Annotated in this window: 888 protein-coding genes, 1 tRNA gene, 2 other RNA genes, 33 pseudogenes, 6 riboswitches and 1 other annotated feature (2 of these 931 cut by a window edge); of the genes and pseudogenes, 405 read left to right on the top strand and 519 right to left on the bottom strand. The window is 42.6% G+C overall.

The genetic code is table 11. From position 1 onward, the window contains the following. Together rnz and rpmG are read left to right on the top strand one after the other, a co-directional pair. Window positions 1–667, top strand: the 3' portion of a protein-coding gene (gene rnz / locus NSS75_RS12730; RefSeq protein WP_216394033.1) for a ribonuclease Z. It extends 257 nt beyond the left edge of the window; 667 of the gene's 924 nt are visible here — the last part of the coding sequence; the start codon falls outside the window, past its left edge; it ends in the stop codon at window positions 665–667. 79 nt (window positions 668–746) lie between these two features. Continuing rightward, window positions 747–896: a 50S ribosomal protein L33 gene (rpmG, locus tag NSS75_RS12725; RefSeq protein ID WP_003226511.1), complete on the top strand. Its 150-nt coding sequence runs from the start codon at window positions 747–749 to the stop codon at window positions 894–896. A 34-nt stretch (window positions 897–930) separates the two neighbouring features. Here rpmG and NSS75_RS12720 read toward each other — a convergent pair whose 3' ends face one another. Next, window positions 931–1701 (bottom strand): alpha/beta hydrolase, encoded by a 771-nt coding sequence (locus NSS75_RS12720; protein WP_024121963.1) that lies wholly within the window; start codon window positions 1699–1701, stop codon window positions 931–933. A gap of 117 nt (window positions 1702–1818) precedes the next feature. Then, the gene (gene namA / locus NSS75_RS12715) at window positions 1819–2835 is read right to left on the bottom strand and encodes an NADPH dehydrogenase NamA (protein WP_024121962.1); all 1017 of its coding nucleotides are present in this window, start codon (window positions 2833–2835) and stop codon (window positions 1819–1821) included. Between the two features lie 170 nt (window positions 2836–3005). Between namA and NSS75_RS12710 the strand changes: the two genes are divergently transcribed. Further along, entirely contained in the window at window positions 3006–4637 is a 1632-nt protein-coding gene (locus NSS75_RS12710; RefSeq protein ID WP_339233292.1) for a M20/M25/M40 family metallo-hydrolase, read from the top strand. 47 nt (window positions 4638–4684) lie between these two features. Here the strand turns inward: NSS75_RS12710 and proC (NSS75_RS12705) are convergent, their stop codons facing one another. After that, complete coding sequence (gene proC / locus NSS75_RS12705) at window positions 4685–5521, bottom strand: pyrroline-5-carboxylate reductase (RefSeq protein ID WP_339233290.1); 837 nt, start codon at window positions 5519–5521, stop codon at window positions 4685–4687. A 402-nt stretch (window positions 5522–5923) separates the two neighbouring features. Between proC (NSS75_RS12705) and NSS75_RS12700 the strand changes: the two genes are divergently transcribed. From NSS75_RS12700 to NSS75_RS12680, 5 genes are all read left to right on the top strand, one after another. Further along, a complete protein-coding gene (locus tag NSS75_RS12700) occupies window positions 5924–6883 on the top strand; it encodes an MBL fold metallo-hydrolase (protein ID WP_024121959.1) in 960 nt (319 codons plus the stop codon). A gap of 5 nt (window positions 6884–6888) precedes the next feature. Further along, window positions 6889–7668 (top strand): SDR family oxidoreductase, encoded by a 780-nt coding sequence (locus NSS75_RS12695; protein ID WP_059336663.1) that lies wholly within the window; start codon window positions 6889–6891, stop codon window positions 7666–7668. Between the two features lie 92 nt (window positions 7669–7760). Further along, window positions 7761–9107 carry a D-serine ammonia-lyase gene (gene dsdA / locus NSS75_RS12690; protein ID WP_339233287.1) on the top strand — a complete coding sequence of 449 codons (1347 nt, stop codon included), beginning with the start codon at window positions 7761–7763 and terminating at the stop codon, window positions 9105–9107. A gap of 88 nt (window positions 9108–9195) precedes the next feature. Then, window positions 9196–10155 (top strand): type I pantothenate kinase, encoded by a 960-nt coding sequence (gene coaA / locus NSS75_RS12685; RefSeq protein ID WP_024121956.1) that lies wholly within the window; start codon window positions 9196–9198, stop codon window positions 10153–10155. Between the two features lie 5 nt (window positions 10156–10160). Beyond that, complete coding sequence (locus tag NSS75_RS12680) at window positions 10161–10547, top strand: VOC family protein (protein ID WP_038954218.1); 387 nt, start codon at window positions 10161–10163, stop codon at window positions 10545–10547. On the opposite strand, the gene NSS75_RS12675 is transcribed toward NSS75_RS12680, so the two are convergent. Beyond that, a complete protein-coding gene (locus tag NSS75_RS12675; protein WP_024121954.1) occupies window positions 10544–10705 on the bottom strand; it encodes a hypothetical protein in 162 nt (53 codons plus the stop codon). The genes NSS75_RS12680 and NSS75_RS12675 overlap by 4 nt on opposite strands. Before the next feature lie 53 nt (window positions 10706–10758). Further along, on the bottom strand, window positions 10759–11988 hold the full coding sequence (locus NSS75_RS12670) for an MFS transporter (protein WP_044154746.1): 1230 nt from the start codon (window positions 11986–11988) through the stop codon (window positions 10759–10761). A 134-nt stretch (window positions 11989–12122) separates the two neighbouring features. On the opposite strand from NSS75_RS12670, the gene NSS75_RS12665 reads away from it, so the two are divergent. Beyond that, window positions 12123–12497, top strand: coding sequence for a hypothetical protein (locus tag NSS75_RS12665; protein ID WP_095713227.1), 375 nt, complete (start codon window positions 12123–12125; stop codon window positions 12495–12497). Window positions 12498–12509: 12 nt separating this feature from the next. Here NSS75_RS12665 and NSS75_RS12660 read toward each other — a convergent pair whose 3' ends face one another. Next, window positions 12510–12716, bottom strand: coding sequence for a YqzH family protein (locus NSS75_RS12660; protein ID WP_010334838.1), 207 nt, complete (start codon window positions 12714–12716; stop codon window positions 12510–12512). Window positions 12717–12883: 167 nt separating this feature from the next. On the opposite strand from NSS75_RS12660, the gene NSS75_RS12655 reads away from it, so the two are divergent. The 7 genes and pseudogenes from NSS75_RS12655 to NSS75_RS12625 all read left to right on the top strand — a co-directional run bounded on the left by NSS75_RS12655 (window position 12884) and on the right by NSS75_RS12625 (window position 17063). Beyond that, complete coding sequence (locus NSS75_RS12655) at window positions 12884–14122, top strand: DNA polymerase IV (RefSeq protein ID WP_339233284.1); 1239 nt, start codon at window positions 12884–12886, stop codon at window positions 14120–14122. Then, on the top strand, window positions 14119–14457 hold the full coding sequence (locus NSS75_RS12650; RefSeq protein ID WP_095713225.1) for a YolD-like family protein: 339 nt from the start codon (window positions 14119–14121) through the stop codon (window positions 14455–14457). Before NSS75_RS12655 ends, NSS75_RS12650 begins: the two co-directional genes overlap by 4 nt. A gap of 183 nt (window positions 14458–14640) precedes the next feature. Continuing rightward, a complete protein-coding gene (locus NSS75_RS12645; RefSeq protein ID WP_095713224.1) occupies window positions 14641–15111 on the top strand; it encodes a GNAT family N-acetyltransferase in 471 nt (156 codons plus the stop codon). Window positions 15112–15123: 12 nt separating this feature from the next. Beyond that, a pseudogene (locus NSS75_RS12640) lies at window positions 15124–15475 on the top strand (antibiotic biosynthesis monooxygenase). Then, complete coding sequence (locus NSS75_RS12635) at window positions 15459–16490, top strand: bifunctional GNAT family N-acetyltransferase/GrpB family protein (protein ID WP_024121946.1); 1032 nt, start codon at window positions 15459–15461, stop codon at window positions 16488–16490. Before NSS75_RS12640 ends, NSS75_RS12635 begins: the two are co-directional and overlap by 17 nt. Continuing rightward, entirely contained in the window at window positions 16487–16810 is a 324-nt protein-coding gene (locus tag NSS75_RS12630; protein WP_024121945.1) for an iron-sulfur cluster biosynthesis family protein, read from the top strand. The genes NSS75_RS12635 and NSS75_RS12630 overlap by 4 nt, the downstream gene beginning before the upstream one ends. 13 nt (window positions 16811–16823) lie before the next feature. Next, window positions 16824–17063, top strand: coding sequence for a DUF2552 family protein (locus NSS75_RS12625; protein ID WP_024121944.1), 240 nt, complete (start codon window positions 16824–16826; stop codon window positions 17061–17063). 36 nt (window positions 17064–17099) lie between these two features. On the opposite strand, the gene NSS75_RS12620 is transcribed toward NSS75_RS12625, so the two are convergent. Beyond that, entirely contained in the window at window positions 17100–18005 is a 906-nt protein-coding gene (locus NSS75_RS12620) for an alpha/beta hydrolase (protein WP_339233278.1), read from the bottom strand. Between the two features lie 170 nt (window positions 18006–18175). On the opposite strand from NSS75_RS12620, the gene NSS75_RS12615 reads away from it, so the two are divergent. After that, window positions 18176–18400: a YqkE family protein gene (locus NSS75_RS12615; RefSeq protein WP_339233276.1), complete on the top strand. Its 225-nt coding sequence runs from the start codon at window positions 18176–18178 to the stop codon at window positions 18398–18400. Between the two features lie 29 nt (window positions 18401–18429). Here NSS75_RS12615 and NSS75_RS12610 read toward each other — a convergent pair whose 3' ends face one another. Continuing rightward, window positions 18430–19350 carry an aldo/keto reductase gene (locus NSS75_RS12610; RefSeq protein ID WP_339233274.1) on the bottom strand — a complete coding sequence of 307 codons (921 nt, stop codon included), beginning with the start codon at window positions 19348–19350 and terminating at the stop codon, window positions 18430–18432. Between the two features lie 63 nt (window positions 19351–19413). Continuing rightward, window positions 19414–19536: a Z-ring formation inhibitor MciZ gene (gene mciZ / locus NSS75_RS12605; RefSeq protein ID WP_024121940.1), complete on the bottom strand. Its 123-nt coding sequence runs from the start codon at window positions 19534–19536 to the stop codon at window positions 19414–19416. Between the two features lie 73 nt (window positions 19537–19609). Between mciZ and nudF the strand changes: the two genes are divergently transcribed. Together nudF and NSS75_RS12595 are read left to right on the top strand one after the other, a co-directional pair. Beyond that, entirely contained in the window at window positions 19610–20161 is a 552-nt protein-coding gene (gene nudF / locus NSS75_RS12600; RefSeq protein WP_038954217.1) for an ADP-ribose pyrophosphatase, read from the top strand. A 2-nt stretch (window positions 20162–20163) separates the two neighbouring features. After that, a complete protein-coding gene (locus tag NSS75_RS12595) occupies window positions 20164–21327 on the top strand; it encodes a TIGR00375 family protein (RefSeq protein WP_339233270.1) in 1164 nt (387 codons plus the stop codon). Between the two features lie 7 nt (window positions 21328–21334). On the opposite strand, the gene NSS75_RS12590 is transcribed toward NSS75_RS12595, so the two are convergent. Next, window positions 21335–21685 (bottom strand): helix-turn-helix transcriptional regulator, encoded by a 351-nt coding sequence (locus tag NSS75_RS12590; protein WP_024121939.1) that lies wholly within the window; start codon window positions 21683–21685, stop codon window positions 21335–21337. 182 nt (window positions 21686–21867) lie between these two features. Here NSS75_RS12590 and ansA point away from each other — a divergent pair, with 182 nt between their 5' ends. The 23 genes from ansA to lysA all read left to right on the top strand — a co-directional run bounded on the left by ansA (window position 21868) and on the right by lysA (window position 41762). Continuing rightward, window positions 21868–22857 carry an asparaginase gene (gene ansA / locus NSS75_RS12585; protein WP_216394043.1) on the top strand — a complete coding sequence of 330 codons (990 nt, stop codon included), beginning with the start codon at window positions 21868–21870 and terminating at the stop codon, window positions 22855–22857. Window positions 22858–22902: 45 nt separating this feature from the next. Next, window positions 22903–24330, top strand: coding sequence for an aspartate ammonia-lyase (gene aspA, locus NSS75_RS12580; protein ID WP_010334814.1), 1428 nt, complete (start codon window positions 22903–22905; stop codon window positions 24328–24330). A 140-nt stretch (window positions 24331–24470) separates the two neighbouring features. Further along, complete coding sequence (mleN, locus tag NSS75_RS12575) at window positions 24471–25877, top strand: malate-H+/Na+-lactate antiporter MleN (protein WP_024121936.1); 1407 nt, start codon at window positions 24471–24473, stop codon at window positions 25875–25877. Between the two features lie 15 nt (window positions 25878–25892). Continuing rightward, window positions 25893–27215, top strand: coding sequence for an NAD-dependent malic enzyme (locus NSS75_RS12570; RefSeq protein WP_024121935.1), 1323 nt, complete (start codon window positions 25893–25895; stop codon window positions 27213–27215). A 114-nt stretch (window positions 27216–27329) separates the two neighbouring features. Next, window positions 27330–27551, top strand: coding sequence for a hypothetical protein (locus NSS75_RS12565; RefSeq protein ID WP_339233266.1), 222 nt, complete (start codon window positions 27330–27332; stop codon window positions 27549–27551). 97 nt (window positions 27552–27648) lie between these two features. Further along, window positions 27649–28293 carry a stage II sporulation protein M gene (gene spoIIM, locus NSS75_RS12560; protein WP_024121933.1) on the top strand — a complete coding sequence of 215 codons (645 nt, stop codon included), beginning with the start codon at window positions 27649–27651 and terminating at the stop codon, window positions 28291–28293. A 112-nt stretch (window positions 28294–28405) separates the two neighbouring features. Continuing rightward, entirely contained in the window at window positions 28406–28855 is a 450-nt protein-coding gene (fur, locus tag NSS75_RS12555) for a ferric iron uptake transcriptional regulator (RefSeq protein WP_024121932.1), read from the top strand. A 124-nt stretch (window positions 28856–28979) separates the two neighbouring features. After that, on the top strand, window positions 28980–29207 hold the full coding sequence (locus tag NSS75_RS12550; RefSeq protein WP_010334808.1) for a YqzK family protein: 228 nt from the start codon (window positions 28980–28982) through the stop codon (window positions 29205–29207). Window positions 29208–29214: 7 nt separating this feature from the next. Further along, complete coding sequence (gene xerD, locus NSS75_RS12545; RefSeq protein ID WP_095713215.1) at window positions 29215–30105, top strand: site-specific tyrosine recombinase XerD; 891 nt, start codon at window positions 29215–29217, stop codon at window positions 30103–30105. A 161-nt stretch (window positions 30106–30266) separates the two neighbouring features. Beyond that, window positions 30267–31451 carry a phosphopentomutase gene (gene deoB / locus NSS75_RS12540; protein ID WP_024121929.1) on the top strand — a complete coding sequence of 395 codons (1185 nt, stop codon included), beginning with the start codon at window positions 30267–30269 and terminating at the stop codon, window positions 31449–31451. Between the two features lie 12 nt (window positions 31452–31463). Next, window positions 31464–32279: a purine nucleoside phosphorylase I, inosine and guanosine-specific gene (locus NSS75_RS12535; protein ID WP_339233263.1), complete on the top strand. Its 816-nt coding sequence runs from the start codon at window positions 31464–31466 to the stop codon at window positions 32277–32279. A gap of 157 nt (window positions 32280–32436) precedes the next feature. Beyond that, window positions 32437–33606, top strand: coding sequence for a D-alanyl-D-alanine carboxypeptidase family protein (locus NSS75_RS12530; protein WP_105991705.1), 1170 nt, complete (start codon window positions 32437–32439; stop codon window positions 33604–33606). A 95-nt stretch (window positions 33607–33701) separates the two neighbouring features. Further along, window positions 33702–34055 carry an anti-sigma F factor antagonist gene (spoIIAA, locus tag NSS75_RS12525; RefSeq protein ID WP_010334804.1) on the top strand — a complete coding sequence of 118 codons (354 nt, stop codon included), beginning with the start codon at window positions 33702–33704 and terminating at the stop codon, window positions 34053–34055. Beyond that, entirely contained in the window at window positions 34052–34492 is a 441-nt protein-coding gene (gene spoIIAB, locus NSS75_RS12520) for an anti-sigma F factor (protein WP_010334803.1), read from the top strand. Before spoIIAA ends, spoIIAB begins: the two co-directional genes overlap by 4 nt. Before the next feature lie 11 nt (window positions 34493–34503). Continuing rightward, the gene (sigF, locus tag NSS75_RS12515; protein WP_024121925.1) at window positions 34504–35271 is read left to right on the top strand and encodes an RNA polymerase sporulation sigma factor SigF; all 768 of its coding nucleotides are present in this window, start codon (window positions 34504–34506) and stop codon (window positions 35269–35271) included. A gap of 127 nt (window positions 35272–35398) precedes the next feature. Beyond that, window positions 35399–36019 (top strand): stage V sporulation protein SpoVAA, encoded by a 621-nt coding sequence (spoVAA, locus tag NSS75_RS12510; RefSeq protein WP_044154790.1) that lies wholly within the window; start codon window positions 35399–35401, stop codon window positions 36017–36019. Beyond that, on the top strand, window positions 36009–36434 hold the full coding sequence (gene spoVAB / locus NSS75_RS12505; protein WP_024121923.1) for a stage V sporulation protein SpoVAB: 426 nt from the start codon (window positions 36009–36011) through the stop codon (window positions 36432–36434). The genes spoVAA and spoVAB overlap by 11 nt, the downstream gene beginning before the upstream one ends. Before the next feature lie 12 nt (window positions 36435–36446). Then, entirely contained in the window at window positions 36447–36899 is a 453-nt protein-coding gene (spoVAC, locus tag NSS75_RS12500) for a stage V sporulation protein AC (protein ID WP_024121922.1), read from the top strand. Window positions 36900–36911: 12 nt separating this feature from the next. After that, complete coding sequence (gene spoVAD, locus NSS75_RS12495; protein ID WP_024121921.1) at window positions 36912–37928, top strand: stage V sporulation protein AD; 1017 nt, start codon at window positions 36912–36914, stop codon at window positions 37926–37928. After that, on the top strand, window positions 37929–38279 hold the full coding sequence (gene spoVAE / locus NSS75_RS12490) for a stage V sporulation protein AE (protein WP_003230467.1): 351 nt from the start codon (window positions 37929–37931) through the stop codon (window positions 38277–38279). 7 nt (window positions 38280–38286) lie between these two features. Further along, the gene (gene spoVAEA / locus NSS75_RS12485; protein WP_095713213.1) at window positions 38287–38904 is read left to right on the top strand and encodes a stage V sporulation protein SpoVABEA; all 618 of its coding nucleotides are present in this window, start codon (window positions 38287–38289) and stop codon (window positions 38902–38904) included. Beyond that, on the top strand, window positions 38849–40336 hold the full coding sequence (gene spoVAF / locus NSS75_RS12480) for a spore germination protein SpoVAF (protein ID WP_106020048.1): 1488 nt from the start codon (window positions 38849–38851) through the stop codon (window positions 40334–40336). Before spoVAEA ends, spoVAF begins: the two co-directional genes overlap by 56 nt. A gap of 106 nt (window positions 40337–40442) precedes the next feature. After that, entirely contained in the window at window positions 40443–41762 is a 1320-nt protein-coding gene (lysA, locus tag NSS75_RS12475) for a diaminopimelate decarboxylase (protein WP_024121918.1), read from the top strand. A 28-nt stretch (window positions 41763–41790) separates the two neighbouring features. Here lysA and NSS75_RS12470 read toward each other — a convergent pair whose 3' ends face one another. Beyond that, window positions 41791–42663 (bottom strand): DUF1002 domain-containing protein, encoded by an 873-nt coding sequence (locus NSS75_RS12470; protein ID WP_059336647.1) that lies wholly within the window; start codon window positions 42661–42663, stop codon window positions 41791–41793. Between the two features lie 257 nt (window positions 42664–42920). On the opposite strand from NSS75_RS12470, the gene NSS75_RS12465 reads away from it, so the two are divergent. The 9 genes from NSS75_RS12465 to ribT all read left to right on the top strand — a co-directional run bounded on the left by NSS75_RS12465 (window position 42921) and on the right by ribT (window position 49707). Continuing rightward, a complete protein-coding gene (locus NSS75_RS12465; RefSeq protein WP_003223931.1) occupies window positions 42921–43352 on the top strand; it encodes a peptidylprolyl isomerase in 432 nt (143 codons plus the stop codon). A gap of 521 nt (window positions 43353–43873) precedes the next feature. After that, on the top strand, window positions 43874–44080 hold the full coding sequence (locus NSS75_RS12460) for a zinc ribbon domain-containing protein (protein ID WP_010334793.1): 207 nt from the start codon (window positions 43874–43876) through the stop codon (window positions 44078–44080). 154 nt (window positions 44081–44234) lie between these two features. Continuing rightward, window positions 44235–44789 carry a signal peptidase I gene (gene lepB / locus NSS75_RS12455; RefSeq protein ID WP_103671741.1) on the top strand — a complete coding sequence of 185 codons (555 nt, stop codon included), beginning with the start codon at window positions 44235–44237 and terminating at the stop codon, window positions 44787–44789. Window positions 44790–45025: 236 nt separating this feature from the next. Then, window positions 45026–45370: a hypothetical protein gene (locus NSS75_RS12450; RefSeq protein WP_024121915.1), complete on the top strand. Its 345-nt coding sequence runs from the start codon at window positions 45026–45028 to the stop codon at window positions 45368–45370. Between the two features lie 120 nt (window positions 45371–45490). Continuing rightward, window positions 45491–45638: riboswitch (FMN riboswitch) on the top strand. A 131-nt stretch (window positions 45639–45769) separates the two neighbouring features. Further along, window positions 45770–46855: a bifunctional diaminohydroxyphosphoribosylaminopyrimidine deaminase/5-amino-6-(5-phosphoribosylamino)uracil reductase RibD gene (gene ribD, locus NSS75_RS12445; RefSeq protein WP_024121914.1), complete on the top strand. Its 1086-nt coding sequence runs from the start codon at window positions 45770–45772 to the stop codon at window positions 46853–46855. A 10-nt stretch (window positions 46856–46865) separates the two neighbouring features. After that, window positions 46866–47513, top strand: coding sequence for a riboflavin synthase subunit alpha (ribE, locus tag NSS75_RS12440; RefSeq protein ID WP_024121913.1), 648 nt, complete (start codon window positions 46866–46868; stop codon window positions 47511–47513). Window positions 47514–47527: 14 nt separating this feature from the next. Further along, window positions 47528–48724, top strand: coding sequence for a bifunctional 3,4-dihydroxy-2-butanone-4-phosphate synthase/GTP cyclohydrolase II (locus NSS75_RS12435; protein WP_339233256.1), 1197 nt, complete (start codon window positions 47528–47530; stop codon window positions 48722–48724). A 32-nt stretch (window positions 48725–48756) separates the two neighbouring features. After that, a complete protein-coding gene (gene ribH, locus NSS75_RS12430; RefSeq protein WP_024121911.1) occupies window positions 48757–49221 on the top strand; it encodes a 6,7-dimethyl-8-ribityllumazine synthase in 465 nt (154 codons plus the stop codon). 111 nt (window positions 49222–49332) lie between these two features. Then, a complete protein-coding gene (ribT, locus tag NSS75_RS12425; RefSeq protein WP_003223910.1) occupies window positions 49333–49707 on the top strand; it encodes a GNAT family N-acetyltransferase RibT in 375 nt (124 codons plus the stop codon). Between the two features lie 13 nt (window positions 49708–49720). Here ribT and NSS75_RS12420 read toward each other — a convergent pair whose 3' ends face one another. Continuing rightward, window positions 49721–50245, bottom strand: a complete 525-nt coding sequence (locus NSS75_RS12420; protein ID WP_101860347.1) for a DUF309 domain-containing protein — start codon at window positions 50243–50245, stop codon at window positions 49721–49723. 87 nt (window positions 50246–50332) lie between these two features. After that, the gene (locus tag NSS75_RS12415; RefSeq protein WP_024121909.1) at window positions 50333–50422 is read right to left on the bottom strand and encodes a YjcZ family sporulation protein; all 90 of its coding nucleotides are present in this window, start codon (window positions 50420–50422) and stop codon (window positions 50333–50335) included. A 214-nt stretch (window positions 50423–50636) separates the two neighbouring features. Between NSS75_RS12415 and scpA the strand changes: the two genes are divergently transcribed. From scpA to aroD, 15 genes are all read left to right on the top strand, one after another. Beyond that, window positions 50637–51392, top strand: coding sequence for a segregation/condensation protein A (gene scpA, locus NSS75_RS12410; RefSeq protein ID WP_024121908.1), 756 nt, complete (start codon window positions 50637–50639; stop codon window positions 51390–51392). Then, on the top strand, window positions 51382–51975 hold the full coding sequence (gene scpB, locus NSS75_RS12405; protein WP_024121907.1) for an SMC-Scp complex subunit ScpB: 594 nt from the start codon (window positions 51382–51384) through the stop codon (window positions 51973–51975). The genes scpA and scpB overlap by 11 nt, the downstream gene beginning before the upstream one ends. A gap of 57 nt (window positions 51976–52032) precedes the next feature. Continuing rightward, the gene (locus tag NSS75_RS12400) at window positions 52033–52572 is read left to right on the top strand and encodes a YpuI family protein (RefSeq protein WP_059336642.1); all 540 of its coding nucleotides are present in this window, start codon (window positions 52033–52035) and stop codon (window positions 52570–52572) included. 120 nt (window positions 52573–52692) lie between these two features. Beyond that, entirely contained in the window at window positions 52693–53841 is a 1149-nt protein-coding gene (locus NSS75_RS12395; RefSeq protein ID WP_213417709.1) for a D-alanyl-D-alanine carboxypeptidase family protein, read from the top strand. After that, window positions 53829–54419, top strand: coding sequence for a spore maturation protein SpmA (gene spmA / locus NSS75_RS12390; protein WP_024121904.1), 591 nt, complete (start codon window positions 53829–53831; stop codon window positions 54417–54419). Before NSS75_RS12395 ends, spmA begins: the two co-directional genes overlap by 13 nt. 4 nt (window positions 54420–54423) lie before the next feature. Then, on the top strand, window positions 54424–54960 hold the full coding sequence (gene spmB / locus NSS75_RS12385) for a spore maturation protein SpmB (protein WP_010334782.1): 537 nt from the start codon (window positions 54424–54426) through the stop codon (window positions 54958–54960). A 91-nt stretch (window positions 54961–55051) separates the two neighbouring features. Then, window positions 55052–55786 (top strand): 23S rRNA pseudouridine(2605) synthase RluB, encoded by a 735-nt coding sequence (gene rluB / locus NSS75_RS12380; RefSeq protein ID WP_024121903.1) that lies wholly within the window; start codon window positions 55052–55054, stop codon window positions 55784–55786. A 93-nt stretch (window positions 55787–55879) separates the two neighbouring features. Further along, entirely contained in the window at window positions 55880–56419 is a 540-nt protein-coding gene (gene resA, locus NSS75_RS12375; protein ID WP_339233252.1) for a thiol-disulfide oxidoreductase ResA, read from the top strand. Continuing rightward, complete coding sequence (gene resB, locus NSS75_RS12370; protein WP_213417708.1) at window positions 56416–58044, top strand: cytochrome c biogenesis protein ResB; 1629 nt, start codon at window positions 56416–56418, stop codon at window positions 58042–58044. The genes resA and resB overlap by 4 nt, the downstream gene beginning before the upstream one ends. A 19-nt stretch (window positions 58045–58063) precedes the next feature. Next, on the top strand, window positions 58064–59239 hold the full coding sequence (gene ccsB, locus NSS75_RS12365; protein ID WP_101860350.1) for a c-type cytochrome biogenesis protein CcsB: 1176 nt from the start codon (window positions 58064–58066) through the stop codon (window positions 59237–59239). 82 nt (window positions 59240–59321) lie between these two features. After that, window positions 59322–60044, top strand: a complete 723-nt coding sequence (gene resD / locus NSS75_RS12360) for a DNA-binding response regulator ResD (RefSeq protein ID WP_010334777.1) — start codon at window positions 59322–59324, stop codon at window positions 60042–60044. After that, window positions 60041–61807, top strand: a complete 1767-nt coding sequence (resE, locus tag NSS75_RS12355; RefSeq protein WP_024121899.1) for a sensor histidine kinase ResE — start codon at window positions 60041–60043, stop codon at window positions 61805–61807. The genes resD and resE overlap by 4 nt, the downstream gene beginning before the upstream one ends. Window positions 61808–62010: 203 nt before the next feature. Next, entirely contained in the window at window positions 62011–62595 is a 585-nt protein-coding gene (gene sigX / locus NSS75_RS12350) for an RNA polymerase sigma factor SigX (RefSeq protein ID WP_024121898.1), read from the top strand. Beyond that, complete coding sequence (locus NSS75_RS12345; protein ID WP_339233249.1) at window positions 62531–63640, top strand: sigma-X negative effector; 1110 nt, start codon at window positions 62531–62533, stop codon at window positions 63638–63640. Before sigX ends, NSS75_RS12345 begins: the two co-directional genes overlap by 65 nt. A 112-nt stretch (window positions 63641–63752) precedes the next feature. After that, the gene (aroD, locus tag NSS75_RS12340; RefSeq protein WP_103671751.1) at window positions 63753–64514 is read left to right on the top strand and encodes a type I 3-dehydroquinate dehydratase; all 762 of its coding nucleotides are present in this window, start codon (window positions 63753–63755) and stop codon (window positions 64512–64514) included. Window positions 64515–64571: 57 nt separating this feature from the next. Here aroD and serA read toward each other — a convergent pair whose 3' ends face one another. Then, window positions 64572–66149 (bottom strand): phosphoglycerate dehydrogenase, encoded by a 1578-nt coding sequence (serA, locus tag NSS75_RS12335; protein ID WP_010334772.1) that lies wholly within the window; start codon window positions 66147–66149, stop codon window positions 64572–64574. 206 nt (window positions 66150–66355) lie between these two features. Continuing rightward, window positions 66356–66490, top strand: a riboswitch (FMN riboswitch). A 156-nt stretch (window positions 66491–66646) separates the two neighbouring features. Between serA and fmnP the strand changes: the two genes are divergently transcribed. Continuing rightward, window positions 66647–67219, top strand: coding sequence for a riboflavin transporter FmnP (fmnP, locus tag NSS75_RS12330; RefSeq protein WP_254517697.1), 573 nt, complete (start codon window positions 66647–66649; stop codon window positions 67217–67219). A 39-nt stretch (window positions 67220–67258) separates the two neighbouring features. Here the strand turns inward: fmnP and NSS75_RS12325 are convergent, their stop codons facing one another. Then, on the bottom strand, window positions 67259–67507 hold the full coding sequence (locus tag NSS75_RS12325; RefSeq protein WP_003225461.1) for a ferredoxin: 249 nt from the start codon (window positions 67505–67507) through the stop codon (window positions 67259–67261). 265 nt (window positions 67508–67772) lie between these two features. On the opposite strand from NSS75_RS12325, the gene NSS75_RS12320 reads away from it, so the two are divergent. The 17 genes from NSS75_RS12320 (at window position 67773) to fni (ending at window position 83652) form a co-directional block, all read left to right on the top strand. Then, window positions 67773–68831: a helix-turn-helix domain-containing protein gene (locus NSS75_RS12320; RefSeq protein ID WP_339237632.1), complete on the top strand. Its 1059-nt coding sequence runs from the start codon at window positions 67773–67775 to the stop codon at window positions 68829–68831. Then, window positions 68824–70314, top strand: a complete 1491-nt coding sequence (locus tag NSS75_RS12315; RefSeq protein ID WP_339233245.1) for an ATP-dependent DNA helicase RecQ — start codon at window positions 68824–68826, stop codon at window positions 70312–70314. The genes NSS75_RS12320 and NSS75_RS12315 overlap by 8 nt, the downstream gene beginning before the upstream one ends. 14 nt (window positions 70315–70328) lie before the next feature. Beyond that, window positions 70329–70910, top strand: a complete 582-nt coding sequence (locus NSS75_RS12310; RefSeq protein ID WP_283912421.1) for a CPBP family intramembrane glutamic endopeptidase — start codon at window positions 70329–70331, stop codon at window positions 70908–70910. Then, the gene (locus tag NSS75_RS12305; protein ID WP_339233242.1) at window positions 70894–71634 is read left to right on the top strand and encodes a LysM peptidoglycan-binding domain-containing protein; all 741 of its coding nucleotides are present in this window, start codon (window positions 70894–70896) and stop codon (window positions 71632–71634) included. Before NSS75_RS12310 ends, NSS75_RS12305 begins: the two co-directional genes overlap by 17 nt. A 64-nt stretch (window positions 71635–71698) precedes the next feature. Beyond that, window positions 71699–72142: a YpbF family protein gene (locus tag NSS75_RS12300; protein ID WP_024121889.1), complete on the top strand. Its 444-nt coding sequence runs from the start codon at window positions 71699–71701 to the stop codon at window positions 72140–72142. 85 nt (window positions 72143–72227) lie between these two features. Further along, window positions 72228–73007 (top strand): metallophosphoesterase, encoded by a 780-nt coding sequence (locus NSS75_RS12295; protein ID WP_151175112.1) that lies wholly within the window; start codon window positions 72228–72230, stop codon window positions 73005–73007. Window positions 73008–73158: 151 nt separating this feature from the next. Then, window positions 73159–73743 (top strand): genetic competence negative regulator, encoded by a 585-nt coding sequence (locus NSS75_RS12290; RefSeq protein ID WP_101864457.1) that lies wholly within the window; start codon window positions 73159–73161, stop codon window positions 73741–73743. 156 nt (window positions 73744–73899) lie between these two features. Then, complete coding sequence (gene gudB / locus NSS75_RS12285) at window positions 73900–75174, top strand: NAD-specific glutamate dehydrogenase (RefSeq protein ID WP_044154979.1); 1275 nt, start codon at window positions 73900–73902, stop codon at window positions 75172–75174. A gap of 108 nt (window positions 75175–75282) precedes the next feature. Continuing rightward, the gene (locus NSS75_RS12280; protein WP_024121886.1) at window positions 75283–76257 is read left to right on the top strand and encodes a YpdA family putative bacillithiol disulfide reductase; all 975 of its coding nucleotides are present in this window, start codon (window positions 75283–75285) and stop codon (window positions 76255–76257) included. Window positions 76258–76377: 120 nt separating this feature from the next. After that, entirely contained in the window at window positions 76378–77034 is a 657-nt protein-coding gene (gene prsW, locus NSS75_RS12275; RefSeq protein WP_024121885.1) for a glutamic-type intramembrane protease PrsW, read from the top strand. A 143-nt stretch (window positions 77035–77177) separates the two neighbouring features. Beyond that, window positions 77178–78092 (top strand): spore cortex-lytic enzyme, encoded by a 915-nt coding sequence (sleB, locus tag NSS75_RS12270; RefSeq protein ID WP_024121884.1) that lies wholly within the window; start codon window positions 77178–77180, stop codon window positions 78090–78092. A gap of 36 nt (window positions 78093–78128) precedes the next feature. Then, window positions 78129–79481 (top strand): germination protein YpeB, encoded by a 1353-nt coding sequence (gene ypeB, locus NSS75_RS12265; RefSeq protein WP_339233238.1) that lies wholly within the window; start codon window positions 78129–78131, stop codon window positions 79479–79481. 93 nt (window positions 79482–79574) lie between these two features. Continuing rightward, window positions 79575–80231 carry a flagellar brake domain-containing protein gene (locus tag NSS75_RS12260; RefSeq protein ID WP_339233236.1) on the top strand — a complete coding sequence of 219 codons (657 nt, stop codon included), beginning with the start codon at window positions 79575–79577 and terminating at the stop codon, window positions 80229–80231. Between the two features lie 44 nt (window positions 80232–80275). After that, window positions 80276–80452 (top strand): YpfB family protein, encoded by a 177-nt coding sequence (locus NSS75_RS12255; protein ID WP_095713192.1) that lies wholly within the window; start codon window positions 80276–80278, stop codon window positions 80450–80452. Window positions 80453–80530: 78 nt separating this feature from the next. After that, window positions 80531–81205, top strand: a complete 675-nt coding sequence (gene cmk, locus NSS75_RS12250; RefSeq protein ID WP_044155003.1) for a (d)CMP kinase — start codon at window positions 80531–80533, stop codon at window positions 81203–81205. A 236-nt stretch (window positions 81206–81441) separates the two neighbouring features. Next, a complete protein-coding gene (rpsA, locus tag NSS75_RS12245; RefSeq protein ID WP_024121879.1) occupies window positions 81442–82590 on the top strand; it encodes a 30S ribosomal protein S1 in 1149 nt (382 codons plus the stop codon). Between the two features lie 12 nt (window positions 82591–82602). Further along, the gene (gene fni, locus NSS75_RS12240) at window positions 82603–83652 is read left to right on the top strand and encodes a type 2 isopentenyl-diphosphate Delta-isomerase (protein WP_268496607.1); all 1050 of its coding nucleotides are present in this window, start codon (window positions 82603–82605) and stop codon (window positions 83650–83652) included. Between the two features lie 49 nt (window positions 83653–83701). Here the strand turns inward: fni and NSS75_RS12235 are convergent, their stop codons facing one another. Continuing rightward, the gene (locus NSS75_RS12235; RefSeq protein ID WP_010334754.1) at window positions 83702–83833 is read right to left on the bottom strand and encodes a YpzI family protein; all 132 of its coding nucleotides are present in this window, start codon (window positions 83831–83833) and stop codon (window positions 83702–83704) included. A 77-nt stretch (window positions 83834–83910) separates the two neighbouring features. Here NSS75_RS12235 and NSS75_RS12230 point away from each other — a divergent pair, with 77 nt between their 5' ends. From NSS75_RS12230 to ypjB, 36 genes are all read left to right on the top strand, one after another. Then, a complete protein-coding gene (locus tag NSS75_RS12230; RefSeq protein WP_216394054.1) occupies window positions 83911–84513 on the top strand; it encodes a hypothetical protein in 603 nt (200 codons plus the stop codon). After that, entirely contained in the window at window positions 84510–85403 is an 894-nt protein-coding gene (locus tag NSS75_RS12225; protein ID WP_044155014.1) for a YIEGIA family protein, read from the top strand. Before NSS75_RS12230 ends, NSS75_RS12225 begins: the two co-directional genes overlap by 4 nt. After that, window positions 85400–85594, top strand: coding sequence for a hypothetical protein (locus NSS75_RS12220; RefSeq protein WP_024121875.1), 195 nt, complete (start codon window positions 85400–85402; stop codon window positions 85592–85594). The genes NSS75_RS12225 and NSS75_RS12220 overlap by 4 nt, the downstream gene beginning before the upstream one ends. A gap of 153 nt (window positions 85595–85747) precedes the next feature. Further along, entirely contained in the window at window positions 85748–87058 is a 1311-nt protein-coding gene (gene engA / locus NSS75_RS12215; protein ID WP_010334750.1) for a ribosome-associated GTPase EngA, read from the top strand. Window positions 87059–87075: 17 nt separating this feature from the next. Then, on the top strand, window positions 87076–88113 hold the full coding sequence (locus NSS75_RS12210) for an NAD(P)H-dependent glycerol-3-phosphate dehydrogenase (protein WP_339233231.1): 1038 nt from the start codon (window positions 87076–87078) through the stop codon (window positions 88111–88113). A 336-nt stretch (window positions 88114–88449) separates the two neighbouring features. After that, window positions 88450–88653 carry a DUF2768 domain-containing protein gene (locus NSS75_RS12205; RefSeq protein ID WP_024121873.1) on the top strand — a complete coding sequence of 68 codons (204 nt, stop codon included), beginning with the start codon at window positions 88450–88452 and terminating at the stop codon, window positions 88651–88653. A gap of 21 nt (window positions 88654–88674) precedes the next feature. Next, window positions 88675–89409 carry a hypothetical protein gene (locus tag NSS75_RS12200; protein WP_095713188.1) on the top strand — a complete coding sequence of 245 codons (735 nt, stop codon included), beginning with the start codon at window positions 88675–88677 and terminating at the stop codon, window positions 89407–89409. A 182-nt stretch (window positions 89410–89591) separates the two neighbouring features. Then, window positions 89592–91070 carry a stage IV sporulation protein A gene (spoIVA, locus tag NSS75_RS12195; protein ID WP_010334746.1) on the top strand — a complete coding sequence of 493 codons (1479 nt, stop codon included), beginning with the start codon at window positions 89592–89594 and terminating at the stop codon, window positions 91068–91070. Window positions 91071–91442: 372 nt separating this feature from the next. Next, window positions 91443–91721, top strand: a complete 279-nt coding sequence (gene hbs, locus NSS75_RS12190) for a non-specific DNA-binding protein Hbs (RefSeq protein ID WP_003153447.1) — start codon at window positions 91443–91445, stop codon at window positions 91719–91721. A gap of 175 nt (window positions 91722–91896) precedes the next feature. After that, window positions 91897–92469 carry a GTP cyclohydrolase I FolE gene (folE, locus tag NSS75_RS12185; RefSeq protein WP_010334745.1) on the top strand — a complete coding sequence of 191 codons (573 nt, stop codon included), beginning with the start codon at window positions 91897–91899 and terminating at the stop codon, window positions 92467–92469. 21 nt (window positions 92470–92490) lie between these two features. Then, complete coding sequence (gene mtrB, locus NSS75_RS12180) at window positions 92491–92718, top strand: trp RNA-binding attenuation protein MtrB (protein WP_024121871.1); 228 nt, start codon at window positions 92491–92493, stop codon at window positions 92716–92718. Between the two features lie 165 nt (window positions 92719–92883). After that, entirely contained in the window at window positions 92884–93639 is a 756-nt protein-coding gene (gene hepS, locus NSS75_RS12175) for a heptaprenyl diphosphate synthase component 1 (RefSeq protein WP_024121870.1), read from the top strand. Window positions 93640–93644: 5 nt separating this feature from the next. Beyond that, on the top strand, window positions 93645–94346 hold the full coding sequence (gene menG, locus NSS75_RS12170) for a demethylmenaquinone methyltransferase (RefSeq protein WP_024121869.1): 702 nt from the start codon (window positions 93645–93647) through the stop codon (window positions 94344–94346). A 25-nt stretch (window positions 94347–94371) separates the two neighbouring features. Further along, complete coding sequence (gene hepT / locus NSS75_RS12165; protein WP_339237630.1) at window positions 94372–95334, top strand: heptaprenyl diphosphate synthase component II; 963 nt, start codon at window positions 94372–94374, stop codon at window positions 95332–95334. Window positions 95335–95449: 115 nt separating this feature from the next. After that, window positions 95450–95899 (top strand): nucleoside-diphosphate kinase, encoded by a 450-nt coding sequence (ndk, locus tag NSS75_RS12160; protein ID WP_081638330.1) that lies wholly within the window; start codon window positions 95450–95452, stop codon window positions 95897–95899. Window positions 95900–96131: 232 nt separating this feature from the next. Continuing rightward, window positions 96132–96902 carry a protein-glutamate O-methyltransferase CheR gene (gene cheR, locus NSS75_RS12155; RefSeq protein WP_095713301.1) on the top strand — a complete coding sequence of 257 codons (771 nt, stop codon included), beginning with the start codon at window positions 96132–96134 and terminating at the stop codon, window positions 96900–96902. Window positions 96903–96976: 74 nt separating this feature from the next. Continuing rightward, the gene (gene aroC / locus NSS75_RS12150; protein WP_024121865.1) at window positions 96977–98149 is read left to right on the top strand and encodes a chorismate synthase; all 1173 of its coding nucleotides are present in this window, start codon (window positions 96977–96979) and stop codon (window positions 98147–98149) included. Beyond that, window positions 98149–99237, top strand: a complete 1089-nt coding sequence (aroB, locus tag NSS75_RS12145; protein ID WP_101860363.1) for a 3-dehydroquinate synthase — start codon at window positions 98149–98151, stop codon at window positions 99235–99237. The genes aroC and aroB overlap by 1 nt, the downstream gene beginning before the upstream one ends. Further along, window positions 99234–99617: a chorismate mutase gene (gene aroH, locus NSS75_RS12140; RefSeq protein ID WP_024121863.1), complete on the top strand. Its 384-nt coding sequence runs from the start codon at window positions 99234–99236 to the stop codon at window positions 99615–99617. Before aroB ends, aroH begins: the two co-directional genes overlap by 4 nt. A 217-nt stretch (window positions 99618–99834) precedes the next feature. Further along, entirely contained in the window at window positions 99835–101382 is a 1548-nt protein-coding gene (trpE, locus tag NSS75_RS12135) for an anthranilate synthase component I (protein WP_101860364.1), read from the top strand. Continuing rightward, on the top strand, window positions 101354–102370 hold the full coding sequence (gene trpD / locus NSS75_RS12130) for an anthranilate phosphoribosyltransferase (protein WP_185848872.1): 1017 nt from the start codon (window positions 101354–101356) through the stop codon (window positions 102368–102370). The genes trpE and trpD overlap by 29 nt, the downstream gene beginning before the upstream one ends. Then, window positions 102363–103115 (top strand): indole-3-glycerol phosphate synthase TrpC, encoded by a 753-nt coding sequence (gene trpC / locus NSS75_RS12125; RefSeq protein WP_103671760.1) that lies wholly within the window; start codon window positions 102363–102365, stop codon window positions 103113–103115. The genes trpD and trpC overlap by 8 nt, the downstream gene beginning before the upstream one ends. Before the next feature lie 4 nt (window positions 103116–103119). Beyond that, on the top strand, window positions 103120–103773 hold the full coding sequence (locus NSS75_RS12120) for a phosphoribosylanthranilate isomerase (protein WP_339233225.1): 654 nt from the start codon (window positions 103120–103122) through the stop codon (window positions 103771–103773). After that, complete coding sequence (gene trpB, locus NSS75_RS12115; protein WP_339233223.1) at window positions 103754–104956, top strand: tryptophan synthase subunit beta; 1203 nt, start codon at window positions 103754–103756, stop codon at window positions 104954–104956. Before NSS75_RS12120 ends, trpB begins: the two co-directional genes overlap by 20 nt. After that, window positions 104949–105752 carry a tryptophan synthase subunit alpha gene (gene trpA / locus NSS75_RS12110; protein ID WP_339233222.1) on the top strand — a complete coding sequence of 268 codons (804 nt, stop codon included), beginning with the start codon at window positions 104949–104951 and terminating at the stop codon, window positions 105750–105752. The genes trpB and trpA overlap by 8 nt, the downstream gene beginning before the upstream one ends. Window positions 105753–105763: 11 nt before the next feature. Next, window positions 105764–106846 carry a histidinol-phosphate transaminase gene (gene hisC / locus NSS75_RS12105; protein WP_024121856.1) on the top strand — a complete coding sequence of 361 codons (1083 nt, stop codon included), beginning with the start codon at window positions 105764–105766 and terminating at the stop codon, window positions 106844–106846. Between the two features lie 48 nt (window positions 106847–106894). Continuing rightward, window positions 106895–108010, top strand: coding sequence for a prephenate dehydrogenase (locus NSS75_RS12100; protein WP_101864442.1), 1116 nt, complete (start codon window positions 106895–106897; stop codon window positions 108008–108010). A gap of 10 nt (window positions 108011–108020) precedes the next feature. Continuing rightward, a complete protein-coding gene (gene aroA, locus NSS75_RS12095; protein ID WP_024121855.1) occupies window positions 108021–109307 on the top strand; it encodes a 3-phosphoshikimate 1-carboxyvinyltransferase in 1287 nt (428 codons plus the stop codon). A 350-nt stretch (window positions 109308–109657) separates the two neighbouring features. Then, complete coding sequence (locus NSS75_RS12090; protein WP_103671821.1) at window positions 109658–110929, top strand: tetratricopeptide repeat protein; 1272 nt, start codon at window positions 109658–109660, stop codon at window positions 110927–110929. A gap of 69 nt (window positions 110930–110998) precedes the next feature. Beyond that, entirely contained in the window at window positions 110999–111538 is a 540-nt protein-coding gene (locus tag NSS75_RS12085) for a ReoY family proteolytic degradation factor (protein WP_003225551.1), read from the top strand. 58 nt (window positions 111539–111596) lie between these two features. Then, window positions 111597–112043 (top strand): YpiF family protein, encoded by a 447-nt coding sequence (locus NSS75_RS12080; protein WP_101860372.1) that lies wholly within the window; start codon window positions 111597–111599, stop codon window positions 112041–112043. A 142-nt stretch (window positions 112044–112185) separates the two neighbouring features. Continuing rightward, window positions 112186–112689, top strand: coding sequence for a ubiquinol-cytochrome c reductase iron-sulfur subunit (locus NSS75_RS12075; protein ID WP_010334725.1), 504 nt, complete (start codon window positions 112186–112188; stop codon window positions 112687–112689). Window position 112690: 1 nt separating this feature from the next. Further along, a complete protein-coding gene (qcrB, locus tag NSS75_RS12070; protein WP_003225560.1) occupies window positions 112691–113365 on the top strand; it encodes a menaquinol-cytochrome c reductase cytochrome b subunit in 675 nt (224 codons plus the stop codon). Window positions 113366–113397: 32 nt separating this feature from the next. Further along, the gene (locus tag NSS75_RS12065) at window positions 113398–114165 is read left to right on the top strand and encodes a menaquinol-cytochrome c reductase cytochrome b/c subunit (protein WP_010334724.1); all 768 of its coding nucleotides are present in this window, start codon (window positions 113398–113400) and stop codon (window positions 114163–114165) included. A gap of 110 nt (window positions 114166–114275) precedes the next feature. Beyond that, window positions 114276–114869, top strand: a complete 594-nt coding sequence (locus NSS75_RS12060; protein ID WP_339233219.1) for a DUF1405 domain-containing protein — start codon at window positions 114276–114278, stop codon at window positions 114867–114869. Window positions 114870–114937: 68 nt separating this feature from the next. Continuing rightward, window positions 114938–115732, top strand: a complete 795-nt coding sequence (gene ypjB / locus NSS75_RS12055; RefSeq protein WP_101860373.1) for a sporulation protein YpjB — start codon at window positions 114938–114940, stop codon at window positions 115730–115732. Between the two features lie 43 nt (window positions 115733–115775). Here ypjB and NSS75_RS12050 read toward each other — a convergent pair whose 3' ends face one another. Then, window positions 115776–116648: a YitT family protein gene (locus NSS75_RS12050; RefSeq protein ID WP_044155146.1), complete on the bottom strand. Its 873-nt coding sequence runs from the start codon at window positions 116646–116648 to the stop codon at window positions 115776–115778. A gap of 139 nt (window positions 116649–116787) precedes the next feature. On the opposite strand from NSS75_RS12050, the gene NSS75_RS12045 reads away from it, so the two are divergent. The 18 genes from NSS75_RS12045 (at window position 116788) to NSS75_RS11960 (ending at window position 133014) form a co-directional block, all read left to right on the top strand. After that, window positions 116788–117123: a nucleotide pyrophosphohydrolase gene (locus NSS75_RS12045; RefSeq protein WP_004398044.1), complete on the top strand. Its 336-nt coding sequence runs from the start codon at window positions 116788–116790 to the stop codon at window positions 117121–117123. Window positions 117124–117134: 11 nt separating this feature from the next. Continuing rightward, complete coding sequence (dapB, locus tag NSS75_RS12040; protein WP_101860374.1) at window positions 117135–117938, top strand: 4-hydroxy-tetrahydrodipicolinate reductase; 804 nt, start codon at window positions 117135–117137, stop codon at window positions 117936–117938. A gap of 15 nt (window positions 117939–117953) precedes the next feature. Next, window positions 117954–118367: a methylglyoxal synthase gene (mgsA, locus tag NSS75_RS12035; protein ID WP_326208374.1), complete on the top strand. Its 414-nt coding sequence runs from the start codon at window positions 117954–117956 to the stop codon at window positions 118365–118367. Then, a complete protein-coding gene (bshB1, locus tag NSS75_RS12030; RefSeq protein WP_339233216.1) occupies window positions 118360–119070 on the top strand; it encodes a bacillithiol biosynthesis deacetylase BshB1 in 711 nt (236 codons plus the stop codon). The genes mgsA and bshB1 overlap by 8 nt, the downstream gene beginning before the upstream one ends. Next, window positions 119067–120200 (top strand): N-acetyl-alpha-D-glucosaminyl L-malate synthase BshA, encoded by a 1134-nt coding sequence (gene bshA / locus NSS75_RS12025; protein WP_024121846.1) that lies wholly within the window; start codon window positions 119067–119069, stop codon window positions 120198–120200. The genes bshB1 and bshA overlap by 4 nt, the downstream gene beginning before the upstream one ends. 4 nt (window positions 120201–120204) lie before the next feature. Next, window positions 120205–121398 (top strand): CCA tRNA nucleotidyltransferase, encoded by a 1194-nt coding sequence (locus NSS75_RS12020; protein ID WP_213417700.1) that lies wholly within the window; start codon window positions 120205–120207, stop codon window positions 121396–121398. Further along, on the top strand, window positions 121383–122366 hold the full coding sequence (locus NSS75_RS12015) for a bifunctional biotin--[acetyl-CoA-carboxylase] synthetase/biotin operon repressor (RefSeq protein WP_024121844.1): 984 nt from the start codon (window positions 121383–121385) through the stop codon (window positions 122364–122366). Before NSS75_RS12020 ends, NSS75_RS12015 begins: the two co-directional genes overlap by 16 nt. Before the next feature lie 240 nt (window positions 122367–122606). Next, the gene (gene panB / locus NSS75_RS12010; protein WP_339233212.1) at window positions 122607–123440 is read left to right on the top strand and encodes a 3-methyl-2-oxobutanoate hydroxymethyltransferase; all 834 of its coding nucleotides are present in this window, start codon (window positions 122607–122609) and stop codon (window positions 123438–123440) included. A 1-nt stretch (window position 123441) separates the two neighbouring features. Then, the gene (gene panC / locus NSS75_RS12005) at window positions 123442–124302 is read left to right on the top strand and encodes a pantoate--beta-alanine ligase (RefSeq protein ID WP_339233210.1); all 861 of its coding nucleotides are present in this window, start codon (window positions 123442–123444) and stop codon (window positions 124300–124302) included. Between the two features lie 2 nt (window positions 124303–124304). Further along, a complete protein-coding gene (gene panD, locus NSS75_RS12000) occupies window positions 124305–124688 on the top strand; it encodes an aspartate 1-decarboxylase (protein ID WP_044156733.1) in 384 nt (127 codons plus the stop codon). A gap of 125 nt (window positions 124689–124813) precedes the next feature. Beyond that, entirely contained in the window at window positions 124814–127609 is a 2796-nt protein-coding gene (gene dinG, locus NSS75_RS11995) for an ATP-dependent DNA helicase DinG (protein ID WP_339233208.1), read from the top strand. Between the two features lie 142 nt (window positions 127610–127751). Then, a complete protein-coding gene (locus tag NSS75_RS11990) occupies window positions 127752–127922 on the top strand; it encodes a YpmA family protein (protein WP_003225588.1) in 171 nt (56 codons plus the stop codon). 8 nt (window positions 127923–127930) lie between these two features. Then, the gene (gene tseB / locus NSS75_RS11985) at window positions 127931–128416 is read left to right on the top strand and encodes a cell wall elongation/penicillin-binding protein regulator TseB (protein ID WP_024121839.1); all 486 of its coding nucleotides are present in this window, start codon (window positions 127931–127933) and stop codon (window positions 128414–128416) included. Between the two features lie 22 nt (window positions 128417–128438). Further along, window positions 128439–129620 (top strand): aspartate transaminase AspB, encoded by a 1182-nt coding sequence (gene aspB / locus NSS75_RS11980; RefSeq protein WP_024121838.1) that lies wholly within the window; start codon window positions 128439–128441, stop codon window positions 129618–129620. 140 nt (window positions 129621–129760) lie between these two features. Further along, complete coding sequence (gene asnS / locus NSS75_RS11975; RefSeq protein WP_095713169.1) at window positions 129761–131053, top strand: asparagine--tRNA ligase; 1293 nt, start codon at window positions 129761–129763, stop codon at window positions 131051–131053. 93 nt (window positions 131054–131146) lie between these two features. Further along, entirely contained in the window at window positions 131147–131845 is a 699-nt protein-coding gene (gene dnaD, locus NSS75_RS11970; RefSeq protein ID WP_095713168.1) for a DNA replication protein DnaD, read from the top strand. Between the two features lie 18 nt (window positions 131846–131863). Then, window positions 131864–132523, top strand: coding sequence for an endonuclease III (gene nth / locus NSS75_RS11965; RefSeq protein WP_198098402.1), 660 nt, complete (start codon window positions 131864–131866; stop codon window positions 132521–132523). Then, window positions 132520–133014, top strand: coding sequence for a YpoC family protein (locus NSS75_RS11960; RefSeq protein WP_101860380.1), 495 nt, complete (start codon window positions 132520–132522; stop codon window positions 133012–133014). Before nth ends, NSS75_RS11960 begins: the two co-directional genes overlap by 4 nt. Before the next feature lie 72 nt (window positions 133015–133086). On the opposite strand, the gene NSS75_RS11955 is transcribed toward NSS75_RS11960, so the two are convergent. Then, the gene (locus NSS75_RS11955) at window positions 133087–135834 is read right to left on the bottom strand and encodes a PBP1A family penicillin-binding protein (RefSeq protein WP_339233204.1); all 2748 of its coding nucleotides are present in this window, start codon (window positions 135832–135834) and stop codon (window positions 133087–133089) included. Between the two features lie 21 nt (window positions 135835–135855). Beyond that, window positions 135856–136476: a Holliday junction resolvase RecU gene (recU, locus tag NSS75_RS11950; protein ID WP_024121833.1), complete on the bottom strand. Its 621-nt coding sequence runs from the start codon at window positions 136474–136476 to the stop codon at window positions 135856–135858. A gap of 40 nt (window positions 136477–136516) precedes the next feature. Between recU and NSS75_RS11945 the strand changes: the two genes are divergently transcribed. Then, on the top strand, window positions 136517–137479 hold the full coding sequence (locus NSS75_RS11945; RefSeq protein ID WP_095713164.1) for a DUF2515 domain-containing protein: 963 nt from the start codon (window positions 136517–136519) through the stop codon (window positions 137477–137479). A 25-nt stretch (window positions 137480–137504) separates the two neighbouring features. Here NSS75_RS11945 and sspM read toward each other — a convergent pair whose 3' ends face one another. After that, entirely contained in the window at window positions 137505–137609 is a 105-nt protein-coding gene (gene sspM / locus NSS75_RS11940; protein WP_010334703.1) for an acid-soluble spore protein SspM, read from the bottom strand. A gap of 197 nt (window positions 137610–137806) precedes the next feature. Between sspM and NSS75_RS11935 the strand changes: the two genes are divergently transcribed. Both NSS75_RS11935 and NSS75_RS11930 read left to right on the top strand, forming a co-directional pair. Next, entirely contained in the window at window positions 137807–138052 is a 246-nt protein-coding gene (locus NSS75_RS11935) for a DUF5446 family protein (protein ID WP_095713163.1), read from the top strand. A 45-nt stretch (window positions 138053–138097) separates the two neighbouring features. Further along, the gene (locus tag NSS75_RS11930) at window positions 138098–138469 is read left to right on the top strand and encodes a YppE family protein (RefSeq protein ID WP_024121830.1); all 372 of its coding nucleotides are present in this window, start codon (window positions 138098–138100) and stop codon (window positions 138467–138469) included. A gap of 34 nt (window positions 138470–138503) precedes the next feature. Here the strand turns inward: NSS75_RS11930 and NSS75_RS11925 are convergent, their stop codons facing one another. Next, window positions 138504–138692, bottom strand: a complete 189-nt coding sequence (locus NSS75_RS11925; RefSeq protein ID WP_024121829.1) for a YppF family protein — start codon at window positions 138690–138692, stop codon at window positions 138504–138506. Window positions 138693–138879: 187 nt separating this feature from the next. On the opposite strand from NSS75_RS11925, the gene NSS75_RS11920 reads away from it, so the two are divergent. Then, on the top strand, window positions 138880–139254 hold the full coding sequence (locus NSS75_RS11920) for a YppG family protein (RefSeq protein ID WP_024121828.1): 375 nt from the start codon (window positions 138880–138882) through the stop codon (window positions 139252–139254). A gap of 21 nt (window positions 139255–139275) precedes the next feature. On the opposite strand, the gene NSS75_RS11915 is transcribed toward NSS75_RS11920, so the two are convergent. Further along, window positions 139276–139695 (bottom strand): hypothetical protein, encoded by a 420-nt coding sequence (locus tag NSS75_RS11915; RefSeq protein WP_101860382.1) that lies wholly within the window; start codon window positions 139693–139695, stop codon window positions 139276–139278. A 136-nt stretch (window positions 139696–139831) separates the two neighbouring features. On the opposite strand from NSS75_RS11915, the gene NSS75_RS11910 reads away from it, so the two are divergent. The 9 genes from NSS75_RS11910 (at window position 139832) to NSS75_RS11870 (ending at window position 147204) form a co-directional block, all read left to right on the top strand. Beyond that, window positions 139832–140338 (top strand): PTS glucose transporter subunit IIA, encoded by a 507-nt coding sequence (locus tag NSS75_RS11910; protein WP_044155315.1) that lies wholly within the window; start codon window positions 139832–139834, stop codon window positions 140336–140338. Between the two features lie 104 nt (window positions 140339–140442). Continuing rightward, complete coding sequence (gene mrfA, locus NSS75_RS11905) at window positions 140443–142692, top strand: ATP-dependent helicase MrfA (RefSeq protein ID WP_339233199.1); 2250 nt, start codon at window positions 140443–140445, stop codon at window positions 142690–142692. A 16-nt stretch (window positions 142693–142708) separates the two neighbouring features. After that, a complete protein-coding gene (locus NSS75_RS11900) occupies window positions 142709–143950 on the top strand; it encodes a ribonuclease H-like domain-containing protein (RefSeq protein WP_339233197.1) in 1242 nt (413 codons plus the stop codon). A gap of 100 nt (window positions 143951–144050) precedes the next feature. Further along, window positions 144051–144179 carry a hypothetical protein gene (locus NSS75_RS11895; RefSeq protein ID WP_003230707.1) on the top strand — a complete coding sequence of 43 codons (129 nt, stop codon included), beginning with the start codon at window positions 144051–144053 and terminating at the stop codon, window positions 144177–144179. An 84-nt stretch (window positions 144180–144263) separates the two neighbouring features. Beyond that, window positions 144264–144491 carry a spore coat protein CotD gene (gene cotD / locus NSS75_RS11890; RefSeq protein ID WP_081638329.1) on the top strand — a complete coding sequence of 76 codons (228 nt, stop codon included), beginning with the start codon at window positions 144264–144266 and terminating at the stop codon, window positions 144489–144491. Between the two features lie 89 nt (window positions 144492–144580). Next, entirely contained in the window at window positions 144581–145126 is a 546-nt protein-coding gene (locus NSS75_RS11885) for a DUF1273 domain-containing protein (protein WP_024121823.1), read from the top strand. Window positions 145127–145204: 78 nt separating this feature from the next. Further along, complete coding sequence (gpsB, locus tag NSS75_RS11880) at window positions 145205–145501, top strand: cell division regulator GpsB (protein ID WP_010334692.1); 297 nt, start codon at window positions 145205–145207, stop codon at window positions 145499–145501. 66 nt (window positions 145502–145567) lie between these two features. Then, window positions 145568–145949, top strand: an RNA gene (gene rnpB / locus NSS75_RS11875) — RNase P RNA component class B. 97 nt (window positions 145950–146046) lie between these two features. After that, window positions 146047–147204, top strand: a complete 1158-nt coding sequence (locus tag NSS75_RS11870; RefSeq protein WP_339233196.1) for a class I SAM-dependent RNA methyltransferase — start codon at window positions 146047–146049, stop codon at window positions 147202–147204. 52 nt (window positions 147205–147256) lie between these two features. Here the strand turns inward: NSS75_RS11870 and NSS75_RS11865 are convergent, their stop codons facing one another. After that, complete coding sequence (locus NSS75_RS11865; RefSeq protein WP_003153548.1) at window positions 147257–147409, bottom strand: YpzG family protein; 153 nt, start codon at window positions 147407–147409, stop codon at window positions 147257–147259. Window positions 147410–147570: 161 nt separating this feature from the next. Here NSS75_RS11865 and NSS75_RS11860 point away from each other — a divergent pair, with 161 nt between their 5' ends. Both NSS75_RS11860 and NSS75_RS11855 read left to right on the top strand, forming a co-directional pair. Beyond that, complete coding sequence (locus NSS75_RS11860; protein WP_024121821.1) at window positions 147571–147765, top strand: hypothetical protein; 195 nt, start codon at window positions 147571–147573, stop codon at window positions 147763–147765. Between the two features lie 101 nt (window positions 147766–147866). After that, a complete protein-coding gene (locus tag NSS75_RS11855; RefSeq protein WP_095713152.1) occupies window positions 147867–149792 on the top strand; it encodes an ATP-dependent DNA helicase in 1926 nt (641 codons plus the stop codon). Window positions 149793–149837: 45 nt separating this feature from the next. Here NSS75_RS11855 and kduD read toward each other — a convergent pair whose 3' ends face one another. Further along, a complete protein-coding gene (gene kduD, locus NSS75_RS11850; RefSeq protein ID WP_095713151.1) occupies window positions 149838–150602 on the bottom strand; it encodes a 2-dehydro-3-deoxy-D-gluconate 5-dehydrogenase KduD in 765 nt (254 codons plus the stop codon). Window position 150603: 1 nt separating this feature from the next. Beyond that, window positions 150604–151434 carry a 5-dehydro-4-deoxy-D-glucuronate isomerase gene (gene kduI, locus NSS75_RS11845; protein WP_216394071.1) on the bottom strand — a complete coding sequence of 277 codons (831 nt, stop codon included), beginning with the start codon at window positions 151432–151434 and terminating at the stop codon, window positions 150604–150606. A gap of 221 nt (window positions 151435–151655) precedes the next feature. Between kduI and NSS75_RS11840 the strand changes: the two genes are divergently transcribed. The 14 genes from NSS75_RS11840 (at window position 151656) to NSS75_RS11775 (ending at window position 166297) form a co-directional block, all read left to right on the top strand. Then, entirely contained in the window at window positions 151656–152675 is a 1020-nt protein-coding gene (locus tag NSS75_RS11840) for a LacI family DNA-binding transcriptional regulator (RefSeq protein ID WP_216394072.1), read from the top strand. A 34-nt stretch (window positions 152676–152709) separates the two neighbouring features. Beyond that, complete coding sequence (gene kdgK / locus NSS75_RS11835; protein WP_024121816.1) at window positions 152710–153684, top strand: 2-dehydro-3-deoxygluconokinase; 975 nt, start codon at window positions 152710–152712, stop codon at window positions 153682–153684. Between the two features lies 1 nt (window position 153685). After that, window positions 153686–154276, top strand: a complete 591-nt coding sequence (eda, locus tag NSS75_RS11830; RefSeq protein ID WP_339233191.1) for a bifunctional 4-hydroxy-2-oxoglutarate aldolase/2-dehydro-3-deoxy-phosphogluconate aldolase — start codon at window positions 153686–153688, stop codon at window positions 154274–154276. 49 nt (window positions 154277–154325) lie between these two features. Then, on the top strand, window positions 154326–155318 hold the full coding sequence (gene kdgT, locus NSS75_RS11825) for a 2-keto-3-deoxygluconate transporter (RefSeq protein ID WP_339233189.1): 993 nt from the start codon (window positions 154326–154328) through the stop codon (window positions 155316–155318). Between the two features lie 112 nt (window positions 155319–155430). Further along, a complete protein-coding gene (locus tag NSS75_RS11820; protein WP_339233187.1) occupies window positions 155431–156936 on the top strand; it encodes a carboxypeptidase M32 in 1506 nt (501 codons plus the stop codon). Window positions 156937–157080: 144 nt separating this feature from the next. Beyond that, a riboswitch (purine riboswitch) is annotated at window positions 157081–157180 on the top strand. 91 nt (window positions 157181–157271) lie between these two features. After that, complete coding sequence (gene xpt / locus NSS75_RS11815) at window positions 157272–157856, top strand: xanthine phosphoribosyltransferase (RefSeq protein WP_059336603.1); 585 nt, start codon at window positions 157272–157274, stop codon at window positions 157854–157856. Beyond that, complete coding sequence (pbuX, locus tag NSS75_RS11810; protein ID WP_103671784.1) at window positions 157853–159169, top strand: xanthine permease PbuX; 1317 nt, start codon at window positions 157853–157855, stop codon at window positions 159167–159169. The genes xpt and pbuX overlap by 4 nt, the downstream gene beginning before the upstream one ends. A gap of 72 nt (window positions 159170–159241) precedes the next feature. After that, on the top strand, window positions 159242–160339 hold the full coding sequence (locus NSS75_RS11805; RefSeq protein ID WP_339233184.1) for a type III polyketide synthase: 1098 nt from the start codon (window positions 159242–159244) through the stop codon (window positions 160337–160339). 3 nt (window positions 160340–160342) lie between these two features. Further along, window positions 160343–160849, top strand: coding sequence for an isoprenylcysteine carboxyl methyltransferase family protein (locus tag NSS75_RS11800; RefSeq protein ID WP_326231171.1), 507 nt, complete (start codon window positions 160343–160345; stop codon window positions 160847–160849). A gap of 70 nt (window positions 160850–160919) precedes the next feature. Further along, complete coding sequence (gene fbpC / locus NSS75_RS11795) at window positions 160920–161009, top strand: Fur-regulated basic protein FbpC (RefSeq protein ID WP_100069434.1); 90 nt, start codon at window positions 160920–160922, stop codon at window positions 161007–161009. A gap of 178 nt (window positions 161010–161187) precedes the next feature. Further along, window positions 161188–164769, top strand: coding sequence for a dynamin family protein (locus NSS75_RS11790; RefSeq protein ID WP_339233181.1), 3582 nt, complete (start codon window positions 161188–161190; stop codon window positions 164767–164769). Between the two features lie 64 nt (window positions 164770–164833). After that, a complete protein-coding gene (locus tag NSS75_RS11785; RefSeq protein ID WP_339233179.1) occupies window positions 164834–165091 on the top strand; it encodes a YpbS family protein in 258 nt (85 codons plus the stop codon). A gap of 74 nt (window positions 165092–165165) precedes the next feature. Then, window positions 165166–165312, top strand: a complete 147-nt coding sequence (locus NSS75_RS11780) for a hypothetical protein (RefSeq protein WP_003230761.1) — start codon at window positions 165166–165168, stop codon at window positions 165310–165312. Between the two features lie 97 nt (window positions 165313–165409). Beyond that, window positions 165410–166297 carry a 5'-3' exonuclease gene (locus tag NSS75_RS11775; protein WP_103671787.1) on the top strand — a complete coding sequence of 296 codons (888 nt, stop codon included), beginning with the start codon at window positions 165410–165412 and terminating at the stop codon, window positions 166295–166297. A gap of 8 nt (window positions 166298–166305) precedes the next feature. On the opposite strand, the gene sspL is transcribed toward NSS75_RS11775, so the two are convergent. From sspL to NSS75_RS11760, 3 genes are read right to left on the bottom strand one after another with little or no spacing between them, the layout of a single operon-like run. Beyond that, window positions 166306–166434, bottom strand: a complete 129-nt coding sequence (sspL, locus tag NSS75_RS11770; RefSeq protein ID WP_010334670.1) for a small, acid-soluble spore protein L — start codon at window positions 166432–166434, stop codon at window positions 166306–166308. A gap of 41 nt (window positions 166435–166475) precedes the next feature. Beyond that, on the bottom strand, window positions 166476–166874 hold the full coding sequence (locus NSS75_RS11765; protein ID WP_024121805.1) for a reverse transcriptase-like protein: 399 nt from the start codon (window positions 166872–166874) through the stop codon (window positions 166476–166478). Further along, window positions 166874–167563 carry a queuosine precursor transporter gene (locus tag NSS75_RS11760; protein ID WP_339233176.1) on the bottom strand — a complete coding sequence of 230 codons (690 nt, stop codon included), beginning with the start codon at window positions 167561–167563 and terminating at the stop codon, window positions 166874–166876. Before NSS75_RS11760 ends, NSS75_RS11765 begins: the two co-directional genes overlap by 1 nt. 82 nt (window positions 167564–167645) lie before the next feature. Here NSS75_RS11760 and NSS75_RS11755 point away from each other — a divergent pair, with 82 nt between their 5' ends. Both NSS75_RS11755 and NSS75_RS11750 read left to right on the top strand, forming a co-directional pair. Further along, window positions 167646–168326 carry a ribonuclease H family protein gene (locus NSS75_RS11755; protein WP_268496582.1) on the top strand — a complete coding sequence of 227 codons (681 nt, stop codon included), beginning with the start codon at window positions 167646–167648 and terminating at the stop codon, window positions 168324–168326. Next, window positions 168319–168501: a zinc-finger domain-containing protein gene (locus NSS75_RS11750; protein WP_024121802.1), complete on the top strand. Its 183-nt coding sequence runs from the start codon at window positions 168319–168321 to the stop codon at window positions 168499–168501. The genes NSS75_RS11755 and NSS75_RS11750 overlap by 8 nt, the downstream gene beginning before the upstream one ends. 26 nt (window positions 168502–168527) lie before the next feature. Here the strand turns inward: NSS75_RS11750 and NSS75_RS11745 are convergent, their stop codons facing one another. Next, the gene (locus NSS75_RS11745; RefSeq protein ID WP_024121801.1) at window positions 168528–168797 is read right to left on the bottom strand and encodes a DUF2564 family protein; all 270 of its coding nucleotides are present in this window, start codon (window positions 168795–168797) and stop codon (window positions 168528–168530) included. A gap of 120 nt (window positions 168798–168917) precedes the next feature. On the opposite strand from NSS75_RS11745, the gene NSS75_RS11740 reads away from it, so the two are divergent. Both NSS75_RS11740 and degR read left to right on the top strand, forming a co-directional pair. Next, window positions 168918–170068 (top strand): IS3 family transposase gene (locus NSS75_RS11740; RefSeq protein WP_339233173.1). Its coding sequence is split into 2 segments (ribosomal slippage): window positions 168918–169191 and window positions 169191–170068, totalling 1152 coding nucleotides; the frame shifts between segments, so codons are not numbered across the junction. 176 nt (window positions 170069–170244) lie between these two features. Continuing rightward, complete coding sequence (gene degR / locus NSS75_RS11735; RefSeq protein WP_010334663.1) at window positions 170245–170427, top strand: transcriptional regulator DegR; 183 nt, start codon at window positions 170245–170247, stop codon at window positions 170425–170427. A 43-nt stretch (window positions 170428–170470) separates the two neighbouring features. On the opposite strand, the gene cspD is transcribed toward degR, so the two are convergent. From cspD to metA, 4 genes and pseudogenes are all read right to left on the bottom strand, one after another. Further along, the gene (gene cspD, locus NSS75_RS11730; RefSeq protein ID WP_003153604.1) at window positions 170471–170671 is read right to left on the bottom strand and encodes a cold-shock protein CspD; all 201 of its coding nucleotides are present in this window, start codon (window positions 170669–170671) and stop codon (window positions 170471–170473) included. Between the two features lie 30 nt (window positions 170672–170701). Further along, a pseudogene (locus NSS75_RS11725) lies at window positions 170702–170814 on the bottom strand (hypothetical protein). Window positions 170815–170916: 102 nt separating this feature from the next. After that, window positions 170917–172065, bottom strand: coding sequence for a diglucosyl diacylglycerol synthase (locus NSS75_RS11720; RefSeq protein WP_044155455.1), 1149 nt, complete (start codon window positions 172063–172065; stop codon window positions 170917–170919). 230 nt (window positions 172066–172295) lie between these two features. Continuing rightward, entirely contained in the window at window positions 172296–173201 is a 906-nt protein-coding gene (metA, locus tag NSS75_RS11715; RefSeq protein WP_024121799.1) for a homoserine O-succinyltransferase, read from the bottom strand. Between the two features lie 353 nt (window positions 173202–173554). On the opposite strand from metA, the gene NSS75_RS11710 reads away from it, so the two are divergent. The 11 genes from NSS75_RS11710 (at window position 173555) to NSS75_RS11660 (ending at window position 182629) form a co-directional block, all read left to right on the top strand. Then, window positions 173555–174037: a glutathione peroxidase gene (locus NSS75_RS11710; RefSeq protein ID WP_024121798.1), complete on the top strand. Its 483-nt coding sequence runs from the start codon at window positions 173555–173557 to the stop codon at window positions 174035–174037. A 31-nt stretch (window positions 174038–174068) separates the two neighbouring features. Next, a complete protein-coding gene (locus NSS75_RS11705; RefSeq protein ID WP_101860574.1) occupies window positions 174069–174674 on the top strand; it encodes an HD domain-containing protein in 606 nt (201 codons plus the stop codon). Window positions 174675–174733: 59 nt separating this feature from the next. Next, window positions 174734–175864: a conserved virulence factor C family protein gene (locus NSS75_RS11700; protein WP_339233170.1), complete on the top strand. Its 1131-nt coding sequence runs from the start codon at window positions 174734–174736 to the stop codon at window positions 175862–175864. A 292-nt stretch (window positions 175865–176156) separates the two neighbouring features. Continuing rightward, a complete protein-coding gene (gene ilvD, locus NSS75_RS11695) occupies window positions 176157–177833 on the top strand; it encodes a dihydroxy-acid dehydratase (protein WP_024121795.1) in 1677 nt (558 codons plus the stop codon). A gap of 105 nt (window positions 177834–177938) precedes the next feature. Next, window positions 177939–178373 (top strand): bacilliredoxin BrxA, encoded by a 435-nt coding sequence (brxA, locus tag NSS75_RS11690; protein WP_024121794.1) that lies wholly within the window; start codon window positions 177939–177941, stop codon window positions 178371–178373. A gap of 39 nt (window positions 178374–178412) precedes the next feature. Continuing rightward, the gene (locus tag NSS75_RS11685) at window positions 178413–179198 is read left to right on the top strand and encodes a class I SAM-dependent methyltransferase (RefSeq protein ID WP_339233167.1); all 786 of its coding nucleotides are present in this window, start codon (window positions 178413–178415) and stop codon (window positions 179196–179198) included. A gap of 259 nt (window positions 179199–179457) precedes the next feature. Then, the gene (locus NSS75_RS11680; RefSeq protein WP_095713138.1) at window positions 179458–180072 is read left to right on the top strand and encodes a YpjP family protein; all 615 of its coding nucleotides are present in this window, start codon (window positions 179458–179460) and stop codon (window positions 180070–180072) included. 17 nt (window positions 180073–180089) lie between these two features. Beyond that, window positions 180090–180623: a phosphatidylglycerophosphatase A gene (locus tag NSS75_RS11675; protein ID WP_003230797.1), complete on the top strand. Its 534-nt coding sequence runs from the start codon at window positions 180090–180092 to the stop codon at window positions 180621–180623. Window positions 180624–180707: 84 nt separating this feature from the next. After that, a complete protein-coding gene (locus tag NSS75_RS11670; protein WP_101864404.1) occupies window positions 180708–181502 on the top strand; it encodes a thymidylate synthase in 795 nt (264 codons plus the stop codon). Then, the gene (gene dfrA / locus NSS75_RS11665; RefSeq protein WP_103671791.1) at window positions 181499–182008 is read left to right on the top strand and encodes a dihydrofolate reductase DfrA; all 510 of its coding nucleotides are present in this window, start codon (window positions 181499–181501) and stop codon (window positions 182006–182008) included. Before NSS75_RS11670 ends, dfrA begins: the two co-directional genes overlap by 4 nt. Then, entirely contained in the window at window positions 182009–182629 is a 621-nt protein-coding gene (locus NSS75_RS11660; RefSeq protein ID WP_326323920.1) for a 1-acyl-sn-glycerol-3-phosphate acyltransferase, read from the top strand. It begins immediately after the preceding gene. 32 nt (window positions 182630–182661) lie between these two features. Here NSS75_RS11660 and NSS75_RS11655 read toward each other — a convergent pair whose 3' ends face one another. Both NSS75_RS11655 and NSS75_RS11650 read right to left on the bottom strand, forming a co-directional pair. Continuing rightward, a complete protein-coding gene (locus NSS75_RS11655; RefSeq protein WP_024121788.1) occupies window positions 182662–183303 on the bottom strand; it encodes a hemolysin III family protein in 642 nt (213 codons plus the stop codon). Window positions 183304–183326: 23 nt separating this feature from the next. Next, a complete protein-coding gene (locus NSS75_RS11650) occupies window positions 183327–184331 on the bottom strand; it encodes a sigma 54-interacting transcriptional regulator (RefSeq protein WP_339233162.1) in 1005 nt (334 codons plus the stop codon). 250 nt (window positions 184332–184581) lie between these two features. On the opposite strand from NSS75_RS11650, the gene ilvA reads away from it, so the two are divergent. The 7 genes from ilvA (at window position 184582) to NSS75_RS11615 (ending at window position 189962) form a co-directional block, all read left to right on the top strand. Continuing rightward, window positions 184582–185850 (top strand): threonine ammonia-lyase IlvA, encoded by a 1269-nt coding sequence (ilvA, locus tag NSS75_RS11645; RefSeq protein WP_095713134.1) that lies wholly within the window; start codon window positions 184582–184584, stop codon window positions 185848–185850. A 90-nt stretch (window positions 185851–185940) separates the two neighbouring features. Beyond that, complete coding sequence (locus tag NSS75_RS11640; protein WP_024121785.1) at window positions 185941–186192, top strand: DUF2535 family protein; 252 nt, start codon at window positions 185941–185943, stop codon at window positions 186190–186192. Window positions 186193–186346: 154 nt separating this feature from the next. Beyond that, window positions 186347–186928, top strand: coding sequence for an SCO family protein (locus NSS75_RS11635; RefSeq protein ID WP_101860403.1), 582 nt, complete (start codon window positions 186347–186349; stop codon window positions 186926–186928). 77 nt (window positions 186929–187005) lie between these two features. After that, window positions 187006–187773, top strand: coding sequence for an SGNH/GDSL hydrolase family protein (locus NSS75_RS11630; protein WP_095713132.1), 768 nt, complete (start codon window positions 187006–187008; stop codon window positions 187771–187773). Between the two features lie 9 nt (window positions 187774–187782). After that, entirely contained in the window at window positions 187783–188346 is a 564-nt protein-coding gene (locus tag NSS75_RS11625) for a YpmS family protein (RefSeq protein WP_069487337.1), read from the top strand. Between the two features lie 11 nt (window positions 188347–188357). Further along, a complete protein-coding gene (gene ypmT / locus NSS75_RS11620) occupies window positions 188358–188552 on the top strand; it encodes a protein YpmT (protein WP_044155479.1) in 195 nt (64 codons plus the stop codon). Window positions 188553–188624: 72 nt separating this feature from the next. Continuing rightward, window positions 188625–189962 (top strand): MATE family efflux transporter, encoded by a 1338-nt coding sequence (locus tag NSS75_RS11615; protein WP_339233158.1) that lies wholly within the window; start codon window positions 188625–188627, stop codon window positions 189960–189962. Window positions 189963–190009: 47 nt separating this feature from the next. On the opposite strand, the gene NSS75_RS11610 is transcribed toward NSS75_RS11615, so the two are convergent. Further along, on the bottom strand, window positions 190010–190435 hold the full coding sequence (locus NSS75_RS11610) for a MarR family transcriptional regulator (protein WP_024121778.1): 426 nt from the start codon (window positions 190433–190435) through the stop codon (window positions 190010–190012). 133 nt (window positions 190436–190568) lie between these two features. On the opposite strand from NSS75_RS11610, the gene msrA reads away from it, so the two are divergent. Both msrA and msrB read left to right on the top strand, forming a co-directional pair. Then, the gene (gene msrA, locus NSS75_RS11605; RefSeq protein ID WP_024121777.1) at window positions 190569–191102 is read left to right on the top strand and encodes a peptide-methionine (S)-S-oxide reductase MsrA; all 534 of its coding nucleotides are present in this window, start codon (window positions 190569–190571) and stop codon (window positions 191100–191102) included. Then, window positions 191103–191537: a peptide-methionine (R)-S-oxide reductase MsrB gene (gene msrB, locus NSS75_RS11600; protein ID WP_024121776.1), complete on the top strand. Its 435-nt coding sequence runs from the start codon at window positions 191103–191105 to the stop codon at window positions 191535–191537. 44 nt (window positions 191538–191581) lie between these two features. Here msrB and NSS75_RS11595 read toward each other — a convergent pair whose 3' ends face one another. Beyond that, on the bottom strand, window positions 191582–192607 hold the full coding sequence (locus NSS75_RS11595; protein WP_095713131.1) for a nucleoside-diphosphate sugar epimerase/dehydratase: 1026 nt from the start codon (window positions 192605–192607) through the stop codon (window positions 191582–191584). 355 nt (window positions 192608–192962) lie between these two features. On the opposite strand from NSS75_RS11595, the gene NSS75_RS11590 reads away from it, so the two are divergent. Next, a complete protein-coding gene (locus tag NSS75_RS11590; protein ID WP_185848899.1) occupies window positions 192963–194111 on the top strand; it encodes a phytase in 1149 nt (382 codons plus the stop codon). Window positions 194112–194180: 69 nt separating this feature from the next. On the opposite strand, the gene NSS75_RS11585 is transcribed toward NSS75_RS11590, so the two are convergent. Beyond that, window positions 194181–195134 (bottom strand): DUF3880 domain-containing protein, encoded by a 954-nt coding sequence (locus NSS75_RS11585; RefSeq protein ID WP_101860536.1) that lies wholly within the window; start codon window positions 195132–195134, stop codon window positions 194181–194183. 6 nt (window positions 195135–195140) lie between these two features. Next, complete coding sequence (gene cgeA / locus NSS75_RS11580; RefSeq protein WP_024121772.1) at window positions 195141–195542, bottom strand: spore crust protein CgeA; 402 nt, start codon at window positions 195540–195542, stop codon at window positions 195141–195143. 248 nt (window positions 195543–195790) lie between these two features. On the opposite strand from cgeA, the pseudogene NSS75_RS11575 reads away from it, so the two are divergent. The 13 genes and pseudogenes from NSS75_RS11575 (at window position 195791) to NSS75_RS11515 (ending at window position 206181) form a co-directional block, all read left to right on the top strand. After that, window positions 195791–196026: pseudogene (locus NSS75_RS11575) on the top strand (protein CgeC). 77 nt (window positions 196027–196103) lie between these two features. Then, window positions 196104–197384, top strand: coding sequence for a glycosyltransferase family 2 protein (locus NSS75_RS11570; RefSeq protein WP_326323912.1), 1281 nt, complete (start codon window positions 196104–196106; stop codon window positions 197382–197384). Window positions 197385–197412: 28 nt separating this feature from the next. Beyond that, window positions 197413–198192: a GNAT family N-acetyltransferase gene (locus NSS75_RS11565; protein ID WP_185848901.1), complete on the top strand. Its 780-nt coding sequence runs from the start codon at window positions 197413–197415 to the stop codon at window positions 198190–198192. Window positions 198193–198271: 79 nt separating this feature from the next. Beyond that, on the top strand, window positions 198272–198391 hold the full coding sequence (locus NSS75_RS11560) for a YjcZ family sporulation protein (RefSeq protein WP_095713128.1): 120 nt from the start codon (window positions 198272–198274) through the stop codon (window positions 198389–198391). Window positions 198392–198520: 129 nt separating this feature from the next. Next, entirely contained in the window at window positions 198521–199843 is a 1323-nt protein-coding gene (locus NSS75_RS11555) for an aspartate aminotransferase family protein (RefSeq protein WP_095713127.1), read from the top strand. An 18-nt stretch (window positions 199844–199861) separates the two neighbouring features. Next, on the top strand, window positions 199862–200551 hold the full coding sequence (locus NSS75_RS11550; RefSeq protein ID WP_326323910.1) for a CoA transferase subunit A: 690 nt from the start codon (window positions 199862–199864) through the stop codon (window positions 200549–200551). After that, window positions 200536–201189, top strand: a complete 654-nt coding sequence (locus NSS75_RS11545; protein ID WP_024121766.1) for a 3-oxoacid CoA-transferase subunit B — start codon at window positions 200536–200538, stop codon at window positions 201187–201189. Before NSS75_RS11550 ends, NSS75_RS11545 begins: the two co-directional genes overlap by 16 nt. A gap of 8 nt (window positions 201190–201197) precedes the next feature. Next, window positions 201198–202508: a peptidase gene (locus NSS75_RS11540; protein WP_127696854.1), complete on the top strand. Its 1311-nt coding sequence runs from the start codon at window positions 201198–201200 to the stop codon at window positions 202506–202508. Then, window positions 202486–203313 carry a putative beta-lysine N-acetyltransferase gene (ablB, locus tag NSS75_RS11535; protein ID WP_185848903.1) on the top strand — a complete coding sequence of 276 codons (828 nt, stop codon included), beginning with the start codon at window positions 202486–202488 and terminating at the stop codon, window positions 203311–203313. Before NSS75_RS11540 ends, ablB begins: the two co-directional genes overlap by 23 nt. A gap of 32 nt (window positions 203314–203345) precedes the next feature. Next, window positions 203346–204761, top strand: coding sequence for a lysine 2,3-aminomutase (gene ablA, locus NSS75_RS11530; RefSeq protein ID WP_095713124.1), 1416 nt, complete (start codon window positions 203346–203348; stop codon window positions 204759–204761). After that, entirely contained in the window at window positions 204758–205036 is a 279-nt protein-coding gene (locus NSS75_RS11525) for a YokU family protein (protein WP_095713123.1), read from the top strand. Before ablA ends, NSS75_RS11525 begins: the two co-directional genes overlap by 4 nt. A gap of 86 nt (window positions 205037–205122) precedes the next feature. After that, window positions 205123–205347, top strand: a complete 225-nt coding sequence (locus NSS75_RS11520) for a YozE family protein (RefSeq protein ID WP_010334616.1) — start codon at window positions 205123–205125, stop codon at window positions 205345–205347. 153 nt (window positions 205348–205500) lie between these two features. Then, a complete protein-coding gene (locus tag NSS75_RS11515) occupies window positions 205501–206181 on the top strand; it encodes a hypothetical protein (RefSeq protein WP_010334614.1) in 681 nt (226 codons plus the stop codon). Here the strand turns inward: NSS75_RS11515 and NSS75_RS11510 are convergent. Continuing rightward, window positions 206178–206321 (bottom strand): hypothetical protein, encoded by a 144-nt coding sequence (locus NSS75_RS11510; protein ID WP_103671803.1) that lies wholly within the window; start codon window positions 206319–206321, stop codon window positions 206178–206180. The genes NSS75_RS11515 and NSS75_RS11510 overlap by 4 nt on opposite strands. A 120-nt stretch (window positions 206322–206441) precedes the next feature. Between NSS75_RS11510 and NSS75_RS11505 the strand changes: the two genes are divergently transcribed. The 3 genes from NSS75_RS11505 to yodL all read left to right on the top strand — a co-directional run bounded on the left by NSS75_RS11505 (window position 206442) and on the right by yodL (window position 207681). Continuing rightward, window positions 206442–206618, top strand: a complete 177-nt coding sequence (locus NSS75_RS11505; protein WP_010334612.1) for a YozD family protein — start codon at window positions 206442–206444, stop codon at window positions 206616–206618. A 77-nt stretch (window positions 206619–206695) separates the two neighbouring features. Continuing rightward, entirely contained in the window at window positions 206696–207307 is a 612-nt protein-coding gene (locus NSS75_RS11500) for a phosphatase PAP2 family protein (RefSeq protein ID WP_326323907.1), read from the top strand. A 59-nt stretch (window positions 207308–207366) separates the two neighbouring features. Further along, window positions 207367–207681: a shape determination protein YodL gene (yodL, locus tag NSS75_RS11495; RefSeq protein ID WP_038954208.1), complete on the top strand. Its 315-nt coding sequence runs from the start codon at window positions 207367–207369 to the stop codon at window positions 207679–207681. Between the two features lie 37 nt (window positions 207682–207718). Here the strand turns inward: yodL and NSS75_RS11490 are convergent, their stop codons facing one another. Next, window positions 207719–207844, bottom strand: a complete 126-nt coding sequence (locus NSS75_RS11490; protein WP_024121758.1) for a hypothetical protein — start codon at window positions 207842–207844, stop codon at window positions 207719–207721. Between the two features lie 203 nt (window positions 207845–208047). Here NSS75_RS11490 and deoD point away from each other — a divergent pair, with 203 nt between their 5' ends. Together deoD and NSS75_RS11480 are read left to right on the top strand one after the other, a co-directional pair. After that, window positions 208048–208749 carry a purine-nucleoside phosphorylase gene (gene deoD / locus NSS75_RS11485; RefSeq protein ID WP_024121757.1) on the top strand — a complete coding sequence of 234 codons (702 nt, stop codon included), beginning with the start codon at window positions 208048–208050 and terminating at the stop codon, window positions 208747–208749. Window positions 208750–208832: 83 nt separating this feature from the next. Then, the gene (locus NSS75_RS11480) at window positions 208833–209654 is read left to right on the top strand and encodes a D-alanyl-D-alanine carboxypeptidase family protein (protein WP_339233149.1); all 822 of its coding nucleotides are present in this window, start codon (window positions 208833–208835) and stop codon (window positions 209652–209654) included. Between the two features lie 40 nt (window positions 209655–209694). Here the strand turns inward: NSS75_RS11480 and NSS75_RS11475 are convergent, their stop codons facing one another. Both NSS75_RS11475 and NSS75_RS11470 read right to left on the bottom strand, forming a co-directional pair. Continuing rightward, a complete protein-coding gene (locus tag NSS75_RS11475) occupies window positions 209695–209955 on the bottom strand; it encodes a hypothetical protein (protein ID WP_024121755.1) in 261 nt (86 codons plus the stop codon). Window positions 209956–210041: 86 nt separating this feature from the next. Next, entirely contained in the window at window positions 210042–210743 is a 702-nt protein-coding gene (locus NSS75_RS11470) for a class I SAM-dependent methyltransferase (protein WP_024121754.1), read from the bottom strand. 151 nt (window positions 210744–210894) lie between these two features. On the opposite strand from NSS75_RS11470, the gene NSS75_RS11465 reads away from it, so the two are divergent. After that, window positions 210895–212295: a S41 family peptidase gene (locus NSS75_RS11465; RefSeq protein ID WP_339233147.1), complete on the top strand. Its 1401-nt coding sequence runs from the start codon at window positions 210895–210897 to the stop codon at window positions 212293–212295. Between the two features lie 35 nt (window positions 212296–212330). Here the strand turns inward: NSS75_RS11465 and NSS75_RS11460 are convergent, their stop codons facing one another. Then, window positions 212331–213821: a sodium:solute symporter gene (locus NSS75_RS11460; RefSeq protein ID WP_024121753.1), complete on the bottom strand. Its 1491-nt coding sequence runs from the start codon at window positions 213819–213821 to the stop codon at window positions 212331–212333. Next, entirely contained in the window at window positions 213821–214021 is a 201-nt protein-coding gene (locus NSS75_RS11455) for a DUF3311 domain-containing protein (RefSeq protein WP_044155515.1), read from the bottom strand. Before NSS75_RS11455 ends, NSS75_RS11460 begins: the two co-directional genes overlap by 1 nt. A 184-nt stretch (window positions 214022–214205) precedes the next feature. On the opposite strand from NSS75_RS11455, the gene NSS75_RS11450 reads away from it, so the two are divergent. Together NSS75_RS11450 and NSS75_RS11445 are read left to right on the top strand one after the other, a co-directional pair. Then, a complete protein-coding gene (locus NSS75_RS11450) occupies window positions 214206–215117 on the top strand; it encodes a ring-cleaving dioxygenase (protein WP_339233145.1) in 912 nt (303 codons plus the stop codon). Window positions 215118–215128: 11 nt separating this feature from the next. Next, window positions 215129–215731 (top strand): alpha/beta hydrolase, encoded by a 603-nt coding sequence (locus NSS75_RS11445; protein WP_024121750.1) that lies wholly within the window; start codon window positions 215129–215131, stop codon window positions 215729–215731. Window positions 215732–215776: 45 nt separating this feature from the next. On the opposite strand, the gene NSS75_RS11440 is transcribed toward NSS75_RS11445, so the two are convergent. After that, entirely contained in the window at window positions 215777–216385 is a 609-nt protein-coding gene (locus NSS75_RS11440) for a nitroreductase family protein (protein WP_024121749.1), read from the bottom strand. Between the two features lie 129 nt (window positions 216386–216514). Between NSS75_RS11440 and yodB the strand changes: the two genes are divergently transcribed. Continuing rightward, window positions 216515–216853 (top strand): transcriptional regulator YodB, encoded by a 339-nt coding sequence (gene yodB / locus NSS75_RS11435; RefSeq protein WP_024121748.1) that lies wholly within the window; start codon window positions 216515–216517, stop codon window positions 216851–216853. A 181-nt stretch (window positions 216854–217034) separates the two neighbouring features. Beyond that, window positions 217035–217301, top strand: a complete 267-nt coding sequence (locus NSS75_RS11430) for a hypothetical protein (RefSeq protein ID WP_024121747.1) — start codon at window positions 217035–217037, stop codon at window positions 217299–217301. 92 nt (window positions 217302–217393) lie between these two features. Here the strand turns inward: NSS75_RS11430 and NSS75_RS11425 are convergent, their stop codons facing one another. Further along, entirely contained in the window at window positions 217394–217783 is a 390-nt protein-coding gene (locus NSS75_RS11425) for a tautomerase family protein (protein WP_024121746.1), read from the bottom strand. A 363-nt stretch (window positions 217784–218146) separates the two neighbouring features. On the opposite strand from NSS75_RS11425, the pseudogene NSS75_RS11420 reads away from it, so the two are divergent. Both NSS75_RS11420 and NSS75_RS11415 read left to right on the top strand, forming a co-directional pair. Then, window positions 218147–218247, top strand: a pseudogene (locus NSS75_RS11420) (transporter); the annotation flags it as partial. Window positions 218248–218347: 100 nt separating this feature from the next. Next, complete coding sequence (locus NSS75_RS11415) at window positions 218348–218581, top strand: hypothetical protein (RefSeq protein ID WP_101860550.1); 234 nt, start codon at window positions 218348–218350, stop codon at window positions 218579–218581. 32 nt (window positions 218582–218613) lie between these two features. Here the strand turns inward: NSS75_RS11415 and NSS75_RS11410 are convergent, their stop codons facing one another. Further along, the gene (locus NSS75_RS11410) at window positions 218614–219069 is read right to left on the bottom strand and encodes an Hsp20/alpha crystallin family protein (protein WP_101860551.1); all 456 of its coding nucleotides are present in this window, start codon (window positions 219067–219069) and stop codon (window positions 218614–218616) included. A 98-nt stretch (window positions 219070–219167) separates the two neighbouring features. On the opposite strand from NSS75_RS11410, the gene rarD reads away from it, so the two are divergent. From rarD to bshB2, 4 genes are all read left to right on the top strand, one after another. Beyond that, window positions 219168–220064 (top strand): EamA family transporter RarD, encoded by an 897-nt coding sequence (rarD, locus tag NSS75_RS11405; protein ID WP_024121741.1) that lies wholly within the window; start codon window positions 219168–219170, stop codon window positions 220062–220064. Window positions 220065–220138: 74 nt separating this feature from the next. Continuing rightward, window positions 220139–220417, top strand: coding sequence for a hypothetical protein (locus NSS75_RS11400; RefSeq protein ID WP_095713112.1), 279 nt, complete (start codon window positions 220139–220141; stop codon window positions 220415–220417). Continuing rightward, the gene (locus tag NSS75_RS11395; RefSeq protein WP_185848907.1) at window positions 220414–220764 is read left to right on the top strand and encodes a YojF family protein; all 351 of its coding nucleotides are present in this window, start codon (window positions 220414–220416) and stop codon (window positions 220762–220764) included. Before NSS75_RS11400 ends, NSS75_RS11395 begins: the two co-directional genes overlap by 4 nt. Window positions 220765–220783: 19 nt before the next feature. After that, window positions 220784–221449 (top strand): bacillithiol biosynthesis deacetylase BshB2, encoded by a 666-nt coding sequence (gene bshB2, locus NSS75_RS11390; RefSeq protein WP_185848908.1) that lies wholly within the window; start codon window positions 220784–220786, stop codon window positions 221447–221449. A gap of 28 nt (window positions 221450–221477) precedes the next feature. Here bshB2 and NSS75_RS11385 read toward each other — a convergent pair whose 3' ends face one another. Together NSS75_RS11385 and NSS75_RS11380 are read right to left on the bottom strand one after the other, a co-directional pair. Beyond that, window positions 221478–222326 (bottom strand): STAS domain-containing protein, encoded by an 849-nt coding sequence (locus NSS75_RS11385; protein WP_095713111.1) that lies wholly within the window; start codon window positions 222324–222326, stop codon window positions 221478–221480. 15 nt (window positions 222327–222341) lie between these two features. After that, window positions 222342–223700 carry an MATE family efflux transporter gene (locus NSS75_RS11380; RefSeq protein WP_044155533.1) on the bottom strand — a complete coding sequence of 453 codons (1359 nt, stop codon included), beginning with the start codon at window positions 223698–223700 and terminating at the stop codon, window positions 222342–222344. Window positions 223701–223975: 275 nt separating this feature from the next. On the opposite strand from NSS75_RS11380, the gene cdaS reads away from it, so the two are divergent. The 8 genes from cdaS to odhB all read left to right on the top strand — a co-directional run bounded on the left by cdaS (window position 223976) and on the right by odhB (window position 235664). Beyond that, the gene (gene cdaS / locus NSS75_RS11375; RefSeq protein WP_268496572.1) at window positions 223976–224590 is read left to right on the top strand and encodes a sporulation-specific diadenylate cyclase CdaS; all 615 of its coding nucleotides are present in this window, start codon (window positions 223976–223978) and stop codon (window positions 224588–224590) included. Between the two features lie 243 nt (window positions 224591–224833). Then, the gene (locus NSS75_RS11370) at window positions 224834–226051 is read left to right on the top strand and encodes a macrolide family glycosyltransferase (protein WP_095713109.1); all 1218 of its coding nucleotides are present in this window, start codon (window positions 224834–224836) and stop codon (window positions 226049–226051) included. A gap of 397 nt (window positions 226052–226448) precedes the next feature. After that, window positions 226449–227693 carry a peptidoglycan endopeptidase gene (locus NSS75_RS11365; RefSeq protein WP_106022146.1) on the top strand — a complete coding sequence of 415 codons (1245 nt, stop codon included), beginning with the start codon at window positions 226449–226451 and terminating at the stop codon, window positions 227691–227693. 143 nt (window positions 227694–227836) lie between these two features. Next, window positions 227837–228427 (top strand): superoxide dismutase family protein, encoded by a 591-nt coding sequence (locus tag NSS75_RS11360; protein WP_024121733.1) that lies wholly within the window; start codon window positions 227837–227839, stop codon window positions 228425–228427. A gap of 87 nt (window positions 228428–228514) precedes the next feature. Further along, the gene (locus NSS75_RS11355; protein ID WP_106022147.1) at window positions 228515–229405 is read left to right on the top strand and encodes a MoxR family ATPase; all 891 of its coding nucleotides are present in this window, start codon (window positions 228515–228517) and stop codon (window positions 229403–229405) included. Between the two features lie 10 nt (window positions 229406–229415). Continuing rightward, window positions 229416–231332: a nitric oxide reductase activation protein NorD gene (locus tag NSS75_RS11350; protein WP_268496569.1), complete on the top strand. Its 1917-nt coding sequence runs from the start codon at window positions 229416–229418 to the stop codon at window positions 231330–231332. 228 nt (window positions 231333–231560) lie between these two features. After that, window positions 231561–234395 (top strand): 2-oxoglutarate dehydrogenase E1 component, encoded by a 2835-nt coding sequence (sucA, locus tag NSS75_RS11345; RefSeq protein WP_339233131.1) that lies wholly within the window; start codon window positions 231561–231563, stop codon window positions 234393–234395. 15 nt (window positions 234396–234410) lie between these two features. Continuing rightward, window positions 234411–235664, top strand: a complete 1254-nt coding sequence (odhB, locus tag NSS75_RS11340; RefSeq protein ID WP_059293272.1) for a 2-oxoglutarate dehydrogenase complex dihydrolipoyllysine-residue succinyltransferase — start codon at window positions 234411–234413, stop codon at window positions 235662–235664. A 57-nt stretch (window positions 235665–235721) separates the two neighbouring features. On the opposite strand, the gene NSS75_RS11335 is transcribed toward odhB, so the two are convergent. After that, entirely contained in the window at window positions 235722–236687 is a 966-nt protein-coding gene (locus NSS75_RS11335) for a bile acid:sodium symporter family protein (protein ID WP_339233129.1), read from the bottom strand. Between the two features lie 240 nt (window positions 236688–236927). Here NSS75_RS11335 and NSS75_RS11330 point away from each other — a divergent pair, with 240 nt between their 5' ends. After that, on the top strand, window positions 236928–238265 hold the full coding sequence (locus NSS75_RS11330; RefSeq protein WP_268496566.1) for a sodium-dependent transporter: 1338 nt from the start codon (window positions 236928–236930) through the stop codon (window positions 238263–238265). Between the two features lie 31 nt (window positions 238266–238296). On the opposite strand, the gene NSS75_RS11325 is transcribed toward NSS75_RS11330, so the two are convergent. The 3 genes from NSS75_RS11325 to dhaS all read right to left on the bottom strand — a co-directional run bounded on the left by NSS75_RS11325 (window position 238297) and on the right by dhaS (window position 242617). Next, window positions 238297–239142, bottom strand: coding sequence for a superoxide dismutase (locus tag NSS75_RS11325; RefSeq protein ID WP_105955027.1), 846 nt, complete (start codon window positions 239140–239142; stop codon window positions 238297–238299). Continuing rightward, complete coding sequence (locus NSS75_RS11320; RefSeq protein WP_339233125.1) at window positions 239132–241030, bottom strand: prenyltransferase/squalene oxidase repeat-containing protein; 1899 nt, start codon at window positions 241028–241030, stop codon at window positions 239132–239134. Before NSS75_RS11320 ends, NSS75_RS11325 begins: the two co-directional genes overlap by 11 nt. 99 nt (window positions 241031–241129) lie before the next feature. Then, complete coding sequence (gene dhaS, locus NSS75_RS11315; RefSeq protein ID WP_095713099.1) at window positions 241130–242617, bottom strand: aldehyde dehydrogenase DhaS; 1488 nt, start codon at window positions 242615–242617, stop codon at window positions 241130–241132. Between the two features lie 228 nt (window positions 242618–242845). On the opposite strand from dhaS, the gene NSS75_RS11310 reads away from it, so the two are divergent. The 8 genes from NSS75_RS11310 to NSS75_RS11275 all read left to right on the top strand — a co-directional run bounded on the left by NSS75_RS11310 (window position 242846) and on the right by NSS75_RS11275 (window position 249789). Further along, window positions 242846–243049 carry a DUF6501 family protein gene (locus NSS75_RS11310; protein WP_024121722.1) on the top strand — a complete coding sequence of 68 codons (204 nt, stop codon included), beginning with the start codon at window positions 242846–242848 and terminating at the stop codon, window positions 243047–243049. A gap of 384 nt (window positions 243050–243433) precedes the next feature. Continuing rightward, complete coding sequence (locus NSS75_RS11305; RefSeq protein ID WP_024121720.1) at window positions 243434–243778, top strand: PH domain-containing protein; 345 nt, start codon at window positions 243434–243436, stop codon at window positions 243776–243778. A 121-nt stretch (window positions 243779–243899) separates the two neighbouring features. Continuing rightward, window positions 243900–244391 carry a TraR/DksA family transcriptional regulator gene (locus NSS75_RS11300; RefSeq protein WP_095713098.1) on the top strand — a complete coding sequence of 164 codons (492 nt, stop codon included), beginning with the start codon at window positions 243900–243902 and terminating at the stop codon, window positions 244389–244391. 151 nt (window positions 244392–244542) lie between these two features. After that, the gene (gene azoJ / locus NSS75_RS11295) at window positions 244543–245169 is read left to right on the top strand and encodes an FMN-dependent NADH-azoreductase AzoJ (RefSeq protein WP_024121718.1); all 627 of its coding nucleotides are present in this window, start codon (window positions 244543–244545) and stop codon (window positions 245167–245169) included. Between the two features lie 230 nt (window positions 245170–245399). After that, window positions 245400–245586: non-coding RNA, 6S RNA (gene ssrS / locus NSS75_RS11290), on the top strand. A 143-nt stretch (window positions 245587–245729) separates the two neighbouring features. After that, window positions 245730–247517: a DNA helicase RecQ gene (gene recQ, locus NSS75_RS11285; RefSeq protein WP_024121716.1), complete on the top strand. Its 1788-nt coding sequence runs from the start codon at window positions 245730–245732 to the stop codon at window positions 247515–247517. A 236-nt stretch (window positions 247518–247753) separates the two neighbouring features. After that, entirely contained in the window at window positions 247754–248617 is an 864-nt protein-coding gene (locus NSS75_RS11280) for a LysM peptidoglycan-binding and 3D domain-containing protein (RefSeq protein WP_095713095.1), read from the top strand. A gap of 794 nt (window positions 248618–249411) precedes the next feature. Then, entirely contained in the window at window positions 249412–249789 is a 378-nt protein-coding gene (locus NSS75_RS11275) for a hypothetical protein (protein WP_339233120.1), read from the top strand. A 400-nt stretch (window positions 249790–250189) separates the two neighbouring features. On the opposite strand, the gene desR is transcribed toward NSS75_RS11275, so the two are convergent. The 5 genes from desR to NSS75_RS11250 form a co-directional block, all read right to left on the bottom strand. Further along, a complete protein-coding gene (gene desR / locus NSS75_RS11270) occupies window positions 250190–250789 on the bottom strand; it encodes a two-component system response regulator DesR (RefSeq protein ID WP_010334571.1) in 600 nt (199 codons plus the stop codon). An 18-nt stretch (window positions 250790–250807) separates the two neighbouring features. Beyond that, window positions 250808–251920, bottom strand: coding sequence for a two-component sensor histidine kinase DesK (gene desK / locus NSS75_RS11265; protein ID WP_024121713.1), 1113 nt, complete (start codon window positions 251918–251920; stop codon window positions 250808–250810). A gap of 119 nt (window positions 251921–252039) precedes the next feature. Beyond that, window positions 252040–253098 (bottom strand): fatty acid desaturase DesE, encoded by a 1059-nt coding sequence (desE, locus tag NSS75_RS11260; protein WP_106021272.1) that lies wholly within the window; start codon window positions 253096–253098, stop codon window positions 252040–252042. A gap of 157 nt (window positions 253099–253255) precedes the next feature. Continuing rightward, window positions 253256–254233, bottom strand: coding sequence for an LD-carboxypeptidase (locus tag NSS75_RS11255; RefSeq protein ID WP_101860564.1), 978 nt, complete (start codon window positions 254231–254233; stop codon window positions 253256–253258). 64 nt (window positions 254234–254297) lie between these two features. Beyond that, window positions 254298–254795, bottom strand: a complete 498-nt coding sequence (locus NSS75_RS11250) for a hypothetical protein (RefSeq protein WP_024121710.1) — start codon at window positions 254793–254795, stop codon at window positions 254298–254300. A gap of 170 nt (window positions 254796–254965) precedes the next feature. On the opposite strand from NSS75_RS11250, the gene NSS75_RS11245 reads away from it, so the two are divergent. Then, entirely contained in the window at window positions 254966–255748 is a 783-nt protein-coding gene (locus NSS75_RS11245; protein WP_024121709.1) for a VLRF1 family aeRF1-type release factor, read from the top strand. Window positions 255749–255885: 137 nt separating this feature from the next. Further along, complete coding sequence (locus NSS75_RS11240; RefSeq protein ID WP_003231280.1) at window positions 255886–256422, top strand: DUF420 domain-containing protein; 537 nt, start codon at window positions 255886–255888, stop codon at window positions 256420–256422. Between the two features lie 92 nt (window positions 256423–256514). Here NSS75_RS11240 and NSS75_RS11235 read toward each other — a convergent pair whose 3' ends face one another. Further along, window positions 256515–257189 carry a lysozyme family protein gene (locus NSS75_RS11235; protein WP_024121708.1) on the bottom strand — a complete coding sequence of 225 codons (675 nt, stop codon included), beginning with the start codon at window positions 257187–257189 and terminating at the stop codon, window positions 256515–256517. Window positions 257190–257380: 191 nt separating this feature from the next. On the opposite strand from NSS75_RS11235, the gene czrA reads away from it, so the two are divergent. After that, window positions 257381–257713, top strand: coding sequence for a Zn(II)-responsive metalloregulatory transcriptional repressor CzrA (gene czrA / locus NSS75_RS11230; RefSeq protein ID WP_024121707.1), 333 nt, complete (start codon window positions 257381–257383; stop codon window positions 257711–257713). A gap of 30 nt (window positions 257714–257743) precedes the next feature. Here czrA and csk22 read toward each other — a convergent pair whose 3' ends face one another. Then, the gene (csk22, locus tag NSS75_RS11225) at window positions 257744–258286 is read right to left on the bottom strand and encodes a mother cell-specific sporulation protein Csk22 (protein WP_103671815.1); all 543 of its coding nucleotides are present in this window, start codon (window positions 258284–258286) and stop codon (window positions 257744–257746) included. 206 nt (window positions 258287–258492) lie between these two features. On the opposite strand from csk22, the gene NSS75_RS11220 reads away from it, so the two are divergent. The 7 genes from NSS75_RS11220 (at window position 258493) to csaA (ending at window position 263277) form a co-directional block, all read left to right on the top strand. Then, window positions 258493–259431: a YafY family protein gene (locus tag NSS75_RS11220; RefSeq protein WP_339233115.1), complete on the top strand. Its 939-nt coding sequence runs from the start codon at window positions 258493–258495 to the stop codon at window positions 259429–259431. A 53-nt stretch (window positions 259432–259484) separates the two neighbouring features. After that, complete coding sequence (locus NSS75_RS11215; RefSeq protein WP_339233113.1) at window positions 259485–259970, top strand: GyrI-like domain-containing protein; 486 nt, start codon at window positions 259485–259487, stop codon at window positions 259968–259970. A 76-nt stretch (window positions 259971–260046) separates the two neighbouring features. Continuing rightward, complete coding sequence (locus NSS75_RS11210; RefSeq protein WP_339233111.1) at window positions 260047–260751, top strand: MBL fold metallo-hydrolase; 705 nt, start codon at window positions 260047–260049, stop codon at window positions 260749–260751. A gap of 2 nt (window positions 260752–260753) precedes the next feature. Next, window positions 260754–261329 carry a WHG domain-containing protein gene (locus NSS75_RS11205; protein WP_326211629.1) on the top strand — a complete coding sequence of 192 codons (576 nt, stop codon included), beginning with the start codon at window positions 260754–260756 and terminating at the stop codon, window positions 261327–261329. Between the two features lie 78 nt (window positions 261330–261407). Then, window positions 261408–262160 carry a GNAT family N-acetyltransferase gene (locus NSS75_RS11200; RefSeq protein WP_101860567.1) on the top strand — a complete coding sequence of 251 codons (753 nt, stop codon included), beginning with the start codon at window positions 261408–261410 and terminating at the stop codon, window positions 262158–262160. Beyond that, complete coding sequence (locus NSS75_RS11195) at window positions 262160–262882, top strand: helix-turn-helix domain-containing protein (protein ID WP_101860568.1); 723 nt, start codon at window positions 262160–262162, stop codon at window positions 262880–262882. The genes NSS75_RS11200 and NSS75_RS11195 overlap by 1 nt, the downstream gene beginning before the upstream one ends. A 62-nt stretch (window positions 262883–262944) precedes the next feature. After that, complete coding sequence (gene csaA / locus NSS75_RS11190; protein ID WP_095713082.1) at window positions 262945–263277, top strand: chaperone CsaA; 333 nt, start codon at window positions 262945–262947, stop codon at window positions 263275–263277. Between the two features lie 522 nt (window positions 263278–263799). Here csaA and NSS75_RS11185 read toward each other — a convergent pair. Together NSS75_RS11185 and NSS75_RS11180 are read right to left on the bottom strand one after the other, a co-directional pair. Then, window positions 263800–264021 carry a hypothetical protein gene (locus tag NSS75_RS11185; protein WP_180948924.1) on the bottom strand — a complete coding sequence of 74 codons (222 nt, stop codon included), beginning with the start codon at window positions 264019–264021 and terminating at the stop codon, window positions 263800–263802. After that, entirely contained in the window at window positions 264018–264374 is a 357-nt protein-coding gene (locus tag NSS75_RS11180; protein WP_024121697.1) for a winged helix-turn-helix transcriptional regulator, read from the bottom strand. Before NSS75_RS11180 ends, NSS75_RS11185 begins: the two co-directional genes overlap by 4 nt. Window positions 264375–264542: 168 nt before the next feature. Here NSS75_RS11180 and NSS75_RS11175 point away from each other — a divergent pair, with 168 nt between their 5' ends. The 4 genes from NSS75_RS11175 to NSS75_RS11160 all read left to right on the top strand — a co-directional run bounded on the left by NSS75_RS11175 (window position 264543) and on the right by NSS75_RS11160 (window position 267116). After that, window positions 264543–265289 carry a glucose 1-dehydrogenase gene (locus NSS75_RS11175; protein WP_151296604.1) on the top strand — a complete coding sequence of 249 codons (747 nt, stop codon included), beginning with the start codon at window positions 264543–264545 and terminating at the stop codon, window positions 265287–265289. A gap of 59 nt (window positions 265290–265348) precedes the next feature. After that, the gene (locus NSS75_RS11170; RefSeq protein WP_024121695.1) at window positions 265349–265768 is read left to right on the top strand and encodes a hypothetical protein; all 420 of its coding nucleotides are present in this window, start codon (window positions 265349–265351) and stop codon (window positions 265766–265768) included. A 225-nt stretch (window positions 265769–265993) separates the two neighbouring features. Continuing rightward, a complete protein-coding gene (locus NSS75_RS11165) occupies window positions 265994–266836 on the top strand; it encodes an Arm DNA-binding domain-containing protein (protein WP_251191694.1) in 843 nt (280 codons plus the stop codon). A gap of 19 nt (window positions 266837–266855) precedes the next feature. Beyond that, window positions 266856–267116 (top strand): tyrosine-type recombinase/integrase, encoded by a 261-nt coding sequence (locus NSS75_RS11160; protein WP_251191693.1) that lies wholly within the window; start codon window positions 266856–266858, stop codon window positions 267114–267116. Window positions 267117–267776: 660 nt separating this feature from the next. On the opposite strand, the pseudogene NSS75_RS11155 reads toward NSS75_RS11160, so the two are convergent. Beyond that, a pseudogene (locus NSS75_RS11155) lies at window positions 267777–267858 on the bottom strand (putative holin-like toxin); the annotation flags it as partial. 511 nt (window positions 267859–268369) lie between these two features. Here NSS75_RS11155 and ppsA point away from each other — a divergent pair. Next, window positions 268370–270973: a phosphoenolpyruvate synthase gene (gene ppsA, locus NSS75_RS11150; protein WP_339233103.1), complete on the top strand. Its 2604-nt coding sequence runs from the start codon at window positions 268370–268372 to the stop codon at window positions 270971–270973. Between the two features lie 293 nt (window positions 270974–271266). Then, a pseudogene (locus tag NSS75_RS11145) lies at window positions 271267–271613 on the top strand (UV damage repair protein UvrX); the annotation flags it as partial. 39 nt (window positions 271614–271652) lie between these two features. Here NSS75_RS11145 and NSS75_RS11140 read toward each other — a convergent pair. The 3 genes from NSS75_RS11140 to NSS75_RS11130 form a co-directional block, all read right to left on the bottom strand. Then, entirely contained in the window at window positions 271653–271796 is a 144-nt protein-coding gene (locus NSS75_RS11140; RefSeq protein WP_024121692.1) for a hypothetical protein, read from the bottom strand. Continuing rightward, complete coding sequence (locus NSS75_RS11135; RefSeq protein ID WP_024121691.1) at window positions 271786–272916, bottom strand: tetratricopeptide repeat protein; 1131 nt, start codon at window positions 272914–272916, stop codon at window positions 271786–271788. The genes NSS75_RS11140 and NSS75_RS11135 overlap by 11 nt, the downstream gene beginning before the upstream one ends. Before the next feature lie 502 nt (window positions 272917–273418). Continuing rightward, window positions 273419–273679: a hypothetical protein gene (locus tag NSS75_RS11130; protein WP_101861422.1), complete on the bottom strand. Its 261-nt coding sequence runs from the start codon at window positions 273677–273679 to the stop codon at window positions 273419–273421. Between the two features lie 346 nt (window positions 273680–274025). On the opposite strand from NSS75_RS11130, the gene NSS75_RS11125 reads away from it, so the two are divergent. The 6 genes and pseudogenes from NSS75_RS11125 (at window position 274026) to NSS75_RS11100 (ending at window position 277239) form a co-directional block, all read left to right on the top strand. Further along, on the top strand, window positions 274026–274319 hold the full coding sequence (locus tag NSS75_RS11125) for a hypothetical protein (RefSeq protein WP_255238302.1): 294 nt from the start codon (window positions 274026–274028) through the stop codon (window positions 274317–274319). Window positions 274320–274353: 34 nt separating this feature from the next. Further along, complete coding sequence (locus NSS75_RS11120) at window positions 274354–274593, top strand: AAA family ATPase (protein WP_101861423.1); 240 nt, start codon at window positions 274354–274356, stop codon at window positions 274591–274593. A 418-nt stretch (window positions 274594–275011) separates the two neighbouring features. Beyond that, window positions 275012–275226, top strand: a pseudogene (locus NSS75_RS11115) (hypothetical protein). Window positions 275227–275333: 107 nt separating this feature from the next. Beyond that, window positions 275334–275741, top strand: coding sequence for a UPF0715 family protein (locus NSS75_RS11110; RefSeq protein WP_024121686.1), 408 nt, complete (start codon window positions 275334–275336; stop codon window positions 275739–275741). An 82-nt stretch (window positions 275742–275823) separates the two neighbouring features. Further along, window positions 275824–276357, top strand: coding sequence for an N-acetyltransferase (locus tag NSS75_RS11105; RefSeq protein ID WP_101861424.1), 534 nt, complete (start codon window positions 275824–275826; stop codon window positions 276355–276357). A 369-nt stretch (window positions 276358–276726) separates the two neighbouring features. Beyond that, window positions 276727–277239, top strand: coding sequence for a GNAT family protein (locus NSS75_RS11100; RefSeq protein ID WP_024121684.1), 513 nt, complete (start codon window positions 276727–276729; stop codon window positions 277237–277239). 92 nt (window positions 277240–277331) lie between these two features. Here NSS75_RS11100 and NSS75_RS11095 read toward each other — a convergent pair whose 3' ends face one another. Next, on the bottom strand, window positions 277332–277571 hold the full coding sequence (locus NSS75_RS11095) for a hypothetical protein (protein WP_249746143.1): 240 nt from the start codon (window positions 277569–277571) through the stop codon (window positions 277332–277334). A gap of 201 nt (window positions 277572–277772) precedes the next feature. Further along, the gene (locus NSS75_RS11090; protein ID WP_024121683.1) at window positions 277773–278276 is read right to left on the bottom strand and encodes a DinB family protein; all 504 of its coding nucleotides are present in this window, start codon (window positions 278274–278276) and stop codon (window positions 277773–277775) included. A gap of 450 nt (window positions 278277–278726) precedes the next feature. On the opposite strand from NSS75_RS11090, the gene NSS75_RS11085 reads away from it, so the two are divergent. The 4 genes from NSS75_RS11085 (at window position 278727) to NSS75_RS11070 (ending at window position 280658) form a co-directional block, all read left to right on the top strand. Beyond that, on the top strand, window positions 278727–279347 hold the full coding sequence (locus NSS75_RS11085) for a lytic polysaccharide monooxygenase (RefSeq protein ID WP_024121682.1): 621 nt from the start codon (window positions 278727–278729) through the stop codon (window positions 279345–279347). A gap of 45 nt (window positions 279348–279392) precedes the next feature. Next, the gene (locus NSS75_RS11080; protein ID WP_142389228.1) at window positions 279393–279605 is read left to right on the top strand and encodes a hypothetical protein; all 213 of its coding nucleotides are present in this window, start codon (window positions 279393–279395) and stop codon (window positions 279603–279605) included. A 298-nt stretch (window positions 279606–279903) separates the two neighbouring features. Then, window positions 279904–280179: a hypothetical protein gene (locus tag NSS75_RS11075; RefSeq protein ID WP_101861426.1), complete on the top strand. Its 276-nt coding sequence runs from the start codon at window positions 279904–279906 to the stop codon at window positions 280177–280179. An 83-nt stretch (window positions 280180–280262) separates the two neighbouring features. Further along, the gene (locus tag NSS75_RS11070; RefSeq protein ID WP_024121680.1) at window positions 280263–280658 is read left to right on the top strand and encodes a UPF0715 family protein; all 396 of its coding nucleotides are present in this window, start codon (window positions 280263–280265) and stop codon (window positions 280656–280658) included. A 12-nt stretch (window positions 280659–280670) separates the two neighbouring features. Here the strand turns inward: NSS75_RS11070 and NSS75_RS11065 are convergent, their stop codons facing one another. Together NSS75_RS11065 and NSS75_RS11060 are read right to left on the bottom strand one after the other, a co-directional pair. Then, complete coding sequence (locus NSS75_RS11065) at window positions 280671–280901, bottom strand: membrane protein (RefSeq protein ID WP_024121679.1); 231 nt, start codon at window positions 280899–280901, stop codon at window positions 280671–280673. A 256-nt stretch (window positions 280902–281157) separates the two neighbouring features. Beyond that, window positions 281158–281252, bottom strand: a pseudogene (locus tag NSS75_RS11060) (hypothetical protein); the annotation flags it as partial. A 190-nt stretch (window positions 281253–281442) separates the two neighbouring features. Between NSS75_RS11060 and NSS75_RS11055 the strand changes: the two are divergent. The 3 genes from NSS75_RS11055 (at window position 281443) to xynB (ending at window position 285349) form a co-directional block, all read left to right on the top strand. Further along, the gene (locus NSS75_RS11055; RefSeq protein ID WP_249746142.1) at window positions 281443–281724 is read left to right on the top strand and encodes a permease; all 282 of its coding nucleotides are present in this window, start codon (window positions 281443–281445) and stop codon (window positions 281722–281724) included. Window positions 281725–282299: 575 nt separating this feature from the next. Beyond that, window positions 282300–283691, top strand: coding sequence for an MFS transporter (locus tag NSS75_RS11050; RefSeq protein ID WP_216394223.1), 1392 nt, complete (start codon window positions 282300–282302; stop codon window positions 283689–283691). A gap of 56 nt (window positions 283692–283747) precedes the next feature. Next, a complete protein-coding gene (gene xynB / locus NSS75_RS11045) occupies window positions 283748–285349 on the top strand; it encodes a xylan 1,4-beta-xylosidase (protein WP_216394224.1) in 1602 nt (533 codons plus the stop codon). Window positions 285350–285500: 151 nt separating this feature from the next. Here xynB and NSS75_RS11040 read toward each other — a convergent pair whose 3' ends face one another. After that, entirely contained in the window at window positions 285501–286655 is a 1155-nt protein-coding gene (locus NSS75_RS11040; RefSeq protein WP_216394225.1) for a xylose repressor, read from the bottom strand. 255 nt (window positions 286656–286910) lie between these two features. Between NSS75_RS11040 and xylA the strand changes: the two genes are divergently transcribed. The 3 genes and pseudogenes from xylA to NSS75_RS11025 form a co-directional block, all read left to right on the top strand. Further along, entirely contained in the window at window positions 286911–288248 is a 1338-nt protein-coding gene (xylA, locus tag NSS75_RS11035; protein WP_216394226.1) for a xylose isomerase, read from the top strand. A gap of 161 nt (window positions 288249–288409) precedes the next feature. Beyond that, window positions 288410–289909: a xylulokinase gene (gene xylB / locus NSS75_RS11030; protein ID WP_268545096.1), complete on the top strand. Its 1500-nt coding sequence runs from the start codon at window positions 288410–288412 to the stop codon at window positions 289907–289909. Between the two features lie 145 nt (window positions 289910–290054). Next, a pseudogene (locus tag NSS75_RS11025) lies at window positions 290055–290171 on the top strand (1,4-beta-xylanase); the annotation flags it as partial. A gap of 311 nt (window positions 290172–290482) precedes the next feature. On the opposite strand, the gene NSS75_RS11020 reads toward NSS75_RS11025, so the two are convergent. Together NSS75_RS11020 and NSS75_RS11015 are read right to left on the bottom strand one after the other, a co-directional pair. Further along, window positions 290483–291922 carry a flavin monoamine oxidase family protein gene (locus tag NSS75_RS11020; RefSeq protein WP_339233090.1) on the bottom strand — a complete coding sequence of 480 codons (1440 nt, stop codon included), beginning with the start codon at window positions 291920–291922 and terminating at the stop codon, window positions 290483–290485. A 66-nt stretch (window positions 291923–291988) separates the two neighbouring features. Next, window positions 291989–292600: a thermonuclease family protein gene (locus NSS75_RS11015; RefSeq protein WP_185847883.1), complete on the bottom strand. Its 612-nt coding sequence runs from the start codon at window positions 292598–292600 to the stop codon at window positions 291989–291991. Between the two features lie 604 nt (window positions 292601–293204). Here NSS75_RS11015 and NSS75_RS11010 point away from each other — a divergent pair. From NSS75_RS11010 to NSS75_RS11000, 3 genes are all read left to right on the top strand, one after another. Beyond that, a complete protein-coding gene (locus tag NSS75_RS11010; RefSeq protein WP_024121667.1) occupies window positions 293205–294620 on the top strand; it encodes a sugar porter family MFS transporter in 1416 nt (471 codons plus the stop codon). A gap of 233 nt (window positions 294621–294853) precedes the next feature. After that, window positions 294854–295330: a hypothetical protein gene (locus NSS75_RS11005; RefSeq protein WP_101861434.1), complete on the top strand. Its 477-nt coding sequence runs from the start codon at window positions 294854–294856 to the stop codon at window positions 295328–295330. 277 nt (window positions 295331–295607) lie between these two features. Continuing rightward, window positions 295608–296087 (top strand): DUF4944 domain-containing protein, encoded by a 480-nt coding sequence (locus tag NSS75_RS11000; protein WP_339237625.1) that lies wholly within the window; start codon window positions 295608–295610, stop codon window positions 296085–296087. A gap of 153 nt (window positions 296088–296240) precedes the next feature. Here the strand turns inward: NSS75_RS11000 and NSS75_RS10995 are convergent, their stop codons facing one another. Beyond that, entirely contained in the window at window positions 296241–296597 is a 357-nt protein-coding gene (locus tag NSS75_RS10995) for a YoqO family protein (protein WP_339233085.1), read from the bottom strand. Window positions 296598–296940: 343 nt separating this feature from the next. On the opposite strand from NSS75_RS10995, the gene NSS75_RS10990 reads away from it, so the two are divergent. Further along, window positions 296941–297297 carry a DUF3221 domain-containing protein gene (locus NSS75_RS10990; RefSeq protein WP_339233083.1) on the top strand — a complete coding sequence of 119 codons (357 nt, stop codon included), beginning with the start codon at window positions 296941–296943 and terminating at the stop codon, window positions 297295–297297. Between the two features lie 298 nt (window positions 297298–297595). Here NSS75_RS10990 and NSS75_RS10985 read toward each other — a convergent pair whose 3' ends face one another. Both NSS75_RS10985 and NSS75_RS10980 read right to left on the bottom strand, forming a co-directional pair. After that, a complete protein-coding gene (locus tag NSS75_RS10985) occupies window positions 297596–298141 on the bottom strand; it encodes a hypothetical protein (RefSeq protein ID WP_024121661.1) in 546 nt (181 codons plus the stop codon). A gap of 199 nt (window positions 298142–298340) precedes the next feature. Beyond that, on the bottom strand, window positions 298341–298847 hold the full coding sequence (locus NSS75_RS10980) for a VanZ family protein (RefSeq protein ID WP_240312862.1): 507 nt from the start codon (window positions 298845–298847) through the stop codon (window positions 298341–298343). A gap of 1409 nt (window positions 298848–300256) precedes the next feature. On the opposite strand from NSS75_RS10980, the gene NSS75_RS10975 reads away from it, so the two are divergent. After that, window positions 300257–301030, top strand: a complete 774-nt coding sequence (locus tag NSS75_RS10975) for an acetoin reductase (RefSeq protein ID WP_339233079.1) — start codon at window positions 300257–300259, stop codon at window positions 301028–301030. 298 nt (window positions 301031–301328) lie between these two features. On the opposite strand, the gene NSS75_RS10970 is transcribed toward NSS75_RS10975, so the two are convergent. Next, window positions 301329–302366, bottom strand: a complete 1038-nt coding sequence (locus NSS75_RS10970) for a pectate lyase (RefSeq protein WP_024121656.1) — start codon at window positions 302364–302366, stop codon at window positions 301329–301331. Window positions 302367–302535: 169 nt separating this feature from the next. On the opposite strand from NSS75_RS10970, the gene NSS75_RS10965 reads away from it, so the two are divergent. Both NSS75_RS10965 and NSS75_RS10960 read left to right on the top strand, forming a co-directional pair. After that, complete coding sequence (locus tag NSS75_RS10965; RefSeq protein WP_106021707.1) at window positions 302536–303213, top strand: YoaK family protein; 678 nt, start codon at window positions 302536–302538, stop codon at window positions 303211–303213. Between the two features lie 292 nt (window positions 303214–303505). After that, window positions 303506–304204 carry an expansin EXLX1 family cellulose-binding protein gene (locus tag NSS75_RS10960; protein ID WP_216394235.1) on the top strand — a complete coding sequence of 233 codons (699 nt, stop codon included), beginning with the start codon at window positions 303506–303508 and terminating at the stop codon, window positions 304202–304204. A 436-nt stretch (window positions 304205–304640) separates the two neighbouring features. Here NSS75_RS10960 and NSS75_RS10955 read toward each other — a convergent pair whose 3' ends face one another. Continuing rightward, window positions 304641–304937, bottom strand: a complete 297-nt coding sequence (locus NSS75_RS10955) for a hypothetical protein (RefSeq protein WP_185847887.1) — start codon at window positions 304935–304937, stop codon at window positions 304641–304643. Window positions 304938–305047: 110 nt separating this feature from the next. Continuing rightward, window positions 305048–307090, bottom strand: coding sequence for a molybdopterin oxidoreductase family protein (locus NSS75_RS10950; RefSeq protein ID WP_185847888.1), 2043 nt, complete (start codon window positions 307088–307090; stop codon window positions 305048–305050). A 148-nt stretch (window positions 307091–307238) separates the two neighbouring features. After that, a riboswitch (SAM riboswitch) is annotated at window positions 307239–307330 on the top strand. Window positions 307331–307427: 97 nt separating this feature from the next. Between NSS75_RS10950 and NSS75_RS10945 the strand changes: the two genes are divergently transcribed. From NSS75_RS10945 to NSS75_RS10915, 7 genes are all read left to right on the top strand, one after another. Beyond that, the gene (locus NSS75_RS10945; RefSeq protein WP_185847889.1) at window positions 307428–308450 is read left to right on the top strand and encodes a 2-hydroxyacid dehydrogenase; all 1023 of its coding nucleotides are present in this window, start codon (window positions 307428–307430) and stop codon (window positions 308448–308450) included. A gap of 16 nt (window positions 308451–308466) precedes the next feature. After that, complete coding sequence (locus NSS75_RS10940; protein WP_339233075.1) at window positions 308467–309945, top strand: FGGY family carbohydrate kinase; 1479 nt, start codon at window positions 308467–308469, stop codon at window positions 309943–309945. Between the two features lie 85 nt (window positions 309946–310030). Then, entirely contained in the window at window positions 310031–311275 is a 1245-nt protein-coding gene (locus tag NSS75_RS10935) for an MFS transporter (RefSeq protein ID WP_185847891.1), read from the top strand. A 474-nt stretch (window positions 311276–311749) separates the two neighbouring features. Further along, complete coding sequence (locus tag NSS75_RS10930) at window positions 311750–312301, top strand: MarR family transcriptional regulator (protein ID WP_024121646.1); 552 nt, start codon at window positions 311750–311752, stop codon at window positions 312299–312301. 13 nt (window positions 312302–312314) lie between these two features. Further along, window positions 312315–313253, top strand: a complete 939-nt coding sequence (locus NSS75_RS10925) for an ABC transporter ATP-binding protein (protein ID WP_185847892.1) — start codon at window positions 312315–312317, stop codon at window positions 313251–313253. A 10-nt stretch (window positions 313254–313263) separates the two neighbouring features. Continuing rightward, window positions 313264–314010, top strand: a complete 747-nt coding sequence (locus NSS75_RS10920) for an ABC transporter permease (RefSeq protein WP_185847893.1) — start codon at window positions 313264–313266, stop codon at window positions 314008–314010. Further along, complete coding sequence (locus tag NSS75_RS10915; RefSeq protein ID WP_185847894.1) at window positions 314004–314993, top strand: ABC transporter permease; 990 nt, start codon at window positions 314004–314006, stop codon at window positions 314991–314993. Before NSS75_RS10920 ends, NSS75_RS10915 begins: the two co-directional genes overlap by 7 nt. 292 nt (window positions 314994–315285) lie before the next feature. Here the strand turns inward: NSS75_RS10915 and NSS75_RS10910 are convergent. The 3 genes and pseudogenes from NSS75_RS10910 to NSS75_RS10900 form a co-directional block, all read right to left on the bottom strand. Continuing rightward, window positions 315286–315814, bottom strand: a pseudogene (locus NSS75_RS10910) (GNAT family protein). A gap of 43 nt (window positions 315815–315857) precedes the next feature. Next, a pseudogene (locus tag NSS75_RS10905) lies at window positions 315858–316636 on the bottom strand (hypothetical protein). Between the two features lie 68 nt (window positions 316637–316704). After that, window positions 316705–317010: a DUF948 domain-containing protein gene (locus NSS75_RS10900; protein WP_185847896.1), complete on the bottom strand. Its 306-nt coding sequence runs from the start codon at window positions 317008–317010 to the stop codon at window positions 316705–316707. Between the two features lie 149 nt (window positions 317011–317159). On the opposite strand from NSS75_RS10900, the gene NSS75_RS10895 reads away from it, so the two are divergent. Next, window positions 317160–317876 carry a 3-ketoacyl-ACP reductase gene (locus NSS75_RS10895; protein WP_185847897.1) on the top strand — a complete coding sequence of 239 codons (717 nt, stop codon included), beginning with the start codon at window positions 317160–317162 and terminating at the stop codon, window positions 317874–317876. 30 nt (window positions 317877–317906) lie between these two features. Here the strand turns inward: NSS75_RS10895 and NSS75_RS10890 are convergent, their stop codons facing one another. Then, window positions 317907–319121 carry a cytochrome P450 gene (locus NSS75_RS10890; RefSeq protein WP_339233067.1) on the bottom strand — a complete coding sequence of 405 codons (1215 nt, stop codon included), beginning with the start codon at window positions 319119–319121 and terminating at the stop codon, window positions 317907–317909. A 303-nt stretch (window positions 319122–319424) separates the two neighbouring features. On the opposite strand from NSS75_RS10890, the gene rtp reads away from it, so the two are divergent. The 3 genes from rtp to proB all read left to right on the top strand — a co-directional run bounded on the left by rtp (window position 319425) and on the right by proB (window position 321949). Continuing rightward, a complete protein-coding gene (gene rtp / locus NSS75_RS10885) occupies window positions 319425–319793 on the top strand; it encodes a replication termination protein (protein ID WP_010334473.1) in 369 nt (122 codons plus the stop codon). Between the two features lie 146 nt (window positions 319794–319939). Continuing rightward, window positions 319940–320818, top strand: coding sequence for a pyrroline-5-carboxylate reductase (gene proC, locus NSS75_RS10880; protein ID WP_101863279.1), 879 nt, complete (start codon window positions 319940–319942; stop codon window positions 320816–320818). A gap of 15 nt (window positions 320819–320833) precedes the next feature. After that, window positions 320834–321949 carry a glutamate 5-kinase gene (gene proB, locus NSS75_RS10875; RefSeq protein WP_326323879.1) on the top strand — a complete coding sequence of 372 codons (1116 nt, stop codon included), beginning with the start codon at window positions 320834–320836 and terminating at the stop codon, window positions 321947–321949. Window positions 321950–322009: 60 nt separating this feature from the next. Here proB and gltC read toward each other — a convergent pair whose 3' ends face one another. Beyond that, the gene (gene gltC, locus NSS75_RS10870) at window positions 322010–322912 is read right to left on the bottom strand and encodes a glutamate biosynthesis transcriptional regulator GltC (RefSeq protein ID WP_024121635.1); all 903 of its coding nucleotides are present in this window, start codon (window positions 322910–322912) and stop codon (window positions 322010–322012) included. 146 nt (window positions 322913–323058) lie between these two features. Here gltC and gltB point away from each other — a divergent pair, with 146 nt between their 5' ends. Together gltB and gltD are read left to right on the top strand one after the other, a co-directional pair. Beyond that, window positions 323059–327621: a glutamate synthase large subunit gene (gltB, locus tag NSS75_RS10865; RefSeq protein WP_213418681.1), complete on the top strand. Its 4563-nt coding sequence runs from the start codon at window positions 323059–323061 to the stop codon at window positions 327619–327621. Window positions 327622–327637: 16 nt separating this feature from the next. Beyond that, the gene (gene gltD / locus NSS75_RS10860) at window positions 327638–329119 is read left to right on the top strand and encodes a glutamate synthase small subunit (RefSeq protein WP_213418680.1); all 1482 of its coding nucleotides are present in this window, start codon (window positions 327638–327640) and stop codon (window positions 329117–329119) included. A 55-nt stretch (window positions 329120–329174) separates the two neighbouring features. On the opposite strand, the gene NSS75_RS10855 is transcribed toward gltD, so the two are convergent. Then, entirely contained in the window at window positions 329175–330164 is a 990-nt protein-coding gene (locus NSS75_RS10855; protein ID WP_198098454.1) for a zinc-binding dehydrogenase, read from the bottom strand. A 128-nt stretch (window positions 330165–330292) separates the two neighbouring features. Between NSS75_RS10855 and NSS75_RS10850 the strand changes: the two genes are divergently transcribed. Continuing rightward, a complete protein-coding gene (locus tag NSS75_RS10850) occupies window positions 330293–331162 on the top strand; it encodes a LysR family transcriptional regulator (protein WP_151175069.1) in 870 nt (289 codons plus the stop codon). A 280-nt stretch (window positions 331163–331442) separates the two neighbouring features. Here the strand turns inward: NSS75_RS10850 and ggt are convergent, their stop codons facing one another. Then, the gene (ggt, locus tag NSS75_RS10845) at window positions 331443–333206 is read right to left on the bottom strand and encodes a gamma-glutamyltransferase (protein WP_095713037.1); all 1764 of its coding nucleotides are present in this window, start codon (window positions 333204–333206) and stop codon (window positions 331443–331445) included. 182 nt (window positions 333207–333388) lie between these two features. Here ggt and NSS75_RS10840 point away from each other — a divergent pair, with 182 nt between their 5' ends. The 4 genes from NSS75_RS10840 to NSS75_RS10825 all read left to right on the top strand — a co-directional run bounded on the left by NSS75_RS10840 (window position 333389) and on the right by NSS75_RS10825 (window position 335928). After that, entirely contained in the window at window positions 333389–333619 is a 231-nt protein-coding gene (locus tag NSS75_RS10840) for an excisionase family DNA-binding protein (protein ID WP_024121629.1), read from the top strand. 315 nt (window positions 333620–333934) lie between these two features. After that, a complete protein-coding gene (locus tag NSS75_RS10835) occupies window positions 333935–334480 on the top strand; it encodes a site-specific integrase (RefSeq protein ID WP_024121628.1) in 546 nt (181 codons plus the stop codon). Between the two features lie 54 nt (window positions 334481–334534). Continuing rightward, window positions 334535–334607, top strand: a tRNA-Arg gene (locus tag NSS75_RS10830). A 170-nt stretch (window positions 334608–334777) separates the two neighbouring features. Continuing rightward, a protein-coding gene (locus NSS75_RS10825; RefSeq protein WP_339233059.1) for an IS3 family transposase occupies window positions 334778–335928 on the top strand; the annotation gives its coding sequence in 2 pieces (ribosomal slippage) (window positions 334778–335051 and window positions 335051–335928; 1152 coding nt in all). A 59-nt stretch (window positions 335929–335987) separates the two neighbouring features. Here NSS75_RS10825 and NSS75_RS10820 read toward each other — a convergent pair. Continuing rightward, complete coding sequence (locus NSS75_RS10820) at window positions 335988–336533, bottom strand: IseA DL-endopeptidase inhibitor family protein (protein ID WP_095713035.1); 546 nt, start codon at window positions 336531–336533, stop codon at window positions 335988–335990. 288 nt (window positions 336534–336821) lie between these two features. Here NSS75_RS10820 and NSS75_RS10815 point away from each other — a divergent pair, with 288 nt between their 5' ends. The 19 genes and pseudogenes from NSS75_RS10815 to NSS75_RS10725 all read left to right on the top strand — a co-directional run bounded on the left by NSS75_RS10815 (window position 336822) and on the right by NSS75_RS10725 (window position 390665). After that, complete coding sequence (locus NSS75_RS10815) at window positions 336822–338213, top strand: MATE family efflux transporter (RefSeq protein WP_059336512.1); 1392 nt, start codon at window positions 336822–336824, stop codon at window positions 338211–338213. 138 nt (window positions 338214–338351) lie between these two features. Continuing rightward, a complete protein-coding gene (galM, locus tag NSS75_RS10810; RefSeq protein WP_213418678.1) occupies window positions 338352–339326 on the top strand; it encodes an aldose 1-epimerase in 975 nt (324 codons plus the stop codon). Between the two features lie 26 nt (window positions 339327–339352). After that, window positions 339353–340828 carry a D-alanyl-D-alanine carboxypeptidase/D-alanyl-D-alanine-endopeptidase gene (gene dacB, locus NSS75_RS10805; RefSeq protein WP_339237518.1) on the top strand — a complete coding sequence of 492 codons (1476 nt, stop codon included), beginning with the start codon at window positions 339353–339355 and terminating at the stop codon, window positions 340826–340828. Between the two features lie 431 nt (window positions 340829–341259). Then, window positions 341260–348942 (top strand): fengycin non-ribosomal peptide synthetase FenC, encoded by a 7683-nt coding sequence (gene fenC, locus NSS75_RS10800; protein ID WP_339237517.1) that lies wholly within the window; start codon window positions 341260–341262, stop codon window positions 348940–348942. Window positions 348943–348967: 25 nt separating this feature from the next. Then, entirely contained in the window at window positions 348968–356683 is a 7716-nt protein-coding gene (fenD, locus tag NSS75_RS10795) for a fengycin non-ribosomal peptide synthetase FenD (RefSeq protein WP_339237515.1), read from the top strand. Window positions 356684–356699: 16 nt separating this feature from the next. Next, on the top strand, window positions 356700–364364 hold the full coding sequence (fenE, locus tag NSS75_RS10790; protein WP_339237511.1) for a fengycin non-ribosomal peptide synthetase FenE: 7665 nt from the start codon (window positions 356700–356702) through the stop codon (window positions 364362–364364). A 25-nt stretch (window positions 364365–364389) separates the two neighbouring features. Then, window positions 364390–375186, top strand: a complete 10797-nt coding sequence (fenA, locus tag NSS75_RS10785) for a fengycin non-ribosomal peptide synthetase FenA (protein ID WP_339237508.1) — start codon at window positions 364390–364392, stop codon at window positions 375184–375186. 28 nt (window positions 375187–375214) lie between these two features. Next, window positions 375215–379039, top strand: coding sequence for a fengycin non-ribosomal peptide synthetase FenB (gene fenB / locus NSS75_RS10780; RefSeq protein WP_339237505.1), 3825 nt, complete (start codon window positions 375215–375217; stop codon window positions 379037–379039). Window positions 379040–379162: 123 nt separating this feature from the next. Then, window positions 379163–379555 (top strand): DUF1360 domain-containing protein, encoded by a 393-nt coding sequence (locus tag NSS75_RS10775; RefSeq protein WP_010334451.1) that lies wholly within the window; start codon window positions 379163–379165, stop codon window positions 379553–379555. A 144-nt stretch (window positions 379556–379699) separates the two neighbouring features. After that, complete coding sequence (locus NSS75_RS10770; protein WP_213418671.1) at window positions 379700–381235, top strand: glycoside hydrolase family 10 protein; 1536 nt, start codon at window positions 379700–379702, stop codon at window positions 381233–381235. A gap of 70 nt (window positions 381236–381305) precedes the next feature. Beyond that, window positions 381306–381476 (top strand): annotated as a pseudogene (locus NSS75_RS10765) (alanine acetyltransferase); the annotation flags it as partial. 139 nt (window positions 381477–381615) lie between these two features. Then, window positions 381616–382758 carry an acyl-CoA dehydrogenase family protein gene (locus NSS75_RS10760; RefSeq protein ID WP_339237499.1) on the top strand — a complete coding sequence of 381 codons (1143 nt, stop codon included), beginning with the start codon at window positions 381616–381618 and terminating at the stop codon, window positions 382756–382758. Between the two features lie 41 nt (window positions 382759–382799). After that, the gene (locus NSS75_RS10755; RefSeq protein ID WP_339237496.1) at window positions 382800–384449 is read left to right on the top strand and encodes an AMP-binding protein; all 1650 of its coding nucleotides are present in this window, start codon (window positions 382800–382802) and stop codon (window positions 384447–384449) included. A 13-nt stretch (window positions 384450–384462) separates the two neighbouring features. Next, window positions 384463–385797 (top strand): acetyl-CoA carboxylase biotin carboxylase subunit, encoded by a 1335-nt coding sequence (locus tag NSS75_RS10750; protein ID WP_268497866.1) that lies wholly within the window; start codon window positions 384463–384465, stop codon window positions 385795–385797. A gap of 14 nt (window positions 385798–385811) precedes the next feature. Further along, complete coding sequence (locus tag NSS75_RS10745) at window positions 385812–386033, top strand: acetyl-CoA carboxylase biotin carboxyl carrier protein subunit (protein WP_024121611.1); 222 nt, start codon at window positions 385812–385814, stop codon at window positions 386031–386033. 15 nt (window positions 386034–386048) lie between these two features. Then, a complete protein-coding gene (ldeG, locus tag NSS75_RS10740; protein ID WP_268497863.1) occupies window positions 386049–386951 on the top strand; it encodes a hydroxymethylglutaryl-CoA lyase in 903 nt (300 codons plus the stop codon). A 16-nt stretch (window positions 386952–386967) separates the two neighbouring features. Further along, a complete protein-coding gene (locus tag NSS75_RS10735; RefSeq protein WP_095713935.1) occupies window positions 386968–387750 on the top strand; it encodes an enoyl-CoA hydratase in 783 nt (260 codons plus the stop codon). A gap of 19 nt (window positions 387751–387769) precedes the next feature. Beyond that, window positions 387770–389299 (top strand): acyl-CoA carboxylase subunit beta, encoded by a 1530-nt coding sequence (locus tag NSS75_RS10730; protein WP_339237491.1) that lies wholly within the window; start codon window positions 387770–387772, stop codon window positions 389297–389299. 166 nt (window positions 389300–389465) lie between these two features. After that, window positions 389466–390665: a DHH family phosphoesterase gene (locus NSS75_RS10725; protein ID WP_095713933.1), complete on the top strand. Its 1200-nt coding sequence runs from the start codon at window positions 389466–389468 to the stop codon at window positions 390663–390665. A gap of 47 nt (window positions 390666–390712) precedes the next feature. Here NSS75_RS10725 and NSS75_RS10720 read toward each other — a convergent pair whose 3' ends face one another. The 3 genes and pseudogenes from NSS75_RS10720 to NSS75_RS10710 form a co-directional block, all read right to left on the bottom strand. Next, window positions 390713–391309, bottom strand: a complete 597-nt coding sequence (locus tag NSS75_RS10720; RefSeq protein WP_106021636.1) for a DedA family protein — start codon at window positions 391307–391309, stop codon at window positions 390713–390715. A gap of 72 nt (window positions 391310–391381) precedes the next feature. Continuing rightward, window positions 391382–392159, bottom strand: a pseudogene (locus NSS75_RS10715) (UTP--glucose-1-phosphate uridylyltransferase). 6 nt (window positions 392160–392165) lie between these two features. Further along, window positions 392166–392624, bottom strand: a complete 459-nt coding sequence (locus NSS75_RS10710) for a GtrA family protein (RefSeq protein WP_339237487.1) — start codon at window positions 392622–392624, stop codon at window positions 392166–392168. A 216-nt stretch (window positions 392625–392840) separates the two neighbouring features. Here NSS75_RS10710 and NSS75_RS10705 point away from each other — a divergent pair. The 4 genes and pseudogenes from NSS75_RS10705 to NSS75_RS10690 form a co-directional block, all read left to right on the top strand. Further along, window positions 392841–392990 (top strand): annotated as a pseudogene (locus tag NSS75_RS10705) (6-carboxyhexanoate--CoA ligase); the annotation flags it as partial. Between the two features lie 525 nt (window positions 392991–393515). Then, a complete protein-coding gene (gene xynD / locus NSS75_RS10700; RefSeq protein WP_339237484.1) occupies window positions 393516–395054 on the top strand; it encodes an alpha-L-arabinofuranosidase in 1539 nt (512 codons plus the stop codon). Between the two features lie 173 nt (window positions 395055–395227). Further along, a complete protein-coding gene (locus NSS75_RS10695; protein ID WP_024121601.1) occupies window positions 395228–396499 on the top strand; it encodes a glycoside hydrolase family 30 beta sandwich domain-containing protein in 1272 nt (423 codons plus the stop codon). 390 nt (window positions 396500–396889) lie between these two features. Continuing rightward, window positions 396890–398035, top strand: a complete 1146-nt coding sequence (locus tag NSS75_RS10690; RefSeq protein ID WP_339237481.1) for a choline esterase — start codon at window positions 396890–396892, stop codon at window positions 398033–398035. A 398-nt stretch (window positions 398036–398433) separates the two neighbouring features. Here the strand turns inward: NSS75_RS10690 and NSS75_RS10685 are convergent, their stop codons facing one another. The 3 genes from NSS75_RS10685 to NSS75_RS10675 form a co-directional block, all read right to left on the bottom strand. Then, a complete protein-coding gene (locus NSS75_RS10685; RefSeq protein WP_103671509.1) occupies window positions 398434–398694 on the bottom strand; it encodes a YnfE family protein in 261 nt (86 codons plus the stop codon). 76 nt (window positions 398695–398770) lie between these two features. Continuing rightward, window positions 398771–400270 carry a cellulase family glycosylhydrolase gene (locus tag NSS75_RS10680; RefSeq protein WP_024121598.1) on the bottom strand — a complete coding sequence of 500 codons (1500 nt, stop codon included), beginning with the start codon at window positions 400268–400270 and terminating at the stop codon, window positions 398771–398773. A gap of 332 nt (window positions 400271–400602) precedes the next feature. Next, window positions 400603–402000 carry an alanine/glycine:cation symporter family protein gene (locus NSS75_RS10675; RefSeq protein ID WP_024121597.1) on the bottom strand — a complete coding sequence of 466 codons (1398 nt, stop codon included), beginning with the start codon at window positions 401998–402000 and terminating at the stop codon, window positions 400603–400605. A 457-nt stretch (window positions 402001–402457) separates the two neighbouring features. Here NSS75_RS10675 and NSS75_RS10670 point away from each other — a divergent pair, with 457 nt between their 5' ends. Together NSS75_RS10670 and NSS75_RS10665 are read left to right on the top strand one after the other, a co-directional pair. Then, the gene (locus NSS75_RS10670) at window positions 402458–402808 is read left to right on the top strand and encodes a hypothetical protein (protein ID WP_044155717.1); all 351 of its coding nucleotides are present in this window, start codon (window positions 402458–402460) and stop codon (window positions 402806–402808) included. A gap of 24 nt (window positions 402809–402832) precedes the next feature. Then, window positions 402833–402958 carry a hypothetical protein gene (locus NSS75_RS10665; protein WP_010334426.1) on the top strand — a complete coding sequence of 42 codons (126 nt, stop codon included), beginning with the start codon at window positions 402833–402835 and terminating at the stop codon, window positions 402956–402958. 50 nt (window positions 402959–403008) lie between these two features. Here the strand turns inward: NSS75_RS10665 and parC are convergent, their stop codons facing one another. The 3 genes from parC to NSS75_RS10650 all read right to left on the bottom strand — a co-directional run bounded on the left by parC (window position 403009) and on the right by NSS75_RS10650 (window position 408195). Next, window positions 403009–405426, bottom strand: coding sequence for a DNA topoisomerase IV subunit A (gene parC / locus NSS75_RS10660; RefSeq protein WP_268544089.1), 2418 nt, complete (start codon window positions 405424–405426; stop codon window positions 403009–403011). A 3-nt stretch (window positions 405427–405429) separates the two neighbouring features. Then, complete coding sequence (gene parE / locus NSS75_RS10655; RefSeq protein ID WP_095713928.1) at window positions 405430–407397, bottom strand: DNA topoisomerase IV subunit B; 1968 nt, start codon at window positions 407395–407397, stop codon at window positions 405430–405432. Between the two features lie 390 nt (window positions 407398–407787). Further along, a complete protein-coding gene (locus NSS75_RS10650; protein ID WP_010334424.1) occupies window positions 407788–408195 on the bottom strand; it encodes a CoA-binding protein in 408 nt (135 codons plus the stop codon). 168 nt (window positions 408196–408363) lie between these two features. Between NSS75_RS10650 and plsY the strand changes: the two genes are divergently transcribed. Next, the gene (gene plsY, locus NSS75_RS10645; RefSeq protein ID WP_024121591.1) at window positions 408364–408945 is read left to right on the top strand and encodes a glycerol-3-phosphate 1-O-acyltransferase PlsY; all 582 of its coding nucleotides are present in this window, start codon (window positions 408364–408366) and stop codon (window positions 408943–408945) included. A 102-nt stretch (window positions 408946–409047) separates the two neighbouring features. Beyond that, window positions 409048–409335, top strand: a complete 288-nt coding sequence (locus NSS75_RS10640; protein WP_024121590.1) for a HesB/YadR/YfhF family protein — start codon at window positions 409048–409050, stop codon at window positions 409333–409335. Between the two features lie 31 nt (window positions 409336–409366). On the opposite strand, the gene NSS75_RS10635 is transcribed toward NSS75_RS10640, so the two are convergent. The 7 genes from NSS75_RS10635 to acnA all read right to left on the bottom strand — a co-directional run bounded on the left by NSS75_RS10635 (window position 409367) and on the right by acnA (window position 414191). Continuing rightward, complete coding sequence (locus tag NSS75_RS10635; RefSeq protein ID WP_024121589.1) at window positions 409367–409666, bottom strand: hypothetical protein; 300 nt, start codon at window positions 409664–409666, stop codon at window positions 409367–409369. 14 nt (window positions 409667–409680) lie between these two features. Further along, window positions 409681–410097, bottom strand: coding sequence for a YbgC/FadM family acyl-CoA thioesterase (locus NSS75_RS10630; protein WP_024121588.1), 417 nt, complete (start codon window positions 410095–410097; stop codon window positions 409681–409683). 80 nt (window positions 410098–410177) lie between these two features. After that, entirely contained in the window at window positions 410178–410429 is a 252-nt protein-coding gene (gene tlp, locus NSS75_RS10625; RefSeq protein WP_024121587.1) for a small acid-soluble spore protein Tlp, read from the bottom strand. Between the two features lie 35 nt (window positions 410430–410464). Further along, window positions 410465–410611, bottom strand: a complete 147-nt coding sequence (gene sspN / locus NSS75_RS10620; RefSeq protein ID WP_024121586.1) for an acid-soluble spore protein SspN — start codon at window positions 410609–410611, stop codon at window positions 410465–410467. Between the two features lie 64 nt (window positions 410612–410675). After that, window positions 410676–410801 carry an FbpB family small basic protein gene (locus NSS75_RS10615; RefSeq protein ID WP_003244964.1) on the bottom strand — a complete coding sequence of 42 codons (126 nt, stop codon included), beginning with the start codon at window positions 410799–410801 and terminating at the stop codon, window positions 410676–410678. A gap of 80 nt (window positions 410802–410881) precedes the next feature. Further along, window positions 410882–411391, bottom strand: a complete 510-nt coding sequence (locus NSS75_RS10610; RefSeq protein WP_024121585.1) for a redoxin domain-containing protein — start codon at window positions 411389–411391, stop codon at window positions 410882–410884. Window positions 411392–411461: 70 nt separating this feature from the next. Then, window positions 411462–414191, bottom strand: a complete 2730-nt coding sequence (gene acnA, locus NSS75_RS10605; RefSeq protein WP_103671503.1) for an aconitate hydratase AcnA — start codon at window positions 414189–414191, stop codon at window positions 411462–411464. Window positions 414192–414418: 227 nt separating this feature from the next. On the opposite strand from acnA, the gene sspO reads away from it, so the two are divergent. The 4 genes from sspO (at window position 414419) to NSS75_RS10585 (ending at window position 415874) form a co-directional block, all read left to right on the top strand. Then, on the top strand, window positions 414419–414565 hold the full coding sequence (gene sspO, locus NSS75_RS10600; protein ID WP_003221239.1) for an acid-soluble spore protein SspO: 147 nt from the start codon (window positions 414419–414421) through the stop codon (window positions 414563–414565). 31 nt (window positions 414566–414596) lie between these two features. Continuing rightward, window positions 414597–414743 (top strand): small acid-soluble spore protein P, encoded by a 147-nt coding sequence (locus NSS75_RS10595; protein ID WP_003221237.1) that lies wholly within the window; start codon window positions 414597–414599, stop codon window positions 414741–414743. Window positions 414744–414821: 78 nt separating this feature from the next. Next, entirely contained in the window at window positions 414822–415214 is a 393-nt protein-coding gene (gene cotM / locus NSS75_RS10590; protein ID WP_081638313.1) for an outer spore coat protein CotM, read from the top strand. A 231-nt stretch (window positions 415215–415445) separates the two neighbouring features. Further along, on the top strand, window positions 415446–415874 hold the full coding sequence (locus NSS75_RS10585; RefSeq protein WP_024121582.1) for a DUF2621 domain-containing protein: 429 nt from the start codon (window positions 415446–415448) through the stop codon (window positions 415872–415874). A 30-nt stretch (window positions 415875–415904) separates the two neighbouring features. On the opposite strand, the gene NSS75_RS10580 is transcribed toward NSS75_RS10585, so the two are convergent. From NSS75_RS10580 to NSS75_RS10570, 3 genes are all read right to left on the bottom strand, one after another. Then, window positions 415905–416396, bottom strand: coding sequence for a CcdC family protein (locus NSS75_RS10580; RefSeq protein ID WP_081638316.1), 492 nt, complete (start codon window positions 416394–416396; stop codon window positions 415905–415907). A gap of 80 nt (window positions 416397–416476) precedes the next feature. Then, the gene (locus NSS75_RS10575) at window positions 416477–416839 is read right to left on the bottom strand and encodes a response regulator (protein ID WP_010334411.1); all 363 of its coding nucleotides are present in this window, start codon (window positions 416837–416839) and stop codon (window positions 416477–416479) included. A gap of 89 nt (window positions 416840–416928) precedes the next feature. Continuing rightward, complete coding sequence (locus tag NSS75_RS10570) at window positions 416929–417636, bottom strand: cytochrome c biogenesis protein CcdA (protein WP_024121580.1); 708 nt, start codon at window positions 417634–417636, stop codon at window positions 416929–416931. A gap of 220 nt (window positions 417637–417856) precedes the next feature. Here NSS75_RS10570 and ynzD point away from each other — a divergent pair, with 220 nt between their 5' ends. After that, complete coding sequence (gene ynzD, locus NSS75_RS10565) at window positions 417857–418030, top strand: aspartyl-phosphate phosphatase YnzD (protein WP_003238195.1); 174 nt, start codon at window positions 417857–417859, stop codon at window positions 418028–418030. 73 nt (window positions 418031–418103) lie between these two features. Here the strand turns inward: ynzD and NSS75_RS10560 are convergent, their stop codons facing one another. From NSS75_RS10560 to yneA, 6 genes are all read right to left on the bottom strand, one after another. Continuing rightward, window positions 418104–418322, bottom strand: coding sequence for a YneF family protein (locus NSS75_RS10560; protein ID WP_003221221.1), 219 nt, complete (start codon window positions 418320–418322; stop codon window positions 418104–418106). An 85-nt stretch (window positions 418323–418407) separates the two neighbouring features. Further along, window positions 418408–418854, bottom strand: a complete 447-nt coding sequence (sirA, locus tag NSS75_RS10555; RefSeq protein ID WP_095713923.1) for a sporulation inhibitor of replication protein SirA — start codon at window positions 418852–418854, stop codon at window positions 418408–418410. A 152-nt stretch (window positions 418855–419006) separates the two neighbouring features. After that, on the bottom strand, window positions 419007–421010 hold the full coding sequence (gene tkt, locus NSS75_RS10550; protein ID WP_339237470.1) for a transketolase: 2004 nt from the start codon (window positions 421008–421010) through the stop codon (window positions 419007–419009). 174 nt (window positions 421011–421184) lie between these two features. Then, window positions 421185–421418 carry a DUF896 domain-containing protein gene (locus NSS75_RS10545; protein ID WP_024121576.1) on the bottom strand — a complete coding sequence of 78 codons (234 nt, stop codon included), beginning with the start codon at window positions 421416–421418 and terminating at the stop codon, window positions 421185–421187. 63 nt (window positions 421419–421481) lie between these two features. After that, window positions 421482–422135 carry a recombinase family protein gene (locus NSS75_RS10540; RefSeq protein ID WP_024121575.1) on the bottom strand — a complete coding sequence of 218 codons (654 nt, stop codon included), beginning with the start codon at window positions 422133–422135 and terminating at the stop codon, window positions 421482–421484. A gap of 17 nt (window positions 422136–422152) precedes the next feature. Beyond that, window positions 422153–422464, bottom strand: a complete 312-nt coding sequence (gene yneA, locus NSS75_RS10535) for a cell division suppressor protein YneA (protein ID WP_059291742.1) — start codon at window positions 422462–422464, stop codon at window positions 422153–422155. Between the two features lie 156 nt (window positions 422465–422620). On the opposite strand from yneA, the gene lexA reads away from it, so the two are divergent. Then, the gene (gene lexA / locus NSS75_RS10530) at window positions 422621–423238 is read left to right on the top strand and encodes a transcriptional repressor LexA (RefSeq protein ID WP_010334405.1); all 618 of its coding nucleotides are present in this window, start codon (window positions 422621–422623) and stop codon (window positions 423236–423238) included. A gap of 391 nt (window positions 423239–423629) precedes the next feature. On the opposite strand, the gene NSS75_RS10525 is transcribed toward lexA, so the two are convergent. Both NSS75_RS10525 and fosM read right to left on the bottom strand, forming a co-directional pair. Beyond that, complete coding sequence (locus tag NSS75_RS10525) at window positions 423630–424058, bottom strand: hypothetical protein (protein WP_024121573.1); 429 nt, start codon at window positions 424056–424058, stop codon at window positions 423630–423632. An 81-nt stretch (window positions 424059–424139) separates the two neighbouring features. Continuing rightward, window positions 424140–424562 carry a FosM family fosfomycin resistance protein gene (fosM, locus tag NSS75_RS10520; RefSeq protein ID WP_095713921.1) on the bottom strand — a complete coding sequence of 141 codons (423 nt, stop codon included), beginning with the start codon at window positions 424560–424562 and terminating at the stop codon, window positions 424140–424142. 196 nt (window positions 424563–424758) lie between these two features. Between fosM and NSS75_RS10515 the strand changes: the two genes are divergently transcribed. From NSS75_RS10515 to NSS75_RS10505, 3 genes are read left to right on the top strand one after another with little or no spacing between them, the layout of a single operon-like run. After that, entirely contained in the window at window positions 424759–424962 is a 204-nt protein-coding gene (locus NSS75_RS10515) for a DUF892 family protein (RefSeq protein ID WP_024121571.1), read from the top strand. After that, window positions 424959–425258, top strand: coding sequence for a spore coat protein (locus NSS75_RS10510; RefSeq protein WP_059335692.1), 300 nt, complete (start codon window positions 424959–424961; stop codon window positions 425256–425258). The genes NSS75_RS10515 and NSS75_RS10510 overlap by 4 nt, the downstream gene beginning before the upstream one ends. Window positions 425259–425266: 8 nt before the next feature. Beyond that, entirely contained in the window at window positions 425267–425719 is a 453-nt protein-coding gene (locus NSS75_RS10505; protein ID WP_339237460.1) for a YndM family protein, read from the top strand. Between the two features lie 22 nt (window positions 425720–425741). Here the strand turns inward: NSS75_RS10505 and NSS75_RS10500 are convergent, their stop codons facing one another. The 6 genes from NSS75_RS10500 to NSS75_RS10475 form a co-directional block, all read right to left on the bottom strand. Beyond that, entirely contained in the window at window positions 425742–426500 is a 759-nt protein-coding gene (locus tag NSS75_RS10500) for a poly-gamma-glutamate hydrolase family protein (protein ID WP_339237457.1), read from the bottom strand. Between the two features lie 239 nt (window positions 426501–426739). Then, on the bottom strand, window positions 426740–427051 hold the full coding sequence (locus tag NSS75_RS10495) for a hypothetical protein (RefSeq protein ID WP_024121567.1): 312 nt from the start codon (window positions 427049–427051) through the stop codon (window positions 426740–426742). 110 nt (window positions 427052–427161) lie between these two features. Further along, window positions 427162–428793, bottom strand: a complete 1632-nt coding sequence (locus NSS75_RS10490; RefSeq protein WP_339237454.1) for a YndJ family protein — start codon at window positions 428791–428793, stop codon at window positions 427162–427164. After that, on the bottom strand, window positions 428787–429407 hold the full coding sequence (locus tag NSS75_RS10485) for a DUF4166 domain-containing protein (protein ID WP_127695128.1): 621 nt from the start codon (window positions 429405–429407) through the stop codon (window positions 428787–428789). The genes NSS75_RS10490 and NSS75_RS10485 overlap by 7 nt, the downstream gene beginning before the upstream one ends. Window positions 429408–429411: 4 nt before the next feature. Beyond that, window positions 429412–430212: a hypothetical protein gene (locus NSS75_RS10480; RefSeq protein ID WP_106021654.1), complete on the bottom strand. Its 801-nt coding sequence runs from the start codon at window positions 430210–430212 to the stop codon at window positions 429412–429414. Window positions 430213–430281: 69 nt separating this feature from the next. Then, on the bottom strand, window positions 430282–430470 hold the full coding sequence (locus tag NSS75_RS10475; protein WP_059335696.1) for a hypothetical protein: 189 nt from the start codon (window positions 430468–430470) through the stop codon (window positions 430282–430284). 487 nt (window positions 430471–430957) lie between these two features. Between NSS75_RS10475 and NSS75_RS10470 the strand changes: the two genes are divergently transcribed. Then, window positions 430958–431392 carry an SRPBCC domain-containing protein gene (locus NSS75_RS10470; RefSeq protein ID WP_127695130.1) on the top strand — a complete coding sequence of 145 codons (435 nt, stop codon included), beginning with the start codon at window positions 430958–430960 and terminating at the stop codon, window positions 431390–431392. 90 nt (window positions 431393–431482) lie between these two features. On the opposite strand, the gene NSS75_RS10465 is transcribed toward NSS75_RS10470, so the two are convergent. Further along, window positions 431483–431881: a hypothetical protein gene (locus NSS75_RS10465; protein WP_339237450.1), complete on the bottom strand. Its 399-nt coding sequence runs from the start codon at window positions 431879–431881 to the stop codon at window positions 431483–431485. 268 nt (window positions 431882–432149) lie between these two features. Here NSS75_RS10465 and NSS75_RS10460 point away from each other — a divergent pair, with 268 nt between their 5' ends. The 7 genes from NSS75_RS10460 (at window position 432150) to NSS75_RS10430 (ending at window position 436856) form a co-directional block, all read left to right on the top strand. After that, entirely contained in the window at window positions 432150–432338 is a 189-nt protein-coding gene (locus NSS75_RS10460; RefSeq protein WP_024121563.1) for a twin-arginine translocase TatA/TatE family subunit, read from the top strand. Window positions 432339–432532: 194 nt separating this feature from the next. Then, the gene (locus NSS75_RS10455) at window positions 432533–432736 is read left to right on the top strand and encodes a spore coat protein CotC (RefSeq protein ID WP_024121562.1); all 204 of its coding nucleotides are present in this window, start codon (window positions 432533–432535) and stop codon (window positions 432734–432736) included. 363 nt (window positions 432737–433099) lie between these two features. Beyond that, window positions 433100–433822, top strand: a complete 723-nt coding sequence (locus tag NSS75_RS10450) for a YrpD family protein (protein ID WP_127695132.1) — start codon at window positions 433100–433102, stop codon at window positions 433820–433822. Window positions 433823–434212: 390 nt separating this feature from the next. Then, window positions 434213–434887 (top strand): SOS response-associated peptidase, encoded by a 675-nt coding sequence (locus tag NSS75_RS10445; RefSeq protein ID WP_326323848.1) that lies wholly within the window; start codon window positions 434213–434215, stop codon window positions 434885–434887. A 323-nt stretch (window positions 434888–435210) separates the two neighbouring features. Next, complete coding sequence (locus NSS75_RS10440; RefSeq protein WP_101861279.1) at window positions 435211–435693, top strand: DUF2975 domain-containing protein; 483 nt, start codon at window positions 435211–435213, stop codon at window positions 435691–435693. Window positions 435694–435703: 10 nt separating this feature from the next. Further along, the gene (locus tag NSS75_RS10435) at window positions 435704–435925 is read left to right on the top strand and encodes a helix-turn-helix transcriptional regulator (RefSeq protein ID WP_101861278.1); all 222 of its coding nucleotides are present in this window, start codon (window positions 435704–435706) and stop codon (window positions 435923–435925) included. 133 nt (window positions 435926–436058) lie between these two features. Then, a complete protein-coding gene (locus tag NSS75_RS10430) occupies window positions 436059–436856 on the top strand; it encodes a DUF817 domain-containing protein (protein ID WP_101861277.1) in 798 nt (265 codons plus the stop codon). 291 nt (window positions 436857–437147) lie between these two features. On the opposite strand, the gene NSS75_RS10425 is transcribed toward NSS75_RS10430, so the two are convergent. Beyond that, the gene (locus NSS75_RS10425) at window positions 437148–438059 is read right to left on the bottom strand and encodes a VanW family protein (protein WP_268544036.1); all 912 of its coding nucleotides are present in this window, start codon (window positions 438057–438059) and stop codon (window positions 437148–437150) included. Between the two features lie 545 nt (window positions 438060–438604). Between NSS75_RS10425 and alr the strand changes: the two genes are divergently transcribed. Next, complete coding sequence (alr, locus tag NSS75_RS10420) at window positions 438605–439786, top strand: alanine racemase (protein ID WP_339237438.1); 1182 nt, start codon at window positions 438605–438607, stop codon at window positions 439784–439786. Between the two features lie 199 nt (window positions 439787–439985). On the opposite strand, the gene NSS75_RS10415 is transcribed toward alr, so the two are convergent. From NSS75_RS10415 to NSS75_RS10395, 5 genes and pseudogenes are all read right to left on the bottom strand, one after another. Next, window positions 439986–440369, bottom strand: a complete 384-nt coding sequence (locus NSS75_RS10415; protein ID WP_216394452.1) for a UPF0715 family protein — start codon at window positions 440367–440369, stop codon at window positions 439986–439988. A 435-nt stretch (window positions 440370–440804) separates the two neighbouring features. Beyond that, window positions 440805–441707, bottom strand: a complete 903-nt coding sequence (locus NSS75_RS10410; RefSeq protein WP_095713906.1) for a CPBP family intramembrane glutamic endopeptidase — start codon at window positions 441705–441707, stop codon at window positions 440805–440807. Between the two features lie 309 nt (window positions 441708–442016). Beyond that, window positions 442017–442380 (bottom strand): annotated as a pseudogene (locus NSS75_RS10405) (hypothetical protein); the annotation flags it as partial. A 317-nt stretch (window positions 442381–442697) separates the two neighbouring features. Beyond that, the gene (locus NSS75_RS10400) at window positions 442698–443339 is read right to left on the bottom strand and encodes a glycoside hydrolase family 11 protein (RefSeq protein WP_095713905.1); all 642 of its coding nucleotides are present in this window, start codon (window positions 443337–443339) and stop codon (window positions 442698–442700) included. Between the two features lie 212 nt (window positions 443340–443551). Then, a pseudogene (locus NSS75_RS10395) lies at window positions 443552–443641 on the bottom strand (hypothetical protein); the annotation flags it as partial. A gap of 379 nt (window positions 443642–444020) precedes the next feature. On the opposite strand from NSS75_RS10395, the gene NSS75_RS10390 reads away from it, so the two are divergent. Together NSS75_RS10390 and NSS75_RS10385 are read left to right on the top strand one after the other, a co-directional pair. Beyond that, window positions 444021–445157, top strand: coding sequence for an aspartate phosphatase (locus NSS75_RS10390; protein WP_339237431.1), 1137 nt, complete (start codon window positions 444021–444023; stop codon window positions 445155–445157). Next, window positions 445147–445326, top strand: a complete 180-nt coding sequence (locus NSS75_RS10385; RefSeq protein WP_024121541.1) for a hypothetical protein — start codon at window positions 445147–445149, stop codon at window positions 445324–445326. The genes NSS75_RS10390 and NSS75_RS10385 overlap by 11 nt, the downstream gene beginning before the upstream one ends. 40 nt (window positions 445327–445366) lie before the next feature. Here the strand turns inward: NSS75_RS10385 and NSS75_RS10380 are convergent. Next, a pseudogene (locus NSS75_RS10380) lies at window positions 445367–445569 on the bottom strand (UV damage repair protein UvrX); the annotation flags it as partial. Window positions 445570–445683: 114 nt separating this feature from the next. Between NSS75_RS10380 and NSS75_RS10375 the strand changes: the two are divergent. After that, window positions 445684–446415: a glycoside hydrolase family 16 protein gene (locus tag NSS75_RS10375; RefSeq protein WP_339237428.1), complete on the top strand. Its 732-nt coding sequence runs from the start codon at window positions 445684–445686 to the stop codon at window positions 446413–446415. A 154-nt stretch (window positions 446416–446569) separates the two neighbouring features. On the opposite strand, the pseudogene NSS75_RS10370 reads toward NSS75_RS10375, so the two are convergent. The 5 genes and pseudogenes from NSS75_RS10370 to NSS75_RS10350 form a co-directional block, all read right to left on the bottom strand. Then, a pseudogene (locus tag NSS75_RS10370) lies at window positions 446570–447223 on the bottom strand (UV damage repair protein UvrX); the annotation flags it as partial. 342 nt (window positions 447224–447565) lie between these two features. Beyond that, the gene (locus tag NSS75_RS10365; RefSeq protein ID WP_101861271.1) at window positions 447566–448855 is read right to left on the bottom strand and encodes a Na+/H+ antiporter NhaC family protein; all 1290 of its coding nucleotides are present in this window, start codon (window positions 448853–448855) and stop codon (window positions 447566–447568) included. 457 nt (window positions 448856–449312) lie between these two features. Beyond that, window positions 449313–449669 carry a hypothetical protein gene (locus NSS75_RS10360; protein ID WP_024121536.1) on the bottom strand — a complete coding sequence of 119 codons (357 nt, stop codon included), beginning with the start codon at window positions 449667–449669 and terminating at the stop codon, window positions 449313–449315. A 325-nt stretch (window positions 449670–449994) separates the two neighbouring features. Beyond that, a complete protein-coding gene (locus NSS75_RS10355; RefSeq protein WP_024121535.1) occupies window positions 449995–450537 on the bottom strand; it encodes a GNAT family N-acetyltransferase in 543 nt (180 codons plus the stop codon). Window positions 450538–451361: 824 nt separating this feature from the next. Further along, window positions 451362–451682, bottom strand: coding sequence for a hypothetical protein (locus tag NSS75_RS10350; protein WP_024121532.1), 321 nt, complete (start codon window positions 451680–451682; stop codon window positions 451362–451364). Between the two features lie 169 nt (window positions 451683–451851). Between NSS75_RS10350 and blyA the strand changes: the two genes are divergently transcribed. The 5 genes and pseudogenes from blyA to phrK all read left to right on the top strand — a co-directional run bounded on the left by blyA (window position 451852) and on the right by phrK (window position 455095). Beyond that, entirely contained in the window at window positions 451852–452955 is a 1104-nt protein-coding gene (gene blyA, locus NSS75_RS10345; RefSeq protein ID WP_339237424.1) for an N-acetylmuramoyl-L-alanine amidase BlyA, read from the top strand. A gap of 115 nt (window positions 452956–453070) precedes the next feature. Next, on the top strand, window positions 453071–453463 hold the full coding sequence (locus NSS75_RS10340) for a hypothetical protein (RefSeq protein ID WP_017696898.1): 393 nt from the start codon (window positions 453071–453073) through the stop codon (window positions 453461–453463). Then, a pseudogene (locus tag NSS75_RS10335) lies at window positions 453450–453709 on the top strand (phage holin). Before NSS75_RS10340 ends, NSS75_RS10335 begins: the two are co-directional and overlap by 14 nt. Before the next feature lie 153 nt (window positions 453710–453862). Then, window positions 453863–454976: pseudogene (rapK, locus tag NSS75_RS10330) on the top strand (response regulator aspartate phosphatase RapK). Continuing rightward, window positions 454973–455095, top strand: coding sequence for a phosphatase RapK inhibitor PhrK (phrK, locus tag NSS75_RS10325; RefSeq protein WP_004399440.1), 123 nt, complete (start codon window positions 454973–454975; stop codon window positions 455093–455095). The pseudogene rapK and the gene phrK overlap by 4 nt, the downstream one beginning before the upstream one ends. Window positions 455096–455149: 54 nt before the next feature. On the opposite strand, the gene NSS75_RS10320 is transcribed toward phrK, so the two are convergent. The 4 genes from NSS75_RS10320 to NSS75_RS10305 form a co-directional block, all read right to left on the bottom strand. Then, window positions 455150–456400, bottom strand: coding sequence for a UV damage repair protein UvrX (locus NSS75_RS10320; protein ID WP_101861266.1), 1251 nt, complete (start codon window positions 456398–456400; stop codon window positions 455150–455152). After that, entirely contained in the window at window positions 456393–456686 is a 294-nt protein-coding gene (locus NSS75_RS10315; RefSeq protein WP_081720806.1) for a YolD-like family protein, read from the bottom strand. The genes NSS75_RS10320 and NSS75_RS10315 overlap by 8 nt, the downstream gene beginning before the upstream one ends. Window positions 456687–456945: 259 nt before the next feature. After that, window positions 456946–457194, bottom strand: coding sequence for a DUF2651 family protein (locus NSS75_RS10310; RefSeq protein WP_024121527.1), 249 nt, complete (start codon window positions 457192–457194; stop codon window positions 456946–456948). Between the two features lie 19 nt (window positions 457195–457213). Then, window positions 457214–458344, bottom strand: a complete 1131-nt coding sequence (locus NSS75_RS10305; RefSeq protein WP_024121526.1) for a hypothetical protein — start codon at window positions 458342–458344, stop codon at window positions 457214–457216. 152 nt (window positions 458345–458496) lie between these two features. Between NSS75_RS10305 and NSS75_RS10300 the strand changes: the two are divergent. Then, a pseudogene (locus NSS75_RS10300) lies at window positions 458497–458750 on the top strand (thermonuclease family protein); the annotation flags it as partial. Between the two features lie 448 nt (window positions 458751–459198). Here the strand turns inward: NSS75_RS10300 and satA are convergent. Continuing rightward, window positions 459199–459720: a streptothricin N-acetyltransferase SatA gene (gene satA / locus NSS75_RS10295; protein ID WP_198098482.1), complete on the bottom strand. Its 522-nt coding sequence runs from the start codon at window positions 459718–459720 to the stop codon at window positions 459199–459201. A gap of 675 nt (window positions 459721–460395) precedes the next feature. Continuing rightward, on the bottom strand, window positions 460396–461370 hold the full coding sequence (locus NSS75_RS10290) for an amidase domain-containing protein (protein WP_254518246.1): 975 nt from the start codon (window positions 461368–461370) through the stop codon (window positions 460396–460398). 327 nt (window positions 461371–461697) lie between these two features. On the opposite strand from NSS75_RS10290, the gene NSS75_RS10285 reads away from it, so the two are divergent. The 3 genes and pseudogenes from NSS75_RS10285 to NSS75_RS10275 all read left to right on the top strand — a co-directional run. Then, window positions 461698–461958: a hypothetical protein gene (locus NSS75_RS10285; protein ID WP_232351020.1), complete on the top strand. Its 261-nt coding sequence runs from the start codon at window positions 461698–461700 to the stop codon at window positions 461956–461958. Between the two features lie 78 nt (window positions 461959–462036). Next, the gene (locus NSS75_RS10280) at window positions 462037–462378 is read left to right on the top strand and encodes an RNase A-like domain-containing protein (protein WP_339237615.1); all 342 of its coding nucleotides are present in this window, start codon (window positions 462037–462039) and stop codon (window positions 462376–462378) included. A 16-nt stretch (window positions 462379–462394) separates the two neighbouring features. Continuing rightward, a pseudogene (locus NSS75_RS10275) lies at window positions 462395–462640 on the top strand (contact-dependent growth inhibition system immunity protein); the annotation flags it as partial. On the opposite strand, the gene NSS75_RS10270 reads toward NSS75_RS10275, so the two are convergent. Next, window positions 462629–462844, bottom strand: coding sequence for a hypothetical protein (locus NSS75_RS10270; protein WP_339237726.1), 216 nt, complete (start codon window positions 462842–462844; stop codon window positions 462629–462631). The pseudogene NSS75_RS10275 and the gene NSS75_RS10270 overlap by 12 nt on opposite strands. Window positions 462845–463331: 487 nt before the next feature. Then, window positions 463332–463727 (bottom strand): hypothetical protein, encoded by a 396-nt coding sequence (locus NSS75_RS10265; RefSeq protein ID WP_232350974.1) that lies wholly within the window; start codon window positions 463725–463727, stop codon window positions 463332–463334. Between the two features lie 121 nt (window positions 463728–463848). On the opposite strand from NSS75_RS10265, the gene NSS75_RS10260 reads away from it, so the two are divergent. Beyond that, a complete protein-coding gene (locus NSS75_RS10260; RefSeq protein WP_024121520.1) occupies window positions 463849–464109 on the top strand; it encodes a hypothetical protein in 261 nt (86 codons plus the stop codon). Between the two features lie 39 nt (window positions 464110–464148). On the opposite strand, the gene NSS75_RS10255 is transcribed toward NSS75_RS10260, so the two are convergent. Further along, the gene (locus NSS75_RS10255; protein WP_081638308.1) at window positions 464149–464370 is read right to left on the bottom strand and encodes a hypothetical protein; all 222 of its coding nucleotides are present in this window, start codon (window positions 464368–464370) and stop codon (window positions 464149–464151) included. 198 nt (window positions 464371–464568) lie between these two features. Here NSS75_RS10255 and NSS75_RS10250 point away from each other — a divergent pair, with 198 nt between their 5' ends. After that, a complete protein-coding gene (locus NSS75_RS10250) occupies window positions 464569–464850 on the top strand; it encodes an LCI fold-containing protein (protein WP_024121518.1) in 282 nt (93 codons plus the stop codon). Between the two features lie 344 nt (window positions 464851–465194). On the opposite strand, the pseudogene NSS75_RS10245 reads toward NSS75_RS10250, so the two are convergent. Continuing rightward, window positions 465195–465529 (bottom strand): annotated as a pseudogene (locus tag NSS75_RS10245) (SLOG family protein); the annotation flags it as partial. Between the two features lie 208 nt (window positions 465530–465737). Beyond that, window positions 465738–466610: a LysR family transcriptional regulator gene (locus NSS75_RS10240; RefSeq protein ID WP_101861263.1), complete on the bottom strand. Its 873-nt coding sequence runs from the start codon at window positions 466608–466610 to the stop codon at window positions 465738–465740. 101 nt (window positions 466611–466711) lie between these two features. On the opposite strand from NSS75_RS10240, the gene NSS75_RS10235 reads away from it, so the two are divergent. Both NSS75_RS10235 and NSS75_RS10230 read left to right on the top strand, forming a co-directional pair. Next, window positions 466712–467590, top strand: coding sequence for a DMT family transporter (locus NSS75_RS10235; RefSeq protein WP_024121515.1), 879 nt, complete (start codon window positions 466712–466714; stop codon window positions 467588–467590). A 331-nt stretch (window positions 467591–467921) separates the two neighbouring features. Beyond that, window positions 467922–468151, top strand: a pseudogene (locus NSS75_RS10230) (hypothetical protein). Here the strand turns inward: NSS75_RS10230 and NSS75_RS10225 are convergent. The 4 genes and pseudogenes from NSS75_RS10225 to NSS75_RS10210 form a co-directional block, all read right to left on the bottom strand. Continuing rightward, window positions 468104–468285 (bottom strand): annotated as a pseudogene (locus NSS75_RS10225) (hypothetical protein). The pseudogenes NSS75_RS10230 and NSS75_RS10225 sit on opposite strands and share 48 nt — an antisense overlap. 52 nt (window positions 468286–468337) lie before the next feature. Further along, window positions 468338–468790 (bottom strand): hypothetical protein, encoded by a 453-nt coding sequence (locus NSS75_RS10220; protein ID WP_024121513.1) that lies wholly within the window; start codon window positions 468788–468790, stop codon window positions 468338–468340. Window positions 468791–468853: 63 nt separating this feature from the next. Then, window positions 468854–469168 (bottom strand): annotated as a pseudogene (locus NSS75_RS10215) (UV damage repair protein UvrX); the annotation flags it as partial. A 147-nt stretch (window positions 469169–469315) separates the two neighbouring features. Then, window positions 469316–469402: pseudogene (locus NSS75_RS10210) on the bottom strand (hypothetical protein); the annotation flags it as partial. A 144-nt stretch (window positions 469403–469546) separates the two neighbouring features. On the opposite strand from NSS75_RS10210, the pseudogene NSS75_RS10205 reads away from it, so the two are divergent. Then, window positions 469547–469786, top strand: a pseudogene (locus tag NSS75_RS10205) (tyrosine-type recombinase/integrase); the annotation flags it as partial. Window positions 469787–470707: 921 nt separating this feature from the next. Here the strand turns inward: NSS75_RS10205 and NSS75_RS10200 are convergent. Then, the gene (locus NSS75_RS10200) at window positions 470708–470860 is read right to left on the bottom strand and encodes a PhrK family phosphatase-inhibitory pheromone (RefSeq protein ID WP_167552222.1); all 153 of its coding nucleotides are present in this window, start codon (window positions 470858–470860) and stop codon (window positions 470708–470710) included. Beyond that, on the bottom strand, window positions 470857–471972 hold the full coding sequence (locus NSS75_RS10195; protein ID WP_106020817.1) for a Rap family tetratricopeptide repeat protein: 1116 nt from the start codon (window positions 471970–471972) through the stop codon (window positions 470857–470859). Before NSS75_RS10195 ends, NSS75_RS10200 begins: the two co-directional genes overlap by 4 nt. A 348-nt stretch (window positions 471973–472320) precedes the next feature. Here NSS75_RS10195 and NSS75_RS10190 point away from each other — a divergent pair, with 348 nt between their 5' ends. Both NSS75_RS10190 and NSS75_RS10185 read left to right on the top strand, forming a co-directional pair. Then, window positions 472321–474087: a T7SS effector LXG polymorphic toxin gene (locus tag NSS75_RS10190; RefSeq protein WP_160216240.1), complete on the top strand. Its 1767-nt coding sequence runs from the start codon at window positions 472321–472323 to the stop codon at window positions 474085–474087. 13 nt (window positions 474088–474100) lie between these two features. Further along, entirely contained in the window at window positions 474101–474565 is a 465-nt protein-coding gene (locus NSS75_RS10185; protein ID WP_339237402.1) for an SMI1/KNR4 family protein, read from the top strand. 53 nt (window positions 474566–474618) lie between these two features. Here the strand turns inward: NSS75_RS10185 and NSS75_RS10180 are convergent, their stop codons facing one another. From NSS75_RS10180 to NSS75_RS10025, 32 genes are all read right to left on the bottom strand, one after another. Continuing rightward, window positions 474619–475593: an N-acetylmuramoyl-L-alanine amidase gene (locus tag NSS75_RS10180; protein ID WP_339237399.1), complete on the bottom strand. Its 975-nt coding sequence runs from the start codon at window positions 475591–475593 to the stop codon at window positions 474619–474621. Window positions 475594–475650: 57 nt separating this feature from the next. Then, on the bottom strand, window positions 475651–475914 hold the full coding sequence (locus NSS75_RS10175; protein WP_147801362.1) for a phage holin: 264 nt from the start codon (window positions 475912–475914) through the stop codon (window positions 475651–475653). Between the two features lie 14 nt (window positions 475915–475928). Further along, a complete protein-coding gene (locus NSS75_RS10170) occupies window positions 475929–476141 on the bottom strand; it encodes a BhlA/UviB family holin-like peptide (protein WP_031600555.1) in 213 nt (70 codons plus the stop codon). Window positions 476142–476192: 51 nt separating this feature from the next. Then, window positions 476193–476366, bottom strand: coding sequence for an XkdX family protein (locus NSS75_RS10165; RefSeq protein ID WP_080282461.1), 174 nt, complete (start codon window positions 476364–476366; stop codon window positions 476193–476195). Beyond that, a complete protein-coding gene (locus NSS75_RS10160) occupies window positions 476366–476734 on the bottom strand; it encodes a hypothetical protein (RefSeq protein ID WP_339237385.1) in 369 nt (122 codons plus the stop codon). Before NSS75_RS10160 ends, NSS75_RS10165 begins: the two co-directional genes overlap by 1 nt. A 12-nt stretch (window positions 476735–476746) precedes the next feature. Beyond that, window positions 476747–478330, bottom strand: coding sequence for a phage baseplate upper protein (locus NSS75_RS10155; RefSeq protein WP_339237383.1), 1584 nt, complete (start codon window positions 478328–478330; stop codon window positions 476747–476749). Between the two features lie 12 nt (window positions 478331–478342). Beyond that, window positions 478343–478516 carry a hypothetical protein gene (locus NSS75_RS10150; protein ID WP_164906782.1) on the bottom strand — a complete coding sequence of 58 codons (174 nt, stop codon included), beginning with the start codon at window positions 478514–478516 and terminating at the stop codon, window positions 478343–478345. Continuing rightward, the gene (locus NSS75_RS10145) at window positions 478513–478821 is read right to left on the bottom strand and encodes a hypothetical protein (protein ID WP_339237377.1); all 309 of its coding nucleotides are present in this window, start codon (window positions 478819–478821) and stop codon (window positions 478513–478515) included. Before NSS75_RS10145 ends, NSS75_RS10150 begins: the two co-directional genes overlap by 4 nt. Window positions 478822–478836: 15 nt before the next feature. Next, window positions 478837–480735, bottom strand: coding sequence for a teichoic acid biosynthesis protein (locus NSS75_RS10140; RefSeq protein ID WP_339237374.1), 1899 nt, complete (start codon window positions 480733–480735; stop codon window positions 478837–478839). Between the two features lie 52 nt (window positions 480736–480787). After that, window positions 480788–482491 (bottom strand): phage tail spike protein, encoded by a 1704-nt coding sequence (locus tag NSS75_RS10135; protein ID WP_131227783.1) that lies wholly within the window; start codon window positions 482489–482491, stop codon window positions 480788–480790. Window positions 482492–482505: 14 nt separating this feature from the next. After that, window positions 482506–483345 carry a phage tail domain-containing protein gene (locus NSS75_RS10130; protein WP_339237371.1) on the bottom strand — a complete coding sequence of 280 codons (840 nt, stop codon included), beginning with the start codon at window positions 483343–483345 and terminating at the stop codon, window positions 482506–482508. Next, window positions 483339–487826 carry a phage tail tape measure protein gene (locus NSS75_RS10125; protein ID WP_339237368.1) on the bottom strand — a complete coding sequence of 1496 codons (4488 nt, stop codon included), beginning with the start codon at window positions 487824–487826 and terminating at the stop codon, window positions 483339–483341. The genes NSS75_RS10130 and NSS75_RS10125 overlap by 7 nt, the downstream gene beginning before the upstream one ends. A 199-nt stretch (window positions 487827–488025) precedes the next feature. Beyond that, complete coding sequence (locus tag NSS75_RS10120; protein WP_019712660.1) at window positions 488026–488403, bottom strand: hypothetical protein; 378 nt, start codon at window positions 488401–488403, stop codon at window positions 488026–488028. Window positions 488404–488469: 66 nt separating this feature from the next. Next, window positions 488470–489081, bottom strand: coding sequence for a major tail protein (locus NSS75_RS10115; RefSeq protein ID WP_059335732.1), 612 nt, complete (start codon window positions 489079–489081; stop codon window positions 488470–488472). A gap of 14 nt (window positions 489082–489095) precedes the next feature. Beyond that, window positions 489096–489488 carry a hypothetical protein gene (locus NSS75_RS10110; protein WP_339237365.1) on the bottom strand — a complete coding sequence of 131 codons (393 nt, stop codon included), beginning with the start codon at window positions 489486–489488 and terminating at the stop codon, window positions 489096–489098. Beyond that, window positions 489485–489883: an HK97-gp10 family putative phage morphogenesis protein gene (locus NSS75_RS10105; RefSeq protein WP_339237362.1), complete on the bottom strand. Its 399-nt coding sequence runs from the start codon at window positions 489881–489883 to the stop codon at window positions 489485–489487. Before NSS75_RS10105 ends, NSS75_RS10110 begins: the two co-directional genes overlap by 4 nt. Then, window positions 489883–490197: a phage head closure protein gene (locus NSS75_RS10100; protein WP_339237359.1), complete on the bottom strand. Its 315-nt coding sequence runs from the start codon at window positions 490195–490197 to the stop codon at window positions 489883–489885. Before NSS75_RS10100 ends, NSS75_RS10105 begins: the two co-directional genes overlap by 1 nt. Then, the gene (locus NSS75_RS10095) at window positions 490187–490489 is read right to left on the bottom strand and encodes a head-tail connector protein (RefSeq protein WP_268405947.1); all 303 of its coding nucleotides are present in this window, start codon (window positions 490487–490489) and stop codon (window positions 490187–490189) included. The genes NSS75_RS10100 and NSS75_RS10095 overlap by 11 nt, the downstream gene beginning before the upstream one ends. Window positions 490490–490506: 17 nt before the next feature. Next, on the bottom strand, window positions 490507–490968 hold the full coding sequence (locus NSS75_RS10090) for a collagen-like protein (RefSeq protein ID WP_019260073.1): 462 nt from the start codon (window positions 490966–490968) through the stop codon (window positions 490507–490509). Window positions 490969–490990: 22 nt separating this feature from the next. After that, window positions 490991–492286 carry a phage major capsid protein gene (locus NSS75_RS10085; protein WP_339237347.1) on the bottom strand — a complete coding sequence of 432 codons (1296 nt, stop codon included), beginning with the start codon at window positions 492284–492286 and terminating at the stop codon, window positions 490991–490993. 38 nt (window positions 492287–492324) lie between these two features. Beyond that, window positions 492325–492951 (bottom strand): HK97 family phage prohead protease, encoded by a 627-nt coding sequence (locus NSS75_RS10080; RefSeq protein WP_339237345.1) that lies wholly within the window; start codon window positions 492949–492951, stop codon window positions 492325–492327. After that, entirely contained in the window at window positions 492914–494194 is a 1281-nt protein-coding gene (locus tag NSS75_RS10075) for a phage portal protein (protein ID WP_339237342.1), read from the bottom strand. The genes NSS75_RS10080 and NSS75_RS10075 overlap by 38 nt, the downstream gene beginning before the upstream one ends. Before the next feature lie 4 nt (window positions 494195–494198). After that, window positions 494199–494369, bottom strand: coding sequence for a hypothetical protein (locus NSS75_RS10070; protein ID WP_162868971.1), 171 nt, complete (start codon window positions 494367–494369; stop codon window positions 494199–494201). Between the two features lie 13 nt (window positions 494370–494382). Further along, window positions 494383–496092 (bottom strand): terminase TerL endonuclease subunit, encoded by a 1710-nt coding sequence (locus tag NSS75_RS10065; RefSeq protein ID WP_339237339.1) that lies wholly within the window; start codon window positions 496090–496092, stop codon window positions 494383–494385. Continuing rightward, on the bottom strand, window positions 496089–496604 hold the full coding sequence (locus tag NSS75_RS10060; RefSeq protein ID WP_019846969.1) for a phage terminase small subunit P27 family: 516 nt from the start codon (window positions 496602–496604) through the stop codon (window positions 496089–496091). The genes NSS75_RS10065 and NSS75_RS10060 overlap by 4 nt, the downstream gene beginning before the upstream one ends. Window positions 496605–496831: 227 nt before the next feature. Then, entirely contained in the window at window positions 496832–497197 is a 366-nt protein-coding gene (locus tag NSS75_RS10055) for an HNH endonuclease (RefSeq protein ID WP_339237336.1), read from the bottom strand. A gap of 120 nt (window positions 497198–497317) precedes the next feature. Continuing rightward, window positions 497318–497839: a hypothetical protein gene (locus NSS75_RS10050; protein WP_317679790.1), complete on the bottom strand. Its 522-nt coding sequence runs from the start codon at window positions 497837–497839 to the stop codon at window positions 497318–497320. 21 nt (window positions 497840–497860) lie between these two features. After that, window positions 497861–498769, bottom strand: coding sequence for a DUF6731 family protein (locus tag NSS75_RS10045; RefSeq protein ID WP_317679792.1), 909 nt, complete (start codon window positions 498767–498769; stop codon window positions 497861–497863). Between the two features lie 215 nt (window positions 498770–498984). After that, on the bottom strand, window positions 498985–499545 hold the full coding sequence (locus NSS75_RS10040) for a hypothetical protein (protein WP_317679793.1): 561 nt from the start codon (window positions 499543–499545) through the stop codon (window positions 498985–498987). Window positions 499546–499684: 139 nt separating this feature from the next. Next, window positions 499685–500086 (bottom strand): hypothetical protein, encoded by a 402-nt coding sequence (locus NSS75_RS10035; protein WP_317679794.1) that lies wholly within the window; start codon window positions 500084–500086, stop codon window positions 499685–499687. Between the two features lie 472 nt (window positions 500087–500558). After that, complete coding sequence (locus NSS75_RS10030) at window positions 500559–500933, bottom strand: hypothetical protein (protein WP_019260087.1); 375 nt, start codon at window positions 500931–500933, stop codon at window positions 500559–500561. Between the two features lie 91 nt (window positions 500934–501024). After that, complete coding sequence (locus NSS75_RS10025; protein ID WP_124042826.1) at window positions 501025–501438, bottom strand: ArpU family phage packaging/lysis transcriptional regulator; 414 nt, start codon at window positions 501436–501438, stop codon at window positions 501025–501027. A 222-nt stretch (window positions 501439–501660) separates the two neighbouring features. On the opposite strand from NSS75_RS10025, the gene NSS75_RS10020 reads away from it, so the two are divergent. Continuing rightward, the gene (locus NSS75_RS10020; RefSeq protein ID WP_099043103.1) at window positions 501661–501933 is read left to right on the top strand and encodes a hypothetical protein; all 273 of its coding nucleotides are present in this window, start codon (window positions 501661–501663) and stop codon (window positions 501931–501933) included. Window positions 501934–502246: 313 nt separating this feature from the next. Here the strand turns inward: NSS75_RS10020 and NSS75_RS10015 are convergent, their stop codons facing one another. The 14 genes from NSS75_RS10015 to NSS75_RS09950 form a co-directional block, all read right to left on the bottom strand. After that, window positions 502247–502762 carry a putative metallopeptidase gene (locus NSS75_RS10015; RefSeq protein WP_339237320.1) on the bottom strand — a complete coding sequence of 172 codons (516 nt, stop codon included), beginning with the start codon at window positions 502760–502762 and terminating at the stop codon, window positions 502247–502249. A gap of 33 nt (window positions 502763–502795) precedes the next feature. After that, a complete protein-coding gene (locus NSS75_RS10010) occupies window positions 502796–503335 on the bottom strand; it encodes an ERCC4 domain-containing protein (protein ID WP_332276455.1) in 540 nt (179 codons plus the stop codon). Next, window positions 503332–503769, bottom strand: a complete 438-nt coding sequence (locus tag NSS75_RS10005; protein WP_339237317.1) for a hypothetical protein — start codon at window positions 503767–503769, stop codon at window positions 503332–503334. Before NSS75_RS10005 ends, NSS75_RS10010 begins: the two co-directional genes overlap by 4 nt. 200 nt (window positions 503770–503969) lie before the next feature. Next, window positions 503970–506387, bottom strand: coding sequence for a phage/plasmid primase, P4 family (locus tag NSS75_RS10000; protein ID WP_339237315.1), 2418 nt, complete (start codon window positions 506385–506387; stop codon window positions 503970–503972). Between the two features lie 60 nt (window positions 506388–506447). Further along, a complete protein-coding gene (locus tag NSS75_RS09995; protein ID WP_332276452.1) occupies window positions 506448–506885 on the bottom strand; it encodes a DUF669 domain-containing protein in 438 nt (145 codons plus the stop codon). Between the two features lie 24 nt (window positions 506886–506909). Beyond that, window positions 506910–507107 (bottom strand): hypothetical protein, encoded by a 198-nt coding sequence (locus tag NSS75_RS09990; RefSeq protein WP_019260095.1) that lies wholly within the window; start codon window positions 507105–507107, stop codon window positions 506910–506912. Further along, the gene (locus NSS75_RS09985; RefSeq protein ID WP_268306582.1) at window positions 507097–508035 is read right to left on the bottom strand and encodes an AAA family ATPase; all 939 of its coding nucleotides are present in this window, start codon (window positions 508033–508035) and stop codon (window positions 507097–507099) included. Before NSS75_RS09985 ends, NSS75_RS09990 begins: the two co-directional genes overlap by 11 nt. A 3-nt stretch (window positions 508036–508038) precedes the next feature. After that, window positions 508039–508593: a host-nuclease inhibitor Gam family protein gene (locus NSS75_RS09980; protein ID WP_060399200.1), complete on the bottom strand. Its 555-nt coding sequence runs from the start codon at window positions 508591–508593 to the stop codon at window positions 508039–508041. A gap of 66 nt (window positions 508594–508659) precedes the next feature. Beyond that, on the bottom strand, window positions 508660–508797 hold the full coding sequence (locus NSS75_RS09975; protein WP_339237308.1) for a hypothetical protein: 138 nt from the start codon (window positions 508795–508797) through the stop codon (window positions 508660–508662). Continuing rightward, entirely contained in the window at window positions 508787–509062 is a 276-nt protein-coding gene (locus tag NSS75_RS09970; RefSeq protein WP_268306584.1) for a YqaH family protein, read from the bottom strand. Before NSS75_RS09970 ends, NSS75_RS09975 begins: the two co-directional genes overlap by 11 nt. Beyond that, complete coding sequence (locus tag NSS75_RS09965; protein WP_033881116.1) at window positions 509059–509298, bottom strand: hypothetical protein; 240 nt, start codon at window positions 509296–509298, stop codon at window positions 509059–509061. Before NSS75_RS09965 ends, NSS75_RS09970 begins: the two co-directional genes overlap by 4 nt. A 12-nt stretch (window positions 509299–509310) precedes the next feature. After that, complete coding sequence (locus NSS75_RS09960; protein WP_160216210.1) at window positions 509311–509622, bottom strand: helix-turn-helix domain-containing protein; 312 nt, start codon at window positions 509620–509622, stop codon at window positions 509311–509313. A gap of 14 nt (window positions 509623–509636) precedes the next feature. Continuing rightward, window positions 509637–510398 (bottom strand): phage regulatory protein/antirepressor Ant, encoded by a 762-nt coding sequence (locus NSS75_RS09955; RefSeq protein WP_332276449.1) that lies wholly within the window; start codon window positions 510396–510398, stop codon window positions 509637–509639. 105 nt (window positions 510399–510503) lie between these two features. After that, complete coding sequence (locus tag NSS75_RS09950) at window positions 510504–510740, bottom strand: helix-turn-helix transcriptional regulator (RefSeq protein ID WP_059335915.1); 237 nt, start codon at window positions 510738–510740, stop codon at window positions 510504–510506. Window positions 510741–510835: 95 nt separating this feature from the next. Between NSS75_RS09950 and NSS75_RS09945 the strand changes: the two genes are divergently transcribed. From NSS75_RS09945 to NSS75_RS09935, 3 genes are read left to right on the top strand one after another with little or no spacing between them, the layout of a single operon-like run. Continuing rightward, entirely contained in the window at window positions 510836–511177 is a 342-nt protein-coding gene (locus tag NSS75_RS09945) for a helix-turn-helix transcriptional regulator (protein ID WP_072692611.1), read from the top strand. After that, window positions 511174–512232: an ImmA/IrrE family metallo-endopeptidase gene (locus tag NSS75_RS09940; protein WP_332276448.1), complete on the top strand. Its 1059-nt coding sequence runs from the start codon at window positions 511174–511176 to the stop codon at window positions 512230–512232. Before NSS75_RS09945 ends, NSS75_RS09940 begins: the two co-directional genes overlap by 4 nt. Window positions 512233–512251: 19 nt before the next feature. Further along, complete coding sequence (locus NSS75_RS09935; protein WP_332276447.1) at window positions 512252–513406, top strand: site-specific integrase; 1155 nt, start codon at window positions 512252–512254, stop codon at window positions 513404–513406. A 112-nt stretch (window positions 513407–513518) separates the two neighbouring features. Here the strand turns inward: NSS75_RS09935 and glnA are convergent, their stop codons facing one another. The 6 genes from glnA to NSS75_RS09905 form a co-directional block, all read right to left on the bottom strand. Then, complete coding sequence (gene glnA, locus NSS75_RS09930; RefSeq protein WP_024121509.1) at window positions 513519–514853, bottom strand: type I glutamate--ammonia ligase; 1335 nt, start codon at window positions 514851–514853, stop codon at window positions 513519–513521. Window positions 514854–514910: 57 nt separating this feature from the next. Beyond that, the gene (gene glnR / locus NSS75_RS09925) at window positions 514911–515318 is read right to left on the bottom strand and encodes a transcriptional repressor GlnR (protein WP_010334345.1); all 408 of its coding nucleotides are present in this window, start codon (window positions 515316–515318) and stop codon (window positions 514911–514913) included. Between the two features lie 109 nt (window positions 515319–515427). After that, a complete protein-coding gene (locus NSS75_RS09920; RefSeq protein ID WP_024121508.1) occupies window positions 515428–516693 on the bottom strand; it encodes an aminotransferase class I/II-fold pyridoxal phosphate-dependent enzyme in 1266 nt (421 codons plus the stop codon). A 17-nt stretch (window positions 516694–516710) separates the two neighbouring features. Then, window positions 516711–517973, bottom strand: a complete 1263-nt coding sequence (gene hflX, locus NSS75_RS09915) for a GTPase HflX (RefSeq protein WP_216394459.1) — start codon at window positions 517971–517973, stop codon at window positions 516711–516713. Between the two features lie 130 nt (window positions 517974–518103). Continuing rightward, complete coding sequence (gene spoVK / locus NSS75_RS09910) at window positions 518104–519072, bottom strand: stage V sporulation protein K (protein WP_049809927.1); 969 nt, start codon at window positions 519070–519072, stop codon at window positions 518104–518106. Between the two features lie 302 nt (window positions 519073–519374). After that, the gene (locus tag NSS75_RS09905; protein WP_142367113.1) at window positions 519375–519728 is read right to left on the bottom strand and encodes a hypothetical protein; all 354 of its coding nucleotides are present in this window, start codon (window positions 519726–519728) and stop codon (window positions 519375–519377) included. Window positions 519729–520262: 534 nt separating this feature from the next. Between NSS75_RS09905 and NSS75_RS09900 the strand changes: the two genes are divergently transcribed. Next, entirely contained in the window at window positions 520263–521030 is a 768-nt protein-coding gene (locus NSS75_RS09900; RefSeq protein ID WP_095713880.1) for an N-acetylmuramoyl-L-alanine amidase, read from the top strand. 66 nt (window positions 521031–521096) lie between these two features. Here NSS75_RS09900 and NSS75_RS09895 read toward each other — a convergent pair whose 3' ends face one another. From NSS75_RS09895 to NSS75_RS09850, 10 genes are all read right to left on the bottom strand, one after another. Continuing rightward, entirely contained in the window at window positions 521097–521717 is a 621-nt protein-coding gene (locus NSS75_RS09895; RefSeq protein WP_044155790.1) for a hypothetical protein, read from the bottom strand. 48 nt (window positions 521718–521765) lie between these two features. Continuing rightward, the gene (gene nrdF / locus NSS75_RS09890; RefSeq protein ID WP_044155791.1) at window positions 521766–522755 is read right to left on the bottom strand and encodes a class 1b ribonucleoside-diphosphate reductase subunit beta; all 990 of its coding nucleotides are present in this window, start codon (window positions 522753–522755) and stop codon (window positions 521766–521768) included. A 17-nt stretch (window positions 522756–522772) separates the two neighbouring features. Then, window positions 522773–524875: a class 1b ribonucleoside-diphosphate reductase subunit alpha gene (nrdE, locus tag NSS75_RS09885; protein ID WP_024121499.1), complete on the bottom strand. Its 2103-nt coding sequence runs from the start codon at window positions 524873–524875 to the stop codon at window positions 522773–522775. Next, window positions 524835–525227 carry a class Ib ribonucleoside-diphosphate reductase assembly flavoprotein NrdI gene (gene nrdI, locus NSS75_RS09880; protein WP_024121498.1) on the bottom strand — a complete coding sequence of 131 codons (393 nt, stop codon included), beginning with the start codon at window positions 525225–525227 and terminating at the stop codon, window positions 524835–524837. Before nrdI ends, nrdE begins: the two co-directional genes overlap by 41 nt. A gap of 232 nt (window positions 525228–525459) precedes the next feature. Then, window positions 525460–525690, bottom strand: coding sequence for a hypothetical protein (locus NSS75_RS09875; protein WP_024121497.1), 231 nt, complete (start codon window positions 525688–525690; stop codon window positions 525460–525462). An 81-nt stretch (window positions 525691–525771) separates the two neighbouring features. Then, window positions 525772–526044: a YmzC family protein gene (locus NSS75_RS09870; RefSeq protein WP_024121496.1), complete on the bottom strand. Its 273-nt coding sequence runs from the start codon at window positions 526042–526044 to the stop codon at window positions 525772–525774. A gap of 135 nt (window positions 526045–526179) precedes the next feature. Continuing rightward, window positions 526180–527730 (bottom strand): alpha-amylase, encoded by a 1551-nt coding sequence (gene amyS, locus NSS75_RS09865; protein ID WP_103671442.1) that lies wholly within the window; start codon window positions 527728–527730, stop codon window positions 526180–526182. Between the two features lie 167 nt (window positions 527731–527897). Continuing rightward, the gene (gene hfq, locus NSS75_RS09860) at window positions 527898–528119 is read right to left on the bottom strand and encodes an RNA chaperone Hfq (RefSeq protein WP_003221097.1); all 222 of its coding nucleotides are present in this window, start codon (window positions 528117–528119) and stop codon (window positions 527898–527900) included. A 39-nt stretch (window positions 528120–528158) separates the two neighbouring features. Next, window positions 528159–529103: a tRNA (adenosine(37)-N6)-dimethylallyltransferase MiaA gene (miaA, locus tag NSS75_RS09855; RefSeq protein ID WP_339237280.1), complete on the bottom strand. Its 945-nt coding sequence runs from the start codon at window positions 529101–529103 to the stop codon at window positions 528159–528161. Between the two features lie 100 nt (window positions 529104–529203). Continuing rightward, on the bottom strand, window positions 529204–529581 hold the full coding sequence (locus tag NSS75_RS09850; RefSeq protein ID WP_253295324.1) for a YmaF family protein: 378 nt from the start codon (window positions 529579–529581) through the stop codon (window positions 529204–529206). A 126-nt stretch (window positions 529582–529707) separates the two neighbouring features. Here NSS75_RS09850 and NSS75_RS09845 point away from each other — a divergent pair, with 126 nt between their 5' ends. The 3 genes from NSS75_RS09845 (at window position 529708) to NSS75_RS09835 (ending at window position 530800) form a co-directional block, all read left to right on the top strand. Next, window positions 529708–529959: a hypothetical protein gene (locus NSS75_RS09845; RefSeq protein ID WP_024121492.1), complete on the top strand. Its 252-nt coding sequence runs from the start codon at window positions 529708–529710 to the stop codon at window positions 529957–529959. Between the two features lie 156 nt (window positions 529960–530115). Further along, on the top strand, window positions 530116–530433 hold the full coding sequence (gene ebrA / locus NSS75_RS09840) for a multidrug efflux SMR transporter subunit EbrA (protein ID WP_024121491.1): 318 nt from the start codon (window positions 530116–530118) through the stop codon (window positions 530431–530433). 13 nt (window positions 530434–530446) lie between these two features. Next, window positions 530447–530800 (top strand): multidrug efflux SMR transporter, encoded by a 354-nt coding sequence (locus tag NSS75_RS09835; RefSeq protein ID WP_024121490.1) that lies wholly within the window; start codon window positions 530447–530449, stop codon window positions 530798–530800. Between the two features lie 12 nt (window positions 530801–530812). Here the strand turns inward: NSS75_RS09835 and NSS75_RS09830 are convergent, their stop codons facing one another. The 3 genes from NSS75_RS09830 to NSS75_RS09820 form a co-directional block, all read right to left on the bottom strand. Further along, window positions 530813–531268 carry an OsmC family protein gene (locus NSS75_RS09830; protein ID WP_024121489.1) on the bottom strand — a complete coding sequence of 152 codons (456 nt, stop codon included), beginning with the start codon at window positions 531266–531268 and terminating at the stop codon, window positions 530813–530815. A 71-nt stretch (window positions 531269–531339) separates the two neighbouring features. Further along, window positions 531340–532047: a poly-gamma-glutamate hydrolase family protein gene (locus NSS75_RS09825; protein ID WP_024121488.1), complete on the bottom strand. Its 708-nt coding sequence runs from the start codon at window positions 532045–532047 to the stop codon at window positions 531340–531342. 285 nt (window positions 532048–532332) lie between these two features. After that, entirely contained in the window at window positions 532333–532566 is a 234-nt protein-coding gene (locus NSS75_RS09820) for a hypothetical protein (RefSeq protein WP_024121487.1), read from the bottom strand. 221 nt (window positions 532567–532787) lie between these two features. Between NSS75_RS09820 and NSS75_RS09815 the strand changes: the two genes are divergently transcribed. From NSS75_RS09815 to NSS75_RS09805, 3 genes are all read left to right on the top strand, one after another. After that, a complete protein-coding gene (locus NSS75_RS09815) occupies window positions 532788–534116 on the top strand; it encodes a S8 family peptidase (protein WP_024121486.1) in 1329 nt (442 codons plus the stop codon). A 145-nt stretch (window positions 534117–534261) separates the two neighbouring features. After that, a complete protein-coding gene (locus NSS75_RS09810; RefSeq protein ID WP_024121485.1) occupies window positions 534262–534621 on the top strand; it encodes a hypothetical protein in 360 nt (119 codons plus the stop codon). Between the two features lie 268 nt (window positions 534622–534889). Further along, window positions 534890–536131, top strand: coding sequence for a cytochrome P450 (locus NSS75_RS09805; RefSeq protein WP_198097419.1), 1242 nt, complete (start codon window positions 534890–534892; stop codon window positions 536129–536131). A 51-nt stretch (window positions 536132–536182) separates the two neighbouring features. Here the strand turns inward: NSS75_RS09805 and NSS75_RS09800 are convergent, their stop codons facing one another. The 16 genes and pseudogenes from NSS75_RS09800 to NSS75_RS09725 all read right to left on the bottom strand — a co-directional run bounded on the left by NSS75_RS09800 (window position 536183) and on the right by NSS75_RS09725 (window position 613027). Next, the gene (locus NSS75_RS09800) at window positions 536183–543877 is read right to left on the bottom strand and encodes a beta-ketoacyl synthase N-terminal-like domain-containing protein (RefSeq protein ID WP_339237272.1); all 7695 of its coding nucleotides are present in this window, start codon (window positions 543875–543877) and stop codon (window positions 536183–536185) included. 15 nt (window positions 543878–543892) lie between these two features. Further along, window positions 543893–560374: an amino acid adenylation domain-containing protein gene (locus NSS75_RS09795; protein WP_339237609.1), complete on the bottom strand. Its 16482-nt coding sequence runs from the start codon at window positions 560372–560374 to the stop codon at window positions 543893–543895. Between the two features lie 82 nt (window positions 560375–560456). Next, window positions 560457–573257, bottom strand: a complete 12801-nt coding sequence (locus tag NSS75_RS09790; protein ID WP_339237269.1) for an SDR family NAD(P)-dependent oxidoreductase — start codon at window positions 573255–573257, stop codon at window positions 560457–560459. Between the two features lie 15 nt (window positions 573258–573272). After that, the gene (locus tag NSS75_RS09785; RefSeq protein ID WP_339237266.1) at window positions 573273–587012 is read right to left on the bottom strand and encodes a type I polyketide synthase; all 13740 of its coding nucleotides are present in this window, start codon (window positions 587010–587012) and stop codon (window positions 573273–573275) included. Then, complete coding sequence (locus NSS75_RS09780) at window positions 586996–602151, bottom strand: amino acid adenylation domain-containing protein (RefSeq protein WP_339237263.1); 15156 nt, start codon at window positions 602149–602151, stop codon at window positions 586996–586998. Before NSS75_RS09780 ends, NSS75_RS09785 begins: the two co-directional genes overlap by 17 nt. Window positions 602152–602213: 62 nt before the next feature. Continuing rightward, window positions 602214–602963: a polyketide synthase gene (locus NSS75_RS09775; protein ID WP_198097424.1), complete on the bottom strand. Its 750-nt coding sequence runs from the start codon at window positions 602961–602963 to the stop codon at window positions 602214–602216. A gap of 43 nt (window positions 602964–603006) precedes the next feature. Continuing rightward, on the bottom strand, window positions 603007–603789 hold the full coding sequence (locus tag NSS75_RS09770) for an enoyl-CoA hydratase/isomerase (protein WP_151175042.1): 783 nt from the start codon (window positions 603787–603789) through the stop codon (window positions 603007–603009). Continuing rightward, window positions 603777–605039, bottom strand: coding sequence for a hydroxymethylglutaryl-CoA synthase family protein (locus NSS75_RS09765; protein WP_339237256.1), 1263 nt, complete (start codon window positions 605037–605039; stop codon window positions 603777–603779). Before NSS75_RS09765 ends, NSS75_RS09770 begins: the two co-directional genes overlap by 13 nt. Beyond that, entirely contained in the window at window positions 605040–606287 is a 1248-nt protein-coding gene (locus NSS75_RS09760; protein WP_024121474.1) for a beta-ketoacyl synthase N-terminal-like domain-containing protein, read from the bottom strand. It lies immediately after the preceding gene. Continuing rightward, a complete protein-coding gene (locus tag NSS75_RS09755; RefSeq protein ID WP_024121473.1) occupies window positions 606265–606513 on the bottom strand; it encodes an acyl carrier protein in 249 nt (82 codons plus the stop codon). Before NSS75_RS09755 ends, NSS75_RS09760 begins: the two co-directional genes overlap by 23 nt. A 93-nt stretch (window positions 606514–606606) precedes the next feature. Then, window positions 606607–608910 carry an ACP S-malonyltransferase gene (gene fabD, locus NSS75_RS09750; protein WP_339237252.1) on the bottom strand — a complete coding sequence of 768 codons (2304 nt, stop codon included), beginning with the start codon at window positions 608908–608910 and terminating at the stop codon, window positions 606607–606609. Between the two features lie 5 nt (window positions 608911–608915). Further along, window positions 608916–609881, bottom strand: a complete 966-nt coding sequence (locus NSS75_RS09745; protein WP_339237250.1) for an acyltransferase domain-containing protein — start codon at window positions 609879–609881, stop codon at window positions 608916–608918. A 450-nt stretch (window positions 609882–610331) separates the two neighbouring features. After that, window positions 610332–611198: an ACP S-malonyltransferase gene (gene fabD / locus NSS75_RS09740; protein ID WP_339237247.1), complete on the bottom strand. Its 867-nt coding sequence runs from the start codon at window positions 611196–611198 to the stop codon at window positions 610332–610334. A 73-nt stretch (window positions 611199–611271) separates the two neighbouring features. Further along, window positions 611272–611394 (bottom strand): annotated as a pseudogene (locus tag NSS75_RS09735) (hypothetical protein); the annotation flags it as partial. 177 nt (window positions 611395–611571) lie between these two features. Further along, on the bottom strand, window positions 611572–612246 hold the full coding sequence (locus NSS75_RS09730) for an MBL fold metallo-hydrolase (RefSeq protein WP_216394469.1): 675 nt from the start codon (window positions 612244–612246) through the stop codon (window positions 611572–611574). 178 nt (window positions 612247–612424) lie between these two features. Next, complete coding sequence (locus NSS75_RS09725) at window positions 612425–613027, bottom strand: TetR/AcrR family transcriptional regulator (RefSeq protein ID WP_185847954.1); 603 nt, start codon at window positions 613025–613027, stop codon at window positions 612425–612427. A 119-nt stretch (window positions 613028–613146) separates the two neighbouring features. Here NSS75_RS09725 and NSS75_RS09720 point away from each other — a divergent pair, with 119 nt between their 5' ends. Continuing rightward, window positions 613147–613704, top strand: a complete 558-nt coding sequence (locus NSS75_RS09720; RefSeq protein WP_095713862.1) for a hypothetical protein — start codon at window positions 613147–613149, stop codon at window positions 613702–613704. 248 nt (window positions 613705–613952) lie between these two features. Beyond that, entirely contained in the window at window positions 613953–614399 is a 447-nt protein-coding gene (locus tag NSS75_RS09715) for a YrvL family regulatory protein (RefSeq protein ID WP_106020764.1), read from the top strand. Between the two features lie 415 nt (window positions 614400–614814). On the opposite strand, the gene NSS75_RS09710 is transcribed toward NSS75_RS09715, so the two are convergent. Both NSS75_RS09710 and NSS75_RS09705 read right to left on the bottom strand, forming a co-directional pair. Further along, window positions 614815–615303 carry a hypothetical protein gene (locus NSS75_RS09710; protein WP_216394470.1) on the bottom strand — a complete coding sequence of 163 codons (489 nt, stop codon included), beginning with the start codon at window positions 615301–615303 and terminating at the stop codon, window positions 614815–614817. A 164-nt stretch (window positions 615304–615467) separates the two neighbouring features. Then, window positions 615468–615656 (bottom strand): hypothetical protein, encoded by a 189-nt coding sequence (locus NSS75_RS09705; RefSeq protein WP_024121464.1) that lies wholly within the window; start codon window positions 615654–615656, stop codon window positions 615468–615470. A gap of 965 nt (window positions 615657–616621) precedes the next feature. Here NSS75_RS09705 and NSS75_RS09700 point away from each other — a divergent pair. The 3 genes and pseudogenes from NSS75_RS09700 to NSS75_RS09690 all read left to right on the top strand — a co-directional run bounded on the left by NSS75_RS09700 (window position 616622) and on the right by NSS75_RS09690 (window position 617750). Next, window positions 616622–616809: pseudogene (locus NSS75_RS09700) on the top strand (hypothetical protein). Window positions 616810–617017: 208 nt separating this feature from the next. After that, window positions 617018–617530 (top strand): hypothetical protein, encoded by a 513-nt coding sequence (locus tag NSS75_RS09695; protein ID WP_339237239.1) that lies wholly within the window; start codon window positions 617018–617020, stop codon window positions 617528–617530. A gap of 19 nt (window positions 617531–617549) precedes the next feature. After that, window positions 617550–617750: a hypothetical protein gene (locus NSS75_RS09690; RefSeq protein WP_339237236.1), complete on the top strand. Its 201-nt coding sequence runs from the start codon at window positions 617550–617552 to the stop codon at window positions 617748–617750. A gap of 44 nt (window positions 617751–617794) precedes the next feature. Here NSS75_RS09690 and NSS75_RS09685 read toward each other — a convergent pair. Then, a pseudogene (locus NSS75_RS09685) lies at window positions 617795–617890 on the bottom strand (peptidoglycan-binding protein); the annotation flags it as partial. 138 nt (window positions 617891–618028) lie between these two features. Here NSS75_RS09685 and NSS75_RS09680 point away from each other — a divergent pair. Next, entirely contained in the window at window positions 618029–619891 is a 1863-nt protein-coding gene (locus tag NSS75_RS09680; protein WP_339237233.1) for a T7SS effector LXG polymorphic toxin, read from the top strand. Between the two features lie 16 nt (window positions 619892–619907). Next, the gene (locus tag NSS75_RS09675) at window positions 619908–620198 is read left to right on the top strand and encodes a contact-dependent growth inhibition system immunity protein (RefSeq protein WP_029316956.1); all 291 of its coding nucleotides are present in this window, start codon (window positions 619908–619910) and stop codon (window positions 620196–620198) included. Window positions 620199–620241: 43 nt separating this feature from the next. On the opposite strand, the gene NSS75_RS09670 is transcribed toward NSS75_RS09675, so the two are convergent. The 46 genes from NSS75_RS09670 to NSS75_RS09445 all read right to left on the bottom strand — a co-directional run bounded on the left by NSS75_RS09670 (window position 620242) and on the right by NSS75_RS09445 (window position 655382). Then, a complete protein-coding gene (locus NSS75_RS09670) occupies window positions 620242–621210 on the bottom strand; it encodes an N-acetylmuramoyl-L-alanine amidase (protein WP_339237230.1) in 969 nt (322 codons plus the stop codon). Window positions 621211–621253: 43 nt separating this feature from the next. Then, on the bottom strand, window positions 621254–621676 hold the full coding sequence (locus NSS75_RS09665) for a holin family protein (protein WP_339237227.1): 423 nt from the start codon (window positions 621674–621676) through the stop codon (window positions 621254–621256). Between the two features lie 53 nt (window positions 621677–621729). Further along, complete coding sequence (locus NSS75_RS09660; RefSeq protein WP_339237224.1) at window positions 621730–621903, bottom strand: XkdX family protein; 174 nt, start codon at window positions 621901–621903, stop codon at window positions 621730–621732. After that, on the bottom strand, window positions 621903–622271 hold the full coding sequence (locus NSS75_RS09655) for a hypothetical protein (RefSeq protein ID WP_339237222.1): 369 nt from the start codon (window positions 622269–622271) through the stop codon (window positions 621903–621905). The genes NSS75_RS09660 and NSS75_RS09655 overlap by 1 nt, the downstream gene beginning before the upstream one ends. 13 nt (window positions 622272–622284) lie before the next feature. Then, window positions 622285–623868, bottom strand: coding sequence for a BppU family phage baseplate upper protein (locus tag NSS75_RS09650; RefSeq protein WP_339237219.1), 1584 nt, complete (start codon window positions 623866–623868; stop codon window positions 622285–622287). Between the two features lie 12 nt (window positions 623869–623880). Next, complete coding sequence (locus NSS75_RS09645; protein WP_019260060.1) at window positions 623881–624054, bottom strand: hypothetical protein; 174 nt, start codon at window positions 624052–624054, stop codon at window positions 623881–623883. Then, window positions 624051–624359 carry a hypothetical protein gene (locus tag NSS75_RS09640; RefSeq protein WP_339237216.1) on the bottom strand — a complete coding sequence of 103 codons (309 nt, stop codon included), beginning with the start codon at window positions 624357–624359 and terminating at the stop codon, window positions 624051–624053. Before NSS75_RS09640 ends, NSS75_RS09645 begins: the two co-directional genes overlap by 4 nt. A gap of 15 nt (window positions 624360–624374) precedes the next feature. Then, window positions 624375–626273, bottom strand: a complete 1899-nt coding sequence (locus tag NSS75_RS09635; protein ID WP_339237213.1) for a teichoic acid biosynthesis protein — start codon at window positions 626271–626273, stop codon at window positions 624375–624377. 52 nt (window positions 626274–626325) lie between these two features. Further along, entirely contained in the window at window positions 626326–628029 is a 1704-nt protein-coding gene (locus NSS75_RS09630; protein ID WP_339237210.1) for a phage tail spike protein, read from the bottom strand. Window positions 628030–628043: 14 nt separating this feature from the next. Next, window positions 628044–628883: a phage tail domain-containing protein gene (locus tag NSS75_RS09625; protein WP_339237207.1), complete on the bottom strand. Its 840-nt coding sequence runs from the start codon at window positions 628881–628883 to the stop codon at window positions 628044–628046. Then, window positions 628877–633364, bottom strand: a complete 4488-nt coding sequence (locus NSS75_RS09620) for a phage tail tape measure protein (protein WP_339237204.1) — start codon at window positions 633362–633364, stop codon at window positions 628877–628879. Before NSS75_RS09620 ends, NSS75_RS09625 begins: the two co-directional genes overlap by 7 nt. A gap of 199 nt (window positions 633365–633563) precedes the next feature. Continuing rightward, window positions 633564–633941 (bottom strand): hypothetical protein, encoded by a 378-nt coding sequence (locus NSS75_RS09615; RefSeq protein WP_339237201.1) that lies wholly within the window; start codon window positions 633939–633941, stop codon window positions 633564–633566. Between the two features lie 65 nt (window positions 633942–634006). Then, window positions 634007–634618: a major tail protein gene (locus NSS75_RS09610; protein WP_229147544.1), complete on the bottom strand. Its 612-nt coding sequence runs from the start codon at window positions 634616–634618 to the stop codon at window positions 634007–634009. A 14-nt stretch (window positions 634619–634632) separates the two neighbouring features. Next, entirely contained in the window at window positions 634633–635025 is a 393-nt protein-coding gene (locus NSS75_RS09605) for a hypothetical protein (RefSeq protein WP_339237196.1), read from the bottom strand. Continuing rightward, complete coding sequence (locus NSS75_RS09600) at window positions 635022–635420, bottom strand: HK97-gp10 family putative phage morphogenesis protein (protein WP_339237193.1); 399 nt, start codon at window positions 635418–635420, stop codon at window positions 635022–635024. The genes NSS75_RS09605 and NSS75_RS09600 overlap by 4 nt, the downstream gene beginning before the upstream one ends. Beyond that, a complete protein-coding gene (locus tag NSS75_RS09595; protein ID WP_339237190.1) occupies window positions 635420–635734 on the bottom strand; it encodes a phage head closure protein in 315 nt (104 codons plus the stop codon). Before NSS75_RS09595 ends, NSS75_RS09600 begins: the two co-directional genes overlap by 1 nt. After that, window positions 635724–636026, bottom strand: coding sequence for a head-tail connector protein (locus tag NSS75_RS09590; protein ID WP_326980335.1), 303 nt, complete (start codon window positions 636024–636026; stop codon window positions 635724–635726). Before NSS75_RS09590 ends, NSS75_RS09595 begins: the two co-directional genes overlap by 11 nt. Window positions 636027–636043: 17 nt before the next feature. Next, the gene (locus tag NSS75_RS09585; RefSeq protein WP_046160659.1) at window positions 636044–636505 is read right to left on the bottom strand and encodes a collagen-like protein; all 462 of its coding nucleotides are present in this window, start codon (window positions 636503–636505) and stop codon (window positions 636044–636046) included. A gap of 24 nt (window positions 636506–636529) precedes the next feature. Next, window positions 636530–637825 carry a phage major capsid protein gene (locus NSS75_RS09580; RefSeq protein ID WP_339237178.1) on the bottom strand — a complete coding sequence of 432 codons (1296 nt, stop codon included), beginning with the start codon at window positions 637823–637825 and terminating at the stop codon, window positions 636530–636532. Window positions 637826–637863: 38 nt separating this feature from the next. Then, window positions 637864–638490, bottom strand: a complete 627-nt coding sequence (locus NSS75_RS09575; RefSeq protein ID WP_101514172.1) for an HK97 family phage prohead protease — start codon at window positions 638488–638490, stop codon at window positions 637864–637866. Next, window positions 638453–639733 carry a phage portal protein gene (locus tag NSS75_RS09570; protein ID WP_339237166.1) on the bottom strand — a complete coding sequence of 427 codons (1281 nt, stop codon included), beginning with the start codon at window positions 639731–639733 and terminating at the stop codon, window positions 638453–638455. Before NSS75_RS09570 ends, NSS75_RS09575 begins: the two co-directional genes overlap by 38 nt. Before the next feature lie 4 nt (window positions 639734–639737). Continuing rightward, window positions 639738–639908, bottom strand: coding sequence for a hypothetical protein (locus NSS75_RS09565; RefSeq protein ID WP_162868971.1), 171 nt, complete (start codon window positions 639906–639908; stop codon window positions 639738–639740). A 13-nt stretch (window positions 639909–639921) separates the two neighbouring features. Continuing rightward, window positions 639922–641631, bottom strand: a complete 1710-nt coding sequence (locus tag NSS75_RS09560; RefSeq protein ID WP_339237163.1) for a terminase TerL endonuclease subunit — start codon at window positions 641629–641631, stop codon at window positions 639922–639924. Continuing rightward, complete coding sequence (locus tag NSS75_RS09555; RefSeq protein WP_339237161.1) at window positions 641628–642143, bottom strand: phage terminase small subunit P27 family; 516 nt, start codon at window positions 642141–642143, stop codon at window positions 641628–641630. Before NSS75_RS09555 ends, NSS75_RS09560 begins: the two co-directional genes overlap by 4 nt. Before the next feature lie 232 nt (window positions 642144–642375). Then, on the bottom strand, window positions 642376–642735 hold the full coding sequence (locus tag NSS75_RS09550; protein WP_339237158.1) for an HNH endonuclease: 360 nt from the start codon (window positions 642733–642735) through the stop codon (window positions 642376–642378). Between the two features lie 302 nt (window positions 642736–643037). Continuing rightward, complete coding sequence (locus NSS75_RS09545) at window positions 643038–643619, bottom strand: hypothetical protein (RefSeq protein WP_339237156.1); 582 nt, start codon at window positions 643617–643619, stop codon at window positions 643038–643040. A gap of 75 nt (window positions 643620–643694) precedes the next feature. Continuing rightward, window positions 643695–644033 (bottom strand): hypothetical protein, encoded by a 339-nt coding sequence (locus tag NSS75_RS09540; protein WP_038458292.1) that lies wholly within the window; start codon window positions 644031–644033, stop codon window positions 643695–643697. A gap of 144 nt (window positions 644034–644177) precedes the next feature. Then, window positions 644178–644771, bottom strand: a complete 594-nt coding sequence (locus NSS75_RS09535; RefSeq protein WP_339237152.1) for a hypothetical protein — start codon at window positions 644769–644771, stop codon at window positions 644178–644180. Between the two features lie 303 nt (window positions 644772–645074). After that, complete coding sequence (locus tag NSS75_RS09530; RefSeq protein WP_339237149.1) at window positions 645075–645353, bottom strand: YjcQ family protein; 279 nt, start codon at window positions 645351–645353, stop codon at window positions 645075–645077. 254 nt (window positions 645354–645607) lie between these two features. Then, window positions 645608–646171 carry a DUF4145 domain-containing protein gene (locus tag NSS75_RS09525; RefSeq protein ID WP_339237145.1) on the bottom strand — a complete coding sequence of 188 codons (564 nt, stop codon included), beginning with the start codon at window positions 646169–646171 and terminating at the stop codon, window positions 645608–645610. Window positions 646172–646381: 210 nt separating this feature from the next. Then, complete coding sequence (locus NSS75_RS09520; protein WP_339237142.1) at window positions 646382–646924, bottom strand: site-specific integrase; 543 nt, start codon at window positions 646922–646924, stop codon at window positions 646382–646384. After that, window positions 646924–647373: an ArpU family phage packaging/lysis transcriptional regulator gene (locus tag NSS75_RS09515; RefSeq protein WP_338444376.1), complete on the bottom strand. Its 450-nt coding sequence runs from the start codon at window positions 647371–647373 to the stop codon at window positions 646924–646926. Before NSS75_RS09515 ends, NSS75_RS09520 begins: the two co-directional genes overlap by 1 nt. A gap of 226 nt (window positions 647374–647599) precedes the next feature. Beyond that, on the bottom strand, window positions 647600–648175 hold the full coding sequence (locus NSS75_RS09510; RefSeq protein ID WP_338444375.1) for a DUF1643 domain-containing protein: 576 nt from the start codon (window positions 648173–648175) through the stop codon (window positions 647600–647602). Between the two features lie 256 nt (window positions 648176–648431). Next, window positions 648432–649445 (bottom strand): HNH endonuclease, encoded by a 1014-nt coding sequence (locus NSS75_RS09505; protein WP_339237138.1) that lies wholly within the window; start codon window positions 649443–649445, stop codon window positions 648432–648434. 56 nt (window positions 649446–649501) lie between these two features. Then, window positions 649502–650203: an HNH endonuclease gene (locus tag NSS75_RS09500; RefSeq protein WP_339237135.1), complete on the bottom strand. Its 702-nt coding sequence runs from the start codon at window positions 650201–650203 to the stop codon at window positions 649502–649504. Next, entirely contained in the window at window positions 650181–650972 is a 792-nt protein-coding gene (locus NSS75_RS09495) for a DNA cytosine methyltransferase (protein WP_338444372.1), read from the bottom strand. The genes NSS75_RS09500 and NSS75_RS09495 overlap by 23 nt, the downstream gene beginning before the upstream one ends. 12 nt (window positions 650973–650984) lie before the next feature. After that, entirely contained in the window at window positions 650985–651233 is a 249-nt protein-coding gene (locus NSS75_RS09490) for a hypothetical protein (protein WP_338444371.1), read from the bottom strand. Then, on the bottom strand, window positions 651230–651556 hold the full coding sequence (locus NSS75_RS09485; RefSeq protein WP_338444370.1) for a VWA domain-containing protein: 327 nt from the start codon (window positions 651554–651556) through the stop codon (window positions 651230–651232). Before NSS75_RS09485 ends, NSS75_RS09490 begins: the two co-directional genes overlap by 4 nt. Before the next feature lie 42 nt (window positions 651557–651598). Further along, window positions 651599–651796 (bottom strand): XtrA/YqaO family protein, encoded by a 198-nt coding sequence (locus NSS75_RS09480; protein ID WP_003220282.1) that lies wholly within the window; start codon window positions 651794–651796, stop codon window positions 651599–651601. Between the two features lie 77 nt (window positions 651797–651873). Then, window positions 651874–652029 carry a hypothetical protein gene (locus tag NSS75_RS09475; protein ID WP_251247820.1) on the bottom strand — a complete coding sequence of 52 codons (156 nt, stop codon included), beginning with the start codon at window positions 652027–652029 and terminating at the stop codon, window positions 651874–651876. Between the two features lie 12 nt (window positions 652030–652041). Beyond that, on the bottom strand, window positions 652042–652182 hold the full coding sequence (locus NSS75_RS09470) for a BH0509 family protein (protein WP_003237439.1): 141 nt from the start codon (window positions 652180–652182) through the stop codon (window positions 652042–652044). A gap of 107 nt (window positions 652183–652289) precedes the next feature. Further along, on the bottom strand, window positions 652290–652838 hold the full coding sequence (locus NSS75_RS09465; RefSeq protein ID WP_339237127.1) for a hypothetical protein: 549 nt from the start codon (window positions 652836–652838) through the stop codon (window positions 652290–652292). A gap of 152 nt (window positions 652839–652990) precedes the next feature. Continuing rightward, window positions 652991–653140, bottom strand: coding sequence for a hypothetical protein (locus NSS75_RS09460; RefSeq protein ID WP_338444367.1), 150 nt, complete (start codon window positions 653138–653140; stop codon window positions 652991–652993). 13 nt (window positions 653141–653153) lie between these two features. Beyond that, a complete protein-coding gene (locus NSS75_RS09455) occupies window positions 653154–653984 on the bottom strand; it encodes an ATP-binding protein (protein WP_338444503.1) in 831 nt (276 codons plus the stop codon). After that, window positions 653968–654840: a phage replisome organizer N-terminal domain-containing protein gene (locus tag NSS75_RS09450; RefSeq protein WP_339237123.1), complete on the bottom strand. Its 873-nt coding sequence runs from the start codon at window positions 654838–654840 to the stop codon at window positions 653968–653970. Before NSS75_RS09450 ends, NSS75_RS09455 begins: the two co-directional genes overlap by 17 nt. A 212-nt stretch (window positions 654841–655052) precedes the next feature. After that, window positions 655053–655382 carry a hypothetical protein gene (locus tag NSS75_RS09445; protein WP_232567044.1) on the bottom strand — a complete coding sequence of 110 codons (330 nt, stop codon included), beginning with the start codon at window positions 655380–655382 and terminating at the stop codon, window positions 655053–655055. Window positions 655383–655824: 442 nt separating this feature from the next. On the opposite strand from NSS75_RS09445, the gene NSS75_RS09440 reads away from it, so the two are divergent. Then, window positions 655825–656214, top strand: coding sequence for a helix-turn-helix transcriptional regulator (locus NSS75_RS09440; protein WP_045384214.1), 390 nt, complete (start codon window positions 655825–655827; stop codon window positions 656212–656214). Window positions 656215–656436: 222 nt separating this feature from the next. Here the strand turns inward: NSS75_RS09440 and NSS75_RS09435 are convergent, their stop codons facing one another. Both NSS75_RS09435 and NSS75_RS09430 read right to left on the bottom strand, forming a co-directional pair. Next, window positions 656437–656649 carry a hypothetical protein gene (locus NSS75_RS09435; protein WP_268316050.1) on the bottom strand — a complete coding sequence of 71 codons (213 nt, stop codon included), beginning with the start codon at window positions 656647–656649 and terminating at the stop codon, window positions 656437–656439. Next, window positions 656588–657769 (bottom strand): AimR family lysis-lysogeny pheromone receptor, encoded by a 1182-nt coding sequence (locus NSS75_RS09430; protein WP_339237120.1) that lies wholly within the window; start codon window positions 657767–657769, stop codon window positions 656588–656590. The genes NSS75_RS09435 and NSS75_RS09430 overlap by 62 nt, the downstream gene beginning before the upstream one ends. A 307-nt stretch (window positions 657770–658076) precedes the next feature. On the opposite strand from NSS75_RS09430, the gene NSS75_RS09425 reads away from it, so the two are divergent. Continuing rightward, the gene (locus tag NSS75_RS09425; RefSeq protein ID WP_338444364.1) at window positions 658077–659192 is read left to right on the top strand and encodes a site-specific integrase; all 1116 of its coding nucleotides are present in this window, start codon (window positions 658077–658079) and stop codon (window positions 659190–659192) included. Window positions 659193–659246: 54 nt separating this feature from the next. Here NSS75_RS09425 and mutL read toward each other — a convergent pair whose 3' ends face one another. From mutL to NSS75_RS08885, 108 genes are all read right to left on the bottom strand, one after another. After that, complete coding sequence (mutL, locus tag NSS75_RS09420) at window positions 659247–661130, bottom strand: DNA mismatch repair endonuclease MutL (RefSeq protein WP_339237117.1); 1884 nt, start codon at window positions 661128–661130, stop codon at window positions 659247–659249. Window positions 661131–661145: 15 nt separating this feature from the next. Next, on the bottom strand, window positions 661146–663722 hold the full coding sequence (gene mutS / locus NSS75_RS09415) for a DNA mismatch repair protein MutS (RefSeq protein WP_339237114.1): 2577 nt from the start codon (window positions 663720–663722) through the stop codon (window positions 661146–661148). A gap of 131 nt (window positions 663723–663853) precedes the next feature. After that, the gene (gene cotE, locus NSS75_RS09410) at window positions 663854–664399 is read right to left on the bottom strand and encodes an outer spore coat protein CotE (RefSeq protein ID WP_024121461.1); all 546 of its coding nucleotides are present in this window, start codon (window positions 664397–664399) and stop codon (window positions 663854–663856) included. A gap of 253 nt (window positions 664400–664652) precedes the next feature. Next, complete coding sequence (locus tag NSS75_RS09405) at window positions 664653–665084, bottom strand: RicAFT regulatory complex protein RicA family protein (protein ID WP_024121460.1); 432 nt, start codon at window positions 665082–665084, stop codon at window positions 664653–664655. A 1-nt stretch (window position 665085) separates the two neighbouring features. Beyond that, window positions 665086–666615: a tRNA (N6-isopentenyl adenosine(37)-C2)-methylthiotransferase MiaB gene (gene miaB, locus NSS75_RS09400; protein ID WP_024121459.1), complete on the bottom strand. Its 1530-nt coding sequence runs from the start codon at window positions 666613–666615 to the stop codon at window positions 665086–665088. Window positions 666616–666758: 143 nt separating this feature from the next. After that, window positions 666759–667937, bottom strand: a complete 1179-nt coding sequence (locus tag NSS75_RS09395) for a glycine C-acetyltransferase (RefSeq protein ID WP_095713857.1) — start codon at window positions 667935–667937, stop codon at window positions 666759–666761. 13 nt (window positions 667938–667950) lie between these two features. Further along, entirely contained in the window at window positions 667951–668994 is a 1044-nt protein-coding gene (gene tdh, locus NSS75_RS09390; protein ID WP_326230122.1) for an L-threonine 3-dehydrogenase, read from the bottom strand. 262 nt (window positions 668995–669256) lie between these two features. Further along, a complete protein-coding gene (spoVS, locus tag NSS75_RS09385) occupies window positions 669257–669517 on the bottom strand; it encodes a stage V sporulation protein SpoVS (protein ID WP_003154135.1) in 261 nt (86 codons plus the stop codon). A 199-nt stretch (window positions 669518–669716) separates the two neighbouring features. Continuing rightward, window positions 669717–670511, bottom strand: coding sequence for a 2',3'-cyclic-nucleotide 2'-phosphodiesterase (gene ymdB / locus NSS75_RS09380; protein WP_216394475.1), 795 nt, complete (start codon window positions 670509–670511; stop codon window positions 669717–669719). A gap of 61 nt (window positions 670512–670572) precedes the next feature. After that, window positions 670573–672135: a ribonuclease Y gene (gene rny / locus NSS75_RS09375; protein WP_010334309.1), complete on the bottom strand. Its 1563-nt coding sequence runs from the start codon at window positions 672133–672135 to the stop codon at window positions 670573–670575. Between the two features lie 286 nt (window positions 672136–672421). Further along, window positions 672422–673600: a serine hydrolase domain-containing protein gene (locus NSS75_RS09370; RefSeq protein WP_101861234.1), complete on the bottom strand. Its 1179-nt coding sequence runs from the start codon at window positions 673598–673600 to the stop codon at window positions 672422–672424. Between the two features lie 173 nt (window positions 673601–673773). After that, window positions 673774–674820: a recombinase RecA gene (gene recA / locus NSS75_RS09365; RefSeq protein ID WP_010334307.1), complete on the bottom strand. Its 1047-nt coding sequence runs from the start codon at window positions 674818–674820 to the stop codon at window positions 673774–673776. 172 nt (window positions 674821–674992) lie between these two features. After that, window positions 674993–676243, bottom strand: a complete 1251-nt coding sequence (locus NSS75_RS09360) for a competence/damage-inducible protein A (protein WP_216394476.1) — start codon at window positions 676241–676243, stop codon at window positions 674993–674995. An 18-nt stretch (window positions 676244–676261) separates the two neighbouring features. Continuing rightward, the gene (pgsA, locus tag NSS75_RS09355; RefSeq protein WP_339237105.1) at window positions 676262–676843 is read right to left on the bottom strand and encodes a CDP-diacylglycerol--glycerol-3-phosphate 3-phosphatidyltransferase; all 582 of its coding nucleotides are present in this window, start codon (window positions 676841–676843) and stop codon (window positions 676262–676264) included. Between the two features lie 49 nt (window positions 676844–676892). Further along, window positions 676893–677759: a RodZ family helix-turn-helix domain-containing protein gene (locus NSS75_RS09350; RefSeq protein WP_229043071.1), complete on the bottom strand. Its 867-nt coding sequence runs from the start codon at window positions 677757–677759 to the stop codon at window positions 676893–676895. Window positions 677760–677825: 66 nt separating this feature from the next. Next, window positions 677826–678617 carry a YmfK family protein gene (locus NSS75_RS09345; RefSeq protein WP_024121452.1) on the bottom strand — a complete coding sequence of 264 codons (792 nt, stop codon included), beginning with the start codon at window positions 678615–678617 and terminating at the stop codon, window positions 677826–677828. A gap of 129 nt (window positions 678618–678746) precedes the next feature. After that, entirely contained in the window at window positions 678747–679004 is a 258-nt protein-coding gene (locus tag NSS75_RS09340; RefSeq protein ID WP_024121451.1) for a DUF3243 domain-containing protein, read from the bottom strand. A gap of 79 nt (window positions 679005–679083) precedes the next feature. Next, on the bottom strand, window positions 679084–679812 hold the full coding sequence (locus NSS75_RS09335) for an SDR family oxidoreductase (protein ID WP_024121450.1): 729 nt from the start codon (window positions 679810–679812) through the stop codon (window positions 679084–679086). A gap of 51 nt (window positions 679813–679863) precedes the next feature. Then, window positions 679864–681150, bottom strand: coding sequence for a pitrilysin family protein (locus NSS75_RS09330; protein WP_105954257.1), 1287 nt, complete (start codon window positions 681148–681150; stop codon window positions 679864–679866). Further along, the gene (locus NSS75_RS09325) at window positions 681147–682424 is read right to left on the bottom strand and encodes a pitrilysin family protein (protein WP_339237101.1); all 1278 of its coding nucleotides are present in this window, start codon (window positions 682422–682424) and stop codon (window positions 681147–681149) included. The genes NSS75_RS09330 and NSS75_RS09325 overlap by 4 nt, the downstream gene beginning before the upstream one ends. A 237-nt stretch (window positions 682425–682661) precedes the next feature. Beyond that, window positions 682662–683870 carry an MFS transporter gene (locus NSS75_RS09320; protein WP_232351026.1) on the bottom strand — a complete coding sequence of 403 codons (1209 nt, stop codon included), beginning with the start codon at window positions 683868–683870 and terminating at the stop codon, window positions 682662–682664. A 134-nt stretch (window positions 683871–684004) separates the two neighbouring features. Further along, window positions 684005–684730: a GntR family transcriptional regulator gene (locus NSS75_RS09315; RefSeq protein WP_059292764.1), complete on the bottom strand. Its 726-nt coding sequence runs from the start codon at window positions 684728–684730 to the stop codon at window positions 684005–684007. 133 nt (window positions 684731–684863) lie between these two features. Next, entirely contained in the window at window positions 684864–687233 is a 2370-nt protein-coding gene (spoIIIE, locus tag NSS75_RS09310) for a DNA translocase SpoIIIE (RefSeq protein ID WP_142367112.1), read from the bottom strand. A gap of 129 nt (window positions 687234–687362) precedes the next feature. Beyond that, window positions 687363–687575: a YlzJ-like family protein gene (locus NSS75_RS09305; protein WP_024121444.1), complete on the bottom strand. Its 213-nt coding sequence runs from the start codon at window positions 687573–687575 to the stop codon at window positions 687363–687365. Then, on the bottom strand, window positions 687572–688309 hold the full coding sequence (tepA, locus tag NSS75_RS09300) for a translocation-enhancing protein TepA (protein WP_024121443.1): 738 nt from the start codon (window positions 688307–688309) through the stop codon (window positions 687572–687574). Before tepA ends, NSS75_RS09305 begins: the two co-directional genes overlap by 4 nt. 115 nt (window positions 688310–688424) lie before the next feature. Next, the gene (gene rnjB, locus NSS75_RS09295) at window positions 688425–690092 is read right to left on the bottom strand and encodes a ribonuclease J2 (RefSeq protein ID WP_044155851.1); all 1668 of its coding nucleotides are present in this window, start codon (window positions 690090–690092) and stop codon (window positions 688425–688427) included. A gap of 177 nt (window positions 690093–690269) precedes the next feature. After that, the gene (gene dapA / locus NSS75_RS09290) at window positions 690270–691142 is read right to left on the bottom strand and encodes a 4-hydroxy-tetrahydrodipicolinate synthase (RefSeq protein WP_024121442.1); all 873 of its coding nucleotides are present in this window, start codon (window positions 691140–691142) and stop codon (window positions 690270–690272) included. Between the two features lie 30 nt (window positions 691143–691172). Then, a complete protein-coding gene (gene dapG / locus NSS75_RS09285; protein ID WP_024121441.1) occupies window positions 691173–692387 on the bottom strand; it encodes an aspartate kinase in 1215 nt (404 codons plus the stop codon). 91 nt (window positions 692388–692478) lie between these two features. Further along, window positions 692479–693519, bottom strand: a complete 1041-nt coding sequence (gene asd / locus NSS75_RS09280; protein WP_095713850.1) for an aspartate-semialdehyde dehydrogenase — start codon at window positions 693517–693519, stop codon at window positions 692479–692481. Between the two features lie 125 nt (window positions 693520–693644). After that, the gene (gene dpaB / locus NSS75_RS09275) at window positions 693645–694247 is read right to left on the bottom strand and encodes a dipicolinate synthase subunit B (protein WP_101863323.1); all 603 of its coding nucleotides are present in this window, start codon (window positions 694245–694247) and stop codon (window positions 693645–693647) included. 2 nt (window positions 694248–694249) lie between these two features. Further along, window positions 694250–695143, bottom strand: a complete 894-nt coding sequence (gene dpaA / locus NSS75_RS09270) for a dipicolinic acid synthetase subunit A (RefSeq protein ID WP_198097436.1) — start codon at window positions 695141–695143, stop codon at window positions 694250–694252. Window positions 695144–695334: 191 nt separating this feature from the next. Then, window positions 695335–695592 carry a YlmC/YmxH family sporulation protein gene (locus NSS75_RS09265; protein ID WP_010334291.1) on the bottom strand — a complete coding sequence of 86 codons (258 nt, stop codon included), beginning with the start codon at window positions 695590–695592 and terminating at the stop codon, window positions 695335–695337. A 78-nt stretch (window positions 695593–695670) separates the two neighbouring features. Further along, window positions 695671–696900, bottom strand: coding sequence for a pitrilysin family protein (locus NSS75_RS09260; protein ID WP_024121436.1), 1230 nt, complete (start codon window positions 696898–696900; stop codon window positions 695671–695673). 38 nt (window positions 696901–696938) lie between these two features. Then, on the bottom strand, window positions 696939–697898 hold the full coding sequence (locus NSS75_RS09255) for a polysaccharide deacetylase family protein (RefSeq protein ID WP_024121435.1): 960 nt from the start codon (window positions 697896–697898) through the stop codon (window positions 696939–696941). Window positions 697899–698013: 115 nt separating this feature from the next. Then, on the bottom strand, window positions 698014–700131 hold the full coding sequence (pnp, locus tag NSS75_RS09250) for a polyribonucleotide nucleotidyltransferase (RefSeq protein ID WP_188323737.1): 2118 nt from the start codon (window positions 700129–700131) through the stop codon (window positions 698014–698016). Window positions 700132–700304: 173 nt separating this feature from the next. Then, complete coding sequence (gene rpsO, locus NSS75_RS09245; RefSeq protein WP_003154182.1) at window positions 700305–700574, bottom strand: 30S ribosomal protein S15; 270 nt, start codon at window positions 700572–700574, stop codon at window positions 700305–700307. Between the two features lie 156 nt (window positions 700575–700730). Continuing rightward, window positions 700731–701681, bottom strand: a complete 951-nt coding sequence (gene ribF / locus NSS75_RS09240) for a bifunctional riboflavin kinase/FAD synthetase (RefSeq protein WP_326365550.1) — start codon at window positions 701679–701681, stop codon at window positions 700731–700733. A gap of 18 nt (window positions 701682–701699) precedes the next feature. Beyond that, complete coding sequence (gene truB, locus NSS75_RS09235) at window positions 701700–702629, bottom strand: tRNA pseudouridine(55) synthase TruB (RefSeq protein ID WP_339237090.1); 930 nt, start codon at window positions 702627–702629, stop codon at window positions 701700–701702. Between the two features lie 84 nt (window positions 702630–702713). After that, window positions 702714–703067, bottom strand: coding sequence for a 30S ribosome-binding factor RbfA (gene rbfA / locus NSS75_RS09230; RefSeq protein WP_010334286.1), 354 nt, complete (start codon window positions 703065–703067; stop codon window positions 702714–702716). 16 nt (window positions 703068–703083) lie between these two features. Beyond that, a complete protein-coding gene (locus NSS75_RS09225; protein WP_003220950.1) occupies window positions 703084–703362 on the bottom strand; it encodes a DUF503 domain-containing protein in 279 nt (92 codons plus the stop codon). Beyond that, window positions 703359–705509 carry a translation initiation factor IF-2 gene (gene infB / locus NSS75_RS09220; RefSeq protein WP_024121430.1) on the bottom strand — a complete coding sequence of 717 codons (2151 nt, stop codon included), beginning with the start codon at window positions 705507–705509 and terminating at the stop codon, window positions 703359–703361. The genes NSS75_RS09225 and infB overlap by 4 nt, the downstream gene beginning before the upstream one ends. 19 nt (window positions 705510–705528) lie before the next feature. Continuing rightward, on the bottom strand, window positions 705529–705831 hold the full coding sequence (locus tag NSS75_RS09215) for a YlxQ family RNA-binding protein (protein ID WP_024121429.1): 303 nt from the start codon (window positions 705829–705831) through the stop codon (window positions 705529–705531). A 1-nt stretch (window position 705832) separates the two neighbouring features. After that, complete coding sequence (gene rulR / locus NSS75_RS09210; RefSeq protein ID WP_010334283.1) at window positions 705833–706108, bottom strand: glucose-induced regulator RulR; 276 nt, start codon at window positions 706106–706108, stop codon at window positions 705833–705835. Window positions 706109–706121: 13 nt separating this feature from the next. Then, entirely contained in the window at window positions 706122–707240 is a 1119-nt protein-coding gene (nusA, locus tag NSS75_RS09205) for a transcription termination factor NusA (RefSeq protein WP_095713844.1), read from the bottom strand. Between the two features lie 33 nt (window positions 707241–707273). After that, window positions 707274–707744: a ribosome maturation factor RimP gene (gene rimP / locus NSS75_RS09200; RefSeq protein WP_024121427.1), complete on the bottom strand. Its 471-nt coding sequence runs from the start codon at window positions 707742–707744 to the stop codon at window positions 707274–707276. Between the two features lie 332 nt (window positions 707745–708076). Continuing rightward, window positions 708077–712390 (bottom strand): PolC-type DNA polymerase III, encoded by a 4314-nt coding sequence (locus tag NSS75_RS09195; RefSeq protein WP_024121426.1) that lies wholly within the window; start codon window positions 712388–712390, stop codon window positions 708077–708079. A gap of 107 nt (window positions 712391–712497) precedes the next feature. Continuing rightward, window positions 712498–714192 carry a proline--tRNA ligase gene (gene proS, locus NSS75_RS09190; RefSeq protein ID WP_024121425.1) on the bottom strand — a complete coding sequence of 565 codons (1695 nt, stop codon included), beginning with the start codon at window positions 714190–714192 and terminating at the stop codon, window positions 712498–712500. A gap of 32 nt (window positions 714193–714224) precedes the next feature. After that, window positions 714225–715493, bottom strand: coding sequence for an RIP metalloprotease RseP (rseP, locus tag NSS75_RS09185; protein ID WP_081638303.1), 1269 nt, complete (start codon window positions 715491–715493; stop codon window positions 714225–714227). 6 nt (window positions 715494–715499) lie between these two features. Next, window positions 715500–716651: a 1-deoxy-D-xylulose-5-phosphate reductoisomerase gene (gene dxr, locus NSS75_RS09180; RefSeq protein ID WP_044155869.1), complete on the bottom strand. Its 1152-nt coding sequence runs from the start codon at window positions 716649–716651 to the stop codon at window positions 715500–715502. Between the two features lie 60 nt (window positions 716652–716711). After that, the gene (gene cdsA / locus NSS75_RS09175) at window positions 716712–717521 is read right to left on the bottom strand and encodes a phosphatidate cytidylyltransferase (RefSeq protein ID WP_101861224.1); all 810 of its coding nucleotides are present in this window, start codon (window positions 717519–717521) and stop codon (window positions 716712–716714) included. A 3-nt stretch (window positions 717522–717524) separates the two neighbouring features. Beyond that, window positions 717525–718307 (bottom strand): isoprenyl transferase, encoded by a 783-nt coding sequence (locus NSS75_RS09170; RefSeq protein ID WP_024121421.1) that lies wholly within the window; start codon window positions 718305–718307, stop codon window positions 717525–717527. Between the two features lie 130 nt (window positions 718308–718437). Further along, a complete protein-coding gene (frr, locus tag NSS75_RS09165) occupies window positions 718438–718995 on the bottom strand; it encodes a ribosome recycling factor (RefSeq protein WP_024121420.1) in 558 nt (185 codons plus the stop codon). Window position 718996: 1 nt separating this feature from the next. Then, window positions 718997–719719 carry a UMP kinase gene (pyrH, locus tag NSS75_RS09160; protein ID WP_010334275.1) on the bottom strand — a complete coding sequence of 241 codons (723 nt, stop codon included), beginning with the start codon at window positions 719717–719719 and terminating at the stop codon, window positions 718997–718999. A gap of 145 nt (window positions 719720–719864) precedes the next feature. Then, complete coding sequence (gene tsf / locus NSS75_RS09155; protein ID WP_024121419.1) at window positions 719865–720746, bottom strand: translation elongation factor Ts; 882 nt, start codon at window positions 720744–720746, stop codon at window positions 719865–719867. Window positions 720747–720845: 99 nt separating this feature from the next. Continuing rightward, window positions 720846–721586: a 30S ribosomal protein S2 gene (gene rpsB, locus NSS75_RS09150; RefSeq protein ID WP_024121418.1), complete on the bottom strand. Its 741-nt coding sequence runs from the start codon at window positions 721584–721586 to the stop codon at window positions 720846–720848. Window positions 721587–721729: 143 nt separating this feature from the next. Further along, window positions 721730–722248, bottom strand: coding sequence for a Swarming motility protein SwrB (locus tag NSS75_RS09145; protein ID WP_339237079.1), 519 nt, complete (start codon window positions 722246–722248; stop codon window positions 721730–721732). A 29-nt stretch (window positions 722249–722277) separates the two neighbouring features. After that, window positions 722278–723042: an RNA polymerase sigma-28 factor SigD gene (gene sigD / locus NSS75_RS09140; RefSeq protein WP_010334270.1), complete on the bottom strand. Its 765-nt coding sequence runs from the start codon at window positions 723040–723042 to the stop codon at window positions 722278–722280. A gap of 22 nt (window positions 723043–723064) precedes the next feature. Next, complete coding sequence (gene cheD, locus NSS75_RS09135; protein WP_024121416.1) at window positions 723065–723565, bottom strand: chemoreceptor glutamine deamidase CheD; 501 nt, start codon at window positions 723563–723565, stop codon at window positions 723065–723067. After that, on the bottom strand, window positions 723562–724191 hold the full coding sequence (gene cheC, locus NSS75_RS09130) for a CheY-P phosphatase CheC (protein WP_024121415.1): 630 nt from the start codon (window positions 724189–724191) through the stop codon (window positions 723562–723564). The genes cheD and cheC overlap by 4 nt, the downstream gene beginning before the upstream one ends. Before the next feature lie 18 nt (window positions 724192–724209). Further along, window positions 724210–724680 (bottom strand): chemotaxis protein CheW, encoded by a 471-nt coding sequence (gene cheW, locus NSS75_RS09125; RefSeq protein WP_024121414.1) that lies wholly within the window; start codon window positions 724678–724680, stop codon window positions 724210–724212. Window positions 724681–724701: 21 nt separating this feature from the next. Continuing rightward, window positions 724702–726714, bottom strand: a complete 2013-nt coding sequence (gene cheA / locus NSS75_RS09120) for a chemotaxis protein CheA (RefSeq protein WP_213418622.1) — start codon at window positions 726712–726714, stop codon at window positions 724702–724704. 5 nt (window positions 726715–726719) lie between these two features. Further along, complete coding sequence (gene cheB, locus NSS75_RS09115; protein WP_101861222.1) at window positions 726720–727787, bottom strand: protein-glutamate O-methylesterase CheB; 1068 nt, start codon at window positions 727785–727787, stop codon at window positions 726720–726722. A 1-nt stretch (window position 727788) separates the two neighbouring features. Further along, entirely contained in the window at window positions 727789–728685 is an 897-nt protein-coding gene (locus NSS75_RS09110; RefSeq protein WP_339237073.1) for a MinD/ParA family protein, read from the bottom strand. Further along, entirely contained in the window at window positions 728676–729773 is a 1098-nt protein-coding gene (gene flhF, locus NSS75_RS09105; RefSeq protein WP_339237070.1) for a flagellar biosynthesis protein FlhF, read from the bottom strand. The genes NSS75_RS09110 and flhF overlap by 10 nt, the downstream gene beginning before the upstream one ends. After that, window positions 729773–731806, bottom strand: coding sequence for a flagellar biosynthesis protein FlhA (flhA, locus tag NSS75_RS09100; RefSeq protein WP_024121409.1), 2034 nt, complete (start codon window positions 731804–731806; stop codon window positions 729773–729775). The genes flhF and flhA overlap by 1 nt, the downstream gene beginning before the upstream one ends. A gap of 32 nt (window positions 731807–731838) precedes the next feature. After that, entirely contained in the window at window positions 731839–732921 is a 1083-nt protein-coding gene (flhB, locus tag NSS75_RS09095) for a flagellar biosynthesis protein FlhB (protein ID WP_024121408.1), read from the bottom strand. Further along, window positions 732921–733700: a flagellar biosynthetic protein FliR gene (gene fliR, locus NSS75_RS09090; RefSeq protein WP_024121407.1), complete on the bottom strand. Its 780-nt coding sequence runs from the start codon at window positions 733698–733700 to the stop codon at window positions 732921–732923. The genes flhB and fliR overlap by 1 nt, the downstream gene beginning before the upstream one ends. Window positions 733701–733707: 7 nt before the next feature. Further along, entirely contained in the window at window positions 733708–733977 is a 270-nt protein-coding gene (fliQ, locus tag NSS75_RS09085; RefSeq protein WP_010334259.1) for a flagellar biosynthesis protein FliQ, read from the bottom strand. 14 nt (window positions 733978–733991) lie between these two features. Further along, window positions 733992–734657 (bottom strand): flagellar type III secretion system pore protein FliP, encoded by a 666-nt coding sequence (gene fliP / locus NSS75_RS09080; protein ID WP_024121406.1) that lies wholly within the window; start codon window positions 734655–734657, stop codon window positions 733992–733994. Beyond that, window positions 734650–735309 carry a flagella biosynthesis regulatory protein FliZ gene (gene fliZ, locus NSS75_RS09075; RefSeq protein WP_044155883.1) on the bottom strand — a complete coding sequence of 220 codons (660 nt, stop codon included), beginning with the start codon at window positions 735307–735309 and terminating at the stop codon, window positions 734650–734652. The genes fliP and fliZ overlap by 8 nt, the downstream gene beginning before the upstream one ends. Before the next feature lie 14 nt (window positions 735310–735323). Next, window positions 735324–735686 carry a chemotaxis protein CheY gene (gene cheY / locus NSS75_RS09070; protein ID WP_010334256.1) on the bottom strand — a complete coding sequence of 121 codons (363 nt, stop codon included), beginning with the start codon at window positions 735684–735686 and terminating at the stop codon, window positions 735324–735326. A 27-nt stretch (window positions 735687–735713) separates the two neighbouring features. Further along, window positions 735714–736850 carry a flagellar motor switch phosphatase FliY gene (gene fliY, locus NSS75_RS09065; RefSeq protein WP_339237062.1) on the bottom strand — a complete coding sequence of 379 codons (1137 nt, stop codon included), beginning with the start codon at window positions 736848–736850 and terminating at the stop codon, window positions 735714–735716. After that, the gene (gene fliM / locus NSS75_RS09060; protein ID WP_010334255.1) at window positions 736840–737838 is read right to left on the bottom strand and encodes a flagellar motor switch protein FliM; all 999 of its coding nucleotides are present in this window, start codon (window positions 737836–737838) and stop codon (window positions 736840–736842) included. The genes fliY and fliM overlap by 11 nt, the downstream gene beginning before the upstream one ends. Window positions 737839–737871: 33 nt before the next feature. Continuing rightward, window positions 737872–738294, bottom strand: coding sequence for a flagellar basal body-associated protein FliL (gene fliL, locus NSS75_RS09055; protein WP_024121403.1), 423 nt, complete (start codon window positions 738292–738294; stop codon window positions 737872–737874). Then, the gene (locus NSS75_RS09050; RefSeq protein ID WP_010334253.1) at window positions 738291–738506 is read right to left on the bottom strand and encodes a flagellar FlbD family protein; all 216 of its coding nucleotides are present in this window, start codon (window positions 738504–738506) and stop codon (window positions 738291–738293) included. The genes fliL and NSS75_RS09050 overlap by 4 nt, the downstream gene beginning before the upstream one ends. A 39-nt stretch (window positions 738507–738545) precedes the next feature. Continuing rightward, window positions 738546–739340 (bottom strand): flagellar basal body rod protein FlgG, encoded by a 795-nt coding sequence (gene flgG / locus NSS75_RS09045; protein ID WP_024121402.1) that lies wholly within the window; start codon window positions 739338–739340, stop codon window positions 738546–738548. A gap of 21 nt (window positions 739341–739361) precedes the next feature. After that, complete coding sequence (gene flgD / locus NSS75_RS09040) at window positions 739362–739787, bottom strand: flagellar hook assembly protein FlgD (protein ID WP_024121401.1); 426 nt, start codon at window positions 739785–739787, stop codon at window positions 739362–739364. Further along, window positions 739784–741250: a flagellar hook-length control protein FliK gene (locus tag NSS75_RS09035; protein ID WP_268543872.1), complete on the bottom strand. Its 1467-nt coding sequence runs from the start codon at window positions 741248–741250 to the stop codon at window positions 739784–739786. Before NSS75_RS09035 ends, flgD begins: the two co-directional genes overlap by 4 nt. Window positions 741251–741261: 11 nt before the next feature. After that, a complete protein-coding gene (locus tag NSS75_RS09030; RefSeq protein ID WP_339237056.1) occupies window positions 741262–741876 on the bottom strand; it encodes a MotE family protein in 615 nt (204 codons plus the stop codon). Between the two features lie 11 nt (window positions 741877–741887). Continuing rightward, a complete protein-coding gene (gene fliJ, locus NSS75_RS09025) occupies window positions 741888–742331 on the bottom strand; it encodes a flagellar export protein FliJ (protein ID WP_010334249.1) in 444 nt (147 codons plus the stop codon). A gap of 3 nt (window positions 742332–742334) precedes the next feature. Further along, window positions 742335–743651, bottom strand: a complete 1317-nt coding sequence (fliI, locus tag NSS75_RS09020; RefSeq protein ID WP_316961234.1) for a flagellar protein export ATPase FliI — start codon at window positions 743649–743651, stop codon at window positions 742335–742337. After that, a complete protein-coding gene (gene fliH / locus NSS75_RS09015; RefSeq protein WP_024121397.1) occupies window positions 743648–744400 on the bottom strand; it encodes a flagellar assembly protein FliH in 753 nt (250 codons plus the stop codon). Before fliH ends, fliI begins: the two co-directional genes overlap by 4 nt. Next, a complete protein-coding gene (gene fliG, locus NSS75_RS09010) occupies window positions 744393–745409 on the bottom strand; it encodes a flagellar motor switch protein FliG (RefSeq protein ID WP_003231981.1) in 1017 nt (338 codons plus the stop codon). Before fliG ends, fliH begins: the two co-directional genes overlap by 8 nt. Window positions 745410–745421: 12 nt before the next feature. After that, entirely contained in the window at window positions 745422–747032 is a 1611-nt protein-coding gene (fliF, locus tag NSS75_RS09005; protein WP_339237051.1) for a flagellar basal-body MS-ring/collar protein FliF, read from the bottom strand. 45 nt (window positions 747033–747077) lie between these two features. Then, the gene (fliE, locus tag NSS75_RS09000) at window positions 747078–747398 is read right to left on the bottom strand and encodes a flagellar hook-basal body complex protein FliE (protein WP_339237602.1); all 321 of its coding nucleotides are present in this window, start codon (window positions 747396–747398) and stop codon (window positions 747078–747080) included. Window positions 747399–747408: 10 nt separating this feature from the next. Further along, a complete protein-coding gene (gene flgC, locus NSS75_RS08995) occupies window positions 747409–747861 on the bottom strand; it encodes a flagellar basal body rod protein FlgC (protein WP_024121394.1) in 453 nt (150 codons plus the stop codon). Beyond that, window positions 747861–748250, bottom strand: a complete 390-nt coding sequence (gene flgB, locus NSS75_RS08990) for a flagellar basal body rod protein FlgB (RefSeq protein ID WP_010334244.1) — start codon at window positions 748248–748250, stop codon at window positions 747861–747863. The genes flgC and flgB overlap by 1 nt, the downstream gene beginning before the upstream one ends. A gap of 379 nt (window positions 748251–748629) precedes the next feature. Then, window positions 748630–749409 carry a GTP-sensing pleiotropic transcriptional regulator CodY gene (gene codY, locus NSS75_RS08985; protein WP_003220850.1) on the bottom strand — a complete coding sequence of 260 codons (780 nt, stop codon included), beginning with the start codon at window positions 749407–749409 and terminating at the stop codon, window positions 748630–748632. A gap of 38 nt (window positions 749410–749447) precedes the next feature. After that, window positions 749448–750860, bottom strand: coding sequence for an HslU--HslV peptidase ATPase subunit (gene hslU / locus NSS75_RS08980; protein ID WP_255004726.1), 1413 nt, complete (start codon window positions 750858–750860; stop codon window positions 749448–749450). 7 nt (window positions 750861–750867) lie between these two features. Next, window positions 750868–751413, bottom strand: coding sequence for an ATP-dependent protease subunit ClpQ (gene clpQ, locus NSS75_RS08975; protein WP_014663962.1), 546 nt, complete (start codon window positions 751411–751413; stop codon window positions 750868–750870). 12 nt (window positions 751414–751425) lie between these two features. Further along, complete coding sequence (gene xerC / locus NSS75_RS08970; protein ID WP_024121392.1) at window positions 751426–752340, bottom strand: tyrosine recombinase XerC; 915 nt, start codon at window positions 752338–752340, stop codon at window positions 751426–751428. A 67-nt stretch (window positions 752341–752407) separates the two neighbouring features. Then, the gene (trmFO, locus tag NSS75_RS08965) at window positions 752408–753715 is read right to left on the bottom strand and encodes an FADH(2)-oxidizing methylenetetrahydrofolate--tRNA-(uracil(54)-C(5))-methyltransferase TrmFO (protein WP_024121391.1); all 1308 of its coding nucleotides are present in this window, start codon (window positions 753713–753715) and stop codon (window positions 752408–752410) included. Window positions 753716–753790: 75 nt separating this feature from the next. Beyond that, window positions 753791–755866, bottom strand: coding sequence for a type I DNA topoisomerase (gene topA / locus NSS75_RS08960; protein WP_339237046.1), 2076 nt, complete (start codon window positions 755864–755866; stop codon window positions 753791–753793). Window positions 755867–756056: 190 nt separating this feature from the next. Next, window positions 756057–756956 carry a DNA-processing protein DprA gene (dprA, locus tag NSS75_RS08955; protein ID WP_326323818.1) on the bottom strand — a complete coding sequence of 300 codons (900 nt, stop codon included), beginning with the start codon at window positions 756954–756956 and terminating at the stop codon, window positions 756057–756059. 60 nt (window positions 756957–757016) lie between these two features. Further along, window positions 757017–757919 (bottom strand): succinate--CoA ligase subunit alpha, encoded by a 903-nt coding sequence (gene sucD / locus NSS75_RS08950; protein WP_024121388.1) that lies wholly within the window; start codon window positions 757917–757919, stop codon window positions 757017–757019. Window positions 757920–757947: 28 nt separating this feature from the next. Further along, entirely contained in the window at window positions 757948–759105 is a 1158-nt protein-coding gene (gene sucC / locus NSS75_RS08945) for an ADP-forming succinate--CoA ligase subunit beta (RefSeq protein WP_339237041.1), read from the bottom strand. A 173-nt stretch (window positions 759106–759278) separates the two neighbouring features. Next, entirely contained in the window at window positions 759279–759560 is a 282-nt protein-coding gene (locus NSS75_RS08940; protein ID WP_095713833.1) for a FlhB-like flagellar biosynthesis protein, read from the bottom strand. After that, window positions 759557–761287 (bottom strand): hypothetical protein, encoded by a 1731-nt coding sequence (locus NSS75_RS08935; protein WP_339237037.1) that lies wholly within the window; start codon window positions 761285–761287, stop codon window positions 759557–759559. The genes NSS75_RS08940 and NSS75_RS08935 overlap by 4 nt, the downstream gene beginning before the upstream one ends. A gap of 28 nt (window positions 761288–761315) precedes the next feature. Further along, window positions 761316–762083, bottom strand: a complete 768-nt coding sequence (locus NSS75_RS08930; protein ID WP_095713831.1) for a ribonuclease HII — start codon at window positions 762081–762083, stop codon at window positions 761316–761318. 70 nt (window positions 762084–762153) lie between these two features. Next, window positions 762154–763002, bottom strand: a complete 849-nt coding sequence (ylqF, locus tag NSS75_RS08925; protein ID WP_010334231.1) for a ribosome biogenesis GTPase YlqF — start codon at window positions 763000–763002, stop codon at window positions 762154–762156. A 144-nt stretch (window positions 763003–763146) separates the two neighbouring features. Continuing rightward, window positions 763147–763494 carry a 50S ribosomal protein L19 gene (gene rplS / locus NSS75_RS08920; RefSeq protein ID WP_010334229.1) on the bottom strand — a complete coding sequence of 116 codons (348 nt, stop codon included), beginning with the start codon at window positions 763492–763494 and terminating at the stop codon, window positions 763147–763149. Between the two features lie 139 nt (window positions 763495–763633). Beyond that, window positions 763634–764365 carry a tRNA (guanosine(37)-N1)-methyltransferase TrmD gene (gene trmD / locus NSS75_RS08915; RefSeq protein WP_024121384.1) on the bottom strand — a complete coding sequence of 244 codons (732 nt, stop codon included), beginning with the start codon at window positions 764363–764365 and terminating at the stop codon, window positions 763634–763636. Further along, entirely contained in the window at window positions 764362–764886 is a 525-nt protein-coding gene (gene rimM / locus NSS75_RS08910) for a ribosome maturation factor RimM (protein WP_044155911.1), read from the bottom strand. Before rimM ends, trmD begins: the two co-directional genes overlap by 4 nt. Window positions 764887–764890: 4 nt before the next feature. Continuing rightward, window positions 764891–765277 (bottom strand): YlqD family protein, encoded by a 387-nt coding sequence (locus NSS75_RS08905; protein ID WP_024121382.1) that lies wholly within the window; start codon window positions 765275–765277, stop codon window positions 764891–764893. A gap of 121 nt (window positions 765278–765398) precedes the next feature. Next, complete coding sequence (locus NSS75_RS08900; RefSeq protein WP_024121381.1) at window positions 765399–765644, bottom strand: KH domain-containing protein; 246 nt, start codon at window positions 765642–765644, stop codon at window positions 765399–765401. Next, entirely contained in the window at window positions 765644–765916 is a 273-nt protein-coding gene (gene rpsP, locus NSS75_RS08895; RefSeq protein WP_003220815.1) for a 30S ribosomal protein S16, read from the bottom strand. The genes NSS75_RS08900 and rpsP overlap by 1 nt, the downstream gene beginning before the upstream one ends. Before the next feature lie 105 nt (window positions 765917–766021). Further along, the gene (gene ffh / locus NSS75_RS08890) at window positions 766022–767362 is read right to left on the bottom strand and encodes a signal recognition particle protein (RefSeq protein ID WP_024121380.1); all 1341 of its coding nucleotides are present in this window, start codon (window positions 767360–767362) and stop codon (window positions 766022–766024) included. A gap of 13 nt (window positions 767363–767375) precedes the next feature. Next, entirely contained in the window at window positions 767376–767708 is a 333-nt protein-coding gene (locus tag NSS75_RS08885; protein WP_024121379.1) for a putative DNA-binding protein, read from the bottom strand. 178 nt (window positions 767709–767886) lie between these two features. Here NSS75_RS08885 and NSS75_RS08880 point away from each other — a divergent pair, with 178 nt between their 5' ends. Then, the gene (locus NSS75_RS08880) at window positions 767887–768372 is read left to right on the top strand and encodes an Ig-like domain-containing protein (protein WP_101861207.1); all 486 of its coding nucleotides are present in this window, start codon (window positions 767887–767889) and stop codon (window positions 768370–768372) included. Between the two features lie 39 nt (window positions 768373–768411). On the opposite strand, the gene ftsY is transcribed toward NSS75_RS08880, so the two are convergent. The 13 genes from ftsY to NSS75_RS08815 all read right to left on the bottom strand — a co-directional run bounded on the left by ftsY (window position 768412) and on the right by NSS75_RS08815 (window position 783469). Next, window positions 768412–769401: a signal recognition particle-docking protein FtsY gene (ftsY, locus tag NSS75_RS08875; RefSeq protein ID WP_044155917.1), complete on the bottom strand. Its 990-nt coding sequence runs from the start codon at window positions 769399–769401 to the stop codon at window positions 768412–768414. Between the two features lie 19 nt (window positions 769402–769420). Further along, complete coding sequence (gene smc / locus NSS75_RS08870) at window positions 769421–772981, bottom strand: chromosome segregation protein SMC (protein ID WP_339237032.1); 3561 nt, start codon at window positions 772979–772981, stop codon at window positions 769421–769423. A 100-nt stretch (window positions 772982–773081) separates the two neighbouring features. After that, the gene (rncS, locus tag NSS75_RS08865) at window positions 773082–773831 is read right to left on the bottom strand and encodes a ribonuclease III (protein ID WP_010334220.1); all 750 of its coding nucleotides are present in this window, start codon (window positions 773829–773831) and stop codon (window positions 773082–773084) included. A 139-nt stretch (window positions 773832–773970) separates the two neighbouring features. After that, entirely contained in the window at window positions 773971–774204 is a 234-nt protein-coding gene (gene acpP, locus NSS75_RS08860; RefSeq protein WP_003154310.1) for an acyl carrier protein, read from the bottom strand. A gap of 83 nt (window positions 774205–774287) precedes the next feature. After that, on the bottom strand, window positions 774288–775028 hold the full coding sequence (gene fabG, locus NSS75_RS08855) for a 3-oxoacyl-[acyl-carrier-protein] reductase (RefSeq protein ID WP_024121375.1): 741 nt from the start codon (window positions 775026–775028) through the stop codon (window positions 774288–774290). Next, window positions 775021–775974: an ACP S-malonyltransferase gene (gene fabD, locus NSS75_RS08850; RefSeq protein WP_024121374.1), complete on the bottom strand. Its 954-nt coding sequence runs from the start codon at window positions 775972–775974 to the stop codon at window positions 775021–775023. The genes fabG and fabD (NSS75_RS08850) overlap by 8 nt, the downstream gene beginning before the upstream one ends. An 18-nt stretch (window positions 775975–775992) precedes the next feature. Beyond that, window positions 775993–776991 carry a phosphate acyltransferase PlsX gene (plsX, locus tag NSS75_RS08845; protein ID WP_024121373.1) on the bottom strand — a complete coding sequence of 333 codons (999 nt, stop codon included), beginning with the start codon at window positions 776989–776991 and terminating at the stop codon, window positions 775993–775995. 13 nt (window positions 776992–777004) lie between these two features. Next, window positions 777005–777571, bottom strand: a complete 567-nt coding sequence (gene fapR, locus NSS75_RS08840) for a transcription factor FapR (protein ID WP_106020684.1) — start codon at window positions 777569–777571, stop codon at window positions 777005–777007. 107 nt (window positions 777572–777678) lie between these two features. Then, on the bottom strand, window positions 777679–779727 hold the full coding sequence (recG, locus tag NSS75_RS08835) for an ATP-dependent DNA helicase RecG (protein ID WP_339237026.1): 2049 nt from the start codon (window positions 779725–779727) through the stop codon (window positions 777679–777681). Then, a complete protein-coding gene (gene sdaAA, locus NSS75_RS08830) occupies window positions 779705–780607 on the bottom strand; it encodes an L-serine ammonia-lyase, iron-sulfur-dependent, subunit alpha (RefSeq protein WP_024121370.1) in 903 nt (300 codons plus the stop codon). The genes recG and sdaAA overlap by 23 nt, the downstream gene beginning before the upstream one ends. A 23-nt stretch (window positions 780608–780630) precedes the next feature. Continuing rightward, window positions 780631–781293, bottom strand: coding sequence for an L-serine ammonia-lyase, iron-sulfur-dependent subunit beta (sdaAB, locus tag NSS75_RS08825; protein WP_024121369.1), 663 nt, complete (start codon window positions 781291–781293; stop codon window positions 780631–780633). A gap of 139 nt (window positions 781294–781432) precedes the next feature. Next, window positions 781433–783091, bottom strand: coding sequence for a DAK2 domain-containing protein (locus NSS75_RS08820; protein WP_024121368.1), 1659 nt, complete (start codon window positions 783089–783091; stop codon window positions 781433–781435). A gap of 15 nt (window positions 783092–783106) precedes the next feature. Further along, window positions 783107–783469 carry an Asp23/Gls24 family envelope stress response protein gene (locus NSS75_RS08815; RefSeq protein ID WP_024121367.1) on the bottom strand — a complete coding sequence of 121 codons (363 nt, stop codon included), beginning with the start codon at window positions 783467–783469 and terminating at the stop codon, window positions 783107–783109. Window positions 783470–783747: 278 nt separating this feature from the next. Between NSS75_RS08815 and rpmB the strand changes: the two genes are divergently transcribed. Then, window positions 783748–783936, top strand: coding sequence for a 50S ribosomal protein L28 (gene rpmB / locus NSS75_RS08810; RefSeq protein WP_003221548.1), 189 nt, complete (start codon window positions 783748–783750; stop codon window positions 783934–783936). 71 nt (window positions 783937–784007) lie between these two features. Here rpmB and spoVM read toward each other — a convergent pair whose 3' ends face one another. The 17 genes from spoVM to NSS75_RS08725 all read right to left on the bottom strand — a co-directional run bounded on the left by spoVM (window position 784008) and on the right by NSS75_RS08725 (window position 801591). Further along, window positions 784008–784088 carry a stage V sporulation protein SpoVM gene (spoVM, locus tag NSS75_RS08805; protein ID WP_003221545.1) on the bottom strand — a complete coding sequence of 27 codons (81 nt, stop codon included), beginning with the start codon at window positions 784086–784088 and terminating at the stop codon, window positions 784008–784010. An 83-nt stretch (window positions 784089–784171) separates the two neighbouring features. Then, complete coding sequence (locus NSS75_RS08800; RefSeq protein WP_316961226.1) at window positions 784172–784816, bottom strand: thiamine diphosphokinase; 645 nt, start codon at window positions 784814–784816, stop codon at window positions 784172–784174. A 74-nt stretch (window positions 784817–784890) separates the two neighbouring features. Then, window positions 784891–785544: a ribulose-phosphate 3-epimerase gene (gene rpe / locus NSS75_RS08795; RefSeq protein ID WP_024121365.1), complete on the bottom strand. Its 654-nt coding sequence runs from the start codon at window positions 785542–785544 to the stop codon at window positions 784891–784893. Window positions 785545–785547: 3 nt separating this feature from the next. Beyond that, window positions 785548–786450, bottom strand: a complete 903-nt coding sequence (rsgA, locus tag NSS75_RS08790) for a ribosome small subunit-dependent GTPase A (RefSeq protein ID WP_024121364.1) — start codon at window positions 786448–786450, stop codon at window positions 785548–785550. A 14-nt stretch (window positions 786451–786464) separates the two neighbouring features. Further along, window positions 786465–788414 (bottom strand): Stk1 family PASTA domain-containing Ser/Thr kinase, encoded by a 1950-nt coding sequence (gene pknB, locus NSS75_RS08785; protein ID WP_339237022.1) that lies wholly within the window; start codon window positions 788412–788414, stop codon window positions 786465–786467. Further along, window positions 788408–789172, bottom strand: a complete 765-nt coding sequence (gene prpC, locus NSS75_RS08780; protein WP_024121362.1) for a protein-serine/threonine phosphatase PrpC — start codon at window positions 789170–789172, stop codon at window positions 788408–788410. Before prpC ends, pknB begins: the two co-directional genes overlap by 7 nt. Before the next feature lie 6 nt (window positions 789173–789178). After that, window positions 789179–790270, bottom strand: a complete 1092-nt coding sequence (gene rlmN, locus NSS75_RS08775) for a 23S rRNA (adenine(2503)-C(2))-methyltransferase RlmN (RefSeq protein ID WP_024121361.1) — start codon at window positions 790268–790270, stop codon at window positions 789179–789181. Window positions 790271–790273: 3 nt separating this feature from the next. Beyond that, window positions 790274–791617: a 16S rRNA (cytosine(967)-C(5))-methyltransferase RsmB gene (rsmB, locus tag NSS75_RS08770; protein ID WP_024121360.1), complete on the bottom strand. Its 1344-nt coding sequence runs from the start codon at window positions 791615–791617 to the stop codon at window positions 790274–790276. Further along, on the bottom strand, window positions 791604–792557 hold the full coding sequence (gene fmt / locus NSS75_RS08765) for a methionyl-tRNA formyltransferase (RefSeq protein ID WP_024121359.1): 954 nt from the start codon (window positions 792555–792557) through the stop codon (window positions 791604–791606). The genes rsmB and fmt overlap by 14 nt, the downstream gene beginning before the upstream one ends. A 4-nt stretch (window positions 792558–792561) precedes the next feature. Continuing rightward, window positions 792562–793044, bottom strand: coding sequence for a peptide deformylase (gene def / locus NSS75_RS08760; RefSeq protein ID WP_024121358.1), 483 nt, complete (start codon window positions 793042–793044; stop codon window positions 792562–792564). Between the two features lie 26 nt (window positions 793045–793070). Then, window positions 793071–795488, bottom strand: coding sequence for a primosomal protein N' (priA, locus tag NSS75_RS08755; protein WP_024121357.1), 2418 nt, complete (start codon window positions 795486–795488; stop codon window positions 793071–793073). Then, complete coding sequence (gene coaBC, locus NSS75_RS08750; protein ID WP_024121356.1) at window positions 795485–796705, bottom strand: bifunctional phosphopantothenoylcysteine decarboxylase/phosphopantothenate--cysteine ligase CoaBC; 1221 nt, start codon at window positions 796703–796705, stop codon at window positions 795485–795487. The genes priA and coaBC overlap by 4 nt, the downstream gene beginning before the upstream one ends. A 78-nt stretch (window positions 796706–796783) precedes the next feature. Then, window positions 796784–796987, bottom strand: coding sequence for a DNA-directed RNA polymerase subunit omega (gene rpoZ, locus NSS75_RS08745; RefSeq protein WP_003221520.1), 204 nt, complete (start codon window positions 796985–796987; stop codon window positions 796784–796786). 3 nt (window positions 796988–796990) lie between these two features. Next, window positions 796991–797605 carry a guanylate kinase gene (gene gmk, locus NSS75_RS08740; protein WP_024121355.1) on the bottom strand — a complete coding sequence of 205 codons (615 nt, stop codon included), beginning with the start codon at window positions 797603–797605 and terminating at the stop codon, window positions 796991–796993. 7 nt (window positions 797606–797612) lie between these two features. Beyond that, on the bottom strand, window positions 797613–797882 hold the full coding sequence (gene remA, locus NSS75_RS08735) for an extracellular matrix/biofilm regulator RemA (RefSeq protein WP_003154355.1): 270 nt from the start codon (window positions 797880–797882) through the stop codon (window positions 797613–797615). 76 nt (window positions 797883–797958) lie between these two features. Beyond that, window positions 797959–798834, bottom strand: coding sequence for a YicC/YloC family endoribonuclease (locus NSS75_RS08730; protein ID WP_024121354.1), 876 nt, complete (start codon window positions 798832–798834; stop codon window positions 797959–797961). 84 nt (window positions 798835–798918) lie between these two features. Then, complete coding sequence (locus NSS75_RS08725) at window positions 798919–801591, bottom strand: calcium-translocating P-type ATPase, SERCA-type (RefSeq protein WP_213418612.1); 2673 nt, start codon at window positions 801589–801591, stop codon at window positions 798919–798921. A gap of 121 nt (window positions 801592–801712) precedes the next feature. On the opposite strand from NSS75_RS08725, the gene rqcH reads away from it, so the two are divergent. Further along, window positions 801713–803425, top strand: coding sequence for a tRNA modification protein RqcH (rqcH, locus tag NSS75_RS08720; RefSeq protein WP_339237015.1), 1713 nt, complete (start codon window positions 801713–801715; stop codon window positions 803423–803425). A gap of 38 nt (window positions 803426–803463) precedes the next feature. Here the strand turns inward: rqcH and sirC are convergent, their stop codons facing one another. The 53 genes from sirC to NSS75_RS08455 form a co-directional block, all read right to left on the bottom strand. Then, entirely contained in the window at window positions 803464–803952 is a 489-nt protein-coding gene (gene sirC / locus NSS75_RS08715) for a precorrin-2 dehydrogenase (RefSeq protein WP_127696905.1), read from the bottom strand. Next, complete coding sequence (gene sirB, locus NSS75_RS08710; RefSeq protein ID WP_101863357.1) at window positions 803933–804718, bottom strand: sirohydrochlorin chelatase; 786 nt, start codon at window positions 804716–804718, stop codon at window positions 803933–803935. Before sirB ends, sirC begins: the two co-directional genes overlap by 20 nt. Then, window positions 804719–805492: a uroporphyrinogen-III C-methyltransferase gene (cobA, locus tag NSS75_RS08705; protein WP_103671396.1), complete on the bottom strand. Its 774-nt coding sequence runs from the start codon at window positions 805490–805492 to the stop codon at window positions 804719–804721. 100 nt (window positions 805493–805592) lie between these two features. Continuing rightward, window positions 805593–806186, bottom strand: a complete 594-nt coding sequence (gene cysC / locus NSS75_RS08700) for an adenylyl-sulfate kinase (protein WP_010334195.1) — start codon at window positions 806184–806186, stop codon at window positions 805593–805595. Between the two features lie 12 nt (window positions 806187–806198). After that, window positions 806199–807347: a sulfate adenylyltransferase gene (sat, locus tag NSS75_RS08695; RefSeq protein WP_198097461.1), complete on the bottom strand. Its 1149-nt coding sequence runs from the start codon at window positions 807345–807347 to the stop codon at window positions 806199–806201. A gap of 48 nt (window positions 807348–807395) precedes the next feature. Continuing rightward, complete coding sequence (gene cysP / locus NSS75_RS08690) at window positions 807396–808460, bottom strand: sulfate permease (protein ID WP_024121348.1); 1065 nt, start codon at window positions 808458–808460, stop codon at window positions 807396–807398. An 11-nt stretch (window positions 808461–808471) separates the two neighbouring features. Then, a complete protein-coding gene (locus tag NSS75_RS08685; RefSeq protein WP_024121347.1) occupies window positions 808472–809173 on the bottom strand; it encodes a phosphoadenylyl-sulfate reductase in 702 nt (233 codons plus the stop codon). A 158-nt stretch (window positions 809174–809331) separates the two neighbouring features. Then, window positions 809332–809437: riboswitch (SAM riboswitch) on the bottom strand. Between the two features lie 144 nt (window positions 809438–809581). Beyond that, on the bottom strand, window positions 809582–810214 hold the full coding sequence (pyrE, locus tag NSS75_RS08680; protein WP_301282528.1) for an orotate phosphoribosyltransferase: 633 nt from the start codon (window positions 810212–810214) through the stop codon (window positions 809582–809584). Further along, on the bottom strand, window positions 810211–810930 hold the full coding sequence (gene pyrF / locus NSS75_RS08675; protein ID WP_339237007.1) for an orotidine-5'-phosphate decarboxylase: 720 nt from the start codon (window positions 810928–810930) through the stop codon (window positions 810211–810213). Before pyrF ends, pyrE begins: the two co-directional genes overlap by 4 nt. Then, window positions 810899–811834 carry a dihydroorotate dehydrogenase gene (locus tag NSS75_RS08670; protein WP_024121344.1) on the bottom strand — a complete coding sequence of 312 codons (936 nt, stop codon included), beginning with the start codon at window positions 811832–811834 and terminating at the stop codon, window positions 810899–810901. The genes pyrF and NSS75_RS08670 overlap by 32 nt, the downstream gene beginning before the upstream one ends. After that, window positions 811834–812604 (bottom strand): dihydroorotate oxidase B electron transfer subunit, encoded by a 771-nt coding sequence (gene pyrK / locus NSS75_RS08665; protein WP_216394494.1) that lies wholly within the window; start codon window positions 812602–812604, stop codon window positions 811834–811836. The genes NSS75_RS08670 and pyrK overlap by 1 nt, the downstream gene beginning before the upstream one ends. Continuing rightward, window positions 812601–815816 carry a carbamoyl-phosphate synthase (glutamine-hydrolyzing) large subunit gene (carB, locus tag NSS75_RS08660; RefSeq protein WP_216394495.1) on the bottom strand — a complete coding sequence of 1072 codons (3216 nt, stop codon included), beginning with the start codon at window positions 815814–815816 and terminating at the stop codon, window positions 812601–812603. Before carB ends, pyrK begins: the two co-directional genes overlap by 4 nt. After that, entirely contained in the window at window positions 815801–816895 is a 1095-nt protein-coding gene (locus NSS75_RS08655; protein ID WP_339237004.1) for a carbamoyl phosphate synthase small subunit, read from the bottom strand. The genes carB and NSS75_RS08655 overlap by 16 nt, the downstream gene beginning before the upstream one ends. Continuing rightward, on the bottom strand, window positions 816892–818178 hold the full coding sequence (locus NSS75_RS08650) for a dihydroorotase (protein WP_101861193.1): 1287 nt from the start codon (window positions 818176–818178) through the stop codon (window positions 816892–816894). The genes NSS75_RS08655 and NSS75_RS08650 overlap by 4 nt, the downstream gene beginning before the upstream one ends. Further along, window positions 818162–819076, bottom strand: coding sequence for an aspartate carbamoyltransferase catalytic subunit (locus tag NSS75_RS08645; protein WP_339237001.1), 915 nt, complete (start codon window positions 819074–819076; stop codon window positions 818162–818164). The genes NSS75_RS08650 and NSS75_RS08645 overlap by 17 nt, the downstream gene beginning before the upstream one ends. Window positions 819077–819222: 146 nt before the next feature. Further along, complete coding sequence (pyrP, locus tag NSS75_RS08640; protein ID WP_024121339.1) at window positions 819223–820530, bottom strand: uracil permease PyrP; 1308 nt, start codon at window positions 820528–820530, stop codon at window positions 819223–819225. 175 nt (window positions 820531–820705) lie between these two features. Further along, the gene (pyrR, locus tag NSS75_RS08635) at window positions 820706–821251 is read right to left on the bottom strand and encodes a bifunctional pyrimidine operon transcriptional regulator/uracil phosphoribosyltransferase (RefSeq protein ID WP_024121338.1); all 546 of its coding nucleotides are present in this window, start codon (window positions 821249–821251) and stop codon (window positions 820706–820708) included. Window positions 821252–821434: 183 nt separating this feature from the next. Then, window positions 821435–822346 carry an RluA family pseudouridine synthase gene (locus NSS75_RS08630; protein WP_024121337.1) on the bottom strand — a complete coding sequence of 304 codons (912 nt, stop codon included), beginning with the start codon at window positions 822344–822346 and terminating at the stop codon, window positions 821435–821437. A 1-nt stretch (window position 822347) separates the two neighbouring features. After that, a complete protein-coding gene (gene lspA / locus NSS75_RS08625; RefSeq protein ID WP_010334181.1) occupies window positions 822348–822812 on the bottom strand; it encodes a signal peptidase II in 465 nt (154 codons plus the stop codon). A 110-nt stretch (window positions 822813–822922) separates the two neighbouring features. Next, a complete protein-coding gene (ylyA, locus tag NSS75_RS08620; protein ID WP_024121336.1) occupies window positions 822923–823297 on the bottom strand; it encodes a sporulation-related RNA polymerase-binding protein YlyA in 375 nt (124 codons plus the stop codon). Between the two features lie 144 nt (window positions 823298–823441). Beyond that, a complete protein-coding gene (gene ileS, locus NSS75_RS08615; RefSeq protein ID WP_103671520.1) occupies window positions 823442–826207 on the bottom strand; it encodes an isoleucine--tRNA ligase in 2766 nt (921 codons plus the stop codon). A gap of 51 nt (window positions 826208–826258) precedes the next feature. Then, window positions 826259–826486, bottom strand: a binding site (T-box leader). Window positions 826487–826548: 62 nt separating this feature from the next. Beyond that, window positions 826549–827043 (bottom strand): septum site-determining protein DivIVA, encoded by a 495-nt coding sequence (gene divIVA, locus NSS75_RS08610; protein WP_010334179.1) that lies wholly within the window; start codon window positions 827041–827043, stop codon window positions 826549–826551. A 94-nt stretch (window positions 827044–827137) separates the two neighbouring features. Then, window positions 827138–827911, bottom strand: coding sequence for an RNA-binding protein (locus NSS75_RS08605; protein ID WP_095713801.1), 774 nt, complete (start codon window positions 827909–827911; stop codon window positions 827138–827140). Window positions 827912–827972: 61 nt separating this feature from the next. After that, window positions 827973–828245, bottom strand: a complete 273-nt coding sequence (locus NSS75_RS08600) for a YggT family protein (protein WP_003221463.1) — start codon at window positions 828243–828245, stop codon at window positions 827973–827975. Between the two features lie 6 nt (window positions 828246–828251). Continuing rightward, entirely contained in the window at window positions 828252–828704 is a 453-nt protein-coding gene (gene sepF, locus NSS75_RS08595; protein WP_024121333.1) for a cell division protein SepF, read from the bottom strand. Next, on the bottom strand, window positions 828701–829393 hold the full coding sequence (locus NSS75_RS08590) for a YggS family pyridoxal phosphate-dependent enzyme (protein ID WP_024121332.1): 693 nt from the start codon (window positions 829391–829393) through the stop codon (window positions 828701–828703). Before NSS75_RS08590 ends, sepF begins: the two co-directional genes overlap by 4 nt. A gap of 6 nt (window positions 829394–829399) precedes the next feature. Continuing rightward, the gene (pgeF, locus tag NSS75_RS08585) at window positions 829400–830236 is read right to left on the bottom strand and encodes a peptidoglycan editing factor PgeF (RefSeq protein ID WP_095713799.1); all 837 of its coding nucleotides are present in this window, start codon (window positions 830234–830236) and stop codon (window positions 829400–829402) included. A 161-nt stretch (window positions 830237–830397) separates the two neighbouring features. After that, window positions 830398–830643, bottom strand: coding sequence for a YlmC/YmxH family sporulation protein (locus NSS75_RS08580; protein ID WP_010334173.1), 246 nt, complete (start codon window positions 830641–830643; stop codon window positions 830398–830400). A gap of 82 nt (window positions 830644–830725) precedes the next feature. Then, on the bottom strand, window positions 830726–832006 hold the full coding sequence (locus NSS75_RS08575; protein WP_339236993.1) for an acetylornithine deacetylase: 1281 nt from the start codon (window positions 832004–832006) through the stop codon (window positions 830726–830728). 91 nt (window positions 832007–832097) lie between these two features. Next, window positions 832098–832200: riboswitch (TPP riboswitch) on the bottom strand. A gap of 8 nt (window positions 832201–832208) precedes the next feature. Continuing rightward, window positions 832209–833003, bottom strand: coding sequence for an ABC transporter ATP-binding protein (locus NSS75_RS08570; protein WP_101861188.1), 795 nt, complete (start codon window positions 833001–833003; stop codon window positions 832209–832211). A gap of 156 nt (window positions 833004–833159) precedes the next feature. Then, window positions 833160–833942, bottom strand: coding sequence for an RNA polymerase sporulation sigma factor SigG (sigG, locus tag NSS75_RS08565; RefSeq protein ID WP_010334169.1), 783 nt, complete (start codon window positions 833940–833942; stop codon window positions 833160–833162). Between the two features lie 139 nt (window positions 833943–834081). Continuing rightward, window positions 834082–834801, bottom strand: coding sequence for an RNA polymerase sporulation sigma factor SigE (gene sigE / locus NSS75_RS08560; RefSeq protein WP_095713796.1), 720 nt, complete (start codon window positions 834799–834801; stop codon window positions 834082–834084). A 62-nt stretch (window positions 834802–834863) separates the two neighbouring features. Continuing rightward, the gene (spoIIGA, locus tag NSS75_RS08555; protein ID WP_339237594.1) at window positions 834864–835793 is read right to left on the bottom strand and encodes a sigma-E processing peptidase SpoIIGA; all 930 of its coding nucleotides are present in this window, start codon (window positions 835791–835793) and stop codon (window positions 834864–834866) included. Window positions 835794–835987: 194 nt separating this feature from the next. After that, window positions 835988–840295, bottom strand: a complete 4308-nt coding sequence (locus NSS75_RS08550; protein WP_339236985.1) for a S8 family serine peptidase — start codon at window positions 840293–840295, stop codon at window positions 835988–835990. Window positions 840296–840601: 306 nt separating this feature from the next. Beyond that, the gene (gene ftsZ / locus NSS75_RS08545; RefSeq protein WP_010334166.1) at window positions 840602–841750 is read right to left on the bottom strand and encodes a cell division protein FtsZ; all 1149 of its coding nucleotides are present in this window, start codon (window positions 841748–841750) and stop codon (window positions 840602–840604) included. A gap of 35 nt (window positions 841751–841785) precedes the next feature. Then, the gene (gene ftsA, locus NSS75_RS08540) at window positions 841786–843108 is read right to left on the bottom strand and encodes a cell division protein FtsA (protein WP_103671379.1); all 1323 of its coding nucleotides are present in this window, start codon (window positions 843106–843108) and stop codon (window positions 841786–841788) included. A 174-nt stretch (window positions 843109–843282) separates the two neighbouring features. Beyond that, on the bottom strand, window positions 843283–843648 hold the full coding sequence (locus NSS75_RS08535) for a small basic family protein (RefSeq protein ID WP_010334164.1): 366 nt from the start codon (window positions 843646–843648) through the stop codon (window positions 843283–843285). Window positions 843649–843665: 17 nt separating this feature from the next. Beyond that, window positions 843666–844373 carry a DUF881 domain-containing protein gene (locus tag NSS75_RS08530; RefSeq protein WP_095713794.1) on the bottom strand — a complete coding sequence of 236 codons (708 nt, stop codon included), beginning with the start codon at window positions 844371–844373 and terminating at the stop codon, window positions 843666–843668. Between the two features lie 21 nt (window positions 844374–844394). Beyond that, complete coding sequence (locus NSS75_RS08525; RefSeq protein ID WP_059292825.1) at window positions 844395–845090, bottom strand: DUF881 domain-containing protein; 696 nt, start codon at window positions 845088–845090, stop codon at window positions 844395–844397. After that, window positions 845087–845878: a cell division protein FtsQ/DivIB gene (locus tag NSS75_RS08520; protein ID WP_024121318.1), complete on the bottom strand. Its 792-nt coding sequence runs from the start codon at window positions 845876–845878 to the stop codon at window positions 845087–845089. Before NSS75_RS08520 ends, NSS75_RS08525 begins: the two co-directional genes overlap by 4 nt. Window positions 845879–846007: 129 nt before the next feature. Continuing rightward, window positions 846008–846919 carry a UDP-N-acetylmuramate dehydrogenase gene (murB, locus tag NSS75_RS08515; RefSeq protein ID WP_024121317.1) on the bottom strand — a complete coding sequence of 304 codons (912 nt, stop codon included), beginning with the start codon at window positions 846917–846919 and terminating at the stop codon, window positions 846008–846010. Window positions 846920–846950: 31 nt separating this feature from the next. After that, window positions 846951–848042: an undecaprenyldiphospho-muramoylpentapeptide beta-N-acetylglucosaminyltransferase gene (murG, locus tag NSS75_RS08510; RefSeq protein ID WP_024121316.1), complete on the bottom strand. Its 1092-nt coding sequence runs from the start codon at window positions 848040–848042 to the stop codon at window positions 846951–846953. 123 nt (window positions 848043–848165) lie between these two features. Beyond that, window positions 848166–849266, bottom strand: coding sequence for a stage V sporulation protein E (gene spoVE / locus NSS75_RS08505; protein ID WP_003221421.1), 1101 nt, complete (start codon window positions 849264–849266; stop codon window positions 848166–848168). Between the two features lie 59 nt (window positions 849267–849325). After that, window positions 849326–850681, bottom strand: coding sequence for a UDP-N-acetylmuramoyl-L-alanine--D-glutamate ligase (gene murD, locus NSS75_RS08500; RefSeq protein ID WP_024121315.1), 1356 nt, complete (start codon window positions 850679–850681; stop codon window positions 849326–849328). Then, the gene (gene mraY / locus NSS75_RS08495; protein WP_024121314.1) at window positions 850682–851656 is read right to left on the bottom strand and encodes a phospho-N-acetylmuramoyl-pentapeptide-transferase; all 975 of its coding nucleotides are present in this window, start codon (window positions 851654–851656) and stop codon (window positions 850682–850684) included. 111 nt (window positions 851657–851767) lie between these two features. Further along, a complete protein-coding gene (locus NSS75_RS08490; protein WP_024121312.1) occupies window positions 851768–853252 on the bottom strand; it encodes a UDP-N-acetylmuramoyl-L-alanyl-D-glutamate--2,6-diaminopimelate ligase in 1485 nt (494 codons plus the stop codon). A gap of 174 nt (window positions 853253–853426) precedes the next feature. Beyond that, window positions 853427–855367, bottom strand: coding sequence for a stage V sporulation protein D (locus tag NSS75_RS08485; RefSeq protein ID WP_024121311.1), 1941 nt, complete (start codon window positions 855365–855367; stop codon window positions 853427–853429). Window positions 855368–855492: 125 nt separating this feature from the next. Further along, window positions 855493–857646, bottom strand: a complete 2154-nt coding sequence (gene pbpB / locus NSS75_RS08480) for a penicillin-binding protein 2B (protein WP_339236975.1) — start codon at window positions 857644–857646, stop codon at window positions 855493–855495. After that, a complete protein-coding gene (gene ftsL / locus NSS75_RS08475; RefSeq protein WP_003232200.1) occupies window positions 857643–857996 on the bottom strand; it encodes a cell division protein FtsL in 354 nt (117 codons plus the stop codon). The genes pbpB and ftsL overlap by 4 nt, the downstream gene beginning before the upstream one ends. A 39-nt stretch (window positions 857997–858035) precedes the next feature. Next, complete coding sequence (rsmH, locus tag NSS75_RS08470) at window positions 858036–858971, bottom strand: 16S rRNA (cytosine(1402)-N(4))-methyltransferase RsmH (RefSeq protein WP_326365525.1); 936 nt, start codon at window positions 858969–858971, stop codon at window positions 858036–858038. 68 nt (window positions 858972–859039) lie between these two features. Then, a complete protein-coding gene (mraZ, locus tag NSS75_RS08465) occupies window positions 859040–859471 on the bottom strand; it encodes a division/cell wall cluster transcriptional repressor MraZ (RefSeq protein ID WP_003221402.1) in 432 nt (143 codons plus the stop codon). Window positions 859472–859596: 125 nt separating this feature from the next. Next, window positions 859597–861216, bottom strand: a complete 1620-nt coding sequence (gene bshC / locus NSS75_RS08460; protein WP_339236971.1) for a bacillithiol biosynthesis cysteine-adding enzyme BshC — start codon at window positions 861214–861216, stop codon at window positions 859597–859599. Window positions 861217–861286: 70 nt separating this feature from the next. After that, window positions 861287–862183 (bottom strand): 2-dehydropantoate 2-reductase, encoded by an 897-nt coding sequence (locus NSS75_RS08455; RefSeq protein WP_095713789.1) that lies wholly within the window; start codon window positions 862181–862183, stop codon window positions 861287–861289. 160 nt (window positions 862184–862343) lie between these two features. On the opposite strand from NSS75_RS08455, the gene NSS75_RS08450 reads away from it, so the two are divergent. Beyond that, complete coding sequence (locus NSS75_RS08450; protein WP_024121303.1) at window positions 862344–862826, top strand: N-acetyltransferase; 483 nt, start codon at window positions 862344–862346, stop codon at window positions 862824–862826. A 53-nt stretch (window positions 862827–862879) separates the two neighbouring features. Here NSS75_RS08450 and gerR read toward each other — a convergent pair whose 3' ends face one another. From gerR to NSS75_RS08435, 3 genes are all read right to left on the bottom strand, one after another. Continuing rightward, window positions 862880–863461 carry a sporulation-specific transcriptional regulator GerR gene (gene gerR, locus NSS75_RS08445; protein WP_024121302.1) on the bottom strand — a complete coding sequence of 194 codons (582 nt, stop codon included), beginning with the start codon at window positions 863459–863461 and terminating at the stop codon, window positions 862880–862882. Window positions 863462–863604: 143 nt separating this feature from the next. After that, window positions 863605–863784 (bottom strand): 50S ribosomal protein L32, encoded by a 180-nt coding sequence (gene rpmF / locus NSS75_RS08440; RefSeq protein WP_003154457.1) that lies wholly within the window; start codon window positions 863782–863784, stop codon window positions 863605–863607. 21 nt (window positions 863785–863805) lie between these two features. Next, window positions 863806–864324, bottom strand: a complete 519-nt coding sequence (locus NSS75_RS08435; protein ID WP_024121301.1) for a DUF177 domain-containing protein — start codon at window positions 864322–864324, stop codon at window positions 863806–863808. A gap of 27 nt (window positions 864325–864351) precedes the next feature. On the opposite strand from NSS75_RS08435, the pseudogene NSS75_RS08430 reads away from it, so the two are divergent. From NSS75_RS08430 to NSS75_RS08420, 3 genes and pseudogenes are all read left to right on the top strand, one after another. Beyond that, window positions 864352–864535: pseudogene (locus tag NSS75_RS08430) on the top strand (hypothetical protein). Further along, window positions 864532–865779, top strand: coding sequence for a nucleotidyltransferase (locus tag NSS75_RS08425; RefSeq protein WP_339236965.1), 1248 nt, complete (start codon window positions 864532–864534; stop codon window positions 865777–865779). The pseudogene NSS75_RS08430 and the gene NSS75_RS08425 overlap by 4 nt, the downstream one beginning before the upstream one ends. A gap of 115 nt (window positions 865780–865894) precedes the next feature. Continuing rightward, window positions 865895–867045, top strand: a protein-coding gene (locus NSS75_RS08420; RefSeq protein ID WP_339236962.1) for an IS3 family transposase whose coding sequence is annotated in 2 segments (ribosomal slippage) — window positions 865895–866168 and window positions 866168–867045 — 1152 coding nt in all. Because the reading frame shifts where the segments join, the coding sequence is not laid out codon by codon here. A gap of 44 nt (window positions 867046–867089) precedes the next feature. Here NSS75_RS08420 and ddcP read toward each other — a convergent pair. Both ddcP and NSS75_RS08410 read right to left on the bottom strand, forming a co-directional pair. Continuing rightward, window positions 867090–868115 (bottom strand): protease DdcP, encoded by a 1026-nt coding sequence (gene ddcP, locus NSS75_RS08415; RefSeq protein ID WP_339236960.1) that lies wholly within the window; start codon window positions 868113–868115, stop codon window positions 867090–867092. 4 nt (window positions 868116–868119) lie between these two features. Further along, window positions 868120–868899, bottom strand: coding sequence for a patatin family protein (locus tag NSS75_RS08410; protein ID WP_024121297.1), 780 nt, complete (start codon window positions 868897–868899; stop codon window positions 868120–868122). A gap of 180 nt (window positions 868900–869079) precedes the next feature. Between NSS75_RS08410 and ylbJ the strand changes: the two genes are divergently transcribed. Next, window positions 869080–870306 (top strand): sporulation integral membrane protein YlbJ, encoded by a 1227-nt coding sequence (ylbJ, locus tag NSS75_RS08405; RefSeq protein WP_024121296.1) that lies wholly within the window; start codon window positions 869080–869082, stop codon window positions 870304–870306. Between the two features lie 12 nt (window positions 870307–870318). Here the strand turns inward: ylbJ and coaD are convergent, their stop codons facing one another. The 8 genes from coaD to NSS75_RS08365 all read right to left on the bottom strand — a co-directional run bounded on the left by coaD (window position 870319) and on the right by NSS75_RS08365 (window position 875252). Beyond that, window positions 870319–870804 carry a pantetheine-phosphate adenylyltransferase gene (gene coaD, locus NSS75_RS08400; RefSeq protein WP_024121295.1) on the bottom strand — a complete coding sequence of 162 codons (486 nt, stop codon included), beginning with the start codon at window positions 870802–870804 and terminating at the stop codon, window positions 870319–870321. Between the two features lies 1 nt (window position 870805). Beyond that, window positions 870806–871363 (bottom strand): 16S rRNA (guanine(966)-N(2))-methyltransferase RsmD, encoded by a 558-nt coding sequence (gene rsmD / locus NSS75_RS08395; RefSeq protein WP_105954181.1) that lies wholly within the window; start codon window positions 871361–871363, stop codon window positions 870806–870808. A gap of 323 nt (window positions 871364–871686) precedes the next feature. Continuing rightward, the gene (locus tag NSS75_RS08390; RefSeq protein ID WP_024121293.1) at window positions 871687–871959 is read right to left on the bottom strand and encodes a YlbG family protein; all 273 of its coding nucleotides are present in this window, start codon (window positions 871957–871959) and stop codon (window positions 871687–871689) included. A gap of 54 nt (window positions 871960–872013) precedes the next feature. Next, window positions 872014–872463 (bottom strand): regulatory iron-sulfur-containing complex subunit RicF, encoded by a 450-nt coding sequence (gene ricF, locus NSS75_RS08385; protein WP_010334140.1) that lies wholly within the window; start codon window positions 872461–872463, stop codon window positions 872014–872016. A 127-nt stretch (window positions 872464–872590) separates the two neighbouring features. Beyond that, window positions 872591–872830: a YlbE-like family protein gene (locus NSS75_RS08380; protein WP_024121292.1), complete on the bottom strand. Its 240-nt coding sequence runs from the start codon at window positions 872828–872830 to the stop codon at window positions 872591–872593. Between the two features lie 15 nt (window positions 872831–872845). Beyond that, window positions 872846–873244 carry a YlbD family protein gene (locus NSS75_RS08375; protein WP_101860695.1) on the bottom strand — a complete coding sequence of 133 codons (399 nt, stop codon included), beginning with the start codon at window positions 873242–873244 and terminating at the stop codon, window positions 872846–872848. 438 nt (window positions 873245–873682) lie between these two features. Continuing rightward, window positions 873683–874720, bottom strand: coding sequence for a CAP domain-containing protein (locus NSS75_RS08370; RefSeq protein WP_024121290.1), 1038 nt, complete (start codon window positions 874718–874720; stop codon window positions 873683–873685). Window positions 874721–874805: 85 nt separating this feature from the next. Continuing rightward, entirely contained in the window at window positions 874806–875252 is a 447-nt protein-coding gene (locus tag NSS75_RS08365; RefSeq protein WP_010334136.1) for a CBS domain-containing protein, read from the bottom strand. A gap of 139 nt (window positions 875253–875391) precedes the next feature. Here NSS75_RS08365 and NSS75_RS08360 point away from each other — a divergent pair, with 139 nt between their 5' ends. Then, window positions 875392–875754 (top strand): YugN family protein, encoded by a 363-nt coding sequence (locus tag NSS75_RS08360; protein ID WP_081638298.1) that lies wholly within the window; start codon window positions 875392–875394, stop codon window positions 875752–875754. A 33-nt stretch (window positions 875755–875787) separates the two neighbouring features. Here NSS75_RS08360 and ctaG read toward each other — a convergent pair whose 3' ends face one another. The 6 genes from ctaG to cyoE form a co-directional block, all read right to left on the bottom strand. Next, window positions 875788–876681: a cytochrome c oxidase assembly factor CtaG gene (gene ctaG, locus NSS75_RS08355; protein ID WP_103671644.1), complete on the bottom strand. Its 894-nt coding sequence runs from the start codon at window positions 876679–876681 to the stop codon at window positions 875788–875790. A 26-nt stretch (window positions 876682–876707) separates the two neighbouring features. Then, on the bottom strand, window positions 876708–877040 hold the full coding sequence (ctaF, locus tag NSS75_RS08350) for a cytochrome c oxidase subunit IVB (RefSeq protein WP_024121287.1): 333 nt from the start codon (window positions 877038–877040) through the stop codon (window positions 876708–876710). 2 nt (window positions 877041–877042) lie between these two features. Then, the gene (ctaE, locus tag NSS75_RS08345; RefSeq protein WP_339236950.1) at window positions 877043–877666 is read right to left on the bottom strand and encodes a cytochrome c oxidase subunit III; all 624 of its coding nucleotides are present in this window, start codon (window positions 877664–877666) and stop codon (window positions 877043–877045) included. Then, window positions 877666–879534, bottom strand: coding sequence for a cytochrome c oxidase subunit I (gene ctaD, locus NSS75_RS08340; RefSeq protein ID WP_024121286.1), 1869 nt, complete (start codon window positions 879532–879534; stop codon window positions 877666–877668). Before ctaD ends, ctaE begins: the two co-directional genes overlap by 1 nt. 32 nt (window positions 879535–879566) lie before the next feature. Then, the gene (coxB, locus tag NSS75_RS08335) at window positions 879567–880637 is read right to left on the bottom strand and encodes a cytochrome c oxidase subunit II (RefSeq protein WP_326230661.1); all 1071 of its coding nucleotides are present in this window, start codon (window positions 880635–880637) and stop codon (window positions 879567–879569) included. Between the two features lie 238 nt (window positions 880638–880875). After that, window positions 880876–881793: a heme o synthase gene (cyoE, locus tag NSS75_RS08330; protein WP_010334129.1), complete on the bottom strand. Its 918-nt coding sequence runs from the start codon at window positions 881791–881793 to the stop codon at window positions 880876–880878. Window positions 881794–882144: 351 nt separating this feature from the next. Between cyoE and ctaA the strand changes: the two genes are divergently transcribed. After that, window positions 882145–883065, top strand: coding sequence for a heme A synthase CtaA (ctaA, locus tag NSS75_RS08325; RefSeq protein ID WP_339236943.1), 921 nt, complete (start codon window positions 882145–882147; stop codon window positions 883063–883065). Between the two features lie 410 nt (window positions 883066–883475). Here ctaA and pyc read toward each other — a convergent pair whose 3' ends face one another. The 4 genes from pyc to glsA form a co-directional block, all read right to left on the bottom strand. Further along, window positions 883476–886922, bottom strand: coding sequence for a pyruvate carboxylase (pyc, locus tag NSS75_RS08320; protein ID WP_339236940.1), 3447 nt, complete (start codon window positions 886920–886922; stop codon window positions 883476–883478). A 74-nt stretch (window positions 886923–886996) separates the two neighbouring features. Continuing rightward, the gene (locus NSS75_RS08315; RefSeq protein WP_095714824.1) at window positions 886997–888208 is read right to left on the bottom strand and encodes an FtsW/RodA/SpoVE family cell cycle protein; all 1212 of its coding nucleotides are present in this window, start codon (window positions 888206–888208) and stop codon (window positions 886997–886999) included. Window positions 888209–888410: 202 nt separating this feature from the next. Further along, window positions 888411–888692, bottom strand: coding sequence for a YlaN family protein (locus tag NSS75_RS08310; protein WP_003221339.1), 282 nt, complete (start codon window positions 888690–888692; stop codon window positions 888411–888413). A 97-nt stretch (window positions 888693–888789) separates the two neighbouring features. Then, window positions 888790–889719, bottom strand: coding sequence for a glutaminase A (gene glsA / locus NSS75_RS08305; RefSeq protein WP_339236936.1), 930 nt, complete (start codon window positions 889717–889719; stop codon window positions 888790–888792). 103 nt (window positions 889720–889822) lie between these two features. Between glsA and NSS75_RS08300 the strand changes: the two genes are divergently transcribed. After that, complete coding sequence (locus NSS75_RS08300; RefSeq protein ID WP_103671640.1) at window positions 889823–890308, top strand: hypothetical protein; 486 nt, start codon at window positions 889823–889825, stop codon at window positions 890306–890308. 4 nt (window positions 890309–890312) lie between these two features. On the opposite strand, the gene NSS75_RS08295 is transcribed toward NSS75_RS08300, so the two are convergent. Continuing rightward, window positions 890313–891641, bottom strand: coding sequence for a PhoH family protein (locus NSS75_RS08295; protein ID WP_268498753.1), 1329 nt, complete (start codon window positions 891639–891641; stop codon window positions 890313–890315). 154 nt (window positions 891642–891795) lie between these two features. On the opposite strand from NSS75_RS08295, the gene NSS75_RS08290 reads away from it, so the two are divergent. Further along, entirely contained in the window at window positions 891796–892425 is a 630-nt protein-coding gene (locus NSS75_RS08290; protein ID WP_103671639.1) for a YhcN/YlaJ family sporulation lipoprotein, read from the top strand. Window positions 892426–892511: 86 nt separating this feature from the next. Then, complete coding sequence (locus NSS75_RS08285; RefSeq protein ID WP_081638297.1) at window positions 892512–892721, top strand: YlaI family protein; 210 nt, start codon at window positions 892512–892514, stop codon at window positions 892719–892721. A 58-nt stretch (window positions 892722–892779) separates the two neighbouring features. Here NSS75_RS08285 and NSS75_RS08280 read toward each other — a convergent pair whose 3' ends face one another. Continuing rightward, window positions 892780–893097, bottom strand: coding sequence for a YlaH-like family protein (locus tag NSS75_RS08280; RefSeq protein ID WP_024121276.1), 318 nt, complete (start codon window positions 893095–893097; stop codon window positions 892780–892782). Window positions 893098–893152: 55 nt separating this feature from the next. Further along, window positions 893153–894991, bottom strand: a complete 1839-nt coding sequence (gene typA / locus NSS75_RS08275; protein ID WP_010334118.1) for a translational GTPase TypA — start codon at window positions 894989–894991, stop codon at window positions 893153–893155. 111 nt (window positions 894992–895102) lie between these two features. On the opposite strand from typA, the gene NSS75_RS08270 reads away from it, so the two are divergent. Together NSS75_RS08270 and NSS75_RS08265 are read left to right on the top strand one after the other, a co-directional pair. Next, the gene (locus NSS75_RS08270; RefSeq protein ID WP_010334117.1) at window positions 895103–895291 is read left to right on the top strand and encodes a YlaF family protein; all 189 of its coding nucleotides are present in this window, start codon (window positions 895103–895105) and stop codon (window positions 895289–895291) included. A gap of 272 nt (window positions 895292–895563) precedes the next feature. Further along, window positions 895564–896169: a hypothetical protein gene (locus NSS75_RS08265; protein WP_101860687.1), complete on the top strand. Its 606-nt coding sequence runs from the start codon at window positions 895564–895566 to the stop codon at window positions 896167–896169. A 44-nt stretch (window positions 896170–896213) separates the two neighbouring features. Here the strand turns inward: NSS75_RS08265 and NSS75_RS08260 are convergent, their stop codons facing one another. Together NSS75_RS08260 and NSS75_RS08255 are read right to left on the bottom strand one after the other, a co-directional pair. Beyond that, complete coding sequence (locus NSS75_RS08260) at window positions 896214–896507, bottom strand: zf-HC2 domain-containing protein (RefSeq protein WP_095714831.1); 294 nt, start codon at window positions 896505–896507, stop codon at window positions 896214–896216. Next, a pseudogene (locus NSS75_RS08255) lies at window positions 896504–896692 on the bottom strand (sigma factor-like helix-turn-helix DNA-binding protein); the annotation flags it as partial. The pseudogene NSS75_RS08255 and the gene NSS75_RS08260, both read right to left, overlap by 4 nt. A gap of 349 nt (window positions 896693–897041) precedes the next feature. Between NSS75_RS08255 and NSS75_RS08250 the strand changes: the two are divergent. The 3 genes from NSS75_RS08250 to NSS75_RS08240 all read left to right on the top strand — a co-directional run bounded on the left by NSS75_RS08250 (window position 897042) and on the right by NSS75_RS08240 (window position 900191). Beyond that, a complete protein-coding gene (locus NSS75_RS08250) occupies window positions 897042–898607 on the top strand; it encodes a M4 family metallopeptidase (RefSeq protein WP_095714832.1) in 1566 nt (521 codons plus the stop codon). 338 nt (window positions 898608–898945) lie between these two features. Continuing rightward, window positions 898946–899044: a hypothetical protein gene (locus NSS75_RS08245; RefSeq protein WP_232350979.1), complete on the top strand. Its 99-nt coding sequence runs from the start codon at window positions 898946–898948 to the stop codon at window positions 899042–899044. Between the two features lie 232 nt (window positions 899045–899276). Next, window positions 899277–900191 carry a class I SAM-dependent methyltransferase gene (locus NSS75_RS08240; protein ID WP_103671637.1) on the top strand — a complete coding sequence of 305 codons (915 nt, stop codon included), beginning with the start codon at window positions 899277–899279 and terminating at the stop codon, window positions 900189–900191. Between the two features lie 99 nt (window positions 900192–900290). Here the strand turns inward: NSS75_RS08240 and NSS75_RS08235 are convergent, their stop codons facing one another. From NSS75_RS08235 to NSS75_RS08225, 3 genes are all read right to left on the bottom strand, one after another. Next, window positions 900291–900746 (bottom strand): GNAT family N-acetyltransferase, encoded by a 456-nt coding sequence (locus NSS75_RS08235; RefSeq protein ID WP_024121269.1) that lies wholly within the window; start codon window positions 900744–900746, stop codon window positions 900291–900293. After that, window positions 900733–901530 (bottom strand): inositol-1-monophosphatase, encoded by a 798-nt coding sequence (suhB, locus tag NSS75_RS08230; protein WP_024121268.1) that lies wholly within the window; start codon window positions 901528–901530, stop codon window positions 900733–900735. Before suhB ends, NSS75_RS08235 begins: the two co-directional genes overlap by 14 nt. A 137-nt stretch (window positions 901531–901667) precedes the next feature. Continuing rightward, on the bottom strand, window positions 901668–901856 hold the full coding sequence (locus NSS75_RS08225) for a hypothetical protein (RefSeq protein ID WP_010334110.1): 189 nt from the start codon (window positions 901854–901856) through the stop codon (window positions 901668–901670). A 238-nt stretch (window positions 901857–902094) separates the two neighbouring features. Between NSS75_RS08225 and NSS75_RS08220 the strand changes: the two genes are divergently transcribed. Beyond that, window positions 902095–902733 carry a DUF1054 domain-containing protein gene (locus NSS75_RS08220; protein WP_101860684.1) on the top strand — a complete coding sequence of 213 codons (639 nt, stop codon included), beginning with the start codon at window positions 902095–902097 and terminating at the stop codon, window positions 902731–902733. Between the two features lie 59 nt (window positions 902734–902792). Here NSS75_RS08220 and NSS75_RS08215 read toward each other — a convergent pair. Further along, window positions 902793–903943 (bottom strand): IS3 family transposase gene (locus tag NSS75_RS08215; RefSeq protein ID WP_339233173.1). Its coding sequence is split into 2 segments (ribosomal slippage): window positions 902793–903670 and window positions 903670–903943, totalling 1152 coding nucleotides; the frame shifts between segments, so codons are not numbered across the junction. A gap of 118 nt (window positions 903944–904061) precedes the next feature. Beyond that, complete coding sequence (locus tag NSS75_RS08210) at window positions 904062–904328, bottom strand: UPF0223 family protein (protein WP_024121266.1); 267 nt, start codon at window positions 904326–904328, stop codon at window positions 904062–904064. 185 nt (window positions 904329–904513) lie between these two features. On the opposite strand from NSS75_RS08210, the gene speA reads away from it, so the two are divergent. Further along, window positions 904514–905986, top strand: a complete 1473-nt coding sequence (speA, locus tag NSS75_RS08205) for an arginine decarboxylase (RefSeq protein ID WP_024121265.1) — start codon at window positions 904514–904516, stop codon at window positions 905984–905986. A 36-nt stretch (window positions 905987–906022) separates the two neighbouring features. On the opposite strand, the gene NSS75_RS08200 is transcribed toward speA, so the two are convergent. Next, window positions 906023–906142, bottom strand: coding sequence for a GapA-binding peptide SR1P (locus tag NSS75_RS08200; RefSeq protein ID WP_010334106.1), 120 nt, complete (start codon window positions 906140–906142; stop codon window positions 906023–906025). A 431-nt stretch (window positions 906143–906573) separates the two neighbouring features. On the opposite strand from NSS75_RS08200, the gene slp reads away from it, so the two are divergent. Then, window positions 906574–906948, top strand: a complete 375-nt coding sequence (slp, locus tag NSS75_RS08195) for a peptidoglycan-associated lipoprotein Slp (protein WP_024121264.1) — start codon at window positions 906574–906576, stop codon at window positions 906946–906948. 45 nt (window positions 906949–906993) lie between these two features. Here the strand turns inward: slp and lpdA are convergent, their stop codons facing one another. The 5 genes from lpdA to NSS75_RS08170 all read right to left on the bottom strand — a co-directional run bounded on the left by lpdA (window position 906994) and on the right by NSS75_RS08170 (window position 913030). Beyond that, a complete protein-coding gene (lpdA, locus tag NSS75_RS08190; RefSeq protein ID WP_024121263.1) occupies window positions 906994–908406 on the bottom strand; it encodes a dihydrolipoyl dehydrogenase in 1413 nt (470 codons plus the stop codon). 4 nt (window positions 908407–908410) lie between these two features. After that, the gene (pdhC, locus tag NSS75_RS08185) at window positions 908411–909739 is read right to left on the bottom strand and encodes a pyruvate dehydrogenase complex dihydrolipoyllysine-residue acetyltransferase (protein WP_024121262.1); all 1329 of its coding nucleotides are present in this window, start codon (window positions 909737–909739) and stop codon (window positions 908411–908413) included. A gap of 114 nt (window positions 909740–909853) precedes the next feature. Next, entirely contained in the window at window positions 909854–910831 is a 978-nt protein-coding gene (gene pdhB / locus NSS75_RS08180; protein ID WP_339236920.1) for a pyruvate dehydrogenase complex E1 component subunit beta, read from the bottom strand. 3 nt (window positions 910832–910834) lie between these two features. Further along, a complete protein-coding gene (gene pdhA / locus NSS75_RS08175) occupies window positions 910835–911950 on the bottom strand; it encodes a pyruvate dehydrogenase (acetyl-transferring) E1 component subunit alpha (protein ID WP_024121261.1) in 1116 nt (371 codons plus the stop codon). A 408-nt stretch (window positions 911951–912358) separates the two neighbouring features. Next, window positions 912359–913030 carry a YkyA family protein gene (locus NSS75_RS08170; RefSeq protein WP_101860682.1) on the bottom strand — a complete coding sequence of 224 codons (672 nt, stop codon included), beginning with the start codon at window positions 913028–913030 and terminating at the stop codon, window positions 912359–912361. A 218-nt stretch (window positions 913031–913248) separates the two neighbouring features. On the opposite strand from NSS75_RS08170, the gene NSS75_RS08165 reads away from it, so the two are divergent. Continuing rightward, window positions 913249–913404, top strand: a complete 156-nt coding sequence (locus NSS75_RS08165; protein WP_024121259.1) for a YjcZ family sporulation protein — start codon at window positions 913249–913251, stop codon at window positions 913402–913404. Window positions 913405–913513: 109 nt separating this feature from the next. Then, on the top strand, window positions 913514–914068 hold the full coding sequence (gene def / locus NSS75_RS08160; RefSeq protein ID WP_044156028.1) for a peptide deformylase: 555 nt from the start codon (window positions 913514–913516) through the stop codon (window positions 914066–914068). A gap of 41 nt (window positions 914069–914109) precedes the next feature. On the opposite strand, the gene NSS75_RS08155 is transcribed toward def (NSS75_RS08160), so the two are convergent. Continuing rightward, on the bottom strand, window positions 914110–914883 hold the full coding sequence (locus tag NSS75_RS08155; protein ID WP_101865181.1) for a Cof-type HAD-IIB family hydrolase: 774 nt from the start codon (window positions 914881–914883) through the stop codon (window positions 914110–914112). Between the two features lie 381 nt (window positions 914884–915264). Here NSS75_RS08155 and rnpZA point away from each other — a divergent pair, with 381 nt between their 5' ends. Beyond that, window positions 915265–915474 (top strand): RNA polymerase subunit omega 1, encoded by a 210-nt coding sequence (gene rnpZA / locus NSS75_RS08150; protein WP_010334097.1) that lies wholly within the window; start codon window positions 915265–915267, stop codon window positions 915472–915474. A gap of 5 nt (window positions 915475–915479) precedes the next feature. After that, window positions 915480–917147: a ribonuclease J1 gene (gene rnjA, locus NSS75_RS08145; protein ID WP_010334096.1), complete on the top strand. Its 1668-nt coding sequence runs from the start codon at window positions 915480–915482 to the stop codon at window positions 917145–917147. Window positions 917148–917181: 34 nt separating this feature from the next. On the opposite strand, the gene ade is transcribed toward rnjA, so the two are convergent. The 5 genes from ade to abhA all read right to left on the bottom strand — a co-directional run bounded on the left by ade (window position 917182) and on the right by abhA (window position 922410). Continuing rightward, window positions 917182–918915, bottom strand: a complete 1734-nt coding sequence (ade, locus tag NSS75_RS08140) for an adenine deaminase (RefSeq protein ID WP_339236913.1) — start codon at window positions 918913–918915, stop codon at window positions 917182–917184. A gap of 156 nt (window positions 918916–919071) precedes the next feature. Further along, window positions 919072–919737, bottom strand: a complete 666-nt coding sequence (ktrC, locus tag NSS75_RS08135) for a Ktr system potassium transporter KtrC (protein ID WP_010334094.1) — start codon at window positions 919735–919737, stop codon at window positions 919072–919074. 71 nt (window positions 919738–919808) lie between these two features. Beyond that, window positions 919809–920639, bottom strand: a complete 831-nt coding sequence (locus NSS75_RS08130; protein WP_339236910.1) for a gamma-glutamylcyclotransferase — start codon at window positions 920637–920639, stop codon at window positions 919809–919811. Window positions 920640–920654: 15 nt separating this feature from the next. Continuing rightward, a complete protein-coding gene (kinC, locus tag NSS75_RS08125; RefSeq protein WP_095714715.1) occupies window positions 920655–921941 on the bottom strand; it encodes a two-component sensor histidine kinase KinC in 1287 nt (428 codons plus the stop codon). 190 nt (window positions 921942–922131) lie between these two features. Further along, window positions 922132–922410, bottom strand: a complete 279-nt coding sequence (abhA, locus tag NSS75_RS08120; RefSeq protein ID WP_024121253.1) for a transcriptional regulator AbhA — start codon at window positions 922408–922410, stop codon at window positions 922132–922134. Between the two features lie 281 nt (window positions 922411–922691). Here abhA and mreBH point away from each other — a divergent pair, with 281 nt between their 5' ends. Beyond that, a protein-coding gene (mreBH, locus tag NSS75_RS08115) for a cell shape-determining protein MreBH (RefSeq protein ID WP_024121252.1) crosses the window boundary here: on the top strand, window positions 922692–922746 show its 5' portion. 953 nt of this gene lie beyond the right edge of the window; 55 of the gene's 1008 nt are visible here — the first part of the coding sequence; the start codon lies at window positions 922692–922694; its stop codon lies beyond the right edge, outside the window.

Raw genomic sequence — 922746 nt, 5'->3', positions numbered from 1 at the left:
CGAGCTGACGGTTTACGGACCGAAAGGCATCAAGGCGTTTATTGAAACAAGTCTTGCCGTCACGAAAACTCACCTAACATATCCGCTTGTGATACAAGAGATTGAAGAGGGAGCGGTATTTGAGGACGATCAGTTTATCGTCACAGCTGTATCCGCGATTCATGGTGTAGAGGCCTTCGGGTACCGCGTACAGGAAAAAGATGTGCCTGGTTCTTTAAAGGCGGCGTTATTAAAGGAAATGAATATTCCGCCTGGACCTGTATATTCGAAAATGAAAAAAGGTGAAACTGTGACACTTGAAGACGGACGCATCATAAACGGGAAGGATTTTCTGGAGCCTCCTAAAAAGGGGAGAGCTGTCGTGTTTTCCGGGGATACGAGAGTGAGCGATAAGATAAAAGAGCTTGCACGGGACTGTGATGTGCTTGTGCATGAAGCCACCTTTGCTAAGGATGATGTGAAGCTTGCTTTTGATTATTTTCACAGTACAACAGAACAAGCAGCTGTAACTGCCAAAGAAGCTGGGGCGAAGCAGCTCATTTTAACTCATATCAGCGCGAGATATCAGGGAGAGGCTTCTTTAGAGCTCCAAAAAGAAGCGGCAGCCGTTTTTCCGAACAGCATCACAGCGTATGATTTCTTAGAGGTTCAAGTTCCGAGAGGCTGATAAAGAGATGGTGTTTGACAATCTGTTGTTAAGCTGTATAATAAAACGTAACCATTACGTTTTATGAGGAGATGTTAACATGAGAGTAAATGTTACTTTGGCTTGCACTGAAACAGGGGACAGAAACTACATCACAACCAAAAATAAACGCACAAATCCTGATCGTTTAGAGCTGAAAAAATACTCACCGCGGTTAAAGAAATATACCCTTCATCGCGAAACAAAATAATAAAAACCCCGGCTGCTTTAGCCGGGGTTTTTGTTTAATTGACTGCCTGGTATATCGGGGCGGCCTGCTTGCAGGCCGCGCACCAAACATCATAAATCGCCAGATGGACGATATGAGGTTCATCATGATGAATGTTATGTGAGCTGTTTTTAGCTTGTATCCAGCCGCTTTGATCGGATAGAGACAAAATGCTGCTATGCAGGTTTCTCCAGTCCTCTTCACCGGAGGCGAATTTCTCAGTGCGTTCACCTGATGACAGGACAATAAGCGGCATGTTCCCTAAATGGACTTGCTGCTGTTTGAACTGCCGCAGACTTTTCGAAAAGTCTGCATGTGTCTCCTCGAGCATCATCTGCTTTCTGTATGCTGTATGCATTTCTTCAGGAATAAATGTAAAGCCGCCATTGCCGTAATCTCCTAAAGCGGGATCAAGGAGCACCATGCCGATAATATCCTGTCGGTTTTTACAGGCCCATAAACTGCTGATAACCGATCCGTATGAATGTGAAACAGCCAGATAAGGCGGTCTTATACCTGCTGCCTTAAGCAAGCTTTCTAATTCTCTCACCTTTTGGTCGGCTGTTCGTTCTGCCTTGCTTTGTCCGCTTTTCCCAATGCCCGCTCTATCATATGTGAATATGCCAAATTCGTCATCAATGTCCGCTGTTAGTGGTTTCCACGTCTCTGAAGAAGTGCCATAGCCGGCTTCAAAGACAATGGTTACACCGCTAAATCCTTTTCGGTGTTTTGTATGAAATTCACAACCGTCAACCGTATAGGTCCTTTCGATCCATGCTGCATTCATTGGAGTCATCTCCTCTAATTGGTTCTACTAGGGAGACGGAGAACGTCAGCTGATCGTTTCTCCAAAAATAAAAAAAGAGATATCCGGCGGCGGAGCCGCGGATATCTCGGATCAAGATTACCAGCCTCTTTCGTATTGAACAGGGGCTTGAATGTCTGTATTCAGCTGTTTTGCAGCAGTTCTTGCAAAGTAAGGATCGCGTAATAGCTCTCTGCCGATAAAGATGAGGTCTGCACGGTTATTTTGAAGAATTTCTTCAGCCATTGAACCATTTGTAATCATCCCGACAGCTCCAGTCGCCATGTCAGCCTGTTCGCGGATTTTCTCGGCGAAGCTGACCTGATAGCCAGGGAATACGTTAATGTCTGCCTGAACAAGGGCACCTGAGCTGCAGTCAATTAAGTCAACGCCCTGCTCCTTCATCCATTTTGCAAAACCGATATGATCAGCGATATCTAAGCCTTTGTCTGTATAGTCAGAAGCCGATACACGGACAAATAAAGGACCGTCCCACACTTGTTTGACTTCATCAATGATTTCTCTTAAGAAACGGTAGCGGTTTTCTGGTGAGCCGCCGTATTCATCTGTGCGATGGTTAGAAAGCGGAGATAAAAATTCATGAATTAAGTAACCGTGTGCTGCATGAATCTCAATCACATCAAAACCTGCTTCTTTTGCACGGGCAGCCGCTTGTTTGAACTCCTGCACGGTTTCTTTCACTTTTTCAGTTGTCATTTCAACCGGCGTGCTTGATTGCTCGTCAAACGCGATCGCAGACGGAGCGAAAATATCTCCTTCAAGCTCTGCTTTACGTCCTGCGTGGGCAAGCTGAATTCCGATTTTTGAGCCTTGCGCTTTTACCTGCTCAGTCAGCTTTGCGAAACCTTCGATATGCTCGTCGCTCCATATCCCTAAATCTTGGTCTGTGATTCGTCCTTGAGGATTTACCGCTGATGCTTCCACAATAATCAATCCGACCTGGCCGACTGCGCGCGTTATGTAGTGAGCCATGTGGAACGGCTGTAATTTTCCGTCCTTTTCGTGAGAAGAGTACATGCACATTGGTGACATCACAATGCGGTTTTTTAACGTTACATCTTTAATCGTAATAGGTGTGAATAATTTTCTGGCCATTTCTTTCGCCTCCCGTAAGGTTTTTAGAGATTGATTATAACAAGTCATTTCTTTCACGTCATATAAACTGCTCAAACGATCCGAATTTGTCAAACATTTCTGTATAATAGACAGGGAATCATTTTATTTTTTAGGATCAAATCGTTTTTATACATAGGAGGGCGGAAATGATGAATTGGCAGACTAAGGATGATTTGCTTACCCTTTTAACTTCTCTTGTCCAGTATGAAAGTGTCACCGGTTCAAAAGGGGAGGCCGCACTTGCGGAATATCTTTATTATCTTTTAAAGGACAAGCCTTATTTTCAAAATAACCCTGATCATGTAACACTCCATCCGATGGAAGACGGCAGAACGTTTTTGACAGCGCTTGTCAAAAAGAAAGATGTCAAACAGACGGTGCTCTTGCTGAGCCATTTTGACGTCGTGGACATAGAGGACTACGGAGAATTCAAACATATGGCTTGTAAGCCGGCTGAGCTTTTGAACTCCTTTTTAGAGAAAAAAGAGTTGCTTCCTGAACGTGTGAGAACAGACGCGGAAAGCGGCGACTGGCTGTTCGGGAGAGGCACGATGGATATGAAAGCGGGGCTGGCTGTTCAGCTGTCGATGCTTGAGCGGGCAATGAATGGTCATTTTGATGGGAATGTGCTTTTGATTACGGTTCCTGACGAGGAAGTGAATTCAAGGGGAATGATCGAAGCCGTTCCTGCGCTGAAAGAAATGGAGAAAAAATATCATCTTACATACACTGCTTGTTTGAATAGCGAACCGATGTTTGAAAAGTTTCCGGGCGACCAGCAGCAATATGTGTATTCAGGAAGCATCGGCAAGGTTCTCGCAGGGTTTTTCTGCAAAGGGATAGAGACGCATGTCGGAGAGCCGTTTTCCGGTTTAAATGCAAATTTAATGGTTTCTGAGATCAACCGTCTGCTGGAACTGAACGTGAATTACTGCGAAATGGCTGACGGGGAAGTCACCCCGCCGCCGGTAAACTTAATGCAAAAGGACTTGAAGGAGTCATATTCCGTCCAAACACCGCATACGGCCGTTACGTTATTTAATGTACTGACAATGAAGCGCTCTGCGAGTGAGCTGCATAACATGCTGCGGAGAACCGCAGAGCAGGCGGCAGAGAAGATTTCAAACCATATTCAGCAAAAAACACGTGATTTCCAGAAGTTTGAGCCATTTCATCCAATTGAACGAACTGTCTCTGTTTTTACATTTGATGAGCTGCTTGCACGTGCGAAAAGGCGTGTCGGAAGCTCAGAAACAGAACGGGTGCTGAATTTCACTTATGCAAACAGGGGAGATCTTGGAGACAGGGATTTTTCGACTAGAATTGTATCTGAGCTCGCAGCGCTGTGTAAGGAAGATGCGCCGCTCATTGTTCTCTTTTACAGCCCTCCATTTTATCCGGCAGTGTCATCAAAGAACGATCAGGTAATCAAGAATACTGCTGGCAAGCTCATTCAATATGCAGCTGACAGGTACGGCATTGCTTTACGGGAGGTTCAGTATTTCCCAGGACTCTCGGATTTGAGCTATCTTCAGCTGGAAAAACAGGAGGTTGGTGCATACACAAGCAATATGCCGCTCTTTAACAGAGGATATTCACTTCCCAGCAGTAAAGACAAGGCGCTGTATGTCCCGGTATTAAATGTCGGCCCGGCTGGAAAAGACCCGCACAAATGGACAGAAAGACTGTATGTGCCTTATTCCTTTGAGGTGCTTCCCGACTTGCTGTCCTTTACAATCTCTGCATTATTAAAACAATCAGAAGCTGCCAGCCAGCCTTAAGATAAAAGAAGACAGAAAGCGCTTTGCCTTCTGTCTTGTGTTTTTTTCTATAAATGCTTCTCTAAGGCGGCTCCGGCAAATTGCTCTTTGATTTCAGCGCTTCGTTTGGCTGTTTCTTCAATACAATGAATGATCGCTTCTTCAAAGCGGGCTTCCGTTAAAGCGCGAAGGCCTGCCTCTGTTGTTCCCCCTGGGCTCGTAATCTCCCTGCGCAGCTGTGCGGGCTGTTTTCCGCTTTGACGAAGCATGTCTGTTGCGCCTGCCATTGTCTGCAGGATCAATTTTTGAGCCGTTTCCTCCTCTAAACCGACCGTTTGCGCCGCTTTTTCCATCGCTTCGATATAGCGATACAGGTAAGCGGGACCGCTGCCTGCTATCGCGGTAACGGCATCAAGGTGCTGCTCCTCAACCAATGTGGCGTCACCGATTGTTTCTAGCAATGCTGTAGCCGCCGTGATATCGTCTTGGCTTGCTTCAGCGCTTACGGAAAATCCGGTTGCTGATTTTCTGATGGCAGCTGAAGTATTCGGCATCACCCGTATGACAGCAAGCTTTCTGCCGAAATAATGCTGAATGGTTTCGATGGTAAGGCCTGCAAGCACAGAAATGACAAGCTGATCCTTCATGTAAGAACGAATGCTGTCAATGCTCTCTGCCGCATCCTTAGGCTTAAAAGCGAGAACGACGATATCTGTTTGTGTGAAAAACTCGCTCTTATCCCTGCATGGACGCACGCCGTACATTTCCTTTAATTCATTGAGTCTCTCTTCGTTTGACCTGTTTGTGATATAAATATTTTCAGGTTTTGTAATGCCGCTTTGCAAAAAGCCGTTGATCATTGCTTCAGCCATGGACCCGGCGCCGACAAATCCTATCTTTTTCATGGATATCCTCCTTCTATCAGAACAACAAAAAACCTTTTCATCACGTAAAGGACGAAAAGGTTCGCGGTACCACCCTCATTAGCACAACTTGTGCTCAGCTCAAATCCCGTAACGCGGGAAACGTTTAGGTTTTCCTAACCGCGACTTGAGGGCAGGTTCTACAAACAAGCGGGCCGCGATACCTTTCAGCCTGGGGATATCGCTCTCTCTGGCCATTGCCTGTATACTATTCCTCGTCATAGCGTTCCAATGGTTCTCATTTTAGTTGTTGTTCATTATGCAATGGGGGATAAGCTAATGTCAATAGCTTTTTCAAAAAGGGACATTCTCATACGGCAATAATGACACAGGACCGAGAAAAAGCTAAAATATGAGTAATGAATGAAGACAAGGAGCAAAAGAATGACAACTGCAGATATCATTCCGATTCGCGTCCCGACACCGTTTGCCGTCGGTGATGTCATCGTTTACTTAGTGAAAGGTGACGCGCTGACACTGATCGATGCCGGACCGAACACTAAAGAAGCAGCTGAAGTCCTAAAAGAGCAGCTTGCTAGTATACATATAGAAATGTCAGATATTGAGCAGATCGTGCTGACTCACCATCACGCGGATCATGCGGGGTTGCTTGATGTTTTTTCTGATGATATTAAAGTGATTGGACATCCGTTTAACGAACCATATATCAGCAGAGACAAGGCATTTATGGAGTGGCAAAAACATTTTTTTCAAAAGCTGCTGCCTGAGTTAGGCGTTCCATTTGATGATGTGAAAGCAGAAAGGCTCATCCGGTCGGCGTACGCATTTTCCTGTACAAGATCCTTGACCCAAACGGTTACGGAAGGGATGAAAATTGACGGGATGGGTGACTGGACTGTTCTGGAAATGCCCGGACATGCAGAGTCGCATATTGTTCTCTTTCATGAAAAGACCGGAAGAATGCTTGGCGGTGATTTGCTGCTGGCGAACAGCTCGTCTAACCCGATTCTTGAAGCGCCAAAAACGGGAGAAAAAAGATCGGAGCCTTTACTGGATTATCAGCGGTCGTTGCGGAGGCTGTCTGAACTTGCCCCGAACACAGTGTTTCCCGGTCATGGCGAGACGATTGGCAATGTACGAGCACTGATCAAGAAGCGGTTTGACAAGCAGAGCAGCCGAACCGAGGATGTGCGTCATATGCTGTCGGAAAAACCGCTTACCGCTTTTCAGGTCTGTCAGCAGCTCTTTCCTGCCGTTTATGAAAAAGAGTTGTTTTTAACGATGTCAGAAACGGTTGGGCATCTTGATATATTGGCAGCCGAAGCAGGCATCACGTCATATTGGGATGGAAATACCGCATACTTTAGAGCAATAGAGAGGTGAACAGGTTGAAAAATATAGCTGGCAAGCGTATTTGGATTACAGGTGCTTCAGGAGGGCTTGGTGAAAGAATCGCTTATTTATGTGCGGCTGAAGGAGCCCATGTTTTGCTGTCGGCAAGACGTGAGGATCGTTTGAAGGAAATCAAAAGAAAAATGACCGAGGAATGGAGCGGACAATGTGATATTTTCCCTCTGGATGTCTCCCGTCTTGAAGATATCACCCTCGTCCGTGATCAGATCGGTCCGGTTGATGTGCTGATCAATAATGCAGGTTTCGGTATTTTTGAAACGGTTTTAGACTCTACACTTGATGAGATGAAATCAATGTTTGATGTCAATGTTTTCGGTCTGATTGCCTGTACAAAAGCTGTTCTTCCGCATATGCTTGAGCAAAAAAGCGGCCATATCATCAATATTGCCTCTCAAGCAGGGAAAATTGCCACACCGAAATCCAGCCTTTATTCAGCGACAAAACACGCTGTGCTCGGCTATTCAAACGCTTTGCGTATGGAGCTGGCGGGCACAGGCGTCTATGTGACGACAGTCAATCCAGGGCCGATTCAGACTGACTTTTTTTCTATTGCTGATAAAGGCGGAGACTATGCCAAAAATGTCGAACGCTGGATGCTTGACCCAGATGATGTGGCAGCACAAATCGCGTCTGCCATTATGACGAACAAACGTGAAATCAACCTTCCTCGTTTGATGAATGCCGGCACAAAGCTATATCAGCTGTTTCCAGCCCTTGTGGAAAAGCTGGCTGGACGGGTGTTCATGAAAAAATAAGCATGGAACTGCCTGTGTGAGGCGCCTTTTGGTGTGTTTGCAGGCAGTTTTTTATAAAGATATACATTTGTTAAAGGAAGGAGAAATGGCTGATGTCGATAAATCAAGAAACTTTGCGTAATCTGATAAAAGATCCATTTATTCAGAAATTGATTGATGCACGACCGGTATTCTGGGCTAATCCCGGCAAGAAAGAGGGGATGGTATTACAAGCGGCTGAGTGGGAAAGCGAGATAGCCGAGGCGGACAAAAGACTTCGGCGGTTTGCTCCTTATATTGCCGAGGCGTTTCCGGAAACAAAAGCTGCCGAAGGGATGATTGAATCGCCGCTTTTTGAAATACGCCATATGAAAAAGAAGCTGGAGGAAGTGTATGGCGAAACGTTTCCGGGGAGATGGCTTTTAAAGTGCGATCATGAGCTTCCGATTTCGGGATCGATTAAAGCACGCGGCGGTATTTATGAAGTGCTGAAACATGCGGAGGAGCTTGCGCTTCAAGAAGGAATGCTTAAGGAAACAGATGATTACAGCATCTTGCACGAAGAGCGGTTCACTTCATTTTTTTCACGCTATTCCATTGCTGTCGGCTCAACAGGCAATCTTGGTTTAAGCATCGGTATCATTGGCGCCAAACTAGGTTTTCGAGTGACGGTGCATATGTCCTCCGACGCTAAACAGTGGAAGAAGGATTTACTTCGCAAAAAGGGCGTCACCGTAATCGAGTACGATTCAGATTACAGTGAAGCGGTTAAAGAAGGACGGCGGCAGGCGGAACAAGATCCATTCTGTTATTTTATTGATGATGAACATTCCCGCCAGCTGTTCCTAGGATATGCGGTAGCGGCCAGTCGTTTAAAAACACAGCTCAGCTTTATGGATATCGAGCCTGGTCCTGAAACACCGCTGTTTGTGTATTTGCCTTGCGGAGTCGGCGGAGGGCCGGGCGGTGTGGCATTTGGACTGAAGCTATTGTACGGAAACCATGTTCATGTATTTTTCGGGGAGCCAACCCATTCACCGTCTATGCTCTTAGGTCTATATTCCGGCCTGCATGACCAGATCTCTGTGCAGGATATCGGCTTGGATAATGTAACGGCTGCTGACGGGCTTGCAGTAGGGCGTCCGTCAGGATTTGTCGGCAATCTGATAGAACCTTTGCTGAGCGGCTGTTATACAATTGAAGACGAAACGCTGTATGCTTTGCTTCATTTGCTGGCTTTATCTGAAAATAAGCATTTAGAGCCGTCTGCGCTTGCCGGCATGTTCGGGCCTGTTCAGCTGTTTTTATCGGATATCGGGAAACACGACATGTCTGAAAATGATCTGCGTCACAGCATGAAAAATGCCGTACATGTTGTCTGGGGAACGGGAGGCAGTATGGTTCCGAAAGAAGAAATGGCTGCATATAACCGAATCGGTGCTGACTTGTTAAAAAGGTAAATTGAAAAAATAAGCAGACAGTAGGAATGTTTTCCGTTACAATCTTTGTAAGCGTTTGTTTAAAGCTACAGAGAGTCAGGTGTAAACAGTGAAAAATAAAGAGCTTAATTTACATACTTTATATACACAGCACAGCCGGCAGTCTTGGTCAGGATTTGGGGGCCATTTGTCGATTGCTGTTTCTGAAGAAGAGGCAAAAGCTGTTGAAGGGCTGAATGATCATCTATCCGTAGAGGAAGTGGAGACGATCTATATTCCGCTTGTTCGCCTGCTTCATTTGCATGTCAAGTCGGCTGCCGAACGAAATAAGCATGTGAATGTTTTTTTGAAGCACCCTCATTCAGCCAAAATTCCGTTTATCATCGGCATTGCCGGCAGTGTCGCAGTCGGGAAAAGCACGACAGCGCGGATTTTGCAGAAGCTGCTTTCGCGTTTGCCGGATCGCCCCAAGGTCAGCCTGATCACGACAGACGGTTTTTTATTTCCTACAGCTGAGCTGAAGAAGAAAAACTTGCTGTCAAGAAAAGGATTTCCTGAAAGCTATGATGTGAAAGCGCTCCTTGAATTTTTGAATGACGTAAAGTCAGGAAAAGAAAGAGTGAAGGCCCCTGTATATTCTCATTTAACCTATGACCGCGAGGAAGGTGTGTTCGAGGTTGTAGAACAGGCTGATATCGTGATCATCGAAGGGATTAATGTTCTTCAATCGCCGACCTTGGAGGATGACCGGGAAAATCCCCGCATCTTTGTTTCCGATTTCTTTGATTTTTCAATTTACGTAGATGCGGACGAAAGCCGGATTCTTACCTGGTATTTAGAGCGTTTCCGCCTTCTTCGGGAAACAGCCTTTCAAAATCCGGACTCGTATTTTCATAAATTTAAAGACCTGTCTGACCAGGAGGCTGACGAGATGGCAACCTCGATTTGGGAGAGTGTCAACCGCCCTAATTTATATGAAAATATTTTGCCGACTAAATTCAGGTCAGATTTAATATTGCGAAAGGGAGACCGGCATAAGGTAGAAGAAGTGTTAGTCAGAAGGGTGTGACCATTGTGCATCATATTGAACTGTATGTCTCCGATTTGGAAGCGTCTAAGCGGTTTTGGGGATGGTTTTTAGCAGAAATTGGCTATAAAGAGTGTCAAAAATGGAGTTCCGGCATCAGCTGGAAGAAAGATCACTTTTACCTTGTGATTGTTCAGGCAAAAGAAGAATGGCTAGAGCCGAAATATCACAGGTGCCGTGTCGGGCTGAATCATCTCGCGTTTCATGCTGAATCCAAGCTTCAAGTCGACCTGATGACTGAAAAATTGATGGCGAAAGGCTATCGTGTGCTGTACCGAGACCGGCATCCTTTTGCCGGAGGAGACGGGCATTATGCAGTCTATTGTGAGGACCCTGACCGGATTAAGGTAGAGCTCGTTGCCCCAAGCGGTTAATCGTTTTGGTCTTCGGACATGCTGTTAAGCTTTTTTTCGATTCGGTCCAGCTGTGCTTTACGGTTTTTCGCATATGTAGAGCCGATCACAGCCGCCGAGATAACAGCGGCAAACATAAAAAATACGATCAGCTGAAACATGATATCACCTATATTCATATTTCATCACCTCGTTTTTGCGGGAGAGAGCGATTCTCTCCCGTCTTCTTGTGTTAAAGCGGCTTCCCCAGTCCGGGTTGCTGCTCAGTGATTCCCGCTTTCATCCTCCGATAGGCAAACACTAAAAACGGCAGGCCAAGCAGGGTGATGCCGCTAAGGACAGAAAAAATGGAACTTGGATGCCCGGCACCAAATGCATCTATACATAAGCCGCCGGCCCAAGGGCCAATCACATTCCCAAACTGCGAAAAGCCGATCGCTCCGAAATACGTTCCTTTTAATCCGGGTTTTGCAATCTGGTCTACAAACAAATCCATCATACAGAATAAGAGCACTTCTCCAATTGTAAATGCAATCACAATGATAACAAGTGAAGAAACCCCGTGTGACATGGTAAGAATCATCATGCTGGCGCTGATCATGATATTGCCGAGCATCAGGGAGCAAAGCGGCGAAAACCGTTTACCAAGGTGGACGATGGGAAACTGTGTTGCCAAAACAACAATTGCGTTTAATGTCAGCATCAAGCCGTACAATTTTGTCCCATTTTCGATAAAAGGATTTTGCGCCATATATTGCGGGAATGTAGAGCTGAACTGTGAATAGCCGAAGCTGCATAGTGTAATGCCGATAAGAGCAACTGTAAAAAGACGATCCTTTTGCGTTACCATAAACGCTTCCCGAACGTTCAGATTTCTGGATTGTTCTAATGTCGCGGGTGGATGCTTTTTAAATTGGATGGCAAGGATGACACCGTACATCCCATAAATCACCGCGGGCACCAAAAAAGGAGCGGTAGATTGTGATGAACCAAAGTACAGACCGAGCACAGGGCCGAAGACAACGCCGATATTAATGGCTGCATACCGTAAATTAAAAACCAGCAATCTTGTTTTTTCTTCTGTCATATCTGACAGCAAAGCTTTTGAAGCAGGTTCAAACAGTGATTTACAAAGTCCGTTTAACGCATTTACCACAAAAAATACCCAGAGGTGAGAAGCGGCTGCAAACCCTGCAAACACCAGCATCCAGCCGAAAATGGATACAAGCATCATGTTCTTTCTGCCGAATTTGTCCGAGATATATCCGCCATAAAAGCTTGCAATGATACCGACTGATGAGCTCGCCGCAATGACAAGCCCCGCGTAGGACGCTGATGCGCCTTGGACAGCTGTTAAATAAATCGCTAAAAACGGAATGCTCATCGATGTTGCCATCCTGCCAAAAATGGTTCCGATAATAATTGTCCAGCTGATTGGGTGGATATCTTTCCATGTCTTCATCTATTGTTCTCTCCTGTTAGTAAGATCTTTTTCTATCATACATGAAAAAATTTCCTTATCCAACGGGGGATTAAATTTTTTTACTTACTGGTTTATATGGGATTGTATTACACTATGTGTGCGCAGGATGACCTTTGTTTTTTGAATGGTTCATGTTTCACGTTGACGATGGCGTTTACGCCGTTGAAGTGGAGGGTGAAGTACACGGATTTTTGTTCGGCGCTTATATCATGAAAGTGCAATTCTCATTGAGCAGGAAATGCCCGGTCAGTTTAAAGACATTAGGAAGGCGGGAGAAGCAAACGGATTTCCGTTCGAAGACGTTGACCCATCAGGCTGTAGATCATATCGGCGGGGTTCCTGAAATGCTGAGTGAGACCGGGCATCAGATTAAAGTTTATGCTGACGGGCTTGAGCGCCCGTATATGAGAAGGGGCGCTTCCCGTCGATATCAGCCGCGTCCCTTCTGGCCATACGAAAACAGATATACGAAATTTCTCCAACAATGAAGGTGCATGTCACTAAGAAAACAGCCCTTGGTTTGTGACGTAGTCATAAATGATATCCTCTATATGCGCATGCAGGTCCTCGTCTGGATCTTCATTTTGTCTTTCCTCTAAAGCAGCTTTCAGGCTTTGTTTTTCATACGGGCTTAACGGATCAATGGCAACATTTCGGCCGTATTGGCGCAATGCCTGTCCCAGCATTTTTTCGACAAATTTCTCCATTTTGACTCTCCTATCTTTATGGTTCGCTTTCATTCTACTAAATGTTTTCCTTCTCTCAAACCCTTGCATCATATTTTCTGTCAGACAAGAATCATTTACCAGTATAAATCGAACATATTTTCGCATATAATAGTGAAAGCGAACATAAGTTCTTTTTAGAGGTGTGTATGATGAAAGAAAAAGTGATTTTTCTCGTTGACATGCAATCGTTTTATGCATCTGTAGAGAAAGCGGAAAATCCACATTTAAAAAATCAGCCGGTGATTGTTTCGGGTGATCCGGAAAGGCGGGGCGGAGTCGTATTGGCTGCATGCCCGCTGGCGAAACGAAAAGGGGTAGCCAATGCCTCACGCCTGTGGGAAGCGCAGGAAAAGTGCCCTGAAGCTGTTGTGCTCCGGCCTCGTATGCAGCGGTATATTGATGTATCGCTGCAAATCACCGCCATTTTAGAGGAATATACAGATCTTGTGGAACCCTATTCCATTGACGAGCAGTTCATGGATATCACAGGCAGCCAGAAGCTGTTTGGGGCGCCCGAGGAGATTGCTAAAAGCATTCAGGACAGAATCATGCGGGAGGTCGGCATTTATGCCCGGGTCGGAATCGGCCCTAATAAAGCGCTTGGCAAAATTGCGTGTGACAATTTTGCCAAAAAGAATAAGAACGGTATTTTCACGTTAACGAAAGAAAATATGAAAACCGAGATGTGGCCGCTTCCGGTGGGGAGTATGTTTGGCGTCGGGAGCCGGATGAAACATCATTTAAATCGAATGGGCATCAGCACGATCGGCGGGCTTGCGGTTTTTCCGCTCGAGCTTTTAAAAAAGAAATGGGGCATTAACGGACACGTGCTGTGGATGACGGCGAACGGAATCGACTATTCTCCTGTGTCAACGGCATCGCTGGACGGACAAAAAGCGATTGGCCACGGAATGACACTCCCGAAAGACTATGAACACTTTGACAAAGAAATAAAGGTCGTTCTGCTGGAGCTGAGTGAAGAGGTATGCAGGCGAAGCCGAAACGCCGGGATGATGGGGCAGACGGTTTCGGTGAGCTGCAGGGGGGCTGACTTTGATTTGCCGACCGGCTTCAACCGGCAAGTGAAGCTGGCGGAACCGACCAATTCTACGCAGGATGTGTACCAGGCTGTATGCAGACTGTTTCTCAAGTTTTGGGACGGGAAGCCTGTCCGCCGCCTCGGGGTCAATCTCTCTCAGCTCTCATCTGATGAAGTATGGCAGCTTAATTTATTTCAGGATTATGCAAAGAAGATGAGCCTCGGCTATGTGATGGACGGGATTAAAAACCGGTTCGGCGACACGGCGATCATCAGGGCGGCCTCACTGACAGCGGCAGGCCAGGCGTTTGAACGAGCGGCTAAAATAGGAGGGCATTATAAATGAATGAGCATTTAAAAAGAGGCAATCTGCTGTGGGAAGGAAGCCGAATGTTTCTGCCTGAACATAAACAAAGCCTGCTTGAGAGAAAACACCATAAACAGAAGCTGCAAAGGCCAATCCTTGATTCGGATAAGCTGGAGGAGATGAACCAAACGTTTTGCATGGCAATGGAATTTGCTCAGGATATTACTGTCAGCTGCTTTCAAGATGGCGAAATTGTCACCTGCAGCGGGAAAATCTGCCGCTATGAAGAATTTGAAAAAACAGTGTGGATAAAAGGGGACGCCGGCAAGCTCTGTAAGCTGAGACTTGATCAGGTGCTTGATATTTTTCTGTAAATGTTCCCCCTCCTGGAGGGGGAGAACTAGATGTGAAAATAGCAAACATTGTTCCGTCAGCAGTCTGGAAACGTATGATACAGAAAAGAAGGCATTTACAATTCCAGTCAGGCAAAATATAATTTTTATATTGTGAGAAAAAAGAGACATTCGTTTTGCCAGACGGAGGGAGATCAAATCGTAATGGATATTCGAACAATCACGTCTTCAGATTATGAAATGGTAACGTCTGTAATGAATGAATGGTGGGGCGGCAGGCAGCTGAAAGAAAAGCTCCCGCGATTATTTTTTGAACATTTTCAGGACACCAGCTTTATCACACATGAACATAACAGCATGACTGGATTTTTAATCGGATTTCAATCGCAATCAGATCCTGTAACGGCATACATCCATTTTTCCGGTGTGCATCCGGATTTCAGAAAAATGCAAATTGGAAAACAATTATACGATGTGTTTATTGAAGCAGTTAAGAAGAGGGGATGCACCCGGGTAAAGTGCGTCACGTCCCCGGTAAATAAGGTGTCAATCGCGTATCATACAAGACTGGGTTTTGAAATTGAAAAAGGCAGCAAAACAGTGAATGGCATCTCAGTATTTGCAAATTACGATGGAACGGGCCAGGACAGGGTTCTTTTTGTGAAAAACATATGAGGAGGAACCGCTATGGATTTTTTGTCAAAAACACCTGAGCCTCCTTATTATGCTGTTATCTTTTCTTCTGTCAAAAGTGAAAATGACGAAGCATATGGAGAAACAGCAGAGCGGATGGTTTCGCTTGCGGCGAGCCAGCCCGGATTTTTAGGTGTGGAAAGCGTTCGCGAAGCGGATGGAACCGGCATCACAGTTTCCTATTGGGAGAGTATGAACGCAATCAATCATTGGAAGCATCACACCGAACACCAGGCAGCGAAAGAAAAAGGAAAAAGCGTATGGTATGAATCGTATGCGGTCCGCGTCGCCAAAGTCGAGAAGCAGCGGCTGTTTTCAGGAGAAAACAAATGATTGCATTTCTTAAGCATAAGGAAGAGGATGTATCGCGTGAGATTATTGACGTTCAAAAGCCAGCTTATGTAAAAGAAGCGGAGCTTATCGGTTTTGACGGAATCCCTGCTTTACACGAAAAAGCCGAGGATATCAGAGCCTCACAGGAGCGATTTGCGGGATACCGGGAAGACGGGAAACTGCTCGGTGTCATTTCATACGAGAAGTTTATGCATGAGCTGACCATTTGCAGGCTTGTTGTGCATCCCGACGGTTTCAGAAAAGGCATCGGACGAGCACTCGTGCAATTTGTTATTGATCAGAACGAAGACGCTGAGAAAATCGAGGTAGTAACAGCCGAGAAAAACAACCCTGCCGTATCGCTGTATACGCAGGCAGGATTTGTAAAGACGAAAACCGTCAAAGCGTCAGAGGGGCTTTTGCTGTCAGTCTTTCATCTCTATCCGAAAAGAAAGGTTGAAGTCGTTCACTACAATGAAGAATGGGTAAGGCTGTTCAGTGAGGAAAAAGATCGTCTGAAGCTTGTGCTCGGCCCGGAGATCATTGACGTGCATCATGTCGGAAGCACATCGATACCAAATATGGCGGCAAAGCCGGTCATTGATATCCTGATTGCAGTAAAGGATATCGCGGCCGTGAACCAATATGATTCGAAAATGGCGGAGCTCGGCTATATGCCGAAAGGAGAAAACGGCATGATTGGCAGACGCTATTTTCAAAAGGGCGGAAATAAGCGTACCCATCATGTCCATATTTATGAGGGAGGGCATCCTGCTATTGAAAGGCATTTGGTGTTCAGAGATTATCTCACAGCTCATCCGGAAATAGCGAATGAATACGCCGCGCTCAAAAAACAGCTGGCGGCCCAGTACCCGGACAATATCAAGCCGTACATACAGGGAAAAACCGATTGGATCAAGGCTGCAGAAGAAAAAGCGAAGCGGTGGAAAAAAGGCAGAAACAATGCGAACGGACGCGTGGTGTGCTACAATAGCGAAAATGAAAAAAACGGGGGTTTCACCTTATGAACATTCATGTGACAGATGCAGCAAAACAGGCACTGCAGCAGGCGCTTGACGCCAACCCGGGAAAAAAGGCACAGCTCCGTTATGACGCTGAAGGATGCGGCTGCGCAGTAAGCGGTGTACCGACCATCTGGGTGACAGAGGAATTAGCGGGACAGTGTGAGCAGCTGGAAACGAACGGCATTCCGCTATATATCCAGTCGTCGCAAAAAGTGTTTTTTGACGATCAAATGACAATCGATTACAATGAAAAAGCCAAAACGCTGGCGCTGAAAAGTCCGGCTCAAATGCTCAGTCCAAGAATGAGCATATTAGTAAAGTAGGGAGACACGAAACGTGGAACAAAAGCTGAAGTCAATTAAGAATACAGCACAGAATAAAACGTGGGTATCCTTTCTGAACAAAAACCATCCCTACACCCTGCTGCATTGGTCAATCGGAGGAGCGCAATCCGTCGAGAAGGATGTTTGGCTTTTGCAGGATGAAATGACATTTGAAGCGCAGGAGTTTACTACGATAGACCTTGCGATTGAATGGATCAGTGAAAATATGGATGGCATCACCGACGTTTTATGATGGAAAAGCGAAAGGCCGAAAGGGGCCTTTCGCTTTTTACGTTATTTTGTCTAAAAAGGCTTGCACGGTTTTTTGATACGTGTCCCGATTTTTTGTATACGACATGGCGTGTTCTCCAGCTTCAGCAATATAGAGTTCCTTTGGACCGGGCTTTTTTTTATAAAGCCGCTCGGTTGCAGAAACAGGAATATAATCATCGTGCCTGCTGTGAATAAAGAGGACCGGCTTTTCGATCGTTTCGATGACGGCAAGCGGAGATACATCGCGTGCGCGGTAGCCGTCCCTGAACCGCAAAAAGGAGTCGGCAATGGGAAGAATCGGCCAGGAAGGCAGCCGGTATTCCGCTTTCAGACGATACGCAAGCTGTTCCTCGAAGCTTGCAAACGGGCAATCGGCAATATAAAAATCAGCGCCATCGTCAGGATGTGCGCCTGCATACAGCAGAGCAGTCACTGCTCCCATTGATTCACCATGAATTCCGACCAATCCGCGGTTACAGGTTTTGTCTTTGACCCATTTGACGACCTCGTTTAAATCATCCTTTTCATAAAAACCATAGCTTGTAGTCTTTCCGCCGCTTTGTCCGTGCCGGCGATGATCGTAAATCAGCACATTCCAGCCGAGATCAAGAAATAAATCCATATATTTGACAGAATTCAATACATTCACGGTCACACCGTGGCAGATGACCATTGTATTTGATGTATCGTGCGGTGCAACATAGTAGCCTTTTATATCATATCCGTAAGCCGATGGAATCACAAAAGCCGTTTTCTCCATGCGTTCAAACGATTCAAATACATCATGCCCGTCATCTGTTTCTCTTTTCATAATCTCTTCGTCGGTTTTTTTCTTTATGAACATAATGATATTTGTGAAACAAATACCGATAGCAGCTACAGCTGCCAAGACAGCGCCGACGGCTAAAAGGAATCTTTTCAAAAGACACAGCACCTTTCAACTCTATTATGGATAACCTTCTAAAACCATTATACCTAAACGCTGCTGAGCCGGCAGAAAAATATGACAGCGTTTTTCCGAAGAGAGTCTGCTTGTTCAGCCTGAATCTCCATGATAAACTGGCTTCAAAACAAAACACGGGGGAAGCGAGCATGAAAAAACAAAAATCCACTGACAAACACCAGTTAAAAGACGACCTTCAATCCGATATAAAAGAAAAGCTGATGCAGATAAAAAGCCAATTGAAGGAAGAGGATCAGGAGAGACAGAAAAGAGAAAAAGCAGAACAGATCAGAAAGAAAAAGGAGATCGAAAAAAACAAAAGCTTTGAACAGCTCCTCGATGAAAGCCAGCTCGATTGGCATCAATACAAATAAACCAGCACCCGGTCAGGTGCTGGTTTTCTTTATGAACGGTGCGCTTCGTAAACGTCTTGTTTCGTATGAGATTGGAGCGCTTTGATTTCCTCTTCACTTAAACGCCGTGCGTTTGCAGCATGAACGTTTTCCCGTAACTGCTCAATCTTACTGGCGCCTGTAATCACTGAGGCGACAGCAGGCTGTGCTAACAGATACTGCAGCGACTTTTCTGTCATGGACAGATCTGGCGCGACATTCTCCATCGCTTTGCGGGCATTTGTCAGTGTCTCAAACGAATAGGATAAGTACCCGTTTTGTTTGATACTGTCAGCCGTTTGTTCAAGCGGTTTCTCAGTCAGCAGCCCTTTAGCGACCGGGCCCCTGGCAACGACACTGATCTGATGTTCCTCTAAAAACGGGAGCCATTCCTCCGGCCGTCTGTCAAACAGGCTGAATTGCATCATAATGCTGACGATGTTTGACTTTTTCACATATTCTTTAATGACGTTCGGGCGAATAGAAGAAATTCCATAATAACGAATGACACCTTCTTGTTTTAATTCTTCAAATGCTTCAATCGTTTCATCAATGTTATCTTCTATTGTGCCGCCGTGAAGCTGATACAGGTCGATATAATCCGTTTTCAGACGTGACAAGCTCTTTTTCACAGCTTCTTTTATGTAAGCTTTTGAAGGGTCCCAATACCAGCCTTCACTTTCGTCACTCCAGCGGTTTCCGGCTTTTGTGGCCAAAATAATATCCTGGCGTCTGTTTTGAATCGCTTCGCCGACGATTTCTTCATTGCGGCCGCGGTCATACAAATCAGCTGTGTCCAGATAGTTGATGCCAAGCTCAATGGCTTCATCAAGGATCGACAGCGCTTTATTTTTTTCGGTTCCAAGGGACATACAGCCAAATCCGACTTCGCTTATTTCTAAATCAGATGAACCTAGTTTGCGCTTTCTCATGTGCACACTCCTTTTTTTAGGCTTTGTAATGACCGTAATATAAAGGAGCGGAGTTTTCAACTTTTACGGCTCGGAAACCCAATCTTTCACATACCGGAATGTGCGCCCGTATTCCTTGAGCTTCGCCCGCACCTCCCACGCTTTTCCCACTAAAACGACGCCCTTTTGCATACGGTACACTTTCATAAAGAAGCCCCCTTTTCTCTAGTATGATAAAATGTATGGGGCATGATATAGAGACAGAACGGGAGATGAAGAAATGAAACACTTAGAAGAAAAAACAATTGCTAAAGAACAGATTTTTTCGGGTAAAGTTATTGATCTTTATGTAGAGGACGTCGAGCTCCCAAACGGAAAAACGAGTAAACGCGAAATTGTAAAACACCCGGGTGCGGTAGCGGTGCTGGCTGTCACAGACGAAGGGAAAATCATAATGGTGAAACAATTCCGGAAGCCGCTGGAGCGGACGATCGTTGAAATACCGGCCGGAAAGCTGGAAAAAGGAGAAGAGCCGGAGTATACGGCGCTTCGGGAGCTGGAAGAAGAAACAGGCTACACAGCGAAAAAGCTGACTAAAATCACAGCATTCTATACATCGCCCGGTTTTGCCGATGAAATTGTTCACCTTTTTCTTGCGGAAGAGCTGTCTGTGCTTGAAGAAAAACGGGAGCTTGATGAGGACGAGTTTGTTGAAGTGATGGAGGTGACGCTTGAAGACGCACTGAAGCTGGTTGAGTCGCGTGAGGTATATGACGCAAAAACAGCCTATGCGATTCAATATCTTCAGCTGAAAGAAGCGCTGCAAGCATAAAAATGAAAAAGATTTACGCGGATTTACACATTCATATCGGCCGGACCTATACAGGAAGGGCTGTCAAAATAACAGGTGCAAAAACCCTGACGCTGGACCGGATTTTGGTTGAGGCCAGTGAATATAAAGGAATTGAACTTCTCGGGATTATTGACTGCCATTCCCCGGAAGTCATAATAGAGCTTGAGGAAGGCATTGCTTCAGGCAGGTATCACGAGCTTGAGGGCGGCGGAATCCGTTATCGCAGCACAACTCTTTTATTGGGAAGCGAGCTGGAGATTTACGATGAAGCCTGCAGCGGGCCGATTCATGTGCTCGCTTTTATGCCGACACTCGCTGATATGAAACAATTTTCAGCCTGGCTTTCAGCGCGGATGAAAAATATTCACTTAAGCTCGCAGCGGATATACGAAACAGGCTTGAACCTTCAAAAAAAAGTAAAGGAAATGGGCGGATTGTTTATCCCCGCCCATATTTTCACGCCCCACAAAAGCTTGTACGGAGAAGGGGTTAAGTCAAGTTTAACTGAGGTTTTTGATCCTTCTATGATAGATGCGGTTGAGCTTGGTTTAAGCTGTGACACACCTATGGCTTCACGGGTTTCCGAATTAAATAAATATTCATTTTTAACAAATTCTGATGCGCATTCCTTAGGGAAGATCGGCAGAGAATATAATGAAATATATGTGCAGTCAGCTGATTTTTCTGAGTTTGCTCTTGCATTAAAGGGGCAGGACAACAGGAAAATTACTGCAAATTACGGATTAGATCCGCTGTTGGGGAAGTATTATCAAACGGCTTGTGAAGTATGCAGGGAGCGTACAGTGAGCGGGGCAACGGCGTGCGCGGAATGCGGAAGTGCCAGATTGACAAAGGGTGTCAGCGAAAGACTGCGCGAACTGAGTGATCAGTCTGGAAAAGGCATAACGCGTCCTAGATATGTCCATCAGATACCGCTGCAATTTGTTCCGGGTGTCGGACCGAAAACCCTGGACAAGCTGAAGACTGCCTTTGGCACAGAAATGGCTGTTCTCCATGAGACTTCAGAGGAGGATCTGGCTCGGGTTGTTCCGCCGAAAACCGCCGCTCTTATTGTGAAAGCGAGGTCAGGAAAGCTTGAACTGAAAGCCGGAGGAGGAGGAACCTACGGGAAAGTTAAGTCGTGAGTGAAAATTAACTCAGTTCCTCCTGGACTTTTCTCTTTGTCCGGATAAAGGTGATCAGCTGTATAATTTCGTCTTCAGACAGCGGCTTGCCGTCAACAGCAATATCAATGTCAAGGCTGCTCCACGTGGTCAATTCAATGGTCTGAGGAGCAGTCTGCTTTTGCTTTGGGCGGCCTAAGAGGTCATCGCAAGTTGTGTCAAAAAGGTCTGCCAGCATTGCCAGCGCCTCAAGTGAAGGACGGCGGTAGCCGGACTCGTATCCCGCGTATGTGCTTTTTGCGATGCCCAGGAGGTCAGCCGTATATTGAAGCGACCAATTTTTCTTTTTTCTCAATTCAGTTAAACGATCTAAATTCATGGACTTCCGCTCCTTTTTCAACTTGAGCTGATTATATCATATAGGTATTCGGAAGTGTACGCGAATTGAATAATAATGTCTTGCGTATTTTATTTTCCGTGTCTATAATTGCATTAAAAGTATGCGAAAAGCGAATGCCTTCTCGCAAACCCATCTTTAGATATAGTGAAGAGGTGTATGGTATGAAAAAATTATTGATGTTGACAACTGGGGGAACGATCGCTTCAGTTGAAGGGGAAAACGGGCTTGCCCCGGGGGTGAAGGCTGACGAGTTGTTAAGTTACGTATCAAAACTTGATAACGATTACACGATGGAAACCCAATCGCTTATGAATATAGACAGCACCAATATGCAGCCTGAATACTGGGTAGAGATAGCGGAAGCCGTTAAGGAAAATTATGAGGCCTATGACGGGTTTGTTATTACCCATGGTACAGATACAATGGCCTATACATCTGCCGCATTATCTTATATGCTGCAGCATGCTAAAAAGCCGATTGTGATTACAGGCTCGCAAATTCCGATTACCTTTCAAAAGACAGACGCCAAAAAAAATATTACAGATGCCATTCGCTTTGCCTGTGAAGGCGTAGGTGGGGTTTATGTTGTGTTTGACGGCAGAGTCATTCAAGGAACACGTGCGATCAAGTTAAGAACGAAAAGCTATGACGCGTTTGAAAGCATCAATTATCCATATATCGCTTTTATTACAGAAGACGGGATTGAATACAACAAACAAGTAACGGAACCTGAGAACGACTCCTTCACGGTTGACACGTCACTATGCACAGATGTTTGTCTGCTTAAGCTGCATCCGGGCTTAAAGCCGGAAATGCTGGACGCTCTGAAAAGCATGTACAAAGGAATTGTCATCGAAAGTTATGGCAGCGGAGGCGTTCCGTTTGAAGGCAGAGACATTTTGTCCAAAGTAAATGAGCTGATTGAAAGCGGCATCGTTGTCGTCATTACGACTCAATGCTTGGAAGAAGGCGAAGATATGAGTATTTACGAAGTCGGCCGCAGAGTCAATCAGGACTTGATTATCCGCTCAAGAAACATGAACACTGAAGCAATCGTTCCTAAATTAATGTGGGCACTCGGCCAATCGTCAGATCTGCCGGTCGTAAAAAGAATTATGGAAACACCGATTGCCGATGACGTTGTCCTGTAAAAAAGCTAAAACTATAACCATTATAGAGAAAGTAGGTTAAAGATTATGTTAAACGGCCAAAAAGAATACCGCGTGGAAAAAGATTTCCTTGGAGAAAAACAAATTGAAGCAGATGTCTATTACGGCATCCAAACGCTGCGTGCTTCAGAAAACTTTCCGATTACGGGATATAAAATCCATGAAGAAATGATTAACGCGCTGGCGATTGTAAAAAAAGCTGCCGCTCTTGCAAACATGGATGTAAAACGGTTGTATGAAGGAATTGGCCAAGCTATCGTACAAGCCGCAGACGAGATTCTGGAAGGCAAGTGGCACGACCAGTTTATCGTCGATCCGATTCAAGGTGGCGCTGGTACATCCATGAACATGAATGCGAACGAGGTCATCGGAAACCGCGCGCTCGAAATCATGGGTCATAAAAAGGGAGAATACATCCACTTAAGCCCTAACACACACGTTAATATGTCACAGTCAACAAACGATGTGTTTCCGACAGCCATTCATATTTCTACACTGAATCTGTTGGAAAAACTGCTTAAGACGATGGAAGACATGCATGGTGTGTTTAAACAAAAAGCGCAGGAATTTGATTCTGTCATTAAAATGGGACGGACTCACCTCCAAGACGCTGTTCCGATTCGTCTCGGCCAGGAATTTGAAGCATACAGCCGTGTTCTTGAGCGTGATATTAAACGCATTAAACAATCCCGGCAGCACCTGTATGAAGTCAACATGGGCGCTACTGCAGTCGGCACTGGCCTGAACGCCGATCCGGAATATATCAAACAAGTCGTTAAACACCTTGCTGATATTAGCGGACTGCCTCTTGTCGGCGCTGACCATCTTGTCGATGCAACGCAAAATACAGATGCTTACACAGAAGTTTCTGCATCATTAAAAGTCTGCATGATGAACATGTCGAAGATCGCAAACGACCTTCGTTTAATGGCATCGGGACCACGCGCCGGACTTGCGGAGATTTCTCTGCCTGCCCGCCAGCCGGGATCTTCCATCATGCCGGGTAAAGTCAATCCGGTTATGGCGGAGCTCATTAACCAAATTGCGTTCCAGGTGATTGGAAACGATAATACCATCTGCCTAGCTTCAGAAGCAGGTCAGCTTGAGTTAAACGTTATGGAGCCAGTGCTCGTCTTTAATCTGCTGCAATCAATCAGCATTATGAACAATGGTTTCCGTTCCTTCACTGACTATTGCTTAAAAGGCATCGAAGCTAATGAAAAACGCTTGAAACAATACGTAGAAAAAAGCGCTGGCGTTATTACCGCTGTGAATCCGCATCTTGGTTATGAAGCGGCTGCCCGAATCGCCAGGGAAGCGATTATGACAGGCCAATCTGTCCGTGATCTTTGCCTTCAGCATGATGTGCTGACAGAAGAAGAATTGGATATCATTTTAAATCCATACGAGATGACAAAGCCAGGGATTGCTGGAAAAGAGCTATTAGAAAAATAAAATTTAAACAAAATACAGCTTATTCACCTCTGGATAGCCGGTGAATAAGCTGTTTACAAGCATAGGGATGAGGAAGTATAGTATACGTGTTGCACTATTTATTGAAAGCGTTTTAGCTTTTTCATTAAGGGGGACTTCTTTTGAAGGATGTAAGATTGCCAACACTATTTGAAATTATTATCGTACTAGGAGCATTTTTAGCACTTGTTCTGTCGTTTACAGTCTTTTTAGACTTGCCAATACAGCTAGCGCTTTTTGTTTCTTGGTTTATTGCAATGATTCTCGGAATCAGACTGGGTTATTCATATAAAGATCTGCAAAACGCGATTGTTCATGGGATATCTAATGGTCTTGAAGCTGTTCTGATTCTCGTTTCAGTCGGAGCGCTCATTGGAACATGGATTGCCGGAGGCGTCGTGCCGACCTTGATTTATTATGGATTAGAATTTATTCATCCTAGTATCTTTTTACTCGCAACATTAATTATTTGTTCTATTATGTCTGTGGCAACAGGAACGTCATGGGGAACAGTAGGAACAGCCGGCATCGCCATGATCGCAATTGGTGAAGGCCTCGGAATCCCGCTTCCTCTTGTAGCTGGAGCCATTCTTTCCGGAGCTTACTTCGGGGACAAGCTGTCTCCTCTGTCTGACAGCACAGTCCTGGCTTCTTCATTATCAAAAGTGGATGTATTGGCTCACGTCAGAGCGATGCTTTATTTATCAATACCAGCATATGTGATTACGGCTATTCTCTTTACAGCTGTTGGATTTATGTACGGCGGGAAAAATATTGATCTCGACAAAGTTGAATTTTTGAAATCTTCATTGCAGAATACATTTGACATTCATATTTGGATGCTGATTCCGGCTGTTGTCGTAATCGTCTTATTAGCGATGAAAAAGCCCTCTATGCCGGTTATCGTAATTGGTGCATTGCTTGGGGCTGCTTGGGCTGCTATTTTCCAAGGCATGAATATCGCCGATGCGATTGCAACTGCGTACAACGGATTCTCTATTAAAACAGATGTTGAGTTTTTAAACGGCCTCTTAAACCGCGGAGGCATCGTCGGTATGCTTGACTCTCTCGTCGTGATTATCTTTGGTCTCGGCTTTGGCGGATTGCTTGAAAAACTCGGTGTATTAAAAGTGATTGTCTCTACTTTTGAAAAGAAATTAACATCAGCAGGCAATGTGACATTATCTACGCTGATTGTAGCATTTTTGGCGAACATCTTCGGGTGTGCCATGTATGTATCTCTTATTTTGACACCGAAGATTATGGAAGACAGCTATGACCGTTTGCATCTGGACAGAAGAGTTCTATCCCGTAATTCAGAGGTCGGGGGAACTTTGACTTCAGGTATGGTCCCTTGGTCTGATAACGGCATTTACATGGCCGGGATTTTAGGAGTTTCTACCTTCTCTTATCTGCCATTTATGTGGCTCAGTTTTGTCGCAATAGGTCTTGCCATTATCTATGGTTATACAGGAAAATGTATATGGTATACGAAAAACGATACAGCTCAAGCTGAAAAACTAGGCTAAGGGGAGGATCACTGAATGATAGCGAAACACATGATTCGGACACTGATGATAGAAACGCCTTCGGTTCCCGGAAATCTCGGAAGAGTGGCTACAGCAATCGGCCTTCTGGGCGGAGACATTGGTGATGTGGAGACGGTAAAAGTCGGACCCAATTACACGATGCGCAATATTACTGTACAAGTGGAAAATGAAGAACAGCTTCAGGAAGTGATCATGGCTGTTCAGGCTCTTGGCGAAGGGATCAGGCTTCACACGGTATCTGATGAAGTCCTGTCTGCTCATGAAGGCGGAAAAATCCAAATGAAAAGCAAAATGCCAATCCGTTCGCTGGCAGAGCTCGGGCGTGTCTATACCCCAGGTGTAGCAGACGTCTGCAGACTGATCGAGAAAGAACCTCAGAAGGCTGATATCTACACAACAATCAGCAACTCGGTCGCAATTGTAACCGATGGAACAGCGATTCTCGGCCTTGGTAACATCGGCTCTGTGGCGGGAATGCCTGTTATGGAAGGAAAGGCAGCGCTGTTTGATCAGCTGGCAGGGATCAGCGGTATCCCGATTTTGCTGGATACAAGTGATCCTGAAGAAATCATCAATACGGTAAAACATATTTCACCAGGATTTAACGGCATCCTGCTTGAGGATATCGGGTCACCGCATTGCTTCGAAATTGAAGATCGCCTAAAAGAGGAGCTCAATATCCCTGTCATGCACGATGATCAGCATGGGACAGCTGTCGTCACGCTGGCAGCTGCCATTTCGGCATGTAAAAGCGCGGGCGTTGACTTGAAAGAAGCAAAAGTGGGGCAGATCGGCCTCGGCGCAGCGGGCGTAGCCATCTGCCGGATGTTTATGGCTTACGGCGTCAAAGCTGTATGCGGTACAGACAAATCAGAGGCGGCGATGAGTCGTCTTGAGCAATACGGCGGACAGACAGCTGACAGCATCGAAGAGTTAATGGGAACATGTGATATTGTCATTGCCACAACAGGAGTTCCTGGTTTAATTAAACCTGAATTCGTACGATCTGGTCAGGTCATATTGGCATTATCCAATCCGAAGCCGGAAATTGAGCCTGAGGCTGCTTTGCAGGCCGGCGCAGCGTATGCAGCTGACGGGCGGTCTGTGAATAATGTGCTTGGCTTCCCGGGTATATTCAGAGGAGCACTGAATGCCAAAAGCAAGGAGATCAATCACGATATGCTTGTGGCAGCAGCAGAGGCCATTGCAGCCTGCACAAAGCCAGGCGATGTGGTTCCGCAGCCGCTGGATTCAAAGGTCCATCACGAAGTGACAGCCGCCGTTGAACGCGCAGCTCTTACAGCGGTCAAACATTAAAATGAAAACAGCACCTGGCACGACAGGTGCTGTTTTTTTCTGACAGATTCAAAACATTTTAATAACATGTTCCATTTGCTATCATGAACCAAAATGAAACAGGGAGTGGTCAGCATGGCAAAAAGCCGAGCGAAAAGAAAACGGGAGCATCTGCTTAGAAACAGCGGACGGGACGCCTTATTATCAAGAGGCAGTTCTCCATCCTTCAGCACCCATGAAAGAATGACAAAAAGCAAAAAAGACATATTGAATAAAAGAAAGCATAAACACAAAAATCCTTATGATCATAATGCCTTTGATGATAGGGTTTTTTTTATGCCCGAAACAGCCGCCTAGCAATCTCTATCGTTTCTTTTTGAAAAAGAGCATGTTTTTTCGTTTCTTTCATACAATCTATTAAATCAAATCAATAGAGCGGGCGGGAGGAAACGATATGCGGAAAATTTCTTATAAGGACATGTTTCTCGGGCATGTAAAGGATCATCTCTCTCTTTATATATTTGTGTCTGTCCTGTTTTTCATGGGTGTGATTTTTGGCGCTATTATTGTCAACAGCATGACGATCAGTCAGAAAGAAGATTTATATTATTATTTAAGCCAATTTTTCGGACAGCTATCAGACGGAAAGCAGGCCAGCTCATCCGATATGTTTTGGCAAAGCATTTTTCATAATGTAAAGTATTTAGGGCTGATGTGGATTTTAGGCATTTCTGTGATTGGTATGCCGATCATTTTCATTATGATTTTTCTAAAAGGAATTGTTGTCGGATTTACTGTGGGATTTCTCGTCAACCAGATGGGAATCAGCGGTTTTTTCTTATCCTTTGTCTCGGTTTTGCCGCAAAATGTGCTGCTTATTCCGGCTTACCTCATTATGGGCACGTGTGCGATTGCATTTTCTTTAAAGCTGATCAGGCAGCTGTTCGTCAAACGAAGTCTGCATGATGCGCCGATCCAGTGGTTCGGGCGGTATGCTGTTGTTCTCCTGATCATTTTATTTTTAGCGCTGATCTCGTCTCTCTTTGAAGCATACATGTCGCCTGTTTTGATGGAAAAGCTGACATCGCGACTTTTTTAAAAATATTATTAAAAGAAAATCATTTTATTTATCAGTTTATAATAATTATAGTTGGAACTCCGCGCTTATTTTGTTATAATGAGTCATGGAATGCGGCGTAGGAGGGAAAGACATGGAAAACCGTATTGATCGAATTAAGAAACAGCTGCACTCATCCAGCTACAAACTTACGCCTCAGCGTGAAGCGACAGTAAGAGTGCTGCTTGAAAACGAAGAAGACCATTTAAGCGCAGAAGATGTATACCTCCTCGTAAAAGAGAAATCTCCTGAGATCGGTCTCGCAACAGTATACCGTACGCTTGAATTACTAACTGAATTAAAAGTCGTTGATAAAATTAACTTTGGAGACGGCGTGTCCCGTTACGATCTTCGTAAGGAGGGGGCAGCTCACTTTCATCATCACTTGGTGTGCATGGAGTGCGGAGCCGTTGATGAAATTGAAGAAGATTTGCTTGAAGACGTAGAAGAAGTCATTGAACGTGATTGGAAATTTAAGATCAAAGATCATAGATTGACGTTTCACGGCATTTGCCACCGCTGTAACGGAAAAGAAACTGAATAGACGATGCCGGGCTCGAACCTTTTCTCTTGGGGAAAGGGTTTTTTGCTGTTTCGACGTATAATTCCTTTCTGATTTGGCATATGGTTTAAATAACTGGAACCATAGAGAAAGGATCGATTGGGACATGGGAAGATTCCTGAAAACGGCTGTTGATACATTGAAGGTTTTTATTCTGTTCACAGGTTTTACCGCTCTCTTCTATTATGCTATGATATGGGTAAATCAAGAGTATGAAAACTATCATCGGTACGATAAACCGGAAGGCTCTGCCGTAAAAGTTGTTGAAATGGATGCGGAAGAAAAAGGCGGATGGTTTGACCGGTTAATCTTTTTTTACCAAAATGGGGAGTAGATCTAGAGTGAAAGATCAAATAAAGGATTTCATCCACTATGTCATGGTAGAGAGAGGGCTTTCTCAAAATACGGTGGTCTCCTATGAGCGTGACTTGAAAAGCTATTCTCTTTATTTAACAGAAACCCTTCATATCAATAATTGGAACGATGTGACCCGTATACATATTATCCAATATTTGAAGCACTTGAAAGACTCGGGGAAATCCGGAAAGACATCAGCGCGGCATTTGGCATCGATTCGCTCTTTTCATCAATTTCTGCTTAGGGAAAAGGTGACGGACAAAGACCCTTCCGTACATATCGAAACACAAAAAACAGAACGGACGCTTCCGAAGGTGCTGGCGCTGAACGAGGTTGAGCGGCTGTTGGACACGCCCAAGCTTACGAGTCCTTTTGGCTATCGGGATAAAGCGATGCTGGAGCTGCTCTACGCCACAGGTATCCGAGTCAGTGAAATGATTGAATTGAAAACGACAGATGTCCATTTGTCAATGGGATTTGTCCGCTGCTTCGGAAAAGGAAGGAAAGAGCGGATTGTGCCGATCGGTGAAACCGCTGCTTCTGCTATTGAAGAATATATGATGAAAGCCAGGGGGAAACTGCTGAAGAACAAAGTGTCTGACGCACTCTTTTTAAATCATCACGGCAAGCAGATCAGCCGCCAGGGGTTTTGGAAAAATCTGAAGAAAATCGCGCTCGAAGCCGGAATCAAAAAAGAGCTCACCCCGCATACACTCAGGCATTCCTTTGCAACGCATCTGCTTGAAAACGGGGCTGATTTAAGAGCGGTGCAGGAAATGCTCGGCCATGCGGATATATCTACGACGCAAATCTATACGCATGTGACGAAAACAAGGCTGAAGGATGTGTACAAGCAGTACCATCCGCGTGCCTAGCCGCAGCAGGCTGCGGCTTTTTTCTTTAGGCCAGACAGAAAATAATGAAGTTTCTCATTATTTTCAAATGCATTGTCAACAGGAATGAAAACGGTTTATACTTGAGTTGTCAGACCTCTAGGCGATACAATAGACGTATAGAAAAAAAGGAGGCTTTTATGATGCCTGCATACAAATATAATCGCGTGTTTTTAATCGTAATGGATTCAGTCGGAATTGGCGAAGCGCCTGATGCCGCCGACTTTAATGACGTAGGCGCCAATACGCTCGGGCATATTGCCGAGCACATGAACGGATTACATATGCCGAATATGGCAAAACTCGGCCTTGGCCTTATTGGTGATATCAAGGGCGTTGAAAAAACAGAACAGCCGCTCGCGTACTTTGGAAAAATGCAAGAAGCGTCAAACGGCAAAGATACAATGACAGGCCATTGGGAGATCATGGGCTTATACATTGATAAACCGTTTAAAGTGTTCCCTGAAGGCTTTCCTGATGAACTGCTTCAGGAGCTTGAGAAAAGATCGGGCCGCAAAATTATTGGAAACAAGCCGGCTTCTGGCACAGCTATTTTGGATGAACTCGGCAAAGAGCATATGGAGACAGGCGCTTTAATTGTGTACACTTCAGCTGACTCTGTTCTGCAAATTGCCGCTCACGAAGAAGTTGTTCCGCTTGAAGAACTGTACCGCATTTGTGAAACGGCGAGAGAGCTGACGCTTGATCCGAAATATATGGTAGGCCGTATTATCGCACGGCCGTTCGTCGGCGAGCCGGGACATTTCAAACGGACGCCAAACCGCCACGACTATGCGCTTAAGCCGTTTGACCGCACTGTGATGAATGAATTGAAAGACAGTGGCTTAGATGTCATTTCAATCGGAAAAATTTCTGATATTTATGATGGAGAAGGAATTACATCTTCCCGCAGAACGGTATCCAATATGGATGGAATGGACAAGGTGGTTGACACGCTCGGAGAAGACTTTACGGGTCTGAGCTTTGCAAACCTTGTTGATTTTGACGCCTTATACGGCCATCGCCGTGATCCGGAGGGCTACGGACGCGCGCTTGAAGAATTTGATGCTCGTCTTCCGGAAGTATTCGAACAAATGAAAGAAGATGATCTGTTAATCATTACAGCCGATCACGGCAATGATCCGATTCATCACGGAACAGACCATACACGTGAGTATGTGCCGATTCTTGCATACAGCAAAAAACATGAGAAAGCGCAAATGCTGCCGCTCGCAGATACATTTGCCGATATCGGAGCAACCATCGCCGATAACTTCCAAACAAAAAAACCGAAATACGGTAAAAGCTTTTTATCTTTATTACAATAGGGGGACTGTTTCTTGAAAAACAGAATCGAACGCGCAGCCGCTTTTATTCAACAAAACTTGCCTGAATCACCAAAGATCGGCCTTATTTTAGGCTCAGGTCTTGGTATTTTGGCTGATGAAATCGAAAATCCTGTTAAGCTGAAATATGAGGATATCCCGGAATTCCCGGTATCAACGGTTGAGGGACACGCCGGACAGCTTGTGCTTGGCACACTTGAGGGAGTTACCGTCATCGCCATGCAGGGCCGCTTTCATTTCTATGAAGGCTATTCAATGGAAAAAGTCACTTTTCCTGTTCGCGTCATGAAAGCGCTCGGAGTCGAGGCTTTGATCGTGACAAATGCGGCAGGGGGCGTAAACACTGAATTCCGTGCGGGAGACTTAATGATCATTACAGATCACATTAACTTTATGGGGACAAACCCATTAATCGGGCCAAACGAAGCAGATTTCGGCGCCAGATTTCCTGATATGTCTTCAGCCTATGATAAAGATCTATCCAGCCTGGCTGAAAAAATGGCGAAAGACCTTAACATTCCAATTCAAAAAGGTGTGTATACCGCTGTGACAGGTCCTTCCTACGAAACACCGGCGGAAGTGCGCTTTTTAAGAACAATGGGTTCTGATGCAGTCGGCATGTCTACCGTACCGGAAGTGATTGTGGCAAACCATGCGGGTCTCCGCGTACTCGGCATTTCCTGCATTTCGAACGCAGCAGCCGGAATTTTGGATCAGCCTTTATCTCACGATGAGGTCATGGAAGTGACAGAAAAGGTGAAAGCCGGATTCTTGCAGCTTGTGAAAGCGGTAGTTGCTAAGTACGAATAAAAATGGAATTTAGAAAAAATAAGAAGACAGCTGTTTCTAATCGAAACAGCTGTCTTTTTTTATGTCGAAAAAGTCCCGAAACATTTTCCAACAGTGGTGTATAAAACCATTCAGCTTGGAAAAAATAAAAAGGATTATGAAATGGAGGGCTTTTGAGATGAAACGTCTTTTATCCACTTTGTTGATTGGTATGATGCTGCTTACATTTGCACCGTCCGCATTTGCAAAACAAGACGGAAAACATACATCGGAGCTTGCTCATGAAGCCAAGTCTGCGGTGCTGATTGAACGTGATACTGGAAAAGTGCTTTACAACAAGAACAGCCGTGAGAGACTGGCGCCTGCAAGCATGACAAAAATCATGACGATGCTTTTAATCATGGAAGCCTTAGACGAAGGAAAAATCAAGATGAGTGATAAGGTCCGTACGAGCGAACATGCTGCTTCAATGGGCGGATCACAGATTTTCCTTGAGCCCGGGGAGGAAATGACAGTTACAGAAATGCTGAAGGGCATTGCGATTGCATCAGGAAATGACGCATCCGTAGCGATGGCTGAATTTATTTCAGGCTCCGAGGATGAATTTGTGAAAAAAATGAACAAAAAAGCGAAAGAGCTGGGTTTAAAAGATACATCCTTTAAAAACCCGACCGGCTTGACTGAGGAAGGGCATTACAGCTCGGCTTATGACATGGCAATTATGGCTAAGGAATTATTGAAATATGAATCAATCACCAAGTTTACAGGTACGTATGAGGATTATTTACGTGAAAACACAGATAAAAAGTTTTGGTTAGTGAATACAAATAGGCTTATCAAATTTTATCCCGGTGTAGACGGCGTAAAAACAGGCTATACAGGAGAAGCGAAATACTGCCTGACCGCTTCGGCTAAAAAAGGGAACATGCGGGCGATTGCCGTTGTGTTCGGGGCAAGCACACCTAAGGAAAGAAATGCGCAAGTCACAAAGATGCTTGATTATGCTTTCAGCCAATATGAGACACATCCTTTATACAAACGAAATGAAACGGTAGCAAAAGCAAAGGTCAAAAAAGGCAAACAAAAAGTGATAGAACTCACCACTTCTGAGCCGATTTCTGTATTGACGAAAAAAGGCGAGGATATGAAACATGTGAAAAAAGAAATTAAAATGAACAACAATGTAAGCGCTCCGGTTCAAAAGGGCCAAGAGCTTGGCACGCTGGTGTTGAAGAAGGACGGAAAAGTGCTTGCTGAAAGTCCTGTCGTCGCTAAAGATGATATGGAAAAAGCCGGATACTTAACGTTTTTAAAGAGGGCAATGGGAGATTGGACAAAATTTAAGTAATTATGCCGAATGATCACTAGTTTTGTCACGGTGAAGGAATTCATTCCTGCGAAATCGAAACACTCATTATCCGATCATATCAAGGAGGAATGAGCATGAGCCTTGGAATTGACATGCATGTCAAAGAATCAGTGCTTTGTATTCGATTAACAGGCGAACTCGATCACCATACGGCTGAAACGCTGAAACAAAAAGTAACGGAATCATTGGAAAAGGATGATATTCGTCATATCGTGCTGAATCTGGAGGACCTTTCCTTTATGGACAGCTCGGGGCTTGGCGTTATTTTAGGCAGATACAAACAAATTAAGCAAATTGGCGGGGAAATGGTCGTTTGCGCCATCTCTCCGGCAGTGAAACGGCTGTTTGATATGTCTGGCCTGTTTAAAATTATTCGTTTTGAACAATCTGAGCAGCAGGCACTGCTCACGCTGGGGGTGGCATCATGAAAAATGAAATGCACCTTGAATTTTCTGCTCTCAGCCAAAATGAATCGTTTGCGCGTGTGACAGTTGCTTCATTTATTGCACAGCTTGACCCGACCATGGATGAACTCACCGAGATCAAAACCGTGGTGTCAGAAGCGGTGACGAATGCCATCATCCATGGGTACGAAGAAAATGGCGACGGAAAAGTATATATTTCGGTGACGCTGGAAGATCATGTCGTATATATGACCATCCGTGATGAAGGGCTCGGCATTACAGATTTGGAAGAAGCCCGGCAGCCTTTATTCACAACAAAGCCTGAGCTGGAGCGTTCTGGAATGGGCTTTACCATTATGGAAAATTTCATGGATGATGTCAGTATCGATTCATCACCCGAAATGGGGACGACGATTCGCTTAACAAAGCACTTATCAAAAAGCAAAGCGCTTTGTAATTAAGGAGATTTGTTATGGATGTGGAGGTTAAGAAAAACGGTAAGAACGCTCAGTTGAAGGACCATGAAGTAAAAGAATTAATCAAACAGAGCCAAGATGGCGACCAGCAGGCAAGAGACCTCCTCATAGAAAAAAACATGCGTCTTGTTTGGTCTGTCGTACAGCGGTTTTTAAACAGAGGATATGAGCCTGATGACCTCTTTCAGATTGGCTGCATCGGGCTGTTAAAATCTGTTGATAAATTTGATTTAACCTATGATGTGCGCTTCTCGACATATGCAGTGCCGATGATTATCGGCGAAATCCAGCGTTTTATCCGTGATGACGGAACTGTCAAGGTGTCAAGATCATTAAAAGAGCTTGGCAACAAAATCCGCCGAGCGAAAGATGAACTTTCAAAAACACTGGGCAGGGTGCCGACCGTACAGGAAATCGCCGAACACTTGGAAATTGAAGCTGAAGATGTCGTGCTTGCCCAAGAGGCAGTAAGAGCCCCGTCTTCGATTCATGAGACAGTTTATGAAAATGACGGAGATCCGATTACCCTACTTGACCAAATCGCCGATAACTCAGAAGAGAAATGGTTTGATAAAATTGCGCTGAAAGAAGCCATAAGCGATTTAGAAGAAAGGGAAAAATTAATCGTCTATCTTCGGTATTATAAAGATCAGACGCAGTCAGAAGTTGCTGAGCGGCTGGGGATATCTCAGGTGCAGGTATCCAGGCTTGAAAAGAAAATATTAAAGCAAATCAAGGTTCAAATGGATCATACGGAAAGCTAGTCTGTCACTGCAGGCTGGCTTTTTGTTTTGCAAAAGTGTGGTAATTTATGGTCTTTTCAAGCGGATGAATGAGAACAAAATCGAACCACATACTACATATATAACCACCGAAAGATGGTGATCAATGATGGAACGACGACTATTTATCAGGCTTCGCCACCGCGTTTTGGCACATCCGGGGGATATCATAACGGTCGGGGATGCCGCGCAAATAGAAGGGCAGCATCAGCTGAAAAAGAAACTGTCGGCTATGCCGCTGTATCAGGTGAGCGAAAAAGATAAAAATATCGTAATTCTGGATATCATAAAAGTGCTCAAAGCCATTTATCAGCAGGATCCCACACTTGATGTTCAAACTGTGGGCGGAGCTGAAACCATTGTTGAAATTCAGTATCAGAAACGGCACATATCAACCGTTCTTTTTATTGGTGTCTGGCTGCTGCTGTTTATCGGATCGTGCCTCGCCATCATGAACTTCCATGAGGATGTCAGCATGGGAGATGTTCATATTGCGCTATATGAAATCATAACCGGAGAGCGGAATGACTATCCATATTTACTTCAAATCCCTTACAGCATCGGTTTGGGACTGGGGATGATTGTGTTTTTTAACCACATTTTTAAAAAGCGCCTCAATGAAGAGCCCAGCCCGCTGGAGGTTGAAATGTTTAACTATCAGCTTGATCTCGATCAATATGTGGCCATGCATGAAAATGAAGAAACAATAAAGGACCTGCATGATCGTTAGTGTATTGTTCATCATTTTTGTCGGGCTCGGCGGAGGCATCACAGTCGGGGCAGGTTTCGTGGCTTTTTTAACCGTGATGGGAATCATTCCGCGTCTGATGCAGCTCACCAAAACGATGAGATTTGTTCAAGCTTATGAAGCGGCTGTTATTCTCGGTGCGGTTTGCGGGGGCTGGGAAACACTTCATATGCACCATCTCTTTTTATCAAAGTGGATTGCCGTGCCGGTCGGGCTGTTGGCCGGAGTATTTGTCGGGATGCTTGCAGCCGCGCTGACAGAAGTGTTAAATGTCCTGCCGATCTTGGCTAAACGAATCGGCCTCAGAAGTAAAATCATTATTCTATTAATGGCCATTGTCATTGGAAAAATCGCGGGATCTTTATTTCATTGGCTGTATTTTATTCATCATTCATAGGGAGGTTTCAATATGACAAACATAAAAGAAAACTACAAATCAAAAGTAAAAACATATCAGCCAAAGCCGCCTTACGTATGGAACTGTGTAAAAGCCTTTCTTGTAGGCGGTTTGATCTGCATGATCGGACAAGGTCTGCAGAATTTTTATATCCATTTTTTTGATTTTAACGAAAAAACAGCAGGAAACCCTACGGCGGCAACGCTGATCCTATTGTCAGCGTTGCTCACCGGATTCGGCATTTATGACAGAATCGGTCAGTTTGCAGGCGCAGGATCAGCTGTACCTGTCACCGGCTTTGCCAACAGTATGGCAAGCGCGGCTCTTGAGTATAAAAGCGAAGGTTTAGTATTGGGAGTAGCGACAAACATGTTTAAACTGGCGGGAAACGTCATCGTATTCGGTGTTGTGGCTGCTTACATCGTCGGAATGATTCGGTTTGCTTTTGAGAAACTGATGTCATAGGAGGAGAAAGAAATGAAATTAACAGGAAAGCAAACCTGGGTGTTTGAGCATCCCTTATTTGTCAATGCAGCGGGAACAGCAGTAGGGCCTAAGGAAAAAGACGGTCCGCTCGGGTCTTTATATGATAAAACCTATGACGACATGCACTGTAATCAAAAAAGCTGGGAAATGGCTGAAAGGCAGCTAATGGAGGACGCCATCAATACCGTGCTGCAAAAAAACAATTTGAAAAAAGATGATATTGATCTTTTGCTTGCAGGCGATCTGTTGAATCAAAATGTCACAGCCAACTATGTGGCAAGGCATCTGAAAATCCCGTTTCTTTGCATGTTTGGCGCATGCTCAACATCAATGGAAACAGTTGCTGTTGCATCTGCCTTAGTCGACGGCGGATTTGCAAATCGGGCGATTGCTGCTACAAGCAGTCACAATGCCACAGCCGAAAGACAGTTCCGCTATCCGACGGAATACGGCGGGCAAAAACCGGATACTGCGACATCTACTGTAACTGGGAGCGGTGCGGTTGTTATCAGTCAGACACCGAGTGATATTCAAATTACAAGTGCAACTATAGGGAAGGTAGCTGACTTAGGAATTACCGACCCGTTTGATATGGGATCAGCCATGGCTCCTGCTGCTGCTGATACCATTAAACAGCACTTTCAAGACATGAACCGCACAGCAGACGATTACGATCTGATCCTGACGGGAGACCTTTCCGGCGTCGGATCTCCTATTGTCAAAGATATCTTGAAAGAAGAGGGATATCCGGTCGGCACAAAACATGATGATTGCGGGCTTCTGATTTACACTCCGGATCAGCAGGTGTTTGCCGGAGGAAGCGGCTGCGCTTGTTCCGCGGTTGTAACCTACTCACATATTTTCAAGCAGCTGAAAGAAGGAAAATTAAACCGTGTGTTTGTAGTAGCAACCGGGGCGCTGTTAAGCCCGACTATGATCCAGCAAAAACAAACCATTCCGACCATCGCACACGGGGTTGTATTTGAACGTGCAGGAGGTGCATCTTAAGTGGACTATCTTTTGGCTTTTGTTTGCGGAGGCGCCATTTGTATTGTCGGGCAGCTGCTGCTGGACATATTTAAATTGACGCCTGCCCACGTCATGACATCCTTTGTCGTCATCGGGGCGATTTTAGATGGTTTTGGCATTTACGATAAATTTATTGAGTTTGCTGGAGGAGGCGCCACGGTTCCGATTGTCAGCTTTGGCCACAGCCTTCTGCACGGTGCCATGCATCAAGCGCATATACACGGATTTATCGGAATCGGTATGGGGATATTCGAGCTGACATCTGCCGGTATCTCAGCCGCCATTCTATTCGCCTTTATCGTCGCTGTTATTTTTAAACCGAAAGGATAATGCCGAGATGACGACAAAACGCAAGGTCATACTGGTAACAGACGGAGATGTGTATGCTGCTAAAACAATTGAATACGCTGCAAGAAGAGTTGGAGGGAGATGTATTTCTCAATCAAAAGGAAATCCCTCCACCCGCAGCGGCGCCGAGCTTGTCAGGCTGATTACATCAGCACCATATGACCCTGTATTTGTCATGTTTGACGACTCCGGCCTTCAAGGAGAGGGACCGGGAGAAACCGCTCTGACCTATGTGGCCACTCATCCGGCAATTGAAGTGCTCGGTGTGATTGCGGTAGCGTCGAAAACCCATCAGGCTGAATGGACCAGGGTTGACGTAAGCATTGACCGCAATGGAGAGATAACAGAATACGGCGTGGATAAAATCGGAGAGAGGGAATTCGATGAACACAGAATGAACGGGGATACGGTCTATTGCCTTGATAAACTTGATCTGCCGCTTATCGTTGGTATCGGGGATATCGGCAAAATGGGCAGGAAAGACGATATATCGAAAGGGTCGCCAATCACCATGAAAGCGGTCGAGTTTATTTTAGAAAGGAGCGGGTATCATGCCGGACAAACAGGAAGAGAAAATCCGGGTTTATCGGAATCCAGACAAAAATGAAGCTTATTTTAAAAATCGCGTCGGAATGGGAATCAGCTATGATGTAGGTGTTCGCAAGCTTACCATTTTAGACAGAGAAGTTCAGCTGTACTATTTGAATGGATTATGTGACACTGCCTTTATCATTCACTTAATGAGAGAGCTTGTTGCCATTAACAACCGGACAGGAAAAGAGGACCCTGAAGAGCTGGTCGATATCGTTGAAAACAGACTGCTCAACGCTCAGGTCGAAAAAGTAAAAACGCTGGATGAAACCACCGACCAGGTGCTGTCCGGGTTAGTTGCAGTTATTGTCGAAGGTGCAGGATTTGCTTTTATCATTGATGTCAGAAGCTATCCGGGAAGAAATCCGGAAGAACCGGATACGGAAAAGGTGGTAAGAGGGGCCAGAGACGGATTTGTTGAAAATATCGTCGTCAATACCGCGCTTCTCAGAAGACGGATCAGGGACGAACGCCTTCGCGTCAAGATGACAAAGGTCGGCGAGCGTTCAAAAACGGATCTGAGCATTTGTTATATAGAAGACATTGCTGATCCGGATCTGGTTGACATCGTGGAAAAAGAAATTGCCGCCATTGATGTCGACGGATTAACAATGGCAGACAAAACAGTCGAAGAGTTTATTATCAAACAAAGCTACAACCCGTTTCCGCTCGTCCGTTATACAGAAAGGCCCGATGTGGCGGCCAATCACGTACTTGAAGGCCATGTCGTGATTATGGTTGATACATCGCCGAGTGTGATCATAACGCCGACAACCTTATTCCATCATGTTCAGCATGCTGAAGAATACAGACAGGCTCCTTCTGTGGGAACTTTTTTAAGATGGGTACGATTTTTCGGCATTCTTGCTTCTACTTTATTTCTCCCCATCTGGTTTCTCTTTGTTCTTCAACCGGAACTGCTGCCAGAGAATCTAAAATTTATCGGGTTGAATAAAGATATGCACATCCCGATCATTCTGCAGATTTTCTTAGCTGATTTAGGAATTGAGTTTCTCAGAATGGCGGCTATTCACACACCGACCGCTTTATCTACTGCAATGGGATTAATTGCCGCGGTTCTAATCGGGCAAATTGCCATTGATGTGGGGCTGTTCTCTCCTGAAGTCATACTGTATGTCTCGCTTGCCGCTATTGGAACCTTTACGACGCCAAGCTATGAATTAAGCCTGGCAAATAAAATGGCCCGTCTTACACTTATGATATTAGTAGCACTCTTTCATGTAAAAGGGCTCGTTATAGGATTTACTGTTCTGATTATTGCCATGGCCAGCATAAAATCCCTTCAAACCCCATACCTATGGCCACTCATTCCGTTTAACGGAAAGGCGCTGTGGCAGGTGCTGATTCGCACGGCGAAACCTGGTGCGAATGTAAGACCAAGCATTGTTCACCCAAGAAATCGCTTAAGACAGCCTACCAATTCATAATCGCATTGAAACTGACTGAAGAGTATGATAATGTATGTCTTAATTATGAAAGGACAGTCCATAAAACTGTCCTTTTCACCCATAAGCGGAGAAAGAGGGAATGACATTGTTCTTACACGGCACTAGCAGACAAAATCAACATGGGCATTTGGAAATCGGAGGTGTGGACGCTCTCTATTTAGCTGAAACATACGGCACGCCTCTTTACGTATATGATGTGGCTTTAATACGTGAGCGTGCTAAAAGCTTTAAGCAGGCATTTATAACTGCAGGGCTGACAGCGCAGGTCGCTTATGCGAGCAAGGCATTCTCTTCTGTTGCGATGATTCAGCTTGCCGAGGAAGAAGGGCTTTCCTTAGATGTCGTGTCTGGAGGAGAACTTTACACAGCTGTTGCAGCAGGATTTCCGGCGGAACGCATTCACTTTCACGGAAATAACAAAAGCAGGGAAGAGCTGCGGATGGCGCTTGAACACCGTATCGGCTGCATTGTGGTTGATAATTTCTATGAAATCTCGATACTTGAAGACCTGTGCAAAGAAACTGGGCACTCAATTGATGTTCTCCTGCGGATTACCCCCGGAGTAGAGGCGCATACACATGACTACATTACAACGGGACAGGAAGATTCAAAGTTTGGTTTTGACCTTCATAACGGACAAACTGAACAGGCGATTGAACAGGTTTTACAATCAGAACACATTCAGCTGCTGGGAGTTCATTGCCATATCGGTTCGCAAATTTTTGATACAGCCGGTTTCGTGCTAGCTGCAGAAAAAATCTTCAAAAAACTTGACGAATGGAGAGAAGCTTACTCATTTGTTTCAAAGGTGCTGAACCTTGGAGGCGGTTTTGGCATTCGTTATACGGAAGAAGATGAACCGCTTCATGCCACTGAATATGTAGAAAAAATCATCGAAGCTGTAAAAACAAATGCAGCCCGCTATGGATTTGACATACCGGAAATTTGGATCGAACCGGGCCGCTCGCTTGTAGGAGACGCAGGCACAACACTTTATACAGTCGGCTCCCAAAAAGAAGTGCCGGGTGTCCGGCAGTATGTAGCTGTTGACGGAGGAATGAACGACAATATCCGTCCGGCTCTCTATCAGGCAAAATATGAAGCCGTTACAGCTAACCGTATCGGAGAAGCGCACGATAAAACGGTATCGATTGCCGGCAAGTGCTGTGAAAGCGGAGATATGCTCATTTGGGATATTGACCTGCCGGAAGTAAAAGAAGGAGATCTGCTTGCTGTTTTCTGTACAGGCGCTTATGGCTACAGCATGGCCAATAATTATAATAGAATTCCAAGACCTGCTGTTGTATTTGTAGAAAACGGAGAGGCTCATTTAGTCGTAAAAAGAGAAACGTACGAGGATATTGTAAAACTGGATCTGCCATTTAAAACGAGTGTGAAGCAATGAAAAAAGCGCCGGGAATTCGGCGCTTTTTTTATTTGAATATAGAAACAATCGCGTTCCAGATGGAAACGAAGAAATCAATGACTTTCTGGATAAAGTTCTTGCCTTCATCTGAGTCTAAAAATTTACTAATCTTATCTTTCGCTTTATCAAGCTGGTCACCGACCTGTCCCCAGTCGATATCAACATTCTTCATCTTATTGAACAAGGATACAAGCTGATCCTTTTGGCTGTCTGTCAGTGTGACGTTTAAATCGGAAGCCGCATCATCCACTTTTTTCTCAATATCGGCTTTATTGTCAGGCACACCGTTTTTAGCAAACTCTTCTTTTATTTTTGCAATCAGCGCAGCCGCATTTTCGTCACCGATTTTGTCACCAAGCTCTGAGGTCGTCACAAGCTCTTGGTTGGCGACTTGCTTAACGTCTTCAGAAATCGCTTCGTCAGAAGAAACTTCATATGCTTTAATCAAGCCTGTCAAAGCCGCAGTACCGGACACTTCAAACGGAGCGGTAACATAAACCTTCGCGTCCTTAACGCCGGCTGTCATCAAGGCATTGAGGTACATTTCATCCGTAATGCCGCTGATATTATGTGTCTCAACATTTAATCCGGAGCCTTTTTTGGCAATGGTAATAGACGATGATGAAATCGCTCTTGAGCCAATTTGCGCGCTTGGTATATATTTTCCTAAATATTCGTGTTCTTCCTTATTGGTAACGGTCACGGTTGTGGCATTATCAGGGACATTCATTTCATCAAGCACTTTTTGCTTATCTGATTCTGACAAATTTGCACCAAGTGTCACGATGACATCTCCGACTGCGGCATCCGCGAGACTGACTTTCGGAATCGTCAGCAGCAAAACGGCCGCTGCCAGCATTCCAATCCATATTTTTTTCAAAGCAGTTGACCTCCTTCATTTCACAAGCAGCAGTTAAAGCTGCTTTGCGAGGACCTGAATCATGATGAAAAATACAGTTCCGATAGGTTAGACGGAGATAGAGAGGTTCAGGTTTCATTTTTATTTTGGAGAAAAGCCGGGAGAGTCGTTTTCCCAAAAAAGGTGTGGTATAATAGCCGCGACAAGGAGAGACAAGCCATAATGATGATACATAAATTTCTCCTTTGAAAATTAAAATAAAGAAAGTGGGCATACAATTGAAAACAGGTTACTTTTTATTAGAAGACGGCAACAAAATTGAATTTGAACTTTATCCGGAAGCAGCACCGGGTACAGTTGCAAACTTTGAAAAGCTTGCAAACGAAGGATTTTACGACGGACTTACATTCCACCGAGTAATTCCAGGCTTCGTCAGCCAAGGCGGATGCCCGCACGGTACTGGCACAGGCGGTCCCGGATACACAATCAAATGTGAAACAGAAGGAAACCCGCACACACATGAAGCGGGCGCGCTCTCTATGGCACACGCAGGAAAAGATACTGGCGGCAGCCAATTTTTCATCGTCCATGAGCCGCAGCCTCATTTAAATGGTGTTCACACTGTATTTGGCAAAGTAACAAGCGGTCTAGAATTCGCGAAAAACATGTCTAACGGTGACGTGATGAAAGAAGTTCGCGTAGAAGGCTAATAGGCAGGCAGAAAGCTCCCCGATATGAGGGAGCTTTTTCTTTTCGCTCACAGCCTGATCTGGCTGTGACAGTTAACAAACAGACGTTTTTAAGGTAGAACGAGGAGGCATAGAGAGATTTGAGTTAAATCCTATAGCTATGTTTCAAATCATAAGTGTTCAATCACAATTGTATTCAATCCGACGGAACCAAAACACTAATGTTGATACGTTCAGCGGGCTTATAGAACATGCACTGCCTACGCTGTTCCGTTCAATATGATTCATCGTAATGTGGAAATCATCCCTATCTCTTCTCCTCTTCATACATATTAGAGACCGTATGAAATAGCTTAAACGAACTCGAAAAAAAGATTGTAAGCTAGTCCGGGTTTGTATGGGGTGGAGCATTCCTTACAGTCAGATACACTCATCACGGAAAAATTAAACAAATTTTAAAGTTGACATGCTTCTTCCCAAACGGCATTTGTAGTAAAATGAAATCATATCAATGTCATTTTTTTGAAAAGGGGCTGCGTTTGATGAACAACAAGGGCTGTATAAAATGCGGAAGCACTGAAGCTGGGCAAAAAGAAATTGCCACAACTGGAACCGGATTGTCAAAGTTGTTTGATGTGCAGCATAACCGTTTTCTCGTCGTCTACTGTAAGAAATGCGGATATTCGGAGTTTTATAATAAAGAAACTTCAACTGCCGGCAATATATTGGATTTGTTCTTTGGAGGCTGATTGATTCTTCTCCCGATTTCATTAGGAAATGGAACAAATTGATTCTGGCAGAAGAATAAATAGATGTGAAAATTTTCTTCAATGGTCCTAATGGGATTTCTTATCGATTCGTGATAACATAAATTGAAGACCGTTGTTTATTGGAGGAACTCAGTTGAAAGCGGAAACCGTTTCTAAGAAAAAATCAATATTTGAATGGGCCAAAGCGATTATTATCGCAGTTGTTCTGGCATTACTCATCCGCAATTTTATTTTTGCGCCGTATGTCGTTGACGGTGAGTCCATGGAGCCTACCCTTCATGACCATGAAAGGGTATTTGTCAATATGACAGTTAAGTACATAGGCGAGTTTAAGAGAGGGGATATCATCGTGCTAAACGGGGATGATGTCCACTATGTCAAGCGGCTGATCGGCTTGCCGGGAGACACAGTCGAAATGAAAAACGACCAGCTTTATATCAATGGAAAAAAAGTGGCTGAGCCTTATTTGAAGGCAAATAAAAAGCAAGCAAAAGAAGATGGATATGACCATCTAACTGATGATTTCGGCCCGATCAAAGTGCCTGATAACAAATATTTTGTTATGGGTGATAACCGCCGATACTCAATGGACAGCCGAAACGGGCTTGGACTCTTTACGAAAAAACAAATTGCGGGTACGTCAAAGTTTGTTTTCTTCCCATTTAACGACATTCGTAAAACCAACTAGGTATAAGCAGTTTCCTGAAAAGGAGCTGCTTTTTTATTCTTTTTCTCATGCATCCCCTAAAACCAGAACATAAATTCGTATATCTATAGAAAAGAAATTTTTGCAGAAATGCGAAACATATTCCCGTTATGCATCGTTATATTAATAATTTACGAGAATTTACGGTTTTTTATTCATGAAAAAAAGGAATAACTCATATGAATGAATAGATTCATATTGGCTGGAGGTTTTTTAAAATGGGAAGAATAAAAACCAAGATTACCATTCTGTTAGTGCTACTGGTTTTACTTGCAGGGGGGTATATGTACATAAATGATGTTGAACTGAAAGACGTTCCGACAGCGATTGGACAAACCTTGTCCTCCGAAGAAGAAGAGTATACAATCGAGGAATATCAAGTGACAAAAATTGACGGCACCGAATATCATGGAGAAGCAGAAAACGGCACGAAGATCATCTTCAACGGAAAAAAGTTAAATCAAGATTTGTCTGATATAAAAGAAGGCGATAAGATTAAGGCGTACTTCAGCAAATCAAAGCGGATCGACGGTTTAATCAAGGTTGCAAAAGTAAATGATTAAGTGAAAAAACACCTTTCGGAACGATGGGTGTTTTTTTGATTTCTCAAATTGTAAGTTTATTTCATTGCGTACTTAAGAAAGGATCGCTATAATAGCCATTAAGGACAAATGAATAAAGATTGTATCCTTCGGGGCAGGGTGGAAATCCCGACCGGCGGTAGTAAAGCGACATGCGCTTTAGAGCCCGTGACCCGTGTGCACATATGTACGCGGTGGATTCAGTTTAAGCTGAAGCCGACAGTGAAAGTCTGGATGGGAGAAGGATGAAGAACCGCTATGCAAAATGTATCAACATGCATAGTGTTATTTCCTATTGCGTAAAATACCTAAAGCCCCGAATTTTTCTTAAATTCGGGGCTTTTTTGACGGTAAATGAATAAAGAAGGGAGGGGAAAACAGATGGAAGAGTATTATATGAAACTGGCGTTGGATCTTGCGAAGCAGGGTGAAGGACAGACCGAATCGAATCCGCTCGTAGGCGCTGTTGTGGTGAAGGACGGACAGATTGTCGGGATGGGCGCCCATTTAAAATACGGTGAAGCTCACGCGGAAGTCCATGCTATTCATATGGCAGGCGCACATGTGAAAGACGCTGATATTTATGTCACCCTTGAACCATGCAGCCATTACGGAAAAACACCGCCTTGTGCCGAACTGATTATCAAGTCCGGGATAAAGAGAGTATTTGTCGCAATGAGAGATCCTAACCCGCTTGTGGCCGGACGGGGAATCAGCATGATAGAAGAAGCCGGCATCGAAGTAAAGGAAGGCATTCTGGCAGATCAGGCGGAACAGCTGAATGAAAAATTTCTGCATTTCATGAGGACAGGCCTCCCTTACGTCACATTAAAAGCTGCCGCAAGCCTAGACGGAAAAACAGCGACCAGTACAGGTGACAGCAAATGGATCACATCAGAAGCTGCAAGACAGGATGCTCAGCAATACAGGAAATCACATCAAAGCATTTTGGTCGGAGCAGGCACTGTGAAGGCTGACAATCCAAGCTTAACCTGCAGGCTCCCGAATGTTTCAAAACAGCCGGTCAGGGTGATACTTGATACCGAACTTTCGATTCCCGATGACGCCAATGTGATTTGCGATCAGGCAGCGCCGACTTGGATTTTTACAACAACACGTGCTGATGAGGAGAAGAAAAAACGGTTTTCCGCTTTTGGCGTGAAAATATTTACTCTGGAAACAGATCGTATACCAATTTCCGATGTACTGAAAATCCTTGCGGAAGAAGGCATCATGTCGGTGTATGTGGAAGGCGGATCAGCTGTTCACGGAAGCTTCGTCAAAGCAGGCTGTTTTCAAGAGATCATCTACTATTTTGCCCCTAAATTAATCGGAGGAACGCTTGCTCCCAGCTTAATCTCCGGTGAAGGTTTTCAATCAATGAAAGATGTCCCCTTATTACAATTCACAGATATAACCCAAATTGGCCGTGATATCAGACTGACGGCAAAACCGAAAAACGAGTAGGATGGTGACCATGTTTACAGGAATTATAGAAGAAACAGGCACAATCGAATCCATGAAAAAAGCTGGCCCCTCTATGGCCTTAACAATTAAATGCTCAAAAATATTAGAGGATGTTCATTTGGGCGACAGCATTGCAGTAAATGGCATTTGTCTGACTGTTACTGATTTCACGAAAAGTCACTTCACAGTTGATGTCATGCCTGAAACAGTCAAAGCAACGTCGCTGAACGATTTATCAAAAGGCAGCAAAGTGAATCTGGAAAGAGCCATGGCGGCAAACGGGCGTTTTGGAGGCCATTTCGTTTCAGGCCATGTCGACGGAACCGCAGAAATCACGCGTATTGAAGAAAAAAGCAACGCAGTTTACTATGATTTGAAAATGGATTCGTCATTAACAAAAACGTTGGTTTTAAAGGGATCTATTACCGTGGACGGCGTCAGTTTAACCATCTTCGGGCTGACAGATGATACCGTGACGATTTCTTTAATCCCTCACACCATCAGCGAAACGATTTTTTCAGAAAAAACAATCGGCTCTAAAGTGAATATCGAATGCGATATGATCGGAAAATATATGTATCGATTTTTGCATAAAGCCAATGAAAATAAGAACCAACAAACCATAACAAAAGCCTTCTTAAGCGAAAACGGCTTTTAGAGAGGAAGATTTGCATGTTTCATCCGATAGAAGAGGCATTAGACGCTTTAAAAAAAGGCGAAGTCATCATTGTTGTGGATGATGAAGACAGAGAAAACGAAGGAGACTTTGTGGCTCTTGCGGAGCATGCGACTCCTGAAGTGATTAACTTTATGGCGACGCACGGAAGAGGGCTGATTTGCACGCCTCTCAGTGAGGAAATCGCTGACAGGCTCGATCTTCATCCTATGGTTGAGCACAATACAGATTCCCACCACACTGCTTTTACAGTAAGCATTGACCACCGTAAGACAAAAACGGGAATCAGCGCACAGGAAAGATCATTTACTGTCAAAGCTTTGCTGGACAGCGGTTCAGTGCCGGCAGATTTTCAGCGTCCAGGGCACATTTTTCCGCTGATTGCGAAAAAGGGAGGTGTCCTGAAAAGAGCGGGCCATACAGAAGCGGCAGTTGATCTTGCTGAAGCCTGCGGTTCTCAGGGAGCTGGCGTCATTTGTGAAATAATGAATGAAGACGGAACGATGGCAAGGGTACCTGAGCTCATTGAAATTGCGAAAAAGCATCAATTAAAACTGATCACCATTAAGGATTTAATTGAGTACCGCTACAACTTGACAACACTTGTAGAGCGGGAAGTCGATATTACCTTGCCTACTGATTTTGGCACATTTAAGGTGTACGGATACACAAATGAGATCGATGGAAAAGAGCATGTCGCATTTGTGATGGGAGATGTGCCGTTTAATGAAGAACCAGTATTGGTCCGGGTTCATTCAGAGTGTCTCACAGGTGATGTGTTTGGGTCTCATCGCTGTGACTGCGGCCCGCAGCTTCACGCCGCGCTGACGCAAATTGCCGCAGAAGGCCGGGGAGTGCTTTTGTATCTCCGCCAAGAAGGCCGGGGCATCGGTCTGATCAATAAGTTAAAAGCTTATAAGCTTCAGGAAGAAGGGTATGACACCGTAGAAGCTAATGAAGTGCTCGGTTTTTTGCCTGATTTGCGCAATTACGGCATTGGTGCTCAAATTTTACGCGATCTCGGCGTGCGGAATATGAAGCTCTTGACGAATAATCCGCGGAAAATTGCCGGACTTGAAGGGTATGGTCTCAGCATTACAGAAAGAGTGCCGCTTCAAATGGAGGCCAAAGAGCACAACAAAAAATATTTGCAAACAAAGATGAACAAACTAGGTCATTTACTTCATTTCTAATAACAAAAATCACAAAAAAGGATGGGAATCATATGAATATCATACAAGGAAATTTAGTTGGTACAGGTCTTAAAATCGGAATCGTAGTAGGAAGATTTAATGATTTTATTACAAGCAAGCTGCTGAGCGGGGCAGAAGATGCTTTGCTCAGACACGGCGTGGATACAAACGATATTGATGTGGCTTGGGTTCCGGGCGCATTTGAAATTCCTTTCGCTGCTAAAAAAATGGCAGAAACAAAAAAATATGACGCCGTTATTACACTCGGCACTGTCATCAGAGGCGCGACGACTCATTACGATTACGTCTGCAACGAAGCTGCAAAAGGTATCGCGCAAGCAGCGAACACAACAGGCGTACCTGTGATCTTTGGAATTGTCACTACGGAAAACATTGAGCAGGCCATTGAACGGGCTGGAACAAAAGCAGGCAATAAGGGCGTAGATTGTGCTGTTTCTGCCATAGAAATGGCAAATTTAAACCGTTCATTTGAATAATTTGCTGAAAACAGTTTAAAAATATGGCGAAAATGATATAATGTGAGAAAACGGATCACCTATACTTATCCGTTTGATAGAACTGGACATTTAGGATATAGAGGGGTTTTTATGTTAATTCGTTATAAAAAATCGTTTGAAAAGATTGCGATGGGACTTCTTTCATTTATGCCAAATGAAAAAGATCTTAAGCAGCTTCAGCAGACAATTAAGGACTACGAAACGGATACAGACCGCCAGCTCTTTCTTTGGAAAGAGGACGAGGATATCGTCGGAGCAATCGGAGTTGAAAAAAAGGATTCCGAGGTTGAAATCCGGCATATCAGTGTGAATCCTTCTCATCGCCATCAAGGAATCGGAAAACAGATGATGGATGCTTTAAAGCATTTATTCAAAACGCAGGTACTGGTTCCGAATGAATTAACGCAGAGCTTTTTCGAACGCTGTCAAGGTCAGCAGGATCAAGACATTTCATACAATAATTAAGCAGAGGCTGTTATCAGCCTCTGCTTTTTTTTCTTCGTTCAATTTCTTTCTCGCGTTCGCGGATGACATCAGTCCGATCCCGCAAACGATGTTTATGAATTAGAAATCTATCAGTGAGTGTGCTGGGCTGTCCCCACGTGTAAGCTTTTCGCTTGCATTCAATGCGGCATGCTTCCTTCAGCCTCTCATCTTTAATTGGCAGCATGATGCTTTTATAGGAAGATCCCAGTTCAATTTGTTCGTAAACCGACTGCATAAGCTCCAGTAAACGGGTATGATCAAGCCCCAAATCTTCCACCGCTTGTTTTTTCGCTTGAAGAATCCGTATGCTGTTTGCCAGCAATCTTTTGGCCCCGGCTGTATTCTGTCTTCTGTGATGATACAAAGCAACAGCAAGCTGGATAAAGCCGACCCAAAGTATGTTTCGTTTGTTCGGAGGATCTTCCTTCCAATATTCTTCTAGTATTTCATGGCATTCAAAATAATCCCGTGTTGCGTGAAATTCAACGAGATAATCGATATAAGCTTTCGGGTACAAGATGCTTCCTCCTTTTAATCCGCCTTTAGTGTAACACAGGACAGATAAAAGGAAAAAACAGCGCATTGGACCTGCTCATTTTTAGTTCTAGCAAATCCAAGCGGCACCTACGATAATCAGCAGAATAAACAAAACGACAATTAAAGCGAAACCGCCGCTGAAGCACTTTTCTCCCATGAACATTCAGCCTCCTTTGTTGTGGTCTACGCGAGCATCCTATGTACACCTGCCCTTTTTTGTGTAGGCGGATATCTTGTTATTTGAATATTCAGCACAAATCTCTTGAAATGCAGGAAATGAAATAGTATTGGACGAGAGCTTTTTGGTGGCTTATACTAAAGGGTAGCCAGTTTATCCGGCAATGAGAGTGATACTTGAAAATGGTGAGATGATGGAAGAATATCAAGTAAAAATTGATACGTTTGAAGGCCCATTGGACCTGCTGCTTCATTTAATCAATCGTCTTGAAATTGACATATATGATATACCTGTGGCGAAGATTACTGAACAATATTTATTATATGTACATACGATGCGTGTGCTTGAGCTTGATATCGCCAGCGAGTATTTGGTGATGGCTGCCACACTGCTCAGTATTAAAAGCAGAATGCTGCTCCCGAAGCAAGAGGAAGAGCTGTTTGAGGATGAATTGCTTGAGGAAGAAGACCCGCGGGAGGAACTGATTGAAAAGCTGATTGAGTATAGAAAATATAAAGACGCGGCGAAGGAATTAAAGGAACGGGAAGAAGAAAGACAAAAATCATTCACGAAACCGCCGAGTGACTTGAGCGAATATGCAAAAGAAGTGAAACAGTCGGAGCAAAAGCTGTCAGTCACAGTCTACGATATGATTGGCGCTTTTCAAAAAGTGCTGAAGCGAAAAAAAATAACAAGGCCGATGGAAACAACAATTACAAGACAGGAAATACCAATCGAAGACAGAATGAATGAAATCGTGCACAGCCTGAAATCAAAAGGGAAAAGAATCAATTTTATGGATCTTTTTTCATATGAGCAAAAAGAACATTTGGTTGTCACCTTCCTGGCGGTTCTAGAACTGATGAAAAATCAGCTGATTTTGATTGAGCAGGAGCAAAATTTTTCAGATATTTACATTATGGGGAGTGAATCCATTCATGGGGCTTGATATCGTGAATTGGAAAGCTATAGTGGAAGCCCTTCTATATGCGGCAGGCGATGAAGGACTGACCAAAAAACAGCTGTTAACAGTGCTTGAAATAGAAGAGCCTGAACTGAACACCATTATGGCGGATGTCGCAGACGAATACCGTCTTGATACAAGAGGCATTGAACTTATTGAATATGCAGATACGTACATGCTTTCCACCAAAAAGGACTTTGCGCCGTACTTGAAAAAACTGATTGAAGTACCGTCGAAAGGCCTTTCCCAGGCATCTTTGGAGGTGCTGGCGATTGTTTCATATAAACAGCCGATTACGCGAGCGGAAATTGAAGATATCAGAGGCGTGAAATCAGAAAGAATTTTACACAGCCTTGTCGCCAAGGCGCTGCTGTGTGAAGTCGGACGCGCTGACGGTCCGGGACGGGCCATTTTATACGGCACGACGCCGACTTTTCTTGAGCAATTCGGCTTAAAAACGCTGGACGAGCTTCCGCCGCTGCCTGAAAATGCGGAAGATGACGTTCTTCAAGAAGAAGCGGATTTATTCTTTGAAAACTTTAACCAAACCTTTGAAGACATAAAATAGAGATTTAATGAATCGCGCTTTTTCATCAACATAAGATATAAGGAAGAAGTAGCTATCATGAAAGAAGCAAAATGTGAGAGACAAAGACATGAGGGGAAGATACCAAACGAAATGGGACATTCGATTGTGCGAGTGCAGACTCAAAAAACAGGCGAATTCTTATCAATGGTTGTCAATACCGTTAATGATTATTTAAATCAAACCACACTGGCGTCTATGCAGGCTGAATTGCCTGTTGAAGAGACATACTGCTGTGATGTGCTGAGCACGCTGAGAAGAATGACAGTATTTTGTGAAGGAGGCGCTGAAGCATGCCGCCGTCTCCTTATGCAAGAGCCATTTCAGGAAACCAGAGCGGAAAAAACACTTTACAATGTGTATCATCAATGCATTGAAGAGTTCTTTATGCCAAAGAAAGACACCTGGTGTGAAAACAGCCGGGCGTCATATACCGGAGTCAGCGCAATTGAGTTCTACCATGCTGTTCCGCAGTCTCTGGAGCAATTATTATTGCCGCTGAGCGCAGCGTTTCTGAAGATGAGGGAAGAACTGGCTCATTACGAAGCGTCCGGATCTAGCATGGCATCAATCAGATAACACTTACTCTCCCTTTATGGGAGAGTTTTTTTATGTTTGCAGGCCAAGACACAATTGTTATTCATAACTGATGGACATGCGCATAAACTTGTACAAACCACCACAAGGACGTGAACAAACATGCGCATTTTTAAAAAAGCTGTATTAATAGTCATCATTTCTTTTCTATTTGCAAGTGTAAATGTGAACACAGCACATGCAGCTATAAATGTCAGTGCGAAGAGCGCCATTGTCATTGACGGCACATCAGGAAGAGTGTTATTTGCCAAGGACGAGCATGAAAAAAGGCGGATTGCCAGTATTACAAAGATCATGACCGCTGTTCTTGCCATTGAATCCGGAAAAATGGAAGAAACCGTGACTGTTTCTGCAAATGCGGTCAGAACAGAGGGCTCGGCCATTTATTTAACCGAAGGGCAAAAAGTAAAATTAAAGGATCTTGTGTATGGCCTGATGCTGAGATCCGGGAACGATGCTGCTGTTGCGATTGCTGAGTATGTCGGGGGAAGCCTCGATGGATTTGTCTATATGATGAACCAAAAAGCAGAACAAATTGGTATGGAGAATACCCGTTTTCAAAACCCGCACGGATTGGACGACCATGAAAATCACTACTCAACAGCTTATGACATGGCTGTTTTAACGAAATACGCCATGAAGCTCAAAGACTATCAAACCATCTCCGGCACAAAAATATACAAAGCAGAAACAATGGAAAGTGTATGGAAAAACAAAAATAAATTGCTGACGATGCTGTATCCATACAGCACAGGGGGGAAAACAGGCTATACCAAGCTTGCAAAACGCACACTGGTTTCAACCGCTTCAAAGGACGGCGTAGATCTGATAGCCGTTACCATTAATGACCCCGAAGATTGGGATGATCATATGAATATGTTTAACTATGTATTTGATCATTATCAAACATATTTAATCGCAAAGAAAGGAGATATTCCTAAGCTCAAAGGTACATTTTATGAGTCTAAAGCTTTCATCAAACGGGACATCACCTATTTGCTTACCGAAGAAGAAAAAGAAGATGTCAAAATCAACACTACCCTGCTCAAACCGAAAAAAGCCTGGGAAAAGGATGTCTCAAAAATTCCGGATATTGTAGGACACATGAAAGTCATGTTCAACGATGAAACCATCGCAAAAGTGCCGATCTATTACGAAAACGAACGAAATCAAAAACCGAAAAAAAAGTTTTTTGAAACGTTTCAATCCATTTTTCTGAATGCGGCTGGCGGGGCAAAATGGTCAATATAATCTGGGTCAGCTTAACTGTGATCGGGCTAGTATTTGCGATGTGCAATGGAACGCTGCAGGATGTAAATGAGGCGGTGTTTAAAGGAGCCAAAGAAGCTGTCACAATCTCATTTGGACTTATGAGCGTGCTTGTTTTTTGGCTGGGTTTAATGAAAATAGCTGAACAGTCTGGGCTGCTGGATATTTTCAGCCGTATGTGCAGGCCTTTTATTTCTAAGCTGTTCCCTGACATACCGCCGGATCATCCCGCAATGGGCTACATTTTATCAAATCTCATGGCGAATTTCTTCGGTCTCGGGAACGCGGCCACACCTCTTGGCATTAAAGCAATGGAGCAAATGAAAAAGCTGAATGGAAACCGTTCGGAAGCGAGCCGTTCCATGATCACTTTTTTAGCTGTTAATACTTCCTGCATTACTCTCATCCCGACAACGGTTATCGCCGTGCGAATGGCCTATTCCTCCAAAACGCCGACAGATATCGTCGGACCGAGCATTTTGGCGACACTCATTTCTGGAATCGGCGCCATTATTATTGACCGTTATTTTTATTACCGCCGTAAAAAGAAGGGGAGGTAAGCCGATGGAAATTATCAACTGGCTGTCTTTAGCCATGATCCCTATCATTATTGCCGGCATTCTACTTTATGGAACAATCAAAAAGGTGCCGACATATGAATCCTTTGTTGAAGGCGGAAAAGAAGGAATTGAGATCGCATTTTCGATTATCCCCTACTTAGTAGGGATGCTTGTTGCGATTACCGTTTTCAGATCATCAGGCGCGCTTGACTTTTTTATGGATCTTTTAAAGCCGGCCTTTTCCGCCATCGGCATACCGGCTGAGGTGGTTCCGCTTGCGCTGATCCGTCCGATCTCCGGTACGGCTGCTCTGGGTATGACCACCGATTTAATTGCAGTGTATGGACCGGATTCCTTTATTGGCAGGCTGGCATCGGTGATGCAGGGATCAACGGATACAACACTTTATGTGCTGACGGTGTATTTCGGAGCGGTCGGCATTAAAAAAATGGGTGATGCGTTAAAGGTGGGACTTCTTGCTGATTTAATCGGTGTAGTTGCATCTATCATCATCGTTACGTTATTATTTGGGAGCGCCTGAAAATGGCGTTTTTTTAGATAAAGCATGCGAAATCTGAAAAAGCTTGTTTGTTCAGGTTGAAAAAAGTAAGATAATACTTGAGGTGAAAGACATGGAAAGACTGCAAAAAGTAATTGCTCACGCCGGAGTTGCATCGCGCAGAAAGGCAGAAGAGCTGATTAAAGAAGGAAAAGTAAAGGTGAACGGCAAAGTAATAACAGAGCTTGGTGTTAAAGTCACCGGTTCTGATCAGATTGAAGTAAACGGCTTGAAGGTGGAACGTGAAGAGCCTGTTTATTTTCTGCTATATAAACCAAGAGGCGTGATCTCCGCAGCGGATGATGACAAAGGGCGCAAAGTCGTGACGGACTTTTTTAGAGAAGTGCCGCAGCGCATCTATCCGGTCGGACGTCTGGATTACGATACAAGCGGTCTTTTGCTTTTAACCAATGACGGCGAGTTTGCCAACAAGCTGATGCACCCTAAATATGAAATAAACAAAACATATGTAGCAAAGGTAAAAGGCATACCGTCTAAAGAGCTGATCAGAAAGCTGGAGCGCGGCATTATGCTAGAGGAAGGCAAAACAGCGCCTGCCAAAGCGAAGCTGCTTTCATTGGATAAGAAAAAACAAACAAGCATTATACAGCTGACCATCCATGAAGGACGGAACAGGCAAGTGCGCCGCATGTTTGAAGCAATCGGACATGAAGTAATTAAGCTGAAGCGGGAAGAATACGCATTTTTAAATCTGAGAGGCTTAAATACGGGAGACGCAAGAGAGCTTACGCCGCATGAAGTCAAAAGACTCAGAGCGCTAGCGGAACACGGTAAAAACGCTTTCTAAGTTTCACATAACCTTCAAAAAGTTAGAAATGTGAAATGATTGTGAAATGATATAATTGAATGGATCTGCAATAGGGGAAGGGGGCAGTGGACAATGAAGAAAAAAAGGCGTTTATTCATTCGGACCGGCATCCTTCTCGTTTTAATCTGCGCGCTGGGCTATACAATATACAATGCTGTATTTGCCGACAAAGAGAGCATATCCGAAGGGTCCGAGGCACCGAATTTTGTCCTTGAAGATACGAATTGGGAACGTATTGAGCTGAGTGACTTAAAAGGAAAAGGTGTTTTTTTGAATTTCTGGGGCACCTGGTGTGAGCCGTGCAAAAAAGAATTTCCTTATATGGCGAACCAATACAAATATTTTAAAGACCAAGGCGTTGAAATTGTCGCGGTAAATGTTGGGGAGTCAAAGATAGCAGTACATAATTTTATGAAATCCTACGGAGTGAATTTTCCGGTTGTCCTGGATACAGATCGTCAGGTGCTTGATGCCTATGGCGTATCTCCGCTTCCGACAACCTTTTTAATCAATCCGGAAGGAAAAGTTGTCAAGGTGGTGACCGGCACTATGACAGAAAGCATGATCCATGACTATATGAATCTGATAAAACCCGGAGCGACTTCGGGATGAAGCAGGTAAAATGTGAATGCGGACATATCAACCCGGTCGGAACCGTTTTATGTGAATCGTGCGGCAGGGCGCTTCAGGAAACGCAGCCCCCGCTTGCTGATATGAGATACGATGGAAGTGCGAGACGTTCACAAACCTATAACAAAACGTTCATTGATAAAATATGGAACTTCTTTTCTTCGGTTAAGGTCGGAATATGGCTTATCGTCATAACCCTTGCAGCATCAGCATTCGGGACTATATTTCCTCAAGAAGCCTATTTGCCCCCCGGCGCTCAGGCTGATACATATTATAAAGAACAATACGGCACGTTTGGCCAGCTTTATTATTTACTCGGGTTCCATCATTTATATGGATCTTGGTGGTACTTGCTGCTGATTGCCTCTATCGGCATTTCTCTTGTCATCTGCAGCCTTGACCGCGTGATTCCCCTGTACAGGGCATTGAAAAATCAGGGGGTCAGGAGAAGCCCTGTTTTCTTAAAAAGACAGCGGCTGTTCAGTGAAACGGAGACCGAGCTCAACCTTGAAGAAAAAGAAAAGATTGTGACTCTCTTAAAGAAAAAGCGTTATAGAATACGAGAACAAGAGGGCAGCCTTCTGGCGGAAAAAGGGCGTTTTTCCCGCTGGGGTCCGTATGTCAATCACATAGGATTAATCATTTTCCTGATTGGCGCAATGCTGAGATTTGTGCCGGGCATGTACGTCGATGAAACGCTCTGGGTCAGAGAAGGCGAAACTGCGGCAATTCCAGGCACAGACGGAAGATATTATTTGAAAAACAATCAATTCAGCGTAGAGACTTATAACAGCGATACAGAAAAAAAGGTGTTCGCTGATGCCATTGACAGAGTCGGAAGCGGAAAGGTCGCGAAAAACTTTCAAACAGACGCGGTTCTCTATAAACGGGAAGGCAAAATTGTCTATGGAGAGAAGCCGAAGCTGAAAAAAGTAAAAGAAGAAGATATTCGTGTCAACCAGCCGCTGCGCTTTGATTCGTTTTCTGTTTATCAGGTGGATTATAAAGAGAATCAGCTCGATCAGATGGTGTTTCAGCTGATTGACAAAAAATCAAAAAAATCCTTTGGGAGCTTAAAGATCAACCTATTGGATCCAGATTCGGTTTATGATCTTGGCAACGGTTACAAAATTGAGGTCGCCAGCTACCTTCCTGACTTCTATTTTAATCAGGACGGAGAGCCGAGCACAAAAACAAAAATCCCTAACAATCCGGCGTTTGTCTTTAATATCATAACGCCAGATAAGCCAAAAGGCGAAAAAAGCTTTGTTGCCATTCAAGAAACAATTGAAGGATCGGGCAGCAATAAGTACAAGTTAAAATTTGACCATGTCGAAACGAAAAACATAACCGGTCTGACAGTCAGAAAAGATCTGACGCTTTGGGTGCTTGCCATCGGCGGAGCCATTTTTATGATTGGCGTCATTCAAGGAATGTACTGGCAGCACCGCAGAATCTGGCTGCATACACAGGAAGGTGCAGTCATGGTTGCCGGCCATACCAATAAAAACTGGTACGGACTGAAGCAGGATTTAAAATTTGTTTTAGCTGAAACGGGGCTGACTGAACCAGCAGACCAAAAAGAATTAATGAAAACACAGAAATAGGCGAAAAGGGAGTGGTGTCATGGCGGAGCTGAGCGGAAATTTTCTTTATGCGGCCTTTCTCGTGTATTTAATTGCGGTCCCGATTTTCGGCGGGGCCATACGCGGAAGGAAAAATAAAAAAGACAGGGCAAACCGGTGGGCGACGATCGGGATTACCCTTTCGATTATCGGTTTTCTCTGCCACCTGGGCTATTTTATTACAAGGTGGGCTGCCAGCGGCCATGCGCCTGTCAGCAACATGTTTGAATTTACAACGGCCTTTGGCATGATGCTTGTGCTTGCGTTTATTATCCTTTATTTTATCTATCAATTGCCTTCATTAGGTCTGTTTACATTATCGATCGCTTTATTGCTGATTGCATACGCCAGCATGTTTCCGACGGACATTTCGCCTTTAATTCCGTCATTGCAGAGCAATTGGCTGTATATCCACGTAACCACGGCTGCGCTGGGGCAAGCTATACTCGCCATCAGTTTTGTCGCAGGCGTCATTTTTCTTTTGAAGCATGTTGACCAGACAAAACCAAGCAAAAAAACCTTTTGGCTTGAAGCTATCATGTTTATTATGGTGACGGCAGTTGCCTTTATTGTGATAACATCTGTGTTTCGTTTTGCCGGCTATGAAGCTGAGTTTAACTGGGTGGATAAGAATAAGGAAAAAAGCGTGATGGTCTATGAAATGCCCGCACTTGTAGGTCCGCATGAGGGTGAGCTTATCACCGAGGGGAAAATGCAGCCCATTGCAGAGCTTCCGGCCCTTTTCTCAGGCAGAAAGGTAAACACAGTGATTTGGTCGTTTGGAGCTGGACTCCTATTGTACGGAGCGCTTCGCCTGATCGTCAGAAAAAGAATCAGTGCCTGTTTACATCCTCTGGTGAAAAACGTGAATCTTGATCTGGTGGATGAGGTTGGCTACAGAGCCGTTTCCATCGGTTTTCCGATTTTTACACTCGGCGCGCTGATCTTTGCAATGATTTGGGCTCAGCTCGCTTGGACGAGATTTTGGGGCTGGGACCCGAAGGAAGTATGGGCGCTGATCACGTTTTTGTTTTACGCCGCTTATTTGCATTTAAGGCTGTCAAGAGGGTGGCACGGTGAGAAATCAGCATGGCTGGCCGTAATCGGTTTTGCCATCATTATGTTCAATTTAATATTCGTAAATCTTGTGCTTGCCGGACTTCATTCTTATGCATAGTCCAGAACAAAGCGATACAGTTCTCAAACTTTCTCACGATTTGATAAAATGAAAGTAACAGAAGGAAAGCAGGGGGAAAACGATGGACCAAACCAATGAAACCAAAATATTAGTAGTTGATGACGAAGCCAGAATTCGCCGCCTTTTAAAAATGTATCTTGAACGTGAAAATTATGTGATTGAAGAAGCGGAAAATGGTGATGAAGCCATTGCCAAAGGCCTCGAAACCAATTATGACTTAATTTTGCTTGACCTAATGATGCCTGGCACAGACGGAATTGAGGTCTGCCGCCAAATTCGCGAAAAAAAAGCTACACCAATCATCATGCTGACCGCAAAAGGAGAAGAAGCAAACCGGGTGCAGGGGTTTGAATCGGGAACAGATGATTACATTGTCAAACCGTTTAGTCCGAGAGAAGTTGTGCTGCGGGTAAAAGCGCTTCTGAGAAGGGCATCTCAAAACTCTTATTTCAATGCGAATACGCCGACGAAAAACGTATTGGTGTTTTCTCATCTGTCAATCGATCATGATGCCCATCGGGTAACTGCTGACGGAACTGAAGTGAGCTTAACACCGAAAGAGTATGAGCTCCTTTACTTCTTAGCGAAAACGCCTGACAAAGTGTATGATCGGGAAAAGCTTCTCAAGGAAGTGTGGCAGTATGAATTTTTTGGCGATCTGCGTACAGTAGACACACACGTCAAACGTCTCCGGGAAAAGCTCAATAAAGTATCACCGGGAGCTGCCAAAAAAATCGTCACCGTATGGGGCGTCGGTTATAAATTCGAGGTAGGCGCTGAATGAAATTTTGGAAAAGCGTAGTAGGCAAGCTGTGGGCTACGATCCTTTCTCTTGTCCTGATCGTATTATTTATTTTAACGGTGCTTTTACTCGAGTTTATCGAAAATTATCATGTGGAAGAAGCCGAAAATGATTTAACCCAGCTTGCAAATAAAGTCGCAGTCATCTTAGAAAAACACGAGGATCAGGCGCTGGCAAGGTCGATCACCTGGGAGCTCGCTGATAACTTAACAAGCATTGCGATCATACAGGATGAGAAAAAATACTGGTATTCGCCGAACGATAAAAATCGGCTCTCATCTATCACGCTTGAGCAAATACAGCGGGACAAGGATTTACATCAGGCTCTGGACAACCATAAAAAAGTCAGTAAACGCACGGGCCTGAGTGGAAGAGACACGGATAATGAACGCCTGATTGTGGGTGTTCCGTATGAAAAAGACGGAAAAAAAGGCATGGTCTTTTTATCTCAATCTCTGCTTGCCGTCAAAGACACAACAAAACACACGACCCGTTATATATTCCTTGCCGCAGGCATTGCGATTGTGCTGACCACATTTTTTGCTTTCTTTTTATCAAGCAGGGTCACGTATCCGCTTCGAAAAATGAGAGAGGGCGCACAGGATTTGGCGAAGGGCAAGTTTGACACGAAAATCCCGATTTTAACCCAGGATGAAATCGGTGAGCTGGCAACCGCCTTTAATCAAATGGGGCGGCAGCTTAACTTTCATATCAATGCGCTCAACCAAGAAAAAGAACAGCTTTCAAACATATTAAGCAGTATGGCTGACGGAGTGATTACCATCAATATCGACGGCACGATTCTCGTGACAAACCCGCCGGCCGAACGTTTTCTGCAGGCTTGGTATTATGAGCAGAATATGAATATTAAAGAAGGCGACAATCTTCCGCCAGAAGCAAAAGAACTGTTCCAAAATGCTGTCAGCACAGAAAAAGAACAAATGATTGAAATGACGCTGCAGGGCAGATCATGGGTGCTGCTGATGTCGCCGCTGTATGCGGAATCGCATGTCAGAGGCGCGGTTGCCGTTCTTCGAGATATGACCGAAGAACGCCGCCTTGATAAATTGCGCGAAGACTTTATCGCAAATGTCAGCCATGAATTAAGAACGCCGATCTCCATGCTTCAAGGGTATAGTGAAGCCATTGTCGATGACATTGCGAGCTCCGAAGAAGACCGAAAAGAGATTGCTCAAATTATATATGACGAGTCGCTGCGAATGGGCCGCCTTGTCAACGATTTGCTTGATTTAGCGCGAATGGAATCAGGCCATACTGGATTGCATTATGAACAAATCAATCTTAATGAATTTATAGAAAAGATCATGCGCAAATTTTCCGGCGTTGCCAAAGAAAAAAATATTTCTTTGCATCAGGACATTTCTCTCACTGAAGAGGAATTTATGTTTGATGAAGATAAGATGGAGCAGGTGTTTACCAATTTAATTGATAACGCGTTGCGTCATACTCAATCAGGCGGCAATGTCTCCATCTCCGTTCATACGGTTAAGGATGGAATAAAAATAGACGTCAAAGATTCCGGCTCCGGGATACCGGAAGAGGATCTGCCGTTTATTTTTGAGCGATTCTATAAAGCAGATAAAGCACGGACAAGAGGCAGAGCAGGAACCGGACTGGGACTCGCTATTGTTAAAAATATTGTGGAAGCTCACAACGGTACCATTACGGTGCACAGCCGGATGGACAAAGGAACGACGTTTACGTTTTATATTCCGACAAAATGATCAAGTCGAGTCTGAATTTGCCGAAGAATCTTGTTCCATAAGAAACACCCGCTGATCTAAGCGGGTGTTTTTTAAAAGGTTTTTCTTAATAAAATTTAAGGATATGTTAATATAAATTCCCTTCCAAATTCCAGTTTCTCGTAATATAGTTGTAATGTAACTTTTAAGCTATTATTACGACTAAAGGAACGGAGGGGTTTCCTATGGAAGAAACCTTTCAAGCGTTATATAAAACTTACCATCAAGATTTATATCAATTTTTATTTTATATGGTAAAGGATAAAAGCCAGGCTGAAGACCTTCTTCAGGAGGTTTATATTCGTGTATTAAATTCATATCATACGTTTGAAGGAAGAAGCAGTGAAAAAACATGGCTTTTGTCGATTGCACGCCATGTGGCGATAGACTGGTTCCGTAAGCAGCAGACGATCAGACAGCGTGTACTCGGGACATTTGATTGGGACACACAGGATGTCAGAGATCAGCAATTGCTTCCGGACGAACTCGCGGTTCAACATGAAAATGTCCGGGAAATTTATGCTGCGCTCGATCAATGTACGATCGATCAAAGAGCTGTGATTATCTTACGGTTTATTCAGGGATATTCAATACAGGAAACAGCCAATGCTCTGCGCTTCTCGGAAAGCAAAGTGAAAACGACCCAACACAGAGGGCTCAAAGTACTTCGGAAACATATGGAGCTTTTGAGGGAGGAGCTAATGGATGATGAAGTCAGATTGGAACGAAGAACAGATAAAGGAGTTGTTAAGTCAACTGCCGGCAGTTAAAGACCATCGTTCTCCGCAAGACATATACAAGCGGCTTTCGATGGCAAAAAGCAAAAAAAAGTCCGCTGTTAGGTGGATTGGTCCCGCATGTGCCACTGCGGTTGCGGTTTATATCGCCTTCATTATTTCTCCTCATTTCTTTGATCAGGCACAGCCTCAACAAAAAGAAGCGTCCCAAGAAAACGCTATAACGAAAACTGAGACAGCAGACAGCAAAAAAGCTGCATTATCCCTGGATCAGTCATCGTTAGTTGTTCCTGAAAAGGAGCAGAACAACTATACGACTGTAGCAATTGCCGATGCCGAAACATCCACAATTATACCCGTCAGCATTAAAAAAACGAAATCAAACCAAACCATACAGGAGGTGCTGTTTGAAAGTGATCAATTGGATATCCTTGATCACGCCATCACGATTCCCTCCTTCATGGATGAAGTGGAGGTAAAGGAAAACCAAAACCATAAGGAATTAAATATACAAGTCGATCAGCCCATTGAGGCTTTTTCTGTAAAAGACGACGCAATACTAAAAAAATTGCTGAAAGAATCTTTAAAATGGAGTCCTTATGAAAAAATCAAAATTTACTCATCGGAGCAGAAAAAGGACGGCGCCAGTATTGGCTCAAATGGTACTTTTACTGAAATTCCTATTCCTAAACAGTCGAACAGAGCCTACTCCTTGTACCAAAATGAACAAGGACAAGACTTTCTCGTTCCAACAGAAAGAACATTTAATACTGTAAAAGAAGCTATTAAGGAAATGGAATCGAGCAATCAAACAAATACTGCACCTCTTATTCAAGCGGGTGCCGTCAAATCTGTAACGGAGAAACAGAATCACTTATATATCCATTTCTCAAAACACTCGGGGGTTGAGGATTCTATTGCCGGCATCTTAATGCTGGAGGGACTTCTTTTAACAGCAAAGGAGTTTGGCTTTACAGAAGTGACCTTTGCGGAAACGGGAACAAAAAAAATCGGCAGATACGATGTAACAGAAGCTATTCCAGTTCCTGCTGCTCCAAATCCGATTTCCTTACATTAAAAGAGCCTTTTTTCAGGCTCTTTTTTCGTTGCTTTTCATATAATAGAAATTTTCAAAAAAAACTTGTCCGTGTATAATAAAACAAGGTAAAGATTGAAAGGATTTGAGACGAGTGAACGTGTTAACAATCAAAGGAGTTTCCATCGGTGAAGGGATGCCGAAAATCATCGTTCCGCTGATGGGGAAAACAGAAAAGCAAATTTTAAAAGAAGCAGAAGCTGTGAAATTACTGGATCCGGATATTGTCGAGTGGCGAGTCGATGTATTTGAAAAAGCAGACGACAGCGAAGCAGTCATAAAGATGATCTCAAAGCTGCGAGAGTCTTTGAGAGACAAGCTGTTTCTATTTACATTCAGATCGCATAAAGAAGGCGGGAGCAAAGAAATGGATGTAGGTTCCTACATCGCTTTGCTGGAAACGGCTATCCGCACAAAAGATATAGACTTTATCGATGTTGAATTATTTTCAGGAGAGGCAAACGTTGAAGCGTTAGTATCTTTAGCAGGAGAAAATGGTGTCTACGTGATTATGTCTAATCATGACTTTCAGAAAACACCTGAAAAGGACGAGATCATTTCTCGGCTTCGTAAAATGCAGGAGTTAGGAGCGCATATTCCGAAAATAGCCGTAATGCCGAAGGATGCAGGAGATCTTTTAACCTTGCTTGATGCGACGTATACGATGAAGACAAAATATGCGGACCGACCGATGATCACAATGTCAATGGCGGGAACGGGATTAGTCAGCAGGCTGAGCGGTGAGGTATTTGGATCAGCTTGCACATTCGGCGCAGGAGAAGAGGCTTCAGCACCTGGGCAAATACCTGTATCCGAACTGAGAAACGTGTTAGAAGTACTGCACAAACATACATAAACAGGAAACCGTTAAAAAGCAGAAAAAAACTCAAGCTGCAGAGCTTGAGTTTTTTTCTTATGGAAGATCAATAAGTTTCACAGACACGATATCAGGAACATCTGTTAGTTCTTTCACAATTTTATCTTCTAAATGTCTGTCAAAAGAAAGCATCATGATGGCTTCTCCGCCTTTTTCTTTACGGCCAACCTGCATGGTTGCAATGTTAATATCGTTATCTCCGAGAATACGTCCCACTCGGCCGATGACCCCCGTCGTATCCTGATGCTGGATGTAAACCAGGTGGCCTGTTGGATAAAAGTCGATATTAAACCCGTTGATTTCGACAATGCGTTCTCCGAAATGAGGGATATAGGTAGCTGTAACGGTAAAGGTGCTGCGGTCTCCTGTCACTTTTACGCTAATGCAATTATCGTATCCAGATTCAGAAGTGGAAATCTTTTCACTAAAGCTAATGCCGCGTTCTTTTGCGACACCGCCCGCATTTACTTCGTTAACTGTTGAGTCAACGCGTGGTTTTAAGAAGCCTGACAGAAGGCTTTTTGTAATAAACGATGTTTCAAGTTTAGCAATTGTGCCTTCATATTGAATCGCGACATCCTGTACCGGCTCTTTCATGCATTGTGATACGAGGCTGCCGATTTTTCCTGCGATTTGGTGGTACGGCTTAATCTTAGCGAATTCATCTTTTGTCATGGCAGGCAGGTTAATGGCTGACATAACAGGAAGACCTTTTGCGAACTGCAGAACTTCTTCTGATACTTGCGCTGCAACATTCAGCTGCGCTTCTTTTGTCGATGCCCCTAGGTGAGGAGTGGCAATCACTAACGGGTGGTCAACGAGTTTATTATCAACTGGCGGTTCAACTTCAAAAACGTCAAGAGCCGCACCGGCAACATGGCCGCTTTCTAAAGCTTCAAGAAGAGCTGCCTCATCGATAATGCCGCCTCGTGCACAGTTAATTAAGCGAACACCTTTTTTCGTTTTTGCAATCGTTTCTTTGTTTAACAAGCCTTTTGTTTCTTTTGTTAACGGTGTATGCACAGTGATGATATCTGCGCTTTCCAAGACTTCTTCGAACGTACGGCTGTTAACACCGATTTTTTTCGCTCTTTCTTCTGTTAAGAAAGGATCAAAAACGTGCACGGTCATACCGAAGGCTCTCGCACGCTGTGCAATTTCGCTTCCGATTCTGCCTAATCCTACAATTCCAAGTGTTTTGCCGTAAAGTTCCGAACCGACATATGCTGTGCGGTTCCATTCTCTGGATTTTACAGAGATATTGGCCTGAGGGATGTGTCTCATTAAAGATGAGATCATCGCGAATGTGTGCTCAGCTGTGGAAATTGTGTTTCCGTTTGGCGCATTAATAACAATTACCCCATGTTTCGTCGCTTCGTCAATGTCGATATTATCAACACCGACACCGGCTCTTCCGACGATTTTTAAAGAAGTCATTTTTTGAAAAAGGTCTTCTGTTACTTTTGTCGCGCTTCGCACCAATAGAGCATCAAAGGTATGTAATTCATCCTCTGCATCTGCTACGTTTTTTTGGACGATTTCAATAAAGTCTGATTCAATAAGTGGTTGTAAGCCGTCGTTGCTCATTTTGTCTGAGACCAATACTCGAAACATCGTAAGATTTCCTCCTAAATTGACAAACTAAATATCTGATAATTTAACATATTCTCAATAGAGTGTCAATGTGTATTGACGCAGTAAAGGATAAAAGGAAAGTGAGGAATTGACCAGTTTTAGAGACTTTTGGCGTTATATTTAATTTGAAGCAATTATCTATACAACCAACCGTTTATCGTTTATAATGGAACCAAATTCATATGATCAATCTTCGGGGCAGGGTGAAATTCCCTACCGGCGGTGATGAGCAATGGCTCTAAGCCCGCGAGCTGTTTTTGACAGCAGGATTCGGTGCGATTCCGAAGCCGACAGTATAGTCTGGATGGGAGAAGATGGAGGTTCAGCAGCGTTTTGAAAGAAAGGTTTTCAAACGTTTCTTTACCAAGCCAAATTTTTGAAACCCCGCTTTTATATCATAGAGCGGTTTTTTTATTGGCTGGAAAAAGAACCTTTCCGCTTTTCGAGTAAGATGTGATCGAAAAGGAGAGAGCAAATTGAAAGTAAAAAAATTAGTCGTGATCAGCATGCTGAGCAGCATCGCATTTGTTTTGATGCTGTTAAATTTTCCGTTTCCGGGGCTTCCTGATTATTTAAAAATTGATTTCAGTGATGTCCCTGCCATTATTGCGATTCTTATATACGGACCTTTAGCGGGTATTGCCGTTGAAGCGATAAAAAACGTTCTTCAATATATCATTCAGGGGAGCATGGCTGGAGTGCCTGTAGGACAAATTGCAAATTTCATTGCGGGAACACTCTTTATTTTGCCGACTGCTTTCTTATTTAAAAAGCTGAAATCAGCAAAAGGCCTGGCCGTAAGTCTTCTGCTTGGGACTGCAGCTATGACGGTGCTGATGAGCATTCTGAATTATGTTCTGATTCTTCCGGCCTACACATGGTTTTTACACTCTCCGGCATTATCCGACAGTGCGCTGAAAACAGCGGTAGTCGCTGGTATCCTGCCATTTAACGTCATAAAAGGCATTGTCATTACGATTGTGTTCACACTTATCTTTATCAAGCTTAAACCGTGGATTGAACAGCAAAGAAGCGCGCATATTCATTAAATAAAAAAAGCTCCCGCAGGGGAGCTTTTTCGATTACTTCTATTCAAATTTAAGCGGGTCGCCCTCAAACGGCTCATCCGCCACTTTGATGGAATCAGTAGGGCATCCTTCAAATGCGTCAATCATATCTTCTTCCAGTACTTCAGGAACTTCGACAACGCCTTTGTTTTCGTCAAGCGTTACGAACGCGATGCCTTCATCATCGTAATCGTAAATGTCTGGTGCAGCCGCTCCGCAAGCGCCGCATGCAATGCATGTATCTTTGTCTACGATTGTGTACTTTGCCATGAATAAAACCTCCCAGATTGTTCTTGGTGGAACAAATGGATCAATCTTTATATTTAATCAATTTAACACCTATTCCTCTTACTTATTGTAATGATGTTGATGCCACATTTCAACAGAAAAATGATTGAGAATGCTTATCACATAAGGGGTTATCTACATAACATCCCCCCTAATGATGACTTTAAACGTCGATTTCTGTTTAAAATCTGTTAAAATAAAAAGAACAAACCAGCGATTTTTGTCAGGAAGAATGTGGGTGGATAGGTTGTCATTAAATTACTTTGATATCATGGTTCTCGATTGCCTTTCTAAAATAAACGGGGAACGGACAGGAAGTGCCGTTTTTCACTTATTCAAAGGAAAAAGATCGTCACAAACCATTCAAGATGCTGGCTTATTTCAGACTGCAAGATATTTTGGAATGGCTCCGCAATGTTCAAGAAGCGACATTTCAGCCTCACTTCGCAAGCTTGAACAGCAGTCATTTCTGGAACCGATGTCAGAAACAGATACATACAGAGTGACTATTAGAGGCGAAAGCATGTTGAGGCAGGCGCTGAGTGAACGGCCTTGGCCAGCCCATTGCCACGGTGCTTATTTTCAGCAGGCCGCAAGCGTGCTCTGGAAAAGACTTTCCCTTCTCGTACAGGTATTATCAAATAAGCAGCACAGCAGCAGACAGTATATTCCCGTCACAAAAGATTATAAGACGCTTCACTGGGTCAAGCGATACATGCACAAGCAAAAGGACCATGAAAAACTGGCAAGAGGCTTGCAGGATATGCTGGAGAATCATTTGCAAAAGCTTGACGAGAAAGCAGCTCTTATCTTTGTCTACTCATTAACTTCATATAATAGGATCGGTTATACGAGCAGGCAGCTTGCTGACAATCTGAAAGAAGACGAGTGGTACGTTTATGTCTTGTTTTGGGCTGCGGTACATTATTTTATTCATTCCTTGCCGCAATGTGAAGATTCTATATTAAAGGATCTTCTTTCTGATGTGCATTTGGAGAACGCACTGACTGAGTCTACGAGAAAAACATGGCAGATGGTCAGACAAGGGATTCCGATTCAGCGAATTGCTGAAATCAGAAAGCTGAAAACCGCCACAATTGAAGACCATATCGTCGAAATTTCTCTTCATGAGCCGGCTTTTGTGATTGATGGATATATTTCGGCTGAAGATCAGCTCCAAATTGCTGAGTTCGCCAAACGCATGCGGACAAACAAGATCAAACAAATTCGAGAAGGCCTAGAGCAGCAGTTCAGCTACTTTCAAATCAGGCTGGCATTGGCAAAGCAGGTGAAACAGTATGACTAAATTACAGCAAGCGTTATATCAGTTTTTTGGTTTTCATTCCTTCAAAAAAGGGCAGGAGGACATCATCAGAAGCGTACTCAGCGGAAAGGATACCATTGCAATGCTTCCCACAGGGGGAGGAAAGTCTCTTTGCTATCAGTTGCCCGGTTATATGCTTGACGGTATGATATTAATCGTTTCTCCTTTGCTTTCTTTAATGGAGGACCAGGTGCAGCAGCTGAAAGCGCGGGGAGAAAAACGAGCTGCCGCATTGAATAGCATGCTCGGCAGGCAGGAAAGACATTTCGTTTTGGAGCATATCCACCGCTACAAATTTTTGTATCTGTCGCCCGAAGCTTTGCAGTCGTCATATGTCCTGGAAAAATTAAAGAGCGTTCCGATCAGTCTTTTTGTTATTGATGAAGCGCATTGTATATCGGAATGGGGACATGATTTTAGACCTGATTATTCAAAGCTTGGACAGCTGAGAAAAAAACTAGGGCATCCGCCGGTGCTTGCTCTGACGGCTACGGCGACGAAGGATACGCTGCATGATGTCATGAATTTGCTTGATCTGCAGCATGCCGAACAGCATCTTAACTCAGTTAACCGGCCGAATATTGCGCTCAAAGTTGAAAATACCGCGGATACTGCCGAAAAAATAGATAGGGTCATTCAGCTGGTTGAAAACCTGCAAGGACCGGGAATTGTCTATTGTCCGACAAGGAAATGGGCAGAGGAATTAACGGAGGAAATTAAAAATAAAACAAGCAGCAGGGTTGATTATTACCATGGCGGCATGGATTCTGGTGACAGAATGTTAATTCAGCAGCAATTTATCAATAATCAGCTTGATGTCATTTGCTGTACAAATGCGTTCGGCATGGGTGTTGATAAATCTGATATCAAATATGTCATCCATTTTTATCTCCCGCAGACGGCTGAAGCTTTTATGCAGGAAATCGGCAGAGCAGGGCGTGACGGAAAACCGAGTGTCAGCATTTTGCTCAGAGCGCCTGGAGATTTCGAATTGCAGGAGCAGATTATCCAAATGGAGAGCCTTGCGGATGGAGAAATCGCCAATGTTATTCGCGTGCTGGAAGAAACGGAAGAACAGGACGAAAGAAAACTGCGCGAATTATTCATGCAATATGGTATCACAGAGACGCAGTCGCGCATGATCATCCATCTCTTTATGCAGGGGAAAACATCAATTGATCTGATCAAGCGGGAAATCACGTATCGCATGGAGCTGAAACTTGAAAAAATGCGTCACGTGGCAGCTTTACTTCATCGCGATGGCTGTTTAAGACAATCGCTGTTAGCCTATTTTGATGAAACATACGAGCCCGATAAAGGAAGCATGCCATGCTGTTCACATTGCGGTTTTGATCTTTCGCTGTATGAACAAAAAGAGGAGCGCGTCCAAAAAGCGCCATTAGACGGCTGGAGATCGGAAATGCACCGTATATTCAGTCTAGAGACTGTAGGTGAGCCGAACTGAAACAGCAAAAGGATTTGATCCAGCATCTGTCTGACCGTGATATACTGAAGCAGCTATACATGACACAGCTTCTGATCATCATGGTGTCCGCTGCTGCCGTTTTGTTCTTTTTTCAGGATATAAGTGATTTTTTCAGCCTCTGGCATATTAGAGATACAAGAATCATTTGGTATGGTGTTTCTTTGGCGGTTATTGTCATTTTAGCCGACATGGCAATCATGAAATGGTGTCCGCCTCATTTATATGATGACGGCGGAATCAATAAAAAGTTATTCAGTAAAAGGCCAATCCCTCATATTATATTTTTAACGCTTCTGATTTCTTTTGCTGAAGAAATGTTATTCAGGGGAGTGCTGCAGACCCATATTGGTTTATGGGCGGCCAGTCTTGTATTTGCTGTTCTTCATTTTCGGTATTTGACAAAATGGCTGCTATTTATCATGGTGACGGCAATCAGCTTTTTGCTTGGACTGATTTATGAATGGACCGGCAATCTATTTGTTCCGGTAACGGCGCATTTTATTATTGATGCCGTGTTTGCCTGTCAGATTCGTTTTGAACATGTTAGGAGGGATACACATGACGAACATGTCTAGAGTAGAGAGAAGAAAAGCCCAGAATCTTTATGAAGACCATAAAACCTCATTGGCGGACGACCTTTTCGAAGATGATGAAGAAAGCCTTCCGACAAGACAATCTGTAAAAAATCAAAGAGAGAAGAAAAAAAAGCAAGGCAAAACAAGAACGCCGTTATTTACCACTCTCGCAGTACTGTTTGTATTTGTGCCGGTTATCGTCTTTGTCACCTTATTTTATCTAATGAAAAGCCATCCGGAAAATCCCGATGATTATGAAGATGTTTTTATAAACAGCAGCCAGAGTAAATACGAGGTGGTCCAAAAACCAGAGGCCAAAAAAGAAACGGCAGAGACAGTTCTGCGCGAAGAGTCAAAAAAAAAATCTGAAGGCAAAAAGACAGAGAAACAAACAGAAGCAACAACTGATAAGAAGCAGCCTGCTGGAGCGGAAAAAGAGGACACAGCAAACAAACAGGAAGCAAAAAGCGCGGCTGCTTCCCCTTCCCCGGAAAAAACAGTCCAAAAAGAGCAGGAACAGGTACAGCAGCAGTCTGAACCAGTTCAAGATACGGAGGCGAAACGTATCGTTCAGCACACCGTTCAAAAGAAAGAAACGCTGTACCGCATTTCCATGAAATATTATAAAAGCAGATCAGGAGAAGAAAAGATCCGTGCCTATAACCATTTGAACGGAAATGACGTTTATACCGGGCAAATTTTGGACATCCCTTTGACTTATTAGCGGGCATCTTTTTGATCGCAGGCTCATATATTGTAGCAATGAAAAGGGACAAGGTGTGAAGCGTATGGAATCCTTATGGAACCAGCTGGACCGATTTACGGACGCGCCGACCAAACAGATGCTACAGGCGTTGGTGAAACGAAAACAAAAATACGAAAACTATGCTGCGCAATGCCGCAGGTGGCGGTGGACCTCACTCATTTGCCTGGGCTTATTATGTCTTTTAATGATGATCAAAAGTCCGGCGCCTCAGCTCATTCTTCAAGAAATGCTCAGCCATACCTTTTATTTATTTTGGATGATGGCAACTGCTTTTGCATACTGCACTTCATATTATTTTAAGAAAAAAGAAGAAAAAGCCGAGGGTGATTTCCATAAACTGAGATGTGAAATTATTCAGAAAAGCACTGATCTTTGGCCGCAGCCTGATAAATGGAAGGCGAGAGAATCTGTTTTTCAATTGATGAAGCACCAATACGATATTAATCTATATTTTGAAAGTAAATAAAATGGGGCGTTTTCTCAAACGATAGAAACGTCTTTTTTTTATTGTCCGTCTTATTGATAAGTTCTAAAAGAATGGAGAGTTTTTAATGAAGCGATCAATGAAAATTGCCGGTGCATTGGCTATTGCAGCAGCGGCAATGACGGCAAAAATGTATTCAGTGGCAAAAGGCAATCACCTAAAAATCCATACATTTACGTTATCAAAAATGAAGGGGAAGCCGCCTCTTACGATCTTTTTTATATCTGACATTCATAAACGTATTGTTGATCACGGTCTTTTAGAGGAAGCGCAGGGCCATCAGCCGGATCTGGTTATAATCGGGGGTGATTTAGCTGAGGGCGGGGTGTCCTGCTCGAGAATTGAGGAAAACGTCAGAAGGCTTGCGGGTTTGGGAGTCCCTGTCATGTTTGTCTGGGGAAACAATGATTATGAAATCAGTCAGCGGAAACTGTATGCTATATTTAAAACGCACCGTATTATTACGCTGCGAAATGAATCGGTTCCTTTTGCGTATAACGGACATACCATCACCATAGCCGGAGTGGATGACATCAGGATGGAGATGGATGATTATGAAGAAGCGATTAAAGAAATTGACGGGAACCAGGTGAACGTTCTGGTTTGCCATAATCCTGAGATCCATCAACAAATCAATGAAACTGACGGTATTGATGTGATATTCAGCGGGCATACCCATGGCGGGCAGATTCGATTTGGGAAATTTGGCCCTTATGAGCTTGGTACAACCGGTTTTGTTAAAAATGCTGCGTACCTCATCAGCAATGGGTACGGCACAACAAAAGTGCCCCTTCGTTTAGGGGCGGAGCCTGAGGCACACATCGTGACACTTGCAGCACCTGAATGACTTCCCTAAAGAGTGTGTCAATAAAAAACTGCATTGTGCTTGTCTTACTAGTGAACTCAGTGTAAACTGATAACAATTAAGAACCTATGACTCATCATCTCATATAATGTGTTATATGATTTGTGTGCAAGTAGAGGCAGGAGGGAACGTTATGCGGCTTGAGCGTCTGAATTATAATAAGATCAAAATCTTCTTGACCCTCGATGATTTAACTGATCGTGGATTAACAAAAGAAGACCTCTGGAAGGACTCATTTAAAGTCCACCAGTTATTTAAAGATATGATGAATGAAGCAAATACAGAGCTCGGCTTTGAAGCGAATGGACCGATTGCAGTGGAAGTGTATTCTCTCCAAGCACAAGGGATGGTTGTGATCGTAACAAAGAACCAAGAAGCGGATTCAGAAGAAGATGAGTATGATGATGATTACATCGAAATGCAAGTCAAGCTTGACGAAAGCGCGGACATCATATATCAATTCCATTCCTTTGAAGATATCATTCAGCTTTCTGAAAGCTTACAGCGGATCGGTATTACAGGAGGAACTGTCTACCACTATGAAGGACAGTACTTTCTGAGCCTTGAAGACTTGGGATCACAGACTGCCGAGGGTGTTGTGGCGGTCTTGGCTGAATACGGCAGTCCGACAACATTAACGATTTATCGCTTACAAGAGTATGGTAAGCTCATTATGGACGGAAATGCTGTAGAGACAATCCAAACTCATTTTTCATAAGAATGGGAGAAAAACTGCTGTTTTTTACAGCGGTTTTTTTTGTTAAAAAACATGGAAAAACATAACGTTTATCCTATGCATAGATCATATGAAGGTGTATACTATTCTCTGAAAGGGAGCATGTGAGAAACAGAAGATTCTAGGAGGTTAACTCAAATGGCAGCCGATCGAAACACCGGTCATACAGAAGAGGACAAACTTGATGTATTAAAATCAACCCAAACCGTAATACATAAGGCTCTGGAAAAATTGGGATATCCTGAAGAAGTATACGAACTGTTAAAAGAGCCGATGAGATTATTAACGGTAAAAATACCAGTTCGTATGGACGACGGTTCAGTCAAGATTTTTACGGGTTATCGTGCCCAGCACAATGACTCTGTCGGTCCGACAAAAGGCGGGATACGTTTTCACCCGAACGTAACTGAAAAAGAGGTGAAGGCACTTTCCATTTGGATGAGTTTAAAATGCGGTATCATTGATCTTCCATATGGCGGTGGTAAAGGCGGAATTGTTTGTGATCCAAGGGATATGTCGTTTAGAGAGCTGGAGCGTCTAAGCAGGGGTTATGTCAGAGCTATCAGCCAAATTGTCGGTCCGACGAAAGACGTGCCGGCACCGGATGTATTTACAAACTCACAAATCATGGCTTGGATGATGGATGAGTATTCAAGAATTGATGAATTTAATTCGCCTGGGTTCATTACAGGCAAACCGCTTGTGCTTGGCGGATCTCACGGGAGAGAATCAGCGACAGCAAAAGGTGTAACCATCTGCATAAAAGAAGCGGCGAAGAAAAAAGGCATCGATATTAAAGGTGCGCGAGTTGTCGTTCAAGGCTTCGGAAACGCCGGAAGCTATTTGGCAAAATTTATGCATGATGCAGGGGCAAAGGTTGTCGGCATATCCGATGCATACGGCGGACTGTATGACCCTGAAGGCCTGGATATTGATTATTTACTCGACCGCCGCGACAGTTTTGGCACAGTGACAAAGCTTTTCAACGATACCATTACGAACCAAGAGCTGCTGGAACTGGATTGTGATATTTTAGTTCCTGCCGCGATTGAAAACCAAATTACAGAAGAAAATGCCCATAACATTCAGGCGAAAATCGTTGTTGAAGCAGCAAACGGCCCAACTACGCTTGAAGGAACAAAAATTCTTTCAGACCGTGACATTCTGCTTGTTCCGGATGTACTGGCAAGCGCGGGAGGCGTAACGGTTTCTTATTTTGAATGGGTTCAGAATAACCAAGGCTTCTACTGGGGCGAGGAAGAAGTAGAAGAGAAATTAGAAAAAATGATGGTAAAATCATTCAACAATATTTATGAAATGGCCAACAACCGAAGAATCGACATGAGACTTGCCGCTTATATGGTAGGCGTGCGTAAAATGGCGGAGGCTTCGCGCTTTAGAGGCTGGATATAAGTTGATGATTTGCATAAAAAATAAAAATCTCCTATGATAAAATAGGAGATTTTTTTATTTGGAAATAGAAAAATGTGAATCGAATGCCAATCGCAGGAGTTGACGGAAATGATTGAAGAAAAAGCAATAATTATTGGCGGAGGTCCTTGCGGGTTATCTGCGGCCATTCACCTAAAACAAATTGGCATTGATGCCCTCGTCATTGAAAAAGGCAATGTCGTTAACAGTATTTACAATTATCCGACGCATCAAACCTTTTTCAGCTCAAGTGAAAAGCTTGAAATCGGTGACGTGGCATTTATTACCGAAAACAGAAAGCCTGTCAGAATTCAGGCTTTGTCGTACTACAGGGAAGTCGTGAAGCGGAAAAAGATCCGTGTGAATGCATTTGAAATGGTGCAAAAAGTGACAAAAGCAGAAAACAATTCATTTGTTATCGAAACGTCAAAAGAGACGTATTCAACACCATACTGCATTATTGCCACAGGCTATTATGATCATCCAAACTATATGAACGTACCCGGTGAGGATTTGCCGAAAGTATTCCATTATTTTAAGGAAGGACATCCGTATTTCGATAAAGACGTCGTCGTTATCGGCGGGAAAAATTCAAGTGTAGATGCTGCGCTTGAACTCGTAAAATCAGGAGCGCGTGTCACCGTTTTATACAGGGGCAATGAATATTCTTCTAGCATTAAGCCATGGATTCTGCCAGAATTCGAATCTTTAGTAAGAAACGGTACAATCCGAATGGAATTTGGCGCTTGTGTAGAAAAAATCACTGAAGATAAAGTCGTTTTCCGCTCCGGCCAGCAGGAACTGATTACCATTAAAAACGACTTTGTATTTGCCATGACGGGTTATCACCCTGATCATCAATTTCTGAAAAAAATCGGTGTGAAAATCGATGAGGAATCAGGACGTCCTTTTTTTAATGAAGAAACGATGGAAACCAATGTGGAAGGCGTTTTTATTGCAGGGGTCATCGCTGCCGGAAACAATGCAAATGAAATATTTATTGAAAACGGAAGATTTCACGGCGGCCACATCGCAAATGAAATCGCAAAAAGAGAAGATAAGTGAAAAGAGGAGAGCATATGAAGGATTCGTATGCTCTTTTTGTTTTTTTAAGGGCAGACAGATGTAAATTCATACACAACATGGTAGGATAGACATAGGAATATAAAGGAAAGAGGTTGCCTGATGTTTGCAATCATCTCTGCAGGAATTGCTCCCGGCATCGCGCTGTTAAGTTATTTTTATTTAAAAGATCAGTATGATAATGAACCTGTACATATGGTGCTTCGGTCATTTTTTCTTGGGGTTGTTCTTGTATTTCCCACCATGTTTATCCAGTATGTGCTTGAAAAAGAGAATGTGGGAGGCGGAAGCTTTTTTGTTTCTTTTTTGTCTTCTGGCTTTTTGGAGGAATCATTAAAATGGTTTATTTTAATGATCAGTGTTTACCCGCACGCCCACTTTGATGAACATTATGACGGAATTGTATACGGCGCAAGTGTATCGCTCGGTTTTGCGACACTCGAAAATATTCTTTATTTAATCGGTCATGGCGTGGAGCATGCGTTTGTCAGAGCGCTGCTGCCCGTTTCATGCCATGCCTTAATTGGAGTGATTATGGGGTTTTACCTAGGGAAAGCGCGTTTTTCCGCTGAAAAAGCACGTGTAAAATGGCTTTTCCTTTCGTTGGCCGTACCTTCACTTTTACATGGGTCGTATGACTTTATCCTGACAGCCCTCAGTAATTGGATCTATTACATGTTTCCATTTATGTTATTTTTATGGTGGTTTGGTTTGCGAAAAGCAAAAAAAGCCCGTTCCGTCAATATGATGCAGATATAGAAGAGCCGCACAGCGATAGTGCGGCTTTTTGATTTGCTGAAATTTTTAAGCTGTGAGGGATAAGAAGGAAAGAGTGTATAAAAATAACCTCGTTACAGAAAATACGATTACACTCAAAAATTTGCTGTAGGAGGCTTGAAAAGATGAAGTCCAAAGGATCGATTATGGCATGTCTCATCTTATTTTCCTTTATAATTACGACGTTTATCAATACTGAAACAATTTCAGCCTTTTCTAATCAAGTCATTCAAAGAGGGGCAACAGGGGACGATGTGATCGAGCTGCAGGCGCGTCTTCAATATAACGGATATTATAATGGGAAAATTGACGGGGTTTATGGATGGGGGACATACTGGGCAGTACGGAACTTTCAGGATCAATTCGGCTTAAAAGAGGTAGACGGTCTGGTCGGAGCCCAAACCAAACAGACCTTGATATCTAAGTCTAAATATTACCGTGAATATGTCATGGAGCAGCTCCAAAAAGGAAATAAATTCACGCATTACGGAAAAATACCGCTGAAATACCAAACGAAACCGTCAAAAACAGCGACTCAAAAAGCAAGGCAGCAAGCAGAGACGCGGCAGAAACAGCCTGCTGAAAAAATAACACAGCAGCCGCAAGCGAATAAACAGCAAAACAACAACACGCCTGCAAAAACCAGAAAACAGGATGCGGTTGCAGCTAACATGCCGGGCGGTTTTTCCAATAATGATATTCGGCTGCTTTCTCAAGCGGTTTACGGGGAAGCGCGTGGCGAGCCGTACGAGGGACAGGTTGCTATTGCAGCAGTTATCTTGAATCGTTTAAACAGTCCGTTATTTCCAAATTCAATAGCAGGTGTTATTTTTGAACCGCTTGCCTTTACAGCGGTGGCTGACGGACAAATTTATATGCAGCCGAACGAAACAGCAAGAGAAGCAGTATTAGACGCCATTAATGGCTGGGACCCTTCCGAGGAAGCGCTGTATTACTTTAATCCGGATACAGCTACCAGCGCGTGGATTTGGGGGCGCCCGCAGATTAAGAGAATCGGTAAACACATTTTCTGTGAGTAGCAGGACATAAGAAAGCATAAAAATGAGGTGTGATAAATGATCAGAGCTATTTTAATCGCAGTGCTCGGTATTGCAATTGTCGGTACTAGTTACTGGGGATACAAAGAGCACCAGGAAAAAGACGCTGTCCTTCTTCATGCTGAAAATAACTATCAGCGGGCGTTTCATGAGCTCACCTATCAAGTAGACCAGCTGCATGATAAAATTGGCGCAACGCTTGCCATGAACAGCAAAAAATCACTGTCCCCCGCATTGATAGATGTTTGGAGAATTACATCAGAAGCCCATAACAGTGTCAGTCAGCTGCCGCTTACATTAATGCCGTTTAACAAAACGGAAGAGCTGTTATCCAAGATCGGTGATTTCAGCTATAAAACGTCAATCAGAGATTTGGATCAAAAACCGCTCGACGAAAAAGAGTATACTTCGTTAAATAAGCTTTATCAGCAATCAGAAGATATACAAAATGAACTGCGCCACGTTCAGCACCTTGTCATGAGCAAGAACTTGCGCTGGATGGATGTAGAGATGGCGCTGGCCTCTGATGAAAAACAGAGTGATAACACGATCATCAACAGCTTTAAAACGGTTGAAAAAAATGTTGGATCCTTTGCCTCAGGAACAGATCTTGGGCCAAGTTTCACCAGCACCAAAAAAGAAGAGAAGGGTTTTGCCCATCTGAAGGGAGAAGAAATTTCTGCACAGGAAGCCAAACAAATTGCCCAACGCTTTGCACCTGATGACAATTATGCAATCAAAGTGATAAAGAGCGGAAAAAAAACAAACCGTGACGTCTACAGTATCAGTATGAAAGATCCTGATCATAAAGCAGCGATATATATGGATATTACAAAAAAAGGCGGACACCCGGTTTATTTAATCCAAAACAGAGAAGTGAAAGATCAGAAAATCAGCTTGAATGACGGATCGAATCGAGCCCTTGCTTTTCTAAAGAAAAACGGATATGAAACAAAAGATCTGGAAATCGATGAAAGTGCACAATACGATAAAATCGGTGTATTCTCATATGTTCCAATAGAAAATAATGTCCGGATGTATCCAGAAGCCATCCGTATGAAAGTTGCCTTGGATGACGGCGAGGTTGTCGGCTTTTCAGCACGAGATTTCTTAACATCCCACAGAAAAAGAGACATACCAAAGCCGGCTATCTCTGAACAAGATGCGAAAGCAAAATTAAACAAAAGTGTAGAAGTGAGAGAAACAAGGCTTGCTGTGATCACAAATGAATTAGGACAGGAAGTATTATGCTATGAAATGCTTGGTACGATTGAAAATGATACATTCAGAATGTATATAAATGCTAATGACGGAACGGAAGAGAAAGTTGAAAAACTAAAAAATGCTGAACCTATATATAAAGACCTATAAAAACTAGGAGGAAAGGACTAAAAGTCTTTTCCTTTTTTTCATTACATGATTTAATAAAAAAGTGAGTATATTGAATGCGAAAGAGTGAAGTCAATGATAGAGATTGGGGAAACTGTACACTTAGAATACATAGAAGAAAATGATTTAAAAATAGCAAAGAGCAAAGCCGTGAGTATAGAAAACGGAGAGCTCCTGATCGCATATCCGGTTGATGTAAACACAGGAAGAACCGTGATTTTACATCATGATACTGAAGTAACGATAGAGTTTGTCGGTAAAGACGAAGTGCCTTACCGCTTCTCAAGCCGAATTAAGGGAAAAGTGAAGGATAAGCTTCAAATGATCTGCCTTGAAGTGCCTCCTCGTGAAAAAATGAAGCGAATTCAGCGCCGGCAATATGTAAGAACTGACGCGGTATTGGATGTGCTGGTCGAGCCGGCAGATGAAAAAGACGGGTTTCAAACACTTTCGTACAATATCAGCGCCGGCGGTATTGCTTTGATTGTGACAGATGGCTATTCTTTTCAGCACGGGGATACGCTGCGCCTGTTCATCAGCCTTCAGGATGAGGAAAAAACGCATCAAATAGAGGCTGACGCGGTTGTCAGGCGTGTGTTTAATGATTCAAAATCAGGCAAACGTAAAATGACCTTGGAGTATTCGGAGATTTCAGCCGGTGATCAGCAGCTCCTTCTTCAGTATTGCATTCGCAGCCAGTTAAACAAGAGAAGAAAGGGACGATTGGAATAAACATCGGCTAACACTTCCATACTATTTGTGATGGAGGTGGGCCGATGAAGACCTTTGAACGGCTGCTGCTCAAATTATTGTTCATTCAGGCAGTGATTTTAATTGGTATCCAGTTTCTTTTTCACTATCAGCATATTGAACCTTATGTCTCAAAAGTGATTCAATATGAAGGGGTGGATAAAATGGAAGTTAATGATTGGGTAGAAACCTTCAAACATTAATTATTCATGAATTTTTCACCCTTTTTCATAAAGTTCATGATACAATCCATAGAGGAGAAAAGAGCAAGGAGAGGAATTATGGAAAAGAAATTATCGATTGCGATCGACGGCCCGGCTGCTGCGGGGAAAAGCACCGTTGCCAAAATTGTGGCTGAGAAAAAATCGTACATATATATTGATACGGGAGCGATGTATCGGGCCATTACATATGTGGCTTTACAAGAAAAAGTTGATTTGACAGATGAAGCAAAATTGGCTGAGCTGTTAAAGCAAACCGATATTGAGCTGATTACAACAAAAGAAGGACAAAAGGTGCTTGTCAACGGCACAGATGTGACTGAGGACATCAGAAAAGACGAGGTCAGCAATCAAGTCTCAATTGCTGCCAAGCACAGAAGCGTCAGGGAAGAAATGGTGAAACGCCAGCAGCAGCTCGGGGAAAAAGGCGGCGTTGTCATGGACGGACGTGATATCGGAACTCATGTGCTTCCAAATGCCGAAGTGAAGATCTTTCTTTTGGCATCTGTTGAAGAGAGAGCGAAACGCCGTTATGAAGAAAATGTAAAAAAAGGCTACGATGCCAACTACGAAACATTAATTGAGGAAATTGCAAGAAGAGATAAACTCGATTCAGAGCGCGAAGTTTCTCCGCTTCGAAAAGCAGATGACGCGCTTGAAATCGACACGACTTCTCTCTCCATTCAGGAAGTTGCTGAAAAAATCCTTGATGTAGTGGAGCAAAAGTCCCGCTGATACCGGCGGAGGCCACTTTTTTTGAATTTTTCAACAAAGAAAGAATGTTATTGCTTGACAAACCTGTCCTTTTATTAGAAGTTAATACTAATAAAACTTTTTATTGATCATTCAAAATCTTTTTTGGATGATTCTTTAATACATATTCGGCTAAAAGCGGACATGCATGATACGTGTTCAGCTTTCAAACCGTTTTTAATTAAGCTGTGTAGGTTTGGACCAAGGAGGTTATTCAAATGACAGAGGAAATGAATCAAATTGATGTTCAAGTACCAGAGGTTGGAGATGTAGTAAAAGGGATTGTGACAAAGGTAGAGGACAAGCATGTGGATGTTGAAATTATCAATGTCAAACAGTCCGGTATTATTCCAATCAGTGAATTATCAAGTCTTCATGTAGAGAAAGCATCGGATGTCGTAAAAGTAGACGACGAGCTTGACCTGAAAGTAACAAAAGTGGAAGACGATGCTTTGATTTTATCTAAACGTGCTGTTGATGCAGACCGCGCTTGGGAAGACCTTGAGAAAAAATTTGAAACAAAAGAAGTGTTTGAAGCTGAAGTGAAAGATGTCGTAAAAGGCGGTCTAGTCGTTGATATCGGCGTTCGAGGCTTTATTCCGGCATCACTTGTAGAAGCGCATTTTGTAGAAGATTTTACCGACTATAAAGGAAAAACACTGTCTCTGCTCGTAGTAGAGCTTGACCGTGATAAAAACCGCGTCATCCTTTCACACCGTGCGGTTGTTGAAAGTGAGCAGGCGAATAAAAAACAAGACCTTCTTCAGTCTCTAGAAGTTGGAAGTGTGCTCGATGGTAAAGTGCAGCGCCTGACTGACTTTGGCGCGTTTGTTGATATCGGCGGTATCGACGGGCTTGTGCACATTTCACAGCTTTCCCACTCCCACGTTGAAAAGCCGTCTGATGTTGTGGAAGAGGGACAGGAAGTGAAAGTGAAAGTATTATCGGTTGACCGGGATAATGAGCGTATTTCTTTATCTATTAAAGAAACTCTGCCTGGGCCTTGGAGCCAAATTGGCGAGAAAGTCAAGCCGGGTGATGTGCTTGAAGGAAAGGTTCAGCGCCTCGTGAGCTTCGGTGCGTTTGTTGAAATTCTTCCTGGCGTAGAAGGTCTCGTTCATATTTCTCAAATTTCTAATAAACACATCGGCACGCCGCATGAAGTCCTTGAAGAAGGACAGACTGTAAAAGTGAAGGTTCTTGATGTGAATGAAAATGAAGAGCGCATTTCATTAAGCATGCGTGAGCTTGAAGAAGCTCCTAAAGCCGATCAAGAGGATTACCGCCAATATCAGGCGAAGGAAGAAACAAGCACTGGCTTCCAGCTTGGAGATCTGATCGGAGATAAGCTTAATAAACTAAAATAATTGGTGATAAACGTGACTCGAGCAGAACGGAAAAGAGAACACATCAATCATGCCCTGTCTACCGGCCAAAAGCGGGAGACGGGTCTTGATGATATTACGTTTGTTCATGTCAGTCTGCCCGATCTTGCATTAGAACAAGTAGATATTTCCACAAAAATCGGCGAACTTTCAAGCAGTTCGCCGATTTTTATCAATGCAATGACTGGCGGCGGCGGACAACTTACATATGAAATTAATAAGGCGCTTGCTAGAGCAGCTCGTATAGCTGATATTCCTCTCGCTGTCGGCTCACAAATGTCGGCGTTAAAAGACCCGTCTGAACGCTATTCGTATGAAATCGTCCGAAAGGAAAATCCAAATGGGCTGATTTTTGCCAATCTGGGCAGTGAGGCGACAGCTCGTCAGGCGAAGGAAGCTGTCGAAATGATTGAGGCGGATGCGCTTCAGATTCATCTGAATGTGATTCAGGAAATTGTCATGCCCGAAGGCGACAGAAGCTTTAGCGGCGCTCTTTCCCGTATTGAACAGATCTGCAGCGAAGTCAAAGTGCCTGTCATTATAAAAGAAGTAGGCTTCGGAATGAGCAAAGAATCAGCAAGAAAGCTGTATGAAGCTGGTGCGGCAGCTGTTGATATCGGCGGTTACGGAGGGACAAATTTCTCGAAAATAGAAAATCTCAGAAGACAGCGGAAGATCACTTTTTTCAACTCATGGGGGATTTCAACAGCAGCGAGCCTGGCGGAAATCCGCTCTGAGTTTCCCGGTAAAACAACGATTGCGTCCGGCGGCCTTCAAAATGCGCTTGATGTCGCGAAGGCGATAGCTCTTGGGGCTTCCTGTACCGGAATGGCAGGGCACTTCTTAAAAGCGCTGACTGAAAAAGGCGAAGAAGGGCTGCTTGAAGAGATTCAGCTGATTCTAGAGGAATTAAAAATGATTATGACTGTGCTTGGCACCAGTACGATTTCTGATTTGCAAAAGGCTCCTCTTGTCATAAAAGGTGAGACTCATCACTGGCTGACAGAGAGAGGCATTCATACTTCCAATTACAATGTGCGTTGACAGCTGTATAAGAAAAGCCCAAAACGGTGTGAGTTTTGGGCTTTTTGTATTATGATTTACGCTTTTTAAATTTGCCGTTTTGTTCAAGGCTGGTGGCTCCGTCATAGTGAATCGATTGGTCCCGGTCTGATTCCACTCTGCCCGAAGCCTTGAGTTTTTTCTCCTGTCTGTCTTTTCCCATGATCATTCTCCTTTACGTGAAGCGGTTTGTTTAAAAAAAGTGTTTAGACTCCATACTGGGAGTATGGAGGAAGCGATATGGAACAATTTTATTATTATTGGTCAATGTGGTTTTTGTGGGTGCTGACAACCTTTATTCTTGGAAAAACGAAAAGGCGCTTTGCCGTCTCAGTATTTATTTTGACTAATATCATCTTAAGCATACATCACTTTACTTTATATTTTTCTCTGAATGCGGCGTACGTGATGTTTCTCGTTTGCGGGTGCGTCTATGCCGGATATTTAGGGATGTATAAACAATTTCGCTATATCATGGTGCACCTGACGCTTGTTTCCGGGTATGCGTTTGTTTATCTTTTTGCATTATATGATCCGGTTTGGTTCATCATAAAACCTGAGTGGACCGCCGTTGTATTATGTGTGCTGTTGACTGCTTCTGTTGAAAGGGATTTTCAGATGCAGCTTGCCTTATATGTTCTAGGAATGTGCCAAGGCGAATTGGTGTATTCTTTTGTCATTCAACAATTGGCAGGGCATACGGCTGTCGGAGGTTTTCAATGGCTTAACGCGTGCTCTGCGGGAACGATATTGCTGTTTGGCATATCAAAATATGAACAGCTCGCCAGTCAAATTGGCCAGAGAGGTAAAAGATCAAACAAAGGAGCTACTAAAATGTCATGAGTGATTACATCTATCCGATTATTGCGGGGGTCGTAGCAGGAGTCGCCACAAGGCTGTATATGCTGAAAACAGATTATCGTCAGTATCCGACCTATATTCACGGAAAAGTCATTCATATTGCGCTTGGGCTTATTGCGGCAGGGTTAGGGGCAATTATTATGCCTGCGCTATTACAGGAGGAGTTTACGGCCATCACGTTTTTGACACTTGCAGCCACTCAATTCAGAGATGTCAGAAATATGGAGCGGAATACGCTGACACAAATGGATTCGTACGAACTTGTCTCAAGAGGAAGCACTTACATTGAAGGAATCGCCATTGCGTTTGAAAGCAGAAATTATATCGTAATTTTTACTGCTCTTTTGACAACATCGGCGTACGTGTTTTTCTCTATCTGGGCTGCTGTCATCACCGCTGTTGTTTGTTTTTTGTTAGCAATGAAATTTATGTCCGGCAGTGTATTGAAAGATATTGTGGATATTGAGTACATAGAGCCTCACTTCGAAGGGCCGGGTCTGTTTGTAGATAATATTTATATGATGAACATCGGACTTCCGGAGAAACAGGAGCTGATTTTAAAGCATGGCATGGGGTTTATTTTAACTCCTAAAAATTTTAATTCAGCTGCAACCATTGCCAACCTGGGTCAGCGTCAGGCCATTTTATTTGATGTCTCCAATGTGCTGGGGGTGTATCGGGACTCAGGAGAGCCGTCCCTGACGCCAATCGCGAAAAGGGATCTTAATGACGGAAGAGTGGGCGTTTTTGTCCTGCCGCAAATTCATCACCCGGAAACAGCTGTTCAGATTATCAGTAATGTTCCGACCTTGGAAAACGCAATCAGAATGCCTACGGAATTTATCAAAAAACAGGATAAGGTGATAGGATGAGTGAATCGCTGACGAAAGTGATTTTGTCTGTTATCACGACAAACCGGAACCGTGCTTCAGGAGGGACACCCATCTTTTTTTGTAATGACCAAAAAGAGATGGAGCTTTTCGCTAAAAACCTTGAGGCGATCCTTGACGGAATTGCCCATAGAATTGGGGAAGATGTCTATTTGATCGTGAAACATTTTTAAGAATAGTTGTGATCCCAGTAAAAACTGATATAATAAATGAGTTAAGCCCTTCCTCTGAAGGGTTTCTTTTCATAAAAGTGAATGAGATGATTTAAATAACCGGTTGAGAATTTATGTAAAAATGAAAGCGGCTGGATCGAAAGGAAGGGTACTATGGGTAAACCTGTCGTAGCCATTGTCGGGAGACCGAATGTAGGAAAATCCACAATCTTTAACCGGATTGCGGGTGAAAGAATTTCAATAGTAGAAGATACCCCTGGTGTGACAAGGGATCGGATATACAGCTCGGCTGAATGGCTGAATTATGATTTTAATTTGATTGATACGGGCGGTATTGATATCGGTGATGAGCCGTTTCTAACACAGATACGCGAGCAGGCCGAAATCGCCATGGATGAAGCGGATGTCATTATTTTTATGGTGAATGGCCGTGAAGGTGTGACTGCTGCTGATGAAGAAGTAGCGAAAATTTTGTACCGCACGAAAAAGCCTGTTGTTTTAGCGGTAAATAAACTGGATAACACAGAAATGAGAGCGAATATTTATGATTTTTATTCGCTGGGCTTTGGTGAACCGTATCCGGTTTCAGGAACACACGGGCTGGGACTCGGAGATTTACTGGATGCCGCAGCGGAGCATTTTAAAAATATCCCTGAAACAAAATACGATGATGAAGTCGTTCAATTTTGCCTGATCGGACGCCCGAATGTAGGAAAGTCTTCTCTGGTAAACGCGATACTTGGCGAAGATCGTGTCATTGTGAGTAATGTGGCGGGAACAACAAGAGATGCCGTTGATACAACTTTTACTTATAACCAGCAGGATTTTGTCATTGTAGACACTGCCGGCATGAGAAAAAAAGGTAAAGTGTATGAAACGACTGAAAAGTACAGCGTGCTGCGGGCGCTGAAAGCCATTGACCGCTCTGAAGTTGTTGCGGTGGTGCTTGACGGCGAGGAAGGCATTATCGAACAGGACAAGCGAATCGCGGGTTATGCACATGAAGCAGGCAAGGCTGTCGTGATTGTAGTGAATAAATGGGATGCTGTTGACAAAGATGAAAGCACGATGAAAGAATTTGAACAAAATATCCGCGACCATTTTCAATTTCTTGACTATGCACCGATTCTGTTCATGTCAGCATTAACGACAAAACGGATTCATACGCTCATGCCTGCAATCATTAAAGCAAGTGAAAATCACTCACTTCGTGTCCAGACGAATGTTTTAAATGACATCATTATGGATGCTGTGGCAATGAATCCGACACCGACTCATAACGGGTCGCGCTTGAAAATTTATTATGCGACTCAAGTTGCGGTGAAGCCGCCGAGTTTTGTTGTGTTTGTAAACGATCCGGAACTGATGCATTTTTCATACGAACGATTTTTAGAAAACCGAATCAGGGACGCGTTCGGTTTTGAGGGGACACCAATCAAAATATTTGCAAGAGCTAGAAAATAAAAAGGTGTGAAGCAAATATGAAAAGAGTCACAATGCTTGGAGCCGGAAGCTGGGGAACGGCACTGGCTTTAGTATTAGCCGATAACAACCATGATGTGAGAATGTGGGGGCATCGTGCGGAGCTGATCCAACAAATAAATGATCTGCACGAAAATAAGGATTATTTGCCTGATGTCAAGCTCCCTGAATCGATTCGAGCAACAACGGAAATCGGGGAGGCTGTGTCAGACGCAGATTTCATCATAGTTGCTGTTCCGACCAAAGCGATTCGGGAAGTGTTGAGACAGGCAGTGCCTTTTATGACGAAAAAAGCAGTTTTTGTTCATGTGAGTAAGGGGATAGAGCCGGATTCGCTCCTGCGTATTTCTGAAATTATGGAATTTGAGCTCCCGAGTGATGTCAGAAAGGACATTGTCGTGCTCTCCGGGCCGAGCCATGCTGAAGAAGTAGGACTCCGGCATCCGACAACCGTCACTTCCTCTTCAAAGAGCATGCAGGCGGCAGAAGAGGTGCAGGATCTGTTTATAAACCACAATTTTCGGGTGTACACAAATCCTGACGTTATCGGTGTAGAAATCGGAGGCGCTCTGAAAAATATTATCGCCCTTGCTGCTGGCATCACAGACGGCTTAGGATACGGCGATAATGCCAAAGCTGCTTTGATTACGCGGGGTCTTGCTGAAATTGCGAGACTCGGCACAAAAATGGGCGGGAATCCGCTAACGTTTTCCGGATTGACAGGTGTCGGAGACCTGATTGTTACGTGCACAAGTGTTCACTCCAGAAACTGGCGTGCCGGCAATTTACTCGGAAAAGGGTACAAGCTTGAGGACGTTCTCGAAGAAATGGGAATGGTCGTTGAGGGAGTGCGCACGACAAAAGCGGCTTACCAGCTTTCAGAAAAATATCAGGTGCAAATGCCGATTACAGAAGCCCTTCATCAAGTTCTGTTTAATGGACAAAAGGTAGAAACCGCTGTTGAATCCTTAATGGCGAGAGGGAAAACCCACGAGATGGAGGACTTGGTGAATACATTTGATAACCAAGTTAAATAAAAGTGTCAACGGAATAGAAATCCGCATATTCTAATTGCACGAAAGCCCGAAACACAGAAGAATACCCAGGCCTTGGGATCTCCTGAAACATTTTGCCGATTTAGGCAAGAGAGGATGCATCTGTATGCAAAGTCGCATACTATAGCATCGAAGTCCAAGAGAGTGTTTCTTAAACGTAGGTGAATATAGTCAATTTGACTGAAGCAAAGTCCCCCTCTTTGCTTCAGTTTTTTTATTCTATCAAAGGATGGAAAATCTGGTTGATCTTTTCAAGCGCTGTATATTAAAATAAAATGTAACGCTTACAAAACAAATGTCGGAGGGGGCGCGGGTCATTTGAGTCTGGCATTGATCAAAATGTGGTTTGCCCTTGGTTCCATGGGGCTGATGTTTCTGGCCGTAGCATGCATCTATTTAAGCCGTTTTAAATGCCGAAACCGTTTTCTGAAGATTGCGGTTTCATCGTTTGCTTACATGTGTGTATTGATTTCAGGAATTATTGTATTTGTGGTGGTATTCAGCGGCCCTGTTAATGAATAAAGCTGTAAAAGGAAGTGCTGTATGGGTAAACTGAAGTGCGCTATGATTTTTGTAGCAGTGATTTTCTTATCTGGATGTTTATATCCACATGAGCGGAAAAGCAGTGTACAAGCCACTCCGTATCAGGACCAATTAAAGCTGGTTCAATCAGCCGTTGATGAATTTCAAAAGGCAAACGGAGGACTGCTTCCGATTCAAACAAAAGATATGTCAACACCGCTTTATCAAAAATATCCGATAGATTTTAACCGTTTAGCGCCGAGATATATGGCTGAACCTCCAAGCACGGCATATGAAAGCGGCGGAGACTATCAATACGTGCTTGTCGATGTAGAGAATAATCCGACTGTTAAACTGATTGATGTAAAGATGGCAGAAAAAATACGTGATATCAAATTACGCGTTCAAATGTACCGCCAAGAACATAAATATCCGCCATATCAGGATGTATTAGCGCGTGACTTGTTTACGCTTGATGGGAAAAAACTAGGGGAGGCTGACTCTCTTTCTGTCACAAGCCCAATCTCAGGAAACTCCCTGCCGCTTATGATTGACGGAGACGGAGAAATTTATGCCGACTATAGGACAGAGCTCGTTTCCTGTCTCAAAAAAAGCAAAAAAACTTTTAAACCCGGCACGGAAATACAGGGCATAATATGGGAAGAGACGCCTTTCGTCCCCGCATTTTCAGTGAAATATACCGTTAATGACAAACAAGAACCTGTTTTTTTAGAAAATGATATAAAAAAGGAATGAACCTTTCTCCCTTGCATACAAATAGGGAGAAAGGTTTTTTTATACTTTAATAGATTAAGGATAGAAAATTTTCTAAAGATGTCATATTGAAATAGGACAACGTCATACACATATAGTGTCCTGTGTTTGATTGAAAAAGGTTAATAAAATTGATAAGGATAGGAAGTCCGGGAGGGGATCACTTGGAAAAGGTCGATATTTTCAAGGATATCGCTGAACGAACAGGAGGCGATATATACTTAGGAGTCGTTGGTGCTGTCCGTACAGGGAAATCTACGTTTATTAAGAAATTTATGGAGCTTGTGGTGCTCCCGAATATCAGTAATGAAGCAGACCGGGCACGTGCGCAGGATGAACTGCCACAAAGCGCAGCCGGAAAAACGATTATGACTACAGAGCCTAAATTTGTTCCGAATCAGGCGATGTCTGTTCATGTATCAGACGGACTCGATGTCAATATAAGATTAGTAGATTGTGTAGGCTACACAGTGCCGGGTGCAAAAGGATACGAGGATGAAAACGGCCCGCGGATGATTAATACACCTTGGTACGAAGAACCGATCCCATTTCATGAGGCTGCTGAAATCGGAACGCGGAAGGTGATTCAAGAACATTCGACCATCGGAGTGGTTATTACGACAGACGGCACGATTGGTGATATCGCCAGAAGTGACTATATAGAGGCAGAAGAAAGAGTCATTGAAGAGCTGAAAGAAGTCGGAAAACCCTTTATTATGGTCATTAACTCAGTAAAACCTTATCACCCGGAGACAGAGGCGATGCGCCAGGATTTAAGCGAGAAATACGATATCCCTGTTTTGGCAATGAGCGTAGAAAGTATGCGGGAAAACGATGTACTGAATGTTCTCAGAGAGGCTCTTTATGAGTTTCCTGTGCTTGAAGTAAATGTAAATCTTCCAAGCTGGGTCATGGTGCTGAAAGAAAACCATTGGCTGCGCGAGAGCTATCAGGAATCAGTGAAGGAAACTGTTAAGGATATTAAACGCCTCCGTGATGTCGACAGGGTTGTCGGTCAATTCAGTGAGTTTGAGTTTATTGAAAGTGCCGGATTAGCCGGGATTGAGCTCGGCCAAGGGGTTGCAGAAATTGATTTGTATGCGCCCGACCATTTATATGATCAAATCCTAAAAGAAGTGGTAGGCGTTGAAATCAGGGGCAGAGACCACCTACTAGAGCTGATGCAGGATTTTGCCCATGCGAAAACGGAATATGACCAGGTGTCCGACGCTTTAAAAATGGTCAAACAGACGGGATACGGCATTGCAGCGCCTGCTTTAACTGACATGAGTCTGGATGAGCCGGAAATTATACGGCAAGGCTCCAGATTCGGCGTAAGATTGAAAGCTGTCGCACCGTCAATCCATATGATCAAAGTGGATGTCGAAAGCGAATTTGCGCCGATTATCGGAACTGAAAAACAAAGCGAGGAACTGGTGCGTTACTTAATGCAGGACTTTGAGGATGATCCGCTTTCAATTTGGAACTCTGACATTTTTGGAAGATCGCTCAGCTCTATCGTGAGAGAAGGGATTCAGGCTAAGCTGTCACTGATGCCTGAAAACGCACGATATAAATTAAAAGAAACATTAGAAAGAATCATAAACGAAGGATCAGGCGGCTTAATCGCCATTATCCTGTAATGCGGGGAGACCTCTTTATAGAATAGGAGGTCTTTTTTCTTTGCTCTTAATATTGGAAAAGGATCAAGGAATAGGATGAAAAAAGGAAAAAAAGGAATATTTGTTCGATAAATCACGTTAAATCCTTGACGAGCAAGGGATTGACGCTTTAAAATGCTTGATATGGCTTTTTATATGTGTTACTCTACATACAGAAATTCTTCACTCTGATGGACAAACATTCCTTGGAGTGCAGTTTTTCTTAAAAGCCGTTTAATTGTCTTTCTCTTGCTTGTCTGATTTTTTTCTCAGGCAGGTTTAGAATCAGACTGAACTGTGAAGAAATGATAATAAACGAACTGAGCTTATTCCTTTTGGGAGGAGGTGAAAGGCATGAACAAAACAGAACTTATTAATGCGGTTGCGGAAGCAAGCGAATTGTCTAAAAAAGACGCGACAAAAGCAGTTGACTCTGTTTTTGATACGATCTTAGATGCACTTAAAAACGGTGATAAAATCCAACTGATCGGTTTTGGTAACTTCGAGGTGCGTGAACGTTCTGCACGTAAAGGACGCAACCCTCAAACAGGTGAAGAAATCGAAATTCCAGCAAGCAAAGTACCTGCTTTCAAACCAGGTAAAGCGCTTAAAGACGCAGTTGCCGGAAAATAATTGTGAATATAGATCGTGTATGCATCTAGATTACATACACTTTATTTCTTCACAGAAAAGCCCCTTCTTAAGGGGCTTTTCATTTTTTTAGGAGCGTGTGCATTCACTTTGCTTTTAGCGGGGCATGTGTGCTAGAATCGAAATTAAATGTATTCATTGGTGGAGGACACAGAACATGAAAGAAGTTAATAAAGAACAAATCGAACAAGCTGTTCGTCAAATTTTAGAAGCGATCGGAGAGGACCCAAACAGAGAAGGGCTTCTTGATACTCCGAAACGAGTCGCAAAGATGTATGCCGAAGTATTCTCCGGCTTGAATGAAGATCCAAAAGAACATTTCCAGACTATCTTCGGTGAAGACCATGAGGAGCTTGTTCTAGTAAAAGATATCGCGTTTCATTCTATGTGTGAGCATCACCTTGTTCCTTTTTACGGAAAAGCACATGTTGCATATATACCGCGGGGCGGAAAAGTCACAGGGCTCAGCAAATTGGCGCGTGCTGTTGAGGCAGTTGCAAAGCGTCCGCAGCTTCAGGAGCGCATCACTTCTACAATTGCAGAAAGCATCGTAGAAACGCTTGATCCGCATGGCGTAATGGTTGTTGTTGAAGCAGAGCATATGTGCATGACAATGCGGGGCGTAAGAAAGCCGGGCGCCAAAACAGTCACTTCAGCTGTCAGAGGCATTTTCAAAGATGATGCTGCTGCACGTTCAGAAGTATTGGAACATATTAAACGCCAGGACTAATAAAGATAGAGGGTGCTATAAATGAACGAAAAGCATTCAAGCGATTTTGTCGTCATTAAAGCAATTGAGGATGGAGTGAATGTGATCGGCCTGACAAGGGGAACGGACACAAAGTTTCACCATTCCGAAAAACTCGACAAGGGAGAAGTGATCATTGCTCAGTTTACAGAGCATACTTCTGCCATTAAAGTCAGAGGAGAGGCGCTCATTCAAACCGCATACGGAGAAATGAAAAGCGAAAAAAAATAAGCTGGCTGTCCCCGCTGTTTTAAAGCAAATGCTCGCAAACAGCGGGAGGATACAGCCAATTTGTTTTTTTTATGCTATAATGATACCTGCGTAATCTTATGACAAAATAAAACTCATACATATGATTTAGAAATAAATGTGAATTTGGGGACAAGGGTGATATTTTTGCAAGACATCTACGGAACTTTAGCCAATCTGAACACGAAAATAAAACAAAAGCTGTCTCATCCTTATTTAGCGAAGCATATTTCTGCGCCTAAGATCGATGAGGATAAGCTTCTTCTTTTTCATGCATTATTTGAGGAAGCCGACATAAAAAACAATGACAGAGAAAATTATATTGTAACAGCGATGCTTGTACAAAGCGCCCTTGATACCCATGATGAAGTAACGACAGCCAGAGTCATAAAACGAGACGAAAACAAGAACCGTCAATTGACTGTTCTTGCAGGCGATTATTTCAGCGGACTGTACTATTCATTACTATCTGAAATGAAGGATATCTACATGATTAGAACGCTCGCTACAGCAATTAAAGAAATCAATGAACATAAAATTCGTCTGTATGACCGATCTGTAAAGGACGAACACCATTTTTTCGAAAGTGTCGGCATCGTTGAATCAGCTCTATTCCATCGGGTGTCTGAACATTTCAATCTCCCGCGCTGGAAGAAGCTATCGAGTGATTTTTTTGTATATAAGCGGCTTATGACCGGAAATGATACATTTTTAGATGTGATCGGCAGTGTTATACAGCTGGGGAAAACAAAAGAAGAGATGCTGGAAGAGTGTTTTAAGAAAGCAAAGAACAGCATTGAGTCACTTCTGCCTCTAAGCTCACCTATTCAGCAAATTTTATTAAACCGCCTGAAGACAATCAGCCAAGACCAAACTTATCATCAGAAAGTGGAAGAAGGGTAACCATTATGCAGGACTCAAAAGAACAGCGCGTACACGGAGTATTTGAAAAAATATATAAAAACTACGACCAAATGAACTCTGTCATCAGTTTTCAGCAGCACAAAAAATGGCGTGATAAAACGATGCGCATCATGGGTGTAAAAGAAGGCGCCAAAGCTCTTGATGTTTGCTGCGGAACAGCTGACTGGACGATTGCTCTTGCAAAAGCAGCCGGTAAAACCGGTGAAATAAAGGGTTTGGATTTCAGCGAAAACATGCTGAGCGTCGGCAAACAGAAAGTAAAAGACGGCGGTTTCAGTCAAATCGAACTGCTGCACGGAAATGCAATGGAGCTCCCTTTTGATGATAATACATTTGATTTTGTAACAATTGGCTTCGGACTGCGTAATGTGCCGGATTATTTGACCGTACTGAAAGAAATGAGACGTGTGGTGAAGCCTGGCGGACAAGTAGTATGCCTGGAAACCTCACAGCCTGAAATGTTTGGATTTAGACAGGCTTATTTTATGTACTTTAAGTATATTATGCCGTTTTTCGGGAAGCTGTTTGCGAAAAGCTATAAAGAATACTCGTGGCTCCAAGAGTCAGCCAGAGAATTCCCTGGTATGAAGGAACTGGCAGGCCTGTTTGAAGAGGCGGGTCTGAAAAATGTCAAATATCATTCGTTTACTGGCGGAGTTGCTGCCACGCATATCGGATGGAAATGAAAACACAGATGTTTGGGTGAATGATATGAAATTTAAAATGGCCTACTCTTTTTTAAATGACGATATTGATGTAATTGAAAGGGAGCTTGAACAAACCGTACGCTCCGATTATCCGCTTTTGAGCGAGGCGGGTCTTCATCTATTGCAGGCAGGAGGCAAACGGATTCGGCCTGTCTTCGTTCTGCTTTCCGGCATGTTTGGCGATTACGATATCAATAAGATTAAATATGTCGCTGTCACTCTGGAAATGATTCATATGGCATCGTTGGTTCATGATGATGTCATTGACGATGCGGAGCTTCGCCGGGGAAAGCCGACGATCAAAGCCAAATGGGATAACCGAATTGCGATGTATACAGGCGATTATATGCTTGCCGGATCTCTTGAAATGATGACGAGAATTAATGAACCGAAAGCTCATCGGATCTTGTCACAGACCATTGTTGAAGTGTGTCTTGGAGAGATTGAACAAATCAAAGACAAATACAACATGGAACAGAATCTCAGAACGTACCTGCGGCGCATAAAGAGAAAAACGGCGCTTCTTATCGCTGTCAGCTGCCAGCTGGGGGCTATTGCGTCCGGAGCTGAAGAAAAGATTCATAAGGCGCTCTACTGGTTTGGATATTATGTCGGCATGTCTTATCAAATCATTGATGATATTCTTGATTTTACTTCAACTGAAGAAGAACTGGGTAAACCGGTTGGAGGCGATTTGCTTCAAGGAAATGTTACATTGCCTGTCCTATATGCATTAAAAAACCCAGCTTTAAAGAATCAGCTTAAATTAATTAACAGCGAGACGACACAAGAACAGCTTGCGCCTATTATTGAAGAAATCAAAAAGACAGATGCAATTGAAGCATCGATGGCAGTGAGCGAGATGTATCTGCAAAAAGCTTTCCAAAAACTTAACATGCTTCCGAGAGGGCGTGCGCGTTCTTCTCTTGCAGCCATCGCAAAATATATCGGCAAAAGAAAATTTTAATTTTTTGTAGATATTAAGAAATTTCTCCGCCCCGGATTGATTAATTATGTGAAAGATGTTACGATTTCGGTGTGCAATGTGAAAGCCTATACATACATATGATGGGGTGGAGAATGTGATGGAAAAGACTTTTATCATGGTGAAACCGGACGGTGTCCAACGGCAGCTGATCGGGGAAATTTTATCTAGATTCGAACGTAAGGGCTTACAATTAGCTGGCGCAAAGCTGATGAGAGTAACTGAACAAATGGCTGAGAAACACTATGCCGAACATCAAGGGAAGCCTTTCTTTGGAGAACTTGTTGAGTTTATTACTTCCGGACCAGTTTTTGCGATGGTGTGGGAAGGCGAAAATGTCGTTGAAGTGACCAGGCAGCTGATTGGAAAAACAAACCCTAAAGAAGCATTGCCAGGCACCATTCGCGGGGATTTCGGCATGTTTGTCGGAAAAAATATTATCCACGGCTCTGATTCTCTGGAAAGCGCTGAGCGTGAGATTAATATTTTCTTTAAGGATGAAGAGTTAGTATCATATCAACAACTCATGACAGGCTGGATCTATTAATCATTGCTGAAAAAGCCGAGAGAAGAGCCGGCATCTGCACTCCGCCGGTTCCGGCTTTTTTGTAAAGGTTTACATTGACTTGAATATATGGCTAAACGGCAGGGGATCCACCACTGTCTTTACCAATCATCTGAAATCAGCTGAAAAGCTGATTTTTTTATTTGAAACAATACAATTTCCTGATAAAACAAGCTATACTAGGACAAAAGACAGCGAGACTGGGAGAGAAGAGATGGATACATACAGCGTATTTACAACCAAATGGAAGCAATTAACCGGAGTTGATTTAACTTTATACAAAGAAGCGCAAATGAAGAGAAGGCTGACATCTCTTTATGAGAAAAAAGGTTTTCAAAGCTTTAAGGATTTTGCAGCGGCACTAGAAAAGGATCAGGCGCTTTTAAATGAAACTTTGGACAGAATGACGATTAATGTTTCAGAATTTTATCGAAATTACAAAAGATGGGAAGTTCTTGAAACAGCTATTTTGCCTTTAATCAAACATTCAAAGCCTTTAAAAATATGGAGCGCGGCATGCTCTACAGGGGAGGAGCCTTATACGCTCGCAATGATTTTAGATCAGCAGAAAGGGCTCCCAGGCTATCAGATTTTGGCGACTGATATAGATGATAAGGCACTGGAAAAAGCGAAAAAAGGCGTGTATCAGGAGCGGTCTTTGCAAGAAGTGCCGTCTTCTGTGAAGGATCGTTATTTTACTCAAAACGCTGATAAGAGCTATGAAGTGAAACATGGCATAAAGAAGAACATTAGGTTTCAAAAACATAATCTGCTTGCGGATCGCTACGAGCAAGACTTTGATTTGATTGTGTGCCGCAATGTTTTTATTTATTTTACAGAAAACGCAAAGGAAGAGCTGTACTTAAAAATGGCTCATAGCTTAAAAAAGAATGGGGTTCTCTTTGTCGGCAGCACAGAGCAGATCTTCAATCCGGAGAAATTCGGCCTTTCTCCTGCGGATACATTCTTTTATCAAAAAAGATAGACTGACTTTTTGCTGAAAAATATGTTATAGTAGTTTTACTTAAAAGCGTTAATGCGATGAAGGGAGAAGAAGTCATGAGATATTTAACAGCCGGTGAATCACACGGCCCCCAATTGACAACCATTATTGAAGGTGTGCCTGCGGGGCTTTACATAACTGAGGAAGATATCAACTTTGAGCTTGGCAGACGCCAGAAAGGCCATGGCCGCGGGCGCCGCATGCAGATCGAAAAGGATCAGGCGAAAATTATGAGCGGGGTGCGCCATGCCCGCACTCTCGGTTCACCAATCGCTCTTGTCGTAGAAAATAACGATTGGAAACACTGGACTAAAATTATGGGTGCGGCTCCGATTACTGAAGAAGAAGAAAAGGAAATGAAACGCCAAATTTCCAGACCGAGACCGGGACACGCAGATTTAAACGGTGCGATTAAATATAACCACCGCGATATGAGAAATGTGCTTGAGCGCTCTTCAGCTCGTGAAACGACCGTAAGAGTGGCGGCAGGCGCTGTCGCTAAAAAGATCCTTTCTGAGCTTGGTATTAAGGTAGCGGGCCACGTATTACAGATTGGGGCAGTTAAGGCTGAAAAAACGGATTATACTTCAATTGATGACTTGAAGCGTGTGACTGAAGAGTCTCCGGTCAGATGCTACGATGAAGAAGCAGGCAAAAAAATGATGGATGCCATTGACGAAGCGAAGGCAAACGGAGATTCCATCGGCGGAATTGTGGAAGTGATTGTTGAAGGAATGCCGGTGGGCGTGGGCAGCTACGTTCATTATGACCGTAAACTGGACAGCAAGCTTGCTGCGGCAGTACTGTCTATTAATGCATTTAAAGGTGTGGAATTCGGCATCGGTTTTGAAGCGGCCGGAAGAAACGGAAGCGAGGTTCATGACGAGATCATTTGGGACGAAGAAAAAGGATATACGCGTGCTACGAACAGACTTGGCGGATTGGAAGGCGGCATGACGACAGGAATGCCAATCGTTGTCCGCGGAGTCATGAAGCCGATTCCGACATTATATAAACCGCTGAAAAGTGTGGATATTGAAACGAAAGAACCATTTTCTGCCAGTATTGAACGTTCAGACAGCTGCGCAGTGCCAGCAGCAAGTGTAGTGGCGGAAGCTGCTGTTGCATGGGAAATTGCTAACGCTGTTGTTGAACAATTCGGCTTAGACCAAATTGACCGCATTAGAGAAAACGTGGAGAATATGAGAAAACTGTCGAGGGAATTTTAATGAGAACACTGCATGTTCAAACCGCTTCCTCTTCGTATCCTGTATTTATCGGACAAGGAATCAGAAAAAAGGCTTGTGAACTATTAACCTCGCTAAACAGGCCATTAACACGCATTATGCTTGTTACCGATGAAGAAGTGGATCGCCTGTACGGTGATGAAATGCTTCACCTGCTGGAAGAAAAATGGCCTGTGAAAAAAGTGACAGTGCCGAGCGGAGAGCAGGCGAAATCAATGGATATGTACACGAAGCTGCAGAGTGAAGCGATTCGATTTCATATGGATCGCTCCTCATGCATCATCGCTTTTGGAGGCGGTGTTGTAGGAGATCTTGCTGGATTTGTGGCTGCCACTTTTATGCGCGGCATTGATTTCATTCAAATGCCTACAACGCTTTTGGCGCATGACAGCGCGGTCGGAGGAAAAGTAGCGGTGAATCATCCGCTTGGAAAAAATCTGATCGGCGCATTTTATCAGCCCAAAGCCGTGCTTTACGATACGGACTTTCTCCGTTCCCTACCGGAAAAAGAGCTTCGGTCCGGGATGGCAGAAGTGATTAAGCATGCTTTTATTTATGACAGAGAATTCCTGAAAGATCTGCTGGACATTCACTCATTGAACGATATCACCAGTGAGCAGCTGAATGACATGATTTTTAAAGGTATTTCGATTAAAGCGTCTGTCGTTCATCAGGATGAAAAGGAAGAAGGAATCAGAGCCTATCTTAACTTTGGGCATACGTTAGGCCACGCAGTTGAGGCGGAGTATGGCTACGGACAGATCACCCACGGTGATGCGGTAGCACTCGGTATGCAGTTTGCTTTATATATAAGTGAACAGGAAGCCGGCTGTGAAATGGACAGAAATCGATTAGTCAGCTGGCTTAAGAATCTAGGCTATCCAAGCCGCATTAAAAAAGAAACGGCAACTTCCGTGCTTTTAGACCGTATGATGAATGATAAAAAAACCCGCGGCGGTATGATTCAATTCATCGTTCTCAAAGAATTAGGAAAAGTCGCCGACCATACGTTTTCAAGAGATGAACTTGAGAGCTGGCTGAACAAATGGCGAATGGAGGAGACATCATGATGATTCGTGGAATTCGCGGAGCAACTACAGTAGAAAAGGATACTGAAGAAGATATTTTACAAAAAACCAAACAGCTGTTAGAAAAAATGATAGAAGAAAACAAAACAAAGCCGGAAGATGTTGTTCAAATGCTTCTATCGGCGACGCCTGACCTGCACTCTGTTTTCCCGGCAAAAGCTGTCCGTGAGCTTTCTGGCTGGCAGTATGTGCCGGTGACATGTATGCAGGAAATGGATGTTACAGGCGGTCTGAAAAAATGTATAAGGGTCATGATGACTGTTCAGACTGAAGTTCCTCAGAATCAAATCAGACATGTCTATTTAGAAAAAGCGGTTGTATTAAGACCCGATTTATCATTGACAAAAAATAATGAATTGTAATACGATTAGAACAGCTTAGAAATACACAAGAGTGTGTATAAAGCTTAGTGAATGAGTTGAGTTAGAGAATAGGGTAGCAGAGAATGAGTGTAGTTGAGCTGAGACATGTATGTTTATTCTACCCAAAAGAAGCCTTTCTTTTGGGTTTATTTTGTTATATCTTGATTTTCCCTCTCATGCCTTCTTCTCATTCTCCTTGCCAAAAGGAGTGAGAGCAATGAATTTCCAATCAAACATTTCTGCATTTTTAGAGGACAGTATGTCCTACCGCACCATACCGATTGTGGAGACATTCACAGTTGACACACTGACACCTATCCAAATGATCGAGCAGCTGGACAGGAAGATCACTTACCTTCTTGAAAGCAAGGATGACACATCAAATTGGTCCAGATATTCGTTCATCGGCCTTCAGCCATTTCTAACGATCAAAGAACAGCAAAATGATTTTACTGCTCAAGATGAGAATGGACGATCCCTTTACACTGGAAAAGAATTAAAAGAGGTTCTGGATTGGATGAATGCAGCATACAAAATCAAAACGCCAGAGCTTGCCATTCCCTTTGTAGGCGGAGCTGTCGGGTATTTAAGCTATGACATGATCCCGATGATTGAACCTTCTGTTCCTCGCCACAGGAAGGAAACGGAATTTGAAAAGTGTATGCTGTTTGTTTGCAGCACATTAATTGCTTATGATCATGAAACAAAAAACGTCCATTTTATTCAGTATGCTAGATTGAATGGACAAGAAACTGAAGCTGAAAAAATTGCTGTGTTCAATAAAAATCACCGAGAGCTACAAGGCCTCATTGATAAGATGATGGATCAAAAAAACATAAAAGAACTGTTTCTTTCATCTGAGTCATATAAGACACCAGGTTTCGATTCAGTATCTTCAAATTACGAAAAATCTGCGTTTATGGCAGATGTAGAAAAGATCAAAGAATATATAAAAGCAGGTGACATCTTTCAAGGTGTCCTGTCACAAAAATTTGAGATTCCGATAACAGCAGATTCCTTCGAATTGTACAGAGTGCTGCGAATCGTCAATCCTTCGCCGTATATGTATTATATAAAACTCCCGGACAGAGAGATTGTCGGCAGCTCTCCGGAACGGTTAATCCACGTTCAAGACGGGCATTTGGAAATCCATCCGATTGCCGGAACAAGAAAAAGAGGCGCAGACAAAGAGGAAGATGAAAAACTCAAAATTGAGCTGATGAAAGATGAAAAAGAAAAAGCGGAGCATTATATGCTCGTTGATCTAGCTCGAAACGATATCGGCAGAGTGGCAGAGTATGGATCGGTTGCTGTGCCGGAGTTCACAAAGATCGTCTCATTTTCACATGTTATGCACATCATTTCAGTCGTCACAGGGAGGTTGAAAGAGGGAGTTCACCCTGTTGATGCGCTAATGTCGGCTTTTCCTGCGGGAACTTTAACCGGGGCCCCAAAAATCCGTGCCATGCAGCTTTTAAATGAATTGGAGCCGACACCGAGAGAGACATACGGCGGCTGCATCGCCTACATCGGATTTGACGGGAATATCGACTCCTGTATTACGATCCGCACCATGAGCGTAAAAAACGGTGTCGCATCCATACAGGCTGGAGCAGGTATTGTTGCTGATTCTGTGCCGGAAGCCGAATATGAAGAAAGCTGCAACAAAGCGGGCGCACTGCTGAAAACCATTCATATTGCTGAAGACATGTTTCGTAGCAAGGGGGATGAAGCCGATGAACCAATTTCTGCAAACGTGCGTTGACGGTAAGACACTTACTGCTGTTGAAGCGGAAGCGCTTATGAATATGATGATGACAGCAGAAATGACTCCTTCTGAAATGGGCGGTATATTGTCTATCCTGGCTCATCGGGGCGAAACTGCAGAAGAGCTGGCGGGCTTTGTGAAGGCCATGCGGACACATGCCCTTACGGTAGACGGACTTCATGATGTGGTTGACACATGCGGTACAGGCGGTGACGGCATCTCTACCTTTAATATTTCAACGGCATCGGCAATCGTTGCTTCAGCAGCAGGAGCTAAAATTGCTAAGCACGGCAATCGCTCCGTATCCTCTAAAAGCGGAAGCGCCGATGTTCTAGAAGAGCTTGGGATACCAATCCAAACCACACCTGAAGAAGTCAGAATCAGCATTGAAACAAATAACATGGGATTTCTCTTTGCGCCGCTTTATCATTCGTCCATGAAACATGTAGCGGGTACAAGAAAAGAGCTCGGATTCAGAACGATTTTTAATCTGCTCGGACCGCTCAGCAATCCTTTGCGGGCGAAGCGTCAGGTGATCGGTGTCTATTCTGCTGAAAAAGCGGGATTGATGGCAAGCGCACTGGAAATGTTCCAGCCGAAGCATGTACTATTCGCAGCAAGCCGTGACGGTTTAGATGAGCTTTCGGTTACATCACCGACCGATGTGATTGAAATAAAGGATGGAGAGCGCCGGGAATATACTGTTTCACCCGAAGACTTCGGCTTCAAAAATGGCAGACTTGAAGATATACAGGTGCAGTCACCGACAGAAAGCGCTCATCTGATTCAGAATATTTTTGAAAATAAAAGCAGCAAATCGGCTTTATATATTACAGCCTTTAATGCCGGCGCTGCGATATACACGGCGGGTATTGCTGAAACACTGAAAGAAGGAACAGAGCTTGCGTTAGAAACAATTGCAAGCGGAGGTGCCGCAGCGCAGCTCAATAGACTGAAACAGAAAGAGGGAGAGATCTATGCTTGAAAACATAATCAATCAAAAAAAAGAAGAAGTCAAAACTCTCATCCTGCCAGAAGAGCAGCCTTTTGAAAAACGGTCTTTTAAAGAGGCGCTGGCTAACCCGAACCGTTTTATCGGATTGATAGCCGAAGTCAAAAAAGCGTCGCCGTCAAAAGGACTCATTAAAGAAGATTTTGTTCCGGAGCGGATTGCAAAAGACTATGAAGCTGCGCATGCAGACGCGCTTTCTGTTTTAACTGACTTTCCGTTTTTCCAAGGGAAAAACAGTTATTTATCAGACATAAAGCGTGCTGTTTCGATTCCGGTGCTGAGAAAAGATTTTATTATCGATTCTATTCAAGTGGAGGAATCAAAGAGAATTGGAGCAGATGCCATATTGTTAATCGGAGAGGTGCTTGATCCTGTACAGCTTCACGAGTTGTATCTCGAAGCAGGGGAAAAGGAAATGGACGTGTTAGTGGAGGTTCATGATCAAACGACGCTGGAACAAATAGTGAAGGTATTCACCCCTGATATTCTCGGTATTAATAATCGAAACTTAAAAACGTTTGAAACTTCGCTTGAACAGACGAAACAGATTGCATCCCTAGTTCCGAAAGAATGCTTGCTTGTCAGTGAAAGCGGCATTGGTTCTTTAGAACATTTAACATTTGTCAAAGAACATGGAGCACAAGCTGTTCTAATCGGAGAGTCATTGATGAGACAGCATTCACAGCAAAAAGCAATCCATGCTTTGTATGGGGAGTGAGGTTGTGAAAAAACCGGCATTAAAGTATTGCGGTATACGGTCACTGCAGGACCTGCGGCTTGCAGCGGATTCACAGGCAGATTATCTGGGTTTTATTTTTGCTGACAGTAAACGAAAAGTATCTCCGGCAGATGTGAGAAAGTGGCTGAGCCAAGTTCGTACCGGGAAACAGATTGCAGGCGTTTTTGTGAATGAATCGCTGGGAACGATTGCCCGTATAGCAGGCGATTTGCAGCTTGACGTCATTCAGCTTCATGGTGATGAGACTCCAAAGGATGCTGAAGTCCTCCGTCTGCTGACAAATTGTGAAATATGGAGGGCGCTCCATCATAACAGCACAGCAATTCAGGACTTGGACCGCTTTAACGGTTCTGTAGACGGTTTTGTGATTGACTCATCTGTAAAAGGGGCAAGAGGCGGGACTGGAGTGGCTTTTGCTTGGGAGTGTGTGCCTGAATATCAGCAGAAAGCTGAACAAACGGGGAAACGGTGTTTCATCGCAGGCGGTGTGAATCCCGACACAATCGCAGACTTATTGAAATGGAAACCGGGCGGAGTCGATCTTGCCAGCGGAATAGAAAAGAACGGGCAAAAAGATGACAAACTGATTAGGCTCTTAGAAGAAAGGATGAACCGATATGTATCCATATCCGAATGAAATAGGCAGATACGGCGATTTTGGCGGGAAATTTGTTCCGGAAACTCTTATGCAGCCGTTAGAAGAAATTGAAACAGCATTTAAGGAAATAAAGGATGATCCTGTTTTTAGGGGAGAATATCATAAGCTGTTAGCTGAATATTCCGGCAGGCCGACCGCATTAACATATGCCGATCGAGTCACAGAGCATTTAGGCGGCGCTAAAATTTATTTGAAAAGAGAAGATTTAAACCATACAGGTTCCCATAAAATCAACAATGCTTTAGGCCAGGCATTGCTTGCAAAAAAAATGGCCAAAACGAAAATCATTGCAGAAACAGGTGCCGGACAGCATGGAGTAGCCGCCGCCACAGTTGCTGCAAAGTTTGGTTTTTCCTGCATTGTATTTATGGGTGAAGAGGATGTCGCCCGCCAGTCTCTGAACGTATTCCGAATGAAGCTTCTTGGAGCAGAGGTTGTGCCGGTCACAAGCGGAAACGGGACACTGAAGGATGCGACAAATGAGGCTATCCGCTATTGGGTTCAGCATTGTGAGGATCATTTTTACATGATCGGATCGGTTGTCGGACCGCACCCTTACCCGCAAATTGTCCGGGAATTTCAAAAAATGATCGGAGAGGAAGCGAAGGATCAGCTGAAAGACATTGAGGGAACACTGCCTGATAAAGTCGTTGCCTGCGTAGGCGGCGGAAGTAATGCGATAGGCATGTTTCAGGCATTTTTAGACGAAGATGTTGAACTGATCGGTGCTGAAGCGGCAGGAAAAGGAATTGACACTCCGCTTCATGCCGCTACCATTACGAAAGGAACTGTCGGTGTGATTCACGGTTCACTCACTTACCTCATTCAAGACGAGTACGGTCAAATTATTGAGCCTTATTCAATTTCAGCAGGACTTGACTATCCGGGAATTGGTCCGGAGCACGCTTATTTGCATAAAAGCGGCCGTGTCACATACGATAGCATAACTGATGAAGAAGCAGTAGATGCGTTAAAACTATTGTCAGAAAAAGAAGGGATTTTACCAGCGATCGAATCTGCTCATGCATTAGCGAAGGCATTTAAAATCGCAAAAGAGATGGGGCGGGATCAAACTATCCTTGTCTGTTTATCAGGAAGAGGAGATAAGGATGTCAACACATTAATGAACGTATTGGAAGATGAGGTGAAAGCGCATGTTTAAAGTAGACCTGCAGCAGTCGGGAAAGTTGTTTATCCCGTTTATTACAGCGGGTGATCCGTTGCCGGAAGTTTCAGTCGAACTGGCTAAGTCTCTTCAAAAAGCGGGTGCCACGGCACTTGAGATCGGTGTAGCATATTCAGATCCGCTGGCAGACGGTCCGGTGATTCAGCGGGCTTCAAAACGGGCGCTTGAGAACGGGATGAATATTGTAAAAGCGATTGAATTAGGCGGAGAAATGAAAAAAAATGATGTCAATATTCCCATTATCCTCTTTACGTATTATAATCCTGTGTTACAATTGAACAAAGAATACTTTTTCGCTTTACTGCGGGAAAATCATATAGACGGCCTGCTTGTTCCGGACCTGCCTTTAGAAGAGAGCGCCAGCCTTCAAGCGGAATGCAAAACCCATGAGGTAACGTATATTTCTTTAGTTGCACCGACAAGCGAAAGCCGTTTGAAAACGATTATTGAACAAGCCGAGGGCTTCGTCTACTGTGTATCTTCGTTAGGTGTGACCGGTGTCCGAAATGAGTTCAATTCATCAGCTTATCCATTTATCCGGACAGTGAAGAATCTCAGCGCTGTGCCGGTTGCTGTTGGGTTTGGTATTTCCAGCCGCGAGCAGGTGGTCAAGATGAATGAAATCTGTGACGGTGTCGTAGTGGGAAGTGCGCTCGTCAAAAAGATAGAAGAGTTAAAGGATCGGCTCATCAGCACTGAGACGAGAGATCGTGCAGTGCAGGAGTTTGAAGATTACGCGAAGACGTTTGGCGGTTTGTACAGTTTAAAATGAGGTGACTGGATTTGCGTATCAAAGAACATTTAAAACAACTGAAGCCTTATCAGCCGGGTAAACCGATTGAAGCAGTAAAAGCAGAATATGGCTTGGATAAAGTCGTGAAGCTTGCATCAAACGAAAATCCGTACGGCTGTTCGGAAGCTGCAAAAGAGGCACTTCATCATGAAATTCAACAGCTTGCGCTTTATCCCGATGGATATAGCGCAGCTTTGCGGACAAGGCTCAGTGAGCACCTCAATGTGAGCGAAACATCACTTATTTTCGGCAATGGTTCAGATGAAATCATCCAAATTATATGCCGGGCTTTTTTAAACGACAAAACAAACACGATTGCAGCAGCACCGACTTTTCCGCAATATAAGCATAATGCGGTGATTGAAGGCGCTGAAGTTCGTGAAATTGCCCTTCGTTCTGACGGCTCTCATGATTTAGACGCGATGCTTGAAGCGATTGACGAACAGACTCAAGTCGTTTGGATTTGCAGCCCGAACAACCCGACTGGCACTTATACAGCTGAAGGAGAATTGATTTCATTTCTGGAACGTGTTCCTTCTCGTGTCCTCGTTGTTCTTGATGAAGCATATTATGAATATGTAACAGCTGAGGATTACCCGGAAAGCATACCGCTTTTGAATACGTATTCCAACTTGATGATATTGCGTACGTTTTCAAAGGCATACGGTCTGGCGGCGCTTAGAGTCGGATACGGTATTGCTGACGAAAAATTGATCCGCCAAATAGAGCCGGCAAGAGAGCCGTTTAACACCAGCCGTCTTGGCCAGGCTGCAGCGATTGCAGCGCTTGACGATCAAGAATTTATCGCTTCTTGCATCGAGAAAAATCAAGCAGGCCTTCAGCAGTATTATGATTTTGCGGAAACACACGGATTAAAATGCTACCCTTCACAGACAAACTTTGTTTTAATAGATTTTAACCGCCCGTCTGATGAATTGTTTCAGGCATTGCTGCAAAAAGGTTATATTGTCCGATCAGGAAATGCATTAGGGTTCCCGACTTCACTCCGGATTACGATCGGCACGAAAGAGCAAAACGAGGAAATTCTCGCAACTTTAGCTGAAATTTTATAAGAGGTGGTCAAGAATCACCTCTTTAGTCTATGAACCAGGTGATGACGAATGAATCAAATCAAAGATACAATATTGCTCGCCGGTCTCGGATTGATAGGCGGTTCTATTGCGTTAGCCATCAAAAAAAAACATCCGGAAAAACGCATTATTGGGGTCGATATCTCAGATGAGCAGGTAGTGGCTGCCTTAAAATTAGGTGTGATAGACGAGAGTGCTGATTCGTTTATTGACGGCGCGAAAAAAGCTGCAACCGTTATTATTGCAACACCTGTTGCGCAAACGCTGCTTATGCTTGAAGAGCTGGCCCATTCAGAAATTAAGCATCCGCTTTTGATTACTGACGTAGGAAGCACAAAGCAAAAAGTGGTTCATTACGCCGATCAAGTGCTGCCTGCCGGCTACCAATTTGTCGGAGGGCATCCGATGGCGGGCTCGCATAAATCAGGAGTTGCCGCTGCAAAGGAATTTCTGTTTGAAAATGCTTTTTATATTTTAACCCCGGGCCGTAAAACGGACAGACAAGCGGTCAATCAGTTAAAACATTTGCTGCAAGGGACGAATGCCCAATTTGTAGAAATGTCGCCTGAAGAGCATGATGGCGTAACAAGCGTGATCAGTCATTTTCCGCATATTGTTGCAGCCAGTCTTGTGCATCAGACCCATCACTCGGAAGAGCTTTATCCGCTTGTGAAGCGGTTTGCTGCCGGCGGTTTTCGGGATATTACCCGGATTGCATCAAGCAGTCCTGCAATGTGGCGTGATATTCTGTTACATAATAAAGATAAGATTTTAGATCGTTTTGATGAGTGGACTCGTGAGATTGAAACGATCCGGACATATGTAGAGCATGGAGATGCGGAAAAACTATTCAATTATTTTAAAACGGCAAAGGACTACCGTGACGGACTGCCTCTCCGCCAGAAGGGCGCAATACCGGCATTTTATGATTTATACGTAGACGTGCCGGATCATCCTGGTGTGATTTCCGAGATAACGGCTATACTTGCTGCGGAACGCATCAGTATAACGAATATCCGCATTATTGAAACGAGAGAAGATATTAACGGGATTTTAAGGATCAGTTTTCAATCCGATGATGACCGCAAACGGGCCGAACAGTGCATAGAAGCCCGCGCGGAATACGAAACTTTTTATGCTGATTGAGGTGGAAACAATGAAAAGAGAAAAGGTGCAGGCGTTAAACGGCGAAATACATATTCCCGGTGATAAATCTATTTCTCACCGCTCTGTTATGTTTGGCGCGCTTGCGAAAGGCACAACAACTGTTAAAAATTTTCTGCCGGGAGCAGACTGTCTGAGCACCATCGATTGCTTTAGTAAGATGGGTGTTCAAATTGAGCGAAACGGCAGTGATGTAGTCATTCACGGGAAAGGGATGGATTCCCTGCGAGAACCAGAAAGTCTGTTAGACGTCGGTAATTCAGGCACAACGATTCGTCTGATGCTCGGAATCCTTGCGGGCCGCCCTTTTTACAGCGCGGTAGCTGGGGATGAAAGCATTGCGAAACGCCCAATGAAACGTGTAACAGAACCTCTGAAACAAATGGGCGCTAAAATTGACGGCAGAGCCGGCGGAGAATTTACACCGCTGTCAGTAAGCGGCGGTACATTAAAAGGCATTGACTATGTATCACCTGTGGCCAGCGCGCAAATTAAATCAGCTGTTCTGCTTGCCGGGTTACAGGCTGAGGGGACTACCACTGTCACCGAGCCTCATAAATCCAGAGATCATACTGAACGGATGCTGTCGGCTTTCGGAGTGAAACTGGCAGAGGACAAGACAAGCGTTTCCATAAAAGGCGGCCAGCAGCTCACGGCTGCAGATATTTTTGTTCCAGGAGATATTTCTTCAGCCGCGTTTTTCCTTGCAGCTGGCGCAATGATTCCAAACAGCAGAATTGTACTGAAAAACGTGGGGTTAAATCCGACTCGCACCGGTGTCATCGACGTGCTTCAAAACATGGGGGCAAAGCTTGAAATCATACCATCTGTTGACGAAAGCGCAGAGCCTTATGGAGATTTAATCATTGAAACGTCATCTCTTAAAGCGGTTGAAATTGGCGGAGATATTATTCCGCGCTTGATTGATGAGATACCTATTATTGCGCTTCTTGCGACTCAGGCGGAAGGAACAACAGTCATTAAGGATGCCGCAGAGCTTAAAGTGAAAGAAACGAACCGTATCGACACAGTTGTTTCAGAGCTTCGAAAGCTCGGTGCTGAGATTGAACCGACTGAAGACGGAATGAAGGTATACGGCAAACAAACTCTTAAAGGCGGCGCGAAAGTATCCAGTCATGGTGATCATCGGATCGGAATGATGCTCGGCATAGCTTCCTGTTTAACAGAGGAGCCGGTTGAGATCGGACAGACAGACGCCATTCATGTGTCATATCCAAACTTTTTTGATCATTTAAATAAGCTTTCAAACAAATCCTGAAGTTTTATGCTTCAGGATTTGTTGTGTGAGCGTTTATCAGTCATAAACTGAAGGGGAAAAACATAGCCTGTCTTATAAAGGAATATAAAAACTAAAAAAGAGGGAGGGGTGCTTTACTTACAAGTCGGCAGGTCAAGGGCTGCTTTACTGTAATAGAGGGCTATCTTCCTTTTTTTATTTGCTATCGCAGGATCTTTTGATAAACTAATAAGACTCAGAAATTCCTTGACGTACAGTGTAAGCATCTTATTTGCCGAGGGCTTTCCTCTGAATTATGATAGGATTAACCCAAACAAGTAAGACTTTTATGTATGATTGATGTTGTTAGGAAAAGAAAGGACCGGTCCGATTTGAATACATTAATTCAAGAAGCCATAAAATTAGTTGAAGCAGGAGAAACAGAAAAGGGACTCAACACCCTCTCGAAGGCCGAAAAACAGCTTCATGATGAAGATAAAGCCATCGCAGCACAGCTTTATTACGAGTGGGGAAATGTAGAGAAAGCGATCTCACTGATCAGTGATTTGCATGATTTATATCCGAATGAAACAGAACTGACGAATTTTTATGCTGAACTTTTAATAGATATTGACGAAGAAGAAAAAGCGCTGGCTGTGCTGGAAACGATCCCGGAATCAGACCCATCATATCCGGAAAGCCTGCTGCTCATGGCTGATCTTTATCAGATGCAGGGGCTGTTCGAAGTAAGTGAGCAAAAGCTTTTACAGGCAAAGTCTATTCTTGAAAATGAACCAATCATTGATTTTGCGCTAGGCGAGCTTTACTTTACTCAAGGAGCCTATGCAAAAGCTGTTCAATATTTTAAAAGAACGGCTGGGGAGCAGAGTGAGATCGGAGGCGTTAATGTCCACCAAAGACTGGCGGAATCGCTAAGTGCATCAGGAGATTTTGAGGAGGCCATTCCGTGGTATGAAAAAGCTGTAGATGAGAATCCTGACCCTAATACAATTTTCGGCTATGGATTTACAGCCTCGCAGGCGGGACTGATCAAAACGGCTATTAAACAGCTGTCCGATTTAAAGGAGCTTGATCCATCCTATTCATCACTTTATATGCCGCTTTCAAAGAGCTATGAGGCTGAAGGGATGTATGAAGAGGCATTAAAAACGGCAAAAGAGGGTATCAGGTATGATGAATATAACAAAGAACTTTTCCTCTATGCCGCAAAGATGGCGTTAAAAATCGGGAAGTCAGAAGAAGGGAAAAAACTTCTTCAGGAAGCGCTTGCTCTTGATCCTGGTTTTGTCGAAGCACTTCATACTCTCCTTGCTGTGTATCATAAGGAAGAGGATTTTGAGCAAATTATTGATCTGATTCAAGAGGTGCGGGGCTACGGGGAAGAAGATCCGAAATACAATTGGTATCTGGCCAGCGCTTACACCGAATTAGAGCAGTATGAACAAGCAAAACAATCCTTTGAAGCAGCTTTTCTTCACTATCGTGATGACAGAGATTTCTTATACGAATACGCAACCTTTTTATTAGAAGAAGGCCTCCAACAAGAAGCGCTGCCGCTATTGAAAAAGGTACTCGAAATAGACGGAGCCAATGAAGAGTTGGAAGAAATAATCTTGCGGATCGAGGATGAATTTTCGAGATAAGCAGGAAATTTAACCGCTTATGTGGAACATATAAGTATAGATTATACGAACGATAGAGGAGGGAATTACATGCAGACCCCTGTTTCTGTCAATGAGAAAAAGGATTTTATCCGTTGGTTTTTAAACCATTATCAGCTAAAGCGCAGAGAGTGCGTATGGATCTTGAACTATTTAATGAGCCACGATTCTTTAATGGAAAAGGTTCATTTTGTAGAGCAGGCAGAATTTTGCCCTAGAGGCATTATAATGTCAACACATTGTGTTGAAGAAGTTCCGTTTCGGTTTTATAAAGAGAATGTTATGACAACCGACGCGGAAAAATCTTTTCATGATATTAGATTAAATAAACAGCAGGATTTGTTTATCCAGCTTAATTTCCGTTCAGCCTACAGTTCTCCTGAGTATGCGGCGGTGCTGGAGTCCAACCCTCACATTCCGAAAGATCTGTTTGAAAACAAAAAAGATCAGGGGCTGGCTGAACAAATCCTGGAGCACGCCATTTCTACATTCCAAAGAGAAAAATTATTAAAAGACATTGACGATGCGCTTGATCGTCACGATAAAGAAGCATTTGAACAATTATCGCGCCAATTGAATCAGCTCACATAACATGACCAGCCTTGCAGTGTAATGCAAGGCTTGTTGTCGTAAAAAGGGGAGAACGATGATGAGGTGGAAAATGCCTGATGCTAAGGACTATTTACAATCTAAAGATTACATTGATACCGCTGTCATACCATTAATTAACATAAAAATGGGGAGCCAATTAAAAATAGCAGCTGAAAGAGGCGAATTTACGCAGCTTCTAGCTGATGAATTGGAAAGGCAGTTAAAAGGACGGGTATATTTATTGCCTGCTTATACATATGTTGATAGAAATGAAAATACCGTTCAAGGGCTGAAAGATTTACAGGAGGAGGTCAAATCAGATTTTCAGCATGTTGTACTGCTGACAGCTGATGATCATTGGAGTTGCGAAGAGTCATTGGGGAAGATGATTGTTGCGCCTTCTGTTCCGTTAGAGCACTTAAATGACTCCATAAAAAGAAAAATATTAGATGAACGAACAGCTGAAATTTTGAACGTTTTGTTACAGTTATGGAACGCCTCGTAAAAACACTTACATTTCCTTATAAACAATATTTTGGCTATATTGACCTTGCTGAGAGATTCATATATTATGAGGGTGTCTAGAGTTATGAAATATTTTCTATTTTAGTCAGTTTGCAGGGTTGACCTTGAGGGGGGGAGAAGAGATGGGCGGAAGACATGATATATCGAGACGTCAATTTTTAAATTATACGCTTACAGGCGTAGGGGGGTTTATGGCGGCTAGTATGCTCATGCCTATGGTTCGCTTTGCACTCGACCCGGTATTAAAATCGACAGGAAAGCAGGACATGGTTCAGGTTGTCAGCGTAGATGAGCTGACAAAAGAGCCGCAGCGCTTTGATTTCAAAATTAATCAAGTCGATGCCTGGTATGAGTCGGAAGAATCGAGATCAGCTTGGGTTTTCAAAAATGGGGATGAGATTGTAGCACTTTCACCAATTTGTAAGCATTTGGGGTGTACGGTGAACTGGAACAGCGATCCTAAAAATCCGAATAAATTTTTCTGTCCTTGCCACTACGGACTCTATGAAAAAGACGGCACCAATGTCCCGGGCACGCCGCCGCTTGCGCCTCTTGATCATTACGAGCAAGAAGTTAAAGACGGCTTCCTGTATCTTGGAAAAGCAAAGCCTAAGGGGGAAGGGTGACATGCTGAACAAAATTTATGACTGGGTAGATGAACGGCTTGATATTACACCGATGTGGAGGGATATTGCCGATCACGAAGTGCCGGAACATGTGAATCCCGCCCACCATTTCTCTGCGTTTGTGTACTGTTTTGGGGGACTGACGTTTTTTGTAACCGTTATCCAAGTGTTGTCTGGGATGTTTTTAACGATGTACTATGTGCCTGATATTAAAAATGCCTGGGAATCGGTATATTATTTGCAAAATGAAGTTGCATTCGGCCAGATTGTCAGGGGAATGCACCATTGGGGCGCCAGCTTGGTCATTGTGATGATGTTTTTACATACGCTGAGGGTCTTTTTCCAAGGGGCGTATAAAAAGCCGCGGGAACTGAACTGGATAGTCGGTGTGTTAATCTTTTTTGTCATGCTTGGGCTTGGGTTTACAGGCTACTTGCTACCTTGGGATATGAAGGCTCTGTTTGCCACAAAAGTCGGGCTGCAGATCGCTGAAGCCACTCCTTTGATCGGGACGCAAGTCAAAACACTCCTGGCAGGGCATCCGGATATTGTAGGCGCCCAAACGCTGACTAGGTTTTTTGCGATCCATGTATTCTTTCTTCCTGCCGCCTTGTTTGGATTGATGGCCGCACACTTTATTATGATCCGCAAGCAGGGGATTTCAGGACCGCTTTAAACTTGATCTGCGAATAAAAGGGAGGGGATGACATGCACCGGGGCAAAGGGATGAAATTTGTAGGAGACTCAAGGATACCGGCTGAGAAAAAGCCGAATATACCGAAGGATTACTCAGAGTATCCCGGTAAAACAGAAGCCTTCTGGCCAAATTTCCTATTGAAGGAATGGATGGTCGGAGCTGTCTTTCTGATCGGTTTTCTTGTTTTGACGATTGTACACCAGCCGCCTTTGGAGCGGATGGCGGACCCGACGGATACAGGTTATATTCCGCTGCCGGACTGGTATTTTCTTTTCTTATATCAGCTTTTGAAATATGAATACGCCGCTGGGAGCTTTACGGTGGTCGGCGCTATGATTATGCCGGGGATCGCCTTTGGCGCTCTGCTTTTGGCACCATTTCTCGACAGGGGAACGGAAAGAAGGCCTTGGAAGCGTCCCGTGGCTGTCGGGATGATGCTCTTGGCTATTTCCGCGGCTGTATTTTTGACCTGGCAGTCCGTAGCTACTCACGACTGGGCAAAGGCGGAGGAGCAGGGGAAAATCACAAAAGAAGCGGATATCGATACCAGTGCCGAAGGATATAAAATTTTTCAGGAGCAGGGCTGTATTTCATGTCACGGGGATAATCTTCAAGGCGGAGCGGCCGGGCCTTCATTGGTAGATACCGGACTGAAGCCGGAAGAAATCAAAAAGATCGCTGTTGAAGGAAAAGGCCAAATGCCGGCAGGCGTGTTCAAAGGAAATGATAAGCAGCTTGAAGAACTTGCGAAATTCATTTCCGAAACAACGGCAAAATAACGTATTGTGAATTGCGAAACGGAAGGATATACTTTTATTATCAAAAGCTGACCAGGCGTCAGCTTTTTTATATGGACACATTATTTTTACAGACTGAGAGTTGATTTGATGTGAAATGGTTTCAATATGTATTAGGACAGCGAAAGATGCTTATTCTTGTCTTAGCGATCAATTTTCTGGGAACGGTTTACGGATACTATTGGTACTTGCCTCAGCTTTTGGAGACGCCTGCCCGCTTCCTCATCTTTGTTCCGGACAGCCCGACAGCAACGTTTTTCTTCTTGTTTGTGCTGCTGGCCTTTCTCATGAAGCGGAATGCTCCGCTTTTTGAAGCGCTTGCGTTAGTGACGCTCGTGAAATATGGCTTGTGGGCGGTCGCCATGAATCTTCTCGTGCTGGCTGTAACGGGTGATTTGCCATGGGAAGGCTATATGCTGATTGCCTCGCATTTTGCAATGGCTGTCCAGGGGGTGCTGTACAGCCCGTATTTTCGATTTTCATTATGGCATCTTGTTATCGCTGCGGTCTGGACGCTTCATAATGATGTCATTGATTACCTGTTTGGGATGATGCCGCAATACTCCATGCTTTCTGAATATATGACTGACATAGGATACGGAACGTTTTGGCTGAGCATCTTTTCAATCGGACTTGCCTTCTATCTCGTCATTTCGAAAAAGCAAACAAAGCTTCAACTGACGTAAAGACAATCTTGGTCTATCCTTGTCCTTTCCTTCATATTCTGTAAGGAGAGAGAGTGGGAGGGACCTGCATGAAACGAAAGCTGACGATCTGTTTGTTGATTGCTCTTATTTTTTATAATGGGAATGCCAAGGCTGAAGAGCGGGGAAGCCTCAAGGAATTGAATGATTTATCCGATACGGTTTTTCAAATGACCCGCCAGTCGAAATATGAAGAGGCGCTGCAAGTCTTATCTTATTTTGAAAAAACATTAAAATCCGCTGAAAAACAGAAGCAAGACAGCATGTTAACTGGAGCCCAAATTCGCCAGATTACTTTGGGCTATAACGATATGGTACGGAGTTTAAAACAGGCTGATGCATCAGACACACAAAAGCTCAGAGCAGCCGCGCAGTTCAGAATGCTGATGGATGCTGTTGACAATCAGTCTGATCCCCTTTGGGGGTCACTGGAGAAGCCGATTATGGAGGTCTTTGCCGCACTTAAGCAGGATGTCCAAAAAAATGAAAGTACGAGCTTTCATGAAAAGTGGAACGAATTTATCAGCTTGTATGATTTGATTTATCCAAGTCTTACAATCGATATATCAGAAGATCAGCTTGATACAGTCGGAAAACATATTGAAGTGATTGAGCAAGAGGGGTTTCAGCAAATGACCGAGAGTACGAAGCTTGAACGGCTTTCCCTACTCCAGAACGATCTGAAGAGTGTATTTGACAGGGTGGAAGAGGATGATGCAGATCCGTCTTTGTTATGGGTGATGATCACTACAGGCGGTATCATCATTACTGCACTTACTTATGTCGGTTACAGAAAATACAGAGCGGAGAAAAAGAAACTAAAAAAGCGGGATTATCCAAAATGAGTAAGAGGGGCGGCGGCAGCCGCCTTTTGTTATCAAAAAAACATTAGCGCGGGAGCGGATTTTTATTTTCATCGAGTGTAAATCCTTCTCCAAGCACATCGTGGACATCGCTGACCGCGACAAAGGCATGAGGGTCAATGGAGTTAATCACACTTTTCAGCATGACCAGTTCGTTTTTGGGCACTACACAATACAGCACGTCTAGATCCTCTTTCGTGTAGGATCCCTGTCCTTTCAAAATGGTAACGCCCCGTTCCATTTCCTCAAGAATTTTCTTCTGAATCTGGTCGTTTTTCGCAGAGATGATTGTTGCACCTTTAGCTGCGTATCCGCCTTCCTGAATAAAATCAATCAGTCTTGCCGCCACAAAAACGGCAACCAATGTGTACATGGCTTCTTTGTAAGAGAGATAGGTAAGCAATGATAAAATGATCACGCAAGCATCGAAAGCAAACATCGTTCGGCCCATTGGTATCCCAAAATACTTATTGACCAAACGGGCAATGATATCAACCCCGCCCGTCGTACCGCCGAACTTAAAAATAATGCCTAAGCCGGCTCCAATGAATACGCCGGCAAATAAAGCGGCAAGCGCAAGATCATGCTGAAGGGGCATATGTATTTCATATCGCTGAAAAATGCTGAGGAATAAAGACAGTGCTACAGTACCGACTAGGGTGTATACAAACATTGTCTTGCCCAGCAAACGCCAGCCGATAAAAAAGATCGGGATATTCAAAACCAGGTTTGAAATAGAAGGACTAATATGGAAAAGGGCATAAAGCAATAGCGTAATTCCTGTGAATCCACCCTCTGCCAGATTGTTTTGCATATTGAAATGAACCAGGCCAAATGAAAAAATTGCTGCACCGATTAAAATAAAAAATATGTTTTTTAATCTAATTTCTCCAAGCATCACACAAAACCCCTTTTCCTTCCATTAGATAGCGTTTATATTATAGTGGATGCAAAAGAAAACAGCAAACGTGCTTAAACATTTGTCAAACGTATCCGAATTAGCTAACATGTAAGAGGATGATAGGAGGTTTCGTGCAGTGAGTGATAAAACAATGAAAGATATACAGGCTGAGGTGGACCGCTACATCGGCCAATTTAAAGAAGGGTATTTCAGCCCACTTGCCATGATGGCAAGATTAACCGAAGAACTGGGCGAGCTTGCAAGGGAAGTCAATCATCGTTATGGAGAAAAACCAAAAAAAGCGACTGAAGATGATAAAAGCATGGAAGAGGAAATGGGCGATGTGCTGTTTGTATTGGTTTGTTTAGCCAACTCACTTGATATTTCATTAGAGGAAGCCCACGACCGAGTCATGCATAAATTTAATACAAGAGATAAAGACCGCTGGACTAGAAAAGAAGAAGGAAAGTAGAGGAGATCAAGATGTCAAACGAAACAATTAAAGTAGTCATTGCAGGACCGCGGGGAAGAATGGGGCAAGAAGCTGTTAAATTGGCGGAAAAAACACCTCATTTTGACCTAGTTGGAGCAGTTGACCATACATACGATCAGCACAAATTATCTGATGTGATGTCTGTTGAGTCTGATGCTCTTATTTACACAGATATCCATGCCTGCTTTACTGAAACAAAACCAGATGTATTGATTGATTTAACTACACCCGAAATCGGGAAAGTACATACAAAAGTTGCATTAGAACACGGTGTCCGCCCTGTAGTGGGTACGACCGGTTTCTCTGAAGCTGATTTGAAAGAACTTACATCTCTGACAGAAGAAAAAGCGATCGGGGCTATCATCGCTCCAAATTTTGCATTGGGTGCGGTACTCATGATGAAATTCTCAAAAATGGCTGCCAATTACTTCGATGATGTTGAGATTATTGAGCTTCACCATGATCAGAAGCTTGACGCGCCAAGCGGAACGGCTCTCAAAACCGCTGAAATGATTTCCGAGGTTCGAAAAGAAAAACAGCAAGGACATCCAGATGAAAAAGAAATTCTCCCAGGAGCAAGAGGTGCGGAGCTAAACGGAATCCGTCTGCACAGTGTTCGTCTTCCAGGGTTGATCGCCCATCAGGAAGTGATGTTCGGCATGGACGGCCAAACGCTGCAGATCCGTCACGATTCTTATAACCGTGCTTCCTTCATGTCCGGTGTAAAACTGTCTGTAGAACAAGTCATGAAGATTGATCAGCTTGTCTACGGATTGGAAAATATCATTGATTAGACAGGGGGATAAATGATGAAAATTGCTTTGATCGCGCATGACAAGAAGAAACAGGATATGATCCAATTTACAACCGCTTATCAGGAGATTTTGAGTCATCATGATCTATATGCAACGGGAACAACGGGATTGAAAATTCAAGAGGCGACCGGCCTTCAAATTCAGCGTTTTCAATCCGGCCCTTTAGGCGGAGACCAGCAAATCGGCGCATTAATTGCCGCTAACGCACTTGACCTAGTTATCTTTTTGCGCGACCCGCTGACCGCACAGCCGCATGAACCGGATGTCTCGGCATTAATCCGTTTATGTGATGTTTATTCGATTCCGCTTGCCACCAATATGGGAACTGCAGAAATACTTGTTCGCACACTTGATGAAGGCGTTTTTGAATTCCGCAATCTTTTTCGGGGAGAAGAGCCTCATGTATAATGCTGACGTTCTTGCTTTTGGCGCCCATAGTGATGATGTCGAGATCGGTATGGGCGGCACAATAGCAAAGCTTGTCAAACAGGGAAAAAAAGCTGTGATATGCGATTTGACTGAAGCGGAGTTGTCTTCAAACGGAACAGTCAGTTTGCGAAAAGAAGAAGCGGCCGAAGCAGCCCGTATATTAGGTGTGGACAAAAGAATTCAGCTGACGCTCCCTGACCGCGGGCTGATGATGAGTGATGAGGCGATTCGGGCGATTGTCACAGTCATTAGAACCTGCCGGCCGAAAGTGGTGTTTATGCCATATAAAAAGGATCGTCATCCGGATCACGGCAATGCTGCCGCACTGGTAGAAGAAGCGATCTTTTCAGCAGGAATCCATAAATATAAAGATGAAAACAGCCTGCCTGCGCATAAAGTAAGTAAGGTCTACTATTATATGATAAATGGTTTTCATCAGCCTGATTTTGTTATTGATATCTCGGATACAATAGAGGATAAAAAGAAAAGCCTCAATGCCTACAAAAGCCAGTTTGTACCGTCACAGAATTCTGTTTCAACACCATTGACGAACGGTTATATCGAGATCATTGAAGCAAGAGAAAAGCTGTACGGCAAAGAAGCGGGTGTAGGGTACGCCGAGGGCTTCTTTTCCAATCGGATGCTGATGCTGGACCATGATGTGCTTGGGGGCGAACAATGAAAAAGTTAAAGATAGGCATTACATGCTATCCGAGCGTCGGCGGCTCAGGTATCATTGCGACAGAACTCGGGAAACAGCTTGCTGAAAAGGGTCATGAAATCCATTTTATAACATCGAGCATCCCGTTTAGATTAAATACATACCATCCTAATATTCACTTTCATGAAGTTGAAGTTAACCAATATGCCGTTTTTAAATATCCGCCGTATGATTTAACATTGGCAAGCAAAATCGCTGAGGTTGCAGAACGGGAGAATTTAGACATCATCCACGCTCACTACGCTCTGCCGCATGCGGTTTGCGCTTATCTCGCAAAGCAGATGCTGAAACGGAATATCGGCATCGTAACAACTTTGCATGGAACGGATATTACAGTATTAGGCTACGATCCATCCTTAAAAGATCTTATCCGTTTTGCGATAGAGGCTTCAGATAGGGTGACAGCGGTCTCATCAGCCCTTGCTGCTGAAACGTACGATTTAATTAAGCCGGAGAAAAAAATAGAAACGATTTATAATTTCATAGATGAACGTGTATATCTTAAGAAAAACACAGCGGCCATTAAAGAGAAACATGGCATACTGCCGGATGAAAAAGTCGTGATCCATGTGTCCAACTTCAGGAAGGTCAAACGTGTGCAGGATGTCATCCAGGTGTTTCGCAATATAGCCGGCAAAACAAAAGCAAAACTGCTCTTAGTCGGAGACGGTCCTGAGAAATCAGTGGCCTGTGAGCTTGTCAGAAAATATGGGCTGGAAAAACAAGTGCTGATGCTTGGAAATCAAGACCGTGTCGAGGAACTTTACTCAATCAGTGATTTGAAGCTGCTGCTGTCTGAAAAAGAAAGTTTCGGCCTTGTCCTGCTTGAAGCGATGGCATGCGGAGTGCCTTGCATCGGAACGAATATTGGCGGTATCCCTGAAGTGATAAAAAACAATGTGAGCGGGTTTTTGGTGGATGTCGGCGATGTCGAAGCCGCTTCAGCCAAAGCGGTTCGCATTTTAGAAGACGAACAGCTGAGCAAGCGGTTTACCGAAGCGGCCATGGAAATGCTCAATAATGAATTTTCGTCACAAAAGATTGTCAGCCAGTATGAACAGATATATGCCGATTTAGCAGAACCGGAGTGATGACATGGAACAAGTTTTTATTAAAGCACTTCCCGTGCTCCGCACATTAATTGAAGCAGGTCACCAAGCTTACTTTGTCGGAGGCGCAGTTCGTGACAGCTATATGAAACGAACAATTGGAGATGTCGATATTGCGACAGATGCGGCACCGGACCAAGTAGAACGGCTTTTTAAGCGGACAGTTGATGTCGGCAAAGAGCACGGGACCATTATCGTGCTCTGGGAAGATGATACCTATGAAGTCACTACATTCCGGACTGAATCAGATTATGAAGATTACAGAAGACCGTCAGAAGTGCACTTTATCACCTCATTAGAAGAGGATTTGAAACGCAGGGATTTGACGATTAATGCGATGGCCATGACAGCTGACGGTCAAGTTCTTGATTATTTTGGCGGCAAGAAAGACATTGATCAGCAGCTGATTCGAACGGTTGGAAAACCGGAGGACCGCTTTCAGGAGGATGCGCTTCGCATGCTGAGAGCGGTGCGATTTATGAGCCAGCTCGGATTTACGCTTTCGAAAGAAACAGAAGAAGCGATCATAAAAGAGAAAACACTTTTGTCTCATGTGTCAGTCGAACGGAAAACAATAGAGTTTGAGAAGCTTTTACTGGGAAAAGCGTCCCAAGAGGCCATTCAAATGCTTGTACATACGGGGCTTTATGAAGAACTGCCCGGTTTTTATCACAAACGAGAGAACCTGCTGACGGCGAGCGAGTTTCCGTTTTCTCTTCTCGCTTCTCGTGAGGAGCTTTGGGCAGCGCTTTTAATTGATCTTCAGATAGACTTGAAAGAAGCGATGCTTTTCCTTAAAGCCTGGAAGCTCCCTGGAAAAGTGATGAAGGAAGCCGCTCACATTGCCGATACGTTTGGCCAGAGCCTTGACGCTATGTCCATGTACAAGGCTGGTGAAAAAGCGCTTTTATCCGCGGTCAAAATATCAATGCTCCGGCAAACCAAGAAGCTGAACGGTGAGAGACTGAAGGAAGTCAGAGAAGCTTATCAAAGCCTGCCCATCAAAAGTTTGAAGGATCTTGCCATCACGGGGCGGGATTTACTTGCACTGCGAAACCAGCCCGCTGGAAAATGGGTGTCTGAAGAATTACAGCGGATAGAGCAGGCTGTTGTAACGGGAAAGCTCTCCAATCAGAAGGAACACATAGAGGAGTGGCTGAAGACATGCGATCAACCTTAAGAAACGATCTTATTGAATTATTTTCTCAGGCCGGAAGCGAGTTTATTTCCGGCCAAAAAATCAGTGATGCTCTCGGATGCTCGAGAACAGCTGTATGGAAGCATATTGAGGAGCTTCGCAAAGAAGGCTATGAAGTGGAAGCTGTCAGAAGAAAAGGGTATCGGCTTATCAAAAAGCCTGGAAAACTCAGTGAAAGTGAGATACGGTTTGGGCTGAAAACAGAAGTGATGGGCCAGCATCTTTTTTATCATGACGTCCTTTCATCCACTCAAAAAAAGGCTCATGAGCTTGCTAATGATAACGCGCCCGAGGGTACTCTCGTTGTCGCGGATAAACAAACAGCCGGCAGAGGGCGTATGTCAAGGGTGTGGCATTCTCAAGAAGGAACAGGCATCTGGATGAGCCTGATTTTGCGTCCAGACATTCCGCTTCAAAAAACACCTCAGCTTACACTTCTTGCTGCGGTAGCTGTTGTGCAAGGAATAGAGGAGGCAACAGGTCTCCAAACGGATATTAAATGGCCTAATGACATATTAATTCACGGAAAAAAAGCAGTCGGCATCTTAACTGAAATGCAGGCGGAAGAAGACCGCGTCCGTTCAGTCATTATTGGAACAGGCATAAACGTTAATCAAGAGGCCGATGATTTTCCAGAGGAGCTAAAGGAAACCGCAACGAGCCTCAGTCTGGCAGCCGGTGAAAAAATAGATCGGGCCAGCGTCATGCAGCATATTTTGCTTTCTTTTGAAAAACGGTACCGCGATTATTTAGCGCATGGTTTCACACCGATTAAACTTCTGTGGGAAAGCTATGCGCTTGGAATCGGCAGTGAATTAAGAGCAAGAACGCTAAACGGAACATTTTACGGGAAAGCTTTAGGAATAGACGAAGAGGGTGTTCTTCTTTTAGAAACAAAGGAAGGCATAAAAAAAATCTATTCGGCAGATATCGAAATGGGTTCATTGTAGTTGGTACAAGCCTGTTGATTTTGATATACTTCCATTGGGCAGTATCGCCTGCGAACTGCACCTATTCATAAAAAACAGATAGACATTGCAGCAGTCTGCCTTGATCCAAAAAGGACTGGGACAGAGGGATGAAACTCGCCGAACTTTAGAAAGTGAAGAATCCTTCTCGTGTAGCGGAAGGTTTTTTGGCTTGAATAAGAAACGGCAGCTCATCTCCTCTAAAAATGAGGAGGAGAAAAAGTGAAAACAAAACTTGATTTCTTAAAAATGAAAGAAAATGAAGAACCGATTGTCATGCTGACGGCTTACGATTATCCGGCAGCCAAGCTTGCTGAACAAGCGGGAGTCGATATGATTTTAGTCGGTGATTCACTAGGAATGGTCGTGCTAGGCCTTGATTCAACTGTCGGCGTGACAGTTGCGGATATGATCCATCATACGAAAGCGGTCAAAAGAGGTGCGCCAAATACATTTATCGTAACCGACATGCCGTTTATGTCCTACCACTTGTCTAAAGAGGATACGCTGAAAAATGCCGCAGCTATCGTTCAGGAAAGCGGAGCCGACGCGCTGAAGCTGGAAGGCGGTGAAGGGGTGTTTGAATCCATCCGCGCCTTGACGCTCGGTGGCATTCCTGTTGTCAGTCATTTAGGGCTGACACCGCAATCAGTCGGTGTATTAGGCGGATATAAAGTACAGGGCAAAGATGAACAAAGCGCTAAGAAATTAATAGAAGACAGTATAAAATGTGAGGAAGCGGGAGCCATGATGCTTGTGCTTGAATGTGTGCCTGCAGAACTCACGGCAAAAATCGCAGAAACATTATCCATTCCTGTCATTGGAATCGGAGCTGGTGTAAAAGCGGACGGACAGGTTCTTGTTTATCACGATGTTATCGGCCATGGTGTTGTTAGAACACCTAAATTTGTGAAACAATATACGCAAATTGACGGCACTATAGAAACAGCAATCAGTGGATATGTCCATGATGTAAGACGTCGTGCTTTCCCTGAACAAAAGCATTCCTTTCAGATGAATCAGTCAGTCCTGGAAGGCTTGTACGGAGGAAAATAAGATGAAGCAGATTACAGATATCTCACAGCTGAAAGAAATCATTACACAATATCAGTCAGAAGGCAAAACAATCGGATTCGTTCCGACGATGGGATTTCTTCATGAAGGGCATTTAACCTTGGCAGACAAAGCCAGACAAGAAAATGACGCCGTCGTGATGAGTATTTTTGTGAATCCGACGCAATTCGGTCCCGGGGAGGATTTTGAAGCGTATCCGCGCGATCTTGAACGTGATGCCGCTCTTGCGGAAAATGCCGGCGTTGATATTCTTTTCACTCCTGATGCCCGTGACATGTATCCCGGTGAAAAAAATATAACGATACATGTTGAGAGACGTACAGAGGTTTTATGCGGGCGTTCAAGAGAAGGACACTTTGACGGAGTTGCCATTGTGCTGACGAAGCTGTTCAATCTTGTTAAACCGACACGCGCTTATTTTGGTTTAAAGGATGCGCAGCAGGTGGCAGTTGTTGATGGTTTAATCAGTGATTTCTTCATGGATATTGAACTGGTTGCTGTAGATACGGTCAGAGAGGAAGACGGGTTAGCCAAAAGCTCCCGGAATGTGTATTTAACGGCTGAGGAAAGAAGAGAAGCGCCTAAGCTTTACCAGGCCCTTCAGACGAGTGCCGAGCTGATCAGAGCAGGTGAGAGAAATCCTGAAACGGTCATCAATGCTGCAAAAGACATCATTGAAACGACAAGCGGCAGAATTGATTATGTTGAGCTATTTTCTTATCCGGAACTTGAGCCTGTGAACAAGCTCGAAGGAAAGATTATTCTGGCTGTAGCAGTTGCATTTTCAAAAGCGCGTTTAATAGACAATATCATTATTGATATTCGAGAAATGGAGAGAATATAATGATGTATCGCACGATGATGAGTGGAAAGCTTCATAGGGCAACTGTTACAGAAGCAAATCTTAACTATGTGGGCAGCATTACAATTGATGAAGATCTTATTGATGCGGTAGGAATGCTTCCTAATGAAAAAGTGCAAATTGTGAATAATAACAATGGAGCACGCCTGGAAACGTACATTATTCCCGGTCAGCGCGGAAGCGGAGTCATCTGTTTAAACGGAGCTGCCGCACGCCTTGTACAGGAAGGCGATAAGGTTATTATTATTTCCTACAAAATGATGTCTGATCAAGAAGCGGCAAACCATCAGCCGAAAGTTGCCGTTTTGAATGACCAAAACAAAATTGAACAAATGCTTGGACAAGAACCTGCCAGCACCATTTTGTAGATATACCGCCCCCTTTATCGGGGGTTTTCGTTTAAGATTTTCAGCGTAAAACGGTTTTGCCGCTCCATTTCCGTACAAAACGTGTTACACTTTTGTCGTATGCAAGAATTGAGGTGTCCATTTTAATGAAAAAGCAACGGTTCGTTGTTATAGATGTAGAAACAACAGGGAATTCGCCAAAAAAGGGCGATAAAATCATTCAAATTGCAGCGGTTGTAATTGAAAATGGACAAATTACTGAGCGGTTTTCAAAATATATTAATCCAAATAAATCCATTCCGGTTTTTATTGAACAGCTTACGGGAATCACGAATCAAATGGTAGAAAATCAGCCGCCGTTTAAAGCAGTGGCTGAAGAAGTGTTTCATTTGCTTGACGGCGCTTACTTTGTCGCCCACAATATCCATTTTGACCTCGGGTTTGTGAAGCATGAGTTACATAAAGCGGGTTTCCAGCTCCCAGATTGTGAAGTGCTGGATACTGTTGAGCTCTCCCGTATCGCATTTCCGGGATTTGAGGGATATAAGCTGACTGAATTAAGCGAAGAGCTTCAGCTGCGGCATGATCAGCCGCATCGAGCTGACAGCGACGCTGAAGTCACAGGACTTATTTTTTTGGAAATTCTTGAAAAGCTAAGGCGGCTTCCTTACCCGACATTAAAGCAGTTAAGAAGGCTGTCACAGCATTTTATCAGTGATCTGACGCATTTGTTAGATATGTTCATTTATGAAAACAGACATACAGATATGCCAGGCTTTACGCGTTTTTCATCTTTTTCTGTCAGAGAACCTGAACCTTTGATTGAACGTCTCAAAGAAGATGAAGAATTTCTATTTGAGATAGAAAATTGGGCAGCAGGAAATGAAAAAGCGCTCTCTGAGTTCATGCCCCAGTACGAAAAAAGAGAAGGCCAAATGCTGATGATGAAAGAAGTGGCTGAGGCCTTTGCCAATCGTGAACACGCGCTGATTGAAGCTGCTCCGGGAATCGGAAAAACGATCGGCTACCTGATTCCGGCTGCGCTTTTTGCTAAAAAGTCAAAAAAGCCGGTCGTCATCAGCACGTATTCAACCCTTCTTCAGCAGCAGATTTTGACGAAGGATTTGCCGATCATCAAAGATATGTTCCCTTTTTCGGTGACTGCGGCTATTTTAAAAGGGCAAACGCATTATCTGTGCCTTTATAAGTTTGAGCAGGTGCTTCATGAGGAAGACGATAACTATGATGCCGTTTTGACAAAAGCCCAGCTTCTTGTTTGGCTGACAGAGACAAACACGGGAGATGTAGCAGAACTGAATTTGCCGTCAGGCGGAAAACTGCTGTGGGACAGATTGGCATATGATGATCATTCTTATAAACGAAAACAGAGGGATCAAGTGATTGGTTTTTATGAACGGGCCAAACAAAGTGCGATGCGGTCTGACCTGGTGATTACGAATCATTCTCTTCTGCTTACCGATGAGGCAAGCCGGAAAAAAAGACTCCCGGATAGCGGGACTTTTGTCATTGATGAAGCACACCATTTTGAACGTGCCGCAAGCGAACATTTAGGAAAAAGAGCAACTTACATAGAACTGCATACAAAATTGAGCAGAATCGGAACGCTGAAAGAGCAGGGGCTTCTGAAAAAAATGAGACAGCTTTTTCAGCGCCACAGCCTGCCGGTGGATTCATTTTTCGAAGTGGAGGAGTGGATTCAGCATATTCAGGCGGAAAGTGATGCTTTTTTCAGCTCTGTGCATTCTTTTGTCAAACGAAGAAAACCTAAAGAAGACTTAAACCGTCTTGTCTTTAACGTGAACAAAAAAAGTCACGATAAAGGATGGCCTATTTTAACAGATGGAGCGGAAAGGCTTTGTTCTATGCTGGCGCATTTGCAGCAGCTTTTTGAGACCCAGACGGCTCTGATGGAAGAACATCTGACGGTTATGAAAAGCAAAAATGCTTTTTTGGCCGATGAATATAATAGAAGCATGAATGATTTGGGGGAGTACTGCCAGACTCTAAATCAGCTGTTCTTTGGCTCAGATGACAATGAAGCGGTTTGGATTGAGATAGATGCTAAAGGTGCGAAGAATGCAGTAGCTATATATGCGCAGCCGCTGGAACCGGGCGAGCTTCTTGCTGATCAGTTTTTTGCCCGGAAAAACAGTGTCGTTCTTACATCTGCAACCCTAACGATAGAAAATTCGTTTCAATTTATCATTGAGCGTTTGGGGTTAAGCGACTTTTTCCCCCGCACAATGAGGATCGCGTCTCCTTTTTCTTATGATGAGCGGATGCAGGTAATGATTCCAAAAGAAATAAAATCGATCCAAGATACGGGGCAGACTGAATTTATACAGGATACCGCACGTTATATCGAACTGATGGCAAAAGAAAAACAGCCGAAAATCCTTGTGCTGTTTACGTCTCATGACATGCTGAAAAAAGTGCATCAGGAACTCAAGCTCGCCATGAGTGTTTCAGGCATTCAGCTTTTGGCTCAAGGCATAACCGGCGGCAGTCCCGGAAAACTGATGAAAACGTTCAAAACAGCCAATCAGGCCATTTTGCTTGGAACGAATCATTTTTGGGAAGGCGTTGATTTCCCTGGTGATGAGCTGACGACAGTGATCATCGTGAGACTTCCTTTCCGGGCTCCGGATCATCCGCTGCACGCTGCAAAATGTGAGTTGGCGAGGAAAAAAGGGCGCAATCCGTTTCAAACGGTCTCACTGCCGGAAGCGGTGCTGACGTTCAGACAAGGAATTGGGCGCTTGCTCCGGACAGCCGGAGACAAAGGAACGATTGTCATATTAGACAGACGGGTCAAAACCGCTGGTTACGGGCGCCTGTTTCTTGACGCTCTGCCGACGTCCGCAATATCTGAAGTGACTGACAGTGAGATTGAAGCTTATGTTGCCGGAAAAAGTGAATAAAAGCCGCATAAAGCGGCTTTCCGGTGTGGGAGTAGGACGTGTTTTATTTGTAAAAGCGGTTTTTCCGCTCTGTGGTACTAGTATGGCGCGTCCTGAAAAGGAGTATGACTAACAATATTTGTTCAATTTGGAGGATGAAAAAATGGAAAGCAAAATCGAAATTCTTTCAACAATTAATGTAGAGCATTCGGATGACCTTTATAAAATTGTAGACACGCTGAATCGGACACTGAAAAGAGATAATCTGATGTTCGGTCTTGCGCTTGATGAAGAAAACAAAAACCAAGCCGTTTTTACTATTTATCGTACGTAGGTGAGAAGATGAGAAAAAAAGCATTAATATTTACCGCCATATTTGGTATTATTTTTTTAGCAGTACTTCTTGTCTCGGCAAACATTTATAAATCAGCCATGGCACAAAAGGAAAAGGGGCACGAAGCAGCAGCTGCTGAAGCGAAAAAAGAAACCGACCTCACCAGCGTTGATCAAGTCGAAACATTTGTCGGAAAAGAAAAGTATTATATCGTAAAGGGAACCGACAAAAAAGGCATCAAATTATATGTATGGGTTCCTGAAGATAAAAAAGCAAAAATTCTCTCAAAAGAAGCAAAAGAGGGAATCACCGAGGACAAAGCGGCGAAAATCATACAAGATGAAGGGCTGGTTTCAAAGCAAAAAGAGGTTCACCTGGCAAGAGAAGGGAACGTCCTGCTTTGGGAAGTAACGTACTTAGACAAAGAAGGACAATACAGTTTAAGTTATGTGGACTTTACAACTGGAAAGATTCTCAAAAATATCACGCCTTAAGACGAATTAGGGGGAGTTCAAGTTGAAACTGGCAAAAAGAGTATCCGCATTAACACCGTCTACCACACTGGCCATTACAGCGAAAGCGAAAGAACTGAAAGCGGCAGGCCATGATGTCATCGGCCTTGGAGCGGGCGAACCCGACTTCAATACACCGCAGCACATTATTGATGCAGCTGTACGCTCAATGAACGAAGGACATACGAAATATACGCCTTCAGGCGGTTTGGCTGAATTAAAGAACAGCATTGCAGAGAAATTTAAACGTGACCAGAATATTGAATACAAACCGTCTCAATTGATTGTCTGTACTGGTGCCAAACATGCACTGTATACCCTTTTCCAAGTGATTTTGGATGAAGGAGATGAAGTGATTATCCCAACGCCGTACTGGGTAAGCTATCCGGAACAGGTGAAACTCGCTGGCGGTCAGCCTGTTTATGTGGAAGGGCTTGAGGAAAATCACTTTAAAATTTCTCCTGAGCAGCTGAAAAAAGCGATTACAGAAAAAACAAAAGCAATCGTTATTAATTCACCAAGCAATCCGACTGGCGTTATGTATACGGAAGAAGAGCTGGCCGCGCTTGGCGAAGTATGCCTTGATCATGACATCCTGATAGTATCTGACGAAATTTATGAAAAACTTACATACGGCGGAAAAAAACACGTTTCCATCGCACAGCTGTCTGACCGTTTGAAAGAGCAAACGATCGTCATCAACGGCGTATCAAAATCACACAGCATGACAGGCTGGAGAATCGGTTATGCGGCTGGAGCAGAAGAGATCATCAAAGCGATGACAAACCTTGCAAGCCACAGCACGTCAAATCCGACATCTATTGCACAATACGGAGCGATTGCCGCATACAACGGACCTTCTGAGCCAATGGAGGAGATGAGAAAAGCATTTGAGCATAGATTAAACACGATTTATGATCAGCTCGTTGAAATCCCGGGCTTCAGCTGCGTGAAGCCGGAAGGTGCTTTTTACTTATTTCCGAATGCAAAAAAAGCAGCTCAAACTTGCGGTTTCAAAGATGTAGATGAATTTGTCAAGGCGCTTCTTGAAGAAGAAAAAGTCGCGATTGTTCCAGGTTCCGGATTCGGCTCTCCTGATAATGTCCGGTTGTCCTACGCGACATCATTAGACCTTCTAGAAAAAGCGGTGGAACGAATCAAACGTTTTGTAGAAAAACATAGCTAACGGATCAGAAAGCGGCTGACAAAAAGCCGCTTTTTATCTGCATTGACCCGGTCAGTTAAGACCGGGTATAATAAAGTGATGATAAAAGAGTTCGCGGGGCAAAAGCTTCCGAATGTCTTCTTGTTTTGGAGGGAAATATTTTGAAAACAACAATCAACCAAGTGTACAAGCACGTAGGTGAGGAAGTAACGATCGGAGCTTGGATCGCTAATAAGCGTTCAAGCGGGAAAATCGCGTTTTTACAGCTGAGAGACGGTACAGGTTTTATTCAAGGTGTCGTTGTAAAAGCGGAGGTTGAAGAAAGCATTTTCCAAACGGCTAAATCTGTGACGCAGGAAACGTCACTCTATATAAAAGGGATTGTCAAAGAGGACGAGCGTTCTCCGCTTGGTTATGAATTAGCTGTGACAGATATTGAAGTCATTCACGAAGCGACTGATTATCCAATTACGCCAAAGGAACACGGTACGGAATTTTTGATGGATCACAGACACTTATGGCTTCGTTCAAAGCGCCAGCATGCGATCATGAAAATCCGCAATGAAATCATTCGCGCGACTTACGAATTCTTTAATAACGAAGGCTTCGTAAAAGTAGATCCGCCGATTTTGACTGGAAGTGCGCCTGAAGGAACAACTGAGCTCTTTGCGACAAAATACTTCGATGAAGATGCTTACCTTTCTCAAAGCGGACAGCTGTACATGGAAGCTGCGGCAATGGCATTAGGAAAAGTATTCTCCTTCGGACCGACGTTCAGAGCAGAAAAGTCTAAAACAAAACGTCACTTAATCGAATTCTGGATGATCGAACCGGAAATGGCGTTTGTAGAATTTGAGGAAAACCTTCAGGTACAGGAAAATTACGTTTCTTTCATCGTGCAATCAGTTCTTAAGAACTGCAAAATTGAATTAAACACACTAGGAAGAGACACGTCAAAACTTGAGCAAATCAAAGCGCCGTTCCCAAGAATTACGTATGACGAAGCGGTTGATTTTCTGAAAGAAAAAGGCTTTGACGATATCGAGTGGGGAGACGATTTTGGAGCGCCTCATGAAACAGCGATTGCCGAGCACTATGACAAGCCGGTTTTCATCACTCGCTATCCGACGTCCTTAAAGCCGTTCTATATGCAGCCGGCATCTGACCGCGAAGATGTAGTGCTTTGCGCAGATCTGATCGCGCCTGAAGGCTACGGAGAAATCATCGGCGGTTCTGAACGGATTCACGATATGGAACTTTTGGAAGCGCGCCTTAAAGAACATGGACTGGATTCTGACGCATATAAATGGTATGCTGAACTTAGAAAATATGGATCAGTTCCACATGCCGGATTCGGCCTTGGATTAGAGCGTACAGTAGCTTGGATCAGCGGAGCGCCTCACGTACGTGAAACAATTCCGTTCCCAAGACTGTTGAACCGTCTGTATCCGTAATACATTTAAATGAAACAAAAAAAGAGTCTCCTGCAAGGGAGACTTTTTACAGTAAAGGGGAAAACACTATCCTTTACAGTAAGAGGTGTAACGATGAAAAAACAGCAATTTATTGATATGCAGGAGATGGGGATGTCGACGATCCCCAATCTTCTGCTGACCCATTATAAACAGCTTGGACTTAATGAAACAGAACTGATTCTGCTGTTGAAAATCAAAATGCATTTAGAAAAGGGATCTTATTTTCCTACACCGCATGAACTGCAGGAAGGCATGACGATTTCTGTTGAAGAATGCACAAACAGATTGCGTATGTTTATCCAAAAGGGTTTTCTGTTTATTGAGGAAGGCGAAGACCAAAACGGCATCAAGTTTGAGAAATATTCACTCCAGCCTTTATGGGGCAAGCTCTATGAGTATATAGAGCTTGCACAGAATCAAACACAAGAAAGAAAAGCAGAAGGGGAACAAAGAAGCCTTTATACGATTTTTGAAGAAGAGTTTGCAAGACCGTTATCTCCTTTGGAGTGTGAAACGCTGGCCATTTGGCAGGATCAGGATCAGCATGATGCACAGCTGATTAAACACGCTTTAAAAGAGGCTGTATTATCAGGAAAACTCAGCTTCCGCTACATTGACCGGATTTTGTTTGAATGGAAGAAAAACGGGCTGAAAACAGTGGAACAGGCCAAAATCCACAGCCAAAAATTCCGGCGTGTTCAAACAAAACAGAATGAACCGCAAAAAGAGTATAAGAGGCAGGTTCCTTTTTACAATTGGCTTGAACAATAAAGTGAAAAGGTGACAATCGTGTTAAATCTAAAACAAATTGAATTCTGTTTAGAGAAGATAGGCGACATGTTTCCCCACGCGGAGTGTGAACTTGTTCATTCCAATCCTTTTGAATTAGTGGTGGCAGTCGCTTTATCTGCGCAATGTACAGACGCACTTGTAAACAGGGTGACCAAAACATTATTTCAAAAATATAAACGGCCGGAAGACTATTTATCTGTTGCTCTGGAAGAGCTTCAGCAGGATATCAAATCAATCGGTCTGTACCGTAATAAAGCAAAAAATATTCAAAAACTGAGTAAAATGATTATTGAAGATTATGGCGGAGAAGTACCGAAGGACCGTGATGAGCTTGTGAAACTCCCAGGAGTTGGCCGGAAGACAGCCAATGTTGTCGTATCTGTTGCCTTTGGCGTACCGGCCATTGCAGTGGATACACACGTCGAGAGGGTCAGCAAGCGTCTGGGAATCTGCCGGTGGAAGGATTCGGTGCTGGAAGTCGAAAAGACACTGATGCGCAAGGTTCCTAAAGAAGATTGGTCCGTTACCCATCATCGTCTCATATTCTTCGGAAGATATCACTGTAAGGCACAATCGCCGCGCTGTGCGGAATGTCCATTGCTTTCTCTGTGCAGAGAAGGGCAGAAGAGAGATAAAAAAGGGCTGGTGAAACGATGACGGCAGCGAATGAATTGTTAGCTTCTTATGAGCAATATTTGCGCAGTCTGGGCCACATTGACTTCACCGATACCAAGGAAGCATTAAGGGGCAATCCTTTGTATTTTGACTTCTCTGAGACCACGCAAGACATATTGCCGTGGGAAAACAGCGGAAAGTACGTTCCGTATCTATTTCAAGTGTGGGAAGAAACAAAAGAATCACTTCTCCCTGTATTTCAAACAAGAAAGTCCAGATGCGATCAAAACGACATGCTTAAAGGGATTGTATGTTTACTGGCTTCATTTCATTGGACAGCGGGTGAGCGGGTGATATCGCTGAATTGGTCAGAACTGACAAAGAAATCATTTCCGGCTAAGCCGATTAATTGGGCTGAACGAGTGGAGTTCATTTTGCTGAAGCCGACCCAGTATCATTGCTTTATCCAGCTAGATGAACTTTTTACAGAAATGAAGAAGCATTTCTATAAGCATCACGCGATGAAACGATAAAACCTCCCATAAAAAGGAGGTTTTTTTGTGCAGAAAAAAGCCACCACCTTTAAAAGGGTGATGGCTTTGTCTTTAATTCGTTTTTTCAGTTGATGATGAATTCGTTTGTGTATTGTCAGATGTATTTGTTTTGTTTTTATCTGTATTAGACCCTGTTGAATCATCCGTTGAGTCACCATCTGACGCGTCCTCTTCTTTGCGGCCGTTGTTATTGCTGCTGTTATCGTTAGATTGGTCTTGGTTGCTGTTGTCGGACGGATTGGTGTTCGTGTTGTCTTGTTTTTTGTCTTGATCGTTTGTTGAATCATCGGTCTGATCTTGATCTGTCTGACTGTCATCTGTTTGAGAATCATCAGTTTGTGTGTCATCCTGAGTCTTATCATCATCTTTATTTTCATCATCCGTTTGCTGCTGGTCTTCTTTATCTTCATCCTCTTCGGCTTTTGGCACTTCATAGGATGTCGACGCTGAACTTTTGCCATCATCACTGACGGCTGTCACTTCGAATTTGTATACAGAGCCTGGCTGCACGCCCGAAATGACTGCTTCTTTTGCAGAGCTGTTTTGAACTTCAGAGTAGCTGCCGCCATCAACAGATTGCTTAACAGCAAAGGTCGCATCTCCGTCGTACTTCCAGCTTAATGTCAATGATTGATTATCTTTATCATATTTCACACTTAAACCAGACAGTTTTGCTGTTTCTTCTTTCTCTTCTTTCTCATATGTTTTAGAAACAGTAGAAGGGGATGTACCTTTTACAAAGTACTCTGTGACCTTTTTATCGCTTGGCGTATTCGGTCCTGCCAGTTTTGCCGGATTAGAGCCTTTTTCCACAGTCGCTTCCACTACGCTATCAGGTTTCTCAAATGATCCGCTTCCGTCATCGACTTGGGCGATGAGCTGTGCAAATAGACGTTTTGCGACCTGCTGTTCCGTTTTATTTAAAGATTTTTTCCCTAACTTGTTTTGTGAATCTACACCTGTCCATACAGCAGCAGTGTACTGAGGTGTATACCCGACAAACCAGGAATCAGGCACACCGCCCGGTGCGATATTGTACTTTTGTATTGTATCTTCATTAAAGTTTGTTGTTCCTGTTTTACCGGCTACCTCGACTCCAGGTACTTGTGCAAGCTGTCCAGTACCTGTCTTAACAGCTGTTTTCAGCATATCTGTAATCATAAAGGCTGTATAATCGCTCATTGCTGACTTAGATTTCGGTGTTAAGTCAAGCTTTGTTCCATCGTTAAATTCAATAGATTTCACAAAATGCGGTTCATTATACGTTCCGTTATTTCCAAATGCGCTGTATGCTCCTGCCATTGTCAGAGAAGAGACACCCGGGTTGTCATCTCCGAATCCTCCAATAGAGTAGGATTCATACACTTTTTCCTTATTTAAACCGAGTCCCAATCCGTTAGCAAAATCCACTGCAGTGTCTTTTCCGACTGCTTGGAATGCTTTTAAAGCTGGGATATTACGGGACTGTGCCAGTGCTTCCCGCATGGACATAGGCCCTTTATATCGACGGTCAAAGTCACGGATAGGTGTTCCATCTGAATACGTATAAGCTGAGTCATCAATTTGCTCGTAAGTGGACCATTTTTTATTTTCAATAACTGGTCCGTAGTCTAGGATTGGTTTTATGGTAGAACCAGGCTGAGTTTTTGCTTGAGTGGCATAGTTGAAGCCCCCAACTGTTGAGTTTCTTCCGGAACCGATTGCCCGGACTTCACCAGTTTTTGTGTCAAGAAGCGAAACGCCGCCTTGCATTCCTTCAGTAAATCCGACAGTCTCCCCATCCATTAATTCATCTAAAGTGTCTTGTGCTTTTGTATCCAGTGTTGTATAGATCTTTAATCCGTCAGCAGATGGATCGACATCAGATTTTTCATCTATTTCTTTCATGACTTCATCGACAAACGCGCTGTACTTGTTTGAATTTGTTTTTTCATATTCCTTCTGTGAAACAACGCCTTCATCTTTCATCGCCACTTTTTTGGCTTTAGTATATTGAGAATCAGAAATAAATCCTTGCTTTTTCATCAGGCTGAGTACAATGTTCCGTCTTTTTTCCGCTTTATCAGGATTTTTAACCGGATTGTACGCTGTCGGGCTTTGCGGCATACCCGCAAGTGTCGCAGCCTGTTCCACTGTCAATTTGCTTAAATCAGTGACGCCGAAAAATTCTTCCGCCGCTTTTCCGATTCCGTAAGCTCTAGGAGAAAAATAAATTCGGTTTAAATACATTTCTAAAATTTCATCTTTAGAATAATTACGTTCCAGCTGTATAGAAAGCCAGACTTCTTGCACCTTCCGTTTCAGCGTTTTCTGATGTGACAGAAGGGAGTTCTTTACGACCTGCTGGGTGATGGTACTTCCGCCTTCAGCTCCGAAGCCGTCTTTAAAGTTGGCGACTAAGGCGCCTCCGATACGGACAGGGTCAATCCCGTGGTGTTCGTAAAAACGTGCGTCCTCTGTCGCGATAAAGGCTTCTTTTACGACATCAGGTATTTCATCTATCGAGACGTAGGTACGCTTTTCGGCACCGACTTCTGCGACTTCTTTTCCGTTTTTATCATAAATAGTTGAAGAATAAGGCGTCTTCAATTTGTTTTCATTCAGTGATGGCGCATCAGAAACCATGACGGCAAATGTAACGGCACCGCCGACTACCCCTAGGATAAACAGAATGAGTAAAGTGAATAGCGTCTTTTTAAACAAACCGCCTTTTTTTCGTTTCTTGCCTTTTTTCGGTGAAGGGCTCGACTTGCTGTTCGCTTTACGTCGAGCTTCACGACTCGTAAATTGATCTGACATAACATCTCAACCTTTCGTTAATCAACCTTTCGCACTAGATGATGGCGAAAAATAAAGCTGCTCAATAATACTAATATAATCAATTCTTGGCGCGTATCCAAGAGAAATCGGATAAGCTGCTTCCTCTAACTCATCTTTACGAATGGATTTTCTGCCGTTTTTTTCTTTTCTTTCCCAGAAATAAAACAGCTTATCGGCTTCTAAAAAATAAACCTGGCCGAAAGCGGATATAATAACAAAACAAATACCGTCTTGAGCCTTTACCTGCTTCATATGCTCAATTTGATGGTCATGGAAATTCTGCAGGGGGAAAGAGGTTTTGTTTTTTGTCTCTTTCGCCTCAAAGTCAATGTACCGCCCTTTATAAATTCCGTTATAATCTGTTGTCGATGATTGTTTAAAATAGGCTTCTTTTATGACTGCAGCGCTTCTTTTTGGATAATGGACATTTACAATTTGAACAGGTGTCGGCTTTTTGTGTATCACGGCAATTTGGTTTGTCAGATAATACTTATTCGTTTCGTTTAAGTCATCTTCGAGGGTCATTCCGCGATTACTGTAAGATGGCGCTCTTTTATGACTGTTTTGGGATGAAACCGGATGTTTCGGCTGAAACGTTTTTCCGTTAGGATACCGAATCACTTTCTCATCCTCCTTATTAAACTATTAGTGACGGAAGTGAATGAACGTGCAAGAACAACAGGCCATCAGAAAGCTTCTTCGCCGGATTGAGCGGCAGACGGCAGTCGAAAACGCCGATAATATTTCAAGAACGAATGCTTACAAAGCATTCTATGACCGTCATCCAGAAATTAAATGGTCACTCTTAGCTTCCTTCGTTTCACGCAATGCCGGCTGGTCAATGACTGATTTAAAGGGCAGTCTGTTTCAGCTTGGTCTGCGTGAGTCACAGCAAAGGTGGTTCTTTTTGGCATACGAGAGAGCGAATTGGCTCATCTTTTCAGATGCCTATCCGCAGCTTCTTTTGTACCACTGGTCAGTAAAAACCGGGAAGCCCCTGTTCAACTATCTGCAATTGTTTGGCGTATCACAATTTATGACAGAAGAGTGGACCCGTTTTTGGCATGAACGAAACACGGAGCGGCTCATGTATGCTCTCATTATAAATGAACAAAACACTATCCAAACACCTATTATACAAAATCCTTCGTTCAAAAAGAACGTTTTTGGCACGATTCCTTTTTATTTAAGTGACTGGTTTCATTTCAACACCGTTATTTTTCCTTCTTCAGACGGCATTCTCTACGGTATTTCGGCCAAGCGTTTTTCTAAAACCGAAGAAAGGATAAGGCTTGGAAAACAGCTGTCACAATTGCTGTTCAGTCCGGAACTGTTTTCTTCTTTTTATGACTTTTTGCACACAGTGCCGCATACAGGCTCCCGTTTTGATATGGAAAAAATGATCGGAATCACAAAAAGGACATCTCCTATGCTAAGGACATGCTACCCTGAATTAACTCACTCATTAGACGGAAAGAAAACAGATTGGTTTCATGGAAAGATAAAGAAAGGCCTCTTTGCACGGGAGGCATTGCCGCGGCAGATAGAATTGACCGACTGGTATGTAAATAAAAAACGTCAGCTGCATGCGCTCTTTGCGGTGGAGCATTGGCTGAAGAAATAAAAGAAGCAAGGAATTTCCTTGCTTCTTACGTAGAAGGACGGTTCGGGCCGCCTAGTTTTTTATCTAAAGAATCAACTGCTTTTGATTCCGTCTTTTTTTGCTGGCCGGCTTTTTTCGGTCTAGATTTCATACGGCACCTCCTCACAAGTATCGTGTGCATTAAGCGTGAGGATCATACAATTTTTGCGTGTCTTTTTGTCGAAAACTTCAGCTTTTCGTGGAATACCTGTTTGTTTGGCGATTTGCTTCTAGTTTTGTCATGCGGAAGGATTGCGCCGTACGAGCAAAGAATTTAACCGGGAGAGAAGAGTAAAGGGAGGAACACAAATGTCCGGTTACGTAAGCAAGACAGATATTCTCCGAATGCTTTCTGATATAGAAACTGAAATAAACTGTGCTGAACAGAGCCTTAGCCGTTCTATAGATGTATTCGAGGCTGAAATGCGTGAAACGGAGGACGAACGTTTGAGTGTTCTGGAAGAAGAAATCATGGATCTTCATATATGTATAAACGAACTGTACCGATCCCCTCAAGAGAGGTATGCTGTGGACAAGGTATACCGTATCGGCTGAATTTATGAGCAAAATTTGGTACGATAAGCTTTGAGGTGAAGGATGTTGCAACCACAAACATTGCTGAAAGTTACCGAGCAGATGATTGAAGCCGCTGAAACAGGTGCTGCACGATATCAGGAAGGGAAAGAAAATAACCACTCGTACGATTTTTTTGAGACGATAAAGCCTGCTGTGGAGGAGAATGATGCCCTGGCAGCTCACTGGGCGGAAGGGACGCTTGAATTTATAAAGGCTCGCCGCCCCAAATATGTGCATGCTGAGCAAATAGAGACCGCAAAAGATAATTTCCTGGAATTGATTCTTCAATCATATGTTCATCACATTCATAAAAAGCGATTCAAAGACATCACTGAATCAGTCATTTACACATTGCAGACAGTGAGGGATGAAATTGCAAGTGAAGACAGCCAATAAGGCTGTCTTCATTTTTATTATAGGGGGCCGGACATTAATTCAGCTCATATGCCGGGCTTTCTGCTCCATTTGCTTCCAGAACCTTCATACTGTTACGAAATTCAGTTGCGTTGAAGTGTCCTTGAATATAGAGGAACTTGGCAAAGTCCATCAGTTTATTCACACAGTCTGTTTCATATTTCTTCATTTCTGCAAAACGTTTGCTTAAGTATGATACGTTCATTATGGTGCATCCCCTCTCATCTGTATTGAAAATATGGTATCATAATGATTCGACTTTTTTCTGTTTTTAAAAAATTTAAACTTTCGACACAATTTGACAAACACGCTTGATGGCATCAGACACAAACAAAAGAAATGATTCATACATATATAGGAGAGAAACTGTTGAGTCTAGGGGGGAAATCGCAATGAAAAGGAGACCTCAAAACGATCCTCGGCAATTGGGTTATTATTACCCTCAGCAAGTGCAGGGATATTATCAGCAGAATGCGCCTGTTCATTCTGAACAGTACGTTCCGCAGCATTACGGACAACAGGAGTTTTATCAGCCGTATATTCCGCCTCAGTCTATGCCTATGCAGCCGCCGGTATTTCCTAATCCTTATCCTATTCCGAGACCGAATCAGCAGCAGCCTTCACAGGTTCAAAGTATTATGTCACAATTCAAAAAAGCGAACGGGCAGTTTGACTTTAATAAAATGATGGATACGACAGGCCAAGTCATGAGTGCCATGAATCAAGTCGGCTCATTAATAAAGGGATTTACCAGCTTTTTCAAATAACAGAAGCATGAATGAATCAAATCATTCATGCTTATTTGTTGGGAAGAAAAGCGTCATTGTCTGCTCACTCCATGACGTTACCATTTCTTTCTGGTGTACCTCATAAGGCAGCTGTACGGTTCTTGTCATGCTTGTTAATGTGGAGGCGTTTTGCTCCTTCTGTTTTTCCTGAAGCGTTACATGGAGGTACCGGGACTTAATGTCGATGAGAATCTCGCCGTCTCGAAACGTTGCTGGAATTGTGATATCGACATACAGCCCGTCATCACTTTCTCTGACGTCTATCGTTGTCTGTACATCTTTGAAACTAGAGTCGATCAAGTTTTGAAAACCATGTAGAAGATTTCCTAATGCAGAAGACTGAAACAGATGGTCCATTGCTTGATTGATGATCTCTTCTTTCTTAGACAATTCATTCTTTTTGTCATCTTTACATTCCAAATGAGCCACCGCCTTTTTTTATCAGACTATGCGTTTGTGCCGGATGTTGTTATAAATTGAAGCGAAATTGAAAGTGTGGTTAAATAGGTGGTGAATGAAGGGATAACGGTTGATGAATTGGAAGGGAGATAACACATTGCTGAAAAAATTATTCGGAATGGGAAAATCAGAGGAAAAAATTACGGAAGAGGTCATCTATTCTCCGGCAGACGGGACGGTAATGGATCTGACAGATGTGCCGGATCCTGTTTTTTCACAAAAAATGATGGGCGAAGGAATTGCAGTTGAACCCTCTAATGGTGAAATTGTTTCACCTGCTGAAGGTGAAGTGATTCAGCTGTTTCATACAAAACACGCCGTGGGCATCCGGACACGTTCGGGAATCGAGCTGTTAATTCACGTCGGATTAGAAACCGTAAATATGAATGGAGAAGGATTTACCGCTCATATTAAAGAAGGTGACAAAGTAAAGGTCGGCGACCCGCTCATCACGTGTGATTTGGAGTTAATAAAAGAAAAAGCGAGCAGCACAGTCATTCCAATCGTCATTATGAATGGGGAAGCTGTGGAAACAATAGAGCCTGCAGGCGAAAAGGCTGCACATAAAGGCGAAACAAAGCTGCTCACAATAAGAGCGAAATAAGCAGGGCGGATGCCTTGCTTTTTTGTTGTCCGATTGTATAAAATTTGCACCTAGCCATGCAAACAAATATTCGGTAAACTGTACTTGATAAAGAGGTGTAAAGAATGAAAAAGAAATCACTGACTGAACTCATTTCTGAATTGAAAGGAAATGAAAACGTTGTGAACTGGCATGAAATTGAGCCTCGTGAAGCAAGGACAAGACCGATGCCTGAACGTATAGATGAGAGACTCAAAACAGCCCTTTCCAAAAGAGGAATTGATGCCTTATATACCCACCAATATGCCGCTTTTCAATATGTGCAAAAAGGTGAAAGCATTGTAACTGTAACGCCTACGGCATCCGGGAAGACATTATGCTACAACCTGCCTGTCCTGCAATCTATCGCTGAGGACGATACAAACCGGGCGTTATATTTATTTCCTACTAAAGCGCTGGCTCAGGATCAAAAAAGTGAACTCAATGAAATCATTGATGAGATGGGCATTGATATTAAAAGTTTTACATATGACGGAGATACATCTCCAGCGATCAGACAAAAAGTCAGAAAAGCAGGGCACATTGTGATTACAAACCCTGATATGCTCCACTCGGCCATTCTTCCGCATCATACAAAATGGGTGAGTCTGTTTGAAAACCTTAAATATATTGTGATAGACGAGCTGCACACGTATCGCGGTGTATTCGGAAGCCATGTGGCAAATGTAATCCGCCGGCTGAAACGGATCTGTCGGTTTTATGGAAGTGACCCGATCTTTATTTGTACCTCGGCAACGATCGCGAATCCAAAGGAATTGGGAGAGCAGCTGACCGGAAACTCAATGAGGCTGGTCGATGACAACGGAGCGCCAAGCGGACGGAAGCACTTTGTATTTTATAATCCGCCAATTGTTAATCAGCCGCTTAACATCAGAAAAAGCGCAACAGTAGAAGTAAACGAGCTGGCGAAAGAGTTCCTGAAGAACAAAGTGCAGACCATTGTTTTTGCCAGAAGCAGAGTCCGGGTGGAAATTATTTTAAGCCATATTCAAGAGCTTGTGAAAAAAGAGATCGGGACAAAGTCAATCAGAGGCTATCGGGGAGGCTATCTTCCGAAAGAGCGGAGAGAAATCGAAAGAGGGTTAAGAGAAGGCGAGATTTTAGGAGTTGTCAGTACGAATGCCTTAGAGCTTGGTGTTGATATCGGTCAGCTGCAGGTCTGTATCATGACTGGTTATCCCGGAAGTGTGGCAAGTGCGTGGCAGCAGGCGGGAAGAGCCGGCAGAAGGCACGGTGAGTCCTTGATTGTCATGGTGGCTAATTCAACGCCGATTGACCAGTATATTGTGCGCCATCCTGAATACTTCTTTAACCGTTCGCCGGAATCTGCAAGAATCAACCCAGAGAATCTAATTATTTTAGTTGATCACTTAAAATGTGCTTCTTATGAACTTCCTTTTAAAGCCGATGAAGAGTTTGGGCCGCTGGACGTCAGTGATATTCTCGAGTACCTTCAGGAAGAAGGTGTCCTGCACCGCAATGGGGAACGTTATCATTGGGCAAACGAATCGTTTCCTGCTTCCAATATCAGTCTGCGTTCGGCTTCACAAGAAAATGTGGTCATTGTCGATCAAACGGATATTGCGAATGTGAGAATCATCGGTGAAATGGATCGGTTTAGTGCGATGACGCTTCTTCATGATGAAGCGATTTATTTGCATGAAGGCGTGCAATTCCAAGTGGAAAAGCTTGATTGGGATCATAAAAAGGCTTATGTCAGAAGAGTTGATGTGGAATATTACACGGATGCCAATCTGGCAGTCCAGCTGAAGGTGCTGGAAATTGACAAAACAAAAGAGAGGAGCCGTACATCCCTACATTACGGCGATGTTACGGTAAATGCATTGCCCACTATTTTTAAAAAGATTAAGATGACTACTTTTGAAAATATCGGATCAGGCCCTATCCATTTACCGGAAGAAGAACTCCACACGAGTGCGGCTTGGCTTGAAATCAAAACAATTGATGAAGACATTGGAGAAAAGACACTCGAACAGCTGCTTCTCGGCATATCGAATGTTTTGCAGCATATTGTCCCTGTGTATATTATGTGTGACCGAAATGATGTCCATGTCGTTTCGCAAATCAAAGCTGCCCATACCGGTTTGCCAACGGTATTTTTGTACGACCATTATCCGGGCGGAATCGGCTTAGCAGAGGAAGTCTTTACACGGTTTGCTGACATTAATAAAGCGGCTAAGCGGCTGATAAAACAATGTCCTTGTCATGATGGCTGTCCGTCTTGTATAGGTACTGAAATAGAAGGAATAAAAGCCAAGGAACGAATTTTGCAGCTGTTGGACCAAATGTCATAAGGAAAGGAGGTTAGGCATGTCGTTAAAAGGAAAACTCCAGCGTATGAAAAAGCATATGGTGCTGGAGGAAGCAGAACACAAGATAGAAGAGAATGGGACCTCAGACATTCGCTCTGATATACCGTTTCTTAAAGAGTGGGAGGCTTATGGCGTGAAGCCTTTCTTCTTTGAGGATGAATACTGTCTGATCAGGGAAGTAGAATATCCGCTCTCCCATCGGCACGGACATTACTGTTTTTCCGAGCTTGATGAAGTCATCGCGTTATGGAATAAAAGCAGCCTGTCGCATACACTATCTGCAAAAGGATATGAAAACAACAGCCTCTTTTTCTTTGATACAGAAACAACAGGTCTTGGCGGTGGAGCCGGCAATACGATTTTTTTGCTCGGCCATGCAAGGGTATATAAAGATCGAGTGGTAATCAAACAGCATCTTCTGCCCAAACCGGGGAATGAAGTCGCCTTGTATCAGAGCTTTTTAAGCGAGGTTGATATTACATCACTTGTTACCTACAACGGAAAAGCTTTTGATTGGCCGCAGGTAAAAACAAGGCATACACTGATTCGTGACAGAGTTCCGAAGCTCCCGGAATTCGGGCATTTTGACCTCTTGCATGGAGCAAGGCGTTTGTGGAAGCACAAAATGGAACGCGTGTCGCTTGGCTCAGTTGAAAAAGAAGAGCTCGGCGTACGCAGAAAAGAAGACACCCCGGGCTATTTGGCACCGATGCTGTACTTTCATTTTATTAAGGCACAGGAACCGGATCTTTTAAAGGGTGTGCTGCACCATAACGAGATGGATGTGCTGTCGTTAATTTCACTGTACATTCATATGTCAAAGAAAATTCTTTCCGCTTCTGATATGCCAAAAGAGCATGATGAAGCTTACGCAATGGCGAAATGGTTTATGGCCCATAAGGAAACAGGCCAAGCAGTCAATCAGCTTGAAAGACTTAAAGAAAAGTCATTTGAAAATAAAGACAGAGCTCTTTTAGATTTATCAATGCTGTACAAAAAACAAAACCGCCTAGAAGATGCAGTCCCGCTTTGGGAGAAACTATTCCATTCTCAGCACCAGAAATGCAGGTACACTTCAGCGATAGAGCTTGCGAAATATTTTGAGCATAAGAAAAAGGAATTCGGGAAAGCTTTACATACAGCTGAACAATTACTTGCCGATGAGGCATCCTTATCAGAAAAAGAAACGGAAAATCTGCACGTGAGAATTGCCCGTCTGAAGAGGAAATATTCCTCTTAAATATTCCCCGGGAAAGCGCAAAAGACGACTTCTTTCGCCATGAAATTTTTTTGCTGGATTCACATCGATTTTGTTGTAGAATACCGGCGAATCCTGTAAAATGACGTTAGTTATTTTTAAAGGGAGAGTTGGTATGTATAAGGGTGTTTTTTATTTGTTCTTCGTCGTTGTGTTTTTGATTGCTTTCGTATTTTCAAACTTTAAAGACAGCTTAATTGCACACTTTTAAAATAGGTCTTTGCATCAGAACATGTACCCTCTATTTTTCATAGCTTAGTATTGTAATAAAGTTTATGGAAAGGGGATTTAAATCATGCATCACTGCAGACCGCACATGATGGCGCCGATTGTCCATCCTACTCATTGCTGTGAACACCATACGTTTTCAAAAACAATCGTGCCGCACATTCACCCACAGCACACAACAAACGTAAATCACCAGCATTTCCAGCACGTTCACTACTTTCCACACACTTTCTCAAATGTTGATCCGGCTACGCATCAGCATTTTCAAGCAGGAAGACCTTGTTGCGATTACTAGTATGGAAACGTGCAGCTTGATGGTGTAAACCAACGCAGCACATCAAATGGGGCCCAATGGGAGCCCCATTTTTTAAAGCAGGTGAAAAGATGAAAGTATTAGCAATAACAGGATATAAACCGTTTGAACTCGGGATATTTAAACAGGATGACAAGGCGCTGTATTACATAAAAAAAGCCATTAAGAACCGGCTGATTGCTTTTTTGGATGAAGGATTAGAATGGATTTTAATTTCAGGGCAGCTTGGAACGGAACTCTGGTCGGCCGAAGTTGCATATGATTTGCAAGAAGAATACCCTGACTTAAAGGTTGCTGTCATCACACCATTTTACGAGCAGGAAAAGAACTGGAAAGAGCCGAATAAGGAACTGTATGAAGCTGTTCTGGCCCAGGCGGACTACGAGGAAAGCCTGACTCATCGTCCGTATGAAAGCCCGCTTCAGTTTAAACAAAAAAATCAGTTCTTCATTGATAAGTCTGACGCGCTTATGCTTTTATATGACTCTGAAATGGCAGGTTCCCCAAAGTATATGCTTGAGACAGCTGAAAAAAGACGCGAACAGGATGGCTATCCGATCTACTTTATCACAATGGATGATCTGAGAGTGACAGTAGAGGAAGACAGCTTCTCATAACAAAGAAAGAGAAATTTGACAATCGTACAGATTTCTGAAAAAATATAAGATGATGATTCACGATACGAGGTGAAAAAGATGCTTGCTGATAAAGTAAAGCTTTCTGCGAAAGACATTTTGGAAAAAGAATTTAAAACAGGCGTTAGAGGTTACAAACAAGAAGACGTTGACAAATTTTTAGATATGATCATTAAGGATTATGAAACCTTCCATCAAGAAATTGAAGAACTGCAGCAGGAAAATTTGCAGCTGAAAAAACAGCTTGAAGAAGCCAGCAAAAAACAGCCAGTGCAATCAAACACAACGAACTTTGATATCTTAAAACGGCTGTCTAACTTAGAAAAGCATGTTTTTGGCAGCAAGCTTTATGATTGATCTGCGCTTGTAAAAAATGGCGCTTGTAAATGACAATCAATTGTTATATAATAATTCATGTTCTTAACGTTCGGGTAATCGCTGCAGATCTTGAATCTGTAGAGGAAAGTCCATGCTCGCACGGTGCTGAGATGCCCGTAGTGTTCGTGCCTAGCGAAGTCATAAGCTAGGGCAGCCTTGATAGGCTGACGGCAGGAAAAAAGCCTACGTCTTTTGGATATGGCTGAGTATCCTTGAAAGTGCCACAGTGACGAAGTCTCACTAGAAATGGTGAGAGTGGAACGCGGTAAACCCCTCGAGCGAGAAACCCAAATTTTGGTAGGGGAACCTTCTTGACGGAATTCAACGGAGAGAAGGACAGAATGCTTTCTGTAGATAGATGATTGCCGCCTGAGTACGAGGTGATGAGCCGATTGCAGTACGATGGAACAAAACATGGCTTACAGAACGTTAGACCATTAAATTAAATGATGAAATCAAGCTCTCCCGTATAAGGAGAGCTTTTATCTTGATGAGAGAAAAGTTTTAAAAGACAGGGTGATACGATGAAGAAGTATACACTAATTGCAACAGCGCCGATGGGCATTGAAGCTGTAGTTGCAAAAGAAGTTCGTGACTTAGGATATGAATGCAAGGTTGATAACGGAAAAGTTATCTTCGAAGGGGATGCGCTTGCGATTTGCCGTGCGAATCTTTGGCTGAGAACGGCGGACCGTGTAAAAGCTCAAGTTGCTACATTTAAAGCAAAAACATTTGATGAGCTGTTTGAAAAAACGAAAGCGGTTAACTGGCGTTCATTTATACCGGAGAACGGGAAATTCCCTGTCATCGGTAAATCCGTTAAATCAACACTTGCAAGCGTTCCCGACTGTCAGCGGATCGTCAAAAAAGCGATTGTTGAAAAGCTGAAGCTGCAGTCCGGCAAAGCCAATGACTGGATCGAAGAAACAGGCGCCGAATATAAGGTGGAAATTTCTTTATTGAAAGATCAGGCGGTTATTACACTTGATACGTCAGGGACAGGCCTCCACAAACGGGGATACCGCGTGGATCAGGGAGGAGCGCCCATTAAAGAAACGCTTGCTGCCGCTTTGGTGCAATTAACAAATTGGACTCCGGACCGTCCATTTGTCGATCCTTTTTGCGGTTCCGGAACGATCGCGATTGAAGCCGCATTAATCGGCCAAAATATCGCCCCGGGATTTAACCGCGATTTTGTCTCAGAGGATTGGGAGTGGATCGGTAAAGATCTGTGGGACAAAGCACGTCTTGAAGTCGAAGAAAAGGCAAACTATGATCAGCCGCTTACGATTTTCGCCAGTGACGTAGATCACCGCATGGTACAAATCGCAAAAGAAAATGCAGAGGAAGCGGGACTGAGCGAATTAATCGAATTTAAACAAATGCAGGTAAAGGACTTCACTACAAAACATGAGTTTGGCGTGATTGTCGGAAACCCGCCGTACGGAGAACGTCTCGGCGAGAAAAAAGCCGTTGAGCAGATGTACAGAGAAATGGGACAGGCGTTCGAACCGCTTGATACGTGGTCTGTGTATATGCTGACTTCAAATGAAAATTTTGAGGAAGCATATGGAAGAAAAGCAACGAAGAAACGAAAGCTCTTTAATGGATTTATTAAGACGGATTACTATCAGTACTGGTCTAAAGTAAGACCTCAGCGTAATAAAACGGAACACGCATAAAAAGAAGACGCTCTGGATGCGTCTTCTTTCATCTTTCAGCCATATTCTATCGTTACCAACGGTGCGCTTTCGCGTTACTTCTTAATATAATGTTGGTTTGGGACATTTCGGTGTGACCGTTTACTTGAGACTTAGAACGTTTAGGCCGCGTCCAATTGTGATGAAACAGTTCAGAATGCTGATCTAATCGGTCTTTATAACTCATGTCAACATCACTCCCTGATAGAATATTGTTGATAAGACGGATAGTCCATGACGGAGTATCGGATGTAGTTTGTGCACATTTCAGTGATAACATGCGGAAAGCATGTATATAAAATGAAAAGTTCGCATACAATGATGATTATTTCAATTAGAGGTGATCTCATGCTGAACAGCGAACATTTTAATCTCATTCAAAGGGCGCTTGACGCAACCGCAAACGAGCTGAAGGAGCTCAGAGCTGATGATGCGTCTCCGTCTGTGATTTCACATGCGCAAAATAATTTAGAAAAAGCGGTGGAACATATTCATTCAACAGACCATCCTTTTTTATCCTCGCATGTGATCAACCGAAAGTAAGTCACAAAAAGCTTGGCACTGCCAAGTTTTTTATTGTATTCAGCGGCGGGAAATGATAATATTGATGGTCTGAATGCCGAATAGTTGGGGGTTGGAACTGGGTGACAACATCACGTTTGCCTTTTTCTTTAACAAAAACAAAGAATTTTTATGAAGAATTGAACAATTGGATTGGTGACGTGTTTTACGATATTCTTCCCGAAAAAGGGTTTGATCTTCGAGATGAGCAAGTGTTCATGGCTTTTCAGCTGGAACGGGCGTTTAAAGAGAAAAAAGTCATGTTTGCCGAAGCCGGAGTAGGAACGGGGAAAACACTTGTTTACCTTCTTTTTGCGATCAGCTATGCAAGATATGTCGGAAAACCCGCTATTATCGCTTGTGCTGATGAAACGCTAATCGAACAGCTCGTGAAAAAAGAGGGAGACATTTCGAAGCTGGCTGAACATTTGGATCTTAAGATTGACACAAGGCTATCGAAATCACATGAGCAGTATCTTTGCTTGAAAAAGCTTGAAAAAACAATGCAGCGATCTGATGATGAAAAGTGGCTTGATCTTTATGAAGCTTTACCGTCATTTGTCCATGAGTCACAGGCCATGCAGCGGTTTTATCCATATGGTGACCGAAAGCAGTACGCTAACCTTTCGAATGAAGAATGGTCGCAAGTAAGCTACGACTCGTTTCAAGATTGCCTGACATGTGATATGAGACATAGATGCGGCTTGACGCTATCAAGAGATTATTATCGCAAGTCAACAGACTTGATCATTTGTTCTCATGATTTCTATATGGAACATGTATGGACGGAAGAATCGCGCAAACGGGAGGGACAGCTGCCGCTCTTGCCTGATCATAGTGCGGTTGTATTTGATGAAGGGCATCTGTTAGAGTTTGCTGCGCAAAAAGCATTAACCTACAGAGTCAAGCAATCAACTCTTGAATTATTTTTAGAACGTTTGCTTCAAAATGACATTAGAGAAGAATTTGCTGAATTGATAGAAGACGCACTTGCTGCAAACGACGAATTTTTCTATGTTCTTTCTGAAGAATCAAGAGAAGTTGCCGGGTCGCACCGTTTGGAAATAAAGAATGATCAGCGTGTCAAAAAGGCGGCGGACGAGCTGTGCCGTTTGCTTGATAAAATTGGTGAAGCACTCGTATTTGAGTCAGAAATGTACACCATTGATCAATACGAGCTGTCAGTCGTAGAGGAATACGTTGAGCAAATGGCGTATTCATTATCTTTATATCAAAAAGATGCGATCAGCTGGCTGGAGCAAAAGGAAGCGGAATCCACTTTTGTCGTGATGCCGAGAACAGTAGCAGAAGTGCTTGGCGAGAAAGTGTTTTCAAAGAAAATTCCGTATATCTTTTCTTCTGCAACGCTGTCAGAAGGCGGTTCGTTTGACTATATTGCGGACAGTCTGGGGATTCACGATTACTTATCGTTAACGGTTGATTCTCCTTATGATTATGACGAACAAATGACCGTTACCCTTTATGGGAAAACAGAAATGAGCGCAGAACAAAAAACAGCTCAAACAATAGAGACAATTAAGCACTATAAAGGCAGAACGCTGGTGCTCTTCCCGTCTTTTGAGGAATTAAACGAGTTTAAGGAGCTCGCAGCTGCTTGGGAGCTGCCGTATCCGATTTACTTTGAAGGCGACGAGGAAATCAGCAGCTTAGTAGAAAAATTCCAAGGGGAAGAGGAAACGGTTTTATGTTCAGTTCACCTATGGGAAGGGCTTGATATTCCTGGTGACGCATTGAAGAATGTCACGATCTGGTCATTGCCGTTTCCGCCTCATGACCCTGTATTTACGGCAAAACGCAACAGTGCGAGAAAAGACCCGTTTGAAGAGGTTGACCTTCCGTATATGCTGTTGCGAGTGCGGCAGGGGATTGGCCGTCTGATTCGCTCAAATCAAGACAGCGGCTCGATTCATATTTATGCGGACGGAGAAAATGAACGCATCATTGATGAAGTGAAAAAGGTCTTACCTGTTGAACCGCATATGATGTAATCACGAAAAAGCTGATGATCCATGATCATCAGCTTTTTCATTTTGTCAGCGGGCAAGCCAGCCGCCGTCTACTGCTAAAATATGTCCATTGACATAATCAGAAGCGCGAGATGCCAGAAAAACAGCCGTCCCGCCGATATCATCAGCTTTGCCCCAGCGGCCGGCAGGAATCCTTTTTAAAATGTCTTCATTTCGCTTTTCATCATCCCGGATAGGCTGTGTATTGGCAGTTGATATATAGCCAGGCGCTATCGCGTTAACTTGTACGCCGGAAGCGGCCCACTCATTTGCAAACGATTTTGTTAAACCAGCAACGGCATGTTTGCTTGCTGTATAGGCTGGAACAAGAATGCCGCCTTGAAAAGAGAGGAGAGAGGCAATATTGATAACCTTCCCATGGCCTCTTTTCAGCATGTGTCTGCCCGCCAGCTGTGTCAGGATAAACAAGCTGTTTAGGTTCACATTCAGCACGTTATGCCAATTCTCTTCAGCGAAAGTGTCCGCTTTTTCCCGGTGAATAATCCCGGCGTTATTGACAAGGATGTCGATTTGCTGTGTTTCAAACAGTTCAGCCGCTGTATCCTTTATTGCATCAGGCTTACTCATATCCAATGTAAAGGTAGTGAATGTGCGGCCTTCTTGTTCCACAAGCTGCTGTGTTTCAGAGAGGCTGCTTTTATGTGATGTGCCGATAATATCAGCACCGGCGCCTGCCAGCGCTTTGGCGATTCCTTGGCCGATTCCCGTACCCGGCCCTGTCACCAGTGCCGTTTTTCCTTCTAATGAAAATGCCTCTTGCAGATAACTCATCTTATTTCAGCCCATCCATTGGCACAAGATCCATGTCCGTAAATGTGTAGTTTTCACCAGCCATCGCCCATACAAAACTGTAGTTAGATGTTCCTGCGCCAGAATGAATGGACCAGGCAGGAGAAAGGACAGCCTGCTCGTTTCCGACGACAAGGTGGCGTGTTTCATCCGGCTGACCCATGAAGTGAAAAACCTTCGAATCCTTCTCAAGATCAAGGTAGAGATAAGCCTCCATCCGGCGATCATGAACGTGTGCTGGCATGGTGTTCCAGTTATTGTTTTCGTCTAGCATCGTGATCCCCATCATCAGCTGACAGCTTTGAATGCCATCTTGATGAATGACTTTGTACAAGCTTCTTACATTTGATGCTGCTGCGTCACCGAGCCGGTCCGGTTTCAGTTCAGAAAGAGCGGCTTTTTGCGTCGGATAGCTTTGATGCGCGCCTGAGGAGACGAAGTAAAACTTTGCTGTTTCTCCGTTTAGGCTTTTAAATGCTACATCCCGATTGCCCATCCCGATATATAGAAAATCCTTTGTTTGAAGCACATATTCATCATCGCCAACTTTAACCGCACCAGGCTGGCCGACGTTAATAATACCGATTTCACGCCGTTCCAGAAAAAAGTCCGTTTTAAGAAAGTCTCCGGCATCAAGCTTCAGTTCGCTCTGTCCGGATGCTGCTGCACCGCCTATCACAACGCGGTCTTCATGGGAGTAATACATGGTCAGCTTATTTTCCGTAAATAACGTATCCATTAAAAAATGACTGCGAAGCTCCTCGGTTGTAAAGCGTTTTACTTGTTCAGGGTGTACAGAGTAACGATTTTCCATTGGATTTCCCCCTTGGTTAGGATTTCAGCATCATGAATGAAAATATTTTGGTAACGGTTTCAAAGAAAATTTTAGGATAAATAGAGAAAAGAGTCAACCGAAATTTTGTGAATAAGCACATTATTAAAAAAATACTTTTCAATTTTAAAAAATATGGTATTCTTGTGTTGTAACGGTTTTGAAATCGGTTTCAAATTATAAGACGATACAGGAGCACTTGAATGAAAAAGAAAACAACAGGCCATATCACCATCAAAGACGTAGCTGAATTTGCAGGAGTATCAAAATCAACTGTTTCTCGTTATATTAACGGGAAAATTGACGCGATTTCTCCTGAAAAGGTAAAAAACATAAAAAAGGCAATCACTGAATTGAATTATCGGCCGAGTAAAATGGCACAAGGTTTGAAAATAAAAAAAAGCAAATTAATCGGATTTGTTGTTGCCGACATTACAAATCCCTTTTCAGTCGCAGCATTTAGGGGAGTTGAAGAGGTTTGTGATCAATATGGCTACAGCATAATGGTGTGCAACACTGATAACAGTCCTGAAAAAGAACGGGAAATGCTGCTAAAGCTCGAAGCACACTCTGTAGAAGGACTGATTTTGAATGCAACCGGGGAAAACAAGGATATTTTATATTCCTTTGCCGAACAGCAGGTGCCGACAGTATTAATTGACCGCAAATTGCCGGATCTGAAACTGGATACCGTAACGACTGACAACAGAAGGATAACTGAAGAGATCCTTCAGCAGATTTACAAAAAAGGGTACACAGATGTCGCGCTGTTTACTGAACCGATTGCATCCATCAGCCCCCGGGCGGAAAGAGCGGCTGTTTATCAGGAGATTGCTGCGGTGCGAAATGTGAATGGACTCAGGCGAATGTATGAAATTGACGTCAAAGACAAAGAGCAGCTTGAGAAGGCGCTGTGCTCTTTTATGAATGAGTTGCCTGAGCAAAAAAAAGCGATTCTTGCTTTAAATGGGTTGATTATGCTGAAAATTATTAGCTGTATGGAAGAAATAGGGCTGCGCATTCCCGAAGATACGGGGATTGCCGGATTCGATGATACGGAATGGTATAAACTCATCGGCCCGGGCATTACAACAATCGCCCAGCCGTCACATGATATGGGCAAGACGGCGATGGAACGCGTATTAAAAAGGATTGAAGGTGACGAGGGAGCGCCTCAAACCATCGAATTAGAGGCAAAAGTCATCATGAGAAAGTCACTTTAATCCAAGGTGCCCTCAACTAAGGGGAGGTTGGGAAATGAAGCTTGATGCGATTACTTTCGGCGAATCGATGGCCATGTTTTACGCAAATGAGTACGGAGGCCTTCATGAAGCTTCCACATTCTCAAAAGGACTGGCCGGGGCAGAAAGCAATGTGGCTTGCGGCCTGGCCAGACTTGGCTTTCAAATGGGCTGGATGAGCAAAGTCGGCAATGATCAGCTTGGAACATTTATTCTTCAGGAGCTGAAAAAAGAGGGAGTGGATGTGTCTCGCGTGATCCGGTCTCAGGATGGCAATCCAACCGGGCTGCTGCTAAAGTCCAAAGTGAAAGAAGGCGACCCTGAGGTAACCTATTACAGGAAGAACTCGGCTGCAAGCACTTTAACAGCTGCTGAATACCCAAGAGACTATTTTCAAAGCGCAGACCATCTGCATGTTACCGGTATTCCCCCGGCTTTGTCCGCCGATATGAAAGAATTCGCCTATTATGTGATGAAAGACATGAAACAGGCTGGAAAAACCATCTCATTAGATCCTAACCTAAGACCCGCACTTTGGCCTGATCAAGCTACAATGGCACATACGATTAATGATTTGGCGGGACTTGCGGATTGGTTCTTCCCTGGAATCGCAGAGGGAGAGCTATTGACTGGTAAAAAAACGCCTGAAGGCATTGCAGATTTTTATCTGAAAAAAGGTGTCAGCTTTGTCGCTATTAAACTTGGAAAAGAAGGCGCTTACTTTAAATCAAAGGAAAGTGAAGGATATACAGAAGGCTTCCGGGTTGATCAGGTTGTTGACACAGTCGGCGCCGGAGACGGATTTGCTGTCGGCGTCATCAGCGGAATTCTTGATGGCTTGCCGTACAAGGATGCAGTGCAAAGGGGTAATGCGATCGGCGCATTGCAAGTTCAGGCACCGGGGGACATGGACGGTCTGCCGACAAGGGAAAAATTAGCCGCATTTCTATCTGCTCAAAGAACAGTTCACCACAAGAAAGGGGATTGTTAATATGGAGTCCAATGTAGTAGAAAACCGTCTGAAAGAAGCCAAGCTGATTGCAGTCATTCGTTCAAAGGATAAACAGCAGGCCTGTCAGCAGATTGAGAGTTTGATAGATAAAGGGATTCGGGCAATTGAAGTCACTTATACGACACCTGGAGCTTCTGCTATTATTGAGTCCTACAGAAATCGGGAAGATGTCTTAATCGGAGCGGGCACGGTCATCACTGCGCAGCAGGCGGGAGAAGCTGCGGAAGCAGGAGCACAATTTATTGTCAGTCCGGGTTTTTCAACAGATCTTGCTGAACACCTATCGTTTATGAAGACGCATTATATCCCTGGCGTACTGACACCGAGCGAAATTATGAAAGCGTTGACATGCGGATTCACTACATTAAAGCTGTTTCCAAGCGGTGTATTCGGCATCCCTTTTATGAACAATTTAGCGGGCCCTTTCCCGCAGGTTACTTTTATACCGACTGGCGGAATCCATCCGTCTGAGGTTCCGGAATGGCTCAAGGCAGGGGCAGGTGCCGTCGGAGTCGGAAGCCAGCTGGAAAGCTGTTCAAAAGAGGATTTACAGGCTGTTTTCCAAGTGTAGCCACATAAGGGGTATTGTTTTTCCATAACCGGAGGATGGGAGAATATATATGAAAATCAAAGCGACAATTGAACGGGTACCTGGCGGAATGATGATTATTCCGCTGTTTCTGGGAGCAGCGCTTAATACGTTTGCGCCTGGAACAGCAGAGTTTTTTGGAGGGTTTACGGGTGCGCTTATTACAGGAACCCTTCCCATACTAGGCGTTTTTATCTTTTGCGTTGGAGCGACGATTGATTTCCGTTCTTCAGGCTATATTGCGAGAAAAGGGATTACCTTATTATTGGGAAAGATCGGGTTTGCGGCACTGCTCGGTGTGATTGCGGCTCAATTTATACCCAATGAAGGCATACAATCCGGATTCTTTGCAGGTCTTTCTGTTCTAGCCATTGTTGCAGTGATGAATGAAACGAACGGCGGCCTCTATTTGGCGCTCATGAATCATATGGGCAGGAAAGAAGATGCCGGCGCATTCGCGTTTATCAGTACAGAATCTGGACCTTTTATGACCATGGTTACATTCGGTGTTACCGGACTGGCTGCTTTTCCGTGGGAAACGCTGGCGGCAACAGTCATCCCGTTTTTGCTCGGCTGCATACTTGGAAATCTTGATCATGATCTGAGAGACTTATTCAGCAAGGTAGTGCCGGCAATCATTCCGTTTTTTGCATTTTCACTTGGGAACACTTTAAATTTTGGAATGCTGATTCAGTCAGGGTTATTAGGCATTTTGGTCGGTGTCTCTGTTGTCATCTTATCCGGCGGCTCCTTGTATTTGCTTGATCGTTTCATTGCCCGGGGAGATGGTGTTGCGGGGGTGGCAGCTTCATCAACAGCGGGAGCGGCCGTCGCCGTGCCATACGCCTTAGCGGAAGCGAATTCTGCGTTTGCACCCGTTGCTGAATCTGCAACTGCAATCATTGCAACAAGCGTTATTGTCACCTCTTTGTTAACACCTCTGGCAACAGTGTGGGCGGATAAAAAAATCAATGCAAAAAAACGAAAAACACCGCCGCCAAACAATCAAATGACGATAAACTGAGTGATGAAGGCTGCCGATAACTAGACCGGCAGCCTTTTATACAAACAATTTGACTTTCAAACACCCTTCCAGTAGCCTGTAATGGAACGGCTAGAATAGGGAGGGAATGGATATGGAGATACATACATACGAAAAGGAATTTTTTGATCTTTTAAAAAGAATCTCACATTATAGTGAAGCGGTTGCATTGATGCATTGGGACTCCAGAACAGGCGCGCCGAAAAACGGCTCAGAGGACCGCGCTGAAAGCATCGGTCAGCTTTCGACAGATATATTCAATATCCAGACATCAGATCGGATGAAGGAGCTTATTGATGCGCTTTATGAACGGTTTGATGATTTGGCTGAAGATACGAAAAAGGCTGTAGAGCTGGCGAAAAAAGAGTATGAAGAAAACAAAAAAATTCCTGAAGCAGAATACAGGGAATATGTTATTCTTTGTTCAAAGGCTGAAACAGCATGGGAGGAAGCGAAAGGAAAATCTGATTTCAGCTTGTTTGCCCCTTATTTGGAGGAACTGATCGAATACAATAAACGATTTATTGAATATTGGGGTTATGAAGAGCATCCTTATAATGCATTGCTTGATTTGTTTGAACCAGGTGTGACGGTCAAGGTGCTTGATCAGCTGTTTTCTGAGCTGAAAGAAGCGATCATTCCTCTTATCAAACAAGTGTCAGCCTCAGAGAATAAACCGGATACAAGCTTTATCAGTGAAGTGTTCCCTAAGGAAAAACAAAAAGAACTCAGCCTTTATTTCCTGCAAGAGCTCGGCTACGATTTTGACGGCGGAAGGCTTGATGAAACCGTTCATCCATTTGCGACAACAATGAACCGCGGGGATGTTCGGGTGACGACGAGATATGATGAAAAAGATTTCCGGACAGCTATTTTCGGCACAATTCATGAATGCGGTCACGCGATCTACGAGCAAAATATTGACGAAGCGCTGAGCGGGACGAATTTATCAGACGGTGCTTCAATGGGAATTCATGAATCTCAATCATTATTTTACGAGAATTTTATTGGACGCAACAAGCATTTCTGGACACCATACTATCAGAAAATACAAGAAGCGTCTCCTGAACAGTTCGGCAACATATCGCTTGATGATTTTGTTAGGGCTGTCAACGAATCAAAACCTTCATTAATCAGAGTTGAAGCGGATGAATTGACGTATCCTTTGCATATTATTATCCGTTATGAAATTGAAAAAGCGATTTTCAGCAATGAAGTATCTGTGGAAGAACTGCCTTCACTTTGGAATCAAAAATATCAGGATTATTTAGGTATTACTCCTTCTGAGGATGCAGAGGGAATCCTGCAGGATGTTCACTGGGCGGGTGGAGATTTTGGCTACTTCCCATCGTATGCACTTGGCTATATGTATGCAGCGCAGCTGAAACATAAAATGCTCGATGATCTGCCTGAATTTGATACTCTCTTGGAAAGAGGAGAGTTTCATCCGATTAAACAATGGCTGACGGAAAAAGTGCATATTCACGGAAAACGGAAAAAGCCATTAGACATTATTAAAGAAGCAACAGGTGAAGAACTGAATGTACGCTACCTGATTGATTATTTGCAAAATAAATACTCAAATCTGTATTTATCTTAATGAAAAAGCCTGGCGTCTCAAACGTCAGGCTCAATTTATTATCGAAATATTCATAAAAAACGAATGATTTTTTTAAAAAAAGAATTAAAGTTCGGAAATTTTTATTTTTGTCTATGCAAGACTTTAGAATCTTGATATAATTTGTAACAATATGATAGGAACACTCATATAATCGCGTGGATATGGCACGCAAGTTTCTACCGGGCACCGTAAATGTCCGACTATGAGTGAGCAATGAGACCGGACGTGTACGGTTTTTTGTTATTTCAGCATTGCTTGCTCTTTGTTTTGAGCGGGTAATGCTTTTTTTATTATCTAAACGGAGGTATGACAGGATGGAAGCACTGAAACGAAAAATAGAGGAAGAGGGCGTCGTTTTATCAGATCAGGTATTGAAAGTGGATGCTTTTTTAAATCATCAAATTGATCCGCTGCTCATGAAGAAAATCGGTGACGAGTTTGCCGCCAGATTTGAAAAAGACGGAGTAACAAAAATTGTTACAATCGAATCATCCGGAATTGCTCCGGCCGTAATGGCTGGTTTACAAATGGGTGTGCCAGTCGTATTCGCGAGAAAACATAAGTCTTTAACGCTCACTGACAATTTGCTGACATCGTCTGTTTATTCCTTTACGAAGCAAACAGAAAGCCAAATCGCAGTATCAGGAAATCATCTGTCAGATCAGGACCGCGTTTTGATTATTGATGACTTTTTGGCAAATGGACAAGCCGCACTTGGGCTGGTATCGATCGTACAGCAAGCTGGAGCTTCTGTCGCGGGACTTGGCATTGTCATTGAAAAATCGTTTCAGCCGGGAAGAGAAGAACTTGTGAAGCTTGGCTATCGGGTGGAATCTTTGGCAAGAATTGAATCTTTAGAAAAAGGAAAAGTATCCTTTGTACAGGAGGTTCGTTCATGAAAAACGGATTCGGCAAAACGCTGTCACTAGGGATCCAGCATGTACTCGCCATGTACGCCGGCGCCATTGTCGTTCCCCTGATTGTGGGGAAGGCGATGGGGCTGACGGCGGAGCAGCTGACCTACTTGGTGTCGATTGATATTTTTATGTGCGGTGTTGCTACACTTCTCCAAGTTTGGAGCAATCGGTTTTTCGGCATCGGGCTTCCAGTTGTGCTTGGCTGCACATTTACAGCTGTGTCACCAATGATTACGATAGGCTCCGAATATGGGGTTTCTGCCGTTTATGGAAGTATTATCGCTTCAGGTATTCTTGTGATTCTCATTTCTTTTTTCTTTGGAAAACTCGTCTCGTTTTTTCCGCCTGTCGTTACAGGTTCTGTCGTTACCATCATTGGCATTACGCTTATGCCGGTGGCCATGAATAATATAGCCGGCGGGGAAGGCAGTCCAGACTTCGGTGATCTTTCTAATCTCGCTCTAGCTTTTATCGTTTTGAGCATCATCGTGCTTCTATACCGCTTTACAACAGGATTTATCAAGTCCATCTCCATTTTGATCGGTATTTTGATCGGGACATTTATTGCGTTTTTTATGGGGAAAGTTCAGTTTGATAATGTTTCAGACGCTGCCTTTGTGCAAATGATTCAGCCGTTTTATTTCGGCACACCGTCTTTTCATGCGGCCCCTATCATTACAATGTCCATCGTTGCCATCGTCAGCCTTGTGGAGTCAACGGGCGTTTACTTTGCTTTAGGCGATTTGACCAACCGCCGTCTGTCAGAAAAGGACTTATCCAGAGGATATCGTGCAGAAGGACTTGCTGTTTTGCTGGGCGGTATATTTAACGCATTTCCTTACACTGCATTTTCTCAAAACGTCGGTATTGTCCAGCTGACAGGAATCAAGAAAAATACAGTGATTGTGGCGACAGGCGTGCTTCTAATGGCTTTTGGCCTGTTTCCCAAAATTGCTGCTTTTACGACAATCATTCCATCTGCCGTGTTAGGCGGAGCGATGGTGGCCATGTTTGGAATGGTCATTGCTTATGGCATCAAAATGCTCAGCCGAATTGATTTTGCAAAGCAGGAAAATCTGCTGATCGTTGCCTGCTCAGTGGGGCTTGGGCTCGGTGTGACAGTTGTGCCGGACATATTTAAACAGCTTCCAAGTGCCTTAACGCTTCTTACAACAAACGGCATTGTTGCCGGCAGCTTTACAGCTGTTGTCTTGAATGTGATATATAATATGTTTTCGAAAACTGAAAAAACAGAACAGAAAGCTGATGTCAATCAGCAAAAAACAGCAGTGTAAACTCCGCTTCGGCGGGGTTTTTTGCATATAAAAAAGAAAGTTGCGGCACAATGTATGCTAAGAGGTGATCAAATGGCGTTTGTTTTGTCGATCGGGACAAGTCTTCCTGAGAATGATGTGAATCAAGAAAAGGCGGCGGAGTTTGCAAGATATATGTTTCAGCAATCCTTTAAAGATATAGAACGGCTGTTAACCTCCTTTAAAAACGGGCAAATTGAATCGAGACAATTTGTGAGACCGATTGAATGGTATAAAGGAGGGCACAGCTTCGAAGAAAAAAATCAAATTTATATAGAGGAAACACTCAGGCATAGCGTCAGTGCTGTTCAAAAGTGTCTCGCAAATGAAGCCTATCTTCAAGAACCCATTCCTTATGAAAAAGTGGATGCTGTTTTTTTCGTCTCCAGCACGGGCCTTTCCACACCAAGCATTGAGGCGCGGCTGATGAATGAACTCCCGTTTTCTCCTTATACGAAGCGAATTCCGCTTTGGGGACTCGGCTGTGCAGGAGGGGCGAGCGGGCTTGCGCGCGCTGCTGAGTACTGCAAAGCGTATCCGGAGGCTTTTGTTCTTGTCATTGCTGCTGAGCTGTGCAGTCTGACATTTCAGCCTGAAGATAAAACGAAAAGCAATTTGATCGGCACATCACTTTTTGGGGATGGCATTGCAGCGGCATTATTATGCGGGGAGAAGGCGGACCGCCGGCTGACAAGGCTCCAGCTTTTGCCGAATATATCGGATTCGCAGTCTGTATTGATGAAACAATCTGAAGATGTTATGGGATGGGACTTTACCGATCATGGTTTCAAAGTCATTTTTTCAAGGGATATTCCGACTTTGGTTGAAAAATGGCTGAAGACAAATGTCCAGACTTTTTTGAATGGACATCAGCTTTCATTCAGCGATATTACGGTCTTTCTGGCTCATCCAGGCGGAAAAAAAGTCATTGATGCATACATTAAATGTCTTGAACTGTCACCTGAGCAGCTTGCGTCTTCGCAAACTATCCTTAAAAAACACGGAAATATGTCATCAGCCACCATTCTGTATGTAATCGACCACCATCTGCAGAACGGAAGCAAAAACGAAGCAGAACGGGGGCTGATCGGTGCATTGGGGCCGGGATTTTCATCAGAATTGCTGCTGTTCAGCTGGGAAAAGGGGGCATAACTCATGTTTTGGATGCTAATCACTGTGCTCACTGCTCAAAGAGCAGCGGAAATGGCTGTGGCGAGACGCAACGAACAAAAGGTGAAAAAACACGGTGCGATAGAGTTCGGAGAGGGTCATTATCCGTATATCATCACCATGCACATTCTTTTTTTTCTGTCTTTGATTGCCGAAGTACTATTGCTGCACAAACAGCCTTCAAACTGGTGGTCAGGCATAGCAGCGGCTATATTGGCAGTACAGGCGATTCGATATTGGGCGCTTTGTTCCTTGGGGGCATACTGGAATACAAAAATTCTTGTTGTTCCGGGTGTTGAACTTGTCAAAAAAGGGCCATACAAATGGCTGAAGCACCCAAACTATACAGTTGTCGTATTAGAAATCATCCTGATTCCGCTCTTGTATCAAGCGTACTTTACCATGTGTCTGTTTTCACTTTTAAATGCCGTTATGCTGTCTGTCAGAATACGTGCAGAGGAGCAAGCATTACGAGAATATACAGCAAAATAGAGATTGAATATCATTCTCATCCATGTTAGAATGAACTTGAAAAAGATTCTCAATCAGGATGGTGAAGCAAATGACAATGCTGTTTTTGCTTGGGGCAGTTTGTACATATAGTGTATTAATTGGTTTTGTATTGAAAGGAATCTCTAATAAATCTGTTTAAAGAATCTGGAACTTGTAAAAAAGTTGCAGATTTTCTTTTATAGAAGCTGCCGTCTTCGGCAGCTTTTTTCTATTCTCATAAAGAAATTTGGGTCATTCTTGTGTAAAATGGAAGTGGGATTTATTCAGATCTTTCAAAAAAGATTCATAATTGAAACGGCACAAAGGGGTTCAGACTTATGACAGAACGCAGCAGACAAGAACTTTTGTACAAAACTGGGGCACTTTATGAACAATTGATTGAGAACCAGGATGAAAAAAGGGCGGCTAAACTGGCTTCAGTTGTTAAGAAAGCCGCAGATGAAGAAATTTATATCGCGTTTACAGGGCATTATTCAGCGGGGAAATCGTCATTGCTGAACTGCCTGTTAATGGAGAATATTCTGCCGACAAGTCCAATTCCGACCAGCGCTAACCTTGTTGTGATCAGAAACGGAGAAAAGCGTGTTCGTCTTCATACAACAGACGGAGCGTGTGCGGAGCTGGAGGGTGCCTATCATAAAGACAAGGTGCAGCAATATTGCAAGGATGGGGAGCAGATTGAAACCGTAGAAATTTTTGACCGGTATACTGAAATTGAACCAGGAGTTGCGTATATTGATACCCCCGGGATTGACTCAACAGATGAGGCTCATTTTTTATCGGCGGCATCTATTCTTCACCAGGCAGATGCGCTGTTTTACGTCGTACACTATAACCATGTCCACTCTGAGGAAAATGTACTGTTTCTTAGGTCAATCAAAGACAGCATTCCGAATGTCTATTTTATCGTTAATCAAATTGACAGACATGATGAGACTGAGACACGCTTTGAAGATTACAAAGCGCAAGTGGAGGAGATGCTTTGTCAAGAAGGAATTCCGAAGGATGCACTCTTTTTTACGTCGGTGACGGAACCGAATCACCCATTCAATCAAATCGGTATCCTGCGAAAAGAGTTAAAAAGAATTGAACAGCATTCAAAAAGAAATTTGCATTCCATTACTGAACAAAAAGTACAGAATTTACTGAGAGAGCACACAGAGATGCTCATGAAAGAGGATACGGACAGTCCAAGTTCTGGAGAACAGCTTGAAAAACAAGTGCGGCTGGTGGATTCCCTGCAGCTTCAATCAACCGAAGCAGCAAATAAACCGATTGAGGCAGAAAGCACGATGCAGGAGGAAGTCAATCGAATTTTAAGAAACGCTAATTTGACGCCTTTTGAAATGCGTGAACTGGCAGCAGCTTACTTAGAATCACGTGAGCCCTCTTTTAAGACCGGTTTTTTCTTTTCTAAAGCAAAGACTGCACAGGAAAGAGAAAAAAGGAGAAATGAGTTTTTCTCTGATGTGAAAAAAAGAACGGAAGCTGAAGCGGATTGGCATATCATAGATATTTTGCATAAACACGCCAAGGGATTCGATATTCAATCAGCTGAAAGTGAAAAGCTGATCCAGGCCTATCGCACGCCGCTTCATATTGATATCATTGAACGCGCAGTCAAGCAAGGTGCAGCATTTTCTTCTGAATATGTCCTGCAATATACAAAAGATTTGGCAGAGCTGATCCGTAAAGAGGCAAAAGCTGAAGCGTCAGACATCATCAAAACACTTACCGCCACGGTAAAAGAGAGTACTTCTATAGAACGGGAATCGATCAATGGCCGGCTCGCGCAGGAATCAGAAAAGCTGGCTTATCTTCAGGAACAGGCCAGTCATGAACAACATGCCCGTGAGAAAGCCGTCCGGATGTGGGCGATCTGGGAAGAGGAGTCTGCAAGCCCAATAAACATAGATCCGGACTGGTTTAGAACGAAGAAAAAAAAGGTCGAGGCTCCAGAACAGAAACAAAGCGAAGCACAGCATATAAAGCAGCAGACGCTAAAAACAGAAGTGAAAAGCGGGAAAGAGCTGCCGCTTCATGAGCAGATAAAACGCTTTTACACACTGTCTGATCTCTTGGGCGGATATCGTATGCTGTCAAAACAAACCTCAGCTTTTCGTGAAAGGATTAAAAGGCTGGAAGACCGAAAATTTACACTTGCTCTATTTGGCGGATTCAGTTCAGGGAAATCCTCATTTGCCAATGCGCTGGTTGGTGAAAGAGTGCTGCCGTCATCACCGACACCGACAACAGCAACGATTAACAAAATAACGAAACCGGTAAACGGCAAATTTCACAAAACAGCGGATGTCATTTTTAAGACGGAGGGTGACATAACAGCTGAAATCATGCAGCTCACAGGAATGCAAGAGGAACCACAAGGACGGTCATTTGCGGAAAAATGGAAAAAGGCAATCAAAAAAGAGCGTCTGCAAGAAGAACAAATCAACATGATCAGTCATTTCCTGCTTGCATATGAAAAATATCAGCAATATATTCAGGCCCAAAAGATATTAACGATTCCGCTCTCCGAATTAAAACCGTATGTAGCTGAGGAGACAACGGCTTGTGCTGTAAAGGAAGTGACCTTTTATTATAAAAGCCCGCTGACTGAAAAAGGGATTACGATCGTTGATACACCTGGAGCCAGCAGTCTGAATAAACGGCATACAGAACTTGCGTTTCAATATATCAAGGATGCCGATGCGTTTTTTTACATGACTTATTATCAGCATTCTTTCTCGAAAGGAGACCGCTCATTTTTACGGAAGCTGGGACTCGTGAAAGAATCGCTCAGCATGGATAAAATGTTTTTTGTCATTAATGCCGCTGATCTTGCGAAAGATAAAGCAGAGCTCGAAACGGTCACGGATTATGTCAGATCAGAGCTTTTAAAAGAAGGAATTCATGATCCGCAGCTCTTTTACGTGTCAAGTAAAGAAGAGCTCTTAGGAAAACCGGAAACGTATCATAATCAGTTCTCAAAAGCAAGAGCACATTTAGACCAGTTTGTTGAGGTCGATGTAAAGAAAGCGGCTGCGGCACAGCTTAGCTCAGAAGCAGACAAACTATGTGAGACGGTCTTACAGCTTCATCAATCTCAGCATCAGTCCAAAGAAGAAAAGGAAGCGCAAAAAAAGCGCCTTCTGTTATCGTTTGAGCGGGCAGCTGCTGATATCAAGGAACGCCGCAATTCAGAAACCATTATTGAGAAAGTAAAAAAGGATACAAGGGAGCAGCTTTATCACATTACACAGCGTTTGTCCTTTTTTGCGAATGATTTGTTAAAATCTGCATTTCATCCGGGTCTTCAAAATGGAGATTGGAAAAAGAATATCAGTGCGGCGATGAAAAGCGCATTACATGATTATCAATTTGAATATATTCAAGAGATCAAAACGCTCGACATTCGAATGAGCGGTTTCATCGAACGGCATATCACTGAAGAGTGGCTGGAAAGCTGTCAAAAAACTTTGGAAGAAGACGGATATTTCTCCATTTATGCGGATGATCAGCTCTCTAACGGTATACAGCTCAAAGAAGTTGAACCTGAAATCGATGAACGTGCCTTTGAACAGGAGCAAAAACAAATCAAATCTCCGAAGCAGTTTTTTGAACAGAAAGGAAAAGCAGGCTTCATTGAAGCAGTGCGGACGAAGCTTATGAAAATAACGGAGGCCTGGATTAAAAATGAAGAAGAAAGCCTTATATCTCATTATGCTGAATATGTCAGACACCAGCAGTATGGAATGGCGGAAAAAGCATTGGCGCAAATAGAGGGCCAAAGAGATACGTATGTAAAAGGATACGCAGAGGGGGAACATGTGAAAGAGATAGAAGATGCATATCAAGCATGTATTTCTTGGCAGAGAAAAGGCGATACAATCAAAATGTAAAAATTCAGTTGGCTTGCATTTCAAGTCATGATAGACTAAATAGAAAAAGCGAGATGAACGATTGATGTCAGAGGTACATAAAGCAATTTCTGCACATTCTGCAAAACAGCACGAGCATATTAAAACATTTATGCAGCTTGAACACCTTCGTGAAATGGCGATTGAAGAAGCTGTTGCTAAATGCAAAAACGATGAGCCATTTTTAACAGATGCCATTAATGAAATTACAGAAAAGATGAATCAGCTGGCCAAAAAAGGCATCGTACCGACTAGACGTCTGGTATCAAAAGAAATGGTCAAAGAATACGTCAGCCGCACATAAGCTGGATGATCCTGCCTCGAGTGCAAATCCTCCGTTACGCGCATACTATATGTATCCGACGTAAGGGGGGATTTATGTTGGGCAGAACAAAGCTGGGTAACAGAAATGCACAGGCCAATAACAATGCCAAAAAGAAAAACGGGTTTCAAACCCATTTCGACTCTTACGCAGGACGCGAAGCTGAAAAGCTGATTGCCAGCAATAAAAGACACAACGATTAATTTAACCGCAAACAGTATCTCTATACAGAGATGCTGTTTTTTATTTTCGCGGCACTTATGGTAAAATAGATCGACTGATAGAAAAAGGAGTTATCATATGAAAAATAAATTATTGCTTGTTGACGGCATGGCTCTATTATTCAGGGCATTTTTCGCCACAGCCGTGCATCGCAACTTTATGATAAATGACAGCGGGGTTCCGACAAACGGCGTTAACGGTTTTTTGAAACATTTAATCACAGCCGTGGAAACATTTCAGCCTACACATGTTGTATGCTGCTGGGACATGGGCAGCAAAACGTACCGGAATGATCTGTTTCAGGATTATAAGGCGAACCGAAGCCAGCCGCCGGTTGAGCTGATCCCGCAATTTGATCTGGCAAAGGAAGCGGCCGCTGAACTTGGCATCATGAATATTGGCCTTGCCGGGTACGAAGCGGATGATTGTATTGGAACACTTGCAGCTTTGTTTTCTGAAGAAACGGATATTACGATCGTAACAGGCGACAGGGATTTACTTCAGCTGTTAACGGACGAAGTAAGCGTTGCGCTGCTTCAAAAAGGAATCGGCAATTATAAAATGTATACAAAAGATGTATTTTACGAAGAAACAGGTGTCCTGCCCAAGGCTTTAATTGACATCAAAGCGCTGATGGGCGATTCCAGTGATAATTATCCCGGAGTAAAAGGCATTGGAGAAAAAACCGCGTATAAACTGATTCGTGAATACGAAACAATTGACCGCTTGCTGGAGAATCTGTCTCTTCTTCCAAAGGGACAGCAGGGGAAAATTCAGCAAGGTTTAAGCGACTTGGAAATTTCGAGGAAGCTTGCTGAGATTAACTGCTCTGTGCCGTTAGCCTGTACGCTGACAGAAGCCGTTTTTACATTGAATATGGAGCAGGCGGCTGTCATGCTTCGCCGCCATCAGATCAAAGGAATAGAGCGTATGCTTGAAAAACTGAACGCTAGAGAGATCGTTTAAGATCTTCTCTAGCGTTTTGTATTGCTTTTTTTAGCTCTTTCCTCAAGCTCTGTTTTAGGGTCATTATGTGTATTTCCTTCTAAATCGCCTTGCGGGGAAACACCGCCGGTCAGCCGGCCCTTATCTTTCTTTTTCATGTTTGTTCACCTCATCAATAGGATGAACCATTCAGCTTGATTTAATTCTTATCATTCATCCGAATCGCTTCTTTTGCCAGCTGGTCGGCTTTTTGGTTTTGCTTTCCCGGAATCCATTTGATGAAAAAAAGAGGGAAGGCCATTTTTAATCGGATGATTTCTTCGACAAATGACTGAAACGCTTTATTTTTCACGATTTCAAGATCGGCTGCGCGTTCCACGATATCCGAATCAGTTCGAAAGGAGACCGATTGATACCCGCGCGCTGCACACAGTTTCATGCCTTCAATTAACGCCAGAAATTCCGCTTCCTGGTTGGTATGCATTCCAATTGGAATCGAGAAAGATTCTGCTTTTCCTTCATGTTTGATAAAAATTCCGATGCCGGAAGGCCCTGGATTACCGGCGCTCGCTCCGTCAACATATATTTCTGTAGGCATCATGTACTCCTTTCGTCACTCGGAATCATTTTTTTCGCCGCATAAGCATATGGCAGAGAAATCAGAGATACCGCAAACTTAATCAAATATGTAGAAATAAAAATATGAAGCCAAACATCCGCCGGATATGTGCCGAAAAAAGCGACTCCGGTAAAAATGAATGTATCAAACAGCTGGCTGACTGCTGTACTGCCGCCGTTTCTCAGCCATAGAAGCCGATCGGAAGGAAATATCCTTCTAATTGCCGAATATACATAAACATCCAGTGTTTGGCTGAAGATAAAGGCAAGCAGACTTCCCAAAGCAACTCTCGGGAGAAAACCGAAAATCGTTTCTAGCGCTGTTTGTGAAATATCGCTCGAAGCGGGTTCGAAAAGCAGAATGCCCTGCATAACAAAAGTCAGTGTCAGGAGAGTCGAAAACCCGAGCCATACAGCTTTTCTCGCTTCAGCTGGCCCATATTTTTCATTCAGCACATCTGTAGCAAAAAAGATTGTGCCGTACATCACATTCCCGAGCGTTGCTGTTAAGCCAAACAGTTCAACCGTTTTGACGACTTGAAGGTTGGCACAGACTGTTGCAAAGCCGATCCACACAAATAAACCCATTTTGCCAAATCCTTTATAAAATAAAAGAACAATGATAAAATGAATGATCGCAAAAAAGATCCAAAAAGAGTTATTAAACAAAATGAAGAAGCTTCCTTTCCGGGTTAAGATTGGTTTGATTATAGCATAAGCCCGGCAACTAATGAATGGTAAGGTGATTATATTGAATCTCAGACCGCACATGAAAATAGAAGCAAAAGGGACAGGGCCTGTCTCGTTTTTGGGCGAAAACTGGCTGACTGTTCAGGAAGCGCGTATGCTCGCGAGGGAACTCGGCCGTTTTCCTTATATGAAGGAACTTGAATTCGAAGATGAGAAGGGCGGCGTCTGGACGCTGAAGGAATTAGAAAAGCTGACTGAGGAGCTTGCGCATGAACCTGATGACATTACCGTTTATTTTGACGGCAGTTTCGATAAGGCAAGCCAGCTGGCCGGGCTCGGAATCGTCATTTATTATACATTGGGAGGGGCGCGCCACCGCTTAAGAAAAAATAAAAGCTTCCGTCTGAAAACCAATAACGAAGCTGAATATGCCGCTCTTTATGAAGCGATAAGAGAAGTAAGAGAGCTCGGAGCTAGCAGAAATTCAATCACGATCAGAGGGGACTCTCTTGTTGTGCTGAACCAGCTTGACGGCAGCTGGCCTTGCTATGATCCCTCCCATAATGAATGGCTGGATAAAATAGAAGCGCTTCTTGAGTCACTAAAGCTGAGTCCGACATACGAAACGATACAGCGAAAAGAAAATCAGGAAGCTGATGGCCTCGCAAAAAAAATCCTATCTCATCAATTCGTAGAAAGCCACATGAAATTAGACTGTAACGGAGATGACAATATTGGATAAGAAAGCTATATATAAGGAACTGACAGAACTGCAAGATGAATATTGCAAAGACTGTTTTATTAAGAAGCAGTTTCGCAAGGAATTTGGCAAAACATACGCACATTCATTTTGTATCAATAAATGTACCGTGGGGGAAAAGCTTAAATCATATGGAGATGTCTTAACCAAGCACTAAAAAATAAAACCGCAGCTTCTGCGGTTTTATTTTTTAAATTCATCCAGCTGATGCTGGCAGGCATCTAACAGCTGCTGTTGCTGCTGTACAAATTCAGGATCATCAAGAGCTGCCAGTTCTTGAGACAGTGAAAGCTCTCTGGCGTCCTCGATGGCTTGGTATGCGGAATTGAGTAATGTTGAGCTTCGGCCTCTTGTGGCGGCGCCGGTCGTTTTCTGCGCTGTTTCCACCGCTAGCTCCAGCTGCCGTTTATCGGTAAATCCAGTCTGATCCTCTTCATGAAATTCTGAGTTCACAAAAAAACACCTCCGCAATTATTTGGGACTGACCCCATAAGATGAGACAAATAAAAAACACCTTCAAGTTTGAAAACGGATAGTTGTTATCCTTAAATAAGACTTGGAGGTGTTTTTTGTATGGGAACAAGAGTGAGTTATCCGATTGAAGTCAAACAGAAGGCTGTAGAAATGAGATTGGCAGGCGTACCTATGAAAGAGATCATGCAGGAATTGAATATCAAGAATAAGACGCAGGTTCAGACATGGGTTAGATGGCATAAGGCTGGGGATACACATCGATTTGAACAGCCTGTTGGTAAGCAATACACTTACGGAAAAGGTCCGGAGTATTCTTCCGAATTAGAGAAACTGCAGGCAGAGAACCGTTATCTGAGACAACAGAATGAAGTTCTAAAAAAGTACAACGAATTGGAAAGGAAGTTGATAGCCAAACGTCAGTCGAACTTGTAGAAGTATTGCACAGCACAATGACCGTACAGAATATCTGTGTTCATTTAGGTATTTCACGAGCATCTTATTATCGTTGGAAGAAGAACCTGATGAAAGATCATCCCAAGTGCCATTTGGAAAAACAAATCGGCACGTTGTGCCGAGAGCACAAGTATCGATATGGATATCGAAAAATTACAGCTATATTAAAAAAGGGAATGCGTATTAACCATAAAACGGTTCAGCGTATCATGCAGAAAAATCAGTGGCAGTGCCGGGTTAAGGTGAAAAAGCGCAAGAAGAATGGGCAGCCATATGCCGTGGTTGATAATATATTAGATCGGAACTTTCAGTCCGATCATCCTCTTGAAAAACTAGTAACGGATATCACATATTTGCCTTATGGACAGAAACAATTGTACCTTTCCAGTATATTGGATGTATACAATGGAGAAGTAATTGCTTTCACGATTGGAGATAAGCAGGACACAGACTTTGTCTTAAACACACTTGATCAGCTGCCAACACTGCCTCAGAACTGCGTGTTACATAGTGACCAAGGATCTGTGTATACATCTTATGAGTATCAGAAAGCTGTTAAAACAAAAGGCATTACCATGAGCATGTCCCGCAAAGGGACGCCCGCTGATAATGCCTCCATCGAATCGTTTCATTCCTCACTAAAGTCTGAAACGTTCTATCTTAACAGCATTAATCGAACCACGACCGCCATCGTAGAACGCACTGTCAAAGAATACATTTATTATTATAACAACATTCGTATTCAAACGAAACTAAACAGCCAATCACCGATAAGCTATCGGCAATTGGCTGTATAAAAGGTGTTTTGATCCCTGTCTCAAAAACGGGGGTCAGTCCCTTTTGCAGAGTTTTTTTAATTTTATGTGCCAAAATAGAAAATAAAATAAAAAATAAGCCGATATAACTATTGAACCTGAATGAGTAGGTCTGTTTTACTATTTGAGGTATCTTGGTAGAGAAGGGGAGCGCAGCTATGGATGATAAAGACTTAAAATCGATCCTTCACAAAACATTTATAGAAATATACAATGATTTAGAAGAACTTGCGGATATTGCGAAAAAAGGAAAGCCGTCAATGGAAAAGCATATTGAAGAGATTGAGCAGAGGTGCAAACAAAACATTTTAGCGATCGAAATTCAGATGAAAATCAAATAGGAGAGGCATTTGCCTCTCCTCTATTTGTCAACTTATATTGAGTTTAGAGTTTTACAACATTAGAAGCTTGAGGTCCACGATTACCTTCGACAATTTCAAAAGAAACTTCTTGTCCTTCTTCTAATGATTTGTATCCTTCTCCTTCGATAGCTGTGAAGTGAACAAATACATCGTCTCCGCCTTCAACTTCAATGAAGCCGAATCCTTTTTCGTTGTTGAACCATTTTACTTTACCGTTTTGCATATTGCTTAATTCCTCCTAGTACTGTAGCACCTATGTGCTAAAAAAAATTTTGTATCATTTAACTTCGTTTCGTTGTTAAATGATGGTTCAACTATACACCATCTGGCAGCACGCGTCAAGTTGCGAAACTGCTTATTTTTCAAAAAAAGGGCAAGTTTCTCAAAAAAATGTAACCGCTTTTACGAAAAGATGAATGCGAATAAAAAGAGCACACGATTTTTCGTGTGCTCCTGCAAGAACATCAGTTAAGAAAGCGCCTTGGCTTTTTGTTTGGTCGTCATCATTTCTGATTCCTTCAAAATATCCTCCAAAATCACTTCAGAGGAGTGTGCCAAATGAAGACTCTTAATGTTTTTCTTCATTCGCTGTAAGGTATCTTCATCTGAAAGAAGGGAGGTGACAGACTCGAGAATCTCTTCATGCCGGTTCACGACAATGGCAGCTCCGCGGTCCTCAAAGAAATTTGCATTTTCTTTTTCTTGTCCGGGCACTGGTTTGTACAGAATGACAGGCACGCCGATAGCAGTGGCTTCTGTCAAAGTAATGCCGCCTGGTTTTGTAATCATGCAATCTGTGACCCGGAAGAGCTCGTCAATTCGCTCTACATAGCCGAGAACCTTTAAGTTATCGCCGTTTTCTGCTTCAAGTATGCTCAAGGATTCTTTTAAAGCCGTATTTTTTCCGCATACGACCACCACTTGCACCTGATCATCCATAACAAGGTTTTCGCACAGCTCTTTTACGTTCTTTAATACACCGTGTGCGCCAGCCATGATGAGCAGCACTTTTTTATCAGGCGAAAGATCGTACTTTTTATAAATCGGCTCAACCGGCAGCGATTCTTCAAATTGAGGCCTGATCGGAATTCCCGTAATTTTCACGTTGCTGGGATGGGTCCCGATCTCAATCAGTTTTTCCTTCACATAATCTGTCGCCACATAATATTTATCCACATTTTCGTGAACCCAAATTTTATGAAGACAAAAATCAGTCATGACATTGAAGGTAGGAATAACTCTTCCTGTTCTCCGTCTGTATTCGGGTACGACGATCATCGGAAATGTATTAATAATGATGTCGGGCTGATGTTCATCGACAAGTTCGCCCAATCGTTTATTTCCCATTTTAAAGTAAATATTAAATTTACGTTTATTATAGATTTTGTCAACTCCGTAATAAAACAAACGATAAAACTGTTTTCCGATTGAGAAGCTTTTTAAATAAAGGTACTGAGTTACCTCTGAAACAATCGGATTTGACTCTTGATACAAATTAGAAACTGTTACATGCTGAAAGCCGAGACGTACACATTGTTCATAAAGCGTTTTGGCTACCTGTACATGTCCATTTCCGTAATTTGCAGTCAAAATTAATACTCTTTTATTGGTATTCAAGTAAATTCACCTCAATGTAATCAACAACAAGCAAGCTTCATGCATCGTAAGGAGTTATTGTCTATACATAAACATAACACAAATACATAATCGAATTATTAATGCAGTGAAAAAATTAAACTAATTTTAAAAGATTCGGATTCCAGTATTTTTAATTTTTGTTATACGCATACTGAATCAGATGTATTTTATCATATTTTTTGCTCAGCGTATCACTTTAAAAAGAAAAATTAGTCCCATTCATAAGGAGTTTCTTGGTAAACATAATAATTAAGCCAGTTCATAAACAATAATGTCGCATGTGCTTTCCAGCGATTGACAGGTTCTTTGCTGTCTTCTGCGAAATAATGTTTCGGCGCCTCGACAGTCGAAAGGTTTCGTTCCAGATCTCTTTCATACTCTTGAAGTAACGTATTTGTATCATATTCAGGGTGTCCTGTTAAAAAGACTTGTTTTTCGTCTTTTGACACAATTAAGCAAACCCCAGCTTCCTTTGATGCAGTAAGAATGTTTAACTCGGGCACTGCTTGCAGTTGTTCCATATTTATATCTGTATGCCGGGAATGCGGCACGTAGTATAGCTCGTCAAAACCTCTTACCAATCTTTCGTGCTTGGAAAGAACAGTATGTTCAAACACACCAAAGATTTTTTTCGGCATTTCAGTTTTTTCCACGCCGTAATGATAATACAAACCTGCCTGAGCACCCCAGCAAATATGCAAGGTTGACGTGACATTTGTTTTGCTCCATTCCATAATCTCTTTGAGCTCTTCCCAATAAGAAACATCTTCAAACGCCAAATGCTCGATCGGCGCACCGGTGATGATCATGCCGTCAAATTTCTTATGACGGATATTGGAGAATGTCGTATAAAACTCATCAAGGTGTTCCCTTGCTGTATTTTTCGGTGTATGAGTGCTTGGGATTAAAAATGTAAAATGAACCTGCAAAGGCGAATTCCCAAGCAGTCTGAGCAGCTGAGTTTCCGTTTGGATTTTTTTCGGCATTAAATTTAAAATAATAATTTTCTGCGGCCGGATATCCTGATGAAATGCTCTGCTTTCATCCATTACAAAGATATGTTCACTCTCAAGCACCTGTTTTGCCGGCAGGTGTGTAGGTATATTAATAGGCAACGTGCCACCTCCATCATTTCCCCGTTAATTTTCTTCATTATAGGAATTTTCCCGCCAATTTTCAATCTATCTATAAGGGTTTGAAGGGGAACAGCAGAAAATACTATATAATAAACGCAAACATATGACTTTTGGTTTCACTGTAATGAGTTTTCCAGGTGTCATGCAATAAATAGAATAATAGCTCCTTCTCAAGAGATGTTTCTGTTTATAAACAAATGATCCGATGAGGGAAGAACATCCGTTGAACACGATGTCTGTACAATTGATAAACCTAGAGCTTCCGTTTTGTTTTGAAACAGGAAAAAAGGTAAAATAATCACAGCACTCAGGTTCATTAGGAGGGAATTTCAATGTCTATATACAATATGAGGGTCCGCACCATTACAGGCAAAGACATGACACTTCAGCCATTTGCCGGAAAGGTGTTGTTGATTGTTAACACAGCCAGTAAATGCGGTTTTACTCCTCAATTTAAGCAGCTTCAGGAGTTGTATGATACATACCAACCGGAGGGCCTGGAGATTTTAGGGTTTCCCTGCAATCAATTTATGAATCAGGAGCCTGACGACGAGGAAGGCATACAGGAATTTTGCGAAACAAATTACGGTGTGACGTTTCCCATGTTTTCAAAAGTCGAGGTGAACGGAAAAAATGCCCACCCGCTTTTTGCGTATTTGACAGACAATGCGAAAGGCATGCTTGGAACAAAGGCAATCAAATGGAATTTCACTAAATTTGTAGTGGACAGAAACGGAGAAATAGCCGGACGCTACTCACCAAACACAAATCCGAAAGAACTGGAAGACGTTATTGCGAAGTTATTAGGACAATAAAGAGGGTGTTTTGGTGCGGGATCGAAAACTGATGCAGACAGAGCAAATCAGGACATGGGTCAAATCTGTTCTGAGCGGGGAAAGCACGGGTCATGATTGGCTTCATGTGTCAAGAGTTGCAGAGCTTGCTTTATCTATTGGAAAAAAGGAAAATGCGGATTTGTTCGTCGTTGAAGCGGCAGCCTTGGTTCATGATTTGATTGATGTGAAGCTGCCTGACGCAATCAGGCTTTCAGTCAGTGAGGTGGACGAACGGCTGGTTTCTTTAGGAGCCGGAAAAGATGAGGCTGAAAGAATTATTCACATTATTACTAGAATGTCCTTTCGGGACAGGGAAAAGCTCGGAAAAGAACCGCTTTCACTTGAGGGGAAAATCGTACAGGATGCTGACAGGCTGGATGCGATCGGCGCAGTTGGTATAGCACGGACGTTTATGTTTGCGGGAGCAAAGGGACATAGCCTTTATGGAAATGATAAGAGTGCCTATACCCACTTTTTCAGCAAGCTGCTGCTCCTAAAAGATATGATGAATACAGATACCGCAAGAGAAATGGCTGACGAGAGGCATAAATTTATGCTTCATTTTGTCAGTCAATTAGAAAAAGAAATTCCCGGAATTGATATTGAAACATCGTAATAGAAGGCGCGGGGCGACTATGTTAGAATAAGTCACAGATAGGCTATAGGAGGACAATCATGAAGATAAAATCAATTGAACCGACGCCAAGCCCGAATACAATGAAGGTCATCTTAACGGAAGAGCTTCCGGCGGGCAAAAGCAATAATTATAAACCGGATCAGGCAGAAGGCGCCCCGCCTGTTGTCGTGGAAATCCTAAATATTGAAGGAGTTAAAGGGGTATATCACGTTGCCGACTTTCTTGCGGTTGAACGGAACGCCAGATATGACTGGAAAGACATTTTACCGCAAGTCCGGACGGCATTTGGAATGGAGAGCGCTGAGAGTGCAGAAAACCGCTCGGATCAGGAGTCATTTGGAGAAGTGAAAGTTTTTGTACAGATGTTCAGCGGAATTCCTATGCAAGTCAAATTAACAGATGGTGAGCGTGAAGAGCGGTTCGGGCTTCCTGACCGTTTTCAGCAGGCGATCTTAAAACTCAGATCTGAAGCGTCAAATGTTGTGTTTGAACGAGCTTGGAAAGAACAAGGCGTCAGATTCGGCGATTTTACTGAAATCGGCCATGACGTGACAGAAGAGCTTCAGGCCGCTTACAGTGATGAAAGGCTGAAACGGCTAACGGAAGCAGCGATCCAAGGTAAAGGCGAAACGAAACAAACAGCACAGCGCAAAGCCTATAAAGTAACGCTTGACATGCTGGATGATGAGGACTGGAAGCGGCGATACGCACACTTGGAGCAGATGGATCCAAAAGAAGAGGACATCCCCGTTTTGCAAAAAGCATTGGATGATCCGAAGGTGTCCATTAGAAGACAGGCTGTTGTGTATTTGGGAATGATTGAATCACCTGATGCTCTTCCTCTATTGTATAAGGCGCTTGAGGATAAGTCTGTATCGGTGAGAAGAACGGCTGGAGACTGCCTGTCTGATATCGGCGATCCTCAAGCCATCCCTGCGATGATAAAATCGTTAAGCGACTCAAGCAAGCTGGTCCGCTGGCGCGCCGCTATGTTCCTTTACGAAGTCGGTGATGAAAGTGCAATAGAAGCTTTGCGGGCTGCTGAAGATGATCCGGAATTCGAAGTCAGCCTTCAAGTGAAAATGGCGCTGGAACGAATCGAACATGGGGAAGAGGCAAAAGGTTCAGTCTGGAAGCAAATGACAGAGAGCAGAAAAAAAGGCGAATAAAAAAGAAGATGAAGGTGCAGATCATGCACCTTTTTTGTTTGAATTCACTTTTTATAAAAATTATTTCGAATATTGTTGAAAAATAATCAAAAACTATATATAGTAAGTAACAATATTAATAGTTGGAGGGTTCCCATCGACAGAAAGCTATATAAATATAAAAACATGAATCAAACAACAGAGGAAAGGGCGGCCTGAAATCATGCGATTTAGCTAAAACGGCCCACAAATAAACTGAAAATTGTTAAAATAAAATTCAATCTAACAATTGAGACTATTTAGGAGGATCACCATGGCAGAATTACGCAGTAACATGATCACACAAGGAATCGATAGAGCACCGCACCGCAGTTTGCTCCGCGCAGCAGGTGTAAAAGAAGAGGATTTTGGTAAACCGTTTATTGCGGTTTGTAACTCATATATTGATATCGTTCCCGGTCATGTTCACTTGCAGGAGTTTGGGAAAATCGTAAAAGAAGCAATCAGAGAAGCCGGAGGCGTACCGTTTGAATTTAATACAATCGGTGTAGATGACGGAATTGCGATGGGGCATATCGGAATGAGATATTCGCTCCCGAGCCGTGAGATCATCGCGGACTCAGTGGAAACTGTCGTATCAGCGCACTGGTTTGACGGAATGGTCTGTATTCCGAACTGTGATAAAATCACGCCGGGAATGCTTATGGCGGCTATGCGCATCAACATTCCGACCATTTTTGTCAGCGGAGGACCGATGGCGGCAGGAAGAACAAGCGACGGCCGCAAAATCTCTCTTTCTTCAGTATTTGAGGGAGTCGGTGCTTATCAAGCTGGAAAAATCGGCGAAAGCGAACTTCAAGAATTAGAACAGTTCGGCTGCCCGACATGCGGATCTTGCTCGGGAATGTTTACAGCAAACTCAATGAACTGTCTGTCAGAGGCGCTTGGATTGGCTTTGCCTGGTAATGGAACCATTCTCGCGACATCACCGGAACGAAAAGAGTTTGTCAGAAAATCAGCTGCGCAATTAATGGAAACCATTCGCAAAGACATCAAACCGAGAGATATCGTTACAGTAAAAGCGATTGATAACGCGTTTGCGCTTGATATGGCGCTCGGCGGTTCAACAAATACTGTACTTCATACGCTTGCCCTTGCAAATGAAGCGGGCGTTGAATACTCTTTAGAACGCATCAATGAAGTCGCAGAGCGCGTGCCGCATTTGGCCAAGCTGGCGCCTGCATCTGATGTATTTATTGAAGATCTTCATGAAGCGGGCGGTGTGTCTGCAGCATTGAATGAGCTTTCCAAAAAAGAAGGAGCACTTCATTTGGACGCGCTGACAGTTACAGGTGAGACGCTTGGAGAAACCATTGCCGGACATGAAGTGAAGGATTATAACGTGATTCATCCGTTAGATCAGCCATTCACTGAAAAGGGCGGCCTTGCCGTATTATTCGGAAATCTGGCTCCGGACGGCGCTATCATCAAAACCGGCGGCGTACAGAACGGAATTACGAGACACGAAGGGCCGGCTGTCGTATTCGACTCTCAGGATGAGGCGCTAGACGGCATTATCAACCGGAAAGTAAAAGAAGGCGATGTCGTCATCATTCGTTACGAAGGGCCAAAGGGCGGGCCGGGTATGCCTGAAATGCTTGCACCTACATCACAGATTGTCGGAATGGGGCTTGGTCCGAAAGTAGCGCTGATTACAGACGGACGTTTTTCCGGAGCATCACGAGGCCTTTCAATCGGACACGTATCACCAGAGGCAGCAGAAGGCGGACCGCTTGCCTTTGTTGAAAACGGCGATCATATCATCGTTGATATTGAAAAACGCATCCTGGACGTTCAAGTGCCGGAAGAAGAATGGGAAAAACGGAAAGCGAATTGGAAAGGCTTTGAGCCAAAAGTGAAAACCGGCTATTTAGCCCGTTATTCTAAACTTGTAACAAGTGCCAATACGGGCGGTATCATGAAAATCTAGACATCATGATCACATTCTCTTATTTTAAGATGTGAACATTTGAAATCCGGCTCTCTCTATAGTATCCTTTACTTCAGATGAAGGATAATAGAGGGGGCTTTTTTTATGTCAATGGCTTATGAAGAATATATGCGCCAGCTTGTCGTTCCGATGCGCCGCGAGCTGACTGGGGCCGGTTTTGAAGAATTAACAACGGCAGAAGAAGTGGAGAATTTTATGGAAAAGGCAGAGGGCACAACTCTCGTAGTCGTTAACTCTGTTTGCGGCTGTGCAGCTGGTCTTGCGCGTCCTGCGGCAACTCAGGCAGTCCTGCAGAACGACAAAACACCTGACAATACGGTGACAGTATTTGCGGGCCAAGATAAAGAAGCCACTGCAAAAATGCGGGAGTATTTTACAGGCCAGGAGCCTTCTTCGCCGTCAATGGCTCTTTTGAAAGGCAAAGAAGTCGTGCATTTTATTCCGCGTCATGAGATTGAAGGGCACGAAATGGAAGAAATCATGAAAAACTTAACTGACGCCTTTGATGCACACTGCTAAATGCCCGTTTTCCGGGCATTTTCTTTTGGAGTATAGATCATGATTACAACAAGCTATAGACCGTCTGACCACACGATAAAGATCGCAAAAATGCTTTCGGAAGAGCTGGGTATACGATATTGCGACCGAAATAAACAAACGGTTGAAAATATGCTGAAGTCAGCTGAGCGTGATTTGCTCGTGATTGGAAAAGAGCGGTTCGAACTTTATACAAAACAAGGCGGTAAATTCTTTTTTCATCCGAATACAGCGATGTTCAGAGCTAAACGGTTTATGCGCGGCGAGCAAGAGCCAATGCTTCGGGCAGCCGGCTTAACGGCGGGAGATTCTTTTTTGGATTGCACGCTCGGTCTGGCTTCCGACGCAATTATCGCAAGTATGGCCGTTGGTGAAACCGGGTCGGTGATCGGGCTGGAAAAAAACAAGCTTGTGTCCGTTCTGGTGAATACGGGGCTCCATTCGTGGGAAACCGGTATAGAACAGCTTCAAGCTGCCATGAGAAGAATACAAGTGAATCATGCGGATTGCTTTGACTATCTAAAGCAGCTGCCTGACAAATCAGTAGATGTCATTTATTTTGATCCGATGTTTCATGAGCCTGTAGAGTCGTCTGACGGCATTGCGCCATTACGCGAGCTGGCTGAGGATTCTGCATTGGCCGACGGCTGCATCAAAGAAGCGGTGCGGGCAGCCAGAAAAAGCGTTGTACTCAAAGACCATTGGAAAAGCCCGCACTTTGACCAATTTGGTTTTAACGTATTGAAAAGAAAAACAGCGCTTTTTCACTACGGTGTTATTCAAATCGCAAGCGAAACAAGCCCGTGAAGAACCTCACGGGCTTGTTTCTAATCGGTGACTTCCATGACGACAAAGTATAATAATGTTAAAAGTGAAACCGTTGCAAATAAAGCGTCAATCATGCGGAAGGCCTCCTTTCATATTATATTGTAAGCGTTTTTACACACGGGGCAAAGCAACAAATCTCCTAAATTGACTTAGAGCTTCATATAGTACATGACTTGTAAGTTCGACCTATGATAAAATAAGAGAAACATGACAATAAAATAGAGAGGAATAAGCAGTCATGAAATTGTGGATGAGAAAGACCCTTGTGGTTTTATTTACCATCGTAACGTTCGGGCTCGTATCTCCTCCGGCTGCTCTCATGGCAGACAAGCCTTCAGGACAGCCGAGCAGTCTTGAGCAGAATGATTACACCGCTTTTTATGATGAGCATGATTTGTACGATGATTATGAATCGGAAGACAGGCGAGACCCCGAATTACTTTTTCAATCGTACAAGGAACAGCTCCTTGACAGCGCTGAAAATCAGTCCTTTTTGAAATTTGGCAGCAAAATTGCTCCGGTCATTGAAGATGACTATCGGAAAGAGATTCTGCCGAAAATCGAAAACGTCATATGTGACTTTTTAGCGACATTACAAGATGACGAAGCGTATCAAGATGTTGTGATTTCAAGCAAGCCTTCAGCGGGGAAAACGGAGAAAATCTTTCATGTTTACAATCGGACAACCGGAGAAGACCTCCTCAGGTTCCATGTGCGCAGAGATCACCCTCCTCATGACGGCTACTGGTTTAATTTTCATTATCATACAGCAGAAGATGGATTTCAATCACACCATGAGCTTGGGAGCATTTATTGGGACCGCAACACACCTCCCAACTGGATGAGTGCCTAAAGGAGATGCCATTAGATATGAAAAAGTACACAATGAATGAAATGGTCGATATAACAAAAGATATGCTGAACAAACGGGGCGTTATGATAGAAGATATTGCGCGTATTGTTCAAAAACTTCAGGAAAAATACAATCCAAATCTCCCGCTTAGTGTATGTATGGAGAATGTAGAAAAAGTACTGAACAAGCGTGAAATTATCCATGCTGTTTTAACCGGGCTGGCGCTTGATCAGCTTGCAGAGCAGAAACTGCTTCCTGAACCGCTGCAGCATCTTGTTGAAACAGATGAACCGCTGTACGGCATAGATGAAATTATCCCTCTTTCAATCGTTAATGTGTACGGCTCGATCGGTTTGACCAACTTTGGTTATTTGGATAAAGAGAAGATCGGAATTATTAAGGAGCTCGATGAAAGCCCTGACGGCATCCATACGTTTTTGGATGATATTGTGGCTGCACTTGCAGCCGCAGCAGCGAGCAGAATTGCCCATACGCATCAGGATCTGCAAGATGAAGAAAAGGAACAGGACGAAAAGCCTGTTGTCAGCTGACTTATAAAAAAATCATTTCTGGGTTCAGAAATGATTTTTTATTGTGTTACACTACTATAAGACTACTTTTAAAGGATGAATAAAATGAAACAATATAAAGATTTATGCCGACATGTTTTAGATCATGGTGAAAAAAAGGGTGACCGTACAGGAACCGGAACAATCAGCACCTTCGGCTATCAAATGAGATTTAATTTACAGGAAGGCTTCCCGATGCTGACCACAAAAAAACTTCACTTTAAATCAATTGCGCACGAGCTGCTTTGGTTTTTAAAGGGTGATACCAATGTACGCTATCTGCAGGAAAACGGAGTGCGTATTTGGAATGAGTGGGCCGATGAAAACGGCGAGCTCGGACCTGTATATGGTTCGCAATGGCGTTCGTGGCGGGGAGCTGACGGAGAAACCATTGATCAAATTTCACGTCTTGTGGAAGATATTAAAACAAATCCGAACTCAAGACGCTTAATCGTCAGTGCATGGAATGTTGGTGAAATCGATAAAATGGCCTTGCCTCCGTGCCACTGCCTGTTCCAATTTTATGTATCTGACGGCAAGCTGTCCTGCCAGCTTTATCAGCGCTCAGCCGATGTTTTCCTCGGTGTGCCGTTTAATATAGCTTCTTATGCGCTGCTTACGATGATGATCGCGCATGTAACAGGGCTTGAGCCGGGCGAGTTTATTCATACATTCGGCGATGTTCATATTTATCAAAATCACATTGAACAGGTTAACTTGCAGCTGACTAGAGATGTCCGCCCGCTGCCGAAGCTTCGTTTTGCCAGAGAGGTTGATTCGATTTTCGGCTTTACGTTTGATGACTTTATCATTGAAGATTACAATCCGCATCCGCATATTAAAGGAGCGGTCAGCGTATGATTTCATTCATTTTCGCGATGGATGCCAACCGGCTTATCGGGAAGGACAATGATTTGCCGTGGCATTTGCCGAATGACCTTGCATACTTTAAAAAAATAACCTCAGGACATTCAATCATCATGGGGCGAAAAACATATGAATCAATTGGACGTCCGCTTCCGAATCGGAAAAATATTGTTGTGACATCTGCACACGATTCAGAATTTCCCGGTTGTACCGTCGTCAGTTCAATAGAGGATGTGTTCCAGATTGCCTCAGATACTGAGGAATGCTTCGTGATCGGAGGCGCACAGCTTTACACGGCGCTGTTCCCTTATGCGGACAGGCTGTATATGACAAAAATTCATCACCAGTTTGATGGAGACCGCTACTTTCCTGAATTTGATGAGAGCAAATGGAAACTTGTTTCTTCTGAGCAAGGGACTAAGGACGAAAAAAATCCGTATGACTATGAATTTTTAGTGTATGAAAAAAAGAATGTATCATCTGAAGCGGGAGGATTTTAATTGATTCGCTACAGCTGTCTAGTGATTTACATTGTGTATATGCTGTTAAAAAATATAAAACAATTGTTTAATCAAAGAATGCTGGATCCGCGTCTGTCATACAAAAAACAGATGACGCTCGTTTACGAGCAGCCAAAGGCGTTTTTGGAAGGCTGTATCGGCATTTCAGGATCTGTCATCACCATTCATCAGCCAGAGCCGATACCGAGCGGTCCTGTTTTGTATGTGCATTCTCGTTTAGGATTGCCTGAACTTGCTTTGATTGCCGGGTATATTGAAGAACCAGCCGGATTTATCACAAATCCCAAAGTGTTTTGTTTACCGATTATCGGGCAATGGCTTGAACGGATGAATGTCATTCGAGAGAGCAGTTCAGACATGGTATATGAAGATATTTTGACCCAATTAGAAAAAGGCCAAAGCATGATTCTTTCTTTAGATGGCTGTATCAATCCATTGGAACTTGCAGCCCGCTGCAGCCTTCCGGTTGTAATGGTGGAAACGAAAGGAACCGATGAACTGCTGAAGGGATCGCTTGTTAAACGCTTAAAGCCAGCAGATATAGAAGTGTCATTTTCCAAGGCTTATATACCGGCAAGTGAGAAGCAATTACGGGCCTAAAAAAGCGCAGTCACTGAGACTGCGCTTTTTCATTAGGATAAAAACGGCACTTTCACACAATAGAACAGCACGCAGAAAAACATCGCCGCACTCCCGCCTAAAACAAAGCTGTGCCAAATGGCATGATGGAAGGGGATCTTTCTCCAAATATAAAAGATCGTTCCGGCTGAATACAACAGACCGCCAAGCAAAAGAAGGCTGAATCCAGCTCCTGTCAGTGAAGCATATAAAGGCTTAACCGCGATAATCATTAGCCATCCCATTAATAAATACATCAAGGTAGATAAAATGATAAACCGTTTTACGAAGAAAATTTTGAATACGATTCCGCCAAGGGCAAGCGCCCAAACGATGATCAGCAGGGTGAAGCCGAGTGTGCCTTTTAACGGCCCAAGCAGAAAAGGGGTATAGGTTCCGGCGATCAACACGTAAATAGCGCTATGGTCAATAATCTCCAAAATATCTTTCGCCTTTTTGTGCTGAATGCTGTGAAGCAGCGTGGAGCTCAAATAAAGCAGCAGCATGGAAACACCAAATATGGTAAAACTGACGATATCCCATGCGGACCCGTAATTAGCCGCAAATATGATGAGAAACACTAATGCTGGTATGGATAAGAACACACCGATGCCGTGGGTAATGGCGTTGGCGATCTCTTCTTTTATTGTATACACGTACATTCTCCTCTCTTTAGCTGCTACATCATTTGTTTTTGCAGCGTTTCTAAAAAATTCAGCCCTTCTAAAGTGATTTTCGTGCCCGCACGTCCGCGGCTTTTTGTCACATACTCTTTCTTCTCCAAATAATCGAGACGGCTTCTGACCTGCTGCGGCGTTAAAGAGATTTGGCTGTTTTTGCTGCTTTCAGAGATAATCCGTCTGCTTGCCGGTTCGCCTTTTTCATTTAACACTTTTATGGTTTCCAAAATAAACAGAAACTCGGCTTTTTCCATTAAAGTCAGAAGCTTCGCTTTTTTCTTCGTCGTTTTTTCATTTAGCCCGTCCCGTATATACGGCGGCACGTCATACGGATGAATGGTTCCTCCGCTTGATACAGCCGCCATATAATCTGCAGTGTTTTTTAATTCTCTTACATTCCCATCAAAGGGATGCTGTTCAAGCAGCGGAAAGACTGAGGGGTCAATTAACAATTGCTGCCCCGATTCCGAAAGGAAATACTGGGTCAAAAGGGGGATATCGCTTTTTCGCTCGGACAGCACCGGCAATGTGAGCGTTAAAATGTTCAGCCTGTAAAATAAGTCCTGCCTGAATGTATTTTCAGCAACTTCTGTTATCGGGATTGCAGAAGCACAGATGATTCTCGGTTTTTCCCCCTCTGAGTCAAGTGCTTCTAGAAGCTTAGCTTGTACAGAAACCGGCATACTCCATACGTCATTAAGAAAAAGTGTACCTCGGGCCGCTTTTTGAAACGCACCCAAGGCATCATCAGCGCCAAAAAGCTCGTATGCAAGGTTTTCTTCTGAATGGGTGCTGCAATTGATACTGATCAATGGTTCGCCGTTTCTTGAAGAGCCTTGGTGTATGGCTTGTGCAAAATGATCCTTGCCTGTTCCGACCTTTCCTGTGATCAGGACAGGAAGCTCTGATAGGGCGAACTGCATGGCGACTCGTTTTGTTTCGAGAAATAGTTGATGCTCTCCAATTAGATTATGAAAAGTGCAAGGTCGAGGTGCGGTAATCATTTATTGGCTCCTTTTGGTTCTAATTGGTTCTATTATAGCATGCCTTTCAGATGAAAACATCTTTTATCTTTAAGAAACTTTTTTCTTAGGCTGCTGGATACAGGTCACGCAGATGTTATCACGGGTGCGGGGAACTTAGAATACGATTCATTTTTTTATTTACTAAATAAAAATAATTGTCTTATTATTTGAATATTCGTGTTATAATGGCATATTAAATAGGGATTTAAAACAAGAAAGGAATCTGTACATGAAACCGTTGCTTAAAGAAAACTCTCTCATCCAAGTGAAAGACATTTTAAAGGCTCATCAAAACGTGAAGGACGTTGTGACTCACACACCGCTGCAAAGGAATGACAGACTTTCTGAGAGATACGAATGCAATATTTATTTGAAACGAGAAGACTTGCAGGTAGTCAGATCTTTTAAACTCAGAGGGGCTTATAACAAAATGAAGCAGCTCTCTGACGAGCAGACTAAAAACGGAGTCGTGTGTGCAAGTGCCGGAAACCACGCGCAAGGTGTAGCGTTTTCGTGTAAACACTTGGGCGTTCACGGGAAGATTTTCATGCCTTCCACAACACCAAGACAAAAAGTGTCACAAGTTGAACTGTTCGGAAAAGGGTTTATCGATATTATTTTGACAGGTGATACTTTTGATGATGCGTATAAAAACGCAGTTGAATGCTGTGAGCAGGAACACCGCACCTTTATCCATCCGTTTGATGATCCGGATGTAATGGCCGGCCAGGGAACTCTGGCGGTTGAAATTTTAAACGATATTGATACAGAACCGCATTTTCTATTTGCAAGTGTCGGGGGAGGCGGGCTTCTTGCAGGGGTCGGCACGTATATGAAAAACGTGTCTCCTGAAACCAAAGTAATCGCGGTTGAACCGGCGGGTGCTGCGTCTTATTTTGAATCTAACAAAGCTGGACATGTTGTCACGTTAGATAAAATTGATAAATTTGTGGACGGAGCGGCTGTAAAAAAAATCGGCGATGAAACCTTTCAAGCGCTAGAAACCGTTGTTGATGACATACTTCTCGTGCCAGAAGGGAAGGTATGCACAGCCATTCTTGAACTATATAATCAATGTGCGATTGTCGCTGAACCGGCGGGTGCTCTTTCTGTCGCGGCACTGGATTTATATAAGGAAGAAATTAAAGGGAAAAACGTAGTATGTGTTGTCAGCGGCGGCAATAACGATATCGGAAGAATGCAGGAAATGAAGGAGCGGTCTATGATTTTCGAAGGCCTTCAGCACTATTTTATCGTCAATTTTCCGCAAAGAGCTGGTGCACTCCGTGAATTTCTTGACGAAGTTCTTGGGCCGAATGATGACATTACACGATTTGAGTATACGAAGAAAAACAATAAAAGCAACGGACCGGCCCTGGTCGGCATTGAGCTTCAAAACAAAGCTGACTATGGACCGCTGATTGAACGGATGAATAAAAAAGCGTTTCATTATTTAGAGGTAAATAAGGATCAAGATTTATTCCATCTGCTGATCTGATTTTTTCGGCACAACCGCGCAAAATGACAGACAGTCCGGCCGGCATTGTATATAATAGAAGAAAACAATCAAAAAATGAGGATTGATAGCTTGTTACTCAAAAGCCTAGAGTTCAAACGCAGCGACGGGATTCAGGTGAAAGTGACAGAAATACCTGTGTTAAAGGAAGATGAACATTATTTCTTTATGCTGAATCAGCATTTGCAGATCTACTTAAAAGAAGTGTTTTCATCAAAAAGCAGGGCAAAAGTGTATTCTTTCCGACAATATATGAAGCGCCGGATGAAATGGACTGATTATCAGGCTGTTTTTCATCAAGAGGTGTTAAAACACAACGCGTGATACGCCGTTTATTCCTGTGTGTCCCCTTTGCTATGCCGCTCGCAGGCTGACGAAGGGGCATGCAGGAATTTTTTTTGCGGGTATAGAATTAAACAAGATGTAAGAAGGTAAGCGCGGCATTAGTAAGCGCTTTAAGCTGGAAAGGGTGAAGGACATGAAGATGATCAAAGGGTTGGCGGCGGGGCTGATTTTTCTGCTTTTGTGTGCCTGCGGAGGACATCAGATTAAGGATCCGCTTAATTACCAAGTGGAGTCTTTTACTTTTAAAAACCAAGATGGCAAAAATGTTTCTTTAGACAGTTTAAAAGGAAAGGTTTGGCTCGCAGACTTTATTTTTACCAATTGTGAGACCGTGTGTCCGCCGATGACGGCTCATATGACAGATCTTCAAAAGAAATTAAAGGCTGAGAATATAGATGTGCGTATCGTATCCTTTAGTGTTGATCCTGAGAATGATAACCCGAAGCAGCTGAAAAAATTTGCGGCAAATTATCCTTTATCTTTTGATAACTGGGATTTTCTAACGGGATACAGTCAAAGTGACATCGAGACGTTTGCGTTTGATAGCTTTAAAGCGATCGTGAAGAAACCTGAAGGCCAGGACCAGGTCATTCACCAATCCTCTTTTTATTTAGTAGGCCCTGACGGTAAAGTGCTAAAAGATTACAATGGAGTAGAAAATACACCATACGATGACATCATCGCTGATGTGAAAGCGGCTAGTAAACTCAAGTAATCTCGAAGACAAGGCATTTTCAAATCTCCTAAAACATGATACACTTTCCACTAGTAGAATGGGGAGGAGCAACAAGATTGAAACTGCGCATTTTTGCACTCATGGCCAGTTTGATTTTGCTTCTTACTGCATGTACGAGCATACGTACAGCATCTGAGGGAAAACAAAAAGCCCATGAACTGAAAACGAAGGAACACATTGTCATTGCCGCTGTCGGAGATTCGCTTACAGAAGGTGTCGGAGATCCTGAGGGCAAGGGATATGTCGGCAAGGTGGCGGATTCTATCCGGTCAAATGAGCAAGTCAAAAAGGTTGACGTTAAAAATTATGCCGTCAAAGGGAATCGTTCGGAGGATTTGTTAGAGAAACTAAAAGATAAAAACGTTCAAAAAGGCATAAAAGATGCAGATTATGTCTTTTTAACAATTGGCGGTAATGATCTGATGAAGGTCCTTCGTCAAAACTTTCTGCAATTAACCGTCGAACCGTTTCAGGAAGAGGAAAAGCCGTACGAAAAGCGTTTTAAAAAAATCATTTCAGAAATCCGCGCACTGAATAATCACGCAGAGCTGATTTATGTCAGCATGTATAATCCGTTTACATTTACTTTATCTGAATTACAGGAAATAAACGGGGTAGTCACTGATTGGAACAACATTGCTAAAAAAGAGCTGAAAAAAGATAAACATGCAAAAATCATTAATATAGAAGACTTGTTCAATCAAAAAAGTGACAGTAAACGAATTTCTGAGGAAGATGATTTTCATCCTAATGGAACGGGTTATTCCTTAATAGCGAAGCGGGTCTATCAAGCAATTGAAAAAGAAGGATTACCGAAAGAGTAGGGTGAAATCATGAATAACTGGAAACGACTGTTTTTTATATTGCTTGCCATCAATATTGTATTAGCAGTAGGATTTGTGACGCTGGTCATGCTGCCGGGCAAGCAAGCTGAGGTAGAGGATACCTCTAAAAGCGAGTACGGATTTCAAGTGACAAGCACAAAAGAATCCTTAGCTGCGTTTGTCAACTCATATTTAAACGAGAAAGCGTCAAATCAGCTTGATTACAAAGTGGATATAGATGACGATGTCCATGTGGCAGGGAAAATCAAAGCATTTTCCACGTCAATTGACGCGTTTATCGCATTTGAGCCGACCGTGAAAAAGAATGGCGATGTCGAGCTGAATGTAACGAAATTTTCCTTAGGGAAATTGAGTATTCCTATTAGCTTTGTGTTAAATTATATGGACAGCTTCTATGAACTTCCATCCTTTGTGCATGTTCATCCCGGCGATAAAAGCATTGAGGTTCGTTTGTCTGAAATGCCATTAACGAACGGTATGTATGTCAAAGCAGATAAAATTAATTTAGAAAAAGATGAAATTGAGTTTTCCTATTACCATCCTAAACAATAGAGGTGACTGAAATGAAGCGGATTTACCAGTATTTCAGTTTGTTATCATTTACGTTTTCCCTTTACTTCGGCTGGCTGGCTTATCATCATCTGGCCGCTGAGGATATGGATCAAATGTACTTGAACATTTCGTACTGCGCATTGTTTTTGAGTGTGATGGTGTTTACATTTGGCATGAAAGACCGAAAAAAAACCGATAAATCATGAAAAAAAGAGACATGCTGCACCGTCTCTTTTTTCATGCGGCTGGACGAAAATATAAGAGAACAAGGAGAAGAAATGAAAGCACACGATTTTACGAAGGGAAACGTGCTGAGGCAGCTTATCCTGTTTTCGATGCCTATTATGCTGGGAAATGCTCTGCAGGTTTCTTTTCAATTCATAGACAGTTTATGGATCGGCAATTTGCTGGGGGCAAAAGCGCTTGGCGCGGCCGCGGTATCAAGCACGATAGTTTTAACCGTGCTGTCTTTTATTTTGGGACTTAATAATGCGACCTTAACCATTTTGTCTCAGCAAAAGGGAAAAGATGATGAGAAAGGAATGGCGTCTTATATAAATGCCTTTGTGGTTTTATTAACAGGCTTAAGCATCGGGTTCGGCGCAGCCGGTTTTTTCCTGTCAGAACCATTGCTGCGTCTTCTGCAAACGCCGGAGTCCATGATTCCGCTTGCCGAGATCTATTTGCAGATTCAATTTATCGGCATACTGTTTTTGTTTGGTTATAACTTTATCAGTACGGTTCTTCGGGCGCTAGGCGACAGCAAAACACCGCTGCGGTTCATCGCTTTTGCCGTTGTGCTGAATGCTGTGCTGGCACCGCTCTTTATTTCTGTTTTCCGCATGGGGATTGCGGGAGCGGCTTATTCAACTGTTTTGTCACAGGGCATTGCGTTTCTTTACGGTTTGTTTTATGTCATCAAACATCAGCTGGTTCCGTTTTCTATGCCAAGAGCACCTAAGTGGGAAGAGACTGCATTGATTCTAAAACTTGGTATTCCTGCCGGTCTGCAGATGATGGTGATTACAGGCGGAATGATGGCGATCATGAGCGTCGTCAACTCTTATGGAGAGCATGTGGTCTCTGGATTTGGCGCAGTGCAGCGGCTGGACAGCATCATCACACTTCCGGCTATGGCGGCCGGTACGGCGGTCAACAGCATGGCGGGACAAAATATCGGACTCGGAAACTATAAAAGAGTGGAATCGATTGCGAAGCTTGGTGTGATGTCTGTTTTTTCTTGCATGCTCGTAATTGCTATTATCATTTGGATATTCGGAAAATATTTAATGAGGTTATTTATTAGTGAGCCTGACGCGGTAGCGTTTGGTGAACAATATTTGCGGTGGATTGCGTTTTTCTATCCCTTTATCGGTATTAATTTTGTGCTGAACGGAATTGTCAGAGCTGCTGGGGCAATGATGCAGGTTTTGGTTTTAAATTTGATTTCTTTTTGGGTTTTGAGATATCCTTTCACGGCTCTGTTTTCAGCTTGGCTTGGACAGAAAGGGATCGGTCTCGGAATCGGTATGAGTTTCTTATTCAGCAGCTGTGCGGCGTTTTTGTACTACAGATACGGCCGCTGGAAAACGATGAAATTGTTTACTGAAAGATAAGAAAGACGCTGCGAAAAGCACATACCCTAAATGGGTATGTGCTTTTTTTACCGTTTTTTATCAAGTTTGCTGAAAAGCTCGATTAATGTGGCGAGTTCAGTATCCGTATAACAATCAAAGCGTTTAAAGAAATATTCAGTTTTTTTCTCATTGAAATGCTGAACGATTTTTTCACCTGCTTCAGTGATATGGATGCGGATGATCCGCCGATCTTCCTTCGATCTGATTCTCGTGATCCATTCTTTTTCTACCAGCGCGTCAGTCACTGCGGTAATATGGCTTGCCGATACTTCCAAAATGGGCGCAAATTCCGTCACTTTCTTAGGTCCCTGTTCACTTAGAATGCGCAAAATGGTAAATTCATTCCGCGAAAGCTCTTTATCTAGAATATCGTTGATTTCATTGCGTATTTGTTTAAAAACTTTACGGAGTAAAGTTTCCATATCATACATCATTTGTGTTCTTACTTTCAAATTTGTGAACCCCCATTACATAATTGCTAATACTCAAAACCTATAGATTTTTATTGAAAAGCAGAATCATTTTCATTCTATTTTTACATGCTATAATATAATAATACCACGTATTAACAAAGGAGGCACCAGTATGTCTGAAAAAAAAGAACTCGCCACATTTGCAGGCGGCTGTTTTTGGTGTATGGTCAAACCATTTGACGAACAGCCGGGAATTGAAAAAGTGGTGTCCGGGTATACAGGCGGCCATACTGAAAACCCTACGTATGAAGAAGTATGCAGCGAAACAACAGGGCATCGTGAAGCCGTACAAATCACGTTTGAGCCTGATGTATTCCCTTATGAAAAGCTGTTAGAGCTGTTCTGGCAGCAAATTGATCCGACAGATGCAGGCGGCCAGTTCGCTGATCGCGGCAGCTCTTACCGTGCAGCGATTTTTTATCATAATGAAAAACAAAAGGAGCTTGCCGAAGCATCAAAACAACGGCTGGCGGAAAGCGGCATTTTTAAAGATCCTATCGTGACAGATATTTTAAAGGCTGAACCATTCTATGAAGCAGAAGATTACCATCAGCATTTTTATAAAAAGAATCCAGGGCATTATCAGCGTTACCGGACAGGCTCCGGAAGATCTGGATTTATCAGTGAGCATTGGGGGGCGAAATAAATGACGCTAAATAAAGAAGAAAGAATAAAGTCATTAAACCGTATGCAATACGAGGTCACACAAAATAACGGAACGGAGCCGCCGTTTCAAAATGAGTATTGGGATCATAAGGAAGAAGGGCTTTATGTTGACATTGTGTCAGGAAAGCCTTTGTTTACTTCCAAGGATAAATTTGATTCCCACTGCGGCTGGCCAAGCTTTACAAAGCCGATTGAGGAAGAAGAAGTGGAAGAAAAACAGGATACGAGCCACGGAATGATTCGGACAGAAGTCAGAAGCCGAACAGCTGATTCCCATCTGGGACATGTATTTAATGACGGACCTGGACCTAGTGGACTTCGTTACTGCATTAATTCTGCGGCGCTGCGGTTTATTCCTAAGGATAAGCTCAAAGAAGAGGGATATGAAAGCTATCAGCACCTATTTGACAAATAAATGCAAGAAAAAACAAGCCTGCCTAATGGATAGACAGGCTTGTTTTATGCCTTTTTTTCTTTATGCAGGTCTTCAATAATTTGGGCAATTCTGTCTTTTGTAATAAGAGGAGCCTGATCAGACTGATATCCGGGCAAATTGACTTTGCGAAAATCAGGATGTTTTTCAGGTTCTGGGAGGATAGCATATAGGTTGCCCCATTCATATAGTGACTCTACTTCGTGGGGAGATGTCAATTCTTCGTGAAGCTTTTCACCTGGACGCTTGCCGACTTCTATTGCGGTCGGGCGCGGGAGACCGTGCTGCGCTGCGTATTCTTCAAATCCATGAATCAATTCCTCGAGTTTCAGTGATTCCATTTTAAAAATAAAAGTTTCTCCGCCTGTGGTTATAGCGGCTGATTGCAGTGTCAGTGTGGCCGCATCATTAATAGACATAAAAAATCTGGTCATGTTCTTGTCTGTGATGGTCAACGGTTCACCTTCCATCATCTGTTCAAATAAAATAGGGATGACTGAACCTCTTGAGCCGAGAACATTTCCGAAACGGACGGAACAAAAAACAGTTCCTCTATTTTGAACGTGGCGGTTAGCTTGATGAAACAGCTTTTCAGATAACAGCTTAGTGGCACCCATTGTGTTTACAGGGGACACAGCTTTATCTGTACTGATATTGATGACATGCTGTACTCCATTGATTAGGGCGGCCTCCACCACATTCTGTCCGCCGATGAGATTGGTCTGGATCGCTTCAAACGGATTGTCTTCGCATGTCGGTACCTGTTTCAGCGCTGCTGCGTGAAAGACGATATCGACACCTGTCATCACCTGATTCACTCTCCGGTGGTCGCGCACATCTCCAAGTACAAATGAAAGCCGCTGATCCTCCGCATACTTTTGACTCATTACATACTGTTTACTGTCGTCTTTGCTGAATACAATGACCTTTTTTGGTGTAAGCAGCAAAAGGCGTTTGACAATTTGACTTCCGATTGAACCCGTTCCGCCAGTGACTAAAACTGTTTTGTTATGGAAAAATGGTTTTAGTTCTGCTGTTTGCTGTTTAGGCATGGCTTATCCTCCAACTCTCGTTTCTCTACCATGCATCATATGTTCAACATTTTAATCGAGTTAATGAAAGCAACCAATAAAACGAAATTTAGGGGAATGATGATGTCACAAAGTGTTCTTTTTTAATAGAAAATGAAGAGATTGGCTTAATCTAACTAAATAAACAGTGTACTAAATTTTCATATTATCTTTTTTCGCTCCATATAAACAGGTCCCATATGATCTTATCACGTCCATATAAAAAGCTTTCTTTTGAATCAGAAACACTACGAAAAAAAGGTTCGATTGTCTCACTATTCATCAACTACATATATTTTACAATAAGAAATGAAGGTTAAAATAAGGAGGCTGTAAAATGAAGTATCCAAAAACTATTCTGTTTAGTGCCGCTGCGGGTTTATTGCTTAGCCTATCTGCAAACTCGGTATCGGCTCATCAGGCTGATGAAGTGAATCATTTCAAAGTGACGGCAAAGGGAGAGACTGACCCGGTTGCTTCAGGAGATGACGCAGCGGATGATCCGTCCATTTGGGTTGATGCAAAGCATCCGGAAAAAAGCAAATTGATAACGACAAACAAGAAGTCCGGGTTAGTCGTGTATGATTTGGACGGCAAACAGATCAATTCTTACGAGTTTGGCAAGCTGAATAATGTCGATCTGCGTTATGATTTTCCGTTCAACGGCAAACAGATTGACATTGCTGCTGCTTCAAACCGGACAGAAGGAAAAAATTCGATCGAAGTTTACGCCATTGATGGGGAAAAAGGTGAATTGAAAAGCATCACAGACCCAAAACATCCTATTTCCACTGATATTTCTGAAGTTTACGGTTTCAGCCTGTATCACAGCCAAAAAACAGGGGCATTTTATGCGTTGGTAACAGGAAAGCAAGGAGAGTTCGAGCAATATGAAATTGCCGACAATGGAAAGGGATATGTAACAGGGAAAAAAGTGCGGCAATTCAAATTACATTCACAAACTGAAGGTCTCGTCGCAGATGACGAGTACGGGAATCTCTATATAGCGGAGGAAGACACAGCAATTTGGAAATTTAATGCTGAACCATCTGGAGGATCGCAGGGCAAAGTCATTGATCTTGCTTCTGGAAAGCATTTGACAGCTGATATTGAGGGCTTGACCATTTATTATGCGCCGGACGGAAAAGGTTATCTTATCGCCTCAAGCCAAGGCAATAACAGCTATGTGTTGTATGAAAGACAGGGAGGCAATCGGTATATTGCCAATTTTGAAATTACGGATGGCGAGAAAATAGACGGGACGAGTGATACTGACGGTATTGATGTTCTTGGTTTCGGGCTGGGGCCAAAATATCCGTACGGCATTTTTGTAGCACAGGACGGAGAAAATATAGAAAATGGACAAGCTGTCAATCAAAATTTCAAAATTGTATCATGGGAACAGATTTCTCAGCATCTAGGCGGAAAACCTGACCTGAATAAACAGGTGAATCCAAGGAAGCTGAAGGACAGATCTGATGAATAAAGAAACAGCCTATTTTCGGCTGCTTTTTTATGTGCACGAAAAAATCGTTCATATGAAATGAACGATTTTTCAAGAAAGCGCCAGATGAATGGCTTTCAGTTTTGCGGGAAGCTCATCAAATGTATGAGCAGGAACGGTCTCTTTATAATTTAACGCCGCAGCTTTGTTTCGTTCCTCAGGATGATTGATATAGAAAGCGGCTTTTTCCTTAAAGTCGTTGATGCTGTGATAAGAAATAAAGGATGAAAAAGGATATGCCGCAGGGAGATCCACTAGTTGAAATGCTTCGCATGCAGCGATATCAAAGGTGCGGTTATTAAAGCTTGTATTTTTAATGCGGCTTTTATTTTTGTTGAACGTAAAATGATACGGCCGATGCGGATTGATCACGATGTCTGCCCCGTTATAATAATGAACGGCCTGTTCAGGCGGAACCCATGTGCTGACTACATCTATATGCGGCTGTTTGAGTACTTTTTTAGGCAGGTATTTTCTCCATTCCTTTCCGATGACCCGAACGGTGTACGGGAGATATGCCGCTTCTTTCACAAGCTGAACCCGATTAGGGTAAGGATAGCCGATGATAAGCAATTGTGAATGAAAGGAATGTTCGGTGTCCATTTTTTTAAACAGCCGATGATTAACAGGAATCGGAACATAATAGATATGCTGATAACCAAGCTCCTGATAATAGAGAGCAGCATTTTGGTCAATTGTTAAAACTGCGTCAGCGTGCTTTATCACCTGAAGACTGATATCAATATAAAATGGGTCTTCTGTCAGCCAAACATATACGGGAATACCCTTACCCTTTAACCAGGTCAGCCAGTCGTGAGGAACGTGAACTCCAACCATCATGAGTGCGAAATCCGGCTGAAACGTTTCAATGCGTGACAGCGATTCGGTGTCTGGTGTATCTGCAGACATGTATTCTGTCTGAGCGTGCCGAAAGCATTCTTCAGCCCAGCGGTCAAAATAACTGTATATTCCTCCATATCCCGACTGGATATACAAAACTTTCATCAGAGATTATGAAAAGAATGTAACGCTTTCTACTTTATCTACATCAATCAATGTTGTCGCTTGACCTGGCGGAGTTACAGAGCTTTCCTGTGTGACAAATACGATGCCGTGGACTTGATCAAAAGCCACAAAGACAACCGGACCGATCATGTCACCGGAATCTGTCACAATGCTGATGGTAGTGCCAGGTGTAATTCTGGCAAAAATCCATCTTGCAGGAAGGGAAGGATCTAAAACAGATTCAGCAGTAACCGTTTCGCTTTCGTCAACTTTTTTATCAACAGCAGCTTCAAGTAATTCTTTAAGGTTATTATTCACGTTTTCTCCTCCTTCTGTTGCATTTGTAAATAAAGGGCTTAAAAGGCTTTTAATAATATCCTTTTTTAACTGCGCATTTTCACTGCTCAACACATACACCTCCTATTAATTATTGAACTCACGTTTAATCATATTCTTCTGATTGGCAATTGGTATGAGTCGAACGCCGTACCTGAGCTATTTTTCATATATTTAAGGAAAATGCTGATTTTCTTCTATGGATGGACATTGCCTATACCGCAATTGACAGCATGTTCATATTGTGAAACAGAGGGTAAGGGAGAGAGGGAAGTTTGGATTTAGAAAACAAAGTGAACTAAGAAGAAAATGACGACGAATTGCATTTTATTCTGTTTTTATTCATTCTGCTTATACGTCAAACAGCTTCAGACGGAAATCAATCTGGTCTCAAACGCCAGCTCGTAGTTGCCAAGAGCTTGGTGTCCGATTTCAAGAGTCAATCTGATCAATGGAGATACGCTTCAAAATGTTATCGTAAAAATCCCTGGCTGATTTGGTTATTTTTCAGAACCCGCTAAATCAAACGGGATCAAATGTTGCTATTGTAAGTTGAGGTGCTTTTTACATGTTGACAGAGGCTCTGCTTGCTGCGGAGCCGTTTTCATGTGTGACAATAGGAGGCTTGCAGAGATGGGGGACAAAGTTTCCATTATTTTAACGAGTTATAACAAACCTGATTATCTGCAAATGGCGATTGAGAGTGTCATCAATCAAACTCATAGCAATTGGGAGCTTTTTGTCATGGATGACCATTCAAACGAGAAAACGATTGCGGTGATTCACAAGTACCTTCATGATCAGCGCATTCGTTATAAAAACAGCTTCGTCCATCCTCAAAATCGATTAAAAACAACCCGTTATGCCACATTAATTAATAACGCTCTTCCATTTGCCGCAGGCGACTACATTTCTTATCTCACCGATGATACAGTTTATCATCCTGATCGGCTGAGCCGTATGGTGCAGACATTTTTGTGTCATCCTGAAGCACAGGCAGTCTATTCAAAACAAAAAGTTGTTCATGTAAACGAAAGAGGAGAGGAAATTTCCCATTTTTACAGAGATGCCAATGCGGTGCTTGATCAAGCCGCTTTTCAAGTCGATCATTGCTCTGTTATGCATCGCCGTTCGTTGCTTGATCGGATCAAAGATAAATATGGAAGCTATTGGGACGATGATATGATGCATTGGAATCACGGCGACTCAATTTTTTGGATTAGAGTAAACACATTTGCCCCGTTCCTGCCGATAAATGAAGTATTAGATACAACGTATAAGACCCCGAATTCCTTTCAAAACGCTTATCAGTTTCTGCCCGCCGATTTGATTGACGGCACGTTTGTAAAAGGATCTGATCAACATGTGTATTTTCTTGATCAAGGTGTGCGGCATCCTGTGGGGGAGAGATGGAGTTCAGTGTATCTGGATCGGACTGTTGTTATCCCCGATCCGTATTTATTTCAATATCATACGGGAAAATGTTTAAACATTCCGAATTATGTTTTGGTAAAAGAACCTGACCAGCCTGCAGTATTTTACATTGACGCCGGTAAAAAAAGACGGATAGAAAGTCAGCATGCTTTTCAATTTTATCAATTTAAAAGAAAAGATATTTTGACGATTGAAAAAGAAATGCTCGAGGATCTGCAGGAAGGGCCGCCTATCACGCGGGACAGATCTGGGGTGATCGCAAATCCGCCTGGACGAAGACTGTTTTTTATAGAACGCGAGCGGTTTCTATTTCTAAACGGTGTTTTTCATCCAATCAGCGAGCAAGTGGTGAGAAAATTCTTTTTGCAGCAGAAACCAATACCCGCTTCTTTCCGGAATATTCAGCAATTTCCAATTGGAAAGCCGTTTTATCCGGTGTACGATGAGATTATAAAGAAATTAAATATTGCAATCGAGTAAATGTATAGGTCATAAAAAGGAGACATTCATGACAGGACATTATTCAAAAACGGAGCATCAATACCTATCGTTAACGTCTGAATCGAAGTTGTTTGGTCATTACAGTGTATATAAAGATTCCAAGCTGCCGCAAATTTTTTCTCATAATTTTGTGCAGCTTCATGATACATTTCCATTGGAGCGTATACCTGATTTTTTGCCGTCCGTACCGAAGCTGCTTAATGCGAATTATATCCATTTAAAAGCGTCTCCTCAGCATGCTTTTCCGCTCGTTTTGAAGCAGTCGCTTGTGAAAAGCGGTTTTGTGGTTGAAGATGAGCTGTTATACTGCATGAAGCTTGAAGACTGGAAGGGACAGACGGGACATCCTTTCACGGCATGGGGGACGGCAAAGAGTCTTAGTGACGGATCTTCTATCATGAAAATTTATGACTCGCTTTATATAGGAGAGGCAACCGCAGAACAAAAATTAGTGAGAAAATATCCTTTTTACAAAGCGGGTACGATTTTGCTTGTCGTTTGTTACAGCGATTCATCACAGAACATTCCGATTGGCTGCGGAGAACTTTTTATTGATTCGCAAGAGAAAACGGCGAAAATTGAAGAAGTGGCGATTTTGGATCAGTTTCAAAGAAGGGGCTACGGCAGTATTCTTGTGGGTGAGATGCTGTCCATTGCCAAATCTTTAGGAATGGACGATGCTTATTTAGTGGCCTCAAATTCTGATGGCGTTACTCATTTTTATGAAAAGCTCAAATTTAAAAAATTTGAGCGGGTGCACACTGTTTTTCATTATTTCCTTACATAGATGGGCATTTGCACAAACCGTTTGGGACTTGGCCCGCATACAATGCCGTATATCGTGATAAGAAAGGATGAAAAACAATATGCATGGATATTGTCATGGATACGGTTACGGAGGATTTGGCTGCGGGACAAATACATTTGTATTGATTGTTGTCTTGTTCATTTTATTAATTATCGTCGGAGCCGCTTTTATTTGCTAGATGAAATAACACAAGAGCCTTTCGAAGTTCGGAAGGGCTCTTTTTTGTGCGAAAAAAGATTTTATAGGGAACGTCATGCCGCTATTTGGACACTCATACAATGTAGAAAAGGTGTTTTTGAGGTGGAGCATGAGCAGTTATTTAATTAAGCCAGAGCTTAATGCGGAATATCCGATTGTCAGTCATGCAAAGGGCACATATGTGTATGATCAGAACGGAAAAAAATATCTTGATGGCTCATCTGGTGCGGTGACATGCAATATCGGCCATGGGGTTGATGAAGTAACTGAGCAGCTGAAAGAACAGCTTGATAAGGTGTCTTTTGCTTACCGCTCGCAGTTTACGAGTGAGCCGGCCGAGCAATTAGCTGCTTTACTGGCCGAGCAGCTGCCGGGAGACTTGAATTGGTCTTTTTTTGTCAATAGCGGATCAGAGGCCATAGAAACGGCAATGAAAATCGCCATTCAATATTGGCAGGAAAAAAAGCAGACAGAAAAATCCATCTTTCTCTCACGATGGAGCAGTTACCACGGAATAACTTTGGGAGCGCTTTCATTGTCGGGATTTTATGAACGCAGGTACCGGTTCACCCATTTGCTAGAGCGTTATCCCGCTCTCTCAGCCCCGCATATATATCGGCTGAATCAAGAGGCAAAAAAAGATTTTGTTCAAACGGCTGCGGAGGAGCTGGAAACCGCTATAAAAAGAATCGGAAGTCAGTTTATTGCTGGCTTTGTGGCAGAACCTATTATTGGAGCCGCGGGAGCAGCAATCACTCCACCTTCTGGATATTATGAGAGATTGCAAGAGGTGTGCCGCTCACACGGCGTGCTGTTTATTGCGGATGAAGTGATGACCGGGCTTGGGAGAACTGGAAGGATGCTTGCGACAGAGCATTGGCATACCGTTCCTGATATCGCTGTGCTTGGAAAGGGGCTCGGTGCAGGCTACGCGCCTATTGCAGCTGCAGTTGTGTCTGATACGGTTCTCCAAACGATAAAACAAGGATCAGGTATTATTATGAGCGGCCACACATACAGTGCTCATCCCTTTTCAGCCAAAGCCGCTCTCGAGGTTTTGCGTTATGTTATCAGACACGGCTTGATCAAACAGTCTGAAGAAAAGGGCTTCAAGCTGAAAAAGAAACTTGAAGAGATGATGCACCGAAGCGGCATCATTGGGGATGTCCGAGGCAAAGGGCTGCTGTTAGGCGTTGAATTTGTGGCTGATAAAAAGACAAAGCGAGTGTTTCCGCAAGATCGGTCGATGACCCAGCGTATCATCAGCGAAGCAAAAAAACGCGGGCTCATTGTCTATCCTTCCAAGGCTGGAATCGACAGCGGGGAAGGAGATGCCGTAATCATCGCTCCTCCATTCACAATCTCAGACGGAGAGATGGAAGAGCTTATATCAACTTTTTCGGAAACAGTTGCAGAAGTTGAAAAAAACTGAAAAGGGACTGAAATCAATATGGCACCATTTCAAAAAACGATCAGCATTGAATCGGCAATTGCAGATGTGCGTGATGGGTCGGTCCTTATGTTTGGCGGCTTCGGAGGAGTCGGCTCTCCTCCTTCTTTGATTGAAGCCATATTGGACAGCGGTGTGAAAGAATTAACTGTCATTTGCAATGATGCCGGATTCCCGGAGATTGGGATTGGACCGCTTATTGTCAATAAAAGAGTCAAGACACTGATTGCATCGCATATCGGTTCAAATCCTGTAGCCGGAAAACAGATGACAGACGGCACATTAGAGGTTCGATTTTCGCCTCAGGGCACGCTCGCAGAACGGATTCGCGCCGGCGGATCCGGCCTTGGCGGCATTTTGACCGATATCGGCATTGATAATCAAATGGTTTGTGAGAAAAAAGAGATTGTGTCTGTAGCGGGGAAACAATACTTGGTTGAAGAAGCGCTGACGGCTGATTTTGCCTTCATCAATGCCTGCATTGCAGATGAATTCGGCAATTTAACGTATGACAAAACAGCGCGCAACATGAATCCGCTTATGGCAATGGCCGCCAAAAGAACCTTTGCCGAGGCTGAGACGATTGTGCCGATGGGTGATATTGCAGATGAAATGATTGTAACGCCTGGGGTTTTTGTTGAGGGGGTTGTGAGAAGCGAAGGGGTGAGGTGGAAATGGGCTTGGGAGTAACAGAAAGAGAGCAGATCGCCAGACGGGCTGCTTCTGAAATCAAACCAGGCATGATGGTGAATCTCGGTATCGGCATCCCTTCCTTGGTGCCGAACTTTTTGCCGCCTGACATGCAGGTTATGCTGCAGGCGGAAAACGGCGTACTCGGGATTGGCGAAAGTCCCGAAAAAGGGAATGAGGATGAAAATTTATGCAACGCCGCGGGATTCCCTGTCCGTGCTGTAAAGGGAGCATCTTATTTTGATACAACGATGTCTTTTGCCATGATCAGAAGAGGCATGATTGACATTACGATTCTAGGCGCTTTGCAGGTAAGCCAGTCGGGAGACCTTGCGAATTGGCTTGTACCCGGAAAAAAGGTGCCAGGCATGGGCGGTGCGATGGAGCTCGCCCAAAAAGCGAAAAAAGTGGTTGTCGTCATGAGCCATACCGATCAAAAAGGGAGGCCTAAATTAACAGAAGCCTGCACCCTTCCGTTAACAGCAGCAGGCTGTGTAGATATGATCATTACTGAAAAAGCAGTTCTTGCAGTTGGCCGGCATCATTTTATTTTAAAAGAACTGATGAATGGCTCAACAATTGACGAGGTGATCGGGCTGACCGACGCTGAAATAATGGTAGATATGCCTTTTTCTTAAAAGGGGGAGTGATGATGCAGGACATTGAAAGAAAAGTAATCGAATGGCTTGATCAGCATTCAGCCAAAGCCATTCGTCTTTTGAAAAGGCTGGTTGGAGAAAAAAGCACACTTGGCAAGGAATTTAACGCCCAGGCAGTAGTTCTTGAAAAGCTTAGGCAATTTCATATGGACATTGATGTGTGGGAGCCGAGCCTAAAACAATTAAAACAGCATCCTTATTTTATATCAGACCGTTCGGATTTTCATGAGAGCCCGAACATTGTCGCTAAAAAAACGGGAGAGGGCGGAGGACGATCTCTGATTTTAAACGGGCATATCGATGTTGTGCCAGAAGGAAATTTGAAGGAATGGAAGTATGAACCGTTTCAAGCTGCCGAAGTAAATGGTAAAATTTACGGCCGCGGCTCCACTGATATGAAGGGAGGCAATACAGCCCTTCTATTTGCATTAGAAGCTCTGCACGCCTGCGATGTCAAACTGAAAGGTGATGTATTGTTTCAAAGTGTTATAGATGAAGAGTGCGGCGGCGCCGGAACACTTTCTGCCATTATGAGAGGCTATCGTGCGGACGGGGCGCTAATTCCGGAACCGACCAATATGAAGCTTTTTATTAAACAGCAGGGCTCGATGTGGTTTCGGATCACGGTTAAAGGATTAGCGGCACACGGAGGTACACGATATGAAGGTGTCAGCGCCATTGAAAAAAGCATGCATGTCATTACAGCCATTCAAGAGCTTGAAAAAGTCCGCAATGCAAGAATTTCTGACCCGCTTTATGATCATATCCCAATCCCGGTTCCAATTAATATTGGCACCATCTCAGGCGGAACATGGCCGTCCTCGGTAGCAGACCGCGTCGTCATAGAAGGAAGGTGCGGAATTGCTCCTCATGAAAAGCCTGAAGCCGTGAAAATGGAATTGGAAAACTGGCTGAAAGATTTACAATACCATGATGAATGGTTTAAACGCCATCCAATTCAAGTGGAATGGTTCGGGGCTCAATGGCTGCCGAATGATTTGCCTGATGGCCATCCTTTACTATCAGTTTTGCAATCAGCCTATCAAAAAATAAAACAAACAGAGCCGATCATCGAAGCGTCGCCTTGGGGGACAGACGGCGGCCTTTTGTATCATGCGGGAGATACTCCTGTTATCGTTTTTGGACCGGGAGAGACGAAAACGGCACATCAGGCAAACGAGTATATTGAGGTTGAAGCCATGTTAGAATCAGCTAAAATTATTGCTCTTTTTGTGATGGATTGGTGCGGGCTTCATACAGACGGGGAGGATGCTGATGATCAAAACGGTAAAGAATAACGGTGTTACGGCTGTCATAGACAATGACCGCTTTAATAAACGAATTAGAGTCATTCGTTATGAAGGCGCTATTCAGGAAGCCTTGTCTGATATTATGACAGCGGCTGAAGAGGAGGGTGCCGAAAAAATTATTGTGTACACTAAACAGCATGACGAGGCAGAGCTGGCTAAACAATTGTTTACGCCGGAGGGCTTTCTCGAAGGCTACTATCTCGGCCATCGCGCTGCCGTCATGGTCCGTTATCTCACAGAAAAACGAAGACAAACAGATACCTATTTATCCGAGCAGGAAATGATAGAGCTATTATATAAAATGAAGCCTCAGTCACAAATCGAAGACAGGTCTCCTTTTACAATGAGAAAAGCAGAAACAAACGACATGTATCAGTTATCTATGCTGTATAAAAAAGTATTCCGCACGTATCCGACTCCTGTGTTTGATCCCGCCTATATTGAAAAGACGATGAATGAGCATACGCTTTATTATGTCATGCTTGAAGATGACCGTCTGATTAGCGCGGCGAGCGCAGATATCAATCCTGAGCTGGGGCATGCCGAAATGACGGACTGTGCCGTGCTTCCCGATTATCGGGGCCGTTCGCTGACAAGTATTTTAATAGATGCATTAGAAAAAGAAATGAGAGAGCAAGATATCTTTCAAGTATTTTCACTCGCCCGCGCTGCATCTTTTGGCATGAATGCGGTCCTGTATCATTCCGGGTATCAGTATGGCGGAAGGCTGATCAATAATTGTTATATAGGAGAAGGGCTCGAAAATATGAATATCTGGTGCAAGCGCCTGTAAGTCAAAAAGAAATGCACGAGGAGGAATTTCATTTGACAAACAAATGGTATAAACCGAAACGGCATTGGAAGGAGATAGAGTTATGGAAGGATGTTCCGGAAGAAAAATGGAATGATTGGCTGTGGCAGCTGACCCATACTGTAAGAACATTAGATGACTTGAAAAAAGTGATTAACCTGACCGAAGAAGAAGAGGAAGGCGTCAGAATTTCTACTAAAACGATCCCCTTAAATATCACACCCTATTATGCTTCCTTAATGGATCCCGACAACCCCAGATGTCCGATACGGATGCAGTCTGTGCCGCTCTCTGAAGAGATGCACAAAACAAAATACGACCTGGAAGACCCGCTTCATGAGGATGAAGACTCTCCGGTACCCGGTCTGACACACCGTTATCCCGACCGAGTCCTGTTCCTTGTCACGAACCAATGCTCCATGTACTGCCGCTACTGCACAAGGAGGCGTTTTTCCGGTCAAATCGGAATGGGTGTCCCTAAAAAGCAGCTTGATGCCGCGATCGCCTACATTCGGGAGACACCCGAGATCCGGGACTGCCTGATTTCAGGCGGGGACGGGTTGCTGATCAATGATCAAATTTTAGAATACATTTTAAAAGAGCTGCGCAGTATACCCCATCTGGAAATTATCAGAATCGGCACAAGAGCGCCTGTCGTTTTCCCTCAGAGAATCACCGATCAACTGTGCGATATTTTAAAGAAATATCATCCGGTCTGGCTGAACACCCATTTCAACACAAGCATCGAAATGACGGAGGAATCCGTTGAGGCTTGCGAAAAGCTGGTGAACGCAGGTGTACCGGTCGGAAATCAGGCCGTCGTGCTAGCAGGCATTAATGATTCGGTAACAATTATGAAAAAGCTTATGCATGACTTGGTGAAAATCAGAGTCCGTCCCTATTATATATACCAATGTGATCTCTCAGAAGGCATCGGACATTTCAGAGCTCCGGTTTCAAAAGGGCTGGAGATTATTGAAGGGCTGCGAGGCCATACTTCAGGCTACGCGGTACCAACCTTTGTCGTTGACGCACCAGGCGGTGGCGGGAAGATCGCACTGCAGCCAAATTATGTTTTATCGCAAAGTCCTGACAAAATCATCTTGAGAAATTTTGAAGGAGTCATTACCTCTTATCCGGAACCTGAACATTATATCCCTAACCAGGCTGACGCCTATTTTGAGTCTGTTTTTCCTGAAGCTGTCGACAAAAAAGAGCCAATTGGACTGAGTGCCATCCTTGCCGACAAAGAGATTTCTTTCACACCGGAAAACGTGGCCAGAATCAAAAGGAGAGAAGCATATACAGCGAAGCCAGGGCATGAAACTTTAAAGGACCGGCGGGAGAAAAGAGACCAGCTAAAGGAAAAGAAATTTTTAGCCCAGCAGAAAAAAGAAAAAGAGGCAGAAAGCGGGGGGAATTCTTCATGAAAACATGCGAATGGTGCGGTGTGCCTGAGGCGCAGCCTGGCACGAACACGGTTTATTGGGAGCTTCCTGACGGCACACGAGCCATAGAGCTGACAAACATCCCCGCGATGATTTGCTCTTCTTGCGGAATGGCCTACCAAGAGGATTCGACGATAAAGGATATTGAGGATCAGCTGTTTTTAATCAACACAAAAAAACTCCCTGAAAGTCTGACGTATCAACAGCTCATGGAAACGGAAAGGATATTAAAACGCAACTATTTTGATTTTTCCTGAATGATGTTTCGTTATTCTTTTGTTGTAATTTTACACTTGCACTGTATAATAGAACAACAAAAGACAGACACCAGGAGGGGAAACCCATGAAATCCTTTTATCACTATTTATTGAAATACAGACATCCTAAGCCGCAGGACAGCATCAGCGAGTTTGCCAATCAGGCGTATGAGGATCACAGCTTCCCGAAAACATCAACCGATTATCACGAAATCAGTTCATATTTGGAGCTGAATGTTGATTATCTGGACACGATGGCTACGTTTGATGAAGCTTGGGAAAAATACGAGGCCGAGGTGCACGGCAAATAACCACATGTTTAAATCCGCAGATTTGCTGCGGATTTTTTTGTGCGCATACACATACCATAATTGGATACTTCCAATGGTTTTCATGCCCATGCGAATTGGTGTAACCCAGCATACGATAGCGTATGAGAAATGTTGCGGCGAGGGGGAGACACCGTGAAGCAAAATAAACCGAAATTCCAAGTAGGGGATATCGTAGTCGTCATTATGTATGGGACAGTCGGCACAATCACAAAAGTGCACCAAATCGATAAGCACTATCTTTATGAAGTAAACCACAATGAAGTCTTATATTTTGAATCGTCCATTCAATTATATAAAGATTATGAAGGCGTCATTGTCGATATGGAAAAACTTGATATTGAATATGAATTCCTCATTGGAGATGTCGTTTATGTAAAAGATTATGGAAAAGAACTCTTTCGCATTATCGGCCACAGAACAGAAATTTGGAGATATTTAGAAGATGGCTGGGAAGATATTATTTATGAGCTGACTCGTTTAAAGGATGGAGAGTGGCTTGAAACGGAGGAAGAGGATCTTACGCTGGTACTCAGAAAGTATGAAATGGACCAGTTTGTGCATCAGCTTTTGTTTGTCCACTATGTCGGAGAAACTGCCCATGAGATCGGCGAAGATATTGTACCGTCTGCTCTTCTTCAGTTTGAAGGCGAAGATGAAGATCAAGATACCCTGCGCATCCTGGCTGTATCAATTGTTGATGAGCTTTTGGATATTTACAACGATTACAAAATTCTGTACGAAATGTTTAAAGATGAAGAATATAAAGATATGATGATGTTTGTGCTGGAAAGTTTAAAAGAACACTTCAGTTAGTTTGTGAACAAGCGGATGATCACATATAAAAAGTAAGGCAGACAGCCCCAAATCATGACATGCGTCATACCTTTGAGCGTTTTTTCCATCACCATATCGAATCTTTCTCCGTCCAGTGCTTCCATCATTTTAGCAATCATTTGTCAGCCTCCTATGGCTTGTTTTTTTATTCAATGTATATGAATGAAAGAATTGTTTAGAACACCGGGTATAATTCATCCCGTTTTTTCATAAAACATAAAAAAGGAGGCGGTATGGTTATGAAAGAAATAGATCTTGTGATTGACACGGAAGAAATCGCTGAATTTTTTTACAGAGAGCTTGCAAGACGGGGCTACATACCGAGTGAAGATGAGCTGTTTGAAATCGCCGATATTACCTTTGATTATCTGATAGAAAAATGTATGATAGATGAAGAGCTGGATGAAGATTGTTAAGGCTTGAAACCGGAGCGGCCAGCTCCGGTTTTTTATTCGGCTGATATGAATTTTTGAGAAATAAAGGAGGGAAAATCTTGTACAAGCCAGTCAGTCTGTTTCTTCTCTTTCTTTTTTTAGCCGCGGTTATTCATACATCTGCTGTTCAATCAGCAGATGAAATGATCAGTAAGGTAGCCGCAGCTATCCGTCAGCCTTGGCTGAACGATGTGATGATTTGGGTGACACATCTTGGTGCTACTTCCTTTTTACTGCCACTTATCGTAGTCATTGGGGCAGGGCTGTTTTTTTACAAGAGAACCTTGGATGGTCTTTTGATGCTCTTCATATTCGGTGCGGATCGTCTGTTAAACAAAATATTAAAAGAGTGGATCGAACGGGCAAGGCCGGATTTTGAACCGCTCGTTCATGAGTCGTCCTTCAGCTTTCCGAGCGGCCACTCCATGAACGCTGCTTGTGTTTATCCAGTAATCGCCTACTTTTTAGTGAAACACATCCCGTTTTTGTCAAAGCATAAAAAAGCGGTATACATAATCGCCGGTACTGTCGTTATTTTGGTTGGTGCCAGCAGAGTCTACCTCGGCGTGCATTTTTTAACTGATGTTTTAGGAGGCTTCAGTCTCGGCCTGCTGCTGTTTTTCCTCGTGAAAGGTTTTGACGAAAAGTTTCATTCGTTTCGACAAAAGTAGAGAGAGGAAAAAGAGGGCGAAACGCCAATATGTTATAGAAATAAAAGGGAGGGATCTTGATGATGTTATCCGTGTTTAAAAAGAAGTCTTGTTTTTACGATGTGACAATATTTCAAACACCCCGGTTTGGTGAAAAAAAAGGCTACAGAGCCGTCTATCGAACTGAACTGAACGGGAGCAATCATCAAGACGTGCTAAAAAGAGCATTCTCTTTGTTTAATGTATTCGATACTGTTCCAAGTGATTATGATGCGAGATTTATGGCCACAGGGGATGTGATTTTGATTGATGAAGGCAGAAAAGGGAAAACATATTATAAACTGCTTCCCGCCGGATGGAGGAAAATCAATCGTCTGATTGTGCAAACAACATAACGAAAGAAAACTGCGGATATCCGCAGTTTTCTGTTTTTTAAGGTTTTCGTTTGGCCGCGGAATGCTCTTTTTCGTGCGCCTCTTCAGCCGCGATAACGTCTTTAGCAGGTATGTGGTTGTTCTTTTTTTGTCCGGTTATTCGGTTACGCTGTTTTTTACCCATGTTTCATCCCTCCTTTTGCCGTTAGGTTCTCATATAAGCGGCTCAATTATCCCGATTTTCTCTAATGGCGCCTAAAAATACCCCGGATCATTTTCTTTTTACGGAACATTCCTTTATAATCAATGCTGAAGTTTGTCTCATCATGACATCCGTTGTAAAATGAACGGACTGATCGTTAATTTTGGTTTATAGGAGGATATGAGATGAGTGTACATATCGGTGCGGAAAAAGGACAAATTGCGGATACGGTACTATTGCCGGGGGACCCTTTAAGAGCAAAATTTATAGCTGAAACGTATCTTGAAAATGTGGAATGCTATAATGAAGTCAGAGGCATGTATGGATTTACAGGTACATATAAAGGCAAAAAAATCTCTGTGCAGGGCACGGGCATGGGCGTTCCGTCCATTTCAATTTACGTCAATGAATTAATTCAAAGCTATGATGTGCAAAACTTAATAAGAGTAGGCTCTTGCGGCGCCATCCGTAAAGATGTCAAAGTGCGCGACGTCATTTTGGCCATGACTTCTTCTACTGATTCACAAATGAACAGAGTCGCTTTTGGAAGTATCGATTTCGCGCCTAACGCAGATTTCGAGCTTTTGAAAAATGCCTATGACGCCGCTAAGGATAAAGGCGTACCGGTGACGGTAGGCAGTGTATTTACTGCTGACCAGTTCTACAATGACGATTCTCAAATTGAGAAGCTTGCCCAATACGGTGTGCTCGGGGTAGAGATGGAAACAACCGCTTTGTATACATTGGCAGCGAAGCACGGTAGAAAAGCGCTGTCCATCCTGACCGTGAGCGATCACGTATTAACAGGAGAAGAAACAACAGCAGAAGAGCGTCAAACCACTTTTCATGATATGATAGAAGTGGCTTTACATTCTGTATCAAAATAAAATAAATGAAGAGGCGTGCTGGGTGCCGGCAGCCTCTTCTTTATGGATACGGAAACGATTGATAAAAGGAAGGTAATGTGATTATGAAAAAGTCCGGTAAATGGTTCTCGCTGGCCGCCGCTCTGAGTGTGACGGCAATTGTCGGAGCCGGCTGCAGCATGTCAAATGGAGATGGTCAAAAGGATACGAAAACCACTGCAGAATCAAAACAGACAGAAGAAAAAACAGCTGACAGCAAAAAAACAAATACGCAGGACAGTGAGTTCTTATTGGAAAGCAAGTTTTTCAATAACATTAAAAAAGTGGACGGCCTGGAAACCATTCAAAATCCAAAAAATATCCTCGCCCTTGTCAATAAGCAATACGCACTGCCAGGAGACTATGAACCTAGCGATCTAGTTATCCCTGATGTCGAGTTTTCTTTTAAAGAGAAAATACAAAAGCGATACATCAGAAAAGAAGCAGCAGACGCATTAAAAACGATGTTTGATGCTGCGAAAAAGGATGGCTATGAGCTGGCAGCCGTGTCAGGATACCGCTCGTATGACAGACAGCAGGTTATCTTTAAAAATGAAGTAAGCTTAAAAGGGGAAAAGAAAGCAAGAGAAGCTGTCGCATATCCGGGTGAAAGCGAACATCAAACAGGTTTAGCAATGGATATTTCCAGCCGAAGCAACGGTTTTGAGCTAAATGAGGCGTTCGGCAGCACCGAAGACGGAAAATGGGTGCAGAACAATGCATATAAATACGGTTTTATCATTCGCTACCCTAAAAACAAAGAAGACATCACGAAGTACGAATACGAACCATGGCATTTGCGTTATGTAGGCAAAAAGGCTGCAAAGGTTATTCATGAGAATGACTTAACATTAGAAGAATACTTTGAAAAAGTGAAGAAGATATAAAATAAAAACCCGCTTACCATTGGTTAAGCGGGTTTTTCCATTAAAAAAAGAATAAACCGGCGAGCGCCACACCTGTAATCAGCCCAAGGCCAATACCGTATGCGGCTCCATATCCATATCCGTAGCCGCCCCAATATCCATAGCCAAATCCGCCTCTTGGGCCCCCTGAAGTAACTGGAGCAATAAAGACCTTGCTGTTGGTTACCCGTGTAATTCTGCCCACATGGACTCTGCCGTTTCTTTCTGTAATTCTAGCAACTTTTCCTTGGTGCTGGCGGCAGATATGATAGTATTTTTCCAATATAAATCCCTCCTAATCCGTCTTTCTATCAGCTTATGATAGATAAACAAAAAAGGTTGGACGAAAAGAGGGGGTGAAGCGCCGTTTTACTTGTATGCGATAAAGATACAATGACCCATATACTCGCTGTATGCCTGCATGAGGTCATAATGGGACTGAAGCGTTTCATAGTAGATAGGAGCGATTGCTTGCGATACATCCATTTCTGTCGTCGGTTCAAATTCCATATCTTCCGGCAAAAGGGTGATCGTTTCTGTTTTCTGAAATCCATGGGAACGAATCGAGTCTATCCACTCCGATTCGTCATAAAGCTTTGTAAAACCGTAAAAGTCCATCATTTGCTTCTTTTCGCGCGGAGGCATCGGCTGTTTAAGCGCCGCTTCAATACCGATCAGCATTCCACCCGGCTTCAATACTCTATTAATTTCTTGAAGGGAGGATGTCAGATGGGAAAAACTGAGGACGGATTCGGACAGGACGCAGGAAAAGGACGCCGAAGAAAACGGAAGGTGTTCCAGCTCTCCAAGATATGCAGGGATGGCCAGCCCTTCATTTGCAAATCTTTTTTTCGCCTTCTCAAGCATGACAGGGTCTTTATCAACGACTGTGACAGGATAAAGCAAATGTCCTAAATAAGCCGCAGTTTGCCCCGTCCCGCATCCGGCATCAAGAATCGGCTGATCAGGCGGAGGTGCCGCTTTTTGCAATACGGCTTTTGAAAAAGCAAGCCCGCCTGGATGTGCACCTGAGACACCGAATAAGGACAGCATTTCTAAATATCGGCTCAAAATGGTATCCTCCTTTTTCGTTATTATATGTCGTGAAAAGACATAGGTTTATGAAACGATAAAGAAGGGCGGATCTCTATATTTTCTGCTCCGAGTTGACGAATAGAAAATCGTCCATGATAATAATGTAAGAAGAAAAGGTGGTGTTTAATTGAAACGGCAATTGAAACTGTTTTTTGTTGTGCTGATCACTGCGGTTGTCGCTTCGGCGCTGACTTTATTTATTACGGGCAATTCAAGCATTCTGGGCCAGAAATCAACAAGCACAGGAGACAGTAAGTTCGATAAATTAAATAAAGCGTATGAGCAAATCAAAAGTGATTATTACAAGGAAACAAACGATGACAAATTAGTAGACGGAGCAATTAAAGGAATGATTGAGTCTCTGGACGATCCTTACTCTACCTATATGGATCAAGAGGAAGGAAAATCATTCGAAGAAAGCATTTCTGCATCCTTTGAAGGAATAGGAGCGCAAGTAGAGGAAAAAGACGGTGAAATCCTTATTGTTGCGCCAATCAAAGGTTCACCTGCTGAAAAAGCCGGAATCAAACCGAAGGATCAAATTCTGAAAGTAAACGGGAAAAGCGTAAAAGGCATGAATGTAAATGAAGCCGTCGCTTTAATCCGCGGCAAAAAGGGCACAAAAGTGAAGCTTGAGCTGAACAGAGCGGGAGTGGGAGAGATTGATCTTTCCATTAAGCGCGATACGATTCCTGTTGAGACCGTCTATTCTGAGGTGAAAGACAACAATATCGGTGAGATCCAAATCACTTCTTTCTCTGAAACAACTGCTAAAGAGCTGACAAATGCGATCGACAGTTTAGAGAAAAAAGGTGTCAAAGGCTATATTTTAGACTTGAGGGGCAATCCGGGCGGCTTAATGGACCAGGCGATTACAATGAGCAATCTGTTTATTGATAAAGGTAAAAATATTATGCAGGTTGAGTACAAAAACGGCTCAAAAGAAGTCATGAAAGCGGAAAAAGAACGAAAAGTCACAAAGCCGACTGTCGTTTTAGTAAATGACGGAACAGCGAGCGCTGCAGAAATCATGGCCGCTGCCCTTCATGAATCGTCAGGCATTCCGTTAATTGGAGAAACCACATTCGGAAAAGGCACAGTGCAAACCGCAAAAGAGTATGAGGATGGCTCAACAGTCAAACTGACAATGGCCAAATGGCTGACTGCTGACGGTGAGTGGATTCATAAAAAAGGCATCAAGCCGCAAGTGAAAGCAGAACTTCCTGATTACGCGAAGCTCCCATATTTGGACGCTGATAAAACGTACAAATCAGGCAATACAGGCACTGAAGTCAAAGTCGCTCAGCAAATGCTGAAAGCACTTGGCTATCAGGTGAAGGTAAACAGTACGTATGATCAAGATTTTGTATCAGTCGTCAAACAGTTTCAGAAAAAAGAGAATCTGAAACAAACAGGCGTGCTGACTGGCGATACTACAACAAAACTAATGACAGAACTTCAACAAAAGCTGTCAAATAATGATACGCAAATGAAAAAAGCAATTGAAACGCTGAAAAAAGAAATGTAAAAAAGCCATACGCGGCTACCGCGTATGGCTTTTTTTTAAGCACCCTTCTGATTCGGATTCGGTTCAGTTTTTTTACCAAATAAACCTTCTTTGACTGGATTTGAACCTGCTCTTTTTACAAACAGCGGATTGAGAATGATTACAGCGATGATATTGGCGGACAATCCCCAGAAACCTTCATAAATGCCGTGTGCAGATTGAGTGATATACACAATAAACGTAACCGCAAGGCCGGCTAATAATCCGATCACTGTCGCCTCTCTCGTTTGGTTCTTCCAGAATAAGCTGACGGCAATCGCGGGGAAGATCTGCACCATACCGGAAACGCCTAAAAGCTGAAGTGTTACTAAGGCAGTCGGGAACAGCATTCCAAATAGAAGAGCAAGACCGATCACGACAAACACCATGGAACGTGTAATAAGGGTCAGTTTGCTTTGTGACACATTTGGATGGATCAAGTCACGGTATAAGTTATTGGCAAATAAATTCGATGCTCCGATAGCCATGATCGAACAAGGGATCAATGAAGCTAGGGCGATAGTGGCATATGCAAAACCTTGTGCCACGCCGCCGTAAGACGTCTGAATCAGATGCAGCAGCGCCAGTCTTGGATTTGTATCTTCCGGCAGCACAAGAAAAGCGATAAAACCAAGGAAAATAACTAAGATTAAAACGATGTTATAAAGCGGCAAAAACATGCTGTTTTTTCTAACTGCATCGGCACTTTTCGCCGTAAATACACCTGTAGCGGCATGCGCCCACATAAAAAGTGCCAAGGCGGATACAATAGATGCTGTAATAAACCAAGGGATGCCTTTTGGGCCCTCTGTCGGTATCGTCAGCATTTGCGGCGCTTCCTTCACCAATGTATCAATCATCGGCGTCCAGCCGTTGAAATGAATAAGAGGGAGGGAAACGACCATAAACAGCATAATCACCCATACTAAAATATCTTTAATAATGGCTGTAAAAGTAGGCCCTTTAATCCCGCTGAAAAACGTGTAAAGAGCAACTAGAATAAATGAGATGATGACAACAAACTTTACGTTGATATAGCCGGTTCCCGCCACCTGAAGCGTATCTTGAATTCCGCTAAGCTGAAGACAGATATATGGGATAAGCATCAGGACACCGACAATTGCAACGAGACTTGCCAACAGCTTGCTGTCAAAACGTTCCCGCGCATAATCAGCGAGAGTTGTTAATTTGTGAATTTTCGCAACTTTCCAAAGTTTCGGCAGGAAGAAATAGGCGATAAAATAAGCCAATACGGAGTAAGGAATTGCAAAAAACGCAACACTTCCGCCTGTGTAAGCCGTACTGGTCAGGCCTAAGAAAGTATATGCCGTGTAAAGGTCAGCGCCAACTAAAAACCAAACGAGAAGGCCTCCAAAACGTCTGCCGCCGACAGACCATTCTTCCACCGAGGTTCGCGATGATTTGTCTCTCCCGGCGAGAAATCCGATACAGACAACAGTTAATACGATAATAGCCGTAATCATAAGTGCAGTGAGATTTCCTTGCATCATTCAATTCCTCCATCTTTTTTTTGCACCAGGTAAATGCCAAACGAACATACCGGCGTAATGATAATCCACAGCAGCAGCCAAAAATGGAAAAAAGGAAGGCCGAAAATAATCGGTTCGATTCGATTCACAAACGGCAAAAGTGCAAGCTGAATGAATGGTAAAATGATGAGTATAACAATAAGTGCTTTTTTAACCATTTACTTTCCTCCTGAAAGATGATAATGCTCACTATAATAGCAGTTGTAAGATAAGATCACAAGATAATTATTAGAAAAAAATGATTTTTTCAATTATTTAATTAAATCACATGGTTTGCATCCTGCACATTATAGGTTTAAAATAATAAATATCTCGAAATCAAGATAATTTAGGAGTGAAAAGATGAAAACAGAAGGATTGCATCATGTCACAGCATTTGCCAGAGATCCGCAAGAAAATTTGCGATTTTATACAGAAGTGCTCGGGCTTCGGCTTGTCAAAAAAACAGTGAATTTCGATGACCCGGGAACATATCATTTTTACTTTGGGAATCAAAATGGAGATCCAGGGACCATTATTACCTTTTTCCCGTTCCAAGGAAGCGGGCAGGGGACGGTAGGGAAAGGCCAAGCCGGCCGAATTTACTTTTCAGTCCCTAAAGGCTCTCTGGCTTTCTGGAAGGAACGCCTTCAAAATAATGGACTGAATGCAGAGGAGAAAATGCTATGCGGGGAACACGCGCTGATCTTTGATGATACAGAAGACCTTCCGTTAGCAATCATGGAAGACGGCAAAAGCGGAAAAAGCGAGTGGACACCTGACGGCATTTCAGAACATGAAGCCATCACCGGAATGAGAGGCGTGCTGCTGTACTCCTATGATCCGCAAGCAACGATTCAATTGTTAGAGGAAAGCTTCGGATACAGCAAAGTAGCGGAAGAAGATCAGATCGTTAGACTGAAATCCGCAGCGGCTGTCGGAAACGTGATTGACGTTCATTTGCAGCCGGAAAAAAGAGGCGTCGGCGGTTATGGAACAGTTCATCATATAGCGTTTCGGACAACGAGTGAGGAGCAGGCTAAATGGCAGCCGCTTATTGCTGAAAAACATCTCCCTTCATCAGAAATTCTGGACAGGGAGTATTTCACATCAATTTATTTCAGGGAAAAAGGCGGCATTTTATTTGAAATTGCCACAGATGAACCAGGCTTTATGACAGATGAAACGTTTGATGAGCTGGGGACATCCTTAAAGCTGCCTGAATGGCTGGAGCAACACCGCAAACAAATTACAGATATTTTGCCTGAATTGTAGGAGGGGACATGATGAAGCATATTTTTGAAAGAGGGACATCTGATAACGTCTTACTGCTGTTACATGGAACCGGAGGAAATGAACATGATCTCCTTTCATTGGGCCGTTTTATAGATCCGGATGCTCATTTGCTGGGTGTCAGGGGATCAGTGCTCGAAAATGGAATGCCGCGCTTTTTCAAACGTCTCAGCGAAGGTGTATTTGATGAAAAGGATCTCGTTGAGCGGACAAAAGAATTGAAAGATTTTATCGACGAGGCGGCACAAACGCATCAGTTTGACCGGAGCCGAGTGATTGCAGTCGGCTACTCAAACGGCGCAAATATCGCAGCGAGCCTGCTTTTTCATTATGCGGATGTTTTAAAGGGGGCTATTCTGCATCATCCTATGGTGCCGATACGGGGGCTTGAGCTTCCCAATATGACAGGGCTTCCTGTTTTCATTGGGGCGGGAAAATATGATCCGCTTTGCACAAAGGAAGAATCGGAAGAGCTTCACCGCTGTTTGCTTGACAGCGGGGCATCTGCTTCAGTTTTTTGGCAGGATGGGGGCCATCAGCTCACACAGCATGAAGCTGAACAGGCTCGCCAATGGTACAAAGATACGTTTCAATAAAAAAACCTTAGCCCGTGTTTATCCGGACTAAGGTTTTTCTTAGATTTACAGCCAAGTTGATACTTTTGATAGAGGCAAGCGGTTGCTTTGGTGTGCAGGTTTCACTGCTTTCCCGATAGAAATAAGCATAACCGGAACATAACGCTCGCTGATATCAAATTCCTTTTGGAACTGCTCCTTATTAAATCCTCCGATTGCGCAGGTATCATAACCTTTCGCTTTTGCGGCAATCATAAGCTGCATAGCAGCCAATGAAGCATTTAAGAAAGCGGAATCGCGTGCGAACTGTTCACTTTGGTAAGCACCGTTAATTTGGCCAAGAAGCGTTTGTTTGATTTCATCCGTGATGAAACCTTGGTTTGCCAGTTCAGCGTAAACGTCTTCACCGTTTTCATTCGCTTTTAGATCGCCTAAAATGGCAACGACAGCAGAAGATTCAACAATTTGTTTTTGATTATATGCTACAGGCAGAAGAGCCGCTTTTGATTCATCGCTGTGGAAAACTGTAAAATGCCAGTGCTGCAGATTCCATGCAGAAGGCGCTTTAGTGGCGAGCTCCAAAAGATCAGTCAGTTCCTCTTTAGAGATCGGGGCATTCGTATCATATTCCTTAACAGATGCCCGTGCTTGCAAAATGTCCAGAGTATCAGTCATAATGTTTCCTCCTTCGGGTAAACGTGGTATGATAATAGAAAAGTTAGAAGCTTACTAAATGTAACTTGAAAGATAATTTTAATGGATCAGTGAATACTTGTCAAACAATAGATGAAGGGATGAAGACTAGTGGGAAATACAATGTGCCCTAAAATGGAGTCAGCTTTCTCATTGCTGGGAAAACGATGGAACGGTCTGATCATCCATGTACTAATGGATGGGCCGAAACGATTTAAAGAGATAACGGAAACCATACCGATGATCAGCCAAAAAATGCTGGCAGAGCGCCTTAAAGAGCTAGAGCAAAACGAAATTGTTGAACGCCGGGTTCTTCCCGAGACACCGGTAAAAGTGATCTATACGCTGACTGAAAAAGGAACCGCGCTGCAAGCCGTATTTCAAGAAATGCAAGCGTGGGCCGATCAATTTTGTGAGCCTGGTGTTACAGTGTGCGAAGAAGAGAAATAATGGAAAGAAACAGAGCATCCGCAGAAAGGGTTTGTTTCAGTGAGAAAGTCATGTAAGTGGGTCATACCGTTTACATGACTTTTTATTTTAGGAGCCATGATATGAATCAGCTTATATTTTACACTTATAAAAAGAGATGTTAGGATGATGTCAACATACAAAAATAGGAAAGGATCCTTCCGTGAAAAAGTTACTAACAGCTATCCTGTTGTTAATGGGAATCATCATTTATCTTGTTGTTCAAATCAGCAAACCGGAGCTCTATCTGCCTGAATTTTATATATACGATCAAAACCCTGTCAGCTTTCATTGGAATTACATAGGCATCGAAACTGGGTATAAAAAGGGAGACCCTGATTCTATCCACCAAATCTGGATCACACCGTTATATTTCGTTTTGCTGGCTGTTTTCATTCTGGTTATTTCTGCTTTTTTGAAAAAGAAATAAAAAAAGAGAGGTCTTGAATAAGGATCTCTCTTTTTTTATTTCATTGACTGGCCATTTGCTAAGTGTAAAGCAGATGAAGAAGTTTCACCATCTTATAACTTACCATTCAAAAATTGTGCCTCGCCGAGCCCGAAACTCCAATCAGCATCACCGTTTTCCGTAATGGAAACCATTAGGTCTTCCGGGGAAATACCGCATTCTGCTTCTAGTTTTTCAGCCAGCAAGGCATATAATTTCTCTTTTTGGCTCTTTGTTCTTGTTTTACTTGTAATGCTGATCACGATCAAATCCTTGCTTCTATGAAATCCTAATCCGGTATCGTGAATCACGAGCTCATTCGCGGGATGCTGGTGCACAATTTGATATCGGTCACTCTCCGGCACGCCAAACGCTTCTACCATTGCTTGATGAGCAGTGTCTAATAGCGATTGTAATGCTTTTTGATCACGGCCTTCTATCAGATCGAAACGTAATAATGGCATTTGAATTCCTCCTTTTGTGACACTGATTTTATCAGCATGTTATCACATTATTTTGTTATCTGAAGCCAATTGATAGATAAAAACATAACATATAACCAATAATTGATCAATATATAACTATATTGTTGTCTGACAGCCTATGAAATCATAAATATTACTGGCAGTAATTGATTAGGAGGTTAGTATGAAAATAATAGTTGATCAAAAGATGACAATTATATCACCATGAAGATCCTATTTCGTTGAAATGAAAGCGTTTTCTAATAAACATCCGGAGATATTGTCAAAAACAACATGAAAATGGAGGTTGGCCATGCCGAGTTTTATCACTGCTGCCGGGGTTTTTATTTTGTTATTTCTGACGGCGTGAGCATGAAGGAAACGTTTCAAACATGGACGCTGCTCACAACGGTCCTCTCGGTACAGGACTGGGCTGTGTTTTATTGGCCGGATTATTTTTGTAATAATGCTTTATCAGTAAAAATCCAATTTAACAATAGCCCAATCGTTTTTCTTCCTGGATGAATATCTTATATATAGGCAGACATAAAGGAGGAAATAATCATGTACCCTCAACACTCATATTATCGCGGGAACCCAGGTCCGGCCGGATACCCGGAACGAAACCCTTTTTTGTTTGGCGCTCCTTTAGTCGGCGGTTTATTAGGCGGTTTTCTTGGGAGTGCTCTTTTTAATTATCCGCGTCCCTATGCGTATCCGCCTGTTCCTTACGGTTACGGAGGTGCGCCATACGGCCCCGGGGGATCGTATGGCGGAGGTTATCCCGGTTTCTATTAGCAAAAACGGCCTGCACAGAAGCAGGCCGTTTTTTATCGCATAATTTCTACCTCGGACATATTGTAGTCCTGCTGTTTATGAAACATGACTTCCAGATGGCCGTCTTTATATACGGCTTTCGTTCCTTTCCGCTTGACAAGACAGGGAAGATTTATTTTTTTAGGATGAGTCAAACCCGGGAAATGTTCAATCAGTAATGTATGTGATGTATGTTTAATTTTGAGCTGTTCCAGCTGGCTTTCGCTTACTGAAACCTTTACAAACACATGGTCTGCTGTTTCGAATATATCTATATCAGGTTCGGTGCGCTTTGTTTTTTCTTTAGTCGGGAGAGGATCGCGAAATGGAAATTGAGCCGCGTAATCACTTCCAAACACACTTTCCATTACACTGTTTACATAATGCTCAACCTCTTTTGGATCGGCCTTTTTTAATGCTTCCTTGGAAAATTGATTTTGGAAAGGAAAGTACTTGTTCCACTCAAACATCTTCGTCACACCTTTCTTCACGGACAAAATAGTATATGCCTGCTCGATCTTTCACGTGATATAATATAAGATGCTCTAAAGAAAGGCAGGGACATAATATGCATCATTCAGAAACAAAAAAAGGCGTTCTTTACACAGCCGTTTCCTTTACGATGTGGGGGCTGTTTCCGCTTTATTGGAAGCTTCTTGAACAGCTGCCGGCACTTGATATTTTAGCTCACCGTATCATTTGGTCTTTTGTTTTTATGTGTATCGTGCTTTTTTTCTTGCGTCAATGGAAAACGGGGTGGCATGAGCTGCGGTCTTTAAAAAAGAACGGAGGCATACTATCTTTATTTCTCGCTTCAATTCTCATTTCGGTTAACTGGTTTGTATACATATGGGCTGTCAATCATGGATTTCTGCTAGAAGCAAGTCTTGGCTACTACATCAATCCGCTTGTGTCAGTTCTTCTCGGCATTTTGTTTTTAAAGGAAAAGCTGAATCGCCTTCAATTGGTTGCAGTTTCTATTGCGGCAGCCGGCGTTATTATTTCTGCGTTTCAATACGGCTCCATTCCGTACATCGCGCTGCTGCTTGCATTCAGCTTTGGCTTATACGGATTTACCAAAAAAAGAACAAGTCTTTCAAGCGCTATCGGTTTAACGCTGGAGACATTCATGATTATGCCGATTGCATTGGGGTATTTGCTGCTTAGCGGCCATATTCAGCCTGCGGGTGCAGAAAGCGGCGGGGCATGGGTGCTTCTCTTTTTTGCCGGTGTGTTTACCGCGCTGCCGCTCTTATTGTTTGCTGAAGGGGCGAAGCGGCTGCCGCTGTATCAAGTCGGTATATTACAATATATTGCACCGACCATCACCTTGCTGATCGGGCTGTTCATTTACCATGAGCCATTTTCAAGCTCGAAGGCATTTACCTTTGCCTGTATATGGGCTGCATTAGTCTTGTTTACGTTTTCACAAGTGAAATGGAAACGGGCATCAAAAAGCCATTGAGCCTTTGGCTTTTCAGTTTGAGTATATATTATGTATAATCATTTCATGTATGTAAGACATAAAGGAGCAGGACGATGGACAATGATATAGAAATAGGAAAAGCATACGCCTCGCTATGGAACAGCCGCTCTTTCTCAAACGAAGATGCAGAAGCGGTTACAGAGGCAATTGATCTTGAGCTTTTGGATAAGAGAACACATCCGAGACTTCGTAAACCTATGCTGGAAAAATATTATGCCGCTATACAGCGCATTGTGAATTCACAGCTGGAACCGGCTGTCAAATATCAACTGGTCAAATTACATACAGAACGCGTACAGTATTTAAAAGTAGAAAGAGGGGAGCAATTATGAAAGCAATCATAAAAGAAGATGTGCAAGCATCTTTAGAACGATATGCGGACCGCCCTGTATATATCCATTTAGAAACCACAACCGGTTCTTACTCGGCACATTTAAATGAAAAAAACATGACGGTTGTTGCTTATATACGCAATGCGAAGGTAACCTATCATCAAGCTAAAATCAAAGGGAGCGGGCCTTACCGGGTCGGCTTAAAAACAAAAGAGGGCTGGATTTATGCTGAAGGCCTGACTGAGTACACAGTGGATGAAGAAAACCGCTTATTAATGGCAGGACACTTGCCGGGCGGAAAACTGGCTATTTCACTTCAAATCAGTGAAAAACCGTTCACAGTTTAAAGAAAAGGGTGAAAAAATAATGAAAGAACACGTGCTTGTAATCCTGCCTCACCCTGATGACGAATCATACGGTGTGGCGGGTCTGATTGCTTTAAACAGAAAAAAAGATGTGCCCGTTACATATGCTTGCGCTACGTTAGGCGAAATGGGCAGAAATATGGGAGATCCATTTTTTGCTAATCGGGAAACCTTGCCATTATTAAGAAAACAAGAGCTTATCAACGCCTGCAAAGAAATGGATATTAATGACTTGCGAATGCTCGGACTTCGGGATAAAACGCTTGAGTTTGAAGACGATAAATATTTAGCTGATATCATGGAAGAAATCATAGATGATGTAAAACCAAGCTTAATTGTCACATTTTATCCGGGACATGGCGTGCACCCTGACCATGATGCATGCGGGGAAGCGGTCATCCGGGCATTGTACCGCAAAAAGAAAGAAGACCGTCCGCGCACACTATGCATGGCTATTACACGCAATAGGGAAGAGGTGCTTGGCGAAGCAGACGTCGTACTTGATATCAAAGAAGTGGCAGATATTAAAATGAACGCGTTAAGAGCTCATCGCACCCAGACGGAAGGTATGCTCCGAGAGCTTGAGGAAAAACTGAAAAACAATGAACCTGTTATGGCAACATGGTTTGAAGAAGAAGTGTATTGGACATATCAATGGAATGATTAAAAAAAGGTATAAGGCCCTTGAGGGGACCTTATACCTTTTTTAATTTCAAGTCAGATGCAATCGCTGATGCAAGAGTAGATCTCAGTGAGATGTCCTCAAAAGACAAACCGAGCTGAACCGCGGTTTGCGCAATTTCCGGGCGGATCCCCGACAATGTGGATGAAACGCCGATCAAACGCAGCGCCTCAATCAGACTGAACAGCTGGTGGGCAACCATGGTATCAATTACCGCTACTCCGGACAAGTCAATGTAAAGCTGCGTCACCTTTTTTTTCGCACATTGATTCAATGTATTTTCCATGATCAATTTAGCGCGGACGGTATCAATATCACCGATTAACGGAAGCAGTCCCACACTGTGGAACAGCACGATTACCGGGGCGCTCAATTCAGTGATCATATCCTTTTGGGCTTGAAGCTGAAGGCTTGTGTTTTTGTACATTTCTTCTATAAAAATATGAATCACAAGATCAAACGCCTTAATAAGGGTGTGATACAAATCCTCGGCTTCTTCGCTTTTCACGGTATCCTGATTGATATGAACAAAGTCCTTCACATAGGAAATATACAAGTCTCTCACTCTGACAAACTCACGGATAATATAGTGGATAGGCGTTTTTAAATGCTCTTGATCCTGGGTGACTTCAAATGCCCAGGCTTTTAGAATGGGCAAGTATACCTCTTCTTCATCTATAAAGATACGGCTGATCTTATAATTGAAAGCAAGATTCTGGCTCTTTAAATTTTTAATGACGGCCGGGTCTGTTGATGCATAGATTGAATTCGGATCAGTTTCCTCGATTGTTTCATACCATGTAGAACTTATTTCTTCTGCATGCTGAGACAGATACTCATATAATTTCTGATTTTGTGCCATGTCATATCACCTCTTTTAAAATTCCTGCTTCAATAAATAACGCTTCTGCAGTTTAACCAGCCTGAAAAACAGCCCGACTGCTCCTGCCGCTAGTCCTGCAATTAACCCGATCCAATAACCGAACGCGCCAAGTCCTGTAAACGTGCCGACCGCATAACCGACAGGAAGGCCGATAACCCAATAAGAAATAAAAGCGGCTGCAAGTGTATAATTGACATCTTTATATCCTCTGAGGGCGCCCTGAATAGGTGCTGCCACAGCATCGGAAAGCTGAAAAAACAGCGCGTAAATTAAAAAGTGCTGCGTTAGCCGGAGGACATCCTGATCAGAGGTGTACATACCTGCGATTTGCTCTCTGAATAAAAGGATACAGGCAGCTGTTAACAAAGAAAAGCCTACTGCCATCATGATGCCGATAAAGCTGTAAGAGCGAGCGTCTTTAAAACGAGCTGCTCCGGCCTCAAACCCGACAACTATCGTTAAAGCCATGGACACGCTGAGCGGCAGCATATATAAAAGTGACGCAAAGTTCATGGCGGCCTGATGGGACGCGATGGTTACTGTATTGAAATGGCTCATCAGCAAAGTGACAGCCGCGAAGATGCTCGTTTCAAAAAACACGGCAAACCCGATGGGCAGTCCGATTTTCAGCATATTTTTGCACGCTTCCCAAGAGAACTTATACATGGTAAGGAAAATGCCATATTCAGAAAACGGCGCTGCTTTATGAATGATGATAAAACTGATGATACAGATGCACCAATACGTAAGCGCTGATGCAATTCCGGCGCCGACTCCGCCAAGGGCAGGCATGCCGAATTTTCCGAAAATAAATACGTAGTTTAACACAAAATTAATCGGCAGTGAACATAGTGTAATCATCATGGTCACTCGTGTTTTTCCTAATGAGTCAATGAACGATCTCAAAACGGTGTAAACAAATAAAGGAAAAATCCCCAAAGATAAAAACCCTAAAAAGTGCTTAGCAATGTCATATACGTGTGCCTCAAGGTTCAATCGGGACAGAACAGGATCAACTATTCCATATCCAACCGCTAAAACGGCGATGCTTAGAAGCGCGGCCACATATACAGCCTGTAAGACAGTAAAGGGAATTTGTTTGGTTTTATCAGCACCTAATAGCTGTGCGACAATCGGGGTGACTGCCATTAATATACCTGCCAGACCAGTATAGACAGGCGTCCAAAGGCTTGAACCAATGGCCACACCGGCTAAATCGGCGGCGCTGACTTTCCCTGACATCACCGTATCTAAAAAGGTCATGAGAGAAAGCCCCGCCTGAGTAATTAAAATCGGAATTAAAATGTGCAAAAGCTGTTTTATCTTTTGTCCGGCGTTTTTGGTTTCTTTCATACATTGATCCCCGTTTCTTTATCATAACGAGAGAAATTATAACATTTTATGTATAAAAAGCAATGAACGCCTGGCCTATTCTTTTTTTGTCGGTTTCGTTTTTCTAAACATTTGGGCATAAATAAAAGAAAGCGAAATAACGCCTAAAAAGGTGCAGATATATTGAATGATTCTTTCCATTTCCATTCTTTACATACCTCCTTTACCAATAGAATGTACATCAATAAGATAAGCATGCGTGCAAAGTTGAAAATATGAAAAGGAGATGAAGGCCCATGCATTACGAACAGATGACAGAAAGTGTATTCACGGCAAAGATACAATCGCATTTAGAACAGATATTAGGGGATGCTTCTCTTATTTTGAAAACGTTACACGAAAAAGATCAATGCCTCCTTTGTGAATTGGATGACTTGGGACGTATTTTTCAGAATATGCACGGCATTGCCTCATCCTTTTATTTGCAATCATACATTGAACAATTTACACCGTCATTTGTGGAACTGGCCAAGGCGATTAAAAATTTATCGGAAAATAAGCATGGCGCGTTAATTGTCATTGAAAGGGCAGACCCGGTTGACGAATTTATTCAAAAAGGAACATCGCTGCATGCAGAAATCAGTGCTTCATTAATTGAAAGCATCTTTTTCCCGGGAAACCCTCTTCATGACGGCGCTTTATTAGTGAGGGATCATACACTCGTCTCAGCCGGAAACGTTCTCCCGCTGACGACACAAGAAGTGGATATTCATCTGGGAACCAGGCACCGGGCGGCTTTGGGGATGTCTGGATATACAGATGCGCTTGTGCTGGTTGTTTCTGAGGAAACAGGCAAGATGTCGTTTGCGAAGGACGGTGTGTTATATCCGCTCATCTCACCGAGAACATAAAAATAAACAAAAGGACCCGAACAGCTTTCGTCTCATGAGACAAAATGACTGGAATAGAACTCTTTTTTAAAAGCATTCATGCCATACTGAATGCTTTTTTTCTTGAAAATAGAAAGTCGGGAAATGTAACCTAGTATAAAAGTTATATTGGATTAATATTAATAAAGTTAAATACTTTACCTGATTTTGTATTTATAGTACTGTATAAAATATTACATAAATTTTAATGGAAGGGTGTGCCGCATGACTAATGTATTAATGATCGGTTTTCCGGGAGAGGGCCATATTAATCCGTCTATCGGTGTAATGAAGGAGCTGAAATCACGAGGAGAAAACATTACTTACTATGCAGTAAAGGAATATGAAGAAAAAATCACTGCGCTTGATATTGAATTTCGTGAATATAACGATTTTAGAGAAGAATATTTCGGAAAAAACGCAACTGGTAATGAGGAAAGAGATTTTGCCGAAATGATATGCGCCTTTTTGAAAGGGTGTAAGGACATCGCCACCCATATTTATAATGAAGTGAAAAACGAATCATATGATTATGTCATATATGATCACCATTTCCTGGCCGGTAAAATCATTGCCAATCTGCTGAAGCTGCCGAGATTTTCATTATGTACGACCTTTGCAATGAATGAGGATTTTTTAAAGGAAATGATGGACACCTTCAATAGCAGACCATTTGAAGACTCACCTTATTACGAATCCTATCAGCAGCTCGCAGAAACCTTAAATGCCGAGTTTCAAGCGGGAATTACCAAGCCTTTTGACGTTTTTTCGTCCGATGGAGATTTGACGATTGTCTTTACGTCAAGAGAATTTCAGCCAATGGCTGAGCAATTCGGAGAAAATTATGTGTTTGTTGGTCCTTCAATTGCAAAAAGAGCCAAAAGCAATGACTTTCCATTCGATGAGATTGACAATGAAAACGTGCTGTTTATTTCTATGGGAACCATTTTTAATAATCAAAAAGAGTTTTTCAACCAATGTCTCGAGGTGTGCAAAGACTTTGACGGAAAAGTTGTGCTGTCCATTGGGAAACATGTTAAACAAAGTGAGTTAAACGATATTCCTCACAATTTTATTGTGCGCCCGTATGTGCCGCAGCTTGAAATCCTGAAAAGAGCCAGTTTGTTTGTCACCCACGGCGGAATGAACAGCACAAGCGAAGGGTTATATTTTGAAACACCGCTCATTGTCATTCCGATGGGAGCTGATCAATTCGCTGTCGGAAAACAGGTGGAACAAGTAGGTGCGGGGAAAGTGCTGAAAAAAGAACAGCTGTCTGAAAACCTTCTGAAAGAAACCATTCAAGAAGTGATCAGCAATCCTGTTTATGCTAAGAATGCAAAAGCAATTGGCCAGTCACTGAAAGCAGCAGGCGGTGCTGAAAAAGCTGCCGGCAGCATTCTTGAATATGTTAAACACAATACTCAATCAGCTAACGCATAGTGTATACAGCCTGTTCATTTGAAATGGACAGGCTTTTAACTGTTTCGGAAAGCTGGGCAGAGTTGCAGTCAGAAGAAGGGATTTGACACTTTGATAGAGAATTGAAAGAAAAACAGACAGGAAAGGAGGAAAATCTGCTTCTTTCATCAACATAAACCAATCATTTTACCCCCGCTTAAATAGTTCCTTAGACTTTCGATAAAGCTATACAAATTATGTAAAGTATTAGGTGTTTATCTAGAGGTTTAAGGTCGAACGAAGCTGAATTTGCTGCCGGATCTATAAAAATTTGTTTATAACGCTAAAAAAGTGACGATAAAACGTATGTGTGCCATTTTTGGAAACAGAATACTAATTATTTCTGTTTGTCTCATAAAAAGTTTAGGAGGTTAAATGAATGAAAAAGAAGATCGTAGCCGGCTTGGCTGTTTCCGCAGTTGTTGGGTCATCGATGGCAGCAGCACCCGCGGACGCAAAAACGATAAAGGTGAAAAGCGGTGACTCTCTTTGGAAACTTTCGCGCCAGTATCATACGAGTATTTCAGCACTGAAATCCGAAAACAAATTGAAATCGTCAATGCTTTATGTCGGCCAAAGCCTTAAAGTTCCTGAAAGCAGCAAAAAAAGCAAAACATCCTCATCAAACTCAAGCAAAACGTCAACATACACCGTAGCATATGGTGATTCCTTATGGATGATTGCCAAAAATCATAAAATGAGTGTTTCAGAGCTTAAAAGCTTAAACAGCCTGAGCAGTGATTTGATTCGTCCCGGCCAAAAACTGAAAATTAAAGGGACAAGCAGTTCAAATGGTTCGAATGATTCGAATGGGCAGAAAAAAAGCAACGGTTCAAATTCTGCAGGCTCATCAAAAAGTACATATACTGTAAAGCTTGGTGATTCTCTGTGGAAAATCGCAAACAGTCTAAATATGACGGTGGCCGAATTGAAAACCTTAAACGGCTTAACATCAGATACGCTTTACCCTAAGCAAGTATTAAAAATAAAAAAAAGCAGCTCATCCAATAGCGGTAGCGGCGGTTCAAAAAAACCGTCAAACTCAAATTCTTCAAAAACAACTACATACAAAGTGAAATCGGGTGATTCGTTATGGAAGATTGCGAATCAGCTGGGCGTCACCGTGCAAAGTATCCGTGATAAGAACAATTTGTCTAGTGATGTTCTGCGAATCGGACAGGTTCTCACCATTTCAGGAACGACTAAATCAAATAATTCCAATAAGACAGTCCCGAAAGACAAACCAGGATCAAACGTTCAAATAGGAACAAAGATTGACAGAATGATAACGGAGGCAAAAAAATATGTCGGTGTTCCGTATCGCTGGGGCGGAAATACGCCTTCCGGTTTCGATTGCAGCGGTTATATTTATTACCTCATTAATAAAGTATCATCTATTTCAAGGCTGAGCACGGCAGGGTACTGGAACGTAATGCAAAAAGTCAGCCAGCCGTCAGTCGGTGACTTTGTTTTCTTTACGACGTATAAATCCGGACCGTCTCACATGGGGATTTACTTGGGCGGCGGCAATTTTATTCATGCAAGCTCCGACGGTGTGGGCATTTCCAATCTCAGCAATTCGTATTGGAAACAGCGCTACCTGGGAGCACGAAGCTATTTTTAAACTATGAGCATCGACATTAGACAGACGGGGCGTTTGGGCAGGACGTCCTGCTGCCCTAATGTAAAAGCCTTTTAAAAGGCTTTTTTTAGTTTATATCGGAATATGATTGACCAGACTGTTAGAAAAAACAAGGGGGAGACAGCATGAATCGTTTCTTGCTCCTTATCGTGCTGGCGGCACTGGGTCTTGCGGGATGCAGTCAGGAAACACCTCCCGATCATCCGCGGCGGGTACCGGAAAAAAAGGTAATAGAAACCTCAGCGTTTCGTCATCAGATTCAGCTGGTCAATAGAGAAGGCAAAAAAGTCGGGTTTATTGAAATAAAAGAGTCAGAAGACGAAGGGCTCGATTTTCACATCTCAGCACATAGCCTGACACCTGGGGCTTCACTCGGGTTTCATATTTATGAAAAAGGATCATGTGTCAGGCCGGATTTTGAATCGGCGGGCGGACCTTTTAATCCGCTGAACAAAGAACACGGCTTCAATAATCCGATGGGACATCATGCCGGAGATCTTCCGAATCTTGAAGTCGGCGCAGACGGGAAAGTAGATGTTATTATGAATGCGCCTGAAACCTCTTTACAAAAAGGAAGCAAATTGAATATTCTCGACCAGGATGGCAGCGCGTTTATTATTCATGAACAGGCTGACGACTATTTGACGAATCCGAGCGGAAATTCAGGAGCGCGAATTGTCTGCGGAGCACTTTCTGGCAATAACGAGAAACAGTAATATAGCGGGAGCCCTTTTGTATTGAGCATACAGGGGCTTTTTTAGTATACTCGTTAATGGAATACGAATAGGAAAGGAAACCTGTCTATGACATCTCAATTGCAGCACTTAACATTGCCGGAAGATATACAAAATAAGCTTTTATCATATAAAAGCCAGTCGATTTCTCCAGAATTTCAATCGCTTATCGGGACATCAGGCTATGAGGCGGAGGATGAAGCCATTTTATTCGATGCCATTATCGCATTAGCGATGGGGAAAAATATCCTGTTAAAAGGACCTACAGGCTCAGGTAAAACTAAGCTGGCAGAAACATTGTCCAGCTATTTTCATAAACCAATGCACAGTGTCAACTGCTCAGTTGATTTGGATGCTGAAGCGCTGGTCGGCTATAAAACCATTGAAAATCAATCTGGCCAGGCGACGATCGAGTTTGTCTCGGGACCTGTGACAACGGCCATGAATGAAGGCCACTTTCTTTATATAGATGAAATTAATATGGCAAAACCGGAAACCCTGCCAATCTTAAACGGTGTATTGGACTACAGAAAAATGATGACAAATCCGTTTACAGGAGAAGTCGTTCGGGCAAAAGAAGGGTTTGGAGTCATTGCTGCCATCAATGAAGGCTACGTCGGAACCGTTCCGCTGAATGAAGCGCTTAAAAACCGTTTTGTCATCATTGATGTGCCTTATATTAAAGGCGAGCTGCTGAAACAAGTACTCATGTCTCAGTCTGCCCTTCATGATGAGAAATTGATTGACCGGTTTATCACGCTGTCTTCTGATCTGATCGTTCAGGCCAATAACGGGCAGGTGTCTGAAGAAGCGGCATCCATCAGAGCTTTAATTGATACGTGTGATTTAGCCGCTTATATTCCGCCGCTACGCGCCATCGAACGCGGAATTGTAGAGAAGCTTGACGATGACCGTGAAAAGGCGGCGGTCCGAAATATCGCAGAAACTTTGTTTGAATGAGGGATGTGCGATGAAATTTATCAAATTTAATGACAGCACAATTGACTCGTTTTTATTTATGATGCTGACCGATTTGGCCAAAACGCTCACCAAAAGTGAGGCAGTGGAAGTGGAGTATGGCGTTCAGTCCTACTACAACCCATTTGAAAAAAAAATCTACATGAGCCACTTTTGGAAGGACAGAGCAGCTGAAGATATGGAAGCAGGTCTCAAAAGCGATGTCTACCTTCGATCGGTCGGAACAAAATACAGCTCGCTGCAAGAGTTTGCGAGCCTTTTGAATTATATCCAGCACAATCTTACGTACAAAAGCTTTGCCAAACAGCTGTTTATGCTGCTTGAGGACATCAGAATTGAAGAGTGTATCAAACACGAGCGTCCTGGTACAAAGCATGTATTTGCAAAACGAAAAGACATGTACAGAAAACATTTCTCCACGCAGCTGACTTTAAATTTAGAACGAAGCATTTTTACGGATGCGCTCTTTTGCGCCATGTATGTCAAGCTGACGGCGGAATCGCCTCTGGAAGCCATCCCGTCTATGCGTGATGATATTGATCTGATGCGTCCGTTTATCGAACAGCAGCTCTTGTGCGTGTATGAAGCTGATTCTACACATCACGTTCTGAAAATTGTCGAAGATATCATGGACGGACTTGAAGAGGTGCTTGATAAAGACATGCTGAATACCTACTTCTTTTTGCCTGAGTTAGATTATGCAAAAGCTGCCGAGCAGCCGTTATTTGAAGAAGAGAAAAAAGCGCCGAAGCTGAGCGATGACATAACGCTTCCGAAAAAGTCAGACGGCGATGAAGATATTCACGATGAAGAAATGCCGACTTGGCACCGTGAAACAGAAGCGCCGTCTAAAAGCTTCCTTCAATTTGATATTGAACACGGTGCAAAATCCGATTTAGGAAAAGATGCTTCTCGTGAAGGGGACGATGGAGACCAGGCCCTCGGCTCTGTTCAAGGTTCAGCCAGACAGACAAAACGAAAAGACTATTCCAAACTGGAAGCGCTGGAGTCCAAAAAAGACCAGCCGAACGGTGCGGGTCTTGCCGACGGAAAGGAAAATAAATTCGCGTTTGCGATTTATAAAGAACCGCAGCCTGCAACACAAGATGAAGAGCTTTCTTATAAACAGCAGGCAAAATCGATCGAATCGTATCAGAAGCGTTTGAAACAGATGATTCAAAAAACGCTTGAACACAAAAAAACGCTGCCAAGGACTGACCTTCACGCGGGCCGTCTGAACAACAAGCTTCTCCGTTATTTTACGGAGCGGAATCCGCGTCTTTTTTACAAAAAACAAGAGCCTTCTTCAGAAATTGACGCTGTTTTCACATTGCTGGTCGACTGTTCAGCCAGCATGTTCGACAAAATGGATGAAACGAAGCGGGGAATCGTATTGTTTCACGAAGCCCTGAAGTCGGTAGCAGTCCCGCATCAAATTGTCGGTTTCTGGGAGGATACAAACGATGCGACCGAAACGAGTCAGCCGAACTATTTTAATACGGTAATTCCATTTCAGTCATCCTTAAGACAGGCGGCGGGACCGGCGATTATGCAGCTTGAACCTGAGGAAGACAACCGTGACGGCTATGCGATCAGGCAAATGACGAAAAAAATGCTGCAGCGGAGCGAGGCGCAAAAATTCTTAATCGTGTTCTCTGACGGAGAGCCGGCCGCATTTGGTTATGAGCAAAATGGAATTGTCGATACAAGTGAAGCAGTTATCGAAGCTCGAAAAAGAGGGATAGAAGTCATAAATGTTTTTCTCTCCAACTCGGAAATTGAAGAATCACAAATGAAAACGATACAGGATATGTACGGGAAGTTCAGTATATTTGTCCCGGATGTCGATCAGCTTCCGGATGTACTGTATCCGCTTCTTAAAAAACTGCTCCATAAAAGCATAGGATAACCCTTTATTCTATGCTTTTTGGCGTTTCTTTTTTTAAATGATTAAATTTTTTGTTTTTTATAAAGGTTTTTTACTATTTTGTGAACAATCAAGGTAGAATCAAATTGCAAACAGTGGTAAAATATCGTTGGAAGCGTTTTTATTACATAATTTTGGACACAGCGTTCGAAAGTTATTTTAAGATAGTGAATAAATCACTTGATTATCTAGGTTGGGGGTAATATTCAAATGTTTCAAAATAATATGAAACAACGAATGAATTGGGAAGATTTTTACGGTCCGAACCTCGGCTATGCGCTGGAGCTTTACGATCAGTACACCCAGGATCCGAACAGCATTGATCCGGATCTGAAGGAAATGTTCGACGAACTCGGAGCTCCTCCAAGCGATATAAAAGAGGCATCGGGAACAAAAGAAAAGGGACGTGTTACAGCCGATCTGATACAAAAGATCGCATCAGCAATCAGACTTGCAGAAGATATACGAACCTATGGCCATTTGAACGCTTCCGTCAATCCGCTCAGAAAGGATGGGAAAAAGAGCGAGCTCTTTCCATTATCCGATTACGGGCTAACAGAAGAGGAAATACAAGAAATACCTGCGTCGGTCATTTGTAAAGACGCTCCTACAAACATTACGAACGGTTTAGAAGCCATTCAATATTTGCGAAATACGTATAAAAGAACCATCTCATTTGAATTTGATCATGTACACGATTTTAAAGAGCGCGAGTGGCTGACTCAAAAGATTGAATCCGGTGAATTGTTCCAAAAGAACTCAGCCGAAAAGCTGTCAGCTGTGCTGGAGAGACTGATGGAAGTAGAGGGATTCGAGCAATTTTTACACCGGACCTTCGTCGGGCAGAAGCGTTTTTCAATTGAGGGTCTGGACGCTCTCGTTCCAGTGCTTGATGACATAATTGCACAATCTGTCAAATCAGGTACAACGAGCGTCAACATCGGCATGGCGCACAGGGGCCGCCTGAATGTGCTGGCACATGTGCTGGGCAAACCGTATGAAATCATATTCTCAGAATTCCAGCACGCGCCTAACAAAGATCTTGTCCCGTCTGAAGGATCAATCGGCATCAGCTACGGATGGACGGGGGATGTCAAATATCATCTGGGAGCGAACCGTGAGCTTCATGACGCTGAAACGAAGTCAGCGCGCATTACGCTGGCGAATAACCCGAGCCACTTGGAATTTATCAATCCGATTGTTGAAGGCAGCACAAGAGCGGCGCAGGAAACAAGAACACATAGCGGATATCCGGTTCAGGATGAAACAAAATCACTTGCGATTTTAATTCATGGAGACGCTGCGTTCCCGGGGGAAGGAATTGTAGCTGAAACATTGAATTTAAGCTCTTTAAAAGGGTATCAAGTCGGCGGTGCGATTCATATTATCGCCAATAACATGATCGGATTCACAACAGAAAGCGCTGAATCAAGATCAACAAACTATGCCAGTGACCTGGCGAAGGGCTATGAAATTCCGATTGTTCACGTAAATGCGGACGATCCTGAAGCCTGTCTTTCAGCTGTTAAGTTTGCGGTAGAATACCGAAAAACATTCAACAAGGACTTTCTGATTGACTTAATCGGGTACAGACGCTACGGACACAACGAAATGGATGAGCCGTCAACTACTCAGCCGATGCTGTATGACGCTGTAAGAAAGCATCCGACTGTCAAACATATTTTCGCGGAAAAGCTCATTAAAGATGGGGTGCTAACCGAGGAAGTTGTTCAAAACATTGAAAAGTCGGTAACGAAACGCATAGAAGACGCTTATCAAAAAGTGCCGGCTAAAAAGGAACCTATCGCTTGTGAAATAGAACTTCCGGAACCTGTTTCAAACGGCTTTCCGGATGTAGACACATCTATTGATTTTGATGTGCTCCGCAAGCTGAATGGCGAATTGGTCAATTGGCCGGAGTCGTTTAATGTATTCGGTAAGCTAAAACGCATTTTAGAAAGACGGGCCAAGGCGTTTGATGATGACAGAAAAGTGGAATGGTCATTGGCTGAATCTCTCGCGTTTGCTTCCATTCTGAAAGACGGAACACCGATTCGATTAACAGGACAGGATTCTGAGCGCGGAACGTTTGCCCAACGAAACCTTGTACTTCACGACAGTGAGACAGGCAAAGAATTTGTGCCTTTGCACCATTTGTCAGATTGTGATACATCATTTGCCGTTCATAACAGCCCGCTGTCTGAAGGATCGGTTCTCGGCTTTGAATACGGCTATAATGTGTATTCACCTGAAACACTTGTCCTTTGGGAAGCGCAGTATGGGGATTTTGCCAATGCTGCTCAAGTGTACTTTGACCAATTTATTTCTGCCGGACGAGCAAAATGGGGCCAAAAATCTGGATTAGTGATGCTGCTGCCGCACGGTTATGAGGGACAGGGCCCTGAGCATTCAAGCGGTAGAATCGAGCGGTTCCTGCAGCTAGCTGCTGAGAATAACTGGACGGTTGCCAACCTGACAAGCGCCGCTCAATATTTTCATATATTAAGAAGACAGGCTAAAATGCTGCTGCGTGAGGAAATTCGTCCGCTCGTCATCATGACGCCGAAGAGCCTTCTGCGCAATCCGAATACCGTTTCTGAAGTGCAGGAGCTCAGTGAAAGCCGCTTCCAGCCTGTTTACGAACAGTCAGGACTTTCTCATGAGTATGAAAAAGTAACGCGGCTCGTATTATCCAGCGGTAAAGTATCTATAGACATCAGCGATCATTTCAACAAGTTAGAAGACGGGAAAGAGTGGCTTCACATTGCGAGAATTGAACAGCTGTATCCATTCCCTGCAAAAGGAGTCAAAGAATTATTTGCAAAGCTTCCGAACCTAAAAGAAATCGTTTGGGTTCAGGAAGAGCCGCAGAACATGGGGGCTTGGAGCTACATCAGCCCTTATTTGACAGAACTTGCACCAGAAGGAGTAAGCGTTCAATATATTGGACGAAGAAGACGATCCAGTCCTGCAGAGGGAGATCCGACAGTTCATAAAAAAGAACAGGAACGTATTGTATCTGATAGCTTGACTCGCAAAAACTAAGGGGGAAATGAAAAAATGGCGGAAATTAAGGTACCTGAATTAGCAGAATCAATCTCAGAAGGAACAATAGCCCAATGGTTAAAGCAGCCCGGTGATTATGTAGAACAGGGTGAATATCTGCTTGAACTTGAAACGGATAAAGTAAATGTTGAATTGACAGCAGAAGAATCGGGTGTTCTTCAAGAGGTATTGAAAGATTCGGGTGATACCGTCCAAGTTGGAGAAATTATCGGTACCATTACAGAAGGCGCGGGTGAAAGTTCTGCCCCTGCTCCTTCAGAGAAGGCTGAAAGCAAAGAAAGTGAAAAAGAAGAAAAGCAAGCTGAACCAGCGGCGCAAGAAGTGAGCCAGGAAGCGCAAACTGAAGCAAAATCAAGAACAATCGCATCTCCTTCTGCACGTAAGCTGGCGAGAGAGAAAGGGATTGACCTGTCTCAGGTTCCGACTGGCGACCCGCTTGGAAGAGTGCGCAAACAGGATGTTGAGGCGTATGAAAAACCGGCTGCGAAACCAGCTCCTCAGCAAAAACAGCAGCCGCAGGCTCAAAAAACACAGCAAAGCTTTGAAAAGCCTGTTGAAGTGCAAAAAATGTCACGCCGCAGACAGACAATCGCAAAACGTCTAGTCGAAGTACAGCAAACATCTGCGATGCTGACTACATTTAATGAAGTTGACATGACGGCTGTTATGAATCTTAGAAAACGCCGCAAAGACCAATTCTTTGAGCAAAATGAAGTGAAGCTCGGCTTTATGTCTTTCTTTACAAAAGCTGTTGTAGCGGCTTTGAAAAAATATCCGCTCTTGAATGCAGAAATTCAAGGCGATGAGCTGATTGTTAAAAAATTCTATGATATCGGAATCGCTGTCGCAGCTGAGGAAGGACTTGTCGTTCCAGTTGTACGTGATGCAGACCGCCTGACATTTGCAGGCATTGAAAAAGAAATCGGCGAGCTTGCGAAAAAAGCGAGAAGCAATAAATTGACCCTTGGTGAGCTGCAAGGAGGCTCATTTACAATTACAAACGGAGGGACTTTCGGTTCACTCATGTCGACACCGATTTTAAACAGCCCTCAAGTTGGTATCCTGGGTATGCATAAGATTCAGCTGCGCCCTGTCGCAATTGATGAAGAACGTTTCGAAAACCGTCCGATGATGTACATTGCATTATCTTATGATCACCGGATCGTAGATGGTAAAGAAGCAGTTGGATTCCTTGTCACAATTAAAAACTTACTAGAAGATCCTGAACAGCTTTTGTTAGAGGGATAAAACAAAAAAGGTACATCACGGATAAACGTGATGTACCTTTTTATATACAATAGAATGTTAAAGAGTCAGTTCTGTGCTGTTTGAATCTTCTTTTGGATTCTTACCTTTTTTAGACCAATATGTAGCGAGCAGGGAGCCCGAAAGGTTGTGCCATACACTGAAAATCGCGCTCGGAACGGCAGATAGCGGTGAAAAATGTGCCGTGGCAAGTGCTGCGCCAAGCCCTGAGTTTTGCATGCCGACTTCAATTGCAATTGCTTTTTGAGACGCATAATCCATTTTTAACAGCTTTGCACATAGAAATCCCAGTAAATATCCAAACCCGTTGTGCAGGATAACTACTGAAAAAATAAGCAATCCTGATTGAAGCAGGTTTTCCCGGTTGCCGCTTACAACAGCTGACACAATCGCAACGATGCCGATGACTGAAACAAGCGGCAGGGCATGAACGGCTTTTGCGACCTGTTTTTTGAAAAACATTTTGACGACTAGGCCTGCAATGATTGGAAACAATACAGCCTGCAAAATCGAAATAAATAACGAGCCAGGTGAGACAGGCAGCCATTCCTTGGCAAACAGCATAATCAAAACCGGCGTCAAAACCGGTGCCAACAAGGTGGAAATCGTTGTGACAGCAACAGACAGGGCCGTATTGCCTTTTGCTAAAAATGTCATGACATTAGAGGCAGTTCCACCGGGACAGCAGCCAACGAGAATAACGCCTACCGCGATTTCCGAGGGGAGATGCAGGCCATATGCTAAGCCGAAAGCAACAAGCGGCATAATCGTATATTGGGCAATCACTCCGATAATGACGTACAAAGGTTTTCTGATCAGCTCTTTAAAATCATCGGTTTGCAGTGTTAGCCCCATTCCAAACATAATAATGCCAAGAAAAATCGTAATATAAGAACTGATCCAAGAAAATAATGACGGGAAAGAAAATCCGAGCACGGCAAAAATAATGACCCAGATTCCGAAGGTTTGTCCCGCGAAATGACTTATCTTTCTGATGTTTTCCATAAAAACACTCCTCATACACTGATCAAGAACTCCAGCAGAAATCCTTACAGATTTTTTGGTATTCCCCTATTATAATTAATTTTCTGAATAATTCAATATTAATAGATTGACTGTGATCTGATATATCCATGGAGATAGATGATAAATATATTATGTAATCTAATCAAAATATTCTTGACTATATAGGTAGATATTCTTACAATGAACCTTTAAACTGTTTTGGAAAATAGGAGTGATAGGGTGAAGGAAGCTAATCAATGGTCTTCGAAGCTGGGCTTTATTTTAGCTGCGGCTGGATCGGCTATCGGTCTCGGTGCAATATGGAAATTCCCATATGTAGCAGGCACCAGCGGAGGAGGCGCGTTTTTATTTATTTTTATTTTATTTACAATTTTAATCGGACTGCCATTATTGCTCGGTGAATTCATCATAGGCAGAAAAACACAGCAAGATGCCGTCCAATCCTATAAATCTCTTGCTCCAGGGTCTAAGTGGCATTGGATAGGCTATTTGGGCATGGCGACGTGCTTTATTCTGTTATCATTCTACAGCGTCGTCGGCGGATGGATTTTAAATTACATTTTTAAAGGCTTTACCGGCGGTTTATCGCATACGTCAGGATTTGATACGCTGTTTGCGAATACTATTTCAAATCCTTATTTGGCTGTAGGAGGCCAGCTGCTGTTTATGCTGGTCACAATTTTGGTTGTCGCAAAAGGTGTAAGCAGCGGAATTGAAAAAGCAAGCCAAATTTTAATGCCGGCGCTTTTTATATTATTTATCATTTTAATGGTGCGTTCAGTTACACTTCATGGAGCGATAGAAGGTATTAAGTTTTTCCTGACACCTGATATCTCTGCGATTGACGCCAATACGATATTATATGCGATGGGCCAGTCCTTCTTCTTATTAAGTGTCGGTGTATCTGTAATGGTAACGTATAGTGCTTATCTAGAGAAACAAGAAAATCTGGTGCAGTCTGCTGTATCTGTTACGGTTTTGAATGTCCTTGTCGCCATTATGGCGGGCATCGCGATCTTTCCAGCTGTTTTTTCATTCGGTCTCAAACCGGATCAAGGGCCTGTTCTGTTATTTAATGTGCTGCCGACTGTGTTTAATCAAATGCCGTTCGGAATTGTCTTTTTATTAGCATTTTTAATTCTATTTTTATTTGCGGCACTGACCTCTGCGTTTTCAATGCTTGAAATTTTGGTCGCTGTGCTTTCTAAAGGCGATGTGAGTAAAAGAAAACGATTTGCCTGGATCGGCGGGATTGCTATCTTTCTGGTCGGCGTACCGTCTGCGTTATCATACGGGGTTTTAAGTGATGTTACCATTTTTCACATGTCTATTTTTGACGCAGCTGATTTTCTGGTCAGCAATATTTTAATGCCGTTAGGAGCGTTATTGATTTCTTTCTTTGTACCGTTAAAAATACCGAAAGAGGATTTGTTTAACGAGCTGAAAAGCGGCTCAAACCTCAAGCGAAAGTGGTTTGCGGTTTGGCTTCTGCTGATACGTTATCTTTCACCTGTTGCAATCATTATTGTATTTTTACATGTATTAGGTGTTTTTTAAAAAATGAAGCCCCCTGGAAAAGGGGGCTTTTTTAATAGAGTTTCCATACAACTTCTTTTGCCTGTTCAAAACGTTTTTCGGCTTCACGCCAATCGACTACGTTCCACCAATGATCAACATAGCTCCCGCGGTCATTTTTATATTGCAAATAGTAAGCATGTTCCCATACATCAAGCGGCAAAAGAGGGATAACATCCCACTGGCTGAAGTGCTGGTGCTTCTCTGCGGCTAAAATCTCAAGCCGTCCGGAACGAGGGGACCAGACAAGAATGGCCCACCCGACACCCTCCACTTTTTTTGCAGCTTGGGTAAAATGCTCCTTAAAGGCTGAATAGCTTCCAAATGAAAGATCGATCATTTGAAACAATGCTCCAGTAGGACGTCTTTTTCCGTTTGGATGCATAGAAAACCAAAAAATACTGTGCAAATAATGGCCAGCTCCATGAAATGCCAGCTCTCTTTCCCAATGAGTGATCAAGTCATAGTTCTTTGAAGCTCTGGCATTCTTAAGCTCCAATTCTGCTTTATTCAGTCCGTCAACATAGCTTTGATGATGCTTTGTATGATGAAGCACCATAATATCACGTGAAATATAAGGTTCTAAAGCGGAGTACTTGTACGGAAGCTTTGGGAGAACATGTTTTCCTATAGGAACGAAGGCGCGTCTTTCACCTGTTTCTTCTGATTGTGTAATATCACGATAGAGTGTGGCGGCCTGCTGATACCACTCTTCTTCTGTCGTCTGGTCATCCTCCAGCGCTTCAATCATCTTTTCGATTTGATCCTCAAATTGATCAAGCTGTCCTCGTTTTTGAATCTGATCTTTTAAGGCTTCACACCAATTGAACATCTCGGTTTGATAAGATTCACGTTTCATTTGCTGTCTCCTTTTCAATAGAATTCAAATACTTGCTGACAGCCAGCAAAGGGAACACATAAGGATAACTATGGTACCGAATATAAAATTGCTTTGGCAGCCCGATTCCCACTGGATAAGTCAAGCTTCTACCGTCATGAGAACTGCTGTCCATGAGGTAGTTCATTCCTTTTACAATTGCTGGATGACTGGGTTTTTCATATTGCAATAAAGCATCTAAAGCCCAGGCAGTTTGTATAATGGTTCCTTCTTTAAGCGGCACATAGGTTTTGACCTCAGCGCTTTTGCAGGATTCACCCCAGCTGCCGTCATCATTTTGTACGGTTTTGAGCCACCGGATTGCCTTTTGTATCGAAGGATGTGTTCGAACAACTCCGCAGGCGTGCATACCGGTCAAGGCAGCCCATATGCCATAAATGTAGCAAACACCCCATCGTCCGTACCAAGATCCATTACGTTCCTGGTTTTCAAAAAGCCAGTTCACAGCAAGCTGAATGTGGTGATGTTTTACTGAAAAGCCGGCTTTTTCACCTAAAAAGTGCAGCACACGCCCGGTAAGGTCGGCGGTGGAGGGATCAACAGCCGCATCCTCGGCGGATTCAAGCGGGAGATGGCGGATAAGAGGGTGGTTCACATTTTTTTCAAAGGCGGAAAACCCTCCATCATTGTTCTGCATCGATAAAAGCCAAGCCACACCTCGCTCCCAAGAAGAAGGAGAGAAGCTGCGGGGAATTGCTTTTAAGACGGCTGCGGTGTCGTCACAATCAGGGTTATTCGTGTTGATATTTGAAAATCCCCAGCCGCCTGGAGATACATTTGGATTTTTGACAGACCAATCTGCTATCTTGGTATGCTGCCGCTTTTGTAAAAAAGAAGCGGCTTTTGTAATTGTACCGTCTGTTTCGGCTACGCCGTTTTGCTGAAGCGCATAGGTGATTAATGCAGTATCCCAAACAGTGGATGTGGAATTTTCTAAATAAGGAATGCCGCCGCATTCAGTCACCAATGCTTTGATGCCATTTATTGCCCTTCGGATGACCGGTGAATGGCGTGACACACCAAGTGACAGAAGGCTGTATACCATAAATATTGTGGCGCTTGCATAACTGTACAGTGTGCCGTCTTCTTCAATCCGGTCAAGCATATACGTTTTAGCTGTGTGTAAGCCCAGCTCCTGAAGAGCAAAGGGTGCACGAAAAATGCGCTTCCAATGAGTCAGAACAGAAGAGAGGTCTCGCTCCTCGAAGGCATCGGAACGGAGCCAAGTCAAAGGATTTTTTGTCATGTGCGGGTCGAGGTGGCGGAGAGATTGAATTTTGCGGTTTTTTAGTGTGAATCGCTGATTGAGTGTTACGGCCATCGGGGTAAAGTGTATACGGGCATATGTGCTGAACTGATAAAAATGAACCGGGAATGTTGGGGGAATTGCTAAAAGCGACAATGGCAAATATAAAACGGGCCAAGGGTAAAGGCCATTTGCTGCAAGCATCCATTTTGTCATAAAATGAATATTTCTCAAGCCGCCATGTGATGCAATGAATTGTTCAGCTTTTTTCATGTGCGGATCAGTTCGATGGCAGCATCCTGAAGCCAGCATTCCGACATATCCTTGGACGGTAGCTGTTATATTGCCGCCTGTTTCGTCAGGAAAATTGTTAAACGTTCCGTCTGGCTGCTGATTTTCGCGAATGCCGGCTGCAAGCGCCGAAATGAGTTCTTTTTCATTTTCACCTTCATCAAGTGAGGTGAGGAGCAGAATAAAAAAAGAATTCGTCATGATTGGCCCTTCAAAGCAAAATGTCCAAGAACCGTCATCATTTTGCCTATCTTTCAGCTCTGAAATGGTGTTTTGCTGATAGCGCCTCACCTTCTCCTGAAGTGTGCTCATCCCGCTCAACTCCTTCAGAAGATATATATTCACCTGCTTTTGCCGCCATTACTGAAAGAAAAAAACTGCTGGCTGGCAGCAGTTTTTTTGAAAAACCTTTTAGTCCTCAAGATTAATCCATACACTCTTGACTTCTGTGTAGTTATCTAGAGCATAGGAGCCCATTTCTCTTCCGAGTCCGGATTGTTTATAACCGCCGAATGGGGAAGCTGCGTCAAACACATTATAGCAGTTTACCCAGATAGTCCCGGCTTGAAGACGATCTGCGATATAATGGGCTTGTTTTACATTCTCGGTCCATAGTCCGGCAGCAAGTCCGTATTCAGAATGGTTAGCTCGTTCAATGACTTCATCCACTGTTTCATATGGTATGGCCGTCAGGACTGGTCCGAAAATTTCTTCTTTAGCGATGGTCATATCGTCTTCCACATTCGCAAACACAGTCGGCGCGACAAAGTATCCTTCTTCATAAGGGCAGCTTCCGCCAGTGACAGCTTTAGCTCCTTCATCTTTCCCTTTTTGAATATAAGAAAGAACGCGTTCATGCTGCTCCTTGCTCACGAGCGGGCCGATTTGGGTATCTTTATGAAGTCCGGCTCCTTGGCGGAGTGATTCAGCGTAAGACACCATCTCATTGACAACTTCATCATACTGGTCTTTATGAATAAAGACGCGTGAGCCCGCACAGCAGACTTGGCCTTGGTTAAACATGACACCGTTTAAAGCGCCTGGAATGGCTTTTTTCAAATTCGCATCCGGGAGCAGGATATTAGGTGATTTTCCGCCCAGTTCCAGGGTGACCCGCTTAATGCTTTTTGCCGCTGTGCCCATGATTTTCTTTCCGATTTCTGTTGATCCGGTAAAGGCAATTTTATCAACCGCTTCATGGTTGGTAAGTGCTTCTCCCGCATCCTCACCGAATCCCGGAATGATATTGATGACACCGTCGGGGAAACCGGCTTTATCAATTAACTCAGCCAAATAAAGAGCTGAAAGCGGGGTTTGCTCAGCAGGCTTAAGCACAATGGTACAGCCGGTTGCAAGAGCCGCACCCATTTTCCACATCGCCATAAGAAGCGGGAAATTCCATGGGATGATTTGCCCGACGACGCCGACAGGCTCATGGCGTGTGTAATTAAAATAGGAGCCGGAAACAGGGATTGTCTGCCCTGTTATTTTTGTACACCAACCGGCGTAATAGCGCATATGCTCAATAGCCAGCGGAATATCTCCATTTGTTGTTTCGTTTATTGGTTTTCCGTTATCAAGGGTTTCAAGCTGGGCAAGCTCAGTTTTATGCTCTTCCATTAAATCTGCCAGCTTATACATCAGTCTGCTTCTCGATGCTGGAGACATTGTTCTCCACTCGCCTTGATCAAAGGCTTTGCGGGCAGCTTTAACGGCTTTGTCCACATCCTCTGCCTGGGCTTCATACAGCGTCATTAAGGTTTCGCCTGTCGCCGGGTTGGGCGTGTCAAAGGTTGCCCCTGAGGCACTCGGAACAAACTTTCCATCAATATAAAGCTTCTTTGTTCCCTGTAAAAATGTCTCCAGCCTTTTACTCACTTGCATCGTTAAAGAACTCATTCGTAACAAACCTCCAGTCATTTTTATGGTCTGTTCTGAGATTCTTGGTGATAGTATGGATATTGCTTCATTGAAGAGCAGGAATTAGCTGCGATCGTTACTGTGGAAGTAAGCGTATACAAACATTCTATACTAGAAAACAAGGCAAAATCAATGAATAACCGATATTGCAATTTACAAAAGAAAAAAGCTACAATAGGCTTATAGACAAGTAAAGGAGATTTCATCATGATACATAAAAATTGGCTTGAAAAAGAAACCATTAAAAAAGTAAAGTGTGTTCAGACAAACGCAAAAAAATACATTGTAAATCGCGTATTAACTCCAGGGAAAGAATATGAAGTGAAGAATGAAACAGAGGAATTTCTGTTTGTCGTCGATAATACAAATAAAATCGGCGGTTACTATAAAGAATATTTTGAAGAGGTATAATCACCGATCGAATTCCTGAGGGAGAAGAAACAGAAGATGTCACAATTGAAGATACGGATGGTTATGCAAAGGACCGCAGCTAAGCTGCGGTTCTTCTTTGATTCAAAAAGGGAAAATAAAACAGATACACAAAAGAAACATTAAAAAACTCATTTTTCAAAAAATATTTACGGAAAATGAAACTTTTTTCTCTTTTGGTGCGTACTACATGATGACAACAATTCAAAAGACAAGAAACAAATCAAAAATTTGAAAAATGTAATCTGTTCGTAATGGTTTATATGTCTTCTATGTCGTATTCTTATATAGGGATAAAGGACTTATTTTATTTAATGTAATCTCGTCATAAGAAAAATAGATAAATGCAGAAAGAGGGGTTCTTCATTGGGTATTTTTTCTGTTAGCAGATCAACTGACGCAAAGAAGCTTGAAGCTTTGCTCGTTGAAGGGGAAAGAATAGAATCGATTTATAAGCTCCGGGTTGACCAAATTTGCTTTACAAACAAACGTATCATTTTCTTTGATAATAAGGTGTTTTCTAAAAAGAAGGTTCGTGTATTTCTTCCATATAAAACGATTGAAAGCTTTGCCATTCAAGAAGCGGGAATGTTTGATCCCGATACTGGACTTTTATTAATGACAAGAAGCAAAACCTTTGAATTAGAATTTGCGAAAGATACCGATTTAAGCGAAGTGCAAGCGGTGCTGACAAAGTATTTATGCAGCTGAATAAAACTGACTGAGGCCAGCCGTCCCAAAGAATGGTTTGGCTTTTTTTGTGCCATAAAAACGCTTTTTTGGTTTGTCAGTATTCAAAACTGGGAACAGAGAAAAAAAGGAGAGGATACACATGGCACTGACTAAAGAACAAACTCAGCATCTCTACCATAAATTGCTTGATATGCAAAAAGAATTGTCTGGCGAAAAAAAGAAAACACAATCAATGACTGAAGAAGTAGGAGAGCTGTCTAATGGGGTCGATAACCATATGGCTGACCACGGAACGCTTGTAACAGACCGCATGACAGACCAAACGGTAAAAGAAATAGACCGGGAACTTTTGGAGGAGGTTAATCAGGCTTTACAAAAGATAAAAGACGGAACGTACGGCATTTGTGAAAAAACAGGTCAAGACATTCCGTACGAAAGATTGGAAGCTGTTCCGTACGCAAGAATGACAGTGGAAGCCCAAGCTGATGTAGAGGACGATTTGGAAACGGATGCTCCGTCATTCGAAAGGGAGTTTCATGAACAGGTCAAAGATCTATCTAATAAAGAAACAATTGATCAAAAAAGCTCTCAAACGTATGAGATTTTAGACCGTGAGCAGGATTCAAACTGAAAATGGCAAGCAAGTACACCGATATGAAGTGTACTTGCTTTTTTTTATGAAAAAAATCTCATATTCGAAATAAAGTGATTGACTTTGCATAAAAAAGAAAGTAACATACTATTTGTAAGTTAATATAAAAAGTTTACCGGGAGGAATACAAATGTCTACAGTTTTATTTGTAAAATCAAGTGACCGTACAGCTGAAGAAGGTGTTTCAGTTAAACTATACGAAGCATTTCTAGCTGCATATAAAGAAAACAACCCTAATGATGAAGTGATTGAATTAGATCTTCATAAAGAAAACCTTCCTTACCTTGGAAGAGATATGATTAATGGAACATTTAAAGCAGGTCAAGGTATGGAAATGACTGAGGAAGAGAAAAAACAAGCTGCAACAGCTGACAAATATCTGAACCAATTTGTAAAAGCTGATAAAGTGGTGTTCGCATTCCCGCTTTGGAACTTCACAGTGCCAGCAGTGCTTCATACTTATGTGGATTACCTGTCTCGCGCAGGCGTTACATTCAAATACACACAAGAAGGACCAGTTGGTTTAATGGGCGGCAAAAAAGTTGCACTTCTTAACGCGCGCGGCGGCGTTTATTCAGAAGGGCCAATGGCTTCACTAGAAATGTCATTAAACTTCATGAAAACAGTTCTTGGTTTCTGGGGTGTTCAAGACTTGCACACAGTTGTCATCGAGGGACATAACGCAGCGCCTGATAAAGCACAAGAAATTGTTGAAAAAGGTTTACAAGAAGCGAAAGAGCTTGCTGTTAAATTTTAATGAATGAAGACTCCTATCCGTGAGATAGGAGTTTTTTTGCGTGTACATATTATATAGAAGAAAGTGATGACTTCTTGCCGTTAAAAAGCGCCGTTTTTTATTGTAATATATTTTTTGTTTGTCGAATCATTAGATATATTAGCGAAAAAACAGTTTTACGGACGGAAAAAAGTTTTTCTGAACAATTGATCTACCCCTTGATAAAATATGTCCGATGGTGTACTATATAAAAGAAGCTACTTTGTACGTATTGTTAATTAAGTTTTAACCTTTAAGCTGTAATAGGGAGTTTTATATCGAAGCCGGAATGTCATGCCTCCATTGTAGAGGACGACAGGAACGTTTCTGCAAACACCCACTTTGAGGAGTGGTGGTTTAAAACTTTCTTACTTGCATACGGCAAGATGTAGCGAAAGCCATTTCCTTTATGGAAATGGCTTTTTATTTTATCTGAAAAAGGATTTTTATATCGAAAATTCAATTTCCATCCGAGAAGAAATGCAGGGTTATTTTTTGTGATATGATGGGAGAAATTGAAGGAAAAGCGAGGGTTACACGTTATGTTACATAAAGCCCAATCTCTTTTGTCGCATTATTTCGGCTATGAAAAGCTGCGCAGAGGGCAGGAGGAAGCCATCCGTTCGGTGACAGAAGCGAGACAAAACACGGCCTGCATCATGCCGACGGGCGGGGGGAAATCAATTTGCTATCAAATTCCGGCACTGATGTTTGAAGGAACAACGATTGTCATTTCGCCGTTAATATCATTAATGAAGGATCAGGTTGATGCTCTTGAAGAAGCGGGAATCAGAGCTGCTTACATCAACAGCACGCAAACCAATCAAGAGATATATGAAAGGCTGAACGGGCTGAAAGAAGGAGCTTATAAGCTTTTTTACATTACACCAGAGCGGTTAACGTCAACAGAATTTATTCGTATTTTGCAAAGCATTGACGTTCCTTTAGTAGCAATAGATGAAGCGCACTGTATTTCTCAATGGGGCCATGATTTCAGGCCAAGCTACAGAAACATTGAAATTCTGTTTCGTGAGTTAAATGACAAACCCGTCATTATCGCATTAACGGCAACAGCAACACCTGAGGTGCATGATGATATATGCAGCCAGCTGCATATTCAAAAAGAAAACACGGTGTATACCGGTTTCTCCCGTGATAATCTGACTTTAAAAGTTGCAAAAGGGGAAAACAAAGATCGTTTTATTGAAGAGTATGTAAAAAGAAACAAACATGAAGCAGGCATTATCTATACCGCGACAAGAAAAGAAGCAGATCGGATATATGAGCGATTAAAACGAAATCAGGTCAGCGCAGGGCGGTATCACGGGGGCTTACAGGACGAAGTCAGAAAAGAACAGCAGGAAAGGTTTCTGAACGATGAGATGCAGGTCATGGTTGCCACATCTGCTTTCGGCATGGGCATCGATAAATCAAATATCAGGTTTGTTCTTCATGCACAAATCCCGAAAGATATGGAAAGCTACTATCAGGAGGCGGGACGAGCTGGCCGGGATGGCCTCGACAGTGAATGTGTGCTTTTATTTTCTCCGCAGGATATTATGGTGCAGCGCTTTTTAATCGAGCAATCGGAAAATGAAGAGAAGCAAAAGCAGGACTTGAAAAAACTGCGGCAAATGGTTGACTACTGCCATACGGAAGATTGTCTGCAGCGATTTATTCTGATGTATTTCGGAGAAAAGGAGGCTGAAGCCTGCGGACAGTGCGGAAACTGCACAGATACAAGAACAGCCCATGACGTGACGAGAGAAGCGCAGATGGTCTTATCGTGTATCATTCGCATGAATGAACGTTTTGGGAAGACGATGGTTGCCCAGGTGCTCGCTGGATCAAAAAATAAAAAAGTGCTCGAAAACGGCTTTAGCAGCCTTTCAACATACGGAATATTAAAGCACCAATCAGTTGGTGAAATCAGCGACTTCATTGAATTTCTGATCGCTGACGACTTTATTAGGATGTCAGATGGAACATTTCCGACTCTTTTTGTAAGCGGCAAAGGGAGAAATGTGCTGAGAGGCGAATTATCGGTAGCGAGAAAAGAAGCATTAAAAGCAGAAGCCATTACGGAAAATGACGAGCTATTTGAACGGCTGCGCACCTTACGTAAGCAAATTGCGGCGGAGCAGGGTGTTCCACCTTTTGTCGTTTTTTCTGATCAGACGCTGAAAGATATGTCAGGAAAACAGCCTGTAAATGATGAGGAACTTTTGTCTATAAAAGGAGTCGGAGAACAAAAAAGAGCAAAATATGGCCGGCTTTTTTTAGAAGAAATACAAGCTTATGTACAGGTGACAGACTCAAAAAAAGCATAAATCAACCTTTTTTTCTTTGAAAAACACATTTTCTTTTCTTTTTTTTGACCCGAACTTAAAAGACTTGAAAAGCCTATTATATCAAGGGTTCAGTAAGACTTTCCAACGGAGAGAAATCCTTCATGTAAAGGAACTGTAATCTAAATCATATCTTTTTGTTATTGATTTGACATTTACATGTGTTACGATATCACCTGTTAGCCGCCAATAAAAAGCTAACAAGGGAGGATTTACTTATGAAGAAGACGATTATGTCCTTTGTAGCAGTTGCAGCACTTTCAACAACTGCATTCGGAGCTCACGCTTCTGCAAAAGAAATCACGGTGCAAAAGGGTGATACGCTCTGGGGGATCTCTCAGAAAAACGGAGTGAACCTAAAGGACCTAAAAGAATGGAACAAGTTAACTTCTGATACAATCATTGCGGGAGAAAAACTGACCATTTCTTCAGAAGAAACAACCACTTCTGGGCAATATACAATTAAAGCGGGAGATACGCTTTCTAAGATTGCTCAAAAATTCGGTACGACAGTTAACAACCTGAAAGTTTGGAATAACTTAAGCTCTGACATGATCTATGCTGGATCTGCACTTTCAGTAAAAGGTCAGGCAACAGCAACAAACACAGTGACTGAGAATGCGCAAACAAGCGCACCTCAAACTGAAACAAAACAAGAGGCTGTGCAAAAAGAGCAACCTAAACAAGAAGCTGTTCAACAGCAACCAAAACAAGAAACAAAGGCTGCAGCAGAAACTTCTGTTAAAACAGAAGAAAAGGCTGTTGAATCTAATACAAATCAACAAGAAGCGGCAAAAGAACTAACTGTTACTGCTACTGCTTACTCTGCTAACGACGGCGGCATTTCCGGCGTTACAGCAACAGGCATCGACTTAAACAAGAACCCGAATGCTAAAGTTATTGCGGTTGATCCAAACGTGATTCCGCTAGGTTCTAAAGTCTATGTTGAAGGTTATGGAGAAGCAACAGCAGCAGACACTGGCGGCGCAATAAAAGGAAATAAAATTGACGTTTTTGTACCAAACAAAAGTGATGCACATAATTGGGGCGTCAGAACAGTAAGTGTAAAAGTGTTAAATTAATAGAATAGATGAAGATAAAGGACATGTAGCTCTAAGCTCGTGTCCTTTTTTTGTTTTTTAGAGACGAAAAACATAATATGCTGATAAAAGAAAAATTGTGCTCCTTCTGATTTCGATGAATAGAAGGTAAACGCTCCTGTCATCTACTGTCTTTGCAGAAGGTGTTGCTGGCATTTGCTTTGATTTTTGTCGTTCATACTCTAACCTTATTTCTTAGGGGAGGAGCCTCACTGTTTATATATTGAAAGCTCGCTTTTATAACGAATTTATCAACTGAGCTGATGGCCGGGTTAAATGAGCAAAGCTACGCGGGCTCTATGACAGCATGTCTTGGGAAGCAAGTGCGCCGCCTGCGTTACTTAAAAACAGGGGTCATGGCGATACCTGATTTTTTGGAGCAGCGATCATAGGTTATGCTGTTTCATTCCAGCAACAGTGCTGTATTCAAGGCTCTTGTCTTCCGCATTACGGAGAGACGTTTGGCATCAGCACGTTCATGGCGGTTTAGCTGATTTCCTTCATTATTGTGTAACGACTGCTACATTTTTTTGGCGGGCTGATAGCAGCTGCTTTTAGCAGATGTGATATACGGAATTGGTTTAATTTCCGGCGATTTTTTTATTGTGGTTCTCGGTGTTCTTGCAGTCGAAGAATGGCAGCTTTGGGAGCGGAATTGCAAGACTGACTGCATTACATAATTGAAAAACTCAATCAATCGATATTCGTAATTCGGCAGATGTATCCCGGCCGACGATTTGAACAGGTTTATTAGTGAATCACCTGTATTATGAACCATGCAATTTGTTCAGCGTGCGTTAGGCGCTAAACATTCAGATGAAGGCCAGAAGGGGGCTTTTAAACTGATCGGAGTGTATTATATAGTAGTTCCGGGAGTGACTGCCTTTTCATTTGTATGGCTTCGGAATAGAAATGCTGACAGTGTATACCCTCGATTGATCATCGACTTATCGCCAGCGTCACTTACTGGTGTTTTTGCCGCTATTTTATTCAGGGCGATTTTAAGCTCTTTCAGTGGGGCTTTAAACAGTACAGTTACCTTGTTTACATTAAATATATACAAGCCAATGTTCAAGCCAGATGATGGTAAAGGTGAAATTGTCAAATCAGGGCGCATTTTTGTTGCAGCCCTCGGGATTGTATCTATGTCATAGCACCAGACGCCTTGGTTTATCAAAGAAAACACCAGACTATGAAGAAGTGAAGGGGTAAGAAAATAATTAGAGGAGTAGATCATGTGTTTACTCCTCTTTTCTTCTGTCTATAAAAGTTCCGTGTGTTATGCCTTCCAGTATAGAATCTTCAAGAGATGATCAGGTTCTTTAATGTCCCCGTGGCTTCTTTACGAAAAAAGTACCGGCATTTGCTGCGGTTTCAAAATTGAATACAAGCCTGATTATGACCCGCATGTTGATATTACACCATGGAAGCACGTCAAGCTGGCGTCATGTGATGTGTTATTTTCATTCTTGGAGCGGCAACATATCTCCTGTTTCAGCGTGGGGAGTAGCAGATAAACAAAAGAGGATCTTGGACATATGCCCAGATCCTCTTTTACTTAAACCAGCCTTTTTCCTTTGAGCGCGTAATGGCTTCTATACGGTTTTTCACTTCAAGCTTTTCCAGAATCATAGAGATATAATTTCGCACCGTCCCGCTTTTAATGCTGAGTTCTTGGGCGATTTCTTTTGTGTTTTTTCCGTCAGCCACAAGTTCGAGCACTTCTTTTTCTCTATCTGTGAGAGGGTTGGCCTCGCTATACATATCCTCCATCAGCTCAGGTGCGTAGATACGCTTTCCGTTCATGACGCTTCGGATGGCGCTCGCGAGCTCTTCACTCGGACTGTCCTTCAACAAATAGCCTTTAACACCGGCTTTAATGGCTCTCTGGAAGTAGCCGGGGCGGGCAAAAGTGGTTAAGATAATAATTTTGCAGCCTGTATCCTTTAACTCCTCAGCAGCTTCAAGGCCTGTCTTTCCGGGCATTTCAATGTCCATAATGCATACATCGGGCTGATGTTTTTTTGCAAATTCGACAGCATCCTGTCCGGTTGTTCCTTTGCCGACAACTTTCATATCGTCTTCTAAGTTCAATAGTGATCCTAAAGCGCCCAGCAGCATCTGCTGATCTTCCGCAATAAATATACTAATCATGTAAGCCATCCTTTTTGTTTATTTTGAGTTATTAGGAATCGTCATGGTAAGCTTGGTTCCGTTTTTGGTGTCGATGTGAAGGCTCCCGTTTGCAAATTCAAGACGCTCTCTCATACCGAGTAAGCCATGTCCTTTTGAAAAGCACGTGTCTCTTCCTTGAAATGTTCCATCGTCAGACACTGTAATAACAACTTCCTTCCAGAGCTCCTGAATATCAACTCGGCATGTTTTAGCCTGACTGTGTTTCACAACATTTGTGACAGCTTCCTTTAAGCACATGCTCAAAATATTTTCATTAAGCAATGAGATATTTTCGGGCAATTTCTCAACTTCGTAGATAAATGTAATGTCAGCAGCTTCGAGAATTTGTTTGATATTTATGATTTCATCCTTGAGCCGGATGCCTTTCATAGAGGATACGATTTTTCTTACTTCATTTAAAGAAGTTCTCGCTGTTTGCTGAACGCTTTTCAGCTCACGCGCTGCTTGTTCGGGATCTTTGTATATTAATTTTCTCGCCAAATCGCTTTTTAAACCGATAAGAGAAAGCTTTTGACCAAGCGTATCGTGGAGATCGCGGGCAATCCGCTGCCTTTCTTCTAATTTTACCAAATCGGCAATCCGTTCATTTGCAAATTCAAGTTTTTCTTCCAGCCGTTCGCGCTCCTTGCGGCTTCTGACACTGAACGGCAATAAAATTGCACTGATGAGGGTAATGACTACAAAAGGAATTTGTGTCAGAAAGAATTCTTTTTTTAACACAAGACTGAAATTCGCTGCGACAGCTGCGCTTATTAAATGTACGTAATATAAAATGTGGAAAGGGACGCGTTCTTTTATGTTTCCAATAAAATACGCAATAAAAAAAGCAAAATAAATATAACTGAACAGCGTAATGGAGGCGGTTGAAATGCCGATTAGCAGAAACGCCCACAAATAAATGGCCCAGCCTTTTGAGACAAAAGCAAATCGATAAACCGAAAAAAATAAAAGCGTCAAAATAATTCCGACGATAATAACAAATGTAGAAGATGATTTAAATATAAAGTAGAAGGGCAGGATGAAAAATATCGTCCATATATAAGGCGTGATCCCGCTTAGTTTTTGAAATGTAAAATGCTTTTTGATCATGATATAACCTCATTTTCAGCTTTTCATCTTAAATGTAACTTTACCATTGTAAAAGCCAGATTGCACCACCGAACAATAAAAAGGAAGTCTTCTTGTTGTATAAGAAGACCTCCTAATTGTCAGGCGTTCTCCCGCAGCTTCTGTTTTTCTGTTGAATCAGGCGGAAGGCGGAAAGATATTTGTTTGATATCCCGAAATGACACAAATTGTTTTTTGTCTTCATCCCAAAGACGGAATGCGAGTGATTGCAGGCTTGTTTTTAAGGTGATTGTCGGTACGTTTTTTAATGGTTCGTGATGTTCATGAGCAACTTCAAGCTTATAGTTCGGCACCTTTGGGCTCAAATGGTGAACGTGGTGGTAACCGATATTGCCTGTCAGCCATTGAAGGAGTTTCGGGAGTTTATAAAATGAACTGCCTTCCACAGCGGCTTGAACGTAGCTCCAGTTTTCATCTGCTTCAAAATAAGAGTCTTCAAATGTATGCTGTACATAAAACAGCCACACGCCGATTGAACCTGAGATCAGAAAGATAGGGCCTTGCACGAGCAAAAACGATTGCCAGCCAAAGATGAGACAGCAAACAGCAGCCAATGACACAATTGCCAGGTTTGTAAGGTACGTGTTCATACGCTCCTTGCGTCTTGCACCTTTTTTGTTAAAACGGTTGGTGATCAGAAAAACATAAATTGGTCCGAGAATAAACATGATAAACGGATTTCTATAAAGTCTGTATGCAAGTTTTGTGCGTCTAGATGCGGCTTTATATTCGTTTACCGTTAACAGCCAGATGTCACCTGTTCCGCGTTTATCCAGATTGCTGCTGGTCGCGTGATGAATCGAATGGCTGTGCTGCCATTGAAGGTAAGGGAATAAAGTCAGAACACCTGTCAGAAAACCGAGAATATGGTTATAGCGCTTTTGTTTGAAAAATGATTGATGGCAGCAGTCATGAAAGATAATGAAAATTCTTGTCAAAAACCCTGAGGCAACCACTGTTAATGCTAAAGTAAGAAGATAGGAGACATTGAGGCTGAAATAAGCAAGAAACCAAAGTCCGAAGAAAGGGATAAACGTGTTTAAAAGCTGAATCAGACTGTTTTTTGTTTCGGGCTGAGCAAAAGCAGCGACTTGCTTTGTCAGCAGTTTTTGTTTGTGTTTAAGGGTTGGTTCAGTCATAGTAAAGGATCCTCTCATTGTGTGTCTCGCTTAAGTATACGAAAGAGAAGGATGTCTTTGTAGTAGCACACATCATACATCATATATGACATTTGTCATGTGGACTGAGATGACGTGCAGATGTGAAAACAGCTTGTAAAAAGATTTTACAAGCTGTTTAATGTTTGTCGATCCATATTCGTGATGTACCCGAAACAGCTTCAAGCCTGCATGTTCCCCCAATAGGGAACGTGGCAATTGGAGAGGTGTGCCCGGCATTTATGTTTGCGATGACGGGGAGGCCGGATAATTCTTTTTTTGTACCAACTATCGCTTTTACGTGATCTATTGATACGTTTGATGCTTTTTGGAACCTGCCGATCAATATCCCCTTTACATTTGAAAAAGAAGGGAGGTGGATGAGCGATTGTAAATCGCGGTCAAACATGTTTGCGTCTGACATATAATCATCCTCAATCAGTAAAATTGTATTTTCTGTTTCCGGAAAATACTCCGTTCCCTGCAGCAAATTAAGTGTACACAGGTTGCCGCCAATCAATGTGCCTTCAGCATAGCCATCCTGGATCACAATAGGACCGGAATGGGGATAAAAGTGCCTGTTTTCTTGATCTGAAAACCATTGGTCATCACTCCACTCTTGTGATGGCAGGATTTCAAAGGCTTCATCCGAAGCGCAGCAAGCCAGAAAATAATCTTTTATATAGTCCAATCCTTTTTTCATTGCAAACGTAGAAAAGTGGGGGCCTGAATATGTAACGAGACCGGTTTTTTGATAAATGGCATTGGCGAGAGCCGTAATATCGGAATAGCCGCAAAGAATTTTTGGATTCTGTTTGATTTTCTCGTAATCAAGATAACGCAGCAGCTGATTGCTGTTGAATCCGCCGAGTGTTGTTAAAATAGCTTTGACTTCGGGATCAAAAAAGGCGCTGTGCAGATCACTTACTCTTGATTCGATAGAGGATGACTGGAATTCGTTTAACTCCTCTGCGTGTTCAGCAATGGTCACCCGAAAACCCAATCGTTCTAATGTCGTTTTTGCGTGCAACTTTGCTTCATTTGTTAATACGGACATGCTGGTGGCGGGAGACACGATTCGAATTTCGTCTCCCGGTTTCAGTTTGGGTGCAAACACTTCAGGTCCTCCTAAACAGTTTTACACCATTACAGCATATCTCGGCATATTCTTCCAGACTTTTTTAGAAATCCGTCCATTTAATGCTTCCTGATTGTGTATCGTAGTCAATGGATACTTCAAATTGATGCTTTTCATAAAAATGAATGAGTCTGTCCACATGATTCCAATCCCGTTTGGCTATGTCGCCGGTAACTTTCGGGATATTGCAGTCTCTGGCAATATCTTTTAAATATTTCATACAAATAGAACCGAAGCCGTAATTCGGAGGCCCTTTAATATCCCCAATATGAATGGCATCGTCCTGATAGGATGCTACAAGTGAAAAGCAGCTTTTTCCTCTATAAGCTGTTTCACAATCTGTGAGCATAATTTTGCATGTTTGGCCATCATCAATCGAGGAAACAATCATCCAATCTTCATCTTTCGATTGATCAATACCAAGCACTCTGGCATCTTTCGATAGATCCTTTATATTTTCCTGCATGCGATAAATTTGAAATTCTAAATGATTCAGCTCTTCTTCAAGCTCTTGGCGGTTTTTTTCCTTAGTGGTAATCAAAATCAAACCCCTTTCAAAAAATAGTTAGAAACACAGTAACCAATTGTAGTAGATAGAAGAGGCGTTTGTAAATGATAAATCCATAATTGCTAGAATTTAGTGCAAGGAAGGTTTGATTGGTTTTAAGAGAGGAAAAAGAAAAGTAACCCGTTGCAAAAGGAGGAATATGAATGCCGATTGATTCATTGATTAAGAAATTGCGTTATGTCCAATTGGAATCCCCGGACAAAATTCTCTCATTATATCTCAACACAGATATGAGGGATCCAGAGCAGCAAGGGGGGGAATGGAAAATTGCCCTTAAGTCAGGGTTCGGCAGATTGAAAGAATATCTGGCAGCAAGTGACCCTGAGGAAGAAAAGTGTCTGAATGCAATCACGGACAAAATCTATCAGCACCTTAACGGAATAGGAAAAAACATGCCGCGCAGCCTCGTGTTTTTTGTTTCGAATAGCGGTATATGGGAAGCGATCAAGCTTCAAATTCCTGTTGAAACAAAATTTTACTGGGAAGAGACAGCTGTACTTGATCAGCTGGAGAATTTGCGCAAAACGTATCCAAGCACGGCTTTTATTTTAACGCAGCAAAATGAAGTGAAAATTATAGAAACCGTTTTAGGCAAAATTGAAGCGGTGGAACATTATGAATATGACGTAATCAATGAATCATGGGAGAGCAGCCAGTCTTCTAAAACCACATCGGCTTCATTAGAAGAGGAACAGCTGAAGAATCATGTAACGGAGAATCAAACGAGACTGTACAAGCGGCTGGCGGCCAACCTCGACCAAAAGGCCGCGGCAAAAAAATGGGAGCGGATGATCATTGCCGGTGATAAAGAAACGGCTGACATCCTCGATCAGCATATGAACAAACCCGTTCATTCGAAAATCCAAAAGAATTTGCTGAATGAAAATGAACATAAGGTTGTTGACCATTTAATGCAAGAGGCATAAACCAAAAGGCTGGTGCTATTAAAGCGCCGGCCTTCTGAAGTGTGTCTAATTTCTGACGAAGCCATCGAAAACGTTGACATCTCCGTTGAATTTGCATACGATTTGGATAGCCAGTACAAATTAGGAGAGGTCACCAAATGAATCAAACAGAAAATAAACCGAAAAATTATACTGGAATTGTCCTAACACTGACAGTTCTGATTAACGGTTTAATCGCAGTGCTGTTTTTTATGCCCAAATTAGATCAGTTCAGCCATGCGAATATTCACATTTTGCCAATGCTGAATGCGATATTCAACAGCTTTACGTTTATCTTCTTGTTGGCGGCACTGATTATGATTAAACAAAAAAACATTAAGGCGCATAAACGCTTTATTTTAGCTGCTTTTACGACAACTTTATTGTTTTTGATTTGCTATGTCACATACCATTCGATTGCGGAGAATACGCTGTATGGCGGAGAAGGTATTATGCGTCCGATTTACTTCTTTATTTTAATTACGCATATCTGCCTTTCTGCAATTATCGTGCCGCTTGCGCTGTTTACGCTGATCAGAGGCTTCAGCATGCAGGTTGAGCGCCATAAAAAAATTGCCAGATGGACAATGCCGCTGTGGCTGTATGTCAGCCTTACAGGCGTTATTGTATATTTGATGATATCACCGTATTATTAAAAGCCATACTTTGTATGGCTTTTTTGAGGTTTGTAAACATAACAAAAGCCCAAATATCGTTTTGGGCTTTGTCAGTAAATTGACAGGCTCCTTTAATGAGCCGTTGATTCCATGGTTTCAAGTGTTGCAACTTGTAAAGATTTTTCAACAGTTTTCGTTTTTTCTTTTACTTTTTCCGCGTACGTGTAATCACCGTAGCAATACGGATAACGGAAATTGTTTTCATTTCCTCCGCAAGTATAAAGCCCGGGATTTTTTTCGACTTGCTGCTCGGAGTATTGTTTTGCCAATTCCTCAGTATGCGTTCCTCCATGTTCAGCTACAAAATCAATATAACCTGCCCCCATGTTGTAGCTTTGAATAATCGTATCCAAATCCACACCTTTTTCTTTACCGGTTTTGTACATGAGGGTAAATTGCTTGATGCCTTGTTTAATACTGAGTTGAGGGTCTGTTATCTCATTACGCTTTAACCCTAGAGATTCAGAGGACTGCATCGGATCATTGCCTTTTCCTTTTGACTCCTGATACATCATGCCGAGTATCAGCGATGTGTAATTGGAGAGTCCCCGATTTTCAAGCTCGTCCTCAACCAGCGGTTTATAATCAGTTAAACGTTCGAGGACAATTGTTTTCGTGTCAATCGGAAGTTTTTTGATTAAATCGCGGTTGAACAAAAGCAGGACCAATAAAAAAGAGGCCATGACAAAGACAGAAATCATCATAAAACCCGCAGCAGCGAAACAGCCTTTTCTCTTTTTCTTCACTGTGTTTCACCCTCAATGTTTGCAGCAGTATGACTTTTTCATTATGACATAGAACGTATACCAGACCAAGTGAAAACCTGATTTGAAACATAAATTTAAACTATGAGATTAAATTGGAACAAGAAGAGACAGGTTTGCATGAAAGGTCATTTGTTATAAGATAAAACTATGAAATAAGAAAGGTGAGACACATGACTGAATTTCGAGAAACGGACCGTGCGAATGAAACGGTGACCGATTTGGACGAAGAAACTTTATTTCTAGTCGCACAAACCTTCAAAGCGCTTTCTGATCCTACGAGAATCAGAATTCTCCATTTGCTTTCTCAGGGTGAACATGCTGTGAACGGGATCGCGGAGAAACTGAATTTACTGCAATCAACAGTATCCCATCAGCTCAGGTTTTTAAAAAATCTCCGGCTTGTGAAATCGCGCAGAGAAGGAACATCAATCTACTATTCTCCCGAGGATGAGCATGTTTTAGATGTGCTTCAGCAAATGATCCATCATACAAGACACGATTAAAAAAGACATCCTTGCTGCCGCATGTCGCGATTAAGCAAGGATGTCTTTTTCTTTACTGTGCCCATTTTGTTCCAGTCCGTTTCTGCTGATTTTGATTACAATAGAGGAAAAACCGATATAATAGACGGCGATCAGAAAACAGACGCCAATCGTGAAAGGATCAGTTCCGATAGACTGGCTGTAAGATCCCAGGCTGTGTAAATCAGGCGCGGCAAGGTACAGCTCTGTTATACGATAAAGAAATCTCGATAGAAATAGGGTTAGCAGAATAAGCTCTACCCAAATATGAGTCCGAAAATAAATTTTTCCTCTGCGTTTTTCAAAGGAGAGATTTTTCCTGGCGAAAAAAACCAGCAGACATCCGCCGAGAATGCCGATAATGAAATATCCGTATAAAAAAGGATGAATGAGGCTGAAGATGGTGAGACCGAATGCAAACATTGAAAAAAGAATCATACGAGTAAAAAGCCAGCGAGGCTTCAGCGGCTGATATCCGATGGATCGCTTGATTTTTTTATACAGAAAAAAGACGATAATCACGACAGGATAAACGCTTTGAAGTGTAAGATGCATGATGTGATATCCCCTCCGTTGAGAAGTGTATGCTTATCCGTTTTGAAATAGTAGTCTAAAACAACAATGACCATAAAAAAAGAAGGGGAGGCCCCTGTTTTCATAACATATGCACGATGCCTTTAGGCTGCATAATAGATATGCCCAAGCCTCATAAAATGGTATGATAATATTGGAAAATAAAAGCAGGAGACAAGGTGCGAAAAATGAAACTGGAACGTATGTTAGCGATGGTGATGTTATTAATCAGCAAAAAACAAGTGCAGGCTGCTGAGCTAGCTGATTTGTTTGAAGTATCAGTCAGAACGATTTACCGAGATATTGATACGATCAGCAGAGCGGGCATTCCGATTGTAACCTCACAAGGCGCCGGGGGCGGGATCAGTGTGATGGAAACGTATCGGCTTGAAAGAGAGTGGCTGAAAGAAGAGGAGCTATTTGCTATTGCTTCCGCTTTGCAGAGCGTCTCATCGATGTATGAACCCGCTTCTCACAGCGCGGCTTATCAAAAAATAAAACATCTCATACCTGACCAGGCCGCAGAGGCATTTAAGCGAGAAACGGAAAAATGGTTTATTGACATGACGGCATGGGGACAAACAGAGGACCAAAAGGCGCTTCGAGAAAACATCAGTGATGCAATCGATCGGTCGTCAACCATATCATTTACATATACAAATGCAAACGGGGAAACACTTCTCCGTGAAACAGAGCCTTACACATTGGTGTGCAAGACAGGCCGCTGGTATTTATACGCCTACTGTCTGGTTAGAAACGATTTCCGCTTTTTTAAATTAAGCCGGATGAAAGATCTGACTGTTTTACATCAATCATTTAATAGAAAAGAAATTCAGCTGGAGACTCTGCCTTGGGATGCGAATTGGTATCGAAAGGATCGTTTAACTGAACTGGTCATTCTTGTCCAGCCCGGTGCGCATCAGCGTATAAGTGAATGGTTTGGAAATGATGTCCTTCAATTGGATGAAAATGAAGCCTGCCGAGCGGTGATATCTCTGCCTGAGGATCAATGGCTGATCGGTTTCTTGCTGCAATTTGGCAAGGATATTGAGGTCCTGGAACCCCTTCATATCCGGGAAAAGGTAAAAGATACGATTTTTCATATGCAAAAAATATATGAAACCTGACACAATGCTGTCAGGTTTCTTCTTTTATAATCTAGGTAAAAAGGAGGTATCATATGAGCTATTCACATATGACACATTTAGAACAAAAGCGCTTTTCAGGGCTGTCACAAAGAACAAGCAATGCATTGGAAATGACGGAAAAAAGACAAATCCCGCTCTTATGGAATCAATTTTGGCAGCAGGATACGAGCGTGTTACTTCCGCCTAATAAAAAGGATCAGAGCATTATCGCTTTATACTCTCATTACGAACAGCAGGAGAATGGGTTGTACTCATTTTCTGTCGGCGCTTTTACCGAGCATAGCGACATGCTTCCGGAACCTTATGAGGACATATATTTACCAGCTTCCGCTTATGCTGTTTTCACTTCAAGAATCGGTCCTATTGAAGACATTGTACTCGACACATGGAAGGAAATCTGGTCTTGGGATAAGCGCCATTTGCGTACGTTTTCAGGAGACTTTGAGCAGTATGATCAAAGTGCGCTTTCACCGCAGCGGGCGCAGGTTAAAATATTTGTCGCCATAAACTTGGTATAACACTCTTGAAAAACTAATGGTATTAGTTAATAATAAAACTAACACCATTAGTTTTTTATTCAGGAGGAGTTATCATATGAGAATGATTCAGAATCAAACTGTGCGGCAGCTGACGTTTTATCCGACATTATTTCCGGTCAATTGTTATCTTGTAGAGGAAGAAAATGAAGTAACCTTAATTGATACTGGTCTTCCGAACAGCTATAAAGGGATTATCCAAGCAGTGAATCAGCTGGGAAAACCGTTACAACACATTTTACTGACTCATGCGCACGGTGATCATGTCGGTTCGCTGGATGCACTGTCCCAAGCCTTTCCTCATGCAAAGGTTGTCATATCAGAGCGTGATTCATTTTTGTTAAAAGGTGATGTTTCTTTGCGGAAAGAGGAACCGCAGACACCTATAAAAGGAGGAATTCCAAAAAATATCAAAACAAAGCCTGACGTTTTGCTGGCGGGGGGCGAAACAATTGGTTCTCTCCTTGCGATTTCAACCCCAGGTCATACCCCGGGAAGCATGTCGTTTCTTGACACAAGAAACGGAATTGTAATAGCTGGGGATGCATTTCAACTACGCGGGGGAATAGCTGTCTCCGGCCAGATGAGATGGACATTTCCTTTTCCTGCCTTCGCCACTTGGAATAAGGAGGCTGCTGTAAGAAGCGCGGAATGGCTTGTTGAGAAGGCGCCGAGCTGTCTCGCGGTCGGACATGGGAATTTCCTTGCTTCACCAGAACAATTGATGAAATTAGCAATTCAAAAAGCAAAGAAGGGGGTCTGACCATGTCACCGAGAGCAGGATTACATCAAAAGATGATTATAGAGGCGGCGGCAGAGATTGCTGATCAGGAAGGAATAAACGGCGTGACACTAGCCGCACTCTCTAAAAAAATGAATGTACGGCCCCCGTCTCTGTATAATCACATAAGCGGGCTGCAGGGAATCAGAACAGAGCTTGCCGTTAGCGGTTTGAAAAGGCTTTTTGATCAGATGGCTGATTCCGTCAAAGAACAGAAGGGGGAGTCCGCCTTGCTATCTTTAGGCGATGCATACGTTGGGTTTGCAGTTGAAAATCCGGGTTATTATGAAGCGACTTTGCTTAAAATTCAAGATGAAAGAGCTGAAAGCCTGTCAAACCAGATTGTCCGGCTTGTCACGAAACTGCTAATTGACAGCGGTTATGCAAACGAACAGACTGTAATCCATGCAACAAGAGGGCTACGAAGCTTACTGCACGGATTCGCAACTTTAATCGGAAAAGAAGCGTTTGAATTAAAGGAAGACATTTCAGACAGCTTAGCATTTTCAATTCGATTATTTCTATCGGGTCTGTCAACAAACAATAAAAGTATTATGTAAACTAAATAATATATGTCTTATATTTCTGAATATTGTATAATATATCATGCAGTATATATAAGGGAGAGGCAAGAGGCGATGCATGATTTTTACAAAATTGAGCAATTAGCGGCAGCATCATGGCCGTCTTATATTCAAAAAAGAATGGGGAAATGGCTTCTTAGAGCGAATTTTGGCGTAACCAAACGGGCGAACAGCGTATGGACATCGGCGGACATGCCAGAAGGAGATTACCAAAAAGAGATCGAGCATTTCTATAAAAGTTTAGGCCTGCCCGTTTGTGTTCAAATCAGTGACGCATCTCCGGAAGGACTGGATGATGCGCTGGCAGACAGCGGATATGAAAAGATTGATGAATGTTTTCAAATGACAGCAACATGCTGCGATATTTTAGATCGTACTTTTGACAACAGCCGATTTACATATAAGTGGGAGCAGGAGTCATCGTCTTCATGGATTGATGATTTTATCCGATTGGAAGAATTTTCAGCCGAACGGCATTGCGGCTATGCAAGCATTTTCAAACGAATGCAGCCGTGTAAAACCTTTTTCACTATGTATGACCAAGGCAGCCTGACAGCAGTGGGCACGGCTTCCGTTATCGATGGCTATGGCGGACTCAGCAACGTTGTAGTAGCAAAGGAACATAGAGGGAAAGGGGCAGGGACCCAAGTCATCAGGGCTCTGACTGAATGGTCAATGAACAATGGAGCCAAGTATATGTACTTGCAAGTGATGAAAGAAAACTCAGCCGCCGTTTCTTTGTATGAAAAAATCGGGTTCTTGCCTATATCGGAACACCATTACCGGATCAAAAAGGAGGATGGCTGATGAATTCGCTTCAAGAGATTATCTGTGAAAAACGGACATATACACGCCTTTATTCCTCACATAAGCACGCATACAGCCAATTTCTTTTTCCCCTTGAAGGGAATATCGATCTTGAAACAGAGGATCGGCAGGTCAAATTAAAGCCGGATCAATTTTTATATATTCCGCCAGAGTGCGAGCATCGGTTCCGCTCTATTGGCAGAAATGAATGTCTTGTGCTGGATGTGCCGCTTCAGGCGATGAAAATTGAGGAGCATCATGCAGCCGCAGGGATTGAAGCTGCAATCGATCCTTTTTGGTCTTCGATCAGGCACTTATTAATAGAGGAAGCAAACACACGCTCAGCGCACACGCTCCATTTGCTTGTTCAATACATAAAAGAAAAACTGCAAACCCATACTCATGCGTCAATCGCATACATCCATAGTCATTTGTCTGAGCCGCTGACAATACAAAAGCTGGCGAAAATTGAACATTATCACCCAGCTTACTATTCAAGCTGGTTTAAGAAACAGACCGGTAAGTCCCCTAAAGCCTATATAGCTGACCTCCGTCTTGAGGAAGCGAAACGGATGCTGATTGAGAAAAATGTTGCGCTGACTGTCGTGAGTCAAGCGCTCGGCTTTCAAAACCTTTCTTCTTTTACAAGATGGTTTGCAAAAAGTACAGGTGTATCACCCCGAATATACCGGAACACCTTTCATTCGGATAAAAAAATATGAGCTTTTGGTTAAACATTTAGCAGGTGTCTCTTTTAAAATAGTAAGAAAAAGGAGATATAATGATGGCTGTAATTGAAGATTTTGAAAAACTGGATATCAGAACTGGCACCATTATTAAAGCGGAAGAGTTCCCTGAAGCAAGAGTCCCGGCGATTAAATTGTTCATTGATTTTGGAGAAGATATCGGCATTAAACAATCAAGCGCGCAAATCACAAAGCGCTATTGCCCAGAAGAACTGACCAGCACACAAATTATCGCTGTCGTGAACTTCCCGCCGCGCCGAATCGCAGGTTTTAAATCCGAAGTCTTAGTCCTCGGCGGCATTCCCGGCCAAGGCGATGTCGTCCTGCTTCAGCCTGAACAGCCATTACCAAACGGAACAAAAATCGGATAACACAAAAAAGACGTTTGCCTAAGAGGCAAACGTCTTTGCGTATTGAGGCGATGCACCACACGCCACATTCGTGTGTGCCGCAAAGGGCATGTACATCGGCTTACACAATTCAGCTCATCGCTATATGAATATAGCATGGCGGGTGAGGAAATGCAAGGAGTACTTTGTTATTGTAATTGAAAACGTAATAAAACTTGTCTTATTTTGTATGATGTTGTCGAAAGTAAGCGAAAACACAAAATTCAATCGTAATATTGTTAAATTGTATGACGATATTAAGCTGGTGTTTTATTGTCCAAACTCAGAAAATTGACTTAACTGTGACCCGTACTGTGACCTGATTATGACCTGAAACACCGTTTTGTGGATGTGAATAAATGCTGTTAAATCAATAAAAACATACTAAATAATAAGGTGAATACAGGGGAGTAATGTGACCTGGATTTTTAATTCAGGTCTTTTTTATGCACAAAAAAATGCCTATTATCTCTAGATAGGCATTAAATATTATGATCAATATCTTCATTTATTTTTTTGGCTAAGTTTCTGAACCTTCTTTTTAACATTTGAAACAGCTCTTTTTTGAATTTCATCAAAGTTCTCCTGAATATAGTCCATGATACTTCTTATTAGAACTTCACTTTCATAATTGAATATCTCATTTATTTCTGACTGTTCTTCATCTGTCAGGTGATGGTACTGAAGTTGTTTAGCATTTACTTCAGCAGCTACATCAATCCTCACTTTAGTTGTTCTGGTTGTACAATTTCATATTCACCTTCTGCATACTCTTGCTCCGCATAATGGCCTCCCCATTGACAGAGCTCCTGCAAGATAGGTTTAAGAGATTCTCCAAGTTCAGTGGATGAATATTCAACCTTCGGGGGTACTTGATTATACATCTTTCTGCTCACAAGTCCACTGGCTTCAAGCTCTCTAAGTGTTTGAATCAGCATTTTCTGAGTTATATTTGGGATAATGCGCTTTAATTCACTCGTTCTCTTTGGTCCATTCATTAAAAAGTATAATACAAGACCTTTCCATTTTCCGCCAATAACTTCCTTTGTCACTTCAAACCCACAACTAAATTTTTTCATGTCTAAAGCTCTCCATTCCACATTTATTACTTTTTAGTTACTATATCACAAAAAAGTGGGTACTTCCGATAATGTGCTTACTGAAGGATACTATATCTTGTAAGTTGTTCTTCAAGTACTTAAAGATACTAGACATAAAATAAAATTAATTCTAAAGGAGTGTTAAGTATGGGTAAATTTGAAGGTAAAATAGCGCTTGTAACGGGTGGAACAAGTGGGATTGGTCTTGCTACAGCACAAAAGTTTGTAAACGAAGGTGCATATGTTTATATCACAGGACGTAGACAAAACGAACTTGATAAAGCTGTTAACCAAATTGGCAAGAACGTAACCGGTGTTCAAGGTGATATTTCTAAGCTTGAAGACTTAGACAAACTATATGACATTATAAAGCAGGAAAAAGGTAAGTTGGACATTCTTTTTGCTAATGCAGGCACCGGCAACTTCCTTCCATTAGGTGAAATTACTGAAGAGCAGGTTGATAGAACGTTCGACATTAACGTTAAAGGAACCATCTTTACTGTTCAAAAAGCGTTATCACTATTCCCGGACAAAGTAGGTTCTATTATTGTAACGGGCTCTACTGCTGGATCAATTGGCAACCCAGCGTTTAGTGTATATGGAGCATCTAAAGCAGCATTAAGAGCACTAGTTCGCAACTGGATTCTTGACCTAAAAGGTACTGAAATCCGTGTAAATGTGGTTAGTCCAGGAGTTATTCTTACACCTGCATACGATGAGCTTTTTGGTGATGCACTTGAAGGAGCAATGGAAAATACCAGAAATACTGTTCCAGCTGGAAAAGTTGGGACACCTGAAGAAGTAGCAAACGCTGTATCTTTCCTTGCTTCAGACGAAAGCAGTTACTTGACGGGTGTTGAATTGTTCGTAGATGGCGGGCTAGCACAGGTATAATTTCACTGCGCAGAGAAGGGGTACTTTGGATACTTCTATAATTCACAGGTGGGCTATAAATGACTAATCAATTAGAAGAAAAGGTTGAACTTCTTGAACAAGAAATTGAAGAGCTTAAATGGCAAATCTTAAAGCTTAGTAATGCAAAACTGAATGATCCAAGATACCCTTATTCCAATTGGTTAATTCAACATAATATTTATAGTGAGAAAAGAAGAGAATTGGAATATATCTTATCAGTCTTAAATGATCGTGTTCTAAATAGTCCTCAGCCGCCAGAACAGTATCGAAAAGAGGTTGAAGGCATTTCAAGTCAGGAGTTACATAATGAGAAAGTCCCTGACTTTGCAGAAGTGCGTGATATCTTATCTAAAGTTCTTGGAATTAAAGAAAAGAAAGTGATAGCGCTTCTTAATGCTCTAAAAGATGAAGGTAAATTTAAGGATTTAAGCGAGAAACTTTTAGATGAAGTTTATTAAAAACTAGACTCCCTTTAACTGGGGGTCTTTTTTATGCAGTGTGTTAAAATATGGATGGGTATTCTTGTTATCACAAGGGAAGAGAGGGGCGTTAAAGGGTCGGAACATTCTTCCGAACCTAGTGTGCTGCTATCCACTCTATATATTGTGTGACTTCTTATAAGCATGTCATTATAATTGTCTTTAGTACGTTTTCCCTTGTGTTCACTTAAAAAGGTGAGCAGAATGACAAAAGTTAAAAAAGATGAGAAATCAGGAACATATTATTTTGTGTATTCAGGTGGAACACATCCAATAACAAAAAAGAGGATCCAGCGTAAAAGAAAAGGGATTAAGACTTATAAAGAAGCTCAAGAGGTACTTAGACAGGTAATTCTTGAGGTTGAAGAAGAAAAGAACTACTTACCTGAGATACCTGAATCATTTGGAACGTATGCTGAATCCTGGTTAGAATCAAAAAGAGTGAAGCTTAGACCAAGTACATTTAACAACTATAGAGAGATACTTCAATACAATGTTCTTTCTTATTTATCGGTATACAAATTCGATGAGATCACAGAGGATGTATTGCAGCAACACATAAATACACTCCTCTTTGAACGAAAAGTATCTGCTGACACAGTAAGAAGAGCAGTACAGGTAACCAGGAGTATATTCAAAAAGGCATCACGAAGAAGAAAAATTGATATGGCCATCTTTGATGAATTGAACTTACCAAGAGAAAAGAGCATAGTGGAGACTTGGACTCCTGAAGAAATAAAACGTTTCCTGGATACTTCAAAACTTAAACGCCCATCAAGACATTACATTGCTTATGAAATATCCATTAAGACTGGTTTGAGAATGGGTGAGGTACTGGGGTTAGAGTGGAAGAGTATTAATTGGGAAAAACGGTACATCACAATACGCCAAACACTATGCAGAGTAGATGATAAAGGTAACTATGGGTTAGAGCCAGAAGTTAAAAAAGTTAATTCATACAGAAATGTTAATATACCTGAGTCATTATGTGAAAAAGGTTGGTTGAAAGGGACAAGAAAGAAGCAGGAGCAAAATACAATGATCTAGACTTAGTGGTAGTACGAAAATGGGGGATTGGTTGCCGCCTTGTAATTGGAGAAGGGGATTTCACTCAATACGCAAACAGCTAGGATTACCAAAGATTAAACCTCATGCATTAAGACACACACATGCTACTTATCTAATCAGTATTGGTGTGAGTCCAAAAATAGTACAAGAGAGGTTAGGACATTCAGATATTAAGCAAACATTAGGAACATACAGTCACGCTCTTCCATCAATGCAATTAGAAGCAGTGGATAAGATGGATTTATTGTTAAAATCGTGACCTCACCTGTGATCTGAAGGAAATAAAAAAGCGATGAGCTACGCTGTGTAAGGCTTTGTAGTACCTCTTTTAACACGCCACATTCGTGTGTGCCGCAAAGGGCATGTACATCGGCTTACACAGTTCAGCTCATCGCTATATGAATATAGCATGACGGATGAGGAAATGCAAGGAGTAATTTGTTATTTTAGGTTTGAATTTGCTGTGAAAATATGAAATGAAGAGAAATAGGGGAGATTACTGTACAATGATTAGTTTGTATTGGATGATTTGAAACCGGTAAAAGTCATGTTATGACCTGAGTGTGACCCCAACTGTGACCCGAAGTATACATTTAAGAGTTGTCATAAACGTAGTTAAATCAACGAAAACGTACTAAATATCAAAGCGAATAGAAGGAACCAGTATGACCTAGACTTTTTGATCTGGGTCTTTCTTTATTGCACAAAAAAATGCCTAGGAACTCTCAATAGGCATTAAATGTTAGTATCGATATCTTCATTTTTTTTGGCTTAGTTTCTGAACCTTCTTTTTAACATAAAAGACCTAGGGTACTGCCAACACCCCGGCTCTGTACAAAAAGCTGCCCATCAAAGGGCTTGCCCGATGTGGTTTCTGGTAGACCTATCCCTTTAGGTTCTGAGGCTCAAGGGATGTGTATTTTTTATTTATATACGTCAACAGGGCGATTATAAACGACTCGAATGAAAGACATTAGCATTAATGCCTGGAATATTGACATAGCATCACCCCCTTTCATTAGGGGATGATCAAGACTCCCTTGAGTGAGCAAACTTTACAGGAAATATTTATACATAAATGTCCTTGTCGTTAAACATTCATAATATATTGACAACGTGAAAGGAGCTTGCAAAATGCAGGTTCTATTTTGTATTCGGTTATTAAAACCTTTGATATATTGTCTATAAAAATTCAATTTGAATATGGAAACAATACAAGAATAAAAGTTGGATGTTGCTTTGTTTATTGGTCATTTTTTCTTGTAAATACTTTTCATGTTCTTTCTATAGAATAAAGTTCCGACTTTTTTGTGACTAATGATAGCGGGAAATTAAAAAAGAACCTGTTGAAATAGCCCAGGTTCTTTTTATATTGCACAAAAATAGACACGGTGATATAATCAGACTACGTGTGCTTTCTGTGTAAAAAGTTATAGATATCCATCTTATATTTTTATTGTATCATGCTGGAAAGCTCTTTGTCAATTATTATTTTTGAAAGGGAGATGTAGAATGAGTTCTTTGGTTCTTGGTTTTCACGAAATTGAAAAAACACAGCATTTGCTTGTTGGAGGAAAAGGGTTAAATTTAGGGGAATTATCAAAAATTCAAGGTCTGCATGTACCAGAAGGATTTTGTGTCACAACAGTAGGATATCAAAAAGCCGTCGAACAAAACGAAATGTTACAAGTGTTGTTGGATCAATTGGCCATGCTAAAAGTTGAGGATCGAGATCAAATTGGTAAAATCAGCAGAAAGATTCGACAAATCATTATGGAAGTAGAAATTCCTTCCGATGTTGTGAAAGCAGTTGCTCACTATCTCTCCCAGTTTGGTGAGGAACATGCCTATGCTGTGCGTTCGAGTGCAACTGCTGAAGATTTACCACATGCTTCTTTTGCCGGTCAGCAAGATACCTATTTAAATATTATCGGCAAAGAAGCGATCTTGCTGCATATCAGCAAATGCTGGGCTTCCCTATTTACGGATCGCGCGGTAATCTACCGCATGCAAAATGGATTCGACCATACCCAAGTTTATTTATCCGTTATCATTCAAAGGATGGTTTTCCCACAGACTTCGGGGATTTTATTTACCGCTGATCCAATCACTTCCAACAGAAAGGTGTTATCCATCGATGCCGGTTTTGGACTTGGTGAAGCACTGGTCTCTGGCTTGGTATCTGCCGATTGTTATAAAGTACAGGATGAGCAAATCGTCGATAAGATGATAGCAACCAAAAAATTGGCTATCTATGGACGAAAAGAAGGAGGAACAGAAACACAGCAGATCGATCCTAATCAGCAAAAGACTCAAACACTGACTGATGAACAAATTTTACAACTGGCACGCATCGGGAGACAGATCGAAGCTCATTTTGGTTGCCCTCAAGATATCGAATGGTGTTTGGTTGACGATACTTTTTATATTGTCCAGAGTCGTCCAATCACAACTTTATACCCTATCCCTGAAGCGAGTGATCAAGAAAATCACGTCTATATCTCTGTTGGTCATCAACAAATGATGACGGATCCCATAAAACCACTGGGATTGTCTTTTTTTCTGTTGACGACTTCTGCACCCATGCATAAAGCTGGTGGAAGGTTATTTGTTGATGTCACACATAATCTGGCATCACCTGACAGCAGAGAATTTTTATTAAATGGCATGGGACAACACGATCCGCTCTTAAAAGACGCACTTATGACAACAATTGACCGACGGGATTTCATTAAGTCGATACCAAATGATAAAACAGCAACGATTCCCAACCGAAGTAACAATACAGATATGCTGGCACAATTCGAGAACGATCCAACAATCGTTTCTGATTTGATTAAGCGTAGTCAAACATCGATAGAAGAGTTAAAACAAAACATCCAAACGAAATCGGGATCGGATTTGTTTGATTTTATTCTCGAAGATATCCAGCAATTAAAGAAGATCTTATTTGACCCACAAAGTTCGGCTGTGTTTATGGCTGCTATAAATGCTACATCATGGATTAACGAAAAAATGAACGAGTGGTTAGGCGAAAAAAACGCAGCAGATACGCTTTCTCAATCTGTACCTCATAATATTACTTCAGAAATGGGTCTTGCGCTATTGGACGTCGCAGACGTGATACGTCCTTATCCAGAAGTAATTGCTTATTTACAGCATGTAAAAAATGATCACTTTTTGGATGAGCTGGTTGAGTTTGAAAATGGACAGAAAATCCAAGACGCTATCTATGCTTATCTCAACAAATACGGAATGCGGTGTGCCGGAGAAATTGATATTACAAGAACTCGGTGGAGCGAAAAACCAACTACACTTGTCCCAATGATTCTTAATAATATCAAAAACTTTGAGCCTAATGCCAGCCATCGGAAATTTGAGCAAGGGCGACAGGAGGCTTTGAAGAAAGAACAAGAGTTATTAGATCGATTGAAGCAATTACCGGATGGTGAACAAAAAGCCAAAGAAACCAAACGAATGATCGACATAATCCGGAATTTCATCGGTTATCGGGAATATCCAAAATACGGCATGGTTAATCGCTACTTCGTTTATAAGCAAGCTTTACTGAAAGAAGCCGAACAACTCGCAAAAGTGGGCGTTATTCATGAAAAAGAAGATATATACTATCTCACTTTTGAAGAACTTCACGAAGTCGTACGCACAAATAAACTGGATTACCAAATCATAAGCAAACGAAAAGACGAGTATAAATTATATGAAAAACTATCTCCACCACGTGTTATCACGTCTGATGGTGAAATCATGACAGGCGAGTACAAACGAGAAAATCTCCCAGCCGGAGCGATTGTAGGTCTACCTGTTTCCTCCGGAGTTATAGAGGGGCGAGCACGTGTCATCTTAAACATGGAAGATGCTGATCTAGAAGCTGGAGATATATTAGTCACTTCCTTTACTGATCCTAGCTGGACACCATTGTTTGTATCCATAAAAGGCCTAGTCACCGAAGTTGGTGGACTGATGACCCATGGAGCAGTTATAGCGCGTGAATATGGCTTACCTGCAGTTGTTGGAGTTGAAAATGCTACCAGACTAATCAAAGACGGGGAACGAATTCGTGTGAATGGAACAGAAGGGTACATTGACATATTGTAATGGCTCATCAATTAAGATCTTGTCATAATGGACGGCCTTAAATGGATAAAAGAACGGTTATACTGTTCATTCTTTTATCTCTTGAGCAGAGATAAGGACACTTAGTGAATGTTGAATATTTGATGGCTTGCTACACACATTGAGGCCTTAGCTATTCTTCGACAAGATTAGAGAATCGATGAAATATACAAAAATGGGAAAATGATACTCTAACAATAAGCAAAGTCGGATCCCCATAGAGTGGGGATCCAGCTTTTTTATGTAATAATTGCTTAGCGTGGGAAATCCGCATTGCAGGAAAAGAAGATCCTGAAGACATGGTCAAAGCAATTCAAAGCAGCATGTGGAGAGAATTTGGCCTAATGTGCACAGTAGGCATTGGAGATAACATGTTACTCAGTATGCTTGCGCTTGACCTGGAGAGTAAGAAAACGAAGAGTGAGATTACACGTTGGAGATATGAAGATGTGCCAAATAAGGCTTTAGAATGTTCATTCGTTGTTGTCTAAAATGTGGGGATAGGAGGGAGGGTAGAAAGGAACCTGAACCGAATGGGGATATCGACTGTAGGCCAGTTAGCCAAGTTTCCCTTAGAGCTGCTTGAACAAAGTTCAGAATAAAGGGTAACAAGTTGTTGTACATAAGAGTTAAAACCCTTCTCAATGAGAAGGGCTAAACATTAAACAAAAAACTTGGTTGGTTGAATAGAAGTAATGTTCCTTTTAGCTTCATGGAATTCTTGGTCATTCGAGGATGAAAAGCCACTAAACACTGCTAATCCAACGACAACTGACAAGGTGGCTAATGCAAGTTTAAATTTCATATAAACACTCTCCTCTTTGTATTTGGATTCGGGCATCCACCATGACGTCAAAAAAGGTGGTTGAGTTTTCAAATTGCCCTATCTCTTTACAATAATTAGCCGTGTCGAGTGCTAATTCCTCTAAATCTGGATACATAACATTATCTTTAAGTACAGAAAAAGTTTGAAAAACTGTGCGTTTATCTATAGAGTCGATATATAAAGCCTTTAAGTAATTAAACTCAGCAACTAAGACATCATCGTTTATGGCTTGCGCTTTCTCGATTCCTTTTTTATAAAGAATAAAGGCTTTTTCAATATCTTTCATTTTAAAGTAAATTTGTGTAAGCGTAAATAACGTGTGAGGGAGAAGATCACTTTTATCGGTTTCGTACAATGAGACTGCTTGCTCAATATATTCAGCAGCTTTGTCATACTCTTTCATTTTATAATAACAGTTCCCCAAATTATATAAAGATGCCCCAATTAGTTTGTGCTTGTTTATGGCTTTTGAGTCTTTTAAGGCTCTCTGAAGATGGGGAACTGCTTTTTCATGACTTTCCAGATCATCAAAGTTGCCTGCTACAACAAATGCACATTGTATTCGGCGAACAGTATAAGTTTTTTGGTCTTTATAAATGTTAAGGGCTGTTTCAGCATAGTGCATTGATACATGGGTTTGTTTCATGTGATAATACACTTCAGCCATTTTGAAATAAAACTCAGCTCGTTCAATTTCGTCTGTTACTAAAGCAAGCTTTTTCTCAGCAATTTTATATGACCTTATTGCTCTTATATATTCCTTCTTATCAAATTCGTACATTCCTCTAAAGAAATTGCAGTAGTATTCTAGTACACCTTTCAGTTTTGTTTGGCTGCTTTCGATCTTTTCTAATAAGTCTGAAATTTTAGGGCGTTCTTCATTCAATGACTTAGGTTCAAGGTAATCCAGCATTAGCTGATGACGAAAACACATTAGAGAATAATACAGCAATAAGTCTTGATCTTCCTTCATATGTTTTATTTCTTCTTCAACCTCTGCTTTTAATATCTCAGCATCTGGAACGGCGAACATCCGTATGTATTTATACCACTCATTGATTTTAACTCCAACCGTGGATGACGGAATTAATTGCTCCATTGAAATCCCTCCCTCTATGTATCCAATAGACTAAATATGTAATATTTTATCATATTTAAGTGTTTAAGGAAGATTAACGTTTTCTTAAAAAGCGAAAAAAATACCCTCCTCGATTAAGAGAAGGGTAGGGGTTTTATCTCGGTGAATCATAATCCATTGCTTGTTCACTATCAGAAATACCTTGAGAGTTGTCGGGTCAACAATGATTTCCATTGCAGTTAAAAAAGTTAGAAGTGCATTAAATTTCTCTGTCAAATTGTCACCCAATACCGTCAAGTCGTATATCTTACACGATCCTAGTACTTATATTACATCTAAGGGTTAATCAGTCGAGATCATTGAGGAATCAAAATATAGCCAAGTGATTGTTATTACTCAGCGCAACAGAAAAGAAGGAACCAGCAAAAGTAGATATTACGGTTGATTTCATACATAAAAGATCACATAGGAAGAAACACCTTGCTTAAAACAAGAAAAAGGAGCTAAAAAGCCCCTTATAAGTTTAAATAACTTTTGTATAAATAGCCTTATAAAACCCTATTGAGTAATCAAAATAAAAATTTGTAAGAGTATAAGTATAACCATTGTATTCAAGAGAAGGCTTGAAGTTTGGTATGGGACTAAGCTGATATATGGTATCGTACTCATATTCATCATTTTTCACAACAACTTCAGATGAAACATTCGTTGCCAAGGCAGGAACAGCGGATATTAGCATGCCGAATGTTAAAGCAGAACTCAATAAAATTTTTCGAGGGTTCAATTATATCAACTCCATTTACATATTATGCATTTATTATGCAATATCTGGAGTTTATTTGGAAGTGAATGAAGGATCATAAAAGCCTATTTATTTTCAAAATCGTGGTTTTAAACAAATTAGGGGGAAACGAATGAATCAAGATATTCAGCTTTTGAAAGACCTCCAAACTGAATTGAAAACGCAGGATCATGGCTCTCGAGCTGCACCGCGGTTTTGGTTTATAGGAGATTATAAATGAATTAGGACTTCAGATGATGATGCGGAACGCTATTCTGTTTACATTCCTGAAGATGGCGAATCTTATGAGCTGGAAAGTTGTCTAAAGGACATCAAGAAGAATGATGAATTGTCTTCAGAAGCGGTGGAAGATATAGAGTGTGAGGCTTCCGCATTAGATTGGATACATGAATTTGTAGACAGTGGCGCTGATCTGATACCAGAAACAGAGGTTCATTACATTTATCAAAATACAATGTTTCTAACTAAAGCGGAGGCAAAAGAGCACATAAAACAAAATCATTACCATTATACGAAAAAGGTTCATACGTACGCTATGACAGCTTGGAGAGCACCAAAAGTTGAAAGGTTGCTTAAAATTCTCGAAACGTTTGATTGGAGTTCAATAACGATATCTAAATAAAAGATAGTTTTTATATAGTTGAGCTGTTGAAACGATCGCAATAATAACTAATATTTGCCAATGGGTCGTCCTTGCAAGAGTCTTATTAAATCGTTCATCTAATGTTATATTGCTTGATGAATTTGATAAAGCTCCTGCAGTATTTCATAGCGCATTTTATCAAATGTTTGATGAAGGCATTTTAGTTGATAAACACTATGTAGCAGATATTTCAAAAGCAATCATTATCTGCACTTCTAACTATAAATCTAGAGAAGAAATTAAAAAGTCATGAGGAGAAGCCTTATATTCCAAGTTTGATCACTTTGTTTGATCACTTTATTGAATTCGAACTAATATTAAAAGAGGCACAACTAGAATTAATTGAAAAAAGTTATATAAAAATGATACAATTTTTCTCAAAGAAGGAGAAATAAGTAATGGAAGATGATGTTTTTAAATCTATAATTGACCTAGCGGGCAGTTTAACAATGTAAGAGAAATTGAGCGGGAAACCCAGAAGTTGATGTGTAGTGTTTTAATTAAGGAGCTATAAAAAGCTATTGTTTTTAAATAGAAAGAAAAAGGTTAAGACATTCCTGGGAAAAAGTCTAAATAAAACTACGATTTTAAGAGAAGGGAGACTTGCTATCAATATGAATGTTAAAAATGCTGCAGCTATTTTTTCAATCGCTATTCCAATTATCTGAGCTATCTATTAATTTTTTTATGGGAGTTATTTCAATTCCATGGCAAAGTATGCCGATGTTTTTTCATTATTGCTTTCTCCTATAGGAATGATTTTTTTGGCGTTGGTTTCAATAAAGTCAAATAAACGGTGTGCATATATGGAATAGTCTTAAATGCAATTATGTTTCTATTTCCTTTTTTCTGGTTTATAGGCGGGATTTTGTTATTTGAAGTTTAAAATTTATAATGACGTGAAAATCGATGAAGATCTAGCAATTTGGATAACTGAATAACAATTCTTTTTTTAAGAAAAGATTTGAGCTATATTTTTTGGAGGTTAAAGCTTTGAGTTTTAATAAAAAAAATGTCGCTAAATATAGTCTTACACTAGCGCTCTCATGCATTACATACGGGATTATTATTGGGTTTTATGGTTTTGCTTATTCTAATTTCGAACCTTGGATGCTGATAACAATTTTCATCATACCATTTTATGCATTCATCCCATATACAGTATTTGCTATTCCATTGCAAATATTACTTCGAAAAAAAGTAAAGAAATTCAGTGTGAAGTACTTATTAATTTATATCGTAGTAGCGCTAATCGCATTATTCTTGTTCTCCTTAGCCAGTGATCCAACTTATGTGCTTACTGAGGTTCAACATGTGAACTTTTATTATTTGAGTTTTGTAGCAGCGGCGGTGTACTGGTTCTGGGATTCAGTATTTATAAAGAATCAAGAAAAGATTTAATATTACAACGTTCTAAACAACAAGTATTAAGGCTGTTGAAGAAAAAGCTTATGGCAATTAACTAAAAGAACAGGGGATATGAATGGAAATTTTAATTAGGCAAGAGCTCACTGAAGAATATCATACGTCTGAAGAAATGATTAAAAGAGCTTTTTCAAATGTAGAATATAGCGCCAAGAAAGAACACATACTTGTAAATAAAATTAGAAAATCAGATGCATTCATTCCTGAACTTTCATTGGTCGCATTAGATCAAGATAAAGATATCGTAGGTCATATCCTTTTATCTAAAATCAAAATCATAGATGGCGATAACGCAGTCGATTCTTTGGCACTTGCTCCAGTTTCTGTTGCGCCTGAGAACCAGAAAAAAGGAATCGGGAGTCAATTAATTCGTGCTGCGTTAAAAAAAGCAATAGAGCTTGGTTATCGTTCAGTAATTGTTTTAGGACATAAAGATTATTATCCGAAGTTTGGTTTTAAGCCAGCTAGCTTATGGAATATAAAAGCCCCCTTTGAGGTGCCTGATGAAGTATTTATGGCTCTGGAATTAGCAGATCATTCTCTTGAAGATGTGCAAGGTGTCGTTCATTATTCAGAAGCTTTTATGGAGTGAAAGCTAGATGATTGATTAGAAATTGATAAAAAAGAGGTTATCCCTAAAATTGTCATTTTGTGGATAACCTCTTTTTTGTTGTAAAGAGCTTTAAAAATGAAAAAGAAAGCTGCAAAGTGATATGAACGAAAATAATAAAGACGCGATTATCGAATCATTAAACCGGAAAGTCAAGCGATTAGAGCAAGGATTTACATGACCAATTGAAGGCGTACACAGAAGTCTACAAGAAGATATAGCTGAGACGCCTACCCTTTGTTGTTTGTAAGGGGCCCAGATTGTTGTATAAGGATAGTATTTAAAGAGGTTATTATTGTCTTAATATCGAATAAAGATTAAGTGTAATTATTTTTGATGGGAGTTATTTTAATGCATATAACAACAAAAAGGTTATTGATACGTGAATTTGAATTCAAAGATTGGAAAGCTGTATATGAGTATACGTCAGATATTAATGTTATGAAGTATATACCAGAAGGGGTTTTTACTGAAGAAGATGCAAAAGCATTTGTAAATAAAAACAAAGGTGATAACGCAGAAAAATTTCCTGTAATACTAAAAGATGAAAATTTTCTTATCGGCCATATTGTTTTTTATAAGTATTTTGGTGAACATACATATGAGATTGGGTGGGTGTTTAATCCGAATTATCAAAATAGAGGATATGCTTCTGAAGCAGCACAAGCTATCTTGGAATATGGATTTAAAGAAATGAACATACATAGGATTATAGCTACGTGTCAACCTGAGAATATTCCATCATACCGAGTTATGGAGAAGATTGGAATGAGAAGAGAAGGCTTTTTTAAAAAATGTATTCCTAAAGGCAATGAATGGTGGGATGAATATTATTACGCTATTTTAGAGGAAGAGTGGAATTGAACTATATTGAAGGCAGAAACATTGGCGATACAAACAAAATACCAAATGGCAGGAGACATTCTTAAATGCAGGGCATTTTATTTGAGACAATTCTAGGAGGATATATTTACTAATGTGTAAACCAACGCAACGGTGAACATGAAATATGAAATATAAGAAATTGCTTTTGACGAACTTGCTTTATGTTTTTGGAAAGTATATATAATTGCAAAACCCAAAAAGAAAACAGTCACAAACCAAGAAGTGTATTCAGGAAAGATTGCGACCAGCAACACGATGATCGTTGAAAAAATAAATGAAGAGTAATGAGTAACTTTTTGATCATTATTCAAAGAAATCACCTGATAAATTTTTACCCATTTTAATGTGTATCAAAACATTATTCAAAAAGGAGATTAGAAAAATGCCAGATATTATTTCTGATGTTAATCAACATTAATTAAATGAACAAAAGGAAGAGCATGTTTTGAAAAAAAAATCATCGAAACATGCTTTTATATTTTGTAATAGGTTAACTTCGTTATAAAGGCTGCTTACATTTGCGGAGGTTCCAAACCGAATTTTGTCCATTCCTCTTTAGCTGGACCATAAATACCTGGAACAGTTAATCCTGCTTGTCTCATAAGAACAGTCATTTGTCCTCGATGGTGATTTTGATGTTGAATCAAAAACATCAAAAGTGAACCATTTGGCAATTGTTGACCAATAAAGTTGATACGTTCTTGAAGTGTATGATCAGTCCATTGGGTTTTTAATGCCTGTACAAACGCATTACTGGCTTGATGATAGCTGTCTGCTATAAACTGAGCCGAAGTAGGAACAGGATAATCTTCAGCAGGGGCATGAAACGTTAAGTCTGTGTTTGAGGTAATAATGCGAATGGCAGCAACAGTATGCCAAGCAATACGGCCTAAAGTCCAATTTTGTGAAGTTATTTCTTGTTTAAGTGATTCATCAGTTAGACTATTTAGTAGTTTCTGTGTAGCGTCGGCTTCGAACTCCCAAGATTTTAAAAAATGGTCTAAGGTTTGAAACACAAAAATCCTCCTTATGATGTTTTGTTTTCTTTTTATAGTTTAATTATACCTGCCCGTTTAGTTAAAAAGAACAAAACTTTAGACAAGAATTTTCTGAGGAAAAGAAGGCATCGCAACATTCTTATAGACGTCACGACTTTATTTCAAAGTCACATGAATTTCAGCTACCACTGAAGATTGAATAAATCCTTTTGTTAGTTATTAGGGGATTCAGAATATACCGCTGGGTTGAATGATACTGCAGATGATATGTGTTAAAGCAGAGATTGAAAAAGAGTTCGCCATCTGTGATTACATTAAAAAGCTATATGAAGAACAAAAGAGCTGGGGAGTATGAAGTTCTTTAAGTGTAACGCCATCAAAAATAAAGAAGGAGTTTACCTGACATATAATGAATTATTATAGTAGGAAAGAGAAAAAATTTACAGCAAAGGGAGGAATGAGTTGGTAATGAAGGGTTTTATCAAAGGCGCTGTTCTAACTGCTGTTCTAAGTGTGGGTGCTACTTTATTTGCAGGTGATGTATCTGCACACGGGTATATAAAAGAACCTGCTAGTAGAGCGTACATGGGATCATTAGAAAAACAAATAATTGGTTGGACTGCAGCTACACAAAAGTATGGTTCTGTAGTTGATAATCCTCAATCGGTAGAAGGACCTAAAGGGTTTCCAGCCGGAGGTCCGCCAGATGGAAAAATTGCATCGGCAAATGGAGGCTTTGGTCAAATTGACTTTGGGTTAGACAGGCAGACTGCAGATCATTGGGTAAAACAAAACATGCATGGAGGTCTAAACACCTTTACTTGGCACTATACTGCTCCTCACGCAACATCAAAGTGGCACTATTATATAACCAAGAAAGATTGGAATCCAAACAAACCATTAACAAGAGATGAGTTTGAATTAATTGGAACAGTAGATCACGATGGTTCAAAGGCAGATACTAATCTTTCTCATAAGATTTATGTACCAACTGATCGCAGTGGTTATCATGTCATTTTAGGGGTGTGGGACGTTGCGGATACCTCTAATGCCTTTTATAACGTAATTGATGTAAACCTAATACAATGATGTTGAACCTCCATCGAACAAATCTTAATCCCAATGAACAAGAATATGAGGCTTAATCAGAAAATTGCCATCAAATCTGGAACAGTGTATACCGCTAAGGTTTTAACAGCTGCCAATAGTTGGACTATATCAGATAAGCTATCACCAGCTAGTGAAACGTTTGCTGTAACAACGAAGGAAACTGTAACGGAACCGGGAGAACACAGAGTGTTTGAGTGTGGAAGTACGAAAATCAGCTATCTATTGCAGATCGGTTAGATGTTCGTGCATCTGCCGATCTTTTTTAAATTTTAATTGAAGTCTACTCAATACATAGAATAGAATGGCATTAAGCTTCTTCACTTCCTTGATAATAACGAATAGAAAACCATTAAGATAAACCCTATTTTCGGGATATGAGAAAAGAATTAAGCGCAGTGTGAACTGAGGCAAGGTTTGAAGCATCTCTCGAAATGATAATAAAGCTGTTGTTGAAGCATAGCACGGAGACAATGACCTCTTAATATATTTTTTAATTAAAATACGATTTTAAAGAGAACGGAGATTTACTTTTAATATGAATTTTAAAAAAGCTGCAGTCATCTTTTCATTTGCTTTTCCAATTATCTCAGCTATATTAATAATTAATTTTTTGACTGGGATTATTTCAATGCCGTGGCAAGGAATGCCGGTATTGTTCCCTTTATTACTCTCACCTATAGGGATAATGCTGGCGTTAGGTTCAATAAAGACAAATAAACGGTGGGCTATATGGGGAATCATCTTAAATTCAATTTTGTTACTATTACCTTTCTTCTTTTTTATAGGTGGAACTTTGTTATTCGGAGTCTAATTTTTAAAAAGACGTGAAAATCGATGAAGATTTTGAACAATTGGATAACTGGTTAAAAAGGATACATGGTAGGGGGTGCTGATTTGAGCCTCAATCAAAAGACGTTAAACAGTTATGTTTATACTCTGGTATTCTCGAGTTTGTCATATGGTCTAGTCTTTGGCTTGTATATGTTTGTTTATTCGGGATTTATGGCGATCGCCTTAATCACAATAGGCATCATTGCATTCTACTCTTTTATCACTTACTTAATCTTTGCTTTTCCCTTACAATTATTACTAAGAAGAAATCCCAGAAAGTTCAGTTTGATCCATTTTTTAATTTATACTGCAGTAGCTTTTTTGGCTGTGTTCGTGTTCTGGTTTGTTGATTATCCGCCTAGTGCTCTTACAGTGTTCAGGAGCTTAAATTATTACATAATGAGCATTGTTGCTGCGTTAATTTATTGGTTCTGGGATTCCATATGCCTGCGGAATTAGTTTATTTACTATTTAAATCATGCATTTCACAACGTTCACAACAAGTATAAAAGCCGCTGATCCGAACAACAAATACGCAGACCTTGTTTGTTTCTTTGAAAGTGTCTCCACTCCCATTAAAACAAAGAGAAGTGCAACTAATACTTGGAGAGAAACCAAGAGGAATTCACTTTGATGATATAAAGAATATACGCATAGGATTAAAGCTGCACATGAGATCAAAATTTTTGAAGCTTTAAGCAAAGAACCACTCCTTGAAAGTTTTTTTAAACCATAACACGGTATGAGCTTTTATTGGAGAGGAAAAAGCAAAAGAAGTGTTTTATTTAAAATTGGGGGAGTTGACTTGAACATTTTTATTTGAATTGCCATATTTATAGCTATTTTTGGCGGCTCTTATGCAGGTTACAAAAGGAATAAAAAGAAAGTGCTTAAACAAGAAAAGTAAAGTATATAAGTTTCTGGAAACGGACTGTGAGAATTCTGAAAGAGTATTAAGTTAAATGCTCTTTTCTATTCCACATCTCCGGCATTCATGTAAGAATACACCGCTCTTTGCAGAGTTTTTGAATAAAGCTAATCGCCATTGTCGCAGGGTAAGGAGTGTTTATTTGTATTGGAATAGAGCGGAAAGAGAATGGTGAGTCAAAAAGCATGGCAGCTGAGAGGGTTTGTAGAGCGGGCTGCTATACTTGTAGACCTGTATCAAAAGCGGTTTAATAATGGAAACGGATTTAAAAAGGGGTGAAAAGCTATCAAAACATTAGTTGTATTATCCAGTTTTATGGGAATTGCGTTATCAATTATTGGGCAAATGTTTGGAATCCTAACCGATTTCTTTATTCCAGGCATTGCTCGATTTATAGGGGTAATAGCGGGTATTCTAGTGTTACTTAGTTTGAAGTCAAGAAATACAGAAATGCAGGCTTTTATAGTAGGTTCAAGCACTGCGTTAGGAATAATGGGAGCAGGAATTTTATATTTTCCAGCTGCGATGATCAATGTCTTAATTGGTTTCAAGCTAAACAAAAAGTTAAAAGAAGAGAACACTAAGGAGCAGTTCTGAATAGACTGCTTTTTGTTTTATTCAAGTGAAGTTTATATGAATTTAAAATTTTACAGGGTTCTTAGAAGGAATGAAATCTTTTTGAAGAGAATAATCAGGATATTTGAGAAACTGACTGTTAAAAAAGCAATAATCAATATTTGCTGCAGGAATTTAAATTTTCTGAAAAAACATTGAAAAAGTTGATAGGATTTTATAATATTAAGTCAAGTTAGTTTGTCCAGTCAACAAACTAATGAAGGTGACTTTATTAGTTCCATAAGATAAGGTTATTTCTAAATATAAAGGGGGAATAAAAGGCTCGATTCAATTGGAGCTAAACAATATATAAAACAAAAGAGTGTATCTTTAATCCTTTCCCAAGTATACGAGTGCAACGAAAAAAGATGAATTTACTGCTTGCTGATCAGATCATTTTGTTCGATGAAGAATAATCTGTGAAGTTAAACCACTCATATTTTTTGTGATTTTTTGAAAGCGCTTTTATAAACGATTACCGGCCGAGGTGAGTTTGAGAAATTTTTATACCATTTCATACTGTTCCTTATTTAATGATCGAAAAGGGAGGAAAAATCATGGTCAGTGAAAATTTAAAGAAGATTAGCATGACTGAAAAAGTTGGCTATGCTTCTGGAGATTTTGCATGTAATTTAATTTATGCAACGGTGTCTACTTATCTTTTGTTCTTCTATACAGATGTATTTGGTTTATCGGCAGCAGCAGCCGGTACCATGTTCTTAGTGGTTAGAATCATCGACGCTCTCGCTGATCCTTTTATTGGAACAATAGTAGACAGAACAAATAGCAGGTTTGGACGCTTTAGACCGTATCTTTTATTCGGAGCTTTCCCATTTGTAGTACTTGCATTACTCTGTTTTACAACTCCAGATTTTTCAGATATGGGGAAATTAATATATGCCTATATGACCTATGTTGGCTTGTCGCTTACATACACAACCATAAACGTTCCATATGGCGCGTTAACCTCTGCAATGACTAGAAATAATCAAGAAGTTGTTAGTATAACATCTGTTCGTATGTTATTTGCGAATCTTGGGGGACTTGTCGTTGCATTTTTTGTTCCCTTATTGGCTGCCTATTTAAGCGATACTACCGGCAACGAATCTCTTGGCTGGCAGCTAACCATGGGTATTTTGGGAATGATAGGCGGGTGCCTTTTAATCTTTTGTTTTAAAAGCACAAAAGAGCGTGTCACTCTTCAAAAGTCTGAGGAGAAAATTAAATTATCGGATATATTTGAGCAATTTCATGTGAATCGCCCACTTGTTGTATTAAGCATTTTCTTTATTATTATTTTTGGAGTGAATTCAATAAGTAATTCAGTTGGCATCTATTATGTGACATATAACTTGGGAAGAGAGGATTTAGTGAAGTGGTACGGTTTGATTGGAAGTTTGCCTGCTTTGGTCATTTTACCGTTTATTCCAAGGCTTCATCAATTATTGGGGAAGAAAAAACTACTAAACTATGCATTATTACTGAATATTATCGGCCTCTTAGCTTTACTATTTGTTCCGCCAAGTAATGTATATCTAATACTCTTCTTTCGATTAATTGCTGCTGCCGGAAGTCTCACTGCCGGGGGATATATGTGGGCGCTCATTCCTGAAACAATAGAATATGGAGAGTATAGGACTGGGAAAAGAATGGGTGGGCTCATTTATGCTATTATCGGATTTTTCTTTAAATTCGGTATGGCACTGGGAGGGATTGTTCCTGGGTTGGTTCTAGATAAGTTTGGATACGTGGCAAATCAAACACAAACCCCGGAGGCATTAACGGGAATTTTAATTACAGCAACAATCATTCCCGTGTTCTTGCTGGTTCTAGCCATGATTGATATTAATTTCTATAACTTAGATGAAGAGAAATACAAAAAAATGGTACGAGAATTAGAGAATAGAGATAAAGTTTATTTGGATAATATTGAGGAATTCAAGGCATGAAAATGGCACACCAAATAAGAGAAGCCTATTAAGAAAATAGCTGAGGAGGAGTTTAAATGAAGATTATCAATCCAGTACTTAAAGGATTCAATCCCGATCCAAGTATTTGTAGGGCAGGAGAGGATTATTATATCGCTGTATCTACATTCGAGTGGTTTCCAGGTGTCCAGATACACCATTCAAAAGATTTAGTGAATTGGCACTTAGTCGCACATCCATTACAAAGAGTTTCACAATTAGATATGAAAGGAAACCCTAATTCAGGCGGGGTTTGGGCACCATGTTTAAGTTATAGTGACGGTAAGTTTTGGCTGATCTATACGGATGTTAAGGTAGTAGATGGCGCTTGGAAAGATTGTCATAATTATTTAGTTACTTGTGAAACGATTAATGGTGATTGGGGGGATCCGATCAAATTAAATAGCTCAGGATTTGATGCTTCTTTGTTCCATGATACGGATGGAAAAAAATATTTATTAAATATGTTATGGGATCAGCGTATTGATCGGCATTCATTTGGAGGAATTGTCATACAGGAATATTCTGATGAGGAGAAAAAATTAATTGGTAAACCGAAAGTTATTTTTAAAGGGACCGATAGAAAACTAACAGAAGCTCCGCACCTTTATCATATCGGGGACTATTATTATTTATTGACTGCAGAAGGAGGAACACGGTTTGAACACGCTGCTACAATTGCCCGTTCTACAAATATTGAGGGTCCATATGAAGTTCATCCCGATAATCCAATCTTAACATCATGGCATGATCCTGGAAATCCATTGCAAAAATGCGGTCATGCATCCATTGTTCAAACACATACAGATGAGTGGTATTTAGCTCATTTAACGGGCCGTCCTATTCATCCTGACGATGATTCAATTTTTCAGCAGAGAGGATATTGTCCTTTAGGCAGAGAAACAGCTATTCAAAAACTGGATTGGAAAGATGATTGGCCTTATGTAGTAGGTGGAAAAGAAGGAAGCTTGGAGGTGGAAGCGCCTTCTATACCTAATACAATGTTTCAAGCAACGTACCCGGAAGTGGATGAATTTGAGGACTCAAAGTTAAATATAAATTTTCAAACTTTAAGGATCCCGTTTACGAATGAATTAGGTTCATTAACTCAAGTGCCAAATCATTTACGATTATACGGCCATGAATCATTAACCTCGACATTTACTCAGGCATTTGTAGCCAGGCGTTGGCAAAGCCTCCATTTTGAAGCGGAAACGGCTGTTGAGTTTTATCCGGAGAATTTTCAACAAGCCGCTGGATTGGTGAACTATTACAATACAGAGAACTGGACTGCTCTTCAAGTCACGCATGATGAAGACCTTGGCCGTATTCTTGAATTAACAATATGTGATAACTTTTCTTTTTCACAACCATTAAAAAATAAAATTGTTATTCCAGATGAAGTAAAGTATGTATATTTAAAAGTAAATATTGAAAAGGAAATTTATTATTATTTTTATTCTTTTAACAAAGAAGATTGGCATAAAATTGACATTGCATTGGAATCGAAAAAATTATCAGATGATTACATCCGTGGAGGAGGATTTTTCACGGGAGCCTTTGTAGGGATGCAATGCCAAGATACCAGTGGTAATCATATTCCGGCCGACTTTAGATATTTTCGCTATAAAGAAAAATAATTTGTTTCATGAAAAAAGGAGACTTCTATTTTAGAACTCCTTTTTTCATACCCTTCAAAAATACTCCTATTCATTCATCAATATAACAAACAAAAAGCTCATCTTTAAAGATGAGCGCAGGACATAGAGATCTGTACATTTTAATCATAAATTACATTGTAACCATATCCAGAAAATGATCAATAACAATGGAGGACATTCCTAATGCCGGTGCATTTTTTCCTAAGAAAGACGGTAATAATTCATAGCTATTGCCTAATTGGGAATAAACCCTGGACGACACTTCACTTCTAATTGAATTTAAAACCATAGGATGCGATTCAATTATGCTGTTTCTTAAAATGATGGCTTGAGAATTGAATGTATTTAGAATATTGGTAAGGCCTATTCCTAAATAGAATCCAAAATTCTGTAATGCATTTAAAGTTCCGATATCATTCCGGTGGGCAAGGTCTATAATATCTTGATAGGACACTTTTTTCTCTTTAGTCTGAAGAGATTTTAATAAAGCCTTCTCTGAAGCATACAATTCCCAGCAGCCTCGGTTTCCGCAACTGCATTTAGGGCCATTAAAGTCTATTGTCATATGTCCCATTTCTCCAGAGAATCCGCTTACCCCTCTATATAAGTCATTGTTGATAATAACACCGATCCCTATCCCTGTACTGACACTTGCATAAATAATGTTATCGTGATTTTTTGCAGCACCGAATACTTTTTCTCCATATGCCCCAGCATTCGCCTCATTTTCTATAAAAACGGGCACATTGAACTTCTCTTGTATGAAAGATTTTAAGTCAATATCTCTCCAGTTGGAGTTCGGAGTGAAAACAATTTTTTGATTTTTATCAACTAGTCCAGGCACGCATATGCCTATACCAGTAAGCCCGTATGGAGATTGTGGCATATGCGTAATAAAGTGATGAATCATATCAATTAAAATGTCTTTGGTTTTTTCTGGAGAATTCGATTCCAAATGATGGTGTTGATCAAGAACGATCGTACCTTCAAGATCTGTTAAAATGCCATTAATATAATCCACACCAACATCTATTCCTACGGAGTATCCTGCCTTTTTATTAAAAACAAGCATGACAGGTCTTCTTCCGCCACTTGATTGTCCCTGACCTATTTCAAAAACAAGATTTTCTTTCATTAACGTGTTTACCTGTGATGAAACAGTTGATTTATTTAATCCAGTCTTTTCAGATAATTTTGCTCTTGAAATAGGTGAATTTTTAAGAATTTCTTTTAATAATAACTTTTGATTTACTTTTTTGACAAAGGTTTGATCAGCGATAACCACTTAATCCACTCCATTTGTATAATCTTTACATTAAGTTGAAATGTATTGTTTTCAGTATGAGACATAGTACATAGCTAATCTTACCTTTACTATAGCTAATGTGTTCATAAAAAACAAAAAAAATATTGAAAATACTGATGAGGTTATATAAGATTAAAATAAGTTAGTTTGTTCGAACAACAAACTAATAGACAACTTACTTACAATATGAAATAAATTGCACTGTATTGAAATGATTTTTAAGGGGGAAATAACATGGCTCAATCACATTCTAGTTCAGCCAACTATTTTGAAAGCGTAAACAAAGTGGTTTACGAAGGGAAAGATTCCACTAATCCTTTAGCATTTAAATATTATAATTCCCAAGAAGTAATCGGCGGAAAAACGATGAAAGAGCACTTGCGGTTTTCTATTGCCTATTGGCATACATTTACCGCTGATGGAACAGACGTTTTTGGGGCAGCTACGATGCAAAGGCCATGGGATCACTATAAAGGAATGGATCTGGCGAAGGCGAGAGTAGAAGCAGCATTTGAGATGTTTGAAAAACTAGATGCACCATTCTTTGCTTTTCATGACCGAGATGTTGCACCAGAAGGAAGTACGTTAAAAGAGACAAATCACAATTTAGATATCATCGTGGGCATGATTAAAGAGTATATGAGAAATAGCAACGTTAAGCTATTATGGAATACTGCAAACATGTTTACGAATCCCCGTTTCGTCCATGGTGCGGCGACTTCCTGCAATGCAGATGTGTTTGCGTATGCTGCAGCACAAGTAAAAAAAGGGTTAGAAACAGCAAAAGAGCTTGGCGCCGAGAACTATGTATTTTGGGGCGGCCGTGAAGGATATGAAACATTGTTAAATACCGATTTAAAATTGGAGCTTGATAATTTGGCGAGATTCATGCATATGGCAGTGGATTATGCGAAGGAAATCGGATTTACAGGGCAGTTTTTGATTGAGCCAAAACCAAAAGAGCCGACCACTCATCAATATGATACAGATGCAGCAACAACCATTGCCTTCTTAAAGCAATATGGCTTAGACAATCATTTTAAATTAAATCTCGAAGCCAATCATGCCACATTAGCAGGGCATACATTTGAACATGAATTACGGATGGCAAGAGTACATGGTCTTCTTGGCTCTGTTGACGCGAATCAGGGTGATCCTCTTTTAGGCTGGGATACAGATGAATTTCCGACGGATTTATATTCTACGACATTAGCAATGTACGAAATCCTGCAAAATGGCGGCCTTGGAAGCGGCGGATTAAACTTCGATGCGAAGGTCAGAAGGTCTTCTTTTGAGCCTGATGATTTAATATATTCCCATGTTGCGGGGATGGATGCATTTGCAAGAGGATTGAGAGTAGCCCATAAATTAATCGAAGATCGTGTGTTTGATGATGTGATTCAACATCGTTATCGCAGCTTTACTGAAGGAATAGGTCTTGAAATTACAGAAGGAAGAGCTAATTTCCATACTCTTGAGCAATATGCGTTAAATAATACAGCAATCAAAAACGAATCAGGAAGACAGGAGCGATTAAAAGCTATATTGAACCAATACATTTTAGAAGTATAACAGATAAAGAGAACCGCTATAAAAAGGTATAGCATGATAGCTAATACCTGAGACTGCCCGTCATGATTCCTTACCTTTTGCTTATTGTTATGACGGGTAATTTCTATAATTGGGATTTATTTAGAGTGAATGGTTTTTTTATAAGGGTAAGAGGTGAAAAAATGAAGTATGTCATTGGAATAGATCTTGGAACGAGTGCTGTTAAAACAATTTTAGTCAATCAAAACGGCAAGGTTTGTGCAGAAACGTCCAAAAGTTATCCGCTCATTCAAGAGAAGGCGGGATATAGTGAGCAAAATCCTGAAGACTGGGTGCAGCAAACAATTGATGCATTGGCTGAATTGGTTTCCATATCCAACGTTCAAGCCAAGGATATTGACGGGATAAGTTATTCAGGACAAATGCATGGGTTAGTACTGCTTGACCAGGATCGGCAGGTGTTACGTCATGCAATTCTTTGGAATGACACCAGAACCACGCCTCAATGTATTAAGATGACCGAGAAATTCGGTGATAATCTGCTTAACATCACAAAAAACCGTGCTTTAGAAGGGTTTACATTACCTAAAATCTTATGGGTGAAGGAACATGAGCCTGAACTTTTTAAAAAAACGGCTGTTTTTTTGCTTCCGAAAGACTATGTGAGATTTCGTATGACCGGTGCCATTCACACCGAATACTCCGATGCAGCAGGAACGTTACTTTTACATATTACTCGCAAGGAGTGGAGCGATGATATTTGCAATCGATTTGGCATTTCTGCAGATATTTGTCCTCCGCTTGTTGAATCTCATGATTGTGTAGGATCGCTGCTTCCGAACGTTGCGGCTGAGACAGGGCTCTTGGAAAAAACAAAAGTGTACGCTGGGGGAGCAGACAATGCTTGTGGTGCGATTGGAGCCGGCATTCTTTCTTCCGGAAAAACATTATGCAGTATTGGAACGTCAGGGGTCATACTTTCATACGAAGAAGGCGAAGAAAGAGACTTTAAAGGGAAAGTGCACTTTTTTAATCATGGAAAAAAGGATTCTTTTTATACGATGGGAGTCACGCTCGCTGCAGGGTACAGCTTGGACTGGTTCAAAAGAACGTTTGCCCCAAACGAATCGTTTGAGCAATTATTGCAGGGGGTGGAATCTATTCCAATAGGAGCAAATGGACTGCTATACACTCCTTATTTGGTAGGTGAAAGAACGCCACATGCTGATTCTTCTATTCGGGGAAGCTTAATTGGAATGGATGGAGCACATAAAAGAGAGCATTTTTTGAGGGCGGTTATGGAAGGCATTACATTCTCTTTACATGAATCAATTGAGCTATTTCGAGAAGCGGGAAAATCAGTGCATACCGTTGTTTCTATTGGTGGAGGAGCTAAAAATGAAACGTGGCTTCAAATGCAAGCTGATATTTTCAATGCGAGGGTGATAAAGTTGGCAAATGAACAAGGCCCAGCCATGGGTGCTGCTATGCTAGCTGCCTTTGGAAGTAGGTGGTTTGAATCTCTTGAAGAGTGTGCAGAGCAGTTCATTCGTGAGGCTGCTACATTTTATCCAAAGGAACAAAATGTTCAAAAATATAAAACACTATTCGATGTGTATAAGAAAATTTACACTCACACAAAGGATCTAAATACAGTCTTGAAGAGCTTTCGAAAAAACTAATTATAAGTGTGGTTCGTAAAGAGTATATTTTTTTGTCAGGGGATCAACGAAAAAACAATTAACGACTAATCATCAACAAAGGCATTTGATGACAAAACTACAGCTCAAATCGGCTCCCTAGCTATGAATATGAATGCGGAAGTATTATGGGAACACCAGTATGACGCTCAATAGCGGCGACGCATATAGTGCCCAGTGGAGTAGCATTGGGAATGCTTTATTCCGAAAAGGCAAAAAATTTGATACAACCAAAACTCACTCATAACTTGGAAACATGTCAATTCATTACAACGCAACCTTCAATCCGGGAGGAAATTCAAGCAGTAAATCAACCTTTTAAGCTTTGATTCAAATCCTGATTTGGTATCAGTCCAAACTCTTGATTTACGATCAAATCGGAAGTATTGTCTACGCACAAATAACCCCTCACATTAATGTGAAGGGGTGTTTTTGATAAGCTACACGATTTAATTGCTGTTTCTATAGTATTCAACAAAATCAATGTCCGTCATTAAAAAGCAATATCAAATCTATCTAAAGGAGTCGCTAAAACGAATATAAAAAACGTAGGATTTAAGTTATACGATTCACTTCATACGCCGTTCGTATTCCGGATTCAATTGCTCCTTGCATCCATCCGTGAGTAAGTGAGGCGTGTTCTCCAGCGAAATGTATTTTCCCTTCAGGGGCAGGGATGTATGGATACAGCTGTAATTCCTGTCCTGGTTCGAAAGCTGTGAAACCCCCGGCTGAATATGGATTTTGGGTCCAGCTAAAAGAAGCGCCGGTCACAAACTCTGACCATACAACATCACCATAGATTTCCGATAAATTCATTAACGTATAGCGGAGGCGCTCTCCCTCTGAAAGACTGTCCCATATCAGTGCCTCATCCGCCCATGTGTAACTCGCTACAACGACAGCATGTCCATTCGATCCAATGTCAATGCTGGGATAATACGAAAATCTAATCGGAAGATCAGTTATCGATTTGCCGCCGCGCTGCCCAGCTTTTTCCCAAAAACGGCTCTTAAACTCTATTCCGATTTTTGTTGCGGCAATATAGTTGAGTTCACGAATGGCCCGCCGTTTATAATAGGAAAATGAATCATATGGTTCAACTTGTACAAAACGCAATGTTGAAAATGGAATGGTTATGATAGCGAGATCGCCTGTCACTGCCAAATGTTTTGCTGTCTGTTGATGAATGCAGTTAACCGTAACATTGTTTTGGTTTTGAGATATTTTCACCATTTTATGATGGAAGACAATATGTTCTTTTAATTGAGGAAGAAATGCTTGAGGAAGCCGATCCATGCCGCCTGTTATTTCATAGAAACGAGTTGGCGACGTATAAAAGATGGATTCCCGTAACACTTCAACAAGGGACATCCCCATATATGCTTCCATATCCAAAAGTACGCCGATCATATCGATTGCACCGTATGAAAAATAAGTATTCAAGTAAGAGCCTAACGAATGGTTACTGTATTGTGTTTCAACGATCCGCCAATTTCTCGCAGGATCTACATAAATAAAATTGAGGATAGGCTGCAATACAGAAAGCATGAGCTCTTCGGCCGTTTTTCCTTGTTCATTTGCTGCAACTGGGTATCTTAAGATACCCGGATTGCTTTCAAAATGATGAAGACGTGTTTGAATGCCATTGGCGTAAATGATGTCCATTGGAGTTCTGTTCAAAAATACACTAGTTGGCAGGCTGAATCTTTTTATATATTCCAAGGTTAGAGTATGGATATCCGGAATACGCATTGGTCCAACATTGAAATACAGCCCGGCACTGAAGGGAGATCGCAACGTGCAAACTCTGCCCCCGACTCTATCACTCGCTTCCAGAATCGTCACTTTATGTCCTGCATTCTTCAGCAAAGATGCAGAAACAAGCCCGGCCAACCCGGCGCCAACGATAATAATGTGCTTTGGGTATTGTGATGTGCTAAGACCATTTCTAATCATCGCAATCATGTCTTCGTTCTTTAGTAGAGAATTCATTTTTGTGAGGCACCCTCTTTTTAGATTTATTGCATTATATTCATTCAAAAGGGTATCTATCACGAACTATATCTTTTTTTCAGTTGAGTGCTGCTCAACACAGCCTTTAAATCCTCTGGCATTCACATAACCGTTTTTACTCCAAATAGAACGTTTTTTCGTTTGTGCTTCCTGTTCATCTTTTCTAAACTGGTCTATGTATTTTGTATTTGGCTCATAAACATATGCTACTCTGGCTAATCCTTCTTTTAACAGTGTTTCTTGAACAGACTTGCCATCGACATAAACGTAAGCTAACAGCCTTCCGAATTTATCTCTGCGCTCTCCTTTATCAAATTCTAATTGCAGCTTTCCGCCGCTAACCAATTCTTTGTTTCGTTTAGATGCATCCTCGCCATATGGCTGAACACATGAATGTGGCTTTTTAGTCTCTGGAGTATCAATGAGCAAGTAGCGAACCGTATCAATATTGCCGTTATAGCTAACTTTGATCGTATCTCCGTCAACAGGCCTTTCTAACACAGCATCCACCAAGCCTTTTTTTGCTTCAGAGTTAGAATTCTTGGCAACTGGCTGTTTTAGATCTGAATGGCTTTTTTCAGCAGTATCATTTAATCCGCAGGCTGTCAAAGAAAAACTCAAAGCTAATAGACTAAAGCCTAACATTACTTTCTTCAATTCCATTTCTCCTTCTTCTGTTTCTTTCTATCTCAATCAACCAACATTCATTATAATGATATCGCTATTTATTGTGAATGTAATTTTTCTTAACACGTTTATATTTGAGTACTAGCTTTTGATCAATATTCCAATATCACAAAAAGGTTTCAAAAATGTAACCATGAAGAACATGTTTAGCTGAATTTCCTGAAATCATTCGGAGTATAAGGGGATTAGTATGTAATCCTGGTGTTAGGCGTTTTATCTGGGAAAATCCTATGATTGCTAAAAAACTTCAGAAGTTTTTTATTGACTGAAAACGCTTTTAAAATTATGATAATACCAAACCTAACAAGGATGTAACAAAAATATAACTAGGACATAACAAAAAAGTGGATATGTTTCTCGTGGTAAATGAAAACGATTTCAATTAGGCTGTTTTTGCGAAAAGCCTCTTCGCTGCATTGAGTATTGCTAATTTTCAGATTGATAAGGTCTCGGGAAATAAAAAAACTGGCTGAAACGAGTATTGCTCTTTAAAAGAGAAAGGGTGAATCCAGCACACTCGGTTGACAGAATGAAAAAATGTATAAAGCATTCTTCATAAAGGTGGGGAAAGGGTATGAAAGAACAACGAAATCCCAGGTCGTTTTTGCAGTTGATAATGATTTCAGCAACATTTGGCGGGCTTCTCTTTGGATATGACACCGGAGTTATAAATGGAGCCTTGCCTTTTATGGCAAGATCTGATCAACTTAACTTAACACCGGTCACAGAAGGGCTGGTTACAAGCATGCTTCTATTAGGAGCAGCGTTTGGTGCATTGCTGTGCGGCAAATTGGCTGACCGCTATGGCCGACGTAAAATGATCCTTAATCTTTCCTTTTTATTCTTTCTGGCATCACTCGGAACAGCAATTGCGCCGAATGTTTTAACGATGGTTATCTTTCGGTTTTTGCTGGGACTGGCTGTCGGTGGGGCATCATCAATGGTACCGGCCTTTTTAGCAGAAATGGCGCCGTATGAGAAAAGAGGGCGTATGGTAACGCAAAATGAACTGATGATCGTCGGCGGGCAATTTTTAGCCTACGTTTTTAATGCGATTCTTGGTGTTGCAATGGCTGATACAGGGCATGTTTGGAGATACATGCTTGTCCTTTGTGCCATACCGGCTCTCCTATTATTTGCAAGTATGCTCATGGTTCCGGAGAGCCCGAGGTGGCTAACTTCTAAAGGTAAAAAAAGCGAGGCGCTGCGCGTTCTTAAACTCATACGTGACGAGAAAAGGGCAGAAGCAGAATTTAAAGAAATACAAGCAGCGGCAGTCAAAGATTCAAATGTAGAGAAGGTATCTATCAAAGAGTTCTCTACACCATGGCTGCGCCGTCTTTTATGGATTGGGATCGGTGTTGCCATCGTTAATCAAATCACAGGCGTCAATTCGATTATGTATTACGGTACTCAAATCCTGCAAGAATCCGGTTTTGGTACAAAGGCAGCTTTAATCGCTAATATTGGGAATGGATTGATATCAGTCATTGCCGTTATCATCGGCATTTGGCTGGTTGGCAGGGTGAACCGGCGCCCGATATTGATGATTGGTTTATCAGGAACGACCACAGCGCTTTTATTCATTGCCATATTTTCAATCGTGTTTGATGGATCAGCAGCACTCCCGTATATCGTGCTATCTTTGACCGTTTTATTTCTAGCCTTTATGCAGGGCTGTGTCGGACCAGTAACATGGCTGGTCATTGCAGAAATATTCCCGCAAAAAGTAAGAGGGCTTGGTTCTGGCATCAGTGTATTTTTCCTCTGGATTTTAAACTTTATCATCGGTTTTGCTTTTCCAATCATGCTTAGCTCTGCAGGCTTATCCTTTACTTTCTTTATATTTGTCGCTTTGGGTATCTTGGCAATCGGTTTTGTGTACAAATTCATGCCGGAAACTAAGGGGCGAACACTTGAAGAACTAGAAGAGCATTTCCGTTCAATGGATAGAAATTATGACTCTGAAAAATCAATTCATGAAGCGTGATTATCTTATTAAAATGATATTGAATGCAATGGTTAAGCAGCCCACTTTCATCAAGTGGACAATAACAAGTAATTGTTTTCGACTAATCTTCTTGAAAATTTTACTTCTGTCTATGAACATATTAATAGTATTGCATTTGTAATTAAAGCTCTCTTTATGAGGGCTTTTTATTATGCGTCATACCGGACACTTATATTGGGGAAGCTAATGAAAAAGAAAGAAGGAGATACGAAGTGAAGAAGCATTTACTTTCCTTATGTGTTTTATTATTTGCATTGACTTTTGTTCAAACAAAGACTCAAGCCCTGACATTTACAGAATTGCCAATTAAACAAAAAACAGAACAATGGTCAGTCGAAATAGCTGAAGCAAAAAATGCAAAGGAATTAGCGAGTCCAAAAAAGGGGGAATATCACGTATATTCAATGGAAATCAAAAACATAGGGGAAGCCGCAGCTACAGTGGATGTACAATTGTATAGAAATGATCCTGATTCAACCACGAGGTTTTCACTTTTTGGCTGTCCCGAAAACTGTGTGAGACAGAAGGAGGATTTAATAAGCTTAGCCAAAAGTTTAAACGATGGTGCACCGCTGAAGTTTAACCATTTTATGGTGGCTGAAAAGGCATCTGAATTAGAGGTTGTTATTATTTGGACACAAAAAGGAAAAGAAGGACGCCAATTAAAACAAACCTTTACATTCAGTTAGAAGAGGTGAATTAGACAATGTAGTGACCTACATAGGACTTGAGCATTAAAGCTGTTTGAATGTTGTATCCATTTGGGTTAACAGGCAGATAATCAACACCTGATCAGTATTAAGGCAGACATAGATGCGCTGCGAATCACCAAGAAAGTCTTATGTGACTGCAAAACTGAAAAGACAATTTATTGGGCTGCTTTATGAGCAGCTTTTTTTATATTCTTTTTCAAGTAACATTTTGCCCATTTATTCTACTAATAAAATGAAGAAAGCGAGGGGAAACATGAGAAGCAAAAATAAAATCAAAAGATCACTAATCATTACAGCTCTATTATTGATTTGTTTAGTAACGTTCTTCGCAATGATATCAGGAGACAAAGTAAAATATGAGGGAAGCAGCAGGAACGGATTGTGGGTTTCTACCATTGAAAAATCAGATAAAACATCGATTGGCCCTAATTACTTCTTGAATTTATACTGGCAGGGGAACAAGAAAGAAGCGAAAAGAACCATTGTTGAAAGAATCATATTGTATATAGATGGTAAAAAGTACGATGACAGAGAAGATTATGATTTATCAGAGTACACAGGTGAAGAAATGCCAGGCGGAGGACAAATGGAAGACCACATTGCTACGTTTGATTTTATGCCTGAAGATGAAGTAATTGGACATGATGTAGTTGTTAAGGTGGAGTGGAAGACCGGTAGGGAAAAACATACAGATAAAATAAGATTACAAGAGAAGCCATGGTATAAAAGATAAATCTGCAATGGCAAGTTTAGGGATGAACGTCCAAAATATAGGTCTGCTTTCAGAAACATCTGATTGATAAGTACATGTCATGATAAAGGCATGTTTTTATTCAAAGTAAAAATAAAACATGCGAGTTTAGTTCCTTACCTGTACATAAAATGCTTACATTTCTTTCAAATGCTCGTAAAGCAATCTAAAGCAAACAGTACCAGATATCAAAGGGACTGCAAACAAAATAATCACTGCTATGATCTCCCAGCCGTTAAAAAAATCGTGGTTTTTAATGAATACCTGTCCTTCTAAAATGATAAAAGTTATAATCCCTGTTAATACTAAAAAGCATGAAAACAGAATGCTCCTTGCTTTTGGTTTTAGCTTTTTAAACTCATCTTTAAAATAAATGAAAACGAGAACTAAAGAGCAAAAGGATGCTACAGTGCTTATTACATCAATATTTTTCATGACTTTCGCAATGATGATACATAAGATGAAAAGAAAAAATGTTAATTTTTTAGACAAAAAATCGCTCCTTATTTTATGGCTACCCAAAAAGTTTACAAGTTTTTCACAATAGGCACAATGCGATGGCAGTAAATTAATCAATTAGTTAACGAAATAGGTTTTTTTATCTTATTGTACCATGTACTAAATATTCAATCGTTTTTTATGTGCGGGCACTAGGGAATAATGTGTAACGGAAAGGCAAAACTGAATTGAAGAGAGTTTACCTGTGGTAAATGTGTTCTTCAAATCTATAAACTTGTACTGTCTTCCCGGTTCAGTACTCTTGTGTCGCGTTATTATAAATTACCTCTAAAATGATTTGCACTGTTATAAAACATACACCAAAAAGGAGAGATAAATGCGTAAAATCGGGATATTGGTCTTAGCGTTCTTTGCTTTTATTTCAGGCTGCAATGATAAGGTAGAAAATAAAATAAAAACGCCAAAGATGCAGAACCTTGTTGGTTTTATCCTTTTTAAGGATGATAAGTCAGCCGTTTTTCTTGAGGGCAAACATGCTCCTGAAAAAGAGGACTTTGAATTGTCTCAAGATAGACTAATAAGAAAATATAAAAATCATGTTGTGATATTGGGATTAAGTCAAATTGAAAACAAAGAAGACCTTGTGGCAGGTAAAAAAATGAAGGTGTGGTTCAACACTCTTAAAGAATCTGATCCTCCAAAAGCAACAATTAAAAAATTCAATTGGTTATAAAGGTTGGCATCCCCCGCATATGATCGCTTAATAGAAAGTTCTACAATTATTATATTTTATAATGGTACTGCCATAAACAGCGCTATATTCAAATACTGAGATGGCTGAAAAAAATCAATAAACACAGATGTTCTCTTTACCACGCACAAGAGCATGAACATCGCTTACACAATCAATGCAGCTTGTTGCTGTATAAAAGCAGCATGATGGGCGAGGGCGGCAAGTTTAGCATAAAAAACAGCACTCACACGAAGATGTAGTGCTGTTTTAACGTTTGCAGAGCATTGCATAAAAGTGGTTATTTCCAGACTGACAAATATTTCTTTCGATATTTGCTATCTTTCTCGATCTCAATCATGTCCATTGCTATTTCCCTAATATGCTCATCTTTATCTTCATCGTATAATTTTTTTAATCCTACAATCATATCGTAGCGAATCAATGTATAATGTTTTTCGTTCATTCCATTTTTAAAACGATCAATAATATGAGTAAGCACCAGTTCTTTTTGTTCTGGCCCAGCTAAGCCAACCTTCCAGATTGCTTGCAAACTATGCCGAGCAGTTACAAATTTTGAATCCCTGGTCACTTCCCATAACGCTGGAAAGTCGTGCAGCATCCGTTTATCCGGATCACTGATTGCTAAACCAGCAAGAAACTGTGCAGCTCTCGCTCGCCTGTGGTTATCCGGATCGGTCAGCCATCCTATTAATTGATCCCATACTTCATAAGCCCAGTCTACTTTTTCTTTTGTGGCGTTAATAATATTCTGAAAAGCTTCTAATTGCAGGCTTTTGTCCTTTGCTTCTAGATTTTCAAAATGAGATTTCATTATACTGTCCATTTTCGTATCACCTTAAAATGATTAGTTATGTTGATTATATCCTTTCACTTGCGATCTTCCAATAAACATCATTTCTCGCGCTAGTGAATGCTTACCTTTTCCTATTATGTCTTTCTAATTCAATTTCAACATAAAATCTGTTACATTGGCTGGTCTTTACATTGTGTACTTGATGAGGGCTACATATCTTGTTTACAGATCAGATGTTTATGAAAGAATCATTTTTAAATCGTAATTTTTTATATAACGATCGAAGAATACAAAACAGCGAGTAACCTATTGCAGCACCTGACGTATTAAGGATTAAATCATCAACGTCAAAACTTCTATAAGAGTTTCTTAAATACATAGAAATCGAAAGTTGCGTTAGTTCTATAGACAATGAAATAAAAAATCCAGTTAATAACATTCTTTTTAGGTTCCTTAACTTGTCAAATAAAAGAGGGAACAACAAGCCAATTGGCAACAGTAAAATCAGATTTCCGCCAAGAGATCTTATCACATAAAACTGCAAGCCTAGATGATAAATATCTACAAAGAAATAAAACGGGATAAAGTTATTTCCATACAAAAATGGATGATAAGAATCGTTCCTCCAGTTCGCAATTAAATCATGATCTATAGGTAAAGGGAATATTGTAACGCTTATCAGTTCAAAGAAGTAAACGATTAAACAAACAATAACAAGATGCTTATCATTGGCCATTCGTTCTTTCTTAAATATAAATCGCTTAATAATTCTATAAAGAATAAAACAAAAATAAAGTACAAACATGAATGGCAAGAGAAAAGTTGAGTCAAGCATAAATACACCACAATTTCTTTTTTGAATCTATTTTAACATAATTAGGAAAGAGATTAAGATTAAATAAAAAAGACTTTTATCTAGATTTAAAAGGAGGAAAGGGAAGGTGAAACTCAATAACGACAGTGATTTCCAAACCAATTTTGCTGACATGTTTTTAAGAAACGGTTGAGGAGAAGTTTATTGCTCATATGAGTCAAAGTTGAAAATGATTGGAGTGATAGTGAATTGATAAATTGTTAAAGAATAAAAAAATAACTAAATGTGTTGAAAAGATCAATTGCTCTAATAAAGGGGGGGTTCTTTTAAAGAATGCCTAATTTCGTATGGACAAATGACATTTGGCTGTGAGGTAAATACAATACAGTAAACTAGATGAGCGAATGGAGGGTTCGATGTGTTTAGACAATATCCAGTTTGGTATACACAAACACCTTACTATCTGAATTATCATGTGCCTCAATACCAAACAATCTCTTATGATCCACAACTATGCTATCAACGTTGCATGTATCAAACTGGCGGTAACTATGTTATGAAGAAATACAAGTGTAAAAGAGGGGACTTTCTCCTCTTTAAAACCACATAAATATAAATTAAAAATGAAGAATCTGATAAAAAAGGAAGTAAATTAGGATAACTCTATTTGTTAAACGATACATCTCAATTATAAATAATGATATCTCAGTTGAAGAATTTAAACCAAGTAGGAGCCAGAAAAAGCTTGCAGCTTAAAGAATTACAAAGGAAACAAGAGGACGGCAGCATCGGCAATACATATGATTACTAAGCTTGCTAAGAAAATAGAATGTTAACTGATGAAAAAGTTGACCAGGTCGATGATCTTCTTCATCAGTTAAAGAACGCTTCATCACGCATGCTTTGGAATCAAGACCAATTAAACTCAAAGGCATTTACACACTATGCTTTTACGAAATTCAAAGGTATTGTAATCAAGGAAAACTACATCTATGGGTAAGACCGTAGCAATGAAACATTGGGTACCGGTCTAATGAAATCCAATACAATGTATTACAGCACATGAATACTAAAGAAAATGGATAAGAGCTCGGTGTCCATATCTTTAACAATAATGAGGGCTCGGTTACACACGTCCTATAGATCATTTCAATTAAGGGATCAATCCTGAAGTGAAGAACTTTATTACTTTACACACGATGATTTCAACTTGAATTAATTAATATAATACAAGCTTTCTTTTGAGACAGCAGTTTACATTATGTGGAGAAACACTGATTTGTTAAAATAAATATATCGTCACTATACCTCATTGCGAAAGGGGAATATTTATGACCAAGGTAGCGATAGTTACTGGTTCCGCAGGCGGATTAGGGAGAGGGATAGCAGAGAGATTGTGCAAGGATGGTTTTAGTGTCGTTCTGCATGATATTAACGAGGAACTGCTGCATGCAACTGTATCAGACTTCAAAGAAAAAGGCTATCATGTTATCGGAGTAAAAGGGGATGTATCCAAGCGTGATGATCAATTCAATTTAGTTAAAGCAGCGGCAGATACATTTGGCCGTTTGGATGTGTTTGTAAACAATGCAGGTATTGAGGCAGTTTCGTCATTTTTAGAAATAACAGAAGAACAACTGAATCAATTGTTCAAGGTTAATGTCAATGGCGTTGTGTTTGGTACTCAAGCAGCTGCTGATCAGTTCATTAAGCAAGAAACAAAAGGCAAAATCATTAACGCATGCAGTATAGCAGGTCACGAATCATTTGAAATGCTTGGCACATATTCCGCAACGAAGCACGCAGTGAAATCTTTTACACATTCAGCTGCTAAAGAGTTAGCCAAATATCAAATAACAGTTAACGCATATTGTCCTGGTGTTGCAAAAACAAAAATGTGGGATCGCATTGATGAGGAAATGGTTAAACATAGCGATGATTTAAAACCAGGAGAAGCTTTTGAAAAATTCTCTTCAGACATTGCTCTAAAAAGATATCAAACACCTGAAGATGTGGCCAATTTAGTCTCATTTCTAGCTTCAGATGATTCAGATTATATCACCGGTCAAGCTATTTTAACTGATGGCGGCCTGGTTTATAGATGATAGAATGTACAGTAAAATAAAAGAATCCATTTTAGAAATGGATTCTTTTTGTTTGAGATGAAACCATAATGACCTAGTTGTATAATGAGAAAAGCAATTCAGAGGTCCGTGTGTTCATTCAATGAAAATGGAGTGAACATGTTGGCAAAAAAATATTTGGTCCGTCAGCATGTTCATCTTGTGCAGGAATGATATGTTGGACAAGCAACATCGTGGCGCATGTGAGTTTTAGACACAAGCCAGACGAACAATACATAGCCATAAAGAGAGGCTTGGCGTTATACAAGCCCTCTTTGTGTCAGTAGCCAAAAACCAATGTTGTACTTTGTGATCCGGCATATTTTGTGACAAATTCTTTTGTGTACTGCGGAGTTTGAACCCGGTAGCTGTAATTGGAGCCTGGATTCCACGTTGTCAACGGTGAGGATTGCCTGTTCAAGGATGGATAGCTTCCTGTATCCTTAAAGTATCCGGTGCCCTTGTCATCAAGGATTCCGCCTTTTTCGCTGCCTTTTCCAAAATAATTGTATTCAGAATATATTTTTGCTTTTGTCGCGATGGTAATTGCTTGGTTAAAATTGTTGCTGTAATTGTTTTTGACATGAAAGTAGCCATATCTCATCAGCCCCGGGCCTCTTACATACAAATTCTCAAAATAGTTGTTGGCGATGGTCATGTGCGGATAGCCGTCATATTGGTGCTGGGAATCATCAGGATATCCTAAAATTAAACCGTACTTATGATTTGCGAATTTTGAGTTGCTGATGGTGATATAATCAGCTGATTTACCGATATACAACAGCTTGTCCAGGTCACTTCCGCCAGCACTATAGCTGTGTCCTGAAAATGTAACATGGTCGATCCAGTAGTTAAAGCCTGAATCGAGATAAAGCTGAATATCGTTATTTCCGTTAATCTGCGGGCTGTGTTCAAAGGTCAGATTTTGAAAGATGACGTTTCCGGATGAAGAAGATGTTGTTAAATAAATATTTTTCAGCGTTTTTTTAGCGTAAGAACCTACAAGTGTTTTATTTGAACCAATCGTTACCGTTGTTTTTGAAGAAGCGGTTAAATCATTTTGAAGCACTAAAATTTTAGGTGTTGATCCGCTCAGATGGGTTTTTAAATCATTTAGACTTTGGATATAAACGATCTGGCCGTTTTTTCCGCCGGTTGTGCTGGCTTTAGAGACTCCTTTTTCATTTTTTGCATTTCCGGCAAATCCTAAAATGCCATTCGTCGAGGTATTTGGAAAATCGACGGCGCCTAAAGCTTTTTCAGGCAAGAGAAGCAATAATAAACTTAACATGGCAAATAATAAAGAAAATCGTTTCAAAGCCACTCAGCTTCCTTTCAAATTTAAATAATTTACATATGGATTATTATTACAGTTGGACAACAGTAAGAATAGAGTCTATATTCCTGATCAAAACCGGGATTTTATATGTTTTTTGATGCAAATAAAAGAGTTACAGTTGGAACCACACGAAAGGATTGATACACCATTGACTGCTGCAGCATATCGAAACACTTTGCTTTCTCTTCTTTGTTTAACAGCGGGAATCGTGGATGTGATCGGTTATTTAAGCCTAGGACACGTCTTCACTGCTAATATGACGGGAAATATCGTTTTATTGGGATTAGCAATCGGAAAATCTCTTCAAGTCACTGTTTTTCATTCTTTAACTGCGCTAATCGGCTTTATCGTGGGAGTGATTGTTTCCACGATCATTGTTGGAAAGGCAGAGAAAACATTTTGGCCATCCGCTGTAACAAAAGCTCTGGCAATTGAAGCGTTCATTTTATTTGTTTTTGCTTGTCTTTCAATATCTGCTGCTTTCGTTCCGGTGTACATCCTTATTATCCTTTTGAGTATTGCCATGGGGATACAAACAATAGCAGCTAAACAACTGGGGATTGCAGGCATTTCTTCTACAGTTTTGACCGGAACATTGGCTTCTCTTTTAGAGGACCTTTCCGGCCGGTTGTTTTTCTCTAAACAGAATAAAACATTCTTAAGAGATGCTGTGTTAAGGGCGCTGGCCATCATATTATATTGTGTGGGGGCTGTTATTGTAGCTTTTGCAGATCCACATTTTCATTACATTATTATCTGGTTTCCGATTGTGCTCATTTTAGGTATTATACTTACTGCTCTGACCAAGTTGCAAAAGGTAAAGTGAAATTCTCCCGCTTGCGATTTCAAGCGGGGATGGGAATTTTTTGAGCTGATATACTTCAGATCCTCACTATAGCTATCCATATTCTATCCATATTAATGAAACAAGAATTTTGGCTCATATGTGCATCTGAACATAAGTATTGCATAGTCGTATAAAACGCACCCTTTGATATATATAGAATAGTGAATTAGGCATAAATCAATCTATGAATCTATGTCCTCTTTCAATCCATATCGAATGAGTATTACAATGATAATGATTCTCATTCGAAATTTGGATTAGGAGGATGTCTATGAAAAAGAAGATCAGTGCTGTTATTAGCGTGGTTATGTTGATGATTCTTTGTTTTTGCCCGCAGGCTTCGGCAGCCTATAACGATTTGCACGAAGGCTATGCAACCTATACCGGATCAGGCTATTCAGGAGGAGCTTTCCTTCTTGACCCTATCCCATCTGACATGGAGATTACGGCAATTAACCCAAAGGATCTTAATTACGGCGGTGTGAAAGCCGCTCTTGCCGGCTCTTATCTTGAAGTGGAAGGGCCAAAGGGGAAGACGATCGTCTATGTTACCGATCTATATCCTGAGGGTGCCCCAGGAGCCCTTGATCTTTCACCCAATGCCTTCAGCAAAATCGGTGCTATGAAAGATGGGAAAATCAAAATCAAATGGCGTGTGATCAAAGCGCCAATCACTGGCAATTTCACATACCGGATTAAAGAAGGCAGCAGCCAGTGGTGGGCGGCAATCCAAGTTAGAAATCACAAGTATCCCGCTATGAAAATGGAATACTACAAAGACGGAAAGTGGATCAACATGGAGAAAACGGACTATAATCATTTCCTCAGCACCAATTTAGGAACGGGCTCTCTTAAAGTCAGAATCACTGACATTCGAGGAAAAGTTGTAAAAGACACGATTCCAAAGCTTCCTGCAAACGGAACATCTGGGGCGTACACAGTTCCCGGGCATGTTCAGTTTCCTGAATAAAACCTTTGAAAAACGGCGGAAAATCTAAATTTTCCGCCGTTTTTTTATACGTGCAAATGATTATGAAATAAGAATGTTGTGACTTACTTATGCAAGTTGGCACAGCAACGGTAGAGGAACATTTTAAATGAAAAGTCCTGCTCAAGAAAAAGGGCTAAACGAATCCTGCGACTGGTCTTTGTCTTTCAGCTACTTGGATGCTAGATGGTGACTCTGTATTCATTTGGCAACCCCTCCACCAAAGACAGCAATACCTATACTTGATAAGTAAAAATCAATATTTGCATATGTGGGCTGCTTTCGTTAATGTGTTGATTGGTTTCAAATTAAATAAATAACTAAAGAACCAATAAATTGATCAAAAAGCGTTTCCAATCCTGCTTTTTGTTGTGTTTGGGAAAGAAATTTCATAGCTCGTCTTATTGAAAAATTCGCATTAATCTTTCGCTTGTTGTTTCTCTCCTAATGTTAATACCCATTCTCTTAAGATATGTTTTTGCACATATCTTTTTCCGTCAATATCAATATGAGGGAGGTCTGTGAGATCCTTTGCTAAGAGTTTCGCCTCCGCTTGGGTTATTCCTAAAAAATGCCCGATGTAAAAGTAAATATCTCGTTCTTTAATCAGCATGATGTCATTTTTTTCGTTAGCTTTTGGGTTGTTAATATGCTTTAATCCTTCTCCGATAAAATATCCAGCCAATGCAATACCGATTCCTAAAAAAACGTCCATGTGTATGCCTCCATTATGTACTCGTCATGTTATACGGTCAATCTATACCATTGGTTTCATTTTGTTGACTGTGTACACAAAAAACCGCCAGAGCAAGCTCTGGACGGTTTCTATGCTTTTTCAATCTGCACTCGGCCTGAGAAAAAAGTGGCACCTCCGCCCATATCAGACAAGCGGTCGGGGGTCAGGGCGTTAACAAGCTGATTTTTGCCTGGTTCATCTGCCCATAATCCTTGACTGACGACAACACCGGGCAGCACTTGTTCTCCAACTGCGGCGGTTAGTTCACACTCACCTCGGCTGTTCCAAATCCGTACGGCTTCACCATCAGTGATGCCGTGTTTTTCGGCATCTTTCGTGTTGATAAAGAGTTTCGGTGTCTTTTCAAGTTTGACGTGTTTTGCATTATTGGAAAACGTTGAGTTTAAGAAATTATGATTAGGCCCGGGAACATACATAAACGGAAATTCATGATCCGGCGCAAGCGGCGTATGTGTCGGTAACGGCGGGAAACCGGCTTGTTTCATTTTTTCTGAATATAATTCTATTTTTCTGCTCGGTGTCGGCAATTTACCCGGAAATAGCGGCTTTTCACGCTTCGCCTTCATAAACGAACGTTCAGTAAGTGATTCATAAGTAATCTCTGCTAAATAAGGATTATCCGGATGGTGAAGCGCCTGGCGGATTAAGTCTTCATCTGAATCTTTAAGCTCCTGATCCGTAAATCCCATTGCCTCAGCCAATAACCGGAATACCTCAGTATTAGACTTACTTTCTCCGTATTTCTCAATAACCGGCTGCTGCAGCTGAATGTAATGATGCCAGTATGAGGTGTAAAAATCAGTATTTTCAAAAGCAGATGCAGCGGGCAGTACAATGTCCGCATATTTGGCCGTTTCTGTTAAAAACAAATCATGAACCACGGTGAACAAGTCATCCCGCAGGAGGCCTTGTCTGACTTTGTTCGCTTCTGGCGCCACAACGGCTGGATTCGTCCCATAAATAAAGAGGGAGCGAACAGGAGGGTCTGTTTCCAGAAGAACACTGCCCAGCTGGTTCATATTAAACGATCTCGGTGTGCGGCCTTTCAGTAAATCAGGACGCTGAAGCGCGGTGGTGTTATATTCTAAAATTCCGCTGTTATGCTTGATGGCACCGCCTCCTGTATGCATCCATTGACCGGTAATTGCCGGAAGACAGGCAATCGTTCTTACAATCATTCCGCCGTTGTCATGATGCTGAAGGCCGTTTCCGATTCTGATAAAGGAAGGGGAGGTTTCACCGTACATTTTTGCCAGCTGATAGATATCGTCGGTACTGATACCAGTGATCAGGGATACCTTTTCTGGATGATACTGTTTCGCATGCTCGCGCAGTTCTTCATAGCCGACTGTATATTTTGAAAGAAACGCTTCATCGTGAAGATTTTCTTTAAATAAAATGTGCATGATGCCGAGGGCAAGCGCGCTGTCGGTACCGGGTTTTATAGGAATAAACCAGTCTGCTAGACGCCCTGTCTGATTTTTATGCACATCAATCACAATAATTTTTGCGCCTTTTTTCCGTGCTTTTTGGGCGATTGTAATTTGATGCATATTTGTGCTGACTGCGTTAATTCCCCAAAAGATAAACAGTTTCGTATGGATCGTTTCTTCAGGATCGATTCCAGCACTCACACCCATGGTATATTTATAGCCCTCTGATCCGGCTTTGCTGCAAATCGTCCGCTCAAGCTGGCTTGAGCCCAAGCGGTAAAAAAAGCGGCGGTCCATTCCTTCAGCCGTTAATTTTCCCATATTGCCGTAAAAGCTGTAAGGCAGTATGCTTTCAGCTCCTTCTTCATCAATCAGCTGTTTCCAGCGGGATGTGATGGTGTCAATCGCTTCTTCCCAAGAAATTGGTTTAAACTCTGCCTCGCCCTTCACACCTGTTCGTTTTAGCGGAGTCGTCAGCCGCTTTTCATCATAGAGACGCTCAGCCATATTTCGTACTTTGTTGCATATATTTCCGGCTGTCACGGGGTGATCAGGATCACCCTGCACTTTCACAATTTTCCCGTCTTTTTTATGTACCAGCAATCCGCACTGGTCCGGGCAGTCCAGTGAGCAAACGGATTTAAAAATGCCGTTTTGTTGAGTGGCGAACGATTTCATAGCCCAGTTCCTCTCCCTAGTTAGATATATTGTAAGAATTATAACATTTCGAATGATAACGTCAATTCTGAAAAAAAGACATTGACATCAATCTGGGTCTTCTTTATGATTAACGTATTCTCAATTCTGAAAATTACATACAAAACATTTTCTATCAAGAGAGGTGGAGGGACTGGCCCTATGAAACCTCGGCAACATTATTGTGCCAATTCCAGCAAGCGCCAGCTTGAAAGATAGGAAAGTAAGGTTTATACCGGCTTCTGTCTGTGGCAGAGTGCGCCTATACATGAATCTCTTTCCATCTTTGGAGAGAGATTTTTTTGTGTGAATAATAACGATGAAAAGGATGTTTTGCATCATGACGGTTTTGATTACAGCACCGTACAACGAAGAAGGACGAAAAGAGCTTGAAGAATTGTTCGGTTCCGTTGTTTATCAGTCTTGGAAAGAAAACGGCCGGGCATACAGGGAAGATGAATTGATTCAGCTATTAAAAGGATCAAATGCGACGGGTTTGATTACTGAGCTTGATCAGGTGACAGAAAACGTGTTTGCATCAATGCCGGAACTTTCATTTGTGGGAGTATGCAGGGGAATGCCTTCCAATGTTGATGTGGCAGCAGCGTCAAACAGAGACATTCCGGTTTTCTATACACCTGGGCGCAACGCACAAGCTGTTGCTGAAATGTTTATTGGAAATGTGATTTCATTTCTCCGGCATACGAATACCTCTAATCAATGGCTAAAGGATGGAAAATGGAACAGCGATTATTTGCAGGCATATGCCAAATTCAAAGGTAATGAAATAACAGGAAAAACCGTGGGTATGGTCGGATTCGGAGCGGTTGGGCAAAGAATTGCAAAACTGCTGACTGCGTTTGACTGCAAGGTTTTGTATTACGATCCATACGTACAGCACGATTATCCGCAATATGAAAAAGTATCTCTGGAGAAGGTATTTTCAGATAGTGATATCGTTTCTGTTCATCTGCCGCGTACAGATGATACGCTTGGCCTCATTGATCGGCCGTATTTTGACTTGATGAAAGAGAGCGCCATTTTCGTGAATACATCAAGAGCTGTCGTGGTAAACCGAGAGGATCTTTTATCTGTACTGAAAGAAAGTAAAATCAGAGGTGCGATATTAGACGTTTTTTATCATGAGCCGCCAGAGCAATCGGATTATGAATTTATTACATTGCCTAATGTTCTGGCAACACCGCATTTAGCAGGAGCAACATTTGAAGTAGAGGATCATCACGTTACCATTCTGAACGAAGCGCTTAAAAAGTGGAAAGATGAAAAAACTCTCAATATTCCGACTTTATATAACAAAAACGATCTTAAAGCAGAGGTGTAAAAAGGAGGGCATCAGGATGACAAAACAAAAAGGTTATCTCGTATTTGACATTGGCACTGGCAATGCAAGAGTTGCGGTCGTAAGTGTGTCGGGAAGCGTTCAAACGGTTGAACGGGAGGACATTGTATATACGACCGAGCCGCTTTACCCGGACAGCCGCTATTTTTCTCCACAGGCGCTGTGGAATCAAATCATGAATCTGGCTAAACGTGCGATTTCTCGTTCTCATCATATTGAAATTATTGGTCTCACTTCAACAAGTCAAAGACAGGGGATCGTGCTATTTGATCAAAATGGTGAGTCTTTCCTCGGTCTGCCCAACATTGACAATCGGGGCAGGGAGTGGGAGGAAAACATACCGAATCGGGAAGAAGTATACAGCCGAACAGGCCGTCTGCCGACTGCGCTTTTTTCAGCGCTCAAGCTTTATGGTTTAAAGCACCGCCAGCCCTCCTTATGGGAAAAAACTGCAAGCTTCACAAGCATCAGTGATTGGGTGACGTATCAGTTGAGCGGAGTATTGACATATGAACCGTCACAGGCGACGGAAACGCTGCTGTTTGATGTAAAACAAAATACATGGTCAGAAGAGATGTGCAATATATTCGGTTTCTCGCCATCTATTCTTCCGCCTCTAGTAAAAGCGGGAACAGTCATTGGATCGATAACAGATGAGTATGCGGCAGAATTGGGACTATCACATCATGCGAAGGTTATAGCGGGTGGGGGAGATACACAGCTTGCTGTCAAAAGCACTGGTGCTGCTTTGGGAGACGCAGTCATTGTATCAGGTACGACAACACCGATTACCAAAATTATTGATGAAATTCATGAGGACAGACAAAATAAAGCCTGGCTGAACTGCCACACAGATCAAGGACAGTGGCTTGCGGAGACAAATCCCGGGGTAACAGGTCTGAATTTTCAAAAATTAAAGGATATTTTCTATCCGAATGAACCGTACGACGTGATGGAAGAAGAGATTGCTGCTCTTGCTAAGGAAGATCATGCATGTGTATCTTCCCTCGGTTCGTATTTATCGGCAGAAAAAAACGCCCTGACGAAAGGCGGCTTTCTCTTTGATGTACCGCTTTCAGCCAATTTAAGCAGAGCGCATTTTGTACGCGCGGCCTTACAGGAGATTGCATGTTCAATCAAATGGAACTTTGACATTTTAACAGAGATCACTCCGTTTGATCGTGACTATGTGTGGGGATGCGGAGGCGGATTCCAAAGCAGAGCATTTACACAATATATCGCCAATCTTCTTCAGAAAAAAATTTATGTCAAAGAAGGGTACAGTCAGGCATCAGTCGTTGGTGCTGCGGTGGTTTGCAATGAGGCCTATAGATTGACCGAAGAAATGTCTGGAAGTGTTCGGGTGATAGAACCGCAGGATTGCCGGATAGAAATGACTTTATACGAGGAGTGGAAGCAGGTCCAACGCTTCTTTTCAGGGTTAGAGCCGTCATCGGGAAACAAGGTATTAGTATAAGGCGGAATTTGCTGCTAATTGAGGAATTATACATTTTCTTACTTTAATGCGGTAATTGAGATAAGCATCTAAGGAGGATACAGATATGTTAGATAAAATTGGTATACCAAAGCGGCTGGCATGGGGGTTTTTAGGGGTTGTGCTGTTTATGATGGGAGACGGTCTTGAACAAGGATGGCTCAGTCCTTTTTTGATTGAAAATGGGCTCACCGTTCAGCAATCCGCTTCGATTTTTAGTATATACGGCATTTCACTGGCCATCGCTTCATGGTTTTCGGGTGTGTGTCTGGAAGCATTTGGCGCAAAGCGGACGATGTTTATGGGGTTGTTGTTTTATGTGATCGGTACAGCGGCTTTTATCGTCTTCGGATTTGAACAGCTAAATCTGCCTGTCATGTATGTGACTTACTTTATTAAAGGCTTAGGATACCCGCTTTTTGCTTATTCCTTCTTGACATGGGTCATCTACAGAACACCGCAGAACAGGCTCAGCACAGCTGTCGGCTGGTTTTGGATTGCGTATTGTCTGGGCATGTTTGTTTTCGGTGCTTGGTATTCAAGTTATGCAATTAAAACGTTTGGTTATTTAAATACGCTGTGGAGTTCTATTTTCTGGGTATGCCTCGGTGCAGTCTTCGCGTTGTTTATTAATAAAGACCGGTTTGAAAAAAAGAAAAGAAAAAGATCAGAAACGGCGGAGGAGCTTTTAAAAGGGGTTACCATTCTTGTTACCAATCCGCGGGTGCTGACAGGAGGAATGATTAGAATCATCAACAGCATCGGCACATATGGTTTCCCTGTGTTTTTGCCGATGCACATGGCTCAGCACGGCATTTCAACTAATGTGTGGCTGCAGATTTGGGGAACGATTTTTCTGGGCAACATTGTATTTAACCTCATTTTTGGAATTGTCGGTGATAAATTCGGATGGAAAAACACCGTCATTTGGTTTGGAGGTGTCGGCTGCGGCATTTTCACCGTTTTATTATACTATGCGCCTGTTTTTTCAGGCGGGAATATAGCTGTTGTGAGCATCATCGGCTTTATCTGGGGCGGTTTGCTGGCAGGCTACGTGCCGATTGGTGCGATCGTGCCGACAGTTGCCGGAAAAGACAAAGGAGCCGCCATGTCCGTTTTGAACCTCGCAGCCGGCTTATCGGCATTTGTCGGACCTGCTTTAGCTTGGATGTTCATCGGACTCGTCGGTGCACAAGGCGTTGTCTGGATTTTTGCGGTGCTTTATCTTGCGAGTGCAGTCATGACGAAATGTATTAAGCTACCTGAAGAAAAAGAAGTACAGAAAGAGACTTCCCCTCAATATGCATCCTGATGAAAAGCGCCCTGAAACAGGGCGCTTTTTATGATTTTTTTCAGCAATGGTTTCAGTTACAGAGTGCCGCGCAAATGATTGGTCTGGACGGGACTTCATCATTAGGAGTCCGCCAATAAAATAGTTTGGGCGATCGCTTCTGCATTAAAGCGCTTTTTAACTCTCATGATTGTATGCCTTTTTTTAAGTGTATCTTTGCAGGGCACGGCTCAACCATTGTAGTACGATTTAAGGGTCTCCGTATTTCTCTTCAATTAGATCTTCAAAAAAGGCTGATTTCAATGCTTTTTCTTCAACAACTATACGTTGCTGAACCATGATATACCTTTTTTCATATTGATCAATATGGAATTGTTGTATGTTTTGCAAACGAGGACGTAAGTTTTTTGAAATAAAATAGACAATATGTTGACAAACCAAAACGAAGTGCTATGATGATATAGACAACAAATTGTCTTTTGTGGGAGGATTATAATGAACTTTTCTAAAGAACTAAAAGATTTATTTTTAATGCAGCAGTCTTACGCTACACTTTTTTCTGTTTTAAACAAAATTCAATCACGAGGTGATGAGTACTATGAGAGCTTAACGACTAGGCAATTTATGACGATGGTCTCCATACTGCATTTACCGGAAGAAGAAACCACTTTCAACAACATTGCCAAAAAATTAGGTACGTCGAAACAGAACGTAAACAGGCTTGTCAGCAGTATTGAAAAAAGAGGATATGCCGTTACTGTGCCAAGTAAACGTGACAAGCGTGCGGTTAATGTGAAAATTACCGATTCTGGAAAACGCGTTTTAGAGGAGTGCGGTGAAAAAGCTGTGTACTTTATGGCAGATATTTTTCAGGGGTTTTCGACGGAAGAATTAGAGACACTGTGGAATTTATTGAAAAAGCTATACAGTTTTGACGGAGAAGAGCAGGATGGTTTCGAAGAAGATGCTCGTGACTTTGAAATTGAACAAGAACGTGATGATCTGAAAATAAAAATACTTCAGGAGTTCGCAAAACGGAGAATGTAAAAAGGAGATACGTATGAACAGCGTGGCATTAATAGAAAATTTGAAAAAGCAGTACACGAACAAAACTGCAGTAGACGGCATTTCATTTGAAGTAAAGGAGAGTGAAATCCTTGGGCTTCTTGGTCCAAACGGAGCAGGAAAAAGCACAACGATTCATATTTTATCCGGAGTACTGTCGGCCACTTCCGGAAATGTTACGATATTGGGCCATAATGTAAAAAACAGCGCAAAGAAAATGAAAAAGGGCATCGGAATCGTCCCTCAAGATATTGCCATCTATGAGGATATATCTGCTGAGCAAAATGTTCGCTTTTTTGCCAGTCTATATTCTCTTAAAGGAAAAGAGCTGAAAGCCCGGGTTAAGGAGGCCTTGGAGCTTGTACAGCTATATGATCGTAAAGATGATAAGCCTAAGACTTTTTCAGGCGGGATGAAAAGAAGACTAAACATTGCCTGTGCTATTGCCCATCAGCCGAAACTGATTATTATGGATGAGCCGACTGTTGGGATAGACCCCCAATCCAGAAATCACATATTGGAGTCTATTAAATTGCTTAAAGAAAAAGGAGCGAGCATTATTTACTCAACTCATTATATGGAAGAAGCGGAGGCTATTAGTGATCGGATTATGATTATGAATGAGGGAAAAATCATTGCTAACGGGACGAAAGATGAATTGTACAAAAAAGTAAATAAAGAAATGACTTACTCTTTTCAGCTGGCGAATGCAGATAAATTAAACAAAAACATTCTGATGGATATAGATGGGGTTATAAAAGTACACTCCATAGAGGGTGAATTGAAAGTTACAGTCCGAAAGAGCCGAGATCTCCTAGGTGAAATCATAGCAGAATTAAGTGTTCAAGGATGCAGCATTCTGCATATGAGCAGTCAAGAGGCATCATTAGAAACGGTATTTTTGGAGCTGACGGGAAGAAATTTAAGAGATTAGGAGAGGCAACATGAGTTTGGTAAAAGTAATGACATTTGATTTTATGAATATTTTAAGGAATCCGGTTCTCGTTTTAGCTAATACGATTTTTCCTTTCATTCTTATTGTGATCATGGGTTTTGTCACAAAAAACAGCTTTGGGGCAGATGGTATCAGTTCATACGATTATTACGGGGTGAATATGATCATTTTCTCAGCGGCTCTGATCGCAATGACCGCGTCCAACACATTTATGGAAGAAAAGGTGAAGAGAGGAAACATCCGCCTTGTATACGCACCCGTTTCGAAAACAAGTATTTATCTTTCAAAATTACTATCAACTTACATATTCAGTGTGATATTGTACAGCATGAATGTATGGACGGCCCAAACGATTTTTAAATTGAACTTTGGCGGAGAAGACCTTCCGTATATCTTGCTTTTACTGCATGTCTTTTTGTTCTTTGGCTGCTGTTTCGGCACCATGTTTTGCTGCATTTTTAAAAATGAAGAACAGGCGAATAGTATCATGCAAATTCCAGTTGCTTTTTTTGTTTTCTTTGGAGGCGTTTTTTTCGGAATTCATAGATTTGGAGATACCGTAAATGAAATTTCCGTATTTTCTCCGGTTAAATGGGTAGCGGAATGCTCATTTCGCCTCATTTATGATCATGATTTCAGCATTTTGCTGCCTGTGGTATCCATTCTTCTCTTGGCTTCAGTCGTTTGTATTGCCGTTTCCCATGTTGTTTTTAAGCCGGAGGGATATGTATGCTGAATCTATTCCGAAATAGGTGGGAACGAATACTGGCGAAGAAAGCCGTTATCATCATTGCAGTGATTATCATTCCGCTGATGGTTGGAGCAGCGATTCTTTTTTCCGGTAAACCGGTCTTAAAAGAAACCATTGCATTTGTCACGGAGCAGGATGAAATGAAAAATCTCCCCAAAGATCCTGCCTTTCGAGTGGTTATGGTCCATCAAAAGCCGAGGTTTTCTGATCTTATGTTAGGAAAATATGCAGCAGTCGTAGAAAAAAATCATCAAGACTACAAGGTAACCACTTTGAAGAGTGAAGCGGATAAAAAAATGATTCGGGAGCTTTTTGAGACTGGGAAAATGCCGAACAGCTATAAAGGAGAGGATAAAATAAGGACTGAAAGAGGGACAGGCACAAATATCTTAGGTTTTATCGTGATGCTTGTTTTTATGCAAGGTGCCGCGCTCACTGCCTTGTATCCTGAAGACCGCATGCTTAAAACCTTCAGGCGGATTTTAGTGTCACCCGTAAACGAGAACAAATACCTGTGTGTTCAGTTTATCTTTACATTTTTATGTCTATACATACCAACCTATCTGGCCATTGTGATGACAACAATATTATTTCATGTGAATATTGGCTTTCGCTTGGACATTTTTGCTGAACTGCTGGCTGTTCTCGCAGTGCTTGCAGCGTCATTCGCTATTTTTATGTCCTCAGTTATGGATCGAAACTTAAGCTTGGTGACGAGCGGAATCAGTGTGGTTACGTCTGTATTGTCAGGCTGTTTTATTTCTTTTACGACTAATCTTCCCGTCTTAGATGCACTATGTGCGATTCTGCCGCAAAAAGCATTCATGACCTTTATCCATGGGATAGAAATAGGGCAGACAATGCGGGAATTCAAATTTCAGCTTTTTTATATCTTTATTTGGTCGGCATTATTTTATTTCTTTGGTGGCTTTATGACAAGAAGCAGGATGAAGAAAGGGATTTATTAATGGATGTCACTAGATGCATAGAACGCTATGCATCTTTTTTATTGTTTCGTTATAATGAGTTATTTATTAGGGAGTTTTTAAGAATGAAGTGGCATTGCTGGCACGAATACAGAACCGGACATTTTATATGACAAGGCTCCGTCTTCGCCAATGCTGCGATAGAATGCGGTCTTTTTGATTGCCGCTACTGTGAGTATTTTAGCTATGATATTTTGAGAGGCAATCCTGCGGAGTGAAAACAGACGAGAGACTTAGAGAAGAGCAGCTAGAATCTCTGCTCATTCTCTGATTTTCATGAATTTATCATAGAATAAACATTTGTATCATAAGGGAAACCGCTTTGGTACATATATTGTCTTAATACGCCTTCTTTTTCAAATCCCATTTTTAACAGCAAACGATTTGACGCTTCATTTTCCATAAAAACAACTGCACCGATTCTCGTTAGTTCAAGGATATCAAAGCCGAAAGACACAATTTCTAAAATGGCTTCTGACGCATAGCCGTTTCGCCAATTCGCCGGGCTGATTTCATAACCGATTTCTGCACGTTTATGCTTGAGGGCCAAAGCATGAAAGCCAATCGTACCGATGAGTTCTTTGGTGTCTTTTCTTTTCAATTCCCCACCGTATTCCCCGCTTTTCTTGATAATTGTCGGCAAACTGATGAATCATTGTTTTTGCTTGATCTATACTTTCAAAGGGATCAAGTCCGTAGTAGAGTGTGACGCCATGGTTTGAAAAACAAGTAAAAATGGCTTCCGCATCTTTCTCTGTCAACTCTCTTAGAATAAGCCTGACGGTTTCTAATTCAGGAAACACCGAATCCCTCCCTTATGGTGTATGTAGGTTTATCATATCCCTTTTATTTCCTCTTTTCTATAACGAAATCGAATTTGATGAAGCAAAGGAGCGGATTTGTTTTTCTAATTCCTCTTTGTTTTTATTAAATTGTTTCGTTCGATGGCCGTTCGCCCCCGATGGGTGAGGGAAGCCGTGTAGGCAGGTCAGCCGCCATTTGCTGTTTTCCCTGATCAGTGTTTCACAGACTGTTTCGGCTGCTTTGCCTAGCGGGATAAGAAGAGCAGGGCTCGATAGCTTTTCAAGTTCAGCGGGAAAATGCTTATATGCATAAGTGCTTAGCATAGATGAGCGGGGGATAGCCGGACGATGTCCTGTATAGTTTTTCTGTTGAATGAAAACAGGGTATTTGATAACAGAAGTGGTGTGAAGCATATGGCGCAAGTCGCCGAAAAGCTGTGCGGCGCTTTGAATGCCTAAAACCTGCGGCAGCCCGCATTGATCCAGCATCGTAATCAGGTTATCTCTCATAGTTCCAGAAAGTCCTGCCGCTTTTTTGGTGTCTAAAGCTATCTGTTCTAGAGATCGGCCTTTGCGCAAGCTTTCTGCGGCTGTTTCATAAGCTGTTTTCATCTGTGAAAAACCCGGCGTTATGCCTGACATCACAACTGAAGCATCTTGATTGATATATTCATTATGAGGTGAATAGTACATTTCAAGCGCGTTTTCTTGGTGTATGCGAAATGGGGAAGTGAGCAAATCCGTTTTCGAAAGCGGTCTTGATACCGGAAGAGTATTTAATTTCTCTGCAAATGCTGCTAAACCGCTGCGGTTTCCAATCATGGGTGAACCTCCCTAAAAATGATATCCCATTGTCCATTTTAAACGTTACAACGGGATATCATTCATATTTAACCTCTATTCAAATGTCCTGCGTGCCACACCTCTTTAACTGCTTGAGGGGCTTCTTTCACTTCAGCAGCAGTCTGCTGCAACGCGGTTTTTTTCATTTCAACATCGTACTGAATCATTTTTTGTTTTTCAGACAGCTGCTGTGCTTCCGTTTTTACCATTTCAACTTGTTTTTGCATGGATTGCGTAACTGCAGTGAGTTCCTTCATGGCGGGATCTATTTTCTTCTTGTTTTGAATCACATTTATCCCTAAGTAAATGATTGAAATGGCTATTACTGCGATACTGATATAAACGATAACCATATGTTCACCCCTTTTCTAATGTCATACCCTATTTCGCCTATTATAATCATGTGAAATGTTATCTGGTCAGTTCATATGATTTGCGTATTGGTTTTCTTGTGCTTATAATGTGTTATCGTACATATGTAAACAAAGAAAGGGTGCTTCAATTGCAAAGTTTACAAAATAAAACTGCTCTTATCACAGGCGGAGGCAGAGGGATTGGACGCGCGACAGCTCTTGCGCTTGCGAAAGAAGGCGTAAATATCGGTTTAATCGGACGAACTGCCGCCAATGTTGAGAAAGTCGCAGAAGAAGTAAAAGCACTTGGTGTGAAAGCTGCGTTTGCCGCTGCGGATGTAAAGGATGCGGCGCATGTTGATCAAGCTGTGGCTTCTATTAAAGAGGAGCTAGGCGAGATTGATATTCTCGTTAACAATGCGGGAATCAGCAAATTTGGCGGATTCTTAGATCTATCCGCTGATGAGTGGGAAAATATCATTCAAGTGAACCTAATGGGTGTATACCATGTTACTCGTGCGGTGCTTCCTGAAATGATTGAACGCAAAGCTGGTGACATTATTAATATTTCTTCTACAGCCGGCCAAAGAGGAGCAGCTGTCACAAGCGCTTACAGCGCATCCAAATTTGCCGTTCTTGGGTTAACAGAATCTCTCATGCAAGAAGTGAGAAAGCATAATATCAGAGTCAGCGCGTTAACGCCGAGCACTGTCGCAAGTGATATGTCGATTGAACTGAACCTGACAGACGGCAATCCTGAAAAGGTTATGCAGCCTGAGGATCTTGCTGAATATATGGTAGCTCAATTGAAATTAGATCCGCGTATTTTCATTAAATCTGCAGGATTGTGGTCAACAAATCCGTAAAACGAAAGCCTGTCTAGCGACAGGCTTTTTTTATTTGAATTCAATCCGCACAGGTAAATGTTTAACACCAAACACGAAAGGACTTGGTACCGCTTCGAGTTTCTGTTCATCATCAGCTTTTTTAATATAAGCTGACATAGACAAGAGGGAGGAAAGAGCGATTTTTGCTTCGAGCCTGGCCAATGGTGCGCCGAGGCAAAAGTGAATTCCGAACCCAAAGCTGAGATGGGGGTAGGAGGGGCGGTTAATGATAAAACGATCAGGTTCAGAAAATTTAGCTTCATCCCGATTGGCTGACGCGACCCAGCTGATAACGGAAGATCCTTTCTTTATAAATGCTCTGCCAAGCGCTATATCTTCTGCTGCAACTCGTCCGATGGCTTGAACAGGCGGATAATAGCGGAGTGTTTCTTCTATTATATTAGGCACATAGTCTGTATTCTGTCTTATCTGTTGTTGCATGGCTGTGTCTTCCGTGATATAGCGAACAGCATTCGCGATCAAATTAGTAGTCGTTTCGTTTCCCGCGACAAGAAGTAGAATGCAAAAACCGAGCAGCTGCTCTTCTGTTAGATATTCTCCATCGACTTCTGACTGCAAAAGCATCGTAATCAAATCTTCTTTTGGCTGGGCTCGTCGTTTTAATAGAATGTCTCTAAAATAGTTACTTAAGAAAGCGTGGCCGTCCCGGCGTTTTTGAACCATGTCAGCGACAGATTTGTCTGAACTGTCCTTCGCTCCGGCAACGACGTCGGAGTATGTTTTGATGATGTGCCGGTCTTCAATCGGTGCTCCAAGCATTTCAGCAATGATAATAACAGGAAGGGGGCCTGCTATATCATCTATCATATCGATTGTGTCTTTTTGCCGCGCCTCCTGTAAGAGGAATGCTGTAACGTCTTTTATGCGGGTTTCGATTTGTTTCACTGCCTTTGGAGTAAACGATTTGTTGACGAGTGCACGTAATTTGGTATGTTTCGGAGGGTCCATTGTTAAAATGCTTTCTGCCTGTATGCCGCGTTTGGATGAAAAAAGTTTGGGATTTTTCAGGACGAATTGAACGTCATCATACTTAAAAACATCCCAGCAATCACGCTGTTTGTCATAGCGAACAGGAGACGATTCCCGAAGCTTTTCATAAATCGGGAAGGGGAAAAGACGATCCTTTTCGAATTGCAATTCTTTCATGGGAATCAAGTTGGCGTAACGTTCTTCTTTGGCAGGGCGCGCTGTTTGCTTTGTCATTTTATCATCTCCTTTATCGATACGTTATCAAAGGCTGTTTTCAATTCAATGGACATATATTGAAGAAAATGTAAACCGGACAATAGTTTTAAATTGAAGATCATAGTGAAAACAAGTTATAATGAACCAAACAAACTATGTACCAAATGTTCATTTTATCTTTTTCTATTCCCACCAGCCATACAAACACCAAACACAAAATAACTTGATTATCATGTTATGAATAGAAGAAGGAGAACAACAGGAAAAAATTGAATATTTAGTACATGGTGTTCTCAGTTTACAGAGAAGGGGTGCAGACCGATGAAAGAAGAAAAAAGAAGTTCCACTGGATTTTTAGTCAAGCAGCGCGCGTTTTTGAAGCTTTATATGATTACCATGACTGAGCAGAAAAGACTTTACGGGTTAAAGCTTCTGGAAGTGCTTCGATCAGAATTTAAAGAGATTGGTTTTAAACCAAACCATACAGAGGTTTACCGGTCTTTGCATGAGCTTCTTGATGATGGGATATTAAAACAAATCAAAGTAAAGAAAGAAGGGGCTAAGCTCCAAGAAGTGGTCCTCTATCAATTTAAAGATTACGAGGCAGCCAAGCTGTATAAAAAACAGCTGAAAGTAGAGCTGGATCGCTGCAAGAAACTGATTGAAAAAGCACTGTCAGATAATTTTTAACATAGAAAACACCCGGCATAGTCACGAGTATCGGGTGTTTTCTGTTTTTCATTATACATATTTGTCGAAATGAAACAATACAAATCAATAGTGACCTTCAAACTTGACATCATTTCCTCACGTGGTAACATTTTAAACGTGTGAAAATACGAACAAAAAAGCGAACAAAGGAGATGTTACCGATCTTTGATCAAAAAAAAGTAGCTTTTATCGGAGCCGGATCTATGGCGGAAGGAATGATATCAGGTATCGTTCGTGCCAATAAAATCCCAAAACAAAACATCTGCGTTACAAACCGCAGCAATACAGAGCGATTAGCTGAGCTTGAACTTCAATATGGAATCAAAGGCGTGGCGCCGGATCACTTATGTATTGAAGACATGGATGTGCTCATTTTGGCGATGAAGCCAAAAGATGCCGAAAGCGCTCTGTCATCATTAAAAACACGCATCCAACCCCATCAATTAATTTTGTCGGTGCTAGCCGGCATAACCACCTCTTATATTGAACAATCATTGCATAATCAACAGCCGGTTGTCAGAGTAATGCCTAACACATCAAGTATGATCGGCGCTTCTGCAACTGCCATCGCACTTGGCAGGCATGTGACAGATGATTTAGAAAAACTGACGGCGGCTTTGCTCGGCTGCATGGGTGAAGTGTATACAATCCAGGAAAATCAAATGGACATATTCACGGGAATTGCCGGCAGCGGCCCTGCGTATTTTTATTATTTAATGGAATTCATCGAAAAGACAGGCGAGGAAGCAGGCCTTGATAAACATTTATCACGAAGCATCGGTGCACAGACACTCTTGGGTGCTGCAAAAATGCTGATGGAGACAGGAGAACAGCCCGAGGTGCTGAGAGATAATATCACCTCGCCAAATGGAACGACTGCTGCCGGATTGCAGGCCTTGAAGAAGAGCGGCGGAGGAGAAGCCATTTCTCAAGCCATTAAACATGCGGCTAAGCGTTCAAAGGAAATCAGCGATGATATCGAAAAAACAGCGGCACCGCTATAAAACAGGAGTGATAAAGTGACGTCTGAAACAGAAATGAAAAGAGTTGTCGTGAAGATCGGCAGCAGTTCATTAACAAGTCTTCATGGGGAAATCAGCATTCGCAAACTGGAAGCTTTAGTGGACCAGGTCGCCAAACTAAAAGACGCCGGATATGAAGTCATCCTGGTTTCTTCCGGCGCAGTAGCTGCAGGATATCGCAAGCTCGGGTTTCTTCAGCGACCAGATAATCTGCCTGAAAAACAAGCGTCTGCTTCAATCGGTCAAGGGTTGCTGATGGAGGCTTATTCAAAGCTGTTTTTGGCGCACGGTTATGTGGCTTCCCAAATTTTAATTACAAGAAGCGACTTTTCTGATGAATACCGATATCACAATGTTCGGAACACAATGAATGTACTGCTCGAACGCGGTATTATCCCGATAATTAACGAAAATGACACAGTGACCGTCAATCGGCTTAAGTTTGGCGATAATGATACACTCGCGGCCAAAGTCGCTGGATTAATCGATGCAGATCTGCTCGTGATTTTATCGGATATCGACGGTTTATATGACGGCAATCCGCGAAATAATCCAAAAGCGAAAAGAGTGCAGCGGGTCAGTGAGATTACACCGGAAATTGAAGCGTGTGCAGGCGATACAGACAGTGAAGTCGGCACCGGAGGCATGCGGTCCAAACTGGATGCGTTTAAAATTGTGATGGCATCCGGCATTAAAGGATTTCTTGGCCAGGCAGACGCTGCCGATATATTATATCAAGCTGTTCATGGAGAGGCGGAAGGCACCTATTTTGAAGCTGAGGGAACGCTTCCGTTGAATCAAAAAGAGCAGTGGATCGCTTTTAATTCCGGACCAGAAGGTGAAATTGTGTTATCAGATGACTGTTCCGGCCAAATAGCTGACGGTCAATCGTGTATATACCCAGATGGTGTAAGGGAGATTAAAGGAAAATTTAAAAGCGGCGCTGTTGTCCGCCTGACTGATTCTCATGGTGAAGACATCGGCCTCGGGATCGTCAATTATTCTTCCTCGCAGCTTGAGACACCCGAAAAAAATAAAGGCATGAAAAACAAAGCTGTGATTGATCCAGAAGCGTTTGTATGCCATGTGGATTTATCTTTGCCTGTATATTAAATAGAAGAAATACACGGGAACAAAAAACCCGAACTTCTCCAGAGAAGCTCGGGTTCTTTTTTATTGATACTGTTCCAATTTCGAGAAAAACTGAATGACAAACTCATAAAAATCCTGCGCTGAAGGTGCAAGCTCTCTGTTTTTCGGCTTAATAATCCCGACAGTCCGTTTCACTTGAGGAAACTCAATTGGAATTTTCACAGTAAATCGGGGTGTCGTTTCAGCAAAAGTGCTCTCCGGCAGAAGGGTGACACCCATACCTGCGGACACCAATCCTTTGATAGCGTCCAAATCCTCACCCTCTGTAGAGACAAGTGGGGCAAACCCGGCTTGTTTGCAAGAGTCAATCGCCATTTTTCTGAGCACAAATCCTTCCGGAAACAACACAAATTGATCGTTGCGCAAATCGATTAAATGCACCGTTTTTTGTTTGGCGAGCGGATGATTTAAAGGTACAAGCGCGTAAATTTTTTCCGTGAATAAAATATTTCCTGCTATGTCTGGAAAATTCGTCGGCACCGGGCCTAATAACGCTAAATCGATATCGCGGTTTCTGACAGCTTCAATCAGAAACTTATAAGAGCCTTGGCGCAGCAAAAACTCTACGTGCGGATATTCTTCTTTAAATGCCGAAACGACAGTCGGCAGTAGCTGACTGGCGAGGCTTGTAGGAAAGCCGATTTTTACGGTTCCGCGATGCGGGTCAAGGTACTCATCAATTTGTTCTTTTGCATAATCGATGGCTTTCATCGCTGTTTTGACATGAATTAAAAATTCTTTTCCAATCGGAGTGAGTTTGATATTTCTCCCTTCACGCTCAAATAAAGTAACATTTAATTCTTCTTCAAGGTTTGCAATTTGTCTGCTGATTGCTGATTGGGCCACATGCAGATAATCAGCGGCTTCTGAAACGTGTTCCCGTTCAGCAACCTCCATAAAATAACGCAGTTGGCGCAGCTCCATGTAAGTCTCACATCCATCTATCTCATTTTGAGATTCTTTTGATCTAAATTATATATTGTTTATATCGTTTTGAAAACCTACAATAATATTAGAGTTGTTAGATTTTATGACCGGTATTATCGGAAACTGATCGGGGGAGAGGAATTATGACTTACAATCAAATGCCAAAAGCTCAAGGTCTCTACCGTCCTGAATTTGAACATGATGCATGCGGAATCGGCCTATATGCGCACTTAAAAGGCAAGGCGACACATGACATCGTCAAACAGGGGCTGCAGATGCTTTGCCAGCTCGACCACAGAGGAGGTCAAGGCAGTGATCCGGATACGGGAGACGGCGCCGGCTTACTGGTTCAAATCCCTGATGCTTTCTTTAAGAAAGAGTGCAAAGACATCAATCTGCCGGAAAAAGGACGTTACGGGGTAGGAATGGTCTTTTTCTCGCAGAAGGAAGATGAAAGAAAAAAAATCGAAAAGCAAATCAATGCACTGATTGAACAGGAAGGCCAAGTTGTGCTTGGATGGAGAACTGTACCTATAAATGTCGGAAAAATCGGAACAGTAGCACAAAAAAGCTGTCCGTTTGTCCGTCAAGTATTCATTGGCGCAAGTTCTGACCTGAAGGATGATTTGTCCTTTGAGCGAAAATTGTATGTCATTCGTAAACAGGCTGAAAACTGGGGAGTAACGGAAGGTCTAGATTTTTATTTTGCCAGTCTTTCAAGCCAAACTATTGTTTATAAAGGCCTTTTAACACCTGAACAGGTTGATGCGTTTTATTCCGATCTGCAAGATGAGGCATTCGTATCCGCTTTTGCACTAGTTCATTCACGCTTCAGCACGAATACCTTCCCTACATGGGAAAGAGCACACCCAAACCGTTATTTGGTTCACAATGGTGAGATTAACACCCTTCGAGGAAATATCAACTGGATGAGAGCACGCGAACAGCAATTTGTGTCTGAAAGTTTTGGTGAGGATCTCAATAAAATTCTTCCAATTCTGAATGCTGACGGCAGTGACTCTTCCATTTTAGATAACGCATTTGAGTTTTTCGTTATGGCGGGACGCAAGCCGGCACATACGGCGATGATGCTGATTCCTGAGCCATGGACAGAAAATACGCACATGTCTAAAGAAAAAAGAGCGTTTTATGAGTATCACAGCTCATTAATGGAGCCTTGGGACGGTCCGACTGCCATTTCATTTACTGACGGAAAACAAATCGGCGCAATACTCGACCGAAATGGTTTACGTCCGGCCCGTTATTATGTGACAAAAGATGATTATATTATTTTCTCATCTGAGGTCGGCGTTATTGAGGTTGAACAGGAAAACGTTTTATATAAAAACCGCCTTGAACCAGGAAAAATGCTTTTAATTGACCTGGAAGAAGGTCGCATTATTTCTGATGAAGAAGTAAAAACACAAATCGCAACTGAATATCCGTACCAAAAATGGCTTGAGGAAGAGCTTGTGCAAGTGAATCCTGATCCGGAAACAAGAGAGGAAGAGCAGTTCACGGATCTTCTTACGCGTCAGAAAGCGTTTGGATACACATATGAGGATATTCAAAAATATTTAATTCCTGTTATTAAAGAAGGAAAAGATCCTCTCGGCTCAATGGGGAACGATTCGCCGCTTGCTGTTTTGTCTGATCGCCCGCAATCGCTGTTTAACTACTTTAAGCAATTGTTTGCACAGGTGACCAACCCGCCGATTGACGCGATTCGCGAGCAGCTCGTGACTTCAACAATGACTTGGCTCGGAGCAGAAGGCGATCTCCTTCATCCGAATGAACGAAACGTCCGCCGAATCAAGCTGTATACACCCGTGTTATCCAATGAGCAGTTTTATGCGCTGAAAACCATCGTCCATCCTGATTTAAGAAGCCAAAAAATGAATGTGCTGTTTTCAGAAGATCTTGAACGCGGGTTAAAAGACATGTTCACCCAAGCTGAGAAAGCAATCAGCCAAGGCGTCAGTCTTTTGATTTTGTCCGATAGAGCAATGAATGAGCAGTTAACGCCAATTCCGCCGCTGTTAGCAGTCAGCGCACTGCACCAGCATTTAATCCGAAAAGGATTGCGCACGAAAGTCAGCATTATCGTTGAATCGGGAGAAGCACGTGAAGTTCATCACTTCGCAGCTCTAATCGGCTATGGAGCCGACGCTGTCAATCCTTATCTGGCATATGCGACCTACAAGCAGGAAATTGATGAAGGCCGCTTGGATATCAGCTATGAAGAAGCGGTCAGCAAGTATGGAAAAAGCATTACCGAAGGTGTCGTAAAAGTGATGTCGAAGATGGGGATTTCTACTGTACAGAGCTACAGGGGCGCCCAAATCTTTGAAGCGGTAGGAATCAGCCGTGACGTGATTGACCGTTATTTTACGGGAACAGCATCACAGCTCGGCGGCATTGACTTAAATACCATTGCCGAAGAGGCGCAGCGCCGCCACCAGGAAGCGTATAAAGATGACTACAGCAAAACGCTTGAACCGGGAAGTGACTTCCAATGGAGAAACGGCGGAGAGCATCACGCATTTAACCCGAAAACGATTCATACCTTGCAATGGGCGTGCCGCAGAAATGATTACAATCTGTTTAAACAATATACGAAAGCGGCAGATGAAGAACGAATCGGATTCCTGAGAAACTTGTTCTCATTTGACGAAAACCGCAAGCCTCTAAAAGTGGAGGAAGTAGAATCTGCTGAATCGATTGTCAAACGGTTTAAAACAGGTGCGATGTCATTTGGATCATTAAGCAAGGAAGCCCACGAAGCATTAGCGATTGCGATGAACCGCTTGGGCGGAAAAAGCAACAGCGGTGAAGGCGGAGAAGATCCAAAACGCTTTGTGCCTGATGAAAACGGCGATGACAGAAGAAGCGCGATCAAACAAATTGCTTCAGGACGATTCGGTGTGAAAAGCCATTACTTAGTCAACGCCGATGAGCTGCAGATTAAAATGGCGCAAGGCGCAAAACCGGGAGAAGGCGGACAGCTGCCAGGCAATAAAGTGTATCCTTGGGTTGCCGATGTCCGCGGATCAACACCTGGGGTCGGATTGATTTCACCGCCTCCTCACCATGACATTTATTCAATCGAGGATTTAGCCCAGCTGATTCACGATTTAAAAAATGCGAACCGTGATGCAAGAATCAGCGTGAAGCTGGTCTCAAAAGCTGGTGTCGGAACGATCGCTGCGGGTGTTGCTAAAGCAACTGCAGATGTCATCGTTATCAGCGGTTACGACGGAGGTACAGGTGCTTCACCTAAAACAAGCATTAAACATACAGGGCTTCCGTGGGAGCTTGGCCTTGCAGAAGCGCACCAAACCTTAATGCTGAACGGACTCCGTGATCGTGTTGTATTAGAAACAGACGGAAAGCTTATGACAGGCCGCGACGTCGTCATGGCCGCATTGCTCGGCGCCGAAGAATTCGGTTTCGCAACTGCTCCGTTAGTTGTTCTCGGCTGTGTTATGATGCGCGCCTGCCATTTGGATACATGTCCTGTCGGGGTAGCGACTCAAAATCCTGAACTTCGCAAAAAGTTCATGGGAGATCCTGATCATATTGTGAACTACATGTTGTTTATTGCTGAAGAAGTCCGTGAATACATGGCTGCATTAGGTTTTAAAACGTTCGATGAAATGATCGGCCGCACTGACGCACTTAACGTGAGTGAGCGGGCAAAGGCGCATTGGAAAGCGAGTCAGCTTGATTTGTCCACACTTCTTTATCAGCCGGAAGGGATACGGACATTCCAAACGCCGCAAAACCATAAAATTGATCAATCGCTCGATATCACAACAATTCTACCTGCTGTAAAAGATGCCATTGAATCGGGAAAAGAAGCTGATATTTCAGTCGAAATCAATAACACAAACCGTGTAGCAGGCACTGTAACAGGTAGTGAAATTTCGAAACGTTACGGAGAAGAAGGACTTCCGGAAGATACGATTAAGCTGCAATTCACAGGTTCAGCCGGCCAAAGCTTTGGAGCGTTCGTTCCAAAAGGCATGACGCTTTATTTAGACGGAGATTCAAATGACTATGTCGGAAAAGGTCTGTCTGGCGGAAAAATCATTGTCAAATCACCGGAAGGATTCAACTCCGAATCACATGAAAATGTAATTATCGGCAACGTGGCATTCTATGGCGCGACGAGCGGAGAAGCATATATTAACGGCCGTGCAGGTGAACGCTTTGCCGTTCGGAACAGCGGTGTGAATGTTGTTGTTGAAGGCATCGGTGATCACGGCTGTGAATACATGACAGGCGGAAGTGTTGTCGTACTGGGTGATGTCGGCAAAAACTTCGCGGCTGGTATGTCCGGCGGAATCGCGTATGTATTGGCCGAAGATGTAAAAGCATTTAAACGCAAATGCAACCTTGAAATGATTTTGTTTGAGTCATTAGAGGATGAAAAAGAAATTCAACAAGTTAAAGCAATGCTTGAAAAGCATGCCGCGTATACAAACAGCCAAAAAGCAGCAGACCTGCTTGAACAGTGGGAAGACAGCGTGAAAACATTCATTAAAGTGATTCCGAAAAACTATAAACAAATGCTTGCGAGCATCGAAGAGCAAAAAGCTGCGGGCTTATCTGAGGAAGAAGCCGTCATGTACGCGTTTGAAGCCAATACGAAACCAAAGCAGAAAAAAGCGCCGGCGGGACAAAAACAAACGGTAGTACAGTAAGGAAGGGGAGAGGAACATGGGGAAACCAACTGGATTTATGGAAATCAAACGAGAAAAACCAGCTGAGCGAGACCCTCTCACTCGCTTAAAGGACTGGAAGGAATATTCTGCTCCTTTTTCAGAAGAAGCGTCGAAACGGCAGGGGGCGCGGTGTATGGATTGCGGTACACCGTTTTGCCAGATCGGTGCTGACATTAACGGATTTACATCCGGCTGTCCGATTTACAACTTAATTCCTGAATGGAACGATCTTATCTACCGAGGCAGATGGAAAGAAGCATTAGAACGGCTTTTAAAAACAAACAACTTTCCTGAATTCACAGGGCGGGTTTGTCCCGCTCCTTGTGAAGGGTCATGTACACTAGCGATTTCCGACCCGGCCGTATCGATTAAGAATATTGAACGGACCATAATTGATAAAGGGTTTGAGAATGGCTGGATTCAGCCTAGAATTCCGAAAAAACGAACAGGCAAAAAAGTTGCCATCGTTGGATCGGGCCCAGCCGGACTGGCGAGTGCTGACCAGTTGAACCAAGCTGGACATTCTGTCACTGTATTTGAACGCGCAGACAGAGCGGGCGGACTTTTAACTTACGGCATTCCAAACATGAAACTTGAAAAAGGAATTGTCGAACGCCGCATTAAGTTGCTGACGCAAGAAGGAATCGATTTTGTTACAAATACGGAAATTGGCGTTGATATAACGGCTGATGAGCTGAAAGAGCAATTTGATTCCGTGATCCTTTGCACAGGTGCTCAAAAACAGCGGGATCTGTTAATCGAGGGACGCGAATCAAAAGGTGTTCACTACGCGATGGATTACTTGACGCTTGCTACAAAAAGCTATTTAGATTCTAACTTTAAAGACAAGCGATTCATTGATGCGAAGGGGAAAGACGTTATCGTGATCGGAGGCGGAGACACAGGAGCTGACTGTGTGGCTACCGCTTTGCGCCAAAAAGCCAAAAGCGTGCACCAATTCGGCAAACACCCGAAACTTCCTCCGGCTCGCACGAATGATAATATGTGGCCTGAACAGCCGCACGTCTTTACGCTTGAATATGCATATGAAGAAGCAGAAGCAAAATTCGGAAGAGATCCGAGAGAATATTCGATCCAAACAAAAAAATTGGTTGCCGATAAAAACGGCAAATTGAAAGAGCTCCATACGATTCAAATGGAGAAAGTGAAAAATGAGCATGGAAAATACGAGTTCCGTGAACTGCCTGGAACTGAAAAAGTATGGCCTGCTCAGCTCGTCTTTATCGCTATCGGCTTTGAAGGCACAGAACAGCCGCTTTTAAAACAATTTGGTGTTGATTCTAATAACAACAAAATCAGCGCAGCATATGGGGATTATAAAACAAATATCGATGGTGTTTTCGCCGCAGGGGATGCAAGAAGAGGCCAAAGCTTAATCGTATGGGCGATTAATGAAGGCCGTGAAGTGGCGCGTGAAGTTGACCGATATTTGATGGGGAGTTCAGTTCTGCCGTAAATAAAGGGGATTATATAAAAAAAGAAACCGGACTGTTTGTCAGCCGGTTTCTTTTTTAATCTATTGTGATTCCGATGTTCCCAAACTGGCTGCCTTCCAGCATACTGGTATATGCTTCATGTGCTTGTTCTATAGGATATGTCCGGTCAAGCACGGGCCGAAGTTTATGTTTTTCCATGAAATGCAGCATTTCACGGAATTCATCACGGCTTCCCATTGACGTTCCCAATATATTGATTTGCGGAAAGAATAAAGAACGCAGCGGAAAACTTAGATTATCACCCGAACTTGCACCAAAGCTGACAATACGGCCGTTCGGTTTAACATGATCAAAGTATTCTGAAAAGAGGGCCGGCCCTATGCTATCGAGAATGACATCAGCTTTTTGTCCTTGAAGATGTTCAGACCAATTGCTGTAACTGTCAAAAGCGTGGTCAGCGCCTAATTGTATTGCTCTTTTTCTTTTTTCCTCGCTTCGAGAAGTCACGCTTACAGTTGCTCCAATCGCTTTAGCCATTAATAGTGCGTAAGTTGCAACGCCGCTTCCAATTCCGGGTATCAAAATATGCTCGCCTTTTTTTAATTGGGCCTTTGTAAAAAGTGCTCGATATGCGGTCAGAGCTGATAATGGCAACACGCCTGCTTCCTCCCAGGATAGATAAGAAGGTTTTTTCACTGCGTTTTGTGAAGGAATGATCACATATTCAGCCAGTGTTCCGTTTGAAGGGCCTCCCAAAATATCCGGAACAGGAGGTACATCATCTGTTACTTCCCAATTCAAAGTCGGTAAAATCACCACTTCTGTTTGAACAGCCAGATGATCTACACCTTCACCGACCGCTTCAATAATACCAGCACCGTCAGAGCCCAGAATAAACTCAGGATCTTGTTCAGTTTTATTTTTCATGAGAAACAGGTCCCGATGATTTAATCCGGCCGTTTTCAACTTTACTTTCACTTCTCCGTATCCGGGATTTTGAGAAGGGATGTCCTGATACGCTAACCCCCGAAGTCCTCTTTTTCCGTTATGAATAACCGCTTTCATGCCGTCTGCCTCCTATATTCCTCGTAATCTATGATCTTCACATATTTTACACAGCGGTTTTCTTCAAGTAAAATGAACAAAAATGATTGCCGGTATCACATTTAATCATAGCAAGAAGGTGACAGTGTGTGGAAAGCGGAGAATTAAAGATATTCCGGGCTGTTGCCCGTGAAGGAAGTATAACAAAAGCAGCCCGGCAGCTGAATTATGTTCAATCTAATGTAACAGCCAGAATCCATAAGCTTGAGACAGATCTGAATATCAAGTTATTTCACCGGACAAATCGTGGAATGACGTTAACGGCTGCGGGGGAAAACCTATTACAATACGCAGATCAAGTTTTAACATTATTAGACGAAGCTGAGAAATCAGCGCAGTTAAGTCAGCATCCGAAAGGGCCGTTGCGGCTTGGAGCATTGGAAACAACAGCGGTCACTCACCTGCCTGAACATGCAGCTTCATTCCTCAGACGTTTTCCTGAAGTTGATTTATCAGTGAACACAGGTGATACGCACAGCTTGGTTCGGCAAGTTCTAGATCATAAGGTGGATGGCGCTTTTGTGTACGGTCCTGTTGAATACATGGATATCAAACAAATTCCTGTTTCCTATGAGGAATTGGTGTTGATTTCACCGGAGGAAGGGGCGATAGAGGACATGCTAAGGCTGCCGATGCTCTTTTTTGGAACCGGCTGCTCTCATCGCGATAGGGTCAAAAGATTATTGGAGGAAGCAGGTATTCAACAGCAAAAAATCATAGAATTTGGCACATTGGAAGCCGTTATCAGAGGTGTTTCCGCTGGTTTGGGAACGGCGCTGCTGCCAAAGTCGGCCATTGCCTGCTCTGTCCATCGCCAAAGGGTGTACGTTCACCAGCTTCCCGCATCATATCAGGATATGACGATTGTGTTTATTTACAGGAAAGACTTTTTTATGACCAGTGCATTTCAGCGGTTTATTGCAGAATTGAATGAGGCCAAATTTATCCAATCAGTCTAATCAAGAAGAGAAGATTCAACAATAGCAGGGGATGCTGGATAGATTTTTGGTTTCGTAAGCTGGAGAGACGGTTTTCAAAAAAACAAAGAAGCTTTAAGGTCTATGAATTGATTAGCTGATCAAACCTTTATGTGTTTCGAATTGTTATCTGGCACATGTCTGGATGTTATATTGAAAGGTATTCGTACCGACCGTTAAGGAGTTTGCGGGTACCATAGGCAAGATTAATCGTTCACAGCAAAAAACTGTACTCGGCAAAAATGAGTACAGTTTTTCTTTTTTATTTATGTTTTAAATTAATTCCGATCGCTGCGCCGTTTCTGCTTGAATCGGCTACTCCTTTGAAGGTGCCGTTTTCACGGTCGATAAAAATGCTTTGCACGTTTCCGATGTCCACTGGACTTGTGCCGAATTTATGGCCCATGTCTTTTAATTTGCTGAGTACATTCTCTGGAACTCCGTCTTCGTATCTGTAGGAGCTCATACTGTTTGTGTAAATTCTCGGCTCTTCAACCGCTGCTTTTAATTCCATTCCATATTCTATATTATAGAGGATGGTTTGCAGCACGGAAGAAATAATCGTTGCCCCTCCAGGAGATCCGACGGTGAGAACTGGTTTGTCATCTTTAAACAAAATCGTCGGTGTCATGCTGCTTAATGGCCGCTTGTTCGGCTGAACTTCGTTGGCTCCGCCTGGAACCGCATCAAAATCTGTTAGTTCATTGTTTAAAATGACGCCGTAATCAGGAACCATAATGCCTGTGCCAAACAGCTGTTCAATTGTTGTTGTATAGGAAACAACATTGCCCCAGCGGTCCGCGACGGTAAAGTGTGTCGTTTGGCCGTCTACTTTATCATTCGGCTGTTCGACTTGCTTATAGTTTGCGGTTCCTTCTTCGTATTTCCAAGGATCACCGGCTTTTGGTTTTTTGTTGACTTCATCTAAACTGATTAATTGCTGGCGCTCTTTTATATAGTCGGGGTGAAGCAAACCTTTGAGAGGAACATTTACAAATTCGGGATCGCCTGCATAAGCCGCACGGTCAGCGTAAGACAAATGCATGGTTTCAGCGAGCAGATGGTATTTTTCCCATGAGCGGATATCATATTGTGAAAGGTTAAAATCATCGAGAATGTTTAGCATTTGCAGCAAGAAAACGCCGCCAGAGCTTGGAGGAGGAGTCGTTGCGATTTGATAGCCTTGATATTCTCCCCAAATTGGTTCGTCAATTGTAATGTCATAATTTTCTAAATCTTTTTCGGTCATTGATCCCCCAAAATCCTGAACAGTATCAGAAAGGGCTTTGGCAAATCTGCCTTCGTAAAAGGCGTCTATGCCTTTCGAACGAATGAGCTTAAAGGTTTTGGCCAGATCTTTTTGAATGAGCGTATCGCCTTCTTTAAGCGGCTCGCCATTCGGCAGAAATACATCCTTAGCGGCAGTCCGTGATAATTTTTCCTGATAATCAGAAATCGCATCTGCTAACACTGAATCAATCGGAAAGCCTTTATCAGCGAGTTTTATAGAGGGGGAAATTAATTGTTTCATCGAACGGGTTCCCCATGTATCCAAGGCTTTTTCCAGCCCTTTCAGTGTACCCGGAACACCAACGGCAGTACCTTTTGTGACACGTTCGGAGAAAGGTATCGCTTTGCCGTTTTCATCGAGAAACATATCCGGAGTTGCGCCTGCGGGAGCGCGTTCACGGCTGTCAATGATCGTCGTATCTTTTGTTTTTCCGTCATACACCATCATAAAACCGCCGCCGCCAATACCTGACATCATCGGTTCTGTGACATTAAGCGCAAACTGAATGGCAACCGCCGCGTCAATGGCATTTCCGCCTTTTTTCAGGACGTCAGCTCCGATCTCTGAAGCGAGAGGATGCGCAGTCGCAACCATTCCGTCTTTGCCTACATCTACTTGTTTGTACTCGTCATAGCCTTTGGGCGGCTTTTTAGCTTCCGCGTGAAATGGAGCACTTCCAGCGACTAACAGAACACTAAGCATGGCTGCTAAACAGACGTTCCACGTTTTTTTCATGTTCTCCCTCCTATTAAGCTGTTATGTTACAATCTTAGCGTAAAAAAAATACAGCGGTTTCACAAGTGACAAATGGTATATTATCTATATCATTCGGCCTTATTTCTGTGTGAAATTGATTATATGGGGGTGAGTCATGTGCTATAGTAGAAACAGCATACGGATTCAGAAAGGAATGCTATATGTATTTAACGATTAAAGAAACAGCAGAATATGCAAATCTTTCAGAGGATTATATTAAAAGTTTGGTGCTCGAAGGTAAAATCAGGGCCGTTCATGACGGTGAGCAATTTTTGATTTATAAGGGACAGTTCAAAACGCATCTCGAACAGCTGGAAAATTACAAAGCGCTCGTGCAGGAAATATTAAATGAACCGATCCCAGAAGATATTGATGTAAAGGATGAAGACTAGGACACAATTTCAAATTGTGTCTTTTTTTTGCATATTTTTTGTGAGCATCTCGAAAAGAAAAGCGTCATATTGCGTTATAAGGGCTTTTTCGGGAAGGGTCAGAGTGATTTGTCTCAGGAGGCGGAAAAGCTTTATATGAGCCTGTAAATGCCATTTCAGAAGATAGGGCGTTTCAAGAGATCTCTTTTCTGTTTATGTAACACTATGTATATTATGTTACATAAATGCCTCCGAACTTTGACATTCAACGTTTTTCCGCTATAATAGTAACATAGACCTCAAAACGTTACATAACGGTTTTTAAGGAGTTTTTTGATGCATATTGTACAGCCGATCCGCAGTTTAGAGAAAATTCAAGATGTAAAACAGTATTTACGCAGCAAAAACAAGCGTGATTATTTTTTGTTTATTTTCGGCATTAACAGCGCGCTCCGAATTTCTGATATTTTGCCGCTTCAGGTGAAAGATGTCAGAAATAAAGACCATTTATGGGCGACTGAAAGCAAAACAAAAAAGAAAAGGAAGATTCTCATTTTAGAATCTTTGAAAGCAGAAATATACGAGTATACGAAAGATATGAAAGAAAATGAATATCTCTTTAAATCTGTCCGAACCAAAAAGCCAATTTCACGCATTCAGGCATACAGAATTTTAAGAGAGGCAGCCGAAGCGTGCGGACTTGAGGAAATAGGGACCCATACGCTCCGGAAAACATTTGGCTATCATTTCTACCAGCGGACAAAAGATATCGCTGAGCTGCAGAGGATCCTTAATCATTCATCACCTTCGATTACAATGCGTTATATTGGAATCGATGAAGATACAACAAGAGCTGCTTATAAGGTATTTGGAGGGCTGTAAATCATATCGCTTGAAAATCGTGACAATCGGAGCTACTATATAGATATCAAAAAAGCTCTAGTAGCACAGCGGATAGTGCAGCAGTTTCCTAAACTGCAGGTCGGGAGTTCGAATCTCTCCTAGAGCGTAATAAAACAAAAGGGCAATGGACGATACGTCCGTTGCCCTTTTTATGCTTAACATAAAAAACGCCCGTTTTTCGGGACTGACCCCATAAAGATGAGACAAATAAAAAACACCTTCAAGTTTGAAAACGGATAGTTGTTATCCGAAATAAGACTTAGAGGTGTTTTTTGTATGGGAACAAGAATGAGTTATCCGATTGAAGTCAAACAGAAGGCTGTAGAAATGAGATTGGCAGGCGTGCCTATGAAAGAGATCATGCAGGAATTGAATATCAAGAATAAGACGCAGGTTCAGACATGGGCTAGATGGCATAAGGCTGGGGATACACATCGATTTGAACAGCCTGTTGGTAAGCAATACACTTACGGAAAAGGTCCGGAGTATTCTTCCGAATTAGAGAAACTGCAGGCAGAGAACCGTTATCTGAGACAACAAAATGAAGTTTTAAAAAAGTACAACGAATTGGAAAGGAAGTTGATAGCCAAACGTCAGTCGAACTTGTAGAAGTATTGCACGGCACAATGACCGTACAGAATATCTGTGTTCATTTAGGTATCTCACGAGCGTCTTATTATCGTTGGAAGAAGAACCTGATGATAGATCATCCCAAGTGCCATTTGGAAAAACAAATCGGCACGTTGTGCCGAGAGCACAAGTATCGATATGGATATCGAAAAATTACAGCTATATTAAAAAAGGAAATGCGTATTAACCATAAAACGGTTCAGCGTATCATGCAGAAAAATCAGTGGCAGTGCCGGGTTAAGGTGAAAAAACGCAAGAAGAATGGGCAGCCATATGCCGTGGTTGATAATATATTAGATCGGAACTTTCAGTCTGATCATCCTCTTGAAAAACTAGTAACGGACATCACATATTTGCCTTATGGACAGAAACAATTGTACCTTTCCAGTATATTGGATGTATACAATGGAGAAGTGATTGCTTTCACGATTGGAGATAAGCAGGACACAGACTTTGTCTTAAACACACTTGATCAGCTGCCAACACTGCCTCAGAACTGCGTGTTACATAGTGACCAAGGATCTGTGTATACATCTTATGAGTATCAGAAAGCTGTTAAAACAAAAGGCATTACCATGAGCATGTCCCGCAAAGGGACGCCCGCTGATAATGCCTCCATCGAATCGTTTCATTCCTCACTAAAGTCTGAAACGTTCTATCTTAACAGCATTAATCGAACCACGACCGCCATCGTAGAACGCACTGTCAAAGAATACATTTATTATTATAACAACATTCGTATTCAAACGAAACTAAACAGCCAATCACCGATAAGCTATCGGCAATTGGCTGTATAAAAGTGTTTTGATCCCTGTCTCAAAAACGGGGGTCAGTCCCTTTCTCGGGCGTTTTTTTCTTATATAACTGCGTCAAAGCGATTTACTTTCCACTTTTTGTTCTCTTTTACAAATGTCACTTTCCGTTTTGCTGAAGGTGATCCGTCCAAAGTAGGAACGGTAAATTCATATGTGACTGTGCCGCCTTTTTTAGAAATGAGTTTAGCGGTTGATTTTTTCCAATTTAAGAGATTGTCTCCGTCACCGACCGGAACAGCCAGTTTTCCTTTTGAGACAATGAAATGATAGTCTTTAAAGCCTTTTTCAATCGCTGTTTTTGAGAAAATAGGTGTTAAGTAATTCACAGCTTTTTCTTTTGTGCCAAGGTCACTGCACATGTATACGTACTGAAGATTTTGATGCTCGAATGTGCCTGATGGGCAAACTGCTTTTTTCGCTTTTGGATTGTGTCCGCTCATTGTATTCCAAAAATGCTCTCTTGCTGTTAGTGCCAGCTGCAATGCTTGTTTTTGTGATAAATCTCCGGATGTGTTTTTCGCAAATGCATTTGTGTTTAATGACAGAATAAGTGCAATAGTGGTTAGAAATAGAAGATATTTTTTCAATGTGGCTCTCTCCTTTAAAATCTCTTTCTCTTATGTTACAAATGTTACAATAGTTACGTTTAGATTACAATACTTTTGCATAAATTATTTTTTATTCTTTCATCTCACCAAAAGACTATGCTGTATCGCACTAGTTTATTCTTGCAGATTGAAAAATGTGTAAAAATAGGAGAATCGGGAAGGGTTTTATAAGTACTGTGGTGAATAGTTACATGTTGCATGTCGTGTTCATTTCAAAAGAAACGGGAGCACGTTAGTGAAACGAGTTTAAATAAAGGAGTCATTCATATGGAAACATTACAAGAAAATCCCGTATCTAAGAAGAAGAGCAATCCATCTGTTTGGCGGTCAATGTCACTATTTTTAGTGCCGCTCCTTCTGAGCAATGTGCTGCAATCAGTGGGCCAATTAGTCGGGATGGTCGCTGTGGGCAGATGGCTTGGCGTAGATGCGCTTGCAGCTGTCTCATCCTTTTTCCCGCTGTTTTTTCTTCTCATTTCATTTACGATCGGCATCGGTTCCGGCAGTTCCATTCTTATCGGGCAAGCCTATGGGGCAAAAAATGAGGAACGGTTAAAGGCCGTTGTCGGAACAACGCTGACATTCACCTTTTTATTAGGAATTGTGTTAGCTGTGATCGGCAGTATATTCACCTTAGATATTCTGCGTCTCATGGGAACGCCAGAAAATGTAATTCATGTCAGTGTCAGCTATGCGCGTATCTTATTTTGCGCAATGCCGTTTATGTTTTTATATTTTGCTTATACCACATTCTTGCGGGGGACAGGAGATTCTAAGACACCGTTTTATACATTGATTGTAAGCACAGTCATCAATATAGCACTTTTACCAATCTTAATTCTCGGCATGTTCGGCTTGCCGAAGCTGGGCATTTACGGCTCTGCTTACGCAACCGTTATTTCTACAATTGTGACCTTTATCGTATTATTGGTGTATCTGCGGAAAACGAAACACCCGCTGCAATTTGATAAGACAGTACGGCGTTATTTGAAAATGGATAAGGAATTGCTGGCGCTTCTGCTGCGTCTTGGTATTCCGTCAAGCATTAACATGATTCTCGTCTCACTATCGGAAATAGCAGTCATTTCATTCGTCAATCATTATGGCTCTGATGCAACAGCAGCATATGGCGTGGTCAATCAGGTAGCCAGCTATGTGCAAATGCCGGCTGTCAGTCTGGGGATCGCGGTGTCTATTTTCGCCGCTCAATCTATTGGAGCGAATGAGTTTGACCGGTTAAAGCAAGTCATTCGGGTCGGTATTTGGCTGAATTATATCATTGGCGGTGTGCTGATCCTCCTTATCTATCTTTTTGCACATCAGATTTTAGCATTATTTTTGACCGAGAAAGATACCCTTTACATTGCACACAGGCTTTTGATGATTACATTATGGAGCTATTTGCTGTTTGGGAATGCCCAAATTATTTCTGCGACGATGCGTGCAAGCGGAACGGTTTTATGGCCGACCCTTATCAGTATTTTTGCCATCTGGGGAATCGAGGTGCCGGTCGCGTTTGTTCTGTCTCACTATACAAATCTTGAAATACTCGGCATTTGGGTAGGCTATCCGGCAGCATTTGCTGTGAGTTTGCTTTTGATTTACGGGTATTATCAATTCATTTGGAAAAAGAAGCAGATTACACGTCTGATTCAATAAACTCCAAAAAACACCGTTCATTTTGAATGGTGTTTTTTGTTTACTTAAAGACAAAAGGGAAAACATAAAATGGAGGAAATAGTGCACACTGAATTGAATTTATATATAAGCATTGAACTAAGGAGAGGTTGAGTACACATGACAAATTATATTGAAAAGATGACGTATTTAGGAACACCAGCTGTCAAAGCGGGTAATGAGCATTTGGAAATAATAGTCGTGCCTGAGTGGGGCAGCAACGTCATTTCTCTCGTAGACAAAGAAACAAAGATGCACCTTTTACGAGAACCGGAAACAACTGAAAGCTTTCATGACACACCTACATTGTATGGAATTCCCATTTTGTTTCCGCCTAACCGCATAAGTGACGGAACGTTCACCTTCCGGAGCAGAACGTATCATTTTGATATCAATGAAAAAGATAAACACCATCACCTCCACGGCTTTCTCTATGACAAAAAGTGGGACATCATAACGATGAAACAAACAGACGAAGAAGTGATCATAGAAACTGAAATTGATCTATCGGAAATTCCCCATGTTTATAAACAATTTCCGCATCATGCTGTTGTACGGATGACATACATTTTAAAAGATAACACTCTTTATAAGCATGCCACGATCATGAATAAAGGGAAGGATGCATTTCCTTGGGGGCTTGGTTATCATACGACCTTCGTTTTCCCAGAAGAGAGCTCTTTATTTTCTCTTACTGCTGATCAGCAATGGGAATTGGATGAACGTTTATTACCGACCGGAAAGCTGATCGATATACCAAATCAGGAAGCTTTGCACGAAGGAATGCTCTTGCGGCAGCAGCTTGATGATGTCTTTTTATCTTCTTATCAGAAGAGAGGAGGAGAAAATCAGGCCGTCATTTACCGTCAGCATGCACACCTGAATATGATCTACAAGGCGGATGAACAATTTAAGCATTGGGTTGTGTATAATGCTGATGGAACACAAGGGTATTTATGCCCGGAGCCTTATACATGGGTGACAAACGCAGTTAACCTTGATCTCCCTTCGTCACTCACTGGCTTACATGTGTTAGAGCCTGGTGAAGAGAAGACAGTAAAAAGCAGCATCACGATTGAGCGTAATCATCGATAGCCAATCAGGAGAGGCGGGATAAGAAAATGGGAAAAAGCATGAAGCTTTATTTTGTAATATTGCTGCTTTTCATCTTTGCTTCCATTCCATATATGCATCATGCTGTACAGGCGGCTGAAGAACAGGATACACTTGCCGGGCAGATTGAAACCATTTTAGCCAATGAACCTGCTTTAAAAGGTGCAATGGCCGGCATTACTGTCCGTTCTGCAGAAACAGGCGACGTCATTTACGACCATTTAGGGGATGTCCGGATGAGACCCGCCTCTTCTTTGAAGCTTTTTACAGCCGCCGCGGCACTTTCTGTTCTCGGTGAGGATTATTCTTTCACAACAGAAGTGCGGACAGACGGCCGCCTTAAAGGACAAAAACTGAATGGCAACCTTTATCTGAAAGGAAAAGGAGATCCGACACTTTTACCATCTGATTTTGATCAAATGGCCGAAAAGCTGAAAAAATCCGGCATCAAGTCCATAAAAGGCAATCTTGTCGCCGATGACTCATGGTATGATCATATCCGCTATTCGCCTGATTTGCCATGGAGTGATGAGTACACTTATTACGGCGCGCAAATTTCCGCACTGACAGCGTCTCCAAATGAGGACTATGATGCAGGCACTGTGATAGTAGAAGCCAGCCCGGGAAAGAAAGAAGGACAAAAGCCAGCAATATCAGTGTCACCAAAAACGGATTATGTAGCGATTGAGAATGAGGCGAAAACAGTTGAGGCGGGAAAAAAGAAAGATCTTTCTATCGAAAGAGAACATGGAACCAATACTATCACGATTAAAGGGAGCATACCGGTTGATGCAAGCAAAACAAAAGAGTGGATTTCCGTCTGGGAGCCGGCAGGATATGCTTTAGATTTATTTAAGCAGGCTCTTAAAAAACAAGGCATTACAGTAAAAGGGAAAATCATAACGGGCACAGCGCCCGACTCTTCAGACGTACTGGCCACTCATCACTCAATGCCTTTGTCTAAGCTATTTCTTCCTTTTATGAAATTAAGCAATAACGGACACGCCGAGGTACTTGTAAAAGAGATGGGGAAAGAGGAAAAAGGAGAGGGCAGCTGGGAAAAAGGGCTTGAAGTGCTAAACAGTACGCTTCCGAATTTCAGCGTTGATCCCAAAACACTTATTTTGAGGGACGGTTCCGGGGTCTCTCATATCAACGCCGTATCATCAGACCAAATCACAAAGCTATTATATGACATCCAAGATGAAAAGTGGTTTCAACCTTATCTGCATGCTCTGCCGGAAGCGGGGAACAGTGACAGACTGGTAGGCGGGACGCTAAGAAACCGCATGAAAGACACCCCGGCAGAAGGAAAAATAAGGGCAAAGACCGGGTCCTTAAGCACTGTCAGCTCTCTGTCTGGCTATGCAGAAACAAAGAGCGGAAAAACGCTCGTTTTCTCTATTCTTCTAAACGGTTTGATTGATGACTCGGATGGCAAAGACATTGAGGATCAAATTGCTGTTATTTTGGCAAATCAATAAAAACGCTAAACCTGTTTTCCGCGAAAACAGGTTTTTTATATTTCTTTTTACATTATCGCGCTTGTTTTTAAAACATTCAGCTAAATATTGTAGAAATGTAACTGATACTGAGGCGGAGAATATCTTATAAACGGTTCAACACTATCCTCATATGAAATTAAATAAATGAAGAAAAAATCTAGTGATGAAGAACTATTAAAAATCGATACTTTCATATCTTTACATTCGAAATCCTAATAAAATTAATCAAGAAAAATAAATAATTAATACTATATTCAAAAAAATGTTATAAAAATTTTATATTTTTTATTGTACTTTAAAAAAATTCGGTTAATATAATGCATATATGGATTATATAGTCATATAATTTCTTTTTATTGTAATTATTTCAGTTTCTTATCCTCTTATAAATTAGAATTGGAGGGAATTCGTTGAAAGAAAATACTTATGGTTTAACTCATGCCCAAAGGAGAGTTTGGTTTACTGAACTGTTGGAGCCTGGTACAAGCATCTGTAATCTGACCGCCTGTGTAAAATTCAGGGGTGATGTTGATCTTGATGCTCTTCAGTTGGCTCTGAACCTTTCAATCTCCCGTAATGATGCAATCAGGTTCCAGCTGACAGAAGGAATTGAATCGGAGTCAGAGCCTCGTCTGTATCTTGCAGAATACAAAGGATTATCACTTGAAATAATAGATTTTACAAATGCTGAAATGACTGAAACAGAGCAATGGATTCATGATCAAGCCAGAATTCCGTTTAAGCTGCTTGATTCGCCTCTGTATCAATTTTATCTTCTTAGAATCCACCCCCATGAAATTTGGCTATATGCGAAATTCCATCATATTATCATGGACGGCATCTCTTTAAATTTGATGGGAAATCAAATTATTAATCTGTATCAAAAAATCAAAAAAGGGGAGCCTATACCCGATGAGCAAGAGCCTTCCTACATTAGCTACATAGAAAAAGAGAGGCAGTACTTACAATCTTCACGTTTTGAAAAAGACCATTTGTTTTGGACGCAAACCTACCAACAGCCGCCGGTATACCACTCACTAACCGGACAGAGCACTTCACAAAAGCAGAGTACCTCCGCATCGAGAGATACTATCACACTTTCACCTTACCTAGCACATACCATCCAAGCTTTTTGCGAAGAACAGAAAATCAGTATGATTTCCTTATTTATGGCTTCATTTTACATATGTATCAGCCGCATCACCTCTAAAACGGACCTTGCGATCGGAACCTACTATGGAAACAGGGGGTCAAAGGCAGAGAAAGAAATGCTTGGCATGTTTGTCAGCTCTCTTCCAATCAGAAAAACGGTTGATTCTGACGCCGATTTTCTTTCCTTTGTACGCAGTGTCGGCAGAGAACAGCTTTCAGTCATGCGTCACCAAAGATTTCCTTATAATTTGCTGGTGAATGAATTAAGAAAAGAACACAAGGATTTACACAACCTGATCGGTATATCAATGCAGTACCATCCGCTTCAGTGGCAAAAAGCGGATGATTTGAACTATGAGACGGCGCTTTATTTCAGCGGATACACCGCGAATGAGCTTTCTGTTCAAATACAGGAGCGGATAGATACTGGAGCCATTCAATTAAATTTCGACTATCAACATATATTATTTTCTCTTGAGGACATTAAACGGATTCAGCACCACCTGCTTACGTTGCTGGAAAACGCGCTTCAAAATCCGCATAGCACTATAAAAGAATTAGATATGGCAGAAAAACATGAGAAAGAAAAAGTTTTGTATGAATTTAACAGAACGAAAGCTGTTTCGCCTGCAGCTTCGACGCTGCACGGTCTGTTTGAACGTCAGGCAGCTTTGACGCCGGATCGGACGGCTTTGCGCTTTTCTGGCGGTTCACTGACTTACGCGCAGCTTGACATGTACGCCAACAGGCTGGCAGCGCGCCTTACGGCGCATGGTGTCACGAAGGAAAGCATTGTCGGTGTTCTAAGCGAGCGTTCGCCGGACATGCTGACAGCCGTTCTCGCCGTATTAAAGGCAGGCGGAGCTTATTTGCCGCTTGATCCTGCATATCCAGAGGAGCGGCTGAGCTATATGCTGAAAGACAGCGGGGCAGCATTGTTGCTGACGCAGCCGGGATTAAAGGCACCTGATTTTTCCGGAAAGACACTTGAAGTGGATATGACGGCGCTTGCGAATGAAGAATCTGAATATTACTCTCTTCATCAAGCGGACAGCGATTCTCTTGCCTATGTGATCTATACGTCGGGCTCCACTGGACAGCCGAAAGGGGTCGCCGTTGAGCAACGCCAGGCTGTTTCCTTTCTGACCGGCATGCAGATGCAGTTTCCTTTAGAGGATGACGACATCATTATGATGAAAACGTCTTTTTCCTTTGATGCATCTGTCTGGCAGCTGTTTTGGTGGATGCTTTCAGGTGCTTCGGCCTATCTGCTTCCGGCCGACTGGGAAAAAGATCCGGCATTGATGGTAAAAGCTATTCGGGAAGAAGGCGTTACAACGGCCCATTTTATCCCGGCCATGCTGAACAGCTTTTTGGATCAAGCGGAAATAGAGGCACCGAGAAGCCTGAAGCGCGTATTCGCCGGAGGTGAACCGCTGGCACCCCATACGGCAGCCCGTTTCGCTTCTTTGCTGCCGGAGACATCACTGGTCCACGGCTACGGGCCGACAGAAGCAACCGTTGATGCGGCATTTTACGCGTGTAATCCTGAGCTGGACAAGGATCGCTTGCGCCTTCCGATCGGAAAACCCGTGCCTGGCGCGCGTCTGTATGTGTTAGATCCTCATTTAGCCGTACAGCCTGTCGGCGTAGCGGGAGAATTGTATATCGCCGGAGCCGGGGTTGCCAGAGGCTACTTGAATCGTCCGGAATTAACAGAAGAACGTTTTCTTGATGATCCATTTTATCCGGGTGAACGCATGTACAAAACGGGTGATTTGGCGCGCTGGCTGCCAGACGGACAGGTTGAATTCCTCGGCCGTCTGGATGACCAGGTGAAAATCCGCGGCTATCGTATTGAGCCGGGAGAAATCGAAGCGGCGCTCAGAAGCATAGAAGGCGTGCGGGAAGCGGCTGTGACTGTTCGTACAGAAAGCGGCGAGACGGAATTATGTGCGTATGCAGAAGGGCGCGAAAGAAACGAAGTGCGCAAGCAGCTTGAGACATTGCTTCCGGGCTACATGATTCCTGCTCATATCATTGAGATGGAACAATGGCCGGTTACCCCGAGCGGAAAGCTCGACCGAAAAGCGCTGCCTGCTCCTGACGGAGCGGCAGATCGGGAAACCTACACAGCGCCGAGAAATCTGACAGAGATGAAGCTTTCCCAGCTGTGGGAGGAAGTGCTGAAAAGCGGACCTGTCGGCATTCACGACAACTTTTTTGACCGGGGCGGCCATTCCTTAAAAGCCACCGCGCTTGTTTCCCGGATCGCTAAGGAATTCGGCGTCCAAGTGCCGCTGAAGGATGTGTTTGCCCATCCGACGGTAGAAGGTTTGGCTTCTGTCATCAGCGAAGGAACGGAAAGTCCGTATGAAGCCATTAAGCCGGCTGAAAAACGCGAGACCTACCCGGTTTCCTCCGCCCAAAAGCGGATGTATGTGCTCCAGCAGCTGGAGGATGGTGGCACAGGCTACAATATGCCGGCAGTCTTGGAGCTGGAAGGAAAGCTGGTTCTTACAAGAATGGAGGCCGTATTCAACAAGCTGATCAAACGCCACGAGTCACTGCGCACGTCCTTTACAACGGACACAGACGGCGAGCCGGTTCAGCGTATCCATGAAGAAGTGCCGTTTACATTCCACACCTCTGTGCTCGGCGGACAAACTGAACAGGAAGCCGCGGCAGCGTTTATCCAGCCGTTTGATCTCAGCCAAGCTCCGCTGTTCCGAGCGGGGGTCGTCAAGGTATCAGGCGGGCGGCATCTATTACTGGTCGATATGCATCACATTATTTCAGACGGTGTGTCAGTCAATACGCTCATTCGGGAATTCGGGGAGCTGTACGCCAATCAGGAGCTACCTGCGCTTCACATTCAATATAAAGACTATGCCGTATGGCAGGAGGCCTTTAAAAAAGGAGACACGTACAAGACGCAGGAGGCATACTGGCTGAAGCAGCTCGAAGGCGAGCTGCCCGTACTGGACCTGCCGGCTGATTACGCCCGGCCGCCGGTGCGAAGCTTCGCGGGTGATCAAGTTTCATTTACGCTCGATCAAGAACTCACAGCCGGGCTTCACAAACTCGCACGCGAGAACGGAAGCACCCTGTACATGGTGCTCCTGGCAGCTTACACAGCGTTATTGGCGCGCTTAAGCGGACAGGAAGACATCATCGTCGGGTCACCAATTGCCGGACGTCCTCACAAGGACCTTGAGCCGATACTTGGAATGTTCGTCAACACCCTGGCGCTCCGGACACGCCCGGAGGGCGGGAAGCCGTTTGCGCAATTTTTGCAGGAAGTGCGTGAGAACGCATTGGAAGCTTACGAACATCAGGATTATCCGTTCGAAGAGCTTGTCGACAAGCTCGCCGTAACAAGGGATATGAGCCGAAATCCAGTGTTTGATGCGATGTTTATTCTTCAAAATATGGACAAACAAGACATTAATCTTGGAGACATAAAAGCACGGCCTGCAAATGTTATTCATCAAATTTCTGTATTTGACATGACGTTGATTGCGGCTGAATCAGATGGAGTCATCAGATGTGACATGGAATTTAGTACCGACGTATTTATGAGAACGACAATTGAACGCTGGACGGCTCATTTTACCGAATTTTTGCGTGCTGCCACGTCAAATCCTAATACAACTCTTTCACAAGTGAATATACTCAGCGAAAAAGAAAAACAAAAGATTTTGATAGAACTCAACAAAACCCACGTTGAATGTTCTCAAACTGATATCGTTTTTCATCGCATGTTTGAAAAGAGGGCTGAAGAGACACCGGAGCATATTGCTGTTATGGACGGTGAAAAACAGATCAGCTATCGCCATCTCAACGAAAAAGCCAATCGTCTGGCGCGCACACTGCAAGAAAAAGGAAAAGAGACGCAGCCAATCGTTGCTGTTTTAGCGGAGCGATCCATTGATGCTATTGTTGGTATTTTAGCCGTTATGAAAGCCGGCGGCGTGTATATTCCGATAGATTCTCATTATCCAAAAGCCCGGATTGAATACCTTCTCAAAGACAGCGGGGCTGAAATTCTTCTTTTACAGAATGAAGTAAAGCATTTGATTGCAGGCTCAGATATAGGTGATATTTCTCGCATCTGTCTTGATGATGAAAGTTTCTATGAAGCAAAAAGATGCAACCTTGCTTCATCTCCTGCCCCGGAGGACTCGGCATACATCATTTATACGTCAGGAACAACCGGTGCGCCTAAAGGCGTTATCGTTACGCACCGCAACTTTGCTCATGCTGTTCTTGCATGGCGCAGCATATATCAGCTCGATCAAATGCCTGTCAGGCTGCTTCAAATGGCGAGCTTTTCCTTTGATGTCTTTTCAGGAGACTTGGCGAGAACATTGGCCAATGGAGGGACTCTAGTCATTTGCTCTGATGAAACAAGGCTTGAGCCTGATGAATTATATGCATTGATGAACCGCCAGCGTATCACGATCATGGAGTCAACACCGGCACTCATTGTCCCATTTATGGAATATGTTTACCGCAACCAGCTCAGTCTTCCTGACTTAGACATCCTTATTCTTGGTTCGGATATGGTGAAAGCCCATGATTTCAAAACATTGGCGGACCGTTTCGGAAACAAAATGCGCTTAATCAATAGTTACGGGGTCACAGAGGCCACGATTGATTCAAGTTACTATGAAATGAATATGGGTGAAGAGTATTCGGGAGACAGCGTACCGATCGGCATCCCGCTTCCCAATGTAAAACTGTATGTACTCAGCCAGACTGACCAAATACAGCCGATCGGTATTGCCGGCGAGCTTTGTATCGGCGGAGCCGGCGTTGCCAAGGGCTATCACGGAAAATTTGAATTAACGGAAAAGAAATTTACAAAAAATCCATTTGTATCCGGAGAAAGACTCTACAGAACAGGGGATCTGGCTTGCTGGCTTCCAAACGGCACTCTCAGGCTTCTTGGCCGGATAGATCATCAAGTAAAAATAAACGGGTACAGGATCGAAACAGAAGAAATTGAAAGTGTGCTTCTCCAAACCGGACTTGTCAATGAAGCGGTTGTAGCGGTTCAAAGTGATACGAATGGACAGGCTCGTTTGGCAGCGTATATTCTGCCTTCAGATGCCGATACAACGGTTCTCCGCGGCGCTTTATCGAAAATGCTGCCGGCATATATGATCCCTGCGCATATCATTCCTTTGGAAACTATGCCGCTGACATTAAACGGGAAGCTGGACAGAAGAGCCTTACCGGCACCAAATGAAGCTTTCTCGCGGCCGTATACTGCACCGGTCAACGAATTGCAGGGAATGACAGCGCAGATTTGGGAGGACGTGCTGAGCGTGTCTCGAGTTGGCATTCACGACTCCTTTTTTGAGCTTGGAGGAGACTCTATTAAAGCACTGCAAGTGTCCGCCCGGCTGGCAGCTGAAGGCTGGAGCATGACTATACAAGATTTATTCCGTTATCCAACAGTTCATGAGCTGAGCAGCCATATCACTCCATTGATATCTCAGGCAGAACAAAGGCCTATCGAAGGTGAAGCGGATCTTACACCGATTCAGTGCAAATTTTTCGATCAGCGTCATGCTTTTCGTGATCATTACAACCAATCGGTCATGCTTTTCAGCGAAAAGGGGTTTCATGCTGACGCGCTTCGCCAAGCGCTGCGCAAATTGACTGAGCATCATGACGCGCTTCGCATGGTGTTTACACAGGATCATACCGGGCGTGTCGTTCAGTACAATCGCGGAATTCAGATCACTGAAAACGAACTGTTCGGATTTCACCTAGCAGATTGGACAAAGGAACAGGCAGAAGGCACACTCTTGGAAGAAAAATTTGCTGCTGAGGAAATCGTGCTTCAAAGCAATATGAATGTAAAAGAAGGACCTTTGCTGCAAGCGGGATTGTTTAAAACGACAGAGGGAGACCATTTGCTGATTACGATCCACCATCTCGCTGTAGATGGCGTTTCTTGGAGGATTCTGCTTGAAGATTTAGCTGCAGCCTACCAACAGTCTTTGGAGCAAACAGAGATCAAACTGCCGCCGAAAAGCGATTCTTATTTATCATATGCCAGCGGTCTGGCACAGATAGCCGGGAGCCGGCAATTGTTATCAGAAATAACATATTGGCAAACGATTTTAGATGCCCATAATGTTTTTCTGCCTAAGGACATGGCTGAGTCGGACAGGCATCAAAGCAGTGCTGAAACAGCTGCGTTTGTATTAGCCAGTGACTGGACTAAAAAACTGCTGTTTGAAACGCAGCAAGCCTATGGTACTGATGCCAACGAACTTTTGCTCACTGCTTTAGGAATGGCGCTTTATGAATGGAGCGGACACGAACAAATTGTGATCAGCGCTGAGGGCCATGGAAGAGAAGGACATGTTCCGAATATTGATATTTCACGAACAGTAGGTTGGTTCACTTCTATTTATCCTATCCTTCTGGACATGAGTGCACCGCATTCATCTGAAGATCAGCTCGGTTACAGAATCAAAGCGACAAAGGACAGGCTGAGAAGAGTGCCGCACAAGGGAACGGGCTACGGCTTATTAGTACAAAAGGGAGCCATACAGCATAAAGAGCCTGAGATCAGCTTCAATTATCTTGGACAATTCAGCGAAGGTCAGGGTTCTGATTTGTTTCAACTGTCTTCTTATCAGCCTCGTTACGAAATAGCGGGGGAGAGAGAAAGAGAGTACGAGCTCGATATTAATGCTTTGATAACAGACGGACGCCTGCAAGTCAAAGCAGTATACACCCGGGTATTCCGCGAAAACACAATTCAGTGTTTGATGGACAGCTTTCACAGTCATCTTATCGAGATCATTGAGCATTGTACAAAGAAAAAAGAACGAGAAAAAACGCTGAGCGATTTCAGCAACAAAGAACTAACGCCATCCGCATTATCTAGCATCGAAAATCTCATTAAAGATCTTTAACTTTTGGAAAAGGTGTGTGGAATTGATGACGCAAGCAACGCAGATCCAAGATATTTATCCGTTATCGTACATGCAGGAAGGGATGCTGTTTCATTCACTGCTTGATTTCAGCTCTAAAGCCTATGTGGAACAAACCTCGTTTACCATTACAGGCAGCCTGTGTATCGATTCGTTTCAAAAGAGCTTAAATCTTCTTGTTTCCCGATACGATATTTTCAGAACCATATTCCTTAAGGAGGTTCCAGACCTCACTGGGCCGCAGCAAGTTGTGCTGACAAACCGTGAATTGACCGTACAAAGGGAAGATCTTTCTCACCTGAAAGATGATGAGCAGCTTGCTCTGATAGAAGACTTTATGCAGCAGGACCGGGAAAAAGGGTTTCACTTGCAAAAAGATCCGTTAATGCGGCTCATGCTTTTTGATAGAGGAGACAGCACATATACATGTGTCTGGACGCATCACCATATCATCATGGATGGCTGGTGCCTGGGCATCATCCTCAAAGAATTCTTCAGCATGTATGACTCACTTAAAAATAACAGGCCTGTACAGCTCGGCAGCACGGTGCCGTACAGCCGTTATATTGAATGGCTCGGAGAACAAGATAAAGAAGAAACCGCTGCATACTGGAGAGATTACCTGCAGGAGTACGGCAATACCGCTTCTATTCCTAAACTAAAAAGCCGCTCAGCGAATGGGGAATATGAAGCCGCAAATATCCGTTTTTCTTTAGAGCCGGCTATCGTTCAGAAATTGACAGCAGCTGCTCAAAATTGGGGAGTTACATTAAACACTTTATTTATGAGTCTATGGGGTGTTCTTCTCCATCGTTACAACGGTACGGATGACGCGGTCTTCGGCTCTGTTGTTTCCGGACGTCCGTCAGCGATTGACGGGATCGAGTCAATGGTCGGCTTGTTTATTAACACTGTTCCGGTGCGTATTCGATCTGCAGAGAAAATGGCATTTTCTACGCTTGTCAAATCCGTGCAGGAGGATACTTTACGTTCTGAGCAGCATGGTTATTATCCGCTTTATGAGATTCAAAACCGCAGTGCTTTGAAGCAAGGATTGATCGATCATATTCTTGTCTTTGAAAATTATCCTGTACAGCTTCAGCAGGCAGTCAATAGGCAAAGCGAAAATGACGAAAACGCATTGAAGCTAGATGACATTTCTATGTCAGAACAAACCAGCTATGACCTTAACGTTGTCATCGTTCCAGGTGAATCATTTTATATTAAATTCAGCTACAATGCCGCCGTTTATGAACGTGAAGAGGTGCTTCGGATTCAGGGGCACCTCATGCAGGCAATGGATTGTATTTTGTCAAATCCCGATATTGCTGTCGACAGCATCAACATTGTGCCTCCTGAAGAACGTAAGCTCATTCAATCGTTTAACGAAACGGAGCGCCATTATCCAAGCAAAACGCTATCCCAATTGTTTGAGGAACAGGCTCTCAAAACACCTGACGCGAATGCTTTGAGAATGGGAGATGAGTGCCAGACATATCGGCAATTAGATGAAAGAGCCAATCAGATTGCACACGCCCTGATAGAAAAGGGAGCTGGATCTGGCGGGATTGTCGCTGTGATGATGGAACGGTCAATGGACATGGCTGCTGCCCTGCTTGGAATTTGGAAAGCCGGAGGCGCTTATCTGCCTCTTGATCCAAGTTATCCGAAAGAGCGGCTTTCTTTTCTGCTGCATGACAGTCAAGCAGCTCTCTTACTGACAGAAGAAGAAATTATTTCATCCATCCCGTCAGGCTATAAAGGCAGTATTGTGACATCAGGACATACAACACATTACAGAACGGATTCTCCTGATGCATCGATTGGTGAGCTTGCCTACCTGATCTATACGTCAGGAACGACAGGACGGCCAAAAGGAGTGCTCGTTGACCATCAAGGAATTGCAAATACCTTGCAGTGGAGACGGGAAGAGTACGGCATGAGCGAAGGGGATACAGCACTTCATCTGTTTTCCTATGTTTTCGACGGCTGCGTGACGAGCTTGTTTACTCCGCTTCTGTCCGGCGCATGCGTGCTGCTGACAACAGATAACGAAGCGAAGGACGTGCTCGCCCTCAGACGGAAAATAGCTCAATACAAGGTTAGTCATATGCTTATTGTTCCTTCCCTGTACCGGGTGTTATTAGAAGTGCTGACTGCTGAAGATGCACAAAGTCTTCGTATCGTGACATTTGCGGGCGAGGCAGTGACTCCCGACCTGCTTGAGAGCAGCAGAAAGATTTGTCCCTCCGCTGAACTTGCAAATGAATATGGACCGACAGAAAACAGTGTGGCAACAACAATCCTTCGTCATCTGAACGAAAAAGAGAGAATCACGATCGGACACCCGATCGCCAATACAAAAGTATATATTTTACAAGGAGAGCAACTGCAGCCGATAGGCGCGGCGGGTGAACTGTGTATTTCCGGCGCGGGTCTCGCACGGGGGTACTATAAGCGGACAGAGCTAACTGAGAAAGCATTCACAGACCATCCATTCCTCAAAGGGGAACGCTTATATCGAACCGGAGATGCAGGGCGCTTCCTGCCTGATGGCACGATTGAATATATTGGACGTTTTGATGATCAGGTAAAAATCAGGGGATATCGCATTGAATTAAGTGAGATTGAAACTGTTCTTCGGCAAGCATCTGGAGTGAAGGAATCTGCAGTGCTGGCCCGTGATGTTTCTGATGAGGAAAAGGAACTCGTTGCTTATATCGTTCCGGAAAAAGGAAACGGCCTTCCGAATCTGCACCAGTATCTTGCCGGTACATTGCCGTCCTATATGATTCCCGCAAGCATCATCAAAATCACTCAAATGCCGTTAACATCCAGCGGGAAGCTCGACCGTTCCGCACTTCCGGAACCAGAAAACACAACTAGCTTAACGTACATGCCGCCACAAACCTTAATGGAAACTGAACTGGCACGCATTTGGGAAGAGGTGCTGAACAAAAATCAAATCGGTATACGCGATGATTTCTTTCAATTAGGCGGACAGTCCTTAAAAGCAGCCACACTCGTATCAAGAATACATAAACGGCTGAATATCGAGCTGCCGCTCAGTGACGTTTTTTCTTATCCGACCGTGGAAAGTATGGCAGCCAAACTGATGAGTTTACGTGAGAATGCTTTTACGCAGATTGAACCTGCGGATTTTAGAGATGTTTATCCGCTGTCTTTCTCGCAAAAAAGATTATACGCTCTTTACCAGTTGGCAGATGACAGCACAGGCTACAACATGCCGGCGGTACTGGAACTGCGAGGACATTTGGATCGCGGGAGATTGAGAAAAGTTCTCACAGAGCTTGTGAATCGGCATGAATCATTGCGTACGGCATTTGAACTGAACAACGGAGAGCCAGTGCAAAAGATTCATCCGGCGCTGGCAGCTGATCTAAAAGAGCTTGAAATTGGATCAGAGCAAATGCTGCAGTCTGTGATCTCGTCCTTTATCAAACCGTTTGATCTTACCGCGGGACCGCTTTTTAGAGCAAGCTTGATATCTCTCGAAAAAGAAAGAGCCTATTTGTTGCTTGATATGCATCACATCATTGCTGACGGAATCTCTATGAGTACACTCGTCCAAGAATTCACTGATCTTTATTGCGGAAAAGAGCTTCCAGCTTTAAACCTGCATTATAAGGATTTTGCGGTTTGGCAGCAAGAGAAGTTTCCGAAAACGAATTACAGCAAACAGGAGGCCTACTGGCTGAAGCAGCTTGGCGGCAGCCTTCCAGTATTGGATTTGCCGCTTGATAAAACGAGGCCGCTTCTGCCTGATTTCAGCGGCGGAACATTTGAAGTAAACATTGATAAAAGAACGGCGGAAGAACTGCACCGCTTGATGTTTGAAACGGGAACGACGATGTATATGCTCCTTCTGTCTGTCTATTCCATCATGCTTTCCAAACTGAGCGGGCAGGAGGATATCGTTGTCGGCTCGCCTGCTGCCGGGAGACCGCACGCTGATCTGGAGCGAGTCATCGGGATGTTTGTCAATACATTAGCTATGCGATGCCAGCCTGAGGGCCGCAAAACGTTCAGCTCTTATTTGCAGGAAATTCGCGAACTTGCTCTGACTGCATACGAGCATCAGGATTATCCTTTTGAAGAGCTCGTCAATAAACTTGAAACGAAACGGGAGGTAAATCGCAATCCGCTGTTTGACGCGATGCTCGTGCTTCAAAACAGCGAAGATTTCCGGTTTGAAGTGCCTGGTTTATCTATCTCGTCTGTAACCCCGTCACACAATGTATCTAAATTCGATTTGACATTACACGCTGAGGAGCATTCCGATGGCATTCGCTGCCGCTTCGAATACAGTACCGCGCTGTTTGAAGAAGAGACCATTGCAAGATGGGCTTCCCATTTTATTGAGCTGGTGAAAGGAATAACGTCTGATATCCATATGAAGCTTTCGGAAATGCAATTGCTTTCTGCTCCAGCGCGCGAATTGCTTCTTGAAACGATGGGTCAGTATGCTGACTATCCAAGAGATGAAAGCATCGTTCGTTTATTTGAAAAACAAGCAGCTGAACATCCCGAACATACCGCAGTCGTATGCGATCATATACGGCTGACTTATCGCGACCTGAATGAAAAAGCAGAACGGACAGCGGCTATGCTGATGAAACAAGGAGTCCGATCCGGGGATATCATCGGTTTATTGTTTGATCGATCGCCTGATATGGTGATTGGCGTTTTATCTATTCTAAAGGCCGGAGGGGCATACTTGCCGATTGACCCTGAATATCCTCAAGAACGCATCAGCTTTATGCTGAATGACAGCGGGGCAAGAATTCTCCTGACAGAGCACGGACACAACAAGCCGGCGGATTACTATGGGCAAATTTTATACCTGAATGACGCCGAAAACGAATTGATTTCGCCTGATTTGAAAGCGCAAGAAACATTAGCAGACCAGCCAGCTTATGTGATTTATACATCTGGAACCACTGGGCAGCCAAAGGGCGTCGTTGTCGAGCACCGCAATGTGATTAGTCTATTGAAGCATCAGGATCTGCCTTTTGATTTTGGAAGTGAGGACGTTTGGACTTTATTTCATTCATATTGCTTTGATTTCTCAGTATGGGAAATGTTCGGAGCATTGCTGAATGGAAGTACGCTGGTTCTTGTCTCCAGAGAAACAGCCCGCGATCCAAACGCATTCCGCTTATTGTTAAAAAACGAAGGCGTCACAGTACTCAATCAGACTCCAACTGCTTTTTACGGACTCATTCATGAAGAAGAAAACCATACGGACCGATTACATGTGCGATACGTTATTTTCGGCGGAGAAGCTTTACAGCCCGGCATGCTTGTAACCTGGAACGAGAAATACCCTGATACTGATCTGATCAATATGTACGGCATTACTGAAACAACTGTACATGTGACATATAAGAAATTGTCCTCAGCTGATATAGAAAAAAATAAGAGCAATATCGGAAAACCGCTGGCAACCCTTCAGGCTTATGTGATGGATGCTCATATGAATCTTCAGCCTACAGGAGTTCCAGGAGAGCTGTATATTGGCGGAGAAGGGGTAGCCCGGGGATATTTGAACAGAGATGATCTGACCGCGGCCCGATTTGTACCTAATCCTTATCTTCCGGGAGACAGATTATACCGAACCGGAGACCTTGCAAAGCGTCTGGCAAGTGGAGATCTGGAATATATGGGCCGCATTGATGATCAAGTAAAGGTGAGAGGACACCGCATCGAGCTCGGCGAAATCCAGGCGTCTCTGCTTCAGCTTCCAATAATCAAAGAGGCTGCTGTCATCACAAGAGATGATGAACAAGGCCAATCCGCTGTATATGCTTACTTGGTTGCGGAAGATGGACAGGTCGTAAATGAAGCAGATATCAGGGCTGCCCTGAGAGCCGTTCTGCCTGATTTTATGGTGCCTGCCCGCTTGATCCAGATTGACAGCATCCCGCTGACGGTTAACGGCAAGCTCGACCAGAAAGCCCTGCCGGAACCAGATAAGCGCGCTCAAACTGAGAATGATATCAGCCCTAGAAATGAGATTGAAAAGGCGATGGCTGACATTTGGGAGGAACTGCTCGAAGCGGAGGAGATAGGTGTCAGCGCGAATTTCTTTGAGCTTGGAGGGGATTCAATAAAAGCGTTGCAGGTGTGTGCACGGCTGAAGCAGCGAGGCTATGAAACGACAGTGCGTGAGATGTTTGAGCATCAGACGCTTGGTGAACTGTCCGCCCGCGTTCGAAAAGCCGTACGCGTAATTGACCAAACGCCAGTCGAAGGCGAGCTGCCTTGGACACCTGTACAGCAATGGTTTTTTTCACAATCATTGGAAGCCCATCATTTTAATCAATCTGTCATGCTCTACCGGGCTGAACGATTTGATGACATTGCACTCAGAAATGTGCTGAGAAGCTTGGTGACTCATCATGACGCACTGAGAATCATATGCCGTTACAAAGATGGCAAGCCTGTACAGGTTAACAGAGGAGCAGATCTTCCGGATGAGGAGCTATATGCCTTCGATCTGTTTGATATAAGAGATCATCGTTCAAATACAGCCGGAAATGCACAGGGCTTGTCAGCCGAAGCACACAAACAGATTGAAGAAATGGCAAACCAAATTCAGCAAACCATTCGATTGGAAACTGGCCCTTTGCTTCATGCTGGTTTGTTTAAAGCCGATGATGGAGACCATTTGTTTCTGACGATCCATCACTTAGTCATTGATGCCGTTTCATGGCGCATTTTATTTGAGGATTTTTCAATTGCTTACGAACAGGCAGTCTCAGGAAAACCCATCGTACTGCCGGAAAAAACGGATTCATATTTCACCTATGCACAAACATTGGCTGACTATTCAAAAAGCCGTCGTCTGCAGCGTGAAATCGCGTATTGGAATGAGCGGGAGGACCGGCATATTGAGCGTATTCCCAAAGATCATTCGATCACATCGAACTCATTCAAAGATACAGAAGTAATTGATTTCGAGCTGTCTCGTGAAGATACAGAATTGCTGTTAACTGGTGCAAACAATGCATACAACACGGAAACGAATGATATCCTTCTGACTGCTTTAGGCCTAGCTTTGCAGGAATGGACGGGACTTGACCATTTCAAAATCAGTATGGAGGGCCACGGCAGAGAAGATTATCTTGACAATATTGACATGAACAGAACAGTAGGCTGGTTCACTTCTATTTATCCTGTATGGCTTGATATGAGTGATTCTGACCATACGGATGAAGGTGAGCGGCTAGGACGACACATTAAACAGACAAAAGACATGCTGCACCGCATACCTCATAAAGGCGCAGGCTATGGAGTGCTGAAATATATCAACAAAATTTGGGATTCTGAGTACAGCGACCCGGAAATCAGCTTTAATTACTTAGGCCAGTTTGATCAGGATGTTCAATCAAAAGCTTTTGAGATTTCTGATATTAAGACAGGGAATGAAATCAGCCCGGATTGGGAGCGGCCTTATGTGTTAGATATCAGCGGAGCCGTTTCATCAGGATGCCTGCACATGCACATTATTTATAACCGTCTTCAATTTAAGAAACAAACCATACAAGCATTAGCCGATCATCTTAAACATGCGCTTGAAAACATGATTCAGCATTGCGCGGGCAAAGAAAACCGCGAATGGAGTGCCGCTGATTTTACTGATGAGGATTTAACGCTGGAGGATTTAAGTGAGATTATGGGGGCCGTCAACAAACTATAGGAGAGGAGATTCATTGATGCCGCAGCAACCCGAAATACAGGATATATATCCCTTGTCTTTTATGCAGGAGGGGATGCTTTTTCATTCGCTGTATGATGAACAGTCGAGAGCTTATTTTGAACAGGCGTCTTTTACAATCAATGGGCAGCTTGACTTAGACCGTTTCCAGAAAAGTATGGACGCTGTTTTTGACAGGTATGAAATCTTTCGAACGACTTTTATCTACAAAAATGTAGCCAAACCTCGTCAGGTGGTGCTTAAAAACCGTCCTTGCCATGTTCATTTTGAAGATATTTCTCATCTTAATGAGAGAGAAAAAGAACATTGTACAGAAGCATTCAAGGAACAAGATAAAAAAAGGGGCTTTGATCTTCAGTCGGATGTACTGATGAGAATATCCGTTTTAAAATGGGCGCCTGAGCGTTACGTGTGCATCTGGAGCCATCACCATATTTTAATGGACGGATGGTGCTTAGGCATCATCATCAAAGACTTTCTCCACATTTATCAAGCGCTGGGAGAAGGGCGGCTTCCATATTTGCAGCCAGTTCAGCCGTACGGAACGTATATTAAATGGCTGATGCAGCAGGATCGTGAAGAGGCAGCTGCATATTGGAAAAAGCGGCTGCAGCATTTCGAGAAAGCTTCTTCTTTGCCAAAAAGAAACGAGCAAGTATCAGAAGGTGAATTACAGCAGGTCACGTTTACCATCTCTGAAAAAGAAACGTCCGATTTGCAGAAAATCGCAGCAGCATCCGGTGCAACGCTTAACACCGTTTTCCAAGCTTTGTGGGGGATTTTGCTGCAAAAATTCAATCGCTGTGACGATGCCGTGTTCGGATCAGTCGTCTCAGGCAGGCCCTCTGAGCTGGAGGATGTAGAAAATATAGTCGGCCTTTTTATCAATACCATTCCCATCCGGGTCCAAAGCAAAGCTCTTTCTTTCTCTGGCCTGGTCAGCCGGATACAAAAGGAAATGACTGAAGCAGAAGCATACAGTTATTTCCCTCTATATGACATTCAAGCACAGAGTGCTCTTAAACAAGAGCTCATTGATCATATTATCGTGTTTGAAAACGTGCCGACCCAGCAAGAAATTGAAGGACTAAACCAGACTGGATCGTTCGGTTTCTCAGTGGAAAACTTTGCGATGGCGGAGGAGACTAATTATGGATGCAGCGTCAAAGTGATTCCAGGCCGCACATTGTTCGTGCGCATCAATTTTCATACAGGTTTATATGAGCCTGGCTTAATAGCTGAGATAAAAGATTATTTACAGCATATGATTTCAGCTGTCATCTCTGATCCTTCTCTTCCTGTTTCAAAGATGACGTTACTAGATAAAGACAAAACACAGAAAATGGTTGCTGAATATAATACGACGGGAGCTGTTTCAGCGTTAGCTCCGACGCTGCACGGGCTGTTTGAACGTCAGGCGGCTTTGACGCCGGATCGGACGGCTTTGCGCTTTTCTGGCGGCTCGCTGACTTACGCGCAGCTTGACATGTACGCCAACAGGCTGGCAGCGCGCCTTACGGCGCATGGTATCACGAAGGAAAGCATTGTCGGTGTTCTAAGCGAGCGGTCGCCGGACATGCTGACAGCCGTTCTCGCCGTATTAAAGGCAGGCGGAGTTTATGTGCCGCTTGATCCTGTATATCCAGAGGAGCGGCTGAGCTATATGCTGAAAGACAGCGGGGCAGCATTGTTGCTGACGCAGCCGGGATTAAAGGCACCTGATTTTTCCGGAAAGACACTTGAAGTGGATATGACGGCGCTTGCGAATGAAGAATCCGAATATCACTCTCTTCATCAAGCGGACAGCGATTCTCTCGCCTATGTAATCTATACGTCGGGCTCCACTGGACGGCCGAAAGGGGTCGCCGTGGAGCACCGCCAGGCTGTTTCCTTTCTGACCGGCATGCAGATGCAGTTTCCTTTAGAGGAAGACGACATCATTATGATGAAAACGTCTTTTTCCTTTGATGCATCTGTCTGGCAGCTGTTTTGGTGGACGCTTTCAGGTGCTTCGGCCTATCTGCTTCCGTCCGGCTGGGAAAAAGATCCGGCATTGATGGTAAAAGCCATTCGGGAGGAAGGCGTTACAACGGCCCATTTTATTCCGGCCATGCTGAACAGCTTTTTGGATCAAGCGGAAATAGAGGCACCGAGAAGCCTGAAGCGCGTATTCGCCGGAGGTGAACCGCTGGCACCCCATACGGCAGCCCGTTTCGCTTCTTTGCTGCCGGAGACATCACTGGTCCACGGCTACGGGCCGACAGAAGCAACCGTTGATGCGGCATTTTACGCGTGTAATCCTGAGTTGGACAAGGATCGCTTGCGCCTTCCGATCGGAAAACCCGTGCCTGGCGCGCGTCTGTATGTGTTAGATCCTCATTTAGCCGTACAGCCTGTCGGCGTAGCGGGAGAATTGTATATCGCCGGAGCCGGGGTTGCCAGAGGCTACTTGAATCGTCCGGAATTAACAGAAGAACGTTTTCTTGATGATCCATTTTATCCGGGTGAACGCATGTACAAAACGGGTGATTTGGCGCGCTGGCTCCCAGACGGACAGGTTGAATTCCTTGGCCGTCTGGATGACCAGGTGAAAATCCGCGGCTACCGGATTGAGCCGGGAGAAATCGAAGCGGTGCTCAGAAGCATAGAAGGCGTGCGGGAAGCGGCTGTGACTGTTCGTACAGAATTCGGCGAGTCGGAATTATGTGCGTATGCGGAAGGGCTCGGCAGAAATGAAGTGCGCAAGCAGCTTGAGACATTGCTGCCGGGCTATATGATTCCTGCTCATATCATTGAAATGGAACAATGGCCGGTTACCCCGAGCGGAAAGCTCGACCGAAAAGCGCTGCCTGCTCCTGACGGAGCGGCAGATCGGGAAACCTACACAGCGCCGAGAAATCTGACAGAGATGAAGCTTTCCCAGCTGTGGGAGGAAGTGCTGAAAAGCGGACCTGTCGGCATTCACGACAACTTTTTTGACCGGGGCGGCCATTCCTTAAAAGCCACCGCGCTTGTTTCCCGGATCGCTAAGGAATTCGGCGTCCAAGTGCCGCTGAAGGATGTGTTTGCCCATCCGACGGTAGAAGGTTTGGCTTCTGTCATCAGCGAAGGAACGGAAAGTCCGTATGAAGCCATTAAGCCGGCTGAAAAACGCGAGACCTACCCGGTTTCCTCCGCCCAAAAGCGGATGTATGTGCTCCAGCAGCTGGAGGATGGAGGCACAGGCTACAATATGCCGGCAGTCTTGGAGCTGGAAGGAAAGCTGGATCTTACAAGAATGGAGGCCGTATTCAAAAAGCTGATCAAACGCCACGAGTCACTGCGGACGTCCTTTACAACGGACACAGGCGGCGAACCGGTTCAGCGCATCCATGACGAAGTGCCGTTTACATTCCACACCTCTGTGCTCGGCGGACAAACTGAACAGGAAGCCGCGGCAGCTTTTATTCAGCCGTTTGACCTCAGCCAAGCTCCGCTGTTTCGAGCGGGGATCGTCAAGGTATCAGACGGGCGGCATCTATTACTGGTCGATATGCATCACATTATTTCAGACGGTGTGTCAGTCAATACGCTCATTCGGGAATTCGGGGAGCTGTACGCCAATCAGGAGCTACCTGCGCTTCACATTCAATATAAAGACTATGCCGTATGGCAGGAGGCCTTTAAAAAAGGAGACCCGTACAAGACGCAGGAGGCATACTGGCTGAAGCAGCTCGAAGGCGAGCTGCCCGTACTGGACCTGCCGGCTGATTACGCCCGGCCGCCGGTGCGAAGCTTCGCGGGTGATCAAGTTTCATTTACGCTCGATCAAGAACTCACAGCCGGGCTTCACAAACTCGCACGCGAGAACGGAAGCACCCTGTACATGGTGCTCCTGGCAGCTTACACAGCGTTATTGTCGCGCTTAAGCGGACAGGAAGACATCATCGTCGGGTCACCAATTGCCGGACGTCCTCACAAAGACCTTGAGCCGATACTTGGAATGTTCGTCAACACCCTGGCGCTTCGGACACGCCCGGAGGGCGGGAAGCCATTTGCGCAATTTTTGCAGGAAGTGCGTGAGACCGCATTGGAAGCTTACGAACACCAGGATTATCCGTTCGAAGAGCTTGTCGACAAGCTCGGCATGACGAGGGATATGAGCCGAAATCCGCTGTTTGATGTGATGTTTGTGCTTCAGAATATGGACCAAGAATCCATGCAGCTGAAGGACCTGTGTCTCCGGCCCGCAACAAATGTGGAACATCAAGTATCAAAGTTCGATTTAACCCTGTATGCGTACGAGGAAGCCAATGGATCTATGATGTTTCAAATGGAATATAGCACTGATCTCTATCAGAAAAATACGATTGAAATGTGGCTTCACTATTTAATGAATATGCTACGCGCCATCATCCAAGACAGCGAAGCAGCACTTGGAACAATACATGTATTGGACGAGAATGAAACCCATTTCCTTATCCATGAGCTCAACTGCACAAAAAGAGAGTATCCGAGACATGAAACCATCAGCAGGCTGTTTGAGTTACAGGCTGCACAAACGCCTGATGCCATAGCTGTGGGCGGCGATGAACAAACATTAACGTATAAGGAGCTGAACATCCGGGCAAACAGGATTGCTGCTGTTCTTCGGAGAAAAGGAGTCGGACCTGAAACTGTAGTTGCATTATTGACAACACGTACTCCAGAACTTGCAGCAGGAATGCTCGGCATTTTGAAAGCTGGAGGAGCCTATTTGCCTATCGCTAAGGATCTTCCCGCTGACCGGATATCATATATGCTGTCAGACAGCGGTGCAAAAATACTCCTTCAATCTGAAAAAGCAAACAATCAACGATTAGACTTAGAACTTACATGTGAGCAAATCGTCATCGAAGAGATTCAAGGACAAGGAGAAACGAAGAACTTTGAATCTCCAGCAGGGCCAAGTTCACTCGCTTATATCATCTATACCTCAGGATCAACCGGCAAACCGAAGGGTGTCATGATTGAGCAGCGAAGTGTGATCCGTCTTGTCAAAAACAACAATTACATTGAATTTACACCTGAAGACCGGCTTCTGCTGACTTCTTCACTCGGTTTTGATGTCGTTACATTTGAAATACTCGGGCCGCTGCTAAATGGCGCTGCTTTGCATCTCACAGATAAAGAAACATTTCTGGATTCCCATCAGCTTAAGAGATACATAGAACAAAACGGAATCACCACAATGTGGCTGACTGCATCTCTTTTCAACCATTTAACAGAACAGAATGAGAAAATATTTTCCCGGCTCATAAATCTGATTATTGGCGGAGAAGCTCTGTCAGCCAGTCATGTCAATCGAATCAAGCAAGCATGCCCGGAATTGTCAATCTGGAACGGATATGGGCCGACTGAGAATACAACATTTTCGACTTGTTTTCACATTGAAAAACTGTATGAACATTCCATTCCGATCGGCCGGCCGATTGGTAATTCAACCGCATTTATCTTAAATAAATGGGGAATGCTGCAGCCGATCGGAGCTGTCGGTGAACTGTGTGTCGGCGGAGATGGTGTGGCAAGAGGCTATCTTGGTCGACCAGACCTGACGAAAGAGAAATTTGTGCCAAATCCATTTGCGCCCGGCGAACAAATGTACCGTACCGGTGATCTGGCACGCTGGCTACCGGACGGCACAATTGAATATGTAGGCCGTGTCGATGATCAGGTAAAAATAAGGGGGTACCGGGTTGAGCTCGGTGAGATTGAATCAGCGCTTCGTCATATAGACGGTGTCAAAGAAGCAGCTGTATTGGCGCGAACAGGACAATTAGGCAGCAAGGAGCTTTACGCCTATATAAGCGTAAAAGAGGGGACAGATGCTGAACAAGTGCGTACTCACCTTTCTCAAATGCTGCCAGGCTATATGATGCCGACCTATGTGATAGAAATGGATGCTCTCCCGCTCACTGCCAACGGAAAATTGAACCGAAAAGCACTGCCTGAACCAGATATTACATCTAAACAAACGTACGTCCCGCCTCGAAATGACCTTGAAGAACAGCTTGCGATCATATGGCAGGAGGTTCTCGGGACACAGAGGATCGGAATAGAAGATTCGTTTTTTGAACTAGGCGGAGATTCAATTAAGGCTCTTCAAGTATCCGCTCGCCTCGGACGTTATGGGTGGAGCTTGCATGCAAGCGATTTATTCCGCCATCCGAACATAAAAGATTTATCAGCAGTCATCCGGAAGACAGAAAGAGTCATAGACCAAGGATCTGTTCAGGGAGCTGTCCCATGGACACCTATTCAGCATTGGTTCCTCTCTCAGGATATAGAAGATAGACACCATTTTAACCAGTCTGTCATGCTGTTTAGTCCTGATTGTTTGTCGGAAAATGCACTGCGCGCATCATTAAAAAAACTGGCAGAGCATCATGATGCCCTGCGGATGATTTATCGGGATGATAGCGGACAACAGATACAAATCAACCAAGATATTCATGAATCCAAACTGTACAGCTTAAGGATTTCTGATTTTTCAGATCCGGGAATCGATTGGGAAACGAGCATTAAAGAAGAAGTGGCAAATCTTCAGCAAAGTATCAATCTCCAACAAGGACCATTACTGCATGCCGCTTGGTTTAAAACGCTGTCCGGAGATTATTTATTTCTCACGATTCATCATTTGGTCGTTGATGGAGTATCATGGAGAATTTTACTGGAGGACCTGTCAGCGGCATATCATCAAGCAGCTTCAGGACAGGCTATACAGCTTCCGCCTAAAACAGATTCCTATCAGGAATACGCACGGCGAATTCAAGATTATGCCCAAAGCAGCAAGCTGATTCGCGAGGAAACGTACTGGCGGACGGTTGAAGAGGAAAAAGCAGCGGAACTGCCATACGAAATGCCTTATATGGAGAATATGAACAGCAGTGTAAGGGAAACATTGCGCTTTTCACTCACTGAAGCAGACACCGCGGTCTTGCTGCAAAAGGTAAACCACGCTTATGGCACAGATACACAAGATATTCTATTGACGGCGGCTTCCTTAGCGATTTGTGACTGGACAGGGGGCAGCAAGCTCCGTATGGCAATGGAGGGACATGGGAGAGAACACATTCTGCCGGATTTAGACATCAGCCGGACGGTTGGCTGGTTTACATCAATTTACCCCGTCCTTATTGACTTTGAAAATCAAGCGGATGAGCTTGGAACTGCAGTTAAAACCGTGAAAGATACATTGGGCCGGATACCGAACAAAGGGGTAGGGTACGGCATGTTGAAATATCTTACACATCCCGAACATAAAAGCATGGTGTTTTCAAAAACACCTGAAATCGGCTTTAACTATTTAGGGCAGTTCAACGACATAGAAAGTCAAGACCGTTTCCGCCCATCCGGTCTTGGGAGCGGTAAGGACATCACTCCTACTTGGAAGCGGGAGCAGCTTATTGAGATGAGTGCGATGGCAGCAGAAAATCAGCTTCATTTTCAGCTCAGCTATCCGCCGGCACGGTTTCACAGGGGTACAATGGAGCGGCTCATCACCATGATTGAATGCTATTTGCAGGATATTATGAAACACTGTGCTGAAAAACAGAACCCAGAAAAGACGCTGAGCGATTTCAGCAGCCAATCATTAACGGCAGAGGATTTGGACAGTATATCCAGCTTGGTGGAAGATTTGTAGAAAATCGTGACAGGGAGATATGAACATGACAAAAGCGAATTCAATACAGGATATTTATCCGCTGTCTTATATGCAGGAAGGAATGCTTTTTCATTCCCTCCTGCAAAAAGATTCACGGGCATATGTTGAACAAGCCTCTTTTACAATAGAGGGAGAAGTCAATTTGCAGTTTTTCCAAGAGAGCATCAATGCTTTAGTAGCAAGACATGACATTTTCAGAACGATTTTCATCAGCCAAAATGTCTCTTCACCTCAGCAGGTTGTCCTGAGGGAACGGACTGTCAGTGTACTGGAGGAGGACATTGCTCATTTAGATGAAGCGGGCCAATCTGCGTTTGTCGAACAAATAAAAGAAAAGGACCGCGCCAAAGGGTTTCATCTGCAAAAAGATATGCTCATGCGCATCACACTTATTCGAACCGGAAAGCGGCAATATACTTGTATTTGGACCTTTCATCACATCATGATGGACGGCTGGTGCCTCGGCATTGTACTAAAAGAATTCCTTCAGATTTATGCATCAAAAATAAAAGGGGCTCCATTATCATTGGAGCCCGTTCAGCCATACGGAACTTATATCAATTGGCTGATGGAGCAAGACAAAGAGAAAGCTGTTTCCTATTGGGACAATTATCTTTCCGGCATTAAGCAGCAAACCTTGCTCCCGAAGCAGAAAAAAACAAAGAGCACAAGCAGGCAGGAGCAAATTACATTTTCATTTTCAAAAGAAGACAGCAGCAGGCTGTCAGAGCTTGCCGTAAGAGAAGAAGTCACACTCAGTACAATTTTCCATACCCTATGGGGAATTCTTCTTCAAAAATATAACAATAGTGATGACGCGGTATTCGGTTCTGTCATTTCAGGAAGGCCCTCAGACATTGAAGGAATTGAACAAATGGTCGGGCTTTTCATCAACACGATTCCCATACGGATGCATGGATCAAAAACGCCATTTTTACAGCTCGTAAAAGACATGCAAAAGGATCGCCTTGCTGCAGAAGCATACAGCTACCATCCTCTATACGAGATACAGTCCCGTTCAGCAGTCAAGCAAGGTTTGATTGATCACATTCTTGTATTCGAAAACTATCCGGTGCAGAAAGAAATAGAAATGCTGAACAGCCAGGAGCCTGATTCAGATCTTTTTCAGATTCATAACTTTACAGTAGCGGATGAAACCAATTACAGCTTTTATCTTATGGTGGCGCCAGCGGAAGAAATCCATATAAAAATGAGCTATGATGCAGCACTGCACGACCGATCCTTTGTGCTTTCTGTTAAGGAGCATCTTTTGAACACTGTTTCCCAAATCTTAGATCATCCGCACCTCTCACCCGAAGACATCGATATCACAACAGACACTGAAAAGCTGCAGCTGATTGGGGAAATCAAAGATCACAAACCAGCTTATGAAACCATCCATGCCATGTTTGAAAAACAGGCAGAAAGAACGCCTGACGCGCGGGCTGTGATTGATCAAGCGCATTCTCTGACCTATAAAGAATTGAACGAATCCGCCAACAGATTGGCACGGCATTTGCGGAAAAAAGGCGTTATGAGGCAGGAACCTGTCGCAATCATGATGGAACGCTCAACTGAGTTCATTACAGGTATTCTCGGTATATTGAAGGCTGGAGGCGCCATTGTTCCAATCGATCCCCATTATCCGTCTGACAGAATAAATTATATTCTAAATGACTGCGGCTGCTCTCATGTCGTTTCACAAGCGCATTTTGCACCTTTGCTTGAGACTGGCCTGAATGTTACCTATATAGAAGATATTCAAATCGAAGACGGCAGCTGCTTACATTCAGTGAATAGTGCGGACGACCTGCTCTATATGATTTACACATCAGGCACAACGGGAAAACCAAAAGGCGTTCAATTTGAACATCGAAATATGGCTAACTTGCTGCAGTTCGAATTCACTCGCTCTGGCATTGACTTTGAAAATGATGTTTTGCAATTTGCAACTCCTGCTTTTGACGTCTGCTATCAAGAAATATTTTCAACATTGCTAGGAGGCGGCACACTTCATATCGTGCCTGAAGCTATAAAAAGAGACGTGCCGCAGCTGTTTGCATTTATAAAAGAGCATCAGACGACTATTGTGTTTCTCCCAACGGCTTTTATCAAAATGATTTTCAGCGAACAGGAATTTGCGAACGCGTTTCCTCATGATGTAAAACACCTGATTACAGCCGGGGAGCAATTAATCGTTTCCAGTCTCCTCAAAGATGTTTTGCGTCAGCGCAGCATGTACTTGCACAATCATTATGGACCTTCAGAAACTCATGTAGTGTCGGCATATACCATACATCCGGGTGACCAAATTCCGGAGTTTCCTCCGATCGGAAAACCGATTGATTGTACTGATCTGTATATTTTAAATCGCCAAAAACAGCTGCAGCCTCGGGGAGTATCAGGAGAACTTTATATTTCCGGTTCAAGCGTGGCCAGAGGTTATATCAATAACGATAAACTGACGCGAGAGAAATTTTTACCCGATCCCTTCAGGCCCGGAGCGGTCATGTACCGAACGGGAGATGTAGCGAGAATTCGTGAAGACGGCAGCTTTGAATATATCGGTCGAGCCGACGATCAAGTGAAAATCAGAGGTTATCGAATCGAGCCGCAAGAAATAGAAATCGCGTTAATGAATCATCCAGAGGTCAAAGAAGCTGCTATTCTTATCCGGCCAAATCAAGGTGAAGAACATGAGTTATGCGCTTATTATTGCAGTATGCACAGGCTGGATGCCTCGGCTTTGCGACAATATCTGGCAAATGAGCTCCCAGAATATATGATTCCGGCCAAATGGGTCTGGGTTAACAGCATTCCTTTGACGCCGAACGGAAAAGTCGATCAATCAGCTCTTCCAGAACCGGAAGCTTCAATCAGCAGTAATACATACGCTGCTCCGCGGAACCTGTTAGAGGTAAAGCTTTCGCAGCTGTTTGAAGATGTGCTGAAGGAAACCCCGATCGGCATTCACGATAACTTTTTTGACCGCGGCGGACACTCGTTAAAAGCAACGGTGCTTGTGTCGCGAATCGCCAAGGTATTTCATGTTCAAGTCCCGCTGAAGGACGTATTTGCCCATCCGACAGTGGAAGGATTGGCTCTCATTGTCCGAAATGCAGAGGAAAATCCCTTTGCATCGGTTGCACAGGCAAAAGAACAACCGACGTACCCAGTATCATCAGCTCAAAAGCGGATGTACGTGCTCCAGCATCTAGATAATGGCGGTGTCGGCTACAACATGCCGGCAGTTTTAGAACTGGAAGGGAAGCTTGATCGCGAAAAACTGGCTGCTGTATTCAAGGAACTGATCAGCCGGCATGAACCGCTTCGAACGTCCTTTGTGCCGGGAGAAGATGCCGAGCCCGTACAGCGTATTCACAATGAGGTTCCGTTTACGTTAAGTGAAGAAGCCTCTGCTGCTGGATTTGTCCGTCCATTTGACCTCAGTCAAGCGCCGTTATTCAGAGCTGGCCTTGTGAAACTGGCGAACGAGAAGCATTTGTTGCTGGTGGACATGCATCATATCATTTCCGATGGTGTATCCGTTCAGCTTTTAATCCGCGAATTCACTGAGCGCTATGCAGATCGGACGCTTAAGCCGTTACGAATCCAATATAAAGATTATGCCGTTTGGCAGCAGGAATTTCAAAAGCAAGACACATACAAAAAGCAGGAGACTTACTGGCTGAGACAGTTTAGCGGTGAGCTGCCGGTGCTCGAGCTCCCAACAGACAAGCGCCGACCGGCAGAACGGAATTTCTCAGGCGGAAAAGTTTTATTTCAAATGAATGAAGAAATCACGTCCCGCCTGAAACAGCTAGCCCGCAAAAATGGGAGCACGCTGTACATGACGCTACTCGCATTGTATTCAGCTTTTTTGTCGCGGTTAAGCGGTCAGGAAGACATCGTGATCGGTTCGCCTATTGCCGGACGCCCGCATGCCGATCTTGAATCGGTCCTTGGCATGTTCGTCAATACATTAGCGCTCCGGACGCACCCAGCCGGCAATAAGACATTTACAAATTTTCTCAAGGAAGTCAAGCAGACTGCACTGGAAGCCTATGAGCATCAGGATTATCCGTTTGAAGAGCTGGTTGATCAACTCGGTGTGCAGCGGGAAATGAGCCGGAATCCGCTGTTTGATACAACACTTGTGCTGCAAAATATGGAAAAGCAAACGCTGAAAATGAATGATTTGCTGCTTAGATGGAACGATTTGCAGCATCCGATATCTAAGTTCGATATTTCCCTGTATGTCACGGAGCATGAGGCTGAGCTGTACTGTCAGTTTGAATACAGTACCGCTTTGTTTGAAAAAGATACCGTTCAAAGATGGGCCGACCTTTTTATGACACTTGTGGAAAACACAGCTTCCAGTCCTGACATGGAATTGAACAATATCCCGATCCTGACAATAGAAGAAGAAAGGTCTTTCATTGACTCGTGCCATCCGCTTGAGGAGACAGGCTATCCGTTGAAACAGACCCTGCACCATGCACTCGAACAGCAAGCGGCAAAAACACCTGACCAACCGGCCGTGATCGTTGAAGACGGAGAGATAACCTACAAGGAATTGAACGAACAGGCTAACCGTGTAGCCTGGGAGCTGATCGACCGCGGAGTAAAAGCCGAAACGACTGTTGCCATTATGGGTAGGCGTTCCCCTGAAATGCTGATCGGGATTTATGCGATTCTAAAAGCAGGCGGCGCTTATCTTCCTATTGACCCGGATTATCCAGAGGAACGGATCCGCTTTTTGCTGAAGGACAGCGATTCTGGCATTCTCCTTATTCAATCTGACAATCTAGAAATTCCAGCTTTTGATGGAGAAATCGTTCATCTCAGTCAATTAAACAGCGGGCTGAAACGTCGTCTGTCCAATCCAAATGTTGAAGTCTATCCGGATTCTTTAGCCTATGTGATTTATACATCCGGCTCTACTGGAAGACCTAAGGGTGTACAGGTTGAACATCAATCTGCAGTGAATTTTTTAAACTCCCTTCAGTTCCGCTATCCTTTGAACCAATCGGACGTCATTTTGCATAAAACGTCGTATTCCTTCGATGCTTCGATATGGGAGCTGTTTTGGTGGCCGTATGCTGGCGCCTCTGTTTATCTGCTTCCTCAAGGAGGCGAAAAAGAACCGGACATGATATTGAAGGTCATAGAAGAACAGCAGATTACAGCGATGCATTTTGTGCCTTCTATGCTTCATGCGTTTTTAGAATATCTAAAAAATGGCCCAGCACCGATCAAAACGAACAGGCTGAAGAGGGTGTTTTCTGGAGGCGAACAGCTGGGGGCACATCTTGTCTCTCGGTTCTGTGAATTGCTGCCAGATGTTACATTAACCAATTCCTATGGGCCTACCGAAGCTACTGTAGAAGCGGCATTCTTTGATTGCCCGCTGGATGAAAAACTTGACCGCATTCCCATTGGCAAACCTATTCATCATGTCAGATTGTATATTCTGAACCAGAAGCAGAGGATGCTGCCTGCTGGATGTATCGGAGAATTGTACATCGCCGGGGCCGGGGTTGCCAGAGGCTACTTGAATCGGCCGGAATTAACAGAAGAACGTTTTCTTGATGATCCATTTTATCCGGGAGAGCGCATGTACAAAACAGGGGATTTAGCACGCTGGCTGCCAGACGGACAGGTTGAATTCCTCGGCCGTCTGGATGACCAGGTGAAAATCCGCGGCTATCGTATTGAGCCGGGAGAAATCGAAGCGGTGCTCAGAAGCATAGAAGGCGTGCGGGAAGCGGCTGTAACTGTTCGTACAGAAAGCGGCGAGGCGGAATTATGTGCATATGCGGAAGGGCTCGGAAGAAATGAAGTGCGCAAGCAGCTTGAGGCATTGCTGCCGAGCTATATGATTCCTGCTCATATCATTGAAATGGAACAATGGCCGGTTACCCCGAGCGGAAAGCTCGACCGAAAAGCGCTGCCTGCTCCTGACGGAGCGGCAGATCGGGAAACCTACACAGCGCCGAGAAATCTGACAGAGATGAAGCTTTCCCAGCTGTGGGAGGAAGTGCTGAAAAGCGGACCTGTCGGCATTCACGACAACTTTTTTGACCGGGGCGGCCATTCCTTAAAAGCCACCGCGCTTGTTTCCCGGATCGCTAAGGAATTCGGCGTCCAAGTGCCGCTGAAGGATGTGTTTGCCCATCCGACGGTAGAAGGTTTGGCTTCTGTCATCAGCGAAGGAACGGAAAGTCCGTATGAAGCCATTAAGCCGGCTGAAAAACGCGAGACCTACCCGGTTTCCTCCGCCCAAAAGCGGATGTATGTGCTCCAGCAGCTGGAGGATGGAGGCACAGGCTACAATATGCCGGCAGTCTTGGAGCTGGAAGGAAAGCTGGATCTTACAAGAATGGAGGCCGTATTCAAAAAGCTGATCAAACGCCACGAGTCACTGCGGACGTCCTTTACAACGGACACAGGCGGCGAACCGGTTCAGCGCATCCATGACGAAGTGCCGTTTACATTCCACACCTCTGTGCTCGGCGGACAAACTGAACAGGAAGCCGCGGCAGCTTTTATTCAGCCGTTTGACCTCAGCCAAGCTCCGCTGTTCCGGGCGGGGATCGTCAAGGTATCAGACGGGCGGCATCTATTACTGGTCGATATGCATCACATTATTTCAGACGGTGTGTCAGTCAATACGCTCATTCGGGAATTCGGGGAGCTGTACGCCAATCAGGAGCTACCTGCGCTTCACATTCAATATAAAGACTATGTCGTATGGCAGGAGGCCTTTAAAAAAGGAGACCCGTACAAGACGCAGGAGGCATACTGGCTGAAGCAGCTCGAAGGCGAGCTGCCCGTACTGGACCTGCCGGCTGATTACGCCCGGCCGCCGGTGCGAAGCTTCGCGGGTGATCAAGTTTCATTTACGCTCGATCAAGAACTCACAGCCGGGCTTCACAAACTCGCACGCGAGAACGGAAGCACCCTGTACATGGTGCTCCTGGCAGCTTACACAGCGTTATTGTCGCGCTTAAGCGGACAGGAAGACATCATCGTCGGGTCACCAATTGCCGGACGTCCTCACAAAGACCTTGAGCCGATACTTGGAATGTTCGTCAACACCCTGGCGCTTCGGACACGCCCGGAGGGCGGGAAGCCATTTGCGCAATTTTTGCAGGAAGTGCGTGAGACCGCATTGGAAGCTTACGAACACCAGGATTATCCGTTCGAAGAGCTTGTCGATAAGCTCGGCGTAACAAGGGATATGAGCCGAAATCCAGTGTTTGATGCCATGTTAGTCGTTCAAAATACAGAGCAACAGTCTTTGGAGCTGGATGACATACAACTCCAGCCGGCCGGCGTTTCTCATCATGTTTCTAAGTTTGATATCACATTGCAGGCTTCTGAGGGTGACGAGCAAATTCATTTGCAATTTGAATATTCGACTGCACTTTTTCAAAAAGCAACGATAAAACAATGGACATATCACCTGACAAATTTGCTGAGTCATATTGTCAAAAATCCGAACACACTTCTTAACAATATCGACATTCTGACTCATGAAGAGCGAAACAAACTGCTGAATGAGTTTAACAGCGGGCAAGAAAATGAACATAAAGTGCAAACAATCGATCAGCTGTTTGAAAAACAAGCAACGCTGACTCCGAATGCTCCTGCACTCGTCAGCAAAGAAAACACGCTCACCTATCAGGAACTGGACGAATGGTCCAATGGCATTGCATGGGCCCTGCGAGACCGCGGGGTTAAGCCGGACACACCAGTCGGAATTATGATGCCTCGTTCATTCAGCATGATTGCAGCCATTCTGGGCGTTTGGAAAGCCGGCGGCTGTTATGTCCCGATTGATCCGGAATACCCGGCGGAACGGAAACGCTATATACTCGACGACAGCCGAACCAAACTGCTCATCACTTTACCTGCTGCGGAGCAAGAAGCACTTGAAGATTTTGAAGGTGAGATATTCGCTATAGAGACCGCGGAGACATACGACGGATCACCGCTTCCGCAAGTGTCACGCCCTCAGCATTTGGCTTATATCATTTATACTTCAGGAACGACAGGCCAGCCAAAAGGCGTGATGGTCGAGCATAAAGGAATAGCCAACACCCTGCAGTGGCGGCGAAATGCTTATGCTTTGAATGAGACAGACACAGTCCTTCAGCTCTTTTCTTTTTCGTTTGACGGCTTTTTAACAAGTATGTTCACACCGCTTTTGTCAGGTGCAAAGACAGTGCTGCCTGATGAAAACGAAGCGAAAGATATTTTGTCCATTAAGCATGATCTATCTCATCATCGGATTACACATATGATTATCGTCCCTGTTTTATATCGGGCACTTTTGGACGTCATACAGCCGGAAGATGTGAAGACGCTTAGAGTAGTCACGCTTGCAGGAGAAGCAGCTGACCGGGAATTGATAGACCGCAGCATGGAAATATGCCCGAATACAGAGCTAGCAAATGAATATGGGCCGACAGAAAACAGTGTGGCAACCACAGCCATGAGACATATGGAACGGCAGAAAAACGTATGCATCGGCCGGCCGATCGACAATACTGAAGTGCTGATTTTAAACGGGGATCAGCTTCAGCCAATCGGCGTTGCCGGCGAGCTTTGTATAGCAGGAACAGGGCTTGCGAGAGGGTACGTCAATCTTCCGGAACTGACAGCAAAAACGTTCGTTCAGCACCCATTCCAGCCCGAAAAACGCATGTACCGAACAGGTGACGCAGCCAGATGGATGGCAGACGGTACAATCGAATACTTAGGACGAATGGACGATCAAGTAAAAATCAGGGGCCACCGTGTAGAAACGAAAGAAATTGAATCGGTTATCCGCCGTATAAGCGGAGTAAAAGGGGCTGTTGTCCTTGCTCGCGAAACAGCGCCTGCTCAAACCGAAATATGTGCTTACATTGTGGCAGAGCAAGACTTTAATACAGAAATGCTGCGTGCCGAATTAAAAAAACAGCTGCCTTTATATATGATGCCGGCGTTTATTCAAACGCTGGACTCGCTTCCTTTGTCACCAAATGGCAAGCTGGATCGCCGGGCGCTTCCAGAACCGGCATTCAATCAAGTACGTACATTTCATGCACCGAACAGCGAGATGGAACAAAAACTGGCAGATATATGGGGTGAAGTGCTCGGTGCAGAGAAAATCGGAATTGATGATTCGTTCTTTGAGCTCGGAGGAGATTCCATTAAAGCGTTACAGGTGTCAGCACGGCTTCATCGAATCGGGAAACAAATGTCGGTTAAAGATTTATTCAGTCATCCGACAATTAAAGAACTGGCAGCATATATCCGTGATTCCAATACTAGTGCCAGCCAAGCTCCGGTTGAGGGAGAAGTACAGTGGTCACCTGTTCAGAAATGGTTCCTTTCTCAAGATATAAAAGAGAAACACCATTTTAATCAATCTGTTATGCTGCATCGGAGTACCTCCGTTCAAGAAGACGCGCTGCGCAAAACGTTAAAAGCCATCACAAACCACCACGATGCGCTGCGAATGGTGTTCACACAGTCTGAGCAAGGCAAATGGGTTCAATATAATCGGCCGGTCAGTCATTCAGACGACGCGCTGTACAGCCTACAGATCATCAATCTTAAAGGTTCAGAAGTCAATGAATATGAATCTCTGATTAAACATCATGTACGTGACATTCAGCAGAACATAGATTTGGAAAAAGGGCCGCTATTGCAGGCCGGACTTTTCCGTACAGATGATGGAGACTTTTTGTTCCTAACGGCTCATCACTTCATCGTTGACGGCGTCTCATGGCGTGTCCTGCTGGAGGATTTGGCAACCGGATACCGTCAGGCTGTAAACGGAGAAGACATTGATTTGCCGCCTAAAACAAGCTCTTTCAAAGCATATACGGAAAAACTCGCTGACTATGCTGAAAGCCGTCAGCTTATGAAACAGCTCGCATATTGGCGCGAAGCTGAAGAGTATCAAACAGAAGCACTGCCGTTTGATCAAATGAACGCTCAAACTTTAAATGAGAGAAAACGGGATACAGTTTCATTCTCTCTAAATACAAAAGAGACGGATGCGCTTTTAAAAAGCGTCAACAGTATATATAACACAGATACGCAAGATATGCTGCTGGCTTCCGTGATTCTAGCTTTGCGGGATTGGACAAAACAATCCGCCGTCAAATTGTCATTAGAAAGCCACGGACGCGAGGATGTGTTAGACGGCATAGATGTCAGCCGCACGGTTGGATGGTTTACCGCCATTTATCCATTATTCGTCAAACTAGATTCAGACTTGTCCGACAAGGATCAAGAAGAATACTTGGTTCATGTGTTAAAAACAACAAAAGATACACTGAGACGCGTTCCGGACAAAGGATTCGGCTACGGTGTACTCAAATATTTGACCCCGCCTGAGAAAACTGACCTTGATTTCACCGGCACGGCGGACATCAGCTTCAACTATCTGGGTCAATTTGAAAACAGCCGTACAACTGAAGCGCCTGATGAAAACACCTTCTCGTTTTCTCCGCTCGGGACCGGAGAAGATATCAGCACTTCTTGGAACCGTGAGCAAACGCTTGACATCAGTGCGATGGCAGCAGAAGGAAAAATGACAGTCAACATGACGTACGAAACATCCCGTTTCCAGCATAAAACAATCGCACAGCTTTGTGAGAATTGCCATCACTATTTACTGAAGCTGATTGATCACTGTCTGAACAAAACAGAAACAGAAAAAACCATCAGCGATTTTGATGATCATGAACTGACCGAGGACGCACTCCAAGAAATCGCTGATATGCTCAGTTTTCACTAATGAAACCGTATAGAAAGGTGCAGGCGATATGGTTAAAACCAAAAAAATCAAGAACATTTATCCTCTGAGCCATATGCAGGAGGGAATGCTGTTTCATTCCTTCCTCCATAAAGAGGAGGGAGCTTATGTTGAGCAGTCGCTCTTTACGATAAAAGGAAGCCTTAGCTATGAGATGTTTCAGCGCAGTATTCAAGCCATCATCGACCGCCATGATATTTTCAGAACTGTATTTCTGCCGCACGTCCCCAATCTGTCGGGGCCTCGGCAGGTCGTGATGACAGAACGGAAATTCCATTTGCACACTGAGGACATTTACAGCCTGCAAACGAATGAGCAGAATGATTATATTGAACAGTTTAAGGAGAAAGATAAGAAAAAAGGGTTTGATTTGCAAAAAGACATGCTGATGCGGATTTCTCTGCTCAAAACAGCGGAAAATGAGCATGTCTGTGTCTGGAGCCACCATCACATCTTAATGGACGGCTGGTGTCTCGGAATCATTCTGCAGGAATTTATGCAAATCTATCAATCTATCCATACAGGAAATCACCTTGCTTTGGAGCCTGTTCGCCCCTACAGCACGTATATTTCTTGGCTGACAAAACAAGACAAAGAAACGGCAGCAGACTACTGGCGTGCTTATCTGAAAAATTACAGCACCCCCTCACAGCTGCCTCGGGTGACGGACAGAGAAGCAAAAGAAGGGTATTACCGTGAAGAATTAATTTTCACTCTGAATCAAAAGCTGACGGACAAGCTGAAAGAGACTGCCAAACAAACAGGCGTCACGCTTGCCACCTTTATTCAAACGGTCTGGGGTGTCATGCTCCAGCGCTACAACCGAACGGACGATGTCGTTTTTGGCGCGGTCGTTTCAGGCAGACCATCTGAAATTCCGGGTGTTGAGTCAATGATCGGATTGTTTATCAATACAGTTCCGGTTCGTGTTAAAACAGGCAAAGAAGAAACGTTTGCAGAACTGCTCAGCCGCTGTCAACAAGATATGCTGGACGCTGAGCCGTTTACCTGCCATCCTTTATTCGATATTCAGGCAAACACCGCCTTAAAACAGGAACTGATTGACCACATTATTGTCTTTGAAAATTATCCGTTACAGCAAAAAATGGCTGACTCAGCTGATCAGATTGATTCACCTCTGCAAATAGACAATGTAAAAGTGTCTGAACAGTCAGGATACAATTTCAACCTTGTCGTTGCTCCCGGTGATGAACTCGTCATCAAGTTCAGCTATAATGCGCACGTGTATGATGCTGCCTGGATGACCTGTATCCAAAGACAGCTGACACAAGCGTTACAAGCCGCTGCAGATCACCCTGACATTCCCGTTGCAGACTTTTCCTTTCTTGATCCGAAAGAAAAAGAGCAGATTTTAACACAATGTAATGACACTTCGACGGCGTATCCGAAAAACAAATCAGTGATAGATATATTCCGCGAACAGGCAGTAAAAACACCGGATCAAACAGCTCTGGTTTACGGAAATAGGTCCATTTCGTATCGTGAACTCGATCAAAAATCGGATGCACTGGCCAGAACATTGTATGAAAACGGGCTGCGCCGGAACGGAACAGCCGGTATTTTGTCTGGTCATTCTCCTGAATTCATCATTAGTGTACTGGCTGTTTTAAAAGCAGGGGGGACATACCTTCCTCTTGACGCGGAGCTTCCGCCTGAACGGATCAGCTATATGCTCGACGAAACAAAAGCCGCTATGCTGATTGTTCAAAAAGGACTGGAGCCAAACACAGCGTTTGCTGGAACCTTCATTTCTGCAGATGCAGAGGCGATGATTGAAGAACATACGAAACCTTTGGAAATCGTCACTGGCCCGGATGATCTCGCGTACATCATGTATACTTCCGGTTCGACAGGCCGGCCTAAAGGCGTTATGATTACCAATCGCAATGTCGTGTCCCTTGTTTGCAACAGCAATTACACATCAGCTTCTGTAAATGACCGGTTTATCCTGACAGGGTCCATCAGCTTTGACGCCGTCACCTTTGAAATGTTTGGAGCGCTTTTAAAAGGCGCAACTCTGCATATCATTGATAAATCAACAATGCTGACACCAGATCGTTTTGGCGCGTATTTAATTGAAAACAACATCACTGTGCTGTTTTTGACAACCGCTCTTTTTAATCAGCTGGCACAAGCTCAAGCTGACATGTTTCATAGGCTTCATACGCTATATGTCGGGGGCGAAGCGCTGTCGCCTGAGCTTATAAACGCTGTCAAGCGCGCGTGTCCGAAGCTTTCGCTTTATAATATCTATGGACCGACAGAAAACACGACGTTCTCAACCTTTTTTGAGATTAAAAGAGACTATGCCACTCCCATCCCGATCGGGAAACCGATCAGCAATTGTACCGCTTTCATCTTAGATGCAAAAGGATGTCTCTTGCCAATAGGCGTTCCCGGAGAGCTATGTGTCGGCGGTGACGGGGTGGCAAAAGGCTATTTAAACAGAGATGATGTAACAGCTGCCGTTTTTTCTTCTGATCCTTTCATACCTGGAGAAAGAATATACCGTACCGGTGATTTGGCGCGGTGGCTGCCTGATGGGAACCTAGAATATATCAGCCGGATTGACAGACAGATTAAAATTCGCGGAAAACGGATTGAGCCCGCTGAAATTGAAGCGCGGATGTTAGAAATCGAAGGGGTACGTGAAGCGGCAGTTACTTTGCTGGAAACAGATGGAGAGGCGCAGCTATACATGCATTATGTTAGTGATGAAAGCAGAAACGAAAAGGAAATTCGCGCTGCATTAGCACGAGTGCTTCCTGACTACATGATTCCGCAGCGCTGGGTTCGAGTTGACCGTATGCCGCTTACCGGAAACGGAAAAATCAATCGCAGCGCACTCCCTGTTCCAGAAAACGAGTCTGAAAATCGTCAGGACCTCACACCGCCCAGAAACTGGGTCGAACAGGAATTGGCGCAAATTTGGAAAAGCGTACTCGGCGTTAAAACGATCGGAATACATGATGATTTCTTCGGTCTTGGCGGACATTCACTAAAAGCGCTTCAAGTGATACACATGCTTAAACATCATCAGCATATTGATATACCGATTGATGTCTTATTCGAAAATCCGACGATCGCCCAGCTTGCGGAAAAGCTTTATTCTAATCAGCTGTCAGCGGCCGGTGAACAGCATGTGATCCAACTGAACCAGCAAGGCGGAAAAAACCTGTTCTGCTTCCCGCCGATTTCAGGCTTCGGGATTTATTTTAAAGACCTGGCATTGCAGCTGAATCACAAAGCAGCCGTGTATGGCTTTCATTTTATTGAGGAAGACAGCCGCATTGAACAATACGTCAGCCGCATTACCGAAATACAGCCAGAAGGGCCGTACGTTCTATTAGGCTACTCCGCGGGCGGAAACTTGGCTTTTGAGGTCGTACAGGCTATGGAGCAGAAAGGACTAGAAGTCAGTGACTTCATTATCGTAGACGCCTACAAAAAGGATCAGTCTATAACAGCAGATACCGAAAACGACGACTCAGCCGCATACCTGCCGGAAGCAGTCAGAGAAACAGTGATGCAGAAAAAAAGGTGCTATCAGGAATATTGGGCTCAGTTAATAAATGAAGGCCGTATCAAGTCAAACATTCATTTCATTGAAGCTGGCATTCAAACCGAAACGAGCGGGGCTATGGTATTACAGAAATGGCAAGACGCCGCTGAGGAAGGCTATGCCGAATACACCGGGTACGGCGCGCATAAAGACATGCTGGAAGGTGAATTTGCTGAAAAGAATGCAAATATTATCCTCGATATTTTAGACAAGATCAATTCAGATCAAAAAGTGCTGCCAAATAAGCATTAAACAAATACTTGCCGGACAGAAGCGTATCTCTGTCCGGTTTTCTTTTTGCAAGAGAGTCGCGCATAAGAATGGATGCAAAAAAGCGGGGAATGATAACATCATCCTTTTTCTTGGAGGCTTGTCATGGAACATCTTTCTTGGCTTACTTTTTTTATGCTGATACTGGCGAGTTACAGGCTGACACACTTAATTGTATTCGACAAAATTACAGAATTCATCCGAAAACCTTTTATGAAAAAGAAAAGAACTGTTGATGCAAACGGGCACGTGAATGAAAAAAACGTGCCGGCCTCAAACTTTGGCTATATGTTAAATTGCTACTGGTGCGCGGGCGTTTGGTGTGCCATCCTGATCGGGCTTGGCTATCTTTTTTTACCTGATATCGCTGTTCCGGTGATTTTCATATTATCGATCGCAGGCGCACAGGCCATTCTTGAATCAGCTGTCGGCGTCGGCGTAAAACTCGTAGACGTGTTAAAAAGTGTCCAAATTCTCATAAATGATAAAAAGTCCTAAAGCAGGGTAAAGAGGCTTCGGGACTTTTTTACGTTCAGCCGGTTATAAATCCGGTTTCTTCAATCCGATTAAGCACCCTTTTACAGCCCGGGAATACCGTAATAACGAATAGTGAAAGCGATGTAATGGGGGAGAAGAAACAGAATGAAGGGTTGTCAAAAGCCGATTGTACGTATTCTTGTCAGCTTGCTCATCGGAACGTTAATCATATCCGTTCCTTATCTGGCCAAAGCACAAACGGACAGGGAACTGAGAGCCGTATGGATTGCATCCGTACTAAACCTTGATTGGCCGTCAAAAAAAGGCTTATCGATTGAAGCGCAAAAACAGGAGTATCTCAGCCTGCTGGATGACGTTCAGTCAATGGGAATGAATGCCGTCATCGTTCAAATTAAGCCGACGGCCGATGCCTTTTATCCGTCCGCTTACGGGCCTTGGTCTGAATATTTGACTGGTGTTCAAGGAAAAGACCCAGGTTATGATCCGCTCGCTTTTATGATTGAAGAAGCCCATAAACGAAATCTTGAATTTCACGCTTGGGTTAATCCTTACCGCATTACGATGAACCATACAGATCTCAATAAATTGTCTGATGATCACCCGGCAAGAAAGCATCCGGACTGGGTCGTGGCTTACGGTAAGCAGCTTTATTATAATCCCGGCATCCCTGAAGCGAGGGATTTTATCATCAAAGGCATTGAAGAAGTCGTAAAGCATTATGACGTTGATGCCGTTCATATGGATGATTATTTTTACCCTTATAAAATAGCCGGACAGGAATTTCCTGATACCGTACAGTATGAACAATACGGGAAAGACACGTTTCCCGTTATTGATGACTGGCGAAGAGATAATGTAAACCAGCTTGTCAGCCAAATCAATCAAACAATCAAAGCTGAAAAACCATATGTCAAATTCGGCATCAGTCCATTCGGTGTATGGAGAAACGCAGAAGACGACCCAACCGGATCGAATACCAAAGCAGGTGTCAGAAATTATGACGACCTTTATGCAGATACGAGACACTGGATCCAGCAAGGCGACATCGACTATATTGCCCCGCAAATATACTGGAGCATCGGCTTCAACGCAGCCGCATATGACGTGCTGGCTGATTGGTGGAGCAAGGAGGTCAAAAACAAACCCGTTCATTTATACATCGGGCAGGCAGCCTATAAAATCAATAACAATTTTGACCCGCCATGGTCCGACCCTGAAGAATACGCCAGACAAATCAACCTCAACCGTAAGCTGGAGCTGGTGAAAGGAAGCATGCATTTCAGCCTTAAAGACCTCAATAAAAATCCGCTCGGCATCAAAGACAGACTCATCACCGACCTGTACAGCAAGCCTGCATTGGTACCCGAAATGCCTTGGCTCGACAGCAAAGCGCCGAAAAAACCGAAACTGACCAAAGTAACCGCAGACGATAACGGAAACCTCCTGCACATACAAGACCACCCATCAAATCGAAAAACAAAGGAAACAGCCTATTATGCGATATACAGGGCTGAAGGAAAACAGGAGCAAACATTGCTGACCACAGCAAGAAAAACAAACGACAAGCAAACCTTCCTGGATGACACGGCAGAACCAAATAAAACATATACGTATTATGTCACGTCCGCAGACCGGCTTCATAACGAAAGCAAGGCCTCGAAAAGAAAAATAAATCAATAGCCCGCAGAGACGGCTGTTACTAGCCGTCTTTTTCAACAAATTGCGTTTTTATGAATGAGACAAGAAACGTATTGCCGGTGCTGAATTACCTGTATTGGAAACTGAGCATTTCATATTAAAAAAGATCGAAGAAGAACACTTGCAAAATGTATTTTCAATCTATGAACATGACGAAGTATTTGAAAACTGCGGCATCATTCCTAAACATAACATAAAGACAGTACATAAAATGATTAGCCATAAAGCCCGAACGAATGAAAATGCTTATTATCACCGGTTAATTTTAACGCTGACGTTTTAATTTTCAGACTTCTTTTGTCAGGGAATGATTCCTGAATTCACTTAATAGGATGTTACAAAGATGTGAAGGAGGAAACCAAGTGAATTTTGAGCTGACAAAAGAACAGCAAATGGTTCGTGAAATGGTAAAGGATTTTGCAAAGAGAGAAATTGCTCCTCACGCAGAACATGTAGATCAAACGGGTGAATTCCCGATACAAACGTTTCAAAAAATGGGTGATCTCGGACTGATGGGCATCCCCTTTCCTGAGGAATATGGAGGATCAGGCGGAGATACGATTTCCTATGCCTTAGCTGTTGAAGAAATCGGCAAAGCATGCGGCAGTACAGGATTAAGCTATGCAGCTGCAGTTTCACTCGGTGCAAGCCCTCTATATTACTTCGGGACAGAAGAACAAAAACGGGACCATTTGATTCCTCTGGCTTCCGGAAAAGCACTCGGATCATTCGGCCTGACAGAACCAAATGCCGGCTCTGATGCAGGAGGCACGCAAACGAAAGCGGTGATAGATGGTGATGAATATGTGATTAACGGCGAAAAATGCTGGATCACAAATGCCAGCTATGCACGTACGGTGATTGTGACGGCAGTGACAGGCAAAAATGAGAGCGGACATAATATCATCTCCGCATTAATTGTTCCGACAGACACACCCGGCCTTACCATAACGAGCCCGTACGATAAAATGGGCGTGCGCGGATCAAATACAGCGGAAATTTTGCTTGAGGATGTCCGTGTACCCGCAAGTTACCTGCTCGGCGACCCTTCAAAAGGATTTAAACAGTTTCTTCATACCCTGGATGGCGGACGCATTTCAATTGCCGCTCTTGCAGTCGGCATTGCCCAAGCGGCACTTGAAGCCTCCTTAGCCTATGCGAAAGAACGAAAGCAGTTCGGACAGCCGATCTCTTCCTTTCAGGCCATTCAGTTTAAACTTGCCGACATGGCGATGGAAATCGATCTTGCCCGGCAAATGGTATTAAAAGCTGCCTGGCTGAAAGATCATAAGCGCCCGTTTACGAAAGAAGCGGCTTATGCCAAGCTGTTTGCCTCTGAAATGGCAACAAGGGCATGCAACCAAGCGATTCAAATCCATGGCGGTTCCGGCTACATGAGAGAATATGCGGTTGAACGGATGCTGAGGGATGCAAAATTGATGGAAATTGGCGAAGGCACATCAGAAATTCAGCGTATCGTGATCGCCAGACAGCTTCTAAAATAAAATGTAAACGCTTTCTGATCTCGTGAAAGGAGGACCGACACATGTCTGAACTCATCCATTGCACAATCGGCAGGCTGCTGGAACAAACGGCAGCAGCCTATCCTGATCAAGAAGCGGTTGTCTATCCCGACCGGAATCTCCGCTATACGTACGCGCAATTCAACAGGCTGTGCCGCCAAACCGCTAAAGGGCTCATGGGGATGGGAATTAGAAAGGGAGACCATGTGGCCATATGGGCCTCGAATATACCGGAATGGCTTGCTGCTCAATTCGCCACCGCAAAAATCGGGGCCGTGCTCGTTACCGTAAATACAAATTACCAATCCCAAGAGCTTGATTACTTGCTGAGACAATCAGATGCGGATGCACTTATCGTCATGGATTCATATCGCGGCACTTCTTATACAGAGATCCTGAACAGCTTAATTCCCGAGCTGAAGGAAGCAGAGCCCGGGCAGCTGCAATCAGAACGCTATCCGTGTTTAAAAACATTGATTTATATCGGTGAAAAACGTTTACCTGGTATGTATCATTGGGACGATACAGAGATGTTGGCACAAACAGTGTCAGATGCCGAGCTGGAAGCAAGAATGAGCAGCCTTGAAAAAGATGATGTCATTAACATGCAATACACGTCAGGAACGACAGGATTTCCTAAAGGAGTGATGCTGACTCATTTTAATGTCATCAACAACGCCGCAAATATCGCTGAATGTATGAAATTAACCTCATCTGACCGCATGTGCATTCCGGTTCCGTTTTTCCATTGCTTCGGCTGCGTGCTTGGCGTTTTGGCATGTGTGTCCGTCGGAGCAGCCATGGTACCTGTTGTAGAATTTGAACCTGCTACAGTCCTTACAACGGTTGAAAACGAGACATGCACAGCACTGCACGGTGTACCGACGATGTTTATCGCGGAGCTTCATCTTCAAGATTTTGATTCTTATGATCTGTCATCGTTGCGAACAGGCATCATGGCAGGATCATCCTGTCCGAGTGAGGTGATGAAAGCTGTCATTGAAAAAATGGGCATGACAGACATCACAATCGCCTACGGACAAACGGAAGCTTCGCCGGTGATCACACAAACAAGAGCTAATGATTCCTTCCAAAGAAGAGTGGAAACAACCGGCCGAGCCTTGCCTGAGGTCGAAGTGAAAATTGTGGAGCCCGGCACGTTTAATGAGGTTCAAAGAGGCGTACAGGGAGAGCTTTGCACCCGCGGGTATCATGTGATGAAGGGCTATTATAAAGACGAAGAAGCTACGCAAAAGGCAATCAACCCAGAAGGATGGCTCTTTACCGGTGATCTCGCTGTGATGGATGAAGACGGATACTGCCGCGTCACCGGGAGATTAAAAGACATGCTCATCAGAGGCGGTGAAAACGTTTATCCGAGAGAAATAGAAGAATTTTTATACCGCCATCCTAATATTTTAGATGTACAGGTAGTTGGTGTGCCTGACGAAAAATACGGGGAGGAGGCAGCTGCCTGGATTAAGCTGAAAGAGGGAAAAACAGCTTCATCCGAAGAGCTGAAAACCTATTGCAAAGGGAAAATCGCCCACCACAAAATTCCGCTTTATTTCATCTTTACAGACGAGTATCCTATGACGGCCTCAGGCAAAATTCAAAAATACAAGCTTCGTGAAAAAACGATTCAGCTGTTTCACTTACCATCAAGTCAATGAGGGGTGATTTCATTTGTTTACAAAAGTGCTGATTGCCAATCGCGGAGAAATCGCAATGAGAATCATACGTACGTGCAGCCGCCTTGGGATCAAAACGGCAGCGGTATATTCTGAAGCAGACAGAGATGCGCTCCATACAAAGGCAGCAACAGAGGCTTATTATATCGGAGAATCGAGAGTCAGTGAGAGCTATTTAAATATTGAGAGAATCATAGAGACGGCGAAAAAGGCAAATGCCGACGCCATCCATCCGGGATATGGATTATTGTCAGAAAACAGCCGTTTCGCGCAACGCTGCAAAGAAGAAAACATTGTGTTTATCGGTCCTTCACCCGCTGTGATTGCCAAAATGGGAAGTAAGATTGAAGCACGAAAGGCAATGGAGGAGGCAGGTGTTCCTGTAGTGCCAGGTGTTTCCGAAACCCTTGGAGATATTCAGGCAGCCTGCCTCGCCGCGAGTGAAATCGGCTACCCCGTTATGCTGAAAGCTTCAGCAGGGGGAGGAGGCATCGGAATGCAGCTCGTTCCTGACGAAGAAGCATTGATAAAGGCGTATGAAGGAAACAAAAAACGAGCAGCAGATTTTTTCGGAGACGGGTCCATGTATATAGAAAAGGTGATTGAACACGCCCGCCACATCGAAATTCAAATTCTTGCCGATCACCATGGGCATGCCGTGCATCTGTTTGAACGTGATTGTTCTGTCCAGAGGCGCCACCAAAAGGTCATTGAAGAAGCCCCATCTCCATTTGTTGATGATGAGCTGAGAATGAAGATAGGAGAAACGGCAGTGAAAGCAGCCAAAGCGATTGGCTATGCCAATGCGGGAACGATCGAATTTTTAGTCGATGAAAATAAAAACTTTTATTTTCTGGAAATGAATACGAGATTGCAGGTAGAACATCCCGTGACTGAAGAAATTACAGGTTTAGATTTAGTTGAGCAGCAATTAAGGGTTGCGGAGGGACAGACTCTCAGATTCGCTCAGCAGGACATAAAACGAAACGGGCATGCCATAGAGGTCAGAATATATGCGGAAGATCCGAAAACCTTCTATCCGTCACCGGGAACAATCACCGCTTTTTCTCTCCCGGAACAATATGGAGTCCGACACGAATGTGCAGTAACAACAGGGAGCGCAGTTACGCCTTTTTACGATCCGATGATCGCCAAAATGATCGTCAAAGGCCAAAACAGAGAGGAAGCGATTGAGAGGCTAAAGGAGGCACTCCGTGACTATCGGATAGAAGGGATCAAAACGAATATTCCGCTTCTCTTACAGGCTGCTTCATCAGAAGCATTCAAAAAAGGAGACGTCACAACTGATTTTTTGAAAAACAACTTATAAAGGAGGCAGCTGTCATGACGATACACATTCAAATGGCAGGGAACCTGTGGAAGGTGCATGTCAAAGCCGGAGACCACGTTGAAAAAGGCCAGGAAGTCGCCATTTTAGAATCAATGAAAATGGAAATCCCGATTGTTGCAGAGAGAAGCGGAACAGTCAAAGAAGTGAAAAAAAAGGAAGGTGATTTCGTGAATGAAGGTGATGTGCTGCTCGAACTGAACGATCCAACTCAATAATCGGGGAGGCTTACCATGTCCTATCCTAAAAAAGTCATGTTAAGAGAAGTCGGCCCGCGGGACGGCTTGCAAAACGAACCGGTGTGGCTTGCAACAGAAGACAAAATCGCTTGGATCAACCAGCTTTCCCAGACAGGACTCTCCTATATCGAAATAACATCCTTCGTTCATCCAAAATGGATTCCCGCGCTTCGAGATGCTCTAGATGTGGCAAAAGGCATCAGCCGGGTAAAAGGCATCACGTACGCAGCACTTGTCCCTAATCAAATGGGACTGGAGAATGCGCTGGAAGGGGGTATTGACGAAGCTTCTGTCTTTATGTCCGCAAGCGAAACACACAACGTAAAAAACATCAACAAATCCACTGCTGACACTCTCCAAGTTCTCAAACAAGTAACAGACGACGCAAAAAAAGCAAATCTTACAGTAAGAGCCTATCTCTCCACAGTTTTCGGCTGTCCGTATGAAAAACATGTACCGATCGAACAAGTGATTCGCCTGGCAGAATCTTTATTTGAATTCGGAATTTCTGAACTATCGCTTGGAGATACGATCGGCGCGGCAAATCCTGTACAGGTTGAAATCGTACTTGAAGCGCTTTTGAAACGATTCCCGGCAAGCCAGCTCGCACTCCACTTTCATGATACAAGGGGAACGGCTCTCGCCAACATTCTCACCGCTCTGCAAATGGGCATCACCACATTTGACGGCTCAACGGGCGGGCTTGGCGGCTGCCCATATGCTCCAGGTTCATCGGGAAATGCTGCGACAGAAGATATCGTGTATATGCTTGATCAAATGGGAATCGAAACAAACGTAAAGCTCGCCAAGTTACTTCCAGCAGCCAAATGGATCGAGGAGAAAATCGGGAAACATCTTCCGAGCCAAAATTTACAGGTGTATAAATCATCTTTATAAAAGAAAGGAAATACCAATGGGAGAATCTATTCTTTTCACCGCAAAAACAGAACACATTGCTGTTATCACCCTTAACAGGCCCCATGCGGCAAATGCCCTTTCGGCAGAAATACTTAGAGACCTGCAATCCATTCTCCAAGAAATCGAATTCAACAAGAAAATCCGCTGCGTCATCCTGACAGGCGCCGGTGAAAAAGCGTTCTGTGCGGGAGCAGACTTGAAAGAAAGAATAAAAATGAAACAAGATCAGGTTCTCAAAAGTGTATCCTTCATTCACAGAACCGCTGCTTTACTCGAAGCCTTGCCGCAGCCGGTGATAGCAGCCATAAACGGAAGTGCTTTAGGAGGCGGGCTTGAATTGGCATTGGCATGCGACATCCGAATAGCAGCCGAGAACGCTACGTTAGGCCTTCCGGAAACGGCTTTAGCTATTATCCCAGGCGCAGGAGGGACACAAAGACTTCCACGTCTGATCGGCAGAGGAAAAGCAAAAGAACTCATTTATACAGGCAGACGCATAACCGCACATGAAGCCAAAGAGATAAACCTTGTAGAGCATGTTACGGCTTCTTGTGAGCTTATGGCGAAAGCAGGGGAACTGGCAGAAGCCATTTCAGCTAACGGACCAATTGCCGTCCGCCAGGCTAAATTCGCGATCAATAAAGGATTGGAAACAAACCTTGCAACGGGATTATCAATTGAACAAAAAGCATATGAACACACGATCCCGACAAAGGACAGGACAGAGGGACTTCAAGCCTTTCAAGAAAAAAGACGTGCCGTATACACGGGAGAATAAAGATCGGAGGGAATGCCTTATGGATTATGAAAAAGAACGAACAGAACGGGCGGAAAGGATACAAAAAGGCGGAGCGGAGAAGTATCATCGCAGCAACCAAGAAAAAGGCAAGCTCTTTGTTAGAGAGCGGCTTGCCCTTTTATTTGATGATGACATCGAGCTTGAGGACGCTTTTTTTGCAGAATGTATGTCAGACGGGCTTCCCGCCGACGGAGTCGTAACCGCCATTGGTAAAATCGGCGGCCAATCCGTCTGCGCCATGGCAAATGATTCTACAGTGAAAGCAGGCTCCTGGGGAGCAAAAACAGTCGAAAAAATCATCAGAATACAAGAAACAGCAGAAAAATTAAACTGTCCGCTCATTTATTTAGTCGATTCGGCAGGCGCCAGAATCACCGACCAGATCAATGTATTTCCGGGCAGAAGAGGCGCAGGGAGAATTTTTTACAATCAGGTCAAATTGTCAGGGCGCATTCCCCAAATCTGCCTTCTATTCGGCCCGTCCGCAGCTGGGGGTGCGTATATTCCTGCCTTCTGCGATATTGTCGTCATGGTAGACGGTAACGCATCCATGTATTTAGGCTCGCCGCGGATGGCAGAAATGGTGATCGGTGAAAAGGTGTCACTTGAAGAGATGGGAGGCGCCCGCATGCATTGTTCAGTTTCCGGCTGCGGAGATATTCTCGCAGAAACTGAACAAGAAGCCGTTCACTTGGCACGCTCATATTTATCTTACTTTCCGGCAAATTATAAAGAAAAAGCGCCTGTACAAGAAAAACGGCCGCCAAAGCCCTTTGACATACCGCTTTCCGACGTTATTCCGCAAAACCAAAATGCACCTTTTAATATGTTTGAGCTGATCGATCGTGTAATAGATGAAGGCTCTTTTTTTGAAATCAAAGCTTTATTCGCACCGGAAATCATTACAGGTCTTGCGAGGATTCACGGACAGCCTGTCGGAATTATCGCGAATCAGCCAAAAGTAAAAGGCGGTGTCTTATTCCACGATTCAGCGGACAAAGCCGCTAAATTTATCACATTATGCGACGCCTTTCATATTCCTTTGCTGTTCTTAGCGGACATTCCCGGCTTTATGATCGGCACAAAGGTAGAACAGGCCGGAATTATCCGCCATGGAGCCAAAATGATTTCAGCGATGTCAGAAGCAACCGTCCCCAAGCTTTCTGTGATCGTGAGAAAAGCCTATGGAGCGGGATTATATGCTATGGCCGGACCGGCTTTCGAACCGGATTGCTGCATAGCGCTTCCAACCGCACAAATCGCCGTAATGGGCCCTGAAGCAGCCGTAAACGCTGTCTATGCCAAAAAAATCTCCGAGCTGCCGAAAGAAGAGAAGGCTCAATTTATCAGCAGCAAACGCGAGGAGTACAAAGAGGACATCAATATATACCGCTTGGCTTCAGAGATGATCATTGACGCGGTAATCCCAGCCAATTCATTGCGCGAGGAATTGCACAAACGGCTTATGGCGTACATGACAAAGGAAGTGACATTCACCAATCGAAAACATCCGGTCTATCCAGTTTAAAAGGAAGTACCAGGAGCGTGATAAGCGCTCTTTTTATTGTTTTAGATAATTTTATTATGTAAACTAATCAACTGTGCATAAAACCCTCTGTTTTTTACAATAGTAAATAAAGGCTGCCGCACACCTATAGCGGCAATCTCCAGTATGATAAAAAGGGGCCTTTATTATGTACCATTTATATTCACATAACGACTTGGACGGAGTAGGGTGCGGGATCGTTGCGAAATTGGCTTTCGGGAAAGAAGTTGAGGTCCGTTATAACTCTGTCAACGGCTTAAATGCTCAAGTCCAATACTTCTTAGAAAAAGCAAAAGAGAGCAGCAGACACGATGCCTTATTTATCACGGATCTTGCTGTCAATGAAGAAAATGAAAAGAGGCTGAACGAGTATGTCCATGCGGGCGGAAAAGTGAAACTGATTGACCACCATAAAACAGCCCTTCATTTGAATGAGCATGAGTGGGGATTTGTCCAGGTGGAATACGATGACGGACGTCTTGCATCGGCCACATCTCTTTTATACGACTATCTTGTCCAAAATGATCTGATGAAGCCGACAAACGCCTTAGATCAATTTACAGAGCTCATCCGCCAATACGACACTTGGGAATGGGAGCAGTACGATCAAAAACAGGCAAAGCGGCTCAATGACCTTTTCTTTTTGCTTTCAATCGATGAATTTGAACAAAAAATGATTCAGCGGCTTTCTGCCCATGACGAATTCTTCTTTGATGAATTTGAAGTGAAACTGCTTGATTTAGAAGAAGAGAAAATCGAGCGCTACCTTCGCAGGAAAAAAAGAGAAATGGTGCAAACCTTTGTTCACGAACACTGTGTAGGTATCGTTCACGCAGAATCGTACCATTCTGAACTCGGAAACAGACTTGGAAAAGACAATCCGCATCTTGATTACATTGCCATTTTAAGCATGGGATCAAAACGAGCCAGCTTGCGCACCATTCATGATTACATTGATGTTTCAGAAGTAGCAGGCCGGTACGGAGGCGGTGGGCATGCGAAGGCTTCAGGCTGTTCCATAACGGACGAAGTATACGATTTGTTTGTAGCTGAAGCATTCCGAATGGAACCGGTCCGCCCAGATGCATTCCGTAATTTCTATAATCTGAAAGGGTCGGCAAACGGCTCATTATACGAAAATCGCGAACAAATGAGATTCTTCCTGTTTCCTTCGGACAACGCATGGAACATTCAAATTAACGGGGAGACACAGGACGAAACCTTCGCGGCTTTTGAGGAAGCAGAATGGTTTATTAAAAGGAATTACGCGGCATCTCTTGTACGGGATGAAGTGTTTGTCGCATTTTTAGCGGAACATATGAAGCTTTCAAATCATCATCGAAAATAACAAAAAAATATGCATAGGGGAGAGTCCTCCCTATGCATATCCATTAGCTATCGTTTAAAAATGGCTGTGCGTTTTTTTATGACAAAATAAAGTGCAATGACCACTATAGCCAGTATCATAATCGGTGTTGTATAAGTGCCCGCAATGTTCTCAACGTCATCCCACTGGCTTCCGAGCTGAATGCCTAAATAAACAAACAGGATAGACCACGGAATGATAGCAAGTACAGTCAGTACCACAAATTTGAGAAACGGCATTTTGGCAATGCCTGCGGGAATTGATATCGCATGTCTGACAACCGGTATAAAACGTGCCGAGAAGACAACCCCCGTACCGTACTTTTGAAACCAGTTTTCTGACATGTCAATGTGATGCTTTTTAATCAATAAGTACTTCCCGTATTTGTCCAAAAACGGCCTTCCGCCATAGCGTCCGATCCAATAAATAAAGATCTGGGCAATGGTGCCCCCGATAACCCCCGCAATGATGGCGCCGATAAATCCAATCGTGCCTTCCGATACCATATAGCCGCCATAGGCCAATACAATTTCACTCGGTATGATTTCGATCATCAAACCAATTGCAATGCCCGCATATCCCATATTCGTCAGCCAAGTTAAAATTTCGCTTATCAAACTGCTCACATTCTTCACAACCTGTCCTTATCTTTTTCACTATTATATGACTGATTGACGAGCAAGATGGTTACAAATTTTTTATCGCAGCACTTCTTTTGTTTCCCGTTTGAGCACTTCTTCTAAATAAGCTAAAAGCTGAGATCTCATTTCAGGACGCATTAAGCCGATTTCGGTGCTTGCTTTAAAACAGCCCAATTTATCGCCAATGTCATATCGTTTTCCTTCCAGAAGCCGCTCGTCCCATCACTGCAGTTTCGGAAGGGGCTTCTTCCGGAGACGGTTTTTCAACTAAATCGTTCACTTCATACACATGGCCTTGAGAGCCTGATGTCTGAATAATGCCATATTTGCTGACATCCTCAGGGAGAACAGACTGTACGCCGACAACCTCTGTGCCATAATCGGCGTATACATCCATTAATTGCCGAAGAGCCGGCTTTTCAGACACCATAATATCATCGCCTAATAGAACGGCAAAAGACTCATCTCCGATAAAATGCTCCGCACACAGCACCGCATGACCTAAGCCGAGCGGTTCTTTCTGGCGGATATAATGAATATTGGCCAAATCGGCAATCTGCTGTATTTCCTTAAGCGTCTCCGTCTTGCCTTTTTCCCGCAGATTGAATTCCAATTCCGCCGACCGGTCAAAATGATCTTCAATCGAGCGTTTGTTTCTCCCTGTAATAATCAGTATATCCTCAATTCCTGACTCTACGGCCTCTTCTACAATGTATTGAATTGCTGGTTTGTCTACAATCGGGAGCATTTCTTTCGGCTGCGCCTTTGTCGCCGGCAGAAATCTCGTTCCTAAACCCGCTGCGGGAATAACCGCTTTTCTCACTTTTTTTCTCATTCATCTTCACTCCTGATCCTGTATGTTTTTCAGCGAATCTCCAAATACCCAGATTCGGTTTCCGATAAAATTCATCATCATTCCGCCGATAGTGGCGGCGAACTTACTCACCAAAAGCGAACAGCCGCCTTTTTGAAATAAATATAGCAGCAAAAAGGTGATCCCCGACGCGGCAATATTAATCATGAGAAAGCGCACGATCTCTTTTCCGTCAGCCTTACGTTTTACACGAAACGTCCAATTCCGGTTCCACACATAGCTGTTGATGATACCTGCCGAATAGGAGCAGATCTGTGCTAGCAGATAAGGGACATGACAAGCGGTGAGAAGAAAGAAGACACCAAAATCTATCAGCGTATTGCCGACGCCCACGGTGCAAAAACGGCCTAATGTTTTTATTTTTTCTCTCAACATAACGGCACCCGGTTTTGACCTCCCTTCATAAAAAATGCAGATGGCTGTCACATTTGTTGATATGGATTACTTTAGAGGACAGTGTTGAATAAACAATTATATGAACAAAACATGAAAAAATAATGAGGCCTTGCAGATTCATTAAGTTAATAGTTTGATCGTGCAGGTTGACATATTTTACGAGGAACACTAATATCCTGCACAAGTGTTAACCTTTAATGAGTTTAGTTAACATTCATTCTCAAGGTTAGAAAGGAGGGGAATATGATGCAGGAAGAAACATATTACAGCGTCAGAATGAGAGCTTTCCAGGACGCCCCCTATGAACAAGGCGGAGAACGGGTCATCACTTACAGCGGTTTACAGGAAGGGGTGAATGGCTTATTACATAAAGGCTTCTCGCACTCGAGAGGGACAGCGACAAAGCAAAAGGCATCACAGGTCAGGCCGTAGTTATGGACGGCGGGTATACCGCAATAGTTCTTGTACTCTAAAAAAAACAGCCGCTCTGAACGGCTGTTTTTTTGCGCCTGAAAACCTTTTAAGACTGATTTTCCCACCTTATATATTCAATGAATAAATGTATCCAGTTTCTTTGTAAAACCGAACAATAATTCCTCCGAAAGTATTCTATACACATTTATTATAATCATGCTAGGATGTTAGATAAAGGGATATTTTGTATAATATTGCATCTCTATTCAATGTGATCGGAGGGAACTCTTGAAAAATCCTGCCTTTTTATTTCCTGCCAGAAGCATGCATCGGCAAGCTGTGGTACGTGTCATCAGGATGGCGGAGAAAAAGGGGGGCTAAATATACCTTATTTGAATGTCAGTGCGCTTTTTCACCGTTCGATGATACGATCAGCATCCGATTTATGTGTCCTTCATGACCTGTGTGATCACCCCCCATTTTTAGAAAAAAGGAGGATGTTAAGTCATGAGTAAAAAGTGTAGCGTATGTTTATGGGTTCTTGCTTTATTATTGAGTTGCTTATTTGGGGAGTCTGCGTATGCAGCCAGTACTACAATTGCAAAACATGCAGGGAATTCAAACCCCCTTATAGACCATCATTTGGGAGCAGATCCGTTTGCGCTGACCTATAACGGAAGAGTCTACATCTATATGTCAAGTGATGACTATGAATATAATAGCAACGGAACGATTAAGGATAACTCATTTGCCAATTTGAATAGAGTATTCGTCATCTCTTCAGCGGATATGGTGAACTGGACAGACCACGGAGCCATTCCGGTAGCAGGTGCCAACGGGGCTAATGGCGGCCGGGGGATTGCGAAATGGGCAGGTGCGTCCTGGGCCCCGTCAGTCGCAGTTAAAAAGATAAATGGTAAGGATAAATTCTTCCTTTATTTCGCAAACAGCGGCGGAGGTATCGGGGTTCTCACCGCAGACAGCCCGATTGGCCCATGGACCGACCCAATCGGAAAAGCGCTCGTAACGCCAAGTACGCCAGGAATGTCCGGTGTTGTATGGCTTTTTGATCCGGCAGTATTTGTAGATGATGACGGCACCGGTTACCTGTATGCCGGGGGAGGCGTTCCTGGCGGTTCAAATCCAACGCAGGGACAATGGGCCAATCCTAAAACAGCAAGAGTCATGAAATTGGGGCCTGATATGACCAGTGTTGTTGGAAGTGCAGCTACAATTGATGCGCCTTTTATGTTTGAAGATTCGGGAATGCATAAGCATAACGGTAAATATTACTATTCCTATTGCATCAATTTCGGGGGCACGCACCCGGCCGATAAACCCCCAGGTGAGATCGGCTATATGACCAGCTCAAGTCCCATGGGTCCCTTTACATATAGAGGGCACTTCCTGAAAAATCCGGGAGCATTTTTCGGAGGTGGCGGAAACAACCATCATGCTGTTTTCAATTTAAAAAATGAGTGGTATGTGGTGTACCATGCTCAAACTGTCAGTTCCGCTCTGTTCGGGGCCGGCAAAGGATACCGTTCTCCCCATATTAATAAGCTGGCGCATAATGCAGATGGATCCATTCAAGAGGTTGCGGCAAATTATGCAGGCGTAACACAGCTTTCCAATTTGAATCCATTTAACCGGGTAGAAGCTGAAACGTTTGCCTGGAACGGACGCATTTTGACCGAGAAATCCTCAGCACTCGGCGGGCCGGTAAATAATCAAAATGTAACAAGCATTCATAACGGAGACTGGATTGCTGTAGGAAATACAGACTTCGGGGCTGGCGGTGCAAGAACGTTTAAAGCAAATGTAGCATCCACTATAGGCGGAAAGATAGAAGTGCGTCTAGACAGTGCAAACGGTAAGCTTGCAGGAACCCTGAATGTACCTTCCACAGGCGGAGCGCAAACTTGGAGAGAAATAGAAACTGCGGTAAGCGGGGCAACCGGTGTGCACAAAGTATTCTTTGTATTTACCGGAACAGGTACAGGAAACTTGTTTAATTTTGATTACTGGCAGTTTACGCAAAGATAGCACCGTAATGGCTCCGCTTAAGAAACGAGAAGGGTGCAGAACTGACCAACGCCGGAGCAGCCCCCATTATGGATATAAGGAGAAGTTTGATATACAACCTTTTGTTTGCAATATAAAAGAAGACAGATCAGATTCTTCTAATACCGTAAAAGACATATGAAGGAGAGGAAAAAATGATTTCAAGCGTAAAAAAACCAATTTGTGTATTATTGGTATGTTTCACTATGCTGTCAGTCATGTTAGCCGGGCCAGGTGCTACTGAAGTTTTAGCAGCAAGTGATGTAACAATTAATTTATCTGCAGAAAAACAAGTGATCCGCGGTTTTGGAGGCATGAACCACCCGGCTTGGATTGGAGATTTGACAGCAGCTCAAAGAGAAACCGCTTTTGGCAATGGACAGAATCAGTTAGGTTTTTCAATCTTAAGAATTCATGTGGATGAAAATAGAAATAATTGGTACAGAGAAGTGGAGACTGCAAAGAGTGCGATCAAACATGGAGCAATCGTTTTTGCTTCTCCCTGGAATCCTCCAAGCGATATGGTTGAGACCTTCAATCGTAATGGTGACACATCAGCTAAACGGCTAAGATACGATAAGTACGCCGCATACGCGCAGCATCTTAACGATTTTGTTACCTACATGAAGAATAATGGCGTGAATCTTTATGCGATTTCTGTTCAAAACGAGCCTGATTATGCACACGAATGGACGTGGTGGACTCCGCAAGAAATACTTCGTTTCATGAGAGAAAATGCCGGTTCCATTAATGCACGTGTCATTGCACCAGAATCTTTTCAGTACTTTAAAAATATATCGGACCCCATTTTGAACGATCCACAGGCGCTTAGGAATATGGATATTCTCGGAACTCACCTGTACGGTACTCAGGTCAGTCAGTTTCCTTATCCTCTATTCAAACAAAAAGGAGCAGGGAAAGAGCTATGGATGACGGAAGTATACTATCCAAACAGTGACAACAATTCAGCGGATCGCTGGCCCGAGGCATTAGGCGTTTCAGAGCATATTCACCATTCAATGGTGGAGGGAGATTTTCAATCTTATGTTTGGTGGTACATCCGCAGATCTTACGGTCCTATGAAAGAAGACGGTACGATCAGCAAACGCGGTTACAATATGGCTCATTTCTCGAAGTTTGTGCGTCCCGGCTATGTAAGGGTTGATGCAACGAAAAATCCTAATGCGAACGTTTACGTGTCAGCCTATAAAGGTGACAACAAGGTCGTTATTGTTGCCATTAACAAAAGCAATACAGGGGTCAACCAAAACTTTGTGTTGCAGAATGGATCTGCTTCTCAGGTATCTAGGTGGATAACAAGCGGAAGCAGCAATCTTCAACCTGGAACGAACCTCAATGTAACGGGCAATCATTTTTGGGCCCATCTTCCAGCTCAAAGCGTGACAACATTTGTCGCAAATCGTTAAGGGGACCTCAGGCAAGCGGGCCCGCGGACATGTTTTGCCAAAAATCCATATAGCAAAACCAGGGAAGAGGAAGAAACTAGAGGAAGAAATTATATATTTAATTTGATGGGTTTTTTTGAATTTTTGGTAATACAATTCTGTTTCTGAAAATGACAGAGTTGTATTACCCTTTATTCGCTCATTAACATGAAAAGAAGCAGCAAGTTTGGAAATAATTATTGGGAATTATATAGTCCTTAACTAAAAAGGAATGTTCGCTTGTTCAGTGATCTAGAATACGATTTTTGGGTTCTTGTTGAAACAGACCCTAAAACAGTTTTGAAAAGCGCTTATAGCGCAATGTATGTATTTCACATTCGCCACTTTTATTAATGAAGGGGGAACAAGAAAGTGAAAACTTATGACGCATTTCCAGAACCAATTGGCGGCTATGCTGTCGGTCGAACCCAGATGGATGTTGAGTACACGGCATCAGATCACTCAAAAAGAGAACTGACGGCGTTTGTGTATTATCCATCTGACAGCAGCGAAGGGAAGACTACATCAACGTACATGTTTTCTGAAGTCTATGAGATGCTTAATGATCAGCCACTTGTCACTGAGTATCTTAAAAAGAAGGATTTTTTCTCTATCGATATCAAGACCCAGTGTTACGACGACCTTGCTCTCTCCGGGAAGGAAAAGCGCTATCCGGTGTTATTCTATGTTTGCGGCGGGGGCGGTTCTCCAGAATGGGGTACAGTGATCTGTACAGACTTGGCAAGCATGGGATATGTTGTGGTAAGCATCGGCCATCAGAATAGCACGATGTATAAGCGTAAAGATGGGCGCCTGTTTAATGTTTCAAAGGATTTTTCGGATGTCATTATGGCGTTTTCTGAAGATCCGGAGATGCTGGCGTTGGCTGGTAAGATGGAGATGCGGCCTGACGATGAAACTGCCATTGAGATGTGCCATAACGTGCTTACACTGCCGATACTTGCCAAGTTAACAGAGTATAGTGAATTACAGGCAGAAGATGTAAGGTATGTAGCCGATTATCTTTACAAATTGGACTCTGGAGAGCTGAATTCCATCTTTAAGGGCAGATTGTTGCTTGACATCGGCATGGGCATAGTCGGACATTCTTATGGAGGGCCTACGACGGCGATTGTTTGCCGGGACGACGACCGGTTCGCCTGCGGGATTGGCTTGGATAGCGGTGCGTTCGGCCTTCTCGACAGCGACCTTAAGAAACCCTTTTTGCTACTGTTTTGTGAATCTAACTATAACATGAATGCGATAATTGGCGCTAACAATAGCATGGAAACCTATTATTTCTCTGTTGATCGTGTTGCGCATTTAGATTACTGCGACATCGTGTTTACCAGTGTTAATGAGAAACTCAGAGGCGAACGGGATGCTATAGAGATGCGAAATCTTGTTACAGACTATACGAAGAACTTTTTTGATCATTACATACTGCAGAAGGCTGCAAGTGTGGAGAGTCTGGCATACGATGGCGTGGACTTGATCAAGAAGACCAGCAACAAGTGACATAACCGAATTGGGCATTGGAAGCGGCAAAACAATTAAAAAAATCAACTGACGAAATAGATTATTATTACAAGCTCAAGGGTGCAATGATTTGTCAAATTTCATTGCACCTAAACAATTATTGTTTTCGCGAGCTACTTTAAAGTTTTTTTCTTATACAGATAATAATCCTGGCATAAAAGAGGCTGAACAACAATGGTGTGGATTTACGACTTATTTTAGTTAACATAATATATATTCTAGGAAGTAATTAATTTCAAAGAAATTCTGTCTCAATAACAAAGTATACTTAAGTTAGTGAGACAGAATAAGAAAATTACTTGCAGGTTGGCCAATTTCGATTGCTTTTCATTTCAAGTGTCAAATGCCTGAGCTTCAGCAAGTCTTATTAAGAAACTTTAAAATGGCGAAGTCAATCCATAATATACGGCTTCCAGCTCTTCCAATGTCATATCACCGTATGCGCATTTGATCACCGAATCAGCAAACTCATCATAATCATAATCGCTGGTAAAGCCTTGCTGCAGAAGTTTTTCGTAGGCTTCAATCTGTTCTTTTTGGTTTTGGATATCTTTTTCCTTTCCTGGATAGTCCGGTTCGTTAACCAAGTCGCTGTTTTGTTTGAACAGCAACATATACTGTTTCAATGTTTCGTCCACAGCTTGCACCTCCTTGGTCTGCCGCTGATTAGATAATGAAAACGGACACCAATTGTGATGTCCGTCAAAACAGTCACTATTTGGGTTCAGTTCCCCAAATCAGTTTTCCGTTATTATATAATGTGATTTTTTTTGTATCTTTAAACGTATTCGACTGGAAAAAAGAATAATCCCCGGCTTGTGAATAATTGCTCCAGTCCTCATTGTGAAGACGAATTTGAATTTCTCCGGTGCTTGCTCCCGGTGACAGCGTCCCGTTTCTAAACCCAAGTTCCAGATAGGCATCTGCACCTTTTACAGGTTTATGTAATGTCACAAACTTGTGCGTCACATTGCTGCATCCGATCTTCGCGTAATCACAGTCGAAGTTTTGGCCTTTGTTTTTCGTGTTATACCAGTAGCGGACAGTTACATTTTTTAAGTTAACGGTGGTCTTGCTGTTGTTTTTCACATTGATCTGAGGACGGATTTGGTTGCTGTTCACACTTCCATCCCCTGTTCTGTATTGCACAGAGATGCTGTTTTCCTGTGCGGGTTTCTCTTGCTTTGGCGTCTCAGATCTGTCTTCACTCGAATTTTGGGAGCCGCGGATGTTTTCTCTTACAAATGTCCCTGAAGCGGATAAATCTGATAACGGCCAGCCGCCTGTTTTAGATGCCCCCGGCTTTAAAGCTGAGGATGATTCCTGCTTATCAGAAAGGTTCCAGTTTACCCAGCTGATTTTCTTGCTGTCGAGATAATTCAGCCATTCCCTCGACTGGTCAAGGTATACCCCTCCATTTCCGGAAGCGTCACTCGTCCCCCATTCCGTTACAAAAATCGGAGCTCCTTTGCTGAGCGCATAGTCCGCTTTATCCCTTAAAAACTGGCCGTGTGTACCGGCATAAAAATGAAGCGCGTACATGACGTTTGCATCCTTAAGCTGATCATCCGCAGCATCGTTGACATCCTGGCTCCAAGTGCCTGTTCCGGTAATAATGATGTTATCCGGGTCATTTTTACGGATAACGGAAATCACTTCTTCCGCATACGGTTTGATATCGCGCTTCCAATTTACATCACCGTTCGGTTCATTAGCAATTTCATATATAACGTTTGGTGAGCTTCCGTAAAGGCTTGACATTTCCTTAAAGAATTCTTTTGCCTTCTCTTTATTTTGATTTGGATTGCCATCATTTAAAATATGCCAGTCAATGATGACATATATTCCGAGCTCTTTTGCCGCTTCAACAGCTTCTTTGACTTTATTTTTCACAGACGGATTCTCTATATAACCGCCGTCAGCCGTGTACATTGCCGCCCGGAAGACGGTAATTCCCCAATCGTCTCTTAGCCATTTTAAAGTGTCTTTATTGACATAATCGCCGAACCACTGCAAACCGTGTGAGCTGATTCCTTTTAGCTGCACCGGTTTTCCGTTTTGATTGACTAGCTGAGTACCTTTAATGCTAAGCTGGCCATTAAGGGCTACAGGCGTTTTCGCCCCTGCTGCAGATGCTTCTGGTGCCGCGACACCGCTAATTGTTAATACTGTCATTAATAAACATGCGATAAAGATAGAGACTGAACGTTTCATATAGCATTCTCTCCTCCTTCAAATAATCATGTAAAACGTATGCCTAATAGCTGCCGCTCTCCCTCCCTTTCTTTTTTAAAACACGCACTCATTGTAAAAATCTTTCTCATGATTGTCTATCAACCTAATTTCTTGTTTTTAGGCGGCTTAAAAGCCTGTCTATTGACTCTTTTTGTGTTGCTTCCTATACAGCTGACACGTGTATATCAGGGATAAAAGTGTTTGATCAGGACTTTACACGTTATTTTTTGATGAAATCAAAAGATTCCGCTTTTTTCCGGCAAATAAAAAGCTGCATTCAAGTCATTGAATGCAGCCGTATTCTTTATAAATTATGCTTCTTGTTTCTCATCTTCCCAAGTTTCAGCGTGTTTCAATCCTGGGATATTTTTTGCTTTAAACACAGGATCAAGTCCTTGTTTGCGCTGTTTCGCGTAATCTTTATAGACTTTGTATGCTACATTTGACAGCAGTGTGATCACAACTAAGTTAATCAGCGCCATGAGCCCCATAAAGAGATCCGCCATGTCCCAAACAAGTTGAAAGTCTGCCATACATCCGTAAACAACCATAAAAATAACCGCGATACGGTAAATATTCAGCCATAGCTTGCTAGTTTTAATAAATTCAATATTTGTCTCACCATAATAATAGTTTCCGACAACTGAACTGAATGCAAACAAGAACATTGCGATGGCTATAAAAGTCGGCGTCCAGCTTCCAATATGGTGATTTAATGCAGCCTGTGTTACTTGAATACCGTCACCTTTTGGCGTTACGCTGTAAAGTAATACGATAAACGCAGTAGATGTACAGACAATAAATGTATCGAAAAATACACCCAATGTCTGAATAAGACCCTGTTTTGCCGGGTGCGAAACATGAGCTGTCGCAGCTGCATTCGGCGCGCTTCCCATTCCTGCTTCGTTAGTGAATAGTCCCCGTTTTGCGCCGGTTATAATGATGCCTCCTAAACCGCCGCCGACAATTTGTTCGAAGCCGAAAGCGTTCTTGACAATTGTTGCGATAATTCCTGGGAATGCAGAAATGTTAGTAATCACTACATATAAAGCAATAAGAATATAAATGCCTGCCATTACCGGAACAATTAATTGTGATACCGCCACAATACGTTTTAAACCGCCAAAAATAATAAACGCAGTTAAAACAGCAAGAATGATGGCTACTGCTGTTTTATTCACATGAAAAGCGCCATCTAAGGCACCCGCTATTGTGTTAGTTTGAACAGCGTTAAAGATTAAACCGAACGATACAGTAATTAAAACAGCGAATACAATGCCGAGCCATCTAGCTCCAAGACCCTTTTGGATATAGTAGGCCGGTCCGCCGCGGAAATCCTCCCCGTCTCTCACCTTATAAAGCTGCGCTAACGTACTCTCAACAAAGCTTGAAGCCATCCCTACAGCAGCTACAACCCACATCCAAAATACAGCTCCTGGTCCGCCTGTCGCAATTGCTAAGGCCACACCAGTCAAATTTCCTGTACCAACTCGGGATGCCGCAGAAATAAAGAACGCCTGCATAGATGAAACGCCTTTATTTCCTTCAGGCTTCTCACCTACTATTCTAAACATTTCAATAAAATATCGGAATTGGATAAAACCAAAACGAATTGTAAAAAATAATCCAAGCCCTACTAAAATATAGACTAAATAATCCCAAATAAAGGCACTTGGAATATTAATCATTTTGCTGAAAAAAGACTCCATACTTACCTCCCGTTTTTGCAATTCATGCTGAATTCATTTTTGATGTTAGTTTTTTTAACACAACGAGTATTATTATATCACAATATGTCGAATTAGAAAGTTTTTTCGGAAGAATATTATGTTAGTTTGATTTTTTATTTTCTATGAATAAACTCATTAGAAATCAATAAAAAGAGTCTCCCTTTCTATTCATTCTCCGCTTGTTTCTCCCTAACCTTAGGGTGTATATCGTGATAATGTTTGAGCTGCAAACATATCTTTAAAATATGTTTTGAATCACACCCTAGATCGGGTATACATATACTAATAAAAGACATTTCACTTTAAAAAGGAACTGAAACGATATATACTTAACAAAGTGAATTTTATTTTTAAATTTAATAAATCAGGTTTACTTTTAAGATGGTCTGGGGTATCATTATAAAAATATTCAGTAATATCGAAGGGGGGAGATCATTTGAAAAAAGTAACGATACTTAAAGCGTCCATCTTATTTTTGGCGATTGCCAGTTTTCATTTGTTCTCAATTCCCCACGCCTTTGATATTGGCCATCATTATAAAGCGGTAGCCGACCAGCAGGAAATGCATGAGATGAAAGCTGGCCAAAATGCAGATGATGAAAAGAAATCCATCACCGGAGCTTTTGCGCTGACTGCCTTCTCAATGGCTGTGCTGCTGATGACCGCGGAAAACAAAGATATATGTTACTCCCGGAGACGGCAGCGAAGAAAAAGCTTTATACTGGCCAAATTTTATCAATCGTCTTATTTCGACAAACTTCATGTTCAACATCACCCGAATATATAACGAAAATATGAGGAGGCTGTTAACATGTTGTTTATCTTAAGAATGGTGATTTTAGGCTTGTTCTCTTTCACAGCGCTGAACTTATTTGTATGGCAAGGTATTGAAGTCATTCATGCCGTGACAGACTTATTCACCAGCCATGAAAGCTGATGAAAAACAAAATATACCCGCTCACGATATGTGGGCGGGTTTTTTAATGATTATTCAGTTGTAAGACGCCAGACAGCTGTGACCTTGCCTGATTCTTCTTCATCAATAAAGAATGAACCATTGCTGTATCTGTCGTTTGTTCGCAGCTCTTTAGCCTGCAGTTCTTTTCTGTCCCCTTTTTCCGTTTCTGCCATAAACCATTCATCTAGTCCGCACGCGAACAGCGAAACGACACGATGCGGATTTTTCTTCAGTTCACGCAGCATAACGACTCCCCGTTTTGCACGGGAGGTCTTTTCAAACTCAGAAAGACTCATACGTTTGACCGCTCCCCGCTGTGTAAACAATACGAGAGAATCAGACTCATTCAGAATTTCTCCTGACACGACAAAGTCTCCATCTTTCAAGTTAATTCCTTTAACGCCAGCTGCACGTGCGCCCACAACATTTACTTCATCTTCTCCAAACCATAGGCCATATCCGAGATGTGTCGCCATCAAGATCTGACTGTCACCATTTGTCACATGTACATCAATCAGCTCGTCTTCACCCTTTAGATTTAACGCCACAAGTGCTTTAGAATAACGCTGTGCTTTGTAATGGGTGAGTTCTGTCTTTTTCACCATGCCGTTTTTCGTGAAGAATAAAAGATAAGCAGATGGATCAAACTCTTTTATCGGTATGGCCTTTACAATCGTTTCGTCACGTTCAATCGTGATTATGTTAGAAAAGTGCTGGCCCATGTCCTTCCATCTGATATCAGGCAGCTGGTGAACCGGACAATAGATATAGCTTCCCTTATTCGTGAACAGCAGCAGCACATCTGTCGTATTCATTTCAAACTGGTGCAGCATCCTGTCTGTGTCCTTCATTCCAAAATCCTGTCCGTTTGAAGCGGCAAAGGAACGCTGGCTTGTGCGCTTTAAGTAGCCATCTTTTGTAACGGTCACGTATACATCCTCAGAGGCAACCATGACTTCAAGATTAATTTTGATTTCCTCAATTTTTTCTTCAATGACAGAGCGTCTCGTGTCCGCATATTTCTTTTTCAGCGCTTTTAAGCTGTTTGTAATGACCTTTAACAGCTTTTTATCATTGCTCAAAATCGATTCAAGCTCTTCAATATTTTTGCTGAGCTCTTCAGCCTCTTCCTTGAGCGCTGTGATATCGGTATTTGTTAAACGATATAGCTGCAAGGACACGATAGCTTCAGCCTGAGGCTCAGTGAATTCATATTTCGCCATTAAATTGTTTTTGGCGTCACGTTTATCGCTAGAGGAGCGAATCGTTGCGATAACTTCATCCAAGATCGATAAAGCCTTCATAAGACCTTCTACAATGTGATGTCTGTCTTTTGCTTTTTGAAGCTCGTAAACGGATCGGTTTGTGACAACTTCTTTTTGGTGGCCGATGTATGCATCTAAAATAGCTGGCAGACTCATCAGCATTGGACGGCGGTTGTGGATCGCCACCATATTAAAGTTATACGTAATCTGTAAATCAGTATTTTTATATAAGTAATTCAAAATGCCCTTGGCATCTGCTTCTTTCTTTAGTTCTACGACCACTCTAAGGCCGGTTCGGTCTGTTTCGTCTCGAACCTCGGAGATGCCCTCAACCTTTTTATCAATACGGTACTCGTCCATTTTTTTCACAAGGTTGGCTTTATTGACTTCAAACGGAATTTCTGTAATCACAATTTGCTCACGTCCGCCTCTGATCGTTTCGATCTCAGCTTTTCCGCGGATAATAATTTTCCCTTTTCCGGTTTCGTAGGCTTTTCTAATGCCATCAACGCCCTGGATAATTCCGCCTGTCGGAAAGTCAGGCCCTTTGATCACTTCCATGAGATCGTCTACAGAGCATGACGGCATTTGAATGCGTTTAATAACAGCATCAATGACCTCTCCTAAATGATGAGGCGGTATATCAGTCGCGTATCCTGCAGATATACCGGTAGATCCGTTGACCAGCAAGTTAGGGAACATAGCCGGAAGTACAACAGGCTCCTTGCTTGTATCATCAAAGTTTGGGACAAATTCAACAGTATTTTTGTCAATATCCCGCAGAAGCTCTGATGCAATCGAAGACAACTTCGCTTCTGTGTAACGCATGGCCGCCGGAGGATCTCCATCTATACTTCCGTTATTCCCGTGCATTTCAATTAATACATTCCGCACTTTCCAATCCTGGCTCATCCGCACCATTGCTTCATACACCGAACTGTCACCGTGCGGATGGTAGTTACCGATGACATTACCGACCGTTTTGGCCGCTTTTCTGAAATTTTTATCAAATGTGTTTCCGTCCGTATGCATCGCATACAGAATTCTGCGCTGTACGGGCTTTAAACCGTCGCGCGCATCAGGAAGCGCCCTGTCTTGAATAATATATTTACTATAGCGTCCAAAACGGTCGCCGATCACCTCTTCTAATGGTAAATCATGAAATAATTCTGGCTGTGACAATCATTAAACCTCCTCAGCGACCGATAAGTTTTCATTTTCTAAAATATTGCTTTCTTCGTCTAAGCCGAAAGCTACGTTTTTCTCAATCCACTTTCTGCGCGGCTCTACTTTATCGCCCATCAATGTCGTCACGCGTCTCTCAACACGTGCCGCGTCGTCAATTTTGACTCTTACAAGCGTACGGGATTCCGGATTCATCGTCGTTTCCCACAGCTGATCTGCGTTCATCTCACCAAGACCCTTGTATCGCTGGATTGTATAGCCCTTGCCGACTTTTTTCAGTACATCATCCATCTCTTCATCAGACCATGCATATTCAATGATTTCTTTTTTCCCGCTGCCTTTGCTGACCTTATATAAAGGAGGCAGTGCAATAAATACCTTTCCATTCTCAATGAGCGGCTTCATATAGCGATAGAAAAAGGTTAAAAGCAGTACTTGAATATGAGCGCCGTCAGTATCGGCATCCGTCATAATGATGATTTTATCGTAGTTAATGTCGTCGACTGAAAAATCAGCCCCGACACCACCGCCGATGGCATGAATGATCGTATTAATCTCTTCGTTTTTAAAGATATCAGCAAGCTTTGCTTTTTCCGTGTTAATGACTTTACCGCGCAATGGCAGAACCGCTTGGAATCTGCGGTCTCTTCCCTGCTTTGCTGAACCACCCGCAGAGTCACCCTCAACGAGATACAATTCATTTTTTGCCGGATTTCTCGAACCCGCAGGTGTCAGCTTACCGCTTAATGTCGCTTCTGATTTTTTTCGTTTTTTGCCGCTTCTGGCTTCTTCCCGGGCTTTACGTGCCGCTTCTCGCGCCTGGCTCGCCTTTATTGCTTTTTTCACAAGAAGAGTAGCGGTGTCCCGATTTTCCTCTAAAAAGTAAGCAAGCTGTTCTGATACGATTGCGTCTACAGCAGATCTTGCTTCGCTTGTGCCGAGTTTTCCTTTTGTTTGTCCTTCAAATTGAAGAAGTTCTTCAGGAATACGGACAGAGATTATAGCTGAAAGCCCTTCCCTTATATCTGTGCCTTCAAGGTTTTTATCCTTTTCTTTCAGCAAAGCCACTTTTCTCGCATATTCATTAAAGGCTCTCGTCATCGCTGTCTTTGCACCTGACTCATGAGTACCGCCGTCTTTTGTTCTGACGTTGTTAACAAACGACAGGATATTTTCTGAATAGCCGTCGTTAAACTGAAACGCAAAATCCACTTCGATGGAATGATGCTCTCCTTCAAATGAGACCACTTCAGACAGAGCATCTTTTTCCTCATTTAAGTAAGCAACAAACGCTTCTATTCCGTTCTCATAATAAAAGACTTCACGCTGGCCGTTCCGCTCGTCAATCAGTTCAATTTTTAATCCTTTTAATAAAAACGCTGATTCCCGTAAGCGTTCAGAAAGCGTTTCAAAATTATAAGTTGTTGTGCTGAACATTGTCGGATCAGGCTTAAAGTGAGTAAGTGTGCCTGTCTTTTTCGTTTTGCCAATCTTTTCGAGAGATGTGACCGGTTTACCTCCGTTTTCAAAACGCTGCTGATAGACGAAGCCGTCCCGCTCAATCGTAACCGTTAGCCATTCAGATAAAGCATTCACGACAGATGCGCCGACGCCGTGAAGCCCTCCGCTTGTCTTATAACCGCCTTGACCGAATTTTCCGCCTGCGTGAAGCACCGTTAAAATGACCTCAGGGGTTGGTTTGCCGAGTTTATGCATTCCAGTCGGCATGCCGCGGCCTCTATCCTGTACAGAAATACTGTTGTCTTTATGTATTTTAACGATAATGTGATCTCCATGGCCGGCAAGTACCTCATCGACGGAGTTATCTACAATTTCATAAACCAAGTGATGCAAGCCTCTCGCGTCGGTTGAGCCAATATACATACCCGGCCTTTTCCTTACGGCTTCAAGGCCTTCCAGCACCTGTATGGCATCTTCGTTGTAATCAAATTGCTGTTTTCTAGCCAAACGTACAAACCCCTTTCAAAAAACTAACATTCTCTTTTTCATTGTTACTTGTCAATTGTATAAAAGTATTTTTCATAATCCTTGCCCCGGTGCGCTTCTGCCTTGGACTCTCCATTATAACCAATGTCATCCCATTCTCAACATACAGCTAACGAATCATTCCGTAAAACATCCAAAAGTGCTGTTTTTCCAAGATGAGAACGTATGTTTGTTTATTATATATAAAGCAGCGGACCTTCGCAAATCGAACGGCCGGAACCCAGCTTAGCAAGGCATTCAAAAAAAGCTGTTCAAGCTTTATTGTATCTGTTTCACAGTAATTCGCAAACAATATCTTTACATGAAAAAGCAAAAATCCTTGAATTCACAAGGATTTTTGCAGCTCTGCACCTATTTTGTTACAGCGTGTGCCACTTTTATGCACAGATCCATGATGACCGTTCTGCCTTCTTCCTTCAGCATCTGATAAGCCTCTTCGTTTACCAGGCCTTGCTGCGCCCAAAATACCGGGGCATCTGTCTCCAGAAACTCTTTAGCGACATCAGGAAGCTGTTCTGAACGTCTGAATACATTTACGATATCAATCGGACCGTCAATTTCTTGTAACGATGATACGGCTTTTACACCAAGCGCCTCTTCGATCGTCGGATTTACTGGTATGATTTCGTATCCCGCATCCTGCATCGCTTTTGATACCATATACGATGTTCTATCGGGACGGTCTGAAAGCCCGACTACAGCAATTCTCTTACTTCCATCAAGAATTTCTTTGATTTCCGCTTTTGAAGGGTTTTGCATGATAGACCACTCCTTTTTGTTTATTCTACACGACCGAAAAGGAAGAAATCAAAATATGATGTATGGCTGATTAGATTTGTAAGCAAACTTTACAAAAAAACTTATCATCAGATCATGATATCTCATGTTAAAATAGAGATTAGGGACATTAAAAAAGGAGAAATGTAGATGTTAATTGCTTTATTGATTATTTTGGCCTACTTGATAGGCAGCATTCCATCTGGCTTAATCGTAGGGAAGCTTGCCAAGGGAATTGATATTCGGGAGCATGGAAGCGGAAACTTAGGCGCTACCAACGCGTTCCGTACACTGGGCGTAAAAGCTGGTTCGGTTGTCATAGCCGGAGATATTTTAAAAGGGACACTGGCAGCTGCATTGCCTTACCTCATGCATGTTGATATTCATCCGCTCCTTGCGGGAGTCATAGCGGTTCTTGGCCATGTGTTTCCTGTGTTCGCCAAATTTAAAGGCGGCAAAGCCGTAGCAACTTCGGGAGGCGTCTTGCTGTTTTATGCACCTCTGTTATTCATTACAATGGTTGCGGTCTTTTTCATCTTTTTATACTTGACTAAATTTGTCTCTCTGTCATCAATGTTAACAGGGATATATACTGTCATATATAGTCTCTTTGTACATGATAAGTATTTATTGATTGTCGTCACGCTGCTCACTGTTTTTGTAATATACAGGCACCGGGCGAATATCAAACGAATTATCAATAAAACAGAACCTAAAGTCAAATGGTTATAATGGTTATAAATGTTTCAAAAACTTCTATTTTGACACGAGATAGCCTTATACGTTTATAATAGAGAAAATCAAATGATAACAAAGGGAAAAGGGGGTCCTGTTATGAATATGACAGTTAACGAAGACGCGCTGAACTGGTATAAAGAAGAGCTCGATTTACAAAACGGAGACCAAGTTCGATTTTTCGTCCGCTATGGCGGCTGCAGCAACGTTCAAAAAGGCTTTTCTCTCGGAGTGGCGAAAGATGCTCCCCAAGAGGCAGGAGTCACGGCAGAAGTCGGCGGCATTACCTTCTTTATTGAAGAAAGTGATCTTTGGTACTTTGACAACCATGATCTTCTCGTCAGCTATTCAGAGTCGGCTGATGAGCCTGTATTTGAATACCATTAAGAAAAAGAACGCATATCATATGCGTTCTTTTTTATAAATGAAAACGTGTGAGATGGTCGGTCAGCTTTTCTTGTTCTAAGATATATTTTTGCGTCTCGCCCAATAGATCAAAGTGGGGAAATTCGCTTTTTTTATGTATCCATTCTTCCTTCAAACCGTACGCCGCACCCCATTGAACCAGCTTATCAATATCTGCACAGCCTGCTTTTGTCACGGTTTTAGATTCCGGGAAACGGTCATCCAGCCAATAATGTGTTAAAAATGCGATTTCCCCTCTTTTGACTGCCTTCTTCCAGCGGTTAACTTCCTCCCGTTTCACGCCAAATGCCATATGTCATTCACTTCCTATTTTTTGGCCTTTTCATATGCTGCGTGCCAATCGGGGAAAGCCTTACGAAACTGAATCGGTTTAAAACTTTCTTTATCCACACAAATATGAGATGATTTCGCTTGAATAGATAGCTCACCAGCCGGATTATAAATATGGTAGCCATATATGGTTTTAAAGCCGTTGTATTCCTCAATCCATGTGTGCACCACCGCAGTTTCTCCATAATGGAGGGGTTTTTTGTAGGAAATATTGATATCAACGACTGGAGAAAGCACGCCTTTCTTTTCCATATCACTGTATAAAAAGCCTAGGTCTTTAATGAGTGCCGTCCTTCCGACCTCCATCCAAACAAGATAATTCGCATGATACACGATCCCCATTTGATCTGTTTCGGCGTAACGCACTTCTATTTCTGTTTTTGATACATGCAAGATACTCTGCTCCCTTAATCAGTTTAGCCCCATTTTACCACATCCAAATCAGAAAGAAAAAAACCAGGTTTCCCTGGTTTTTACGAACGGTATCCGTTTTCTCTCGCTTCGGATTCGTCTTGAATTTCATTGCGAAATGCTTCGATGCTCTCTTCCCGTCTTGCGTTTTTTTCTTTGATGCGCTGCTTATCTTCTCCTGAAGCAAACTCCATTGATTCCTCTGCTTCTTCTATATTTTCGATTGTATTTTGGACCATATCCTGCAGTTTCTCTACGTTGTCGGAACGGTCGTCAGGATTAGGCTGCTGATATTGATTTTGGTTTTTTGTCATTGGGATGAACCTCCTAGAATAAAATCAATCCGGCGCTACTCGCCTTTCGTCTGCATGATAATTGGCTGCTGACCAGAAGTATCGTGCATTTTTTCCCCTTTATTGCGTTTATATTTAACAGGCTTCGTACCCAAGTGGCTTGGAGCATATTGAGGCTGACCGTTTTTCTTGTTGTTTCCCATGTTTATCCCTCCTCAACAAATAGGATTCTCAAAAGGAGGGGCAAACATGAATACAAATTAAAGGTTATTTTTGCTTAAATCGCTGTTCAAGCTTTTCCTCAAGCTGATTTAAATATTCCGTATTCGTCATCAGCTCTTTTTTGTTTTCCATGACGAGCTCATGAAAAGATCGTTTTCTCATCTTCTTCACTCTTCTCACCTCCGCGTATTCTTTTATTTTTTCCAATTCTGAAAATTTGTAAGCATGTTTGCAAAATAAAAAAACTGAATCTAATGAAGATCCAGTTTTTCTTTCATCTCTTTTTTTGTCATGGTCCCGATATGTATGTCTTGAATCACGCCTTTTTCATCTAAAATATACGTAGTTGGGTATGAAAACACATTATAGTCAGCATTAATTCCTTTTTTATCAATCAAAATGGGGAAGGTTAAATGATACGTATCAGCAAAGGTTTGCACCTGTTTCTCGCTTTTCTCAGCTGAAGTGAAATTAACTGCAATAACCGCTACATCTGAGTGCTCCTTTTGCAGTTCCTCCATCGCCGGCATTTCCTGTCGGCACGGTTTGCACCAAGTTGCCCAGAAGTTAAGCAGAACTTTTTTACCTTTAACATCTGATAAAGAGGTCCTTTCTCCTGATAGCGTTTTCAGAGTGAAGTCAGGCGCTTGCTGTCCCTCTTCAATGCCTATTTCTTTTTTGCTAAATTGCTGATAGATGTTCCAGCACATGTATCCGGCAAGCCCAATCAACAGGATTCCCGCCACCCATTTTTTCAGCATAATGTCACCCCCGGAGCTATCTTATCTCATAAAAAGAAGAGAAAGCAGGGTGCCTTCTCTTCTTCATACATTATGATTGCTTCATTTTTTCGCGAAGCACCATTTGCAGAATTCCGCCATGGCGGTAATAATCAATTTCAACTTCACTATCGAAGCGCACAAGCGCTTCAAATGTTTTTACACTTCCGTCTTCATCAATTGCTCTTACTGTAACGATATCACGAGGGCGTACGCTTTCATCAACATCCACCTCGATCACTTCTTTACCGCTTAAGCCGAGTGTATCCGCATTTTCACCTTGTTTAAATTGAAGCGGGAGCACACCCATGAATACCAGGTTACTTCTGTGGATTCTTTCAAAGCTCTCAGCAATTACAGTTCTAATGCCGAGCAGGTTTGTTCCTTTTGCAGCCCAGTCACGGGAAGATCCCATACCATAATCTTTGCCCGCTAAGATGGCAAGGCCTGTTTTATCTTCTTTATATTTCATGCAGGCATCATAGATTGATGTCACTTCACCAGTCGGCCAGTACGTTGTAAATCCGCCTTCTGTGCCCGGCGCGATTTGGTTTTTGATGCGGATGTTTGCAAATGTTCCTCTCATCATAACCTCATGGTTTCCGCGGCGTGAACCGTAGGAGTTAAAGTCACGAGGTGACACACCTTTTGCTTGCAAGTATTTTCCGGCAGGTGTATCTTTTCCGATTGCCCCTGCAGGAGAGATATGGTCGGTTGTGACTGAATCGCCGAATTTACCGACAACACGAAGGCCTTTTAAAGGTTCAACCTTGCCTGGTTCAACTGACATTTCTTCGAAGAATGGCGGGTTTTGGATATAAGTTGACTCATTATCCCATTTGTATAGCGCTTCATCTGTTGTCTCAATCTCATTCCAGCGTTTGTTGTCATCGAATACTGTTTCGTACTCCTTGCGGAAGAGCTCCGGTGTAACAGTTTGTTTAACAAGTGAATTAATTTCGTCCATTGACGGCCAAATATCGTTGAAGTACACTTTTTGTCCGTCTTTTCCGACACCGATCGGATCCGTCTTCAGGTTAATGTTCACTGTTCCAGCCAGCGCATAAGCTACTACAAGCGGCGGAGAAGCAAGATAGTTACCTTTCACAAGCGGATGAATACGTCCTTCGAAGTTACGGTTTCCAGAAAGAACAGACGTAATCAACAGGTCATTTTTCGCAACTGCTTCTTCAATTTCCGGTGAAAGCGGACCTGAGTTTCCGATACATGTTGTACATCCGTATCCGACGAGGTTAAAACCAAGCTCTTTCATGTATGGAAGAAGGCCTGAATTAACAAGATATCCTGTAACAACCTTAGAACCCGGTGCAAGTGATGTTTTCACGTAGTTAGGCACTTTGAGTCCTAATTCAACCGCTTTTTTCGCCACAAGGCCGGCGCCGATTAAGACGTATGGGTTAGATGTATTTGTACAGCTTGTAATCGCAGCAATAGCGATTGCACCTGTTTTCATGACTGTTTCTTCGCCGTTAAGCAATTTAAATTTAATTTCTTTGTCTTCCTCTTCGGCGTTTAATCCGAATCCTTGGTTACCCGCAGGGCTGACTAAGTGCTTTTTAAACGTTTCCTGCATAGCAGAAAGCGGAATCAAATCCTGAGGACGTTTTGGACCGGAAAGGTTTGCTTCAATTTTAGACAAATCAATTTCAACGACATCAGTAAATTGCGGGTCTTCTACATCTGGAGTATAGAACAAGCCGTTGCTTCTGCAGTATGCTTCTACTACGTCAATATGTTCAGCATCGCGGCCTGTCAAACGCAGATAATTTAGAGCTTCTTCATCTACAGGGAAGAATCCGCATGTTGCACCGTATTCCGGAGCCATGTTAGCGATTGTCGCACGGTCTGCCAGCGGCAGTTCAGCAACTCCCGGTCCGAAGAACTCAACAAATTTACCGACTACGCCTTTTTCACGCAGTACTTGTGTCACTTTTAACGCCAAGTCAGTGGCTGTTGTTCCATTCGGAAGCTTTCCGACGAGTTTCGCGCCGATTACCTCAGGAACAGGGAAATAAGAAGGCTGCCCAAGCATTCCGGCTTCCGCTTCAATTCCGCCGACACCCCAGCCGAGAACACCGATTCCGTTAATCATTGTTGTATGCGAGTCGGTTCCTACCAGCGTATCAGGATACGTAATCAGTTCTCCGTCTTCTTCGACTGCGTGGACAACACTTGCCAAGAACTCAAGGTTTACCTGGTGAACGATACCTGTTGCTGGCGGTACTGCCTGGTAGTTATTAAACGCTTTCTTTGCCCAGCTTAAAAATTTGTAACGCTCTGCATTTCTTTCGAATTCCAAGTCCATATTAATAGCCAGAGCATCTTCTGTGCCCGCTTTATCAACCTGTACAGAGTGGTCGATGACAAGATCAACAGGAATCTCAGGGTTGATTTTGTCAGGATCTCCGCCGACAGCTGCCATTGCTTTACGTAATGAAGCAAGGTCAACTACTGCCGGTACCCCAGTGAAATCTTGTAAAATAACGCGAGATGGTTTAAACGGAACATCGATTTCCTTTAACTCGGCAGTTCCCCATTTTGCCAAATTTTCCACGTGTTCTTTTTTGATGACGAATCCGTCAACTTGACGCAATACAGATTCTAAAAGAACTTTAATGGAATAAGGAAGCTTCGACACATTTCCGATCCCCAAATCTTCCAATGCTTTCAAAGAGTAGTAATGATAAGTTTTCCCATTTGTAGTAAACGATTTTCTCGCTTGGAAAACGTCTTGTGCTGCAGTTTTTTGCTCGTTTGCCATTCTCCAAAATCCCCCTTCAGATCAGTTCATTCTCAGATGAACATTACATTCCATCACAATTTTCTCACAATTTCATATTAAAACAAAATCATACATAAGTAAATATCAATGTTTTTATTAAATACAATAAGATCGGCTTATCAGGGCAAAAAAGAGGGAAATTTTACTGTCTGCACTCTTTCATATTCCTCATTGAAAGAAGCCATATTATGATTGAGGTGATAATGATGGTCAAACGAAAAGCAAATCACGTAATAAATGGGATGAATGACGCGAAAAGCCAAGGCAAAGGCGCCGGCTATGTAGAAAACGATCAGCTTGTACTGACTGAAGCAGAACGCCAAAATAACAAAAAAAGAAAAACCAATCAATAACGTTGAACTCTTTTAAGGAGGTTCTCATTTTATGACCAATAAAAATACAAGTAAAGATATGCATAAAAACGCTCCTAAAGGACACAATCCGGGTCAGCCGGAACCCCTCAGCGGAAGCAAGAAAGTGAAAAACAGAAATCACACAAGACAAAAGCACAATTCAAGCCATGATATGTAATAAAAGCAGACCTTAGCGTCTGTTTTTTTATGCGTTCACCCATTTCTGACCAACTGCATAAGCTAAAGCAAGGTTGATATATGGAGGAATGCTTCCATGACCCATTCAAAACGAAATGATGCTAATGATTTCGATGGTATGGAGGAATGGCTTCGGCAATTTTTTGAAGATCCGTTCGCCTGGTACGACGAAACATTACCTATTGATCTATATGAAACAAGTCAGCAATATATTATTGAAGCAGATCTGTCGGCTATACAGCCGACACAAATCACAATTACCTTGTCCGGATGTGAGTTCATCCTGACGGTTAAATCCTCAGAACAGACTCTTGAAAAACAAATGATGCTTCCTTTTTATTTGAATGACAAGTCGATTGAGACTGAATGCGAAAATCAAATTCTCACAGTTGCCGTCAATAAAGAGACGAATGATGGCTCTTCTTTTTCTCTTCAATTCCCTCTCAGCTAAAATCAAAAGTCACTTTCATCCCCTATAATGAAAGTGACTTTTTTTCCGTCCATTTATCGTCAAATACCCTCTAGTGACTCTCCCATGGCCAAATAGCAGATTCACTATACAATAGAATATGATCTACCATCTCTTTTGACTAGACGTCTATCATTTTTTTCTATTTTTTTAAACATTGTTCTTCTATTCTTTCTTCATATACAATATGGTTAGTATAAGGGGGAATGATTGATGCTGGAAGGCTGGTTTTTGTGGTTTATTCTGTTTTGGGTGATCACGATGATTGTCTTGTTATCAATCGGCGGATTTTTTATGTTTCGAAAGTTTTTAAAGCGTTTACCAAAAGAGGACGGCAAATCTGAGCTGGATTGGCAGGATTACTATATTGAAAACAGCAGACATCTATGGAGCAATGAAAACAAACAATTTCTCGATGAATTGGTCACACCTGTTCCGGAGCTGTTCAGAGATATAGCTCGAGCAAAAATTGCCGGAAAAATCGGAGAGCTGGCATTAAAAGAAAACGCAGCAGCAATTGATCAGCGGCTTATTATCAAAGGTTATATCCTGGCTACTCCGAAAAGAGACCATACCTTTTTAAAGAAACATCTAAGAGACAAGAAAATCGATATTGAACCTTATCAAGCCCTTCTTAAATAAAAAACCTTTCCCGCAAGGAGGAAAGGTTTTTTAATTCATTTGAATGTCTGCTGACTGCAGCTCGCTTTGAAGTTTTCGGTATGACAGATACATGGCGATTCTCCACGGCACAATCATACCGAAAGCCAGAATCCAAAACATTCCGCTCAGTGCGCCGTAATCAACCGATGTGCTTAAAATTGATTTCATCACAATTCTGATCACTAAAAGGCCGATTAATATAAAGACAAATGCCTTAGAGCGTTTCATGTAAATTTCATTATTTTTAATTTCAAACTTTGAAGTTTTTATAAGAAAAATAGAGAAAATCACGCCTAAAGTGATCGCTTCTAAAAACTCTTCACCCGTTACCCAAAAAACCGGAAATAAAAACATTAACGCCCCCGTACTCATAAAAATCGGCGGGAGAATGATTTTTTTCGGTGAAACGGGCTTATCGGAAGACTTAATTCTGACCACCATCACAGCTGCAGCCATTAAAACAGCAACAATTGATGAAACTATAATCATCATACTTATCATTCCTTTGTTTTCTCGGAGTGTTGACACTATATACTATACTCCAAAACAATAAAAAAAACCATTTTGAAAAGAAATGACTTTCAATTTCCCATAACGCGGTTGACAGCTTCTAATACTTTGGACTCCTCAAACGGTTTGACAATAAAATCTTTTGCCCCAAGTTCAATGGCTTCCGTCACAATTCTTTGCTGGCGCATTGCGGTACACATGATTATCTTTGCTTTAGGGTCAAAGGATATGATCTCACGAAGCGCCTTAATGCCGTTTTTCACCGGCATCGTAATATCCATCGTCACTAAGTCAGGTCGAAGTTTTTTATACAGGTCAGCCGCTTGCTCGCCGTCCGCCGCCTCGCCTGCTATTATGTAATTTGCCTCTTCCAAGATCTCTCTGATTTTTACTCTCATGAACTTGGCGTCGTCTACAACTAAAACTCTTGTCATATTCCCCTCCAAAAATCGAATTCCTCAGGTAATAGTCTTATTGTACCAAAAACAAAAGGATTAGTAGTAGTGCAAAAGTAATTTAACAGTCAGAAACCTGTAAATCCACCAAAAAGATCCGACAGTAAAATAATGATCAAGTTCATCCAGTCAAAAAATAGCAGTACCCCAATAACAATCATAAGTACACCGCCCGCTTTCATGATCAAAAGCTGATTCTTCCTGATCCACTTCAGTTTCGTGATGAAGAACGACAATAATACAAACGGAACGGCAAATCCGAGAACATATAGCATCATATACGGTATCGCTGAGCCAGGATTCGTACCTGCTAATGTGATAACAGCCCCCAAAATGGGACCGGTGCAAGGCGTCCATCCGGCCGCAAAAGCCATACCGATTAAAACGGAACCGAAAAAACCGCTTGGCCTATGCTTAAAATGGACTCTGCGTTCTTTCATGATAACTTCAGGCCGAAACACGCCAAGCGTAATAAAACCGAACAGAATAATGAGCAAAGCGCCAACTTGCCGAATGGCATCATGATAATCCCTAAACAGGGTTCCAATAAAAGATGTTCCATATCCTAAAGCTATAAAAATCACTGAAAACCCCAGCAAAAAAAACAGCGTATGGGCCAAGCTTCTTTTTTGCAGCAATAGTTTCTCTGTTTTCACATCATCCATGCTGACTCCTGTAATATATGACAGGAAAGCCGGATAAAGCGGCAGGCAGCAAGGCGAAATAAATGATAAAAATCCCGCACCGAATGTCAGAAAATAATTCACATCTCCCATGTCATCATCCCTTCATGATTTGACATTCCTTCAAGTTATGACAAAATCATTTCATTTTTTTAACACTTTCACTCGAAGGATTTCTATTTTCAAAAAAAACTTATATAATTTAATTTGACATTGAGACATTGTACTCCTTCTCATTTGAAAATTAGTATAAATATGGATATAATATAAACATTCACTTTTGAAGATCTAATGTATGAAAGGATACATCCCTGTGATTAGAGAGCATCTATTAAATGAAATTGAAAAAAAAAGAGCAGAGCTGCTGCAAATTGTCATGGCGAACGGAATGACATCTCATATTACGATAGAACTCAGTCAGGAGCTTGACCATCTTCTCATACAATATCAAAAACAGCGCCTTCGAGCAGTAGCGGGTGATGACTGATTGCAAAATAAAAAACCCGATAAAGGGTTTTTTATTTTATAACCATGTTTCTCTATATCATAATCTTTACGTATTATTTCGTTTGATTATTCATGGCTTTCATCATTTGATTGATTTTCTTTTGAGAAGGTTTCATTCCCATTTGCATCATCATCATGCGTAACATTTGTTCATTAATAGGCGGATTCTTTTTAAGATAGCTCATCATATATTTACGAGCAATAAAAAACCCGAGTGCAACACCTATGAGCAGTGCAACAACGCCCACTAGGATGCCAACCCATAAAGTCATTTTATTTCCTCCTTCATGTTGTCTAGTTTAAAGTGTACTAAACCAAAAGCTATTATACAACATTTACATCTCTTTTTCTTCGGTTTTAGACAAAATTTCTTTCTTTCACCGGATTTAACCACCCATACCGCTTCGTATTGAAATCCATTGCAAGAAAGCAAGGGCTTACTTTGCGAAGAACTTCAAAAAATATCGTTTCCGCCTCGTAATCTCCGTTAGCTACAATTTCAATCATGTGTTCTTTCATCATAAAAGACGCTTGTCCCTTTGCTTTTGGGAGAGATAATCTATAAATATAATCCAGCTGTGTATAGTTTGTATTGTTCAAATTCATTTTTAACCGCTGATGCATATGTAAAATCGGAATGGGTTTCGTAATATATTGAATTTGTTTCTCTGTCATTTCATACTGCTGCCTCGTCAGGCTTGTCCAATGATAGTCTTGAAACAGATCAAACATAACCGATTCCCGCCCGAAATAGTGATTGGCAAATTCCTCTTTGATCAGGTACGTATAGTAGTGACGTTCCATCTTCTCATCCCCTTTTCCAGCAGCATTTCATTTGCATTCTATTATACAAAAGAAGAGAAGAAAGAATTGTCTATTACTGTTAAACAGCCAATACTATTTTTGTCGGATAAACAAGAAAAAGAGGATGATTTGACTCATCCCCTTTGAAAAACTTATTTATTGATTAATGCTTTGACTCGATCCACAACGTTTGCAACTGAGAAGCCGTATTCATTGATAATGGTTTCGCCAGGAGCGGAGGCGCCGAATTTGTCAATACCGAGCACGTCTCCTTCAAGCCCTGTGTATTTGCCCCAGCCAAATGATGAGCCCATTTCAATCGCAAGACGTTTTCTCACATCTGACGGAAGCACGGAGTTTTTGTATTCATCCGATTGTTTCTCAAAACGATCTACTGAAGGCATGCTGACGACAGAAACATCAATATTTTCTTTCGCCAATTCTGCCTGTGCTTCAATTGCGAGGCCAACCTCTGAGCCCGTAGCGATAAGAAGAGCGGCAGGTGTTTCGTTTTTAGACTTAGAAACAACATAAGCACCTTTTTCTACACCAGCCAATGCCTCTTCAGCTGTTTGGTCGATTGTAGGAAGGTTTTGACGTGTCAATACAAGCGCTGTTGGGTGATTTGTGCTCTGCACCGCAAGCTTCCAAGCCGCTGCTGTCTCATTACCGTCTGCAGGGCGGATTAAAGAAAGGTTAGGCATTGCCCGTAATGAAGCAAGCTGCTCAACCGGCTCGTGAGTCGGTCCATCTTCACCGACCGCGATACTGTCGTGAGTAAAGACATATGTCACAGGAAGACCCATTAATGCTGCAAGGCGAATGGCCGGACGCAAGTAATCAGAGAAGACAAAGAATGTTCCGCCGAATACACGAAGTCCGCCGTGAAGCGCCATACCATTTAAGGCTGCACCCATAGCAAATTCGCGAACACCAAACCAGAAATTTTTGCCTGAGTAATCAAGCGCTGTATAATCACCGGAATTTTTAATCGTCGTTTTGTTTGATCCTGCTAAGTCTGCAGAACCGCCGACAAAGAACGGAATTTTATTCGCAAGACCGTTCAGAACTTCACCTGAAGAGGCACGGGATGCCAGACTGCTTCCTTTTTCATAAACAGGCACCTCTTGATCCCAGTCTTTCGGAAGTTCTCCTTTGATAGCCAGCTCAAGCTGTTCAGCGAGTTCCGGATAAATTTCTTTATATTTAGCGAATTGGTCATTCCATTCCTGTTCCTTTTTCTCGCCGGATTCTTTTACTGTTTTTGCGAAATGCTCATATACTTCTGACGGAACGTAGAAATCTTCTTCATACGTCCATGCATAAGCTTCTTTTGTTAATTTACTTTCTTCTTTGCCAAGCGGAGCACCGTGAACACCGGAAGTGCCGGCACGGTTCGGAGAACCGAAACCGATTGTCGTTTTTACTTCAATCAATGTAGGTTTCTTGTCGTTTTGGCGTGCTTTTTCAATTGCCGCAGATAATTCTTCAATATTGTTTCCATCTTCAACGTAAAGAACTTCCCAATTCATCGCCTCAAAACGCTGTTTCACGTTTTCAGAGAATGAACGATCCAGATCTCCGTCCAATGAGATGTCATTAGAATCGTATAATACGATCAGACGGCCAAGCTGAAGATGGCCTGCAAGTGAAGCGGCTTCAGAAGAAATACCTTCCATTAAATCGCCGTCACCGCAAATGCTGTATGTATAGTGATCGACTACATTGAATGAATCGCGGTTGTAAGTTTCGGCTAAATGGCGTTCTGCGATAGCCATTCCGACCGCCATTGCGATTCCTTGTCCAAGCGGCCCTGTTGTTGCATCAACACCGGCTGTATGTCCGAATTCCGGATGCCCCGGTGTTTTGCTGCCCCACTGGCGGAATCCCTTAAGATCTTCAATGCTGAGATCATACCCGCTTAAATGAAGCATGCTGTATAAAAGTGCTGATCCGTGTCCCGCAGATAAAACAAAACGGTCGCGGTTAAACCATTCAGGATTTGCCGGATTTACATTCATAAATTTTGTCCATAGCGTATATGCCATTGGCGCTGCCCCCATAGGCATACCAGGGTGACCAGAGTTTGCTTTTTCAATAGCGTCTATTGATAGTGTGCGAATGGTAGCAACTGATTTCTTTTCAATTGTATCCATAAAAATCCCCTTCCTTATATGTTGTACCCTTTCATCATAAATGTCTGACGACTTTTTCTCAACTGTTTCAGCTTAAATTTGAGAGAAACTTGATGAATTTTGTCGCTTGAAGAAAGCGCTGTTGTTTGTAGTATATACAAAAGAGGAATACGATATTGCCGTATTCCTCTTATATTAGTGAAGTCTGTTATTATTTTTTTCTCTTTTTAACTTTTCAGGTGTTACGTCATTGCCTTCAGGATCAATGATTTTTACACTTTTTAATGTGTTTTTCATAGAAGAACGAAATCCTTTTAGGTACTCTTGACGGAGCTTTTGCTGTTCAGCTTTTTCTTCTTCTGTAATAACGCCAGCTTTAGCTTTTGCGGCAAGTTCATTGATTCTGGCAATTTTTTCGTTTGAAATCATGATAAACTCCTTTATTGCATTTTGTCTATATACTACTAAAACAAGAGGAGTTTTACAACTGATTCACTCGCCTGTCTGCTCATTCTCTATGTATTCCTGAAAACGCCGATGGACTGTCGCCTTTGACACATCATAGCCAAAACCTCTCAACGTAGCCGCGATTTCAGCAAACGTCAGTTTATTCGCTCTCAACCGGACAATCTCCGAGATCGGAACTTCTATTCTTTCTTTTCCGCTGTTTTCATGCTGGTTTTTCAGGTTCTTTTGTGGCTTAAAACCATTTTTCACTGCGCGTTTCATTCCGCGTTTAATTTTCATGTTGTGGATTTTCCGCTGGTATTCCTCCACAATGCTGACGATTTCCAGCACCATAGAGTCAGCCTCTGATAACTCCAGCTCACCTCTGTGAGCGGTCGTATATACTTTCACACCTTCCCTGTAAATACAATGAAGAAGTGCAATTTTCGCGTTTCCCCGGCCGAGTCTTGTTTCATCCTGAACTAAAATCACATCAATATTTGAATTCTTGATATGATCAAGCAAATCAAATACACCATCCCGGTCCATTTCATATCCGCTGGCTTTTTCAGAAATCACTTTGACGACTTCCATGCCGTTCTCGGCAGCAATGGCCGTAAGCTCCTCCTCCTGCCGCTTTAATGAGGTTTCTTGCTGTTCTTTATTTGTGCTTACTCGGGCATAAATGAGTGCTTTCACCTTTCTACCTTTCCTCTCTATTTAACAGTAGCCAGTTCGTATGCAGCCGGGTGTTCCTTTTTTAATGGAATCACCAATTCATCCCCCGGCTGAATCTCAGACGTCTGGAGATTATTTTTTTCAGCTACCCATTCAACAAAATCACTTTTATTTATCTTTTTTGAGTCATCCACCTGATCAGCAAGCGACCAGAGCGTATCCCCAGACTGAACTTTTATTTTAACATATTGATTAAGCTCCTGGTCGCTGCTTGTATATGACAACAGAAGGATAACCACGCTTAGAATCACAGTGAACAGGCCGACAAAAATAATAGATTCTTTATTCATGATAACAACCTCCGACAAGAATGTTTGTTCGCTTTTTTATAATTTCAGTATATACGAACAAATGTTTCTGTCAATTGTTTTTTTCGAACCTATGTTTGTACTGTCAGGAAAATCATGCTATAATCTATTTAAAATCGACGTTTAGAGGTGCAAAAAATGACGAAGCTATCAAAAAGGCAACTTGATATCCTCCGTTTTATTAAAGCAGAGGTTAAATCAAAAGGATATCCGCCTTCGGTTAGAGAGATCGGAGAGGCTGTCGGCCTTGCGTCCAGTTCTACTGTCCATGGCCATTTGGCCCGTTTGGAAACAAAAGGGCTGATTAGACGCGATCCGACAAAACCAAGAGCGATAGAAATTCTGGATGAAGAAGTAGAGATTCCAAAAAGCCAAGTCGTTAATGTACCGGTAATCGGAAAAGTAACGGCGGGCTCACCTATTACAGCGGTTGAAAACATTGAAGAATACTTCCCGCTTCCTGACCGTATGGTTCCTCCGGATGAGCATGTGTTTATGCTGGAGATCATGGGTGACAGTATGATTGACGCAGGTATACTTGATAAGGACTATGTTATTGTAAAACAGCAAAACACGGCGAATAACGGTGAAATCGTAGTGGCGATGACAGAAGATGATGAAGCTACGGTAAAACGTTTCTATAAAGAGGATACACACATTCGCTTACAGCCTGAAAATCCAACCATGGCTCCGATCATACTGCAGAATGTCAGCATATTAGGAAAAGTAATTGGTGTGTTCAGAACTGTCCATTAAACTATTGAACTATCAGTTACAAAGAATAAACCCCCTCTTCCTTTGTGGAGTGGGGGTTTTGTTTTAAAAAAAGCAGGCTCGCCCTGGCTTAGGTGCGAACCTGAATAGGAGGAAAAAGAACATCATGTTTACACCATAATTATCCATCATTCAATTGTTGAAGTCAAGAAATTTTCTTTCCTTAACGAAACTTTTTAAAAAAAAGTGCTGTTTAAAAAATTAGACGTTCTTTTCTTATAAATGTTTCGATTTTCGGACGTGAAAAGATGAGTTATACTCTCCTCTTTTATATTGAGCGAGGCAAAAGGAAATATACTGAATATTTAGTACATAGTTTATTTAGTTAATTTATTCCGCAAAAAAAGCTCACTTCTTTTCAAAAATGTGAGCATCAATCAAAATTAAAATATTCTACACCATAGCGGCCTTTTACATGAACACTTGCACAGTTTTCTGAATGTTCTTCAGCTAATATTCGATACCGGTGATAAGGTTCAATGGAAACCTTATCGTGAGCGCTAAAGTCAAACCAATTACCGGTGAATTGTTTTGTGCTTAACGTAGTATAATCCCCTGCAAGTCCCATTCGCTGAAGCTTAATGTTAACTGAACAAGTGTTCACTCCTAATATCGTAAATTGGTATCCTAAAAAATAATCCATTGCCGGTACATCACTAATGTTTTCTACATAAAGCGCTTTTGTTCCGTCATTTAGAATAAAGTCGGTTTTATGCTCAAAATGTGAAGTTGCTGCATGAATGGTCCCGGTTCCAAAAACACATAGCAAAACAGCTGTCATGAGCAATATTTTATTTCTCAACTGCAATCCCCCTCCTTTACCATATATTAACCCCATAAGATAAATATGTATATTCCCTGTTACTCTGTTTCCCGTACTTTTTCAATCGTGAAAATCCATGTGGGTTTTAGCTTGCTTATAATATTGAAGTCTGTCTTGAAGAGTTCCTGTATGGAATTCAAATTTATGGCCGTCAGGATCAGTGAAATAAATTGATTTTCGATCACGTACATCTCGTTCTCTCCCAGACAAAATAGTAACATGAAGGTTTTTTAATTTTGCGGACATTTCTTCAAACTTGCTTTCCTCAATTGTAAAAGCGATATGGGTATAAGAAGCGTTAATATCATTTCTGGGAATGTCACGCTCTTCGTTGAGAGCCAGCCATATGCCGTTTAAATCGAAATATGCAGTGCTCTTTCCTTTAACCAGCAGTTTAGCATCAAAGACATTTTGATAAAACTCGATGGAAGTCAGTAAATCAGAAACAGAAAATAACAAGTGATTGATCCCTTTGATCTCCACTGTGTCTCCTCCTTAGTATTTAAAGATAGATGATTAAAAACCAGTGAATAATTGATTATTTTAACAGAAGCTCATCCCACCCCTTGTGTATGGGCATTGCAGCCAGAAAGTTTCAAACGACCAGCAAAAAATACCAGTGTAAACAAAAGCAATTTGTTCAAAATAAACCATATTACTTCAGAAGGGAATGACCGTTATGAATGGCTACGGCCTTCATGAAACGTTGGAATTGCACGAATTGCTTACGTTTAAGAATCTTTGTTTGACAAAATCTTCAACCATGACGGGACTTGTACAAGATGAAGAATTAAAGAGTATTCTTGAGCAGGATGCTCAAAAAACAAAACAGCAGGTTGCGCGTTTACAGGAATTGCTGTCAGTGAGAGGTGAACAAGCGTGAATGAGTTCTTTCAAAAATTAGCCGGAATGGGCAGCATGACCGAACAAGTGATCGCAACGGATTTTTTAATATCGGCAAAGACAGGCGTAAGGAATATTGCAGCTGCCATCACAGAATCTTCTTCCCCAGAAGTCAGGGAAACGCTGCAGCAATATTTACATGACGCGATGAATACCCATGAACAAATTTTTCATTATATGGCTGCAAAGGGTTTTTATCATTCTAAAGATTTAACTCAGCAAATAAGTGTCGATCTTGAGGCTGCAGATACCGCTAAAGATTTGCCACAAATATAGGTGATCAAATGAAACATATTATCGCTCTTGCTTCTAAGACAGCTTTAACTCTTGCCCTATTGTATGTGATTTTGGATAGAGTTTACCATGCTTCCTTTTTAAGTGTGCTGTTTATTGCATTTTTCTTAAGCTTTGTAACATACCTTTCCGGTGACATCCTGATCTTGCCGAGAACCAGCACTATGATAGCTTCACTGGCTGACTTCGGACTTTCACTCGTTATTCTTTGGGTCTTTCTTGAAACGCAAACTAGAAACGGTTTCTCACCGTTTGCAGCCGCTCTGATTGCGTCTGTCTGCCTTACTGTTTTTGAATATTTTTTTCACCGGTATTTACTGAAAAATGTGCTCGATGAAACATTCCGAAACGAACTGAATGTCAAAGATAACACCTTGCAATATCAAACTGAGGCATCAGATGAATTGTTTCCTGAAGCCAATGATCAGAAGGACGAAAAATAAGGAGGCGCAAAGCCTCCTTATTTTAATAGCTGTTTTCTATGAAATGGGTCATCACTTCTGTAAAATCATAAAACCTCTCATTTTGAGTCGTGGATCTGCTTTTTAAAGAAAAGATGCCAAACAAAGATTCTCTGAAACCTGTACTCATCTCTAACTGGATGCTCAAACCGGTTTTTGATTTATTCGCTATATTGTTTGGACTTACGCCTGCATGCGGATGATCCGTACCAACCAATTCAGCCGGAAAACCGGCTTTTTGCAGTTTTGAAACTAATTCTGCCGCTCTTGATCGGTCTGTTCCGCCGATTTGTATCTGTTGGTCCTCTCCTGCATATCCATGCAATGAAATGACATACTCATGACTTGCTACAAGCTTCAGTGCCTGAGGCTCATCAAAATGTGTGCTTGTTATATGCAGTACTGAATTTCCAGACGTCTTCAAACCTTCAAATAAATACATGGAATATTCTTTGCTGAGCTCTCTCGCTAATTCACTTGTGCCGCCTTCAATACCTCCTCCGTGAATAGCTAAAACAAGCACAGAGCTGCCGGTTTCTTTTGTGGCAATGTTATAATCTGAAGGATCTTCGTGATTCTTTAGTTCCTCGAAATTCTGATAGATATCCTCTGCATATACAGAAGAAACCGGAACAAACAACAAGAAAATTAACAACAATTTTACATTTTTTAAAGTTGATGGAAAACGTTTGACTATGTTACAATCAACATGCTTCAAGGAATGGAGCAAACGGCGGAGCAGGGATACTTTGGCCGGTTTCATCTACTCCGCCTCAAAACCAAAAACACAGGATGCTGGACTCTTTGAGGCTTTAGCACGAATTATCTCGTCCTCCTTGTTAAATTTTTGTTAAATTCACAATATTATATACCATTAGCCCGGGCGCTGTTCTTCACATTTATGAATTTATACTCCTTAGCAAAAAAGTAAGATCGCACCGGCTTTATTCTCATTCCCCCATTAAATAAAAAAATGCACCCGCCTGCTGGCTTGTGCACCTTTTACTTTCTGTTATTCCTGCGTTTCTTTACTTTATTGAGCTTATTAATGTCTTTTTCAATTTTTCTTATTCTCCGCTTTTGCGGCATGGCTTTTATTTCACTGTAAACAGCAATAAATCCGCTTAAAGTCACTGCTGCAATATAAATGAAACGGTGTTTGATAAAACGGTCAACAAGATCATAGTCACCTGCTTCTTTTTCAAGCCTTTCGATTACATCTTTATCGAATAGCTGATCGACATAAACTTGCTTCATCCCCACTGCAAATCCCGCAGCCAGCCATACAATCAGAAACAAACTGATATAAAACATAAAAACCCTTCCTTCCCCGTCTGTATGAGGTGCAGCATGAAAATGTGCCGAACCGATTGTTTACCGGACGAGAGACTGTCAGATGAACTATTGTCTTTGTTTTATATTATTCATTTGGACGGGCAATATGTAATGTCATAATCTACAGTTAGAAATTGAATCCCAAACAGCCACATTTCGTGAACAGCTGTTAACCTGCTTGCACCCGCCGGAGCATTTATAAGAAAGGTTTCAGATAATGGAAGCGGGCAGGTCCCGACTTTTGTTCTAAGATAAATCCCTTCATCCCCAGCACCGCTTTTTCTCCGCCTGCTGGTCAAAATCAGGTTCTCTTTGTGATGATAAGGCTTTAAAATGCCTGTCATGTTACTGAAAGGAAGCGGCAGAGAAATATTCATGTACCCCTCCCCTTTTGAGCGATATATAGAATACAGCGCGGTAAAAATGGTTTCGTTTTTTTCATTTGTTCTGATCCAGGCACGTACCTTTTTTCTTCCGTCTTTTTTTGAATGGACACCTTTTATTGTACTGTGCATCCTATACCAGTCAGGATTCGTTGACAGATGTATTTGTCCGGTTCTTTTGCTGATGTATTCATACATTTTCGCAAAGGGCTGAAACCAAGTGCTCCACGTCACTTTTGCTTTTACCTCATAATCTTTCGTCTGTTCATAAAAAGAAACAATCAACGGTGTCAAATGCTCCGGTGAAAAATCGTTTGAACGAAGGCTTCTCATATCATCCACAAGTCCGCTATATTGAATGTTATTTTCAGCGTGAATGTTGCGCAAAAAGTTCTTTCCGATTGTTCTCTTTCCGTATATACGGCTGAAAACCTTGACACTCGCATCCGATAGCTGAGGATTTTCTTTTCTCCATCCTGCAAGAGCCGGCAAAATAACACCGAATGCGTTCACGACACCGTGTATCCAAATCATTTGGCTGATGGTCAGCGTGACTTCTTGCCGGAATACACCGAATGAGTAAATGAAAGAGAAACAGATCGTTATCATTAACACGACAGAAGACAGTCGGATAAGCACTTTTCCTGTCTTACTGCGAAAAGCTGTCTTAAATATTAAGTATGAGTTAAGATAAAGTGCCGCCATATAGATACCAACCGCCAAGATATCAAGTGTTTTTGAGTATGTTATTCCGAGTGCGATGAGGAGCGGCGACAGTAAAATAATCCATGTCACCCAACCGTACATAACCCGTTTTTCTCTATTGACTCTGCCAAGTAAACCATTAAAGATCGGGATCAGAAAAGCAGAATAGTGAAAATGAACAGCTGTGAGCAAAATAATAAGAGGACTGAAGTGCAGGATATGTAAATGCGCAGCATAGGCAAAAAACCAAAATCCCCCTCCTCCTAAATAAACGAGTCCAAATAAAATAGATGTTTCTTCGATTCTATGTATTTTTGTTTTCAAGAGCCGCAACAAACCATATAAAGCCAACAAAGCAGTGTATATCCACCAGATCAGTGCAAAATACCCCACGTCGGTCACAAGGGCTAACACCGCGAAAACAGCTGCTGCCGGATAGATGTGCATCAATAATTTTTCCGAAAATTGAATAGTCCTGTGAGCTGATTGATGAAAAACAAAAGGAAAAATTCCCGGCACAAAAAAGAGAATGGAAAACAAGACAAGCGCCTCCGCAACTGATATGTCGGGAGCTTCAGATACAAGAAACCAAATGATACAAAGCGCACTAATGATGCCGTTTCGTTTTAACATACTTCTCCCTCTGTTTCCTGAAACGTCCCTTTATAATAAAAAAGAGTTCCCAGAATTGCATTTTCCACATGAACTTGAATAGTGAAACAGTTGTTGCTTTCATCAAAAGTTTCGCAAACAGTGGAATTACCGCTCAGCCATTTTGGCAAAGGAATTCTTTTTCCGCATATTAATAGCCATTGCTTTCCTGATGTAATGTAGAGAGACCCGTCAGAGAGTGCTTCAAAAGTTAAAACGGACAGCATAATATGAGGTTGGCCGAAAAAATCAAGTATTCGTTTTTCATTTTCGTCGTATACCATAACTGCATCAAAGAAACGCTTTTTATCTTTAAAGACAAAAGTCCGATTCCATTCAATCCCCGTATGTTCCTGCTTCGTAAGACATGTTCTGTTTTTAATTGTAAAAGGGATGTCCTTTCCTCTTTCTGAAAAGAAACATCTAAAAAACACCCCGCACTTCAGCAGCATTCTGACAAAAAAAGAACCTCCGCTTATTTCTGACATCGTTCCTCTTCCGCTGAATGTATGTGACCTGTCTAATTGATAACGTTTCTGCAGCTTGGGATGTAATAGATGATAATTTATAATTGTTTTTTTATACATTGAACTCACCATTTCACTTCTTTCTTTTTCGTTTCGTATGCCGAGCACTTGGAAGCCGGAGACTGATCAAGCCGCTTGCCGCAGTAATCACACTTAACAGTAAAGAATATATTCCAGCATCTAGAAAAGCGAAGACAGCAAAGATACAGGTCTGCACAGCATGAAGTGTCCATTTTCTCTTTAATGGACTCAGCCATAAAATGCCCAATCCTATCTTCGCAGCTCCTGCCATGTTGTTCGTTTCAAGATCTATAAACCCGTGGTAAAACCAAAACAGACTAAAAAACAAGCACGTCAGCATATAGACAAACGCATAACGGATCAATTGTTTCGGATGTTTATTTTGTTCAATCCAAAGTCTCAATGAATCAAAACTCCATGCTGTTGCCCAGCCCAACAGCGGCCGAAATAATAAACGGTCAATCCATCTTCCTAGAAAGCCATATGCCGTTTCATATTGATACTGCGTCATAAATGTAAGCTTCCCGTTATCATGCTGTATGTATTTCCAATACCCGCTGCCTTTTTTAATCAGGGATAACGGATGGTTGGAGGAAAAGGCCAGGGAGGATACTCTTTGAGAGGAATGCAATTTCGTACCCACGGTTTCACCAGCACCTGACACCTTTAATCCAAAGCCAATTCTTGTCTCGTAAAGAAACCTCTGCGCTTCATTTACGCTTCTGTGTAAATATGTAATATCAGAAAACCGCAGATCCCATTCCTTATGTAGCGATGGGTTTTGCGTATATTCCCAAAGCTTGTCTAGGTCAGATGTCATCTCGATTTCGACATAAATCGGCTTCTGTTTCACAGCCCCTCCTCCCTTCTTTTTCTAGCAGTTCCTATATTAGCATATTTATAGTATTAAAATATATTAACGTTAAAATTTGAGTTCAAAGCCTTCTACATCATCTGAAACCTCCACAGGTATCCCCATAATGGTTTTAGGTTTGGAAACATAAACAAAACGCATCTCTTCTTTTAACTGCTGAAGTGTGCTTTCATTAACTACAATTTTCGCGGGTTTTCCCGGACTATTATCAATGGCCGCTTTTATTTTACCGAGCACGCAGAACCCTCCTTCTTTACATTCTTATCACGATAGAAAAAGCAGAGATATCAGCATAATTTCATTAACTACAGCCAAAATGCCTGAGACATATGCTATGCTCTTCTTTTTTTCCAGAAAAACAGCACATTGGCCAATAACACAAAACTGATCAGTGCACAAATACCCGAAATGCTAATTGATTAAAAAGAAATCTTTGTTCATAAAAGCCCATTGCAGCTACACAAATCATCAAGAATGAAAAGACCGTGATATATATTTTCCGCTCTCCTGCTGTATTTTCGTTTTTTTGCATGAGACTTCCCCTGCCTTTCACCACTCAATATAACAATAAATGGATAATAAATTCACTTTTAATCGTGAAATTTATAGAATGAAACACTTGCCGACAACAGATTCAGCATAATTCATGCTCACTATGGACATGATTTCGTTAGATGATATAAAATTTGCTTGAAAGTATATATTGGATAAAGAGGAGCAATATATGGATAAATATCAAGAAAAAACATTACCGGACATTACGAAACATGTAACATTAGAGGCGCCTATTCAAAAGGTTTGGGAGACAGTCTCAACTTCAGAAGGCATAGCCAAGTGGTTTATGCCGAATGATTTTCAGCTGAAGGAAGGATATAAATTTCATTTACAATCACCATTTGGACCATCACCTTGCAAAGTTTTGACGGTTCATGCTCCCGGAGAGCTTTCTTTTGAATGGGATACTGATGGATGGATTGTTACATTTCAATTAACAGACGTAGGGAACAAAACAGAATTCACTCTCATCCACAGCGGTTGGAAGAAGCCTGATGAAATGATCGGTAAGGTAAACGAGAAAAGCTCAGTCATTCGGGATAAAATGGATGGCGGCTGGACAGGCATTGTGAATGAACGACTTGGCAAAGCTGTTCAAGAGTAAGGTATTTCATTGCTCATACAGTATAAAAAGAGAGAGCTCCCTCTCTCTTTTATTCATGACAAAGTTAAATTCACTGAACTATATCTTCAATCAATCGTAAAACGTAACTGTTTTTGATTTACCAGAGTAATCAGTAACAAAGAACTCTGCCTTGTTATTGCTTCCATCTACAAATTTCCCGATACTGCTAAAGGTATGACATTCTCCGGGTGAAAAATAATTAGAACCCACATATTCATCAGGGTTGTCACCAGCATCATCCTCATATAGATACAGCGATACGGAGAAAGGTGTACTTCCTGAAAGACAAACTCTAAAATTACCTCCGCTCGAGTATACCGTCGGACTTGAATAAGTATAAGTGTAAGTCCCAAGCTTATCCCACTCTCCGGCTCCAGCAGTTCCCGCTTTTTCTGCATGTGCAGATAATGGAAAAGCGACAGCGAACATGAAAACAGACAGGCACCCTATTAGCTTATTGCATCTCATAATTAATATCTCCCCCTTATTTTGATCATAGCAACTTACAGTTATATATATATATATATCACCCCCCTTTAAATAAAATTGCAGGTATGTGTATGGCATTGGAAGCCATACGTTTTATCATCAGCATTTTTTCCTGAATAAATCACATCATTCTCCCTTCGCCTGTGTTATACAAAATATTCAAAACAGACGTATTCTCATTTGAACCGCCATCTTTTATAATTTGTTAATAAGGGTTCGTACTTCAAACAAGAGGAGGAGAAGCATCATGGAATTAAGCGTCACAAAAATTTTAGTTATTTTATTTGTGGGTTTTTTAGTGTTTGGTCCTGATAAGCTGCCTGCGCTTGGCCGATCTGCCGGAAAAGCCTTATCAGAATTTAAAAAAGCGACCAGCGGATTGACTCAAGACATAAGAAGTAGTGGTTCAGAAAACAAAGAAGACAAGCAAATGTAAGGTAAAATGATTTGGCCGATGCATATCGGCTTTTTTTATATTGTTGTTTCTGCATGATCCCTCAGTTTTCCTCTGATTATTCCTCAACTTCTTTTTTTGGACAGCCCTTTTTTACTTTTGCAATTTAAACTGTCCAATCCGCAAACTCTAACTTCCATATAATAAAGCGTATGATCATAAAAGGAGGGGTATTTATGGGTTATTACAAAAAATATAAAGAAGAGTATTATACGGTTAAGAAAACGTATTACAAGAAGTATTACGACTATGACAAAAAACATTATGATCACCATGACAAAAAAGATTACTACTGTGATTATGACAAAAAACATTATGATCACGACAAAAAAGACTATGACTACGTTGTAGAGTATAAAAAGCGTAAGAAACACTGCTAATACTCCATTTAATCTCCTCAATTTTGCTTCCCCGGTCAATGGCCGGGGTTTTTTTGCAGAAAAAACTATGTAACTTCAATGTCTAAACGAATCATAGGTCTAATTTGTTAAAAAAGGATAAAGCTTTTTTACCTTTGGTGAATGTCTTACAATTATTATTTGCTCCTTAATGCCGATTTTTTAATAAAAATTGAACATTTGGTACATAGTTTAATTAGTTTATTTTTAGATCTATGGTGTCAATATATAAACATAACCCCTTCATAAACAAGAGATTTTAACGATTTTGTCGATTTATCTTAATAAAAGAAGTTCCAAAATAAGGTATAATAATTGGCGAAACCACTTTTAAAAGGGGGAATTTTGTTGAAAAAAGTATTAATTGCAGGTGCAGTAGGAACAGCTATTCTTTTCGGAACTATTTCTTCAGGAGTTCCAGGTCTTCCAGGAGCAGACACTCAAGTGGCAAAAGCGGCTTCCCAGCTGCCTAAGGGAATCGGCGGACGCGCCTACCTAAACAGTACAGGCGCTGTATTCACGGCTAAAATTAAGCTTCCCGACACTGTGAACATCCAAGACTCTGTCTCTACCCCTTATATTTATTCAGGCTTTAGCGCAAAAAACGGAACTGAGGCAGATATCGGCCTTCAGTACAGCAAACAATACAACGTCTGGAAACCGCTCATGAAAGTCGGTTCTAAAAATGATGAAACGTATATCGAAGGAAAAGAGAAATTCACTTACAATAAAGGCTTTCGTCCCGGAAGCACAGTGCAAATGACGATCTACAAAAACTTGAACGGGAATACTCGCATGACCCTCTGGGGAACGAACAATGACGGCTATACCGGACGTATTATCATGGAAATTCAAGGAACAAACATCGGCACTCTGTCGAAATGGAAAACACTTGCCACCGCTGCGGTTTCAGCTGAAAGCCAGCGCTCTGCCATTAAAGCAACTTTTTCAACAACTTTTAACAATATCACAATCGACAATAAAGCAGTGACACCTGTCGTAGATACACAGGATTTTGCAAAAGTCCTCCCTTCTGGAAATAATGTCACGATTTCTGTTAATAAATAAGGAATGCTGTAAAGGGCGCTGGCAATGCCGGCGTCCTTTTTTGTTGTATAACCTGAACACTTTATTTGTCCTCAGAAGCCTGATAAATGTAAATCCATATAAACTCACACTGATTAACTCAATACCACACCCTTTTTGTGTTTAGCTTAACAGATTTCGAAATTACCAACCCAATATAGATCTGTTCTTGTTATGTATTTCAGATCTTTGCTATTCCGTTCTCTTCAAAAAGCCTGCCTTAATTAATAGCTGTGAACTTTTATATTTCCACTTCGGATCTAAACCACACTTTAATTCTTTAACATTCACTGTTTGCTGCATCACATTCCCCTTTTTGATTTTCATATACCAACCCTGTACAATATTCAAAAAACCAAAAGGATGATGAACATGTGTGGCAGATTCACTTTATTCTCAGAATTTGACGACATCATTGAGCAATTCAACATAGATCACTTCTTGCCTGAAGACGAATATCACCCCAGCTATAATGTCGCGCCATCACAAAACATCCTTACCATTATTAATGATGGATCAAGCAACCGCCTTGGAAAATTAAGATGGGGTCTCATTCCTCCTTGGGCTAAAGATGAAAAGATCGGTTATAAAATGATCAATGCTCGTGCTGAAACATTGGCCGAGAAACCCAGCTTTCGAAAACCGCTTGTCAGCAAACGCTGCATCATTCCGGCCGACAGTTTTTATGAATGGAAACGCCTTGATCCAAAAACTAAGATTCCTATGAGAATCAAGCTGAAATCATCCAATCTGTTCGCTTTTGCCGGCTTATACGAAAAGTGGAATACGCTTGAAGGTTACCCGCTCTACACTTGCACAATCATTACGACAAAACCTAATGCGCTTATGGAAAATATCCATGATCGAATGCCGGTTATATTGAGTCACGATCATGAAAAAGAATGGCTGAACCCTAAAAATACAGATCCCGATTTTCTCAAAAGCTTGCTTTTGCCATATGATGCTGATGACATGGAAGCATACCAGGTTTCATCATTAGTTAACTCACCTAAAAACAATTCACCTGAGCTTATTGAAGCCCATTAAGTACCCTGCCAGATTGCTTTATATATCACCTTCGCCTAAGCAAAATAAACGAACGTGTACATGATTCAAAAACAACCCCTTATGTGCCATGCGTTATTTTTAAACCATAGTTAGTCAATGATTCAGTCAGCTGCCCAATTTTTAAATTGAATCGATTAAAGATATAGAGCGTTTCTCTGTAATGAGGAATGCTTTTTTCTTGTTCAAAGTGAAAAGGATAGTTTTAAAACAACAAGAAAATAATCTATATCAATACTTTTTTATTGTAAAACGATAAATAATATGTTAAATTCAAATCGACAATATTAGGTGAGGTGCTTTTTATGAAACGAGGATCAACACTTTTTTTAAAGATAGCTGTTATTCTTATTGGAATTCCAGTTCTTGCTCTGTGCATATTTTTAGTGCCGGAGATAGCGAACTTTGCAGAGGAATTGTATCCAGATATTTCTTATCTGAAATATCTTGTTTATATCGATTTGTATGCAGCGGCGATACCTTTTTATTTCGCTCTGTATCAAGCCTTTACACTTTTAAGCTATATTGACCGGAATAAAGCTTTCTCGGAATTATCAGTAAGAGCTTTAAAGAAAATAAAATACTGTGCAATCACCATCAGTCTTTTACTTGTGGCAGGCATGCCACTCTTCTATCTCATCGCGGAGATGGACGACGCTCCAGGTATTATACTAATCGGATTGGTCCTTATTTTTGCCTCAATGGTTATCGCAGTCTTTGCTGCTGTTCTCCAAAGGCTTTTGCAAGAAGCTATAGATATAAAATCAGAAAATGATTTAACAGTCTGAGGTGAAAACAATGGCAATTATAATCAATATTGATGTGATGCTGGCTAAAAGGAAAATGAGCGTAACGGAACTGTCTGAGAAGGTTGGAATCACGATGGCTAATCTTTCTATATTGAAAAATGGAAAGGCAAAGGCCATTCGATTATCAACTTTAGAGGCGATTTGTAAGGCTTTAGAATGTCAACCCGGAGATATTTTGGAATACCGAAGTGATGATGACACCCAGGCTTAATAAAGCAGGAATAATCATGAAAGGAAAAGATAGTTGCTCGGCGGTGATTCTATGCACATAACCCTATGTCTATTTAGTACTATACTAAACAGGCCTTCCATTTAATCAAAAAAACCTTTGGAGGCAAAAATTCATGAAAGCATTTAAACAGCTCGTTTGTTTTGGCTGGGAGCAGGCCCTATCATGTCTGTTTCCTGTCGTTATTTTTGCCTCTTTGGCAATTACACAAATCATACCGCTTCCCCTTCTGCCACGGTATGACTGGCTGCTCATCATCTGCCTGCTCATGCAATGGTGGATGGTGTATTCAGGGCTTGAAACACGTGATGAACTAAAGGTGATCACAATGTTCCACCTTATTGGACTTGCTCTTGAACTTTTCAAGGTACATATGGGCTCTTGGTCTTATCCGGAGGAGGGGTATTCCAAAATTTTTGGAGTGCCTTTGTATAGCGGCTTCATGTACGCAAGTGTAGCCAGTTATCTTTGCCAGGCATGGAGGAGGCTTAAGGTTGAACTGGTTAAGTGGCCGCCATTTTGGGCCGTTGTACCTCTCGCCGCTGCGATTTATTTGAATTTTTTCATCCACCATTTTTGGATTGACGTCCGCTTTTGGTTATCTGGACTTGTCTTGATCGTCTTTTGGCAATCATGGGTTACATACGAGGTGAATGGGACTCGTTACCGTATGCCGCTCGCCCTTTCATTTATGCTCATCGGATTCTTTATATGGATAGCCGAAAATATCGCAACGTTTTTTGGGGCTTGGGAATACCCAAACCAAACCGATACATGGAGTCTCGTTCATCTAGGAAAAGTGAGTTCATGGCTCTTGTTAGTGATTGTCAGCTTTCTTATAGTAGCGACGTTAAAACAAGTTAAGGGGAAAAATTCCACCAGGATAGATACTAGTCCATTTTTATATCGTTAAGAATCTTCTTTAATAAAAGTCGGATCCCACATAGTAAGGAATTAGCGTACAACATTCTGAATAAGATAAAGTGGAAAAAGCAACGTTTGAATTGTTGCTTTTTTCTTTATAAATAGCTGCCGGAAAAATAGATGGCTATTTCAGTAAGATTTCGACCAGGAAGTAAAGATTTAATCAAAATCAGCTTTCGTTTAGAGAACTCAGCATTTGGACTTAACCTTATGTCTCTCTAACTCACCCTCCCATAAAAGAAGTCGTCAGGTTGCATAAGGTGAATGAATAGCTTATGATTTATCGCTCGGCATTTATTTCTTTTGGTAGCTGTGATGGCGCTTTGGGAACTTTTCGCAGTTTGATATTGATGACATCAGAGGAATAAAGTGTAACAATCATACTTCCCTCATATCGTTTGGCCCGGATTAGGACCGGTTGGTTATATTGATTATGAAAGCGAAAGTCAGGGCCTCCCCAGCTTACGGTTGCATCACGTCCGGACGGCACATATGGTACGCTTCTTGTATGAGAATAGCGCTGAACGATTTGCAGCCCTGCACGATCGACAGCATTAAATAATGTTGATGACACCTGACAAATTCCCCCGCCTACACCTTCAGACAACTCACCTTTCACGATAATAGGTGCACGCATGTATCCTTTGTCCTGAGTTCTCATCCCAACAACTTGGTTAAATGAAAACGTCTCATTTGGAAAAACAACATGATTGTCAATTGCTTTTGCAGAAAGAGAAATATTGTGTGAACGGCTTTTATTGCTTGAATTAAAATAAGTTACATACTGGCCTAATTGCTGCGTACTGATGTGAGCAAGCAACTCGCTGTCAACTTTCGGATAAATGTTCAATTCCGGCACTTCTATTTTGTATGGGCCATGACCAAAGAAATAGGCATAAAATTTCTCCTTAAACGCTTGTTGATAAAGTCTGTAACCCATTTTCCCCGGGATGATGATTCCTTGATCGTTAAGCTTGGCGTTTATGGGCTCCCGGTAAATTTGTTGATCAAGCCGTTTGATAAACTTACGGTATTTTTCATGATCAATCATTGGGGTACCGGGAAGAGGCATCGTAAAATCTTCGCGGTGAACAGTAGCAATCGTCCGTCCTTGTTGTGTGATCGCTAAACTGTCAGATGGCTCGCTGGGCTGAGCCAATAATAAAAGGCCAGTGATCCAAATATGTATCATAAGTCGGCATACCTCCCGACAATTAGTATGAACAGGACTTTATCCTTTGATGTATCTCGTCTTATCATATCGTTCTTAAGCGTCTGGTCTTTGTTTGAGCACAACGTGAGCCCTCGCTAATAGAGCTTTGACTTAAGTGAGTAATCAATGTCTACTTCAGCATCCACAACGCCTAGTGTTATGAAATCATGCCTTAACCAATACCAATGTTGTCAAGCAATCGTTGAATTAAATCAGTAAATGAAGTTACAGCCATAGGCAGGCTATTTTTGTTTAGATGTACTATCTGATCCTCGGTCACCGTATCAATCCTCACCTAAGTGAAGAAAATCAAAATTGAACTAATCAGCTAATATAAAAAAATGAAAGTACTGTCGACTTCGGCCATCGGTTAGCATCTTCTCGTTAGATCAAGAGTTTGCTGTTGAATGATTTCAGTTAAGGTTGAATAAAATCAGATTGAAAGCATCCAACCATCAATGTTACAGGATTTATTAACGGCTAAATGCGCTTTACACTATTCTATAAGAAGGAAGGAAGCGTCGATGACAAAGCTCTGCCGAGAAGTTTGGATCGAAGTAAATCTTGATGCCATTAAAAAAAATTTGCGAGCAATACGCCATCATATACCAAAAAAGACCAAAATTATGGCTGTCGTAAAAGCGAACGGTTATGGTCATGGGTCTGTAGAAGTGGCGCGCCATGCACTGGAACACGGGGCTATTGAGCTCGCTGTTGCCAGCGTGGAGGAAGGAATCGTTTTACGAAAAGCGGGAATTACAGCGCCTATCCTTGTGCTTGGTTTTACATCCCTTAGTTGTGTGAAAAAATCAGCAGCTTGGAATATAGAGTTATCAGCATTTCAGGTTGATTGGATTAAAAAAGCTAACGATATATTGGAAAGTGAAGCGAGCACTAACCGATTGGGTATTCATATTAATGTGGATACTGGTATGGGCCGATTAGGTGTACGTACAAAAGAAGAACTTTTAGCAGTAGTGAAGGCATTAACAGCAAGTAAACTCCTAAGATGGGAAGGTATCTTTACACATTTTTCAACAGCCGATGAAGAAGACACCACTCTAACCAGACTGCAGCACGATCAATTTCTCCGTTTTCTCCGTTTTTTAAAAAACCAAGACATTGAGCTGCCCACCGTGCATATGAGCAACACGGCTGCGACTATCGCTTTTCCGGAATTCAGCGCTGATATGATTCGTTTAGGTATAGGCTTATATGGATTATATCCTTCAGCATATATAAAACAACTACATCTCGTTAAGCTTGAACCTGCATTAAGTTTAAAGGCGCGTATCGCTTATGTGAAAACCATGCTGACAGAACCCCGCACCATTAGTTATGGTGCTACATACATCGCAAATCCCGGTGAAGTCATTGCTACACTCCCGATCGGATATGCTGACGGTTATTCTCGCGCGCTTTCCAATCGCGGGTTTGTTCTTCATCGCGGAAAACGAGTGCCGGTGGCGGGAAGAGTGACAATGGATATGATCATGGTTAGTTTAGGAGAGAGTGAAGGCAAACAAGGAGAGGAAGTTGTGATTTACGGTCACCAAAAGGGAGCTGAGATTCCCGTTGATGAAGTTGCTGAAATGCTTAATACGATTAACTATGAAGTGGTGTCTACATTAAGCCGCCGCATCCCCCGTTTTTATATAAGAGATGGCGAGATTTTTAAGATATCAACTCCAGTAATGTACGTGTAGATTTTTTCTATCATTTTTTTGCAAATGCGAGGTCAATCCCTCTTTTTATGCTGATTTAAGACCCTATAATAAGAGGGATTCAGTTTTACACACTTATCCCCCTATCGTTTGCAATTTTAGAAAGAGGATCACAATACCAGGTAGAAATTTTAGGTGTTATTTCTCGATTGATTAAGAAGAAGTATTATGAATACTTAAGCTACTTAGTTGCTGCCATTTTCTCGTTTTGCAGAAAAACAGAGTCCCAGATCCAAAAGATTACAGCAAATGATATACTAAATAAGGAAACTTCGTATTCCATTAGAAAGTCTAAGGTGTTCTTTGGATCAGTAATTACAGCGAAGAATAACCATACTAAGAAGGAAAAGAATATGTATATGAGTAAATATTTCGGGTTAAACCTCTTTGGATTGCGATTTACGAAATATTGAACAGGTGCAGCAAAGATTACATAAAAGATAAACAGAATAACACTTATTAAGAAGTATGGAATGTAGCCATCATAATCAATGCCAAAAACATAAACAACAGCAGCTGATAATGCAGACAAGACATGAACAAATATGATCCTTAAAACTTGCATGTTTAAATCCCCTTTCACAATGTAAGCATCACTATGATGATCTCAATTATTGTTAAAATTGACATACCTACTTCCTGAATTAAATCTAGACTAGACTAAAGCTCCGTCACGTCCGAACTTTACAAATAGATTTACTTTGTTTCTTCAAAGTGACAAGAACAATAAACTGAATTGTGATCTCTATCTATAAAGTATGTATATCGGATGAAGAAATTTGTGTAGCCAGCTGTCTTGAGTATCGCTTTACTCATCATGAGCATATCCATCTGAATATCTTAATCAGTTGGAAAAGCCACATTAGCATAAACGCTGCATGTACTTCAAAAGAAAGAATTATCAAATTTAAAGTTTAAGATTTTCATGGCAATCCCTCCGCACTATTCCCTTTGTGCCAAGAGATTTATGTCTCATTAAAACTGCTGTTTTATTCAGATATCAAACATCTTGGGTATCTTTCTTATTCTTAAACCATTGAATAGCATTTCGGCGAGTTATTGCAACAGGTATTAATAGCAGAGTACCGACAATAAGCAACATAAAAAAGACCACAAACAACGCACCTGTTCCCGGAACAATTTCTTCATAGGTAATAAAGCGTTCCTCCCCCTGCAGGACGAAGAACCGAGAATGTTCGAGAAAGGCTAGATGAAAAGCGATTGACGTCCATAAGCTTCCTGTTACAATATGCAGGAGTTGAAGGATGAATCCAAAAGACAACAATAAAACGATGTAATCTAATGTGATAGCAGGTGACTTAATTCCAGCTATATACTGCAAACCACTTACAGCTATTGGTGCAAGCACAAACAGAATCGGCTGCAGGAGCAAGGCCATGAAACAGTTAAATCGCCTGTTTAGAGCATAGTACACCGCCCCACGAAAAGTTAATTCCTCTGGAAAAGCTTCATAATAGAAAGCGATAATCATATTTAAGAGCAATACTGAAACTAAATGGATAGAGAAATGAAATTGTGAAATTTTGACCCAGTCCAATAAATGGGCGATTGTGAATCCAGATCCGGAAAGAATAATGACGTACATTGCACCCATAATGGCTTTCGGAACGGCTTGCCTCCACCCAGACAGTCCGATAGAGCAAAATGGCCTACTAGACGTCCGTTTGAGAAGAAAGTAGAGTAATGGAACAGTAATTAATGTTACTAAGCCTGATTGTATACCTTGCTGTAAGAGTTTAGAAGCTCCTGCTTGGTGGGCTATTGAACCGATTAAAGTAGCAAAAAACAAAGCAAATACGAATGTTCCCCAACTTAGCAAGATAGTTACCAACCATTTTGGATGATTGTTTTGTTTTCCGCTTTGGGTATGATGAAATTGCATATGGATACTCCTTTCACAACATTCATATGAAGCAATATAACCCCTACAGTCACTATACGTTCTATAACTGTTATTGTTTCAAATTCCTGTATATCCCACTTCCCTTCTGATTAAAATTGTTGTTTTATTGAGGTGCCATCACAAAAAAAGCGTCCTAGCTTCAGTTGCCGGTACGCTTACTTTCTTAATATATGAACATATAACGACATTTCAGAGTTATCCGGATTTTCAAACTATATCTTCTGAAGTTGCTGACTCTTTCTTAAAATAAGCTTCTAACTGATCAAAAACTAAGAGCTGTGTGCATTCAACAATTTCACTCCACAACCACATATCCATTGTCTGTAAAGTAAATCCATCAGGAAAATTCTTCATTTTCACAATCATTGAACCTCTTGCCGGTTGTTTTATGGACAATAGCCAGTTCTTCTCCATTAACGAAACGTACAATGGCCTCATCAAATTCAATTGGTTGATTAACGGCATATCCTTCTTTTAAAGCCTAAATAAACAAATAAGGATCATCTTTTTACAGCTCCTAAAGAACATTGGCATATTGTTCATTTTTGTCTCTAAGCAATTCGAAATTAATCAACGATATGTATAAATCTTTATCTGATAAATTTAATTTAATGAAGGTGTCTCTTGTGAGCAAGCGTAGACTACAAAAAATATCGCTATTAAACAAAAAATTGATAACATTCTCATTTTAATACTATTCCAGTAAACTTATAGGGAAAGTTATAGGGAAAGTTATAAAACCTGATGGAGAATACCCTACCTCCAGCAATGCCAAGGCCATTCACCTAGTAGAAAACGACCTTTAACCATTCCTAACGATTTTAATAATCATTCACCATACTCGATCCATATATTGGGATTCCAACTAAAAGGCCGTCGCTTCTTAGTAAACTAACAATAACAACGATTATAAAATTTCTCAAGGAACGATCAGCAGCCCGTTAGCTACCCCTGATTAAAGATAATCTGTTACCACACTGTTACGTTAGAACTTCCACTACTTTGATATCCCTCTGTCGCTAAGACTTGGTAAGACCAATTACTACCCAGATTCATCCCATATCTCTTCCATGCGTTAACGTGATTGCTGAAAGTGATTGTAGCGTTGCTTCCAGTTGGTCTCTTCGACTGGCGAACACTCCAGTACTGCGTAAAAGTAGTTTTATCGCCATCAATGGAAGGTGCATCATAACGTGTAGTTGTGTACACGTCATATGTACCCCCATCACTGTAAACCGTACCTTTATACGTTCCAGTAGGTCTATAAGTACCCCATGAATCCACTACATAATATTCTATGAGGGGTGATCGCGTCCAACCATATAAAGTCAAATATGCATTGCCATTCGGCGCCCAAACTCCGGCATTATAGTTTATCGTCCTAAATGGCGAACCTGTAGTCCAACCTTTACCAACAACGAAATTCCCGGTATTAGACCAATTCACACTGTAATTCCCGCCAGACCCATTGACAGCGTTTACTGTTCCGCCCCCATCAGTCCAATTTTGCCAGTAGTCTGTGTTAGCTGCAGAGGCGTTTGCCGAAAACAAGCTAATACTCATCAAAGCTGCCGTTAACCCAACTAAGAATTTCTTTGTAAACTTAAACATATGTTACCTCCTATAATATTTTTTCTGACTTTGACATGAGGTAGCACTCGTATCTATTTAAAACATCCTTAATTACTACGCCCCAAAGCTTTTGATCGTCCCCTTCAATATAATATCACGAATTCACAAGCAAATATTAAGAATATTTGTAATTTAATTACAAATACCTAAAAATTATATTATAAGTGGTCTTGTTCCGCCATAGCCTGATCCTTTTTTCGCAGAATCACAATTCTTGTTTCTAAATCTGATGGAGTAATATCTGTAATTAACCTCCATTCGAACCATTTCGTTTAAAGTCTTACGTTTTACGTTCGTTTAATCCCTATTCACCAATCCAATTAGCAAATATCCTTATGTTTATCGCCTTTTTAAACTCTTTTTTAATTTTTACGATAAGCATGTTATTCGTGTACGATATATGACTTGATTGTATTTGTTGACAATTTGACAGAGAAATTTAATGCACTTCTAACTTTTTTAACTGCAATGGGAATTGTGGTTGACCCACAACTCAAGTCATTTCTGACAGTGAACAAGCAATGGATTACGAATCTGCACAATAAACCCCTACGTTCTCTTAATTGAGGAGGGTATTTTTTCGTTTTTAAGATAACATTAATCTTCCTTATTCATTTAAATATGATAAAATATTACATATTTAATATAGGAGGGCTTGTCTTGGAGCAAATGATCTCTTCTTCTAAAGTCGGAGTGAAAATAAATGAGTGGTATAAATACATAAGATTGTTTAGTGTCCCAGATTCGGAAATATTGCAAGCTGAGGTCGAGGAAGAAATAAGGCATATGAAGGAAGACCAAGATTTATTGTTGTACTATTCTCTCATGTGTTTTCGTCACCAATTGATGCTGGATTACCTTGAACCCAAAACAATGAACGAAGAACGCCCTAAAATTTCAGACTTATTAGAAAAGATCGAAAGTAACCAAACTGATTTGAAGGGAATTCTTGAATATTATTTTAACTTTTTCCGGGGTATGTATGAATTTGAACAGTACGAATATCTTAATGCCATAAGCTTCTATAAGCAAGCCGAGAAAAAGCTATCACTTGTCGCAGATGAGATAGAGCGAGCAGAATTCCACTACAAAGTTGCAGAGATTTATTATCATATGAAGCAGACACATATGTCGATGCATCATATTGTTCAAGCAATAGAAAGTTATAAAGCACATGAAACTTATACTGTAAGGGTTATTCAATGTTCGTTTGTTATTGGACTTAACTATTTAGATATGGAATATTCTGAAAAAGCGATTCCTCATTTTAAAGAAGCTCTAGACAAAGCAAGAGAAATCGACATGCCACGTTTAATCGGTTCGTCCCTATATAACCTTGGCTTATGTTCATTTGCTGAGGAAGTTTATGAAAAGGCAGCTGAGTACTTTAAAGAAGGTATACTAGTATACCAAAACAACGGGTACGAGCATTCAAATCGTTTATTAGATATCTTGTTAATGTTATCAAAAACCACATTTAAAATGAGGAATCAATCAGAAGCAATTTCTTGGTGTGCACATGGTCTGTCTTTGTCCAAGAATTTAAATGATGAAATTATGGCTAAAATGTTTGAATTCATTAATGCCTTACATGTTGATGACGACAAAGAAAAATTAAATTCGATTCTAAATTATTTAGAATCGAAATCAATGCTTTCAGACGTGGAGGATTTAGCCTCAGATGCAGCGAAGTATTATAATGAAAAAGAAGACCATAAAGTAGCTAATGTTTTTTATGAGAAAGTGCTTTATGCCCGTAAACAAATTCAGAGAGGGGATTGTCTTTATGAAACTTAAGCATGCATCTGTCTTTATTTTAGCCATTGTTTTAATTGGATTTGTCAGCATTTATTTAACTAACACTCAAAAAGATGTCCAAGAAGCACGTAGAGGGCATACAGCAAGTATTGGTTATTTCACTGATGGACATTCATTTGAAGTTGCTAGTAGAGGTCATACTTCTTAAATATGTATCATTCCCCCTTCAAATTTTGAAGGGGTTATTTTTACGATTTATGTCCACCAGTTAGACCTGCTTTCTGAAGCGCAGTTCCTGCAGGTGTGTAAGAAACTGCTCTCAGGATCGCTTTCGATTCAAATTTGTTTCTTTCCCATCCATTACAAACCCGAGCTTTCTTCTTTCAAATAGGCTTATTTGCTGATTAGAGTTATCTTCAATATTAGACAGAATAACTGAGATACTTCTTACTTACATGATTCTAGTAAGAAGATTGTTATTATCATTATTTTGACTGATGTTCCCTTTTAAAAGAATCATGTATGATCGATATAGAAAACGCTTTCAAAGAAAGGGGATACCAACATGTCTAATCGTATGAAACGAGTGTTGTTGCTTTTTATCACTGGATTGTTTATGAGTTTGTCTGCAGTCACTTCTACTGCCTCGGCTCAAACCGGCGGATCGTTTTTTGACCCTTTTAACAGCTATAACACCGGATTATGGCAAAAAGCAAATGGTTATTCGAATGGAAATATGTTCAACTGCACTTGGCGTGCAAATAACGTATCAGTGACGTCATTAGGTGAAATGCGTTTGGCGCTAACAAGTCCATCTTATAACAAGTTTGACTGCGGGGAAAACCGCTCTGTTCAAACATATGGCTATGGACTTTATGAAGTCAGAATGAAACCAGCTAAAAACGCAGGGATCGTCTCATCGTTCTTCACCTACACAGGTCCCACGGATGGAACTCCTTGGGATGAGATTGATATCGAATTTTTAGGAAAAGACACAACAAAGGTTCAATTTAACTATTATACAAATGGTGTAGGAAACCATGAGAAGATTGTGGATCTCGGATTTGATGCAGCAAATGCCAATCATACGTATGCGTTCGATTGGCAGCCAAACTCTATTAAATGGTATGTCGATGGGCAATTAAAACATACTGCGACAAGCCAAATTCCGACAACACCAGGAAAGATCATGATGAACTTGTGGAATGGTACGGGTGTAGATGAATGGCTCGGTTCCTACAATGGTGTAACACCGCTGTACGCTCATTACGACTGGGTGCGTTATACAAAAAAATAATGCCAAATGTGATAAGAGCCTGCAGCCTCAATATAGCCAGGCTCTTATGATCGTAATGAGAAGTTGTTGGCGTTCCCTATAGTGAAACTATATGAGTTAGTTTCTTAACTAAATGATAACAAAAAACGATTATATTTTTAGTCACTTTTTGTGATGACTTATGCCCACCAGTAAGCCTAGCTCTGTGAAGCGCAGTTCCTGCAGGTGTATAAGAAACTGCTCTCAGAATCGCTTTCGAGCCATATTTGCTTCTAATCCCATCCATAACGAATCCAAGCTTTCTTCTCTTTTCATTATCCACTTCAAATAAACTCAACTGTTGATTAACTTCATCTTCAATATTTGATAACGTAACCGAGATACTTCTCACTGTCTTACCTGAGTAAAACTTATGAAAGAGCATCAAGCAGCATCTGTAGTCCATCGTGATATTTGTGGGAAGATCAATTGTTTTGGATCGATGAAATTCCCCCCAAGCTCATCCTTACTGTAACCAATCCCCAAGCTTATTGTTCGACCAACTTTGTTATGTGTACGTGCCCTTCTTGCAAATCTCCAAGAGAACAGCTTTAATCTCTTCCCTCTTTGTATACTCCCTCAGAAAAATCTGACTCTTACCAAAACTAATTTGCCTCTGCATCAAAGGAGCACCAATTTCTGATAAATCAATTTCCGTGATCATGGTAGCACAACTTGTTACCCTTTATTCCGAACTTTTTTCAAGCAGCTCTAAGGGAAACTTGGCTAACTGGTCTACAGTCGATATCTCCATTCGGATCAGGTTTCTTTCTATCCTCCCTCCTATCCCCACATTTTAGACAACGAATGAAGCAATTTGTCTCGCTCCTTTATTGATCCAATATCAATAGAAAAAAAGTTCCTTATTCAACATAAATAAGAACAAGAATTCGATGTAAATATTGGTAATGCTATTCCATATCCTTGAATGATCCTTACTTAAAACAATCTACACGTCTCCAAATAAATAAACCTCTAAAAATTAGAAGACATAAAAAATAACAAGAGCTTTAAAACCCTTGTGAAAGCTTGTTTTCATTACACTCTCTATCTTCCTTTTTCATCATTTCTATATGTGTTTACGAATTTTGGTTAAAAAAGAAAAAGGTACCGTTTGGTACCTTTTTTATATTTATTTCTCATTTCTTGTGAATTTTGGCAGTCCGAATATAATTGCTATGATGCCGCAGATCCCGATTAAAACAGGATAGAAAGAGTAATGCAAGATGCTGACAGGTGAAATATTCCCAAATTTCCCGGCCGATAACATCTGCGCGCCATAAGGAATTAAGCCTTGTATCACGCAGGAAAAGATATCTAAGATACTTGCCGACTTTCTATTGTCGATTTTAAATTCATCAGAGATATTTTTGGCTATCGGTCCGGCTGCAATAATAGCAATCGTATTATTGGCAGTAGCTAGGTTAGTAACACTGACCAATCCGGCAATACCGGCTTCAGCACCTTTTTTCGAATGGATTCTTTTGGAAATGAATCCCACCAAAAAGTCAATCCCTCCGTTTTGTTTCATGACGCCGACCATTCCGCCAATTAACATTGAAAGGATGATAAGATCAGACATTCCGGCAATTCCATCCGTAATTGCTTTAAAATAAGACTCAAGCGTCAAGCTGCCGCTTGCAAACCCTATAATTCCTGTTAAGATCAATCCTCCAAAAATGACAGCCACCACATTAAAACCAATTAACGCAAAGACTAACACGGCAACATAAGGAAGTACTTTAAACCAGCTGTAAGATTCAGCTCCGGTATGTCCTACGTGTCCTGTCGGTATAAAAAATAATAAAATGATAGTTATGATAGCAGCAGGCAAAACGATCAAAAAATTCGTTTTAAATTTATCCATCATTTGTGTTTTTTGTGACCGTACTGCCGCGATGGTGGTGTCCGAAATAAAAGAAAGATTATCTCCAAACATAGCTCCGCCGACAACAGCTGCAATAGCGATTGCAGTAGACAAACCAAGTTCTCCGCTCAAACCGGCGCTAATTGGAGCAACTGCGGCAATCGTCCCCATTGATGTTCCCATCGAAACAGAAATAAAACAAGCAATGATAAATAGCCCTGGCAGTATAAACTGCTTCGGAATAATGCTCAAAGCAAGGTTGACGGTTGAGTGTACCGCTCCCATCGTCTCAGCTGCAGAAGCAAAAGCACCCGCTAATATAAAAATGATAACCATCATAATAATATCAGGATGTCCCGCCCCGGAAGCAAACCATTCTATTTTCTGATTGAGAGATTGCTTCTGGTTAAATGAAAGCGCGAAAGCTGATGCTATAATTGCCGCAATCAATATCGGCAATTTATAGAAATCTCCAGTCAATACACCAGAGCCGACAAAAAGGCCTACAAATAAGACTAGTGGCAATAGCGCCCAAGGATTTCCATTTTGTTTCATCTAAGTAGCCACCTTTAATTTCAGTATCAAAGTCGTTAAACATAGTCTAAACAACATTCCATACTTTAAAAGGCTACAGTAAAAAAGTCAAGCGGAAAAATAGTATAGTAATTATTAAATTAAAAACAGAAAAGAAAGAAGGATTTTTCAAGAAGAGGAAACAACACTTTCATCAACAGATTATTTGGAAAGTTCCATATACAAATACAACTGTTTGATGAGGAGTGTTTGAGGGGGAAGATGGCAACACGCAACGATACTGGCCATAAAAACTGTTTTAGCTATTATCAATAATACTAATATAAAAAGGAAAGGGTTCATACCCTTCCTTTTTATGCACCAACTTAATCTGCGGTCATAGCAATTGTTATTCAAACAAGACATAGCAGCATCAGAGAACATGAGGAGCATATACAAGAAAATAAATTCAATAATTAAAAGGGCGCTATTTTCATATTCAAATTGAGTTCTTGTAAGCACTAATTGCTTCGTTACGTAGTAGCATGTTATCTTTGTTAACCATACCTAAGTTGTAAGCTTTTTTAATAATATCTAATACCTTCAAATCCATTGCAGAAAGACTACCTCCACCATTTAATCTAGATTTCCAATAATCTAAAGACTTATTTATGTCAAGTGAGCTTTTTTTATTCTCGGGTTCAACTACCTCATTTTTCTCAAGTTTTTCACAGAATTCACTAAAACTAATGGATGAAGGAGTTGGATTATTCCCTCCATACCCTTCAGTAGCCAAACTGCAAAATGCTAAGAATTTTGGATCATAAATAAGATCACTTGAGTTTACATTTACCACCGATAACCACAATCCTTTCAGAGCTTTTTATAATCTTAGAGCACCCTTTCCATCTTTACACATGTTAAATATCGACAATTATTCAAATGATTTAATAATTGAATAAAAAAAGAACCTGCATTAAGCATGTTCTCTCCCTAATTTGCAAACTTTTGTTTTATAACCATTATTTTATTTAGATTGAGGATGCTTACTCGGAAAAGCAACAATACTTTAACATTGTGTTTAATTCGTATAAGTCTCCTTATAGCTCCCCGTTTTATTTAAGTATATTTCTTCATAAACTTTAGGGTGAAAAGAGAGAGACTATTCCCCCTAAATTCTATTAACTGGGCTGTTGTTTTAACCATTCTTTTTTTAGCAATGCATATTGAAAAGTGTTTTCATATTTAGGTGTTCCATCCTCGTATTTAGTAAATGAAATAAATTCAAGAAAATAACCTTCTTTACGCATACCTAATCTTTCACATAATTTTTGAGACCTATAGTTATCATCTTCAACATATGCATAAAGCCTTCTTGCTCCTTTTTGCATAAAGAGATACTTTAAGAAAGCCTTCGCACTTTCACTTGCGTATCCCATCCCTTCGAATTGAGTATTGAAATTCCAACAAATAGAATAGGTATCTGGCTCTTCTTTAAAATAAAATAGTTCTCCTATTATATCATCACTATCTTTTAAGCAGACTGCAATATAAGAGTCATCTTTGCTTCTATTTTGCACTCTTAAGACAGCTTCTTCTAACGTAGAAATTCTGTCATCAAGAAAGCAGTTCACTCTTGGATTAGCCGAATATTCCAACAAGCCTTGAGAATCTGCCTCGCAAAAATTTCTTAAAATTAATCGGTGGGTTTCAATTTTTTGCATTTGTAATCTCCTAATTCAAATTTATCGATAATCTGATCAAGCAAGAAGATGGAATTTTATCACCCTCAAATGCATCAACTATGAAGATTCCCCCAGGTGGAAAATACATGGGTAAATACAATTATAAATACAATTTGAAGGGAGTTTCAGTTGGTGTTGCTACCGCAGCAATCGCCGCAGTCTCAAAAAAGCACCTTACAATGTCATACTAAGTATTGTATCATTTTTAGCAGGTACACAAACAACTGCATATTATACGGTATTCCAGTATCGTTATGCCTTTAAATGTAATGCATAACCTTATGCCAATAGAACAAAATTCTATGAAGACTCGTCAAGAAAGAAAGTCTTAAGAACAGCAGACAGCGCTAAATTCTTTGGAAGCAGACCAATTCCGGCAAGTTGTCGGCCATAAAAACGAGGTGAAAATATGCAACAAGAAAAAACAACAGTTATTAATAGGATAATAAAAAGATATATCCTTTTGTTCCTTGTTTTATGTGCTTGCTATTTCGTTTACATGGGGGTACTGGGGAACAAGTTTACTGTGATTCCACTGGCTATTTTCATTGTTGGCTCTTTAATTGGCGAGTTCGTAAGAATAGGGAGGATAAAAAGATAGGAGGTTCCACCTTCTATCTTTTTTGTTAACAGCTACAAACTCTCACTGAATCTTTACTGGAACTAAGAAAGAGTACCCCGCAAAACAGTAATGAAGATATTAGTCAACAAGAAGTAACTAATCTAAGTCTGAAACGAATATGCAACTAGTATTTCGATATTAAGGAGGTGGTTATGTTCTAGATAAAATAAAACCTCATCCGCTAAGAACGAGGCTTCTTCCAATCTATCGCTATATTCTGCTTGCATTTACGACAAGTAACATTGTGTTTTCCGTACATTACAAAATTGTTTTTAAATTCACATCGCGGACACTCTAGACGCTCTCCTCCAAAAAAGGCTCCAAAGATAAGAAAGACGCTGAGTGAACCCAGACCCAATCCCGGCAGGATACCGATTATAGAAATAATTAAGATAATACTTATTAAAAAAAGCACTAAACCAACAGTAAACATAAACAAACGAGGAATCCATCGTTTTGGAGTCATCCGTCTTCGCTCAACCTCTACTCTTACAAAGTCCATTCCCCTTACCTCCGTGACGTGATGGTAAAATTATACTACGGAATTAATTTAAACAGCAATGTGTTTTATGTATTTAAATCGAATATAGAAAGTTTTCTAAATGAGAGATTGGGTCAATCCCCTTCTCTCTTTTTTGTGTTCAAATTTTAATTTATAGGAGAGATGTTTTTTGTCAGCTTATACAAACAATTATATTCCAGTAAACAAATATACTCGCCCTGGTTTAAAGTTAAATGGTGTTAAGAAGTTAGTTGTTCATTACACAGCCAATCCGAGAGCCGGTGCAGATAATCACCGAAGATATTTCAGCAATGCGCAAGTTTATGCATCAGCTCACATTTTCGTAGATAGGACAGAAGCAATTTGTATTATTCCGTTAAATGAAGTAGCTTATCATGCAAATGATATTCAGCAAAGAGATAGTGCCGGAAATCCTTATCGAGGAGTTGCTGCACTGAAACCAAATGCGAACTTCTTATCTATTGGGGTTGAGATGTGCCTTGAAAAAGACGGTTCATTCCATTCGGAAACAGTTGAAAGAACTGAGGATGTGTTCGTTGAATTGTGTAATAAGTTTGGTTTAGATCCTATTGATGATATTGTTCGTCATTATGACATCACCCATAAGAATTGCCCTGCACCATGGGTATCTAACAGCCAAAAATTTGTAGACTTTAAAAATCGAGTAAAGGCAAAAATGTCAGGCAAATCTGTTTCAAAAGCTTCTCCAACTAAACCAACAACCTCCTCCCCTTCCTCTTCATCAGCAGCAAGTGGTTCACTAAAATCAAAAGTTGACGGTCTTCGCTTTTATTCAAAACCATCTTGGGAAGATAAAGATGTTGTCGGCACAGTAAATAAAGGCATTGGATTTCCTACAGTTGTTGAGAAAGTTAAAGTCGGATCTGCGTATCAATATAAAGTTAAGAACTCTAAAGGTGCTACATATTACATCACTGCCTCTGACAAATATGTTGATGTTACAGGAACAATTAAAACCTCTTCCTCTACCCCAAAAACAACATCAACTTCTTCAAGCTCCTCATCTATTAAATCCGTGGGAAAAATCAAAATTGTCGGCGTATCAAGCGCAGCAATCGTAATGGACAAACCTGATCGAAATAGTTCTAAAAATATTGGCACAGTTAAGCTTGGAAGCACTATTTCAATTTCTGGTTCAGTTAAAGGTAAAAACAATTCAAAAGGTTACTGGGAAGTTATTTATAACGGTAAACGTGGATACATCTCAGGGCAATTCGGTTCAAAAATTTAATTATATTCAATAATCTCGGAGGATATTTGCTGCTCTATTCATATCAGCGAATATCCTCTTAATTTAGGAGGTGATGTAAAGTCACCTTCCTATATTCATTAAAGGTTGGTGACAAATGGATAACTTTGAGCAAAGCACCATTTCAAGATTAAGTGCACTAGAAGAAAAAGCAAAACACACCAATAACAAGATTGACTCTCTTGAAGAAAGAACAAATGTTATCGGTCGTATAGCTACGCTTGTTGAGCAACAAGTCGAAATTAATAAAGACTCTCAAGCACAATCAAGAGAACAGTTCAGTACTCTTAACGAAATGAGTAACAGTTTAAAAAATCTAAGCAAATCATATGAAAAACTAGACAATCGAGTTGAAATATTGGAACGCTCTGATTCTACTCGTAAAATTGATCCCTCACAATTTACAAAAGACCTTGTATTCAAGGTGCTGCCAAGTGTAATTGCAACTATTATCGGTGCATGGTTACTCATACATTTTGGCCTCAAATAAAATTAACTGGAAAGTAAGACTGAAAAAGAAAACATTCCTTGTTGCAATTTTCTCAGCGACACTTTTATTTGTACAAGCAATTGCCTCTGCTTTTGGGTACGACTTGACTGTATTTGGTGACGACTTAACAGAGAAATTTAATGCCCTTCTAACTTTTTTATCAGCAATGGGTATTATTGTTGACCCTACAACTCAAGGTATTTCTGATAGTGAATCCAAGCAATGGATTATGATTCACCGAGATAAACCTCCTACCCTTCTCTTAATTGAGGAGGGTATTTTTTTCGATTTTCAAATGAAAAAATTGCAGAAAACTTTACATCCTTTTACAATTTTTTCAATGACTATGTTATGATTGTTTTCGAGAGATTTTTGAAATTTTCAGAAAGAGGGGTTTGAATGAGTAAGATCGCTTCAGAAGTTGTCGCTACTACACTGAATGACTGGTACATTGCTATAAAAAAGCAAAAGGTTAATGAGTCAATAAAATATTATTCAGAGATTAAGAAACTTTTTGATGAAATGGAAGAAGATCAAGAAGTTCTTGCGTATTATAGTCTATTAGAAGAAAGACATAAAATGTTGTTGCATCTCACGAGGAGAACCTTTACAAAAGCACACCTATTTCACTGAAGACAATCAAAACTTCATTAAAAAAACAAATGATAAATTAGAATACAACTTTTATTTATTTGAAGCAATGTATGAGGCATACAACAAAAATTATGATCGAGCAATTAACTTATATGGATTAGCTGAGAAAAAGCTTGCAGAAATTCCGGATGAAATTGAAGCAGCTGAATTTTACTCTAAAGTCTCTTACTTATACACTCTTGTTAAACAAAGCATTGTGGCACAACACTATATAAAAAATGCAATATCAATATATAAGCGACACCCTGATTATAAATGCAAACTAGCTACATCAACAATGATTGCAGCTGCAAACTATGCTGATATGAAACGATTTGAGGAAGCAGAAAAATATTATTTAGAAGCGATTGATATTGCAAAAGAAACAAATGATGGATTTTTGAAAGCTCAATTATATCACAACCTCAGTATCGTTTATTCTGATTGGAACAAACCTGATAAATGCATTAAATATCTTGAAAAAGCAATAGGAAATGAATCTTGGTTAAATTCTATTTATTATATAAATTCTTTATTCATGATGATTAAAGAACTCTTTAAAATTGACGAAAAAATGAAAGCCATTAATTTTTACAATAAAGCACAGGAAAGACTCATATTAATGGAGAATAAAGTATACGAAGCCAAAATTAGCATCTTATACAACCTTTATTGTGGGGAATTAAAAAATAATATCAATAACTGTATTAGTAATATTGAGTTTTTAAAACAGCAAAATGAACTTGAAAGTGTAGATGAATTGTCCTACATAGCTGCAAAAAGGTTTGAATCAATAGGTGCTTTTGAAGAAGCAACGAGCTTTTTCAATGCGAAAATTTGGGCTGAACAGAAAATGAATCAGGTGGAGGGAATCTTATGAAAAAACTTGTGCTTTGCGTATCTATTTTAGCTGTGATTTTAAGTGGAGTAGCTTTAACGCAATTGAGTACAGATTCACCATCTAACATCCAGGTAGCTGAAAGGCCAGTCGGAGGTTAAAAAAGGTTGATTAATTAATTTAGCCCTACTCAAACATTTGAGTGGGCTTTTATTTTATGATTTATGTCCACCGGTCAGCCCTGCTCTGTGAAGCGCAGTACCAGCAGATGTATAAGAAACTGCTCTAAGAATCGCTTTCGATCCGTATTTACTTCTAATACCATCCATTACAAACCCAAGTTTCCTTCTCTTTTCATTATCCACTTCAAATAAACTCAACTGTTGATTAACATCATCCTCAATATTTGATAACGTAACTGAGATACTTCTCACTGTTTTACCCGAGTAAAACTTATCAAATAGCATCAAGCAACATCTATATATGTCCATCGTGATATTTGTGGGAAGATCAATTGTTTTGGATCGATGAAATCCACCACCAAACTCATCTTTACTGTATCCAATTCCAAGGCTGATCGTTCGACCAACTTTATTATGTGCGCGTGCCCTCCTTGCGACTTCCTCACAAATTTCCAAAAGAACAGCCTTAATCTCTTCTCTCCTTATATAATCCCTCAGTAAAATCTGACTCTTACCGAAACTAATCTGCCCCTGCATCAACGGAGCTCCTATTTCTGATAAATCGATTCCATGAGCATGATAATACAACTGGTTTCCCATTATTCCGAACTTCTTTTCAAGCAGCTCTAAAGGAAATTTAGCTAACTGACCTACAGTTGATATTCCAATCCGATTCAGATTTCTTTCCATCCTCCCTCCTATCCCCCACATTTTAGACAACGGGCGAACCTTCCAGAGTTTATTTGGCACATCTTCATATCTCCAACGTGCAATGCCACTTTTCGTTTTCTTACTCTCCAGGTCAAGTGCAAGCTTACTGAGCAACATATTATCTCCAATGCCTACTGTACACATCAGACCAAATTCTCTCCACATGCTGCTTTGGATTGCCTTGGCCATTTCTTCAGGATCTTCTTTTCCTGCATCTAAAAAAGATTCATCAATTGAATACGTATGGACACATTTCTCAGGAACAAATCTGTAAAACAGCTTTGTAATTTCAGTTGAAACTCTGATGAAAAGCTTCATTTGTGGATTTACAATGTGTATCCTTGGATCTTCAGGTATCTCAAAAAGTCTCGATCCTGTTTTGATTCCAAAATCTTTTTTAAGTGCAGGAGATGCAGCTAATACTACACTTCCCTGTCTCTCCGTATTCCCTACAACAGCAAGATAACATGTTAAAGGGTTAAGCCCCATTGTTACAGCCGATACAGAAGCATAAAAGGATTTCATATCGACACAAAGTATATTCTTACGTGGAAATTGTGAGTAATCAATCATTGTATGTAACTCCTATGATGTTATTCATGTTGATATAGACTGTATTGTCGTTCTGGTCTTTAACGTGAAGCTTTTGTTGTTCAAAATTAATGTAATGGACTCTGCCGGTGACATTTTCAACGAATCCATTGTTAAAAAGCTTCAATACCAGCTCTTTATTAAATTCTAGCGCTTCAGAGACGATAATATCCATCTCTTCAATTTGTTGAGCGTCTAAGGACGGCTTTTCAATTTTTGATACATCAAGTAAGTCTTGTTTAAGCTGTGTTAAATGTTCTGGAAGCATCATTGATGTCCATTTGATTGTCCCTCGATCTCTAAGTATATCGACTCACTCCTTTATTGATCTAATATTAACAGAACAAATGTTCTTTATTCAATATAACGAGAACAAAAGTTCGATGTAAATGTTGGTAATAAATAAAACCCCCTTATATAAGGAGGTTAATTAGGAGCAAATCAAGTTCCCATATTACTTAGGGTTTTATTGAAAGAAATGTACGAAAAAATGCTGTCAAAGTTATCGCAACGCTTCGCTTCTACTATTATCCTCTAATCAAAGTTGCAATGGATTTAGTTAGAATTCCAGATATAAAACATACAACTGTCATGATAGACACCCAGATTAAAAAAGTTGGCTCTAATCCTATTTCAATTAGCATAAAAACTAAAGAGAGTACGAATATAATCAAGGTTGTTACCCATACTCTTTTGAAAATAAAGTATCCAATTATCCCTAAGATAAATGATACAGCCGGCAGTACAAGTAGTATTAAAAATGCAGGACCACCCAAATGAGATATCCTCCTAATCTTATTCATTATGCAATAATTCAAAACGTGCAATTTCCCATTCTTTTTTCGCTTTTAATGGTGTTGTGTTAACCTTTTTCCCTGATTTTAAGTCATAGGAGGTTATTTCCCCTAAGATATTTTCTTTTTGCATGTCAAACCCTTTGATAAGGACGTACATGTTACTATCATCAAATTTAATATCATTTAATAACATTTCACTATTGCCTGCATAGTATTTGAAAGATTTTTTCTTATTTAGATTTTCATCAAAAAAGCTAACTTTTCCATTGTATGAGACAGCAACGATCTCATCATTTATTCTCTTTAATTTTGTTGGGATGAATCCATTCTCCATTACAACTTCTTTTTTTGTTTTTAATGTCTCCTTATCAATCAATAGTATTTTTGAAGCTTCTTTTTCATTTACATTATCATTAATAGCTAACATAAATGTTCTTTCATCAAAAGTTTGGAATGCATCTTTATCATCTGTGAAATAAACAGTTTTATTTGGAATGGAGGCCTTCTTTTCCTGCTTGTTCGTTTTTGGATTAATTGAGATGACGGACATATTCTCTTCATCACTCGTAATAGCGTAAATTTTATTATCTAGGACTTGTGCTGAAACAATCTCTCCATCAAGTTTAATTTGGTTTTTCTTTTGTTTGTCATCTTTCCAATAAACCAATTCACCTTGTAATCCTGAGTCAGTGTACCCAACGTTTATATCATGTAACACATAATTCTCTGAAGTGTTAATGAAAAAAGCTCCTTCATCTTCGGTTGCTTTAGATAAGCTTTTATCATTAAATTTCTTAATACGTCCAGTTTTGTTATTGATCATAAAATGGTTATTGCTTCTGTTTGAAGAAAAAAACGTATCATCTTTATTGTATGATGATGTGCTAAGATTAATTCCGTCCTTTATCATGATACTATCCTCTACTGATCCATCATCTTTATATATTGCTAACTCAGAACCTCTGTCTAATGTGTGTGAAAATCCAACAATAAAATCTGCTTTACTTATATTTTTTAATCCAGTTTTATTGTTGTTCCTTTCTGTCTTATTCCCTGTCGGTTGTAAATCACAAGAGCATGTGACTATAAGAATACTCATCAGAATAAAAAGGGCCTTTAGTCTTTTCATTTTTTCCTCCTTATGAAGCAACAAAACAATCGGTTTTAATCCGATTGTTTTGGCTTTTTCTGATTTGTTTAAATCATCATTTTCTGTGGTGGAATATTACCGTAGAAGAAAAGGAATCTACTAAAGAAAAAACTGCGGACAAATCTAAGGTAAAAGACGATAAGGAATTGGTCGATGTTACTTTAGATAGAGCTATTGATGGATACACAATTAAAGTTAAATACAACGGTAGACTCAGTTCGCTACTTACTAGTTGACACTCCTGAGACTAAAAAGGCAGATTCTTGTGTTCAACCGTATGGGGAAGATGCATCTAAGAGATCCAAGGAATTGGTCAACAGTGGTAAGCTACAACTAGAATTTGATAAAGGTGATCGAAGAGATAAATAGAAGACTGTTAGCATATGCTCTCCTGAACTTTATTTTAATTTTTTCTAATTCTGGTGACATAATTATTGCAATTCTCAATAACAGTTGCCATATCACGAGGAAGTATTGACATCAATGTTCCTCTTATACTTTTTTGTTTATTTTCAACTTCTGTTTTAGAATCATTTTTCGATCGCCCATACTCCCCCTATAAACAATAATGTAAGGTTCAGAATCGCTGATTTCATATAGATCGTACCTTTCTTTACCACCCTATTTAGGAGTCGATATAATCCAGTCCAGGGAGGCGTTTGGCAATGTGGACTATATTTATGAATAGTATGCTTATTTTAGCGCGCAAAAATTAAATACAACCACAGTGGAATTCTTGAAGGGAATATAAAAAGACCGCCGTTTGATGGTCCATCATTTCAACAAGGCGATACATCAAATTCTCTCAAATAATTGAAATGCATCTATTAAAACTAAAATTTATAGTACCAAAAAATCGCATTTTCATTTGCTGATGGAAAGTTTGAATAAAGCATAGTATCGACTGCACCTATTACAAAGTTATTTTTGGCATAAAAATGACAAGCTGAAACATTAATATCTTGTGTTTCAAGCATAAGACCACTAAAGTTATTCTCCTTTGCCCACTCAATAGCTTTATTTAATAATGCTGTCCCAACACCATTTTTTCTATAATCTTTTGCAACAGCAATGTCTTCAATTAGTGCATATCCATTCCAATTAGAACGAAGCTTAATCCGACCAACGCAGTTGTTTTCAACGTAATAAAAAAATACAGCTTTCTCCTCTTCTTGAATATAACTGATATCAATTTCATCATCTTCATATTTCTTGAAATAAGGTTCAGAAAATATCTCTTCTGTATATTTCCAAACATTGTTTTTAAATGTTGGGATAATTCTACCTGATACAATGAAACTTTCGTTTGGTTTATTAAAATCCTTCATATTAAATTGAGTCATTTTAATTATCACATCAATCTGCCTCCAATCGAAATTGATTTGTAGTACAACTTGTATTATATCGTTATTTTCACTTCGACTTTTTTCATTTATTCTGCCTCTTTTGCTCAAGAACACCTAGATTCTATTATATGTCATTTATAGGATGAATCAATAACCCCTTGCGAAAACAGTTTTTATAAAAGAAGCCAGAGAGTATGTGAGAGAACTCTCAGACCTATAGTGGCTGATATATCACAGACGAGATCATTATTTGTACTGCATCTTCTGAAAAGCTTTACTTGAAACAGGGATGCATAAGGGAGAAGAAATATTCGTGGAAACAAAAACATAAGAATTTAATTCAGCAGCTCATTAGCAAAAGAATTAACAACATACATGTACTATATAATTTCTTTCAATTAGGCAGAAAGTCCTTAAAAGCGGTTTATTTTACCTGTGATAATTATACCAAACACTTGTTAAAAAGAGCTTGGACATGGAAGGTAAATGGTGGCTTTTTCTTTATGAAAAATATGCATTTTCTCGAGCTTCCCCTTTTCCATTTTTATAATTGATTATTTTTGATATTTTGATATATCACGCAGCCACTAAACAAAAAAAGTGGTGGCGATTTTGGAAATGAAAAGTCCAACAGCGCCACCACGTCCTAAAATTATATAATTTTCATCAAATCAAAAATCTTAATTACATACGGATGCTACTTGCGTAACGTTTTCCACCCTCTTTGGAAGTGTAATACTCTCTAGGGACATTGTGTCTATTGGTAGTATGGTAACTCACAAGAATCTTATTATTAGCTCGGCTAGTAACAATAGCAGTGTGCTCCATCCAACCATCAGAACGAGGAAGACCTATTTTATTCCTAGTATCATAATGATATACATCACCAAGCGCAACATTCGTATAAACGTCTTTTACAGTTTTCATTTTTATGCCGCCAGGTTCTAAAATATAGTTTCTAAAAGAACCTGCATTAATCCATGCATTTGTATAAGGCTTCCACTCTTTGAAATAAGGCATTGAACCCGCTCTTAAAGCCTGAGATACAAAGTTAGTACAGTCTCCATTTTTATAATATTTATAATTTTCATTTGGAGAAAAAGCATATTTGTCAGCGTATTCCATGGCTTTCCAACGATTATATCCTTTTACAGCAGATGCAGAGACTTCCGCCCCGTTGATCTTTTTTTCAGATTTTTGTTGCGTTGACAGTTCCTTATTTTCTTCAACTTCTTGATTGTAATTCTTTAAAAACTCATCCAATTTTATATTTGACGAATCGTCACCTTCATTCTCATAATGAAGCGTAGAAGATTTTTTTGTCTTAGGTGCCACTTTGCTTTCTGATGAAAGACTTTGTTTCTTAGAAACATTATTATTAGAAATCTCTAATTTAATATTGTCTCCTAACCCTGTATCTACTTTTTCTTCACCAAAAACAAAGTTTCTAACAATATAGGCCTCTACAAATGTTTTATTGTTTTCTTCATAAGTAGTGACATCACTAATTTTATATGTAAATTTATGCAGCTTTTGTTTGTCAACTGTGGTGAAAGCATAATACAACAAAATACCTTCATCAGAATCAGTTAATTTTGAAACATCTTTATGAGCAAAAGGCTCACTGTTCTCAAAATCTCTTTTTTGTTGTTCTAACATTGTATTAAGCTCTTTCATACCAATGTCATTTGATACATACGTTCTATCTTTTTCTTCATTTTCAGAAGACGCGGCAAATACATGATTCGACAAAAACAGTAAAGGCAACAGGCAACAAAATAAAGAAGTCAACAGAACTTTTTTCTTAACACCATCCATGTTTTCAGAATATAGGAAACTTTTACATTTACACCAACGGAAATATGGCATAAAATACATGAATAATAAAACGTAAAATCAAATACAAAAAAGGATAGTAGAAAAAAATGAAAAAGGACCAAAATATTGCTATCTATTTTAGCAACAGTATTAATCATATTAATTTTAATGCCTCCCCTTTCACCAGTTTTTTTCAATACTTCTTCAGAAAAAGGAGCCATAAGACATGAAATCTATAAAATGGGATACCCATACCAAAGCTATTTCACAATCCTTCAAAAAAGGGAAAGTGACAAATCATCAGGGAGTCTTTATTCTTTGATGTTATTTAATGCTTGGAAAAGTGAAACTGGTCAAACTCCTTATCTCTGTTATTCAAAGAAAGTAACAGAGGACGAATACAAAGTTGATTGCGGAACAGCACCTTAATTAGTTAAAAGACCCTCTCTATGAGAGGGTCTTTTGCCACTTCAATAATGATTCAAGTTTTGCTTTTTCTTTTATTTTATTGAAAGACACGTTGGAAGGACCGACGAAGAATTAATAGAAAGACTGAGAACTGATCCTAACCCACATATTACAGCTTCATCTACTTTCAAAGACAGGGCTACCGCTGAGAGAATTGCTAATTCAGTTTTAAACGATCCAAAAAATATAAAGAAAATCGAAAATTGGATTGATGATCCTAAAAAACCTAAATTAATGTTAAGATACAAGGGCGATGGAGAAATAATCGGTAGAAGTGTATCAAAAAATTCAGAACTAGTAGAAAACGTTACAAACGCAAAAATTATACTCAAAAAAGATAACAACGGTAACTTTATTCTTACAGGATATCCAACCAAATAGAAAGAGAGGAAGTATCATGGATGAAAGTTATGATTTCTTAGACGAATTAGAAAATTTTTTAGGTGCAATATTTCATCAAGATATCCGATCCCCTGAACACGCATTAGACGAATTTATTGAGGAAATTAGTAAAGAAGGTTTGCTATTTACAGTAAAGTATTGCGAAGAGTTTCTAAATAGCGATCAAACTAAAGAAGAAAAGGAAGACATTATAAAGTGTAATGCAGAAATATATTTCCCGACAATTGGATTACCACCTATTCCTAGCCGTTTCAGAAAGCCCGTGCTTTTTTTCTACTTTGAAAATATCTCCGTTATCATACGGTTCCTCGTCTTGAACATCAGCGTCTACGATAATTACCTTCTCACCAATTTTTGCCTTTCTTTTGACCTCTACATATTCGCGCTTGATGCCGCCAAGTGTTTCGTCAGCCAGTACGTGAACATTTTGATTGCTTTTCGTCATTTAAATTTCCCCCTTTTTTTAATTTCCCATTTAAATTTTCACCTTAATTTCCAATAGGTTAATTGTAAATACCTTTGTTGCTTACTAAGTTGAATGTCAAATTTATTTTAATTAATGGAGGAGATAGTTATGAATTATTTACTTGATTTATTCTTTAATTGGTTGTTTGAAAAGAGCTTGGATAGTTTTATTGCTGTTGTAATTTTTCTTGCATTTAATCCAAAAAAGAAGTAACCCGATCACTTTCAAGATAAACGGCGTTTCAGGCTATAAAGACGCTACCTGTAATTTACTCGCTACCTGTAAAATCTAAATCTTTTGCGGGTAGCGTACCCTTGAGTTATCTGGTTAAAAACTATCTTTTATTTAGATATCGTTATTGAACTCCAATCAAACGTTTCGAGAATTTTAAGCAACCTTTCAACTTTTGGCGCTCTCCAAGATGTCATCGCGTACGTATGAGCTTCTGAAGTATAATGATGCTTATTCAATTTGAGTGGCTCTTTGCTTCTGCTTTTGTCAAAAACATTGTATCTGGTTGTATAATGTGAACCTTTCTTTCTGGAATTAGTTCTGCTCCTTCATCAATGTATTTTTGAATCCACTCAATGACATCGTCATAGTCATCCTCAATTTCTTGCAACTCTATAAGGGCTTCCTTAGACAGCTCACTATCATCTTTTATTTCTTCTAGATAATCATCTAAAACATATGATTCTGCAATATATGGCAGGTATACAGAATAGCGTTCTGCGTTTTCCTCCCGAGCTTCAGCCCATTCATAATCACCGACTGTCCAATACCGCGGTGAAGCTTGACAATCGTTGTCTTGTGTTTTCAACTCATTTTGAAGCTCTTTTAAAAACTGAATATCTTGATTCATTCGTTTCCCCCTAATCTAATTAAAATCACGATTTTAACTATTTATGATCCATTATTCACTTCCGAAGCAACTTCCATTTACCTCATAATTAATGTATAAAATGTTAATGGAGTTGATATAATTGAACCCTCGAAAAATTTTATTGAGTTCTGCTTTAACATTCGGCATGCTAATATCCGCTGTTCCTGCCTTGGCAACAAGTTCTTCGTCTGAATTGGTAGTAAAAAGTGATGAATATGATTATGACACCATATATCAGCTTAGCCCAATACCAAACTTCAAGCCTTCTATTGAATACAACGGATATACTTATACTCTTACAAGATATTATTTCGATTACTCAATTCAGTTTTATACGGCTATTTATACAAAAGTTGTTTAAACTTAAAGGTAGGGGCTTTTTAGCTCCTTTTGTCTTGTTTTAAGAAAGGCATTTCTTTTTATGCTGTCTTCTATGTACAAAATCAAATGCAATATCTACTTTTTCTTGTTTCTGTTCTTTAGCTGCTCGCTGCGTAACAACAATTAGTTGACCATTTTCTTGGCGATCAATACTCTGAACTGAATGTCCTTTAGCAGCGTAATATTCTCCGATAATCTCATCAACGTGGTTTCTAAGAAGATTCCTCTTTATCACTAATATAACCTCCACTTATTTTATTTTTATTCTATATTTTTTATGATTCCATCCTATAATCCATCTCTCCATTTGCCTTCTCATCTATCACGACATTAACCGACACACAATTTCCATATATATGGGAGTAATTTCGCTATTCCCCTATCATCCAAAACCATATAATGTAATTGAAAGAAAAAATTATAAGAATGGGGGATTTACATGAGTTACAAAAAAGCATTAACAGGTATTGCATTATCTGTAGGTTTACTTGTTTCAGCATCTCCAGCATTCGCTGCAAGTACAAGCCCAAGCCCGGATCAGGGAATAGCTAATGTTGCAAGTGATGATTTTAAAGCTCAAGCTATCACTTGGGATTTACCTAGCAGTACAGGTATTTTTGCCAACTCATTTGAAGACGGCGGATATCGCTGGTATTTAAAAGGTATTACGAAAGTTTCAGATGGATATTGGATTGGGCACTATGAAGGTGTACGAATATAAGATCGCAATTGGGGGCTTCTAGCTCCCTTTTTAAATTCAATGTTATTCAAATATGAACTTACGATAGAGTATTATTATTGATTATTTTGTCCAGTCCTCTCTAGATAAAATAATCCTTTTATTGTGATTCTGTGATCTTAATTAGAAATCTCATTCTTTCCTTCTTTGTTCTTGTTGAATAGTAGCTTTCTCTTAAAAAGTCCTGAAACCTGTGAAATGGGATAGGTACTAAACCAAGGTTTCTCACTTGATTACAATAACCCCCATAGTATTCTTGCTCATATCCTCTCTGTTCAGATCTGTAGTTAAAAGGATTCAATGCTTTATTACCTCCCGCTGGGTTATTAAGATGTATAAGATATATCCAATTCAAAGCTATAATCGGGATGAAGCCTCCATAGTTGATGCCCTAAATGAGCTCTTTGGGCATAATTTAAGCAGTCCTTGTGCCACTTTTAGTTCCATCATAAACAGCTACTATTGCTTCACTGTGATCAATCATGTATTCATTTCGTTTTTGCATCTTAGCTGGTGAAAACTCTCCTGGTTCATCTCCACTAACTTTATATTTATCTAATTCTTCAATATTAATAATCTCATCTGCTACATCAAGCATACGTTTATACCACATTTTTTGATCTGCAGACCATACTTTATCTTGTTCTTTGAAAATAATGTTTGGCATAGACTCATCCTTCTTATGTCAATTTTAAAGCTGGATTATAATTAACCCAGCTTAACAGCTTTTTGATTTTAAAAAAGGCTTTTCCAATCATAATCATATTTATCCACGGGCACAAAGTTTCAATAAGGTGATGGGAAAAGCAACGTTCGAATTGTTGCTTTTTTCTTATGATTGACCGCCTTATGTTTTTTTGTGTACGGATTTAAATCACATCTGCTTTCAACACCTTGATAAACTCTTGCACCGCCGGCGTTATTTCATCAAAAGAATGCGCGATAACGCCAATATCACGGGTGATCCGCGGAAAGATGTCTTTTTTGATCAATTGATGCGGGACAGATGACAGTGTAAAGTTTGAAATAATGCCTATGCCCAAGTTGTTTTTGACCATATTGATCAAGGTTTCGGCATTTTGCACAGTTAAGTTTTCCTTTAATTCAATGTGGTGCCGCTGAAACGTGTTTGACATCGCAATTTCATGACCGCCTTTGCAAAAAATAAGGTCATCTTGATATGTTTTGAGGTCAACATGCTTTTCCTGTTTTAATTCGTCATATTGCGGTGGGATGACAGCCACCATATAGTCTTTGCACAATAGTTGATGGTCAAACGGTTCAAATGGAGATGCTGCGACCCCAATATCAACCGTTCGATCCTCGACCCATCCTTTGATTTGATCAGAGGTCCCTTCGACCAATTCTATGCGGATCAGCGGGTAGTTTGATCTGAATGCCGCAATCGCCTGCGGCATGATATTTGTTGAAACAGCAGGAAATGAACCGATTTTCACCTTCCCGCTTAACAGCTTGTTTTCCCGGTTGGCTACTTGATATATTTTGCTTTCAATCCCCTTCATTTGCCTCGCCAGCAGCAAAATTTCCTTTCCGACATCAGTCAGCATTAAACCATGATGTTTATCTCTGATCAATAATTTCAGCTGCAGCGAGCTTTCCAGATTTTTAATCGCTTTGCTAACCGCTGGCTGAGAGATGAACAATTCTTTTGCCGCTTCGGTAATATTCAATTTCTCCCCGACTTTTACAAATATGTGAAGGTGGTTCATGTTCATAACCATTTGGTTATACCCCCAATAATAAAAATGTATTTCAGTTATATATAAATGTAACATATGATAGAAACCAGCACGAATATATAAACAAGAAAGGCGGCTTTATAATGGTAAAAGTCATGCTGGGAATCATATCTGTCACACTTATTTGGGGCTATACTTGGGTAGCGATGAAAGTTGGAATTCATGACCTCCCCCCGCTTTTGTTTTCGGCTTTGCGCCTGTTCATCGGGGCGGTTCCTTTATTTCTCATTCTCTTCATTCAAAGAAAGAAACTTTCAATAGGAAAAGCACATGTCAAAAGCTATATCATCATGAGCCTGCTAATGGGTCTGGGTTATATGGGGATCTTAACGTATGGAATGCAATTTGTTGATTCAGGAAAAACCTCTGTTTTGGTGTATACGATGCCTATATTTGTTACGGTGATCAGCCATTTTACATTAAACGAAAAAATGAATGTGTATAAAACGATCGGGCTGATAAGCGGCTTCTTCGGACTTTTATTTATATTTGGAAAAGAAATGCTGCATGTCAATCAAAGCGCTTTATTTGGAGAACTATGCGTCCTTGCGGCAGCGCTTAGCTGGGGAATCGCAAATGTGTTTAGCAAGCTTCAATTCAAGCATATCGATATCATTCATATGAATGCCTGGCATCTTCTGATGGGAGCCGTCATGTTATTGGTTTTCTCCTTTATATTGGAACCGGTGCATTCAGCCGAGTGGACATATCAGGCGATATGGTCATTGGTGTTTAATGGTTTGCTTTCCACCGGCTTTACATTTGTCGTATGGTTTTGGGTACTCAATCAAATCGAAGCGTCAAAAGCATCCATGGCACTAATGTTCGTTCCCGTATTGGCTCTATTCTTTGGATGGCTGCAATTGCACGAACAGATCACCATAAACATCATCATCGGCGCACTGCTGATATGCTGCGGCATCTTTATGAATACATTTAAATTTTCACGACAGAAAGTGTGAATGTATATACATTTCTCGGGAGTGGTATTTAGTAATAACAATTTCCAAAGCCTTTAGAGAAAATGAAAGATTTCTATACAGCGTTTTTTATAAAACCGAAAACGACAAATACATCAATCCAAAAAATAATTTGAAACTATTTCATACAGCTTCAATCAGGAACCCGGCTTGAGCAAATGAGACGGTCGGATCTGATGCGAGGAAATTGAAAAAAAGAGCATGTAATTTAATGCTCTTTTTGTTTTAAATTTGTTTAAAATACTTCTTTATCTTGATCCCTTTGCCTCTCCAATAATATATAACGTGTTAAGGTTTAATTAGGAGTGGTTCTTTGCTTAAAGCTTCAAAAATTTTTATTTCATGTGCAGCTTTGATACTATGTGTGTATTCTCTATATAGTCAAAGTGAATTCCTCTTGATTTCTCTCCAAGTATTAGTTGCACTTCTCTTTGTTTTAGTGGGAGTGGAATACTTTCAAATAAACAAACAAGGTCAGGGTATTTGTTGTTCGGATCAGCGGCCTTTATACTTGTTGTGAACGTTGTAAAATACGTGATTTAAGTTAAACAAAGGAATGTGGAGTCCCAGAACCAATACATTACCGCAGCGACAATGCTCATTATCGATTCTTCGCTTATTGGTTTTCCGACAGTTATTTTTGTATTCTCTTCAGGCAAAATAATCGATTTAATCATCCACTTCAACCCAATCCAAATTTATTTTCACTGTTGTGCCCTCAAATAACTTCTAATCACAAGATTGAATATTATTCGTTAATACACTTGGCCCCAACTGTTGAGTTCTAGAATTAGAAAGACGTACTTGAACTTTAACATTCTTCATTTCGGCTGTAATTAAGTCAAATCTTCCCGCCCAACTAGGGCTCTCTTCCTCAGGAGTAGGATAAAGTTTAAACCGCCAACTAATCTCACCAGGTTTAGTAGCAAATCCTTCGTAACTGTCGTAAGTTCCAAAAGAAGAAGGAGCAGGAAGATGGACAGCAAGAATGCTTATATTGGTTCTGGCAGCACTCGGTGGGTTCAATTGCACCTTATAGATTAATGCTACACCTTTAGCATTTTTAAAATTTTTATCTACCGGTTCCAGTATTACACTGCAAGGCATTGGACTGGCGTTTGTTTGAATGGGATAGGCAACAATAATACTCAATAAGGATAAAACTAAAATAAATCGTTTCATTGAATGTTCCTCACAATTTTTTAGTTAATTTTCCTTATTTCTGGATTGATTATTCATATGTATTTCACCAATTCCAACTGTACACATCAGGCCAAACTCTCTCCACATGCTACTTTGTATTGCTTTGGCCATTTCTTCAGGATCTTCTTTTCCTGCATCTAAAAAAGATTCATCAATTGAATACGTATGGACACATTTTTCAGGAACAAATCTGTAAAACAGCTTTGTAATCTCAGCCGAAACTCTGATGAAAAGCTTCATTTGTGGATTTACAATGTGTATTCTTGGATCCTCAGATATCTCAAAAAGTCTTGATCCTGTTTTGATTCCAAAATCTTTTTTAAGTGCAGGAGATGCAGCTAACACTACACTTCCCTGTCCATCTATGTCTCTACAAACTTTGATGCTAAGATTTGGTTTACCCTGAGCTTTAAAAACATCTATATACTTATTTTGCAGCTTTTCGGATACTACTTCCCCCAGGCTCTCCAGCTCAAATATCATTTATTTAAATTCTAGATTTATATCCTTTTCCATAATCTGTAAATAACCTTCATCGAGTGAACTTTGATTTTTCTGTTTCTTAAGTAACTGTCTTAAAACTTTCCACACAGTGTTGTCCTCCTTTGGCTCATGTTTCGCATCTCCTGCTGTTAGAACACAAGTTTCCCACAATAATAAAGATGGCTGCTGTTTACCTTCCTTTTTTATTGCGGAAGTATGAACGGCAGCCTTATTGATTTAGAATACCCAAAATTCAATGCACTCAATCGCATTCTGAAGAAAGCTGGATTAGAAAAAATGGCAATTTATGGTTTAAGACATACTCATTCTGTCCTTCTTCTAGAATCAGGTGCAAGTATGAAGTTTGTTCAAGAAAGACTCGGACATAAAAATATAACCATCACATCGGACGTATACTCTCATATATCTGAGAAGCTTGAAAATACATCAGTGGATGGTTATGAAGAATACATGAATTCACTTTTGTCCTAAATTTTTTTAATTTTTTTGGTGGTCAAAAAGTGGTCAAACTAGTTGTTTCTAGTTATCCCACTTAACTTGACCACCTAGTTATTAATCTAAAACCCTCTCAAATCAAGGTTTATCAGATTAATACTGAGACATATACTGTTCGCGCTCCCAAGGATGTACTTGCGTGCGGAACATAACTTTCAATTTAAATAAATAATATACAGCACTGAGAACCCTTGAAAACAAAGGATTTTTCAGTGCTTTATTATTTTTAATCTGAAATAGAATCTTTATAAATCTCAATATTTTTTGGTCAAATTTTGGTCATGATTTTGGTCAAAAACTTTCAAGCTGAAAAAAGCTCTGATGCATTTTATAGTAACTACTTAGAAAATGGAGATTGTATCCGATATGATTCTCGGCAAAGTAAGATCAGCACAAGTCGGCTAAAATTCAGAGGATGTTACTGCTACAAATCTTTTACGGAATCTATTTAAATTAAAAAAGGAGAATTGGGAAAGATGTAGTATTTGTCATTATTGAGAGGAGTGATCAAGATGAAAATTCAACGTGAGTTACCTGTAGGAACACATCATGACCCACCTGTAGGAATGGGATTAGGTCGTGAGATAAGAGTAGGTGGTTAAATAAAAAAGGCTCTCTCATATAAGAAGGGCCTTTTTATTATTGTTTTTAGTGCCTCATCAGCTCTTTTATTTTTATCTTTTTGCTCATCTTTTTCACCTCGCACTTAATAGCTCAAGTTCTTATCTAATACAAAAAAGCCCATTATTGGGCTGCACTTTAGAGATCTGCTATCTTACGCTGACGGAGTCTGATAATAAGATACAACTCCTATTATTGCTAACACGATGAATACGGCTAGGATGCTCCATAACGTTATTTTAACGCCTTTTGTCATCTTATGCCCCTCACTTTTTATTAAGTTCCAACTGGTCTTTCTGCAATTTGAATATCAGTTCCGACTGGCTTTTCACTAAATTGAATGTCTGACTTAGTAAACAAACTAGCGCCAGCAGCTAACCCACTTAAGATAATAGCTGTAACAGACACACGAAGTATTAATCTTTTCATCCTATTCCCTCCAACTGCCTCATTTTCTTTTCGGCTAAAATAGCTCGCTTAGAAAATTCAAGAGCATCCTTATAACATTCTTTCTCCTCGCAGTACTGTGAGATAATCAAGGAAAGATCAAGAACACTGTCTAAGTCATTCTTTTCTTGAAGGAAATGAATGTAACTCCAACATTGCTCAATGGTTTCGTATTGATTATCTTGAAGAAGTGCATAAATGATGTTTATTTTAGCCTCATACACTTTATTCTCTTTCTGGGTTAAATTTTCCTGTCCTTTTTTGTAATAATATACAGCTTTATCTTTTTGATCCATGAGGAATAACTCTTTGGTAGCCATGTAAAGAGAGTTAATGTAATAAACTGAATGTCTCCACTCTTTATTTCTTATGGCTTTTCTCAGTGCGTTGAGACAGTCTTGGGATCTGTTTGCTGCTGAGTATGTAATACTTAAATTGTGATGGATTTGCGCTTCGAAAAATTTATCATCAAGCTCTTTTGAAATTCTAATTGCTTGGAAATAAGCTTCTTCAGCTTTATCAAATTGGCCAAGATCTGTATAGTTAGTTCCTACAACCATAAGTGCAGTTGCATACTTCCTTTTGTAATTTTCATTCCCTTTATATATGTTGAGTGCGTTGTTTATATAATTTAATGAAACAATACTTTGACGTAGCATCATGTACATTGACGAAACTTTAGAATAAAATTCAGCGACTTCAATTTCATCGGGAATAATCGATAACTTTTTCTCTGCAATTTTAAATAAGCTAATGGCATTCTCAAAGTTTCGATTGTAGGATTCGTATAACGCTTCAAACAAAAAGAAGTAGTACTCAATCATGTTATCTGTTTTTTGAATTTCTCTTGCATGTCTTTTATTGAAGTATGAATGCTTTGGGAAATCTGTTCCTTTAACTTGATACATCATCATTTTATGTCTTTCTTCAAGTAGAGAGTAATACATTAATACTTCCTGATCTTCTTCCATGTCATCAAATAAAGATTTGACTTCTTTAAAATATTTTTCAGCAGCCTCAACATTCTGCTGTTTTATGGCCATATACCATTCATTTAAGAAATTAGCAACATATTCAGAAGCAAGTTTACTCATAATAAACCCCTCTTTCTGTCAAAATTCTAAATTATCAAACAAATGTTAACACAACTTTAACATTAAATGTAATATATAGAAAAAATTTTCGACATAGCGCAATTCTGCTTTCGTGATGACGCAATTAAACTCAAGGGATAATATACCTAAATTTTCAGGGTGCGAAAGAACAGATCGCCTAGGTCTTGTATATCAATTATAAGGAAATGTCCTTTTTCGGACAATCGATTGAGTGAAAATAACTATTTCCATTGGAGGATTTCTGGTATTTGGCCGATCTTAAAGCCGTTAACCCTCCTAAACTATGGTAAAATTTTGAGTATTGAGTGTCAGAAAAAGGAGAATGATATGAAGGTATTTGAAGCAAAGTCATTACTTTCTGAAGCGGATAAACGTGCAAAAGAGTACAAGGAACTCAGATCACAAATGGTTAAGCTCAGAAAAGCATTTAAAGACGTAGCTAACCTGGATGACAGCGAGTTTTCAGGTAAAGGTGCAAACAATATCAAAGCATTTTATCATGATCATGTCGGTGTTACAGATCAATGGATTGATCTTATCGATATGAAAATTGCTTTCCTTACAAGTGTCTCTGGAGTTATAGAGGAAGCCAGCTTGTCAGATGCATACGTCGAGGAGTCTTTTTTAGAGCATGAACTCGCAAATGCTTATAAAAAATCAAAGGCTATTATGTCTGAACAGAAGAAAGCAATGAAGGACATTCTGAATGATATTGACGATATCCTACCACTTGATTTGTTTTCAACAGAAAACTTTAAAGTTGAACTTGCCAGTGCAGATAAGAAACGTGAAAAAACAATTGATAAAATTGGACAAGTTGATGATGATTTAACAACTGAATATGCATTAACAGAGCCTAACGAACAATTCATTCAACAAGATTTTAAAAAACTTCAAGAATCAACAGGTAAAGGGAAAAATGCTACACCTATTCACTATAATGCCAAAGCGTATAGAGAAAGCGACATACATAAGAAAAAAGGCGATATTGAAAAACGTACAGAAGCTTATTTGACGATTAAGAAGAAGGAAGAAAAAGAACGAGAAATTGAAAAACTGAAAGAAAGACTAAAAAACTACGATTATGCGGATGCCGATGAATTTTACTCAATGGCAAAAACCATTGGTTTTGAGAATCTTACTAAAGATCAACAGAGGTATTTCACACAAATTGAAAACACACGTGAGTTGATGGCTGGAGCCAAAGGTACTGTTACAGCTCTTTATGATATGACAGCTGAAACATTAGACTATATGGCACACAATCATCCTGTCGACATGCTTATTAATTCTGCAGTTGCAGTTTATCACTATGATTCCACATTTAATTCAATTAAAGATGCAATTATAACCTCCTATGTAAGAGACGTAAAGAATGGTGACACAGAATCAAAGGCTCATTGGTTTACATATGCAGCAGTAAACATCTTTGGCTTAAAAGGTGCTGGTTCAGTTGCTAAAATTGGAGTGAAAACAGCCGGAAAAGCTGCAGTAAAAAAAGTGTCTAAAAAACTGGATGAAACTCCTGATCCACTAACAGCAATTAAACCGTTTGTCATGCGAGAAGATGTTGTTGTAGCAGGTGGTGTGCCGTATAATGTCATCAACGGTGTGAGCGCAAAAGACAGACTGCTTCAGCTTGCTAAAAAATTAGACGAAACAAGAAAACCATTTACAGGTAAGGAAATAAATCTCCCTTGGTTAAATAAAGAAAAGTACAGCGCTGTTGAAATAGACGGCAAAGTAAAGGTTAAAGGTGAAGTTAGAGATGTAAGCCGGAGAGTCTATACCTTAAAGGACATTGATATTAATCAAAAAACTCCAAAAGGAAAAACCAATCTTGAATTAATGAAGGATGGTAAATCTCCTTATGCTAAAGACGGAACACAGATTAACTTACATCACCTCATACAAGAAGAAAGTGGAACATTGCTTGAGATACCTAACAGTTTACATACAAAGTATAGTGATGTGATACATGGCCTAAAAGGTAATGGTGAAAGCTTTAGGAATGATGTTTACCTGGAGAAACAATACAATAACTTTAAGACAAGGTATTGGAAGTGGAGAGCAAAACAATATGAGAAAGAATAAGGGGTTATAAACCATGGATCTTTATTTGAAAGTAAAAGAATTCTTAGCTGAAAATGCAAAGGAAAAAGATTTCACAGGTGGAATTAGCGAAGATAAAATTTTAAAAATCGAACAAGATCTTCAAGTTACACTTCCAGATAGCTACAAGTGGTTTCTTAGAAACTATGGTTCTGGTGGAGTTTATGGAATCGATTTATTAGGCTATGACTTTGGTGGTGCTTCAATTGTTGAAACAACTAGGGAATATCGTGAGTATAGGGAACTGCCAAGTGGTTTAGTAGTTGTAGAACATGTTGATTTTTTTGGATATTGCTTAGATACCAATAAAATGAACAGTGAAAGAGAATGTCCAGTTGTTATTTGGAGTGAATTTGGTGGCTATAAAGAACTTGATTCGGCACATTTTATAAAGTTCTTTTATGAAAGACTTCTTGAGATGAAAGAAAACTGGGAAGAAGATGAAGATTGGGACGATTAAGTCAGAAGGATTTCAATGCAGAGCCCCTCACTATGTGAGAGGCTTTTTTATTACTACAATTTCGCTTCAATTTTCGCTTTAGTCTTAGGCCCATAAATGCCGTCAGCAACCAATCCATATATGGATTGGAACCTTTTGACTGCATTTGCTGTTTTCGGTCCATACACGCCGTCAATGCCGTTATTTTTCGCCCCTTTGTTCGGATAGAAATAAAGGGCAGCAAGAGCTTTTTGAATCTGCCTTACGTCATCCCCTTTTCGCATAGGATTTGTGACTTTATATATGCCCGAAGGCAGCACATATGACGTTTTTTTGCTGCTTGGTTTAGCGCTTGGGGTGCTTGATCCTTCAAGCTTTATCTTTTGGCCAACTGTGATTTTATTCGGATCTTTTATGTTATTCCAGCTCTGAAGGTTCGCCACACTCACCCCGTGCTCTTTTGCAATTGCGGAAAGAGTATCTCCTTTTTTGACTGTATAAGTGCTTCCTGCAGCTTTAGACGCAGATGACGACGGTTTGGATGTTGTCTTTCCTCCCAGCGCATTCAATTCTGCTTCAATGGTAGCCTTAACCTCGTCCCATCTTCCCTCTGATAAAATTCGATGCGGACAATATTTGCCGTTCCAGTCTTGATGCTTGCGGACACGGTCAACGCCCCATCCTCGTTCTTTAAGCAGCTGTGCCACAAACTTAATAGCTAGCTTTTCCGCCGCCTTATATCGTGCGCCTCCTGACTTACTGTAACAAATTTCGACACCAATCGACTTACGATTACCTGTACCGTTTGTTCCATCTCCTGTGTGCCATGCGTTACGATTTAACGGCAGCCCTTGAATAACCTCTTTGTCATCAACAGCAAAATGAAAACTTGTCGAGCTTGTATTCCCGATCATATAGCTGATCTCGTTAGCAGCTGACGCATCATTCGCTGTATTGTGGATGGTAATGTATTCAGCGTCCATATAGTTCGGACATTTCAAAGCGTATTTAGCTTCTGATACAAGATTCTTTTTCACTGTGATTGTCATATTCATTCTCTCCATTCATTTTTAATATAGAAAAATCCGCCGGTTTATCCAGCAGCGTCATTTTGTTAGATTGTTTTGTTTAAGAACTGCTTTTTGTTGGTGCCCTTTTGCTGTCACATAATTGTTTTTAAACCATGCAGCAAGTGTCGTACCGATCATGAAGATCAGAGAGCCAGCAGTGTAAAGAGCATCCGCAAGCTGATTCACCTGATCTTCTGAAATATCCAACGGTGACTTACCAAGCATCAGCATTGTTTGGTTAATAAGTGCAATCAAAAGAAGCACCGTCCGAATGACCGTGCCTTTGTCATAGTTTTTCATATCGTTTATTCCTCCTATTGTACTTTGCTTTCAATTTTGTCTAGCTTTTCAATTACAACATCATATTTTTCACTGAACTTCCCCAAGACTTCATTTTGGGAATCAATTTGATTATAGAGCTTTGCTTCCCTTTCTTTACTCGTTTTCATGACATAGAATAGGAGCCAGCAAAACAACACAGCAAAGGGCCCCTGAGTGATTAAATACTGTGTAATATCCATTTCCATAAAGCCCTCACCTCCCTCATGGCAAAATAAAAACACCTCAATGGGTGTTGGTTAACTTCCTAAATCTATGACAACCGGCTCTGTAGCTGGATAGGTCAGGCCGGTGATTTGTTTATATTGGTCTTCTGTGATTCTCTTCAAGACAACAAAACGGGCGACATCAGCGTTTGTGTAATACTGTCTCCCCCATCCATAAATAGTTTTGATATTTTTAAACCAATCCATCACACTTCCCCTCCTTCAGCCAGCATTAATAACAAGTCCGCAATCATTTTCGCTTGGGACTCTATCAAGTTCTGTGCTTCGGCCAGCTGCACCATTGTTTCTGCACTTTGCGCCTTTAGTTGATCTACAGCAGATGGAGGATCGGCCGGCCCCTTCAAACTGTCTTTATATTCCTGATCAGCTGTTTCGATCCACTCTTGTTTTTCGCTCTCAAACCAAGGACGCCACATGCCTGAACCGTTTTTTTCAGGCGGTTTGTCGGTAGCATTAGGCGGTATATTATACTTACCTGTTTCAGCGTCAGGAAAAAGCTCTACAGGTTGTCCAGCATAAAAGCCATCTTCTCTATACGGATAAATTAAGATCATATTTCCCCTCCTTTAGTTTAATGGGATCACTTTATCTATATAGTATCCGGTCACTTTGCTGCTATCGTTCGCCATCAAGCCGGTCAATTTAAGGTCTCCTGACGGAAACACAATTAATTTGCTCATTCCTGTAATTCCACTTACAGCTATTAATTCCATCACGCCTTTTGACGGGGCATAGGTGGAAGGAATAGACGCAAAAACTACTTCTCGATCTGTCACAATATGGCCCGTAAGATGAAGGGCACCTGCTACTTTTTTAAATTGAAGCTGACGATCTCCTGTCTTTGCCCCATTTTTATATGTTGCATTTAACCACGGCACACTGTCAGTATCATTTTCAGTGAGAAGTCGCTTCCAGCCTGACCAGCCTAAATTGCCGTCAACATAGTTTGAATACATATTATTCTTATAATCTATAGCCACGACATAGCCAAAAGTACCGTTTCCATTACTATCAAGGGATGTGAAGTGAAAAAAACCCCTTGTTGATAAAGTGGAAGGAGCATTTAAAGGCTTCCCAGTGGAATAAAACGTTCCGAACGTCTTGCCCGCTTTCACAATTCTGTCCAGAAAATCGTCTGTATCAGCGATTGAAACCAAGACCCCTCCAACATCATTTGTGATTTTAAAAAGCTGCGCACCGTTCCATTTTGTACGTTCTGCTGCAGATATATGGACAGTCGCATCTTTTACATGCGTATCAAATTCTGTTTTGGTTGCCTGCTTGTCATTGGTAACATTCCCTAGCCCGACTTGACCTTTTGTCACCTCATGAGGATTGCTTTTATTATTAATGTGTTGATCCGTATACGTTTTTGCGTTTTTTTCAGCTGTATCTGCCTTGTTTTGTGCTCCCATCGTCGTTTCTTTCGCATTCCAGTTTGAACGCTCTGTGGACGTGATATGACGCGTAGAATCCGTATTGTGCGTATTGAATTCTACTTTTGTTGCTTGCTGCACGTTGTCTACGTTCCCCAACCCTACCTGAGTTTTTGTCACCCCATGAGGATTGGACTTATCATTTTTATGGGTATCTAAATTAACCTGAACAGCATCAGCCTTTTTCTGTGCCCCGTCTTTGGTTTCAATGTTCTCTAAGTCCTCAAATTTTTTCCGCAGCTCTTCAACCGTCTGGATGGTTTCGTTATAAAGCTCGTTGATCTTATTTTTTAAGGACTCAAAATCATCTATATAGTACTCCACACTCGGCAGGATAGCAGTGTCAATCAGTGCTTTCTTAATCTCAAAAGAAAACTGATGAATCGACATTGCTTGCTGATTTGTGTATGAGACATCAAGCTCAGCTTGAACGGTCCCAACGTGTCTGATTTCTTCATCAGATAGAACATACGTTAGCCGGCCGTTCAATTTATCAGTGATTTCAATATTTCGAACAAATCGGCTGCCGTCAGACATTAAAAGGATGAGCTTCACAACTGCCGCGGATAACGGAAGGGGAACCCCGTCTTTCATAAGCTGGAAAGACAGTTTTGCTGTCCCTTTGTCTTGAGTTGTATATTGGATGTTTGTTTGTACCGGACTTTTGCGCCGGCCATTGATCGTAAAGCTAAGCGATTCATCTTTGTACGGCATAGTGTCCCTCCTTTACTCTTCTATAGAAGGAGATCCTTTGTCAGCCTGTCGGAGCCTTTTGATCTCATTCATTTCCTCTTCTGTTATCTTACCTTGATCGACAGCCATAGAAAGAAGCTCCTCCTTGCCGTCCCAATATCCTGATAGATAACACGTCTTGATGGCATTATAAAAAGGGCTGCTCATCCCGCATCACCCCTTACCATTGTTTCAAGTATATCCGCAACAGCTTTCAGCGCCTTTGCCCCGTCGCTTTCTTCATCTGAATCATCTGTCTCAAGAGCCTCGATGTATTCAGCCGATACGCTTTCTATCCACTCTGTTCCCGTCCATTTGGCCTGCACCAAGTCACCCGGACTGATCTCGGTTGCATTTTCCGGAACAACACGCTTTACGTTTCCGTCATCATCTTCGATGTATTGAATTTCAACCGGGCAATCATAAATATAGTTTTCATCATATTGATAAGCCCACATTTGTTTATATTCCATATGAGACACCCCTTTTTAATCCAGCTTGATGATTTCATCAATATAGGTGTATGTTGCATTCGATGCGCTTTTTGCAAACAGCCCGAGTGCAGAGATATTTCCATTTGATCGAAAAACAATCTTTCTATCTCCTGTTGTACCGGCTACAGGGCAGCTTTTATAGGTATTCTTTTTAGGCCGGGCGCTGGCAGGCAATGTCGCAAAATCAACGCCGTCTTTCTGCGGAATGGTAACTCGGCCCCTTACAAAAAGAAATCCTCCCTGTACTGCAAATTGTAGACGATAGTTGCTGTCAGGATTCTTTGCGCCATTCTTTAAAGGCAGGTCTGCCCAGGGCAGCTTTCCACTTGCTGAAATCTCTGACCAATCGCCAACATTCCCGTCATTTGTAACAACTCGGGTTAAAATTTTAATTGGCCGCGCTGTTGCGTTCCTGGTTAACGTTTGAATGACTGATCCGGCGCGATCTGCTGGCGCAATGTTTAACCACCATCCGGCGTTACCGCTGTCCGGATGATCCGAAAGCGTTTTTGTTTCTGTCGTAAGCATATAATAAAAACCGGGTTGTCTAAATTCTTTTAAGGACTTTAAGCCGTCTGGAAGCCGCTTTGAATAGCCATTGTTTTGAGTGAGTTTATACCCTTGATACCCTTGGGCTAGGTCAATACCGAATTTGGCTGCATTCTCTTTAGAATGGTAGGCGTATACCTTGGCAAGTCTTTTTCCGACGGCTCCCGTCGCCACACCTGCGAAGAGTGATTTCTTCCCTGTCTTCGGGTCCTTGTATAAAAAGATTGACTCAGGCTCTCGGAAACCATCTTCGTATTTGCCGTCTGGCCCATAGCCAAAATCACAGGAGATGCGCTTTTTCAAGCTTCCATCCTTAAAGCTAAATTGCGTGATTTCACATGGATACGTTTTGTTATTGGTGTCCCCGGTGTACCAGTACAAATCATATCCGTCTATTGTGAATCCTTGGAGATAAAACAAGTCATTCGGAATGATTACCTTCCCCAGCACTTTATTTACGCCGTTTTTTACATCACTTAATTTCCTGAGCTCCACCAAACTATTATCGTCTTGTAATCTGATTCGGAACGCAATAAAGCCATTTTCTCTATCAATCACAGGAATCGTATAATAATCGTTGAATTTGTTATAGCGTTTAATGCCTCCGCTGCCGCCGTTCAATGTGGCCCCTGCCGTATAAGGAAAACGCACAAGATCGTTGCCAACAGTGTTTCCGTTTGAATCTACAACATTATAGTTGGACCAGATATACACTTTCCCGTTTTCCCGTTCCAATCCAATTGTGGTGCCGTGACCACCGTGAATGAGCGTCATGCTGTCCAGCATCACCCCGTTTTTATTCATCCGGGTAATGGTGAAACTTTCACTTTTATCTTGGTTTCCGCTGGCAACCTGCGTGGCGTAAATATCGCCAGTCATTTCATCAATGACAAAACATTGCAGCACCGTTTTATCTGCTAAATTCAAGTTTGTATGGTAAACCGGCGGAACGGTTGTAAAGTCAAAAGACATTTCCTTCTGAATCATTGAATCCAAGTTTTCGAGATTAGTTTCGTTTGCGACAAGGTGATCACGTAAAGACGGATAGACTTTCCCTCTTTTATCTACACGAGCATCTATGGTTTCTTTTATATTGGTCCCATCTGCTTCTAACACAATGTTGCGGAGCCGCGCTTTCGCTATTTCAATTTCCTCGTAAACTGTCAGCCCACTGCCATGGGCCACCTGGGAAGATGTATGAGCAGTCACAGCCGATTTATGATTGGCAATGGAATTGGATAGTCCATTTAATCCATTTTCAATGCTTTCCAGGTCATCCCGCTGTTGCGCAAGATACAGTGAATCTTTTGTAGAATCATAATCTTTTATTAATCTGATCACCATGAGATCACTCTCCTTTCAAGAACAACACAAAAAAGCACCCTGGTAAGAGTGCTCATATCATCATTCTTAGTTTTTGCATATATCGCTTTTGATCTTTCAATCTCTTCTCTTGCTCCATCCGAATGTCTTGAATATCTTTTCGGAAATTAGCAAAAGTCAGTGTCGGTTTTGCGTAAGGATTTAATGGTTTATATTGAATGGCCAAAAGACGGACATCATCTTCGTACGTCACGCCATATGATGTGTCAGCCAAAATATGCAGTGTGTCACCCTTCCAGAAATCCTCTTGTATCTTTAAAAGCTTCGGCTCGTAGATGTATTCATAATCTACTTCTATTTCCGTCTGTGGATATGGATTGACGTACTTTTTCAAAGCCGCCAACATACTGGACTCTTTTTTATATTTTTCATCCCGCAATGGTTCCGCCCATCTTGGCATACCATCAATCAAAAATTTATCTTCGTCAGGATGCTTGTACAATACCGGTTCAAAAACATACTCCGTTTTTTTGCTGTCTGTGCTGCTGTTTTCTTTAATTGCACCAAAACCCCTCGCCCTTGTGGAACACCCTTGAGTAGAGGTTTTGATTGTGATACCAGGCATATTATAGCGAGTATCAAGTGTATGATTTATTCGTTTGCCCATTTTCTTATACACGTAGACTTTATAATTATCGACATCTAATTCTAAGCCATAGTCTTCCACAATTTCATCCATCAGATCATTTCCGAATCTGTCACCGAAATTCTCTTGTTCAACGCTAGAGAACTCACTTTCTTTGTCCATAAAGATGTACCTTAATTTTGTGCCTTTAAAAACAAAATCAAGCATCTTCCTGACGGTAAACGTCCCACTGATCGTATCTTCCACATAGTGATTGTTTAGTGTCACAACGTAGACGTGGCTTGCCGTTACTTTTTTCGAAAGTGTTCCTTCCTGGTTAATTGCAATATCTGTGATGAAATACTTTTGATGATTGAATTTTTTTTCATCAAGATAAAGAATGTTGTCATTCACAAGCAAATCATATTCTGTACCATTATCAGCTGTCCGTGTGATCGTGAATTCAATATCCTTTTTCCCTGTCGTATCGTCTAATAAGTCAGGATCAGCGCCGATGACTTCAATAGCTTGTGAATCGTCCTGACTCGCCACATGCAGCTTTGGTAAATATACATCTTTAGGGAGACTCTGATTTAGCGTAATATCTTTTCCGTCATACTCTTTGCTCGGCAGATCTACGATTGGATCAGGATTACTTGGTTCATCAGGATTGTCAGGCAGTCCCTCAGTTGTATCGTATTTGGTTAATTTATACGTGAAAATAATGCTATTGAGCTTTGTTGCATAATTTGGATCAGTTGCATATCCAGCTTTTACGAGCGCAGCTGTAGCTTTTTGATAATCTGTCTCTCCGACAACCGCCCTGTAATGATTTTTATCCCAGCTTACGCCATTGAGATACAGGTTAGCTAAGTCGTCAATCGACTCTTTCCAAGAGGGGTATTTTCTAAACTTTGCCGGAACCTGAACATTTTCACCGTTAATGACTTCCCAGGTCATCATAGTGACATACTGTCCCTTATACTCGCCTTTCATGCCGAAAAGGTTGTGCCCTTTTGTCGCAAGTTCACTTGTTCCCCATGCGCTCTCAAGACATCCCTGGGCAATGATTAACGAAGCAAGAATTTGATGGTTTTTATAAACTCTTTGAGCGTCGGCGGCTATTTGTTTAATGAAATCCTCTTTAGCCAAAAAACCACCACCTCTTACAAATAATAAAGCCGAGTATCGAATTGGATGGTAAAGTCACTTGTGTTCTGAACTTCAAACTCATTCCATCCTATTTCAAGACTCGGCAGCCGGCCAGATGTTTTAATCGGCGTGTTATTAATGATTGTATATTGTTTGAGAAAAGAAACCTGCTGACTTTTCTTTAATTCCTGTTCAATCGTAAGCTTTTCGTCATTTGTATGATTGATCAACGTTACATTTTTACCTGCTGCATTTAACAGAACATTGTAATCATGGTCCAGTGGATTTATCTGTACGTCACCTGGATTAAACACAGAGAAACGTTTCTGATTCTTAAAAGAATAGTTCAACTGGTCATTAGGAGGAATGTTCATACCGAAAGTTCGCTTTGCTCTAGTGAAATTCTGCTTATCTTTTGTTGTAAAAGTTGATTCCGCCATACCAGTAGTATTAGTGAACTCAACAGAGAAATCGTTGAAGGTTTTCTCCTTCTCTTTTGGAATGCTGAAATTCCCATCACACGTGACAAGGAAACGCCGATTCGGCCAAAGATCAGAAGAAATGTAATAAGGAATCGGCTTAACCAATAGGGCATATAGCTGATGCCGATACATATAAAAATTCTCATGCTTGAGCGCATTCAAATAAATCTCAACATTTATCTTTCTTTCCCCATAAGTCACATCGCGTGGATGTTGCGGCAAAATCTGACCGTGCCGCCGATGCATAGTAATTGTTTCTCGATTAATATTTGGCGCTTCCGGCAAAAAGCTTAATACTTCAAATTGAGGGAGTAAGCTGTCAAGGCTCTGCTCCCCTAGTCCATTATTAAAATCAATAAACAGTTTTACCATGCAGGCTTACCCCCGTTTCTATAACGTTTTTTGTTATATCGGTCTGCACTGGTTTGATCCAGTCTTGTCCCGTCTATATACGTGTGATTGTCTTTCAAAACAAGCTGTTGCAAAAGCTGAATGTTTTGCTGGAGAGCATCTATTTGCTGACTCATCATGCTGATTTGCTTCTCTTGATTCTCAACCACGCGGCTCATGTCAACATTCACATTGGTTTGCGGCTCTGCCTCGACTTTAGCCATTGAAGCTTTTTGAAGCAGTACAAGGGCCTTTGAAATCATCCCTTGTTGAAGTGACGGAAGAACACCAAGCTCACGTCCTACACGTGCCCATAAACCGATGTTGCGTTCCCGATACGTCGGGTCTGTTGTAATTGTGGTCTCATCAAAGCCCCGTTCGTTTAGAATTGCCCATTTAGAACCGCCGCGCCCCGGTGAAGTTCCTCCTTTTGCGTATCCTACATATGGGCCACCGCGAGCCATTGATTTCAATCCAGGGTGATTGGAAATATCCCCATAGCGACCTTTGATGTAATTGATTGCAGCCAAAATGTTATCTACCGGATTCAAAATGTTATTGTGTCCAGGAAACGCATTGGATGAAAACGTACTTGGAATTGTCTGCATCAGCCCACGAGAAGGATGACCGGCTCTTGCATTTGAGTCAGTAAGATTAATGGCATTGGGATTTCCGCCAGACTCTTTCATTGCAATGGTGATCAAGCCAGGAACCCATGAGAAAGGTACCCCAGCAATGCCCACAGCTTCCGCTACCCATTTTTGAACCTGGGCAGAACCTGTCGCTCCCTTATATGCATCTGCTGTGAAAAGTCCGGCATCTGGAAGAATGCTTTTTAAAAACTGACCAGCTCCATTTTTTAATGTTTGGAGGATTCCAGTTCCTAATGAGTCCACACCTTTTCCTGACTTAAAAGGGATAAAGCCCTTAAACAAGTTCTTAATCATTTTCTCAGGGCCATTCAAGATCATTTCCATAGCACCCGAGGCAACATCTTTCGCTTTATTGACAACGCCCTTCCCTGCTGAAATGGCTCCTTTCACAAGCTTTTTTGAGCCATTAAGGGCGTCTTTGAAGAAGCTGCCGACACCGCCTGCATAACCAGGAAGACCGGTTGCCATAACTTCTTTTGACTGACTATGTGGGAGAACCGATGTACCACGCGGTAAATCCCAAACCTGCGGGCCGCCCATCCCAACCACATAAGTTCCGATGCCTGGTGTATGAGCAAGTTCAAAACCTTCTTCACCGACTAACGCCCTTCCGCCTGGGTGAAAGTCTGTCCCTTTTGCATAGGCCCTGCCTGGCGCTACCTGCATTTCAGAATTGCCGCTGTACCCTTTAGGCTTCCATTCAGGAATGGTAGGAATGTGCATGAACTCAAGAACAGTATTGATCCCGCCGGTAATTTTATTAACTACTCCTGCTAGATCAACGAGAAAAGTATCCCATTTCCCGAGCACTTCCCCTGTCTCCCAATCTACTTCTTCTAAATGCCCAGCAGCCTGCAGCTTCGCTTCACTGACCACGCCTTTATGAGTTTTTTCAGCCTGTTTCACAACCTGATCTTTTTGGCTCTTCGCAGAGCTAACTGTATCATCATGCTGTTTTTTAGTGATAGAACCCTTGACGTAATACTCTAGATCAGCGTTTTTCACCACTTCTTTATATTGCTTTTCAGCATTCTTGACCACATTGTCTTTTGCTTTTTTGCTGTTTTTAACTGTGGCTGCTGCTTCTTTTGCAGAAAGTTGAGTTTTGTTGTCTTTTAGTTTTCCAGCGATAATTGTCTGCTCTTCTTTACTTTTAGTAAGAGCAGATTCAACATGGCTATTCATTTTCTTTATAATCTGTTCTATTTCCTTACGTTCGCCATCTGTAATATCTCGGTGATCTTTAGCAGCATTTTCCCAAATCTTTTTGATGCGCTTGGTATAACCGGATATTTCTTTATGCTTGTCCTTATTGTTGTCTTTGATATTCTGTAATGTTTCTGTCTTCTCTTTTTCTGACATTTCTTTATTGGAAGCATAAAAATCACTTAACACTTTTAAAGATTTATCAGTGCTCTTTTGATAGCCATCAAGAATGGTTTGGCCCATCTTTTCATACTCACTGGACATGTTATCAGCAATTTTTTTCGTGATCTTTTTGTTTGTTAAATAGTAATAATTTAGCTTGGCACCGACTTTGGTGTTCATATCTTCATAGGCATTAATCGCTTTCGAAGTGGATTCAGAAACCTTATCGCCAAAGTCGATAGTCGCCGGCAGCACCCTTTTCTTCAGGTTGTCGTAATACTTAAATCCTGCATCAGCTAAAAGGGTGACACCAGTAACAGCTATTCCGATTGGACCACCAAGCAAACTGAGCCCACCGCGCAAAAGACCGACAATCCCGGCACCTTTTTTTAGAATGTTAAAAAGACCAAACCCACTTTTCGCAAGCTGCATAAACCCGCCAGCGCCTTTTACTGCATTCACTCCAGCTTTGATGATCCCTGAACCGAACTTAAGCAGTTCAGGAGCAAAAGAAAGGATTAATCCGGCGATCGTTCCAACTGGTCCGCCAAACAAGCTCAAGCCAAGACCTGCTACACGGGAAGCGCCACTAAGGCCACTCATCGCTCTTGCGCTTCTGGTTGTCGTTTGTTCAAGCCGGCCTACCCTAGTTGTGGCAAGTGCAGAGGTTTGATGGAAACGGTCCATTCTTGTGGATGCTGCTGCCGCCGCTGTTGAAGTGACACTCATCCCCGCTGCCGCTGTTCTTGAAGCTGTGCCGGCCGCAATCGCCTCAGCAGAATAAACGGTTAGACTCGTAGAAGCACGGTTCACATTTCCAGTTAGATACGCACCAGCTGTGCGAAGCATATTCCACCCTGCAGCCATTTTAGGAATAGAACCTAATGTGAGCAGGAACGCACCTCCCAAGAGCGAGAACACAGTGACCGCTGCACCTGTAATAGCAATTGTGCTCGCAACTGAAGAAGGCAAGGAATCAAACCATGTGACAGCACTTGTAATAACGTCTGTTGTAGCACGTATCACTGGGATAAATTGATTTCCAAGTGTAATAACAGCGTTATTTGTGGCCGACTTTAGATATTCAAATGAACCGGCCAGGTTGTCCATTTGCTTATCAGCGATTTTCTCAGCTGTGCCGCCGCTGTTTTCCAATTCTTTTGTGAAGTCTTGGAGTTTATCCTTTCCAGCGTGCATTAAAGTAATGAAACCTGATAGAGCATGCTGTCCGGCAAGCTGTTTGGCAATCCTGATTTGTTCTGTCTCCGTATAGTCTTTGGTTTTCTCGTTGATTTGCCCTATGATGTCCGCTAACGGACGCATTTTCCCAGTTGAATCCGTTACTTTAAGCCCCAGCTCTTCGATTGCCGATGCTGCTGGCTTTGGAGGCGCAGCCAAACGAGTTAATGTTGATCGCAAAGCTGTTCCGGCCATATCAGCTTTAATCCCGCTGTTCGCCATGATCCCGGTTGCCGCGGCCAATTCTTCCATGCTCACGCCCGCAGTTTTTGCTGCCGGAGCCGCATATTTCATGGTTTGCCCAATTTCCTCAAGCCTAGCGTTCGAATTGGTAAACGTATAGGCCATAACGTCAGCAACGCGGTTTGTATCTTCTGCTTTGATATGAAACTCAGTTAGGATGTCTGAAACAATATCAGCTGTGACACCTAGATCAGTCTGTCCAGCTGCCGCAGTTGCCAATAACCCAGGCATTGCGCCGATGATTTGATTGGTCTTATAGCCAGCCATGGCTAAATACTGCATCCCTTCGGCTACTTGCCCATCAGTGTATTGGGTTACGGCGCCAAGATGACGGGCAGTTTCAGTAAGCGCGGCCATTTGGTCATCTGTCGCATTTGCTAACGCTGCAACCCGGCTCATTTCCTTTTCAAAACTGGCGGCCGCCTTTACAGTCGCCCCAATGCCGAGTGCTCCAACAGCCCCGATAGCTGTCAGCGCCTTCCCTGTTTCAGTCGCAGAATCATAGACAGCCTTTAATTCTTTTGATACCTCTTGTGAATCCTTTTTAAAGACAGAAAAAACACTTGCAGCTCGGCTCGTGTTTCCTGACAAGGTTTCATATTCTTTGCTGACTTGCTGCAGTTCTCTTCCTAAATTTTGATGAACAGCTATTGCATCATTTAAGCGCCGAGCTTGGATTTGTGTCTCTCGGTTGTCCTTTCCTTTTTGACGGGCCAATTCATCATATCTCTGACGGTGTTCTTGTACTAAACGGCCTTGAATCTTATATTTATTGTTTAGCCCTTCCATTTGCGACTGAAGGAGCTTCGTTTGGTCACCGGTATTTTTATAAATACTGCCGGCCGCCTTCATTTCTGAGTTTGCCAGGCGCATTTGTCTTTTTAGGCCTTCAATACCTCGATTAAATCCTGTATCATCAAGACCTACTTTAACAACCATATTTCCTATTGGTTGAGCCATATGTAAACACCCCGCTTTCCTGGCATAAACTCAACAAAAAAAGACAGGTGAGCACCTGTCTAAAAGATTTGGTCAATTGTTACCGTCTTAATTTTCGGCTTATTCTTTTCAGCCAAAACCTCTAAGTAATGGTAAATGTCCATGTTATCTATTTCAGTCATTTTCCATCCTTGTTCAAGCAGTGTGGAATAAATTTCATTTATTTGCTGGATTCCTCGTTCGTAGGTGTATTCTTCTCCGTCTTCTCCTGCAAAAAATCTTGATCCATTTCCTCAATTTCTTTGTATCCAGCTACCTCTGAGAGAATTCGGCTGACTTCTTTTGTCACTTCAAATGATTGTAGCCCTTCGGTGAACTCGTCATAAGTGAACTGGTCACGGAATATTTTCACAATAAACTGGATTTGTTTCTCCAATGTTTTGATGCTCTTTTCAAGATTATCTGATGTTTTTTCCGCTTCAGCATTTAATCTCAGCGCTTCAAGAAGTGTCTTTGTATTTGTTCGCGGTGCAATAAAAGTTTTAAACTTTTTTTCGTCTTCAAACCACAATTTGATAGAAATATGTTTCTGAGCCATAATGACTCCTCCTTTTGGTTAAATAGATTTTAACTAAATAAAGAGAAGCTTTTCAGCTTCCCCCTTTTATTTCCCAAGATCAGCACTTACATTTTCTTCTGTGTCTTGTTTATTTTGATAGGCGTCCCCAAAAACTGCCTTATAAAAGTGATCTATATCGAATTTTTCTCCATCTTCATCCGCAACGATTTTGAACACATCGTCCTGCTCTCTATCTACAAATTCTGCTGAAAGTTTGATCGTTTGGAAATCCGTTTTATCTTGTTTTGTTTTCCATTCATCGCCCGGCAAAGAGAATCTCCCTTTTACCAAGCCCACATGACGAGACTTGCCGTTTGCTTTAGGTCCTTGAAACGTCATCGCAACCCAAGGAGGAATGATATTTTTCTTAAACAAATACAATCCGTTTTCATCTTGTTCAATTCCAAGTAATTTAGAGAGAATCTCCATTGGCAGATCCCGCATTTCAATGTCTAATTTAGTTGAACCAGTTGAAACTGCAAGATCGACAAGTTTGTCATCCGCATATTGTTTTTCTGTGGATGTTTCTGTTTCAACTTTCATATTAATTGCAAATTCGTAGTCAAGAATTTCTGTGGGAACAAAAAATTTACCTGCCTTTTTTAAAGGCGCAAATTTCACATTCTTCAAACCTGTTACTGAACTGTATTCAGGCATCTTAAAACCTCCAATTATAATAAAATGTTCACCTCAAACCGATATCCTTTTCGAATAAGACGTTCTTTTTGTAAAAATTCATTGATAGGGACCGTTGTCTGAAAATCCAGGCCGCTCATTATGTCCACAATAGGGGCCAAAATAGGATCGCATGAACTATTGTGGTACACATCAATCTGATAAACGGCGCTATCTTGTATCGGCTTCCCATCAGCCCATTTAGTTGTTCTGTAGTCTATCTCCTGAACCACAATGTAAGGAGGAGAACTTTCAAGCCCTTCTGGTACGGCCAGTTCATAAATATTGGCAGGATCAATCAATAACAAAAGCGCCGGATGGGTTTCCAGCGCTTCAAATACCTTGTCCTTTAATTGCATTGATCTTTCGATGAGATTTAAAAAGCTCATAACTTATACCCCGCCTTTATGACCTTTTCCATAGCATCAAGCATCTTATCATTCGCCTGGATCATACTGTTTCGAATAAAAGGATTTGCTGCCTGATGAATGGTTCCAAACTCCGGCAAGTGAACACGGAATTTAGTGTCCTTTGTGGGGCCGACAACGGCATATATTTCTCCGTCTTCATCTCGCTTTATCCTGTTTCCAACAATAATGTCCTCGTCAATGTGAGGGTGCTTACCCCCAATAGCTGACCGCGGAGCATTATCATTGATTACTTCCGCCAATACAGCACCGCCTGCTTTTACGGTTGCTTTATGGATTTTTTCGTCCTTGCGGGCTAAGTCTGCGAATGTAGATTCCAGTACTTTAAACCCCTTCAATTCCAGCTCAAAATTCATCAACTCACCACATTTGCTTTAATTGTAATGAAATGCCGGCGCGAATAGTTAGGCAAGATCGACTCGATTTCATAAGCTTTTTCACGAAAGATGATTCGCATATGCTCGTCTATGTCTTCGCGATGTCGAATTGTAAATTCCACTGTCTTTTCCTTCTGGAACGCAGCCGCAGCATAATATTCTCGGCCTTTTAAACCTTCAGCTTTAGCCCAGCATTCAATTACCGTTTGCCAGCTGTCCTTTCCATCCACAGGCAGGCGGCCAGCAGGCTTCTTTTTCTGAAATTGAATACGGTATCTCATGTCATTCAACATTAGGAGCAGCCTCCGGCAATGTATATTTGAGCTGATTGATCATGGTAGTCAGCACGCCGTCCAAGTTAGAAGTTGTCCCGGCAATTTCTCTGTTTTCATACCAGTGAGCAACGAATGCATTCACACACATTGCCGCCCTGGCTGATTTATTCGGGAATGTAAGACCGGTAGCCGAAGCAATGTATTCTTTTGCTGATGCAATAAAGTCTAAAATCAAATCATCCTCCAGGTCACCATCAACCCGGAGGAACTTTTTTGCCTTTTCTAATTCAATTTTCTCTTCTTCTGTCACTCGACATCACCTGTCTTTCATTCAGCAGAAGTGTTCGGTTTCAGCTCATCAATTTGTTTTTGTAGCCCATCTAATACGTTTTTCACTTCACTATTTAAGTGATCCATCATAACGCTGCCCGTTCCAATGTTAATGCTGCGGACTGATTTTTCTCCCAGCATTTCATGTACAATAGATTTTTCGCCGATAACAGCTGGATCACCCTTGTCACCCTTTGGACCTTGGGGACCTGGCTCACCTTGTGGGCCAGCATCTCCTTTTGGACCTTGAGGACCAGTGTCTCCTTTGTCTCCCTTTGGTCCCTGCGGACCGGTATCCCCCTTAGGACCTTGAGGGCCGGGATCACCTTGAAGGCCTTTAACATAGAGAGGATTTTGCTCGCTGTTGTCCGCGATAGAGACATCTGTAATGGGTTCCCCTGATCCATTGTCTCTTGCTGATGTTTTTGCTCCATTACTTTCATTTAGAAAATCTGCCATGTTAAATCAATCCTTTCGTTTTTTATTTACCTAAGTCCGCAGATTCAGTCGATGGTGTTTCCACTTGTGCCTCTTCTCCAACAACAAGGTCAGTAACGATGACGGCAGCTTCTGGATCAACAACTTTCCCGTCGAAACGCTCAATACCTCGGAAATATGTTTGGTCAGTGAGGAATGCGTCTCCGCCCACGTCAGTTGATTTTATTTCAAATTTTTCACGGTCAAACATGAAATAAGCACGTTCAAAATCACCGAAAAGAATATGAGTCTTTTGTGTCTTGTCGTCAGTTACAATTTCGTCATAAACCTCAACCGGTCGTCCGAACAAAAGGAAGCTGTCTTCGTCTCTAGGATCTTGAGCTAAGATTCCTCTGCCGTTTTTATCTTCAATGTTTGCCAGGGTTTCAAACGCTTCAGTATTCATAACCCACTTTGCATTTTTACGATATCCGCGTTTAATCTGGTTTTTAACCTTACGTAGAAATTTAATCGTAATTACAGAAGGCGCTTTAAGGGTTTTATATTTTTCACTAGTGATAATCCCCTCAACATTTGTTTCGCCGCCTTTTCCATAAAAGACTTCATCATTTTCTGTCACTACAGCAGATTCAGAGAGCCAGTCCACGATCTCACGAACAAAGTTTACAAATGAATCATTTAATAGCTCGCTAGAAACAGGCATAAATCCGGCGAACTTTTTGACGTTGTACCAGATTTGTTCGAATTCCATGTTTTTCAATTCTTTAATTTGTTCTTTCTCGGCTGTATTATAGAGTTTTCCCGCTACACCTTTTCGGACTGTATAACTCCCTGATGGAGCAGTTTTTGGCACAACGCGAACAAGGTTCCGAACGGAATTTAATTCTTTGATGGATTTCAAAATCTCTTTTGAGATATCGTCCGGAACAGTATACCCGCCGTCTTTATCACTTCCAGCAGACAGAGAGCGATTTTCTTTTAGGACACGCTGCATCATGCTTCTTTCTTCTTCGCCAAGGTCATGGCTGCGTCCGGTCAGCACTTTAAACCAGGCATCCCGGTACTCTTTTGTAGCTGTTAAAATATCGCGCTGTTCGGGTTCTTCATCGGGCTTTCGTTCGAATTCTGGTACAAAGTTTCGTTCTTTACCCAATGCCGGCAGTTCCAAGCCACGCTCTTCTGACATAAGCTCGATTTGTTTTTGCAGCGCCTTGGCTTCATCAAGCATGCTGCGGGCTTCTTCGGACTTCCCTTCATTCAACAAATTGGATGCCTCTTGTTTTTTCTGTGTGAATTTTTGTCTCAATTCACGTTCTTTTTTCGTCATAGCAACTGTCATTCGTATTTCCTCCTTGAATTTGGACATAAAAAATAGACCTAAATTGTCAGGTCTAAAAGTTCTAGCTCCATTTTTAATTTTTCAATTGGGGCAGCACGCATTTCTTTTAACTCCTCCACTTTAGCCAAGCTTCGTTCACTAACAACGGCCTCCGTATCGCTATAGGCAGGTGTTGTGACCAGCGATATGTCAAAGATTCTATCTATAGCATTGATTCGCCGTTCATAAACTCCTTCTTCATCATTATGCTGCCACTCATCTGGCTCTCCGTTTCTATAATCCAAAGAAAAAGCAAAAGAACACTGATTAACGACTCCGCTTCTCACATTCACCATTAAATCCTTCGCGTATGACGTGTCTGTAGGGATAAAACGGAATTTGAGACCTATTGCATCTGTTTCTAGTTCCAGCCTTCCTACGTCCTCAGAAACGGTATTTCTCGCTAAGGGATAATCCTGACGGTGGTTAAAAAGAGCGACTACGTTAGATAGGTCTGTAGAATCCAGGGCATTCCGGCTGATGATTTCTTTAAACCATCCTCCCAACGGCTCGGACCATTTTTCAAATTTCAAAGCGTATCCCTCAATAAAATGCTTTTTCTCTTCGCCTTCACCGGCAGAACGCAACTCAATTTTCGTTGTCAGACGACGTACTTCCTTGTTCACTTTGATTTTCACCCCCTTTAACTGATTTTGCTTTACTCATTTGATATTGCTCAAGCGTATCTAAGAACGTGTAATTTAGAGAAACAAGATGACGGTCCCCATTCTCTATGGCATTTCTCTCTTCTAATGCTCGGATTTCATTAATATTCAAACCGCTGATGCGCTCCATAATTTCGTAATATTCAGCCCTTGATTTTGCATCACCGCGTAATTCGCTATTAACATTAAATTTGGTATAGTACCCCTTTTTAATATCGTCATCGGTAAACAGCTTAGTAATGAACTCTTGTTCAAACGATACTAACCACGGCTGAAGTGTATTTTTTACATATTCAATAGATTGGTGTTCGATATTGCTAAACGTCGCACGATCGAGCTCATTGATCTTATGCAAAGGCACTTTAAAGATGGAGGCAATCTGAGCCTTATTAAATTTCATTGATTCTACAAATTGTGCCTCTTGCAAAGGCATTGAAATTGATTGATAATCAAGCCCGGCATCAATAATGGCAATGTTTCTCCCTGCATTTACCCTGTCCCATTCTCTCCTTGCTCGGTCCTTCGCGCCTTCCTCTAACAAGGTGGGCACTTTCAGAATACCCCTGGGAGTCGCATCATTCTTATACAACTTTGCGTTAAATTTAGTAGCAGCTGATTGAGCTCCGACTTGCTCTCTTATAACGCCTATTGGACTTTTACCGTTGATCCCGTCCTCAGTCATACCTTTGAAATGCAAAACCTCGTCAGCATATAATTCCACTCTTTTTGAATTAATGATGCTTTCATACCACAAAATTCCTGTATTCGGGTCCACATAGGGGTGAGTATGAGCCGGATTTAACGGTAGCAAATCAGTAATAAAACCATTTTTATCAGGCTTTAAATACGAATATCCATTGCCCCAGGTACAAACATGAGTCATCATGAGCTTCTTCCAAGTGAAAGCTGTCATATATTGATTCGGTTTAAGATAAAGTAATGAAGCAATTGGATGGTCCATCCCGCTTTCGATATTTCCATTAACCTTCCGGAATGTATGAATCGAAAGTTTAGCAATATCATCGGATAAGACATTCACACAGGAAAACACATCAGGATGAACCAGTGCAGTAGCTTCACTTACACGCTCACCGCTTGCCGTTTTGGAACCGCCAAACATATCGACTATCCACTCTGGTGGATCAGCAAGGTTCCAGGGGTCAGATTCGTTTGATCTTTTTGAAAACAATCCTTCTAAAAACAATTAATCACCCCCTTTTCTTGCTTAAAAGCGCAGCATAAAACATAAAAAAGACACCCGTCAGAATAAGACCGATGTTTGCGTTTAAACGATATGCGGCAGTCAGAACAAAAGCAGCTCCAATGATAAATAGAAAATCATTCAAAAAGAGTAGAAAGCCCTTCAATATTTTCTTCACTCTTACACCACCTTTAGAAAGAGAAAGAAGCTGACTGAATATAAGCATTTAAATCAACTTCATTATTAATCTGAGAAGCGCGCACATACGCATTAATTAAAGCTGCTGCCGGATCAATACGCTGAGTTGATTTGGATTTATCAAGCATGATATTCTCCTGGGCGTCCACTTTTGTTACCGCATTACCCATCGCCCATGTTAACAAATCATTTTTAGGATGAATGATTTTTTTCGCCTTCACTTTAGCTCTAAAATCTTTTGTTGGTTCGGACAACGTCGCTACGCCCTGCCGTATTTCAACCATTGTGTATCCATCCGCTTCCATTTGCTGAGCAAACTGTGTGGCGTTATATGGATCATAGCCTATTTCCTTGATACGCCAGCCGTTTTCATTCTCCATTTTCTTAATGTATGCCCTGATATAGTCATAATCAACAACGGCACCATCTGTTGTCGTTAACCATCCCTTTTTCTTCCACAAGTCATATGGAACGTTATCTGTCTTCATTCTTTCATGGAATGTATCCTCCGGCATAAATCCGTGACTTTCTATAGCAAAACTACCATTATCTAACGGAAAAATAAAAGATGCTGCCGTTAAATCAATTGTTTTTGATAAGTCAATGCCGACATAGCACTCTCGGTTTTTCAAATCCGGAATTTTATCAGAACCGCAATCTGTCCAGGCTTGCATATCCATATAGCCGTTCTCCCGCATGTTAACCCAGATATTCATGTTCTTTGTCATGAAATTTCGCATTTTCTCCGGGACGGCAAGCGCGACCTCCAACTCTCCGCGCAAATAATTCAATCCATGCTCATTGGCAGCGACAATAGGGTTAGCTTTAATCCAGTTCTTTTCGTCTTTGACGTCATCACCTTTATCAAGCTCATTGATCATCACAAAATACTGTTCATTTTGTTCCACCTTATTCGGGTCCAATATGCGAGACACGTAATCATATTCAACACGATAAGCAGGATTATTCAATTCAAATCCGGCCGTAGTAATAATCAACATCAATGGTTGAGCCCGGGCAGCCATACCGGAAGCCAGGACATCATAAATTTCTGAGGTTTTATGCGCATGGTATTCGTCGATAATGCCGCATTGCGGGTTAAAACCATCGCCAGTTTTTCCGGCATCTTTAGAAAGCGCCTCAATTTTAGACTGTGTTTTAGGGTGTTCAATTTTTCCATATGCAATCCGATATTTTTTCTCCGGCTTGTTCAAAAGGTCAGCTTGCATAATTTGCGCCTTAATTTCGTTCCAACATATTTTTGCTTGTTCTGTTTTTGTGGCGCCAATGTAAACCTCGGACATATATTCATCGTTAGCCATTGCCTCATAGGAACCGACACAAGCAAGGCTCTGCGTTTTGGTGTTTTTACGGCCAACCTGCCAATAGACTTTTTTAAATCGGCGATAGCCAGTATCCTTATGCACCCATCCGTACACATTGCCAAAGATGAATATTTGAATAGGCTCAGGCACAATGTTTTCACCCTGCAAAGGGCCTTTCGTATGTTTAAATTGGGTCATCCAGTATAGGAACCGGCGGGCTTTTTCATCATCAAACACATAAGGAAACTCCCTTGTTCCTTCCCGACTCACATCATTTAAAAAACGCTCACAGGCCCAAATGTGTTTTTCACACGCCACAATCTCACCCGATATCACTTCGCGCGAGTAATCAATGAGAAATTGTTTGATTGTCTTCATACGTTTTTAAACTCCTTCTCCGCAGCCGTCTTTTCCCGCTCTTCCTGGGTACGGGTGATAGCAAGTTTTGCCCGAGCAGACGGTGTAAGGCCAAAGTCATTCGCCGCTGATTTCATTTGATCAAAATAATTCTTTTGCCGCTTTAACAAAGGATGCTCTTCACCAACAAGCTTTATTGGGTTGCCGTCTTTGTCTTTTCCTTCTGTATGGACCATGATCCCGTCTTCTTCAATGATTTTAGAAATTGATACATACTGCGAATATGCATTACAATAGGCAGCCAACATGCTGATGTCCGCTTCCGTGATGATTTCAACTTCTGTTAATAGAGCAGCAACCCGTTTGAATTCTTTTTTCCCGACCTTATCCAACCACGTTGGCGGTTTTATATTATCGGATCGCATTTTCATTTTCTTCTCGTGCTCAGCCCGGGCGGCCAGCTCTTCCGTATTCTTTTTATTTGGGTTGCCCTGTATCAATTGAAGCGTCGCGGATTTTGCAGGCCTCGGCATGTTCTCACCTCATTTCACATCAAAAAAATGCATTTTTTGCTTGTTTTTTTCACCAATCGTGATACGATGGAATCAACAACAAAACCAGTCGTACCAAGCCCTCTCGGCAATTTCGCCGGGAGGGTATTTTGTTTTTCCGGAACTTTGAAAAGCGGTGTTTGTTTGCAGAAGAGGGGGCGCCGTTCTCCAAACGTTTCCTTTCCAGAGATTTAGACAGGGGGGGAGTGTCACTTGCCCTTACCGCCATGAACCTTGTTGTGACAGGCGTTACACAGGCTTACAAGGTTGTCCAAGTCTAATCTTTTCGCCCAATCTTCCTTTACTTCCACAATGTGATGCACCATGTAAGCCGGAGTAAAGCAATGATCTTTCAAACAATGCTGACAAAGATAATTGTCTCGTATCAATGCAAGTTGTCTTGTTCGTTTCCAATCTGTTGATTTATAAAAACTTGTTATTGTTTTGTTTCTTGAATGTTTGTTGTAATGTTTAGTTTCTTCTTGTTGTTGTGTCTTGTGTGTATCACAGTACCGGTCACGGGTGAGGCTGGGGCACCCAGGGGCGGCGCATATTCTTAGAGGCTTAAGGGGCATATTCTTACACCACTTTTCCCATTTAATTTCTCCTATTATTAAGAAGTTCTTATTATTTTCTTAGTCTCTTTTGTACTCCTCATTTAATAAAGAACAAAAAACCCTCTATCAGAGGGCTTTTTAATCTACGTTATTTTCTTCATTAGCACTTTTCATTTTAGGAACATATATCTTCCTTGGTTGGGCATCTGCTCTTCTCTTACTTTCTTGAAGTACAGACGATAGAATTTTAGAAATAACTTGTATGACTCGATAAGACGACAATACAAAGCTTGTCAACAACATTACAAAGAAAACCAGCAATAAGTTAGAAGAAGTTCCTTTTGAGTCAATCATTAAATATAAAAACATAGAATAAACAGCTAATGCTAATCCAAACACTATTGAAGTTTTTACATATGAAGTTAAATCAGAGTCTCCTTTATGCTCAAAAATTCTTTGCATAATTTCAGCATTTGTAAGACTAATGAGTATTGAAATCATAGTGCCTAAGAATGCAATAACAATCGAACTGACTGTAACAGAGGAGTTTAAAATCGCCTCAAAATTCTTTACATCTTTTATTGACCACTTCTGATAAAACACAAAAGCACCAAAAATGATAGCAAAAATATAGGGATATAAAAGTTCTAGCCTCCTCATCCTCCAGTCACTCCAATCTTTTTATTCATAAGTATTATATATTTCATCTACTCTACCTTGATAAAGCTGACGCATTTTTTCAATAACTGTATCATGTAAAATATTTCTTGACTCTGGATTAACATCACGTTTCGAAAAAACATGAAAGTCAGTTAGTCGGTTGTTAATCAAATCAATTGTTTCAACTTTGGTGTCCTCATTTTCTTTAAATTTAATTTCAACTCTATTAGCATTAGGATCGTTAGCAAAATTTTCAATGTCTTCATAGATTGGAATTTTACTGTACTTTTTGGACCCTTTTTGAGCTAAGCCAATTTTAAATTGAATATTGACAGGTTCTTTTATTGATTGAGTTCGACTTAGAATTTGGCCGAGTGACTTTTTGGTTTTTTCAGAAGCATTCTTTACATCAGCAATAGAAACTTCAGCACTTCTTATCAAGTGTTCTTGTTTTAAAAGTTCCATCGATTTAGGATGAACAAGTGGTTTAAACAAAACTGTAAAACCAATTTCATCAATTAGGGATGTAAAAAAGCTAGCTATCGAACTAGGTGGCAGGCTAAACATATTTCTCCTAACCATTATAACGCAATTTTCCGGGTCAAAAAGAGCTGAGACTTCCTCTCCAAAGCCTTCTGCTTCATCCATATCATCAAAAAAACTTACCTCTCCATTATCATGAGCTTTTAATGGAAAGTTATCTTTTCGTATGCGAATAAAATGCAATTCCCATTTTCCATTGTGCTCTTTTATATCTTGCAGTCTTGCCCTATCATTCCCAGCAGAAAAAATTCTATCTGCAACATGAATTTTTTGAGCATCTCTTATGACTTCCTCTAAATTGCATAATCGTTCTTCCATAACATCTCTAATTTGATCATATGACCTTGCATAAACTTTAAAATAATCGAATTTGACTCTTTTACTCATTTTTTCTCCTCCTCATTACTATTATCGGAAATCAATAAGGAAAAAGTAACCATGTGCAAAATTTGTCGAACGATTCTCTTTAATGTTTATTCTTTCTAAACTGCCACCGCACTCAAGCCGTTAACCGCCAATTGTTTTTCTGAAATTTACCGGAAGCAGTTTACAGAGAATATAAAAAAGCACCATCCCGTAGAATGATGCTAACTGTCCAATGCCTATCCTTTAGATTCTTCTTTAGATTCTTTTTTAAACTCTTCCATTACTTCGTCTAATAACAACTTAAAACCCCGCTGCTGTTCATAATATCTCTTACTTTTAGTTGTGATCCACCCCCACAGCCCAAACATCATTAAAGTCATAATGATACTAAAATAAAATATTGGCGAAACTATTTCCATTCCACCTTGAACAACAGTATTAAGGACGTCTCCAAAATTTATCTTACTTTCTTTATCCTTTTGTAACATAGTGGTGGAAAAACTATTCATAGTATTGAAATAGAAAGTGAACGTAACAACAAAGACGCTAAGCACTGCGGCAAGAACTGATGTAAGTAATGTAAAAGGAATAGTTGTAAGAGAGCTTAGATCATTTGAAACATTGAGGTTCGAATCTAATCTATTAACCATCAGTTTCAATTGCTCTTCACTGTGATCTCTTTTTAATGCTTCTTTAACAACTTGCTGAATGGTCAGATTTTCTTTATAGGGTTTCCCGTATCTTTTTTCTAGGTATTTCGATATTTCTTTTGTTTCCATCAAAGAATGGTTTTGCATATTATCACCTCGATCCCTTTTATCGGCAAAAGAGAGCGACAATGGTACTATTTGCGGAATTTGTCGAACGATTTACCGGAAACAGTTTACAGAGAATATAAAAAAGCGCCCTCCTATGGAAAGCGCTACTAATTGGTTTCTATGAATCAAATTGTTCGGGTAAATCCTCTCTGCGGAGTGACTCCCATTCTGTCTTAATCTTTTGATTTTCTACGTCATGGGAAAGAAGAGTAACTATCTCAAATTCCTTAACCTTATCAAGATATAATCTCCCTGTTTTACACAACCATTTCTTTATGTCAATATCCTTTAAATTACAAGGAGCATTTACAAGAGCAGTCCCAGAGACTCTTAATTCCAATAAATATTCTCCGTTTTTGGTGAAATAGACACCCTCATAATCACCATTTCTTGGACTTCCCTCGCATTTCACTTTTTGTCGCTCAGCTTCTTCTCGACGACGTTTTTCTTCTTCATCTCTTTGACGTACAATTGCTTGCTGCTGAGGATTATGGTTCTTCATATCATGCCTGTAACTCATTTCATCACCTCCCACCTTATTATCGGTGAAAGAAAAGAAATAAGGAATAATTTGCAGAATTTGTCGAAAAAAAGTTTAATGCCTCCTTATGCTAATCGCTTATTAAAATTGATCCCACACATACTCCGAGAGGAAGCCAAGTATAGCAAGATCGCACAATGAAATACGATAATACTATTCTCCCGATACGGACGCCTCAGACTAGCTGCTATCCAGGCTCAGAATGCTCCTCTCGTTTTGGCTTCATCCCTCAACACCTTTGTTCCGTATCCGAATTCGTCTTGATAAGGGAAAGACGCTTCTCCCGTATATTTCGATAAGTTTTATTTATCGTATTTCGTTGATAGGTAAAGTTTATCGGGATTTCAAACATAAATAGTCCCCCTTTTTGTCCCCTAAAATGTCCCCTGTTTTGTCGGGAGTTTGTCGATAAAAATAGCACTCGGATTTTCCCGAGTGCCTAAACCATATATTAATTTGTATTTCTTATATATGCTTTTCCTCCACCAGAACCAGCAGATAACAAAACTCGATATTTACATCCACCTTGCATATATGCCGAACCACTTGCTGATTTTCCATTTTCGGCTACCAAAGGTTGTCCTATCGATTTTTCCGCAGTAGATCCACATTTTTCATACAATATTCCAGTCGCAGTTGAACTATTACTTTGAACTGTCCATCTTCCATAACCATGCGCTCCATCTACATAGCCAGTATAAGCTGATCCTGCTGAAAGTAATATAGCATCTGAACTAGAAGCTGCTACTGCTGAATTTGAAAATCCCAAAAATAAACTTGAAGCCATACTTAAAGAACCAATTGTCATCAATAGTTTTCTTTTCATTTAAAATCTCCTCCTTTTGTCTACATTTTATCTCCCTATAAAAAATACAACAAAAGTAATTACACCCATATTTTTGATGTTCACATTTAATTCATATTATCCCGAGTGCTGTGGCAATACGTAGAATAGCACGCTGTTTTATTTCATAATAGGTGTCCTTTTTCATGCCAAGTTCCATATAGATATGAATGTCTTTTGTTTGGCTGGCTGTTAAGTATTTTTTCTCAATGATCATCCGTTCTTCATCGTCCAGGCTGTTTTCTAACGCCCTTTCCATCTGTTTGACCTTCAATTCATTTAATATGAAAGAATCTCTGATAGAAGGAAACGGGCTGATGCCAGCGTCAACCGATTCCTTTTTATTCTCAAGCTGTACTTTCAAAGCTCGATAATCTTTAAGTTCTTTGATCACGATTTTACGGACTGCCTTCAAATCCACAGGCTGAAGGAATGAAAGTTGTTCTGTCACACCCGCCCTCCTTTCCTCTATTTTTCGCGTTCCCATTTTTGTATTCGTCGTTCAGTTAAGCAACCCCACACAATGAGGGCAAATGAGTTTAACATGAAGAGAGCAGCTATAATAGAGAAAATCACTCCGCGCCCTCCTTATCTCCTTCCATTACTAATTCCCATATAAGTTAAATAAATTTTTACATGGATTATATTTGAATATATAGTATTATTAAACTTGTAAGACTATTCTCTCAAACGAAAAGGAGCGTCAATCATGCAAATTAAAAAAGTAATTGCAAGTTCAGTTCTATCACTCGCTTTGTTAGTTTCTTCATCTGCTTTTTTTACTGCTCAAGCAGAAGCTGCTAGCCCTAATGAAACATGGAAGTATTGTACTTCAGAAATATTTGGCCCATACTCTTCTAGAAATGCAATACCGGCTATTTATAACGACGGCACCTATAATTGGTACTTAAAAGGTGCGAAAACTTACTCAGGTATTTGGTATGGTGCATATGAACGTTGTTGGTACTCAACACCTGTATGAGTGCTGACTTTTAAAGAGGGAATCTTCCCTCTTTTTTATTTTCACAACAAGCTCCCGTCAATGATCAGCACCATTTCTTCTTCATTAGTTAAATCCTCAATCACTTCTTCATTCGGTCAATTTCTCTTTTATCTTTCACGCTCTTTCCTCCTCAACGCTACTTTTTCAAGCCACATTCCAACGCATACAAAATTGCTTTAAATTTACTGTTATCATACGGACCGTAAATCTTATTTTTTATCACCAAAACAAACTCACGTTCGGTTTCGATGTATGCAAAATCCCCTAAAAGATAGTTTCTAACTACCCCCATTTATTTCACCCTCGATAGACAGTGCATGTCTGAAATAGTCATTTGATGATCTGCTTCACGGACTGCCTCGGCAAATGTTTCAATACCGGTATCCCATAAACCATGGCGCTCAATAATCTCAGAGAATTCTTCAACGTCATGCTCACGGATTCCCCAACTGTCTGGATCAGTGGCAGCGCCGTATACAGTCACCCATTTACTTTGGTCTTTCGGATCAGGCTCTTCCCATTCTTCCCGAGTAAAATGGCAAAGCTCATGATCTACCAGGGCAGCGCGCTGTTCCTCCGGCATTGTCTTCCATGCAGCCTTATTGATAAACACGAAAAGCATGTAATCCGTCATATGACATTCGAATGCTGTGCATTTTTTCGCCTTTCCTGCCCATTTGCTGTTACCCTCACGGAGATAAAAACCAATTTGCTGTTTAGCGTCTTTTAAATGTGGATGATGTTCATCAATTATGCTTTCAGCCAGCTGCCGTACTTCCTTCGATTCCTCAAAACCTACAAATGCCATGTTACTTCCTCCCTTTGATTGTTTTATTCAGATTTACACAAGCCCGCCTTTCAGCAGTTCCCGGGCCATATAATGAAAGTGATGGTAAATGTAATTTCCGGTAGCGTTAGGGCTAAGAAAAACAGTTGAAAAGCCGTAGCGAACCTCAAATGTTTTCAAGCTGCCCAGCAGCGCTTTCGGTTCATACTTTGAACGATATTTTCCGTTCAGTATTTTTTGGTACCCTTCCAGGTCCTCCACAAGAAGAGTAAATGGATGCCTGGACGCCCGGATCAATTCATTTTCAAAACGAGAACGGTCTTTAATCGACTGCACCAACTCATCCACTCCATTTTTCCGTTCAATGGCTGCATTCAAATACATATCACGGCTGATTCCCAATTCATCATTCTTGGGGATCATGGCCGAGTAATCGCCCGTTTTCATTCCTTTGAACTTGATTGCCACTTTCTTTTTACGGAGATAATCGAGAACATGCTGGTTCTTTTGCTCTCTCGTATCCACAATAATGATCATGCTGTCCAGAATCGCTTTCAACTCTGTTTCCGAATAGTTATAGTGAATAATTGTCATGCTTTCTTCCCCTTAAAATACGACATGGCCCGATCATAAATTTCTACGGAAAGCCGGTCCGTTTCCTCGCTTTCATAATTTGAAACGGATTTCTTTAGCTCCCTCCAGCCGTTCTCCCAAAAGAGAACAAGCAATTTCATCACCTTCATAACTGATTCATAATCATGATTGAACCAATCATCTATTTTTCTATTAATATCTTGATCAATGCCCATGAAATAATTAATGATTTTATCTATAGTCTGTTTCACATTATGTTCATGATCCGAGTATTCGCCTTTCAAATACCGAATAATTCGCTTTTTGTAAGATTGGACAAACGCCTCAAGTTCCGGATAGACTTTCTCAGGTTTCTCAATATAAAGATCGTTTCCATCAAGAACCAAACGCGAGCCCAACACCTCTAAATCGGAACAAATTTGTTTTGGGTGCAATTTTCTCACCTCTTTTTATCAAAACGGGTTAATGAGTTAACGAAGGTTAATGCATTTTGTATTAAAGCCCTATATATATATATTTATTTTTTATTAATTAATTTTCATGTGAGGGGAACAAACAAAATCATTAACCCTTATTAACCCTAAAAATAATTAAAATGTAGAGATAGACTCTTAACCCCTTGATACTAAAGGATTTATAGCTTTTTTCTATTTATAGAAGTAACCTTTTTGGAGTCATTTTTCGCATTTGATTCATTAACCCCTTCGTTAACCCTTTCAGAAAAATTCAAGTGACTCTGATATTTGTTTAGCCCTATACCATAAAAGAAGACTTTATTTTTCGCTCCGTTTTCCTTCTTAAACCCTCGAATTTCAATTTGTCTATAAAAAGCGCGATTTTTGAGTTCAATCTCATCATTTTCATAGCACCAGTTTTTATAATCCTTATAGAGTTCTTTTGCTTCAATTTTTGCTGATGGATGAACAACACATCTTTCTGACATATACGGCCCTAATATATCCATATCCTCACGGTAACCTTCTGTTGCTTTTCGGATCACTTCCGGTTCCTTAAGCCCTTCCTTCTGCCACTTCAAGCAGCCTTCTACTGCCCATCGGAGAATGCCTGGCATTTCTGCAGCAAGTTTCTGCGGGAGCTTTTTGTCCACTTTCTCTTTCGGAATGGTGACAGTGAACGGGACAAGCCGGATACGGCGCCAGATACCCTCATCGCTGCCCTTTACAATTGGTTTATGGTTTGTCGTAAAGAACACTTTAAATTCAGGAGTAAACTCAAAATACTCCTGGCGTAAGAAACGCGCGGACATCTTTTCGCCCCCGGTGATCTGCTTCACCAAAGACTCAGACAGCTGTTGACCTTCTTCACTCTCTACAGCCGACACAAAACGCGCCCCGTCGAGTCGGGCTATGTCATTGTTGATGCTGCTATCATTCTTCTTTTTTATGAATGTGTCACTGTTCGTCTGCCGGCCATAGTCGCCCAGCAGCTGCTGAACTGTATTGATAAACGTTGATTTACCGTTACGGCCATTACCAAACAGAAAGAACATGACTTGTTCCGTAGTATCCCCCGTCAATGAATAGCCAATTGCTTTCTGCATAAAATCAATAATTTCATAGTTTGGCTGCCCTTGTTCATCTATAAAAATGCTTTCTAAGAATGCCTTCCAGTTTGGGCAGTCGGCATCCTTTTGATAAGCCACTGATGAAATTTTAGTGAATAGAAAATCACGATCATGTGGCAGTAGCTCCCCAGTTTTTAAGTCAATCACACCATTCTCACAGTTAAACAGATATTTATGAGAGTCGAGTTCTTGTTTTCTTACAGCAACCATCGGCCGGGTATCCAGGATGGTGTTCATTCGAATATTGCGACGCTCGCATTTTTTAGCCCAATCGTTAAGCTGCTTTTTTCTGTAGCCGTCTTCCGTGGCCTTCGCTTCCCCGTAAATGGCCCGTAGAGTTTGGGCAGTTAATGCCTCGATCTGCCTCTTGCCGTCTTCCTCCCACATCTTCCCGTTCCAGATTAGCCAGTCGAGCTCGTTACAATATCTGATATTCTTGCCGTGGTAATATACAAGCCTTTCAGCGTTGCCTAGCTCAGTCAGGTGAAAGACCGGTGGCGTGTCTATGATTTCCTCTGTGTCAGCAACCTGTGAGGCCTGCGGCTGCGAGAAATACACTTCATACGGCTGCTCTTGCTGCTCCATCAGGTCGGATATTGTGGGGCCGGTCGAATAGATAGCTGCAGCAATAGTCATTTCTCCATATGTAGCTCCGTCGGCTGAATGCTGCCGATCCCACTTTTCGCGAAACAAATTTGATTCACGAAACATAGAATCCATTTTTGATGCGTCCTTGTCCGTCCAGAATGCCAAGTGATTACATAAAGCCATATCTGTGGAAGAATGATCTTCATTAATCAACTGGCCGTTAAACAGGTCCTGAATGCTTTTTCCATTCTTACTGTTGAACATTCTTTCCCAAATTTCTTTATTTGAAAGATTACTCATATCACTTACGGATTGTGTTCGGGTACTGACCGGTTTTGCTTCTTCCTTCTCTGTCAGGTACTTATCAAAGATAGTTTTGATTTCTTCTGATCGTTCCTGAACAGGTCCAACATCAAGACTGTTTCCGGTGAATGTGAAATAACGGCCATGCCTGTATACTTCCAGGCCTTTATCTATATTTTTTCTCCCTGTGCCCGGTCCGCGTAATGGGAGCTTACCTTTCGCGATAATATGAACACCTTCACCACTCGGAGAGTATTCAGTATAGCTGCTAATTGTCTGGATGATTTCCTGAGCGAAAGGAGACAGAACACCATCATCTACACAGTGATCTATATCTATTCCGATGAACGGATCATCTTTAGAAAACATGAAGCCGATACCGTCATACTCCTGTTCATTGAAAAACTTCATGATAGTTGCAAAGGTGGACCAGGTTCGCTTATTGCTTGATTGAGCCATGCTGCCGTCAATCTGATATGGCACTTTCGTTTTTTTGCCATTACGCTCTTCCGAACGCCATAAAATCCACTGAGGGGCGTTTTTTAGCTCTTGTGGTATATTTTTAAAGTCGTACATGTATTAACTCCCCTTTAAAAACGAGGGAGCTATACACTCCCTCAAATGTATTTCTTGTGATCAAAATGGTACATCTTCATCGCTCACTGTAATTGAGCCGGTATCTGGCGCCAGCGCTTCTGACGGCTTAAACGCTTTGACTTCTGGATATTTTTTGCCGTTATGCTCTCTTTCTCCGACAACTAGGCGGATCGGTTTATTGAGGAAAGCATTGGCCCATTCAATATGATCCTTAAATTTCATTCCGTTCGGGAAGCCTGCGGCCTTTGATGCTTGATGAAATCTCCACATTGCATTATCTGTAACAGTGAAATTATCGTATAGGATTTTCTGGCCCTGGCATGCCTGCTCAACGTCAGAGCGAATTTCATAATCTACGACAAGACGCTCATTACCAGATGCAGCCGTTTTTGCTTCAAAGTTAATAACCGTCGCCTCATATTCTCCTGGTTTAATTGGTTCAAATGCTTCGCCTTTGCTATGATCTACTGTGAACATGTTTAATTCCTCCAATTTTTTGTTTTATTTGCCGTTTAGTACAGCTACAAGATTTTGCGTAATTGAATCCACTACATGCGGATCAGTGATGTCTTCATTTCGCAAATCATAAATTACACTGTCTATGCCACTATTCAATCTATCAATCTCTGAAATTAACCAGGGCACGTCAGATATGGTCGCATGCCCCCGAATCTCTTCGAGTTTTGAATCATTTTTCACTTGGCTCACCTCCAAGTACGCTGTTTAATCTATCAATAGCAGCATTAGCAAGTTTGATATTCCATTGTTCAAGCTTCTGATTCGCTTTGATCTGGAACTCCTCAATCATTTGCGCAGCCTTTTCGTTGCTCTCAATCATCATTTTGATGTGAGTAATCAACCCGAGGCGTTCTGTTTCTTCCTCCGCCTTTACGTCAATACCGAGCTCAAGCCACTGATAAAGTTTGCGGCCGACTTCTGGGTTTAGCTTGATTGAAGAGCCTTCAAACATTCGCGTATTGTCTTTTGAGGTCTCAGCCATATGATCAATGTCAATATTAAAGTTGAGCATAAACTCGTATTCCATTTCATCTTTCTGTACAGGTTTTGTCCCAACCTTACGAGGAGCCATTTTGCCGTTATTATCAGGCTCCACTACATACTCCGTTTTTGTTCTCAATGTCGCTAAGATGTGAACATCATTTTGCGTTAATGTCTTAATGAGCTTGGTTGTTTCCGGCGCAAGCTTGCCCCAGTTTTGAAAAGAGTTACCGGACATGCTGCCATGTGTTTCAACTATTCCGCCTTCACCCTGCCAGTTGTGTGAGAGTGAATCAATTACGACAACCTCAGCACCGGCGTTCTTAATCGCTTCTACAGCCATTTGATAACGCTCAGTTGTATACGGCGGTGTAAAATCAATATGCTTAAAGCTACCGATGCGAATATCATCAAACTGTAAATTAGCGTACAGTTTTGCGCGTCGGTGCTCAGTATCAACGACACCGATCTTTGACCAGATTACCTCGTCGCTTACTTCTGGGTATGCTTCACGCATCATTCCGTAAGCTACCAGTAGGGCGCCGGCTGTTTTACCGGAACCACTCGGACCGATAAAGCCGACAATTGCCTTTTCTTTTTCACGCTGTGCGTTTGTGACTTGAAACATCTATCACACCTCCACTTTGAAACTGACTGTTTCTGGCTGGACTTCTACGCCGGGGACAGCTTGTCCATTTGAATCAATTACGATCGGTTTACCTTCAAGCTCAGTGACAGTCAATGTCTTCTTAAGATCGCCCCATGCCACAGACTCTTTTATAAACTCCTCCATACCGGCATCCTTCACATGCTGCAGAAGTTTTTCCTTGTCCACTTCTTTAGGCGCTGCTTTTGTGGTCCGACTTTTAGATTTCCCATAAGGTGTGGAAAGCGTTTTTGCCTTCGGGTCTTCCTGCAGCTGCTTTGTATGATAGACACTCACCAGGTTTTCAAAGAATGAAAGACTGTCAGCTAAAGGCTTAAGCTCCTGCCTTTCCCATTCTTCAATACGTTGCTTTTCTGTGGCTGCCAGTGCTTTGATTTCCTTTTCCTGCGACTTAAGTGCAGCTATTTTCCGGAAAGCCCAGTTCAGGCTGTTCATATCAGTAATTTCAAATTGTGGACGGTTCCCCGGCAGTTCGCCGTTATTAATTTCATTTAGTTCAAAGTCCTGTAATGGATTCATATGAGACACCTTCCTCTATTTGATTTTGTTGAGAGTTCCATTTAAAATGAACTTGCTTGTTTGTTTTTAGTCCACATTGCCGTGTGGGCTTTTTTTATTTACTTCTTCATCGGCATCCTCTTCCCGATCCTGGTCATACTGGAGATACTCTTTTGGATAACCGTAACGATTAATTTCCGTTATGATCGGATGCTCAAGATTCATATACAGGCCTCTTTACAATTGAGACATCAAGACCTTTACTAAGAAATTGAGTTGCAACTTCATGTAGCTGAACGACTTGTTCAGGATGATGCATCCGTTTGATTTCCTTGAACATTTCAGCAGCTGACAAACAGAGATCAATACATTCATCGAAATTGTTGTCCTCTATTTCATCTGGAAGCAATTCGTTCAGCAGAAACTGTGCGGATGCCAATTTACGTTTAGCTTTTTCCTTATCTGATTTAAGAAATTGATTTAGTTTCATTCTTCAAATCCTTTCAGTTCTAAGTAGACATGACATTGTCTCACCATTTGTCTATTAGAGAAATTAGCAACCTTTAATCGGTTCTTTTTAATCATTTTTTGCTCAAATTCTGCAAAGAAAGCAGCAAGCTTAAGAGCATTTTTCATCTTAGCCTCCTTTTTAAGAATCCGTGGTACAGAGTACTTCATGAAAAATTCGTAAAGTCTTTCTTCAACATGTGCGGGTAGTTCTTTCATTTTGGTCCTCCTTTAATCTCTCGTCTTTATAGACTCAACAACTTCCATATTTTTTCGAATCCATTCTAAAACCATGTCTCGAGGAAATAATATTCTTTCCCCTACTTTAAATTTAGGAAAGTCCTCCCTGTAAATGACATGTGCGTCAAGCGTTTGTGAACTGACGTTAAAAATGTATTTAGCTAGTTGAGCTTTACTGATCATATAAGGAAGTTCATGCTCTTTTCGATTGTCCTCGATTATTGAAGCAGCAACTTCTTGAAGCAAATCATATAAATTGTTTCTAAATGATTCAGAATCAGCTTTCATCGTTAATTCAATCATTCTTATTCACCTCCTTACGATGCACGTTCTTCTCGTTCAATTATCGGAAGTATGCCTTTTTTATTTTTTAGGGTTTCATAGATAAACAACCGGCCTTTCTGAGTCCAATAAGTGTGAAGCTTGCTTTTATCAGAGTCGATTGCGTGAGTCTTACTTTGTGTGTAACCTTTATCAGCGTATTTCTGATATAGCAACCAACAGTCGCCCTGCTTAAATTGAATTCCTAACTCATGGAGAAGTTTGTTCATCTTAGTTCCACTCATTCCATAGTCTTTAGCTATCTTGCTGATTGAAAGTAAGGATTTATTCTGTAAAACCAAATCATAGTAAGATGCTTTAGGTTGTAACTCATTTATCATTTGGTTTTTCTGTGCATTTTCCAGAAGAAGATGTTCATTCTTTTCTGCAAGATCAGCAGCAAGCCGTAATGCTTCTGGTAATGACTGAGGAATGTCGGGCCTAAGTTTGTTCTCCATTTCTTCAAACTTTGTTACATAGGCAGCTGTAAACAAAACACCCTTCTCACCAGTCATTTTGTTTGCAACCATGTCGCAGCCTTTACGAGTCAAAAGATAACATAATCGTGTTTCTCCTTTATTGTCTTCATAAGTTGAAGGAACGAAGAATTCTAACGGACGCAATTTTGCGTCGGTTAAAACATCTAAATAACTTTTGATAGCCCTAATTAAGTCTGTATGTCGTTTCCCTGTCAATTTGGCTACCTGTCGACTCTCTACCATCAAATCTCCATGGTTATTAATTATTTTTAAATGCAATTCATTTCCCCTCCATAACGGATAATTTAATTATCCAAAGTAGCAAAAAAATAGAAAACCGTTGACTAGTGCGATTAAATTATCTATAATCCAAATATGGATAATTTAATTATCGCTTTTGGCATACTTAAGAGACGTATTACAAAAGTAATCCGGAAATAATTTATCTGCCGGTTGATCAAAATAATAACATAGTCGAAACATTAGATCTCTACCAGGAGTAAATGTTCCATTTTCAATCATACGCAGATAGACAGTTGAAATACCGTTTTCTTTTGCCACATACTCTTGTGTGCCTTTGGCTTTGCGACACTTAGAAAAGTATTGGCGTTTTTTGGTCACTTTATCCACCACCTTCCTTTCGGTAGTTCTGATTATAATGGATAATTTAATTATCCGTCAACCCCGAATGGAAAATTTTTTTCTGGAGGACAATTATGAGTTTAGGTAAAAATCTAAAAAAACTTAGATCACAAAGAGGGTTGAGTCAGTACCAAGTGGCAGATAAGTTGGAAATTCAACGTGGAAGATATAATTCATGGGAAAATGATATAGCAAAACCTAGCGTCGAAATGTTAAAGAAGATAGCTGATTTTTATAACGTGGGTGTTGATTTTCTTCTTGGAAGAGATAATAACGAATCTACTTTAAATGAATTTGATGAAGAAGTAAGAACAATTGCAAGAGATATAAACAATTTGAATACTGGACAAAAGGATGCTTTAAAAGCATTAATTAAAACAATGCAACAACGTGGAAAAGAAGCGATGGATGAATGAATTTCCCTAAAAAAGCTCGGTACACTAAAGTGATGCAGAAAGTCAGTTATTTTTTTGCTAACGAAAATATTTCTGACTTTCCAATAGACCCATTCCAAATAATCAAAAGAAATAAATGGGGATTAATTTCGTATTCTGAATTAGCAGAAATACACGAAATGAGCATCCCTGAAATAATAGAGGCATTTCAAAGTAAAGATGGTTACACCATTTATGATGGGATAAACCACACAATTGCTTATAACGATACAATTATGATACCAGGAAGAATCCGTTTTACTTTAATGCATGAAATAGGCCATATATATATGAACCATCTTGTTGAACTCGAGGAAACTATACTAAGAAGAAGTAAAATGACTGAATCAAAGTATAGAGTATTAGAAAATGAGGTGAACTCATTTGCTAGAAATGTACTCGCTCCTGCTGTATTAGTTAAACATTTAGACATAAAAACGGAAGCTGAATTAATTAACTATTTCAAAATATCTAAGCGAGCTGCAAAGGTAAGATTAAAATCATTAAGTTTTGATTTATACAATACGTTTATGCCAATGATTAACCTTCAATTAAAATGTTTTAAACAATTTATTTCAACTATAAAAAATTCAATATTTTGCCGTAATTGTGCTCATTCTTTTGTTAATAAATCAGCAAAATATTGTCCTATTTGTGGAAATAACAAACTAATAAATAAAAAGGAGAAAACAGAGTTGATATATAGTGGTTACCAATTAGACAAAAATGGAAGAGCACTTATTTGTCCTAAATGCCAAAACGAACAAGTGAATCACGAAGGTGATATATGTAAAATTTGCAGTGCATATTTAATTAATAAATGCGCCGACACATATCAAACAGATGACACAGGATGGAACTTTGTTCAACAAAGTTGTGAATCAATACTAGACGGTAATGCTCGTTATTGTTCACAGTGTGGTAATGAATCTACGTTCTATCGTCAAGGACTGTTGCAAGACTGGATTGAAGAAAAACAAAATTACGAAAATAATTCAAACCCATTTCCTTTTACAGTTAATTACAATAATTCTTAAACTCTATCAGGAGGTAAATATGGCTACATTCAGAAAAAGAGGAGACAAGTGGGAATATCGTGTCTCCTTTAAGGACCCTTTCACTCTTAAATACAAAATAAAATCAAAGAGTGGTTTTAAAACAAAGAAAGAAGCTCAAAAAGCTGCTGCCGAACAAGAAAAACAAATAGCTGCTGGATTTGAATTTGATACAGAAACCATGTCGCTTGAGCAATTTTTATTTAGTTGGCTACATGAATACAAAAAAGACACCGTTAGAAAGAATACATATGAACTCCACGAACGAAACATCAAGAATCATATTCTTCCTTACTTCAAAAACATCAAGATTACAGATATTAAACCTATTATGTATCAAAAATTCCTTAACTTTTTAACTGATCAGGGATACAGCAAACGCACTGTGGAAATTATACACAGTACAATGTTTAACGCTTTTAGTAAAGCTGTCATCATAGGAAAATTAGCAAAAAACCCTTGTTACGGGGCCACAATATCAAATAAGAATGAAAAGAAAAAAGGTAAACTCGAATACATGCTTTCTGAGGATATTCCGAAATTTCTTCAGGAAGCATATAAGTATAACTATATATATTACATCTTTTTTAGAACGCTCATAGAGACCGGTATGCGTAAAGGTGAAGCTGCTGCTCTTCAATGGACAGATATCAACTTAAGAGAGAATTACATAGACATTAAAAACACCCTAGATTTTTCTGCAAAAACAGCTGATGAACTCTTCGGCGAAACTAAAACTTATGAATCCAAAAGAAGAATATCAATTGGCGCTTCCCTTTCTGCTGCTTTACAAAAACATAAGAAGTGGCAATTTGAGAATAAACAAATGTTACAGGCTGATTATAAACATGATCTCAATTTAGTATTTTGCAGAGTTGACGGGAATTTTTTACCTAAGTCCACCCTTTTTAATGCGTTTAATCGTATTTTAAAGCGAGCTGACATAAATAAAATGCCTATCCACGCATTACGGCATACACATGCTGTTTTACTTTTAGAGTCAGGCGCTGATATGAAATACATTCAAGAACGTTTAGGTCATAAAAGCATGATGGTAACTGCCGATGTTTATTCACATATTAGTAAGAAGCTTGACCAAAACCGAATAAAGGATTACGAGAAATACGTGTCCTCAATTATGGAGTTAGATTCATAACTTCAAATTTTTTTGGTCATATTTTGGTCAAGGACCAAAATTATCAATCTCTTAATCTTATGACCAAAATTTAAAAATCCCCTGACACCAATAGTGCCAAGGGATTGAGAGATTAATACTGAGACATATACTGTTCGCGTTCCCAAGGGTGAACTTGCGTGCGGAACATATCCCACTCGATTTCTTTTGCTTCGATGAAGTGCTCGAATAGGTGCTCGCCTAGAGCTTTGACCATCACTTCGTTTGATTTGAATTCGTCTAATGCTTCAGCAAGTGTTGCAGGAAGGTCGACGATTCCGTTTTCCATGCGCTCTTCTTTGCTCATCACGTAGATGTTGCGGTCGATTGGAGCTGGCGCTTCTAGTTTGTTTTTGATTCCATCTAAACCTGCAGCAAGCAAGACGCTAAGTGCTAGGTACGGATTCGCAGCTGGATCTACGCTGCGCACTTCAACACGTGTGCTGATGCCGCGGGAAGCCGGGATACGGATAAGCGGGCTTCTGTTTTGCGCGCTCCATGCAACGTAGCAAGGTGCTTCATAGCCAGGAACAAGACGTTTGTAAGAGTTCACTGTCGGGTTTGTTACTGCTGTAAAGCTTGTTGCATGCTTCACGATACCTGCAATGAAGTGTTTCGCTGTTTCACTTAACTGAAGATCTGCGTTTGCATCATAGAATGAGTTAACGCCATCTTTGAAGAGTGATAGATTGCAGTGCATACCTGAACCGTTCACACCGAACAACGGTTTTGGCATAAATGTCGCATGCAGACCGTGTTTGCGGGCAATTGTTTTAACAACTAGTTTAAACGTTTGGATGTCGTCACAAGAACGGACTGCACCAGCATATTTAAAGTCGATTTCGTGCTGGCCAGGCGCTACTTCGTGGTGAGATGCTTCGATTTCAAAGCCCATCTCTTCAAGCTCAAGAACGATATCGCGGCGGCAGTTTTCTCCCAAGTCAGTTGGCGCTAAGTCGAAATATCCGCCTTTGTCGTTTAATTCAAGCGTCGGTTCGCCTTTTTCGTCTAATTTGAATAAGAAGAATTCAGGCTCAGGTCCTAGATTGAAATCACTGAAGCCCAGGTCTTCCATTTCTTTCAGAATCCGTTTTAAGTTGTTTCGCGGGTCACCTTCGAAAGGTGTGCCATCCGGATTGTAAATATCACAGATGAAACGTGCTACTTTACCTTTTTCAGCTGTCCATGGGAAGATAACAAATGTATTTAGATCAGGATACAGGTACATATCTGATTCTTCGATGCGAACGAAACCTTCAATAGAAGATCCGTCAAACATGACCTTATTATCAAGTGCTTTTGGAAGCTGGCTTACAGGAATCTCAACGTTCTTGATTGTTCCAAGAATGTCGGTAAATTGCAGGCGGATGTACTTGACGTTTTCCTCATTTACTAATTTTACGATATCTTCTCTTGTATACTTTGCCATTTCGTAAAACTCCTCCTCTAAAAGGTAAATGTATATAGCAAAACAGTTGCTAACGGATTAATGAAAGAAGCGGGACATGTCGCCTTGACGGAATGTATTTCCTCTTTGAAAACGGCCGGCTTGCATAAGCTCGTTTTTCAGGAGCTGTCTCAGTTCGTCATCAGACAGATCATGTTTCATTGGTTTCTTCGTCTTCTCATTTTGTTTCTGTTCCGGCTCAGCCGAAGCTTTCGCCAGAATTTGTTTAATTCCTGCCATGTTTACACCTTGTTCAATCAGGTGTTTAATTTCTAACAGTTTATCTACATCGTGAAATGAGAATAATCGTCTATTTCCTTCGCTTCTAGCTGGAAATATCAGTCCATTTTCCTCATAATACCGAATTTGTCTTGCTGATAATTCGGTCAATTGCATGACAATTCCTATTGGAAATAAAGGCATTGAGCGGCGAATGTTATCACTCATCTCAATTTCCTCCTTTTCTTAACTTAGTTTCATTATAGGTGATGTTATATTTTGTGTCAATAACATGTAAGGATTCTTAACATGAAATTCAGTGAAAATTTTAAACTATTCAAATTAATTTCTTATCCATTAAAGAATCCACTGCACTGCATATGGCATTTTTCACATGCGCATAGGTTAATCCTCCCTGGACATACGCTACATATGGCGGGCGGATAGGGCCATCAGCTGATAATTCAATGCTTGCTCCTTGTATAAATGTGCCCGCTGCCATAATCACATCATCTTCGTATCCCGGCATGTAGGCTGGATAAGGCGTCACGTGGGCATTGATCGGCGATGCATATTGAATGGCCTGGCAAAAGGCAATCATCTTTTCTCTGTCGGAAAACTCAACGGATTGTATCAAATCTGTTCTTTTCGCATCCCATTTCGGGTTTGAAGTGAAGCCCAGTTTTTCAAGGAATCTCGCTGTAAACACCGCTCCCTTTAAGCTTTGTGACACAACGTGAGGCGCCAAAAAGAAGCCTTGATACATTTCCTGGAGCGAGTAAAGAGACGCTCCGGCTTCCCGGCCGATGCCCGGTGAAGTCATTCGGTATGAACAAGCCTCGATCCATTCAGATTTTCCAACGAGGTACCCGCCTGTTTTGGCAAGACCGCCTCCCGGATTTTTAATAAGAGATCCCGCCATGAGATCGGCGCCTACATGGCAAGGTTCCAGCTCTTCTACAAATTCTCCGTAACAGTTGTCCACAAATACGATAAGATTTTCATTGATTTCTTTTACAAAGCGGATCATTTCTTTGATTTCACTAATTAAGAAAGAAGGACGATTGGCATATCCTTTTGAGCGCTGAATGCCGATCACCTTTGTCTTCGGATTGATAGCTGCAGCGACAGCATCGTAATCTATTTTTCCGTCTTCAGTCAGTTCAACCGCATTGTAGCCGATTTGAAAATCCTTTAGCGATCCAGAATTTTCTCCGCCTCTGACGCCGACAATTTCTTCTAACGTATCATACGGCTTGCCTGTGATATAAAGCAGCTCGTCCCCCGGTCTGAGGACACCGAATAAAGCAATGGAAATCGCATGTGTGCCTGATATAATTTGAGGCCTGACAAGCCCGGCTTCGCCCCCAAACACATCTGCATAAATGCTTTCAAGTGTATCTCTTCCGATGTCATCATAGCCGTATCCTGTAGACGGCGTAAAATGAGTGTCGCTCACCTTGTGTTTTCTATAGCTTTGAAGCACTCTCCATTCATTGCGTTCACTGATTTCTTCTATTTGTTTATGAACGCCGGCAATTTCCGTTTCCACTTCCATTGCTGTTTTTTTTAATAAATCTCCGTGTGTTAAAGTTTCGAACATGTCCTTGTATTCCCTTCTTACATATACTTCTTCAATTCACCGATGATACTTTGCTCTTCTTGTACATATCCTGATATGTCGTACTGTTCGTTTTCTTCATTAAAATGAAAACGGTCAACCATCGTTTCGGATTTGATTCTCGAGAGAAGCTTGCCCTCACTTGCCGGTACCTGCGCTTCAAAAGGCGTTAACAGTTCTTGGCGCAAATAACGCTGGATGGCTTCCTTAAACTTTTCAGTATCCTCCTCAAATCTTGCACTGACCATGATATGATTCTTTCCAACGGACGGGATAAAGTCAGGCAGCTTTTGATCGCGTTTGTTATAAGCCGTCAGCACCGGGATATCATCTGCTTCAAGCTCTTCCAGCAAGCGAAGCACCGTTTTTTCGTGCCCTGTGTACTCCTCATTTGAGGAATCAATCAGATGCAGAATCACATCCGCTTCTTTTACTTCTTCAAGCGTTGAGCGGAATGCAGCGATCAGTGTCGTCGGAAGATCTTGAATAAATCCGACCGTATCTGACAGGAGCACGCTGTAGCCGCTTGGCAGCACCATTTTTCTGGTCATAGGGTCCAGCGTGGCAAACAGAAGGTCTTCTTCATAGCTGTCAGCGCTTGTCAGGCGGTTAAACCACGTTGATTTCCCCGCGTTCGTATACCCGACAAGAGCGATTTGCAGCACACCGTTTTTCTTTCTTCTTTCACGGTAGCGGCTTCTATGGCGAATGACAGCGGACAACTGCGTGTTAATTTCATGAATGCGATTTCTAATATGGCGGCGATCGGTCTCCAGTTTTGTTTCCCCCGGTCCTCTCGCGCCGATCCCTCCGCCTTGCCGGGAAAGGTTGATCCCCTGTCCAGTCAGACGCGGGAGAGCATACTGGAGCTGAGCCAGCTCGATTTGAAGCTTTCCTTCTCTTGTTCTTGCTCTTTTCGCAAAAATATCTAATATCAATTGCGTGCGGTCGATGATTTTTACTTCAATCGCAGTTGCCAAGGACTTTAGCTGGCTTGGTGACAGTTCATCATTAAAAATAAGAAGATCGACTTCAAGCTCTTCAACGAGCGTCTTCAGCTCTTCAACCTTCCCTTTTCCTATATATGTAGCTGCGTCAGCCCGGTTTCGTTTTTGCGTGACGCTGGTCAATACCGTTCCATCTGCTGTTTTTGTCAGTGATGCAAGCTCTTCCATGGAATTTTCAAAATGCTCATCTGTGATATGCGGCAGCTGACATCCGACTAAAATGGCCTTTTCCTGTCTTGTTTCTTGTTCTTTCAAATGGATGTTCCTTTCTATTGCATATTGGGCAGTAGTATTATCATACCAAACCCTGCATGTGTATACCACAAATCGATTGCTGTGAAAACAAGAAATACATTAGAAAAAAAGACCTCTCACAGGAAGAGGTCTATATCGAGCCAGCGGTATCTTCTTTAATTGAAAGATCTTGGCTTTTAATGGTCATCAAATCGCTTTTTAAGTATTGGTCGCCCATTAGAAGTCTCATGGCTTGCGCTCTGATCGATTTTTCTATGACATTTCTGACAAAACGGCCATTGCTGAATTTAATGGGACTTGTTGTGCTTTTGACTGTCATTAAGTAATCCTTTAATTTCCATTCAGCTTCCTGACTGAGCTGGTATTCCCGCTCTGCGATCATCCGTTTCGCAATTTCCATAAGCTGATTGACGGAATAATCCGGGAAATCGATGGAGATGGGAAATCTGGATTGGAGACCGGGATTCAATGATAAAAAATGCTCCATTTCCCGTGAATATCCGGCAAGAATTAAAATGAATTCATGCTGTTTGTCTTCCATATGCTTGACAAGCGTGTCGATCGCTTCTTTCCCGAAGTCCTTTTCGCCGCCCCTTGCAAGGGAATAGGCTTCGTCTATAAACAAAATGCCGCCTAATGACTTTTTGATTAAATCCCTCGTCTTTTGGGCGGTGTGGCCAATGTATTCCCCGACCAAGTCAGCACGTTCCGCTTCGATCAGGTGGCCTTTTGACAGTACGTTCATTTCAAAGAACAGCCGGCCGATAAGCCGTGCAACTGTCGTTTTCCCAGTTCCCGGATTTCCTTTAAACATCATATGCAGCGCTTGCTTTCCCACCTTCAAGCCCTGTTCCGCACGTTTTTGATTGACAAAAATCCAAGCGTATATTTCCTTAATGTTTCGTTTCATTTCCTCCATTCCAACCAGTGTGTTCATCTCTTTTTCTATTTCCTTCAAAATGCCGTGCTTAGCTTCGTTTTTTTGCAAAGCCGCTTGATATTCCGCCTCTGCCTCAGCGTTTGTCAGCACCTGCTTTTGTCCGTTAAGAATAATGTTGATCTGTCCGTTGTTTTTATAAGTCACAGCGCGCTCCAACATTTTCACCTCTCAGTTCTTTCTATATGATATTCAAGCGTATGCCTTATGTGACAAACGCCTATCATGTGTCGAAACAAATGCTTTTTTTTCGGGAACAATGGGGAATCCTGCGCTTTCCCGAGAAATACTTTATTTCTTATTGTATTCACGAACACAGGGTGGACAAACCAAGAGATTTTATTTTAAGCAAATTTGTTAGAACAATCAGCTATGAAAGTGATATTTCTTCGATGTATAAACCTCAGTTAGGATATTTTCAATGCGCAGATATGCTTGTAATGAGCTGAGGAATTTATGAATTATCAGATATACTTCCCTTTCACTTCAGTAGGTTGACATGAAAGTAAACCCCAGTCTGCATGAACGGCGTCTACTTCAACAGCTGAGCTTCTCTTACTGTTCGTCAATTGTGACAGCTTTTCTTTCGGTCCGTCGAATATTTCTCCCTCCTCAATCAGGATGATCCGTTTACATAAACGTTCAACGTCATCAATTTGATGGAAGGTGAGAAGAATCGTCGTTTTATGCTCAGTATTTACATGATGAAGAAATTTCTGGGTATTCTTCTTTTCGCGCAGGATATCTAAACCGATTGTCGGCTCATCAGAGTGAGGATTTTGGGATGATGTATAAAAGCCAGCAACTTTTTGGAACAAATCCGGGTAAAACACCCGGGAAATCAACTTTCCTGAGAGACTAAGCCTAGGATGATGTCAAATCCCCATACTTCTTCAAATACAAATGCCCAATAATCCGATGAAGAACTGGAGAGCAAAATAATGGCACCGAGGAAAAGAGTGAGTATAAACGTTAACCCATGCAACCAAGAGTGAGTGATATTAATAGGAAACAAAAAGAATGTCTGAATGTTATTTCCATTGAGTACGTTCTGACTGACCTCCCAAACCACAGTCAAAAAGACTGAAGCAGCATGGAGACCGTTGTGTATGTCAGCATCATTTACAGAGATACCCCTCCGCTTTCTGCTGAATTTGATTGAATAACCACCTTTATTAAACCGACTAAAAGACAAACTTTTAGCAACCTTCCTGTCATATCCTGTTGAATTGTGCGCTTTCCCGAGAAATAATTTTTCGGGTAACAGGGGTTATTTCCTCATTTTTCTGCCGGATGATAATCGTACAAGCAGAAGCCGTCTTTTTTCATATCCTGTAATGAGGTGATGGAGAATGGTTAAAATTTTTATTGATCCAGGTCATGGCGGGTCCGATCCAGGCGCAACAGGCAATGGTCTCCAAGAAAAAACGTTAACCTTGCAAATCGCTTTAGCTTTACGCACTATATTGACGAATGAGTATGAGGGTGTTTCTGTGCTGCTAAGCCGGACAAGCGACCAATATGTCAGCTTAAGCGACCGGACAAATGCTGCAAATAACTGGGGAGCCGATTTCTTTTTATCCATTCACATTAATTCCGGGGGCGGAACAGGTTTCGAAAGCTACATTTATCCGGGAGTCGGAGCACCGACAACGACTTACCAATCGGAGATTCACTCTGAAGTCATACAAGCTGTCGACTTTTCAGATCGCGGTAAAAAAACAGCAAACTTCCACGTATTAAGGGAATCCTCAATGCCTGCCCTGCTTACGGAAAACGGTTTTATTGATACGGTTACAGATGCGAACAAGCTTAAAACGAGCAGTTTTATTCAAAGCTTGGCAAGAGGACATGCAAACGGGTTAGAGCAATCCTTCAGCCTTCAGAAAACATCCGACTCAGGGTTATATAAGGTTCAAATCGGGGCTTTTAAGGTTAAAGCAAATGCGGACAATCTTGCAAGCAGCGCAGAGTCTAAGGGCTTTGACGCCATTGTGCTCTTAAAGGACGGATTATATAAGGTTCAGATCGGCGCTTTTTCTTCCAAAGATAATGCCGATGCCCTTGCTGCCAGAGCTGAGAATACCGGCTTTGACGCTATGGTCTTCCTAGAATCATAATACTGTTTGCGGACGAGCATGCCTGATAAAAAAACCCGGTTCCTCTTCATGAGAAACCGGGTTTTTTTATTCAAGAATGTCAACCACGAATTGCGACCATGTTTCCAGACGGTTATAAATGTCTGTTTGTTTTAGTTCAGAAATTTTCATCCATTTACCCGCAATTTGCTCTTTCTCTTTGACTTCCACATGTGAGCCTGGCTTTAATTGAAGCGCAGATAGAATACCGATATGCACTTTGCCGACACTGTTGTCATCATCATTTATCAAACCTAATGTGACAATGGCCTGCTTATCCTCTTCTTCGATTTGCAGTTCTTCATCAAGCTCCCGGTCTGTGTTCAGCTTTAAGACCTCGGCAAAGGAAGCAGCTCCTTCAATATGATTCATATGGCCGCCAAAGCCAAGAGAAAGCTTATTGTGAAGACGTGATTCTCCGCCGCCAGCCAGCCGCTCATAAAGGAAAACTTCATCCTCGCGTTTAATGACGACATAAGGAATCGGCTGCTTATAATGAGGATCTTCTTCTGCGTCTCCCCTTCTCATTTCAGAATAGGTCGCCTCAATTTGAGCCATAATTTCTGCTACTCGGGCATCTTCACTGTTTACGCCTTGAAAAGTCAATTTTTCTTTTTTAAACACTTCATCGCGCGGAGCGACCAAGATGATTTCATCCATTTTTCCCATGATTACTGCGTCCTCCTATTTCAACCTTCAAGCCGAAAAGAGCAGATATTATATCTGCTCTTTTTCATCATCAAAGAAAAAGTCATCGTCTTTGATCGGCTCAACGGTCGCCTTTTTGTACCCATTCCCCTTCATGGAGAAGAAGTCATGTGATTTTGTTTTTGTATTTAATCCGTTTAAAACGATCGGATTAATGTCTTCCTCTTCAAAGTACGGATCAAATCCAAGGTTCATCAGCGCTTTATTCGCATTATAGCGGATGAACTTCTTGACATCGTGCGAGAGTCCGACTTGATCGTATAAGTCCTCGGTATACTCAAGCTCATTCTCATAAAGCTCATTCAAAAGGTCAATGGCAAATTCGCGAAGCTCTGCTTTTGTCTCTTCTGTCTGCTTATTGTAGATTTCTTGAGCGAGAAGTCCGACATAAACACCGTGAATCGCTTCATCACGAAGGATCAGGTTGATAATTTCACCGCTTTGCATCAGTTTTCCTTGTCCGTAGAAATATAACGGATAATAGAAACCGCTATAGAATAGGAAGCTTTCTAAATACACAGATGCAACCATTGCTTTGAACAGTGAAATCTCGTCATCTTTTTTAATCGCTTTGTAGAGTCCGACGATGATTTGCGCTTTTTTCTGCAAAAATTTGTTTTGTTTGACCCATTCGAATACTTCATTAATCGTTTCAGTCGGTGCCAGTGTCATGAAAATATTAGAGTACGATTTTGCGTGAACGGCGTTCTCCATCATCGCCATAAAATTCAGCACGGCTTTCCGCTGGTGGCCGTCTACGTGCTCAGCCACGATCGGCATTCCTGTATTCCCCTGCTCTGTATCAAGAAGAGTCAATCCGGCCAGTACCTTCATATACGTGTCTTGCTCGTTTTTCCCGAGGTACTTCCAAGTGAGGAGATCGCCGTTTAAAGCAATCTCTTCCGGAAGCCAGAACTGTTTCACATTTTGGTTATAAAACATTTGGGTAAAGTCGTCTTCATGCTTTGACCAGTTTGCTGCGTCATAAATTTTCGTCACTATAAACTCTCCTTTAATCAAACAACACAAGAAAGGCAGCTGTCTTGCCCAGTATCTTTCGTTCTTGCATAGTAAATGGTTTTAATTCCTCTGTGATGTGCATACAAATCAATCCGGTTTAAATCACGAGTCGTCATTGTATCTTTTAGGAACAATGTAAAGCTGATTCCCTGATCAACGTGCTGCTGGATTGTCGCGATCATATCTACGACTTTGAACATATCCATATCATAGGCTTCTTTGTAGAAGAACCAGTTATTAGATGCAAGCCCAGGCATTGGGTAGTACGTTTTTGAGTTGCCGTATGTTCTTTCTTCAATCCGTTCCATAATCGGCATGACAGATGCCGTGCTTGACTGAACGTATGAAATCGAGCCTGTCGGCGCAATGCATAATCTGTAGCTGTGATACATGCCGTGTTCAGCCACAAATGCTTTTAATTGTTTCCAGTCCTCTGTCGTCGGGATATGCATACCTTCAAACAGATTTGCGATTTTTTCGTATTTCGGCGAGAAATCAGTTGAAACGTATTTATCGAAGTATTCACCAGTTGCATAGGTTGATCCTTCATATTGATCAAACGTCTCGCCCTTCTCTTTTGCGATCTCTGCAGAACGCTGGATAGAGTAGAAGTTCACCATCATAAAGAATGTGTTCGCAAAGTCGCGCGCTTCTGGACTTTCATACGCGATGCCGTTTTGCGCAAGGTATCCGTGAAGGTTCATAGCGCCGAGACCGATTGATTTCATCGCTTTGTTTGCCCGTCTTACAGCAGGTGCATTACGGATATCAGTCGTTTCAGATACGTGAGTTAAGGAATCAGTCGCAAGCTTAACAGTCTTTTCAATCGATTTGTGCTCCATCACGTTGAGAATGTTAAGCGATCCCAGGTTGCAGGAAATATCCAAACCGATTTCATCTTCTACATCGTAGTCAGTGTAAGAAGAAACCTGAGATGCCTGCAGCACTTCAGAGCAAAGATTAGAAAATTTCACCTTTGAAATATGGTTATTCGCATGTACTTTGTTGACATTATCCTGGAACATGATGTATGGATAGCCTGATTCAGAACGAAGCACCGCCAGTTTTTCGAGCAATTTCCGCGGGTTGATTTTCTCTTTTTTCACCCTAGGGTTGTCGACGAACTTGTCGTACATTTCATTCATGTCCATTTCGTCCATGTGCTGTCCGTACTCTTTATAGATGGTATGCGGATAGAATACATAAGCCGCTTTGTCCTCACGCGCAAGCTCAACGAACTTGTCCGGAATGACTACACCGATAGAAAGTGTTTTGACGCGCACATCCTCGTCGGCAGAAATCTTTTTCGTATCGAGAAAATCATTGATATCGCGGTGGAAAATGTTTAAATACGCCGCACCAGATCCTTGTCTTTGTCCCATTTGGTCAGCATAACGGAACGCGTTATCAAGAAGCTTCATGACGCCTACAACACCTTTTGTGGCATTTTCAACATCTTTGATGGCTTCACCTTTCGCGCGAAGCTTGGACAGGTTAAGAGAAACCCCGCCGCCCAGTTTAGAAAGTTGCATGGAGATATCGATCGCTCTTGAAATATCATTTAATGAATCATTGACTTCGAGCAAGAAGCAGCTCACCAGTTCACCGCGGCGTTTTCTGCCGGCGTTCAAAAATGTCGGTGTACTGGGCTGATATTCCTGATTGATCATTAGGTTCACATATTCTTTTGCTTTCTCAGTGTCCCCGTTTGCGAAGAACAGCGCAACAATTGAGATCCGATCCTCATAACGCTCGAGGATTCTTTTCTTGTCATTCGTTTTCAAAGCATAGTCATTATAGAATTTAAACGCACTCATGAAGGAAGGAAAACGAAACTTCTTAGCGTAAGCTGTCTTAAACACTTCTTTAATGTCTTCAAAAGAATAAAGGCTTAAGAATTCCTCTTCGTAGTATTGATTTTCAATCAAATAATCCAGCTTCTCTTTTAGATCGTGAAAGTAAACTGTGTTTTGATTGATATAGTCTACAAAATAACTATGTACAGCCTCTTTATCCTTATCAAACTGGAATTTTCCATCTTTTTGGATCATGATTTCGTTATTTAACTGGATCCATTTTGGCACTTGATTTTGTGACAACTCTTTCTACCTCCTGAGTAAACAATTCAACGTCTTTAGATGTGCCGCTGAGTTCAAATTTGTGCAAAATCGGCACCTGATATTGTCTTGAAATGGTATCGGCGCTTTTCGCAAAGTTATCGCCCCATACTTTATTGCCGCTCGCAGCGACCCCTAATAAGAGATGGGCGTATTTTTCGAGAAATGATTGTGTTGATGCCGGTACCTGGCCGAAGTTTGTCGTGTAGGTGACCAAAACAAACGGAGTGTCCAGGTGGTCAATTTCGTCCACCTTGCGTATTTGCTGAAAGTCTATTTTATTCACAAAGCGCTGAACATTCCCTGTTTTTGAATCAAATATGATTTGTACCACGTTTTATCACGACCTATCAAAAAATATGAATCTCTCAACCACTAACACTATATATAGTATACTACCCTCTGGTAAAAACACAATATATAGATTCGTTTTAATAAAAAATTCATATTTTCTCTCTGGCACCCTCATCAGGGCCCAAAAAAGAGAGCAGAACGAGAATCATCTCTCATCCTACTCGAAGTGTCGTTTTTAAGCCGATGTATATCATAACATGAAAAAAAACTGCTTAGTAGTCTAGATTTTTTTTTCTTATACTGTCACAGCATTTTTCGCTTTCGACTGTTTCTTCTATTTCTGCATCAGCGCCGATTTCTTCTAAAACTGCCTTCAATGCGCTTATAATTGAGGCTTCTCTGATTAATTCTTTTCCATTAACAATAATACTCGTTCCATATTCATAGCAGGAATCGTCTTCACAGATTTCTTCCCAGTGATTGACAATAATCTTATGCTTCATCATTTCACCCTCTGTATGTTCTGTGTCAGTATTCAGTTTAGCGGCCTGCGTCTGCTTTGTAAAATTCCATGCTTGTGAATTTTATTCAAGCTCATCAGACGGAAACGCTTTTTTAAGCTTTACCTTGTTATCAGCCTCATTATACTCATAAATTTCTATATTGCCGTCATTTACGATTCCAAAATGATTATTTTCGAGCGGAAATGAACTTGGCTGGGGCGTTTCATAAGAATCTCCGCTATCTGTTTCAATCACTGTTTCATCTCTCCCGCACGCACCAAACAATAAGAACACAGCAATCCAGACAAGTGCAATTCTGATTCGTCTCAACTCCGCTTCAGATTCAGAAAACATTCGTTCACTCCTCTTACGTTCAAATTTTTTACATTATATACACTTTCCTCCTTCTTATGTTCTCATTATAAAAAAGACCACGCAAGATAAAAAACAAGAGAGGCTGCTGTGTTAGCCTTTCAGCCCCTCCCTTTCTTACTTCTGTACATAAATGGATACTGAACCTCCGTTTACATGAAACTCTCCCCATCCATCAGAATGAATTGTAACAGGATCGGAGCGGTTCCCAGTAATGTCATACCATGTCTCGCCGGCATTTTGCTTTCCGACGTACATCCTCTTTGACCCGCCAGGACCGTCTGTGATTAATGCAGCCAATCCTGATTGGGCGGCCGATTGATCACCTTCCCTCGTCCAGCCAATCACATCCTCATGGTCAAAATAATCATGCTGGGTCCCGTATGCATAATGTTTACGCGCTTTTAAAATGGGTTCTATTTTATTTTTGAGCGACGGAATTTCCCTTGACGATGAACCCTTTGTTCCATACATATCTCCATAGAAAACCTGCGGGTAACCAGCCTCTCTTGTTAAGATGAAGGCATAAGCGAGGGGCTTAAACCATGTTTGTACAGTCGACTCCAATGATTGCCCCGGCTGTGTATCATGATTTTCCACAAATGTTACCGCTTGCATCGGATGCTTCGATACGACAGTGCCATCCAGCAAATGTCTCATATCATAGCCGCCCCCCTGTGAGGATGCAGCCTGCAAATGATAGTGAAGCGGGACATCAAAAACAGATTGCTTAAAATCAGTTTTATTCAAATAGTTTTCGAGCTCGTTCAGGTTATTTTGCCAATACTCTGCAACTGTAAACATTTCCTTTCCTGTTGATTGTCTGACTGCCTTTACCCAATCACTCAGAAAAGAAAATTTAATATGTTTAACAGCGTCGAGCCGAAAACCGTCGAGTTGAAGCTCGTTTGCATACCAGGTACCCCACCTTTTCGTTTCTGCGACAACATCCGGATGATCATAGTCGACGTCTGCATACATCAAATAATCGTAGTTGCCGTTTTCCCTTGATACTTCCCAATCCCATGCCTTTCCATCCCCTCGAAACTTATAGATGCGGTTCAGCTTTCGGGATTCGTCCCAATCCGCTCCGTCGAAATGGTACCAATGCCACTTAAAATCGCTGTACGTGCTTCCGCGGCCCGGGTAATGAAAGCCTGTCCATGCTTTTATTTGATACTCTCCTGATGTTTCCTGATTTCTATCGTTTGGATTCACTTCGACCGCGGTTACATCTTCCGTTGCATCCGCGCCTGCCTTATGATTCAAAACAACATCACCGTATACTTGGATGTTTTGCGAATGCAGGGAGCTGATCGCTGACTGAAGCTCCGGTTTTGTGCCGTATTTTGTGCGCATCGTCCCTTTTTGCTGAAATTCTCCTAAATCGTACAAATCATATGGGCCATATCCATTGTCAGATTGACTCGTTCCTTTGTATGCAGGCGGAATCCATACAGCAGTGATTCCAATTTCAGATAAATGCCCCGCATCTTCTTGCAAGCGTTTCCAATGTTGTCCGTCATTAGGCAGGTACCATTCAAAGTACTGCATCAGCGTGCCATTTACGCTTGCAGCCCAAGTTTTAGATACCGGCAGCGTGACAAACAGCAATGTTAAGAAAAACACCAGACCCCATGATATGGCACGTTTTCGTTTGTGATTCATTTCCCTCTCCCCTTTCCAGCATGATCACAAATCATTGTACAACAATAGGAGTTTTACACAAATAACCAATTTCCTATATTTTTTGTAATCTCTATAGGAACTTCTGCGACACAAAAAACCTCGGGCTTTCAGCCCGAGGTTTTTCTATTTCGTTTTATCTTTATGGTCTATTCTAATTCAAGCTGGACGTTTTTTTGCGGTGCAAAAGTTGAGATCGCATGTTTATATATAAGCTGCTGCTTACCTTCCGATTCTAGCAATACGGTAAAGTTATCAAAGCCTTTCACCTGGCCGCGCAATTGAAAGCCGTTCAGTAAAAAAACAGTGACATACGTATTTTCTTTGCGGATTTGATTCAAAAACTGATCCTGAATATTAATCGGTTTCATGTTTCGTCCTCCTTGATTCTCTATATCATACAGTTTCGATTAAAGTTGCAGTTTTCCTGCTATATGTGTGAAAATTTCCTTTTTTTTCAGCTCCATATCAACAGGCGGGGTCATATCGAACCAGTCAACCGGCATTTTGTTGCGAAACCACGTCAGCTGGCGTTTCGCATACCGTCTGGAGTTTTGTTTTAATTGCTCGACAGCCTCAGAAAGTGTCACAAATCCGTCAAAATATGCGTACAGCTCCTTGTAGCCGATCGCCTGTATCGATTGACAGTCTCTCAATTTTCGGTCGTAGAGCTGTTTCACTTCCGGAAGAAGTCCGGCTTCCATCATCAGATCGACTCGCTGATTAATCCTGTCGTAAAGCGTGTCTCTGTCCATTGTAAGCCCGATTAATACAGCATTGTACAGCAGCTCCCGCTTTTGCTCTTTTAAATGCTGCGACATCGTTTTACCAGATGTATGTAAAATCTCCAGTGCGCGAATCACTCTTCTTGTATTATTCGGATGAATCGCTTTTGCTGCCTCCGGATCAGCCGCAGCCAGCTTAGCATGAAGGAATTCAGCTCCCTCCTGCGCCGCAGCCTTCTGCATTTCTTCCCGAAACGCCGGATCGTTCGCCTCTTCCGTAAAGGTATAATCGTAAAGGACGGATTGAATGTAAAGCCCTGTACCGCCTACAATCATCGGAAGCTTTCCTTTTTTTGCGATCTCGCTGATTTTATTTCTGACCAAGCCTTGATAATCCGCGGTGGAAAAAGAATCTGCCGGGTCTAGAATGTCAATCAGATGATGCGGCACACCTTCTGTCTCCTGTTCAGAGATTTTAGCTGTCCCGATGTCCATTCCTTTATAAACCTGCATGGAATCTCCGCTGATAATTTCCCCGTTCAAAGCCTTAGCAAGCTGAATGCTTAAATTGGTTTTCCCCACTGCCGTTGGTCCGACTAATATGACAACGGGCTGTTTGTTATTTTTCACTATGTATCACTCTCTTTTACAAATCTCCCCCCATTATAGCACTCATCATATATAACCACCTATCCATTTTGCCCTTTTTTTGCAGCAGTAAACATTTCTTCTACCAGCCAAGAGGCTCATTTCCGACAATTTCCCGTGTCTTGCCTTTCAAATGATGGCGATGCGTTTTTTTGCTGTGATTTCGGGGATCGTACACAACGCCTCCGTAACGGATCTGAATCGGCTCGTTATAAGCGAGATAAGTGTTTTCTTCAATTTTGTGATAATGTGTTCCGTCAGCCCTGGGAATGGCAGGGCCCGAGATCCCGTAATAGCGGTGGAAATGACCATTTTCAAACGAAGTAATCCCAGTGAAGTAGTGTGTATGGCGATCCGTATTCGTTCCGTTTGCCGGCTGAGTAAAACCTTCAATGATATGATAATGCCCCTGTTCACTGGTTGTTTTAGCACGATAAGCATGTACGTGAGGCGGCGCCATGGCCCAGTCAGACTGATACAGGCCCAATCAATTCACTCTCCTTCTTTTTCAGCTGAACGCCCAATCAAATTTGGGTAGGCTGAATACACTGCATCATCTACACTTTATTATTGGAGGAAAGAAAAAATGAACGAAGTGGAATATTTCATTGACGAAAATGATGCAAGAATCTTTGGCAGACCAGGGTTCGGCTACGGGTTTGGACGGCCAGGTTTTGGATTTGGAAGACCTGGGTTTGGCTATGGCTTTGGACGGCCGTTTGGATTTTACGGAGGACCTTTTTTTGGCGGGCTGGTAGGCGGACTTGTAGGAAGTGCTTTATTTAACCCTTATTTTTATGGCGGATATCCTTATCCCCCGTACCCATATTACTACTAAACCCGGCAGACCCCTTATAAAAGGGGTCTTTTTTATCCCCCGAATCTGAGTTGAAATGAATCTCTTGACTCATACATAGGTTTGCACTAATATTTTTCTAGCTGATGATCTTTTCATTACCTAACATTTATCATATTTTGAGTGAGGAGGATTACGATGATGATCGGTTACTTATTCCTCACAATTGCCATATGCTCAGAATCAATCGGAGCGGCCATGCTGAAAGTGTCTGACGGCTTCAAAAAGTGGAAGCCGAGTGCATTGGTCGTGATTGGTTATTCCCTTGCCTTTTATATGCTGTCGCTTACCTTAAACCGCATCCCTCTAAGCCTTTCATATGCGACATGGAGCGGCGTGGGTACGGTGCTGACGGCCGTTATCGGTGCGAAATTTTTCAAGGAAAAACTGAATGTAAAAGGACTTATTGGGATTGCTCTATTAATTTCAGGTGTTGTGCTGCTTAATTGGCAGTAAGGGAGTGTTGTATATGAGAGGATTTCTTTATTTGGCTCTTGCCATATTATCTGAGGTATTTGGGAGCACAATGCTCAAACTCTCCGAAGGCTTTACGCAATTCTGGCCTATTATCGGAGTGGCTGCCGGATTTCTGTCCGCCTTCACGTTTTTAAGCTTTTCTTTAAGAACCATAGACTTATCAAGCGCTTACGCCACTTGGTCCGGTATCGGGACGGCGCTTACAGCTGTAGTCGGTTTTTTGCTTTTTGGCGAAACCATCAGCTTGAAGGGTATATTTGGGCTGACACTCGTTATTGCAGGCGTTGTGCTGTTAAATCAGTCAAAAGCCCCTAATAAAGAAAAAAAGCAGACGGCCTGTCAGTGACCGTCTGCTTTTTTATGATTGCTCCGATATTTTTACAGAAGCTTCTAGCTGCAGTTCGACGTTTCCTTGAATGGCTCGTGAGATCATGCAGGAAGACTCCGCTTTTTCACAAAGCTTGTGGGCTAACGCAACGTCTTCTTCTGAGGCATCGTGTCTGAGGACTACTGCGGGGCGGTGAATGATTTTTTTGTATGTAAAGATCCCTCTTGTCACATCGACTATGCCTTCTGATTCCATCTGCAGATCTTCTTTTTCCAGTCCGCTTCTTTCCATCATAGCAGCAAGCGTAATAATATAACAGGTTGCCGCTGCCCCGAGAAGCATTTCATCCGGGTTGGTCCCCTCCCCCGGTCCGTCCATTTCTTGAGGAATAGAAATAGACGTGATGAGATTCCCGCTTTCGATTGTGCCGACATCATTGCGTTTTCCCGGCCAATTCGCTTTTAAATAAAAATGATGATCTGCCATTTGATTGCCTCCTTCAATGGATTCCATTTCAGTCTACTGATCTTCCTTGATTTTGTCCTCTGATTTGCTTATTAGGAATATTCTTTTTCAAGTACATGTTTTATCGCCCGGACATAAGAGTAGAATTCACTGGTTTTCGTGTATTTCCTATCTTTATAGTAAAAATCATCAAAAAAGGCTTCTCTCTGTTCACGGCTGATTTCCAGCTGGATACTCAGCCCGGTTTCCCCCTGGTTATTAATGTTATCTGCACTTAATCCTGCAAGGCCGCTTTGAGAGGACGCTAATTCAGCGGAAAACCCTCTTTTTTCAAGAGCTCTGACAATCATTTTCGCCCGCTTACGGTCTGTTCCTCCGACAAGTGTATTTTTCTTTTCTCCTTTATATCCGTGAAAAGCGACAACGTACTGGTGCTCCTTGATCTTCTCTTCAGCCAATGGCTCATCAAAGTTGGTGCTTGTAATGTGCAGCGTTTGATTATCATGTGACTTTAAGCCCTCAAACAGGTAAGTCGAGTAGTCATCGTTGAAATAACGCACAAGCTCACTTACTCCGCCTTCAATTCTTCCGCCGTGCGGAGACATGATTAAAACTTTGCTCCCTTTTTTCTCTTGATAAGAAATATCATAATCAGCAGGGTCCTCATTCTCTGCCAGACTGCTGAAATTTGAATATGTATCCGGCTGGTTGGATGGTTCAGGTTCTAATGAGTAATGAACATATCTTATGAATAAGACTATGGCTAAGACTAATATGACATTTAGTAAAAATCTTCTCATGTTAAACTCCTTTCACAAGAATGGCAAGGTTCATTATATGAGGTATAGTCAATAGGTTTTATCTTACCATTGTATACACCATATCATCAGTGAAAAAGTTCCCGGTTTCAAAAAATCAATTGAATGTCACATTTATCAGCGGTTATATTCAAATATCAGTGAAAAAAGATTGAGAGGAAAAACGAAAAAGGTAGGGATAACCTCACTTGGTAATTAAATGTATAGAGGAATAAGGAAGGTTTTACTAAAAACCAGGCTGTCCGGGATGCTGAAGCGGACGGCCTGTTATAGTCCTGCGAACCGGGGTTCTTGCTTCCTTGTTCGCACAAAGTCACAGGAGAGGATAGAGTCTAATAAAAACGTTCTGATCTGATGGTTCGTAAAACAAAAAGCTTTAATTTGTGTTTTGCTTTTCTGCCTGACGATAATCGTTCTTTTTGTTATGGTGCCGTCTTTCTTCATATATATAATGCTGATTGGTATCTGATCTTCCAAAGACCGGCGTAAGAAGATATTCATACGATTATCGCTCCTCCTGTTTGATATATATAAATGATAATACGAACAAACGTTCTTTTTCAATACCTAATGATTAACAGTACACATGATTCTTTCGTATCAGATTCAAAAGATTCATAAAAACAAACTCTTGTCCGCCTCCTCTAAAGGACAAACAAACTTACCAAACATATGATCCACTCATAGAGTATACAGAGAACTTCATAATAGGAGGAAAATCTATGTTTGGCTACTCTATGGTACAAATGGTGAGAGCAAACGCTCATAAGCTTGATTGGCCATTGCGTGAAAGCGTCTTGCAGCTCTACAAGCCCTTCAAGTGGACTCCTTGCTTTTTACATCAGTTTTTTGAAACAAAATTAAAAAACAGAAAAAAAATGTCGGTCATCATTGAATTCGAGGAAGGCTGCCATGAGGCCGGCTTTCAAATGGCGGGACGGGTTTTACAAAAAGAAAAACGCAGCAAGCTAAAAAACCGTTTTAACAAAATCAATTGCTGCAGCGCAGAGGTTACCCCTTCAGCATTGCATTCTCTTCTTTCTGAATGCAGCGATATTCGCAAAGTGTATTTAAACCGCGAAGTCAAAGCGCTTCTTGACACAGCAGCCGAAGCAAGCCATGCAAAGGAAGTCGTCAGAAGCGGGCAAACCTTAACCGGTAAAGGCGTTACAGTCGCAGTAGTCGATACAGGAATCTACCCGCACCCTGACTTAGAGGGAAGAATTATTGGATTTGCCGATATGGTAAACCAAAAAACAGAGCCGTATGATGATAATGGACATGGCACACACTGCGCAGGTGATGTCGCAAGCAGCGGCGCGTCATCTTCCGGCCAATACCGCGGACCTGCACCGGAAGCCAATTTAATCGGAGTAAAAGTGCTGAACAAACAAGGTTCAGGCACGTTAGCGGACATTATTGAAGGCGTCGAATGGTGTATTCAATATAATGAGGACAATCCGGATGAACCAATTGATATTATCAGCATGTCCCTTGGCGGCGATGCGCTGCGTTATGACAATGAACTGGAAGATCCATTAGTCAAAGCAGTTGAAGAAGCTTGGAACGCCGGGATTGTCGTCTGTGTTGCTGCCGGAAATTCAGGCCCTGATCCGCAGACAATTTCAAGCCCTGGTGTAAGCGAAAAAGTCATTACTGTCGGCGCGTTTGACGATAACAATACAGTAAGCAGCGAAGATGATACAGTTGCTTCTTTCTCAAGCCGCGGACCGACTGTATACGGGAAAGAAAAGCCCGATATTTTAGCACCGGGCGTAAACATCATTTCCCTTCGCTCACCGAATTCATATATCGATAAGCTGCAAAAATCAAGCCGTGTAGGGTCTCATTATTTTACAATGTCGGGGACATCAATGGCAACGCCGATCTGTGCGGGAATCGCCGCCTTAATACTCCAGCAAAATCCAGATCTTACGCCGGACGAAGTGAAAGAGCTGCTTAAAAATGGGTCTGATAAATGGACAGGCGAAGACCCGAATATTTACGGTGCCGGAGCAATCAATGCTGAGAAAGCTATTCCTGGTGAATAAGATTTCATGATCTTCGTGAACACTGCTGGTTCGTTAAAGGGTCAGCAGTGTTTTTTAGCATACATAAGCCGGTATATCCCAGCAGAGTGTAAAACATAAAACAATTGGGAATAGTTACAGTATAGATCAAAAGGAGGAATGACTGATGGCACTCAACAACACTGAGCTTTCTGAATGGTTGAGAGAGCGGATCGGCCAGACGCTTGATATTAGAAAAGGCGAACTGACCAATAACCAAGACGAGATTTCAGATTTGGATCAGATTGTTCTTCACCTTCAAAAAGTGGGCATACGCAGCGCAAACCACCCTGACGACTACGTTGCAAATGACGAACTCGTCCTGGAAGGCGAAGGAACAACCTTTACTGAAGCTGGAGACGTACCGCTTCCGCAGAACGCTTATGAAATTCCTTTATTAGGGGATATTCACATTCACCAAGAAAATGGCGGATTGAAGGTACTGACAGATCGTGCGGTATATACTATTGATGTACAAAACAAATGAAGAAACTTTCACCTGGTCGAAAGAATACAGCGCCTTTGAAATTGCCCCAAAGGCGCTTTTTTGCATGGAATCATTTCCTTACCCGCAAGCCGATATTTTCGTCCCAAAACTATTGAACGGCACCTAAAATAGATATATAGTTTTAGACATAACAGGTTGTCGTTTCCAATGGGATTCTGTTATACAGATTGCGCAAAGCTTTCTTTTACATCTGGTCTAAACTGAATAAATGCATCTGTCTTAATCTATTAGGCGAGGAGAATGGAAAATGGAAAATTTGATGTTTCATCCGCATGCTAAAGAGTTTCATGAAAACCCCTTTTCAGTTTTAGGCCGTTTTAGAGAACACGCACCCATTCATCGATTCGAATTACACCGTTTTGGAAGTACATATCCGGCGTGGTTAATCACCCGTTACGATGATTGCATGGCATTTCTTAAAGACAACCGAATTACAAGAGACGTTAAAAATGTAATGAGTAAAGAACAAATTGAAATGCTCAATGTCAGTGAAGACGTTGATTTCGTATCAGATCATATGCTGGCAAAAGACACACCTGACCATACTCGTTTAAGGTCACTGGTTCACCAAGCATTTACCCCCCGCACCATTGAAAATCTACGCATCAGCATCGAACAAATTACTGAACGATTGTTAGATGAAATGGAAAAAGAGAATGAAACAGACTTTATGGCATCCTTTGCCTCTCCGTTACCGTTTATCGTGATTTCTGAAATGATGGGCATACCGAAAGAGGATCGGGCACAGTTTCAAATATGGACCAATGCCATGGTTGATACTTCAGAGGCCAACCGAGAACTGACCAATCAGGCTCTTCGGGAGTTTAAAGACTATGTTGGCAAGTTAATTCATGAAAGAAGAATACAGCCAAAAGACGATTTGATCAGTAAACTTGTGCATGCTGAAGAAGACGGCCAAACGTTAAGTGAAAAAGAACTTTACTCTATGCTGTTCCTTTTGGTGGTAGCAGGACTTGAAACGACGGTTAACTTAATCGGATCTGGCACCCTTGCATTGCTTCAGCACAAGGGAGAATTAGAGAAACTGAAACTGCATCCTGAAATGATAGATACAGCCGTTGAAGAATTGCTGCGCTACACCTCCCCTGTCGTTATGATGGCAAATCGGTGGGCCATTGAAGACTTCTCCTACCAAGGCCATTCTATCAAAAAGGGAGACATGATTTTTATAGGAATCGGTTCTGCCAATCGAGATCCTGAACGATTTGAAAATCCAGAAACATTCGATATAACCAGAACACCTAATCGGCATATCTCTTTCGGCTTTGGGATACACTTCTGTTTAGGAGCGCCACTGGCAAGATTGGAAGGGCAAATTGCGTTTAACGCACTGCTGAAACGATTTCCGCAAATTGAACTTACGGTAACGCCAGAAGAGTTGAAATGGAGAAAAAATGCTTTTTTAAGAGGATTAGAAAGTCTTCCGGTCTCACTTGCAAGGAAAGATTCACTTTCACACCTCAGCTGATTTCTTCCAGCAGATAAAAATCCCCCTTTTAAAGGGGGATTTTATATTTCCTCAGCGCTTTACCAATTCATCAGCGTTTTCTTCGCTGGCTTCATGTTTTTTGCGAAAAGCCTTAAGGAAATTCGCGTTTACTACGCCTCTGTTTGAGTATAGTTTTTCACAAAACTCCAGCATGGCGCTGGACGCTTTAGATTCTGTTAACATCATCATGTGATTGCTGGAATCGACATCCACCAGATGGAATTGAGGGATTTGCCGCTCCCATTCCTCCCAGTAGGCAGTATCATCCAACGGTATTTTTTCATTTAAAATGGTAAAGTAAATGTCCAAGTCGCCAAGGAATGACCTGCTTTTATTGCGGAAATAATAACATTTTACCGCTTCAGGATCCACAAGCGGCTGCACAGTGTACGCCTCAAATTCATAAGCATGCTGAGCTTTGACCATTTGGTTAAGCTGAGTCCGTATTCTCTTCTCCGGTTTGTTTAATCCCCGCTTTCTTGCTAAACCAATCAGTTCAGTTAAAAATTCCTCTTCCTCTCTGTCAACATCTACCTCTTCACGGCTGATGAGAACGTCTGTAAGCTTTTCCGGCTGAACAATAGATGCAAGCATCGTATTTATCGTTTGAAGCATTGACGTTTTTACAGAAGACTCATTTTGTTCACGTCCAGGACTGTAAGGGGAATCAATCATGACCATGCTTTTTACAGCAAGCCCCTGGCTTTGCAGCTGGCGTGTTACTTCATATGCGAGCAGTCCGCCTAAGGAATATCCGCCTACATCATAAGGGCCTTCCGGCTGTACGGATCGCATAATGTCTATATAATAGGAAGCCATTTGTTCAATTCCGTGTAAAGGAGCATGATTTGTCATAAAGCCCCTGGCTTGAATGCCGTAAAAAGGACGCTGGCTTTTCTTCGCAAATGGCGTATAGATTTCTACACCGCCTACTCCTCCATGAAACCAAAATACAGGGCGCCCCCGCTTGCCATCGTTTAACGGTATTAATTCCGGAAATGACCGGCTGACAGTCTGGACTGACTGGTCTTGTACTGTGTTTTCCCGTTTCGTTGCTATCAAGTCCACCATATTCTGCACGGTTTGACACGTTTGCAGCTCTGCCAGGCTGATTGACAGGCCAGCTTCTGCTTGCAATTGCTGCAATAACTGTATACAAACGATAGAATCAAACCCGTAATCTTGTAATGCCTTTTGAGGATTTAATTCTTCAGGCGTCATGCCCAATACATCAGATATCATTTGAATATCGTTTCTTTTGTGAAGGGGAATCTCAGCATTTGAAAAAGCAGGTGCTATTTCTGGTGATAGAAAGTCATTCCAGCAATTTCTTTTTTCAAACGGATAGGCGGGCAATGATATTCTCCGCGCACCTTTTCCTCGATGAAGCTGCTCCCATGGAATTTGCACTCCTTTTGCCCAGCAAAACGCGATCTTTTCAAGATGGTTTTCAGACAATAGTGTCTGCATCACGATATCGCCCAATGTTCCCTCAAGCAAGGCGCCGATATCTGACAAGCCTTCTTCTGAATTTCCGATAAAGCAAGGTACAGTGCTTTTCGGCTTTTCGGCTTTTTCCGCAGCTGTTAAGTACTCTTCCAATCCGAGTACGAGTTCATCCTTACTGCGGATGACCAAGGCCATCCGGTCACTCATCTCTTCTCGTCCGACTTGAAGTGTGTAAGCGTAATTTTGTAAAGACAGTTCTTTTTGCTGTTTTACATAGTCAAGCATCTGTTGAACAACGGCTCTTAGTCTGTCTTGGTTTTTTGCAGAAAGCACCACAATGTGCGGCTCATCTGTATGTTCAATTGCTGGTTCTGTATTAGAAGGAACATATTCTTCTAAGATGATGTGCGCGTTTATTCCTCCAAAACCATAGCTATTAATGCTTGCTCTGCGTGGTATCGTTCTGCCAGCATCATCCTGTATTTCTTCCCACTGCTGGTTTCTGTCAATCATCCGGAAACGCGTTTCCTTTATTGACACCTGATCATTCAATGAATCAAAACCGGGAATACCAGGTATTGTTTTATGCTGCATCGCCATGCTGACTTTCATAAGAGCAGCCATGCCTGAGACCAGTTCTCCATGCCCGATGCTCGGCTTTAAGCTGCTGATGTAACATGGCATTTCTCCTTGCAATTGGTGTGAATGCTCCGATTCGAGCTGTCTGTATCCCGATTTCAACGCTTCCACTTCTATAACGTCAGCCACTGGCGAGGCGATCCCGTGCGCTTCTATATAAGTCACCGTTTTCGGATCAACTTGCGACCCTTGATAAGCCTTCTTCATCGCATCCTTCATTCCGATCGGATTAGGCGCGTGCAGTGACATTCCCCTGCCGCCATGCGATACACCTGTCCCTTTAATGACAGAATAAATATGATCAGAGTCTTCAATGGCTTTTTGTAAAGGTTTAATGATGAGAACCCCTGCACCTTCACTTCGAACAAATCCATTCGCCTCTGCTTGAAAGGACTTGGCTTTTCCTTCCGCACTCAAATATCCCATTGAATCAAAGCCGATAAAGCCCTTTGGTGAGAGCAGAAGGTTCACAGCGCCAACAATGGCTTGCTCACATTCGCCGTTTCGAATGGATTGAATCGCTCTGTGCAAAGCGACAAGAGCTGAGGAACAGGCAGCCTCATAATATTCACTTGGCCCTTTTACATTCAGTGCATAGGAAATACGGTTTGGCATTAAGGAAGGAATCACAGCCGCATCGGTATTGCCGGCTGCGACAAAAACTCCTGTCGGGCAGCTGGATAAGGCTTGGCCTGTTATACCGGCGTCTTCCATCGCCTTCCACGCATGTGTCAAAAGCAGAAACTCCTGGGGATCCATTGTCGCTGCTTCTTTCGGTGAAATGCCGAAAAACAGCGGGTCAAACTCACCTATGCCTTCTATAAACCCGCCCCATTGAAGGCTTGACTGCTTCCCATCAGTATTTTCGGTATATTTTCGCCAATCCCAGCGTTCTTCCGGCACTTCAGAAATACAATTCCTCCCATGAACCAGGTTATCCCAAAATTCCGTTACATTGTTTGCTTTTGGAAACTGCCCTGACATGCCGATAATGGCTATACCGTCTGCCGTATATTCTTTTGTTTCATCCGTCTTTCTTTCATAGGTTTGCATTTGCATTATTTTATTTTCTTTTATATTCGGGGATTTCTGCTGTTGCTTGACCCCTCCAAACAATTGAACAAAGGATTTTTCATGTTTCTCGGCAAAAAAGTCGGCCAGTTCTTGAAGAGTCGGATATTCAAAAAACAATGTAGGATTTAGCTCAATCTTTGTCGCTGATTCCAGCTCTCTTGTCAACGCAATCAATTGGGAAGAATCGATCCCCAAATCCATGATATGAACTTTTGCAAGAGACAGTTTTGATGGATTGGCCGCCTTATCAGCCAGTTTATCTGTGATATAGCTTCGAATACGGTCTCTTATATCGTGTATTTGAACTTCCTGATTTTCCTCTTTGCTTCCTCGATCTGTTAAGCGGAATTGCTTTAAAGAGTAACCTGAATAGCGCATCACCGTTTCTGACGCTTCATTCATCACATCTATGTCAAACAGCAGCATTTCACCGGTATTCTTAACCAAAGTAATCAAAAGCCAGCAATCTTCTCTTATTTTATTTTTTGTGAATTGAATATCGTTGATTCCAAATGGCAAGAAATGCCCCTCTATGTCTATTTGTTCTATGAAACTGAGAATTGCCAGGTAAGCACTGTTTGTAATCAATGGGCTGACAGTGTAATGATGCGCATTTGCCATGCCGTTTTGAGACAAACGCACTTTTGCAAGGATTGAATTATTGCCTCTGTACAGATGAGTGATGGTTTTATATAAGTCTCCCCACTCAGCGCCGCCGTCGATGGTTTGATACATTTGGTCAATATGATCCAGCTCTGTTAACGAACGTTTTACGCTTTCGATGTTTACTTTTTTTGTTTCAAAATGATCTTTTTGGCATTGCCCGATTGCGGCAGGCTTCCAAGTTTCAGATGCCCGCTCACGATACATGATTTGCAAATCGATTGCATGATCTTTCTGAAGAGGATCAGCTTTCACTTCAATTGTTTGCCCTTGGTTTATGACAACAGGGTTTAGATAACTTAATTTACTGATACGGCCGCTGATTTCCTCAGGAAACATTTCAAAAAATGCGTCAATCGCAAGACTTGCATAGGTTGCACCGACGAGCACCCGTTCTTTGTTGAACACATGGCCTTGAACGTAAGGCTCATCGTATACGAATGAATCTTGTATCAGCGGATGATTAACCGTTTGCTCATCATGCCTTTTCCCTTCTTCATGAGGCAGGGCACCGAATTGAAAGACTGTTTGATGGTCAAATGCATAGTGAGGCAGATTGATCCAGCCAGTTTCATTCCCTTGATGTATATGGTCAAAATGAATCGAAGCCCCCACAGCCCATTGCTGTGCGGTTAAGCTTGTTTCTTCATGGGCTGACCCTGCATTTGTAGAAATCGCATCTGATTGTAAATCAAAGGATGTATAGATACCATCTTGGAGTGAGCTTTCTTTTGTTTTTTGGAAAATCTTTAGTTTTTCAATCAATTCCTGCGTCGACGATACCGAAAATGCAGCCCGATGTTCTAAGTCATGGTTGATCCTGTGCAGTGAGCGTACAACTGCTCCAATAGAAGAAGATGGTTTTTTTTCTAAAAACACTCGCAGTTTTTCAAGATAGCTGAGCAGGCTCCATTTCGTTTTCGCAGAAAAAACGGCCAGATATTCCTGCTGGTGAGGCACTGGATGTTGCTGCTCAGTTGCAGCGCCGATAAATTCTTCTATAATGAGATTCGCATAGGCCCCTCCCGCTCCGAAAGAATTAATCATGCTTCTTCTGGGCAGATGCTTTCCTGTATCGGGATCTTTTAACCGCTGCCACGGCTCCGTTCGTTTTTGCAGATAAAATGCTGTGTTTTCCAGGTTAATATTTGGATTGACAGGGGTGGCATTAATCGTCGGCACAAGCGTCCCCTTTTTCATCTGCAACAGAACTTTCGTGAGCTGAGAAATGCCGGAAGCCGCCTCCAAATGTCCAAGATTCGATTTTACAGAGCCTATCGCACAAAACTGTTTCTTATTTGTATACTGTTGAAATGCATTAGATAGTGCGATTACTTCAATCGGGTCACCTAATGCTGAACCATTTGCCGCAGATTCTATATAGCCGATTGTTTCCGGATCAATGGCGGATTGCTGAATGGACTTGGAGATTAATGCAGCTTGCTGCTTCGGATCTGGCGCTGTATACATCTGCCTTCCCCCGCTATGATTGGCAAAGCTGCTTTTGATGACGGCATAAATATGGTCGTGATCTTCTATCGCCTTAGAGAGCGGTTTTAGCAGGACGGCTCCGACGCCTTCACCCGGAATAAGCCCGCTTCCTGTGCCAAAGCTCTTGCTTTGATTTCCGTTCTCTAAAAGATTTGCGCGCTCCAGCGCATCATATTTAGAGAGATCCAGTGTTAAATTGACACCGCCGGCTATTGCCATCGAACAGTTTTTCAGTTTCAAACTCTCACATGCAAGATGGATTGCGTTTAAAGAACTGGAGCATGCGGAGCTGACAGCCAGACTTGGTCCTGTCAGGTTAAAAAAATGAGAAACGCGATTTGCAATATGCCAATCTCCGCCATTAGAGCTCAGCACCGCTTGTTCTAATGAAGGGATATTCCAAAAATACTGATTATACATATTTCCAACAAAGACACCTACTCCCGTTCCGTTGTCCTGCAGTTCATTTAATCGGATTTGAGAATAGCCGCCGTCCTCAAATGTTTCCCAGACGGTTTCTAAAAATAAACGAAGTTCCGGCGTCATTTCCATTACTTGATTCTGATCCGCTTCAAAAAGATGATGATCAAACGCATGTATGTCTTTTAAAAATCCGCCGTAGCGCTTCTTATCTGACGATTGTAATGATTCTTTCGATAAAGTGTTTACTAAAGATGTCCGCCATCTTGATTGCGGAGCCTCTGTAATACAATTATCCCCAGCTATTAAATGCTCCCAGAGCTCTTCTACGTTTTCAGACATCGGATAACGTCCGCTTATGCCGATAATTGCAATATCTTCTGTGCCGTAATGATTCGGTGTGGTTCTATGAGAAGGGAGTGCCTTTACGTTTTTCGCTGTTTCGGTTTCTGATTTTGGATTCGCCTTTGCTTGCTGAGTTTTAATTAGCTGCTGGTCTCCGCTAAAACGGCGCGTTTGATATGTAAACGGCTGTTCAGATTTTACTGGCTTCGCTTGAATAGAAGTTTCTTTATTTGCGGGCTGTGATTTTTCTTTCAGCAGTGATGTCCGCAGCTTCCCTTCATGCTCCTTTATCAGAAAATCGACGAGTTCTTTCGTATTGCTGTGTTCAAATAAAATTGTTTTCGGAAGCTCACCCGTCAGTTTTTCTAACTCACGAATAAAATTCACCTGCAAAATAGAATCGATTCCATACTTCTCAAACGTTGTTTCTGCATGTATACGCTCCGGTGATAGTTTTATTGATTTTGCTAACGTATGTTTCACAAATTGTGTCGTTTGTTCAAGAAGAGAATCCTCATCACTATCCTTCGTTTGAGAATGATGTTCATCTAGATGGTAATCTATAATTTCTTCTGCTGGTTTTTCTGTTCGTGTTTTTTGACGGACGATTCCGTCACTTTCCGCTGCGATGATCTGCTGGCCGAGCTGATGTGATTGTTCAGCCATAAAGGAAACATAACGAAAGCCCTCACTCTCAAGCACCATTTTCCATGAGTCTGGATATAAACCGGGGCAGCCCGGGATACGCAGATCAGGATCTTCATACAGCCACCAGCCCTCTAACAAGCCAAAGGTCAGGTGTGAATATATATTATGGTCATTAATCTCATTCAGAAGGAGCAGGCCGTTTTTCTTCAAAACCGCTTTGGCATTTCTCAATGTCTGCCGGATATTTTTCGTCGCATGAAGCACATTTGCAGCGACAATCACATCATATCCGCCCGCTTCTATATGTTGTTCAGCCGCCGGCTCTTCCACATTAAATACCTTATACGTCAGATAAGGGTTGTCCGGACCGTACATTTTTTCCGCATGCAGTAAAAACGCCTTGGAGAGATCTGTATAGCAATATTCTTTTATATGTGACTGATAGGCTTTCATTTTTTGAAAAACCGCAGCGCTTGTACCGCCTGTTCCTGCTCCGATTTCTAGTATACGAATCCTTGCTTCAGGCTCTTGCTTTAGACGCTCCTGCATAAAGGCAGCCAAGGTGTCTGCCAGCACATCGTTAAAATAGTCTGCGACTTGATTGTTTTTATAGATTCCTTCCACTAATTCCATAGATGAGTTCGGAAAAAGGATATCGGTGGCAGATGCCTTGCCGGTCAGAATATCCGGCAAGGCTTTAAGTGCAGTCTCTACTAACACCACCATGGCTTTCATGTTACTGTCTTGAAGCAAGTCTGCTTTTTTTTCATCCCATTCGTTCCACAATTCATTTATGTCCTCTGTTGAGCGGGTTACGGAGTATCCATTTGCCGTTTGTTGAAGAAAACCATGCCGCTCCAAAATCGATAGGCTCTCCTCAAACCATCTGCCATAGAAATTATGCAGCACCGGCTGGGGCTTATTTTCCTTAAAAAATCCTATGGACTGCAATTGTGCTAACAGCATCTTACAGAGAATGTCTTCTGTGTTTCGCATTGGCGCTTTCCCCTCCTATAACAGTTGTTGTATCTTTGTGCTGTCTCCCGGGTGATAGCTTCGCAGTTTCTCAATGGCGGAGCTGTGAGTTTCCGGATACACCTCAATTGTTTCGTCATTCTGTCCTGAGTCATTGCCCGTTTCGCAGTCTGCCATCTTCATCATCACAAGCTGTTTCAGCGCCCCCCCGAGCAGCAGTTCCAACGCTTCCATCGCTTCAGGGGCTTCAATGGAGCCTATGCCCGCCTGCGCCATTCTTCGCTGATAATCAGGTGAGGAAACAACACCAATGCTGCCCCAATAACTCCAATTGATCACAGCTACTGTACAAGGCCATACTTGTGAAAGCCGATGAGCAAAAGCATCCTTAAAGCTGCAGCCGGCAGCATAATTGCTCTGTCCTGAAGCTCTTGCAAATGATTGTACGGAAGAGAAAAACAAAGCAAAGTCCAACGGCTCTTTCTGGAAGACTTGAGCCATTTGCACACTTACATCCACTTTTGCAGAAAGAACATTTCTGAAACGTTCCTCGTCCATATTCATCAGGCTTTGGTCTTGCAAAACGATGGCAGAATGAATGATTCCGTTGATTTCCCGATGTATTTGTTTGATGGCTGCATAAGCGCGTTCCAAGTCCTCTCGGTTTGCGGCATCAGCTTCGATATAAAACGGAGCCGGCCCTAAACGCGCAAGTCTGTCCAGCTTGCTTTGAATGGATGCATCTTTTGTTCTTCTGCCAATCCAAACGACATGCGCTTGGTATGTTCGAATCACATATTCGCTCCAAGCTTCTCCAATTCCGCCCGCACCGCCTATGACCACATAAACGCCTCCGTGTTTATACTTGGTGTGCACAGGCTGATTGCTGTGTACAGGGATCAGACGCTGTTTGTGCCAGGTTTTGTTCCGATACGCCCAAGTATTTCCCTCTTGGTCGAAAGGCAGGGAAAAGATTTCAGCCACCGGCCAATCCTTATTTCGATCTACATCGATCAGTTTTGTCTGCCAATTTGTATATTCTTTTGCCATCGAGCCGATCAGACCGTGAAGACCGGCATCAATTGGATTGACAATGTCATGCTGACCAACACATTGCGTATTCGCTGTCACGACCGTCCAGCTTATCGTCTTCTCTCCATAGCCTAAAGAAAGCATCGCCTTAATGAGCCTGAACAGTTGCATAACGCTTTGGTTTTGGGCTTCAATCATGTCATCACCGATTTCGCACTCCGCAATATGGGAAGGAGAAATCCACACAATATGGTCAAATGCCCCTAATGCTTCAAGCTCGTTTGCCAACTGATGAATAGAATCATGCGGCTTGATGTGCAGCTCTTTGGCAAGCGGGAACTGTCTTTGTACAGCGTTTCTGCTGTTTTCATCCCCACCTAGAATGACAACACGCTCATCAGCAGACGGAATGATCCTGCTATTCTCCGTTTGCACTTGATCCCATACCGGTGCCATTAGAAGCGCTCCATTAAGAGACGCCTTGCTGTCAGATGGTTTTATTTTTTCCGGGCGTTGTATGTCTTCTTCTATCACTCTTGAGGAGATGCCCTTGATTCTTACACATACCTGGCCTTGTTCATCACATAGATCAATATCCAGCCGTTGTATTCTGTCCTCGTTTGGACGCGAGGCGACAGAGACCCACATGTTTTCTGTACATGGGCTGTATACCTCAAGCTCCTGCAGTGCAAAAGGCAATGAAAGCTGTTCATCTCCGGAATTCAGCTTTAACCCGATCGAAGCCTGTAAAGCAGAATCCGTCATACTTGGATGAAGAATAAATTCGTTCAGCGTTTGAGATACACCAGACGGCAGCGAAAGCTCTGCCAACGCTTGATTGCGGCCAATGTAAAGCTGCTGTATTCCTTGAAAACCAAGCCCGTATTCTATGCCGATCGCTTTAAATAACTCATAGCACTGTTCATTTGACAGTATGCTTTGACTGCATTGCGATTGCAGCGCGCTGATATTATGAGAAGGAATGTTTCCTGCTTCTCTTATCTCAACACTGCCCTGACTGTGTACCTTTCGTGCGCTCTCACCGTCTTCTGTAAAGATTTCAAAAGCAATTTCACCATCGTGCTGAGGTTCAAGACTGATATGCACTTGGACAGGCTGACCGTCCGCCACAATCGGCTGCACCCAAACAACATTTTTTATATGAATGACAGATTGATGATCTTTGAGCCCTCGCACTGCCTGCGAAATGGCTGCATGCACCATCTCAAGATACGCGACCCCCGGCATGACCGGCTTTCCCTTCACCTTGTGGTCGTTGAAAAAGAACTCAGCGCCTGTAAAGATTGAGCTGAAACGCTGCTCTGTCAAATCAGAAGTGTTGGTTTGTACTAATGGGTGCAAAACTGCTGTATCGACAGTTTTTGTCGGTGCCTTTTGCGTGATTGCCTCCTCTTTCATATCCGATATCCAGTAGCGCTCTTTTGCAAATGGATAGGTCGGCAAGCTGATGCGGTTAGGCAGTTTGCCGCTGTACAGTTTGTTCCAATCTATTTTTAATCCTGCTACCCATAATTCAACCAGTTTTGTATAAACTTCGGGTCCCCAGTCATTTTTGAGTGTTTTCTGAATGTCTTCGTCTGACCTGAGTGTCTGTAATATCCCTTTATTCGCCCTGCCTCTATACATGTTGGTCGCATTGGTTTGTCCTTCTATAAAGAGGTACAGTTTCTCCAGCAAATCTTGAACCGAGACAGCGATAATCCCTAATCTCTCCTCCATTGCATCGCGCCCCTCTTGGAGTGTATAAGCAATATCAGTGAGATCACGATCTGAGATTGAATGTTTGCTGATAAAATCCGCCAATTGCTGTGCTTGGTCCTTCAGGCGATCTTCTTCCTTTGCCGACAAGACAAAGATTCCCGGGTTCTGTGATGTCACTGCTGGCGCTTGTTCAGATGGAGCAGTTTCTTTTGGAATATATTCCTCAATGACCACATGGGCATTGACACCGCCTATGCCAAATGAACTGACTCCGGCTCGGCGAGGCAGCTCCCGTCCGTTTTCATCCCGCAGTGATTTCCATTCTCTGGATTCCTGCACGATATAAAATGGGCTGTCTTCCAATCTGATATACGGATTGATCGTCTCACTGTGCAGACTTTTTACCAGCGTTTTGTGTTTTAGCTGCAACAGGATTTTGATGACACCGGCTACACCGGCTGCGAGCGATAAATGGCCGATGTTTGTCTTCGCTGAACCCAGTCCGCAATGGCTGGCATGAACAGAAGGATCTCCCGTTTTCTCGTACAGTTCTTTAAATGCAGCCTTCAGCCCGTTAATTTCTACCGGATCGCCAAGTTCCGTTCCGGTTCCATGCGCTTCAATATACGTCACAGTTCTCGGATCGATTCCCGCCTTCATATAAGCGGTTTTTACGACTTCTGCCTGAGCCTTCGGATTAGGAGTCGTCAGAGAATTCGCGCGGCCTCCGTGATTTACCGCACTTCCTTTGATCACACCGTAAATATGATCGCCGTCGCGTTCCGCCGCCTTTAGTTTTTTCAGGAAGAGGATGCCTGCACCTTCACTGACCGCAAATCCATCGGCTTTATCAGAGAACGTTTTGCATTTTCCTTCTTTGCTCAGAGCCCCTGCTTTATCGTAGGCAATGTGGCCTTGCGGTGTTACAACCGTGTTGACGCCTCCCGCGATCGCCATTTCACAGTTTCCAGCTTCAATTGCACAAACTGCATGATGAATGGCGACCAGTGAGCTTGAACATGCCGTGTCAATCGGTTCGCTCGGTCCATGAATGTTCAGAAAATAACTGACTCTATTCGGTCCGGCAGAAGGACTCATATTAGCAGCTGCTGAGCCTTCGATAGCTACATTTGAGAGAAGAGAGCTGTATCCCGTGTTTCCAGTACCGATGAATAAGCCCGTTTTGGTTCCTGATAAGCTTTGGGCTGAATGTCCCGCTTCTTCTATCGCTTTCCAAGCATAGGTCATTAATAGACGCTGCTGAGGCTCCATCTGCTCAGCCTCCAGCGGAGAAATGCCGAAGAACAACGGATCAAAGTCGGCTACTCCATCAATAAAACCGCCCCATTTGACGTTCGTTTTATTTGCTTCTTTTAGCGGGTCTCCGTAGTACTCACGCCAATCCCAGCGGTCTTTTGGAACCTCTGTTATACAATCTGTCCCTTCTTTCAAATTCATCCAGTACTCCTCAACATCCTTTGCTTTTGGGAAGACTCCGCTCATCCCTACAATGGCAATAGGTTCGGGCTCAGGCGCATGCTCGGCTGCCTTCTTCACTGGCGGCTCCTTTGGTTTGCCAAAACGGTTTTCGGTTGAAAACCTGATGTCTCTCATGGCTTTTTCCGCAGGCTGTACAGGCAGATCCTCCTTGACAGGTACTGCAAATTGCGCCGAGAATGTATTTTGATATTCTGCTGATAAATACGCGGCAAATGCAGAAACAGTTGCATGCTCAAAGAAAATTGTAGGGGTCAGATCCAGCTTGTATTGTTCATTCAATATATTAGCGAATTCAGTCAAAGTGATTGAATCAAATCCATATTGATTAAACTCCATATCCGGATCAATCTCTTCAGTTTTGATTTTGAGCAATTGAGAGATTGCTTGCTTTAAAATGTCTTGTATTTGGTCCAATAAGCTGTCTTGATCCATTATTGCTTTCTGGGTCACCGGTTCTTGCGCTGGTTTATTCGGAACATCTTCAGAAGGCTGCTTTTGAGACAGCTTTTCTCTCATCATGTCTCTGATACCTTCCATGACAATGACGTTATCTTTATCAAAAGCCAATCCTTTATAAAGTGCCTGAATGCCGGTTTCGGTTCGCATAGCCGTAACGCCCGTATTTTTCATTGTCATTTTTTCAGTTTCTTTATTTACACGCATGCCGCCCTCTTTCCACAGCGGCCAATTGATCGACAATGTTTGGCCGTGTCTGTACATGGCGGTCACAAGCGCATTACGATAAGCGGCATAGCTGTCCATAAATGCATTAGCCATCGCATAATCCGCCTGTCCCGCGCTGCCGGTGATACTAGATATGGAAGAGAAAAGGATAAAGAAATCTAACGCGAGATGCTCGGTTGCCTTATCCACATTTACGAGCCCTTTTACCTTAGGAGCGAGGACCTGCTTAAGTTCTTCATTTGTTTTATTCATGAGATAGTTGTCTTTAAGCAGTCCAGCACTGTGAATCACACCATGCAAGTCGCCATAATCAGCTGTGATCCTTGTGATTAACTCGGACGCAGCCTCCGTTTGAGTCACATCAACCCGTCTGTACTCTGTACGAGCACCTAAACGCTGCAGTTCGCTAAGCTGTAATTGCTGATCAGCGCTAAGCGCGGACCTGCCTGTAAGAATCAAAACAGGCTGTTTGACTTGGCTTGCAATTTCTTTCGCAAAAATAAATCCAAGTCCTCCTGCGCCGCCTGTGATGAGGTACACACCCTGATCCCTCCACGGCAATCTGATTTCACGGTCAGGCGTATGAATTTCATTTAATTCATTGATGTACCGTTTGCCTTTTTCATATTTAATGCGCTGATCTCCTGCGTTTCTTTTATTCTCTTGGACTATCTCTGCGATCCTATTCATAGTTTCGTTTGTATCGATTTCAATCGTCTGGCCGATCAGCTTTGTATTCTCCAGCCCGGCCGTTTTAAGGAGCGCCGAAAGTCCTGAGAAAGAGTAATGCTTTCTTTGCGCTGAGGTAAGCATTTGGATCAGAACATGGCCTTGCGGCTTGCTTTTGAGGATACTCTGTATCGTCTCAAGCGCTTGTTCGGCATAATCTTGGAATCGCTCTGCCAGACCCTCCCGATAAGACTCTAATACTATACATTCCGCTCCTTTGAGCTTTGATTCAATACTGTCTTTTGTGAGTCCGTTCATTTCACAAAGCATGATAATATGCCGTTCATATTCTGGTTCCAGACCGTCTTTGTCGATCTCCTTAGACATCCATTTTTCCTCAAACATCAAAGTTTCCATTGTTTGGTCAGACTCTGCTGATCTAGGGTCGCTTTCTGCCGCTCTGAATGACAAACCTTTTAACCGTACGCAAACATTGCCGTTCTCATCTAAGATATCGATATCCCGTTTTTGCACCTTATCAGTCGCTTTGCTGCCTTCACTGAATCTGGCGTATACCCACATGTTCGAGGAGCATGTCCCGAAGACTTCAAGCTCTTGAACCGCAAAAGGCAGCGTCAGCCGGTTATTTCCTGCGCCTGTCAAAATGCTGGATGCCTGTAAAGCGGAGTCCATCAGACCCGGATGCATGCTGAATTGGCCAATTGTATCTAAAACAGAAGGATGCAATGACAATCTTGCCAATACAAAATGTTCAGCTGTATAAATCTTTTCTACACCGCGATAAGCTGGACCGTAGTCAAAACCAATCATTTTATAGGTGTCGTATACTTCGTTTACGGAGAAATGAGTTTGCTGACACTTCTCGCGCAGGGATGCTACATCAATGACCGGCGTATCCGCAGCAGGATGTAATTCAGCCCCGCCTTGACTGTATACTATTGGTTTGTCACCGGCTATTTCCGGGTTGCCGTAGATTTCATACGTAATGTCACCATGCTCCTCCGGAAAAAGCCTGATGTGTACTTGCACCGGCTGCTCCCCGACTACAATCGGCCGCACCCACACTGTGTTTTTGAGCGTAATGCGATACTGACCGTTTTGTACCTCGGCAGCCTGCTCAATGGCAGCCCGCGCCATTTCAAGATGGGCCACTCCCGGCAAGATCCGTTGGCCTTTGACAACATGATCTGCAAGGAAAAACTCTTCTCCCGTATAGATTGAGCTAAACCGCTGTTCCGAGAGATTCGAAGTGTTTTGATGCATTAATGGATGTAACACAGATGCGCTGATGTGAGATGCTTTTTTGTGGGCTTCAAGGCTTCCCCTATTTGCGACATAATCAGAAATCCAGTAACGGTCTTTCGCAAACGGATATGTCGGCAAGCTAATGCGATGCGGCTCATTCTCGCCATACAGCTTCGCCCAGTCCACATCAAGCCCTTTCACCCATAATTCCAGCAATTTTGCATACTTTCCGCGCTCCATCCATTTTTCAACCGCTTCTTGAATTTCTTCATCTTCCGTCAGCATTTGCAGCGTTCCTTTATCAATCCGCCCTCTATATACATCCTCCACATTATTTTTGCCGGCTGCATAGTCTTTTAGCTTGTCTTGCAAATCCTCAATTGACCCGGAAATGATCCCCAGCCGTTCTTCCATCGCGTCTCGCCCGGCTTGCAGCGTATAAGCAATATTTGCGAGATCTTCGTCTTTGTAAATATGCTGGTCTAACGCTTCAGCCAGCTGCTGTGCGTATTCTTTCAGTCTTGCTTCATTTTTAGCTGATAGGACGAAAATACCTGGATGTTCAGAAGTAATCGACGGTATGTTGCCAGCGTCCGCCTTCGGAATATATTCCTCGATGAGCACGTGGGCATTTACCCCGCCGATACCAAATGAACTGACGCCTGCACGGCGAGGCAGCTCCTGCCCCTGCTCATTCTGTAGCGCTTTCCATTCTTCTGTTTCCCGAACGATATAAAATGGGCTGTTTTCAAGCTGAATATACGGATTGACAGTCTCGCAATGGAGACTTTTCACTAAGGTTTTGTGTTTAAGCTGCATTAAAATTTTAATAATTCCTGCTGCACCGGCTGCAAGCGATAAATGACCGATGTTTGTCTTCGCTGAACCAAGGCCGCAATAATGATTAGCAGAAGTGTCTCCTTCTTTTACACCCAGCCCTTTAAAAGCCGCTTTCAATCCGTTAATTTCAACCGGATCTCCAAGTTCCGTACCTGTTCCGTGCGCCTCAATGTACGTCACCGTTTTGGGATCGATTCCCGCCTTTTGGAATGCCGTTTGAATGACTTCCGCCTGGGCCTTCGGATTAGGCGTCGTTAAAGACGCCGCACGCCCCCCGTGGTTCACTGCGCTTCCTTTTATCACCCCATAAATATGGTCTCCCGCTTCCTCGGCCGCTTTTAACTTCTTCAGAAACAGTATGCCGGCTCCTTCCCCATGAGCAAAACCATCAGCTCGATTTGAGAACGTCTTGCATTTGCCTTCTTTGCTCAGGGCACCCGCTTTATCAAAGCTGATATACACCTCAGGCAGAATAATCGTATTAACGCCGCCGGCTAATGCCATGTCACAAGTGCCTTCCTCGATTGAGGAAATGGCGTGATGGATCGCTACCAATGAACTGGAGCACGCCGTATCAATAGGTTCACTCGGCCCATGCAGATTAAGGAAATAACTGACACGATTCGGACCGACTGACGGGCTCGTGTTAGCTGCCGCTGACCCTTCTATTGCCGAGTTCGCTTTAGATAAAAGAGAACTGTATCCTGTATTTCCCGTTCCGATGAATACGCCTGTTTTTGTGCCTGACAGACTTTTTGCCGAATACCCTGCATCTTCAATCGCTTTCCATGCGTAAGTCAATAATAAGCGTTGCTGTGGCTCCATTTGTTCAGCTTCACGCGGGGAAATGCCAAAGAATAATGGGTCGAATTCCGCAATGCCGTCAATAAAACCTCCCCATCTTACATTCGTTTTATTGGCTTCCTTCGCAGGATCCCCTTCATATTCGCGCCAATCCCAGCGGTCTTTCGGAATTTCCGTCATGCAGTCCTTGCCTTCTTTTAAGTTCTTCCAGTAGGCATCCACATCTTTTGCCATAGGAAAAATGCCGCTTATTCCGACGATTGCGATTGGCTCGGGACCGGATTCACTCTGTATGGTTGCCGGCAGCATAACCGGCTGCTTTCGGCGTCTTTTTGAGGTGACATGTATGGTTTTATCCTGTTCAAATGCAGGCTGAGCCTGAACCTTTGACCTGGTCCGTACAGCAAATGTTTTCGCAAATACCGCTTGATATTCTTCTGACAAATGCTTGCCGAACTCATGGATCGTCGGATGGTCAAAAAAGACGGTTGGCGTCAGCGCCAGTTTATATGCCCGATTGATATGGTTGGTGAATTCAGTCATAGAAATGGAGTCAAACCCATACACCGTCATTTCGGCATGGTCATCAATCGTTTCAAATGGAACCTTTAATAGCTTGGCGACCTCCCGCTTTAACATCGCCTTTACTTTATCCAGCAAACTCCCTGTGTCAATGCTCTTTGCCGGTTCAGTCATGCTTTCTGTTTCCCTCTTTTCAATAGGTGCTGAGGCTGTTTTTGACAGCATGTTTTGTTTTATCTTCTGAACGTTGCCTTCCATCACCATGACTTGGCTTGCCTCACTATTGAACGCTTGATAAAAAGCCTGTATGCCTTGTTTTGCTTCCAGAGGAACAATTCCGGCCAGCTGCACAAGTCTTTTCTCCGTTTCACGATCGACCTTCATGCCGCCCTCTTTCCATAATGGCCAGTTTACAGAAAGCGTTTTGCCATGCCGCTGACCGTGTTCGGCTAGCGTACTGCGGTATCCGGCATACATATCCATAAATACATTGGCTGCCGCATAGTCAGCCTGACCAATGCTGCCTAAACTTCCCGAAAGAGATGAAAAGAGAATGAAAACATCCAATGCCAAATCTTTGCTGGCTTCATCCAGGTGAACGAGTCCTTTTACTTTAGGCGCCAGCACATCATGCAAATCTTCTGCTGATTTCTTGGCCAAATAGCTATCTTTAATAATTCCCGCACTATGAAGAATGCCATCAAGACGGCCATGTTCTTTCTGGATATTGTTCATTAACTGGTACACTGCGATTTTATCGGCAACATCCATTTGCTGATAGGTGATCTCGGCCCCTATAGCGCGAAGCTCTTCAATCTTCCCTCTTTTATTATCATTCAGAGGTGAACGGCCCGTCAGAACGACTGTCGCATTTTTCGTTTGTTCAGCAATTTCTTTTGCGAACATAAGGCCTAAGCCACCGGCACCGCCTGTGATGAGATAAACGCCGCCGTCTTTCCACGGCATGCTGATGTTACGGCTTGCCGCTTTCATTTCACTCCAATCTGCAATAAATCGTGTGCCGTTTTGATATCTGATATGGGTGCCGCTGCTTATTTGATTTTCTTTCAGTTTGCGGGCGATACTTTCCCCGCTTTCTTCACTGCTGATTTCAATCATTTGTCCGGTCAGCTTAGCCGTTTCTAACTCGGCCGTTTTCAGCAGCCCTGTCAATCCAGAAAACAATTGCTGCTCGCCTTCTGCAGAGGTAACGATCTGAATCAGAATATCTCCTTTCGGTTTCTCGCGAATCAGCGCTTGCACTTTTCTAAACACCTGTTCCGTATACGAATGAAAACGCCCATCCACTGAAGCAGGCCTTGCTTCCAGGATGAAGACATGGACATGCTCCATTTCTGCTTCGATCTTTTTTCTCATGTCCTGATCACATTCACAGAGGAACACGAGATGCTCTGCATATTCTTTATCCGCTTTTCCGCCAGCCTTTTGTTCTTTCCAAACGGGCTGAAGCAATAAGGTTTCTGAATGTGATGATTCTGTTTGTATGTCAGCCTCCATCACTCTCGTCGAAAACCCCTTCATCCGTATACAAACGCTGCCATGCTCATCGCATAGGTCAATATCAACTTTCTGTATCAGATCGCCAGGTTTATTTTTTGAATTAAATTGAACATAAACCCACATATCAGAAACGCATTCATGAAAGACTTCAAGCTCCTCTAAAGCAAATGGCAGTGCAGCTTTAAAGTCTTCACTGTCAGAAAGCTCCGCCCTGGTGACGTTTTGCAAATATTCAGCCGCCTGTAACGCCCCATCCAATAAACTTGGATGAAGAGCATAATCGGCTGCTGTATGAGAGACAGATCCCGGCAGCGATAATTTGGCGAGCAGCTGGCCGTCTCCTTTATAAACGGTCTCCACACTCTTGTATCCGGGACCGTAATCGGCTCCGATCATGCCTTCATAAAATAAGGAGGTGTCCATGAAGCCTTGATTACATTGATTCTTTATCGCCTCTAGATCCAATACCTCCGCATGCTTTGGCTGAAATAATTCCGCTATGCCCTGGTTATATACAATTGGGTCTGCGTCAGCGGATTCCGGTTCACCATACATCCGATAAAGAATATGTCCGCCGTCTTCATCATAGAGTCCGATGTTTACTGTAACCGGCTCATCTCCCGCTACAACCGGACGCATCCAAACCACATGTTTCAGGCGGATTCCGGATTCCTCATCATCATCTAAACCGCCAATTCCTTGTTCTATAGCGGCTCTTGCCATTTCAAGCGTGACAGCTGCAGGCAAAATCGCCATCCCTTTAATGATATGCTCAGCAATAAAATACTCCTGTCCTGTGAAGCTGGAGCTGAACCGCTGCTCCGATAAAACAGATGTATTCTGGTGCACCAAAGGATGCAAGCGTGATTCAGCTGTTTTACGATTGCCCGTGCTGATGTCAGGCCAATACCGTTCTTCAGCAAAAGGATATGTCGGCAGACTCATGCGGCGCGGCTTCGCATTCGGGTAAAGCTGGCGCCATTCAACATGAAAACCTTTGGCCCACACTTCGGCAAGCTTTTTCAGTTTGCCTTTGGACATCCATGAAGCAACCAGTTCTTCTGTTTCCTCATCCCCAAGCAAGAGATCAGCGGATTTCACTCGCGTTTTTTCTCCTTGAATACAGCCTTCTGTCAACGGTTGTCCATTCACAAAACGCTCCAGCTGCAGCTTCCATTCTTCCAAATCGCTCGCCATAAAAATAACTCTTGTGTCCATCGCCTCCCGGCCGATCTGGAAGGTGTATGCCAAATCCCTTAAAGAGTGTTGTGTCAGATCATTTTGACTGACAAATGTCAGCAGTTCCTTTACATATGCTTGCAGCCGCTCCCTGTTCTTTGCCGATACCGGAATGAGGTACGGAGGATTTCCTTCGTTATCCGCTCTTGTATCTTGGGCATTTTCATATTGTTCGAATATGGCATGAGCGTTCGTTCCGCCAAGCCCAAACGAGCTCAGCGCTGCCCGATGTACACCTTGATTTTTCTGTAATAATTTTCGTTCGCGGACAACATAAAATGGAGAGCTGTCAAAGTGAATATTAGGATTCGGCTCCTGGCAATTGATAGTTGGCGCAAGTTCGTTATGAGATAAGCTCATGGCAACCTTAATGCAGCCGGCTAACCCTGCGGCAGTATCCAAATGTCCGATATTGGTTTTCACCGAACCGATTCCGCAAAATTGTATTTTGTCCGTGTATTGCTTGTACACTTTGTTTAAGGCAGAAATTTCAATAGGGTCGCCTAATTTAGTCCCTGTACCGTGTGCTTCAATGTAGCTGATCGTTTCAGGATGGATATCGGTTTCGTCCAATACGCTCTGTATGACCTCTGTTTGGCCTTTTACGCTAGGAGCATAAAAGCCGGCCTTATCAGCTCCGTCATTATTGATTCCTATTCCGCGCATGATGGCGTAAATATGGTCTCCGTCTCTTACCGCATCCACAGCTTTTTTCAATAGGACGACAGCTACACCTTCTCCTCCAGCCATTCCGTCAGCTGCAGCGTCAAATGCCTTAACATGCCCGTCACTTGAAAAATTCAATCCGTTTTGATGCACATAGCCTATTCCTGACTGCGCGTGCAAGGTTGCGCCTCCAACAAGCGCGTATTCAGATTCACCAGCTGTTAGGCTTTTGTACGCTTGATACAAACCTACTAGTGAAGAAGAACAATTGGAATGAACAAAGTAGCTTGGCCCCTTTAATCCGAGCTTGTGCGAGATCATCGTCGGGATCGTTCCGCTTTGGGCTAATACCCATGAGACATAGCCATCCGGAGATTCATGTCCTTCTGTTCTCTCCTTCGGCAATAACGTTCTGTAGGAATTGTTGCTTGCAGACATATACACACTTGTTTCCGGAATCTCTTTTGCCACATAGCCCGCATCCTCAATTGCTTTCCATGAATGCAGCAATAAGAGACGGAGCTGAGGGTCCATAAACTCAGCATCTTTAGGAGAGATCTGAAAGAAACCTGGGTCAAACAAATCTTTTCCCTCAATTACAGATTGCACAGGAACGTAATCAGGATGTTGAATTAATTCTTCAGGCACTCCATTTTCTCGCAGTTCTTCTTTTGAAAAAAATTGAATACTTTCCTTGCCTTCTTTGATTTGATTCCAGAATTCATGATGATTTTTCGCCCCCGGAAACTGGCAGGAGATTCCCACAATGGCAATACTGTCTTCAAAATACGGCGGCAGCGCTTGCTGTTCCGTTTGTTTCACCCTCTTCACATTCTGCTTGCTTTCATTTTGAGGAATGGCCGCCGTATCTGTGTTTTTCATTTCAATAATGTATTGGCTGATGGCCCTGATATTGGCGTACTCGAACAGCTCCGTTACACTGAATTCACAGTCAAATTCTTTTTGGATTCGTTCCGCCACGGCCACGGCAAGAAGTGAATCGCCTCCCACATCGAAAAATCCGTCCTCTGGCCCAAAACCGCTGACTTTCAGCATATCCTCCCAAATGAGCTGCACTTTGCCTTCTACTTCTGATAACTGTAAGTGTTGTGTTTTTCTATCATTTAAAATGACCTTCCGATGTTCCAATTCCTTGCGGTTCACTTTCCCGCTTGGTGTTAACGGCATCTCATCCAGGCGGATAAAGTGCGCAGGTATCATATATTCCGGCAGGCTGGATTTCAGGCAGCGTCGCAAATCGTTTGGATCGATAGGCGGATGTCCATTTTGCTCCGTATAATATGCAGCCAGCTTTTTATGTCCTTCCAGCTGTTTGACCACTACTGCCTGATCTAAAATGCCCGGATATTCACTCAGTTTCGTTTCTATTGCACCTAATTCAATTCGGAAACCTCGGATTTTAACCTGGCTGTCAATGCGGCCTAAATATTCAATATTGCCGTCAGGCAGCCATCTTGCTGAATCACCGGATTTATAAAGCTTGGTCCCAGATTCAAACGGATTGTCAATAAATGTTTCCGCTGTCAGGCCGGGCTGGTTATAATAGCCCCTTGCCAATCCGTCGCCTGCGATACAAAGCTCACCAGGTTTTCCGATCGGAACAGGCTTCAAATGCTGGTCCACGATGTAAATCTTCGTATTGGATACAGGCTTGCCGATTGGCGTATGATGACTGGCGATATCTCCTGTTCCGCATCCGAAATAAGTCGCGTAAATGGAGGCTTCTGTTGGTCCGTAAATATTTTCAACACGGCAGTTTTTAAAGATGGATACTGCCTTTTTCACCAATTCCTTAGGAAAGGCTTCTCCTGCAACCATCATGTATTTGATTGGTCCTTCTTCAGTAAATTTCCTGTTGTCTTTCGCCGTTTCTAAAAATACATGCAGCATGGCAGGAACAAAATTAACATGGGTCACTTGATATTTTTCAATCACCTCCATGCACAGCTGCGGTGATTTCTCTCCATCTGGCGGAAGAATAATAAGGCGGCCATTTCCGATAAACCAGCCGAATAATTCCGATATGGATACGTCGAAAACATAGTTCGTCTTTAATAAATAAGCGTCCTCAGCAGTGACAGGATACTGAGATTCAAGAAAATTCAGCGTATTCATAATGCTCTGATGCTCTACCATGACTCCTTTAGGCTGTCCGGTACTGCCCGAGGTGTAAATGATATAAGCGAGATGATGGGGTTTGACTTCTCGTTTCAATCCACTTTTTTGTTGAGCTGTGTCCGTTTGACTGCAAGCCAAATCGATATTGATGACTTTTACATGGTCATCAGTTAATTTGTTTACTTTGTCATGAGCTTTAGATTGTGTAAGGACAATGGACGCTTCACTGTCTTTGAGCATGTACGCTAATCGTTCTTGAGGGAAGTTCGGATCTAGAGGCACATACGCCCCGCCGGCTTTCAGAATCCCTAAAATTCCGATCAGCATATCAAACGAACGCTCTGCACAAATCCCTACCGGTCGTTCCGGTCCAGCCCCCTGTGCCTGAAGGTAAATGGCCAGCGATGTGCTTTTTTGATCTAATTCCTTATATGTAAGAGTCTCCTCTTCGAATACGACCGCTATCGCATCGGGGGTTTTTTTCGCTTTTTCCTCAAAAATCTCATGTATGCACTTGTCTTTGGAGTCATTTGTCTTTGTCTCATTCCATTGCTCGAACAAGCTGATTTGTTCTTGATCTAACTGTAAAGAGTATGTTTCAAGTGATAAAGACGGATCGTTAATGATGTTTTCAGTGAGTTTGATGTAGTTCTCCATCATTCTTTCAATGGTAGATAATTCATATATATCAGGGTTATACAGAAGATGAAGCACTGTTTCGTTTTCTTGTTCATACACTTCCAGCGCCAGCTCGAATTCCCCTTCTTGCCGAATGTCTTCGATATATTTGATGCCAAGAGCTTGATATGGTTCCAGCATTTTTTGTAAGCCTGCTGTCTGAAAGAAATTCTGGTAGAGAAAGGCTGTTTGAAAAATCGGAGAATCCGCTGCTGAGCGGTCTACATTCAGTTCTCTTACCAGTGCCGGAAACGGGTATGCCGCATGGTCAAGTCCGTCTGCCACTGTCAGCTGCAGGTCTCGAAGGAACTCTTGAAATGTTTGGGTTCCTATCTCTTTACTCCGAACAGCCATCATATTAATAAAGTACCCGATGATCGATTCAAAACCGTCTTCAGGCCGCCCCATTGTTGGGACTCCCACAATGATGTCCTTTTGTTTTGTATAGTGATGCAGCAGCACTTTATAAATAGAAAGGTACACAACAGATTCGTTCACATAATGAGAACGTGCTAACGACTTTATTTGCTTGCTCAGGTTATGAGGGAGCAAGCTTTTGTAAGCTTGCCCCTTATATTTTTGTGCTGAAGGACGGGGACGGTCGGCCGGCAGCTCAAGAATAGGCAGCGTTCCGGACAGCTGCTCTTTCCAATAAGCGAGATGCTCAGCCCCTTCTCTAGCGCCCAGCATACGGTTTTCCCAGTCAACAAAGTCAGGATAATCGGCCGGTAAAGTCTGCAGCATCAACTCTTCGCCTTGCAGCAATTGTTGATACGCCTCTAAAAGCGTCGATATAAATGTCAGCATTGACACACCGTCAAATATAATATGATGAACCGTGATAAGCACAATGCATGCCTCGTTTGACTGATGAAACAGACATGTGCGCATTAACGGACCAGTTTCCAGATGAAAAGGTTCTTTAGCTTTTTCTTTTAGGCAGGGCAATACCTCAGCTGAATGCATAGCTGAGATATCCGCTTCCTCAAAATGAAGAGCCTGCGACGGCTGAACCGTTTGAAATGGAATGCCATTTTCCTCTTGAATCACACTCGTTAAAACAGGATATTGTTTCTGTACAAACAGAAGGGCTTGCTTGAACGTCTCGACATGTAATTTTTTGCTGACGCGAAAGCATAAAGGAATATTATAAGCACCCATATCAGGAGACATTTTTTGAAGCATCCATAACCCTTTTTGACCTTCTGAAAGCGGGCTTTTCAACTGACGCTTCATGCTTTGAAGATGCTCTTCTACCTCAGTAATCGTTAATTCTCCTGATCTGTAGGCATCGAGAATTTCTTTATGGTTCATACGATTAACTCCCTTCTATGATGTTTTGCACACTCTTAAAATCCAATTTCCCTTGCGCCACCTCTTGCATCAAACCGATGATTTGCTCGTCAGTGTACAGGCTGTTGGTTTGATTTTGCGGCAGAGCCTCCGCGCTTCGGTTTTTTCCTTCAGCTTTTAAAGCCACATAAGCAGAAAGCGCTTGGATTGTCTGGAATTCAAGAAGCTCCCGGCCGGTCAGCTTGATCTGAATGGTCTTTTCTAAATGACGCATCAGCTTTCGGCCAAGAATTGAATCCATCCCGTATTCTTGAACGTTTCTTTTGAAATTGATTTGATGCCGTGACAGGCTCAGCTCTCGTTCCAGAAATTGTACGATGATGTCTTGAATGTGTTTCTCTTCATTGGACTCGTCAGTCTCACTTTGGACGACTTGTGACGATGGCCTAATATTCTTATCTGATGAGATCCAATAGCGTTCCTTTGCAAATGGATAGCCAGGTAACGGAACGATACGGACATTATTGTCTTCATGGAGCAGTTCCCAAGAAATATGATTTCCTTTCGTCCACCAATCTGCTATCTTTTTAAAATCTTTTTCTATGACGACCGTTTTCAGAGATGTCTCATCTCGTTCTTCTGAAATGTCTTCCGCATTCCCTGTATAAAAGGATGTAAATTGGCCGAATGATTCACCATTCTTCACCGCTTCTGCAAATTCCTTCAATTTTCGCACCAGTTGTTCCTGATTATTCACTACGATCGCCAGTCTTGCTTCCATTGCTTTTCTTCCAACCTGGAGTGTATACGCAACATCAGGTAAAGAAAGGCTGTCATTATGCTCTGCATACTCAAGCATTTGCAGAACAGCATCGTGAAGCCGATCCTCATTTTGAGCAGAAAGCACGATAACTTGCGGACATTCGGTTGGCTCTTGATGCACGGATGCCTGCTCATCCGGAATGTATTCTTCAATTACTGCATGCGCATTCGTACCGCTGATGCCCGTTGTGCTGATTGTCCCCATCCTCGGATTATGATTTTTTCTGATCCATGGCTGGTTCTCTTTGTGAAGCACAAAAGGGCTTTCTGCAAACTGAATATAGGGATTGCTCGATTCACATTCATGGGTAGCCGGAATGGTTTGATTTTTCATAGCCATCAGCATACTGATCAAAGCAACCACACCGGAAGCTGCAAATGTGTGTCCGATTAATGATTTAATCGAGCCGATGGTGCAGAATTGCTTCTGTTTCGTATATTTGCTGAACGCACCCGTCAATGCCTGTACTTCAAGCGGATCTCCCAGATTTGATCCAGTGCTGTGCGCCATCACATATTGAATATCCAGCGGATTGATCTGATATTTTTCATAAATGCTTTCTATTAATTCCGCCTGGCTAAAAGGATTGGGAGCTGTCATTCCATTGGTTTTGCCGTCATAATTCACGCCGCTTGCTTTTATGCATCCATAAATGTGATCTTGATCTTCAATTGCCTTTGATAATGGTTTCAGCAGAACAGCTGCTACCGCTTCACCAGGCACAAGCCCATTGGCATCCTGGTCAAACACTTTGCATTGTCCATCTGGAGAAAGCATTTCCGCCTTTGTCAGCGCCTCATAAGACATTTGAGAAATATTCAGACTGACGCCGCCGGCTAAAGCCATTTCACAGTCTCCCTGACGCAAGGCTGCGCAAGCCTGATGAATGGCTACAAGTCCTGAGGAACATGCTGCCGTCAACGCCATATTAGGTCCTTTTAAATCTAATGCGTATGCAATTCGCGCAGCCAATGTGGCGTTTTGAGTGCCGGTAATGTAATCCGTATCACCGGTTAAGTGGGCATATTCTCCTTCTTCCACACCCACATAAACGCCGCAGGACTTTCCTTTAATCCGATTTCCCATATATCCTGCGTCCTCAAATGTATGCCATGCTTCTTCCAGAAACAATCGCTGGCGCGGGTCCATACTTTCGGCTTCTTTAGGCGATATGTGAAAAAACAGCGGATCAAATCGGTCTATGTCTTTCAAAAATGCGCCCCATCTCGGCACTTCTGCTTTCTCTGGATGTCCTTTGACTTCACGCCAGTCCCAGCGGTCTTTCGGAATTTCTGAAATGCATTTTTTTCCGTTTTTCAGATTGTCCCACAATTCATGAACCGAATCAGCTTGAGGAAACCTGCCGCTCATTCCGATAATGGCGATAGGCTCTGTGTAAAGCTGCCGGCCGCTTCTATGGCTGTTTTGTGTTTCGAGTGCTGCAGAAACCGGCACTTCAGCTTCTGCCTGATTCTGAGTATCAGATGCATCATTCCGGTAAAATTCTTCGATCAGGCCTTTATGATCCGTTAAAAAGAAGCGGATCAATTCTTTTAAAGTCGAATAGCCAAAAAATAATGCAGGCGTTATCTCGACTTTGTAATAGTCAGTTAACACGTTCGAGAATTTAGCCAAGTAGATGGAATCAAATCCAAAGTCGGCCCAGTTCTTATTCAAGTCTAGCTTGTCTTTTGAGATCTTAAGCAAGGTGTGAATATGCATTTTCAAGTCCATTTCCAAACGTTTTTCAACGCTTAGGTTCTTCATCCCGCCCGATGTTTCTTGTGCAGGCGGGGCTATCATGTCCGGTTCTGGAACGGCACGTTCAGTCATTCCTAAAAAGCGTCGGACCCGGCTTGGCTGACCAGCTATGATAAGATGCTGCGCATCCTGCTGAGACAAAATGTGTTCAAACATACGTATGCCTTCTTCCGCTTCTAAGAAGCGCTGACCGCTTGACTTCAGGTACATCTCGGTAGTTTTGGCATTCCCGATTGTCATCCCGCCGTCCTTCCAAACAGGCCAGTTGATAACAAATGTATTACCGTGATGAAGCTCGTTTCTGTAATGTGCATAAGCCATTTGGAACCGATTCCCTACCGCATAATCACAAAAACCAAAGTCTCCTAAAATAGCAGAAGACGAAGAGAAGTAACAGATAAAATCCAGGGTTTCTTTTTTAAACCACTCGTCAAGCGCGATCGTTCCATTGATTTTCGGTTCAATAATGCGCTTGAAGCTATCCATCTCTTTTTCAAAAATAGAGGACCCGCTTTCGATACCGGCGGCATGAATGACACCATTGATGGTGCCGTACCGGTCTTTTCCGCGTTTCACGCAGTCTCCCATTGCGATCGGATCACACACATCCGCCTCTGCATACATGGCTTCGCCGCCTAACTCCCTCAATGCTTTTAGCTGCTTTTGTTTTTCTTTGTTGATAGGCGTTCGTCCTGTCAGAACGATGTTCGCGGCATAGTTTTTAGCCAAATGCTTGGCGAATAAATAACCGAGCCCTCCTAACCCGCCTGTAATCAGGTAAGTTCCCCCGGACTTCAATTTGCTGTTGCCTGGCTGTAACGTTGTCTGTTCAATCTGACATACATAACGTTTCTCATTCTGATACAAGACGGTTTGTTCGGTTGAAGCCTGTAATTCCGTCCAGATCTTACTTGTCCAATCATCCATTGATTCTTTTGGAATTTGATCAGCATCCTGAAAGATTCCTGTCACTTTCGTATTCGGAAGGACTAGCCCGAGTGAACGTTCAAATCCTATCCATGATTCCAGATAACTTCGGTCAAGACCATTTTCAAAACATCCAGCCAATAACACACGGGCAGGTTGAATCTTCGCGGCCGCCATAGCTTGCAATAAATAGACTGCACAGGAATAATCCTGACTACAGCTTGAATCCTCCGTCGCCCATAAATAGAGGATTGCATCCGGTTCTCCATGTTCTTCCTGAATCCTACGGAAGGCTTTCTCAAAAGTGCCGGGATCCTTCCGTACAATTTGATAAGAGTATTGAGACTGTTTGCCGTACGTTTCGCCTTGAGAAACAAATATGACCTGGGTCTCTGGATCAAAGCTTTTCACAGCTGAAGCAAATGCTTGTTGCTTGTCTCTGTCAGTCAGAAAACAGACGAGAGTTGTGAAGCTTTTCGATGTGAGAGACACCTGCTGTTCTTTCCATACTTCTTTAAAGGTCATCACCTCGAAGTCTTCTTGCTCTTGGTGTTCTATATTGTTTTCAAAGGACGTTGTTCTCTTTTCAACACTTGATGCCCAGTAATGTTCCTTCGCAAATGGATATGTCGGCAGGCTGATTCGGATCGGCTTATGAGCTCCGTACAGCTTTGTCCAGTCAAAAGACAAGCCCTTCACCCAAAGATCCAGTAATTTCGTAAATTTCCCTTTGCTCATCCAGGCGTCTATCATCTTCTCCGTATCTTCATCAGCTGATAAGAGCGCTAATGCTTGTTTATTATCGGCGATACGATCCAGATACAGATCCTCTGCTTTCATTTCTATAAAATCTAGCAGCTTGCTCTCTAGATCTTCTATTGATTCGGCAATAAAGCCAAGCCTTTCCTCCATTGCTTCACGGCCTGTTTGCAGCGTAAAGGCAATCCGGACCAGATCTGATTCACTGTACCTTTTTTCGCGAACGGCAGTGAGCAGCTGCTCCGCTCTTTCTTGAAGCCGTTCACTGTTTTTCGCTGACAGCACGATCAGAGCAGGAGGATGAGCTTGAGATGTTTGTGCCCCGGTTTTCGGAATATATTCTTCTAAGATCAGATGGGCATTTGACCCTCCGGCGCCAAAACTGCTTAATCCGGCGCGTCTCGGCACTTCCCGACCGTCAATGATCGGCCGCTTCCATTCACCAAGCTTTTGCTGAACGATAAACGGAGTTTGACTGAATTCAATATTTGGATTCAAACGCTCAGCATGCAATGATGGTGCGATTTGACCGTATCTAAACTGAAACAGTATTTTTGTCAAACCAGCGATGCCGGCTGCACTTTCACAATGACCAATATTGGATTTGCTGGAGCCGATCGCGCAGAACTGTCTTTCTTGTGTATCTTCCTCAAACGCTTTTGTTAATCCAGCAATCTCAATCGGATCTCCTAATGCAGTGCCTGTTCCGTGTGCCTCCAGATAACTGATCGTTCTGGCTGGGATATTGGCATGCTGAATGGCTTCTTTAATCAGCTTGGCTTGGGCATTCGGATTTGGAACCGTATATCCGTTGGTTTTGCCTCCGCTGTTAATGGAGCTGGCCTTTATCACCCCATATATATGGTCACCGTCTTCTATTGCTTTTTGCAAAGGCTTTAAAATGACGGCACCCACTCCTTCTCCGTCAACAAACCCATCTGCGTCATCACCGAATGATTTACATTTGTCAGTTTCAGAGAGCATGTTCATGACAGATAAGTTCTGATAGTGAACAGGGTCGACAACTAAATTGACGCCTCCGACAATGGCGCACTCACTTGATCCGCTGTAAATGCTTTCTAACGCCAAATGGATCGCTGTCAGAGAAGACGAACATGCTGTGTCAATAGCAAGGCTCGGACCTTGGAAATTCAGCAAGTAGGATACCCTGTTGGCAATGGACCAATAGCCGTAGCCAGTAGGATAATTTTTGTTCATTACTCCGGCAAAGACGCCGACTTTTCTGCTTGAGCAGAGCGTGTCTGGCGTGTATCCCGCATCTTCAATACTCGCATAGGCGGTTTGCAGGAATAATCGCTCCTGAGGGTCCATTCTTTCTGCTTCTAGCGGAGAAATTTGAAAGAATAAAGGATCAAAAGTATCCATACCTTTGATAAATCCGCCCCATTTTGTATAAATCGAGCCTTCTTTTCCTTTTTCTTTATCGTAATATGCTTTCCAATCCCAGCGGTCTTTCGGGATTTCCTCTATACAATTTCTTCCTTCTTTTAGATTGTTCCAAAATTCTTCTGCTGTCTCCGCCTGAGGATAACGCCCGGATATGCCGATAATGGCAACATCACGGCTGACCGGTGCTTGTGCCAGTGATGGTGCTTCTTTCTCGCGGCTGCGGCCAAGCTTACGATAGCGCCGGGTTGTGTCAGGCACCTGCCCAGCCTCCTGTGAAGATTTGTTATTGATTGCTACCGGCTTGTCATTTTGCACTTGACGGTCAAGGCCTGTCAGTCTCAAAAGTGCTGCTTTTTTCGTTTTGATTAAGTGTTCCACTAACGCGTCTATTGTCTGATACTCAAAAAATAAAGTGCTGCTCACATGGTCCAGTTCCTTACGTAATGTATTCGTGAGCTGAACAACGACAATAGAATCGATGCCGTACTTTTCAAGCTGTTCAGATGAATCAATTTTACTTGCAGGGATTTTCAATGTTTGTCCGATTAGTTTTTTCATATACTCGGTGCTTTTTTCTATCAAGACGGCATCATTTGATGATCCGCCTATCTCTGAAGCTACGTTTTGGACAGATGCCGGCTCCTTCCTCGCTGAAGAAAAATCCTTTTCTGCAGGAGGCACCATTTCCATAGCCATACGGCGCACCACTCCGTTGCTTGAGGCTGCTATGATCTGGTGACTGAGGTCATGTGCTGCTTCTGCCGGGAAGAACACGGATTCAAAGCCTTCGCTTTCTAAGGCCTCTTTCCATTTGTTTGGATATAGACCAGGACAGCCGGGAATTCGCAGCGCAGGATCTTCATACAGCCACCAGCCTTCCAACAGTCCGAAGGTGATGTGTGGAAACAAGCTGTTTCCCGCCATTTCATTTAGTAACAGCAATCCGTTGTGCTTCATCACAGCTTTTGCATGCCGCAACGTTTGGCGAATATTTTTTGTCGCGTGAAGTACATTAGCGGCAATTACAACGTCATAGCCGCCTGCCTCGATTTCCTGCTGATCGATTGGTTTTTCTACGTCAAATAGCTGATATGTCAGGTAAGGATTTTCCGCCCCATACTCTTTTTCTGCATGCAGCAAAAACGCCTTTGAAAGATCTGTATAACAATATTCTCCTATATGATTTTGATAGGTTTTCAGTTTTTGAAAGATTCCGGCACTCGTGCCGCCAGTACCTGCGCCTATCTCCATAATGCGAATGGAGGTCTTAGGGTCCTGTTTCAGCCGTTCATCTACGTAAGCTGTTAACGTATCAGCGAGCACTGTATTGAAGTAGTCTGCAACTTGGTTATGCTTGTAAATACCTTCCACCAATTCCATTGACGAATGAGGGAACATGATATCTGTCGCAGGCACCTTCCCTGTCAGGATATCCGGTAATGCTTTCAGCATGGCCTCAGCTAATACAACCATCGCTTTTGTGTTACTGTCTTGGAGCCATTCTGATTTTTTTGCATCCCATTCATTCCAAAGCATGTCTATATCCGCTGCCTTGTCCTTCCTCACCAAAGAATCTCCATCTTTTTTAAGGTAGTCTTGCTGCAGAAGGAATTCGCTGCTTTGCCGGAGCCACTTTTCATAAAACTCACGAGTATTGTTGTTTCCTTGAAGACGTTCAACCGATAATGTATGACCATCAAACAGCCCGGCCGTCTGCAGCTGTGCTAACAGAAGTCTGTAAAGGAGAGCGTCCAGCTCCTCGTGTGTTACTCTTTTTATTTTCCGTGTTTCCGGCAGGCGTCTCTTCAGGCTTTCGGCGTCTATCGAAGGCTGCTGCGGGTAAAAGGTGATGAATTCCTTCTGATTCACGCCTTCGACTGCAACAGGTTTAGTCGTATGAATGAAAGCCGTTTGGCTGACAGGCCCTGAAAGCAGGGCTTCTAACGCTTTCATCCCTTCCTCAGGTTCAATTAAGCCTAAGCCAATTTGATTCATGAGCTGCACATAATTTTCATCTTCGGCCGCTTCACTGTTCCCCCAATATCCCCAATTCATGACGTTAACGGGACAACTCCAGCTTTGGGACAGCCGGTAAGCAAATGCATCTGCGAATGCACAGCCAGAGGCATAATGGCTTTGTTTCACATTTTTGATATGGGACACAAGCGAAGAGAAAAATAGAGCAAAATCCAAATCCTCCTGCTGAAATACTTGGGCCATATGAACACTTACATCCACCTTTGCCGCCAATCCAGTTCTGAATTCTTCGAGCGTCATATTTTCCAGGCTTTGTTCAAATAAAACCATTGCAGAATGAACGATCCCATGAATATGAGGATGGCGTTTTTTCACTTGTTCATAAGCCTGCTGCAATGAATGCATATCCGCAGCATCGGCTGCAATATAGTAAGGCGCAGGTCCAAGTGCCGAGAGACGGTCTAATTTTGCCTGGATGGCATCATTGATTTGACTGCGTCCAATCCAAACGATCTGTGCCTGATAGTGGCGGATCATATACTCACTCCACGCCTCTCCGATGTACCCAGCTCCTCCAATAACCACATACACTCCGCCGGTTCGATATAACGTATCATTTGACGGGGATTGCTGGTAGGGAATCAATTGCTGCTGATGCCATTGGTGATTCCGATAGGCCCACGCGTGCCCAAGACGGTCTGCAGGGAGTGTAAACATCTGTTTGATCGGCCAAGTGCAGCCTTCTTCAAGGTCAATCAGCCGGATCTTCCAATGCGGATATTCCTTAGCCATTGTGCCAATGAGTCCATGAATGCTAGCATGAGCAGGATTGACAGCTTCATGCTGAGTAATCGGCTGCGCTTGGACTGTGATAATTGACCATTCCAGCTTTTCCCCGCCATAGCCTAATTGAAGAAGTGCTTTCACAAGCTTAAATACGTGAAGAACGTTTTCTTCCTGTTCTTCAATAAACATTTGCTCTGAGTGTAGCGGAGCAATCCACAGTACATGGTCAATGCTGCCGCACGCTTGCAGCTTGTTCGCTATCGTTTCCATGTGATCTGCCGGCTGGATATCCAAAACCACAGCCTGAGGATAGTATTGTTTCATTAACTTCTGTTCGTGCTCAGTACCCCCTAATAAAACGGCTTGTCCACCGGCAGCCGAGACACCGCTCTCCGCATTTGGAGACACTGGTTCCCAGACAGGAACCATCATCGTATGTCCTATCGATGATGAATCCGCTGCTATTGCTTTCGGAGATTGATGTTCTCCTTCCAGCGCTCTAATGGAAGCACCCTTCATTTGCACACAGACATTCCCGTCTTCATCGCATAGTTCAATATCATACTTTCTGATTTTGTCCTCTGCCTTACTGTCTGAACTGAATCTAATATAAGACCACATTTCAGAAGGGCAAGGGGCAAGAATGTTAAGTTCCTGCATTGCAAACGGCAGAGACAGCTTATGGACTTGAGCATCCGTATTGACTGAGCTAACGATAAAACCAATCGATGCATGGAAAGCGGCATCCATCAAACTCGGATGGAGCATGAATTGCTTCTTACCGTCTTCCAAAAAAGCGGGCAAGGAGATTTTTGCAAGCAATTGTTCGTGTCCGATAAGCACTTTTTTAATCCCTTGATAACCCTCTCCATAGTCAAGCCCTATCTTCCGAAACGCCGCATAGCATTGCTCTGACGTCACTGTGTCCAGACTGCATTCTGCCTGCAGCGCTTTAATATCTAAAACAGGAATGTCCGGTTCAGCACCTAGGATTGCAGTCCCTTGGCTGTGTATCATCTGGTTTTCATCTTTGCTGTAAATCTCATAGCTGATCTCTCCGCTCTCCTCAGGATAAAGGCCAATATGTATCTCTTTTGGTTCACTTTCAATCGCGATAGGACGAATCCAGACGATGTCTCTGAGCGACACAATTCTTTGTCCCTCTCCCAGATCACCCGCTGCTTTTTCCGCTGCTTCCCTTGCCATTTCTAAATAGGCAACACCCGGCAGGATTTTCTGTCCCTGCACAACATGATCTGATAGAAAAAATTCCTTGCCTGTGAAGCTAGAGCTAAAGCGCTGCTCAGAAAAGTCTGACGTATTCCTATGCAGCAGCGGATGTAATGCAGAATTCGTTGTTCTGCCGCTGATTTTCGTCTCAGGTGCCGGTATCCAGTAGCGTTCTTTTGCAAACGGGTAGGTTGGAACACTTATTTTAAGCGGCTTGCGAGCACCGTAGAGTTCATCCCAGTTGACCTGTTTTCCTTGAACCCATGATTCCGCGATGTTCTTCAAATCTCCCGCTTTTGCCCCGGTAAACCCTTGGCCCTCTTTGGCCTGTCCGGTCCAGCAGCGATCGGCTTCTTCACCTTTTACAAATGCTTGAAGTTGATGAATTAGATCCTTTATGTCTTTTACGATGAAGGCTGCCCGCTCCTCCATTTCCACCCGTCCTGCCTGCAATGTATAAGCAAGCTCAAAAAGATTAATGTCCTCGTGAAGAAACTCAATGAGTTTGCCGGCGTATGCTTGCAGCCTGTCTATATTTCTCGCCGACAAGGGGATAATTACCTCTTCATATTTCACCGAAACAGAGGCTGAGTCGTTCTCTTTCGGGATGTATTCTTCCAAAATGATATGCGCATTGGACCCTGACGCTCCAAACGAACTTACACCGGCACGGCGGGGATACTTAATCTCCATTCCGTTTTCTGTCAATGCCGGCTGCTCCCATTTCTTTGCTTCGCGCTGAACAAAAAACGGTGATTGATCCAGCTCCAAATAAGGATTCAGCTCTTCTGAGTGTAGGGATGGGACCAGCGTTTTATAATACAGCTGCAGAACGGTCTTCGTTAACCCGCTGATGCCGGCTGCAGATTCAGCATGGCCAATATTTGATTTCACAGAACCGATCGAACAAAATTGCTGATCCTGCGTATTTCGGCTGAAAGCCTTCACCAATCCTTGAATTTCAATTGGGTCTCCTAATGAGGTGCCGGTGCCATGCGCTTCCACATAGCCGACCGTACGCGGATCGATTCCTGTTTTTTCTAAGCAGGTTTCTATAACATCGGCTTGCGCTATAGGGCTCGGAACCGTAATGCCGCTGACTTTGCCTACATGATTAATGGCACTTCCTTTGATGACGGCATAAATCCGATCACCATCCTGTTCAGCTTTTTGCAGAGGCTTTAATAATACCGTTCCAACCCCTTCTCCAGAAACGTATCCGTCACCGCCTTCGCCGAATGTATGACAATAGCCGTCACTCGAGTGCATCCCCACACTGCCATAGCTGATATATTTAGCCGGATGCAGAGATAAATTGACACCCCCTGCTATCGCAGCCTCACATTCCCCATTCCGGATGCTTTCTATCGCCAAGTGAATGGCAGTCAAAGAGGATGAGCAGACCGTGTCCACTGCCATGCTTGGCCCATGGAAATTACAGTAGTAAGACACTCTATTGGCGATTTGCGCATAGTTCAGGGACAAAGGAAATGGATTTTGTTCGGATAAAGCTTCAGCACCTATAAGGGAATAGTCCTTATGCATGACACCGGCAAAGACGCCGACATGCCGTCTTTTATTAGCGCCTCGATGTGCAGCAATTGTCTCAGGCGTATAACCTGCATCTTCAATGGCTTCCCAGCATGTCTCTAAAAACAAGCGTTCTTGAGGATCCATGGTTTCTGCTTCTCTGGGAGAAATTCTGAAGAATTGCGGATCAAAGCAATCGGCATCCTCAATGAACCCGCCCCATTTTGAAAAAGGCTTTCCTGAAGGTGTTGTCAGTTCATCGAATTCCTTCCATTCCCACCGTGATTTCGGAATTTCACTGATGCAGTCTGTTCCAGCCTTAAGATTTTCCCAAAATTCTTGTATGTTTTTCGCCTTAGGATAACGGCCTGCCATCCCAATGATCGCGATGTCCTCCGCTTTTTTTGCCGGGGAAGAAGGAGCATCTAAAGACTCCGGCAGTGATGCAGGAGACTGGCGGACAGCATCGTCCGCCTCTCCAAACAAATAGTTTTCAGCCAAATGCGCTGATAATTCTGCAATCGTTGTATATTCAAACAGCAAAGTGGGAGAGAGATCTTCTCCAACATGAGATCCTATCGCCTGAACAATTTCAAGCAAGGATGGCGAATCTAACCCAAGCTCATAGTACCCGGCGTGAATATCCATTTGTTCTGCCGGTTTTTCAAGCTGTTCAGCCAGCAACTGACGCAGTAACCTTTCAAACGCATTGTATTTCCGGCCAGCGTCATGAGAGACAGAAGTTTCTTTTACCACTCTCTCTTCCTGGAGCTGATCGATTTCTTTTTCAGGCTGAAAGGCCTTCGCATCCCGGACAGACTTGCTTGCGAAGTTTTTAAGTTCGGCTACTTTTTGTCCAGAAGAATTAAAATATTCAATGGTCATATAAGTAAGCTCGTTTTTCTGGCGCACGGAGGAAGCCTGAATGCGCGCCGCACATTCTTTTTGTAATGGCTCCGAAGCTGTAAAGGATTCGAAAAACAAAGGCAGATACACAGTCTGTTCGTTTTTATTTACACTTGAGAGCAAGCCGCTTGACCCTAAACCGCTGCCGTCGATGAGCGTCGGATGAAACATAAAAGCCTCAGAATGAAGCAATGCTTCTTGTCCGACAGATACATCAATCAAAACGGCCTCTTTTGTTTCATACACCTGTCCTTCAGCTTTCATCATGCCTGTATGCACTAATTCTTGACGGCGGCATTGATCATAGATGTCGTCCAAATTCAGAATTCGGCCGGCCGCTTTTTTCCATTGATGAAGGTCGATCTTTTCCGTGAAAGCAGCTGGTGCTTTATGATGCATCTCGGCCGAAGCATATCGTCTATGACCTGATAACGACTCTCCATGCTGTTTTTGCCCTTCAATTAAGATGGACCATGTCCCTTTTTTGCTTTCAGACACTTGGATTGTCAGGGCAATGTCATACGATGCTTCCGCGATCAAAGGATAAAAAATGGTCAGGTTTTTCAGTTCTAGCTCTTGATAAGCGTAACCATGTTCTTGGAATACTTGATAAATCAGATCTATATAAGCAAGGCCGGGTAATAACGCTTGTCCATATACCTTGTGATTGCACATGATAGGATTATTTAATGAGATGCGCAGTTGTTCAGTTATCATGTTCCCACTCCTCTCTTATTTGAAAGTTTTCCAAAACATTTCTTTAGGAGCACCCTTGTCTGAAAACCCTTGTCCCCGCTCAGTTTGAGCTGATAGGGCTCGATTCTCTGTTAAAACGGGCCGCCGATGCAGTGCCGGCAGCGGCAAAGGCTTTCTTCTGATCGGCCGATCAGCTGAGTCATCCCAAGCTTCTATAATCAAGTGGGCATTCGTTCCTCCATCAGCAAAACAATTGATTGCTGCAGCCGGCGTTTTCTCTTTCCACTCGGCTTGTGTTTTACAAAAATACAAATCCGTTTCCTCAATATTAAAATGCGTCATTTTCTCATCACCTGACAGGAACGGAACCAATTGTCTATGTTTCAGCATCAAAGCAACCTTAATCAGGCTTGCTATCCCTTCTGCGCATAAAGGGTGGCCGATGTTAGGTTTAACCGACCCCAGTCCTAATGGAGCATTGCAGCGGGAACGGTAAATCGCTTGAATCGCCTTAAGCTCAAGCAAGTCTGTCACAATTGAACCAGATCCATTTGCTTCGAGATAACTGATTTCTTCAGGCTTTTTGCCGCTTTTCTCAAGCGCCGACAGCATCACGTCCTTTTGCGCCTCAAGATTCGGTGCGGACGGACCTGCCGTTCTTCCGTCATTGTTTACAGCTGCGGCTTTAATGACAGCATAAATGGAATCTCCGTCTTCAAGTGCTTGGCTGACCGTTTTGACTAAAACCATTCCCACGCCTTCTCCTAAAACGACGCCTTCTGCTCGCTTGTCAAATACATGGAAAGACGGCTTGTCACTTAAAAGTCCGCGCTCCTGAAACATTCGATGTGCATCTGTATCGAGCAAACTGACACCGCCGACAACCGCTGCCTCGATATCTCCGTTTCGTAAAGCCTGAATGGCCATATTCATGCCGACCAATGCAGAGGAACAAGCTGTATCCAGAACAATACTCGGTCCTCGCAAATCAAAAAATTGTGAAATATTAGCGGCTAAATAGTTTTGTCCTCCAGCCACAATCGGATTTCTCGCTTTTGAAAGACTGGATTGGTCAGGCTTGTGCTGACTGCGACCTCCTATATAGACACCAGCCCGCATGCCTTTCATTTCCTTTTCGGTGTACCCGGCGTGATACATCAGCTTCAGACTTTCTTCCAATACTGCCAAAGCCTGCGGGTCCATTGCTCTGACATCATCATCGGAAATCAGGAAGAAATCAGGATCAAATCGGTTCAGGTCCTCGATTACCCCGGCATAATACGAGCTTGAATTGCCAAAGCGTTCATGCGGCACAGGTTTGATCTCTGATCGACCGTCACGTATTAAATCCCAGTATGCCTCCAGCGTTTCCGCTCCGGGAAATCGGCATGTCAGGCCAACGATCGCGATGTCTTCTGCATGAACTGCCGGTTTTATATCGCTTGCCTTTTGCATTTGCTGTTTCGCCGCGGAAGCCTGATCGGGCGGCAATGATGCCGCATCAGGCACATGTTCTTTTGAGTCAGCTGGATGTACAGCATCTGGTAAGGCAGATTTATATTCAGAAATCAGCCACTTTGCAAAAGATTCTATTGTGGGGTATTCAAATAAAATAGATGGATCGATATCTCCTTTTAACTTTTGATTAATCTGCTGTAATAGCTGCGCCAAAATAATCGAATCTACTCCGTATTCTTGAAAAGGCTCATCAGTTTCAAGGTCTTCGGCGCCTATCTTCAGCTCGTCAGAAAAAATAGTCACAAGCCATTCTACTGTTCCATGGAACAAGCTCTGAGCGCTGTCTTGTTCTCTTGTCTCAGCACGTTGGAAAGCCTTATCCGTCAGTGAGTGCTGCATGAGCTTACCCGGCTGCCATACATCTGTATGGTGAATCGCGGGCAGGACAACAGCTTGCTGTTTTGCAGAAAGAATCTGATCCAGAAGCTGCAATCCCTCCTCGTTATTCAAGCCTAACAGTCCGGTCTGTTCTAAAGCTTTGCTTCGAACCTCGCCTAAGCCGGTCTCCTTCCAATTTGGCCACTGAATGCTGACGATCGGATATTTATCTTTATGTGATTCTGCAAAATAATCCATAAATGCATTCGCCATTGCATAATCAGCTTGTCCGGCCGCAAGCACAGGGACGGTCGCTGATACAGATGAAAATAAAACAAAGAATTGCAGCGGCTCATCTTTGAGCAGGTCAAATAAGGTTTGAAGCCCTCCGACTTTCGGCTCCAGCACGGCTTGAATTTCTTCTGCTGATTTTCTTATAAATGCCGGATTATGTTTATTCACAGCCCCGGCACAATGAATCACTCCGCCAATCGCTCCCATCGTTTGCTGAATCGTCTCGATGCTTTGTTTGACAGCAAGCGGATCGGATAGCTGAAGAGACTGCACTTGTACTTGAGCACCCATTTCTTCCAACTCTTGCATGGCTTTCAATTTCTGAGCAAGCGGCGTGTTTTTCGCTTTAAGAAACTCCCACTGTTCACGCGGGGGCATGACTTCACGGCCGGTGAGAACCAATCGTTTCACCCCGTATGTTTGCACAAAATGACGCGCACACACCATTCCAAGCCCTCTTGTCCCCCCTGTAATCAACAGCACCTGATCTGACGGAAACGATAATTCTTTTTGATTAACAGCATCTGCTGTTCGCTCGTCCAAATATGCGCGATAACGCCGTCCGTCTCGATAACAGACTTCGGTGTCTGTACTGTCAGCATAAAATTCATCTGCAATCTGTCTGGCCAGCTCCTTTTCGGCTGTTACATGGTCTGTGTCCATATGTCTTGATGTAAGGTGACTGTATTCACTTTGGAGCATTCGGTATAGACCAGCCCGGGATGCACCGGACAGATTAACATCTTTATTTTCAAAAGACTCGAGCCCCTTCGTCACACACAAGACAGTCAATTCTTGCTTGTGTTTACGGCCAAGCTCAATCAGTTTTTGCAGCCAACTGATCCAGTTTATCGATTGCTCATGGCTCATTCCGCATCCGATCAAATCCACTGCTCCGCCGACATTTTCCCAGTCGGCGTCTGACAGATACTCAAGCTCTTGGCTGTCAATGATGCGATAGCTCGAGAAATACAGGGAAAGCTCTTCAGCCAATGACCTTGTTTCTGCGTTTGCCAATATGGCAACCGTTTGGCTCATACGTTCTGCTGATGTAATCGGGCAATCCTGCCACTGTTTTTGTAACAAGCTCTGTTTCGTAGGCCGTACAGCAGATGGCAATGCCGAACGGCTGTCTTTTTCTGCAGCATCTTCAATTGGGAGCCAATAGTATTCTTCTGCAAACGGATAAGCAGGCAGACTGATTCGGCGAGGCACGTGATCGCCATAAAGCTTGTTCCAGTTTATTCGCAATCCTTTTACCCATAATTCTGCTAGCTTCTCCAGCCTTTTTTTCTCAATCCACGTTTCCAGCAGGATTTTGGCGTCATTATCTGTTTCAAACACTTTCATTTCACTTTTCTTCGTTTTGACATGCGCGTCATAGATTTCCGTATTCGGAATATCTGCAATATAGTCTTCTAACGTTTTGATAAGCATTTCTCTCGAATCAGCCAAAAATGCCATTCGGTAGTCCATTGGTTCCCGGCCAGTCTGAAGGGTATATGCCATATCATCCAGATTGATATCTTTATTAGAATCTGCGAAGTCTCTCATCAATTGGGCATAAGCCTTCAATTGCTGCCTCTTTTTCGCTGAGAGCACAAATAGCTTTGAATGATGGCGATCTGGCAATGGATCATTGTTTCTATCAGACTGATATTCTTCAATCACGAGGTGGGCGTTCGTTCCGCTATATCCAAAAGAACTCACACAGGCCCGCCGCGGTTTTCTATCAGCCGTTTCCCAATGCTTAAGCTCAGTGTTTACATACAAAGGCGATTCTTCAAATTGAAAATGCTCATTAGGTTCAGAGAAGTTCAACGTAGGCACCAGCGTTTTATGTTTCATGCACATCAGCACTTTTTGAACACCGGCAACACCCGCTGCCGCTGATGTATGGCCAATGTTGCTTTTCACTGAACCGATCGCACAAAATTGCTTTTTGTCTGTTTTCTCTTTAAAGACGGTTGACAGCGCCTCTAATTCTATTGGATCTCCTTGTTTTGTTCCGGTGCCGTGCATTTCAACATAGCTAATGCTTTCAGGATGTATGCCATATGTCTCATATATATCCCGTTCCAGATCCATTTGGCTTTTCACGCTCGGTGCCGTAATTCCGTTTGTTTTCCCGTCCTGATTAATGCCCGAACCGATAATAACACCATAGATGTGATCACGATCCGCTTCTGCATCTTTCAGCCGTTTCAAAACGAGCGCTCCTGCCCCTTCTCCGGGAACAAAACCATTTGCGCCATTATCAAATGCTTTGCATTGTCCATCAGGAGACAGCATGCCGGCTTCACACATACTGATGTAAGATTCCGGTGTCAGGTATAAGGTGACTCCTCCCACCAGCGCCATATCAATTTCTTTGTTTACTAATGCTTGACGCGCTAAATGTGTACCGACTAGTGAGGATGAGCATGCCGTATCGATCGGAATCGCCGGCCCTTTTAAATTGAGATAATACGGAATACGCGCTGCCGCTATCGCAAAGCTGTTTCCGGTGGCGCTTGCTCTTGCCTGATTCCGATTCAGCATCACTCCGTATTCATTGCTCATAATGCCAAGATAAACACCGCACTTTTTATTGCTTAACGTTTGCGCATTATATCCGGCATCCTCGAATGCTTTATATCCTTCCTGCAAAAAGATTCGATGCTGCGGGTCTATCAGTTCAGCTTCTGACGGCGGAATATTAAAAAACAGCGGATCAAAATGTTCAATATCATCCAGCATCCCCAGTGATTTGCAGTAGACTTTCCCCTTTTGATTCAGTGCCGGGTCATAGTATTTGTCTACATCCCACCGTGATTTCGGAATGTCACGAATCGCATTTCTTGCATTGACCAGATGATCCCAATATTCTCTTACATCCTTGGCACCGGGGTATCTGCCTGCCATCCCGACTATGGCTATCGCATCGTCTCGGTAACCTTGATGAGATCGGTCTGGTTTCTGTTCAGGCGCTTTCATCGCTGGCAGCCGAACGGGCTGAATCGAACGCTCCGCGGGTTTCGCTTTAGCTTTAGCTGTTGCTTCAGGCTGTTTATTCTCTTGGAAAAGCTCATCCGCTCTTTCTTTACTTCTATTACTATGATTGACAAGCTCGGCTTTTAACATATTTGCAAACTGACGAATTGTTGGATAATCATAAACTTTGGTAACTGAAAATGATGTGCCATATTGCTTATTGATTGCTTTTATCCATTCTAGTCCTGTAATGGAGTCCATTCCGATATCGATAAAGGTGTCATCAATATCGACCTCTTGGGAATCCATGCATAACACTTCAGCAATGCTTTCCTTTAATTCATCATTCAGTGTTTCAATTGTTCCAGCATATTGACTGGAAGCAGAAATTTCCGCAGCTGCATATTGAATGTCTTCAACTGGTTTCTGCTGCTCCGGCTCATGATGGCCTAAAGGCGGCAACGAAATATTATCCGGTTTAGATAAGATGGATTCCCGTTGTATCGGTGTATACGTCTCCTCTGATTTTTGCGGATGGTTTTCTGCATTTTCTCCATCAGCTTGTGTGCTTAATTCATCTTTTAAGAAAGCGGCAAAATCACGGATTGTCGGATAATCATAAACCTTGGTCACAAGAAGCGATGTACCAAATTTCTTATTGATTGATTTTATCCATTCAAGACCGGTAATGGAGTCCATGCCGATATCAATAAATGCCTCGTCCGGGTCGATTTCAATTTGATCCATATATAACACGTCTGCTAAGCTTGCCGTCAGTTCATCACATAAGACTTCAGCAGTTATGGTTTGCTGCTTTCTAACCGGCTGCAGCGGAACAGATGTACTTTGCTGTGTTTCCTGACTGCTTGCCATCAAAGGCTGCAACGAAATATTGGCAGGCTTACCGCTGACTTTTTCCGGAATAAATGGATCTTGGATGACTGGCTGTGATGTAACAGCCGGCTTCACCGGTCTTTTTTCAACTGTCTTCACCACAGTTTCTTCTATCCAATAACGGTCTCTTGCAAAAGGATAGGCAGGCAAGCTGATACGGCGCGGCTTACCATTTTGATAAAGCATGTTCCAATCGATATTTAACCCTTTGACCCAGAGGTCTAAAAACTTTGCGAATTTTCCTTTGCGAACCCATGCTTCAATTGTCTTCGCCATATCTTCATCAGCCGCAAAAACTGCCATGGTTTCTTTATTTCGCTTCACTTGTCCCCGATATAAGTGTTCAATGTGTTCTTTTCCAGAGATAAAATCATTCAGCTTTTCTTTAAGCTCCTGCATATTTTCAGCCACAAACGCCAAACGCTCATTCATTGCTTCCCGTCCGACCTGAAGCGTATATGCGATACGAGGCAGATCGGCTTCAGAATAACGCCCCTCACGGAGAGCATCCAGCAATCGTTCCGCCCGTTTTTGAAGTCTCTCTTCATTTTTTGCTGAGAGCACAATAACAGCCGCCTGTCCCGCTGAAGAATGCTCTGGCTCAGATTTGGAAGCATATTCTTCTATTAGAATATGGGCGTTACCCCCTCCGGCGCCAAATGATGAGAGGCCTGCGACTCGCGGATATTCAATTTCTTTTCCATTTACTTCAATGATCGGCTTCTTCCATTCTTCAAGCTCTTGCTGGACTTTGAATGGAGAATTGAAGAAGTCAATATTCGGATTCAGCACTTTTGAATGAAGGGAAGGCGCCAGCTGTCTGTATTTCATTTGAAGCAATACCTTTGTTAATCCCGCAATGCCCGCTGCACTCTCACAGTGCCCGATATTTGATTTGGCTGAGCCTATGGCACAAAATTGTTTGTCTTTCGTATGTTCTGAGAACACTTTAGCCAGTCCTGTTATTTCAATAGGATCTCCGAGTGAAGTACCGGTGCCATGCGCTTCGATATAACTGATAGCCCGCGGGTCAATTTGCGCCTCTGTAACCGCCTTTTTAATGACATCTGCCTGGGCTTTCGGGTTAGGAACTGAGTATCCGTTTGTTTTTCCTCCGTGGTTAATGGCTGTGCCCTTAATGACTCCATAAATGTGATCGCCATCTTCAATCGCTTTGGACAATGGCTTAAGGAGTACAGCTCCAACGCCTTCTCCCGGCACATAGCCGTCTCCTCCCTGTCCAAAGCTTTCACACCTGCCTTTGCTTGACATAAATTTGTTCTGTCCAAGCATCAAATATTTATTGGGGTGGATTGAAACATTGACTCCCCCTGCGAAAGCTGCCTCACATTCACCGCGATGCAAGCTTTGGCAAGCCAAATGTATAGCGGTCAATGAAGAAGAGCACATCGTATCCAGAGCCATACTCGGTCCATGGAAATCGAAATAATAGGATACCCGGTTTGCTACAGAGGATGGATTCCCCGGTAAAGCCAGAGACCGGCCCCGCGCTTGTTCTTGCGCTCCGTACAGCTGATATTCTTCGTACATGACACCGACGTAAACGCCTACGTTTCCGCCAAGTTCAGCATCCTGTTTACGGCCGAGGTGCTCTCTTGTATATCCGGCATCCTCCATCGTTTCGTAAACACATTGCAAAAATAAACGCTCCTGCGGATCCATTAATTTCGCTTCACGAGGAGAGATATGGAAAAATTGCGGATCAAACTTATCTACATCCCTAATAAAGCCTCCCCACTTGCTGTACGTTTTTCCTGGTTTGTCCTTATCTTTATCGTAATAGAGACTGTGGTCCCAGCGGTCTTCAGGAATCTCGGTAATACAGTCGTGGCCGTCCCTCAAGTTTTTCCACAGTTCATGGATATTGTCTGCTTGCGGATAGCGTCCGGAGATTCCGATAATCGCAATCTCTTCCGTTTCTTTTTCAGCAGACTGCTTTTGCCCATTTCTTTGCATGGGGACGAATCCGGACTTTCTGCGGCGAACCGGAATTTCTTTTTTCTCTTCGGTCTCAGAATCTGTCCTTCTATTTTCTTCTATTGAAGAAGATGTTTCTGATTCAATCCCCAAGATGTGTAACAGCTTTTCTCTATGTGATTCAGTAAAATACTGTGATAATGACCGAATATTGAGGTATTCAAAGAACAAGGTTTTAGACAATGAACCGAATACTTTTTCTAATTGTCCGGTAACATGCATGATCATAATTGAATCGATTCCGTAATCCTCCATTGGAGCTTCGGCGTCAATCTGGCTGACAGGCAGCTTTGTAACTGAGGAAAGCACACTCTTGAAATAATCCTCTGCTTTTTCTCTCAGCATCTCTTCATCGGCTCCCATCACGGAACTCGCATTTTCAGTATGCTGAATTTCACTTTTGTATTTTCCATTTGGAGATGGTCCATTTCCTGTTTGATCCAAAAATGAATGGATTTTGCTCACAACGCCTGCAGCCACCATCAGCTGCGATTTTCCTGAGGCCCATCCATGGTATAATGCCTGAATTCCGTCATCTGCTTCCATGGCGACCATACCTGTATCTCTCGTCAGCACCCTTTCGGTTTCAGCATCAACATGCATGCCTCCGTCTTTCCACAGCGGCCAGCTCATAGAAAGGGTTTTCCCGTAGCGCTTGTGCTGTGCTGCTTGGACATTCCGGTACTCGCTGAATGTATTCATAAAAGCATTTGCCATTGCGTAATCCGCCTGTCCCGCACTTCCCACTGTCCCGGCATTTGAAGAAAAAAGGATAAAAAAGTCGAGCGGGATATCTTTCGTTGCTTCGTCAAGATGAATCAGGCCGGTGACCTTTGGAGCGAGCACATCTTGAATCTCATCTTTCTTTTTTCTAATAATGAAATTATCTTTTATAATGCCAGCGCTATGAATGATGCCATTTAAGCCGCCATAGTCCTCTTGAATCTCTTTCGTTAAAGCCATAACAGCTTCTTTTTCAGTCATATCGGTTTGTCTATAAACAACACGCGCGCCCATTTTCTGTAACTTCTGAAGCTCTGACTGCTTTCTTTCATTGAGCGGAGACCTGCCTGTGAGAATCATGACAGCCTCACGCGTTTTGCTTGCAATTTCATTTGCAAATAGGAAACCAAGCCCCCCTGCACCGCCTGTAATCAGATAAACCCCTTTATCCTTCCATGGCATGTCGGTGCCCGGTTGATCAGCTGCTGTCTCTTTCCATTTGCTTACATACCGTTTTCCTTGCCAATATCGGATATGGTTATCATGAGGATATTGCCTGCATTCTGCTAATGTTTCGGCCAGATCGCTTGCAGATATCCCTGAATCAAATTCAATCAGCTGGCCATTGAATGCTGGGTTTTCCAGCTGGGCCGTTTTGAGAAGTCCCGCTAAGCCGTTTAGCAGCTGCGGTTCGTCCAATGCAGGAACAGCGACTTGAACGAGCACATTCCCGCCAGGCTTTGAGTTTAGCAGCTGTTGAATGTCTTCGAATAACTGTAAAGCATACGCTTTAAACCGTTCATGAACTGCCTGCCCGCTTTTTTCTAATACCGTACAGTCAAACTTGTGCCGGATTCTTTCGATTTGCCTTTCTGCCATATCACAAACAATAACTTTATGCCCCTGATATTCCATTAACTCATTTTTCTCTGAAACAGCTGCTTCTTCCCATATATGCTCGAATAAAAGTGTGCCAGTTGCTAAATCTGTCTCGTTTTCTAGAGTTCTGGCAGAATAACCTTTCATTCGCACGCATACCTGGCCCGCTTCATTACACAAATCGATGTCAAGCTTCTGAATACGATCCGCGGCGGTACTGTCCTTGCTGTATTTCACGCGGGCCCACATCGAAGTCTCACAATCTTTGAAAATTTGGACATCCTGCAATGCGAAAGGCAGCATTGCTTGGCTTTCTGTCAAACTGGCATCCTCTGTTCCAAGCCTCAGACCGATAGAAGCTTGAAATGCCGCATCAATCATGCTCGGATGCAAAACATAATGATCTTGGGTATGTGAAACGACACACGGCAACGTCAATTTAGCTAGAGCTTCGTTTGCCCCGACATATATAGTATCAATCGCTCTGTGGCCGTCACCGTACTCAATGCCCATTTCCGCATAAGCGTCATAGCATACACCAGGCGGCAGAATGCGTCTGCTGCAGCTTGCTTTCACCTCTTCAATATTCAGTTTAGGAGCTTCTTCAGTCTGGCAAAGCACAACGCTTCCTTGGCCGTATATCACCGGTTCCTCCCCCGCGCTGTCACTCTCCCTGCAGATTTCGAACAAAATATCACCATTGTCTTCCGGATAAAGGTGAACGTATATGTCTGATTGCAGATCTGTGACAGCAACAGGGCGAATCCAAACGATATCCTGAAGACGAATATCTGCATGCATCTGGTTCGCAGCCGCCTTTTCTGCAGCTGCCCGAACCATTTCTAACAAGGCTGCACCGGGTAAAATGTGCTGACCTTTAATGACATGATCCTTTAAGAAAAATTCACGCCCTGTGAACTCTGAACGAAAACGCACGCCCGACATGTCAGACACATTTTCGTGCAGGAGAGGATGAATGGCATGGCCTAGGGTCAAATTCTGTTTTGGCAAGTCAATCTCTGTCTCTTTCTCCGGCACCCAATACCGCACTTTTGCGAAAGGGTATGTCGGCAAGCTGATCCGCTTAGGTTTGTTTCCCCCGTATAAGAGCTTCCAATCAACCGCAGATCCGCCGGCCCATTTTTCAGCGATCAGGTTTAGATTTTCTTGTTCCAGCCATTTATGTACTGTTTCTCCGGAAAGTGATATATCACCGGTTTCTTTTGTCATTCGGCCCTTCCAGCAATGCTCAATGGTTTCCTGTCCTTTTAGATATGCTTCTAATTGACCTCTCAATTCTTGAATCCCGCCTGCTAAAAAAGCAACCCGCTCTTCCATCGGTTCACGGCCAATCTGCAATGTATAAGCCACATCTCTGATTTCAATACCCTCATGAAGAAAATCGAGAAGACGTTCCGCATACACATGAAGACGTTCTTGATTCCGGGCAGAAAGCGGAATAATCACCGGTGTGGTGTCAGGTACAGACACGGTCTGCTCCGCTGCTTCAGGAATGTATTCTTCTAAAATCATATGGGCATTAGACCCCGTTGCACCGAACGAACTGATGCTTGCCCGGCGCGGATAGATGATTTCCTCACCATTCTCATTGATAACAGGCTGCTTCCAAGTTTCGGTTTTATGCTGCACATAAAATGGCGACTTTTCAAAGTCAACGTACGGGTTCAGCTCTTCTGAATGCAAAGAAGGCACGAGGGTTTGATGGTGAAGCTGAAGGGCGACTTTGCTTAAACCGCTGATACCTGCGGCGGATTCCGCATGCCCGATATTTGACTTGACAGAACCGATTGAACAGAACTGACGATCCTCTGTATATTGGCGGAACGCTTTTACCAGACCCTGTAATTCGATCGGATCTCCTAAAGATGTACCGGTTCCGTGCGCTTCCACATAACTGACAGTCCGCGGGTCAATCCCTGTTTTCTCCAAGCATGTCTCAATCAGATCAGCTTGTGAAACAGGACTTGGCACAGAAATCCCGCTTACAGTTCCTACATGGTTGACTGCACTTCCTTTAATTACTGCATAAATACGATCTCCATCTTTCTCGGCCTGACGTAAAGGCTTTAATAAGACCGCACCAATTCCTTCTGCCGGCACATAGCCGTCCCCATCCTTGCCAAACGTGCGGCAGTGCCCGTCAGTGGAAAACATATCCCAAACACCGTACGTCATATACTTATTCGGGTGCAGAGAAAGGTTAACACCGCCGGCTAATGCGACCTCGCACTCTCCGTGACGAAGGCTTTCCAACGCCAGATGTACGGCAGTTAAAGATGAGGAACATACCGTATCAACCGCCATACTCGGACCGTGGAAATTGCAAAAATAGGACACTCTGTTGGCAATTTGCGCATAGTTGAGAGAGAGAGGGAACACATTTTCCTTCGATGCTGCTTCAGCACCGACTAATGTATAATCCTTGTGCATGACGCCGGCAAAAACGCCTACATGCTGTCTTTTGTTCCGTCCTCTAGGTTTGGCCAACGTCTTCGGCGTGTAGCCAGCATCCTCAATCGTTTCCCAGCATGTTTCTAAAAACAGCCGCTCCTGAGGATCCATTGTCTCCGCTTCTCTCGGCGTAATTCTGAAAAATTGAGGATCAAAGCAATCAGGATCATCAATAAATCCGCCCCACTTAGAAATGCTTTTTCCTGAAGGGGAGGTGATTCCTTCAAAGCGCCTCCAATCCCAGCGCGACTCGGGAATCTCACTAATGCAATCCATTCCCTCTTTCAGATTGTTCCAAAAGTCATGAATATTGTTTGCCTTCGGGTACCGGCCCGCCATGCCGATAATCGCAATGTCTCCCTCCGCTGCCTTCAGAGGTGCAGTTCGGGCAGAATCCTCATGTATACGTCTCTTCCGGCTTTCAGCAGTACCGCGATCAATTGTGCGAATAGCGGCACGCTTTCGTTCGTTTTGATCAATAGAATGAGAGGAGGTAAAATGCTCACCGTACTCCTGGGCAAGAAACGCTGACAGCTCCGCAATCGTGGTATGCTCAAACAGGAGAGTCGGTGAAAGGCTCTCACCAATTTTGTCACTGATGGTTTCTACCACTTCAAGCAAACCGGATGAATTCAGTCCCATTTGATAATAGCCGACCTGCTTTTCAATCTGTTCAACCGCCTTATTAATTTTGTCTGCGATTAATTGGCTGACGAATTGTTCAGCTGCCTCATATGTCCCCGTACTCTCGGCTGACGATGACACCTCTTTGATTCCTTCTGCAGCCTGTGAAAGTTCGGCTGTATCTTTACTCGCCTCCTGGCTTTGAGGCAAATCCTTGCGGCCTCCATGAATAAGCTCTGCTTCACGCACTAATTTACTTGTGAAGTTTTTCAGTTCAGCCACCTTTTCTCCCGAAGCATTAAAAAATTCAAGCGTTACATAAATGAGCTCTTTTTCCTGACGGACAGATGAACGCTTAATTCTTGTCATGCAATGCGTCTGCAAAAGGGCTGAAGCAGAAAAAGATTCATAGAACAGAGGCAAAAACAGCCTCTGTTCCCCTTTAAGCAAAGATGTAAGCAAATTGTTGGCTCCCACTCCGCTCCCATCGATGAGAGCCGGATGAAACATAAAGCCTTCTGCATGAAGCATAGCTTCGGAGCCAAGAGAAAGATCAAGGAGCACACCGTCTTCCTCTTCATAAATATGTCCATTCGCTTTCATATATCCGCTATGCACAAGTTCCTGGCGTCTGCACTGTTCATACACATCATCGAGCTGTACAATCGTGTCCGGAGTTGCTTTGAGGTGATTGATCTCCAGTGTTTCTTCAAACACTGCCGGCACGTCGGTGTGCATATCAGCCTTCATAAAGAGCTTTTCATCTGACGCTTCTTTATCGCGGCGTTTTTCGAAGCCTTTAACTGATATTTGCCAATGCCCTTCATTTTTCTCCGTGCAATCGATATTGAGCATAATTACCGAATCCTGTCTAGCAGTCAACGGCTGGTAAATGGATAAGTTCCGCAACTGAAGCTCTGAGAAGGAATAGCCGTGTTCTCTGAATATCTGGTAAATCATATCAATATAAGCCAAACCCGGAAGAACATGTTGTCCGTAAACCACATGGTGATAAATAAACGGATTTTTTAACGATAGAGTGAGTTGCTTCGTTATATTTTTCACGTTATACCTCCACTTCATAAGAATCCCATATGTTTGCTGTGTCCATTTTTAAGGTCTCCTCTTCCGGCTTTGACGCGCCAGCCGAAAACACCCGTTTCTTTAATTCAGGAGGCGATATTGGACTACGCTTAATCACACGTTTTTTATCTTCGTCCCACGCCTCTAAAATGACATGGGCGTTTGTCCCCCCATCGGCAAAGCAGTTAATGGCCGCAGCAGGCAGCGGTTCTGTCCATTTTTCCAGCGATCGGCTGAACGTGAGATTCGCTTTCTGCTTATCGAAATGTGGCATCTCTTTATCACCTGATAAAAATGGAACAACACTGCGCTCTTTCATCATCAGAACAACCTTGATAAAACTTGCGATTCCTTCAGCACAAAGCGGATGTCCGATATTCGGCTTGATTGATCCGAGCGAAAGAGGATTTGCGTTCCCTGAACGGTACACGGATTGAATCGCTTTAAGCTCAAGCAGATCGGTTACCATTGAACCTGATCCGTTTGCTTCAAGATAGCTGATGTCCTCTGGCTGTTTTCCGCTTTTGGCAAGCGCAGCCTTCATGACTTCCTTTTGCGCCTCCAAATTAGGTGTTGCAGGCCCTGCGGTTCTTCCGTCATTATTGACCGAGGCCGCTTTGACCACAGCATAAATGGTATCTCCGTCTTGTATGGCCTGTTTTACCGTTTTTAACAGAACCATTCCGACACCCTCACCTAAAACAACGCCATCAGCACGCTCATCAAACACATGGAAGGATGAACGCTTACTTAAAATGCCGCGCTGCTCAAACAGCCGGTGAGAGGCGTCTGAACCAAGCAAGCTGACACCGCCCACTACAGCAGCTTTCATATCCCCGCTGTGTAAGGCCTGAATAGCCATGTTCATGCCGACTAAAGCTGATGAACATGCTGTATCTAACACAACACTCGGGCCGCGGACATCAAAAAATTGTGAAATATTAGCCGCTACATAATTCTGGCCGACTGTCACGATAGGATTCTTCGCATGAAGAAGACTCTCTTCATCAGGCTTGTGCTGGCTTCTGCCTCCAAGATAGACACCGATGGATTCACCCTTTATTTCATCTGGTGTATATCCGGCGTGATACCAAAGTTTCAAACATTCTTCCAATACCAATAACGCTTGCGGGTCCATCGCCTTTACATCCTCTTCATGGAGCAGGAAGAAATCAGGATCGAAATGGCTGATGTGATCAATGACTCCGGCATAATACGGTGACTGATAACCCCAGCGCTCTGCCGGAACCGGTCCGATTGACGAGCGTCCCTCAGATAATAACGACCAATATGATTCCAGTGTATCCGCCCCCGGAAAGCGGCAAGATAATCCGACAACGGCGATATCATCCTCTGCATAAGAACTCGGTGACGAGGACACCGGCACCTGTCTTCGGCTGACAGAAGCAGTATCCTCCGCAGGATGAGGTGTGACTGTCTCAGTTCTATTTGCCGAAGACGCTTCCGCATTTTCCGCTATCTTGTCTCCAAACAAAGCAGTCAAGGATTCGGCATAAGATCCTACAAGCCAATCAGCAAAGCGCTGAATTGTTGGATATTCATAAAGAATAGATGGATCGAGCGCTGCGTCTAACTTTCGATTAATACGCTGGAGCAGCTGTGCCAAGATAATAGAATCTACACCATAATCCTGAAATAAATCATCAATTTCCAGGTGTTCGCGTTCGATTCTCAGCTCTTCAGAAAACAAAGCAACAAGCCATGTCCGTGTTTCATCTAAAAGCAGCTCATGTTTAGCCGGCTCTGCGGTTTTCCCGATTTTTTCAGGTTGTGATACAAGCAAAGCTTCTTCTTTCAATCCAGATTCTTGCCGGATCCGCCGCTCCATCAGCCGGTCTGGCTTCCAATTTTCCTGATTCGTGATAGCAGGGAGGACAACCGGCTGCAAGGTCCCAGATAAGATTTGATCCAGAAAACGCAAGCCCTCTGAATTCGTAATGCTCAGCAAGCCGCTTTCTCGATATGCTTGATTTGTCACTTCCCCCATACCGGTTTCTTTCCAATTCGGCCACTGAATGCTGAAGATTGGCGCATTTTCCTTATGTGCTTCTGCAAAATAATCCATATAGCTGTTAGCCATGGCATAATCAGCTTGTCCAGCCGAAAGTGCCGGAATAATGGCCGAAACAGAAGAAAATAATACAAAAAACTGTAGTGGCTCATGACTTACATAGCGATAAAGGGTTGTAAGCCCAGACACCTTCGGCTCCAGTACCTGCTGTATATCATCAGATGTTTTGCGGATAAACGCCAAGGTATCCATGTCCGTTATTCCTGCACAATGAATGACTCCGCCAATTGGCCCCATTGTTTGATTGATTTCATGGAAGGCTTGCTGTACTTGTGTCTCATCAGACAAAGAGAGTGACAGCATTTGAACTTGTATGCCTTGTGCCTCCAGCTCCCGTACCGCTTGAATTTTCTGCGCCGCAGAGGTATTTAATGTCTCAGCATGAGCCCATTCTTCTCGCGGAGGAAGCTGCTCACGTCCTGTCAAAACCAGCTTTTTCACTCCATAGTGTTCCGCAAAATGCCGGGCGCTTAATAGTCCGATTCCTCTTGTCCCGCCTGTAATGAGAAGCACATGTTCTTCCGGGAAGGTCTGTCGATCTTCGATTCCTCTCCAGGTTACCGGATGCGCTTTTAAGTAAGCCTGGTACCGCAAGCCCTCTCTGTAGCAAACCTCCGTCTCCTCAGTATCGGAATAAAACTCCTCAGCGATCTGCTTCGCGAGAATATGAGGATGAACAGAGTCTTCCGCATCCATATGCCTTGATCTCAATTGGCTGTATTCGCTTTGAAGCATACGATACAAGCCAGCACGGGAGGCTCCTGTCATCTGCACGGAAGGGTTTTGGAATGATTCCAGCCCTTTCGTCACACAAAGCAGCATGATTCCCTCTTTATGCCCGTCTTCAACCAGCCTTTGAATCCAGCTAATCCAATGTAGCTGTTCTTCCTCGTGTCCGCCGCAACCGATTAAATCCACAAGGCCGTCAAACTGTTTCCAATCATTACTTAACTGTTCATTGTCAATCCGGCTCACATTTAATATAAGATGTTTCGGGAAATGCTTTGATACTTCAGCTGCCAAGTCAGCCGTCTCTTCATTGCTGAGAATCGCAACAGCCCTTGTCCCCGGCGTTTTTGTGGCAATCGGACTTATGCTCCATTGTTTTGTCAAAACACATGAGGTCCGCTTTTCACTATGATCAACGAACTCTATGTTGTCCGGTTCTGAAAGACGTTCCTCTGCCGGAAGCCAATAGTAATCCTTCGCAAACGGGTATGAAGGAAGGCTCATCAGACGCGGTTTGGCTGCCTCACCATATAGTTTAGCCCAATTGACCGCGACACCTTTGACCCATAAATCCGCAAGCTTGGCGTATTTCCTTTTTCTGATCCAAGCCTCAATAGCCATTGCCAAGTCCTCATCAGCAGAAAAAATGGCTAACGCTTCTTTGTTTCGATTCGCCTGTCCGCGGAAGAGCCCTTCAGTCCCTTCCTTGCTGTCAACATACGCTTGCAGTTTTTCTTCAAGCTCCTGCATTGTGCCCGCAATACAAGCCATACGTTCATCCATTTCTTCCCGCCCGACTTGAAGCGTGTAGGCGATACGGTGCAGATCTTGATCTGTATACTTTTTGTCACGAATGGCACCCAGCAATTGTGCAGCCCGATCCATTAGCCTTTGTTTATTTTTAGCCGACAGCACAATAATGTTCGGATGTTCAGTAAGCGCATGTCGGGAACCTGCTTTTGGAATGTATTCTTCAATCACAATATGGGCGTTTACTCCGCCAATCCCAAAAGAACTTATTCCTGCCCGGCGCGGGATTTCGTTTCCGTTCCGGTCTTTGACAGCTTTCCATTCCTCTTTTTCTTGGACAATGTAAAATGGACTGTCAGTAAGCTGCAAGTAAGGATTGAGCGTATCGCAATGCAGGCTTTTGGCCAAGGTTTTATGCTTCATCTGCAGCAGTACCTTAATCAGGCCTGAAATACCCGCTGCCAGCTCCAAATGGCCGATATTGCTTTTAACTGAGCCGATCCCGCATCGATGATCCGGAACTTCCGGCTGAGTGTGCTCATCCCTATTAGACAGTTCTTTAAACGCGGCTTTCAGCCCGTTTATTTCTATCGGATCTCCCAATTCAGTCCCCGTTCCGTGTGCTTCGATATATGTGACTGTACTCGGATCTATGCCCGCCCGGCGATATGCACGCACCAGCAAATCAGCTTGCGCTTTCGGATTAGGAGATGTCAGAGTATTGGCTCTTCCTCCGTGATTTTCTGCCGTACCCCGAATGACGCCGTAAATATGATTCCCATCGCGCTCAGCATCTGCCAGCTTTTTCAGCATGATCATTCCGACACCTTCTCCTCTGACATAACCATTCGCATCAGCAGAGAATGTTTTACATCTACCGTCTTTGCTCAGCATGCCAGCTTTGCTGTAGCTAATGTGCGCCTCCTCGGTTAATATCGTGTTCACGCCTCCTGCGATTGCCATCTCACAGTCGCCGCTTTGCATTGCAGTCACAGCACGGTGAATCGCAACTAGCGAGCTTGAACAAGCCGTTTCTACCGGTTCACTTGGACCATGGGTATTTAAGAAATAACTCATTCTATTCGGACCGACCGAAGGAATCATATGGCCTGTTGCGGCATGTCCTTCAATCGGGAGATTTTCTTTATTAAATAAATCTTTATATCCTGTATTTCCTGTGCCGATAAAGATGCCTGTCCCTGTACCTGAAAGGCTCTGCGGCGAGCATCCGGCATCTTCTATCACCTTCCATGCATATTCCATTAACAGCCTCTGTTGAGGATCTACATAATGGGCTTCACGGGGTGATATCCCAAAAAACAACGGATCAAATTCTGCTACACCATCAATAAATCCGCCCCATTTGATGTCAGTCTTATTGGCTTCTGAGTCAGGATTTCCAAAATGCTCCCGCCAATCCCAACGGTCTTTCGGGACTTCCGTGATACTGTCTTTGCCTTCCTCAAGATTTCTCCAGAATTCATCTATGTCATTGGCTCCAGGGAATCGGCCGCTGATGCCGACAATGGCGATCGGCTCATAATCGGCAGTCTGATTTGTGTTTCTTTCCTCTTTTGGCATAACAGTCTGTTTATAGCGCTGTTTTCTCCTCTTTGTCATGCTTGGAGCCGCAGGAGCTGTTTCTTCATCTTTTTCAGGAACCGATGATATTACGTTCTCCTCAGCAAAAGCCTCCTTGTATTCATCTATCAGATAGTCAGCCAAACTTTGAATCCTTCCATATTCAAAGAAAATGGTCGGCGTCAATTCCAATTGATATGCTTCGTTAATCTGATTCGTAAATACAGTGAATGAAACTGAATCAAAGCCATACTCACTCAGCTCTGTATTGATATCGATATCATCAACGTTCACTTTTAAAATGACGCTGACCATGTGACTCAATGAAGCTTGCAGGCTGTCTGCAGCAGGTAAAGAGTTGGATGGTTCATCAGTTCCGCTGACAGATGCATCTTGATGCAGCCAGTCATCCTGATACTCAGACATTACATATTCAGCCAGGCTTCGTATGCTTCCATATTCGAAGAAAATGGTCGGCGCTAACTCCAATCGGTACACTTCATTAATCCGGTTTGTAAATACAGTAAACGTAACCGAATCGAATCCGTACTCGCTGAGTTCTGTATTGATATCAATATCTTCAGTGTTTACTTTTAAAATCTCTCCGACCATCTGGATGAAAGACTGTTCCAATTTACGGGTTTGGCTGTTATGTTTATCTGCGCTTTTATGATCCGTCCGTTTGATTTTAGACCCGGAAGAGAGCAATTTTTGCTTCATTTTCGCAAGCTGACCTTCCATCACGAATACTTGCGGCTTTTCTGAAGCGATTCCTTGATAAAGGGCTTTAATGCCGTGATCACTTTGCATCGGGACCATTCCTGCGTTTTTCAACATACTCTTTTCAATTTCAGCATCAACTTGCATACCGCCCTCTTTCCATAACGGCCAGTTGAAGGAAATGGTTGTGCCGTTCCGCTTCTTAGACACGGCAAGCGCGTTTCTGTACACGGCAAATGCATCCATAAATGTATTGGCTGCTGCATAGTCTGCTTGTCCAGTGTTTCCTAAACATCCGGACACAGAAGAAAACAAGATGAAAAAGTCCAACTGCCAATCTTTGCTGCATTCATCTAGATAAAACAAACCGTTCACTTTTGGCTGTAACACTTCTTGAAACTCTTTATTTGTTTTGTGCACAATGAAGTGATCTTTTATGATGCCTGCACCGTGAAGAATTCCATTGAGATGGCCGTACGTCTCTTTGATTTCATCCATGAGCCATGAGACCGCCTTTTGATCTCCAACATCAGCCTGTTTATAGATAACCTCTGCACCCAACTTTCGGAGAGCCTCAAGCTCCTGCTCCTTATGCTCATTTAAGACTGAGCGTCCCGTAAGAATGATGGCCGGATGAACGGCTCGATTGGCAATTTCTTTTGCAAACAAAAGACCTAAGCTCCCCGCTCCACCTGTGATAAGGTAAACGCCATTATCCTTCCATGGCATATGAAGCTCAGCAGCTGCCGGACGCGCTATTTCACTCCAGCCTTTGACAAAGCGGTCACCAGCTTCATATTTGATCTGTTTGTCATCAGGCCTCTGACTGTCGTCTATCAGCTTTTGATGAAGGCCAATGATCTCTTCCGGATTCTCGACCTCAATGACCTGAGCTGTAAGTTTGCTGTATTCCAATTCTGCTGTTTTGAGTAATCCGGACATTCCCGCAAACAATTGCTTCTCGCCTTTCCCCGGCACAATCACTTGAATGATCAGATTAGCTTTAGAGCGAATCTTCTTTTGTATGAGTTCAAAAACCTGCTGTATATAGCTTTGAAAACGTTCAGCGATATTCCCCTCAGTTTCATTCAGAGTAATGACATGCACATTCTGCATGCGGGATGCAATGCCGTCGCTGACCTTTCGTTCGGTTTCACAGAAGACAACGAGATGCTCTCCGTAAGATGTCACCTCTTTAGCGATCACCTCATCCTGCTTATTCCAAATCGGCTCGAGCATTAACCGCTCATGTGTAACTGCAGGTTTTGGCAAATGAACTTCTCCTTCCAACACTCTTGTTGAAAATCCCTTCATCCTTACGCATACGTCCCCAGTCTCGTCAAACAAATCGATATCCGCTTTCTGCACCATATCCCCGCCGTGATCACCGTCACTTAACCGGGCATATGCCCACATCGCAGACGTACATCCTTTGATCACTTCAAGTTCTTCAAGCGCAAACGGCAAAATCAATTTTTGCTCAGTAAATTCCTGCATGATACAAATTGTGGCAGCCTGAACAGCGGAGTCCATCATACTTGGATGCAGCACAAAACGTTCCTGTGTGTCAGAAACAGATGCTGGCAGCTGCAATCGTGCCAAAACCTCTCTGTTTCCGATATTCACTTTCTGAATTCCTTGGAATGCCGGACCATGAAACATTCCTCTGCTTCTGCCTTCCTCGTAAAATTGGTGAGGCGAAAGCTCCTTCCGGCTGCAGCGGCGCTGTAATTCAGCAAGATCCCAAGCCGGCTTTTCTGCTGCAGTTATCAGTTCCGCACTGCCTTGACTGTGTATGGCTGAGTCTGACCCTTCTCCGGTACTGTAAATGTCATATGTGATTTTTCCATCCTCTTCTGGAAAGAGACTGATATGCACATGAACCGGCTGACTCTCGACCACTACAGGCTGAACCCAAACGGCGTGATTCAATTTGATTCTGACATCCTGTTCGTTCGTGCTGCCTGTCGCCTTGTTTACAGCCATTTGCGCCATTTCAAGGTAGGCAACCCCAGGGAGCACTGGCTTCCCTCTCACCACATGATCTGTCAGAAAGAATTCCTCACCTGTAAAAACTGAACTGAATCTCTGCTCAGAAAAGTCTGACGTATTTTGATGAAGCAGCGGATGCAATGCACTGACGCCTGTCTGTTTAGCGGACATTCTTCCCGAAAGCTTGTGATCATCCTGTGATGCCCAGTATCGTTCCTTTGCAAAAGGATATGTCGGCAAACTCATTCTGTTTGGACGCACATCTTTGTAAAGCTGTAGCCAATCAATATGCGCTCCTTTACTCCATATCTCCGCCAGCTTGTTCACTTTTCCTTTTGCGATCCACTTTCCAATCAGTTCCGCGCTGTCTTCATCCTCTGTCAGCCATGAAACATCCTTGGCTTGCTGCTTCTCTCCTTGATAACAGCCTTCTATTGGTGAATATCCATTGATAAAATCAGCCAGCCTTTGTTTTAACTCATCCACATGATCAGCGATAAAGGCAACCCGATATTCCATTGCTTCTCGCCCGACCTGAAGGGTATAAGCAAAATCAGCCAGACGGCCGCTTTCAAGCCCTCTTCTTTCCAAATGAACCAAAATGCCATGTACATACTCATGCAGCCGCTCTTTATTTTTTGCCGATATCGGAATGATGCAGGCCCCTGTTTGTTTCTGATCAGCAGAAACTGTTTTGTATTGCTCGAAAATCGCATGAGTGTTTGTCCCGCCAAGCCCGAAGGAACTAAGTGCAGCCCTGTGCGTTTTTATTTCATTACTCAATGCTTTCTTTTGATCGACGACGTAAAAAGGAGAATTAGCTAAGTCTGTATTTGGATTCGGATCCTTATAATTGATGCTAGGAGCAAGCTCATTATGGTAAAGGCTCATCACCACCTTAATGCAGCCTGCCAGCCCGGCGGCCGTATCAGCATGTCCGATATTGGATTTGACCGATCCGATTCCGCAAAATTGTTTTTTATTTGTATACTGCCTGTAAACTGCCGTCAACGCTGACAGTTCGATTGGATCTCCAAGCTTCGTACCTGTACCGTGCGCTTCCACATAGCTGATGGATTCAGGCTGAATATTCGTTTGATTCATGACCTTTTGAATCACGTCCGCCTGTCCTTTTACACTTGGAGCATAAAAGCCGACTTTGTCAGCTCCATCGTTATTTACACCTATGCCTCTTAACAACGCATAGATGTGGTCACCGTCTTTTACGGCATCCGCCGCTTTTTTCAGCAATACAACGGCAACGCCCTCACCGCCAATCATTCCGTCGGCAGAGGCATCAAATGCCTTAATATGCCCATCGCTTGAAAAATTCAAACCTGACTGATGCACATATCCGATATTTGACTCGGTGTGCAATGTCGCTCCGCCGACCAAAGCATACTTAGATTCACCAGACATCAGGCTTTGATAGGCGGAATGCAATCCGATTAAAGAAGAAGAACAATTGGCATGAACGAAATAGCTAGGCCCTTTCAATCCGAGCTTATGAGAAATCATCGTCGGAATGGTTCCGCTCTGTGCAAGCACCCACGATACATAACCGTCCGGCGTTTCAAGGCTCTCCGTTGTTTCTTTTGGCAAGAGCGCGCGATATGAATTATTGCTTGCTGACATATAAACACTCGTTTCCGGAATCTGTTTGGACACGTAACCGGCATCTTCTATCGCTTTCCAGGAGTGAGTCATGAGCATCCGCAGCTGCGGATCCATAAATTCAGCATCTTTAGGTGATATTTGAAAGAAGCTAGGGTCAAACTCGTCCTTCCCTTCAATCGAGGATTTAGCCGGGACATACCGTGAGCTCTCAGTCAGTTCCTCTGAAACACCAAAACTCCGAAGCTCTTCTGTACTGAAAAATTTAATACTTTCCTTTCCGTCTCTAAGGTTCTCCCAAAACTCAGCATGGTTTTTCGCACCTGGAAATTCACACGATATCCCAATAATCGCTACACTGTCCTCATAATAATCCGGAAGATCACCAGTATCATTTTGAGTGTGAATAGGCTTATCTGACTTTTCCGCTGATGCTAAAGTCAAAGAGAAACCAGTATCCGCCATTTGCTGTTCAGTGATATATTTACTGATGCCTTTGATCGTTGAGTATTCAAACAAGTCTGTGACAGTAAACTCACAGGATAGTTCATGCTTGATGCGTTCGGCCGCCGTAACAGCGAGAAGCGAATCGCCTCCCACATCGAAAAATCCGTCTTCCTGCTCAATGTCATAAACGTTCAGTACATCTTGCCAAATAGATAACATAGTTTCCTGTATTTTCATAGAAGCAATATTCCCTTGCCTTGGCTGCTTCGCTGTCACTTTTTGTTTCTTCAGAGTGTTTCTGTCTATCTTGCCGTTCGGTGTTAACGGCATATGGTCAAGCTGGGTAAAATAAGAAGGCACCATATAGGCTGGTAAACTGTTTTTTAAATAATTCCGCAGCTCCCTTGATGATAGAGATAAATTTGCATCTTTCACTGTATAATAGGCAGCGAGCTTCTCGTCTCCGTCCTGTTCAGCTGCCAGAATGACGCTTTCCTGAATAGCCGGATGTTCATTAAGCCGGCTTTCAATATCGCCAAGCTCAATGCGGAATCCGCGTATTTTCACCTGGTTGTCGATGCGGCCGATATATTCAATCCTGCCTCCCGGAAGCCAGCGTGCCATGTCACCAGTTCTATAAAGCTTTGACCCAGGCTCAAAAGGGCTGTCTATAAATCTTTCATTCGTCAATTCACCCTGTTTGTAATAGCCCTTTGCCACTCCGTCCCCCGCAATGCAAAGCTCTCCCGGGACACCAGCCGGGACAGGCGTAAGCTGCGAATCGGTAATATAAATCCGGGTATTTGCGATAGGCCGGCCTATCGTGATGTGAGAGCTTTCTTCATTCACACGCTGGACCGCAGACCAGACTGTTGTTTCCGTAGGTCCGAACATATTCCAGGCTTCGCTGTCCGTATTGAGAAAATGCCGCTTTAGTTTTTCAGGTAAGGCTTCGCCTCCGCATAGAATCTTGACTCCCTCTTCATTTTTCCAGCCTGAATAAAAGAGCATTTTCCATGTCGCAGGTGTTGCTTGCATGATTGTCGGTCTCAAATCTTGTATGTCGCGCTTCAGTTTTTCAACGTCTTTTGTATGTTCAGTTTGGCAAATATGGCACTGCGCCCCCTTTATCAAAGGGAGATATAGCTCTAAAGCAGCTATATCAAAACAGTAGGTTGTCACAGCAAGCAGGCTATCCGCTGATGAAAGACCGGGCGTCTCACCCATGGAAACGAGAAAGTTTGTCAACGCTTTATGCGGAATCATGACACCTTTTGGCTTCCCTGTGCTGCCGGACGTATAAATGACATAAGCCAAGTTTTCCGGCTTGACGGTGCGCGAAAGAACACGTCGATCAAAAGCGGCTTGAGTGACATCATCCCAGTCCTGATCTAACAAAACTGTCTGAACCCCATTCCAGCTTAAAGTATTGGCCAATTCGGAAGTAGTCAGTGTAATGGAGACTTCACTGTCCTTCAGCATGTATTCCAATCGCTCAGCCGGATAAGACGGGTCTAACGGCACATATGCTCCTCCTGCCTTGAGAATCGCCAATAAACCCACAATCATTTCCAGCGATCGATCCACATAGATACCTGCCAAGCGATCCGGCCCCGCTCCATGCGCCTGCAAATATATGGCCAGCTGTGTGCTTTTTTCATCAAGCTCCCGATACGTCAATGTTTCACCTTTATAGCTGACAGCCGCCCGATTAGGCGTCTTTTTCGCCTGCTGCTCAAATAACTCATGAAAACACGCATGTGGATAATTCTTGTCAGTAGCGTTCCACGTTCTGAGAATCATTTGTTCCTCTTCGTCAGTTAATAAGGAATACTCTTTTAAAGACTGAGAAGGACTCCCAACAGCCTGTTCTGTTAAATAAACAAAATGATCGAACATAGCGGAAATAGCAGCGGTATCAAACAGCCCAGTATTGTATTTGATGTTCAGCTCCATTTTTTCTTCTTCTTCCCATAGCTCAAACACCAATTCGTATTCACCCTCTTGATGAATACTCTCAACGAAATCAACAGAAAAGGAATCCTTATATTTACTTAACAGACTTTGATAACTTCCAGTTTGAAGAAAATTCTGATAGAAAAAAGCTGTCTGAAAAACAGGTGAACCTGCTTGCTGGCGAGAAATATTCAAATCCCGCACCATTTTTGGAAAAGGATAAGCCGCATGATCCAGTCCATCGAGGATTGTGAATTGCAATCTCGAAACGAACTCAGAAAAAGTTTCTGCCGCTTTCAGTTCACCCCGGATAGGCAGCATATTGAGAAAATGCCCAATAGAAGAATCAAATCGCTCTTCATGTCTCACCATCGCAGGCATGCCGACGATCAGTTCTTTCTGATCGCAATAACGGCCTAACAGCATCATATAGCAGCTCAGCAATACCGTTGAAACATTTGTAGAATGCTCTTTGGCAAACGATCTGACACGCTCCATTAAACTGCTGGGCAGCCGCCGAGCGTATGTGTCTTCCTTAAACTCTGAAACGGACGTACTGGTGCTTACAGCCGGCAGCTGAAGATTCGGCAATGTGCCCGATAGCTGTTTCCGCCAATACGAACGATGTTTCTCGCCGTCTTCACCGGCAAGCATGTTCTGTTCCCAAGCGGCAAAATCATGATAAACGGCCGGTGAAACAGACTCTTTCGGCTCCTGTCCTTCTAATAGAAGCTTATAGCTGTCAAAAAGGCTGCGAATAAACGTCAGGGAAGAAATCCCATCAAAAATAATATGGTGAATAACCACAAGCAAAAAGTGCTCTTCTTCTGATCTGGAAAAAACACGGACGCGCATTAACGGGCTGTTTTCCTTTACATACGGTTCTTTTACTTGTTTTCTAAGATAAGCAGTTGTGTCAGACTCTTTCATACCCGAAATGTCTTCTGTTTTGATATCAAGAGATAGCGCCGGCTCATTTTTGAGGCAAGGCACTCCGTCTTTTTCTTGAATCACATGCTTTAATATCGGATGCTGTTTCTGCACACGTTGAAAAGCTTGCTTTAAAGTTTCAAGGTGAAGCGCTGACGTAAATCGAAAACAGAGAGGTACGTGATACGCGCTATTTTCAGGTGACATTTTTTGCAATGTCCACAAACCTTTTTGAACTTCAGAAAGAGGTTGAAAGGCTGCTTGCTTTTTTTCCGCCTCTACCGATTGGGGTGCGTCAATGCTATCTTTGTCACCAGACAGGCTGCTCCGCAAATCTTCTTTTTCAGACAGATAGTTGGCCAGTGATTCGATTGCAGGATACTTATATAAGTCTCTGGCTGTGAGTCTGATGCGGTATTTTTTCTCGACCGCCCGAATAAGCTTCATCATCTTAATAGAGTCAATACCAAGGCTTTGGATATTGGTGTTGGGCTCAATCCAATTGCGGGAAACATGAAGCTCATCAGTAAAACAACTGAGCAGATATTCCTGTATATCTTCTCTTATTCTTTTGGCATCATCTGCTTCTTGTGTCTCTCCCTCACCGTTTATACGGTTCGGTTTGTGAAGCAAGTGGTCGAACTCCCCATTTTCAAATGCCGTTTTCAGCTGTGTGCGCTGAATCTTTCCTATAGCTGTTTTCGGAATCTCTTCTTTATGCACCGGCAGCAAAAATTCGGGAGTCACACCGATTGTCTGCGTGACATGATACTGTATGTCTCTAAGAAGCTGAACGATTTCATCATCATTCATCTGGGCGGAAGTAACAAAGAAGATAGCCAGCTGATCCGTTGTATTGTTATTCACACGGACAGCACAAGCGGCAGTATAAGAAGTTTCGATTTCCGCTAATTCTTCAACCGCGGATTCAATCGCATGGCTGTAGTAATTGACACCATTAATAATAATCGCATCTTTCGTACGGCCCGTAATGGTTAGACGCCCATTGCGCAAAAAACCGAGATCGCCAGTTTCAAACCAGCCATCCTCCGTAAACACACTCTCATTCAAATCCGGGCGCCGATAATATCCGCTGGTAACAGAAAGGCCAGAGACTTGAAAACGGCCGATCTCGCCTTCCTCAACCAATTCATTATGGTCATCCACAATCCTCATGGAGAATCCAGGAATCGGGGAGCCTATTTCCACAAAACCATCATCATCGCTTGTTGCGGCACGGGTAAACTCACGAGAGAAAATCACGCCGGATGAAGTTTCGGACATACCCCATGCAGGGCGAATCGCATCAGCAGGCAATCCGTGAGGTTCTAAAAGCTCTAGCATTCTGCGCCCCACTTTAGCGACCATCGCTTCACCGCCGTTGAGCATATAGCGCATGGATGACAGGTCCCAATTTCGATTTTTCATTTCATCAGAAAAATCAGTGACAAGTCCGAAAGCAAAATTCGGCGCCCACGTAACAGAAGCACGGTAATGATCAATCCAATCAAGCCATTTTAGAGGTTCCATCAAAATCGTTTCACTTGCGACGTTGATTTCTTGGCAGCCAAGATAGACATCCCGCAAATGAAGCATCCCAATGCCTCCGACATGATCAAACGGCATCCAGTTAAACGTGATATCCTCTCTTGTAAAACCTTGCATTTGAATAATGCCTTTCACCATGCTTAAAATATTTTTGTGATTGAGCATGACTGCTTTGGGAGTGCCCGTACTCCCTGAAGTCAGCAGCAGAAGCGCCAAATCTTCAGGATGAGCTTGATGCCAGTCGGTTTCCATCTCATCACAGTAAAGATCCTCGACAGCCAAGGCGCGAAAACCTTCAAGTTCTTGCTCTTTTGCCCAATCAATCATTTCCTGAAGCAATTCCCGACTCGTAATCACCGGCGGCCTGTCAAGAAGTGTCCATGCGTCTTTCAGCTTTTGAGTCCCGCTGTTCGACTCTGTGTACGTCGGGGCAACAGCTAAAGGCGCCGGAACAATTCCAGTTGAAACACAGCCCCAGAAAGCAGGGATAAATTGTGAATTGTCACCAAGCTGCAAGATCACATTGTCCTTTGCTCTCAGGCCAGATTGACGGAGCCCCTTCACAATACGCAGCGCATCCTTCCATAAACGGCCGTAAGATTGCTGAATCTCAGTTCCATCCGGCTGCAGATAAATGATCCCCTTTGTTTCTCCAAGCTCCGCTGCAGTTTTGTATAAAACCTCGGGTATTGTAGCCGGTTGATCTTCGGATATATGTAATGGCTCCCCATAGCTGACAGAGGGATTAGATAATTCGCGGGTATTCACATCATTTCTCATAGAGCTGCCTCCATTTCACCTGCACATTTTTATGTATCACACGACGATCGTTTCTAATTCAATTAATTACCATATAAACCTGTGATTCTCGTTTTGACTTCGTCTTGATGAAATGTTTTCTCATGCATAACGAGCTCCTGTTCTATCACGCTGGGAAGCTGCTCGCGAAGCGGCGAAACCAAGTGGTCTTTTAGTGTAATTAAGGAGTTTCTCGGTTTTTCCGCCAGCTCACGCGCCAGCTCCACAGCATACTCCAAAACTTCAGATCGAGGGAGGACTTTAAAGGGTATTCCTCTTTTTTCGAGATCGGCTCCCCGGTAATTGCCTGCATTCATTAATAACTCCTGCGCCAAGCTGAACCCGAGTTTTTGGGGAACGATAAAAGTAGCTCCCATACCCGGTGTAAACCCGTATTTCATAAAATTAGTGGTATACACGCTCTCCCTGCTCAGAATAACAAAATCAGCAAAGAGCCCCATGACAAAGCCGCCCCCAATTCCGTGACCCTGCATGGCAGCAATGACGGGAATTCTGCAATCAAGTGCCAGAGAATAGAGATTGTCATCAGTAAACTTGGTGATTCCTTGCTGGATTCTCAGCAAACCTTCTTGTGTTCCGCCTGAAGCAAAATAATTGTCGTATCCCGTTAAAATCACTGCTTTATAGCTTTGTTGATTGCGAATGAATTCGAACGCTTGAATTAATCCGTCTGTGAGTTCTTGCGAAAACGCGTTTTTATGAACACGGTCATGCATCTTGACCTGAATAATAGCGGGCTCGATTTCAAAAAGCTCTACAACAGAATGCGTCATGATGTCCTCCTAACGGTTTCTGATTGTATGTATTTCACACAGTTTACGGGCTCTTCTCCCAAGGGAACTGCCCCGTTTCAACGTACCTTATGATTCCCATTTGATTTTGAGGGTCGGAAAACATGTCTTGATTTTCAGTTAAAGCCATGGATTTCGTACGGCGCGGGCGGTCATCCAATGAATTGATAAACTGTTTATACCGCGCAATTGCCTTTTTATTTAACCGCCGCAAGCGCAATAAATGCTTTCTCAGCAGGACCTCACTTTGAGCGTCAGAGGCATCTACCAAGCCCCATTCCTTGGCTTCCTGAACAAAAATCGGTTTTGTCATTAATGTCATATAATGCGCTTTTTGATAGCCGATCCTGCGAATCAGAAATGGCAGCACACAAGCTGGATAAAGACCAAATAATAACTCGGACAGACTGAATGATGCAGTTTGATCCGCTATGACAATATCACTGGCAGCCACAAATCCAAGACCTCCGGCATTTACTTTTCCCCGCACATGTGAAATGGTGACAAAAGGACCAGTCTGCAATTTCAGCCACAAATCATAGAGAGGTTCTTGAGAACTCGCTTGTTTTCTGCCGCTTTTCATCTCCTGATATATTTCTTGAAAATCGGCTCCGAAACAAAATACCTCCGGGAGCCCCTCTAAAACAATGACCGTAACGGAAGATGTCTCACATTGATTCATCACTTGTAAACATTCATCGATTAATTGGTCATTGATCGTATTATTAGCGTCAGGACGATGAAAGGTTAGATAGCAAATTGACTCTTGAAACCGGACCTTAATCGTTTGGTATGTCACGACATCCACCTGTACTTGCGATGAAACTCAGAAATTTCTTCTAAAAACAGCCTCGGCTTTTCTTGATGAAATTGCAATACCCCCGGAATCATCTCAAGATCCAGCTTGACATTACGAGTTCCGAACCGGACCATCCCGCTTCCCTTGAACAGCGTTTCATACTCATCCATTGAAAGATGATATCGATTGTCCAAGTGCTTCTCGATTTCAAATAAGCGCTGGCGTTTTTGGCCTTGAGGCGTTACTATTCCGCTGTAAAATTCAGAACAGCAGCCTGAACCATAGGAGAAACAGCCGATTCGTTTAGGCGAGTCAAGCTGCGCTTTGTCAATAGTGCTAGCCAGCGCCAGAAGCAATGCGGCTCCCATAATGTTTCCGACCCTTTGGCAGTAGAGCAATCCAGGCTGTACCCGTTTCAAAAAATCAGTTTCTATCTCGGCCGTTTTCGCCTTTGCCATCTTACGCATCATCGTCCGGTGCGCCCCTTTCACCATCCCGCCAAAAGGCGTATGGTAGGCTAGATATTGAAACGTATCTTGATAATGAGCCCCGGGTACACGTTTTTGATATTCCAAGAACGTTTGTTCACAGCAATCCAAATATGACATTAAAGACAGGTCAGCATCTCCCGCCTCACTGTCGGGAATGGGACGGCACGTATCCATCACTTCGTAGCCGTAATAGCCGTTTGCCCCGGGATCAACTTGAAACACCTCGGGATTTTCGCCTATCAAAACAGCCACTGCTCCCGCTCCGGCACTCGGTTCGGCATAGGACCAATCCTCACTTAAAGCGTCTCCGCCTTCAGCGATTAAAAAACGGGAAATATCACTGGCGATGACCAGTGCTTTGGCACCCGGAGACGTCTGGGATAATATAAAATTCACTGCCATTTGAAATCCGGCAGTTCCTGAATAACAGGCTTGTTTTATTTCGAACAAACGGCAGTTGCGATTAAGGCCTAAATATTCATGGATATAGGTGCTTAATGATTTTCCAAAATCGATCCCAGATTCGGAACAGGAGATCAGCAATTCAATCCTGTCCTTCTCTGCGTCACTTAGTGAATCAATAATCGGTTTAGCCGCATTCACTCCAAAGGTCACAGGATCTTCGTAAGGCAGTGCTACCGCTTTTTCCTTCATTAATAAATTTTCAAATCTAGCAGTATCTAAATGTCTGTACTTGGCTAATTGCATGACATCAAGGTATGCCGTTCCGCCAAAGACATTCATCGCTTCTATTCCAGCAGAAACCATTTATGATTCGCCTCCGCATTTTTCAATGTTTTGTATACAAACAGCGGTATTCATTCCGCCAAAACCCATGCTTAAACTCAACGCGTTTTTTATGTCGTGTGAAATTGATTGATCCGTCACCCAATGCAAGGAAGGATCAATTGGATCATGTAAATTCCGGCTCGGATGCAGGCGTGATTCTTTCATTTGAAGCAGTACAGAAATAATCTCAACAATGCCTGCTGCACTGAGCCCATGCCCGGTTATTGATTTTGTTGCATTTATATAAGCATGAGAAAGACCGCAAGCATGCAGCGCCTTCAATTCAATTTCATCTCCAATGAAAGAACCCGTGCCATGAGGGTTTATGTAATCAATTTCTTCAGGTGTGAGACCGGCTCTCTCCAATGCCTTTTGTATGACATAGATCTCCCCTTCTAAAGAAGGATCAGGATTGCGGTTCCCATCTACTTTGATTGACCATCCTGACAATGCAGCATAGGGTTTTACGCCCCGGCGGACAGCCGTATCTTTTCGTTCTATCACCAATGCGCCGCAGCATTCTCCATAAATAAATCCATCTCTGTTCTGGTCAAAGGGACGGCACGCGTTTTCCGGCTCATCAGCATATTTATCCGTTCCCATAGCGCCTAAAGCCCTGAGCGCCTCACATTCCATATAGGAAATATCCATTAACGCCCCCAGTGCGATGCAAATATCAACCTCTCCTGACAGGACTTGCTGAATTGCTTGAATCACCGCTAACTGGCCGCTTGCGGAAGCACCTCCCGCCGTATAAGCTATACCGGTGATTCCAAACTGTTCTGTACAAAGACCGCAAAGATCGCTATCCATAAAAGACAGTGCATATGCTGGCGACATGAAACCAGAGCGGTCCCTATAATTCTCATAATGCTGGAGGGTCTCTCTTTGCTGAAAGTTCGATCCTCCTGCTATCAGCCCGATACGTGCGGAACCAGCATCGTCTAACTTCGCCTCCTCCCAGGCTTCTGAGAGAGTAACCAAAGCAGCTCGGCTGGAAAATGACGCTTTTCTTAGCAGTTTCTTAGAAAGACGGTCCGGATAAGATAACGAAGGAATTTCAGCTCCAATAAACCGGCTGTCTTTTTGTCTGCCAGGGCGCTGCATCACTTCAAAGGCATGCCTCCCAGACAACAACGAAGAAACAAAAGCCTCTTTTCCTTGGCCGATCGCTGCCGTTACTCCGACACCGGTCACCAGAATCTCAGGCGGATTGTACTTTGTCATAAAGCACCTCAGCTAATTCGCCGATGTTGTTCACACCAGACAGCTCGACACGAGGGATTTTTAATGATAAATCCTCAAGCACCATGGTTATAATTTCAGCCCTGTCTACAGAATCAGCCCCTAAATCAGCTAATCGATCTTCAGGCTCAAAACGGTGTCCGTCCAATTCCGGAAGAACCTCACAAATATTAGTAATCAATACTTCGAAGACTTTCTGTTTATTCATAACGTTTGTCTCTCCTTTAAATGGAATGTTAAACATTCAGGCTTCAACCATTTCTTTCGCAATATTCAATCTTTTATTATTGCACAATAGACTTTAAAGCGCCTTTTGAGAAAATAATGCAATTCTGTCGTTAAGTAACTTTGCGGTTTCTGTCATTAATATTTTCCCGATGTCATCCACATGACGGTTCCGCCAGCTCTCTAATTCTGAGCCTTTGACCCATTGATTAAAAGCCCCTAACGCCGGACCGCAGTGAACTTGATAATCGACTTTAGACTCTTCGCTTCCGCTGATCGCCAATTGCGAGCTATACCTAAAGTACCATCTGAAAATCAATGCCATCTTATGTTTCGGATTCCGTTCGGCCTTATCAATCTGTGCCGATGGATAGTGTAATTTAATATCTTCATATATTTTTTCGATACTGCGTTTAAAATATTTCTCCTCTAGCTGAGTTAAGGTCTTTTGATCGATCTCACTCAATGATCCAAATCGCTGGTAAAGTTCATGCAGCTTGCTGGCTCGCGCCGGAAAAAACACACCTTTTTTTAGCACTTGCACTTTGCTGCCCGATTCGAACATATCACCCGCTGGCGCATACGCCGTATCTTGAACATTCATTTGCTGCAATAAATCTTTCACTCTGTCACTTGTGGCCGCTTCAACCGTACACTGATTGATTGAGCCGGTTAAGATAAAATCAGCACCGAGCATAAAGGCAGCCATCGCCGCCTCAGGAGTCCCTATCCCGCCTGCCGCACCGACGCGTATTTTTTTGTTATATCGATACTTTTTCATCATTTCGTCTCTTAATAATGTCATCGCCGGCATCAAGCTGTATGCAACACCGCCGTCCGTATGACCGCCTGAGTCTGCTTCCACACAAATATCCTCTGCCACAGGGATCTCCCGCAATAACTCAGCTTCACTAGTTGTGATTTTGTTTTCTCTTAAAAGCTTTTCTACCATATTCTCCGGCGCAGGACTCATAAAGGATTCGGCAACCTCCGGCCTTGAGATTTTCGCTATCATTCGATTTGCACATGTCACTTCACCGTTTGGACGCCGTTTCAATCCTTTGGCGCGATATCTAACTAAAGCAGGAGTGACACTTAGAAATGCGGAGGCTTCCAAATGTCTCACATTATGTTTCAATAAAAGATCAATCATTTTTTCTTCTGATTCAATATGCTTCATATTGTGCACCAGGTTAATGCCATAGGCTTGTCCCTGCCCCAATTCGCCTTGAATAGACAGAATCGCATCCTCAACGTCATTCAGATCCAAACCGCCCGTGCCAAAGAACCCCATCATCCCCGCTTTTGACATCTTTACAACCATTTCTTTCGAAGCAATTCCGCGGTACATTCCTCCTGCAAGATAAGCATATGTAAGTTGATAGTCTTTTTTAAACTCGGCACTTCCTAATGAATGAGCTGTAATCTCAGCAGACATTCGAGCTGAATGGGCGTCAGTTTCTGCTTGTTCATTTTGCTGGCCGGGAAAGACATTTTTCTCTGTTGAATCAGCATGATGTGTTAACGGCTCCGCTTCATTTTTTATGCGGGTAATTAAGCCGGTTAACACCTTTCCAGGACCGACTTCTTCAAACTCCATTGCTCCTCTTCCCATAAGATAACGAATGCTGTCTGTCCATCTAACCGTGCTGTTCATTTGTTGAGACAGGGTCTCTTTCAGCCTTTCCTGTTGATAAGGCTCTGCATATACATTCGAGATAACCGGAAAAGACAAAGGCGCAAAATGGAATGTTTCTATAAATTGCTTAAATTCTTGTTTTGCTTCATTCATATACCTGGAATGAAAAGCTCCGCTTACGTTTAACGGGTGAAACAGCTTTACATCCTGGATGGTTTCAAAAACAGCTCCCGCTTTTTCAATATCTTTTTTTTGCCCGGAAATCACAATTTGCCGAGGTGTATTCTCATTTGCCACATCAATCGTATGTAAATGATGTTCTTCTAATACGGCTGCAACTTGTTCCTTATCTAAACCAATCACCGCAGCCATACCGCCTCCAGTAATCCGTCCCATCAACTCGCCTCTTTTTTTCACCAGCTTTAAGCCTGTTCCAAAGTCAAATGCGCCTGCTGCAAACAGCGCGTTGTATTCTCCTAAGCTATGCCCCGCCGCAAAATCAGGTTTTTCTCCGGTCTCCTCCAGCTTTTTCAAATAACTGAGTGCATTGACCACGTATAAAGCCGGCTGAGTATATTGAGTATGATTGACATCGAAATAGCTTTTTTCAGTACAGAGTTTTTTGATTGAATATCCAAGTATTTGATCTGCTTGGTCGGTCAAATGCTGATATTGCTCAAAAAGTCCTTGTCCCATTCCTTTTTGCTGGGAGCCTTGTCCTGGAAAAACATATGTAATCATCTTGTTTACTTCCTTTCTAGTTTCTGTAAACGCTCAACCATCTCCAGATTTTTCAGCTCCTGATGAAATGGTGTGATGATTGAATGACAGCGATTCGCTGAATCTCCCGAGATTAATTGTTTAACAAACGCAGCTAAGGTTCCTGAAGGCCCCAAATCAATGAAATGGCACGTATGCTGACTTTCCAAAAATTGAATAGCTTCTCGAAATCTCATTGGTCTTCTTACAGTATCCCAAAAGAAATCGTTATGAATCTCGCGAATGCTCCTTCCCGTTAAACAGGATACCAACGGGATTGAAGGGTGTTTAAAAGATTTTGATCTTAAAAATTCTTTATATACATCTTCTGCAGGATCAATAAGAGAAGAATGAAATCCGTAGGATACAGGCAGCGGCTGGCAGAGAATCCCGTTCTCTCTCAGGACATCAGTGATCTGCTGTATGTTTTCACTTTCTCCCGAAATGACAAAGTGCGAATCATAATGAATGGAGGTTAATTCACTATTTTCAAATAGATGCGGATGATCAAGTAATAGTTGCGGTTTGTCGAGTATAGCCAGCATTTTTCCTTTATCGCAGTATTTTTCGATGACGGTAGCCTGTTCAAGTATGCATTCCAGTATCTCTTTTGCGTCTAAAACACCGGAAGCAGCAGCTGACGCGAATTCTCCCAGACTTGCCCCCAGCACGTAATCAGGCTGGATTCCCTTTTCTGCGAAAACCCGATATAAAGAATACTCAACCATAAAAATAGCGGGGTGCGTATAAAGGACACGGTCAAACGGATCCGATACACGCTTAGCGGGATGATACATTTCATTGACTATAGATATGCCGATTTGCCGAGAGACAATGGCATCCATTTCAAGCATACATTGGCGAAAAACGGTGTTTTTGCTGAATAATTCTTTTCCCATATGATGGTACTGAGAGCCTTGTCCGGAAAACATAAAAACGAGTTGTTCATTCATTTTTATAACCTTCTTTTTTATGTATTTAAAGGTGAGTTACGAAAATATGATGGTGCTGGCTGGCTGTGAGAAAAGCCTCGTTTTATGGTTTATAACATGAATGGAAAAATGCTTTGGTTTTGTTGTTCTGGATGTGGAAGCTCGTTAATGAAGTGATCTTGGAAGTATCTGAATTTGATGTGAATCATTTTGGCATCGCCAAAAACATCGACTCTATTATGACTTAGATGTTTTTGAAATAAAGGGCGGTTCTCTTGAAAGGAGAGCGATGGTTTATCGTAATATAAAAACTGACTGCGATAGTGCAAATGTCCGCTAGAGAGCGAACTTTTTTTATGAGCCTCTTTATGTAACAGTATATAAATTCTTTCAGTTTTAACAGTGTCTATCGAATCATGCATGACGTATACTTTAGACCCGAATTTGAGGCCTTTTGGTATAGAAATCGGTTTAGCGTGTCATAGGTTCCGCATCTGTTTCAATGCGGCGGATCAATCCTGTTAACACATTTCCCGGTCCTATTTCCTCAAACTCCATTTGACCTTTTTCCATTAAAAAGCGTATACTTTCAGTCCATTTTACCGAATGGTTGATTTGATCCGCCAGTGTCGGCTTAATTACTTCAGAAGAGTACGGTCTGGCATATACATTAGAAATAACCGGAATAGACAAAGGAGCAAAATGAAAAGTGTCAAGAAACTGTTCAAACTCCTGCTTTGCATGATTCATGTATCTGGAATGAAACGCACCGCTGACGTTTAAGGGGAGAAACATCGTAACGTCTGTCTTGGCTTCAAAGATGGGTGCGGCTTTGTCAATATCTTCTTTTTGACCTGAAATCACAATTTGATAAGGAGCATTTACATTCGCAATGTCAATCTCATGTAAATGATGATCTATCAAAACCTCTGAAACCTGTTCTTCATTTAGTCCCATAACGGCCGCCATACCGCCGTTGCTTACCATGCTCATCAGCTCGCCTCTTTTTCTGACAAGCTTTAACCCCGTCTCAAAATCAAAGGCTTCAGCCGCAAATAGCGCATTGTATTCTCCAAGGCTGTGCCCGGCAACAAAATCGGGTTTTATGTCTGTTTCCTGTATTTTTTTCAGGTAGCTTAATGCGTTCACTACATATAAGGCCGGCTGAGTAAATTGCGTTTTGTTTAAGTTTGAATAAGGATTTTCTATGCATAGGCGTTTGATAGAATACCCTAAGATCTCATCTGCTTGTGCCGTAAGTTCTTTAAACTCATCAAATAACTCACTGCCCATTCCCTGTTTCTGTGAACCCTGTCCCGGAAAAACATATGTGATCATTCTATTAAAGCCACCCTTCCCCGCATATATAATTACCTGCTGACTTACGTTATAGAAAATATAAGTATTGCCCCGGATAAATAGTAGCATGTTCATGTTGATGGTAACCTCTGTAAATATTATCCGTCAAGTTAATTTTTCCTACACTTTCCATCGTTTTTTCTCTGCATTTTTCCATAAAGGTATAAAGAATCAGGACATGCTGTAAAACATAAGAAAATAGACCTGCATATCACTCGTGCCAAAAGATGATGATACATAAGCTTCATTTCATTACTTAATAAAATCAACCCGTGCTTTGTCATCATTTTTCAAAAGGCAAATCTTTCGGATGCAGAAAGAAAATAGTCTAATAGAATGATTTCGGAAAAACTTATTTAAAATCAAAAATACCTCTTTGGTTTTTTCTATTGCGGAATTTCACAAAGTATTCTCTTTTATCAATCTGAAAATAAATATTATGTTTTAAAAGCTCACCTATTGTTTGCCCTGGTGTTTGACCAAATGAATGCCCCGGATAAACCCGCACTTCTGGGGAAACGATGGATTTTATCTTCTGAACACTATCGAACATATCATCTGCGGAACTGCCATGATCTTCACATATCCCGCATCCTTCCGTAAAAATCGTATCTCCTGTGAATATACTTTCTGAAAACAAATAACACATCCCGCCGGCTGTATGCCCAGGTGTAAGCAGACATTGCGCTTTCGTCATTCCTATGCTGATGGTTTCACGGTCTTGAAGAGCAATTAAGTTTTTGCATCTGAATTGGTAAAAGTCGATTTCTGTTTTCGACATATACACTTGAGGATCAAATAATGCCGAGAGCGGCTCAACAAGATTTACATGATCATAATGAGAGTGCGTTAAAAGAATTGCTGATAAATCAACCTCCAGCTCAGAAAGTTTATTAGTTAGTTTACTCAATTCCCATGATGGATCAACAACTATCGCAGATCGGCTTACAATATCTTCAATGATGTAACAATAGTTAGTCCACCCTTGATGAAATGTTTTGATCGTATGTACCGCATAAGTAACCATTTTCACCATTCCTATCAATATGAAGTTCTTTCATTCTCTCTTCCATTCCCACTTTACCAAACGGTATGCGGCTTTTCCATTCTTCAATTCATTCTTGCAGTTACGGCTTGATTCACATAAAAAAAGTTATTCTTTTTGGAGACTTGTCCATTAAGAATAACTTTTTGCAGTGACCTATTCACTCTTGGGCTGATTCATCAACGCATATAGATTGTAAATGCTGCATCATAACACGTTTGATCCGTTCTTTATTCACACGGCGAGGGTCAAACATCGCATGTAAAGCCAAACCATCGATTAAGGCGTACAGCCTCTCTCCTTCTATTTCTTTATCAGCATGTTTTTGCAATAAATGAAGCTGGTCCAAGTAGTCAATCAGATTTCGAATTGCTTTGTAAATCTCATCATGTCCCGCATCAAACATATTGTCTTTATGTCTCGCATAAACAGTAAAAGCAAACCATACCTCCATCTCTCTAATCGTTTCAGCATTTGTCGGGACAATTTCAAGCAGTATGTGTAACACTTTTTCTTTAGGCGGCAAATCATGGGCAGCAATTGCATTAATGCGGGCTGTCACCTTTTCTTTCACAAGTTTCATTGCAAAAACAAGCAATTCATCCTGAGTTGAAAAATAATGGCGAAGCGCACCTAACGACAGTCCTGCTTCTTTGGCAATGTTTCTGACTGAGGCCCCCTCCATCCCTCGTTCTAAAATCACCCGCCATGTCGCTTCTGCAATGTGTTTTCTTCTTTTTTCATGGTCAATTTGTTTTGGCATATCTTTATTTTACCAAGAAAAAAATCAGAGAGCAATTTTTATAATACAGTTGTTTTATAAAAACGCAGATGGTAAAATCATATTAAATAATACAACTGTATTAGAAAGAGGGGAACAGATTGAACAGTGTCGCTTGGATGATTGTCTTCTGCGAAATAGGATTTTGGGTTGTAATAGTGTTAGGCCTTGTCGTACGCTATCTATTTAAACAAGATAAATTAGGGCTGTTTCTTTTTGCCTTAACCCCTGTCATTGACCTGATTTTGTTAATAATGACGTCTGCGGACTTATACCGCGGAGCCGTTGCGACTACTGCACACGCGATTGCTGCAGTGTACATCGGCGTATCGATTGCTTTCGGCAAGCAAATGATCCAATGGGCGGATGAAAAATTCCGTTATTATGTAACAAAGCAAGGCTCAAAACCGCTTGTGCGCTATGGAATGGATCATGCGAAACATTATGCGAAAAGCTTGATCAGACATGTGCTCGCTTATCTTATTGGTGCCGGGCTGCTGGCCGGGATGATTTATTTTATTAATGATGCTGCCCGTACCGAAGCGCTGAGCAGTGTTTTAAAGCTATGGACAGTCATTCTGGGCATTGATTGCCTGATCACCGCCAGTTATTTTATCTGGCCGAAAAAAGCGAAAGCTTCAAAAAATCTCAGAAGTTAAAATTAGTCTCGCTAAAAAATCCTTTTTCTATTGAAAAAGGATTTTTTCACTTTTGTAAATATATGTTACACTTTATGCAAGTCATCTAGATAAGGAGCTTATATGAAAAAAGCCTATGCTTTCTCAGTATACCTGTCGGATTTTCGCTTTTTTCATTAGGCACTTGCCTAGGAAACATATCCTGTTTTTATTATTATTTTATGAGTTCTGCTGTATTGTGAATCACTAACATGTAAGGAGTGTAATACGTGAGCCAGAAAGAACACGACACGCCATTTAAAGACTTAAAACCAAGCTCAAAAATAATAGTGATTGTATCCATTGCCCTCCTTATCACAATTGCAGCTGCTGTGATCTTCGGCGGTTATTTCTTCGGCATGAAAGGGCTATTTGCCATCCTCGGCATCACATACGATTCCAATCAAACCTTATTGTTTTTTATATTGGGATGCTTTGCTGCCGGACTGGTTATAGACCCTCTAACAAAAGTCGTTTCTTTGATAATGATCCATTCACTTTCTATCAGAAAAACAGCACTTTTCACATTTGTTTTTTATTTCATCGCTAATTTCATAACAATTTGTTTAGTAGATTACTTTATGGATTCTATTTATATCCCGGACGCATTACTCTTTGTCATATCAGCATTTATGGCGTTCATTGAACTAGCATTTGATGATCAGCCTAAAACATAAAAAGATAAAAAACCGCTTGTGATTGATTCAAGCGGTTTTATGCTGTAATGACATTTTCGTCGCCTCACTTTCCTATAAGTCAACGAGAAAGTGTAAAACAGTTAGAGGAATGAAACCTGGAATGCAAAACAAAAATCAAAATATGTCTAAAAACTTGTTATGGTTTCGTTTCTTCTTGTTGCTGTGTCTAGTGTGCATCACAGCCTCGGCTACGGGTGAGGCAGGATCGGGCAACCAGAGGCGGTTCAAGGCTTAAGGGCATAGCCCTCACTCTTTGTCCTTTCATTCGCGAGTGAAGATACATATGAAATCTTTTTAATGAATTGTTTAGTACTCTTTAATTCTCCTTCGAATATTTTGTATCCTATTCATAATCTCTCCTTTGCCAATATAAAAAGACGCCCAATCGGATGTCTTACTCTCTTTCTACTAGAACGCCTGTAATCACCGGTGTCTCTTCACCTTCTTGCACCGGGCCGTAAGCTGAAACCTTATCACCCTTAGTTAATGTTAAGTAACTCATGTTCATCACTTGATACAAACACTTTTCACCATCTTCTTCCTGAGAAATTATAAACGAATCCAAAGCACCACCTTCATCCATTACACTCTCGACTGTGCCAGTTATCTTCACAACTTTATCAACTGGTGGATCGTTTACATTTAATTCTTCGTATGACGCTTGATTAGCAATTTCCTTTACTGTTTCGTTAACTTCTGCCCGTGCTGTGTCTGTAGACTCGTCTTCTTGAGTAACACCAGCATCAACTATAGACAACCCATCTGTGTTTGATTCCTTGTTTATTTCATTCTGTTTCGTAGTGTCATTGTTTTTCGTTTCATTGCTGGTTGAACAGCCAGCAAGCAGTCCAATAGATATCAAAGTAATTATTATGTATTTCATGTAACTCCCTCCATTATGAGAAGAGTATACCTTACATGATTGTTTCAAACTATTTTTTAATAGACAAAAGTTAATCCCTCCCCCATACATTCCTTTCCTCTGTTCACATGTGCACCTGCATCGCGCAACTACCCAAATAAAAAAGCACCCCGAGGGATGCTTTTTTATTTTCTTTTCACATCAAATTGCGTGACAAGTCGCATATTAACATTTGCTATACGCTTACCATCTTCAAACTCATACCAATGTTCACATTCTTGCAATTCTTTTATAAGTGCTTTCTCAGATTCTGCAATTACTTTAGCTGTTCTTAAATTTTCATTATCAAACCAAAAAACAACTTCAAATTTCATAAACTTTCACCTCTTGATTTATTATCAGACAAGAGGACTAGAAATGAAACAGTTCGCAAAATTTGTCGAACGATTCCCTTTTAATCACATATTTATTCTTTCTAAACTGCCACCGTACCGCCCATTGTCTATCCTGATATTTACCGGAAGCAGTTTACAGAGAATATAAAAAAAGCACTTTCACAAAAACAAAGTGCTTGTACAATTAATGTAATTCATCCATTAATTTACATAACACTTCAGCAGCTTCTTTGACACCTATTTCAACAGCAGTTCTCTTATCAATTTCCAAGTTATTACCCCTTTCTCTTGTTGATAATACTCTATTTCCTCAGCTCCCCATACGTTTTATACTGTGCAACTCGTCGAACTGTTTTAATCCCTTGTCGTCTCTGTTTTAAAGCCATATCCCTAAAATGAATTACATACCTGTTACTTTTGAAAAATTGACGAAAAATGAAAAGAAAAAGGCCCATCCTTGTTATTTTGGATGAGCCGGGTTATATTTTGAATTTCTTCATTGCGTCTTAATTGATTCCGATATAACGAGCGTTTTACGCTGGTCCGAGTGGTTAAATATCTCAGTTTGTAAAAGTGATAGCAAATGTTTTCCTCAACGGATGGGTTTCAATTTCGTCTATACCTACATACTCAGCAGCCGCCCTGAGACGTACGCCATCGAACGGGATATTGGCTTGCCTTCAACATAAGCAAAGGATCTATCCCCTTCACCAAACCCCGCTACATCACACGTTTAAACATCTTTTCCATCTCATACGTGGTGTTATTTTATATTCCGATATAAACACTCAATCCTAGTGAAAACCTTGATATTTCAGTGTTTTCTTAGTCTCACCATTTACGATAATTGCAGTGAATTATCATGATTATTCATAAAACATGGGCAAAATATGGGCAAAATCATTTGATTATGATTTTGTCCATGCGTTTTATCAGGGTTATGAATGAGCGATTTCGAACGAAATTTATATCAGATCATTGTGAACATGCATTTATATGGAAAAGATCCGACTTTACCAGAACTAAAAAGAAAGACTGGGAAAAGCGAACAAGAAATACGAGAGGCACAAAAAGCCTGATCAGCAAAGGCATTCTTTCATGGGATAAAGAAAAGAAAATGTGGATTATCTAAAGTCCTGCTCAAGAGTAGGGCTTTTTATATATTGAAGCGATTTTCCCTTAGTCAATATGTCAATTTTAAGTTCATATGAACACAACTAAAGATATCCCTTTCCATTAAGTTCATGATACCTTATTACCGAATTTGTTATAAATATAGAAAATTATGTAATGTGATGTTAGACTCTAATTGCTTAAATATTAAGGGAAGGAGAACCAAAATGAACAAGGTAATCGGTAGTTTCAAGAGTAAGTTTGCGATTGTTTTGGCGTTGGTTTTAGCTTTAGGTTTTGCAACAATCTTTGGCACTCCCCAAGCTCAAGCTGCACAAGCAAATAATGATTATCAAGACAAAAAAGCAGCCGAACAGTTGGCATTAGCTTTTTATGAAGCGTCTACATTTGACAACGAGACAATTAAGTACAGTTTTGATGTTGAAAAAGCTATTGCATCCGGAATCAAATTAGCTGATGCTGTCCAAATGAAAAATTATTTAGAATCGTTGTCACCTGATCAAGCTAAAGAAACATATGATCAACAAGTAAGCGCAATAAAAGAAGTGAAAAATAATCCAACAATTGCTCCTATTATTTGGTGGGCTGTGAAAGTTCTTGCTGGTGCTGGCTTAGCTTGGTTAGGTAAAAAACTTTTAGATATGGGTGGATATGAGTTTTGTAAAAGATATGAGGATTATAACGACGTTACAAAGTATGTATGTAAATTTATCGGATAACATCTAGGAGTGATCAATATTGAAAGCATGGTTTGTATATGTCTTTATTGCGACATTGGTGTCAATGCTAATTCAATCAGGATTAGATAAGGCTGGTATGTTAAACTTGAACAACATATGGGCTGATTTTATCAGCTGGATTATCATTTTCTTTGTCGTTTATATTCTGGTTGACTTGGCAGGAAGATTCCTCTTACGCTCGAAAATCGAAAAGCAATAGTTAAAAAATCCCCTCCTATAAGGAAGGGGGTTTTCTTTTTCATTTCAATAGGCTTCCAGTTTTGCTTTTGTAGCTGGCCCGTAAATACCGTCAGCCTTTAATCCATTCATTAGTTAGAAGCGTTTCACTGCGTCATCAGTTCCTAAACAAATAAGTAAGATAGGAAAATTGACACAGATCAAATGATTCATTTCGCACTTTTGAATCACATCGCTGTCTTTTTATTCATTTTCCCATGGTAAAATCTAGTTGGATCTTTTAAATGAAAGGATATGAACATGAAAGTATTTGAAGCCAAGACGTTGCTTTCTGAAGCAGATAAACGTGCAAAAGAATACAAGGAATTAAGAAGTCAGATGGTTAATCTAAAAAAGGCTTTTAAAGCTGTAGCTGATTTAGATGACAGTGAGTTTTCAGGCAAAGGTGCTGACAACATCAAAGCATTTTATCAAGACCACGCAGGGGTGGCTGACAATTGGATTGATCTAATTGATATGAAAATTGCTTTCTTGACAAGCATTTCAGGCACTCTAGAGGACGCCAGCTTATCTGATGCTTATATAGAAGAATCCTTCTTAGAACACGAGCTGGCTAACGCCTACACAAAATCAAAATCTATTATGTCTGAACAAAAGAAAGCCATGAAAGATATCTTACATGATATCGACGATATCCTTCCGCTTGATCTGTTTTCAACTGAGGACTTTAAAGACGAACTCGCCGATGCGGAGGACAAACGCAAAAAAACAGTCGATAAACTAGGCAGCGTGGACGAAGCACTTGTTACTGAATATGCCCAATCAGAGCCAAACGAGCAATTCATCAAGAAGGACTTCCAAAAGCTTGAGGAATCAACAGGTAAAGGCAAGAATGCTACCCCCATCCATTACAATGCCAAGGCGTACCGTGACAGTGACATACATAAGAAAAAAGGCGATATTGAGAAACAAACTGAAGCTTATTTGAAGATCAAGAAAGACGAAGCGAAAGAACGAGAAATCAAAGAGCTAAAGAAGAAACTAGCTGACGGAGTTACGGACCCGGATGAATACTTAGAAATTGCCAAGAAAGTCGGCTATGAGAACCTTACCCCTGAACAGCTTGAATTTGTTTCATTTCTTGAACAGCGTAAAGCTTTCATGGATAACGGAAAAGAAGTGTTGCAAATCATAGGTGATGGCGCCAAGGGTGCGATTGTTGGTATATACGATCTTGCCAAGGATACCGGTGAAGGAGCTATTCAATTCGGATGGAATATCGGTTGGACAATTGACAACTTAAACAAGGATCCTCAAAAAGTGCTGGATACCGTTTTGGAATACGACTATCAAGCTGCCTTTCAAAGTATGGTTGACACATTGAAGGATAATTGGGATACAAAAATGATTCACGGAGATGCATACACACGGCTGCACTATGTTACTTATTTGGGCGGAAGCCTTCTGTTATTGAAAGGTGGAAAGTCCTCTGTCTCAACAGGCTCGAAAGATCTTGCTAAAGTTGGGAAAGCAGCTGGTGGCACAATTAAGAAAGGTGGAAAGTCTGTAAAACAGTTTGTCAATTCTCCTGTCAATCGATATACTCCTGCATTAGAAGGAATCCTTCAAGATGCTGAGAAAACCATTAACGTGAAAAATACTCCGCTGCTAAAAAGTATTGCGGAAGATAAAAAAGAGAGTGTTCTCAGAAAATCTGAAACTTCTAACAACATAGGTATAGGTAATGTCAAACAAGGTGATAGTACCCCTCTCGCACCTGGTGGAGGGTTAGCTGCTCATGAAGCAAAAGGCGGGCACCTTATTGAAAGACACGTTGGGAAGACCGACGAAGAATTAATAGAAAGACTGAGAACTGATCCTAACCCACATATTACAGCTTCATCTACTTTTAAAGATAGGGCTACCGCTGAGAGAATTGCTAATGCAGTCTTAAACGATCCAAAAAATATAAAGAAAATCGAAAATTGGATTGATGATCCTAAAAAACCTAAATTAATGTTAAAATACAAGGGCGATGGAGAAATAATCGGCAGAAGTGTAACAAGAAATTCAGAACTAGTAGAGAACGTTACAAACGCAAAAATTATACTCAAAAAAGATAACAACGGTAACTTTATTCTTACAGGATATCCAACCAAATAGAAAGAGAGGAAGTATCATGGATGAAAGTTATGATTTCTTAGACGAATTAGAAAATTTTTTAGGTGCAACATTTCATCAAGATATCCGATCCCCTGAACACGCATTAGACGAATTTATTGAGGAAATTAGTAAAGAAGGTTTGCTATTTACAGTTAAGTTTTGCGAAGAGTTTCTAAATAGCGATCTAACTAAAGAAGAAAAGGAAGACATTATAAAGTGTAATGCAGAAATATATTTCCCGACAATTGGATTACCACCTATAGAATGGTTGAAAAGTGTAATAGAAAAACTAAAAGAAGCTATTTAAAAGAAACACTGAAAGGCCCCCATTTTAAGAGGGCCTTTTTATATTACTTCAATTTCGCTTCAATTTTTGCTTTAGTCTTCGGCCCGTAAATGCCGTCAGCAACCAATCCATATATGGATTGGAACCGTTTGACCGCGTTTGCTGTTTTCGGTCCATATACGCCGTCGATGCCGTTATTCTTCGCCCCTTTGTCCGGGTAGAAATAAAGAGCAGCAAGAGCTTTTTGAATCTGCCTTACGTCATCCCCTTTTCGCATAGAGCTTGTGACTTTATAGATGCCAGAAGGCAGCGCATATGACGTTTTTTTGCTGCTTGGTTTAGGGCTCGAAGTGCTTGAGCCTTTAAGCTTTAATACTTGGCCGACCTTGATCAAGTTCGGGTTCTTAATACCGTTCAAGCTTTGCAGGGTTGCCACACTCACCCCGTGCTCTTTTGCAATTGCGGAAAGAGTATCGCCTTTTTTGACTGTGTAAGTGCCCCCAGAGGCTTTAGACGCAGATGTTGAAGTTGTTTTCCCGCCCAGAGCCTTCAATTCTTTTTCAATGGCAGCCTTAACCTCATCCCATCTGCCCTCCGACAAAATACGGTGCGGGCAAAACTTGCCGTTCCAATCTTGATGCTTGCGCACACGATCAATACCCCAACCGCGCTCTTTGAGCAGCTGCGCTACAAATTTGATTGCCAGTTTTTCTGCCGCGTAGTATTTAGCGCCTCCCGATTTACTATAACAAATTTCGACACCAATCGACTTACGGTTCCCGGTGCCGTTTGTGCCGTCTCCTGTGTGCCATGCGTTGCGATTTAACGGTAGCCCTTGAATAACCTCTTTGTCATCAACGGCAAAATGAAAGCTTGTCGAGCTAGTATTTCCGATCATATAGCTGATTTCATTGGCAGCTGACGCGTCATTCGCTGTATTGTGGATGGTGATGTATTCAGCGTCCATGTGATTAGGGCATTTCAAACCGTATTTAGATTCTGATACAAGATTCTTTTTCACTTTGATTGTCATAAGTGTTCTCTCCTTTATTTTTGATATAGAAAAAGCCGCCGGGTTATCCAGCAGCCTGTTCATCCTTTTCTTTTGTTTGTTCGTTGTCATTTTCGATTACGTGAAGCCGATCAGTAATGGCAGCCGGAATCTTAACGCCGATCTGTGCTAGGTTCTCCGTAATGGAAAGCCCCTCATTGGCGATATAAAAAAGAACGGTTCCAAATGTCAGGACACCGTTCAGACTGAGGATTGTATCTACGATATTTGCCACAATGACCACCAGAAAACTGAGCATCTTACGTACATAACCGAACCATGCGCTACGGCTGCGGAGCTCCTTAAACTTCCACGCTTTCACCACACCGGTCAGGATATCAATGATGTTTAGCACCAGCATTAAATCAAGATATTTCACACCCCCAAACAGATAAACTCTCGCTAAATCCAACGTATCAAAGTTAATGAACACAGTCGTATCCTCCATTTCTTGTTATCACCTCCTTAGAGGCAAAATAAAAACACCTCTCTGGGTGTTGGTTAACTTCCTAAATCTATGACAACTGGCTCTGTAGCTGGATAGGTCAGGCCAGTAATTTGTTTATATTGTTCTTCTGTTATCCTATTTAGCTCAACAAAACGGGCGACATCAGCATTTGTGTAATACTGTCTCCCCCATCCATAAATGGTTTTGATATTTGTAAACCAATCCATCACCCTTCCCCTCCTTCAGCCAGCATCAAAAATAAGTCCGCAAACATTTTAGCCTGAGACTCTATTAAATTCTGAGCCTCGGCCAACTGCACCATTGTTGCCGCGCTTTGCGCCTTTAGTTGATCTACAGCTGATGGAGGATTAGTAGGACCCTTCAAACTATCTTTATATTTTTGATCTGCTTTTTCTAACCACTCCTGTTTTTCACTGTCGAACCAAGGGCGCCACATACCCTGTCCATCTTTCACAGGAGGGATGCTTGTTGCGTTTTCTGGGATTTTATACTGTCCCGTCTCAGGATCAGGATTCAGAGTCTCCGGCTGACCAAGGAAAAACCCCTCTGAGTCGTATGGGTATATTTGAATCAATATACTCCCTCCTTTAGTTTAATGGGATAACTTCATCAATGTAGTATCCAGTCACGCTGTTTGTTTCATTTGATATAAGTCCTGTGAGCTTAATGTCCCCTGATGAGAAAACAATCAGTTTGGCCATTCCTGTTGTCCCGCTAACTCCCACCATTTTCACTGCACCCTTTGACGGTGCAAAACTACTTGGAATAGATGCGCAAACCACTTCACGATCTGTTACGATGTGACCAGTAAGATGAAGGGCACCAGCCTGTTTTTTATATTGAAGTTGCCTTTCTCCTGTCTTCGCTCCGTTTTTGTAGGTCGCATTTAACCAGGGAACACTGTCAGTATCATTTTCAGTGAGAAGTCGCTTCCAACCTGACCAGCCTAAATTACCGTCAACATAGTTTGAATATATATTATTCTTATAATCTATAGCCACGACATAGCCAAAAGTACCGTTACCATTATTATCAAGGGATGTGAAGTGAAAAAAACCCCTTGTTGATAAAGTGGAGGGAGCATTCAAGGGCTTCCCAGTAGAATAAAACGTTCCGAACGTTTTGCCTGCTTTCACAATTCTGTCCAGAAAATCGTCTGTATCAGCGATTGAAATCAAGACCCCTCCAACATCATTTGTGATTTTGAAAAGCTGAGCACCGTTCCATTTTGTACGTTCTGCTGCAGAAATATGAGCAGTCGCATCTTTTACATGCGTATCAAATTCAGTTTTTGTTGCCTGTTTGTCATTGGTAACATTCCCGAGTCCGACTTGATCTTTTGTCACCCCATGAGGGTTGTTTTTATTATTAATGTGTTGATCAGTATATGTTTTTGCGTTTTTTTCGGCTGTATCTGCCTTGTTTTGTGCTCCCGTCGTCGTTTCCTTTGCATTCCAATTTGATCGCTCTGTGGACGTGATATGACGCGAAGAATCCGTATTGTGTGTATTGAATTCTGCTTTTGTTGCTTGCTGCACGTTGTCTACGTTCCCCAACCCTACCTGAGTTTTTGTCACCCCATGAGGGTTGGACTTGTCATTTTTATGGGTATCTAAATTAGCCTGAACAGCATCAGCCTTTTTCTGTGCCCCATCTTTTGTTTCAATGTTCTCTAAGTCCTCAAACTTTTTCCGCAGCTCTTCAACGGTCTTGATGGTCTCGTTATAAAGCTCGTTAATCTTTTTTTTCAAGGACTCAAAGTCATCTATATAGTATTCCACGCTTGGTAGGATATCAGTGTCTATCAAGGCTTTCTTAATCTCAAAAGAAAACTCATGGATCGACATGGCCTGCTGATTAGTGTACGAAACATCCAATTCCGCCCGTACGGGCCCGATGTGTCTGATTTCTTCATCAGAGAGTACATATGTCAGCCGGCCGTTCAATTTATCAATGATTTCAATGTTTCGGACAAATCGGCTGCCGTCAGACATTAAAAGAACGAGCTTCACCACTGCCGCGGATAATGGCAAGGGAACCCCGTCTTTCATAAGCTGGAATGATAGCTTTGCTGTTCCTTTGTCTTGAGTTGTATATTGGATGTTTGTTTGTACCTGGCTTTTACGCCGGCCATTGATCGTAAAAGTAAGTGATTCATCTTTGTACGGCATAGTGTCCCTCCTTTACTCCTCTATAGAAGGAGATCCCTTTTCAGCCTGCCGCAACCTTTTGATCTCATTCATTTCCTCTTCTGTTATCTTGCCTTGATCGACAGCCATAGAAAGAAGCTCCTCCTTGCCATCCCAATATCCTGATAAATAACACGTCTTGATAGCATTATAAAAAGGGCTGCTCATCCCACATCGCCCCTTACCATTGTTTCAAGTATATCGGCAACAGCTTTCAGCGCCTTTGCCCCGTCGCTTTCATCATCTAAATCAGCTGTCTCAAGAGCCTCGATGTATTCAGCCGATGCGCTTTCTATCCACTCTGTTCCCGTCCATTTGGCCTGCACCAAGTCACCCGGACTGATCTCGGTTGCATTTTCCGGAACAACACGCTTTACGTTTCCGTCATCATCTTCGATGTATTGAATTTCAACCGGGCAATCATAAATATAGTTTTCATCATATTGATAAGCCCACATTTGTTTATATTCCATATGAGACACCCCTTTTTAATCCAGCTTGATGATTTCATCAATATAGGTGTATGTTGCATTCGATGCGCTTTTTGCAAACAGCCCGAGTGCAGAGATATTTCCATTTGATCGAAAAACAATCTTTCTATCTCCTGTTGTACCGGCTACAGGGCAGCTTTTATAGGTATTCTTTATAGGCCGGGCGCTGGCAGGCAATGTCGCAAAATCAACGCCGTCTTTTTGCGGAATGGTAACTCGCCCTCTCACAAAAAGAAAACCTCCCTGTACTGCAAATTGTAGACGATAGTTGCTGTCAGGGTTCTTTGCGCCATTCTTTAAAGGCAGGTCTGCCCAGGGCAGCTTTCCACTTGCTGAAATCTCTGACCAATCGCCAACATTCCCGTCATTTGTAACAACTCGGGTTAAAATTTTAATTGGCCGCGCTGTTGCGTTCCTGGTTAACGTTTGAATGACTGATCCGGCGCGATCTGCTGGCGCAATGTTTAACCACCATCCGGCGTTACCGCTGTCCGGATGATCCGAAAGCGTTTTTGTTTCTGTCGTAAGCATATAATAAAAACCGGGTTGCCTAAATTCTTTTAAGGACTTTAAGCCGTCTGGAAGCCGCTTTGAATAGCCATTGTTTTGAGTGAGTTTATACCCTTGATACCCTTGGGCTAGGTCAATACCGAATTTGGCTGCATTCTCTTTAGAATGGTAGGCGTATACCTTGGCAAGTCTTTTTCCGACGGCTCCCGTCGCCACACCTGCGAAGAGTGATTTCTTCCCTGTCTTCGGGTCCTTGTATAAAAAGATTGACTCAGGCTCTCGGAAACCATCTTCGTATTTGCCGTCTGGCCCATAGCCAAAATCACAGGAGATGCGCTTTTTCAAGCTTCCATCCTTAAAGCTAAATTGCGTGATTTCACATGGATACGTTTTGTTATTGGTGTCCCCGGTGTACCAGTACAAATCATATCCGTCTATTGTGAATCCTTGGAGATAAAACAAGTCATTCGGAATGATTACCTTCCCCAGCACTTTATTTACGCCGTTTTTTACATCACTTAATTTCCTGAGCTCCACCAAACTATTATCGTCTTGTAATCTGATTCGGAACGCAATAAAGCCATTTTCTCTATCAATCACAGGAATCGTATAATAATCGTTGAATTTGTTATAGCGTTTAATGCCTCCGCTGCCGCCGTTCAATGTGGCCCCTGCCGTATAAGGAAAACGCACAAGATCGTTGCCAACAGTGTTTCCGTTTGAATCTACAACATTATAGTTGGACCAGATATACACTTTCCCGTTTTCCCGTTCCAATCCAATTGTGGTGCCGTGACCACCGTGAATGAGCGTCATGCTGTCCAGCATCACCCCGTTTTTATTCATCCGGGTAATGGTGAAACTTTCACTTTTATCTTGGTTTCCGCTGGCAACCTGCGTGGCGTAAATATCGCCAGTCATTTCATCAATGACAAAACACTGCAGCACCGTTTTATCTGCTAAATTCAAGTTTGTATGATAAACCGGCGGAACGGTTGTAAAGTCAAAAGACAATTCCTTCTGAATCATTGAATCCAAGTTTTCGAGATTAGTTTCGTTTGCGACAAGGTGATCACGTAAAGACGGATAGACTTTCCCTCTTTTATCTACACGAGCATCTATGGTTTCTTTTATATTGGTCCCATCTGCTTCTAACACAATGTTGCGGAGCCGCGCTTTCGCTATTTCAATTTCCTCGTAAACTGTCAGCCCACTGCCATGGGCCACCTGGGAAGATGTATGAGCAGTCACAGCCGATTTATGATTGGCAATGGAATTGGATAGTCCATTTAATCCATTTTCAATGCTTTCCAGGTCATCCCGCTGCTGCGCAAGATACAGTGAATCTTTTGTAGAATCATAATCTTTTATTAATCTGATCACCATGAGATCACTCTCCTTTCAAGAACAACACAAAAAAGCACCCTGGTAAGAGTGCTCATATCATCATTCTTAGTTTTTGCATATATCGCTTTTGATCTTTCAATCTCTTCTCTTGCTCCATCCGAATGTCTTGAATATCTTTTCGGAAATTGGCAAATGTCAGTGTCGGCTTTGCGTAAGGATTCAATGGTTTATATTGAATGGCCAAAAGACGGACATCATCTTCGTAAGTCACGCCATATGATGTGTCAGCCAAAATATGCAGTGTGTCACCCTTCCAGAAATCCTCTTGTATCTTTAAAAGCTTTGGCTCGTAGATGTATTCATAATCTACTTCTATTTCCGTCTGTGGATATGGATTGACGTACTTTTTCAACGCGGCTAACATACTGGACTCTTTTTTATATTTTTCATCCCGCAATGGTTCCGCCCATCTTGGCATACCATCAATCAAAAATTTATCTTCGTCAGGATGCTTGTACAATACCGGTTCAAAAACATACTCCGTTTTTTTGCTGTCTGTGCTGCTGTTTTCTTTAATTGCACCAAAACCCCTCGCTCTTGTGGAACACCCTTGAGTAGAGGTTTTGATTGTGATACCAGGCATATTATATCGAGTATCAAGTGTATGATTTATTCGTTTGCCCATTTTCTTATACACGTAGACTTTATAATTATCGACATCTAATTCTAAACCATAGTCTTCCACAATTTCATCCATTAGATCATTTCCGAATCTGTCACCAAAATTCTCTTGTTCAACGCTAGAGAACTCACTTTCTTTGTCCATAAAGATGTACCTTAATTTTGTGCCCTTAAAAACAAAATCAAGCATCTTCCTGACGGTAAACGTCCCACTGATCGTATCTTCCACATAGTGATTGTTTAGTGTCACAACGTAGACGTGGCTTGCTGTTACTTTTTTCGAAAGCGTCCCTTCCTGGTTAATTTCAATATCTGTGATGAAATACTTTTGATGATTAAATTTTTTCTCATCAAGATAAAGAATGTTGTCATTCACAAGCAAGTCGTATTCTGTGCCATTATCAGCTGTCCGTGTAATCGTGAATTCAATGTCCTTTTTCCCTGTCGTATCGTCTAATAAGTCCGGGTCAGCGCCTATGACTTCAATAGCTTGTGAATCGTCCTGACTCGCCACATGCAGCTTTGGAAAATATACATCTTTAGGAAGGCTATGATTTAGCGTGATATCTTTTCCGTCATACTCTTTGCTCGGCAGATCTACGATCGGATCAGGATTACTAGGTTCATCCGGATTGTCGGGCAGCCCCTCAGTTGTATCGTATTTGGTTAATTTATACGTGAAAATAATGCTATTGAGCTTTGTTGCATAATTTGGATCAGTTGCATATCCAGCTTTTACGAGCGTAGCTGTAGCTTTTTGATAATCTGTCTCTCCGACAACCGCCCTGTAATGATTTTTATCCCAGCTTACACCATTGAGATACAGGTTAGCTAAGTCGTCAATCGACTCTTTCCAAGAGGGATATTTTCGAAACTTTGCCGGAACCTGAACATTTTCACCGTTAATGACTTCCCATGTCATCATTGTGACATATTTTCCCTTATACTCGCCTTTCATGCCGAATAGGTTGTGTCCTTTTGTTGCAAGTTCACTTGTTCCCCATGCACTCTCAAGACAGCCCTGGGCAATGATTAACGAAGCAAGAATTTGATGGTTTTTATAAACTCTTTGAGCGTCGGCGGCTATTTGTTTAATGAAATCTTCTTTAGCCAAAAAACCACCACCTCTTACAAATAATAAAGCCGAGTATCGAATTGGATTGTGAAGTCACTTGTGTTCTGAACTTCAAACTCATTCCATCCTATTTCAAGACTCGGCAGCCGGCCAGATGTTTTAATCGGCGTGTTATTAATGATTGTATATTGTTTGAGAAAAGAAACCTGCTGACTTTTCTTTAGTTCCTGTTCAATCGTAAGCTTTTCGTCATTTGTATGATTGATCAACGTTACATTTTTACCTGCAGCATTTAACAGGACATTGTAATCATGGTCCATTGGATTTAACTGTACGTCACCGGGATTAAACACAGAGAAACGTTTCTGATTCTTAAAAGAATAGTCCAACTGGTCATTAGACGGGATGTTCATACCAAAAGTCCGCTTTGCTCTAGTGAAATACTGCTTATCTTTTGTTGTAAAAGTTGTTTCCGCCATACCAGTAGTATTAGTGAACTCAACAGAGAAATCGTTGAAGGTTTTCTCCTTCTCTTTTGGAATGCTGAAATTCCCATCACACGTGACAAGGAAACGCCGATTCGGCCAAAGATCAGAAGAAATGTAATAAGGAAACGGCTTAACCAATAGGGCATATAGCTGATGCCGATACATATAAAAATTCTCATGCTTGAGCGCATTCAAATAAATCTCAACATTTATCTTTCTTTCCCCATAAGTCACATCGCGTGGATGTTGCGGCAAAATCTGACCGTGCCGCCGATGCATCGTAATTGTTTCTCTTTTAATATTTGGCGCTTCCGGCAAAAAGCTTAATACTTCAAAATGAGGGAGTAAGCTGTCAAGGCTCTGCTCCCCTAGTCCATTATTAAAATCAATAAACAGTTTTACCATGCAGGCTTACCCCCGTTTCTATAACGTTTTTTGTTATATCGGTCTGCACTGGTTTGATCCAGTCTTGTCCCGTCTATATACGTGTGATTGTCTTTCAAAACAAGCTGTTGCAAAAGCTGAATGTTTTGCTGAAGAGCATCTATTTGCTGGCTCATCATGCTGATTTGCTTCTCTTGATTCTCAACCACACGGCTCATGTCAACATTTACATTGGTCTGTGGCGCTTTGTCAGCTGTAGCCATTGAAGCTTTTTGAAGCAACACAAGGGCTTTTGAAATCATCCCTTGTTGAAGTGACGGAAGAACACCAAGCTCACGGCCTACTCGCGCCCATAAACCGATGTTACGTTCCCGATACGTCGGGTCTGTTGTAATCGTGGTCTCATCAAAGCCCCGTTCGTTTAGAATCGCCCATTTAGAGCCGCCGCGCCCTGGTGAAGTTCCTCCTTTTGCGTAACCCACATACGGGCCGCCGCGAGCCATTGATTTCAATCCTGGATGATTGGAAATATCCCCATAGCGACCTTTAATGTAATTGATTGCAGCCAAAATGTTATCTACCGGATTCAAAATGTTATTGTGTCCAGGAAACGCATTGGATGAAAACGTACTTGGAATTGTCTGCATCAGCCCACGAGAAGGATGACCGGCTCTTGCATTTGAGTCAGTAAGGTTTATTGCATTGGGATTTCCGCCAGACTCTTTCATTGCAATGGTGATCAGGCCAGGAACCCATGAAAATGGTACGCCAGCAATGCCAACAGCTTCCGCTACCCATTTTTGAACCTGGGCAGATCCTGTTGCTCCCTTATATGCATCTGCTGTGAAAAGCCCGGCATCCGGAAGAATGCTTTTTAAAAACTGACCAGCTCCATTTTTTAATGTTTGGAGGATACCAGTTCCTAGTGAGTCCACACCTTTGCCTGACTTAAAAGGGATAAAGCCTTTAAACAAGTTCTTAATCATTTTTTCAGGACCGTTCAGGATCATTTCCATAGCACCCGAGGCAACATCTTTCGCTTTATTGACAACGCCTTTCCCTGCTGAAATGGCTCCTTTCACAAGCTTTTTTGAGCCATTAAGGGCGTCTTTGAAGAAGCTGCCGACACCGCCTGCATAACCAGGAAGACCGGTTGCCATAACTTCTTTTGACTGACTATGTGGGAGAACCGATGTACCACGCGGTAAATCCCAAACCTGCGGGCCGCCCATTCCAACCACATACGTTCCGATGCCTGGTGTATGAGCAAGCTCAAATCCTTCTTCACCGACTAATGCCCTTCCACCTGGATGAAAGTCTGTCCCTTTTGCATAGGCCCTGCCTGGCGCTACTTGCATTTCAGAGTTTCCGCTGTATCCTTTAGGCTTCCATTCAGGAATTGTAGGAATGTGCATGAACTCAAGAACAGTATTGATCCCGCCGGTAATTTTATTGACAACACCTGCTAGATCAACGAGAAAAGTATCCCATTTCCCGAGCACTTCCCCAGTCTCCCAATCTACTTCTTCTAAATGCCCGGCAGCCTGCATTTTCGCTTCACTGACTACGCCTTTATGAGTTTTTTCAGCCTGTTTCACAACCTGATCTTTTTGGCTCTTCGCAGAGCTAACTGTATCATCATGCTGTTTTTTAGTGATTGAACCCTTGACGTAATACTCAAGATCAGCGTTTTTCACCACTTCTTTATATTGCTTTTCAGCATTTTTGACCACATTGTCTTTTGCTTTTTTGCTGTTTTTAACTGTGGCAGCTGCTTCTTTTGCAGAAAGTTGAGTTTTGTTGTCTTTTAATTTTCCGGCGATAATTGTCTGCTCCTCTTTACTTTTAGTAAGAGCAGATTCAACATGGCTATTCATTTTCTTTATAATCTGTTCTATTTCCTTACGTTCGCCATCTGTAATATCTCGGTGATCTTTAGCAGCATTTTCCCAAATCTTTTTGATGCGCTTAGTATATCCGGATATTTCTTTATGCTTGTCCTTATTGTTGTCTTTGATATTCTGTAATGTTTCTGTCTTCTCTTTCTCTGACATTTCTTTATTAGAAGCATAAAAATCACTTAACACTTTCAAAGATTTATCAGTGCTCTTTTGATAGCCATCAAGAATGGTTTGACCCATCTTTTCATACTCACTGGACATGTTATCAGCGATTTTTTTCGTGATCTTTTTGTTGGTTAAATAGTAATAATTCAGCTTGGCACCGACTTTGGTATTCATATCTTCATAGGCATTAATCGCTTTTGAAGTAGATTCAGAAACCTTATCACCAAAGTCGATTGTTGCCGGCAGCACCCTTTTTTTCAAGTTGTCATAATACTTAAATCCCGCATCAGCTAGAAGGGTGACACCAGTAACAGCTATTCCGATCGGTCCCCCAAGTAAACTAAGTCCACCGCGCAAAAGACCAACAATCCCGGCACCTTTTTTTAGAATGTTAAAAAGACCAAACCCACTTTTCGCAAGCTGCATAAACCCGCCAGCGCCTTTTACTGCATTCACTCCAGCTTTGATGATCCCTGAACCGAACTTAAGCAGTTCAGGAGCAAAAGAAAGGATTAATCCGGCGATCGTTCCAACTGGTCCGCCAAACAAGCTCAAGCCAAGGCCTGCTACACGGGAAGCGCCACTAAGGCCACTCATCGCTCTTGCGCTTCTGGTTGTAGTTTGTTCAAGCCGTCCTACCCTGGTTGTGGCAAGTGCAGAGGTTTGATGGAAACGGTCCATTCTTGTGGATGCTGCTGCCGCCGCTGTTGAAGTGACAGCCATCCCCGCTGCCGCTGTTCTTGAAGCTGTTCCGGCTGCAATCGCCTCAGCAGAATAAACGGTTAGACTTGTAGAAGCACGGTTCACATTTCCAGTTAGATAGGCTCCTGCTGTGCGCAGCATATTCCACCCTGCAGCCATTTTAGGAATAGAACCTAATGTGAGCAGGAACGCACCGCCCAAGAGCGAGAACACAGTGACCGCTGCACCTGTAATGGCAATTGTGCTCGCGACAGAAGAAGGCAAGGAATCAAACCATGTGACAGCACTTGTAATGACGTCTGTTGTAGCACGTATCACTGGGATAAATTGATTTCCAAGTGTAATAACAGCGTTATTTGTGGCCGACTTTAGATATTCAAATGAACCGGCCAGGTTGTCCATTTGCTTATCAGCGATTTTCTCAGCTGTGCCGCCGCTGTTTTCCAATTCTTTTGTGAAGTCTTGGAGTTTATCCTTTCCAGCGTGCATTAAAGTAATGAAGCCTGATAGAGCATGCTGTCCGGCAAGTTGTTTGGCAATCCTGATTTGTTCTGTCTCCGTATAGTCTTTGGTTTTCTCGTTGATTTGCCCTATGATGTCCGCTAACGGACGCATTTTCCCAGTTGAATCCGTCACTTTAAGCCCCAGCTCTTCGATTGCCGATGCTGCTGGCTTTGGAGGCGCAGCCAAACGAGTTAATGTTGATCGCAATGCTGTTCCGGCCATATCAGCTTTAATTCCGCTGTTCGCCATGATCCCGGTTGCCGCGGCCAATTCTTCCATGCTCACGCCTGCGGTTTTTGCTGCCGGAGCCGCATATTTCATGGTTTGCCCAATTTCCTCAAGTCTAGCGTTCGAATTGGTAAACGTATAGGCCATAACGTCAGCAACACGGTTTGTGTCTTCTGCTTTGATATGGAACTCAGTTAGGATGTCTGAGACAATATCAGCTGTGACACCTAGATCGGTTTGTCCAGCTGCCGCAGTTGCCAATAAACCAGGCATTGCACCAATGATTTGATTGGTTTTATAACCGGCCATAGCTAAATACTGCATCCCTTCAGCTACTTGCCCATCAGTGTATTGTGTTACGGCCCCAAGATGACGGGCAGTTTCAGTAAGCGCGGCCATTTGGTCATCCGTTGCATTTGCTAACGCTGCAACCCGGCTCATTTCCTTTTCAAAGCTTGCTGCAGCCTTTACAGTTGCCCCGATGCCAAGAGCCCCAACAGCTCCTATAGCTGTCAGTGCTTTCCCTGTTTCGGTCGCAGAGTTATAGACAGCATTTAACTCTTTCGATACTTCTTGTGAATCTTTCTTGAAGACAGAAAAAACGCCTGCTGCTCGCTTTCCACTTGCAGAAGTATTTTCAAATTCTTTAGTAACCTGCTGCAGTTCTCTTCCTAAATTTTGATGAACAGCTATTGCATCATTTAAGCGCCGAGCTTGGATTTGTGTCTCGCGGTTGTCCTTTCCTTTTTGACGGGCCAATTCATCATATCTCTGACGGTGTTCTTGAACTAAACGGCCTTGAATCTTATATTTATTGTTTAGCCCTTCCATTTGCGACTGAAGGAGCTTCGTTTGGTCACCGGTATTTTTATAAATACTGCCGGCCGCCTTCATTTCTGAGTTTGCCAGGCGCATTTGCCTTTTTAGGCCTTCAATACCTCGATTAAAACCTGTATCATCAAGACCTACTTTGACAACCATGTTTCCTATTGGTTGAGCCATATGTAAACACCCCGCTTTCCTGGCATAAACTCAATAAAAAAAGACAGGTGAGAACCTGTCTAAAAGACTTGATCAATTGTTACCGTTTTAATTTTTGGTTTATTCTTTTCAGCCAAAACCTCTAAGTAATGGTAAATGTCCATGTTATCTATTTCAGTCATTTTCCACCCTTGTTCAAGCAGTGTGGAATAAATTTCATTTATTTGCTGGATTCCTCGTTCGTAGGTGTATTCTTCTCCGTCTTCTCCTGCAAAAAATCTTGGTCAAAGGCCTCGATTTCCTTATAACCGGCTACCTCTGAAAGAATACGGCTGACTTCTTTCCCGACTTCAAAAGACTCTAGTCCTTCGAACAATTTCTCATATGAGAATTGGTTTCTGAAAATCCTCACGATGAACTGCATTTGTTTTTCCAGTGTTTTAATGCTTTTTTCAAGATTATCTGCCGTTTTTTCTGCTTCTGCATTCAACCTCAGCGCTTCAAGAAGTGTCTTTGTATTTGTTCGCGGTGCAATAAAAGTTTTAAACTTTTTTTCGTCTTCAAACCACAATTTGATAGAAATATGTTTCTGAGCCATAATGACTCCTCCTTTTGGTTAAATAGATTTTATCTGAATAAAGAGAAGCTTTTCAGCTCCCCCTTTTATTTTCCAAGATCAGCACTTACATTTTCTTCTGTGTCTTGTTTATTTTGATAGGCATCCCCAAAAACTGCCTTATAAAAGTGATCTAGATCGAATTTCTCTCCATCTTCATCCGCAACGATTTTGAACACATCGTCCTGCTCTCTATCTACGAATTCGGCTGAAAGTTTGATCGTTTGGAAATCCGTTTTATCTTGTTTTGTTTTCCATTCATCACCCGGCAAAGAGAATCTCCCTTTTACCAAGCCCACATGACGAGACTTGCCGTTTGCTTTAGGTCCTTGGAACGTCATAGCAACCCATGGAGGAATGATATTTTTCTTAAACAAGTACAATCCGTTTTCATCCTGTTCAATTCCAAGTAATTTAGAGAGAATCTCCATTGGCAGATCCCGCATTTCAATGTCTAATTTAGTTGAACCAGTTGAAACTGCAAGATCGACAAGTTTGTCATCCGCATATTGTTTTTCTGTGGATGTTTCTGTTTCAACTTTCATATTAATTGCAAATTCGTAGTCAAGAATTTCTGTGGGAACAAAAAATTTACCCGCCTTTTTTAAAGGCGCAAATTTCACATTCTTCAAACCTGTAACTGAACTGTATTCAGGCATCTTAAGACCTCCAATTATAATAAAATGTTCGCTTCGAACCGATATCCTTTTCGAATAAGCCGTTCTTTTTGTAAAAATTCATTGATAGGGACCGTTGTCTGAAATTCCAGGCCGCCCATTACGTCCACAATAGGGGCAAAAATAGGATCGCATGAACTATTGTGGTATACATCAATCTGATAAACGGCGCTGTCTTGTATCGGCTTCCCATCAGCCCATTTAGTTGTCCTGTAGTCTATCTCCTGAACCACAATGTAAGGAGGAGAACTTCCAACCCCTTCTGGTACGGCCAGTTCATAAATATTTGCAGGATTAATCAATAATAAAAGCGCCGGATGGGTTTCCAGCGCTTCAAATATCTTGTCCTTTAATTGCATTGATCTTTCGATGAGGTTTAAAAGACTCATAGCTTATACCCCGCCTTTATGACCCTTTCCATAGCATCAAGCATCTTAACATTTGCCTGAATCATACTGTTTCGAATAAAAGGATTTGCTGCCTGATGAATGGTTCCAAACTCCGGCAAGTGAACACGGAATTTAGTATCCTTTGTTGGGCCGACAACCGCATATATTTCTCCGTCTTCATCTCGCTTTATCCTATTTCCTACAATAATGTCCTCGTCTATGTGAGGGTGCTTACCCCCAATAGCTGACCGCGGAGCATTATCATTGATTACTTCCGCCAATACAGCACCGCCTGCTTTTACGGTTGCTTTATGGATTTTTTCGTCCTTGCGGGCTAAGTCTGCGAATGTAGTTTCCAGTTCTTTAAACCCCTTCAATTCCAGCTCAAAATTCATCAGTTCACCACATTTGCTTTAATTGTAATGAAATGCCGGCGAGAATAGTTAGGCAAGATCGACTCTATTTCATAAGCTTTTCCACGAAAGATGATTCGCATATGCTCGTCTATGTCTTCACGATGACGAATTGTAAATTCAACTGTCTTTTCCTTTTGGATGGCAGCTGCAGCATAATATTCTCGGCCTTTTAAACCTTCAGCTTTAGCCCAGCATTCAATCACAGTTTGCCAACTTTCCTTTCCATCCACAGGGAGACGGCCAGCGGGCTTCTTTTTCTGAAATTGAATCCTGTAACGCATATCATTCAGCATTAGGCTTCACCTCGGGGACCGTATATTTCAATTGATTGATCATCATAGTCAGCACGCCGTCCAAATTGGATGTCGTGCCGGCAATCTCCCGGTTTTCATACCAATGTGTCACAAAAGCTTTTACACACATAGCTGCCCGTGCTGAGTTATTCGGAAATGTAAGACCGGTGGCAGTTGTAATATATTCTTTTGCAGATGCAATAAAGTCTAAAATCAAATCATCCTCCAGATCACCATCAACCCGGAGGAACTTTTTTGCCTTCTCTAATTCAATTTTTTCTTCTTCTGTCACTCGACATCACCTGTCTTTCATTCAGCAGAAGTGTTCGGTTTCAGCTCATCAATTTGTTTTTGAAGCCCATCTAATACGTTTTTCACTTCACTATTTAAGTGATCCATCATAACGCTGCCCGTTCCAATGTTAATGCTGCGGACTGATTTTTCCTGCAACATTTCATGTGATATGGATTGTTCACCGATAACAGCTGGATCACCCTTGTCACCCTTTGGACCTTGGGGACCTGGCTCACCTTGAGGGCCAGCATCACCTTTTGGACCTTGAGGACCAGTGTCTCCTTTGTCTCCCTTTGGTCCCTGCGGACCGGTATCCCCTTTAGGACCTTGAGGGCCGGGTTCGCCTTGAAGACCTTTTACATAGAGAGGATTTTGCTCGCTGTTGTCTGCGATAGAGACATCTGTAATCGGTTCCCCTGATCCGTTGTCTCTTGCTGATGTTTTTGCACCGTTACTTTCATTTAAAAAATCTGCCATGTTAGATCAATCCTTTCGTTTTTTTTATTTTCCTAAGTCCGCAGATTCAGTCGATGGTGTTTCCACTTGAGCCTCTTCTCCAACAACAAGATCAGTCACAATCATAGCTGCTTCTGGATCAACAACTTTACCGTCAAAACGCTCAATACCTCGGAAATATGTTTGATCAGTGAGAAAAGCATCCCCGCCCACATCAGTTGATTTGATTTCAAATTTTTGACGATCAAACATGAAATAGCCGCGTTTGAAATCACCAAAAAGAATGTGTGTTTTTTGTGTTTTTTCGTCAGTAACAATTTCGTCATAGACTTCAACTGGACGACCAAACAAAAGGAAATTGTCTTCATTTCTAGGGTCTTCAGCCAAGATACCTCTGCCGTTTTTATCCTCAATGTTTGCCAGCGTTTCAAACGCTTCTGTGTTCATCACCCATTTTGCATTTTTACGGTATCCTCGTTTAATCTGGTTTTTGACTTTCCGCAAGAACTTAATAGTGATGAGAGACGGTGCCTTGATTGACTTGAATTTCCCGCTAGAAATGATTCCTTCAACGTTCTTCTCGCCGCCTACTCCGTAAAAGATTTCATCATTTTCTGTTACGATAGCAGATTCAGAGAGCCAGTCCACGATCTCACGAACAAAGTTTACAAATGAATCATTTAGGAGCTCGCTAGGCGCAGGCATAAATCCGGCGAATTTCTTCACGTTATACCAGATTTGATCAAATTCCATGTTTTTCAGTTCTTTGATTTGTTCTTTCTCGGCCGTGTTATAAAGTTTTCCGGCCACACCCTTTCGGACTGTATAGCTCCCTGATGGAGCAGTTTTTGGTACAACGCGAACCAAATTACGTACTGAGTTTAGCTCCTGAATAGATTTCAGAATTTCTTTTGAAATATCATCTGGTACAGTGTATCCCCCGTCTTGATCACTCCCAGAAGACAATGAGCGATTTTCTTTTAAGACACGCTGCATCATACTTCTTTCTTCTTCGCCAAGATCATGGCTGCGTCCGGTCAGCACTTTAAACCAAGCATCCCGGTACTCTTTTGTGGCTGTTAAGATATTGCGCTGTTCGGGTTCTTCATCAGGCTTTGGTTCAAATTCCGGTACAAAGTTTCGCTCTTCACCCAATGCCGGCAGTTCCAAGCCACGCTCTTCTGACATAAGCTCGATTTGTTTTTGCAGCGCCTTGGCTTCATCAAGCATACTGCGGGCTTCTTCGGACTTCCCTTCATTCAGAAGAATGGATGCCTCTTGTTTTTTCTGTGTGAATTTTTGTCTCAATTCACGTTCTTTTTTCGTCATAGCAACTGTCATTCGTATTTCCTCCTTGAATTGGACATAAAAAATAGACCCTAAATTGTCAGGTCTAAAAGTTCTAGCTCCATTTTTAATTTTTCAATTGGGGCAGCACGCATTTCTTTTAACTCCTCCACTTTAGCCAAGCTTCGTTCACTAACAACGGCCTCCGTATCGCTATAGGCAGGTGTTGTGACCAGCGATATGTCAAAGATTCTATCTATAGCATTAATTCGCCGTTCATAAACTCCTTCTTCATCATTATGCTGCCACTCATCTGGCTCTCCATTTCTGTAATCCAAAGAAAAAGCAAAAGAACACTGATTAACGACTCCGCTTCTCACATTCACCATTAAATCCTTCGCGTATGACGTGTCTGTAGGGATAAAACGGAATTTGAGACCTATTGCATCTGTTTCTAGTTCCAGCCTCCCAACGTCCTCAGAAACGGTATTTCTCGCTAAGGGATAATCCTGACGGTGGTTAAAAAGAGCGACTACGTTAGATAGGTCTGTAGAATCCAGGGCATTCCGGCTAATGATTTCTTTAAACCATCCTCCCAACGGCTCGGACCATTTTTCAAATTTCAAAGCGTATCCCTCAATAAAATGCTTTTTCTCTTCGCCTTCACCGGCAGAACGCAACTCAATTTTCGTTGTCAGATGACGTACTTCCTTGTTCACTTTGGTTTTCACCCCCTTTAACTGATTTTGCTTTACTCATTTGATATTGCTCAAGCGTATCTAAGAAAGTGTAATTTAGAGAAACAAGATGACGGTCCCCATTCTCTATGGCATTTCTCTCCTCTAATGCTCGGATTTCATTAATATTCAAACCGCTGATCCGTTCCATAATTTCGTAATACTCAGCCCTTGATTTTGCATCACCACGTAATTCGCTATTAACATTAAATTTGGTATAGTACCCCTTTTTAATATCATCATCGGTAAACAGCTTAGTAATGAACTCTTGTTCAAACGATACTAACCACGGCTGAAGTGTATTTTTTACATATTCAATAGATTGATGCTCGATATTGCTAAACGTCGCCCGATCGAGCTCATTGATCTTATGCAAAGGGACTTTAAAAATGGAGGCGATCTGAGCCTTATTAAATTTCATTGATTCTACAAATTGTGCCTCTTGCAAAGGCATTGAAATTGATTGATAATCAAGCCCGGCATCAATAATGGCAATGTTTCTCCCTGCATTTACCCTGTCCCATTCTCTCCTTGCTCGGTCCTTCGCGCCTTCCTCTAACAAGGTAGGCACTTTCAGGATACCCCTGGGAGTCGCATCATTCTTATACAACTTTGCATTAAATTTAGTAGCAGCTGATTGAGCTCCGACTTGCTCTCTTATAACGCCTATTGGACTTTTACCGTTAATCCCGTCCTCAGTCATACCTTTGAAATGCAAAACCTCGTCAGCATACAATTCCACTCTTTTTGAATTAATGATGGTTTCATACCACAAAATTCCTGTATTCGGGTCCACATAGGGATGAGTATTGGCCGGATTTAACGGTAGCAAATCAGTAATAAAACCATTTTTATCAGGCTTTAAATACGAATATCCATTGCCCCAGGTACAAACATGGGTCATCATGAGCTTTTTCCAAGTGAAAGCTGTCATGTATTGATTCGGTTTAAGATAAAGTAATGAAGCAATTGGATGCTGCATCCCGCTTTCGATATTTCCATTAACCTTCTGGAATGTATGAATCGAAAGTTTAGCAATATCATCGGATAAGACATTCACACAGGAAAACACATCAGGATGAACCAGTGCAGTAGCTTCACTTACACGCTCACCGCTTGCCGTATTGGAACCACCAAACATATCAACTATCCACTCTGGTGGATCAGCAAGGTTCCAGGGGTCAGATTCGTTTGATCTTTTTGAAAACAATCCTTCTAAAAACAATTAATCACCCCCTTTTCTTGCTTAAAAGCGCAGCATAAAACATAAAAAAGACACCCGTCAGAATAAGACCGATGTTTGCGTTCAAACGATATGCAGCAGTCAGAACAAAAGCAGCTCCAATGATAAATAGAAAATCATTCAAAAAGAGTAGAAAGCCCTTCAATATTTTCTTCACTCTTACACCACCTTTAGAAAGAGAAAGAAGCTGACTGAATATAAGCATTTAAATCAACTTCATTATTAATCTGAGAAGCGCGCACATATGCATTAATTAAAGCTGCTGCCGGATCAATACGCTGAGTTGATTTGGATTTATCAAGCATGATATTCTCCTGGGCGTCCATTTTTGTTACCGCATTACCCATCGCCCATGTTAACAAATCGTTTTTAGGATGAATGATTTTTTTCGCCTTCACTTTAGCTCTAAAATCTTTTGTTGGTTCGGACAATGTCGCTACGCCCTGCCGTATTTCAACCATTGTGTATCCATCCGCTTCCATTTGCTGAGCAAACTGTGTGGCGTTATATGGGTCATAACCTATTTCCTTGATACGCCAGCCGTTTTCTTTCTCCATTTTCTTAATGTAGGCCCTGATATAGTCGTAATCAACAACGGCACCATCTGTTGTCGTTAACCACCCCTTGTTCTTCCACAAGTCATATGGGACGTTATCAGTCTTCATTCTTTCATGGAATGTATCCTCCGGCATAAATCCGTGGCTCTCTACAGCAAAACTGCCGTCATCTAACGGAAAAATAAAAGATGCTGCCGTTAAATCAATTGTTTTTGATAAGTCAATGCCGACATAGCACTCTCGGTTTTTCAAATCCGGGATTTTATCAGAACCGCAATCTGTCCAGGCTTGCATATCCATATAGCCGTTCTCCCGCATGTTAACCCAGATATTCATGTTCTTTGTCATGAAATTCCGCATTTTTTCCGGGACGGCAAGCGCGACCTCCAACTCTCCGCGCAAATAATTCAATCCATGCTCATTGGCAGCGACAATCGGGTTAGCTTTAATCCAGTTCTTTTCGTCCTTTACGTCATCACCTTTATCAAGCTCATTGATCATCACAAAATACTGTTCATTTTGTTCCACCTTATTCGGGTCCAATATGCGAGACACGTAATCATATTCAACACGATAAGCAGGATTATTCAATTCAAATCCGGCTGTAGTAATAATCAGCATCAATGGCTGAGCACGGGCAGCCATACCGGAAGCCAGGACATCATAAATCTCTGAGGTTTTATGAGCGTGGTATTCGTCGATAATGCCGCATTGCGGGTTAAAACCATCCCCTGTTTTGCCAGCATCCTTGGAAAGCGCCTCGATTTTAGATTGAGTTTTTGGATGCTCGATTTTTCCATATGCAATTCGATATTTTTTCTCCGGCTTGTTCAAAAGGTCAGCTTGCATAATCTGCGCCTTAATTTCATTCCAGCAGATTTTTGCTTGTTCCGTTTTTGTGGCACCAATGTAAACCTCGGACATATATTCATCGTTTGCCATTGCCTCATAAGAACCGACACAAGCCAGGCTCTGCGTTTTGGTGTTTTTACGGCCTACCTGCCAATAGACTTTTTTAAATCGGCGATAGCCGGTATCCTTATGCACCCAGCCGTACACATTGCCAAAGATGAATATTTGAATAGGCTCAGGCATAATGTTTTCACCCTGCAAAGGGCCTTTCGTATGTTTAAATTGGGTCATCCAGTAAAGAAACCGGCGGGCTTTTTCATCATCAAACACATAAGGAAACTCTCTTGTGCCTTCCCGACTCACATCATTTAAAAAACGCTCGCAGGCCCAAATGTGTTTTTCACACGCCATAATCTCACCCGATATCACATCGCGCGAGTAATCAATGAGAAACTGTTTGATTGTCTTCATACGTTTTTAAACTCCTTCTCCGCAGCCGTCTTTTCCCGCTCCTCCTGGGTACGGGTGATAGCAAGTTTTGCCCGGGCAGACGGTGTAAGGCCAAAGTCATTCGCTGCTGATTTCATTTGATCAAAGTAATTCTTTTGCCGCTTTAATAACGGATGCTCTTCACCGACTAGCTTAATCTGGTTGCCGTCTTCGTCTTTTCCTTCCGTATGGACCATGATCCCGTCTTCTTCAATAATTTTAGAAATTGATACATACTGCGAATAGGCATTACAATAGGCAGCCAACATGCTGATGTCCGCTTCCGTGATGATTTCAACTTCCGTTAATAGAGCAGCGACCCGTTTGAATTCTTTTTTCCCGACCTTATCCAACCACGTTGGCGGTTTTATATTATCGGATCGCATTTTCATTTTCTTCTCGTGCTCAGCCCGGGCGGCCAGCTCTTCCGTATTTTTTTTATTTGGGTTGCCCTGTATCAATTGAAGCGTCGCGGATTTTGCAGGCCTCGGCATGTTCTCACCTCATTTCACATCAAAAAATTGCATTTTTTGCTTGTTTTTTTCACCAATCGTGATACGATGGAATTAACAACAAAACCAGTCGTACCAAGCCCTCTCGGCAATTTCGCCGGGAGGGTATTTTGTTTTTCCGGAACTTTGAAAAGCGGTGTTTGTTTGCAGAAGAGGGGGCGCCGTTCTCCAAACATTGCTTTTCCAGAGATTTGGATAGGGGGGAGGGTCATTTTCACTTTCCGCCATGAACCTTGTTGTGACAGGCGTTACACAAGCTTACAAGGTTGTCCAGGTCTAATCTTTTCGCCCAATCTTCCTTTACTTCCACAATGTGATGCACCATGTCAGCCGGTGTGAAGCAATGATCTTTCAAACAATGCTGACAGAGATAATTGTCTCTTATCAAAGCAAGTTGTCTAGTTCGTTTCCAATCTGTTGATTTATAAAAACTTGTTGTTGTTTTGTTTCTTGAATGTTTGTTGTAATGTTTTGTTTTTTCTTGTTGATGCGTCTTGTGTGTGTCGCAGTATCGGTTGCGGGTGAGGCTGAGGCACCCAAGGGCAGCACATTCTCTTAGTGGTTTAGGAGGCATGTTGCTATTCACCTAATTTCCTTAATTGTTGGATGATCATTGTTCTGCATATTTATCCATTACTTGGACAACATAAAATTGTCCGCATACTACTTCTCCTCAATCCTAGTTTCAACTACTTAACATTGGTTTTAAACTGTAATCTCTTCTAAGCCCATTTTAAGGTGGTTGCACAGTCACCACATAGAAAGTATCCTATCTCAGTATTGTTATCTGTCTTAGAAGTAGTAATTTCATTTTAATACTCATTCAAAATAACCGCCCTTCCATTTAGAAAGGACGGTCACCAATAATACTCGTTTTTAATAAATATTATATTTCTCCACATCAGGGGCATTCCTACGCCCTAGACTTTTCCTCAATTTTGAATAACCTCTGACTATTTCTTGTACCAAAAGTATTTCTACTTTCACTTTTTCTTTAGTTATTTTATCAAACAAGTCCTTTTCTTCTTGTGTAGTGCCATCTTTTTTAGCATCTTCTAAATATACAAGTACCTTATATTCGCCAATTAATCTTAGTAATTCTGATGAAGCGAGTCCCTTGTCCGTTTCTTCAAGTTGCTCTATAAAAAAATCTCTATGTATTATACCTGCTTTTTCTTCACCATTTTTTGTAATAGTATGAGATATAACTGGGACATCTATAAATTTATTATCATTAGTCCAAAGCATTTCTCTAAATTTTTCTTGGCTGCAAATTAATTGATAAAGAGGAGCATAAACACCATTTAAACTTCGTTCGGCCCACTCTCTATCTTTCTGATTACGATATGAATTAGCCCCGGTAACAGCTCCGTATAAAACTCCTAAAGCTCCTAATAAACTAATTAATATGTTCCAATCAAATCCTTTGTCTACTAACTCGACTAAAATAGGGTACATCTTCTAAACCTCATTCTTCATAATTTGTATGATAAAAAGCACCCTGTAGGATGCTTTTTTTGTTCAAAGAAATTATTAAAAATCTAATTTACCTGGGTTCTTGTACTTGTTCAGAATTTTTTCGATTGTGTCTGTAGCAACTTGTATTGCTGCGTCTTTATCATTGTAAAAAGTCAGCTCAACTCCAAAAGGCTTTAGTTCATCAGAACCCGAATGCAACTTCTTGAGCAAATAAGATGGTACTTCACTCCAAAAAGATTTATTCTCTTCAATGTGAAATGCAAATGCCGCATTTTCCCCAGGTACATCAATAATTTCTATTTCAGCCGCATGTATTCCACGAAAGCGAAATATATAATTTTCTTTTTTATAAACAAGGCTGCCCTTTTCATGTGTATATGGGTAATTACTCATTATGTCACCTCCTCTACTTAACTTATCGACGAAAAAGAATTCATTTTAATCATTTGCAGAATTTGTCGAATGTTTGTCAGTACAAGTACATAGTAAGGTTTAAAGATTCCATTTGAAGAAATACAATAAGTAATAAGAGATTTTTTACTTTCGAAATACTTTTTGTAATTCTTCAATAATTTCATTTTGCTCTTTTTGGTTTCTGTCAACAGCTGTGTTCCCTTGATCGCTTGCAAGGTTCATGATTTTCCTTATTCTTCTATGAGTACACATTCTTAATATTTTTGAAATCTGCTTAACTGGTTTACTAAACTCCTTCAAGTGCTGGTTGTTGAATTGTAAATTAGTTTCTGTTATATGAAAATTATCAAAAAAATCTTGACTTACCAAAATAGCACCAGAGATTTGATCTTCTGTTTCCTTTTTTTCAAAGACTATTTCCAAAACTCCTGTTTTCTCAGGTTCTAGAGTTACTAATGGTTTAGATAAGTAATGTTGATCTCCCTTTTTATTTCCACCTCTTACGGTGATAATTAAAAAGGTTTTTAAAGCTACCCCTTTTCCATAGTTCTTCACTTCAAAAGAAATAGTAACTTTTTGATTCTCGAGTCTCTTTTTTATATTGCTAGCTATTAAACGGGGAGCATCGTTAATTTGAAGATTTTTACGTGTTAAGAAATAACTAGATAAAGATATAAGAGCTGCAAAACTACTTATAATGAGAGGTACTATAGCCAAATTATTCATCCTTTTTTTATTCATTATACATAAAAAAGGAATTAAGAAACAATAACGTCCTCCCTATTGAAAAAACAGCCTAATAATATTGTTTCTAACCTCTCCCGGCACTCATACTGTTAACTGCCAATAGTCTATCCTAGATTTACCGGATGCAGTTTATAGAGAACATAAAATCAAGGGGGATTAAGACTGTTTATAGGTTTCCCTTCCCCCTGAAACGTTCCTTTCCTCCAATGCTCATGTGCACCTGAACCAGTGGTATGCAACTACCCAAATAAAAAAGCACCCCGCAGGGTACCGTTATTTAATCCAATCTCGGACTTCTTTTATTGTTTTGTAAGCTTTAGACCATGTCCCATTTTCTTTTAAATAGTTTTCGCCTTTCTCCGTTAATTTAGGCGCAAGTAGGTCTGGACGATCCTCAAGTGTCTTTATTCCAATTAAATAGCCTTCACGACTCAAGAAGTTTACTGCTCCATCGAATTGTTCTTCGGTCACTCCAAAATCCATTTCAGAAAAAGTTGTATTCCCCTCCGAGATTTCTTTAGCTATGACATATCTTAATTTTTCTTTATCCACTATCCTCACCTCTACCTAATTATCGGTGAAAGTAAAGAATAAAGGAACAATTTGCAGAATTTGTCGAACTTTTTGTGCTAGAGTACCTTTAATCGGAGTATTACTTTAATACATGGTTCTATTAGCGACAAATCAAAAAGCGACCCCACATTAGCAGTGTCGCTCCTAAATTATTACCTATTACCATAATAACTCACCTTACACAAAATGGTGTGCCGTTATATTGCCATCTTTGTGCCGTTTGTCTGCCAATTTCATATCTTTGCTGGAAATTCGTATAAAATCCTTAACAGCATTTCGGTAAACGCCAACACATCTTCAGCATCTTTCTTAGTTATATCAGGCAATTCATGTGTTGCCTCATTACCCTTCTTTCGAATAATATCCCCCCAGCCTTTTGAGTTTTTGGGGATATAGCCTTCTGTATCAAGATAACCAACATAATAATAAAAATTTTTATCTTCTTGAGCGCCTAAATGTACTGCAACGTTCATTAATATTTTTCTAGCCAGAAGGACAGAGGCTGTATACGCATTTTGTGAATAACACTCTCTTATTTCTGTATAAATTTTATCGATTTCTTCTGGAAGATGATCAACACTTTTACCTTTTCTTGGAGGAGGAACTTGCTCCTCTCCTGAATGAGCTAAAAAAGTTGGGAAATTACAATTAGGGCAAATCCCTATAACGTATTCCCTATAAAACTCTTCTTTACAATAGTATCCTCGGTTCGGAGCCACCTCCTTATCACAATAACCACACATATACGAATAACCTTCCAACACTGAACAATTTTCCCATAAACCAAGTAGTCTCATTATTACACTCCTATGTAATTTAATGGATTTATTATACCACATGAATTACCCATATGTTTTATACTGTGCAACTCGTCGAACTGAGTCAACCCCTTGTCCTCTCTGTTTTTAACCAATATCCCTAAAATGAATTACACACCTGTTATTTTTGAGGAATTGGCGAAAAACACAAAGAAAAAGGCCCATCCTTGTTGTTTTGGATGAGCCTGGTTATATTTTAAATTTCTTCATAGCGTTGTTCATGGCGTCTTGATTGATTCCGATGTATCTGAGGGTTGTCCGTTGGTCTGAGTGATTAAATATCTCCTGCAACATAGCCACGTCCTTCGTTTGTTTGTAAAAGTGATAGCCAAATGTTTTCCTCAATGTATGCGTGCCGATGTCATCTAAACCAACATACTCAGCAGCCGTCCTGAGAATCTTGTATGCCATTGATCGGGATATTGGTTTGTTGACTCCTTCGCGGCTTTTAAAGAGAAACTCATGGTCCTCTTTCCCCTTGACATAGGCCTTAAATTCTCTCTGAAGAGCTGGCGTCATGTCGATTCTCTTTTTCTTATTCGTTTTCTTCTCTATGAGATTGAAGTATGGCCGTTTAGCATCTCTTACTCTCAGCTGCAGAATATCCGATATGCGGAGCCCTGAATTGATACCGGTCACAAATAGCATGTAATTCCTCATGTTTTGCTCTTTTAAAAACCTCTTGATGTAGAAGATACATTCCGGGTCACGTATAGGCTGAACAAAATTCATTAAGAAGCTGCCCCTTCCTTGTAGACTTCTTCTCTCAGAGCAAATGCCAGTCGATATAGAGCCTTTGCCTTCACACGATAATAGCTTCGCTGGCTCAGATCCATTTCTGCATATACTTCATAGTCGTACATTTCTTCTGGCTGCATATAGAGCATGACAATGATCTGCCGTTCTCTTTGAGAAAGCCGGTTAACAGCCCTTTGAATCCTTTTTAAGAATTTGTCACGCTGAATCTCCCAATCAAGGCGCTTTAATGCTGCATCTTCCGTCGATGAATGAAATTCATTCGTTAAGCTCGGCGGAACAATGCTGTAAGTTGGTGTAACCTTTGGCAAAAAATCATCTGGCACCTGTAAGAGATATAACCGGTATTGATCCAGCAGCTTCTCTGCTTTTGATTTAGTTGCTTCTTCGTCAATCTGAGGAATGTTTAATGTTAATTGATTCATATTTTTACCCTCCCGTTTATTTACGTCTTAAAGCCCCGCCTTTGCCTCTTTTCAATGTTTGCCTATCTTGCCGGCCGCCAAAACTATTCAGATCGCTCCTGCGCGTTTTTATTGGGCTTTTTCTTCCTCTTCTTCATGCCATCCATCCGCTCAAATAAAAACGGACACCAACCAAAGCACAGATCTTCTGTACAGTGATTAGTGTCCGCAGGCTTTCCATCTTGGACTACTCTATTCCATTTTGTTTATATTTGACTAACTTCCACTCATCAGTCATATCTCTAGGATGTCTATTTTCATTCTTTTCCTTATCTTGAAAACATCTAAGTTTATCTTTAAACTCTACTAGTATTTCATTATAAATTTGGTTCTTTAAAGGCAAATATTTACCTTTAGCTCCGCAAGCTAATATTATGATTTCACTATTTTCACATGCTTTTTTTATATACTGTTTATTAAGTTCAATAAACTCTTTTGAATTTGTCACCAATGCTTCAGGTTTTTTAGACATGAATGGAAATAGGTTCACAATCTTTAAAGAATTATAATCTTCAAGGATCACAAAATTAGTTACGTTCATTACTGTCTTATCAGTTATTAACTCATTAGCTTTATGGGGGTTCAGTAATATAACAGTTGCACTTTTATTAAGTGTTGTTGTTTTTGTAATACTCCATTCTTTTTCCAGTAAAAACCTATATCGTTTACCATCCTTCTCTAAATAGTATGAACGATTTGTAATTTGACTTTCTGTTTTTTTAATTTTCGGTAGAGTCGTTTCTTGACGCAGAATGATTTTCAACCCCCAGCTACTATCATTTCTTTTTTCTATATCTTATGAAGATCTTAAAATAAGCTACAACCGTGAATGAAAAATTGCCCCGATCAAAGCAGATTTGCTATCATGGCCGGCCTGTACCGTTGTGTTTAATCCCTAAGGACACCGAAAAAAACAGCGGTATATCTGTAGTTCTGTGTCCGCAGACTTTCCATCCTAGACTAGGACTATATTTATTTTTGCAATCCTTAGATTAAGAACTTTAAAAAGTTTTTCCTCTCTATACCCCAGAAAAAATATCATAGGAATTTAAAAGATATCCTAATCCAATATCTATACCTATTAGCTGTAAGTCCCTTTTTCTTTGATTATATAATTTTTCTAATAACAATTTTTTATCTTCAGAATTTGAATAATGGATTTTCCTATGACAATTAGGACACAATGATACAATATTATTTACTTTGTCTAAATTAACCTCAAACTCATGTTGCATATGCATCGGAATTAAATGATGGGCTTCCATAAATGGATTTTTACTAGACTCTGAAAAAAATGTTTCATGCGAAGCATCAATCTCGCATTTGAATTTAGCTTTTTTGATTGCTTCTTTGGCTTTCTTTGGATTTCTCGGCCATATCTTCTTACCATTTATTTTTTTGGGTTCTTTCCTTGGTTCTGGAACGTCATCTGAATGAACAACAATCTTAGAATAATCTGAATCTATAGCTTCCTGGTAGCTATCAATTATCTCATCGTCTTCAGAAAGAAAAAAGTTATGATTAAGGTCATAAATCAGCTCCCTTAAATCACTGTATCTATGCATTTTGGTATCTAATAGGTCTTTTTGAATGTTATTAAAACCTTGAGGAGTAAAGTTTGATTTATAGCCGAAGAAACGTGCAAACCTCTTTGTATCAATATTCACTGGTTCCAAGTCTTTTATAAAATAGATATACTCATAGGTTTGGCCTAATTTATTAGATCCCCATACTTCTTGTGCTAATAGATGATTTCTTGTCTTTGCAAAAATTGTCCCGAAATAATAGAAAACTCCTTTAGAATAAGCAAGAATTTTGTCTCCTTCTTTTAATTTATTCCAACGACTAATATTACTTTTTCCCGGAGTTGCTCCCCACATATAAACATATTCATCAGAATTGTTCATTTTTAATTTATTAACAACTTCATTATTCATATATTTTAATAAGGGTTTGATGTGATATGAATTTTTAATAGTATCAAAAAAATGTTTTTGTGCTGCTTTATCACTTGCTGTGAAATAGTAGAGCATTTTTATCCTCCTAAAAACTTGTATACCTATTATGGACCTTTATATTTTCATCTAAATTAATTTAATATTTGTCTTAATTCTTTAACTGTCAGCCACGGTCTTTTTCTATGGAGCATTCTATGACAATTAGAACAAACTAATATAAGATCAGACATTTTTGTTTTACTGCCATCAAACTGATATTTAGAAATGGGGACTGTATGGTGACATTCTATGAACCCCTTCCCTAACTCACCATATGTTCTATAAAAGTCAAAACCACAAACTGAACACCTTAGCTCATTTTTTTCCATAGCTTTCTTTTTTAGTTCTTTGACTATATTAGAATTTCTTTCTCTATACTTATGTAATCTAAAAAGCAGCTTTCCTTCAGGGAATGATTCTTCCTCTTCGTGCTCAGTCCATGAATGTATGTTTTGTTGGCATAATGCTTTTTTAATTGAGTTGGCAATTTCCGAAAGCAAACTTTTATTTGTTGAAAACTCATTCCATATGACTTCTTCTAATTTCCCCCCCCTAACTAATCCTGAACCTTTAGATTCAGGATCTAGTCTCTTAAAATTATTGAGCTTCATACTCACACCGTTAGGATTTCGAAAAGTATCATCTTTATGTTTAAATCCAGATGGTATCTGGTTTAATATTTGACTTAGTTTGATTACTTCCTCATTTGTTGAAGAAATCTTTGATGAAGGCAATTTAAAGTAAAGGTCTAGAGCTAAAATTAGTTCGTCTCTACTCCATTTTGGATTTTTCACGCAGTTCACCAGCTTCTCTATTCTTAGATATATAATTTATACCATAAAAAATAGGAAAAATCTGCTGAGGCACTACCGCGTTTCCCAATGCTATACTTCGGTCCACCCGATTGGGAAACCCATCATCCACTCCAACAGTTGGGGATTGATGTATTTGCCAGTAAGATGGGGAAACTGATGGCCCAAGCCCCCTGGCAATATCACCCCGTGAGTTCCGTCGGCTTCCGAAGGAGCCAAAGGTCTGATGGGTTTGTGATTTTGGCTGGCAGCCGGAGTGGGCAACAACAAATGTCCTATATCTTTGATGCGGCGCGCCGACACTGACAGCCGGAAATACGAATGTCCTTGTTTGGTAGTCCTCACTTTCCAAGTCGGAGAGTACTGTGTCCAACCCCATTGTGATGTGTCCAGCAACATTCTCTCCAACAACCCAATCGGGTCGCAATTCTCTTGTAAGCCGGAACATTTCAGGCCATAGCCATCTATCGTCCTGTTCCCCTTTTCTCTGACCGATAACACTTTCACCCTGGCAGGGGTACCCTCCGGAAAGAATGTCAATTGTTCCACCTGGTTCGATCACTCCTTTTTCTTCTAAAAGCTTTCTATTCAAGATGCGTACATCATCGAAGATAGGGACACCCGGAAAATTCTTCTTTAAAACCCTCTGACAGAAAGCATTTTGTTCACAGAATGCGACTGTTTCAACCCCTGCCCACTCTGCCGCCAGTGAAATCCCTCCAATGCCTGCGAATAACTCGATGCTTTTCATGCTGTCATCCCCCTATTCCCAGCCGACTGCAATTGCAAAGAATAAAACCAAAACCATCGCCCCAATGAGCCAGCCATTCGTCTTATCACGCTTTGCAATGATTGTTTCATCACCGATCATTTTCAGATCGTCTGCCTTTGCCACAAGCACCGGTATGTAGTCTCGATGCACTTTTAAATACTCCGCGGCCTGCTCAACTGTCATCGCTTCGTCTTTTGTGGCTTTGACTGCCCGCTGAAGCTCAACCTGTAAAGGTATCATTCTGCATCTCCCTCCAATTCATTTTGAGCAACTGTTATTGCAAAATTGAGATTGGTAATGATCTTCTCTAATGCCTGTTTGTATCGTTTCCTATCTCCGCTAATATGCTGAATATCCTTTTGTGCCTGCTTGAACTGATGAACCGTTACTTCCTGTTGACGCTTGTTTTCCTCAATGATTTCCTGTTGCTTAACAGACAGTTCAGTCCGATCAATCAGAAAGTCAATATGCTCTTTGGCCATCCAATATTGATCTGTCGGCTTAGCATTTTCATAGCCTTTTAGTTTTGAAATACGCACTTTAATTTCCTGCAATTTATCCATGTCCGTTCCTCCCATATCGCAGAGAGGACCGGCCCCTCTGCGTCACATTTTATAGCCGATCTCAAAATCAATTCTTGAAAGATTGCCTTTTGACGTTTGCACGATTGTTTTCCCGTGCTCCGGCATTTCCGTTAACTTGAATGATTTATTGTTTCCGTCAATCACAATGACGTAATTTTTGTCATTTTCAATTTGATTAAGTACCTGTTCCAGATTTTCTATATGTTTTGGACAGTTCACTATAAACGCCCCCGTGTGGTATAATAAAAGTGACTAGTTTCTATTTTCCGCACGGTGACGTCTACTAATGACTGTCATCACATCCAATCGTTCATCGGGAAAACTTGCAGCTTTTTCTGTGGTTCTTCTGTTGGGATGATTGGATGTTTTTTTATATACTCCAAACGCTCCTCTTCCGTCATAACCCATGTAATGACTTCCCCATGCTGACGTAAGTTTTTATTTTCTGTCATGTCCTCGCCTCCTTACTCTTCGTTCAATTGTTTGATGCGCAGGTTGTAAAGTGTCTCAATTTCATCGTCTGACTGGCGTTCCAGAAATGCTTTGCCGTATCCGCCCAAGATAGTGAGCCACTCAATCAAGTGCTGACGTTCTGTCCATTCCAACGGTCCCCGCTCCCTTCTTGATCAATAATTGCATCGCAGCATTTTTATAGTCAGGCGGACATTCTTCATACCGCACGATGACCATAAGTTGGTGAATGGTTGCTTTCTCAAAAGGGAAGCCGCTGCCTGATAAGATCATGCTCTGTCGCATCCTTTCCGAGAAGTCCATTCATTCGTGGCTGAATAAAGTCCCTGCTGGCTTGATCCATAACGAGAAATAGTACTTCGTCTATGTCTCTATTAAGCTGCTCTGAAATACAGATAATAGAATCATTGGCTTCCCAAATTTCACGGAACCGCTTGATCTCCGAATCATTCCAGACAAAGTTTTTTTCGATGAATGGTATATACACCGGGCTATCCTGCACGAACCGCCGCAGATTCTCTTTTTTACTTCTCAGATGCGTTCTTTTGATTGAAATTCGTTTATTTGCATTTAACCCGTAAGGACGTGACGGAAGCACGCGGCCTCTTGCAAAATCAACTATCAGCAAAATGATTTCATCTGGCTTTCTATTCAGCAGCTCGGCCATATCATAAATGGATTTGCCGTCGTACCAGTAATCAACAACCTGACGCATTTGCACCAATGACCATTCAAAATTAAGATCAGTCAAAGCGATTTCTAACCGATCAATGAGAACCGCAACGCTCATGCCAAACACTTCCTTTCCGTCCCGGTATACCGATGGAACAATGATCAATCTCTGTTCATGCTGCAGGTTTTTAGAAACCAGCCAGTTGTTTGGATTTAAACCGTTTTGCTTGATAATGTCCTTTTGCGCGCGTGTCGGACGTTTACCGTGTTTCAAACTGCATTCCTCCTCATGTTTTGATAGTCAGCAATTTTCTGATCAATGAGAGCAATAAGTTTATTAATCTCTTTTTTGCGTTCAGCGTCAGTAAGTTTCCGTTCTGGCTTGAACTCCCAAACGCCGGGCATCACTGCTTGTACCACTTATCTCACCCCCTTAAATCGGCAATGCCGGTGTCTTACGCCCTTTGTCTTTTTGTTTCTCTACAAAATCCACTCGTTCAAGATGGGCTGTAAGGCGGTTGACGGTTTTTCTGTCATAAAGCTTTGCTAAGGCAACGCCGGTAAGATTTGTTGTCACTATGGTCATCTTGCCTTGTCTGCCAGTAGAGACCCCATACCAAACTCTTTGAATGAAATCAGGGGCCGGCCGCTTCTCGTTGTCTGTATCTCCTACTTCGCTCCCCAAGTCGTCGATAACAAGGTAATCGACTCGTGTAAGCAGTTCGATTGCCTTGGACTCCGTAAGCTTTTCGGAACTATCTTCAAAAGATTTTTTTATGCGCCGCATAAGTGCATCACTATTAACAAAGAGGGCTGATTTTGCATACTCTTCTGAACTCTTTTTATTAAGTTCTTTAAGAGCTGATATTGCAAGATGGCTCTTTCCAGCATTGGATTCGCCAGTTAAAAAAATATTCATGACTACGCCCGCTTTGATCTGATCAACCAGCTCAAGCATCCGGCGTTTATTCTGTGTATCCTCATTGTTGTAACAGTGAAAGGTTTCGAATGTTGCCTTTACCAGTGTTGGGTCAGCTATAAGTGAATGTGTAGAAAGAACCTTTCTCCCTATCTGCCGGCGCCATGCCTCGGCTTCTTCTTCGATCTCCTTATTGCGTTGTTCCCTTTCGCACATTGGGCATTTTACAGAGCCGTCACGCAGCTTCATCAGTTGAACTGGATAAGGCTTTTCTTCGCCGCCGATAATCCTAGTGTGTTTATTGCAGTAGACAGGATTTCCGGCTTCATCAGTATGGAATGTCATCCTCCGAGATATTTCTCCCTTGACTGCGGCTGCCCGATCCCTTGTGATTTCCTCCATGTGATAAGCCTCCTTTTTGATTAAGGTAAGATTCAAACTTAGTTCCAAACAATGTCTCAGGCCGGAGAAACTTATTCATAGCAGGGTCATTAAACCATTCCTCTGTTTTCACTAGGATGACGTGTTTGAAATCTTCAAAGCGAAAACCGTCTTTCCAAAGTTTCTTTATAAGTTTTCTTGTTTTGTCAGTAGTATGGCGGTATCGTGTACCCGCAACTTTGTTCAGCAGATCAATGATCAGTTTGTAAGGAATCTCCTCTTTTGCTTTTTTAGAAGAAGATGCGTCGTTGGGTTTACCCGACAATATATCTTTTAATTCTTTTTCTTTATCTAATTCTTTATCTATATCTGTACCGTCATGTGACGTCACGCTAACGTCATACTTTTTTTCTGGCGAAGATAGCTGTAGTTGCTTCTTCCGTTCCCGGTATTTTCTGTTTCTTTCAGCGTTTAATTTTCTTACTCTGTCCATGCCTTCAACGTTTTGGTGTTTTTCCCAGTTGGCAATAGATATGAATTTATTTTCGTCAACTTCAATCATTCCAAATTGTTGAAATGTATTTAACGCCATTCTTACAATTGGCAAAGGTCTATTAAAAATAGTTGCCAACATTTCGTCGGTGTATGGAATGTTTTGATTTAGATAAATGTATCCAGAAGCATTGGTTTTCCCAGCTTGAGCAAGTAGTTTGACCCAAATAATTAAAATCGTATCTGATTCAGGCATCTGCTCTATCAACTTAATTTTTTCGTCTTCAAACATCTGAGTGCTCAACTTGATCCACTTAACCTCAGACATTTTGTTCAATCCTTTCTGACTTAGTTAAGGGCCATGGCGATCTCTTTCCATTTACAATGACTGTACCCAACAGATTGTCAGCTCTTTCACTTCGAATAACCTTGCCGCCTTGCGAAAGAAGTTTATTCAAAGCTTTTTGATGAGTTGACTCAGATTCACTGATCACCAAGTGGAACCTGTTATTTTGCCAAACATGACTTACTAAGAACATTTCATCCAATCCTTTCCGCTCTGGTGCAATTTTTTTGAGCAATCCACGCCTCTACTGCACGCCGCGAAAACCTCTTTTGTGTTTTTCCTGAGCCGGGCCGCCCCGGTAGCTCAAAAACTGGAAAATCAGGCTGACTGAAATATAATTCTTCTGCTGTTCTGGCTGTGCATTTCAAGATCCCCTCATACACTTCTTTTTTAGTCAGAAGTTGATCTTGTGAAGATAAGACCGAAATCATTTCTTGAATTTTAGGAATCAAAGCAGCACTCACATTTGCGATAACATCATTTGTAATTCTTTCGATATCAGATTGTTCGAGTTCTATTTTCATACTTACCTCCCTGTTTTGTGTCATAATAGTACACAAATTGTCTAAAAAAAATATTCCACAGGAACATTTAACACTTGAGAAATTCTATCCAAAGTTTTTAGACTCGGATATATTTTTCCGGTTTCAATCTTACTAATATAAGAGCGAGAAAGCTTTAACTCTTCAGCTAAACATGTTTGAGTAAGATTATTAGCTTTTCTTTTGGTTTGTATTTTCGGTCCTAGCTCTCTCATGAACACTAAAAATCACATCCTTTCTAAAAAAATGTTACAAATAAGACCCAAAACAAATATAACACTCTCTCATTTTTTTGGCAACCCTTTAAATTTGTTTTATGAGACTATATGTCACCATCACATGTTATAATAAGTACACATTGAATATATAGTTAAATAAAAAAATCCAGTTATCTTAATATATGATTTGAAAAAGGTGAGAAAATTTGTCAAATAATACGGGTGTAAAATTAAAAAAGTTAAGGAAAAGCAAAAAGTTAACTTTAAGAGACTTAGCTGATAAATTAGGCGTGACACACAGTTACCTATCAAAAATTGAACGTGGTGTTACCAATCCATCATTGAAAATGATTAATTCGCTTGCTGAATTTTTCGATGTTGATCAGTCTTATTTTTTCACCGATGAAAAAAACCTCGACAATTTCACTGACGAAGAATTAGAACTCACTTTTGAACGCGACTTATCTATTGAAAACCTGAGAGAAAAATACAATTTAACACTTGGTGGTAAAGAAGTTTCGGATGATGAAATAAAAGTGATGTTAGAAGTATTGAAAGCATATAGAGAATCAAAGGGCGGCTCTCGCTCCGACTGACTCTTTCTCTAATAACTGCTTTAATTTTTCCAAATATTCATCCAGTGAAATTTCTTTTTTCATTGTTAGTAGCCCCTTTAACGAACATTTGTTCTCATTATAATTGAATACACACTAAAAATAAATGAGCACCTAAGGATTTCCTATTTTCTCGTTTTGTCAAAATAGGAAATCCTCTTTAAAAACACGAAAGACGTTGCCTATGTATTTGGCAGCGTCTTTTTAATAAAATATAGCTTTTTCTTTTTTAGGCTTTGGTGCTTCTTTGGATAACTTATAACTCATTCCCACTGGAGGGTCAGCCAGTTGTTTAGTTCCATTTGATGGAACAACTATATTGCTTTTCGAACCCGGAGCATCCTCGTTTTTTGCACTAAAAACAAATGCTAGTGCTATTGCTAAAGTAATCAAAACTCCTATAATTGTCTTTTTCACCAATTTTCACCTCCCTTTTTAATATATTATAATCAACTCCTAGTTTTAGCAACTCCATTTTTGGTAGATTTGCTCTAAAGTAATCCTTCTTTTCACAAAAAACATGTAACGATAACAGCAGCTTTTCCTGACTCCCTTCCCTTCTTCCGTCAAAATAAAAAGCTAGAGCTGAATAGTATTTGTCATCATAAAAATATTTTAGGTTAGCTTTATTGACAACCGCTTTAATAAAGTCAGTCACTATATATTCTTTCGGTACCGGTTTATTCCAGAAAAGGTTTGTAATTGCTAACTGTTCTCTTAGGTCATTTGCTACAAAATATCTTTCTTTCGTGTTGTTTAATTGAATCCCTTTTTTAAAAAAGCTTGATGTTTTCTCGTATGATTCAAACAAATATGATAATCCCAATATAAAATAACCATTAGTCACTGAATTCACGCTAAAATTTCTTTCGATGAGTTTATCAGCAGATCCTCTGGATTTATCTATATTGTTTTCAAACTTCAAGTACATATTTGCTAGAGCTTCGTCTGTACGGCTTAAAAATGCTTTTTTAATAAATGGATCTTTAATTTCTGGGAGCATATTGTGAATTTTTTTTATGTAGTGTAGAGATAAATCATACTTCTCACTGTAATAAAAACAAAGCATCTCTAGAATTTGCAAAAGTGTTTTTAAGTCATGAGAATTGGGTTGCAGCTTTTTCAACATTTCGAGGTAATCAACCTCGCTATAAACACGATTGTATTTTGACCATAGTTGCCATTGATATACGATTGCCCATTCCTTTAACTCTCTGTTATTTCCGTCCAAGGTTTTATTTAGCAACATACAAGTGACTGAGTCTAAATTTTTAGAATGAGCATATTCAAATGCAGTTTTTTTATTTTTTTTAGTCGCCTCAAGGCAGCATTGCCGCATGATTTCGACCTCGTTATCCTTATCAAGATAACGTACTATCTCCAACACCATCCAAAGTGAAATTTCTTGCCCATTCAAAAACTTGCTTAAGTGAGCAGGACTAATTCCAATTTTATCGGCAATCTCTTTCTGTTTTTCATCTGAAGACTCTATTATGCGCTTTAAATGATTTCTAACATCCACTATACTTTCACTCATAATAATCACCATTTCAAAATTAATTTAACATACTGAACAAAAAAAGATTGTCGATTAATGACGAAAGGATCAAAGAAAGAACAAAAAATCCAAATAAATATAATATTACCAATCTTCTTTATTATATCATAATTCTTACTAAATAGATATATTTTGTATGAATTTGGTTCTAACCATGGGGATTCTTAAGTGTTTTATTTATTGCCTTCACATGATACTTTGTTGATTTTTTCCTACAAAAACATTATGTTACATTACATAATAGTATTAGAGTTTATATGTTAGATAAATTTGGAGGGAATGGGCCGTGGCTAGTTATAGAAAGCGTGGAGATAACTGGGAATACAGAATAACTTATGATGACCCGATTACAAAAAAACGAAAAGAAAAAACGAAGAAAGGTTTTCGAACAAAAAGGGAAGCTCAAATCGCTGCCGCAGAAATAGAGAAAAATTTGTACTTTGGTAAACATAGTCTGATCCAAAACAGAGAAAAACTTGTTAAAGACTGGCTACAAGAATGGATGGAGGTATATGGACTACAATGCGAAAAACGAACACGCATAAATAGGGAACTTTATTTACAAACGCACATAATACCTCGGCTGGGAAATTTCAAATTGCAAGAACTTAATAGAGTTGAATATCAAAAATTTATAAATGAGCTCTGCGGAAAGTATGCACGGACAACTGTGCAAACCATTCATTCAATTTTTTGTTCTGCCATTAATAAAGCAGTTGAACACGAGCTAGTGAGCCATAATAAATTTCAGAATGTCTCTATAAAATCGGACTCTGACTTTCGAAAATTAAAAAATAACTACCTTGATAAGAGTCAAGTAACTGTATTTATGAATGCAGCCAGGACACTGAAATACCACCACTATATTATTGCACTTACTCTTCTGAGAACAGGACTAAGAAAAGGAGAACTCATTGCTTTATATTGGTCCGATGTAAATTTAGAAAAGAAAACAATTACTGTCACAAAATCAAAAAATGAATATGGTATTAAGCCACCTAAAACTAAGGCAAGTGTCAGAACAATTGCTATTGATAACACTTTAGTTAACGAATTAACAAAATATAAAGACTGGCAAGAAAAAAACAAGGAAATGTACGGCGAAAAATATAATGACTCCCCTTTCTTTATTACAACTCCAAAGGGGAAAGATTTTGGGCCTTACGCAATTAATAAAGTAATAGACGCAGTTCTAGAAAAAACCGATTTACACCATATTACTCCGCATGGTCTAAGACATACGCATGCAATCATGTTGTTAGAAAGTGGTGCAGATCTTAAATATGTAAGTGAACGACTAGGCCATACTACAGTCAATATGACTGCTGATGTTTATATTCATATCACCAAAAAACACAATAAAAAAAGCATTGATCAATTCGAAGAATATCTCAATGCTTGAAAAATGTATGGGCAAAATATGGGCAAAGGGTATATTCCCCTTCGCCGAAACCCGCTACATCACGCGTTTGAACATCTTTTCCATCTCATACGTGGAATGATGAATCATAATCGGACGGCCGTGCGGGCATGTAAATGGGTCTGATGTGCTCCGGAGATCGTCCAGGAGCGCTTTGATCTCATCGTTTCTGAGGTGGCGGTTTGCTTTGATTGAACCTTTGCAGCTCATCATAATCGCCGCTTCTTCGCGCAGTTTTTTGATATCAATGTTTTTCGAATCGAGCACCTGCTGAATGATTTCTTCTATCAGCTCGGCTTCTTCTCCTTTTGGAAACCAAGCCGGGTGGCAGCGGACGATGTAACTGTTCGAGCCGAAAGACTCTAAAAAGACACCTACGCTTTCGAGCTCTTGTTGATGCTGTTCGATAATGAGTGCCTCGTTCGTGGAATAATGGAACGTCAGCGGCACAATCATGTCCTGCACCTCAGGCTCAACCTCCCCGACCTTTTCACGAAAATATTCGTATTTAATACGCTCTTGGGCGGCATGCTGGTCGATAATATATAAGCCGTTTTCGTTTTGCGCCAATATATAGGTCCCATGCATCTGGCCGATCGGGTACATGATCGGCACACGTTCAGATGATGTCTGCTGAAGTTCCTGAGCGGGCTCCTGTTCGAATGCTTCAGGCAATTCCTCTGAAACAACAGGCTCTGCAATATCTTGTTTTGTTTCAGCCACAGAATGAGTTTCAAGCTGCTCTGAAGGCAATTCGTCTTCTATCTCAACTGGTTCTTTGACAACTGAACTGAGCTTCATTGGTGAATACGAAGGCATAGGCGCTTTTTCCGGCACTTTTCTTTCAGCAGGTTTTTCATCAAAGGTCATGAACTGCTGCTCATTTTTGATCACAGGTGCTGACTTTTTCGGAAGCTGTGCGCTCGGTATCAGCTGCTGCTGTTTAAATACATCTTTTATGCCGTCACGAATTAAGTCGTGCAGCTCTGTTTCCTTGCTGAGCCGTACCTCAAGCTTCGAAGGGTGCACGTTGACATCGACTAAAATCGGGTCCATGGTGATTTCTATAAATGTGATCGGATGGCGTCCGATTGGCAAAAGTGTGTGATATCCTTCGTGCACCGCCTTGACGAGCGGGAAATTTTTAATATAACGGCCATTGATGACAGACGACATGTAATTTCTTGATGCCCGTGTAATCTCTGGCAGAGCGATATATCCCTTCACTTCAAAATCCAGTGAGCTGACATGAAGCGGCAGCATTTTTTTAGCGACAGCCGTACCGTAAATCGCGGCAAGGACATGGCGCACATCTCCATTTCCATTCGTTTGGAGAAGATTTTTTCCATGATGGCGAAGGCGGATCGATACCTCCGGATGTGCCAGCGCAATCCGGTTGACCACATCCGTAATATTCCCAAGCTCTGTATGAACGGTTTTCATATATTTCAAGCGGGCCGGTGTATTAAAAAACAGATTGGAAACGACAATTTCGGTTCCCTTCCTGCTTGAGGAACGCGATTCAGAAATGATGTTTCCGCCTTGAAGCATGAGCTTCGTTCCCGCTCCTTCTCCCGTGCTTGTCGTAATCTCCAGATGGGAGACAGACGCAATACTCGGCAGTGCCTCTCCCCTAAAGCCAAGTGTTCTCACTCTGAATAAATCATTCTCATCTTTTATTTTACTTGTTGCGTGGCGGCGGAAGGCACGCTTGCAATCTTCATTTTCCATTCCTTCTCCATTATCCAGAACACGAATGGATGCAAGACCCGCTTCCTCAATGTCGATTTCAATGACTGTGCTGTCAGCGTCGATGGCATTTTCCACCAATTCCTTCACGACTGAGGCGGGCCGTTCCACAACCTCGCCCGCCGCAATTTTATTTGAAAGTTCATCTGACAGCTGGATGACTTTTGCCACATTCATCACCCCGTTTTAATGTAATTTCTTTTGCAGCTTGTACATTTCATTCATCGCTTCCAACGGTGTCATATCAAGTATATTCAGAGATTTAAAGATATCAAGTACTTGCTTTTCTTTTTTAGAAAGCTTTGGTGATGCAGCCGGTTTATCCGATTCGTCAAAGAAGGACAGCTGTGCCGGCTCTTCTTTTACCTCAGGTTTCTGCACTGGCACTTCCGGTTTGTTCCCTGAATGCTCAAGTTCTTTTAGAATGTCTTGAGCGCGCGAAATCAGATCTTCCGGCAACTCAGCCAGCTGGGCGACATGGATACCGTAGCTTTTGTCAGCTGCCCCTTCTTTAATTTGATGAAGAAAGACAACCGTTCCATTATATTCCTCAGCACGAACATGGACATTTTTCAGCTGCGGAAGCTTTTCTTCAAGAACCGTCAGCTCATGATAGTGCGTACTAAACAGCGTCTTGGCGCCAATATGGTCATGAACATATTCAATAATCGCTTGCGCAAGGGCCATGCCGTCATATGTGGACGTTCCCCGCCCGATTTCATCAAACAAAATGAGGCTGTTTTTGGTTGCATTTACAATCGCATTTTTGGCTTCAAGCATTTCCACCATAAATGTACTTTGTCCGGAAATCAAATCATCCGCTGCGCCGATTCGGGTGAAAATTTGATCGAAAATCGGAAGCATAGCTTTTTTCGCGGGCACAAAGCAGCCAATTTGTGCCATAATGGAGATGAGCGCGATTTGTCTCATGTATGTGCTTTTCCCCGACATGTTCGGACCGGTAATGAGCAGCATCTGTCTGTTATCGCCCATCACACAGTTGTTAGGCACGTATTCCTGGCTGTCCATTACTTTTTCAACAACCGGGTGTCTGCCCTCTATGACCTCAACTTCATCTTTAGAAAACTCAGGTTTCGTGTAATGACGATTTTCACTGATTGTCGCAAAGCATTGCAGCGCATCGAGCTCACTCATCTGTTTGGCGAGCTGCTGCAAACGCGGAATATACAATTTCACTTTCTCACGCAGCTCGGTGAACAGCTCGTATTCCAGCTCGCAGATGTTATTTTCCGCTTCCAAAATGAGCGCTTCTTTTTCTTTTAATTCAGGTGTAATGTAGCGTTCTGCATTTGTTAGCGTCTGTTTCCGCTCATAGCGCCCTTCTTCAAGAAGGTGCAAATTCGCCTTTGTCACTTCAATATAATAGCCAAATACTTTATTGAAGCCGACTTTTAATGACCGAATGCCTGTATATTCACGTTCCTGCTGTTCAAGGCGGGCAATCCAGTCTTTCCCGTTTCTGCTAGCATCGCGGTATTCATCGAGTTTTTGATTGTACCCGTCTTTGATCAGGTTCCCTTCTTTTACTGATATCGGAGGGTTTTCGTACAGGGCTCCTTCCAGTAATTCTAGAACATCACCGCACGGGTCAATCCGCTCCGCACGTTCCTTCGCTTTCTTATGAGCCAGTGAAGCAACAAGCTGTTTAATGCCGGGCACTTGCTTTAATGATTCTTTCAGCTGAATGAGATCCCGTGCATTGACATTTCCGAATGCGACACGGCCTGCGAGGCGTTCTAAATCATAGACTTCCTTTAAACGCTCACGCAGATCTTCCCGTTCAAAGAAATGGGACATTAATGTTTCCACCATTTCTTGACGCTCTTCAATTTGATTCACTCTGATAAGCGGACGGTCAATCCACTGTTTCAGCAGCCGCCCTCCCATCGCAGTTTTTGTTTCATCAAGCAGCCATAACAGGGAGCCTTTTTTATTTTTTGAACGGATCGTTTCAGTCAGCTCTAAATTCCGCTTCGAGTATAAGTCGATTTTCATGGCTTCTTCAAGCTCATACACTTGTACAGGCTGAAGGTGATCTAAGCTCCGTTTCTGAGTCCTTTTCAGATACGTATATAAACGGAGAAATGTTTTCGTTACGTCCGAATTCTGCAAATGCTCAATAATCTGAACGTGCTCATCCGTTTCCCCATCTTCAATCGAAATGGTAGCGCCGCACCGCTCCTTCAGCTGAGCAACCGTCTTTTCATCAAGGTTTCCCGCTACGACAATTTCCCGCGCGCCGACTGAATAAATTTCTGATATGACGTCTTCCAGCCGTTCAATTAAAACAGCCAAATTTTCACCCGTTGTTAAATCGGACAGCGCCAGCCCGTATCCGTTTGAGCAGGCCGAAACTGATGCAATAAAGTTGTTTTCTGATTCATGGATGCCTTTTCCGTCCATTACAGTTCCAGGGGTAATCAGCTGAACGACTTCACGTTTGACGACGCCCTTTGCAGCCTTTGGATCCTCCGTTTGTTCGCATATGGCCACCTTGTATCCTTTTTTAATAAGCTGCTCGATATAAGCCGAAGCAGAATGATACGGAACACCGCACATCGGTATTTTTTCAGCGGCGCCTCCGTCTCTGCTTGTTAACGTAATTTCCAGCTCTTGTGACGCTTTTTTAGCGTCCTCAAAAAACATTTCGTAAAAATCACCGAGACGAAAAAATAAAAAGGCATCCTGATGCTCTGCCTTTATTTTTAAATATTGCTGTATCATAGGCGTATAAGTAGCCATTGTTTAATCCCTCACTATGTATCAACGTTTCTATTTGCCAGCCTTCATTATAACATAAACAGAAAGTGTTAAAAGAATGATATGTCTATATAAAAAAGAGACTTGGGGTACCAACTCCCCTAGTCTCTTTTTTATTCTTCAGGATCTCCAACTAAAAATTCAGGATTGATGTCCTCCAGCTCTTCATCAAGTTCGTCTTCCCAATCCTCTTCGTCATCCTCTTCCCAATCAGAATTCACTTCTACAACAACCTTTGTTTCCCCTACCACTTCCGCCAAAAATTCCCTCTCCGCTTGCACAACAATTTTATTGCCATTTGGAGATATGGTGACTTCAAGGCAGTTTGGCTGCTGAAGCACTTTTGCAATCACTTCATGCTCATCGTCTAAGTAATTGTTATCTCTGTATCGGAGTTTAATCACATCGACGTACTTCACTCGTTCTGTGACAACCTCTGTTTTTGTATTGTCTGCGTAAGAGTACCATACGTTTATATCATAATACCCTTCAATTTCTACGGTTTTTCCGATTTTTTCTGCGTCATACTTGTGATTGATAATCCAACCGCCCAAAATGCTGCTCGGTTTTTTCTCAGGGGAGATGGTATTGGTGCACTGTGTAAATTTTCTGCCTTTCGCTACTACCGCCTTCGTGATAATTTCCCTGTATTCAGACATTCCGGCATGCCTCCTTGTTCTTCTTCGTGTTATCTTATGCTGGGCATTTGTCTAGTGTGCATTTTTATAAATAAAATATAAAAATACAAAGTTTCTGTTCCATTGTATGCAGGGGTGCCTAGAAACTTTACTCATAAGTGCGATAAAGTTTATTTGGCTAAAGGCGGCCAAACATTGAATATTTAGTACATAGTTCATTTAGTTCTGTTGATAGTTTAACATAAAAAAACACGGGCCTGAAAAGGCACCGCGTTTAAAGAGAACAGCTGTTATTTGAATGTTTCATCTTCGAACCGGTTTCTCCTTTTAGAAGGTCGCCTCCGGTTGATGTAATGATTTCATTTGTGACCTGGTTGGAAATGGTGGTCGCCACGAGCTGCAGAAGGTCATTCACCTCAACCTGAGAATCTCTGAATTCCTGGATGACAGGAATGTCTTCAAGCTCCTCTTGCAGCGCATCAATTTTTTCTTCTACTTGTTTGAGCGCTTCGAGTTTTTGGTAATGCTTCAGATTAACAGCTTGTTTTTGCAGGGCTTTAATCTGATTAATGATTACAGACACTTTTGCGTTCTCATTAATTTGCGCTTCAGCCCGTTTGAAGAAATCAACCTCTTCTGTTTCAGAGATCATTTTTGCAAGGTTTCGTGCTTGCTGCACAATGTCTTTTTTAGAGTAGAGCGTCATCTTATTTCACCTCGATTGCTTCTCCTGCCATTTCTCCGTCAAGCGACCACGTTTTCGCTTGCTGGATTTTCACGCGAACGATTTTGCCGATCGCTTCTTTTGGTCCTTTGAAATTCACAAGCTTGCTTTTTTCAGTGTAGCCGGCAAGAACCTCAGGGTTGTTTTTGCTTTCGCCCTCAACTAATACTTCGACAACCTTGCCTTCATATTCCTTCATTTTTTTAGCAGAAATTTCATTAACCAATGCGTTCAGACGCTGCAGGCGTTCTTTTTTCACTCTCATCGGAACGTTATCTTTCATTTTTGCTGCAGGTGTGCCTTCACGCGGAGAGTAAATGAACGTATAGGCGCTGTCAAACTCCACTTCACGGTATAATGACAGCGTTTCTTCAAACTGTTCGTCCGTTTCGTTAGGGAAGCCGACGATAATGTCAGTTGTTAAAGAAGCGTTTGGCATAGCCGCTTTGATTTTTCTGACGAGCTCCATGTAACGCTCTCTGTCATATTTGCGTGCCATCAGTTTCAAGACCTCTGAGCTTCCTGATTGGACCGGCAGATGAATATGATCGAGCAGATTGCCGCCTTTTGCAAGCACTTCAATGAGATGATCATCAAAGTCACGCGGATGACTCGTTGTGAAACGAATTCTCGGGATATCGATTTTGCGCAGCTCATCCATCAAATCACCAAGGCCGTAGTTCATATCTTCAAAGTCTTTTCCGTACGCGTTTACGTTTTGGCCTAAAAGTGTAATTTCCTTATAACCTTCGCTTGCAAGTCTTCTTACTTCCTGAATGATCTCTTCCGGACGGCGGCTTCTTTCTTTTCCGCGTGTATACGGTACGATGCAATACGTACAGAACTTGTCACAGCCGTACATAATGTTGACCCAGCCCTTAATTTTTCCGTTGCGGACTTTCGGAAGGTTTTCTATGACGTCGCCTTCCTTGGACCAAACTTCTATGACCATTTCTTTTGAAAGGTATGCTTCAGACAAAAGCTCCGGCAGACGATGGATATTATGCGTCCCGAAAATCATATCGACAAACGGATGTTTTTTCAAAATCCTGTTAACGACTGATTCCTCTTGTGACATACAGCCGCAAACGCCTAAGATAAGATCCGGGTTATTTTTTTTGAGTGCTTTTAAGTGTCCAAGCTCACCGAACACCTTGTTTTCCGCATTCTCACGGATTGCACATGTATTTAACAGAATGACATTGGCATCGTCAACAGAGTTTGTCGCTTCATAGCCAAGAGCCATAAAGATCCCTGCCATTACTTCTGTATCATGTTCGTTCATTTGGCAGCCGTACGTCCGGATATAGAATTTTCTTCCTTCACCCATGCCTTTGAATTCTTCAGAAATTTTAAAGTCATTATGATAAGTAACGGCTTCTTTGCCGCGTTTTTTCGCATCTTTTAAAGAAGGCGGAATGTAGACAGCTTCAAAGTACTTGCTGTAATCCTTCTCGGATTTTTTGTCCGATGGATTAACTTGTCCGCTCTCTAATTTTTGCTTTTCATTCATATGATATTTCTCCTTTCAAACCAAACTTCCACCCTCCAGTATAAAGGTTATTGAAGCTCTGCACAACTGGCAACCTATCATTGTACACTCATTGAGAATAATAATCAATAAGGAATGAAAGGGAGAAGAGTGTTCCCTTCTCCTTACAATAGCTGAAGCTCCTTTGCTGTTTTTTCAATGGCATCAAGCGCCTGATCCAGTTCTTCTTTGGTGTGCTCGGCTGTAATAATTGTGCGTATTCTGGCTTTTCCTTTTGCAACAGTCGGGAAAACGATGCTTTGGGCAAAAACACCTTGTGACAGAAGCTGATCAGAAAATTGCTTCGCTGCCCCTTCATCACCTATTAAAATAGGCAAAATCGGCGTCTCGCTCTGTGTGAGAGTAAAACCCATTTGGACAAGCATTGATTTAAAATAATGTGTATTCTCCCACAGACGCTCCATATGCTCCGGCTCTTCCAGCAAGACATCAATTGCTTCCATACAAGCTGCAGTTACAGCCGGAGGATGTGACGTGCTAAATAAAAACGGACGGCCTTTATGACGCAAATAGTCGATTAACACCTTTGAACCGGCAGCGTATCCCCCTAAAACTCCGATTGCCTTGCTTAACGTTCCGACTTGAATATGAACCCTTCCGTCAAGACCGAAATGATTTACCGTCCCTCTGCCGTTTTCGCCAAGCACTCCGGATGCGTGGGCGTCATCAACCATCACAAAAGCGTCATATTTCTCAGCGAGCTCCACAATGTCAGGCAGAGGAGCAATATTTCCATCCATTGAAAATACGCCGTCAGTGACAATCAAGCGCATGCGGTAATTCATTGATTTTCTCAGCACCTTCTCTAAATCACTCATATCTACATGCTGATAAACCTTTTTATCCGCCTTAGTCAATCTGATTCCATCAATGATAGAGGCATGGTTCAATTCATCAGAAATGACAATATCGTCTTTTGAAAGAATGCTGGAAAGTACACCTTGGTTTGTTGTAAAGCCTGATTGGAAGACTAGTGCCGCCTCTGTTTTTTTAAAGGCTGCCAGTTTTTTCTCCAATTCTTGGTGCATGGTAAACGTTCCGGCGATTGTCCGGACTGAACCGGTTCCGGCTCCAAATTGCTGAGCAGCTTCCTGTGCAGCTTTGATGAGTCTTGGATGTGAAGTAAATCCGAGGTAATTATTAGAAGAAAGCTGAATGACTTTTTTATGATTCACTGTAACAGAAGGGCCCTGCATTGATTCTACCTGTTTAACGTCTTGCCATGTGTGGTTTTCTTTCATTCTTTCAAGCTCTGCTTTTAGAAACTCAAATTCTTTTGTCATGTTGATCCCCCTTTTATGGAATTAAAATAACCTTTCCGCACTGTCCGCTTCTCATCAGTTCAAACCCTTTCTCAAACTCTTCTAATGGAAACTGATGGGTAACAATAGGTGAAAGATCCAGTGTGTTTGTTCTAAGCAATTGTGAAACCTGCCGCCATGTCGTAAACATCTTTCTCCCTGTGATCCCTTGGATGGTAAGGCCTTTAAACACGACTTTATTCGTCAAGTCGATGGTAACCGGATGTTCCGGCAGGCTGAGAATATGAAATCTCCCGCCATTTGCAGCCATTGCTAGGCCTTGCGCGATAGCTGAAGGGTGACCCGACATCTCACAAACGAGATCAGCTCCTTCCCCGCCCGTTAAAGCGCTTACAATTTTGAGCGGATCTTCTTTTTCGACGGAGACCGTGCTTGTGGCTCCCATTTGTTTGGCGAGAGCTAATCTGTACTCATTTTTGTCAATGGCGACCACCTGCGCTGCACCTGCTGCTTTTGCGACCGCTACCGCCATAAGTCCAATCGGCCCGCATCCGATAATAGCAGTCGTTCCTCCGGCGTTCTGACTCTCAAGAACTGTATGAACGGCATTTCCTAAAGGCTCTTGAATGGAAGCAATCGCCGGGTCCATATCCGCGGGATTCTTCCAAACGTTTTCGGCCGGCACTTTGACATACTCCGCAAAACAGCCTGCCGTGTCCACTCCGATAATGGCCGTATTTTTACATACATGAGGCTTTCCTGTTAAACAAGGGACGCATGTGCCGCATACAATGTGTGTTTCCGCAGAAACATACTCCCCGATTTTTATACTGCTGACATTCTCGCCTACAGCCTCGACAATCCCGCTGAACTCATGGCCGAAGACACAAGGAGTTTTTATTCTCTGCCGTGCCCATTGGTCCCAATTATAAATATGCACATCCGTGCCGCAAATGGAAGCTGCCTTAACTTTTATAAGAACTTCATGCTTATCGATTTCAGGAATGGGAACTTCAGCCAGCACAGCGCCAAAAGCACCGTGTTTTTTCATTACAGCTTTCATCTTTCCACTCTGCATGTACAATCCTCCTTTAAAAGTCTTGTTATAACCGGATTGTACCATGATCTGGAATCACCGTAAACAGCTGTGTCCTCCTAAGAAAGACAAAAGTATCCGTCTTGAAAAATGGGCTAAATTTTTTTTATAAAAAGCCGGAATCGTTTTTACACATGACATATGGTTCATTTATATTATAAAAATACTATTGAGAGAAAATATCACAATAAATGAAAAACAACCTGCTTGCATATGCAAACAGGTTGTGAATACTTTAATTTTCTCAGCGAGGCTCCACGATTAATTTAATCGCTGTTCTTTCTTCACCATCGATCTGAATATCAGTAAAAGCCGGAATACAAATCAAATCAACCCCGCTTGGCGCCACAAATCCTCTGGCGATTGCCACAGCTTTTACAGCTTGGTTCAAAGCACCCGCTCCAATTGCTTGAATCTCGGCGGCTCCGCGCTCTCTTAACACACCTGCAAGCGCACCTGCCACTGAATTTGGACTCGATTTTGCTGAAACTTTTAAGATTTCCATTTCTGCTCCCCCTTAGTTTTACAATGGATAAGTGAGTGTTCATTAGAACAATCATTATTAGATGTTGCTATCCAAAAAGCCATCCCCACAATGCTTTTCAAAAATAGCGGGCTACCTTCCATTTTTACTATATTCACTAAGGAGTTGCTATATTCCTGCTTTTCTTTTTAATATTTTTATAAAATAACCATGTGATCAATTATTCAAAGAACATGTGATCATCATTGATTAAAATACGTTCGATTTTAACGGCTTTTTTCGTTTGATCGTCTATATCGATGACGACTCCGCTCAGGGCTGTTTTTCCTTCAGCGACAGTAAAGCGCACAGGAAGGTTTGTTTTGAAACGTTTGATAATCGTTTCTCTGTCCATCCCCAGTATACCGTCATATGGGCCGGTCATTCCTACATCAGTAATATATGCCGTGCCCTTCGGCAAAATGCGGTTATCCGCTGTTTGCACGTGAGTGTGAGTTCCTACTACAGCAGATGCCCGTCCATCCGTGTACCAGCCGAGTGCAAGCTTTTCACTTGTCGCTTCCGCATGGAAGTCGATAAAAATGTACGGTGTTCTTTTAGCAGCTTCGGCAATTAATTCATCCGCTTTTAAAAACGGATCATCGAGCGGCGGTAAAAACGTACGGCCTTGTAAGTTGATAACAGCTAGTTCTTTACCGTTTGCTTTCACATATGTGATCCCTTTTCCCGGTGTTCCTTCCGGAAAGTTTGCGGGACGGACTAAGTTCGGGACATCATCGATAAAATCAAAAATTTCCTTTTTGTCCCATGTATGGTTTCCCATCGTGATCGCATCTGCGCCAGACTGTATTAAACTGTGATAGATTTTTTCTGTTAAGCCTTTTCCATGTGCGGCATTTTCGCCATTTATAATGGTAAAATGCGGCTTGTATTTTGTTTTCAGCTTTGGCACATACTCTTTTACCATGTCGCGGCCCGGTGACCCGACAACATCTCCGATAAATAAAATTCTCATTTTGTAAATCCTTTCTATTCCTCAGCCGTCAAAAAAATAAAGTGATGCTTAGCGCATCACTTTATTTTGCATACTCTACGGCTCGAGTTTCTCTAATGACTGTCACTTTAATATGACCTGGATAATCGAGCTCGTCCTCAATTCGTTTTCGGATATCTCGCGCCAGGCGATGAGCTTCAAGATCATTTATTGAATCCGGCTTCACCATAATACGCACTTCACGTCCAGCCTGAATCGCAAATGATTTTTCAACACCTTCGTAGGACTCAGAAATTTCTTCGAGCTTTTCAAGTCTTCGAATGTAGTTCTCGAGCGTCTCACTTCTTGCGCCAGGTCTTGCAGCGGAAAGCGCATCTGCTGCAGCTACCAGCACAGCGATAATGGAAGTCGGCTCCTCGTCCCCATGGTGTGATGCAATACTGTTAATTACGACTGGGTGCTCTTTATATTTAGTCGCAAGCTCGACTCCGATTTCAACGTGGCTTCCTTCTACTTCATGGTCAATCGCTTTTCCGATGTCATGAAGAAGTCCCGCCCGTTTAGCAAGCTTTGCATCTTCTCCAAGCTCCGATGCCATCAGCCCAGCCAAGAATGCGACTTCCATGGAATGCTTAAGCACATTTTGACCGTAGCTTGTACGGAACTTTAAGCGGCCGAGAATCTTGATCAGATCTGGGTGGAGGCCGTGAACGCCAACCTCAAATGTCGTTTGCTCACCCATCTCACGAATGTAGTCATCGACCTCGCGGCGAGATTTTTCAACCATTTCTTCAATCCGTGCCGGATGAATACGGCCATCCTGAACGAGTTTATCAAGAGCAATCCTTGCTGTCTCACGTCTGATCGGATCAAATCCGGACAGAATGACAGCTTCAGGGGTATCATCGATAATCAGGTCAATACCTGTCAGCGTTTCAAGCGTACGAATGTTACGCCCTTCCCGGCCGATGATACGTCCTTTCATCTCATCATTTGGAAGATTGACAACTGATACCGTTGTTTCGGCAACGTGATCCGCTGCGCAGCGCTGTAAGGCGAGTGAAAGAATGTTTTTCGCTTTTTTATCCGCCTCTTCTTTCGCACGGTTCTCAGTTTCTTTTGTCATGATGGCGATGTCATGTGAAAGCTCGTTTTCAACCCGGTCAAGAATGATTTGTTTCGCTTCGTCACGAGTCAGACTCGAAATTCGTTCCAACTCAGACTGCTGCATACGAATCATCTCATCCACTTTGCTTTCCATCTCTTCAATATGTTGTTGTCGTTCATTCAGAGAATGATCTTTCTTCTCCAACATCGCTTCCCGTTTATCAATTCCCTCATGTTTGCGATCAAGGTTTTCCTCCTTTTGGAGTAAACGGTTTTCTTGTTTTTGAAGCTCATTTCGTCTTTCACGAACTTCTTGTTCAGCATCTATTCGAAGTTTGTGGATTTCATCCTTTGCTTCAAGCAGAGCTTCTTTTTTCAGTGCTTCAGCATCACGCTTTGCATCTTCAAGAATTTGCTCGGCTGCACCGCGTGCGCCTGCAATTTTCGCTTCGGCAATGGTTTTACGAACATAGTAGCCAACAACTAAACCGAGTAGAATCAGCAAAATGGAGATGAGAACCATCATAATTGGGGTCATACTTTCACCTCCTCTTGCTATGAACTTGGTTGTTGCTCAAAATAAGTGTCGGCATGTACATTGTCTAGTTTTCTCAACATACAGAACCTTCACAGGGAATGAAAGTTTCATCGCCCTTGTCAAGTTTAAATGGTTTAACAATCATGTTAAAAAAACAAATGTTACAACTTCATTGTAATTGTGTCGGAAATACTTGTCAAGCTTGCCAGCTTAACGTTTGCCGAGCCGCCCCTATTTATCGTGCCGAACGTGAATCCGCCAATCTTTTGAAAAAACAGATCGTAAATTACTCCTGATTTAGAAGCTGGTATATTTTATTGTTCACTTGTCCAAGTTTAGCGTTATTTTGAATGTTTGACAACAAAACAACAACGGTTTGTCCGGATTTGCTGAAGCTGTTCAATACGTTGAAGCCCGGCATGACTCCGTGGTTTGAATAGCTTCCGGGAGCAACATAAAATCCCATCCCGTATGTGGAACTGCTCCCTGGCGTGAACATTTTTTCATAGCTTTCTTGCGAATAGAGCTTGCCGTCTATCAGTGCTTTGTCAAATTTGTACATATCGGCAGCACTCATATATATATCGCCTGCTCCATAAAGCTGAGATAAATCAGGCATATACGGTGTGACGGCCCTGCTGCCTTTCAGCTTGTAGCCGACAGCTGGATAAGGCTGCTTATCGTATGTCTTGTAAAAACCCGAATGCGTCATCCCTGCAGGCTTAAAGATATGATTGGTTATGTATTGTTCATAAGACTCACCGCTCACTTCAGCAACAATATAAGCGAGAACTGTATAGTTAGAATCCTGATAGTCCCATATTCCAGGCTGGCGTTTGATTCCTTGCTGCTCTATGTCTTTTATTAAGTCATCCGGAGTGATCTCGCCATTCCCTTCAACATGTCCGTTTATCCCCGATGTATGAGTAAGCAGATTTTTTAATGTAATATTCTTTCCGTTGGGAAAATGGGATAAATACGTGCTGACCGGATCACTTGTCTGGAGCTTTCCCTTTTCCTCAAGCTGCAAAATAGCGGTTGCTATCAGCGCTTTTTGTGACGATCCGACATAAAAGGATGTCGCAGGATTGTTTTTTATATGATGCTCGCGGTCCGCGTAACCAAAACCTTTATTGATTACGACTTCTCCATTTCTGACGATCATGGCTGTCCCGCTGAAGCCGATCTCTTTTAAATAACTGCTGATTTTTTGATTGCGGTCCACTGCTTTGATTTGTTCCTCTGTTTTTTTGGCTTTGTTTTTCTTCTGATCAGCTTGCTTCTGACCGGTATCAGAAACCGCCGCAGCTTCTTGAGATGGTTCAACTTCTTCATCCTCTCGATGAATGGAATTCCAAATCGTGAAACAAATGATTGCGGCCAACATACCAAACAAAAGTTTGCCTCTTTTATTTAGTTTTCTCCGTCTGCGCGTCGCAGTTCTTCTGCGAGTGGGGCTTGTCATTCATTTTATCCTCCCAATCTAATTTCAAATACACACGTTTTGTTAGACGTATGAAGTACTATAAAAGTTGTCAAAAAAACCAATTTATTTATCTTTATTTTGCAGAAAATATAAAAGAAAAAAAGGCAGAGTTTTCACTCTGCCTTTTTTATCATTTCAAATTCATTTTATTTTTATTCTTCAAATTCAAGTTCTTCCTGTGTCTCTTCCGCCTGTTGCTGTACTACTCCGTTATTATCTAAACCGTAATGTTCACGAATTTGCTCCTGAATCATCAGCATGATATCTTTATTTTCTTTTAAGAATTGTTTGGCATTTTCACGGCCTTGGCCAAGACGCTCTTCTTCATAAGAGTACCATGAACCGCTTTTTTGCACGATATCAAGTTCAGTTCCGAGATCAATGATTTCGCCTTCTTTTGAGATACCTTCTCCATACATAATATCAACCTCAGCTGTACGGAACGGAGGAGCCACCTTGTTTTTCACGACTTTAATTCTCGTTTTATTCCCCATAACGTCGTTGCCTTGTTTCAGCTGTTCAGCACGGCGTACTTCAAGACGAACGGAAGAGTAGAATTTCAGCGCACGACCGCCGGGAGTCGTTTCCGGGTTTCCGAACATAACGCCGACTTTTTCACGAATTTGGTTAATGAAAATCGCAATTGTTTTCGATTTGTTGATAGCCCCTGAAAGCTTACGAAGCGCTTGAGACATTAAACGCGCCTGCAAACCGACATGTGAATCTCCCATGTCGCCTTCAATTTCTGCTTTCGGAACGAGCGCCGCTACAGAGTCGACAACAACGATGTCAACTGCACCGCTTCGAACCAACGCTTCTGCAATTTCAAGCGCCTGCTCGCCTGTGTCAGGCTGAGACAGTAAAAGCTCTTCGATATTGACACCGAGTTTTTGTGCGTATACCGGGTCTAGCGCGTGCTCCGCATCGATAAACGCAGCTTGTCCTCCCTGCTGCTGAACCTCAGCAATTGCATGGAGCGCCACAGTTGTTTTACCTGAACTTTCAGGACCGTATACTTCAATAATCCGTCCGCGGGGATACCCGCCTATTCCCAATGCCGTATCAAGAGCGAGGGAGCCGCTTGGAACAGTAGAAATTCTTGTATCTGTCTTTTCTCCCAGTTTCATAATGGAACCTTTGCCGAACTGCTTTTCTATTTGTTTAAGAGCCATATCTAAGGCTGCCTGACGATCACTCATTCTATTTTTTCCTCCTTTATGTTACCACTACATATACTATACCCTGTTTGAAGGGATTTGCCAAGAAAAAAGCGAACGCATATTCGGATTTTTTCTTGGCCTGATTTCTACCAAAATATCATAATGAGTCAGAGAAATCATGTTTTTTGAGGAGGATAGTGTGCTGAAAACATTATTTTTGCTCTAACAGTTTTAAAATTAAATGGCAGCCATATTTAGCAGCACGTTTTCTGATTCCTGTTCTGGAGCCTGCAAAGTGAAACTCGTGAACCTCTTCTTTTCCGTTTGCAAAAATACCGATAAACACATGTCCAGGTGCATGGCCTTCTTGAGTATCAGGGCCGGCAACACCGGTAAAGCTAATGCCAATATTGCTTCCAGTGAGCTGCTGAACACCCTTTGCGAGCTCAGAGGCGCATTCCTCGCTGACTGCGCCGAAACGGTCCAATGTTTCCTTTTTGACGCCGAGGACATTTTGCTTCACTTCGTTTGAATAGCAAACAACGCCGCCGGAAAACAATGCTGAAGCGCCGCTAAGGTCTGTCAGCCATTCGGAAAACAGCCCGCCGGTAAAGCTTTCTGCGGCAGAAAGCGTGATGCCTTTTTCCTTGCATGCTTTAGATAGCTCTTTCACAAGCGATGTATCGTCGTAGCCATAGAAAAATTCACCGACACGTTCTAAAATAACGGCTTCTGTTTCTTTTAACAAACGCTCTGTTTCTTTTTCATCGGCATGTTTTGCTGTCAAGCGAAGCGTCACCTCTCCGTCCGCTGCCAACGGAGCGATCGTCGGGTTCGTCTGTGCATCAATGATATCTTCTAAATCAGCTTCAAGCTGAGATTCGCCGATACCGAAAAAGCGAAGAACAGTTGATACAATTTTTTCATTGGAGCCCATCTTTTTAAGAAGAAGCGGTTTTGCCTCATTTTCAAACATCGGACGCAATTCGCTTGGCGGCCCGGGAAGAAGCATATAAAAGCGCGAATCATGCTCTGTAAGCATTCCCGGCGCCATTCCAAAGTGATTCGCCAGTACGTCAGATCCTTCGATGACAAGCGCCTGTTTTCGGTTATTAGGTGACATCGTGCGTTTTGTTCGTTTGAAATAATCCTCAATGGATTGAAACGCCTCATCATTTAAAACGAGCGGACGTCCCAGCACATTTGCTATTGTTTCTTTTGTTAAATCATCTTTTGTCGGCCCGAGCCCTCCTGAAAAAATAATAAAATCAGAGCGCTCTTCAGCAATGCGGATGACCTGCTTCAGCCGCTCCGGATTATCACCGACTGCTGTATGGTAAAATACGTTTACTCCGATTTCTGCCAGCTGTTTGCTGATAAATTGAGCATTTGTATTAGCAATCTGACCGAGTAAGAGCTCTGAACCGACTGCAATAATCTCTGCTTTTTTTGGAAATTCCATCATGTATGTCCTTCTTTCTTAGTTAGATGCTTTTAGCGCTTCCCAGTTTTTAGCGAAATAGTCCCAGCCTGATACAACGGTAAAGAATACGGCTACCCATAACGCCAGGTCAGCGAACGGAAATGACACAAGCTCAAACGGAAAATTGTGAAGAAGCAATGCAGATACTGCAATGATTTGTGCCCAGGTTTTAATTTTACCAAGCATATTCGCAGCGACTACTTCTCCCGTTCCGGCTAATACAAGCCTTAAACCTGTTACGGCAAACTCCCGGCTGATAATCACAATGACCATCCAAGCTGGAGCAAGATCAAATTGAACAAGGATAATTAACGCTGCCGATACGAGAAGTTTGTCCGCAAGCGGATCGAGAAATTTCCCAAAGTTTGTAACAAGGTTCAGTTTGCGGGCATAATAACCATCTATCCAATCTGTCGTCGATGCAATAATAAACAAGATAGCGCCCGCCAAGTGTGTGACCGGAATGGATTCGTCTCCAAATTCGAGCCTGCCCCAGTCAAACGGCGCCAGCATGATAATCATGAAGATTGGGATTAATGCAATTCTTGCTAGTGTGATTTTATTCGGTAAGTTAAACATAAAGCCCCTCCAGTTTCATACTCGGACGTGAAGAAAAGTCATCTGGTGATTAAGATGACTTTTCTTCCTTTTTATTTACAATCTTTATTGTTTGTGCCATCACTTCTTTAGGATCAAGTTTATATGAAAGAACCTCACCGTTGATTTTTATTTTCAGGTTAGGTGCATATCCTGTGCGGATTTCAACTTGTTTCTGATCAGTTATGTCTTTTTTATATGTTTCGTCTTTTTTCAGTGTACCCTCTTTAAGAGAGCTGCTGTTTTCATCGCGCACTCGAATCCAAGAGCTGTCTGAAGCCTTCAGCTCAAGCTCGATTTTATCAGCGCCGGACACTTCATAAGTTGTTACAGATCCTTCAGTGCCAGTTGCTTTCACCTCTAGTTTGTCACTGTCACTGTCTTCTTTTTTATCTTCTTTGTCTTTCGTTTCTTTTTTCGTGTCTGTCTCTTTTTCAGAGCTGTTGGTTTGATTCTCTTTCAGCGTTGAATCTTTAGGGATCTCATACTTGCTTTCACTTTTCGCGATTGATTTTTCTGATGCCGCATTGCTATTATCATCGTTTTTATGATTCGCAAACTGAATTATAGCGTAAACAATGGCGATCACGACAATCACGCCGAGAATCACAAGTATTGTAGGCAGCAATTCCAGCGCCTTAGAAGCAGGCTTTGGCATTTCCTTCTGGAGATTCATGCCGGAGATTTTTTCAGACACATCGTCATGATACGTATTCGGGATATCTTTTTTATGCTCCTCAAACAATTGGTCAGCATCAAGCCCGACGGCTTCCGCATATTGCTTGATGAAAGCCCGGACATAAAACTTACCCGGAATAATGTCATAATTTCCTTCCTCCAAGGCGGTTAAATACCTTTTTTGAATCTTAGTTGCCGCTTGGAGATCATCCAATGACATTGCTTTTTCCTCTCTGGCTTCTTTCAGCCGGATTCCTAGTTCAGTCACAACAAACACCTTCCAATTTTAAAAATCAAAGCTTGAAAACCCGGATTGATCAAACATTTGGGGTTCTTCAGCATGTTCATATGTAATAACCTCATCAGGATCATTTCTCAGTTCAATAATATAATCAAAGTCATCTAGTGTATACTCTGTATTTTGAACGAATATGTCCGGATGCTCCACCACTTTTGTAGCAGGCAGCCTCATGATTTCCCTCACCAGCTGCAGATGGCGTTCTGATCCTCTTCTTGTCGATACAATTCCGTCAATGATAAAGACATTTTCAGTGCTGTATTCATCGGCAATCAGTTGGCTTCTGATTGTCTGTTTCAGCAAGGTAGATGACACAAACAGCCACCTTTTGCTGGCGCATACGCTGGAAGCTACGATTGACTCCGTTTTCCCGACGCGCGGCATTCCCCGGATCCCGATTAATTTATGGCCTTCTTTTTTGAACAGTTCGGCCATAAAATCGACTAATAAGCCCAGCTCGTCCCGTTCAAAGCGAAATGTTTTCTTATCATCGGCATCCCTCTGGATGTACCGGCCGTGACGCACAGCGAGACGGTCGCGAAGCCTTGGTTCTCTCAGCTTCGTTACTTTAATTGTTTCCATCGTTTTTAAGATTGATTCTAATCGCTTAATTTGATCTATATGGCGGCACCTGAGCAGCATTCCCCTTCTGGAAAGATCGACGCCGTTTATCGTTACGATGTTAATAGAAAGCATCCCGAGAAGAGATGAAATATCCCCGAGCAGTCCGGGGCGGTTCACTTGAATTTCATATTCAAAATACCATTCGAGCTTTGCCAAATGATATACCCCCTTCATTGTGGCAAAATTTTACCTTCCTTTATCATAAAGCATTTTTCTCTAATTAGAAAGAAGAATGTTGCTGTGATGGGGAAAACATAAAAAAGAGAGGAAGAATCTCCTCTCTTCTTAATGAGTGCTGTTATTTTCAACAAGCTTAACCATCATATTGGCAATGGCGTGCTGTTCTTCTTTAGATGCTACGCTCCAAAGATCTGCCAGCACTTTTTCCTGCTCGTTCTTAGAATCCACTTCATTAGCCAGGTAACCGCCGATTTCTGTAGCAAGGTCAGTGATGGTGTCCTGACTCATGCCTTTTTCTTGCGCATAGTTTAAACGATCACCAAGGAAATTCTTCCAGTTATCCCAGTTTTCTAATACTGACATGTGAGTTTCCTCCATTTCATGTGAAGTTACAAAATTATTTTGTCCTTCTTAAAAGAAACTATACACATTTTATTTTGCTTCAGCAGTGCCAGCCGCCGTTAACTGACAGAATCTGTCCAGTAATATAGGAAGCTTTTTCAGACAGGAGAAATGCTGCCGCCTCGGCAACTTCTTTCGGCTGTGCAAGCCTGCCGATCGGGATTTCATCAGCGATCTCTTCTAATTCATCCGGATTGAATTGATTCATCATGTTTGTATCTACAGCACCCGGCGCTACTGCGTTGACCCTGATACCGCTTGGGGCCAGCTCCTTAGCCAGTCCTTTTACAAACGAGTGCTGCGCTCCCTTTGCCATGCTGTACAGCACCTCACACGATGCGCCAGTCTCTCCCCAAATAGAGCTGACTGCCACGATCGCTCCCGATTTGTTACGGATCATGCCTGGAAGAAGGTTTCTCGTCAGCATGTAAGGACTTGCCACATGCAGCTGAACCATTTCCTGTACCGTAGCATTATCTACATCAGTAATCAGTCCAAAATGGCTTCTGCCGCTGTTTAAAACGATCGCATCAACCGGCTGAACAATTGATTTTGTTAGTTCATCAGCGCCAGTGGGAGTGGAGAGATCTCCTTGCAAAATATCAGCATATATGCCAAATGACCGTTTCAGTTTTTCAGCAAGCTCTGCAGCCGCGCTTTCATTCTGATTGTAGTGCAAAAGCAGATCATACCCCTCTGCTGCAAGCGATTCACTTATGCTTTTGCCGATACCGCCGCTCGCCCCGGTGACTAATGCTGTTTTTTTCATCCTCTTTCCTTCTTTCCGCAGAAAAACACCCCTCACTTGGAGGGATGCATGTTAAGATTTAGGAACCACTTTGCAGACAGTCAGTCTGTCCTCAGCAATTTCCTCTTGTATGATTTGCTGCACATCCTCAAGGGTGATCTGCTCGAGAACAGTTACGATATCAAACAGGCTCATCTCCAAAAATGCATAGCGAGTGAATTGGTTAGCGATGTATTCAGGTGAGTTTAATGCCTTTAAAAATGACCCGATTTTTTTCTTTCTGGCAAGTTCAATCTTCTCAGCGGTGATGATTTCACCGGCACGAAGCAGATTGCCTGAAATGTCTTCAGCCAATTTATCCGGTTCAGGCGTGTCCCCGCCAATGGCCGCAAAACCGAACCCATATTCAGCCGTAAAATCAAAGCTGAACGTTTCATCTATATACCCTTTTTCATAAAGGGACTCATATTGGGCAGAGCTTTTGCCAAACAAAGATTCAAGCAATAGGTTCATTGCAAGTTCATGCTTGAGCAGCTCTTTCCCTAATTTATACGGATGCTTTGATTTCAGTCCGACGAGACATTTCGGTCCCTGAACATTCATTTTAATTTCTTTTTCTTTCCGGAAAACAGCTTCTTGCTCTTTTACTTCTTCCCGTTTAATTTCCGGCTGATCTGTATACGGTTTTCTTTCCTGATTTTCTCTTACCTGAGAAATGATCGCTTCAGGATCAACAGGGCCGACTATAAAGAGGAGCATATTGCTCGGATGATAAAACGTCTCATAGCATTCGTAAAGAAGGTCCTTTGTGATATGGGATATACTTTCTACCGTCCCGGCTATGTCTATTTTGACAGGATGATCTTTGTACATGTTTTCAATCACCCCGAAGTAAAGCCTCCAGTCAGGGTTATCATCATACATGTTAATTTCCTGGCCGATAATCCCTTTTTCCTTTTCCACCGTTTTTTCTGTAAAATAAGGGTCCTGCACAAAATCAATCAATGTCTCCAAATTGCGTTCCACATTTGACGTGCTTGAGAAAAGATAAGCTGTTCTTGTAAATGACGTGAACGCATTGGCAGAGGCGCCCTGTTTACTGAAATCTTGAAAAACATCTCCATCAGCTTTTTCAAACAGCTTATGTTCAAGAAAATGGGCAATCCCGTCCGGAACCTGAACCATCTCGTCTTTTCCAAGAGGGACAAACTGATTATCTATAGACCCGTACTTTGTTGTGAATACCGCATACGTCTTGTTGAAGCCTTTTTTCGGCAAAACGTATACGTCCAGGCCGTTTGACATTTTTTCATGGTACAGCGTCTCCTGAAGCTGTTCAAATTCGATTGGTTTTATCAAGATGCACCCTCCGTCCCTTTTAAGAAATAAGTCGTATCAAGCTGAATCTTTTCGCCGACTTTAATGATATCCTCTTTTGTCACCCGCTCAATATTGGCAAGGAAATCTTCGATCGGAATATCGACTTGGGCAGCGGCCTGCTGATATAGAAATTCAGATAAACCGTACGCAGTATCAATTGTTTCCAGCACCTGATTCTGAATCATGGCTTTCGTCTGTGAGATGTCTTGCTCACTGAACTCCCCGTTTTTCATAGCCTGAAATTGCTCGGCAATAATAGAGACGGCTTGTTTGTAGTTTTTCACTTCAATTCCTGACATCACCATTAATAAACCTTTAAAGCTATCGATACGCGAGGCTGCGTAATAAGCGAGACTGGCTTTTTCCCGAACATTAATGAAAAGCTTGGAATGAGAAAAGCCGCCGAACATTCCGTTAAAAACTTGTAAAGCTGAATAATCCTGATCCGTAAAAGTAATATTGGTCCGATAGCCAATATTCAGCTTGCCTTGTTTGACGTCTTCTTCATCAATGACTTCTTTAGGCTCAGGTTGTTCAGAATGATTGTTCACAAATGTTTCCAGAGCGCGTTCCTCTGTGTGAAAATATTGATCAATAGCAGCTTGCACTTGTTTCCTGTCAACATCGCCGACGACATATAAATCAAGCTGGTCTTTTTGGATCGCGTGTCGGTATGTTTCATATAATTGATCGGCCGTAATGGCATCAACATCGTCGATCTCTCCATTAACGTGCAGCGAGTAAGGTTCATTTTTACACATTTCCTGTATAAGCCTTAGATTAGAGTAACGCATTTTATCATCATAAACCGCTTGAATTCTCTGCTTCAGCGTTCGTTTTTCTTGATCCACATATTGCGATTGAAAAACGCCTGCTTCTAAAGCAGGTGAAAAGACGATTTCTGCGAGAAGCTGGAGCCCTTTTTCAAGGAGAGGCGTCTGATCTTTTAAATATTTTTCATTCGGAATTTCAAGCCTAAATGTAATCACATGCTGTTCACCTTTTTTCGAGAGATCAGCCGAAACAGACGTGCCGTAAAGTTCATCCAGGTAAGAACGCAATTCTGCTGTTTTCGGACGGCTTTCTGTTCCTCGAAGCAGCACATGCGGGAACAGCGCTCTTTTCGTAACTTGCTCCTTTGTTAAGGGCGCCAGCATTTTAAAGATAAGCGAGACGGTTTTAAATTTTTCTGTTTCTACAATATGTGCGGTTAAACCGCCGTGCTTTGTTTTGACTTCATTGACATATGACATGTGAAACCTCCTTCGTTCATTTCTTATTAGTATGTATTATGACCAAATTTCAGCATTCGCAGAAACACTCTTTCATGTAATTATAGCAACTGTAGGATTTATAAGGAAACAATAACCTCTTACGCATTAATTGTTCGTCCGCTATTGGAAATAAAAAAGAGCTTCCTGCTTGATGCCTCTTAATCACAAGTTTTCTGCCGAGATTCGCTATTTTTCTCAGCAAAAAAAGACGGTGTGTCAAACCGTCCCTAAGTTTTTTTCTTCTTCACTTTTTTTAGCATCTACATTAAAGAGCACCAGAAATAAGGAAATAATCCCGCAAAACGCGGAAAGAATGAAAATAAGCCAGCTTGCATTAGACATCAATGCCGCAAACACAGGCGGCCCGAGAGCTACTCCAATAAAGCGCATACTATTATAAAATGAGGAAATAGTTCCGCATTCCTCACTCTCAATCCCTTCTGTTATCAGCGCATCTAAAGCAGGAAGCGCCATTCCGATTCCAATTCCCCCAAAACTCAAAAAGATAAATAAAAAATAAAAACTGTGGTTCCACCACAAGCCGATAAAAGACAGGCTTAACATAATCATCCCTGTAACGACGCAAAATTTCATTCTTGCCTTATCTTTGCCGATCTTTTTACCCGCTATAAAAGAACTGCTGGACAGGAATAAAAGAGGTATCGCCAGCAGCCCGCCTTTGGCCACTCCGTCAATTGTATATTTATTCTCTAGCGTATCTGATAAGTAAAATAATACGCCAAATAATAAAAACATAATGACGCACCCAATAATAAAAACTGTGTAGAGCCAGCGTCCATCCTGTTTAAAGATTTTCCGCACATTCTTGAGGAACTCTGAAATTGTAGGTGCATCCTCATCTTCTTCAGGCTTCTCGACCAGAAACAATACGAGCAAAAAGCTGATCAAACAGAAAAACGGAATAAACCAAAACGGGACGAACCAGTACCAGGAGGCAAGTAAGGCGCCCAGTATGGGACTCAGCACTTTTCCGGAGGTGTTAGCGGTCTCAATATCGCCAAGACCGGCACTGACCTTTTCATCATCCCCCTTAAACAGATCGCCGATAAACGGCATGACGATGGGAGCTGCACCCGCTGATCCGATGCCTTGAAGAACCCGTCCGGCCAAGATCATAGCGTAAGGATTGTCTATATATGTTGAAGCAAAAGCAGCCACAGCTCCCCCTATTCCCGCAATAAGAAGGCATGGGAGCAGTACTTTTTTTCTGCCAAATCTATCCGACAGGTACCCGGCGATCGGAATGCAAATGATTGCTACCACCGAATATACAGTGATAATTAATGACACTTGAAATGAACTGACCGACAGCTTTTTCTCCATCATCGGAAGCACGGGAATCAGCATGGAGTTCCCTAATGTCATAACAAGCGGTACGGAAGCCAGAGCAATAATATTTTTCATTCCTATTTTTTCTTTCAACATTTTCACCCATTCACTTTGTCATCCTTTATATCTTGCGTTAACCGCAGTAAAAGTATGTACAAAGAAACATAAACCAGACAAATAAAAAAACAGACACATCACAGGCGTCTGTTTTAGAATCGTTTACGCAAAACATGGAATCTGAATTTGTCGGCTCTGAAATAATTTAATGAATAAAGCACCGGTTTATCATGCTGATCGTAATGCGTTTGTTTTAACAGCAAAAGAGCTGTTTCCGGATCGCATTCCAGCACAGGAGAAATCGTATCATGATAGCCGATCGGCTCAATATCAGTTACAGCGTAGCTGATCACAGAGCCTGAATTTTTCTCAAGCAGGTCAAACATAGACTCTTGCTGGTGAGAAAAAGAATCCGGCAATATATCCATCGGAATTTTGTCAATACAATACACAATCGGCTGCCCGTTTGCCGTTCTGACACGTTCAAGATAAAAAACTTCCTGACCTGATGTCAGATGAAATCTCTTGATATCATCATCAGACGGCATAAGCACTTGAGATGAAAGAAAAATCGTTCCTGGAATCATATTAGCCTGTTCAATCATCTTGGTTACACTGTTCAGCTGTTCAATGCCCGAAAGAAATAACGGCTTAGAATGGACAAAAGTTCCTACACCATGCCTTCTGATAATCACATGCTCTTCTTCCAATATCCGCAGTGCTTCACGCAAAGTCGCCCGGCTGACACCAAGCTTTTTGGAAAGCTCAAATTCAGAAGGGAGCTTTTCTTTCTCAGTGTAGATTCCATTTTTAATATCCTCTTTTATTCGTTCAATCACTTTTAAATACAAGTGCCGATTATCAGCTTTTGTAGACATGTTTCCCCTCCGTAAACCACTTTCGATAAAAATTATTGAACAATTGGGACAACTATATCATGTTTTGTCGAAAAAATAAATAAAAAGGTGTACAGTTTACATAATGTTATTATTGTTATTGAACTCCCTTCATTTAAGAAGAGAGCTCATCATGTTTTTCTTTTGATATTAAGACTTCCCTTGGTTTGCTGCCTTCATACGGGCCAACTACGCCGCGTTCTTCCATTGCATCAATCAGGCGTGCCGCTCTCGTATACCCGATTCTGAACCTTCTTTGCAGCATCGATACGGATGCAGTCTGCATGCCGACGATTAATTCGACGGCTTCATCATAAAGGTCATCGGTAACCTCAGTATGGGTTTCCGTTGTTTCCTCAGGAATCATTTCTTCCTGATATTGAGCTTTTTGCTGCGTAATGACATGATCCACGACCTGCTCCACTTCTTCGTCTGACAAAAATGCACCTTGTACACGGACAGGTTTATTAGCCCCGACAGGTAAAAACAGCATATCTCCTCGTCCTAAAAGCTTCTCAGCGCCCCCCATATCCAGAATGGTCCTTGAGTCCGTCTGTGAAGAGACACTGAATGCGATTCGTGACGGAATATTTGCCTTGATGACCCCTGTAATGACGTCAACTGACGGACGCTGTGTCGCAATAATAAGATGGATGCCGGCAGCCCGTGCCATTTGGGACAATCTCGTAATCGAGTCTTCTACATCAGATGAAGCTACCATCATGAGATCAGCTAGCTCGTCCACAATGACCACGATATACGGCAGCTCTGGCTGTTTTGCCTCTCCCTCATTATTGGAGCGTTTTATATAATCATTGTACCCTTCAATATTTCTTGTTCCTGTATGAGAAAACAATTCGTACCGACGTTCCATTTCATTGACAACCTTTTTCAAAGCTTGTGATGCTTTTTTCGGGTCAGTTACCACCGGAGCAAGCAAATGCGGAATCCCATTGTACACATTCAGTTCAACCATTTTTGGGTCAATCATCATCATTTTCACTTCATGCGGTTTAGCGCGCATCAGAATACTTGTAATAATACCGTTGACACAGACACTTTTTCCGCTCCCAGTCGCGCCTGCGACAAGCAAATGAGGCATTTTGTTTAATTCAGCAAGCACAGCTTCACCCGAAATATTACGGCCAAGTCCGATTAACAGTTTTGCATCAGGTCTGTCATTAAGTTTTGACTCAAGCACTTCCTTCAGCGATACCATAGCCACTTCCGCGTTTGGAACTTCTATTCCGATGGCAGATTTACCTGGAATAGGCGCCTCAATCCTGATGTCTTTTGCAGCTAACGCAAGCGCTAAATCGTCACTTAGGTTGACTATTTTGCTTACCTTTACTCCGACATCCGGATACACTTCATATTTCGTGACAGCCGGCCCAAGATGAACCTGTGTCACTTTCGCCTTTACGCCGAAGCTTTGGAACGTGCGTTCAAGCTTTCTGGCATTTTCATAAATATTTTTTTTATCAGCCTGCTGGCCGGTATGCTTCGGATCAGCTAATAAATCTAATGACGGCATCTGATAATCTTTATTTTCAAGTTCTGTAAAGGTCATTGGCGGAGCAGCAGCCGTTTCATTATGGTCAGCCTCAGACTGATTTTCCTGAAGCGGTTCTGTGGCCGGCTCAATTCGTTTTACTGCAGCTGCCGGAGGCTCTTCCGCTTCATTCCGGTCTGAAAAGCTTGAGATAATCGGCTCTGAATGAATGAGAGGCGATACCATTTCCTGCTCCTCTTCTTCAGCAGCGGGCTCTGGCTCCATTTGCTGTTTTTTGCGCGCCGGCTTTTGTTTTTTACTGGTATTGGCTTTCGCTTTTTTCGATGATTTCATATTTGTTTTGACTGATTTCATATCATCAATAAAAGCAAACCATTGTTCTTTGATGAAACGGCCGATCGGGCTCATCCACTTTTTCAGCGTTTCTTGAAGAGAACGCCCCGTGACCAGAATCATTCCGATCAAAATCATTACAATTGCCATAATTTGCGAACCAGTTGATGCAAACAAAAAGTGTGAAGCCGCAAACAGAAGCGCCCCGATCATCCCCCCGCCTAAATCAGGTGAAGCAGAACTCCCATTCATGTCCATTAAAAATAATTCCCATGTATTGCGGATCACGCTGGCAGACTCAATAGATCCTCTGTTCGTCAAATTTTTAAACAGCTGCACATGAGAAAGCAGCAATATGCTTGCAATGATGCAGTACAGCCCCGCCTTTCGTCTCGTTAAAAGACTCGGCGTTTTTTTCTTCCAAAATAGGGAAACTCCTAAAACGAATAAGCCTAACAAGCATAAAATAAACCACTCACCAGCGAAAAAACGGAACAAGTAGATAAAGGTTTGTCCCACTACACCAAGCTGTAAAATGGCGATAATTGAGATAGCAATGCACAGCAATCCGTTTAATTCAAATTTTATGTTGAGCTGTTTTGCCTGTTTTTTTCTCGATTTTCTTTTTTTCTTTGCCACACTCATCACCTTACTGCGTTAAAAAATGTAAGTTCATACATAATGAAGAAAGCAGCCGTTTACTGGCTGCGTTTTTCTGTAGGATTCCCCTATTATAGCATATTTTGCCCTTAAAAAAGGGCCGGAATCTTATACGTTTAATTTTAGCTTTTGTCCCGGAGAAATATCCGGATGCAGAAAGTGCATAGGATTAGTGCTCATGACTTGAATAACCTCTGCTTCATTGCCTTTCATCTCGACAAGAAGCGGAACACCTCTATACTCAATTTGCTCGTGTGCACTTGGCTGTTGGTTCTGTTCCGCGAAAACAATTTCCTGCGGCATCGTGGTATACAAAATCATTGAATCATCCGTCCTTCTTCTTCTCTCGCTTCCTCGATCAGCTCATTTAATTTATGAATCGCTTGTCCGACTCCGCCGACGTGATCAATCAGTCCATACTCGACGGCATCCTTGCCGACGACATTTGTTCCAATATCGCGTGTTAAGTTTCCTTTTGAAAACATCAGCTCTTTAAACTTATCTTCATCTACATTTGAATGGCTTGTTACAAATTTAACGACTCTTTCTTGCATCTTATCCAAGTACTCAAAGGTTTGAGGCACACCGATTACCAGTCCCGTCAGACGAACGGGATGAATCGTCATGGTAGCTGTTTCAGCGATATAGCTGTAATCACAAGATACCGCAATTGGTACACCGATGGAATGTCCTCCGCCAAGTACGATAGAGACGGTTGGTTTTGACAAAGATGCGAGCATTTCAGCAATTGCAAGACCCGCTTCCACATCTCCGCCGACTGTATTTAATATAATAAGTAAACCTTCAATTTTTGGATTCTGCTCAATGGCAACGATTTGCGGGATTACATGTTCATATTTTGTTGTTTTGTTTTGCGGAGGCAGCTGAACATGGCCTTCTATTTGTCCGATAATGGTCAGACAATGGATATTTGTATCTTGCGGCAGCTGCGGAAGTGTCGTTTCCCCTAGCTGCTGTATTTTATTCATAATGCTGTCTTTCGCATCATTTTTTTCGGGACGTTCTTCTTCTGTATTTTCCATACGATGATCCATTTCGCTTTCACCCTTTCCGAGTTTCTCTTTGTATTATGAACAAAGATCTTCAATTCAATCCCGGCTTAACAGGCAAAAAAATAAAGACCGGAACAGGTCCGGTCTTACGTTTACATTAGACTTCCATAATAATTGGGATGATCATCGGTTTACGTTTTGTTTTTTCATATAGGAATTGGTTCAAAGCATCTCGCATTGCCTGCTTAAGTGTTGACCATTCAACGTTTGATGTTTCAGTTGCTTCTGTCACGATAGAACGTACAAGCTCAGTAGCCTGTACGATAAGGCCTTCAGACTCTCTTACATAAACAAAACCGCGTGTGATAATCTCAGGACCTGATACAAGATGTTTCTTTTGTTTATCAAGTGTAATGACAACAATCAGTATGCCGTCTTGTGAAAGTAAGCGGCGGTCTCTCAGCACAATATTTCCGATGTCGCCTACACCTAAACCGTCGATTAAAATATTGCCGTATGGCACTTTATCACCGATCTTTACGTTTTGGCCGCGGAACTCGACAACGTCTCCTTTTTCAATTAAGAAGATATCACTGCGCTTCATGCCAATTTCTTCAGCGATTTTTGAATGAGCCTTTTGCATTCTGTATTCGCCGTTTACAGGAATTAAATATTTTGGTTTAAGCAGATTGATCATCAGCTTTAACTCTTCCTGTGAGCCATGTCCAGATACATGCACACGCTTTTGGGCAAAAATGACTTGTGCGCCGGCTCTGGCAAGCAAATCAACTGTTTTAGAATAAATAAGTTCCTGCCCAGGGATCGGAGTGGATGCAATGACAACTGTATCCCCTTCTTCGATATTCAGCTGCTTGTGAGCTTTGTTTGCCATTCTTGTCAGAGCTGCCAATGGTTCACCATGGCTGCCGGCAGTTACAATCGCTACTTCGCGCTTCGGATATTTTTTGACGTCCTGAATTGAAATAAACAGTTCATCATCTGCTTCAATATATCCAAGCTTTCTTGCAAGCTGAAGGATCGATTGAAGGTTTTTTCCGGCAATGGCAATCTTTCTGCCATTTTGAGCCGCTGCATGAATGACTTGCTGAATTCGGTTAATATTGGATGCGAAAACCGCAATGATTACCCGGTTCTCTGAATTGTACAGTGCGTCCGAAATCTCTCCGCTGACAGCAGCTTCCGAAGGGGTGTAACCCGGACGTTCTGCATTAGCACTGTCAGAAAGCAGAGCAAGTACGCCGCTGTTGCCGATTTTGGCAATCTCGCCAATGTCGCACGATTGATTAAGTGCGGGTGTTTGGTCAAATTTGAAGTCTCCCGTGCATACAATAGATCCAAGTGATGTTTTTAAACTGACGCCTACTGAATCAGGGATACTGTGGATCGTATTAAAGAACGATACCTTTGTTGATTCAAATGTAATGACAGATTTTGAGTGAATTTCTCTTAAATCAGCTTTTCGGTTATGTCCGTATTGTTTTAATTTTTCTCTTAATAGTGCAAGCGTTAGCTTTGTTCCGTATACAGGAACAGAAAGCTTGTTTAATAAGTAAAAAACGCCGCCGATATTCTCATCATGCCCATGTGTTAAAAAGATAGCCTTAACGCGGTCAGATCGTTCAATCAAATATGATATGTCAGGAATCACCACATCAATACCGAGCATTTCGTTTTCTGGATGCATAAGGCCGGCATCAACGACAAATATGTCTGAATCAATTTCGATGACATAAAGGTTCTTCCCAATTTCTCCGACACCGCCAAGGGCGATAATTCTAACGTTTTCTGTATTTTTCTTTTTCAAAATCTATATCCTCCTAGTCTCATACCCGTCCATCATCACTTGTTCCTATTATAACTGAAAGTAAATTTAGAAAACAAGATAAAGCAGAAGGTTTAGGGAAAACCAATATGTATAAGAAACGGTCAAACTCAGGTGGAATGAGAATGACCGCGTTTGTTTCACTGTATGAAATTTTTCTTACAGTTCGCTGATCGCGCTGCTTAAGCTCAGACGTTCATCTTCGTTTAATGGGATGAGAGGAAGACGCACTGAACCGACATCAAGGCCTTTCAGCTGAAGAGCTGTTTTCACAGGAGCCGGGTTAGGCGCTTTAAACAGTTCCTTCATAATCGGCAGCAGTTTCTGGTGAATCAGTGCCGCGTTAGCTGTTTGCCCATTTGTATAATTTTTGATCATTTGCTGCATATCAGAGCCTACTATATGGCTTGCGACTGAAACGACACCTCTTCCTCCTACTGACAGAACAGGAAGCGTCAAGGCGTCATCCCCAGAATAAACGGAGAAATCTTCAGGCGTTTCCGCAACAATTTTTGTAATCGCTTCGAGATCTCCGCTCGCTTCTTTAATCGCAACAACATTCGGAATATCCGCCGCCAAACGGATTGTCGTCTCAGGAGCAAGAGAAGCAACGGTGCGCCCCGGCACATTGTACAGCATAACCGGAAGAGATGTTTCAGAAGCAACAGCTTTAAAATGCTGATACATTCCTTCTTGTGAAGGTTTATTATAATACGGCGTAACAAGCATCACCGCATCTACGCCTGCTTCCTCAGCTTTTTTGGTCAGCTTAATGGAATCTTTCGTATTGTTGCTGCCAGTACCCGCAATGACAGGCACCCGGCCGTTCACTTCTTTGACCGTATATTCAAATAGTGCTATTTTTTCTTCTGTTGAAAGGGTTGGTGATTCTCCTGTTGTTCCCGCTACTACTAAAGAATCTGTTCCGTTTTTCAACAAGTAATCAATCAGTGTAGACAATTTTTGAAAGTCTACATTCCCTTTATTGTCAAAAGGTGTAATCATAGCTGTAGACACATTTCCGAAATTCATTTTTTTCACCTCATCATGATTCAATCACATTTACTTAGAAAGTTCAAACACTTCATGCAAAGCGTTTACAGCAGGAACCATGTCCTCTTCATGGACAAGCACCCAGATGGTCGTGTGGCTGTCCGCCGACTGCAGAATAGGAATCTCTTTCTCTGATAGAGCTGTCACAATTTTAGACGTTACACCCGGGACGCCCATGATACCGGCACCGACCGCCGAAACTTTTGCACAGTTTTTCGTCACCATCGGGTCATAACCCATATCCATTAAGATGCGCTGAGCTGTTTCCGTCTTGTTCCCAGCCACCGTATAAACGATTTCACTAGGTGTAATGTTAAAGAAATCAACGCTGATTCCTGCACTCGCCATCGCTTTAAAAACTTCAGTCTGAACGTTATACTGACCGATTTTTGAAGGCACTTTGAACTGTGTGACATCTTTGACATGGGCAATTCCGGTAATCAGCCGTTCAAAAACATCACTGCCGACATTGGAAGAATGATGTGATGTCACCAATGTGCCTTTATCTTTGGAATATGTTGAGCGGACGCGAATCGGAACCTTAGCCTGCATCGCAATCTCCACAGCTCGCGGATGAATCACTTTCGCTCCCTGGTACGCCAGGTTGCAGATTTCTGTATATGTTACCACAGGAAGCGGTTTCGCGTTTTCCACTACTCTCGGATCAGCAGTCATCACACCTTCAACATCTGTGAAAATATCGATGTATTCAGCGTCAATTGCCGCCCCAAGTGCAGCTGCAGACGTATCGCTGCCCCCTCTTCCGATCGTTGTTGTATCGCCCTTTTCAGTAGCGCCTTGGAATCCTGCGACGACTACTGCGTCATGATTCGCAAGCACACTGAATAAACGCTCCGGTTTCATTTCAAGGATTTTCGCATTTGTATGCTGATCATTCGTTAAGAACCCAGCCTGAGCCCCTGTCAGCGCAGATGCTTTTACACCGTTATCCAGCAGCATGCTCGTAAAGACGACAGAAGAAATCGTCTCTCCGCATGATAAAAGCAGATCCTGCTCTCTCGGGGAAATCGCAGACTGATCGCCGTAAAGCAGTCCCAACAGAGAGTCTGTTGCGTACGGATCACCCTTCCGGCCCATCGCGGAAACGACAACGACAACCTTATATCCTTCACTGATTGCTTCTTTAATGTGCTCTAAAGCCAGTTTACGGCCTTTGTCATCTTTTACAGATGTCCCGCCAAACTTCTGAACAATTATCTTCACTGTTTTCACTCCAAATTATTCGGACGTAACAGAAGAGAGCAGGCTATTTGCGCCTTACTCTCTTCTATTCGTCTTTGGGAAATTCTTTCTTTTATACGAGGTTTAGTTTTTTCAGGCTTTCTGCAATTTGAACAGAGTTCCATGCCGCGCCTTTTAATAGGTTATCAGAAACTACCCATAAATGAAAACCGTTTGCTCTGTCCAAGTCTTTGCGGATACGGCCTACAAACACATCGTTTTTGCCGACTGCATCGGCAGGCATCGGATAAAGCTGCTGGCTCGGGTCGTCCTGAAGTGTAATGCCAGGAGCTTCTTTTAATAGGTTTTTAATATCTTCCACAGTAGCGCCATCTCGGTCTACCTCGATGTAAACGGACTCTGAATGGCCGGTTTCAATCGGAAGTCTCACACATGTAGCCGCTACTTGAAGCTCAGGCATGTGCATGATTTTTTTTGTTTCATTTATCATTTTCATTTCCTCAAACGTATAGCCGTTATCTTGGAATTTATCAATTTGCGGAATCGCATTGAAAGCGATTTGATAGTGTTTTTTATCCCCTTTTACAGGCATAATCTCTGGTTTGATTTCTTCGTTGTTCAAAATCGCCTCTGTTTGGCTGTACAGCTCTTTTACAGCTTCATTTCCCGCTCCTGATACCGCTTGGTAAGTTGATACGATAACTTTGTTTAAGCCGTAAGCTTTGCGGATCGGTTCCAGCGCAGCCACCATTTGAATTGTAGAGCAGTTAGGGTTGGCAATAATGCCGTTGTGTTCGTGCAAGTCTGCCTCGTTAACTTCAGGCACAACAAGCGGTGTATTTTCGTCCATACGGAACGCACTTGTATTATCTATAACAATAGCGCCGCGTTTTACAGCTTCTGGTGCCAATGCCTGTGATACGCTTCCGCCAGCGCTAAACAAAGCAATATTTACCCCTTCAAAGCTCTCAGGAGAAGCTTCCTGAACAGTCAGCTCTTGGCCTTTAAATGTGACTTGGGTACCCGCAGAGCGTTTTGAAGATAGCAATGTAAGTGTGTCCATTTCAAAATTTCTGTCTTCAAGTGTTTTAAGCATTTGTTGTCCTACAGCTCCTGTCGCTCCGACAACAGCTACGTGTAAACCTCTTCCCATCTGTAAAACTCCTTCCGCCAATCAGCTTCATTGAATTGATTTGACTATAATTTTACGTTTTATTTTACCATAGAATATGCGGGTGATGACCGAAATTTTTTGTTTGGGAAAGATTTTCTGTATATTTAGTCATTTCCCTGATAATTATCAACGAGAATTGGCTGAAGCTGCTGATGCATCAGCGCCTTTTCAACGGTTTGAGGAAGCAGATCCATTTTGGCAACCATTGAATTCGGTTTTTTGAAGGGATCGTCTTGCCCAAATGGAATAAAGAAGATATTTTTGGTAGACATGAGCCTCATTAGGTTTGTGCCGTTTAAACCGAGAGCGTCATTTGTTGATATACCGAGAACGACCGGCCGATTGTTTCTGATTGTTGCTTTTGCAGCCATCAGTACAGGGCTGTCTGTCATGGCGTTGGCGAGCTTGCTCATTGAATTTCCGGTTAAAGGCGCAATTACCATGCAGTCCAGCGGAAGCTTTGGCCCGAGGGGTTCAGCCTTTACAATTGAATCAATTGCCTCATATCCGGTAAGGTCTTCAATCTTTTTAACCCATTCCGCTCCTTCTCCAAAGCGTGTATCAGTCGATTTTACAGTAAATGTGACAATCGGCCGGACTTCCGCTCCTTCATTGACTAGCGTCTCAATTTGCGGAAACACCGCTTCATATGTGCAATGCGAGCCGGTCAGTCCAAATCCGATTCTTTTCCCTTTTAGTGACGACATTCTTATTTCCCCTCCTCAGCATGTAGTTCAGCCAAAAGCTTGCTCAAGACATTGGCGAGGATCTGCCCTGCTGTTTTAGGAGCGACAATCCCCGGCAAACCAGGGGCAAGGAGTGCCTTAATCCCTTGTTTTTCAGCATATTTAAAATCGGTTCCGCCGGGTCGTGAAGCCAGATCCAATATTAAGGTTTTCGGTGTCATGCGAGAAAGCACAGTTTGATTCAAAATCATGCTCGGTATGGTATTAATACAAATATCTATATCTTTGACATGCTCTTTGAGTTCATCAGTGTGAAACGGAACGAGCCCCATTTCGGTGATGCGCGCCAGATGCGCTGAACTTCTTGCCCCGACCTTTACCTTCGCTCCAAGCGCGGCAAATGTACGGGCGATCGTCATTCCGGTGCGTCCCAGCCCGAGAACCGCCACCTGAGATCCGTGTATCGTATAATCTGTATGCTGAATGGCCAGCATGATGGTTCCTTCTACTGTCGGAATAGAATTGTATATCGCAATGTCATCCCGCTCAAACAGCTTAACAAGTTTTCTGTTTGCTTGAGCTGCAATGTTTTCTAAATAGGCGTTAGAAATTCCTGAGAAAATGACACAGTGTGCAGGCGTTTGGTCAAGGTGCTCCTGTTTTAAAACAACTTCTTCATTTGAAAATACGGTTGATACGACACCTTCTCCTGTTGTCGCAGACACAGGAAGAATGATACTGTCTATTTGCTGATAAGGAATTTCATCAATGTTGCATTTTACAGCTCCGGTAAAACCGTGATCCAATTGGTCAAAACCGACGAGATAGATGTCAGTCTGCTGTTCAGTGAGCTTTCTAATAATTTCGAGCTGTCTTGCGTCACCGCCGATAACTGCAATTTTCAATCCGGTTAACATGTTAAACGTTCACCTTCTTTGTATATACTGGATCCCTAGCTGTTAAGCTCCCCTTCATCTTATGATCAAAAGGAAATAGCGGTGAATTAAAACATACGCTTTTTTCACACAAAAAAACATCGGCTGACTCAGCCGATGTTTGGATGTTTTCATGAAAGCCCATAACCTGCAGAGTTGGGCCTTTTCTATAGTTACTCTTGGTGAGGAGAAATTTCCTCAGGGACATCTAAAATGATCATATCTGATCCGATCTTTTGAATATGATTCCAGGGGACACGAATGTCTTGACCGTGTTTTCTCAAACCAAACCATTTGACTGTCGGAATGAGGAGCGCTGTGATCTGACCATCCTGTTCATTGATTTCTAAATCGGTCTGACCCAGTACTCCCAGCCGTTCAGCTCTTTTGATGTCGACAATTTCCTTCCCGGATAATTCACTGAGCCGCATCTCTGTCACCCCCTTGTACTATGTATGATCAAAAGGATAAAAAAATGCCTGCTCCGTTTCAGGGCAGGCATTTCAGATTTATGACGGCATATTGCCAGAGGGGCTGATAAGAGCCAGAGAATAGTCATTCGTAAACATTTGTCTGGCAAGACCGTTGACACGTTCTAAGTTTACAGCATTTAATTCATTAATAATTTCGTCTAATGTTTTGTGTTTTCCGAGCAGCAGTTCATTTTTACCATTTCGGCTCATTTTGCTGTTCGTGCTTTCTAAGCTCAGCATCAAGCTTCCCTTCATTTGCTCCTTACTGTTTTCCAGCTCTTTCGGCGTTATGCCGTCGCGCTTTAATGTTGCAAGGGTTTCTTGAATGGTTTCTGACAGCTGCTGAAGCTGATTTGCACCTGTTCCGCCATAAATGGTGAGCATGCCGCTGTCCTCATATGAGCTGTGATAGCTGTAAACAGAATAAGCGAGCCCTTTATCTTCACGAACATCTTGGAACAGACGGCTGCTCATGCTGCCTCCGAGCACATTATTAAGGACGATCAAATCATAAATTTTTTCATGACCGACTTCCAGCCCTTTAAATCCCAGGCATAAATGGGCTTGTTCTGTTTCTTTTTTTCTTGTGAGTTTTTCTGTATGGAATCCGGGCTTCTGTAGACCTGTCGCTTTGCCTTTTGCCTCATATGATCCGAACCATTTTTCTACATCTTTTATAAAGCTTTCTGAAATATTACCCGCTACAGAAATAACGACACGGTCCGGCGTATAATAATCATGCATGTACTGTCTGAGAGAGTCGCCGTTAAAGGAATCAAGCGTTTCTTCTGTGCCTAGAATCGGATAGCCTAAAGAATGATTCCCGTACGTGGCTTTACTCAGTAAATCATGAACAATATCATCGGGCGCGTCTTCATACATTTTTATTTCTTCGTAAACTACATTTTTTTCTTTTTTCAGCTCGTTTTCATCAAAAGTTGAATGAAAGAACATATCTGCTAATACGTCAAGGGCGTAATTCGCATGTTCATCAAGCACTTTTGCATAATAGCAGGTATATTCCTTTGAGGTAAACGCATTAACCTGACCGCCAATACGATCAAAAGATTCTGCTATCTCACGTGCAGATCTTGTGCTCGTCCCTTTGAAGAACATATGCTCCAAAAAGTGGGAAATCCCATTTATCTCCGGCGTTTCGTGCCGCGAGCCTGTACCAATCCAAACGCCGATCGCAACAGAACGGACTGTCGGGTTATTTTCAAGCACAACTCTTACACCATTTTGACACGTATATCGTTTAATCAAATTTGTTCCTCCTATTCAAAGACTAGCTGCCTGCCCTGTTACTTCAACAGTCTTGTTTCATCCATTAGTTCAGTGACTGTTCCAAGCGCATATCCTTTATCTTTTATCTTTGTAATCAGCGCTTCAAGACTTTCCGCCGTGGGATCGGTCGGATGCATTAAAATCATGGCACCATTATGTATCTTGCTTAACACCCGGGTTTGAAGTGCAGACGGAGCCGGTTTTTGCCAGTCGATTGTATCAACCGTCCACATCACCGTTCCCATATGTTTCTCAGCTGCAATGTCAACAACCGCTTTCCTGAAACTCCCGCTTGGCGGAGCGAACCATTTCGGCTTGACGCCGAGCGTTTTTTCTATTTGCTCATTCGTCTTGTCGAGCTGTTCGGAAATTCTTCCTGTAGTCAGTTTGCTCATATCCGGATGATTGTATGAATGATTTCCGATTTCATGTCCTTTTTCCGCAATCTTTTTAGCCAGCTGTTCATTGTTTTTCACCCAATTGCCTTCCAGAAAAAACGTAGCCTTCACGTTATGCTTTTGAAGGACAGGGAGCATTCTTTCCAAATATTCGTTTCCCCATGCCACATTAATTAAAAAAGCCACCATCGGTTTTTCCGGATTCCCTTTGTAAATAGGCTCTGGCTGAAGAGACTCAAGATGAACGCTTGGTTTTACTTGACTGTACACTAAATCGTTTTCCCGAAACTCACCGTGCTTTTTCATTTTTTTATATGATTTTTCAATATTGACCTTTAAACCATTGTAACCGGGAATGCTTTTCCACACCTTGTCTATTCTTGCATTCTGAGGCTTTACTTCATAATCTGGCGCCTTTTGAAGCAATTCTTCATATAGCGGGTCTTTGGACGCCGAGACGGTCACCGTATCTTGTTTCATTGCCCCTATATAATCAAGTGTGTGCGGATTTTTCATCATCTCGAAAGAAACAAAAAAAAGAAATAGAAAAACGGCAAACGGTACAAATTTTTTGTACATGTTCTGTCCCCCCTCACCTCACATTATGAAGGAGAAGGACAAGGTAGAACCCGCTTGCTTTTTAAAGCGTCAAAATAAAGAAGCCGGGTCTCCCAGGCTCCTTTTATGTTTTCATTTAAGATTTTTGTTCTTCTTTTTCTTTCTCTTCACGGAGCACAGCTTTACGAGACAAGTTGACCCGTCCTTGCTTATCGATTTCAGTAACCTTCACAAGAATCTCGTCTCCGATTTTGACAACATCTTCAACTTTTCCTACGCGCTCAAGCGCAAGCTCTGAAATGTGCACCAAACCGTCTTTTCCGCTGAAAATTTCAACGAAAGCGCCGAACTTTTCAATTCGTTTCACTTTACCTAAGTAAAGCTGGCCGACTTCAACCTCTCTGACGAGGTCTTCGATGATTTTCTTCGCTTTTTGGTTGCTGCTTTCAACTGTCGACGAAATAAAGATTGTGCCATCCTGCTCGATATCAATTTTAACACCGGTCTCTTCGATGATTTTATTGATTTGTTTTCCGCTAGGTCCGATGACATCGCGGATTTTATCAGGATTAATAGCCATTGTTAAAATCTTAGGCGCATATTGAGAAAGCTCTTTTCTTGATTCGCTTAATGTAGCAAGCATACTGTTGAGGATTTCCATTCTTCCTTTTTTCGCCTGCTGAAGCGCTTCTTCAAGAATCTCTCTGGAGAGGCCTTCAATTTTAATGTCCATTTGCAGCGCCGTTACGCCCTTTGCAGTTCCGGCAACTTTAAAGTCCATGTCTCCAAGCGCATCTTCCATACCTTGAATATCAGTCAGAACAGTATAATGTTCGCCTGATTTGACAAGTCCCATTGCAATACCTGCGACTGGTGCTTTAATCGGTACACCGGCATCCATCATCGCAAGTGTGCTTGCACAGATACTTGCCTGAGAAGTAGAACCGTTTGATTCAAGCACTTCAGATACAAGACGGACAGTATAAGGGAAGTCTTTTTCAGACGGAATAACAGGCTCAAGCGCACGCTCACCAAGAGCTCCATGTCCGATTTCACGGCGTCCCGGTCCGCGCATCGGTCCAGTTTCCCCGACGCTGAATTGCGGGAAGTTGTAATGATGCATAAACCGTTTCGATTCTTCAACACCTAAACCATCAAGGATTTGCACATCTCCGAGAGCACCTAACGTACAAACGCTGAGAGCCTGGGTCTGTCCTCTTGTGAACAATCCGGAACCGTGTGTTCTCGGCAAGAGGCCAACCTCAGAAGAAAGCGGGCGGATTTGATCGACTCCGCGGCCGTCAGGTCTTACTTTCTCTTCAGTAATCAGGCGGCGCACTTCATTTTTGACAAGCTTGGACAAAATCTGTTTGACTTGTTTGATTGTTTCCTCGTCATGCTCATCATCCTCGAATTTTGCCACAACTGTGTTTTTTACTTCATTAATGGCATCTTCGCGGGCATGCTTTTCATGAACCTGGATTGCTTTCAGCAGATCTCGCTCTGCTAAAGCCTTTACTTTTTCACTCAGCTCTTCATCAATTTCATAAAGCTTAATTTCTGATTTTTCTTTGCCGACAGCTGCGACAATTTCTTCTTGGAATGCAATCAGGCGTTTAATCTCATCATGGCCGAACATAATCGCTTCTAGCATCGTTTCCTCAGGAACTTCGTCTGCTCCTGCTTCCACCATGTTAATTGCATCTTTAGTTCCGGCAACGACAAGATTGATATCACTTTTCTCAAGCTGATCAACCGTCGGGTTAATAACAAATTGATTATCAATGCGTCCGACAGTTACCCCTGCAATCGGTCCTTCAAACGGGATGTCTGATACAGAAAGTGCAAGCGATGAACCGAACATAGCAGCCATTTCTGAAGAGCAGTCTTGATCAACACTCATGACGATGCTGATGACTTGAACTTCATTACGGAATCCATCGGCGAACAAAGGCCGGATCGGACGGTCGATTAAACGGCTCGCCAAAACAGCTTTTTCACTTGGACGTCCTTCTCTTTTAATAAACCCGCCAGGTATTTTACCTACCGCATACAATCTTTCCTCGTAGTTTACAGTAAGCGGGAAGAAATCAAGCGGTTTCGGTTCTTTTGAAGCGGTTGCTGTACTGAGTACTGCTGTATCGCCGTAGCGAACCATAACAGCACCATTTGCCTGTTTGGCAAGCTGGCCGGTTTCAACAGTAAGCGTTCTTCCGGCCCAATCTATGGTAAAGACATGTTTTTCTTGTCCCATACGATTACGAACTCCTCTCTTCGTTGTGTGAAATAATCAATTACTCCTATTATGAACGAAATGGATTGAACATATCAATGTCAAAGTAGTATGTAAAAGGATTTCAATGATTGATTATAAAAATTTTTCGCTTTTATACGATAAAAAAGCGGGAATCCTCCCGCTTTTTACGATTATCGACGTAAGCCTAGTTTGTTAATTAACTCACGGTAACGAGTTACGTCTTTATTACGCAGATACGTAAGAAGATTACGACGCTTACCTACCATTTTAAGAAGACCGCGACGTGAATGGTGGTCTTTCTTGTGAGTACGTAAATGCTCGTTCAAGTTGTTAATTGAATCAGTTAGGATAGCGATCTGAACTTCTGGAGATCCAGTATCAGATTCGTGTGTTTTAAACTCGCTGATGAGTTGGTTTTTACGCTCTTGAGTAATTGCCATCCTGTTTCACCTCCAAATAATATTTAGCCCCAGTTACCTAGCAACCGTCGGTGACTTCGGATTGCCAAGCAAAGGTTTTAAGACTACGAAAACTATCATACTAAAAATCGAGCCTATATGCAAATATTTTAGAATAAAATTTGTGTGCGCTGCATGTTATTTCCGCAAATTGCTGAAATAACGGATCGCTTGCTGCTTATCTTTCTCAATTTGCTCTGTTAATTCTTGAATGCCGTTGAACTTGCGCTCGCTCCGAATACGTTTATACCATTCAATTTTTATAGCGGCTCCGTATACTTCTTGATCAAAATCAAATAAATTGACCTCAATTGAAGGCTGTTCCGGACGTTTTTCATAAAACGTCGGCTTATAGCCGATATTGCAAACGCCATTGTAAATCTCGCCGTTTATTTCCGCCTTGACGGCATATACACCGGTCGGCGGGACAATATAGCTGTTATTCAAGCCGATATTGGCCGTCGGAAACCCGATTGTCCGCCCTCTTTTATCTCCGTGAATGACAATTCCTTTAATAAAGTAGGGCTGTCCAAGCAAGACATTGGCCAGTTCAACGTCTCCGTTTTGAAGTGCAGTCCGAATATAGCTGGAGCTGATTTTTTTATCCTGCTCCGTCAATTTTTCCACCATTGTGCAATCAGCTTTTCCATCTAAATCAACCGGCATCGTTTCCATTGTTCCTTTGCCGTATTTTCCGTACGTAAAATCAAAGCCTGCCACTGCATGCTGTACATTAAGGCCTAAAATATACTGATCAACAAACTGCTTAGGAGTCAGAGAAGCAAACATTTCATTGAATTTAACGACATACAGTATCTCCGTGCCTAATTGTTCAATTTGGCTGATTTTATCTTCAAGAGGGGTAATCAGATCCTTTGGTTCCTGATCCCTGCCCAGCACATGGGAAGGATGGGGATGAAAGGTCATCACGGCTAATGTCAGATCCTTTTCTTCAGCTATCTGTTTAGCTGTGCCGATTACCTTTTGATGCCCTAAATGAACGCCGTCAAAATAACCTAACGCCATCACAGACTTTGGCTGCTCCTCTTTTATTAAATGATGCGGATGTGTAATATGTATCGTCTTCACAGAACGGTCACCTTTTTTCTATTGTTCGCTTTTTTGCATCAATACTTTTGCCGGCTTTAACAGCCCGTGTTTTGTAGGATGAGGGAAATAAATCGCCAGACAGCTTCCGGATTCCGTATAGACTGCGAGACGGTCGTCACTTGTCAGATCCGAGAATTGTTCTGGTGTTTCAAGCAAGGCCCCATTTTCTACTTTCTTAGCTAATGTATCACTTATGATCCATTTCGGCAAATGATTGAGCGCACGTTCAATAGAGACTGTATGCTCTGCTACAGTTCCGGACTCGGCTTGAGCTTCCAGCTCTTCAAACGTAAAGCATTCATCAAGAGAAAAGTCACCGGATGCCGTACGGATCAAATGAGACATATGAGCCGGATATCCGAGCTTTCCCCCAATCATAACCGCCAGTGTCCGCACATAGGTTCCTTTTGAACATGTTACTGTAAACCGGAAACTCGCTGTCTCTCCATTATGTTTAACCCCTGTAGTGAGCACAATATCTTCAATGGTAATAAGACGTTTTGGCCGTTCTACTTCAAGTCCCGCTCTTGCATATTCATATAATTTTTTGCCGTTTACCTTTACTGCGGAATACATCGGGGGAATCTGTTCTTGTTGTCCCTTTAAACTGTTTAAAACCTTTTCTACTTCTGCTTCATCAACAGCTTGATCTACTGGCTTTGTTTCAACGGTTTCTCCGGTTTGATCCTCTGTCGTCGTTGAAACACCAAGCGTAATTTCAGCATCATATGTTTTAGACTTCTCAGTTAAATATTCGACAATTTTTGTAGCCCGGCCCACACAAATCGGAAGCACACCTGATACCTCAGGATCAAGCGTTCCCGTATGTCCGACTTTTTTTGTTTTTAGCAGCTTCCGGATCTTCATGACACAATCATGCGATGTCATGCCGACCGGTTTATGTAAAAGGAGAACTCCGTTAACCATATGCCTTTCACTCCTTCTGTTGTGAGGATTTTCTTCAAAACGCAGAAAAGAGGACAGACGACGAACGCCTATCCTCTTCATTTGTTATTCAGACGGGTTCTCTGAATTCAATTGGTGAATCAATGTTTCGATTCGATTTCCGTAATCAATTGATTCATCGAACTCAAATTCAATTTCAGGCGTTTTACGAAGTCTGATGCGGCTGCCGATTTCAGAGCGAATAAACCCTTTCGCCTTAGCAAGCCCTTTCAGTGCTTCCTCCCGTTTTTTCTCGTCTCCGAGAACGGAAATATACACCTTTGCAATTTGTAAATCACCTGATACACGTACATCCGTTACTGTCAGAAAACCAATTCTCGGATCCTTCAGCTTTCGGCTGATAATATCACCGAGTTCTTTTTTCATTTGCTCGCCGACACGGTTTGCTCTCATACTCAATTCAATCACCTCTAAGTTAAAACCACTCTGTTCTAGTGATCGTCCGTTCAATTTCAGGAAAAGAGTCGATAAACGCAAGAACACGCTGCAACTCTTTTTCTGTCTGAACGCGAGAGGAAGAAACAGCGGCAATTCCAAAGCTGGTTCTTTGCCATGTGTCCTGATAGCCAATCTCCGAAATCGAAACATTGAACTTATTTTGAACCCTGGTTAAGATCCGCTTCAGAACGGCGCGCTTTTCTTTTAACGATCCTGCATCATAAATGATGCATTCACATTCCGCAAATCCGATCACGTTCTTTCAATTTCTTGCATGACATACGCTTCAAGGATGTCACCTTCACGAATGTCATTGTATTTCTTAATCGTTATACCACATTCGTAGCCTTGTGAAACTTCTTTCACATCGTCTTTAAAGCGTTTCAGAACGTCCACTTCACCTTCGAAGATTACGACGCCGTCACGAATTAAACGGAGGCCGCTGTCGCGCGTAATCGTTCCTTCAGTAACATATCCTCCGGCAATCGTACCGATTTTAGACACTTTAAATGTTTGGCGGACTTCTACTTGACCAATTACTTTTTCTTCATATTCAGGATCAAGCATACCTTTCATAGCTGCTTCAATCTCGTCGATTACTTTGTAAATAATACGGTGAAGACGAATATCTACGTTTTCAGCTTCAGCCGTACTCTTAGCATTACCGTCCGGTCTCACATTAAACCCGATAACAATTGCATTGGAAGCAGATGCTAAAATAATGTCAGATTCTGTGATTGCACCAACGCCTGTGTGGATGATTTTCACTTTAACGCCTTCAACTTCAATTTTTTGAAGTGCGGCTGTTAAAGCTTCGGCAGATCCTTGAACGTCAGCTTTTACGATGAGGTTGATGTCTTTTACATCACCTTGTTTAATTTGCTCGAATAAGTCGTCAAGACTCAGCTTTGCTTTATCGCTGCGCTGCTCTTCAAGCTGTTTGGAAGCACGGGCTTCTCCAACAGAACGAGCTGTTTTTTCATCTTTAAAGACAAGGAATTGATCTCCCGCTTGAGGCACGTCATTTAGACCGGTAATTTCAACCGGAGTAGACGGTCCCGCTGTTTTCACACGGCGACCAATATCATTGACCATTGCACGGACACGGCCAAATGTATTGCCGACTACGATCGGATCACCGACATGCAGTGTTCCAGTCTGTACGAGCAATGTCGCAACTGACCCTCTGCCTTTATCAAGTTCGGCTTCAATAACAGTTCCTTTTGCCTGGCGGTTCGGGTTCGCTTTCAGTTCCTCTACCTCACTGACAAGCAAAATCATTTCAACGAGTTCATCAATGCCTTTTCCAGTTAAAGCGGAAAGCGGAACAAAAATCGTTTCTCCGCCCCAAGCTTCAGGCACAAGTCCGTATTCTGTCAGTTCTTGCATCACACGGTCAGGGTTTGCAGCTTCTTTATCAACTTTATTCACAGCAACGATGATCGGTACTTCTGCCGCTTTCGCGTGGTTGATCGCCTCTACTGTTTGCGGCATTACACCGTCATCCGCAGCTACAACCAAGATCGTAATATCGGTTACTTCCGCACCGCGTGCACGCATTGTTGTAAATGCGGCGTGACCCGGGGTATCCAAGAAAGTGATTTTCTTGCCGTTTTCTTCGATTTGGTAGGCTCCGATATGCTGAGTGATTCCGCCAGCTTCTCCTTCAACAACCTTTGTTTTACGGATGCTGTCAAGAAGCGTTGTTTTCCCATGGTCAACGTGACCCATGATTGTAACGACAGGAGGACGAATTTCAAGATCCTCTTCTTTGTCAGGCTCTTCGTATTTCTCTAATTCAGTTTCTTCAAGGACAATAACTTCTTCAGTTTCAACACCGTATTCTGATGCAATCAGCTCGATTGTGTCTTTATCGAGCTCTTGGTTAATGGTCGCCATAACACCAAGAAGCATCAGTTTTTTGATGAGTTCAGAAGGCTCTTTGCCAAGCTCTTCAGCCAGTGCGCCGACTGTTAAAGTGCCTGAGAACGTAATTTTTTCAGGAAGCTCTTTTTTCGGCTTCACAGGCTTTTGCTGATGTTGGTTTCTGTTGTTGTTATTGTTGCGTTTATTTTTTTTGTTGTTGTTATTCTTCTTGTTTTTGTTAAATTGATTATTCTGCACGTCATTCTTCTTTCCGTCTCGAATTTTATTTGGTTGATTTCCAGCAGACTGCTGATTTACCCCTTGCGGCTGTTTGTTTTTGTTCGTTTCCGCAGGCTTTTGAGATTTAACGGCTGCGCCGCCTTTTTTAAATTTGGCATCAAGCTGTTTAATGGCCTTTTCTTCAAGCATGGCCATATGATTATTCACTTCTAAATCCATGTTCTTCAGTGCGGTCAAAATTTCCTTACTTGAAACATTTAACGCTTTTGCATATTCGTATACTCTCATTTTAGCCATTCGTTCACCCCCAAAAATATTAATCGAGCAAGCTGATCAGCTTATTCGCAAAACCTTGGTCAGTGACGGCGACAACGACACGGGATTCTTTACCGATAGAGCGTCCAAGAATCGCGCGATCCGCGACTTTTTTATAAGGAACTTTATAATAATTGCACTTGTCGGTTACTTTCTTTGCTGTGTTAGATGATGCATCCTCTGTAAGCAGGACAAGCTTCGCACGCGCATTCCTGATTTCTTTAATAACCAAGTCCTCGCCTGACACGACCTTACGAGCTCGATTGGCCAGACCCAGCAAGGGAAACCATTCCATTCCAGACATTTTATTTTTTCACCTTTTCCGCCAGTTCCAGCAATTCTTCGAAAATCTGGTCATCGATTTGTGATTGAAATTGATTTTGCAAAGTGTTTTTCTTTTTTGCTGCTAAGATGCACTCTTTATCCAGCGTTAAATAAGCACCCCGCCCGTTCTTTTTCCCGGTCGGATCTACTGAGATTTCGCCTTCTTTTGAACGTACAACTCGGATTAGTTCCTTTTTAGGCTTCATTTCTCCAGTCACTACACACTTGCGTAACGGGATCTTTTTGTGTTTATTCACCTAAGGTCACCTCTTATTCATCCGATTCAGCAATTTCAGGCTCCGTAAAGAGCGGCTCTTCGTCGTCTTCTTCAAGTTCTCTCGGATAGATTCCAAGCTCTCTTGCGTCTGTTTCGCTCTTAATATCAATCTTCCAGCCTGTCAATTTAGCAGCTAAGCGTGCGTTTTGCCCTCTTTTGCCAATCGCCAGAGACAGCTGGTAATCAGGAACAATAACAGTTGTCGCTTTTTCTTCTTCATTCACGATGACATCCAGCACTTTCGAAGGGCTGAGCGCATTCGCGACAAATTCTACAGGATCATTCGACCAGTTGACAATGTCAATTTTTTCACCTTTTAATTCATTGACAATCGCCTGTACACGCTGGCCTTTAGGACCGACGCAAGAGCCCACCGGATCCACATCAGGATCATCAGTGCGAACAGAAATTTTCGAACGGTCGCCTGCTTCTCTGGCAACAGATTTCAGCTCTACAGTTCCATCATAAATTTCCGGCACTTCGATTTCAAATAAACGCTTCAAGAGGCCTGGGTGTGTTCTTGACACATAAATCTGCGGGCCTTTCGTCGTTTTTTCTACTTTTGTGATATAAACCTTAATGCGGTCATGAGGCTTATAGCTTTCATTTGGCATTTGTTCATTAACCGGCAGCAAGGCTTCAATTTTGCCCAAAGACACATAGATAAATTTATTGTCCAGGCGCTGGACAATACCAGTCATGATGTCTTCTTCACGGTCAATAAACTCAGAATAGATCACACCGCGTTCAGCTTCGCGCACACGCTGTGTCACGACCTGCTTCGCTGTTTGGGCCGCAATGCGTCCGAAATCCTTAGGCGTTACTTCAATCTCTACAACATCGCCTACCATATATTCCGGGTGGATGCTTTGCGCCTCTTCGATTGAGATCTCCAGTCTTTGATCGTATACCTCATCAACGACATCTTTTCTTGCGAATACACGGATTGTACCTGTTTCACGGTTCAAATCCACCCGTACATTCTGCGCCTGATTAAAATTTCGCTTATAAGCAGAAATTAAAGCAGCTTCGATTGCTTCAATGATAATTTCTTTGCTGATGCCTTTTTCTTTTTCAAGAATGGTGAGAGCATCTAATAATTCACTGCTCATGTTAACGGTCTCCCCCCTTAAAACTTGTATTCATTAGAATGTTACAGCTAATCTTGCGTTAGCTATTTTTTCATACGGAATATCGATCCGTTTCTTTCTTGTTTTGATTGTCATCTCAACTGTCACTGTTTGTCCATCGAATTCAGCCAGCTGTCCTTCAAACACTTTTACGCCGTCAATCGGCTCATAGGTCTTAATGTATACATTTTTCCCAAGTGATTTTTCGAAATCGGCTTTTTTCTTTAATGGACGCTCAGCTCCCGGGGATGAAACCTCAAGAAAGTAATTTTGGCTGATTGGGTCTGCCTCATCAAGCTTCTCGCTTAGAGCTTCGCTTACTTTGGCACATTCCTCAATATCCACACCGTCATCGGAATCAATAAACACGCGAAGGAACCAGCTTTGACCCTCTTTGACAAATTCAATGTCAACGAGTTCGAGCTGAAGGCTGTCTACGATTGGCTGAGCCATTTCTTGAACGGTGTCAGTCACTTTTTTGCTCATGTTCTTCCTCCTTGTGCTGTCGATATCATATTCGTCTCGTCACTCTGCATAAAAACCCTGCTTCAAAAGAGCAGGGGCTTTAAAGTAAACGATGAACATGTCGAGACAAAATTGTCTTGTTCAATACAAAAGAGCGGGTTTCCCCACTCTTTGCCTCGGTAATCGTTAGCATTTCCAATAAAACTATACCATAACCATATTTTTATTGCAAATGGATATACGTTACCTTTACGCTGTTAAGCTGATCACAGGGGCTCTACTCATACGATTGCACTTTTGCCGCTCATGTATGCATAAAAGCCGAATTTCTTAAGAAATTCGGCTTTTATATGCTAAAACAGCGATAATTGGTTTTGATCCGGCAATGACTCCAAACAGCCGTGACGATCTAAATACTCTAAAATCGTTTTTGATACTTTCCCTCTCTTTTGCAAATCTTCTTTTGAGAGAAATTCTCCTTCTTCACGGGCCTTTACAATATTTAGAGCGGCGTTCGTACCTAATCCAGGAATAGAATTAAACGGCGGGATCAGGCTGTTGCCGTCAATAATAAATTCCGTTGCGCTGGAGCGGTATAAATCGACTTTTTGGAATGAATAGCCTCTTTCACACATTTCCAGCGCTAATTCTAATACTGTGAGAAGGTTTTTTTCCTTCGGCGACGCATCAAGCCCTTTGGAGTTGATATCCTCCATTACAGCTTTGATTGCTGTGGAGCCTTTGATCATTGTATCAATATCAAAGTCGTCTGCACGAACCGTAAAATAAGCCGCATAATACAGAAGCGCGTGATGCACTTTAAAGTAAGCAATACGGACCGCCATTAATACATAAGCCGCGGCGTGGGCTTTCGGGAACATGTATTTAATCTTTTTGCAGGAATCGATATACCAGTCTGGTACATTGTTATTTTTCATTTCTTCTTCCCATTCAGGCGTTAAACCTTTTCCTTTACGGACAAATTCCATAATTTTAAACGCCAGTGACGGCTCGAGCCCTTGATAGATTAAATAAACCATAATGTCATCACGGCAGCCGATCACCTCACTCAGCTCACAAATATTATTGTGAATGAGCTCTTGCGCATTGCCGAGCCATACATCTGTTCCGTGAGACAGCCCTGAAATCTGAACGAGCTCAGAAAACGTTGTCGGCTTTGTGTCTTCAAGCATTTGCCGGACAAAGCGGGTTCCGAATTCAGGAATACCCAGAGTGCCCGTTTTACATCCAATCTGTTCCTGTGTGACACCGAGTGATTCGGTTCCTTGAAAGATTTTCATTACTTCAGGGTCATCTGTCGGAATCGTTTTCGGATCAATTCCGCTTAAATCTTGAAGCATACGGATTACCGTCGGGTCATCGTGCCCCAGAATATCAAGCTTCAGCAGGTTGTCATGAATAGAATGGAAGTCAAAATGAGTCGTTTTCCATTCAGAACCTGTCGCATCTGCCGGAAACTGAATCGGAGAGAAATCATAAATATCCATATAATCCGGAACTACGATAATACCGCCAGGGTGCTGTCCGGTCGTCCGTTTTACACCTGTACAGCCTTGCACAAGCCGGTCGATTTCGGCGCCGCGCATATGGAGATTATTGTCGCCGGCATAGCCTTTTACGTAACCGTAGGCTGTTTTTTCTGCAACCGTGCCGATCGTTCCTGCACGATATACGTTGTCTTCTCCGAACAATACTTTTGTATAATTGTGGGCCTGCGGCTGATATTCCCCTGAGAAGTTCAAATCGATATCAGGTACTTTATCCCCTTTAAATCCTAGGAACGTTTCAAACGGAATATCGTGCCCGTCTTTTTTCAAAGGCGTTCCGCAATGAGGACACATTTTGTCAGGCAGGTCAAAACCTGAACCGACAGATCCGTCATTAAAGAACTCAGAATGCTGGCATTCAGCACATATATAGTGCGGTGGCAGCGGGTTCACCTCTGTAATCTCAGTAAGTGTCGCAACTAATGAAGAACCTACCGATCCCCGTGACCCTACCAGATACCCGTCATCGAGAGATCTCTTTACGAGTTTATGAGAGATCAAATAAATAACAGCAAAGCCGTGGCCGATGATACTTTTCAGTTCTTTTTCAATACGCGCTTCAACGATTTCAGGGAGCTGCTCTCCGTAAATGCTACGTGCACGCTGATAGCTCATTTCTCTGATCTCTTCATCAGCGCCTTCGATTTTCGGCGTATATAAATCATCTTTAATCGGCTTGATGTCTTCAATTAAAGACGCAACCTTTTGTGTGTTGGTGACAACGATTTCCTTCGCTTTTTCTTCTCCTAAGAAGGAAAAGGCTTCAAGCATTTCATCTGTCGTTCTGAAATGCACTTTCGGGAGTTCGTGTCTGTTCAGCGGATTCGCGCCGCCCTGAGAGGATACTAAAATCTTTCTGTAAATTTTGTCCTCATCATTCAAATAATGAACATTTCCTGTTGCGACAACAGGTTTATTAAGCTTTTCACCGAGTTTGGTGATATTCGTAATGATTTCTTTCAGCGATTTTTCATCGCGAACCAGTTCTAGCTCAAGCAAGTGGCGGTACACCTCAGGCGGTTGAACCTCGAGATAATCGTAGAATGACGCAACATCCTCCACCTCTTCCGGCGACTTTTGCATCATGCCTTCAAAAACCTCTCCTCTGTCGCAAGCTGAACCGATCAGAAGGCCTTCCCTGTATTTCTCAAGCTGAGATCTTGGAATACGCGGCACTCTGTAAAAATAATGAATATGGGAAAGTGAAACGAGCTTAAATAAGTTTTTCAAGCCTGTGCTGTTCACCGCCAGCACTGTTGCATGATACGGTCTTGACCTTTGATAAGCGTTGGACTGACCCATATTTTCATTCAGCTGGTCATGATACTGAATGCCCTTTTCAGCAGCATCCTCCAGCATTTTCAAAAGCAAATAAGCGGTTGCCTCGGTATCGTAGATCGCGCGGTGGTGCTGTGTAAGTTCAATGTTAAACTTTTTACACAGCGTGTTCAGACGGTGATTCTTAAATTCCGGATAAAGAAAACGGCCGAGCTCCAGTGTATCAATGACAGGATTTTTTGCTTTTTCAACTTGGAGAAGTTTTTTGAAAGCAACGTTTAAAAATCCCATATCGAAGCTTGCATTATGGGCGACGAGAATATCATCGCCAATCCATTCTCTGAAATCTCTTATCACGTCTATTACATCCGGCGCGTCGACCAGCATATCATCAGTGATGCCTGTCAGTTCAATGATTGTCGCCGAAAGCGGACGATGCGGGTTGGCAAATGACTCAAACTTATCAATGATCTCCCCGCCTTTCACTTTTACAGCCGCCAGTTCAATAATCGTATCATACACAGCGGAAAGTCCGGTTGTTTCGACGTCAAAAACGACATATGTTTCTTCATCAAGCAAACGGTGTGCGGGATTATAAGCAATCGGCACCCCGTCATCCACGATATTTGCTTCCATTCCGTAAATCATTTTAATTCCATGTTTTTGGGCAGCAGAATACGCATCTGGGAAGGATTGAACGACAGCATGGTCAGTCAAAGCGATCGCCTCATGCCCCCATTTTTTCGCCTGTTCAACAAGCTTTCCGATGCCTGTTACAGCATCCATTTGGCTCATTGGGGAATGCAGATGCAATTCTACCCTTTTTTCTCCTTCAGGCGCCGTGTCTTCACGGTTTTTTGCTTTTATCTCATTTACATCGTTTGCAATCATGACCAGATCTCGGACAAAGGTGTCGTTTTGAATGCTTCCGCGCGCTTTTACCCACATGCCCTTTTTCAGAGACTTCATCAAGGCCGCATCTTCTTTTTCTCTTGCAAACATTTTAATTAAGATACTATTTGTGTAGTCAGTAATTTTGAAGATGCACAGCGTGCGCCCGCTTTTCAGTTCTCTGGTTTCCACATCAAACACATAACCCTGAACCGTAATTCTCCGTTCCTCGTCCATTATGCTGTCAAGTGTTCTGATTTCCTCGTTATCTTTAATTTGATAGCCGATAACAAGAGGCCCTGAAGGAGCTTGATCTTCATCACTTTCTTTATCTTTCTTCTCCATTTCAATTAAAGCCTGCATCGCCCGTTCTTGATCTTCAGCTAGCTTTTGTTCCCGAAACTTTTGCACTTCTTGATCAGATACAAATATTTCAGCATCAAGCTGAAAATCCGGAAACCCAAATTGACGGTATCCCGCTTGAATCATCGCACTGTATTTGTTCTTAAGAGCAGATGCTTCTGTATCCGTTTTTGTTTTGACAATCAGTTTGTTGCCTTTCAGCTTTGGTTTTTGCTGGCTTAAGAGACTGATAATCGGCGGTGAAATGCCTTGCAGCTCTTCAATGCAGCGTGTCCAGTAATCCTGCACGAGGCCTTCATCAACCTCGGCATCATGCACTTCGATTGAAGACGTCACTTTTGCAATATGGGCAAACGATTGCGTCAGCCTCATGGTTAACATGTCATATATTTGATAAGGCAGCAAAGATTTAAATTTAAAATGAAAATGCCAAGATTTAGATGCTTTGTGTATCGTCAGCTTTTTAATTTCGCCATCTTCAAAGTATGTCATGAAGGTATCATCTGTCATATTAATCTGCTGCAGAAGAATTTGAAACTGCCTTCTGTTTACTGATAACTGTTCCATTAAGACAGTATCCCCCCTAAAAACATCATAAGTGAAGGTACCTCAGGCAATGAGGTACCTTCTATTATTTCTATTTTAACATGTTTTTTGATAAATCGTTATGGTGTTTACTGCTTGCTGATAAAACCAGATAACTCATCAACAGAAACTTCTGTTGACTCACCTGTTTTGCGGATTTTCACTTCCACAATTCCTTCATCAGCCCGTTTGCCGACAGTAATACGGATTGGAAGACCGATTAGATCCGAGTCAGCAAATTTTACGCCGGCGCGTTCCGCACGATCGTCATACAGCACTTCATAGCCTTTCGCCTTTAAATCAGCGTACAGCTTTTCAGCCAATTCTTTTTGCGCATCGTTTTTGATATTCAGTGCAAGAATATGAAGATCATACGGCGCGACGCTTTTTGGCCATATTAAGCCTTTTTCGTCGTGATGCTGTTCAGCAATAGCAGAAAGGGTTCTGGAAACACCGATTCCGTAACAGCCCATCAGCATTGGCTGTGCTCGTCCGTTTTCATCTAAATATGTCGCATTCATCGCTTCAGAATAACGAGTTCCAAGCTTAAAGACTTGTCCGACTTCGATTCCTTCTGCAAAACGGATCGTGCCTTTGCCGTCTGGTGACGGGTCGCCTTCCTTAATAAAGCGAAGATCGGCAAATTCTTTAATTTGCGCATCGCGGGTTACGTTGACATTTTTATAATGATAATCTCCTTCATTCGCACCGGCAACAGCATTAACCATTGCTTTAACAGCGAAATCTGCATAGACGTCAATCTCTTGATTCACACCGATAGGTCCGACAAAACCAGGCTCTGTTCCAAGCTGCTGAACGACCTCTTCATGAGAAGCAAGTTCCATAACCTCTGCATGCAGGAGATTCTTCACTTTAATATCATTCACTTCGTGATCCCCTCTTACAAGCACCAGAACAAAACGGTCATCCGCTTTAAACAATACCGATTTAATGCAGGCTTCAGCTGAAACCTGTAAAAATGCAGTCAGCTCATCGATCGTTTTCACATTAGGAGTGTGCACTTTTTCTAAAGCGATAGGCTCTTCATTTGAAGTGACTTCCTGATAAAGAACTTCAGCCATTTCGATATTGGCTGCATATTGTGATTCATCAGAGTACGCAATGGTATCCTCTCCGATTTCAGAAAGTGCCATAAACTCATGTGTATCTTTTCCACCCATGGCACCTGAGTCAGCGATAACAGGTCTTACATTAATGCCGCAGCGGGCGAAAACATTAGAATACGCATTGTACATTTTTTGATATGTTTCATCCAAGCTCTCTTCAGAAGCATGGAAAGAATAAGCATCCTTCATAATGAATTCGCGGCCTCTTAACAAACCGAAGCGCGGGCGTTTTTCATCCCTGAATTTAGACTGGATTTGGTACAGAGTCAGAGGGAGACGCTTATAGGATTTAACCTCATCGCGAACGAGTGAAGTGATCACTTCTTCATGCGTTGCCCCTAAAGCAAATTCACGGCCGTGACGGTCTTGAAGTCTCATCAGTTCAGGACCGTACGTATACCATCTGCCTGATTCCTGCCATGTCTCAGCCTGCTGCAGCGCGGGCATAAGCATTTCTACAGCGTCGATTTTTTCCATTTCCTCACGGACGATCTGCTGAATGTTTTGAATAACCTTATACGCAAGAGGCATATAGCTGTATACCCCGCTCGTATTCTGTCTGATAAATCCTGCTCTTAGAAGAAGCTGATGACTTTTCGCTTCGGCATCAGCTGGAACTTCACGGAGCGTAGGAATAAGCGTCAAGCTTTGTCTCATTTCTTCGCACCTCTGATTGATTTACTTTTCATTTACAAAAACAGCCGCTGGATATCGTTCCATGTAACGACCAGCATAAGAAGCATTAGGAAAGCGACTCCGATAAACACCACAAAGGCTTCTTTTTCTCTGTTGATCGGTTTGCCCCGAATGGCTTCTATAAATAGAAACAATAGTCTTCCGCCGTCAAGAGCCGGAATCGGAAGCAGGTTGACGATACCAAGGTTAATACTTAAAAATGCAGCAAACTGGAATAAATTAATGATTCCCGTTTTTGCCACTTGGTCTGTCATATCGTATATGCCGACAGGACCTGAAAGCATATCAATTTTAAATTGTCCTGTCACTAATTTACTGAGATTTGTTAATATCGCTTTTGTAACATCAACAGTTGATGTTGCACCATAAGCAACTGCTGAGAGAACGCCTTTCTCAGTTGGCGCGTAAGAACCAAAGCGGCCGATTGTTTTTTTGTTCTCATCTTTAACGGCTTCCGGAGTAACTGAAATGTGGAGCGTTTTGTTATCTCTTTTTACCTCAACGTCAATTTCTTTTTCCGGGTTTTCTTTTACCGCAGAGACAATGTCGGTCCAGGACCTCATCTTCTCTCCGTTAATGCTTTGAATGTAATCTCCTTCTTTTAGCCCTGCTTCGGCTGCCCGTCCGTTGTCTGTCAGTTGTCCAAGCATAGGCTCATTTGACGGAACACCCTGAATCAGCCCAAGCATCACTAAAATGACATAAGCCAATATGAAATTCATAATCGGACCTGCGGCAATCGCCTTAATTCGCTGCCACACAGGTTTGGAACCAAACTGGCGGTTATACGGCGCGATCTGAACTTCTTCTCCGTCTACAATGAAAAAGGAGGTTTCACTCACACTAAAGCTGGAAAGCTCATCCTCTTTCCCCTGTTCATAGCCGGTGATCTTCATGTCATGCTCTAGGTCCGCCGTTTCCACCTCGATAATTAAAGCATCCGGGTATTTTTCCTTTTGATTGATGATGACTTTTTCAACCTGATCCTCTTTGTTAAAAAGAAGCCCGATCGTGTAGCCGGGTTTCACCTCAATCATTTCCGGATCTTCGCCGGCCATGCGGACAAACCCGCCGACCGGGAGAAGTCTGATCGTATACACCGTTTCATTTTTTTTGAATGAAAAGATTTTTGGACCAAAGCCGATCGCAAATTCACGGCACAAAATTCCCGCTCTTTGGGCTAACAACAAATGGCCCAGTTCATGGAAGAAAACGAGCGTTCCGAAAATAATGATAAACGCTATAACTGTATTCACGAACATACCACCTTATGTGAGTATTGAATTGACGTATCCCCGGGTATCTTTGTCCACTTCCTGAATGTCTGCCAAGCTAGGCTTTTGAATAACCTGATGGCGGTTTAATGCCTTTTCGATACAGTCTTCAATCGCTAAAAACGATATCTTGCCCGCTAAAAAGGCGGCGACAGCCACTTCATTTGCCGCGTTTAGCACAGTCGGCATTGTTCCCCCTATTTTACCTGATTCAAAGGCAAATTGTAAGCAGCGGAACCTGTCAAAGTCAGCTTTCTCAAAATGAAGACTGCCGATTTCCCACAGCTCGAGCCTTTTGGCGTCTGGCAATGGCAATCGGTCGGGATAGGTGAGCGCATATTGAATCGGAACCCTCATATCAGGAGTGCCGAGCTGTGCAATCACACTTTTGTCATGAAACTCTACCATGGAATGGATGATGCTCTCCTTATGTAAGACCACATCGATTTGTTCATATGGAATATCGAAAAGCCAATGCGCCTCAATCACCTCTAATCCCTTATTCATCATTGTAGCCGAATCAATTGTAATTTTTGCACCCATTGACCAATTCGGGTGCTGTAATGCATCTTCAATTGTAACTGATTCGAGCTGCTCCCGCGTCTTGTCCCGAAAACTTCCGCCGGACGCCGTAATGATAAGGCGATCAATGTTTTTAGCCTGTTCGCCTTGTAGGGCTTGAAAAATGGCTGAATGCTCACTGTCAACGGGCAGCAGCGGAACATTGTATTTCTTAGCATGTTCTTTAACTATATGCCCGGCAGTGACAAGAGTTTCCTTATTTGCAAGCGCAATTGTTTTTTTCTGTTCGATCGCCTTTAACGTAGGGATGAGACCGACACTTCCAAGCAAGGCATTGACAACAATATCGACTTCCTCCATAACTGCCGCTTCAATCAGGCCTTCTTCTCCAAGCCCGATCTGGCAATCAAATGAAAAAGAAACTTGTTTTAATTTGTGATATGTATCCAGATCACCGACAGATACAAACTTCGGCTGAAAGGCCTCTATCATCGGCACGGCCTTATCAATATTTTTGCCGAACGACATAGATACCAGCTGAAATTGGTCTTGGTGCGTACGCAATACGTCAAGAGTCTGTTCGCCGATTGATCCTGTTGCTCCTAAAAGACAAATATTTTTCAAAGTGCCACTACTCCTATTCTTTTTGCTGCATATTCAGTCTCATATTCATATTAGACTTTTTTATGAAAAAAGGGCAAGCAGAAAGTACAAGAAAGGCATGACAAACAAAAAACTGTCAAAACGGTCTAGGACACCGCCATGCCCGGGAAGGATCTTCCCAGAATCCTTTACATCGTAATGTCTTTTCAGAGCGGATTCTACTAAATCCCCAATCTGTCCGAAAACAGACAAAAACAGTGTGATCAAAAGCAGATAGAAATATGGGATCGGCAGGTTTGCGACAAGCTGAAAAATCGTCGAAAGTACAAGTGCAATGACGATTCCGCCTACAAATCCCTCAACTGTTTTATTAGGGCTGATTTCAGGCCACAATTTTCGTTTCCCAAGCGATTTCCCGACAAAATATGCACCGGAATCAGTCGACCAAATCACGACACAGGCATAAAAAATGTATGTCAGCCCGTGCTGATCAAGGTTTCTGATTTCAATAAAATAATGAAAACACATTCCGATGTAAATCGTTGCAAGGGTAATAAAGCCGACTTCATCAAAAGTAAAAGTGTTCTTCACCAATACTGTGTACGTCAGTAAAATCAGTACTGCGAACAAAGCTGTTTCAATTTTCGAGATACCACTCGCTTCAAAAAAAGAATACTGGCTTGGCATTAAGAACATCCATAACAATAAAAGACTGATTAATCCCGGCAGTGAAACAAGCTTAAGTTTTTTCATCCGCAAAAGCTCAAAAAGTGCTACACTGCCCATTGCATAAACTAATATGGTGAACGGCAAATTCCCGACAATAACTAAAAATAAAAATACAATTGCTGCCAGAACACCTGTCAAAATTCTTTGTTTCATGTCCACCATCCTCTAAATTCCGCCAAACCTCCGGCCCCGTTGCTGATATTCTCCTAACGCCTGCAAGAAATGATTTTCTTTAAAGTCAGGCCACAGAACGTCAGTAAAGACAAATTCACTGTAGGCAACCTGCCAAAGCATAAAGTTGCTTAGTCTAATCTCGCCGCTCGTTCGAATTAAAAGTTCAGGATCCTGCAAAGATTCAGTCATTAAATGATTAGAAAAAAGCGATTCATCAATGTCTTCTATTTTCAAAGAACCATCCTTCACTTTTTCCGCGAGTGTTTTTGCAGCAGTGACAATTTCAGTACGCCCTCCATAGTTGAGAGCAAAATTAAGGATCAGCCCGTCATTTTGCGCCGTATCCTTTACAGCCTTTTCAATCGCACGCATTGTGTGCGGCGGCAAGGCTGATTCATCTCCTATAATCCGGACCTGCACATTCTCCTCAACAAGTTCCGGTAGATACGTATTTAAAAACTCTTCAGGAAGCTTCATCAAAAAATCAACTTCCATTTTTGGCCGCTTCCAGTTTTCTGTTGAAAATGCGTACAGGGTCAGTACTTTGACACCCAATTCGTTAGCAAGCTTAGTTGTCCTTTTAACCACCTTCATTCCTTCGTGGTGGCCTGCAATTCGGGGGAGAGAGCGTTTTTTAGCCCAACGGCCATTTCCATCCATTATAATGGCGATGTGTTCGGGGATTTCTCCCTTAAGTATGTCTTCTTTTGTATAGCGTTCTAAGTTGGAAGCCGCAGTTTGCTGGTTCTTCCAATTTTTGAGTATGTTGAGCATGAGATTCCTCCGTCACCCAAAAAGGTTGCATTCCCTGCTGATAACCAATGTAATCAACAGTATTAACAAAAAAACCCCCTGTAAACATGAGAGGGTCTTTTCACTATTATCTATTGTACATAGTTTTTCATTAAACTTCCATGATTTCTTTTTCTTTGTCTTTTGTGACACTGTCAATTTTTGACACATATTCATCTGTCAGTTTTTGAACATCTTCATTGGAAGCACGCAGCTCATCTTCAGTGATGTCTCCGTTTTTCTCAAGTTTTTTGAGATCATCGTTCGCATCACGGCGTACATTTCGTACAGCTACTTTTGCGTCTTCAGCATATTTTTTTACAACTTTGACTAATTCTTTACGTCTTTCTTCTGTTAGCGCAGGAATCGCAATGCGAATCATATTGCCGTCGCTCGTTGGCGTTAAGCCTAAATCCGCTTTTAAAATTGCTTTTTCGATATCACCGATTGCTGACTTGTCGTATGGTGTTATGACCAGCATACGAGCTTCAGGCACGTTAATAGAAGACAGCTGATTTAAAGGTGTCTGTGCTCCGTAATATTCAACTGTTACTTTATCTAATAAAGATGGGTTCGCACGGCCTGCGCGTACAGTAGCCAATTCACGCTGATAAGCAGCAATTGCTTTTTCCATTTTTTCTTTCGTTTGTGTTAATACTTCTTTTGACACGTTATTTCCCCCTCACGATCGTTCCGATTGATTCGCCTGTCACGGCGCGTTTAATATTTCCTTCTTCCATAATAGAAAAGACGATTAGCGGAATGTCATTATCCATGCATAAAGATGATGCTGTTGAATCCATAACTTCCAAGCCGTCTTTTAGAACGTCAAGGTAAGAAAGCGATTCATATTTTACAGCTGATTCATCTTTTCTAGGATCAGCATTATACACACCGTCAACATTGTTTTTCGCCATTAAAATAACGTCTGCTTCAATTTCAGCAGCGCGCAGTGCAGCTGTCGTATCAGTTGAGAAATATGGGTTTCCTGTGCCCGCAGCAAAAATAACGACACGTTTTTTCTCTAAGTGGCGTATCGCTTTTCTTCTGATATACGGTTCAGCAACTTGTCTCATTTCAATGGATGTTTGCACTCTGGACTGGATTCCGAGTGTTTCCAAGCTGTCTTGAAGAGCAAGCGAGTTCATCACTGTCGCCAGCATCCCCATATAGTCCGCAGTTGCGCGGTCCATGCCCAGGTCACTTCCTGTTTTTCCGCGCCATAAGTTGCCGCCGCCTACTACAACAGCCACTTCGACTTCAAGCTCAGCGATTTCTTTCACTTGCTTTGCAATGGATTGAATGACAGTAGGGTTAATTCCGTTACCCTGTTCCCCTGCCAATGCTTCCCCGCTAAGCTTTAATACGATACGTTTGTATTTTGGTTTTTCCATAATAACCTCCAAGTGTAAACATTGCCGTTTTCTATTATGCAAGAGAAAAAAAGGTTTGTAAATATAGTTTTAAAAATAGGGAACACAAAGTGTGTCCCCTATACTGCCTGAAAAGACGCGACTTGATCGCGACATCTTTTCACCATTATTTTTTCACTTGGTTCATTACTTCTTCAGCAAAGTTTTCTTGACGTTTTTCGATACCTTCGCCAACTTCATAGCGAACGAAAGTTTCAACAGTTGCGTTTTTCGCTGCAACAACTTGTTTCACTTTTTCATCTGGGTTTTTAACGAATGCTTGGTCTAAAAGACAAATTTCTTCGAAGAATTTGTTCAGACGGCCTTCAACCATTTTCGCTACGATGTTTTCAGGTTTTCCTTCTTGAAGAGCTTGCTGAGTTAAGATTTGACGCTCATGGTCTGTTTCTTCTTCTGATACTTGGTCACGAGAAATGTAACGAGGGTTAACCGCAGCAACATGCATTGCGATATCTTTCGCAGTTTCTTCGTCAGTTGTACCGTTAAGAACAGTTAATACGCCGATGCGTCCGCCCATGTGAAGGTAAGCACCGAATGCAGAGCTGTCATCTTTTGTAAGAACAGCAAAGCGGCGCAGCGTGATTTTCTCACCGATTTTAGCAACTGCACTTGTAATGTACTCTTCTACAGTAGAGCCGTTGTCCATTTTTTGGCCCATTGCTTCTTCAACATCTGCAGGAGTGTTTGCAAGAAGGTGGTCAGCCAATGTGTTAAGAAGCTCTACGAAGCCTTCGTTTTTCGCAACGAAATCAGTTTCAGAGTTTACTTCTAAAATAACACCTTTGTTGCCGTCAGTTTTAATAAGAGTTGAACCTTCTGCTGCGATACGGTCAGCTTTTTTCGCTGCTTTTGCAATTCCTTTTTCTCTAAGAAGGTCAATTGCTTTGTCCATATCTCCATCAGTTTCAGTTAACGCTTTCTTACAATCCATCATACCCGCGCCAGTTTTTTGACGCAGTTCTTTTACTTGCTGTGCAGTAATAGCCATTTGTATTCCTCCTTATATGTTTAAACAAGATATGTATCATGACATTTTTCTTGAAAAAAGGTGATAAAAGGCAGTCCCTCTTATCACCTTTTGAATAGGTTACGCAGTTGTTGTTTCAGTTTCTGGTGCAGTTTCTTCAGCAACTTCCGCTTCTTCTTCGCCTTGCTTCGCTTCTAAGATTGCATCTGCCATTTTAGAAGTTAGAAGTTTAACAGCGCGGATAGCGTCATCGTTCGCAGGAATAACAACATCGATTTCATCAGGATCACAGTTAGTATCTACAATTCCGATGATAGGGATGTTTAATTTGCGAGCTTCCGCAACAGCGATGCGCTCTTTGCGAGGATCGATGATGAACAATGCATCAGGAAGATCCTTCATTTCTTTAATTCCGCCTAGGAATTTTTCAAGACGCTCTAATTCTTTTTTCAATTGAACGACTTCTTTTTTAGGAAGTACTTCAAACGTACCGTTTTCTTGCATTTTTTCAATGTCTTTAAGACGTTTAATACGTTTTTGGATTGTTTCAAAGTTTGTTAATGTACCGCCCAACCAGCGTTGGTTGACATAGTACATGCCAGAGCGTTGAGCTTCTTCTTTAACAGAATCTTGAGCTTGTTTTTTTGTGCCGACGAAAAGGATTCTTCCGCCTTCAGCAGCAAGATTTTTAGTGAAGTTGTAAGCTTCCTCTACTTTTTTGACTGTTTTTTGAAGGTCAATGATGTAGATTCCGTTACGCTCCGTGAAAATGTAACGCTTCATTTTTGGGTTCCAACGGCGTGTTTGGTGACCGAAGTGAACACCAGCTTCAAGCAATTGCTTCATAGAAATGACTGACATGTTATTTCCTCCTAATATAATGGTTTTTTTCCTCCGCTTAGGTCATTTTTGTGCAGAACTGCCGCCTGCAGCACCCTCTGCATAAATCGTTAAGCGTGTGTATTTAACACCAAGACATAATATAACACAGCTTTATGCGACAATCAAGAATCCTTTACAGCTTTGGAGCGAAATTTTAGAAATAGCTCGATTTCTGTCTTTCCGCTCTTCAATTTCTGAGCAATTTCACCAGCTGAATATCCCTGTTCATATAATGCCATAACTTCATCTTCAAATGATCGGGCATCGCTGTTTACGTTCTCTTCCGCCCTCTCAACCTCGTTGATCAGACCTTCGATATGCTCGGGAAGAGCGTTGTCTTCTTCCTGAACAGCACCTCGCTCTGAATGTTGTTCAGCCTGCTGATGCTCTTCCTGCTGATGCTCTTCCTGCTGTTTTTCTTCAGTTTGAACAGAAGGTACATCCAAGTTGTCTATCAACTTCTCATTTTCTTCTTTTAGTTCAAGAAGAAATGCCGCAAGTGTGTTCTCCGTCTCTTCCAGCAGCTTCTTTTGCTGTTTTTCTGTTTCTTTCACAGCTGCGAGCCTCATATACAGGATAATGACAGCGTACAGAAGAACGCCGTGAAGCGTGAAGCTTAAAAGCCATAATAGTGTTGACATGTTTTTCACTCGCTAATCATGAGAATTCTTTATTGAATTACTTTTTCAAGCAGATTCTTTAATTTAAATAGTGCCTTTGAATGTATTTGTGATATACGGGACGTAGAAAGATTCAATACCTGTCCGATTTCTGTCAATGTCAATTCCTCTTTATAGAACAAACTGACCACAAGCTGTTCTTTTTCAGAGAGTTCGTGAATTTTGTCCGCAAGCTGCGCAATCAGCTCATCTTTCATGATCTTTTCTTCCGGCGGGACATTTTTGTCATCTCTGATCATGACCTGGATGTTTTCCCCGTCATCCTGATCATGAAGCTTTTCGTCAATTGACAGCAGATTTGCAAAAAAACCTTCATTCATTGTTGACACTACATCCTGTTCCGTCATTCCGAGTTCCTCTGCAATTTCTGCGGGCGATACATTCCGAAGATAGCGCTGTTCAAGCTTTTCAATCGCAGCTTCAACCTTCTTTGTTTTTTCACGCGAGGTTCTGGGCAGCCAATCCTCTTTACGAAGCCCGTCAATAATTGCACCGCGAATTCTAAACGAGGCGTAGGTATCAAATTTTAAGTCCCGGCTGGGGTCAAATTTTTCAAGGGCATCGTATAAACCAAGCATACCAAGGCTCATAAGATCGTCTTTATGCACTGATTTTGGCAGTCCGACAGAAATTCTGCCTACATGATATGTGACAAGCGGCATGTAACGGCGCATTAAATCATCACCGGCCTTAGGATCTTTCCACTCTTTCCAGCGCGACCAAAGCACCTGATCTTCATAATTCAAGGATTGCATTGTTATCCCCCTAATACCTTAATTAAATCGTTTTTTCACCTTGTTTAACAGTTCGAATATGCAGCATACAGGACTTCGGTTCAAATTCTATCGTCCGGCCGCTTGAGCCTCCCGTATCTTCACTGATAATCGGAATATTATATAATGACAGCTGTTCCTTTATCGCTAAGACATTTCTCGGTCCGATCTTCATCAAATCATTCGTCATTTTAAATTTAAACATCTCTGATCCGCCGGCAAGCTTTGCTTTTAACGCAAACTTTCGGCAGCCCGCTTCTACCAGCATATCAATCGTAGCTTTTACAGCGGTATCGGCATATTTTGCCCGATTGAGTTCAGCTGTTTTTGATAACGTCGAATCCGGCAGCATGACATGGACAAGCCCCGCCGTTTGCTTTTCTTTATCGTAAAGCACCAGCCCTACACACGACCCTAAACCAGACGTCCGGATTGAATCCGGGAAGCGGGCGATCTTCACGTCCGCAATTCCAACCTTTACAACAGCAGCCTCAGTTGTACTCATAATGAAGCACCCAAGGCGACAAAGAGCTTTTCAAATGAATCATAGTCCGGCAGCATAAACATATGCGCTTTTAGCTCCTGCTGATGGCTTTGGTCAAAAATTGACGTATCAACAACAATTGCATGTTCCCCAACCTGACTGAGCTCCATCAGACCTTCACTGATGACAGCACCGAACATGTCCAGTGAAACTTCTGGAACACTCGGGTAAAGCTGGAGTTTCGTCAAATCAGCCAATGCCGTTAAATATGATCCTGCTAAAATATTGCCCAGTTCATGCAAAGCGGAAGAACTCATATGATCTTCACCCAGGTTTTCTATATCAAAATCCGGGTTGCCGATCAGCTCTCTAATAAACTGCTCCGCCTGATAAAAAGGCATTATAAAGAACATTGAGCCCGTCAAATCGCCTTCCATTCTTAAAAAGATGCTGGCGACCGGCATTTCTGCTCCGCCGAAAAAGTCTACAAGTTCATCAAACGATAGTAACTTTGCAAACGGGACTTCCATATCAATCTTTCTATTTAACAGCTGGGCCATTGCAGAAGCAGAGTGGCCGGCTCCGATATTGCCGACTTCCCGCAAAATGTCCATCTGCTCTTCTTTGATTCCATTAAAAATACTCATGTCATAACCCCTTTAAGATTAAGCTTGATCGGGCACAGCGGACTGAGATGATTCTTTATCCAAAACCGCATTTGCATCAATAATATTTAAGAGCCTGTTCTCTTGTTTTACAATCTGTTTGATCGACACATACGTGTCTTTTTGAACACTTTCCGGAGCGGATTCTATTTCACTTTCATGTACTGTTATGACATCATTTGCTTCATCCACAATCCAGCCCACTTCAATATCACGATAAGCAATAATGATAATTCGTGTTTCATCGGTAATTTCATACTCAGGCAAGCTGAGACGCTTTCTTAAATCAATAACCGGAGTCACCACGCCGCGCAAATTGATCACTCCGCAAATATAAGGTTCAACGCCTGGCACTCTCGTTGGCTTTTGCCATTTCTCAATTGATTTCACCTGAGTGACAGAAATGGCATATTCTTTGCCATTTACCATAAAGACAATCATTTTTTCGCCTGTTTTAATTTCTGCAGTCATGTGAGACACCTCCTCGTATGGTTAAATAATCAGTGCATTACAATCGATAATGAGCGCTACTTCTCCGTCTCCTAAAATAGTAGCTCCGGAAATTGCAAAGACGTTTGTTAAATAATCTCCGAGTGATTTCAGCACAACTTCCTGCTGGCCAATAAAGGAGTCCACCACAAATGCAGTAGGTTTGTCGCCTTTTTTCACGACAATGATATGGAGCTGTTCCGCATCTTGTCTTGTATCTTCTATTTTAAACTCTTCTTTTAAATAAACGACAGGGACAATATGCCCTCTAAAATCGATTACTTCACGGTCATGCGTTTGCAGAATATCTTTTCTGTCTATAACTGCCGTTTCAATTATAGAAGAAATCGGAATCGCAAATGTCTCTTCTTCCAATTTGATCAGCAGAACTGAAATAATGGACAGTGTAAGCGGAAGCTGAATGCTGAATAGTGATCCTTGTCCTTCTGCAGATTTCACACTGACTGAACCGCCGAGTGACTCGAGTTTATTTTTCACAACATCAAGCCCGACACCCCGCCCGGAAATATCCGAAATTTGATCAGCAGTAGAGAACCCCGGAGCAAATATCAATTCATAAATTTCATTGTCTTCTAAGGTTTCAGCTTCTCTTTCTGTAATGACACCGCGCTCAAGCGCTTTTTCAAGGATTTTTTTGCGATTAAGGCCTGCCCCGTCATCCTCTACTTCAATAAAGACGTGATTTCCGCTGTGATAAGCTTTCAGCACAACTTTTCCAGACTCAGGTTTTCCTTTTTGCAAACGTGTTTCCGGAGACTCAATTCCATGGTCAATACTGTTTCTGATTAAGTGAACGAGCGGATCTCCAATTTCATCAATTACTGTTCGATCGAGTTCTGTTTCCGCACCGATGATGGAGAGTTCGATTTTTTTATTCAGCTCTTTTTGAAGCTGGCGAATCATTCTTGGGAAACGGTTAAAAACAGTTTCAACCGGAACCATTCTCATATTGAGAATAATAGACTGCAAATCGCCGGAAATTCTCGTCATTCGCTCGACTGTTTCAGTCAATTCATTGTGCTCAAGCTCTTTTGCAATCTGCTCAAGACGCCCGCGGTCAATGACAAGCTCTTCAAATAAGTTCATTAAAGAATCAAGCCTGTCGATATTGACACGAATTGTTTTAGACCCGCCTGATGTATGCTTCGACTGTTCATCGTTTTTAGCAGGCTGCTTTGGTTTGTCCTGCCTAACAGGTGCAGCAGCTGGTGTATCCGCCTGAGGCTCCTCCGGTTTTTCAGCTGGTTGTAAAGGCGAGCCCTGAATAATTTCAACATGCTCGACCTCTGAAACTCCGTTGATGATCTGTTCAACGTCTTCAGCCGTTTGATTCGTTAAGAAGCACACCTGGAAGTCAGTGCCGAAATCTTCCGTCTCAAGCACTTCCGCACTCGGTATTGTTTTGGCTACTTCTCCGATCTCATTGAGCTTCTCAAAAACCATATATACACGAACCGCTTTTAACATACAGTCTTCTTTCAGAGAAATTGTGATTTCATACCGTTTGAAACCTTGCTCCTCCGCTTCTTCTATCACTGTTCGTTCAAACTCATCATATCCCCAATCAGATGCTGACCCCTTCGCTTCAGCAGGTTCCGCTGAAGCAGCAGTCTCAGCATGCGCACCGTTCACGTCAAGCTTTGCGCTCACTTCAGAGATGTCTCTTTTACCATCCCCGCCGTCAATAATAGACTGAACCATTGCTTCCAGATGATCCAGCGCTTCAAACAAGATATCCATCCAGTCTGATGTAACTGCCATATCTCCGTTTCGAAAAGCATCCAATACGTTTTCAAGCAGATGGGTTAAATGGGCTAAATCCGTATACCCCATCGTTGCGCTCATACCTTTTAATGTATGGGCAGCCCTGAATATATCGTGGACGAGCTGAAGGTCTGTCGGGTCTTTCTCTAAAAGGAGAAGCTTTTCATTACATGTTTGTAAATGTTCTTTACTTTCATCAATAAAGACATCTAAATATTGATTCATATCCATTTGAATCACACCCTCTCTTTTTTCACACAGCTTGTGATGGATGCTGCGATATCTTCCACATGTTTAATTTCATGAATAAGGCCCGCCTTAACGGCTGCTTTCGGCATCCCAAATACAACACAAGATTCTTCAGACTCTGCAATGGTTTTCACATTGCCGGACGCAAGCATGTCCTTAAGACCGGCAGTACCGTCACTGCCCATTCCGGTCATAATGACCGCTACTTTTTCATAGTCTGCAAGTTTGCCGACAGAACGGAACAAGTAGTCTGCTGATGGTTTATGACGGCTTGGCGTATCGTGATTATCAAGAACGATTTTAAGGCCGCCGCTGTTTTTGATAACGGATATGTTTTTTCCCCCCGGAGCTATGTACACACAGCCGTTAAGAGCTGCTTCGCCATCTTTTGCTTCCTTTACACGAATGTCAGACAGATGGTTCAGCCGATCAGCCAGAGAAGCAGTAAAGCCTTCAGGCATGTGCTGTACAACGACTACAGGCGCGTTTAAATCCTTAGGAAGCTTTGGTATCACCTTTTGAAGCGCCCTTGGTCCGCCTGTTGACGTGCCGATACAAACAATATGTCTGCCTGTTCCAGATTTTGACTGACTCAATGCAGGCTTAGCGATGCGTTTAGGCTCAGGCCGATTGACCGCCGGAGCCGCAGCTTTTTGCTGACCGGAAAGTCCGGCCGCGATGACCCGCTCAACTAATTGTTCTTTAATTTTGTATAAATCTAAAGATATAGAACCAGATGGCTTTGTGATAAAATCAAAGGCGCCTATCTCTAAACAGTTAATCGTACACTCTTTTCCTTGCTGGGTCTGGCTTGAAACCATAATGACCGGCAGCTGATAAAGCTCAATAATTTTCCGCAGTGTGTCTGTTCCATTCATCACCGGCATTTCGATATCAAGTGTGATAACATCCGGTTTCAGCAATTCTATCTTTTTAAGTGCCTCTTCTCCGTTTCTCGCAGTTCCGATTACTTCTATCTGCTTTTCCTCGGTTAGAAAATCACTTATCATTTTTCTCATAAAAGCCGAATCATCAACTACAAGCACACGAATCAAATTAAGCCCTCCTCATTAAAAAAGAAGATAATTTCTCAATAAATGTCTGTTTTTCTTCTTTGTGTCTAGTTTCTTCTCTTTCAAACAAGGCGTCCGCTAGGAGACGGACTGACCGGCTGGCTTTTGCCTGAGGACTTTTTAATAAAAAAGGAACCTGTTCGACAACTGCTTTGCTCACGATCCCGTCGTCAGGGACTGAACCGGCAAACTGAACCGCTTCGCCTAAAAACATGTGAATGGTCCGGGAAAGGCGGGTAAAAGCGTCAAACCCTTCCTTTTGATCACGGCACCGATTGACAGCTACTTTCATTGAAAGCTGATTTCCTGTCAAAGCTAAATGTTTGACAGCGCTGTATGCATCCATAATGGCTGTAGGCTCCGGGGTTGTTATGATCAAAATGTCTTCTGCTGATAAAATAAAAGGCAGCTGGTCTTTTGATAAGCCCGCCCCCATGTCAAACAGTACATAATCGAACTGACTTAACGCATGAGAAAGCTCATTAGCAAAAAAGGTCCATTTTTTCTGGTCCAGCTGAAACATCACATCCAGCCCAGTTCCGCCAGATATATACCGAAGACCCTTTGGCCCAGTAGAAATGGATTGCATAAAAGGCTTGCGCTCAGTTAGAACGTCAATAATAGTCGCGGAAGACGAGTTTCCCATTAATATATCAATGTTCCCCATTCCGATATCAAGATCAATAAGCAGTACCTTCTTGCCTTTATCCTGCAGCGCAAGAGCCATATTTAAAGTGATGTTGGATTTTCCGACACCGCCCTTGCCGCTGATGACTGCAAGTGTTTTAGCTTTCTGTGCAAAAACAATCGGCAGATCGCGCTCACGCTTCTTCATTTTCGCCCGTAAAGTTGCTGCTTGGTCAAATCTGTTCATCTGCACAGCATCCCTACAAACTCCCGCGGCGAGACTGTCTGTATATCCTCCGGCACATTCTGGCCGTTTGTGATAAACCCGGCGCCTATCTTTGATTCTGCCAGTATACTGAATACAGAGCCTAAGGAAGCAGTCTCATCTATTTTCGTAAAAATAAACTGATTGACAGGAACAGATGAAAAACGTCTGACAATTTGTTTCATATCTTCATATTTTGCAGTCGCTGACAAAACGAGAAATGACTGAATGCTGCTTTCAAAAGGAATCGTCTCTTTCAGTTCATCGATATATTGCTGTTCTCTGAAGTTTCTTCCTGCTGTATCGATAAATACATGATCATATTCAGCAAATAATTCTTTCGCCCGCTGAAATTCCTCTTTTGTATAACAGACTTCCAGAGGAGCCTGCAGCAGCTCGGCATATGTTTTCAACTGTTCAACTGCTGCAATCCGGTAAGTATCTGTTGTAATAAAAGCAATTTTTTTCTGTTTTTCAAGCAGAGAAGACGCTGCTAGTTTTGCAAGCGTTGTTGTTTTACCCGCGCCCGTCGAACCAAACAGCACGATATACTTCGAACGAATGGGCTCCTGCCACTTGTCTGCTGGAGGTAGTGCCCCGCACAGTATATCCTGAAGTTTACCGGCCACGTTTTCTTCCGTAAGTCCGCCCGATTCAACAGAGAATCGCAATATTTTTTTCATAGTACGGGTCTTAATTGATTCATTAACGCCGGTTTCTCCCAAAAGCTGTTCGGCTATTCTGAGCGGTTCAGGAAGTACGGATTGATATGCTGAAAAATCACCTGGCTCAGATTGAGCCGGAATTTGAGGGATTATCCTCTCCTCTATTTTCGGACTGCTGACAGGAGGTTTTGACGTTTGTTTCGGCTCTGCTGCCTTTTCAGCTGTTTTTTTCTCAAGAAAATCTTGATCCAATACGGCAATCACTTCAACAGCCGGTTTTTTTAAAAGCCCGAACCATTTACGCTTATTGATTTTTTTGGAATTCAGTATAACCGCTTCATTGCCTAGTTCTTTTCTGATAAGCTGTGCCGCTTCTTGCATTGAAGCAGCAGTAAATTTTTTGATTTTCATTAAATATCCACCACTCCAATGCTTTGAACTTCGACATTAGCCTCAAGCTCGTTATAAGAAAGAACAGGAAGATCCGGAAAATATCGTTCCAGAAGCTGTTTCACATACATCCTTACAGGAGGCGAGCAAAGAAGAATCGCAGTCTCTTGCCGTATTGAGAGCTGTTCGGCTTCTTTTGCAACAGAGCGCACAATGCTTTCCGACACATCTGGTTCAAGCGACAAATAGTTCCCATGTTCTGTTTGCTGTACACCGTCAGCAATTGCCTTTTCTACACGGCCGGAACAAGTGATCACTTTTAACACTTCATTTTCTTTGGCAAACTGGGCAGTAATTTGCTTAGCAAGTGCCTGTCTTGTGTACTCTGTCAAAAGATCAGAGTCCGTTGTCAGTTTTCCATAATCGGCAAGTGTTTCAAAAATGGTTACCAAATTGCGGATTGAAACTTTTTCTTTTAACAGTTTAGCCAGCACTTTCTGAATATCTCCGACAGATAATGGATTTGGCGTAACCTCTTCCACCAGGACCGGATACGTTTCTTTCAAATGATCAATAAGCTGTTTCGTCTCCTGTCTGCCGATTAATTCATGAGCATGCTGCTTAATTTTCTCTGTAATATGTGTTGAGACAACTGAAGCCGGATCTACAACTGTATAGCCCAGCATGTCAGCTTCATCCTTCACCGATTCGCCAATCCATTTGGCTGGAAGCCCAAACGACGGTTCTACTGTTTCGATCCCTTCAATCAGGTCGTCTTCAGGCGTAGGCGACATTGCTAGATAATGATCTAGTAATAGCTCGCCTTTTGCTACTTCATTGCCTTTAATTTTCAATCGGTATTCATTAGGCTGCAAAGCGATATTGTCTCTGATACGCACGACAGGAATGACAAGCCCAAGTTCCAGCGCCAGCTGACGGCGAATCATCACAATTCGGTCTAATAAATCCCCGCCCTGATTAGCATCCGCCAGCGGAATCAGACCATAGCCAAACTCGAATTCTATCGGATCTATATGCAGAAGCTGCACAACACTTTCGGGGCTTTTGAGCTCGTCAACTTCAGCCTCTTCCTCAAGAATCTCTTCCACTTCTTCTTTTTCCTTACCTGTTTTAGATAGCGTATAACCGCCAAAAGCAAGCAGCCCTGCAAGCGGCCCTGTTAGGAGAATACCAATTGGAGTAAACAAGCCAAGAAGCAGAATAGTTGCTGCTGTAACATATAAGAGCTTTGGATAAGCGAACAGCTGGCCTGTGATGTCATGACCTAAGTTTCCTTCGGAGGCTGCTCTTGTTACGACAATACCTGTAGCTGTAGAAATTAACAGCGCCGGAATTTGCGATACAATTCCATCTCCTACAGTCAGCATCGTAAAATGAGAGGCTGCCTCTTGTATCGCCATGCCTTGCTGCAGCATACCGATAATGATTCCGAAAATGATATTGATCATCACAATAATAATTCCGGCAATTGCATCACCTTTCACAAATTTGCTGGCACCGTCCATCGCACCGTAAAAGTCTGCTTCTCGAGCTACTTTTTCACGGCGGTGTTTCGCTTCCTGTTCGTTAATCATGCCTGCGTTTAAATCAGCATCAATACTCATCTGCTTCCCTGGCATTGCATCAAGCGTAAATCTTGCCGCAACCTCGGAAACACGTTCCGCGCCCTTTGTGATGACGATAAACTGAATAATAATTAAGATAATAAATACAACAAGTCCGACTAAAACATTTCCGCCGACAACGAAGTTACCGAAGGTCTCAACAACCTTCCCTCCTTCGCCGTGCGAAAGGATCGAACGCGTCGTTGACACATTCAAGCCCAGACGAAATAAGGTCAAAAGCAGCAGCAGTGACGGAAAAATCGAAAACTGCAGCGGTTCTTGCATATTCATTGTGGTGAGAAGCACGATCAACGCAAGAGAAATATTAATAATGATCAAAATACTTAACAGCCATGGAGGAAATGGTATCACCAGCATTGCCACAATGAGGACAACACTTATTAAAACGGATAAATCTCTTGTTGACATGCTGTTTTTTCTCTCCTTTTGAATCGTAAAATTCAATTTACTTTTTGTTTCGTTTTAAATACGTAAGCCAAGATTTCTGCCAAGACTTTAAAAAACTCTTCCGGCACTGCCTGGTCAATTTCAACCTGATCATATAACGCACGGGCAAGCGGCCTGTTTTCTACCATCATGACATCATGCTCTTTAGCTATCTTCCTTATTTTTAATGCAAGGTGGTCTACACCTTTTGCAACAATGTATGGCGCGTCCATTTTTTCTTCGTCATATTTAAGTGCGATCGCATAGTGAGTCGGGTTTGTGATGATGACATCAGCTTTCGGCACTTCCTGCATCATCCGCCTCATCGCCATTTCCCGCTGTCGTTGCTTAATTTTAGACTTAATAATCGGATCTCCCTCAGATTTTTTGTACTCATCTTTTATATCCTGCTTTGACATTTTGATATTTTTCTCATAGTCAAATCTCTGATACAAATAATCGAGTCCGGCAAGAATCAACAAAGCCCCTGCTCCGCTCAGCCCCATCCACAGGGTGAGTTTTGAAACAAAGGAAAGTGCCTCTTCAGGTGTCAGAAGGGGAAGGCGGAGAATTTCTCCATAGTGCATCCAAAGCACAACGAACGCCGCAAACCCTACAACAGCAATTTTCAAAATCGATTTAAGCAACTCTACAATCGCCCTCATGCTGTATATCCGTTTAAAGCCTTTTATCGGATCCAATTTTTCAAGCTTAGGCTGGATCACTTCCGTAGAAAATAAAAATCCCACCTGCATATAGTTGCTTACAACTCCTGCAACAAGGGCAACAAGCAGAATCGGAGCAAGTACGATGCCAGTATCCTTTAATAAGCTGATAAACAGGATGTGCACATTTGATTCTGAGAGCTTCATTGTGAGTGACTCCGTGTAAAATGTCTCTATAAATGACAGCAGCCTGTCTCTCATATACGGGCCGATCGCAATAAACGAAAGGAAGATGACTAATAATGAAACGGCGGTATTCACATCAGAGCTTTTTGCAACCTGCCCTTTTTTTCTAGTATCCTTCCGTTTTTTCGGAGTGGCTTTCTCTGTTTTTTCTCCCGCAAAAAATTGGAGGTCAATTCTTAGCTTCATTAAGAAACACCGACCAATGCTAAAAGATTCCGCATCGTTTCAATCGTTAAGCCGAAAACATTCCGAACAACGACGAAGATAACGGACATACACACGATGAGCATGATAAAACTGACAGCAATCTTTAAAGGCAGACCGACGACAAATACATTTAATTGCGGAACTGTCCGGGCCACGATGCCTAATGCAAGATCCACAAGAAACAAACTGGCCACAACCGGCGCCGACATTTGAAATGCGATAATAAACATTGCATTAAAGCTTTTGGCGATAAGATAAGCAAACTTTTCATCGCCAAAATTCGGAAATGCCTGATCAACCGAAATATACTGAAAGCTGTAGTAAATACCGTCCAGCAGCAAATGATGCGCATTGACACTCAGCATAAACAAAAGAGCCATCGTATAGATAAACTGGCCGATCAATGGACTCTGTGCGCCCGTTTGCGGATCGATAACGTTCGCAATTGAAAAACCCATCTGAAAATCAATAAACGAACCGGCTATCTGAACGGCAGCAATCATCATATAAGCAATCAAACCAAGACACAGACCCACCAAAGCTTCTTTAAACGCCAGCAGCATATATTGCTCGTCAACCTCCAAAGACGGAGGTTTATCAATCGTGCTGAAGCAAATGACTGCAAGAAAAAAAGCAAATCCGATACGATGAACAGCCGGAACGTTTCTGTGGCCGTATAGCGGAACCGTTACAAAAAAAGCAGAGATTCTAATAAAAACCAATAAAAAAGCAGGAAATAAATCAATAATCGAATTCATCACTGTATTACCCTGCAAAACGATTTAAATTAGAAAACAGCTCTGTTGTGAACGAAAGGATGGTCGACAGCATCCATGGCCCGAAAAAAATCAGTGCCAAGAGGACTGCCACGATTTTGGGAATAAACGCCAAAGTCTGTTCCTGGATTTGAGTTGTCGCCTGAAAGATGCTGACGATTAATCCGACCAATAAAGCGATCGCAAGCAGAGGCGCGCTGATCATCAGCGTTACATATACGGCTTTCTCCGCCATAGAAATTACAAATTCTGAATTCACGTTTAGCACCTACCCTAAAAGCTCTGAAGCAAAGATTTCACAATTAAATACCAGCCGTCTACTAAAACAAAAAGTAAAATTTTAAAGGGCAGAGAAATCATAACTGGAGGGAGCATCATCATCCCCATTGACATCAGTACGCTCGCCACTACCATATCAATAATTAAAAAGGGGATAAAAATCATAAAGCCTATTTGAAACGCTGTTTTGAGCTCCGAAATGGCAAAAGCGGGAACCATCGTTGTAAGAGGAATATCTTTTAATGATTCGGGTTTATCCATTTTCGCGTAATTCATAAACAGTGCCAAATCCTTCTGCCTTGTGTGCTTACTCATAAATTCTTTAATCGGTTCCTCAGCTTTTGTATACGCTTCGTCCAAACTGATTTTATTGTCCATCAATGGTGTCAGCGCTTCTTTATTAATCTCTGAAAAAGTAGGAGCCATAATAAAAAATGTTAAAAATAGCGCAAGGCCGATAAGGACCTGGTTGGGCGGCATTGATTGCGTCGCCAGTGAAGTTCTGACAAACGACAGAACGATGACGATGCGGGTAAAACAAGTCATAAGAATCAATATTCCAGGCGCCACTGAAAATACAGTTAACAATAATAGTAATTTAACAGTTGAACTGACGTTACCCGGATCGCTAGAACTGAAAATATTTATAAACTCATTCATGATGACGTGGGCCTTTCTTTTTTCCTTCTGAACGGTTTTGTTTTAGCTCTTCAAGCTGCTCTTTTAATGCCTTTGAAAATGAAGGCAGCTTTTGCTGCGGCTGATTCTCAGAACCCTTTAGGGGTTTGACAAGCTTTTGCCACTCTATTTTGCTTGACATCGCCTCTTCATGCTGGCTGAGTATGACTTCGATTTCCTTTTCATCCTCAATTTCTTTAAGGAGCTGGATCGTCTCTCCTACCCCAACGACGAGAACACTGTTGCCGACTTTAATCAATTGGATAGATCGGTTTTGGCCAACCGATGTTCCGCCGATATTTTCAACATATTGAAAAGGCTTTAGCAGCCGGTTTCTTTTGTTCATAAGCTTAACAAGCCCGTAAATCAGCGCGATGACAAACAATAAAGCGAAAATCATCTTCACAAAATCAAAAGCTGAAACAGAAGGAGCAGCAGCTCCCTCCGTCTCATCAGCAGTTTGTGTCGTTTTTTCTTTCTTTTGCTCTGGCTTATCTGCGGTCTTTTCCTCTTTCTTTTGAAACCATTCGTTTACAGTTGAATCATCAGATGCCGCCGCATCAGCAGCAAGCGGATGCACACTGAATAAAATGAAAAAACATATAAAAGCAATGAAACATTGACTCTTTTTCAACAGTCGTACACCCTTTAGCTTAATGTTTTGTTGATTGCTTCAAGCACACGGTCCGCCTGGAAAGGTTTCACGATAAAATCCTTAGCACCGGCTTGAATAGCATCGATAACCATTGATTGCTGTCCCATGGCAGAACACATAATGATTTTAGCTTGAGCATCAATTTGTTTAATTTCTTTTAGTGCAGTAATACCGTCCATTTCTGGCATTGTGATATCCATTGTAACTAAGTCAGGAGAATGCTCTTTAAATTTTTCTACAGCCTGAGCGCCATTTTCGGCTTCTGCCACTACGTCAAAACCGTTTTTTACCAAAATATCTTTGATCATCATTCTCATAAATGCTGCGTCATCTACAATTAAAATTCTATGTGCCATAATTTTTTTCTCTCTCCTCGTGTTTCTTTATTTTAAATTATTAATGCGTTCTGCCTGGCTTAATATGTCAGTGACCCTTACTCCGAAGTTTTCCTCAATGACCACGACTTCGCCTTTGGCGACGATACGCTGATTCACTAAAATATCTACCGGCTCACCGGCTAATTTATCCAGCTCAATAATACTTCCGGCTGAAAGTTCTAAAATTTCTTTTACGCTTCTTTTCGTTCTGCCGAGTTCAACAGTGATCGAAAGCGGGATATCCAAAAGCATATCCAGATTGTTTATAGGAGCTTGTGTGCTCTCATTTGGATCAAATGATGAAAATTCCACTGGAGAAACTTGAACAGGCGCGGCTTTCTTCGGTTTCCCCTGCCTTTTAGCCGGCACTTGCTGCTGCGGTTCGTTCCGCGGCTCGGACATCACAGGCTCTTTCGGCTGTTCATATGTAACCTCAGGCTCCGGCGTTGTTTCTTCAGCTGGACTTTCCTCCGTGTTCATAAGGCTCGAGATCAAATCTTTAGCAAATGTCAGCGGATATAGCTGCATGATGTTAGAGTCTATTAACTCGCCCACCTTCAAGCGGAAAGAAACTTTAACCAGCATTTCATCAGCAGGAATACGGTCTGTTCCTTTTTCTTCATTTACATCAAGCAGTTCTACACGCGGGGGTGAAATATCAATTTTTTTACTGAATACAGTAGACATTGACGTTGCTGCCGACCCCATCATTTGGTTCATCGCTTCTTGAACCGCGCTCAAATGGATCTCTCCAAGTGAAGGATCTGCACCTTTCCCGTCTCCCCCGATCATTAGGTCCGCAATAATCGCCGCGTCACTTTGTTCGACGACTAGCAGGTTGCTGCCGCTGAAACCTTCCGTATAATTCACTTCAATTGCAACATACGGTTCAGGAAACGCATCACTGATTTTGCTTCTTGGGATGACAGTTACGTTTGGAGTCGTAATATCAACTTTTTGATTTAAAAGCGTGGATAAAGCTGTCGCTGAACTGCCGAATGAAATATTTCCGATTTCACCGATCGCATCACGCTCCATGTCCGATAAGTCATGCACTTCCGGAGCCTCAGGCTCATCAGGTGTGCTGCTCGTGCCGTTAAGAAGCGCGTCAATCTCATCTTGAGATAATCTGTTATTCTCCATCTTGTTCACCTCTTATGTCGTGGTCTAAAATTTGCACTGCCTGTTTTCGATTCACCCGGCCGGCTTGTCCTAAAAATTTCGGCTTATCTCCGACCAATACAGTAAGAGGATCTGTTACTGATTTGTCCAAAGTTATGCAGTCTCCGACTTCTAAACTTAAAAACTCTTCTATTGTCAGTTCAGATGTGCCGAGTTCGGCCACGACAGGTATTTGTGCTGTCATGATACGTTTTTCAAGCGACTTTGTTTCCTCAGGTTTCGGTTCATTTCTTTCTGATTGCATCCAATAATGGACCGAAAGCTTTGGTATGAGCGGCTCGAGGACGATATGCGGGATACAAAGATTGATGACACCGCTGATTTCGCCGATTTGTGTGTTGAGTGAAATAACAACAACCGTTTCATTAGGAGATACCATCTGAACAAATTGCGGATTCACTTCAAACTCAGTCATTTCGGGCTCAATATCAGCAATGGACTGCCAAGCTTCTTTATAATTTCCCAGTGCATTTTCAAATAAATTAGAAATAATTTTTGTTTCAATTTCTGTTAAACTATCAACCTTATTATGACTGATCCCGATGCCCCCCATCACACGATCCATCATCGTATAGGCAATTGTCGGGTTAACCTCCATCATAATTCTGCCTTCCATCGGATGGACATCGAATAAATTCAGGATCGTCATATTCGGTATGGATCGGATAAATTCTTCGTATGGAACCTGATCAACAGAGCTGACCGATATATGGATATATGTTCTGAGCTGAGCAGAAAAGTGAGTTGTAAGAAGTCTTGCAAAATTGTCATGAATTCTTGTTAAACTGCGGATTTGGTCTTTAGAAAACCGCAGCGCGCGTTTGAAATCATAAACCTTTACTTTTTTCTCTTTTTCTTCTTTTTTCAGCTCTTCAGCATCCATTTCACCCGTTGATATTGCAGAAAGCAGTGCATCTATTTCATTTTGGGAGAGAACTTCTCCTGACATTTTCCTCACCTCCGTATTCTGTCAAATTATGCTTTATTGCAGATTAAAAGAGGTAATATACACTTTTTCTACTTTTCCTTCTTGGAGGTAGCTATTCACTTTATCTTTTAGTTCCTTCTTAAAGGTTTCTTTTCCCTTGTCTCCCTCAATCTCATCAGCATTCGTATCAGCCAGCAGTGATATAACAGCATCTTTCACTTGAAAATCACGTTTTTCAAGCTCTTCTTTTGATTTATCAGAGTCAGTTTCAAGTTTAATCGCTAAGCGAATAATGTTATCGGATTTTAAATTCGTTGTGATTTCTGCTACATCAACAGAAGATGCAACGATTTCATCAATACTTCGTTTTGCCTCACTTTTTTCGGACTTTCCGCCTAAAACAAAATAAGCCGCCGCCCCGAGAGCACCAATTACGATAAGAATAATTAGTAAAATGATCAATAATTTTTTCTTCATTCCGGTTCCTCTATTCCATGGTCCATTGAAAATATTTGTATTTTTTGATAGAACGACACAATCTTCTCCAGAACAGCTTCTTCATCTTCTTTTACTACAAACTTCTTACCGTTCGACAGTGTGATTGTAGTATCCGGAAAGCATTCAATCTGTTCAATAAATAACGCATTCAGCGTAAAGGGCTGCCCATTTAAACGGGTTACTTTAATCATAAAACAGCGGAGAAGCGATTACTCGCCTCCCCTCCCTCCTTAACGTTTAAGGTTAACCAGCTCTTGAAGGATTTCATCCGATGTTGTAATAATCTTAGAGTTTGATTGGAACCCGCGCTGAGCAACAATCATTTCAGTAAACTCGTCTGTTAAATCAACGTTAGACATTTCTATAAATCCTGACTTCAAGGCACCTGTACCGCCATCACCAGGCTGATTAGCTGCACTAGCAGTTCCAGAGTTCAAAGATTCACGATACAAGTTGCTTCCGATTTTATCTAAACCGTCACTGTTTGCAAAAGTAACAATCCCGATCTGACCGCCATCTTGTGGTTTACCGCCAGCATCAACAATTGACACTTTTCCATCAGATCCGATACTAAAGCTTTGAGCATCTAGAGGAATTTTTATTGTTCCTCCTGTCATATTTAACACATGGTAGCCGTCACCAGTCACCAATGTTCCGGTATTATCTAAATAGAAGTTTCCAGCTCTTGTGTAAGCCGTTCCATCACCTGTATCGATTTGAAAATAACCGTCGCCGTCAATCGCTAAATCAAGCGTTCTTCCTGTGCTTTGTGTCGCGCTTGTTGAATGGATGGTATCAATTGTGCCAGATGATGAACCCAAACCGATCTGCTTAGAGTTTGTTCCGCCGATTGTTGCACCAGCAGCAGAACCGCCGGCAATCGTTTGACTTACCATATCTTTAAAGGTAACCCGGCTCTTTTTGAATCCCACTGTATTTACGTTGGCAATATTATTGCCGATAACATCAAGTTTTGTTTGAAAGTTTTTCATACCGCTGATTCCAGAATAAAGTGAACGTAACATAATATATTCCCCCAGATGTTTTTATTTAGATGATTGTCCCACAGACATGACATTCGCCGGACTGATCTCGGTCCCATCATCAAGAACGAGATAATAATTTCCTTTAGAATGTTTAACAGAGCTTACTGTGCCTGTTTTATCTGTTGCACTTTTACCATCAGTCCAAGATACTTCTTTTCCCATCCAATCAACATACGTTGTAAACGGATCTTGGTTTTCAACGAATTTAGTCATCGTCGTATTCAGATTCATCATCTGTTCCAGGCTTGAAAAAGTCGCCATCTGGCTGATAAATTCTTTGTCATCAACCGGATTAAGCGGATCTTGGTTTTGGACTTGAGTCATTAATATTTTTAAAAACTCGTCTTTTCCCAGGCTGCTGTTGCTTGCAGCGGCAGTGCTGCTTGTTTTTTCAGGCAATTTATATTCTGAGCTTATTGATGTCATTCTTCTTCCTCCAATTCAACCATTGACACTTCATCAAGCAAGTCTCCAAACTCGTTTGATTGCTTTTTCTGTCTTTGCTGCTTCTGTCCCTCTTGCTGCTGTTTCTGTTCATCAGCAAGCTGGCCATATATCGGCTGGTCTCCGCTTTGAATCGGCAATGTAAAACGGTCAACTTGGACAGCCATATTCGGCAGTGATTGCTTCAACTGAGGCAGATGTTGTTCGAGCAGCTCTTTTGCAGATTGGCTGGATGCAATGATTTTACTCTGGAACATTCCATTTTCATTTGTCAGCTTAATTGTGACAAATCCTAAATGTTCAGGGTTCAGCCGAATTGTAAAACTGCCGGTTGACCTCCCAAAGGGTGTATATTTCATCTGCTTCCATGCACTGATCACTTGATCAGCAACCGTTTTCGTATCGGCTGCATGCAAATCAGATGAGAGCTGCAAATCGAGTGTCTGAACTCCTCCGGTGCTCCGGTAGCCTGAAAACATCATTTGAATTCCTGACTTACTATCAATAGGCTGAATACTTACAGAGGAATCTGCCGTACTTTTATTACCTGACGTCAGAGTGTCCGGCGAAAGGGCACGTTTTCCGACCTCTAGTGACGATTCGGATGATTTCGATAACAAAAAAGCTTTCAGCTGACTTTCAGCTATATTCCATTCCTTCGTCCCTTTTTGAGGAAGCACTGACATCTGTTCCATTAAGCTTTGAAAACTTTTCAGCTCTGACTTTGACATCTTATAAAGCTTTGAACTTGACTCGTCTTTTGTAAATATCTGCTGTTTAAGATCCTGAATAAGCTGTTCAGATATGCCTTTTTTTTCTAATGCCGAAAGAAATTCATCTCCATTTTTGTAGACAGTATGAGCTTGATGATCACGGTCAGTCATTTTATTTCCTTCTAAAAGCTGACTGATAAGCATTTGGATATGAATAAGCGTTTTATCATCTTCTGCTGATGCCTCATTTTCCTGAACTTCTTGCTCTCTGTCAGACTTGAGTTCATCAGTAGCGGCATCACCAGCTGAATTCTTTGCAGTCAGAGCAGTTTTCTCTTCAGAAATGGTTTTGTCTGCAAGTATTTGCCCCATGTGCAGTTGATCAGTTCCGTCAGCCAATTTTAATTCAACTGCTTGCAGCAGATTCTGTAACATTTGCTGAGCGGATTCATCCAGCTGCTTTCCTGTTAGTTTACTTAACGTTTGCAGAAGATCGGCTTTTTCCTTGTCTTGATTTTCAGGAGTTGCATTTAGCCAATCACTGATCTTTTTACATGCATCTTTTAAAAGCTGATCGTCAGTCAGAGTCCCATTTCCTTGTGATGAAGGTTCTTTCGAGCCGGCTTCAGACATAAGCCAATTTTGAAAAACTCCCTGGCTATTTTTGATTGTTTTAGCAGCTGTCCCTGCTGTAGTTTGCAGCCGAGGTCCGGCTAATTCAAGCAGCTTCACCTTTATTCCCCCTATTCTTGGCTGGCAGCAATTTTTTCTGTATATGCTGCCGCTTGCTCAGGAGTCATTTTTGCCAAAATTTCAGCAAGCTGCTTTTTGCTCAGTCCATTCAATATTTTCAGCGCTTCTTTCTCCTTTAATTGGGCAATGATTTTGGCAGCCTTTCCGCTGTCCATGCTTTTATAAACACTGATGACTTTATCATCAGAAGCTTTATCAGAACTTGATGAATCTTCTGTGTTATCCTTCGGTGTCTTTTTTTGGTCTTCCGCTGTTTTTTCAAGAGAACGAATCTTTTGATTCAGCCTGTCTATTTCAGATTTGCTTGTATCCAAATCCTTATTCAATATACTGATCTCACTTTTTTGATCCTTAATGGTTTTTTCCAGAGCCGCCGTATTACTGTTATTCTTAGCTGTTGATGATGTATCTTTTTTATCTTCGGTCTCAGGAACCAATTCTTTAAGAACTGGCGTTTTGGCTGCAGCTTCCTGTATCGGCTTTAAGACATTGACACCAGCCGCCCAGAGAACAATCCCCCCTGCTATAAGCAGAAATATCAGCGGAAGGATAATGATCAGCAAAACCGATCGGAACTTACCTGATTCTTTCTTTTTGCCGGACATTACATTCGCTCCTAATGGCCTTGAATCATAAACTGCTTGATCGAAATATCGTCCATTTCTTTCATCTCTGCAGCTTTGTCTTCAAGAGCAAACATTTTAAACTGTTTTTCACGCATCTTTTCAAACTTCTTCACTTCAATATTTTTTTCTGTTAACACTTCTTGCTTTTGGTTCATTTGATTCCTTTTCATAATGACGAGCTTTTGGTAGTGATAAATGGTGTTTTCAAGATTTGAGACAAATTGCTGATAATGCCTCATCTCTTGAACGCTCATCCCGCTTTTCAGTTTGTTTTCTTTATTTTGCTCAAGCAATTCCTTTTTGCTCATATTCTCATATAGTTTCTCCGCTACAGTTTCAAATTCAGAAACTGATTGCTGATACTCAGACAAAGACTGGTCTTTTTCGTTCTCTTTTAGTTCCAGCAGCTTTTGGAATCTAAATTGATAGGCCACGTTCTATTCCTCATTTCCTGTCAAACTAGTTAATGCAGCAATGCTTTCTTCCAATGATGCTGATTCTTCTGTTCCCTGCTTCAGAAATTGAATAAGCTGCGGATAAAATTGTATCGCCTCATCAATTTCTCTTGAGGACCCTCTTTTGTAAGCTCCAATATTAATGAGATCTTCAGAATTTTGATACGTTGATAAAAGTTCACGGAATTTATTCGCTGCGTCTAAGTGCTGTTTTGTCGAGATGTTTGACATCACCCTGCTGATGCTTTTTAACACATTGACGGCAGGAAACTGGCCTTTATTAGCAAGAGCCCTGTCTAACACAATGTGTCCGTCTAAGATTCCGCGAACAGTATCAGCAATAGGCTCATTCATGTCATCCCCGTCGACTAACACTGTATAAAACGCTGTGATTGTTCCGTGTTCATTTGCACCTGTTCTCTCTAGTAAACGAGGTAAAATAGCGAACACAGAGGGTGTATATCCTTTTGTCGTCGGGGGCTCTCCAGCGGCAAGTCCGATCTCCCTCTGAGCCATCGCCACCCTTGTGACAGAATCCATCATAAACATGACATTTTGCCCTTTATCACGAAAGTACTCAGCAATGGCTGTCGCCGTATAAGCGGCTTTCAACCTCGTTAATGCAGGCTGGTCTGAGGTAGCAACAACTACAATTGACCGCTTCAGACCCTCTGCTCCCAAGTCTTTTTCAATAAACTCCCGAACCTCTCGACCGCGTTCTCCGACGAGTGCAATTACGTTCAAATCAGCTTCGGTCTGTTTAGCGATCATTCCCATTAATGTGCTTTTCCCGACGCCGCTTCCTGCGAAAATACCAATCCGCTGGCCTTTTCCGACAGTCAGCAGACTGTCAATAGACCTGACTCCAACACCCATTTTTTCCCGGATAGGCGGGCGTTTCATCGGGTTAGGAGGTGGTTGCTCCGTCGATACAGGCGCAAGTCCTTTCGGCAAAAGTTTTCCGTCGAGCGGTTCGCCAAACGCATCAATGACTTGTCCGATCAGACCGGCTCCTACCTTTACACGAAGAGATTCACCGGTGGCTTCAACAATGCTCCCGGGGGCAATGCTAGCGGCCTCTAAATAGGGCATTAACAAAATATTTTCTTCCTGAAATCCAACAACTTCAGCTTTGATGACTTTTCCTGATTGACCTTTTGCATAAATCAGGCACAGGTCGCCAATTGAGCTTGCCGGCCCCTTTGATTCGATCATCAGGCCGATCACCCGTTTCACTTTTCCATAACGCTTATACGAGTCTGTCATTTCTATGCAATCTATCAGACTCTGTGTCTTCATTGATCCGCACCTGCTTCCAGTGCTGTAAGGAGCTTATGCTTCAGTTGCACCAGCTGGGTATCAATGCTTGCATCCACTCTTCCAAAAGGAGTTTCTATATAGCATGATCCTTTTTCAGCTTTTTCATCGGCGTATAAACCCAGCCGGCATTCTTTGTAAAGAAGCTGCTGGATTTCGTCTTTATGCTGAAAAACTGTTTCATAGTAATAAGGGTCCACATATATTGATATATCGTCATATTCCTTTACTTCGTTTACCACCTGTTTCACAAGCAGGATAAAGGCCTCTTTATCATCAGATTTTTGCTGCCATACTTTTTTAGCTAACGCAACGGCAAGCTCAACGATTTCTCCGGAGGCATCTTCAAGCTTATCCTCTACAGCTCTTCTGGACATCTCTGTTATGCTGTTTGCCTGATTGAGCAGCTCAGCATACTGTTGTAAGGCTTCAGCTCTCCCTAATGCAACACCTTGTTCGAAACCTTCTGTTTTCGCTTCTTCAATAAGCTGCTGTTTTTCAGCCGCCCAATCATTTTTTTCCTGCTCAATTTGACGGCGGATGTCTTCCATCTGGCTGTTCGCTTGCTCGGAAATCCGATCAGCTTCTTCTTTGATCCGGGCCATTAACGCTTCCGGATTTTCTTCAGTCTGTAAAAGATGTGAATGATCGATCCGAACCTCTTGTAAAGAAAGCTTTCTTCTTTCCTGCTGTGGGGAAAAAGATGATTCTTGTTTAATGATATTAGACAATAATATCGTCTCCTCCGCCTCTTGCTATAACAATTTCACCGGCTTCTTCAAGCTTTCTGACGATGCTTACAATTCTTGATTGAGCCTCTTCTACATCCTTCAAACGTACAGGGCCCATAAATTCCATTTCTTCTTTGAATGTTTCAACCATACGCTGTGACATATTGTTGAATACAATTTCTTTGACTTCCTCGCTTGCCACCTTTAATGAAAGGAGCAGATCGTCGTTTTCAACATCGCGTATAACCCGCTGAATTGCTCGGTTATCAAGGGTAACAATATCCTCAAAGACAAACATCCGCTTCTTGATTTCTTCAGCAAGATCAGGATCCTGAATTTCCAAGGAATCCAATATCGTCTTTTCTGTTCCTCTGTCTACACCGTTTAACACTTCAACAACAGCTTCGATTCCGCCGGTTTGTGTATAATCCTGAGTAAATGCGGAGGATAATTTCTGTTCCAGAATCCGTTCTACTTCATTAATAATTTCAGGTGACGTTCTGTCCATTACCGCAATCCTTCTTGCGACTTCTGCCTGTACCTCAGGATTCAGCTCGGATAAAATTTGTCCGGCCTGCACAGGGTCAAGGTAAGACAAGATTAAAGCCATCGTTTGCGGATGCTCTTGTTGGATGAAATTTAAAATTTGTTCAGGCTCTGCTTTTCTGGCAAAGTCAAATGGTTTAACTTGCAGAGAAGAAGTCAGCCTGTTTAGTATGTTTTCAGCCTTATCTTCTCCGAGCGCCTTCTCAAGAACTTGTCTGGCATAGCTTAAACCGCCCTGAGAAATATAATCCTGGGCAATCGCTATATTATGAAATTCCTCTATAATTTCATCCTTTTTTTGATGATCGACACTTCTAACTCCTGATATTTCAAGGGTAAGCCTTTCAATTTCTTCATCGGTTAAATGCTTATATACAGAAGCTGACACATCTAAACCTAAGGAAATCATGAGAATGGCTGCTTTTTGTTTTCCTGTAAGCTTGTCTTGATCACGTCTCGCCATTTCTAATCCCTCCTAATCCTCGGCCAGCCAGCTTCTCAGCAGTTTTGCAAAGTCTTCAGGCTTATCTTTCGCCATCTTTTCAAGCTGTTTTCGTCTGACTGTTTCCTCTGTTTCATTTTCCTCTTCATTAATATCAGGCAAATTGATAGGCTCCTGAGGCACTTCGTACGTGTATTCCTCAAATTCATCCTCTTGAACGCGTTTCTTTCTGATAAACATAATGATCAGAATGATGATAACTGCGATCAATACGCCCCCTACGATATATACCCACATTGGTATACCGGAGGATTTTTCCATATCAGTATCCAGACTTACTTTTCCGTCAAAAGGCTGAACGGAGACAACAATTTTATTATTGATATCTTCATCAGAAAGGTTCTGGTTCTGTGTTTCATCCTTATCCAATGATGTTCTGACAACAGTTGAAAGGATTTTTTGTATATCATCCTGTCTTTCAGTTGATAGCGACGCTGTGTTTTTGGCATCAGGCGGCTCTACCATTACTTGAATCCCTAAATCCCTTACCTTATAAGGGCTTTCAGCTATTTCTTTATGGATTCGATTAACCTCGTAATTGATTTTATTACTGCTTTTTTCGTAGTTCCCACTTTCGGTATTTTCACCGTCAGCTTGATAGTTTGTTACATCTTCATCACCGGTTCCGGCAGTTCCGCCATTAGCTGCGCCGTCTCCCTGATATGTTTCCGATACTTTTTCAGCACTGACCGCGATGCCTTCCATGTTTTCTTTGTCAACAGGCTCGACGATGTCTTCTGTGCGATTTTCTTTTGTAAAGTCAATATCAGCCGTGACAGAAACAACAACTTTGTCCTGCCCCATCATCGTTCCAAGCAATGACTGAACATGTTTTTGAATGTCTTTTTCAACTTGGGATTTAACTCCCTGCTGCGAAGAATAACTATCAGCGTAGGACCCTGAACCGCTGTCTGTTTTGTCATAGTATGTAGAGTTCTGGTCCATGATGACGATGTTATCTTCTTTTAAGTTCGGCACACTTTTTGATACCAGATGATATAATCCGTTGATCTGGCTTTGATCCAGAGTGTATCCAGGCTGAGTCTGCAGGACGATTGAAGCAGATGCTGCTGATTGCTCTTCACCGACAAAGACAGCGTCTTTCGGAAGGTTAATCATTACTTTTGAATTTTTGATACCGTCCATTTCATTAATCAGATTGGATAGTTCCGTTTGTGTGGCTTTGACTTTCACCATATCAAATTCATTATCTGTTAAACCAAAGCCGGCGTTCTGTCCAAAAAATGAGTAATCAATTGATCCGGTTTTAGGAAGCCCTTCTGCCGCCAGCTGAACTTTCAGTGAATCAACCTGATCTTCCGGAACCTTAATGACCGTACCGCCATTTGAAAGTTCGCTAGGCACTTTTTTTGCATCCAATTCCTCTTTGATCTGTCCGGCTTCTTCAGCTGACAAATCTTTGTACAGCGGCGCCATTTTCTGATTAGAAGAAAAAATACTGATAATAATGGCAAGAATGATAATTGCCGCTAAAGCACTAATCATTAAAACCTTTTGTAATTTAGATCTATTTTTCCAAAACTCACTCGTTTTGTTTTTCATTTGCATTAGAGTACGATTCATGTTAACCCCCGGTCATTCCACTCTTTCTCTTTCTCGTTAGACCCCCTACATTTGCATTCTCATAATCTCCTGGTATGCTTCCACAGCTTTGTTGCGGAACTCAGTTGCAGCAGTCAGAGAGATGTTTGCTTTTTGAGCGGCGATCATGACCTCATCAAGATTCACATCTTTTCCTGCAGCCAAGGCATTAGTCATATTGTCAGAAGCTACTTGGGACTCATTTAACGAACTTATAGAGTTTTTTAAAAGCTCCGAAAAGCTTGTTTGATTTGAAGAGTCTGTTTTTTGGCTATTGTTTAATTGATTTGTTGCATTTTGAGTGTTTTGAGTATTTTGAACCTGAAAAGGAGAAATTGCATTGATCACATTCATCACCTTACTTTCCGATTTCTAGAGCTTTCATCAGCATTCCCTTTGAAGCATTCATCGCTGTGACATTGGCCTCATATGATCTCGTACTGCTGACAAGGTCTACCATTTCTTTTAATGGATCAACATTCGGCTTTTGCACATATCCTTCAGCGTTTGCATCAGGGTCACTCGGATCATAGACCAGATTAAAATCAGAGTTATCTTCAGTGATTTTTGTAACCTTTACCCCATTTCCGACATTGCCGCTTCCGCTCATTTTAGAATTCAAAATCGACGAGAACGATTCACCTTTTGACTGAAGCGAAACCATTTTCCTTCTGTAAGGCACCCACTCACCGTTTACCTGCTTGGCTCTTGTCGTATCCATATTCGCCAAGTTAGACGATACAACATCCATTCTGAGGCGCTGAGCTGTTAAAGCTGATGCTGAAACATTTAAGCTTTGAAAAGCTGTCATTATTTTCCTCCTGTTAGCACGGTCTTCAGAGAATTGAATTTGCCGTTCATTCTTTCAACTAAAGCTTGATAGTTAATCTGATTTTCAGCTAGTTCTGTCATCTCTTTGTCAACGTCAACGTTATTTCCGTTTTGCTGATAAGATGTATCTCCGCTCGTTACAATTGAATAATTTGAATCAGCATCAGAAAAATCAACATGCCGATAGTCCGTTTTTATAGATTCGAGACGAGAGGATTCTTGATCTAATAAATTTTGGAAAGAGACTTTTTTTGCCTTATAGTTCGGTGTATCTATATTAGCAATATTATTAGTTATGACTTTTTGCTTAATATTCGCTCTGCCCAAGGCATTTTCAAGATTTTGTATCGTTCCAGAAAATAAGCTCAAATCCACTTACCTCCATTTCAGTTTTTTTCACCCTCAATATCCTTGTCGAGATTTGTAAAACCATATGCTTATTGTAAGAAATAACAGGCATAAAGTCTATGAAGTTCGTGTAAAAAAATGTCCTCATATATATCTATTTTACAACTAGGTACATAGTCCTAGATTATTTGAACTACGTTTTTTACATTGATATAAGGCTGAAAATAGCTGAATTTCTGTATTTTCCCCATTTATTTCGTCATTTTTCTGTTTTTATGAAGAAAATAATAAACTTTATTAAAATTATTACAAAGAAAGACTTTTCGCCCAGGAAATAAAGCTTATTGATTTCCTTTATTTGAATAAAAAAAAAACCCCTTAAAAAGGGGTTCTTTTTTTATTAATGGGATTTTAGATTTTCTAATTCAATCAGGAATTTGTTGTTGAGCACTTTAATATAAGTACCCTTCATTCCTAATGATCTTGACTCAATTACACCGGCGCTTTCAAGCTTTCTGAGTGCGTTAACAATAACTGAGCGGGTAATGCCGACACGGTCTGCAATCTTACTTGCAACAAGGAGACCTTCGTTTCCGTCAAGCTCTTCAAAGATGTGTTCAATTGCTTCTAGCTCACTATAAGAAAGAGAGCTGATTGCCATTTGTACGACTGCTTTGCTTCTTGCTTCTTCTTCAATTTCTTCTGCTTTTTCTCTCAGAATTTCCATTCCGACAACTGTAGCGCCGTATTCAGCAAGTATTAAATCATCATCATTAAATTGATCCTGTAAACGTGAAAGAATGAGTGTACCTAATCTTTCTCCGCCTCCGATGATCGGCACAATTGTTGTTAAACCAGCTTGGAACAAGTCTCTGTTTTCAACAGGGAAAGCAGTATACTCACTGTTGATATCCAGGTTAGAAGATGTTTCAGGGACGTTGAACAGATTCTTCGTATATTCCTCTGGGAATTGGCGATCTTCAAGCATTTTTTTCATACGGTCATTTTCAATTTGCTGGTTGATAGAGTAGCCGAGCAGTTTTCCTCTGCGGCTCACAACGAAAATATTGGAATCAATTACATCCCGAAGCGTTTCCGCCATTTCTTTAAAGTTAACCGGTTTCCCTGCCGCAGCTTGCAGCATGGAGTTAATAATTCTTGTTTTTTGTAATAAAGCCATGATAAATGATCCTCCTAAACATTCCTCTTATTAAATTTTCACAATATAAATTGACTTAAATCTTTGTTTTTAGCTATCGTTCCGAGCTTTTCTTCCACATACTGCGGTGTAATCGTTATGTTCTCCATTGTTACATCCGGAGCTTCAAAAGAGAGATCTTCTAACAGACGTTCGAGTATTGTATGAAGGCGTCTCGCACCGATATTATCTGTTTCCTGGTTCACATGATAGGCGACTTCAGCAATCTTATGAATAGCTTCGTCAGAAAATTCAAGAGATATACCCTCTGTCTGCAATAATGCCTGATATTGTTTCAAGAGCGCGTTATCGGGTTCAACTAAAATTCTCACGAAATCGTCAACCGTCAGTTTGCTCAGTTCTACACGAATTGGAAAACGCCCTTGCAGTTCAGGAATCAGATCAGACGGTTTGGCCATATGAAATGCTCCCGCTGCAATAAACAATACATGGTCTGTTTTAACAGAACCGTATTTAGTGACAACGGTAGAACCCTCAACAATTGGGAGAATATCACGCTGAACACCTTCTCTTGATACATCAGCTGAAGATGACGCGCCACCGTTTTTTGCAATCTTATCAATCTCGTCGATAAAGATAATTCCGCTCTCTTCTGCCCGATGGACAGCTTCCTGGCTGACTTCATCCATATCGATGAGTTTGCTTGCCTCTTCATTCGTCAGGACTTTTCTGGCTTCTCTGACTGTCATTTTACGGCGTTTCTTTTTCTTGGGCATCAATCCGCTCAGTGCATCCTGCATATTCATGCCCATCTGCTCCATACCCGAGCCCTGCAGCATGTCAAACATAGAAGGCTGCTGCTCTTCAACTTCTACAGTAACATAGTGGTCTTCAAGCTCTCCTAATGCCAGCTGATGAGCCATGCGTTTTCTTTTTTCTTCAATGTTTGCTTCTTCCTGGCTTTCCGTTTCGTCCTCGCCGTTTGGCTGGCTGCCGCCGAAAAACATTTCAAACGGGTTTTTAACGCCTGATTGTTTTTTCTTCCCTGGGACTAGCAGGCGAACAATGCGTTTGTTAGCATTTTCTTCTGCCTGCTCCTTCACTTCGTTGATTTTTTCTTCCTTTATAAGACGAACAGAAGTTTCCACAAGGTCTCTGACCATTGATTCAACGTCTCTGCCTACATAGCCGACTTCTGTAAATTTTGTTGCTTCAATTTTGATAAATGGCGCACCAGAAAGCTTAGCGATTCGTCTGGCAATTTCAGTTTTCCCTACCCCGGTAGGCCCCATCATTAAAATGTTTTTCGGAACGACCTCGTCTTTCAGCTTTTCATCCAGGAGACTTCTTCTATAGCGGTTTCTTAATGCCACGGCGACAGCTTTTTTCGCGTTTTGCTGACCGACGATGTATTGGTCTAACCGATCTACAATCTGTCTTGGTGTTAACGGTTTTTTTTCCATGCGCCTCAAGTCCTTTCTATTCAAGCTCTTCCAGTATGATTTGATCGTTCGTGTATACACAAATTTCGCCCGCTGTTTCCAGCGCAGCTCTAGCAATCTCACTTGCAGTCATGCTCTCCCCGGCATGCTTTTTCAGCGCTCTTCCGGCTGCCAAAGCGTAATTGCCGCCTGATCCAATTGCCAGAATGCCGTCATCCGGCTCGATAACCTCACCAGTTCCCGATACGAGAAGCAAGGTATCTTGATTCATAACGATCAGCATGGCTTCAAGCTTCCTAAGCACTTTGTCACTTCGCCATTCCTTTGCAAGCTCAACAGCAGCCCGTTTTAAGTTGCCATTATATTCTTCAAGTTTCGCTTCGAACTTTTCGAATAGAGTGAAAGCGTCTGCAACAGATCCCGCAAATCCTGCGAGAACCTTGCCGTTAAACAGTTTTCTTACTTTTCTCGCAGTATGTTTCATTACAACAGCCTGACCAAATGTAACTTGACCGTCTCCGGACATTGCGCTTCGTCCCTTATGCTGTACTGCAAAGATTGTGGTCGCATGAAAAGATGACATAAAGGGCCTCCTTTAATTTTTCTTAAAAGCTCTTGGATGGTGAGACATATATGTGTTTCTCAACATTTCCTTCGAAACGTGCGTGTATATCTGTGTCGAAGACAGATTGGAATGCCCGAGCAGTTCTTGAACGCTCCTCAAATCTGCTCCTTCGTTTAATAGATGAGTGGCGAACGTATGTCGAAGCATATGCGGATGGATATGTAAAGTGCCGGACGCTTTTTTGACAAGCCCGCTTAAAATGTGCCTAATGCCTCGGGCTGTAAGCGGTCCGCCTCTTTGATTCACGAATAATAGATCATGAGGTTCTTTTGCTTTTTTCAGCAAGCACTGTCTTCCGCTATTCATATATAACTTCAACGCTTCGCGGGCGTAAGACCCAAAAGGGATATAACGCTGCTTCTTGCCTTTCCCGTGAACAAGCACTGTATCCATAAATAAATCAAGATCATGAACACTTATGGAAGAGCATTCACTGACCCTCATTCCGGTGGCATAGAGAAGCTCTAATAGCGCTTGATCCCTCATGCCGGTCGGCTGGCTTATATCTGAAACTTCAAACAGTTCCTCAAGCTCTTTTTGATATAGAAACTTCGGTATCCGTTTCTCTTGTTTCGGCAGATGAACAAGCTGGAACGGATTATCATCAATTAGCTTTTCTCGCATCAGAAATTTGTAAAAGCTTCTCAATGCAGAAATTTTTTTGCTGATTGTTCTTCTCGATAAACCCTTTTCATAGGCTTCCGTCAAAAAAATTCTAGTATCTTGATATGCAACTTCTTCAAATCCATTTATACCTTGAACGCGCAGGAAAGTCTCGAATTCTTCAATTGAATCCACATAATTCACAATAGTATATTGTGAATAATTTTTTTCAATTTGTAAATATTCAACGAATAACTTTACGAAATTCTTAACATTCTCCATGCCAAATACCTCCCCAGGAAGGGCTTTTAAATGGTATCACAAATCGCGATCAAGTTGCAATCAATACCTATATTGTTTTCGAAATTGTTTGAATTGTCTCGATCGCCCGATTTGCGTACTGTTCATTACGCTCTTTTTTATTTTTAATTTTAACAGGCAAATCTTTCAAAAGCCCAAAGTTTGCATTCATCGGCTGGAAGTTCTTCTGGTTTGTTGTTGTAATATAGTGAGCCATACTGCCTATTGCTGTTTCCTGAGGAAAAGTGACAAGCTCTTCTCCTAAAACAAGTTTAGCCGCATTAATACCTGCTACAAGCCCAGAAGCAGCCGATTCCACATATCCTTCTACTCCCGTCATTTGTCCTGCGAAGAACAAATCGTTCCGTTTTTTAAATTGGTAAGTCGGCTTTAACAAGCTTGGAGAATTAATGAATGTATTTCTGTGCATAACACCGTATCTGACGATTTCCACATTTTCAAGTCCGGGAATCAATTTGAGGACTTCCTTTTGGTCTCCCCATTTTAAATGAGTTTGGAATCCTACAATATTATAGAGAGTTCCCGCCGCATCATCCTGTCTGAGCTGAACGACTGCATATGGACGTTTTCCGGTAACAGGATGCTCTAATCCCACTGGCTTCATCGGTCCGAAAAGCATTGTTTTCTTTCCTCGTTTTGCCATTACTTCAATCGGCATGCACCCCTCAAAGAAAATCTCTTTTTCAAACTCTTTTAACGGCACAGTTTCCGCTGATGTCAAAGCTTCATGAAAACGGTCAAACTCTTCTTCTGTCATCGGACAGTTTAGATAAGCCGCTTCTCCTTTGTCATAACGGGATTTCAAATACACTTTATCCATATCAAGGCTGTCTTTCTCTACGATAGGCGCAGCTGCATCATAGAAGTATAAATAGTCCTCTCCAGTAAGCTCTTTTAACTGTGCAGACAATGATTCTGAAGTTAACGGACCAGTTGCGATAATCGTTGGTCCTTCAGGTATTTCTGTTACTTCTTCATTAACGACGGTAACATTGGGATGGTTTTTCACCCGGTTTGTCACACTTGCCGCAAATTCATGCCGGTCTACCGCGAGTGCGCCGCCGGCAGGCACTGAGCATTCGTCAGCCGCAGCAATAATTGCTGAATCAAGCGCACGCATTTCTTCTTTTAGTACACCTACAGCGTTAGCAAGTGTATTGGAGCGTAAAGAGTTGCTGCATACCAGTTCTGCAAATTTATCAGTATGATGGGCAGGCGTCTGTTTGACTGGGCGCATTTCATATAATCTGACTTGAATCCCCCGTTTGGCAAGCTGCCACGCCGCTTCACTGCCTGCGAGTCCGGCTCCGATTACATTCACTGTTTGTTGGTTCATCTTTCACATCTCCTAGTTTATTATTCATTGTCTTCTTTTAACACACAAAGAAGGTGAGCAAGACCCTGCTCACCGCTACTTCTGTGGTTCTTCCTTATAATCGCATTCCACGCATTGGACTTGTATGCCTTTTTTGAGCTTTTTCTCAACAAGCATTTTTCCGCATTTCGGACATTTTCGTTCAATTGGTTTGTCCCAGGAAACGAATTCACAGTCCGGATAACGGTCACAGCCGTAAAAAACCCGTTTCTTTTTCGATTTTCGCTCAACAATATTTCCTTCTCCGCAGCTCGGACACTTCACACCGATTTGTTTGACAATCGGCTTTGTATTCCGGCAATCGGGAAAATTGGAGCAAGCTAAGAATTTACCGTATCGGCCCATTTTATATACCATAGGAGAACTGCATAATTCACAATCTTCTCCAGCATATTCTGGTTCAATTTCAACTTCCTTCATTTCTGATTCGGCTTTTTTCACGCGCTTTTCAAAATCGGTATAGAAGTTATCAATAATCTGTACCCATTCTATATTGCCTTCCTCAACATTATCAAGGTCTTTTTCCATTTTTGCCGTAAACTCAACGTTAATGATTTCAGGGAAAAATTCCATGATCAGCTCAAGCACGATCTGCCCTAATTCTGTGGGAACAAACCGTTTATTATCCAGACCAACGTACCCGCGCCGCTGAATCGTATCAAGCGTCGGAGCATAAGTGGAAGGACGGCCGATCCCGAGTTCTTCAAGCGTTTTAACCAAACGGGCCTCAGTATAGCGCGGAGGCGGCTGGGTAAAATGCTGTTCCGGTTCTATGTCCTTAGATAAAACAGTGTCTCCCTCTTGCAAGTCAGGCAGCATCCGGTCTTTTTCTTCCAATTGATCGTCTTTGCCTTCAACATACACTTTCATAAAGCCGGAAAACTTGACTTTACTTCCGTTTGCACGAAAAGTCAAACCGTTGTTTGTCAAATCAACACTCATTGTATCTAAAACAGCAGATGCCATTTGGCTGGCAACAAAGCGCTCCCAAATTAATTTATACAGTCTCAGCTGATCTCTGCCAAGGACTGCTTTTAATTCGCTTGGTTTTCTGAGAACCGACGTCGGACGGATCGCTTCGTGGGCATCCTGAGCATTTTCATTCTTTTTAGCGGGCTTTCTTTTGCCGCCTAAGTACTCTTTTCCGTACGTTTGATCAATAAACGCTGCTGCTTCATCAACTGCTGTATTGGAAATGCGTGTTGAATCCGTTCTCATATACGTGATCAGACCGACAGTTCCTTCTTTTCCAAGATCAATTCCTTCATATAATTGCTGCGCAATCATCATCGTTTTCTTCGCTCTGAAATTGAGCTTACGCGCTGCTTCCTGCTGAAGGGTGGAAGTTGTAAATGGCAAGGCCGGATTACGTTTACGTTCCTTTTTAGTTACTTTTTCAACTGTATACTTATTACCTTTGAGCTGAGAAAGTATGTCCTTTACATCCGCTTCACTCTTTAAAGGAAGTTTTTTGCCGTTTTTACCGAAAAAGCCCGCTTCAAACGTCTCCTGTCCTTTTAAGAACGTGCCGTCTATTGTCCAATATTCCTCTGGCTTAAAGTCGTTAATTTCCTTTTCACGATCAATAATTAAACGGAGGGCAACAGATTGAACACGGCCAGCGCTGAGTCCTTTTTTGACTTTTTTCCAAAGGATTGGGCTGATTTTATATCCGACGAGCCTGTCTAATATACGTCTCGCCTGCTGTGCATCCACCAAATCCATATTGATCATGCGGGGATGCTTAAATGATTCTTTAATTGCATCTTTCGTAATTTCGTTAAACACAACACGGCAGTCTGAATGAATATCTAAATCAAGGCTGTGGGCCAAGTGCCATGCAATCGCTTCCCCTTCTCTGTCGGGGTCGGCTGCGAGATAAACTTTTTTAGCTTTTTTGGCAGCCGTTTTCAGCTCTTTTAGTACCGGACCTTTACCTCGAATGGTTATATATTTCGGTTCGAAATTTTGTTCTATGTCAACTCCCATTTGACTTTTTGGAAGATCCCGGACATGTCCCATTGATGCTTTCACTTTATATTTTTTACCTAAGTAACGTTCAATCGTTTTCGCCTTAGCGGGCGATTCCACGATGACTAGATAATCAGACATTTTCATCCCCCTCAAGAGGTGTTCTCTCTCTTCAAGTATTTCAAATTTTATTTTATATTTGCAGCTGTCTTTATTTGGCTTTCAACATTTCATTCTTTATGATGAACGTCATTATTTAAATACAAAACAATATGCAACTTTAAATCCTCACTATTATTAAATATTACAACGCTGTTTGTCAAACGATAATTCAAAAGGGTTCCGTATATTGAACGTTTTTCTCCGGAAGCTCTGCATAAATATCCTCTGCTGACCATATGGCTTTAGCCCCCTCTTGAATCAATTTTATAGGACCTCCGGCGTAAGGATCAAATACAGAACCGGGTACGGCAAATACTTCTCTCCCTTGTTCTAGCGCTTGGTATGCGGTAATCAAAGAACCGCTTTTTTCTTTGCCCTGCACAACAATAATGCCCTCACTTAACCCGCTAATGATACGGTTTCTCATAGGGAAATGCCATTTTTGGGGTTTGGTTTCAGGTGGATGCTCTGACAGAAGAAGATGGTGTTTAGCCATGTGTTCTGCTAATTGAAGATTTTCTCGAGGATAAATGTTCTGAAATCCGCCTGCGATGACTCCGATTGTCCGCCCCTTCGCCTTAATACTTGCAGCATGGGACAATCCGTCAATCCCAGACGCCAGCCCGCTGACAATCACCCACTTTTTATGGCAAAGCTCTATTGTAAGATGATTGACAACCTGAATTCCATAGGCTGTCGGATGTCTCGTACCTACAATTCCTATTTTTCTCCCTTGAGAAAGAAGGGATATATCACCTTTTGCAAACAGCACGGGAGGCGGATCATAAATGGTTTTCAGCCAGAATGGATATTGATCTGAGGATATTGGGATGACATTAATGCCTTGCTGATGATATACAGAGAGTAAATGCTGAAGTTTTGGATATTGTTCTTCTATTTTATTTTTTAGTGCCGCAGCCTTTACTTTGCCGCGCGAAGCTGTTTCTAATGCACATGAAGGATTTGACAGTGACAATGACGGATCAGCTTTCCACCATTTTAATAGAAGAGACGGGGATAGTAATTGGTTGATTCTGCAAGTGATTAAACAGGCAGCGGCCTGATCCAATATGAGAACCTCCTTTTAACAGCAAAAGCAGGAACAGCCAAGATGGCTGTCCCTTCTCTATTAATGAGTTTTGCACGTTTCAAATAAATTCTTTTCTTTCAACACTTTAATTAATGTTTCTCCCATGACAGAAGGTGTCTCTGCAACTTCGATTCCGCATTCATTAAGTGTTTTGATTTTTTCATCAGCCGTGCCTTTTCCGCCGGAAATGATGGCGCCTGCATGTCCCATGCGCTTCCCTGGAGGTGCTGTTTTACCGCCAATGAATCCGACTACCGGTTTTGTCATGTTGGCTTTTACCCACTCAGCAGCTTCCTCTTCAGCTGTGCCGCCGATTTCGCCGATCATGATGACAGCGTGTGTTTCAGGATCTTCGTTAAACGCTTTTAAAACGTCAATGAAGTTGGTTCCATTTACAGGATCGCCGCCGATTCCAACGGCTGTAGACTGTCCTACACCCGCTTCTGACAGCTGATGCACTGCTTCGTATGTTAATGTTCCTGAACGCGATACAACGCCTACATGACCCTTTTTATGGATATATCCGGGCATAATGCCGATTTTACATTCATCAGGCGTGATGACGCCAGGACAGTTCGGTCCTATTAATCTCGTTTTCTTGCCTTCCATGAAGCGTTTCACTTTTACCATATCTAAAACCGGGATATGCTCTGTGATGCAAATGACCAGATCAAGCTCCGCATCTACCGCTTCCATAATTGCATCAGCTGCAAACGGTGCCGGAACATAGATAACAGACGCATTTGCGCCAGTCGTATGAACTGCATCAGCCACTGTATTAAATACAGGTACCCCTTCAACTTCTGTTCCGCCTTTTCCAGGTGTCACACCGCCCACGATATTTGTGCCGTATTCAAGCATCTGCTTCGTATGGAATAAAGCGGTAGAACCTGTAATCCCTTGTACAATAACTCTTGTATCTTTATTGATAAAAACACTCATTATTTGGTCCCCTGCCTTTCATTCTTTCCTATACTAAAGATACGATTTTCTGCGCGCCGTCAGCCATGGATTCCGCAGATGTAATATTTAATCCTGATTCACTAAGGATCTTCTTCCCTAGATCCACGTTTGTTCCTTCCAGACGGACGACAAGCGGCAATGTTAAACCGACTTGTCTTGTCGCTTCAACAACCCCTTCTGCGATGACATCACATTTCATAATGCCTCCGAAAATGTTGACGAAAATCCCTTTAACATTTTGATCAGAGAGAATGATTTTAAATGCTTCCGTGACTTTTTCTGCGGTTGCGCCGCCCCCGACATCAAGGAAGTTGGCCGGTTCTCCTCCATAATGTTTAATGATATCCATCGTGGACATTGCTAGTCCAGCGCCGTTTACCATGCATCCGATATTTCCATCAAGGGAAATGTAGCTCAGATCGTATTTAGACGCTTCAATTTCTTTTGGATCTTCTTCGTCCAAATCTCTGTATTCCATAATATCTTTTTGTCTGTATAATGCGTTGCTGTCAAAATTTAGTTTCGCATCAAGCGCCATCACATTCCCGTCTCCAGTTACAACGAGAGGATTGATTTCGGCGATTGAGCAGTCTTTCTCAACAAACGCTTTGTATAGTCCAAGCATAAATTTAGCAGCTTTCCCCACAAGCTCTTTTGGAATATTGATAGCGAATGCAATTTCTCTAGCTTGATAGCCTTGGAGGCCAACAGCCGGATCAATGACAGCCTTTTTGATTTTTTCCGGTGTTTTCTCTGCTACTTCTTCAATTTCTGTTCCGCCTTCTTCAGAGGCCATCAGAACAATTCTTGAAGTGGCACGGTCAAGCACTAACCCCACATAGTATTCCTTTTTAATAGCGCAGCCTTCTTCAATAAGTAAGCGTTTTATTACTTGCCCGTCCGGACCCGTTTGATGCGTAACGAGGGTCTTACCTAAAAGTTCTTCGGCATACGCTTTTACTTCGTCTAATGATTTTGCTATTTTTACCCCACCAGCTTTGCCTCGACCGCCAGCATGAATTTGAGCCTTTACGACATAAACCGAGCTGGATAAGCTCTTTGCTTTTTCAACTGCTTCTTCTGCTGTAAAAGCCACTTTACCTTCAGGAACAGATACCCCATATTTTCTGAGGACTTCTTTTCCCTGGTACTCATGGATATTCATTTCCCATCCTCCTAACTTATGTAACAAAACTAAAAATAGACTGCGCTTTCATTCTATATAATACTGGAAGAATTGTCTAGAGTTCGATGCAAAATCTTAAAATCCTTCTAAACATTCAAACTTTTATTTTATTAAAAACATAAATTTCAAGCGGAGAATGGGGAATATTTTAGCTATTTTTTATTTTTTACACTTTCGTCCAATCTGTAAATGAAAGAAAAAATCTCGGCTACCGTTTCATAAAGTGCTTCCGGGATCTGGTCATCCACAGTCAAATGGCGCATTAATTCGACAAGGGTCCGATCTTCTTGGATCGGGACCCCCGCCTTTTTAGCTTCTTTGATAATGTTGTCAGCAACATGGCCCTTCCCGGTTGCAATTACTCTTGGCGCCTTGTCTATTTTTTCGTCATAATGGAGAGCTATGGCTTTTCTTAAAGGCGTTTGCTCGTTCATATTTTCACATCCACTCCCTGATCACTGATGCTTGTTATGTATTGATCAATTGTAGCCTTTTCATCAGATTGAAGGCGTTTTTTAGCGTTAACTCCTGAAAGACTGTAGCCCATTTCTTTGAGCGATTGCTTGAGGGCGGGCACCATCGGATCGATTGCCGGCTGAAGTTCAAAGTCCGTCTCAATTGTAATCGTCATGACTTGCTGCTGTATCAGGCAGTCAACAACTGTTTCTTTTAACGTATCTAATTGCAGTAAAAACAAGAGCCGGCAATGGGAAGGATCGAGCTTTCCATCCGCTTCTTTTTGTCCTTTAAACAGAACAGTCATGTCCTGAACCCCCGATTTTGAAAACATCGGAAATGACATCACAATTTGGCTGTAGGAAGGATGATCCTGCTGCATGAGAAGCTGACCGTTTAATTTATGGAAGAGCTGATCCGCTTCCTGTTTGACAGGTTCCGCTAACTCATGTGACGCTCTGGCAGCATGAAGAGCCATCTTAACTGATTGAATATCATCGGGCAGCACTGCGGCACCTTGTTCAAACGCTTTAATAAAAGCAAGCTCATCTCGAGCGCCTATTGCCATTTTCACTTTGGATAAGAAGGAAAGAACATCTGCCTTATCCGCCAAATTAGGAGCTGTCTGCTGAACAGCCTTTAAAAACACTTCTGCTTCTTGATCCGTGACTTGCGCGGCCTGCAAAGCAGATGCTGCTGACTCAGGCTTATTTTGACTAGAGGAAACAACAGCCTTTATCCAATTCGCTGCTTCTTTTACGATTGGATTGCCGTTTTTATCCGCAGCTTCCGTCAGTGTGGCCAGCAGCCTTCTTGCCTCTTTCATTGGAATGTCTGAGACAGTTTTAGCGGCACCGTCTCGTGTGTTTCGCTGCTGCTCCTGCGGGTTTGCAGGCGCCCAGTCTGCCTTTCCTGCGGAGCCGTCTGCTGCGCTAAGCTCCCGGTTTCCAGCTGTACTGACTGAAGAGGCAGATCTGTTATGATCCGTTAACGAGATAAGCTTCTCGATAAGACGTTCTGCATGGACATCTGTTTCGCTATTAAAAAGTGCCGTAACGGCTTCTTTTAGCTTTGTCAGCGCCTGACTCGGCTGAGGATTTTGATGAATAGCCTGAATCAGCTGAGATAAGTGCTGATGGAGCGGTACAGGCGATTTGACAGCATGAACTCCGCTCAAAACATCGGGGTGAACGGGGAGATCCCGCTTTAAGGCAAATAAAACTGTTTCGATGGCTTTTTTTGTGTCTGTCGCAGGCAGCGTGTCCATCCAGCGGACGGCTGTTTTGATATCATTTTCTGTGATGGGTGTTTTGCTTTTCAGCATTGCGCCTGCCAGCATAAGGGATGCGTTTGACGGCTTCACTGAAATAGCGTTCAGAAGCTTGCCCGCTGCATCCTGAATGGTTTTGGGATTTTGGTCAAAGCTTTGAACAACCTGGAGACGGCCTGTCTGTTCCGCTGGTTTTTTTTCGTAGGAAAACCAGTAATACGCCTGAGGGCGAAGCTGGGTTTCAAGTTTGCCTTGAATCGTTTGATTCCCTACTTGGATCAGTGCATGCTGGTCCCCTAATAAACGAAGCACTTTTCCTAAAAGGAGACGCTTTACGGTATTTGATTCGTCGGTTGTATTTGATGTTTCCTGCGGAGCTGCAGTGTTTCCAAAAAGGTTTTTGAGCGCCTGCTGTACATCATTTCGTATGTTCATTTCAAAAGGTGCCTCCTTGTCCATTAGATTATCTGTAAGATTGAACAGGAGCGAAAGTTTTCCGGTGCAAGTCGGTCGGTCCATAAGCTGCGAGCGCTTCAATATGCTCTTTTGTCCCATAGCCTTTATTTTTTTCAAAGCCGTACTGCGGATATTTTTCGGCATATGCGCTCATCATCCGGTCTCTCGTTACTTTCGCAATACACGCACCTGCTGCGATAGACACGCTTTTGGCATCACCTTTTATAATTGAAGACTGAGACGTATCGAGCGGCAGTGTCATCGCGTCAACGAGCAAATAATCGGGTGTATCGGACAAATCGCGGATTGCTTCGACCATTGCCAATTTTGAGGCTTCATAAATATTGATCTCATCAATAACAGCTGCTTCTACAATTCCTATGCCGACTGCCACAGCTTCTTTCATAATGAGATCGTAATATTCCTCACGCTTTTTTTCTGTAAGCTTTTTTGAGTCTGTGAGCCCAAGTATTTCGCATTCCTCAGGAAGGATGACTGCGCTGGCGACAACCGGCCCTGCCAATGGGCCCCGGCCTACTTCGTCTACTCCTGCAATAAAACGAAACCCCTTGTTTCTCGCAAGCCTTTCATAGGAGGTCATATTCACCCACTGTTCTTTTAGCGCTTTTTCCTTTGCGTTCTTTTTCAGCCATTGCTCTACAAGCGCTTGTACGCTTTTTCTCGGATCATTTTCACACTGGGCAAGAAATGGGTCCTGGTCATCTCTTACCTCTTGCAGACGGTCTCTAATGTCTTTTACGGTTAATGTATTCACTTTCTCTTCTCCCTTACTGTATGTATCGGTCCTGTCAGGAAAAAATAAAGACCCGCATTTCTGCGCGTCTTTACATCGTCGGCTGTTCGAATGACAGCCTCCCGAACTTTTCTGTGCGGATATCACGAATGATCACTTCAGTCGTTTTATCGTAGTTAATAAGCCCACCGCTCATGAGGCAGCCGCGTTTTTCACCTATTGCATCAAACAGCTCCGCGATGTCTTCGGGTATCTCATCGAGCCCGTAGCGTTCTTTAAGCCGTTCAGGATAATGTTCTTCGAGAAAACGGAGGCCAAACACGGCAACATCCTGAAGATTGATAATCGAGTCTTTAATAGCCCCTGTGACTGCCAGCCTCAATCCGACAAGCTCGTCCTCAAATTTAGGCCATAAAATCCCCGGAGTGTCTAAAAGCTCTAATTCTTTTCCGACTTTGACCCATTGCTGAGATGTTGTGATACCCGGTCTGTCTCCGGTTTTCGCAATGTTTTTCTTTGCCAGCCGGTTGATAAGCGTTGATTTTCCGACGTTCGGAATGCCGATGATCAGCGCCCGGATCGCTCTTGGCTTTACACCTTTTGCTCTCATCCGGTCAAATTTCTCCTGCAGGATATCTTTTGAAGCCGGAACGATTTGATTTAATCCTTGGCCATTTACAGAATTAATAGACAGAGAGCGGATTCCTTGGTTCTCAAAGTGCTCTTTCCACTGCTGTGTGACTGCCGCATCTGCTTTGTCAGCTTTATTTAACAGCATAATTCTCGGCTTATTTTTCAAGATGTCTTCAATCATTGGGTTTCTTGATGACATCGGGATTCTGGCATCTACCAGTTCATATACAATATCGATTAATTTTAATTTTTCGGTTACTTCCCGTCTTGCCTTTGCCATATGGCCAGGGAACCATTGGATTGTCATGTGACACGAACACCGCCTTTATCTTCTAAGTGTGCAAGATTCTTAGTTGTTCTTTATGTATTTTACGATGCCTGACCGGCATTTTCAAATTCTGTATAAAAAAAGAGCTTGTTACTGGTAACAAGCTCTTTTCGTTCGTTATCATTATCGTCTGATTTCTTTAATACGAGCCGCTTTTCCGCGAAGTTCACGCAGGTAGTAAAGCTTAGCACGGCGTACTTTACCGTAACGTACAACTTCGATTTTCGCGATTTTTGGTGTGTGTACAGGGAAAGTACGTTCAACGCCAACACCGTAAGAAATCTTACGAACTGTGAACGTTTCGCTGATTCCACCACCACGACGCTTAATCACAACACCTTCAAAGATCTGGATACGCTCACGGTTACCCTCAACAACTTTTACGTGTACACGTAAAGTGTCACCAGGACGGAACGTAGGAAGATCAGTACGAAGCTGTTCTTTTGTGATATCTTCAATTAGTTTTTGCATCGTTTTCAACTCCTTCCAACAGATGCTCTTGGCCTCAAAACCCGGCACAGCGGAACATCGTTTTCAAGCTTTCAACGGATAAGCCCGTTCAAGCCACAAGTAGTATCTTATCACAATTTCATAGCCTATGCAATAAAATCTATTCTTTTTCCCATTCAGAAATCCATTTTCTTTCTTGCTCTGTAAGCGGATAGTCTTTCAGAAGATCCGGGCGTCTTAAATAGGTTCTTCTGATCGATTCTTTATTCCGCCATTCTTTGATTTTAGCATGGTTTCCTGATAGAAGTGTTTCAGGCACTTTTAAACCTTTATAATCTGCCGGTCTTGTATAATGCGGATGCTCCAAGAGCCCCGTACTGAACGAATCCTCTATGTGGGAAGCCTCTTTGCCAAGCACACCCGGAAGCAGCCTGACGACACTGTCAGCAATCATCATCGCAGGCAGCTCACCGCCTGTCAGAACGAAGTCGCCAATTGATATTTCATCTGTCACCAAATGCTCGCGGATTCGCTCATCATAGCCTTCATAATGGCCGCAGATAAACAGCAAATGCTCTTCCTTTGCCAATTCCTCGGCTTTTTTTTGTGTGAAACGCTCACCTTGCGGGCAGACGAGGATAACGCGCGGCGGACTGTCGGCTTTTGAGGCCAGATCCTCAACCGCGTCAAAAACAGGCTGAGGCTTCAGAACCATACCTGCTCCGCCACCGTAAGGATAATCATCCACTGTATTATGCTTGTTATCAGAATACTCCCGGAAATTGACGATCTGGAACTGCACTGCTTCTTTTTCTTGGGCTTTTTGAAGAATGGATGAACCGAGCACCCCTTCAAACATTTCAGGAAACAGCGTCAAAAAATCGATTTTCATTCGTCTATTAATCCTTCCATGAGTTGAATCTCAATTTTCTTTTCGCTGACATCAATCTGTTTAACGACTGATTCAATGTAAGGGATCAGCGCGTCTTTTTTACCTTTACGCCCGATTACCCATACATCATTGGCTCCCGGTGTTAAAATTTCTTTCACCTTTCCGATCAGTTCGCCTTCTTCGGTAAAAACTTCACAGCCGATAATTTCGTGGAAATAAAATTCTCCTTCATTCAGCTCACCCAAATCCTCTTCAGGAACTTTGATGATGGCGTTTTTCAGTTCCTCTACTTCATTCAGGCTTTGTCTTTCTTTAAACTGCAGCAGATGAAATTGCTTATGCAGCCTGTACGTGTTTACCGTTACTTCTATCGGTTCTTGGCGTCCGTCCATAAACAAATACAGCGTGTTGCCCGGCTTGTACCGTTCTTCGGCAAAATCCGTTTTTGAAATGACCCGCACCTCGCCTTTAATTCCGTGGGTATTTACAATTTTACCGACATTAAACCATCGCTTTGTCATATGATCACCTCTGGCGAATTTCAATTACTGTTCCGTCTTTTATGACGATGGTGTTTGCTGCTGTTTTCTCATGCCAGTCATCTCCGACTTCAATAGTCAGCAGCGCATCGATTTCCTTTTCTTTCATTTCACTGCCAAGCGGTAATGTATGTACTTGGGTAATTTGAAAATCGATCATTTTCATATTATCTTTTCGTTTTTCTATTGCCTTTTTAAATTGTTCAATTACATCTGGGTTCTGCTGTTCTTTTTCATGTTTTCTAAGCTGAAAATAGAGCTGGCTGCATTCTCGTTCAAGCATTTGCTTCTTTTCTGTGAAAGTAGATAAAAGCTTTTCTTTGCTGCGCTCGGTTAAGACTTGCATAACGGCTACACGGTGAATAATTTGCATCGCACCAAGCTCCCTGCTTTTAAAACTTTTTCAAGACCAGACTTTTCTATCTTGTCTTATCTTCTATCAGTTTACCCGTTTTTTGCGTGTAAAAAAAGGGGAGGTGCCGGCCCTCTCCCTTTTAGTCAAATATTTCAAATTGAACTTTCTTAGAAGACTGTGCGCCAGCTGCAAATACAGCTGTTCGAATCGCTTTTGCAGTCCGGCCTTGCTTCCCGATAACTTTACCGGTATCTGACTTATGAACAGATAAGCGCAGCGCAATCTTTTGATCGGTTTCTTCTCTTATGACCCGAATGTCATCTGGATGATCAACAAGCGGCGTCACAATCGTGACAATCAAATCTTCCAAGTGTTGATCAGTCATTACTTGCCTTGTTTAGCGTTGTGGAATTTTTCCATGATTCCTTGGCTAGAGAACAAGTTGCGAACTGTATCAGATGGTTTCGCTCCAGTTTGAAGCCATTTAAGAGCAAGCTCTTCATCGATTTTTACTTCCGCTGGTTTTGCAACCGGGTTGTAAGTGCCGACTGTTTCGATGAAACGGCCGTCACGCGGTGAACGAGAATCTGCTACAACAATACGATAGAAAGGAGATTTTTTTGCTCCCATACGTTTTAAACGAATTTTTACTGCCATTTTACTAGCACCTCCGAAAATATTTCAACAAGATAGTATATTAACAATGATAAAAGTGTTTGTAAAGTGTTTTTTCTTAACAACGGTTTTATCATGTATAACCGATTACATAAAAGGTAACTTAAATCCTTTTTTCTTTCCTTTTGACATGTTTGTCATCTGCTTCATCATTTTTTTCATTTCGTCAAACTGCTTAAGCAGACGGTTGACTTCCTGTACGGACGTCCCGCTTCCTTTCGCAATCCGCTTGCGCCGGCTGGCATTAATGATATCCGGCTGTTCTTTTTCAAGAACAGTCATCGATTTAATGATCGCTTCCACATGATTCAGCTGCTTTTCATCAACTTGAATATTTTTCAAGCCTTTCATCTTACCTGCACCCGGCATCATTTGCAGAAGCTCATCCAGAGGCCCCATGTTTCTGACCTGTCCGAGCTGCTCCAGAAAATCATCCAATGTGAAGCTCATTGTTCTCATTTTTTGTTCCAGCTCTTTGGCCTTGTCTTCATCGACGGTTGCCTGAGCTTTTTCAATCAATGTTAACACGTCACCCATGCCGAGAATCCTTGATGCCATGCGTTCAGGATGGAATGCTTCTAATGCATCAAGTTTTTCGCCTAAACCGGCGAATTTAATCGGCGTGTTTGTCACCGCACGAATGGAAAGTGCAGCACCCCCGCGCGTGTCTCCATCAAGCTTTGTTAACACAACACCGGTTAAACCGAGCTGTTCGTTAAAGCTTTTGGCTACATTCACGGCATCCTGCCCGGTCATTGAATCGACAACCAGAAAGATTTCTTCCGGATTCGCGATTTCTTTCACTTGGGTCAGTTCATCCATAAGCTCATGGTCGATATGCAAACGGCCTGCTGTATCCAAAATGACATAATCATAGTGTTCTTCCTTGGCTTTTTCGATAGCCTGCTTGGCTATTTCTACAGGGCTGACCTGATCACCAAGGGAAAAAACAGGCATGTCGAGCTGCTTGCCTAGCGTTTCCAGCTGCTTGATTGCAGCAGGACGGTAAATATCGGCAGCAACCAGCATCGGTTTGCGATTATGCTTTTTGCGCAGCAGATTTGCAAGCTTACCGCTCGTTGTCGTTTTACCGGCACCCTGGAGACCAACCATCATAATAACAGTCGGCGGCCGCTTCGCGACGGCAATTTTGCTTTCTTCGCCGCCCATCAGCTCTGTCAGTTCCTCTTTAACGACTTTAATGACCTGCTGGCCGGGCGTCAGGCTTTTCATGACGTCTTGGCCTACAGCCCGTTCACTTACTTTTTTCACAAAATCCTTTACTACTTTAAAGTTAACGTCAGCCTCAAGCAGCGCAAGACGAACTTCACGCATCATTTCTTTTACATCTTGTTCGCTGACTTTCCCTTTTCCGCGGATTTTAGAAATCGTCTGCTGCAGTCGGTCGGCTAATCCTTCAAATGCCATAGTTTGCCGCCTCCTAATCTAATTTCTCAAGCGCTTCAATCAGAGCTGTAATTTCTTCCTCTTCTTTAGTACCGGAAGCAAGCTCCTTCAGCTTATTAAACATCTCTTTACGCTCCTGAAACTTTTTCAAAAGGAGCAGCTTTTCTTCATATTGTTCAAGCATCGCTTCTGTTCGTTTGATGTTATCATAAACAGCTTGTCTTGAAACCTCATACTCTTCGGCTATTTCGCCAAGGGAGAAATCGTCCAAATAATAAAGCGACATATAGCTCTTCTGTTTAGACGTCAACAACGACTGATAAAAATCAAACAGATAATTCATTCTCGTTGTCTTTTCGAGCGACATATGAGCTCTCCCCTTTGTTAAGTCAAATCCCTTTACGATAACTTAGTTTACATGGTTTTAATGTGAGTGTCAAGTTTTTATCTTGTCAAAGCAATGATCACTTTTTTCCAATATTAACTAAACATCTTCTAATTTATTCCGATATTGTATATGAACCCCACTTTAAAGGAGGATTCTCATGAAAAAAATCGGTTTGTTGGTTATGTTATGCTTGGCTGCCGTGTTACCATTTATTTTTCCCGCCCAGCAAGCAGCTGCGGCCGGAGCCCCTTATAGGGCCTCCATCTCAAATATTAGCACGGACGGAGGCGTGTACGGCAAAATCAATTACGGACAGGGCCAATTTTGGCGAGTCAAGTACAATATTACGATAAGCGGTACATTGCTCGACGAAAATGGAGCGCCAGTGCCAAACACACCAGTCAGCTTCGAAGCAGATACAAAAGTCGGGAATACAACACAGACAGCTGCGGGAACAACTGATGAAAACGGAAAGTTTAACGTTCCAATGTATTTAGGACCTGCTGCTGGATACTACACGTATTACACATCTGTTTCCGTTCATTACTATGACATTATTCCATTCAGGGTTTATTCAGGTGATGCGAGATTGCTATCCACTGATAACAGCCTTTATCATTTCGCCTATCAAGTGAGACGATAACAAAACAGCCCCCAATGCTTTTGGGGGCTGTCTGTCTTTTTAATCCTCCGCTTTTTCCACTAAATCTGAAAAGAGCCCGTATACGTAAGATTCAGCGTCAAACTCCTGAAGATCATCAACTTTTTCTCCTAAGCCGACTAATTTAACCGGAATATGAAGCTCGTTGCGAATCGCAAGGACAATGCCGCCTTTTGCAGTGCCGTCAAGCTTTGTTAAAGCAATTCCTGTAACGTTTGTTGCTTTAGAGAACTCCTTCGCCTGTGCCATTGCGTTTTGTCCAGTCGTGGCATCAAGGGCGAGCAGCACCTCATGAGGCGCTTCGGGCACTTCTCTTTCGATAACGCGCTTCACCTTTTCGAGCTCCTTCATCAGGTTTACCTTATTTTGAAGACGCCCTGCCGTATCACAAATCAATACATCTGCTTCTCTCGCTTTGGCAGCGTGAACAGCATCATAGATGACAGCCGCAGGATCGCTGCCGGCCGCCTGCTTAATGACAGGCACACCCGTACGTTCTCCCCATACTTCAAGCTGTTCAATCGCTCCTGCTCTGAAAGTGTCTCCGGCAGCGAGTACAACAGACTTTCCTTCTTGCTTTAGTTTATGAGCAAGCTTTCCGATCGTTGTCGTTTTGCCGACTCCATTTACGCCGACCAGGAGAATGACATTTAAACGCCCTTCCTGAATGTTCAGCTCAGAAATTTGTTCGTCTCCGCTGTTATAAATCTCCACCAGCTTTTCAGAAATAACAGACTGCACTTCCTGCGGATCTTGAATATTTCTGCGCTTCACTTCTTTCTTGAGCTCGTCTATCAGCTCCATAACCGTTGTAAAACCGACATCAGCACTGATCAGAACCTCTTCAAGCTCTTCGAAGAAGTCCTCATCAATTTTACGGTAACGGGACACGAGATCATTCACTTTGTTTTGAAAGGAGTTTCTCGTCTTTTCAAGGCCGTCCTTAAACTTTTCAGATACGGAATCTGTCTGCTTTGTGATTTTCTCTTTTAATTTTTTAAAAAAACTCATCTTATAACCTCTTTCCTCGTTACTGAACGAATTCTTTTGTCTCTTCCAGCTTCACTGAGATGACCTTAGAAACACCTGATTCCGGCATTGTCACGCCGTAAAGCACATCGGCTTCCTCCATAGTGCCTTTTCTGTGGGTAATCACAATAAACTGGGTATCGGCACTGTATTTTTTCAAATACTGCGCAAACCGGAACACATTTGCTTCGTCAAGCGCGGCTTCTACCTCGTCTAGAACACAAAACGGCACAGGGCGCACCTTTAAAATTGAGAATAAGAGCGCAATAGCAGTAAGCGCACGCTCTCCGCCAGACAAAAGGTTTAAGTTTTGCAGTTTTTTTCCCGGCGGCTGCGCGATAATTTCTACCCCGGAATGCAGCAGATCATTCGGATCAGTAAGCCTTAATTCCGCTCGTCCTCCTCCGAATAAGGAGCGGAAGACTTGATCAAAGTGAGAGCGGATTTGGACGAATGTGTCGTTAAAGCGTTTCGTCATCTCTTCGTCCATTTCCTCAATCACTTGGAACAGGGTATTTTTTGCTTCTGTTAAATCTTCTTTTTGCTCTGACAAGAATTGATAGCGTTCGTTAACCCTCTCAAACTCATCTATGCTTCCGAGGTTTACCGTTCCAAGCTCTTCTATTGCGAGTTTAATCAGCTTCACGCGCTTTCGTGCTTCCTCAGGATCTGTTTCAAGCTGGTATTTCTCTTTAGCTCCCTCAAAGGACAAGCTGTATTCTTCCCGCAAGTATTGCAGCAAATTATCAAGCTCGACTTCCATTCGGCCTAGTTTTACTTCTTCGTCTTTTAAGAGCGTTGTTTTTTGTTTATACATGCGCTTCATTTCTTTCAGCTCGCGCTCATACGTATCAAGCCCCTGCTGAAGTTTGATCCTCTGGTCACGCCTTAACGCAATCAATTCAATTGTTTTTGTTTTGTCATTCAATTTATGTTTCGCGGCCTCTTCCAGTTTTTCTTCGCCGCTTGTGCTTGATGACATTTCTGACGTTAAGAAGCTTAGGTCCTCTTTCGTCTCTTTTAAAGCAAGCTCTGTTTCTTGGAGCTCTTTCTTTAATCTAGCGAGGTTGTCCTCTTCGCTCTTACATGCTTGCTCTTTTTTCGCTGCTGCGATCTTCAGCTCAGTCAGCTCATTGGAGAGAGACTCTTTTGTAGAGGACTGTGTCTGTTTTTGTTTTGTCAGTCTATCAATATCCTCTTCAAGCTGTTTCATCTTTTCGGATACGGAAGAAAGCTTTTCTTCCAGCTCGCGTTTGCGCGCTTTCTTCTCTTGATCGCTTTCTGACAGAGCTGATTTTTCCTGATCATAGAGCTCTAAGTGAGTATTGATATTCTTCTCAGCGACTTGAAGCTCATACAGCTGGCCTTTCACATCCTGCTGCTTTACTCTTAAGCCTTCCCCGGCCTCTCTTAATTCAGCCAGCTTTTTCTCCATCTCCTGAATGGATTGCTTAAGGGTTTTGACCTCTTGTTCAAGCTGCGCTGTTTTTTCTTCCATCTCAGCGAGCCGCTGGGTGACATCCTCTAGTTCCCGGCTTCTTCCTAGCAGGGAGTTGTTTTTCTTTTTAACGGCGCCCCCCGTCATTGAACCTCCAGGATTCACGACATCGCCCTCGAGAGTAACAATGCGGTAACGGTGTCCAAGCAGCTTCGCAAGCTCATTTGCGCCTTTTAAATGCTCTGTAATCAGAACGGTGCCAAGCAGGTTTTGAATGATACGGCGATACGCGGGATCAAATGTGACAAGATCACTGGCAACCCCGAGAAATGACGGGTGCTGCTCCGCAGTTGCCGCGTCCCTGCTTTGAAGCTGACGGTCTTTGATGACAGAAAGCGGCAGAAATGTCGCCCGGCCGAACGAATTCTGTTTCAAATATTGAATCGCTTTCCGTGCGGACTGTTCATCATCGGTCACGACATGCTGTGCTGAAGCTCCGAGTGCGATTTCAATGGCCGTTTCATACTTTTGTTCTGTTGAAATCAGCTCAAGGACTGCCCCGCGAATTCCGCCAAGCCGCTCTTTCGCTTTCAGCACCTCTTTAACACCTTGATAAAAGCCGGAGAAATCTCCCTGCATCGTCTCAAGCATGTCTTTTTTCGATCTCGCCTGCTGGACGTATTGGTACGCTTGGTAAAGAGCAGATTCATTTTTCTCATATTGACGCTTTTTCTGCTCGTATTTGACCTGCATTTCACGATACGCGCCGACTTGGCTGTGAATCTCCTGCTCTATGCGGGCAAACTCGGTTTCACACGCAGCTTTTTGGGCGGAAATATCGCGCCGTTCCTGCAGATGCTTTTCATTATTATCAGCCAGCCTCTGCTGGGTAACGGCTGATTGGGACATCTGGTCATCAAGCAGCTGGAGCTCATTGCGAATCGAAGCCTGGCTGTTTAACAGCTCAAAGTAATCGCTTTTCAGCTGTTCAATTTTCTCTTCGACATTTTCATTATGAAGACTGAGAGCCTGCTGCTTTTCCTTCACCTGTGCTTTTAAATCTTTCACTTCTGTCTGAAGCGTTTCGAAAACAGCTTCCTGCTTCGCAAGATCTTCTTTCAGCACACCTTCTTTTTGCTGAAACTGTACGATGGCTTCTTCAAGCTGCTCTCGGTTTTGCACAGCGTTTTTTTTGCGTTCTTTCAGTACTTCTTTGCGCCCTTCCAGCTTTTCAAGCTCCTCACTTGTCACAAGCAAGACTTGCTGGAGCTCGTCCACTGATTCATCGAGGGCTTGAATTTTGTCTCGAGCATCTTCAATTTTCGCTTCTTTTGCTGAAATAGCAGACGATTCAGCAAGCTCTTCTTCCTTAGCGGCTTGCACTTTCTCCTGAAGGCTTGACCATTTGGCGTGCAGCTCTTCAATATCGTAAGCGGTCAGCGCAATTTCAACGTGCTCAAGCTCTTTCTTTTTCTCCAGGTAGTCTTTCGCGATTGAGGCCTGTATTTTAAGAGGTTCAACCTGGCCTTCCAGCTCATGTAATATATCTTCTACCCGGTTTAAATTATCCTGGGTTTCAAACAGCTTGTTTTCTGCTTTTTTCTTTCTCGTTTTGTATTTGAGCACCCCTGCTGCTTCTTCAAAGATACTGCGGCGATCCTCCGCTTTGCTGCTCAGGATTTCTTCCACTTTCCCTTGGCTGATAATCGAAAATGCTTCTTTTCCAAGTCCGGAGTCCATAAATAAATCAATAATATCTTTTAAGCGGCACGGCTGATTGTTAATTAAAAATTCACTCTCGCCAGATCTGTACACACGTCTTGTGACACTGACCTCATGGAAGTCAATCGGCAAAAAATGATCGTCATTATCAAGCGTAAGTGTAACTTCGGCAAGATTTAACCGTTTTCTCGAATCACTGCCGGCAAAAATAATATCTTCCATTTTCCCGCCGCGAAGGGAACGTGCTGATTGTTCTCCAAGAACCCAGCGAATAGCGTCTGTGATATTGCTTTTTCCGCTTCCGTTCGGGCCGACAACCGCAGTGACGCCTTTTACAAAATCAACGGAAATCCGTTCTGCAAATGATTTAAATCCTATAACGTCTAAACGTTTGAGGAACATAGCGATCCTCCTTATGTAATAAGTATTTCAATTTTATCATAAACATGGATGAAATAAGACGGCAAACATACTGAAATCCCCCTTATAACTTAGGGGGATTTTATTGTTTCGTATGGTGTTTTTGCAATTTAGCTAGAGCTTCCTGAGCAGCGTGCTGTTCGGCTTCTTTCTTTGAACGGCCGTTTCCGACTCCGAGTGGTTCACCTTTTAGAGATACGATGGCTTCGAATTCACGGTTATGGGCAGGTCCTTTTTCGTTGGATATTTTATACTCCAGCGAGCCCTTGCCGTCCCGCTGCACGTATTCCTGCAGCTGGCTTTTAAAATCCATCACATGAGAAAAAGCACCATCGTTTATTTTAGGGAACACATAGACTTTTAAGAAACTTTCGACCGGCTCTAATCCCTGGTCAAGATACAAGGCTCCGATAAATGCTTCGAAGACATCCGCCAAAAGTGCAGGGCGTTTTCTGCCGCCCGTCATTTCCTCGCCTTTCCCTAATAGGACAAGATCGCCGAATGACAGTTCGTGAGCCAATGAAACGAGAGACGGTTCGCATACAATCGCGGCTCTCAATTTCGTCAAATCTCCTTCACTCATAGCCGGATACTTGGCAAATAAGAATCTGGAGATCGTCAGTTCCAAAACAGCGTCACCTAAAAATTCAAGCCTTTCATTATCTTCATACGGCTTTTTCCGATGCTCATTCACATAAGATGAATGTGTAAATGCTTGATACAAAAGCTTTTCATTTTGAAAGTGAACCGAGATCCGTTCTTGAAACTCTTTAAATTGTTCTATTTTTTTATAGAACTTTTTCTTATCTTTATAATGTGAGTGTTTTGACATAGTAACCTCCATAGGCACATCAGGTTCACCGCGCTTCTCTGACTAAACCGGATACAGCGCGCGTAAAAGCGGCATGCTGTAATAACTGCACGAATAAAGGGCTAAAGCCCCGCGTTTCGGCGGGACTTTTAGCATCAGCTTATTGCTGGTTTTGTATGTAGTTCACAGCGTCGCCGACTGTTGCAATCTTTTCAGCATCTTCGTCAGAAATTTCCATATCAAACTCGTCTTCAAGTTCCATAACAAGCTCAACTACATCCAGGGAATCAGCACCTAAGTCTTCCTTGAAAGAAGCTTCAAGTTTGACGTCTGCTTCATCAACGCCAAGGCGATCTACGATGATTTTCGTTACACGCTCTAATGTATCTGCCATAGCAATTCACCTCCCCTCAAGTATTATAGTGGATTCGTTTTTAAAAAACTAGAGTAACTATGATGAAATTTTCGAGAAAAAACTTACATTACCATTCCGCCGTCAATATGAAGCGTCTGGCCTGTCATGTAACGCGCTCCCTCTGAAGCAAGAAACGTGACGACGCTGCTGACATCGCCGGGATCGCCAAAGCGAGCGAGCGGAATTTGTTTCAGCATTTCATCTTGAACGTCTTTAGCAAGCTTATCTGTCATATCAGTTGAGATAAATCCAGGCGCAATCGCATTGACTGTGATGTTGCGGCTTGCGAGCTCTTTAGCTGAAGACTTTGTTAAGCCGATCACACCTGCTTTTGCAGCCACGTAGTTGGCTTGTCCAGGATTTCCGCTGACGCCGACGATAGACGATACGTTAATAATCCGGCCTGAACGCTGCTTCATCATTTGTCTTGTCACAGCTTTCGTGCAGTTGAAAACACCCTTCAGGTTAATGTTAATAACATCATCCCACTCATCTTCTTTCATCCTCATGATGAGATTGTCTTTTGTAATTCCGGCGTTGTTCACTAGAATGTCAATCGTAGAGAAAACAGAAATCGCTTCTTTTATCATGTTTTGTACATCTTCAGGATTTGATACATCGGCTTTGACAGCAATCGCTTTTCTGCCCATTGATTTGATTTCATCTACGACTTCATTTGCTTTCGCTTCGCTGCCTGAGTAGTTAACGACAACGTTTGCACCGTTTTTGGCCAAGTCAAGGGCGATTGAACGGCCGATTCCGCGGGATGCGCCAGTGACAACAGCTGTTTTTTCATTAAGCATTCTCATTCTCCTCCTTAAGCGTTTGAATTGCCAGTTCAATCGTTTCCGGGTCTGATACGGCAATGGTTTTTAAGCGTCTGTTTACTTTTTTCACAAGGCCTGAAAGCACTTTGCCGGGACCGATTTCAATAAACGTCGTAACACCCTCTGCGATCAGCTTGTTAACAGTTTCCTCAAAACGAACCGGGGAGTACAGCTGCTCAATGAGTTTCTCTTTAATGTCTGCCTTATCTGTCATCACATCTGCAGAAACATTTGAGATCACCGGCACGTCTGCGTCTTTCAGTTCACAGGAGTCCAAGACTTCCTTCAGCTTATCAGCAGCAGGCTTCATCAGTTCAGAATGGAACGGACCGCTTACGTCAAGCGGAATCGCACGTTTAGCGCCGTTCTCTTTTGCCTGTTCAGATGCAAGCTCTACTCCTTTTGCCGTTCCGGAAATAACGATTTGTCCGGGACAGTTGAGGTTGGCAAGCTGCACAAGGTGGCCATCCTCAGTGACTTTATCGGTTACTTGTTTCAATGCGTCGGCATCCATGCCGAGAATGGCAGCCATCGCTCCTTCTCCGGCCGGCACCGCTTCGTTCATGAACTCACCGCGTTTTCTGACAGTATAAACAGCGTCTTTAAAGCTCATTGCGCCAGCCGCCACCAGTGCAGAATATTCTCCAAGGCTGTGTCCGGCTGTGAAATCAGGTGTAATGCCTGATTCTTTAAATTTTTCAAGCACAGCAATGCTAGTCGTCAGCAAAGCAGGCTGCGCATTGTATGTAAGGGTTAATTCTTTGGCATCACCTTCAAAAATCAGTGAGCTGAGCTTTGTTTCCAATGTTTCGTCCGCTTCATCGAACAGACGTTTTGCAGCTGGAACCTGATCATAAAGCTCTTTCCCCATGCCGATAAATTGAGATCCCTGACCAGGGAATAAAAATGCAATCTTACTCATGATGTAAAAACCTCCAGACTATTCATCTGTTTTTTCTTCTTTTACTTCTTCCTGAATGAGCGCAGCCATGTTTTGGCTGACCATCTCTCTGGCTTGGCGGATCGCATGGTAAACCGCACGGGCATCAGAAGAGCCGTGTGCCTTGATTACCGGCGCTTTCAAACCGAAAAGACTTGCTCCGCCGTATTCGGAATAATCCATTTTCATTTTCATTTCCTTCATCTTCGGCTTCAGCACAGCGGCCGCAAGCTTAGACGTAAAGTTTGACGTGAGCGCTTCTTTCATCATTTTAAAAATGGACATCGCAGAGCCTTCAAGCGTTTTGAGTGTAACATTCCCGGTAAATCCGTCCGTTACTACGACATCTGCTACATCGTCTAAAAGGTCCCGTGCTTCCACGTTTCCGATAAAGTTGATGTTTGCCTCTTTTAATAATTGGAACGTCTGCTTCGTCAATTCGTTTCCTTTTTTATCTTCTGTTCCGACATTCAAAAGTCCGACTCTCGGTGAAGTCACGCCTCGGACTTGCTGGGAATAAACAGAACCCATAATGGCGTATTGAACGAGATGCTCAGGCTTGGCATCTACATTGGCGCCGACATCAAGGAGCAGAAATCCGCCGCCTGATACAGTCGGCAGTGTCGGTGCAAGCGCAGGGCGGTCAATTCCTTTAATTCTTCCCACAATAAACAGGCCGGCTGTCATTAGCGCGCCGGTATTTCCTGCTGAAATGCAGGCGTCAGCTCTGCCTTCTGCAACTTCCTGCGCCATCAGGACCATAGAGGAGTTCTTTTTTCTCCGCACGGCGCGGACCGGTTCGTCCGTAGGCTCAATCACTTCATCTGCGTGCAGCACCGTGATGCGGTCTGATGATGTTGTTAAATACGATTCTATTGTTGTCTTGTCACCGACAAGTGTAATATGAAGATCATCAAATGACTCTATACCCTTCATAACTCCGTCAATAACAGCTTTGGGAGCGTGGTCTCCTCCCATTGCATCTACAGCTATTCTCATGCATGCTCCACCTTTATGAATGTTTTGAACGGTACATGTCAAAGCGTCCAGAAAAAACAATTTCCTCTGCAACATAGCTGTTTACTTCGACAACCGTTCTTCCTTTTTCTTTCTCAACCGCCGTCACTTTCGCTTTCGCAACGACGCGCTCACCCTGCTTTACCTGCCTGGTAAAGCGGATGTCTGCACTTGCAGTCAGCGCCAGTTCGTCATCTATAATTGCAACGGCCAAAGAATTCGCCTGAGCAAATAAATGGTGTCCTCTTGCAATTTGATTCCGGCTGAATACATGCTCCTGTTTTATTTCTAAAATAGAAATCGCCTGATCATCCAGCTCAAGGTCAATAATTTCTCCGATGACTTCGTCTAGTGACAGGGACTTCACTTCATCTTCAAGCGTTTTCTCTGCCACGTTCTTAATTCTTTCTCTTAGCTCCGGTATGGAAAGCTCCAAGCGGTCCAAACGAATCGTCTGAATGCTAACTCCGAATTTTCCCGCTAATTCTTCATCTGTAATAAATGGGGTTGCTTTGATCGTCTGCTGAAGTAATTCCTGGCGTTCTTTCTTATTTCTTCTCATATCTAAACACCATCCGGCAAATTAAGACTAGGTACTAATAGTAGTATATAATTTCATAGATTGGAATGCAATGATTGTTTCTGGCTAAACACCAAAAACTTCTTACCTCAGCTCAATTTTTCCCCGTCCATGACTCCGCTTTTCAGCAAATGCTCTCTTAGCGCCCCATATTCGGGGTCGTTCCAGAACGCTTCCGAAGCCACCAGATTTGCAGCGTCCTGCCTTGCCGTTTCAAGCGCTCTGTAATCATGAACCATGTCCGCCACCTTAAAATCAGGCATTCCGCTTTGTTTTTTTCCAAAGAAATCTCCCGGGCCTCTCAGTTCCAAATCCTTTTCAGACAGTTCAAAGCCGTCATTGGTTTCCGACATGATTCTCATCCGTTCTTTTCCTGTTTCTGATTTCGGATCAGCCATGAGAATGCAGTAGGATTGGTGCTCGCCGCGGCCTACACGGCCGCGCAGCTGGTGAAGCTGGGACAAACCAAAGCGATCGGCGTCGTAAATGACCATAATCGTTGCATTCGGGACATTCACTCCGACTTCAACAACAGTGGTTGATACGAGAATTTGACACGTATTCGCGCTGAATTCCCTCATCACCTGATCTTTATCATCGGAATGCAGTTTTCCGTGCATAAGGCCGACGTTCCATTTTCCACGGAAAACCTCAGAAAGCATATTGTATACATCTATAGCGTTTTGCACATCAAGCTTGTCTGATTCTTCGATCAGCGGACAGATAATATACGCCTGTCTGCCCTGCTTTAATTCTTTTTCGACGAATGCCAGAATGCGGTCCAGCATGTCATGTTTCACCCAATAGGTCTCGATTTGTTTCCGCCCCGCCGGCATCTCATCGATGACGGAGACATCCATTTCACCGAAAACAGTAATCGCCAGGGTTCTCGGAATCGGAGTGGCTGTCATAAAGAGCACATCGGGATCCTGCCCTTTGTTCCGAAGCTTCTTCCGCTGTTCAACTCCAAATCGGTGCTGCTCATCCGTGATGACAAGACTTAGCGCTTTAAACTCGACCTCATCCTGGATTAAAGCATGGGTTCCTACAAGAATATCAATCTCTCCCGCAGCAAGCCGCTCAAGCAATTCCCTTCGGCGCTTCCCTTTTACAGAGCTTGTCAGAAGGGCGACATTGACATCCCACTTTTCAAACAGTGAAACAAGGGAATCAGCATGCTGTTCAGCAAGAATTTCTGTCGGAACCATAAGCGCTCCCTGATATCCGGATAAAATGGCCGCATAAAGCGCGATGGCAGCGACTGCCGTTTTTCCTGATCCGACGTCTCCTTGAAGAAGACGGTTCATTCTGTATGGGGAAGACATGTCTGCTGTTATTTCGCGAAGCACGCGGGACTGGGCGTTGGTGAGAGGAAACGGGAGGCTTTTGACAAATGTCATGAGTTCTTCGTTTGAAAAACGCTGCCGTATCCCTTGCGACTGCTCTCTTTCCGCCTTTCGGAACGCCTGCATTTTCAACTGAAATAATAAAAATTCTTCGTAAACGAATCGGCGTCTGGCCAGCTTTAATGCTTCTCTTGTTTCTGGCTGGTGCATCGCTTTTAACGCTTGATGATAGTCCGGCAGCTTATAGCGAATTTTAAGATTTTCCGGGAGAGGATCAGGTATTGAGTCCGCATATTGTGTCAGCCCGTGCTGAATAAAACGTCTCATCATTTTGACGGTGACATTTTCTTTCACGGAATAAACTGGTTCAATGCTTTTATCCTCTTGATGCGGCCCATTTTTTAATTCCTGAACAGAAATGGTCTGACGGTGCTTGTCCCATTTACCGGAAATCGTCACAACAGAGCCCAGCGAAAGCTTTTTCTTTAAATAAGGACGGTTAAAACAAATGGCAGTGATTAAATAATGGCCGACAAGAAGGCGAAATGTCAGCCTGTTTCGTTTTTTTCCGTAATAGGTAAGAGAAGGCTCTGAATGAACCTTCCCTTCAACTGTGACTCTTTCATCATGCTGTACTTCTTCTAAATCCCTCAGCTCGTAGTCATCATAGCGATAAGGGAAATAATTCAGAAGATCAGAAATGTCATAAATACCGAGTTCATTTAATGTTTTTTCTGTTTCCGGCCCAATGCCCTTAATGTTGGCTATACTAGTTTGCTGATGTTGTTTCACTTGAACCCAGCGCTCCTCCGAATATTTTTTTCTCTAATTCTCTTCCCGTCGGTGTGGCCGCTAAACCGCCCTGGCCTGTTTCTCTAAGGGCAGTGGGCATCGTTTGGCCGATTTTATACATCGCATCGATGACCTCGTCACATGGAATCCGGCTTGTAATGCCTGCTAATGCCATATCAGCAGCAATCATCGCGTTTGATGCGCCCATTGCATTCCGCTTCACACAAGGCACTTCAACAAGGCCCGCAACAGGATCACACACAAGGCCGAGCATATTTTTTAATGTAATGGCCATGGCCTCCGCACTTTGCTCAGGTGTTCCGCCTGCCATTTCAACAATTGCCGCAGCTGCCATGCCCGAGGCAGATCCTACCTCTGCCTGACACCCGCCGGCCGCACCGGAAATACTTGCATTATTTGCTACGACAAAGCCGAAAGCTCCGGCCGTAAATAAAAAGCGGATCATTTGTTCTCTTGTCGGGTTCAGTTTTTCTTTCACGGCAAATAACGTACCCGGCACTACACCTGCAGATCCGGCTGTCGGTGTCGCACAGATTGTTCCCATGGCGGCATTCACTTCATTTGTTGCCACAGCTTTCGATACCGCGTCTAAAATCAGCGCTCCCGACAGGCTTTTTCCAGATCGAATGTAGGCCTGTAATTTAACGGCATCCCCGCCTGTTAAGCCCGTTTGACTCGTAACCCCTTCAAGCCCTTTCTGAACCGCCGCTTCCATAACAGTCAGATTGTGATCCATCTGCTGAAAAATTTCTTCTTTTGTTTTTTCTGTTACTTCCATCTCTTGAGCGATCATGATGTCAGAGATGGACATTTGCTTTTCTTTCGTTATCTCAATTAATTCTTTTACATTACGAAACATAACTGGCTCCTCCTGACCCTTCGCTAGTCAGCAATCTTTGTCACTTGAATAATGTTCGGCAGCTTTGACAGCTCATCGAGAACATCATCGTCAATATTTTGATCCACTTCTATTGTCATCAGCGCAAGCTGACCAATATCCTTGCGGGCGACTTCCATATGGCCGACGTTGATTGAGAATTTCGCAAGGACATTGGCAACTCCTGCAATGGTGCCAAACTTGTCATTATGGACAACTAGAATGGCAGGGTGGTTTCCAGACAGACGGAGCTCAAAGCCGTTTAATTCTGTGATTTCAATTTTTCCTCCGCCTATCGAAATTCCCGTCAGTTCAAGTTCTCCCTTTTCATCAGAAATGCTGATTCGAGCTGTGTTCGGGTGAACCGGAACAGCGTCTTCGACTCGAAACTCTATATCAATTCCTTTATCTTCTGCAATTTGTATAGCAGTTTTAATCCGTTCGTCAAATGTATCAAAATCAAGCAGACCGCCGATGATTGCCACATCTGTGCCGTGACCCTTATATGTTTCAGCAAAAGAGCCGTAAAAGGACACAACGATGCGCTCAGGCTCTCTGCCAAATAAACTTCTGGCCACTCTCCCGATTCTCGCCGCTCCTGCTGTATGCGAACTGGACGGACCGATCATAACCGGGCCGATAATATCAAAAACGCTTCTGTATTTCATGCTATTCCTCCTTATGGATCAGAGCTTATAAGCGGCTTTGCTTCTAGACTAATTGATCGGATATAAAATGGCAAGCGGGCGCGTTACAGCGCTGCCGCACTTAAAAGCAGACATAAGAATAGAAGGGCAATTTGCCCTTCTATTCTGCAGAAACTATATACGAATACAGCGGCTGTTTTCCGTTGTGGATTTCAACCTCAATCTCTTCGTACTTGTCGTTGAGAAACGCTTCAAGCTCTTCAGCTTCTTCTTGAGACGCATCTTCTCCATAAAGAATGGTGACAATTTCGTCCTCTTCTCCGATCATTTCTGACAAGAGCATTTTTGCAGCACCCAGCTGATCTTCAGCACTGCCGATAATCGTTCCATTCAGAATTCCCATAAAGTCGCCTTTTTTTATGTCTTGCCCGTCAATATGAGTATCCCTGACTGAGTATGTCACCTGTCCGCTTTTTACTTGCTGAATGGCACTTAGCATATTGGCTTCATTTGCTTCAGGCTCTTGATCCGGATTAAATGCCAGCAGCGCTGACATCCCTTGCGGAACCGTTTTGGCAGGAATGACAAAAACCTTATCGCCTATCACACTTGCGGCTTGATTGGCAGCCATGATAATGTTGGAGTTATTCGGTAAGATAAACACAGTGTCTGCATTTACAGATCTTACAGCATCGACAATATCCTCAGTGCTTGGATTCATCGTCTGGCCGCCTTCAATCACAACGGAAGCGCCAATGCTTTTGAATAAATCAGAAATGCCTTCTCCCATCGCAACAGTCACAATGCCGTACGGCTGCTTTGCCGCTTTCTCGCTGTGAGCAGGCTCGCTGCCCTGGCTGATGATGGAAGTGTGCTGCTCTCTCATGTTTTCAATTTTGATTTTTATTAATTCACCGTAATTTTGAGCGTAGTTTAACACGTTTCCCGGCTCTTCAGCATGAATATGAACCTTCGCCAGAGACTCGTCTGCAATAACCAAAAGAGAATCACCAAATTGGCTGAGGTCATTTCTGAATGTGCCTTCATCAAATTCTCTTTTATTCTGATCGAGCCTTACCATCACTTCTGTACAGAAACCGAATTCAATATCATCTGTATTCATCATGCTCTGCGCGCTCTTATGATGCTCTGCGCTGACCATGTCATCAAGTGACGGAAGAACGGTTTTCTCAGGAACGGTCTCTCCTTTTAATGAAGCGAGGAAACCTTCATACACACAAAGCAGGCCTTTGCCTCCGCTGTCAACGACTCCTACTTCCTTCAGGACAGGCAGCAATTCCGGTGTCCGGTTTAAGGATGCCTCAGCTTCCTTTGTCACCGATGTCATCAGCGCAATGATATCGGTTTCTTTTTCCGCCAGGGCCACCGCTTGTTTCGCAGCATCTTTTGCAACTGTTAAGATGGTGCCCTCCACAGGCTTCATGACTGCTTTGTAAGCCATATCGACACCGGCTTGCAGCGCGGCGGCAAACTCTTTTGCATTAATTTCTTTTTTTGTTTCAATGCTTTTACTGAATCCTCGGAACAATTGGGACAGGATGACTCCTGAATTCCCTCTTGCCCCCATGAGCAATCCTTTAGATAACGCGGAGCCCACTTTACCGATATCACTTGTCTCCAAATGCTCCACTTCTCTTGCCCCGGAAGTCATCGACAGGTTCATGTTTGTTCCCGTATCACCGTCCGGCACCGGAAACACGTTGAGCGCGTCAACCGCACTCGCGTTTTGCGACAGATTCTGTGCACCTGCAAGAATCATCTCAGCAAAGGTTCTGCCGTCTAATGTTCTGATAGACAATCCTACTCCTCCTAACTACGGGTTCGTCACTCGTACGCCTTGGACATAAATATTGACAGAGTCCACTGCAAGTCCGACTGTTTGATTTACTGTGTACTTTACTTTTGTTTGGACGTTATGTGCCACTTCAGAAATTTTTGTGCCGTAGCTGACAATGATATACATGTCAATATGTATCTGTTCTGCTTCTTGGCGAACTTGAACACCTCTGCTGAAATTCTCTTTCCGAAGGATTTCAGTCAGTCCGTCTTTAATTTGGTTTTTAGAGGCCATTCCAACGATGCCGTAACAGTCAATCGCAGCGCCGCCGGCAACCATTGCAATGACTTCATTCGATATATCAATCTGCCCGTATTTCGTTCTTAATTCAATGGACACACTAGTTCCTCCTTCGAATGCATAGAGTTACAGCTATTCTACTATATGAATTCCATTATGAAAAGAAAAGACGCGACAAACGCTGCACGTCTCTTTACATATACTATAGCGCCGCTGTTTGTGCAAGATGTCAAGTGAATTTTCTTGAAAGATGATGAAACAATAGTTGCAAACGTTTTTTAGCTGTGGTAAATTATTTAAAGTATCCATATCGAAAGCATCTAAGAACATATGAAAGTGAAAAAGTAGATGTTTTGTGCAAGTGAGGAGGGAAACAAATGGCACGTAAATGCGTTATCACAGGTAAAAAAACAACAGCTGGGAATAACCGTTCTCACGCAATGAACGCTTCTAAGCGCACTTGGGGCGCGAATCTTCAAAAGGTTCGTATCCTTGTGAACGGAAAACCTAAAAAAGTATATGTATCTGCTCGAGCTTTGAAATCCGGTAAAGTTGAGCGTGTATAACAAAATGAACGCCTGCCCTGATATGTGGCAGGCGTTTTTATGTGGTGAAAGGGGGCTTGAACCCCTGGGCTTTAATCTTTTCTAAATGAGCCCAGCATCGCCCGGACAATTCCTCCTAAAAACTTCGGCAATTTAATGGTGTAAAATTTCATTTTTGTCCCCTCCTATAAGTCCCGTAACCGCCTGTTCATCGCTTTAAGGTTCATTAATTTCAACAAATGAGTGAAAGCAGAAGCTAATCCGTGCTTCTTATCATTATTAATATGCCTTTCGCAAACGAAAAAGTACCTCGTGAATGAATGAGTTCGTTACTAATACATAGTGTCGAACCAAGCGTAATATGACACTTATTTAGCGGATATTTAAAACCGATGAGGGTCAGCTCATCCACTTCTTCTGTAAATGGGATGAAGGAGATATACCGTTTGTTTTGATCGATAAGAAGAGAATATTCACCTGGAGAGAACATCTGAATATCATTCTGTTTGTCTATAAGCTTCATTTTCGAATTTGTTTTTACTCCCCTGTACAGCAGCTGAATATTTCCTAAAAAGTGATCTGCTCTGCCTCCCGTAATTCCGAAGATTTGAATGATATCCGGCTGCTTTTCGAGGGCCCAATCAAGAGCGAGGTCTAAATCAGTTTGATCTTTTTCTGCCTGGTACACATGGAGAGCGGGCGCGGCTTTTTCGATTTGCCGGCGTTCCTGCTCCGTAATGCTGTCAAAATCTCCGAAAGCTTCATCAGGAATGATGCCGGCATCTAAAAGCGTGACTGTGCCCTTGTCAACCCCGACCCAGATCGTGTGATCAGCCGTATAACCAGTCAGGTCAGGGATCAAATCTTTTGGGCCTCCCGCAACGATATTGATTTTTCTCATCTCTTTTTCCTTTCTGCTTCTGGGTACAGGAAAAAGAGCTCGGGCTAAATACGCCCGGCTCTTTCTCCTGCTGCTTATTTGTTTCCTCTTATCTCAGAAATAGCTTTTTCGCGGTCAGTTTGGCCATAAACAGCAGAACCGGCAACAAGTAAATTTGCGCCCGCTTCGATGACTAGCGGGGCTGTTTCTTTGTTGACGCCGCCGTCTACTTCAATTAGCAGATCATGTTTCCCTTTTTCCTCTGCCATTCGTTTCACTTCTTTTATTTTCGGAAGAACAGAATGAATAAATTTCTGTCCGCCAAATCCAGGGTTCACCGTCATTAAGAGTACGAGATCAAGTTCTTCAAAAATATGCTCAATTACTTGAACAGGTGTATGCGGATTCAGGACAACGCCAGCTTTTACACCCTGCTCTTTCATAAGCTGGATTGTCCGGTGAAGGTGCGGACAGGCTTCGGCATGTACAGACAGGATATTTGCTCCAGCTTTTGCGAAAGCCGGGATATAACGATCCGGCTCTTCAATCATTAAATGTACATCCAGGGGCAGTTTCGTCACCGGACGAATGGCTTCTACAATCAGCGGCCCAATCGTAATATTCGGGACAAAATGGCCGTCCATGACATCAACATGAATGTAATCGGCTCCGCCTTTTTCTACATCTTGAATCTCTTTGCCTAAAGCGGCAAAATCAGCTGAAAGAATAGAAGGTGCAATCTTTACCATGATCTAATACCTCGGCTTTCTGTCTTTGATCTCTGTAATAAATTCAACATAATGGTCGTAGCGGTACTGCTTTAATTCCCCTTCTTCAACAGCTTGTTTGACTGCACATTTCGGCTCTTTCAAATGCAAACACCCTCTGAATTTGCATGATGCGCTTTTTTCTCTGATGTCAGGGAAGGTGTAGCCCAGCTCTCCTTCTTCTATGTCTGTAAACTCAAGAGAGCTGAAACCCGGCGTATCCGCAACCAGACCTCCGGACGTGTGAATGAGCTCCACATGGCGGGTTGTGTGCTTCCCGCGGCCTAAATGCTCGGAAATCTCGTTTGTTCTCAAACCCAGCTCGGGACTGATCGCGTTGAGAAGCGAGGATTTGCCAACCCCAGACTGACCGGCAAAGACCGTTGTTTTGCCGCGGAAATGCGGGATGATCTCCGTTAAACTGTCTTGGTCCTTTGAAGAGGTAAGATACACGTCATAGCCAATATTCCGGTAGTCTTCAGCATACGCTTGAATGAGCTTTTGTGTATGTTGATCTTCAATTAAATCCATTTTTGTAATACAAATAATCGGCTGGATGTCATTCGCTTCTACGAGAACCAAGAAACGGTCGAGCAATGCTGTGCTGAAAGATGGCTGCATCGCCGAGAAAACAAGCACCGCTTGATCAACGTTGCAGATCGGCGGCCTGATAAGTTCATTGGTTCTTTCTTTAATCTCTAGAAGATATCCTTCTTTATTATTTTCAGCTTGATAAACAACATAATCACCGACCAAAGGGGTGATTTTATTTTTTCTGAAAATGCCTCTTCCTCTGCATTGTATAACTTTTCCGTTATTTGAATCCTCTGATTCATCCAGTACGTAATAAAAGCCGCTAAGCGCTTTAATAATTTTGCCCTCAGGCATATTTTCCCTCCTTGTTATTCATCTTTCGGATACTCAATTGTTTTGTAGCTGACGACTTTATTATTTACCATCACTTGATAGTACCCTTTTTGGCCAGGTTCAATCTTCAGTTCGATCGTCCGTTCTACGGGCTCTTTAATCTTAAAATGTTCGTAAGTGTCAGAAATGCTGTGGTCCGCGTCGTCAATCGCGATTTGCACCTCCAGCTCGTCCCCTTCGTTTTCAGGCTCATATGGAATCTTGACTTTTTCTTTCACTGTTTTCGCCGGTTTTTTCTCAGGTCCGAGAGAAAATGTCACTTCGACCTCATTTCCCGGCTTTAGCGCCGTTCCCGCTGCCGGTTTTTGTTTGACAACCTGTCCTTCCGGAACGTCATCTGAGTACGCTTCTTTTTCCACCAGCTTGAGCCCGTTATCTTCCAGATATCCTGAGGCTGCTTCTTTACTGTATGTTTTTAAATCTCTGAGCGTAATATCTTCCGGCCCGATGCTGACTGTGAGCTTAACTTGATCTTCGTCCGGCACAAGTTCGGTCCCTGCTGACGGATTCTGGTCTATGACAGTGCCGGCGTCTTTCTCATCATTATTTACTTCATCCACCGTTACATTTTTAAAGCCCTGTTCCTTTAACACTTTTTTTGCCTTGTCGACTGATTGGTCCGTCACATCACCGATCTGCTTTTTTGCTTTACCTGTACTCTTATAAAGCGTAACCGTTGCTCCTTCTTTAACAGTGGACTCGGCTTTAGGATCGGTTTTGACCATCAGGCCTTCTTCGATCTTCTCATCTGAGATTTCCAAAACGTCTGAATCTACCTGCAAGCCTTCTTTTTCTAGAAGATCTGCCGCTTTCTCATATTCCATCCCTGCTACATCGGGTATTTTGACATCCTTAGGCATAAAAAGAGAAGGAAAAACAGTGACGGCGAGAACTCCTGCCGTGATAAAAATCAGGCATATGGTGAGCAAAATCCACGGCCATTTTTTTCTCTTAGCTTTTTTCTTCGTTTGGTTTTCTTGAGGAAATGTCATGTCAGCTTCGGTTTCATTAGAAGCTTTCGCAAGCTCTGCATCCTTAATAATCGGAATCGCTTTCGTCATTTCTTCATCATCTTGAATCGTAAATTTCTTTTCGTTGAGCCTGTCCGCGTCAAAAGCTGTTCGAATATCTTCTTCCATATCTTCAGCAGTTTCATAGCGATGAAAAGGATCTTTGGCGGTTGCCTTTAATATGATGTTTTCAACGCTTTGGGGTACTGAGGGATTCCACCTTTTCGCTGAAGGGGTTTCAGCCTGAAGATGCTTTAAGGCGATGCTGACAGCCGATTCTCCATCAAACGGGATTCGGCCGGTTAACAGCTCAAATAAGACAATCCCAAGTGCATAAATATCTGATTTTTTTGTGGCCAGACCGCCCCGCGCCTGTTCGGGGGATAAATAATGGACTGAGCCCAGCACAGAATTGGTGTGGGTGATTGTTGTCGAAGTCAGTGCAGTCGCAATTCCAAAATCCGTTACTTTGATATTGCCCATATGGTCGATCAAAATGTTATGCGGTTTAATATCCCTGTGGACAATATGATTTTGGTGGGCATGGGCAATGGCTGAGACAATTTGCTCCATGATGCTGAGCGCTTCTTTAGGGTGAAGCGGCCCATTTGCTGTTATGTATTCTTTTAGCGTCATGCCCTCTACGTATTCCATGACAATATAGTAGATATCACCTTCCTCGCCCAAATCATAAATGCTGACAATATTCGGGTGATCAAGGCTTGATGCCGATTGGGCTTCTCTTCGGAAACGCCTGATAAACTCATTGTCATTCACATAGTCAAACCGCAGGATTTTGATTGCGACTTCACGATCAAGAATAATGTCCTCAGCTAAATAAACGTTGGCCATTCCCCCGCCGCCTATGGCACGGAGAATCTGGTAACGCCCGCTGATTCGCTTGCCGATTAGCACTGATCTTCACCCTCTTCAACATGTAAAGCAAGCTCAAGCAAAACTGCTGTAATATTGTCTTCCCCGCCATTCTCATTGGCTTTGTCCACAAGCAGGTTTACTTTTTCCTGAGGAGCTGAATCGCTTTGCAGGATGTCTTTTAATTCAGTGACTTCCACTTTATTCGTCAGTCCATCAGAACATAAAAGGAGTTTGTCTCCGGGTTCAATTTCGAAAGAACGTGCGTCAATACTGACAGATTGATCTGTTCCGAGCGCCTTCGTCAGCACATTTTTGCGCGGATGATGCTCAGCATCTTCTCTGGAGATTTCACCGGTGCGAACCAGTTCATTCACAAGAGAATGATCCTCTGTCACCTGAACGAAAAGATCGTCCTGAAGCAAATAGCATCTGCTGTCGCCTATATGAGCAACGGAAACCGTTTTGCCTGTAAAAAGAGCGCATACAATGGTTGTTCCCATGCCTTGGCATTCTTCGTGCGCTTGGGCATGATCGTAAATCTTACTGTTTACCGCGAGAATCTGTTCAATGAGCCACTCTTCACACTCTGACGGCGCCGCAGGAACCGTATCTGCCTCATTCCATTTCTCTCCCATGGCTTTCACAGCCATCTTGCTTGCAACATCTCCAGCAAGATGGCCGCCCATGCCATCAGCGACAACCGCTAATACAAAATCGTCTTTCCCCTTAAAAATACCCGCATCATCTTCATTATGCTGGCGGATTTTCCCTGTATCTGTTTTTAAGGCTGTTAACAACCCTCATCACCTCGTCTCGTCTTGACGCTCCTTCGCGCGAAGCTGACCGCAGGCTGCGTCAATGTCATGGCCTTGCTCTCTTCGGATCGTGACATTTACTCCGCGGGATTTCAGCGTTTTCTCAAAAGCAAAAATCTGCTCGCGCGGTGTGCGGACGTAATCCCGTTCAGGCACATAGTTTACCGGAATCAAGTTCACGTGGCATTTTACGCCTTCCAGCAAGTCTGCAAGCTCTTCAGCGTGCTCGACCTGATCATTTACGCCGCCGAACAGACCATATTCAAAGCTGATCCGGCGTCCTGTTTTATTAATGTAATATTTAACGGCTTCCATTAAATCAGGCAGCTTGTACGCTCTGTTAATCGGCATCAAACGGCTTCTGATTTCTGTATTTGGCGCGTGCAGAGAAATCGCAAAGTTAATCTGCATTTGCTGATCAGCGAATTCGTAAATTTTCGGGATGATTCCGCTTGTAGAAACAGTAATATGGCGGGCTCCTATATTTAGTCCCTTATCATGGTTAATGATTTTTAAGAAGGCGAGCATTTCGTTAAAGTTATCAAATGGTTCGCCAATTCCCATGATGACGACAGAGCTGACGCGTTCATCCGTTTCATCCAGCGCTTTTTGAACTTTCACCACTTGAGCGACAATTTCGCCCGCTTCAAGATTTCGTTTTAAGCCGCCGAGCGTTGATGCGCAGAATGTGCAGCCAATGCGGCAGCCGACTTGTGTCGTTACACATACAGAATTACCATACTCGTGTCTCATTAAAACGGTTTCGATTGTATAACCGTCGTGAAGCTCGAATAAAAACTTCATCGTACCATCTTGAGAAGTTTGTTTAACTGCTGTTTTCAGCGTCGTTAATACGAAATGAGTGTTTAATTTCTCACGCAGATCCTTTGACAGGTTTGTCATTTCGTCAAAAGAAGATACTCGTTTTTCGTAAAGCCATTCAAAAATCTGTGCCGCGCGGAACGGTTTCTCTCCGTTGTCTGTCAGCCATTGTTTGATTTCGTCTAATTCAAAAGAATAAATTGAAGGACGCTCTGTCCGCAATTCTTTTCTGATCTTTGTTTTTTTAAGTTCTGTCATTGCTTATCCCTTCTTTCTCATGCTGCAAATAAAGAAACCATCTGTTCCGAAATAATGCGGAAGGATTTGAAGCCTCCCATCCCGAACAAAGGGTCTCGCCTTTTCGGGCAGCCGCTTTTCAAGAGACAAATCGGGTTCAAAATCAGGATGTTCTTGTATAAAAGCATGGATAACTTCTTCATTTTCTGTCCGATCCATTGTACACGTACTGTAGACAAGAGTGCCACCTTTTTTTACTAATGGCGCAATTTCCCTTAAGATAGACAGCTGGATTTCAGCAAGCCGGGAGCTGTCATTCGGGGTTTTGGTGTACTTCATATCCGGCTTTCTTCTGATCACGCCAAAGCCTGAGCATGGAGCGTCAACCAAAATACGGTCAAACTGTTTACTTTTAAACGTTTCTCCCGCTTTTCTCGCGTCCATTGTTTTCGCATCAATAATGGAAAGACCAAGCCGTTCTGACGCTTCTTTGATCAGCTTCACTTTATGTTTGTGAAGGTCAAGCGATGTCACACTTCCCTTGTTCTCCATTAATTCAGCGATATGGGCTGACTTTCCGCCCGGCGCCGCGCACGCATCAAGCACCGTTTCACCTGGCTTAGGGTCAAGGGCCCGGGCAACCAGCATGGAGCTTTCATCCTGGATGGACACTTCACCGGTCTGGAAGAAGTGAGTTCCGGCGATTGTTCCCTTTACAAGCTTCACAGCATCCTCGGCGAGATCGCCTTTTTCTGCTTCGATTCCTTCAGCTGCCATTTGATCAAGTATCTCCGCTCTGTCTGTTTTCATTTGATTGACACGCAGCGTTTGCTTAGGCGGAATGAGATGAATGCGGCAAATCTTTTCAGCCGCATCAAATCCGTATGCGTCTGCCCACTCTTTCACGAGCCATTCGGGATGGCTTGTTTCTGTCGCAAGCCGGAGAACAGGATCTTCGATGGCGTCAAAGGAAGGGACTCCTTCGCGCTGAATAGAGCGAAGCACGCCGTTGACAAATGAGGCAATGCCTTTATGCCCGCGGTTTTTAGCAATCTCTACCGCTTCATGGATGACTGCCCGGTCCGGGATTTTTTCTAAATATTCCATTTGATATAGGGACAGGCGGAGAAGCTGGATAACCCACGGCTTCACCTTTTGCGGCTTGTTGATAAACGGCTTGAGCATATAATCCAGCGCGATTTTGTTTTGCAATGTACCGTACACTAGTTCAGTCAAAAGCCCCCGGTCCTGATCGCTCAGTTTATTGGATTTAATAACCGATTTCAAAAGCAGGTTACTGTATGCCTGATTTTGTTCTAATTTGACCAGCGCCTCCAGCGCAATATCACGAACGCTATTTGTTTTCATTGTGCACTCCTAACATATCACCTGTCTCAACATGAGCGCCACGGACGAAGTCTTCGCCTCGCATGCGTTTTTTGCCGGCAGGCTGCAGCTCTGTTAATAACAGTGCCGTATCGTTTCCTGTGGCCACGATAATTCCTTCTTTTTCAATAGCAATGACTGTGCCGGGCTCGGCTTTTGCCGGCGCCGCTGTTTTCTTGGCCGCCCACACTTTCAGGTTTTGTCCATTTAAAGTCGTATAGGCAACAGGCCATGGGTTTAAACCTCGAACTTGATTATAAAGCTCTTCTCCTGCTCTGGACCAGTCAATCAGCTCTTGTTCTCTTTTAATGTTTGGCGCATACGTCGCTTTCTCGTCATCCTGCTTTTCAGGTGATATGTCGCCGGCTATAACTTGAGGAACTGTTTCAGACAGAAGCTTCGCGCCAGCAACGCTTAATTTATCGTGCAGGGTTCCGACATTGTCGGTTTCTTCAATGTCTACTTCCACTTTTGAAATCATATCGCCTGCATCTAATTTTTCCACCATGTACATAATGGTAACTCCGGTTTTTTTCTTTCCTTGGAGAATGGAATAATGGATAGGGGCCCCGCCTCTCAGTTCAGGCAACAGAGACGCATGAACATTAATGCATCCGTACTTAGGGCTGTCGAGTAGCTCTTTAGGCAGAATTTGCCCAAACGCTGCCGTCACAATAAGATCCGGTTGTAACGCCAGCACCTTTTCTATTTCTTCTGTCAGTCTGACTTTCTCAGGCTGAAGAACCGGGATGCCGTGACGTAAAGCTTCTTCCTTTACAGGCGGAGGCGTGAGCACTTTTTTTCTGCCCTTCGGACGGTCAGGCTGCGTGACGACCCCCACTACTTCATATCCGTCATCTATCAGGGTTCTTAAAACAGGAACTGAAAAATCGGGTGTTCCCATAAACACGATTCTCGTCATCAAATCATCCTTCCATATCCGCTAGTTCATCTTCTGTATAATATTTGCTTATTTTTGATGTGAACAGCACGCCGTCCAAGTGGTCCATTTCATGCTGCACGGCTCTCGCGAAAAAGCCCCTTGCTTCAAGAATAAACGGTTTTCCCTGACGGTTATACGCCCGCACTTTCACATAATCGGCACGCGTGACATCTCCGTAGACGCCGGGAAAACTCAAGCATCCTTCAACTCCGGTTTGCTCGCCACTTTGTTCAAGAATTTCCGGATTCACAAGGTCAATTCTGCCGCTTTCTTCTCCGATATCAACAACAGCCGCTCTTTTTAAAATACCGATCTGCGGCGCTGCCAGTCCGACTCCATCCATTTCGAGCATGGTATCGTACATATCATCTAGCAGTTTTTTTAGCTTTTTATCAAAAACAGTAACGGTTTCCGCGGGCGTTTCCAAAACCTCCGCGGGATGTGTGACGACCTTTTTTACTGCCAATTCATTACCCTCCAAGACGTGAGATCTTACATCATCATATAAGGATTCATATCAATTGAAATCATTACATGTTTTTGTTCAATTTCGCGTTTATAATGTTCCAGTATCTTCTTCAATAAAGCTGATATCTGGGTTTCCTGTTTGTATTTTATCACGCATTGATAACGATATCTATCTTTGATCCTGGCGATCGGCGATGCGCTTGGACCAAGTATTTTCGTATCTGCCCCGCAGTTTGCTTTCAGAAAGTGTGCGATTTTCTCAGCGGTTACAGCCGCTTTTGCCACTTCCTCGTGAGAAACCGTCACAAGAGCCAAATAGTAATACGGCGGGTAGGATTGCTCCCTCCTGTGCGCCATTTCATGCTGATAAAACGTTTCATAATCATGCGTTTTCGTCAGCTGGATGCTGTAATGGGACGGTGTGTACGTTTGAATGATGACATTGCCGGGTTTTTCATGTCTTCCCGCGCGGCCGCTGACTTGTGTTAGCAGCTGAAACGTTTTTTCGGCAGATCTGAAATCAGGAATGTGCAGTGTTGTGTCAGCGCTTAAGACTCCGACAAGTGTCACATTCGGAAAATCAAGCCCTTTCGCAATCATTTGCGTTCCAAGAAGAATATCTGCTTTGCCTTCTCCGAAAGCAGACAATAATTTTTCATGGGCACCTTTCCGAGAGGTCGTATCAACATCCATCCGTATGACTCTTGCATGTGGCAGCACCTTTGTTAATTCTTCTTCCACTCTTTGTGTTCCCGTTCCGAAAAAACGGATATGATCGCTCCCGCATTCAGGACAAGTATGCGGAACAGGCTCTTCATGTCCGCAATAATGGCATTTCATCCTCTGGCCGGAACGGTGATACGTCATGGAAATGTCGCAGTGAGGGCATTGCGGGACATATCCGCAGTCCCTGCACATCACAAAGGAGGAATAGCCCCTTTTATTTAAAAACAGCACAGCCTGTTCACCCTTGGCAATGGTTTCTTCAAGCTTTTCCATCAATTCTATTGAAAACATAGAGCGATTGCCGTTTCTGAGCTCCTCTCTCATATCCACAAGCGAAACCTCAGGCATCACTTGGTGATTGACGCGGTGTTTCAGCGAAAGCAGCTCGTACACTCCTTTTTGCGCCCGTGCATATGACTCTAACGTCGGTGTAGCACTACCTAATACAACCGGACAGCGATGGTGCTCCGCCCGCTTGATCGCTACTTCTTTCGCATGGTATCGCGGCATTTCCTCTTGTTTATAGGACGATTCATGCTCCTCATCGATGATAATCATCCCGAGATTTTCAAACGGGGCAAAAATAGCGGACCTCGCGCCAACGACAAGCCGTACTTCCTTGCGGTGGATTTTGCGCCACTCGTCATACTTTTCACCAGTGGATAACCCGCTGTGCATCACGGCTACCTGAGAGCCGAAGCGCCCTTTAAAGCGATGAACCATTTGCGGCGTTAACGATATTTCCGGTACAAGTACAATGGCTTCTTTTCCTTTCGCAAGCACTTTTTCAATCGACTGGAGATAAATTTCCGTTTTGCCGCTTCCTGTCACCCCATGCAGGAGAAACACTTGATGTTCATTGTTATCTAACGTCCGGCGTATCGGCTGAAAGGCCGCGCTCTGCTCGTCTGTCAGCGGCAGCGGTTCTGTTTTTTTGAACATTTTGTCCTGATAGGGATCTCTGTAAACCTCTTCATAGGTTTCTTTCAGAAGCCCCTTTTGGATCAGGGTCTTGATGGTGGCTGAGCTTGCGTCTGTTTTTTTGCACAGGTCCGCAGCAGGTATTTTCGTGCCTTCCGGTTCCGTCATGAAAAAGTGCAGGATCGCCTGCTGTTTGGCCGCTTGTCGGGATAAACCCTCAGCCTGCTTGGAGAGCTCTTCTTTACCGGCATTGGCCTGAATATACCTGACCATTTTTTTGTTCGCTTTTTGCGCCACCTTATAAGTTACATCGATATGGCCTTTTTGAACCTGCTTCTGGATGATTTTCAGCGTATCGTGATCAGGTATATCGGAATACAGCAAGCTCTTTGTTTCAGAAAACAGCCGTTCTACCTGCGGCGGGATGTCCGCACCTTCCGCAATCTTCAGCTCTTTTTCATATTTTGCCTTTAATGCGGCAGGCAGCATCGCTTGAAGCGCCGTAATCTTAAAAGACAGCGTTTTGTCTGACAGCCATGAAGACAAATTCATCAGCTCTTCTGTCAAAACAGGCGTAAGATCTAATAAATCCTCCACTTCTTTGACAGATTTACCTGAGAGATCAGACGTATCTTTGACAGCTGTCACAAACCCTTGAATTTTACGGGGGCCAAACGGAACAATGACCCTCATTCCCGTTTTGATCATACCTTTAAGATGGTCTGGGATTTTGTAATCAAACGGCCTGTCTATATTTTTGGTGCTGACATCAACGATGACTTCGGCAAAATTCATGAGTGCTCTCCGGTTTGTTTTAAGAGGGCTGCGACTTCTCCAAGAATGTCAAACGAAACATCGAGCTTAGACATCTTCGGCAGCTCGCGTTTGCGCCCGCCTTTGAAAAAGAGCGTCACAATATTCGTATCAGCACCAAAACCGGCCCCTGCCGCTTTCACATCATTCGCCACAATCATGTCAAGATTTTTGGCAGAAAGCTTTTTGCGGGCGTAATGTTCCACATCTTGTGTCTCAGCAGCAAAACCGACTAACAGCTGATGCTGTTTTTTCTCGCCCAATTCTTTTAAGATGTCGACTGTTCTTTTTAATTCAAGGGTCATTCCGCCGTCTTGTTTTTTCATTTTTTGGTCAAATACTGTTTTTGGCGTAAAATCGGCAACAGCAGCTGTTTTTATGACGACGTCGCTTCTCTCATACACAGAGAGCACCGCATCGCGCATGTCCGCAGCCGATTGGACAGGGATAAACTGAGAAAGCCCTTTAGGGACATCAAGAGAAACCGGCCCTGAGATCAAGGTCACGTTTGCACCAAGCCGCACCGCAGCCTCAGCTAATGCGTATCCCATTTTACCCGTCGATTTATTCGTGAAAAAACGCACAGGATCAACTGCCTCCCGTGTCGGGCCTGCTGTGATCACCACTTGTTTGCCTTCTAAAGGCGCGTCTTTTTCTTCTGCAAAATGCTTTGCCGCAAGCTTCACGATGTTTTCGGGTTCTTCCAATCTTCCTTTTCCAACGTAACCGCATGCTAAATAGCCCTCGCTCGGTTCAATAAAACGAAAACCATCCTGATAAAGGACAGAAATATTGCGTTTGACTGCCGGATGGTCATACATATGCACATTCATGGCGGGCGCAATCCATACCGGCGCTGTTGCCGCTAATAAGGTTGTTGTCAGCATATCATCAGCAATGCCGTTGGCCAGTTTTCCAATCACATTGGCCGTAGCCGGCGCAACAATAATCAGGTCGGCCCAGTCAGCTGCGTCTATATGAGAGATGACGTTTGGATTTTGTTCTTTAAATGTATCTGTATATACTTCATGGCGGCTCAATGCCTGAAATGTCAGCGGTGAAACGAACTGGCACGCAGATTCAGTCATAATGACTTTAACATTTGCCCCTGCCTGCACCAGCTTGCTTGTCAGCGCACAGGCTTTATAAACAGCGATGCCTCCGCTCACGCAAAGTAACACATTTCGATTGTTCAGCAATGACTTCTCCCCCTCTGCAATTTAAAACAGCACGGAAAAAAATAACAACCTACATGATATAGGTTGCTACTTGTGCTACTATTCGCGGTCTTCCTTTTCAAACGAAAGCAGGCCTGCATCAATTTCTTCTAAAGCTTTGCCTACATATTTGTGTGAAATCGTATGTTCAATCATCTGGTCTTTTTTGATTTGCATTTCACGCGCGCGTCTAGCAGAAACGGTTACGAGCGTGTATTTCGAATCCAATTTATTCATTAATGAGTCAATTGACGGATCTAACATCAGTTATTCAACCTCCAGCATTTTCTTATATCTTGGTGCAACGCGCTCACGCTTCAAATGTTCAGCGAGAACGATTGCTTTGATTTTGTCGCAAGCCGTTTCGACATTATCATTTTCTACGACGTAATCATATGCGTCCATCATTTCGATCTCAGCTTTTGCGGCTTTCATGCGATTTTCAATCAGAGCATCTGTTTCCGTTCCTCTTGTCACAATTCTGTTCTTCAGTTCAGAAAGACTCGGAGGCGCAAGGAAAATAAACAGACCTTCCGGGAAAGCATTTCTCACTTGAAGAGCGCCTTGAACTTCGATTTCTAAAAAGACGTCTTTTCCTTCTTGGAGCGTCTGTTCAACATAATCGACAGGAGTGCCGTAATAATTGCCGACATATTCTGCCCATTCAAGCAGTTTATTGTTTGCAATCATTTGCTCAAATTCTTCTCTCGTTTTGAAAAAATAATCGACTCCGTTCACTTCGCCCTCTCGCGGGTTTCTCGTTGTTACTGAAATCGAATACTCGAATTTTGTGTCTTCTTGCGAAAAAATCGCTTGCCGAACCGTTCCTTTACCAACTCCTGAGGGACCTGAGAGAACGATTAATAACCCTCTTTCTTTCATGCGGCAATTATCCCTGCCCTTCATCCATAATTTCTTCTTTAACAGAAAGTCTGTGTGCAACTGTCTCAGGCTGGACGGCAGATAAGATAATGTGATCACTATCCATGACGACAACTGCACGGGTTCTTCGTCCGTATGTAGCGTCAATTAGCATTCCGCGGTCTCTTGCATCCTGGATCATCCGTTTGATTGGCGCAGACTCCGGGCTGACAATCGAAATCATCCGATTGGCGGAGATAATATTGCCAAATCCGATATTAATCAGTTTAATCGTCATCTTCTACGTTCCCCCTGTAAAATAGACGTCTCTAGTTTAGCCTAGCAAGTCCGTCTGTAAACAATACGCACAGTCACTATTCTATATTTTGCACTTGTTCTTTTATTTTTTCAATAGAACTTTTCATTTCGACGACAAGCTTTGTGATCTGGTGATCATTTGCTTTTGAGCCGATTGTATTTGCTTCCCGATTCAGCTCCTGGACAAGAAAGTCGAGTTTGCGCCCGACAGCTCCGCCTTCAGCTAATATATCACGAAACTGAGCGAAGTGGCTCTTCAGTCTTGTAATCTCTTCTGTAATATCAGAACGATCTGCAAAAATAGCGCATTCTGTAACAAGCCGGCTCTCGTCCAACACGTCTTCGGTCCATTCCTTTATTCTGGCGTACAGCCGTTCCCTGTAACGAGATACCGCATCGGCTGCCAAAGATTCGGTCTTTTCGGCCAGCTCTTCAAGCTGATCAATATGCATCAGACAGTCTTTGGCTAAAAGCAGCCCCTCTTTTTCGCGCATCTCACAGAGTCCTTTTACGGCTTCCTCTGCAGCAGCTGTTATTAACTCCTCAAGCTTTTCATTTTGAGTCTGTTCCTCATGAATCTGGACGACATGATCAAGCTTGAAGAAGTCCATGACATCAGGCTCTGCGGACAATTGATATCGCTTTTTCATATCCTCTGCAGCTGCGACAAACTCATCGAGAAGCGGCCAATCAATGTCAAGCCTTCTCTCTACAAGCATATCACTGTCAACGGAGACGAAAAGCTCAATTCTTCCGCGCTGTATGTACTGCAGAATCGTCTGTTTCAGCTTATCTTCTAAATATAGCAAAGGCCTTGGCAAACGAGCGTTCACTTCTTTAAACCTGTAATTCACAGATTTAAGTTCAACGCTTACAGAGAGATCATCTTGTGTTTTGCTTGCACTGCCGAAGCCTGTCATACTTCGTATCATAAATAAAACACCCAATTTCTTCCCTGTTCTCAAAATAAAAGGGCAATAGACATGCTATTACCCCTAAGATTATATCATATGAATTTATTTTTTTCTTGTCAAAAGTGACCCCGCCAGCAAAAAAGTAGGGATGGCCGACATGCCGATGACCAGCATCCAGTCTCCCGGCGTGATGGCAACCGTATGGAAAATCGGCTGAAGCGGCGGATAGTAAATGACCACCAGCATCAGTAAAATCGATGACAATACAGCGCCGATCAGATACAAGTTTTCAAACGGATTTCTGGAAAAAACGGACGTTTCGCTCCGGCAGTCAAATACGTGAATGAGCTGAGCCAGCACCAACGTCGCAAACGCAATTGTCTGCGCATAAGACAAATTCTCAGGATTGCGGTGATACACGATGATAAAAGCCAAAATCGTGGCAGCACCGATTAAAAATCCTCTGGAGACCACCTTCCATCCAAGCTTGCGGGCAAACACCCCTTCTTTCGGGTGACGCGGCTTCCGCTTCATAACGTCTCCTTCCGGCTGATCCATGCCGAGCGCCATTGCCGGCAATCCATCTGTCACCAAGTTGACCCACAAAATCTGAATCGGCACGAGCGGCAAAGGAAGGGCAAGCAGCATGGCGAAAAGCATGACCAGAATTTCTCCTACGTTAGAAGCCAGCAGGTATCGGATAAATTTTCTAATATTTTCATAGATGTTTCTGCCTTCTTTTATCGCTGATTTAATGGTTGCAAAATTATCATCTACGAGAATGAGGGATGATGCTTCCTTCGCCACATCCGTTCCTGTAATACCCATGGCAACGCCGATGTCAGCCTGTTTGATAGCCGGCGCGTCATTGACGCCGTCTCCTGTCATTGCAACGATATGTCCGTTTTCCTGATACGCTTTAACAATTTTCAATTTATGCTCAGGGGAAACGCGGGCAAACACATACACATCCTCCACTACGTCAGAAAGCTCTTCTTGCGAAAGCTCATTCAGCATCTGGCCGTCCATGATTTTTCCGCTTTTCGGGAGGAGGCGCAAATCTTTCGCTATAGCTTTTGCTGTCTCAACATGATCCCCTGTAATCATGACAGTCTTAATTCCCGCTTCACGGCATTCTTTAATCGCCTGTCTGACTTCAGGGCGCGGCGGATCTATGATGCCTGAAAGGCCAAGCATTGTCAGGTCTTTTTCCGCCTGCTCCATTGACGGTGTTTCCCCTGCTTTTACCGGTCTATAGGCAACCGCAATCGTTCGGAGCGCCTGGGAAGCCAGTTGCCGTAATACTGCCTCTGTTTCTGCTTTTCTCTCATTTGAGAAAGGAGCGGCAGAGCCGTCATAATAAATACGGGCAGACCGCTGCATCAGGACATCCGGCGCGCCTTTCGTAATGATATAGCGCTTTCTGTCCTGATCCTCTACAATGACAGTCATCATTTTTCGTGCTGAATCAAACGGAAACTCCTCAATCACCCGGTAATGGGATTCCACAAACTCCTTTGAAAAGCCGCCTTTTCTTGCCGCGGTGAGCAACGCTCCCTCTGTCGGATCTCCGTCAAGCACATAGTCACCGTTTCTTTTTTCAATATTCGAATTGTTACAAAGCGCTCCGAACAATAGCATTTGCTCCAGCGGCTTATGCTCATTCACACTGACCTCTTTATCGTTCAGTGTGAAGCCTCCTTTCGGATCGTAGCCTGTGCCCGACACTCTCCACGTTTTTCCTCCGGACCATACATGTGTGACCGTCATTTTGTTTTGCGTCATTGTTCCTGTTTTGTCTGAACAAATAATAGAGGCACACCCAAGCGTCTCAACCGCGGGAAGCTTTCTCACGATTGATTTTTGCTTGATCATACGCTGTACACCCAATGACAGCGCTACTGTCACAATGGCTGGCAGCCCTTCTGGAATGGCGGCTACCGCTAGCGAAACACCGGCTAAAAACATACTGTACAGATCGTGTCCTTGGATCACGCCGACAGCGACAACAAGTACAGTGAGCAGCAAAGCGACAACAATTAAAATTTTCCCGAGCTGCTCGAGCCTTCTTTGCAGCGGGGTTGACAGAGTTCCCGCCGATTCAAGCATGTCAGCGATTTTCCCCATAGCCGTGTTCATTCCTGTACCGACGACAACACCGACACCGCTGCCGCGGGTGACGATGGTTCCCATAAAGGCCATATTCGTAATATCCCCCAGCGACACATCGGGTTTTTTCAATTTATCCGCATGTTTCACAACCGGGATTGACTCTCCGGTTAACGCTGATTCTTCAATTTCCAGGCTTTTCGCTTCGACAATCCGGACATCTGCTCCAATCCGGTCGCCGCTTGTAAACTTCACAATGTCGCCCGGCACCAGTTCTTTAGAAGGGATCTTTGTCCAGCTTCCTTCCCTGAGCGCCATCACATGAGGAGTTGACAGCTCTTTTAATGCCTGAAGAGATTGCTCTGCACGCCGTTCTTGAAAGAACCCAAGTATGCCATTCACAAACACAATCGCAATAATCGCAACCGCGTCCACATATTCACCAAGAAACCCTGAAATTAATGTTGCCGCAAGCAGCACAAGCACCATGAAATCTTTAAACTGCGCCAAAAACAAGATAAGCGCTGATGTTTTTTTCCCTTCTTGAAGCTCGTTTGGCCCATGCTTGTCGAGGCGTTTTTTCACCTCTTTTTCAGTTAATCCTTGTTTCATGGACGTATTTGTTGCCTCTAATAAATCTGTTTGTCCCATTTCATGAAACTTCATTCCGCTCGTCCACTCCCCTGCTCTCTTATAGAGATATCACTCTATAAGCATGCTTATTCTGACTCGTCCCATTTCATGCTATAATTATCGAATGCAGGAAGAATGAGAGGGTGTATTATATATGTCGTTTGATGGCATGTTTACATACGGAATGACACACGAACTGAACGAGCGAATAATGGGCGGACGGATCACGAAAGTCCATCAGCCTTATAAGCACGATGTGATTTTTCACATCCGCGCCAATGGAAAAAACCAAAAGCTTTTATTATCGGCACACCCAAGCTATTCACGGGTGCATATCACGGCACAAACGTATGAAAACCCGAGTGAACCGCCGATGTTTTGCATGCTGCTAAGAAAGCATATTGAAGGCGGATTTATTGAAAAAATTGAACAGGCGGGCCTTGACCGCATTATGATTTTTCATATTAAAAGCCGTAATGAAATCGGCGATGAAACGCATCGAAAGCTTTATGTCGAAATTATGGGCCGCCACAGCAATATCATTCTGACGGACGGAGAGGAAAATGCGATCATCGACGGGCTGAAACATCTATCACCGTCAATGAACAGCTATCGCACCGTACTGCCGGGCTACGATTATAAGCTTCCGCCGGCCCAGGACAAGATCTCACCGCTAGAAGCGACTGAAGATGACATGTTGCGTCATCTCAGTTTTCAAGAAGGACGGCTAGATAAACAAATTGTTGACCATTTTTCCGGTGTTTCTCCGCTCTTCGCAAAAGAAGCTGTCCACAGAGCGGGCCTTGCCAACAAAGTGACACTGCCAAAAGCGTTGCTGGAGCTCTTTGCAGAGGTAAGGGAGCACCGTTTCAACCCTAACATCACGACTGGTAACGGGAAGGAATATTTTTATCTGCTGGAGCTGACTCACCTTAAAGGAGAAGCACGCCGCTTCGATTCATTAAGTGAGCTGCTGGACCGTTTTTATTTCGGAAAAGCTGAACGGGACCGGGTTAAACAGCAGGCTCAGGATCTTGAGCGGTTCGTTGTGAATGAACGGAAAAAGAACGCCAACAAAATCAAAAAACTAGAAAAAACACTGGAGTATTCGGAAAACGCTAAGGAATTTCAGCTTTACGGGGAGCTGCTGACTGCGAATTTATATATGATAAAAAAAGGCGACAAGCAGGCTGAAGTCATCAACTACTATGATGAGGAAAATCTGACAATCACCATCCCGCTGAATCCGAACAAGACGCCTTCAGAGAATGCACAGGCCTATTTCACTAAGTATCAGAAGGCGAAAAACTCAGTTGCCGTTGTCGAAGAACAAATCAGGCTGGCTCAGCAAGAAATTGAATACTTCGACCAGCTGATTCAGCAGCTGTCTTCCGCTTCTCCGCGTGATATCAGTGAAATCAGAGAAGAGCTGGTGGAGGGGAAATATTTACGTCCTAAGCAGCAAAAAGGGCAGAAAAAACAAAAACAGAACAACCCTGTTTTAGAAACATACGAATCCTCTTCCGGTCACACTATTTTAGTTGGCAAAAACAACCGTCAAAACGAGTATTTAACGACCAAAGCAGCTGCCAGAGACGACATATGGCTTCACACGAAGGATATCCCGGGCTCCCATGTTGTCATCAGAAGCAGCGAGCCGGATGAACAAACAATTATTGAAGCCGCCACAATTGCAGCTTATTTTTCAAAAGCAAAAGATTCAAGTTCTGTGCCTGTTGATTATACAAAAATCAGGCACGTCAAAAAGCCGAACGGCGCAAAGCCCGGATTCGTGACTTATGACAGCCAGCATACCGTCTTTGTCACGCCTGATGCGGATACTGTCATCAGGCTGAAAAAAAGCTGATTCATATAAAGAAAAGCCAGAGCAGCAACTGCTCTGGCTTATTTATTTCTTCTGATCTGATAAAGCCTGTCTACTTCGCTGACAAAGTCGCCGTCAATGAGCACGTCCACTTTTTCAGCAAGTTCCTTCGTATGCTTTGGACTGGCTCCGTTTGTCGAAACAGAAACCGTAACATGCCCTCTTTTTACGATTTTCGGCATGTACACATTGCCCAGCTCAGCGTCACTGGCACAGTTGACAAGCTGGGAAGGCGATGCATTTTGAGCGATCTCTTTATTCACAGCGGCGTCATCCGTCGCGGCAATAATCAAAAAAGCATCGAGATAATCCTCTTTCTCAATCTTCCGGCTCAGCCACTTGATTTGGCGATTGTCTGCCATCTGCCTGATTTCCGGTTCCGCAACCGGACTGACAAGCGTAATATCCGCTCCCTCAGAAAGCACCGTTTTTAACCTTCTGAGCGCAATACTGCCGCCTCCTGCGATCACAACCTTTTTCTTCTGCAAACTAATGTGAAGCGGGAGCATATGAGCCTCCGTCAAAATTAAATTGCCCCTCATGGTTGTCAGCAGTTTCTTTCACACGATGTAAAAATGCCTTTTTCACATGCGGGTGGAAACCGATATAGGAAGAGAGGTAGACATTTGAATTTTCGGCCTTCAATTTCTGGACCTCACGTTCAATCTCATTCATCAGCATCCCGGTAAACAGCAAATACGGAACAATAAAGGTCGTCACGCCGTCATCTTTTTTCAGCTCAGAAAAAACCTCTTTGTAATTGGGACCGCATGCTGTCATAAAACATGGAATCACTTCCTTGACGGGCATGATGTTTTGGAGCAATCCGGCAATGCCGGTTACGTCTCTTTTTACATCTGGGTCTGAGCTTCCCCTGCCGATGAGCACAACCTTGGCGTTTTCGTACGGAACGCCTATGTCTTTAACACGATGATAGACAGCTTTGACAACTTCTTCGTCAATCCCAATCGGACTTCCGTATGAGATATGGACTGAAGGATACCGGGATGCGGCACGGGCAATTTCTTCCGGAATATCATGTTTTGCATGAGCAGCCGTTAAAAGAAGCAGAGGCACCACTGCGATATGAGTGGCGCCTTGCTTCACACATGCTTCAAACCCTGTCTCAATTGCCGGCTCCTGCAGCTCTAAAAAACTGATTTCCTGAACAGGGGCAGAGATGTGCGCTTTGCATCCTTCCAAAAATGCAGCGGCCTCTTGCTGAGCCTTTTTTACCCGGCTGCCGTGGCCGACATATAAAATCGCTTGTTTCATTTACAACGCCTCGCTTAAATCTTGTTTTTTCAGCTCAGATTCAAACCATTCCAGCTTATAGTGATAATTTACAACATTTCCAACAACAATTAAACTCGGATTTTTAATGTCTTCTTTTTTCACCGTTTCTGAAAGGGTGTCAACTGTACAAAAAACAGATTTTTGCTTGTCCGTTGTTCCCCAATGAATAAACGCTGCCGGAGTAGAACCGTCCCGGCCGTTTTCCAGGAGTTTTTTTTCGATCTGCTGCACATTTTTAATGCCCATATAGATGACAAGTGTATCAATCCCTGTGGCCAGCGCTTTCCACTTTTCCTCAAAATCCTCTTCTTTTTTATAATGCCCCGTTACAAAAGCCACGTTAGAGCCCGCGTCCCGATGAGTGACAGGAATCCCGGCATAAGCAGCCGCCGCGATTCCCGATGTGATACCGGGGACAATTTCAAACGGAATGCTATTTTCAGAAAGGCATTCCGCTTCTTCCCCTCCTCTGCCGAACACAAATGGGTCTCCGCCTTTCAATCTGACAACGGTTTTCCCTTTTTGCGCATACTTCACAAGAAACCGATTGATGGTTTCCTGCTTCATTGTATGAAAATCTGGAAGCTTCCCGCAGTAGATCAGGTCCGCCTGCTCCTTGGCATAATGCAAAATCTCTTTATTTACTAATCTGTCATATAGGATTACATCAGCTTTTTCAATGGCTTTCAGCGCTTTAATTGTCAGCAGATCAGGATCTCCGGGACCCGCTCCTACAATATATACTTTCCCCATCGTCTTTCCCCCGATCTATTCGAGTTCTTCCAGAACGTTCGCTGTGATGTTGTTCTTGTTTGCATTTTCGGCATCTGAGAAGAACACAGCTGAGCGGCGTTTAGCTCAGTTGCTGCTTTACAAACTCGATCAGCTGATTTTTGCACTCTTCACGATCATATTGTCCTGAGTCAAGGACGAGCTCAGGAGCTTCCGGTTCTTCATATGGAGAATCAATGCCTGTGAAGAACGGAATTTCTCCGTTTCTTGCTTTTTTGTAGAGCCCTTTTGGATCTCTTTGTTCACAAATATCGAGGTCGCATTTAATATAAACTTCGTTAAATTCGCCTGCTTCCACAAGCTGGCGAACCTGGTCTCTGTCCTCACGGAAAGGAGAGATAAAAGCAGTAATGACAATGGTGCCCTGCTGCACAAAAAGTTTCGCTACCTCTCCGATTCGGCGGATGTTTTCTTTTCGGTCTTCATCAGAAAAACCGAGATCTTTATTTAAACCGTGGCGAATGTTGTCACCATCCAGCACAATAACTTGGTAGCCTTGCTCAAAAAGTTCTCTCGCAGCAGCATTGGCAATGGTGGATTTGCCTGATCCGCTTAAGCCCGTCAGCCAGAGAATGGAGCTTTTATGCTTGTTTTTTTGCTGATACTCTTCTTTTGTAATAGAGGCTTCATGCCATACGATATCGCGATTTGTCACTGCCAGTCCCCCTTAAGAAACGCCTGCTTCTTCTTTTTTCTTCATGCCTTTGATTAACACCTCTACAACTTCTGCGCGGCTGAATTCTGCAGGCGGCAGTACACCGTCTCTCAGCATCCCTCTCACCTTGGTGCCTGATAAAATCACGTGATGCTCTCTGCCGTGCGGGCACGTTTTCGCTGTTCCCATATTTCCGCATTTTTCGCAGAAGAAGCTGTGCTCGAATTTCAGCGGTGTAATGCCGAGTTCTTCAGGTTTAAATGTGTCAAACAGCTCCTGGGCTTCGTACGTGCCGTAATAGTCACCGACACCGGCGTGATCGCGGCCGACAATGAAATGCGTGCAGCCGTAGTTTTTTCTGACAAGCGCATGGAAAATCGCTTCTCTCGGACCGGCATAACGCATTGCAGCCAAGAAAACGCCAAGGAAGACACGGTCTTTCGGGTAATAGTTGTCAAGAAGCACTTGATAGCTTTCCATCCGGACATCAGCGGGGATGTCATCAGATTTTGTTTCGCCGACAAGCGGGTTTAAAAACAAACCGTCCACTGTCTCAAGAGCCGTTTTTTGAATATATTCATGCGCTCTGTGAACAGGATTTCTCGTTTGGAAACCGACAATTGTTTCCCAGCCTTTTTCTGCAAACTGGCGTCTTGTTTCCGTCGGTTCAAATGTAAACTCAGGGAATTGTTTGGAAGCTTTTTTAATCAGTGTGATCGGACCGCCGACATATGTATCACCGCGGCTGAACAGCTTTTTTACCCCCGGATGAACCTGATCATCCGTTTTATACACGTTAACAGCTTCTTTTTGTTTGTCAGGCACGTATAAGTCTTCAATTTGGATAACGCCGTATGTTTCTCCGTCATACGTTAATTTTACTGTTTCGCCGACTGACAGTTCGGCTGCTTTTTGTGCATCTACCGGCAGCGTGATCGGAATAGACCATACAACGCCGGAAGCAAGACGCATGTTTTCAACAACAGATACGTAATCTTTCTCATTTAAGAAGCCTTCGATCGGGCTGTATCCGCCGATTCCGATCAATTCCAGGTCGGCAAAAGAAATCAAATCAAGTTCAATTTCTTTCTGAATGCCGCTTACCTCATATGACTCATTTACTCGGTTTACCAGTTTTCCTCCATGTGGTGCTAAGCTCATAATATTCATTTCCTCCTAGTTAACAGATAAAATAACTCAGATTAATAGTTAGATTCCCCCGCCTTGATCGTGGACAGAGCGTCTCTCTTTACGAATGGCTTTTGTCAGGCTGACGGCACCGCCTGCCGCTAAAAGCACACTTACCATGATAAAGATTGAATAATAATCCGCCTTTAAAAACATAGATACAAGCAGATAGGAGATGGATAAAGATAAAAACGGCGACACGATCCATACTTTCAGCATCGTTTGAACGACCTGTTTATGAAATACGTTTGGTCCGTTTTTCGCCATGCCTATTCCGATAATAGACGATGACGTTACTTGCGCCAAGGGCACCGGCATTCCAAATATAGAACTGATGATCACCAGCCCTGCTCCTGTTCCGGATAGGAGAATGCCTTCCCCTTTTGAAAACCGCGTGATTTTCTTCCCGTTTGTTTCTAACACCCTGCGGCCTAATATCAGTGCGCCCAGGGCTACAAAAACTCCCCCATACAGGGTTCCTTTCGCTACATCCAGTACGCCGGCAGCCACTAACGGTCCAACAGCATTCGCTACATTGTTCATGCCCGCAGAAAATGCTTCAAAAAAACCAGCGCATAGCAAAAGGATGCCAAGGATGTTTTGTTTACGGGAAGACGTAATTTCGATTTTAAAATAACGAAACAGCTTTGCTACAAAAAATGTAAAACCAAAAGCGAACAGCGGAACGAAAATCCAAAATGAAACAATAATCAGAAGATTGTTTACAAACAATACTTTGTACGCAACGCCCACACCGACAACCGCCCCGACCGTGACTTCACTTGTCGATAAAGGAATGCCGAGCAGATTAGCTGTAAAAAGCGACAGGGCAGCAGCCCCGATAATGATGCAAACAATCGTCAGCGTGATCGTCTGTTCCGGGATAATCCCAGAGCTGATGGTTTTCACAACTTCGCCCCCGCCAATGACAGCCCCGGCCAGAACACCAACGGCACATATGATCAAAGCGTAGGTTTTCTTTTTGACGGCCCCAGAGCCGTAAGCAACTCCCATTGAAGCTGCAGCGCCGCTTGCGCCAATATTCACTGCGAAAAACAAGCTAAATAAAATAGCGGCTAATTCCATTTTACAGCTCCTTATTCATGCAGTCCGCATTCTGTTTTCGCCATACCGTTCCATCTGCCTGAGCGCAAGTCCTCTGCGGTAAATGCAGGTGACGTACAAGGCGCGCAGCCGATACTTGGATACCCTTGATCGTGGAGCGGATTGTAGTCCAGCTCATTCCGAGAGGTGTATCTCCAAATGTCTTTCCAAGTCCAATGGATAAGCGGGCAAACTTTTACTGATTTGAATTTCTCATCTTTGTTTAAGAAATTCGTATTGGCACGGCTTGGCCCTTGGTCGCGGCGCAGGCCGGAAAGCCATGCCGGGTGGCCGGAAAGCGCCTCTCTTAAAGGAACGATCTTTCTGAGATAGCAGCATTGGTTCGGCTCTCTTTCCCACAGTTTATCACCATGTTCTTCCGCCTGTTCCTCAAGAGTAAGGTTCGGTTTCTTCAGGATGATATTGAGGCCGGGATAGCGCTCTTTCACGCGTTCTATCGTTTCATAGGTTTCTTTAAAATGAAGCCCTGTATCGAGAAATACAATCTCTGCGTCTTTTTTCACTTTATAGATTAAGTCAATCAGAACGATTCCTTCAATTCCGAAACTGCAGGCATAAACAAGCTGATTGCCGTAATGGCCGTAAGCCCATTTTAAAACTGACAGCGCCCCTTTATAAGGATCGTCCTCCGGAAATGTAATCGTTGGTTCTTCCCAATTATCGTACGTTAACATTTCTTCTTTCCTCCTTTCGGAGACAAACAAACAGTAGCTTTCTGCCGGTTGTCTTTCCCAATTGTAATGTGATGCGGCTGCTGTTATCTCCGTAAACAGCCCCTCTTAAAATAAAAAACTTTCAATCCGGCGGAAAGAAAGACAGGAACTGCATGTAGCCCTTATCTTTCAAAATGGAATACATTTTGCTGGAAGTAGCACCTTACACATTGTGCAGGTTGCCGGGCTTCATAGGACCAGTCCCTCAGCCGCTCTTGATAAGTTTTTCAGATTTGTAGTAAATTTTAGCACAATTCTAACATAAGTCAACCCGAGTTTTTTTATAGGATTAATAAAAAAACAGACCCAAGGGCCTGTTTTCAATCGTGACAAGGCATTAAAGCCCTTCACAATACTGAAATTTATTTTTTAATTTTTAAACCAATCTTTTGACTCGGGATTCATTTTCCATGTTTTCAGCTTTTTCAGGTCATCTGAATGAATATTTCCATTCTCAAGTGCAACCTCTGTCAGTGTGTCATAATCAGTTAACGAGTAGTATGGAAGACCAGCCTCAGCAAACGCTTCCTTCGCTTTAGGAAGTCCATACGTAAAGATTGATACCACACCAAGCACTTCACAGCCAGCGGCTTTCAGAGCTGCTGCAGCTTCGAGTACGCTGCCCCCTGTGGAAATTAAATCTTCTATGACAACTGTTTTCTGGCCTTTTTGAACTGCACCCTCAATTTGATTGCCTTTTCCATGTGCTTTCGGTTTGCTTCTCACATAACACATCGGCAGGTTCAAACGGTCAGCCGCCAATGCCGCATGAGGGATACCTGCTGTCGCTGTTCCTGCGATCATCTCAGCTTCCGGGAAATACTCCTGGATAAGCTTGCTGATGCCTGCAGCAACATCATTTCTTACCTCTGGGAAAGAAAGGGTAAGGCGATTGTCACAGTAAATTGGCGATAATATGCCGCTCGCCCATGTAAACGGCTCATTCGGGCGTAAAAATACAGCTTGAATGTCTAATAGATGTTTTGCGATGATTTGTTTCATTGTTTGATTCCCTCCCATTCGAGTTTGACAGCTTCATAGGCTTTTAGCGGATTTGCAGCTTTTGTAATAGAGCGTCCCACAACAATTGCTGATGACCCTTTTTCTCTTGCTATAGAAGGCGTTGCAACGCGGACTTGATCATTCGCAGTGTCTGCTGACATACGGATACCCGGGGTCACCGTCAAAAACGACGGCGACACTGCTTCGTAAATGGCTTTCGCTTCATGAACAGAGCACACCACTCCATCAAGTCCGCTATTCTCCGCCAGTTTGCTGTAGTGTACAACCGTGTCGATGAGAGGCTTTCTGATCAGCAGCTCATCCTTCACCATTTGTTCAGAAGTGCTTGTCAGCTGGGTTACCGCAATAAGTGACGGACGTTGTTTTCCTGCCGGCGTGCCTTCCTCTAAGCCTTCCAAGGCTGCTTCCATCATTTTTTTGCCTCCGGCTGCGTGAACATTGACGAGATCGACTCCAAGGCAGGCGAGACGCTTCATTGCTTTATTCACCGTGGTCGGAATGTCATGGAGCTTTAAATCTAAAAAGACCTCACAGTTTCTTTCTTTTAATTGTGCAATTATAGCCGGGCCTTCTTGATAAAAAAGCTCCATTCCAACCTTCACAAATAACGGTTCTTTGTGAAAAGGCGCTAAAAATGACAGTGTTTCTTCAGCTGATTCAAAATCAAGCGCGATGATGGGCAGGTTGTTTTTCATGCTTCCAGCTCCTTCCGATGCATTCTTCAACAGATTCATAGCCGTATTGGCGTAAAACAGCTGGGAGCTGCTCAATGATGTCAGGGCATGCGAAAGGATTCACGAAATTTGCTGTTCCGACAGCGACCGCACTTGCTCCAGCCAGAAGAAATTCCAATGCGTCTTCGGCCGTCTGAACGCCTCCCATCCCGATAACCGGAATGCTGACAGCCTGGCTGACCTCATACACCATGCGGATCGCAACAGGCTTTACAGCAGGACCCGAAAGCCCTCCAGTTTTATTGGCTAATATTGGCTTGCCTGATTTTAAATCGAGCCTCATGCCGATTAATGTGTTGATCATCGTTAGACCATCCGCACCCGCTTCTTCAATCGCTACCGCAATTTCTGTGATGTTTGCCACATTCGGAGAAAGCTTCACATATACAGGCACATCTGACACTTTTTTAACAGCCTTCGTCAAATCAGCAGCCATGGCAGGATTTGTGCCAAAAGCAATTCCGCCTGTTTTGACGTTCGGACAGGAAATGTTCAATTCAAGCGCATGGACATTAGGCGCTTTGCTGATAAGTTCTGCGACTTCAACATAATCCTCGACCTGTGAGCCGGCGACATTGGCAATAATAGGCGTATCAAATTGCTCAAGCCATGGCAGCTCATTTTCTAAGACGCTTTCCAGCCCTGGATTTTGCAGACCGATCGCATTGAGCATACCAGCGCCAGTCTCAGCTACCCTAGGCGTCGGATTCCCGAAGCGGGGCTCCTTTGTCGTAGCTTTGATCATGATTGCTCCGAGACAAGACAAATCATAAAAACGCGCAAACTCTTTTCCAAAACCGAAGCAGCCTGATGCGGGAATGATCGGATTTTTCAAATCCAGACCCGGCAATTTCACCTCTAGCATTACAGCGCCACCTCCTGAGCTTTAAATACAGGTCCGTCAAGACATACCTTTACATAGGATGTCTCACTTTCGTTTGTATGGCACACACAGGCGAAGCATGCACCAATACCGCAGCCCATTCGTTCTTCCATGGAAATGTAAACCTCTTTGTGGGCGTATTCTTGTTTGAGCGCCTTTAGCATCGGTGTCGGCCCACAGCTGAGGAGAATGTCAAATTCAAGATTTTTTTGTTTGATGACACCTGTGACAAACCCGGTTTCCCCGTAGCTTCCGTCAGCTGTTGCTACATATGTGTCGCCGTACTGTCGGCATTCTTTTTCGTAAAAAACATCCTTTGCCGATTGGAATCCTAAAACGTGTATGACCTTTACGCCTTTTTCCTTTAAACGTTTCGACAGTTCTTGGAGAGGCGGGACTCCTACACCGCCTCCTACCAGCAAAGCCGTCTTTCCGGGTTGGACTTCATCTACTGGAAAGCCATTGCCCAAAGGCCCGAGGACATCTACGAGATCTCCCTTCTGCTTCAGCGACAAGAGTCTTGTTCCTTCCCCATCTACTCGATAAATCATGGTGACTTCATTTTTTTCAAAGTTAACATCAGCAATGCTGATTGGTCTTCGCAAAAGAGGCGTAACCGCTTCGCTCACTTTCAGGTGAAGGAACTGTCCCGGGACAGTAAACCCTTGGACAAGCTCCCCTTTTAGAACCATTTGATACACCCGGTCTGCAATTTGCTGGTTAGCACACACCGTCAAATACGCTTTTTTCATATAGTGATTGCCGCCTCCTGATTTGTGTTGATTGCCGGCATTTGATCTGCACGGAACGTCATGCTTTCCAGCACCCGCAAAATGGCTTCTGCCGTATCTAAAGATGTTAAGCAGGCAACACCGTTTTCTACTGATTCACGTCTGATTCTAAATCCGTCTCTTGCCGGCTGCTTTCCTTTTGTCAGCGTATTGATGACAAACTGGGCTTCTCCGTTTCTGATCACATCAAGCAAGTTCGGGCCGTCCTGGCCGATTTTTCCGACGACCTTCGCTGGAATTGACGCTTCCTTGAGATACCCTGCCGTTCCTTCGGTCGCTAAAATGTTATATCCGATCGCATGGAATCGTTTAGCAATGGCAAGCCCTTCTTCTTTGTCCTTATCAGCCACTGTTAAAAGCACGGAACCGTAGTTTGGGATTTGAATGCCTGAAGCTATCAGGGCTTTATAGAGGGCCTTTTCAAGGGTTGAATCTTTGCCCATGACCTCTCCTGTTGATTTCATTTCAGGCCCTAACGTAATGTCCACTCTTCTCAGCTTCGCGAAGGAAAAGACCGGCGCTTTTACAAATACGCCCTGCTGTTCAGGCTGCAGGCCTTCATTGTAGCCAAACTCGGCCAGCTTTTGCCCCAGAATGACTTTTGTCGCGAGGTTCGCCATCGGGATGCCCGTGATCTTGCTTAAGAACGGCACCGTTCTGCTTGATCTCGGATTGACTTCAAGCACGTATACCTCACCTTGTGACAGGACGAATTGAATGTTGAGCAATCCGACAATGTTCAGCCCTTTCGCAAGTGCGATTGTATATTGTTCAATTTTTTTCTTAATGTCTTCCGTCAGAGACTGCGGCGGATAGACCGCGATGGAGTCTCCGGAGTGCACGCCCGCACGCTCAATATGCTCCATGATTCCCGGAATGACAACGGTTTCGCCGTCAGACACCGCATCCACTTCGATTTCTTTCCCAGTCAGATATCTGTCAATTAAGACTGGATGCTGCGGATTGATTTTGACTGCGTTTTTCATGTAATGGAGCAGCTCTTCCTCATGATAGACAATTTCCATCGCCCGTCCGCCAAGCACATATGAAGGGCGCACCAGTACCGGATAGCCGATGTTGCTTGCGATGTTTACCGCCTGATCAACCGATGTCGCAGTTTTGCCAAGCGGCTGCGGCACTTGAAGTTCTTCCAGCGCCTGTTCAAACTTATCCCGGTCTTCCGCACGGTCTAAATCTTCTAATGACGTTCCAAGGATTTTGACTCCGCGTGCAGAAAGTTCGTCAGCAAGGTTGATTGCAGTTTGTCCGCCAAATTGCACGACAACGCCCATCGGCTGTTCGAGGTCAATGATATGCATGACATCTTCGATCGTAAGCGGTTCAAAGTACAGCTTGTCTGAGATACTGAAATCGGTCGACACGGTTTCCGGGTTATTATTGACGATAATTGCCTCATAGCCTGCTTGTTTAATTGCCCACACGGAGTGAACCGTAGCGTAGTCAAATTCAACCCCTTGGCCGATTCGAATCGGGCCGGAGCCAAGTACGATCACGCTTTTCTTATCTGTAACAACAGATTCATTTTCTTCTTCATATGTGCTGTAGAAGTATGGCGTTTCTGATTCGAATTCCGCCGCGCACGTATCCACCATTTTAAATACCGGTGCGATTCCCGCTTGTATTCTCATGCTGTAAAGCTCAGATTCTTTCATTTTCCACTCGCGGCTGATGTACTTATCAGAAAATCCGAGTTCTTTTGCCTGTCTCAGCACATCTGTATCGCCCGCATTTGCTTTCAGCTCTTTTTCAAACTGAACGATTCCGAACAGCTTATGCAGGAAAAAGAGGTCGATGGCAGAGAATTCATGAAGCTGCTCAACTGTGTAGCCCCTTCTGTACGCTTCAGCCAGGTAGAATAAACGCTCGTCTCCGGCTTTTTTAATCCGCTTCTCGAGAAGCTCATCTGAAATATCAGCGGCATCTTTTAATTCAAGATGATACACATCAGCTTCCAGTGAACGCACAGCTTTCAGCAGCGATTCTTCAAGCGTGCGGCCAATCGCCATTACCTCTCCCGTCGCTTTCATCTGAGTGCCGAGCCTTCTGTTTGCTGATTCAAACTTATCAAATGGCCAGCGCGGTATTTTAGATACGACATAGTCCAGCGCTGGTTCAAACGCTGCGTATGTCTTACCTGTCACCGGATTCATCATCTCGTCTAATGAAAGGCCGACGGCGATTTTAGCTGCGAGCTTTGCGATCGGATAGCCTGTCGCTTTTGATGCAAGGGCAGATGAACGACTGACACGCGGGTTCACTTCAATGATGTAGTATTGGAAGCTGTCTGGATCTAAAGCGAGCTGTACGTTACATCCGCCTTCAATTCCAAGCGCACGGATCAGTTTTAAAGATACATTCCGCAGGAGCTGATATTCCCGGTCGCTGAGCGTTTGGCTCGGTGCGACGACAATACTGTCTCCTGTATGGATTCCGACCGGATCAATGTTCTCCATATTACAAACGACAATCGCATGATCTTGGCTGTCTCTCATGACTTCGTATTCGATTTCTTTGTAGCCGGCAATGCTTTTTTCAAGCAAACATTGGTGAACCGGGCTTAATTTTAATCCGTTTTCAACAATTTCTTTCAGCTCGGCTTCAGTGGAGCAAATCCCTCCGCCTGTGCCGCCTAATGTATATGCAGGGCGGACAATGACAGGAAATCCGATTTGGCTGACGAAATTCTCGGCTTCTTCTAGCGAGTGAATGATCTCACTTTCAGGAACAGGTTCATTCAGCTCATTCATTAATGTTCTGAACAAGTCACGGTCCTCAGCTTGCTGGATTGCAGACAGCTTTGTGCCGAGCACCTCAACGCCGCACTCCTCCAGCACACCTTGCTCAGAAAGCTCAACCGCAAGATTCAAGCCTGTTTGCCCGCCGAGTGTAGGAAGAATGGCGTCAGGACGCTCTTTTCTGATGATCCGTGTCAGAAATTCAGATGTCAGCGGTTCGATGTAAACCCGGTCAGCCATTTCTGTATCGGTCATGATCGTCGCCGGGTTTGAGTTGACAAGAATAACCTCATAGCCTTCTTCTTTTAATGCAAGGCAGGCTTGAGTTCCCGCATAATCAAATTCAGCTGCCTGACCGATGATAATTGGTCCTGACCCAATTACTAAAATTTTGTTAATGTCTACGCGTTTTGGCATATCGCTTCCCCTTCTTTCTCTGTTGTTTCGATCATTTCGATAAATCTGTCAAATAGATGATTAGCGTCCTCAGGACCGGGTGATGCTTCCGGATGATATTGAACCGTAAATGCCGGCAGTGTTTTGTGTTTCAGCCCTTCAATCGTATCGTCGTTTATCGCGATGTGTGTGACTTCAAGCTCTGTTTCATTTATAGATGAAACTGTATATCCATGGTTTTGGGATGTTAAGGCAACTTTTCCGGTTGCAAGCTCTTTTACCGGATGGTTAGAGCCCCTGTGACCGAATTTCATTTTTTCAGTATCGGCTCCGCACGCCAGCGCAAATAACTGGTGGCCGAGACAAATTCCGAATAATGGCACTTTTCCAAGAACACCTTTTATCATTTCAATTGCTTCAGGCACATCTTTCGGGTCGCCAGGTCCGTTAGAAAGCATGATGCCGTCTGGCTTCAGCTGAAGGACTTCTTCTGCTGTTACATTGTAAGGCACAACAATGACGTCACATTTCCGTTTGTTCAGCTCTCTTAAAATACCGTGCTTCATGCCAAAGTCCACCAAGACAATGCGTTTGCCTCTTCCCGGACTAGGATATGCTGTTTTGGCTGACACTTGGGATACTTGATTTCTCGGCAGTTCAGTTTCGTTCAGTCTTTTCAGTACTGCTTCGATATCTTCATCAGGTGAGGCAAACGTTCCTTTTAGCGCGCCGGCCGTGCGGATCATTCTCGTCAGCTTTCTCGTATCAATTCCTTGCAGTCCAGGAATGTTTTTCATTTTTAAATACTCATCCAATGTGTAAGCTGAACGCCAGTTGGAAGGCAGTTCACATAATTCTTTTACAACCAATCCTTTAACAAAAGGCGTAATGGATTCAAAGTCATCACGGTTAATCCCGTAATTTCCGATAAGCGGATATGTTAACGTAACGATCTGCCCGCAATAAGAAGGGTCTGACAAAATTTCCTGATAACCAGTCATACCGGTATTGAAAACGACTTCTCCCATGCTGTGCTCCAAGCTCCCGAAGGCTTTTCCCTCAAATACCGCTCCGTTTTCCAGTACTAATCGTCTTTTCATTTCACAAGTCTCCCTTCTTCATAAGCAAGCGTTCCTGCTGCAATTGTAGCGACTGGCCAGCCGCTGCAGTTAAGGCCGTTAAATGGTGTGTTTTTACCTTTAGATAAGAATGTTTCTTTGTCTATAACTGCTTCTCTTTCCAGGTCGATTAACGTGATGTCAGCTGCTTGTCCCGTTTTCAGTGTTCCATATGGGAGACCAAACGCTTCGCAAGGCTTGATTGTCATATAATCAATCAGCTGTTTCAGCGTCCAGCTGCCGTTTTTAACAAAATGTGTGTAAAGAAGCGGGAACGCTGTTTCCAAACCGACAATTCCGAACGGCGCCAGCTTCATTTCTGTGTTTTTCTCTTCTTCTGTATGCGGCGCGTGGTCGGTTGCTATAAAGTCGATCGTTCCGTCTAAAAGTCCTTCAATCAGCGCTTCTCTATCCTCCGCACCGCGCAGCGGCGGGTTCATTTTATAGTTTGTGTCGAGCCCGGGAATGTCTTCATCACAAAGCAGTAAATGGTGAGGTGAAACTTCTGCTGTGACCCGAATTCCCGCTTTTTTCGCATCACGCACGACTCTCACAGATTCTTTCGTGCTGATATGGCATACATGGTAATGGCAGTTTGCCGCCTCAGCCAGTAACACGTCACGGGCAATATGAACCGATTCACACACAGAAGGAATGCCGTTAAGCCCGTTCGCTTTTGAAAACGTCCCCTCATGGACGCTGCCTCCGTAAATTAAGGAGTTATCCTCGCAATGTGCGACAATCGCTTTGTCAATCGCGGCTGCGCGTTTCATTGCTTCATACATCATTCCTGCTGTCTGTATACCGACGCCGTCATCTGTAAATGCAAATGCCCCAGCTTCTTTTAATGCTTCAAAGTTTGTCATCTCATCGCCAATTTGTCTGATCGTAATAGATGCATAAGGAAGGACTCTGACGCATGATGTTTCTTTAATGCGGTTTTGCACCCATTCCATCTGCTCCTTCGTATCAGGAACCGGCCGTGTATTCGGCATTGCTGCTACTGTTGTATAACCGCCGCGCGCCGCCGCTTTTGCGCCGGTTTCAATGGTTTCTTTTTTCTCTCCGCCAGGCTCTCTAAAGTGTACATGGAGGTCAACAAAGCCCGGTGACACGAGCAATCCTTTCGCGTCAATCACCGTTTCTCCATCTGCTGCATCAAGCTTGCCGATTTCTGAGATGACCTCTCCTGTCACCCGAATATCCTGTTCTGTTTTTTCACCATTTTCGTTAAGTATCCAGCCGTTTTTAATGAGATATGACATACGCTGCTTCTCCTCTTTTCGCATTGGTTTGTAAGGCTCGCTGTAACACTGCCATTCTGATAAATACGCCATTTTGCATTTGTTTGAAGATTCTTGATTTTTCATTTTCTACTAAGCTGTGATCAATCTCCACTCCTCTGTTCACAGGCGCCGGGTGCATAATAATCGCATGCTGCTTCATACGTTCAGCCCGTTCTGCAGTCAAGCCGAATTCATTTAAATAGCCTTCCTGGCTGACAGCTGACTGATGTCTTTCATTTTGAATACGCAGCAGCATGACAACATCCGAAGTCTCTACTGCTTCATCTATTGAGACATACGCGCCAAACGTATTTTCTTCATCCTGCCATTCCGGCGGACCGGAAAACAGAACGCGGGCACCGAGTCTTGTCAACACTTCAGCATTAGACCTCGCGACTCTGCTGTGCTTAATGTCGCCGTGAATGGAGACGGTAAGGCCTTTGAACGTATTGAATTCTTCATTGATTGTCATTAAATCAAGCAATGATTGTGTTGGGTGCTGGCCGCACCCGTCTCCCGCATTCAGAATCGGGATTTTTACATGTCCGACAAGCTCTTTGTAGTACTCATCCTCACTGTGTCTGATGACACACGCGTCAACACCGATTGATTCGAGCGTTCGAATTGTGTCATATAAGGTTTCGCCTTTTTGTACGCTGGTGCTTGTTCCGTCAAGATTCAGGACATTCATGCCCAGTTTCTTTTCAGCTACCTCAAAGCTGAATCGTGTTCTCGTGCTTGGTTCAAAAAACAGATTCGCTGCAAATTTACCTGTCAGCTGATGGTCTGTTTTTCCGTTTTTAAGGTCTTGGGCAGTTTGAAGCAAATCTTTGATTTCCCCAGTGCTGAGTTCACTCATCGTCGTTAAATGCTTCATTTTCTTTCTCCTCTCATTTCAACTTGTTTAAGGCTGAAAAAACCCCGGTCTTGGATAGACTCGGGGTACGGTTAAATAGAGGAGCAGCGTGAAGCTTTCTTCTCTTTATAACCCTTCCAAGCCTCTCTGGACTTTCATTAAAAGGTTTAAATATGATGTTGTTCGGATGTGTCTGCCTGCTCTTCCTTCGCTTGCGGAAGAATCAGGTTTAAGATGACACCTACAATTGCCGCAAGCGCCATGCCTGACACTTGGAATCCTCCTTCAGACACCTGAATAAAAGCGCCGCCTACGCCGATTACAAGGATGACTGATGTGATGATGAGGTTTCTGTTATTTTCATAATCAATTTTGTTGTCAATCAGCATTCTCAAACCGCTTGAAGCGATGATGCCGAACAGCAGGAAGGAAACGCCTCCCATAACCGCTGACGGGACTGAACTGATAAGCGCAGATATTTTGCCGATGAAGCCGAAACAAAGGGCAATCACTGCCGCGCCTCCGATAACAAAGACGCTGAACACTCTCGTAATGGCCAGTACGCCAATGTTTTCTCCATAAGTTGTTGTAGGCGGGCCGCCAATCAAGGAAGCAAGGATTGTGGCCGCGCTGTCGCCCATTATCGAGCGATGGAGACCCGGTTTTTTAATGAAGTCTTGTCCTACAACTTTGCTCAGCACCATCTGGTGGCCGATATGCTCTGACATGGTAACAAATGCGACAGGGACCATTGCTGCGGCGATGCCAAGTGTCACTGACGGCGTATAATCTTTAAACGGGATGATAAATTCAGGGACTGCAAACCATTTCGCGTCAAGGACCGGCTGGAAGTTGACAATTCCTTGAGTCAAGGCAAACAAGTATCCGCCGATGATTCCGATCAAGACCGGGATTAAGCTTAAGAAGCCCCGCAAGAAAATCGCGCAAATGATCGTGATCGCTAAAGTGACACCTGCAACACTGAAATGTTTTAAGCTGTAAACCAGCTCACTGGCATTCGGATCAGCATACATGGCCATATTTACCGCTGTGCCGGCCAGACCCAGTCCAATGACGATAATAACCGGACCTACGACGACAGGCGGGAGAAGCTTCATCAGCCAGCCTGTTCCGAGCTGTCTGATCAGCAAGGCAATCAGCCCGTACACAAGCCCTGCCAGAAACGCACCAACCATTGCCGCTCCGGGTCCGCCGGTCGCTTTTACCAAGATGATCGGAGAAATAAAGGCAAAGGATGAACCGAGATACGCTGGTATTTGTCCTTTCGTGATCAGAAGGTAAGCAAGTGTTCCGATACCGCTCGTCACCAATGCAACAGCAGGACTCATTCCGACCAGCTTCGGAACCAAAATCGTTGAGCCAAACATCGCAAATAAATGCTGCAGGCTGAACGAAACCCAAGAGAAAGGTTTCGGGATTTCCCTGACTCCTAAATTAACTTTTTTCTTACTCATGATGATTTTCCCCCTGATTGATGACTTTTCATATTAGGATGACTTAATAACTGTATAAAAAAACCTCTTTGCTGTTTTTACGCAAAGAGGCATACAAAGACCGGCCGCATACTTTCGGGGCTTCGCTGTGCACCTCTTTGCAACCTCTCTGGATTGCGTTTAAAAAGGTGATACATTATTCATTTTCATAAATGGCGACGAGATCGTTTTTGTCAACCTCATCAAGCTGAACCATAACCTTTTCAGCTTTTGAAGTCGGGATGTTTTTCCCGATGTAATCTGCTCGGATCGGCAGTTCTCTGTGTCCTCTGTCAACAAGCACAGCCAGTTGAATTGAGGAAGGTCTGCCTACATCGACAAGGGCGTCCATTGCGGCTCTGACCGTTCTTCCTGTGTAAAGAACATCATCTACGACAATTACTTTTTGATCTGTGATGTCTACCGGTATATCTGCACCTTTCACGAGCGGTTCTTCATTGCTCGTTTTTTTGGATAGATCGTCTCTGTAAAGGGTGATATCAATTTCTCCAACCGTTACAGGATTCCCTTCAATCTGTTCTATCCGTTCGGCGAGGCGTTTTGCCAAGTAAATACCTCTTGTCTTGATACCGACAAGGATGCAGTTGTTCATCCCTTTATTGCGTTCAATCATTTCGTGAGCAATTCTGGTCAGCGCACGTCTGATTGCCTGTTCGTCGAGAATGACAGCTTTTTGATTCATTATGTGACACCTCACAGTTCATTTAGAAGAAAAAACCCCTCTTGCCATTGGCAGAGAGGGGTTTTAGGACAAGATGCGTGCATATACACGTATCCCGTCAATCCGTTATCCTTCTCAGCCTCTCTGGACTGTTTTAAAGAATCTATTCAGCTTCGTTTATTATTTCAGAAAAGAGATGCCCTGTCAACGGGTTTTTCTCAGATTTTCGATTAAAGCAGACATATCATCAGGAAGCGGTGCCTCAAATTCGATATATTCGTCAGTGCGCGGATGCTGAAAACCTAAAATTCCGGCATGAAGCGCCTGTCCGTTAAAATCGATCGTTTTTCTCGGCCCGTATTTCGGATCTCCTGCTAACGGGAATCCGATATACTTCATATGCACACGGATTTGGTGCGTTCTTCCTGTTTCAAGCTGGCATTCCACAAGCGTAAATTCCTGGAAGCGGTCAAGAACATGAAAATGAGTGACGGCGTTTTTTCCATCACGTGTTACAGTCATGCTTTGCCGATCTTTCTTATCCCGCCCGATCGGCGCATCAATTGTACCATCATCGTGAGAAATAAGCCCATGGACAACTGCCGTATATTTCCGCGTAACCGTTTTGTTGACCAATTGGTTTACAAGTGACTCGTGCGCCATATCATTCTTCGCCACCATTAATAAGCCAGACGTGTCCTTATCGATTCTGTGTACGATCCCCGGACGCATCACGCCATTTATTCCGGATAGGTCCGTACAATGAGCCATAAGGCCGTTTACAAGTGTACCCGTAAGATGCCCGGGAGCTGGGTGCACAACCATTCCGCGAGGTTTATTGACGACCAGCACATCCTGATCTTCATAGTAAATATCCAGATCCATAGGTTCTGCCAGCACGTCGAGCGCTTCAGGCTCAGGCACAGTGACAGTCACCTGATCCCCCGGCTGAATTTTATAATTCGATTTTACAGGGCTTCCGTTCACGACAACTTGTCCGTCCTTCACCCATAGCTGCACCTGGGTTCTCGACCAACCATTTTCAGTCGATGCCAGAAATTTATCAATCCGCTCACTTTTTTGTTCTTCTGAAGCGGTTATGTCAAATTGATTCATGCTATTGCTCCTTCTTCTTTTTCCCGCTGTCCAACAGCATTTGTATAAATAAAAGCATTACGCCGACACATAATGAAGAGTCCGCGATATTAAAAATCGGGTAATTGTAATTGACGATAATGACATGGATAAAATCCACCACTTCCTGTCTGACAGCCCGATCGATAAAATTGCCGATGGCGCCGCCAAGCATGAGTCCAAGGGAAACACCAAGAAGCTTTTGCCCTTTCGTATAACGCTGTATGTAATAAACAATACCAATAATGACTGCAGTTGTGATGAGGTAGAAAAACCACATCTGACCGGCTAATATCCCCCACGCCGCACCCGTATTGCGATGGGAGGTGATATAGAATACCTGATCAATGATCGGTATGCTTTGTCCAAGTTCCATGTTCTTGACGACAAGCCATTTTGTCAGTTGATCAGCTGCGATAATAAGTAGTGCGATAACGTAATACAGCACAAACGTTCCTCCATTATACGGTTACTTTAGTCCATTATGCATTTTATCAATAAAAAGCACTGGAGTAAAGAAATATCAGCCTCTATACAGACTTAATCGGAGAGGCGCTGTTATTCATACAGCGCCTGATCATATTCAATATCAGTTGATTTCCACAGAGGAAGTGTTTTTTTTTCAAATTGGACTGAATACAGAAAATCATTTGCTGTTCGCGCTGTCGGCAGCACAGCCAGCTTTGAAAGAGGAATGGGAGCTCCAGTTTCTTCACAGTATCCGAATGTGCCGTCCTCAATTTTCGACAATGCGAGAAGAACGTCTTGAAGCTCTTCTTTAATATGATAGATCAGAGTTGCTTTTTGTTTATGATTGATTGCTGCTTGCGGGCTTGTTGAAACCTGAAAGCAAGAATACTCAAATAATCTCGACTGTAATTCTTCTTTCATCAGAAGAAGTTCCGTATAAATTGCGGTCAGTTGATCATTCATTCATCACAACTCCTGCTCTTAACGTAATACCTATATTGTTACCTGTGAATGATGATCTAAAGCCCATAAGATTTTTCCTGCCATTCTAAACGATGTCACTCTTGGCACAAAAAAAGGCCCGGCTTTTGCGCCGGGCTCTTTTCATTAGTTCTGATAATACTTTTCAACGATTTCAGCGTTGCGCAGTGACAATGTAGGATATTTCGGGTTCGCACCTACATCTTTAGAAATCACACGGGATCTCTCACACATTTCGCCTTCAGCTTTCTCGACAGCGATTTTCCCTGTCTCAAAGCTTTGCGCATCGTTTGGCGCTTCATTTTCTTCGCTGATGGTTAATTCAGAAACAATAAACAGCTGAGAAAGATTTTCTTTAATAGAAGCTAATAGCTCTTTGTTTTCTTTATTCGGATACAATTTCAGGCTTGCTTCCAATGATTTACCGATGATTTTTTCATTTCGCGCTGTTTCTAACGCTTTTAGCACATCATCACGAAGAGACATAAAACGGTCAAACTTATCTTCTGTCGCTTCGCTGTTTGGAACCGCAATCGTTTCCGGCATGTCTGTCAGCTGAACGCTCTGCTCGTCAACGAATGTTAAGTGAGACCATAATTCGTCAGCGGTATGAGGCAGAATCGGTGCTGTAAGCTTCACTAACGCAAGCAGCGTTTCATAGAATACAGTCTGCATGCTGCGTCTATCCGGATGATCCGCGTGCTCAATGTATACAATATCCTTAGCGAAATCCAGATAGAATGAGCTTAATTCAATTGTACAGAAATTATGGATGCTGTGATACACAACCGCAAACTCGTACTCGTCGTACGCTTTTTTCACTTTATCAATCAGTTTGTTTAGCTTAACCAGCATGTACTGATCAACTTCACGAAGATCTTCAACAGCCACCGCATTTGTTTTTGGATCAAAATCGAACAGGTTGCCGTGAAGGAAACGGAACGTGTTGCGGATTTTACGGTATACTTCAGCAACCTGCTTCAGAATCGCATCAGACACGCGAACATCCGCCTGGTAGTCAACAGAAGACACCCATAATCTCAAAATGTCGGCGCCAAGCTGTTTCATGACTTTTGCTGGAACGACGACGTTACCGATGGATTTACTCATTTTGCGTCCTTCTCCATCCAGTGCAAACCCATGGCTGAGCACACCTTTATATGGCGCTTTTCCTGTTACGGCTACTGCTGTTGATAGAGATGAGTTAAACCAGCCCCGGTATTGGTCAGAGCCTTCAAGGTATAAATCAGCCGGCCGAACGAGATCCTCGCGTTCTTCAAGCACCGCTTGGTGGGAAGAACCAGAATCAAACCAAACATCCATGATGTCCTGTTCTTTTGTAAAAGTGCCGTTCGGGCTTCCAGGATGCGTAAAGCCTTCCGGAAGAAGATCCTTCGCTTCTTTTTCAAACCAAATGTTTGAGCCATGTTTTCTAAACAATTCTGAAACGTGCTCAATCGTTTCATCTGTGATGATTGGCTCGCCGTTTTCAGCATAAAATACCGGAATCGGCACACCCCATGCACGCTGTCTGGAAATACACCAGTCTCCGCGGTCACGAACCATGTTGTGCAAACGCTGCTCGCCCCATTCAGGAACCCATTTGGTTTCTTTAATGGCATCCAGCAGGTCTGATCTGAAATCTTTAATAGACGCAAACCATTGCGCAGTTGCTCTGAAAATGGTTGGTTTCTTTGTTCTCCAATCGTGCGGATAGGAGTGTGTAATGAATTCAAGCTTCACGAGCGCGCCTTTTTCTTCGAGCTGCTGTGTGATCACTTTGTTTGCATCATCATAGAACATACCTTCAAAGCCAGGAGCTTCGCTTGTCATCACACCTTTTTCATCAACCGGACAAAGGACGTCTAAGCCGTATTTTTGGCCAATGATAAAGTCATCTTCCCCATGTCCCGGTGCTGTATGAACACAGCCTGTTCCGGCGTCAGTTGTCACGTGATCGCCAAGCATAACGAGTGAATCTCTGCCGTATAGCGGATGTTCAGCGATAATATTTTCGAGATCTTTCCCTTTGATCGTTCTTGTCACTTCATACTGCTCAAAGCCGCATGCAGAAGCTACAGCTTCAACCAGTGCACTTGCTACAACAAAGCGATTATCACCGACTGCAATCACGCTGTATTCCAGATCAGGATGAACTGAAATGCCGAGGTTTGCAGGAATCGTCCAAGGCGTTGTTGTCCAAATGATGATGCGCTCGCCATTTTCAAGCACGCCTTTTCCGTCTTTTACGCCAAAAGCAACGTAAATAGATGCTGAGCGTTTGTCTTGATATTCGATTTCCGCTTCGGCTAAAGCAGACTCACTTGAAGGTGACCAGTTAACCGGTTTAAGGCCTTTATAAATATAGCCTCGTTTTGCCATTTCACCGAAAACGCGGATTTGCTGCGCTTCATATTCCGGTTTCAGTGTCACATATGGATTTTCCCAGTCGCCGCGGACTCCAAGACGCTTGAATTGCTCACGCTGACCCTCAATTTGCTTCCATGCATATTCTTCGCATAGCTTGCGGAATTCAGCTACTGACATTTCTTTGCGGTTCACTTTTTTGTTTTTTGTAAGAGCTGTTTCAATCGGCAACCCGTGTGTATCCCAGCCCGGTACATACGGTGCGTTGTACCCGCTCATTGATTTGTAGCGGACGATGAAGTCCTTTAAAATTTTGTTAAGCGCGTGGCCCATGTGGATATCGCCGTTTGCGTACGGAGGTCCGTCATGTAAAACAAATTTAGGGCGGTCTTTCGTCCGTTCCTGTACTAGACTGTAGATATCCTGCTCCTCCCATTTCTTTTGCATGTCAGGCTCACGGTTTGGCAAGTTGCCTCGCATCGGAAAATCTGTTTTCGGCATTAAGAGCGTATCTTTGTAATCCATTTTCATTCCTCCACCAATTTTTTCAGAAAATAAAAAAAGCCCTCTCATCCCATAAGGGACGAGAAAGCTTATCTCGCGGTACCACCCTTTTAGAAAAAGCCAGGCTTACGCTTTTTCCTCTCGAGCATCGTAACGTGATGAACGTCCTAACCTACTGTGAGTTCAGAAAGGAAACTTAAGGGCTGATCTACATGATTCCGGCCATCCCGGACTTTCACCATCTCCGGGTCGCTATGAAGGCATGATGGAAACATGACTGTCCCTTTCAACCGTCTTTTCATCTGAATTTATGAACGTATTATATTCGACAAGCTAAGAAAATGTCAAGGTAATCAGAGAATTTATTCCTTTTCCTCAAACACAGCGTCGACTTCATACTCAAGCAAATGATCCCAATCATCATTTTTCAGAAGATCAAGCTGCGCTTCAATCAGCATTTGGAAACGTGTTCTGAACACTTTAGACTGTTTTTTCAGCTCTTCGATTTCCATTGCGATTTTTCTTGATTTCGATAAAGATTCGTTGATGATGCGATCAGCGTTTTTCTCCGCTTCCCGAACAATCAGCTTTGCTTCCTTTTGAGAATTGCGCTTTACGTCCTCAGCTGCTTCTTGGGCAACCAGAATGGATTTATTCAGCGTTTCTTCAATGTTGGCAAAGTGTCCGATTCTTTCATCGAGCTCATTGACTTTCGCTTCAAGCTCTGTTTTTTTACGGAGAACAATTTCGTAATCTTTTCTGACTTGACTCAGAAATTCATTTACCTCGTCTTCATCATATCCGCGAAAACTTTTTGTAAACGTCTTGTTGTGAATATCATTCGGCGTTAATGGCATGATGCCACCTCCATTTTTTACATTTCAGTACGGTTATCTAGTTCACATTATAAAACAAATTTCGCACAGATGGAGAAAAAAACTGAAAAACCGACTATTTTTGTCGTTCAAACGTGACTCTCCACTTGTCTTTTTTGGTTTTCCCTTCGATTTTTGTCAGGCTGCAGCGGCCAAAGCCCCTGATAGAGAGCATATCCCCTTCAGCAACCTGGTAAGAAGGGTCTTCAACAACCTTCCAGTTCACTTTTACGAGACCGTTTTTCACCAGCGTTTGTGATTTCTGGCGTGATTGCCTGCTCATAGAGGCGCAGACCGCGTCAAGCCTTAAAGAAGAAACGGTGTCATCTCTTATTTCGACATCTCGTGCAGGAATTTCAAGGTCTGACAAGTCAATTTTCTCAAGCTTGACTGCAGCTTTTCCGGCTTGGGTAAGCTGAGCCGCAACAAAATCGGCTGTATCAGCTGAGACAATGATTTGCACCGCCGTCTCTGAAAACACTAAATCGCCAAACTTTTGCCGCTTCAGACCGATTCCCATTAACGAACCAAGGAGAGACCGGTGATCAACCGTCACAAATTTTTCAGCATAGCGAACGTCAAACGCCTGAAGCTCAAAATCCGATTCTTCCGGCGTAATGTACTCAGGATATAAAATGGCCCGTTTTCGCTCCGCTCTGTCATAGCCGCCGGAAAAAGCCAGTCCTACATCTGCCTGTCCCGTGACCGCAGCGAGAATGACCTGCTCCCGGGGATCTAAAAAGTCGGTCAGCTTCATCCGGTACTGCTCCTGGACAATTCTTTTCCATTCGAGCGCCTGATCGATAAAGGCACGCTCTTCTTTTCTGAAGTGCTGATAAATATCGCTCATCGTCTTTCCCTTCTATGTAAAGAGGCTTGGCTGCTGCCAAGCCCCCTATCAAACTGTCACCTTAAAACGCAATCATGCGATAAAGCCCCCACAAGCCGGTTGTTGCAAACCGCAGCACCAGAATGGCCACGATTGGCGAGATATCCAGCATTGCAATTGGAGGGATGATTTTTCTGAATGGCTCGAGATATGGTTCACAGATCGACGCTAAAAACCGTCCGACTGCTGTTTCCCTCGTACTCGGCACCCATGACATAAAAATATATATGATCAGGGCAAATGAGTATATTGTAATTAATAAGCTTAAAACCGAAAAAACTTGATAAAGGATCATCTCGCTTTACCACCTCTGATCGTCTTCAGATATGAGCTCAGAAATTGTGCCTGAAACATCTACGTTGTCAGGCGTGCATAGGAAAATATCTGAACCGATTCTTTGGATATCGCCGCCAATGGCATAAACGGTGCCGCTTAAAAAGTCAACAATCCGTTTCGCCTGGTCATGCTGTATCCGCTGAAGATTGACGACAACTGCCCGCCTGTTCTTCAGATGGTCGGCTATTTCCTGCGCCTCCGCATAAACGCGCGGCTCACTCAACACCACTTTAGAGGATTTCTGAACACTTTGCAAGCTTACTACATTCTGTTTGGCTGCTGGTTTACCAGCATTATAAGCAGGTTTTTCTTTTTGTTCCTGTTCTTCATGAGAATCCCGCTCAGTTTCAATATATTCGTATTCGTATTCTTCTTCATCCATTGAGAAAAAGTTTTTCAGTTTATTTTTCATACTCATTGCTGTACACCCCCTGTTTCATTTCCGACTAACGATGAGCCGATTCTAATATAAGTAGCCCCTTCTTCAATCGCGATTTCAAAATCATTTGACATGCCCATCGACAGTTCTGTACATGGAGCGTTCGGCTGTTTCAGCTCTTGAACCTGATCACGAAGTTCTCTAAGCGTTCGGAAACAGCTTCTAATCTCATCTTGGTCATCAGTCAGTGGAGCCATTGTCATCAGTCCGGCCACAACAATGTTGTCAAAGCCGGAAAGCTCCTGTATGAATGGTATCACTTCTTCTTTATTCATGCCGTGTTTAGAGGGCTCAAGCGAGGTATTGACCTGCACAAAGCATTGGACAGCACCTTCTGCCCGTTTTTCAATTTCTTTCGCTAATGAAAGCCGGTCCAGGGAATGAATATAGGAAACAGAATTGACGACAGCTTTTACTTTTCTTGATTGAAGGCTGCCGATAAAATGCCATTCCGGATTTCCTTTAATGATTTCCTGTTTGCGAAGCAGTTCGGCGTCCCGGTTCTCTCCGAGGCACGTGATGCCCGCATCGACCGCCTCCTGTGCTCTTTCAGGCGACACATATTTTGTGACTGCAATAACCGTAACTTCATCGGATCTGCGGCCCGATCTGTTACATGCTTCGTTTATTCGTTCGTTTATATGTCGTAAATGATCAACAACACGCAAGATCTTTTATGCCTCCTTCATTCCGATAAAGGACATCATCCGTCCTGTTTTCCCCTGATCTCGCCGATGGGAAAAGAAAAGTGACGGCTCACTTTCCGTACATAAACCGCTGACAGAAATCTGCTCATTTGCCAAACCGCTGTCAATCAGTATGAGTCGGTTCAGCTCTTTCAGGTCAAGCTGATACTGCCCCTGCCCCGTCTGATTCACGGCGCGATCTGCTGAAAACGGCAATGCGCGGACAGCATTCATCACACGGTCATCTACCGTATAGCACGCACCGCAGATAGACGGTCCGACAACAGCGTATATATCAGAAAGCTTCGAGCCCTCCTGTTCGGTCCATTGCTTCACCATTTCTCTGCCAATCTGTTTGACCGTGCCTTTCCATCCGGCATGAGCGATCCCGACAAGCGATTTCACCGGATCGAAAAAGAATAGGGGCACACAATCAGCAAAGCATAATGCCAAAAATACATTTTTATCATTTGTATAGAGCCCGTCTGTTGCTTTAAAAGCTGAGTGATACTCACGGGCGCCTTTTCCCCTATCCCTCTGCGTCACTTTTTGGACGCGATTGTCGTGTGTCTGGTCAGCAAATACCCAAGACTGCAAATCAATATTAAACATATCGGCTATATATTCACGATTTTTAACCACATCTGCATCTTTGTCATGAACGTGCAATCCTGTATTTAACGACTCAAAAGGTTTTTGACTGACACCGCCGTTTTTCGTAGTAAATCCGGCAATGACTTCTGCATCGTTTTGATTCGTTTGTTTCCAGTCTTGTATCATGAGTGTCGAGGGGGTGGTGAGACTGAATGGGTGATATGTATTCATGATGATCCAACCTTTCGACAAACATTTATAAGGCGTAATTTCCCACTTATTTTACCACATCTTTCTGCATTCGTTTAGCGCCGATTTACATATTTCATAAATGAAATGTGCCGGAAGAGTTCAGACTTCCGGAATTTGACAATCAGCAGCAAAAAAGCAGGTTAAGCGTGGGATTCACTTAATCGGACTAAAATGACATCTTCTCCGATTTTAACTATATTTCGCCAAGGAATGACCATTTCCTCTTCTTTTCCAAAAAAACCAAGAACTTTTCCATTTCCCCCTAGTATAATCGCCTGAATTTTTCCTGTGGTGACATTGATATCAATATCACCGATGCTCCCTAATTTTTTTCCGTTAGAGACATTGACGACATCCTTTACTTGAAATTCTGAAATGCTGATCATCCCATCACGTCCTTTTTCGGTCCTTTTTTCTAGTATATGAACGGGCGGGCTGAACCTTGTCAGCAAGGAGAAATTTTCATGATCATTGTTCTTTTTTGCGGCTGCACCATCTTATGATGAACGTGAGCATGATTTTCGTATAATCTACGAGCTGCTCAATCGATACCTCTTCATTAACGGCATGAGCATTATATAAATCGCCCGGTCCGTATATTACGCTTGGAATACCGGCATGATAAAGCCATCCACCATCGGTTACGGTTTGAGATACGTCAATGACCGGGCGTTCCCGTTTGATCTCCTCGTGTGACGCCGTAAGGGCTAAAACGCCGGGATGAGCCGGATCAACTTCCAAGGCCGGAAAAATTTCTCCTCTTTCTTCAATCATTGAAGAGCCTCCCCATTTGAAGACAGGACGGTTTTCCCTCAGCCAAATATCACTGTCACTCAGCCTGTTGATGTAATCTTCTATTTCAGCAGCCACTTCTTCATGCGTTTCATTGGGATAAAAATGGACGGTAATCCATAATCGGCACTCATCCGCTATAAAGGCCGCATGTCTGCCTCCTTCTATAACAGCGGGATTAATTGTGTTTGTACCGGGGGTAAAGCCAGGATAGCTTTTCATAATGGCCCAATGTCGCTCCAGCTCACCGAGTCCAGAAATGATTTTTGCCATTTTTTCGATTGCGCTCGCCCCGAAGGTTCCTCCGCCAGCGTGGATCATATTCCGTCTTGTTCCATCGTGAAACGTTTGACTGCTTTTCATTTCGATCCAGCCTGTAATCACTCCGCCTTGACCTTGAATATGCATATCGCTCGTATCCGCCACAACTGCAAAGTCTGCGTGATAGCCCTTTTTGCAGCATTCAAGCGTGCCGGCCTCTCCGACTTCCTCCCCGATGACCGATTGCAGAATCAAATCGCCCGGGAGCTCAACGCCCGCTTCACGAATCAGCTTTAAAGCAAACAGCACACAGGCCATTCCGCCTTTCATATCTGAAGCGCCCCGGCCGATTAAGAAACCGTTTTTCTCACTGGGACAAAATGGGTCATACGCCCATTCCTCGCCCTCTTTTACCTCTGCCACATCGACATGCCCATTGATGATTAAACTTTGATAGGCGGCTGAATTTGTTCCTTTTAAAACACCCACAACATTGGGATCTCCTGGATAAACGTCCCATTTGTCGATAGAAAATCCCCGTTCAAGCAAAAACTGTGCAATCCATGTTTGGATGCTGTCTGTATTTCTCGCAGGCGGCGCCGGTGTTTTAAAAGAAATCAGCGTTTTCGCAAGCTCAATGAGCTCGTCCTTTTGTTCTTCCGCATTTTTCAGTAAAGATTCTACTTGATCAATCATGTTATCCGCTCCTATTTTTAATAGAAAAAAGCCGTTTCATATTCATGAAACGGCTTAATAAAGAAAGCAGAGTGCAAGCTGCTGCATTCTCCGCTTTTTTTCACCGCTTCCCTCCGCTGGTATGATCCAGATCAGGTCAATAAGGGTTGAGACCAGCGTCTCTCTCAGCTTCGAAAGCACCCCCAGGATGAATCGTATGTTGTTATGCATTTGTTACCGGCTCAGCTCTTGTTAAAAACGGGCGATCCTGATTCCATAATACACGGATCGGCGTATCAAAAAAAGAAGAAAGTGATTCGTCTGTCAGCATGTCTTTCATTTGTCCTGACCTAAAGACTTCTCCCTTTTTTAACAAGAGGGCTTTATCAAAAATCGGCAAAATTTCTTCCGCATGATGCGTAACATAAAGAATAGACGGCGCATTTTCCCTGCTTGCAATGTGCGTAATCGTATCTAACAGTTTTTCCCGGGCAATAAAATCAAGTCCTGTAACTGGTTCGTCCAGTATAAGCAGCTCCGGATCAGCCATTAGCGCTCTTGCGATTAAAGCTCTTTGTTTCTCTCCTTGAGAAAGAGTTTCGTAGCGGCGGTCGGCATAATCAATGGCTCCTAAGTCCTCGAGCAGGGCAATCGCTTTTTCTCTGATTTCCGCACTTGGTGTTTCATACAAGCCAATCGAAGCATATGCCCCGCTCAGAGCAATTTCAAAAGCTGAATCTGCCGGATACAATTTTTGCTGAAGACCCGCTGAGACAAGGCCGATTTTTCGTCTGAGTTTATCTCCCAGCTCCGTTTTTCCGAATACATGACCAAGCACCTGCATCTCGCCTGCTGTCGGAAAATAGTAAGAGCATAACATATTTAACAGCGCGGTCTTCCCAGCTCCGTTTAATCCGTAAAGCACCCAATTCTCCTTTTCTTCTACTTTCCAATGAATATTCTTTAGTATCCATTTTCCATTCCGTTTTAGTGAGACATTGTCAAGCTGCAAAATCATTGTGGTCCTCCTCTTTCCAAGCCAAAGAATTATTTTAATTTTCACAAAACTGTGTACGGACTAGGATACCTTACTTTTTCGAAAACGTAAACCGCTCGTTTCCAAATAGAAAAGCCTTTAAAACAGAAATTGTTTTAAAGGCTTTCGGCGTGCATGCTATTGATGAATATTCTTATTCATTTGTTTGATTGCTGCCTTTTCCAGTCTGGACACCTGTGCCTGGGAAATGCCGATTTCTTCAGCTACTTCCATTTGCGTTTTTCCTTGGAAGAACCGTTTTCTTAAAATCATTTTTTCCCTCTCGTTCAGTCTTCTCATGCCCTCTTTCAAAGCCAGCTCTTCAATCCATTGTGTATCTTTGTTGCGTTCATCACTGATTTGATCCATGACATAAATCGGATCTCCGCCGTCATTGTAGATCGGTTCAAAAAGAGATACCGGATCTTGAATGGCGTCGAGTGCGAACACGATTTCTTCGTGCGGTACTTCAAGAACTTTGGCGATATCCTCTGCCGTCGGCTCCTTGCTTGTCTCACTGATTAACCGCTCTCTTACCTGAAGTGCCTTATATGCGATATCCCTGAGTGATCTCGAGACACGTATCGGGTTATTATCGCGCAAATACCTGCGGATTTCTCCGATAATCATAGGTACAGCGTATGTTGAAAACTTAACATTGTGGCTTAGATCAAAATTATCAATGGATTTCATTAGTCCGATACAGCCGACTTGAAATAAGTCATCAACATACTCCCCTCTGTTATTAAATCTTTGAATGACACTTAAGACAAGACGCAAGTTCCCGTTAACAAGCTTTTCTCTGGCTGAATCATCACCTTCGTCCTGCAATTGCCTAAACAGCTTTCTCATCTCTTCATTCTTGAGTACGGGTAATTTGGAGGTATCCACCCCGCAGATTTCGACTTTATTTCTCGACACTTTTTTCCCTCCCTACAGGAGCTGCTGTACAACGTTAAGTATCTCCTCGGGTGGGAAAAATATGCACTGCACTCAAACCGAAAAATAGTCATAATTGGGAAATCCTTGTAGAATCAAGGGATTAAGCCGCAAAAATTTTTTACACCATTTTGTTGAATTCTTTTCGCAATCTTTTAATGATTCTTTTTTCCAGACGGGAAATATAGGATTGGGAAATCCCCATCATATCCGCAACATCCTTTTGGGTCTTTTCCTCTTCGCCGACGAGCCCAAAACGCAGTTCCATGATTTGTTTCTCCCTCTCATTTAACTGTTCGAGCGCTTTTTTTAGAAGCTTTTTATCCACATTTGCTTCAATGTCCTTTGTGATGATGTCGTCATCCGTGCCCAGCACATCAGAAAGCAGAAGCTCATTGCCGTCCCAATCAATATTAAGCGGTTCATCAAAAGAAACTTCTGAACGGATTTTGTTGTTTCTCCTTAAATACATCAGGATTTCATTCTCGATACAGCGAGAGGCATATGTAGCCAGCTTGATTTTCTTTTCCGGATTGAAGGTATTCACAGCTTTGATTAATCCAATGGTGCCGATGCTGATTAAATCTTCAATATTAATTCCCGTGTTTTCAAATTTCCGTGCGATATAGACGACAAGCCGCAGGTTGCGTTCGATCAAAATAGCGCGGGCCGCCTGGTCGCCGCTTGGGAGCTTCATTAATAGAACCTGCTCCTCGTCTTTTGATAATGGCGGCGGCAAAGCTTCACTCCCGCCTATGTAATACACTTCATCGCTTTTTAAGCCCACTTTCATCAGCAGCTTATACCAGAGGTGCGTCAACCGCAATTTAAGTTTTTTCATCTTCCTCTCCCTTCTAAATGTCACGTCTTATGAGTATGATAAGTAGCGGACATTTGCGAACATTAGGATACGTGCTTAATGGCCTTTCCGGACAGCATTTTCGGATGAATAATCGCGTCAAAATCTCCATCTGCCGACAGCTTTGACGTGCTGATGCCGATTAAGCATTTATCCGCGGAAATCATTTCATCTTTTGTCATAATCGTTACATGATCCGGTTTGATACATAATAAAAATTGATGCTGCTGGCCTACTCCCCGATATGGGATCAGCCTCATTTTATCTAAAAAACGAAACGAATCATCAAGCTGTTCAATCGCTTCCATCGGGTCTGCATTTCGGATAATCATCGTTTCAGCCTCTCCGAAAATCGGTTCAAGCTTATCAATGTGAAGAATCATGACCGGCGTTTTTGTGAGCGGATCATACAGCTGGTTGCCGGAATCCACCAGGCCTCTTGCGTGCAGTGTTTGGCCGCCCAGGTCCGCCTGTACCCTGACTCGTTCCTCATATTGAATGTTTTTTGTTTCAATATCTTCGATTCTTCTCTTGGAAAAAAACCATAATGCGGGAAAGCCAGCCACGATAAACATCCAGCTGATCGGGTCGCCAAATCCGGTTTGATTGGTGATCATGACACCGTTTCTGACAATAGAGTTTGACTGCAGCAATGAATGTGCTCCGATTATTCCCCCTCCCATTAGAAAAGTAGCAAAATAAAAGGAAAACAAATTTTGAAAGAAATAGCGAAACCGCTTAAAACCGAATGTCACGAGCACAATGACAACCGAAAAAGCGAGCTTTCCGGCCAGGTTCTCAACGATCGGCGAGAAAGGAGTAAACATCAAAAGGACAATACTTGACCCGATAAACGCGCCGCCTATCAATCTTCTTTTTTTCACATGGCGTTTCAAAATAAAAGCCGTCAGTAAAAGCAACAGTGCGTCAAAACAAAAGTTTAACAGCCAAATGACATCTAAATAGATTTTCACACCTGACCCCTTTCTTTCTTGCATCACGCTGTTCCCCTTCTTGTTTCATAAGTATAAAGCAAGCTCTGTGGGAAAGTCTGTCAATTAATGTTGAGAGGCCCATACAATTTTTCAGGGATAACTGCTTAATTTGTCGAGGGAATAAATAAGAGTATATAGAAAAAAAGCTGCCAAGAGCGGCAGCTTTCTTACACTTACTTTTCAGTATTGATATAAAGTTTTCCATTCGCTGTTTTTCTGGTTTCATTGCCGTAACCGTCTCGAACGATAACCTCTACCTTAGCTCCGTTTGCTTTAATAGAAGATGTTGCTGTCCAGTAGCCTTCATATCGTCCCGGAGAAATTTCTCTTAACGGCAGCTCGGTAGCGTTTTGTACATTCGCTCTTGCATTTGTGAGCGGCAGGCGAATGACAAACGTTGCATCTGCACCTTTCGCGCTTGAAAAAGCGATTTTGACCGATTCACCGGCTTTTAAGGTTTTATCCTCACCAGGAATCAGTCCGGTAATGACTGGCTGGTCAAAATTCACATCGACGACAGCTTTTTTCGTCGTTTTGTTGCCTGCTAAGTCAGTGGCTGTCACCTTTACTTCGTTGCTTCCGTTTTCCAAAAGGATACGGGCAGAGTAGGAACCGTCTGTGACCGTTGCTTTTTTGCCATTAACCTTTACTTCTTTCAAGTTGTCATCTGAAACAGTGCCTTTAACAGTCAGCGCTTCTTTATTGATTTTCTCGCCATCCTTTGGATTGTCGAGCGTCAGTTCAGGCTTGTCTTGATCAAGTGTGACCGTGACAGGACTTGAAGCATCTGTCGTTCCGGAGTCTGTTGATGCAGCCGCTGTCAGCTTGTTTTCCCCTTTGCTGAGTGAAACTCCTGCCTCGAACGTGCCATCTTCGGCAGTTTTCGTTTCTCCTGCTTCTTTTTCACCATTATAAAGGGTTACAGTCGTCCCCGGAGATGCCTTTCCTTTTACCGTGACGTTCTCCTTATTGGTGTATGCTTTATCTTCAGGAGAAGTAATGACAGGTACGGCAGCTTCATAATCGACTAACGCGCGAATCATATAGTTGCCGTCTTCTTTATCTCCTTTTTGCCATGTTCCGTTAACATACTGCCAGTTGCGATCTGAGTACTGCCCGGTTTCATCCATTGCCAAGCCTGGTGAATATGGATCGGGTTTTGACTGGATATATACAAGATAAAAGTCTTTATCGACCATAATCCCCTTCGAGCTGAGATCGACTTTCGTCCATTCGCCATTACGAAGAGCTTCCGCGTTATATGGTCCCGCAATTTTTTTGCCGGGTGCTCCATCTTTCCCTGTAGCATCGTAAACCTCGACCTTAAACTCTGTGCCGCCAGGATCAGGGAACTCCGTATCCCAGAATCTGAATAGCCCTCCTGTCAGCATGCCTTTTTCCTTGCCGTCAGCCAGTGACATTTTAACCGCCCAGCCGTTTCCGGCCGCGAAATAGGAATTTGCATTCTCCGCTGTTCCGTCATCGTATCCGATCTCGCCCGGATAACCGACGAAAGGCTTCAGCACAGTTTCTTTTGTGATATCACCTTTTAAATCAACGGAAAATTCATCACTGTAATAGCCCGGTGCAGCCACTTTAATGGTGTAAGAGCCCTCGTAGGCCTCAAGTGTATATTCTCCTTTGTCGTTTGTAGTTGCCGGTTCAACCGCGGCATCCTCGATAACATAGACGGAAGCGCCTTTTACCGGCTCTCCTGTTGTTTTATTGATGACAGTGCCTTTTAATGTGCCTTTCTTTATTTCTTCTAACGTAAAATTAGCTTGGGTTGTCTGATCTGCCTGCAAAGACACTTTTTGCGTTTTTGATTGATAGCCGTAAGCTTCTGCCATAAGCGTGTAGTCTCCTGCTTTATGCGTCAGCTTGTACTGTCCGGTTGATTGGTCTGAATAGGTTGATTTTCCTGTTTCAACCACACTGACCTGTGCTCTGAGCGGCAATGCTTGCGGCTGCATATCAGCACTATGTTTTGTTTTGGCAGCTGTATTTGTTGATGGCTTAGCCTTTTTTGGATTAACCGCTTTTTTCTTTTGCTTTTCTGCCGGTTTTTGTACGCCCAGCTTATTCTTTTTGGCTGTTTTCCCGGAAGATTTGTCTGAAAGCTGAACATCATCAACGTACCAGCCCTCTTTTGCAATGCTTTCATCAGACTGAAGGTTAAACATCACTCGAATGTTTTGGCCTCTGTATGCGGATAAATTAATTTCTTCGCTGGTCCAGTTTGAAGTCTTTCCGTTATAGACCCCTGCCTGCTCCCAATTCGTTTCGCCTTCCGGTAAAACAAAAACGTAGCCATAATCAAAATCATTTTCCAGGTTGTGCCAGCTTTTAAATTGAAGAAACAGGCCGCCTGAATCAGGCACGTCAATTGGAGGCATAGTGAGATTCATATTCGCTCCATTGGCATAATTTCCAGTCAGGTTTGTCCCATATACTTTTTCTCCTGATGCAGCTGCATTAGGGCCTGATTCCGGAACTCCCCACTCCCAGTTATTATTTGTTCCGCTCGTAAGCCAGCCGCCTGGTTCTGTTTCAAAATCCTGCCTGTATCCAACAGTGATGCTAGGTTTCACGGATACATCATATATGTCAGACTCGACAACATGGCCGCCAAAATCCTGAATGATCCACTTATAGCTTAATGCGGTCCCCTTTATATTTGGGATTTCCGCCTGGTACGTTCCTTTCAGATGATCTCCGCTGATTCGTTTAGCTTTGACCTCGTTCCATTCGCCTTGATCCAGCTTATAGGACAATTTCACGGATGTCACACTCACATTGTCTTCAGCTGTCAAGGTAAGCGGAAGGCTGGCACCTTCATAAGCTTCATTTACTTTCTCATGCTGAAAGCCAGGCTGCTCGTCATCTTCCCCATCGACAGAAACTTGCCCTTCAGCTTTTCCTAAACCGTCTGTAACCGCTGATACGGCATCAAAAGCGTTCACCAAACCATGACCGTATCCGTTATTCGGAGAGTCAGGGAATGTAGAATCCGTTAATGGCTCAGCCGTGCTTGTCAATATATCCTCCATCTCATCGACAGAAAGTGAGGCGTCTGCCTGCTTCAATAGCGCAGCAACAGCAGAAACATGCGGTCCTGCCATCGACGTGCCATCCCATCCGTCTTCATATGTCTGGCCGGGAACTGAAGACCGGATGTTTACGCCTGGAGCAGAAATTTCCGGCTTTGTTTCATCGTATGGCGACGGTCCCTGGAGTGAAAAATCGCCAAGCTTTTTGTTAATATCAGTCGCTCCTGTCGCAAACGCTTCCGGATAATTGGCAGGATTCGCAATAGAACCAGGTCCTCCCGGGTTAAAGAGGTCCGCATTTCCCGCAGAGAATTCCGGGAAAATGTCGGCCGCCCGCCAGGCATTGACCATATCTCTGTACCATTCATCAAGACCGGAGCCCCCGCCCCAAGAATTATTGACGACATCCGGAGCCATTTCTGGATGAGGGTTGCCCTCTGCGTCCTTTGGAGCTAAAATCCATTCACCAGCCTCCAAAATGTCAGCGTCTGTCCCGCCATCTTCAGAAAACGCCTTAACAGCAATCCATTTTGCACCAGGTGCGACACCAATTTGATTCGTGCCATCAGGCTCAGAACCAACCATTGTACCTGTTACATGAGTACCGTGATCAAGATCATCATATGGACTGGACTCGTTCGCTACAGCATCAAACCAGTTCATGTCATGATCAGGCTCATTGGGGCTTTCCGGATGATACCCGCGATATTTTTCTTTTAATGCAGGATGTTCCCATTCAACCCCGGTATCAATGGAGGCGACAACCGTACCCGTTCCGTCATAGCCAAGCTCCCAAGCCTTCGGTGCGTCTATTTGGTCTACATTCCATTCTACACCGTCAGTTGCTTTTATCGCTTTTTGTGCTTTTTTCATATTGAATGGGGAATCGGATGACTTAAAAAGCTGCCGTTTTTCATTCGGAAGCACCTTTTCTACTTCAGGGAACTGCGCCACTTTCTCCATGACTTCTTTTGAAGCATGGACAGCAATTCCATTTACCACATAATAGGAGTGAATATCATCGGCATTCCCTTTATTTTTCTGGCTGTTTAAATATTTCAAGACGTCTTTCTGAGCTTCATCAGCTGTCACTTTTAACGAAGACACGACGGCCGAACGCTTTTGATATTCCGTTTTAGCAGCGGTCAGCTTATTAGATTTCGCTTTTTTGACAGCTGATTTTGCTGCTTTTTGGGTGTCAGCTTGATCTTTAAATTTGATCAGAAAAGTAGTTTTTTCTTCTTTTTTAAAGCTTTTCTTTAATGAGCTGGAAATCTTGTTTTGAATCGATTCAGAAGATTGAAGCTCCTGTTTTACAGAAGAAGCAGCGCCTTTGCTGCTTGCCCCGGCTGCACCCGGAAACAGCAGTGAACTGACGACAACTGTACTCAAAACAAAACTGATCAGTCTGTTTTTCGTCTTTTTCCTCATTTTTTATCCCCCTTTTGTAAACCACCTTGTAAAAAAATGTCGTCCCTCCTTTAACATTCAATTTGTTTGTCAAAACTTCGCTGTATGTTAACTGTAGACAATCTCAATTACAAATATTGTCGTTTCCTGTCATTTCTTTTCCATATAAATGAAAATGATTAGATGGTCATGAAATATCGGTAGGTATAATAGGTTGATTTGTTGATCTGTGTAGGAAGACATAGTTCAAAAGACATGATAGATGGATGGAAATGATTGAGGAAAAAATAAAAAAGGACAAAATCGAAAACGATTTTGTCCTTTCAATTAGCCGCGTTTATTGCGGTTTCTTAAAAATGTCGGGATATCAAGCGTATCGTCAGCCGGCTGTGAGGTTTGGCGGCTGACTGTGTTTTGATGCTGCGGTTCCTCTCGTTTCGGCTCACGTTTTGGAACACTCTGATTATGTGATTTGATATTCTGGTTTAATGATGGACGCTGGGGTTTCGTAACATCTTTCTCCTGTTCGATAAAACCAGTGGCAATCACCGTAACCACAATCTCGTCTTTAAGATTTTCGTTAATAACAGAACCGAAAATCATGTTTACATCCTGATCAGATGCAGAAGCGACAATGTCTGCTGCTTCCTGAACTTCATAAAGGCTCAGATTTGTTCCGCCAGTAATGTTCATTAAGACGCCTTGCGCGCCGTCAATTGCTGCTTCAAGAAGCGGACTGGAAATAGCTTTTTTCGCAGCTTCTGCAGCACGGTTTTCTCCAGTCGCAATACCAATACCCATTAAAGCAGATCCTTTGTTTGACATGATCGTTTTCACATCAGCAAAGTCTAGGTTAATGAGACCAGGAGTAGCGATCAGGTCAGAAATACCTTGAACCCCCTGACGGAGTACGTTATCAGCTTCACGGAATGCTTCAAGCATCGGCGTGTTTTTATCAACAATTTCAAGAATACGGTCGTTCGGGATCACAATCAGCGTGTCCACCGCTTCTTTCATTGCAGAAATTCCGCCCGCCGCCTGCAGCTGTCTTTTGCGACCTTCGAACGTAAACGGTCTTGTAACGACTCCGACTGTTAATGCTCCTAAATCTTTTGCGATTTGCGCAATAACCGGTGCGGCACCTGTTCCTGTTCCGCCTCCCATACCAGCTGTTACGAATACCATGTCAGCGCCTTTTAGCGCTTCTTCAATCTGCTCCTTGCTTTCCTCTGCGGCTTTTTTCCCGACTTCCGGATTCGCACCTGCTCCCAATCCTCTAGTCAGCTTTGCGCCGATTTGCATTTTCACTTCCGCTTTTGACAGGTTAAGAGCTTGAGCGTCCGTATTTACCGCGATGTACTCTACTCCTTGCACTTCATTCTCAATCATTCGGTTGACCGCGTTGTTACCGCCGCCTCCTACTCCGATTACTTTAATTGATGCTAAGCCGTCTATGTTTGTTTCGAACTCCAACATGCTAAATCCTCCTAATCTGCCGAATGACTATCTATCTATTCCCAAAACATGCTTAATAGTTTTTTCATTTTGCTCTGTTTGTTATGTTCGGCTTGTGTTTTTTGTTTTCCTTTTGGCCGTTGCTGCATCTCATTTTGGTGATGATGCTGCTCTTGTTCCTCTGCTGATGAGACGGCGATTTCCTGTATCGCTTCTTCAGGCATCTTGAAGCCAATTTTTCTGCCTTGAATTCTTGCATTCCGGCAGGCAAATTGAATCATGCCAACTGCCGTCATATACTGAGGATCTCTTACACCGATATAATTCGGGCTCGCCACTCTGACATTGTTTTGCAGCACATCCTGCGCTAGTGACATGATACCAGGCATTGCTGCTTGCCCCCCTGTCAGCACGAAGCCTCCCGGCAGATCGCTAATTCCCATATTGCGAAGTTCGTCTGAAGCAATCTCAAGAATTTCTTCGACTCTTGCTTCTATGATATTCGCTGCTTCCTGCTGTGTAAATGTTTGTTTCTGATTGGTGCCTATAACGGTTACCTCAAATACTTCATCTTCTGAAGCCTCGTTATAGTAGGCATGTCCAAATTGTTTTTTCACACGTTCCGCTTCTTCTGTGGACGTTCTCAATCCGATGGAGATATCTTTGGTGATATTTTCGCCTCCGAGAGGAATGACACGGGTAGAAGTCAGGTGTCCGTTCTGGAACACGGCAATGGTGGTTGACCCTCCGCCTATATCAATGAGAGCCACACCGAGATTTTTCTCATCCTTAGACAAAGCAGCAGAACCGGCTGCCAGCGGCTGTAGACAAATATCAGTTATTTCAACACCGGCTCTTTCAACGCAGCGAAGCAAGTTATGTAATATTGTTTTTGAACCGGTGATCAGTGTGCCCTCTACTTCTAAACGCACACCTAGCATTTTTTTCGGGTCGGTAATTTCATCTCTTCCATCTACGATAAATTGTTTAGGAATGACGTCGACTATCAGCTGTTCATGCGGTATTGAAACAACCTGAGCCGCTTCCATGACGCGGCGGACATCTTCTACTTGAATTTCTTTATTTTCACTGGAAACTGCTACAACACCGTTTGTATCTTGAATATTGATATAATTTCCATTAACGCCGACAATAGCTTTTCTAAGCGGAAAACCTACCATTCTTTCAGCTTGGTCAAACGCTTTTCTTATAGAATGAACGGTCTCATCTATATCAACGATTGAGCCTTTTTTCAACCCTTCAGACGGTACATTTCCCACACCGATAATATTTAGGGAATCATCTGTCATTTCTCCGACGATCACTTTTGTATTGGACGTACCGATGTCAAGACTGACGTAAAGTTCATTGTTGTTCATTCTATGGCACCTCCTCACATTTCGATCATTTCTATTCTATTATTTGCGGAACAACAATACAATGAATGTGGCTTTACAAGTGTGTAACAAAAAATAACAACGGAATATTCCTTATGTGCTTTTCACATTTTATGTTTATTGAAAATATTCGTTATATCCTATGTATATCCTCTTTTATATCACATTTTTTTTATTTTTTTTAGAAAGAGTCCACTTTGTTAGTAGATTTCTTCTTATAACGGCTATATTCTGAAATAACCTGACTCCAAATGCGAATATACCTGCTAAATACAAGTCTACACCAAGATGGACTCCCAGAAAAGCTAAACTTATTGCCAATATAATATTAAAAAAGAAACCGGAAACAAATACCATTTCATCATATGTACCTTGTAAATGCGCCCTGATTCCGCCGATTAGAGTATCAAGTGCAGCAAGCACCGCAAGTGATAAATAATTTGAGTATTCACTCGGTATCGTTAAGTTTGTCATCAATCCGATCGTTATTCCGAGCACGAGTCCAAGCACGGGCAGCCACATGACAATTCTCCTCCCTTTTAGTCTTTCAGCGGTTTTAGCTGTTGTACGTCCACTGCTCTGTCATAAGCTTTTAAAGTCAGGCTGCTGTCAGATTTACCTGCTTTTAACGCTACATTTTCAGAAGCAAAGATATCCTCTAAATCGGACCCCTTTACCCTGCTGTACAGCTTGTCCGGATCTTCAGCAAGCACTTTTACTGTTAAAGGATAATCATCAAGGCTGTATCCGTCTATTTTTGTTGTGCCGTTTATGTCCCGTATCACTGAAGAATTCACAACTCTTCGCTCATTTATTGAGATATGCTCAGCACCATAGGAGTTGAGTTCATTGATCAGCTTCTTTAGTAAATCCGGCGGTGGATTTTTGATCGCCTCTCCAGTTACGCTTTCAGAAAAAAGCGGAGAAAGGGTGATGACAATTCCGCTACCTGTTATATCGGTCATGCCGGCTGTTTTTTTTAAGGTTTGTAATGTATTATTGAGCGCTGTTTCTTTTGTCAATTCTTTGTTTTGTGTATAGGTATTCAGCAATTTATCATACTTTTTAATTTCAGCCAGCAGCTCTTCCTGCTTCTTCTGTTCTGATGTAAGCTCTTCTCTTATATCCCACATATCTCTTGTATCTCGGACTTGTGGATGCTTTAAAGAATTAAATTGAACAGATATCATAAGGCCGAATATAACCATAAGCACGCTGATGCTAATGAAGGAACGCTTTATTTTCAATCACTTCACCCGCTTTTCCAGTCATTCCTTCGTTTTCAGAATGGGTTCCATTTGTACATTTTTCTTTTTTTCTGCAGTAACAGAAATATGATCCATAGAAAGCTGATCGATCAGGCCTCCTGCTATATTTAACGAAGGAAGCAGGACATCAGGATCTCCGATGGCAGAAACGACAAACGGGGCGGGGTGCTGCACCCCGTCTACCGTTACGACCGGCCCGTTGCACTTGATGTAGGAATCATGGGTCAGCCGCTGGCCGTTGACGGAGACGGCTGCCGCACCAGATATATACAGTTCATTTATGACTTGAAAGAGATGGCTTTCGTGAACGATGTAGCTGTTCACGTTCTCTCCTTCCGGTATATAAGAAGCATCTTCCAAAGTCACTTGAACGCCCTCTCCTTGTACACCGACTTCCCCAATATACATTCTGTACTTTTCTACATCTTCCAGGACGTTATAGTATTCTGTTTTTTCGTTCTTCAGCTTATTTTCAGTCTGACGGACTTTGTTCTGCTTTTGATACAGTTCTTTTTCAAGGTCCTTGTTTTCTTTCTCTTGTTTCAGCAGTTCATCCCGCAGGGCATATTCTTTTTTCCATTCTTCCGTCTCTGTCATGCTTTTGTGGTTTTCTCTTGTCGTCTGAAAAGAAAAAGAAATTAAAAAGCCGGCGATAAGCATAATCAAAGAAAGAAGGACGGCTGATTTGCCCCTCAATTTTCATCTTCCTTTTTGGCAGACGAATCGCTTTTTCCAAACTCCTCAAAATAGGTTGCAACTTCTAAATGAATAATCCCTTTTTTACTGCCGCTGAGCTGTGAAATAATAGAAGGATACGTTTTCATTCGGTCTGCAAAGGTTTTGATGGATGCAGTGACGACATACCCGTCGTTCATATATAATTTAATCCGGTTTTGATCCATTTTGACAGGAGTATAATACACTTCTGAAATCGATTGTTTTATAGAATTTGACAAAGCATCGAGCTGCTTGGCCATTTGAACACGTTTTTTAGCGTCTGTCCAATTCACCAAAATCGGTCCCGCATCATCCGGCGTTACTTCGTCTGGCAAAACTGAACCGTTTTCAAGGACTTCATAATACACATTGTCTTTTTCTAAATAAGCAATCGCTTTATATTCTTCGATCGCAATGTTGATTTTATTAGGAAGGGATTTGCTGATTTCTGCTTTTTTTACTAATTTATTTTGCTGAATCTTTTTTGCTGTTTTTTTCTTATCCAGACTCCAAAATTCAGTATCTCCGCTTTTGATATCGGAAAGATCAATAATCTCCTTTTTGGAAACATTCTCATTGCCGGTAACAGAGATTGATGAAATTTTACTGATCGGTGTCTGCAGATACACGATGATCAGCACCATCATAAAAAAGAGCATAATAAATGAAATAAGCCGGCGGTTTGCCTTCTGTTTTCTCTGCTCTTTAATTTTAGGGATCCGCTCTTCAATATTTACGATTTTTTCTCGGTCATGCCCCGGATTCATTGCCTGTTCACCTCATTCAAATGAAACAGCCTTAAAAGTCTGCCTATTCCAAAACAAACGGCATACTATGATGCCGTTTGTCGTTTGCTTACAGTATATCATATGAACAGCTTCAGTTCAGAACTTGAATCAGCGATTTTCACCGATGATTTCAACCTCTGTGTGCATCTCAATCTCATATTTTTCACGGATCGTCTTTTTCACATGGTCGATCAGATCAAGCACATCTTTTGCTGATGCTCCGCCCGCATTGACGATAAAGTTCCCGTGCATTTCCGATATTTTCGCACCGCCGATTTGATATCCTTTTAAGCCTGCTTTTTCCACTAGATTGCCGGCATGGTTCGGAAGCGGGTTTCTGAATATGCTTCCTGCACAAGGGCTTGAATACGGCTGTGTATTCTTTCTGTAGTCTTTATTGCTTTGCATTTGCTGAACGATTGATTCTTTATCCTTTTGTTCAAGCTGCAGAACGGCTTCAAGACAAACACCAGGGCGTTTCTTTTGCAATACGGACGTTCTGTAGGTGAATTCCATCTCCTCATTTGTCAGCCACTCGATCGTGCCGTCTTCAAATAAAATATGCGCTTTGACAAGGATCTTACTCATATCAGACCCGTGAGCGCCTGCATTCATATAAACAGCTCCTCCGACGGATCCCGGAATTCCGGCAGCGAATTCTAATCCCGACAAGCCTTTTTTGCTCAACGATGTAGCAAGACGCACGACTGAATAACCGCCACCGACAGTGACTTGTTCCCCGTCAAGCTCCAAGTGGTCAAGACCCGCGCCCAGCTTGATGACCACGCCTCTGATTCCTTCATCTAATACAAGAAGGTTTGACCCGCGGCCGATGACTGTCCACTTTACTTCATATTTTTTCACAACATCCATGATGTCCTTGACAGCATCTACACTGCTTGGAATGACCAATACATCCGCAGGACCCCCGATTTTCATTGTCGTATGATTTGCGAGCGGTTCATTTGCAAGCACCTTGCCGACTTCGCGTTCTTTTAATTCTTGTATCACTTTCTCCATCGTAAACCTCCGCATTCCATTTGCTTTTCTATTATTTTTTCAAATCTTCGAGTACGCTGTATAAACGGGCAGCCGCATCAGGAACACCGAGTGACTTTGTCCGTTCGCTCATATCCTTTAATGTTTGTTCATCGAGCACAATCCGGTCAAGCGCTTCAATCAGCTTTTCGCCGCTGAGTTCTGTTTCTTTCAACACAATCGCAGCATCATGCTGACCGAGAGATCGCGCATTGACCTCCTGGTGATTCGCCGTTACGTACGGACTTGGAATCAGCACACTTGGGATTCCTAGTGCCGTAATTTCCGCAATGGTCGTCGCACCCGCTCTTGCTACAATCACATCAATTGCCTTTAAATATTCTGGCATCTGATGGAGAAACGGTTTTGTGACCATATTGTCAGCTGCACCCTTGTTTTTCAGCTCAGTCATTACTTTCTCATAGTGAACCTCGCCCGTAATATACAGTACTTGATACGCTCTTGATTTCAGCGCATCCTGCATATCAATGACCGCTTGGTTAATCGGTGCGGCGCCTCTGCTTCCGCCGAAGATTAATACGGTTTTTTTCTCTTCAGAGAGTCCGAATTCAGCCATTGAGCGGCCCGTCTTTATTGAGACGACCTCAGAGGCTCTCGGGTTTCCCGTAAATACAACTTTCTCACTTGGAAAATGTGATTTTGCTTCCTCAAAACATATTGCTACTTTATTAACATATTTTGAAAGAAACTTATTGGTGATGCCCGGCAGGCTGTTTTGTTCATGAACGATACTCGGAATCCCCATTTTTGCAGCAGCGTATACAACCGGCCCGCACACATAACCGCCCGTTCCAATCACGGCATCCGGCTTAAATTCCGCTAAATACGATTTGCTTTTTTTAACGCCCTTTAGAAAACGCATCACCGTTTTTACGTTTTCAAATGAAAGCTTTCTTTTAAAACCTGTAATTTCAATGGAACGAAACGGTATATTTTCCCGTTCTACAATTTTTTTCTCTAATCCGTTTTCTGTTCCGATATATAAAAATTCCGTATCAGGATGGCGGCGCTGCACCTCTTTGATAAAGGCAAGCGCAGGATAAATGTGTCCCCCTGTGCCGCCTCCGCTTATTGCAATTCGCATAACTCTTCCCCCAGTCTCAGTTTCTCTATAACATAACGATAACCCTGTTTTTATGGACAGGGTTATCGCTTCAATTGTTTCCCAGCTTCCTGTTTCATAGGATCGCTTTACTAATAAAATTCATTAATACCTCGAGTACCGGCTCACGTTCAGCAGCACGCCGACAGCCATCAGCATCAGGGTCAACGATGAACCTCCGTAGCTTAGAAACGGCAGCGTGATGCCAGTTACCGGAATAAGGCCCGTCACAACGCCGATATTGATCATAACTTGGATCGCGATCATTGAAATAATCCCCACAGCGACAAAGCTGCCATATAGATCTGGTGCACCGAGCGCGATCCTGATTCCTCTCCACAGCAGCACGCTGAACAGAAGCAAAATAAGCGACCCGCCGATAAACCCAAGCTCCTCTGACAAGATGGCGAAAATAAAGTCCGTTTGCGGTTCGGGCAGATAAAAGAATTTCTGTCTGCTTTGGCCAAGCCCCATTCCGAACAATCCGCCAGGCCCTACCGCATAAAGCGATTGAATGATTTGAAAGCCGCTGCCAAGCGGATCTTCCCACGGATTTAAGTAAGAGGTAATCCGTTTAATCCGGTATGGAGCCGACAGTACCAGCCCGACAAATCCGCTCAGGCCGATCAGCCCGAGAAAGACGAAATGGGCGATTCGCGCACCGGCTACAAAAATCATGACAATACAAGTACCGACCATTACCGTTCCCGTTCCGAGGTCAGGCTGGCACATAATAATCAAAAATGCGGAAAACACGATGCCGAGCGCCGGGACAAATCCACGTCTGAATGATGTAATGTTTTTTTGCTTTTCAGAGAGAAATTTAGCAAGGAATGCTATCATCGCAAGCTTCATAAACTCTGAAGGCTGTATGCTGAATGCGCCGACTCCGATCCAGCTTCTTGAGCCGTTCCGCACCATGCCTACGCCTGGTATTAAAACAAGCACCAGCAAGAAAAAACAGATAACCATCAGCAATTTAGACCATGTCCGCCATGTCCAATAATCAACATTCATAATAAAGAACATGGCAATAACTCCGATGCCCGCAAACAGCAGCTGCCGTTTCGCGAAAAAGAATGAGTCGTCAAATTTATAATCCGCCCATACCGCACTCGCACTGTACACCATAATTAATCCAATTGTTAATAATAATAACGTAATGATGACCAATAACAAATCAGGCGATGTTTTTTTAGTAGTCAAATCAATCGACACCCCAAGCTTAAAGTCATTAGGGCTGCCGATTTCTCCAAGACAAGCCCTTACTTAAGCATATGCACGGCGTCTATAAACATGTCACCGCGTTCTTCAAATGTTTTGAATTGATCCCAGCTCGCACACGCAGGTGAAAGCAGAATGACATCTCCTTCATTTGAGAGCGCAAACGCCGCAGATACTGCTTGTTCAACATTATCGACACGTTTGACATGTTGTATTCCCAGCTCATTTCCGAGCTGTTCAAGTTTCGGTGCTGTCTGTCCGAATGTAAGCACCGCTTTGACATGCTTCATGTAAGGCTTTAAGTCATCAAAGCCGTTTCCGCGATCCAGTCCGCCTGCAAGCAGAATGACAGGTTTTTCAAAAGCCGAAAGCGCCTTGCTTGTCGCCAAAACGTTTGTTGCTTTGCTGTCATTATAAAACTTACGGTTCTTCACCGTTGTGACATACTGGAGACGGTGCTTGACGCCGGTAAAGCTTGTCAGCACTTTTTTGATGGCCTCGTTGGACGCTCCAGCCGTTTTCACTGCCGCAATCGCGGCTAAAATGTTCTCCAGATTATGCGCACCTGGCAGCACAACCTCTTCCAGAGGAAGAATAGCTTCGCCGCTGTACATAATCATGCCGTCTTTTACATAAGCGCCGTGTTCAAGCTGTTTGTGTACTGAAAAAGGAACAATTCCGGCTTCTCCGGCTTCAGCCAGGCGCACGACTGTTTCATCATCCTGATTGACAATTGCTTTATCTGAAGCTTTCTGATGCAGATACACTTTCTGTTTCGCTTTTTCATAGTTTTCTCTCGTATGATGATAATCCAGATGGGCATCAAACACGTTTAAAATCAGGCTGATTTCAGGCCTGAAGTCGTGCGTTCCCATCAGCTGAAATGACGAAAGTTCCGTTACGATCCATTCATCTCCATCAGCGTGATAGGCAACCTCACTTGCGACTGTACCGATGTTTCCGGCGATCAGCGCCTTTTGAGAGTCTGCCTTCAGCATTTCATAAATCAGCGTTGTCGTTGTCGTTTTTCCGTTCGATCCGGTAATCCCGATAAATTTGGCATTAGTCAGATGGTAGGCAAGCTCAATTTCTGTCCAAATCGGGATGCCTCTTTTTTCTGCTTCCTGAACCATAATATTTTCATATGGAATTCCCGGGTTTTTGATCAGTACAGTAATCTGATGCTGATCAAACAGAGAAACAGGGTGCTCTCCGCAGACAACTTCGACCCCTTTTTCAGAAAGTTTCTGGGCTGGTTCGTTCTCATCAAAAGGCTTTTGGTCGTTGACTGTAACATAAACACCTTTTTCATGAAGAATAGACGCCGCCGCAAACCCGCTTTTCGCGAGCCCAAGGACTAAAAAATGCTGATTTTGCAAAAATAGATCGTTTTCCACTTATAACCACACCTCGATGTAAATTCCTAATACGGCAAGCAAAAGTCCCGCAGCCCAAAATGTTACAACAACTCTCCATTCAGACCACCCGACAAGCTCATAATGGTGGTGAAGCGGACTCATTTTAAAGATTCGTTTACCTGTCGTTTTAAAGCTGATGACCTGCAGAATAACGGATAATGTCTCAATGACGAATACACCGCCGATAATGACCAGCAGGATTTCTAATTTCGTTAAAATGGCAATGGTGACGATTGCTCCTCCCAATGCAAGTGATCCTGTATCTCCCATAAACACTTTGGCTGGATGCGCATTGAATACCAGGAAGCCCAGCACCGCTCCGACAACCGCGACTGAGAAAATAGCAACATCATATTGGGATTGATTCCAAGCCAGGATGGCAAAGGCGCCAAAAGCAATAGCTGCCGTCCCTGATAATAAACCGTCAAGACCGTCAGTCAGGTTGACGGCGTTTGATCCGCCGACAAGCATAAATAGCACAAGGATAAAGTAAGCCCATCCAAGATCAAATGACAGATCAGTCCCAGGAATGCGGATATCCGTCGCAAAATTGTAGTAATGATACACCGCATAAAACACAATTGCGATGATAATTTGTCCGATCAGTTTTTGCTTTGACGTCAGACCAAGATTTCGTTTCATTACGACTTTGATGTAATCATCCAAAAAGCCGAGTAAACCGTAACCGATCGTGACAAACAGCAGCAGGAACATTTCCGGACTTATTTCTGAAAACTTCTGTGTCATCACAATAGTTGTCACAATGATAGACAGTATGATCATGACTCCGCCCATTGTCGGTGTCCCTGATTTTTTCTGGTGTGATTTCGGTCCCTCTTCTCTAATACTCTGGCCGAATTTTAATCTTCTTAAAAACGGAATAAGAATCGGAGAGAGCAGAACACTGATTAAAAAACCCATTAAAATTGTAAACAGAATGACTTGCTCAAGCATTGTCCTTTTCTCCTCCTGTTTCTTTCAAACGACATACGTAGTTATCATATTCATGATTTTTTTCCATATGAAAAATCTTTTCAAGCCCCATCATTCAATAACATCTCTTTCCTATGAATTCGTCTTATTTTTATTCAGTTCGACAATCGCTCTTGCTGCCACTTCAGCATCGTCAAAGTCAAAGGTTTCGTTCCCAATCTGCTGATAGGTTTCATGGCCTTTCCCGGCAATGAGGACAACGTCGCCTTTTTTGGCGTTGGCAATGGCAAAGAAGATCGCCTGCTCGCGATTTGCAATGCTGTGGTAGTATTCGTTCTCTACCCCTGCTTCCATATCTCTTAAAATGGCACGCGGATCTTCGCTTCTTGGATTATCTGAAGTGAAAATCGGTTCGTCAGCCAGCTCAACAGCGATTTTCGCCATTTTCGGGCGTTTCGTCTTATCTCTGTCTCCGCCGCAGCCGACAACAACAAAAAGCTTTCCTTCCGCCATGTCTCTGCATGTCTTCAGCACGTTTTCAAGGCTGTCCGGCGTATGCGCGTAATCAACAATAACCGGAAACTCCTGCTGCTGATTAACCAGTTCAAAACGGCCTCTTACGCCATGCAATTCTTCCACAGCTTCTGTAATGGTTTCAAACGGAATGCCTGCCGCAATACATGTCGTAACAGCCGCGAGCACGTTATACACGTTAAACTGTCCAACGAGAGACATCGTGATGTGCTTAGTGCCTTTGTTCGTCACCAGTTCAAAACTTGTGCCCTGTGCAGTAGTTTTGATATCTTTCGCCATTACATCAGCATTGTTTTTAATTCCATATGTAGAAATATGTGCCGCAGTGACCTTTTCAAAATAAGCGCTTGCCTCATCATCCGCGTTTAAAACAGCCCGTTTTGGATTTTCATGGTTGAATGCCCCGCCAAGCTGAGAAAACAGCAGGCTTTTTGCCTGTCGGTACTCATCCATCGTTTTGTGATAGTCAAGATGATCCTGTGTTAAGTTCGTAAACACGGCAATGTCATAATCACAGCCGTGAACCCGTCCCAGTGACAAAGCGTGAGAAGAAACCTCCATGATGGCCGTGTCGACATGCTTGTCATTCATTTTTTTAAATGTTTGCTGCAACGTGACGCTTTCCGGTGTCGTGTTTTTAACAGGAAGTGTTTCGTCATCGATTTTAATGTACATCGTGCCGATTAAGCCTGTTCGTTTCCCCGCTTTTTTGAGAATCTCATCAACCATATGGGTCGTTGATGTTTTTCCGTTTGTGCCCGTTATTCCGATCAGCTGCAGTTTCTTTGTCGGCTGTCCGTAAAACGCATCAGACAAAACGCTGAGCGCCCGCAGTGACTGCCGGACAATGATGACAGGCACATCCACATCGAGCTCCTTTTCAGCCACAATAGCCGCTGCGCCGTTTTCAACTGCTTTTTGCGCAAAATCATGGCCATCTACCGTATACCCTTTTACACATACAAAAAGACTCCCTTTCTTTACTTCCCTGGAGTCCATCTCAATTGAAGTTATTTCAGGGTCTTGTGAGTCATTTACAGAAGGTTCGGTTGTTAAGTATGTAAGCAGCTTTGTAAGTTTCATCGTATCAAACCTCTCAACATTCTATTCGTTCTTTTTATCATTGAAGTCACATCAAATGATGTGATAATGACTTTTAAGCATACAGTTCATATTTTAGCGTAAAAAAAAGGATACATCCAGCTAATCTTGAAAGATATCAGCATTTTTCTGCAATAAAATAATAGGCAGCCCGAATTAATCGGCTGCCTCCTTTTCATCTTCTTCAGTCAAATAAACACGTATCTTAGAGCCCTCTTTTACTTTTGTTCCTGCAGCTGGTGATTGTTTGACGATTTTGCTTCCTTTTCCGGAAGCATCTATATTCAGATTCACCAAAAGTGACTCAAGATCTGAGACAGACATCCCTACAACATTCGGAACTTCTATTGTTTTTGTGTCGTTCCATTGGTATTTTTTTTCGATTTGATTTTTCCTAGGCTTAACACCAAGCTCCGGCAGGCTGTCTCTCATGATACTTCCCACAATAGGCGCTGCAACGGTTCCGCCAAACTGAATCGTGCCTTTCGGGTTATCCACCGCGACATAGACGACAAGACTCGGGTCGTCAGCCGGTGCGAAACCGATAAATGATACAATATGGTTGTTTTCGAGGTATTTTCCATCTTTAACCTTTTGTGCTGTTCCTGTTTTTCCGCCGACACGATAGCCTTCGACAAACGCATTGCGTCCGGTGCCTTCTGCAACGACGCTTTCTAAAGCATAGCGGATTTGTTTTGATGTTTCCTTAGAAATGACTTGTTTCTTGGCGATTGGCGATTGTTTTTTGACAGTTTTTTTGGTTACCGGATCAAGCCACTCTTTTGCTATATAAGGTGTGTAGAGCGTGCCGCCGTTAACAGCGGCAGAAACGGCTGCAACCTGCTGAATCGGCGTGACGGATACTCCCTGTCCGAAGGCGGTTGTCGCTTGCTCAACCGGGCCTACTCTGTCAAGCGGAAATAAAATCCCTGTTCCTTCACCCTGCAGGTCAATCCCGGTTTTTTGGCCAAATCCAAAGCCTTTTATATATTTGAATAGCTTTTCTTTGCCCAATCTCTCGCCCAATTCAACGAAGCCGGGGTTACAGGAGTTTTGCACAACTTCAAGGTACGTTTGCAGTCCGTGGCCGCCCCTTTTCCAACAGCGCAGTCTTGCTCCGTCTACTTCTGCATGCCCTTTATCATAAAATTGGTCACGTTTCAGGTTGACTTTCTGCTCCTCCAGAGCCGCCGCAAGTGTAATAATCTTAAAGGTAGAACCCGGCTCGTATGTGCTCCATACAGGGAGATTCCGATTGTAAACGGACGGGTCAACAGATTGGTAATCAGCCGGATCAAAGTCAGGTCTGCTTGCCATTCCAAGTATTTCTCCGTTTTTCGGATTCATTGCGACTGCAATCATACCGTCTGGATGATATTTAGCTTCAGCATTATCAAGCTCTCGTTCCATTATGGTTTGCACCTTCGAATCCACAGTCAGCTTCATATCGAGTCCATCCTTAGGAGGCGTGTAGTCATCCGCTTCATCGGGCATTTTCTTCCCTTTGGCATCTGTATAAAACTTAACAGAGCCTTTTTCTCCTTTTAAATCATCATCATAATAGGCTTCAAGCCCAAGAAGTCCTTGGTTATCAATACCGGCAAACCCAAGCACATGAGATAAAAAGCTGCCGAACGGATAATGGCGGATACTATCCTCCGCTACATACACCCCTTTTAAATCGAGCGCTTTGATTTCTTTTGCCTTCTCATTTGAAATTTTTCTCCCTTCTGGCGTAATCTTTTCTATCGATGCTTTTTTCGTGACGTGCTTATATACTTTTTCTTCAGACATATTTAACACCGCAGCCAGCTGTTTGCTCGTTTTCAGCGGATTCTGGACTTGGCGCGGCACGACAAATACGGTCGGTGCACTTTTATTTGTGGCAAGCTTAACGCCGTTCCGATCAAGGATCTCTCCCCGTTCCGGCTCAAACGGCAGGTTCCGGCTCCAAGAATCCTTCGCCAGAGAAGTCAGTTTCTCTCCCATGACAAACTGAACATACCCCAGCCTTGTATCAATGATCAGAAATACGATCACTCCAAAAAGCAAAACAAATAATAAACGTTTTCTAACCGTTACATTCGAGACGCGCAAGGCACCGTTCACTCCTTATTTAGGCTTGTTTCATTTTATGCCTGCGTGTGGACAGGTAGAACGGCGCTCCTCTTTGGAGATATAAAAAAAGAAAGCTCACCCAACGGGGTAAGCTTTCTTTCTATTTAATCAGGATTCTTAAACTTCACCTTGATCACGGTTCCGTCTTTTATTTCTTTGTCCTTCTTAACGCTTTGGCTCACAGCGTAACCTTGTCCGCTCACTTCAATATGAATTCCTGCCAAATCGCCGTATTGAAGAACCTCTCTTCTCGACCAGCCTGTCATATCAGGCATTTTTATTTTGCCCCCCGTTTTCAGGAAAACCTTCTGATTGGTCAAAACTTCCTCACCCGCTTTTGGATATTGCTCTTTTACTGCAATATCACTTCCGATCACAATCGGTGTGAGGTTTTCGTCTTTCGCTTTCTTTTGAGCACCTGTTACAGTTTGATCTGTTAAGTCAGGCATCGCCTGCGCTTTCGTTTCTTCCTTATTTGAATCAGACGTTTCAGTCGGTTCAATGTTCAGATAATGCAAACTGTTTTTCATTGTCGGATTGAAAATTTCAGATACTGGATTAGAACCTGTTTCATCATTTTCTAATTGCGGCTGCTGTACTGCAACATAGATCAGCAGCTCAGGATCATCTTTAGGCGCCATTCCCATTACGGAAAATACGTAATTATCGCGTCCAGATAGATAACCGTTTTGTCCGGCAATTTGCGCTGTTCCGGTTTTAACAGCCACATCAAAACCTTCAATTTTATATGGCTGTCCAGTACCGATATCAGATGTAACGACATCACCTAAAATATTACGAACCTTTTTAGCGGTATCCGCAGAAATTGGGGTACCGGCGGACTGAGGTTTATTTTGATAAATGGTTTTTTTCTTGTCAGGATCAACAATATGGTCTATGACATAGGGTTTCATCATTTTACCGTCATTTGCTATTGCAGTTGCAGCCTGCAACTGTTGAATTGGTGTAACAGCAGAGGCTTGGCCATATGCAGTCGATGCTTTGTCAAATTCATATTTAAAATTCATTTTACTTGATACTTCACCCGGCAAGTCAATGCCTGTTTTTTGATAGAAATTGAACTTATGAAGATACTCATTAAACCGGGAATAGCCCAATTTTTCATTAGCCAGTTTGGCAAAAGCAACATTTGAAGACCTTACAACACCGTCATGATACGTTGTTGGCCCCCAGCCTACACCATCATTATGGTCTTTTACAGGTTCTCCGCCAACTTTATATGTTCCGGACTTGTACTTTTCATTGCCGTTATACACATTCTCCTGTATCGCAGCTGCAAGTGTAAAGATCTTCATTGTCGACCCGGGCTCATACGCATATGAAATCAAATCGTTATAATAATTCGTCACATCGCGCGTATTCGGGTCAAAGCTTGGACGCTGCCCCATGGCTAGCACTTTGCCCGTTTTCGGATCAACAACTGCGGCCATGACTTTTTTCGGTTTATACTTTTCCGCCACTTTTGTCATACTGTCTTCTAAAAAGGTTTGAATTTTCTGGTCAATGGTTAAATAAACATTGTCACCATTTTTTGGCGCTGTAATTTTATTTTTGCTGTTCGGGAGCTCCCAGCCGGATTTGTCACTTTCGTATGTTACGTATCCGTCCCGCTCCTTCAAATACTGATCCAGCACTTTTTCTAAGCCCATCGCGCCCGTAATTTCATTTGTTTTTTGGTCAACCTCGGCATAGCCGATTAAGTTGGACGCAAATATTCCGTTCGGATAGTACCGCTTTGTATCGCGCAAAAATGAAATTCCCGGAAGTTTCAGCTTTTCGATTTTCTGTTTTTGGGAATAGGTAATATCCCGGCCTGCTGATCCGAACTCAACTTGTTTTGCACCCTTCTTATTTAAGATATCAAGGATTTCAGCCTTGTCCAAATCTATCACTTTAGACAGTTCTTCCGCTGTTTTTTCCTTGTTCTGGACATGCTGCGGATGCTTTTTGTCAGTTGTCATTTTTTCATCAAGAACAGCGATCAGCTTATACGTAGCTGTATCCTCAGCAATCACTTTTCCATTTCTGTCTAAAATGGAGCCCCGGCTCGCTTCGATTGTCCGTTTCTTTTCATGCTGCTCTGTCGCTTTTGTCGCAAGCACTTCACCGTCGGCTTTTCCGGTTATTTGAATATATGCCATTCTCCCAAGGATGACAAAGAAAAAGAGAGCGAAACAAATACTTAGAATCGCCGCTCCTCTGTTCATAAATTTATTCTTTTTTGGCATTTGAATCATTCCTGTATGTTTTTCACTTTTTTATCTTTTAAATTCAAGCCGTTCTTTTTCGCAATATCCATAATGCGCTGCGGCTTGCTTAAATCAGCAACGCTTTTTTCGAGGTCACCAATCTGCTTGTTTTCGGAAGAAATTTGCTCCTCAAGCTTTTGCACCTCTATATTTGTTTGGTAAGCCGCATATGCCTTCGATACGATCAAAAGCGATACGCTCAGCACTGCCGCAGCGAAGAGGACGAGAAGCACCTTTTCTCCGAGTGTAATGGAAGCCCTTTTCTTGACAATCACTTTTTTCTCAGGACTGATCGCATGCCGTTGCTGTTTCTCTGGTTGATAAGCTAAATTGCTCATAGGCTGATGACCTCCTTTTAAGTTTGCGTTCGCGTATTGTTATTTTCTTTTTTCAGCAATTCGAAGCTTCGCAGAACGAGCACGATTGTTTTCTGCCAACTCTTCTTCAGATGCCGTGATCGGTTTTCTTGTGATAAGCTTGAGATCCGGTTCAAACTCTTCCGGTATAACAGGAAGACCCGGAGGAAGTTCCGGAAGTGACGACTTCTCTTTAAACGTAGATTTACAAATTCTGTCCTCAAGTGAGTGGAAGGTAATCACTGATACCCTGCCCCCCGGCTTTAACACGTCAATCGCTTGCTCCAAAGCCTCTTCAAAAACCTTCAGTTCATCGTTCACAGCAATTCTGATTGCCTGAAACACGCGTTTTGCGGGATGTCCTCCGCTCCTTCTGGCCGGGGCGGGAATCGCGTCTTTTATTAGATCGACCAGTTGGCCCGTAGTTTGAATAGGAGATTTGCTTCTTGCCTCCTCTATTTTTCTGGCGATCTGTTTGCTGAACTTCTCTTCACCGTATTTAAAGAAAATACGGACAAGATCCTCATAGCGCCACTCATTTACGACCTCTTTCGCCGTAAGCGTGGCCGACTGGTCCATCCTCATGTCCAAAGGTGCGTCATGATGGTAACTGAATCCTCTTTCCGGTGTATCCAGCTGCGGGGAAGACACCCCTAAATCAAATAAAATACCGTCTACTTCAATAATGCCGTGTTCATGTAAACATTCTTTTAAATACCTAAAGTTGCTTTTAATCAGAATAAGCTGTCCTTGATAATCGGACAACGCTTCTTCTGCATGCTGTAATGCCGTGTCATCTTGGTCAAAAGCGATTAAACGCCCTTTCTCTGATAACTGCTGTAATAAATATGTACTGTGCCCAGCTCCGCCGAGTGTGCAGTCTACATATGTACCGTCCGGTTTAATATTTAGGCCGTCAACGGTTTCACGAAGAAGTACTGTCTTGTGTTGAAACATTTGTGTTGGTCCCACCTTTTATCAGGATGAATTGAAATTGTTTTTAGAGTGTTATACACGAAGATTCATTATATATCAAACCCAATCATGTTTTCAGCAATTTCAGCGAATGAATCTTCTTGCTCTTCTGTGTATTGTTCCCAAATTACTTTACTCCACAATTCAATTCGATTCGAAACCCCGATAACAACACATTCTTTTTCCAGTTTTGCGTAATTCAATAGAGATGATGCGATATTCACCCTGCCCTGCTTGTCCAGTTCGCATTCTGTCGCACCTGAAAAGAAAAAACGGGTAAATGCGCGGGCATCTTTTTTTGTGAGAGGAAGAGCTTTTAGTTTTTCTTCAATCTGTTTCCACTCGTGCATAGGGTAGCCGAAGAGACATTGATCAAGTCCTCTTGTCAGCACAAACTGCTCACCGAGGCCTTCTCTGAATTTAGCGGGTACGATCATGCGGCCTTTCGCATCGATTGTATGCTGGTATTCACCCATAAACATGATCTTTTGCCCCACTTTCTCTCCTTAACTCACCACTATCCACCACTTCTCTCCACAACTTCATTTTACACTGTTTATACATAAAAAAAAACCCTGAACTATTCAGGGTTCTTTAAAACTTTATTTCAAAGTTTGACAACTTGATGTTGATTTTGAAAAGAAAATGGCAGATTCTTGAATGATGTGAAGAATTTTGGACCGTACCTGTTTAAATAATACATGATATTCCAAATTCGCTCTTGCGGTGCGAGCAGCGGTTTAATGCTATTTTGGATTCTCTCATAATCCCTTAAGACATAGCCTTCTTTTTCTTCAATTCGTTTTGTCACTGTACGCTCTAAAAACTGAAGCTGATCCTGAATAAACGCCGCGTTCTTCAGGAGCAAAGGCTCCATGCTCTGATCAACCTTAAGCGCTTCCTGCCGGACGGTTTTATGAATGGCTTCAATCTGGTTTTTTGCTTGCTCAATCACCGCGGTAAACTCTTCCGGAATCTGGTGTTCAAAGTATTTTTCTTTTTGGTTTTCCGTCCCGCCTTCTATCGCCTCTTGTAATGATATCTTTCGTTCAACCAGTTTTTTCTCAATATGGCGCTCGACTATCGTGATGTTCAGCCTCGGCATAACAGGAGGCATTTTAAAGCCCATCACTGCAAAAGCCTGTTTGAGCTCACCCCAATAGTTGATTTCACCGGGGCCCGCGATAAATGCCAAGGTAGGAATCAAAAATTCCTGCATTAACGGTCTCGTTACAACATTATTGCTGAAGCGTTCAGGATGTTCTTCCATATGCGTATAAAGTTCATCCATCGACCATGCCAGATCAAGCTCCTTAATCACAAAGCGGCCGTTGTCCTTCTCAATTAAAAAGCGTTCCTCTTCATATTCATAAAACAGATTTGCCTGCTCTTTTCCAGACTCGATAATCGGCTTGTAGCCCGCTCCGCGCATGAAGTCCTGCTGTTTAGAAACAGCGTGTGCAAGTTCATCATTGTCACGGAGGATCTTTTGGAACATGGCGGTTTCCAGCTTTTTAATTCCCGGGTCTCCGGAATTTAACAATACTAAGCCTTCCTCTTGAAACAGATCCGCAATCAGCTGTTCAAAGAAATCAGTAAACGTAACAGATTCCCTTAAACATCGTTTCACATGTTCTAGAAGTGTGTTCGTATGGTCTGTTTCTTCAAAAGCCGCAAACACATCGTCTATCCATGCGGCGCATTTGTCTTGGTCAAGCGGTGTGTTGGCGGCAGATGACTTTTTCCAGTAAGACTGCGGTAGCTTTTTTTTCACCGGACCGCTTTCTTCTGACGTGTGGACAAAATTAATTTCATCCAAATCATGGTCTTCTCCGGCAACCCAAAAGATCGGTACAACAGGCACTTGCAGCTGTTCTTCCTTTTCCTTTGCTAAAACAATAATTGAGATGATTTTATGTATGGTGTAAAGCGGTCCTGTTAAAAGCCCTGCCTGCTGTCCGCCGACAACAGCAACACTTGACGGATCCTTCAGCTTCTCAATAGAATGCTGCATGGCGCTTGAGCCGAATTTGTTGTGATAAGAGGATAAATAGGCTGTCAATTCCTCTCTTGCGAAAACCCGCGAGGATAAACCTTTCAGTCTTTCTTGCCACATATCCTTATGATGAATGCTGTAATCAAAAAAAGAAGACATTTCTTCTTTACCATCTATATAGTGCTGTACAAACACATTCTGATTTTTGATGGAAAGTTCAGTTAGCTGCATCTTCTAGAACTTCCTTTCTCCAATAAATAGTTAGTTATCCGAAATGAGTATAGCATGTTACCAGAAAAGCTCAAAAGACTTTGTTTGGGTTTCGCTCCAAAGCTTTGATGCTGCCATGTAAAAACGCAAGGTGAACAGCGTCGCGGCCTTGAAGCTGTGCTTCTTTCAGCAAATATCCGAGGATGGCGTCAGCCTCCGTCTGCCGTCCGGCGGCCACATCGACCAGCATGGAAGAGCGATTGTCTTTCGTTTGCTCACAAACTGCACGTACACGCTCCCAGGCCGCCTCTTCATCTTCCAGCCGCAAAATGCTGCACGCCTCTTGAAAAACGAGCTTCATATAAGAAAAATAAGCAGGCACAGTCAACAGCTCTCCATTTTTCACACGCAGCAGCGCAGTTAACGGATTGATGCAGGCGTTTACGATCAGCTTGCCCGTCAGCAGGCGATACCAATCCATCTCATAGCGAATTGGGAATTCGGAATGGTTATGCTGAAGCACCGCGTTCAGGAGATCTGTTTCAGCTTGCTTGAACGCGCTCCATTTTATCGCACCAATGCCTGTATGTTCAACGGCTGTATCCGATTTCCTTACAGCTCCGTGCTCAACAACCCCAACATAAACGGAATGGTCAGCACCCCAGTCTTTAAGGCCGTGTATATGGCCCATACCGTTTTGCAAAAATAAAATATTTGTTTTTTTGATTCGTTCAAGCATCGGGAAAACAGTCTGAAGCTGATGCTGTTTCACTGTCACGACAAGAAGGTCAAAACATGAATCAATAGCTGTGCCCGCGCTGCAATGAGCATTGAACGCTTTTCCGGCTTTATAAAGCTGAATCCCTTCCGATTGAATCGCTGCGGCCTGTTCATCCCGCCTTGTCAAAACAGTCACCTCATGATCCAAAGATAAATAATAGGCACATAAAAGACCGACGGAGCCCCCGCCGATAATTCCAATTTTCATGATGTCACACCCAATTTAACATTTACGTATTATCATAGCAGAAGTATGAAAAAAATACTTCACAGAGATTTCAAAACACTTAAATTAAAGTTTAAATATTTGGATTTTTTAAATAAAGCGTTTACAATATATGTAGAGAACAACAAAGGGGGAGATTAATTTGATTAAGGTAGAACGTCTGCTCGTCAACTATAAAACGCTTGAAGAATTCAAGAAATTCAAAGAATACGGTATACAAGAGCTCTCAATGCTTGAAGATCTTCAAGATAATATCATTGAAAATGACAGCACTTCGCCTTTTTATGGGATTTATTTCGGGGATAAACTGGTAGCGCGAATGAGTCTGTATCAAGTTAATGGCAAATCAAATCCTTACTTCGACCAACATCAGGATTACTTAGAGCTTTGGAAGCTTGAGGTCCTTCCAGGTTATCAAAACAGGGGCTACGGTACAGCATTGGTTGAATTCGCCAAATCATTCAGAATGCCGATTCGAACAAATTCTCGGATTAAATCAGCAGAGTTTTTTAGTAAAATGAACTTTGAACCAGTCAAATATGACATGGCGCGGGACAAAGGGGAAAACCCGCTCATCTGGCATCCGGATATGGATGGTGAAATGACACCGGGTGAATCAGCATAAACATGAAACAACCGGCCTTTGATGACTCTAGGGCCGGTTCATTTGAGGGTTCATTACGTTTCTTGAGCTGTTTTTTTCAGTCTCCCGTCTTCTTTCGAAACAACCATTTTTCTGGCTCGATCCATAATATCGATCAGTGCCTTGTAGTCCTCTTCTGTCATCTCCAGCTGGTTTCTCAATGTTTGGTTTTCACTCCGTAAATCCTCAAGTTCTTTTTGCAGCGACTGAATTTGCTCCTTCATTTTTTCCTTTTCAACGTGGAATTCTTGCGCGGACGGCGCTTCTTTAAACTGTTCGAGAAACTCAATCACATCCTGAATGGACAAATCTCTTTTCCCCTCTGAAGCTGCCGGGGCAGCCTGCTTGACGGAATTCGGCATATTGACGGAATGAACCCCAATTTGTTTCCTTAGTTCTTTCCGCTGTTTTTTTGCCAGTTCTATGCCTGATTGGTATTGCTTTCTCACATAAGAGTTCCACCTGAATCCGCAGGCAGCGGCTGTTCTGGTCAGTGCCCTTCCGACCTCCTCAAAGGCAGAAAGCTGTGTTCCGCCCTCGCGAATATGACGAAGCACTACTTCTGCCAGCAGCAAATCCTCATCCTGTGTCCAAGCATCTTGTCTTGTAATGGTCAAATCAATCTCCCTCCATGTCAGCTTATTTATCTCATACATATGCCGGTAATAGATTAGATAGACTATTTGCACTCACAAATTTTCTCAAGCTGACAGGAAGAAAAAAAGAAAAAGCGCAGGGTTTTCACCCTGCGCTTTTCTTATTAGTTACTTTTTACATTTATGTCTTTGCCGTTGTATGATCCGCATGCTTTGCATACACGGTGAGACAATTTCATCTCTCCGCATGACGGACATTCTGTCATACCAGGTACATTAAGTTTGAAATGTGTACGGCGCAATCTTTTTTTCATTTTAGAAGTTCTTCTAAAAGGTACAGCCATTATTCCCACCTCCTTAAAGAGTTAAGATTCATCATCTTGTTTTAAGAGCTTTTCAAGGGCTGCAAGTCTCGGATCGACTTTGTTCTTCTTGTCTTCCTCTGAAATGACTTGCCAGTCCTTTCCTTCTTGAGGAGCAGCTCCTTTTTCTTGTTCAGATTCACAAAAGATTTGCATAGGGATTTCTAAAAGAATTTCTTCTTTCACGATCGGAGTTAAGTCGATAGTATCGTCCTCAACAGTGTGAACGTCATCATCTTCTATATCATCCGTCTGATGAAATATAAACAGTTCTTTTGTCGAAATTGTAAATGGATACGGAACATCAACGAGTGTTCTTGAGCATGGCAAAATCATTTCGCCTGAGATCGTAAAATCAAACGAAACCTGCTTAGATTTGATATCCGCTCTGCCTTTCACCCTTACAGGAGAAATGCGGCGAATGTCAGAATTCAGCTTTGTCAGCTCATGTAACTCAACTGTCTCATCAAACTCAAAACTCGGTTTTTTCATTTGATGCAACTGATAAATCGTCCATTTCATTTGTATCACCTCAGGAAAGCAACAAACATGATTATAGCTTTTAAGAATGTTTTTGTCAATATTTTTTCTTTACAGCATAATGCTGCCAGCCAAGCATCGTTGACAGCTGAATATACTATGCATACACTTAAATCAAAAAAGACGTAAGAGTTTTCAATTGCAAATGTACCATACGTTTTTAAACATAGCAAGAAAGGCGGAAAAAATATGAAAGCTGTCGGATTGGTGGTTGAGTATAATCCCTTTCATAACGGACATCTTTATCATGCCCAAACAGCCAAGCGGCAAACCGGATGTGACACAGCTGTTGCGGTGATGAGCGGACATTTTCTGCAGCGCGGGGAGCCTGCGGTTGTATCCAAATGGGCCCGCACAAAAATGGCGCTTCAAAGCGGAGTCGACCTCGTAATCGAACTGCCTTATCTTTACGCGGTGCAAAAAGCGGAGATTTTTGCACACGGCAGCGTCTCCACTTTGAACAAACTAGGATGCGAGGCACTGTTTTTCGGGAGTGAGAACGGACAAATTGAGCCGTTTTTAGAAACCGCAAAGGTAATGGATGAGCATAAAGATTCGTTTGATCAATGTATCAAAGAAGAGCTTAAAAAGGGTGCCAGTTATCCATCTGCTGCTGCTATCGCCTTCAAATCGATTTTACATACAGAAAACGGACTTGATATGTCGAAGCCGAACAATATTTTGGGGTACCATTATGTGAAATCGATTCTTTCCGGCGGATATGAAATCAAACCCTATACGACATCGAGAATCTCCTCGGATTATCATGATGCCGACCTTCCTGATGAAGACAGCCATATCGCCAGCGCAACCAGCATCAGAAAAGCCCTGATTGAAAAGCCTTTTGAAGACTGCGTTACGTTTCTTCCCGCAGCAGCTGCATGGGAATTAGCGAATTACCGCAAGTCTTTCGGGCTGTGGCATACACCAGAAAGCTATTTTTCTTACTTGAAATATAGTCTTTCGACTCTCACAGCCTTAGAATTACAGCAAATATACGAGGTTGAGGAAGGGCTGGAGAACAGAATCCTCCGTTCAATCAGAAAAGCCAGCTCCTATCAGGAATTTATGGAGTTTCTGAAAACAAAGCGATATACGTGGACGAGGCTTCAGCGGATGAGTACACACATTTTAACGAGAACGAAAAAACAGGAGATTCACCGTCTGCTCAATGTCGAGGAGGTGCCTTATATCAGACTACTTGGGATGACGAAAAAAGGACAGGCCTTTTTATCAGAAAAGAAAAAGGAGCTGTCCGTTCCGCTTGTCAGCAAGCTGGCCTCCTTTTCCCACCCCGCTCTCGATCTCGATATTAAAGCAAGCAGAATCTACAGCCTTGCGATAGAAGAACCCCTTAGAACCGAGTTTGATTTACAAGAATACGGACATGCCCCAATACGATATGACGAGGATGAACACCGTTTTTTGAGCATATAAAAAAGCACCTGGATAGGGACGGGACTGACCGCATAAGATGAGACAAATAAAAAACACCTTCAAGTTTGAAAACGGATAGTTGTTATCCGAAATAAGACTTGGAGGTGTTTTTTGTATGGGAACAAGAGTGAGTTATCCGATTGAAGTCAAACAGAAGGCTGTAGAAATGAGATTGGCAGGTGTGCCTATGAAAGAGATCATGCAGGAATTGAATATCAAGAATAAGACGCAGGTTCAGACATGGGTTAGGTGGCATAAAGCTGGAGATACACATCGATTTGAACAGCCTGTTGGTAAGCAATACACTTACGGAAAAGGTCCGGAGTACTCTTCCGAATTAGAGAAACTGCAGGCAGAGAACCGTTATCTGAGACAACAAAATGAAGTTTTAAAAAAGTACAACGAATTGGAAAGGAAGTTGATAGCCAAACGTCAGTCGAACTTGTAGAAGTATTGCACGGCACAATGACCGTACAGAATATCTGTGTTCATTTAGGTATCTCACGAGCATCTTATTATCGTTGGAAAAAGAACCTGACGAAAGATCATCCCAAGTGCCATTTGGAAAAACAAATCGGCACGTTGTGCCGAGAGCACAAGTATCGATATGGATATCGAAAAATTACAGCTATATTAAAAAAGGAAATGCGTATTAACCATAAAACGGTTCAGCGTATCATGCAGAAAAATCAGTGGCAGTGCCGGGTTAAGGTGAAAAAACGCAAGAAGAATGGGCAGCCATATGCCGTGGTTGATAATATATTAGATCGGAACTTTCAGTCTGATCATCCTCTTGAAAAACTAGTAACGGACATCACATATTTGCCTTATGGACAGAAACAATTGTACCTTTCCAGTATATTGGATGTATACAATGGAGAAGTGATTGCTTTCACGATTGGAGATAAGCAGGACACAGACTTTGTCTTAAACACACTTGATCAGCTGCCAACACTGCCTCAGAACTGCGTGTTACATAGTGACCAAGGATCTGTGTATACATCTTATGAGTATCAGAAAGCTGTTAAAACAAAAGGCATTACCATGAGCATGTCCCGCAAAGGGACGCCCGCTGATAATGCCTCCATCGAATCGTTTCATTCCTCACTAAAGTCTGAAACGTTCTATCTTAACAGCATTAATCGAACCACGACCGCCATCGTAGAACGCACTGTCAAAGAATACATTTATTATTATAACAACATTCGTATTCAAACGAAACGAAACAGCCAATCACCGATAAGCTATCGGCAATTGGCTGTATAAAAGGTGTTTTGATCCCTGTCTCAAAAACAGGGTTCAGTCCCATATCAGGTGCTTTTCGCTTTCAGCTTATTCAAATAATCAATCGCATCCTGCATCGTATCAACAGGCACGATCTTCATGTTCGAATCAATGTCTTTCGCTGTTTTTACTGCGTTTTTGTAATCAGAATTGCTTGCGCCGTTTTGATTCGGGGCGAAGAAAATGTCTTTGCCGGCTTTGTCTGCGGCAACAACTTTTTGGTCAATGCCGCCGATCGGGCCGACTTTCCCGTCAACATCAATGGTACCGGTTCCCGCAATGTCGTAGCCTTTTGTTTCGTCTGGTTTTGTAAGCTGATTATAGATTTCAAGCGACATCATTAATCCCGCTGACGGGCCGCCGATATTTTCGATTTCGAAATCAATATCAGGCTTTACCTTGACGTTTCTGTCCGTATACAGCGAAACTCCTATTCCGGCACGGCCAGGCTCATCAGGAAATTGATTTAACGCAAGGGTGACCGTCTTTTCTTTTTCTGCTCTTTCGATTTTTAACTTTACTTTATCCCCGGCTTTTTTGCTGCTGATATAATCGATCAGCTTTTCAGCAGACTGATAGTTTTTTCCGTCCGCACTGATGATTTTATCGCCGACTTCTATTTTCCCTTTCGCCGGCATGTTTTCGACAACTGAGCTTGCGTAGATGCCGTTAAAGGAATAGCTTACTTTTTTTCCTGCCTTTTGATATGCGGCGATGACGGCATTTTCCTGAGAGCTTTTCATCATTTGCAGCTGCCGTTTCATATATTCCTTATCTGATTCGCCTTCTTCCTTGATGCTTTCATCAGGAACAATTTCATAATAGGGGTGCATTTTAGCCCATGCGTATGTAAATGGATTAGCCGGTCCCACTTTGACAGTCATTAAGGACAGACTCCCTGTTTCCAGGTAGCCCCCCTCCACTTTTATCAGTGAGCCGAGCTCTGTCGCTTCTCCCGGTTTTGTAATATAGTATGGCAGTTTTATAAATGATACAACGGCAATCAGTATGAGGATGACAAGCATCCAGCTGAAATGTTTTTTACGTAGCAAGTTATTAGCCCTCCCAATTCTCTATTTCTTTTTTTATCTGGCTGATCATTCGGTTTGTTGCCTCCTCGCCTGCCGATATCATTTCATCAATATTGGCAAACGAGCTGGAGCTGTATGTTTCAAGAGAAGGGCGAATCATGATATCAGCGGCGATCGTCTGATGACGCACCAATTCATTTTGAAGTATATCCATACTTTGCATGATTACATCAAAAATATGCGCCGCCTTTTCGGTTTTCCGAACCCTGGAGACATCTGAAGCGATGATAATGTCAGCCCCCATATCTTTTACAACAGAAACCGGAATACGGTCGACCACCGCGCCGTCTACGAGAAGCCGTCCGTCCAGCTTCTGCGGAATAAAAATGCCTGGTATGCTGATGCTTGCCCGAACCGCATCTGACACTGACCCTTTGCGGAAAACAATCTTTTCTCCTGTCTGCAGATCACACGCGACAATTCCAAGAGGGATTTTGAGTTCCTCAATCGGTTTGCCGAATGTATAAGCATGCACGAGCTGCCTGACACGGTCACCTCTCAAAAAACCGAGTTTCGGTACCGTATAATCAGCATAGAGCCGCCGTTTGAAAGCCTTGGCGACTTTTTTCATCGTTTCCACGTCATGCCCCGCGGCATAGAAGCTGCCGACCAAAGCGCCCATACTGCTCCCCGCAATCATATCCACATCAATTTGGTGCTTATGTAAACTGGAAAGCACGCCGAGATGAGCAAGTCCTCTGGCGCCTCCCGATCCTAACGCTAACCCGATTTTAGGTTTGGCCAACATGTTAACCTCCTGCCCGAATTCCCTGTATACGGAATTCTATGGTCTAAACTGAACCCCTATGCTCGTATATTAGTACAAAGGGTCAAGAGGACAGGTACTGCTTGGCCGTTTCGAGTCATACCATATTTTATCATGATATACATGTCATTGTGCATTTTTAGCGTCGGGGAGGTAAGAATGAACTTGTCGAAGATTCATACACTTTTGATTGCTGCGTTTTTTATTTTTTTAACAGCGACTGTCATCTCACATCCGCAGGCCTCATTCGAAGCCTCTAAAACCGGGCTGTCCATGTGGTGGGAGGTCGTATTTCCGTCTTTGCTGCCGTTTTTCATACTGTCTGAGCTATTAATCGGCTTTGGTATTGTAAGGTTTGTCGGTGTTCTGCTTGAGCCTTTTATGCGCCCTATTTTCCGCGTGCCGGGTGTCGGCGGCTTCGTTCTGGCCATGGGCATGGCATCAGGGAACCCCGCGGGCGCAAAACTGACGGCAAGGCTGCGGCAGGAAAAACAGATTTCAAGAGTAGAAGCAGAACGGCTTGCTTCCTTCACCAATTCATCCAACCCGCTCTTTATTTTTGGAGCTGTCGCCGTCGGCTTTTTTCAGAATGCGTCATTAGGTATTTTATTAGCATCTGCACACTATTTGGGTAATTTGGCTGTCGGTTTAACGATGCGCTCCTACGGGCGTAAAGAAGAGCGCCAGCTCATGAGAAATAAAACCATATCTTTGCCTTCTATCAAAGATGCTTTACATGCGCTTCACACCGCAAGGCTTGCGGAAAAACGGCCTTTAGGAAAAATTTTGGGCGACGCTGTAACCTCATCCGTTCAAACGCTTCTAATGGTAGGCGGCTTTATTATTTTGTTTTCTGTCTTTAATCGTTTGTTATCCGTCGTACAGCTGACCGATATTCTCTCTATTGTTACAAAAGGCGCACTGACCTTGTTTCAGCTTCCCGCTCAATTGGACATTCCTCTATTATCAGGAATGTTTGAAATCACATTAGGAAGCAAGCTTGTCAGCGAGACAGATGTCTCCCTTTTGCAAAAAGCTGTTGTTGTCAGCTTTATCCTCGGATTCAGCGGCTTTTCCGTTCAGGCTCAGGTGGCAGGCATTTTATCAGAGACGGACATCAGATTTAAACCATTCTTTATCGCGCGTGTGCTGCAAGGCATTTATGCCGCCGTTTTTGTCATTCTGTTATGGAAACCTCTTTACACCGCGTGGAATGACCATGATCAGTACGTTTTTAAATCTCTTGATACAGGTGAGCTGCCGACAGCTCTTATCAGCGGATGGAATCTGCTTGTGCAGATTGGCCCTGCTGTCACGTTATGTGCACTGTTTACGTACATTTTCATTTTTTCTTACAGACTGACAAACGGTACAAAAAAAGGATGAGCTTAAAAACACTCATCCTTGCCTGAATTTTTCCTGAAGCGCCTTCTCGACTTCCGGCGGTACAAATTCTGACACCGCACCTTTATACTTTGCCACTTCTTTTACTATGCTTGAGCTTAAGAAAGAATATTGGTTATTTGTCATCATAAAAAAGGTTTCAATTGATTCATCAAGCACACGGTTTACGGATGTTCCCTGCATCTCGTACTCAAAATCAGACACCGCTCTCAAGCCTCTTAAAATGGCTTTTGCATTTTTTCTTTTTGCATAATCAATTAACAGCCCTTGTGACGTTTCAACTGTTATGTTCGGAATGTCTTTTGTCACTTCTCTCAAAAGCTCACAGCGTTCTTCTACACTGAATAGCGGCTTTTTTGAAGAATTGTTCAGCACACACACATACACTTGATCAAATATATTGGCCCCGCGTTTAATGATATCCAGATGCCCGTAGGTCACCGGATCAAAACTGCCGGGACAGACAGCTATACTCGTCACATCACAACCCCCTCTTTTTATAGATCGCCACCCCTGTCAGGCCGTAGGTTTCTTTTCTTGTTATCACTAGATCACCTACTGCTTCGGGAAGCTCGACGTCTTTGTCATGCTCTGCGACGATAAAGCCGCCATCCTCCAGCATTTGTTGTTCGTCTATCACACTTAAGAGCGCCTTCAGTTTTTGTTCCTTATACGGAGGATCAAGAAAAATCCCGTGAAAGCCCGCTTCTCTTTTCGCAGCTGCGTGCAAAGCACGTTCCGCATCATTACGGTACACATCTGCGTATGCTGTAAGCTCTAATGTTTTCAAGTTCGATTTCACCGTTTGAATCGCTTTAAAATCACGGTCAACAAATACACAATGCTCAAACCCTCGTGAAAGCGCTTCAATACCAAGACCTCCGCTTCCTGCGAATAAGTCAAGCCCCCTGCCCCCGTCAAAATAAGGGCCAATCATATTGAAAATGGATTCCTTCACTTTATCGGTTGTCGGTCTCGTTGATGTTCCCGGCACTGCCTTAAGTGAACGGCCTTTTTTTGATCCAGAAATTACTCTCATGTTCCACACCACTTTTTCTAAAAGCTATTTTGTTTCCTTGTTCGGCCGGACGCCGTTATGTATAAGAAAAAAACCAATCCTATCTTATCATAAAGCATTCTTTCAAACAATGAGCGCTAATCTTCATATACAAGTGTATAAGCGGAATGATCATTGTCCATACTATAAGCAACAGCATCCAGAGGATGTTGTTGCCAACCGCGGAGAAGACTTACGTTTCCCCATAAGTTCTTCCTCCGGTTTCTCCTCTCCCTTTGCCTTCTCCTTAACTTGTTAAGGAATAGAAGGACCCCGCAGAAACCTGCGGGGATTTTTTTATACAGCTATATTCCGATTTTATAATCATATTCTTTTGCTTTATCAAGCTTTGACTCAAATTCCAATTTTAAAAACGGTTTATATGAAGGCTCAACTTTCTTAACAAAAGAATAAGATGAGATCTTGTCCATTGTTTTTTCAATTTGGCCCATATCACAATACAGCACGACATATTTTAAGCGTTTTGACACATAATGCACATTTCCGAACTTTCTCAGCATTTTGCTTTGCTTTAAAGAATGAAGATACACAATCATGCCTTGGCGTCTATTCTCCAATACATTCACCTGCCTGATTTCTCTTATATGTAAAAGACGAGACGGCCAGTCTCGTCATGACACTTTGCATCCGCAGCCGCCGCCTGATCCGCAGCCGCCTCCGCATGAAGACAAACCGTCAAAATAAGGATTCCCAGTCGGAACTTTAATATGCTCTGATACAGCTGTCCCAATTTCAACGCTGATTTCATCAAGAATAGACTGCAGTTCCGTCTCTGCTTTTTTGAAGTCGGCCACCTTATCGTTCAGGTCGAGCTCCCGTTTGATCTCCCTCATTTTTCGGGATATTTCTCTATAGTCAGGATGATATTTGCCAAAACGCTGCACATCCTCATATTGCTCTTTTATTTTGATAAAAGAACGAATAATCCGCCCTGCCTCTTCATCTTCCTGGAGACGCTTGTAACAATTGCGGTAGTTCTCAGCCGTCTCCGACTGCAGAATCATCTCGGCAAGCTGCTGAGCTTCACTTTGAAGCCGCACGGATTCCATCGTCGCATACATAGCACGCACCTCCAGTTGTTAGTTTACCATGAAACCAGCCAATTGGAAAATGCTTAGCCGCACTTAAAAATGAAGTTGTAAAAGCCTCCCTAGTTTACACAATGAAAAAGACCCATTTTCGGGTCTTTTAATCTTTTGTCCGCATTGCTTGGAACATTTGCATCATCATTTGCGCCATTTGAATCCCGTTCGTAAATTGATTCACCCGATGCGGAATGGTTTTTTCGTAAAAATTCATCATCTCAAGCTGAAATGAAGCCAAGTCATCCGGCTTTCTCGCAAGCCTCCGGTACCATATCGGCTGTTCTCTTAAGAATCGTTTTCGTTCTTTATCTGCTAAAATAAATTCCTGAACGTCTTTGCGCATATAAGCTCTCCTTTATTAATCCTTCCGAAAAGAAAAAGGATGCTGTCCGGGTCCTGGCTGAGATTGCTTCTGTCCGCTTCCGGAAAATGTGTTGAGAAGGCTTTGCAACGATGAGATCGATTGGCTCATTTTATTGATCTGTTCATTCATTTGATTGACATCCATCTTTTTCACAGCTGTAACCATTTTAGAAACAAAATCATTTTTTTCTGATGTTTCGGGTACCGCTTCTGCGGCTTCCTCCGGTTCTCTGTACGGGTCCCAAATTGGGTCTTTCTCTCCGAAAAGGACCCAATTTTCGTACACGTCCTGCCAGCTTCTTTGTTCTTTGCGCACTTCTTTTATCAGCTTGGGATGTTTTTTAACGAATTGTTTAAAGTCATTAATTGAATGATTGGCATGTTGATTCGCCACAATCCTCACCCCCTCCGAAAAATATACCTACTACAATGTATCGGTTTGTGAGCCAATGTGTTCGCCTAATATTCATCGAAAAATCTTTTTCTCGTAAAACAAGAAGCGCGGAACAACATAAGCTTCCTCCCCCGATAAAGCCGGGGCCTAAATTGTTCCTGAAATCAAGATTCCTGCCCTTTGCAAATGTTTGGGATGCCGCATTCCAAAGCCCATCAGAACAAGATCCTTAATCGGCCCCGGCCGGTCTTAAAGTCTCCTCATCAAAAAAGAGCCGGGCAGCAACACGTTGATCCAGCTTCAGCTCCTTAAAAGTTCATTTTTTTGGTAATGTCACTCACAGTATCCATTGAGAAAGCTTCGTCTACTGTAATTCCTTGTTCTAAAGCCTTTGCAGAAACAATAAAAAGCCGCAGAACCTGTTGTCCGCGGCTGATTTCAGCGTTTAATAAAGTTTTGAGTGTAATACTTCCGGTCTACACCGACGCCAAGGTGCGTGTAGTCTGAATGTAGAAGCGCTTTTCGATGGCCTTCACTATTCAGCCAGCCTTCTACAGCAGCCGGACCGTCCACATAATTGTACGCGATATTTTCTCCCGCTTGCTCAAAGTCGACATCCCCTTTTTCTAAGCGGTCCTTCAGCGTGCCGTATTTCTTCGATACATGGGAGAAATAGTTGTTTTCTTTCATATCCTCACTGTGGCCAAAAGCCACTTCGGCCGTCGGCTGATCCCACTCAAGCTTAGCTAACCCATGTTTGACACGAATAACATTGGTCAAATCGAGTATTTGCTTTTCACTCGTTGATTGGATCTCTTTCCACTTATCTTCCGTAACGGTTTGCGGTTCTACTAACTCACCGCGGTACACTACCTCATAAGGTCTTTGCTTGACAAAGGTTTGCGCATCAAACGCCCTGATGCTGGATAGCTTCCCTTCAAATTTGTCCATATACAGCTGGACGTACATCTTCCCTACTTTTACAGTCGGTCTGGTGTTGATGTCCTCTTCAGAAAACTCAAACCGATAGGAATTTCCTTTATACTCTACATTTACAAACGGAGCCACCTGGGTTGTCTTAAATACTTCTCCCGTTGACTCACCGATTTTGAAGGGCTTTGCGTTAATATCATTTCCCGCCGCAAATAATGTGACCACTTTATTGTGCAGCATCCCGATTTGCACATACTGGTCTTTTCCCTGATTGTAAACCCACCATTCGTAATCATAAGCCGAGGGGTCAATACGTTCCGGTTCCCCAAGTTTTTTCTTTACATCGTCGGCGGATTTGCCCATAAAGGACAATAATCCTGAAGTCGGCATATGTATTCGTTTGCCGCTTGCCGCTTCCTCGTTAGAGACTTGAGGTTCGCTGTCATTTGATTTTTTTTCAGGAACAGCCCCATATTGAATAAACAGAACATAAGTTCCGCAAATAATCAAGAGGATAACCATGGCTCTTAATATATTTTTCAATCTATCACCCCCGTGATGTGAATTGCATGTCTTGCCTTATTTTTCATTACAATACAGCCTATTTAACATGTCAAAGATTTATGTGTTAATGCAAAAAGCCTTGCTCTCTGTTTTCGTCCTCTGAAATATCTGATAAAGCACTGCCGGCACGTTCATTTGTTTGTTCAGATAAGGAAAGATCGCCAAGCGTGACAATACCAGTCAGCTTGTTGTTTTTGGTTACAGGTATGCGCCTGAGCTGATGGGATGCCATTAAATGAAGAACCTCATCAACTGGCGCGTCCTCTTCAACACTGACAGGTTTTTCAGTCATAGCGTCAGTGATTTTTTGCGAGTTTGGCCTTTTTGAGGCGATGCCTCTTAACACCAGATCACGATCGGTTACGATGCCGACCAGTGTTTCTCCATCCTCATCAACTACCGGAATGGCTCCTACATCCGCGTCTTTCATCTTTACCGCAGCTTCATATACATTATCTAATACCGTGCAATATTGCAAGTCAGCCGTCATCAGATCTTTTATTTTTGTCATCCGTAAAACCTCCTTTTATCTAGTGATATTTTCGTCAAATTTTCATTTTTGCATACTTTCAAAAGAAGAAGATTCATTGAAAGTTTAACGCTTTCATACTATGATTGTCAGGAAAGGTAATTTTTATAAGGAGGGGTCAGTGTTGAAGTTTACTGATAGCGGACTTGAAGGGGTAAAGGCTGAGCTCAGCCTCTTGGACGATTTGATGGAAAGCAAGGGACTCATCAGAGCCGGTCAATGGGATTATGAAAGAGTGACCTATGACAGAAAGTTTTCGACGATTGAGGGAACGTTTTACCTGCGGGTTCAAGGCATTGCGACAGAGGGCGATGTCGGAAGCGGCCGCGCCGTTATTCAATTAATGCCCCCTCTATTAGGAAAACACTATTACCCGCACGGAGTGGAATACGGAGAAACAGAAGAATTCCCAGTGCAGGTTGTGACCAAAAGCAAGGCACTCATCCAGGACATCTCCGACATGCTGAAAACAGTTCAAATGTAATAAAAAAGGTACAGCCGATTGCCGCTGTACCTTTTATGATATCGTCTGCTGAATATAAGGCGGCTCCTCCTGTCCATCCTTTTCCCTTTCCTTCTTCACCCATTGGAAAAAGACAATAGCCAAAAAAGCGCCGTACACAATTTCCTGAATGATTTTCATCATAACTGCCCCGAGTTGCTGATCCTCTAACAAAGGAAGTGTGTTAAACATTTCCGGTCCTGTTAACGGAACCTGTCCCAGCATATCCGCAGGAACACAAAGCTTCATGGCTTCCGCCCAGGCAGACGGATCGGTATAAGTGGCATATAATGGCGTGCCGCTAAACATGATCAGTGCACAAGCAGGCGTGAGCAGCATACCGTCCGCCATAATATAGCCCAGCTTCATCAAACCGCTGAGCTGCGGGAGCCGAGCCACCTTGTGTACGAGCGGCCACCACATAAAAAACGCTAACACGAAGATGAGCCAAGTCATTAACGCATGGTAAAGCGTATCCGTTTTGACAGTATCAAATATTAGCGGCACATGATATAGAGAAAAAATGCCGTTAAATAAAAGCAATGCAATTAAAGGTGTAGAGAAAAATGTAAAAAACGGTTTAATGGCAGGCCGAAAAATCATTTTTTCCCAGGCCCATGCGGGAATTCCTGCGATTAATAAAGGCGGAACCACTAAATACAAAACAGCCATCTGCACCATATGGGCGCTGAACATAATATGTCCGAGCAGATCAACCGGGCTTCCTTCGGCTGCATATAAAAACAGCATCGCCGACAGAAAACAGGCCATTTCTTTACCCGTGATACGGTCAGGCTTTGAAGTCAACCGTCTGTAAAAAAAGATGTAAAGCACCGTGATGCCTAAAAGGATACAAAAAAGATAAGGGCTCCACATGGCGCGAAACCCAAACACGTCTAACTGATTCATGTCTTCACCTCCGGCGGCTGCTCAAATTACCACCATATAATTGTAACAAACGCAAGCACCGTAATGAACGCGACAAACATGCCTGAATACAGAAACAATGCCGGCGCTTCATGCCCTTTCTGATTCATATGCATGAAGTAATACAGCTGAAATATCACTTGAATAGCCGCGAGCAGTATAATGAAAGGAATCGTAAACCAGCTGCCGATGCCGTCTGTTGCCACAGTCAGAAATGCAACGAGCGTAAGGCCGATCATCAGGCCAAAAGACATGACTTGATATTTCATCTCCTGAGCATGCTTCTTTTTCTTATATTCAAGGTCGCTGCTGATATGTCCTCTGCTTTTTTTATCGACCATGTTTATCCCACCATCCCCATTAAATATACAACGGTAAAGATAAAGACCCACACGACATCAATAAAATGCCAGTAAAGACTGGCCACGTAAAACTTAGGCGCTGTATATAAGCTTAAGCCCCTTTTTGCATTGCGGATCATCAGCGTACTGATCCACAAAAGGCCAAACGCCACGTGTGCACCATGTGTGCCGACAAGCGTATAAAACGATGAGCCAAGCGCCGAGCTTGTGATGGTAAAGCCAAACTCATGTGTGTAATGCTTAAATTCATAAATTTCCAAGCCTAAAAATCCCGCACCCAATAACAAGGTAATTCCCAGCCAGAGCTGCATTTTGCCAAATGAAAAGTTTTTCATATGGTACATCGCATACACACTCGTTAAACTGCTCGTTAATAAGAGCATTGTGGCGATAAAAACGAGTGTGACATCAAACATTTCTGTCGTAGGCGGGTCACCGGCGTTTGAATTCCGTAGTGCAAGAAAAGTGGCGAAGAGAGACGCGAACAGAACAGTCTCTCCCCCAAGAAAAAGCCAAAATCCTAAAAATTTATTTTTCCCTTCCATTGTTGCTTTTTCGGGAGAAGCTGGAAAGGTCTCTGCGGTGAATTTTTCTTCAATTTGCATTACGCCTTCACCCCTTTATCATCGTTCGGCAGTTCCTCTTTGTGAATATGATAACCGTGATCATCAATCAATGAACGGAGCAGCATTGTAAAAAATGTGATGCCAAGTCCGATAAAGATCACCGGCAGGCCCCAAGCGTGGTCGGTTCTATACAAGAGACCAAAGGCAGCGACAAAGAGACCGAAGGAAATGATCAGCGGCAGAATTGAACCGTTTGGCATATGGATATCATCAACCGGTTCAGCCGGTGTCATAGATTTGTGTCCCGCCTGCTTTTCGATCCACAGCGGGTCAAGCCCTCTGACAAATGGAAGCTGTTTAAAATTATATTCAGGCGGCGGTGACGAAACAGCCCATTCAAGCGTACGTCCGTCATGCCATGGATCATCTCCGACATATTCGCCCTTCACCGAAGTCCATATGACATTGACAAGCAGGAGGATAACTGCTGCTGCCATAAAAAACGCCCCGATTGTACTGATCAAGTTGCCGGTTTCAAGGCCCTGGCCTGGCAAGAAGGTATACACACGGCGCGGCATGCCCATTAAACCGACAAAGTGCTGGATGAAAAAAGTAAGATGGAAACCGATAAAAAACAAAACAAATGAAATTTTCCCCATTGTTTCATGCAGAATTTTACCAAACATTTTCGGCCACCAGAAATGAACACCGGCTAATAGCCCGAATACGACTCCGCCTATAATGACATAGTGAAAGTGCGCCACCACAAAATACGTATCATGGAACTGGTAATCTGCAGCTGCCGCAGCCAGCATGACACCTGTCACACCGCCAAGCACAAAGGATGGGATAAATGAGACGGCATACAGCATGGCCGTCGTGTACTTCACATTTCCTCCCCAAATCGTCAGCAGCCAGTTAAATATCTTAATCCCGGTCGGGATCGCGATCGCCATTGTAGCAACTGCAAAGATTGCGTTCGCAATCGGTCCAAGACCTGTGGTAAACATGTGGTGCACCCAAACCATAAAGCCAAGAAAACCGATAAGCACGATCGCAAAAACCATTGAAGAATATCCAAACAATCGCTTTCTGGAAAACACAGGGATGACCTCTGAGAAAATGCCGAAAGCAGGCAAAATCAGAATATAAACCTCCGGATGTCCGAATATCCAAAATAAATGCTCCCAAATAATCGTGTTACCGCCAAGCTCAGGATTAAAGAAATTTGTGCCGAACAGCCGATCCAGCATCATAAGAGCCAAGCCAACCGTAAGCGGCGGAAACGCAAACAAAATTAATGCCGACGCCACAAATGTCGTCCATGTAAACAAAGGCAGCCTCATGTACGTCATGCCGGGAGCCCTCATGTTAATAATCGTGGCCAAAAAGTTAATCCCGGCTATCAGCGTCCCCAGTCCGGATATTTGCAGTCCAAGGACGAAAAAGTCTATGCCGTGCCCTTTTGAATGAAGCGAAAGCGAGGCATATGACGTCCAGCCCGCATCTGGCGCTCCTCCCAAAAACCAGCTTAAGTTTAAGAAAATGCCCCCGAAAAAGAAGAGCCAAAAACCAAGCGAATTTAAAAATGGAAACGAAACATCCCGCGCTCCGATCTGCAATGGAACAACCGCATTCATCAAAGCAAATAAAAGCGGCATCGCAGCCAAAAAGATCATTGTCGTCCCGTGCATCGTCATCACTTCATTGTACGCTTGAGCACTGAGAAAAGCATTTTCCGGCTTTGCAAGCTGGATTCTGATAAACATCGCTTCAATTCCCCCGACAAGAAAAAAGAATCCCCCTGCGATTAAATAAAGTATCGCGATTTTTTTATGGTCCACCGTCGTCAAATAATCCCAAAGCATAGATCCGCGCGTCCGCTTTTCTGTAAGCGCATTCAACATATGTGACCTCCCCCAATATCTCCCTTTCTTCCCTACTTGCTTTCTGCTTTCAAGCCTTTTAAGTATTCATAAAGCGCGTCCATTTCACTGTCTGAAAGCTTCGGATATGTTCCTGTCATTTTGTTCCCTGGCTTTATGCTCTCAGGGTCTTTCAGCCAGGCTTTCACATTTTCTTCATTGGCATCCTTTACCCCTGCCACTTTTGTCCTTTCACCGAAAGTCGCCAGATTTGGCGCCGTTCTTGCTGCCTCTGCACGCTTATCATTTGGCTCGACCGCATGGCAGCTCAGGCAGTTCTTCTCTTTGAACAGCTCTTCCCCCTGCTTAGCCAAATCACTTTCTGCTGCCGTCTTATAGTTTTTCATATCTTTTGTCCATGACTGGAATTCTTTCGCAGAAAGCGCCTTTACTTTAAAATCCATGAGTGCGTGTGAAGGCCCGCAAAGCTCAGCGCACTTTCCAAAAAACGTATCTCCCGCCTCTTTGCTGCGTTTTGAATCGAAAGTTAAGAAGAACGTATTTTCGTTATCAGTATTGGTATCAATTTTTCCTCCTGCTGAAGGAATCCAGAAAGAATGTTTTACATCAGAGGCTTTTAAACTGAAATAAACCCGCTGGTCTGTCGGTACGATCAGCTCCTGGCTTGTGATAATGCCGTAATCAGGATACTCGAACTCCCACCAATACAAATTTGCTCTGACATTGACAACGAGAGCATCCTCGGCTTTGCGGTTTTTCTTATCCATAGGTGATGTATCTGCGAGTTCAAGCGTATATAATACGACAGGGATAACAAGAATGATGAGCAGCAAAATAGGGATCACTGTCCATGTGATTTCTAAAAATTTATTCCCTTCCACCTGTTTTGGTATCGTGTTCTCCCCAACCCGCGACCTTCTGAATCTTACAATCACGTAAAAGAAGATAACAGATACGACTGCTACGACAACAACCATAATCAATGTACTGAGCACTGTCAGGTCATACTGTTTATCAGCCACCTCGCCAGCAGGCTTGAGCGTGGATAAAAAAGGTTTTCCACATCCGCTTAACAGAAGCGGCACCAAGGCTAATAATAAGATAAGACGCCAATGCTTTACCATTTCACCCAACCCCTTTTCTGGTCAATACAGCGGCGGAAAATAGATTGATTCCATCGCAATCCGGCCGCCTCCCAATAAAGCACTTACATTTCCTCTTCTCTTAAATTATGAGTTTTTTTACTCAAAATGCCATCTATGTATAAAAGTAAAGCCGCCTGATTAAACAAAAGGTCAAGGCGGCATTCACTAGTTGTCATCGGTTATTTTGAAGCGATAAAACAAGCAATATATCTATTTTTTAGAAAAGCGTAAAGACAACCATTGCAACGAAATAGATTGTCATGTAATTCAGTGAGTAAACGAACATCATCGTCGCCCACTTCATGATATTTTTTGAACGGAAACCCATCAAACCAAGAATCAGCCAGCCGATATTTAACAGCAATCCGAGAATTACAATCGGTAGACCTAGGCTTCCTAAAAAGAATGGAAGCGGCATCAGGCACGCAACCCATACAATAATTTGTCTTTTCGTCACTTCAAATCCATATACGACTGGAAGCATTGGAATATTCGCGGCTCTGTAGTCCTCAGTTTTCTTAATGGCAAGCGATAAGAAGTGAGGAATCTGCCAAATGAATAAAATCATAAATAATACCCATGCCACGACGCCGATATTTCCTTCTACTGCCGTCCATCCAATCAGAGGCGGCACTGCTCCGGAAACACTCCCTACTACTGTGTTAATCGTATAGCGGCGTTTCGTCCACATTGTGTACAGTACAACATAAGTAAATACTCCGATAAAACCAATAACAGCAGCCATCACAGTGGTCATCAGCAGCATGATCAATCCTAAAGCAACAAGCAAAATTCCAGACCATAATGCCTGATTCGGCTGAATTTTACCCGTAACCGTCGGTCTTACTTTTGTACGCTCCATGATATGGTCAATGTCCCGGTCATACCAGTTATTGATCGCACAGGACCCCGCAATAATCAAAGATGATCCAAATAAAGTAAGAAGAACGGTGTTTATATTGCCTAAAAAGCTTAAACCGGAAATATGAAAAGCAAGCCACATTCCAGTAAAAGTTGTGATGAGATTAGAATTTACGATCCCTATTTTAATGAGGGACAGAAAATCTTTCCATGCCGTTGTTTCTTCAATTTGTCCGTCTATAGCTGTATCATTTAAGATTCTGGAGTTAGCCATAACGTAAACCTCCCTTACAAACCTAACGCAGGTTTATAATAACCTGCAACTCTATCATACAAGATAACAACTTGTAAAAAAACATCCTATTAAATATTAAACGAGAAACAGGAATTTATTTGTGAACTTTTTATGAATTTTACCAAAGATGAAGGCAAACGCCAATTCGATAATGCGTTTACCTTATTTCTATCAGACCCGGCATGAATAATCAAGTATACATTTCCAGAAGTCGTGATTCTATTATATTTTTGTGAACAAAGGGCTCTAAGAATTGCCACAAAACACATATTCGCTTACACTTGGTACGTATAAAAAATTGCAGCAGTTTGTTAAGAAGGTGGATATTGTATGAATAAAGCATTAAAAGCTCTCGGTGTTTTGACAACATTTGTGATGCTTATTGTTTTAATCGGGGGAGCCCTCGTTACAAAAACAGGTTCCGGCCAAGGATGCGGCAGACAGTGGCCGCTGTGCCACGGGCGCTTCTTCCCTGAACTGAATCCCGCTTCTATTATTGAATGGAGCCACAGATTCGCAAGCGGCATCTCAATTATTCTTGTATTAAGCCTTGCCTTTTGGTCATGGAGAAAAATCACACCTGTTTTCCGTGAGACAACGTTTCTCGCTATCATGTCCATTATCTTTTTGTTTCTTCAGGCACTGCTTGGTGCGTTGGCTGTTGTGTTCGGTTCAAACGCGCTTATTATGGCGCTTCATTTTGGGATTTCACTAATTTCTTTTGCGTCTGTTTTAATATTAACTTTGCTTATATTTGAAGCTGATAAATCAGCCAGAAAACTGGTCAAACCGCTTCAAATCGGCAAGAAAATGCAATTTCACATGATAGGTATTTTGATATATTCCTATATCGTTGTGTATACTGGCGCATACGTAAGACATACAGAATCCAGTCTGGCGTGTCCTGATGTGCCGCTGTGCAGCCGGCTGAACAATGGACTTCCGGCCCAATTCCACGAATGGGTGCAAATGGGGCACAGAGCTGCAGCCTTGCTCCTGTTTGTATGGATTATCGTTGCCGCTGTTCATGCGACTACTTCCTATAAAGAACAAAAGCAAATCTTTTGGGGCTGGATTTCGTGTCTTATTTTTATCACGTTACAGGCACTATCCGGCATTATGATCGTGTATTCTGAACTGGCGCTGGGCTTTGCGCTTGCGCACTCATTTTTTATTGCCTGCCTGTTTGGGGTTTTATGCTACTTCTTATTATTGATTGCACGCTTTCGTTACGAATCAAGACGGGTATAAGACATAAGACCAAAGCTCTTATACGCTTTGGTCTTTTTTATCATTCCATTTCGGCAGCTTCATATAATTCAACTTTCGGTTTGCATACTGAACTTGATGATTTATATAAGGTTTGGATAATCTCGGGCGATGATGTATTCTAAACGCGCTGCTCAATCGATGTTTGGGACAGGATTTTAATTAAAATAACTTTTCCCCAAGAAGTCAATTCATTCTCACCAGAAAAGAAGCCGTAATTATACGAAGCTTATTAAGCATCAGCTTTTCTCATTCCTGCACCCGCGAGCAGACAACCAATGCATCGTTCACACACGTTTGAAACAGCCCCCGCTCGTTGCAGCAGCTGCACGTTCATATCTCGTTCCTCACTAAAAAAGAGTGTATATCAAATGATATACACTCTTTTTTGATTATGCTTTTTCAATTTCGAGAAGCAGATCTCCCGTTTGGATCGGCTCTCCATTTTTCACATGAATCTGTTTGATTGTTCCTGAGAATGGCGCCTGAACCGTTGTTTCCATTTTCATGGCTTCGTTGATCATCAAATGATCACCTTTATCAACTTTGGCACCCGCTTCTATCAGTACCTTGATAACAGTTCCAGGCATAGAAGCCGCAATATGACTTGGATTTGTACGGTCTGCTTTTAATCTTTCCTGAACGGAAGACTTAATGCTTTCGTCTTTTATGACCACTTCACGCGGCTGGCCGTTCAGTTCGAAATAGATCACACGAGTTGCATCCGGCTGAGGTTCACCGATTGAGATCAATTTGACGATCAGCGTTTTCCCGCGTTCAATTTCCACTTCTATTTCTTCGCCTAATGTCATGCCATAGAAGAAGGTCGGAGTATCTAATACCGAAATATTTCCATAGCTTTCAGCAGTTTTTACATAATCAGAGAAGACTTTAGGATAAAGGGCGTACGCCAAAGCATCCTGGTCTGAGATCTCCAGATTATGCTGCTCTTTAAACTCCTGTTTGATCGCTTCAAAGGATACCGGCTCAAGCAATTCTCCCGGTCTCACTGTGATCGGCTCCTGCCCTTTTAAAATGAGCTTTTGAAGTTTTTCCGGGAATCCGCCATGAGGCTGTCCAATATTTCCTTTGAAAAGCTCAATAACAGAATCAGGGAAATCTAATGATTCGCCTTTTTCGTAAATGTCCTTTTCAGTCAGGTTATTTTGCACCATGTACAGCGCCATATCCCCGACTACTTTAGAGGAAGGCGTAACCTTCACGATATCACCGAACATATCATTTACTCGTCTGTACATCTCTTTGACTTCGTTCCAGCGATCGCCCAGGCCTACTCCCTTCGCCTGCTGCTGCAGGTTACTGTATTGGCCTCCAGGCATTTCATGCTCATAAATTTCAGTATGCGGAGACTTCATCCCGCTTTCAAATTCACTATAATATTTACGAACTGATTCCCAATACTGGGATAGTAATTCCACGCCTTGCACATTCATTTCCGGACGGCGGGAGTTGCCTTCCATCGCATGATAAAATCCGCTCGCGCTAGGCTGCGATGTTAAGCCAGCCATTGAGCTGACCGCCACGTCCACGATATCAACGCCTGCTTCTACTGCTTTTGCATACATATAAATTCCGTTGCCGCTCGTATCATGCGTATGAAGATGAACCGGAATATTGATCGTTTCTTTCAGCGCAGACACCAGCTCATATGCAGCTTGCGGTTTTAACAGACCTGCCATATCTTTAATTCCGAGAATATGGGCCCCTGCAGCCTCAAGCTCCTTCGCCATAGATGTATAATAAGCGAGATCATATTTTGTACGGGTTTTATCAAGAATATCACCTGTATAACAAATTGCCGCTTCAGCCACTTTACCTGAATCCCGAACGGCATCGATGGCTAACGTCATCCCTTTTACCCAGTTTAAGCTGTCAAAAATACGGAAAACATCTATACCGGATTTAGCGGATTGCTTCACAAATTCTTTAATCACATTATCCGGATAATTCGTATAGCCGACAGCGTTTGAGGAGCGAAGCAGCATCTGGAACAGCGTATTTGGCACTTCCTTGCGGAGGTCCTCCAGACGCTTCCATGGATCTTCCTTCAGGAAGCGGTAGGCTACATCGAAGGTCGCGCCTCCCCACATTTCCATGCTGAACAGCTCCGGCCATAACGCAGCCGTCGGATTAGCGATTTTTTTCAAATCATGTGATCTGAATCTAGTCGCCAGTAAAGACTGATGGGCATCCCGGAATGTTGTATCAGTTAATAGAACAGATTTCTGTTCCTTAACCCAATTTGCAAGCCCTTCAGCGCCTTTTTCATCTAGAATCTGTTTTGTTCCTCTTGCAGGCTGCTGATCAACGTCGACTTTTACAGCTAACGGCTTGTCAAACGCCGGTTTTTCTTTTTTGCCGATTCCAGGGAAACCATTCACGGTCACATTCCCGATATAAGTAAGCATTTTTGTTCCGCGGTCTTTCTGCTTAGGGAAATTAAACAACTCAGGCGTTGTATCAATGAAAGACGTATCATATTGTCCTGTCAGAAACTTTTCATGCTTTGCGACATTTTCAAGGAACGGAATGTTAGTTTTAATTCCCCTAATTCTAAACTCCTGAAGGTTTCGAACCATTTTGGCCGCCGCCTGTTCAAACGTCAAAGCCCAAGTTGAAAGCTTAACGAGCAGTGAATCGTAATATGGCGTAATAACGGCGCCTTGGAAGCTGTTTCCTGTATCAAGACGAACACCAAAGCCTCCGCCTGAACGGTAAGCCATGATTTTCCCTGTGTCAGGCATAAAATCATTTTGCGGATCTTCAGTCGTTACCCGTGACTGAATCGCATAGCCGATTGTAAAAATGTCCTTCTGCTCCGGAATGTTGACTTTTTTGCTATGTAGGCTGTGGCCTTGGGCAACAAGTATCTGTGTCTGCACAATATCAACACCGGTAATCATTTCCGTAATTGTATGTTCAACTTGAACACGCGGATTTACTTCTATAAAATAAAACTCGTTGTTCGCGACAAGGAATTCAACCGTACCAGCATTTATATAGTTCACGTTTTTAGCAAGCGCAACCGCAGCTTCACAAATTTGGTCTCTCAATTCAGTTGACAGCGAAACGCTCGGCGCTACTTCTATCACCTTTTGGTGGCGTCTTTGAACAGAACAATCCCGTTCAAATAGATGAACCACGTTTCCCTGATTATCACCGATAACCTGGACCTCAATATGCTTAGGGTTTTCAATCAGTTTCTCTACATATACTTCATCATTGCCAAAGGCTGCTTTTGCCTCTGATTTCGCACGTTCATATGCCTCTTTGACTTCACTTTCACTTCTGACAATTCTCATGCCGCGGCCGCCGCCGCCAAGCGAAGCTTTAATAATAATCGGATAACCGTGAGTTTGTCCGAATTGTTCGACTGCTTCAAGCGTTTCTGCAGGGCCGTCGCTTCCTGGTATAACAGGAATTCCGGCTTTTTCCGCCTGCTCACGCGCTTTTACCTTATCACCAAACATATCTAAATGTTCAGAAGTCGGACCAATGAACACGATGCCTTCTTCTTCACAGCGCCTTGCGAAATGTATATTTTCAGATAAGAAACCATATCCCGGGTGGATCGCATCCACCTTGTTTCTTTTCGCAATATCAATAATACCTTCAATATCCAGGTAGGCATCAATTGGTTTTTTCCCTTCGCCAACCAGGTACGCTTCATCAGCTTTGTAACGATGATAGGAACCGGAATCTTCTTTTGAATAAACCGCAACTGTACGAACATTCAATTCTGTACAAGCGCGGAATATACGGATTGCAATTTCTCCCCTGTTTGCTACTAACACTTTTTGTATCGATTGCTGTGACAAACTTTTTTCCCCCTTACCCGAATGGAATATAATCTATCATATCGGAATATCCTTCACGTGTACACACTTGTTTTTTACAGATAAACAGTTTTTTCAAGCTGCTTCTTTTTCATTCCCTTTGGCGCCAAGGACTCTCTCTTTTTCTTATTCTCTGAATATTTCACAAACATGCTGATATTGATTAATATCCCCATGCTTCCCAATAATAGAAGTAAAGAAGAGCCTCCGTAGCTGATAAATGGCAGCGTAACACCCGTAATCGGGATTAGCCCGCTGACACCGCCAAGGTTAATAAACGATTGTACGGCAATCATGCTAGAAATGCCGATTGCCAGAAGACTTCCAAACGGGTCCTCGCATTTTCTCGCAATATAGAAACCTTTTAATACGATAAAGCCCAGCAGGAAAACAACAAACAATACCCCAAAAATGCCAAGTTCTTCAGCAATCACGGCCATGATAAAGTCAGTATGTGACTCAGGAAGATACCCGTATTTCTGGATACTTTCTCCGAGTCCGAGACCGAAAATACCTCCCGACCCAATCGCATAATAAGAATTGATCACTTGCAAACCTGATGTATTCGCATATTTAAACGGATCTTCCAGACTCTCAAAACGAGCTAAACGCTTTTCTGTTAAAATGTTATCCATATTAAAATAAATAATTGGACTGACCAGAATTAAGACAATTCCACCCAGCAAAACAAGCCTTACCAGCGTCTTCCCGCTGAAACCCGAGCACAAGATCATACACGTAGCGATAATGGCGATAATCATCGCCGTACCAAAGTCAGGCTGCATGGCAATTAAACCGCAGATAATAACCGTCATCACCACAGGAGGCGCAACTCCTGTTAACAGGTGATCAATATAGCTTTGTTTTTTTGCATAGACAGCTGCTAGATATAAAATCACTACCAGCTTGACAAATTCACCCGGCTGAATACTCATTCCGCCGATTTTAAACCAGCTTTGCGCATTTCCGGCAACATGCCCGAATACAAACAGTGAGATAAGCGCAAACACTGAAACAAGCAGCATCACCTTTTGAAATTTTTGATGAGCCAGTGCTTTGTAAGGAAACACGGCCATAACAATAAAAAGGATGCCTCCTGCGATTAAAGCAAACAGCTGACGCATGAAGAAATAATTGCTGCTTACGTTATACCGAGAAACAGCCGTAATCATACTTGAGCTGTACACCATCACTAAACCGAATCCGCATAGTAAAACAATTGCGAATATCAGTGAGTAGTCATAAGATTTTAGCATTTTTTTTAACATAACATCCTCTTCCCTGCTTCCAACTTCCATTACCTATGGTTTTTATGTATTTATATTTTTTATTTTACTACAATTTATCAAATGACACGAAGATTCTCTATACGATTCGGATGAAATGCACAAAAAGAGACCGTCATTATACGGTGAAAAAGCAAGCGGTTATAAAAAAACCCAAACTGTTAATTAGTTTGAGTTTTATCATTTATTTACCTGTAAACGCGTCGTGCAAAGCAGACAATTCGCGTTCTAATGTGTATAAAAGGTCTTTTCCATCTTTTTCGTCAACCAATCCCAGGCGGACAGCAAAATCGATTTCCCTCGAAAGTCCGAACATTTGAGTATCTAATACCTCTTCATATAGAGGACATTGAGGCATCGTTAAGTTATCCATTTGTACTCGGATCAGCTTCAAAATCTTCTCAGCGTCAACTTTCAGTAGCTCAAAAGCTTTTTGCCGATGGTCAACTATCATCTCTGAAGCCAAAAGTATCCCTCCGTTCCCCAGGCGAGTACCTAATTCTTCTATTTATCATAAAGGGTATCAGCAGAAAATGCAAGAGGATTTAAACAGATGACATAAATTAAAAAATACTCAGCCTATACGTTTCAGACATTATTTTCAAAAGCTTTACACCTGCAATGCTGTTCCCTTTTTCATCCAAAGCCGGGCCGAAAATGCCGATCCCAAAATCATAGGGTGAAATGCCCATAATCCCTCCTGAAACTCCGCTTTTCGCAGGAATTCCGACCTTAATCGCAAATTCTCCGCTTGCATTATACATTCCGCAGGTGACCATAAACGTCTTGCAAATTCTCGCGACATCTTTTGAAATGACTTGTTCTCCTGTTTCTGGGTGCCTGCCGTTGAGCGCAAATACAGCCCCGATTTTTGCTAAATCAAGACTGTTCATCTCAATCGCACATTGCTTCGTATATAAATCCATTACCGCTTCAACATCATCCTCAAAAATCCCGTACTGCTTCATATAATAACACATCGCCCGATTAATCATAGATGTGCTGTATTCAGACTCAGCTACGTCCCGGCAGTAGGTGATGCCTTGGTTGTTTGTCAGTTTTCTGATGAAAGAAAGCAGATAATCGAGTCTCTCTTTAGACGTTTGTCCTTTCAACAAGCTGGTGACAACCAGTGCTCCGGCATTTATCATAGGATTTAGCGGTTTGCTCGGATTCACGGTTTCAAGCTTAATGATTGAATTAAACGGATCACCGGTCGGCTCCTGTCCGACATAACTGAAGACTCTGTCCTTGCCGTATTCCATTAACACAAGGGCAAGCGAGAGCACTTTCGATATACTTTGAAGAGTAAATGTTTTTTCTACGTCACCCGCTGACAGACAAGTATTATTTGAATAATAAATCGCTACTGAAAGATCGTGCTGATCAGCTTTTGCTAAAGCGGGAATATAGCTGGCCACCGCTCCCTTGCCTGTCACCTTTTTCGCTTCTTTCACTAACGCTTCCAGCTCGTTATTATGCCGGCATACCATGCGACCACCCTCGCTCCCTGAGCATCTCAATACATATAATTTGTTACACAAAGTGACAATTCATGCGAAAACTTTTATAATTTTGAGAGAAGGGGGTTATACCATGAGCGTTATACAAGTAAAAGGCAATGTTACATATCCGATTACGATTGATCCTAGCGTATGGATTTTTGATGATCGCAAATTTTCATTTGACCGTAAAGGGGACGGCCAAGAAATCAATTTTCATACGGCTGAGAATGAATCTGGCCTTGACACTGAACGTGTGATTAGAGAAGGACGGATTGCGCCGCCTACATTAAAGACGGAAAAACAATTTGAGAAACAAAAACTGATGAACGGCAGCTTCGCAATGAAATTGGGAAATGTGCTGAAAAATGCCGAGCCGCTCAGCTCTGCATCACAATGTGTATTTATTACAAGTTCCGGTAAAGCCGCTGTTCCTCTTGAAACCGCGCTGAACAGTATTGTCCATTTCAGCCAGGCAGGCAAGCCGATTCAGGAAGGCGGCCCAGTTCATATTTATTTTGAAGATCCAGTTGATCACGAACAGCCAATCACCAATATAAAAGAGATCGACATCATTTAAATCGTCACAGCAAGTCAGCGGCAAGCTGGGCAAGCCCGGATCTCTCACCTTTTAAAAGCTTCACACTGCCGGAGATAGGTTGTCCTTTAAACCGCTCAACAACATATGCCAGACCATTATTCAGACTGTCTAAATATGGGTGATCAATCTGTTCAGGATCGCCCATTAAGACAATTTTACTGCCTTCTCCCACTCTTGTAAGAAGTGTTTTCACTTCATGCCTGGTCAAATTTTGCGCTTCATCAATGATTATAAATTGATCAGGAATGCTTCTCCCTCTGATATACGTCAGCGCCTCTACCTGGATCGAACCGATCCCCGCCAAAATCGCCTCGAGCTCTCCCGGTTTCTTGGCATTAAATAGAAACTCTAAGTTATCAAAAATCGGCTGCATCCAAGGCTTTAGCTTCTCCTCTTTTTCACCCGGCAAGTATCCGATATCCTTGCCGACAGGAACAATCGGCCTTGCCACGACCAGCTTCTTATATATCCCTAAATCTTCTGTCTGTAAAAGCCCCGCTGCCAAAGCAAGCAACGTTTTTCCGGTTCCGGCTTTTCCGATCAGCGTCACCAGCGGGATATCTTCTCGCAGCAAAAGCTCTAACGCCATTGTCTGCTGAACATTTCTCGGCCTGATTCCCCATACGTGTTCATCATCAAACACAAGTCGTTTTAGGACCGTGCCCGTTTTATCCGCAATACCGAGAGCAGAGGACGACCCTCCTAATTCATCCTTCATTAAGGCGAACTGGTTTGGGTAAAATGCATGCTGCTTCATATCCTGAACTGAAATTTGTTTTTTTCCGTAAAAAGAGCTAAATAGCTGCTGGTTTATATATAAATCCTTATATCCGCTGTACATTTCATCATTGTCCACAACCCTGTCATTTAAGAAATCTTCAGCAAGAAGGCCGATGGCATCCGCTTTGACTCTGACTAATACATCCTTGCTGACAAGGATCACAGGCCTACCGTCTTCCTTCGTCTCTTCTTCAAGGCTTAAGTTTTTAGCAACGGCTAATATACGATTATCATTCGTTTTTTCGATAAAGATTTCTTGAAGCTGGTGAAAGGAACGGTGGTTCAATTCAATTCTGAGCGTCCCCCCCGTATCAAGCGGAACCTTCTCATGCAGCCTCCCCTTCAGTCTTAGCGCGTCTATCAGCTTAGATACGTGCCTCGCATTCCTCCCAACTTCGTCCATATATCGTTTCTTGGAATCAACCTCTTCTAAAACGACAGCAGGGATGACAACTTCATTTTCTTCAAAAGAAAAAATAGCGTTAGGATCCTGTAATAACACATTCGTATCTAACACATAAATTTTACTCAAGTCTCAGCCTCCTGATATAAGGGTCAAAGTTCTTCCTGCTTCTCTTACGATGAAAAAGGTGAACGCCTGCTAAAATATATGTTTTTGTGAATAAAGATAGAAGGTTAATTCAACAATAAAATTAATGAATGCATTTCAAGGAGGGAAACCGCAAGTGCGAATTCTTTTCATTATCATACAGCTCACACTCATTTTGTCCGCATGCGCTGTTCAACAGGGAAGACAGGAGCAAAATATTGAAAAAGAATCAACAAGACAGCAGGAAACAAAACCGATTCACGTAAAGGACACATCTCAGGAAACAAAAGACAATGGAACTAGAACTGATATTGCCAAGCATCTTGTCGGCGTTGCTGAAAAAGTGCCGGATGTCAAGGATGCGACAGCTGTTGTGCTTGGAGGATATGCTGTAGTAGGAATTGACGTCGACGATAACCTGGATAGAAGCAAAGTCGAAACCATCAAATACTCTGTGGCACAGGCTTTAAAAAATGATCGGCACGGCGCCAATGCAGTTGTGGTTGCTGATCCTGATACCGTCAGCCGTCTCAATGAAATGGGAAGAGAGATCAGTGAAGGCCGTCCTGTTACGGGGATTTTAGATGAACTGGCCGCGATTGTCGGCCGGGTGCTTCCGGAAGTGCCTAACGATGTGATTGACGATGAGGATGAACCGCAAACCAAGCAGCAAAACGATCAATTAAACAGAAAGCAAGAGAAGGAAATGGAAACGGAACAAAACGATCAATCTGATCATCATATGAAAAAGAATAATAATAATTAAGCTACAGCCCTTGCGGCTTTAGCTTTTTCTTATTTTGGACAACATCTGATCCATGATATAATGCATATTAGAGTGAAAGAGGTGATATGATGAGGGTCCAATGTTCCATTTGCGATAAAATTGAAACAATTGATGATGAAACCCTGATCGCGAAACGGCTGAGAAACCGTCCGATCCATACATATATGTGCCAGGAATGCCATGACCGAATTGCCAAAAAAACAGAAGAACGGCTGAAAACCGGAAAGTTCACATTTCACCCGGGACAGCAGAAGAAAGAAAAAGTTAAAAAATAAAGCGGCAGCTATTCATACAGAATACAAAAAAAGACTCAGCGAGATGCTGAGTCTTTTTTCATGATTTTGCGGACTGTTCCTTTTTCGACTGATACAGCCGAATTTTGTAAATGATTAAAATCAATGCAGCGACGACCAATCCCTCTGCCACAGGCAAAAATACACCGAGAAAAGTCAAAACAGTGCAGCCTAAAGCCAGAAATAAGTACACCACTGCTGATTTTAATACCGGAAGCCGTTTTGCAAATCCAAGCTTAAACACAATAACAGCTAAAACAAAAATGGTGCCATACAGCAGCCACATGCCTGCTGCTGGCTGCCGGTCCACTTGATATAGAGCGGCGAAGAACGACAGGCGTTCGCTTACGTCATTCAAAAAGATTCCCTCCCCTGCAGCGTACGGGTTCTATCTTTTCAAATTCTGCAAGGGATTAAGACAATCCTGCTGTTTTTTTCTTTTTAGCCGCTTTTTCACGTTCGTTTTTATTAAGGATTTTCTTTCTTAAACGGATGGATTCAGGCGTTACTTCGCAGTATTCATCTTCGTTTAAGTACTCTAAAGATTCTTCAAGAGACATGATGCGCGCTTTTTTAATTGTTGTTGTTTGATCTTTTGTTGCAGAGCGGACGTTTGTCTGCTGTTTCATTTTGCTGACATTGACAACAAGGTCGTTGTCACGGTTATGCTCTCCGACAATCATTCCTTCATAAACTTCAGTACCAGGTTCAACAAAGATCACACCGCGGTCTTCAATCCCTTGAATTCCGTAAGATGTCGCTTTTCCGTTTTCCATTGACACAAGCACACCTTGACGGCGTCCGCCGACTTGGCCCGCCTGCATCGGCTGGTAACTGTCAAACGTATGGTTCAGGATACCGAAGCCGCGTGTTAATGACAGGAACTCTGTTGAGTAACCGATCAATCCGCGGGAAGGCACTGTAAAGATTAAACGGACTTGGCCGTTACCATTGTTAATCATATCGATCATTTCACCTTTACGCGCTCCCATTGATTCCATTACAGAGCCTGTATGCTCTTCCGGAACATCAATTTGCACGCGCTCTACAGGCTCACAGCGTACACCGTCAATTTCTTTGATGATAACTTCAGGTTTTGACACTTGAAGCTCATAGCCTTCACGGCGCATGTTTTCAATTAAAATAGACAGGTGAAGCTCACCGCGGCCGGAAACCACCCAAGCATCTGGAGAAGCTGTAGGCTCGACACGCAAGCTGACATCAGTCTGCAGCTGTGACTGAAGGCGCTCTTCAATTTTACGGGCTGTTACATATTTCCCTTCACGGCCGGCAAACGGGCTGTTATTCACGACAAATGTCATTTGAAGTGTCGGTTCATCAATGCGAAGCACCGGAAGCGGTTCTTGATGCTCAACAGGACAGACTGTTTCACCGACGTTGATATCTTCCATACCGGAAACCGCAACGAGGTCTCCCGCTTTTGCTTCTTCAATTTCCACCCGTTTTAAGCCTTGGAAACCAAAGATTTTTGTCACACGGAATGATTTAGCTGTACCGTCAAGCTTCATAAGAGAAACCTGCTGACCGACTTTCATCGTACCGCGGAAAACACGTCCGATTCCGATACGGCCTACATAGTCGTTATAATCAAGAAGTGCAACTTGGAATTGAAGCGGCTCATCTGCATTCTCAACAGGTGCCGGAACATGCTTAATAATCGTTTCATATAAAGCTTCCATGTTTTCATCTTGCTGCTTAGGGTCAAGGCTCGCTGTCCCATTAATCGCGGAAGCATATACCACCGGGAATTCGAGCTGTTCTTCATTTGCGTCAAGCTCGATGAACAGGTCAAGAACCTCATCGATCACTTCTTCAGGACGTGCGAAATCACGGTCGATTTTGTTCACAACAACAACCGGGTTCAAGTTTTGCTCAAGAGCTTTCTTCAGAACGAAACGAGTTTGAGGCATGCAGCCTTCATATGCGTCAACGACAAGCAGTACGCCGTCAACCATTTTCATAATCCGTTCTACCTCTCCCCCAAAGTCTGCGTGTCCAGGGGTATCCAAAATATTGATGCGTGTATCTTTATAGTTAATCGCAGTATTTTTCGCCAAAATTGTAATGCCGCGTTCGCGTTCAAGATCGTTTGAGTCCATTGCGCGTTCAGCAACTTGTTCGTTGGCACGGAATGTACCAGCCTGGTGTAAAAGCTGATCGACTAGAGTCGTTTTCCCATGGTCAACGTGGGCAATAATCGCGATGTTGCGAAGATCATTTCGAAGTTTCACTTTTTCATCTCCTAAAAAAATTAGATAACTTTCATATTATACCACACATCCTCTTTAAAAGCGTCACGTTTTTCTGTAAACTTATTATAAGACGTAAAAGGGGATGGAAATATGAAAAAAATGAATTGGCTTTTATTATTATTTGCATTTGCAGCGGTTTTCAGCATAATGCTGATCGGCGTCTTTATCGCCGAAAAAAGCGCGTGGGGCATTATCGCCAGCATTGTGCTCGTTTGCGCCGTTATGGGAAGCGGATTTACGTTAAAAAAGAAAATGCGTGAGCAAGGATTACTCGATTAAAAGCTTATCCTTGCTAAAGACATTGTAATCAAAAACACCGCAAATGAATGCGGTGTTTTTTCGTTGCGTAAGGCTTATCTCCCCTGTTTCCTAGGCGGGAAGAAGCAAAACAACATCCATTCATGGACAATCGTTCTAAATATGACACTTTTAACCAAACAAAAGTGGTTCGACATTGATATACACAAACTACCATAAAGCCTATTTTCCTCACACCAGCCTCTCCCTATAATGGGATTTGTACCACAATTCACAAAAGGGAGAGACGAAACATGAAGAAACCATTTGTAAAAAAAGCCATACTTACAACTGCCGCACTGACCTCAGCCACCCTGCTTACTTTCGGACCCGATGCCGCAAGCGCAAAAACAGTTAGTCACAGCACACCTGCTTTGCAGGAGACAATCACAAATGAAGACCTGAATACATTTTTCGATTTATTAAATCAATGTATATATGAAAAAGACGGGGTTTATTATTTTGACAGTGAAAAAGCTGTCGAGTTAGGAATGACACAAGAAGAGGCTCAAATCATTGCAAAATTGTGGGAATCGACATCTGAATTCTTCGATATTGTTTCACAATGTGTGTATGTTGAAGACGGCAGCTACAAATTTGATACAGAAAAAGCTGTTGAGCTCGGCTTCACAGAAAAAGAAGCACTCGCGCTTGACCAATTTTTCGCCGCTGTTTCCCTTAAAATTCATATTCTGCAGGCATCCATTGTTTCAGAAGATGGAGCGTACAGCTTTGATAAAGATGCAGCTTTAGAAGCTGGTGCGACACCGGAGCAGGCTGATTTTTATGAAAAGCTCTTCGGTGCACTGTCTCAAGAACAGCTTGCAGCCATCTACCAAATGCTTCATCCGCAAGCTTAATGTAAGAAAAGCGCTTGTCCGTAAATCCGGCAAGCGCTTTTCCTTTATATCAGCAGTTTGATGATCAGCATCACAGCAAACACAGCTCCAAACCAGAAGGCTGCTTTAATAATCAGCAAACCATAGTATCTTTGTTTAAAACGGATTTCTTCTTCAGGCAGAAAAGCATCTTGAGGGGGCTGTTCATCTTTAAACTCAAAAGGCTCAGACATCTGTTCAAACATTTCTCTGCAGCTGCGGCAGGTGTTCATATGCTTTTCAATGAAGTTTTCCGTTTCTTTTTTGCAATCACCTTCAATATACAGAGGGAGAAGGTCTCTTACTAGAAAGCAGATCATATCCGCTCCTCCTCTCTTCTTTTCGTCATGTTTTTCTTGAGCTCTAATCTAGCCCGGTGAAGAGTGGTTTTCACTTTCGAAAGGCTCCAGCCTAAGATTTCGGCGATTTCCTCATAAGAAAGCTCTTGAAATTCTCTTAAAATCAAAACGGATTGGTGCTGATCCTTTAGCTGCAGGAGCTCTTGCAGTATATCTGTTCAAAATGCAATACATAATGACTGAATAAATCAAACACGAACAACAATCCTTTACTTCTTATTAAGGCCTCATCCGGTTAGACAAGCCGCTTGTTATAAAGTTTCAATAAAAACCAAAAATTTCTCATCTCCCCCCTTCGATATAAAGACGACATAACTCTTGCAATTCATCCATCACATGACACTTGACTCATCTTGATATTATTCAACAAAAATAAACACAGGACAATTCTATCAATTTTGTCTAGTTATGTTAGTTTTTGTTGAGAATACCAGATTGCTCGTTTAATATAACGATATAAAGATTTTTCAGTATTTTCAAAAAGGGGGATTTATTGTGGGTTTAGGTAAGAAATTGTCCGTCGTTGTCGCTGCTTCGTTTATGAGTTTATCAATCGGCCTTCCGGGTGTTCAGGCTGCTGAGAATGACCAGCTTAAGGAGAATCAAACAAACTTTCTCCCTAAAAGCGCCATTGCACAAACAGAGCTCTCTGCTCCAAATGACAAAGCTGTCAAACAGTTTTTGAAAAAGAACAGCAAAGTGTTTAAAGGCGATCCCGCCAAAAGACTGAAACTTGTGGAAAGCACAACTGACGCTCTTGGGTACAAGCACTTTCGATATGTGCCCGTCATTAACGGAGTGCCTATTAAAGATTCACAAGTGATCGTTCACGTCGATAAATCTGACAATGTCTATGCGATCAATGGAGAATTGCACAATCAGTCTGCTTCAAAAACAGAAAACAGCCAAAAGGTATCCTCTGACAAAGCACTGGCACTCGCTTTTAAAGCCATTGGCAAATCACCTGACGCCGTTTCTAACGGAAGCGCAAAAAACAGCGATAAAGCAGAGTTAAAAGCGGTAGAAACAGAGGACGGCGGCTATCGTCTGGCTTACGATGTCACGATTCGCTATATCGAACCTGAACCTGCTAACTGGGAAGTCTTAGTGGATGCCGAATCAGGCACCATTTTAAAACAGCAAAATAAAGTAGAACATGCAGCCGCAACAGGATCAGGGACAACACTAAAAGGCGCAACAGTTCCTCTGAATATTTCTTATGAAAGCGGCAAATATGTTTTAAGAGATCTGTCAAAACCAACCGGCACTCAAATTATCACGTATGATTTACAAAACAGACAAAGCCGCCTTCCGGGAACACTTGTCTCAAGCACAACAAATAAATTCACAACTTCATCACAGCGCGCAGCTGTAGATGCCCACTATAACCTGGGTAAAGTGTACGATTATTTTTACTCGACATTTAAACGAAACAGCTATGACAACAAAGGCAGTAAAATCGTTTCTTCTGTTCACTACGGCAGCCGTTATAATAACGCCGCTTGGACAGGGGATCAAATGATTTACGGTGATGGAGACGGCTCCTTCTTCTCCCCGCTTTCCGGCTCATTGGATGTGACGGCGCATGAAATGACACACGGTGTCACTCAAGAAACAGCCAACCTTGTCTATGAAAATCAGCCTGGAGCATTAAACGAGTCGTTCTCTGATGTATTCGGTTATTTCACTGATACAGAAGACTGGGATATCGGTGAAGACATTACGGTCAGCCAGCCGGCTCTCCGCAGCTTGTCTAATCCAACAAAATATGACCAGCCTGACAATTACGCCAACTATCAAAACCTTCCGAATACAGATGAAGGCGATTACGGCGGTGTACACATAAACAGCGGAATTCCAAACAAAGCCGCTTATAATACCATTACAAGCCTAGGCATATCTAAATCACAGCAGATTTATTACCGTGCGTTAACAACGTACCTTACGCCTTATTCCACTTTCAAAGATGCGAAGGCCGCCCTCATTCAGTCTGCCCGTGACCTTTATGGCTCAACTGATGCCGCAAAAGTTGAAGCAGCCTGGAAAGCCGTCGGTTTGTAATTTCTAAATGAAAAGCCTGAGATATCTCAGGCTTTTTCTTGATTTTCAAGTTTGTTTAAAAATCAGCAGCTGTTTCATGATAGCCGTACATATGACCACCTTGCCTCTGAACAAATCGCAGACAGTGTAAATACAAACTCGGTCATTATCCGCCAAATCAGCCGATTGTTAAAAAAATCGGGCTTCATCGATGTCAAAAGAGATTGTTGAAGAAGGTGAGCTTTTCCACACTCATGAAAACTCTCATCCCGACTGCTGGACCCGAACAAATAAACTTCAGGTTCTAGAGCTAGGCCCAAGCCGCTTATGTTCATCGCGAGGCGACTCCGCTTCTCATTATGTGCGGTGATCAGGATGACGTTGTTCTGTATAAGCATAGCGCTGATTTATACAGGGCACTTACAAAAGCAGGTCATGATGAGTTATGTATAAAGTAAAAGGTGCCGGACATATCGGTTTACCCAAGACCATACACTTCGTATTGTAAAAACATTCTTTCATTCCCATTTAAACAGCCAAAAATTGAATAGAAGAATCTTACTCTTCCAACCTCAAATACATTGACAAAAATTTTTATTTATGCTATAATTTACTATCAGTATATTTGTGTGTATAATAAGGTTCTCCTGGCCAGGGGAATCTTATTTTTGTTTATCAGGAGGACATGGTATGAGGGAAAATGAGTCCAGTTTAACAGCTTTAATATCAGCATTTAGCCGAGCCTATCACAGTCAATATGATACACCTAAAATTTTTGACGATTATATCGCCAAACACCTTATTTCTGAAAAAGAGTTTTCCGACATTAGTCAAAATATGATACAAGGCATACAGTTTTTCAATAAAGATATTGCCCGAAAGTTTCAAGATGACCCAGAAGAGATACTAAAGTGGATTACACAAGTCCAGCTTTCCCCTACGCCCTTAGCTCGAGCAGCATATTGTGAGAAAGTATTTCGCAACGAAGTGGTGCTGGGAGCAAAACAGTATGTCATTCTTGGCGCCGGGTTAGATACATTCTGCTTCCGGCATCCAGAGCTGGAAGACAGCTTAGACATATTTGAAATTGATTACCCGGCTACACAGCAATTGAAAAAGAAAAGACTGGATGATGCAAGGCTTACTATTCCAGCGAATCTTCATTTGGTTCCTATGGACTTTACCAAAACGTTTTCATATCAGCCTCTCTTAGATGAAGGCTTTGATAACCAAAAAACGTTCTTCAGCCTTTTAGGAGTTTCTTATTATTTGACGAAAGAAGAGAATAAAAGCCTGCTTAATCAATTATTTGCCCATGTCCCCTCCGGAAGCTCTATCGTTTTTGATTACGCAGACGAAACGCTCTTTGAAACAAAAGGAAAGTCTAATAGAGTTGAACATATGGTGAAAATGGCTTCAGCAAGCGGTGAGCCGATGAAATCGTGTTTTACTTATCTTGAAATCGAAGAAGCATTAGATTCAGCTGGTTTACTCATCTATGAACATGTAACACCAGCCGAAATCAATGACCTTTTCTTCAAGAAACGAACGGATTATTTGTCAGCGTTTGAAACCATTCATTATATACATGCCGTAAAAAAATAACCCCCCTGGTTCTTCACCAGGCTCGCCTCTCAATCGACGGTGAAGGATTGGGAGGTTTTTTTGCACATGAAAATAAGCTGCCGTCATGTATACGGCAGCTTAAACTAAAGGCTTTACCATGATTATATACGGCTTGTCTGCCTCATCTTTCTCCGTCTTGAGCTGTTCAAAGCCGCATTGGCTCAAAAACAGTATCCATTCATTCCGGTCAATCGGAACCGCTGTAAATAGTGCTCTATGTTTGTCCTGAAGCGATTGGCCGATCTGTTCAATGATCTTCCTGGCATGTCCCTTTCTTTCTTCAGCAGGATCAACCAGCACTGTTCCCAGCCATGGCTTTCCGTTTGAAGGAGCCCATTCGAGATGATAGCTGACGGCAACAGGCAGACCGTCTTTTTCCCAAACAAGCCATGATCCGTTATACATCGAATAGGAGATCATATAGCTTTCTGCATCTTTTTCCCCAAACTCTTCCTTTTTCCAAACAGGATGAGCCTCCGCAATTTCCTCTAACCAACTGAGGTCATCCTGTTCAAATGGTCTATTTTTCAGCATGAAGATACTCTTCAAATATTGTTTTATGTATAGATGGGTTTCCGGCCAGCACACAGTGATTTTCTAAAAAGGTGAACGGTTCTCCTTCAGTCGTTGTATAAATGCCCCCTACTTCGTTTAACAGCACACAGCCGGCTGCGTAATCCCAAGGAGCAAGCCGCATCGTAATGTAAGCGTCAATTCTTCCCGCAGCGACGTTTGCCAGTTCTAGAGCGGCAGAGCCATAGGAGCGTGTTCCTCTCACCCTTTTTACAAGCGGTGCCAGCACACCCGGGTCAATTCTTCTGTTTTCCGTCACCCATGTCGCATTAATGGCTAGAATCGCTTCTTCAATAACGGTTTCCTTTAAAGGAGACAGCTTCGTTTCATTCATATAAGCACCTTTACCGCTAAACGCGTGATACAGTTCATCATGCACCACATCGTAAATTAAACCGATTTTGCCAATTCCATTTTCAAAAATACCGATTGAAATTGCAAAATTTCTTTGCTGGTGCACAAAATTCATCGTGCCGTCAATCGGATCGATAATCCAGACGACACCTTCCAACGAGTGAAGTTCGTCTCCTTGTCCTTCTTCTCCGAGTATGCGATGCCCCGGAAAGGTTTCTTGGATGCGGTCAATAAAAAACTTTTCCGTTTCCTTGTCAATATTTGTGACTAAATCATTCGGATTTGATTTTGTTTCAATTGTCAGGCTTTCGTGCATCGACTGTTTAATTCTTGCGCCTGCTTCTTTTATCCATTTCTTTGCAGTCTCATCAATTTCCGTCCAATTTGTCATTCATGCGTACCTCTTTTCTATGTAGACCTTTATTTTATAGGATACTGATAACGGCGGTGAAAAAGCAAGGAAAATGAAAATTATGCCTTCTCACGTAAAAACGAACCATTCACGCGGTTCGTTTTTACTATAGCTTTTTACCCGTTGAGGCGAATCCATTCTTTTCTGAGACGTTCAAGTTTGTTTTTGCTTAGCTCAATTTGTTCGTCATTTTCCTTTTGCATTGCCTCATAAAGGGTTGCCAATTCATAATCAACCTCTAGTCTCCAGACAGCTACACGGTTGTTTTTCTCTTCCCTAAATCCCTCTTTCACAACTTGCCTCATTGTCTTTCGCCCCTTCCAGAGATCATTTGTTTTAAAAAAGCATCCCATTTTGCCATTCAACAATGATACTTCTTATATCCTATGATTCTTCTATTTACCTGTAACATGATTCTGAAAATTGTGTGTTTACCTATTCGTTTATTACCACATTCCCCCTCTCTTCAAACGCGTGCTCATCTTTTTGCTGCGCGTTCTAACTGTGATAAAATATGTATACTTAGCATGAAGGAGGAAAATCATGACACAAATGCGTTTTACTGAAGAAGACTTTAACACATTTACAATAGACGGCTTAGACGCACGCATGGAGGTGTTAAAAGAGCGGGTTCGTCCGAAGCTGACTGCTTTAGGCGAGCACTTTGCCCCGACATTATCCGCTTTAACCGGAGATGAAATGTTTCCCCATGTGGCCAAGCATGCAAGGAGATCAGTCAACCCTCCTGCAGACAGCTGGGTGGCATTCGCAAACAGCAAAAGAGGCTATAAAAAACTGCCGCATTTTCAAATCGGCTTGTGGGAGAGCCATGTTTTTGTATGGTTCGCGATCATTTATGAGTCCCCTATAAAAGAAGAATACGGCAAATTGCTTGAAGCGAATCAAGACAGCGTTATAAATCACATTCCAGACAGCTTTGTGTGGTCTGCGGATCACACAAAACCGGGGGTCCATAAGCAGTCAGAAATGGACAAGGAACAGTTCAAGACATTGTTGGAACGGTTGCAGACCATAAAGAAAGCCGAGCTGTTATGCGGCATTCAGCTTCAAAAAGAAGAGGTGCTGAAGATGAATAACCAAGAATTCCTTCAGCGAATCGACGATGCCTTCCAGCAGCTTGCATTTCTGTACCGCTTAACCCAAAAAGTATCACAAGCATAAAAAAGAGCCGGGACCTTTGGGACTGACCCCCGTTTTTGAGACAGGGATCAAAACACCTTTTATACAGCCAATTGCCGATAGCTTATCGGTGATTGGCTGTTTAGTTTCGTTTGAATACGAATGTTGTTATAATAATAAATGTATTCTTTGACAGTGCGTTCTACGATGGCGGTCGTGGTTCGATTAATGCTGTTAAGATAGAACGTTTCAGACTTTAGTGAGGAATGAAACGATTCGATGGAGGCATTATCAGCGGGCGTCCCTTTGCGGGACATGCTCATGGTAATGCCTTTTGTTTTAACAGCTTTCTGATACTCATAAGATGTATACACAGATCCTTGGTCACTATGTAACACGCAGTTCTGAGGCAGTGTTGGCAGCTGATCAAGTGTGTTTAAGACAAAGTCTGTGTCCTGCTTATCTCCAATCGTGAAAGCAATTACTTCTCCATTGTATACATCCAATATACTGGAAAGGTACAATTGTTTCTGTCCATAAGGCAAATATGTGATATCCGTTACTAGTTTTTCAAGAGGATGATCGGACTGAAAGTTCCGATCTAATATATTATCAACCACGGCATATGGCTGCCCATTCTTCTTGCGCTTTTTCACCTTAACCCGGCACTGCCACTGATTTTTCTGCATGATACGCTGAACCGTTTTATGGTTAATACGCATTCCCTTTTTTAATATAGCTGTAATTTTTCGATATCCATATCGATACTTGTGCTCTCGGCACAACGTGCCGATTTGTTTTTCCAAATGGCACTTGGGATGATCTTTCATCAGGTTCTTCTTCCAACGATAATAAGATGCTCGTGAAATACCTAAATGAACACAGATATTCTGTACGGTCATTGTGCTGTGCAATACTTCTACAAGTTCGACTGACGTTTGGCTATCAACTTCCTTTCCAATTCGTTGTACTTTTTTAGAACTTCATTCTGTTGTCTCAGATAACGGTTCTCTGCCTGCAGTTTCTCTAATTCGGAAGAATACTCCGGACCTTTTCCGTAAGTGTATTGCTTACCAACAGGCTGTTCAAATCGATGTGTATCCCCAGCCTTATGCCATCTAACCCATGTCTGAACCTGCGTCTTATTCTTGATATTCAATTCCTGCATGATCTCTTTCATAGGTACGCCTGCCAATCTCATTTCTACAGCCTTCTGTTTGACTTCAATCGGATAACTCACTCTTGTTCCCATACAAAAAACACCTCCAAGTCTTATTTAAGGATAACAACTATCCGTTTTCAAACTTGAAGGTGTTTTTTATTTGTCTCATCTTATGGGGTCAGTCCCCTTTCATCCGGCTCTTTTCCTTTTACATCTTAATCTTTGCCTGGTCAGATTCCTTCGCCTGCTTGACCGTACGATAAGGAGAGTATGTACTTTGTTCCTCAAATTCGCCGCACAGCTTTTTTTCTTCAGCTTTTCCCGGCACAATTTCTTTGAATCGCCGATACGTCTTAAGCAGCTCTTCACGGTCGGCTCCCTTTTCATAAGCCAGCTCAACCTGCTGGAAAAATGCAATCACATCCACTGCTTCTTCGGTTGTCCAATCTTCATTCATCGGATATTGGTATTCCATTTTCTTCACTCCTTATAGATTCGCTTTCCTTTTACAAAAAGCATCTTCATTTGATCATAAATTGTTCTTTACATTCTTTCAAGTTCATAATATAATTCATTTGTTTTACGTCTAAAAAACGGTTGAGAAACTGATTTTAATACACACTAATATGCATAGGTATTACTACAAAGGTGGGAAAACAATTGTCGCAACATGAAACACCCTTATACACAGGCCTGAAAAAGCACGCAAGCAGACAGCCTGTTCAATTCCACATTCCCGGCCATAAAAAAGGGGCAGGAATGGATCCAGAGTTCAGACAATTTATCGGTGAAAACGCGTTAAGTATAGATTTGATTAATATTGAACCATTAGATGACCTGCATGCGCCTAAAGGCATTATTAAAGAAGCGCAGGATTTGGCTGCCGAAGCTTTCGGCGCGGATCACACCTTTTTTTCTGTTCAGGGAACAAGCGGCGCAATCATGACAATGGTGATGGCTGTCTGCGGACCTGGAGATAAAATCATCATTCCAAGAAATGTGCACAAATCCATTATGTCAGCTATTGTATTTTCCGGAGCCGTCCCAATCTTTATTCATCCTGAAATTGACAATGAACTAGGCATCTCTCACGGCATTACACTTGAATCCGCTAAACGGGCGCTGAATGAACATCCTGATGCCAAAGGGCTTCTTGTGATCAACCCGACATATTTCGGAGTAGCTGCTGATTTAAAAAGCATCGTAGAACTAGCCCATTCCTTTGATGTGCCGGTTCTAGTCGATGAAGCACATGGCGTTCATATTCATTTTCACGACCAATTTCCGCTTTCAGCGATGCAGGCAGGTGCAGACATGGCTGCGACAAGTGTGCATAAACTAGGCGGATCACTGACACAGAGCTCTATTCTAAACATGAGAGAAGGCCTTGTTTCTAAAGACAGAGTGCAATCGATACTCAGCATGCTGACAACCACGTCTACTTCTTATTTGCTTCTAGCCTCTTTGGACGTCGCCAGAAAACGGCTTGCGACAGAGGGCTATCAGCTTGCTGAAGAAACGTTGAAGCTTGCTAATCAGACGAGAGAACGTCTGAACCAAATTGACGGTATTTACTGTGTCGGTTCTGAAATTATCGGTTCTAAAGCCGCTTACAATTATGACCCGACAAAATTAATTATTTCAGTTAAAAACCTGGGGCTCACAGGACATGATGTCGAGAAGTGGCTGCGGGAATCCTTTAATATTGAAGTAGAGCTTTCAGATCTGTACAACATTTTGTGTATCTTCACACCTGGTGACAGCCAGAACGATGCAGATCGCCTTGTGGAAGCTTTAAAAGAGATAGCGCGTCAAATGTCAGCAAATGATGTTACGCATAAACAGACAAAGGTACTGCTTCCAGAAATCCCATTACTGGCGATGACGCCGCGTGACGCTTTCTATGCAAATACAGAAGTTGTTCCATTAAAAGAAGCAGCAGGACGGATTATCGCTGAATTTGTGATGGTGTATCCTCCTGGAATTCCTATCTTTATCCCGGGCGAGATTATTACAGAAGAAAACATCAGCTACATCTTCAAAAACATTGATGCCGGACTTCCAGTTCAAGGACCGGAGGATTCTACTTTGAGCATGATTCGAGTCATAAAAGAGCAAAAAGCTATTCAATAAATACAAAAAGCATGCGGCTAAGCCGCATGCTTTTTCTTACTCTTCATCAAGAGGACACTGACATTGTCCGCAGCATGTTCCGTATAACGTTGTAACCTTCTCATCCTCGAAGTAATGAATGGCTTCGTTACAATCTTGGCAAACAATCGTACCCATCTCTCATTCCCCATTTCTTTTAATTTTGAAAACGCTTAATTTCTTTTGTTGGTATTATATTAATATGTCACATTTAAAATGTCAACAATAAACTGTATAACACATTTATTTCAAAAACTTTTAATGTAACATGTTTTTTCTTTTCGGTTCCATGAATTATCATCTTCTTAACAAACGCTTTCATTCGATACTTATGCTGAAAAGACATTGTGATTTCATGTTTTCGCGAACTTTTTTTGAATAGTGTAACGAAATTGCAAATGATTCGCGATGAATAATGTGTGCGTTCAGAGTATTCGGTTTAAAGAGATGTTATCTCTCTTTAAAAACGGTTTCAATTATATAACAATTAGGTAACAAGAAGCAGATGACGCGGTTACTCGTGATAAACTAAAACTAGTTTACTATGGTTTATACAGAGGAGAAGATAGATGCGATATCGCGCGGTATTTCCCATACTGATGATAGTATTTGCTTTATCGGGCTGCACCCTTTCCACAATCAATCCAATAAAAAAAAGCCGAATTGACAGCATTCATCATACTCAAATCCTATTTTTTTCTGATGAAAATCAAATTGATCAAGAGGCGTCATATTATGATGCTCTGCTAGATTTAGAAAAGGATTATCCTGATCAAATAGATAAAATGAAGGTATACGATAACAGAAAAGGCTGGGAAGATGAAATCGAAACCGTCCCTACTCTCATGGTAGTTGATCAGCGGCATGTCGTTGTGAAAATAGAGGGATGTGTGAAAAAGAAAGAAGACATCATTAAACCATTACAGCATGTACTGTCTAAATAAATAAAACAGCCCCCGCTTACGGGGCTGTTTTTTATGTCATCTCTATTATTTTACGATGTGAATCGGGCTTCCGATTGCCACTTCAGCAGCTTCCATTGTGATTTCACCCAATGTTGGATGTGCATGAATTGTCATAGCAATATCTTCAGCAGTCATGCCGCCTTCGATAGCTAAACTTAATTCAGAAATCATGTCAGAAGCGCTTGCGCCGGCGATTTGCGCACCGATTACAAGGCCGTCCTCTTTACGAGTGATCAGCTTCATGAAGCCGTCAGTTTCGTTAAGAGAAAGCGCGCGGCCGTTTGCTGCAAATGGGAATTTAGCAGCAACAATGTCAAGGCCTTCTTCTTTCGCTTGTGCTTCAGTGTAACCGACTGATGCAAGCTCAGGCTCAGAGAAGACAACCGCAGGAATACCAAGGTAATCGATTTCTGCAGGCTCTCCAGCGATCGCTTCTGCAGCAATCTTACCTTCGTAAGATGCTTTGTGAGCAAGCGGCGGTCCTTCAATGATATCACCGATTGCATAGATGTTAGGTACGTTCGTGCGGCACTGTTTGTCAGTTTTGATAACACCGCGGTCAGTCATTTCAATACCGACTTGCTCAAGACCAAGCTCATCAGTATTTGGACGGCGTCCGACAGTAATCAGTACGTAATCAGCATCAACAGTTTTTTCTTCACCTTTTACTTCGAAAGTGACTGTTACGCCGTCAGCTTTTTCTTCAACGCCTTTAGCCATCGCGTTTGTATGGATTTCAACGTTGCCTTTTTTCTTCAGTCTGCGAGTTACAAGGGAACTCATTTGTTTTTCGAAGCCTGGAAGAATTTCATCTCCGCCTTCAAGAATAACAAGCTCAGTGCCGAAGTTTGCATACGCAGTTCCAAGCTCAGTTCCGATGTATCCGCCGCCGATAACAACAAGCTTTTTAGGAATTTCTTTAAGAGCCAAAGCACCTGTTGAATTTAGGACACGATCAGTATATTTGAAGTTTGGCAATTCGATAGGACGAGAACCAGTCGCAATGATTGCGTTTTTGAACGTGTATGTTTGAGCAGAATTCTCATCCATTACACGAACTGAATTGCTGTCTACAAAGTAAGCTTCGCCTTTTACTACATCTACTTTGTTGCCTTTAAGAAGACCTGCTACACCGCCAGTAAGCTTGTTAACAACAGAAGTTTTCCACTCTTGAACTTTTGTGAAATCAACTGTTACGTTCTCAGCAGTGATTCCCATGTCATCAGAATGCTTAGCATTCTCATAACGGTGGCCAGCATTGATCAGCGCTTTTGAAGGGATACATCCAACGTTCAGACAAACGCCTCCAAGAGTTGCTTTTTCAACGACTGTTACTTTTTGTCCAAGCTGTGCAGCGCGGATGGCAGCTACATAGCCGCCAGGTCCCGCACCAATTACAAGAGTATCTGTTTCAATAGGGAAATCTCCTACTACCATAACATTACGCCTCCATTAAAATTAATTGTGGATCGTTCAGTAAACGCTTGATGTGATTTAGTGCATTTTGCGCAGTCGCTCCGTCGATCATACGGTGGTCGAAGCTGAGAGAAAGAGCTAAGACTGGAGCTGCTACGATTTCGCCATCACGAACAATCGCTTTTTCTGCAATGCGTCCGATACCAAGAATCGCAACTTCTGGATGGTTGATAACCGGAGTGAACCATTGTCCGCCGGCTGAACCGATGTTTGTAATTGTGCAAGATGCGCCTTTCATTTCAGCTGGAGCAAGCTTGCCTTCACGAGCTTTTGTTGCAAGGCTGTTGATCTCATCAGAAATTTCAAAGATCGCTTTACGGTCTGCATTTTTTACAACTGGCACAAGCAAGCCTTTTTCAGTGTCAGCAGCAATACCGATGTTGAAGTAATGTTTTTGGATTACTTCATCTGTTTTATCGTCAATTGACGTGTTTAAAACAGGGAATTTTTTCAGTGCAGATGTAAGAGCTTTTACAACGTAAGGCAAGTATGTCAGCTTGATGCCTTGATCAGCAGCAACCTGTTTGAACTGTTTACGATGTGCAACAAGGTTTGTTACGTCCACTTCGTCCATTAGTGTTACATGAGGAGCAGTATGTTTAGAGTTAACCATCGCTTTTGCAATTGCTTTACGGATACCGCTCATTTTTTCGCGAGTTTCTGGGAATTCACCCTCTGGAGCCGGTGCAGCAGCCGGTTTAGCAGCTGTTTCTTGAGGTGCAGCCGTTTCTTGCGGCGCAGCTTCTTGCGCTCCTCCGTTTACAAAGCTGTCGATATCTTCTTTCACAACACGTCCGTTGTTGCCTGAACCTGTTACTTTACGGATATCTACGCCTTTTTCACGAGCGTATTTACGTACAGAAGGCATAGCGATCACGCGTTTGTTCGGGTCAACTTCAGCTTGATCCTGCTGTCCTGCGCCAGTTTCTTTAGCAGGCTCTTCAGCACGCTCTTCTTTCGCAACATCTTGTCCAGCTTCACCAGTAGACTGAACTTGTGCTTCAGTTTTTGCGTCGCCAGACTCATCGCTGCCTTTAAATTGAAGGTCTTCGTAACCAGGTGCATCAAACGTAATGATCGTTTGTCCAACAGTTGCAACCGTTCCCTCTTCAACTTTTAATTCTAATACTTTTCCTTTAACAGGTGAAGGAATTTCTACTACTGCTTTATCATTTTGGACTTCCGCCAGTACATCATCTTCGTCAACCTCATCGTTAGGCTTGACAAACCATTTTACGATTTCGCCTTCGTGGATACCTTCCCCGATATCTGGAAGTTTAAATTCAAATGCCACAGTTCTCGACCTCCTAGTTTGATTAAGCAATTTTAAAGTTTACAACGTAAGCATTGAAAACAGATATATAATAGAGGGAAAACGTTCATCTTCCCTCTCGATTATGCAGTTTGATTAAAATTCAAGTACTTTTCTTGCTGTTTCAAGAACATCTTTATGGTTTGGAAGCCATACGCTCTCCGCTTGAGAGAAAGGAAATACTGTATCAGGCGCAGCCACGCGAAGTACAGGTGCTTCCAAGCTCAAGATCGCACGGTCATTAATTTCTGCTACTACGTTTGCAGCAATACCGGCTTGTTTTTGTGCCTCTTGAACAACAATCGCGCGTCCTGTTTTTTCTACAGATGCGATGATTGTATCAATGTCAAGCGGGCTTACAGTGCGAAGGTCGACAACTTCAGCAGAAATGCCGTCTTTTTCAAGCTCCTCGGCAGCTTTTAATGATTCATGAACCATTGCGCCGTAAGTGATGATTGAAAGGTCAGTACCTTCACGTTTTACGTCAGCTTTGCCAAGCTCAATTGCGTATTCTTCTTCAGGAACTTCCTGACGGAAAGAACGGTAAAGCTTCATGTGCTCTAAGAAAACAACAGGATCGTTGTCTCTGATCGCAGAAATCAAAAGTCCTTTGGCATCGTAAGGAGTTGATGGAATAACAACTTTGACACCAGGCTGTTGTGCAACAAGACCTTCTAAGCTGTCAGCGTGAAGCTCAGGAGTATGAACACCGCCGCCGAACGGAGAACGAATGGTTACAGGTGAAGTCCAGCGTCCGCCAGAACGGTAACGCATACGAGCCATTTGGCCAGATACTGAATCCATTACTTCGTAAACAAATCCAAAGAATTGGATTTCCATTACCGGACGGAAGCCGTTTAAGCCTAAACCAAGGGCAAGACCGCCGATACCAGATTCAGCAAGTGGCGTGTCAAACACACGGTCTTCACCGAATTCTTTTTGCAATCCTTCTGTCGCACGGAATACGCCGCCGTTAACACCAACGTCTTCTCCGAAAACTAAGACATTTTCGTCATTTTTCAGTTCTGTGCGTAACGCATCCGTGATTGCTTGAATCATTGTCATTTGCGCCATGGCTTACTTCGACTCCTTCTGTGTATAAATTTCAAATTGCTCCTCAAGGTTATGAGGCATTTTTTCGAACATGATTTTCATTAAATCAGTTACTTTTTGCTTAGGCTCAGCATCCGCTTTTTTGATCGCCTGCTTAATTTCTTCTTTTGCATCCTCGATTACTTTTGTTTCTTCTTCTTCAGACCATAGGCCTTTGTTTTCAAGGAACGCACGGAAGCGTACAAGCGGATCTTTTTGCTCCCATTCGTTTTCGATTTCTTTTGTGCGATATTTAGTCGGATCGTCACCAGCCATTGTGTGCGGGCCATAACGGAATGTCAGTGTTTCAATCAGTGTCGGGCCTTCACCGTTAATCGCCCGTTCGCGTGCTTCTGCAGTTGCAGCGTATACAGCAAGCGGATCCATTCCGTCTACTTGTACACCCACAATTCCGGCAGCTACTGCTTTTTGTGCAATTGTACCTGCTGCAGATTGTTTTTCAACTGGAGTTGAAATCGCGTAACGGTTGTTTTGTACAACGAAGATCGCAGGTGCTTTATAAGCGCCGGCAAAGTTAATTCCTTCGTAGAAGTCCCCTTGTGAAGCTCCGCCGTCACCAGTGTAAGTGATTGCGACAGCTTTCTTACCGCGTTTTTTAAGACCTAGCGCAACACCGGCCGTTTGAATGTATTGAGCACCGATAATGATTTGTGGAGAAAGGGCATTCACATCATCAGGCATTTGGTTTCCTCGGAAATGTCCGCGAGAGAACAGGAACGCTTGATATAATGGAAGGCCGTGCCAGATTAACTGAGGCACATCACGGTATCCCGGAAGAACGAAGTCTTCTTTTTCAAGCGCGAAATGTGTAGCAATCTGAGAAGCTTCTTGGCCCGCAGTAGGAGCGTAGAATCCGAGACGTCCTTGACGGTTTAATGAGATAGAGCGCTGATCAAGCACACGCGTAAATACCATGCGGCGCATAAGCTCTTTCAATTGATCATCAGTTAAATCAGGCATCGCCGCTTCATTCACGACTTCTCCCTTTTCATTTAAAATTTGGAACGTTTCGAACTGCTTTTTAATGGCATCAAATTGCTTCTTACTATCAACGATTACTTTTTTCGTTTTTGCAGCCATACTAAAGTCACCTCTTCCTTTCTTTTAAACAGTCATTAGACGTGCATTCCTTTTATACATACAAACTTAGGGTACCCTAAAGTATCAGCAGTAAGTCGTATATATTTTAGCCGATCCCCAGTTTGCCGAAACCATTTATGTAGGATAGTTACACTCTGCTTTGAACTGTATTATTTCGAAGTTGTAAAAAACTAATACAACACCGCTTAACATGGATTAGTTTACACCATATAAAGAAGAACCGTCAATCGTTTTCATCGCTGATTTTCAATAAATGTATTCGCTTTACATTTTCTATAAAAAAACAGATGCAGCCTGCACCTCAAACTGTACTAGTATAACCCATCATACTGTACTACAATAGAAATTTAAATTTTGAATAGAATTTAAAAAAAGAGCTGATCATAGTCAGCTCTTTTTTATATGATAGCCTGCGGCGTCATATAAATCTTTGCGGGCTTTATTATATTTCTCCGTTTGCACATCAAATTCGCCGCTTTGTTTAAGGACTTTTTTATAAGAAGCATTCGCTTTTTCGATCTGCTGATCAAGCTTATCCAGCGTCAAGTCTTTGTCTTTCAGCAGCTTATACAGTTTTTTATCAAGTTTAATGGCTTTTTCATATTCTTCAGACATAGAGCTGTATGCAGCATATCTTTTTTTCATATGATCTGCCGCAGTCTCGGCCTTTGCCTTGATGTGTTTATCCTTAATATTTTCTGCGGATGTTTTGGCTTCCTCAAATTCTGATTCGGATTTTTCGATGCTCTCATTTTCAAGCTTCAGATGTTCTTCGCGTTTATTTACATTCTCTAGCGCTTCGTCTGATAATGAAACGATTTTTTTATAATCATCCATATTGAGCTTGATGACATCATTGTAGAGAGCATGTTCTTTTTTCTCTAATTCCTCGAGCGTTTTCTGTTCTTCTTGAAACGGTTTTTCTAGATCAGCGACTTTTTCTAATGAGTCATGAAGTGAATCCACCGGATCCTGTCCCACGCACCCTGTTAATAGGAAAGTCACAGCGCAAAAGGCTCCGATTTTCACACCGTGGCGCCGTTTTATTCTGTCTTTCACGTTAAATCCCCCAATCTTGACAATTTCTACTATAGAATCCATAGAGATATTTGACAATAGCCAGGTGGTTATCGCATGGCTTGCTGAGCAAAAAATCAAATCTAAATCGTCAAAAATCAGGACAGATGACCATACAACTTTTTTGTTTTTACATAGGTTATTGTAGACGCTATGCCTACTACAAGGCTCTGGCGTAATTAAAAGAGGAGGTTATGTTCATGTACGGTTATGGATATGGTTACGGCGGAGGCTGCTGCAGTTATGGTTACGGATATGGCGGAGCAGGATATGGCCGCACATTTGCGTTAATCGTTGTTTTATTCATTCTGTTAATCATTGTTGGAGCTGCTTATTTAGGCGGAGGCTGTTGCTAATTACACAGTAAAACACTGACCAGCCATTTACGGCTGGTCATTCGTTTCGTTGCACCTTTACGAAGAAATCCGATATAATTTACATATTAAGCTTTAGGAGTGAAGTTTCTTGATTACTATGGAAAACATCGTGCGCGACGGCCACCCTGCCTTAAGAGAGACAGCAGAGCCTGTCGGGCTGCCTGCCACAGAAGAAGAAAAACAGCAGCTGGCAGATATGATTGAATTCGTAAAAAACAGCCAAAATCCGGAATTGGCTGAAAAATACAATCTGCGCCCCGGCGTAGGACTTGCGGCACCTCAAATTAATATTAATAAACGGATGATCGCAGTCCATGCAGAAGATGCTTCCGGGAAGTTATACAGCTATGCATTGTTTAACCCGAAGATCGTCAGCCATTCCGTTGAAAGAAGCTATTTAACAAGCGGTGAAGGCTGCCTGTCAGTTGATGAGGCAATTCCCGGCTATGTTCCGCGCTACGCTCGTATCAGAGTGAAAGGAACAACACTGGAGGGAGAACAAATAGACATTCGTTTAAAAGGATTTCCGGCGATTGTATTTCAGCATGAAATCGACCATTTAAATGGCGTTATGTTTTATGATCATATCGATAAAGAAAATCCATTTAAAGAACCTGAAAACGCGATGGCGATTGACCGCTAAAAGAAAATATGCGGCTGACACTATAAGTGCCAGCCGCTTTTTTATTTTAGCAAGCCTAATTCTTTGACAGCATAAGCAATTCCATCCTCGTCTACAGGCTTTGTTACAAAATCCGCAACTTCTTTTAATTCAGGAACGGCATTCCCCATGGCAACGCCTGTTCCGACAAACTGAATCATTTGCAGATCATTTAATCCGTCACCGAAGGCATATGTATCGCTGATATCAAACGGAAGGCGCTCGATTACTTTTTTAATCCCCTCCGCCTTTGATCCGCCGCGCGGCAGCACATCAGTCGAAAGCTCATGCCAGCGCACAAGATCGAATTCTGGAAAAGCCCCATAAATTTTTTCTTCTTCATCCTGGCAAAACAGCAGAAGCTGAAAAATTTCTTTTCCTTCATAAAAGAGGTCATCGGTTTCAGGATAGTCGGTTTTCAGGCTGCCGATTCCCTCCAAGACATGAGGATGGTCAGCAACAGTCGCTTTCATTGTATCTTCAGCCATAAACACAACCGGGTGGCTTCCTTCTCCCGCCTGCTTTAACAATCTTCTGATTGCCTCTTCAGGCAGCGGATTCTTATAAATCACTTCATTTTCAAAGACGACATACTGACCGTTGTAGGAAATAAATGAGTGAATGCCTAACTCCTCTAAAATCGGCTTCACCAGAAACGGGGACCGCCCGCTGGCGATAAACACATGGTGCCCCTGCCTCTGAAGCTCCGCTACCGTTTTTCTTGTGCTTTCCGGTATCTTTTTGTCGTGATCATATATCGTGCCGTCAATATCGAAAAAAATTAATTTTGAGTCCATCGTTATTCCCCTTTATCGTCTAAATCTGCAATTCCCACACTCATCATACAAAAAGATTTCAGTTCAGCAAACTATTTCCCTCAAAAACAAAATAAAATTCCATTAATATCCACGGAAAGTCCGTGCTAAACTCCGTATACTATTTGTATAAAACAGCCTTGGACAAGTATCAATCGAAGGAGGGACCGCGTTATGCTTCGGAAATTAAAAAAGAAACTCAGAAGACAATGGAACGGAATGCTCCGCAGGAAAGCCATTGCCTGATAAGGGATCTGTCCCTTTTTGAAAGGTCCTTATTTTGCTCAAGACTTTCCTTATATTCCGTTTTCGAATATAATAGAATAAGCGAGTCTAACATACGGCATTTAAGGAGAGATTTGGATGATTTATAAGGTATTTTATCAAAAAAAAGCTGAGGAAGTACCTGTTCGGGAAAAAACAGATTCACTTTATATTGAAGGTGTATCAGAGCGTGACGTCAGAACGAAACTGAAAGACAAGAAATTTAATATTGAATTTATCACACCTGTTGACGGTGCTTTTTTAGAATATGAACAACAGAGTGAAAATTTTAAAGTATTGGAGTTATGAGCGGTATGAAATTTGTAAAAAACGATCAGACTGCTGTTTTCGCCCTCGGAGGACTGGGTGAAATCGGTAAAAATACGTATGCAGTGCAGTTTCAGGATGAAATTGTACTGATTGACGCGGGGATCAAGTTTCCCGAGGACGAACTGCTCGGTATTGATTACGTCATTCCCGATTACACGTATTTAGTTAAAAACGAAGATAAAATTAAAGGGCTTTTTATCACTCACGGGCACGAAGACCATATCGGCGGCATCCCGTACCTGCTTAGACAAGTCAATATTCCCGTTTACGGCGGTAAACTCGCGATCGGCTTACTTCGGAATAAACTTGAAGAGCACGGATTATTAAGACAGACTAAGCTTAACATCATCGGTGAGGATGATATCGTAAAATTTCGCAAAACGGCTGTGTCATTCTTTAGAACAACACACAGTATTCCGGATTCCTACGGTATTGTTGTAAAAACGCCGCCCGGAAACATCGTACATACTGGAGATTTCAAATTCGACTTTACTCCAGTCGGCGAGCCGGCAAACTTAACGAAAATGGCAGAAATCGGCAAAGAAGGCGTTCTGTGCCTCCTTTCAGACAGCACAAACAGTGAAAACCCGGAGTTCACTATGTCTGAACGCCGTGTCGGAGAAAGCATTCATGACATTTTCCGCAAGGTGGACGGCCGAGTTATCTTCGCTACATTTGCGTCGAATATTCACCGCTTGCAGCAGGTAATTGAGGCTGCTGTATTAAATGGAAGAAAAGTTGCCGTATTTGGACGCAGTATGGAATCGGCTATCGAAATCGGACAAACTCTCGGCTATATTAACTGTCCTAAAAATACGTTTATTGAACATAATGAAATCAATCGCATTCCTGCCAATAAAGTAACGATCCTGTGTACAGGTAGCCAAGGGGAACCGATGGCGGCTTTATCCAGAATTGCAAACGGCACACACCGGCAGATTTCAATCAATCCTGGAGATACAGTCGTATTTTCTTCATCCCCTATCCCGGGCAACACAATCAGCGTGAGCCGCACAATTAACCAGCTGTATCGTGCGGGGGCCGAGGTTATTCACGGACCTCTTAATGATATCCATACATCCGGTCACGGCGGACAGGAAGAACAAAAGCTGATGCTTCGTTTAATCAAGCCTAAATTCTTCATGCCGATTCACGGTGAGTACAGAATGCAAAAGATGCATGTCAAGCTTGCGACAGATTGCGGCATCCCTGAAGAAAACTGCTTTATCATGGATAACGGTGAAGTATTGGCGCTTAAAGGCGATGAAGCTTCAGTTGCCGGTAAAATCCCATCCGGTTCAGTATATATCGACGGTAGCGGTATCGGTGATATTGGAAATATCGTGCTTCGCGACCGCAGAATTCTTTCTGAAGAAGGTCTTGTGATCGTCGTTGTCAGCATAGATATGGATGACTTTAAGATTTCAGCGGGCCCTGACTTGATTTCCAGAGGGTTTGTTTACATGAGAGAATCAGGTGATTTGATCAATGACGCCCAGGAGCTCATTTCAAACCACTTGCAAAAAGTCATGGAACGAAAAACCACTCAATGGTCAGAAATCAAAAATGAGATCACGGATACGCTTGCTCCGTTCTTATATGAAAAAACGAAACGCCGCCCAATGATCCTTCCGATCATTATGGAGGTTTAAAAAAAAGATGCACTCACTTAGGAGTGCATCTTTTTTATTGCAGTGCTATATGCTGAAATGACTTTACATCAAACAACCCTGTTGTCGTCATTTTGATGTCAGGAATGACAGGCAAAGCCAAAAATGAAAGCGTCAAAAATGGGTTAAACCGGTCTTTGAAACCGATGAATGAGAGCTTTTCATGAAGCGTCATTAAGCTTTGATTCACCAATTCTGCAGATTGGTCGGATAATAACCCCGCAATCGGCAGAGCAACCGAGTGAAGTTCTTCCCCGTCTTTTATAACTGTTAATCCGCCGCCAATTTCCTGCAGCTTATTAACTGCGGCTGCGATATCGGTGTCATTTGTCCCCACGGCAATGATATTATGCGAATCGTGTGAAATCGTTGTTGCAATCGCCCCGCTTTTCAAACCAAATCCTTTCACAATACCAAGTCCCGTTTCTTTTAATCCCTTATGCCGTTCGACGACTGCAATCTTTAACAAGTCAAGATCGATGTCAGGCTGAAAAATGGATGCTTCCGGAGCCGGAACACTCACCAGGCGTGTTTCAAGCTGATTTGGTATGATTTGAATGACATTCATCTGCTGCTGGGGATCAATTGGCATATGAAAATCCTGTTCGGAAAGAGGAGCAGCAAGGTTAACGGAATGAAGCAGCGCCGGATCTGGTGTTAGCGTATGAGCTTGTGCCTGACAGACTGCTTTATTATCTTCAGCAACAGTTTGTCCTTTTACCAACGTCTTTGTGACAGTGACATTTTCCACATCTGAAATAAAGAGCAAATCGGCGTCAAATCCCGGAGCAACCGCTCCCTTTGTATCTAGTCCGTAGCATTCCGCTGCATTCAGGCTTCCTAATTGGTATGCCAAAAACGGATCGAGACCTGCTTGAATAGCCATTTTCACCTGATGATTCACACTTCCCTCTGACAATAAATCATCTACGTGTTTATCATCAGTACAGAAAAAGAAACGGCGCGCATTCTTTTCATTAACAGCCGGCAGCACTTTCATTGTATTTTTGGCGACTGACCCTTCTCGCATCATGACGTACATTCCTCTTCTGATACGATCCAGCGCTTCTTCCTTCGTCGTTACCTCATGATCGGTCAAGACAAAAGCGGTTCTGTAAATATTGATGAGATCAGTTGACAAGCCTGCTAAATGTCCGTCAATCCGTTTCCCCGCGCTCCGGGCATCAAACAGCTTATTAACCATGTCTGCTTCACCCTGCTCAACCGATACATAATCCATCACTTCAGCCAGACCCAATACCTCTTTCTCTTCGTAAAATGGCTTCAAATCGGCCGCCTGAAGTACCGCACCGGATCTCTCAAAGCTGGCGGCAGGCACACTGGAGGGAAGCATAAAATGGATATTCAGCGGTGTTTGGCGAGCCTGTTCAATCATAAATTTGATCCCTTCCTGACCGGACACGTTCGCTATTTCATGCGGATCGGTAATGATGGTCGTCACGCCATTCGGCAATACGGCTTTTGCAAACTCGATCGGTGTCACCATTGATGACTCAATATGTACATGACCATCAATAAATCCCGGCACAATGACTTGCCCCTCTGCATCAATGGTTTCTTCACCTTCATACAGGCCGAGGCCTACAATAACTCCGTCTGTTATCGCAATATCTTCATAAATCCACTCATGATTATATACGTCCATGATTTTCCCGTTCTTAATGACGATGTCAGCTTTTTGTCTGCGGGCTGAAGCATTCAGCCTTTTGACCAGCGCTTCTTTATTCAAATGGCCCCCTCCTCTTTTTTATTTATATGGTACAATATGCTATCGGAACGCTTATCCGTAGTCAATAAAATTTTAGTAAATTGGCGCTTAGTTCATTAAAGTTGTTATATTCTGATAATATGAAAAAACCGTCCCTAAGGACGGCTTATATTTCTTCTATTTCGTATGAAGAACTCTTTTCTCAAAACGTGAAATATCCGTAACCGATCCAATGACGATGAGAATATCTTCTTGATGTATCACTTCAGTCGCAAGCGGCGACACGATGACTTCCTTGCCCCTTTTAATCGCTACAATATTAATACCGTATTTCGCCCGTATATCTAAATCGAGAAGAGTGTTTCCGGCAAGACGGCTGTTGGCCACGATCTCGACGAGACTATGCTCTTCTGACAGCTCCAAATAATCAAGTACATTGTTGGAAACGATATTATGCGCAATTCTTTTTGCCATATCACGTTCCGGGTGGACAATGTGATCCGCGCCGATTTTGGACAGCACTTTTTCATGATAATCGTTCTGAGCCTTAACTGTAATCGTATTGACACCCAGTTCTTTGAGGATCAGAGTTGTTAATATACTCGCCTGAATATTTTCACCGATCGCAACAATGACGTGGTCAAAATTCCTCAAACCTAAATTTTTCAGAACAGATTCGTCGGTCGAGTCTCCGATGACGGCATGTGATGCAATCTTGGCATACTCGTTAACTTTATCTTCATCAATATCCATCGCCATGACCTCGACGCCCTCTTCGCTCAATGCTTTGCATATACTTCCACCAAAACGGCCGAGACCAATTACGGCAAATTCTTTTTTCATAGTGGTGCTCCTTTACCTAACATCATATTGATCAAATTTTAACATATTCTTTTGAAGCAGTGTTAATTTCATCAACCTTTTGGCAGCGAATTCATATGCTGCTTAAGCCGTTCAGTAAAGCCCGGGGTCAAATAAAGCTCCGCTCCCCGTTCAATCTCGATTTGATAATGCTGAGGAGGTGCTGTTTCTGCTTCTTTTCGGAGGACGAGAAAGGTTAAACAATCGGTATAGAGCTTTCCCCCTGCTTCAACGTCTACAAATGCCGGCCGATAGGTAAGAGATTCAACCCCTTCCCTTTTATACAAATAGGTGACAGCTGAAAAAGGAAGACGATACAGAACCCCTTCTGTCGTGCCTCCGTCTTCAGTGATATCCGCTCTTGAGCCGTCTGGCCTTTTTAACGTAAAGCGGGTTGTATACCCTTTTAAAACAGCTCCTCCCACTGGATCTTGAAAATAATGATCCACCCCTGCTTTTTGAAAACGGGCATTGTCCATACAAGATCCGTAGCCAAAATAGTACACGGGATCTTTAGATTTGCTGATCATCTGATGTTCTTTCCAGTCACCGCTGCCTATTTTCACAAAGTCAGCATAATCATCTTTTTTCATATAATATACAAGTGCTTCCTTGATTCCAGCATCAGTTTCGACATGTACAGATTTCTTGTGGTAACCTTGATACAAAAGATCAAGCTTATGTATACACGATTCATCTGCTTCATATATCTCACCGCAAATATAGCCATCAGCCCCAAACACGGCCGCAGGTTCCTCGGCTGCCTTATTAAAAAGACTTCCCTTTGTCCGCGCCTGCTCACTGATACAAGCCGACTGTGATAACAAATGATGATTTTTTTCATGCTTCCTTAAGGTCCCATATACAAACAGAAGCGAGTTCATCTTGTTTTTCCCCTCTCAGCTGTCAGATTTCAAAGGCAAAACAACTTGAAAGATGCTGCCTTTTCCAGCTTCACTTTCAATCTTCAATTCCCCGTTATGTTCCTTTAATATTCTCAAACAAATGGCGAGCCCCAGCCCTGTGCCTTTCTCCTTTGTTGAATAAAAAGGTTTTCCGATTTGCTCAAGCTTTTCCTGTGACATGCCGTTCCCTTCATCTTTTACGCTTATTACGACGTGTGAAGCTGTTTTAGCAGTGGAAATCGTTACGACACCGCCTTTTGGCATTGCTTCAATTCCATTTTTGATAATATTGATAAAAACCTGCTTCAGCTGGTTTTCGTCCCCTTTAATCATACAGGCTTCCGTCTCACCAAAATTCTTTTCAATAGCAATATTGGACAATATGGCATTCGTATCAAGCAATGTCGTGACTTGTTTCAAAATTTCATTGATTGGGTGCGTTTTAAATGTAATTTCCTGCGGCTTTGCCAGCAGCAGCAGCTCGCCGAGCACCAGATCAATTCTTTTAATCTCTGAAAAGATGATATCAAAATAATCTTTTCTATCCGGATATGATGTTTTCATAATTTGAAGGAATCCGCTGACGGACGTTAAAGGATTTCTGACTTCATGTGCAATGCCGGCAGCCAGTTCACTCGTGATTGACAGTTTCTGCGACTCCCTCGCAAGCCGTTCATTGATTTCCAGAAGCTCATCTTCAGCCTCTTTTCGCTCAGTGATGTCTGACATTGTGCCCAGGCTTCCGGTAAATTGCTCATCTCGGTCATAGTAAAGTTTATAGTGAACCTCGCCCCAAAAAATCGTCCCGTTCTTTGTCACATATTTTGCCGTAAACATCCCCGAGGACGCTTTGTTTTTGATTTGAGTATTAATGTGATCAGCTACATGCTTTTCTTTTATGAAGTAATCATTATACATTGTCCCCATACATTCACTGATCGAAAAACCTGTGATGGCTGCCCACGCTTGATTTAAGTATGTAATTTCGCCTTTTGCATTGGTTTGAAAAACGATCTCCTGTAAATTATCCATGATGCGGTTCTTCTCATCAGAAAGCTGTTTATACTTCCATTCATTATCTTTCATTTTCTTGACCAGCTGTTTTTTCTCATCGACATAATACGCCAGCATCCAGACACTGAAAATCGTTACTGCTGTATACACAATGTCAACAGGCCAATTAATCGGGTTTTTGCCTATAAAATAAAATAAATAATCCCAAAACATAATAAAAATCATCGCCAAAATAATGGAAATGATACGTGCTTGATATTTTCTCATATGACCACCTGCCGCTTGTGTTTCTCTGTTTATTGTACCATTCTTCGACAAATAATTGAGTAAAATATGTAAAGTATCCCAAATCATTCATTACCTTTTGTTCATGATGTCATATCTTAGGCGGCGGTAATCAGAAATCGGCACGCAAAAAAAGGCGGAGATTACACCATTCCGCCTTTTTCAACATATATTATTCTTTTAAAGCGGCTTGAATTTCTTCGAGAAGCAGCTGTGCGCCTTCAGGGCTTAACGTAATTTTACCGTTGCCGTATTCTTTATTTTCTGAAGTGATTTCCCCAGTCATTAAACAAATGCCATGAGGTTTGTACTTTTTCAAAATAATTTTATCGCCCTCGACAAAAAACTCAATGCTGTCTTTGATAGCAATATCCAGTGCCCGTCTTAACTCTATCGGCATAACAATACGGCCTAATTCATCTACTTTTCTTACAACACCTATTGATTTCATAAAAACCCTTCTTCCTTAAATGTTTCTTTTTTCATGTAATATTCAAGGTTGTCCCTCAATATATCGTAGACGTACGAAACTTAGAAAAAGTTTCCCGCTTTCTTGAAGAATCGCAAGATATTTTTTCCATAAAACCGAAAAATGTATTACTTCTGTTACACCCTTCCGCAGTTTTTTACAAAAACATTTCTTTCCCGACGCACACCCCCAAAAATCGCTTCTTTTCTTAGAAACTTTAAATGTAGAATCATATAAAATCAGGATAAAGATTGGGTGAAAACATGTTTCAATCAACTGAAATTGGAATTGACTTAGGAACAGCTAATATACTTGTTT

Source organism: Bacillus sp. FSL K6-1012 (genome assembly GCF_037964915.1).
Lineage (GTDB): Bacteria > Bacillota > Bacilli > Bacillales > Bacillaceae > Bacillus > Bacillus halotolerans.
Note: the sequence above shows the minus strand (reverse complement) of the source record. Positions and strands in the feature narration are given on the sequence as shown.

What these genes read in the sequence shown, in the direction of transcription:
- rpmG (WP_003226511.1), top strand. Translation starts at nt 747, where the DNA reads ATGAGAGTAAATGTTACTTTGGCTTGCACTGAAACAGGGGACAGAAAC.
- NSS75_RS12720 (WP_024121963.1), bottom strand. Translation starts at nt 1,701, where the DNA reads ATGAATGCAGCATGGATCGAAAGGACCTATACGGTTGACGGTTGTGAA.
- namA (WP_024121962.1), bottom strand. Translation starts at nt 2,835, where the DNA reads ATGGCCAGAAAATTATTCACACCTATTACGATTAAAGATGTAACGTTA.
- NSS75_RS12710 (WP_339233292.1), top strand. Translation starts at nt 3,006, where the DNA reads ATGAATTGGCAGACTAAGGATGATTTGCTTACCCTTTTAACTTCTCTT.
- proC (WP_339233290.1), bottom strand. Translation starts at nt 5,521, where the DNA reads ATGAAAAAGATAGGATTTGTCGGCGCCGGGTCCATGGCTGAAGCAATG.
- NSS75_RS12700 (WP_024121959.1), top strand. Translation starts at nt 5,924, where the DNA reads ATGACAACTGCAGATATCATTCCGATTCGCGTCCCGACACCGTTTGCC.
- dsdA (WP_339233287.1), top strand. Translation starts at nt 7,761, where the DNA reads ATGTCGATAAATCAAGAAACTTTGCGTAATCTGATAAAAGATCCATTT.
- NSS75_RS12675 (WP_024121954.1), bottom strand. Translation starts at nt 10,705, where the DNA reads ATGAATATAGGTGATATCATGTTTCAGCTGATCGTATTTTTTATGTTT.
- NSS75_RS12670 (WP_044154746.1), bottom strand. Translation starts at nt 11,988, where the DNA reads ATGAAGACATGGAAAGATATCCACCCAATCAGCTGGACAATTATTATC.
- NSS75_RS12660 (WP_010334838.1), bottom strand. Translation starts at nt 12,716, where the DNA reads ATGGAGAAATTTGTCGAAAAAATGCTGGGACAGGCATTGCGCCAATAC.
- NSS75_RS12655 (WP_339233284.1), top strand. Translation starts at nt 12,884, where the DNA reads ATGATGAAAGAAAAAGTGATTTTTCTCGTTGACATGCAATCGTTTTAT.
- NSS75_RS12650 (WP_095713225.1), top strand. Translation starts at nt 14,119, where the DNA reads ATGAATGAGCATTTAAAAAGAGGCAATCTGCTGTGGGAAGGAAGCCGA.
- NSS75_RS12645 (WP_095713224.1), top strand. Translation starts at nt 14,641, where the DNA reads ATGGATATTCGAACAATCACGTCTTCAGATTATGAAATGGTAACGTCT.
- NSS75_RS12635 (WP_024121946.1), top strand. Translation starts at nt 15,459, where the DNA reads ATGATTGCATTTCTTAAGCATAAGGAAGAGGATGTATCGCGTGAGATT.
- NSS75_RS12630 (WP_024121945.1), top strand. Translation starts at nt 16,487, where the DNA reads ATGAACATTCATGTGACAGATGCAGCAAAACAGGCACTGCAGCAGGCG.
- NSS75_RS12615 (WP_339233276.1), top strand. Translation starts at nt 18,176, where the DNA reads ATGAAAAAACAAAAATCCACTGACAAACACCAGTTAAAAGACGACCTT.
- NSS75_RS12610 (WP_339233274.1), bottom strand. Translation starts at nt 19,350, where the DNA reads ATGAGAAAGCGCAAACTAGGTTCATCTGATTTAGAAATAAGCGAAGTC.
- mciZ (WP_024121940.1), bottom strand. Translation starts at nt 19,536, where the DNA reads ATGAAAGTGTACCGTATGCAAAAGGGCGTCGTTTTAGTGGGAAAAGCG.
- nudF (WP_038954217.1), top strand. Translation starts at nt 19,610, where the DNA reads ATGAAACACTTAGAAGAAAAAACAATTGCTAAAGAACAGATTTTTTCG.
- NSS75_RS12595 (WP_339233270.1), top strand. Translation starts at nt 20,164, where the DNA reads ATGAAAAAGATTTACGCGGATTTACACATTCATATCGGCCGGACCTAT.
- NSS75_RS12590 (WP_024121939.1), bottom strand. Translation starts at nt 21,685, where the DNA reads ATGAATTTAGATCGTTTAACTGAATTGAGAAAAAAGAAAAATTGGTCG.
- ansA (WP_216394043.1), top strand. Translation starts at nt 21,868, where the DNA reads ATGAAAAAATTATTGATGTTGACAACTGGGGGAACGATCGCTTCAGTT.
- aspA (WP_010334814.1), top strand. Translation starts at nt 22,903, where the DNA reads ATGTTAAACGGCCAAAAAGAATACCGCGTGGAAAAAGATTTCCTTGGA.
- NSS75_RS12570 (WP_024121935.1), top strand. Translation starts at nt 25,893, where the DNA reads ATGATAGCGAAACACATGATTCGGACACTGATGATAGAAACGCCTTCG.
- NSS75_RS12565 (WP_339233266.1), top strand. Translation starts at nt 27,330, where the DNA reads ATGGCAAAAAGCCGAGCGAAAAGAAAACGGGAGCATCTGCTTAGAAAC.
- spoIIM (WP_024121933.1), top strand. Translation starts at nt 27,649, where the DNA reads ATGCGGAAAATTTCTTATAAGGACATGTTTCTCGGGCATGTAAAGGAT.
- fur (WP_024121932.1), top strand. Translation starts at nt 28,406, where the DNA reads ATGGAAAACCGTATTGATCGAATTAAGAAACAGCTGCACTCATCCAGC.
- NSS75_RS12550 (WP_010334808.1), top strand. Translation starts at nt 28,980, where the DNA reads ATGGGAAGATTCCTGAAAACGGCTGTTGATACATTGAAGGTTTTTATT.
- deoB (WP_024121929.1), top strand. Translation starts at nt 30,267, where the DNA reads ATGCCTGCATACAAATATAATCGCGTGTTTTTAATCGTAATGGATTCA.
- NSS75_RS12530 (WP_105991705.1), top strand. Translation starts at nt 32,437, where the DNA reads ATGAAACGTCTTTTATCCACTTTGTTGATTGGTATGATGCTGCTTACA.
- spoIIAA (WP_010334804.1), top strand. Translation starts at nt 33,702, where the DNA reads ATGAGCCTTGGAATTGACATGCATGTCAAAGAATCAGTGCTTTGTATT.
- spoIIAB (WP_010334803.1), top strand. Translation starts at nt 34,052, where the DNA reads ATGAAAAATGAAATGCACCTTGAATTTTCTGCTCTCAGCCAAAATGAA.
- sigF (WP_024121925.1), top strand. Translation starts at nt 34,504, where the DNA reads ATGGATGTGGAGGTTAAGAAAAACGGTAAGAACGCTCAGTTGAAGGAC.
- spoVAA (WP_044154790.1), top strand. Translation starts at nt 35,399, where the DNA reads ATGGAACGACGACTATTTATCAGGCTTCGCCACCGCGTTTTGGCACAT.
- spoVAB (WP_024121923.1), top strand. Translation starts at nt 36,009, where the DNA reads ATGATCGTTAGTGTATTGTTCATCATTTTTGTCGGGCTCGGCGGAGGC.
- spoVAC (WP_024121922.1), top strand. Translation starts at nt 36,447, where the DNA reads ATGACAAACATAAAAGAAAACTACAAATCAAAAGTAAAAACATATCAG.
- spoVAD (WP_024121921.1), top strand. Translation starts at nt 36,912, where the DNA reads ATGAAATTAACAGGAAAGCAAACCTGGGTGTTTGAGCATCCCTTATTT.
- spoVAEA (WP_095713213.1), top strand. Translation starts at nt 38,287, where the DNA reads ATGACGACAAAACGCAAGGTCATACTGGTAACAGACGGAGATGTGTAT.
- spoVAF (WP_106020048.1), top strand. Translation starts at nt 38,849, where the DNA reads ATGCCGGACAAACAGGAAGAGAAAATCCGGGTTTATCGGAATCCAGAC.
- NSS75_RS12460 (WP_010334793.1), top strand. Translation starts at nt 43,874, where the DNA reads ATGAACAACAAGGGCTGTATAAAATGCGGAAGCACTGAAGCTGGGCAA.
- NSS75_RS12450 (WP_024121915.1), top strand. Translation starts at nt 45,026, where the DNA reads ATGGGAAGAATAAAAACCAAGATTACCATTCTGTTAGTGCTACTGGTT.
- ribD (WP_024121914.1), top strand. Translation starts at nt 45,770, where the DNA reads ATGGAAGAGTATTATATGAAACTGGCGTTGGATCTTGCGAAGCAGGGT.
- ribE (WP_024121913.1), top strand. Translation starts at nt 46,866, where the DNA reads ATGTTTACAGGAATTATAGAAGAAACAGGCACAATCGAATCCATGAAA.
- NSS75_RS12435 (WP_339233256.1), top strand. Translation starts at nt 47,528, where the DNA reads ATGTTTCATCCGATAGAAGAGGCATTAGACGCTTTAAAAAAAGGCGAA.
- ribH (WP_024121911.1), top strand. Translation starts at nt 48,757, where the DNA reads ATGAATATCATACAAGGAAATTTAGTTGGTACAGGTCTTAAAATCGGA.
- ribT (WP_003223910.1), top strand. Translation starts at nt 49,333, where the DNA reads ATGTTAATTCGTTATAAAAAATCGTTTGAAAAGATTGCGATGGGACTT.
- NSS75_RS12415 (WP_024121909.1), bottom strand. Translation starts at nt 50,422, where the DNA reads ATGGGAGAAAAGTGCTTCAGCGGCGGTTTCGCTTTAATTGTCGTTTTG.
- scpA (WP_024121908.1), top strand. Translation starts at nt 50,637, where the DNA reads ATGGAAGAATATCAAGTAAAAATTGATACGTTTGAAGGCCCATTGGAC.
- scpB (WP_024121907.1), top strand. Translation starts at nt 51,382, where the DNA reads ATGGGGCTTGATATCGTGAATTGGAAAGCTATAGTGGAAGCCCTTCTA.
- NSS75_RS12400 (WP_059336642.1), top strand. Translation starts at nt 52,033, where the DNA reads ATGAAAGAAGCAAAATGTGAGAGACAAAGACATGAGGGGAAGATACCA.
- NSS75_RS12395 (WP_213417709.1), top strand. Translation starts at nt 52,693, where the DNA reads ATGCGCATTTTTAAAAAAGCTGTATTAATAGTCATCATTTCTTTTCTA.
- spmA (WP_024121904.1), top strand. Translation starts at nt 53,829, where the DNA reads ATGGTCAATATAATCTGGGTCAGCTTAACTGTGATCGGGCTAGTATTT.
- spmB (WP_010334782.1), top strand. Translation starts at nt 54,424, where the DNA reads ATGGAAATTATCAACTGGCTGTCTTTAGCCATGATCCCTATCATTATT.
- rluB (WP_024121903.1), top strand. Translation starts at nt 55,052, where the DNA reads ATGGAAAGACTGCAAAAAGTAATTGCTCACGCCGGAGTTGCATCGCGC.
- resA (WP_339233252.1), top strand. Translation starts at nt 55,880, where the DNA reads ATGAAGAAAAAAAGGCGTTTATTCATTCGGACCGGCATCCTTCTCGTT.
- resB (WP_213417708.1), top strand. Translation starts at nt 56,416, where the DNA reads ATGAAGCAGGTAAAATGTGAATGCGGACATATCAACCCGGTCGGAACC.
- ccsB (WP_101860350.1), top strand. Translation starts at nt 58,064, where the DNA reads ATGGCGGAGCTGAGCGGAAATTTTCTTTATGCGGCCTTTCTCGTGTAT.
- resD (WP_010334777.1), top strand. Translation starts at nt 59,322, where the DNA reads ATGGACCAAACCAATGAAACCAAAATATTAGTAGTTGATGACGAAGCC.
- resE (WP_024121899.1), top strand. Translation starts at nt 60,041, where the DNA reads ATGAAATTTTGGAAAAGCGTAGTAGGCAAGCTGTGGGCTACGATCCTT.
- sigX (WP_024121898.1), top strand. Translation starts at nt 62,011, where the DNA reads ATGGAAGAAACCTTTCAAGCGTTATATAAAACTTACCATCAAGATTTA.
- NSS75_RS12345 (WP_339233249.1), top strand. Translation starts at nt 62,531, where the DNA reads ATGATGAAGTCAGATTGGAACGAAGAACAGATAAAGGAGTTGTTAAGT.
- serA (WP_010334772.1), bottom strand. Translation starts at nt 66,149, where the DNA reads ATGTTTCGAGTATTGGTCTCAGACAAAATGAGCAACGACGGCTTACAA.
- NSS75_RS12325 (WP_003225461.1), bottom strand. Translation starts at nt 67,507, where the DNA reads ATGGCAAAGTACACAATCGTAGACAAAGATACATGCATTGCATGCGGC.
- NSS75_RS12315 (WP_339233245.1), top strand. Translation starts at nt 68,824, where the DNA reads ATGACTAAATTACAGCAAGCGTTATATCAGTTTTTTGGTTTTCATTCC.
- NSS75_RS12305 (WP_339233242.1), top strand. Translation starts at nt 70,894, where the DNA reads ATGACGAACATGTCTAGAGTAGAGAGAAGAAAAGCCCAGAATCTTTAT.
- NSS75_RS12300 (WP_024121889.1), top strand. Translation starts at nt 71,699, where the DNA reads ATGGAATCCTTATGGAACCAGCTGGACCGATTTACGGACGCGCCGACC.
- NSS75_RS12295 (WP_151175112.1), top strand. Translation starts at nt 72,228, where the DNA reads ATGAAGCGATCAATGAAAATTGCCGGTGCATTGGCTATTGCAGCAGCG.
- NSS75_RS12290 (WP_101864457.1), top strand. Translation starts at nt 73,159, where the DNA reads ATGCGGCTTGAGCGTCTGAATTATAATAAGATCAAAATCTTCTTGACC.
- gudB (WP_044154979.1), top strand. Translation starts at nt 73,900, where the DNA reads ATGGCAGCCGATCGAAACACCGGTCATACAGAAGAGGACAAACTTGAT.
- NSS75_RS12280 (WP_024121886.1), top strand. Translation starts at nt 75,283, where the DNA reads ATGATTGAAGAAAAAGCAATAATTATTGGCGGAGGTCCTTGCGGGTTA.
- prsW (WP_024121885.1), top strand. Translation starts at nt 76,378, where the DNA reads ATGTTTGCAATCATCTCTGCAGGAATTGCTCCCGGCATCGCGCTGTTA.
- sleB (WP_024121884.1), top strand. Translation starts at nt 77,178, where the DNA reads ATGAAGTCCAAAGGATCGATTATGGCATGTCTCATCTTATTTTCCTTT.
- ypeB (WP_339233238.1), top strand. Translation starts at nt 78,129, where the DNA reads ATGATCAGAGCTATTTTAATCGCAGTGCTCGGTATTGCAATTGTCGGT.
- NSS75_RS12260 (WP_339233236.1), top strand. Translation starts at nt 79,575, where the DNA reads ATGATAGAGATTGGGGAAACTGTACACTTAGAATACATAGAAGAAAAT.
- NSS75_RS12255 (WP_095713192.1), top strand. Translation starts at nt 80,276, where the DNA reads ATGAAGACCTTTGAACGGCTGCTGCTCAAATTATTGTTCATTCAGGCA.
- cmk (WP_044155003.1), top strand. Translation starts at nt 80,531, where the DNA reads ATGGAAAAGAAATTATCGATTGCGATCGACGGCCCGGCTGCTGCGGGG.
- rpsA (WP_024121879.1), top strand. Translation starts at nt 81,442, where the DNA reads ATGACAGAGGAAATGAATCAAATTGATGTTCAAGTACCAGAGGTTGGA.
- NSS75_RS12235 (WP_010334754.1), bottom strand. Translation starts at nt 83,833, where the DNA reads ATGGGAAAAGACAGACAGGAGAAAAAACTCAAGGCTTCGGGCAGAGTG.
- NSS75_RS12230 (WP_216394054.1), top strand. Translation starts at nt 83,911, where the DNA reads ATGGAACAATTTTATTATTATTGGTCAATGTGGTTTTTGTGGGTGCTG.
- NSS75_RS12225 (WP_044155014.1), top strand. Translation starts at nt 84,510, where the DNA reads ATGAGTGATTACATCTATCCGATTATTGCGGGGGTCGTAGCAGGAGTC.
- NSS75_RS12220 (WP_024121875.1), top strand. Translation starts at nt 85,400, where the DNA reads ATGAGTGAATCGCTGACGAAAGTGATTTTGTCTGTTATCACGACAAAC.
- engA (WP_010334750.1), top strand. Translation starts at nt 85,748, where the DNA reads ATGGGTAAACCTGTCGTAGCCATTGTCGGGAGACCGAATGTAGGAAAA.
- NSS75_RS12210 (WP_339233231.1), top strand. Translation starts at nt 87,076, where the DNA reads ATGAAAAGAGTCACAATGCTTGGAGCCGGAAGCTGGGGAACGGCACTG.
- NSS75_RS12200 (WP_095713188.1), top strand. Translation starts at nt 88,675, where the DNA reads ATGGGTAAACTGAAGTGCGCTATGATTTTTGTAGCAGTGATTTTCTTA.
- hbs (WP_003153447.1), top strand. Translation starts at nt 91,443, where the DNA reads ATGAACAAAACAGAACTTATTAATGCGGTTGCGGAAGCAAGCGAATTG.
- folE (WP_010334745.1), top strand. Translation starts at nt 91,897, where the DNA reads ATGAAAGAAGTTAATAAAGAACAAATCGAACAAGCTGTTCGTCAAATT.
- mtrB (WP_024121871.1), top strand. Translation starts at nt 92,491, where the DNA reads ATGAACGAAAAGCATTCAAGCGATTTTGTCGTCATTAAAGCAATTGAG.
- menG (WP_024121869.1), top strand. Translation starts at nt 93,645, where the DNA reads ATGCAGGACTCAAAAGAACAGCGCGTACACGGAGTATTTGAAAAAATA.
- hepT (WP_339237630.1), top strand. Translation starts at nt 94,372, where the DNA reads ATGAAATTTAAAATGGCCTACTCTTTTTTAAATGACGATATTGATGTA.
- cheR (WP_095713301.1), top strand. Translation starts at nt 96,132, where the DNA reads ATGGATACATACAGCGTATTTACAACCAAATGGAAGCAATTAACCGGA.
- aroC (WP_024121865.1), top strand. Translation starts at nt 96,977, where the DNA reads ATGAGATATTTAACAGCCGGTGAATCACACGGCCCCCAATTGACAACC.
- aroB (WP_101860363.1), top strand. Translation starts at nt 98,149, where the DNA reads ATGAGAACACTGCATGTTCAAACCGCTTCCTCTTCGTATCCTGTATTT.
- aroH (WP_024121863.1), top strand. Translation starts at nt 99,234, where the DNA reads ATGATGATTCGTGGAATTCGCGGAGCAACTACAGTAGAAAAGGATACT.
- trpE (WP_101860364.1), top strand. Translation starts at nt 99,835, where the DNA reads ATGAATTTCCAATCAAACATTTCTGCATTTTTAGAGGACAGTATGTCC.
- trpD (WP_185848872.1), top strand. Translation starts at nt 101,354, where the DNA reads ATGAACCAATTTCTGCAAACGTGCGTTGACGGTAAGACACTTACTGCT.
- trpC (WP_103671760.1), top strand. Translation starts at nt 102,363, where the DNA reads ATGCTTGAAAACATAATCAATCAAAAAAAAGAAGAAGTCAAAACTCTC.
- trpB (WP_339233223.1), top strand. Translation starts at nt 103,754, where the DNA reads ATGTATCCATATCCGAATGAAATAGGCAGATACGGCGATTTTGGCGGG.
- trpA (WP_339233222.1), top strand. Translation starts at nt 104,949, where the DNA reads ATGTTTAAAGTAGACCTGCAGCAGTCGGGAAAGTTGTTTATCCCGTTT.
- NSS75_RS12100 (WP_101864442.1), top strand. Translation starts at nt 106,895, where the DNA reads ATGAATCAAATCAAAGATACAATATTGCTCGCCGGTCTCGGATTGATA.
- aroA (WP_024121855.1), top strand. Translation starts at nt 108,021, where the DNA reads ATGAAAAGAGAAAAGGTGCAGGCGTTAAACGGCGAAATACATATTCCC.
- NSS75_RS12085 (WP_003225551.1), top strand. Translation starts at nt 110,999, where the DNA reads ATGCAGACCCCTGTTTCTGTCAATGAGAAAAAGGATTTTATCCGTTGG.
- NSS75_RS12080 (WP_101860372.1), top strand. Translation starts at nt 111,597, where the DNA reads ATGAGGTGGAAAATGCCTGATGCTAAGGACTATTTACAATCTAAAGAT.
- NSS75_RS12075 (WP_010334725.1), top strand. Translation starts at nt 112,186, where the DNA reads ATGGGCGGAAGACATGATATATCGAGACGTCAATTTTTAAATTATACG.
- qcrB (WP_003225560.1), top strand. Translation starts at nt 112,691, where the DNA reads ATGCTGAACAAAATTTATGACTGGGTAGATGAACGGCTTGATATTACA.
- NSS75_RS12065 (WP_010334724.1), top strand. Translation starts at nt 113,398, where the DNA reads ATGCACCGGGGCAAAGGGATGAAATTTGTAGGAGACTCAAGGATACCG.
- ypjB (WP_101860373.1), top strand. Translation starts at nt 114,938, where the DNA reads ATGAAACGAAAGCTGACGATCTGTTTGTTGATTGCTCTTATTTTTTAT.
- NSS75_RS12050 (WP_044155146.1), bottom strand. Translation starts at nt 116,648, where the DNA reads ATGCTTGGAGAAATTAGATTAAAAAACATATTTTTTATTTTAATCGGT.
- dapB (WP_101860374.1), top strand. Translation starts at nt 117,135, where the DNA reads ATGTCAAACGAAACAATTAAAGTAGTCATTGCAGGACCGCGGGGAAGA.
- mgsA (WP_326208374.1), top strand. Translation starts at nt 117,954, where the DNA reads ATGAAAATTGCTTTGATCGCGCATGACAAGAAGAAACAGGATATGATC.
- bshB1 (WP_339233216.1), top strand. Translation starts at nt 118,360, where the DNA reads ATGTATAATGCTGACGTTCTTGCTTTTGGCGCCCATAGTGATGATGTC.
- bshA (WP_024121846.1), top strand. Translation starts at nt 119,067, where the DNA reads ATGAAAAAGTTAAAGATAGGCATTACATGCTATCCGAGCGTCGGCGGC.
- NSS75_RS12020 (WP_213417700.1), top strand. Translation starts at nt 120,205, where the DNA reads ATGGAACAAGTTTTTATTAAAGCACTTCCCGTGCTCCGCACATTAATT.
- NSS75_RS12015 (WP_024121844.1), top strand. Translation starts at nt 121,383, where the DNA reads ATGCGATCAACCTTAAGAAACGATCTTATTGAATTATTTTCTCAGGCC.
- panC (WP_339233210.1), top strand. Translation starts at nt 123,442, where the DNA reads ATGAAGCAGATTACAGATATCTCACAGCTGAAAGAAATCATTACACAA.
- panD (WP_044156733.1), top strand. Translation starts at nt 124,305, where the DNA reads ATGTATCGCACGATGATGAGTGGAAAGCTTCATAGGGCAACTGTTACA.
- dinG (WP_339233208.1), top strand. Translation starts at nt 124,814, where the DNA reads ATGAAAAAGCAACGGTTCGTTGTTATAGATGTAGAAACAACAGGGAAT.
- NSS75_RS11990 (WP_003225588.1), top strand. Translation starts at nt 127,752, where the DNA reads ATGGAAAGCAAAATCGAAATTCTTTCAACAATTAATGTAGAGCATTCG.
- tseB (WP_024121839.1), top strand. Translation starts at nt 127,931, where the DNA reads ATGAGAAAAAAAGCATTAATATTTACCGCCATATTTGGTATTATTTTT.
- dnaD (WP_095713168.1), top strand. Translation starts at nt 131,147, where the DNA reads ATGAAAAAACAGCAATTTATTGATATGCAGGAGATGGGGATGTCGACG.
- NSS75_RS11960 (WP_101860380.1), top strand. Translation starts at nt 132,520, where the DNA reads ATGACGGCAGCGAATGAATTGTTAGCTTCTTATGAGCAATATTTGCGC.
- NSS75_RS11955 (WP_339233204.1), bottom strand. Translation starts at nt 135,834, where the DNA reads ATGTCAGATCAATTTACGAGTCGTGAAGCTCGACGTAAAGCGAACAGC.
- NSS75_RS11945 (WP_095713164.1), top strand. Translation starts at nt 136,517, where the DNA reads ATGAACGTGCAAGAACAACAGGCCATCAGAAAGCTTCTTCGCCGGATT.
- sspM (WP_010334703.1), bottom strand. Translation starts at nt 137,609, where the DNA reads ATGAAATCTAGACCGAAAAAAGCCGGCCAGCAAAAAAAGACGGAATCA.
- NSS75_RS11935 (WP_095713163.1), top strand. Translation starts at nt 137,807, where the DNA reads ATGTCCGGTTACGTAAGCAAGACAGATATTCTCCGAATGCTTTCTGAT.
- NSS75_RS11925 (WP_024121829.1), bottom strand. Translation starts at nt 138,692, where the DNA reads ATGAACGTATCATACTTAAGCAAACGTTTTGCAGAAATGAAGAAATAT.
- NSS75_RS11920 (WP_024121828.1), top strand. Translation starts at nt 138,880, where the DNA reads ATGAAAAGGAGACCTCAAAACGATCCTCGGCAATTGGGTTATTATTAC.
- mrfA (WP_339233199.1), top strand. Translation starts at nt 140,443, where the DNA reads ATGAAAAAGAAATCACTGACTGAACTCATTTCTGAATTGAAAGGAAAT.
- NSS75_RS11900 (WP_339233197.1), top strand. Translation starts at nt 142,709, where the DNA reads ATGTCGTTAAAAGGAAAACTCCAGCGTATGAAAAAGCATATGGTGCTG.
- NSS75_RS11895 (WP_003230707.1), top strand. Translation starts at nt 144,051, where the DNA reads ATGACGTTAGTTATTTTTAAAGGGAGAGTTGGTATGTATAAGGGTGTT.
- cotD (WP_081638329.1), top strand. Translation starts at nt 144,264, where the DNA reads ATGCATCACTGCAGACCGCACATGATGGCGCCGATTGTCCATCCTACT.
- NSS75_RS11885 (WP_024121823.1), top strand. Translation starts at nt 144,581, where the DNA reads ATGAAAGTATTAGCAATAACAGGATATAAACCGTTTGAACTCGGGATA.
- gpsB (WP_010334692.1), top strand. Translation starts at nt 145,205, where the DNA reads ATGCTTGCTGATAAAGTAAAGCTTTCTGCGAAAGACATTTTGGAAAAA.
- NSS75_RS11870 (WP_339233196.1), top strand. Translation starts at nt 146,047, where the DNA reads ATGAAGAAGTATACACTAATTGCAACAGCGCCGATGGGCATTGAAGCT.
- NSS75_RS11865 (WP_003153548.1), bottom strand. Translation starts at nt 147,409, where the DNA reads ATGAGTTATAAAGACCGATTAGATCAGCATTCTGAACTGTTTCATCAC.
- NSS75_RS11860 (WP_024121821.1), top strand. Translation starts at nt 147,571, where the DNA reads ATGCTGAACAGCGAACATTTTAATCTCATTCAAAGGGCGCTTGACGCA.
- kduD (WP_095713151.1), bottom strand. Translation starts at nt 150,602, where the DNA reads ATGAGTTATCTGCAAGAGGCATTTTCATTAGAAGGAAAAACGGCACTG.
- kduI (WP_216394071.1), bottom strand. Translation starts at nt 151,434, where the DNA reads ATGGAAAATCGTTACTCTGTACACCCTGAACAAGTAAAACGCTTTACA.
- NSS75_RS11840 (WP_216394072.1), top strand. Translation starts at nt 151,656, where the DNA reads ATGAAAAAGAAAACAACAGGCCATATCACCATCAAAGACGTAGCTGAA.
- kdgK (WP_024121816.1), top strand. Translation starts at nt 152,710, where the DNA reads ATGAAGCTTGATGCGATTACTTTCGGCGAATCGATGGCCATGTTTTAC.
- eda (WP_339233191.1), top strand. Translation starts at nt 153,686, where the DNA reads ATGGAGTCCAATGTAGTAGAAAACCGTCTGAAAGAAGCCAAGCTGATT.
- kdgT (WP_339233189.1), top strand. Translation starts at nt 154,326, where the DNA reads ATGAAAATCAAAGCGACAATTGAACGGGTACCTGGCGGAATGATGATT.
- NSS75_RS11820 (WP_339233187.1), top strand. Translation starts at nt 155,431, where the DNA reads ATGGAGATACATACATACGAAAAGGAATTTTTTGATCTTTTAAAAAGA.
- xpt (WP_059336603.1), top strand. Translation starts at nt 157,272, where the DNA reads ATGGAAGCACTGAAACGAAAAATAGAGGAAGAGGGCGTCGTTTTATCA.
- pbuX (WP_103671784.1), top strand. Translation starts at nt 157,853, where the DNA reads ATGAAAAACGGATTCGGCAAAACGCTGTCACTAGGGATCCAGCATGTA.
- NSS75_RS11805 (WP_339233184.1), top strand. Translation starts at nt 159,242, where the DNA reads ATGGCGTTTGTTTTGTCGATCGGGACAAGTCTTCCTGAGAATGATGTG.
- NSS75_RS11800 (WP_326231171.1), top strand. Translation starts at nt 160,343, where the DNA reads ATGTTTTGGATGCTAATCACTGTGCTCACTGCTCAAAGAGCAGCGGAA.
- fbpC (WP_100069434.1), top strand. Translation starts at nt 160,920, where the DNA reads ATGACAATGCTGTTTTTGCTTGGGGCAGTTTGTACATATAGTGTATTA.
- NSS75_RS11790 (WP_339233181.1), top strand. Translation starts at nt 161,188, where the DNA reads ATGACAGAACGCAGCAGACAAGAACTTTTGTACAAAACTGGGGCACTT.
- NSS75_RS11785 (WP_339233179.1), top strand. Translation starts at nt 164,834, where the DNA reads ATGTCAGAGGTACATAAAGCAATTTCTGCACATTCTGCAAAACAGCAC.
- NSS75_RS11780 (WP_003230761.1), top strand. Translation starts at nt 165,166, where the DNA reads ATGTTGGGCAGAACAAAGCTGGGTAACAGAAATGCACAGGCCAATAAC.
- NSS75_RS11775 (WP_103671787.1), top strand. Translation starts at nt 165,410, where the DNA reads ATGAAAAATAAATTATTGCTTGTTGACGGCATGGCTCTATTATTCAGG.
- sspL (WP_010334670.1), bottom strand. Translation starts at nt 166,434, where the DNA reads ATGAAAAAGAAAGATAAGGGCCGGCTGACCGGCGGTGTTTCCCCGCAA.
- NSS75_RS11765 (WP_024121805.1), bottom strand. Translation starts at nt 166,874, where the DNA reads ATGCCTACAGAAATATATGTTGACGGAGCGAGCGCCGGTAATCCAGGG.
- degR (WP_010334663.1), top strand. Translation starts at nt 170,245, where the DNA reads ATGGATGATAAAGACTTAAAATCGATCCTTCACAAAACATTTATAGAA.
- cspD (WP_003153604.1), bottom strand. Translation starts at nt 170,671, where the DNA reads ATGCAAAACGGTAAAGTAAAATGGTTCAACAACGAAAAAGGATTCGGC.
- NSS75_RS11710 (WP_024121798.1), top strand. Translation starts at nt 173,555, where the DNA reads ATGTCTATATACAATATGAGGGTCCGCACCATTACAGGCAAAGACATG.
- NSS75_RS11705 (WP_101860574.1), top strand. Translation starts at nt 174,069, where the DNA reads ATGCAGACAGAGCAAATCAGGACATGGGTCAAATCTGTTCTGAGCGGG.
- NSS75_RS11700 (WP_339233170.1), top strand. Translation starts at nt 174,734, where the DNA reads ATGAAGATAAAATCAATTGAACCGACGCCAAGCCCGAATACAATGAAG.
- ilvD (WP_024121795.1), top strand. Translation starts at nt 176,157, where the DNA reads ATGGCAGAATTACGCAGTAACATGATCACACAAGGAATCGATAGAGCA.
- brxA (WP_024121794.1), top strand. Translation starts at nt 177,939, where the DNA reads ATGTCAATGGCTTATGAAGAATATATGCGCCAGCTTGTCGTTCCGATG.
- NSS75_RS11685 (WP_339233167.1), top strand. Translation starts at nt 178,413, where the DNA reads ATGATTACAACAAGCTATAGACCGTCTGACCACACGATAAAGATCGCA.
- NSS75_RS11680 (WP_095713138.1), top strand. Translation starts at nt 179,458, where the DNA reads ATGAAATTGTGGATGAGAAAGACCCTTGTGGTTTTATTTACCATCGTA.
- NSS75_RS11675 (WP_003230797.1), top strand. Translation starts at nt 180,090, where the DNA reads ATGAAAAAGTACACAATGAATGAAATGGTCGATATAACAAAAGATATG.
- NSS75_RS11670 (WP_101864404.1), top strand. Translation starts at nt 180,708, where the DNA reads ATGAAACAATATAAAGATTTATGCCGACATGTTTTAGATCATGGTGAA.
- dfrA (WP_103671791.1), top strand. Translation starts at nt 181,499, where the DNA reads ATGATTTCATTCATTTTCGCGATGGATGCCAACCGGCTTATCGGGAAG.
- NSS75_RS11650 (WP_339233162.1), bottom strand. Translation starts at nt 184,331, where the DNA reads ATGATTACCGCACCTCGACCTTGCACTTTTCATAATCTAATTGGAGAG.
- ilvA (WP_095713134.1), top strand. Translation starts at nt 184,582, where the DNA reads ATGAAACCGTTGCTTAAAGAAAACTCTCTCATCCAAGTGAAAGACATT.
- NSS75_RS11635 (WP_101860403.1), top strand. Translation starts at nt 186,347, where the DNA reads ATGAAGATGATCAAAGGGTTGGCGGCGGGGCTGATTTTTCTGCTTTTG.
- NSS75_RS11625 (WP_069487337.1), top strand. Translation starts at nt 187,783, where the DNA reads ATGAATAACTGGAAACGACTGTTTTTTATATTGCTTGCCATCAATATT.
- ypmT (WP_044155479.1), top strand. Translation starts at nt 188,358, where the DNA reads ATGAAGCGGATTTACCAGTATTTCAGTTTGTTATCATTTACGTTTTCC.
- NSS75_RS11615 (WP_339233158.1), top strand. Translation starts at nt 188,625, where the DNA reads ATGAAAGCACACGATTTTACGAAGGGAAACGTGCTGAGGCAGCTTATC.
- msrA (WP_024121777.1), top strand. Translation starts at nt 190,569, where the DNA reads ATGTCTGAAAAAAAAGAACTCGCCACATTTGCAGGCGGCTGTTTTTGG.
- msrB (WP_024121776.1), top strand. Translation starts at nt 191,103, where the DNA reads ATGACGCTAAATAAAGAAGAAAGAATAAAGTCATTAAACCGTATGCAA.
- NSS75_RS11595 (WP_095713131.1), bottom strand. Translation starts at nt 192,607, where the DNA reads ATGCCTAAACAGCAAACAGCAGAACTAAAACCATTTTTCCATAACAAA.
- NSS75_RS11590 (WP_185848899.1), top strand. Translation starts at nt 192,963, where the DNA reads ATGAAGTATCCAAAAACTATTCTGTTTAGTGCCGCTGCGGGTTTATTG.
- NSS75_RS11585 (WP_101860536.1), bottom strand. Translation starts at nt 195,134, where the DNA reads ATGAAAGTTTTGTATATCCAGTCGGGATATGGAGGAATATACAGTTAT.
- NSS75_RS11570 (WP_326323912.1), top strand. Translation starts at nt 196,104, where the DNA reads ATGGGGGACAAAGTTTCCATTATTTTAACGAGTTATAACAAACCTGAT.
- NSS75_RS11565 (WP_185848901.1), top strand. Translation starts at nt 197,413, where the DNA reads ATGACAGGACATTATTCAAAAACGGAGCATCAATACCTATCGTTAACG.
- NSS75_RS11560 (WP_095713128.1), top strand. Translation starts at nt 198,272, where the DNA reads ATGCATGGATATTGTCATGGATACGGTTACGGAGGATTTGGCTGCGGG.
- NSS75_RS11555 (WP_095713127.1), top strand. Translation starts at nt 198,521, where the DNA reads ATGAGCAGTTATTTAATTAAGCCAGAGCTTAATGCGGAATATCCGATT.
- NSS75_RS11550 (WP_326323910.1), top strand. Translation starts at nt 199,862, where the DNA reads ATGGCACCATTTCAAAAAACGATCAGCATTGAATCGGCAATTGCAGAT.
- NSS75_RS11545 (WP_024121766.1), top strand. Translation starts at nt 200,536, where the DNA reads ATGGGCTTGGGAGTAACAGAAAGAGAGCAGATCGCCAGACGGGCTGCT.
- ablB (WP_185848903.1), top strand. Translation starts at nt 202,486, where the DNA reads ATGATCAAAACGGTAAAGAATAACGGTGTTACGGCTGTCATAGACAAT.
- NSS75_RS11525 (WP_095713123.1), top strand. Translation starts at nt 204,758, where the DNA reads ATGAAAACATGCGAATGGTGCGGTGTGCCTGAGGCGCAGCCTGGCACG.
- NSS75_RS11520 (WP_010334616.1), top strand. Translation starts at nt 205,123, where the DNA reads ATGAAATCCTTTTATCACTATTTATTGAAATACAGACATCCTAAGCCG.
- NSS75_RS11510 (WP_103671803.1), bottom strand. Translation starts at nt 206,321, where the DNA reads ATGATTGCTAAAATGATGGAAGCACTGGACGGAGAAAGATTCGATATG.
- NSS75_RS11505 (WP_010334612.1), top strand. Translation starts at nt 206,442, where the DNA reads ATGAAAGAAATAGATCTTGTGATTGACACGGAAGAAATCGCTGAATTT.
- yodL (WP_038954208.1), top strand. Translation starts at nt 207,367, where the DNA reads ATGATGTTATCCGTGTTTAAAAAGAAGTCTTGTTTTTACGATGTGACA.
- NSS75_RS11490 (WP_024121758.1), bottom strand. Translation starts at nt 207,844, where the DNA reads ATGGGTAAAAAACAGCGTAACCGAATAACCGGACAAAAAAAGAACAAC.
- deoD (WP_024121757.1), top strand. Translation starts at nt 208,048, where the DNA reads ATGAGTGTACATATCGGTGCGGAAAAAGGACAAATTGCGGATACGGTA.
- NSS75_RS11480 (WP_339233149.1), top strand. Translation starts at nt 208,833, where the DNA reads ATGAAAAAGTCCGGTAAATGGTTCTCGCTGGCCGCCGCTCTGAGTGTG.
- NSS75_RS11460 (WP_024121753.1), bottom strand. Translation starts at nt 213,821, where the DNA reads ATGCAAGGAAATCTCACTGCACTTATGATTACGGCTATTATCGTATTA.
- NSS75_RS11455 (WP_044155515.1), bottom strand. Translation starts at nt 214,021, where the DNA reads ATGGTTAAAAAAGCACTTATTGTTATACTCATCATTTTACCATTCATT.
- NSS75_RS11450 (WP_339233145.1), top strand. Translation starts at nt 214,206, where the DNA reads ATGAAAACAGAAGGATTGCATCATGTCACAGCATTTGCCAGAGATCCG.
- NSS75_RS11445 (WP_024121750.1), top strand. Translation starts at nt 215,129, where the DNA reads ATGAAGCATATTTTTGAAAGAGGGACATCTGATAACGTCTTACTGCTG.
- NSS75_RS11440 (WP_024121749.1), bottom strand. Translation starts at nt 216,385, where the DNA reads ATGACTGATACTCTGGACATTTTGCAAGCACGGGCATCTGTTAAGGAA.
- NSS75_RS11425 (WP_024121746.1), bottom strand. Translation starts at nt 217,783, where the DNA reads ATGCCATTATTACGTTTCGATCTGATAGAAGGCCGTGATCAAAAAGCA.
- NSS75_RS11415 (WP_101860550.1), top strand. Translation starts at nt 218,348, where the DNA reads ATGTACCCTCAACACTCATATTATCGCGGGAACCCAGGTCCGGCCGGA.
- NSS75_RS11410 (WP_101860551.1), bottom strand. Translation starts at nt 219,069, where the DNA reads ATGTTTGAGTGGAACAAGTACTTTCCTTTCCAAAATCAATTTTCCAAG.
- rarD (WP_024121741.1), top strand. Translation starts at nt 219,168, where the DNA reads ATGCATCATTCAGAAACAAAAAAAGGCGTTCTTTACACAGCCGTTTCC.
- NSS75_RS11400 (WP_095713112.1), top strand. Translation starts at nt 220,139, where the DNA reads ATGGACAATGATATAGAAATAGGAAAAGCATACGCCTCGCTATGGAAC.
- NSS75_RS11395 (WP_185848907.1), top strand. Translation starts at nt 220,414, where the DNA reads ATGAAAGCAATCATAAAAGAAGATGTGCAAGCATCTTTAGAACGATAT.
- bshB2 (WP_185848908.1), top strand. Translation starts at nt 220,784, where the DNA reads ATGAAAGAACACGTGCTTGTAATCCTGCCTCACCCTGATGACGAATCA.
- NSS75_RS11385 (WP_095713111.1), bottom strand. Translation starts at nt 222,326, where the DNA reads ATGGCACAAAATCAGAAATTATATGAGTATCTGTCTCAGCATGCAGAA.
- NSS75_RS11380 (WP_044155533.1), bottom strand. Translation starts at nt 223,700, where the DNA reads ATGAAAGAAACCAAAAACGCCGGACAAAAGATAAAACAGCTTTTGCAC.
- cdaS (WP_268496572.1), top strand. Translation starts at nt 223,976, where the DNA reads ATGCATTACGAACAGATGACAGAAAGTGTATTCACGGCAAAGATACAA.
- NSS75_RS11370 (WP_095713109.1), top strand. Translation starts at nt 224,834, where the DNA reads ATGACTAATGTATTAATGATCGGTTTTCCGGGAGAGGGCCATATTAAT.
- NSS75_RS11365 (WP_106022146.1), top strand. Translation starts at nt 226,449, where the DNA reads ATGAAAAAGAAGATCGTAGCCGGCTTGGCTGTTTCCGCAGTTGTTGGG.
- NSS75_RS11360 (WP_024121733.1), top strand. Translation starts at nt 227,837, where the DNA reads ATGAATCGTTTCTTGCTCCTTATCGTGCTGGCGGCACTGGGTCTTGCG.
- NSS75_RS11355 (WP_106022147.1), top strand. Translation starts at nt 228,515, where the DNA reads ATGACATCTCAATTGCAGCACTTAACATTGCCGGAAGATATACAAAAT.
- NSS75_RS11350 (WP_268496569.1), top strand. Translation starts at nt 229,416, where the DNA reads ATGAAATTTATCAAATTTAATGACAGCACAATTGACTCGTTTTTATTT.
- sucA (WP_339233131.1), top strand. Translation starts at nt 231,561, where the DNA reads ATGTTTCAAAATAATATGAAACAACGAATGAATTGGGAAGATTTTTAC.
- odhB (WP_059293272.1), top strand. Translation starts at nt 234,411, where the DNA reads ATGGCGGAAATTAAGGTACCTGAATTAGCAGAATCAATCTCAGAAGGA.
- NSS75_RS11335 (WP_339233129.1), bottom strand. Translation starts at nt 236,687, where the DNA reads ATGGAAAACATCAGAAAGATAAGTCATTTCGCGGGACAAACCTTCGGA.
- NSS75_RS11325 (WP_105955027.1), bottom strand. Translation starts at nt 239,142, where the DNA reads ATGAAACGTGAATCTTATCAAACCGAGATGTTCAATTGGTGTGAAGCC.
- NSS75_RS11320 (WP_339233125.1), bottom strand. Translation starts at nt 241,030, where the DNA reads ATGAGCACACTTCAGGAGAAGGTGAGGCGCTATCAGCAAAACACCATT.
- dhaS (WP_095713099.1), bottom strand. Translation starts at nt 242,617, where the DNA reads ATGAGTTCTTTAACGATGCAAGTGAGTAAAAGGCTGGAGACATTTTTA.
- NSS75_RS11310 (WP_024121722.1), top strand. Translation starts at nt 242,846, where the DNA reads ATGATACATAAAAATTGGCTTGAAAAAGAAACCATTAAAAAAGTAAAG.
- NSS75_RS11300 (WP_095713098.1), top strand. Translation starts at nt 243,900, where the DNA reads ATGGCACTGACTAAAGAACAAACTCAGCATCTCTACCATAAATTGCTT.
- azoJ (WP_024121718.1), top strand. Translation starts at nt 244,543, where the DNA reads ATGTCTACAGTTTTATTTGTAAAATCAAGTGACCGTACAGCTGAAGAA.
- recQ (WP_024121716.1), top strand. Translation starts at nt 245,730, where the DNA reads ATGTTACATAAAGCCCAATCTCTTTTGTCGCATTATTTCGGCTATGAA.
- NSS75_RS11280 (WP_095713095.1), top strand. Translation starts at nt 247,754, where the DNA reads ATGAAGAAGACGATTATGTCCTTTGTAGCAGTTGCAGCACTTTCAACA.
- NSS75_RS11275 (WP_339233120.1), top strand. Translation starts at nt 249,412, where the DNA reads ATGCAATTTGTTCAGCGTGCGTTAGGCGCTAAACATTCAGATGAAGGC.
- desR (WP_010334571.1), bottom strand. Translation starts at nt 250,789, where the DNA reads ATGATTAGTATATTTATTGCGGAAGATCAGCAGATGCTGCTGGGCGCT.
- desK (WP_024121713.1), bottom strand. Translation starts at nt 251,920, where the DNA reads ATGATCAAAAAGCATTTTACATTTCAAAAACTAAGCGGGATCACGCCT.
- desE (WP_106021272.1), bottom strand. Translation starts at nt 253,098, where the DNA reads ATGACTGAACCAACCCTTAAACACAAACAAAAACTGCTGACAAAGCAA.
- NSS75_RS11245 (WP_024121709.1), top strand. Translation starts at nt 254,966, where the DNA reads ATGCCGATTGATTCATTGATTAAGAAATTGCGTTATGTCCAATTGGAA.
- NSS75_RS11240 (WP_003231280.1), top strand. Translation starts at nt 255,886, where the DNA reads ATGAATCAAACAGAAAATAAACCGAAAAATTATACTGGAATTGTCCTA.
- czrA (WP_024121707.1), top strand. Translation starts at nt 257,381, where the DNA reads ATGACTGAATTTCGAGAAACGGACCGTGCGAATGAAACGGTGACCGAT.
- csk22 (WP_103671815.1), bottom strand. Translation starts at nt 258,286, where the DNA reads ATGCATCTTACACTTCAAAGCGTTTATCCTGTCGTGATTATCGTCTTT.
- NSS75_RS11220 (WP_339233115.1), top strand. Translation starts at nt 258,493, where the DNA reads ATGAAACTGGAACGTATGTTAGCGATGGTGATGTTATTAATCAGCAAA.
- NSS75_RS11215 (WP_339233113.1), top strand. Translation starts at nt 259,485, where the DNA reads ATGAGCTATTCACATATGACACATTTAGAACAAAAGCGCTTTTCAGGG.
- NSS75_RS11210 (WP_339233111.1), top strand. Translation starts at nt 260,047, where the DNA reads ATGAGAATGATTCAGAATCAAACTGTGCGGCAGCTGACGTTTTATCCG.
- NSS75_RS11205 (WP_326211629.1), top strand. Translation starts at nt 260,754, where the DNA reads ATGTCACCGAGAGCAGGATTACATCAAAAGATGATTATAGAGGCGGCG.
- NSS75_RS11200 (WP_101860567.1), top strand. Translation starts at nt 261,408, where the DNA reads ATGCATGATTTTTACAAAATTGAGCAATTAGCGGCAGCATCATGGCCG.
- NSS75_RS11195 (WP_101860568.1), top strand. Translation starts at nt 262,160, where the DNA reads ATGAATTCGCTTCAAGAGATTATCTGTGAAAAACGGACATATACACGC.
- csaA (WP_095713082.1), top strand. Translation starts at nt 262,945, where the DNA reads ATGGCTGTAATTGAAGATTTTGAAAAACTGGATATCAGAACTGGCACC.
- NSS75_RS11180 (WP_024121697.1), bottom strand. Translation starts at nt 264,374, where the DNA reads ATGAAAAAATTTAGTTGTGGGTTTGAAGTGACAAAGGAAGTTATTGGC.
- NSS75_RS11175 (WP_151296604.1), top strand. Translation starts at nt 264,543, where the DNA reads ATGGGTAAATTTGAAGGTAAAATAGCGCTTGTAACGGGTGGAACAAGT.
- NSS75_RS11170 (WP_024121695.1), top strand. Translation starts at nt 265,349, where the DNA reads ATGACTAATCAATTAGAAGAAAAGGTTGAACTTCTTGAACAAGAAATT.
- NSS75_RS11165 (WP_251191694.1), top strand. Translation starts at nt 265,994, where the DNA reads ATGACAAAAGTTAAAAAAGATGAGAAATCAGGAACATATTATTTTGTG.
- NSS75_RS11160 (WP_251191693.1), top strand. Translation starts at nt 266,856, where the DNA reads ATGGGGGATTGGTTGCCGCCTTGTAATTGGAGAAGGGGATTTCACTCA.
- ppsA (WP_339233103.1), top strand. Translation starts at nt 268,370, where the DNA reads ATGAGTTCTTTGGTTCTTGGTTTTCACGAAATTGAAAAAACACAGCAT.
- NSS75_RS11140 (WP_024121692.1), bottom strand. Translation starts at nt 271,796, where the DNA reads ATGAAATTTAAACTTGCATTAGCCACCTTGTCAGTTGTCGTTGGATTA.
- NSS75_RS11135 (WP_024121691.1), bottom strand. Translation starts at nt 272,916, where the DNA reads ATGGAGCAATTAATTCCGTCATCCACGGTTGGAGTTAAAATCAATGAG.
- NSS75_RS11105 (WP_101861424.1), top strand. Translation starts at nt 275,824, where the DNA reads ATGGAAATTTTAATTAGGCAAGAGCTCACTGAAGAATATCATACGTCT.
- NSS75_RS11100 (WP_024121684.1), top strand. Translation starts at nt 276,727, where the DNA reads ATGCATATAACAACAAAAAGGTTATTGATACGTGAATTTGAATTCAAA.
- NSS75_RS11085 (WP_024121682.1), top strand. Translation starts at nt 278,727, where the DNA reads ATGAAGGGTTTTATCAAAGGCGCTGTTCTAACTGCTGTTCTAAGTGTG.
- NSS75_RS11080 (WP_142389228.1), top strand. Translation starts at nt 279,393, where the DNA reads ATGAGGCTTAATCAGAAAATTGCCATCAAATCTGGAACAGTGTATACC.
- NSS75_RS11075 (WP_101861426.1), top strand. Translation starts at nt 279,904, where the DNA reads ATGAATTTTAAAAAAGCTGCAGTCATCTTTTCATTTGCTTTTCCAATT.
- NSS75_RS11055 (WP_249746142.1), top strand. Translation starts at nt 281,443, where the DNA reads ATGGGAATTGCGTTATCAATTATTGGGCAAATGTTTGGAATCCTAACC.
- NSS75_RS11050 (WP_216394223.1), top strand. Translation starts at nt 282,300, where the DNA reads ATGGTCAGTGAAAATTTAAAGAAGATTAGCATGACTGAAAAAGTTGGC.
- xynB (WP_216394224.1), top strand. Translation starts at nt 283,748, where the DNA reads ATGAAGATTATCAATCCAGTACTTAAAGGATTCAATCCCGATCCAAGT.
- xylA (WP_216394226.1), top strand. Translation starts at nt 286,911, where the DNA reads ATGGCTCAATCACATTCTAGTTCAGCCAACTATTTTGAAAGCGTAAAC.
- xylB (WP_268545096.1), top strand. Translation starts at nt 288,410, where the DNA reads ATGAAGTATGTCATTGGAATAGATCTTGGAACGAGTGCTGTTAAAACA.
- NSS75_RS11020 (WP_339233090.1), bottom strand. Translation starts at nt 291,922, where the DNA reads ATGAATTCTCTACTAAAGAACGAAGACATGATTGCGATGATTAGAAAT.
- NSS75_RS11010 (WP_024121667.1), top strand. Translation starts at nt 293,205, where the DNA reads ATGAAAGAACAACGAAATCCCAGGTCGTTTTTGCAGTTGATAATGATT.
- NSS75_RS11000 (WP_339237625.1), top strand. Translation starts at nt 295,608, where the DNA reads ATGAGAAGCAAAAATAAAATCAAAAGATCACTAATCATTACAGCTCTA.
- NSS75_RS10990 (WP_339233083.1), top strand. Translation starts at nt 296,941, where the DNA reads ATGCGTAAAATCGGGATATTGGTCTTAGCGTTCTTTGCTTTTATTTCA.
- NSS75_RS10985 (WP_024121661.1), bottom strand. Translation starts at nt 298,141, where the DNA reads ATGGACAGTATAATGAAATCTCATTTTGAAAATCTAGAAGCAAAGGAC.
- NSS75_RS10980 (WP_240312862.1), bottom strand. Translation starts at nt 298,847, where the DNA reads ATGGCCAATGATAAGCATCTTGTTATTGTTTGTTTAATCGTTTACTTC.
- NSS75_RS10975 (WP_339233079.1), top strand. Translation starts at nt 300,257, where the DNA reads ATGACCAAGGTAGCGATAGTTACTGGTTCCGCAGGCGGATTAGGGAGA.
- NSS75_RS10960 (WP_216394235.1), top strand. Translation starts at nt 303,506, where the DNA reads ATGAAAAAGAAGATCAGTGCTGTTATTAGCGTGGTTATGTTGATGATT.
- NSS75_RS10955 (WP_185847887.1), bottom strand. Translation starts at nt 304,937, where the DNA reads ATGGACGTTTTTTTAGGAATCGGTATTGCATTGGCTGGATATTTTATC.
- NSS75_RS10950 (WP_185847888.1), bottom strand. Translation starts at nt 307,090, where the DNA reads ATGAAATCGTTCGCCACTCAACAAAACGGCATTTTTAAATCCGTTTGC.
- NSS75_RS10945 (WP_185847889.1), top strand. Translation starts at nt 307,428, where the DNA reads ATGAAAAGGATGTTTTGCATCATGACGGTTTTGATTACAGCACCGTAC.
- NSS75_RS10940 (WP_339233075.1), top strand. Translation starts at nt 308,467, where the DNA reads ATGACAAAACAAAAAGGTTATCTCGTATTTGACATTGGCACTGGCAAT.
- NSS75_RS10935 (WP_185847891.1), top strand. Translation starts at nt 310,031, where the DNA reads ATGTTAGATAAAATTGGTATACCAAAGCGGCTGGCATGGGGGTTTTTA.
- NSS75_RS10930 (WP_024121646.1), top strand. Translation starts at nt 311,750, where the DNA reads ATGAACTTTTCTAAAGAACTAAAAGATTTATTTTTAATGCAGCAGTCT.
- NSS75_RS10925 (WP_185847892.1), top strand. Translation starts at nt 312,315, where the DNA reads ATGAACAGCGTGGCATTAATAGAAAATTTGAAAAAGCAGTACACGAAC.
- NSS75_RS10920 (WP_185847893.1), top strand. Translation starts at nt 313,264, where the DNA reads ATGAGTTTGGTAAAAGTAATGACATTTGATTTTATGAATATTTTAAGG.
- NSS75_RS10915 (WP_185847894.1), top strand. Translation starts at nt 314,004, where the DNA reads ATGCTGAATCTATTCCGAAATAGGTGGGAACGAATACTGGCGAAGAAA.
- NSS75_RS10900 (WP_185847896.1), bottom strand. Translation starts at nt 317,010, where the DNA reads ATGGTTATCGTTTATATCAGTATCGCAGTAATAGCCATTTCAATCATT.
- NSS75_RS10890 (WP_339233067.1), bottom strand. Translation starts at nt 319,121, where the DNA reads ATGACAAAGCAAACAGCGCGCCCTGCCAAAGAAGAACGTTACGCCAAC.
- rtp (WP_010334473.1), top strand. Translation starts at nt 319,425, where the DNA reads ATGAAAGAAGAAAAAAGAAGTTCCACTGGATTTTTAGTCAAGCAGCGC.
- gltC (WP_024121635.1), bottom strand. Translation starts at nt 322,912, where the DNA reads ATGGAGCTGCGCCAACTGCGTTATTTTATGGAGGTTGCTGAACGGGAA.
- gltB (WP_213418681.1), top strand. Translation starts at nt 323,059, where the DNA reads ATGACTTACAATCAAATGCCAAAAGCTCAAGGTCTCTACCGTCCTGAA.
- gltD (WP_213418680.1), top strand. Translation starts at nt 327,638, where the DNA reads ATGGGGAAACCAACTGGATTTATGGAAATCAAACGAGAAAAACCAGCT.
- NSS75_RS10855 (WP_198098454.1), bottom strand. Translation starts at nt 330,164, where the DNA reads ATGAAAGCGGTTATTCATAACGGAAAAAGAGGACTTCGGGGGTTAGCG.
- ggt (WP_095713037.1), bottom strand. Translation starts at nt 333,206, where the DNA reads ATGAAAAAAACGTGGAACGTCTGTTTAGCAGCCATGCTTAGTGTTCTG.
- NSS75_RS10840 (WP_024121629.1), top strand. Translation starts at nt 333,389, where the DNA reads ATGTATTTAACGATTAAAGAAACAGCAGAATATGCAAATCTTTCAGAG.
- NSS75_RS10835 (WP_024121628.1), top strand. Translation starts at nt 333,935, where the DNA reads ATGCATATTGTACAGCCGATCCGCAGTTTAGAGAAAATTCAAGATGTA.
- NSS75_RS10815 (WP_059336512.1), top strand. Translation starts at nt 336,822, where the DNA reads ATGGAAACATTACAAGAAAATCCCGTATCTAAGAAGAAGAGCAATCCA.
- galM (WP_213418678.1), top strand. Translation starts at nt 338,352, where the DNA reads ATGACAAATTATATTGAAAAGATGACGTATTTAGGAACACCAGCTGTC.
- dacB (WP_339237518.1), top strand. Translation starts at nt 339,353, where the DNA reads ATGGGAAAAAGCATGAAGCTTTATTTTGTAATATTGCTGCTTTTCATC.
- fenD (WP_339237515.1), top strand. Translation starts at nt 348,968, where the DNA reads ATGACGCAAGCAACGCAGATCCAAGATATTTATCCGTTATCGTACATG.
- fenE (WP_339237511.1), top strand. Translation starts at nt 356,700, where the DNA reads ATGCCGCAGCAACCCGAAATACAGGATATATATCCCTTGTCTTTTATG.
- fenA (WP_339237508.1), top strand. Translation starts at nt 364,390, where the DNA reads ATGACAAAAGCGAATTCAATACAGGATATTTATCCGCTGTCTTATATG.
- fenB (WP_339237505.1), top strand. Translation starts at nt 375,215, where the DNA reads ATGGTTAAAACCAAAAAAATCAAGAACATTTATCCTCTGAGCCATATG.
- NSS75_RS10775 (WP_010334451.1), top strand. Translation starts at nt 379,163, where the DNA reads ATGGAACATCTTTCTTGGCTTACTTTTTTTATGCTGATACTGGCGAGT.
- NSS75_RS10770 (WP_213418671.1), top strand. Translation starts at nt 379,700, where the DNA reads ATGAAGGGTTGTCAAAAGCCGATTGTACGTATTCTTGTCAGCTTGCTC.
- NSS75_RS10755 (WP_339237496.1), top strand. Translation starts at nt 382,800, where the DNA reads ATGTCTGAACTCATCCATTGCACAATCGGCAGGCTGCTGGAACAAACG.
- NSS75_RS10745 (WP_024121611.1), top strand. Translation starts at nt 385,812, where the DNA reads ATGACGATACACATTCAAATGGCAGGGAACCTGTGGAAGGTGCATGTC.
- ldeG (WP_268497863.1), top strand. Translation starts at nt 386,049, where the DNA reads ATGTCCTATCCTAAAAAAGTCATGTTAAGAGAAGTCGGCCCGCGGGAC.
- NSS75_RS10735 (WP_095713935.1), top strand. Translation starts at nt 386,968, where the DNA reads ATGGGAGAATCTATTCTTTTCACCGCAAAAACAGAACACATTGCTGTT.
- NSS75_RS10730 (WP_339237491.1), top strand. Translation starts at nt 387,770, where the DNA reads ATGGATTATGAAAAAGAACGAACAGAACGGGCGGAAAGGATACAAAAA.
- NSS75_RS10725 (WP_095713933.1), top strand. Translation starts at nt 389,466, where the DNA reads ATGTACCATTTATATTCACATAACGACTTGGACGGAGTAGGGTGCGGG.
- xynD (WP_339237484.1), top strand. Translation starts at nt 393,516, where the DNA reads ATGAGTAAAAAGTGTAGCGTATGTTTATGGGTTCTTGCTTTATTATTG.
- NSS75_RS10695 (WP_024121601.1), top strand. Translation starts at nt 395,228, where the DNA reads ATGATTTCAAGCGTAAAAAAACCAATTTGTGTATTATTGGTATGTTTC.
- NSS75_RS10680 (WP_024121598.1), bottom strand. Translation starts at nt 400,270, where the DNA reads ATGAAACGTTCAGTCTCTATCTTTATCGCATGTTTATTAATGACAGTA.
- NSS75_RS10675 (WP_024121597.1), bottom strand. Translation starts at nt 402,000, where the DNA reads ATGGAGTCTTTTTTCAGCAAAATGATTAATATTCCAAGTGCCTTTATT.
- NSS75_RS10665 (WP_010334426.1), top strand. Translation starts at nt 402,833, where the DNA reads ATGTTGTTTATCTTAAGAATGGTGATTTTAGGCTTGTTCTCTTTCACA.
- NSS75_RS10650 (WP_010334424.1), bottom strand. Translation starts at nt 408,195, where the DNA reads ATGCAAAACCCTTCAAAAGCGGAAATCAAAGAAATTCTTGATGGAAGT.
- plsY (WP_024121591.1), top strand. Translation starts at nt 408,364, where the DNA reads ATGTTAATTGCTTTATTGATTATTTTGGCCTACTTGATAGGCAGCATT.
- NSS75_RS10640 (WP_024121590.1), top strand. Translation starts at nt 409,048, where the DNA reads ATGAATATGACAGTTAACGAAGACGCGCTGAACTGGTATAAAGAAGAG.
- NSS75_RS10635 (WP_024121589.1), bottom strand. Translation starts at nt 409,666, where the DNA reads ATGGCATTTGGCGTGAAACGGGAGGAAGTTAACCGCTGGAAGAAGGCA.
- tlp (WP_024121587.1), bottom strand. Translation starts at nt 410,429, where the DNA reads ATGACAAAAAACCAAAATCAATATCAGCAGCCTAATCCTGACGACCGT.
- sspN (WP_024121586.1), bottom strand. Translation starts at nt 410,611, where the DNA reads ATGGGAAACAACAAGAAAAACGGTCAGCCTCAATATGCTCCAAGCCAC.
- NSS75_RS10610 (WP_024121585.1), bottom strand. Translation starts at nt 411,391, where the DNA reads ATGCTGAAAAAATGGGTGGCGGGAATCCTGTTGATTGGGCTTGCCGGA.
- acnA (WP_103671503.1), bottom strand. Translation starts at nt 414,191, where the DNA reads ATGGCAAACGAGCAAAAAACTGCAGCACAAGACGTTTTCCAAGCGAGA.
- sspO (WP_003221239.1), top strand. Translation starts at nt 414,419, where the DNA reads ATGGTCAAACGAAAAGCAAATCACGTAATAAATGGGATGAATGACGCG.
- NSS75_RS10595 (WP_003221237.1), top strand. Translation starts at nt 414,597, where the DNA reads ATGACCAATAAAAATACAAGTAAAGATATGCATAAAAACGCTCCTAAA.
- NSS75_RS10585 (WP_024121582.1), top strand. Translation starts at nt 415,446, where the DNA reads ATGCTGGAAGGCTGGTTTTTGTGGTTTATTCTGTTTTGGGTGATCACG.
- NSS75_RS10580 (WP_081638316.1), bottom strand. Translation starts at nt 416,396, where the DNA reads ATGATAAGTATGATGATTATAGTTTCATCAATTGTTGCTGTTTTAATG.
- NSS75_RS10575 (WP_010334411.1), bottom strand. Translation starts at nt 416,839, where the DNA reads ATGACAAGAGTTTTAGTTGTAGACGACGCCAAGTTCATGAGAGTAAAA.
- NSS75_RS10570 (WP_024121580.1), bottom strand. Translation starts at nt 417,636, where the DNA reads ATGGGAGATGTGAATTATTTTCTGACATTCGGTGCGGGATTTTTATCA.
- NSS75_RS10560 (WP_003221221.1), bottom strand. Translation starts at nt 418,322, where the DNA reads ATGACTTTATGGGTTGGCATCCTAGTGGGCGTTGTTGCACTGCTCATA.
- sirA (WP_095713923.1), bottom strand. Translation starts at nt 418,854, where the DNA reads ATGGAACGTCACTACTATACGTACCTGATCAAAGAGGAATTTGCCAAT.
- tkt (WP_339237470.1), bottom strand. Translation starts at nt 421,010, where the DNA reads ATGGATACAATTGAAAAGAAATCAGTTGCTACCATTCGCACACTATCA.
- NSS75_RS10545 (WP_024121576.1), bottom strand. Translation starts at nt 421,418, where the DNA reads ATGATTTCAAACGAAAAAATTGCCAGAATCAATGAACTTGCCGCAAAA.
- yneA (WP_059291742.1), bottom strand. Translation starts at nt 422,464, where the DNA reads ATGAATAAAGAATCTATTATTTTTGTCGGCCTGTTCACTGTGATTCTA.
- lexA (WP_010334405.1), top strand. Translation starts at nt 422,621, where the DNA reads ATGACGAAGCTATCAAAAAGGCAACTTGATATCCTCCGTTTTATTAAA.
- NSS75_RS10515 (WP_024121571.1), top strand. Translation starts at nt 424,759, where the DNA reads ATGAATGGCTACGGCCTTCATGAAACGTTGGAATTGCACGAATTGCTT.
- NSS75_RS10505 (WP_339237460.1), top strand. Translation starts at nt 425,267, where the DNA reads ATGAAACATATTATCGCTCTTGCTTCTAAGACAGCTTTAACTCTTGCC.
- NSS75_RS10500 (WP_339237457.1), bottom strand. Translation starts at nt 426,500, where the DNA reads ATGAAACCGGCCAAAGTATCCCTGCTCCGCCGTTTGCTCCATTCCTTG.
- NSS75_RS10495 (WP_024121567.1), bottom strand. Translation starts at nt 427,051, where the DNA reads ATGTTTTATATCAGTTTGTTTCTGATTGTATGGCTGGCTGCGGGATTT.
- NSS75_RS10490 (WP_339237454.1), bottom strand. Translation starts at nt 428,793, where the DNA reads ATGTTAAAACGAAACGGCATCATTAGTGCGCTTTGTATCATTTGGTTT.
- NSS75_RS10470 (WP_127695130.1), top strand. Translation starts at nt 430,958, where the DNA reads ATGGATAAATATCAAGAAAAAACATTACCGGACATTACGAAACATGTA.
- NSS75_RS10465 (WP_339237450.1), bottom strand. Translation starts at nt 431,881, where the DNA reads ATGAGATGCAATAAGCTAATAGGGTGCCTGTCTGTTTTCATGTTCGCT.
- NSS75_RS10460 (WP_024121563.1), top strand. Translation starts at nt 432,150, where the DNA reads ATGGAATTAAGCGTCACAAAAATTTTAGTTATTTTATTTGTGGGTTTT.
- NSS75_RS10455 (WP_024121562.1), top strand. Translation starts at nt 432,533, where the DNA reads ATGGGTTATTACAAAAAATATAAAGAAGAGTATTATACGGTTAAGAAA.
- NSS75_RS10445 (WP_326323848.1), top strand. Translation starts at nt 434,213, where the DNA reads ATGTGTGGCAGATTCACTTTATTCTCAGAATTTGACGACATCATTGAG.
- NSS75_RS10440 (WP_101861279.1), top strand. Translation starts at nt 435,211, where the DNA reads ATGAAACGAGGATCAACACTTTTTTTAAAGATAGCTGTTATTCTTATT.
- NSS75_RS10435 (WP_101861278.1), top strand. Translation starts at nt 435,704, where the DNA reads ATGGCAATTATAATCAATATTGATGTGATGCTGGCTAAAAGGAAAATG.
- NSS75_RS10430 (WP_101861277.1), top strand. Translation starts at nt 436,059, where the DNA reads ATGAAAGCATTTAAACAGCTCGTTTGTTTTGGCTGGGAGCAGGCCCTA.
- NSS75_RS10425 (WP_268544036.1), bottom strand. Translation starts at nt 438,059, where the DNA reads ATGATACATATTTGGATCACTGGCCTTTTATTATTGGCTCAGCCCAGC.
- alr (WP_339237438.1), top strand. Translation starts at nt 438,605, where the DNA reads ATGACAAAGCTCTGCCGAGAAGTTTGGATCGAAGTAAATCTTGATGCC.
- NSS75_RS10415 (WP_216394452.1), bottom strand. Translation starts at nt 440,369, where the DNA reads ATGCAAGTTTTAAGGATCATATTTGTTCATGTCTTGTCTGCATTATCA.
- NSS75_RS10410 (WP_095713906.1), bottom strand. Translation starts at nt 441,707, where the DNA reads ATGCAATTTCATCATACCCAAAGCGGAAAACAAAACAATCATCCAAAA.
- NSS75_RS10400 (WP_095713905.1), bottom strand. Translation starts at nt 443,339, where the DNA reads ATGTTTAAGTTTACAAAGAAATTCTTAGTTGGGTTAACGGCAGCTTTG.
- NSS75_RS10385 (WP_024121541.1), top strand. Translation starts at nt 445,147, where the DNA reads ATGAAACTTAAGCATGCATCTGTCTTTATTTTAGCCATTGTTTTAATT.
- NSS75_RS10375 (WP_339237428.1), top strand. Translation starts at nt 445,684, where the DNA reads ATGTCTAATCGTATGAAACGAGTGTTGTTGCTTTTTATCACTGGATTG.
- NSS75_RS10365 (WP_101861271.1), bottom strand. Translation starts at nt 448,855, where the DNA reads ATGAAACAAAATGGAAATCCTTGGGCGCTATTGCCACTAGTCTTATTT.
- NSS75_RS10355 (WP_024121535.1), bottom strand. Translation starts at nt 450,537, where the DNA reads ATGCAAAAAATTGAAACCCACCGATTAATTTTAAGAAATTTTTGCGAG.
- NSS75_RS10350 (WP_024121532.1), bottom strand. Translation starts at nt 451,682, where the DNA reads ATGGACTTTGTAAGAGTAGAGGTTGAGCGAAGACGGATGACTCCAAAA.
- NSS75_RS10340 (WP_017696898.1), top strand. Translation starts at nt 453,071, where the DNA reads ATGGATAACTTTGAGCAAAGCACCATTTCAAGATTAAGTGCACTAGAA.
- phrK (WP_004399440.1), top strand. Translation starts at nt 454,973, where the DNA reads ATGAAAAAACTTGTGCTTTGCGTATCTATTTTAGCTGTGATTTTAAGT.
- NSS75_RS10320 (WP_101861266.1), bottom strand. Translation starts at nt 456,400, where the DNA reads ATGATTGATTACTCACAATTTCCACGTAAGAATATACTTTGTGTCGAT.
- NSS75_RS10315 (WP_081720806.1), bottom strand. Translation starts at nt 456,686, where the DNA reads ATGCTTCCAGAACATTTAACACAGCTTAAACAAGACTTACTTGATGTA.
- NSS75_RS10305 (WP_024121526.1), bottom strand. Translation starts at nt 458,344, where the DNA reads ATGAAAAGACTAAAGGCCCTTTTTATTCTGATGAGTATTCTTATAGTC.
- NSS75_RS10290 (WP_254518246.1), bottom strand. Translation starts at nt 461,370, where the DNA reads ATGTTAGAACAACAAAAAAGAGATTTTGAGAACAGTGAGCCTTTTGCT.
- NSS75_RS10285 (WP_232351020.1), top strand. Translation starts at nt 461,698, where the DNA reads ATGCCTCCCCTTTCACCAGTTTTTTTCAATACTTCTTCAGAAAAAGGA.
- NSS75_RS10270 (WP_339237726.1), bottom strand. Translation starts at nt 462,844, where the DNA reads ATGACGAAAAGCAATCAAAATGTTCACGTACTGGCTGACGAAACACTT.
- NSS75_RS10265 (WP_232350974.1), bottom strand. Translation starts at nt 463,727, where the DNA reads ATGAATCAAGATATTCAGTTTTTAAAAGAGCTTCAAAATGAGTTGAAA.
- NSS75_RS10250 (WP_024121518.1), top strand. Translation starts at nt 464,569, where the DNA reads ATGAGTTACAAAAAAGCATTAACAGGTATTGCATTATCTGTAGGTTTA.
- NSS75_RS10240 (WP_101861263.1), bottom strand. Translation starts at nt 466,610, where the DNA reads ATGGTTATGAACATGAACCACCTTCACATATTTGTAAAAGTCGGGGAG.
- NSS75_RS10235 (WP_024121515.1), top strand. Translation starts at nt 466,712, where the DNA reads ATGGTAAAAGTCATGCTGGGAATCATATCTGTCACACTTATTTGGGGC.
- NSS75_RS10220 (WP_024121513.1), bottom strand. Translation starts at nt 468,790, where the DNA reads ATGAAACGATTTATTTTAGTTTTATCCTTATTGAGTATTATTGTTGCC.
- NSS75_RS10200 (WP_167552222.1), bottom strand. Translation starts at nt 470,860, where the DNA reads ATGAAAAGATTAATACTTCGTGTGTCTGTTACAGCTATTATCTTAAGT.
- NSS75_RS10195 (WP_106020817.1), bottom strand. Translation starts at nt 471,972, where the DNA reads ATGAGTAAACTTGCTTCTGAATATGTTGCTAATTTCTTAAATGAATGG.
- NSS75_RS10190 (WP_160216240.1), top strand. Translation starts at nt 472,321, where the DNA reads ATGAAGGTATTTGAAGCAAAGTCATTACTTTCTGAAGCGGATAAACGT.
- NSS75_RS10185 (WP_339237402.1), top strand. Translation starts at nt 474,101, where the DNA reads ATGGATCTTTATTTGAAAGTAAAAGAATTCTTAGCTGAAAATGCAAAG.
- NSS75_RS10180 (WP_339237399.1), bottom strand. Translation starts at nt 475,593, where the DNA reads ATGACAATCACAGTGAAAAAGAATCTTGTATCAGAAGCTAAATACGCT.
- NSS75_RS10175 (WP_147801362.1), bottom strand. Translation starts at nt 475,914, where the DNA reads ATGAAAAACTATGACAAAGGCACGGTCATTCGGACGGTGCTTCTTTTG.
- NSS75_RS10170 (WP_031600555.1), bottom strand. Translation starts at nt 476,141, where the DNA reads ATGGAAATGGATATTACACAGTATTTAATCACTCAGGGGCCCTTTGCT.
- NSS75_RS10165 (WP_080282461.1), bottom strand. Translation starts at nt 476,366, where the DNA reads ATGGATTGGTTTAAAAATATCAAAACTATTTATGGATGGGGGAGACAG.
- NSS75_RS10160 (WP_339237385.1), bottom strand. Translation starts at nt 476,734, where the DNA reads ATGATCTTAATTTATCCGTATAGAGAAGATGGCTTTTATGCTGGACAA.
- NSS75_RS10155 (WP_339237383.1), bottom strand. Translation starts at nt 478,330, where the DNA reads ATGCCGTACAAAGATGAATCGCTTAGCTTTACGATCAATGGCCGGCGC.
- NSS75_RS10150 (WP_164906782.1), bottom strand. Translation starts at nt 478,516, where the DNA reads ATGAGCAGCCCTTTTTATAATGCCATCAAGACGTGTTATCTATCAGGA.
- NSS75_RS10145 (WP_339237377.1), bottom strand. Translation starts at nt 478,821, where the DNA reads ATGGAATATAAACAAATGTGGGCTTATCAATATGATGAAAACTATATT.
- NSS75_RS10140 (WP_339237374.1), bottom strand. Translation starts at nt 480,735, where the DNA reads ATGGTGATCAGATTAATAAAAGATTATGATTCTACAAAAGATTCACTG.
- NSS75_RS10130 (WP_339237371.1), bottom strand. Translation starts at nt 483,345, where the DNA reads ATGGTAAAACTGTTTATTGATTTTAATAATGGACTAGGGGAGCAGAGC.
- NSS75_RS10125 (WP_339237368.1), bottom strand. Translation starts at nt 487,826, where the DNA reads ATGGCTCAACCAATAGGAAATATGGTTGTTAAAGTAGGTCTTGATGAT.
- NSS75_RS10120 (WP_019712660.1), bottom strand. Translation starts at nt 488,403, where the DNA reads ATGGCTCAGAAACATATTTCTATCAAATTGTGGTTTGAAGACGAAAAA.
- NSS75_RS10115 (WP_059335732.1), bottom strand. Translation starts at nt 489,081, where the DNA reads ATGCCTGAATACAGTTCAGTAACAGGTTTGAAGAATGTGAAATTTGCG.
- NSS75_RS10110 (WP_339237365.1), bottom strand. Translation starts at nt 489,488, where the DNA reads ATGAGCTTTTTAAATCTCATCGAAAGATCAATGCAATTAAAGGACAAG.
- NSS75_RS10105 (WP_339237362.1), bottom strand. Translation starts at nt 489,883, where the DNA reads ATGAATTTTGAGCTGGAATTGAAGGGGTTTAAAGTACTGGAATCTACA.
- NSS75_RS10100 (WP_339237359.1), bottom strand. Translation starts at nt 490,197, where the DNA reads ATGTTGAATGACATGAGATACCGTATTCAATTTCAGAAAAAGAAGCCT.
- NSS75_RS10090 (WP_019260073.1), bottom strand. Translation starts at nt 490,968, where the DNA reads ATGGCAGATTTTCTAAATGAAAGTAATGGAGCAAAAACATCAGCAAGA.
- NSS75_RS10085 (WP_339237347.1), bottom strand. Translation starts at nt 492,286, where the DNA reads ATGACAGTTGCTATGACGAAAAAAGAACGTGAATTGAGACAAAAATTC.
- NSS75_RS10065 (WP_339237339.1), bottom strand. Translation starts at nt 496,092, where the DNA reads ATGAAGACAATCAAACAATTTCTCATTGATTACTCGCGCGAAGTGATA.
- NSS75_RS10060 (WP_019846969.1), bottom strand. Translation starts at nt 496,604, where the DNA reads ATGCCGAGGCCTGCAAAATCCGCGACGCTTCAATTGATACAGGGCAAC.
- NSS75_RS10055 (WP_339237336.1), bottom strand. Translation starts at nt 497,197, where the DNA reads ATGCCCCTTAAGCCTCTAAGAATATGCGCCGCCCCTGGGTGCCCCAGC.
- NSS75_RS10050 (WP_317679790.1), bottom strand. Translation starts at nt 497,839, where the DNA reads ATGAGGAGGCTAGAACTTTTATATCCCTATATTTTTGCTATCATTTTT.
- NSS75_RS10045 (WP_317679792.1), bottom strand. Translation starts at nt 498,769, where the DNA reads ATGAGTAAAAGAGTCAAATTCGATTATTTTAAAGTTTATGCAAGGTCA.
- NSS75_RS10040 (WP_317679793.1), bottom strand. Translation starts at nt 499,545, where the DNA reads ATGCAAAACCATTCTTTGATGGAAACAAAAGAAATATCGAAATACCTA.
- NSS75_RS10035 (WP_317679794.1), bottom strand. Translation starts at nt 500,086, where the DNA reads ATGAGTTACAGGCATGATATGAAGAACCATAATCCTCAGCAGCAAGCA.
- NSS75_RS10030 (WP_019260087.1), bottom strand. Translation starts at nt 500,933, where the DNA reads ATGAAAAGAAAACTATTGATGACAATTGGTTCTTTAAGTATGGCTTCA.
- NSS75_RS10025 (WP_124042826.1), bottom strand. Translation starts at nt 501,438, where the DNA reads ATGGGAACGCGAAAAATAGAGGAAAGGAGGGCGGGTGTGACAGAACAA.
- NSS75_RS10020 (WP_099043103.1), top strand. Translation starts at nt 501,661, where the DNA reads ATGCAAATTAAAAAAGTAATTGCAAGTTCAGTTCTATCACTCGCTTTG.
- NSS75_RS10015 (WP_339237320.1), bottom strand. Translation starts at nt 502,762, where the DNA reads ATGGCATTTGTAGGTTTTGAGGAATCGAAGGAAGTACGGCAGCTGGCT.
- NSS75_RS10010 (WP_332276455.1), bottom strand. Translation starts at nt 503,335, where the DNA reads ATGACAATTATTCACTATAACTATTCGGAAACAGAGTTGAAAGCGATT.
- NSS75_RS10000 (WP_339237315.1), bottom strand. Translation starts at nt 506,387, where the DNA reads ATGTACGACTTTAAAAATATACCACAAGAGCTAAAAAACGCCCCTCAG.
- NSS75_RS09995 (WP_332276452.1), bottom strand. Translation starts at nt 506,885, where the DNA reads ATGTTCACAGTAGATCATAGCAAAGGCGAAGCATTTGAACCAATTAAA.
- NSS75_RS09985 (WP_268306582.1), bottom strand. Translation starts at nt 508,035, where the DNA reads ATGTTTCAAGTCACAAACGCACAGCGTGAAAAAGAAAAGGCAATTGTC.
- NSS75_RS09980 (WP_060399200.1), bottom strand. Translation starts at nt 508,593, where the DNA reads ATGAATCCATTACAGGACTTTGAACTAAATGAAATTAATAACGGCGAA.
- NSS75_RS09975 (WP_339237308.1), bottom strand. Translation starts at nt 508,797, where the DNA reads ATGAATCTTGAGCATCCGATCATAACGGAAATTAATCGTTACGGTTAT.
- NSS75_RS09970 (WP_268306584.1), bottom strand. Translation starts at nt 509,062, where the DNA reads ATGAAACTAAATCAATTTCTTAAATCAGATAAGGAAAAAGCTAAACGT.
- NSS75_RS09965 (WP_033881116.1), bottom strand. Translation starts at nt 509,298, where the DNA reads ATGAAAGAACTACCCGCACATGTTGAAGAAAGACTTTACGAATTTTTC.
- NSS75_RS09960 (WP_160216210.1), bottom strand. Translation starts at nt 509,622, where the DNA reads ATGATTGAATTAACGATGAAAGCTGATTCTGAATCATTTAGAAACAAT.
- NSS75_RS09945 (WP_072692611.1), top strand. Translation starts at nt 510,836, where the DNA reads ATGAGTTTAGGTAAAAATCTAAAAAAACTTAGATCACAAAGAGGGTTG.
- NSS75_RS09940 (WP_332276448.1), top strand. Translation starts at nt 511,174, where the DNA reads ATGAATTTCCCTAAAAAAGCTCGGTACACTAAAGTGATGCAGAAAGTC.
- NSS75_RS09935 (WP_332276447.1), top strand. Translation starts at nt 512,252, where the DNA reads ATGGCTACATTCAGAAAAAGAGGAGACAAGTGGGAATATCGTGTCTCC.
- glnA (WP_024121509.1), bottom strand. Translation starts at nt 514,853, where the DNA reads ATGGCAAAGTATACAAGAGAAGATATCGTAAAATTAGTAAATGAGGAA.
- glnR (WP_010334345.1), bottom strand. Translation starts at nt 515,318, where the DNA reads ATGAGTGATAACATTCGCCGCTCAATGCCTTTATTTCCAATAGGAATT.
- NSS75_RS09920 (WP_024121508.1), bottom strand. Translation starts at nt 516,693, where the DNA reads ATGTTCGAAACTTTAACACACGGAGATTTATTAAAAAAAACAGCAATG.
- spoVK (WP_049809927.1), bottom strand. Translation starts at nt 519,072, where the DNA reads ATGTTGGAGCGCGCTGTGACTTATAAAAACAACGGACAGATCAACATT.
- NSS75_RS09900 (WP_095713880.1), top strand. Translation starts at nt 520,263, where the DNA reads ATGGTTAAAATTTTTATTGATCCAGGTCATGGCGGGTCCGATCCAGGC.
- NSS75_RS09895 (WP_044155790.1), bottom strand. Translation starts at nt 521,717, where the DNA reads ATGGGAAAAATGGATGAAATCATCTTGGTCGCTCCGCGCGATGAAGTG.
- NSS75_RS09875 (WP_024121497.1), bottom strand. Translation starts at nt 525,690, where the DNA reads ATGAAGCATAAGATTATTGTCAATCACTGGGAAGAAATCTGTGAAGAC.
- NSS75_RS09870 (WP_024121496.1), bottom strand. Translation starts at nt 526,044, where the DNA reads ATGTTTTCTGAATCTGAAGCGGAGTTGAGACGAATCAGAATTGCACTT.
- amyS (WP_103671442.1), bottom strand. Translation starts at nt 527,730, where the DNA reads ATGAATCACAAACGAAAACGTGCCATATCATGGGGTCTGGTGTTTTTC.
- hfq (WP_003221097.1), bottom strand. Translation starts at nt 528,119, where the DNA reads ATGAAACCGATTAATATTCAGGATCAGTTTTTGAATCAAATCCGCAAA.
- NSS75_RS09850 (WP_253295324.1), bottom strand. Translation starts at nt 529,581, where the DNA reads ATGGCGCCGCCTCACGTACATGCTTATCGTGCTAAAACAACCAGTGAA.
- NSS75_RS09845 (WP_024121492.1), top strand. Translation starts at nt 529,708, where the DNA reads ATGAACGAAGTGGAATATTTCATTGACGAAAATGATGCAAGAATCTTT.
- ebrA (WP_024121491.1), top strand. Translation starts at nt 530,116, where the DNA reads ATGATGATCGGTTACTTATTCCTCACAATTGCCATATGCTCAGAATCA.
- NSS75_RS09835 (WP_024121490.1), top strand. Translation starts at nt 530,447, where the DNA reads ATGAGAGGATTTCTTTATTTGGCTCTTGCCATATTATCTGAGGTATTT.
- NSS75_RS09830 (WP_024121489.1), bottom strand. Translation starts at nt 531,268, where the DNA reads ATGGCAGATCATCATTTTTATTTAAAAGCGAATTGGCCGGGAAAACGC.
- NSS75_RS09825 (WP_024121488.1), bottom strand. Translation starts at nt 532,047, where the DNA reads ATGAGAAGATTTTTACTAAATGTCATATTAGTCTTAGCCATAGTCTTA.
- NSS75_RS09820 (WP_024121487.1), bottom strand. Translation starts at nt 532,566, where the DNA reads ATGAATATCTTCTTACGCCGGTCTTTGGAAGATCAGATACCAATCAGC.
- NSS75_RS09815 (WP_024121486.1), top strand. Translation starts at nt 532,788, where the DNA reads ATGTTTGGCTACTCTATGGTACAAATGGTGAGAGCAAACGCTCATAAG.
- NSS75_RS09810 (WP_024121485.1), top strand. Translation starts at nt 534,262, where the DNA reads ATGGCACTCAACAACACTGAGCTTTCTGAATGGTTGAGAGAGCGGATC.
- NSS75_RS09805 (WP_198097419.1), top strand. Translation starts at nt 534,890, where the DNA reads ATGGAAAATTTGATGTTTCATCCGCATGCTAAAGAGTTTCATGAAAAC.
- NSS75_RS09800 (WP_339237272.1), bottom strand. Translation starts at nt 543,877, where the DNA reads ATGCGAAACACAGAAGACATTCTCTGTAAGATGCTGTTAGCACAATTG.
- NSS75_RS09795 (WP_339237609.1), bottom strand. Translation starts at nt 560,374, where the DNA reads ATGAAGCGTCAGTTGAAAAGCCCGCTTTCAGAAGGTCAAAAAGGGTTA.
- NSS75_RS09790 (WP_339237269.1), bottom strand. Translation starts at nt 573,257, where the DNA reads ATGATAACTGAACAACTGCGCATCTCATTAAATAATCCTATCATGTGC.
- NSS75_RS09785 (WP_339237266.1), bottom strand. Translation starts at nt 587,012, where the DNA reads ATGAAGTGGAGGTATAACGTGAAAAATATAACGAAGCAACTCACTCTA.
- NSS75_RS09780 (WP_339237263.1), bottom strand. Translation starts at nt 602,151, where the DNA reads ATGAGAAATGATGTGAATACCCGCGAATTATCTAATCCCTCTGTCAGC.
- NSS75_RS09775 (WP_198097424.1), bottom strand. Translation starts at nt 602,963, where the DNA reads ATGACGCATTCTGTTGTAGAGCTTTTTGAAATCGAGCCCGCTATTATT.
- NSS75_RS09765 (WP_339237256.1), bottom strand. Translation starts at nt 605,039, where the DNA reads ATGGTTTCTGCTGGAATAGAAGCGATGAATGTCTTTGGCGGAACGGCA.
- NSS75_RS09760 (WP_024121474.1), bottom strand. Translation starts at nt 606,287, where the DNA reads ATGACAAAGTACAATCCGCCTGAGATTCTGGTGACCGGTGTCGGAGTA.
- NSS75_RS09755 (WP_024121473.1), bottom strand. Translation starts at nt 606,513, where the DNA reads ATGAATAAACAGAAAGTCTTCGAAGTATTGATTACTAATATTTGTGAG.
- fabD (WP_339237252.1), bottom strand. Translation starts at nt 608,910, where the DNA reads ATGATTACATATGTTTTTCCAGGACAAGGCTCCCAGCAAAAAGGAATG.
- NSS75_RS09745 (WP_339237250.1), bottom strand. Translation starts at nt 609,881, where the DNA reads ATGAATGAACAACTCGTTTTTATGTTTTCCGGACAAGGCTCTCAGTAC.
- fabD (WP_339237247.1), bottom strand. Translation starts at nt 611,198, where the DNA reads ATGATCACATATGTTTTTCCGGGACAGGGTTCACAGAAACAGGGAATG.
- NSS75_RS09730 (WP_216394469.1), bottom strand. Translation starts at nt 612,246, where the DNA reads ATGGTTACTTATGCGGTACATACGATCAAAACATTTCATCAAGGGTGG.
- NSS75_RS09725 (WP_185847954.1), bottom strand. Translation starts at nt 613,027, where the DNA reads ATGCCAAAACAAATTGACCATGAAAAAAGAAGAAAACACATTGCAGAA.
- NSS75_RS09710 (WP_216394470.1), bottom strand. Translation starts at nt 615,303, where the DNA reads ATGAAATACATAATAATTACTTTGATATCTATTGGACTGCTTGCTGGC.
- NSS75_RS09705 (WP_024121464.1), bottom strand. Translation starts at nt 615,656, where the DNA reads ATGAAATTTGAAGTTGTTTTTTGGTTTGATAATGAAAATTTAAGAACA.
- NSS75_RS09695 (WP_339237239.1), top strand. Translation starts at nt 617,018, where the DNA reads ATGAACAAGGTAATCGGTAGTTTCAAGAGTAAGTTTGCGATTGTTTTG.
- NSS75_RS09680 (WP_339237233.1), top strand. Translation starts at nt 618,029, where the DNA reads ATGAAAGTATTTGAAGCCAAGACGTTGCTTTCTGAAGCAGATAAACGT.
- NSS75_RS09675 (WP_029316956.1), top strand. Translation starts at nt 619,908, where the DNA reads ATGGATGAAAGTTATGATTTCTTAGACGAATTAGAAAATTTTTTAGGT.
- NSS75_RS09670 (WP_339237230.1), bottom strand. Translation starts at nt 621,210, where the DNA reads ATGACAATCAAAGTGAAAAAGAATCTTGTATCAGAATCTAAATACGGT.
- NSS75_RS09665 (WP_339237227.1), bottom strand. Translation starts at nt 621,676, where the DNA reads ATGGAGGATACGACTGTGTTCATTAACTTTGATACGTTGGATTTAGCG.
- NSS75_RS09660 (WP_339237224.1), bottom strand. Translation starts at nt 621,903, where the DNA reads ATGGATTGGTTTACAAATATCAAAACCATTTATGGATGGGGGAGACAG.
- NSS75_RS09650 (WP_339237219.1), bottom strand. Translation starts at nt 623,868, where the DNA reads ATGCCGTACAAAGATGAATCACTTACTTTTACGATCAATGGCCGGCGT.
- NSS75_RS09645 (WP_019260060.1), bottom strand. Translation starts at nt 624,054, where the DNA reads ATGAGCAGCCCTTTTTATAATGCTATCAAGACGTGTTATTTATCAGGA.
- NSS75_RS09640 (WP_339237216.1), bottom strand. Translation starts at nt 624,359, where the DNA reads ATGGAATATAAACAAATGTGGGCTTATCAATATGATGAAAACTATATT.
- NSS75_RS09635 (WP_339237213.1), bottom strand. Translation starts at nt 626,273, where the DNA reads ATGGTGATCAGATTAATAAAAGATTATGATTCTACAAAAGATTCACTG.
- NSS75_RS09625 (WP_339237207.1), bottom strand. Translation starts at nt 628,883, where the DNA reads ATGGTAAAACTGTTTATTGATTTTAATAATGGACTAGGGGAGCAGAGC.
- NSS75_RS09620 (WP_339237204.1), bottom strand. Translation starts at nt 633,364, where the DNA reads ATGGCTCAACCAATAGGAAACATGGTTGTCAAAGTAGGTCTTGATGAT.
- NSS75_RS09615 (WP_339237201.1), bottom strand. Translation starts at nt 633,941, where the DNA reads ATGGCTCAGAAACATATTTCTATCAAATTGTGGTTTGAAGACGAAAAA.
- NSS75_RS09610 (WP_229147544.1), bottom strand. Translation starts at nt 634,618, where the DNA reads ATGCCTGAATACAGTTCAGTTACAGGTTTGAAGAATGTGAAATTTGCG.
- NSS75_RS09605 (WP_339237196.1), bottom strand. Translation starts at nt 635,025, where the DNA reads ATGAGTCTTTTAAACCTCATCGAAAGATCAATGCAATTAAAGGACAAG.
- NSS75_RS09600 (WP_339237193.1), bottom strand. Translation starts at nt 635,420, where the DNA reads ATGAATTTTGAGCTGGAATTGAAGGGGTTTAAAGAACTGGAAACTACA.
- NSS75_RS09595 (WP_339237190.1), bottom strand. Translation starts at nt 635,734, where the DNA reads ATGCTGAATGATATGCGTTACAGGATTCAATTTCAGAAAAAGAAGCCC.
- NSS75_RS09585 (WP_046160659.1), bottom strand. Translation starts at nt 636,505, where the DNA reads ATGGCAGATTTTTTAAATGAAAGTAACGGTGCAAAAACATCAGCAAGA.
- NSS75_RS09580 (WP_339237178.1), bottom strand. Translation starts at nt 637,825, where the DNA reads ATGACAGTTGCTATGACGAAAAAAGAACGTGAATTGAGACAAAAATTC.
- NSS75_RS09560 (WP_339237163.1), bottom strand. Translation starts at nt 641,631, where the DNA reads ATGAAGACAATCAAACAGTTTCTCATTGATTACTCGCGCGATGTGATA.
- NSS75_RS09555 (WP_339237161.1), bottom strand. Translation starts at nt 642,143, where the DNA reads ATGCCGAGGCCTGCAAAATCCGCGACGCTTCAATTGATACAGGGCAAC.
- NSS75_RS09550 (WP_339237158.1), bottom strand. Translation starts at nt 642,735, where the DNA reads ATGCCTCCTAAACCACTAAGAGAATGTGCTGCCCTTGGGTGCCTCAGC.
- NSS75_RS09545 (WP_339237156.1), bottom strand. Translation starts at nt 643,619, where the DNA reads ATGTACCCTATTTTAGTCGAGTTAGTAGACAAAGGATTTGATTGGAAC.
- NSS75_RS09540 (WP_038458292.1), bottom strand. Translation starts at nt 644,033, where the DNA reads ATGAGTAATTACCCATATACACATGAAAAGGGCAGCCTTGTTTATAAA.
- NSS75_RS09525 (WP_339237145.1), bottom strand. Translation starts at nt 646,171, where the DNA reads ATGAGACTACTTGGTTTATGGGAAAATTGTTCAGTGTTGGAAGGTTAT.
- NSS75_RS09520 (WP_339237142.1), bottom strand. Translation starts at nt 646,924, where the DNA reads ATGAATTTTGTTCAGCCTATACGTGACCCGGAATGTATCTTCTACATC.
- NSS75_RS09515 (WP_338444376.1), bottom strand. Translation starts at nt 647,373, where the DNA reads ATGAATCAATTAACATTAAACATTCCTCAGATTGACGAAGAAGCAACT.
- NSS75_RS09505 (WP_339237138.1), bottom strand. Translation starts at nt 649,445, where the DNA reads ATGCTCTACTATTTCACAGCAAGTGATAAAGCAGCACAAAAACATTTT.
- NSS75_RS09495 (WP_338444372.1), bottom strand. Translation starts at nt 650,972, where the DNA reads ATGAAAAGCATCGAGTTATTCGCAGGCATTGGAGGGATTTCACTGGCG.
- NSS75_RS09490 (WP_338444371.1), bottom strand. Translation starts at nt 651,233, where the DNA reads ATGATACCTTTACAGGTTGAGCTTCAGCGGGCAGTCAAAGCCACAAAA.
- NSS75_RS09485 (WP_338444370.1), bottom strand. Translation starts at nt 651,556, where the DNA reads ATGGATAAATTGCAGGAAATTAAAGTGCGTATTTCAAAACTAAAAGGC.
- NSS75_RS09475 (WP_251247820.1), bottom strand. Translation starts at nt 652,029, where the DNA reads ATGACAGAAAATAAAAACTTACGTCAGCATGGGGAAGTCATTACATGG.
- NSS75_RS09465 (WP_339237127.1), bottom strand. Translation starts at nt 652,838, where the DNA reads ATGAGCGTTGCGGTTCTCATTGATCGGTTAGAAATCGCTTTGACTGAT.
- NSS75_RS09455 (WP_338444503.1), bottom strand. Translation starts at nt 653,984, where the DNA reads ATGACATTCCATACTGATGAAGCCGGAAATCCTGTCTACTGCAATAAA.
- NSS75_RS09450 (WP_339237123.1), bottom strand. Translation starts at nt 654,840, where the DNA reads ATGTCTGAGGTTAAGTGGATCAAGTTGAGCACTCAGATGTTTGAAGAC.
- NSS75_RS09445 (WP_232567044.1), bottom strand. Translation starts at nt 655,382, where the DNA reads ATGAAAATAGAACTCGAACAATCTGATATCGAAAGAATTACAAATGAT.
- NSS75_RS09430 (WP_339237120.1), bottom strand. Translation starts at nt 657,769, where the DNA reads ATGAGTGAAAGTATAGTGGATGTTAGAAATCATTTAAAGCGCATAATA.
- mutS (WP_339237114.1), bottom strand. Translation starts at nt 663,722, where the DNA reads ATGGCTACTTATACGCCTATGATACAGCAATATTTAAAAATAAAGGCA.
- cotE (WP_024121461.1), bottom strand. Translation starts at nt 664,399, where the DNA reads ATGTCTGAATACAGGGAAATTATCACGAAGGCGGTAGTAGCGAAAGGC.
- NSS75_RS09405 (WP_024121460.1), bottom strand. Translation starts at nt 665,084, where the DNA reads ATGACGCTCTACTCTAAAAAAGACATTGTGCAGCAAGCACGAAACCTT.
- miaB (WP_024121459.1), bottom strand. Translation starts at nt 666,615, where the DNA reads ATGAATGAAAAGCAAAAATTAGAGAGCGGACAAGTTAATCCATCGGAC.
- NSS75_RS09395 (WP_095713857.1), bottom strand. Translation starts at nt 667,937, where the DNA reads ATGACAAAAGAATTTGAGTTTCTAAAAGCAGAGCTTGAAAGAATGAAA.
- tdh (WP_326230122.1), bottom strand. Translation starts at nt 668,994, where the DNA reads ATGCAGAGTGGAAAGATGAAAGCTGTAATGAAAAAACACGGTGCTTTT.
- spoVS (WP_003154135.1), bottom strand. Translation starts at nt 669,517, where the DNA reads ATGGAAATCTTAAAAGTTTCAGCAAAATCGAGTCCAAATTCAGTGGCA.
- ymdB (WP_216394475.1), bottom strand. Translation starts at nt 670,511, where the DNA reads ATGAGAATTTTATTTATCGGAGATGTTGTCGGGTCACCGGGCCGCGAC.
- rny (WP_010334309.1), bottom strand. Translation starts at nt 672,135, where the DNA reads ATGACCCCAATTATGATGGTTCTCATCTCCATTTTGCTGATTCTACTC.
- NSS75_RS09370 (WP_101861234.1), bottom strand. Translation starts at nt 673,600, where the DNA reads ATGACAAGCCCCACTCGCAGAAGAACTGCGACGCGCAGACGGAGAAAA.
- recA (WP_010334307.1), bottom strand. Translation starts at nt 674,820, where the DNA reads ATGAGTGATCGTCAGGCAGCCTTAGATATGGCTCTTAAACAAATAGAA.
- NSS75_RS09360 (WP_216394476.1), bottom strand. Translation starts at nt 676,243, where the DNA reads ATGGAATTTCCAAAAAAAGCAGAGATTATTGCAGTCGGTTCAGAGCTC.
- pgsA (WP_339237105.1), bottom strand. Translation starts at nt 676,843, where the DNA reads ATGTTTAACTTACCGAATAAAATCACACTAGCAAGAATTGCATTAATC.
- NSS75_RS09350 (WP_229043071.1), bottom strand. Translation starts at nt 677,759, where the DNA reads ATGTCATTGGATGATCTCCAAGCGGCAACTAAGATTCAAAAAAGGTAT.
- NSS75_RS09340 (WP_024121451.1), bottom strand. Translation starts at nt 679,004, where the DNA reads ATGTCAGTATTAGAAAACTGGGATAACTGGAAGAATTTCCTTGGTGAT.
- NSS75_RS09335 (WP_024121450.1), bottom strand. Translation starts at nt 679,812, where the DNA reads ATGAAAAAAACAGCATTAGTCACCGGGGCGAGCGGCGGTATCGGCAAA.
- NSS75_RS09325 (WP_339237101.1), bottom strand. Translation starts at nt 682,424, where the DNA reads ATGTCATATGTCAATGAAGTCAAAACAAAGCACGGCGGTTTAACCGCA.
- NSS75_RS09320 (WP_232351026.1), bottom strand. Translation starts at nt 683,870, where the DNA reads ATGAAAAATATTATTGCTCTGGCTTCCGTACCGCTTGTTATGACATTA.
- NSS75_RS09315 (WP_059292764.1), bottom strand. Translation starts at nt 684,730, where the DNA reads ATGTCTACAAAAGCTGATAATCGGCACTTGTATTTAAAAGTGATTGAA.
- NSS75_RS09305 (WP_024121444.1), bottom strand. Translation starts at nt 687,575, where the DNA reads ATGATTTTGTATACCACGATGCCGCAGGAAATTGTTTTCGCGGAACAG.
- tepA (WP_024121443.1), bottom strand. Translation starts at nt 688,309, where the DNA reads ATGGATCATCGTATGGAAAATACAGAAGAAGAACGTCCCGAAAAAAAT.
- dapA (WP_024121442.1), bottom strand. Translation starts at nt 691,142, where the DNA reads ATGAATTTCGGAAATGTGTCTACAGCTATGATTACACCTTTTGACAAT.
- asd (WP_095713850.1), bottom strand. Translation starts at nt 693,519, where the DNA reads ATGGGAAGAGGTTTACACGTAGCTGTTGTCGGAGCGACAGGAGCTGTA.
- dpaB (WP_101863323.1), bottom strand. Translation starts at nt 694,247, where the DNA reads ATGTCGTCACTAAAAGGGAAAAGAATCGGATTTGGACTGACCGGCTCG.
- dpaA (WP_198097436.1), bottom strand. Translation starts at nt 695,143, where the DNA reads ATGTTAACCGGATTGAAAATTGCAGTTATCGGCGGTGACGCAAGACAG.
- NSS75_RS09265 (WP_010334291.1), bottom strand. Translation starts at nt 695,592, where the DNA reads ATGCGGCTCAGTGAATTATCCGGGAAGGAAATTGTCGACATCAAAAGA.
- NSS75_RS09255 (WP_024121435.1), bottom strand. Translation starts at nt 697,898, where the DNA reads ATGTACAAAAAATTTGTACCGTTTGCCGTTTTTCTATTTCTTTTTTTT.
- pnp (WP_188323737.1), bottom strand. Translation starts at nt 700,131, where the DNA reads ATGGGACAAGAAAAACATGTCTTTACCATAGATTGGGCCGGAAGAACG.
- rpsO (WP_003154182.1), bottom strand. Translation starts at nt 700,574, where the DNA reads ATGGCAATTACTCAAGAGCGTAAAAACCAACTCATCAGCGAGTTTAAA.
- truB (WP_339237090.1), bottom strand. Translation starts at nt 702,629, where the DNA reads ATGGTTAACGGAGTTCTCCTTTTACATAAACCGGTCGGCATGACATCG.
- infB (WP_024121430.1), bottom strand. Translation starts at nt 705,509, where the DNA reads ATGGCTAAAATGAGAGTATACGAATATGCAAAAGCGTTAAATGTTTCA.
- NSS75_RS09215 (WP_024121429.1), bottom strand. Translation starts at nt 705,831, where the DNA reads ATGTCTGGAATGGAATGGTTTCCCTTGCTGGGTCTGGCCAATCGAGCT.
- nusA (WP_095713844.1), bottom strand. Translation starts at nt 707,240, where the DNA reads ATGAGCAGTGAATTATTAGATGCTCTCACCATTCTTGAAAAAGAAAAA.
- rimP (WP_024121427.1), bottom strand. Translation starts at nt 707,744, where the DNA reads ATGAGCAAAAAAGTGACTGACACCGTTCAAGAAATGGCTCAGCCAATC.
- NSS75_RS09195 (WP_024121426.1), bottom strand. Translation starts at nt 712,390, where the DNA reads ATGGAACAGTTATCAGTAAACAGAAGGCAGTTTCAAATTCTTCTGCAG.
- proS (WP_024121425.1), bottom strand. Translation starts at nt 714,192, where the DNA reads ATGAGACAAAGCTTGACGCTTATTCCTACGCTCCGTGAAGTTCCAGCT.
- rseP (WP_081638303.1), bottom strand. Translation starts at nt 715,493, where the DNA reads ATGTTCGTGAATACAGTTATAGCGTTTATCATTATTTTCGGAACGCTC.
- cdsA (WP_101861224.1), bottom strand. Translation starts at nt 717,521, where the DNA reads ATGGTGGACATGAAACAAAGAATTTTGACAGGTGTTCTGGCAGCAATT.
- NSS75_RS09170 (WP_024121421.1), bottom strand. Translation starts at nt 718,307, where the DNA reads ATGCTCAACATACTCAAAAATTGGAAGAACCAGCAAACTGCGGCTTCC.
- pyrH (WP_010334275.1), bottom strand. Translation starts at nt 719,719, where the DNA reads ATGGAAAAACCAAAATACAAACGTATCGTATTAAAGCTTAGCGGGGAA.
- tsf (WP_024121419.1), bottom strand. Translation starts at nt 720,746, where the DNA reads ATGGCTATTACTGCACAGCAAGTAAAAGAACTGCGTCAAAAAACTGGC.
- rpsB (WP_024121418.1), bottom strand. Translation starts at nt 721,586, where the DNA reads ATGTCAGTCATTTCTATGAAGCAATTGCTTGAAGCTGGTGTTCACTTC.
- NSS75_RS09145 (WP_339237079.1), bottom strand. Translation starts at nt 722,248, where the DNA reads ATGTCAACACTATTATGGCTTTTAAGCTTCACGCTTCACGGCGTTCTT.
- sigD (WP_010334270.1), bottom strand. Translation starts at nt 723,042, where the DNA reads ATGCAATCCTTGAATTATGAAGATCAGGTGCTTTGGTCGCGCTGGAAA.
- cheD (WP_024121416.1), bottom strand. Translation starts at nt 723,565, where the DNA reads ATGAGTACAACTGAGGCTGCTGTTGTAAAGGTTGGAATTGCGGACGTG.
- cheC (WP_024121415.1), bottom strand. Translation starts at nt 724,191, where the DNA reads ATGAGTATTTTTAATGGAATCAAAGAAGAGCAGATGGACATTTTGCGG.
- cheW (WP_024121414.1), bottom strand. Translation starts at nt 724,680, where the DNA reads ATGACTGCAGAAATTAAAACAGGCGAAAAAATGATTGTCTTTATGGTA.
- cheA (WP_213418622.1), bottom strand. Translation starts at nt 726,714, where the DNA reads ATGGATATGAATCAATATTTAGATGTCTTTATTGATGAAAGTAAAGAA.
- flhF (WP_339237070.1), bottom strand. Translation starts at nt 729,773, where the DNA reads ATGAAAATCAAAAAATTTACTGCTGCTTCAATGCAAGAAGCGGCACAG.
- flhA (WP_024121409.1), bottom strand. Translation starts at nt 731,806, where the DNA reads ATGTCAACAAGAGATTTATCCGTTTTAATAAGTGTTGTCCTCATTGTG.
- flhB (WP_024121408.1), bottom strand. Translation starts at nt 732,921, where the DNA reads ATGAAGCTAAGAATTGACCTCCAATTTTTTGCGGGAGAAAAAACAGAG.
- fliR (WP_024121407.1), bottom strand. Translation starts at nt 733,700, where the DNA reads ATGAATTCGATTATTGATTTATTTCCTGCTTTTTTATTGGTTTTTATT.
- fliP (WP_024121406.1), bottom strand. Translation starts at nt 734,657, where the DNA reads ATGAATGAGTTTATAAATATTTTCAGTTCTAGCGATCCGGGTAACGTC.
- cheY (WP_010334256.1), bottom strand. Translation starts at nt 735,686, where the DNA reads ATGGCACATAGAATTTTAATTGTAGATGACGCAGCATTTATGAGAATG.
- fliY (WP_339237062.1), bottom strand. Translation starts at nt 736,850, where the DNA reads ATGGAGAATAACAGATTATCTCAAGATGAGATTGACGCGCTTCTTAAC.
- fliM (WP_010334255.1), bottom strand. Translation starts at nt 737,838, where the DNA reads ATGTCAGGAGAAGTTCTCTCCCAAAATGAAATAGATGCACTGCTTTCT.
- fliL (WP_024121403.1), bottom strand. Translation starts at nt 738,294, where the DNA reads ATGAAGAAAAAATTATTGATCATTTTACTAATTATTCTTATCGTAATT.
- NSS75_RS09050 (WP_010334253.1), bottom strand. Translation starts at nt 738,506, where the DNA reads ATGATTAAAGTAACCCGTTTAAATGGGCAGCCCTTTACGCTGAATGCG.
- flgG (WP_024121402.1), bottom strand. Translation starts at nt 739,340, where the DNA reads ATGTTACGTTCACTTTATTCTGGAATCAGCGGTATGAAAAACTTTCAA.
- flgD (WP_024121401.1), bottom strand. Translation starts at nt 739,787, where the DNA reads ATGACATCAATAAGCTCAGAATATAAATTGCCTGAAAAAACAAGCAGC.
- NSS75_RS09030 (WP_339237056.1), bottom strand. Translation starts at nt 741,876, where the DNA reads ATGTCCGGCAAAAAGAAAGAATCAGGTAAGTTCCGATCGGTTTTGCTG.
- fliI (WP_316961234.1), bottom strand. Translation starts at nt 743,651, where the DNA reads ATGAAGACACAGAGTCTGATAGATTGCATAGAAATGACAGACTCGTAT.
- fliG (WP_003231981.1), bottom strand. Translation starts at nt 745,409, where the DNA reads ATGGCGAGACGTGATCAAGACAAGCTTACAGGAAAACAAAAAGCAGCC.
- fliF (WP_339237051.1), bottom strand. Translation starts at nt 747,032, where the DNA reads ATGAATCGTACTCTAATGCAAATGAAAAACAAAACGAGTGAGTTTTGG.
- flgC (WP_024121394.1), bottom strand. Translation starts at nt 747,861, where the DNA reads ATGACAGCTTTTCAAAGCTTAAATGTTTCAGCATCAGCTTTAACAGCT.
- codY (WP_003220850.1), bottom strand. Translation starts at nt 749,409, where the DNA reads ATGGCTTTATTACAAAAAACAAGAATTATTAACTCCATGCTGCAAGCT.
- clpQ (WP_014663962.1), bottom strand. Translation starts at nt 751,413, where the DNA reads ATGTCATCTTTTCATGCGACCACAATCTTTGCAGTACAGCATAAGGGA.
- xerC (WP_024121392.1), bottom strand. Translation starts at nt 752,340, where the DNA reads ATGGAGAATGTTAAGAATTTCGTAAAGTTATTCGTTGAATATTTACAA.
- trmFO (WP_024121391.1), bottom strand. Translation starts at nt 753,715, where the DNA reads ATGAACCAACAAACAGTGAATGTAATCGGAGCCGGACTCGCAGGCAGT.
- topA (WP_339237046.1), bottom strand. Translation starts at nt 755,866, where the DNA reads ATGTCTGATTATCTAGTCATCGTGGAATCGCCCGCTAAGGCGAAAACG.
- sucD (WP_024121388.1), bottom strand. Translation starts at nt 757,919, where the DNA reads ATGAGTGTTTTTATCAATAAAGATACAAGAGTTATTGTACAAGGGATT.
- sucC (WP_339237041.1), bottom strand. Translation starts at nt 759,105, where the DNA reads ATGAATATCCATGAGTACCAGGGAAAAGAAGTCCTCAGAAAATATGGG.
- NSS75_RS08940 (WP_095713833.1), bottom strand. Translation starts at nt 759,560, where the DNA reads ATGAACGAGCAAACGCCTTTAAGAAAAGCCATAGCTCTCCATTATGAC.
- NSS75_RS08935 (WP_339237037.1), bottom strand. Translation starts at nt 761,287, where the DNA reads ATGAACATACGAAATGATGTACAGCAGGCGCTCAAAAACCTTTTTGGA.
- ylqF (WP_010334231.1), bottom strand. Translation starts at nt 763,002, where the DNA reads ATGACAATCCAATGGTTCCCTGGCCATATGGCAAAGGCAAGACGGGAA.
- rplS (WP_010334229.1), bottom strand. Translation starts at nt 763,494, where the DNA reads ATGCAAAAACTAATTGAAGATATCACAAAAGAACAGCTTCGTACTGAT.
- trmD (WP_024121384.1), bottom strand. Translation starts at nt 764,365, where the DNA reads ATGAAAATCGATTTTTTGACGCTGTTTCCTGAAATGTTTGAAGGGGTG.
- rimM (WP_044155911.1), bottom strand. Translation starts at nt 764,886, where the DNA reads ATGACAAAGCGATGGTTTAATGTCGGTAAAATTGTAAATACCCACGGA.
- NSS75_RS08905 (WP_024121382.1), bottom strand. Translation starts at nt 765,277, where the DNA reads ATGCAAATTATTCACCGTGTAGCCGTTATGCAAGTCTTAACCGAGCGC.
- NSS75_RS08900 (WP_024121381.1), bottom strand. Translation starts at nt 765,644, where the DNA reads ATGACTGATCAACACTTGGAAGATTTGATTGTCACGATTGTGACGCCG.
- rpsP (WP_003220815.1), bottom strand. Translation starts at nt 765,916, where the DNA reads ATGGCAGTAAAAATTCGTTTAAAACGTATGGGAGCAAAAAAATCTCCT.
- ffh (WP_024121380.1), bottom strand. Translation starts at nt 767,362, where the DNA reads ATGGCATTTGAAGGATTAGCCGACCGACTGCAGCAGACGATTTCTAAA.
- NSS75_RS08885 (WP_024121379.1), bottom strand. Translation starts at nt 767,708, where the DNA reads ATGTCGCTCGAAAAGACAACGAGAATGAATTATCTGTTTGATTTTTAT.
- NSS75_RS08880 (WP_101861207.1), top strand. Translation starts at nt 767,887, where the DNA reads ATGAAAAAAATCGGTTTGTTGGTTATGTTATGCTTGGCTGCCGTGTTA.
- ftsY (WP_044155917.1), bottom strand. Translation starts at nt 769,401, where the DNA reads ATGAGTTTTTTTAAAAAATTAAAAGAGAAAATCACAAAGCAGACAGAT.
- smc (WP_339237032.1), bottom strand. Translation starts at nt 772,981, where the DNA reads ATGTTCCTCAAACGTTTAGACGTTATAGGATTTAAATCATTTGCAGAA.
- rncS (WP_010334220.1), bottom strand. Translation starts at nt 773,831, where the DNA reads ATGTCAAAACACTCACATTATAAAGATAAGAAAAAGTTCTATAAAAAA.
- acpP (WP_003154310.1), bottom strand. Translation starts at nt 774,204, where the DNA reads ATGGCAGATACATTAGAGCGTGTAACGAAAATCATCGTAGATCGCCTT.
- fabG (WP_024121375.1), bottom strand. Translation starts at nt 775,028, where the DNA reads ATGCTTAATGAAAAAACAGCTGTTGTCACTGGCGCATCCCGCGGAATC.
- fabD (WP_024121374.1), bottom strand. Translation starts at nt 775,974, where the DNA reads ATGAGTAAGATTGCATTTTTATTCCCTGGTCAGGGATCTCAATTTATC.
- plsX (WP_024121373.1), bottom strand. Translation starts at nt 776,991, where the DNA reads ATGAGAATAGCTGTAGATGCAATGGGAGGAGACCACGCTCCCAAAGCT.
- fapR (WP_106020684.1), bottom strand. Translation starts at nt 777,571, where the DNA reads ATGAGAAGAAATAAGAAAGAACGCCAGGAATTACTTCAGCAGACGATC.
- sdaAA (WP_024121370.1), bottom strand. Translation starts at nt 780,607, where the DNA reads ATGTTTCGTAATGTAAAAGAATTAATTGAGATAACGAAAGAAAAGCAA.
- sdaAB (WP_024121369.1), bottom strand. Translation starts at nt 781,293, where the DNA reads ATGAAATACAGAAGCGTTTTTGATATTATCGGCCCGGTTATGATCGGT.
- rpmB (WP_003221548.1), top strand. Translation starts at nt 783,748, where the DNA reads ATGGCACGTAAATGCGTTATCACAGGTAAAAAAACAACAGCTGGGAAT.
- spoVM (WP_003221545.1), bottom strand. Translation starts at nt 784,088, where the DNA reads ATGAAATTTTACACCATTAAATTGCCGAAGTTTTTAGGAGGAATTGTC.
- NSS75_RS08800 (WP_316961226.1), bottom strand. Translation starts at nt 784,816, where the DNA reads ATGAGAAAAATCAATATCGTTGCGGGAGGCCCAAAAGATTTGATCCCT.
- rpe (WP_024121365.1), bottom strand. Translation starts at nt 785,544, where the DNA reads ATGGTAAAGATTGCACCTTCTATTCTTTCAGCTGATTTTGCCGCTTTA.
- rsgA (WP_024121364.1), bottom strand. Translation starts at nt 786,450, where the DNA reads ATGCCTGAGGGCAAAATTATTAAAGCGCTTAGCGGCTTTTATTACGTA.
- rlmN (WP_024121361.1), bottom strand. Translation starts at nt 790,270, where the DNA reads ATGACAGAACTTAAAAAAACAAAGATCAGAAAAGAATTGCGGACAGAG.
- rsmB (WP_024121360.1), bottom strand. Translation starts at nt 791,617, where the DNA reads ATGAAAACAAATAGCGTTCGTGATATTGCGCTGGAGGCGCTGGTCAAA.
- fmt (WP_024121359.1), bottom strand. Translation starts at nt 792,557, where the DNA reads ATGACGAGAATCGTGTTTATGGGAACACCCGATTTTTCAGTTCCTGTT.
- priA (WP_024121357.1), bottom strand. Translation starts at nt 795,488, where the DNA reads ATGAATTTTGCCGAAGTCATCGTTGATGTCAGCACCAAAAATATAGAC.
- rpoZ (WP_003221520.1), bottom strand. Translation starts at nt 796,987, where the DNA reads ATGTTAGATCCGTCAATTGACTCATTAATGAATAAATTGGATTCGAAA.
- gmk (WP_024121355.1), bottom strand. Translation starts at nt 797,605, where the DNA reads ATGAAAGAAAGAGGGTTATTAATCGTTCTCTCAGGTCCCTCAGGAGTT.
- remA (WP_003154355.1), bottom strand. Translation starts at nt 797,882, where the DNA reads ATGACGATTAAACTGATTAATATCGGATTTGGCAATATTATCTCCGCC.
- NSS75_RS08730 (WP_024121354.1), bottom strand. Translation starts at nt 798,834, where the DNA reads ATGATACGAAGTATGACAGGCTTCGGCAGTGCAAGCAAAACACAAGAT.
- NSS75_RS08725 (WP_213418612.1), bottom strand. Translation starts at nt 801,591, where the DNA reads ATGAAGTTTCATGAAATGGGACAAACAGATTTATTAGAGGCAACAAAT.
- rqcH (WP_339237015.1), top strand. Translation starts at nt 801,713, where the DNA reads ATGTCGTTTGATGGCATGTTTACATACGGAATGACACACGAACTGAAC.
- sirC (WP_127696905.1), bottom strand. Translation starts at nt 803,952, where the DNA reads ATGCTCCCGCTTCACATTAGTTTGCAGAAGAAAAAGGTTGTGATCGCA.
- sirB (WP_101863357.1), bottom strand. Translation starts at nt 804,718, where the DNA reads ATGAAACAAGCGATTTTATATGTCGGCCACGGCAGCCGGGTAAAAAAG.
- cobA (WP_103671396.1), bottom strand. Translation starts at nt 805,492, where the DNA reads ATGGGGAAAGTATATATTGTAGGAGCGGGTCCCGGAGATCCTGATCTG.
- sat (WP_198097461.1), bottom strand. Translation starts at nt 807,347, where the DNA reads ATGAGCTTAGCACCACATGGAGGAAAACTGGTAAACCGAGTAAATGAG.
- cysP (WP_024121348.1), bottom strand. Translation starts at nt 808,460, where the DNA reads ATGGAATTAGCCGCTATTTTATTTAGCTTGTTTTTCGCAGTGAATATT.
- NSS75_RS08685 (WP_024121347.1), bottom strand. Translation starts at nt 809,173, where the DNA reads ATGTTAACGTACGATAATTGGGAAGAACCAACGATTACATTTCCGGAG.
- pyrE (WP_301282528.1), bottom strand. Translation starts at nt 810,214, where the DNA reads ATGAAACAAATCATCGCAAAACATCTATTAGACATTCAAGCTGTATTT.
- pyrF (WP_339237007.1), bottom strand. Translation starts at nt 810,930, where the DNA reads ATGAAAAACAACCTGCCCATCATCGCGCTTGATTTTGAATCAGCTGAA.
- NSS75_RS08670 (WP_024121344.1), bottom strand. Translation starts at nt 811,834, where the DNA reads ATGCTAGAGGTGAAATTGCCGGGTCTGGATTTGAAAAATCCGATCATT.
- pyrK (WP_216394494.1), bottom strand. Translation starts at nt 812,604, where the DNA reads ATGAAAAAAGCGTATTTGACGGTGTGTGCTAACCAGCAAATTGCAGAC.
- carB (WP_216394495.1), bottom strand. Translation starts at nt 815,816, where the DNA reads ATGCCAAAACGCGTAGACATTAACAAAATTTTAGTAATTGGGTCAGGA.
- NSS75_RS08655 (WP_339237004.1), bottom strand. Translation starts at nt 816,895, where the DNA reads ATGAAAAGACGATTAGTACTGGAAAACGGAGCGGTATTTGAGGGAAAA.
- NSS75_RS08650 (WP_101861193.1), bottom strand. Translation starts at nt 818,178, where the DNA reads ATGTCATATCTCATTAAAAACGGCTGGATACTTAACGAAAATGGTGAA.
- NSS75_RS08645 (WP_339237001.1), bottom strand. Translation starts at nt 819,076, where the DNA reads ATGAAGCATTTAACGACGATGAGTGAACTCAGCACTGGGGAAATCAAA.
- pyrP (WP_024121339.1), bottom strand. Translation starts at nt 820,530, where the DNA reads ATGAGTAAGAAAAAAGTTAATTTAGGAGTCAGGGAAATCCCGAAACCT.
- pyrR (WP_024121338.1), bottom strand. Translation starts at nt 821,251, where the DNA reads ATGAATCAAAAAGCTGTCATTCTCGACGAACAGGCAATCAGACGTGCG.
- NSS75_RS08630 (WP_024121337.1), bottom strand. Translation starts at nt 822,346, where the DNA reads ATGAATCAATTTGACATAACCGCTTCAGAAGAACAAAAAAGTGAGCGG.
- ylyA (WP_024121336.1), bottom strand. Translation starts at nt 823,297, where the DNA reads ATGAATGATCAACTGACCGCAATTTATACGGAACTTCTTCTGATGAAA.
- ileS (WP_103671520.1), bottom strand. Translation starts at nt 826,207, where the DNA reads ATGGATTACAAAGATACGCTCTTAATGCCGAAAACAGATTTTCCGATG.
- divIVA (WP_010334179.1), bottom strand. Translation starts at nt 827,043, where the DNA reads ATGCCATTAACGCCGAATGATATTCACAACAAGACGTTTACAAAAAGT.
- NSS75_RS08605 (WP_095713801.1), bottom strand. Translation starts at nt 827,911, where the DNA reads ATGAGCGATATTTATCAGCACTTCAGAAAAGAAGAGCGTGCCTTTATC.
- NSS75_RS08600 (WP_003221463.1), bottom strand. Translation starts at nt 828,245, where the DNA reads ATGATCCTTTATCAAGTTTTTTCGGTTTTAAGCTTATTAATTACAATA.
- sepF (WP_024121333.1), bottom strand. Translation starts at nt 828,704, where the DNA reads ATGAGTATGAAAAATAAACTGAAAAACTTTTTCTCAATGGATGAAGAA.
- pgeF (WP_095713799.1), bottom strand. Translation starts at nt 830,236, where the DNA reads ATGAATACATATCACCCATTCAGTCTCACCACCCCCTCGACACTCATG.
- NSS75_RS08580 (WP_010334173.1), bottom strand. Translation starts at nt 830,643, where the DNA reads ATGATCAGCATTTCAGAATTTCAAGTAAAGGATGTCGTCAATGTCTCT.
- NSS75_RS08575 (WP_339236993.1), bottom strand. Translation starts at nt 832,006, where the DNA reads ATGATTGATCAAGTAGAATCTTTACTGAAAAATGCGGAAGAACAAAAG.
- NSS75_RS08570 (WP_101861188.1), bottom strand. Translation starts at nt 833,003, where the DNA reads ATGATTTTGCAGCTTGACAATGTCTCACTAAAACGGAATGGAAAATGG.
- sigE (WP_095713796.1), bottom strand. Translation starts at nt 834,801, where the DNA reads ATGAAAAAACTTAAATTGCGGTTGACGCACCTCTGGTATAAGCTGCTG.
- NSS75_RS08550 (WP_339236985.1), bottom strand. Translation starts at nt 840,295, where the DNA reads ATGAGGAAAAAGACGAAAAACAGACTGATCAGTTTTGTTTTGAGTACA.
- ftsZ (WP_010334166.1), bottom strand. Translation starts at nt 841,750, where the DNA reads ATGTTGGAGTTCGAAACAAACATAGACGGCTTAGCATCAATTAAAGTA.
- ftsA (WP_103671379.1), bottom strand. Translation starts at nt 843,108, where the DNA reads ATGAACAACAATGAACTTTACGTCAGTCTTGACATCGGTACGTCCAAT.
- NSS75_RS08535 (WP_010334164.1), bottom strand. Translation starts at nt 843,648, where the DNA reads ATGTGGCTGCCCGTGCTTGGACTCGTGCTCGGAATAACGATCGGATTG.
- NSS75_RS08520 (WP_024121318.1), bottom strand. Translation starts at nt 845,878, where the DNA reads ATGAATCCGGGGCATGACCGAGAAAAAATCGTAAATATTGAAGAGCGG.
- murB (WP_024121317.1), bottom strand. Translation starts at nt 846,919, where the DNA reads ATGGAGAAAGTGATACAAGAATTAAAAGAACGCGAAGTCGGCAAGGTG.
- murG (WP_024121316.1), bottom strand. Translation starts at nt 848,042, where the DNA reads ATGCGAATTGCAATAAGCGGAGGCGGCACAGGGGGACACATTTATCCT.
- mraY (WP_024121314.1), bottom strand. Translation starts at nt 851,656, where the DNA reads ATGCTTGAGCAAGTCATTCTGTTTACAATTTTAATGGGTTTTTTAATC.
- NSS75_RS08490 (WP_024121312.1), bottom strand. Translation starts at nt 853,252, where the DNA reads ATGAAACTTACAAAGCTGCTTACATACTTAACAACCGAACCTTCTGTA.
- pbpB (WP_339236975.1), bottom strand. Translation starts at nt 857,646, where the DNA reads ATGATTCAAATGCCAAAAAAGAATAAATTTATGAACAGAGGAGCGGCG.
- ftsL (WP_003232200.1), bottom strand. Translation starts at nt 857,996, where the DNA reads ATGAGCAATTTAGCTTATCAACCAGAGAAACAGCAACGGCATGCGATC.
- rsmH (WP_326365525.1), bottom strand. Translation starts at nt 858,971, where the DNA reads ATGTTTCAACACAAGACAGTACTTCTTCGTGAAACCGTTGACGGCCTA.
- mraZ (WP_003221402.1), bottom strand. Translation starts at nt 859,471, where the DNA reads ATGTTTATGGGTGAATACCAGCATACAATCGATGCGAAAGGCCGCATG.
- bshC (WP_339236971.1), bottom strand. Translation starts at nt 861,216, where the DNA reads ATGCAGCTAACTGAACTTTCCATCAAAAATCAGAATGTGTTTGTACAG.
- NSS75_RS08455 (WP_095713789.1), bottom strand. Translation starts at nt 862,183, where the DNA reads ATGAAAATTGGAATTATCGGCGGGGGCTCCGTCGGTCTTTTATGTGCC.
- rpmF (WP_003154457.1), bottom strand. Translation starts at nt 863,784, where the DNA reads ATGGCTGTACCTTTTAGAAGAACTTCTAAAATGAAAAAAAGATTGCGC.
- NSS75_RS08435 (WP_024121301.1), bottom strand. Translation starts at nt 864,324, where the DNA reads ATGAAATGGACGATTTATCAGTTGCATCAAATGAAAAAACCGAGTTTT.
- NSS75_RS08425 (WP_339236965.1), top strand. Translation starts at nt 864,532, where the DNA reads ATGAAAGCTGTCGGATTGGTGGTTGAGTATAATCCCTTTCATAACGGA.
- ylbJ (WP_024121296.1), top strand. Translation starts at nt 869,080, where the DNA reads ATGAACTTGTCGAAGATTCATACACTTTTGATTGCTGCGTTTTTTATT.
- rsmD (WP_105954181.1), bottom strand. Translation starts at nt 871,363, where the DNA reads ATGAGAGTAATTTCTGGATCAAAAAAAGGCCGTTCACTTAAGGCAGTG.
- ricF (WP_010334140.1), bottom strand. Translation starts at nt 872,463, where the DNA reads ATGTATGCGACGATGGAATCCGTGCGGCTTCAAAGTGAAGCTCAGCAG.
- NSS75_RS08380 (WP_024121292.1), bottom strand. Translation starts at nt 872,830, where the DNA reads ATGCGCAAAGACGTTCAGGAATTTATTTTAGCAGATAAAGAACGAAAA.
- NSS75_RS08365 (WP_010334136.1), bottom strand. Translation starts at nt 875,252, where the DNA reads ATGACAAAAATAAAAGATCTGATGACGGCTGACTTGCAATATTGCACG.
- ctaG (WP_103671644.1), bottom strand. Translation starts at nt 876,681, where the DNA reads ATGAATCAGTTAGACGTGTTTGGGTTTCGCGCCATGTGGAGCCCTTAT.
- ctaF (WP_024121287.1), bottom strand. Translation starts at nt 877,040, where the DNA reads ATGGTCGATAAAAAAAGCAGAGGACATATCAGCAGCGACCTTGAATAT.
- ctaE (WP_339236950.1), bottom strand. Translation starts at nt 877,666, where the DNA reads ATGCAAATTGAAGAAAAATTCACCGCAGAGACCTTTCCAGCTTCTCCC.
- ctaD (WP_024121286.1), bottom strand. Translation starts at nt 879,534, where the DNA reads ATGTTGAATGCGCTTACAGAAAAGCGGACGCGCGGATCTATGCTTTGG.
- coxB (WP_326230661.1), bottom strand. Translation starts at nt 880,637, where the DNA reads ATGGTAAAGCATTGGCGTCTTATCTTATTATTAGCCTTGGTGCCGCTT.
- cyoE (WP_010334129.1), bottom strand. Translation starts at nt 881,793, where the DNA reads ATGGCTAACTCCAGAATCTTAAATGATACAGCTATAGACGGACAAATT.
- ctaA (WP_339236943.1), top strand. Translation starts at nt 882,145, where the DNA reads ATGAATAAAGCATTAAAAGCTCTCGGTGTTTTGACAACATTTGTGATG.
- NSS75_RS08315 (WP_095714824.1), bottom strand. Translation starts at nt 888,208, where the DNA reads ATGTTAAAAAAAATGCTAAAATCTTATGACTACTCACTGATATTCGCA.
- glsA (WP_339236936.1), bottom strand. Translation starts at nt 889,719, where the DNA reads ATGGTATGCCGGCATAATAACGAGCTGGAAGCGTTAGTGAAAGAAGCG.
- NSS75_RS08300 (WP_103671640.1), top strand. Translation starts at nt 889,823, where the DNA reads ATGAGCGTTATACAAGTAAAAGGCAATGTTACATATCCGATTACGATT.
- NSS75_RS08285 (WP_081638297.1), top strand. Translation starts at nt 892,512, where the DNA reads ATGATGAGGGTCCAATGTTCCATTTGCGATAAAATTGAAACAATTGAT.
- NSS75_RS08270 (WP_010334117.1), top strand. Translation starts at nt 895,103, where the DNA reads ATGAAAAAAATGAATTGGCTTTTATTATTATTTGCATTTGCAGCGGTT.
- NSS75_RS08265 (WP_101860687.1), top strand. Translation starts at nt 895,564, where the DNA reads ATGAAGAAACCATTTGTAAAAAAAGCCATACTTACAACTGCCGCACTG.
- NSS75_RS08260 (WP_095714831.1), bottom strand. Translation starts at nt 896,507, where the DNA reads ATGATCTGCTTTCTAGTAAGAGACCTTCTCCCTCTGTATATTGAAGGT.
- NSS75_RS08245 (WP_232350979.1), top strand. Translation starts at nt 898,946, where the DNA reads ATGTGCGGTGATCAGGATGACGTTGTTCTGTATAAGCATAGCGCTGAT.
- NSS75_RS08240 (WP_103671637.1), top strand. Translation starts at nt 899,277, where the DNA reads ATGAGGGAAAATGAGTCCAGTTTAACAGCTTTAATATCAGCATTTAGC.
- NSS75_RS08235 (WP_024121269.1), bottom strand. Translation starts at nt 900,746, where the DNA reads ATGCTGAAAAATAGACCATTTGAACAGGATGACCTCAGTTGGTTAGAG.
- suhB (WP_024121268.1), bottom strand. Translation starts at nt 901,530, where the DNA reads ATGACAAATTGGACGGAAATTGATGAGACTGCAAAGAAATGGATAAAA.
- NSS75_RS08225 (WP_010334110.1), bottom strand. Translation starts at nt 901,856, where the DNA reads ATGAGGCAAGTTGTGAAAGAGGGATTTAGGGAAGAGAAAAACAACCGT.
- NSS75_RS08220 (WP_101860684.1), top strand. Translation starts at nt 902,095, where the DNA reads ATGACACAAATGCGTTTTACTGAAGAAGACTTTAACACATTTACAATA.
- NSS75_RS08210 (WP_024121266.1), bottom strand. Translation starts at nt 904,328, where the DNA reads ATGGAATACCAATATCCGATGAATGAAGATTGGACAACCGAAGAAGCA.
- NSS75_RS08200 (WP_010334106.1), bottom strand. Translation starts at nt 906,142, where the DNA reads ATGGGTACGATTGTTTGCCAAGATTGTAACGAAGCCATTCATTACTTC.
- slp (WP_024121264.1), top strand. Translation starts at nt 906,574, where the DNA reads ATGCGATATCGCGCGGTATTTCCCATACTGATGATAGTATTTGCTTTA.
- lpdA (WP_024121263.1), bottom strand. Translation starts at nt 908,406, where the DNA reads ATGGTAGTAGGAGATTTCCCTATTGAAACAGATACTCTTGTAATTGGT.
- pdhB (WP_339236920.1), bottom strand. Translation starts at nt 910,831, where the DNA reads ATGGCGCAAATGACAATGATTCAAGCAATCACGGATGCGTTACGCACA.
- pdhA (WP_024121261.1), bottom strand. Translation starts at nt 911,950, where the DNA reads ATGGCTGCAAAAACGAAAAAAGTAATCGTTGATAGTAAGAAGCAATTT.
- NSS75_RS08165 (WP_024121259.1), top strand. Translation starts at nt 913,249, where the DNA reads ATGTACGGTTATGGATATGGTTACGGCGGAGGCTGCTGCAGTTATGGT.
- NSS75_RS08155 (WP_101865181.1), bottom strand. Translation starts at nt 914,883, where the DNA reads ATGGACTCAAAATTAATTTTTTTCGATATTGACGGCACGATATATGAT.
- rnpZA (WP_010334097.1), top strand. Translation starts at nt 915,265, where the DNA reads ATGATTTATAAGGTATTTTATCAAAAAAAAGCTGAGGAAGTACCTGTT.
- rnjA (WP_010334096.1), top strand. Translation starts at nt 915,480, where the DNA reads ATGAAATTTGTAAAAAACGATCAGACTGCTGTTTTCGCCCTCGGAGGA.
- ktrC (WP_010334094.1), bottom strand. Translation starts at nt 919,737, where the DNA reads ATGAAAAAAGAATTTGCCGTAATTGGTCTCGGCCGTTTTGGTGGAAGT.
- NSS75_RS08130 (WP_339236910.1), bottom strand. Translation starts at nt 920,639, where the DNA reads ATGAACTCGCTTCTGTTTGTATATGGGACCTTAAGGAAGCATGAAAAA.
- kinC (WP_095714715.1), bottom strand. Translation starts at nt 921,941, where the DNA reads ATGAGAAAATATCAAGCACGTATCATTTCCATTATTTTGGCGATGATT.
- abhA (WP_024121253.1), bottom strand. Translation starts at nt 922,410, where the DNA reads ATGAAATCAATAGGTGTTGTAAGAAAAGTAGATGAATTAGGCCGTATT.